We start from the raw sequence: 910632 nt of genomic DNA on the forward strand, positions 1-910632 counted from the left end.
GCTGTCGAAGTCTCTGACCATCACTCCCAACGAGGCGATCAAGCACGGGCTGTCCCTGAACCGGGACGGCCAGCGCCGGTCCGCCTTCGAGCTGATGGCTTACCCAGATATCGGCTGGAGCCAAGTCCGAGCGATCTGGCCGGAGCTCTCCGCTATCGATCCCGGCATCGCCGCCCATCTTGAGATCGACGCGAAGTATGACGTCTATCTGGAGCGCCAGAGCGCCGATGTCGAAGCCTTCCGGCGCGACGAGGGCATGGTGCTGTCGGAGATCGACTACAGCCTCGTCCCCGGTCTTTCCAACGAGGTGCGGGCCAAACTCGAGAAGGCACGGCCATTCACCGTCGGTCAGGCCGGCCGGATCGACGGTATGACGCCGGCGGCGCTCGGCATCCTCGCGGCCTATCTTCGCCGCGAGGCGCGCAAGACCTCCAAGGCCATCGCATAGGGTTTCACGTGAAACAGCGCGGACGGGGCGGGGACAGACCGCTATCGCGACGATCAGGAGCCGGCGAGGCCGCCGGTCGCCGGTCCGAACCGACCCCCGGGAAACCGAAGATCGACAAGGCCAGCGCCAACGATCAGGCGCTCGACTCCATCATCGCCGCCGACAAGCGCGTGGCGCTTAAACTCGCACCCGTTTCACATGAAACGGAGGAGCGGCTCAATCGCTACATTGCGCTGCTCCGGGAGTGGCAGGCCAAGACCAATCTGGTCGCGCCCTCGACCCTGCCTCACCTCTGGACCCGTCACATCGCCGATTCGCTTCAGCTTGTGAATCTCGCGCCGTCAGCGAAACGCTGGGCCGACCTCGGCAGCGGCGGCGGCTTTCCCGGCGTCGTCCTCGCCTGCGCCATGGCCGGTACGCCGGGCGCGAGCGTTCATCTCATCGAGCGAATCGCCAAGAAGGCCGCGTTTTTGCGCGAAGCTGTTCGCATCACCACATCTCCGGGAGTCGTACATCTCGCTGAGATCGGGGATAATGTGGATAGAATCACCGGCCCCGTCGATTGCGTCACCGCGCGCGCGTTGGCTCCGCTAAATCAACTCATCGGCTTTGCGGAGCCGCTGATGCGCCAAGGCGCAACGGCGTTATTTCCGAAGGGTCAAGATGTAGAGGCTGAATTGACCGAAGCCGCTAAATATTGGAATATTCAGCCGCAGCTCCACCGAAGCCGGACCGGCGACGGATGGATCGTCGAACTGGCTTCGGTTGAACGGCGCGGGTGAGGCGCTCAGGGGTTGAGGAATTTCGATGACCGTGATTGACGAGCCGCAGCAAGACCAGACCGTCCAGGAGACGGACCAAGTCCCGCACGCTCACCCGCGCATTCTGGCGTTGGCGAATCAGAAGGGTGGCGTGGGAAAAACGACCACAGCGATCAACCTCGGCACGGCGCTCGCCGCGATCGGCGAGCGCGTCCTGATCGTCGATCTCGATCCGCAGGGCAATGCGTCGACCGGCCTCGGCATCGATCGCCGCAATCGCTCTTGCTCGACCTATGACGTGCTGATCGGTGAAGCGCCCTTGCGGGAAGCGGTGGTCTCCACCGCGGTGCCGCGGCTGCACATCGCGCCCTCGACCATGGATCTCTCCGGCCTCGAGCTCGAGCTCGGGACCACGGCCGGCCGCGCCTTCAAGCTGCGCGATGCGATCGGCGCGCTCAACAACAACGTCTCGCCCGAGTCGGACTACACGTACGTGTTGATCGACTGCCCGCCCTCACTGAACCTGCTGACGGTGAATGCGATGGCGGCATCGGACGCGATCCTGGTGCCGCTGCAGTGCGAGTTCTTCGCGCTCGAAGGTTTGTCGCAATTGCTGCAGACCGTGGAGCAGGTGCGCTCGACGCTCAATCCGAACCTGTCGATCCACGGCATCGTGCTGACGATGTTCGACTCGCGCAACAACCTCTCGAACCAGGTGGTTGCCGACGTCCGCCAGTTCATGGGCGAGAAAGTCTACAAGACCATGATCCCGCGTAACGTGCGCATTTCGGAAGCGCCGTCCTATGGCAAGCCGGTGCTGGTCTACGATCTCAAATGCGTCGGCAGCGAAGCGTACTTGCGTCTCGCCACCGAAGTGATCCAGCGCGAGCGCGAGCTGCGCGTCACGCATTAGCGCTACGGTAGGGTGGGCAAAGGCGTTTTCGTCGTGCCCACCGTCTTCCGCTTATGAACAATTGGTGGGCACGCTTCGCTTTGCCCAACCTACGACAATTCAGTTCTGGAGTGCTGCAGCGTGAATCCAAGGGAGCTGGCGATGGCCGATGAAGCGCGTTCGCGACTGGGCCGGGGTCTTGCAAGTCTGATCGGTGATGTCGGCGGCGAGGCCCAGCACGTCGACCGTCCGCGCGCGCAACGCAAGGTGCCGATCGAATTCATCAAGGCCAATCCGCGCAATCCGCGCCGGACTTTTTCGGATACCGAGCTCAAGGAGCTCTCCGAGTCCATCAAGCAGCACGGCGTGATCCAGCCGATCGTGGTGCGTCCCGTGAAGGGCGCACAGGATCGCTACGAGATCATCGCCGGCGAACGGCGCTGGCGCGCCTCGCAGATGGCCGGCCTGCACGAGGTGCCTATCGTGCCGGTCGACATCAGCGACAGCGATGCGCTGGAATTCGCGATCGTCGAGAACGTGCAGCGCGAAGACCTCAACCCGATGGAGGAGGCGCAGGGCTATCACGCGCTCGCCAACGAGTTCAAACGCAGCCAGGACGACATCGCAAAGGTCGTCGGCAAGAGCCGCAGCCATGTCGCCAACATGATGCGGCTGACCAAGCTGCCGGCCGAAGTGCAGGCCTTGATCGCGACCGGGGATCTGACCGCCGGTCACGCCCGCGCGCTGATCGGCGTGCCCGATCCGCTGGCCGCCGCCAAGCGCATCGTCGAGGAAGGTCTCAACGTCCGCCAGGCCGAGGCGCTCGCGCATGAAGAGGGCGTGCCGGAGCGCAAGCCGCAGAAGGCGCGCAGCAGCGGCGGCAAGGAGAAAGACCCTGATACGATCGACCTGGAGAAGCGTGTCAGCGACGCACTCGGCCTCAAGGTCACCGTCAACCACCGCGACCCCGGCGGCTCGGTCCAGATCAACTACCGCAACCTCGATCAGCTCGACGAGGTGATGAAGCGGCTGGCGAAGGGCGCGCTGTAGAGCTCAGTGCCGTCCGGGCGAAAGCCAGCTCTCTACACTCGTCAATTGTGAGCGCAGCGAAGCAATCCAGAGTCCCTCCGCGGAAAGATTCTGGATTGTTTCGCTGCGCTCGCAATGACGTGGAGAGAGCGTGGGGTTTATCCCCTTCGCCTCGCGTTCGCCGCGATCGCCATCAGCGTGCGCTGGGCGATGGCGGCGGCGAGCGTAGATTGCTTGCGGGTGTCGAGCGCGGCGGTCGCAAGCTGCTCGATGACCGCGGCGAGCTTTGCCGCGCTGAAATTGCGCAGCGCGGTTTCGACCATCGGTTTCCGCGAAAAATGCAGCCGCGGAAATCCGCCGTCGAGCACGGCGGACGCCGGCGTGCCGTCGGCAATCGCGAGCGCGGATTTGTGCAGCCACGCGGCGTGGCGCTGCGCGGCCGAGATGATCACGCCGGGATAGGTGCCGGCGATCATCGCCTTGGCGAATTCGGTCTCGACGATCTCGGGCCGGCCGGCGAAGGCGCCGTCGACGATCGGATCGAGCTTCAGCTCGGATGCGTCCGCGACCACGGACATCACGTCGTCCAGCGTGATCTCGCCTTTGCCATGGGCGTAGAGTGTCAGCTTACGCAGCTCGTTGCGGGACGCCTGGCGGTCGCCGCCGAGGAACGACATCAACGCGGCGCGGGCGTCCTGCGCGATGCGCAGATTCGCGGTGCGAAGCTCGTCCTCCATCAGTTTCGCCAGATCGCGCTCGGTGTCGGGATAGCAGCCGATCGCCACCGCGGTCTTGGCCTTTTCGCAGGCCTTGCGCAGCGGTGATTCCGGGCGCAGCTCGCCGGCCTCGATCACGATGCGGCAATCCTTCACGCCCATCTCAGCCAGCGTGTCGACACCGGCAGCAAAGCTCCGTGATCCCGCGCGGATGCGAATGGCGCGGCGACCGCCGAACAGCGGCACGGTCATGGCTTCGTCGACCAGGCGTGACGGCTCGGCGGAGAGCTCGTCGCCGTCGAGCTTGACCAGCGAGAAGGGATCGTTGGGATCGTCGACGGCGGACGCAACCAATGCGTCGGCGCGCTCGCGTACCAAGCCGGCATCAGGACCATAGAGCAGGATGATCGGCCGGCCCGCGTCGGGGCGGGCGAGGAAGGCGTCGATCTCTTTTCCGCGCAGCGCGACCATGTTGCCTGATACGCGTCATTCCGGGTTTATGCTTCGCATGCCCCGGAATGACGGGGATGAACTAGGTGCCCGCAGTGAAGAACGCGGCGAGCCGGGTGTTGATGTTCTCGGCGATCTCGTTTGCGGCACGATCCTCCGCGTCGCGCACCGCGCGGTTGCGGGCAAAGCGCTGGTAGGAGCCGGGCAGGTCATAGGACACGCGCGAGAAGGTAGTCCCGGTCATAACCGACTTGCCGGTCGCGACCTCGATCAGATTGTACTGGCAGTCGATGCCGTAGTTCTCGGTGTTCGGCAGGCCGGTACTGGGATCGACGATCAGCGACGTCTTGCTGGTGTTGAAGCGGATATCCAGCCGGTGGGTCGGCGGCATGCCCGTTGCCGAGCCGTAGAGCTTGAAGGCGAGGGCATTGCGGACCTCGACCCCGACCCGGGCCTCGCGCGAGGCGTTGGGCTTGGCGATCGGCGGCAGCTCGACCCCCATCAGCTTTTCACGCAAACCCGGGGTGCCGTCGGTATGCTCGGCATACATCGGCTGGAAGCAGCCAGCCGTCGTCGCCGCCAAGGCGGCGACCGCGAGCAGGCGGGCTGCGATGCGGATCCTAGCCGACAACATTCACAATCCTCTTGGGGACGATGATCACCTTGCGGACGGGCTTGCCGTCCAGGGCCAGTTTTACAGCATCGAGGGCCAAAGCGGCAGCCTCGATTTCCGGATTTTGGGCCGCTGTTGCAACCGTGACCTCACCCCGCTTCTTGCCATTGACCTGGACCACCAGCGTCACGCTGTCTTCAACCAGCAAATCGCGTTCGATTTGCGGCCAATCGGCCTCAGAAACCAGCCCGGGCTGCCCCAGAACCTGCCAGCACTCTTCGGCCAGATGCGGCATCATCGGGGAGAACAGCTGGACCAGGATCTGGCTGGCCTCCCGGATCGCCCAGGCGAGATCGGCCGTCGGCTGACCGGGGCGCTGGAGCACCTCCGAAAACGTGTTCGTGAACTCGCGGATATGGGCCAGGCAGACATTGAAGTGCAGCCGTTCGACCCCTGATGTGACCTTGTCGAGCGCGCCGTGGGCAGCCTTGCGCAAACCAGTCGCATCCGGCCCGAACGAGGCCGGCCGGGCCGCGGGGGCAGCCTTGCCAAGGTCCGCAGCATCGTTCACCAGCCGCCACAGACGCTGCACGAAGCGCGAGGCGCCCTGGACGCGCTCGTCACTCCAGATCACGTCGCGGTCGGGCGGGGAATCCGACAGCATGAACCAGCGGGCGACGTCGGCGCCATAGGTCGCGATGATGTCGTCGGGGTCGACCGTGTTCTTCTTCGACTTCGACATCTTCTCGATCGGGCCGATCTGGACGTCCTCGCCGGTCGCAAGCAGCGTCGCGCGGCGGCCGTTGCCACCGACCTCGATCTTCACCTCGGCCGGTTGCACCCAGGTGCCGTCGGCCTTCTGATAAGTCTCGTGCACCACCATGCCCTGCGTGAACATGCCGGCGAACGGCTCGTCGAGCGCGATGTGACCGGTCGCCTTCATCGCGCGGGTGAAGAAGCGGCTGTAGAGCAGATGCAGGATCGCGTGCTCGACGCCGCCGATATACTGGTCGACCGGCAGCATCCGGTTGGCGATCGCAGGCGTCGTCGGTGCGGCCTCGTTCCAGGGATCGGTGAAGCGCGCGAAATACCAGGACGAATCCACGAACGTGTCCATGGTGTCGGTTTCGCGGGTCGCCTTGCCGCCGCATTTCGGGCAGGTGACGTGCTTCCAGGTGGGGTGATGATCGAGCGCGTTGCCCGGCTTGTCGAAGCTCACATCCTCGGGCAGCACGACCGGCAACTGGTCGTCCGGCACCGGCACCACGTCGCACTTGGGACAGTGGATCACCGGAATCGGGCAGCCCCAATAGCGCTGGCGCGAAATGCCCCAGTCGCGCAGGCGGAAATTGACCTGACGCTCGCCGACCGGCGCATTGCCGCGCAGCTCGCCTTCCAGTCGCTTTGCGACCTCTTCCTTGGCCTGGTCGATGGTCATGCCGTCGAGGAAGCGGGAATTGATCATGCGGCCGTCGCCGTCATAGGCGGTGTCGGTGATGACGAATGATTTTGAATCCTGGCCTTCGGGACAGACGACCGGCGTGTTGCCAAGGCCGTATTTATTGACGAAGTCGAGGTCGCGCTGGTCGTGCGCGGGGCAGCCGAAGATCGCGCCGGTGCCGTATTCCATCAGCACGAAGTTGGCGACATAGACCGGCAGCTTCCAGGAGGGATCGAACGGATGCACGGCGCGGATGCCGGTGTCAAAGCCCTGCTTCTCCGCTGTGTCGATGATCTCCTGCGCCGTGCCGATTTTCTTGATGTCGGCAATGAATTGGGCAAGCTTCGGGTTCTTTGCAGCCGCTGCCTGCGCCAGCGGATGATCGGCCGAGATCGCCATGAACTTCGCACCGAACAGCGTGTCGGGGCGCGTCGTGAAGATCTTCAGCTCGCTCTCGCCGGCGGGTGTGGTCGCCTTGTCCAGCGCGAAACGGATCAAGAGGCCCTCGGAGCGGCCGATCCAGTTGCGCTGCATCAGCCGGACCTTGTCGGGCCAGCGGTCGAGACTATCCAGCGCGGACAACAATTCCTGCGAGTACTTCGTGATCTTGAAGACCCACTGGCTCATCTCTCGTTGTTCGACAACGGCACCGGAGCGCCAGCCGCGGCCGTCGATCACCTGCTCGTTGGCGAGCACGGTCATGTCGACCGGGTCCCAGTTCAGCTTGCGCTTTTCACGCTCGGCGAGGCCCGCGGCGAGCATGTCCAAGAACATCTTCTGCTGATGCTTGTAATAGCTGGGGTCGCAGGTCGCGAATTCGCGGCTCCAGTCCAGCGACAGCCCGATCGAACGGAGCTGCTTCTTCATCGCGGCGATGTTGTCGTAGGTCCAGGCCTTCGGCGCGACCTTGCGCTCGATGGCGGCGTTTTCGGCCGGCAGGCCGAAGGCGTCCCAGCCCATCGGATGCAGCACGTTGAATCCCTTGGCGCGCATGAAGCGGGCCAGCACGTCGCCGAGCGTGTAATTGCGGACATGGCCGATATGAATGCGCCCGGATGGGTAGGGGAACATCTCCAGCACATAATATTTCGGCCGCGAATCGTCGTTCTTCGAGACGAAGATCGCCTGTTCGTCCCAGATGCGTTGCCAGCGCGGTTCGGCTTCGCGGGCGTTGTAGCGTTCGGAGGTCATGGAATCGTTGGGTTTTCGTGGTTTCGGCGGCCTGAAGAGGCCGGACTAGGCCATAGAAGTCGACGGGGGGTCAATGGGTTGCCGCCGGAAGTGGTGGCCCGCAATGCTGCTCCGCAAAAGTACGGATGAGGGCGTTGGGACCGGGTTAAGGGGTCGGTGCGAGTTTGGCCGTCAATAGTGTACCCCGCGTCAGGCAATGGCCCTAGATTTCGACAATCCCGACTATGACTATGCCGCCTCCATCGCCGGGCGGGCGATGCGCAGCATGGCCGACCAGCGGATTCCGCCGACGCCGGCCAATTTCGCCATCTGGTTCCAGTATTACGCCGGGGGCCATGACGATCTGCGCAACGCCATCGATCTGCTGATCGACCACAACCGCCCCTTCGACAGGCGCACTAATCAGGACTTGTTCGAGACTTATATTGCGCCCCATGTGAGCGCTGCCGTCGTCGATACGTCCGAGCGGCTGCATGCCCTGATGGGCGCGGCGAAGGAGTTTCTGGCGACCGCAATCGCCGACAACCGCTCCCAGATGCAGGCGATTAGCCAGGTTGCCGACCAGGGCCAGGCGGGCGTCGACCCGAAGGCGCTGGTGGCCCAGCTCATGAACGAGCTGGCGCGGGCCGCTACCAGGACGACGCGGCTCGAAGCGGGCTTTGCCGAGAAGACCCGCGAGCTCGACGTCATCAGAGATTCGCTCTCCAAATCCGAGGAGCGCGCGCGGACCGACACGCTGACGGGACTCGCAAATCGCAGGGCGCTGGACGAATTTCTCCGCAAAGCACAGACGACCGCCGATTGGGGCGAGCCGCTGAGCGTGCTCCTGCTCGATATCGACCACTTCAAGACCTTCAACGATAATTTCGGTCACGGCGTCGGCGACCAGGTCTTGCGTCTGATGGCCAAGGTGCTGCGCGAAAAGGTTCGTACGCAGGATCTGCCGGCTCGCTACGGCGGCGAGGAGCTGATCGCGGTGCTGCCCGATGCCGATCTTGCAGCGTGCACTGACATCGCCGAGCGGATCCGGCGCGCGATCGCGGAGTGCACCATCACCCGCCGCTCGACCGGCGAGGTGCTGCCGAACATCACAGTTTCAATCGGCGTGGCGCAGTATCGGGCTGGCGAGGCGATCGCCGATTTGATCGAGCGCTGTGATCGCGCGCTCTATCTTGCCAAGGGCGGCGGCCGCAATCGCGTCGTGACGGAGAACGAACTCGACCGCGCCGAGGCTGCGGGTTAGCGGAGCACAGCGAGATCAGGGCAAGCAGTCCGACTCTAGCCTGCCATCGCAATCTTGGCCGTGCCGTTCTCGATCGCCTCTACGCCATGCTCGACGACATTGTTGCGGCCGCGATGCTTGGCGGCGTAGAGCGCCGCGTCGGCGGCCTCGATCAGATCGCCCGGGCGCAGGGATTCGTTCGGTCGCGCCGCCGCAACGCCGATCGACACCGTGACGACCATGTGTGCCGAAGTGATGTGCGGCAGGCAGAGCTTCAGCACGGCCGCCCGCACCTGCTCGCCGATCTCGACGGCGCGGTTGACGTCGGTATTCGGGACCAGCAGGCAGAATTCCTCGCCGCCGTAGCGGGCCGCAAAGCCCATGGTGTCCGCAGCGATGCCGGATAGCGACTCGCCGAGCCGGGTCAGGCACGAATCGCCTTCGAGATGGCCGTAGGTGTCGTTGAACAGCTTGAAATGGTCCACGTCGATCATCAGAAGCGCGAGCTCGCTGCCGTATTGTTGCGCGCGCATCCATTCGAAGTCGAGGCGGCTCTGGAAACCGCGGCGGTTGGCAAGCCCCGAAAGCATGTCGATCGACGCCATCACCGTCAGCCGGTCGTTGGTCGCGATCAGCTCGCGCTCGCGCTGGCTGAGCTGAGCCGCCATCGCGTTGAAGGCGCGCGCCAGCGGCACGAATTCGGCCGGCAGCCGGCTGCGCGCGGCGCGGGCCGACAGATCGCCCTGGCCGAGACGCTTGGCCATTTCGGCGAGCATTTCGATCGGCTTGATCACGAGCTTCTCGGCGGCGATCAGGGCGCCGAGCAGCACGAACATGACGACGAAAGCGAGCTGGAGATAGGCGGTGCGGATATCGCGGCTCACCGCGGCGGAGACCTTGTCTTCGTCGATGCTGGCGATCAGGCGGGAATTGGTGCCGGCGATGCGGATGAAGCTGACCGCGCGATGTGACCCGTCGGCGGCAAGGAAAGACAGCGAGCCTTCGTCCTGGTCCGAGCGCAGCGCCATGTCGGCAATGGCCGACATCAGCGGCATGTTGTCGAGGGGACGGCCGACCGCGTTGTGCTGGTCGGCCGGCGCGGCCAGCACGGTGCCGGCGCTGTCGACCAGCACCGCGGTGATGCCGGCGCGGCCGCCCAGATTGTTCATCACCTTCGACATCCAGTCGAGATTGACCGTTGCCAGCACGACGGCGTCAGCGACGCCGCTGAACGCCGAAACTGGATAGACCGCCATCACGGTCGGCGATTGCACCGGCCGCGACAGGATGAAGTCGGACAGCACGAAGCGGCCGGTCTCCTGCGCCTGCTGGAAATAAGGCCGATCGGAAAGATCGAGGCCGACATACATGTTGTTGGTGGCGCACTGGATGCGACCGTCCTGGCCGGCGATCAGGAGCGTGCGAATCCAGGGAAGGTTCGTCGGCAGGCTCGCGCGCAGGACGTCACAGCTCTTGCTGACGCCGCCGGCGGAGGCGCGGATGAAAGCTTCCGATTTCAGGATGGTTTCGACCGACGAGATCACCTCGCGCTGCGCATCGGCGCTGTGTCTTGCGACGGTGGTGAATTCGGCCGTGGCCTGCGCGATCTGCTTGGTGCGGGTGTCTTCAAGCGAGCGGATGCGCTCGAGCATCAAGGGCGCGACCAGAATCACCGCGAGCAACGCAAGCCGGGCCCTGATGCCGAGGACCTGCTTGAGTTTTGCGCGTTTGCGGTTGAAACTGACGCTGACCATTTTCGCTACCCACCCCGCGGGCAAGGTAAAGCGAAGGGTTCAAAAACTCTTTCTTGAACTTGGTAAAATTGGAACTACCTCCGGTACTCGCATAGTTCGATCGACATCATGACAGACAATAACGCCGCGCCGGTAACCGGTCATTCACCAAACGCGCTTGCCGCGGTCGAGGCCGAGATTGCACGCGCCTGCAAGGATGCGCGGCGCGATCGCGCCTCGGTGACGCTGATCGCGGTGTCAAAGACTTTCGCTGCGGATGCAATTCTCCCGGTTATCAGCGCCGGACAGCGCGTATTCGGCGAGAATCGGGTGCAGGAGGCCAAAGGCAAGTGGCCGGCGTTAACAGTCGATTACCCTGACATCGCGCTGCATCTGATCGGACCGCTGCAATCCAACAAGGCGAAAGAGGCGGTCGCGCTGTTCGATGCCATCCACTCGGTCGATCGTCCGAGCATTTGCCAGGCGTTAGCCAAGGAAATCGAATCCCAGAACAAGCATCCGCAGCTCTTTGTTCAGATCAACACCGGTGAGGAGCCGCAGAAGGCCGGCGTCGCGCCCGGCGAGGCCGACGCCTTTCTGGCAAGCTGCCGCGACACCTATGGCCTGACGATATCAGGCCTGATGTGTATTCCCCCGGTGGACGAGCCGCCGGCTGCGCATTTCGCACTGACCGCCAAGATCGCGGCGCGCAACGGATTGATCAACCTCTCGATGGGCATGAGCGCGGATTATGCGACCGCGATTCTGTTGGGCGCCACCCATGTGCGCGTCGGAAGCGCGATCTTCGGGCATCGGTGAGTGCCGGCGGCGGACGCTCGCACGGCATCGGCTAGAGTTCGTCATTGCGAGCGAAGCGAAGCAATCCAGAATCTTTCCGTGGAGGCAGCCTGGATTGCTTCGTCGCAAGAGCTCCTCGCAATGACGGCGGAGTGTGAGACCGCCTATTCAAACCTCACCGACACCTTCCCCAGCGCGCCAAAATCTGCCGCAAAATGATCGCCGGCCTGGATCGGCAGCGGCGGATGACAGGTGCCCGTCGTCACCACCTGCCCTGCCCGCAAGGTGATGCCGAGCCCGCGCAGCTCATGGGCAAGCCAGGCCAGCGCCATCAGGGGATCGCCGAGCACGTTCTTGCCGTGACCGACATAGCGCTCGCCGCGCAGCGTGATCTGCGGCCGCTCCTCGACGAGATCCATCGTGCGCCAGCTTGCGGAAGTGGCGGCACCAAGCACGAACAAATGTGCGCAGGCGTTGTCGGCGATCAGCTGCGCCTCGCCTGCGCCGGTGAAATCGGCGAAGCGCGAATCCGGAATCTCGATGGCCGGATGCAAGCTGTCGACCGCCGCAAGTACCTCGTCGACGCCAAAAGGCGTCGGTCGCGGCGCCAGATCGCGCGCCATGCGAAAGCAGAATTCGGGCTCGCCGACCCGCATCGCATTGCCCTTCATCGACGCGACACCGCCGTCGGCGATCACCTTGTCGCTCATGATGCGCCCGGCCAGCGGTCCCGTGACGTTGATGTGCTTCTGGCCGGCCTCGCTGGTCGCCGCGATCTTCCAGCCGAACAGTTTTCCGAACGACTGGTGTTCGAGCACGCCCTGCACGGCGTAACCATCCGCGCGGCTCTGCGGCCGCAGCCGCGTCTCCAGCGCATCGAGCTTGGTGCCGTCGCGCCAATGTCGAACGAGGACCTGCGAAGCGGCGTTGATCTGATCCTTGTCGAGCATCTGTCCTCACCCGATGATGATTCTTGTTCTTGGTCCTATCTGCCGCAGCAATTGCAGCATCGCCGCCTTGGTCATGGAGACGCAGCCCGCGGTCGGGCCGAAATTGTCGCGCGCCAGATGTAGGAAGACGGCGCTGCCGCGGCCGGCGACGCGCGGCCTGGCGTTGTGGTCGATTTCGATGATGAAGTCATAGAGATGATCGGCCCGTTTGAGCCGATCGCCGCCCTCGCCCTTCCCGCGCCGGATCCACTGGTTGTAGTGGCGATCGCCGGGGTCTTCGCACCAGGCATCCGTGTCGCCAATGGTCCGCGCCGGCAGAAAGGTCCGGGGCCGGCTGTGCCGGTCGCCCCGCCACCACAATCGCCTGGGACGAAAACAGCCTCTCGGGGTACCGCCGTCGCCCTCGCGCTTGTTGGCCAGAATGCCGCCGCGGCCGAGCGCCACCGGGATCGTCAAATGGCCGACCGTCAGCCAGCCCCGGCGCGGATTCCCTGCGGCAGGCTTAACGCGGATCGCGGACAGCGGTCCCGGCCCTCGATTCCTGGTATAACTCACTGACACAGCTTTATTTTTCATGTGAACGCGCGATGCCGAATTCATTACAGGACATTCATCAATGCGCCCTGCTATTCTGGGTTAGAGTAATTCCGGCTTGTGAATCGGTAACAGCCCACTACTTCAACACGAACAACAACAAAAAACAGCGACCCCTAAACTTCCCATCACGGCTGGGTGCGGCATGCCCGCGCGCCCGTCCGACCCCAAAAGGATGATCCCCCATGGCCAATGCCCGCAAGATCCTGATCGTGGATGACGATACCGATCTGCGCGATACGTTGGTGGAGCAATTATCGCTACACGAAGAATTTGAAGCCTCCGCCGTCGATACCGGCGCCAAGGGCGCGAGCGCCGCAAAGGCCAACGCCCCCGATCTGGTCCTGATGGACGTCGGCCTTCCCGACACCGACGGCCGCGAGGTGGTCCGCTCCTTGCGCAAGGGCGGCTTCAAGGCGCCGATCATCATGCTGACCGGGCACGACACCGATTCCGACACGATTTTAGGCCTGGAATCCGGGGCCAACGACTATGTGGCAAAGCCGTTCCGCTTTGCCGTGCTGCTGGCCCGCATCCGCGCCCAGCTTCGCCAGCACGAGGCCAGCGAGGACGCGGTGTTCTCGGTCGGCCCCTACTCCTTCCGTCCCGGCTCCAAGATGCTGACCGCGGCCAATGCCCGCAAGGTCCGCCTCACCGAGAAGGAAACGGCGATCCTGCGCTTCCTCTACCGGGCCGGCCAGATGCCGGTGTCGCGCGAGACCCTGCTCCAGGAGGTCTGGGGCTACAATTCCGGCGTCACCACCCACACGCTGGAAACCCACATCTACCGCCTCCGCCAGAAGATCGAGAAGGACGCCGCCAACCCGGAGATCCTGGTAACGGAAGCCGGTGGCTACAAGCTGGTGCCGTGATACGTTCCGGATGCGCGCGATTCGTCGTAAATTAGCGCGTTCCACGAACCTCGGACCGGAATGTCAATCGACGATGACGTAGCGCTGCTCGAGCGTGTCCCGACACTGCGCCTGTTGGGAGACGCCTCGTTGCGCATGCTGGCGATCGGCTCCGAGCAGCGCGACTTCGTCCGCGGCGATATCCTGTTCAATCTCGGCGACGATGCCGACGCCGGCTTCGTGGTCCAGCGCGGCGCCTTCCGTGTCGATGACGGCGCGGGCGCCGAGATGATCGCCGGCCCCGGCACGTTGATCGGCGAGCTTGCGCTGGTCGTGCCGATGAAGCGGCCGTCGAGCGCGGTCGCGCTGGAGCATTCCTCCGTCATCCGCGTCGCGCGCAGCCTGTTTCAGCGCGTGCTCGAAAGCGATCCTGCCGCGGCGGTCCGCCTGCGCGACGAATTCGCCATCCGCTCCAGCCAGATCGCCAGCGATATCCTGATGGCCGGTTCGAAGCTGAGCACGTAACCTCCCACCCGTCATTCCGGGGCGCGACGAAGTCGCGAACCCGGAATCCATTCATGCACCAACTTTGCCGCCTGATGGATTCCGGGCTCGCGCTACGCGCGCCCCGGAACGACGGCGGAGGACTACACGTCCAGCGTCACCGTGACAGGGACGTGATCAGACGGCCGCTCCCAGCTGCGGGCATCGCGCAGAATCCTGAAATCCTGCACCGCCTCCTTCAGCGCGCGCGAGACCCAGATGTGGTCGAGCCTGCGGCCGCGATCGCCGACGGTCCAGTCGGCGGAGCGGTAGCTCCACCAGGTGTAGACCTTTTCCGACATCGGGATGCGGTCGCGCGCGACGTCGACCCATTCGCCGGCTTCAAGCGCCGCCTTCAGCTTCTCGGTTTCGACAGGCGTGTGCGAGACCACTTTCAGCAGCTGCTTGTGCGACCACACGTCGTTCTCGTGCGGCGCGACGTTGAGATCGCCGACCAGGATGTGTCTGTCATCTCCGCGCGGATGCAGCGGCTCGCAGGCCTTCATCTCGTCGAGGAAGCGAAGCTTGTGGTCGAACTTCTCGTTCAGCACGGGATCGGGAATGTCGCCGCCGGCCGGCACGTAGAAATTATGCAGCACCAGCGGCTTTGCGATTGTGGCCTTCTCGCCGAACGACACCGAGATATGGCGCGAATCCACCTTGTCGCAGAAGGTGCGGATGTCAGTCGACTCGAACGGGATCTTCGAGACGATGGCGACGCCGTGATAGCCCTTCTGTCCGTTCAGTGCGACGTGCTCGTAGCCGAGCCGCTTGAAGCGCTTCAGCGGAAAGGCGTCGTCGATGCATTTGGTTTCCTGCAGACACAGCACGTCCGGCCGCGCGCTCTTGAGAAATTTCGCGACCAGGTCGATGCGCAGCCGCACCGAATTGATGTTCCAGGTTGTCAGGGAAAGACGCATGAGAATGGCGTCTTAGCATGGATTGACGTGGGCGGAATGCTTGTCCACAGGGGCGGTGCTGCAGGGTGGGCAAAGCGAAGCGTGCCCACGACGTCTAGATGGTGGGCACGGCGCAAGTGCGCCTTTGCCCACCCTACGGCAGTCGAGCGCTTAGCCCGGCGCCGGTCCGTAATTGGTGAAATCGATCTTGAACATGCTGGGATCGAGCTTCTTGCCCGCATCGAGATTGTAGACCGCGACCGTGGTGTCGTAGCCCTGCGGGTCGGTGACGGTCCATTGCTTCAGCTGGCCGTCCTTGGCGCCGATCATCAGCAGCAGGCGGCTGGTGCCGACCAGCGCCTGCTTCTCTTCGATGGTGACACTGATGAAGAGATCGTCGGAGGTGACGTTGACGACGTTGGTGTCCTTCATCAGGTCGATGCGGTCCGACAGCAGGAAGCGCAGCGGCGTCTGCGACAGCGGGTAGACGTCCTGCGTCGCGAGCTTGCGGTCGCGGACCACGACCGACGATCCGTCGGCGATGATGTCGATCGGGCTCGGCGGATCATATTCGAAGCGGAGCTTGCCCGGCTTCTGGATGTAGAAATCGCCCTGCGTCTTGCTGCCGTCGGGGCCGACCTGGACGAAATTCCCGACCAGCGTCGACAGCGACGACAGATAGGCGCTGACCTTGGCCGCCTGCGCCTTCTGCTTGTCGTCGAAAGTCTGGAAGATGCTGCTCGGCACGTTCCGGCGCGGATCGGGAATCACCGGATTCGGTGGCGCCTGCGTCGCACCCGTGATCGCCGGCCCTCCCGAGGGCTGAGCATTGTCGCGGCCCTTCGGTGCAGGCTTCGGCACGGGGACGTTCTGTGCAAACGACGCTGCGCTCACCATCATGGCGGTGACGAGAAGCACGCCCGCCACGCGCGCGCCGCGCGCAGCGAAAGAGGCCGCGAATCGAATGTCCGGATGTCTGGTCAACGCGTCGTCCTGTGTGGCTGGGCGCCGTTTTAGCGTGATTTCGGGCAAAAGCGGAGATCGATTTTGCGTGAAAATGTCATTCGAGGCGTGCTGCCTCACATATGGCTGTCTTCTTCCTCGACCAGAATCTCGCGTTTGCCGGCGTGATTGGCGGGTCCGACGATGCCTTCCAGTTCCATGCGCTCCATCAGCGATGCCGCGCGGTTATAGCCGATTTGCAGGCGGCGCTGGATGTAGCTGGTCGAGGCCTTGCGGTCGCGCTTGACGATCGCAACGGCCTGCTGGAACAGGTCGCCGCCGCCATCCGCGCCCATGCCGCTGGCGTCGAACACGACGCCGCCATCCTCGTCCTCGCTCGGCTCTTCGGCCGTGACGGCCTCGAGATATTCCGGCTGGCCCTGCGTCTTGAGGTGGCGCACCACCTTCTCGACTTCCTCGTCCGAGGCGAAAGGTCCGTGCACGCGGCTGATGCGGCCGCCGCCGGCCATGTAGAGCATGTCGCCCTGGCCGAGCAACTGCTCGGCACCCATCTCACCCAGAATGGTGCGGCTGTCGATTTTCGAGGTGACCTGGAAGGCGATGCGGGTCGGGAAGTTCGCCTTGATGGTGCCGGTGATGACGTCCACCGACGGGCGCTGTGTCGCGAGAATCACATGCAGGCCGGCGGCGCGCGCCATCTGTGCGAGGCGCTGCACCGCGCCTTCGATGTCCTTGCCGGCCACCATCATCAGGTCGGCCATTTCGTCGACGATGATGACGATGTAGGGCAGCGGATCGAGCGAGAGCTTCTCTTCCTCGTAGATCGCCTTGCCGGTTTCCTTGTCGAAGCCGGTGTGCACCGTGCGCGTCGGCTCTTCGCCCTTGGCTTTCAGCTCGAGCAGGCGCGTGTTGTAGCCGTCGATGTTGCGCACGCCGAGTTTGGCCATGTTCTTGTAGCGCTCTTCCATCTCGCGCACCGCCCATTTCAGCGCGACCACCGCCTTCTTCGGATCGGTCACGACGGGCGTGAGCAGATGGGGAATGCCGTCATAGACGGAGAGTTCGAGCATCTTGGGATCGACCATGATCAGGCGGCACTGATCGGGCCGCAATCGGTAGACCAGGCTGAGGATCATGGTGTTGATCGCGACCGACTTGCCGGAGCCGGTGGTACCGGCAATCAGCATGTGCGGCGTGCGCGCGAGGTCGATGATGACGGGGTCGCCGCCGATGGTCTTGCCGAGGCAGAGCGGCAATTTCGCCACCGTGTCGGTGGCTTCCTTCTCCACCAGCAATTCGCGCAAGTAAACCTTTTCGCGATGTGCGTTGGGCAGCTCGATGCCGATGGCGTTGCGGCCGGGAACGACGGCAACGCGTGCCGACAGGGCGCTCATCGAGCGCGCGATGTCGTCGGCGAGGCCGATCACGCGGGACGATTTGATGCCCGGCGCCGGCTCCAGCTCGTACAGCGTGACGACGGGGCCCGGATTGGCTTTCACGATCTCGCCGCGCACGCCGAAATCCTGCAGCACGCCCTCGAGCGAGCGCGAGTTGGTTTCGAGCTCGGCCTTGCTGAGCGGCTGACGGTCGCCGGCCTTCGGCGCGGCCAGCATGGAGACGGAGGGAAGATCGAACTTGTCGGAGCCCTTCTTGGCCGCCGGCTTCGGCGCAGCCTTCTTGCGCGATGCGCGCGCGGGCGCCTCTTCCTCTTCCTCCTCCTCTTCTTCTTCGACCTCTTCGTGCTCGTCCTCGTAATCTTCGTCCTTGGACTGCGGTGAGATCGAAGGCGCGGCGCGGCCGCCGCCGAGGTTGGGTTCCTGCCGGCTGAACGCGACAGCCTTGGCCTTCGGTCCGCTCGAGACCAGCGAACGATAGGCCGCGCCGAACAGCCAGATCAGCCGCGCCTTCGTGCTCATCAGCGCGTGGAACAGCCAGCCTAACGACACCGATCCGCGATCGCTCTCCTCGTCGTCCTCGAGCGGCTTGTCGTCGTCCTCGATGTCAGCGAGCTCGTCGTCATGCTCGCGCGCGCCGAGACCGCAGGCGATCAGGAAGGTCGCGGCCAGCGCGACGAACAGGATCGCGCCGAGCACCAGGCGATAGATCACGCCTGGCGGTCCGAAGATCACAGCGGGGGCGCGCACCAGCGCATCGCCGACCACGCCGCCGAGCCCGGTCGGCAGCGGCCAGGCGCCGCCATGCGGCCAGCAGCTGACAAAACCCGCCGCGATCACAGTGCAGAGAATCCAGCAGCCGAGCCGCAGCGCCTCGCGATCGAACGGGCGATGGGTCATCATGCGCCAGCCCCACACTGCGACGGTGAGGATCAGCATGATCGCGCCGAGCCCGAGGATCTGCATGGCGAGGTCGGCGCCGATCGCGCCGGCATAACCGAGAATGTTGCGGATCGGGCGCGAGGTGGCGTGGCTGAGGCTTGGGTCCTGCACCGACCAGGTCATCAGCGCGGCGGAGGCGAGGCCGGCCAGCGCGATCAGGCCGAGGCCGGTGAGCTCGCGCATGCGCCGCGCCAGACCCTCCCGGATCGAGGGCGGCAGATGGCCGACCAGGGGAATGACACGCTCGATTGCCGACATGCTCATGGGCCCCGCCTAACCCAGAGTTTCGACCAGCCGGTGCAGCGCCTGCGCCGTGGTCTCGCTATCCTGCACCAGCGCCAGCCTGATATAGCCGGCACCGGGGTTGAAGCCGTCGGGCTGTTGCCGCGCCAAAAAGCTGCCGGGCACCACGCGCACGCCTGCTTCCTTGAAGAGTTTCAGCGTCACCGACACGTCGTCGCCGATCCCGGACGTGTTGAGCCAGACGCAGAAGCCGGCATCGGGCCGGCGATAGCCATAACGATTGCCGATGATCTGGTCGGCGAGATCGAACTTGATCCGGTAGAGCCTGCGATTCTCCTCGACATGCGCTTCGTCGCCATAGGCAACGGTCGCGACATGCTGGAGCGGTACCGGCACCTGCGGGGCCGCGATGTTGCGCAGCTCCAGGAACATGCCGATGAATCTCTTGTCGCCGGCGGCGAAGCCGACGCGCAGGCCCGGCAGGTTGGAGCGCTTCGACAGCGATTGGAACGCAGCCACGCGGGTGAAATCGGCCCCCGCACATTCGAGCGCGCTGCCCGGTGCCTTTCGGGTGTAGATCTCCGAATAGCACTCGTCGCTGAGGATCATGAAATTGTAGCGGTCGGCGAGTTGCTTCAGCCGCTTGAAATAGTCGGGCGAGGCGACCGAGCCCTGCGGATTGGCGGGCGAAGCCAGATAGAACGCCACGGTGCGCGCCAGCGTCGCCTCGTCGATAGCCTCGAGATCGGGCAGGAAGCCGTTTTCGATCGTCGTCGGCAGATAGACCGGCTCGCAGGCGGCCGCGCCGGCGCCGGCGCCATAGACCGGGTAGAACGGGTTCGGCATCAGGATCGCGGGCTTGCCGGGCTTCGGGCCGACATAGCGCGCCGCCGCGATCGCGGCCAGGAACAGCCCTTCCCGGCTGCCATTGAGGACCAGCAGCTCGCTTCGGGGGTCGAGGGCGCGCGGCAGCTTGAAGCGCGACGACAACCAAGCGCTCGCAGCCTCACGAAACGGCTCGGTGCCCTGGTTCATCGGGTAACGGCCGAAATCGGCGATGTGCTTGGCCAGCACCGGGCCGACGAAGTCAGGCACCGGATGCTGCGGCTCGCCGACTGCGAGCGAAATCAAGGGCTTGCCGGGTTGATGCGGCGCCAGCAGCTCGTTCAGCCGGACAAAGGGCGAGCGTTCGTTATTGGAGCTTCCACTGGCCTGCGGCGCACGGGATGAAGCGGTCATGACCATTCTGGGCGCCAGTACTCTCGGAACGGCCGGTCGCGCGCGGGCGCCGGCGGGAAAGCGGTTCAGTTCACCATAGATAGGGCGAGGTTAAGACGCGATTAACCATCGGCCGGCCGGCCCGTCCAGAGCGTGAATAACGAGCCCGGATAACAAGGGATTCGAGCTGCGCCCGACTGCCCGTCATGGCCCGGCTTGTCCCGGCCATGACCAATTCGGCCCATGTCGGACCTTCAGCGCCCCGGCAGTTTCTCGAATGTCTTCATGCCCGCGGGGATCGTGTGGAAGTCCTGCATGTCGCAGGTGTAGATCGCCATCTGCGGCCGGAACTGTTCCGGCTCGTCCAGCGTGCCGACCTTGACCACGGTCGCCGGCAGTCCCGGAACCTTGGTGACCAGATGCGTGCCGCACTCGGCGCAGAATTCGCGCGTCACGGCGCGTTCGAGGTCCTTGCGGGTGAACTGCTTGGGCTGCCCCGTGATGTAGGTGAACCCGGCCGCCGGCATCGCGATGAAGGTGTTGGGCCCGCCGCCCGAGATGTACTGGCACTCGCGGCAGTGACATTGGGCCTGCATCATCGGATCGCCCTCGGCAACGTAGCGAACTTCGCCGCAATAGCATCCGCCTTCCAAACGCATGACGACCTCCCGTTTTATTGTTCGTTGTGGTCGGTATTTCTGCGCCGGCGATCCGGAATGGCAATCCCCTTTCTTTGGAGCGCCGGGCAAAAAGAAAGGGGCTCCAGCTTGCGCTGGAGCCCCTCAACGGTCGGGGCATTGCCGGGTATGTGCCCGAACCGTAGGAGTGGACGCGATCCCCGAGGAGAGATCGCGCCCGGGAGGAGAGGTTACATATTGTAGGCGCGTTCGGTGTGGTCGGTGATGTCGAGGCCTTCACGCTCGCTCTCGACATTGGCGCGCAGGCCAACGATCACGTCGACGACCTTGTAGAGGATCGCCGAACCGACGCCCGACCACACCAGCGTGGTGCAGACGGCTTCGATCTGGGAGATCATCTGCGCGGCGAAGTCGTAATCGGCAACCTTGGGCGGGATCGCGGTGTAGTCGATGATGCCAGCACCACCGAGAGCCGGATTGACCAGGATGCCGGTGCCGAGGGCGCCGACGATGCCGCCGATGCAGTGCACGCCGAACACGTCGAGCGAGTCGTCGTAGCCGAGCGCGTTCTTCACGACGGTGCAGAAGAACAGGCAGACCATGCCGACCACGAGACCGAGGACGATCGCACCCATCACGCCGGAGAAGCCGGCGGCAGGCGTGACGGCCACGAGGCCCGCGACAGCGCCGGAGATGACGCCCAGCACCGACGGATGACCCTTCACGATCCACTCCGCGAACATCCACGACAGCGCAGCGGCGGCGGTGGCGACGAAGGAGTTGGTCATGGCGAGCGCAGCGCCGCCGTTGGCCTCTAAGTTGGAGCCGGCGTTGAAGCCGAACCAGCCGACCCAGAGCAGCGAGGCGCCGATCATCGACATGGTCAGCGAGTGCGGAGCCATCAGCTCCTTGCCGTAGCCGACGCGCTTGCCGATCAACAGAGCGCCGACGAGGCCGGCGATGCCGGCATTGATGTGCACCACGGTGCCGCCGGCGAAGTCGATCGCGCCCTTCTTGAAGATCCAGCCGGCGTCGGCGTTGATCTCGTCGAGCTTGGCCTGAGCCGCGGTCTTCGCCGCCGCGTCAGTCGCAGCAGCCAGAGCCTTGGCCGCGTCCTGGATCGCGTCCGGGCCGGGCCAGTACCAGACCATGTGCGCGATCGGGAAGTAGATCAGCGTGACCCAGAGCGGGATGAACAGTGCGATCGCCGAGAACTTCATGCGCTCGGCGAAGGCGCCGACGATGAGGGCGGGCGTGATCGCCGCGAAGGTCATCTGGAAGCACATATAGACGAGCTCCGAGATGTTGGCGTCGACCGAGAAGGTCGCGGCCTTCGAGTCGGTGGTGACGCCCATCATGAACGCCTTCGAGAAGCCGCCGATGAAGTCGGAACCGCCGGTGAAGGCGAGGCTGTAGCCGTACACGGCCCAGATCACGGTGACGACGCAGACGGTGTAGAACACCTGCATCAGCACCGAGAGCATGTTCTTGGAACGAACGAGGCCGCCGTAGAACAGCGCAAGACCCGGGATCGTCATCAACAGCACGAGCACTGTCGATGTCAGCATCCAGGCGTTATCCCCCTTGTTGACCGTTGGCTCGGCATAGGCTGCGGTCGCAGCGAACAGGCCGACTGCGAGAGCCGCCAATCCCGCGCCATAGGGACGCTTAAACGTCATTTCATTTACTCCTGATTGAATTTTGGTTGAGCGCGAAATCAAAGGGCCGCGGCGTCGGCCTCACCGGTGCGGATGCGGACCGCGTGGTCGAGGTTGATGACGAAGATCTTGCCGTCGCCGATCTGACCGGTTTTCGCGGCGGACGTGATGGCGTCGATGGTCTTGTCGACCTGCTCGGAGGCGATAGCGACTTCGATCTTGATCTTGGGCAGAAAGCTCACGGCATATTCGGCGCCGCGGTAGATTTCCGTATGGCCTTTCTGCCGGCCATAGCCCTTGACTTCCGTCACCGTGAGACCGTGAACGCCAATGGCGGTCAGGGCGTCACGGACTTCTTCCAGCTTGAATGGCTTGATAATCGCCATAACAATTTTCATGGGTCCTATCCCCGCTTGGGCCCGGTCCGGACGTGGCCGGGCGTTTCTCGACTGGTTCGCCACGAGGGAGAAAGATTCACTACGCGGGCACAGCCGGGCCCTTAGAATCAAATGCCGTGCCAGATCGGACGGCTTGCCTAACGGACTATGAAAACGGGGGTTTTCGCGTTTGACGGGTATTGCGCTGCACTGCGCCATTACGTCGCGCTCAATACGTGATCAACCCTGATTAAAATCAGGGCAGCAACAGCCTGCCGACACAATGTTGCTCATGTGCCGGGCAGTAGAAGGCACTGTAATACCGTTCGATCCGAGAGATATCGAACCCGTCGCGCCCGCTGCTCATGGCATGCGCGCAAGGCGGCGACCGGGTTGCGCCGCCGGGCTCTGGCAAAAGCACTCCGGCCGAGGGCCGCTATGGCATCTTCAGGCGGCCTCGCGCTCTGCGAAAACCCGGTCGATCAAGCCCCACTCGACGCCCTGCTGCGCGGTCATGAAATGGTCGCGGTCCAGCGTCCGTTCGACCTCCTCTTCGGTCCGTCCGCAATGCTGCGCATAGAGGCGGATGATGCGCCGCTTGGTTTCCTGCATTTCGTTGGCATGGATCAGGATGTCGGTGGCCTGGCCCTGAAAGCCGCCGAGCGGCTGATGCACGTGGAGGCTCGCATTGGGCAAAGCGGCCCGGTGACCGGGCTCGCCCGCCATCAGCAGGAACGAGCCCATCGAGCGCGCGGTACCCATGCACAGCGTATGCACCGGCGCCTTGATGAACTGCATGGTGTCGTACATCGCGAGGCCGGAGGTGATCACGCCGCCATAGGAATTGATGTAGAGATTGATCGGCCTGTTGGGGTTCTCCGCCTCCAGGAACAGGAGCTGCGCGCAGACGAGGCCCGACATCGCATCATTGACCTCGCCGTTGAGAAAGATGATGCGCTCGCGCAGCAGCCGCGAATAGATGTCGAACGATCGCTCGCCGCGCGCGGATTGTTCGACGACCATAGGGACGAGCTGAAGCATGTCGCGCATCGGCGACCTCCATGTCTTTGAGGTGATGAAGTCGTGTGAGTGTCAGGCCGCCGCGCGCATCAGGCAGCAATTGCTGTTGGCCGGCTGCGGCAGTCTTGCGCCGATCTCGCAGGCTTGCTGAATGATGCGAAAGCGCGTGCCGCCCGACACGTTCGGCTCGATCCGGAAGATGACCTGGCTTTCACGAAACGGCGGCTCGGCATCGCGCATCCGGTAGCGCACCTCTTCGCCGGGGACCGATGTTTCAGGCGCGGCCCCGGCAAGATCGCAGTCCGGAAGCCAGCGCTCGCGCAACTCGGGAATGGTGACGGCACGCCAGACTTTTGCCGGCGGTGCGTCGAATTCGAATTCGAGCACCAGCTTTGCGTCGGGGCGGTCAGGCTTTGCGGCGTCGCTCATTGATCCATATCCTTCAAGAGATCGGCGAGTGCTTCCATGCGCTTCGGCCAATAGGCGCGATAGCGCGCAAGCCATGCCCCGATGGCGGCGATTCCGTCCGGATCGACTTCGTAATTCACAAAGCGGCCATGGCGCTGCTCGCGCACGAGGCCTGCCGCGCGCAGCACAGCTAGATGCTGCGACATCGCCGGCTGGCTGATCTCCAATCCGTCGCGCAAGGCGCTGGCGTTCTGGCTTCCGCCCGCCAGCCTTTCAAAGACCGTGCGGCGCGTCGGATCTGCCAGCGCTTTGAAGATGTCGGCTTCGATCATGGCAACACATAAGCACGTGCTTATGTGTTGCGCAAGCCCTTACTGCAGCGCCTCGCCGTGCTGCGAGATATCGAGCCCCTCGAGCTCCTGCTCGCGCGAGACGCGCAAGGGCACGAATAGGCCGACCAGCTTGAGCAGGACGAAGCTTGTGCCCGCCGACCAGACGAAGGTGACGGCCACGCCGTAAAGCTGGATCAGCAGTTGCTGAGGATGGCCTTCGAGCAGGCCGGCAGTGCCGCCGATCGCGCTGGTGGCGAACACGCCGGCGAGCAGTGTGCCGGTCAGCCCGCCGATGCCGTGGACGCCGAACACGTCGAGCGAGTCGTCGTAGTTGAAACGGTGCTTCAGCCAGGTGCAGGCCCAGTAGCAGATCCCGCCCGCGGCGATGCCGATGACGATGCCGTGCCATGGCGCAACGAAGCCCGAGGCCGGCGTGATGGTGCCAAGCCCGGCCACCGCGCCCGAGATCATGCCGAGCACGGACGGCTTGCGCCGCGCCGACCATTCGATCGCGCCCCAGGTCAGCGCGCCCGAGCACGCTGCAAGATGCGTCGCGATGATCGCCATCACCGCGCGCGAATTGGCAGCGCCGGCCGAGCCGCCGTTGAAACCGAACCAGCCGACCCACAACAGGCCGGTGCCCATCACCGCCAGCGAGAGATCGAACGGAGAAAGATTCTCGGTGCCGTAGCCGTGACGCCGCCCCATCACCTTCGCGGCGACAAGGCCGCCTGTGCCGGCCGACAAGTGCACGACGAGGCCGCCGGCGAAATCCAGCACGCCCATGCTGTTGAGGAAGCCGCCGCCCCACACCCAATGCGCCAGCGGAATATAGACGAAGATGAACCAGGCGACCGAGAACAGGAGATAGGCGGAGAACCGCATCCGGTCGGCCACCGAGCCTGCGACCAGCGCCACCGTGATGATCGCGAACGTCATCTGGTAGAGCATGAACAGCGCTTCCGGGATCGTCTTCGCCGCCGGATTGACGCTGTCCATGGTCATGCCGGCCAGGAACCAGCGGTCGAGCGTGCCGAGCCAGGGGCCGTCACCGACGAAGCACAGCGAATAGCCGAACGCGACCCAGAGGATCGAGATCAGCGTCACTGCGGCGAGGCTCTGCGCCATGGTCGCGAGCACGTTCTTCTTGCGCACCATGCCGGAGTAGAACAGCGCAAGTCCGGGGATCGTCATCATCAGCACCAAGGCGGTGGCGACGATCATCCAGGCGGTATCGGCCGTGTTGATGTCGGAGGCCGCGGCCTGCGCCGGCGCGGCCATCATCAACACGAACCCGACCGGCGCAGCCATCGCGGCTACGCGGCGCAACAAACCTGCCATGTCATTTCCCCCCGGCATCGTGGTGGCTTTGCACGCGATGGCGTCCCGGCCCGGTGCAATCGAAGAAGGAGCGATGCGTTTTCGAGCGCAGTGGATACCGGTTAGCGTGACGAAAACGCGTCAAACAGAGTTTCAGAGTGCGTCGCTGTCGGTTTCGCCGGTGCGAATGCGCAGCGCATGGTCGATCGGCGTCACGAAGATCTTGCCGTCGCCGATCTGGCCGGTGCGGGCGCTTGCGGTGATCACACCCACGGCCTTGTCGGCGACGTCGGAGGCGACCGCGATCTCGATCCGCAGCTTCGGCAGGAAGTTCACGACATATTCCGCCCCGCGATAGATCTCGGTGTGACCCTTCTGGCGGCCATAGCCCTTTACCTCGGTCACGGTCATGCCGTGGACGCCGATCGCCGTCAGGGCCTGGCGGACCTCATCGAGCTTGAAGGGTTTGATGATCGCGACGACGAGTTTCATGGTCAGGCCTATTCCCCGGGATGCGCCGCGCCGCATGTCCCCGGCGCTGCGTCAATCTGGCATCTTTCCGGCAAATGGCACAAAAAACTTGCACATTGAAGCGGAAAAACGTTTGGCCAACGGCGGCCGTGAACGGCCGCCTCTGTACAGGGCAGCCGTTGGTCCATCACAATGCATTTTCGCATGGATGCGGTGAACCCGCGCCGGCCGAGCGGTACATAAGTATTTTGGGGGACGCATCATGGCGAGTTGGTTCTATGCATCCGAGGGCAAGCAGCAGGGGCCCTATCCGGAGGGGCAGTTCCGCGACCTGATCGCGCAGGGGATCGTACGTCCCGAGACGCTGGTGTGGACCGAGGGCATGGCCGGTTGGCAGAAGGCCGCCGAAATTCCGGGTCTGATCTCGGTTGGCGGCGTGCCGCCGGTCATCCAGGCCGGTGGTCCGCCGATGATGGGCGGCGCCGGCTATGCAGCCAGCGGCAGCACCGCCGGCGGATCGCTGTCGGTCGACTTCGGCATCTGGGATTTCACATGGCGCACGCTGGTGATGGCCATCGGTTCCTGCTTCGTCATCCCGGCGCCCTGGCTGTTCGTCTGGTACACGAAATGGCTCGTGCCCTGCGTCAAGGTTCCGGGACGGCCGAACCTGTCCTTCACAGGCAGCGCGATGGCGATCGTGCCCTGGTTCTTCGGCTTCATCGTGCTGGCGATTGTCATCGGCTACATCGGCAGCCAGTTGCTGAGCAATCTCCTGTTCATCGCCCAGATCGTCCTCTATTGGCTCCTGATCAAATGGATGATCGCAAACCTCGCCTCCAATGGGCAGCCGCTGGGCTTGAGCTTCACCGGATCGGTCTGGGCCTATATCGGCTGGAATCTGCTGTTTGCGATCTCGGTCATCACCATCATCGGCTGGGCGTGGGTGGCCGCAGCTCAGACGCGCTGGTTCTGCCGCAGCATCGAGGGCACGCGCCGTGAAATCGTGTTCAAGGGCAGCGGTCTCGAAATCCTCTGGCGCGGCATCGTCGCCGCCATCCTGTGCAGCCTCATCATCCCGATCCCGTGGGTCTATCGCTGGATCATGAACTGGTTCGCCTCGCAGATCGAGCTCGCGCCGCGCGGTTCGCTGTAACCATGATCAGAACAAGCGCGAGGGACTCGCGCTTGAGATCATCAGCTCCGCCGCTCGCGCAACGAGCGTTCCTGCGCAACGGAGCCGGCCAGCATGCCGTCGAGCTTCAAGATCGCGGCGCGTCCCCGCGCGGCGCCGATAAGTCCGCATTATCGACGGAAGGCGCGCCCATTGCGCTTGTACAGCCCCGGCCTGTTGCCCTAGGTTGGTTCCATTGCAAGGTACAACTCTTTTGGGGGATCGCAGTGGGCGATATTTCAAATCCACCTCCGGGTGGCGGGGGACGTTCTGTGGTTCAGCCGCCGCGTAGCGCGCCAAGCTCCGACGTACCGCCACATCCGCTCGACGCCGAATGGCACATTCACATCAACGGGCAGACTTACGGGCCGTATAACGGGCACCGCATTGACGAATTCATCAAGGAGGGACGCGTCGACGGCGCAACCCAGGTGTTGCCGGTTGGAAGCGAGAACTGGATGCCCGCCTCGCAGGACCGCTACCTCTCGTCCCTGTTCAGGCCGAGCAAGCAAGCTGCTCCTCCGCCGATCAATGCCGCGGCGGGTGCAACCGTCGTACACGTGGTCAATCAGATGAATCCCGCGGTTCTTCTCGACGATTCCGGAGCGTTCGGGGCGAAGTCGCCCGGCGTCGCGCTGCTGCTGTCGTTCCTGATCTGCGGTGCAGGGCAGATGTATTGCGGCCGTGTCGGCAAGGGCGTGTTGATGCTGATCGGATGCATCGCCCTTTGGATCGTTTTCCTAGGCTGGACAATCTGGATCTGGTCGATGATCGACGCCTACGCGACGGCGAAAGACATGAACCTCCGCTATCTCCGCCGACTTCAGGCCGGTCAGCCGGTATGACCAACGCGCTGCATCGGCCGCGGGTTCGAACGTGTCCTTCGTGCGGATCGGCGGTCAACAGCGGCGCGCTGACCTGCAATTCATGCGGCGGCGTGATAGCAGTCGAAAACGTCCTCAGCCGCTTGAAGCAGGAATTCCGCTACCAAGCGGAGAGGATCGGCTGGTCGATCCGCGATCCCGAGATCCTGATCTGGGTTCTGGCGGTCTTTCCGATTCTGATTCTGCCGCCGCTGCTGGCACTCTTCATGAGCATGAGGTCGTCGAGACCGTCGCTGTCGGACGGTCCGGCTTCGAAATCCAACCAGAGCCTGTTCGTCGCGATCGTCGCGGTCTGCAACATCGTTCTCAGCATCATGTTCTGGCGCTGGCTCAGCGAGCTCTCGCTGTCGGGACTTTCGATCGGAATGCTGCTGAGATCGCTCGGATTCAACGTGCACTCGCCAGCAAGTCCGGCGGGCCAGATCTGATATCAGCTCCGCCGCTCGCGCACGGAGCCTTCCTGCGCCACGGAAGCGACCAGCGTGCCGTCGGGTTTGAAGATCGAGCCGCGGGTCAGGCCGCGGCCGCCGCGCGCGCTCGGTGAATCCTGCGCGTAGAGCAGCCATTCGTCGGCGCGGAACGGGCGGTGAAACCACATCGCGTGGTCGAGGCTCGCCGGCATCATCCGCTTGTCGAACAGCGTGCGGCCATAGCGCGCCATGATGGCATCGAGCAGCGAGAAGTCCGACGCATAGGCCAGCGCGCACATGTGCAGCGCCGGGTCGTCAGGCAGGGTCGCCGCCGTCTTGATCCAGACATGGATGCGACCGTCCTCGATCTTCTGGCCGAAATAGCGGCCGAGCTCGACCGGACGCAGCTCGATCGGCCGATCGGATTCGTAATAGCGGCGGATGAACTCGGGCATCTCGCGGAACATCGGCTGCTTCGCCACCTCCTCCGCCGTGAGCTTCTCCGGCGGCGGCACGTCGGGCATCTTGTCCTGGTGGTCGAACGCGCTCTCCTCCTCGGCGTGGAACGACACCATGATCGAGAAGATGGCGTTGCCGTGCTGGATCGCGGTGACACGGCGCGTCGAATAGCTCTTGCCGTCGCGCAGGCGCTCGACCTGGTAGATGATCGGGATCTGCGGATCGCCCGGCAGGATGAAATAGCAGTGCAGCGAATGCGGCAGCCGGCCCTCGACCGTGCGGCACGCCGCCACCATCGCCTGTCCGATCACCTGGCCGCCGAACACCCGCTGCCAGCTCGTCTTCGGGCTGTTGCCGCGGAACAAATTCACCTCGAGCTGCTCGAGGTCGAGGATCGAAATCAGGTCGATCAGGCTTTTGGACATCGTGGTGCTTTCTTGCGGTCACGCCGGCGCGAATACTCGCCCCGGAATGGCACATGAGCAGGTCTTTGGGCCGTTCCGCCCTTGTTTCACCGCACTGTTTCGCCCACCTCAAGTCTGCTAGCAAGGCCAAGAATTGATCGGGAAGCTTGGTATGTCGGTACAGGGTCACATTGTCATTGGCGGCGGCGCGTTTGCGGGCCTGGCGCTGGCGCTCGCGTTGCGTCAGGGGCTGGGACCCGAGATTCCCGTCATCGTCGCCGACCCCGCGCTCGCCACGCGGCCGAGCCGCGATCCCCGCGCGACCGCGATCGTCGCGGCCTGCCGCCGCCTGTTCGAGGCGCTCGGCGCCTGGGATGGCGTCAAGGGCGAGGCGCAGCCGATCCTCGACATGGTCGTCACCGATTCCAAGCTGGAGGACGCGACGCGTCCGGTGTTCCTGAACTTCGCCGGCGATGTCGCGCCCGGCGAGCCCTTCGCGCATATGGTCGAGAACCGCCGCCTGATCGATGCGCTGCTCGCTCGCGCCGAGGCTGAAGGCATCGATCTCCGCGCCACGACCGTGTCGTCTTACGACGCGCGTGCCGAGAGCATCGACGTCACGCTCGGCGATGGCAGCGTCATCGCGGCGAGTTTGCTGGTAGCGGCCGACGGCGCCAAGTCGAAGCTGCGCGAGCGCGCCGGCATCGCCACCCATGGCTGGGACTACGATCAATCCGGCATCGTCGTCACGGTCGGCCATGAGCGCGATCATGAGGGCCGCGCCGAAGAGCATTTTCTGCCCGCAGGTCCGTTCGCGATCCTGCCGCTCACGGGAAAGCGCTCTTCGCTGGTATGGACCGAGCGTCGCAGTGAAGCCGCGCGCATCATCGCGCTCAGCGACGAGGAGTTTCACGGCGAGCTCGAGCAGCGTTTTGGTTTGCATCTCGGCGAGATCAAGGCGCTCGACAAGCCGCGCGCGTTCCCGCTGTCCTATTTCGTCGCGCGCTCCTTCATCGCCGAGCGCCTCGCGCTGGTCGGCGATTCCGCGCATGTCATTCACCCGATCGCGGGACAGGGCCTCAACATGGGGCTGAAGGATGTCGCGGCGCTGGCCGAAGTCGTGGTCGATGCGGCGCGGCTCGGCATGGATCTCGGCGGCGCAGATGTGCTGGAGCGCTACCAGCGCTGGCGCCGCTTCGACACCATGGCGATGGGCGTCGCCACCAACTCGCTGAACTTCCTGTTCTCGAACCAGTCGACGCTGCTGCGCACGGTGCGCGATATCGGCCTCGGCCTCGTCGACCGCACGCCGCCGCTGAAGAACCTCTTCATCCGCCAGGCCGCCGGCCTCACGGGCGAAATTCCGCGGCTGCTGAAGGGCGAGGCGCTGTAGGCCAAGCTGACGCTCCAGCCTCCGCGCGTCGTCCCGGCCTATGCCGGGACGACGGCGAGAGTGTTGCGCGTCATCGCGCAACAACCCTCAATCGATCTTCCGCGCCTCTTCCGGCAGCATGATCGGAATGCCGTCTCGGATCGGATAAGCGAGCTTGGCGCTCCGTGAGATCAGCTCCTGCCTGGCGGAGTCGAATTCCAGCGGGCCCTTGGTCAGCGGGCAGACCAGGATCTCCAGCAGTTTCGGGTCGACGCTGTTTTCGGGACGTTCGGTCGGCGCGTTCATGGGGGTCTCCGGCAATCGGCTGGCTGTAGCATAGAAAAATGCCGCCGCCCATGACGGGCTACGCGGAGAGCATGTCGAGAATCTCGTCGAGCAGGCCCTGAAGTCGCGCCGGTGGCACCGGCGTGCCCGACAGCGCGAAGCCGAGAAACGTCCAGTATAGGAGCTGCGCGCGGGCCCGGGCGGTGGTCGCGGAAAAACCGCGGCGCTGCAGCAGCGCCTCGATATAATCCAGCCTGCGGCGATCGATGGCTCGGACCGCCGTCTGCGCCGCCGGATCGAATGCCGCCCAGTTGCGCACCGCGCGCTCCAGGTCGAGCCGGGCCCCAAAGCTCCTGCGCAGCAGCGCCTTCAGCGGCTCGCCGCCAACGGCTTCGACGCCGGCGATGATCTCCTCGGCGGCGATCTCGCGCCAGCGCTTCAGTACGGCCGCGTGGAACGCGCCGAGATCGGCAAAATGCCAGTAGAAGCTGCCGCGGGAGACCCCCAATGCCTTAGCCAATGGATCGGCCTTCAGCGCCGTGAAGCCGCTCCTGGCGAGCGCCTTGAGTCCCTGTTTGATCCAGTCGTCGGCGGAGAGCTGCTCGGTCATGTCAGGTCCCGAAATCTGGCCATACACTAGTGTATTGACAGGCGGCTGGCCAGCATCTATCCCACCATACACAGATGTATGGAGGCGTCGATGCGTGATCTCTTGCTCCAAGGCGCCGGACTCGGGGCCATCATCGTGGCGCTCATCCACGGCATCCTCGGCGAGACCAAGGTCTTTCCCCGCGCCCGCATCGAGCCGGAGCGGCTTCGCACCCTGATCCGTCTGGTCTGGCAGGCCTCGACCGTCGCTTGGATCGGCTGCGGTGTGCTGCTGACAACTGTGCCCTGGATGGACTCAGCTGCGGCGCGCCACTGGATCGTCATTACAATGTTCGGTGTGTTCGGCTTCTCGGCGTGCGCCAACGCATGGGCGACGCGCGGCCGGCATTTCGGCTGGGTGGCACTCAGCGCGGTCGTCGCGATGGCGGTGGCCGGCTACTAGGTGGCCATCGCATTGCGACTGTCACGCGCCATCTCGTCAATCACGGGCGCGCTGTCGTGCCGCGCTGTTGTAAGTCGGCAACGCCGGGCGGGATTCAGGCGGCCGGCACCGGCGTAGCAACTGGACCGCGCATCGACGGCGACCTACTCTGCGGCCGCGAGTGGGGGTTGGGTTGCGGGCTGCGTTCATATGACCGTTGAACCCACGGAGTAGGCTGAACGATCGGTGGATCGTCGGTTTGGGGGTAGGTCGTGCGTAACCGTGGTGCGTTGAGGCCGGCGGTACGGCCGCTGATGGTCGTATGGCTTGCGGCCATCTTGCTGGTGCCGGAGCTGATCCCGGCGACGGCTCAGGCCCAGTGGATCGAGGCCGGGCCTTTCACCTCAACCAGCACCGCTGCGTCTTCCCCCGGAATCCTGACCAGCAACACGCTTGTCTACGGCATGTCGGCGCAGGGCAATCCCATCTATGGCGCCGTCAACACCATCCTGCAAAGTCCGACCGATCCGAACACCTATTGGGCCGCGACCACCTCCGGCGGCATCTGGAAGACCACCAATGGCGGCGTGACCTGGACGCCGACCACCGATCACCAGCCGACGCTCGCGATCGGGGCGATCACCATCGACTCCGTCGACAAAAAGACGATGTATGCCGCGAGCGGCTACTACAGCGCCGGCGCGGTGAACGACGCACCGCAGACGATGCTGCTCAAATCGGTCGACGGGGGTACCACATGGCAGTCCATGACGCCGACGGGTATCCAGAATTACTATCTCAATTCGTCCGGTAACCAGCTCACCGACAGCGCCCCTGCGTCGATCAAGAACATCATCGCGATGGGCAACGTGGTTCTGGTCGCGGCCGCCGGCTCGCAGGGGCACGATTCGACCACGCAGGCGGGCGGCCTCTACCGCAGCGTCGATTATGGCCAGACCTTCACGCTGGTGCCGGGCTTCAACACCGAAGTGACCAGCCTCATCAGTGCCACGACCAGCAACAGCACGGTGTTGTTCGCCGCGCGCGACGGGTTCAATTATCGGCCCGACAACGGCATCTTCTACAGCAATGACGCGGGAGCCAATTGGCATCTCCTGCTCGGACCCGGCACGTCGGTCCAGGGCACCAACTCGGCCAATGCGAACAATCTGGTTTTCTCCGGCGGGTTCGGTGGCAACTCCGCCAACATGAAGATTGCCGCGGGTCCAAACGATTCCCTGTTCGTCGCCGTCGCCAAGCAGAACAGCTACCAGCCGATCGTGGTGTTCTACACGCCGCAATTCGCTCCCGGCCAGACGCCGACCTGGTACAACCTCGGCGAAGCCTATCTGGCCTCCCCGCCCGATTGTGCGACCGGCTGCGGCCTCGAGGGCAACACCCAGGCCAATCTGCATTTTGCCCTTGTGGCCGACCCCAAGCAGAAGGGCATCGCCTATATCGCCGGCAGCGGCGATTTCCTCACCGGCGCCAGCGACGAGACCGCCACCATCGTTCGCGTCGACTACAACGCTTCGACCAATGCCGCGACCTACACGCCGGTGGTCTTCCCGACCCTGAACTCCTCGCCGCATCCGGACACCCGCTCGCTGGTCATCAATTCGCAGGGCGGCTTGCTCGCCACGGGCGACGGCGGCGTCTATGTGCTGAACAATCCGGGGAACGCCAACGCGGCCTGGAGCGCACTGGGAGGATCGGCCGCGAACGGCAGCCCGATCCGCGCCATCGAGGCGTACCAGGCCGTGATGGACCCGAAGAGCGGCCGGCTCGGCGTGGCGATGCAGGACAATGGTGCCGCCTTCTCGGCGCCGACCACGCTGGGGCAGATCAAGACCGGGACACCCTGGCAAAACGTCGTGGGCGGCGACGGTTTCTCGGTCGCCGTCAACTACAAGCGAAGCGGGGCGTCCATCATGTACGCGACGGCGGACGACCCGCGACTGGCGCGCGTCTTCGCCGACCAGAATCTCTCGACAGCGACACCGCCCAACATGCTCGACATCAACGTCGCCGGTACCGGCGGGACGGGGTTTGCGTCTTACGAGGGCGGCGATTCCCGCGTCGTGGCGGCCGTGAACGCGGTCGATCCGACCAAGCTGCTGTTCAGGTCTGCGCGGCTTTACACCTGGACCGATCCGGGCGGGACGTTGTCCGGCAGCATCGACATTAACGATATCACCGCCGGAGCGAATAGCGGCGGCGCATTGCCCAACACCAACCTGTTCAGTTCGGCTTCATGGAGCGAGAAGATAGCCTACGGCACGCAGGATGCTCATGATGCCATCCTGGCAGGCGGCTTTCTGGCCAGCGGCGGCGTGGGCGTCTTCCTGCGCACCCAGGCGCAGGCGAATGCCGGCACTCCGATGGATATCTCGAACAACCTGCTCGCCTCCTACGACAATGCCGTCACCAGCAACGGCGCCGGCAATCCGATCGGAGTGCTGTTCGATCCTTTGACGGAGCACAAATTCTTCATCACCGACATCCATAACGTCTATGCCACCAACAATACCGGCGCCACGCTGCGGACGCTCACGCTGCCTGGCAATTTCAGCAATCCGGCCGGCCTTGCCTATGTCGCGGACAGTTACACGGGCGGAGCCATCAACGGCGTGCGCGCGCTGCTCGTCGGCGGCACCACCACGGATGGCGCGCAGGGATCGATCATCTCGACCTCCGCGCCTTTCGCGAGCAACGTGCAATGGGCGAGCCTTGGGACGAACCTGCCCAACGCTGTCGTCTACGGCCTCAACTACTATTCCGATATCGACACGCTGGTCGCCGCGCTCTATGGCCGCGGCGTCTACGTGCTCTATGACGTCACAAGCCATTATTCGACCGCAACCGCACTCTGGTTCGGCAAGGCCAACAATGACTCCGCGCCCGACGTCTCGCTGCTCACGGGCAACCGTCCGCTCGAGAAATTCGGGACGGGAACGCTGACGCTCAGCGGCGCGGCCACCTATACCGGCGGCACGATCATCGATGCCGGAATCGTCGCGATCACCGCCGACGCCAATCTCGGCGCCGCGCAGGGCAGCGTCACCTTCAATGGCGGCGCGCTGCAGACCAATGCGCAACTGAGTTCGGCGCGCAACGTCACGCTCGCCGCCGCAGGCACCTTCGATGCCGAGGCCGACACCACCTGGTCCGGGACCATCTCGGGGCCAGGTGCGCTCAACAAGATCGGTCCGGCGACGCTGTCGCTGACGGGCAGCAACAGCTATTCCGGCGGCACTTTCATTTATGGCGGCGCGCTGGCCACCGGCTCCGACGCCGCGCTCGGCGATCCCGCCGGCCAGGTCGGAATCAATGGTGGCACCCTCCGCGCCACGGGCTCGTTCTCGACCGGGCGTACCGTCGCGTTTGGCACACTCGGCGGCGCCGTCGATGTTCTCGGCGGAGCGACGGTGACCGCGAACGGGCTGTGGGCCGCGCAGGGACCGGTCACCAAGACCGGTTCGGGCGAGCTCGCGATCGAGAACGTCGGCATCTTCCAGGCGCTCACCGTTGGCGCCGGCGGCCTCAAGATCGACGGCGCCATCGCCGCCAATTCGCTCCAGGTCGCGCAGGGAGCGACGCTCAGCGGCATCGGACAAATCACTGCGCCCACCACGATTTCAGGCACGCTTTCGCCCGGCTCGCTTGCCCCCGGAGCGCTCACCTTCACCTCCACGGTGGCGCTGAGCTCGACCGCGACGCTGCACATCGCCATCGACGGCACTGGGACGAGCGGCGGAGCCGGCGGCTATTCCCAGCTCATCGTCAACGGCGGCGCGCTCACGCTCGGCGGTACGCTGCAGCCCTATTTCCGCGGCATCCTCGGCGGCAACAATAATTTCACCCCGGCTCTCGGTCAGCAATTCCTGATCGCAAGCGCGAGCGGTGGCGTCAGCGGCCAGTTTTCCGGCGTCGATCTCGCCGCCAGCGGCCTGTCTTCAAGTCTGCGCATGGATACGCTGTTCGGCGCGACCTTTATCGACCTGATCACGACACCCGCATCCTACGCGCTGGCGCCTGCGGGCTCGGCCTGGAACGCCAACCAGCAGAGCGCCGGCGCGGCGCTCGATGCGCTGCGCCCGGCGGCCGGCACCATCTCCCCCAACACCGCGCTGCAGAACGCGTTCAACACGCTCTACCAGTTGCCGTCCTCGCAGCTCGGCCCGGTGCTGTCGGGCCTGTCCGCCGCCGACGACGCGCGCGGCGTCGGCCATGCGCTCGACGCCGTCGACGTGTTTCACGAGGCGCTGCAGCAACATCTGCTTGGCGGAACGGTGGCGCCGGGCTTCAACAACCTCTCGTTCTCGGTCAGCGGCGCCGGGCTGAATTTCTATTCGGCCTATAACAGCATGGCCGCTCCGGTATCGTCCGGCAGTGCGCCGCGCGAGACCAATGCGCCGGCGGCGATCGGTGCCGAGCACTGGTGGAGCTCGGTGTTCTCCCAGTCCAGCATGACCAGCACCTCGGCCGGAATCACCGGCGGCTCGGCCAATATCTCCGGCTTCATTGCCGGCCTCGAGGGCGAGATAAAGCCCGGTCAGCTGTTCGGCGCGCTCGCCTCCTATTCCCACACCGATGCCAGCGGCAATGGCTCGGGCAGCGGCGACAACGTCGTGCTCGCCGCCTATGGCAAACGCACCGCCGGCCCGTTGCAGGCCGCGATCTATGGCGGCGTCGCCGTCAGCAGCATCGCCCTGCATCATGATTTCGGCACCGGCGGTCTCGTCAACCAGAGCGGCAGCGCCACCAGCCTGCTCGGCGGAGGCTCGATCGCCTACACCTTCGACTATCGCGGCTTCCAGATCGCGCCGACGGCGACCGCGGCGTTCACCCATATGCTGTTCGACGGCACCAGCGTGACGTCGCCGCTGGGTTTTGCGGTGCGTGTGCCGCAGCAATGGACCGATCGTTTCCGCTTCACCCTCGGCCCCACCATCGCGCGTACGGTGACGACCGAGCGTGGCATCAGGCTGACCGCCACCGTCGGCGGCGGCTTCCTGTATCAGACGGCGCCGGTGACCACCCTCGATGCGCAGATCTTCACGGCGGGCATGGCGGCGCAGACGGCGCCGGCGGGCGGTGCCGGCGGCTATGCCGATGCCGGCATCTATGCCTCGCTCACCAATTGGATCACCGGGTTCGTCCGCTGGCATGGCGAGGCGCGGCAGCACGCGCACAGCAACCAGGTCTCTGGTGGGCTCAGCGTGGCGTTTTGAACCCTCCGGATCGATGAAGAGAGGCCGCCGCTGCAGCGGCGGATCGGCGTTGGCCGGCTACTGAGCCGGCTATCTTTCGACGGCTCACCAAGGCCGCTGACGGGCAGCTGTGCATCCGCCGGAGAGTTCGTCAATTTAGAATCGCTCTAGCTTAGAACGACTCTTTTTGCGGTGTCGCGGCGCAGCGGCTAGCAGGAAGGCAATAGCTGCAATTGATTGGCGGACGCGAGAGGCAATGCGAGTACCTTTTCCCAGGCGAGGCGCGCGGATTTTTGCCGCAAGCGCGCTGGCCGGTCTCTGTTTCAGTGCGCCCGCACGCGCTGAAAATGCAGAGAATTGGCGCGAGCTCGAGACCAAGTACATCTTCGGCTTCACCACCGGTTCGGGCATCGGCATCGAAGGCGAAAAGGAATTTACCGTCGACACGATCGGACGGTTCGGCAAGCGCGATAGCCGCTACAACGCGACCGAGACCAAGTACGAGTACGAATTCACCCCCTCTCAATTCGTGCAGTTCGAGTTCGGCGCGCTCGGCTCGACCCACGACATCCGCAACGTGACCGATCTCGACGATCGCCGGCAGGCTGCGTTTACCGGCGGCTTCGGCGAATTCCGCTACCTCGCGGTGGAGCGTACCTCGAACAACCCGCTGTCCGTCACGCTTGCCGTCGAGCCGACCGTGCGGCTGATCGACGAGACGAGCGGCGAACGGGTGCACAATTACGAATTCGAGACCACCCTGAACGCCGATGTGGAGCTGTTGAGAAACCGGCTCTATGCCGGGTTCAATCTGCTGTATGAACCTGAATATACCCACACGCTAACGAACGAGACGGTGCGGGAGACCACGCTTGGGACTTCCGCTGCGCTCTCGTTGCGCCTTGCGCCCAACGTCGTTGTCGGCGGCGAGGCTTGGTATCTACGTCACTATGACGATTTCGGTCTGTCGGCATTCACCGGCGATGCCGTGATGCTTGGCCCGAATCTCTTTGTCCGTTTCACCCCCAAGATATTCATGACCGCGGCATGGAACGCACAGGTCTGGGGCCGCGAGGTCGGCAATCCTCTGTCGCTCAATCTGGCAGAGTTTCAACGCCACCGCGCCAGACTCAAATTCGCCGTCGAATTCTGATCTCTCTCTCAATTTCAGAAGGTTTTGTGATGTACGCTCTGACCATGACCCGGAAGCTCGCCCTCGCCGCCATCTGCGCGACGCTGCCATTGTCGGCCGCTTTGGCTCAGCAGGCGACGGAGATTCAGATCGGCTATTCCGGCGGCCAATTCCAGCCGGCCGAGGTTCGTGCGCCAAAGGACAAGCCGGTGGTGTTCCGCGTCAAGAATCTCGATGCCAAGGCCATGGAGTTCGAAAGCACTTCGCTGCGGGTCGAAAAGGTCGTTGCGGCCAAGAGCCAGGGCCTGGTGAATGTCCGTGCGCTGAAGCCCGGCCGGTATGAATTTTACGATGATTTCAACGACAAGGCCCGTGGTGTGCTGATCGTCGAATAAGGATCGTCCCGCCGTGCTCGCCGCCCTCATTATCGTCTTCCGCGAGGTTTTCGAGGCCGGGCTGATCATCGGCATCGTACTCGCGGTCACGCGGCAGGTTCAGCACCGGAACCGCTGGATCGTGGGCGGCGTGCTCGCCGGCGTCGCGGGGGCGTGCCTTGTCGCAGCGTTCGCGGGCGCGCTGTCGCAGCTCTTCGAAGGCATGGGACAGGAGCTGTTCAACGCTGCCATTCTCGGCGTCGCCGTAGTGATGCTGACCTGGCACAATGTCTGGATGGCCAAGCACGGCAAGGAAATGGCCGGCGAGTTGCGGGCGGTGGGACAGGCCGTGGCGCAAGGATCCAAATCGCTATTGGCGCTCGCCGTCGTGGTCGGCGTCGCCGTGTTGCGCGAAGGCAGCGAGGTCGCCCTGTTTCTCTATGGCATCGCAGCGTCCGACGGCGGTTCGGCGATGAGCCTGTTCCTGGGCGGCCTGCTCGGCCTCGTGCTGGGCGGTGCCGTTTGCCTGTTCACTTATCTCGGCCTGCTGCGCATCCCGCCGCGGGCCCTTTTCAACACCACGACGGCGCTGATTACCCTGCTCGCCGCCGGAATGGCCGCGCAAGCCGTCGCCTTCCTCGAGCGGGCGAATTGGCTCACCGCCCTCGACGCCGTGGTGTGGGATACCGGCTGGCTTCTGTCGGAAAACAGCATTCTCGGCCGCACGCTGCACACGCTCATCGGATACACCGATCAGCCGACGCAGATGCAGCTTGTGATCTACCTGGTCGTTATTGTTGTTACGGTCGCCCTGATGCGCATGATTGCAGCGGAGCGGCCGCGGCAAGCGGTTGCGACCAATTGATCGGCGATACGAGGTTGCCGCGCGAGCAATGGCGGCAGATCACTGCAGCGGCGGATCACCGCTGGTGCGCTTCTTGGCGAGGTCCATCTCGGTCACCGCGATCAGGATTTCGGCGCGGGTCTTCAGATCGGGCGCTTCCAGCATCGCCTGCTTCTCGGCCGGGCCATAGGGCGACATCATCGCCAGTGCATTGACCAGCGCTTCGTTCGGCGCGCTCTCGACGCCTTCCCAGTCGACCTTGAGATTGTTGGCCTTCAGGAAATCCGCCAGGGCCACCAGCAGCGCCTCGCGGTTGACCGCCTCCTCGCCCAGGCGCGCCGTGAAATCGTCAGCGAAGGCAAAGAAATCGACCTTGCACTGCCGGTACGGGGTCAGCACCTCGAGCTCCTCGACCACCCTGAAGCGCGCAACCCCGGTGAGTTCGAGGATGTAGCGGCCGTCGCCGGATTCGGCGAGCTGGGTGATGCGGCCGACGCAGCCGACCCGGAACAGCACCGGCTTGTCGGAATCCTTCGGCGAGTGCGTCACGTCGGGCTGGATCATGCCGATCAGGCGATGACCGTCCCGGAAGCAATCGTCGACCATCGCCAGATAGCGCGGCTCGAAGATGTTGAGCGGCATCTGGCCGCGCGGCAGCAGCAGCGCGCCGGGCAGCGGAAACACCGGAATGATCTCCGGAAGGTCGGCGGGGCCGCGATATTCGATATTGATCGGCATCTCAGTCCCCGCGGCGATTTCCAACCTGCGCTTTAGGAAAACAGGATCGTCGACAAGCGCTTCCGTCCTTCGACCGTTGCATCATCCGTGCCGCCCCAGGCTTCGAAGAACTGCACCAGCTGCTTGCGGGCAGCGTCGTCGTTCCATTTGCGGTCGCGCTTGACGATCGCGAGCAGCTGCTCCGTGGCAGCGGCGCGGTCGCCCTTTGCGTTCAGCGCGGTGGCAAGGTCGAACCGCGCCTGATGATCGAGCGGGTTTGCGGCGACTTTCTGTTCGAGCTCGGCGATGGGCCCGAGCTGTTGCGCCTGTTCGGCGAGATCGATCGCGGTCTGCACCGCCTTCACGGCCGGGTCGTTGCGCTTGGATTCCGGCACCATGGCCAGCGTCTGCTTGGCCTGCTCCATCGCGCCCGAGGTGGCGTAGCATTTGGCGAGGCCGGCCAGCGCGGCGATGTTGGTCGCATCGTACTGGAGCACTTCGGCGTAGATCTGCGCGGCCGCGGCCGTGTCGCCCTCGGCGAGCACGGCCTCCGCCTCCTGCAGGATCTCGGCGATGTTGGGCTCACCCGGTGCCGTCACGCCCTTGGTCAGCTTCTCGATGAAGGCGTTGAGCTGGCTCTCCGGCACCGCGCCCATGAAGCCGTCGGCCGGCTGGCCGTTGACGAAGGCAATCACGGCCGGGATCGACTGGATGCCCATCTGGCCAGGGATCGCCGGGTGCTGGTCGATGTTCATCTTGACCAGCTTGACCTTGCCCTTGGCCGCCCTGACCGCTTTTTCGAGGATGGGGGTGAGCTGCTTGCAGGGGCCGCACCACTCCGCCCAGAAGTCGATCAGCACCGGCTGGCGCTTCGATTCCTCGATGACGTCCTTCACGAAGGTCTGGGTGGTGGTGTTCTTGATCAGATCGGCCGCAGCCGGGCCTGCCGCGCCGTTACCCTGGTCGATGATCGTCACGGGATCCCCTCGTCTGATGTCTGGAATGGCGGGTCTTTAGCACGCCGCCATTTCTTATGCTTCGTTTCAGGCCCTAAAATTGGGCCGAATGGGCCGAATTTCAATCCATGGGGGCCGATTCGGCAGTTCGGGGCCATTTTTGGTCGATTTGGCCGCTTCAGGGCCCCATATTGGGGCTCCGAAAGCGAGATGATGCTGCCGGTAGCTGTTGCATTCGCCTCCCGCTTTTGGCATACGACAGCCGTTGCCGGCGCGTCACGCGACCGACACAGGATGCGGGTGTAGCTCAGTGGTAGAGCACGACCTTGCCAAGGTCGGGGTCGAGGGTTCGAGCCCCTTCGCCCGCTCCAATTTTTCCCAGAGCATCCAGCCAATCCAGACCGAGACGTGGTTTTCCACGCCGGTGGCGGCTGGCTTGGGTCTGACATGACAATCCTGGTCACCGGCAGCGCCGGCCATCTCGGCGAGGCCATTCTGCGGACGCTCTGGCGCCGCGGATCGCCTGCGCGCGGGCTCGACCGGAAGCCGTCACCCTTCACCGATGCCGTGGGCTCGATCGTCGACCCCGCCTTCGTCCGGGCGCAGCTGGACGGCGTCACGGCCGTGATCCACACCGCGACGCTGCACAAGCCGCATGTGGCGACGCACTCCAAGCAAGAGTTTGTCGACACCAACGTCACCGGCACGCTCAACCTGCTCGAAGCCGCGGATGCGGCCGGCGTGAAGAGTTTTGTCTTCACCAGCACCACCAGCGCGTTCGGCTCGCAGCTCCGGCCCGAGGCGGGGCAGGCCGCGGTGTGGGTCACTGAAGAGCTGCCGTCGGTGCCGAAGAACATCTACGGCACCACAAAGCTGATGGCGGAAAATCTGTGCGAGCTGTTCTTTCGCGAGCGGGGCTTGCCGGTCGTGGTGCTGCGGACCTCGCGGTTCTTCCCTGAGGACGACGACGATCCGGCGATGCGGTCGGCCTATTCGCTCGAGAACGCGCAGGCCAACGAGCTGCTTTATCGGCGGCTCGATATCGCGGACGCGGTCAGCGCGCATCTGCTCGCAATGGCGCGCGCCAGCGAGATCGGCTTCGGCCGTTACATCGTCTCGGCGACCAGTCCGTTCAGGCAGCACCACCTTGCGCAGCTCACACGCGATGCAGCCGGAGTCGTGCGCGAGCTCCATCCCGATTGTGCGCAGCTCTATGCGGCGCGCGGCTGGCGCCTCTTGCCCGCGATCGATCGCGTCTATGTCAACGACCGCGCGCGGCGCGAGCTCGGCTGGCGTCCCGAATTCGACTTTGCCCATGTGTTGCGCAGCCTTCGCGCTGCTAGCGATTTCCGCAGCGCCCTGGCGCGCGAGGTGGGGTCGAAGGGCTATCACGACACGCGGTTTGACGACGGCCCCTACCCGGTCGCCTCGTAGCCGCCGCTTTCGTCAATTCGCATGATGATTCAGACCCGTGGCCGCTGTCACCACGCGCCGTCCGGCCTTTGCCGTTCTACTGTGCATGGGGTTGTTTTCGCGGTTTTGGATTGGTCGTCCGCTTTCACAGCTCGCGAATAAGGCGCTCGCGGGATCGATTCCGCGTTGCAGCGAGAGCGTTGTCCTCGCCATTTGCGAGAATGTGAGACGTTCAGTCTCAATTTTTACGGAGCGCAATCGCGGCGCACGCGGCGCGCTTTCCCCCGCGCGCAGATGTGCTAACCTTTTTGCGTCTGCCACCTCGACAGACTCCGAACTTCGCCTACTCGACAACAGCAAAACAAAGAACGCGCAGCCCTCACGGCTGCCTTAGGGGAGTGACGCGATGAAATCGATGATCCATCGATCGGTGTTGGCGCTTGCAGCCGTGGCCCTTCTGGCCGGGACAACCGCCGGCCATGCACAGGACAAAAGCAAACCGCTGAAGAAATACGAATCCGGCACCAAGGAATTCTGGACCCATCCGCCTGACGACTGGTTCCTCGGCGACGAGACCGAGGCGCAGAAGGGCCTCGCGCCGCCCTCGGGTCCGCCGACCGGCGCCTCCGATGCCGAGCTCGCCAACATCGTCAAGAAGGTGAAGCTGCCGGCGGGCTTCAAGATGGAGGTCTACGCCTCCGGCGTGCTGGCCGCGCGGCAGATGGCCTGGGGTGACAAGGGCACGCTGTTCGTCGGCTCGTTCGGCCTCGGCAACGTCTATGCCATCAAGGACAACAACGGCAAGAAAGAGGTCAAGACCATCCTCAAGGGGCTGAACATGCCCACTGGTCTCGCCGTCAAGGACGGCGCGCTCTACGTCATCGCGGTCGACAAGCTGATCCGCTATGACGACATCGAGAACAAGCTCGACAATCCCGGCGAGGGCAAGGTCGTCTATGACGACATGCCGTCCTATGCCGCGCATGGCTGGAAGTACATCGCCGTCGACAAGGACGGCTGGTTCTACATTCCGTTCGGACCGCCCTTCAACATCGGTATCCCGCCGACCAGCGTCTCGCAGATCCGGCGTGTCGATCCCAAGACCGGCAATGCCGAAATCTGGGCGCTCGGCGTGCGCAACTCGGTCGGCGGCGACGTCGATCCGCGCACCGGCAAGTACTGGTTCACCGAGAATGCCCGCGACTGGGTCAGCGATGATCTGCCCTCGGACAAGCTGAACATGATCAACAAGATCGGCGAACATTTCGGCTATCCCTACTGTCACCAGGGCGACCTGCCCGATCCGAAGTTCGCGATGGGCCACAAATGCTCCGAGTTCACGCCGCCGGTGCTGAATCTCGGCGCGCATGTGGCTCCGCTCGGCATGAAGTTCTATACCGGCGACCAGTTTCCGCCTGAGTACAAGAACAACATCCTGATCGCCGAGCACGGCTCCTGGAATCGTCACAAGTACCAGGGCGCGCGCATCATGCGCGTGATCGTCGGGCCCGACGGCAAGAACCCCAAGCAGGAGGTGTTCGCCTCCGGCTGGATCGAGGGTGACCAGGGCTATCTTGGTCGTCCCGACGACATCATCCTCGCCAAGGACGGCTCGATCCTCGTGGCCGACGACTGGGCCGGCGCGATCTATCGCATCAGCTACAGCAAGAAGTAGCGCGCAAGCGACACGAGGCTGCGGTGGCCCGTGAGGCGCCGCAGCCTCTTTCATTTCAGATTCACACGCCGTCGTTCCGGATTGCGCGTAAGTGCAAACTGGAACCCATAATCCCGACTCGTGGTTATGGATTCTCAGATGCGCAATTGCTCCTCAAAGTCCGCGACTTCGTCGCGGCCGGAATGACGAGACAGACAGATCGGAATTCTCATCATGCGCCGGCAGTTCATCTCGCACGCCATAAGCGCGGCTGCGCTCCTCGCGCTCGGTGCGCTCTCCGCCAGCGCCGCCGACAATGCTGCCGTCCAGGAGAAGGCGGCCGTCTGCTCCGGCTGTCACGGCGAGAACGGCATCTCCCAGACCGAGAACATCCCCTCGCTGGCCGGTCAGCCCGATCAATTCCTGCAATGGCAGCTCGTGTTCTTTCGCGCCGGCTCGCGCAAGAACGAGCAGATGCAGCCGATCGCGGAAGCGATCACCAATGAGGACGTCCGCAGCCTCGGCGCCTATTACGCGGCGATGACGCCGCCGAAGCCGGCCGAGGACAAAGACCCCGACCTCTCGAAGAAAGGCGCGCAAGTCGCCGCCGGCCGCCGCTGCGCCTCATGCCACACGGATAGCTTTGCGGGGACCAAGGCCGTGGCGCGGATCGCAGGTCAGCGCGAGGAATATCTGGTCAAGGCGCTGCAAGACTACAAGGCGGGCAAGCGCGTCGGCGGCGGCGTCGCCGCGATGGCCGATGTCGCCTACCACATGAGCGACGAGGAAATCACCGCCGTCACGCACTATCTGGCGTATTTCAAATAGGGCTTACGTGAGAAGCGCTACCCCACCCGCTGCAGCTCATAGGCCTTCAAATGCGTGTAGGCGATGCGCAGCTTCGGCACCGGTACCTTGGCTGCATCGGCGCGCGCGATGAGATCGCCGATCACATGATCGGCTTCCACCGGCAGGCCCGCCTTGATGTCGCGGAACATCGAGGCCGTCATCGGCGAGCCCTCGGTGGTGAGGTTGCCCTTCACGCGTTCGAAGAACGGGCCGCCCGGCGGGTAGCCGGACGCGGTGGCGATCGCGCTGGTTTCGTCCAGCATGCCGAGCAGGAAGTCGCGGCCGCCGGGCGCGGCGAGGATGTTGCCGACGGAGGTGCGCATCAGGCTGGTGGAAGCTGCGAGCGAGGACAGGAACACCCACTTCTCCCACATGTCCTGCATGATGTTCTGGCTGGCGGTGGCGCCGTTGATGCCGCTCTTGAAGGCCTCGTCGATCGCCTTGACCCGGTCCGACGTCTTGCCGTCGCGCTCGCCGTAATTGATTGACTGCATCGGCTGCAGCTGCACCACCTCGCGCTTCTCGTTCAATGTCGCTGCGATGGCGCAGAGGCCGCCGAGCACGCGCTGCTTGCCGAAGACGGCATCGAGGATATCGAGATGCTTCATGCCGTTGAGCATGGGAATGATCGCCGTATTCGGCCCGACCGCCGCGGCGAACGAGGCGATGGCATCGTCGAGATCGAATGCCTTGCAGCTCAGGAGCACGACGTCGAACTTGTCCTTGAGCGCATCGGCCTGCACTGTGGGCGGATTCTTCAAGGTCACGTCGCCGTTTGGGCTCTTGATGACGAGGCCGTCGCGCGCGAGCTCGCTCGCGCGCCTGGGGCGGACAAGGAAAGTGACGTCGCGGCCGGCCTGCAACAGCCTGCCACCAAAATAGCCGCCGATGGCGCCGGCGCCGACCACGAGGATACGCATGGGAAAGTCCTTGTTGTTGCTCTTGCTCGTCTATCTATAGACGTCATTGCGAGCGAAGCGAAGCAATCCAGAAAGGGGCAACGATCACATTCTGTCGCCAGATGCGGGGACTACATTCCCAGCACCATCTCCTCGACCTCGCGCAGCTGTTCCTTGCCGAAGAACATCTCGTTGCCGACGAAGAACGTCGGCGAGCCGAACGCGCCGCGGGCGACCGCCTCCTCGGTGTTCTTGATCAGTCTGCCCTTCACTTCGCCCTCCTGGGCGCGGGCGAACAGTTTTTGGGCGTCGAGTCCCGAGGACGCCAGCGCCTTCGCGGCGACTTCAGGATCGTCCATCTTCTTCGGTTCGCGCCACATGTGGTGGAAGGCGGCATCGACGTATTTCTCGAACACGCCCTCGAGCTGTGCTGCGATCGCCGCGCGCATCAGGTTGAGGGTGTTGACGGGGAAGTGCGGATTCCAGACATAGGGCTGGACGTGGAAGCGCTTGATGAAGCGCTCGGTCTCGACCTGCTGGAATTCGCGCTTGTTCTTGACGCCTGCGAGCGTCTCGGCCGGCGATCTGTTGTTGGTCGACTTGAAGATGCCGCCGAGCAGGATCGGCACATATTCGAATTTGACGCCGATGCGCTGCTCGATCGCCGCGATCGCCAGGTGGCTGAGATAGGCGTTCGGGCTGCCGAAATCGAACAGGAATTGCGGGGCTATGCGGGGCAAATTCGTTCTCCCTGAGGTCGCTTTTGCCCATTGTGGCGCAGGGCGCGGCGCAGGTCCACCGTTTAATGATGATCATAATATCTTGGCGATCAGATCAAGCGCCGGATCGCCTGCTTGCGCCACAGCAGGAGGTAAAAGCCCATCTGCAGGACGAACATGCTGCAGAACACGATCGGATAGGCGGCCCAGACGCCCTCGAGGCCGACGACGCGGCTGAGGAATATCGCGGACGGCAGCTCGATCGCGACAATCGCGAAGATGGACAGCAGCATCGGCGTCAGCGCCACGCCGGCGGCCCGCATCGCGCCGGAGAACGTAGTGGCCAGGCCGAAGGGCACTGAGCTCCACAGCGCGACGAAGAGCAGGCCCTTCGCCAGATCGAGCACAGCGCCGTCGGTGATGAAGATGCCGAGCACGGTGCGCGGGGCGAGATAGATCAACGCCACCAGTCCGCCGGTCAGCACGAGGTTGAACGCAAGCCCGGTGCGGACGATGCCATCGAGCCGTGCCCGGTCGCCGCCGCCGATCGCGTGCGCCCCGAGAATCGAGACCGCAATCGAGATCGACATCGCCGTGAACTGCGTATAGCCCATCACCAGGTTCACGGCGCCGTAGGCCGCGGTGGCGTCCGATCCAAAGCCGTTGACCAGGCCGAGCAGAACCAGCTCGGCAATGGCCATCACGACCATGCCGACCGCACTGGGCAATCCAATTCCCAGGACTTGTCCGATCACCGCGCGGTTGAGCCTGACATGGCGCAGCAGCGCGATATCAGGCGCGAGAGCGTGCTTCTTGCGCAGCAGATAGGCCGCCAGCACGATCAGCGTCAGCGCATTGGAGATTGCAGCCGCCCAGGCTGGACTGGTGATGCCGACCGCGCCGCGGATCAGCATCGGCGTCAGGACCAGGCCGATCGTCGTGGACATCGCCAGCGCCAGCAGCGGAGTCACGGCATCGCCGACGCCGCGGATCATCGCCGTCATCAGCAGGAAGACAAACCCGAGCGGCATCGTCAGCATCATGGTTCGAGTATAGGCGCTGGCCGCGTCGAGAATGTCGGGAGGCGTTGCGAGCGCCATCATCAGCCGCCGGCTGAAAAGGCCGCCAAGCAGCCCAATCGATATCGAGAGCAGCAGGCCGGCCGCGAGCGTGGTGCCGACGACGATCTTGATTCGGCCGTGCTCGCCCGCGCCGAAGGCTTGGCCGATCAGCACGGTGGCACCCGTACTCAATCCCATGACGAAGGCGAACAGGAAGAAGAACACCGGGAAAAAAGTCGAGACGGCTGCGAGCGCGTCCACGCCGATCATATGGCCGAGATAGACATTGCTGACGGTGCCGAACAGGGATTGCAGCGCATTGCTCAGCATCAACGGCGTGAGAAAGCGCAGGAAGTTTTTCCAGAGCGGTATTGAAGCGGACATGGGAGTGCCTTTCATCGGGCATGCAGGACCGTTGCCGCGCAATGCGCGGCTCGGCCGTTGATGGGTGAGGGTTTGCTGCGCGCGTCTACGCGCGGTCGCTGTAGGCGAGCTTGACGATGTGGTCGCGAATGTCGGTAGGCCATTCGGCGATCAGCGTGGTGAAGCGCCGCCGGTCATCGGCAAACAGCGCGCGCGAAGCTTCCTCGAACTGCGGCAGATTGCCAGCCATGGTCGACATGAAGTGATACGCCGCATCGCGCGCCTGTCGCTCGCGGTCCTTGTCTCCGCTTGCGCGCCGCGCCTCGTCGACGAGCTTGCGCAGCGCGACCGAGGCGCCGCCCGGCTGCGCGCCGAGCCATTCCCAGTGCCGGGGCAGCAGCGTCACCTCGCGCGCGACGACGCCAAGCTTGGGCCGGCCGCGCCCGCGCGGTTCGGTCGGTGCGGCAGTCTCCTCGACCGGCGGCGGGATCAGCTTCGCCAGGCGTGCCAGCACCTCGCGATCCCCGCCGCGCAGATCGAAGTCGATCGACCGGCCCGTGGCATCCTCGAAGATGACGATGGGCTCGTCCGGCCGCGGCGCCACCCGCTTGACGACCAGCGCGACCTCTCCAGCCGGCCCGGAGACCAGGCGACGCGGCCCCTGGAAGGCCGTAAAAATCCTCTGCATTGAAATCATTGCCATATTGACGACGTCAGGTCGCTTAATACCCGGGTAAATAGCCGCCGTCAATATACCCGGGTGAAATACCCGCGGCGATGGCTCGACATTATGTTCCCGGACTGGCAGGTACCCGGCGGACCAACCACGCTCAAATCTTGAGGATCTCGCGATGCTGACCGTCCACCACCTCAACAATTCGCGCTCGCAGCGCGTGCTGTGGCTGCTCGAGGAGCTGGGCGTTCCTTACGAGATCGTGCGCTACCAGCGTCAGCCCGATATGCGCGCCCCGAAGGAGCTGCGTGCGATCCATCCGCTCGGCAAGTCGCCCATCATCACCGACAACGGCAACACCATCGCCGAGTCGGGCGCGATCATCGAATATCTCATCGCCACCTACGGCAAGGGCCGGCTGATCCCGCCGCCCGATACACCGGAGCGGCTCCGCTACACCTATTGGCTGCACTATGCGGAAGGATCGGCGATGTCGCCGCTGCTGCTGAAGCTGCTGTTCACGCTGATGCCGAAGCGCGCGCCGGCGCTGCTTCGTCCGCTGGTACGCAAGGTCTCGAACCAGGCGCTGACCGCGCTGGTCAATCCGCAGCTCAAGCAGCATATGGACTACTGGGAAGGTGAGCTCGCGAAAAGCGAATGGTTCGCCGGCAACGCGTTCACGGCCGCCGATATCCAGATGAGCTTTCCGCTCGAAGCCGCGCAAGCGCGCGGTGGGCTGGAGCAGGGCCATCCGAAGGCGATGGCGTTCCTGGAGCGTATCCATGCGCGACCGGCCTATGCGCGCGCCCTCGAGAAGGGCGGCACATACCAAGTGGGGCGGTAAGTTTCCTCGCCGCCCCGCGATGACCTCTCAATCGGCGTGCAGCACGCGCCCACGCGTTTCCGGCAGCGCGAAGGCGGCGATGAAAAACACCGCGTAGGCGACGACCGCGAAGATCGCGATCGCATTGGCCAGCGACGTCGTCGCCGACAGCGCGCCCACGAGGAATGGAAACAGCGCACCGATGCCGCGGCCGAAATTGTAGCAGAAGCCCTGACCTGAGCCGCGCAGCCGCGTCGGAAAGAGTTCGGTCAGGAATGCGCCGACCCCGGAGAAATAGCCCGAGGCGAAGAAGCCGAGCGGGAAACCGAGCACCCACAGAATCTCGTTGGTCAGCGGCAGCTGCGTATAGAGCAGCACCACGGCCATCGCTCCGATGGAGAAGATCAGGAACAGGTTGCGCCGGCCGATCCGGTCGGCCAGCCAGGCGCCTGTGAGATAGCCGATGAAGGAGCCGATGATCAGCGTCGAGAGATAGCCGGTCGAGCCGACGATCGACAGATGCCGCTCTTTGGTCAGGAACTGCGGCACCCAGAAGGTGACGGCGTAATAGCCGCCTTGGCAGCCGGTGGCCATGAGCGAGGCCAGAACCGTGGTCTTCACGATCGGGAAAGTGAAGATCTCCCACAGCTTTGGATGGCTGCCCGTTTCCGCGTGCCTGGCGCGTGCGGCGGCTGCGACCTCCGGCTCGGTCACGGAGCGGCGGATGTAGAACACCAGCAGCGCCGGCAGCGCGCCGATCACGAACATCCAGCGCCATGCCGTCTCCGCCGGCATGAGCGAGAACAGGATCGCCTGCGACAGCACCGCAAGGCCCCAGCCGACGGCCCAGCCCGACTGCACCGAGCCGACCGCGCGCCCGCGATATTGAGGCCGGATCGCCTCGCCCATCAGCACGGCGCCGGCGGCCCACTCGCCGCCGAAGCCGAGGCCCAGCACGGCGCGTGCGATCAGCACTTGCTCGAAGTTTTGCACGATTGCGCAGACCAGCGAGAAGACCGAGAACCAGATGATGGTGATCTGAAGTGTTCTTACCCGGCCGATATGATCGGAGAGATAACCGCCAAGCCAGCCGCCGATGGCAGAAGCCAGCAGCGTTACCGTGCCGGCAAGACCGGCAGAACCCGCATCGACCTTCCACAACGCGATGATGGTGCCGATCACCAGCGGATAGATCATGAAATCCATGCCGTCGAGCGCCCAGCCCGCCGCGCAGGCCCAGAAGGTTCGGCGCTCGGCGACATTCATGTCGCGATAAAAGGCGAGAAGGCTGGTATCCTCGATCTCGGCGCGCTCGATGCGTCCAGTCGGATCGGCTGTTGTCATGTGCGTTTCCCCGGCAAAAATCTTCTGCCCGGCGGTGGTAGCACGCGCAGGTCGCGACGCAAGCCGCCGTGCCATGCAAGGACAGCGTTACTGTCCCGCCGCTTCCGCACCGCGCGTGCGCGGATCGGGCGCGCCGAGCGGCCCGTTCGGCGTCGCGAGAATTGAATTGGCCGACGTCTGCCCCATCGGCTCGACGATGAGATGGTCCATTGCCTTCAGCTCGAACATCACATCGTCGGGAAAGCCGTGCTCGACGCGCACCTCGTCCGGCAGCCATTGATGATGCAACCGCGGCGCGGCGACCGCGGCTGCAATGTCCATCTTGTAGTCAAGCACGTTGACGATCACCTGCAGCACGGTCGAGATGATACGGCTGCCGCCGGGCGAGCCCGTCACCAGCACCGGCTTTCCGTCTTTCAGCACGATGGTCGGCGACATCGAGGACAGTGGCCGCTTGCCCGGTCCGGGCAGGTTGGCCTCGTAGCCCACGAGGCCGTAAGCATTGGAGGCGCCGACGGCCGCGGTGAAATCGTCGAGCTCGTTGTTGAGCAGCACGCCGGTTCCGTCTGCGACGAGACCGACACCGTAGCTGAAGTTCAGCGTATAGGTGTTGCTGACCGCGTTGCCGCTGCTGTCGACGACGGAATAGTGGGTGGTGTTGCTGCCCTCCCGCGGCGAGGCGGCGGTGGCCACGAGATCCTTTGGCGGCGTCGCGTGCCCGGTGGAAATGCCGGCGCGCAGCTTGGCGGCATAGTCCTTCGCAATCAGCGTTTCGATCGGCGCGTTGACGAAGGCGGGATCGCCGAGATAGCGCGCCCGGTCCGCGTAGGCGCGCTTCATGGCTTCGATCAACAGATGCAGCGACGCAGGCGAGCCCTGCTTGAAGTCCGCGAGCTGAAAACCTTCGAGGATGTTGAGGCTCTCCAGCAGCACCACGCCGCCCGACGACGGCAGCGGCATCGAGACGATGTCGTAGCCTCGATAGGTGCCGCGCACCGGGGTGCGGATCACGGCTCGATAGGCCTTCAGGTCAGCCGGCGTCATGATGCCGCCGGCGTCCGACACGGCCTTGGCGATCTTCTCCGCCGCCGCTCCCTCGTAGAAGCCGCGCGGTCCTTCGGCGGCGACACGCGCCAGCGTGTCGGCGAGATCGCTCTGCACCAGCCTGTCGCCTTCACCGAGGGGCCTGCCGTCGGGCTTCACAAAAATCTTTGCGGAGGATGGCCAGCGCGCGAGCCGCGCGGACCAGCCGGGCAACGTATCGGCGATGTCGTCGGTAACGATAAATCCGTCGCGCGCGAGCGCGATCGCCGGTTCGAGCAGTTGCGCCAGCGTGAACTTGCCCGAGCCGTATTTCTCGAGTGCCAGCGCAAAGCCGGCGACCGTGCCGGGCACGCCGATGCCAAGCCCGGAATCGCGCGACTTGGCGGGATCAGGCCTGCCGTCGGGTCCGAGGAAGATTTGCGCCGTGGTCGCTGCAGGCGCGGTCTCGCGATAGTCGATCGCGATGTCCTCGTTGCGCTCGGCGAAATGGATCAGCATGAAGCCGCCGCCGCCGACATTGCCGGCGCGCGGATAAGTCACCGCCATCGCGAAGCCTGTCGCGACCGCCGCATCGACGGCGTTGCCGCCGCGCCGCAGGATATCGGCACCGACTTGCGCGGATATCTTTTCCTGCGCCACCACCATGCCGTGCTCGGCACGGACAGCGTGCACGGTGTCGAGCGCAGGTGGGACATAAGCCTGCCGCGCATCCTGCGCGGTCGCTGATGCAAGGCCAAACGCCAGGGTGGCGAGAAGCGCAAGAAAACTTCGCCGTGTCGAAATTGACGCCATGATCAAATTTCCGCCGAGCCTTCGGGCTAATTCACGCACCGCGCTGCAATGCTATACGGTTTACGCTAAGAGGGACAAAACTGTTTGTGATGAGGACTGCGCAATGACGACGATCGCCCCGGACGCGCGCATGGCCGGCGCCCCGCGGACCTATCCGCCGCGCGCCGCCGTCGCCAGCTGGATCTTCTTCGACTGGGCCGCGCAGCCTTATTTCACGCTGATCACGACCTTTGTGTTCGCGCCCTATTTTGCCACCAGCGTCGCGCCGGACCCCGCCGCGGGGCAATCGCTGTGGGGATTTGCCATGGCAGCAGCCGGCATGGCGATTGCGCTGTTGTCGCCCGTGCTCGGCGCCATCGCGGACGCTGCGGGCCGCCGCAAGCCCTGGATCGCTGCGTTCGGCGCGGTGCTGGTGCTGGCCTCCTGCGCGCTGTGGGTCGGCAAGCCCGGCGATCACGCCGTCATTCCGCCGCTGCTGACCGCGGTCGCGCTCGCCAGCGTCGGCGCGGAATTCGCCACCGTCTTCAACAATGCGATGATGCCGACGCTGGTGCCGCCGGAGCGCATCGGCCGGCTCTCTGGCACCGGCTGGGCCACAGGCTATATCGGCGGCATCGTCAGCCTGATCATCGTGCTCGGCTTTCTCGCTGCCAATCCCGAGACTGGTCGCACGCTGCTTGGCTTCACACCGCTGTTCGGGCTCGATCCCGCCACCCACGAAGGCGATCGCGCTGCCGGACCGTTGACCGGGCTGTGGTTCATCGTCTTCGTCACGCCGATGTTCCTGTTCACGCCCGATTATCCGGCGAAGCGTCCGGTGCGCGAGGCGCTGCACGAAGGCCTCGCCAATCTGAGGCGGTCGCTGAAGAGCTTGCCGCAGCAGAAGTCGCTCGCCGCGTTCCTGCTCGCCAACATGATCTACACCGATGGCCTGGTGTCGCTGTTCGCATTCGGCGGCATCTACGCCGCAGGCACGTTCGGCTGGCACACGATCCAGATCGGCACGTTCGGAATCATCCTCGCCATCGCCGGCACCTTCGGGGCGTGGCTTGGCGGCAAGCTCGACGACTTCCTCGGTCCCAAGTGCGTCATCGCCGGCAGCATGCTGATCCTGCTGCTTTCCGTGGCGGCGATCCTGCTCGTCGACAAGGACAGCGTGCTGTTCGTCAAGGTCGCACCGCCAGTGCCTGGCGGTCCATTGTTTGGTGCCGCCGCCGAGCGCGCCTATGTCGTTCTGGGTTGCCTGATCGGCGCGGCAGGGGGCCCGCTTCAGGCCGCGTCACGCACGCTGCTGATCCGCCTCGCGCCGAAGGACCGCATCGCCCAGTATTTTGGCCTGTTCGCGTTGACCGGAAAGGTGACGTCCTTCATCGGCCCGCTGCTGATCGGCGTGATCACCGCAGTGACCGCGAGCCAGAAGGCCGGCATGGCCTTGCTGGTGGTGTTCTTCGTCGCAGGACTGGCGCTGCTGATGCGGGTGCGGGAGTAGCGCGCATCGCGCAATCCCATCCCCCGTCATTGCGAGGAGCCCACGACAAAATTGCGTGGCAATTTTGCGCTGGCGACGAAGCAATCCAGACTGCCTCCTCGAACGGATCCTGGATTGCTTCGCTTCGCTCGCAATGACGAGTTGATAAATCAGTGCCTGAAGTGCCGCGTTCCCGTGAACACCATGGCGATGCCGTGCTCGTCGGCGGCCTTGATCACCTCGTCGTCGCGCATCGAGCCGCCGGGCTGCACCACGGCAGTAGCGCCGGCTTCGATGCAGGCGAGCATGCCGTCGGCGAACGGGAAGAATGCGTCCGACGCCACCACCGAACCCTTGGTGAGCGGCTCGGCGAGCTTCAGCTCGTTCGCCGCATCCTGCGCCTTGCGCGCCGCGATCCGCGCTGAATCCACGCGGCTCATCTGGCCCGCGCCGATGCCGACGGTGGCGAGATCCTTGGCGTAGATGATGGTGTTGGACTTGACGTGCTTGGCCACGCGAAAGGCGAACTTGAGGTCGCGCATCTCCGCGTCGGTTGGCGCGCGCTTGGTTACGACCTTGAACGTCATGTCGTCGACCACGGCGTTGTCTCGGCTTTGCACCAGAAGGCCGCCCGCGACGGTCTTGGCGGTCAGGCCAGGCGCGCGCGGATCCGGCAGGCTGCCGGCAAGCAGCAGGCGCAAATTCTTGCGCGCACCGATGATGGCAATTGCCTCTTCGCTCGCATCTGGCGCGATGATCACCTCGGTGAAGATCTTGGTGATCTCGCGCGCGGTGTCGGCATCGAGCGGCCGGTTCATCGCGATAATGCCGCCGAAGGCCGAGGTGGAATCGCAGGCCAGCGCCTTGCGATAGGCCTCGACGAGGTTAGCGCCTTCCGCGACGCCGCAGGGATTGGCGTGCTTGACGATGACGCAGGCCGCGGTGCGTTTGGTGTCAAATTCGCCGATGCACTCATAGGCCGCATCGGTGTCGTTGATGTTGTTGTAGGAGAGCTCCTTGCCCTGGAGCTGTCGTGCGGTCGAGACGCCCGGGCGTTTGTCGGGCGTGGCATAGAACGCCGCGGTCTGGTGCGGGTTCTCGCCGTAGCGCAGCGACTGGATCAGCCTGCCGCCGAAGGCGCGGAAGTCGGGCGCATCGATTTCGAGCTGGCGATTGAACCAGTTCGAGATCGCGGCGTCGTAAGCCGCGGTGCGGGCATAGGCCTTTGCGGCCAGCCGCCGGCGCAGCTTCAGCGTCGTCGCGCCGTTGTTGGCGATCTCCTCTAACACGGCCTTGTAGTCGTCGGCTTCGACCACGACGGCGACGTCGTCATGGTTCTTGGCGGCGGCGCGGATCATCGCGGGTCCGCCGATGTCGATATTCTCGATGCAATCCTCGAAGCCCGCGCCTTTTTCGACGGTGGCTTCGAACGGATAGAGATTGACGACGAGCAGGTCGATCGGCGCGATGCCGTGCGCCTTCATCGCCTCCGCATGCTCCTTGTTGTCGCGGATCGCGAGCAGGCCGCCATGTACCTTCGGGTGCAGCGTCTTGACGCGGCCGTCCATCATCTCGGGGAAGCCCGTGAGGTCGGAGACGTCCTTCACCTTGAGGCCGGCCGCGGCGACCGCCTTCGCGGTGCCGCCGGTCGAGACCAGCTCGACATCATGCGCGGCAAGGGCCTTGGCGAACTCGATCAGGCCTGATTTGTCCGAGACGGAGAGAAGGGCGCGGGTGACGCGGCGGGGGTGGTCAGTCATGAGCAAGATCCTCTGCTAAGGGAGTGTCTATGCCCAGGCGCGCGGCGGATATCTGTCGCGCTTCCCGATGGTGCTCCATCCAAGGTCGCCAGTCGCGCGAACGAGCGCTCGATAGCAGTTTTCGGCGTCGTTCACAACGCTCAGATCGTGCCGAATCGTGCCTCTTTTACAGCGGAAGTTCCGGCTCGCGCCGGGCGTTGCGGCGGGCATTGGTCACCGCGGGCGAGGCGGAGGAGCGGACAAAGCTCCAGCGGATCGAGGGCGCCTGACGGGCGTCCTGGCGGATCACGATCTGGGCGGTACGGCGCGGGCCGTCATTGCCGGCCAGGAACACGCTGTCCTCGAGATCGACCTTGTCGTCCAGGGCTTCGAAGGTCCAGACGTCGCGGTTCGGCAGCACCAGCATGACGCCGCGTGCGTCCGAGAGCCGGCTCGCCTTGACCGCCGGATGCAGGTGGAAGCGCAGCGCAAAATCGGCGCCGGCACCCTTGAGGCGCGCGCCTTGGGGCGGCGACAGCGTGTCCTCGCCGTCGATCCGCGCGCCGTCATTGGCTACCATCAGCACGCGGCGATGGATCACGCCGAACTTGGCAAGATAGCCGTCATGCGAGGTCGTCAGCAGCGTGCCGTCCTGCACGATCTCGCGATAGCTCTCGACATCGTGGGGGCCGCTGATAACAGGTGCGCCGTGCAGCAGCCGCTTCATTGCCGACATCTCGACGAACTGGCAGGACGAGGTGTCGTGATAAGTCAGCGTCGAATGCGCCGCGGTGCCGCGCGCGAAGGGCCGCCAATTGTCGCGGCCTGTGGTCGGCATGCCGCAATTGGTGACGATGCGGCTGGTGCCGGAGGACAATTCGAACGACAGGCAGCCGGCATGTGCATCGTGACTGACGCCGGGCGGCGGCGGCGGGCCCGTGTCGATGATCACAGTGGTCGGGCCGGCATCGAGGCGCTGGAAGCCGGTGTGCGGCATGTTCGCCATCGGCGCGCCATGGGTATCGTCATAGGCGAGCAACGTCGCGAGCAGGTCCGACGGCGTCGCGCTCATGCCGTTGAACAGCGCGAAATTGCCGTCGCCGTGCCGGAAGAAGCGCAGCATCGGCATCATGCGGTCGATCGCATTGAGCAAGGCCGGCGGAGGCGCGATGTTGCGCGCGGCAAAGGTCTGTCGCAGCGGCAGCAGGTCGATCAGGAGCTCGATCAGCGCACCCGGATTGCGGGAGATGTGTCCGCCGTCGGGGAGGATCTGCCGCTGCAATTCGTCCGAGAGCTTCTTCGACGCGCTGCGGATATGACGGGCCTGGTTGGCGAGGCAGAGCGTCGTGTAGCACAGCGCGATCTGCACCTGGAGCTTCGGCACACCGTCCGGGATGTTGACCATGGTGTAGCGCAGCAAGCGGATCTCGCGTGCGAGTCCGCGCAGGTAGCGGCGGTAGAACTTGTTGTCGGTGTCGTTGAGCACCAATGGCGCCTGCGACAGCAGCGAGATCACGCGGCGCGCCAGCACGTCGGCGCGGCGGGCGACCGGCCGGCGCTTGTTGGCGGGGTTGCCGATCCAGTCCTCGACCAATGCGCGCGCATTCGCCCGGGTCAGGGCGGTGTCGGCGGCGCGCAGGTGCCGGAGCCAGCCGAAGCCGAGCAGCGCGACCTCCCAGTCCTCGGAGGGCGGATCGAGATCGAAGATCGAGCGGCCGTGGCAGTTGACGATCTTGCCGGCGAATACGAAGCGTCCGGCATAGATCTCGGCGGCGCGCGTCGCATCCGCGGTGCGCAAGTCATGCGGCGCGATGATCAGCCGATCGGTCCGCCCGGGCCAGACCCGCGACAGCGCCACGGAACCACCGCTCGCGCGCGCGAGCATGTTCCGCGCGAAGCGGTTCATCACCAGCGTCGAGATACGTCTGCGTTGAGCGACCGACACGCCTTGCCTTGAAGGGGGAGAGGATTCCGACGAATCCTTATTAATCCCAAAATCGGGCGTCTGACACCACCTTGAAAGGCCCCGAATCAGGCTGGTGGCAGCAAAATCCGGTGCAAAATCAGGATTTAACGAGCCGGGCCGCGAAAAATCCGTCGAGCCCGCCGAGCTTCGGGTCGGCGTGCGGCAGGTGGCTCGGCAAAGTGCGGAGATCGCCCTCTTTGGTGATGATCTCGCTGAGCCCGCAGACCTCGCTGGCCTCGATCGGCACGCGGCGAAGCGCGGGCTCTGCGGCCAGCAGCGTAGCGATCGCCTGCTCGCCTTCTTCGGGTTCCAGCGAACATGTGCAGTAAACCAGCGTGCCGCCGGGCTTGAGCAGCGACACGGATTTGCGCAGAAGCCGCTGCTGCAGAACCGTCATTGCGGCGACATCGGATTCCTGCCGCAGCCATGCGACGTCGGGATGCCGACGAATCGTCCCGGTCGAGGTGCAGGGCGCATCGATCAGGATTCCATCGAAGCCCTCTGCCGGTCCCGTCCATTCCACTGCGTCAGCGACCACGGTCTCGGCCTGGAGCGACAGCCGAGTCAGATTTTCGCGCAGGCGCGCCACCCGGGCCGGGGAGCGGTCAAGCGCCGTGACATGGGCGCCTGCCAGTGCCAGCTGCGCGGTCTTGCCGCCGGGAGCGGCACAGAGATCGGCGATGGATTTGCCCTTGATGTCGCCGAACAGCCGGACCGGCAGCGCGGCGGCGGCATCCTGCACCCACCATTGTCCTTCGGCGAAGCCGGGCAGCATCGTGACCGAGCCGTGCAGCAGCGTGCGCACCGATCCGGTCGGCAGCACCTCGCCATGCAGTCGGGTCGCCCATTGCGCGGCGTCGGACTTCACGGTCAGATCGAGTGAAGGCTCGTGGCCGAGCGCGAGCGCCATGTCCCGCGCGGTTGCCTCGCCGTAATGCGCGCTCCAGCGCGCCAGCAGCCAAGGCGGCAGGTCCAGCGATTGCGTCGCGACCTCCTCGACCAGCGCCTGGCCCTCGCGCGCACAGCGGCGCAGCACCGCGTTGACGAGGCCGGCATAGCGCGCGGCGCGCCGGTCGGATTGCACCAGACGGACCGAGAGATCGACCGCGGCGTGATCGGGCACGTCCATCCAGAGGATCTGGGCGGCGCCGATCAGCAGTGCACTCTGCGCGCGCGGCGCATCGGATGGGATGCCCTTGTCGAGCAGGCGCGACAGCACATGGCCGAGCGTGCCGAGCCGGCGCAGGATGGTTGCAACCAGCCGCCGCATCAGCGCGCGATCACGGTCGGCGAGCGTCTTCAGCCCGGGATGGGCGCCGGAGCCGTCGAGCTGGTCGTCAAGCGTGCGGTGCTTGTGCAGAACGCCGTCGACGATGTCGGCAGCGATCCGCCGCGCCGCGAGACCGGGCACTTCGGAGGGAGGAGCAAAACGTTGAGATGGCATGCGGACGTAAGGTTCTGAGCGAGCGGCAGTTCCGCCGAAAGGGGCGCATGCCTTAAGAAGTCCTTGTGTGGCATGCGAATATGCCAAATGTAAGAATGGCCTCTGGCGATTTCAGCCCTTGGCTGCCATTTCAGCAATGCGTTATTGGACGTCGCGCCGGTCTCGATCCTGCGCTAGGACCCGAACAATGAACGACCAGCCTCCCGCTCCCGACCGCAAGCCCTTGCCGCCGGCCGCCCAGCGCGCGCTGGCCGAAGCCGAGGCCCGCCGGCAAGCTGCCGCGGCCAAAGCCGGGACGGCACCCAAGGAGTTGCAGGGGCCGAAGGGACCCGAGCCGACGCGCTACGGCGATTGGGAGCGCAAAGGCATCGCCTCGGATTTTTGAGGCCAGCGGCCTCGCCCGGCAGCCTCCACGATTCCGCCGCTACAGATAATGGTGCTCCTGCAAGTAGCGGATGATGCGCTCGCAGGCCGTCTCGCTCGTCAGTTCCGAAGTGTCGATCGTGATTTCAGGCGCCTGCGGCGCCTCGTAGGGATCGTCGATGCCGGTGAACCCGGGCAGCTCTCCCGCCCGCGCCTTGCGATACAGCCCCTTGGGGTCGCGCCGCTCGCATTCGGCGAGCGGGGTTGCGACATGGATCTCGATGAACTCGCCCGCCTCGACCCGGTGCCGCGCCATCTCGCGCTCGCTGCGGAACGGTGAGATCAGCGCGACCAGGGCGATCATGCCGGCGTCGACGAACAGCGCCGCGATCTCGGCGACGCGCCGGACGTTCTCCATCCTTTCCGAGCTGGAAAAGCCGAGGTCACGATTGATGCCGTGGCGGAGATTGTCGCCGTCGAGCAGCGCCGCATGACGTCCGAACTCGGCCAGCCGCCGGTCGACGAGATTGGCGAGCGTCGATTTGCCGGCGCCGCTGAGCCCCGTGAACCACAGCACGCAGGGTCGCTGCTGCTTGAGCCGCGCGCGCACGGATTTGTCGACGGCGAGCCGTTGCCAGTGAACGTTGGTGGCGCGGCGGAGTGACAGCTCGGTCATGCCGGCCGCGGCCGTGCGATGGCTGATCGGGTCGACGAGAATGAAGCTGCCCATCTCGCGACTGTCGCGATAGGCCTCGAACACCAGGGCGCGGTCGAGGCTGAGATGGACATAGCCGATCTGGTTGGCATTGAGCGTGGTGGCGCTTTCCTGCGCCATTGTGTCGATCTCAATGCGGTGCTTGACAGTCGTGATCACTGCGCCGGTCGAAGCGGTGCCGCATTTGAGCATGTAGCGCCGGCCCGGCACCATGGCGTCGTCGTCGAACCAGGCGAGATGCGCCGCCAGCTGATCCGAGACGAGCGGTGCCGCTCCCGCGGTCAGCACGTCGCCGCGGCTGACGTCGATCTCGTCACTCAATGTCAGTGTTACGGATTCGCCGGCCGCGGCGTGATCGCGCTCGCCAACGGGCGTGAGAATCCGCGCGACATGGGTCCGTCGGCCCGACGGCTGCACCGTGACAGTCTCGCCGGACGAGATCGCTCCGCTGGCGATCCGTCCACTGAAGCCGCGAAACTCCGCATGCGGGCGGTTGACCCATTGCACCGGCAGCCGGAACGGCCGCCCCGAGATATCGCCGGCGACGTCGACTGACTCCAGATAAGCCGTGACTGTCGGCCCGGTGTACCAGGGCATGCGCGTGCTCGCGACGGCGATGTTGTCGCCGTCCGGCGCCACGACCGGGATGCATCGGACCTGCGAAATCCCGAGCTGTCCGGCCAGCGTCAGATATTCGGCGGTGACGGCCGCGAAACGGCCGCCGTCGAAGCCGACCAGATCCATCTTGTTCACGGCGAGCACGACGTGGCGAATGCCGAGCAGCGACAGGATGTGGCTGTGGCGCCGGGTCTGCGTGATCACGCCCTTGCGCGCATCGACCAGCACGACGGCAAGATCGGCATTGGAGGCGCCGGTTGCCATGTTGCGGGTGTATTGCGTGTGTCCCGGCGTGTCGGCAACAATGAAGCGGCGCAGCTTGGTGCGAAGAACCGGTAGGCGACATCGATGGTGATGCCCTGCTCGCGCTCGGCCTGCAGGCCGTCGACCAGCAGTGCGAAATCGAGATCGCCGCCCGTGGTGCCCGCGGTCTTGCTTTCCGATGTCAATGCGTCGAGCTGGTCGTCCAAAAGCGTCTTGGAATCGTAGAGCATCCGCCCGACCAGCGTGCTCTTGCCGTCGTCGACGCTGCCGCAGGTGACGAAACGCAAGGTCGGGCGATCGTCCTGGTCGAGCCGCGGCGCATCGGGAGCGGCGATCGTGGGGGCCTCGTGATAGGACATCAGAAGTAGCCTTCCGCTTTCTTGCGCTCCATCGAGGCGGGACTGTCGCGATCGATCATGCGTCCCTGCCGTTCGGACGTGCGTGAGGCCGTCATCTCCCGTACGATCTCCGGCAGCGTTGCCGCCGTCGAGATCGTCGCGCCGCTGAGCGGATAGCAGCCCAGCGTGCGAAACCTGACGGAGCGCCAGCGCGGCGCTTCATCCGCAAGCAGCGGCATGCGCTCATCGTCGACCATGATCAGCGTGCCGTCGCGCTCGACCACGGGGCGCTTTGCCGCCAGATAGAGCGGGACGATCGGGACGCTCTCGAGCAGGATGTAGTCCCAGACGTCGAGCTCGGTCCAGTTCGACAGCGGAAACACCCGCATGCTCTCGCCGGGCGCGAGCATCGTGTTGTACAGGCTCCACAGCTCCGGCCGCTGGTTCTTGGGATCCCAGCGATGCGCCGCGCTCCGGTGCGAGAACACGCGCTCCTTGGCGCGCGACTTCTCCTCGTCGCGCCGTGCGCCTCCAATCGCGGCGTCGAAGCCGTGGAGGTCCAGCGCCTGCCGCAATGCCTGCGTCTTCATCACGTCGGTGTAGCGGGCGGAGCCGTGGCTGAAGGGAGTGATGCCCTGGCTCAATCCGTCCTGGTTGGTGTGGACGATCAGGTCGAGGCCGAGCTCACGCGCGCGGCGGTCGCGAAATGCGATCATCTCGCGGAACTTCCAGGTCGTGTCGACATGCAGCAGCGGAAACGGCGGCCTGCCGGGATGAAAAGCCTTCATCGCCAGATGCAGCAGGACCGAGGAATCCTTGCCGATCGAGTAGAGCATGACCGGTTTGCGGAACTCGGCCACGGTCTCGCGCAGGATATGGATGCTTTCCGCTTCGAGGCGACGAAGATGGCTGGTGGCAATGTGGCGCATGGTGGCGTCATCGGACGCGTGGTGCGTCGGCGCTGCCACCATCGTGGGCGCGAGCTGTCCGCTCATGCGGCGGTACCGAGGCAATCGCCGAACAGACGCGCCGCGGTGTCGGTGTCCAGCGAGAGATCACGGATGCAGGCCGCCACGGAGGCGCGATACATCTCGTCGATGCCGTAGCGTCCGATCACCTGGAGCTGAGCCTCACTCAGCGAGGCGGTCTTGCGGCTCCGGTAGCGATAGGCCGTATCAGACCCATGAAGGCCGACCACGGTGTAGATCTTCGGCTCGCTGAGGAACGTCACGCCCGACCCCTTCGTTTCGATCTGCCCGCGCTCTTTCCAGTCGGTGACGGCGCTTTCGATGAAGCGTTCGCCCAGGCCGAGCCGGTCGAACAGCTTTCGCACCGAGCCGGTCGCGTCCTTGCTGGCTTCATAGACATAGTGCGTCACCGGCACGCCGTGCCGCCTTGCATAGCTCTCGACCCGAAGCGCGTTCAGGGAAGAGATCACATAGTTCTGGATCAGGCGGTCCTCGGGAACGCGGTCCGACCACTTCTCGAGCCACGATGCGAGCGAGCTCGCGGGGTCGCGGTCGAGCATGATCATGTGAAGCTTCTCGGCGGGCCAGCCTGCCTCGATCAGCGGCTGGAGCGGCAGGAACAGGCTTTCAGCCAGGACATAAGGTCCGGCCATTTCCTTGCTGAAGATGTGCGGCTGCTCTGCGGCCGTCGGCGCGGCCCAGGGCTCGCCCGCGTTTCCAAGCAAGCGATGGCGCAGCACGACCTTCACCGGCTGGAAGTAAGAAGGTATGCCGGCAACGCCGAACAGATTTGTGAGCGCGGTCGAACCCACGCGGCAACGCCCCCATGCGCAGTAGAGCGTCGGGAAGTCTTCGGGAGCCCAGTTCCGGAGCGTCTCGGCGAGGCAGTCCCTCACTTCCCACATCAATTCGTCCAGCGCCGCCGGTCTGTTCTGGTACTTGCCGTCAGGCGCGAGGACCATGGTGTCGAGTGAGGGATGGTCGCGGCGCACGAGATCGGCCAGGCGGTCGGTTTCTTCGACTGACGTGATGATGGTGCTCATCTCAGGACCTTTCGGGTTCAGGATCGTGTCGACAACGGTCTGGGCGCGGCGCAAATTGATGTCGACCGCGGCGGCGTAGAAGTGCGTGCCCTTGGTCGGAGCGCCGACCGCGTAGACATTCGGATAGGGATTGTCGTGGCGGTCGTGGACGCGGCTGTCGTCATAGCCGCAGCTGATGCCGCCGAGCGGGTCGAATGCGATCAGGCCCTGGCGCAGATGTCCTGGTAGAGCGGGCTGGCGTCCAGCCGGTAGGACGGTCCCGTCGCGTCGATGACGTAATCGACCTCGCGGCAATCGCCATCGTCCAGGATCGCGCGAAACCGGTCGCCGGTGGCGGTCACGCTGCGCAATCCGGCGCACGTCGAGAGCCTTCCTGACCGCATCAGGTCACGCATGCGGACGGCATTCTCCAGCGGCATCGCCGAGCGGTTGCGAAGCCAGCCGGAATTGTAGACGTCCATGAAGCGCATCTTCTCGGCATCGCTCATCCGGCTCCAGGCCTCGCACATCACGTCGATGACGCTGACGAGATAGGAGTGGACGCTGGGCTCGCCGGTTTCGGCGCGTGCGATGTTGTGTTCGAGATCATCAAGCGCATCGCCTCCGACGTTGCGGCAGGACAGATCGCAGCGGATCCCGGTGGTCTCGAGCAGTAGTTCCGAAAGGCGGGCAGCGAAGGCGTCCGCTTCGATCCGCGCGCGGCTGGTCACATAACCATGCAGAGCGTCGCGGAAGTCGTTCGCGATCTTGGGAACCGTCACCGGCTGCACCGTGGGAAACAGGCCGCTTCTCGAGAAGCAGGTCATCCTGACCGCCTGATGGCTCTTGGCGAGCGCTGCCGCGGTGTCGACCGCGCTGAGCCCGCTTCCGAGGATGCCGACCTCCGTGCCGGGCCGATCGGCGAAAGTGAATTGGGCGTAGGGATCTCTGATGTACTTCGGGTGTGCTGCCAGACCATAGGGATCATCGGGCGGGTTGTGACCCGTGCAGAGGATCAGTGCGGACGAGATGTGCGTGATGTTGCGGTCGGTCGTCAGGAGGACGTCGCGATCCGGCGAGAAGCGCATGCGGACCACCTCGGCATGTTCGACATGAACCGGCACGCCGATGCTCCAGCATTGCGCGATCGCAGCCAATCGCACGGCGTCGAGATAGTCCCGATAGACCATCCGTGGCAGATGCTTGTTGCCGGGGCAGGAGAGACCGCGGGCCTGGAGCCAGCGCAGAAACTCGTCCGCGTCGCCGGAGCGGATCGACATCGTCGACGGCTTCATGTTGAGCAGATGGCAATCGCTCTGGGTGCGATAGGCAACCCCGCCGTCGAAACCGGATTTGTCGAACAGCTGAATTCCGCTGACCGCGCCGTTATCTCGCCCCGATGCGGCGAGCTCCGCCAGATGGCGCAGGATCGTGATGCCGGTTGCGCCGCCGCCGACAATGCTGATGATCATCGCTCAATCCCCCAGATTAACTTGTTTGTCCCAGGCGCGAGCGGGGGCTCGGCGTGGGGGCCTCCCAAGAGCCGTTGGTAATTCGACGCGTCAGAAAGGACTTGCGGCCGGCATTGTGTCGGCCGCTGGGTATCCGGGCGTCAGGCCGCCCGCACCGTATCGAGGAATTTCGCAACCTCGTTCTTGAGGCGGCCACTCTCCATCGAGAGCGAGCGCGCGGATGCCAGAACCTGGGTCGACGCCGAACCGGTCGCGCTGGCGCCGTGGCTGACCTGGGCGATCTTGTCGGCAACTTCGACCGTTCCCTTGGCGGCCTCGCTGACGTTGCGTGCGATTTCGGCCGTCGCGGCGCCCTGCTCTTCGATGGTCGCCGCGATCGTCGTCGAGATGTCCGAAATCTTGGAGATGGTCGCGCCGATCGCCTTGATCGCGCCGACCGAGTCTTCCGTGGCCGACTGCATGCCGGCGATCTGCGCGCTGATTTCATCAGTCGCTTTCGCGGTCTGGGCCGCGAGCGCCTTGACCTCGCTGGCCACCACGGCGAAGCCGCGGCCGGACTCGCCGGCGCGTGCCGCTTCGATCGTGGCGTTCAATGCCAGCAGATTGGTCTGCTCCGCGATGGCGGTGATCAATTTCACGACGTCGCCGATCCGGCCTGCGGCCTTCAGCAATTCGTTGATCCGGGCATCGGTGTGCTCGGCCTGCTTCACCGCCTCGCCGGCAATGCGGCTGGAATCATGGACCTGGCGTCCGATCTCGACGACCGATGCGCTCATTTCCTCGGCGGCGGATGCCACGGCCCCGACATTGGTCGAGGCTTCCTCGGATGCCGCGGCCACCATTCCGGAAAGCTGCTCGGTCTCTTCCGCAGTCCCCGACAATGTGCCGGCGGCGGATTCGAGCTGTTGGGAAGCGGACGAAACCGAGTTGATGATGCCGCCGACCGCATCTTCGAACGCGCCGGCCAGCCGGATCATCTCCTGCTTGCGCCGCGTGGCGGCTGCCGCCTCCTGATCCTTCTGCTCGGCTTCCATCTGTTCGATGCGGATCAGATTGTCCCTGAACGTCTGCGCGGCCCGCGCGTTGTCGCCGACTTCGTCGCCGCGTGCGGTATAAGGGATTTCGACAGCCTTGTTGCCGCCGGCCAGTTGCAGCAGCACGTCGCCGATGCGACGGATCGGACGGGCGATGTTGAGCACTGAAAACAGCGCCGAGCCGGCCAGGACAAGGATCACGAGGACGCCGACGGCCAGACTGACCCAGGTCGCCTGCTCCAGCGCAGTCATCAGCTGGCTTTGCCGCAGAGCCGTATATTCGTTGTTGGCGGCGACCAGCTTGTCGACGCGCGTTGAGATTTCCTTAGCGGCCGGACGCAGCCGCTCTTCAAGTATGCGTGTCTTGGTGTCCTCCGCCTTCACGGCTGCGGCGGCCGCGGCCTTGTAGCGTACGGCCAGGGCCCCCAGCGCGTCGATTCCGTCCGCGATCTCCTTGTCGCCGCCAGCCGACTGGCGCACCCGTTTCAGGACACCGATCATCGCGTCGGCAAGGCCGGCGATACGGTCTTTCTGCTCGACGTCACCGGTTGCCGTGAAATGCCAATCGGAGGCGCTGACCGCCTTGAAGGACGCGTCGGCTTCGCGCAACGCAGCCTCGATGTTGAGGTGATTCGACGATGCGGCGACGGCGGGCGATGTCAGCAATTTATCGAGGGACTTGTTCCAGGCATCTTCAATCTGGTTAGTCGCGGCGAATTCCTTGATGGCGATGCCGCGAGCCTCGCCGAGATCGTTGCCGGCCTTGAGGGAGGCTTCGAGCTGGAGCTTCACCTCTCGGCAGAGCTCTTTGGCTTCGGCGCGCTTGGATCGCTGCAATGCCGCGTCTATTTCGGTCGTGGCATTGGCAAGGGAATTGCGCAGCACTTCCATTTGTTTGGCGAGGCTGTCGGCGGTAGCGGCAGATCCGATCTCCGCCACTGCGAGGCGAGCCCGGGTCACTGCGAGCTCGGCGCCCTGGGCATTGGCCTTGTTGGCGGTGTTGATGACGACCAATTCGCTCAGTCCCGCGATCTGCCCGTTCCTGATGAGCTGGTTGCCGAGCATGCCTCCAACGAGAAGGACCCCCGCACTTGCCGTCAGTCCGAGCTTTGTACCGATGCGAAACTTGAACGATGCCATGCCTACCGCTCCCCCACACGCATACCGAGTACTCTGCTCTATTACTAAACAAGAGCTGAAGATCAAACTCCGTACAACTACAGGGAGTACCGGGAGGAGAGCACTCGGAACCGCGCTGCGCGCAGGTGCGATTTTACGGCCAGCGATCATCCGGGCGAACCGCCGCACTGGCGCTATCGGCCGCAGGCCATGGCTCGGCCGTGCCTTGCCGTGTTCCCCGACTCAGTCCTAGCCTGATCTGATGCGTTTTCCGGATCGTCCCAATCTCCATCGGCCACGGTTCGGCGGCTCGCCGTTCCGCCATCGCTTCTCGGGATTGTTGCCATGGATGTTCGTGGTGGCCATCGTGGCGGCGATCGTGCTCACCTTCCGGCATGGGGCGAATTGGCCGCTTCGGCATCCGGCCGATGCGCGCGCGCAGGATGCCGAGATCATTCTTCGGCAGTCAGGCGGCCCCGACGACCGCCTGCCGGTCGATGTCATCCGCACCGTCGACGGCGACACCTTTCTGGCGCGCGTGCACCGGCGCGGTGGGCGCGATCTCGTCGCGCGCGTTCGCCTGCGCGGCATCGATGCGCCCGAGATGAAGGCATCCTGCCAGGACGAACTGGACAAGGCGGAAGCCGCCACCGAGGCGTTGCGCTCTCTGCTCGGTCAGGGCGGCGTCGCAATCTACAATCTCGGCTCGGAAAAATACGGGCGCGTCCTCGCCGACGTCGCGACCCAACGAACCCCCAACGTTTCGGCCGCGATGCTCGCGGGCGGTTACGCCCGCAGCTACAATGGCGGCCATCGCGACGGCTGGTGCGCGAGGCGCTGGCGCTTCTGGTAACGAAAAAGCCGCGTCGAAACGCGGCTGCCTCAATCTCTGTTGCGACCGCGGCGATCAGCGCGTCACGACGACCTTCGTTCCGACCGAGACGCGGCTGTAGAGATCGGTGATGTCGTCGTTGAGCATGCGGATGCAGCCGTAAGAGACGAAGCCACCGACTGAGCCGGGCACGTTGGTGCCGTGGATGGCATATTCCCCGCCGGCCAGCGTCATCGCAGCAACACCCATCGGGTTGCGCGGCGAGCCGCCCGGAATGACGTCGGGAAGCTGCGGCTTGTCGCGCTTAACCTCGGCGGGCGGCGACCAGGCCGGATTGCGATATTTGCCGTCGATCCGGGTCGTGCCGGCCCACTGTTTGCCGGACTTACCGACGCCGACCGGGTAACGCACCGCGTGCCCGTCATCGAGGATGAGATAGAGCCGCCGCTCGTTGGTTTTGACCACGATGGTGCCCGGCGAATAATCGGCCATGTGCGTACCCACCATTTCCGGCCGCGCCTCGGCCGTCGACGATATCAAGAGCCCGGCCCCGATGGTGGTGGCCAACGCCAGCGCAATCTTCATCGACATCGATTTTCCCCTGCCCCGAAACGGATCGTCCAAATTCACGCAAAACCGGCAATTGCCGGCCTGCCTCAGACATTCTTGACCGCGTTTGTTAACCGGGCGGTTTCCACGCGCGTGTGCCAAAGGCCAGCCAGCAGGGCAAAGAAAGGAAATGTTCGAAGTAAAGTAAATGACCTGAAAACAACACCCGGCGGGAAAGATGCAGCCGCGCCGCCCCGCATCGTGACAAGTGCGTGAGGATGTGAACGGGGGGTTCTTCAGGGATGCTGTGTCTAAGCTCGTGTCCCGGACGCGGCGCGGCACGCAGTGCTGCGACGCAGAGCCGAGACCCAGCTCTTTCTTCTGCGTAGATGGATGGGCCCCGGCTCTGCAGCGCATCGTCGAAGAGACGCTGCGCTGCGTCCGGGGCACGAGAGCTTACGCCGGCTTCCTGTTCTGCCGGTTCTTGACGAGATCGTCGACGACGGCGGGATCGGCCAGCGTCGAGGTGTCGCCGAGGCTGCCCGGCTCGTCCTCGGCGATCTTGCGCAGGATGCGGCGCATGATCTTGCCGGAGCGGGTCTTGGGCAGGCCGGGAGCGAACTGGATCTGGTCGGGCGAGGCGATCGGACCGATCTCCTTGCGCACCCAGGTGACGAGCTCCTTGCGCAGGTCCTCGGTCGGCTCGATGCCGGCCATCAGGGTGACATAGGCATAGATGCCCTGGCCCTTGATGTCGTGCGGGAAGCCGACGACGGCGGCCTCCGAAACCTTCTCATGCGCCACCAGCGCGCTTTCGACTTCGGCGGTCCCCATGCGATGGCCGGAGACGTTGATGACGTCGTCGACGCGGCCGGTGATCCAGTAATACCCATCGGCATCACGGCGGCAGCCGTCACCCGTAAAGTACTTACCTTTGTAGGTCGAGAAATAGGTCTGCTCGAAGCGCGCGTGATCGCCGTAGACCGTGCGCATCTGGCCGGGCCATGAGCGCGTCAAACACAGATTGCCTGATGTCTCACCCTCCAGCACCTTGCCATCGGCGTCGACGATCTCGGGCGCAACGCCGAAGAACGGCTGCGTCGCCGAGCCGGGCTTGAGCTTGGTCGCGCCCGGCAGCGGCGTGATCAGGATGCCGCCGGTCTCGGTCTGCCACCAGGTGTCGACGATCGGACAGCGATCGTCGCCGACGACGCGGTGATACCACTCCCAGGCTTCCGGATTGATCGGCTCGCCGACCGAGCCGAGCAGACGCAAGCTCGCGCGCGAGGTCTTCTTCACGGGCTCATCGCCGCCCTGCATCAGCGCGCGGATCGCGGTGGGTGCGGTGTAGAAGATGTTGACCTTGTGCTTGTCGATGACGTTCCAGAACCGGGAATTGTCCGGGTAATTCGGCACGCCTTCGAACATCAGCGTGGTCGCGCCATTGGCGAGCGGCCCGTAGAGAATGTAGCTGTGGCCGGTGACCCAGCCGACGTCGGCGGTGCACCAGTAGATGTCGCCGTCGTGATAATCGAACACGTATTGATGCGTGATCGAGGCGAACACGAGATAGCCGCCTGAGGTGTGCAGCACGCCCTTGGGCTGGCCGGTCGAGCCCGAGGTGTAGAGAATGAACAGCGGATCTTCGGCGTGCATGTGCTCGACCGGGCAGTCCGTCGTCACCATCGCCGCCGCCTCGTGATACCAGAGGTCCCGCGTCGGGTTCATGTCGACCTTGCCGCCGGTGCGCTTGACGACGATGACCCAATCGACGCCGTCGGCCTTGGCAAGCGCCGCATCGACATTGGCCTTCAGCGGCACCTTCTTGCCGCCGCGCAGGCCTTCGTCCGCGGTGATGATCACCTTGGACTGGCAGTCGTTGATGCGCTGGGCGAGCGAATCTGGCGAGAAGCCGGCGAACACCACGGAGTGGATCGCGCCGATCCGCGCGCAGGCCAGCATCGCGTAGGCCGCTTCCGGAATCATCGGCAGATAGATGGTGACGCGGTCACCCTTCCTAACATTGCGGGTGCGCAGGATGTTGGCCATCCGGCAGACCTCGTCGTGCAGCTCCTTGTAGGTGATGTGCTTCGACTGCGAGGGATCGTCGCCTTCCCAGATGATCGCGGTCTGGTTGCCGCGCTTGGCGAGATGGCGGTCGATGCAGTTATGGGCGACGTTGAGGATGCCGTCCTCGAACCATTTGATCGAGATGTTACCCGGCGCGAAGGAGACGTTTTCGATCTTCGTCGGCGCGTGCATCCAGTCGATGCGCTTGGCCTGCTCGGCCCAGAAGGCGTTGGGGTCCGCGAGCGATCGGGCGTACATGTCCTTGTACTTGGCCTGGTCGATCCAGGCCCGCTTGGCCCATTCCGCGGGGACGTCGTAGATCTTCTCGGACATGCTTCCCTCCACATACGGCAAGCCGAGCACAGGGGACTGGCAAGCCGATTTCATCGTTGGACGATTATGCGTCGGGCTAACCGGACCCGACAAGCAGCACAAGCTGGACCTTCGATGAGGGGCCGGCCATGCGGAGGATCAAGGTTCGCGGTCCGGTTGTCGCAAGTCTGAAACAAGCGGACCGTCTGCATTCGCTCTTGACCCCAATTTCCGGAACAGCCCCGCGCAGGTCGCCCATGCATCATAGGAGGTATTTAGAAACCTTCCTTCACTGATTCGGGACTCGCAATGCGGTTCGGAACACCCTAAATGGCCAACCCGGGGTCCGAAGAGACTTCTTGGAACAAAAATCAGAACAGCGGCATTGATCGGTAACAGACAGGGCTAAAGGCTTAAGGCTATGATGGATCAGCAGAATCTCGGCACGGCGCGGCCCGCTTCGGCCGATCCTGCCGCCATTGCGCTGGCCAAGGCCCTCGGACAATGGCCGAAACCGGCCGGTTCCTCGCGTCCCAGCCCGAAAAAGGTCTACGACACGGCCCCGGCGAGCTCGGTTGAGGCGCTTGCCAAGGAGCTGGGCTTGCGGCTCGGCGACCAGAACGAGCTGACCATTCGCCGCATCAGGCGCGGCAAGGGATATTCCTTCGTCCGCCCCAACGGCGCGCATATCCGCGACGCCCGCACCATCCGCCGGCTGCACGCCATGGCGGTTCCGCCGGCCTATCGCGAGGTGCGCTACTCCGCCGATCCGAGCTCGCACCTCCAGGCGGTGGGCCGCGATGCCGCGGGACGGCTGCAATATCGCTACCATGCCGACTGGGAGAAGGTCCGCGAGCAGCGCAAGGCGCATCGTCTGGAAAGGCTGGTCGGTGCGCTGCCCAAGATCCGGCGCAAGGTCTCGGCGTTCCTGTCGGGCGACGAGCCGACGCGGGAGTTTGCACTCTCGGCGGTGATCGAGCTGATCGCGCGCACCGCGATCCGTCCCGGCAATGAATCCTACGCCCGCCTCAACGGCACCCGCGGCGCGACCACGCTGCTGAAGTCGAACGTCACGCTGGAAGACGACTGCTTCGTGCTGACCTTCAAGGCGAAGGGCGGCAAGGCCGTGCGCAAGGAATGCGACGCCGCCAAGCTGGTGCGCGCCATCGGCATTTTGCAGGGCGTCCCCGGCAAGCGGATGTTCCAGTACCGCGATGCCTACGGCATCGTGCGTGCGGTCAGCACCACGCAGGTGAACGCATTCCTGCGCGAGATCGCCGGCATCAAGATTTCGCTGAAGGACTTCCGCACGCTGATGGCGTCTGCCGTCGTCGTGGAATCGCTGTCGCGGATCACGCCGGCCACCAGCCAGCGCGGCCGCAAGAAGCAGGTGCTGGATGCGATCCGCGCCGCCGCCGACAAGCTCTCCAACACGCCGGCAATCTGCCGCAAGAGCTACGTTCACGACACCATCGTCACCGCCTTCGAGGAAGGAATCCTCGAGCGCTTCGCCGCGACCATGAAAGGCCAGCGCTCGCAGGCAAAGCGTGAGCAGCTGCTGGCGCAGGTGGTGGCGACTGCGGCGGTGTAACCCGTCGCTACACTCCACCCATCTTGCAGACGAGCTTCCATTCCTCGGCCGTCACCGGCTGCACCGACAGGCGCGAATATTTCACCAGGGCCATCTCGGCGAGCTTCTTCTCGGCCTTGATCGCGGCCATCGTCACCGGCGTCTTCAACGGCTTGTCGGCCTTGATGTCGACGCAGACGAATCTTTCGGTCTTGTCGGTCGGATCGGGATAGGCCTCCTTGATGACTTCCGCGATGCCGACGATCTCCTTGCCCTCGTTGGAATGGTAGAAGAACGCCTTGTCGCCCTTCTTCATGTTCACGAGGTTCTGGCGCGCGGTGTAGTTGCGCACGCCGGTCCAGGCTTCGCCTTTGGCGCCCTTCGCAACCTGCTGGTCCCAGGACCACACCGATGGTTCGGATTTCACCAGCCAGTACGCCATGCTCATTCCTCTGCTTTGAAGGGGCGGGTCAACAGCGCCGATATCGCGGCGTCGATCGTGCTTCTGCCGCCGAGAATCGCTGCGACGGCCTCTGATACCGGCATCTCGACGTTTTGCGAGACCGCGAGCTCGACCAGCACCGGCGCGGTGAATGCGCCTTCCGCAAGCTTGCCTGCGGGCGCCGCCTCTCCACGACCGAGCGCGATCCCGAGCGCAAAATTGCGCGATTGCGCCGTCGAACAGCTCAATAGGAGGTCGCCGAGGCCGGAGAGACCCGAGAGCGTTTCCGCGCGCGCGCCGCAGGCGCGTCCGAGCCGCGCCAGCTCGCTGAAGCCGCGCGTCGTCAGTGCGGCGAGCGCGGAGGCACCGAGGTTGCGGCCGACCACGATGCCGGCGGCAATTGCCAGCACGTTCTTGGCGGCGCCACCGATTTCGACGCCGCGGACATCAGTGGTGTGATAGGGCCGGAAGGTCGCGGAGCCCAACGCCTGCACCATCCGGCTCGCCAGCGCTTCGTCCTTTGCCGCCAGCGTCACTGCCGTCGGCAGTCCGCGCGCGACGTCGTCGGCGAAGCTCGGGCCTGACAGGATCGCAGGCTGCGCGTGCGGCGCGGCTTCCGCGATCACTTCGGTCATGAATTTGCGGGTGCCGTGCTCGATGCCCTTGGCGCAGGCCACAACGGGCGTTGGAGTTGCAATGTGCGAGGCCAGCAGGTTGACCGCGCCACGCAAATGTTGCGCGGGCGTCGCGATCAGAAGCATGTCGGCACGCGCGGCGAGCGCCAGATCGCTCGTCACGACAATCTCGGGCGCGAGCAGCACGCCCGGCAGCCGCGGATTGTCACGCGTTGATGCGATCCGCGTCGCATGTTCCGCATTGCGCGCCCACAGCGTCACCTTCCGTCCGGCACGTGCGGCTACCGTCGCCAGCGCGGTGCCCCAGGCGCCGGCACCGATCACCGCGACGGAGTCGAACGCAGCCATTGTCAGTATCCCGCCCGCGTCTTGCCGTAACCATCAGGCGCGGTCGCATTCGCGTCGAGCAGCCAGCGCGCGCGCGGCTGCGCCTCCATCGTATCGGTGATGCCGAGCGCGAGGCGTTCGGCGCCGGCCCAAGCGATCATCGCGCCGTTGTCGGTGCAGAGCGCCGGCGGCGGCATGATCAGCTGGGTCCCGGCCTGCTTTGCAACGTCAAACAGCACGCCGCGGATTGCCCTGTTGGCGGCGACACCGCCGGCCGCGACCAGCGCGCGCGGCGCACCGAATTGTTGGCGGAAAAGCTTCAGGCCAACGTTGAGGCGATCGGCCGTCGAGTCCAGCACCGCGGCCTGGAAGCTCGCACAGAGATCGCTGACGTCCTGCGGCGTGATCTCGGCCAGGCGGCTCGCTTCGGTGCGGACGGCTGTCTTCAATCCTGACAGCGAGAAATTGGCATCGGGCCGTCCCTGCATCGGTCTTGGAAACGCAAAGCGCGTGGCATCGCCGTTTGCCGCGGCGCGTTCGACCTGCGGTCCGCCGGGATAGGGCAGGCCCAGCATCTTCGCGACCTTGTCGAAGGCCTCGCCGATGGCGTCGTCGACGGTGGTGCCGAGTCGCACATAATGGCCGACGCCGGTCACCGCGACGATCTGGGTGTGGCCGCCGGAGGCGAGGAACAGGCAGTACGGGAATTCGATGCCGTCGGTCAGGCGCGGCGTCAGCGCATGTGCCTCGAGATGGTTGACTGCGACCAGCGGCGTGTCGTGCACCATCGCGATCGCCTTCGCGGTCGTGAGCCCGACGATGACGCCCCCGATCAGTCCCGGCCCCGCGGCAGCTGCGACGCCATTGAGCTGGGCGAAGCCGATGCCAGCTTCGCTCATGGCGCGGTCGATGATGCCGTCGAGCAGTTCGACATGGGCGCGCGCGGCGATTTCCGGAACGACGCCGCCGAAGCGGGCGTGCTCCTCGATTTGTGACCGCACGATATTGGACAGGATCCTGCCGCTGCCGTCGGACGCGCGCTCGATCACGGCCGCCGCGGTCTCGTCGCAGGTGGTCTCGATACCCAGTACCAGCATTGGCGAATTGTTATCCAATTTGCGCCCTTGCGCTCATCCGTAAAGCAGAGTTCTGCTAACGCGGTAGCATTCCGGGGTCATCTTGCGCAATCGTCACGCGCCGCTCTCCCTCGCGAATGCGTCACCGCCGGGTGGTTCGGGAACATAAGCGATGTCCATTCTTGTCACACGGCCGCATCCCGACAACGAGACGACGGCGGAAAATCTGCGCGCCCGGGGGCATGTGGTGCTGCTTGCGCCCGTACTCAAATGCGAGCCGGTTGCCTTTCACGACGAGAGTGAGACGAATTATGGCGCCATTATCGTCACGTCGGCGAATGCGATCCGTGCCATCGCGGCGCAACTGCGCGATCGCGGCCTTTTGGCGCTGCCGCTCTTTGCGGTCGGCGAGCATACGGCTTCCGTGGCGCGCGAGGTCGGTTTCAAGGATGTGATCGTCGCCGGCGGCGATGCCGCTTCCTTGCGCGACAAGGTCGTGCAAGGCGCGCGGGACAAGGTGCTGAAGAAGAAAAGTACGCTGCTTTATCTTGCCGGGGCGGATCTGTCGCGGGATCTCGGCGGCGAGCTCGGCGCGGAAGGGTTCAGCGTGGTCACGCAGACCACTTACCGCATGGCCCCGGTCAAGGTTCTCCCGCGCGAGGTCTGCGAAGGCTTTGCCGCGCATGGCATCGAGGCGGTGCTGCATTACTCCAGGCGCAGCGCGCGCGCCTTCCTGGATGCCGCACGGGACGAGGGCGTCGAAATCTCGGCACTGGCGATTCCACAATGCTGCCTGTCCGAGACGGTCGCAAGCGTGCTGCGCGATGCCGGCGCATCGCAGGTTCTGGTGGCCGCGAGCCCGGACGAAAATGCCTTATTTGACGCCTTGGAGCGTGCTTTGCGCACCCGTTTGGCGTAAGAGGACGGGCCGAATCCGACGCAATCGGGCTCGCTTCTGGTATGCAAGTGTGAGGAACCGTCACGATGGCCGACGACAAGCCTGAAGACGCAGGGCTGGCTCCCGAATCCGGCCGCGCCAAGCGCACGCCGCCGACCATTGACCTCGAAGCGACCGAAGTCTCCACCCAGCCGCAGGACGTACCGGGCGAGCCTGAGACGCAGCCAGCGGCCGAGCCGGCAAGCTCGGAGCACGCCGCCCCCGAGGACGCCGAGGTCGAGGCGGCCAAGATCGAGACGGAGCCGCAGCGTGAGGAGGCGCAGGCCGCTGCAACGTCTGCCGCCATCTCTCCCTGGGTCATCGCGCCATTTTCCGGCGCCGCCGCAGCGGCAGTCGTGATCGCAGTCGGTTGGGCGCTGGGGTGGCCCGCGGTGCAGGCTCCGCCCGCCGCGCCGCAAGTGACCAGCGCCGCGGTCGATGCGCTGAGCGGACGCCTCGCCGCAGTCGAAGCCAAGGCCGGAAAGCCGGCGACCGATCCGGCGATGACGACGCGGCTCGACGCGCTGGAGAAATCCGTCGGCACTCTGCGCAACGACGTCGCTAATTTGCGCGCGCAGTCCGACAAGATTGCGAGCGCATTGAACGATGCGAAATCCGCGCCGCGTGACGCCTCGCCATCCGTCCTCGCCGCTCTCGACGATCGCATCTCCCAGCTCGAGCGCGCCAGCAAGACCGCGCGCGCCGAGCTCGCGCAGCAGGGCGAGAAGATCGCCGATGCCAAGGCAATGGACGACAAGCCCTTGCGCTATGTGGTTGCCGCCACCCTGCTGGACGTCGCCGTTCGCCACAACGATCCCTATGAGGCGCAGCTCAATGCTGCGCGGTCGTTCGCAGCCAAGCCCGAAATGCTGAAGCCGCTGGATATGTTCGCAGCATCAGGCATCCCGACGCCGTTCGCGCTGACCCGCGAGCTCCTCAACATCGTGCCGAAGCTGTCGCCGCCGCCGGAGGCCCCTCCCCCTGGCGCCGGCATCGTCGAGCGCCTTCAGGCGGGAGCGTCGAAGCTCGTCCGCATCGAGCGCACCGACGGGGTCGGCAACGACCGCGGCGCCATCGTCGCGCGGGTCACGGCCGCGGCGCTGCGCAACGATTTCGCCGAAGCGCGGCGCGAGCTGATGACGCTGCCCGAGAGCGAACGTGGGCCGGCGAAGGCATGGCTGGACAAGGCCGATGCGAGAGACGCCGCGCTCGCGGCCTCCCGCAAATTCGCCGACGATGCTCTGGCGGGTCTCGCCAAGCCGGCTCCATAGATTGCTCGATAAGACTCGCGCAACAATCCGCGCGTATAGGGATCGCCATGCTTCGCATCGTCCTCTTCCTCGTTCTGATCGCGCTTGCAGGCGCCGGCGCCGCTTGGGTCGCCGATCAGCCCGGCAATGTCGTGCTGACCTGGGGCGGCTTCCGGGCCTCACCGAGCATTCCGGTGTTCGTGCTCTGCCTCGGCATCTTCGCAGTCCTGGTCGTGCTGCTCTGGAGCGTCCTGACCGCGATATGGCGGACGCCCGGACGAATCCGCCGCCGCCGGCACGAGAAGCGCCATGCCCGCGGCCGTCACGCCATCACCCACGGCCTGCTCGCGATCGGTCATGGCGACACCGCGCTCGCCCGCCGTCACGCCGAAGCGGCGCGGCGGCATGCGCCCGACGATCCGCTCGCGCTTCTCTTGCATGCGCAATCGGCTCAGCTCGAGGGCAATCGCGACGAGGCGCAGCGCGCCTTCCGTGCCATGGCCGAGCGCGAGGATACGCGGCTGCTCGGCCTGCGCGGCCTGTTCATCGAGGCGCAGCGCGCCGACGATGCGGTCAGCGCGGTGATGATCGCGGAGGAAGCCATCAAGCTGTCGCCGTCCTCGACCTGGGCCTCGCATGCGGTGCTCGGCTTCCGCTGCGCGCGCGGCGACTGGAGCGGCGCGCTCGCGATTCTCGATTCGAATTTGTCCGCCGGTCTGATCGACAAGCCGACTTACCGCCGCCAGCGTGGCGTGCTGCTCACGGCGCGCGCGCTGGAATTGGAGACGATGGACCGCGACGTCGCGCGCGAGAGCGTGATGGAAGCTGTCAAGCTCGCGCCGACCCTGGTGCCGGCCGCCGTGCTTGCCGCGAAATTCGAGAGCGAGGCGCATCAGGTGCGCCGCGCCATGAAGCTGGTCGAGGCCGCCTGGCTCGCCAATCCGCATCCAGATCTTGCCGATGCCTATGCGCACGTCAAACTCGGCGATTCGGCGCGGCAGCGTCTGCAGCGGGTCGAGACGCTCGCGGCGAAAACGCCGGCCGACAAGGCTGGCCATGTCGAGGGCCAGCTCGCGATCGCGCGCGCCGCGATCGACGCTTCCGAATTCGCCCGTGCGCGCGAAGTGCTCGCTCCCTACGTCAACGATCCAACCCAGCGCGTGGCGCTGCTGATGGCCGAGCTGGAGCGCGCCGAGCATGGCGACGGCGGCCGCGCACGGGCCTGGACCTTGCGCGCGGTGCGTGCCCGCCACGACCCGGCCTGGACCGCGGACGGCTATGTCAGCGATCGCTGGCGCCCAGTTTCTCCGGTCACCGGCCGGCTCGATGCCTTCCAGTGGCAGACACCGGTGGCGAGCCTGCCCTCGGACAAGGGCACGACGATCGAGTCCTCGGCCTTCGAGGAAGCCATGCTCGCCGCCCCCGCGCCGAAGCGGGTGGCGGCGGCGAGCGAGGCGCCGGAGGAACCGGTGGTGATCGCGCCGGATCCGACCCCGGTCGCGGCTCCAGCTGCGCAGGACAATGCGCCCCCGGCGGCCAGGGAAGAGCCGGCGGTGACGCCGGCCGAGCCGGTCAAGCCCGCCCCTGACGCCACCGAATCATCGCCTCTGGCGGAAACCCCGGTGTTCCGGACCCGCGCCGACCTCGGCAAGCCCGCGCCGGCGCCGATCCAGACCGTCATCCCGATCGTCCGCGCCCCTGATGATCCCGGGATCGATGACGAGGGTCCGAGCGATGAATTTACGGAACAAATCGGCACGCCAAAGGCTCAGGCCGGTGGTTGGCGCGGATTCTGGTCCCGCTGGGGCGCGTGATCAGTATTTCGCACCTCCCTTGTCCTTGCCAATTCGGGCCATGCCCGATATCAGGAGCGCGCGTATCGGGGCCGGCGTCGCCCAGCCCCGGCAGGGTTCGCCGCAATAGCTCAGTCGGTAGAGCACGTCATTCGTAATGACGGGGTCGGGGGTTCGAATCCCTCTTGCGGCACCACCGCTCAAAACTCTCCCCCGATTCGTCCCATCGCCACGCGAGCTCTTACCCACTGAACTGGCGTGAGTGCGTCGACGCTTTCATGTGCCGCCGAATCCGAGACGGCGGTCCCGCGTGATGTCTCTCACATAACTTCGCACGCCTCCCCCGTAGTGTCCCGGTCACGCAAACGCGGGGAGATTTCACATGCGTAAGATCGTTCTGGTGGCCGCCATGGTTCTGGTCTCTGCATCGGCCCAGGCAGGCGGCTCGCGCAGCCTTTCGCTGGCCGCGGCCAACGAGCAGGCGCCGGCATCTCAGTCGACGACGGCGCCGATGCCCGCCACCACGCAAGTGAGCGAGGCCGCGCCAGTGGCCGCAGTTCCTGTTTATGTCGATCGTCCGCCCGTGGTGTCCACCACTCCGGCCGCTGCGCCAGTCACGACCACGACGCCGCCGTCCGCGCCCGTCGCGACACGTCCCGCACCGAAGACGACGGCAAGAGCGGACAAGCCCAGGCACAAGCGTCGCTCGACCGAAAGCCGCATCATCGCCGAGCTGCACCGCCACGGCATTTATTGGTGAGCAACGCGCCAGCTCCCAAAATGAATATGGCCGGGCTGAGCCCGGCCATATGCTTACCGAGACTTGACGCGCTCAGCGCTGCGAGACCGTCTGCACCACGCTCGAAACCGGGCGTGCATTCGTCGCACTGCCTGACGTCGGCACCTTCAACTCCTTGAGGATGGCCTCGTCATATTCGGGCAGCGAGTCGAACGTCGTCTTGGCCTTGATCTGCACGACCTTGTAGCCGCCGGCCTTGAGACGCGCCAGCAGCGTCGGCAGCGCTTCGCCGGTCCGCTTCTGGAAGTCGTGCATCAGGATGATGCCCTTGCCGAGCTTGTCGAGCTTGGTCATCACGTTGTTGACGATCTTGTCCGGCGTGTTCTCCTTGCGGAAATCGAAGGAGTCGATGTCGGTCGAGAAAATTCCGAGATTGCGAGTGCCGAGATAGCTCACCAGGGCCGGGCTCTGCGACAACTGCGGGAAGCGGAAGAACGGCGACGGATTGGTGCCGAGCGCCCATTTCACCGCGCTGAAGCCCTTCTCGATCTCGTCCTTGGCCTGCTGCTCCGTCATCTTCTTGCCGGCGAGATTGACGTGCGACCAGGTGTGGGTGCCCACCGTGTGGCCCTGAGCCAGAACCTGGCGCAGGATCTCCGGATGCCAGGTGGCGTGCTTGCCGACCGAGAAGAACAGGCCCTTGGTGCACTCATCGGCCAACGCCTTGAGCACGGCTGGCGTGTTGTGCGGCCAGGGGCTGTCGTCGAAGGTCAACACGACCTCCTTGTCGGCAAGGAAATCAAACTGCTTGAACTGCTCGAAGCCGAAGCCCGGACCGCCCGTCGTGTCGATCTCGACCACGCGCGAGACGCCCAGTGCATTCGGATTGGTGCAGGTCGTGGCCTGCTGAACCGGAGCCGGCGCGGGCACCGGTGCCGGAGCGGGCGCTGCCGCGACAGCGATGGGCTTGGCCGCGATCGCCGCTGTGGTCTCGACGTCGTCCTTGGCGGCGAGCTTGGCCGGCAGGGGATCGGCGGCGCGGGCGGCTGTTGTCTTGGGAGCGCCCTGATCGGCGCGGGAGGAATAAAAGTACCAACCTCCGGCGATCAGGACCGCCGCGAGGACACTGGCCAGCATCAGGCCTAACGCATTACGCATCGCTACTCTTTCCAAATACGCAACCAAACCAGCGGAATTTCCCGCGCGACGAGCCATTAATGCGAAGGAACAGTTAACGTGACACCAACACGACGGCGGATGCGGAGGATTTTCAGGTAAGTGCGCCAAAGTGACCGATGTCACAGAGGATAGGTCGCCCCGTGACCATCATCACAGTGGAAAGGATTTTCCGGGAGCATGGTCATTCCCATCAACAACCGGCCCGCGCACCCGCGGTGCCAATGGGAGCTTCACATGACGAAGTCGTTTTCAGCCACCATCCGCGACACCAGCCTGGCCCTCGGTTTTGCCGCCATCGTCTCGATCGTCTCGACGACCTCGAGCTTCGCCTTCTCGGCCGAAGCGCAGCAGATGTGCACCGGCGATGCCTTCCGCCTGTGCTCCTCTGAAATCCCCAACATCCCGAAGATCACCGCCTGCATGATCAAGCATCGCTCGGATCTGAGCGCCGGTTGTCGCGCCGTGATGGACAAGGATCTCGCCAAGGGCGCCTCGCGCAAGCTCGCCGACGCCCAGGACGGCCAGTAAAATCGCGCTCTAAAGCTCCCGCGCGGTGTGCCCCGGCGTCAAGCCGGGGCCATCGGCACGCATCGGTCCGCCTGCCAAGAAAAGCCCAAGAAAAGCCGTTGCGACCCCGAGATCGTCGCACTAGCTTCGCCCGCATATCTCAAAGGGTACGAGGCATTACGCGATGACCAGATTTCTTTTCACAGTCTCTTTTGTTCTATGCGCATCGGCTGCATCCGCGCAGCAGCAGCCCGGCCACGACGCCTGCGCGCGTGACGTCACGCGCTTTTGCCGGGCCGTGATGAACAATGGCGATGGCGCCGTGCTCGCCTGCCTGAAAGAGCACCGCACGCGCCTCAGCAAGGCCTGCGAGAAGGTGCTGACGGAGCACGGACAGTGATCGTCATTCCGGGGCGCGCGAAGCGCGAACCCGGAATCCATTTCTCCACGCATTATGCGGACTGATGGATTCCGGGCTCGCGCCTGACGGTGCGCCTCGACGAAGCAAAACCTATGTGCTGCTCCCCGCCGCCGTCGCGACCACAGGCAGCACCTCGGCGCTGGCACGGTCCGGCGTTTCTTCCTTCCAGCGCACCGAGCCGAACGGCCGCTCCAGCATGCGGCGGATCCGCACCGGCTCGGGACCGATGTGGAAATCGATCGCCTGCTGATGCAGCGCGCGTTCGGACTGGGTCGAACGGTTGCGCTGGCGCAAATAGTCGAACCAGGTCGGGCAGTGATAGCGCTCCGTCCACAATTCCGGATCGGCAATGTCGCGCGCGATCGACCAGCCATAGGCGCCGTTGCGCTGCCGGGAGAGCTGCACGTCCTGCATCACGTTGTGGAAGGCGCGCGCGTTCTCCTGGGCGACGCGATATTCGATCTCGACCACCAGCGGTCCGCTGCGTCCCGTCAGCGACAGCTTCACCTCGGGGTCGGCCAGCACGTCGGCGTCCTCGTTGCGGGCGCCGACCCGCGGCATCGCGAGCCAGAGCCCCAGCAGCGGCGAGACCAGCATCAGGCCCGCGGCGGTCAGCAGTGCGACCTCGACGCCGGCATAGTCGGTGAGATGGCCCCAGCCCCAGGCGCCGATGGCGATGCCGCCTGATATCGAGGCCTGGAATGCGGCGAGCGAGCGTCCGGCGACCCAGCGCGGCGCCGACAGTTGCACGCCGATATTGAACAGCGCCACGGCGGCCATCCAGACCGCACCCGCCAGCACCAGCGCGGCCGCCGTCAGCACCGGTTCGGTCGAGAGCGCAAGCGCCGCCATCGCGAACGCCATCGAGATGGTGCAGGCGCGGATCGCGGCCTCGCCGCTCATCCGCTTGCGCAGCTCGTGAATGTTGAGCGCGCCGACCACGGCGCCCATGCCGAAAGCGCCGAGCATGATGCCGTAAGTCTGCGCGCCGCCATGCAAGAGGTCGCGGGCCACCAGCGGCATCAGCGCCATCACAGCGCCGCCGATCAGGCCCATCACCAAGGTGCGCAGCAGCACGATCTTGATCGGCGGCGAATTGGTGATGTAGCGGAAGCCCGAGACCATGGCGCGGTTGAGCTTCTCCCGCGGCAGGCGCGACGGCTCCGTGGTCCGCCGCCAGAGCAGCAGCACGACCAGCAGCGGCAGGTAGAGGAGCGCGTTGCAGGCGAATGCCGCCACCGCGCCGGCTGCGGCGACAATCACGCCGCCGACCGCGGGGCCGAAGCTGCGTGCGATGTTGTAGCTGATCCCGTTCAGCGCCACCGCCGACGGCAACGCGTCCGGCGGCACCTGCTCGCTGACCGACGACTGCCAGGCCGGTCCGAACAGCGCGTTGCCGCTGCCGACGACGAAGCAGAAGGCCAGCAGGGATTCCGGGGCGATCAGCTTGAGCCCGGCGAGGACCGTGAGCGCGGAAGCGCCGGTCAACGCGATCATCAGCGCGACGAGCGTTACGATACGGCGGTCGTACATGTCGGCGATGGCGCCGGCCGGCATCGAGATCAGCATGATCGGCAGCATCAGGGCGGTCTGCACCAGTGCTACCTTGTCGGCAGAGGCCGCCATCTGCGTCATCGCCCAGGCCGCGCCCACGCCCTGGATCAGGAGGCCGAGGTTGGAGAGCAGGCTGGCGAGCCAGATGCGCCGGAATACGGTGTAGCGGAGGGGGGCGGTGATGCCGTCGGCGGAACGTCTCTGACGGTTCGTCTGCTCGGTCATATCCCCTTCCCAGTCGTCTGGCAGAAATGGCCTCATGATTCCGGCGTCTTCAGTGATGCCTGCGAAAGTCCTTCGCTGTCCAGTGGTTAGGCCGCTATAAGCGGTGCAAAGACATGGTTTTACCGGGGAGGAACAGATGAAGCTGTCACGACGGACGATCCTGCAAGGTGCGGGCGGCCTCGCTTTCGCGGTTGCGAACTTACCGATGGACGCGCTGGCGCAAGCGCCGTCCGCGGCTGCAGGCACGGAGGCGCCGCCGATCCTGTTCGTTCACGGCAATGGCGATTACGACGCGCTCTGGATGACGACGCTGTGGCGGATGGAATCAAATGGCATCGCGCACGGTCGCATGATGGCGGTCAATTTCACCAATCCCACCGCGCGCACCGACGACACGGTCGAGCAGGCCAATCGCTCCTCGACCGAAGATCAGCGACGCGAGCTTGCCGCCGCCATCACTGAATTGAAGCGCCGCACCGGCGCGTCGCGCGTCGCGCTGGTCGGCAATTCGCGCGGCGGCAATTCCATCCGCAACGTCATCAAGAATGGCGGAGCCGGCGATGTCAGCCACGCCGTTCTGTGCGGCACGCCCAATCACGGCGTGTTTGCGCTCGATGATCTCCTGGGCAGCGAGTTCAACGGACGCGGCGCCTTCCTGCGCGGCTTGAACGAGGGTGACAGCGAGGTCACGCCCGGTGTCGCCTTCCTCACCTTGCGCAGCGACGGCATGGACAAATACGCGCAACCCGATGGCCGCTTTATCGGCAGGCCGGGCGTACCGACCAATGTCACGGCTGAAGGGCCGGAGCTGAAAGGCGCGACCAACCTCGTGCTCGGCGCCATCGACCATCGCGAGACGGCGTATTCTCCGCGGGCGTTCCGCGAGATCTACAAATTCATCGCCGGCCGCGAACCCGCGCGTATCGCGATCACGCCGGAGCGGACTGTTCGCCTCGGCGGATTGGTCACCGGCGCTGCAGACGGCGTGCCGACCAACCGTCCGGTTGCCGGGGCGACAGTCGAGGTCCATCACGTCGATCGCGAGAGCGGCGAGCGCAGAGGCGATGTCGTGCACCGCTCGACGACGGGTGCAGACGGTCGCTGGGGACCGGTCGAAGTCGAGTCTGCCTGGCCGCTCGAAATCGTCCTGACCTCGCCGGATGCCCCGATCACGCACTTCTACCGTTCGCCCTTCCCGCGCTCTTCCGACGTCGTGCATCTGCGCGCCGCGCGCCCGTTCACGCCCGAGGACAAGGACGCCGCTGCCGTGGTGATCATGTCGCGTCCGCGCGGCTATTTCGGCCTGCCGCGGGACATCGTCCTGTTCGACGGCAAGGAGCCCGCCGACGTCCATTCGGGCGTGCCCGTAGATGCGACAGCAACCCTGCGCCTTTCTGCCAGTGATGTCGGGCGTAACGTCGTGGCCCAGTTCAACGAAGAACGAATCGTGGCGCGCGCTTGGCCGGCCTCCGAGAACAGGATTGCGGTTGCCGAACTGACTTACTAGCTATTTGCCTGCGCAAGCTTTTACTGGGACGACATCTGCGGGAGAGAGCCATGAACATCGCCAGCGTGCGGCGGCCCATCATCCCCCCGACCCCGCCGCGCGCGCCGGACGATCTGTCGTTCTTCGGGCGGCTCGCGATGATCAGGCGGAACATGATCGCAACCTGGGGGCAGCGCGCCTATGAGGAAGAGATCATCCAGGGCCGCTTCTTCCTGCACAAGAGCTTCATCCTGAACCAGCCGGACGCGATCCGGCACGTGCTGCTGAACAATTACGAGAACTACACGCGGACGCCGGCGGGCATCCGCATGCTGCGTCCGGTGCTTGGCGACGGTCTCCTGCTTGCCGAAGGCCATTCCTGGACATTTCAACGCCGCACGCTGTCGCCGGCGTTCACGCCACGCGCCACCGCCAACCTCGTCCCCCACATGACGGCAGTGCTCGACGAGACCATTGCGAAGCTGGATGCGCGGACAAGCGAGCCGGTCGATCTGCGCGAGGTCATGCAGCGGATGACGCTCGAGATCGCCGGGCGCACGATGTTCTCGTTCGGTATGGACCGGCACGGACCGACCCTGCGCAACTTCGTCATGGAATATGGCGAGCGGCTCGGGCGGGCCTACTTCCTGGACATGCTGCTGCCCGTGTCTTGGCCGACGCCGATGGATCGGGCGCGCGCCCGCTTCCGCGCGCGCTGGACCGAATTCGTCGCGATGCTGATTGCCGAGCGGCGCACGGCGGGCAAGAAGGAAGGCGCGCCGCCGCGCGATCTGTTCGATCTCATGGACGAGGCGCGCGATCCTGAAACGGGCAAGGGGTTTTCCGACGAGCAACTCGTCGACGAGGTCGCGACCATGATCCTCGCGGGTCATGAGACGACCGCGACCGCGCTGTTCTGGGCGCTCTATCTGCTTGCGCTCGATCCGGAGACGCAGGAGGAAGTCGCCTTCGAGACATCAGGCGAGCATCTCGACAGCATCGCCGATATCGATCGGCAAAAATTCACCCGCGCCGTGATCGACGAGACCGTGCGGCTCTATCCTCCGGCCTTTCTGATTGCCCGCGCCGCGCGCGACAAGGACAATGTGGCGGGCGCTGCCGTCAGCAGAGGCGATGTCATCATGATCGCGCCCTGGCTGCTGCACCGGCACGAGAAGCTGTGGGATCAGCCGAACGCGTTCATCCCAAAACGCTTCATGTCGAAAGAGCCGCCCGACCGTTTCACCTATCTGCCGTTCGGCGCGGGGCCACGCGTCTGCATCGGCGCGCCGTTCGCGCAAGCCGAGTCCGTGCTGGCGTTGGCGCGGCTGATCGGCGCATTTCGCGTCGAGCTCGTCGACGCCGATCCCGTCATTCCGTGCGGTGTTGTTACGACGCAGCCGGACCACTCCCCAATGTTCCGCATCACGCGTCGGTGACGGGCGATCGCCCGGCCGATGGCGTGATCCAACAAAGACAGAGTGACGCCATGAGCGACATCCAGGCCCAGTTTTCCGTTCTCAAGCAGACGGCCGATCCCGTCGTCGTCGAGGCCATCGCCGAGCTGATCGCCAGTGGCCACGATCGCGACCTCAACCGCATCAATGTGCTGGATTTTGCTGATCGCGCCGGGCTCGATCAGGAGAAGGTGATATCCGGATTCCTGCACGCCTCGCGGCTCGGTCTGTTCGACATGAGCTGGAACGTGCTGTGTCCCGGCTGTGGCGGGGTCTTGGGCGCGCATACGACGCTGAAATCGCTCAAGCACGAAGACTACAATTGCGCGCTCTGTGCAGCCGGATACGAGGCGTCCGTCGACGAGATGGTCGAGGTGGCTTTCACCGTCAGTCCGCGGGTCCGCCGCATCGGTGCTCACGATCCCGACACGTTGCCGATCTGGGAATATGTGCGGCAGATGTTCTGGAGCTCCGGCGTCGACATCGACGAACAGGCCTTTTCACGCCTGATCAACGATGTGACGCTCGAAGCGCTGGAACTGCCCGCCGGTGAAAAGGCGATTCTCTCGCTGAACCTGCCTAGCCAGTTCATCATCGTGTTCGAGCCGGTGACCCATTCCGCCCATTTCCTGGATGTCCAGGGCGAGCCGACCAGCGAACGCCAGCAGCTTTCGATCATGTTCAACAAGCTGGAGGCGCCGACCGGGACCACGGTGGTGCGCCCCGGGCCGATGCGCCTCACATTGGAAAATCAATCGGGCAATCGCGTCTTGCCCTCGGTCTGGATCGCCGCCGACGCACTGCACGAGATGCTCGGCAAGCGCAAGCCGATCCTCACCGCCAAGCGAATGCTGTCGAACCAGACCTTCCGCGACGTCTTCAAGGCCGACAATCTCAATGTCGACCAGCGATTGAAGATCACGTCCCTGACCTTCCTGTTCACAGACCTGAAAGGATCTACGGCGCTGTACGAGCGGGTCGGCGACCTCAGCGCCTTCGATCTGGTGCGCGCGCACTTCCGAGCGCTGCTCGAGATCATCGCCGCCGAGAAAGGCGCCGTCGTGAAGACGATCGGCGACGCGGTCATGGCGACCTTTGTCAGGCCCGAACACGCGATCACCGCGGGGCTGCGCATGCGTGCTGCGATGGATGACCTGAACAAGGAGCGCGGTGCCAAGGACCTCGTGCTCAAGATCGGCATCCACGAAGGCCCGTGCCTTGCGGTGATGTTGAACGAGCGGCAGGATTATTTCGGTCAGACCGTCAACATCGCCGCGCGCGTGCAGAGCCTGTCGACCGCGCAGGAGATTCACGTCACCGGCCCCGTCCTGGATGCGCCCGCGGTCGCCGAGATTCTCCAGCGGCGCGAGATCAAGCCGATCCAGAAGCAGGCGGCCTTGCGCGGCATCGCCGACAAGATGGTGGTGTACGAGATACCGTGAGGCGGCGGTCGGTGGCCGCCACACTCTCCGTCGTTGCGCTCGCAATGACGCGATGGAGGCGGCGTACGCTATCAGGATCGGATGAACCCGGTCGAGGCGCCGAGATTGCCGAAACGTAATGCGGCGCGCGGAACTGACGCACGTTGCGCCGGTTGAATTTCCTGCTCATATAATGCTGGTAACCGCGTGCTTCCCTCGCGGCGTCATCGATTTCGGTAGGATCTTATGCTCGACGGCCTGCGCCAATTCATCGCCGACATTGTTGCTCCCCAAGCCCAGGACCGTGCCTTCGGCGACAGCGATTATCGGCTGGCGGCGACTGCGCTGCTGATCCACGTGGTCTCGCTCGACGGCCAGCCGACGCCGGCCGAGCAGCGCAAGCTGCATAGTTTGATCGAAAGCCATTTCAAGCTCGATCGCGGCACCGCCGATCGGCTGATCGCCGACGCGACCCAGGTCGAGGGCGAGGCGGTCGATCTCTATCACTTCACCAGCGTCATCATGCGCTCGCTCGACGAAGAGGGCCGCAAGCGCATCGTCCAGATGATGTGGGAGCTGGTCTATGCCGACGGTCAAGTCACCGAGTTCGAGGACAACGTGGTCTGGCGCGCTTCCGACCTGCTCGGCATTTCCCAGCGCGACCGCATCGAACTGAAGCACGCAGTCGCGGACCGCGCCGTCGGTCAGGTCAAGGACAGCGCCGTCGGCGGCTGAGCCACCGGCAGGCGCGGTCATTGCCGGTTGTGCGAACCACATGACGAAACTTTAATGTAGCGTTCGCGCGGCCCGATTCCGGATTCCTCTGAGAATCCGGGGTTTTCCCCGCCTTCCCTGTTGCCCATTCAGGCAGCCATGCTGCCGGTGACGCTTGCCTGTCGCGCGCGGCCTATGCTCCAGTTCCGCCATTAAGTGGCCAAAAGACTTCAATTCAAGAGACTGCAATCGTGACTGAGCGCGTAACGTTGATCACCGGAGCCTCGGCGGGCATCGGCACGGAGCTGGCGCGTGTGTTTGCCGCGAACGGACACCGGCTCGCCCTCACGGCGCGACGTGCCGACCGGCTCGAGGCGCTCGCGAACGAGCTTGCCAGGACGTGCGGCAAGAAGCCGATCGTGATCGCCTGCGATCTCGAGCAAGCGGATGCCGGCGAACGGATCGCGGCCGCGCTCGCTGCCGAAGAGGTCGAGCTGGACAATCTCGTCAACAACGCCGGCTTCGGCGTCTTCGGCGATGCCATCGAACGCGACCGCGACGAGCAGGTCGGCATTGTCGACGTCAACGTCCGTGCACTGACCGATCTGTCGCTGCGCTTTGCCGGCCAGCTCATCAGGAACAAGGGCGGCCTGCTCAATGTCGGCTCCGTTGCCGGCTTCCTGCCCGGTCCCGGCATGGCCGTCTATTACGCTTCCAAGGCCTATGTGATCTCGTTCACCGAGGCGTTGCGCGCGGAGCTCGCGCCGCGCGGCGTTCGCGTCACCGTGCTGTGTCCGGGGCCGGTGCCGACCGAATTCCAGGAGCGCGCCGGCGTCGGCTCCGGCCATGATACCGCCATTCTCAACGTCTCCGCCGCTGAGGTTGCGCGGCAGGCTTATCGCGGCCTGATGGCCAACAAACGGGCAGTGCTGCCGGGATTTGGCATCAAGATTGTGCCGCTCGCGCTGCGTCTTTTCCCGCGCGCCTTCATCCTGTTCGCCACCAGCCGGTTCCAGCGGCGGCGGCATTGAGGAAGACGCAAGCCGTCCGTATTGGCCCGGAGCTTGCTTCAGGATCGCTGCAGTGTGCGCAAACTCACACGATGTTAACCATCGCTTAGCTATGATGGCGGCTTGAACCGATAGCACTCGCAAAAGGCCATGTCGTTTCGAACGGACAGGTTTGGTGGCGCAGAAGTGGTGCCCTTCCCAGGAAGGAGACCGAGCGCGCCCCTCTCCGAACCCAGGCTTCCGGTTCTGATCGTCCTGCACCAGGAATCCTCGACGCCCGGCCGTGTCGGCAACGCGCTGCGCGCGCTCGGCCATCGTCTCGACATCCGCAGGCCGCGCTTCGGCGATCCCCTGCCCGATACGCTCGATGCGCATGCGGGTGCCGTGATCTTCGGCGGCCCGATGAGCGCCAATGATCCGGACGACTATATCCGCCGCGAGATCGACTGGATCGAAGTTCCCCTTCGCGAGCAGCGGCCGTTCCTCGGCATTTGCCTGGGCGCGCAGATGCTGGCGATGCAGCTCGGCGCACGCGTTGCGCCGCATCCGGAGGCGCTGACCCAGATCGGCTATTACCCGATCCGCCCCACTGCGGCTGGGCGCGCGCTCTGTCCGGACTGGCCGGCGCAGGTGTATCACTGGCATCGCGAAGGCTTTCAATTGCCGCGAGGCGCCGAATTGCTGGCAGAAGGCGATGACTTTCCGGACCAGGCGTTCCGAACAGGCAATGCGTTCGGCGTGCAGTTCCATCCTGACGTGACCTACGCGATGATGCATTGCTGGACCACGCGCGGCTATGACGGCCTCAGCGCGCCGGGTGCGCGCGAGCGGCATCATCACTTCGCGGACCGTGCCGTCTATGACGCCGCCGAACGCGCCTGGCTCGATCATTTCATCGACGGCTGGCTGGTACGCCGGCCGGTGCTGGCCCAAGCGGCCGAGTAATCGCGCGCTTGCGCAGATCCTCCGCGCAAGTCCTTCCATCGCTGAATATGCTAGGCTTGCTGCCGTTGAGTGCGCGCGAACGCGTGCCGGGAGCCAAGGGAGAGCGCGATGGCCTACGAGCACATTCTCTACGAGGTGAGCGACAAGATCGCGACCATCACGCTCAATCGTCCCGATCGCATGAATGCGTGGACGCCGACCATGGAGCGTGATGTGCGCCAGGCGATGGAAACCTCGAGTGCCGATGACAATGTGCGCGTCATCGTGCTGACCGGTGCCGGCCGCGCCTTCTGCGCCGGAGCCGACATGGATGCGCTGAAGGGGCTCGATCCCAACGATGTCAGGCGCGCGACGAACCTGCCGCCCTTCGACATGAACCGCCGTCCGGACTGGCAGACGCGCTACGGCTTCTATCCGTCGATCGGAAAGCCCGTCATCGCCATGCTCAACGGCGCGACCGCCGGCATCGGACTGGTCCACGCCCTCTATTGCGATCTGCGCTTTGCTGCCGACAATACCGTATTCACGACGGCTTTCGCGCGCCGCGGCCTGATCGCCGAGCACGGGATTTCATGGATGCTGCCGCGCATCGTCGGCCACGCCAATGCGATGGACCTGCTGCTCTCGGCGCGGCGCGTTTCGAGCGAGGAGGCGTTGCGAATCGGGCTGGTGAACCGGCTCTGCTCGCCCGAGAAGCTGCAGGAGGAGACTTACGCCTATGCCCGCGATCTCGCCGATTTCGTCTCGCCGAGCGCGATGGCCGTGATCAAGCGGCAGCTCTACGAGGTGCCGTTCCAGACCCTGGCCGAAGCCACGATCGAGGCGAACAGGGAGATGATGGTGGCGCTGAACGGCAGCGACTTCAGGGAGGGCGTGGCGAGCTTCATGGAAAAACGGCCGCCGAGGTTTACCGGGAAGTAGGGGGGAATTCCTCAATCAGTCCGTCTTCGCCCTTCGGGCTACGCCGGACACCACGCTTCACCCTGTGGGCTCCTCGTGGCTGCGCCACGCGTAGCCCGAAGGGCGAAGCGTGGTGGAGCCAGGCGGGATCGAACCGCCGACCTCGTCATTGCGAACGACGCGCTCTCCCAGCTGAGCTATGGCCCCTTTGCTGGCCGCTCTGGTAAACGCGGCCGACAACCGGGCGCCATTTAAGTCCCCGCCAAGGTCAAGTCAAGGACGGGTGTAAGCGGGTTTTAGCCAAGAGGGGCACCGACTTCCCTTGTTTGGGCCGGGGGGAACCGATATCTAGCCAAGGTAACCCAAACACCACCCAAAACACTGCCCCAACGACACAGGCCCAGAGAGTGTTTCGCTGATGCGCCCGATAGTCTTCATTCTGATCCAGATCATCAATCTGTACATCTATCTGCTGATCGCATCGGCAATCCTGTCCTGGTTGATCGCGTTCAACGTCGTGAACACCCGCAACCAGTTCGTCGGCGCGGTCGCAGAGTTTCTCTATCGGATCACCGAACCGGTCCTGGGGCCCATCAGGCGCAGGCTGCCCAACATGGGCGGGCTCGACGTCTCTCCGATCGTTGCCTTCTTCGTGCTGTGGTTGATTCAGCTCTATCTCGCTGAGTACGTCTATCCGAACGTGCCCTAACCAGCGGAACCGCGACCGAGCCTTGATGGCCCCTTGACCGAACCTTGGCGCATCTCCACCACGGGCATCAGCATCGCGCTGCGGGTGACGCCGCGTGGGGGGCGTGACGCCATCGACGGTATCGAGCAGTTGTCCGACGGCCGCAGCGTGCTGAAGCTGCGCGTGCGTGCCGTCGCCGACGGCGGAGAGGCAAATCGCGCGGTCCTGGCGCTGCTGGCAAAATCGCTTGGGGTGCCCAAGGCCAGTATCAGTCTGCTATCGGGGGCGACGTCCCGACTGAAGCAGGTCGCGGTCGAGGGCGATCCGGCACGGCTTGCCGAGGCGTTGCGCGAGCTCGCATCGGTCAAATCGAAGGACTAAGGAACTGACATGACGGCCACGATCATCGATGGAAAAGTCATCGCCGCGGACCTTCGCGACCGCGTCTCGGGCGAGGTCGCCCGCGTCAAGCGTGAGCACAATCTGGTGCCCGGACTCGCAGTCGTTCTGGTCGGCAATGATCCCGCCAGCGAGGTCTATGTCCGTTCCAAGCACAAGCAGACCCAGGCCGCCGGCATGGCCTCGTTCGAGCACAAGCTGCCCGCCGATGTCTCGCAGGCGGACCTGCTGGCCGTGGTCGCCAAGCTCAACCGCGATCCCGCCGTTCACGGCATCCTGGTGCAACTGCCGCTGCCCAAGGGCCTCGACACCGAGGCCGTGATCAATGCGATCGATCCCGCCAAGGATGTCGATGGCCTGCATCCGAACAATGCCGGCCGGCTTGCCGGCGGCTTCCAGGCGCTGTCGCCTTGCACGCCGCTCGGCTGCATCATCCTGACCAAGAGCGTGCATGCTTCGCTCGAAGGCATGAACGCCATCGTGATCGGCCGCTCCAATCTGGTCGGCCGCCCGCTGGTACAATTGCTGCTGAACGAGAACGCCACGGTGACGATCGCCCATTCGCGCTCGCGCGATCTGCCCGGGCTCGTGAAGCAGGCCGACCTGGTCTATGCCGCGGTCGGCAGGCCTGAGATGGTGCGCAGCGATTGGCTGAAGCCGGGTGCGACTGTGATCGACGTCGGCATCAACAGGATTCCGCAGGACGACGGCAAGACCCGCCTGGTCGGCGACGTCGCCTATCAGGAAGCGCTTGGCGTCGCCGGTGCGATCACGCCGGTGCCGGGCGGCGTCGGCCAGATGACGGTGGCGTGCCTGCTGGTGAACACGCTCCGCGCCGCCTGCGCGATCGCAGGCCTGCCGAAGCCGGCGGTGTAGCTATTTTCTTACCTCGCCCCGCTTGCGGGGAGAGGTCGAATTCGATCGCAGATCGAATTCGGGTGAGCGGTACAGGTCCGTCAGCAGCGTAGCGTGTGGAGGGAGGCCCCTCACCCCAGCCCTCTCCCCGTAAGAACGGGGCGAGGGAGCGCAGCTGTGCTCGGGTCGAAAGCTCAGCCCTTCTTCTTCTCGCGCTCGATGCCTTCGAGGATCAGCTTCGCCGCTTCCTCCGGACCGCCCCAGCGCAGGATCTTCACCCACTTGCCCTTCTCGAGATCCTTGTAGTGCTCGAAGAAGTGCTGGATCTGCTGCAGCGTGATGTCGGGCAGGTCGGAATACGATTTCACCTTGTCGTAGCGCTGCGTCAGCTTCGACGACGGCACCGCCAGGATCTTCTCGTCGCCGCCGGCCTCGTCCTCCATGAACAGCACGCCGACCGGACGGACGCTCATGACTGCGCCGGGGATGATGGCGCGGGTGTTGACGATCAGGACGTCGCAGGGATCGCCGTCATCGGACAGGGTGTGCGGGATGAAGCCGTAATTACCGGGGTAACGCATCGGCGTGTACAGGAAGCGGTCGACCACCAGCGTGCCGGCCTCCTTGTCCATCTCGTATTTGATCGGCTCGCCGCCCACCGGGACTTCGATGATGACGTTGACGTCGTGGGGGACATTTTTTCCGATCGAGACCGCATCGATACGCATTCAGAAGGCTCCGTTGTTGCCGAGGGTAAATCGCGCCCGGCAGCGATTTTGGCGCTGTCATACGCGGGCTTGGCCCGCTGATCCATGGTGTTTTTGTGAAAAAATGAATCCAGCGATCACCGGCGCAAAAGCGGGCGGTATCGACGGACGGATCAATGCTGCCGATTAAAGCATCAGCAGCTCAATCGGACCAACCTTAGTTCATCCAAGCCTTAGTTAGTCCAGGCGAAGGCAACCTTGTCGAGCGCCTTAGGTCCGAATCGCTCCGAAGAGCGCGCCACCATGCGGCCGCCCAAGGCGCGGTAGAACTCGGTGGCCGGATCGTTGTCCGAGAGCGCCCACACCACCATGCTCTTCAGATTGCTCTGCATGAGGTCGCGGCGGGCCGCAGTGAACAGCCGGCGGCCGAAGCCGAGGCCCTGAAACTCGGGGCGCAGGTAAAGCTCGTAGATCTCGCCGTCAAAGTGCAGGCTGCGGGCGCGGTTGCGGCCGTAATTGGCGTAGCCCGCGATCTTGTCGCCGAACACCAGCACGCTGACGCGGCTGCCCTTGCGGATCGCGCTGTCCCACCACTGCGGACCGCGGCGGTTGATCAGCTTCTCCAGCTCGGCGCCGGGAATGATGCCCTGATAGGCGGAGCGCCAGGCTTCGTCATGGGTGGACGCCACCGCAGTTGCATCTGCAGCTTTGGCCGGACGGACCTCGATCAGGGTTGTGCTCATGGACGCGATCAAACCAAGTCGCCGCGCTGGCGGCAAGACCTATCGTTAATTATCGGTTAACCTGTGGATTTTCTGCATCAGTATTTTAGCCAGGTTGTGCCGAAAAAAGACAAGAGGGCACTTTGGACGACACCGACCATGCCATGGTCGGTGCAAAACTGCGCTGCGACCACGAATGAACTGCAATGGCAGCGCAGAAAGTCCGCCTCGAATGATTCGTTCCTACTAGTGTGGGCGTTGCTGTCCGTGCTCGCCTCCGGTCATTCATGCGGCTCTTCAACACCCTTGCTCTTGTCCTTCTGCTGGTCATGCCGACTGCGCGCGCGCAGCTCACGTTCGGGCCGTCGGGACAGGAGGGCGGACCATTCCGCCGACAGGAATGGCGCGTGCCGTCACCGGATACCGGCATTGCCGCGCGCGCGCTGTTGTTTCGTCCCGCGGGGGCGGGTCCGTTCCGGCTTGCGGTGATCGCACATGCGTCGACGCAGAACGTGCTTCGTCGTGCGCAAATGCCGCAGCCGGAATATCGCGCGCTGGCAGCCTTTCTCGTTGCGCGCGGCTTCGCCGTGCTGGTGCCGGAGCGGCTCGGCCATGGTGCGACGGGTGGCCGCTACGTCGAAGATCAGGGCGGCTGTGACGAAGCGGACTATGCTCATGCGGGGCGCACCACTGCGGAAGAAATCTCGCTCGCATTGGCTTATCTGCAAAAGCAGGACTTTATTCGCGCGGATGCCGCGGTCGTGATCGGCCATTCCGCCGGCGGCTGGGGTGCACTGGCGCTTGCGAATGCCGATCCGAAAGCGATTTCCGCGATTGTCGCGTTCGCCCCAGGGCGAGGCGGTCACGCCAATGACGAACCGGGCAAGATCTGCGCGCCGCATACGCTTCTCGCGGCCGCTGCCGAATTCGGCAAGGCCGCCCGCATTCCCGTCACATCGCTCATCGCAGCCAATGACAGCTACTTCGCGCCGGCATTTTCGCAAAAATTGGCGGACGCCTTTCGCAGCGGCGGCGGCAAGGATGATCTTCGCACGCTCCCGGCCGTGGGCAGCGAGGGCCATTGGATGATCGAAACCGAGGCCGGCGTCGAGGCCGCAAGCGGCGAGCTCGCGCGTGCGCTGAACCTGCCAAAACCTGCGGCGACCAAGAAGCCATGACGCTGTATGTCCTTGTCAAATATCTGCACGTGCTCGGCGCCATTGTCATTCTCGGCATCGGAACGGGCATCGCCTTCTTCATGCTGATGGCGCATCGCACTGGCAATGCGGAGTTCATCGCCCGAACGGCTTCGGTGGTGGTGATCGCAGATGCGATCTTCACGCTGTCGGCCGTCATCCTGCAACCAGTCACGGGCGGCCTGCTGATGATGCTCTCCGCAACTTCGATCACCGAGCGCTGGATCCTCGCCTCGCTCGCGCTTTATGCCATCGCGGGCGTGTTCTGGATTCCGGTCGTCTTCATGCAGATCGAGATGCGCGATCTCGCGCGCAAGGCCGCGGAGCAGCAGGCCGCGCTGCCCCAACGCTACTTCGTGCTGTTTCGCCGCTGGTTCGCGTTCGGCTTCCCCGGCTTCGGCGCCACCATGCTGATCCTCTGGCTGATGATCGCAAAACCATTTTGAAGGACGCGATGGCCCAGCGAACAATTCTGGTGCTTGGCGCCTCCGGCCTGATCGGCCGCTTCGTCACCGACGATCTGCGCGCCCGCGGCTTTCGCGTGGTCGGTCTCGCACGAAAGCTATCGCCGGCGCAGACGATGAGCGCATTCGATATCGAGCTGCCGATCTTGTCGCTCGATACGGCCGCGCTGACACACGTGCTCGACGAGCATGCGGTCGATGTCGTCGTGAACTGCCTCGGCGTGCTCCAGGATGGCCCCGGCAGCGACACCGATGCGGTGCATCGCGATTTCGTCGCGCGCTTGCTCCGGGCGATCGCGGGCAGCGGCCGCGCGATCCGGCTGGTGCATATCTCGATCCCCGGGACCGCTGAGGCCGACCGCACCGCCTTCGCCACGACCAAGCGCGAGGCCGAGCGGCTGATCGCGGCATCGGGCATTCCCCACGCCATCCTGCGGCCCGGCTTCGTGGTGGCGCCGTCGGCCTATGGCGGCAGCGCCATGCTGCGCGCCCTTGCCGCCTTTCCGCTCGATCTGCCTGATGCCGAGATGGCAACGCCGTTCCAGCCCGTTGCTGTCGACGACATCTCCGCGACCATTGCCTGGCTCGCCGCGCGCGAGATCGACGACGCGTCCGCGAAGGCAGTGACCTGGGACTTGATGCAATCCCAGCCCATCACGCTGGCAGGCGTCATCAAGCAATTCCGGCTTGCGTTCGGCACTGCCGGATCGAGCCATGTCGCGATGCCATCCTTCATGCTCGATCTCGGCGCCAAAATCGGCGATCTCGTCAGCACGCTCGGCTGGAGGCCGCCGATGCGCACCACCGCGCTCGCCGAGCTCCGCCGCGGCGTCACCGGCGATCCCTCTGAATGGATTGCCGCGACCGGAATTGTGCTGAAGACGTTGGTGGATGCGATCGGGCGTCATCCTGCGACCATCCAGGACAAGTGGTTCGCGCGGCTGTTCCTGATCAAGGCGCTGATCGTCGCAAGCCTGGTCGTATTCTGGCTGGTCTCAGGCGCAATCGCTCTGTTCGTGTCCTACCGCGCCGCCGCTGCGATCCTCGGCGCGCACAACTTCCCGCCGGCGCTGGTCGACCCCATCACGATCGGCACCAGCTTGATGGACATCAGCATCGGCGTGTTGATTGCCTTCCGGCGTACGGCAGCGGTCGGCCTGGCTGCCGGCATCATCGCCTCGCTTGGCTATATGCTCGGCGCGGCGATCCTGACGCCCGATCTCTGGATCGAGCCGCTCGGCGCGCTGGTGAAAACAGGGCCGGCGATCGTGTTGATGCTGGTGGCGCTCTTGATGCTGGATAATCGCTAATGGCGAAGTGGCCTGACGACGACGTGATCCTCTACGACGGCGTCTGCATCTTCTGCTCGCGCTGGGTACGCTTCGTCGCGCGGCGTGATACAGCGAAACGGTTTCGCTTTACGCCAATCCAGTCGGAGTACGGCGCGAAGCTTGCCCGGACATTCGGAATCGATCCCGATGACCCTGACACCAACGCCGTCGTCCATGGTGGCGAGGTGTTCCTGAAGTCCGATGCGGCGCTGATGGTGCTGTCGCAGCTTCCGGGCTGGGCTTGGGTGCGCGTCCTGTTCGCCGTGCCCAAGCCGCTACGCGACCCCGTCTACAGCCTCATCGCCCGCAACCGCTATCGTATCTTCGGCAAGTACGATTCGTGCTTCGTGCCGGATGCGGATTTGCGGACACGGGTGATGGAATGATTCGTCATTGCGAGGAGCGAAGCGACGAGCAATCCAGAATGCCTCTGCGGAACGATTCTGGATTGCTTCGCTACGCTCGCAATGACGGAGTGTATGGCTACGGCTTGCCTAAAGCCGCAAGCACTTCCTTTGCTGCTCGTTCGCCCGAGTCCCGCGCCCCATGCGCCGTCGTGAAGAACGTCGGCGACGTTGCTTCTCCCGCGAAGAACAGTCGCCCACCCACGGGCGCGGCCAGGACGGCGCGATCTCCCGCATGCCCCGGCAGCGCGTGCGAGTAGGAGCCTCGCGCGAATGGATCGCGCGCCCAGCGCGATTCGTAAAGCGGCTTCAGCTTGCGGCGGATATCGTTGCCGAGGAAGCTGGCGATCTCGTCGATGCTGTGCGCCGCGATGGCTCCTGCGCCGGCCTCTTCCAGCTGGCGGGCAAAGCTGCCGCCGAAAAAGCCTTCGATGCAGGGCTGGCCGAACGGCCTGATATGATAGGTGCCCATCTCGGTGCGCATGGTGGCGCCGCGCAGGTTTGCTTCCTTCGGGAAGGCCTCGGCGCCTTCGAGCGCGAGCATCACCTTGTCGTCGACGCCGAGCGGCAGGCCGGCTGCGGCATCGACCTTGGTTGGAAGCGGCGGTGAGAAGCGGATCGCCTCAAGGGCGATCAGATTGGTCGGCACGGTGACGATCACCTTCTCCGCGGTCAGCGTGCCCCGTGATGTCTCGACGCGGACACGCTTGCCGGAATGATCGATCAGCGTGACGTCGCAATTCAGTGCGACCGGGCAGGGCGCACCATAGGCCGCGATCAGCGCGCCATAGCCGCGGCGGACGCGCCAGTTGAGCTCGCTGTCCTCATAGGCATCCCAGTCGAGCGTCGACATCTCCGCGAGTTCGCAGCCGTTGATGTAGGTCGAGATCGCGTCGATCATCGGGTTCCAGCGATTGCCCGGCTCCAGGCTCAAGCTTGCGGGCTGGTCCTTGCCCTTTTGCGCGGCCTGCCACAGCCGCTCATAGAACGCGTCCATCGCGCGGATGAAATCGTCGCGTTCGTTTTGCGGAAACGCATTGCCATAGGCGCGCTCGCGCCAGGGCGGCAGGTCCTTGTTGAGCTCGAAGCCGAGCTGCTTTGCGATCGGGACGAAGGAGTTCTTGTCGGCCGAGTGCAGCCAGCCGCAGCCGACGTCGAAGGTCACTTCAGGTGAAGCCTGCACGGTCCAGGCGCGCCCGCCGAGCCGGTCGCGGGCTTCAAGCACGATTACGGAGAGACCGGAGCCTTCAAGCGCATGCGCTGCGCCGAGGCCGGCCGCACCGGCGCCGATGATGGCCACGTCGACGGAGGAGGGGAGGGACATGAGTGGGCTCTAGCACGTTCGCTGGGCGTGCTGAAGGCACCACAACACTGGTGTCATCACCCGCGGAAGCGGGTGATCCAGTATTCCAGAGACAGTCGTGAGGTGCGGAGAAGCTGCGGCGTACTGGATTTCCCGCTTTCGCGGGGAATGACAGCGAGTGAGTTCAGCAGCCTTACGCCACCGCTTCCTTGGCCTTTTCCGCGCGCTTGCGCTCGTTCGGGTCGAGGTGCTTCTTGCGCAGGCGGATCGACTTCGGCGTCACCTCGACGAGCTCGTCGTCCTCGATGTAGGCGAGCGCCTTTTCCAGCGTCATGCGGATCGGCGGGGTCAGGCGCACGGCTTCGTCTTTCGAGGTCGTGCGGATGTTGGTGAGCTGCTTGCCCTTGAGCACGTTGATCTCGAGATCGTTGTCGCGGGTGTGCTCGCCGACGATCATGCCCTTGTAGACCTTCCAGCCGGGCTCGATCATCATCGGGCCGCGATCTTCCAGCTTGAACATGGCATAGGCCACCGCTTCGCCCTGGTCGTTGGAGATCAAGACGCCGTTGCGGCGGCCCTGGATCTCGCCCTTGTACGGCGCATAGCCGTGGAACAGGCGGTTCATGATCGCGGTGCCGCGGGTGTCGGTGAGCAGTTCGCCCTGATAGCCGATCAGGCCGCGGGTCGGCGCGTAGAACACCAGGCGCTGGCGATTGCCGCCCGAGGGCTTCATCTCGATCAGCTCGGACTTGCGCTCGCTCATCTTCTGCACGACGACGCCGGAGTGCTCCTCGTCGACGTCGATCACGACTTCCTCGATCGGCTCCAGGGTGGCGCCGGTGGCTTCGTCCTTCTGGTACACGACACGCGGGCGCGACACCGAGAGCTCGAAGCCCTCGCGGCGCATGGTCTCGATCAAAATCGCGAGCTGCAATTCGCCGCGGCCGGAGACTTCCATGGCGTCCTTGTCGGCGGACTCGACCACGCGCAGCGCGACATTGCCTTCCGCTTCGCGCAAGAGACGGTCGCGGATCATGCGGCTCGTCACCTTGTCGCCTTCGGTGCCGGCGAGCGGGGAGTTGTTGACGATGAAGGACATCGACACGGTCGGCGGATCGATCGGCTGCGCCGGCAGCGGCACCTCGACGGTGGGATCGCAGAAGGTGTCGGCGACGGTGCCCTTGGTGAGGCCCGCAATCGCGACGATGTCGCCGGCTTCGGCTTCATCGAGCGGCGTGCGCTCGAGACCGCGGAATGCCAGGATCTTGGTGATACGTCCGGACTCGACCAGCTTGCCGTCGGCGTGCAGCACCTTGACCTGCTGGTTCGGCTTGAGCACGCCGGACGAGATGCGGCCGGTGATGATGCGGCCGAGATAGGGATTGGCCTCCAGGATGGTGCCGATCATGCGGAACGGACCTTCCTCGACTTTCGGCGGCGCGACGTGGCGCAGGATCAGGTCGAACAGCGGCTCCATGCCCTTGTCCTTCGGACCCTCGGGGCTATCGGCCATCCAGCCTTGCTTGGCCGACCCGTAGAGGATCGGGAAGTCGAGCTGCTCCTCGCTGGCGTCGAGCGCAGCGAACAGATCGAACACCTCGTTGATGACTTCGGTCGGGCGCGCGTCGGGGCGGTCGACCTTGTTGATGACGACGATCGGCTTGAGGCCGACCTTGAGCGCCTTGGAAACCACGAACTTGGTCTGCGGCAGCGGGCCTTCGGCGGCGTCCACCAGCACCAGCGCGCCGTCCACCATGTTCAGGATGCGCTCCACCTCACCGCCGAAATCGGCGTGGCCGGGAGTGTCGACGATGTTGATGCGGGTGTCCTTCCACTGCACCGAGGCCGCCTTGGCCAGGATGGTGATGCCGCGCTCGCGCTCCAGATCGTTGGAGTCCATGGCGCGATCGGTCACCTTCTGGTTCTCGCGGAACGTGCCGGATTGCTGGAGGAGCTTGTCGACCAGGGTCGTCTTGCCGTGGTCGACGTGGGCGATGATGGCGACGTTACGAAGATTCATGAGCGAGCTTCTTTGCGGTCGGACAATGGGTTAAGCGCGATCTCGCCGGTCAAGCCGGGACCTGTTCGCGGGAACAACGCTGAAACGTGGAAAACGGGGCCTGCTACGCCCAAAAAGGAAACCCGGCCATATCGACCGGGTAGCCCAATGCGTTTGCGGCGCAATATAGGGAAAAAACGCCAAAAAACAATGCGTTCTTTCGGAGTTGGTTGATTGAATTTTGTCCGGGAATCCCCGGAGCTTAGGCGATCACGGCCAAATCGGCCTGATATTCGCGCAGCCGGCTGTCCCGGTCAGCCCGGCGCGGCGCGGCTCTCGGGCTCCTCGGACGGATAGACCCCGCGCAGCACCTCCTCGAAATGCAGCTTCACGGCGTCATTGCAGAGGCAGGCGCGCAGGCGCAAGCCGTCATGATTGCGGACCAGGATCGCGCCGCGCCTTGTGTCGAGCACGCCTTCGGCCTTGAACGATTGCAGCACGCGGCTGGCATAAGAGCGGCCGACGCCGAGCAGTGTCGCGAGCTGCTCGTGCGTCAGCGGCACGCTGCTCTCGTCGCCGGTCCGCTCCATCGCCGCGACGATCCATTTCGCCGTGCGTTGCTCGATCGAATGAATCGCGTTGCAGGCGGTCGACTGGAAGATCTGCGCCAGCATGCAATCGGCGTAGCGGGCGAAGATGTTGCGCAGCGACGGCGAGCGGGCCTTTGCCGCCTCCAGCTTGCCGACGTGGATGCGCGCGAACGGGCCGCCGAATTTCACGCAGATGCGGGTATAAGCCGGAAGGAATCCTTCGCTGACGATGCCGCCCACCGCGCCTTCGCGGCCGACCAGGATGGTCTCGACGTCGCGGCCGTCTTCATTCGGGACGAGAAACGTCGCAAGCGACGGACCGCAGGGAAAGTGCACGACCTGGACATCGTCGCCGGGATTGTAGAGCAGATGGCTCGCGCCGATATCCTCCACGGTGACGTGCGGTGCGAGCAGCGCGTAATCGACCGCGCTCAAACGCCGCAGCAGATTGTTGGCGGGCCGGGTGTCGACCTCGTTGGCCTTGCTGATCCGCGCATCCATCGTGAACTCCCTGTCCTGCACTCCACATTAGCGAGTTCCGTCCAAGGGCTGTGTGCACATGTGGACAGACGACAAAACTGTTCTGTGGTGAGTTTCGTTCCGGGAACCCTCCGATGCGCTGGGCGCAGGTGTCGGCACGAGGCTGTCCTGACCGGTGACAACGATGCAACCCTCAATAGCCAGGACCATGATACCTGCCTCCCCGGACGGCTCGGCCGATATCCCTGCCGACGTATTGATCGTCGAGGACGATCCGATCATTGCGATTGATTTCGAGGACCGCCTGCTCGGATTCGGCGTGCGGAGCGTGCGCACGGTGGGCTCGGTGGCCCAGGCGCTGGACGCGATCGCGGCACGTGCGCCGGACTTCGCGCTGCTCGATGTGGAGCTGATCCGCGAGAAGAGCTTTGCAATCGCCGAGCGGCTCGCCGCGCTGGACATTCCTTTCGTCTTCGTCACCGGCTATGGCGCGGAGACCGGCATTCCCGCCCAATTTGCCGGCCGTCCGCGTCTGCAGAAGCCGTGCTCCAGCGATGCGCTGGAGGCGGCGTTGCAGATCCGCGGCGGTTGAGCAGCTTCAGGCGAACTTCGGATCCAGCGTGGTCGACCACAGCGCGACGTCGGCACGGTCGCGCAACGTCACGGTCATCTGGCCGGAGGCGCCGTCGATCTTGACGTGACCGAAGAACTGCATGCCCGCGGAGGGCGGCAGGTTCTGCTTGTCGAGGCCGGGCGCCTTGATGAAGCGCACGTCGGGACCGAACGTATTGTCGAGCTCGTTCGGGCCGAACGTGCCGGCATGCAGCGGACCCGAGACGAATTCCCAGAACGGTTCGAAATCCTGGAATTGCGCTTTGTTGGGATCGTAATAATGCGCGGCAGCGTAGTGCACGTCCGCCGTCAGCCACACCGTATTCCTGATCGGCGCCATCTTGATGAAGCGCAGGATGTCGGCGATCTCGAGCTCGCGGCCGCGCGCCGGGCCGTCGCCCTGCGCGAATGCTTCCGAGCCCTTCTTGTTGGTCGCATCGTCATAGACGATCAGGCTGAGAGGCATGTCGGAGGCGATCACCTTCCAGGTCGCGCGCGAATTGAGCAGGCCGCGCTTCAACCAGGCCATCTGCTCTGGGCCGAGGAAGTAGCTGGCCGGGCCGTACTCCGTCTCCAGGTTGGCGCCGTTCGGGCCGCGATAGCTGCGCTCGTCGAGCACGAAGACGTCCAGATGCGGCCCGTAGGAGATCTGGCGATAGACCCGGCCCGGCTCGTTGATGCTCTCGCGCATCGGATACATCTCGTGGAAGGTGCGAGACGCGCGCGCCGCCAGCAGCGAGATGTCGCGCACCTTGTAGGCAGCAGGAAGATCCTTCGACAGCGACCAATTGTTGGTCACCTCGTGATCGTCCCACTGCACGAAGATCGGCACTTCGGCATTGAAGGCGCGGACATTGTCGTCGGTGAAATTGTATTTGTGCGCGGCGCGGTACTCGTCCAGCGTCTCGGCGACCTTGGCCTTCTCGGGGATGGTGACGTTCTTCCAGACCTTGCCGTCGGTCAGCTTGACTTCGGAGGGGATCACGCCGTCGGCGTAGATCGTGTCGCCGGAATGCAGCAGGAAATCCGGCCGGTGCTTGCGCATGGTTTCGAACGTGACCATGCCGCCGTCATCGGGATTGATGCCCCAGCCCTGGCCGGCGACGTCGCCGCCCCAGACGAAGCTGACATCGCGGCGATCGGCCGGCGCGGTGCGGAAGCGGCCCACCACCGGCTTGGCTTCGATCGCGGTGTGCGAGAGATCGCGGAAGCGGACGCGGTAGAAGATGTCCTGGCCCGCGGGCAGATTTTCCACCAGCATCTTGGCGGTGAAGTCGCTCTCGGGCAGCGCGGCGATCGGCGGCAGCGCGCGGGCGTTCTTGAACGAATCCGTCGTCGCCACCTCGACCAGCATCTGTGCGGGCCGGTCGGTCCGCGCCCAGATCACGCCGCCGTCCACCGTGACGTCGCCGGATTGCACGCCATGGGTGACCATGGGCCGGTCCGCCGCGCGCGACAGATGCGGCATCGCGATCGCGCCGAGCGCACCGGCGCCGGTGGTGAGGAATTTGCGGCGGGAAAATCTGATCTTCATGGCGATGCTCTCGATATCGCGCAGGCCCCGCCGAGGCGGCGGTCGCTGGAATGAGGTTAGAGGCTATATCGAGACAGTGTGACGCGGCGATTACGCGTGCGGACCTTTAGGCGTTGCCGGCGGCACGGAATTGGGCGCCGGCGCGCTGCAGGTTCGGCGGCAGGCTGGACAGCACGACTTTGCGGTCGGCAATCGCGGCATGGAATTGATCGAGGACGATGTTGAAGGCGGTCAGCGCGCCTTCTTCGATGGCGCCGTGATCGTAGCAGCGCAGCGTGTCGCGCAAGATCTCGTCGGCTTCGGCCTGCATCTGGTCGAGCTCGTCGGCGGTCTCGCTCTTGCGGGCAGCGACCAGCATGTCGAGCAGGCGCTCGCGCTGATGGTTGTTGGTGTTGCGCTCGTCCTTCTTGAGGTAGCCGGCGAACCAGGCGCCGATCGAGCCCATGGCCGAAAGCGCCATCAGGCTCCACCAGATGTAATCGCTGTACTTGTCAAGGAAGGTCTTCTCTTCGCCGTCGACGAACGCGGCCGCGCCCGGATGCACCGGGATCACCGCATCCTTGTCGGTATCGGGCGTCTCGATCTTCGCGGCCTGCGGGAACTCGGTCAGCAATTGCTGGCGCACGGCGAAGAGCTGCCGGGTGAAGGCCGCGACCGTGGTCTCCGACAGGCCTTTGCGCGCCACGATGTGGTGCGAGAAGCTGATCGTCTTGACCTCGTCGTCGGGGCGATCGGGCGAGCCGCCATAGGTGCCGGCAGGAATCTCCGAGGATTCATAGACCGGATGGTTTTGTGCGATCGCATCCGCCGAATCGATCGCAAGGAAGGTCGGCGTACTGCCATCCCTGGCGGAGGCGGCAATCGCATCGGACGTGATCTTGCTGTTGACGGGACCGGCCGCGAGATAGACGTCGGCCTTCTGTGCCCTGATCGCCTCGGCGGCCTCGCTCGCCGGAAACTGCACGACTTCCACCTTGGCGGGATCGACGCCATATTGCTGGAGGATCACCTTGAGCAAACTGACGTTGGCCGGCGTGCGGCCGACCACGCCGACGCGATGGCCGGCGAGCTGCGCGATCTTGGTGATCTTCGCGCCCTTCTTCTTGCCCTTTCCGGATACCGACCACAGCACCACGACGTTCTTGCGCAGCGTTGCGACGGCTTGCGCATTCTTCGGCACATCGAGATCGCCGCGGATGATGGCGAGATCGGCCTTGCCCTCGGCGAGCTCACTCGCGCTGGCGATGGCGCTGTCGGTCTGGATCGGGCGCAGCCGGACGTATCCCTTGCTCTGCGCGAAGGCCTGCGTCAGCGCCTGCACCACCTTGACGTCGTCGCTATTGGCTGGACCGACCGCGATCTTCAGCACCACGGGCCGCATCGCGAAATAGTAGCCGCCCGCCAGCGCGCCGATGATGGCGAGCACCAGCGCCAGAGACACGAGCGCCGTCTTCCGCGCCGCCGATCGCGGCGAAGGCGGAGGGGGCGCTTCGGCCAGGTCCAATCCCCCGGTCATCGATCTCCCAAACAGGCGCTTCAGGCTCAGTTTCATCTTGGCCGGCGATTTACGCCTGTAATTATAGCAAATTTCTTGTCCGGCGGGGTTACATCTCCGTCATGGTTAGCGGACCGGGCGAAATCCCTTTGGACCCGGGCCGTAAGCACGGTGTTAGGGTAAAGTTTCCCTGAAACGGAGGCCATCATGGCAGAGCGGCTGTCGGCGGACGCACGCAAAGAGGCGCTGGGTGGTATCCCGGGCTGGACCGAGGTTCAGGGCCGCGAGGCCATCGGGAAAACCTTCGTCTTCAGGGACTTCAACGAGGCGTTCGGCTTCATGACCCGGGCCGCGCTGGTCGCCGAGAAAATGGATCACCACCCCGAATGGCGCAACGTCTACAAGACGGTCGAGGTGGTGCTGTCGACTCACGACGCCGGTGGCGTCACCAATCTCGACATCGAACTCGCTACCAAGATGAACGCGATTGCCAAGCTGACGCAGGGCTGACGTCTTGCGGGCAGCATGCGCATCCCCATCTTGTGATCGTCACCGGATGCGGCCTTCGGCCGCGCCGGATCATGCGGGGAGTTTGCAAAGATGGCTGCCGAACACAGCGTCGGCTTCGAGCCGGCCGATCGGCTCGCGGAAGATCGGGAGAGTGTTCGACGTCGCTTCTGGCGCAAGCTGAAGCGCGTCGCCGCGCAGCTGCCGTTCGCAGAAGACCTGCTCGCCGCCTATTATTGCGCGTTCGACCGGCAGACGCCGCGCCACGTCCAGGCCTCGCTGCTCGGTGCGATCGCCTATTTCATCCTGCCGTTCGACTTCATTCCCGACGTGATGCCGGTGCTCGGCTTCACCGATGACGCCGCCGTGCTTGCCACCGCCATCCGCATGGTCGCGAGCCACATCACGACAGAGCACCGCGACGCGGCCCGTGCCGCGCTCAAGCGCGGGGTGGATGAGGCGGAGGAGAAGGCGGAGGCGGCGTAATAGCGCGCGCGACCTCAGCCACTCACACCGCCGTCATGCCCCGGCTTGACCGGGGCATCCAGTACGCCGCGCCTTCTCGGCTCCATCGCTGACGTCTCTGGAAAACTGGGTCGCCCGGTCAAGCCGGGCGACGACAGCGGAGTTTTTGGCGCATCCTCACGGATGCAAGATCACCTTGCCCATGGCTTGGCGTCCCGCCAGCACTTTCAGCGCGTCGGCGGTCTGCGCCAGCGGGAAGGTGCGGTCGACATGCGATGAAATCTTTCCTTCCGCCGTCCACTTCACGAGCTTCTCGAGATTGGCGCGGTTCTTGGCGGGATTGACCCGGGTCCATGCGCCCCAGAACACGCCGCGGATATCGCAGCCCTTCAGCAGCGCGAGGTTCAGCGGCATCTTCGGAATATCGCCGGCGGCAAAGCCGATCACCAGGAAGCGCCCTTCCCAGGCGATCGAGCGCAGCGCCTGTTCGGCGTAAGCGCCGCCCACGGGATCGAAGATGATGTCGACGCCCTTGCCGTCGGTGAGTTTGCGCAAACCTTCCTTTAGATCTTCCTTGGCGTAGTTCAGCGTCAGCTCGGCGCCGTGCGCTTTGGCAAAGGCAAGCTTCTCGTCCGACGAAGCGCAGGCGATCACTTTCAGGCCCATCAGCTTGCCGAGCTCGCAGGCGGCAAGGCCGGTGCCGCCGGCCGCACCCAGCACCGCGAGCGTCTCGCCCGGCTTGGGGCTGGCGCGATCCTCCAGCGCATGCAGCGCGGTGCCGTAGATGATGATGATGCCGGCCGCGCGGTCGTAATCGAGATTCTCGGGGATCTTCACGATGGATGCCGCCGGCAGGGCGATCTTTTCACGCGCGCCGTTGTGGCCGCACGACGCGACCACGCGGTCGCCGACCTTGAGATCAGTGACACCGGGGCCGATGCTCTCGATCACGCCCGCAACCTCCGCGGCCGGCGAGAACGGGAAGGGCGGCTTGATCTGGTACTTGCCCTGAATCATCAGGATGTCGAAAAAATTCAGGGCCGCCGCCTTGATCGCAATCACGGCTTCGCCGGGACCCGCCACCGGATCCGGCACATCGGCGAGCACGAGATCGTCGGGCTGGCAATATTGCGAGCAGAGAATGGCTTTCATGGCGGCACCTGAAGCGTTTCGAGGGAATTATAGTTGGGCCGGTTTTGCCGGATTTGGTGCGGCCCGACAATCCGGATTCTTTGTCGCGGACAGCACGACGTCCTATCCTCGTCGTTGCGAGCGCAAGCGAAGCAATCCAGAGTCCGTCCTGCGGAAAATAGTCTGGGATTGCTTCGCTGGTGCTCGCAATGACGGAGTGTGTGGAAACAGCGAGGATTCAAACGATGTTTGAAACGGGCCTGCTCAAGAACAAGCGCATCCTCGTCACCGGCGGCGGCTCGGGCCTCGGCGCGGCAATGGGCCGACGCTTCCTCACGCTCGGCGCCGAGCTCGTGATCTGCGGCCGCAAGCGCGATCGTCTTGAGGAAACCGCAACCGAGATGCGCGCGCAGACCGGCGGCAAGGTCACGATATCAGCCTGCGATATTCGCGACGGCGCCGCCGTCGACGCGATGATGGATGCGATCTGGCGCGAGGCGCCGCTCGACATCCTCGTCAACAATGCCGCCGCGACCTTCATCGCGCAGAGCGAGCATCTGTCCTTCCGCGCGGCCGATGCCATCCTGGCGCCGACGCTGCATGGGGCGATGTACTGCACGCTCGCCGCGGGCAAACGCTGGATCGACGGTCGGCACAAGGGCGTTGTGCTCTCGATCCTGTCGACCTCGACCATCACCGGCCGCGCCTTCACCGTTCCCTCGGCAATGGCGAAATCGGCGGTGTTGGCGATGACCAAGAGCCTGGCGGTGGAATGGGGGCCGAAGGGCATCCGGACCGTGGCGATCGCGCCGGGGCCGTTCCCGACGCCGGGTGCGTCCGGACAGTTGCGGCTCCAGGGCCGTGACGACAGCCTGATGCGCAATCCGCTGGGCCGCACCGGCGACCATAGCGAGCTGGCCGACCTCGCCAGCTTCTTGATTTCCGATCGCGCCGCTTACATCAACGGCGAGATGGTGGTGATCGACGGCGGCGCGCATCTGCGCAGTTCCGGCGCCGAGGACCTGTTGCAATGGTCGGACGCGCAATGGGCCGAACAACGCGCCGCGCGGTCCAAAAGCTGACCGTCTCGCCCCGCTAACTGCCTTCCCAAATTGAGCTTTCCCGGCTATCCCTGACCGGGGACAAAGCGCGACCGGGCCATCTTCCAGTCACAATATTGAGGGAACCACTCCGGCATGTGGCGGGTGCTCTTTTTGGCTTTGATGACTGGCGTGACGGCGTGGGGAACAGGTGATTCCGCGCGCGCGCAGACGGCGCAACCGGCGCCGAAGACTGCGGCAAAGCCCGCTGCCGCCAAGACGGCTGCGAAGACGGCAGCCAAGTCCGAGGGCAAATCGGCCCCTTCAGCGGCCGTCGCGGGTGGTGCGGAGCCGACCTTGATCGGCCAGTTCGGCACCTGGGGGGCCTATTCGGCGACACCCAATGGCAAGAAGGTCTGCTTTGCCCTGGCCAAGCCGTCCTCGTCCAAGACCAATCCGCCGAACCGGCCGCGCGATCCCGCCTATGCCTTCGTCTCGACCCGGCCGGCCGAGAAGGTGAACAACGAAGTCTCGGTCATGATCGGCTACGCGCTGAAGCCGGGCTCCGAATCCACCATCGAGGTCGGCGGCGCCTCCTTTGCGATGTACACGCAGGGCGACGGCCTCTGGATCAAGAACGCGGCCGAGGAGGAGCGGATGGTGGAGGCCATGCGCAAATCCGCCGATCTGGTCGTCAAAGGCGTCTCGGCCAAGGGCACGGAGACGACGGATACTTTCTCGCTGAAGGGCCTTGCCCAGGCGCTCGACAAGATCGCGCAGGATTGCAGGCATTAAGGCTGCGGGCGAGAAGGTCGCAATCGGCCGTTCCGGTTGCTATATAGGGGCGGTTCCAGAATTTTCGTCGTTATGACCGGGCTTGACCCGGCCATCCACGCGCTGCGACAGGCGGAAAAGAACGTGGATGCCCCGACAGGCCCGGGCATGACGAGACAGCAAACTACTCAGGTAGCCAATGCAACCGACGACCGAGCCGCGCGACGCAATCCTGGTGGAGAAGACTCCGCTCGAAACCTATGTGCCGCTGGCAAAACCCTCGCTGATCGGATTGTCGCGCACTGAGCTTGCCGATCGCCTCGGCGAGATCGGCGTCGCTCCGGCGCAGCGCAAGATGCGCGTGCAGCAGCTCTGGCACTGGCTCTATTTCCGCGGCGCCCAGAGCTTCGACGACATGACCTCGATCTCGAAGGGCATTCGCGCCGAACTCGCGCAGCGCTTCACCGTCGACCGGCCCGAAGTCGTGGCCGAGCAGATATCCAATGACGGCACCCGCAAATGGCTGCTGCGGCTGCCGAGCGGCGACTCCGTCGAGAAGGCGCACGAAGTCGAGTGCGTCTACATTCCCGAGACCGATCGCGGCACGCTTTGCGTTTCTTCGCAGGTCGGTTGCACGCTGAACTGCGCCTTCTGCCACACCGGCACGCAGCGCCTGGTGCGCAACCTCACCGCCGGCGAGATCGTTGGCCAGATCATGGTCGCGCGCGATCGCCTGAACGACTGGGCCGACCGCGAGGACGGCACGCGCCGCGTCACCAATATCGTGATGATGGGCATGGGCGAGCCGCTCTACAATTTCGACGCGGTGCGCGATGCGCTTCTGATCGTCGGTGACAACGAAGGCATCGGCATCTCCCGCCGCCGCATCACGCTGTCGACCTCGGGCGTGGTGCCGAACATCGTGCGCGCCGGCGAGGAGATCGGCGTCATGCTGGCGATCTCGCTGCATGCGGTGCGCGACGAGCTGCGCAACGAGCTGGTGCCGCTCAACCGCAAATATCCGATCAAGGATCTGCTGCAGGCCTGCCGCGACTATCCCGGCGCCTCGAACGCGCGCCGCATCACCTTCGAATATGTGATGCTCAAGGGCGTCAACGATTCGCTCGACGATGCAAAGCTGCTGGTGAAGCTGCTCAAGGGCATTCACGCCAAGATCAACCTGATCCCGTTCAATCCCTGGCCCGGCACCGCCTATGAATGTTCGGATTGGGACCAGATCGAAAAGTTCTCCGAATACATCTTCAACGCCGGCTATTCCTCGCCGGTGCGCACGCCGCGCGGCCGCGACATCCTCGCTGCCTGCGGCCAGCTCAAGTCGGAGACGGAAAAGCTGTCGGCCAGGGAACGCCAGGCGCTGCGCGCCATGGCGATGACGGATTAGCCTGATGTGCGCGCCGTCGCATCCTCGTCATTGCGAGGAGCGTAGCGACGAAGCAATCCAGCCTGCCTCCGCGGAGGCATCTCTGGATTGCTTCGCTACGCTCGCAATGACCGAGAGAGTCCCGTCATGTCCCTGATCGGCCGCCTCATCATCATCTTTATCGGCTTTCTCGCCGCCTGTTTCGTCGGCGGCATGATCGTGGTCGGCGCGCTGCTGTTTCCGGAGTTTTCCGATCTCGGCGCCGGTCCCGTCGATCAGGGCACGATCGACATCCTGCTCGGCTTCGGCTTCATTTTCGTTTCTGGTTTCGCGCTGGTGCCGGCGGCGGTGATCGTCGCGATCACCGAAGCGCTCTATATCCGCAGCGCGCTGGCCTACGCTGTCGGCGGCGGCCTCGTCGGGCTCGCCTGCTATCTCGGGCTCGTTCCGTTCGACTCCGAAACATTGCGATTCGAAGGCATCGTGCGCCGGCATCTGGAGATCATGACCGGCGCGGGCATCGTCGCCGGAATCGTCTACTGGCTGATCGCCGGCCGCAACGCCGGGGCATGGCGCATCCCGCCGGCCCCGCGCCAGCCGCCCCCGCCGCTGCCGTCGAGTTCGCGGCCGGATGCGCGGTAAATCGTGCGGTCATTCCAGGGTTTCCATCTCCGTTCCACTCCGCTAAACCGCGCGCCATGAACCGGACTGGACTCTTCATCGCCCTTTCGCTGTGGCTCGTGATCGGCGTCGTTTTCGGCCTCTATCCCGAGCTCGATCTCAAGCTTGCCGCGCTGTTCTTCGATCCTGCGACCAAGACGTTTCCGCTCAAGCAGAACGGCTGGGCCGAGATCGCGCGGGACGCTGCGATGTGGGTCTCCTGGGCTTGCGTGCTGCCGTCGCTGGTCGCACTGGTGGTGAAAATGATCAGGCCCGACCGTCCCCTGATGGTGTCGGGCCGCACGATCGTGTTCCTGCTGGTCACCATCATCCTGTCGGCCGTCATTCTCTCCAACCTCGCCTTCAAGACCTATTGGGGCCGCCCGCGGCCGGTGGTGGTGACCGAGTTTGCCGGCGACCAGCAATTCGTGCCGTGGTGGGATCCCCGCGGCGGCTGCGCGCGCAATTGCTCGTTCTTCTCGGGCGAAGGTGCAACCGCGTTCTGGACGCTGGCGCCGGCCGCGCTGGCGCCGCCGGCGTGGCGGCCGCTCGCCTATGCCGGCGCAGTCGTGTTCGGGGCCGTGACATCAGGACTCCGCATGGCCTTCGGCGGACACTTCTTCACTGACGTCGCGACCGCCGGCCTCGTCACCTTCGTCGTGATCTGGTTCGGTTTCGCGCTGATCTACCGCTGGCCGCGGACCCGGTTTTCGGACGAGGCGGTCGATGCGGCTCTGACCCGTCTGAACATGCCCGCCTACCGGCTCCGCCAGCGCCTGTTCAGCCGCAAGGCGGGTCCCGAGCCCTCGGTTTGAGCCATTAAATGCGTGCCGAGCCCTGCGAAATTTGATATTCGCGCGGTCAAACACGCCCCTCATCAGCCCTGAGACCCGATTGGAAGCCCCATGACCACGATCCTGAAAAGCCTGCCCAAGGGTGAGAAAGTCGGCATCGCTTTTTCGGGCGGCCTCGACACCTCAGCAGCGCTGCTCTGGATGAAGCAGAAGGGCGCGCGCTGCTACGCCTATACCGCCAACCTCGGTCAGCCCGATGAGGCCGATTACAACGAGATCCCGCGCAAGGCGGAGGCATTCGGTGCCGAGAAGGCCGTGCTGGTCGATTGCCGGACACAGCTCGTCCACGAGGGCATCGCCGCGATTCAATCAGGCGCCTTCCACATCTCGACCGGCGGCATCACCTATTTCAACACGACGCCGCTCGGGCGGGCGGTGACCGGCACGATGCTGGTGGCCGCTATGAAGGAGGACGGCGTCAACATCTGGGGCGACGGCTCGACCTTCAAGGGCAACGACATCGAGCGCTTCTATCGCTACGGCCTTTTGACCAATCCGTCCTTGCGCATCTACAAGCCCTGGCTCGACCAGCAGTTCATCGACGAGCTCGGCGGCCGCGCCGAGATGTCGGCGTTCATGACCGCGCAGGGCTTTGCCTACAAGATGAGCGCCGAGAAGGCGTATTCGACCGACAGCAATCTGCTCGGCGCCACGCACGAGGCCAAGGATCTCGAGAGCCTCGACAGCGGCATCAAGATCGTCAACCCGATCATGGGCGTGCCGTTCTGGCGCGACGACTGCGTCGTGAAGGCCGAGAAGGTGGTGGTGCGTTTCGAGGAAGGTCAGCCGGTCGCGCTGAACGGCAAGACCTTCTCCGATCCCGTCGCGCTGTTCCTCGAAGCCAACGCCATCGGCGGCCGCCATGGCCTCGGCATGAGCGACCAGATCGAGAATCGCATCATCGAGGCCAAGAGCCGCGGCATCTACGAGGCGCCGGGCATGGCGCTCCTGCATATTGCTTACGAGCGCCTCGTCACCGGCATTCACAACGAAGACACCATCGAGCAGTATCGCATCAGCGGCATGCGCCTCGGGCGTCTGCTCTATCAGGGGCGCTGGTTCGACTCGCAGGCGTTGATGCTGCGCGAGACCGCGCAGCGCTGGGTCGCCCGAGCCGTCACCGGCGAAGTCACGCTCGAGCTGCGCCGCGGCAACGACTATTCTATTTTGAACACGGAAAGTCCGAACCTCACCTATGCGCCGGAAAGGCTCAGCATGGAGAAGGTCGAGGACGCCGCCTTCACGCCGGCCGACCGCATCGGCCAGCTCACCATGCGCAATCTGGACATCGCCGACACCCGCACCAAGCTCGGTCTCTATTCGAAGACCGGTTTGCTCTCGGGCAGCGAAGGCTCGCAGATCTTCCGGCTGGAAAGCGACAAGGGCTGACGTTAGGCAAAGCGAAGCGTGCCCGCGCATTTTCCGTGATCGAGAGAGGTGGTGGGCACGGCGCTATGCGCCTTTGCCAACCCTACGACTTCACGCCACGTCGCCGCACGCGCGTCACAACCAAAACAAAAATGGCCGGGATCGCTCCCGGCCATTTTCTTTTTGCGACCGCCTCAGCGCGGCGGCGGGGCCGCGTTGGCCTGGCCGCCGTTCAATAGCGGCGTGATGCGACGGACGGTGACGCGCCGGTTGATCCGGCTCGGGCCGTCGGTCTGCTCCTTCAGGTACTGCTTGCCGTAGCCCTGCGACGTCAGGTTCTCGGCAGGTACGCCGAACTGCTGGGTCAGTAGTTCGGCCGCGGCCTGCGCCCGGCGATCCGACAGCGACAAATTGTCTACGTCGTTGCCGACCGCGTCGGTGTGGCCCTCGATCAGGAACACCTCCTGCGGGTTGGCCCGGATCGCCTGGTTGATGCCGTCGGCGATCACCTGGAGCCGCGCCGCCTGATCAGGCGGAATGGTCCACGATCCCGTCTCGAAGTTGATCGTGTTGACGTCGACGCTCGGCATCGCCATGCGGACGTTCGGCGAGTAGCGGATCTCGTCGAGCGAGTAGCGTCGCTCGATCCGCTGCACCGGCGGCGCCCGCATCGTCTCGTAGATCACGTCCGGCGATGCTTCCTGGGCATCGACGATGTAGCGATCGTAGGGGATGCTCACGACCGGCGGCGGCACGTCGACATAGAAGCCGCCGACCGCGCGCGGGTCGCGATAGGTGTTGTCGATGATGATGATCTCGCGCCCGCCGGGGTCCCTGCGGATTCGGCGGAGCAGCGAACCATCGGGACCGACCACGGTGATCACCTCGCTGCCGTCGGGACGGATCACGACGGTGCGGGTCTCGCCGCCGACGGTCTCGGTGCGGATGTCGCGGGCGCCATAGCGGAAGCGATAGAGATCGTTGCCGCGGACATATTCCTGACCGCTGGGGTCGCGGATGATGATGCGGTCCGGCTCGGTGTAGATGGTGCGGCCGCCTTCGACGACTTCCTGCCGCTGATTGCGGTAGTCGGCGATGGTGGCGCCGATCACGGCACCGGCGACCACGCCCGCACCGAACGCCAGCGGCGTCAGGTCACGCTGCGGCGGACGCGGCGGCGGCGGCAGCGGGGCGGCAACGGCCGGCGCGGCGCGGAAGGCCGGTGCAACCGTCGGCGGGGCGTACTGAGCCTTGTTGGGCGGCGGCGCTGCGGCCGGCGTGGCCGGGACGACCGTCGGTGCAGCGGCGCCGGGCGGCGGTGCCGGGGGACGCTGCACGGCGCCCGCCTGCGGCGTCACAGGCGGTGTTCCAGCCGTGGGCGCGCCCGCAGCCGGCGCTCCACCCTGACGGCCGGGAGGCGCCACAGCGCCGCCGGGAGCCGGGGTTGGCGTCGGAGTCGGGCCTGCAGCTGGCGGGGCGCCCGGACGTGCGGGCACCGGCGTCGGGGTGCCAGTTGGTGCCGGCGTGGCAGCCGGAGCTGGTGCCCCTGCGGCCGGCGGAGCGCCGGGGCGCACTGGGGTCACAGTCGGCGTGGGCGTGGGTGTCGGCGTAGCAGTCGTTGCTTCCGGGCGAAGTGCCGGCGCTGCGGGCGACGGCGTCGGCGTTGCCGTCGGAGCTGGCGCGGGTCTTGCGCCAGGAGCCGCTGAAGGCGGAGGCGGAGGCGGCGCAGCCGGCCGCCCCGGCGCCGTCACAGGCGGCGGAGGGGGCGGTGTCGGAGCGTGCTGCTGCGGAGCCGCAGCCGGAGGCGGCGGTGTGGGGGCGTGCTGCTGCGGCGCTGGGGGCGGAGGCGGCGTCGGCGCATGTTGCTGCGGCGCTGCGCCCGGAGGCGGTGGTGTCGGAGCATGCTGCTGCGGCGCCGGAGGCGGCGTCGGCGGCTTGGGTGCAGCAGGCGGCGGCGGAGGCGGAGGAGGCGCCTGATGAGTTGCGGGCGGCGGAGGCGGCGGCGTCGGGCGTGACGGCGCGGCAGCCGGCGGAGGTGCGGCAGGCGGATGCGGCGGTGCCGCCGCGGGCGGCGGTGCAGTCGGATGGGCGGGAGCCGCAGGCGGCGGAGGCGGCGTCGCCGGACGCGCGCCGGGCGGCGGCCCCTTCGGCGCTTCCTTCGGAGGCTGCTTCGGTTTTCCGTCAGGGCCCGTCTCTGGCTGGGCCTGCGCGACCACGAGTGGCGGCGCGGATTGCGCGTGCGATGCGGAGCTTGCGAATTGCATCGCGGTCAGAGCCGTCGTGGCAAGCAGCACGAAACGAAGGTTGGTCATGTGGTTCAACTTCCCCGGAAGGTTCTTTGACGAAGTCTGGTGATGAACGGCTACGCGTTAGGCCGCATTGTGGCGGGCGAAGCGGTCGCGGCCCGATTTATTTCTGCACGCAAATCACGTCACGATCGCGACGTTCATTGCGCATTCAGACGCTGGTTGCAATCGCCCCATATGTAATCGCTGCAGTCTCACATGCGGTCCTGCGACGAATTGGCATCCGTCGCAGGATTAGGCGTGAGCGGACCGTCCGGTCCACGCGATGGAATCTCTTCGGGGATGCGGCCCGGCAATTCATCGGGGCTCGGTGATTCGCCGGGCTCGCGCACCGGCGGCGTGATCTCGGGCTGCGGATTGCCCGGCGGAATTCCCGGCGGCGGCTCAACGGGCGTGCCGGGCGTCGATGGTGGTATCTCGGGCGGTTCGATCGGCATCACATCGAGACCTTGCGATTGTCGCCGATGTCGGGACGCGTATTCGTCACCGCTGCTGCGGCCATCTTCACGTAGGAGATCACCGTACCCGGCGAATCCCAGAACTCGGCATCATCGGGCGTGACCTTGAGCACGCGAATGTTGGGATCTTCGGCAGAGTCCCACCACGCCTTGGCCGGCGTCGAGAAAAGCTCCTTGATCTTGGCCCGGTCATTGGAGATGGCCGCAGTGCCCGTCAGGGAGACATATTTCTGACTGCCGGCATCGGCGAATGACAGGTTGATCGAGGGATTGCGAGCAATCTCCTCGTCCTTGTGACGCCGTGCGTCCGTCAAGAAATATATCGTGTTCGCGTCGCGATCGAGATAGGCGCTCATCGGCCGCGCGCGCAGCTTTTCGCCGTCGCGTGTCACCAGCATGGCAAAGCCGATCTTCTTCATCAGCTCCCAGGCGCGATCGACGTCGCGCGCATTGTCGTTGGCCATATCGTGCTCCTTCTTGCAAGCGACGATAACAGCGTGCGGGATGCGATGTTCCCGCCGAAGAATGGAACCGGTCTATTCCGGCGCGTGACAGACCGCCTCGATGTTGTGGCCGTCCGGGTCGAGCACGAAGGCGCCGTAATAGTTCGCGTGATAATGCGGGCGAAGGCCGGGCGGTCCGTTGTCGCGGCCGCCCGCGGCCATCGCAGCCTTGTAGAACGCATCCACGGTGGCGCGGTCTTTCGCAGCGATCGCCACATGCACCGGCTTGTTCATCGCGCCTCCGCCGCCGATCCAGAAATCCGGCTTGCCGTCGGCGCCGAAGCCGGCGGCCGCGGCGTGGCCGGTCTGCTCCGCCGCCACCTCCATGATCAGGCTGTAATCGAGCGGCGCCAGCGCCTTGCTGTAGAACGCCTTCGCCGCCTCATAGTCGGAGACGGACAAGCCCATATGATCGATCATAACAACCTCCGTTGTTCGTCGTCAGCGTGACAGGAACGTATTGCTTCTCGTCTTGCGCGCGATCGCATAGCCGCGCGCGACCATGTCACCGATACAATCCTGCTGCCATTCGTTTTGTGACAAATGCTCGATCACGACCGCGCGCGGCCACAGCGATGGCGGCGCGTCGCGGAAGAAGCCGATCAGCACGCGGTCCTCAAAGCCCTCGACGTCGATCTTGAGCGAATCGACCTGTGTGACGCCGGCTTCTTCGAGGATGCGCGTCAGCCGCAACGACGGCACCTTGATCGCATCCGTGCCGGGGGTGCCGGTGATGACATGCGTGGCGCCGAGATTTCCGCCGCCGCTCTCGATCATCAGCTCGCCGTCGGCATCGCCCGCGGCGGCCTGCACCAGGCGGACCTGCGTTGCTTTTGATGCGGCATGGTTGAAGGCGAGCCGTCCGAACGTCAGCGGATGCGGCTCGATCGCAACCACCTTGCCCGAGGTCCCCACCTGCCGCGCCATCACCAGCGCGAAGGTGCCGACATTGGCCCCGACATCGACGAAGGTGCCGCCCGCCGGCGTGTACCGGCGCAGGAAGTCGAGCTCATCGATGTTATAGTCGGGGTTGAACAGCGCGCCGCGTTCGGTGGCGCTGCCCTGGTGATAGAAGCGGAACGAGGCACCCTGATAGTGCACGTCGACCGGGCCGCCGCGCAGCAGGTTGACCAGCCGCGACATCCAGGGCCGGAATGCGCCGCGCTTCAGCCCCGACGCTTGCACGAGGCTGATAATGGCGGCCTGCGCTGCATTGGGCGCAAACGTGCCAAACGGTGCAGTCGAAAGGGCGTTGTCGGGCGTCAAGCAGGCGGTCCTCGTTGCAGGCGGCGCATGCATAGCGGGTTTTGGCGGGGACTCCAAACTCACTGTCATCCCGGGGCGCGAAGCGAGCCCGGGATCGATAACCACAGGGAGGAATGTGACGCGAGATGCTCACTCCGAGTCTTCGCCAAACCTCTCCCTGTGGGTATGGATCCCGGATCTGCGCGCGCTTTGAGGCGCGCTTGTCCGGGATGACGCAGAGAAAGCCTCACGCCGCCTTCTTGCGCTGGCGCAGGAAGCGGCCGAGCAGCTTTCGTTTGCCCTTGCGCGGGATCAGGTCGACGTCGCTGACCAGCCTGGCGCCGCCCTTGCGGCGCTCCAGCACGATCTTGCGGCTGTGGAAGGCCTCCAACTCGACGCGATGCGCGACGCTGACGATGGTGGCCTCTCGCAGCTCGTCGGTGACCATCTTCATCATCTTGTCCTGGCTCTTCTCGTCGAGCGCGGAGGTCGCTTCATCCAGCACGACGATGTCGGGGTTGTGCAAGAGCAGCCGCGCGAAAGCGAGGCGCTGCTTCTCGCCGCCTGACAGCGTCTGGTCCCACGGCCCCTCCTCCTCGATCTTCTCCTTGAGATGGTCGAGGCCGACCTTGTGCAGGGCTTCGCCGATCTCCTCCTCGCTCCAGTTCTCGGCCGTGCCGGGATAGGCGACCGCCCGGCGCAAAGATCCTGAGGGGACGTAGGGCCGCTGCGGCAGCATGAACAGCCGCCTGTCGGGGTGGAAATTGACGCTGCCGCCGCCCCACGGCCAGAGGCCCGCAATGGCGCGCACCAGCGTGCTCTTGCCGGTGCCGGATTCGCCGGCGACCAGAAGCCGCTCGCCCGGTGCGATCACCACCTCGGTCTCGCCGACCACGGCGGTGCCGTCATCAAGCGTGACGGAGAGATCCCTCAGCTCCAGCATGGCCTCGTTGCCGGTCTCGCCGCGCTTGATGCGGCCGAGCCCGTCGCCCTGCTCGGCGCGCTCGAGGCCGTCGAGCGACATCATTAGCGAGGCGATGCGGCGCGCGCAGGCATTCCAGTCGGCCAGCCGCGGATAATTGTCGACCAGCCAGCCGAACGCGCCCTGCACGATGGTGAAGGCGGAGGCGGCCTGCATCACCTGCCCGAGGCTCATGCTGCCGTCGAGGAATTTTGGCGCACATAGCAGGAGGGGGACGACGGGAGCAACCAGGCTCGATCCCTGCGACACCAACGTGGTGCGCATGTGCTGGCCGGCCAGCCGCGCCCATTGCCTGAGCACGTTGGTAAAATTGCGGTCGATGCCGCCGCGCTCCTCCTCCTCGCCGCCGAGCAGCGCGATGCTCTCGCCATTCTCGCGCACACGCGTCAGCGTGTAGCGGAAATCGGCTTCGGCCTGGTTCTTGTCCTCGGAGACCTGCACGAATTGGCGGCCGATCACCAGGATCGAGCCGGAAGCGATGATGGCATAGAGGATCGCGGCAATCACGAGAAAGCCGGGAATGGTGATCGCCGATCCTGCGAAGGTGATCGTGAGGGCGCCGCCGATGGTCCAGAGCACGACGATGAAGGTCGCGGCCGACAGCAGCGCGGAGGTGACGCCGGCGAGAAAGTCGACCGGGGAGTCCGTCGCGACGCGGAGATCCTCGGCGATCCTGTATTCGGGATTGTCGTGGTCGCCGCCGACGAGGTTGAGCTGGTAGTAGCGTCCATTCTCGAGCCAGCGCGTCAGCACGCTGCTCGTGAGCCAGGCGCGCCAGCGCCGCTGGATGCCCATGCGCGCAAACACCTGCGCGACGCCGAGCACGATGCTGCCGATGGCGAGCGGGAAGAACATTGCGGTGAGGTGGAAGACGGTGGTCGCATCGCGTTTCTCGATGGCGTCGAAGATCGCGCGATTCCAGACATTGATGCCGTATTGGAAGCCGACGGTCAGGACGATCAGCGCGACGAGGCCGATGGAGAACGGCCAGGCCAGGCGATCGCCCTTGCGGCTCCAGAAACCGCGCGCGCTGATCCAGAAGCGGGTGAGGAGATAATCCTTGCGCGCCTGCTCGGCCTCTTCGGGCGTCAGCTCGGGATCAGGCTCCAGCAATTCGGGCGGTGGCGGCGCGACCTCATCGCCGTTCTCGCCGGTGACCTTCACAATGGGCGCTGTCTTGCCCTGCTCCTTTGTCCGGACCGGCTTCTGCATAAGGGGACAACGCCGTCCGGTTCCCTCGGGTTCCCCGTCTCACTCGGCGGCGCCGTCGCGCACCTGTTTCAGCCGCGCGGCCTGGTGCAGCACGCGCGACAGCTCCTCAATCGAATAGGGCTTCTGCACCAGCTCGAAGCCGGCGACGCCGTCCTGGGACAAGGTGTGGCTGTAGCCGGTGGTCAGCACGATCGGAACGTTGATGCAGCGATCGCGCATGGCCTGCGCCAGATCGAGCCCGGTCATCCCGGGCATCACGACGTCGGAGAACACGACGTCGAATCGATCGGCGTCGCTGACGAGCTCGGCGAGCGCGTCGGTTGCGTTGTCGACCAGCGTGATGCTGTAGCCGAGCTCGGTGAGCCCGTCGGCGGCGAAATTGCCGAGCTCGATGTTGTCCTCGACGACCAGCACCGACATGCCGCTCCCGGCGACGGCAGGCGCGGTGGTCGGCGCCTGGCTCCAGGGCAACAGCGCCGCCGGCGCGCGCGGCAGATAGAGCGAGAAGGTGCTGCCTTTTCCGACCTCGCTGATCACGGTGACTTCGCCGCCGGATTGCCGGGCGAAGCCGAACACCTGCGACAGGCCGAGGCCAGTGCCCTGGCCGACCTGCTTGGTGGTGAAGAACGGCTCGAATATGCGGCCCAATTGTGCGGCGGGAATGCCGATGCCGGTATCGCTGACCGCAACGCAGATGAAGCCAAGACCTTTTGCGGCCTGGCTGCCCGACGCAGGCGCGAGCGTTTCAGGCACTGATGTCGCCGCGTGCACGGTGAAGACGATCCGGCCCTTGCCTTGCATGGCGTCGCGCGCGTTGGTCGCCATGTTGATCAGGGCCGTCTCGAACTGGCCGGCATCGGCATTGACGAGGCAGGGCTCGGCCGGCAGCTGCATCACGATCTCGATCGCAGGCCCCAGCAGCGTCGAGAGCATGTCGCGCAGCGACTGCATGCGATCGCCGGCGTCGAACACTTCCGGCTTCAAGGTCTGACGCCGCGCAAAGGCGAGAAGTTGCGAGGTCAGCTTGGCCGCGCGCGCCACGGCCTCCGCGATCGCCGTGATGTAGCGCTGCCGCCGCTCCTCGCTCAGTTGCGGCCGGTTCAAGAGATCGACGGAGGCGCGGATCACGGTCAGGAGGTTGTTGAAATCGTGCGCGACGCCGCCGGTGAGCTGGCCCAGTGCCTCCAGCCGCTGGCTGTGCTTGAGCGCCTCCTCCGCTTCGCGCCGCTTTGCCGCTTCGAGCTGGAGATGCTGGGTGCGCCGGAAGGCGAAGGCGAGCAGCACGAACAGCAGCGCGGTCGCGGGAGCGCCGAACACCAGATGCTGGCTGATGGCGGCGAGCCAGCGCGCGCGGATCGCCGAAGTCTCGAAGCCGGCGCTGACATAGATCGGATATTCGGCGACGCGCCGGTAGCCGATCCGCCGCTCGATCCCGTCCGATGGCCAGGCGATGGTCATCAGCCCATGATCGGGATGGACCGCGATGCTCCGGCCGACCGGGCCGTTGGGATCGAGCCGGAAGTCGTGGTCAAGGCGCGGGAAATGCGCCAGCATCGTGCCGTCGGTGCGTCCCATCGCAAAGAAGCTGCCGGGATCGGTGCCGATCCTGGCGTAGAAGCTCTCGAAATATTCCGGCAGCACGGAGGCCTGGATCACGCCGGTGAAGCTGCCGTCCTCGGACCAGCGGCGGCGGCTGACGCCGAAGAAGCGCGCGCCCTGATAGGGCAGGCGCGGCGTCAGCGTGGCGCCGATGTAAGTGCCGATGCTCTGGTCGACATGGGCATAGAAGTAATCGCGATCGGCAAAGCTCTGCTCCGGCGGCGGTGACGCCAGGCTGTTGACCAGCGCCTTGCCGTTGGCATCGAAGATCCAGGCCGATTTGAGCTGCGGCAGCGAATCGGAGAGCTGCTTCAGGCGCAGGTGCAGCGCGCCTTCCCGGGACCGGATGACATCGTCGGGCAGGTCGCGCACGACCTCGTTGAGTTCGGCAAGGCTGCGATCGATGGTCTCGAACACCTTGAGCGCGTGCTCATGCGCGACATCGAGCGCGCGCTCGATCTCCCGGTCGGCGATCTCCAGTGTCGAGTGGTACGAGATGGCGGAGGCAATGGCGAACAGCGCAATCGGCAGCGCCAGGGATGCAACCATCATCCACCGCAGCAGTTTCAGCGAATTGCGTTGCAGGCCCTGCACGGTCGCTCCGGTCCCCCGACCGGAGAGCTTACTTGAATCGTGCGCCGGGAAGGAAGCGGCTTATGGCGGAACCGGAGGTTGCAACCCGCCAATTCGCGCGTGCCGCGGGATGGAGAAGATTCTCCCTAAAATTCTTCCGTTCGGAGAACGCCCCGGCCGTTTCGGCCGGGGTTACCGCGGGACCAGGAGGGTCTCAGATCTGGCGCTCGACCATCTTGAGCTTGAGCTCGGCGATGGCTTCGGCCGGGTTCAGGCCCTTCGGGCAGGCCTTGGCGCAGTTCATGATGGTGTGGCAGCGATACAGCCGGAACGGGTCCTCGAGATTGTCGAGCCGCTCGCCGGTCGCTTCGTCACGCGAGTCAGACACCCAGCGGTTGGCCTGGAGCAGGGCCGCGGGGCCGAGATAGCGGTCGCTGTTCCACCAATAGCTCGGGCAGGAGGTCGAGCAGCAGGCGCACAGGATGCACTCGTAGAGGCCGTCGAGCTTCTCGCGGTCCTCGTGGCTCTGGCGCCATTCCTTCTGCGGCGTCGGCGAGGTCGTCTTCAGCCACGGCTCGACGGAAGCGTACTGCGCGTAGAAATTGGTCAGGTCGGGAACCAGATCCTTCACCACCGGCTGGTGCGGCAGCGGATTGACCTTCACCGCGCCGTCCTTCACGTCGTGCATCGAGCGGGTGCAGGCCAGCGTGTTCTGGCCATCGATATTCATGGCGCAGGAGCCGCAGACGCCTTCGCGGCAGGAGCGGCGGAAGGTCAGCGACGGGTCGATGTGGTTCTTGATCCAGATCAGGCCGTCCAGCACCATCGGACCGCAATCGTTGACGTCGACGTAATAGGTGTCGACGCTCGGATTCTTGCCGTCATCGGGGTTCCAGCGATAGACGCGAAACTCGCGCGTCTCGGTCGCGCCCGCGGGCTTCGGCCAGGTCTTGCCGCCGGTGATCTTCGAGTTCTTCGGAAGTGCGAATTCAACCATTCGATTAAGGCCTTCGCTGTTCGCTCAGTACACGCGCGCTTTCGGCGGGATGTACTGCACGTCGTTGGTCATGGTGTAGTCGTGAACCGGACGGTACTCGATCTTGACCTTGCCGGCATCGTCCAGCCAGGCCAGCGTGTGCTTCATCCAGTTCTTGTCGTCGCGCTCGGAATAGTCCTCGCGCGCATGCGCGCCGCGGCTCTCGGTGCGGTTGGCGGCCGAATTCATCGTCACCACTGCCTGCCCGATCAGGTTGTCGAACTCCAGCGTCTCGACCAGGTCCGAATTCCACACCAGCGAGCGATCGGACACGGCGATGTCGGCGATGCCGCTGTGAACCTTCGCGATCAGGTTCTGGCCCTCGCTCAGGACTTCACCGGTGCGGAACACCGCGCAATTGTTCTGCATCACGTGCTGCATGCCTTCACGCAGCTTTGCGGTCGGCGTGCCGCCGGAGGCGTAGCGGAAATGGTCCAGACGGCTGAGCGCTTGTTCGGCGGAGTTTGCCGGCAGCTCCGGCTGCTCGGCGTTGGGCGTCAGCTTCTCGGCGCAGCGCAACGCCGCGGCACGGCCGAACACGACGAGGTCGATCAGCGAGTTGGAGCCGAGGCGGTTGGCGCCGTGCACGGAGACACAGGCCGCTTCACCCAGCGCCATCAGGCCGGGGACCACGGCATTGTCGTCGCCATCCTTCTTGGTCAGCACTTCGCCGTGATAGTTCGTCGGGATGCCGCCCATGTTGTAGTGCGTGGTCGGCACGATCGGGATCGGCTCCCGCGTCACGTCGACATTGGCGAAGATCTTGGCGGATTCGGAGATACCGGGCAGGCGCTCGGCGAGCACGGCGGGATCGAGATGATCGAGATGAAGGAAGATGTGGTCCTTCTTCTTCCCGACGCCGCGGCCTTCGCGGATCTCGATGGTCATCGCGCGCGAGACGACGTCGCGCGAGGCGAGGTCCTTAGCCGACGGCGCATAGCGCTCCATGAAGCGCTCGCCTTCGGAGTTGACGAGATAGCCGCCTTCGCCGCGGGCGCCCTCCGTGACGAGGCAGCCCGCACCATAAATGCCGGTCGGGTGGAACTGGACGAACTCCATGTCCTGGAGCGGCAGGCCGGCGCGCAGCACCATGCCGCCGCCGTCGCCGGTGCAGGTATGGGCCGAGGTGCAGGAGGCGTAGGCACGGCCGTAGCCTCCCGTCGCCAGGATCGTGGTTTGCGCGCGGAAACGATGCAGCGTGCCGTCGTCGAGCTTGAGCGCGATGACGCCGCGGCAGGCGCCCTGGTCGTCCATGATCAGGTCGATGGCGAAGAATTCGATGAAGAACTCGGCCGCGTGGCGCAGCGACTGGCCGTACATCGTGTGCAGCATGGCGTGGCCGGTGCGGTCGGCGGCGGCGCAGGTGCGTTGTGCCTGGCCCTTGCCGTAGTCCATGGTCATGCCGCCGAACGGGCGCTGGTAGATCTTGCCGTCCTCGGTGCGCGAGAACGGCACGCCCCAATGCTCGAGCTCGTAGACGGCTGCTGGCGCGTTGCGCACCATGTATTCGATCGCGTCCTGGTCCCCTAGCCAGTCCGACCCCTTCACGGTGTCGTACATGTGCCAGCGCCAGTCGTCCTTGTGCATGTTGCCGAGCGAGGCCGAGATGCCGCCCTGCGCCGCAACGGTGTGCGAGCGGGTCGGAAACACCTTGGTGATGCAGGCGGTGCGCAGGCCCGCCTCGCTGCAGCCGACCACGGCGCGCAGGCCGGCGCCGCCGGCGCCGACCACGACGACGTCATAGGTGTGGTCTTCGATCGGATAGGCTTTGCCGTTGGTGGCGGGAGCGCCGTTGCCCGTGCCATTCGTTGTGGTGGCCATGGGTTACACTCCGGATGCGAGTTTCAGGATCGCGTAGGTCGAGGCGAGCGCCACGGCGATCGAGAAGAAGTTGTTGAGCATGATCGAGACGAGCTTCAGCTTCTCGTTATGAACGTAGTCCTCGATCACGACCTGCATGCCGATCTTCATGTGCCAGGCGCTGGCGATGATGAAGAGCAGCATGATCACCGCGATCGGCAGCGAGCCGAGGATCACCTTGGCGCCGGCCTGGTTACTGCCGAGCGTCATCATGACGATGACGATCACCGGGATCATCAGCAACGTCATGGCGACGCCGGTGATGCGCTGGCGCCAGAAATCAGACGTGCCGGAATGCGCGGCCCCGAGATTGCGGACGCGGCCGAGCGGGGTACGCATGCTGCGCTTGGGCGTATCGGCTGCGCTCATCGTACACCTCCGATCGCGTAGGCGACGATCCAGATCAGGATCGTCAGCACGATGCCGCCGATCAGGACGGCCCAGGTCAGCGCTTCGCGCTCATTGGCCTTGAAGCCGAAGCCGAGGTCCCACACGAAATGGCGGATACCGCTCAGCATGTGGTGCATCAGCGCCCAGGTGTAGCCGAACACGATGAGGCGGCCGATGATGCTGCCGGTGAAAGCCTGCACATTGGCGTAGGCCCCGGCGGAGTTTGACGCCGCTGCGATCAGCCACCAGGCCAGCAGCAGGGTCCCGACATAGAGGGCAATACCGGTGGCGCGATGGACGATGGACAGCGCCATCGTCAACGTCCAGCGGTAGACTTGCATGTGTGGTGAAAGCGGTCGTTCGATCCGTGCGGTCATGGGCTTTTGATGTTTGTTGCGGCCCAGCATGGGGCGCGCGGGGATCGCGAAAGGTCGGCTCTATTTACGGAGTCGATTTGCCCTGCGCAATCACCAAATCGCCATAAATCGAACCGCCGTTCAGCTCTAGAACGCTGATGAACCAAGGTCAATCAGGGGCTTGGTATACCAGAGTGATGGTGTGCCGCCGAAGGAGAGAATATCAATTCACCCTTTGACGCCATCGGCGAGGGGCATTGAAATCGCTATTGGAACGGCTCCAAAGCCGCCGCCGGCCGATCGCAACTCGAACCGGTCACCTCCTGACGCCGACCATGCGGCGGATGGCGGGCGAACCCTCTCCGATTTCCGTCCCGCGCATCGATTTTCCGCTCTGCGGAGGATATGCGCAACCTGCATTCCACCCAAGACGGCAGACCCCGGCATATCGACCGGGTCAGCCGGATCACCTACAGCTTGGCTTGCAGCCGAATCTGGGCGGAGGTTCCGGAGACGCTGCGGCCAGTCGGCGGGGGCAGGTCAGGGGTGATTGCAGGTCTCGACATCAAGGAGATCATCGAACTCGCGCTGTTGCTGATCGCAACCGGCGCGCTGTCCGGATTCCTGGCCGGCGTGTTCGGCATCGGCGGCGGCGCGATTCTCGTGCCGGTGTTCTACGAATGCTTCCGCCTCGCCGGTGTGCCGCTCGAAGTGCGCATGCCGCTCTGCATCGGCACCTCGCTCGCGGTGATCATCCCGACGTCGGTCAGCTCGTTCCAGGCGCATTACAGGCGCGGCGCCGTCGACATGACGATCCTGCGCATGTGGTGGCTCCCGATCGTCATCGGCGTCGCCGCCGGGAGCGTCGTCGCGCGCTACGCGCCGGAGAAGCTGTTCAAGATCGTGTTCGTCGCCGTCGCTTATTCCGCGGCGGCGCGTCTGATCTTCGCGCGTCAAGGGTGGAAGTTCGGTGACGAACTGCCCACGGGACCCTTGATGCGCCTCTACGGCTTCTGCGTCGGCATTCTCTCGACGCTGATGGGCATCGGCGGCGGCCTGTTCTCGAATTTGCTGATGACCTTCTACGGACGTCCCATCCACCAGGCGGTCGCAACCTCATCCGCGCTCGCGGTGCTGATCTCGATCCCCGGCGCGCTCGGCTACATCTACGCCGGCTGGCCGGCGGCGGCGACCTATCCCGCCGTCACCGCCCTGCAAGTCCCCTTCGCATTTGGCTACGTCTCGTTGATCGGCGCCGTGCTGGTGATGCCGATGAGCCTCGTCACCGCACCGCTCGGCGTGCGAGCCGCACACGCGATGTCGAAGCGCACGCTGGAAATGGCGTTCGGGTGCTACCTGTTCATCGTCGGCAGTAGGTTTGTGATGAGCTTGTTGGGCGGACAGTAGGCGCCAAGAATTCCGTCATTGCGAGCGGAGCGAAGCAATCCCGAATCTTTCCGCGGAGGCACTCTGGATTGACGGGTAGAGCGCGTGCCCCACAAGAGCACGCGTAGCGCGACCGAGTTAGTCCTTCAATCGCACTTCGCTGTGGAGCCACGATCGGATATCGCCGATGCCTTCGATGCGGTCGGAATCCGAAAGCACTTTCAATCGCGCGGCAATCATCTTGTCGTCGATCGGCAATCCAAGCTCTTTGCAGCGATCCACCGCACGGGTGACTATCGCCGCGGTCTTCCGCCAGGTCGGCTTCATGACCGAAAAAATGATCTCGTCGAGCTGCTGCTCGGTGACTCCCGGCGGGAGCTGCACCTCATCCCATGCGAGCTCACAGACATACTCATATGGTTCCCGGTTGGACTTTGGAGGCTTGAGATCCGGATGCTGATCGTAGATCGGTTGGAGCAACTCGTCCTCTAAAGCGCCGACGACGCCGTCGAGCCAGTCTCCGAGCTTTATCCTCTCGGCTTTGGCAAGCCCTGCGATCGCCATGCGGGCTCGATCCAATGCCGCACAAGCCTCAAGAAGATGATCGTTGATCCGGACCGCCTGCTCTCGGTTCATGTCCCCCATCCCGGAGCATCCGCCCCCTATTTCTTCGCGTAAATATCCTTGTACGTATCGCGCAGGATGTTCTTCTGCACCTTGCCCATGGTGTTGCGCGGCAGTTCGTCGACGACGAAGACGCGCTTGGGCATCTTGAATTTCGCGAGGCGTCCTTCCAGGCCCTTCAGCACGGCCGTTTCATCGATGCTCGCGCCGGGCTGGCGCACCAGCACGGCGGTGACGCCCTCGCCGAAATCGGCATGGGGCACGCCGATCACGGCGGATTCGATCACGCCCGGCATGGCGTCGATCTCGCTCTCGATTTCCTTGGGGTAGACGTTGAAGCCGCCTGAGATGACGAGATCCTTGCCGCGGCCGAGGATGTGGACGTAGCCCTTGGCGTCGATCTTGCCGAGATCGCCCGTGATGAAGAAGCCGTCGGGCCGGAATTCCGACTTGGTCTTGTCAGGCATGCGCCAATAGCCCTTGAAGACGTTCGGGCCCTTTACCTCGATCATGCCGATCTCCTCGCGCGGCAATTCCTTGCCGGTCTCGGGCTCGGTGACGCGCACCGAGACGCCGGGGAGGGGAAAGCCGACCGCGCCGGGCACGCGCTCGCCGTCGTACGGATTCGACGTGTTCATGTTGGTCTCGGTCATGCCGTAGCGCTCGAGCACCGCGTGACCCGTGCGCGCGGACCATTCGCGATGCGTCTCGGCCAGCAGCGGCGCCGAGCCCGAGATGAACAGCCGCATGTGCTTGGTCGTCTCGCGCGACAGCGCGGGGTTCTGAAGCAGGCGGGTATAGAAGGTCGGCACGCCCATCAGCACCGTGGCACGCGCCATCAGCTTGATGATGAGGTCAGGATCGAGCTTCGGCAGGAAGATCATCGAGGCCCGCGCGAACAGCGTCACGTTGGTCGCCACGAACAGGCCGTGGGTGTGGTAGATCGGCAGGGCGTGGATCAGCACGTCGTTGTCGGTGAAGCGCCAGTAGTCGACCAGCGAGAGCGAGTTGGACGCGAGATTGTCGTGGCTGAGCATCGCGCCCTTGGAGCGCCCCGTGGTGCCCGAGGTGTAGAGGATCGCGGCGAGATCGTCGCTTGCCCGCCGCACCGTGGTGAATTCGGAGCTCGCCTTGTCGGCGGCCTCGGTCAGCGAGCCCTTGCCGTCCGCCCCGAGCGTCTCGACCTTGGCCTTCACCTTGGCGGCGATCGGCGCGAGGCCTTCCGCCTTGGAGGGATCGCAGACCACCAGCGACGGCTCGGCATCGCTGATGAAGTAATCGAGCTCGTTCAGCGTATAGGCGGTGTTGAGCGGCAGATAGACCGCGCCGGCCCTGACGGTTGCGAGATACAGCACGATATTGGCGACGGATTTCTCCACCTGAACCGCGACGCGGTCGCCGGGCTTGACGCCGCGCGCGGCCAGCACATTCGCCGTCTGCCCGGCCCGCGCGATCAGATCGCCATAGCTGATACGGACGCCGTCATGGGTCTCGATCGCGAGCCGCTTGGGGTTATCGAGACCGTCGAACAGGCGGGAAAACAGGTTGGCGTTGGCTGCGTGGTTCATGCAAGATTTCCTCGACCGCAAGACTGACAAGGCCGGTCAAAACCGAGGGCTGGATTAGCAAAAACCGCCCCGATGAAGCAACGGAGACAGTTTGCATGACAAAATCAGGGAAACGCGTGGCTTGGGTCACCGGCGGCGGCAGCGGCATCGGGGAGGCCGGGGCCGAGGCACTGGCAGCCGACGGCTGGACGGTGGTGGTGTCCGGCCGCCGCAAGGACGCCCTGGAAGGCGTGGTGGCCAAGATAACCACGGCCGGAGGGACCGCCCAGGCGCTGGCGCTTGATGTGGCTGACGCGGCCGCGGCCCAGAAGGCGGCCGATCAGATCGTGGCGAAGCACGGCCGCATCGACCTGCTCGTCAACAATGCCGGCATCAACGTCCCCAAGCGCAGCTGGAAGGACATGGAACTGGAAGGCTGGGACAAGCTGGTCCAGGTGAATCTCAACGGCGTGCTCTATTGCATGCGCGCGGTGCTGCCGACGATGCGCAAGCAGCAGGACGGCTCGATCATCAACGTCTCGTCCTGGGCCGGCCGTCACGTCTCCAAGATGCCGGGCCCGGCCTACACCACCACCAAGCATGCAGTGCTGGCGCTGACCCACTCCTTCAACATGGACGAATGCGTCAACGGCCTGCGTGCCTGCTGCCTGATGCCGGGTGAAGTCGCGACGCCGATCCTGAAGCTCCGCCCCGTGGTGCCGAGCGCGGAAGAACAGGCCAAGATGCTGCAGCCGGAAGATCTCGGACGCACCATCGCGTTCATCGCGTCAATGCCGCCGCGCGTGTGCATCAACGAGCTCTTGATCAGCCCGACGCACAATCGCGGGTTTATCCAGACACCGAATAATAGGGATTGAGGCGGGGGCGCAGCCACGAACTCGTCATTGCGAGCGAAGCGAAGCAATCCAGGAATGGATCCGCGGAGACAGTCTGGATTGCTTCGTCGCATCAGCGCAAAATTGCTTCGCAATTTTGTCGCGAGCTCCTCGCAATGACAACGGGGCCACCACACGAAATCTCCGTCCCATAGTTTCACCCATCACAAAGAATTTTTTTCCGAAACCGCATCGCAAGCCCTCCCGTAGTTCGGCCAACGACGCGCTGCTGCCTCACGTCAGAATGTCGCAGACGCCGTTGTTGCCCAACGCAAACGCCGGTCATTGCCGGTCACATCCAATTCGGGAGTTCTTCCATGTCGAAGCGCATTGCCTACCTCACCGCTGCTGCCCTCAGCGCCCTGGCCGTCACCGCGACCGTCGTCGCGCCCGTGCGTGCCGAGGAAAAGACCGTCATGGTCGGCGGCGCCGCGATGTTCCCGTCCAAGAACATCGTCCAGAACGCCGTCAACTCGAAGGACCACACCACGCTTGTTGCGGCGGTGAAGGCGGCCGGCCTGGTGCCGACGCTGGAAGGCAAGGGCCCGTTCACCGTGTTCGCGCCGACCAATGCCGCCTTCGGCAAGCTGCCGGCCGGCACCGTCGACAACTTGGTCAAGCCCGAGAACAAGGCGACCCTGACCAAGATCCTTACCTATCACGTGGTGCCCGGCAAGCTCGAAGCCTCCGACCTGAAGGACGGTCAGAAGCTGAAGACCGTCGAGGGCGAAGAACTCACCGTCAAGAAGTCCGGCAGCTCCGTCATGATCGTCGACGCCAAGGGCGGCTCCTCCACCGTGACGATTCCCAACGTCAACCAGTCCAACGGCGTGATCCATGTGGTCGACACCGTGCTGATGCCGGCGACGTAACCCCGCGCAGCCCTGTTTCATCCCTCGAACAGGACGCGACAAGCGGCGAGCCGGGGGCACCCGGCTCGCTTTTTTGTGACTGTGATAGCCTGCCTGCATCGATTCCATGGCCAAGGCGGCGTAACGAAAGCGGAAACATCGGCGTATATTCGGGTGTCAGACGATTTTCAGGACGGAACCATCATGTCGAGCCTCACGATGACCGACGAGCAGATCAGCGCCATCAAGGCCAAGGTGATCCAGCCGGTCTGGGTCCGCGTCATGCACTGGACCAACGCGTTTGCCATGATCCTGATGATCCTGTCGGGCTGGCAGATCTACAATGCCTCGCCGCTGTTCGGCTTCAGCTTCCCGCGCGACTACACGCTGGGCGGCTGGCTCGGCGGCGGCCTGCTCTGGCATTTTGCGGCGATGTGGCTGTTGATGGTCAACGGCCTTGCCTATCTCGTCACCGGTTTCGCCACCGGCCGTTTCCGGAAAAAGCTGCTGCCGATCACGCCCTCGGGCGTGCTGCACGACGTCAGGGCGGCGCTGACTTTCAAGCTCGGTCATGACGATCTCACCGTCTACAATTACGTCCAGCGCCTGCTCTATGCCGGCATCATCGTGGTCGGCGTGCTGATCGTGCTGTCGGGCCTGTCGATGTGGAAGCCGGTGCAGCTGCATTGGCTGGTGACGCTGTTCGGCGATTACCCAACGGCGCGCTACGTCCATTTCTTCTGCATGGCCGCGATCTGCGCTTTCCTCGTCGTTCACGTGCTGCTCGCGCTGCTGGTGCCGAAGAGCCTGCGCGCGATGATCATCGGCCGTTGAGGGAGAGACACATGGCCAAGCGTTCATTCCTGATATCCGGCGTCGACAAGCGGCTGCTGATCAAGGATTCCCTCAAGACAATGCCGGACCTGACCCGTCGCCGCTTCATCGCGGGCGGCGCCAGCTTGGGCGCGCTGACGCTGCTCACGGGCTGCGATGTCGTCGACTCCTCCTCGGCCGAGGAGATGCTGAAGACGGTCTCGAAGTTCAACGACGCCGTGCAGGCTTTCATCTTCAATCCCGATGCGCTGGCGCCGACCTTCCCCGAAAGCGCGATCACGAAGCCGTTCCCGTTCAACGCCTATTACGATCTCGACGACGCGCCTGATGTCGACGGCGACGACTGGAAGCTCGAAGTGCGCGGCCTCGTGGACAACAAGAAGTCGTGGACATTGCCCGAGCTCTACAAGCTCCCGCAATTCACCCAGATCACCCGCCATATCTGCGTCGAAGGCTGGAGCGCGATCGGCAGCTGGACCGGCACGCCCCTGCGCGATTTCCTCAAGCTTGTGGGCGCCGATACGCGCGCGAAATACGTCTGGTTCCAATGCGCCGACAAGGACGGCTACAACTCGCCGCTGGACATGCGCACCGCGCTGCATCCGCAGACGCAGATGACGTTCAAATACGCGGGCGAGGTTTTGCCGCGCGCCTACGGCTTCCCGATGAAGATCCGCGTGCCGACAAAGCTCGGCTTCAAGAACCCGAAATACGTGGTCTCGATGGAGGTCACCAACGACTACAAGGGCGGCTATTGGGAAGACCAGGGCTACAATTCGTTCAGCGGAAGCTGACGGCTTGCTCTACCCTACGGCACCGGTGATTTGGCGGGCCCCAGCTTCCGTTGCAGCAACGCCAGCACCGCACCCAGTGCCAGCAGCGCCGCGGACACGTTCAGTGCGTAACTCAAGCTCCCCAGCGCATCGGTGATCGCGCCGACCACGATCGGGCCGAGCGTCTGGCCGACGCCGAACGAGATCGTCATCGCCGCGATCGCGGTCGGCCACACCTCCGGCGGATAGTTGAAGCGCACGAAGGCAGTGGTCGAGCCGACCACGGCGAAGAAGGCGACGCCGAACACCACCGCCGAGATTCCGAGCCATGCCGGCGAATGGCCGAGGATCGGCAGGGCCGCGCCCAGCGCGTTGGTGCCGAGGATGATCGCGGTGGCGAGGCCGCCGCGGTCCAGCGCCAGCACGCCGCGCCAGGCCCAGGGCGTGACGAAGGCGGATAGGCCGATCAGGCTCCAGAACGCCGCCTGCGCCGCGGCGCCGCCCCCGCCGTCGCGGACATAGGCGATCATGAAGGTCATGTAGGCGATGTAGCCGGCGCCGAACAGGAAATAGGCGGCGAGATAGATCAGCACGGGAACGATGGCGAAGGAGGCGTGGCTGTCTTCGGAGAAGCGCGCGCGGCTCTCGATCCGGACCAGGAACAAGGGCACCGTCATCGCGGCCGCGAGCAGCGTCATCGCCCACCACACGATCCACCAGGATCCCGGACCGAAATGCTGCAGCGTGAACGGGGCGATCAGCCCCGAGGAGAGAATGCCGATGCCGGGCCCGGCGTAAAACAGGCTCAGCAGGAAATTGGCGCGCTCCGGACGCGTCTGCGCGATCGTCGCAGCCAGCGCGCCGCCGGCAACGAAGCCGGCCGCGGCCCCGAGGCCCAGCACCAGGCGCGCCAGGCTCAGCGCGATGAAATTCCCCGTCAGCGCGCAGGTGGCGAGCGCGGCGACGCAGGCCAATGTTCCGCCGCGGATCGCCGCTGACCAGCCGACGCGCCGGATCAGCCGCGACGCGGCCAGTGCGCCCACGAGATAGCCGACCGCGTTGATGGTGTTCATGAACCCGGCCGCCGAATAGGACCAGCCGAGGTCCTCCCGCATGTCGGGCAGCACCAGCGCATAGGCAAAACGGCCGATGCCGAGCCCGACGGTCGCGGCCAGCGACAGGGTCAGGATCAGCCGCGCGGGATGGGCTGGGGGTGGACGGTCAGGGGCGTGCAAAGGGCTACTCCGGCGAGCCGCACTGTGGCAGGCCCCGCCCGCCTTGCACAGCCGCGACGCGACAATGGTGTCTTGCCAAGCGCGCAACGCCGCTCTAGCACTCCGGCCGAATTTCGATCTCAGAGGAAACGGATATGGCGACCCACAAATTGCTGCTGCTCCCCGGCGACGGTATCGGCCCCGAGGTGATGGGCGAGGTGAAGCGGCTGATCGATTGGCTCAATTCATCGGGGATCGCCAAGTTCGAGACCGATACCGGCCTCGTCGGCGGCTCGGCCTATGACGCCCACAAGGTGTCGATCTCGGAAGGCGACATGGCCAAGGCCAAGGACGCCGACGCCGTGATCTTCGGTGCGGTCGGCGGTCCGAAGTGGGATGCGGTGCCCTACGAGGTCCGCCCCGAAGCCGGCCTCTTGCGCCTGCGCAAGGATCTCGCTTTGTTCGCCAACCTGCGTCCCGCCGTCTGCTATCCGGCGCTGGCGGATGCTTCGAGCCTGAAGCGCGAGGCGGTCGAAGGCCTCGACATCATGATCGTGCGCGAGCTCACCGGCGGCGTCTATTTCGGCGAGCCCAAGACCATCACCGACCTCGGCAACGGTCAGAAGCGCGCCATCGATACCCAGGTCTACGACACCTATGAGATCGAGCGCATCGGCCGCGTCGCCTTCGAGCTTGCCCGGAAGCGCAAGAACAAGGTGACGTCGATGGAGAAGCGCAACGTCATGAAGTCGGGCGTGCTCTGGAACGAGGTGATGACCCAGGTGCACAAGCGCGAATATCCCGACGTCACGCTCGAGCATCAGCTCGCCGATTCCGGCGGCATGATGCTGGTGAAATGGCCGAAGCAGTTCGACGTCATCGTCACCGACAATCTGTTCGGCGACATGCTGTCCGACATCGCGGCGATGCTGACGGGATCGCTCGGCATGCTGCCCTCGGCTTCGCTCGGCGAGGTCGACGTCAAGACCAAGAAGCGCAAGGCGCTGTACGAGCCGGTGCACGGCTCTGCCCCTGATATCGCCGGCAAGGGCCTCGCCAATCCCATCGCGATGATCTCGTCCTTCGGCATGGCGCTGCGCTACTCCTTCGACATGGGCGCGCTCGCCGACAAGGTCGACCAAGCCATCGCCGCAGTGCTCGCCAACGGTCTTCGCACCGCCGACATCAAGTCGGAAGGCACCACTTCCGTCTCGACCACGCAGATGGGCGAAGCGATCCTGAAGGAATTGCAGAAGCTGCACGCGTAAGCGGCAAGAATCCGGGCTACGCGACAAACAAGAATGGCCGGGCGCGAGCCCGGCCACAGACCGCTGACAAACCCCGTCGATTTTTCGGCGGGTTTTTTGTTTGGAGAAGGCTTGAGGCCGGTTTAGGCCGGAGCATGCCGAGGGGTGAGAGCGAGGGCGATTTTTTTGATGTTCTGGGCGGCGGCGGCGAGCAAGCATTGGCCGGTGACGGCAAGCAGGCCCCGGAAGCGGGCGTAGCGGTGACCGTGAAGCTGCTTGGCGTCGGCGAAGGAACGCTCGACGGTCTCTTTGCGGCGTTTGTAGATGCGTTTACCCCAGGGGGTGAGCCGATGGGCATCGGTGCGTTCGCGCGCGTCGGCCCAGACATGGCGGATGATCAGACGGGTGGCATTGCTGCTCGATGTGCAGGAGGCCAGCAACGGACAAGCCCGGCAGATCGCCGGCTCGCTCTTGTAGTGGCGGTAGCCTGTGCGGTCGGTTGTGGCATAGGCCAGCAGTTGACCTTTCGGGCAGCGGTAGCCGTCCACAGCCGCGTCGTAGTGGAATTGGCTGCTCGCCATCATGCCTGAGCGCGGCGGGGTTGGGCGGCGATAGCCGGTGACCCCGAGAATGCCGCGTTGCTCCAGGCCCTGAGCGATGCCTGAGGTAGCGTAGCCAGCATCGAGCCCGACGGCGCCGACGTCAAAGTCAAAGCGCTCTCGCTGGCGGTCAAGCCTGCCCAGATAGACGATCGAGTCGTGCACATTGGCAGGCGTGGCATAGGTATCTGTGATGATGCCGAGCCGGCCGTCGACGGTGCGATGGTCGAGATAGAAGAAGCCCTTCGGCTTGCCCTCGCGCACCATGTAGCCGGCATCCGGATCAGTTCGGGAGACCTTGGTCTCTTTCTCGACTGGCTGGCGCGCCTTCTCTTGCAGGGGCTTTTTGCCGTGGGCTAGCCGATCTTCCTCGATCGCCGCGTCGAGCGCATCCCAGTAATCGGCGCGCGATTTGGCAACCACCGCTGTATCGTAGCGGTTCTTGTTGGCGTTGGCCTTGAGGTGGGTCGAGTCGGTATACAGCACTGTGCCATCGACCAGCCCCTTGGTGATCGCCTGCTCCACGACGGCATCAAAGATGTCCTGCGCAACGGCCGTGTCGTTGTAGCGCCGCCGCCGGTTCTGGCTCAGCGTTGAGGCGTCGAACACCGGATCGGTCAGCTTCAGCCCCAAAAACCAGCGGTAGGCGACGTTGACCTCGATCTCTCGTACGAGCTGCCGTTCGGAGCGAATGCCGAACAGGTAACCAATGAACAGCGCCTTGAACATCAAGGTCGGATCCAGCGGTGGGCGGCCATTGTCCGGGCAATAAAGCCCTGCAACCCGATCGTGGATAAAGGAAAAATCGATCACCGCATCGATCTTGCGAAGCAGGTGATCCTTCGGAACCAGACCGTCGAGACTGACCATCTCCAGCTCGGTCTGTTGCGGCGAGGGTTTGCGAAGCATCCCTCAATGAATCAAAAGTCCCCGCCAATGGCGAGGACTTTGTCAGCGGTCTGTGGCCGGGCGCGAGCCCGGCCATTTTGATTCGGTCGTGACGTCCGCTCAGTACAGCGGAAAATTCTGCGGATAGCCGCCGACATCGGCCGGGGTCGGCAGCGGCTGGCGATCGATCGGACGGTTGAGGTTCTCGCGGGCGAAGGACGGATAGCCCACGGCCGGCGGGAAGGCGTAGTCGGTGAACTTGCGGTCGCCCGGATTGACCTCGGTGCCGCCGTCGAGCCAGGAGCGTTTGCTCACATAGATGCGGGTGCGGCCCTGCTGGTAGACGGCGTTGGGTCCGCTCGGGCCGTAATAGTGACGGCCGCGATCGTCAAAGCGCTGCTTGGTCCTGGTGTCGGCCGCGGCCGGCGCCGCAAGGGCCACAGCGACAACGGCGCCCGCCGCAAGCCAAGTCGCCAATTTGACAGAGAAATTCGAGCTCATCACGTCCCCTTCAGGCGGCATGCCGCCAGTCGATTTCACCCCCATACTAGCCCGGCCGGGGGCACCGCAACTAGGTCTATTGGGTCACACCGGCCCGGAAATAATCGACCTGCATCGGCAAAAGTTGCATGGATGCCAGCCACTTGAGCTTGATGCCGATCAAAGCGTCCCGCGCAATTGCGCATTGGCGGCGCCCAGCAGCCAATCTGCCGGTCCCTGCGTATCGCAGGAGCGGCGCTTCAGCTCCGCACGGGCGAACAATTCGGCGAGCTTCGGCTCATTGCCCGAGGTCAGCAGCGTCAGCCGGTTGAGCATGCACGCGATCGCCGCACGGCGGGCCGGCATGGTGTCGCCCTGGCAGGAAAAGCCGGAGATCTGCAAAGCGGGCTCTTCGTTGCGCTTGAGGTAGCCCAGGCAGGACGGCGTGCCCGCTTTGGTCTCCGATGGCCGGAACAGGGCGACGGGGCCGAATTTGGTATCGATCAGGCCGGCTTGCTCGAGCGCACTGGCCGCACCCAGGCCCATCTGCACGGCGAGGCCGGCAACGGCCGGACGCGAGACGTCGAACTCGTTGCCTTCCCGATAGATTTCGAGCTCGGCCACCGGCTTGTCGGCATCGCCAGCCCAGCGCATGACGTCGCGCCGGCCGCCGTCGGGATGTCTGAAGATGGCATAAGATGCTGTTTTATCTAACGAATCCATTCGGCTGAGCGCGAAGGCTGGATGCGAGCGGGAGGCGTCGGCCCAGCCCGCCTTCTCGGTGGGCTCGTCGTCGCGCAAGTCAGGCAGCTGGCGGAGCCCGGCGAGGGCGAAGATGGCAAACAGAGCCAGCGTCCCCACATAGGCGAACAGGTGTGCCAGCGTGCCGACGATTTCGTCGGCAAAGTTGGCGAGCGTCAGGTGGATCTGGGTGGGGCTGACGGCCGGGCCGGCCTCCGGCGACTGCATCCACGGCCCTCAGGCATGGTCCAACGTTGTCTTGAGGCCGGTTCTCGCATAGAAGCGCTGCTCTTCCTGTTTAAGCGTCAGCTTCAGGAACGGGCTTTTTCATCGGAGAGTGAACGATGGGTTACAAAGTCGCAGTCGTCGGCGCGACCGGCAATGTCGGACGGGAAATGCTCAACATCCTGGATGAGCGCAAATTCCCCGCGGACGAGGTCGTGGCCCTGGCGTCACGTCGCAGCGTCGGCGTCGAGGTCTCCTATGGCGACCGCACCCTGAAGGTCAAAGCGCTCGAGCATTACGATTTCTCCGACGTCGACATCTGCCTGATGTCGGCCGGCGGGACGGTGTCGAAGGAATGGTCGCCGAAGATCGGCGCGGCCGGCGCCGTCGTGATCGACAATTCCTCGGCCTGGCGCATGGATCCGGACGTGCCGCTGATCGTGCCCGAGGTGAATGCGGCCGCGACCGAAGGCTTCAAGAAGAAGAACATCATCGCCAACCCGAATTGCTCGACCGCGCAGCTCGTGGTCGCGCTCAAGCCGCTGCACGACAAGGCAACCATCAAGCGCGTCGTGGTCTCGACCTATCAATCGGTGTCGGGCGCCGGCAAGGACGCGATGGACGAATTGTTCTCGCAGACCAAGGCCGTTTACACCAATGACGAGCTGGTCGCGAAGAAATTCCCCAAGCGCATCGCCTTCAACGTCATCCCCCACATCGACGTCTTCATGGAAGACGGCTTCACCAAGGAAGAGTGGAAGATGATGGCGGAGACCAAGAAGATCCTCGATCCCAAGATCAAGCTCACCGCCACCTGTGTGCGCGTGCCTGTGTTCGTCGGTCATTCCGAGGCCGTCAACATCGAGTTCGAGAACCCGATCACGGCGGATGACGCGCGCGAGATCCTGCGCAAGGCGCCCGGCTGCCTCGTCATCGACAAGCAGGAGCCCGGCGGCTACGCGACGCCGTATGAAGCCGCCGGCGAGGACGCCACCTATATCAGCCGCATCCGCGAGGACGCGACGGTCGAGAACGGCCTCGTGCTGTGGTGCGTGTCCGACAATCTGCGGAAGGGCGCGGCGCTCAACGCGATCCAGATCGCGGAAGTGCTGATCAACCGCAAGCTGATAGCTGCGAAGAAGCAGGCGGCGTAACTCCGCTGCCGTAGGGCGGGCAAAGGCGCGTAGCGCCGTGCCCACGATCTTTCCGGTTGAAACAGGTGGTGGGCACGCTTCGCTTTGCCCACTCTACGAGAGCGGTGGTTACACCACGCTCCGCGCGCTCTTGAATTCCTTGCTCGCCTTGTCCAGCACGAACAGCGTTCCCTCGGCGACGCCGAAATAGGCGCCGTGCAGCTGCATCTGGCCGCTTTCGACGGCCTTGCGCACGAAGGGGAACGTCATCAGGTTTTCGAGACTGCGGAACACGGCGGCCTTCTCGATGCGCTCAACGAATTGCGCCATGGTCTCGTGGTCGCGCTGCTCCACCACTTCGCCGGGCTTGATGAACATCTGCATCCATTTGCCGATGAAGTCGCCGGGCGTGAGCGGTTCGATCTTGTCGATGAAGGCGCGGATGCCGCCGCATTGCGCATGGCCGAGCACGACCATGTGCTTCACCTTCAACACGGTCACCGCAAATTCCAGCGCGGCCGAGACGCCGTGCGCGTTCTCGTCGGGTTGATAGGTCGGCACCAGGTTGGCGATGTTGCGAACCACGAACAGTTCGCCCGGCCCCGCGTCGAAGATCACCTCGGGGGAGACGCGGCTGTCGCAGCAGCCGATCACCATCGTCTCGGGCGACTGCCCTTTGACCGAGAGCTCGCGGTAGCGGTTCTGCTCGGCCGGCAGCCGCTGGGTGGCGAAGGCGTTGTAGCCGTCCAGCAAGGACTTCGGGAATGTGATCATGGCCTATGCCTAATCATATACCGCTAGCGCGAACAAGCCTTTCGAACAGGCAGGGCCGGTGCTATCGCCTCTGGTCAAGCCAGCTTGAGGAACCCGGAAGGAACGCCAGCATGACCCGCCCGCGCCGCAGCCATCTGTTCATGCCCGGCTCCAACCCCCGCGCGCTGGAGAAGGCACGGAATCTGGCCGCCGACGGCTTGATCCTGGACCTCGAAGACTCGGTTGCCCCCGACGCCAAGAGGACGGCACGCGACGGTATCGCCGCCGCGATCGCGGCCAAGGGCTTTGGCAAGCGCGAGATCCTGATCCGCACCAACGGCCTCGATTCGCCCTGGTGGGCGGAGGACGTCGCGATGGCCGCCAAGGCCTCGCCTGACGGCATTCTGGTTCCAAAAGTTTCAAGCATCGAGGATCTCCAGACCATCGGCCGCGACCTCGCCGGGCTCGGTGCCGCGCCGACGGTGAAGGTCTGGGCGATGATCGAGACCGCCCGCGCGGTGCTGCATGCCGAGGAGCTGGCCGAGGCCGGTCGCGACCCCAAGACGCGCCTGACAGGCTTCGTGTTCGGCCCGAACGACATCTCGCGCGAGACCCGGATCAAGATGCTGCCCGGCCGCGCCGCGATGATCCCGATGATCACCCATTGCATCCTGGCAACGCGCGCCGCGGGCCTAGAGATCCTCGATGGTCCCTACAGCGACATCGCCAATCCTGACGGCTTCGCCACCGAATGCGCGCAAGGCCGCGACCTCGGCTTCGACGGCAAGACGCTGATCCATCCTTCGCAGATCGAAGCCTGCAACGCGATCTTCACGCCGCCGGAAGAGGAAGTGGCGCGCGCCCGCAAGATCATCGCGGCGTTCGAGCTGCCGGAAAACGTCTCGCGCGGCGCCATCCGTCTCGATGGCGCGATGGTGGAGCGCCTGCACGCCGACATGGCGCGGCGGACGATCGAGATCGCCGATGCGATCGCGGCGATGGGGAAGGCTTGAGGATTCCGTTCCGCGGATCGAAGGCTCGCCGCCGCACCTGCAGCCCGCTCATCCTGGCGGCCATAGAAAACCTACGACCTTCGTCTCGCATTCTTCAACGTCTCGGACGGCAGCTCGCCGACCTCGCGCCGGTACTCGGATGCGAAGCGGCCAAGGTTTCTGAAGCCGCATTTGAAGGCCACCGCGAGTACGCTGGTCTGCCCGTCAGGCCGGCGTAGCATCTCCGCCGCGCGATGGAGGCGAATGCGCCGCGCGAACTGGCCGGGCGAACCGCGTCCGGCATCGGAAAACTCTCTGAAAACGGTCCGCACGCTCACATTGGCAATCCCGGCGATCATTTCCAGGTCGAGCGGTTCGTCCCAATGAGCCTCGATGTAGGATTCGACGATATCGATCACGGTCCGGTTGGCGCCCGGCGGCGAGCGCTGCAGCCGATCCGTGAAGTTGTGCCTGTGCGCCAGAAGCATTCGCACCATCAATGCCCGCTCGAGTTCGGCGATGGCGACGGGTGAGTATTCGTGCCCGAACTTCTCCAGCTCCTCTGCAAATCTGAAAACATCGTGGCGCAGATGCGTCATGACCGCGGGATCGGGCTCGCTCGCAACGAAGCGCAGTCTCGCGCCGGAATCGTCGCCGATCATGCTCTTCAGCAGGCGCTCCGTCGCAAGCGTGTCTATCCTCACCACCAGCTGACGATAGCCCGGTCCGAAGCTGAGATTCAGCCGGGTGTCCCCCATCACGACCGGACTCCAGGCCTCGATCGGCCGGCTGTCCCCATGGGTTCTGAAGCTTGCATGGCCCTGAATCGAGAAGAACTGGCGGAGGATTTGCGATTCGGGAAATGCGAGCGATGCCTCGCCGTCATAGGCGCAGAACGCGATGCCGATCGCATTGAGGAGAGCAAAATTCGCCTGGACGCCAAACGTATCGCCGCGCCTGTCGAATCGGTCGGCGCCGTATTCCGCGAACAGCCGGTCGCGCGCGAACTCGCTGTCGCGCGACCGAAGCAAAGGATAGCGGTCGAGATAGGAAACGGAGCCCAAATCAGAATCCTCAAAAGCTCAAATTAGTGAATCGGACTCGGGGCGCCACCAATTGGAAATTGCAGCGAAGAACTGCGGGACGCAACGGATACGTTCGCGAGAGCCGGGCAGATCACGCCGCCCCCTGCGACAAAATGCCTGAACACGCAGCGCCCCTGCCAGGCGCCACCTTTGCCTGTCGCAGACCAACCAGTCCGGAAGGCACGGAGGTCTATTCAGTCCTTCGCGGTTGGGTTCTGCCGAATACCGATAGTCGCCTTAGGCCAGCCTTCGCAATTTATGCCCGGTAACGGCGCCGATCTCATCGGGTGTCGCTGTCAGGTTAATCGCGCTGGCAAAATCCGGCCATTGTGTCTTCGATCGGGCAAATACTCTGATAATTCGATTCATATACTTGCTCGCTACGTGGGTGGCGTGTGCAGCGGTGGTCGCGAGCGCACGACCTCCGGTGGGATCATCATACTGATGCCGTTCTCGAGCGAATGCGCCACGAACGGAAGCCAATGTCGGAGCAGAAAAATGTTCGGTCGCAAGTCCAGGATTGATGCACAAGCGCGGCTCGATGCTATTGGCCGCTCCCAAGCGATGATCGAATTCAACCTGGACGGCACGATCATCACGGCCAACCAGAACTTTCTCGACGCTCTCGGCTATCGGCTTGACGAGATTCAAGGCAAGCATCATTCCTTGTTCGTGCCGGCCGACCAGCGCGACAGTGCCGAGTACAAGGCATTCTGGGCCGCGTTGAATCGCGGCGAATATCAGGCGCGCGAGTTCAAGCGGATCGCGAAGGACGGGCGCGAAGTCTGGATCGAAGCGTCCTACAATCCGGTGCGCGACGGCGACGGCAAGACGGTCATGGTCGCCAAGATCGCGACCGAGATCACGGCCAAGAAGCTGCGCAGCATGGCGGATGCGTCCAAGCTCGCCGCCATCAGCCGCGCTCAGGCCGTCATCGAGTTCAAGCTCGACGGCACCATCGTCACGGCCAACGAGAATTTCTGCAAGGCGCTCGGCTATTCGTTATCCGAGATCGAGGGCAAGCATCACAGCCTGTTCATGCCCGCAGCAGAGCGCGACAGCGCCGCCTACCGCGAATTCTGGGAGAAGCTCAACCGCGGTGAGTACCAGGCCGGGGAGTTCAAGCGGATCGGCAAGGGCGGCAAGGAGGTGTGGATTCTGGCGAGCTATAATCCCGTGCTGGACGACGCGGGCAAGCCGTTCGGCGTCGTCAAATTTGCGAGCGACGTCACCGCACAGAAGCTGAAGAACGCCGACCTCGCCGGCCAGATCGCGGCGATCGACAAGGCTCAGGCGGTGATCGAGTTCAACATGGACGGCACGATCATTACCGCCAACCCCAATTTCCTCGGTGCGCTCGGTTATTCCCTGGATGAGATCAGGGGGCGCCATCACAGCATGTTCGTCGAGCCCAGCGAGCGCGACGGCGCGGCATATCGCGAGTTCTGGGCGGCGCTCAATCGCGGGGAGTATCAGGCGGCCGAATACAAGCGCATCGGCAAAGGGGGCAAGGAAGTCTACATCCAGGCGTCCTACAATCCGATCCTCGACCTCAACGGCAAGCCGTTCAAGGTCGTGAAATATGCCACCGATACCACCAGGCAGGTGCTGGTCCGCATGGGCAACGAGCGCGTCCGCGGCATGATGGAATCGGTCGCCGCCGGCTCGGAGGAGCTCAACGCATCGGTGCGGGAGATTGCGGAAGCCATGACCAAATCACGCGAGACCGCGATCGGGGCGGTGGAGCAGGTCGCCTCGGCCGACGCACAGGCTCAGCGTCTCACCGACGCCGCGCAGGCGATGAGCGGGATCGTCGAGATGATCAACAACATCACCGGGCAAATCAACCTGCTGGCGCTCAATGCCACGATCGAATCGGCGCGCGCCGGCGAAGCCGGCCGCGGCTTCGCCGTGGTCGCATCCGAGGTGAAGGGCCTGGCCAACCAGGCCAAGCAGGCCACCGACAAGATCGCGCAGGAGATCGGCAGCCTCAATGGAATTTCCGGCGATGTCGTCAGCGCGCTGAGCTCGATCAAGCAGGCGATCAACAACGTCAGCGAATACGTGACCTCGACGGCCGCGGCGATCGAGGAGCAGAGCACGGTGACCAACGAGATGTCGACCAGCATGCAGCGCGCAGCCGCAGAAGCGGCTGCGATGGCGGGCCGTGGCTGATCGGGACCGGGCGACCCGCGCGGCGCTCAGCGCTGCGCGTGGTCGGCGCGGTCGAGCGATTCCAGCGTCGCGGCGTTGGCGCAATAGCCGTGATAGTTCTCGGCGGCGGTGCCCTCGGCGAGATCGCGGTCGCATTGTCCCTTGTGATTGCACAGCGAGCAGACCCGCTCCAGGTCGCGCAGCAACAGCGGCTGGGCGCGGCCGAGGGCTTCTGCGCTGATGCCGAGCTGCTCCAGCATCTTCGGCAGTTCGTCTGCCGAGTGCTTGCCGTGACGGACCAGCTCCTCGAGATCGTCAGGCGCAATCCTGAGGTCGCTCGCAATCCGGTCGAAATCGGCGCGATCGAGCTGCCGCATCTCGTTCACCTCGCGGCGATGCTTCAGCCAGCCGGCAAAGGACTCGATGAGATCCTGGACGATGGGATAAGGCCTGCTTGCGGTGCTCATGGCGAAGCTCCATTCGAACGGCGGAATTGGAGCGAATTAAGCACAATGATGCAGGAGCGCGTTGCGCTGGATCAAACAGGAAAGAGCGTCGCGGCCTCCGCTGCACCTCTCCCGCTTGCGGGAGAGGTCGGCGCGTCCGGCGATGCAAAGCATCGTCCCGTGCGCCGGGTGAGGGCTTTCTCCCCTTGGTGGTTCTCGCTTGCGGAGACACCCCCACCCCAGCCCTCCCCCGCAAGCGGGAGAGGGAGCGCACCTTATGCGCGGCAGCTATGCAAACCGCTCCGCCGCCCACGCATAGAGGCTCCCCGGGATCGGCTTTTCGCCGCCGCGGCCCTTGGGCGAGATGTGCAGGCCGATGATCTCGGGATTGGTGACGAGACCGAGATAGCTGGAGGGGTCGAAGAACAGCTTTGGCTCGGCATGCACGGCGTAGAACGACTGTTTTGGCAGCGCGTTGTGCAATTCGCCGGTGCGGCGCGCGAGTGCGGTGAGCGCCGCCGGCCCGTAGATCGCGATGCGGATATCCGAGAGGCGGTTCGAGCCGCCGCGCAGTCGGCGCATCGCGAAGGTGATGCGGTGGCGCAGCGACAGCCAGTTCGGCGTCAGCTCCTCCTGCTCCATCAGCTCCTCGAACGCGCGCACGATGCCGTGCTCCGGCGGCAGATAGATCACGGAATTGCCGAGCTGGCGCGGCCGCTCCCACGCGAAATAAGGTTTTGCCGGATCGATCTCGACGGGCTTGAGCAGCAGCACGTCGGCATCGAGCCAGAGGCCGAGACCCTTGGCCATCAGCTTCATGCGGAAGAAATCGCTGAACTGCAGAATGGTCCAGTCGCGCCAGCTGCCGTCAGGCTGCGGCGGCCGCAGCCGTTCGGAGAACGCGTGCGGCAGGATCGCTTCCGCCTCCGCATTCTCGATCCCGGCAGGCAGACCGGGAATGGGGTCGAAGCTGTAGACGGTGACCTTGTGGCCGGCCGCGAGCTGCGAGCGCAGACAGGTCTGGCGCAGCGCGTCCATCGGGCCATGCCAGAAGGTGACGATCTCAGGCAGCATAGGCGAGCTATAGGGACAAGTGGGGCAAAGAAAAAGCCCCGGCGCCTTCGACGCCGGGGCTCAAACGGAAATCTGAAGCTAGGCCCAGGCGCGCTCGCGCTTGAGCTTCTCTTCATAGGTGTCGATCGAGGCCTTCTTCTCCATAGTGAGACCGATGTCGTCGAGGCCGTTGATCAGGCAGTGCTTGCGGAACGGGTCGATCTCGAACTTGACCTTGCCGCCGTCGGGACCGCGGATCTCCTGGTTCGGCAGGTCGATCGTCAGCGTCGCGTTGGCGCCGCGCTCGGCGTCGTCGAACAGCTTGTCGAGGTCTTCCTGCGAAACGCGGATCGGCAGAATGCCGTTCTTGAAGCAGTTGTTGTAGAAGATGTCGCCGAACGAGGTCGAGATCACGCAACGGATGCCGAAATCGAGCAACGCCCAGGGCGCGTGCTCGCGGCTCGAGCCGCAGCCGAAATTGTCGCCGGCGACCAGCACCTTCGCGTTGCGATAGGCGGGCTGGTTGAGGACGAAATCCGGGTTCTCGCTGCCGTCGTCCTTGTAGCGCTGCTCGGAGAACAGCCCCTTGCCAAGGCCGGTGCGCTTGATGGTCTTGAGGTACTGCTTCGGAATGATCATGTCGGTGTCGACATTGATGATCTTCAGCGGCGCCGCGACGCCTTCCAGCGTAGTGAACTTGTCCATCTCAGGCTTCCCGGTTTGCAGTCAGGGGAGGGCTGTTTAGCCCGGTTGGAATACGAATCCTAGGCCGGATTCGGCAATCTTGGATCTGTCAGATCTGCTCTGTCAGCTCTGCGGAGCCATGCTGTCAGGGGCAAAGCCGGTCGGCAGGCCGTCGATGCTCTCCACGTTCTTCAGGCCCCAGTATTTTCGCAAATTGTTGACGCCCTGCGCCGTCCAGTAGCGGATGAGGCTGCCACGCTCCTGCTTGTAGTCGAACAGGGGCACGCCCATACCGCACGATGTCTGCACGAGGTCGACCGAGAGACGCACGATCTGGCGTGCCCCGGCCATGTCCTCGAATCGAGGGGCGAGCTCGGCGTACTCAGGCGTGCCGCGCATGATCGATCGCCCCTGGCCGTACAGCCGCAGGATCATCGGCGGGCCATCGAAGGCGCAAAACATGATGGTCAGCCGCTTGTCGTCTGAAGCGATCAGGTGCGCGCGGGTTTCGCTGCCGCTGCCGGTGCAATCGAGATAGGCGACATCGTTCTCTCCGAGCACCCGGAACGAGGACAGGCCCTTCGGGGAGACGTTGATGCGTCCCTTCGGCGGGGCGCTGGCAACGAAGAAGAGCTTCTGCCGCGCGATGAACGCCGCGTGCTCGGGTTCGATCCTGGCGAATTGCTTGCCCATGTCCGTGCCTCCTTTGCGCAGCGACGAAATCGGGATAGAACGCTAGCATTTGGTGGGTACTGGTTTAAGCATCTAACTTATGCTAGTATAATTACCACCATGGTAGGACAGGATCCGGTTGCTCCGGCTCTCTCGCTCAGCACGTTCTTGCGGGCGCTCCGGGAGCGGCAATCTCCGGCAGAATTCGGCCTCGCCGCCGGACCGAGACGGCGCACACCCGGCCTCCGGCGCGAAGAGGTCGCTCAGCTCTGCGGATTGAGCGCCACCTGGTACACCTGGATCGAGCAGGGTCGCGATGTCTCGGTCTCAGCCGCGACCCTTGCGCGCCTCGCACGCGGATTGCGGCTGTCACGGGCCGAGCGCAGCTATCTGTTCGAAGTTGCCGGCAAGCGCGATCCCGAGCGGCCGGGCCAAGGGGATGATCCACCCGAGGCGGTTCTGGCCTGCGTCGACGCGATCGACGGTCCCGCCTACATCCTCGATCGCATCTGGAGCGCGCGTCGCTGGAATGCGAAAGCCTCCGCGCTCTTTGCAGGATGGCTCGATACTGGCGGCGAGACGAACCTGCTGCGCTACATCTTTCTCAGGCCGGAGGCCAAAACGCTCATCCTCGATTGGACGGCCCGCGCGCATCGCGTCGTCGCGGAGTTCCGCGCCGCGGTGACGGCCTACTCCGACGATCCGGATATTCGCCGGCTCGTCGATGAGCTGCGAATTGCAAGCCCCGACTTCGCGCGCTGCTGGGAGACGCAAGGCGTGCTGGCGCGCGAAGGTGGCGAACGCGCCTTCAATCATCCGGCGATGGGATTGCTGAACTATCAGCAGGTGTCGCTGTCTCTCGCGGGCTGGCCCGACTATCGACTGACGATGCTTCTCCCCGCACCGCGCCTCGATTAAGTCCGCGTCCTATTCCGCTTGAGCCTCGATGCCAGCCATGTCGTCGTCGGAGAGGCCGAAATGGTGGCCGATCTCGTGGATCAGGACGTGGCGAACGATATGGCCGAGGCTTTCGTCGTGCTCGGCCCAGTAATCCAGGATGGGCCGTCGGTAGAGCCAGACCATGTTGGGCAGCCGCGCCACGTCGCCAAAACTCTGCTGGGGCAGGCCGACGCCTTGGAACAGGCCGAGCAGGTCGAACTCGCTCTCGCATTCCATCTCGTCCAGGACCTCGTCGGTGGGGAAGTCGTCGACGCGGATGATCAGGCCTTCGCAGAGGCTGCGAAATTCCTTCGGCAGGCGTTCGAAAATATCGTGCGCCGCCACCTCCATCTCGGCCAGCGAGGGCGCTTTCAGGTCCGTCCACATCGGCTTGTCTTAGCGCGGGTTTCGCGGCGACGCATCCGGCTTTATAAGCGCAGCGAGGTTGACGGGCGCCGCCAAAACGGGGAGCGTGGGCCCGAGGTCGAGGGTGGTTCAGGTGGGCGAAAAAATGCGAGCAAAAACAGCGGTGGCGCTACTGTGCATGGGGTTGTTTTCGCAAGCTGGCGTGAGCGCGCGGGCGGAGACGCTTGCTCAAACCGCCGGCCCCGAACTCCGTATCGCCCAGGCGGTCTCGCCCGACGACGTCCCGCCGCCCCGCAGGCGGCCCCAGACCCGCCTCCGGGTCACGCCCTATGAAAGTCCCGATGGCGTCTATCCGCGCTACAATCCGGGCCCCGACGCGGTCCGCGAGTGCAACGTCGCCTATGTGCAGGAACACAGGCCGAGCGGCACGGTGATCACGCCGCATATGAGCTGCTATTGGCGCCGCGGCTGATACGCGGGTCGGAGGTCAGCATGACGAAATGGATTGCACTCGCTGTTGTCGTCGCACTTGCGAGCGGCATGTCCCACGCCTCCGCGGCGCAGCGCGTGACCAAGCTGCCGGATGCCTCGGCCGGGCGCGCGATGTTCGATGGGCGGCGGCACGCGCGATACGACGTCGCGCGGTACACCCCACGTCCCGATCCGCACTATTACGCGCGGCCGGTTTATTACCGTCCCTATCCCTACGGCGTGCCCGCGCCGTTCGTGTTCGGCTACGGGCCGTTCTGGTGACGCGATCAATTCGTTCGTTCATGGCGCGTTCACGTCGCTGTTTCTAGTTTGATCCTCGGGAGCGACTGCAATTGAACAGCGCCGGCGCGCGACGCTGCGCCGCAATGACGCTGTCCACATTCAGGGAGAGATTCCATGCTGAGGATGTTGCGTCCCGGTGCGAGCCCGCTGCGCCTGCTCGGGCTTGCGGCCGTTGCTGCTCTGATAATTTCATCAGGGACTGCGCGCCGCGCTGAAGCGATGACGCCGATCAATCCGGCCGCGTTGCCTGCTGTGAAGACTGCCAGCGACGCCACGATCACGCCGGTCCGCTTTGGCGGCGGTGGACATGGTGGCGGCGGACATTTCGGCGGCTTCCACGGCGGCGGAGGTCATTTCGGCGGCTTCCACGCCGCGCCCGCCTTCCATGGCGGCGGGATGCGCTACGGCGGCATCCATTATGGCGGCTATCACCGTCACTGGGGCGGCGGCTACTATCGTCCGTATTACGGCTATCGCCACTTCCACCGGCGCTATTATTACGGCGGCTACTATCCCTACTATTCCTACTATCATTATCCGCGCCGCTGCCGGATCATCTGGACCTATTACGGCCCGCGCCGCATCTGCCGCTGGCATCATTGGCACCGCTGGCACTATCCGTACCGCTATTGGTAAGTGCAGTCGAAATTGAAAAGGGCGCCTCTTGGCGCCCTTTGTGCGTGGCTCAAAGCCAGCCCTTCACATTCCACGACGACGGCTTCCACCGCATCAGCGTCTCGATCTTCCATTTTTTGAACATCGCCGGCGGCCAGCGGCTGAGCTTCGAGGCTTCCTCGACCTCAGGCTTGGCGACGATGCGAAGTGGCGTCGCCCGCCGCCGGTGCTGACGGGTCGCATCGCTGATCAGGTCGACATATTCAGGCTTGTTGGCCATGACACTGCGTCCTCGCGTGGACGCAGTGTCATGGCCGGGGATTAACGGCGATTTACCGCATCAGTGACAATTGTCGGGAACAGCTTAGCGCCAGTCCCTGACGTCGACGAAGTGACCCGCGATCGCCGCCGCCGCGGCCATCGCCGGCGACACCAGATGCGTGCGGCCCTTGAAGCCCTGGCGGCCTTCGAAATTGCGGTTCGAGGTCGAAGCGCAGCGCTCTTCCGGCTTCAGCTTGTCCGGATTCATGGCAAGGCACATCGAGCAGCCGGGCTCGCGCCATTCGAAGCCCGCCTTGATGAAGATCTTGTCCAGACCCTCGGCTTCCGCCTGCTCCTTCACGATGCCGGAGCCCGGCACCACCATGGCGTTGACGTTCGCCGAAACGGTCTTGCCTTCGGCGATCTTCGCGGCGGCGCGCAGATCTTCGATGCGGCCGTTGGTGCAGGAGCCGATGAAGACGCGGTCGAGCTTGATGTCGGTGATCTTCGTGCCCGCGGTCAGGCCCATGTACTTCAGCGCGCGGTGCTTGGAGATGCGCTTGGCCTCATCCGCGATCTTGTCAGGGTCGGGCACGATGCCGGTCACCGAGATGACGTCCTCGGGGCTGGTGCCCCAGGTCACGATCGGCGGCAGCTTGGCCGCATCGAGGCGCAGTTCGTGGTCGAAATGCGCGCCTTCGTCGGAGCGCAGCTTCTCCCAGTAGCGCATCGCCGCATCCCAATCCGCGCCCTTCGGCGACTTAGGACGGTCACGCAGGAAGTCGTAGGCCTTCTGGTCGGGCGCGACGAGGCCGGCGCGGGCGCCGCCTTCGATCGACATGTTGCAGACCGTCATGCGGCCTTCCATGCTGAGCGCACGGATCGCATCGCCGGCATATTCCAGCACGTAGCCGGTGCCGCCGGCGGTGCCGATCTCGCCGATGATGGCGAGGATGATGTCCTTGCCGGTCACGCCGTCGGGCAATCTGCCGTCGACGGTGACGCGCATGTTCTTCGCCTTCTTCTGGATCAGCGTCTGCGTCGCCAGCACATGCTCGACCTCTGACGTGCCGATGCCGTGCGCGAGCGCGCCGAACGCACCATGCGTCGAGGTGTGGCTGTCACCGCAGACGATGGTGGTGCCGGGCAGCGTGAAGCCCTGCTCGGGACCGATGACGTGGACGATGCCCTGGCGCTTGTCGAACTCGTTGTAATACTCGATGCCGAATTCCCTGGCGTTTTCGGCCAGCGCCTTGATCTGCTCGATGCTTTCAGGATCGGGATTCGGCTTGCTGCGGTCGGTGGTCGGCACGTTGTGGTCGACGACGGCGAGCGTCTTCCCGGGTGCGTGGACCTTGCGTCCCGTGGCGCGGAGGCCTTCGAAAGCTTGCGGCGAGGTCACCTCGTGCACCAGGTGGCGGTCGATATAGAGCAGGCAGGTGCCGTCCTCGGCTTCGTGCACCAGATGGTCGTTCCAGATCTTGTCGTACAGGGTGGTCGGCTTGGACATGAGCGTCAGCTCCAAGAGAATGTGTGAAGCAGATGTGCGCGATGTTCGCGCGGGGCAACAAAATCGTCGGCGCAGCTTCTAGGCTGCGCGAATAAGCTCTGACGTTGCCGAGGTCGCGAAGCGTCCGAAGAAACGGCCAGGCAGCCGCGAGCGATCGTCGATGACGATGCGCCGGGGGCTCACGAAGCTGGTCAGATCTGGAAACATTCCAAGAATATATAGCAGGCCAAGTTGGAAGCGCGAGTGGTTTGACGCGCACGGCTGACGCAACAAAAAAGCGCGGGACCGAGTCCCGCGCTTTTCGAAAATCGCCTCGTGGCGAAGCTTACTCGTTGACGGCCTTGGCGTGCTCGGTCTTCTCGACGATGCGGGCCGACTTGCCGCGCAGGCTGCGGAGATAATAGAGCTTGGCGCGACGCACCTTGCCGCGACGCACCACCTTGATCGAGTCGATCATCGGCGACATCACCGGGAACACGCGCTCGACGCCCTCACCGTAGGAGATCTTGCGGACGGTGAAGCTCTCGTTGAGGCCACCGCCGGAACGGCCGATGCAAACGCCTTCATAGGCCTGCACGCGGGTGCGGTCGCCTTCGACGACCTTCACGTTGACGATCACGGTGTCGCCGGGACCGAATTCCGGAATGTCCTTGCTGGCGGAGAGCTTGTCGAATTGCTCTTTTTCAAGCTGTTGGATCAGGTTCATGGGTAAATCTCCATCGGCGCGCCCAGCCTTGGAAACGGGGGCTGCGCGAAATTCGTATCCAGCCATTGCGGATGTGGGCGCTCCTATAAGGCAAGCCGGAGCGTTTGTCACCCGTCTGTCTTGTTTTTTGGCGTTTTTTGGCGTCCGGGCCGATTCGGGGCCTTGGGCGGGATTTGGGCCCATAAATCCGGCCGCCGGGCCGCCGTCAGGGCCTCGGATTGCGCCCGCCGCCAGCTGGCGACCTTGGCATGGTCGCCGGAGGTCAGAACCTCCGGGATCGGAACCCCCTCGAACAGCTGGGGGCGGGTGTATTGCGGGTATTCGAGCAGGCCATCGGAAAAACTCTCTTCGGTTCCCGAAGCTTCCTTGCCCATCACCCCCGGCAGCAGCCGGACGCAGGCGTCAATCAGAGCCATCGCGGCGATTTCGCCCCCCGACAGTACGTAATCGCCGATCGAGACCTCCTCCAGGCCGCGGCCGTCAATCACCCGCTGGTCGATCCCCTCGAACCGCCCGCAGACGATCAGGGGACCGGGCCCCTGGGCGAGCTCCATGACGCGGGCCTGGGTCAATGGCCGACCGCGCGGGCTCATCAGCAGTTTCGGCCGGTCCGGGCCAATTTCGGCGGCGTCGATCGCCGCCGCCAGAACATCCGCCCGCAGCACCATGCCCGGCCCGCCGCCGGCCGGGGTGTCGTCGACGCTGCGATGACGGTCCGTGGCGGAGGCCCTGATGTCCCGCGCCTCGATCCGCCAGAGGCCGGACGCCAGCGCCCGCCCCGCCAGGCTCACGCCGAGCGGCCCCGGAAACATCTCCGGAAACAGCGTCAGCACTGTCGCGCGCCAGGGGGAGGGATTGGTCATGGCCGCTGGTTAGGGCATTGCGCCCGGCAGGTCGAGACCTCGAATTTGCGAGATCCCGAGTTGGTCAGGCGCGGCCGCCGTCGGCGAGATGCGATCCCAGCAGCAGCGCGAGCGGGCAGATCGCCAGTGCCGTGGCGGCCGTTGCGACTGTCGCCAGCGTCGGGCCAAGGGAGTCGCCGAGCAGGCCATAGAGCACGGGCGCGGTTGCGCCAGATCCGATCGTCCCGGTGTAGAACAGTGCGAAGGCGCGCTCGGTGCGATCAGGCGAGGTGAGCTCGGAGACCGTCCCGTACAGCACCGAGGATGTGCCGTTGAGCATCACGCCCAGCAACGGCAGCACGATGATGGCCGGGATCAGCGGCAATAGCAGCACCGCGACAATCAGCGCAGCCGTCCCGCCTTCGGTCAGCAGCACGGTGCGGATCGTGCCGATGCGCGCACCGAGCCAGCCGCAGGTGAATTTGCCGGCAGCGCCGCCGATGAACAGCATCGCGAGCGCAACCCCGCTCGTTGGCAGTGAAGCGCCCTTGTCGCGCAGCAGGAAGGGCAGGAAGGTGAGAAAACCCATTCGCACCGCGCTGTCGAGAATTCCGATCGCGAGCAGCCAGGAGAATCCGCCGCGGCCGGGATTGGTGCCATGCGTCGTAACCGCTGATGTCTGGGCAAAATCCTTGCCGACGGTCGGCATCAGCAGCGCAAGACAGAGCGCGACAAGCAGGCCCATCAATGCGATCAGAAGCAGCGCGTGCCGCCAGGACACGATCACCAGCAGCATCGCCGTCAGGGCCGGAAGCGTCGCCTTGCCGAGATCGCCACTGAAATTGTAGATGCCGAGCGGCCCGCGTGCCGCCTGGCCATAGGCGCGCGACACCGCGGCCGAGGCGAGCGGATGCTGCGTGCTCGCGCCGGCGCCGGACACCAGCAGCGCAAGGCCCAGTCCGACGACACTGCCGGAGAGCCCCGCGAGCACATAGCCGAGCGCCGCCACCATTGTGCCGAGCGCGAGCAGGATCTTTCCATCGATCCGCTCGGCGAGGTGGCTGATCGGGATCTGCAGCCCGGCCATCGCGACCGAATAGAGCCCGCGCATGATGGCCAGCAGCCCGTAGCTGAGCGCGAACTCGCCCTGCCACACCGGCAGCAGCACATAGATCAGATCCGTGTAGCCGTCGTGGAGGGCGTGGTTCATCCCGGTTGCCGCGAGCGTGCGGCGCGGCTTGCTGAGAGATACCGGATCTGGAGCGAGTGCTTGCGATCGCGATAGAAAATTTGAAGGAAAGATTGCCAAGGCTCAAGTCCAGCGCAGCCGAAAGTAAAGGTTGGTGAGTGCCTTGGCTTTCATTATGCGGTCTTCAAGAAGCTGTCACAAACCAGTAATAATCAGACCTCGCGTTAGAAATTCTATTGTACCGTCCATGTTCGTTCCCCGCCGCAGCCTGCCGCCGCTGAACGCCGTCCTCGCCTTCGAGGCGGCGGCCCGGCTCGGCAGCTTCAAGGAAGCTGCCGTCGAGCTTGGCGTGACGCATGGCGCGGTCAGCCAGCAAATCCGTCTGCTCGAAAGCTGGCTCGGGCCGCCGGCGCTATTCCGACGATCGGTTCGGCGGGTCTTGCTGACGCCGGCCGGCGCTGCACTGCTTGCCGAGTTCGCACCCGCGCTCGATCGCGTCTCCGCCGCCGTGCAGCAACATCGCAAGCGACGCGGCGAGGCGCCGGCCGCGGTGCTGCGCGTCAACGCGCTTGCGACGTTCAGTCTGCGCTGGCTGCTGCCGCGCATGACAAGGTTTCGCGCCGAGCATCCCGATATCGAGGTGCGGCTGTCGACTTCGAATGATCCGGTGGATGCGTTGCCAGAGCTGTTCGACGTCGTGATACGCGGCGGACCGGACACGTTTCACGGCTTTGCGGCGCGCTTTCTGCTGTCGGAGCAGCGGCTGCCGGTATGCAGTCCCGCGCTGCTGGTAAAACTGCCGTTGACGGAGGTCGCGGATCTCAGCCGTCATACGCTCCTGCACGTTACCTCGATGCCGCGGCTATGGCGCGACTGGCTGACCGATGCGGGCGAGCCCGCGCTGGAGGGCGCGGCATCGCTGATCTTCGATCATTTCTATCTGACGCTTCAGGCTGCGCTCGACGGCCTCGGCGTCGCCATGGGGCCGACGGCGCTGATTGCCGACGATCTTGCGGCCGGACGCCTGATAACGCCGTTTCCGGACATCAGCCTGCCGGCCCGCAGCTATTTTGCGTATTTTCCCGTAGGGCGTGACGACGATCCGCATCGCGCGGTATTTTGCGATTGGCTCGAGCAGCAGGGACGTCAGACAGGTGAGCGCGGCTAGCGCTCCTCGCCCTCGATCTCCTGCGGGAGCGCGATCACGACGCGGCCGCCCTTGATGTCGACTTCGGGCACCACCGCATTCGAGAACGGCAGCAGCATCGTCGCGCCCTTGAGGGGGGCGATCTCGATGATATCGCCGGCGCCGAAATTATGGATCGCGAGCACGCGTCCGAGCGCATCGCCGTCAGTTGTGACGGCGGCGAGCCCGATCAGGTCGGCGTGATAATATTCGTCCTCGTCGGTCGCGGGCAGTTTTTCGCGCGCGACATAGAGTTCGATGCCGTTGAGGCGCTCGGCCTCATCGCGGGTCGTGACGCCCTTGAACGTCGCGACCAGATGGTCCTTGGCTTCGCGGACCTGCACCAGCTCGAACTGGCGCTTGCCGTCCTTGGAGACAAGCGGACCGTAGCGCTTCACGGCAAAGGGATCCTCGGTGAAGGTCCACAATTTGACCGCGCCGCGCACACCATGCGCAGCGCCGATCCGCGCGACGCAGATCAGCGCCGACATGGTCTGGCCTTAGCTCTTCGCAGCCGCTTCGGCCTGCGCCTTGCGCTCCTTGCGCGGCACGGCCTTCTCGGGGTTGTTGCGCGCTTCGCGCTTCTTGACGCCGGCGGCGTCGAGGAAGCGGGACACGCGGTCCGACGGCTGCGCGCCCTTGGCGAGCCAGGCCTTCACCTTGTCCATGTCGAGCTTGAGGCGGGTCTCGTTGTCCTTCGGCAGCAGCGGGTTGAAATAGCCGAGACGCTCGATGAAGCGACCATCGCGCGGGAAGCGCGAGTCGGCGACGACGACGTGATAGACGGGACGCTTCTTGGTGCCTGCGCGGGCGAGGCGGATAACGACGGACATTCAGTTCTCCTTCAAAGTACGTTTTGTTCGGTTGATTGGCATTTCGCGTTGCGCGAGACCGAAGCGATCCCTCGCAACGAATTCCTCATTTCTTCTTGCCCGGGAAACCGCCGAGGCCCGGCAGCGTCGGCTTGCCGCTCAGCCCGGTCAGTCCGGGCAGGTTCGGCAGGCCGGTGCGAAGACCGGGCGGCAAATCCTTGGGCAGGCTGGGCAGACCCTGTCCGCCGCCGCTCTGCATCTTCTCCTGCAGCGCTTTCATCTCCTCCGGAGACGGCATCTTCATGCCGCCGCCAAAGCCCATCGCCTGCGCGATGCCGGCGAGCGGGCCGCGCTTGCCCGAGCCCATCGCCTTCATCACGTCGGCCATGTTCCGGTGCATCTTCAGGAGCTTGTTGACGTGCTCGACGCTCTGGCCGGACCCTGCCGCGATGCGCTTCTTGCGGCTGGCCTTGAGCATATCGGGATGACGGCGCTCGTCGCGCGTCATGGAATCGATGATGGCGACCTGGCGCTTCAGGATCTTGTCGTCGATGCCGGCGGCGGCGATTTGATTCTTCATCTTGGAGATGCCGGGCATCATGCCCATCAACCCGCTGATGCCGCCCATGTTGGCCATCTGCAGCAGCTGCTCACGCATGTCGTTGAGGTCGAATTGCCCCTTGCGCATGCGCTCGGCGGTGCGCGCAGCCTTCTCGGCGTCGATATTGGCGGCGGCCTTCTCGACCAGCGACACCACGTCGCCCATGCCGAGGATACGGCCGGCGATACGATCGGGGTGGAAATCTTCCAGCGCGTCGGTCTTTTCGCCGGTACCGATCAGCTTGATCGGCTTGCCGGTGACCGCGCGCATCGACAGCGCGGCGCCGCCCCGGCCATCGCCGTCGACGCGCGTCAGCACGATGCCGGTGAGGCCGACGCGCTGATCGAATGCGCGCGCGAGATTCACGGCGTCCTGGCCGGTGAGCGAGTCCGCGACCAGCAGGACTTCATGCGGGTTCGCAGCAGCTTTGATCGCCGCTGCTTCCGTCATCATCTCTTCGTCGAGCGTGGTGCGGCCGGCAGTGTCGAGCAGCACGATGTCGTAGCCGCCGAGCTTGCCGGCTTCCAGCGCGCGCTTGGCAATCTGCGGCGGCTGCTGTCCTGCCACGATCGGCAGCGTCGGAATGTCGAGGTCGCGGCCGAGCACGGCCAGCTGCTCCATCGCCGCCGGACGATAGACGTCGAGCGAAGCCATCAGCACCTTGCGCTTGTCGCGCTGGACCAGGCGGCGGGCGAGCTTTGCGGTGGTGGTGGTCTTACCGGAGCCCTGCAGGCCGACCATCATGATCGGCACAGGCGGCACGGAGTTGACGTCGATGGTCTGGCCTTCGGCGCCGAGGGTGTTGACCAGCTCGTCATGGACGATCTTGACCACCATCTGGCCTGGGGTGACCGACTTGACGACGGTGGCGCCGATCGCCTGCTCGCGGACGCGTTCGGTGAAGCTGCGCACGACCTCGAGCGCAACGTCGGCTTCGAGCAGCGCGCGGCGCACCTCGCGCATCGCGGCGTCGACGTCCTTCTCAGTCAGCGCACCGCGCCCCGTCAGACGATCGAGAATTCCGCCAAGCCGTTCCGACAGATTGTCGAACAATGAAGTGGTCCTGTTGCTGTCCCCCGGTGAGAGGGCGCGCCTTTATTCACCTCTGTCATGCCCCGGCTTGACCGGGGCATCCAGTACGCCGCGGCACCTCGGTTCCAGCCGAGCCGCCTTTGGGATACTGGATCGCCCGATCAAGTCGGGCGATGACCACTTCCTTGGGCAAACAATCTTCCAAACACCTTTGCGCCCGAGGGCGCATCGCGCTGTCGGGCGTTGACCTCTGGCCTCCGGGGCCAGTCGGCGGGTCGAAAAGAAAGCCTTTCCGAGAAAGTGGCTGGGTTAAACGCCGCTCACGCCCAAAAGTCAAGGAAAGTTAGGCTGCCGGCACGGCTTTGCCAGGACAAGGCCTTGAAAAGAGGAGGTTTCCGGCGACGGGTTCCTTTTTCGGCGGCCCCGCCCATATAGCCGGTGATGTCTTACCTCTCCGACCAGCCTCGATGTCCCGCATGAAAACCTATGACGGTCCCGCCTCCGACCATTTCAACGGCCTGCATTTCTTCGATCCGGACGGCGCGCCGCCAAAATCGCTGCGCGAGGTGCTGCGCTGGCAGTTCAGCGGCGGACGCCAGCGCGCGAAATGGCCGGATTGGGCCCCGAGCCCTCATGCCGACACCCCGCAGGAGCGCGTCGACGGTGGCAAGGTGCGGCTCTCCTTCATCGGCCATGCCAGCTGGCTGATCGAGACCGGCGGCCTCAATATCCTGGTCGATCCGGTCTGGTCGATGCGGGTCTCGCCGGTGGCCTGGGCCGGGCCGAAGCGGCACAACGATCCCGGCATTGCCTTCGAGAAGCTGCCCAAGATCGACGTCGTGCTGGTGTCGCACGGCCATTACGATCACCTCGACATCGCGACGCTGTCGCGGCTCTCCAAGAACTTCGCCCCGCGGGTGGTCACCCCCCTCGGCAATGACGTGACGATGCGCCGGGCTGACTCCACCATCAAGGCGCACGCGTTCGACTGGCATGATCGCGTCGAACTCGGCGGCGGCATTGCCGTGCATCTGGTCCCGACCCGCCACTGGACCGCGCGCAGCCCGTTCGACCGCAACAAGGCGCTGTGGGCGAGCTTCGTGCTGGAGACGCCGGCGGGGAAGATCTACATCGTCTGCGATTCCGGCTATGGCGACGGCAGGCATTTTCGTCGTGTCGCGGAGCGGCACGGAGCTTTGCGTCTGGCAATCCTGCCGATCGGCGCTTACGAGCCGCGCTGGTTCATGCGCGACCAGCACATGAACCCGGAAGATGCGGTGAAGGCGCTCGCTGATTGCGGCGCAGAGCAGGCGCTGGGCCATCATCACGGCACGTTCCAGCTGACGGATGAGGCGATCGACGCACCGGCCAAGGCGCTGGTGGAAGCACTCGACGCGGCGAAGATTCCGCAGGCGCGGTTCGTGGCGATGAAGCCGGGGCAAGTGGTGGAGATTTAGGTCGCCGCTCTGCGCCGGGCGCAGCGCAGCGCGTCCGGGACACGGGATCTATTGCTCTTTCGCCTTGATCGCCCAGCTCACACTCACCGTCACCGACAACGTTTCCTCGCCGGGCGCAACCGCGGCAGGCGCGGCCATCGGGGCTGCGGCCATGCGGCCCTTGAACAGCGGCATCGGAGCGCCGCCCTCGGAGACGCTGAGTGGTGCACCCAACGTCACGCCGGTGGCTTTCGCGTAGATCTCGGCCTTGCGCCGTGCATCTGTCACCGCCTGCTCGCGGGCGTCGTCGAGCAGTTTCGAGGCCTGCGTCACCTCGAAGGAGATGTTGCCGATGTCGTTTGCGCCGGCGCCGACCAGCGTGTCGATGATGCCGGCGACCTTGGTCACGTCGCGAATCTTGATCGTGACGCGGTTGGAAGCGCGGAAGCCGACCACGGGCGAGGCACCGTTCGAGCGGTTCGGGGCATATTGCGGCTGCAGCGACAGCCGCGAGGTCTGGTAATCCTTCTCGGGAATGCCGGCGCCCTTCAGCGCCAGCAGCACCTTGCCCATCGCGGCATTGTTGGCGTCGGAGGCTTCCTTCGCCGACTTGGCGTCATTGGCGACACCGGCATCGATCTGCGCAAGATCGGGGGCGGCCGAGACGGTCGCCTCGCCGCTCACGGAGATGGCGGACGGAAAATCATCGGCGAGCGCGGGCACTGCCGTCACTGTGGCGGCGAAGATGGCGGCGAGGGCGGCAGACTTTTTCATCGGTCTCACTTCAGCGGTACGAACACATTGATCACGAGCTTGTCCTCGGCCGTCTTGAGGGGATCGGTGAGGTACTCCTCGATGAACGTGTCCTTGGCTTCCAGCTTCTTGTCGTCGAGGTGATTGGTGATCGCCTCATAGGTGTTATCCATGTTGTCGTAGGAGCCGCGATGGACGAATTTCAGCGCCTTGCCCTCCGGCGATTTGCCGATGCTCATGTCCTTGGGCAGGTTCTTCGGATCCTGGTCGACCGGGATCTCGGCGAGGAAGGTGAAGCCGGTGTCGTCGGTCGAGGTGTAGACGATCATCGGGTTGCCGGCGCGCTTGATGCCCTGCTTGTCGAGCAGCGCGTTCAGCGCCTTGAAGGCGTCGACCAGGGTATCGAAGGCCGAGTCCCAATTGGCGGTGCCCTTGACCATCACGACCTTCTTGGCCTCGAGCGTGGTCTCCTGGCCAAACGGATCGGCGGTCTGCACCGGGGCGGGGGTGGCGGCTGCGGCAGGCGGTGGCGCCGCCGGGCTCGGCGAGGCGCTGGCCGCGGGGGAGGGAGTTGCCGCGGGCGCAGGCAAGGTGCTCGCGGCGGGCGAGGGAGCGGCCGACGGAGCCGGCGAGGGGCTTGCTGAGGCTGACGGCGCCGGGCTCGGCGTCTGCGCCAGAGCACCTGATAGCCCAAGCGAAAAGGCCGCCGCCGGGATCAGCGCAGCCAGAGCAAGACGACGAAACCCAATCATTCCATTCTCCCCAAGGCCTTAACGAGCAAGGCCTTAACGACCAAGGCCCACATCCGGTCGCGCGTCCCCGGTCGCGCGAACTGCGCCGTTCTAACACGCGAGCGCCAAATTCGTCCCATGACAGATGCGTCATGCCTGACATCAGCGGCAGCCAGCAGCAAATCACTGGCCAAGCCGGCAAGGATCGCCATATAAGGCAGGCGAAATTCGGGAATTTTCATGAGCGCGCTGGCCAACCACGCATTTGCCAAGATGAACGGCATCGGCAACGAGATCGTCGTTGTCGATATGCGCGATTCCGCCGGCCGCATCACGCCTGATGACGCCCGCGCCGTCGCCTCCGCGCATGGCGGCGTGCCCTATGACCAGCTCATGGTGCTGCAGAAGCCGCGGCTCCACGGCACCGAAGCCTTCATCAGCATCTACAACAATGACGGCTCGGAAGCGGGCGCGTGCGGCAACGGCATGCGCTGCGTCGTGCGCCGCATCTTCGAAAAGAGCGGGCAGACCACGGCGACGTTCGAAACCGCCGCCGGCCTGCTCAATGCCTGGCAGGGCCCGACGCCCGATCTCTACACAGTCGACATGGGTGCGCCGAAGTTCGGCTGGCAGGATATTCCGTTGGCGGAGGAGTTTCGCGACACACGCTACATCGAATTGCAGATCGGGCCGATCGACAAGCCGATCCTGCATTCGCCCTCCGTGGTCAGCATGGGCAATCCGCACGCGATCTTCTGGGTCGACGACGTCGATGCCTACGATCTCGAACGTTTTGGTCCGCTTCTGGAAAATCATCCGATCTTCCCGAAGCGCGCCAACATCACGCTAGCCCATATCGTCGATCGTGAGCACATCACCATGCGCACTTGGGAGCGCGGCGCCGGGCTGACCCGGGCTTGCGGTTCTGCGGCCTGCGCGACTGCGGTTGCGGCGGCGCGGCTGAAGCGCACCGAACGCAAGGTCGAGATGACGCTGCCCGGCGGCAACCTCGGCATCGAATGGCGCGAGCGCGACGACCACGTGCTGATGACGGGCACGGCGACCTTCGAATACGAAGGCAAGTTCGATCCTGCGCTGTTCGCGCCTGCAGGCTAATGGCGGTCGATATCGTCACCTTCGGCTGCCGCCTCAACGCCTTCGAGGCCGAGGTGATCCGCAGCAAAGCCGAGGAGGCGGGCCTCACCGACACCATCGTGATCAACAGCTGCGCCGTCACCAATGAGGCGGTGGCGCAGGCGCGGCAGTCGATCCGCAAGTTGAAGCGCGAACGGCCGGGCGTACGCATCGTCGTCACCGGCTGCGCGGCGCAGACGCAAAGCGCGATGTTCGCCGACATGATCGAGGTCGACCGCGTCGTCGGCAATGACGACAAGATGCGCGGGGATGCGTGGCGCGCAACGCGCGACGCCTTCGATCTCGGTGCCAGCGAGAAGATTGCCGTCAGCGACATCATGGCCGTCAGGGAGATGGCGCCACATCTCGTCGACGGCTATGCGAGCGGTCTACCGCGGGTGTTCGTGCAGGTGCAGAACGGCTGCGATCATCGCTGCACCTTCTGCATCATCCCGTTCGGCCGCGGCAATTCGCGCTCGGTTCCGATGGGCGCGGTGGTCGAACAGGTTCGCTCCCTGGTCGAACGCGGTCACGCCGAGATCGTGCTGACCGGCGTCGACCTCACCAGCTACGGCGCCGACCTGCCGGGCGCGCCCAAGCTCGGCATGCTGACGAAGCAGATCCTGCGGCACGTTCCGGAGCTGAAGCGGCTGCGCATCTCCTCGATCGATTCGATCGAGGCCGATCGCGATCTGCTCGATGCCATCGCCGACGATGCGCGCTTGATGCCGCACCTGCACCTCTCGCTGCAATCCGGCGACGATATGATCCTGAAGCGCATGAAGCGGAGGCATTCGCGGAGCGATGCGATCGCGTTCTGCAACCAGGTCCGGCGCCTGCGCCCGGATATCGTTTTCGGCGCCGACATCATCGCGGGTTTCCCGACCGAGACCGAGGGGATGTTCTCGCGCTCGCTCGATCTCGTCGAGGAATGCGCCCTGACCTTCCTGCATGTCTTCCCTTATTCGCCGCGCCCCGGCACGCCGGCTGCGAAGATGCCCCAGGTTCCAGGCGGTGCGATCAAGGACCGCGCGAAGCGGCTGCGTGCGGCTGGCGAGGTGGCGTTGCGGCACCGATTGAACGCAGAGATCGGCGCACAGCGCGCTGTGCTGATCGAGAGCGAAGGGCAGGGGCGCACCGAGCATTATCTGCCGGTGGCAATAGCGGGCGGGCGTATTGGCAGCGTCGTGTCGTTGAGGATCGCCGGCAATGACGGCGAGCGGCTCACCATATGATCCGCTGCCTCTTTCCTTCTCCCCTTGTGGGAGAAGGTGGCGCGAAGCGCCGGATGAGGGGTTGCTTCCGCGTACTCAATTGATGTGTGGACTCGCGGAGAGATACCCCTCACCCGTCTCGCCGCTAGGCGGCGAGCCACCCTCTGCCACAAGGGGAGAGGGAAAGAACTACAACGCCCGCACCTGCCAGAAGCGCAACGTGCGTCGTGCGTTCTCGGCCGTCATGCGCGCAAAATTATTCTCCGCTCGCGCAAGGTCCGCCGGCTTCATCGCGCCTGTCGCAAAGCGGCTCTCGAGCACGGCCGCCGTCGTCTGCCAGCAGAGCTGTGCCGCCTTGCACGGCACCAGCAGGCCGTCTTCGCGCAGGCTCTGCATCAGCGGACGAATCACCTCGATGGTCGAGCCGGACAGCGCGGCCAAGGCGGCCACGGTTTCCTCGTAGCGCCGCTGCCTGGCGAAGCCGAGCAGCGTCGCCTCGTTGAGCTGGTCCGTCGCCTTGAGACTTGCAATCGCGCGCTTGGCGCCCTCGAAGTCGCGCACGCCCGACATCTCGCGCTCGACGCCGACGGTGACGGCGGCGATCGCATTCTGGATTTCTTCGAACAGGTCGGGCGGGGCGCGTGATAGCAGACGGGTGCGAACGGCGTCGGTTGCCGAACGCAGCAATCGGCGGCGCAGGTCCGACGGCAGGTCGACGCGGATGCCGATGCTTACCGCGAGCTCGGGATCGCTCTCGGCTTGTCCAACGATGACGGTGAATCCCTTTCCGGACATGCGCGCACCGGGATTGGCGGCAAGGCGCCGGCTGACGCTGGGATAGCGGCGCGCCAGCAGCGCATCGGTGACGATCTCCTTCAGCCACCAGCGGCCGGCGATCGCGAGCAGATGCGGCTCGCTTTTGCTGGAGGCGATCTTCACCAGCTCGCCGTCGTCGAGGCGCGCGGATTCCTGCAGCACGGGCCCGGCGATGCGAATCTCGTCATTGTTGGCGAGGCGGCGGATCACGGACGGCGGCGCCTGCGCGATCGGCGCGAGCTGGGCGCTGATTTCAGCCAGCGCAACGCGGGCTGCCACATCGGCGATGGCGCGCAGCTCGATGGTGCCGATCAGGCGCTCGAGCACGTCGTCGAACAGGGCAATCTGTTCGTCGTTGAAGCTTCCGGCGGAAGAGAGGAACAGGTCGGTGACGCGCCGCGCGGTCTCCAGGCCCTTTTCCGGCGAGCCGGTCCGGATCGCGGACTCGACCTCGTCGATAATGGATAGCTCGGCCGTGGACATGACGCGGTGCTCGTCCTGAGCGAATGGGAGGCTTGTTCTAAGCAACCGCTATCATTAGAGGCGAGCCCTGAACGTTTCGTAAACCATGGCTTGGACGGACCGCTATTCCCCGTTCCAGCCGCAGGCACGGAGCTTCTCGTGCATGTGTGGCGGGGCCGGCGCGACGACGCGGATCGGCTCCTTGTTCCGGGAGATCGGCACCACGATCTCGCGGGAATGCAGATGCAGCTTCGGCTCGCCGAAGCGCGGGCCGTTACCGTAAATGTTATCGCCGAAAATCGGCCATCCGGTCGCCGAGGAATGCACCCGCAATTGATGGGTCCGGCCGGTCACCGGTTCCATGGCGAGCCAGGTAAAACCCTCGCCCCGGCCCAGCACTTTCCAGTTGGTGATGGCCTTCTGCCCTTCCGGGTCGGGCTTCTGCCACCAGCCGCGCTCGGCATTGAGCCGGCCGAGCGGCATATCGATGGTGCCCTCGTCCTCGGCCGGCCCGCCCTCGACCACGGTCCAGTAGGTCTTGCCAATCTTGCCATGTTTGAAGAGAAGGCCGAGCGAAGCGGTGGCCTTGCGATGGCGGCCAAGCACGAGGCAGCCGGAGGTGTCCTTGTCCAGGCGGTGGGCCAGCACCGGCGGCCGCGGCAGGCCGAACCGGAGCGCGTCGAAGGAGTCTTCCAGATTGGGGCCGCCCTTGGGGCCGCGATGCACCGGTAGACCGGCCGGCTTGTTGATGACCAGCATCAAGCCGTCGCGATGGAGCACGCGGCCCAGGATCTCGTCAGCAGTCAATTCGGGAACATCGAGCAATTGCAAGACTTTCGTTTACTTGCCGGAACGGCTAACACACCCCCGCCATGAACGATACCACTGACACCCCCAAGCTGAGCTGGTGGCGCCGCCTGTCCAACGGGCTGAAGCGCACCTCGTCCTCGCTGGGGACCGCGGTCGCCGACCTCGTCACCAAGCGCAAGCTCGACCGCGCCATGCTCGACGACATCGAGGACGTGTTGCTGCGCGCCGACCTCGGTACCTCCGTCGCGGTGCGGATTGCGGACGCGGTCGGCACGGGACGTTATGACAAGGCGATCTCGGCCGACGAGGTCAAGGACGTCGTCGCGACCGAGGTCGAGAAGGTGCTGGCCCCGGTGGCGAAGCCGCTCGAGATCGATACGGCCAGGAAGCCGTTCGTCATCCTCGTGGTCGGCGTCAACGGCTCCGGCAAGACCACCACGATCGGCAAGCTGTCGCAGAAATTCGCCTCCGAAGGCCGCAAGGTGATGCTCGCCGCCGGTGACACGTTTCGCGCTGCCGCGATCGAGCAGCTCAAGGTCTGGGGCGAGCGCACCAAGACGCCTGTTATCGCAGGCGCGCAAGGCTCGGACTCGGCAAGCCTCGCCTTCAATGCACTGACGGCGGCCAAAGAGCGGAACATCGACGTGCTCCTGATCGACACTGCCGGCCGCTTGCAGAACAAGGCCGAGCTGATGAACGAGCTGGAGAAGGTCGTGCGCGTCATCCGCAAGGTGGACGCGACGGCGCCGCATGCGGTGCTACTCGTGCTGGACGCCACCGTCGGCCAGAACGCGTTGTCGCAGGTCGAAGCCTTCCATCGCACCGCGGGAGTCACGGGCCTCGTGATGACCAAGCTCGACGGCACCGCGCGCGGCGGCATCCTGGTGGCGCTCGCGGAGAAATTCAAACTGCCGGTGCATTTCATCGGCGTCGGCGAAGGCGTCGACGATCTTGCGCCGTTCACCGCACGCGATTTCGCCCGCGCGATCGCCGGTATCGAAAGCTAGAGAATGGACAAGACCCAGCCGCATCCGCTGTTCAAGCTTGCGACCGAGCTCGGTCCGCTGCTCGTGTTCTTCTTCGTCAATGCGAAGTTCAACCTGTTCGCCGCAACCGGCGCCTTCATGGTCGCGATCGTGGCGGCGATGATCGCCTCCTATGTGGTGACGCGCCACATCCCGATCATGGCGATCGTGACAGGCGTGATCGTACTGGTGTTCGGCACGCTGACGCTGGTGCTGCACGACGAGACCTTCATCAAGGTCAAGCCGACCATCATCTACGGCCTGTTCGCCGCGATTCTCGGCGGCGGCTTGTTGTTCGGCCGTTCCTTCATCGCGGTGATGTTCGACCAGATGTTCAACCTGACGCCGCAGGGCTGGCGGATCCTGACGTTGCGCTGGGCCTTGTTCTTCGCCGGCATGGCGGTACTGAACGAGGTGGTCTGGCGCACCCAGAGCACCGACTTCTGGGTGAACTTCAAGGTGTTCGGCGTCACGCCGCTGACCATGATCTTCGCCATCGCCCAGATGCCGCTGACCAAGCGCTACGGGGTCGAGCCGGTGTCGCTGGAAACCAGCGAGGCCGAGGCCGGGGATATCAGGAACGGCTGACGCCCGGCTATCGGTTCCCTCCGGCCAACGCCCGACCAAGCCTATTCACGCTGCCGTGCACTTCGCGCGCCCGCGGGTCGGGTCGGACGGCCGATCCGTTCCCGTCTTCATCGCTCTGTAACCGCATGATGAAATTATTCAGCGCATTATCTTGCCTGAAGGGCCGCAGTCGGTAGCCTTTTCCCGTGAAGAGATGGTGGCACGCCGGAGGACCGGTGGTGAACACAAAACAGGGCCAGACCGCTGAACACCTGATTGAGTACCTCCGGCAGCTCGCCCCGCAGGTCCGCCGCCGCCTGCTCGCCGAACTCGAACGGTTGCATCTGCTCGGCGAGGACATTCCGCATTCCGAGCCCCTGATCGCGGCGCTGCGTGCCGAGTTTCGCAACACCGGCCAGAATCATTATCGCGTCGGAAATCCCTCACGCTACTTCTTCGAGCCGCTCGAGCCGGTGCTGGTGGACAGGGCGCCCGAGCGGGCCAATAGCGGTCAGATCGCCCGTGGATCGCTCGCGCCGATCTGGAGCCTCGTGACCGAGCAATTGCTGCGCAGCATGGCCGCCGACTACATCGCCGATGCGAACGATGTCATCGCCGCGGACAAGCAGGCCGAGGCGCGGCAGATGGCCCAGGCGTTCCAGAAGAAGGTGCTGATCTATCTCAACGGCCTGCTCGGCTCGGCCGAGGGCACCGCCTCCATTCGCGACGGCCTGATGGCCTATACCAGCTCGCATGCGACGTTCGACGACCTGAAGAAGATGCTGCGCTACCTCGACATGCAGCGGGAGCTCGAGGATTTCGGCCGTGCGCTCGCGCCGAGGATTGGCCGGCTCGAGGGCGCCAGTCTGGACAAGGTCCTCGGCCTTTTGAGAACGCTGAAGGCCAATCGCGCCGATGCCGTGCCGTTCGCGCTCATGATCCTCGCAAGGCGTCTGGAGACGCCTTGGGAGCTGCTGTCGGTCGCGACCGTTCCCGCCGCCGATCGGGCTGCGGCGCGGATCGCGGCGTCCCCCTTCGCGATTGCGGTGTCGATGGTGCTCGATCAGATCGAGGAGAAGCACCACCTCCTGCTGTTTGCGCTCAGGAACTACCGTCCGGTGCGGGCGAAGGAGATCGTCAGCGAGATATACGGGATCGAGGACGCGCTGAGAACTCGGATCGAGCTCAAAGGGTCCGGCTGGGGCCAGCAGCTGGATCAGCTGATGACGGCCGTCCAGGCCGCCGTCGACGCCGAGATCAACACGATTCCAAGCGATCACCGGCACCTGATGCACATTCTGGAATCGCCGCGGTTGCGCCCGGACCAATCTTTCGGTCACAAGGTCGGCCATATGTTCGAGAAGGGCTGGGATGTCGTGTCCGGCTTGCTTGCAGGCAACACGGACACGACCCATCGTCGTGACGCTTCGTGAACCTAATCCGCGAAGAAGTTCGTCAGCGCCATGATCAGCTTCCTGCTTTGAGCGCCCTGTCGAGCTCGGGGATGAGCACGGCCTTGAGATTGTCGGGTGTGATCGGGCCGACCAGCTTGTAGACGATGGTGCCTTCGCGGCCGACGACGAAAGTCTCCGGGACGCCATAGACGCCCCATTCGATCGAGGCGCGGCCGTTGGCGTCAGCGCCGACGCGTCCGAACGGGTTGCCGTAGCGGCCGAGAAAGCGCCGCGCGTTCTCGGGCGCATCCTTGTAGTTGATGCCGACGAGCTGGAAGCGCTTGTCCTTGGCGAGCTCCGTCAGCAGCGGCGCTTCGTCGTGGCAAGGCACGCACCAGGAGGCCCAGACATTGACGAGGCTGACCTTGCCCTTGAACGCGGAAGGATCGAGCCCCGGCACTTGTGCGCTGTCGGTCTGCAATCCCTCGAGCGGCGGCAGCGTGATCTGTGGCGCGGGCTTTCCGATCAACGCGGAGGGAATCCGCGAGTGGTCGCCCCCGCCGAGCCCGAACCAGAACAGCACGGCGAGCCCGAGGAACGCGAGCAGCGGCAGTACCATCAGGAAGGTGCGGCGCTGCGGCGGTGCGGAGGTCGATTGATCGGTCATGGCGTGCCCGTCGCGCTGCGGCCCGAGCGGCGGGTGATGCCGCTGCGCTCGAGCTCGCGCAGACGCTGCGTCTGGTTGCGATGATCGAGCACGATCCAGCCGATCAGGAGCACGACCACGATGGCTGCCGCGACGTAGGACGTCACGATGAAGGGCGCGTAGGGACCGAGCGACATGATCATGCAGCTCCTGTCGATGCGTTTTCCTGGCGCGAACCGGTGCTCATTTCGCTGGAAAACGCCACGCGGCTCGCCTGCATCATCTGCAAGGAGCGCACGCGCCGGCGCAAAATCTCGTTGCGCATGGCGGCCAGATGAAGCGTGACGAACAGCAGCGTGAATGCGACCGCCATCACCAGCAGCGGAATCAGGAACGATTTGTCGAGCGTCGAGCCGCCCATGCGCATCACTGAGGCCGGTTGGTGCAGCGTATTCCACCAGTCGACCGAGAATTTGATGATGGGAAGATTGAGCGCGCCGACCAGCGTCAGCACCGCCGCGGCGCGCGCCGCGCGCGAGGGATCTTCGACCGCGCGCCACAGCGCCATCAGGCCGAGATACATCAGGAACAGGATCAGCACCGAGGTCAGCCGCGCGTCCCATTCCCAATAGGTGCCCCACATCGGCCGGCCCCACAGCGAGCCCGTGAGCAGCGCCAGGAAGGTGAAGGCCGCGCCGATCGGAGCGGCGGCTTTGGCGGCGACGTCGGAAAGCGGATGCCGCCACACCAGCGTGCCCAGCGAGGCGACGCTCATCACGCCCCAGACGAACATCGACAGCCAGGCATTGGGCACGTGGATGAACATGATCTTCACGGTCGCGCCCTGCTGATAATCGTCGGGCGCAAGAGCGGACAGATAGAGGCCCGTCGCAAGCAGGATGGCGGTCGCGGCCGCAAGCCACGGCAACACCCGCGCCGAGAGCGCGAGGAACCTGGTGGGGTTGGCGAGGTCGATCAGCGGCATGGTATCCTGATAATCACCGTGGGCTGCTCACGCAATCAGCATGAAAGCGCGCAGCGAAAGTTGATCGGGGTCAAGGCGTCAGACCCATTTCAGTCCAGCCCGTGCTTCAGGCTCGCCGCCGCCGCGAACGGGCCGATCACAAGGCTGACCAGCGACAGCGCGCACAGGATCGAGAACGGCGCGCCGAACGTCATGGGACCGACGATCGCGGCCTGCGAGGCCGCGACGCCGAAGATCAGCACCGGAATCGACAGCGGCAGCACCAGCACGGCCATCAGCAGCCCGCCGCGGTGCAACGTCACCGCCAACGCCGCGCCGATCATGCCGGTGAAGGTCAGGGCCGGGGTGCCCGCCAGCAGCGTCAGCGCGACCGCGCCGGTCGCGACCATGTCGAGGTTGAGCAGCAGGCCGAGCACGGGGGTTGCGACGATCAGCGGCAGGCCCGCCGCCAGCCAGTGCGCCAGCGCCTTGGCGGCACAGGCGAGTTCCAGCGGCGTCCGGCTCATGGTGATGAGGTCGAGCGAGCCGTCCTCGTGGTCGGCCATGAACAGCCGGTCCAGCGTGAGCAGGCTCGCCAGCAGCGCGCCAAGCCACAGGATCGCCGGCCCCAGCCGCGACAGCAGGGCCAGGTCGGGCCCGACCGCGAACGGCATCAGCACGACGACGGTCAGGAAGAACAACACCCCGATCAGCGCGCCGCCGCCGACGCGGAGCGCGATCCTGATGTCCCGGCGGATCAGGGCGGCGAGGGCGGTCATGGGCTCGCTCCGATGCTGCCGCGGATCGGCACCTCGCGCCGCATGCACACTGCACTCCCTCCCCCCTTGTGGGGGAGGGCTGGGGAGAGGGGTAGCCCCGGGCGAGATGATCCTTCGAGGCTAGTGACTGGTAGTAAACTGCCCGCCTCCACGACGGAAAAACCGATAGGCCGCGTCGTGTGGCTCCCCCCTCCCTGACCCTCCCCCACAAGGGGGGAGGGAACAGAGAGAGCGGCGCCCAGCCGCTTGGAAAACTGAGGGTCGCGCCACCTCACGCCACACCCCCGATTCTTAGCTCCCGCGCGTCGAGCCCCAGCGGCCCGTGGGTCGCCGCGACGATCATCCCGCCGCGCGCCAGGTGGTCGCGCATCAGGCCGCCGAACATGTCCTGGCCGGCGACGTCGAGCGCGTTGGTCGGCTCGTCCAGCAGCCAGACCGGCCGTCGGACCGTCAGCAGCCGGGCCAGCGACAGGCGGCGGCGCTGGCCGGCCGACAGGAAGCCCGCGGGCAGATGGGTGGCATGGGCTAGCCCGACTTTGGCGAGGCTCTCGGCCGCGTCAGAGCACTCGCCGCCGAGGAAATCAGCCCAGAACGACAGGTTTTCCGCGACCGTGAGGGCCGGCTTCAGGGCGTCGCGATGGCCGAGATAATGGCACTGCTCCGGGAGTGTCATCTCGGCGTCACCTCCCTTAAGTGCGATCGTGCCGCCGGCCGGAACGAGCAGGCCCGCGATCAGCCGCAGCAGCGAGGTCTTGCCCGATCCGTTGCGGCCGATCACCGCCACGGCCTCGCCCGCGACCGCATCGAAATCGAGCCCGGAAAACACCTCGCGGCCGCCCCGCACGCAGCCCACCCCGCGTCCGGACAGCTGCATCTTGTCTTGCATGATCGCGCTCAAAGCCAGGCCTCAGGAAAACTTGGGGTAGCGCATGGGAATTTTTGGCTGGCGGATTGCTGCGGCACGATTGTGGCTGTGGCGGCGCGGTTAGAAAGCTTCTATAAGCCCGGAACTACTTGATGCAGCAACTCAACCTGCCCCTGCAAGCGGCCCAGCCTGATACGCTGACGGTGTTACAATACCCTCTGCCGGGTATATCTAACAATTGGGATTCCTACATGACCTCGCTCGACAGCTTCAAATGCAAAAAGACCCTCAAGGTCGGCGCCAAGACCTATGTCTATTACAGCCTGCCCACGGCCGAGAAGAATGGTCTGAAGGGAATTTCGAAACTTCCCTATTCGATGAAGGTCCTGCTCGAGAACCTGCTCCGCAACGAGGACGGCCGCTCGGTCAAGAAGGAAGACATCGTCGCGGTTTCGAAGTGGCTGCGCAAGAAGTCGCTGGAGCACGAGATCGCCTTCCGCCCCGCGCGCGTGCTGATGCAGGACTTCACCGGCGTGCCGGCGGTGGTCGATCTCGCCGCGATGCGCAACGCGATGCAGAAGCTCGGCGGCGATGCCGAGAAGATCAACCCGCTGGTCCCCGTCGACCTCGTCATCGACCACTCCGTGATCGTGAACTTCTTCGGCGACAACAAGGCTTTCGCCAAGAACGTCACTGAAGAGTACAAGCAGAACCAGGAGCGCTACGAGTTCCTGAAGTGGGGCCAGAAGGCGTTCTCGAACTTCTCCGTCGTGCCGCCCGGCACCGGCATCTGCCATCAGGTCAATCTCGAATATCTCTCCCAGACCGTCTGGACCAAGAAGGAGAAGATGACGGTCGGCAAGAAGACCGGCACCTTCGAGGTTGCGTACCCTGACTCGCTGGTCGGCACCGACTCTCACACCACGATGGTCAACGGTCTCGCCGTGCTCGGCTGGGGCGTCGGCGGCATCGAGGCGGAAGCCTGCATGCTCGGCCAGCCGCTGTCGATGCTGTTGCCCAACGTCGTCGGCTTCAAGCTGAAGGGCGCGATGAAGGAAGGCGTCACCGCCACCGACCTCGTGCTGACCGTCACGCAGATGCTGCGCAAGCTCGGCGTCGTCGGCAAGTTCGTCGAGTTCTTCGGCCCCGGCCTCGACAATCTCTCCGTCGCCGACAAGGCCACCATCGCCAACATGGCGCCGGAGTACGGCGCGACCTGCGGCTTCTTCCCTGTCGATGCCGCCGCGATCGATTATCTCAAGACCTCCGGCCGCGCGGCGCCGCGCGTCGCGCTGGTGCAGGCCTATGCCAAGGCGCAGGGCCTGTTCCGCACGGCCAAGTCGGCCGATCCGGTGTTCACGGAAACGTTGACCCTCGACCTCGCCGACGTCGTGCCGTCGATGGCCGGTCCGAAGCGTCCCGAAGGCCGCATCGCGCTGCCGTCGGTCGCAGAAGGCTTTTCGCTGGCGCTCGGCAGCGAGTACAAGAAGGCCGAAGAGCCCAACAAGCGCTTCCCGGTCGAAGGCAAGAACTTCGATCTCGGCCACGGCGACGTCGTGATCGCCGCCATCACCTCCTGCACCAACACCTCGAACCCGAGCGTGCTGATTGGTGCCGGCCTTCTGGCGCGCAACGCTGCCGCGAAGGGCCTCAAGGCCAAGCCGTGGGTGAAGACCTCGCTGGCTCCGGGCAGCCAGGTCGTCGCGGGCTATCTTGCCGATTCCGGTCTGCAGAAGGATCTCGACAAGGTCGGCTTCAACCTGGTCGGCTTCGGCTGCACCACCTGCATCGGCAATTCCGGTCCGCTGCCGGAGGAGATCTCGAAGTCGATCAACGACAACGGCATCGTCGCCGCCGCCGTGCTGTCAGGCAACCGCAATTTCGAAGGCCGCGTCTCGCCCGACGTGCAGGCGAACTATCTGGCCTCGCCGCCGCTGGTCGTCGCGCACGCGCTCGCCGGCAGCGTCACCAAGAACCTCGCGGTCGAGCCGCTCGGCGAAGGCAAGGACGGCAAGCCGGTCTACCTGAAGGATATCTGGCCGACGACGAAGGAGATCAACGCCTTCATGAAGAAGTTCGTGACCGCGTCGATCTTCAAGAAGAAGTATGCCGACGTGTTCAAGGGCGACACCAACTGGCGCAAGATCAAGACGGTCGAGAGCGAGACCTATCGCTGGAACATGTCTTCGACCTATGTGCAGAACCCGCCCTATTTCGAAGGCATGAAGAAGGAGCCGGAGCCGGTCACCGACATCGTCGAGGCCCGCATCCTCGCCATGTTCGGCGACAAGATCACCACCGACCACATCTCGCCGGCCGGTTCGATCAAGCTCACCTCGCCCGCGGGCAAATATCTCAGCGAGCACCAGGTGCGCCCGGCCGACTTCAATCAGTACGGCACGCGTCGCGGCAATCATGAGGTGATGATGCGCGGCACCTTCGCCAACATCCGCATCAAAAACTTCATGCTGAAGGGCGCTGACGGCAATATCCCTGAGGGTGGTCTCACCAAGCATTGGCCCGACGGCGAGCAGATGTCGATCTACGACGCCGCGATGAAGTACCAGCAGGAAGAGGTGCCGCTGGTGGTGTTCGCCGGCGCCGAATACGGCAACGGCTCCTCGCGCGACTGGGCCGCCAAGGGCACCCGTCTGCTCGGCGTGCGCGCTGTGATCTGCCAGAGCTTCGAGCGCATCCATCGCTCCAACCTGGTCGGTATGGGCGTGCTGCCGCTGACCTTCGAGGAAGGCACCTCCTGGTCGTCCCTCGGCCTGAAGGGCGACGAGAAGGTCACGCTGCGTGGCCTCGTCGGCGACCTCAAGCCGCGCCAGAAGCTGACCGCTGAGATCGTGTCCGCCGACGGTTCGTTGCAGCGCGTTTCGCTGCTTTGCCGCATCGATACGCTGGACGAACTCGATTACTACCGGAACGGCGGCATTCTGCACTACGTGCTGCGCAAGCTCGCGGCGTAAGCGCGAATTTGTGAACGGTGGCTCACTGCGACGTGAGTAGAAGGTTAAACGAAGGCGGCCTATCAAAAGGCCGCCTTCGCGCGTTTGCGGCATGCTTCAGATGGGCTCGTCCGGCGGAATCCCGCATTGGACGGTTGAACGTGCCGCGCCCCGTAAGACTACGGTGACCATCAGGCGATAAGCTTCCTCCCCAACGAATGACGATGTGTGACGTTCGACATGACTGGTATGGCTTCTAATCTCGTTACGCGCTGGTCCGGTGCATTCTGGTCGGGAGCGCTCGGTATCTGTGCCATCGTCGCCATCATCCGTCCCGCCCAGGCAGACCCCCGCGCCGTTGTCGAATTGTTTACCTCGCAGGGCTGCTCGTCCTGCCCGCCCGCCGACAAGATCATCGGTGACCTCGCCAAGGATCCCTCGATCATCGCGCTGAGCATGCCGATCGACTATTGGGATTATCTGGGCTGGAAGGACACGCTGGCGGATTCGCGTTTCTCGGCGCGGCAGCGCGCTTATTCACGGATGCGCGGCGACCGCGAGGTCTATACGCCGCAAGCGGTGGTCAACGGCGCCACGCACGTCATCGGCAGCGATCGTGCCGGCATCGAAAATGCGATCGGCAAGACCGACAAGGGCCTGGGCGTGATGAGCGTTCCCGTCACGATGTCGCTCGCGGGCAAGCAGATCAACGTGTCGGTCGCCGCGAGCAAGGAACCTGCGGTCTCGCATGGCGAGGTCTGGATCTGCTCGATCGCGAAATCGGTGCCGATCGAAATCAGCCGTGGCGAAAACCGCGGACAGCAGATCACCTACCACAACGTCGTGCGCAACCTGCTCAAGGTCGGCGACTGGAACGGCCATCCGGAAAGCTGGACGGTACCGCTCGAGAATCTGACGTCGCGCGACGGCGTCGACGGTGCGGTGGTCTACGTCCAGGACGGCAGCCGCGAAAGACCCGGTGCGATGCTGGGCGCGGCGTACACGTCGCTGCACTGAAGCGCGGCACGAGACATTCCCTGCTCTTCTTCATCATTCCGGGGCGCGCGAAGCGCGAGCCCGGAACCCATCTATCCGCATCTTCAGACGAGAAATAGATTCTCAGATGCGCGATGGCGCATCGTAGCTCGCGCTTCGCGCGCTCCGGAATGACAGCCGGAAGTAAAACACCCCGCCACAAACAAAAAAGGACCAACTCGCGTTGGCCCTCCTTGTCGCGCGTACAGACCCGATCCTGTTCGACCCCGGGGGGCTGGGGGCTGAGGAATCCGGAACCGAAAGGACCGGGTCAACGCACGTCAGTCTCTTCGCAGTGCAGGGCGGCAGGCGATGGGCGGAAAAGCGGCGATCCTGTGATTCCTGCTAACGATCCCGTGACGGTTTGCCGCTGACAAGTTCCACCGTTGCGTGTGTCGTGATTCGCCAGCTCTCGACGAGGTGAGCCCCGTCCTCCGGGGGCCGTTCAGGAGCCCCCTTGCGGCGGGGAACAGTTGGCGCAATCATACCGATGTCATGGTCCGCGGCTCCGGGGACGGTCTTCGCGGGGGCGGTCATGCGATGCGATGAGGAGGCGCCCCATGAGCTTGACGTCGGAGGATGCCGATCCGAGCGAGCAGCGCGCAGTGGCGCGTCCCGTCGCTGCGAATGCTCAGCCGAGCAGGGTGACGTTCAACCGGCTGGAGCTGCACCGAATTCTCAACCTCTATGGCCGGATGGTCGCCGACGGCGAGTGGCGCGATTACGCCATCGATTTCCTGAAAGACCGCGCGGTGTTCTCGGTCTATCGCCGCGCCTCCGAAGTGCCGATCTACCGCATCGAGAAGGATCCGCGGCTCGCCCGCAAGCAGGGCATGTACAGCGTGATCTCGGCGACCGGGCTGATCCTGCGCCGTGGCCACGAGCTCGAGCGCGTGCTGCTGGTGATCGACCGGAAACTGGCGGTGGTCTAACCCGACCAACAGGGAATCTACTTCGCCGGCACGCTCGTCGCGCCCTCGCCGAGCTCGCGCTGCATCATCACCGTATCCAGCCAGCGGCCGAATTTCAGGCCGACATTCGGATGCGTGCCGATCATCTTGAAGCCGCCTCTGGTATGCACGCCGATCGAGCCGGCATTGGCGGAATCGCCGATCACGGCGATCATCTGGCGGAAGCCGCGCGCCTCGCATTCCCTGATCAGCCGCTCCAGCAGCAACGACCCGATGCCGCGGCGGTGGAAGCCGGGGTCGAGATAGATCGAGTTCTCGACCGTGAAGCGATAGGCCGGCCGCGGCCGGTAGGCGCCGGCATAGGCGTAGCCGGCGACTCGGTCATCCAGGATGGCGACGAAATAGGGGTAGCCCCCATCGACCAACGCGCGATAGCGGCGCGTCATCTCGGCAAGATCGGGCGGTTCCAGCTCGAACGTCGCGGTGCCCTCGCGGACGGCCTGCTGATAGATCGCGGTGATGGCGGGAAGGTCGGCCTCGGTCGTGGGCCTGATTTCGGGTGCGGACATGGCAGGCAGGATAGAGCCTTCGTCTGGTTGCTGGAAGAGGCTGTGCCGCCTTCCACACCCGTCATTGCGATCGAAGCGAAGCAATCCAGAAATGCATCCGCGGAGGGACATTGGGTTGCTTCGTCGCAAGAGCTCCTCGCAATGACGGGGAGGGCACGGGCCAAACAAAAACCCCGGCCTTGCGGCCGGGGTTCGTGTCCGTTCTCTCAGGTCTGGCGCTTAGTCGCGCTGGCCGAGAAGCTGCAGCAGCAGCGTGAACAGGTTGATGAAGTTCAAGTACAGCGACAGTGCGCCGGTGATGGCCGCACGCTCTGCGATGTCACCGCCGGCCGAGGCGTAGCCGTAGATGTAGTCGTTCTTCAGCCGCTGGGTGTCCCAGGCGGTCAGGCCCGCGAACACCAGCACGCCGACCACCGAGACGATGAACTGCAGCGCCGAGCTGGCCAGGAACAGGTTGACCAGGCTCGCGATGATGATGCCGATCAGGCCCATGAACAGGAACGAGCCCATGCCGCTCATGTCACGCTTGGTGGTGTAGCCATAGAGGCTCAGCGCACCGAAGGTCGCCGCGGTGATGAAGAACACCCGGACGATCGAGGTGTGCGTGTACACCAGGAAGATCGAGGACAGCGAGATGCCCATCAGCGCCGAGAACACCCAGAACAGGATCTGGGCGGTCGAGGGTGCCAGACGGTTGATGCCGGCCGAGATCACGAACACCATGGCGAGGGGCGCCAGCATGAACAGATATTTCAGCGGGCTCACGAACATGGCGTAGCCGAACGGCGTCAGGAACAGCTTGCCGACGCGGACAGCTTCCGCGGTCGGAACGTCGGTCACGGCAGCCATGTAGACACCGAGCGCGGCCAGGCCGGTGATGGCAAGGCCAATGCTCATGTAGTTGTAGATGCGCAGCATGTAGGCGCGCAGGCCGGCGTCGACCGTCGCGGCGTCAACACGCCCGGCGGCCCTGCCGAAAGGAGAAGCGTAGTTACGGTTGAGGTCCGACATGGTCGAATTCCCGTTGGTTGGTCCGGTCTGCACGAGGGTCGCCGTGCCGCCGGTTCGTCAAACTCTATCTCGGATACCGATGCCTGCCGACATTAATTTTGGCTAACAATCGGGGCTCCGAACCCACTCGATATGTGGGAAACTAACACATTCGCTGCAACCGTCCACGCGCGGCCGAATGTCGCCCTCGGCGCGCCTTCCTGACGACAGCCTGACAAGCAGATGTGGTTAATCGCGGGAATCGCGCGATTCCGGTCCTCCCGCCGCCATCCGCTACCTTTTGTCACAAATTCCGCAACACCGTGGCGGGCTTTTTGTTCAACGCCAAGAGCGTTCCGGCGAGCCCTAGCCCGACGGTGACGACCAGGGCGGCTGCCACCACGCCGGCCGCGCTTGCAGCCTGCCAGACGAAGGTCAGCGTCATCAGCCGCGTCACGATCATCCAGGCCGCTAAGCTGCCGGCAATCACGCCGAACACCGCGGTGGCGAGCCCGATCAGGAGATATTCGAGCGCATAAGCGCCGAGCAGCCGCAGCCGCGTGGCGCCGAGCGTCTTCAGGATCACCGCATCATAGACCCGGTGGCGATGGCCGGCGGCGAGCGCGCCTCCCAGCACCAGGATCGCCGAGATCAGGGTCACGGCGCTGGCGCCGCGGATGGCGAGCGCGAGGTTGGTCACGACCGAGCCGACCGTCTCCATCACCTCGCGTACCCGCACGCTCGTCACCATCGGATAGGCGTCGGCCACCTGCTTGATGATCTTGCCGTCGCTCGCCGCATCGCCGCCGGCCTCGGTCAGGGTCGCGATGTGGGTGTGCGGCGCGCCCTTGAAGGCGCCCGGCGAGAACACCAGCACGAAATTGATGCCGAGCCCCTGCCAGTCGATGGTCCTGAGATTGCCGATTTTCGCCGGGATGTCGCGGCCGAGCACGTTGACCACGACCTCGTCGCCGAGCTTCAGGCCGAGGCCGTCGGCGATCTTCTTCTCCATCGAGACCAGCGGCGGGCCGGAATAGTCGGCGCTCCACCATTCGCCCTCGACCACCTTGGAGCCTTTCGGCAGCTCGCCGGTGTAGGTCAGGCCGCGGTCGCTCTGCAGCACCCATTCGGAATCGGTGGACGGCTTGAGGTCCTCGGCGCGCACGCCGCGAGCGGCGACGATCCGCCCGCGCAGCATAGGCACGTCCTCGATCTTCGCGCCGGGAGCGACCTGGTGCAGATAATCGTCGAACGCGGCGGCCTGCGTGCTCGGAATGTCGATGAAGTAGAACGAGGGGGCGCGATCGGGCAGCGCGGCGAGGAACTGCCGGCGCAGATTGCCGTCGATCTGGGTGATGGTGACCAGTACGGCGAGACCCAAGCCCAGCGACAGCACGACCGAGGGCGTCAGCGCGCCCGGCCGGTGGATGTTGGCGATCGCCAGCCGCAGCATGGTAAAGCGCGTCCGCGGCAGCCGCCGCGCGATCGCCATCAGCACGGCGGCGACCCCGCGCAGCACGGCGAACACGACGACGGAGGAGACCACGAACACCGCGGCGATGCGCTTGTCGAACGACAACCCGATCACGACAGCCACGAGGAGCACGACAACGACGGCCATGAACACGAGATAGCTCGCGCGGGGGCGGTGCCATTCGGCCGCGACGGTGTCGCGGAACAGCGCGGCGACCGGCACGTCGTGCACGCGTCCGAGCGGCCACAGGCCGAAGGCGAGCGCGGTCAGGAGGCCGTAGACGAAGGACAGCGCGAGCTCGCCCTCATGCACCGCCGGCACCACCGGCAGCGGCAGCAGCTTGCCGAACAGACCGACGATCGCAAACGGCATTGCCGCGCCGAGCGCCAGCCCGATCACCGAGCCAATCGCGGCGAGCAGGATCACCTGCGCGAGATAGATGCCGAACACGTCGCGGCCCGTAGCGCCGACGGCCTTGAACGCCGCGATAACCTCCAGCCGGCGGTCGATATGGCTCTTCACCGCGTTGGCGACACCGACGCCGCCGACCAGGAGCGCAGCGAGGCCGACTAGCGTCAGGAATTGCGTGAAGCGGCCGATGTTGCGCTCGAGCTGCGGCGAGGCGTTGGAGCGGCTGCGCACCTCCCAGCCGGCCTGTGGCGCGACCTTGCGCGCGTCCGCGATGAAAGCCTCGGTGTCGCGGTCGCTGTTGGCGGTCTGAGGCAGCTTCACGCGGTAGACCCAGCGCACCAGGCTGCCCGGCTGGATCAGGCCGGTGGCGCGCAAGGCCGCCTCGCTGATCAAAAAGCGCGGGCCGAAGCCGATGCCGCCGGCGAGCTTGTCGGGCTCGGCCTCGACGCTCGATCGGATCTGGAAGGTCGCAGACCCAATGGTGACGCGGTCGCCGATCTTGAGCGACAGCCGCGCCAGCAGCGCCGGATCAGCGGCCGCGCCGAACGCACCGTCGCGCTCCGCGAGCAGGTCGGTCAGCGGCAGCTGCGGCGCCAGCGTCAGCTGCCCGAGCATCGGATAGGTGTCGTCGACCGCCTTCATCTCGACCAGCGCCAGCTTGCCCTCGGCCGAGCGCGCCATGCCGCGCAGAGTGGCCGCCGTCGAGACGGTCCCCCGCGAGCGCAGGAAGGCGACCTCTTCAGGTTTCGCCTCGCGCTGGAACAGCACGAAGGAGACGTCGCCGCCGAGCAGCGTGCGCCCCTCGCGCGCGAGACCATCGGAGAGGCTCGCCGACACCGAGCCGACGCCGGCGATCGCCATCACGCCGAGCGCGATGCAGGCGATGAAGACGTAGAAGCCGCGCAGGCCGCCGCGCAATTCGCGCAACGCATAGCGGAGCGCCAGCGCGACGCCGTTCGGCTTCGCAAACGGTTCGACGGCGACGCTCATGCGTGGGTCGTCTGCGTGTCGATGCGGCCCGAGCGCAGGCGGATCACGCGATCGCAGCGATGCGCGAGCGAGGAATCGTGCGTGACCAGCACCAGCGTCATGCCGCGCTCGGCGTGCTTGGTGAACAAAAGATCGACGATCTGTTTGCCCGTCGTCTCGTCGAGATTGCCGGTCGGCTCGTCGGCAACGAGGATGGCGGGATCGGGCGCCAGCGCGCGCGCGAGCGCGACGCGCTGCTGCTCGCCGCCGGAGAGCTGCGTCGGATAATGATGCAGCCGGTCGCCGAGGCCGACCGATCGCAGCTCTTCGGCCGCGCGCTTGCTCGCGTCGGGATTGCCGGCGAGCTCGAGCGGCACCGCCACGTTCTCGAGCGCCGTCATGGTCGGGATCAGATGGAAGGACTGGAAGACGATGCCGACCTGGCGGCCGCGGAAGCGCGCCAGCGCATCCTCGTCGAGGGCATTGAAAGGCGTGCCCGACACCACCACCTCTCCGCTATCAGGACGCTCCAGCCCCGCCATCACCATCAGCAGCGTGGATTTGCCCGAACCTGACGGGCCGATCAGGCCGATCGTCTCGCCCGAGCCGACGCGCAGGCTGATATCCTTGAGAATGTGAACGCGTGCCGCCCCCGTACCCAGTGAGAGATTGACGTTGGAGATGGCGATGGTGTCCGGCGTCGTGCCGGCGAGGGAAGAGGGTTCGATGCTGATGTCCATGGTCCGGTCATATGGCAAGTCCGCACGCGCGGTCGAGAGGCGTTACGGATTGTTCATGCACATAGCCGTGTTGATGCTCGCTTTGATGACGCTCGCCCGTCCGGCTTGGGCCGAGACGACAAAACCGGTCAAGCTCGTCGTCCTCGGTGATTCCTTGAGCGCGGGTCTTGGTCTTCCGGCCCAGGAGGCGTTCCCGGCCAAGCTTCAAAAAGCCTTGCAGGCCAAGGGTATAGAGGTCGAGATGACCAACGCGGGCGTGTCCGGCGACACCTCGTCCGGCGGGCGGGACCGGCTCGACTGGTCGGTGCCCGACGGAACCGACGGCGTGATCGTCGAGCTCGGCGCCAACGACGCGATGCGCGGCATCGATCCCGACTTGACGCGGGCGGCGCTGACCGACATCGTTCAGCGCCTCAAGGCGCGCAAGATCGCCGTGATGCTGTGTGGCATGCTGGCGCCGCCGAATTTCGGCGCCGATTATGGCGCGCGCTTCAATTCGATTTATCCTGATCTGGCGAAGCAGTTCGACGTGCCGCTCTATCCGTTCTTCCTCGACGGCGTCGCGGCCGACGCCAGGCTCAACCAGGCCGACGGCATTCACCCGACCGCTGAAGGCGTCGACATCGTCGTTGGCAAGATGCTGCCCACCGTGGAGGCATTCATTGGCACCATCAACGAGCATCCGCGTTGAAAAACGGGCAGCGCTAACCCTAACTCCCAGGGTTTTCCCGGGGTGAAGCGCACGCTGCTTCGCAGAGTCACACAACTGCGATAGGAATCAGGGTACCGGTGATTCGTCGCCGGCTCTAATTTGGATATGGTTCTGCTTCGTGGGGCCGTAGCCAAGCATCGGGAGTGCGAAACGATGCCGCGTTTGTTCACTGGTCTGGAAATTCCGGCCGAGATCGGCCAGTCGCTTTCCAACTTACGGGGCGGCCTTCCCGGCGCCCGGTGGATCGATCCCGAAAATTATCACGTCACGTTACGCTTCATCGGCGATATCGACGGCGCCTCCGCCAACGAGATCGCGTCGATGCTGTTTCGCGTCGACCGCAAGCCGTTCGAGGTCAAGGTGCAGGGGCTGACGAGCTTCGGCGGCCGCAAACCGCGCGCGGTGGTCGCCACCATCGCGCCGAGCAAGCCGCTGATGGAATTGCAGGCCGAGCTCGAACGCATGATGCAGCGGATCGGCCTCGATCCGGAGGGACGCAAATACATCCCGCACGTCACGTTGGCCCGGCTGCACGACGCCTCCGACCGCGACGTCGCCGACTATCTCTCGATCCGCGGCTACTTCCCGAGCAAGGCGTTCACGGCGGAGCGCTTCGTGCTGTTCTCCTCGCGCGCATCGACCGGCGGCGGCCCGTACGTGGTTGAGGACGCCTATGAGCTGTGTGAGTGATCTCTTCTTCACCTCTCCCCGCTCGCAGGGAGATGTCGGATTGCTCTGCAATCCGGGTGAGCGGGTACAGGTCTCACGACGATCTCACGCGTTGAGAGAGGCCCCTCACCCCAACCCTCTGCCCGCAAGAGCGGGGCGAGCGAGAAGAAAGCGCATAGCGCCCCGCACCAATTGACGGCTTGCAATTTCCGCCGGTCTCTGGCGGTAAAGGGCGATGCTCTCCACCCCGAATTCCTCCTTCAGCGATGCATACCAGGCCCAGATCGCGTCCGGCGCGATCGAGCCCGACGCCGCGCAGGCCGAAGTCGCCGAGGCCTATGCCGCGCTCGATCTGCGGCTCGCGAACTATAGCCCCAAGCGCAAGCAGGGCCTGCTCGCCCGCCTCTTCAGCGGCGACAAGGATGAGGCGCCGCACGGGCTCTACATCCACGGCGATGTCGGTCGCGGCAAGACCATGCTGATGGATCTGTTCTTCCATCACTCTGACGTCGAGCACAAGCGCCGCGCGCATTTCCACGAATTCATGGCCGACGTGCACGAGCGCATCTACGATTATCGCCAGAGCATCGCGCGCGGACAGATCCCCGACGGCGACGTCATCGCGCTGACGGCGAACGCGATCTTCGAGGAAAGCTGGCTGCTTTGCTTCGACGAATTCCACGTCACCGACATCGCCGACGCGATGATCCTCGGACGTCTGTTTGCCAAATTGTTCGAGCTCGGCACCGTCGTGGTCGCGACCTCCAACGTCGCGCCTGACGATCTCTACAAGGGCGGTTTGAACCGCGCGCTGTTCCTGCCCTTCATCAAGCAGATCACCGAGCACATGGACGTCTCGCGCCTCGATGCGCGCACCGACTTCCGGCTGGAAAAGCTGCAGGGCGTCCCGATGTGGCTGACACCGGCGGACGGCGATGCCGACGCCGCGCTCGACCGTGCCTGGGCGAAGATGACCGGCAACGCCAAATGCAAGTCGCACGACATCCAGATCAAGGGCCGCACCCTGCACGTGCCGTGCGCGGCCCATGGCGTGGCGCGGTTTGCGTTTGCCGATCTCTGCGAGAAGCCGCTCGGTGCATCCGACTACCTCAGGCTGGCGCACGACTATCACACCATCCTGGTCGACCATATTCCAGTGATGGACTTCTCCCGGCGCAACGCGGCCAAGCGCTTCATCACGCTGATCGACACGCTCTATGACAATGCCGTGAAGCTGATGGCCTCCGCGGACGCCAACCCGATCTCGCTCTATCTCGCCACCGAGGGCGTTGAGGCCATGGAGTTCAAGCGGACCGCCTCGCGCCTGATCGAGATGAGCTCGGAATCGTATTTGGCGCTGCCTCACGGCCGCAAGGATTCCACCGCCAGCGGCTCCACCAAGGGGTTGGTGGAGACTTAAGTCCTATTTGCCAGCGCTGTCATTCCGGGCCGCGTGAAGCGCCAGCCCGACAGCCATCGCGTCTCGAACTCTGCCGGCCGATCGATTCCGGGCCTGCGCCTGTCGGCGCATCCCGGAATGACAGACGGGGTATGCTGGCTGCGATTGCGGCAAGCCCGACAAATGGGCATCCGGCGACTTGAACGGGGGAGGCGAAAGGGATAACCACCCGTCTCAGTTTTCCCCTCCTTACGTGTCTAAAGGACAGGTTCACATGGCGCGCGACAAGATTGCTTTGATTGGCTCCGGTCAAATCGGCGGAACGCTGGCTCACCTCATCGGCCTCAAAGAACTGGGCGACGTCGTGATGTTCGACATCGCCGAAGGCGTGCCGCAGGGCAAGGCGCTCGACATCGCGCAGTCCTCGCCGGTCGACGGTTTCGACGCGAACTACACCGGCGCCAACTCCTACGAGGCGCTCGACAACGCCAAGGTCTGCATCGTCACCGCCGGCGTGCCGCGCAAGCCCGGCATGAGCCGCGACGACCTTCTCTCCATCAACCTCAAGGTCATGGAGCAGGTCGGTGCGGGCATCAAGAAGTACGCTCCCGACGCTTTCGTCATCTGCATCACCAACCCGCTCGACGCGATGGTCTGGGCGCTGCAGAAGGCCTCCGGCCTGCCGCACAAGAAGGTCGTCGGCATGGCCGGCGTGCTCGATTCCGCGCGCTTCCGCTACTTCCTGGCCGACGAATTCAACGTCTCCGTCGAGGACGTCACCGCCTTCGTGCTCGGCGGCCATGGCGACACCATGGTGCCGCTGGTGAAGTACTCCACCGTCGCCGGCATCCCGCTGCCCGACCTCGTCAAGATGGGCTGGACCTCGCAGGCGCGTCTCGACGAGATCGTCGACCGCACCCGCAACGGCGGCGCCGAGATCGTCAATCTGCTCAAGACCGGCTCGGCGTTCTACGCTCCGGCCGCTTCGGCCATCGCGATGGCCGAGAGCTATCTGCGCGACAAGAAGCGCGTCCTGCCCTGCGCCGCGTACCTGAACGGCGAATACAGCGTGAAGGACATGTATGTCGGCGTGCCGGTCGTGATCGGCTCCAAGGGCGTCGAGCGTGTCGTCGAGATCGAGCTCGGCGGCAAGGACCGCGAAGCCTTCGACAAGTCGGTCGGCGCGGTGCAGGGCCTGGTTGACGCCTGCAAGAAGATCGCACCCGATCTTCTCGGCCGCTAAGCGCGACAATTCCCCGCCGAAGATCGAAACCCGGTCTTCGGCGGTTTCATTTCCGGACCCCGGCTGACCGGATGGGGGCCGGATCCGAGATTTCCGATGTGAAAGAATCCGGGTTGCAGTTCCTGTGGTATATGGTATGCCAGCCACAAGACTGAGGTGGGCCTTGAGGGGTCACCGCCCGCGGGTTCAGGGAGCGACCATATGAATATCCATGAATATCAGGCCAAGGCGCTGCTGGGTGAGTTCGGTGTGCCGATCTCCAAGGGCGTTCCGGTCCTTCAAGCGAGCGACGCGGAAGCCGCTGCCAAGGCGCTGCCCGGTCCGGTCTATGTGGTGAAGAGCCAGATCCACGCCGGCGGCCGCGGCAAGGGCACGTTCAAGGAAGCCTCGGCCGGCGACAAGGGCGGCGTCCGCATCGCCAAGTCGACCGCTGAGGTTGCCGAATTCGCCAAGCAAATGCTGGGCGCGACGCTGGTGACCGTCCAGACCGGCCCCGCCGGCAAGCAGGTCAACCGCCTCTACATCGAGGACGGCTCCGACATCGACAAGGAATTCTATCTCTCGATCCTGGTCGACCGCGAGACCTCGCGCGTTTCCTTCGTCGTCTCGACCGAAGGCGGCGTCAACATCGAGGACGTCGCGCACAACACGCCCGAGAAGATCGCGACCTTCTCGGTCGATCCCGCCACCGGAATCATGGGCCATCACGGCCGTACCGTCGCCAAGGCGCTGAAGCTCTCCGGTGATCTCGCCAAGCAGGCCGAGAAGCTCACCGCGCAGCTCTATGCGGCCTTCGTCGCCAAGGACATGTCGATGCTGGAGATCAACCCGCTGGTCGTGACCAAGCAGGGCCAGCTCCGCGTGCTCGACGCCAAGGTGTCGTTCGACGACAACGCGCTGTTCCGTCATCCCGAAGTGGTCGCGCTGCGCGACGAGACCGAGGAAGACGCCAAGGAAATCGAAGCGTCGAAATACGACCTCAACTACGTCACCCTCGACGGCAACATCGGCTGCATGGTCAACGGCGCCGGCCTCGCCATGGCGACGATGGACATCATCAAGCTCTACGGCATGGCGCCGGCGAACTTCCTCGACGTCGGCGGCAGCGCCAGCAAGGAGAAAGTCGCCGCAGCGTTCAAGATCATTACCGCCGATCCCAACGTGAAGGGGATCCTGGTCAACATCTTCGGCGGCATCATGAAGTGCGACGTGATCGCCGAGGGCGTCACGGCCGCCGTGCGCGAGGTCGGCCTCAGCGTGCCGCTGGTGGTTCGCCTCGAAGGCACCAATGTCGAACTCGGCAAGAAGATCATCCGTGAATCCGGCTTGAACGTGGTGCCCGCCGACAATCTCGACGACGCCGCGCAGAAGATCGTGAAGGCCGTCAAGGGAGGCTAAGGCCATGGCCCAGGACCATCTCTCCGCATCATCTCCACTTGCAGAGCATGCGCGTCTCGCCGCGTTCGCCGGCGAATGGAATGGTGAAGAGACGGTCTTTCCGTCGCGCTGGACGGAAGGGGGGCCTGCCACCTCGCATGTGGTCGCGCGCATGGATCTCAATGGATTCTATCTGATCCAGGACACGGTCCAGGTGCGCGAGGGCAAGCAGAGCTTCGCCACCCACGGCATCTTCACCTTCGACCGCGACGACCGGACCTACAAATTGTTCTGGTACGATTCGCTCGGTTACACGCCGCCCTCGCCCGCCTCCGGCGGCTGGGTCGGCAAGACCCTGACGCTGGTGCGCGGCTCGCTCCGCGGCAATGCGCGCCACGTCTACGAGATCATCGACGCCGATTCCTACTCGTTGAAGATCCAGTTCTCGCCGGATGCGGAAGGCTGGGCCGACGTGCTCACCGGCGTCTATCGCCGCATCCACTGACCTCTCACTCCGTTAGTTTCGCGAAAGCAGACCTCATGTCCATCCTGATCGACAAGAACACCAAGGTCATCTGCCAGGGCTTCACCGGCAAGAACGGCACCTTCCATTCCGAGGCTGCGATTGCTTACGGCACCAAGATGGTCGGCGGCACTTCGCCCGGCAAAGGCGGCTCGACCCATCTGAACCTGCCGGTGTTCGACACCGTGCGCGAGGCGCGCGAGAGGACCGGTGCCGATGCCTCGGTGATCTACGTGCCGCCGCCGGGCGCGGCGGATGCGATCTGCGAAGCCATCGACGCCGAGATCCCGCTGATCGTCTGCATCACCGAAGGCATTCCGGTCATCGACATGGTGCGCGTGAAGCGCTCGCTGATCGGCTCCAAGTCGCGTCTGATCGGGCCGAACTGCCCGGGCGTCATGACTGCCGGCGAGTGCAAGATCGGCATCATGCCAGCCAACATCTTCAAGACCGGCTCCGTCGGCATCGTCTCCCGCTCTGGCACGCTGACCTATGAAGCCGTGTTCCAGACCTCGCAGGAGGGCCTCGGCCAGACCACCGCGGTCGGCATCGGCGGCGATCCCGTCAAGGGCACCGAGTTCATCGACGTCCTGGAAATGCTGCTGGCCGACCCCAAGACTGAATCCATCATCATGATCGGCGAGATCGGCGGTTCCGCCGAGGAGGACGCCGCCCAGTTCCTCAAGGACGAGGCCAAGCGCGGCCGCAAGAAGCCGATGGTCGGCTTCATCGCTGGCGTCACCGCACCTCCCGGCCGCCGCATGGGCCATGCCGGCGCGATCATCTCGGGCGGCAAGGGCGATGCCGGTTCCAAGACCGAGGCGATGAAATCGGCAGGGATTACAGTGTCCCCGTCGCCCGCCCGCCTCGGCCATACGCTTGCCGAAAAGTTGAAAGGCTAATTCACTTCTTCGTACTTTTCCGGGCGAAGTTTCGCAGCAAATAGGGTAAAGGGTGCCTGTCGCGTCGAGCCCTTGTCGGGGGAGCTCGGCGCCAGCGCCGTTTGTTATGCGCGAACCGAAATCGCCAGGAACCCAGTATGTCTCGCCAGGACGCGAACGCAGCCTTTGCCCTGTCATCATTCTTGCAGGGCACCAACGCCACCTACATCGACGAAATCTACGCCCGCTACCAGAAGGACCCCTCCTCGGTCGACGCCGAGTGGCAGGAGTTTTTCAAGAGCCTGAACGACGCCCCTGCTGACATCAGCAAGAACGCGGAAGGCCCGTCCTGGGAGCGGGATAACTGGCCGTTGACGCCGCAGGACGACCTGACCTCCGCGCTCGACGGCAACTGGGCCGAAGTCGAGAAGACGGTCGGCGGCAAGATCGCCGCCAAGGCACAAGCCAAGGGTGCTGCGCTCTCCTCCGCCGACTTGCTCCAGGCGACGCGCGATTCCGTCCGCGCGCTGATGCTGATCCGCTCCTACCGCATGCGCGGCCACTTCCACGCCAAGCTCGATCCGCTCGGCATCGAGGCCCAGCGCAACCGCGAAGAGCTTGATCCGCGCACCTACGGCTTCACGGAAGCCGATTTCGATCGCAAGATCTTCCTCGATCACGTGCTCGGGCTCGAATACGGCACGTTGCGCGAGATCACCGCGATCTGCGAGCGCACCTATTGCCAGACGCTCGGCGTCGAGTTCATGCATATCAGCAATGCCGCTCAGAAGGCCTGGATCCAGGAGCGCATCGAGGGGCCGGACAAGGAAATCTCGTTCACCCGCGAAGGCCGGCGCGCCATCCTGATGAAGCTGGTCGAGGCCGAGGGCTTCGAAAAGTTCTGCGACACCAAGTTCACCGGCACCAAGCGCTTCGGCCTCGACGGCGGTGAAGCCCTGATCCCCGCGCTCGAGCAGATCATCAAGCGCGGCGGCAATCTCGGCGTGAAGGAAATCGTGCTGGGCATGCCGCATCGCGGCCGCCTCAACGTGCTGACGCAGGTGATGGGCAAGGCGCACCGCGCGCTGTTCCACGAGTTCAAGGGCGGCTCGGCCAATCCCGACGCGGTCGAAGGCTCGGGCGACGTCAAGTATCACCTCGGCGCCTCCTCGGACCGCGAGTTCGACGGCAACCGCATCCATCTGTCGCTGACCGCCAACCCCTCGCATCTCGAGATCGTCGATCCCGTGGTGCTCGGCAAGGTCCGCGCCAAGCAGGACCAGCACGGCGATCCGCCTGACATGCGCATCTCCGTGATGCCGCTTCTGATGCACGGCGACGCCGCGTTTGCCGGTCAGGGCGTGGTTGCAGAATGCTTCGGCCTGTCGGACCTGAAGGGCTACCGCACCGGCGGCTCCGTGCACTTCATCGTCAACAACCAGATCGGCTTCACCACCTATCCTCGTTACTCGCGCTCTTCGCCCTATCCGTCCGACGTGGCGAAGATGATCGACGCGCCGATCTTCCACGTGAACGGCGACGATCCGGAAGCCGTCGTGTTTGCCGCCAAGGTCGCGACCGAATTCCGGCAGAAGTTCCACAAGCCTGTCGTCATCGACATGTGGTGCTATCGCCGCTACGGCCACAACGAGGGCGACGAACCGGCATTCACCCAGCCGGTGATGTACAAGCGGATCGCCGCCCATCCCTCGACCCTCACGCTCTACGCCAAGCGCCTGGTCGCCGAAGGCGTGGTCACCGAGGGGGAGGTCGACAAGCTGAAGGCCGATTGGCGCGCCCGGCTCGATGCCGAGTTCGAGGCCGGCACCTCCTACAAGCCGAACAAGGCCGACTGGCTCGACGGCAAATGGGCGGGCTTCAAGATCGCCGACCAGGAAGAGGATGCGCGCCGCGGCGTCACCGGCGTCGACCTGCCGCTCCTGAAGGACATCGGCCGCAAGATCACCAAGGTGCCGGATGGTTTCCGCGTTCACCGCACCATTCAGCGTTTCCTCGATAACCGCGCCAAGGCGATCGACAGCGGCAACGGTATCGACTGGGCGACCGGCGAAGCGCTGGCCTTCTGCACGCTGCTCGGGGAAGGCCACCATGTCCGCCTGTCCGGACAGGATTCGGAGCGCGGCACCTTCTCGCAGCGCCACTCGGTGCTGATCGACCAGGAAGACGAGAGCCGCTACACGCCGTTCAACCATCTCGGCAACGAGCAGGGCCATTACGAGGTCATCAACTCGCTGCTGTCGGAAGAAGCGGTGCTCGGCTTCGAATACGGCTACTCGCTCGCCGAGCCGAACACGCTGACCCTCTGGGAGGCCCAGTTCGGCGACTTCGCCAACGGTGCACAGGTCGTGTTCGACCAGTTCATCTCCTCGGGCGAGCGCAAATGGCTGCGCATGTCCGGTCTCGTCTGCCTGTTGCCGCACGGCTATGAAGGCCAGGGACCGGAGCACTCCTCGGCGCGCCTCGAGCGTTACCTGCAGATGTGCGCGGAAGACAACATGCAGGTGGTCTATCCGACCACGCCGGCGAACTACTTCCACGTGCTGCGCCGGCAGCTGCATCGCGAGATCCGCAAACCCCTGATCATGATGACGCCGAAATCGCTGCTGCGTCACAAGCGGGCGGTGTCGCGTCTGGAAGAGCTGGCGAAGGGCACGACCTTCCACCGCATCCTCTATGATGACGCCCAGATGCTGCCGGACGAGGCCATCAAGCTTGTCCCGGACGACAAGATCCGCCGCATCGTGCTCTGCTCCGGCAAGGTCTATTACGACCTCTACGAGGAGCGCGAGAAGCGCGGCATCGACGACATCTATTTGATGCGCGTCGAGCAGCTCTATCCGGTGCCGCTGAAGGCACTGGTGACCGAGCTGTCCCGCTTCAAGAAGGCCGAAGTGATCTGGTGCCAGGAAGAGCCGCGTAACATGGGCGCCTGGCACTTCATCGAGCCCTATCTGGAATGGGTGCTGAACCAGGTGAACGGCGCGAGCCGGCGTCCGCGTTATGTCGGCCGCGCCGCTTCCGCCGCGACAGCCACGGGTCTGATGTCCAAGCATCAGGCGCAGCTGAAGGCGTTCCTGGACGAAGCATTGAGCTGAAGTTTTTTTAGGACCTCGTCATACCCCGCCCTGTGCGCGATTCCGCACCGGGGCGGGCGATGACATCTGAATTCAAGACCGCACAAGCGATCTCCTTGAGGAAAAGACCATGACTGAAATTCGTGTGCCGACGCTCGGCGAATCCGTCACCGAGGCCACCATCGGCCGCTGGTTCAAGAAGGCCGGCGATCCCGTCGCCGTCGACGAGCCCTTGGTGGAGCTCGAGACCGACAAGGTCACCATCGAAGTCCCGGCGCCCTCCGCGGGCACGCTGAGCGAGATCATCGCCGCCGATGGCGCGACCGTTGCGGTCGGTGCGCTGCTTGGCCAGATCACCGACGGTGCCGGCGCCGCGAAGCCTGCGGCCGCGCCCGCCAAGCCCGCTGCTGCTCCGGCTCCCGCCGCGGCTGCTCCGGCTGCCGCGAAGGCGCCGCCGGCCGACGCCCCGCTCGCGCCGTCCGTGCGCAAGCTTTCGGCCGAGACCGGCGTCGACGCGTCGACCGTTCCGGGCTCGGGCAAGGACGGCCGCGTCACCAAGGGCGACATGCTCGCTGCGATCGAGCGTGCGGCCTCCGCGCCGACCCCGGTCAACCAGCCCGCTGCTGCCGTGCAGGTTCGCGCGCTATCGCCGGCCGATGACGCCGCCCGCGAAGAGCGCGTCAAGATGACCCGGCTGCGCCAGACCATCGCGCGCCGCCTCAAGGACGTGCAGAACACCGCGGCGATGCTGACGACCTTCAACGAGGTCGACATGACCAACGTGATGGCGCTGCGTGCCCACTACAAGGATGCGTTCGAGAAGAAGCACGGCGCCAAGCTCGGCTTCATGGGCTTCTTCACCAAGGCCGTCGTGCAGGCGCTGAAGGACATCCCGGCCGTCAACGCCGAGATCGACGGCAGCGATCTGATCTACAAGAACTATTACCACATCGGCGTCGCCGTCGGCACCGACAAGGGCCTCGTCGTGCCCGTGGTGCGCGACTGCGACCACAAGTCGATCTCCGACATCGAGAAGAGCATCGCCGATTTCGGCCGCCGCGCCCGTGACGGCCAGCTCAAGATCGACGAGATGCAGGGCGGCACCTTCACCATCACCAATGGCGGCATCTACGGCTCGCTGATGTCGACCCCGATCCTGAACGCGCCGCAATCGGGCATCCTCGGCATGCACAAGATCCAGGAGCGCCCGATGGTCGTCGGCGGCAAGATCGAGGTCCGCCCGATGATGTATCTGGCGCTGTCCTACGATCACCGCGTGATCGACGGCAAGGAAGCCGTCACCTTCCTGGTTCGCGTCAAGGAGAGCCTGGAAGATCCGGCGCGCCTGGTGCTCGATCTCTGATTCCTGACGCTCTGCGAGCGCCGTCGCGATATCAGCGGCGGCGCGTGTCGAACCATGGAGGCTGACGTGACGGATAACGTCGTTGTCATCACCGGCGGCAGCCGCGGCATCGGACGGGCGACCGCGATTGCGGCGGCCGCGCGCGGCTATCGCGTTGTGGTCGGCTATGCCAGCAACAAGAAGGCCGCCGACGAGGTCGTTGCGCAGATTGCAGCCAGCAACGGCAAGGCGATCGCGGTGAAATGCGATGTCGCCGAGGAAGCCGACATCCTCAATCTGTTCAGGGAAGCCGACAAGTTCGGCACGCTCGGCGCTCTCGTCAACAATGGCGGCATCGTCGGCCAAAGCGGCGTGCGCGTCGACGAGATGTCGGCCGAACGGATCCAGCGCGTGCTGGCGGTCAACGTCACCGGCTCCATCCTGTGCGCGCGCGAAGCGGTGAAGCGGATGTCGACCAAGCACGGCGGCAAGGGTGGCGTCATCGTCAATTTGTCGTCGGTCGCCGCCAAGCTCGGCGCGCCCAACACCTATGTCGACTATGCCGCGTCCAAGGGCGCGGTGGATTCCTTCACCATCGGGCTCGGCTATGAAGTCGCAGCCGAAGGTATCCGCGTCGCCGCGATCCGTCCCGGCCTGATCGACACCGACATCCACGCCGCCGGCGGCGAGCCCGACCGGCATCATCGGCTGGCTCATCTGGTGCCGATGAAGCGCGTCGGCACCGCGGACGAAATCGCCAATGCCATCGTCTGGCTGATGTCGGACGAGGCCTCCTACGTCACCTCAGCCATTCTCGATGTGTCCGGCGGACGCTGACGCGCCGCGTGGACGCTGACACCTCATCACGCTAAACCTTACGGGACTTTCTCTCATGGCTACCTACGATCTCGTCGTCATCGGCACCGGACCTGGCGGTTATGTCTGCGCGGTGCGCGCCAGCCAGCTCGGCATGAAGGTCGCCGTGGTCGAAAAGAACGCAACCCTCGGCGGCACCTGCCTCAACGTCGGCTGCATGCCCTCGAAGGCGCTGCTGCACGCCTCCGAGATGTTCGAGGAAGCCACGCATTCCTTCGCCAAGATGGGCGTGTCGGTGTCCGCGCCGAAGCTCGATCTGCCTGTCATGATGAACTTCAAGCAGCAGGGCATCGACGGCAACGTCAAGGGCGTCGAGTTCCTGATGAAGAAGAACAAGGTCGACGTGCTCAAGGGCACCGGCAAGATCCTTGGCACCGGCAAGGTCGAGGTCTCCGCCGACGGCAAGTCGCAGGTGATCGAGACCAAGAACATCGTGATCGCCACCGGCTCCGATATCGCCCGCCTCAAGGGCATCGAGATCGACGAGAAGCGCATCGTCTCCTCGACCGGTGCGCTGTCGCTGGACAAGGTCCCCGGCAAACTGCTGATCGTCGGCGCCGGCGTGATCGGCCTCGAGCTCGGCTCGGTCTGGCATCGCTTAGGTGCCGAAGTCGTCGTGGTCGAATTCCTCGATCGCATCCTGCCCGGCATGGACGGCGAAATTGCAAAGCAATTCCAGCGCATCCTCGAGAAGCAGGGCTTTGCGTTCAAGCTGGGGGCCAAGGTCACCGCGGTCGACACTTCGGGCAAGACGCTGAAGGCGACGATCGAGCCCGCCGCCGGCGGCGCGGCCGAGACGCTCGAGGCCGACGTCGTGCTCGTCTGCATCGGCCGCGTGCCGTACACGGATGGGCTCGGCCTGAAGGAAGCCGGCGTCGCGCTCGACGCGCGCGGCCGCGTGCAGATCGACCCGCATTTCGCCACCAGCCTGAAGGGCGTCTATGCCATCGGCGACGTCGTCGCCGGCCCGATGCTCGCGCACAAGGCCGAGGACGAGGGCGTTGCGGTTGCGGAGATCATCGCCGGTCAGGCCGGCCACGTGAATTACGACGTGATCCCGGGCGTCGTGTATACCACGCCGGAAGTGTCCTCCGTCGGCAAGACCGAGGAGGAGCTGAAACAGGCGGGCGTGGCTTATACCGTCGGGAAGTTTCCCTTTACCGCCAACGGCCGCTCCAAGGTCAACCAGACGACCGACGGCTTCGTGAAGATTCTCGCAGATGCGAAGACCGATCGCGTGCTCGGTGTTCACATCATCGGCCGCGAAGCCGGCGAAATGATCCACGAGGCCTGCGTTCTCATGGAGTTCGGCGGCAGCGCGGAAGATCTCGCCCGCACTTGCCACGCGCATCCGACCCGCTCGGAGGCCGTCAAGGAAGCCGCGCTTGCAGTCGGCAGGCGGGCCATCCATATGTAGGTTCGTGCCCAGAGCCGAATCGGGCGGGACATCACATGCTGCGCCGCCTTCTTCAACCGGTCTGGGTCCTGCTGGCGATCATCTTCCTGATCGAAGCCTGGCTGTGGGACCATCTCGAGCCGCTCGTTGCCAAGGTCGTCGCACTGATCCCGCTTGCCCGGTTCAAGGCGTGGCTGTCGGACCGCGTCGATGCACTCTCGCCGGCGATGACGCTGATCGTCTTCGCCGTTCCGATCATCCCGCTGTTTCCGCTCAAGCTGGTCGGCCTGTGGCTGCTTACGCACGAATACTGGACCAGCGCCGTCTTCACGATCCTGTTCGCCAAGATGCTCGGCGTCGGCGTCACCGCCTTCGTGTTCGACGTCACGCGCGACAAGCTCCTGGAGATGCACTGGTTCGAGTGGCTCTATGAGCTGGTCTTGAGGCTTCGCGCCAAGGCGACCGCGCTGGTCGAGCCGGTCAAGCGCCGCATCCGCGAGCTGATCAAAGGCAATCGCGAGGGCTGGTCCTCGCGCACGTTCCGCTTGATCCAGCGCTTCCGCAAGAGCGTGCACGAGGCGCGGTGAGCTGCCGGCTGCTTGCGCGCTGTCCTCGCCATATACTCGCTGTCATTGCCCGCGAAAGCGGGCAATCCAGTATTCCAGAGACGATTGTGATTGAACCGGGACGCCGCGGCGTACTGGATGCCCCGGTCAAGCCGGGGCGTGACAGCGGTACGCGTAGCGGCTCGTCGCCTCAATGCAAATGCAGCAGATGCGGCCACCACAGGCCGAGCGCGGTCATGACGATGCCGGCGAGGGTCAGCAGCCCGCCGACATAGGCGAGCGCGATCATGCCGGTGATGATGGTGGCCGACGCCAGCACGATGCCGATCTGGAAGGCGGCCGACGCGAGCTCGAAGTGATGATATTTCGCGGTCGCCTCGTCACGCTCGTGTTCGGCGTGCTTGGCCTTCTCCGCGAGCTGCTCGGTGCCTTCGCCGGTCTCGGGCTCCGAGCGGTAGCGCTGTGCGGTCTTGGTCCAGTCGTCGATCTGCTTCTGCACGGCCGCCTTCATGGCGTCGTCAGAGGCAGCACCCAGTGTCAGCTTGCCCTGCTCGGCGGCGGTCTGCACCACGGTGCGGCGGACGCTCTTGGCCTGGAAGAAGGCCCAGAGATTGGCGGCCTCGACGTTCTTGCTGATCGATTCGGTCTGCGCACCCTTGCCGAGCGTTTCCGAGATCGCCAGAAACAGCGCCAGCACCGCGATCAGAAGGGCGATCTTCTTGTTCTCGCCCGATGCGTGCTCGGCATGCTCGGCGTGCTCCATGCTTTCGTGTGCGCTCATGAATCCCTCCTGTCTCGGTTCCGCAACGATTGACCGAACCGCGCGGCCCGCGCAAGAGGCATGCGCGCGGACAAGCACGCTATGACAGCTTGATGTCAGGAATCAGCGTCCCCTTCAGCGCCTTGGATGCGCGCTGGCATAGACCTCCAGCAATCGCTCGGAATCGATGCCGGTATACACTTGCGTGGTCGAGAGCGAGGAATGGCCGAGCAATTCCTGGATCGCGCGCAGGTCGCCGCCGCGCGACAAGAGATGCGTTGCGAAGGAGTGCCGCAACGCGTGCGGCGTGGCGCTGTCGGGCAGCCCCAGCGCGCCGCGCAGCCGCTCCATCGCCAGCTGGATGATGCGCGGGCTCAAGGGTCCGCCGCGCGCGCCGACGAAGATCGGCCCATCGGCGGGGAGCGCATGCGGGCACATCGCGACATATTCGTCGATCAGCGCCAGCACGTTTTGCAGCACTGGCACCATGCGGGTCTTGTTGCCCTTGCCTGTGACGACGAGCACGTCGCCTTCGCCTGATTTCGGCACCTCGCGGCGCTTCAGGCCGAGCGCCTCGGAGATGCGCAGGCCCGAGCCATAGAGCAGCGCCATCACGGCGGCGTCGCGGACGAGGATCCAGGTCTCGCGTTCCTCGCCGGCGCGCTCGTCGGCGTCCGCGAGACGTTTGGCCGACGCCATCGGCAACGGCTTCGGCAGGCTCTTTGCCACCTTGGGCGCACGGATCGCGGAGAGCGCGCCCACCTTGCCCTTGCCTTCGCGCTCGAGGAAGCGGCCGAACGAGCGCAGGCCGGCGAGCGCGCGCATCAAGGAGCGGCCGGCAATCTCGTCGGCGCGGCGCACCGCCATGAAGGCGCGCACGTCGGTGGCTTCGAGCGCAGCGAAGCGCTCCAACGTGACGCGCTCGCCCCAATGATTGCTGAGGAAGTCCAGGCATTGCCGCAAGTCGCGGCCATAGGCTTCCAGCGTCTTCGGCGACAGCCGCCGCTCGGCGCCGAGATGCGACAGCCAGCGCGCCATCTCCTGCGCGATCGAGGGATCGGCGCTGGCGAGCTCGATTGTGGGGGCGGCGGCTTTGCTCATGCGCTCTGGACGGAATGATTCCGCACAGTATATCGCATCCCACAGGTTTACTGTTCGCTAAGGTGCCGACGGCGCGCTAGCCTTCAGTCCCGCAAGGTTCCGATTCTCCGCTCATGGATCACACGTCGCGCAGCAACGCCGCCTCCACCAATGCGACCGGCATGGTCGACGTGCTGGTGCCGGTCGCGCTCGACCAGACCTATTCCTACAAGGTGCCCCGCGGCATGGAGCTGAAGGCGGGCGATCTCGTCGGCGTGCCGCTGGGCGCGCGCGAGGTGCTCGCCGTGGTCTGGCGGGAAAACGCCAATCCCGATCCGCGCCTGCACAACCGCCTGAAGGAGGTCAGCGAGAAGCTCGATATTTCTCCGCTGAAGGGCGAGCTGCGCCAGGTGGTCGACTGGGTCGCCAATTACACGCTGAGCCCGCGCGGCATGGTGCTGCGCATGTGCCTGCGGATGGGCGAGAACCTCGGCCCCGAGCGTGTCCGCGCGGGCGTTCGCCTGACCGGCGACCCGCCGCGGCGGCTGACACCGGCGCGGCAGCGCGTCATCGAGGTGCTGTCGGACCGGCTGCTGCACGCCAAGTCCGAAGCGGCCAAGGAGGCCGGCGTCTCGGCCGGCGTGATCGACGGCCTCGTCGACGAAGGCACGCTGACGGTCGAGCCGATGCCGCCGCCGCCTCCGCCACCGCGCCCCGATCCGGAGTTCGGCCGCCCGGATTTCTCGCCGCTGCAGCGAGCCGGCGTCGATGCGATGCGCGCGCTCGCGGCCAACGGCACCTTCCACGTCGCGCTGCTCGACGGCGTCACCGGCTCCGGCAAGACCGAGGTCTATTTCGAGGCGGTGGCGGAGACCGTCCGCCGCGGCAAACAGGCGTTGATCCTGATGCCGGAGATCGCGCTGACCGGCCAGTTCCTGGATCGCTTCGCGCAGCGTTTTGGCGTGCGCCCGATCGAGTGGCATTCCGAGCTCACGCCGCGCACCCGCGCGCGCAACTGGGCCGCAATCTCGGAAGGCACCGCGCCGGTCGTGGTCGGCGCGCGCTCGGCGCTGTTTCTGCCCTATGCCGATCTCGGCCTCATCGTCGTCGATGAAGAGCACGACCAGGCCTACAAGCAGGACGAGGGCGTGCATTATCATGCCCGCGACATGGCGGTGGTGCGCGCGCATATCGCAAAAATCCCGATCGTGCTGGCCTCCGCCACGCCATCGGTCGAGTCCGAAGTCAATGCGCGCAAGAACCGCTATCAGCGCGTCGCGCTGCCCTCGCGCTTCGGCGGCCAGCACATGCCGCATATCGAGGCGATCGATCTGCGTCGCGAGCCGCCGGCGCGCGGCCGCTATATCTCGCCGCGGCTGGCCGGCGAGATCAGGGGGGCGATCGAAAAGCGCGAGCAGGCGCTGCTGTTTCTCAACCGCCGCGGCTATGCGCCGCTGACCTTGTGCCGTGCCTGCGGCCATCGCTTCGCCTGCACCATCTGCGACGCCTTGCTGGTCGATCATCGTTTCCGCCAGCGCCTGGTCTGCCATCACTGCGGTTTTTCGATGCCGCGGCCGCCCACCTGTCCGCATTGCGCGGCGGAGGAATCGCTGGTCGCGGTCGGCCCCGGCGTCGAGCGCTTGCAGGAGGAGGCGGCCGCGCTCTTCCCTGAAGCGCGCACCATGGTGCTGTCGAGCGATCTCATCACCTCGATCGAGACGATGCGCAGCGAGCTCGCCGAGATCGCGGAAGGCCGCGTCGACATCATCATCGGCACGCAGCTCGTCGCCAAGGGCCACAATTTCCCGCGGCTGAATCTCGTCGGCGTGGTCGATGCGGATCTCGGCCTTAGCAACGGCGATCCGCGCGCGGCGGAACGCACCTGGCAATTGCTCAACCAGGTGATCGGCCGCGCCGGCCGCGAGCAGGGCCGCGGCGTCGGCTATCTGCAGACGCATCAGCCCGATCACCCCGTGATGAAGGCTCTGATCGCCTGCGACCGCGAGGCCTTCTACGACAGCGAGATCGATCTGCGCGAGAGAACGCTCTATCCGCCGTTCGGCCGGCTCGCGAGCCTGATCATCTCTGCCGGCGATCGTCCGAGCGCCGAGGGCCTCGGCCGCAAGCTCGTTGCATTGGCGCCGCGCGACGAGCGCGTGGTGGTGCTGGGTCCCGCGGAAGCCCCGCTCGCCGTGATCAAGGGCCGTTACCGCTTCCGCATCCTGGTGAAATCGGCGCGAGGTTTTGATCTGTCGGATTATCTGCGCAACTGGCTGGCGGTGTGCCCGAAGCCATCAGGCAACCAGAAGCTGGAAGTGGACGTCGATCCGCAGAGCTTTTTGTAGCTCTCCGTCATTCCGGGGCATGCGAAGCATGAACCCGGAATCCATTCATCCCCCAAACTCTGCCGCCTGATGGATTCCGGGCTCATGCTATGCGCGCCCCGGAATGACGGACATTGAGGGCGCTGGCCAAACAAAAAAGCCCGTGGTCCCCCAAGACCACGGGCTTGTTTCACGCGCGCATCAAACCGATGGAAACTGCGCGTGTGAGATCAGGCGCGCGAAACGCCGTTAGGAGACGACTTCCGCGGTGACGCGGCCGACGCCGGCACCGGTGAGGCCGATGGCGCGGGCAGCGCCGGTGGAGAGGTCGAGCACGCGGCCGCGCACGAACGGGCCACGGTCATTGATGGTGACGATGACGCTCTGGCCGCCATGGGTGACGCGCAGCTTGGTGCCGAACGGCAGGGAGCGGTGCGCGGCGGTGAGGGCGTTCTGGTTGAAGCGCGCACCCGAGGCGGTGCGGCTGCCGGACTCGTTGCCGTAATACGAAGCCATGCCGGAGAAGGTCCGGCCCGTGCCCTGCGACGGCGTCATCGACGCATTGGCGTTGCGCCAACCGAAGGTCGCGTTGGAATCGTCCTGGGCTTGATGGCGGTGATGATGGTGAGAGTACCGGTGATGCCTCGATTTGGCGGAAGCTTCGGTGGCAGTTCCACCGATGACGAGAGTTGCAGCGACGAAAGCGATCGCCGTACGCGGCCGGGTCACGGTGCCCAGCGTCTTCAAAGACAGCATTTAGTGGTCCCTACGATAGTATTGCCACATATGTGGCTAGTGGAGCCCCCATCAGTTTGTGAGCGGGTTGGCGTTTCGATTCCCAATGAGGCATGAATTGGGCAGTAAATCCGGTATGTGTCCCGCTGAAATATCTTGTGACCGGAATCGATAATCGGCGGATGTTCCGTAATATTTCGCTTTAACGAATCTTTAACCACAGTATTACTTACGAATACTGTAGATCGAAGTCATAGCTGCCGGCGTTTAGAATTCGGTAAGTATTCGGCGGGCGGAGCCGGTCACGGCTCAGCGAGGCGTGTTCATAGCCGCCATGCGCTGAGGGCGGGAACGAATGGGCGTCGACCTGCCGGTAACACTCGCGGCGGTTCCGTGACATGGAAGGTCGCTGCGTCGATCGCTGCGAAGCTGTCGCAAAGTGCGACGAACTGGCGACAGAAGGTCGTGCCTTTAATTTGGCGTCATGTTGCACCTGCGCGCCTGCTATGTTAGCAAAGCCGCGATTTTAACGAGCCCGGCACTTCCCGTGCCGGTCGAAAATCGAAGTCCCGCTTGAATTCCAAGGGCTTGGATCGCTAGGCGCCGCGTTGTGGCGACGGTTTTTCCCTTGCGAATTTGACAGCACAAAGAGCGCGTCTGTGGCTGCAGAAGATACGTCCGTTTCAGGTGTGTCGGGCCGTTATGCAACGGCCTTGTTTGAACTGGCCCGCGACCAGAAAGTGGTCGACGAGGTCAAGGCCGACCTCGACAAGTTCGAGGCTCTGCTGAACGAGAGCGTCGATCTGAAGCGCCTCGTCCGCAGCCCGGTCTTTGCGGCCGACGCCCAGTCCAAGGCCCTCGGGGCCGTGCTGGACAAGGCCGGTATCGCGGGCATCTCCGCTAATTTCCTGAAGGTGCTGACCGCCAACCGCCGCCTGTTCGCGGTGGCTGACGTCATCCGCGCCTATCGCGCCCTCGTTGCCAGGTTCAAGGGCGAGGCGACCGCGGATGTGACGGTGGCGGAAGCGCTGTCGGACAAGAATCTCGATGCCCTCAAGGTTGCCCTGAAGTCGGTGACCGGCAAGGACGTCGCGCTCAACGTGAAGATTGATCCCTCGATCATCGGCGGCCTCGTCGTGAAGCTTGGCAGCCGCATGGTGGATAGTTCGCTTCGCACCAAACTCAATTCGATCAAGCACGCGATGAAAGAGGCAGGCTGATGGACATCCGCGCCGCGGAAATTTCCGCGATCCTCAAGGACCAGATCAAGAATTTCGGCCAGGAAGCTGAAGTCTCCGAAGTCGGACAGGTGCTGTCCGTCGGCGACGGTATCGCCCGCGTCTACGGTCTGGACAACGTCCAGGCCGGTGAAATGGTCGAGTTCGAGAACGGCACCCGCGGCATGGCGCTGAACCTCGAAACCGACAACGTCGGTGTCGTTATTTTCGGCGCCGACCGCGAGATCAAGGAAGGCCAGACCGTCAAGCGCACCCGCGCCATCGTGGACGCGCCTGTCGGCAAGGGCCTGCTCGGCCGCGTCGTCGACGCGCTCGGCAATCCGATCGACGGCAAGGGTCCGATCCAGGCCGAGAAGCGCATGCGCGTCGACGTCAAGGCGCCCGGCATCATTCCGCGCAAGTCGGTGAACGAGCCGATGGCGACCGGCCTCAAGGCGATCGACGCCCTGATCCCGATCGGCCGCGGTCAGCGCGAGCTGATCATCGGCGACCGCCAGACCGGCAAGACCGCGATCGCGCTCGACACCATCCTCAACCAGAAGCCGCTGAACGCGCAGCCGGACGAGAACATCAAGCTGTACTGCGTCTACGTCGCGGTCGGCCAGAAGCGTTCCACCGTCGCCCAGTTCGTGAAGGTGCTGGAAGAGCAGGGCGCGCTCGAATACTCGATCGTCGTCGCCGCCACCGCCTCGGATCCGGCGCCGATGCAGTACATCGCGCCCTTCACCGGCTGCACCATGGGCGAGTATTTCCGCGACAACGGCATGCACGCGGTCATCATCTATGACGACCTTTCCAAGCAGGCCGTCGCCTACCGCCAGATGTCGCTGCTGCTGCGCCGCCCGCCGGGCCGCGAAGCCTATCCCGGCGACGTGTTCTACCTGCACTCCCGCTTGCTCGAGCGCGCGGCGAAGCTCAACAAGGACCAGGGCTCGGGCTCGCTGACGGCGCTGCCGGTCATCGAAACCCAGGCCAACGACGTGTCGGCCTACATCCCGACCAACGTCATCTCGATCACCGACGGCCAGATCTTCCTGGAAACCGACCTGTTCTTCCAGGGCATCCGTCCCGCGGTGAACGTCGGTCTGTCGGTGTCGCGCGTGGGTTCGTCGGCGCAGACCAAGGCCACCAAGAAGGTCGCCGGCAAGATCAAGGGCGAGCTCGCGCAGTATCGCGAAATGGCCGCGTTCGCGCAGTTCGGCTCCGACCTCGATGCCTCGACCCAGCGCCTGCTCAACCGCGGTTCGCGCCTGACCGAGCTCCTGAAGCAGCCGCAGTTCTCGCCGCTGAAGATGGAAGAGCAGGTCTGCGTGATCTGGGCCGGCACCAACGGCTATCTCGATCCGCTGCCGCTCAACAAGGTGCGCGCGTTCGAGGACGGCCTGCTCTCGCTCTTGCGCGGCAAGCACGTCGACATCCTCAACGCGATCCGCGACAGCCGCGATCTCTCCGACGACACCGCTGCCAAGCTGAAGTCGGTGGTCGAAGGTTTCGCGAAGAGCTTCGCGTAAGTAAAGAACCGTCATGGCCGGGCTTGTCCCGGCCATCCACGTCTATCGGCGTGTGAGGCGGCACGTGGATGCCCGGGACGAGCCCGGGCATGACGACTGGGATAGGCTAGCGGCTTGATCCAAGAGGTCAGACCGCCGGGGTGAACGAAGAATGGCGTCACTTAAAGACATGCGCGTCCGCATCGCCTCCACCAAGGCGACGCAAAAGATCACCAAGGCCATGCAGATGGTCGCGGCCTCGAAGCTGCGCCGCGCGCAGACCGCCGCGGAAGCTGCGCGTCCCTACGCCGACAAGATGAGCGCGGTGATCTCCAACATCGCCAGCGCCGCCGCCGGTTCGCCCGGCGCGCCGGCGCTGCTGGCCGGCACCGGCCGCGATCAGGTTCACCTGCTGCTGGTCTGCACCGGCGAGCGCGGCCTGTCGGGCGCCTTCAACTCGTCGATCGTGCGCCTCGCCCGCGAGCGCGCTCTGGCCCTGATGAACCAGGGCAAGGAAGTGAAATTCTTCTGCGTCGGCCGCAAGGGCTACGAGCAGCTCCGCCGCCAGTTCGACAAGCAGATCGTCGAGCATCTCGACCTGCGCAGCGTGCGTCAGCTCGGCTTCGTCAACGCCGAGGACATCGCCAAGAAGGTGCTGGCGCGGTTCGACGCCGGTGAGTTCGACGTCTGCACGTTGTTCTATTCGCGCTTCAAGTCCGTGATCGCGCAGATCCCGACCGCCCAGCAGATCATTCCGCTGGTTGTCGAGGAGGGCGCTGCCGTGAGCACGACGTCCTACGAATACGAGCCGGAAGAGGACGAGATCCTCACCCGTCTTCTGCCGCGCAACCTTGCGGTCCAGATTTTCCGCGCGCTGCTCGAGAACAACGCCTCGTTCTACGGCGCGCAGATGAGCGCGATGGACAACGCGACGCGCAATGCCGGTGAAATGATCCGCAAGCAGACGCTGGTCTACAACCGCACGCGTCAGGCGCAGATCACCAAGGAACTGATCGAAATCATCTCGGGTGCCGAGGCCGTCTGACCAAGACGCATCGACACCCATCTTACGCAACATCGCGGTCAAGCTGATCGCGGCTTAGAAGTTCGGATCGAAGGAGACATTCAATGGCAGCCCAGGTCGGTCGCGTCACCCAGGTCATCGGCGCCGTCGTCGACGTGCAGTTCGAAGGCCACCTCCCGGCCATTCTCAACTCGCTCGAGACCAAGAACGGCGGCAACCGCCTGGTGCTCGAAGTCGCCCAGCATCTCGGCGAGTCCACGGTTCGCACCATCGCGATGGACACCACCGAAGGTCTGGTTCGCGGCCAGGAAGTGACCGACACCGGCGCGCCGATCCGCGTTCCCGTCGGCGAGGGCACGCTCGGCCGCATCATCAACGTCATCGGCGAGCCGATCGACGAAGCCGGTCCGGTCAAGACTGAAGGCCTGCGCGCGATCCACCAGGAAGCGCCGACCTACACCGACCAGTCCACCGAGGCTGAAATTCTCGTCACCGGCATCAAGGTCGTCGATCTTCTTGCTCCCTATGCGAAGGGTGGCAAGATCGGCCTGTTCGGCGGCGCCGGCGTCGGCAAGACCGTGCTGATTCAGGAGCTGATCAACAACGTCGCGAAGGCGCACGGTGGTTACTCCGTGTTCGCCGGCGTCGGCGAGCGCACCCGCGAGGGTAACGATCTCTATCACGAGTTCATCGAGTCCAAGGTCAACGCCGATCCGAAGAATCCGGATCCGAGCGTGAAGTCGAAGTGCGCGCTGGTGTTCGGCCAGATGAACGAGCCGCCCGGCGCCCGCGCCCGCGTCGCGCTCACCGGTCTGACCATCGCGGAAGACTTCCGCGACCAGGGCCAGGACGTGCTGTTCTTCGTCGACAACATCTTCCGCTTCACCCAGGCCGGCTCGGAAGTGTCGGCGCTCTTGGGTCGTATTCCTTCGGCGGTGGGTTATCAGCCGACGCTCGCGACCGACATGGGCGCGCTGCAGGAGCGCATCACCACCACCCAGAAGGGCTCGATCACCTCGGTGCAGGCCATCTACGTTCCGGCCGACGACTTGACCGACCCGGCGCCCGCGACCTCGTTCGCCCATCTTGACGCGACCACCACGCTGTCGCGCTCGATCGCCGAAAAGGGCATCTATCCGGCGGTGGACCCGCTCGACTCGACCTCGCGCATGCTCTCCCCGCTGGTCGTCGGCGAGGAGCACTATGCAGTCGCCCGTCAGGTCCAGCAGGTGCTGCAGCGCTACAAGGCGCTGCAGGACATCATCGCCATTCTCGGCATGGACGAGCTTTCGGAAGAGGACAAGCTGACCGTGGCCCGCGCCCGCAAGGTCGAGCGCTTCATGTCGCAGCCGTTCCACGTTGCCGAAATCTTCACGGGCTCGCCCGGCAAGTTCGTCGACCTCGCCGACACCATCAAGGGCTTCAAGGGCCTGGTGGAAGGCAAGTACGACCACCTGCCGGAAGCTGCCTTCTACATGGTCGGCACCATCGAAGAGGCGGTCGAGAAGGGCAAGAAGCTGGCGGCGGAAGCTGCCTAAGGGCGAATGGCGAATAGGGAGCAGCGAATAAACGCGCTGCTCCCGCTCCGTTCGCCACTCACGATTCCCTATTCGCTACGCGCAGGTACACCATGGCCACCTTCCACTTCGATCTCGTCTCTCCGGAAAAGCTCGCCTTCTCGGGCGAAGTCGATCAGGTCGACATTCCCGGTATCGAGGGTGACTTCGGCGTGCTGGCAGGTCATGCGCCGGTCGTGGCGGCGATCCGCCCGGGCATTCTTACCATCACCACCGCCGGCCGCCACGAGAAGATCATCGTGCTCGGCGGCCTCGCCGAAGTCTCCGAAAAGGGCCTGACCGTGCTCGCCGACGTCGCGACCTCGCTGGCCGAGCTCGACCGTGCCCTGTTCGCCGAGACGATCTCGGAGATGGAAGAAAACCTGAAAGAGCACGAGGGTGACGAGCTCGATCATGCGATCGCACGGCTCGACCACTACAAGAGCATCCAGCAGCAGCTCAATACCACGGCTATGCACTAAGCCCCGGCGCATCGCACCGGGGCCAAAACTCCAAATTCCTGAACAAGTTCAGCGCTCGTCACCGGTGTGGCGGGCGCTGAAACTTTGTTGCACCGCGCCCGAGATAGCGGCATTCTGCGCCCGCGGAACTTCCGGGGCGGGTCACAGATGAAACGCAAGATCGCGGCGATCTTCGCAGCCGATATTGCCGGGTACTCGAGGCTGGTCGCGGAGGACGAGGAGGAGACGCTGCGGCGTCTGGCCTCCTATCGCGAGGTTATCGACGATTTCATCGCTCGGGCAAGCGGGCGCATCTTCAACACGGCCGGTGACGCGGTGCTCGCGGAATTCCCAAGCGCGGTCGACGCGGTGCGCTGCGCGATCGACATCCAGGAATCCCTGCGAACGCGCAACATGGCCTATCCGCCGAGCCGGCAGATGTCGTTTCGCATCGGCATCACCATCGGCGACGTGGTCGAGCGCGACGGCGATCTCTTGGGGGACGGCGTCAACATCGCAGCCCGACTCGAGGGGCTGGCGGAAGTCGGCGGCATCTGCGTCTCCCGTGCCGTGCACGAGCAGGTCGCCAACAAGCTGTCGGTGCAGTTCGCCGATATCGGTGCGCAGGAAGTGAAGAACATCCCGACGCCGGTGCACGCCTACATGGTGGCGATGCGGCGCGAGGACGGGACTTATGCGACGCCGCAGGTGAAGAAGGTCGTCAAGGCCGCGCCCGCGCCGCACTGGATGTGGCCGCTGGTGGTCGGCGTCGTCTCCGTGGTCGCGATCGGCGTCGGCGGCTTCCTCTATTTCACCAAGCTCGAGACCGGTCAGGTCAAATCCGTCGAGGCATCGCTGCCTCCGGTTGCCGTGCCGTCACCCAGCCCGACGCCGACAATGGCCGCGAAGGCACCGCTTCCCGTGCCGACGCCGATTTCCGCGCCGACCCAAATGGCTGCGGCGACACCGGCGCCAATCCCGTCGACGCCGGCGGCGTCGAATGGCAAGTTTCCGGTGGACGCGGTGCCGTTCATCGGCGAGCGCCAACGTTCCTTTCTCAGCAACGAATATTCGGCCGCTGGCGACTACAAGGCCTTCGCTCTCAGCATCGGCGGCTTCACCGGCGCCTCCATCAACCAGCCGAACGAGGAGTCCGCGCGCAGTGCCGCGCTCGACCAATGCCAGAAGCGCGCAGAGGGCGCGCAATCGCCGCGGCGCTGCGAGCTCTATGCGGTCGGTAACAAGGTGGTCTACAGCCATGGCAGCCCGCCGATGCCGCCGCAGCCCTGGGTGCGACACGACGGCGTGACGGAGCGGCCGTTCGCCGCGAAAGATTTTCCGATGCTGCGCGATCAGGCCAGGACCCGTGTCGAGAACATCTACGCGCCGGCGTCGAAGTCGCGCGCGGTCGCGCTCGGTCCGGGCGGACAGTACTTCATGGTGCTGGGGGCGAGCTCGGTCGAGGAGGCAATGCGGCGTTCGCTGGAGTCCTGCGGCGCGATCGCGGGCTCGGCCTGCATGATCGTGACGGTCGACGACGTCTTCGTCGTGCCGATCCCGACGCTGCTCAGGGCGACCGGCTTCTTCCATGCCGCGACCCATCCCTCGATCGTCGCCGATGCGCGCGACGACGTCGTCCGCAAGTTCGGCGATGGCACGGGCTGGAATGCCGTCGCCGTCGGCACCGCAGGACGTCCGGGCCTTGGCCTCAAGGCCGACGACGAGCAGACCGCCGTCAACGGCGCGCTCGCCGACTGCGCCAGGCACGACAGCGACTGCCACGTCATCGCGATCGGCCCGTTCACGGTGGGACCGATCAATTAGCGCATTGGCTCGCGCCGAAATTCTCTCATGATTTCAACCCACGCTCTACTGTGCATGGGGTTGTTTTCGATTTTCAGCCGGCAAAGGGCGCAAACTCGCGCGCCACGGCGCGGTAGACGTCGCGGCGGAACGGCACCACGATGTCGGCCACGCGGTCGAGGCGCTCCCAGCGCCACGCGTCGAACTCCGCGGGCTGGCCGTTGCGCGGCGTCAGCGGGTCGATCTCGTCGTCCTTGCCGGTGAAGCGCAGCGCGAACCACTTCTGGCGCTGGCCGCGAAACTTTGCCAGCCGATGCGTCTGCGGTCCGTCATAGGGCGGGAATTCGTAAGTGATCCAGTCGGTCTCGCCAAGGAATTCAGCGTTGACGACGTTGGTCTCCTCCCACAGCTCGCGCATCGCTGCATCGCGCAGATCCTCGCCCTCGTCGACGCCACCCTGCGGCATCTGCCAGTCGAAGCCGGGCAAGATGATCTCGGGGCCGTCGCCCTTGAAGCGGTGGCCGATCAGCACGCGGCCTTCGGCATTGAAGAGGGCGATGCCCACGTTGAGGCGGTAGGGCTTTGCACTGGTCACGCGGGATCTCTCATTGTCGGTCCGGGCGATGCCTTAGCACCAAAGCCGGGCTGACAAGTTGTTCTAGCCCTCCGCCAGCCCGGAAAATTCCTTCACCACGCGCTCGTACACTGGGCGCTTGAAAGGGATGATCAGTGAGGGGAGGTTCTTCATCGGCTCCCATCGCCAGTTGACGAACTCGGCCTTGTGCCCGCCGCCGGGATTGGCGACGTTGATCTCGCTGTCCTTGCCGGTGAAGCGCACCGCGAACCATTTCTGGCGCTGGCCGCGATAGCGGCCCTTCCAGGCGCGTCCCGCCACCGTGCGCGGAATGTCGTAAGTGAGCCAGTCCGGCACCTCGCCGAGCCGCTCGATCGAGCGCACGCTGGTCTCCTCATAGAGTTCGCGCTTGGCCGCCTCCCAGGTGTCCTCGCCGGGATCGACGCCGCCCTGCGGCATCTGCCAGACATGGCTGTCGTCGACATGCTCGATCCCGCCGGCGCGGCGACCGATGAATACCAGGCCTTTCGGGTTGATCAGCATCACGCCGACGCAGGTTCGGTAGGGCAGATCCTCATAACGCGCCATTCCGCCAAACCCTCTCGCGTGCTGCCGGGACGCTATCGGGCCGCTCGAGGCCCGTGGCGTACCAATTCGTTGATTTAGCTGGATTTTGATTTCAGCATCGCTGATGTCAATGGCACCAAAAGGATACCTCGGTCGCTCAATGTCTTGATCCAGGCACTGATGCGCTCGATCGAGACGGGCAGCGCGGAGGCGGTGCCGACGGCAACGCCCCGCTCGCGGGCCAGGGATTCCAGCTTGTTCAGGGCACGGTCGATCTCGGCCGGGGTCGGCACGGCGTCGAGCGCGATGTCGCCCTTGCCGAACGGCACGGACAGGCTTGCCGCAGCCATGGACGCGACGCTGCGGGGCGAAGAGCCGTCGTCGAAGAAGCCGAGCCCGCGCTTGGCCGCCTCGCGGATGATCGGCTGCATTGCCGGCTCCGTCGCAATGAAGCGCGCGCCCATGAAGTTGGTGATGCCGGCATAGCCCTGCATCCGGCTCAGGTGCCAGTACAGGCGGTCGGTATTCTGGTCAGTGGTGAGCGAGGTCAGCAGCGTCTGCGGACCCGGATCGTTGTCCGGAAAATCGTAGGGCTCCATCGGGATCTGCAGGAAGATCTCGTGGCGCTGGGCGCGGGCGCGCTCGGCGAGCTTGCCGGGGTCGGCGCCATAGGGCGTGAAGGCCAGTGTCACCGCGCCCGGCAGCTTCATGATCGCATCGGTGGTCTTGGCAGCGCCGACGCCGAGGCCGCCGATCACGATCGCCACGACGGGCATTTTCGCCGCCTTGGCCCGGTCGGCGTCGGCTGCGTAGACGTTGAACGGCTTGAGATCGCCCGAGATCACGGGGATCATGCCGTAGCGGGATTTTTCCAGCAGCTTGGGATCGATTCCAGCCATGACGGGCGGCGGCGCGGAAGCCGCCTCGCCCTTGTCGGCGGGATCGCCTGCGCCGATCACCACGTCGTGGCGCGCGCCGGTCGAGCCGTCGATCATGGTGACGGTCTTGTGCTCGCCGGCGGCGGCCTCTTTCGGCGCCTCCTTGGCCGCGTGCTTGCTCTCCTGGGCGTGCTCTGCGCCGGCGGCTCCGGCAGCCTTCTCACCTGCGGCCTTCGGATCGGGGATCGCGATCCGCGTGATCGGCTCGCCGCCGAGCGGGTCCTTGTTGAAGATGGCAAAGCCCGCAAAGCCGACCAGGAACAGGCCGAGCAGCACCGCCAGCAGCTGCATGACAGTGAACGGCAGCCGCAGCCGCCGTTTCCGGCGCGGCTTGTCCTGTCCGAGCGGGGCGCTCAGATCATCGGCCGTCTCAGTCATGCGCGATCCCGAATCACTGAAGCCGACGATACCACGCCGGGGTCAAGCGGCGGCAGGCCGGGAGAGGCCGGGGAGACCAGGAGTTCCAAGCAAAAAGGGCGGCCCTTGGAGCCGCCCTTTCCGACAGATCGGATGGTTGCGCTTAGTTCGCCGCTTTGGGCTTGTCGGCGGGCACGGCCTTGCTGTCGTTGCCCGGCGTCGGCGCCGCGGAGGCGCTGTTCTTGATGCCGTGGAGCAGATCGTCGGCGAGCTTGAGCGCCTTGTCATCCTTGGCGTCCGGCGGGACGTAGGACTGCGAGCCGGTCTTCTCGTCGCCGTCGTTCTTGAGATGGCCGCGCAGCGAAGCTTCGCCCTTGGTGTCGGTGCGCGATTTCAGCTCTTCCGGCACGTCCTGCAGCACTTCGATATCGGGCACGATGCCCTTGGCCTGGATCGACTTGCCCGACGGCGTGTAATAGCGCGCGGTGGTCAGACGCAGCGCGCCGTTGCCCGAGCCGAGCGGGATGATGGTCTGCACCGAGCCCTTGCCGAACGAGCGCGTGCCGACGATCGTCGCGCGCTTGTGGTCCTGCAGCGCGCCGGCGACGATTTCCGACGCCGAGGCCGAACCGCCGTTGACCAGCACGATGATCGGCTTGCCCTTGGTGAGGTCGCCCGCATGCGCGGTGCGGCGCTGCGTCTCCTCGGCATTGCGGCCGCGGGTCGAGACGATCTCGCCCTTCTCGAGGAACGCGTCGGACACGGTGACGGCCTCTTCGAGCAGGCCGCCCGGATTGTTGCGAAGGTCGATGATGTAGCCCTTGAGCTTGTCGCCGATCTGGCCCGAGAGGTTCGCGATCTCTTTCTTTAGGCCTTCGGTGGTCTGCTCGTTGAAAGTGGTGATGCGGATGTATGCGATGTCGTCGGCCTCGACGCGCGCGCGCACCGAGCGGACGCGGATGTTGTCGCGCACCAGCGTGACGTCGATCGGATTGTCCTGGCCCTTGCGGACGATCTTCAGCTTGATCTTGGTGTTGACGGGCCCGCGCATCTTCTCGACCGCTTGGTTCAGGGTCAGGCCCTGCACCGCTTCATCGTCGAGATTGGTGATGATGTCGTTGGCCATGATGCCGGCGCGCGAGGCCGGCGTATCGTCGATCGGCGAGACCACCTTGATCAGGCCGTCTTCCATGGTGACCTCGATGCCGAGGCCGCCGAACTCGCCGCGGGTCTGCACCTGCATGTCGCGGAAGCTCTTGGCATCCATGTAGCTTGAATGCGGATCGAGGCCCGTCAGCATGCCGCTGATCGCGGATTCGACCAGCTTGGTGTCGTCGGGCTTCTCGACATAGTCGGAGCGCACGCGCTCGAAGACGTCCCCGAACAAATTGAGCTGGCGATACGTATCGGCGGTCGCGGCTCGCGCGCTGGAGCCCATGAACACTGCGCGCGGCTGGGTTACGAACAGCGTCAGCGCCGCACCGGTGGCCGCGCTGAGGAGGATAACTGAAGTCTTGCGCATCATCCGCGAACCTTCTCGCCTTCATTTGCGGCCCACCATGGGCCTGGATCGATTGGAGTGCCGTCCTTACGGAACTCGACATACAGCACAGGTTGACTCGCGTTCGTGGCGAGAATGGAGGCGACTTGAGAGGTCGACCCCATGGTCGCGACCGGCTCCCCCGTGAGCACAAACTGACCGATGTTGACCGAAATGCGCTCCATCCCGGCGATCAGGACATGATACCCGCCCCCGGCATTGAGGATCAAGAGTTGTCCATAGCTGCGGAACGGGCCGGCATAGACCACCCAGCCGTCGCAGGGCGTCGTGACCTGGGAGCCGGGCTTGGTGGCCAGCGAAATACCCTTCTGGACCCCGCCGAGCCCATCGGAACCGCCAAAGTCCCTGATCTTGTTACCGTTAACTGGCAAGGGCAGGAGCCCCTTGGCCGAGGCGAACAGGATGGCCGGGCTGGTCCGGGAGCGGTCCTTGAACACGGCCGGGCCGGGCTTGGCGCTGGCGGATGCTGCGGCCGCCTTTGCTTCGGCCTGCTTGGCGGCCTCGGCCGCCTTCTCAGCTGCCTTGGCCGCGCTTTGCAGATCCTGCTCCATCTTGGCGATCAGCCCCTGGAGATCGCCGACCTGCTTTGACAGCGTGATGGCGCGTGAATTCTCGGCGTCGAGATCCTTCTCGCGCGAGGCCTGCTGACGCTGGCGCTCGTCGACCAGGGCCGTGAGGCGGGTCTGGTCGTTGCGGATCTTGTCGCGGTCGGAGGCGAGCTGGTCGCGTTCGCTCGCGATACTCTTGCGCAAGGCCACGAGATCGCCGAGCTCGCTTGCGATCTTTTCGGCGCGGCCGCGCAATTCCGGCACCACCGCGCCGAGCAGCATCGCGGTGCGCAGCGATTGCAGCGCATCTTCCGGCCGCACCAGCAACGCCGGTGGTGTGCGCCGGCCGGCGCGTTGCAGCGCCGCCAGCACCTCGACGATGTCGGCACGGCGCGAATCGAGCGAGGCGCGGGCCTCCTGCTCGCGGCCGTTCAGCGTCCTCAGCCGCGCTTCGGCCTCGTCGATCTTGGTCTCGACGGTGCGGACGTTGGCGGCGGTGTCGATCAATTGCTGATTGAGCTGGGTGCGGTCCTGGCCGAGCGCGGTGATCTCGGCCTTGAGCTTGGCCTGCGCCTCCTCCGCGCTCTTCTGCCGGGCACGCGCGGCCTCCAGCTCCTGCTCGCGCTGCTTGATGGCATCTGGCGAAACGGCTGCGGCCTGTGGCGCCGGCGCCGCCGTCGGAGCTTGTGCGAGGCTGTCGTCGGCGAAAAGGCTTGCGCCGGCGCAGCTTGCAATCAGCAGCAAATTGAGAATCGGCGCGCGCATCTTGTCGGCAAGGTGCTCGTTCTGGCGCGAATCACGCGCGATGATAGGGATGGCCTGCCAGGATGGTGGCAGCCCGATACAACTGTTCCAGAAGCATGACGCGGACCATTTGATGCGGCCAGGTCGCAGAGCCGAACGCGATCGCGAGTTTGGCCTTACGGCGTAATTCGGGCGAAAGTCCGTCCGCCCCTCCGATCACGAAGATAGTATGACCCGCGCCCTCGTCCCGCCAGCGCCCGAGATGCCGTGCGAATACGGTGGACTCGAGATTCTGGCCGCGCTCGTCCATCGCCACCAGGATCGATTTGTCCGGAATATGCGCCGAGATCGCCGCGGCCTCTTCGGCCATCCGTGTCGCGGTATCGCGCGCGCGGCTCTCCGGGATTTCCTGGATGGTCAGCTCGCGGAATCCGAGCTTGCGGCCGGCCTCGTCGAACCGCTCGAAATAGCGGTCGGCGAGCTCCCGTTCGGGGCCCTGCTTCAGCCGGCCCACCGCAATGACAGCAACACGCATAGCGTCTCTTGGATCGCGCGCACCATGCGCGCGCACGACGCTAGCATGCGCGTCGGCCGATTCGAAATCGGCCAGGTGGGTCTACCGAGCCGTCCTAGATCGCCTTCGCCGCCCCTGGGCCCTGGGTGTACAATCTTTCCAGATTGTAGAACTCGCGGACCTCGGGTCGGAAAACGTGCACGATCACGTCGCCGGAATCGATCAGCACCCAGTCGCAATTGGGCAAGCCCTCGACGTGGATGTTCTTGATGCCGTTTTCCTTGAGGCTCTTCGTCACGTTCTCCGCGATCGCGCCGACGTGCCGGTTCACCCGGCCCGTGGTGACGATCATGTAGTCGGAGTACGCCGATTTGCCGCGAAGGTCGATTGTGACCGTCTCTTCCGCCTTCATGTCCTCGAGGCGGGAGAGGATCAGGCTCAGCGTCTTGTCGGCGTCGGGTTGCGCCTTCAAGGCCGCAGCTTGGGTCGATGTTTTACGCGTAGGCTTCGCAACCTTGGGTAAAACAGACTTCGATGAAGTCGTCTTGGACAATACAGATGTGGTCAGGGACCATTCCTTTCACTGTATCGCGAACGCCGAATCCGGCGCTCACTGGTTACACTACATCATGTGGGGTTAAGGGTTTCAATATGCCAGAGAGCCCCACATCCGCACTCTCCGCCTCACATCGTACCTTTCCAGCTCCCGTCCGGGTTCCGCAGACCCGTTGAGGACAGGTTGAGCTTCAATCCGGTCAGGAACACCCAGGCTGGCGCCGGCCGGTCCGCAAGCAGGGCCGCCTTGTTCTCCGGCAGGCGGTAGCGCGCCAGCGCTGTGGCGGCCGGCGAGGCGAGGGCACGAAAGCTTTGCGGCGGGCGATCGATGACTGCCATCGGGACCTGCGCGGCGATGCGCCGCCAGTCCTGCCAACGATGGAATTGAGCGAGGTTGTCGGCGCCCATGATCCAGACAAAGCGCAGGCCCGGGAAGCGGCGGCGCAAGGTGTTGATCGTGTCGATAGTATAGCGGGTGCGAATGACGGATTCGAGACAGCTCACCTCGATCCTGGGGTCGTCAGCGACGTCGCGCGCGGCCTGCATGCGCTCGCCGAGCTCGTGAAGGTTGCCGTTCTCCTTGAGGGGATTGCCCGGAGTCACCAGCCACCAGACGCGGTCGAGCTGCAATCGTTTGAGCGCGAACCGGCTGATCGCGCGATGGGCCTGATGCGGCGGGTTGAACGAGCCGCCGAGCAGGCCGATGCGCATGCCCGGTGTGTGGGGCGGGACCGCTTGCGCCACGAAGCGCGGCACGACGAAATTGTTGCTCAATGCCCCGCGCCCTGCAACGTTGCTTACGGTCGCGTCTGGCCGGTGCCGTGAACGCGATATTTGAAGCTCGTCAACTGCTCGGCGCCGACGGGGCCGCGGGCATGGAAGCGGCCGGTGGCGATGCCGATCTCGGCGCCGAAACCGAACTCCCCGCCATCGGCGAACTGCGTCGAGGCGTTGTGCAGCACGATCGCGGAATCGACCTCGCTGAGGAATTTATTCGCAGCCGCTTCATCCGTGCTCACGATCGCGTCGGTGTGATGCGAGCCGTGGTCCTGGATATGCGCGATCGCGCCGTCGACGCCGTCGACCACCTTCGCGGCGATGATCGCGTCGAGATATTCGGTGTCCCAATCGTCTTCGCTGGCAGGTTTGACGCGTGCATCCGTCCCTTGCACGGTGTCGTCGCCGCGCACTTCGCAACCGGCTTCGAGCAGCATCTCGACCAGGGGTTTCAGCGTCTTGCCGACAGCGGCGCGATCGACCAGCAGCGTTTCGGCCGCACCGCAGACGCCGGTGCGGCGCATCTTCGCGTTGAGCACGATCGACTTCGCCATGGCGAGATCGGCACTTGCATCGACATAGACGTGATTGACGCCTTCGAGATGTGCGAACACAGGCACGCGCGCTTCCTGCTCGACGCGCGCGACCAGGCTCTTGCCGCCGCGCGGCACGATCACGTCGATCGAGCCGTTCAACCCTGACAGCATCATGCCGACCGCCGCGCGGTCGCGCGTCGGCACCAGCGTGATGGCGGCTTCAGGCAGGCCGGCTTCGCGCAGGCCCTGCACCAGGCATTCATGGATGGCGCGGCACGAGCGAAAGCTGTCCGAGCCGCCGCGCAGGATCACGGCGTTGCCGGACTTGAGACAGAGCACGCCTGCATCCGCGGCGACATTGGGCCGGCTCTCGAAGATCACGCCGACGACGCCGAGCGGCACGCGCACGCGCTCGATGGTCATGCCGTTCGGCCGCTGCCAGCTCTCGGTGACGATGCCGACGGGATCGGCGATGCCGCGCACGATGGCGATGCCTTCGGCCATGCCTTCGACCCGCGCGGGCGTCAGCGTCAGGCGGTCGAGGAAAGCGGAAGTCGCATTGCCGGAGGCGCGGGCCTCCGCGACGTCCTCGGCATTGGCGGCCAGGATCGCGGCTGCATTGCTGCGGATCGCCCGCTCCATGGCATCCAGCGCCCGGTTCTTTTGCTCCGGGGGCGCCAGCGCCAGCACGCGCGCGGCGGCGCGGGCACGGGTTCCGAGATCGGACATCAGCGCCTGAAGATCGGCATTGCCGTCGACGGCTTTGAGGGGGGCGGCCATGGGGTCAAACCTTCTGCTAAGGCGGTGTCCTAGCACGGAAATCCCGCGTCTGCGAAGGGCGGGAAAGGTATGGCAGGGCTTCGGAAGTCCGGAGATCGGCCACTGGCCCACCTCCGGCGTCAAGGCCGGGCTGGACCCGGCCTCCCTTGGCTTGGACAAGCGCGGGCCTGACGAAAAGCCTTACCCGCCCACCACCAGATCGTCGCGATGAATCATCTCCGACCGGCCGCTGATGCCGAGGATCGTCATCACGTCGGGTGAGGAGCGGCCCTTGATCCGTTCGGCGACCTCGGCGTCATAGGCGATCAGGCCGCGGCCGACTTCGCTGGTGTCGGGGCCGCGCACGATCACGGCGTCGCCGCGGGTGAATTGGCCCTCGACCTTGATGACGCCGGCGGGCAGCAGGCTGGCGCCGGCGCGCAGCGCCCTCACCGCGCCGGCGTCGATGGTCAGCGTGCCCTTCGGCTCCAGCGTGCCCGCGATCCAGCGTTTTCGCGACGTGATGGGATTGGCGGGCGTCAGGAACCAGGTGCAGCGGCCGCCGTCGGCGATCGCCTGAAGCGGATGCTCGATCTTGCCTGACGCAATCAGCATATGCGTGCCGCCTGTCGTGGCGATCTTGGCGGCTTCGACCTTGGTGCGCATGCCGCCGCGTGACAGCTCGGACTCGGCGTCCCCCGCCACAGCCTCGATCTCGGAGGAGATGCTCTCCACCACCGGAATGAGCTTTGCGTTCGGATTGCTCTTCGGCGGCGCGTCGTAGAGCCCGTCGATGTCGGAGAGCAGCACCAGCAGATCGGCGCTCGCCATGGTGGCGACGCGCGCGGCGAGGCGGTCATTGTCGCCGTAGCGGATCTCGGTGGTGGCGACCGTGTCATTCTCGTTGATCACGGGGATCGCGCGCCATTCCAGCAGCTTGCCGATGGTCGAGCGGGCGTTGAGGTAGCGGCGGCGCTCCTCGGTGTCCTGCAGCGTCACGAGGATTTGCCCGGCGCCGATGTCGTGCGCCCCGAGTACCTCCGACCAGATTCGCGCCAGCGCGATCTGGCCGACGGCGGCGGCGGCCTGGCTCTCCTCCAGCTTCAGCGGACCGCGCGGCAGCTTGAGCCGGCTGCGGCCGAGCGCGATCGAGCCCGACGACACCACGAGGATGTCGCGGCCCTCCTTGTGCAGCCTGGCCATGTCGTCGGCGAGTGCGGCCAGCCAGGAGGCGCGCACCTCGCCTTTGTCGGAATCGACCAGCAGCGCGGAGCCGACCTTGACGACGATGCGGCGGAATTGACTGAGTTCGGGGCTGGCCATGTGCGGATGTGTCGGCGCTACGGGACGAATTGCTCTGCGTTGAAACGGCGGAGCGGAGGGCGGCGCCGGTCAGGCTTGCCTTTTGCAGCAGGACGATGGCTGGCGCAAGGCAGCGGGATGGTAAACGCCGAAGGTCGGCCTTGTCTTGCCGGCTGGCCCGGTTCTAATGCCGTCAACCAAGAGCAGGCCGGATGAGGAAACCAATGGATCGCCGCAAATTCATGGCCGGATGTCTCGGTCTGCCACTGCTGGCGCAAGCCGGCGAGGTGCAAGCGCAGGCCGCTTTGAGCAAGATCATCTTCCCGTTCGCGGCCGGCGCCGGTGGCGACACGCTGTGCCGGCTGATCGCGCAGGAGATGGCCCCAGTGCTGCAACGGACCATCGTGGTCGAGAACCGCACCGGCGGTGACGGCCTGATCGGCATCAAATCGGTGAGGGGCGCGAGTCCCGACGGCAGCACGGTGCTGGTGACGACGGGGCCGACCATGTACTTGCTGCCGATGGTGGAGACGACGCCGAGCTTCGATACCGCGAAGGATTTCATGCCGGTCTCGCTGCTGGCGCGGTTCGAGTTCGCGCTCGTGGTTGGTCCGGCCATGGACGTCGCCGACTTCAAGGGATTCGTCGCCTGGCTGAAGGCGCATCCGGACAAGGCGTCGTTCGGCGTGCCCAGCAACGGTACCATTCCGCACTTCGCCGGCTCGAAGCTGGAGAAGGATCTCGGCATACCCCTGACGCGCGTGCCCTATCGCGGCAGCGCGCCGATCCTCAACGACCTCATCGGCGGCCACATCTCATTCGGCATCGTGACATTGGCCGATGCGTTGCCGCAGCATCGCGCCAAGGGCGTGAAGATCATCGGGGTCTCGAGCGCGGAGCGTTCGCCCTTCGCGCCCGACGTTCCGACCCTGAAGGAGGATGGCATCGATCTCGTTGCGGATGCCTGGTACGGCATGTGGCTTCCCGCCGGCAGCCCGCCGGAGTTTGCGAACAAGCTCGGCGCCGCCGCAAGTGCGGCCCTGGCGAAGCCCGAGGTGAAGGAGAAGCTCACGGCGATCGGGCTGATCCCGGTCGGCAGCAGCGCGGAGGGGTTATCGAAGGAGCTCGCCGCGAATACGGCGTTCTGGCAGCCGATCGTGAAGGCGACGGGGTACAGGATCGAGAATTAGTCTCTCCTCCCGTCATTGCGAGCGCAGCGAAGCAATCCAGAATCCCTCCGCAGATACAGTCCTGGATTGCTTCGCTGCGCTCGCAATGACGGCGTGGATGGATGTTCGATTGTGTCCGGCGATGCAGACTCGTGGAGAGCTGCTCACATCTTCGCGCGCTGCGCGATCCCGTCCTTGATCGCAGCAAGTTCTTGCTCATCCCAGATGCCGATCAAGATCCCGCCCTTCACCTGGAGCTGGTTGTCGGCGTAGTTCGCGATCTTCTCGCGCGGCGTGGTGATGTGGTCGTTCGGATGCAGCGCCCAGTCGAACAGCTCGGCCTGCAGCCGGGCGATAATGCCGGCGCATTCCGGGTCATCGCCGCGGTCGACATATTCAAGCGGATCGGTTTCGAGGTCGTACAGCATCGGGCGGAAGCCTGACGCATGAATATATTTCCAGCGGCCGTCGAACACCATGAACAGGCGGCAGCGCTCGATCGGCTGGTTCAGCTTCAGCCTGACATCCTGCATCGCGTAGTCATATTCGGAGAATGCCACCCTGCGCCAATCACCCGGCGTCGGCCCACGCAGCAGCGGCAGCAATGAACGCCCTTCGAGGATATGGCCAGGCACCTTGCCGCCGAAATAGTCGACGAAGGTAGGCGCGAGATCGATGCCTTCCACCAGCGCATCGCTCTGTGTGCCGCGCGTGGCATCGGCTTCTTTCGACGGATCGATGATGATGAGCGGGATTTTTGCGGACTGCTCGTGGAACAGATCCTTCTCGCCCATCCAGTGATCGCCGAGATAATCGCCGTGATCGGAGGTGAACACGATCATGGTGGTTTCCAGCAGACCGCGTTCCTCCAGAAACTTCATCAGCACGCCCATCTGGTCGTCGATCTGGGTGATCAGGCCCATATAGGTCGGGATCACTTTCTCCCGCGCCTCGTCGCGCGCCATGTTGCGAGAGTAGCGCATGTCCATGTAGGCGCCGAACACCGGATGCGGGTTCTTGCGCTCGCGCATCGAGCGGATCGCCGGAATCATGTCTTCGGTCGAGTACATGCTGGCGTAGGGTTCTGGCGCAATATAAGGCCAGTGCGGCTTGATGTAGGATAGATGCAGGCACCACGGCCTGCCGTCGGTCTCGGCCTCGCTGATGAAGTCCATCGCGCGCCGCGTCATGTAAGGCGTCTCGGAATGCTCGTCCGGCACGCGCGCGGCCTTGTCGGCGTGCACCAGCAGCCAGCCGTTCTGCAAGCTGCCGTCGTCCGCCGCGCCTGAATTGGCCCAATGCTCCCAGGGGTTGCTGGCTTCAAAGCCTTGGCTGCGCAGATATTCGTCGTATTTGGGACGTGGCCGGCCCGAGGGATGCAGGCCATCGTCGCGCTCATAGGGTTCGAACCCGCATTCGGCGACGTGCACGCCGATGACGGATTCCGGCGGGATGCCGAGCGCCTTCATGCCTTCGAGATCAGGCGCCATGTGGGTCTTGCCGACCAGCACGTTGCGCACGCCGATCCTGTTGAGGTGATCGCCGAGCGTGGGCTCGCCGACACGCAGCGGCCAGCCGTTCCAGTGCGAGCCGTGCGAGCGCATGTAGCGGCCGGTATAGAACGACATCCGCGACGGTCCGCAGATCGGCGACTGCACATAGGCCTTGGTGAAGAGCACGCCGCGCCTCGCCATGGCGTCGATGTTCGGCGTCTTCAGCGTGGGATGGCCGGTGCAGCCGAGATAATCATAGCGAAGCTGGTCGCACATGATCCAGAGAACGTTCTTCGCCCGCGCCATGCTTATCGCTCCAACACTGCGTTTGCCGGATATTGCGCTATTGATGGCGCGAAGAAAACCTCTCCCAAAGGGAGAGGTCGGCATAGGCCGCCTTTGGCGGCCGTTCTTAGCAAAACGCCGAAGCAAAGCTTCGGCTACGGCGCCGGGTGAGGGGTTACGCTCTCTCGTGGGACCTGAACCCCCTCACCCGATTTGCGCCGGACGATGCTTCGCATCGCCGGGCGCAAATCGACCTCTCCCCGTTGGGGAGAGGTGTGGAGAGAGCGTCTCCCGCCTCAAGCCGACCACGGCTCCGCTTCGGCGGCGCTCTTGGCCTTGGCTGACACCGGAGCCTCGCCGATCACCTCGACCAGCGCACGCAACGCTTCCTTGACGCCCTGACCGGTGGCGGCGGACAGCAGCAGAGGCGTCTTCTTGGCGGCGCGCTTCAGCCGGTCCTTCTGCTTCTTCAGCTCGTCCGGCTCGACCGCGTCGATCTTGTTCAGCGCGACGATCTCGATCTTGTCGGTGAGCTGGCCGCCATAGGCATCAAGCTCCTTGCGGACCGTCTTGTAGGCCTTGCCGGCATGCTCGCTGGTTGCGTCGATCAGATGCAGCAGCACGCGGCAGCGCTCGACATGGCCGAGGAAGCGGTCGCCGAGACCAGTGCCTTCATGCGCACCCTCGATCAGGCCGGGAATGTCGGCGAGCACGAATTCGCGGCCGTCGGCGTTCACGACGCCGAGCTGCGGATGCAGCGTGGTGAAGGGATAGTCGGCGATCTTCGGCCGCGCCGCGCTGACCTTGGAGAGGAAGGTCGACTTGCCGGCATTGGGCATGCCGACGAGGCCGGCGTCCGCAATCAGCTTCAGCCGCAGCCAGATCCAGCGCTCTTCGCCGGGCTGGCCGGGATTGGCGTTGCGCGGCGCGCGGTTGGTCGAGGATTTGAAATGCGCGTTGCCGAAGCCGCCGTTTCCACCCTCGGCCAGCACGAATTTTTCGCCGACCTTGGTGAAGTCGTGGATCAGCGTCTCGCGGTCCTCGTCGAAGATCTGCGTGCCCACGGGGACCTTCAGCACGATGTTCTTGCCGTTGGCGCCGTGGCGGTCGGAGCCCATGCCGTTCTCGCCCTTCTGGGCCTTGAAGTGCTGCTGGTAGCGGTAGTCGATCAGCGTGTTGAGGCCGTCGGCGACCTCGATGATGACATTGCCGCCGCGGCCGCCATTGCCGCCGGAGGGACCGCCGAACTCAATGAACTTCTCGCGGCGGAACGCCACGCAGCCGTTTCCGCCGTCACCGGAGCGGATATAGACCTTTGCTTCGTCGAGGAATTTCATGGGCCATAGGTAGGCCAGCCGGCTCCCTCCGGCAACCCGGAAGACCCCGCAAATCGGCCGAAATTCCGCGAATTCGGCCGCTTGCTTAATCAGTCGCATGGATGCCGCGTCGGCGGGATGTGATATAGCCGAGCCGGAGCAGGGGGGCGCGGATGCGGCGGCGGCAGTTCATCGGGGGCGCGATTTCGGTTGCGATGCTGTCGCGTGCTCGCGCGCAGCCGACCATGCCGGTGATGGGGTTTCTGCACGCCGGCTCTGCCGAGGAGAACGTCAAGCGGCTCGCGGCCTTCCGAAAGGGGCTGGCCTCGGGTGGCATGGTCGAGGGCAAGAACGTGTCCGTCGAATACCGCTGGGCCGCGGGCCGGAACCAGGAGCTCGCCTCCCTCGCAGCCGATCTGGTCCGGCGCAACGTCGCACTCATCGCTACGCCCGGCAGCACGGCCGCTGCCGTGGCGGCGCGGGAGGCCACGTCGACGATCCCGATCGTATTCTCCTCCGGGACCGATCCGGTCGCGCTCGGCCTCGTCGACAGCCTCAACCGTCCCGGCGGCAACGCCACCGGCATCACCTCGCTCAACGCCGAATTGTCAGCCAAACGGCTCGGCATTTTCCGCGAGCTCGTGCCTGGCGTATCGCGCTATTTTACCCTGGTGAAGCCGAGCTCGGCCCTGGCGGCGCCCTTCGTTGCCGACATGCAGCGCGCCGCGTCGCCGCTTGGTATTCGCATCGAGGTGCTCAATGCCGATACGGAGGGTGAGATCGACGCCGCGCTCGCGCAGCTTCCGTCGGCGCCCGGTGCAGGCTTGGTGTTCGGGCCGGAAGGCTTCTTCTACATTCATCGCGCCCGCATTGCAGAGCTGGCGCTGCGCCATCGCCTGCCGACCATCTTCGATGTCCGTGACTATGTCGAGGCCGGAGGCCTCGCAAGCTATGGCTCGGATTATTTCAACGTCATGGAGCTCGCTGGCGAATACGCGGCGCGCGTGCTCAAGGGCGCCCGTCCGGCCGAATTGCCGGTGCAGCAGGCAACCAAGTTCGAGCTTGTCCTCAATCGCAAGACCGCGAAGATTCTTGGCCTGGCGATCGGACCGACGTTGCTCGCGACCGCCGATGACGTGATCGAATAGGTTTATGCCGGCCGCCGCCGGATCAGGAATTTCTGCAGGCCCTCCAGCACCAGCTCCTTGCGCTGATTGAACACCGTGCTGCGAAGCGTCACCGCGCCGGTCGTGCGTCCCGGCACCAACTCGATGACCTCCAGCGCAGGATAGATGGTGTCGTCGGCGTAAACAGGCTTGAGGAACCGGCTCGACTGCTCGAGGAAGCCGACCAGCGACTCCTCGACCATGAACGGAAACAGACCCGCGCCGGGCGCGGTGTGGATCAGGGTCTGAAAGCCGTGCGCGAGCAGATGCGGCATGCCGCGGCTGCGGCAATATTCCACGTCGTAATGCACCGGATGGGTGTCGCCGCTCGCGGTCTGGAAGGCCGCGAACACCGCCGAGGTCTGGGTCCGGCTCGGCAGCACGAAGCGTTCGCCGACCACGAAATCCTCAAACCAGCGTTGCGCCGGGATCATGCGATGCCGGGCCGGATGGAAATCGGTCATGACGATGCTCTCTGCTCGCGGGGCGCCTATCGCTACCGCGCCGCGAAGACTGCGACAATCCGTTCAATTCGGCTTGCGCGGGCTTGTCGTGCTGGCCCACGTCATTAAAACGACCGCAAGCGGCACTATCGGCCGAGTCCCGACGCTCTCTCCGTTCGTCATTGCGAGCGCAGCGAAGCAATCCAGACTGCCGCCGCGGAAAGTCTCTGGATTGCTTCGCTTCGCTCGCAATGACGGCCCTTCGCAGTCCGTGCAATGCCCCTCTTCAAGAATCTCTCCGCCTATGACGACCGCTCCGCGCGCCTCGCCGGCATCGGCCTCATGGTGCTGTCGATCTTCATGTTCTCGTTCGGCGATGCCACGGGCAAGTTCCTGGTCGGGACGTATTCGGTGGGGCAGCTTTTGTTCCTGCGCGCCTGCGCGGCGCTGCTCTTGCTGGCGCCGCTGATCTGGCGGCAGCGTCACCAGTTCCTGCAGCTGGAGCGGCCGCGTTTGCAGCTGGTTCGAGTCGTGCTGTCGACGCTGGAAGTCGCCGCATTCTTCCTGGCGACGGTCTATCTGCCGCTCGCAGATGTCATCACCTATTATCTCGCAGGTCCCATTTTCGTCACCGCGATGTCGGCGATCTTTCTGGGCGAGAAGGTCGGCTGGCGGCGCTGGACCGCGATCCTGATCGGCTTCTGCGGCGTGCTGATCGCGCTGCGGCCCTCGGCGCAGACGGTGAGCCTGCCGGCACTGATCGCGCTCGGCGGCAGCCTGTCCTTCGCGACATTGATGCTGATCACGCGCAGCCTGCGCAAGACGCCCGACATCGTGATGGCGTCCTCGCAATTCATCGGCACGTTCTCGCTCGGCGCAGTGCTGTCCGCCTTCCACTGGGTGCCGCCGACGCCAGGCAGCCTGGTGTTCTTCGCGATGGCGGGGCTGATTTCCGTGACCGCGCTGTTCTGCGTCAACCGCTCGTTGAAGCTCGCGCCGGCGAGCGTGGTGGTGCCCTACCAATATTCGATGATCGTCTGGGCCGTGATCTTCGGCTTCGTCGTGTTCGGCGACGTGCCGCAGATCGCCACGCTCGTCGGCGCCGCGATCATCATCGGCGCCGGGTTCTATATTTACCTGCGAGAGCGGGATCTGGCACGCGCGAGCGAGGAGATGACGCCGCCGGTGTGAGCCACGGCGTCGTCCCCCTACCTCACCCTTCTCGCGCTGCTCCAGCTCTTCAGCGACGACCAGACCCCGCGCGAGAGGCGGAAGCAGTCGACGGGTGTCGAGGAGCCCAGCGCCAGGAAACGGTGCAGCTGCACGCCGCTCCACTGGAAGCCGCACTTCTCCAGCACGTTGCGGGAGGCCGGGTTGGTGACGCGCGCGCCGGCATAGAGATGGTCGTCGTCGAACTCCTCGAAGAAGAAGTCGATCGCGCCGCGCGCCGCCTCGGTGGCGAAGCCCTGGCCCCAATGTTCGACGCCGAGCCAGTAGCCGAGCTCGGCATTGTCAGGCGTGGAGCAGTCGATGCCGACCATGCCGATCGGCTCGCTGTCGTGCTCGATCAGGAACACGGTCTCGGCTCCGAGCGCGGACGTGGCGCGGATGAATTCGACCGCGTCGTCCTGCGAATAGGGATGTGGCAGGCGGCGCGTGTTCTCGGCGACGCGGCGGTCGTTGGCGAGCCGGGCGATGGTCCTGACGTCGGCCAGCGTCGGCCGCCGCAGCGTCAGCCGTTCGGTGGCGACGACGCTGGGTCTCGCCTCGGCTAAGGTCACGCTCGAAAAGTCCTGCAACATGTCCGGCTCCGTCAAAGTCACAAACGAAAGGGGAGGCCGGTTTCCCTGCCTCCCCTGGAGCCTTCGATCTTTTGATCTCAAGGACTCCGCCGGTTCGGTCAAGGACCCGGCGGACTCCAAATTGATCCACCGTCTATTCAGCAGCCTCTGCGAGCGGGAGTACCGCGACAAAGGTGCGGCCATTGGCTTTGGCCTGGAATTCAACACGACCCTCGATCTTGGCGAACAGGGTGTGGTCGGTGCCCATGCCGACATTGAGGCCGGGATGCCAAGTGGTGCCGCGCTGGCGCGCAATGATGTTGCCGGGAATCACGCGCTCCCCGCCGAACACCTTGATGCCCAGACGCTTACCCTTGGAATCGCGACCGTTGCGCGATGAACCGCCTGCTTTTTTGTGAGCCATGGCTCGTCTCCGAAATCCTTCGTAGTTCTAGGTCAATTCCTTGACGGAATCATTTCAAAACGTCGCACGCCTCAATTCGTGAATTGGCGTGATCGGTCTCAGCTTACTCGGCGGCTTCTTTCGCGACCTTTTCCTTCTTCGGACGCGGGCCCTTGGTGGGCTTGGCGCCGTCGGTCAGGATCTCGCTGACGCGCAGCACCGTGATCTCGTCGCGGTAGCCGCGCTTGCGGCGCGAATTCTTGCGGCGGCGCTTCTTGAAAGCGATGACCTTCGGGCCGCGCTTGTGGTCGAGCACCTCGACCGCAACGGAGGCGCCCGCCACCGTCGGAACGCCCAGCACCGGCGTGTCGCCGCCGACCACCAAAACTTCATTCAACTGCACGATCGAGCCGACTTCGCCTTCGATCTTGCCTACTTCGAGAACATCATCCGGCACGACGCGGTATTGCTTGCCGCCGGTTTTGATGACTGCGAACATCGTTTTTTCTCCGTGTTCAATCCCGGCCTCATGACATCGGTCACGGGCCGGCTTTTTGATCAGTCGCTATGGGTTACTGCGAGTTTTGTGCGGGTGGGAGTTATCCCTTTGTAAACCCACGCAAAAACAAGCGGCGCGAGAAACGCCCCGCGCCGGTTGTGCGGACTTATAGCCGCAGGCGGCGAAGAGTCAAGGAAAACCGCCGAAAAGCGTCAGAATTTGAAGGATTTGGGCCATTTCCGCGCCCCGTCACGGAATCTCGCCTGCCCCAGCAACCAATGGGTTCCCCGGCTGTTGTCCTTAGCAATTAAGCATTCGGGGCAAGGGCTTCCATGGCAACGGACGAACTGGTCAAGACAACGGGCATCGCCCAGCACGGGGCAAGCCGCCTGCCCTCGGTCGACGTCGACAGCTTCAACATCGAGATCAAGGACGACGAGGGCTTTCTCGGCGACCGCGCCAGCAAGGGCGCGTTTCGCGAGATCCTCGAGGAATGGCGCAAACCGCTGCGCAAGAGCGGCGACGACCCGTTCGGCGACGAGCCCTCGGACAAGATCAGCAAGAAGGCCCTCGATGCCGTGCTGAGCGGCGACGACGCGGAGGCCGCGGCCGTCGTGCACAGCGCGATCGAGGAATTCGCGCAGGAGCTCGCCTACGTGACGCGGCGATTCCTCAAGACCAAGGCCTGGGCCAAGACTGAATGCATCGTGGTCGGCGGCGGCTTTCGCGCCTCCAGGCTCGGCGAGATCGCCATCGCCCGGGCCGAGATCATCCTGAAGGCGGAAGGCTTCAAGGTCGACCTGGTGCCGATCCGCTTCGACCCCGACGATGCCGGCCTGATCGGCGCCCTGCACCTTGCTCCATCATGGATTTTCGAGGCCTATGACAGCATCCTCGCGGTCGATATCGGCGGCACCAACATCCGCTGCGGCATCGTCGAGACGCGCTGGAAGAAGGCGCCTGATCTCTCCAAGGCGTCCGTCTTCAAATCCGACCTGTGGCGCCACGCCGACGACGAGCCGAGCCGCGAGGCCGCGGTGAAGCGGCTGGTGAAGATGCTTCAAGGCCTGATCGAGGACGCCAAAGCCGAGGGCTTCAAGCTCGCGCCCTTCATCGGCATCGCCTGTCCCGGCGTCATCAACGCCGACGGCTCGATCGAGAAGGGCGCCCAGAACCTGCCGGGCAATTGGGAGAGCAGCAAGTTCAACCTGCCGGCGAGCCTGGTCGAGGCGATTCCTGAGATCGGCGGGCACGACACCGCGATCCTGATGCACAATGACGGCGTGGTTCAGGGCCTCTCCGAGGTGCCGTTCATGCAGGACATCGACCGCTGGGGCGTGCTCACCATCGGCACCGGCCTCGGCAATGCGCGCTTCACCAACCGCCACCGGGAGAACGGCAACGGCAAGGACCGGGATTCTGCGGAGGGGAAGAAAAAGTCCAAGGAAAACAACAAGGACAATGCCAAGGCGGACAAGGAGTAACCTTGCTCGGTTAGGTTAACCACCGCTTTGCGTTGCGACACCCCGGCCGCACGCTACGGTGGAACCGTCGCCTCACGCCGGCCGGCGAAGCCGCCCTTCCTGGCCAGCATTTCAATGAGCGGCACGGGACCGCCAGTGTTTACCGCGTCTGGCGGTCCCACCCCGGTTTCTTCCTTCGCCTCTCCCGCGTGCCGGAGAGCATAGGCCGCCCTGGGCGGCCGTTTTTTTGAGAACGTCGAAGCGAAGCTTCGACTACGGCGCCCCGGGCGATGCGAAGCATCGTCCGCGCGGGGCGGGTGAGGGCTCTTTCGTCTGGGGGATTGTCTCGTCAGCCCCCTCGACGCGGGAAGCTTGTCGCACCCCGACATCGGTGCGTTCCCTCCCCCCTTGTGGGGGAGGGTTAGGGAGAGGGGTAAGCCCAGGAAAGGGTGCCAATCATCGACGACGCGGCAAAACCGGAAAGACACCCCCCGCTTTTTCCCCTTTCGCGCCTTGTCTGGCCCGCCATCCTCGCTTATGAACGCCCCCAACCACAGGGGCCCTGCTCCTACCATGGCGCCTTCAGGAGAGGTGGCAGAGTGGTTGAATGCACCGCACTCGAAATGCGGCATAGGTGCAAGCCTATCGGGGGTTCGAATCCCTCCCTCTCCGCCATCGACTTTCAGCAGCGCACGAGGCCAGAGATCGAGATCGAGGTCGAACGTCGCATCGCGTCCTTCCTCGCGGCATGCCAAATTCACCTGCGGTCGATGGTCAAAAGGCGCTCAGCTTCTCTCTGGTCTGGCCTATCGGCGGGGTTCATTGGCGCTGTCATCGCATTTCACCTTTGCTAACCGATTAGTATGTATTGCCTTTCAACGTAGAGTCGCAGCACATTGCCCTGCCTTCCGGAATCGATTGATGTCTCCGCCTTCCAAGTCTGACGTGCGTGAAGCGAGCTCGCGACCGCCGCGCGGCGTGACATTCCAGACTCGCGCCCGCACGATCGACCACCTTGGGCGCGGTCAGATTGCGGACGCGCCGACAGCGGTGAGCGAGCTCTGGAAGAATGCGTACGACGCCTACGCCAAGGAGGTCGCGCTGCACATCTTTGACGGCAGCCCCGAGGTCGCGCTGGTGGTGGACGACGGCGCCGGCATGTCGCTTTCGACATTCCGAGACCGATGGCTCGTTATCGGAACCGAATCGAAGATCGAAGACATCGACGCGGCACCAATCGATACCTTTGGCCTGGCCGACCGAGTTCGTCAGGGCGAAAAGGGGATAGTCGCCTGTCGGCGGCGTTCCTCGCGCCGGTGACGCTGGTCCTATCTAAGACTGTCCGGGATCGATTCGCCGCGGTTCTCGTCGACTGGAGGCTGTTCGAGAACCCCTTTCTTCTGATCGAGGACATTCGCATCCCGATCGTCGAGTTCGACCGGGCGAGCGACATCGAATCCGCCCTGAAGGGGATGGCCGATATCATCCGCACCAACTTCGGCATCACCGCCGCCGAGGCGAAGCGGGATCCGGATTCGCGCGTAGCCCGCTTGTATGCTGGTTGGCGTAGATTCTCCGAATATGAGCATTCGCAGAATATCGGCGCCTCGACGCATGACGATATCAGAGCATTCTGGTCGCAGCCGGTACCGATCGAATCGCGCCACTTCGCTGAGTGGCCGGTCTATTCAGGCTTGGCCAACCACGGTACCGCGCTCTACCTGCTGGATGCGCATCATGACCTTGCGCAGTGGGTTCGACCCGGGCCTAAGGACGACGACGAACGTAAGGAAAGCGAAGAGCTTTTGCTGCGCACGCTATCGGGCTTCGTCGACCCCTACGCGCGCAAGCAACCGGACTTCTCTTACGAAGTGCTGCTGCATTTCGGCGAACGCTCACGACGTGTGCTCGCGTCAGGAGACGTCTTCGGCTACGACGAACTCATGTCACTTGAGCACGTGATCGACGGAAAGTTCGATGCTCGCGGCCGATTTAAAGGAAAGGTGATTGCATTCGGCAAGGACCTGGGAATCCAGGAATTCGTTCCGCGTCGTCCGCTACCTCAAAACCGTCGGGATGTTGTGGGGCCGTTTGCCTTTTGCATCGGCACATTCGAGCAGTTGCTGACCAACACCACGCACACCGAGCAGCAATTCGATCATCTGAAATTGCAAGCTGAGAAGTTCGGTGGCCTGGCCGTGTATCGCGACGACTTACGCGTGATGCCATACGGTCGCCCGGACAGCGATTTCTTCAAGATCGAGGAGCGTCGGACGCACCATGCCGGTCGTGCGTTCTTTTCTTTCCGCAGAGTATTCGGCCGCGTTTCGATATCGCGAACCGCCAACCCACAGCTTAAGGACAAGGCCGGCCGCGAAGGATTGGTGGTCAATCGGGCTCGAAACGAACTGCAATTCCTAGTCATCGATCTTCTCGTGGATTTCGCGGCAAGGTTCTTCGGAACCGGATCCCCGATCCGCGAGGAGTATCTCGAAGAGGCCCAAGCCCGAGCAAAAGCCGCTCGCGAAACCACACAAAAAGTGAGAACGAGCCAGCTGGCCGAACTGCGGAAGTTCATGAAGACGAACGAGCCGGCGATAGCGGCGGCCCGAACGCGCATCGTGCAGCTCAAATCGAAGCTTTCTGACGTCGTCCGTTCGAAGAAGACCGACGAAGTCGCGGTGATTTCGTCCGAAATTCGAAATCTCAATCGCCAACTGCAGGACTGCAAGCCGCCGGCGACACCCCGAAAGCTCGCGAACCTGGAGACGCCGTTTCGCCAATACCGGGATCTCTTTGGCGCCGCGTCCGATGAGATGGCCGACCTCCGGGATGAAGTGGCGAAGGCGGAGGCCCAGATCGGAAGAGACGACCCGGGCGACGTTGTAAAGGCGCGAGTCAAAGCGAATTCCGATGCGATCGCATCGTTCCTTGACGAGTCTACGAAAGCCTTCGTGGCAAAGTTCGATCAGCTTCGGAACGAGTGGCGCGAGACGGCCGCCGCGGACAAGCAGCGGTTCGCCGAAGCCGCCGAGCCGTACCTGAAGGGGAAAACGAGTCAAACCGCGTTGGCCTCGGTTCTCGGCCTAATCGATCAGCGTCGATCCGAGATCGAATCGGAACTGCGGTCCAAATACGCCGCGCTTGTGAAGGCGCTCGACCGCCTGAAGGAGGGTATTGACCTCGAGGAAGCCTTGTCGGTCATCGACGACGACCGCGCTGAGCTTGAAGATCGCCTGAAGGAGATCTATCAGGTAGCTCAACTCGGCATCGCCGTCGAGATCATCGGTCACGAGCTGGAGTCTCTGGACGTCGAAGTCCGTCGTAATCTGGAGAAGATGCCAGCGGACGTGCGGTCGACGCGTTCGTGGAAACACGCCTTCGAGGCGCATTCGGCGCTCACTGAAAAACTGCGCTTCCTGGCACCGATGAGGATCGCCGGCTATCGCAACCGCGAAACGATCACTGGCGCCGAAATAGCCGGATATCTTGAGGAATTCTTCAAACGACGGTTCGAGTCCGAGGACATCTCATTCGAGGCCACTAAAGCCTTCAGAGCGATCTCTTTCAGCGACCTGAGGTCCCGCATCTATCCGGTATTCATCAATCTCCTCAACAACTCGATGTACTGGCTGCAATTCGTCAAAGACCGGCGGATCGTGCTCGACTTCCGCAACGGTAAGGCTGTCGTTTCGGATTCCGGCCAAGGCGTCGACCCCGACGATGTTGGCCGTCTGTTCCAACTCTTTTTCACGCGCAGGGCGAAGGGTCGCGGACTTGGTCTCTTCCTATCGCGTGTAAACCTGGCCGCCGCACGCCATCACATACGGTACGCGACGGGCGAAGACCCGCGCCCGCTTAAGGGCGCCAACTTCATCATAGAATTTCAGGGCGTGAATGCATGAGTGCGGTCTACGACAAGGCAGTCCATCATACTTTTGTAGACAGCCTCCGGAGCGTCTTCCTCGTCGATGACGCTTTTCCGTGTCTCAGCGACATGTTCAAGAGTGAGCAGTGGCTCCGGCGATTCAAGGAGCCAGACCGGGCTGCGGCCCTGTACCGGGAATTCAGAAAGCGGCATCTCCCTTGCGACATCGAGAATACGTTTCGGCGGGGGGACATCAAGATGGTGGAGCGCATGAGGAAGTGCGACCTCATCGTTCTAGACTTCCATCTCGACCCCGACGACAGCGACAACAGCAAAGCGATCGAGATTCTTCGTCGTTTGGCCGCCAGCCGTCACTTCAATACAGTGGTCGTCTACACGAAAGCCGAAAAACTCAGCGACGTTTGGCTGGATATCGCGGCCAATTTGCGATCTGACTTTGATGTCGAGGAGTTCCTGAAGCAGCACGAGACCGAGCACGAATGGTGGCAAACCACCGCCGAATTGAGCAAGCTGCAGCTCCCGACGGAAACCACGATGGCGGAGTTTCTGACCGGCGGTATCGAGGGCGTATCGAAGCCTGCGAAGAAAGCAATCGGTGATGAGATCGTTGCGATCGGCGGAGCCGGTGATCGCAAAGTACTCGTTGAAGCTTGGCTAAGAAAGAACGTTGCCGAACGTCAGCATCCACCCGTTAAGGGGGTGAATTCCACAGGCGATACTGCGTTACAGGGCCGTTTCACGAATAACGGCCCTCATTGGCTCCAATGCCGCGGTTGCTTCATTGCGATCGTGAGGAAAAATAGCGACGACGAGGTTAAACACCTGATGTCTGGGCTTGATGCAGCCCTGATCGACTGGAAACCCAACTTCCTGCAGATCCTCGTCTCGGAGATACAAAACAATCTGGAACTCGAATCCTTCGCGGCCGATCCAAGACTATTCTCGGACGTCGAACGCCAAGTCGGCCTCAGCCACTACCTTCTATCCCAGCTAGAAGAAGACGGCGACCAGATCGCCGCTGTGGAGGCGGTCGTCGATCGCATATTGGAAACGCTTCGGCACAGGATCTCGGCCGACAAAAATCTCCGAACTTTCGGTGACAAAGTCCTGACCGACATTCGCTCGGAACTCGCCGATGCGATCACCTCAGACAAGCCGATTGCGAACGCCGGTGCGCTTGCTCACGCCCCCGGCAAATTCGACGGCCAGCGTATCCTGTTCCTGCTCAACTCGTTCCTTTCCACTGAACATTTCTCGAAATCGCGGATCACGACCGGCACGGTCTTCACGGACGGGACGGCGCATTGGATGGTCACGTCACCCGCATGCGATCTCACCGCCAGACCGACCGGGGCAAAGGAGACCTGGTCGAACGAACTTCATCCGGTCAAGGCCATATTGGCGGTCAAGCTCAAGTTGGTGGACGTTTCTCAATCGTTGAAGGAGGCAACACAAGGCAAGCACGCTTTCCTCGTCGACAAAGAGAAGTTCGTGCCCCTGGAGATATTCGAAAAGCAGACGTCGCAACCCGCTCCGGAAATCTTCTTCGTTCTCGATGCCGGCCGGACACGTTTTGCCGCCGGCAAGCCGGCAACCTTCAAGGCGATCCAAGTCTCGCGCTCGAACCCGAAAACGTCCCCCAGGCTCGTCGGTCAGCGGTCCTTTTCGGTGTTGGGCCAACTGCGCGCGAACTACGCGAGCCGCGTGCTACAGTTGACCGGCGCGCACTTCGCCCGGATCGGCATCGATTTTTTTAAGGGGGCCTAAGATGGCGGGAGCAAGACCGAAAAAGTTAGGCGCGCGTGCGAAGACTCCGAAGGATGCAGCTCCGTTGTCCAAGGCCAAGATGCCTGAGTTTCTGGCGGTCGATTTCTTCAGCGGCGCGGGCGGAACCACGCGCGGAATGCTCGACGCCGGCGGATACGTGATCGCTGGCGTCGACAAGGACGCAGCGTGCGAACGGACCTATACGGACAACAACGGCAACATGACTCTTGATCGGAGGCCGCCCCACTATCTATGTCGCGACATCTTCCCATCTTCGACGGCGCATCCGGAGGGTCAGCAGGAGAAGCTGATGAAGGAGCTCGACGTTCTGATCGCGAAGTATCGCGCTCTCGCGCCGGGACGGCCGTTGATGTTCGCGATATGCGCGCCTTGCCAGCCGTTTACAACGCTCGCCCGCAAGGAGCCTTCCGAGAGGCGTGTTGAACGCCGTCGCAAGGACAAGAACCTGCTTTCCGAGGCCTTAAAATTCGTGCGCCGCTTCCGTCCGGACGTCGTGCTTTCAGAGAACGTGTCCGGCATTTCCGACCCGCGGTTCGGTGGGATCTGGGAAGCTTTCCGCAAGGGACTGAGGGCCTCGGGCTACGCCGTTGGCTCGAACGTCGTATGCGCATCGAAGTTCGGCGTCCCGCAGTACCGAAAGCGTTCAATTCTCGTCGCGGTCAACCGCAAGAAATCCAAGGGAGAGGCTGCACGAAAGGGAACGTTGAGCATTCCGGTCGCCGGCGGATCGGGAGAGGAGAGAACCGTTGCCTCTACGATCTCTCATTTGCCGAAGATCGAAGCGGGAGAACTGCACGCGACTATTCCGAACCATCGCGCGCGAACTTTGAGCGACACGAACTTGAAGCGGATCGCCTCCGCCAAGCCGGGCGTCAGCAATAGCTATTTATCCAGCACCCCGTACGGAGACCTCTCGCTGCCGTGCCACCGGCGCGTGAAGAAGAAGCTGAAGACGGCTTGTTTCACCGACGTCTATACGCGGATGAGCGGCGATCGGCCGTCCCCGACCATCACCACGAAATGTCACAGCATATCGAACGGACGGTTCGGCCACTACGACACGAAGCAGAACCGGGGAATTTCGCTGCGTGAAGCGGCGGCGCTGCAGTCGTTCCGCGATGACTACGTGTTCTACCCGGAAGACGGCGTCTGCACCGTCGCAAGGATGATCGGGAATGCAGTTCCGCCCCGCCTCGCGCAGTCCTTCGCGGAATTCAGCATGACCTTGCTCGACAAGAGAGTGTTTCCTGCCCTGACAATCGGTTGACGATGTAGACCGAGCCGGCGGAGAATATGGGATGGTTGGGCGCCTTAAGGTCGATAGCGACAGATACTGGGTCGAGTACGTGGACCGCAACGTTCAGGTAGTCTGGGCTCCAGGCGCTCCCGAACCGGCCGCGAAGGCCCGCCGTTGGATCGAAGAAGCCTATCCGCGGCTAGAGCAGGTGCCGGAGACGATGCTCCGGTTCTTGATAGGAAGCGATGCCGACTTCAACCCAACTTCCGTTCGAAAGGAGAAGTCTGTCGAAAGGCACGGCAGGTTGAGCGACGGCGGATCGATAAAGCTCGTATACTTCAAGGAGGAGCCGCTGGGCGACAGCGAGTATCATGAGGGCGTCGAGGTGCTCTCGACGTGGATAAGCTCCTACTTTCGCTGAGGCGGCCGTGGTTGATCACCTGACGCGAGAACAACGATCGCGAAACATGAGCTCGGTCCGGAATCGCAACACGGCGCCGGAGCTTCTGGCCAGAAAGGCTGCGCATCGTCTCGGCCTGAGGTTTCGCCTGCATCGATCGGATCTCCCCGGAAGCCCCGACTTCGTTCTGCCGAAGCACGCCGTCGCAGTTTTCGTCCACGGCTGCTTTTGGCACGGACACGGGTGTTGCCGTTCGAAGCTTCCGCAGTCGAACGTGGAATTCTGGACGAGTAAGGTCGGGAAGAACCGGGTTCGAGATCGAAAGGCGCGTAGAGCGCTCGCGAAACTCGGCTGGCGCGTCGTTACTTTGTGGCAATGCGAGCTTTCCAATGCCGATGCCGCCGAGGTGCTTGTCGCGAAGAAAGTGCTTGGGATCCGACTTGGGAAAGCGAGTGCTATGCGAAGTCGGCGTCGGTCGGCTGCAGGCCTTCGCAGAAAAAGGAAGTAGTCATGGCCGGCTTCCGCGGAACTGTGTTCGATATTCCGATTACGCGAGACGTCGAACTGCATGCGCTGGAGTGGCCGTCGGACGACGACCTTAAGTCGGAGACGCTGGGCGGAAACAGGGACTTCAGTCCTCTTGGGCGCATGGGGTGGGTCGAAGTCGGGATCACCCTCGATGAGGAAGAGGCGATCATTGACGACATCGCGGAGTCGCAGGATCCGGGTACGGCCTACCGGGGCTGGTTCGAAACCAACGAGGAATCCGACGAGCCAGCGCTTTGCGGTTTTGATCTGGGAACGAATGCGCTGGCGGCCGCTCTTTCTGCCGCTCGATGCATACCGTTCTATAGCTGCAACGGAGGCGCTTTCGACGATGGGCACCACGAGAAGTATCCGCTGGTCGCCTTCTTTTGCCCGACTGGAATATTTCCCTTCGTTTTCGCGGCCGCGGAGAAAGCAGGGGCGGGCCTGGAATACAATCACGCGGGCGGGTTGAGCATCTTTGCCAGGAACGTCGACGCCTTGATCGGAGCGGCTGCCGCTTTGTACGAGCGTCGGAAAGAGATCGATGCCGTCGAAGGCGTGCCGGACGTTGAGATCGACTGACGGACCTTCTAAGCTTGAAGCCAGCGGGCGGCGGCATCACCCGCGTCAGATCGTGCATCAGCGCCGTCGCCGCGAGCAGGCCCTCTATGACAGGAGCGGACCTAATCGCGCTGATGCGGCCCCATTGATCTGACACGGCGTTGTCGATGCCGGCCGTCATCGCCCTCCCACAGACCTTGCCATCCCACAAAATCCTCACGATGATCCGCGCGTCGTCACATCGCCCCCGAGGCCTTCATGCGAAAATGCGAAGTCGCCGTGCTGGGTCTCGGGCTCATGGGCGGAGCGGCGCTCTCCGCATTGCTGGAGGCCGGCGTCGATGCGCTCGGCTTCGATCCCATCGCAGCAGGTTCGGATCGCGGCTCGTCGCATGGGTCATGTCGCATTTTCCGTCGCTTCAATTTCGAAAACCCCAATTACACCAGCCTGAGCGACGAGGCGCATGCCGGCTGGATCCGGCTGCAGAGCGAAAGCGGTCAAACGGTTCTGACGGACACCCCCATTCTGGAGGCCGGCCGCCCCGGCTCCGCCATGGGCGTGCTCGCGCGCGGCCGCGATCGCGCAAGGGCGGCTGGATCCGCTAGTAACCGCGGCTGTCGCGAACAAGGCATTTCCGGCTTTCAGCCTGCCCGATGACTGGGACGTCGTCGTGCAGGACGGCGGCGCGATCTTGCACACCGCTACAGTCATGACACTGATGCGCGCACGCGCCGGCGCGCGCGTGATCGGCGAACGCGCGAGCTTCGCGCCGCACCGCGACGGCGTGTCGATCCGCACTGATAGCGAAGAGTTCTTCGCCGAGCGCGCGATCCTGGCGCTGGGCCCATGGCTCGGCCGCGCACTGCCGCCACTCGCCGCGCTGCTTCACGTGACCCGACAGGCGGTCGGCTGGTTCGCACCTCACAGCCCCGACACCGTGGCGCTGGGTCGTTTCCCGATCTTCATTCTGGACCGCGGTCCTGATGACATCGTCTACGGCTTTCCGGATTTCGAGCAGCGCGGCGTCAAGGCTGCGCCTCACAACCACGGTCCCGCGGTCGGCCCCGACGACTGGGGTCCGCCCGCCAGCGATGCCGAGCTCCGCTCCGTGGGCGACGCGCTGGCCGCCCTCGTCCCCGGCGCGGCCGGGCCCATCGTCGATTCTGACGTCTGCCTCTACACCAACACCGCGCCCGCCGACGTCAGGCTGGACGCGGGCGAGGAATTCATCATCGATCGCTGGCCGGAGTCCCGCCTGATCGTCTGCTCCGCATGTTCAGGCCACGGCGCGAAGTTCGCGCCGGCCATCGGGCAAAGGCTGGCCCGCCTTGGCACCGATCCGTCCTACCAGGCCGAACTCTTCTTTCAGCTGTCCCGCTATTCCCAATTCGCCTGAGCAACCCGAGACACTGTGATCAATTCCCATCTCCACCGCCCCTAAACGGATTCATCACCCTCGCCCCGAGCCCCGCGACATCGCGATCATTGCGCGTCACCAGCGTCAGATCATGCGTCAGCGCGGTTGCGGCGAGCAGGCCGTCGATGACAGGGACGGACCTGATGGCGCTGATGCGGCCCCATTGGTCCGATACGGCGTTGTCGATGCCGAGCACGCGCCCGTCGAATGCGGCCTCGACCTCGCGCAGCCAGCGTTCGAGCGCGGCCGCCTTGCTTGCGTCCCTGACGCGGGCGAGCTCGATGCGCTTTCGAATCTCGCCGAGCACGAGCGTGCTCAGGAAGATGTCCGCGTCGGTAATCTTCTCATACCAGGCGGAGACGCGGGCGTCGCAGCGCGCGCCCTTGCGGATCTCGGAAATGATGTTGGTGTCGATCAAATAGCTCACAGGTCGACGTCGCGGCCGGGATCGCGACTGCGATCGAGCTCGATGCCGTCGAGCGGTGCCGAGGCGAGCAGAGCCTTCAGGCTGACATGCGACGGCTCGGCAAAGCGCTGGCGAAGTACTGCCCGCGCCTCGGCCTGACGTACGGGATCGGACAGGGCCGAAGCCACCTGGCGCACCAGGGGCGCATCTTCCCTGCGGACATTGACCTCGACCCGCACAAAACCCTGGCGCTGGCGGCGGGCGCGGTGGCTGGCGACGGGAGATTTTGCTTTGCCGGTCATGTCGCCCTCATTTCCGGAAATATTGCCGGAAAAGTCCGGGAAAGCAAGTGACGAGATTTGACGTGGTGCAGCTTCGACATGCGTCGTGCCCGTCATGGCTGGCTACTGTGCACGGGGTGTTTTCGGGATTTTATTGTCAGCTCCCGCACGGGCATGACAGGTTGAACCCGCCGCTGCGGCGGCCCGACCAACGTTGCCGGACGACGGAAGCCAGCCGCCGTCCGGCAGTCAGGTGACCCACCACCATGTTCGACAAAACCTACCGCCAGCGCCTCGAGGCCGACCTCGCGCAATGGGAGGCCGATGGCGTGATCGCGCCGGCGGCGGCCGCCTCGATCCGCCATGCGCTGCCGCCGCTCTCGCCCGGCATCAACATCGCGGTGGTGGTCGGCATCGTCGGCGGCCTGTTGATCGCGGCGGCGTTCCTCGCCTTCGTCGCGGCGCACTGGACCGAGATCGCGCGGCTGCTGCGCTTTTCGATCCTGCTTGCCGGCATGGTCGTTTCAGGCGGGCTCGGCGCGTGGTTCGCCGCGACCGGCCGCGACGTTCTCGCCGATCTCTGCGCCAGCATCGGTGTCATCATCTTCGGCGCGGGCATCGCGCTGGTCGGCCAGATGTATCATCTCGGCGACGATTTTGCCGGCGGCATGCTGCTGTGGTCGTCAGGCGCGTTCGCCGCGGCAGCGCTGACCGGCTCGCGCGGCGCGCTGGCGGTCGCCCTGGTCGCCGCCTGCATCTGGACCTGCATGCGCGTCTATGACGCGCCCGACAATCTTCATCTTCCCTTCGTGCTGGTCTGGCTGATCGCGGCCGCGCTTGCGTTCGCCTGGAATTCGCGCGTGGCGGCGCATCTCGTCGCGCTCGCGGCGATTCCGTGGTGGGTCGCGACGTCGCTGCGCTTCGACTTCCACGGCGACCAGCCGTCCTTCGTGCTGGCGAACGGCGCGGCGCTGCTGTTCGGCGCCGGGCTTGCCATATCAGCCGCGCCGTCGCCGCGGGCGCAACGGCTTGGATCCGTGCTGTCGATCTACGGCGCGTTTTCCCTGGCCGTCGCCGCCTTCCTGGAGGTGACGACAGTCGACGATCTCGTCCGCCTTCGGACAGACACCACGGCGGCCCAGCCGCCATGGGCTGTCGTGTGCGGCGTCGCGGGCGTGGCGCTCGCGCTCGCATCGGCCGGCCTCACGAGACGATCAGGTGAAATCCTCGCGGCCTGCGCCATCGGCCTCGTACTGCTCGCCGCGCCGCTCTGGCCGGCCTCGGCGGGCGGCGAGCCCTGGTTCGCCTATGCCGCGCTGCTCTGCGCCATGCTCTGCCTCGTCGTCTCAGGCGTGCTCGACGATGTGCGCCCGCGCATCGCCGCCGGCTGGCTCGGCATTGGCGGCGTCATCGCCGGCATCACCTGGGCCGTGAAGGGCTCGCTGCTGCGCCGCTCGGTCTTCCTGGCCGTATCAGGCATCATTGCCGTGGTGTTCGCATCCGTGCTCAATCGCCTGCTGCCGAGGGCCGCGCGATGATCGCCTCCCTCACGCAGCTCTGGCAGCGCATTCCGAAAGCCGTGCGGTTCGGCGTCGCCATCCTGCTTCAGTGCGTGCTGCTGGTCCTGATGGTCGCCGATCGCATGCAGATCCTGCGCGAAGGCCGCGAGGTGACTTTGCAGACGCAGCCGGTCGATCCCCGCGATCTCCTGCGCGGCGATTATGTCGTGCTGCGCTATGACATCTCGGAGCTGCCGGCCGGCGCGCTCGCCGGACAGCCTGCGGCCGAGCGCAATCCGATCGTGTTCGTGAAGCTCGCGCCTGATGCCAGCGGACTCTACCAGGCGGTCTCGGTGCATGCGGCGCCCGTCCCGGTCAACGCCCCCGAGATCCTGATCCGCGGCCGCGTGACCTATTCCTGCGGTTCGGACAGCCGCATTTTCTGCGACAGGCTGACGATCAAATACGGGCTCGAAAGCTATTTCGTGCCGGAAGGCGAGGGCCGCAAGCTGGAGCAGGCGCGCAACGAGCGCAAGCTCCGCATCGTCGCCGCCGTGCTGCCCTCGGGCCGCGCCGCCATCAAGCGCCTGCTGCTCGACGGCGAACCTGTCTACGAGGAGCCGTGGTACTGAGCGCATGACGGCGGGTCGGCAAGTGCCTGCCGGTCACGCGCGCCCCTCGATCATGGCACTATGCCCCTGTGTTGCCCGACGGGTCAAGTCCGATTCGGAAAAACGTCAGCGTCAAGCCGCCCCTCGCCGGCTACTGTGCATGGGGTTGTTTTCGAGTTTTCACTCACACCGGGTCGAGCACCGTCCGCGTCAGCGCGCTGCGCGCAAATTTCTTCAGCGGCAACGGCTTTCCAAACAGGAAGCCCTGCACGAGGTCGAAGCCGAGCTCGTTGGCGACGACAAGGTCGGCGCGGCTCTCGACGCCCTCGGCGGCGGCGCGCGCGCCGTAACCTTGCGCGAGCTCGACGATGTGACGGCACACCGTGCGCTTGAGACGGTCGTTGGCGCTGCCGGTGACGAACTGCCGGTCGGCCTTCAGCTTGATGAAGGGGATCCTGCCGAGGTCCATCAGCGACGGCCAATTGGCGCCGAGATTGTCGATCGACAGTCCGATGTTGTGCAGGCGCACCTCGCGCGCGACCTCGACGAGAACATCGAGATCGCGGATCGCCTCCTCGCTGTCGATCTCGATCGTCAATCCGCCGAAGGCCGGATGGGTGGGGACGCGGCGGCAGAGGTCGCGCACGGCCTGCGGCTCCTTCAGATAGGAGGCCGGCAGGTTGATCGACAGATCGACCGGGCTTTGCCGCTCCAGCAGATAATGCCAGTCCTGCACGGCGCGCTCGATCACGAACTCGGAGAGATCGCGCAGATGCGGATCGTGCTCTTCCGGGATGAAATAGGCCGGCGGCACCACGCCCCAGGTCGGATGCCGCATCCGCACCAGGGCCTCGGCGCCGCAGCGGATCAGCGTGCGCGCGTCGATCTTGGGCTGATACCAGAGCTCGAGCCAGCCGGCATGCAAGGCCTCGCCGACATGCACGGCCGGGCTCGGCACCGGCTCGTCCGGCAGCAGCATCGCGACGCGGTCGCGGAGCGTCTCCGCGGCAAAGGGCGTGGTGAGCGGCGGCAGCATGGCGAGGCCATATTCTTCTCCGACCTGCTGCACGGCCTTCACGATGATGGAGTCGCGCGCGCCGACGGCCAGCACCTTGCCGTCGAACGCCTCGCGCACCAGCGTCTCCAGAAAAGTGCCGGGCTCGATGCCGTCAGCGGCGACGCCGAACAGGATCAGATCCGGCAGCTCGCCGGCGAGCACGGTCTTGAGCTCGTCGGCGCTGGCGCATTCGCTGGTGACGAATCCAAGATCCTCCAGCACCTCGGCGAGGAAGGCGCGCAGATGGCGCTTGCCGTCGGCGACGCATGCGCGCGGCTTCACCTTTCGCCGCCCGAAGGTCCTGAGCCTTCGGCCGGCGCATTCCACAATTTCATCGTTCATCGCAGGCCACTCCCGTTCCGCGACCCGTGTTAGCGATGGGAGCAGTTTCAAATAAGGAGGGCCTCCGTCGATTGTTGAATTATCTGGGTAACGTTAAAGCCCCCATCATTCCTAAAATTGTTCGGATCTCGTTCGAAGAGTTTTTACGTTGGTCTTCGCGTTGCACACGCGCGTGCGACAATCATGCAAGGATTTTCGAAGGCCGCGTCTCGGCGTCGCGCGAAGCCGTGTCCTGTAATTGGACGAAGCTGCACGCGCTCCGCCCAATTAAATAATGGACGCCTCAATTGAGCGTGGCGTTGCCGTGTTCGGCCACGGCGGCCGGCTCGTCGTCATATGTCTGATAGGATTCGGTGCGAGCGGCCTCTCGCGGTTCGCGCGATGCGCGCATGTTCCTGCGTCGCGCGTGACGGTTATGCGACAATTCGCCGAAGCGCAGAGCAGGCGCGTGTGAAGCACCTCACAGCCGTATTGCCGCACGCGCGCTATTGCTGCGCCTGGCCGGTGATGGGCTGTCAGGGATCGCAGCTATGACGATGCGGCGGATGATCCGTTGGTGGTTCAGGTGCGTGATGTCAGGGCGATTTCTCGATCGCTTCCTGTGCCTGCCGCACGCGCCCGAATGACTCGGGCGAATTAGGTCGCCCCGATCAATTTGCGAAGCGCCGCCGCGCCGTCCTGCACGGCGTCGCGGCCCTTCCAGGCGAGATAGTTCAGCTTGCCGCCCAGCGTGTCATGGCTGCGCAGCCGGCGCGATCCCAGGATGTGGCCGACATTGGCCGGGAAGCGGCTGACTTCGGCGGACACCAGCGCGGCGATCGCGTCCATCAATTGCTGCAACCGCACGCCCCATTCGCACTTCTCGATGCCGTCGATGCGAACTTTCAGCGCGTATTCGGTATCGTAGATATCGGTGAGCAGGTCGCGCGCGATCAGCACGCGGTTGTTCCGGAGCGCGATCCTGAGCGCGAGGCGCTTGTCGTCGAGCCGGTCGAGGACCATGTGCACGACGCCGGCGTAAGGCGTCGCGGCGACGTCGGCCGCGCTCTTGCTCGGCGCCGCCTTGGTGGCGAGGCGCACGAGCTGCCAGGAGGTCTTCAGGCGCCGGGCCACCAGCGTCAGCGCAAAGGGCACCGCCTCGGCATGGGCCTTCCTGAAGGCGTCGAGCCGCGCGGTGATCTGCGCGACCTGGGCGTCGTCGAATTTTGCGATCGTCGCCGGCAGCTTCTCGTTGAACTTCGATAGCGCATCGCCGGCGCGCAGGACCTGCTGCATCTTCTTCACGTCGTTGAAGGCGGTGCGCGAAGCCGTGTATTGCGCGAGCTTGCCGCGCGCCAATTCGGTGCTCTCGGCTGAAGCGAAGGTGTTCTCGAGCACCTTGAGGACCTTGACCTGGAAGGTCGTCGCGATCTTCAGCACTTCCTTGGGATTGTTGGCGGTGACCTGGTCGTTGATCGCCTTGATGTAGTCGCGCGCCATGGTCGGCAGCAGGTCGCGGCAGATCCACTCCCAGATCGGGGTGAGGGTGTTGCGCGAGATCCGTCCCGCATTGGCGTGCTCGGGCGCTCCGTCGATCAGCAACAGCTCGAGCGGCGCGAAGAAGTAGCGCGACGGATTGGTGGCGCGCGCCTGGGTCGATCCGTCCTTGCGAAATTCGGCGCGCAGCTTGGCCTGGATCTCCGCCGAGCCCGGCATGTCGATGCCGCACAGTTCGAGCCGCTCGAGTTCGCTGAGCAGGCAGCTGCGCGACAACGGCGTCAGCTTCTGCAGGAACTCCGATAGCTGGTCGATATCGTTCATGGCACGCAATTCTCTCGCAACGATTCCAGCAGGCCTACAGGCCCAATGCATGGAGGCATTTGCGCGCTCTCAATTGCGACATAGAGAAGCAAGCTGCCGTTAATTAATCCGTAAAATCCGGGAGCGCCGGGACGGGGCGGGCAGCGATCGTTAAGAAGGCGTTTGGGCGACTGCCTATGATTTGGGCGGCTTCATCAACCCTTGCGCGGTCCGACGCCGGCTTGCGCAAGCATAAATTGTGCCGCCGCCGGTATTTCAGCACAAAACCAACAAAATAACCGTAGTCTTACGGAGTAAAAAGTTAACCACAGACCGCCCCGGGTTCCGCTAAACGAGTCACATGGGGTCACAGAACGATACGGTCACCGATTCGCGGCCGTCGGAATGGTTCGAAAGCAGCGCTTCTGCGCCTGAAGAGCTCGACTTCGTCCGGCTGAATGCTGCCCGTGCCAAGGCGGCCGACGAGATGGCCGCGGCCATCGCCCGCGAGCTCAATGGCCCCCTGACCGCACTCCTGCTCTACATGGGCGAGATCAAGCATCACAGCGATCAGCTCGCGCCTGTGACCGGCGATCGCGCCTATCTGCAGCAGGTGGTCGAGAACGCACTGGCGCAGACCGAGCGCGTCTGCGGCCTGGTCAAGCAACTCGCCGGCCCGCACAAGGGTGGTCTGCCCGCGCCGTCCAAGACCGAGGACGTCGAATTGAAGACCGGGCGCGCGCTGCCGGCGCCGCGCGAAGCGGGCTCCGAGATCGCGACGCTGTCGAGCAAGCGGCTGACCAAGCGCGAGCGTGAAGTGCTGCGGCTGATCAGCGAGGGTTTTTCGAACAAGCAGGGGGCGCTGCGGATGCAGATCAGCCCGCGCACCTTCGAGAGCCACCGGGCGGAAGCGATGCGCAAGCTCGGCGCGCGGAACACCGCGGACCTCGTCCGCGCGGCATTGCTGCATTCGATCGATTGAGGCCGTCGGCCGGCACCGCCGTCGCGGTGCGCGGCCGAGCCTAGAAATAGTCTTCGGCGAAGGGACGGGTGCGCGAAGTGGGCCGCAGAACCTTCGGCTCTTCCTTCGGCGCATTCGGGATGATCGTGATGGTCCAGCGCGGTGGGATGGTCGATTCCTGCTCCAGCACCGAGCGGACAAAACCGGTCACCGTGGACTCGCCCGCCTTCACCGTTGCCATTCGGCCGTTGAACTGCGCGATGCGGAAGCGGCGGACCTCTTTCTGATCCGCTGTTTCATAGGTGAACATGGAAACCCTCCTGGTTTCCGGCGACTATCGCCACCTATGATTAGTCATCTCTAAAAATCGCAAACCGTATAAGTACGGCGGCAGTTGCGCAGGAGGGTCAATCCTGCGGTTCCTGAGCCTTCGCGCCGGCAAAGGCCGCCTCCATCTGCTGGAGCAGGTCGCCAAGTTCGGCGCCTTCGAGGGTGTCGGCGGTGCTCTCCAACCGCAGCGCCAGCGTTGCGAGCCTGACGTAGCCGAACGTCCTTGCCGTGCTCTTCAGCGAATGCGCCTCGCGCGCAATCCTGGCTCGATGCTGATCGAGCGTGAGCGTGCGAAACAGCAGGAGCCGCGCGGTGGTATCGCTCCAGAACACCGCGCGTACCTCACGGGCACCGTCCTCACCGATCTCGCGCACCAGCGCGTCGAACGCGCCAGGCTCGCGCAGCGATTCAAGTTCGCGCAGCGGAGTGGTGTCGTGCACGCCTGGCGCGGGCGCGAATACGGCATCGAGCATGGTTGTCCCGGTTCTTCTTTGCGGCTCCGGGGACGTGTACGCCTTTCCGATTGCAATTCTGGTCACGGGACGCACGGTGTTTGCGGGCAGCGTTTAGCACTTGCTTTACCATGTTCCGGCCTTGCGCGTGCTGTCAGGGCCCGAGCAGCCGGTCGTACTGGGCCTTGACGGTGGCGTAGCATTCGCACGCCGTCTGGCGCAGCCCGTCCAGATTCAGAATCTGGATGTGTCCGCGGCTGTAGTGGATGAAATTGGCCTGCTGCAGGGTATTGGCGACCAGCGACACGCTGTTGCGCCGCGCCCCGATCATCTGGGCCATCGCCTCCTGCGTCAGCAGCAGCCGGTAGTCGCCCGACCAATCATGGGTGTGCAGCAGGCAGCGCGACAGCCGCGCCTCGACCGGATGAGCCGCGTTGCAGCCGGCGGTCTGCTGCACCTGCGCATACATCGCGAGCCCATGCCGCGTCAGCATGGTCCGCAGGGTGGAGCTCTGTTCGGCCGCGATGCGCAACCGGTCGAGGTCCATCACGGAGGCGGCGCCGGGAACCAGCACGACCGCCGTGTTCAGAGCGCATGCGTCGCCCATGGTAGCGAGCGTCCCGAGCAGGCTGTCGCGGCCGATCATGGCGACCTGCACATGCTCACCCTTGGCGAGTTTCACGATCAGCGAGATCACGCCGCGGTGCGGGAAGTAGGCGCGCTTGAGCGTCTCGCCGGTCTCGACCAGCACCGCATCATGCGGCAGATCGACTGTGCGCAGATGTGCACGGATCAATTCATAATCGTCTGCCGACAGCGCCGACAGGAAACCATTGGATGGGCGCACCATCGTTTCCAAAGCTGCCTCCCGTCACCTCCGCCGGTGAATGCCGCCAGCGACATGACCGTCCTCTGCCTGACTAAGTTCCATCATGTTTCCATCGGGATATATTGGCAATAGGTGCAGTGTTAACAGCGTGGTTCGACCATTGCTCCAGACCGTCCCGTGCATGCCGGCGTACTTTGCGCTGGCATGTCGATGTCATCCCGAGGGTGTCAACAGACGAGCATGATGGGCCTTCACGGCGGCATAGCAGCCGCAGGAGGTCGCCTCCAGCGCACGCAGATCGGTGATCTCGATCTGGCCTCGGCTGTAGCGGATGATTCCGGCAAGTTGCAGCGTATGGGCCACCAGTGAAATGGCGTTGCGTCGGACGCCCATCATCTGAGCCAGAGCCTCCTGTGTCAGCGGTAGAATGTCACTGTCGGACAGATCTCGGGCCCGCAGCAGCCAGCGCGCCAGGCGCGCCTCGACCGGGTGTAGCGTGTTGCAGACCAGGGATTGCTGGGCATGTGCGAACAGCGCCTGCTCATGCCGGATCATCAGGGAACGGAACGGTGCACTGGCGGCAGCTATGGCTCGAAACGCGGGAACTTCAAGCGCGGAAGCGGTTCCGGGGAAGAGGACGACGGCATCTGACGCCGCGATCCCGTCTGCAAGCGCCGCTCCGCCGCCGATGAGGCCGTCGCGGCCGAGCATCGCCACCTCGATCATCTGTCCCTCGGACAGGCTTACCGTGATCGAAACGGCACCATCGTGCGGGAAGTGGACGTATCGCAGCGCCGCGCCAGTTTCACCCAAGACAGTCTCTCTGACCAACTCGATCGCGACGAGATGAGGACGCATCAGATCGAAGTCTGCAGCGTCGAGCATCTGCACCAATCGGTTGGGAGGCCGGCCGCTTGCGGTCATGCGGAACCAATCCAGCGTGCGTCGCGCGTTCGACATCCAGTTGCGCGGCAGCACAAACCTATTGTAATGGTTGTGGCGCTGTCCATATACCCGCTGGAGGGCAGACAGCCCGGCGGATTTGCGGCGGAAATAAGAGCAGCGCTTGATTCGCGCGCAGGCCCGGCGAGACAGGATTGCGTTGCGACCCGGGAAAGTGTGGCAGGGGACCTCATGATCTGGAAGCGGGCACCCAATGGCAGAGCTTGCATCCGCCCTTCCATTGGAGGTTCTCCGGTCCAAGCCGCCGCGCTCGGTAGCCGAGTTCCTTCAGCCGTCAGCTATTGTTTCGCGCAATTGCGAGGCCCGGCTGCAGAAATTGCGCGCATGCCGTTGGCATGTCGTGCCCGATCGACCACGCAGGTGGTCATCACGATTTCGATGCAAGCGAGAGGAGAAAGGTGTGCGCAACGCTTCAATTATTGAATCGCCGAAGCGGGACATTCAAACGACGACAGAAAGTCTGCGCCATATTCTCGTTGTCGACGACGACCCGATGGTGTCCATGGCCATCGAGATCTATCTCCAGCGAAACAATTTCCGGGTGACGATTGCCGACGGCGGTGAGGGAGGACTGCGAGCTCTCGAGCACGGGCAGTTCGACCTGATGATCATCGACATCTTCATGCCGCATATGCGCGGGTTCGAATCGATCCGGCTCTTTCACGACCGCGCGCCCGCCACTCCGCTGATCGCAATGTCGGGCTATGCCTTCGCAGATATGAATTCGCCTGCGCCCGACTTTCTAAGGATGGCGCTGGAGCTCGGCGCTACGCGTTGCCTGCGCAAGCCGTTCACGCCGAATGCGCTGCTGGCCGCCATCAGGGACTGTCTCGCCGAACATCATGCCGCTGCCGTGCGGCTGGGTTAGCGCGTTATCGTTCGCGATGCTCCTGGAGTAAGAGTCCGTTTACCGTGAACGCGGATTTTACCGAGGCCATCGGCACTTCGACGCAAAGGTCGCGCGCGCGATTCCGATCGCGTTTGATTTGGTTCAATTCCAGTCGGCCTCGCATATCCGCCCATGTCGGCAGGATCTTTTTGCGCCGCTGGTGACGCTGTTATCCGCGCGTTTACCCGTCGCGTCTCCGGACTGATCTCGCGAGCCGGACGTGCCGAAAACCGCTGTCCCGCGCCCGCGAACGGCAAACTTCGCTTCAATATCCGTATTAGCACGGAGGATGAAATTAACGCGACCGTGAAATGGGTTGTCTAACGATCTAGGAGCGGACTTCCGCCGATCCAAAGGCGGCGCAGGCACCGAGGTCCAGCTCAGTAAGGCGTAGCTCATGGATGATCTGTTGCGGGAGTTTCTGACGGAGACCAGCGAGAGCCTGGACACCGTTGACAATCAGCTGGTGAAGTTCGAGCAGGAGCCGAACAACGCCAAGATCCTGGATAACATCTTCCGCCTGGTCCACACCATCAAGGGGACGTGCGGCTTCCTCGGGTTGCCGCGGCTCGAAGCGCTGGCGCATGCCGGCGAGACGTTGATGGGCAAATTCCGCGACGGCATGCCGGTGACCGGCCAGGCCGTGACGGTGATCCTGTCCTCGATCGACCGCATCAAGGAGATATTGGCTGGGCTCGAGGCGACCGAAGCCGAGCCGGAGGGCAACGACCGCGATCTCATCGACAAGCTGGAAGCGATGGTCGAGCAGGGCATGGCGGCCATGGCCGCAGGGAGTGCTGCTCCCATTGCCGAAGCGCCGCCGCTGGTGCCGGAAGCGCCTGTTGCCGCACCTGCAGCTCCCGCCAAGGAGATGACCACGGGGACGCTGATCGAGCAGACGCTGGAGCGTCCGTTGCGTCCGGGCGAAGTCTCGCTCGACGAGCTCGAGCGCGCCTTCCGCGAGACCGCGATCGAGGCGCCCGCGCCCGTCGCCCAAGCCGAAGTGAAGGCCGAGCCCGCGCCGGCGGCTGAAGCGCCGAAGGAAGCCAGCAAGGAAGTCGCCAAGGAATCGACAAAGGCGCCCAAGGAGAAGGCCGCGCCGAAGAAGTCGATGGCCGACGAAGGGGCCGGTGAAGGCGCCAGCATCGCCAACCAGTCGATCCGCGTCAACGTGGATACGCTGGAGCACCTGATGACCATGGTCTCCGAGCTGGTGCTGACCCGCAACCAGCTGCTGGAGATCTCGAGGCGCAACGAGGACACCGAGTTCAAGGTGCCGCTGCAGCGCCTCTCCAACGTCACCGCCGAGCTGCAGGAAGGCGTCATGAAGACGCGCATGCAGCCGATCGGCAATGCCTGGCAGAAGCTGCCCCGCATCGTCCGCGATCTGTCGAGCGAACTCGGCAAGCAGATCGAACTGGAGATGCACGGCGCCGACACCGAGCTCGACCGCCAGGTGCTCGACCTGATCAAGGACCCGCTCACCCACATGGTGCGCAACTCCGCCGATCACGGCCTGGAGACCCCCGCCGAGCGCTTAGCTAGCGGCAAGGGCGAGCAGGGCACCATCCGCCTGTCCGCCTATCACGAGGGCGGCCACATCATCATCTGCATCGCCGACAACGGCAGAGGCCTCAACACCGAGAAGATCAAGGCCAAGGCGATCTCGAGCGGTCTCGTCACCGAGGCCGAGCTCGAGAAGATGAGCGAAGCCCAGATCCACAAGTTCATCTTCGCGCCGGGCTTCTCGACCGCGGCTGCCATCACCTCGGTCTCCGGCCGCGGCGTCGGCATGGACGTGGTCCGCACCAATATCGACCAGATCGGCGGCACCATCGACATCAAGTCAGTGGCCGGCGAGGGCTCCTCCGTCACCATCAAGATCCCGCTGACGCTGGCGATCGTCTCGGCGCTGATCGTGGAAGCTGCCGGTGACCGCTTCGCGATTCCCCAGCTCTCGGTGATCGAGCTGGTCCGTGCCCGTGCCAACTCCGAGCACCGCATCGAGCGCATCAAGGATACCGCGGTGCTTCGGTTGCGCAACAAGCTGCTGCCGTTGATCCATCTGAAGAAGCTGCTCAAGATCGACGACGGCGCGGCATCCGATCCCGAGAACGGCTTCATCGTGGTGACGCAGGTCGGCAGCCAGACCTTCGGCATCGTCGTCGACGGCGTGTTCCACACCGAGGAAATCGTGGTCAAGCCGATGTCGACCAAGCTCCGTCACATCGACATGTTCTCCGGCAACACCATCCTGGGCGACGGCGCCGTGATCATGATCATCGACCCCAACGGCATTGCCAAAGCGCTCGGCGCCGCCGGCTCCTCGGCCCATGACATGGCCGACGACAATGCCGCGCACCACATCGGCTCGGGCGAGCAGACCACCTCGCTCTTGGTGTTCCGCGCCGGCTCGGCCCAGCCCAAGGCAGTCCCGCTCGGCCTCGTCACGCGCCTGGAAGAGCTCCCGGCCGACAAGATCGAGTTCTCGAACGGCCGCTACATGGTGCAGTACCGCGAGCAGCTGATGCCGCTGGTCGCCATGGAAGGCGTCACCATCGCCAGCCAGGGCGCCCAGCCGATCCTGGTGTTCGCCGACGACGGCCGCTCCATGGGCCTCGTCGTCGACGAGATCATCGACATCGTCGAGGAGCGCCTCAACATCGAGGTCGGCGGCTCGGCTTCCGGCATCCTCGGCTCGGCCGTGATCAAGGGCCAGGCCACCGAAGTGATCGACGTCGGCCACTTCCTGCCGATGGCGTTCGCCGACTGGTTCACCCGCAAGGAGATGAAGCCGTCGATGCACTCGCAGTCGGTGCTGCTGGTCGACGACTCGGCCTTCTTCCGCAACATGCTGGCCCCGGTGCTGAAAGCGGCCGGCTATCGCGTCCGCACCGCGCCGACCGCGCAGGAGGGCCTCGCCGCCCTGCGCGCGCAGAACTTCGACGTGGTGCTGACCGACATCGAGATGCCCGACATGAACGGGTTCGAGTTCGCCGAAACCATCCGCTCGGACAGCAATCTGGGCTCGATGCCGATCATCGGCCTCTCGGCGCTGGTGTCGCCGGCGGCGATCGAGCGCGGCCGTCAGGCCGGCTTCCACGACTACGTCGCCAAGTTCGACCGTCCCGGTCTGATCGCGGCCCTGAAGGAGCAGACCGCGGGCGCCGCCGGCGCCTCCGAGCTGAGCCGCGCGGCAGCCTGAGGAGAGACCTGAGATGAGCAACAAGAAGACCCAATCCACCGAAGGCGCCATGGTCGAATACGTCACCGCGATGATCGGCGGCCAGCTGTTCGGCCTGCCGATCTCCCGCGTCCAGGACGTGTTCATGCCCGAGCGCGTCACCCGCGTTCCCCTGGCCTCGCGCGAGATCTCGGGCGTCCTGAACCTGCGCGGCCGCATCGTCACCGTGGTCGACATGCGCGCCCGTCTCGGCCTGCCCAGGGACGAGGATGGCAAGACCCCGATGGCGGTCGGCGTCGACCTGCGCGGCGAATCCTACGGCCTCCTGATCGACCAGATCGGCGAGGTGCTGCGCCTGCCCGAGGACAGCAAGGAGGACAACCCCGTCAACCTCGACCCCCGCATGGCAAAGCTCGCCGGCGGCGTCCACCGCCTCGACGGACAGCTCATGGTCGTCCTCGACGTCGATCGCGTCCTCGAGCTCAAGAACGAAGTGCAAATGGCTGCCTGAACGGAAACAAAAGACATTCAATGCCGGAGAGCAAAATGAAGACGTGTTTGGTGGTTGACGATTCCAGCATCGTTCGCAAGGTCGCGCGCCGCATCGTCGAATCGCTGGGCTTTCAAGTCATCGAAGCGGAAGACGGCGTCGAGGCGCTGGTCCATTGCAAGAAGGCCATGCCGGAAGCGATCCTGCTGGACTGGAATATGCCCGTCATGGACGGCTTCCAGTTTCTGGGCACGCTGCGCCGCATGCCCGGTGGCGACGAGCCCAAGGTGGTGTTCTGCACCACAGAGACCGGCATCGACCACATTACCAAGGCGATGGGCGGCGGGGCCAACGAATATATCATGAAGCCGTTCGACAAGGACATCGTGATGGCGAAATTTCAGGAAGTCGGGCTGGTCGAGCGCGAAGAAACAGCTGCCTGAAAATACACCTGTCAGTAGCGTCAAGAGGTATCCTGTGAACGCGCCCGACTACGAGTACCTGCGTAAGTTGCTGAAAGAGCGCTCCGGTCTCGACCTGTCCGCCGACAAGCAATATCTGATCGAAAGCCGCCTGCTGCCGCTGGCACGCAAGGCTGGGCTCGCCGGCATTCCCGAGCTCGTGCAGAAGCTGCAAAGCGGTTCGAGTGCGCTGATCACCAGTGTCGTCGAAGCCATGACCACGAACGAGACCTTCTTCTTCCGTGACAAGGTCCCGTTTGATCATTTCCGCGATACCATCATGCCTGAGATCCTCAAGGCTCGTGCTGCCAAACGCAGCGTGCGGATCTGGTGCGCCGCAGGCTCGACCGGACAGGAGCCCTATTCGCTGGCGATGACCTTGAAGGAGATGGGCGCGGCGCTGACCGGCTGGCGGGTCGAGATCATCGCGACCGACCTTTCGCAGGAAGTGCTGGAGAAGGCCAAGTCCGGCGTCTACAGCCAGTTCGAGGTGCAGCGCGGGCTGCCGATTCAGCACCTGGTGAAATACTTCAAGCCGAACGGCGAAACCTGGCAGATCAATCCCGAACTGCGGGCGATGGTCCAGCACCGGCAGCTCAACCTGCTGCAGGATTTCTCCCATCTCGGAACGTTCGACGTCATCTTCTGCCGCAACGTGCTGATCTATTTCGATCAGGAGACCAAGATCAACATCTTCAACCGCCTGGCTCGCCAGATCGAGCCCGACGGCTTCCTGGTGCTCGGCGCGGCGGAGACCGTGGTCGGACTGACCGACACGTTCAAGCCAATTGCGGATCGCCGCGGCCTCTACAAGCCGAACGATCCGCGTGCAGCATTGGCCAAGCCCGCCGCTGAAACTGCGGCGCCGCGCATGGCGATGGCAGGACGATAGACATGGCCGAGGATGGCAAGGGTGCAGAGCGCGTCACATTCAGCCGGGGCTATGATGTCTGCATCATGGCCATCGACGGAACGTGGCGGCGCGACTGCACGCTCAATGCGATTTCCGACACCGACGCCATCCTCACCGTGGAAGGTTCGATCCAGGGGTTGAACCTGAAGGAGTTCTTCCTGCTGCTGTCGTCCACCGGCCTTGCCTACCGCCGCTGCGAGCTGGTGCGCGTCAATGGCGCCGAGATGGATATCCAGTTCCTGCGCGGCAAGAACCGCAAGAAGCGTGGCGCAGCCAGCGGTCATGATGCGGTGGCGTGATCGCCGCGCTCCCGTGCGGCCCGTTGCCGACGCATTGCTTCACATTTTCTGAAAACATCCGAACGAATTGGCGGACCCGGCTTTACGCGGCCTAAGCGCGGACCATGTACCAATCGCTGGTCGCAATTTCAGGGTCCGGCCATGCCAAGAAGCTCTCTCTCCCCCATCCGTTCGAATCTGCCCGATGCCGCCGAGCGGCGCGCGCTTCAGCTCCTCGTGGTCGATGACGACGCCACCCAGCGCAGCCTGATCACGGTGGCCGCCAAGCAGGCCGGCCACGAAGTCGCCGTTGCGCCCTCCGTTGCGGAGGCGATCGAAAAGCTGCGCGCCGGGCGCTTCGACTGCGTGACGCTCGATCTCGTGCTGGAGGATGGCGATGGCACCGACGTGCTGCGTGAGATGGCCGCGGCGAAATTCTCGGGCTCGGTGATCGTGATCAGCGGCATGGACGGCAAGCGCCGAAGTGCCGCCCGCAGCTACGCCCGCTCCGTCGGCATCGAGCTTCAGAGCCTGCCGAAGCCGCTGGATCTGGCGGCGCTGCGCATCAGCCTCGCCAATCTCGGCAAGACCGCGATGGGACTGCCGACCATCCACACCTGGGGCGGCGTCGCCACCGACGCGATCGTGGCGCGGCACCGGGCCTAAAGGCGCGGCGCTGCCATGTCATCGGCTGCGGTCAATCAGCCGCGCCGATCGCGACCTACGCTGAATTGCCGGATTCCGACAGCTTCTGGAGGGCCCGGGCGAGCTCCGCCCGGCAGGCATTGAGGGCGGCGCTCGCGGTCGCATAACGCGGCGTGACGTCATCGAGCACGACAATCTCGGTGGAACCCAGGTTGGCGCTCACGATAGCGCTGTCGTCCTCGGGCTCCATCGCAGCGTCGATCAGACGCATGCTGATCTCGATGCGCGCGATCAGGGAGCGAAGTTCGGCTGCGATCAACTGACGGCTGTCCGTTTCGGCCATCGCGGCGAGCGGGGGTGTGGCTGCGTAATTTAGCATGGATATTCTCCGTCTCCCGCAATTAGGCACCTCAGCGCTACTTGTGCGTTAAGTTCATGTCCCGTACAAATGCGGGTGGGCCGAATCTGCGCCGAAAGCCGAAACTTCAGGCGCGGACGCGAGTCCTTCAATGCCGACACGGCTTGGCGAATGGACGTGGCACATGGTCGAACAAAGCTCCCGTGGTGAGATCTTCGTGGTCGATGACGACCCTGCTGTTCGCGACACCCTGTCGATGGTGTTGAAGGCGGCGGGCTATGAGGTGATCTGTTTTGCGGACGGTGCGGCGCTGCTCTCCGTGGCCCGAAGCCGCACACCGGCGGCGATCCTGCTCGACGTGCACATTCCGGGAAAGTCGGGCCTCGACATTCTGAAGGAGCTGCACGGCGAGGATTATCCGGCCCCGATCTTCATGATCTCCGGCCAGGGTGACATCGCGATGGCGGTGGGCGCCATCAAGAGCGGCGCGCTCGACTTCATCGAGAAGCCGTTCCGCGGCAGCGAGATCGTCGGCCGGCTGGATGAGGCGATCGGCGCTTATGCACGCAGGCAGGCGGAGAACGCGTCGCCGAAATTCGGCTCGCTGCATTTCCCCGGCCGCGAGCCGCTGACCCGCCGGGAGCGCGAGGTCCTCGAACAGTTCGCTGCCGGTGCCTCCAACAAGGAGGCCGGCCGCACGCTCGGCATCAGCCCGCGCACCATCGAGGACCACCGCGCCAACATCATGAAGAAGCTCGGCGCCCGCAATGCTGCCGACCTGATCCGCATCGTGATGACGGCGGCCCAGCGCGCGTCGTAAATGGTCTCTTGCCTCGGACGCAGCGCGTCACGCAGTGATGCGCTGCAGAGCCGGGGCCCAACTCTCCAATTTCACATCTCGCAATCCCAGGTTCCGGCTCTGCGCAGCAGCGTTGCACGCTGCAGCGTCCGGACACAAGAGGCACTTCAAGTGCTCAGCGCCTTGCGGATGATGCGGGCGAGATCCGATTTGCGATAGGGCTTCGGCAGCAGCAGCACGCCTGAATCCAGCCGGCCGTGGTGGATGATTGCGTTCTCGGTATAGCCGGACGTGTAGACCACCCGGAGATCGGGACGCGTCTTCAGCACCTCGTCGGCGAGCTGACGTCCGTTCATCTTGCCGGGCATGATCACATCGGTGAACAACAGGTCGAACGGTTGTCCGGCGGCGACGATCGCCAGCGCCTCCGCGGCGTTGGCCGCCTGCAGGGTGACGTAGCCGAGTGAATGCAGCTGCGCGAGCACATATTCGCGCACCAGGCGGTCGTCCTCGACCACCAGGATCGTCTCGTGTCCGCCCTCGATCGACGCCGGCAGGGCGCCTTCGCCGGCGACCGCAGGGCTCTTGCCGGGCGGCAGGTACATCTTGATCGTCGTGCCGTGGCCTTCCTCACTGTAAATCTTGATGTGGCCCGCGGACTGCTTGATGAAGCCGTAGACCATCGAGAGTCCCAGCCCGGTGCCTTTGCCCGGCCCTTTCGAGGTGAAGAACGGATCGAACACGCGCGCCAGCATATGGGCCGGAATGCCGGTGCCGGTGTCGCTCACTGCGATCAGCACGTAATGTCCGGGCGCGACATCGTTTGCGCTGGCATAGACCTCGTCGAGATAGGCGGCGCCGGTCTCCAGGATCAGCTTGCCGCCATCGGGCATCGCGTCGCGCGCGTTGAGCGCGAGGTTGAGGATGGCCGTGGTGAGCTGGTTGGGATCGACGACTGCGACGCAGCTCTCGTCCTCGAACACGGATTCGATCTGGATCTGCTCGCCCAGTGTCGGCCGCAACAGCTTTGCGGTGTCGACGATCAGCGAGTTGATGTCGACCTCGCGCGGCTGGAGCGGCTGCTTGCGCGCAAAGGCGAGCAGATGCTGCGTGAGCTCGGCGCCGCGACCGGCTGCCTCGTCGATCATCTTCGTGATCGCCGCGAGCCCCGGATCCTTGGCCACCGCATCGGCCAGAATCTCGATCGTCCCGGTGATGACGGTGAGGATATTGTTGAAATCGTGCGCCACGCCGCCGGTCAGCTGGCCCACCGCCTCCATCTTCTCGGCGTGACGGATGCGCTCCTCCGAAGCGATCTTGTCGGTGAGGTCGCGGTAGAACGAATTCAAAAACACGCCTTCGCGCTGCCGGAGCGCCGTGGCGCTCAACTCGGCCGTGAATTCCTTGCCGTCGCGCCGCCGCACAAGGAGTTCGCGCCGGGGGCTGGGTAGCGTTTGTTCCCCGGATTCAAGAAAGAGCTGGACTCTGGCCAAGGCCCCTTCCCGTTCGCTGGGGGCAATAAAGAGATTCAGTGCATTCCTGCCGATGGCCTCTTCACGCGGCCAGCCGAAGAGCTTCTCGGCCTGCGAGTTCCAGATCAGGATGGTACCGACCTGGTCTGTCTGGACGAAGGCGTCGAGGGCGGTCTCGACGATGTTGCGCGCAAGCTGCTCGCTGTCGCGCAAGGACACGGCGGCCAATCTCGCCTCGGTCATGTCGCGCCCGACGAAGAAGTAGCGCTTGACCTGATCCGACCAGCTGCCGAGCCAGGAGAGCCAGACCTCGCGGCCGTCCTTGTGGAGGCAGCGCGTGTCGGCAAGCTTGGGATGCCCGCCGCGCTTGAGCTCGCGCATTTCCTCGCGGGAGTGTTCGAGATGAGAGGGATGAATGAATTCGACGCCGCTGTGTCCGATCATCTCGTCCGGCCTGTAGCCGAGGATGGTCTCGCTGCTCGGACTGATCTGCACGATCTCCCCGCGCGAGTTCATGATCATAATCAGATCCTGCGAGGTTTCAAAAAGCTGCCGGCGCTCCTCGAGTTGCTGCTGAAGCGCACGCTCCGCGCGGCGCCCTTCGGTCAGGCTGCGCGCGGAGCCGGACACGCCGATGATCTCGCCCGACGGCCCCCTGATCGGCGACAGGCTGAGCGAGATGTCGACCAGCGTGCCGTCCTTGCGGAGCCGGACCGTCTCGAAGCGTTCGATCGGTTCGCCGCGGGAGATCCGCGCCAGATAGTCCTTGCCCTGCTCGCGGCGGTCCGGTGGGACGATGATCGCGGTGGATTTCCCGATCGCTTCATTCGCCTGATATCCATAGAGGCGCTCGGCTGCAGGATTCCAGCCGATAATGACGGCGTCGAGGGACTGCATCACGATCGAATCGTCGGACGATTCGACGGCGGCGCTGAACAACAGCTCGCGCGCGGCATGATGGCTTCGTGCGGCCTCAGTGCGGCGATGCTCCTGGACCTCGCGTTCGAGAGCGGCCGCTTTCGCACGCGTTTCTTCGACCATCCGGGCAAAGGCCCGCGCCAGCGCACCGGTCTCGCCGCTTGCATCGACCGGAATGTCGGCCGGCTGTCCGTCGCCGATCGCCGCCACCGCCATGGTCAGGCGCGTGATCGGGCTCGTCAATGAGCGCGCCAGCAGCACGGCGAGCGAGGCTGCGGCGAGGACGGCAAGCACACCGACGAGCACGGACGTCTTTTGAATGGCCGCGGGCACGAGACCGAACACAGGCGCCGGAATCGTCTCGATGATGGCGACCCAATCCTTGCCCACGAGCAGCGCCGGCGCGATCGCGGCGCCGCTCGGCCGGCCCGATTCATCGGTCATGAGCCGCGTGGATGCATCCAGCGTGCCGGTCAAGGCGGCGAAATATGGAAAGTCCTTGCGCCAGTCATTGGCGCCATCATGTGGCGCACCGAATTCCCGCGCGCGATCGGGATGGACGAGATATTCCCCCCGCGAATTCACGACGTAAAGCTCTCCTCCGGAGGTCCCGGTGGAGCGAATGCTGTCGAGCGCCGGTCGCATGTCGATATTGGCGACGATGATGCCGAAGGGCTTGCCGTCGGCTGCGAACAGCGGCATCGCGACGCGCAGCGTCGGAACGTGCTGGGCCGTGGTCCCTCCCTGGCGGGTGGCAGGCTCGATCGGCGAGACATAAATTTCGCCGGGCCCGAGCCGGATCGTTTCCTGGAAGTAGGCCCGGTCGCTCTTGCTCTCCAGTTCGCTCTCAGGAACGATCCGTGCTGCTCCGTTCGGTCCGGAGCGATCGACCCGGACCAGCTCGCGCTGATCGTCACCAAGCCCTATGATCCGAAACTGCCCATAAATGGGCTTGGCGTCGATCTCGGCCGCGAGCCGCGCCGCGATACGATCGCGCCAGGTCTGCTCCGAGACGCCGTCGGAAGGGTCGATCCCACCGCTGCCGTGGGCTCGGATCAGGCCGTTGATGGCCGCCGCGGCGCGATAGCCGATCAGGTCGCCCCGCACTCCAGCCACGTAAGATTCAAGATTGGCCGCCAGCAGCCGTGACTGGGCGCCGACCCGCTCCAGAACGCGCGGGATGACCGCCTGCGTGGTGTTGCGATAGCCCAGCCAACCGACTGCAGCGACGGTGACCGCCACGAGCAGGGTCATGGCGATGGCAAGTCGGGTCGCGAGCGTTGTTCCGGGCTTCACGGGGGCATTCGCTGGGCTCCCTGCACCATCGCGCCCGTGCCGGCCCCGAGCGGAGGAGCCGCTGCCATCATCGGCGGCTGGCATTGACATCGGAGCCCTCCGACTCGACGGCCTTCAGGCAACCGTCGACCGCCGCCAGCAACGCATCGGCCCGGAATGGCTTCTGCAGGCTCGCGACCGCGCCGAGCTTGGTCGCCATCTTGAGGAAGTCCGGTTCGGCATAGGCGTCGGGTGTGATCGAGCGACCGGAAATGACGACGATCGGGATCCCCGGTTGCAGCGCCCGGACATGGCGCATTGTCTCCAGTCCGTCCATGCCGGGCATGAAGATGTCGAGGAACAGCAGGTCGAACGAGTTGGCTTCGAACTGAGCGAGCCCCTTGCGGCCGTCGCCGGCGACCGTCACGTGGTGGCCGGCCCGCTCCAAAAGCAGCCGGATTGTCAACTGAACGGCCGGGTCGTCATCCACGATCAGGATGTTGGCCACGCTAAAACCTCCGGGCCGGATGGGATGCTCCCAGCGACCCAAATCAAAGCTCTAAATATGAAATTGTTGCGCGGATTACGGGCGCGCTGCAAGCACTTAGGGATTGGCCTGGCCGGAGCCACCCGATATTGCGCTGCACCCCGAGGTATACACGCCTGCATGCATACCGGAAGTCCACCCCGCTACCGATGCCTTGCGAGAAGCGGACTGGCTGTGGGAAGAGCACGGCGGGCTCCCGACGGACAAAGGACAATGACCAAAACCAGGAAGAAAACAGCCGACCAGCTCCGCAGCGCGCGCTGGTTCGCGCCCGACGATCTTCGCTCGTTCGGCCACCGCTCACGCGCCATGCAGATGGGTTACGCCCCGGAAGAGTGGAAGGACCGCCCTGTTGTCGCGATCCTCAATACCTGGTCGGACGCCCAGCCCTGCCACATGCATTTCAAGTCGCGCGTCGACGACGTCAAGCGCGGCGTCCTGATGGCCGGCGGCCTGCCGCTGGAATTGCCGGCACTGTCGCTCTCCGAATCGCTGCTCAAGCCGACCACCATGCTCTATCGCAATCTGCTGGCGATGGACGTGGAGGAATTGCTGCGCAGCCATCCCGTCGACGGGGTCGTGCTGATGGGCGGCTGCGACAAGACCACGCCGGCGCTGCTGTTAGGGGCCACCTCGATGAACATCCCGGCGATCTATCTGCCGGCCGGCCCCATGCTGCGGGGCAATTGGAAGGGCAAGACGCTCGGCTCCGGCTCTGACGGCTGGAAATATTGGGACGAGCGTCGCGCCGGAAAGATCTCCGACAAGGACTGGCTAGACATCGAAGCCGGCATCGCCCGCAGCTACGGCACTTGCATGACCATGGGCACGGCCTCGACCATGACCGCGATCGCGGAATCGATCGGCATGACGCTGCCGGGCGCCTCCTCGATTCCGGCCGCCGACGCCAACCACATCCGCATGGCCTCGGAATGCGGCCGCCGCATCGTCGAGATGGTGTGGGAGGATCTGACGCCGAAGACGATCCAGACCCGCAAGGCGTTCGAGAATGCGATCGCGGTGGCGATGGCGATGGGCTGCTCGACCAATGCGATCATCCATCTCATCGCGCAGGCCCGCCGCGCCGGCCAGGATATCGGGCTCGACGATTTCGAGGTCGCGAGCCGCAAGGTCCCCGTGATCGCCAATGTCCGCCCGAGCGGCGATACCTATCTGATGGAGGACTTCTTCTATGCCGGCGGCCTGCCGGCATTGATGGGAGAGATCAAGGAGCATCTGCATCTCGACTGCATCACGGTCACAGGCAAGACGCTGGGCGAGAACATCGACGGTGCCGAGGTGCACAATGCGGACGTGATCCGCTCGGTCGACAATCCCATCTACAAGGAAGGCGCGCTCGCTGTGCTGAAGGGCAATCTCGCGCCCGACGGCTGTGTCATCAAGCCGAGCGCTTGCGCGCCGCGCTTCCTCAAGCACACTGGCCCGGCGCTGGTGTTCGACGACTATCCCTCCATGAAGAAGGCGGTCGACGATCCCGATCTCGATGTCACCGAGGACCACATCCTCATCCTGCGCAATGCGGGGCCGCAAGGCGGGCCGGGCATGCCGGAATGGGGCATGCTGCCGATCCCCACAAAACTCGTGAAGCAGGGCGTGCGCGACATGGTGCGCATTTCCGATGCACGCATGAGCGGCACCAGCTACGGCGCCTGCATCCTGCATGTTTCGCCGGAGTCCTATATCGGCGGTCCGCTGGCCCTGGTGCAGAACGGCGATCGCATCACGCTTGATGTCGCCGCCCGCACCATCAACCTCGATGTCTCGGAAGCCGAGCTCGCCAGGCGCCGCGCGGCCTGGAAACAGCCCGAGCGCCGCTTCGAGCGCGGCTATGGCTGGATGTTCACCAAGCACATCAAGCAGGCCAATGACGGCTGCGACTTCGACTTCCTCGAGACCGGTTTCGGCGCGCCGATCGGCGAGCCGTCGATTTACTAAGGGACGCACATGTCAAAGCTTTCCGAAGCTACCCGTAACAAGCTCAAATCCGTCTCCACCGCGACCGTCGCCACGGCGCTGTTCAAGCGCGGCCTGCGCATCCAGATGATCCAGGATGTGCATCCGGTCGGCCCGGACAAGCCGACCATGGTTGGCGAGGCCTTCACGCTGCGCTACATGCCGGCGCGCGAGGACCTCAACACCATCGACGTGTTCAGGGACCGCTCCCATCCGCAGCGCAAGGCGGTCGAAGACTGTCCGCCCGGCGCCGTGCTGGTGATGGACAGCCGCAAGGACGCGCGCGCGGCTTCGGCCGGCGCGATCCTGGTGACGCGGTTGATGAAGCGCGGCGTTGCCGGCGTCGTCACCGATGGCGGCTTTCGCGATTCCGCGGAGATCGCCAAGCTCGGCATCCCCGCCTATCACCATCGCCCGTCGGCGCCGACCAATCTGACGCTGCATCAGGCGATCGAGATCAATGTTCCGATCGGCTGCGGCGAGGCGCCGGTGTTTCCCGGCGACGTCATCCTGGGGGATGCCGACGGCGTCATCGTGATCCCCGCGCATCTCACCGACGAGATCGCGAACGAGACGTTCGAAATGACCGCGTTCGAGGACTTCGTCACCGAGGAAGTCGGCAACGGCCGCGGCATCTTCGGTCTCTATCCCGCGACGGATCCGCAGACGCTCACCGACTTCGCGGCGTGGCGGAAGAAGAACGGGCGGTAAGGCGGATCCCGGGCTACACAATCACGCCTTCGCCATCCCCGTCGCCCACAGCGCGAATGCGTAGACGATCGCGATTTCGTCGAGCCGGTCGAAGCGCCCCGAGGCTCCGCCATGGCCGGCACCCATGTTGGTGCGCAGCAGAACAGGACCGCCGCCGGTCATGGTTGCGCGCAGGCGAGCGATCCATTTGGCAGGCTCCCAATAGGTGACGCGCGGATCGGTCAAACCGCCCATCGCCAGGATCGCGGGATAATCCTTTGCCGCGACATTGTCGTAGGGCGAGTAGGACAGGATGGTGCGGAAGTCCTTCTCGCTCTCGATCGGGTTGCCCCATTCCGGCCATTCCGGCGGCGTCAGCGGCAGCGTGTCGTCGAGCATGGTGTTGAGCACGTCGACGAACGGCACTTCGGCGACAATGCCGGCGAACAATTCGCCGGCGCGGTTGGCCACCGCGCCCATCAGCATGCCGCCGGCCGAGCCGCCATCGCCGACGATGCGTTTGGCGCTGGTGTACTTCGCGTCGACAAGCGCGCGGGCGCTGGTGGCGAAATCGTCGAACGAGTTGGTCTTCTTTTCGCGCTTGCCGTCGAGATACCAGCCCCAGCCCTTGTCGGCACCGCCGCGGATATGGGCGATGGCGTAGACGAAGCCGCGATCGACCAGCGACAGGCGGTTGGCGTTGAACGAGGCCGGCATTGCCATGCCGTAGGAGCCGTAGCCGTACAGCAGCAGCGGCGCCGCGCCGTCGAGCTTGAGGCCGCGCCGATAAAGGATCGAGACCGGCACCTCGGCGCCATCATCTGCCTTGGCCATGATGCGGGTGGTGACGTAGTCTGCGGCATCGTGCCCGGACGGGATCTCCTGGCGCTTGCGCAGCGTGCGCGTGCGCTTCACCATGTCGTAGTCATAGACTTCCGATGGCGTCGTCATTGACGAATAGGCAAAGCGCAAATTCGTCGTGTCGAATTCGTAGGAGCCCATCGTATCCAGCGAATAGGCGGCCTCGTCGAACGCGATGGCATGTTCTTCGTTGGTCGCCAGGTCGCGGATCACGATCGCAGGCAGCGCATTGGCGCGCTCCAGCCGCACCAGATGGCCAGCATAGAGATCGAGGTCGATGATGTAGATGCCGGGGCGATAGGGAATCAGGTCGCGCCAGTTCTTGCGCTCGGGGGCGCCGAGCGGCGCGGTGACGATCTTGAAGTCGATGGCGTCGTCGGCGTTGGTGAGGATGAACAGCTCGTCGCCGCGGTCGGCTAGCGAATATTGCACGCCTTCCTCGCGGGCGGCGACGAGCCGCGGCGGCGTCTCGGGGTTGGCGAGATCGATCAGCCGCTGCTCCGACGTCTCGTGGTCGCCGCCGGCGATCACGCAGAAGCGGCCGCTGGTGCTCTCATGCAGATGGGTGAACCAGCCGGAATCCTGCTCTTCATAGACGAGTGCATCGTCGGCCTGCTTGGTGCCGAGCCTGTGCCGCCACACCTGCATCGGGCGATGGTTGTCGTCGAGCTTCACATAGAAGAAGCTTTTGCCGTCCTTGCTCCAGACCACGCCGCCGTCGGTTTCCTCGACGATGTCGTCGAGGTCCTGGCCCGTCGCCCAGTCGCGCACGCGGATGGAGAAATATTCGGAGCCCTTGGTGTCGGCGCTCCAGGCCTGCAGCTCGTGGTCGTCCGAGTGCCGGCTGCCGCCGAACTTGAAATATGTGTGGTCCTTGGCGAGCGCGTCGCCGTCGAGCACGATGTGAGCCTCGCCGCCCTCGCGCGGCATGCGGCCGAACAATTCGTGCTGGCCGCCTTCGCGGAACTTGCGGAAATAGGCGAACCGACCGTCCGGCGACGGCACGCTGGAATCGTCTTCCTTGATGCGTCCGCGCATCTCGCGCACCAGCGTCTTTTGCAAGCTTGCGGTGTGGCCGAGCAGGCTCTCGGTATAGGCGTTCTCCTCGTCCAGGTATTTGCGGATATCAGGGTCCAGCACCGCAGGGTTACGCAGTACCTCCTGCCATTTCGCGTCCTTCAGCCAGGCATAGTCGTCGGTCACGGTGATGCCGTGCCGGGTGAAAGAATGCGGCCGGCGCGGCGCAACGGGGGGCTGGGAAGGTGTCTTGGCCTGGGTCACTCGATCCTCATTCAGCTGCGTATTCCACCTTATATCGTCCCGATTCCGCGAATTGCCAGCGGCCGCTGCGCGTCACCGGGTTGTTGGCCGGGCGTCGGTGTGCTTTAGGGGCCATATCGCCGCCGCTGGTCCAGCCTGATGCTCTTCAATTCCTATCCGTTCATCCTGCTGTTCCTGCCGGCCGTGCTGGCCGGCTATTTCTGGCTGGGGAAGCGCGGCAATCTTGCCCCGGTGATCTGGCTGGCGCTCGCCTCGCTCACCTTCTACGCCGTCGGCAGCTGGCAGTTCGTGGCCCTGTTGCTGCTCTCGATCGCTTTCAACTACGGCATCGGTCATCTTCTGATCGTGGCGAAGCTTGGCCCATCGCAACGGAGGGCCGCGCTCGCGCTTGGCGTCACTGGCGATCTCGTCGTACTCGGCATTTTCAAGTACGCCGGCTTCGTCACCGAAAACATCAATGTACTGGCCGGCACGCATTTCGCGGTCCACATCCTGCTACCGGTTGGGATCTCTTTCTACACGTTCACGCAGATTGCGTTCCTGGTCGATGCGTATCGCGGGCAGGTCGCGGCCTATGCGCTGCCGCACTACGCGCTGTTCGTGACGTATTTCCCGCACCTGATCGCGGGGCCGATCCTTCACCACAAGGACATGATTCCGCAATTCGAGCGGAATGAAACCAAGCTACCCGATGCGCGCCTGATCCTGTGCGGCGTCATCATTTTCGCCATCGGACTGTTCAAGAAGACCTGTCTCGCCGATGGTATCCAGCCGCTGGTGACGCTTGCCTTCGAGGCCCGCTCGCCGAGCTTCGACCAGGCCTGGCTGGGCGCGCTGGCTTACACGTTCCAGCTCTATTTCGATTTCTCGGGTTACTCCGACATGGCGATCGGCATATCGCTGATGTTCGGCATTTTCCTGCCGGTGAATTTCAACTCGCCCTACAAGGCCACCAGCATCGTCGACTTCTGGCGCCGCTGGCACATGACCCTGTCGCAATTCCTGCGCGACTATCTCTACATCCCGCTCGGTGGCAACAGGCGTGGTCGCGTGCTGCGCTATGTCAACCTGATGATCACGATGCTGCTCGGCGGGCTTTGGCACGGCGCGGCTTGGACCTTTGTCGTGTGGGGCGCGCTGCATGGCGCCTATCTCTGCGTCAACCACGCTTTCAATGCGCTCGTGCCGAACATCCCGACGGCTTTTGCAATCCCGGGCCGCATCGCCGGCACCGTGCTGACGTTCCTCGCCGTCGTCGTCGCCTGGGTGTTCTTCCGCGCCGCGAGCGTCGAATCGGCGTTGCGCGTTCTCCATGCCATGTTCGATCCCTCCAACATCGTCTTCGGCCGCGAAGAGACCGCGGCTCTGGTGCTGGTCGCACTCTATGCCGGCTTGGTGTGGCTGGTGCCGAACACGCAAACCATCATGGGTTACGATCATGGTGGCCGCCGGGTCGGCGAGGCTTTCCTCGCAGGACGCATGCGGCCGCTGGTCCTCTATGGCGCATCGCTGGCGCTGGCCTTCGGCATTCTGGGCATCCAGAGCCACAGCGAATTCATCTATTTCCGGTTCTGATGCGCGGGGCGTTCACATATCTCAGGCGCCTTCTCCTCGCGAGCATCGCGTGCGTACTAGGTGCTGCCGCGCTCGTCTATGTCGTGGATCCCCTGCAGCTGTTTCGGTCTTCGCCGAGGGCGTTTTATTCCGACGACACGCGCGTGCAGAACGCCGGACTGATCCGGAGCCAGTCGTTCGACACCGCCTTCATGGGTACATCGCTCGCCATTCACTTCCGCCAGAGCGACATCGATCGCGTGCTCGGCGTGCATTCGCTCAAGCTGGCCATGACGGGCTCCAATTCGCGCCAGCAGAGCTTTGTGCTGGAGCAGGCGATCGACCGCGGCGCACGGCGCGTGATCTGGGAGATGGACGACTTCGTCTTCGTCGACGCCGCCGACATCGAGGCCGATCCTTACTTGCCTGTCGATCTCTATCGCCGGACGGCCAAGGGCATCGCGTCCTATCTGTTCAGCGCGGCGATGGCGAAGGAGTCCGCGTTCACGCTGGTGCGGTCGATCCCGCCGCTGCGGGAGCCGCTGAGCCGGGCGGCGCCTTATCTGCCTGTCAAGTTCGCGCTGGCAGATGTCGACGACATCTACGCGCTGCCGCAGGATTACGACGTCGCGCGCGACTATAACGCGAACAAGGCGCTAGCTTCGTTTGCTTACATCACCGCGCCCTCGCGCAGCCGCTTTCTCGGCGAAGGCTATGGTTATATGGCCATGGTCCGGCATTTCGAGCAGGATGCCTTCGGCCTCGCCGCGCGTCATCCGGACGTGACGTTCGACATCTACTTCCCGCCTTATTCGATCCTGCAATTCGTCGCGATGCGCGATGCCTCGCCGGAGACGCTGAAGATCGTGACTGACCTCACCGCGCATATTGCGCAGCGTCTGACGCAGCTTCCCAACGTGCGCCTGCACGATTTTCGCGCGATCAAGGCGGTGACGCACGACTTGAGCAATTACGGCGACGTCATCCACCATTCACCGGTGGTGGATGCGAAGGTGCTGCAGTGGCTCGCGAGCGGGGAATATCGGGTCGACGCCCGCAATCCGACAGCATCGCTCGACGATCTGAAGGCGCAGGTCGAGGCGTATCGTGTGCCTCAGTAGTCTGGGACGCCGTCGGAGTTTGTAACGGGCGCTTTACGCCGCCACCTCTTCGCCGAGATAAGCCACCGCCGCCTCGAGCCCGCCCTTGCCGTGCGGGATCTTCAGCGCGTTGAGGCCGACCTCGATCACGCCCAGCGTCCCGAGCAGCATCGGGGCATTGACATGACCCATATGGGCGATGCGGAAGGCTTGCCCGGAGAGATCGCCGATGCCGGTGCCGAGCACGACGCCGCATTTCTCCTTGCAATAGCGTTGCAGCACCGCCGGGTCGTGGCCGCTCGCCATCGTCACCGTGGTCACGGTGTTGGAACGCTCGCTCGCTTCCGCAACGTTGAAGCCGAGCACCTGGCCTTCCGTCCATGCGCCGACCGCGCGACGTGTGGCTTCGCCGAGCAGGCTGTGACGACGGAAGGCGTTCTCCAGCCCTTCCTCGTGCAGCATGTCGATCGCCTTGCGCAAGGCGAACAACAGATGCACCGGCGCGGTGCCTGCATATTTGCGGTAGTTCTCGGTGCCCTCGCGCTCGCTCCAGCTCCAATAGGGCGTCGACATGTTCGCCTTCTTGTGCACTTCCAGCGCGCGCGCATTGGCCGCGACGAAACCGAGGCCGGGCGGCGTCATCAGGCCCTTCTGCGAGCCGGACATCGCGACGTCGACGCCCCATTTGTCCATCTCGAACGGCATGCAGCCGAGCGAAGCGACGGTGTCGACCATGTACAGCGCAGGATGGCCGGCCGCCTTGATCGCCTTGCCGATCGCCTCGATGTCGTTCTGCACGCCCGAGGCCGTGTCGACCTGGACGACGACGACGGCCTTGATCTTGTGCTCGGTGTCGCGGCGCAGCCGTTCCTCGACCTCGTGCGGCCGCACCGCGCGGCGCCAGTCGCCCTTGAGCACCTCGACCTCGGCGCCCATCAGCGCGGCGGCATTGCCCCAGCCGATCGCGAACCGTCCGCTCTCCAGCACCAACACCTTGTCGCCGCGCGACAAGACGTTGCTCAAGGCAGCTTCCCAGGCGCCGTGACCGTTCGCGATGTAGATGTACGACTTGCCCTTGGTCGCGAACAGACCAGAGATGTCGCGGAGCAGGCTTTCGGTCAGGTCGAGCATCTCCTTGGAGTAGATGTCGATCGCCGGACGATGCATCGCCTGCAGCACCGCGTCGGGCATCGTGGTGGGCCCGGGGATGGCCAGAAACTCCCGGCCCGCGCGAACGGTCATTGCTGTCGGTCCTTGTTGCTTGAGAACAGGATGGTGGGTCGCTGAAACAACGCTTTTACGCGGCACTGGCGCTTCGGAAAAGCGCTCAAAACGCAGGTCTGGGTTATCGTTTGGTCTCGCGGCAGCCGGCGGCTTCCGCCTCCTCGACCGAGCAGAACCAGCGGGTGCCCTTGCTGATCTTCATCTTGATTTGCGCATACCAGCGGCTGGTCGGCTGATGATAGATGCATTCACCGGCGCTGTTGACGTTGCCCTTGATGGTGCAGTCCGGCGACGGCGCGACCGGGCCCGAGGCCGAGGCCAGCAGCACCGCATGCGCGCCTTCCGGCGGCTTGGCGGCGCCCAGGATCGCGGTCTTCTTGTTGCGCACGCGCCAGTCCCAGGGGGCGATGAAGGCGCCCTGCCACATCCCGACCTTGGCGTCACGTGCGGCCTTCTCGTCCGCATCGTAATCGTGGGACATGCGGGCGTAGGCCAGCGCCCAGCCGTTGCCAACCAACCACTTCTGGATGTCCTCACCGCCGACCTCGCAGCGCGCTACGGTGCGGCCGCGTCGGTCGATCGAGCGGGCATGGCAGGTCCAGCTCTTGCCATCGGTATGTTTGGCGAGCTCGTCGCGTGCCGCCACGCCGCAAGTCCAGCGTTCGCCCTTGGTGTTGAGGCAGAGCTGGTCGACCGACGGCGCGTCGATGCCGCCGAGGCGGATTCGCGTACTGCCGATCAGGACGGAATCGCCGTCACGGACTTTCGCGGTGCCGGTGATGTCGGCCGCCTGCGCCAGCGACGGGACAGTCAGCAAAGACAGCGCAATCAGGATCTTTCGCAACATGCCGGTCCGGGGTGTTCAGGAAAATCTCGATAAGCCGCGCAATTGTGGTCGGCTTTGGGCTATCAGGCCAGCATATGCTGAACAGAACGGGTTTCAACTTCCCGTCATTACGAGATCGTGCCCGGGGCACGACCTCACCCCCGCGCCATCACCCGCCGCGCCACCGCCAGTCCCATCAGCACGAAGGCCGATGTCACCTCGGGGCCGCCGACCAGGATCCGCGTCGGCGTCTTCATCTTGTTCCATTCATAGGCGCGGAACGGGCCGCGACGACCGCCTTCGCCGATGGCATCGACGATCACGTTCAGCGCGGGTGCAAAGGCCCGCGGGTCGGCGCCGAGATGGCCGAGCGCGATCAGCGCCAGCGCGGCGTCGAACACGTTCATCTCGGCGGCGATCAGCTCGCCCTTGACGTAGGAGAGCACGCGGTGGCGGATGAAATCGAAATCGCCGTCGGGATCGATCGCGGCCTGCGCGGCCAGCGGCAGCGCCAGGAAGGCCGCATAACATCGGCCGAAATAGGCGCTGTAGAGTTCCGGCAGATAATAGATGTGCGAGCGCGGATTGGCGAAGGCGCCGCTTGCCGCCAGCCGCTTCTGGAAGCCGACGATCCGGTGCACGGTCGCGAGCCGGGCTGGCGTCTCCAGAATCTTCCAGCGTGCCAGGTTGCGAAAGCTCACCTCGAGAATGTCGAAATTGAGCGTCGGATCGAGATCGTTGCCATAGGGGCGCTCGCCGGCGAGATTGTCGATCCAGGTGGCGACGCCGCCCTCGTAGTCGATGTTGTCGTTGAGGGGCACCGTCACGCGCGGTTCGTTGACGCCGGCATGCACCTGGTAGCCCGCATAGAAATCCAGCAGCGGCTGGTCGATGATCGGATCAAGGCAGCCGGCCTGCGTCGCCGCTGAGATCGAGCACGCCGTGGTGTCGCAGTCCGGGACGTAGATGCCGAAGCCGAGGTCCTGCTTGATCTGCGCGAAATAGCGCGAGAAGCGCGGATGCGGCGCCGGCGCAAGCGCGGTGATGACGTTGAAGCGTTGGCCGCCATCGCCCTCGACCTCTTCGCGGCTGATATTGATGCAGAAATCGACCATGTCGGCGATCGCACGCTCCGCTGCCGTCTTGTCCGCAGGCGATGCCAGCCCCGTCTCGACATAGCTGAGCAATGCCTCGATGAAGAACGCATCGTAATAGGCCGAGCGGTGCCGAATCTGCACCGGCTCCCACATCGGCTCGGCGATCCCGCGCCAGGGCGGATCGACCACGGCGCGCGCGGGCGAGCGCGCGATGAAGACGCGCGCGAGGTTGAACAGCAGCGACGAATTCTTGTAGCCGCGCGCGTTCAGCCCGGTGAGCGCCATGATCAGCTCGCGCCCGCGGAAATCGGGATCGCCGATCAGGTTGAAGGCGGCATAGGTCGGCAGAAAGCCGTTCTTGCGGTACGAGCCCAGCAGATGCTGCGCGCAATCGCGGATCACGCCGTCGATCTGCGCCGGTGCCGGCATCGTGCCGACGAACGCGGCCGGGGGCGGTTTGGGATGATCGAGCGCGATGCTGTCGACCAGCTCGGCCACGGGCCGGCCGACCGCGGCCCAGTCGGGCTCGGCATCGTCGCGGGCGCGGACCAGTGCTTCGCGCAGCCGGGCCAGCTTCGCCTCGTCACGTAGTTCGGGCAGGCCGGCACGGCGCAGCAGCACCCGCAGCGCGGGATTGCCGAGCGCGGTCTTGTAGAATTTGGCCAGATGCGGATCGCCGCTGGCCTGACCCGACAATACGGGATCGCAGACGTCATAAAGGGAGGGGCCGTCTTTCCGGGCCATCAGCGCCCGGCACGCGGCACCTGCGAAATAATGAAAGCTCATGAAATACCTGGTCGCGGGGGACTTTCGCGGAGGCCAAGTCGGCGCCAAGTCGGCGACCCATCCTCCGCAAGTCGTTGAAAAAGCTACCCGGATTCGCAGGAAAAACAAATGTGACCGGCATCACGTAAAAACCCGCAACGAGGCCTGCAAAATCCGCCCCCGGAAGGCTACGGGGACGTGGAAAACGGAGAAATTCGGCTCATAAAATATACTGCACGATCAATGGGTTAAATGAATTCTTGGCAATCTATTGCCCGCGAGCCTATATCCGGTTAAGTCTTTATTTGGTGCGGCGCCGCAAATTGCGCGCAATTCGGGGGCACTCCCCCGGCCAATCCCTCAAACCTAAAGACGCCATCGCGCTACTCAAGCAGTGTGCGCGCGCTTGGCAGGTCTTTGGCACCGACAGGAATGAAGCGAGATGAATTTTAGGCAGCTCGACATTTCCAAGCGCTCGATAGCGCTCGCCGCGGCCCTCATCGGCACGGTGTCGCTGGCGATCGGCGCCCATGCTGCCCTCAACATGCGCGTGCTCGACGCCGCCAAGGCCGTTCCGACCGACCAGGTCGCCGGCCCGGTCGGCCAGACCTCCCGCCTGGCGCTCGTGATCGGCAATGGTCATTATCCCGACGCCAGCGCGCCGCTGACGCAGTCGATCAACGACGCCCGCGCGCTGTCCTCCAGCTTGCGCAAGAACGGTTTTGACGTCGACATGGTGGAAGACGCCAGCAAGGACGACATGGTCCGCGCCGTCAACCGCCTGAAGTCCCGCATCACGCACGACACCACGGTCATGCTGTTCTTCGGCGGCTACGGCGTGCAGGCCGGCCGCGAGAGCTACATGCTGCCGGTCGATGCCGTGATCTGGAAGGAAAGCGACGTCCGCCGCCAGGGCGTCTCGATCGAGGGCGTGCTCGACATGATGAAGCAGCAGGGCGCCAAGGCCAAGCTCGTCGTGGTCGATGCGTCCCGCCGTAACCCTTACGAGCGCCGCTTTCGCTCCTACAGCCATGGTCTCGCGCCGATCGGCACGCCCGACAACGCGCTGATCCTCTCCTCCGCTTCCCCCGGCAAGGTCGTCGACGACGGCAAGGGCGAGCACTCGACGCTGGTCAGCGAGCTCCTCAACAATCTGAATGCGCAGGGCAGCAGCGCCGAAAGCATCTTCAACAAGACCCGCATCGCCATCTCCCGCGCCAGCGAAGGCGATCAGGTCCCGACCGTGTCGTCCTCGCTGCTTGAGGACGTGCAGTTCGACCAGGCCGGCGGCTAGAGGCACGACTGCTTCCTCATCGTCATTGCGAGTGCAGCGAAGCAATCCAGACTCCCTCCGCGGAAAGACGCTGGATTGCTTCGCTGCGCTCGCAATGACGGGTGTAGCGAATCTACTTCGCCGCTTCCGCGCTCGCCATCACCGGGCGCACGGGATCGCCTTCGCGGAGCAGCGCGCCGGCGCGGGCGACGACGATATCGCCTTCGTTGACGCCGTCGCGGACCTCGATATTGCCGCCCGACATCAGCCCGATCTCGACGCGCTTGGTCTCGACGCGGTTGCGGCGGATCACCTGCACCACGGTGCCGGCGGATGAGTATTGCACCGCTGTCAGCGGCACCGCGACATTGCAGCTCTGCCCGGTCTTGATCAGCGCGCGTCCGCTCGCATTCAGCAGCAGCGGCTTCTGCGGCGAGATGCCGATATAGACCATGCCCTGCTGGATGTTCGGCTCGACGGTCGGACCGATGCGGCGCACCTTGCCGTCGATATCGCCGGCGCCGGCGATACGCACGGTGACGGGCTGGTTGACCGCGAGCTTCCTGACATCGTTGGTGGCGACCAGGCCGACCAGATCATATTCGCTGCGCGCAACGATCGTGAACAACGCCTCGCCCTTGGCCGAGGCGAGATTGCCGATCTGCGCGGTCGAGGTGGCGATGACGCCGGCGACGGGAGCGGTGATCTGGAGCGTGCCGCCTTCAGGCAGCGCCAGCCGCGCCAGCACCTGACCGGCCGTCGTGGTATCGCCGGCCTCGGCGAGCACGTCCGTCACCTTCAGTCCGGGCCGCTCGGGTCGCACCGAGGTCTCCTCGCGGGCGATGATCGTGCCGGTGGCTTCGACGATGTCGGAGAAGCAGGACTTTGCCGCCTTCAGCACCGTGACCGCCGGGCCCTTGGGGGCGTCGTCATCGGCGGCCGTGGCGGGGCACTGGCCGAGGACCAGCACTCCGGCGACGGCTACGGGACACAGGCTTCGGACCACGGCACGGGGCAAATGACGCATCGGAAATTCCACGGGGGATATGCCTCCAATCGATAGCAGATGGCAGCCGTGCGGACTATGGCGGCGTCGTCCCAAGACAGGACGCTGCGCCGCCGCCGGCTGTCGTTGCAAGTCCTTGATTAGTCGCGGGAATGGAAATCTGGTTCGCGGCCTGCACGCGGGGCCGGCCGGCCTCGAAGCGGCGACGGTTGCGGCTATCACGGTCTTCTCATCCGCTGGAACCAGTTGTATGGAGCTACCATCAGACGTCACGCGGCGCCGCGGCCGCGCAGCTCATGGTTGAGGCGGGATGCAACGGTTCGTTTGCGAGCAGAACATCGTTCACTTCGAGCGGCTGCTCAGTGAAACGGCTGACCCGACGGTTCAGCAGACCGTCCGCGCCCTGCTGGCATCGGCGAAGCGGCAATTGGCGCTGCTGAACTCGGCTGCCTCAGGTGCCGATACGTCGCCCTTCGAGCAGCGCCGGCGCCAGCAGACCGATGCCGAAGCCATCCGGCAGCAATTCCAGCCGGAATTCGACAACTCGCCGCACCCCTACATGCTGCTGGACCCGGGACCGGGCCTGGCGATCGTCGACATCAATGACGCCTATGCGGCGGCGACCTTCATCAGCCGGTCCGAGGTGGTCGGCCGGTCGCTGTTCGAGATCTTTCCCGACAATCCCGACGATCCGCTCGCCGATGGGGTCAGCAACCTCTACGGCAGCTTGAAAACGGTGGGCGAGACGGGGCGCGCCCATGCCATGAATATTCAGCGCTACGACATCCGGGACCCCAATGGCGCCTTCGTCGAGCGCCATTGGCAGCCGATCAACTCGCCGATCCACGATACCGCGGGCCATTTGGTCTACCTGCTGCATCACGTCGAAGACGTCACCGCGCAGGTCACATCAAAGCCGTAGCCGGCCTCTCAGGCCCGGCGATCGCCCATCAGCTTGCCGCTGGAGCGATCAATCAGGTGCAGGCGCATACAGGCCGGACAGGAGACAGGCACGTGCGTCCGATCGGCGGGCTCGTCGCCAAGCCGATGCTGCACGTTCAGGCCTGTCTGGGGGCACTTGAAGACAATATGACGGTCCATAGCGACGATATGACGCTAGGGAGGACCTCGCGAAATTCCGGATGTTTACTTAGGTCGGCCGCCCCGGCCCTCAGGGCAGGGTCAAGAATTCCACCCAGTTCGGCTTCTTTCCGGTGGCGTAGGCTTTCAGCTTGCTGAGCGCGCCGCTGGTCTGGTCGATGGCATAGACGGTCATGCCGTTGGACAGCTCGCCGACGGCGGCGAGATAGCGGCCGGTCGGGTCGATATTGAAGCCGCGCGGCTGCTTCTCGGTCGGCACGCTGCCGATCGTGGTCAGCTTGCCGCTTGACGCATCGACCTTGTAGGCGGTGAGGGTATTGGTGGTGCGCTCGGAAGCGTAGAGGAAGCGACCGTCCGGGGTGATGTGGATGTCGGCCGCCCAAGGTTTGCCGTTGAAGCCCTCTGGCAGCGCGGTGGTGCGCTGGATTTCGCTCCAGGCCCCGCTCTTGGCCTCATAGCTGAACGCCGCGACGTCGCCGTTCAGCTCGTGGATGAGATAGACGAACTTGCCGTCCGGGTGGAACACGAAGTGCCGCGGCCCGGATTTCTCCGGCACCTTGATGACAGGCGGATCGCTCGGCGTCAGCGAGCCGGCCGCGGCCTCGAATGCAAAGCTCAGGACCTGGTCGGAGCCGAGATTGGTCGCGAACACGAAGCGATTGTCGGGCGAGGGCAGGAAGGCGTGCGCGTTGAGCCCGGTCGGAATCACCTGCTTCGGCTCGCCGACGACGCCGTTCGCTTCCAGTGGATTCGACGCGACCTTGTTGCCGCCATAGGAGGCGCTGAACAGCACTTTCCCGGTGCGGTCGGTTGCGATGTTGGCCATGCTGTCGGCGAGCGGCCCGTTGCCGATGTGGCTGAGGAGGCCTGTCTTGGGATCGATGGCAAAGCTCACCGCGAGGAACGGCTGCGAGCGGACGCCGGCGATCAGCACGCGATGGTCCGGTGTGATCGCGAGCGGCGTCGAGGCGCCCGGCTTTTCGACGCCGGTGAAGGGCGCCGTCTGCACCGCATTCATCTCGCCGTTCTCGGCCATCTTGAACACGCTGATGTCGTTGGAGTCGGCATTGCCGACATAGGCGAAGGTTTCAGCCATGCCGGCATGGACTCCGGAGAGAAGGGCAAGAGACGTGACGAGAGCGGTGGCAATCGCAGCGCGGGGTGCGGGGCGTGTCGGTCTGATCAAGGGCGTCCTCCTGCCGGCGTGGTGTTGTCGTTTTGCAGGGAAGGATAGCGGCCGGTGTTCCGTTGCACCAAGCTCCAGATGGGATTGATCGATACCGAAATTGGATCGGTCGGACCAAGGCGTTTTCGAGCGACGCGGAGGCCGGTTCGCGTCGGGACGAAACCGAAACCTAGTGCACCGAAGCCGTCAGGTCGCGCGAGGGCAGATGCGGACCGGCCGGATGGTCGGGCGGCCCGAGCACGCTCCACACCGCGACCGCGACGAAGGCCGAGGTCAGGATGGTCCAGGCAACGAGGTGCTTCCGCATCAGGCCAGATCCGTTCGTCGAGGGGGCGATGCGCGGGCTGCGCGACCCATCGTGCACCGCCAAAGACGGCGATCCTATGAACTCGTTCACAGCCACAACGCCGAACGCAAATTGCGAACCATTGCCGGGTGAGCGCATTGACACATCATGACCCGTGAAAACGACCTCGAAGGCAAGCCCGACATGGGCGGCAAGCATGGCGGCCAGTCCGGCCAGCCCAAGCCGCCGCCGCGTCCGCGCGAAGGCCCGCGGGACGAAGACGTCGTGGCAAAGCGCCACACCGGTCAAACCGATCGCAAGATCCCACCGACCAACACCAGAAAGCGCTAGACTTGCCTGCGCTTGTTCGAGCCGCAGGCCCCGTCATGGGCTCATTCTGGAACGGCAGCCTCCCGGCGCCGTTACTCCGGGCGCCGCAGGCGGAGGACGCCAAAACGGAGGCTGAAAGTGTTTTGGATCTATTGGGACACCGCCTGGTCGCTCATCATCAGCGGCATCATGTTCGCAACCATCGTTGCCCACCCGGACGCCGAGTTCGTCGAGATCCAGGCCGCCAGGCGGGTGAAGTAAGCCGGGAACTTGGGCGGCGCAGCGTTGCACGCTGCGCCGCACGCGGGACACGAGAATCAGTCGATCACTGCATCATCGCCGCCGCGATCTTCTCCGCCGACATCAACACCGGAAAATTGGTGTTGGCGCACGGCACCACCGGGAAGATCGAGGCATCGACGACGCGCAGGCCTTGAACGCCTTTGACGCGGCCCTGACTGTCCACCACCGACATGGGATCGTCGGCCCGGCCCATGCGGCATGAGCACGAGGCGTGCCACACGCCGATCGTCGCCTTGCGGACGAAGGCTTCCAGTGCCTCGTCGTCGTTGATCACGTCATCGAAGGTGAAGCCTTCGACCACGAAATTGTCGATCAGATAGTGACGCAGCGCCGCCGGTCCGTCCATCAGCGTCGCGGCGATCCCGGTCAGGATCTTGTTCGTGGTGTTGACCACGCCGATCTTGCGCACCCTGTCGGTATAGGCGGCCGGGAACGGCTTGTCCGTCACCTGCTTCACGATGTCGCTCATCTGGATCGCCGCCATCTTGCGGAAGCCGCTCATCAGGCGATCGAGGTCGCGCCGGTCGGACAACAGGTTGAATTCGACGATCGGCTCCGCTGTGGGATCGCGCGAAGCAAGCTTCACCTGCCCGGTCTCGGAATAGGTCTTGTTGACGAAGATCAGCAGCGAGCCGATCTGCGCGCCGACCGCGTGCCAGGCCGATTTGGAGAGCACGACGACGAACATGTCGCCCTTCGGCACGCCGGGAAGTCCGGACGAATAGCGCAGGCCGAGCTGCATGTGCCGCCTGGTGTGCTCGTTCATGCGCGCGCCGCGGCGGACGAAGGATGACAGCGAGATCGAAGGATGATCCATCAGGCGCTGGCCGACGCCCGGCAGTCCCATCAAAACGGGAATGCCGAGATCCCTGAGGTGGCCGACCGGTCCGATGCCGGCGCGCAAGAGATGCGCCGGCGAGTGGATCGCGCCGGAGGAGAGAATGATCTCGCGTCCCCGGAATTCCTGCTCGCGCCCGTCGATCACCGCCTTCACGCCGACGCATTGTGTGCCTTCGAAGATCAGCTCTCTCACCTCAGTGTTGGTGGAGATCGCAAGGTTGGCGCGCTTGCGGGTATCGCGATCGAGATAGCCCATCGCGGCCGAGACGCGCTGCTCGGCCTGGTTGGAATGCGTCACTGCAAAAAAAAAGCCGTCGACGAACTCGCCGTTCTGGTCCGGCAGATATTGATGGCCGGCCTCCTGAAATGCATCGGCGAACGCCTGCGAGTGCCGGGTCCAGTGCTCTCTGGAAATTCTGCGCACCGGAATTCGTCCGTCCTTGCCGTGATACGGCCCGTCGAAATCGAGGTCGCGCTCCACCTTCTTGAAGAACGGCAGCACGTCGTTCCAACGCCAGCCTTCAGCGCCGCGCGCTTGCCATTCATCGTAATCGGTCGGTGCGCCGCGGTTGGCCATCTGACCGTTGATCGACGAGCCGCCGCCGAGCACGCGCGCCTGCTCGTATTTGCGTAACGGCGGGCGCGCTTCGTCAGGATTGTTGTGGCTGACGACCTGGGTCGTGACCTTGAGCTCGGTCCAGTGAAAGCGCGGGTCGAAATAGGCGGTGCCCGGATAGCTGTCCCTGATTTCGGCCGGTTCGTTGCCGGGTGGTGTGTCCTGTCCGGCTTCGCACAGCAGGACCTTGTTGGCGCTCCTGGCGGAGAGCCGGTGGGCCAGCACGGACCCAGCCGAGCCGCCGCCCACGATAATGTAGTCGTACACGATTGGCGTTTCCTCTTGTTCTTGTTCTCTTGTTCTTGTTTTGGGAAGCTAGCGTGGTTTGATCGCGAGGTCACGCCAAAGCCCCCGATGTCGCGTCGCGGTGACATCAGGGGCTCGTTGCTGCTGTCGTCACGCGGACTTTGTCGCGCTCGCCGCGATCTGGGCCGCGAAATCGCGATAGGAGTGCAGCGGACGGCCGAGCATCCCAGTGAGACGTTCGACGTTACCGGCTTCGGGAATCATGCCGTCGGTGACATAGCGCTCGGCCATCAGGCGCATCTCGTAGGCCGTCCACTTCGGCAGGAAGCGCGCCATGCTCTGCTCGAAGCCGCTGGGATCGTCGCCGCCATAGACGATCGGGCGGCCGAGCAGGTCAGACCAGATCTTCGCCACGCCAGGACCGGTCAGCGTGTCGGGACCGACCAGGTTGATGGTCTCCACCGGAAGCTTTTCCGAAGCACGGTCGCGGCGGATCAGTTCGATCGCGGCGACCTCGGCGATGTCGCGCGCGTCGACCATGGCGACACCCTTGCTGCCGATCGGCATCGGATAGACGCCATGATTGAGGATCACGTCCTTGATCATGAGCTCGTTGTCGATGAAGTAGCTCGGACGCAGTATGGTCGCGCTGAAACCCATCCGCGCGAGCATGCGCTCGGCGCCCGACTTCACCGCGAAGTGCGGCACGTTCACGGCCCCGTCGGCGTCGAACACCGACTGATAGACGACGCGTTCGACACCGGCCTCGCGGGCGATGTTGAGCGTGATGATCGCCTGGGTGAATTCATCGCCGGTCACGGCGTTGAGCAGGAACAGCGTCCTGACGCCTGAGAACGCGGCGCGCAGCGCTTCGATGTCGAGCAGGTCGCCCTTGGCGATCTCGACGCCCGCGGGGACATCGGCCTTGGCGGGATCGCGGGTCAGCACGCGCACCTTGGCGTCGCGTTTGACGAGCTGTTCGACAACGTGGCGGCCGACGCGGCCGGTGGCGCCGATTACGAGGATGGTCATGGGGGTCACTCCTTGTTGGGGTTAGAAGACACCCCGCAAATTAGTGATCCACACGCGGACCGATAGCCGCTATATTTGGACAGTCTGTCTCATTGGTGGAACGAATGGATCTGCTGGCCCTCGCCGACTTCAATCTGGTGGCCCGTCACGGCGGCTTTGGGCGGGCCGCCCGGGCTGCCGGCCGCCCGAAAGCGACGCTGTCCCGCCGGGTCTCCGAACTGGAGAGCAGCCTCGATCTGCGCCTGTTCGAGCGCGGAACGCGCAACCTGAAGCTCACGGAGGAGGGTCGGGCGCTCTATGAGCGGACCGGGGCGTTGCTCGCCGAGCTCGACGAGACGGCGGCCGCGATCGCTTCCGGAGGCGACAGGCCGCGCGGGCGATTGCGGATCAGTGCGCCGCTGGTGTTCTCACAGACCGCGATGGGGAAACTGGCGGCCGCGTTCGCGAGGAAATATCCGGAAGTCCGGCTCGAGGTCACGACGGAAGATCGCTCCGTCGACATGATCGAGGAGGGTTATGACCTCGTGATCCGCGTCAATCCGGATCCGGACGAAAGCCTGGTCGGACGAATCTTCCTGCGCGACCGGCTGGTGGTGGTGGCGAGCCCGAGTCTGCGTCGTCCAACGGGCGATCTTGCCGCGCCGGCCGTGGTGCGCAGCGCGGGCGATTTGAGCTCTGCCTGGACTGTGGTGACGCCAGTCGGAAGCGCGGAGATCGCAGTCGAGCCCGTGCTTCGCCTGTCATCGCTCATCATGATCCGCGATGCCGTCCGGGCCGGGGTCGGTGCCGCGCGGCTTCCCGTCTCGCTCGTGAGCCGCGACCTCTCGGCCGGCAGGCTCGTGCACTGGGGCGATGTCGAGGGACCCGAGATCTGTCTCTGGACGCTCTACCCGTCGCGCCGGCTGCTGAGCGCGCGCGTATCGGCGTTTCTCGAATGTCTCAAGGACGCGTTCCCCTCCGGCGAGCCGGAGGAGCTTGCATCGTTCATCGATTGAGCAAGGCGTTGCCGGCTACTTATTGCAGAACCTTCGGCATCACGACGACGAGGTCGACCTGCTTGCCCAGCACACGCGACGCCACGGCGGCGATCAGGGGCGAGTAGCTGTCCTCGATGTCGGACGCGACGTCCTCGTTCCGTGCGAAGGCGTAGAGCATCGAGCCCTCGACCTCATCGAAGCGGATGCCTGCGAAGACCTGATCGAACGTCTCGGCGCCGACGATGCCGGCCATGAGCGCCTGAATGGCGTGGTCCTGAACGCGTGTGAGCTTCATCATGCCGATGAGATATGGCAGTGCCGTACGAATACAAGATGCGCCTGTGCGCGATCGGCTGCTCCGACGACTTCACGTCATGCTGCCCGGCATGAAGCAGCGGATGATGGCGCGGCCGTTGATATAATAGGGCCAGACGATCGTGCGGCCGACGCGATTCGGCTCGGTGATGACAGTGTCGTCAGGCACCTCGATCCATTCGCCCTGGATGCGGACGCGGTAGTGCCCGCCGCGCGTGTCCCAATCGACGTCGTCGAGCGCCGTGCCGTCGGCATCCGCGCAGCACGGACCGCCCCCTTTGCTGTGCAGGCTCTCGAACCAGCCCTTGAGGGGAGAGTTCGCGTAGCGGCCGTCGTCGCGCGCCTGTGCGGCAAAGCCGATCACGGCAGCCGCCGCTATCAGAGGGATCATCCGGAACGTCACGATCGCCATGTCGCCTCGCTCGATTTCGCACACGCGCATCCGTTCGCGGACGGCAAAGCCGCCTGCGATGCGCGTGATGCAATGTTGACGAATTCCCGCCGGCCGGAGTTCCCGGCCGCCTCAGCAGCGCGATAACTGCAAGGTGCGAGGTTTGATCCTATTCTTTCGGATCGGACGTGCTCATTGCCGTGATTGCAGGGGAGGCGATTTCGGCCTCAGGCCGCTGCCGCCTGCTTCGACAGCAATTGCTTCAGCTTCGCCGCCGGCACCGCCGGGCTGAACAGCCAGCCCTGCATCTGGCTGCAGCCGAGCTGGCGCAATACCTCGCGCTGCGCTTCGGTCTCGACGCCTTCGGCCGTCGTCGCCATGTGGCGGGCGGCGGCCATGTGGACCACGGCCTGCACGATAGGGGAGGAATCCTCGGGCTCGCCGATGTCGCTGATGAAGCTACGGTCGATCTTGATCTTGTCGAACGGGAAGCGGTGCAGATAGCTCAGCGAGGAATAGCCGGTGCCGAAATCGTCGAGCGCGATGCGCACGCCGAGCTCGCGCAGCTGCTGCAGGATGGTCAGTGCCTCCTCGTCGTCGCGGATCAGCACGGTCTCGGTGATCTCGAGCTCGAGCCGTTCCGGCGCGAGGCGCGACTCGGCGAGCGCCGCGGCGACCTTCAGCGCCAGCGTCCTCGAGCGGAACTGCACCGGCGAGACGTTGACCGCGATGTGGATGTCGCCGGGCCAGGACGCAGCCTCCGCGCAGGCCTGCCTCAAGACCCATTCGCCGATCTCGCCGATCAGGCCGGTGTCTTCCGCGACCGGAATGAAGTCCGCAGGCGAGACCATGCCGCGCTCCGGATGGCGCCACCTGAGCAGCGCCTCGCAGCCGCTCACGACATTGGCGGACAAATCGACCAGCGGCTGATAGTGGACCTCGAATTCGCCGCGCACCAGCGCCTGGCGCAAATCAAGCTCGAGCTGGCGGCGCTGCCGCGCCTTGTCGTCGTATTCGGGCACGAAGATGCGGAAGGTGCCGCGTCCTTCCGACTTGGCGGCGTACATCGCGAGGTCTGCGCGCTTGAGCAGGTCGTCGATGACGTCGCCGTGGTCGGGCGCGATCGCGATGCCGATGCTGGCATTGGTGGTGATCTCCTGGCCCTTGCAGTCGACCGGCATGCGCAGTGAGGCCAGGATCCGTTCGGCCAGCGCGCTCAGCTCGTCCTGGTCGCAGCTCGCAGCCTTGATGATCGCGAACTCGTCGCCGCCGAGCCGTGCCACCATATCGTTGCCGCTGACGCAGGCGCGCAGGCGGCTCGCCACCTGTCGCAGCAATTCGTCGCCGACCTCGTGTCCCAGCGAATCGTTGACGCCCTTGAATTCGTCGACGTCGATATAGAGGATCGCGAACGGATGGCCCTGGGCGAGCTCCGCGACGCGCCGTTCGAGATGGCCGCGCATCAGCACGCGGTTGGGCAGGTCGGTCAGCGCGTCGTAATGCGCCAGATGCGCGATGCGCTCGTCGGCGCGGATGCGTTCGGTGACGTCGTCATGGGTGGCGAGCCAGCCGCCGGCCGCGCCGGGCTGGTTCTTGATCTCGATCAGGCGGCCGTCCGAGGTCTCGACGATGTTGCTCTGGGTCCGACCGACGTTGTCCAGGATGGCGTCGCAATAGGAATCGACGTCGCCGTCGAACGATCCGGTATCGGCGCGATGCTGGATCACGTCGCGGAAATAGGCGCCGGGCTTCACGACATGGGTCGAGAGACCATACATCTCGATGTAACGGCGGTTGCAGACGATCAGCCGCTGGTCCTGGTCGAACATCAGCAGGCCTTGCGTCATCGTGTTCATCGCGGTGTCGAGCTGCTCCTTCTCCAGGGCGAGCCGGCGCGTCATCTGGCGGAAGATCAGGACCAGCGTGAGCACGAGCAGGCCGATCGACACGACGGCCACGGCGACGAAGAACTTGGTTTGCGTGCGCCAGGTGGCGAGCGTCGCATCCAGCGATTTGGTGGCGACCACGACCAGCGGCTCGCCCGCCAGGAGGCGCGAAGCGACGATGCGGTCCTTGCCGTCGATCGGGCTTGCGAGCTGCGTGGTGACGGAGGTGCGCTCGAACACCGCCATCTGCTCCGGCGTGCCGCCCCGGAAATTCTTCCCGATCATCGCATCGGCATGCGGGATGCGTGCCAACAACTGCCCGTTCTGGTGATGCATGGCGATCGACGAATCCTCGCCGAGGCCGGCCGAGGCGAAGAAGGCTTCGAGCTGGTCGGGCGTGATGGCGCGCGACACCAGCCCGAAGAACTCGCCGTGCGGACCGGATACGCGCCTTGCGAACACGATCGCCGGCCCGGACCCGAACCGGCCCGGCACCACCTCGACCTCCTCCTGCGCCGCCGGATCGCCCTTGAGACGAGCGAAATAGCTGCGATCGGAAACCGAGACGTCGGGGACGGGCCAGCTCCGCGACGAGTTGATCAGCCTGCCGTCGGAGTCGAATACGTTGGCGCCGGCGACGTCCGACCAGCCGCTGGCCTTGGCGCGCAGCACCTCATGCATGGCGAGCGTTGCCATCTCGCTGCGGAACACATCGGCGGACTCGATGCCGTGGCTTTCGAGTTCCGCGATGATGCTTTTCTGCAGCACCGCAAAATCCTCGAACTCGCGGTCGAAATGACGGGCGAGCAGGCGAACCGAGTTTTCCAGGCTGTCGCGGCCGCTCTCGATCGCGTTCTGGCGGAAGCGATCGACGGTGAGGCCGGTGCCGATGGCCATGGCCGCCATCAGTACGAAGCCGCCGGCGATCAGCCACGTCAGCGGCGCGCCCCGCCAGCGGCGAAGCAGCGCGCGCAATCGTGCGGTCCATCGAATCGATGTGCCCATCCAGCCCTCCCGTGGGATGCAGGATGCCGCAAAACCGACAAGAGCCCGTTACCATTAAAGGTTAGGGAACTATGAATCGGAACAATATCAGGGGCTTGGCGCGGCGCCGGTGGACAAGGTCCTGTACGGTGGGCAAAGCGTAGCGTGCCCACGCACTTTTTGCGGTCGAGGCAGATGGTGGGCACGGCGCAAGAGCGCCTTTGTCCACCCTACAAAGCGTCTCCTCTCACTCCCGCTTCACTTCCCATGTCAGCGCCTGCGCATTATCCTTGGCGAAGATCTCGGGCACGTCGAATTTCCCGGTCTGGAGATCATAGCGGCATCGCCAGCCGCCCAGTCCTTTCATCACGGTGTTTTTCGGGTGCTTGTCGTACTCGCCGCCGAGGCCGATCACGAGGTAGCGGTTGTTGGGCCAGTTCATGCCGAGCTCTTGATAGGCGTTTTCCGTGCCTTCCAGCAGATTGGCCGAGATGTGAAAGTCGAGCCTGGCGAAGTGCTTCGTTTCCGGGCGGCCATAGAAATAGGCCCAGGCGAGATCGCTAAGCGACTTCTTCTTGGTGGCACCGACGAAGACGCCGTTCTCGAGATGATAGAGGAACAAATCCTGCTCGCCCGAGCCGGTCTTCTGCATCCGCACCAGCCATTGCGAGTCCGCGGTGAAGCGGAAGCCGGCGCCATAGCCCTGCTCGGGCTTCAGCTCCGTCATCTGGTCGCCGCGTCGCGCCCAGACCTGCCACTTGACGCCGAACAGATCTTCGCTGTCCTTCATGTACTGTTCGAGCCTGGTGGCGCCGTCCGGCGAGGTGAAGGCGAGATCTGGATTGTCCGTCAGGACGAATCCCGGCGGCGGCCCGGAGGCGGACAGCGCGGGAGAGGCGGCGAGCGTCAGGGCAAGCGCCAGAAATGGCGCGGCGCGGCAAAATGCGGGCATGATGAAATTCCAAAAAGAATGGCCGCTACGGCCTCGCTGATTTGACGCCGACAGGGCCCACTCGGTTCATCCCTATGACCGGCTTGCTGCCGGTGCCAAAACGGCGCAATTTGCGCCTGATGATTTGCGACCTGAGTTTTTGATCGAGGTTTGAAGGCTGATGATCACCGCATCCAAGGCCGTCATTGCATTCTGTCTGCTCGCGGTGGCCGGCACCGTGCTGGTGATCGGTCCAACCGAGCTGCGCCGCATGCTGCCGGGCGGGGCAAGCACCGAGGTCGCCGCCGTCACCAAGCCCGAGAGCAAGCCGGAGGCAAAGGCCGAGGCCAAGGATGAAGCCAAGCTTGAGGCCAAGCCTGAGGTGAAGGTCGAGCCCAAGACAGAGTTGAAGGTTGAAGAGCCGAAGCTCGCTGCGGCCGCACCGCCTGCGCCGTCCGTTGCCCCTGTGACTGCCGACGCGCCGAAGCCGGATGCGCTCGCGGAGACGCGGAAGCAGGTCACGGCGCTGGCCGATGTCGCTCCAGTGAAGCCGCAGCCTTCCGTGGCGGACACCGGCCCTCGTTTCGACGTCGCGCGCGTTGACGATCATGGCGAGGCGGCGGTGATCGCAGGCCAGGCCGCGCCGGGCGCGAAGGTCGAGCTGCTGCGCGACGGGCAACCGCTCGACAGCGTCGTGGCCGATGCGTCCGGGCAGTTCGTCATGACTCCGCCAAAGCTTCCCGCCGGCAGCTACGAGCTGGCGCTGCGCGCTCACGCACCCGACGGCACCGTCACGCAGTCCGGCCGCACCATGCCGGTGACGATCGCTGAAGTCGCGCCGCCCGCGCGCGTCACACCGGTCGCAAAGCAAGACGCAAAGCCTGATGCGAAGCCCGACGACAAATCCGACGTCGTCGCTGCCCTGCCGTCGCCGCGCCTTGCGGCGGTCCCGGAGCGATCGGCGGTTCGGCCCCGCCTGATGGGCGCGCCCAAACCCAAGTCGATGGCGCGGGTGCCGGCGGCAGGGCCGACGGTCGCATCGGCCTCGCCCGCGGACGCGCTCACCACCGGAACGGTCGAGGCCGGCGGCAGCCGGGTGATTTCCCGCGGCGACAGTCTCTGGGCATTGAGCCGCCTCGCCTATGGCGACGGCGCCCGCTACGCGGTGATCTTCAACGCCAACCGCGAAAAGATCCACAACCCCAACCTGATCTATCCCGGTCAGACCGTGGTGGTGCCGCAAAAGGCGCAGTAAGGCGTGGCCGAGACGGCGGTCCTTCGTCTCCCTCGCCCCGTTCTTACGGGGAGAGGGCGGGGTGAGGGGCTATCTCCGCGATCATTCTCCGCGATCATTCTCCGCGATCATTCTCCGTCGATAGACCCGTACCCCCTCACCCGGAACGCATCTGACGATGCGTTCCGACCTCTCCCCGCAAGCGGGGCGAGGTAAAGCGCGCCGCGATGATGCCTCACAGCTCTGCGACGCTTTGGCCGTCTCGCCGTGGAACAATTGGTTCCCTCGCGAGTCTTGCTCATGCGTCGTGATGCGCGCTTGGCGCTGGAGGAGGGCCAAGAGGTGGTCAACTCGGTGGTCAGCTCGGTGGTCAGCTCGGCAAGCCTATCGGGATCGCGCTTGAGGCTGGCGTTGGCCGGCGCGGTGCTGGTCCTTCTGACAGTGATGCTGCCTGATACGGCGCAGGCGCAGTTCGGATTCCGCGGCGGACCGCTCGGCGTGGCGCGCTTTGCGGTCGGCCATATGCTCGGCCTGTCGCGCCTTCGCCACGCCCGCATGGCGGTGCGCGGCGGCCGCTATCGCTCCGCGGCGCTGCGGTCGCAGGATCCGCGCGGCAGCGAGCGCGGCCAGCCAGCGAACCCCTATGTCATGCGCGCGGCGCTCACGGCGCAGGCCGCGCTTTCGGGCTGGCACGGGGGGCGTCGTCCGCAGGGCTGGTGGCGCCATCCCGACGGCAGCTATGGCTGGATCGGTCCCGTGTTCTGGCCGTTCGCGCATGACGATCTCACCAATGCGGTGATTGATGGCGATACCACCAGCCTCTCGCTGTACGGCTATGGCGATATCTACGCCGCGATCTTCGCGCCCTACGCGGCCCCGGAGCTCGCCGCCTACACCACACCCCATGGCCGTCGTGCGCGACGTGTGCCGTCGGTCGAGGCGGTTTGCGACAGCAGCGACACCGGCGGCCTGCCCGTCGAGCGCATCGCCGCCGCCGTGCAGCCGAACGAGATGCAGCGCACCGCGCTGGATGAGCTCGCAAGCGCCTGGACGAGCGCGCGCGATACCATTCGCGCCTCCTGCCCGGCGCAGGCGCCCACCAATGCCGCCGAGCGCCTCGGTGTGATGCAGGCCCGCCTCGATGCGATGATCAAGGCCATCGATGCGCTGGCGCAGCCGCTCGCCAAATTCGTCGAGCTGCTCGACGACGGCCAGAAAGCGAAGCTCGACTCGCTGGCGAGGGAGCGCCAGGCCGCGCTTGCTTCGGCTCAGCACAAGGACGCGCAGCCGGCTCAAGCGGCGCAGGCGGCCAAAGCCTGCGATCCCAATTACGATCCCCGCTACGATGTGCAGGCCCAGCGCCAGTACGAGCAGCTCGTGCAGCAGCAATGGCCCACCGACGACATCGCCTCGACCCTGAAGCTCGACGACACCGGCCGCGCCCGCCTCGACGTGCTCCAGGACACGACGCTCCGCACCCTGCAGACGCTGAGCTCTTGCCCGATGAAGGCGGCAGCCACCCCGCAGGCCCGCCTCGCCGCCGTGAAGACGCGCCTGCAGACGATGCAGCAGGCGGTCGCCGGCGTCGCTGACGCGCTCGACGATTTCGAATTCGACCTGAGCGACGAGCAGAAGGCCGCGTTCGAGGCGATCGGGCCGAAGCGGGGGGCGTGATTAGCGAAGACGGGCTTGATTAGAGGAGCAGGTGGCCTGCTCTTCCGTTCACATCCTCCGCCTTGCCGCCGTCGCATCCAGCACGTTGTCCACCGCCTCGCGCCAGCCGAGGATCTCCATCGCCAGCACCGGGTGATTGAAGCCTTTGAGCTGGAGATCGTCGAGGGCGCGGGCTTCGACCCATGGCTCGACCATGCCGTAGACGCGGCGGCTGACCACGATCTGGTTGGGCTTGGCCTCGCTGCACAGGCGGGAGGCGAGGTTGGTGACGCTGCCGATCGCGGCATATTCCAGCCGCTGCTCGAAGCCGACCTGGCCGAGCGTGGCATAGCCGAGCGCGATGCCGATGCCGAAGCCGAGGCTGTGCCCGCGGTTGCGCCAGCGTTCGGTCAGCGGGCCGATCGTGTCGCGCATCTCCACCGCCATCTTCACGGCGCGCGCGGTGTGGTCCTCGAACTGGATCGGCGCGTTGAACAGGATCATCACGCCGTCGCCGGCGTATTTGTCCAGCGTGCCCTCGTATTTGAAGATCAGCTTGCCGAGCGCCGCGTGATACTCGCGCAGCACGTTCATCGCTTCTTCCGGCTCGGTCGCTTCCGTGAACGCGGTGAAGCCGCGCAGGTCGCAGAACACCACCGTCACCTCGCGGCGCTGGCTGGTGAGCAGCCCTTCCGGACTGTCCGATGAGGCGATCAACTGCGCCACCTGCGGCGCGAGGAAGCGCTCGAGCTTGCGAATGCGCTCGATCTCGCCGAGCTGGGTCTTGACGCGTTCTTCCAGCGACTTGTTCCAGTCCTTGAGCTGCTCGGTCTGCTGCTTGAGCTTGTCGGCCTGGGCGCGCACGGTCTCGTTGGCAGTCTCCAGTGCGTGGCTCTTGTGGTCGACCTCGGTGAACAGCCGCGCATTGCGCATCGCCAGCACGGCCTGGTTGGCGAAGGTGCGCATCAAGCCGGTGAGGCTTCCTTCGAACGCGCCGATCGCGCGGCGCAGCACCACCAGCGCGCCGAGCGTGCCCTGCTGGTCGCGCAGCGGCACCACCAGCACCGAATGGAAGCCGGCGGCGACCGCGACGTCGCGCAAGGGCTGCTCGGCGGCGTGGTCGAGATCGGCAATCGCGATCGGCTCGCCGCTCGCGGCGGCATCGCTCAGGATGTTCTCGCCTTCGCCGATGGTGACATGGACGCCGTCAGCCGACTTGTCGATGCCCTTGGCCTCGATCAGGTTGAAGCGATGTCGTTCGGCCTCATAGCCGTAGATCAGCACTGCATCGGCATGGCTGATCTCCAGCGCGCGGGCGGCGATGGTCGGCAGCACGGCGTTGAGGTCGAGCGAGGAGGCGAGGGCGCGGCCGACCTCTTCCAGCACCTTCAGCTCGTTGATCGACTGCGCGAGATCGCGGGTGCGCTCCTCGACCTTTGTCTCGAGGTTCGTGTAGGTCTCCTGCAGCTGGCCGGCCATGCGGTTGAACTGGCCGGCGAGCTCCTCCAGCTCGTCCGAAGTGTGCACGTCGATGCGGTGGCTGAAGTCGCCTTCGCCGAGCCTGTGCGCGCCATCGCGCAGCGCCGTGATCGGAATGATCATGCGGCGCGCCAGCAGCGTGCCGGCGAGGATCGCGACCAACAGGCCCATGCCGATCAGAAGCGCGATGCGCACGAGCTGGTCGCGGATCGGCGTCAGGGCCTGCGTGGTCGGCTGCTCGAACAACACGCTCCAGCCGAGCTTCGGCACCGTGCTCGCGGCCGACAGCACCGAATGGCCGTTGAAATCGGTGCCTGACGTGTCGGGCTCGCGGCCCGGCGCGATGGCAGCCGCAACCTGCGGCAGCTTCGACAGGTCCTTGCCGATCTCGGGTCCTTTCGACGAGGTCGCGAGCACGCGGCCGCGCGCGTCGACCACATAGGCAAAGGCGGCCTTGCCGACCTGGGCGTCGGACAGAAAGTCCGAGAGGAAGCCGAGATCGACCTCGGCCACCGTGACGCCGGCGTTGAAGCCGGAATGCGCCACCGAGATCGACATCACCGGCTTCTGGTCGACGAAGTAGGCCGGCGCATAGCTGACGCCGCGGGCGACCGCTTCGGTGAAGCGTATGTCGCGCGCGAGGTCGGCATTGCCGCCGGTCGTGGTCGACTGGCGCGAGACGCGCAGCACCTCGCGACCCTCGCCATTGAGCTGGAACAGCTGCGAGACCACGGCGACCTGTTGCAGCAGCTGGGCGTAGTCGGCGCGGCGCTTCTCGATCGTGTCACGGCTGGCCGTGGTCACCCAGCTGATCTGGCGCTCGAGCTCGGAGACGGATTGCTCGATGCGCCGGGCGGCGCCTTGCGCCTTGTCCTCGAGCCCGTCAGTCAGCTGTGTCTTGGTGGCGCGATAGGAGATCCAGGTCTCCATCGCGCCGTTGACGGCAAGCACGAACACGACGAGGCCGACGAGGGAGACGACGTATTTGGCGAACAGGCCCTCGCGCAGAAACCAGGTCTTGTCTTTCGCACCCGTCATCCGGTTCCTCTCGCGCCGCGGCCGACGCCGGCGCTATGGGCGGTACAGGCCCATCGCCCTTCTAGCACAATTTGGGCTTTTGGACGGGCAAGAGGCCGGACCAGGCGCAGGTGTGGGACCCGCCGGTGAATGCAGGGCTGACCGGCAGGGCGGCGGATTGCCGCAGCTGACAGGCTCCCTCCTCCGTTCGGAGGAAGAGCTGTGTGATGAGGCGGTGTAAGGGCTTCGCGTGGAGTTCGATGCCTTGATCCCCCAATCACCTGTTAAAGAGCTGTCGCATCAGGTCGTTCATCGGCTGACTGTCCTGCTGCGCCTCGGCCGGGTCCTGGGTTGGGGGCGCGGGCGAAGCCTGCGGCGCCGGGCTGGTCGGCGCGCCGGGCAGGCTGCGGCTGCGGCCGGTGCTGTTTCCGGCGCCGCCTGCGAGCCCCTGCTGGATCAGATTGCCGATGGCCTCGCCCAGCTGGCCGCCGAGCAGATTGTTCTGTCCCTGTCCTTGCCCCTGCTGCGGGGCTTGCGGATTGGCGTTGCCGCTCGGTGCGGCGCCGCCGAGGCCAAAACTGTTCAAGATGTTGCCGAGCCCGGCACCATCGGGTCCGAACAGGCCCTTGCCCATCTCGCGCAGCTTCGCATAGGCCGCGTCCGGATTGTCGAGCACACCGGCCATATCAGGGTAGATCCGTGGCTGCGACCACGCGCCTGTGATCATCACGGGGATGCCGAAGCCGACCGGCTCGGACGCGCGGCCCTGGCCTTGCGTCGTCATCACCAGCTTCGGCTCGACGCGAAAACCCATCATCTTGGTGTCGAGCGCGATCGTGCCGGCGCCGGTGACACGCACCAGCGGTCCGATCAGGTTGAGATCGGTCGTCACCGCCTGGCCCTTGTCGATGCGGAACGACGCCGAGAGTTGCGAGAGGTCGGTGCTCTGCTCCTGGCTGTTGTCCTGGTTTCCCTGCCAGCCCGACAGCGTGCCCGATGTCAGCGAGCGGATCATCTGCGCGACGTTGATGCCGCGGATGGCGCCGTCCTGGAAATTGACGAAGGCGGTGCCCTGCATGTTCGCCATCAGCGCGCGCTGACTGGCGCCGGCGCTGCGCAGCGCGAGCTTGGCCTGCAGCCTGCCGTCGATCCGGTCGAATTCGGCAAGGCCCTGCAGCAGTGGCAGCGCGCGCACGCCGACGAGGTCGGAATGCATCGCAAAGCTCGGCGCGCCGCCGGTCGCGTCGAGAATCACCTCGCCCGAGACCTGGCCGCCATAGGCGCCGAGATTCGCGGTGCCCGCCTTCAAGACGCCGCCGGCGAGCTTCGCATCGAGCGCCAGCGGTGCAAGACGGGCGTCGCCGATGACGGCTTCGTTCGCCGAGATCCTGATCTGCGCGTCGACATAGTTGAGCCCGAACACGTCGATCGGCGCATCGCTCCAAGGCTGGCCGGTCGCGCCCTCGGGCGATTTCGCCAGCGGGATCGCGAGCCGCTGGAAGTCGAGATCGACCTTGACCAGCGGCTTGCTGGCGATGTCGACGGATGCCCAGCCGTTGAAGCCCCCGTCGCCGAGCGTGCCATTCACGCCATTGATCATCACGACCGCACCGTTCAACCGCATGTCGGCATGGCCGGCCAGCTGAGACTTCAGCACGTCCGGCATGTCGATGACGAAATCCACGGGGATGCTCTGTCGCTCGATCGGAGGCGCCGGCGGTGTCGCCTTGATGTCGAACTTGGTCGGATGCTCGCCGACGCGTGCGGTGCCGGCGAGATTGACCTTGCGGTCGCGGCCGATGACGGCGTCGGCGTTGATGGCGCTGATGCGGCTGTCGACACGGTCGCGGACACGCGAGAATGCGACTTCGCCGTTGATGATCTTGACGTGGCCGATGCTCGCGCCATCCGCATCGAGTGCGATCGGTTTCGGCGATGCATCGGCGTTCGGCAGACGCTCACGCAGCAGCGGTTGGTACAACACCGGATGGGTGACGACGATCTCTTTGATGTCAGGATGGCCCGACCATACGCTCGAAAGCGACATGTCGGCTTGCACGCTGTCGATCGTCACCCGCGTAATGCCGCTGCGGTCCTTTGGGTCGGACAGCGTGAGGTCCTTGAGCGTGATGTTCAGCGTCGGCCACAGGCTGATCCTGGTGGTGCCGTCGATCGAGAGGCGATAGCCGCTCGCCTGCTCGACGCGCGAGGCAATCGTCGCGGTCAGGAAGCCCGAGGGGATCCCGATCACCAGCAGGAGGACGATCACGACGATGACGGCGGCCAAAGCTGCGCCGACGAATTTCACGGCTCTCATGTCGACTTTCCAAAAACGGACGAGCGGCGCCGCATCCGGCAGATGCCCCGTCCTTTACGCCCGAGTTTATCCCGGGACGGGAAGCCGCTCCAAGTCGCTAAAAATAGTCGGGAGGTGCTGCAAAGTTATGTGACTTATGACACACTTTCCCGACGCGGTTTTACGCGATTCTGACGTTGATGCTTCCAAGCGATTTGCAAGTGGGTTGCCACAGAACCTGGCCAAGGAATTCACAAGGACGTTGAAATGAGCAAGCAGGCCGAATTTGCGGTCATTCTGAAAATGAATGCCATGTTCGCCGATCTTGGGGCGGACGAACTCCAGCGGCTGTCCAGCCTCTGCCACACCCAGCATCTGGCGAATGGCGAGGTGCTGTTCCAGAAGGGCGACCCGGGCGATGCGCTGTTCGGCGTGCGCCGCGGCCAGGTGCGCATCGAGACCGGCGCCTCCGACGGCAGCCGGCTGACGCTGAACTTCATGGGGCCGGGCGATCTGTTCGGCGAGGTCGCCGTGCTGGACGGCCAGAGCCGCACGGCGGATGCGACTGCCGGCGAAGCCAGCGAATTGTTCGTGCTGCGGCGCGAAGACTTCCTCGCCTTCCTCGAGCGCGAGCCCAAGGTCGCGATCAAGATCATCGCGCTGCTCTGCCAGCGCATCCGCTGGCAGAGCGAGCGCATGGAGGAATCCATGTTGCAGCCGCTGCCGGTGCGCCTGGCGCGCCGGCTCTGCGCGCTCGCCGCCGATTTCGGCTCGGAGGTGCACATCTCGCAGGAGCAGCTCGGCGTCTTCGTCGGCGCCGCCCGCGAGAGCGTCAACCGTCAGCTTCAGGCCTGGCGCAAGGACGCGATCCTGGACCTCCAGCGCGGCCGCATCCTGCTGCGGAACATGACGAAGCTGACCGCGATCGCGCGGAACGAGTAAGGGCAGCCATCGCGGCGAGATGTTCGTTTCGCCGCGAAACGCGCCGGCGGGAACTTACTCCGCCGCAGGGCGCGCGACATTCGTGGGCGCGTGTGCCGCGTCTGTCGCCTCGTGATGACCACCCGTCTCGGCGTCCGCGCTGTGCACGATCAGGCGCTTGCCGAAGCGCCAGATCAGCGCGCCGAAATCGTCCATCACCATGAACATCGCGGGCACGAACACCAGCGACAGGATGGTCGAGAAGATCAAGCCGCCGATCACCGCGAGCGCCATCGGCGAACGGAACTCGCCGCCGGCGCCGACCGCGAGCGCGCTCGGCATCATGCCGGCGGCCATCGCGATCGTGGTCATCACGATGGGGCGGGCGCGTTTCATGCCGGCGTCGATCATCGCTTCGTCGCGCGGCTTGCCGGAATTGATGGATTCGATCGCGAATTCCACCAGCATGATCGCGTTCTTGGTGACGATGCCCATCAGCATCAGAATGCCGATCCACACCGGCGTGGTGAGCTGCTTGCCGGTGATGAGCAGCGCGGCGATCGCGCCGCCGATCGAGAGCGGCAGCGAGAACAGGATGGTGATCGGTTGCAGGAAGGTGCCGAACAGCAGCACCAGCACCGCATAGACCATCATCAGGCCGGCCGTGATCGCGGTGGCGAAGCCGTCGGACAGCTCGTTGAGGCTTTCCGCATCGCCGGAAGGTGAGACCTTCACGCCCTTCGGCAGGCTCTTCATGACGGGGAGATCGTAGATCTTCTTGGTGGCATCGCCGAGCGCCGCGGAGCCGACGAGGTCGGCGGCGACGGTGGCCTGCCGCTCGCGGTCGTAGCGGTTGATGCTGGTCGGACCCTGGTCGAGCTTGACGTCGGCGATGACCGAGAGCGGCACGCCGCCCTTCTCGCCATGCTCGCCGAGCGGCACGCGCAGCTGCTCCAGCGTCTTCAGATTTCCGCGCGCGGCGTCTTCGAACTGTACGCGGATCGGCACCAGGCGGTCGCCGACGTCGAACTTGGCAAGCGCGGGACCGACGTCGCCGATGGTGGCGACACGGATGGTCTGCGACAGGCTTTCGGTCGAGACGCCGAGCCGTGCGGCGAGGTCGGCGCGCGGCTCGATGCGCAGCTCGGGACGTTCCAGCGAGGTTTCCGAGATCACGTTGGAGATGGTCGGAATCCGCTTCATCTGCGTCGCGAGCTCGCTGGCGACGTTGTTGACGATGTTGGCATCGACACCCGTCACCACCAGCGAGATCGCGCGCAGGCCGTTCTCGTCGAGGAACCAGAAGCGGATATCGGGAACGTTCTCCAGCTCCTGGCTGATCGAGAATTCGAGCTCGCGCTGAGTGATCTTGCGGTCGTTCTTGGGCGTGTAATTGATGATCAGGGAGGCGCGGCGGACTTCCTGGGTTCCGGGAGGGACGCGGCCGCCATCGACGAAGATGCTCTTCACCTCGGGCCGCTTGCGCAGGCGCGCGACGATGTCCTCGGTGACCTTCTCGGTGTAGGCGAGCTGCGTGCCCGGCGGCAGTTCGAGGGCGAGCAGCGAGCGGGCGCTGTCCTGCGCCGGCAGGAAGCCCTGCGGCAGCAGCGTGATGCTCCAGATCGAGGCCGCGAAGATGCCGAAGCCGATCAGCACGGTGATGAAATAATGCTTCACCGACCACGAGACGAGGCCGTGATAGGTGCGCAGGATGCGGCCCGGCGGCGGCTCTTCGTGGGAATGATGCTTGAGGAAATAGGCCGCCAGCATCGGCGTCACGAACCGCGCCGCGAGCAGCGAGAAGAACACCTGCACCGAGACCGTAATGCCGAACTGCTTGAAGAACTGTCCGGCGATGCCCGACATGAAGCTTGCCGGCGCGAAGATCGCGATGATGGTCAGCGAGATCGCGATCACGGCGAGGCCGATCTCGTCGGCGGCCTCTAGCGCGGCACGGTAGGGCGATTTGCCCATGTTCATGTGCCGCACGATGTTCTCGATCTCGACGATGGCGTCGTCGACCAAAATGCCTGTCGACAGCGTGATGGCGAGGAAGCTGACGAGGTTGAGCGAGAAGCCGAGGATGTCCATCGCCCAGAACGCCGGGAAGATCGACAGCGGCAGCGAGACCGCGGCGATGATGGTGGCGCGAAGGTCGCGCAGGAACAGCAGCACGATGACGACGGCGAGGATGGCGCCTTCGAACAGGGTCGAGATCGCCGCTTCGTAATTGCCGTTGGTGTAGTCGACGGAGGTGTCGATCAGCTTGAGGTCGACATCGGGATAGGCGGCCTTGAGCGCGTCGATGCGCTTCTGCACGGCTTCGGCGACCTTGACGTCGCTCGCGCCCTTGGAGCGCTTGATGCCGAGCGCGACCACCGGCTCGCCGTTGAAGCGGGCGAAGGTGCGGCGGTCGGCGATGGTGTCGGTGACGGTACCGAGGTCGTCGAGCCGGACCTCGCCGCCGCCGAACAGCGGGACCATGGTGCCGGCGAGATCGCTCAGCGTCTTGGCGCCGGCGAGCGTGCGGATCGCCTGGTCGTTCTTGCCGATCTCGGCGCGGCCGCCGGCGACGTCGACATTGGTACCGCGCAGGCTCTGGCTGACATTGACCGCGGTCAGTCCCATCGCCTGCAGGCGATCAGGATCGAGCGAGACCAGGATCTCGCGCTCGACACCGCCGATGCGCTCCACCTGGGCGACGCCGCGCACGCCCTGCAGCGCGCGCTTGACCACGTCGTCGACGAAATAGGAGAGCTGCTCCGGCGTCTTGCCGGGCGAGATCGCGGCGTAGGTGACGATCGGCAGGCCGATCACGTCGACGCGCTGGATCAAGGGCTCGGTGACGTTCTGCGGCAGGTTCGAGCGCACGCGCGTCACCGCGTCCTTGACGTCGTTGAGCGCGCGGTCGGTGTTGGTCTCGAGCGCGAACTGGATGGTGGTGACCGAGACACCGTCGGTGATCGAGGAGGTGATGTGCCTGACACCCTCGACGCCGGAGACGGCGTCTTCAACCGTCTTGGTGACCTGGGATTCGAGCTCCGCGGGCGCGGCGCCGAACTGCGCCACCGCGACCGAGATCACGGGAATGTCGGCCGACGGCAGCCGCGTGATCGCGAGCTTGCTGAAGGAGGTCCAGCCGAGAATCAGGAGGATGATCGAAAACACCACCGACGGCAGCGGATTGCGGATCGACCATGCCGAGATATTGAGAGCCATCAGCGTACCCGCGTGCGATCGAGTTCATCGGCGAACATGGTCTTGATCTGGTCGCCGTCATGGAGCGAGGAGCCGGCGTCGGCCACGACGATCTCGCCGACGTTGACCCCTTCGAGGATTTCCGTTTGGCTGTCGGATGTCAGCCCGACGCGCACCCGCCGCGTCTCGACGATGTTGCCCTTGACCACCTGCACGGTGAGATGGTCGATCGCGGTCTTGGGGACCGCGACGCCGCAGCTTCGCTTGGCGTCGATCGAGGCGCGGGCGAACACGCCGACCTTCAGCGACGGATTGTTGGTGAGGCTGATGCGGACGCGGCCGAGCTGCGTGGCGCGGTCGATCTGGGGCGCGACCAGCCTGACGCGGCCGATCAGATCGGCGGCGTCGTCCCGGCTGATCCGCACCGTCGCGCCGGGGCTGAGCTTGGGCATATGCACGGCCGGGACCTGAGCATCCAGCTCGATCTCGTTGTTGACGGCAATGCGGAACATCGGTCCGGCCTGCGGCGAGGCCGGTGCGCCGACGATGGTGCGGACTTCCGTGATCAGGCCCGGCGCAGGCGCCTTCAGCGAGATCGGCCCCTGCGGGCCCGGCCGTTGCGGCTGGCCGGGGATCTGCGGCGGCGCCGTCAGCCGCGCCAGCTCCTGGTTCTCGGTGACGACAGTGCCTTCGGTGACGAAGAGGTCGGTGACCCTCGATCCCTCCTGATCGGCCATGACCACGGCCTCGCGCCGCGGCACGAAGAAGCCGGTCGCTCGCACCAGGTCGGAGAAGCAGGCATTGGTCGACTTCGTCACGATGACGAGCGCTTCGCCCGGCGTCTCCTTCGGCTCGGGGTGATGCCGATGCTCGAACCAGTAATAGCCGACGCCGAGCGCAACGATGAACGCCACGGTTCCCGCAGGCTTGAGATATTCGGAGATGTTCATCGCCGGATCATCCTGGCCTGGCGCGTGGTTGGCGGGGGCGTTTGCCTGAAACGAAGCGGCGTCCCGCAGGGCTGCGGGACGCGCGCTCGGCTTAAGACTTTACACCACATCGGAACGTGTCACTGCAAAGGATTACGCGGTGGTCACTTCGATGCGGTGGTCTTGTTTTCCATGTTCACGACCTGCACGCGGCGGTTCACCTCCGCCATCGGCTGGCTCGGATCCTTCAATTTGCTCTTGCCGTAGCCGACGGTCACGAGGTCGCTCGCGGCGATGCCGTACTTCTCGACCAGATAGCGCTTGATCGAATCCGCGCGGCGTTCCGACAGGTCCTGATTGTAGCTTTCGCCGCCGGCGGCATCGGTGTGGCCGGCGACCACGAAGGTGGAGCCCTTCAGGTCGGGGCTGGTCAGCGCGCGGCCCAGCGCCTGCACCGAGGGCATCGACTTGGCGCTGATATTGGCCGAGTTGTAGTCGAAGGTGATTTCGAGATCGATATTCGGCTTGTCCTTGGCGGCGGAGGCGATCTCCTCGCGCTCGGTCGAGGACAGTGATCGCGTGGTGCGGCCGCGGACCGACTGGATCAGCTTGGTTTCCGCCGGGTTCGGCGCCGGATCGGCCTGCGGCGCCATCGAGAGGCCGCGGGTCAGGGGCTTTTTCGGCGGCGCCAGGGCGCGGACGATCTCGTCCTCGGTGACGTTCTTGCTGTTGTTGTCGTCGCCGGCGAACGCCGGTGTCAGCGACAGCGCCGCACCGAGGGTGACGATGGACAAGATCGCGGTCAGTCCCTTTGCAGCCAATCTCATTGTCTGTCCCTCCTGCGCGAAGTCCGCGCGGTTCCAAAATTCCTGCAAATGGCGACGAAGGCCGCCTGCGGCATCCGTTCCGTTAGTCTTGGCCGGACCGCTGGGGGTTCGAGGCGGCGCCCGCCTCAAACCAAAAAAATATCAACGCACTCCGTAGCTTGCGAATTCCTGGACGATGTTCGGGTCCATCGCCTTGGCATTGGCGATGTCCAGCGCCCCCTCCTGGACCGAGCCATTGCGCTGCTTGGCGAGGCCGCGCCCATAGAGCGAGGAGGTCAGGCGCGGGTTGATCCTCAGCGCCGCGTCGAAATCGGCAATGGCGTTCTTCACCGCCCCGGATTTGAGGTTCACCAGCCCCCGGCTATCCAGCGCGTCGACGAAGTTCGGCCGCAGCCGCAGGGCCTCGTTGCAATCCTTCAAAGCGCCCTGGAGATCGCCGACCACGGTCCGGGTCCAGCAGCGGTTGTTCAGCGCCTCGACGTCCTTCGAATTGATCCGCAGCGTGTCGTCGAAATCCTTGATGGCGAGGCTGTAGGCCCCCTTGCTGGCATAGACCTGTCCACGCCGGTACAGCGCATTCTGGTCATCGGGATTGGCGGCGATCTTGGCCGTCAGGCTCTTGATGGTGGGATCCTCCGCCAGCGCGGACGCGCTCGGCCCGCCATCCGCGTTCGGAGCCGGCTCGGCGGGTTTGACCGGCGGGGGCGGCGGAGCCGGAGGCAGCGCGGCCTCGACCTGCGGTTTCGGTGCGGGAGGTGGTGATGGAGGTGCGGGCGGCGCCGGCGGATTGTTCGAAGCCACCGGTGCCGGTGGTGGGGCCGGCGGAGCCGGAGGCGGGTTGTTGGCGACCGGAGGAGGCGCCGGTGCGGGAGGCGCCGGTGGCGGCGTCGTCGCCGTCGGGCGCGAGCCCGCGGCTCCCGGAATGAACGAGAAGTCTTCGGCGAGCGAGGACGAGATCCACGGCACCTGCTCGCCGCGCGAGGCGCGGGTAACGCCCATCTTGGTGCGGTTCAGGGTTTCCTCCGCCATCAGGTCGGGGACGCGGATTTCCTTGAGCAGTTCCTGCACGAACAGGCTGTGGTCGCCGCCGGCATCCGACACCACCGATGCCAGCGCCGCCGAATACATCACCAGCGTGCCGTTCGGCGCGATGACCGGGGTGAGCCCCGCCGAGAAGCTGCGGAACCGCCGTTCGAACGGGTTGCGCCTGGAGGCGTCAATCAGCGCGATCTTGACGCCGGCGCCGCGCGTGTTGAGCTCGCCCAGCACCGCTTCGATGCTGAATCCGTCGCGGCGGACGTCGGACTCGGTCCAGATCTGCGCATCGACCGGGATCATGTAGCTCTGCCGCGCCGACTGGATGCCGAACCCGCTGTAGAACAGCAGCGCCACCGAGCCCGGCTTGATCTTGCCGTAGAGCTTGTCGAATGCGCGGCGCATGCCGTCGCCGGTCAGGTTCTCGCCGACCTCCACCGAGAAGCCGTCGCGCTTGAGCTCGTCGGCGACGTCGCGGGCGTCGTTGATCGGCTCCTTCAGCGGGCTGTCGGCATCGGGATATTTGGCATTGCCGATCACCAGCGCGAAGCGGTCGCCGGCCGCAAGCGACGGCGCGGTCGGGATGAACGAAACAAGCAGCAAAGGCAGAAGACAAAGGAAGCGAATTTTCATAATCAGCGCGGTCCAGCCAAAAAGGCGCCGTTCCAGCTTGCGCCGCGGCGACCTTAACTTACGCAAAGTGCATTATCAAACCGGCGAACGGGGGCGTCAACCGCTTGGAGATTCTGCATTATCGCGCCAATTGACCGCGAGGTGCAGGCCGGCTGCGAGGGGAATAATTCGGTGGTCACGCTTCTCCTCGACGCACGCTTGCTCACGGTTCCGGGCATCATGTTAGGCCGGCGCTCGCGACGATAATGTGATTGGTCTCACATTGTGACCTCGTGTCCGCCCCGGATGTTTGACCTTTGTGGCGGGCGATGGCTTGGTGCGCGCAGGCCCAACCAGAAAAGCAAGAGCCGGGATCAGAGCCAATGGGAAACGTCTACGAGATCTACGCCCTGCGCTATGCGACGATGTCGCCGCGCACCCCCAGCATGAACTTCCTGGCGCCCGACCCGCATGACAATGCGGCGCAGGACCTCGATTATTTCGTCTGGCTGATCCGGGGGCAGGGACGCGATATCCTGGTCGATACCGGATTCAACGCCGAGGAAGCGAGCCTGCGGGCGCGCAAGTTGACGCTCAATCCGGTCGATGCGCTCGAGCGCTTCGGCGTTGCCGCCTCCAGCATCCGCGACATCATCGTGACGCATCTGCATTACGATCACGCCGGCAATCTCGACCGCTTCCCGAACGCGCGCTTCCATCTGCAGGAGCGCGAGATGGCCTATGCCACCGGCCGCTGCATGTGCAATGGCCTGCTGCGACATCCGTTCACGGTCGAGCACGTCACGCAGATGGTGCGCCATGTCTATGGCGAGCGCGTCAGCTTCCATTCCGGCGATGGCGAGGTCGCGCCCGGCGTCACCGTGCATCGCGTCGGCGGCCATTCCGACGGCCTCCAGGTGGTGAAGGTCGAGACCGCGCGCGGCGCGGTCGTGCTGGCGTCCGACGCCGCGCATTACTACGCCAATCTGCAGCGACGCAGCCCGTTTCCGATCGTCTACAATGTCGGCGACATGGCCGTCGGCTGGGAGACGATCGAGCGCCTCGCCGGCCATCCCGACCGCTACATTCCCGGCCACGATCCCATCGTGACGGAGATCTACCCGCGCGCCAGCGACAAGGTGGACGCCTGGGCACTGCATCTGCCGCCGTCGCGGTCGTTTGCGAAATGACGGCGAGTCCAGCGACGCTCGCGCTCCGCGCGTCCTTGACTCAGGCTGAGAGGTCTCTGCGCGCTACTTGAGTCGGTAAGCCGCGTGGCAACCCACGCAAGCAGCCATCACCTCGCCGAGAGCCCCGATAGCCGGCTTCAGGTCACCGGTGACGCCGACGTTCTGCGCCTCGATGGCGAAACGGCTCGCGGCCTTGTGCATCATTGTGCCGGTGTCCTGCATGCCTTGCGGCATGTACTTGGCGACCTCCGCCGCGCCGTGCAATCGGAGCGAACTCATGCCCAGCCGCTCCTCGGCGATTCTTCCCGCCTTCTCCGGCTCGCCGGCGGCCAATGCCTCGTTGATCTGCTGAAGCGCCGAGAGGTGATCCCGCATGTTCGCGATGGTGTGTTCGACCAGTTCAGGCGGAAACTGAACAAACTCGCGCGTGTCGGTTGCGGCGGTGCCGTGGTCCATGTGGCCCTGATGCATGTGATGCTGAGCGGCTGCGTAGCCGGCCGAAAGAACCAGTCCACCCGATACGAGAATGGTGAAGAGGACGCGCATTGATCGCCTTTCCCAATTGAGATCCGAAAAGCATAGCGGCGCCAAGATGATCCGCATATGATTGCGGTCATATGGCCCTGACCGAAAAAATCCCAAAGAGGCTCGACCGGGCCCTCGCTTCAGGCTTGGACTGGAAATCTCTGACGCGCGCCGCGCCACTGCTGGCGTCCCTGCCGGAGCCGGCACGGCGGCTCACGCGCTTGCTGGAAATTTCGCGTCATACCTCAATATTCAGTCAGGGCGACCGTCCCCACGCCATGTACTTCGTGCTCTCGGGAGAGGTGCGGCTTATCCGCCGTTCGAGGTCTGGAGGAGAGATCATCCTGCAGCGGGCACGTCACGGCTTCCTCGCCGAGGCCAGCCTCGATCAACCCGCCTATCATTGCGATGCAGTCGCCGCGCAGCCATCGTCGCTGTTGGCGATCCCCCGAAAAGCATTCAGCAAAGCGCTTGTGGTCCCCGAATTTCGCAATGGGTGGATCGCCCATCTGGCGCGGGAGCTTCGTAAAGTGCGTGCCAATGCGGAAAGGCTCAGCCTGAGAACGGCGCGGGAGCGAGTCCTCCATTTCATCGAGACTGAAGGCGACAGCGGCGTCGTCAATCTGAGCCAATCCAAGAAGGATTGGGCGGCTGAGCTCGGGCTTACGCACGAGGCGCTCTACCGGGCGCTGGCGCAAATGGCGAAGGGCGGAGAACTGATCGTGGAGCGCTCGCGATTGACTTTGCGATGAGCCCGCAACTGCTCGCCCTCATGAAGCCGACGTCTGTCTCCTGCGAGCACGCACCCTAATACGCCTGCTTCGCGTCCGCCTCTTCGCTGGTCTGAATCAGATCGAGGCTCTGCTCGATCTTGCCGAGCAGTGCCGAGAGCTGCCTGCGTTCCTGCGCCGAGAGGCAGGCGAGGATCTCATCTTCCCGCCGCAGCAGTTGCGGGAAGAGCTCTTCGTAGAGCGCGCGGCCCTTCGTCGTCAGTTGCAGGCGGAACTCGCGGCGGTCGGCTTCGTTCTCGACGCGCTCGATCAGTTTCTCATGCAGCAGCGCGGTCACCGCGCGGCTGATGGTGGATTTATGCGTGCGGGTGCATTGCGCGATGAACTGCGCGCTGCAGGCATCGTTGCGGAATCCGAGCGTCGCAATCACCCGCCAGGCCGGAATGTCGAGGCCGTGACGCTCCTGATATTCGACCGCGAGCGCGGAACTCACCTCCGCTGCGAGCCGGTTGAGGCGGAACGGCACGAATCTGAACAGATCGAGCCGCGCCTTTGCCTTCGGCGTTGGCGGATCTGCCTCGCGTGCCTTCAGCGCAGTGTCTGTCGTCCTCGCCAAGGAGAGTGCTCCGAAATATAGTTGACGGCCGTCCGGCTCCGGTCCAAAATAGTTGCACGTGAGACTATCTAGCAGATCAGTCCCTTCCTGACCAGAGCCGAGGTTAGTGTATGGCTCCCGCCAATACGCATCGGGCCAAAATCCAGTTCGGCTATCGCCGTCACGGCGACCAGGATCGCCCCGGCCAAAGTCCGGCCGAGCATCCGGTGGTAATCGTTGGCGCCGGTCCGGTCGGGCTGTCGCTGGCGATCGATCTCGCCCAGCGCGGCCAGCGCGTCGTCCTCTTAGATGATGCCGACCGCATCGGCGAAGGCTCGCGCGCGATCTGCTTCTCCAAGCGTTCGCTGGAATATTGGGACCGGCTCGGCGTCGCCGACCGCATGGTTGCCAAGGGCGTGGTGTGGAGCGTCGGCCGCATCTTTCATGGCGAACAGCAGCTCTATCAGTTCAACCTGCTCCCGGAGGATGGGCACAAGCGGCCGGCGTTCATCAATCTGCAGCAATATTACGCCGAGGCCTATCTGGTCGATCGCATCCAGGATCTGCCTGCGGTCGACCTGCGCTGGCGGAACAAGGTGACGGCGCTGGAGCAACGCAACGATTCGGCCCTCCTGACGATCGAAACGCCCGAGGGCGCCTATCGCCTGCAGGCGCAATATGTCGTCGCCTGCGACGGCGCGCGCTCCTCGCTGCGGCAGATGGTCGGCGCCGACTTCGCGGGGCAGGTGTTCGAGGATCAGTTCCTGATCGCCGACGTCAAGATGACCGCGGAATTCCCGACCGAGCGCTGGTTCTGGTTCGATCCGCCATTCCATGCAGGACGCTCGGCGCTGCTGCACCGGCAGCCCGACGATGTCTGGCGCATCGACCTTCAGCTCAACCGCTATGCCGACCCGCTTCTCGAGAAGAAGCCCGAGAATGTGCGGCCGCGGATTGCGCGCATGCTCGGCCACGACAAGTTCGAGTTCGAGTGGATCTCGCTCTACAAATTCCAATGCCGCCGGATGGATCGCTTCATCCACGGCCGCGTGGTCTTTGCCGGCGACTCCGCGCACCAGGTCTCGCCGTTCGGCGCGCGCGGGGCCAATTCCGGGCTCGAAGACGCTGAAAATCTGTCCTGGAAGCTCGATCGGGTGCTGCGTGGCACCTCGCCCGCAAGCCTGCTCGAAAGCTACCATGTCGAGCGCAGCATGGCGGCCGACGAGAATATCCGCGAATCCACCCGCTCGACCGATTTCATGGCGCCGAACTCGCACCAGGAGGCGCGGCTACGCAAGGCGGTGCTGTCGCTCGCCAACGAGACCGAGTTCGGCAAGCGCATGGTCAATGGCGGGCGGCTTTCGGTGCCGTGCAGCTATGATTCGCCGCTGTCGTCTTCAGACGCGGATGCGTGGCGCGGCGGGCCATCTCCTGGCTGTTCCATGCCGGACGCGCCCGTTGCCACACGCGCGGGCGAGCTGGCCTATCTGACGGATGCGTTCCGCAACGGTGGAACGGACTTTACCCTGCTGTCGTTCAGCAATGGCGCGGCGATTGATGTGCCCGAAGGCGTCAAGGATATCAGCATCGGCGGCGAGCGCGGGCTCGCCGATCCGCAAGGCCTCGTCGCCAAGCGCTACGATGCTGAGCCGGGCTCTGCCTATCTGCTCAGGCCCGATGGCTATGTCGCAGCACGCTTCCGCCACCCGACCGCGGCCGCGATTGCGGCCGCCCTTGCGCGTGCGGAAGGCTTGAACTGAGGTCCCGGATGTCGTTGTCCACCAGCTCCAATTTCGCGCGCCCCGATGACGCCTTTCGTGCCATCGTCGAGGCGCATCGCGGCCTCACTGACGAGCAGAGCGCGGATTTCGACGCGGCGCTGGTCCTGATTCTCGCCAACCATATCGGCGACATCGACGTGTTGCGTCAGGCGATCGCCCTGGCGAAGCGGCGCATGATCGACGGCCAGCAGCAACAACAGCAACAACAGCAACAACAGTAACCGTGCAAGGAAAGAACTGATGGCGAAGAACTTCGCATCCACCGGCGATCTCGCCGAGAAGAAGATCACCTTTTCCGAGATCGGCACCGATCTCTACGCCTTCACCGCGGAGGGTGATCCGAACACGGCCGTGATCGTCGGTGACGACGGCTGCCTGGTGTTCGATGCGCAGGCGACGCCGGCAATGGCGAACAAGGTGATCGAGCGCGTCCGCAAAGTCACGGACAAGCCGATCAAATATGTCGTGCTGTCGCACTATCACGCGGTGCGCGTGCTCGGGGCCTCCGCCTACAAAGCGCAAGGCATCGTCGCCTCGCAGGAAACCTATCGTCTGATCGAGGAGCGCGGCAAGCAGGATTGGGATTCCGAGTATGGCCGTTTTCCGCGCCTGTTCCAGGACGCGCAGAGCATTCCCGGCCTGACCTGGCCGACGCTGACCTTCGAAGGCGAGATGTCGATCTATCTCGGCAAGCGCGAGGTGCGGCTGCTGCAGCTCGGTGCCGGCCACACCTCCGGCGACATCGTCGCCTGGGTGCCGGATTCCGAGGTGATGTTCTCCGGCGACCTGATCGAATATCACTCGGCCTGCTATTGCGGCGATGCGCATTTGCGCGAATGGCCGATGACGCTGAACGAGATCCGCAATTTCAATCCCAAGGCAATTGCGCCGGGCCGCGGCGATGCGCTGAAGGGCACCGCCACCGTGCGCGAAGCCATCGCGATGACGCGCGATTTCGTCGCCTCGCTCTATGGCGCCGCCGAAATCTCGGTCGCAAAGGGACGCACGCTCAAGGAGTCCATGGCGGCGACGCGCGAGGTGATGGATCCGAAATTCTCCAGCTTCGCGATCTACGAGCACTGCCTGCCGTTCAATGTGTCGCGCGCCTATGACGAGGCGTCGGGGATCGACGACCCCGTGATCTGGACCGACAAGCGCGACCAGGAAATGTGGGCGGCCCTGCAAGGAGGAGGATAGTCATGAACATCAATACCTCGCCTGACCAGATCATCCGCAGCTCGGCGCAGGTGACGCCGGGCTACATGTCAGGCTTCGGCAACAGTTTTGAGACCGAGGCGCTGCCGGGCGCGTTGCCGATCGGGCGCAACTCGCCGCAGCGCTGCGCCTACGGGCTCTATGCCGAGCAGCTCTCGGGCTCGCCGTTCACCGCGCCGCGCGGCGCCAATGAGCGCTCCTGGCTCTATCGCATCCGTCCCTCGGTGAAGCATTCCGGACGCTTCGAGAAGGTCGATGCCGGCCTGTGGCGGTCGGCGCCGTGCCACGAATACGATCTGCCGATCGCGCAGCTGCGCTGGGACCCGACGCCGCTGCCGAACGACGAGGTCACCTTCGTCCAGGGCGTGCAGACCATGACGACGGCGGGTGACGTGAATACGCAGGCCGGCATGGCCGCGCATGTCTATCTCATCACCAAATCGATGGTGAACCAGCACTTCTACAATGCCGACGGCGAGCTGATGTTCGTGCTTCAGCAGGGCAACTTACGCTTCGGCACCGAGTTCGGCCGCATCGATGCCGAGCCCGGCGAGATCGTGGTGATCCCGCGCGGCGTCAAGTTCCGCGTCGAGATTCCGAACGGGCCGGCGCGCGGCTATCTCTGCGAAAACTATGGCGGTGCCTTCACGCTGCCGGAGCGCGGGCCGATCGGCGCCAACTGTCTCGCCAACGCGCGCGACTTCCTCACGCCGGTCGCGAACTACGAGGACAAGGACACGCCGACCGAGCTGTTCGTGAAGTGGGGCGGGGCGCTGTTCAAGACGAACCTGCCGCATTCGCCGATCGACGTGGTCGCCTGGCACGGCAATTACGCGCCCTACAAATACGATCTGCGCACCTTCTCGCCGGTCGGCGCGATCGGCTTCGACCATCCCGATCCCTCGATCTTCACTGTGCTGACCTCGCCGTCGGAGACGGCGGGCACCGCGAATATCGACTTCGTCATCTTCCCCGAGCGCTGGATGGTGGCCGACAACACCTTCCGTCCGCCCTGGTATCACATGAACATCATGAGCGAGTTCATGGGGCTGATCTACGGCGTCTACGACGCCAAGCCGCAAGGCTTCGTCCCCGGCGGCATGAGCCTGCACAATTGCATGCTGCCGCACGGCCCCGACCGCGACGCCTTCGAGCACGCCAGCAATGGCGAATTGAAGCCGGTGAAGCTCACCGGCACCATGGCCTTCATGTTCGAGACCCGCTATCCGCAGCGGGTCACCGCCCACGCCGCGAAGTCGTCGACGCTGCAGGACGATTATGCCGATTGCTGGAAGGGCCTCGAGAAGAAGTTCGATCCGAGCAACCCGTAGTCTTCTTCCCCTCTCCCCTTGTGGGAGAGGGTGGCTCGTCGCGCAGCGGCGAGACGGGTGAGGGGTCTCTCTCCGCGAGCGCATCTCTCACATCTGAACACGCGGACAGAACCCCTCATCCGGCGCTTCGCGCCAGCTTCTCCCACAAGGGGAAGGAAGAAAGAACCGAGTCAAACGTGACAATCCATCCCAACGACCCCAGCCTCCGCTCCTTCATCGAGGTCGATCCCGCCTCCGACTTCCCGATCCAGAACCTGCCCTATGGCGTGTTCTCGACCCCAGGCAATCCGACGCCGCGGGTCGGCATCGCGATCGGCGATTACGTGCTCGATCTCTGGGAGCTGGAGCAGGACTCGCGGCTCGACGTCGGACCCCTCGGCGTGTTCTCCGGGCCCTCGCTCAATGCCTTCATGGCGCTCGGGCCAAAGGTCTGGAGCAGGACCCGCGCGCGCATCAGCGAACTGTTGCGGCACGATCATCCCGAGCTGCGCGATAACGAGGAGCTGCGCAGGCAGGCGCTGGTGCCGATGCGCGATGCAAAGCTGCATCTGCCCATCGCGGTTTCCGGCTACACCGATTTCTATTCCTCCAAAGAGCACGCCACCAATGTCGGCGTAATGTTTCGCGGCAAGGACAATGCGCTGCAGCCGAACTGGCTGCACATGCCGATCGCCTATAACGGCCGCGCCTCCACCGTCGTGGTGTCGGGTACCAAGGTGAAGCGGCCGCGCGGGCAGTTGAAGCCGCCGAATGTGGAGGTGCCGAGCTTTGCGCCCTGCAAGCGGCTCGATTTCGAGCTGGAGATGGGCGTCGTGATCGGCCAGCCCTCGCCGATGGGCGGCATGCTCAGCGAGCAACAGGCCGAAGAGATGATCTTCGGGTTCGTGCTGCTCAACGATTGGAGCGCCCGCGACATCCAGCAATGGGAATATGTGCCGCTCGGCCCGTTCCTGGCCAAGGCGTTTGCGACGTCGATCAGCCCATGGGTGGTGACGCGCGAGGCGCTGGAGCCGTTCCGCGTGAAGGGGCCCGAGCAGGAGCCGGTGCCGCTCGATTATCTCAAGCAGACCAGGCCCCAGAACTACGATATCGCGCTCGACGTCGCCTTGCGCGCGGCCGGCGCCAATGCGCCTGCCGGCATCAGCCGCACCAATTTCAAATACATGTACTGGTCCTCGGTGCAGCAGCTGATGCACCACGCCTCCTCCGGCTGCGCCATGAATGTCGGCGATCTCTTAGGAAGCGGCACCATCTCCGGTCCGGAGAAGAACCAGCGCGGCAGCCTGCTCGAGATCAGCTGGAACGGCACCGAACCGGTCGAACTGCCCGGCGGCGTCAAGCGCTCGTTCCTGGAGGACGGCGACAGCCTCGTGATGCGCGGCTGGTGCCAGGGCAACGGCTATCGCGTCGGATTCGGCGAGGTCGAGGGGACGATTTTGCCGGCGGAGTAGCCTATCGCTTCTCCGGCGGCACGTCGCGAATGCGCGCGCAATGCGCCGCGACGTCGTCCAGGCTATACTTCAGATGCACCCGCTTGTCCGAGGGCGCCTGTTTGCTCGTGCACACGCCCGGCCGCCACTCCTGCGTCGGGCGGATCGGGCGCGGGGCGAAGCCGCCGCCGCAGTTTGGGCAGACGTTGAAAAGTTTCGTCTCGACGCACTCCGCACAGAACGTGCATTCATAGGAGCAGATCCGCGCATCAAGCGCATCAGGCGGCAGGTCGCGGTCGCAATACTCGCAGTTGGGTCGAAGCTGGAGCGCCATGGCCTAAGTCTCCCGGATTGGCCGCGATGATTGCAGATCGCGCCCGCGACTCGAATGGCGTAGTTCCCTCGATTTCAGCCAGCCTTCAGATCCTTCAGCGGCAGCTTCGCGCTTTCCTTGAGCCGGTCGAGCACGATCGAGGAGCGCACATGCGCCACGCTCTGGTGCGGCATCAACACGTCATTGACGAGATTGGACAGGCCCTTCAGGTCGCGCAGCACGGCCTTGAGCACGTAATCGGCATCGCCGGTGAGCGAATAGGCCTCCTGGATCTCGTCGATCCGGTTCACCAGCGCGCGGAAGCGCTTGGAATTATCAGGCGAGTGGGTCGAAAGCCCCACCTGGATGAAGGCGATCACGCCGAAGCCGAGCGCCTCGCTGGAAAGATCGGCGTGATAGCCCGCGATCACCTTCTCCTCCTCCAGCCGCATCCGTCGCCGCGAGCATTGCGAGGCCGACAGGCCGGCGAGGTCGGCCAGCTCCTGGTTGGTGAGGCGGCCGTCGTCCTGCAGCGCGCTGAGGATTTTGAGGTCGAAGGCGTCCACTGGAATCATGCGTGAGTCGTCCCGTCCGTGCACGGATCGTGCATAGAATAGCGAAACCGCGTCTCATTTGCACGCTCTTTGCGGGCCTCATGAAGGATAATTCAGCCAGCAGCAATTTGGGAGAACCGCCAATGGGTCCGTTTCCGCACGATGCACCGCCGGCCACTGTGAGCGCCGAGAATCCGATGGGCACCGACGGATTCGAGTTCGTCGAATATGCGCACCCGAACCCGCAAGAGCTGCACGCGCTCTTCAAGCTGATGGGCTTCACGCCGGTCGCGCGCCACAAGACCAAACGAATCACGGTCTATCGCCAGGGCGACATCAACTATCTCGTCAACGAGGAGCCCGGCACACACGGCACCGAGTTCGTCGCCGCGCACGGTCCGTGCGCGCCGTCGATGGCGTTCCGCGTGGTCGATGCGAAGGCGGCCTATGAGCGCGCGATCGCGCTCGGCGCCGAGCCGGCGGATGTGCCATCCGCACAAAAGACGCTCGACGTGCCCGCGATCAAGGGCATCGGCGGCAGCCTGCTCTATCTGGTCGACCGCTACGGCGCCAAGGGTTCGGCCTATGATGCCGAGTTCGAGTGGCTGGGGACGCGTGATCCCAAGCCGGTCGGCGCCGGCCTGTTCTATCTCGACCACCTCACCCACAACGTCCATCGCGGCCGCATGGATGTCTGGGCCGGCTTCTACGAGAAGCTGTTCAACTTCCGCCAGATCCGCTTCTTCGACATCGAGGGCCGCGCCTCCGGCCTGTTCTCGCGCGCGCTGACCAGCCCCGACGGCAAGATCCGGATTCCGATCAACGAGGACGCCGGGGATTCCGGCCAGATCGAGGAATATCTCAAGACTTATCGCGGCGAGGGCATCCAGCACATCGCCTGCGGCTGCCGCGACATCTACCGTACCATCGAGGGCCTGCGCGAAGCCGGCCTGCCCTTCATGCCGTCGCCGCCCGACACCTATTTCGAGAAGGTCGACGCGCGCCTGCCCGGGCACGGCGAGGACCTCGCGCGCTTGCAGAAGAACGGCATCCTGATCGACGGCGAAGGTGTCGTCGACGGCGGCCAGACCAAGGTGCTGCTGCAGATCTTCTCGGCCAACGCGATCGGCCCGATCTTCTTCGAGTTCATCCAGCGCAAGGGCGACGACGGTTTCGGCGAGGGCAATTTCAAGGCCCTGTTCGAGTCGATCGAGGAAGACCAGATCCGCCGCGGGGTGCTGAAGGTGGAGAATGCGGCGTAGCCGTCAGTCACGCTGCGGTAGGGCGGGCAAAGCGCAGCGTGCCCACGTCCTGGCCAATTGATGGAAGACGTGGGCACGGCGCTGTGCGCCTTTGCCCACCCTACGGCTGTATGCACTTGGCTACTTCGCAGCCTTCCACGCCTTCATCACCGCCGCAATCTCCGCCGTCTCCGGCTCGCGCGCCATCGACGGCGTGCGCGAGAACCTTGGTGCCGGCGCGGGTTGCTTCACGCCGTGGCGCTCGATGAAGACGTTGCGCGCGACCATATGCGGATGCTCGGTCGCTTCCGACATGGTCAGAACAGGCGCGAAGCAGATGTCGGTGCCTTCCATGATCTTGCACCAGTCCTCGCGCGTCTTGCTCTTGAACACGGCCTTCAGCTTCTCCTTCAGCGCCGGCCAGGCCTTCGGGTCCATCTGCGCGTCGAAATCCGCATCCGTCAGACCGGCATGCTGGCGCAACAGCGCATAGAACTGCGGCTCGATCGAACCGATCGACACGAAATGCCCGCAGGCGCATTCGTAGACCCCATAGAAATGCGCGCCGCCGTCGAGAAAATTCCGGTTGCGGCCCTCGGTCCAGCGTCCCAGCGTCTTCATGTCGAAGAAGAAAGACATCAACGACGCTGCGCCGTCGCACATGGCGGCGTCGACCACCTGGCCTTTGCCGGACTTTGATGCTTCCAGCAGTGCTGCGAGCACGCCCACGACGAGATAGAGCGCCCCGCCGCCGAAATCGCCGACCAGATTGAGCGGCGGCACCGGCGCTTCAGCAGGGCCGATCGCGGCCAGCGCGCCGGTGATTGAGATGTAGTTGATGTCGTGGCCGGCGGCATTGGCCAGTGGGCCTTCCTGGCCCCAGCCGGTCATGCGGCCGTAGACGAGCTTTGGATTGCGCGCGAGCACGACGTCAGGCCCGAGCCCGAGCCGCTCCATCACCCCGGGACGAAAACCCTCAACCAGCGCATCGGCATTGGCGAGGAGGTCGAGCGCTTGCGCGATCGCCGCCTTGTCCTTCAGGTCGAGCTCGATCACCTTGCGGCCGCGGCCCGCGACCGACTTCATGCTCTTCTTCGCGCCGACGCGGTCGAGCGTGACGACGTCGGCGCCCATGTCGGCCAGCATCATGCAGGCGAACGGGCCGGGTCCGATGCCGGCGAACTCGACGATTCGGAAGCCCGCGAGCGGGCCGGAGGTTCGGACGGACGATGTGGGGGCTGATTTGTCGAGCACGTTGTTGTTTCCTCGGGTCGCGGGCAAATGCCGGGGATCCGGCCAACGCCTCTGACATTGCTCTTGTGGGCTCTTTGGGGGGCGAGTTAATTGGCTGATTAACTCTTCTCGCCTTCCCGCCGAGGAGGCAAGCGGTTTTCATGCCGCATCGGCAAAATAAAACGGCGCGCACCGAAGTGCGCGCCGCGGAAAATTTGTGTCGAGGCGCTGGCGCGCTGTGATCAGCTCGCAGCCGCCACTGCGCGCTGCGCCATCACCTTGACGAGGTTGGCACGGTACTCGGCCGTGCCATGGATGTCGGCGAGCATTCCGCTGGCGGGAATGCTGACGCTGTCGAGCGCCGACGGCGACCAGTTCGCCTTCAGCGCCGCTTCGATGGCGCCGACCCGCATCACCCCGCTCTGCGACGCGCCGGTCGCGGCCACGCGGATCTCGCCCGACTTCGTCTGGGCGACGAAGACGGCGGTCAGCGCAAAGCGCGAGGCCGGATGCCGCATCTTGGCGTAGCCCGCCTTCGCGGGCACGGGGAACGACACGGCCGTGATGATCTCGCCGTCTTCAAGCGCCGTGGTGAACAGGCCCTTGAAGAAATCCTCCGCCGCAATCGACCGCTTGTTGGTCTTCACGGTGGCGCCGAGCGCGAGCAGCGCGGCCGGATAGTCTGCGGCGGGATCGTTGTTGGCGATCGAGCCGCCGATCGTGCCGCGATAGCGCACGGCAGGATCGCCGATCAGCGAGGCCAGATAGGCGAGCGCGGGGATCGCCTTCTTTGCGGCCTCGCTGGTGGCGACGTCGTAATGCGGCGTCGCCGCCTTGACGGTCAGCGTATCGCCTGACGCTTCGACGCCGATCAGCTCCTTGATCTTGCCGAGGTCGATCACATCGGAAGGACTGGCGAGTCGCTGCTTCATCACCGGCAGCAGCGTCTGGCCACCGGAGAGGAATTTCGCCTCGCTGCTCTTGCCGAACAGGCTGGCGGCTTCGTCGACCGAGGAAGCGCGATGATAGGTGGTCTGGTACATCTTCGGTCCTCCCTCTTAAGCCGCGTGGATCGTGCGCCACACCCGGTCGGGGGTTGCGGGCATTTCCAGATTGTTCTTGCCGATCGCATCCGTGATCGCGTTGATCACGGCCGCGGAGGCGCCGATCGCGCCGGCCTCACCGCAACCCTTGATGCCCAGCGGATTGCCCGGGCACAGCGTCGTGGTGTGGGAGAGGTTGAAGGAGGGCACGTCGTCGGCGCGCGGCATGGCGTAGTCCATGAACGAGGCCGTGACCGGCTGGCCGTTGGCATCGTAGACCGCATGCTCGAGCAGTGCCTGGCCGATGCCTTGAACAAGGCCGCCATGGACCTGGCCCTCGACGATCATCGGGTTGATCAGCCGGCCGAAATCGTCGGCCGCGACGAAGTTGACGAAGGAGGTCTTGCCCGTTCCGGGGTCGACCTCGAGTTCGCAAATATAGGCGCCGGCCGGGAAGGTGAAGTTGGTCGGGTCGTAGAAGGCGCTTTCCTTCAGGCCCGGCTCCATCCCATCAGGCAGATTGTGTGCGGTGTAGGCCGCGAGCGCGACCATCGGTAGCGCAATCGCCTTGTCGGTGCCCGTCACCTTGAACTCGCCGTTCTCGATGACGATGTCGGCTTCCGAGGCCTCGAGCGCATGCGCGGCGATCTTCTTGGCCTTGGATTCCATCTTCTCCATCGCCTTCAGGATCGCGGTGAGACCGACGGCCGCCGAGCGCGAGCCGTAGGTGCCCATGCCGAACTGAACCTTGTCGGTGTCGCCATGGACGATCGAGACCTGGCTGATCGGAATCCCGAGGCGATCCGCAACCAGCTGGCAGAACGTCGTCTCGTGACCCTGGCCGTGGCTGTGCGAGCCGGTGAGGATCTCGATGGTGCCGACCGGGTTGACGCGCACCTCGGCCGATTCCCACAGGCCGACGCCGGCGCCCAGGCTCCCGACCGCCTTGGACGGCGCGATGCCGCAGGCTTCGATGTAGCAGGATACGCCGATGCCGCGCAGCTTGCCGTCGGCTTTCGCCTTGGCCTTGCGGGCGGGGAAGCCGGCATAGTCGATCGCCTTCATCGCGGCATCGAGCGAGGCATTAAAGTCGCCGGTGTCATAAGCCATGATCACAGGCGTCTGGTGCGGGAACTGGGTGATGAAGTTGGTCCGGCGCAGCTGGGCCGGATCGACCTTGAGCTGCCGCGCCGCCGTCTCCATCAGACGTTCGATCAGGTAGCTCGCCTCCGGGCGACCTGCGCCGCGATAGGCGTCAACCGGCGTGGTGTTGGTGTAGACGCCGATCACCTCGGCATGGATCGCCGGGATGTTGTACTGGCCCGACAGCAGCGTCGCGTAGAGATAGGTCGGCACCGAGGACGAGAACAGCGACATGTAGGCGCCGAAATTGGCGTAGGTCTTCACCTTCAGGCCGGTGATCTTGTTGTTGGCGTCGAACGCCATCTCGGCGTGGGTGACGTGGTCGCGGCCATGCGCGTCGGTGAGGAAGGCCTCGGTGCGGTCGCCGGTCCACTTCACGGGACGGCCGACCTTCTTCGAGGCCCACAGCGCCACCATCTCTTCGGGATAGATGAAGATCTTCGAGCCGAAGCCGCCGCCGACGTCGGGGGCGATCACGCGCAGCTTGTGCTCGGGGGCGATATTGTAGAACGCCGACAGCACGAGGCGGGCGACGTGCGGGTTCTGCGAGGTGGTGTAGAGCGTGAAGTGCTCCTCCGCCGCATCGTAATCGGCGATCGCCGCGCGCGGCTCCATCGCGTTCGGGGCCAGGCGGTTGTTGGTGACGTCGAGCTTGACGACATTGGCAGCCTTGGCGAAGGCGGCATCGGTCGCGCCCTCGTCGCCGATCACCCAGTCATAGACCTGGTTGCCGGGGGCTTCGGGGTGAAGCTGCGGTGCGCCGGATTTGATCGCGGCGTGAACGTCGGCGACGGCCGGAAGCTCTTCATAGTCCACGACGACGGCTTCGGCCGCGTCGCGCGCCAGATTCTTGCTGTCGGCGATCACGACCGCGACGGCCTGACCGACGAAGCGCACCGTCTCCGGCGCCATGGCCGGCCATGCGCCCATCTTCATCGGGCTGCCGTCCTTGGAGGTGATGGCCCAGCCGCAGATGAGATTGCCGACCTTGTCGTCGACCAGCTGCTGGCCGGTGAGAACCGCGACGACGCCCGGCATTTTCAGCGCAGCGGAGGAATCGATCTTCTTCACCTTGGCGTGCGCGTGCGGGCTGCGGACGAAGTGAGCGTGGCTCATGCCCACCAATTTGATGTCGTCGACGTACCGGCCCTTGCCGGTAATGAAACGCTTGTCTTCCTTGCGCACGACTCGCGCGCCGATGCCTTCAACACCCATGTCTGGTCCTCCCCAGGAGTTTCCTTGACCGCGCTTTCCCTCGAAAGCGGCAGCGGTGATTGTTCTTTCGAGGCGAGCCGCTTTACTCGGCCGCCTGCGAGACCTTCATGCGTCCGGCTGCATCCAGCACGGCCTTGACGATGTTGTGATAGCCGGTGCAGCGGCAGATATTGCCTTCGAGCTCGTGACGGACGGTCGCCTCGTCGAGCTGGCCACCATGGCGCTGCACGATGTCGATCGCCGACATGATCATGCCTGGGGTGCAATAGCCGCACTGCAGGCCGTGATTGTCGCGGAAGGCGGCCTGCATCGGATGCAGCTCGTCTCCCTTGGCGATGCCTTCGATGGTGGTGACGTTGGCGCCGTCAGCCTGGCCTGCCAGCATGGTGCAGGATTTCACCGCCCTGCCGTCCACATGCACGACGCAGGCGCCGCACTGGCTGGTGTCGCAGCCGACATGCGTTCCGGTGAGGTTGAGGTGATCGCGCAAGACGTGGACCAGCAGCGTGCGGTCCTCGACATCGACGGCAACGGCCTTGCCGTTCACCGTCAGTTTGACTGTAGACACAGTGTACTCCTCCCGAATGTTTGTCGTTATTCCAATTAGAGACAGCGCGAACGAAACTTTGCAACTGGGATTTTGGTGACCGTGCGTCATCGAAAGGTCATCGTGGCGGCAGCCGCCGATGCGCGATTCGGTCACACCGGTCCGTGCCGTCGCCGACGTGTGGCGCGACCTCGTGGTGAGCTTTTGAAAGAGGTGCCCGCTGCGTCTTTGACGGCGTGTGCCTGTAGGCCCATCGCGCGAAGCGCTCTTTGGTCGTGCCTCACGCCTCGCGCCGTCGCACGTCGATTTCTCCCTTCGATGCCTTGTTCGTTGCGCCGAATAGGAGCACGCGCCCATGCCGTTGTAATCGCGATCTTGGTAGTAGGCGGCTGCGGATTAAGTCATTGATTTTATTTGCGGCAATGCAACAACATGCCGCCGAGCCGAGGACGCGGAAGGACCGTCGGCGTCGCAGCACTCGGATGTCATTCCGGGGCCCGAGCGGAGCGAGGGAGCCCGGAATCCATCAAGCCGCAGAGTCCACGGCTAAATGGATTCCGGGCTCGCGACGTCGTCGCGCCCCGGAACAACGTTGATCGACTGAGCCGCGGCAAGAGCCGCCCTAGTACTTACTGGCGATTGATCGCAGCCGGGCGCCACCTTAGTCGGAGCTGACAAGCAACAGCAAAAGGGTGGAAACGATGCAGATGAACGACAGCCAGCGCATCCCGGCATCGAAAGCCAAGGTGTGGGCTGCGCTCAACGATCCCGATATCCTCAAGCAGTGCATTCCCGGCTGCCAATCGCTCGAGATGTCGTCGCCGACGGAGATGACTGCGACCGTGGTGCTGAAGGTCGGGCCAGTGAAGGCGACGTTCGGCGGCAAGGTGACGCTGACCGATATCGAAGCACCCACCAGCTATCGCATCATCGGCGAAGGTGCCGGCGGCGTTGCGGGCTTCGCCAAGGGCGGCGCGACGATCAGGCTGGAAGAAGAATCTCCTGACGTCACCATCCTGCACTACGAGGCGGATGCGCAGATCGGCGGCAAGCTCGCGCAGCTCGGTTCGCGGCTGATCGATTCGACGTCGCGAAAGCTGGCCGCGAATTTCTTTGAAAGTTTTGCGGCACTGGTAGCGCCATCATCGTGATTGCTGACGAGCACGCTTGCCACACGATCATCCCGGATGAGTTCGCTCGTCCGGGACGACGATCGAGAGTGGGACGATGCCATCAGCACTCGGTTGGTGCATTTCGCTCTGCAATTCAAGGCAAAGACGCGAGCCGCGGCAACGAGATGAGCGCAAAAATTGCCACTGATTCTCACTACTACCTTCCGCCTATACTAAGCGCGCGGCGGCAATGTTGTAATTCCGAACGATGGTTCGCAGACAAACTGCGTATCACGAGCGCATCGCGCTCGGGCGCTCAACGCGGCGCATGCAACAACATCGGAGGAAATACATGACCTTTTCGAAGGGCTTCCTGGCTGGCATTTCGATGATTGCCATGCTGGCCGCCGCAACATCCATCGCTCGCGCCAACGACTCCGTGATCAAGGCGCAATCCGATCAGAAGCAGTGGGCCGTCCCCGGTCACGACTACGGCAACACGCGCTTCAGCCCGCTCAAGCAGATCAACACCGAGAATGCCGGCAAGCTGACGCTCGCTTATTCGTTCTCGCTGGCCTCGCTGCGTTCGAACGAATCATCACCGATCGTGATCGGCGACACGCTCTACGTCTCGACCTCCTGGGGTCCGAAATACGTCTATGCGCTGGATGCCGCCACGGGTAAGCGCAAATGGACCTTTGAACCGGAAATTCCCGACGACGTGCTGCAATACGCCTGTTGCGACGTCAACAACCGCGGCGTCTCCTATGCCGACGGCAAGATTTTCGTCGGCCGGCTCGACGGCAAACTGACGGCGCTCGATGCCGCGACCGGCAAGGCGCTGTGGACGTCCAAGGTCGTCGATTACAAGCAGGGCTCGGTCATCACCTCGCCGCCGCTCGTCGTGCGCGACAAGGTCATCACCGGCTTCGGCGGCGGCGAGTACGGCGCGCGTGGTTCGCTGCAGGCCTTCGACATCAACACCGGCAAGCAGCTGTGGCAGACCTACACCGTTCCCAGTCCGGACGAGCCCGGCGGCGACAGCTGGAAGGGTGACTCCGCCCAGCATGGCGGCGGCGCGGCCTGGCTGGTCGGCTCCTACGATCCGAAGACCGACACGGTCTATTGGGGCACCAGCAATCCCGGTCCGTGGAACACAGGCGTTCGTTCGACCGGCGACGGCAATTTCGGCAAACTGACCAACCTCTACACCGCCTCGACGCTGGCGCTCGATCCCAACACCGGCAAGATCAAGTGGCACATCCAGACCACGCCGGCCGATGCCTGGGACTATGACGGCGTCAACGAAGCCGTGCTCGCCGACCTCAAGATCGGCGGCAGCACGGTTCCGGCGCTGATGAAGGCGGATCGCAACGGCTACTTCTTCGTCGCCAATCGCGAGACGGGCAAGGTGCTCTCGGCCGAGAAGTACGTCTTCTCGAACTGGGCCAAGAAGTGGGACGTCAACACCATGCGTGCGGAAGAGGATCCGGACAAGCGTCCGGGCCCGAACCATCCGGCAAAGGACATCTGCCCGAACCTGATCGGCGGCAAGAACTGGCAGCCGATGTCGTTCAACCCGCAGACCGGCCTCGTCTACATCCCGTCCAACAATGTCTGCATGGACTGGGCCGTCTCGGACGTCGCCTACAAGCGCGGCGTGTTCTATCTCGGCGCCGAATTCCCGACCAAGGAAGGCCCCGGCGGCTTCCTCGGCGAACTCATGGCGTGGGATCCGGTCGCTCAGAAGAAGGTGTGGTCGATCAAGGAAGACCTGCCGTTCAACGGCGGCACACTGACCACCGGCGGCGGCCTGGTGTTCGCCGGCAACCTTCACGGCGACTTCCGCGCCATCGATGCGAAGAACGGCAAGGTGCTCTGGAGCAAGAATCTCGGCTCCGGAATCGGTGCGGGGCCGGTGACCTATGAGGTTGGCGGCAAGCAGTATGTCGCCATCGTCGTTGGTCGTACCGCCGCGATACCTGCGTTCCTGGGCGATATTGGAAAGAAGATGACGGCCGCAGCCCCCGAGGGCGGTTCTCTCTTCGTGTTCTCCGTCCAGTGACGACTGGCGCGCGTATCCCGAGGTGACAGGATACGCGCGCATTTTTCTCAGGCGACAGTTGCGGCGCCGGCCGATGGCTCGTGCCGCAACGCCTTACCGGCAAAGCTCCGGCACAACAAAGCTACGGGAGAAGAGGATGCGTCCGAATCAGTCTGGCACCGGCACGAGCCGAAATCGCGCCATCTCAGGCCTGTTCGCTTGTATCGCCGCAGCGTCGATCGTTGCGGCCTCGCCACTGCATGCCGAGGAGGCGGAGCCGTTCCGTCTCTGTGCCGATCCGACCAATCTTCCGTTCTCGAGCGATAATCCGTCGCAACCGGGGTTCTATGTCGAGATCGGGCAGGCGCTGGCGCAGGCACTCGGCCGGCCGATCGCCTATGACTGGTACAAATCCTATTTCGGCAAGCGGACCGTGCGCGTCACGCTGCTCGGCAAGCAATGCGACGCCATGATCGGCCTGCCGCGCTCCGAGGATTTCATGGGACCGGCCGTGATCTTCTCCAGCGCTTTCGCCAGCGAAGGCTATGCGCTGGTGGCGGCGAAGGGAGCGGTGATCGGCGGCGTCGACGGCCTCAAGGGCAAGCGCGTCGCGGTGCAGTTCGCCAGCACGCCGCAAAACCTGCTTGCGAGCCGTGACGATATCCAGAAGGTCACGGTGCTGTCGCCCGAGGAAGCCATGCAGGCGCTTGACCAGGGCAAGGCCGATGTCGCCTTCATATGGGGACCTGTCGCCGGCTGGCTCAACAAGACCAGCTACAACGATCGCTATCAGATCCAGCTGACCGAGGGCGAAGGCCTGTCATGGGACGCCGCCATCGGCTTTGCGAAGGCATCCACCGAGCTGCGCGATCGCGTCGATGCCGTCCTGCCGCAGCTTCAGAGGACGATCGCCGAGCTCGCGGTGAAGTATGGCTTGCCGACGGGCCAGCCGGTGCGCTTCGGTGCGGCCCAGCCGGTGCCGGCGGGAACAACGACCGGGATGGGAACCGGCCCCAGTGTGGTGCAGGTCGCCAACGTGGTGGCGAGTGAGGTCAAGGGCGACGCGTCCGCACCCAACGCGGAGGCCGTCGGTGCCGGCAAGGAGATCTTCAACGGCACCTGCGCGCATTGTCATGGTCCCGATGCCGTCCAGAGCGAGCGGAAGATCGACCTCAGGCTCCTGCATCACCGCTACGGCGAGGACATGCGCGACACGTTCTGGAAGACCGTGCATGAAGGCCGGCCGTCCAAGGGCATGCCGGCCTGGAAGGAAGTGTTCACCGACGAGCAGTTCGACAGCATTTATTCCTTCCTGCTGACGGTTCAGGCGGAATCGAACGACTGAACGGCCTTGACCGGACGGGAAAGAGAAGATGTGCTAGCGTCCATCCGCCATCCTCAGGGCGCCGAACCGGCGCAGGATGGTGCCGCTGCCATGCATGCGGTGGATTCACTTGGAAGGCGCCATGGCCAGCTTCCTGATCATCGATGATCATCCGCTGTTTCGCGAGGCGCTCGGCAATGCCGTGCGGCTGGCGTTGCCGGAGGCGCGGATTCTCGAGGCGATGTCGATCGAGGATGCCTTGCACACTCTCTCGGCCGAGCAGGGCGTCGACCTCGCGCTGCTTGATCTCTCGCTGCCGGATGCGACCGGCTTCTCCGGCTTTCTCCGTCTGCGTGAGGCCTATCCGCGCCTGCCCGTCGCGATCGTTTCGAGCGAAGAGGACCAGCGCGTCGTCGGCGAGGCGCTGGCGCTCGGAGCCGCCGGCTATCTGCCGAAGTCGACGTCGAAGCGCGAGCTGGCACGATCGATCGAAGGCGTGCTCAGCGGATCGGTGTCGGTCCCGAAGGATTTTGTGGCGGCGCCGCAGCGGGGCCGGGCCGATGCCAGCAAGGCGCTCGAAGTCAAGCTGCGCGAGCTTACGCCGCAGCAGCTTCGCGTGCTCGACCTGTTGCGTCGCGGCTATCCGAACCGGCAGATTGCCCAGGAGCTTCAGCTCGCGGAATCCACGGTGAAGGCGCACATCACCGAGATCCTGCGCAAGCTCGGTCTGTTCAGCCGCAACAAGGCGATCGTCGAGATCGGCAAGATGGATCTGCCCGGCCCGCGCAGCCGGCTCAATGCGCGCCTCGATCGTGGGAGGGCGTCGTGATGGCAAGTCGCGTCTTTGATCTGGATCAAGCCGGCGACATCAGGCGGAGACATTCTCATCCTGGGCAATTCCACATCGACCCCAGCGGCATTCCCGGCTTTGGCCAGATCCTCAGAGCGGCTCACGCACGATGCGATTTCTGATTGTCGAGGACCATCCGTTGTTTCGCGAGGCGCTCGAAGGTGCGCTTCAGATGGTGGAGCCTGCGGCCGAGATCCTCCAGGCGATTTCGATCGACGACGCGCTCGAGCAGGTCGCCGCGATCCCGGACATCGACCTCATCCTGCTCGATCTGTCGATGCCCGGCACGACGGGCCTTTCAGGCATCATTCGCGTCCGCAAGACGTTTCCCAGGATTCCCGTCGTCATCGTCTCGGGCCATCAGGACCCGCAGATCATCTCCGGTGCATTGTCATTGGGCGTGTCGGGCTACGTCCTCAAATCATCGTCCAAGCAGACGTTGGCGCAGTCGATCGGCGAGGTGCTGCGCGGCTCGGTCTGTGTTCCCGCCGCCTATCACGGGTCGGTCCGCGCGCAGCGTGCGGCCGGTCCGGCGGAGGATCTCCTGAAACGTCTGCACGATTTGACGCCGCAGCAATTGCGCGTGCTCGACATGCTCAAGCGGGGCCTGCAGAACAAGCAGATCGCCTATGAGCTGAAGATTTCGGAGACCACGGTGAAGGTCCACGTCTCCGATATCTTGCGCAAGCTCAACGTGCTGAGCCGCACCAAGGCGATCGTCGAAATGTCCAGGATCGACTTCGCGAATCTGGCCGCCGAGAGCCCCGCGACGCGGCGCGAGCGGGCTCAGCCGGAGCAGCCGTGAGGCGACTTCTGCCGATGGGTCGCACGGATCGAGCTGTGATTGGCCGAAGATTACGTCTTGGGAATTATCGGCTTGAAGAAATGTAGAATACTACCGCTACTGTGCATGGGGTTGTTTTCGGATTTTGTCCGAAGGCCATCCGATCAGCTCAGCAGGAACGACAGCAGCGCGCGCATCTCGGCGGGCCTGATCGGCTTCTTCAGCACTTCGAGGCCGTGACGGCTCGCTTCCTTCGCCGCCTTCTCGGAGTAATCGGCGGTGATGATCATGGCCGGCGTATCGAGCTTCAGATGCTCTCGGACATCGGCGATCGCCGATAGGCCGCTCTCGCCATGGTCGAGGTGGAGATCGGCGATGATTGCGTCGGGCGCGCCGCCGAGCTCATTGAGGCGCAACAACGCGTCCGCGGTCGATCGCGTGGTCGCGACGTCGCAGCCCCATCCCTCCAGCAGGGCGGCCAAGGCTTCCGAGCCGTTCGGATCGTTCTCGATCAGCAGGATCTTGGCGCCCTCGAGGCCACCATAATGCTGCTCGGCCGGCTTGACCTCGTGCACCTCGTCGCGGACTTCAGTGAGGTCCGCCGGCTCCAGTTCCAGGGAGAAGGTCGAGCCCCTGCCGATCTGCGAGGACAGCCGCACCTTGTGTCCGAGCACGGTTGCGAAACGCCGGACGATGGAGAGGCCCAGCCCGAAACCGGCCTGGTCGGCGGCGCTGGCCTCGCCGCGCTGGAATTCGCGGAAGATCGCCTCCTGCTGCGCCTGCGCGATTCCCGGCCCGGTGTCGGAGACCTGAATGCAGATGCGGTCTCCCCTCGGCCGGCACCCCATCACGACGCCACCGCTGCGGGTGTAGCGGATGGCATTGGCCAGCAGGTTTTGCAGGATCCGTCGCAACATCATCGCATCCGACCTCACCACCAGCTGCGAGGCGCGGATACGCAGGGACAGGCCTTGCCGCGCCGCGATCGGCTCGAACTCGTTGCGGAGCTGCTCGAACAGAGGTGCGAGCGCGATGGCGTGGACGTCGGGCTTGAGCGCGCCGGCGTCGAGCTTGGCGATCTCCAGCAGCGAGCGCAGCAGGTCCTCCAGCATCAGCAGCGAGCGGTCGGCCTGATCGATCAGGAGGCCCGCCTCCTGCGATTCCATCATCTCGGTCAGCGCCGACAGGGTGAGGCGGGCCGCATTGAGCGGCTGTAACAGGTCGTGGGTGACGGAGATCAGCACCGAGGATTTCAACGAGCTCGCGGCCTCGGCCTGCTGCTTGGCGCGGTAGAGACCCTCATTGGCGCGCTCGACCGAGTGCAGCGCCTCGCGCAATTGATGCGTCCGGTCGCGAACCTTGTGGTCGAGCGCGATGGCGGTTTCGAACAGGGAGAAGGCGTTGAGCTGCTGGTCCATCGAGCGCTCGACGCGCGACATCAGCGCGGCGTTGATCTTCCGCAGCTTGGCGGCCTCGCGCTGCAGCTGGTCCATCGTATCGGAGCTCTGCGACATGTCCGTCACGCCGGGCGCCTTCCGATCGCGACGCCCGTAAAAGTCTGGTTCACATGCATCGAGCCGAACTGTTCGCCATAGGTGTGGAATCCGACGACGCGGTTCTGCCGGTACAGCTCGGACATGTCGCGGGCGAGCTGGTGCTGCTCGGCATCGAGGCGGCGGAGCAGACATTCAAAGCCGATATAGAGCGAGACGTCTCCGATCTGGTCGCGGATGTCGGCGAAGGTCTGACGCGTCGAGCCGACCAGGCTTTTCGACGAGGCCGCGGTCAGCACCATGCCCTCGTCGATGGCGCAGAAGAAATGCAGCGAGCCGTCCGGCTCGACGCGCTGGATCGACCGGGCATAATATGAGCCGCCGACCCGCACCAGGACGGGGTGGGATGCGAAGGAGAACGGGTCGAGCTTGGCATCCATGATCCCGACCATGCGGGAATATTCCTCGGCCGCCGGCTCGGCATTCAACTCCCTGACCGTTCGATTTTCGATGTCGGCCTCCGTGACCACCATCTTCTGCGCCCGCGGCTCGAAATTGTCGCACTTGAACACCCGGAACGGCAGCGACGTGCTCAGCAGGATCAGCAGCGCGGCATTGCTGTGTGCCTTACCGTCGAAGAACACAAAGGTCTTCTCGAAGCGCATCCCGTCGCCCGCGGAGCCGCCGACGACGGGGATATCGTCGAGCGAGGCATAGATCGCGGACATCACCGCTTCTTCGCGCCGGCACAGGCCGTCGATCAGGACCAGGCCGAAGGGGCTCCCACGGTCGATCTGCGGGCTCGCCCGCAGCAGCTCGTGCCGGAGCTCGCCGCCGATCCTGCGGCCGTCCTCGACCTGGAAGCTCTCGAGATTGAAAATGGGCCGCACCGCCGCCGAGAAATCGGCGCGGCTGAAGGCGAGGGCCACGACACTGTTCTCGTCCCAGCCGTCAGGGGCGAGCTCGCCCGCGGTGGTGCAGCCGCAGACCTGGGTCTCATCGAAGTGTCGGGTGATCTCGGCGATGAAACGATGAGGGTCGTAGCGGGGAGAGAGGAAGACCAGGATCAGTGCCAGCTCGTCGGACGGGAGCTGGGCCGCAAGCTCGGCCACGGCTTCATCGACGGTGGCGGCCTTCGATTTGGCAACGGCAACACCAGACGCACCGCCAAACCGAAACTCGGTTTGCCCCACTCCGCTTCTCCCTTGAGGACCAGCTTGGTCTGACGCCAAGTGCGTGATTATTGCCTGACAAGTACCGTAAGAATAAGGCGTTTTCCGGTTGGCCGCAACACGCGAGCTCGCTCGGGGCCCCCTTCCCGGAGCTGGGACTCTCCGCTCCCGAATACAGATCGGACGAATTTACCGCCCTTTATCGATTCTGCCTTAGTTTTGCGCATCCAGGTCTGGGGGCGGGGCGCCTCCGGATCGCGGCTGAAGACTGAATGGGGGTTGGGAATGTCCGGGCGTACCGCATCGCCGTCTAAGCGCAGCTTGTTTCCGACCCTCCGGTTCCGCGCCAAGATCATCCTCGGTTTTGCAGCCGTGCTGGTCATCTCGGCCGGAAGCATGGCGTTCTCCTATTTCGGCTTCGAGCGCGTCTCATCCGGCGTCGGGTCCTATCGCAACAGCGTCTCGGAGGCCGATCTCGCCCGCAACATCGATCGCGAGCTGCTTGCCTACCGCTCGGCCGTCAAATATTTCGTCGTCACCGGCAAGGAAGACGACGCCAAGACCGCGCTGGACGCCGAGACCAGCCTGAAGAATGCCATCGACCAAGCGGTCAAGAGCGCCAAGACGCCGGCGCGGCAGGACAGCCTCGACAAACTCGCCAAGGAATTTTCGAACTTCTCCGCGACCTTCGCCAAGGTCCTCAAGGCCAAGCGTGACAGCACGTTGCTGGTGCAGAACCAGCTCTCGCGGCAAGCCAATCTCCTGAAATACAAGCTCGACGACATCGGCAACAACGCTTCCGATTCCGAGGCGCAGGCGATCGAGTTCGGCACCAAGCAGGTCAACGCCCAATTCCAGACCGCGAGCTCGGCGGCGACCAATTTCGTGCTGACGTCCGACCAGGCGATCGCGAGCAGTGCGCTGGCGCGGCTGAAATTCGTCGAGAACTCGCTCGGCGCGGTCTATTCCATGGACGACAAGATCGTCGCCGGCCTGAAAGATGCCAAGGCGATCCTCACCGCTTATCGCGAAGCGCTGGAGAAGCTGATCGCCAACGCCAAGCTGGTCGATGAGCTCGTCACCGAGATGAGCGGATCGGCTGGCGCGATCCTTCAGGGCGCCACCGCCATGAAGGCGGATCTGGTTGCCGAACAGCAGCGCCTGGATTCGGAATCGGAAGCCACCATCGGCAAGACCGAGCAACTGGTGCTGATGCTGGCCGTCGGCGGTACGCTGTTGGGTGCGGTCCTCGCCTTCCTGCTCGGCACCGGCATCTCGCGGCCGATGATCGCGATGTGCAAGGCGATGCGCGAGCTGGCTTCGGGGAATTTCGACGTCGTGCTGCCGGGCCTCGGGCGCAAAGATGAGATCGGCGAGATGGCGGGCGCGGTCGAGGAGTTCAAGGTTCAGGCGGTGGCCAAGGCCGAGCGCGATGCCGCCGCCAGCGAAGCGCAGAACAAGGAGCAGGCCGCGTCGCGCCGCGCCGAGCTGATCCGCTTTGCCGATGATTTCGAGAGCGCGGTCGGCGCCATCGTCTCCAACGTCTCGGCCTCCGCCGTGCAGCTGGAATCGGCGGCCTCGACGCTGACCCGCACTGCCGAAACGACGCAGAGCCTGTCGAGCCAGGTCGCCGGCGTGTCCGAGCAGGCCTCCTCCAACATGCAGTCGGTCGCCACCGCGACGGAAGAGCTGTCGGCCTCGGTCGAGGAGATCGGCCGCCAGGTTCGCGATTCCAGCCGCATTGCCGAGGCCGCCGTGGGGCAGGCCAAGGAGACCGACGGCCGGATCGGTAAACTCTCGCACGCCGCCCAGCAGATCGGCGAGGTGGTCAAGCTGATCACGGCGATCGCCGAGCAGACCAACCTTCTCGCGCTCAACGCCACCATCGAGGCCGCGCGGGCCGGCGAGGCCGGACGCGGCTTTGCGGTGGTCGCGAGCGAAGTGAAATCGCTGGCGAGCCAGACCGCCAAGGCGACGGACGAGATTTCCTCGCACATCGCGGGCATGCAGGGCGCGACCGCCGAGTCGGTCGCCGCGATCAAGGAGATCGGTGCGACCATCGGCCAGATCTCGTCGATCTCAACCTCGATTGCGAGCGCCGTCGAGCAGCAGGGCGCGGCGACGCAGGAGATTGCGCGCAGTGTCCAGACCGTCGCGCAGGGCACCCAGACTGCGGCGACCGATATCGGTCAGGTCAATCGCGGCGCCGCCGAGACCGGCTCGGCCTCGGAAGAGGTGCTGAACTCGGCCAAGACACTCTCCAGTGAAAGCGCGCGCCTGCGGGCCGAGCTCGACCGCTTCATGGCAAATATCCGGGCAGCTTAAAGCCTGGATCGTTTGACGTCGGCCGAACGTCACGTAGCCCGGGACCCCATCCCCCCATCCCCTAACCGCAAGTTGCGATGCCGTAAATTTACCGCAGCTTATCCTTTGCCCATTACCGTGAATACGAGTCGGGGAGCGGGCTGCTGCCGGGCTGCGCCTGGTTTTCCGCGAATGGAATGGGGTGGGGGAATGTCCATCAAGTCGAAGCCGAGCTCTCTGAAGCTCTTCACCTTGCGTTTTCGCGCAAAGATCATCCTGGGCTTCGTGGCGGTGCTCGCCATTCTCGCCGTCAGCATGGCGTTCGCCTATTTCGGGTTCGAACGGATCGCGGGCGCCGTCGCCTCCTACCGGGCCAGCGTGGCCGAAGCCGACCTGGCACGGACCATCGATCGCGAGTTGATCAGCTATCAGGGATTGACCCGGGCCTACACGCTGACTGGCGCCGCGGACGACGAAACGGCAGCCAAGGCGGCCGAAGGAAACCTGAAGGCGGCGATTGCGAAATCCATCTCTGCCACGTCAGGCGCGGCGCGCCGCGAGGAGGTCGGCAAGCTCGAGGCCGAATTCCAGCGTTTCACGAAGGTGTTCAGCGAGATCATCACGCTGACACGTGAGAACAACAAGATTGCGACCGACGAGCTGAACAGCGTCGGCAACAAGATCCGCTTCAAGTTCGACGACCTCGCCGATACTGCAGCGTTGGCTGGCCTCGCCTCGGTCCAGAGCACGGCCAAGGACATCACCTCGCAATATCTCGCGGTCTCCACCTCGGTCAGCGCCTTTGTCGCCAAGCCGGAGCCGAAGACCGCGGACGGCGTCGTCGCCCGCATCAAGTTTCTGGAGACGTTGCTGGTCTCGATCTACGCCAACGACCAGAAGATCACCGACCGAGTCACTGAAATCGGCAATTTGCTGAAGCAGTACCGCGCATCCTTTGCCAAGCTGTCGGACAATGTGAAGATCATCGTCAAGTTGAACGGCGAGATGACCAAGACGGCTGCGTCCATCCTCAAGCTCTCGGGTGAGTTGCGGTCGAACCTGTCGGACGATCAGCAGCGCATCGAGGCAAGCGCGAATGCGACGATCGCGGAAACCGAGCGGCTGATGCTGATGCTGGCGCTTGGCGGTCTCACCATCGGTGCCGTGCTGGCGCTGATGCTCGGCAATGGCATCTCGCGGCCGATGATCGCGATGTGCAAGGCGATGCGCGAGCTGGCTTCGGGGAATTTCGATGTCGTGCTGCCGGGTCTTGGCCGCAAGGACGAGATCGGCGAGATGGCGGGTGCGGTCGAGGAGTTCAAGGTTCAAGCGGTGGCCAAGGCCGAGCGCGATGCCGCCGCCAGCGAAGCACAGAACAAGGAGCAGGCCGCGTCGCGTCGCGCCGAGCTGATCCGCTTTGCCGATGATTTCGAGAGCGCGGTCGGCGCCATCGTCTCCAACGTCTCGGCCTCCGCCGTGCAGCTGGAATCGGCGGCCTCGACGCTGACCCGCACTGCCGAAACGACGCAGAGCCTGTCGAGCCAGGTCGCCGGCGTGTCCGAGCAGGCCTCCTCCAACATGCAGTCGGTCGCCACCGCGACGGAAGAGCTGTCGGCCTCGGTCGAGGAGATCGGCCGCCAGGTTCGCGATTCCAGCCGCATTGCCGAAGCCGCCGTGGGGCAGGCCAAGGAGACCGACGGCCGGATCGGTAAACTCTCGCACGCCGCTCAGCAGATCGGCGAGGTGGTCAAGCTGATCACGGCGATCGCCGAGCAGACCAACCTTCTCGCGCTCAACGCCACCATCGAGGCCGCGCGGGCCGGCGAGGCCGGGCGTGGCTTTGCGGTGGTCGCAAGCGAAGTGAAATCGCTGGCGAGCCAGACCGCCAAGGCGACGGACGAGATTTCCTCGCACATCGCGGGCATGCAGGGCGCGACCGCCGAGTCGGTCGCCGCGATCAAGGAGATCGGCGCGACCATCGGCCAGATCTCGTCGATCTCAACCTCGATTGCGAGCGCCGTCGAGCAGCAGGGCGCGGCGACGCAGGAGATTGCGCGCAGTGTCCAGACCGTCGCGCAGGGCACCCAGACTGCGGCGACCGATATCGGTCAGGTCAATCGCGGCGCCGCCGAGACCGGCTCGGCCTCGGAAGAGGTGCTGAACTCGGCCAAGACACTCTCCAGTGAAAGCACGCGCCTGCGGGCCGAGCTCGACCGCTTCATGGCAAACATTCGCGCGGCGTAACAGCTGCTCTGCTTCGCTGTCGTCCGGAAGCGGATCTGCGCTTCGCCTGTCCGGGACGACAGCGGCAGGCCTCACTCCCTCCCAAACGCCCGCTTCAGCTCGCCCTTTGCTCTCTCCAGCCGATCGCGTTGCGTCTTTGGCAACGTCTTGCCGGCGCGGTTGATATAGAACGTCAGCATCGACAGCGCCGAGCGATATGCGCCGGCCTTGCGGCGCGAGCTGTGCTCCGCGGACCGCTTCAGCGAGTCTGCGATCTTCTTCGCGCTCGTGAGCTTGAACACGCCGCGCTTGAGATCGAGCGCGTCGCTCTCCCTTGTCACGCGCTGCGACCATCGCTTTGATGTCGCGCGCCTGGTGCTCTTGCGCGCGGCGGTTTTGCGCGAATGTGTCGTCTTTCTGACGGGAGCCATGCGTCAACTCCTTACGGCTCCAGCGGAAACGGCCGGCAGGCGATGCCGTTCCCGCGGGAACCTGCCGTTGCCGCAGGCGTTGTCGCAGTCGGCAGGCGGATGCCGCCCCCCAGACCCAGCAACGCGATGGAATTGCAGCAGAGCCCGGCGCTGAATTATGGACCTGCAATCTCGGCGGCGGCCGCGCCCGATCGTATCGTCGCGACCAGCATTCCCGCGCGGCTGGACGCCCTGCCCTGGAGCAGCTTCCATACCCGCGTCGTGCTGGCGCTCGGCATTACCTGGATTCTCGATGGTCTCGAGGTGACATTGGCCGGCGCGCTTTCGGGCGCGCTGAAGCAGAGCCCGATGCTGCATTTCTCCAATCTCGATCTCGGCATCGCGAATTCTGCCTATCTCGCGGGCGCGGTCATTGGCGCGCTCGGCTTCGGCTGGCTCACCGACCGCATCGGCCGCAAGAAGCTGTTCTTCATTACGCTGGCGCTCTATCTCTCCGCGACGGCGGCGACCGCGCTCTCGTGGAATATCACGAGCTACGCGCTGTTTCGCTTCCTGACCGGCGCCGGCATCGGTGGCGAGTACACGGCGATCAACTCGACGATCCAGGAACTGGTGCCGGCGCGCTATCGCGGCTGGACCGATCTCGTCATCAACGGCAGCTTCTGGATCGGCGCGGCGATGGGTGCGGTGGCCGCGATCGTGCTGCTCGACCCGGCGGTCATTGGCCCCGATCTCGGCTGGCGTCTGGCGTATCTCATCGGCGCGGTCATCGGCCTCGTCGTGCTCCTGATGCGGATGTGGATTCCGGAAAGTCCGCGCTGGCTGATGATTCACGGCCGGCCGGACCAGGCCCACAAGATCGTCCACGACATCGAGCGAACGGTGATCGGACACGATCAGGATACGAGCGACGGGCGTTTCCCCAAAATGCGGCTGAAGATGCGCGATCACACGCCGATCGGCGAAGTCGTGCATACGCTTTTTGCCGCCTACCGCCAGCGCGCGCTGGTCGGCCTTGTGCTGATGGTAGCGCAGGCCTTCTTCTACAACGCGATCTTCTTCACCTTCGCACTGGTTCTGACCGACTTCTACGGCATCAGCGCCGATCATGTCGGCTGGTATTTGCTGCCGTTCGCCGCCGGCAACTTCCTCGGTCCGCTGCTGCTTGGACGTTTGTTCGACACGCTCGGCCGCCGCGCCATGATCATGTTCACCTATGGCGTCTCGGGCCTGCTGCTGGCGCTGTCGGGCTACCTGTTCTCGATCGGTGCGTTGAGCGCGCAGGGGCAGACCATCGCCTGGATGGTGATCTTCTTCTTTGCATCGCCTGCCGCAAGCGCGGCCTATCTCACGGTGAGCGAGACCTTTCCGCTCGAAGTTCGCGCGCTGGCGATCGCGGTGTTCTATGCGGTCGGCACGGGCATCGGCGGCGTCGTGGGTCCCGCGCTGTTCGGCGCGCTGATCGACACGGGATCGCGCAGCAGCGTGTTCGCCGGCTATTTGCTGGGAGCATTCCTGATGATCGTCGCTGCGATCGTGGCATGGCGCTACGCCGTTTCCGCGGAGCGTAAATCGCTCGAAGAAATCGCACGGCCGCTCGCTTCCATGGAGTAGACTATGAAATCGGAACTCGCTGAACTGGATCAGAAGCGTCCCATGCCGGATGATGAAGCGCCCGATGCTGTGCCCGTGCCGCACGCGCTCGTCCCGCATCTCAACGAGACTGCGATCCTGCTCGACATCGACGGCACGCTGCTCGAGCTGATGCCCACCCCGCGCGAGGTGTGGGTGCCGCCCGGCCTGTCGGAGACGCTCAACCGGCTGACGGAGCGCACCTCGGGCGCGTTGGCCATGGTCAGCGGCCGCTCGCTCAACGACATCGACCTGATCTTTGCGCCCGATGTGTTTCGCGCCGTCGCGGGTCATGGTGCGGAGATGCGACTGACGGTGGGGAATGAGGCCGATGACGTCCATGCGCCGCCGATGGACAAGGAGCTGAAGCGGCGGCTGGCCGCGATCGCAAAGCTCAGCCCCGGCATTCTGCTCGAGGACAAGGGGTATTCACTGGCGCTGCATTATCGCCTCGCGCCGCATGCGGAGAAGGCGATCTATGAAGCGGTCTCGCTGATCCGCGCCGATTTGCCCAATGCGCCGATCGAGGTGCTGCCCGGCAAGTTCGTCTGCGAGATCAAGCATTCCGGTTTTACCAAGGCGACGGGCGTGCGCGAGCTGATGAAGCACGAGCCTTTCAAGGGTCGCCGTCCGATCTTCATCGGTGACGACGTCACCGATGAAACGGTGTTTGCGATCATGCCGGAAATGAACGGTCTTTCCTTCTCGGTCGGTCGCCGTGCCATGGGTGTCAACGGTCACTTCGATACGCCAAACGATGTCCGCGCTTTTCTTGCCCGCCTGCTTGACGACACCCGACTAGAATAAGGCATCGTCATCGCAGGGCCACATTGTGCTCCCGCGGGTTCCGGCACGCGCGCATTCGTGCCGTGCTGAATTGATGCCGCACCTGCATTTCCCGAACGAAATCGTTGGGTTCCTCTGAAGGAAACTGGTTCCAACGCGCGTGCCTGACTTTGGTTTCATTTCGTGGAAATGATGACCGGAACCATATTGATGAACGGCAGTTAAACGGGGTGGAATGAACAGGAGGGGACGACCTGTGAACCTAGTTGTCGTTTCAAATCGAGTTGCGCGCGGTAAACCCAATGAGCCCATGACGGGCGGTCTGGCTGCGGCTTTGCTTCCCGTCGTGGAGCATTCCGGTGCCATCTGGGTGGGTTCCTCCGGCCGCGTTCGAGACGGCCATCAGAAGGAGCCGTTCGCCGAGATCGAGGCGCTGGGATCAGGCGCGATTGCGACGCTGGATCTGCCGGCGGCGCATTACGGCGGCTATTACGAAGGCTTTGCCAATTCGGCGCTGTGGCCGGCGCTGCATTCGCGCAGCGATTTGATCCGCGTCTCCCGCGAGGACTATGTCAGCTACCGAGAAGTCAACGCGTTCATGGCGCGCGCCTTGATGCGCTTCCGAAAGGTCAAGACCGCGTTCTGGGTGCAGGACTATCATTTCCTCGCGCTTGGTGCGGAGCTGCGCGATCTCGGCGTCGATGATCCCATCGGCTTCTTCCTGCATACGCCCTGGCCGGTTGCGGCGGTGATGCAGGGCGTGCCCAATCATCGTGAGCTGATCACGGCGATGCTGGCGTATGACCTGCTCGGTTTCCAGACCGAGGCGGATTGTCAGAGTTTCCTCGGCTATGCCGGCGGTGAGCTCGGCCTCGTCGTCGAGGACGGCGTCGTGCTCTCGCAGCACGGTCGCACGCGCTGCGAAGTGTTTCCGATCGGCATCGACGCAGAAAAGTTTGCAGCCTATGCGGCGAAGTCGGCCTCTCATCCCGATGTGTCACGCCTGCGCCGCAGCCTGAACGGCGAGCGGCTCGCGATCGGCGTGGACCGGCTCGACTATTCCAAGGGCCTCGTCAATCGCATCAGCGCGTTCGATCGGCTCTGGACGGACCAGCCGCAGTTTGCACGCAGCATCTCGCTGCTGCAGATCGCCAACCCGTCGCGCGGCGGAATCGAAGCCTATGGCAATCTCCAGAATGAGGTGGCCCGCCTCGTCACTGACGTCAACGGGCGCCATGGCGAAGTCGATTGGACGCCGATCCGCTATCTCAACAAGGGCTTCAGCCAGGCCGTGCTCGCCGGTCTCTACCGCACCGCGCAGATCGGCGTGGTGACGCCGCTGCACGACGGCATGAACCTTGTCGCCAAGGAGTATGTTGCCGCGCAGAATCCGGCCGATCCGGGCGTGCTGGTGCTGTCGAAGTTCGCCGGCGCCGCCAACGAGCTCGACACTGCGCTCCTGGTCAATCCGCATGACGTCGACGGCATGGCCCGCGCGATTGCCGTCGCTGCCGCCATGCCGCTCACCGAGCGCAAGATGCGATGGGAGGCAATGATGAAGACCCTGCGCGGCCATACCATCCAGCAATGGTCGTCGGATTTCGTCGCCGAGCTGGAGAAGTGCCGCACGGAGAAGGTTGCCGCCGCCCCGCTCGCGCAGCCGCCGCAAGCGTTGCGCTGGCTGAAGTCGGCGATCTCAGGTGTCCGGTTGATCTAGCCTCTCCCAGTTCCTGCGGGGAGAGGCGAGCCTCAATAGCAGTACGACACACCCTCCAGAATCGCGCATTGCCGCTTGTTCGGGGCGTTCGGATCGTCCATTGGCACCATGCCCTTGCCTTGACCGACGAATACGCCGGGCCCGACATGCATGGAGCTCTTGTTGCCGATGATCACGCTCTGGTGCGGCGTTGAGCTGGAGCGGGTCCCGTCCGGCCAGAGGATGGTATCGCCCGATAGCACCCCGCGTCGTCCGTCGTCGCAGGTCACATCGATGCCCTGGCGCGTACAGGCCTGGGCCTGAGCGGGCGCCGCAAAGCCGGAGCCAAGGGCCGAAATCAGGCTCAGCGCGGCGATGGTCTTACGGATGGTCATGGCGTCCCCGGTCATGTCTGGCGTCCTCAGGTGAATCGTCGCGCCAAACCCGCCATCGGTTCAGCCCGCGAGCGTTCCGAGCAGATCCATTACGCGACATTTTCTCTCGTAAATACAATATGTTGCGGAAAATTTACCCGATTTGTCCGCGATCCCTTGCAAAATCACCGGCGCCCCTTCAAGAGAGTGCGCTCCGGAGAGATGGCCGAGTGGCTTAAGGCGCACGCTTGGAAAGCGTGTGTGCGGGAAACCGTACCGTGGGTTCGAATCCCACTCTCTCCGCCACGGCTCATAGGCTCCAACCGCAGTCCAGTGCTGAAGCGATAGTTCCTCTAGGTCGAGACGCCGAATAGCTTGCGCACTGCGGGCAGCCATTCGCCGGTCATGGTGAACTCGAGCCCGATTCGAGCGCCGCAGGCAATCGCCAGCATGGTGATCGGGGCCGAAACGGCGAGCGTCGAGAAAGCGGTCAACCCCTGGCCGATGGTACATCCCATCGACATCACCCCTCCGAAGCCCATCAGAAGCGCGCCGGTCATGTGACGCTTCAATTCGCGCGCGTCGTCGCAGGCTTCCCAGCGAAAGCCGCGCGCGATCATCGCCGCGGCAAGAGAGCCCGCCACGACACCGGCAACGGAGCCGATGCCGAAATTCAGCCGCGCCCCCGAGAAGGTGGCGATGTAGAGGATGGTGTCGCCGAGCGGCGCGACGAAAGTGAGGGAGGAGACGCGGGTGGGATCGAATTCGTCGTCGGCCAGCCACCCCGTCGCGAACCAGCCGAATGCGACCGCGCCGCCGACCGCGAGGCCCGAGGCGAAAAGCCGAGGCGACCGGATCAGCCGGCCGTCTGCAACGGCCCAGACGGCAAGCGCAACGGCGATCGATACGACAAGGAGTGCACGCGTCGCGCTGCCCGCGCCCAGGAGCGAGATCAAGGTCTGGTTGGTGCCTTCCGCCAGCCGCAGCGACAACGGTTCGATCAGCATCACGCGCAACATCCCTGTGATGCCTCGCATGGTCGCGAGCGCAGAGAGGCCGAGCACGAGAAAGACCACGATGGCTCGCAAGTCGCCGCCGCCGACGCGAACCAGCGTGCCGAAACCGCAGGTGCCGACCAGGGCCATACCGACGCCGAACATCAGCCCGCCGATGATCGCGCCGCCGAGTCCGATCGACGACGTCAAATAGATCGACCGCGACAGATCGACGACGCCGAATTCAGCAAGAGCCTGGGTCGCAAGCAGCGCCACGGCCGCGGCCAGCGCAAAGGACTTCAGCCGGCGCAAATCCGACCCGAAAAACGCGTCCTCCAGCATCGCCAATGTGCAAAATCGCCCTGCGCGGCCGGCGACACCGAGCACGGCCCCGGCGGCAAGCCCGCATGCGAATGCTATGGTCGACGGATTCAGCATTCCTCCCGGAGATGTTTGTTCTTCGCTTCGGGCAGTCTGCGCCGGAAGGCCACCGAAAGCCAGCGCGGAGAATTACCGGCGCCGGCGGCGCACCGGCTCGCAGAACACGTCGTAGACAGCAGTCAAAATCTTGCGGACGTCCTCGCTGGCGAGGCTGTAGTAGATCGTCTTGCCGTCGCGGCGCGTGGTGACGAGCCGGTCGAGCCGGAGCCGCGCGAGCTGCTGGGAGACGGTCGACTGCCGCTCGCCGAGGAACTGCTCGAGCTCGGTCACCGACTTCTCGCCCTCGGCGAGGATGCAAAGCAGCAGCAACCGGGATTCATGCGACAGCGCCTTCAGCATGTCGCTCGCCTCGCGCGCCTTCTCGATCATCTGCTCGAGTTCGGCGGATCCCTCGATCTCCTTCAGCTTTGGCAACGGCATCGCGTCAATTTCCCTAACGACATCCTTTGGTCACGACCTGCCGGGCGTCTATCCGGAACTGGTCAGGATCCGGTTCAGCAGGCCGAAGAAGAAGGCATCCCCCGGATAGCCGCGGATGCGGCCGATCTCCCGGCCCTCTTGTAGCACGACGAAGCTCGGCGTGAAGGCACCCGGATCGATTCCGGAGAGATCGGCGGGCAGGGGACGGTTGAGGTCGACACGGCGCAGCGGCGCGGCCTGACCCTCCTCCGTCCTGCCGTAGATCGGCGCGATCTCGGCGTCGAAGCGCGCGCACCACACGCAGCCGGCTCGTTCGAACATGACGAGTTCGGCGGCGCGCGACCGCGCCGCGGGCAGCGCGAGCATGATAGCGACCACGAGCAATCCGACGATGCGGCTCATCCTGCGTAATGGACCTTCTGGACTTTTCTGGTTCTTTATATCATTAAATTCGCATATGTGCTAGGGATGATGCAATGAGCTTGGACGTCACGCTTGGTGCGGCCTTTGTGGCGGGCCTGTTGTCGTTTCTGTCGCCCTGCATCCTGCCGCTCGTTCCGCCGTTCCTCTGCTACATGGCGGGCGTCTCCGTCACGGATCTCTCGGATGGTCGGCCCGAACTGCGGCCGCGCATCCTGGCTTCGGCGCTTGCCTTCGTGGCCGGCTTTTCCCTGGTTTTCGTCGCGCTGGGCTCGACGGCATCGATTGCGGGACGTTTCGTCTCTGCTCATCTTTCGACGCTCGGTATCGTCGCAGGCGTCCTGATCGTCGTGATGGGCCTGCATTTTCTCGGCGTGCTCAGGATTCCACTGCTCTATCGCAGCGCCACGCTGCAGATCGAGAGCCGGCCGGCCGGCGTTGCGGGCGCCTTCGTCATGGGGCTGGCGTTCGCGTTCGGCTGGACGCCCTGCGCCGGGCCCATCCTCGCCGCAGTCCTGCTCATGGCGGGGTCCGAGGACACCACCGCGAGAGGGGCTCTCTTGCTGCTTGCCTATTCGGTCGGCACCGGCATTCCCTTTCTTGTCGCCGCCGCCTTCACCGGCCGCTTCATCGGAGCGCTCGGCCGCGTGCGCCGGCATTTGGGCATCATCGAGAAGACAATGGGCGCCTTTCTGGTCGCGACGGGATTGATGTTCCTGACCGGGCTCATGCCTATGGTCTCGGAATGGCTGCTGGAGCATTTCCCGGCGCTGACCAGCATCGGTTGATCTAGCCGAAACGGAAATCCAGCAGTTGAGCGTAAGATTGCAGCTCGATCAGATAACGATGCACGAGCGGTCCGTCACCCGCCATCGCCGCATGAGCGATCTCGCTGCTGCTGGCGATCGCGCCGTCGATCAGCCGCCGGAACTCGTTTCTCTCAGCGATGTCCGCCCGCGCCCAATCGTTGCAACGCTGCAGACGATCGCGCAGTACACCTGCCGCGGCGACGGTATCCCCGGCGTGTGCAGGTGCGGGCTGCTCGCCGAACCGAGTGGCTGCGATGCGCAACTTTTCCATGGCGGGCGCGATCTCGAAGACGCAGTCGCCGAGATCGTAGAGGCCGGACTGGCGTCGAAGCTGATGGAATGATTGGCGGAGCAGTTGCAGCTCGCGGCCGGCGGCGACATTGTCTCCGCTGTCCAGTGCGTGCGCGACGGCTCCAAGCCGCTCGCCGCCCCGGCTGAGAAATTCCGTCAGGGGTGCCGCCGTGTGAGGCGACGGGAAACTCGATGCATTTGTCTCGAGCCGCTTCCAGGCTGTCACCGCCTCCTCGGTCTCCATCTGCGCCAATGCGGTGTTTCCGGTTCGCGCGTAGCTCGCGGCCGTGCGCAGATTGGCCATGACAGGCTCCATCGCCGACGCGAAATCCTTCGCGCCGTCGCTCTCGGCGCCCAACGCGAGCGTGCTCCAGGCCAGCAACGCCAAAAGCGCGATGATGCAGCGCAAGATCGGAAATCCTTGTCATATTCCTGTATTCGAATATCATAATAAATCTGGCGCAACTCGCAACATCCTCGAAGGCTGAAATTCCCGATGTCTCTCAGCAGGTCGACGCGTCGTGGTTTTCTGGCATTAGCCTCTAGCGCCGCCCTGGCCGCGGGCCGCGGTGTGGCCGTGGCCGAGCCCGCGCTGGGAGATGACGGCCTCTATCACGAGCCTTGGTTCCTGCAGAGCTTCCTCGACCTGCGCGAGGACCTCGAGAGCGCTGCCGTTAACGGCAAGCGCCTCGTCATCATGTGGGAGCTGCGCGGTTGTCCCTATTGCCGCGAAACGCATCTGGTGAATTTCGCCGATGCCGGCATTGCGAACTACATCCGCGACAATTTCGAAGTGCTCCAGCTCAACCTGATCGGGTCCCGTAAGGTTACGGATTTCGATCGTCAGGAGCTGTCCGAGAAGGACCTTGCCCAGAAATACGGGATCAGGTTCACCCCGACGTTTCAATTCTTTCCGCCGTCATCCAGCGGCATCGAGGCGAAGGATTCGATGGCGCGGGAAGTCGCGCGAGCGCCCGGCTACCTGAAGCCGCAGCATTTTCTGGCGATGTTCCGTTTCGTGCGGGAGCGCGCCTATGAGCGCGGCTCGTTCAAGGATTTCCTCGCCTCCAGCGGCTAGTCCCGTGTGGCCTGCAGATTTATCTTGACGACATCAAATATATGAACATATCATAATAAATGAATATTACGGATCGTTGGATCCGTCGTCAACGAGGCGGGCGTCACCTCGCCATCAAGGGTAGGAAACATGCGGCGCTCGCTTGCTGCTGCGTTTGCTTTATGTCTGATGGTCGGAACCGTGTACGCGCAGGAGCCGATCAAGCTCGACGTCGTCAACGATTCCCTGCCGAAATCCCTGACCAGTTCGCCCGGCAATGCCGACGCCGGCAAGAAGGTGTTCCTGACCCGCACGCTCGGCAATTGCCTCGCCTGCCACCAGGTCACCAGCCTGAAATCCGAGGAATTCCACGGCGAGTTTGGTCCGTCGCTCGACGGCGTCGCCGGCCGCTACAGCGAGGCGCAACTGCGCCTCATCGTCGCCGACCCCAAGCGCATCTTCACCGATACGGTCATGCCGGCGTTCTTCAAGAACGACGGCTTGAGCCGGGTGCGCCCGGAGTTCGTCGGCAAATCCATTCTGACGGCCTCGCAGGTCGAGGATGTCATCGCTTTTCTCAAAACGCTGAACTGACGGCGAGGAGGATCAGGAATGAAAGCCATCAATCGACGGCAGGCATTTGCGCTTGGGGGCGGCTTCGTCATGCTGACCCTGATGCCCATGGCGGCCGATGCCGAAGTGACGAACGACGCGGCGAAGTGGATCGAGAAGTTCACCGGCGGCAAGACGCCTGCCAAGGGCAAGATTTCGCTCGATCTGCCCGAGATCGCGGAGAACGGCAACACCGTGCCGCTGTCGATCAACATCGAGAGCCCGATGACCGCGGAGTCCTACGTCAAGGACGTCATGATCATCGCGGACGGCAACCCGAATGCGGGCGTCGCGTCGCTGTCGTTCACGCCGCTGTCGGGCAAGGCGGAAGCATCGATCCGCATCCGGCTCGCGACCACGCAGAACGTGGTGGCGATCGCGAAGATGAGCGACGGATCGCTGTTTACGGAGCAGAAGACCGTGAAGGTCACCATCGGCGGCTGCGGCGGCTAAGGGCTCAGGAGAGAAAAGATGGCAGACAAACCGCGCATCAAGCTTCCGAAGGAAGCGGCCAAGGGCGAGGTCATCCAGATCAAGACCCTGGTTTCGCACGTCATGGAATCCGGCCAGCGCAAGGACGCGCAGGGCAAGACCATTCCGCGCAAGATCATCAACAAGTTCGCCTGCGAGTTCAACGGCAAACCCGTTTTCTCCTGCGTGCTGGAGCCGGCGATCTCGGCCAATCCCTACATCCAGTTCGATGCCAAGGTGGACGAGGCCGGGACGTTCAAGTTCTCCTGGACCGACGACGACGGCACGGTGATCGCAGCCGAAGAGAAGATTGCGCTCAAGGCCTGATGCGCGCGGCGCTTCGAGGGAGGGACGGATGCTGCAACGATATGTTGGGCTCGCTGCCGCGGCCGTCGTGTTCGCGTCGGTCGTGACCTGCGCCTCCGCGCAGGAAGCCGAACGCAAGGGCATCCCGGCGCCGCCCGGGCACGTGTTCAAGACCATCATCTCCGGCTACGAATTCCGCAGTAAGGAGACCCGTGCGCTACAGGACGACGACCTCGAAAATCCGGGCTTTCTGGCCGTCGAGCGAGCCGCCGACGTCTGGAAGAAAGCCGAGGGTAGTGAGGGCAAGTCCTGCATGAGCTGCCATGGCGAGGCCGAGACCAGCATGAAGGGCGTCGGCGCCGCCATGCCGAAATGGGACGACAAGCTGAAGAAGCCGGTCAATCTCGAACAGCGCATCAACATCTGCCGCACCGAGCACATGAAGGCGGAGCCCTGGAAATTCAAATCCCAGGAACTGACCGACATGACGACGTTCGTGCGCTATCAGTCGCACGGCATGCCGGTGACGGTGAAGGCCGACGGCCCGATGTCGCCATGGTTCGAGCGCGGCAAGCAGATCTACTACACGCGGTTCGGCCAGCTCGATCTCGCCTGCGCCTCCTGTCACGAGCGCAACAACGGCAAGTTCATGCGCGCGGATTTTCTAAGCCAGGGCCAGACCAACGGCTTTCCGACCTACCGGCTGCGCGACCAGCGCCTGGTGCCGCTGCACGAGCGATTTGAGGGTTGCATGTTCGACGTGCGCGCCGAGCCGTTCAAGCCCTTGTCGGACGAGTTCCTTGCGCTCGAGCTCTACGTCGCCTGGCGGGGGATCGGATTGCCGGTCGAGACCCCCTCAGTGCGCAACTGAAGCGATGAGCTTGCAGGAGTATTTCGCATGATCTCACGGCGCGAATTCATCCAGGTGGCTGCGGCAACGGCGGCACTCTCGGCCGGTGTCGGCTCCGGCCTGGCCCGGGCGGTTGCCCAGCAGCGCCTGACCGAGAAGGAATTGCTGGCGTTCGAGCCGCTCGGCAACGTCACGCTGGTGCATGTGACCGACATTCACGGTCAGCTCATGCCGCTCTATTTCCGCGAACCGTCGACCAATCTCGGCGTCGGCGAAGCGAAGGGGCTGCCGCCGCACGTCACCGGAAAGGAGTTCCTCGCCCGCTTCGGTATCGCCCCGGGCTCGTCGGCGGCCTACGCTCTGACGTCGGAGGATTTCGAGGCGCTGGCCAAGAGCTACGGCCGGATCGGCGGTCTCGATCGTGCCGCCACCGTGATCAAGGCGATCCGCGCCGAGCGCGGCGACAAGGTCGCGCTGCTCGACGGCGGGGATACCTGGCAGGGTTCGTGGTCATCGCTGAAGACGCGCGGCCAGGACATGATCGACTGCATGGCGCTGCTCAAGCCCGACGCCATGACCGGCCATTGGGAGTTCACTTACGGCACCGAGCGCGTCAAGCAGGCGATCGAGGGACTCGGCTTCCCGTTTCTCGGCCTCAACATCCGCGACGCCGAATGGAACGAGGCGGCGTTCGATGCCTCGACCATGATCGAGCGCGGGGGCGTCAAGATCGCGGTGCTCGGCCAGGCCTTCCCCTATACGCCGGTCGCCAATCCGCGCTGGATGATTCCGAACTGGTCGTTTGGCGTGCGCGAGGAGGATGTCCAGGCGCAGGTCGACAAGGCTCGCAAGAGCGGCGCGCAGCTCGTCGTGCTGCTCTCGCACAATGGCTTCGACGTCGATCGCAAGCTCGCAAACCGGGTCAAGGGCATCGATGTCATCCTGACCGGTCACACCCATGACGCGCTGCCGGAGGCGGTCAAGGTCGGTAAGACCCTGCTGATCGCATCGGGCTCGTCCGGCAAGTTCGTCTCGCGGCTCGATCTCGACGTCCGCGACGGCGAGGTCAAGGCTTTCCGGTACAAGCTCATCCCGCTGTTTTCCGACGTGATCACGGCGGATGCGGAGATGGCGGCCAAGATCGCCGAGGTGCGCAAGCCCTTCGCGTCGGAGCTGTCAAAGGTGCTCGGCAAGACGGAGTCGCTGCTGTACCGGCGCGGCAATTTCAACGGCACGTTCGATGATCTGATCTGCCAGGCGCTGATGCAGGAGCGTGATGCCGAGATCGCGCTGTCGCCGGGCTTCCGCTGGGGCACCAGCGTGCTGCCGGGGCAGGACATCACCTTCGAGGACGTCACCAACGCAACCGCGATCACCTATCCCGCAGTCTACCGCATGGGCATGACGGGTGCGCGATTAAAGGAGATCGTCGAGGACGTCGCCGACAATCTCTTCAACGTCGATCCCTATTATCAGCAGGGCGGCGACATGGTGCGGATCGGCGGCCTGTCCTATGCGATCGATGTCACGAAGCCGCAAGGCAGCCGCATCTCGGACATGCAGATGCTCAAGACCGGCGCGCCGATCGACCCCGCCAGGGAATATCAGGTCGCCGGCTGGGCCAGCGTCAACGAAGGAACGGAAGGGCCGCCAATCTGGGAGGTCGTCGGCAATTATCTGACCCGACAGAAGGTGGTTCGCCTCGAACCCAACAGAGCCGTCAAAGTCACCGGAGCGTAAGAAGCGATGTCGAAGATGGACAGTCCCCGGCAATCCCGTCGCAACTTCCTGGCCGCTGGGGCCGGTGTTGCCGCATCGGTGCTCGCCAAGCCCGCTCTTGCCGGCGCCGGCAATCCGGCCAACCAGCCCCCCAATGTCCCCGAATGGACCAAGGCACTCGGCGAAGGCGTCGCTGTACGCCCCTATGGCAAGCCCTCGAAGTTCGAGAAGGACGTCGTCCGGCGCGACGTCGAATGGCTGACCGCCTCGCGCGAATCCTCGGTGAGCTTCACCCCGCTGCATGAGCTCGAAGGCATCATCACCCCGAACGGGCTCTGCTTCGAGCGGCACCACGGCGGGATCGCCGAGATCGATCCGGCCGATCATCGCCTGATGATCCACGGGATGGTCGAGCGTCCGCTGATTTTGACGCTGGAGGAGCTGAAGCGCTATCCGCGCGTCAACCGCATCCACTTCATGGAGTGCGCGGCGAATTCGGGCATGGAGTGGCGCGGCGCGCAGCTCAATGGCTGCCAGTTCACCCACGGCATGATCCACTGCGTGCAGTACACCGGCGTGTCGCTGCGCACGCTGCTGGAAGAGGCCGGCGTCAAGACCAACGGCAAGTGGCTGCTGGTCGAGGGCGCCGATGCGGCGGCGATGGATCGCAGCCTGCCGATCGAGAAGGCGCTCGACGACTGCATCATCGCCTACAAAATGAATGGCGAGGCGCTCTATCCCGAGCAGGGCTACCCGATGCGGCTCGTGGTGCCGGGCTGGCAGGGCAATCTCTGGGTCAAGTGGCTGCGCCGCATCAAGGTCGGCGACCAACCCTGGCATACCCGCGAGGAGACGTCGAAATATACGGACCTGCTGCCGAACGGCAAGGCACGCCGGTTCACCTGGTCGATGGACGCCAAGTCGGTGATCACGAACCCCAGCCCGCAGGCGCCGATCAAGCACGGCAAGGGCTTCACCATCGTGTCGGGTCTCGCCTGGAGCGGCAACGGCAAGGTGAAGCGCGTCGACGTGTCGCTCGACGGCGGCCGCAACTGGTGGCCGGCGCGGATCGATGGTCCCGTGCTCGACAAGGCGCTGACGCGCTTCTACTACGAGTTCGACTGGAACGGCGAGCCGCTGCTGCTGCAATCGCGTGTGCAGGACGAAACCGGATACGTGCAGCCGAGCAAGGCCGAGCTGCGCAAGATTCGCGGCGTCAACTCCATCTATCACAACAATGGCATCCAGACCTGGCACGTGCAGGCCAATGGTGAGGTCGAGAATGTCGAAGTCGCTTAAGTTCATTGCAGCTGCGCTGCTCGCTTGCGGGCTGAGCGCGCCGGCGCTCGCGCAACAGAAGGCGGACGCCAAGGGCGGGCCGCGCTACAACATCGGGCGCGCACCGACCGCGGACGAGATCCGCGGCTGGGATATCGACGTGCGGCCCGACGGCCAGGGCCTGCCGGAGGGCAAGGGCACAGTTGCGCAGGGCGAAAAACTGTTCATGGACAATTGCTCGACCTGCCATGGCGAGTTCGGCGAGGGCAACGGCCGCTGGCCGGTGCTGGCCGGCGGCAAGGGCTCGCTGACCTCAGACAATCCGGTCAAGACGGTGGGCTCGTACTGGCCCTATGCGTCCACCGTGTTCGACTACGTCCGTCACGCCATGCCCTACGGCAATGCGGAGTCGTTTTCCGTCAACGAATACTACGCGCTGGTCGCCTACGTCTTGTACCTGAACGACGTCGTCGCCGACCAGAATTTCGAGTTGACCAACAAGAACCTTGCCACGATCAAGATGCCGAACGAGCAAGGCTTTGTGATGGACGACCGCGCCACCAGCGAGAAGTCCTTCTGGCAGAAGGACCCTTGCATGAAGGATTGCGTCGCGCCGGTGAAGATCACCGGGCGCGCCGCCGTTATCGACGTGACGCCTGAAGACGGCAAGGATGGGAAGCCGAGAGGCGTGGAGTGAGGACCGAAGCAAGCCGCCGTACGGCACTATGCGCGGCGTTTGCCGCCGGCTTGCTCATCGCAACCTTTCCGGCTTCGTCCCGGGCGGCCGAGCCGCACCGGCTCGCGCTGCAGATCAGCGACGACGACCTGGTCAAGATGCGCGCGGTCCTCGATGTTGCGGCCAACGTCTCGCGGCACTATTCGGGGCAGGGCGAGGACGTCGAGATCGTGGTCGTCGCTTTCAATGGCGGCCTCGACATGCTCCTCGATGACCGCTCGCCGGTGAAGGAGCGCCTGTTGAATTTTCTGAAATCGATGCCCAATGTGAGTTTCGTCGCCTGCGGCAACACGCTGGAGACACTGGCGGCGAAGGAGGGCACGCGACCGCCGCTGATCGAGGGCATCAGCGTCACCCAGGTCGGGGTTGCCGCGCTGATGAATCTGGCGGAAAAGAACTGGACGATCGTCCGTCCCTGAGGAGGGGGCCCGCCGATGCGATGGTTGATGGGAATGGCTGTGTTGCTCGCGCTGGCGGTGCCTGCCGGCGCCACCGAGCAGGAGCTCGAACTGTCGATCGACGGCCGGACGGCACTCGCGACGCTGCGCACGCCAGCGTCGATGGGACCCGACACGCCGCTCATCGTGATGACCCACGGCACGCTCGCCCACAAGGACATGGAAGTCATCCAGGGCGTTGCCAAGGCGCTGGAACAGCGCGGCATCGCCTCGCTCGCCCATACGCTGTCGCTTGGGCTCGACCGGCGCAAGGGAATGTATGACTGCGCCGTGCGGCACGACTACGTCGCTGCCGAGGCGGATGCGGAGATCGCTGCCTGGGTGAACAGGGCCAAGGGGATGTCGCGGCTCGTCTTCACGTTCGGCCATTCTCGCGGCGGCAACCAGGTTGCGCGCTATCTCGCGGCGGGCGAAGCCCCGTCGGTGGTTGGCGCGGTGCTCTTGGCACCGGTCACCGCAAAGGCGGAGGGCGATTTGCGCGCCTCCTATGCGCGGACTTATGGTAAGCCGCTCGAGCCGTTGCTGGAGCAGGCAACGAAGGCCGTCGCAGCGGGCCGCGGCGGAGAATGGATGGACGTGCCCGGCTTCATCTATTGCCGCAACGCCGTGGTGACCGCGCGCGCCTTCACGTCCTTCTATGCCGCCGATCCCAGCCAGGACACCGCAGCGCTGGTGTCGCGCATGAAGCTGCCGGTGCTGGTGCTCGCCGCCACAAAGGATACGGTCGTTCCCGATGTGATTGCGTCCTTCGCTCCGCTTGCCGATTCGAGCGGCGGCCGGGTACAACTCGACAAGATCGACGGTGCCGATCATTTCTTCCGCGACCTCTTCGCGGAAGACGTCGCCGATCGCATCGCTGAATTCATCAAGCAGACACGATAGGAGGGACCATGCAGCGCCGATCCATGCTTCGCGCCAGCCTTGCCGGACTATTTGGCGCTCTTGGCATGCGCGAGGCGTCTGCAGCGACGGAAACGCCCGCGCGGCAGCGCGTCGTCTACCACCTCGCCGACGCCGACCGTGTCGTCTTCGTTCTGGGTAACCTCCAGAATCATGTCGACGGCGTCGGTGGACCGGGCAAGGCCGACATCAGGCTCGTCGTGCATGGGCCGGCGCTGCGCGCCTTTCACGCGCTCGCCGCCGAGGATCACACCGTTGCGATGATGACAAAGCTCGTCGATGCCGGCGTCGGATTTGATGCCTGCGCCAACACGATGAAGGCGCAGGGCGTCAAGCTCGACGACCTCACGCCCGGCTTCGTGGTGGCCGAGAAGGGCGGCGTGGTGCGGCTCGCCGAGCTGCAGCAGCAGGGATATGCCTATCTCCGCCCCTGACGCCGTCCGAGAGTTGATTTGGCTCATAGGGCGCCGCCGTGGTGGGCGGTAGACTGGCAGACCTTTAGGGACTACCGAGGCGGCCGTGCTGACGACACTCATCGATTTCGTGGGGGAAGACCTGTCGTCATGGCTGGGCGGCCTCCTGGTCGGCGGCCTGTTCGGATTCTTCGCCCAGCGCAGCCGCTTCTGCCTGCGCGCCGCTGCCGTCGAATTCTCCCGCGGTGAGGGCGGACCGCGCCTGGCGGTCTGGCTCCTGACTTTTGCCGCGGCGCTCGTGGGCACACAGGCGCTGGTTGCGGTCGGTTGGCTCGACGTGTCCGAGGCGCGCCAGCTCGCGCAGCAGGGCAGCATCTCGGGCGCGCTGGTCGGCGGCGTGATGTTCGGCTGCGGCATGATCCTCGCTCGCGGCTGCGCCAGCCGGCTGCTCGTGCTCTCGGCCAACGGCAATCTCAGGGCGCTCCTGTCGGGTCTGGTGTTCGCGGTCACTGCGCAGGCTTCGTATCGCGGCCTGTTGTCACCGGCGCGCGAGTGGGTGACCAATCTCTGGTTGGTCGATGGCGGCCCGTCGCGCGATATCATGGCGGTGTTCGGCGGTGGCACGCTCGAGAAGCTCGCCTTTGGCGGACTATGGCTGTTCGCGGGGCTCGTCTTCGCTTTTCGCAGTCAGTTGCGGCGCCGGCTGATCCTCGCCGCGCTGGCCACTGGCCTGGCCGTCGTCGCCGGCTGGTTCTTCACCTATCAACTCGCGCAGGCTTCCTTCGCCCCGGTGCCGCTGAAGAGTCTCACCTTCAGCGGCCCGTCGGCCGAATTGCTGATGCTGGTCCTGAACAGCTCGCAACTCCGGCTCGGCTTCGATCTCGGCATCATTCCCGGCGTGTTCCTCGGCTCGTTCGTTGCCGCGACAAGCGCGCATGAGCTGAAACTGGAAGGATTTTCGGACGGGCTGGGCATGCGCCGCTATCTGCTCGGCGCGGTGCTGATGGGATTTGGCGCCATGCTTGCGGGCGGCTGCGCGGTCGGCGCGGGGGTGACCGGTGCCTCGGTGTTCGCGCTGACCGCCTGGATCGTGCTCGGCGGGATGTGGTTGGGGGCGGGCCTCACCGATCTGCTCGTCGACCGCGGCGGCATGCCGCAGCCGCAGCAGGCGAGTCCGACCGCCTCGAGTGCTGACGCCGTACTTTAGAATTTACTAAATTACAATTTTTGAATATGATTTTCGTTGCCGGTCGATCGTGCCGTGAGAGCGCGGCGCGGGCCGCTGTCGGGGAAAACGCACATGACCACCATGACGGAAAGCTATGTTCGCGAAGCTCCGCGTACCGCGCGGATCGACTGGTCGCCCTATCTCGTCGGCGCCGGTATCGGACTTCTGAGCTGGATCGCTTTTGCGGTGTTCGGCGATCCGCTGGGCGTTACCACCGCCTATTCGCGCATCGCTTCACTGTTCGCAGCCCCGGTCATTGGCCCGGAGGCGGTTGCCCAGAACTCCTACTGGAAGAGCATGCCGCTGAAGTGGGACTACGGCGTCTGGTTCCTCGTAGGCCTTCCCGCAGGGGCGTTCATTGCCGCGGTGATGTCGGGCACGTGGCGGCTGGAGCTCGTGCCGGAGGTCTGGAAGGAGCGGTTCGGACCATCGATCGCCAAGCGCTTTGTCGGCGCATTCCTCGGTGGCGCCGTGATCATGTACGGCGCACGCCTCGCCGGCGGCTGCACCAGCGGACACGGCATCTCCGGCGGGTTGCAGCTCGCGGTGTCGAGCTGGCTGTTCCTCGCAGTGATGTTCGCCACCGGGCTCGGTATTTCCGCGCTCATGTTCCGCAAGCGCTGAGAGGAGAAACAGAGATGACCGCTATGATGACGATCCTCGGCCCGCTCGTGATGGGCGCAGCCTTCGGCTTCCTGCTGCAGCGTGGCAAGGTGACGAGCTGCAACGTGATCGAGAATCAGTTTCGTCTGCGCGACTTCACCGTGCTGAAGGTGATGGGCACCGCGATCGTGGTCGGCGGCATCGGCGTGCTGCTGCTCGTCGATACCGGCAACACGAAGTACTACGTCAAGGATGCCAATTTGCTGGCGGTCGCGCTTGGTGCCGCGCTGTTCGGCGTCGGCATGGTGGTCTACGGCTACTGTCCGGGAACGGCGCTTGGTGCCATCGCAACCGGCAGTGTCCATGCCCTGGTCGGTGCGCTCGGTATGATCGCCGGCGCAATCCTCTATGCGCTGAGCTTCGACTGGTTGAAGGCCCACGTGCTCAATGTCTGGGCATTGGGCAAGGTTCGCCTTCCGGACGTGACGAACATCCCCGATATCGCCTGGTTCGCCGCGCTGGCAGTCGGCGCTGCGCTGTTCTTCTGGTGGGTCGAGTCCAGGGAAGCAGCAGACGCGCAGCTAGTTAGCTGAACGACGCCTCCCGCTCAGCGGGCGGAAGGCTATCGTTTGCGAGGTCCGCAGAACAGCCGGTGCAGGGTCGAAACCAGCTCTTCGACCCGACGGTCGGCGATGCGGTACCACACCGTTTGACTGTCGCGCCGGGCGGCGACGATACCCTCCGCCTTCAGTTTGGCGAGGTGTTGCGACAGTGCCGAGGCGGATAGGCCCACCTCCTCGGCGAGCGCCCCGGCATTTGCTTCGCCATATTCGACCAGCTTGCAGACGATGAGCAGGCGATGTTCGTTGGCGAACATGCGCATCAATGCGGCCACATCTCTGGCTTGTCGTTCCAGCGCGCGGGTGTTTGGTCTGCCCATGACGGCGTTCAACAGCACCCGCGTTGCGGTGTCAACGTGCCCACGCCGACCAGAAGGGCGAGGCGCGTGAGCGGCACGCCGGGTTGAATTTGGGTGGTCTGCGAGGTATCCCGGTGGCCGGAAACATATTTTCCTAGCTCAAAATCAGGCCGTAAGATTGCAAACCTTGCCGTATCGCTTTTCCGTGGCTCCGATGATGGATTGGACCGACCGGCATTGCCGGGTGTTCCACCGCCATCTGTCACGGCGGGCGCTGCTCTACACGGAAATGTTGACCACAGGGGCCATCATTCATGGCGACCGGGAGCGTCTGCTTGGGTTCGACGCGATCGAGCATCCGGTCGCGCTTCAGCTTGGCGGGTCGGATCCCGGTGAACTGGCGAAGGCGGCAAGGATCGGCGAAGAGTTCGGCTATGACGAGATCAACCTCAATGTCGGCTGTCCGTCCGATCGCGTGAAGGATGGCCGCTTCGGCGCGTGCCTGATGGCGGAGCCGGAACTCGTGGCGAGGTGCGTCGAGGCGATGAAGCGCGCGGTCGCCGTTCCCGTCACCGTCAAGTGCCGCATCGGCATCGATGCCCAGGACCCGGAAGTCGCGCTCGACACGCTCGCGCGCGCGGTGGTCGCCACCGGCTGCGATGTGCTGATCGTGCATGCCCGGAAAGCCTGGCTCAACGGGTTGTCGCCCAAGGAGAACCGCGACATCCCACCGCTGGACTATGACCGCGTCTATCGGCTCAAGCGCGCGATGCCGGACGTTCCGATCATCATCAACGGCGGCGTTCTGACGCTCGACGAGGCGCAAGCGCATCTTGCCCATGTCGACGGCGTCATGCTCGGTCGTGCCGCCTATCAGGAGCCGTGGCGGCTGCTGTCGGTCGATTCCGAGATTTTCGGTGAGGCGGCGCCGAGCGCCACGATGCAGGACGCGTTCGAGGCCATGATGCCCTATATCGAAGCGCAGCTTGCCCGCGGCACGCGGCTGCATGCCATCACGCGGCATTTCGTGGGTGCATTCCATGCTGTGCCGGGGGCGCGCGCGTTTCGTCGTCATCTTGCCGAGCACGGTACGCGGCCGGGGGCGGGAGTGAATGTCTTGAGAGATGCGATTGCCAAACTCGCACTCAGGCAGGCCGCCTAGCGCATCGCTTTGATCGCGGTGCGGCAGCCACGCTGCGCCAGCGCGCCATGCAGAAACGCACCTGTACAGGGTCGCATGTCCTTCGTAACTTTCGCCGCTCAATTTCAGGAGAGGGGACGTGGCAAAGAAGGCGACGAAGAAGCAAAGCGTTTCGAAGAAGGTTGCGAAGACCTCGAGCAAGAAAGGCCCAGTCCGCAAGCGGGCTGCCGCCAAGGTGACAAAGAAGGTCACGCCGCCGTCTCGTAAATCAGCCGTTGCACGCTGCCCCAGAGGTCCGGCCTGGCAATGGTCGGCAGTAGAAACTGCGGCGGCGATCCGCTCCGGCGCCATCTCTGCGGTGGAAACCGTCGAGGCGCATCTGGAGCGGATGCATGCCGTCAATCCGAGGCTGAATGCGGTCGTCGTCGATCTCGGAGAGGAAGCGCTGAAGGCGGCGCATGCGGCCGACAAGCAGCGCGCCCGAGGCGCCGAACTCGGTCTCCTCCACGGCGTCCCCATCACCATCAAGGAGAACGTCGACTACGAGGGCCGGCCCAATTTCAACGGCGTTCGCGCCAACAAGAATCTCATCGCGCCGTCGGATTCGCCCGTTGTCCGCAATCTGAAGAAGGCGGGTGCGATCGTCATCGGCCTCACTAACACGCCGGAATTCTCGTTCCGCGGCTTCACCGACAATCCGCTGCATGGACTGACGCTCAATCCCTGGGACCCTGACATCACCTGCGGCGGCTCCTCGGGCGGCGCGGGTTCAGCCGTCGCCGCCGGCATCGGCACCATTGCGCATGGCAACGACATCGGAGGTTCGCTGCGCTGGCCGGCGCATTGTAATGGTGTTGCCACCATCAAGCCGACGCAGGGCCGCATTCCCGCTTTCAACGCAAGCGCAACGGCGGAGCGGCCGATGCTGGCGCATCTGATGTCGGCGCAGGGACCGCTCGCCCGTCATGTCGCGGACGTTCGTCTGGCGCTCGAGGTGATGAGCCAGCGCGATCCCCGCGATCCCTGGTGGGTCCCGGCGCCCCTGACCGGACCGAAGCCGAAGGGGCCGATCAAGGTCGCGCTGGCCAAGATACCCGATGACATGGAAGTCGATCCGGCGGTCAGCGCGGCACTCCGCCAGGCCGCCGACCATCTGGAGCGATCCGGCTATCGCGTCAGCGAGGTCGAGGTGCCCGACGTCAACGGCGTCTGGCAGACCTGGTGCGACATCATCACCAACGAGACCATGGTGATGCAGGAGGCGGGCATGCTGAAGGTCACGTCCGAAGACTTCCACAAGGCGTGGGGCGGGATGAAGACCAAGGCCAATGTTCTCGACCTCAAGGCCTGGATGCAGGCGACGGCCGCTCGCAACGGCCATATCCGCGCCTGGCAAATGTTCTTCGAGGACTATCCGGTGGTGCTGGCGCCGACAACGGTGAAGCCGACACCGGGGCCGCGCGAGGACACCGTCAGCGCCGAGCGTGTGCAGGAAATCTTCTGGGGCGAAATCCGCTTCATCTCCGCGATCAACGTGCTGGGCCTGCCCGGCGCGGTGGTGCCGGTGGCCGTGCACGACGGCAAGCCGATCGGCGTGCAGCTCATCGCAGGCCGCTACCGTGAGGATATCGCACTGGACGCTGCCGCCGCGATCGAAAAGCGCGCTGGCGTACTGGCTCACCAGCTCTGGGAAATGATGGCTTGATCTGGCGTTCGAGGTCTCGCGCGTCGGCGCGATGCCTCTTACGATATCGTGGCCGGGAAGCCGGGTCCTCCGGCCTCCCGGTGATGCCAGTGCAATCGTAAATCCAAATTGACTTAGATTTTAGCCAATTCACCAATAACCATTAGGGTTACTTCCTCGATCTCTAAGCGAATTATTGTCCGCTTTACCACCCGGCTCTAACACAGGGGCGGCGGACAACGCACATGCCTCATACAGGCCAATAAGTGCGGCCCGCGTCCCACGCGGAGGTGGTACGATGCGCAACGAAACGATCGCAATTCACGCCGGCTACGAACCCGAAGCTACCACGCACGCCGTGGCCGTGCCGATCTATCAGACCGCCGCCTACGCCTTCGACAGTGCCGACCACGGCGCAGCGCTCTTCAATCTCGAAGCCGAAGGCTTCCGCTACAGCCGCATCGCCAATCCCACCAGCGCCGTGCTGGAGAAGCGTATCGCCCAGCTCGAAGGCGGCGTCGGCGCGCTTGCGGTCGCCACCGGTCAGGCCGCGCTGCATTTCGCCTTCGTCAATGTCGCCGACCACGGTGGCAATATCGTCTCCGTACCGCAGCTCTACGGCACCACGCACACGCTGCTCTCCCACATCCTGCCGCGGCAGGGCATCACCGGCCGATTCGCCGAGAGCGATGCGCCTGACGCGATTGCGAGGCTGATCGACGAGAACACCCGCGCCGTGTTCGCCGAGACCATCGGCAATCCCGCCGGCAACGTCTGCGACATCGAGGCGCTGGCCAAGATCGCGCATGCGCATGGCGTGCCGCTGATCGTCGACAATACGGTCGCAACGCCGATCCTGCTCAAGCCGTTCGACTACGGCGCCGACATCGCCGTGCATTCGCTGACCAAGTTCCTGGGCGGTCACGGCACCACGCTCGGCGGCGCCATCGTCGATTCCGGCAACTTCCCCTGGGCCAATCACGCCGACCGCTTCCCGGCCTACAACAAGCCGGACGCCTCCTATCACGGCCTCGTCTATGCCGAGCGTTTCGGCAGGACGGCTTATATCGAGCGCGCGCGCAGCGTCTATCAGCGCACGATGGGATCGGTGCTGTCACCGTTCAACGCGTTCCTGTTGCTCCAGGGCATCGAGACGGTGGCGCTGCGCATGGAGCGCCACGTCGAGAACGCCCGCAAGGTGGCCGAATTCCTCCGCAAGGACCCGCGCGTGGCCTGGGTCAATTACACCGGCTTTCCGGACAGCCCCTATTATCCGCTGGTCCAAAAGTATCTCAATGGCAACGCCTCCTCGCTGTTCACCTTCGGCATCAAGGGCGGGATGGAGGCCGGCAAAACCTTCTATGACGCGCTGAAGCTGATCACGCGCCTCGTCAACATCGGCGACGCCAAGTCGCTGGCCTGCCATCCAGCCTCGACCACGCACCGGCAGATGTCGCCGGAGCAACAGCGCACGGCCGGTGTGCTTCCCGAGACCATCCGTCTTTCGATCGGGATCGAGCATGCGGCCGATATCATCGAGGATATCGACCAGGCGCTGGAAAAGGCCTGTCCGGCCGCACGCCTTCAGGCGGCGGAGTAGGCAATCGGGCCGATGAACGTCTTGATCGCCAGGGATCAAGGTATCGCAAGCCCGGCGCTGGTGCCCGCCGAGGACGATCTCGCGCGCGATCGCGGCGGCGCCGAGCTCACCATCGGACTGATCAACAACATGCCGGATACGGCGCTGAAGGCGACCGAACGACAGTTCATGAAGCTGCTCCAGGCCGCCGCGGGGCATCGCCGCATCCGCTTCCATTGCTTCTCGCTGCCGTCGGTGACGCGCTCGCCGGAAGCGAAGTGGCATGTCGAGAGTGAATATTCCGATCTCTCCGACCTCAGGCGCCAGACATTTGACGGGCTGATCGTGACCGGCGCCGAGCCGGTCGCGCCCGAGCTCAATCAGGAGCCGTACTGGCGTGACCTCACCGAGTTGATCGACTGGGCCAAGGTCAACACCCGCTCGACGATCTGGTCGTGCCTCGCCGCACACGCCGCGGTGCTGCATCTCGACCGCGTGGAACGACAGCGCCTGCCAACCAAATGCCATGGCATCTTCGATTGTGAGACTGTGACCGGCGATCCGCTGACGCGTGACGCGCCGGCGCCGCTCAAAATTTCGCATTCTCGCCTGAACGAAGTCGCGGAGGACGATCTCTCTCGGGCCGGGTACGAGGTGTTGACCCGGTCGGCCCAGGCCGGGGTCGACATCTTCGTCAGGCAATATGCCAGCCGTTTCATCTTCTTCCAGGGGCACCCCGAATATGACGCGCTGTCGCTTCAGCGCGAATATCTACGCGACATCGGCCGTTACCTCGCGCGCGAACGTGAGGCCTATCCAGCCCTGCCTCTGAGTTATTTCGACGCAGCGACGGAGGAGAAACTGGCGCGGTTCGAGAGGCGGGCGAGACAGCAGCGCCATCCGGCGCTCACCAACGAACTGCCTGCACTGACCTTGCGCGCGGATATCGATGCCGGCAGCGCCGCCGCGGCGCTCTTCCGCAATTGGCTGCAATATCTTGGCGCGAATGCCGATGCTCCGCTGCTCGCGCGTTAAATGGGAGCGTCCGGTTCCACGTTAGGATTACCCAGGCGTTAAGCTTGCCTCGGACCACGTGCAAATGTTTCAGTAGAGAAACGTGGAATCACAGGGAATGCACCCTTGCTGTCGGACCTCAACGGACGCTTGAGCAATCGGCTGGCCCGGCATTTCCGCGCCGCGCCGCACCGTTTGCAGGCGCATGTGCCGATGGTGAGCTTCACCTTCGATGACGCTCCGGATAGCGCCGCAGATGAGGGGGCTGCGCTGCTGGAAGACCATGGCGGCCGCGGCACGTTCTACCTCGCCGGCAGTTTGATCGACCAGCCAGGGGATCACTGGCACGGGCTGTCGAACGATGCGATCGTCCGGCTGCATCGCGGCGGTCACGAGATCGGTTGCCACACCTTCTCGCATCTGCGCGCGGTCGATCTCGACGAGAGTGCAATGGCGCGTGAGATCGAACGCAACCGCAGCTATTTTCACGGCATCGATTCCTCGATCCGGCTGGAGAATTTCGCCTATCCCTATGGCCTCGCCTCGGTCTGGCGCAAACCGCAGCTCGCCAAGACCTTCCGCTCGGCGCGTGGCATCCTTCCCGGCGTCAACAGCGACGTCATCGATCTCCAGTTCCTGCGCGCCTCGCCCCTGGTCAATTGCGAGATCGATGCGGCGGGCGTGGATCGCTACTTGGACGAGGCGGTCGCAAGTGGTGGCTGGCTGATCTTCTACGGCCATGACGTGGTCGATCACCCGAGCCCCTATGGCTGCACGCCGGCTCTGCTGCGTCACGCCCTGAAGGCCGCGGAACAGCGTGGCATGCCGATCGTGACGGTCGCCGAGGCCTTGCGCAGGATCGGCGCGTAGCTTTTCACCTCTCGTCGCGAGCGGAGGGTGAAGATATGCTTGCCACGCCCGCGCGGTCATGCGACTGGCCTTGCGACGAATCTCTTGAAGCCCCAGCTCCGCCATGTCCGCCCCTTCCACCGCTCCGCTGCCAGCGCCGGCCGATGGCCGGGACGCGCTGTCCGTGCTGCATTCGGTGTTTGGCCTGCCGGGTTTCCGCGGCGCCCAGGCCGAGATCATCCGGCATGTCACCAATGGCGGCAATTGCCTGGTGCTGATGCCGACCGGCGGCGGCAAGTCGTTGTGCTATCAATTGCCGTCACTGTTGCGCGAAGGCTGCGGTATCGTGGTTTCTCCCCTGATCGCGCTGATGCGCGACCAGGTCGCCGGATTGATCGAGGCCGGCGTCAATGCCGCGGCGCTGAACTCGTCACTGACATTGCAGGAAGCCTCCGATATCGAACGGCGCCTGATCGCGGGCGATCTCGACCTGCTCTATGTCGCGCCGGAGCGCCTGGTGACGCCACGCTGTCTGTCGATGCTGGCGCAGGCCAGGGTGGCGCTGTTCGCGATCGATGAAGCGCATTGCGTCTCGCAATGGGGGCACGATTTCCGGCCTGAATATGTCGGCCTCTCCGTCATTGCCGAGCGGTTTCCGGACGTGCCACGCATCGCGCTGACCGCGACCGCCGACGAATTGACGCGGAAAGAGATCGTCCAGCGGCTTCAGCTAACAGACAGCCCGCAATTCGTCTCCAGCTTCGACCGCCCCAATATCCGCTACGAGATCGTCGACAAGCGCAATGCGGTGTCGCAGCTGAAGGAGTTCATCCGGGAGCGCCATGCAGGCGATGCCGGTGTGGTCTATTGCCTGTCGCGCAACCGCGTCGAGGAGGTCGCCGCCGCGCTCGACGATGCCGGCATCGCCGCGCTGCCCTATCACGCCGGGCTCGACAGCAGCGTGCGCTCGCGAAATCAGGACCGCTTCCTCAACGAGGACGGTATCGTGATCGTCGCCACCATCGCCTTCGGCATGGGCATTGACAAGCCGGACGTGCGCTTCGTTGCCCATCTCGATCTGCCCAAGAGCATCGAGGCCTATTACCAGGAGACCGGGCGGGCAGGGCGCGACGGTAAGCCGTCCGCAGCCTGGATGGCCTATGGGCTCTCCGACATCGTGCAGCAGCGCCGCATGATCGACGAATCCACCGGCTCCGAGGATTTCAAGCGCGTCTCGATCGGCAAGCTCGATGCTCTGGTCGGGCTCGCAGAGACGGCGCAGTGCCGGCGAAAGCGGCTGCTGGCCTATTTCGGCGAGGTCGTGACCATCGAGAATTGCGGCAATTGCGACAATTGCCTGACCCCGCCCAAGATGCGCGACGGCAAGGTGCTGGCGCAGAAGCTGCTGTCCTGCGTCTATCGCACCGGCCAGCGCTTCGGCGCGATGCACCTGATCGACGTGCTGATCGGACGCCTGACCGAGAAGGTGACGCAGTTCGGCCACGACAAGCTCTCGGTGTTCGGCATCGGGCGCGAGCTCAATGAAAAGCAGTGGCGCACCGTGCTGCGGCAGCTGGTGGCGATGGGACATTTGCAGAGCGACAGCGAGGCCTTCGGCGCGCTGAAGCTGACGGAGTCCGCGCGCGGCGTATTACGAGGCGAGACCGAGGTGTGGCTGCGGGAGGAGGCGCCGGGCACCCGTATCCGCGCGAGCCGCGCCAAATCCCGGCGCGGCGATCTCGCGCCGGCAGGGAATGCGCCGCAGGGCGATGTCGATCCGGAATTGCGTGCGCGGCTGCGGTCCTGGCGCTCGGATGTGGCGCGCGAGCGCGGGGTGCCGGCCTACGTCGTGCTGCACGATGCCACCATTGACGGCATCGTCCGCGCCTGGCCGACCACACTGGACGAGTTGCGCAACGTGCCGGGAATTGGCGACAAGAAGCTCGAGCACTACGGCGAGGAGCTGCTGCAGATCGTCAGGACGCGATAGGGCGCCGCGCAGCGGTGGTCCCGGGGGTCGCGACTTCGTCGCGCCCCGGGACGACAGTCTTCGTGTGTCTAGCTCAACCGTTTCTGAACGCGTACGCATACCCGTTGAGGGCCGGCGCGCCGCCGAGATGGGCGTAGAGGATCTTCGCACCCTTCTCGAAATGGTTCTTCTGCACCAGGTCAATCAGGCCCTGCATCGACTTGCCCTCGTAGACGGGGTCGGTGATCATGCCTTCGAGCCGCGCTGTGAGGCGGATCGCTTCCTTGGTCTCTTCGGACGGGACACCATAGGCGGGATAGGCGTAGTCCTCGACCAGCACGACGTCGTCGGCGACGAGGTCCTTGCCGAGCTCGACCAGCTTGGCGGTGTTCTGCGCGATCTCGAGCACCTGTGCCTTGGTCTGATCAGGCGTGAACGAGGCATCGATACCGATCACCTTGCGCGCCCGCCCGTCCGCGGCGAAGCCGACCAGCATGCCGGCATGGGTCGACCCGGTGACGGTGCAGACGACGATGTAGTCGAACTTGAAGCCGAGCTCCTTCTCTTGGCGGCGCACTTCCTCGGCGAAGCCGACATAGCCGAGGCCGCCGAATTTGTGGACGGAGGCGCCCGCCGGGATCGGGTAGGGCTTGCCGCCCGCAGCCTTCACTTCCTCGATGGCCTGTTCCCAGCTTTTGCGGATGCCGATGTCGAAGCCGTCGTCGACCAGGCGCACATCGGCGCCCATGATGCGCGAGAGCATGATGTTGCCGACGCGGTCGTAGACGGCGTCCTCGTGCGGCACCCAGGCTTCCTGCACCAGGCGGCACTTCATGCCGATCTTGGCGGCGACGGCGGCGATCATGCGGGTGTGGTTCGACTGCACGCCGCCGATCGACACCAGCGTGTCGGCGTTGGAGGCGATCGCGTCGGGGATGATGTATTCGAGCTTGCGCAGCTTGTTGCCGCCATAGGCGAGGCCGGAATTGCAGTCCTCGCGCTTGGCGTAGATCTCGACATTGCCGCCGAGGTGCTTCGACAGCCGCTCCAGCTTCTCGATGGGCGTCGGTCCGAAGGTGAGCGGATAGCGTGCGAATTTATCCAGGTTCATTGCGTCATCCCGATTGGTGTTATGGCTGGGATGTCGCTAGCACCGTGGCGCAAAAAGGTGCTTTCAAATATCGAGCAGATGTTGTGCCATATATTGCAGCAAGTAGCATCCTTGCTATGAATTCTTCCGACAGAAACCATTTTTTAGAAAGATCCTTTCATGGCCTCCCGGCTCGACCGAACCGACCTCAAGATATTGAGATTGCTGCAGAATAACGGTCGGCTCAGCAACGCCGAGCTGGCCGTATCAGTCGCGATCAGCCCGGCGACCTGCCATCGCCGCACCCAGCGCTTGTTCGAGGACGGCTTTATCGCCACCGTCCGCGCCATGGTTGCACCGAAGAAGGTGGCGAAGGGCACGCTGGTGATGGTCGGCGTTGTGCTCGACCGCTCGACCCCGGAGAGCTTTGCGATCTTCGAGCAGGCGATCGCGAAGCTGAAGTTTGTGCTCGACTGCCACCTCGTCGCAGGTGATTTCGATTACTTCCTCAAGATCCGCGTCGGCGACATGGAGGACTTCAACCGCATCCATGGCGAGCAGCTGATCGCGCTGCCTGGCGTCCGCCAGACCCGCACCTTCTTCGTCATGAAAGAGGTCGTCGACAATGCGCCGCTGGAGTTCTGAGTGGAGCGTTTTCCAGCGACGTGGAAGCCGGTTCGCGTAATGAAAACGCGTCAAACAGCAGTCCAGCGCTATTGATGCGCGGTGCGCCTCATGAGAGATTCGTCCGATGCAGCCGCTTCCCTTTCGCCAGCATGATCCCGTTGCCCCCAGCTACCGGCGCGGCTGGGTCGACAACGCCATCGCGGCGATCGAAGCCGACCAGTGCCGCACAGCCGACACCCATCTGATCCGCCTGATCGTGCCGGCGCTGGCGGGCATCGACCTCTATCTGAAAGATGAGTCGACGCATCCGACCGGCAGCCTGAAGCACCGGCTGGCGCGCTCGCTGTTCCTCTATGCGCTCTGCAACGGCCACATCCACGAAGGCACGCCCGTCGTGGAAGCATCGTCCGGCTCGACCGCGGTGTCGGAAGCCTATTTCGCGGAGATGATCGGCGTGCCCTTCTATGCGGTGATGCCGCGCACGACCTCGGCCGAGAAGATCGCCGCGATCGAGCATTATGGCGGCAATTGCCACCTGATCGACGACGGCCGCGCACTTTATGCGGAGGCCGCCGCGCTCGCCACCCGGCTGGGCGGTCACTACATGGACCAGTTCACCTTCGCGGAGCGCGCCACCGACTGGCGCGGCAACAACAACATCGCCGAGTCTATCTTCGCGCAGCTGAAGGGCGAGCCGCGTCCGCTTCCGGACTGGATCGTGATGGGGGCGGGCACGGGCGGCACCTCGGCCACCATCGGCCGCTATTTGCGCTATCGCCAATATCCGACGCGGCTGTGCGTCGCCGATGTCGAGCATTCCGCCTTCTTCGACTGCTTCCGCTCGCAGGACCGCTCGCATGTTTGCGAACGCCCCTCGTTGATCGAAGGCGTCGGCCGGCCGCGCTGCGAGCCGTCCTTCGTGCCTGGCGTGGTCGACCGCATGATGAAGATTCCGGATGCGGCGACGGTCGCGGCCATGAACGTGCTGTCACGGCGGTTGCGGCGCGCGGTCGGAGGCTCCACGGGCACCAACTTCCTGGCGCTGTGCCGGCTTGCCTCAGAGATGAGAGAGGCGGGCCGGACCGGGTCGCTGGTGACGCTGATCTGCGATTCCGGCGAGCGTTACCGGCAGACCTATTACGAGCCCGAATGGCTGGCCGCGCGCGGTCTCGATCCGGCGCCGTTCGAGGCGGCCTTGAAGTCGTTTCTCGAGACCGCACAGCCATTGGCGCTTGCGGTCGAGGACGTCGTCAATCCCCAGAGCCCATGAGCGCGAAGGCTCAGTAGCCGCGCCTTTTCCATTGGCGAAAAGGCGCCGATGTCACAGCAACTTCACTTGCCATGCGCGCGCACGCAAGCGAGCCTGCCGTCTTCTCAACGAGGAGACCCTCCGTGCGCCTTCCCATTCTCGATCCGAAAGAGCTGACCGACGAACAGAAGCCGCTCTATGCCGACATGCAAGCGGGTATCAAGGACCACTTCAAGGGCTTCGTGAACATGCGCGACGACGGCGCGCTGCTCGGCCCCTGGAATCCCTGGCTCCGCGAGCCGCGCTTCGGCAAGCCGGTATGGGAACTGGTCAAGGCGATCGCTTCGAACCCGCTGCTGCCGGCGCCGGTGCGCGAGGTCGCGATCCTTGTCACGGGCTCGCATTTCCGCTCCGGCTACGAGCTCTATGCTCACGTGCTGGTCGCTGAGCAGCGCGGACTCTCGGACGAGAAGCTCGCGACGATCGTCGCCGGGCAGCGGCCGGTCGATCTTACCAAGCAGGAGGCCGTCGCCTATGACATGGCGTCTGCGCTGGTGAACGGCGGCGTGCTGCCCGAGCTGACCTATCGGGCTGCGGTCAACGAATTCGGCGAGCACGGCGCGGCCGAACTGTCCTATCTGGTCGGCGTCTATTGCATGGTCTCGGTTACGCTGAACACGTTCGACGTGCCGGTGCCGGATTAGTTGCGCACGGCGTAAAGCGGCGTGCGCAGCGTCACCTGGTAGGCCGGCTTCGGCATCCACGAGATCTGCGCGGTGATGCCGAACAGGCGGTTGTCGTTGTCGTCCATGCGGTCGAGGTCGAGCCGCAGGATCGGCTGGGTGAAGGAGTCCGCCAGCGTCCGGCCCGCAAGCTGCGCGCCGCCGAACGACTGCATGCCGAGCCGCCCGGTGAACTTCCAGTTGCTGGGCCATTGGTAATAGCCGCCGGCATAAAGGATCGTGTTCGGCCGGATGCTGGTGAACGGGCTTGCGATCGTGGTGTAGGTGTATTGTACGCCGGCAAGCCAGCCGCGCGTCTCGTCCTCGTCGAGCGCGTAGTCGAACTCCAGGATGTTGTTGAACGAGTTCGTCATGCCCTGCTCGTTCGGCACCGACTGCGTCAGGGTGGATTGCAGGGTGATGGTCGGGATCCTGCCGCCGTTCTGCTTGTAGACATCGGCCTGGACGCCGATGTTCCAGCTCGTGATGTCGAAGGTCGACCAGCCGCCGCCGAGGTCCGTAGTCGAGCCTGACACCCCGCCATAGAGCGAGACGCGGTCGGTGACGTCGACGGTGAGCGGCAGGTCGACCGCAATCGATTTCGCGGGCGGCAGCCCGTTCGGCAGCGTCGTGCCCCGTCGCGCCGCGAGGGCTTCGAACGCGGCCGACAGCGAGGTGTTGCCAAAGCCGAGCCCGAGCGTGCCTGCCGGGATGGTCGCATAGATCGTGCGGAGATCGAGATAGATGTTCGGGACATCCGGCTTTGCCGGTGTGTCTGGCGCTTCATCCGAGGCATAGGCAGCGCCCGACGGGACCGTCAGACAAAGCAATCCCACCGCGACAGAGCGCCAAGCCATAACCTGCAATGGCCTGCGATGTGACAAGTGAAGACCCGACGCGTGGCGCTGTGACGACAAGGGATTGCTAGATGGAACGTGTTCGCGGGTGTGGTCAAGCGGCATCCCCAAGGGACCAACGCGATGGGTGCGCGTTGCTGCCATGCCGTGACCAAACCGGCACACTCTCCGGCAGCGGAGGGGCGAGGATAGGTGTTACCTTTCCACCGCCCGCCGCACCTGCTCGCCGATCTGCGACAGCACGAGCTGTGCCTGCGGCAGGATCGCACCCATGGCGTGGAAATTGTGGACCATGCCGTCATGGCAGACGTGCTCGACCGCCACGCCTGCGGCAAGCAGCTTGCGCGCATAGGCATTGCCCTCGTCGCGCATCGGGTCGTACTCGGCGGTGTGGATGATCGCGGTCGGCAGGCCTGCGAGCCGTGTCGCGCGCAAGGGTGAGATGCGGGGATCGGCGGCATCCAGACCCTCGGGCAGGTAGTCGGACAGGTCGGCCTCGATGGTGGTGCGATCGATCAGATGCCCTTCGGCGAAGGCTTCGCGCGAGGGTGAAGTCTCCTCGAAATCCAGCACCGGACAGATCAGGCATTGTGCGACGATCGAGAGCCCGGCGCTCTGCGCGGCCTCCTGGCACACGATCGCGGCCAGCGTGGCACCGGCGGAATCGCCGCCGACCACCAGCCGTTCGGCATCGATGCCGAGGGAGGGCGCTTCACGCGCAACCCATTCGGTCGCCGCGATCGCGTCGTCGACGGCGGCAGGGTACTTGTGCTCGGGCGCCAGGCGATAGTCGACCGAAACGAGACGGCAGCCGGTCGCGTGCGCCAGCGCCGCCGCGATGCGGTCATGCGTCGCAACGCTGCCGGCCACGAGCCCGCCGCCGTGAAAGAACACGAAGCCGGGAGCGCTTTCGCCGGCAGATGCGGGAGAATAGAGGCGAAAGGGCAGCTCGCCGCCGGGGCCGGGCAGCGTGCCGTCGGACACGGTCACGTCAGGCGCCTCGGCGCGGGCAAACTGCATCAGCTTCGCCAGCGACTGCCGGCGCGCCTCGACACTCGGCCGGCTGCGGGACTGCGGCGCAGCGGCTGCCATCATGGTCAACAAGCGCTTTGCGAGCGGATCGAGCGGCATGGGAAACTCCGTGAACTGCCCGACATTATAGCCGGTTTGTTTGCGGCTTTGTCTTGCCTTCCGGAAGGGGGGGATGGGGTGCTTCGCCGCAGCAAATCGTTTAGAAATTGGGACAATAGTGCCCGGATCTATCTGAAGGGAGGCTTGATATGGCCGAGATCAAGAAGCCGATCGAATATTCGCCGAGCTGGACCTTCTTCGAGGGCAAATGGCACGACGGCAACGTGCCGATCATGGGGCCGCGCACCCACGCGGCCTGGCTCGGCTCGGTGGTGTTCGACGGTGCGCGCGCGTTCGAAGGCGTCGCGCCCGATCTCGACCGTCACGTCGCCCGCGCCAATCAGTCCGCGATCAATTTTGGCCTGAAGCCGGTGGTCGATGCCGGCACCTGGCTCTCGCTCGCCGACGAAGGTATTGCACGCTTTGCTGCGAATGCCGAGCTCTATATTCGCCCGATGTACTGGGCTCAGAACGGCTCGGGCGGCGGCGTGCTGTTCGACCCCGAGACCACTAATTGGTGCCTGTGCATCTACGAGGCGCCGATGCCGAAGCCGGTCGGGAACGCGATCACGCTGTCCCCGTTCCGCCGGCCAACGGCCGAATGCGCGCCGGTCGATGCAAAGGCCGCTTGCCTCTATCCGAACAATTCGCGCGCGCTCGCGGAAGCGGCCTCGCGCGGTTTCCAGAATGCGCTGATGCTCGACATGCTCGGCAATGTCGCCGAGTTCGGCAATTCCAACGTGTTCATGGCGAAGGACGGCGTGGTCTTCACGCCGGTACCGAACGGCACCTTCCTCAACGGCATCACGCGCCAGCGCGTCATCAGCCTGCTGCGCGGCGACGGCGTTACCGTGGTCGAGAAGACGCTGCGCTATGCGGACTTCCTCGCCGCCGACGAGATTTTTTCAACCGGCAATTTCGCCAAGGTCGCGCCGGTGATCCGCATCGACGCACGCGAGCTGAAGCCGGGCCCGATCTACGCCAAGGCGCGAAAACTCTATTGGGATTTTGCGCATGCGGTGAAGCTGGCGGCGTAGCGCTCGCAATGACATGGAGCGTGCGGTATGCGCTTACGAGCGCCGCCGGAACCGGCTGAACTGGAATGCCTGCGTCGAATGCCAGGGCGTTTGATGCGTCTCGCTCCGCGTCTCAACCAGCTCGAAGTCCGGCCCGAGCTCACCTGAAAGGCTCGCGCTGTCGTGCCGCTGCACCGGCAGGCCGCTGCATTTCTCCGGTCCGTCGGGAGCGAATGTCGCGATGATGACATGTCCGCCCGGCGCAACCGCCGTTCGCAGACGCTCGACGTAAGCGGCCCGATCGCGTGGATCTGTCAGGAAGTGAAACGCGGCGCGATCGTGCCAGACATCGTAAGTCCTCGCCGGCCGCCATGTCGTCGCATCGGCAACGATCCAGTCGACCGCTGAGGCGGCGGGCCCGATTCGCTGCTTCGCTGCATCGAGTGCATTGGCAGAGAGGTCCAGCACGGCGAGATTGCGATACCCCTCGTGCAGCAGGGCATCCGCCAGTCGCGAGGCGCCGCCGCCGATGTCGATGATAGCGGCGCTGCGGTCAGGGGTCGCAGCGCGAATCATCTCCAGCGAGATCGCAGGGCTGTCCTGAAACCAGCTGACTTCGCTTTCGGCCTTGGTGGCGTAGACGGTCTGCCAATGCGTGGTGCGGTCGGGCATGGAAGCTCCGGCCTTGGCCGGGAGGGCGGCGCACGTAACGAGCCAAAGGCGATCGGTCGTTCGCGCGTCCGCGTTGAGAAGCCTACTCGTCCTTCTTCGACATCCGTTCGAGACGCTCCTGCATATCCTTCATCTGCTGGCGCAGCTCGTCGATATTGGTGTCCTTGGGCGCCTCGGCGTTCGCATCGGGCTCCGGCTCCGGAGTGGCCGAGCGCGCCGTCGGTGCGAAGGGCTTGAACATCGAGAAGGTTTGCTGGAACAGCTCCATGTTGCGTCGAACCTGTTCTTCCAGGGGGGCAAAGGGCGTTCCGGACAGCGTGTTGGCAATCTGCTTGCGGAACTTCTCCTGCTCCTGGGTCAGCGTCGCGATCGACTGCTCCAGATATTTCGGCACCACCATCTGCATGCTGTCGCCGTAGAAGCGGATCAGCTGGCGCAGGAAGGTGGTCGGCAGCAGGTTCTGGCCGGCCTTGTTCTCCTGCTCGAAAATGATCTGGGCGAGCACGGAGCGGGTGATGTCGTCGCCGGTTTTGGCGTCGTAGACCAGGAAATCCTCGCCATCCTTGACCATGGCAGCGAGATCCTCGAGCGTCACGTAGGTGCTCGTTCCGGTGTTATAGAGCCGGCGGTTCGCGTATTTCTTGATGGTGGTGGGTTGGTCTGATTTCGCCATGGGCTCTCACTTGCAAGCGCGGAGAACAGGAACCTGCAGGCCATGCCGCAGGGCGGGAAGAGTACGCAACGCAACAAAATAAGCATTTTCAAAGGGCTCACGCTACCGTTTTGTGCGGCACGGTTAATCGCAGAGCAAAATCTTGCTTGCGAAAGCGCCAAGAACGCTATTTTGAATGCGCTGCGGCATGAATTCGGTGACCTGCCGATTGACATGCCGCAATGACGTTAACAGGATGCCGTTCGAGACTGGCGAGCCGTTTTCCCAGCCCCGTCTGCCCCCATTGAACCCCAGGAGATGCCCATGTCAGACGATGTCGTCATCGTCAGCGCCGCCCGCACCCCGGTCGGAAGCTTCAACGGAGCCTTCGCGACCCTTCCCGCCCATGACCTCGGTGCCGTCGCCATCAAGGCCGCGCTGGAGCGCGGTGGCATCGAACCCGGCCGGGTCTCGGAAGTCATCATGGGTCAGATCCTGACCGCCGCCCAGGGCCAGAACCCCGCCCGCCAGGCGTCGATCGGCGCCGGCATTCCGGTGGAGAGCCCTGCCTGGGGCGTCAACCAACTCTGCGGCTCCGGGTTGCGCACGGTCGCGCTCGGCTACCAGGCGCTGCTCAACGGTGATTCCGAGATCGTGGTCGCCGGCGGCCAGGAATCCATGAGCATGGCTCCGCATGCCCAGTATCTGCGTGGCGGCGTCAAGATGGGCCCGGTCGAGTTCGTCGACACCATGATCAAGGACGGGCTGTGGGATGCCTTCAACGGCTACCACATGGGCAACACCGCCGAGAACGTCGCACGGCAGTGGCAGATCACCCGCGCGCAGCAGGATGAGTTCGCGGTCGCCTCGCAGCAGAAGGCCGAAGCCGCGCAGAAGGCCGGCAAGTTCAACGACGAGATCGTTCCCGTCACCATCAAGACCCGCAAGGGCGACGTCGTCGTCAGCGCTGATGAATATCCGCGTCATGGCGCCACGCTCGAGGCGATGGCCAAGCTCCGTCCCGCGTTCGAGAAGGATGGTACGGTCACCGCAGGCTCGGCCTCGGGCATCAATGACGGCGCTGCCGCCGTGGTGCTGATGACCGCGAAGCAGGCCGCCAAGGAAGGCAAGAAGCCGCTCGCGCGCATCGTGTCCTGGGCGCAGGCCGGCGTCGATCCGAAGATCATGGGCTCGGGCCCGATCCCGGCCTCGCGCGCCGCGCTGAAGAAAGCCGGCTGGAACGTCGGCGATCTCGACCTGATCGAGGCCAACGAGGCCTTCGCCGCGCAGGCCTGCGCCGTCAACAAGGATCTCGGCTGGGACACCTCCAAGGTCAACGTCAACGGCGGCGCGATCGCGATCGGCCACCCCGTCGGTGCGTCCGGCGCGCGCGTGCTGGTGACGCTGCTGCACGAAATGCAGAAGCGTGATTCGAAGAAGGGTCTCGCCACGCTGTGCATCGGCGGCGGCATGGGCATCGCGATGTGCCTGGCGCGCGACTGAGCTTGCACTCGACCGACGGGTGCGCTGCACGCGTGAGGTGAGTGCGTTGCACGCGATTAAAAAGGCAGCGGTTGCAAATCAATTATTCTTCGCAACCGCGCAAGCCTCGACTAAATACAAACGCCCGGCTCAACGCCGGGCGTTTTGTTCTTGATGTCCGTCAAACCAACCGCATAATCCGCCGTTAAAAAAGATCACGCCAGAAACGTCCGAAGAGTCCAAGGGAAGGAATACGACATGGCACGTGTTGCATTGGTCACGGGTGGTACGCGGGGCATCGGTGCTGCCATCAGCAAGGCGCTGAAGGCCGCCGGCTACAAGGTCGCGGCGAGTTACGCCGGCAACGATGCGGCGGCGGAGAAGTTCAAGGCCGAGACCGGCATCGCCGTCTACAAATGGGACGTCAGCAGCTTCGATGCCTGCGCCGAGGGCGTGAAGAAAGTCGAAGCCGACCTCGGGCCAGTCGAGGTGCTCGTCAACAATGCCGGCATCACCCGCGATACCGCCTTCCACAAGATGACGCTCGAGCAGTGGAACGCCGTCATCAACACCAATCTCGGCTCGCTGTTTAACATGACGCGCCAAGTGATCGAGGGCATGCGCGCACGCAAATTCGGCCGCATCATCTCGATCTCGTCGATCAACGGCCAGAAGGGCCAGTTCGGCCAGGTCAACTATTCCGCGGCGAAGGCCGGCGATATCGGTTTCACCAAGGCACTCGCACTCGAGAATGCCAAGGGTGGCATCACCGTCAACGCGATCTGCCCGGGCTACATCAACACGGAAATGGTGCAGGCGGTGCCGAAGGACGTTCTTGAGAAGAATGTCATTCCGCAGATCCCGGCCAACCGGCTCGGCGAGCCTGAAGAGATCGCGCGCGCGGTGGTGTTCCTCGCCGCCGACGAGTCCGGTTTCATCACCGGCTCGACGCTGACGGTCAACGGCGGCCAGTACATGGTGTGATGCGATCGCATCACGTCGGCTGATATTGTCCACTTCGTCATGCCCGGGCTTGTCCCGGGCATCCATGGCCCTACAACAACCGTCGCCACGAAAGAGCGTGGATGGCCGGGACAGCCCGGCCATGACGGAAACATTGGGCCGATGACTCACCGCACCGCCACGCTAATCGGACTGACCGCGATCCTGATGTGGTCGCTGCTCTCGGTCATGACGGTGGCGACCGGAAAGATTCCGGCCTTCCAGCTCGCCGCGATGACGTTCGCGATCGGCGGTCTCGTCGGCCTACTGACCTGGATCGGGCGCGGCGACGCCGCGAAAAGTCTGCGTCAGCCGCCGGTCGTCTGGATCGTCGGCGTCGGCGGTTTGTTCGGCTACCACGCGCTCTATTTTCTCGCGCTGCGCTTCGCTCCACCGGCGGAGGCCGGACTTCTCAATTACATGTGGCCGCTGCTGATCGTGCTGTTCTCATCCTTCCTTCCAGGCGAACGGCTCGCCGTGCATCACATCATCGGTGCCGTGCTCGGCCTGGTCGGCACCGTGCTGCTGTTCGCCGGCAACACGAGCGGCTTCGCGCCGGGGGCGGTGCCGGGATTGATCGCGGCCTTCATCGCCGCCTTCGTCTGGGCAATCTATTCGGTGCTGTCGCGGCGGTTGAAGGCCGTCCCGACCGATGCGGTCGCCGGCTTCTGCCTCGCCACATCGGCGCTCGCCGCGCTGATGCATGGTTTGCTGGAAACCAGTGTGTGGCCCGATACCGCGTTGCAATGGCTTGCGGTCGTCGGGCTCGGCATCGGTCCCGTCGGTGCGGCCTTTTATGCCTGGGACATCGGCATGAAGCGTGGCGACATTCGCGTGCTCGGCGCCGCCTCTTACGCGACGCCGCTCTTGTCGACCGGTTTCCTCATCGCCGCCGGCTTCGCCAAAGCCAGCGCCAACATCGCGCTCGCCGCGATCCTGATCGCCGGCGGCGGCCTGATCGCGGCCAAGGACATGGTGCTGCGAAAGCGCTGAGAGTCCGCTACGGCTCCCAGCCCTGCGGCGCGAGCTCGAATTTTGCGAACTCGAATGCCGGAGCGACCGTGCAGCCGACCAGCGTCCACTCGCCTGATGTCTCTGCCATCTGCCATGCGTCCGCCGGAACGATCGCCTGCGGCCGCTCGCCGCGGGCAAGATCGGTGCCGAGGCGGACCTCGTGCTGGGAGCAGCCATCATGGGCGATCCGCAGCGTCAGCGGGCTTCCGGCATAATAATGCCAGGTCTCGACCGCATCGATGCGATGCCAGTGCGAACGCTCGCCGCGCGCGAGCAGGAAGTAGATGAGAGTCGAGCGCGAGCGGCCGTTGGCGTCGGTGGTCTGGTCGCGAAAGGTCTCGCGGTAATGTCCGCCCTCGGGATGCGGACGGAGTTCGAGGCGTGCAATGATCTCGGCTGCGGTCGGCATCGATCCCCGTCAGGATTCAGAACTTCTTCTTCAGGACTTGTTCTTGCGCTCGCGCAGCTCGCCGAACACTGCTGCGGCGTCCGCGCCTTTCATGTGTAGCCTGGCTGCGACCGAGGGTTCATCTGCGCGCAGGAACACGTTTGCTCGCTTTTCGTCACCAAGCAGTGAGGGGATGGTCGGCTTGTTCTCCGCCCGCAGCCTCGCAACTTCCGACGCGCGCGCCTGCAGCGCCGCATTGTCCGGCTCGACCGTGAGCGCGAATTTGACGTTAGACGCGGTGTACTCGTGACCGCAATAGAGCTTGAAGTCGTCGGGCAGCGCCCGCAGCTTCAACAGCGAGTCCCACATCATCGGATAATTGCCTTCGAACACGCGGCCGCAGCCGATCGAGAACAGCGTGTCGGCGGCGAACAGGGTCTTCTCGGTGTCGAACACATAGGAGATGTGGTCGAGCGTGTGGCCAGGCGTCTCCAGCACGCGCCCGAGCAGCGTGCCCACCTTGACCACGTCGCCATTGGCGACCCGCAAATCGACGTCGGCGATTTTCGTCGTCTTGTCGTGCGGTCCGACGACGCGGCAATTGTACTTCTGTTTGAGCTCGGCGACTCCACCGACATGATCGCCATGATGATGGGTGATCAGGATATCGGTGAGCTCCCAGCCCTCGCTTTCCAGCGCCTTGATGATGGGGCCGGCTTCCGGTGCGTCGATCGACGCGGTTGCCTTGGTTTCCACATCGTGGATCAGATAACCGAAATTGTCGTTTAAACAGGTGAAAGTACGAATTTCGGCGGCCATGACTTCTCCATCGCGCTCAGCCCCGTCAGACAAATATGGCGTTAACGTTGCGCAGGCAATGCAATATTCAGCGCGCGGCCGCAGCCCGACGCATGTTACATTGTCGTCATGACCATCGATGTCGTCGACCTCAGAGAGTTCTATTCCCGGCGCCTCGGCATCGTGGCGCGGCAGATGATCAATCGCGGCATCAGGGAGCGCTGGCCGGGCGCCGGGGGCCAGCGCGTGCTCGGCATCGGCTATCCGACGCCCTATCTCGGGCTGTTCCGCGAGGATGCGGAGCGCTGCATCGCCTTCATGCCGGCCGCCCAAGGCGTCTTGAAATGGCCGACCGGGCGGCCGGCGCTGGCCTCGCTGGTCGACGAGTTCTCGCTGCCGCTTCCCGACGCCGCGGTGGACCGCATCCTGCTGGTGCATGCGCTCGAAATGTCGGATGATCCGGCCGCGCTGCTGCGCGAGGTCTGGCGGGTGCTGTCGCCGTCAGGCCGTGTCATCGCGGTGATCCCGAACCGGCGCGGCGTATGGACGCGCAGCGACAACACGCCGTTCGGCCACGGCCGTCCCTATTCGCGCTCGCAGATCACGGACCTGTTGCGCCAGACCTGGTTCACGCCGACCGCCTGGGGCGAGGCGTTGTTCATGCCGCCTTATGCAGGCCGCTGGGTGTTGAAATCGGCGCAGATGTGGGAGCGCGCCGGCGCGGCGCTGTCGTTGCCTTTTGCCGGCGTCCATATCGTCGAAGCGACCAAGCAGGTCTATCGCGCCATCCCCGCAAAGCGCGAACGGGCGCGGCTGATTCCCTCGTTGAAGCCGGTGCTGGTACCGTCCTCGACGACGGTAACGCGGACCTAGCTTTCACCTCTTCCTCTGGGAGAGGTGATCCGTGCTCGCCGCTGCTGGATCCAGCCAATTTGCACGTTGAAAACAAAATCGTCCCGGCGAAGCCGGGACGATGCAGTCCGTGAAGATCAGATTTGGGTGCGACTTACTCGCCGGGGGCGAGATCGTCGCTGGTCGCGGCGGGAGCCGCTTCCCGCTCGGGCCGCGGGCCGCCATGCGGACGGCGGCGCCGGCGCGGATAACGCTCGCCACCACCACTGTTGCCGCCTTCGAATCCCCCAGGCGCACCATTGGTCTGCGGCTGCGCGCCGGTGATGAAGGACGGCAGCCGATCGACATTACCGGCGTCGGCGACGACAGGCTGCGGCTGGTTCGGCGGTTGCGGCTGCTGATGATATTGCGGCTGCGGACGATGATCGCGTTCGCGATGCTCGCGCGGCTGCTGCTGATCGCGCTGATAGGGCTGCTGATTGTCGCGCGGCTGGTAGTCGCGCTGGTGGTGATCGCGCTGGCCGTCGCGGTCGCGCATGAACGGCTGCTGCGGCGGCTGCGGAACGAAGCCCGGCTCCTGGCCGAACGCCGAGAAGTTCTCGCCGTCGTCCTCGCCATCGTCGCTGCTGGTGCTGATGGGCTCGTCACCGCGCGGCTGCTGGCTCTGGCGGAACTGTTCCTGGGCCGCGGCGATCAGGCGGAAATAGTGCTCGGCATGCTGGTAGTAGTTTTCGGCGGCGACCGGGTCGCCCGAAGAGCGCGCGTCACGCGCAAGCTGAAGATACTTTTCGGCGATGTGCGAGGCGGTGCCGCGGATCTTGATATCGGGGCCGTTCGATTCGTAGACCCGGGTCATCGGGTTCTGGCCGCGCCGGTTATTGTTGTTGTTATTGTTGCGGTTGCGCATCCGCTGCTTGTTCTGACCGTTTCTCATGTCCTGCCTTTGATTCCAGCCCTAAAGGTTGCACGCATCACTGATTGCCAGGAGTAACCTGCAGACAGCGGTTCACAGGCCTCGCGCGCACCGCGCGCAAGAGCGGATTGAACCCTGCCAATGTTCGTCGACCGTCGCGTTCAACAAAGACGCGTTCCCCAACCGCCAGCATCCATTGCCAGCGAACCCATTCATATCGCCTGCCGAAACAAGCCCAGCTTTCTTGCGTAAGTGTTCAAGCGCAATATCAGGCTTTCGTTCACTTTGCGGTCGGTAAGCAGCGCAGCTTAACTGGCCATCGCGCTCAACAGGACCTGCGGCTTGGAACCTATAATCAGTAAAGCTCTCGCCCGAGAGCCCGGCTTTCGCCCGTAGATCTACGGGGCCGGCACCGATGTGTTGACCGGAACGTAGTCGTTCCCACGGGATATTCCAAGAGGTTTTTTAGAGCCCAATCCGGCTTTTATGGGGGCATTTTTCGGGCCGAGACGGCCCTGGGAATGCCCGCCAGGTCGGCCTTGGGTGGTCTGTCGATCGATAACGCGGCAGCCGCCATCAAGGTTTCAATATCTCCGGCCTGGCCCTGCCCGGCCTCGACGACCAGGGCGCCGCCGGGCGCGAGCCGCTCAGCGGCCTGCGGGATCAGGGCGCGATAGGCATCGTAGCCGTCATTACCGCCATCGAGCGCCAGATGCGGATCGTACTCGCGCACCTCGATGCTCAGTTTCGGAATTTCGCCGGCGGGAATATAGGGCGGATTCGATACGATCAGGTCGAACGGGCCGTGAAGCGCGGCCGCATAGGAGCAGGCGACGAAGGCCGCACGGCCGGCAAGGCCGAGGGCGGCCGCATTGCCCCTGGCGGTATGAAGCGCGCTCAGGCTGAGATCGGTGCCGACGCCGAACGCATCGGGAATCTCGTGCAGCAGCGCCAGCAGGATGGCGCCGGATCCCGTGCCGATATCAGCGATGCGCGGCGGCCGTCCCGCGATCGCCCTCTCCCGAAAAATCTCGAGCGCGAGCTCGACCACGGTCTCGGTATCGGGCCGCGGCACCAGCGTCGCCTCGGACAGCCGGAACGGCAGGCCCCAGAATTCCCGCACGCCCAGAATGCGGGCGACCGGCTCACGGGCGAGCCGTCGCTGCGCATATCCTTCGAGCCGCAGAGCTTCATCGGAGGTGAGGTATCGCGCGCCCTGTGTGATCAGACCGGTCAGATCGAGCCCCACCGCGCCGCCGACGAGCAGGCGCGCATCGAGCGACGAATCCTCGATGCCGGCCGCTTGCAGCCGTGCCGCAAGCGCGCGCCGCGCATGCTCGATACTGTGTCCGGAATCGAAGCCTGCCGCCAAGGGAACCATCCTGCCTGGCATCGTGGATAGATCGGCAGCATTGCTTGCGTCAACGGAAAGGAGCGCGTTTGATCGTGCCGCGCAGCGAAGGAGGGATCGCGTGAGTGCTCGATCGAAGCGGGCGACCGAACGGACGGTCTCTGCCACATCCCCAAAGGACGCCGCGATGCGCGAGGCCGACTACACCGCGCTTGCGCAATTCCGCTATCAGCTCCGCACCTTCCTTGCCTTCAGCGAGACGGCGGCCCAAAGCGCCGGCCTGACACCGCAGCAGCATCAGGCGCTGCTCGCGATCAAGGGACTGGCGAGCCCCAACGGCGCCAGCGTCGGCGATATCGCGGGCTTCCTCCTGATCCGGCACCATACCGCCGTAGAGCTGGTGGATCGCATGGCGAAGCTGAAGCTGATCGGGCGGGAAGCCGACCCCGAAGACGCGAGGCGCGTCCGGGTCAAGCTGACGGCCAAGGGCGAGCAAAAGCTGCGCTCGCTCTCGCGCATCCATCTGGACGAGTTGAGCGCCGCCGCGCCGGCTCTGGCGAAGATCCTGCGATCTTTCCGGGCCAGAACGCGCTGAGGCTCAGGCGGCGGCCCCTTGCGCGGCGAGCTGGGCGGCCTGGTGCTCGGTGGTCAGAGCATCGATCAATTCGCCGAGCGCTTCGCCTGCGATGACTTGCGGCAGCTTGTAGAGCGTCAGGTTGATGCGGTGGTCGGTGACGCGCCCTTGCGGAAAATTATAGGTGCGGATCCGCTCCGAGCGGTCGCCGGAGCCGACCTTCTCCTTGCGCTCGGCCGAGCGCGCGGCATCGACGCGCTGCCGCTCGGCATCGTAGATGCGCGAGCGCAGGATGTTCATGGCGGAGGCGCGGTTCTTGTGCTGCGAGCGGCTGTCCTGCATCATCACCACGATGCCGGTCGGGATATGGGTGATGCGGATCGCCGATTCCGTCTTGTTGACGTGCTGGCCGCCCGCGCCCTGCGCGCGCATGGTTTCGATGCGCAGATCCTCGTTCTTGATGTCGACGTCGACGTCCTCGACCTCGGGGAGCACGGCGACCGTCGCCGCCGAGGTGTGGATGCGGCCCTGCGTCTCGGTGTCGGGTACGCGCTGCACGCGGTGCACGCCGGATTCGAATTTCAGCTTGGAGAACGCGCCGCGGCCCTGCACCTCCGCGATGATTTCCTTGTAACCGCCGACGGTGCCTTCGCTCGCCGAGATCACCTCGACTTTCCAGCCCTGCAGGGCGGCGAAGCGCTCGTACATCCGGAACAGATCGCCGGCGAACAGTGAAGCTTCGTCGCCGCCGGTGCCGGCGCGGATTTCCAGCATCACGTTGCGGTCGTCCATGGCGTCCTTGGGCAGCAGCGCGACGCGGATCTTCTGCACGAGATCTTCGATCTTGGGATTGAGCTCGTCGCGCTCGGCTTCGGCCATGCTGCGCATTTCGGCATCGGTTGCCGGATCGGCGATCAGCGCCACGGTGTCGGCGAGCTCCTTGACCGCGGAACGATAGGTCTTCACCGCCTCGATCAAGGGCGTGATCTCGGCGAGCTCGCGTGTGACCTGCACGTAGCGCTCGGAGGAGAGCTGTCCGAGCGATTCGGCTTCGAGCGAAGCGTGATGCGCGAGCAGGACGTCCAGTTTGGCTTCGGGGAGTGACGACATCGGTTGGGTCTCAAAAGCGGCGGGAGGCGGCGGCGACGGGCGGCAGGCCCGCTACAACGCCAGGCCTTCGGCCTCGGCAAATTCCGTCAACTTCTGCCGGATTGAGACGCTGCCTGCAGGCGCATCCAGCAGCGGGCCGAGCATCGCGGCGGCCTTCTTGGCGTCGAGGTCGATCACCATTGCCTTGACCGGGCCGAGCGCGGTCGCCGACAGCGACAGCGAGCGGTAGCCCATTGCGATCAGGGCCAATGCGCCGATCGGCTTCGAGGCCATCTCGCCGCAGAGCGACAGCGATTTCTTCGCGGCCTGCGATTTCCGTGCGATGTCGCGCAGCGCCCGCAGGATCGGCGTCGACATGGTGTCGAAGCGCTCGGAGACCTTGGCATTGCCGCGGTCGACCGCGAACAGGAACTGGAACAGATCGTTGGAGCCAACCGAAATGAAGTCGACCCTCTTCAAGAGCTCGTCGAGCTGATAGAGCAGCGCCGGTACCTCGACCATGGTGCCGATGTCGATTCTCTCAGGAAGCGTGTGGCCGTGTTGGCGCAGATATGTCAGCTCGCGCTCGACCAGCGCCTTTGCCGCATCGAACTCGGCGACCTCCGAGATCATCGGGAACATGATGCGCAGCGCGCGGCCGCCGCCGGCACGCAGCAGCGCGCGGATCTGGCCGCGCAACAGACCGGGCCGATCGAGCCCAAGTCGGATCGCGCGCCAGCCCAGCGCGGGATTCTCCTCGATCACCGTCTCCATATAGGGCAGCGCCTTGTCGCCGCCGATGTCGAGGGTCCGGAAGGTGACGGGCTTGCTGCCGGCCGCATCCAGCACGGCGCGGTAGAGCGCGAGCTGGTCGCTGGTGCGCGGCAGGCTCTGACCGACCATGAATTGCAGCTCGGTGCGGAACAGGCCGATGCCGGCGCTGCCGGTGTCGTCGATATGCGGCAGGTCGATGGCGAGGCCCGCATTGATCAAAAGCTCGACCTTCTCGCCGTCCTTGGTGACGCAGGGCCGGTCGCGCAGCGCCAGATACTGCGCCTGGCGGCGCGCGCGGAATCGCACGCGCTCGGCGTAGGCCGCCTCGATCTCCTGGGACGGGCGCACATAGATCGAGCCCGAGGTGCCATCGACGATGATCGCGTCGCCGGGGTCGGCGATCCCCGGCGCGTTCGGCACTTCGCCGACCGCGGGAATGCCCAGCGCACGCGCCACGATCGAGACGTGGGAATTGGCGGTGCCTTCCTCCAGCACGATGCCGCGCAGGCGCTTGCGGTCGTAGTCGAGCAGCGCCGCCGGTCCCATCGCGCGCGCGATGACGATGGCGTTATCAGGCAGTTGCTCGCGCGACGGCGCGTGGTCCTGGCCGACGAGCTGCCGCATCAGCCTATAGCCGAGATCTTCGAGATCGTGCAGCCGGTCGCGCAAATAGGGATCGGTCGAGCGCAGCATGCGCGCGCGGGTATCGGACTGCACGCGCTCGACCGCCGCTTCCGCGGTGAGGCCGGTGGCGACCGCCTCATGCAGCTTGTGCGACCAGCCCTGGTCGTTGGCGAACATGCGGTAGGCTTCGAGCACGTCGCGATGCTCGCCGCCCTCGGCGACATCGCCGCGCTCCAGCATGCGGTCGAGATCCGAGCGCAGCTTGGCGAGCGCCGCGTCGAGCCGCTTGACTTCCTTCGGCAGGTCTTCGGCGATGTAGTCCTTGATGACGACGCGCGGCTCGTGCAGCACGACGTGGCCGAGCGCGATGCCTTCCGAGAGGATGGCGCCCGCCTTCTGGGCGGAATGGCGTGCGGCCGGCTCCAGGCCGGGCTTGGCCAGTGCGGACAATTCGCCGGAAGCGATCAGCTCCGCCAGCACCATGGCTGTAGTCTGCAACGCCTCGAGCTCTTCCTCGACATAGGTTCGCTTGGCGCGGTTCTGCACCACCAGCACGCCGAGCGTATTGCCGGCGCGCAGAATCGGCACGCCGAGGAACGAGTGATAGATCTCTTCGCCGGTCTCCGGGCGGAAAGAGAAAGCCGGATGGCTCTGGGCGTCGTTCAGATTGAGTGGCGTCGCCTCGCTGGCAACGAGGCCGACCAGGCCCTCATGGGCGCTCAGCACGGTGTGGTGCACGGCCTCGCGGTTGAGGCCTTCGGTGGCGTAAAGCTCGAGCGTGTTGTCGATGCGCAGCACGTAGACCGAGCAGACCTCGGCTACCATGTTGGCGGCGATCAGCACCACGATCTTGTCCAGCCGCTCCTGGGCCGAGACCTGCTCCGCCATGGTTTCGCGGAGCCGTCTCAACAAGACGCGGGGACCTCCCGACGCGCTCCGCATGAACCGTCAATCTCCTCCGTCTGCCCGGCCCGGCGGTATCGGCCGGCGGCTGGCCAAAAATTCCAGAAAAACAATCAATTTGTTTGTCCGGCGCAGGTGCAAACCCAAATCGTCCTGAGACTTAGTGTTTGCACCGAATCAGCGGCCTGAACTGGGATACAGTCTGCGGCAGCCCACCCTGTCCGCCGTATAGCGAATTGAGGCTTGTTTTGCCAAGCAAAACGCCTGCCAAACGCGAAGGTGTGTACACCCTCGCGTTTGCTGCGTCCGCTAAGAGAAAATTAGGCTAAGCTTGATCGAGGCCGTAGAGCGTGTGCAACGTGCGCACCGCCAGCTCGGTATAGGCGGTGTCGATCAAAACCGAGAACTTGATCTCGGAGGTTGTGATGGCCCGGATGTTGATATTTCGTCCGGCAAGGGCCGAAAACGCCTGGGCGGCGACGCCGGCATGGCTGCGCATGCCGCTGCCGATCACCGAGATCTTGGCGACGTCGGTAGCGGTATCAAGCCTGGCATAGCCGATCTTGGCCTTGGCGGCGGTAATCGTGTCCTTGGCCCTGGCGTAGTCGGCAGCCGGAACCGTGAAGGTCAGGTCGGTGGTCTTGCCGTCTTCGGAGACGTTCTGGACGATCATGTCGACGTTGATATTGGCGTCTGCGAGCGGGCCGAAGATCGACGCCGCCACGCCGGGCTTGTCCTCGATCTGGCGCACCGAGATCTGGGCCTCGTCCTTTGAAAAGGCGATGCCGGTGACGACGTGGCTTTCCATGATCTCCTCCTCGCTGCAGATCAGCGTGCCGGGCGGCTGGTTGGCATGCGGGTCGATATCCTCGGGCTTGTCGAAGCTCGAGCGGACGAAGATCGGCATATTGTGGACCATGCCGAGTTCCACCGAGCGGACCTGCAGCACTTTGGCGCCCTGCGAGGCCAGTTCCAGCATGTCTTCGAACGCGATCTTGTCGAGCCTCTTGGCCTTCGGCACGATTCGCGGATCGGTGGTGTAGACGCCGTCGACGTCGGTATAGATGTCGCAGCGGTCGGCCTTGACCGCGGCGGCGATCGCGACGGCCGAGGTGTCCGAGCCGCCGCGGCCGAGCGTTGTGATGCGGTTGGTCTTGGGATCGATGCCCTGGAAGCCGGCGATGACCGCGACCTCCTTCCGCTCCTTGAAGCGGTTGATGATCTCACTGCCGTCGATGTCCTCGATCCGGGCCGAGGCGTGGGCGTCGCTGGTCTTGATCGGGATCTGCCAGCCCTGCCAGGAGCGGGCCTGAATGCCCATGCTCTGGAGCACGATGGCCAGCAGGCCCGAGGTGACCTGTTCGCCGGAGGCGACCACGGCGTCATATTCGCGCGCGTCGTGCATCGGCGAGGCCTCGGTGCACCAGGCCACCAGCTCGTTGGTCTTGCCCGACATCGCCGAGACGACCACGGCCACCTCATGGCCGGCGTCGACCTCACGCTTCACATGGCGTGCGACGTTGCGGATACGTTCGATGTTGGCGACGGATGTGCCGCCGAATTTCATCACGAGGCGGCTCATGACGACGCGTGCATTCCTTCATAAGGATCAGTATGGTGACCCGCGCCGGACGGTTGCCCTGGGGGATACCGACCGCGCGTATACAGAGGGGCGGGGCCGGGGGCAAGCGGGTTCCTCAGCGGGGTCCGGGGGCCCAATCCGGGCAATGGGTTATCAGAGGTTATGGCGCGCTATATTGACGAAATCCTGCAGCCCGGCGAGCGGGTGCTGTATTCGACCAATGCGCACTGGATTTTCTATTTTCCGGCCATTCTGGCCTGGATCGTGGCCATCGTTCTGTTCGCCGTTTCCCGCCAGAGCGACATTTACAGCATCATGATCCTGTGCCTGTTCGGCTCCGGCCTTGTGGCGTTGGCTGCCCTGTACTGGACCCTGAAGGGCTGGTTCCATCGCTTCACCACCGAGACCGACGTCACCAATCTCAGGGTTGTGCATAAGACCGGCTTCATCAAGCGCCGCACCTTTGAAATGGCGCTGGACAAGGTCGAGAGTGTCGACGTCGATCAAACGATTCTTGGACGAATTCTCAACTACGGCGATGTGACCATTCGCGGCGTCGGCGAGGGGATCGAGACGATCAAAACCATCGCCTCGCCACTGGCCTTCCGTAGTTCGATCACCACGCGGTAGGACCGCGCGCAATCATGAGCATGCAGCAAGATACCTCCGAATCAGCCAGCCTCTCGCCGGGCTCGACCGTCGATGCCGCCGAGATCGCGAAATTCTCGAAACTCTCGGCCGAGTGGTGGGACCCCAAGGGCAAGATGGCGCCGCTGCACCGGATCAATCCGCTGCGGCTCGGCTATATCCGTGACGCCGCCTGCCGCAAGTTCGAGCGCAATGTGCGCAGCCTCAACTGCCTGGCCGGCTTGCGCGTGCTCGACATCGGCTGCGGCGCCGGTCTGCTGTGCGAGCCGCTGTCGCGGCTCGGCGCGCAGGTCATCGGCGTCGACCCGTCCGCCAGCAACATCGCGGCGGCGAAGCTGCATGCCGACAAGAGCCATCTTGCGATCGATTATCGCTGCACCACGGTGGAGGAGATCGACCCGCGCGAGCGTTTCGATATCGTGCTGGCGATGGAGGTGGTCGAGCATGTCGTCGATGTCGGCGTCTTCCTGAAGCGCTGTGCCTCGATGCTGAAGCCGAACGGCCTGATGGTGGTCTCGACGCTGAACCGCAACTGGAAGAGCTTCGCACTCGCCATCGTCGGCGCCGAATACGTCCTGCGCTGGCTGCCGCGCGGTACCCATGAATGGAACAAGTTCGTCACTCCGGACGAGCTGACCAAGCATCTCCTCGACAACCGTCTCGTCATCACCGAGCAGACCGGCGTCGTCTATTCGCCCTTCGCCGACAAATGGGCGCTCTCGTCCGACATGGACGTGAACTACATGGTGGTGGCGGAAGCGATGGTGTGAGGCCCGAGTTTTAGCAAGAGCATCGCTCCTATGACGTGAGCGTGATTGACCTGCTGCCGTGGCGTCGGCAGGTTGCATCATCACTTCCGTTACAGCCCCATCCCCATGCTCACCGTCACCAGCCTCTGGATTCCCTTCACTATCATTGCCGCGCTCGGCCAGGTCGCGCGCAATGCGATGCAGCGGTCGCTCACGAAGCCGCTGGGGACCTGGGGTGCGACCAATATCCGCTTCCTGTTCGGCTTCCCGTTCTCACTGCTGTTCCTAGGCGCCGTGCTGGTCGCAACGGGCGACCATATCGGCATGCCGCCCTCGGTGTTCTGGCCGTGGCTGCTGCTGGGCGCGCTCAGCCAGATCGTCGGGACGGGCCTGATGCTGCTCGCGATGAACGACCACTCCTTCGTGGTGACGACGGCCTATCTCAAGACCGAGGCGATCCAGACCGCGATCTTCGGCTTCGTCTTCCTCGGCGATCACCTGACGTGGCTGAAGGTGCTGGCGATCGTGATCGCCACCGTCGGCGTCGTCATCACCGCGCTGCGGCCCGGCGGCGAGAAGAGCTTCGCGGAGCTGAAGCCGACCATCCTGGGGCTTGTTGCGGCCGCGGCGTTCGCGCTGTCCGCGGTCGGATTCCGCGGCGCCATCATCAACGTGCCGAACGTGTCCTTCGTGACGGCAGCCTCGTTCACACTGGTGCTGGGTCTGTTCGTGCAGACGGCGATCCTGTCGATCTATCTGCTCTGGCGGGCCCCGAAAGTGCTCCAGGCGATCCTTGGCCTGTGGAAGCCGTCGCTGTTCGCCGGCTTCATGGGCGCCTTCTCCTCACAGTTCTGGTTTCTGGCGTTTGCGCTGACCGCGGCGGCCAATGTTCGTACGCTCGCGCTGATCGAGGTGCTGTTCGCGCAAGGCGTGGCGTATTACTCGTTCAAGCAGCCGATCGCGCCGCGCGAGATATTTGGCATCGTGCTGATCGTGGTCGGCGTGGCGCTGCTGGTGGGCTTCTGACGCGCTCTACGCGTCAGTTCCTGTCTTCCGGCAACGTCGGAAGCGGCGAAACCTCGATACCCTCTTCGATCAGCGACTTGGCCTCGTCAGGCGAGGCCTCGCCGTAGATCGGGCGGTGCTCCTTGTCGCCGTAATGCATGGCACGGGCTTCGTTCGCGAAGCGTTCGCCGACATTGTCGGCGTTCTTGACGATATGGTCGCGCAGCTCTTTCAGCTTGGCGCGCAGCTCGCGCTCCTGCGCCATCATCAGCGACGTTGCTCCTGACGGTGCAGCCTCCGGCGCGGCGGTTGTCACCGGCTCCGGCGGCGGTGTTGCGCGACCGCGGCCCTTTTTGGCGACGATGCGCGGCGCCATGATCGCCTTCTCGACCTTGGCCGAGCCGCAGATCGGGCAGGTCACGAGCTTGCGCTTGACCTGCGACTCATAGGCCGACGAGCTCTGGAACCAGCTCTCGAACTGATGGTCGCGGTCGCAATGGAGCGCGTAGCGGATCATGCCGATCCCCGCACCAGGTGCAGATGATCCGGCCCCGCCTTGGGATCGGAGACACCGAAGCGGCGGCCGTGCTGGAGCGAAGGGATCGCGCGGCGCGCGATCTCGACCTTGGCCGGGTCGATCTTGGCCATGATGATACCGGGCTCGACATCGCCCTCGGCGAGAATGTCGCCCCAGGGATCGATGATCAGCGAATGGCCATAGGTCTCACGCTTGTTCTCGTGGGTGCCTGCCTGGGCAGCTGCGAAGATGAAGCATCCCGTTTCGATCGCACGCGCGCGCAGCAGGATATGCCAGTGCGCCTCGCCGGTCTTGCGGGTGAAGGCGGACGGCACCGTGATGAAGGATGCGCCGCTCTCGGCCAGCGCGCGGTAGAGCGCAGGGAAGCGCACGTCGTAGCAGATCGTCAGGCCAACGCGACCCCAGGGCAGGTCGGAGATCACTGCGGTCTCGCCCGGCTGGTAATTGGCGGATTCGCGATAGCTCTCGCCGTCCGGCAGCTCGATGTCGAACATGTGGATCTTGTCGTAGCTCGCGAGCACTTGGCCCTCGGGCCCGATCAGGAAGGAGCGGTTGACCGCCTTCTCCGGCGAGAAGCGCAGCGCCAGCGAGCCGACATGGATGTGGATCTTCAGCTCCGCTGCGAGCGCGCGATACGCTTTCAGCGAGGCGTCGTCCTCTTCGCTCTGCAGATGCTCGAACAGCGCCTTGCGGTTCAGCTGCATCATGTTGCTGACCTCGGGGGTCTGCACGTAGTCGGCGCCCTTGGCTGCTGCCTCCCGGATCAGCCGGGTTGCCTGCGCGAGGCTCGGCTCGGGCAATAGGCCGGTGCGCATCTGCACCATGGCGGCGGTAAAGGTCCTGTCTTGAGCTTGATCCTGGCTCATGACACCGCCTTGACGCTTTCGAGCATGCCGTCGAGCTTGCCTTCGCGGTCGAGCGCATAGAGGTCGTCACAGCCGCCGATATGGGTTCCGCCGATCCAGATCTGCGGGAAGGTCGAGCCCTGGCCGGCGCGGTCGTACATCTCCTCGCGCCAGGACGGGTTCTTGGCGACGTCGAATTCCGTGAATGTCGCCTTCTTGCGGGTCAGAAGCGACCTGGCAGCGGAACAATAGCCGCATCCGGGCCTGGTATAGATTTCGACAGCAGCGGTCATGGCGTCCAGCGCTCTCATGTATGAATTCGTTGAATTATATGGGAGTTTACCTGGTCTCGACAACCCGGGCAAAGACCAGCACGTCGACCTGGGCTGCCTTGGCGCGCAGCAGAGCGCGCGCGCAGGCGTCCAGGGTCGCACCTGATGTCAGGACGTCGTCGACCAGGATGATGCGCCGGCCCTGGACCTCGGCCTGACGATCGGGGGATACCTGGAATGCGCCCTGTACGTTGGTGGCGCGCTGCGCCCGCGACAGGCCGATCTGCTGCTCCGTGGCGCGCACCCGGCGCAGCACCTCTGCTTGCACCTTGACCCCGCTCTGCCGCGCGATGATCTGCGCCAGCGCGCCTGATTGGTTGTAACGGCGGCGCCAGGCCCGGCGCCAATGCAGGGGCACCGGTACCAGCATGTCGGCGTCCGCGAGCAGCTCGCCGCCCGCGCGCGCCATCCAGCGGCCCATGGGGGGCGCGAGATCGGTGCGGTCCTGGTATTTCAGCGCATGCACCAGCGTGCGCGCGACGTCGTCATAGCGCACCGCCGCGCGGGCCCGCTGGTAAGCCGGCGGGCTGGCGATCGCCTCCATCGACAGCATGTCGGGGCCGGGATCATAGACGAAGGGGATGCCGAGCCGCGGGCAATAGGGGCGCTCGATGAACGACAATTTTGCCCAGCACGCCGCGCACACGCCTTCGCCATCGACCGGCTCACGGCAGGACACGCACAAGGTGGGCAGGGCGATGTCGAGTGCAAGCCGCGCCGCACGCCCGAGCACGTAACGGCCAGCCATCCAGGCGGCACGCAACGGTGCCGCGATGGAACGGGTGGGAGTTGCTTCGACTTCCATGGGGAGAGGCTAGCGCCGCACACGGCGGATTGCCAGAACCGTCATGATCGGCGTAACCAGCGGCATGGCTCAGACCCCGAAGACCCCGCCCGCCTTGTTCGATCGTGCCTTGCTGCATGCACGGCAGCAGCGCGCGCGGGCACTGGGCGAGGTGACATTCCTGCTCGACCGGGTCGCCGAGGACATGTCCGACCGGTTGGCCGCGGTGATGCGGGAGTTTCACACGCCGGCCGATCTCTGGACGCCAGGCGAGGGGCTCGCAGCTCTGCGCACACGGCTGCCGTCCATTCAGCGGATCCCGCTCGACGCTGCAGGCTCGGAGAAATTGCCGTTCGCGCCTGAGAGCGTCGATCTCGTCGTCTCGGCGCTGGCGCTGCAATTCGTCAACGATCTCCCCGGTGTGCTCGCGCAGGTTCGCCGTGCGCTGAAACCGGACGGACTGCTGCTGGCCGCGATGATCGGCGGCGACAGCCTGACCGAGCTGCGCCAGGCTTTTGCGGCGGCGGAATCCGAATGCGAGGGTGGCGTGTCGCCACGCGTCGCGCCGTTCGCCGATTTGCGCGACATCGGCGCCTTGTTGCAGCGGGCGGGCTTTGCGCTGCCGGTGACCGACGTCGATCGCGTCGTGGTGCGTTACGACGATGCGTTCGCCCTGATGCAGGATCTCCGCCGCATGGGCGCGGCCAATGTGCTGATCGAGCGTCGCCGCAGCCTAAGCCGTCGCGCGACGCTGCTGCGCATGGCCGAAATCTATGCCGAGCGTTTTGCCGATGCCGACGGCCGTATCCGCGCCACCTTCGACATCATCTGGCTGTCCGCCTGGGCGCCGCATGCAAGCCAGCAGCAGCCGCTGAAACCGGGTTCGGCGAAAGCGAGCTTGGCCGAAGCAGTGAAGAAGGCCGGGAAGGAGTGAGCTCTCTCCTTCGTCATGGCCGGGCTTGACCCGGCCATCCACGTTTTTCAGCTCGGCACGAAGATCGTGGATGCCCGGGACAAGCCCGGGCATGACACCGAGAGAGTGGCGACAGCCCCTCTCACATCAGCAAATCGATCAAGTGCGGGATCAGCGGAATGTCCGCAGGCGGCATCGGATAGTCGCGCAGCTTGTTGGCCCGGACCCAGGCGAGGGTCTGGCCTTCGCGGGCCGTGACCAGCCCTTCCCAGCGCCGGCAGATGTAAAGCGGCATTAGCAGATGAAAGGTCTCGTAGCCGTAGCTCGCGAAGGTCAGCGGCGCCAGGCACGGCTCGGCGACGGTGATGCCGAGCTCCTCGTGGAGTTCGCGGATCAGGCTCTGCTCCGGCCGCTCGCCGGGTTCACACTTGCCGCCGGGAAATTCCCAGAGGCCTGCGAGCGTCTTGCCCTCCGGGCGCTGCGCGATCAGGACGCGCTTGTCGGCGTCGACGAGCGCACAGGCCACCACCAGTGTGAGCTTGAGATCCGCCATGATCCCTAGGACCGGTAATCACCGTTGATCGCGACATATTCCTTGGTGAGGTCGCAGGTCAGCACGCGGTCGCGGCCCTTGCCGAGGCCGAGCGAGACCTTAATCGCGATCTCCGGCGCCTTCATCGCTTCCGACACCTGGGCTTCGTCATAGGATGGATCGCGCGCGCCGCTCTTGGCGACGCGGATGCCGTTGAAGGAGATCGACAGCTTGTCGCGATCGGCCGGCTCGCCGGCCTTGCCAACCGCCATCACCACGCGGCCCCAATTGGCGTCCTCGCCGGCGATTGCGGTCTTCACCAGCGGTGAGTTGGCGATCGACATGGCGATTTTGCGGGCGGAGGCCTTGGTCTTGGCGCCCTCGACGGTGATCTCGACCAGCTTGCGTGCGCCTTCGCCGTCGCGGGCGACCTGCTCGGAGAGATTGGCGAGGATCTGGTTGAAAGCTTTCACAAAGGCCTTCAGGCGCGGATCGCTGGCACGGCTGATCTTGGGCGCACCGTGCGCGGCGGCCGCACCCGTCGCGAAGGCCAGCAGCGTGTCCGAGGTCGAGGTGTCGCCGTCGATCGTGACCGCGTTGAAGGTGTCCTCGACGCCGGCCTTGAGCAACGCCTGGAGCGCAGCGGGCGCGATCGGCGCGTCCGTGAAGATGAAGGACAGCATCGTCGCCATGTCGGGCGCGATCATGCCGGCGCCCTTGGCCATACCGTTGATGGTGACCTTGGCCTTGCCGAGCTTCACGGTCGCGGTCGCGACCTTGGGGAATGTGTCGGTGGTCATGATCGCCTTGGCGGCCGCAAGGTAATCGCCTGCTTCCGCTGCTACGGCGAGACGTCCCAGCACGCCGTCGAACTTGGTCGCGTCCAGCGGCTCGCCGATCACGCCGGTCGAAGCCAGGAAAATCTCGCTTTCGCTGCAGCCGACCGCCTTGGCCGCGATCTTCGCGGTCAGCGCGGTCGAGGCACGTCCGGTCTTGCCGGTGAAGGCATTGGCATTGCCGGAGTTGACGACCAGCGCGCGGGCCTTGCCGCCCTTCAACTTGGCGCGACACCATTCGACCGGCGCGGACGGACACTTCGACTTGGTGAAGACGCCGGCGACGGAGGTGCCCTTGTCCATGATCGCCAGCAGCACGTCGGTGCGGTTCTTGTAGCGGATGCCGGCCTCGGCCGTCGCGAGACGGACGCCCGCGATCACGGGCATATCAGGAACGTTCTTCGGAGCGAGCGGGGAGACGGCTGAGGACATCGCGGGGTGCCTTGGTGAGGTCTGGATATGCAGATGGCCGGGCGATGCCCGGCCATTGCGATGCTTAGATACTCTTGGCGTCAGCGAAGTGACAGCAAATTCTTACTTCTTGGCGGGAGGCGCCATCTTGCTGTCGGCCGGCTTGGCATCGGCAGGCTTGGTCGCTTCGGCCGGCTTGGCGTCCTTGGACGCGTCAGCCTGGTCCATCCGCTCGACCTTGGCATCCGCGCGGAGCTTGGCGACGTAGTCGGCCTGGGCCTTGCGGGTGACGTACTGCTCGATCTGGGGCTTGACCTGCTCGAAGTCGGGCGCCTTGCGATTCCGCTTTTCCTCGACCTTGATGACGTGCCAGCCGAACTGCGACTTCACGGGGTCGGAGATCTTGCCCGGCTCCAGCGCGAACGCGACCGCCGAGAATTCCGGCACCATCTGTTCCTTGGTGAAGAAGCCGAGGTCGCCGCCATCGGCGGAGCCCGGATCCTTGGACTTCTTCTTGGCGAGTTCGGCGAAATCGGCGCCCTTGTCGAGCTCGGCCTTCACCGCCTTGGCCTCGTCCTCGGTCTCGACCAGGATGTGGCGGGCGCGCACTTCCTGCTCGCCGGTGATCTGCTTGGACGCCTCCTCATAGACCTTCTTCATCGCATCGGGGGTCGTGGCGGCCTTGCCCTCGTTGGCGAGCAGGCTGTCCATCAGCAGGCGGTTGCGGGCGAACGCCATCCGCTTCTTGAACTCGTCGCTGTCGGCGACCTTCTTGTCCTCGGCGGCCTTGGCCACGATCTTCATGTCGATCAGGAACGACAAGACGTTCTCGTCCTTGGTCGCCGGATCCATCTGGGCGAGGCTCGGTCCGAGCTCCTCCTCGGCCATGGTGACGTCGCTCTTCTTGATTTCAGCGCCATTGACCTTGGCCAGAACGGGATCGTCGGCCGCCCGGAGCGGGCCCGCGAACGCCAGGCACAGCGCCAGGGCCAGGGAGCCAGCCAGGGCGGACGCATGGCGAAAACGCTGGCCGGTGGTTACCGGGAACGAGGTGGTCATGGAAAATCCTTATGTTGAAGCGGGGGCTGCTTGAGCGGGGCGGACACTCGCCCAATTCAGGGGGCCTTGGCAACGCGAAAAGTCTGTCAAAATGATGAATTAGCTGCAATATGCCCGCCGTTGACAAGGCCCTGACCGGGCCATATCTCTGCGCGGTCGCGACCATGGCGATGGCGTTTATTTTGCTGCGTTTTTGGCCGTTGAACCCAGACTAGCCCACTTCCCACCCATATGGCGGATGAGCCCCGAAAGTCCGGGCTCTGGCGCCGGAAGGCGTCACGGTGAGTTGATAGGCCGGAGGGTGACAACTTTCTTAGGCCAACGCGGTTAAATCGCGAACACAGGAACTAGGCATGATCGGCGCGCTCGCCCGCAAGTTTTTCGGCTCCGCCAACGACCGGCGGGTGAAGGGATACCAGTCCCGCATCAACGCGATCAACGCGCTGGAGCCCGAGCTAGCCAAACTCTCCGACGAGGCGCTCAAGGCCCGCACCGCCGAGTTCAAGAAGCAGCTTGCCGAAGGCAAGACGCTGGATGACCTGCTCGTGCCCGCCTTCGCGACCGTGCGGGAGGCGGCCAAGCGCACGCTCGGCCAGCGCCATTTCGACGTCCAGCTGATCGGCGGCATGGTGCTTCATGAGGGCGACATCGCCGAGATGAAGACCGGCGAAGGCAAGACGCTGGTCGCAACGCTCGCGGTCTACCTCAATGCGCTCGCCGGCAAGGGCGTCCACGTCGTCACCGTCAACGACTATCTCGCCCGCCGCGACTCCGGCTGGATGGGCCAGATCTACGGCTTCCTCGGCATGACCACGGGCGTGATCGTCCACGGCCTCGACGACGCCGAGCGCAAGGCGGCCTATGCCTGCGACATCACCTACGGCACCAACAACGAATACGGCTTCGATTATCTGCGCGACAACATGAAGTACCGGCTCGAGGACATGGTCCAGCGGCCGCACTTCTTCGCCATCGTCGACGAGGTCGACTCCATCCTGATCGACGAAGCGCGCACGCCGCTGATCATCTCCGGCCCGCTCGACGATCGCTCGGACTTCTACAACACCATCGACAGCTTCCTGCCGAAGCTCGACAAGACCGATTACGAGGTCGACGAGAAGCAGCGCACCGTGACGCTGACCGAAGGCGGCATGGAGAAGATCGAGACGCTGCTGCGCGACGCCGGCCAGCTCAAGGGCGAGTCGCTCTACGACGTCGAGAACGTCTCCGTCGTGCACCACATCAACCAGGCGCTGCGCGCCCACACGCTGTTCACCCGCGACAAGGACTACATCGTCCGCGACAACGAGGTCGTCATCATCGACGAGTTCACCGGACGCATGATGCCGGGCCGCCGCTATTCGGAAGGTCTGCATCAGGCACTGGAAGCCAAGGAGCACGTCCAGGTCCAGCCCGAGAACCAGACGCTGGCCTCGATCACCTTCCAGAACTATTTCCGCATGTACGAGAAGCTGGCGGGCATGACCGGCACGGCCGCGACCGAAGCGGACGAACTGTTCGACATCTACAAGCTCGAGGTCGTGGAGATCCCGACCAATCTGTCGATCGCGCGCCTCGACGAGGACGACGAGGTCTACCGGACGCAAAAGGAAAAATACCAGGCGATCCTCGCCGAGATCGAGCGCGCGAACGCGCGGCTCCAGCCGGTGCTGGTCGGTACCGCCTCGATCGAGAAGTCGGAAGTGCTGGCCGAATTCCTGAAGCAGAACGGCTACAAGCAGATCGATTTCGGCAAGGAGAACGCGCTCGACAAGCTCTATGCCGCGGCCCGCGCCGGCAAGCCGGCAAAGCTGTTCGCAGTGCTGAATGCGCGCTTCCACGAGCAGGAAGCCTATATCGTGGCGGAGGCCGGCGTGCCCGGCGCGATCACGATCGCGACCAACATGGCCGGCCGTGGTACCGACATCAAGCTCGGCGGCTCGCTGGAAATGCGCCTCCAGCAGGAGACCGCAGGCATCGAGGACGAGGCCGAGAAGGCGAAAAAGATCGAGCAGATCAAGGCCGACATCGCGCACTTCCGCGATCTCGTGCTGAAGGCGGAAGAGACCGTCGAGGTCGAGCCGGCGAAGGGTTCGAAGCCGGCCAAGACCGTGAAGAAGCCCGGCGGCCTCTACATCATCGGCTCCGAGCGGCATGAATCCCGCCGCATCGACAACCAGCTGCGCGGCCGTTCCGGCCGTCAGGGCGACCCCGGCCGCTCGAAATTCTTCCTTTCGCTGGAAGACGATCTGATGCGCATCTTCGGCTCGGATCGCCTCGACAGCATGCTGCAGCGTCTCGGCCTGCAAGAGGGCGAGGCGATCATCCATCCTTGGATCAACAAGGCACTGGAGAAGGCGCAGCAGAAGGTCGAGGCCCGCAACTTCGACATCCGCAAGAACCTCTTGAAGTTCGACAACGTCCAGAACGACCAGCGCAAGGTGATCTTCGACCAGCGCGTCGACCTGATGAAGGACGACAGCGTGGCGGAGACCGTCACCGACATGCGCCACGCCTTCATCGACGATCTCGTCGCCAAGCACGTGCCCGAGCATGCCTATGCCGAGCAGTGGGACACAGCCGGCCTGAAGGACGAATTGAGGCGCGTGCTCGATCTGGACCTGCCGGTCGACGACTGGGCCAAGGAAGAGGGCATCGCCGACGAGGAGCTGCTCAAGCGCATCGAGACCAAGGCCGACGAGCACATGGCGGCCAAGGTCGCGCAATGGGGCCCCGACGTGATGCGCTACGTCGAGAAGACCATCCTGCTCCAGACGCTCGACCATCTCTGGCGCGAGCACCTGATCATGCTCGATCATCTGCGCCAGGTCATCGGCCTGCGCGGCTACGGCCAGCGCGATCCCTTGCAGGAGTACAAGACCGAGGCCTTCAACCTCTTCCAGGAGATGAGCGCGCACTTGCGCGAAGCGGTCACTGCGCAGCTGATGCGGGTCGAGATCGTCCCGCCGGAGCAGGAAGCTCCCGTCCTGCCGCAGATGGAAGCGCACAAGTTCGATCCGAACACCGGCGAAGACGAAATGGCCCTCGCCAGCGTCACGCTGGCTCCGCAGCACACCGACGCCGCGCTGCGCGACCCGAAGAACCCGGCAAGCTGGGGCAAGGTCGGCCGCAACGAGGACTGCCCGTGCGGCTCAGGCAAGAAGTTCAAGCACTGCCACGGGCGGTACGCTTAAGGCGTGAAAGCTGAGGCGTGACGTTGGCGGCCTCACTCTCCACCGTCGTCGCCCGGCCAGTGCGCAATTGCGCACCAGGACCGGGCGACCAAAATACGCCGCGGCTTCTCGGCCTCAATCACCTCAGCCTCTGGAATACTGGATCGCCCGATTAAATCGGGCGATGACAGCTGAGCGTGGGGTGCGCGATTTTCGCAACCGCTGCGCGCCCGCGCCTCAATTCGAGCTGTCGATCAAGCTCTCCAGCAGCCGCTTCAATTCGCTGGTCGACTTGTCGCCGTAGCTCTCCAGGATGTGCTCTTCCTGGTCCACTGCGAGCGAGTTGAGCTTCTTGGACAGCACCTTGCCGCGGTCGGAGATGAACATCAGCACCTTGCGGCGGTCGTTGGGGTCCTGCACGCGATAGACCAGCGCGTCGGAGACCATGCGGTCGATCATCTTGGTCAGCGTCGGATGGTTGAGCAGCACCGCGTCCGCAAGCTCGCCCATCGAATGGCCGTCGCCGTCCGACAACACTTTCAGGATGCGCCATTGTTCGACGGGAACGCCCTCCTTGCTCAGGCGCAGCTCCAACTGCCGGTTGATCTCCCGGTTGGCTTGCGCGAGCAGGTAGGCGAGGTGTTCGGTGATGGGAGCGTTCGATTTTGCCACGGCTAAGACTTCGTCTTGACCCGAATGAGTGAATGTCTTGCAATCAATGCTGCATCTATATGCACTTCAATTGTTGAATATTCAATATTTTCAAAATAGGATCATTGCCCAACAAAAGGGCGGATGCCGGGGCCGCCTGCTCAACGTGCTTTCAGGTCTGGTGCCAGACAGGAGTTGGCGTGCGCACGACGGTAAACTTCCCGGCTCACGGCGGTCCGGCGTTGCCGCCGTCCCTGCTGTTCAGGAATCTGTCGTCATTGGCGGCTGACGGCGCGCTATTGCCGAGCGATCATGCCCTGTTCAAACGGCGAGGCGCCAACAAGCTGCGCGTCGGCGGCTTCATCTGCTGCACCGGATCGCCTGGCGTGTGGGGGCCCTGCGCCACCAACAGCGCACAGCTTGCAGTCGCCGAGATCAACAAGCGCGGCGGCATTCTCTGCCGCGAGCTCGAACTGTCGATCTACGATGCCGGCGGGCCGCTCGACGAGGTGCTGAATCGCGCCGAGCAGGCCATCGCGTTCGACGAGGTCGACCTGATCCTGGGCCTGCACACCAGCGCGGTCCGTGTCGGCCTGCGCGACGTCACCACGCGGCATCGCATCCCCTATATCTACACGCCGGTCTATGAAGGCGGCGAGCGCACGCCGGGCGTGATGGCGATCGGCGAGACGCCGCGCTGGCAGAGCCGGCCGTCGATCCATTGGCTTGCCGACGTCAAGAAGGCGCAGCGCTGGTACCTGATCGGCAGCGACTACGTCTGGCCCTGGCAATCGCATCGCGCCGTGAAGAACTACATCAGGGAGACCGGCGGTTACGTCGTCGGCGAGGAGTTCGTTCCGCTCGGCGAGGACAATCACGAGCCGCATCTGGCGCGCATCCGTGCCGCGCGGCCCGACGTGGTGCTGATCTCGCTGATCGGCACCGACAGCAGCACCTTCAACCGCGCCTTCGGCGAATGCGGCCTCGGCGCCACCACGCTGCGGCTTGCGGGGGCCATGGACGACACCGTGCTGCTCGGCATCGGCGCCGACAACAGCGAGAACCTGTTCTGCGCCTCCGGCTATTTCACCGGCACAGGCGCGCGCGCCAATGACGACTTCCAGAGCCGCTACCGCGCGATGTTCGGCCCGAATGCGCCGCCGATCGGCTCGGTCGGCCAATCCGCATACGAAGGCCTGCGCTTTCTCGAAGCGGTGGCCAACAAGGCTCGCACATTGGCGATGGCGCCGATGCTCGCAGCCGGCCGCAATATCGTCTACAGCGGCGCGCGCGGACCGGTCACCGTCCGCAACGGGCACGCGCGGATGCCGATGCATCTCGCTGAAGCCGACGGTCTCGATTTCAGACTGATCAAGCCGATCTGATCCGCGAAGCCGCCTGCGGACGCGCCTTTGCAAAATAATACTTGAAAAGGAAAATATTTCCGTTTTGAATGTATGTGCGAGGCCGGTGGTGCGCGCGTCGTGCCGGGGCGGCCCCGCCCAAACTTTCCAAGGACTCGCTTCAAGAAACTTCAGGAGAGCGCCGTGACAGTTGCCCTTCCCACGCCAGCCCAGCTTCGCAGCGTCGCCGCGCAGTGCGGCCTTTCGCTGACCGACGACGATGTCGCCTCGTTCCGCGGCCTGATGCAGGGCTCGATCGAGGCCTACAATCTGGTGGCCGCGATGCCGGACGAGGTGCCGGAGGTGAAATATCCGCGCACGCCGGGCCATCGGCCGTCGCCGGAAGAGAATCCGCGCAACGCCTGGTACCGCAAATCCATGGTGAAGGGCGCGGCGAGCGGCAAGCTCAAGGGCAAGACCGTCGCGCTGAAGGACAACATCATGCTGGCCGGCGTGCCCATGACGAACGGTTCGTCGACGCTGGAAGGCTACGTGCCCGATTTTGACGCGACCATCGTCACGCGCATGCTGGATGCCGGCGCCGAGATCGTCGGCAAAACCCATTGCGAGCACTTCTGCCTCTCCGGAGGCAGCCACACCGGCTCCTATGGTCCGGTGCACAATCCTCACAAGATGGGCTACTCGGCCGGCGGCTCGTCTTCGGGCTCCGGGGTCGTCGTCGCGCTCGGCGAGGTCGATATGGCGATCGGCGGCGACCAGGGCGGCTCGATTCGCATGCCGTCCTCGTTCTGCGGCATCTACGGCATGAAGCCGACCTGGGGCCTCGTGCCCTATACCGGGATCATGCCGATCGAGATCTATGTCGATCATACCGGCCCGATGACAGGGACGGTTGCCGACAACGCGCTGCTGCTCGAAGTGCTCGCCGGTGACGATGGCTACGATCCCCGCATCAAGGCACCCAAGGTCGAGGAATACACCAAGGCGCTCGGCCAGGGCGTCAAAGGCATGAAGATCGGCATCCTCAAGGAAGGTTTTGAGCAGCCGGGCGCAGAGGCTGCGGTGAACGAGAGCGTCCGCGAAGCGGCGAAGCGATTCAAGGATCTCGGCGCCAGCGTCGAGACGGTATCGGTCCCGATGCATCTGCTGGGCGGTGCGATCTGGACCCCGATCGGCACCGAAGGTCTGACCCAGACCATGATGTTCGGCGACGGCTACGGCCTTTCCCGCGGCGATCTCTATTCGACGTCGCTGATGGATTTCCATCGTGGCTGGCGCCGCCAGGCCGATTCGCTGTCCGAGACCACGAAATTGTTCATGATGCTCGGCACCTACATCAACAACAACTTTGGTCCGCGCTTCTACGGCAAGGCGTTGAACATCTCGCGGCGGCTCACGGCCGCCTACGACAAGGCGCTCGGCGATTACGACCTCCTCCTGCTGCCGACGACGCCCATGAAGGCGACCAGGCTGCCGGAGCCGACCGCCAGCCGCGAGGAGTATGTCGCACGCGCGCTGGAGATGATCTCCAACACTGCGCCGTTCGACATCACCCATCATCCCGCGATGTCGCTGCCCTGCGGCATGATCGACGGCCTGCCGGCCGGCTTGATGCTGGTCGGTCGCATGTTCGAGGAATCCACCATCTACCGCGCCGCGCATGCCTTCGAGCAGATCGGCGACTGGAAGAAGATGTGAGGGGGAGACGCAATGCAGGCGGACGGGACAGCATCGTATGGCTAACGCGTTCGTCGCGGCCTTCGAAATCCTGAGCTTCGGCGCGATCATCGTCCTGATCGTGCTGGGGCTCGGGATCATCGCCAGCATGATGGGCATCTTCAACTTCGCGCAGGGCGAGTTCGTCCTGCTCGGGGCCTACATCACCTATCTCGCCTACGCCAAGGGCCTGCCGATTTGGGCCGGCATGGTCGCCGCGCCCTTCCTGGTCGGCGGGCTCGGCTTCGTGCTGGAGGCGCTGATCATCCGCCGCTTCTACGCCGCGCCGATCGTGGCCATGCTCGGCACTTACGCGCTCGGCCTGATCATCCGCGAATCCGTGCGCGGGCTGATCGGCGGCTTCTATCTCACCGTGCCCGAGCCGATCGGCGGCTCGATCGACATCGGCACCATGCACATCTCGGCGTGGCGCTTCACCATCATCGTCATCACGCTCCTGGTCATGGCGGGCTGCTATCTGTTGCTGTCGCGCACCAGCTTCGGCTTGCGGATGCGCGCCACGCTGGAAAATCCGTCGCTGGCGCGGGCCTCGGGCATTTCCACGCCTCTGATGTACGGCGCCACTTTCGCGTTCGGCTCGGCGCTCGCCGGCCTTGCCGGCGCGCTGATCGTGCCCGTGTTCAGCCTCTATGCCGATCTCGGCATCCGCTTCCTGATCCAGGGTTTCGTCGCCGTCATGGTCGGTGGCGTCGGCTCCTTCATCGGCCCTGTCGCCGGCGCCGGAGTGATCGGCACGCTCAGCGCCGCGCTGCCCTGGATCATGGCGCCTGTGGTCGCCGATGTCCTCGTCTTCGTCCTTGCCATTGCCTTCATCAAGTTCCGGCCGCAGGGCCTCATCGCTGGAAAAGGGGTTTAGTCATATGTTTGATGGTCAGCTCTCGCGCCGCCGCTTCCTGTCCAATTTCGCCTTCGCGTCCGGCGCGGTCGCAACCGGGGTAGGCAGCTGGGTGATTCCCGCGCCCTGGGCCAACGCTGCCGAAGCTCCGATCAAGGTCGGCATCGCGACCGACCTCACCGGCCCGATCGCCTATGCAGGCAATGCCGACGCCAATGTCGCCAAGATGGTGATCAAGGAGGTCAATGCCTCGGGCGGCCTGCTCGGCCGTCCGCTCGAGCTCTACATCGAGGACACCGCGTCGAACGAATCGGTGGCGGTCGGCAACGTGCGCAAGCTGATCCAGCGCGACAAGGTCGACATGGTGCTGGGCGGCATCACCTCGTCGATGCGCAATGCGATCAAGGACCCGATCGTGGCGCGCGGCAAGACGCTCTACATCTATCCGCAGCTCTACGAAGGCAAGGAGTGCACGCCTTACCTGTTCTGCACCGGGCCGACGCCGGCGCAGCAATGCGACGAGTTCATCCCCTGGCTGATCAAGAACGGCGGCAAGAAGTTCGCGCTGCCGAGCGCGAATTATGTCTGGCCGCACACGCTCAACGTCTATGCCCGCAAGGTGATCGAGGCCAACGGCGGCGAGGTCGTGTTCGAAGAGTACTATCCGCTCGACCAGATCGACTTCTCCGCGACAGTCAACCGCATCATCTCCAACAAGGTCGACGTCGTCTTCAACACCGTCATCCCGCCCGGCGTCGGTCCGTTCTTCAAGCAGCTCTATGAAGCGGGCTTCCTCAAGAATGGCGGGCGGCTGGCCTGCGTCTACTATGACGAGAACACGCTCAACATCAATCAGGCGAACGAGATCGAAGGGCTCGCCAGTTGCCTCGATTATTTCAAGGTGCTGACCAAGGAGAACCCGTTCGACGCGAAGATCCAGGCGGCTTACGAGAAGGATTTTCCGGGCAACTTCCTGTTTGCCGCCGGTAGTGCCGCGACCGGCACTTATCGCGGCCTCAAGTTGTGGGAAGCCGCCGTCAAGGAAGCCGGCAAGATCGATCGTGAATCGGTCGCCGCTGCGCTCGATCATGCCAAGATCGCCGAAGGCCCGGGCGGGCCGGCCGAGATGGTGCCCGGCAAGCGCCACTGCAAGATGAAGATGTACACCGCGGTCGCCAAGGGCGGGAATTACGAGATCGTCGCGCGCAGCGAGGGTCTGGTCGACCCCAAGGAATGCTGAGGCGGAATGCCGAAGTCGATGAGTGTGCTAAGAGAGGCCATCGCTGGCGACGAAGCGGACGACGCGATGGCTGAACGCGTGGCAGCGGGACAGGCCAGACAACACGTCAAGGCAAGACGAAAAGTCCTGCCCATCGTGGAGGGCGTGGTGCTCGTCGCGGCGCTGCTCGCCCCGCTGGTGCTGCAGGACTATCTCACGGTGTTCGCAACGCGCGTGATCATCCTTGCGCTGTTCGCGCTGTCGTTCGACCTGGTCTGGGGCTATGCCGGCATCATGAGCTTTGGCCAGGCGCTGTTTTTCGGCTCGGCCGGTTATGGCGTCGCGCTGCTCGCCCGCGACTTGGACATCACCAACATCTTCCTGGTACTGCCTGCGGGCACGCTGATCGGCCTGACCTTCGCACTGCTGCTCGGCGGCTTCCTGCTGCTGGGCCGGCATCCCTCCAGCGTGATCTTCGTCTCGCTGGGCACGCTCACCGGCTCCTACGCCGCCGACCGCCTGGCGCGCGGCTGGTATTATCTCGGCGGCCAGAACGGCATTCCCTCGATCGCGCCGATGACATCAGGTGGTTATGAATTCTCGGAGGGGCCGGCGTTCTATTATCTCGTGCTCGGCATCCTCGTCGTGGTCTATCTGCTCTGCCGTTTCCTGGTGCGCTCGCAGTTCGGCCTTGCGCTCGCAGGCCTGCGCGAGAACGAGCAGCGCATCGCCTTCTTCGGCTACAAGGCGCAGCATTTGAAGGCGATCATCTTCGCGATCGGCGGCGCCATCGCCGGCCTTGCCGGCAGCCTCTATGCCTTCCACGAAGGCTTTGTCTGGCCCAACATGGTCGGCGTCGTGGTCTCGACGCAGGTCGTGCTCTACGTGCTGTTCGGCGGCTCCGGCACGCTGATCGGCGCCGTCATCGGCACCGTCATCGTCGAGGGCGTCAGCTTCTGGCTGTCGGACAATTACCGCGACATCTGGCCAATTATTTTGGGCGTGTTGCTGCTGCTGGTGATCCTGTTCCGGCCGCTAGGTCTGATCAGCTTCGTGCTCGGCGAGCGCGAGCGGGTCGGCAGCTTCGGTGCCAAGATCAAGGGGAAGCAAAATGCCGCTCCTTGAGGCCGCGGGCGTCTCGAAGATTTTCGGCAAGCTCACCGCGCTCGATGGCGCAGCGCTCACCGTCGGGGAGAACGAGTTTCACGGCCTGATCGGCCCGAACGGCTCGGGCAAGAGCACGCTGATGAAATGCATCGCCGGCGCCGAAGTGCCGACGCGGGGCAAGGTCAGCTTCGTCAATACCGACATCACCGCCTTCACGCCGACCGAGCGGGCGCGAGCCGGCATGAGCCTGAAATTCCAGATCACATCGGTGCTGCCCTCGCTGACGCTCTACGACAACATCCTGCTGGCGCTCCAGGCGCAGTCCTTGCTGCTCGATCTCGTGTTCTCGCGCACGCGCGGCGCGCTGCACGACCAGGTCATGACCATGTTGACGCAATTCCGGCTCGCCGACCGCGCTTTCGAAGCGGCGGCCGCGCTCTCGCACGGCCAGCAGCAATGGCTGGAGATCGCGATGGCGCTCGCGGGCAAGCCGAAGCTTCTGCTGCTCGACGAGCCCACCGGCGGGATGAGCCTGGAGGAGCGCCGTGTCACCGGCGAACTGCTCCAGCCGATCAAGAAACATTGCTCGCTGGTCATCGTCGAGCACGACCTCGATTTCATCCGTGACATCTGCGACCGATTGACCGTGCTCGACCAGGGCAGGGTGCTGGCCTCAGGCACCGTGTCGGAGATCCAGGCCAACCCGTCCGTCCAGGAGATCTATCTGCGCCGTGCCTGAATTTTTGGACATCAAGCATCTCGACGCCGGCTATGGCCGCAGCCAGGTCCTGTTCGACGTCAGCCTCGGCATCCCCTGGCGCGGCGGCGTCGCCGTGCTCGGGCGCAACGGCGCCGGCAAGACCACGCTGATGAAGACCATCGTCGGCGAACTGCCGGCGTGGAAAGGCGAGGTCGGCTTCGACGGCCGCGACATCAGCCGCCGCCGGCCCGAGGAACGGGTGCGTGCCGGGATCGGCTATGTGCCGCAGGAGCATTCGGTGTTCGCGCGCCTGTCGGTGCGCGACAATCTCGCGGTCGGCTCGCTCTTCAACAAGGATGCGACCGAGGTCGACCGCGTGCTGGCGATCTTCCCAAAACTCGGCCAGCGCCTCGACCAGCCCGCCGGCACGCTGTCCGGCGGCGAGCGCAAGATGCTCGCCATCGGCCGCGCCATGCTTGGCGATCCGAAGCTGCTATTGCTCGACGAGCCGACCGAAGGCGTCTGGATCGGCGTGATCGAGGAGATCACCGAGCGCCTGATCGAGCTCGCCAGGAGCATCGCCGTCATCATCGTCGAGCAGCACCTCGACCTCGCACTCCGCGTTGCCGACTATGCCTATGTGCTGGACCGCGGCCGCGTCGCGCTGCAGGGCGAAGCGGGCGAGGTGAGGGGCAATCCGGAATTGATGCGGTACCTGGCGCCGTAGGATTTGGCGAAGCCGCCGCTCTTGCCCAGAACTCAACTGTCATGTCCCGGCTTCGCGGGCGGGGACCGCGGAGCGCCTTTCGAGGGCGAACCCGCGCCTACTTCACAGCGCTAAAGCGGTTGTCGAACGAGTTCGACGACACGACAGGTGCGGCGCCAGCGAGCTGGCCAACGCCGCTACCCGTTACATTACCCGCACTCTCGTTCACCGACGGCTTCAGCGCGGGCCGCGTTGCGGCGACCTTGGTCTCGGCGGGCTTGGCCGGCTCGGCGGATTTGGCGGCAACGGCGGGCTTGTCCTTGGCGGCCTCGTGGTGGCCCGGCACGAACCTCGTCACGGCGGCCTTCAGCCGCGACGCTGCGGTCGTCGGCGTCGTGGCGGGAGCGACGGACGCGGTCGCTTGCGGCGGCGACGTGGTCGCCGTCGCGTCGGCGGTGCCAAAGCCCATCTTGTGGCCGAGATTGGAGAAGAAGCCGCCGGACTTCTCTGCGGGCGCTGCGGTCGCGACGCGGGTGTTGCTCGGGGACGTGCTGACGGCGACGACCGGCTCTTCCTGCGGCGCGGCTGCCACCGCGTCGATATTCGGCTTCGGCGGATTGACGGTGCCGGGGATGGTGCCGGGCGCCTTCGACATCGCCAGCATCTGCAGCGTATTGCCTTCGGCGCCTTCCGACAGGCCGGTCGAGCCTTCCGGAATCTTGGAGGCGAAGATCTTGTTCATGCCGCCGTCGATGCCGGTGTTCAGGCGTGCCACCGGCGTGCCCTTGGCGACGAGCTTGTTGTACTCGGCCTCGTCGCGCTGCTCCTTCTCGCGCACGGCGCTGGCGATCTCCTCGGGGATCACATAGGCCGGGCACTTGGCGGAGGCGTCGAATACCGGATCGCGCTTCGCGTCGGGCGCCTTGGCCGCGTCGAACACGTACTTCTTCTCGCAGAAATCGACCTTCGGCTCCTGCCGCGTCACCTCGAAATGATCATAGCCTTCCTTGATCATCCGCCAGAACGGCATGTTCGGGTTGTTGCGGTGCTTGGCCATGTTCACCGGCGTCATCCGGAACGGATAGGCCTGGAACTGGAACGCCTTCTGGCCGCCGAAGAAGGACTCGCGGCCGAGCGAATAAATCTCCGCGATCTGCTCGTCCGTCATCGCGTAGCAGCCGCGCGAGGAGCAATCGCCGTGCACCATCAGCTGCGAGCCGGTGCGGCCCAGCGCCTTGTCGAAGGCGTTCGGGAAGCCGGTGTTGAACGAGAGGTAATAGGCCGATTGCGGATTCATCTGGCTCGGATTGATCGAGTAGAATCCTTCCGGCGCCTGGCGGTCGCCTTCGCGCACCTTCGGGCCGAGGTCGCCCGACCAGCGGCAGATCGGATAGGTCTTGAGCAGCGCGAACTGGCCGTTGCGGGTCTGCTTCCAGACCTCGAGCTCGGCCTCCTGCTTGAACAGGCGGATCAGGATCGGCGATTGCAGGTCCATGTCCTTCTCGGCCATCGCGGCGACGAGCTTGGGCGAGACCGGCTGGTTGGCCTTGGCGTTGGTCGCCAGCGACACCTGATCGGTGTCGCAGCCGGCCAGCACAACGCTGGCGGCAAGCGCAACCGAAGCCAAGAGCGCGCGAGCAAGCGAACGAGAATTCAAGATGGACCCCACAACGTGCCGGGCGGAAGCGCGAACCCCGATTTCTTGGAGCATGGCCTGACCGGAAAGCCCGGCACTGTCAGTCCACGCCCCAGCGCTTATGCCCTGAAGCCATTGATTAAAATTCTAACCTCCGCACCTTGGGGTCGCAACCCGAGCTGACATCACGAGCCCGTTGGCCCAGAGGCGTGGTCAACAGAGACTTAAAACTGGCCGGAACTTGGACTTTGCAGCGAAACCGGTAATGAGATCGCCGATTTGGGCAAAAAAAGGGTTAACGGGGGGTTACCGGGGCGGTCTGGAGCGAGGTGCCGTAGGGTGCAAAGGCGCGCTTGCGCCGTGCCGACCACTTGTCTCCTTACGCGAATTTGGTGGGCACGCTTCGCTTTGCCCACCCTACACACCGGAATCCGTTCGAATCAGCCCAGTTTCCGGCCGATCTCGAGGAATTTCTGCCGGCGCTGCTTGCGGATGGCATCGCCGTCCATGCCGCGGAGCTCGTCGAACGCCTTGGCGATGGCGTCCCCTGTCGTGGCGATCATGGCAGCGGGGTCGCGGTGGGCGCCGCCGACCGGCTCCTTCAGGATCGCGTCGATCACCCCGAACCGGAGCATGTCCTGGGCGGTGATCTTCATGTTATTGGCGGCTTCCTGCGCCTTGCTGCCGTCGCGCCAGAGGATGGAGGAGGCGGCTTCCGGCGAGATCACGCTGTAGATCGCGTGCTCCAGCATCAAGACCTTGTTGGCGGTGGTGATCGCGATCGCGCCGCCCGACATGCCCTCGCCGGTGATGATGGCGACGTTCGGCACGGTCAACGCCATGCAGGCATCGGTCGAGCGCGCGATGGCTTCGGCTTGTCCCCGCTCCTCGGCGCCGATGCCGGGATAGGCGCCGGCGGAATCGGCGAGCGACAGCACGGGCAGGCCGAACCGCTCAGCCATCTCCATCAGCCGCACGCATTTGCGATAGCCTTCCGGCCGCGCCATGCCGAAATTGTGCTTGATGCGGCTCTCGGTGGAATCGCCCTTTTCCTGGCCCATCACGCAGATCGGCTCGCCGCGGAAACGGCCGAAGCCCGCGACCAGCGCCTCGTCCTCGCCGAACTTGCGGTCGCCGGCGAGCGGAGTGAATTCGGTGATCAGGCCCTTGATGAAGTCGTTGAAATGCGGCCGCTGCGGATGCCGCGCCACCAGCGTCTTCTGCCACGGCGTCAGGTTTTGATAGAGGTCGGCCAGCGCCTGCGCCGCCTTGTCCTCGATCCGGCCGATCTCCTCGGCGATGTCGGTGCCGGAGGCAGCCAACGTCCTGAGCTCGTCGACCTTGGAGTCGAGCTCGGCGACGGGCTTTTCGAAGTCGAGATAGCTGCGCATCTGGTCTGGCATCGTTTCAATATAGGGGGACGGGGCGAGAGAGCGAAGCGAGGTTGGGGCCGCGGAAAGAAGTGTAGCGTCTTCAATGAGTTGGCTTGTATGCTGTGAACAGCCTGCCAAATCAATCGTGAGGCCTCGGCTCTTTCTGCGGAGATGTGGCCGAAGTCAAGGCGGTTGGTTCACCTCTCCCGCTTGCGGGAGAGGCCGGCGCGAAGCGCCGGGTGAGGGTTCTTTCCTCTTGGGGAGTGTCCCCGGTGCGGAAACACCCTCTCCCCAGCTCTCCCCCGCAAGCGGGGGAGGGAGCGCACCCGCGCGCAGGGCACGGACACCTACTTCTCCGCCAGCGGGTGCAGGTCGCGCACCAGGCTCTTCAGCCGCTCCTCGACCACATGGGTGTAGATCTGGGTGGTCGAGATGTCGGTATGGCCGAGCAGGGTCTGCACGATGCGCAAATCGGCGCCGTTGTGGAGCAAGTGGCTGGCAAAGGCGTGCCGCAGCACGTGCGGGGAGACGAGCCGGGCCTGCAGGCCCGAGGCAACCGCGAGCTCCTTCAAGTCGCGGGCGAAATGTTGCCGCGTCAGGTGACCGCTCTCGCCGAAGGAGGGAAACAGCCATTTCGAGGCGGCGAGGCTGCCCTTCTTCTCGCCCTTTGCGGCCTCCGTCGCGGCGAGATAATCCGCCATGGCCTGGCGCGAGGCCTCGTTCAGCGGCACTAGGCGCTCCTTGTCGCCCTTGCCGCGCACCACGATCATGCGCGCGTCGCGCTTCGCCGCCGAGCGCGGCAGCGATACCAGCTCGGAGACGCGCAGGCCCGTGGCGTAGAGCACCTCGAGCAGACAATAGAGCCGCAAGGCCCGCAACCGCTGCGACGGCGAGGCGTCCGCCGCCTCGCTCATTTCCTTGGCGCGCCGGAGCATGCGGTCGACATCTGATATCGACAGCACCTTCGGCAGGCCGCGGCCGCGCTTGGGGCCTGACAGGATTGCGGCGGGATCTTCGGTCCGGATGCGCTCGTTCAGCAGAAAGCGGAACAGATGCCGCATCGCCGACAGCCGCCGCGCGACGCTGGAGGATTTGAAGCCGCGCGCATCGAGATCGCCGAGATAGTCGCGCAGGATTTGCGTCTCCGCGTCCACAAAGCTGTGGCCGACGCGGCCGAGAAACTCGGAGAAATCGGTGAGGTCGCGCCTGTAGGCATCGAGCGTGTTGGGCCCGGCGCCCTGTTCCGCCGCGAGCATGTCGAGGAACAGGCCGGTGAGCTTGGCGTCCGAGGGCTTGCTGGCGGAGGATTTGCGCATGCCCTTCAGGCTAGCTCCTATTTCTTGAGAAATTTATCCGGCGGGATCGTCACCGTCATTTCCCGCGGCTTCGGATTGACGAAGTTGGCCAGCGCGAACACCACGCCATAGACGATGCCGGCGATCACGGCGACGACCGTCAGGAAGCGGAACAGGCTGGGCATCGGGCAAGGTCTCGAGGAGGGTCTTGAACGGGCAAATTAACCAATGAAATCATCCAACATGTTCGCCGGGTCATAGCAAGAGTCCTCTGGCGAGGGCCCCGAGGGGGTCGTATAGGTGGCCCGGATGCCGCCTTTGGCGGCAGATCGAGCGGGATGCAATCGAGCCAAATCATGTCCGACGCCGTGTTGCCAGCACAAGCGAGCCCCGAGGCCGACATCCTGTCGGCGCTCGGAACACGCTCGATCGTGCTGGTCGGCATGATGGGCGTCGGCAAATCGACCATCGGCCGCCGCATGGCGGCACGCCTCAAGCTGCCCTTCGTCGACGCCGACACCGAGATCGAGGCGGCGGCCGGCATGACCATACCGGAGATCTTCGAGCGCCATGGCGAGCCGCATTTCCGCGACGGCGAGGCGCGGGTGATCGCGCGCCTGCTCGACGGCGGACCGGTGGTGCTGGCGACCGGCGGTGGCGCCTTCATGCGCGAGGAGACGCGGGGGCGCATCGCGGCCAAGGCGATCTCGATCTGGCTCAAGGCCGACCACGACGTCATCATGCGCCGCGTGCGCCGCCGTGCCGACCGTCCGCTGCTGCAGACCGCCGACCCGGAGGGAACCGTGACGCGCCTGCTCACCGAGCGCGAGCCGGTCTACAGCCATGCCGACCTCACCATCGCCTCGCGCGATGTGCCGCATGACCGGATCGTCGATGAGACCATCGCAACGCTGCACGCTTATCTCTGCGGCGAGCCGGCCGCCCAACCTCCTGCCGACGTTGCGAGTGCCGTTCGATGACCGCGCCCCTGAAGCATTCCGACCCCATCAACGTCGATGTCGCGCTCGGTGATCGCGCCTATGACATCGTCATCGGCCGCGGCGTGCTGTCCTCGCTCGGCGAACGCGTTGCCGCATTGCGTCCCGGTGTGCGCACCGCCATCGTCACCGACCGCACCGTCGCAAAATACTGGTTGGAGCCGACCGAGGCTTCGCTTGCCGCCGCCGGCATTCCAACGTCACGTGTCGTGGTGGAGGAAGGCGAGATCTCCAAAACCTATGCGGGGCTGGAAAGAGTCAGCGAAGCCCTGATCGCCGCCAGGATCGAGCGCAACGATCTGGTCATCGCGCTCGGCGGCGGCGTCGTCGGCGATCTCGCCGGCTTTGCTGCGGCGATCCTGCGTCGCGGCGTCGATTTCGTGCAGGTGCCGACCTCGCTGCTGGCGCAGGTCGATTCCAGCGTCGGCGGCAAGACCGGCATCAACTCGCCGCAGGGCAAGAACCTGCTAGGGGCCTTCCACCAGCCGGTGCTGGTGATTGCCGATACCGCCGTGCTCGACACGCTGTCGCCGCGGCAATTCCGCGCAGGCTATGCCGAGGTCGCCAAATACGGCGTGCTCGGCGACGAGGCCTTCTTCACCTGGTTGGAGAAGAACCATGCCGACATCTTCAAGGGCGGCTCGGCGCGCGAGCACGCGATCGCGACCTCCTGCCGCGCCAAAGCAGGCGTCGTCTCGCGCGACGAGCGCGAGACCGGGGAGCGCGCGCTGCTCAATCTGGGCCACACGTTCGGCCACGCGTTGGAAGCCGCGACCGGTTTCTCCGATCGCCTGTTCCACGGCGAGGGCGTTGCGATCGGCATGACGCTGGCCGCACAGTTCTCGGCGAGGCTCGGCATGATGGGCGAGGCTGACGCCATCCGTGTCGAGCGTCACCTCATCGAGGCCGGCCTCCCGACGCGCCTGCAGGACATCGCCGGCTTCGCGCAGGAGGGCCTTGCCGATGCCGACGCGCTGATGGCGCTGATGGCGCAGGACAAGAAGGTCAAGCGCGGCAAGCTCACTTTCATCCTGCTGGAGGCGGTGGGGCGCGCCGTCATCGCCAGCGACGTCGAGCCGGCGCCGGTGCGCGACTTCCTGAAGGACAAGCTCGCTCTCAAGGCGTGATTGCGTGGCTGCATGGCTGTTGAGTGATTCATGGACTGGCTTGGCTTCACTATCGTCATCATCTGCCTGCTGGTGTCCGGTTTCTTCGCCGCGAGCGAGACCGCGCTGACCGGCGCTTCGCGCGCCAGCATGCTGCGGCTGTCCAAGCAGGGCAATCGCGACGCCGACGTCGTCTCGCAGCTGCTCGACATGCGCGAGCGCCTGATCGGCGCGCTGCTGCTGGGCAACAACATCGCCAATATCACGGCCTCCGCGCTCGCGACCTCGATCTTCACCGCCTGGTTCGGCGATGTCGGCGTGCTCTATGCCACCGGCGTGATGACGGCGCTGGTCGTGATCTTCGCGGAAGTGCTGCCCAAGACCATCGCCATCAACGCGCCTGACCGCATGGCGCTCGCCGTCGCGCGTCCGATGCGGCTGACGATGTACGTGCTGGGGCCGCTGCTGCGGGTGGTGGAAGTCATCGTGCGCCTGTTGATGCGCGGTTTCGGCCTCGCCGGCGAGCACCAGGCGATCCTGTCGCCGACCGAACGCCTGCGCGGCGCCGTCGACCTCTTGCATCACGAGGGCAAGGTCGAGAAGCAGGACCGCGACATGCTCGGCGGCCTGCTCGACCTGCGGGAGCTCCAGGTTTCCGACGTCATGATCCATCGCACCGAGATGATGATGATCAACGCCGATCTGCCGCCGGAGGAGCTGGTGCGCGAAGTGCTGGCGACCGAATACACCCGCATTCCGCTCTGGCGCGAGAAGCCGGAAAACATCATCGGCGTGCTCCACGCCAAGGACCTCCTGCGCGCGATCCGCGCCTCCGACGGCGACACCTCGCGCATCGACGTCTCCACCATCGCGCTGCCGCCGTGGTTCGTGCCGGAGATGCGCCCGGTGTCGGAGCAGCTCAAGGCATTCCGCCGGCGAAAAACCCATTTCGCACTGGTCGTCGACGAGTACGGCGAGGTCGAAGGTCTGGTGACGCTGGAAGACATTCTGGAAGAGATCGTCGGCGACATCTCCGATGAGCACGACGTCGTCGTCGCTGGCGTGCGCGCCCAGCCTGATGGTTCCGTCGTGGTCGACGGCTCGGTGCCGATCCGCGACCTCAACCGCGCCATGGACTGGCGCCTGCCCGATGAGGAAGCAACCACGGTTGCCGGTCTCGTGATTCACGAGGCGCGCTCGATTCCCGACCGCGGCCAGAGCTTCACCTTCCACGGCTTCCGCTTCCGCGTCCTCCGCCGCGAACGCAACCGCATCACCGCGCTCCGTATTTCACCGGTCCCGCGCGAAGCCGAGATGGAAGAGGCGAAGCCAAGACGGGCGGGGACGTCGTTCTGACGCAGCAGCTTTGGGCCGCTCAATATCGACGTCGTCGTGGCCGGGCTTGACCCGGCCATCCACATCTTACTTGCCGCATGAAGAACGTGGATGCCCGGGACAAGCCCGGGCATGACGGCTGTTTTTGACGAGCCGCGAAGCTCCTCAGGCGAGCGCGAAGGCCTCAGCCTTCCCCCGGCGCCTGCGCCTGGATCGCCAGCGCATGCACGCTGCCGGAGAGTTCCGCAGCCAGCGCCGAATTAATCATGCGATGGCGATCGACGCGGCTCTTCCCTTTGAAGGCTTCAGATACAATATAGACGCGGAAGTGCGTCTCGCCGCCCGGCCGATGACCGGCATGGCCCTCATGCAAATGTGACTCGTCGACGACTTGCAGGCTTTCCGGCGTGAAAGCTTCCTGCAACTTGTTGCTGATAGTGTCTCGCATAGCCATGTTGTGCCATTCGGGTGCAGAATTCGTTCTCCCGTTATTTGCCGGGTTTGCCGCTAATTGCAATGTCAAGACTTGAAGGTTTTTGCATTGCGTAGTCAAAGTCAGCCATGCCGATCGATTCATCAAAGTTCTTCGACTCCATCCGCGTGAAGCCGCGGGGCAAGCAGCCCGAAGCGAAGCCGCGCGAGACCGTGGTCGCCTGCGAGTGGGCCGGGTGTCAGAACAAGGGCGCGCACCGTGCGCCGAAGGGACGCGAGAACCAGCGCGAGTACTGGCACTTCTGCCTGGATCACGTGCGCGAATACAACCAGAACTACAATTTCTTCTCCGGCATGAATGCCGACGCCGTCGCGCGCTACCAGAAGGATGCGCTGACCGGCCATCGTCCGACCTGGAAGATGGGCGCCAATGGCGGCAAGAAGGGTGCGGAAGCCGAGATCGACATGGCGTCCGATCCGTTCAGCATGTTCAGCGAGATCAACGGGCGCGCGAGCTGGCGCAAGGGCCCCGAAGCGGAGCCCAAGCCGGAAACGCGCAAGGTGATGAATGCCGAGCGCAAGGCGCTTCAGGTCATGGGCCTGGGCCCCAGTGCCACGCTCGCCGACGTCAAGACCAAGTACAAGGCGCTGGTCAAGCAGCACCATCCCGACGCCAATGGCGGCGACCGCTCCACTGAGGATCGCCTGATCGAGATCATCAAGGCGTATAATTATCTGAAGACGGTGGTGCGGGAGGCCTAGGGCATGATCCGGAAAAGCATGAAACGGCTTTCCGGAAAGATCATGCTCACACAATGAGCGAAAGCTCGACCGCGGTTCGCCTCGGTCTCATCCCGGCTTGGTCTACGTTTGCGGCAAGGACAGTTCGCATAGCAGTCCTTCCGGGCGCCACTGCCGCGTCACCTTTCCCCGTAATGTCCGGACGATGCCGTCGACGGCGCCGATTCCAAAGCCCTTGCGCTTCGGCGGCTCGTTGACCCGGGGACCGCGGCTTTCCGACCAGCGCAGCACGAGAGGCTCCGCGCCATCGGTCTCCCAGCGAATCTCCAGCCGGCCCGAAGGCATCGACAGCGCACCATATTTGGCGGCGTTGGTCGCCAGTTCGTGCAGCGCGACCGCGATCGACTGCGCCAGAGTAGGCGGCAGATGCACGTCCTCTCCCGCGATTTTGATCCGCTCGCCGTCCGGGCTCGCGTACGGCCGCAGTTCTTCTTCCACGATGGTCTTCAGGTTCGCACCTGTCCAGCGCGAGGCAGAGAACAGTCGCTGCACGTTGGCAAGTGCGCTGAGCCGGCCCGCAAATGCGGCCTGAAACTCTTCAGCGGTATCCGCCTTCGTCAACCGCAGCATGGCCTGAGACACTGCAAGCAGATTGTTCGCGCGGTGGTCGACCTCGGATGTGAGCAGCATCATCCGCTGCTCGGCCTGCTTGCGAGAGGTGATGTCGACCAGCATGTTCACTGCGCCAACCAGTCGGCCACGCTCGTCCCGCAGCGGTGTCGGATATGGCAGGAACCAGATCCGGGAGCCGTCCGGCCGTTCCGCCACAGCCTCGACGTCGCGCACCGGCCGGTTCTCCTTGAGCGCGACGGCCATCGGGCATTCGTCGTGGGGAAGTGGCGTGCCGTCAGGAAGATAGAGCTTCCATGTCACGCACCACATCGCGCCGATTTCCGGCGTACGTCCGGCAAAGTGGATGCAGGCTTGATTGAAGAACGTGATGCGGCCGGTTGCATCGGTCGTGTAGATCGCGGCGGGCAGCGCCTGGAGCAGGTCCCGGAACCGCTTCTCGGACTCGGATCCAACCTCGATCCGGCTCGACGTATAGCCGGCGGCGATCTCGCCGATTCTGGCCTCCTCCGCATGTCCAAACAAGTCCAGCATTGCGTTCCTCTGCGGGGCCAGATCAGGCAATGCGCCGGATGCGCGTATGTTCCAGGGTGCTCGTTGACGATGTACCGGCTCCTTCAGCGATTTGATCAGGACGTCGCGTCCGACGGCGGAGCGCAGCTCCGCCGTCGCCCTTACTCTTGTTCGCCAAATCGTCTCACGCCTCCGGCATCGCCCCGACATAGGACGAGCTCGGCCGGATCAGCCGCCCGGTGCGCTGCTGCTCGCGCGCATGCGCGGTCCAGCCTGCGGCGCGCGCCACCGCGAAGATCGGCGTGAAGGCCTGGCGCGGGATCGCCAGCGCATCGAGCAGGATCGCGGTGAAGAACTCGACATTGGTCTCCAGCGGCCGCTCCGGATTCTTCTTGCGCAAGGCTGCGCGGATATAGGCCTCGACCTCGCCGGCAAACGGCAAATCGGTGCCGTTCGACGCAAGCGCCTCGACCGCGGTCTTGAGCACGTCGGCGCGTGGATCGCGGACGCGATAGACCCGGTGACCAAAGCCCATCATCCGCTCGCCGCGCGCCAGTGCTGCATCGACCCAGGGCTGGATGCGTTCGCGCGTGCCGATGGCGTCCAGCATTTCCAGCACCGGCTCCGGTGCGCCGCCATGCAGCGGGCCGGTCAGCGCGCAATAGCCGGCGGTGACGGCGGCGAACAGATCGGCCTGCGTCGAGGCCACCACGCGCGCGGTAAAGGTCGAAGCGTTCATGCCATGGTCGCTCGCGGTGACGAGATAGGCATCGAGCGCGGTGACTTCGCGCGCGGCCGGTGCGCGCCCGTGCAGCATGCGCAGCGTATCGGCGGCATGGCTGACGGTCGGATCGGGGGCGACCGGGTCGAGCCCTTTCGCGCGCCGGACCAGCGCGCCCGCAATGACCGGGAACGCGCCGACGATGGTCGCCTCGTGCTCGAGCCCGGGCTCGGCGCGAAGTCCCGCGACGGCGGCACGAAAGCCGTCGATGATGCCCATGCCTTGCGTCGCTGCCAGCAACTGCGGCAGGCGGGCAAAGGCGCGTTCGCGCGCCGCGCCCAGGCTTGCCCGGACACTGGCTTCGGTGAGGGCGATCTTGCTGGCGCCGTTCCAGAGCCGGGCGGTGACGCCCTCGAAACTGGAGACGGCGGCAAGGCGGCCGACATGCTCGCCGGCGATGATCAGTTCGCCGCGTTCGCCGTCGACATGGCTCAGCACCGTCTCGGCCGCGGGAACGCCGTCCAGCCCGATCTGGCTTTTGGTGAGGTGGATGTTCATGGCCCAATCTCCCTTTTTGCACTGCACGAAGAGAAGTTCGGGTCTCTCGACAGATTGATCAATCTTGATTACATCAATCAATATGAAAAATTCGGAAGGCCTCTACCTCTCCGCCCGTGAAGCGGCAGCCGAGCTCGCGATCTCGCCGGCCACGCTCTACGCCTATGTCAGCCGCGGCCTGATCCGCTCCGAGCCAACCCCGGACTCGCGCAAGAACCGCTACCGCGCCGAGGACGTGCGCGCGCTGAAGGAGCGGCGCGTGCCGTCGCCGGAGCCGCGCGGCCTGCGCAGCTTCGACGCCGATTTGCCCGTCATGGATACGGAGATCTCGACCATCACCGAGGAGGGCGCGATCTATCGCGGCGTCAACTGCGTCGATCTTTCGGAGCGTGACACGCTGGAGCACACCGCGACGCTGCTCTGGGACGTCGCCGACGTCGATCCCTTCGCGCCCGACAACCAGCCGAAGTTCTCCGACGAGATGCGCGCGATTGCGGACGCCGCGCGCCGCGCTGCGCCGATCGATCGCGCCATCGCCGTGCTGGCGCTGGCGACCAGCGCCGATTCCCGCGCGTTCACCCGCGCACCCGATGGCCGCGCCATGGTCGGCGCACGCATCGTCCGGCTGCTTGTTGCCACGATGCTGAATGCCGAACCGTCATCCGAGCCGCTACATCAGCAGATCGCGCGCGCCTGGGCTCCTGACAACAAGCACGCGCCCGACCTGATCCGCCGCGCGCTGGTACTGCTGGCCGATCACGAGCTGAACGCCTCGACATTCACGGCGCGCTGCGCGGCCTCGACCGGGCTCAGTCTCTACGATGCCGTCATCGCCGGTCTTGCCGCGCTGAAAGGTCCGAAGCACGGCGGCGCCGGCGTGCTGGCCTCGCAGCTCGTCAAGACGCTGATCGATCGCGACGTCGAGCCGATGGTGCGTGAGCGCGTGGCGCTCGGCGAGCGCTTTCCCGGCTTTGGCCATGGGGTCTACAAGCGCGGCGATCCCCGCGCGCAATCGCTGTTGAATGCCCTGGCGCGCGCCGGCGCGCCGCGCAAATTCACCAAGGAAGTGCCGGAGCGGATCGCGGAAGCGACCGGCGAGTTCGTCAATATCGATTATGTGCTCGCCGTGCTCGTGCACGCGCTGCGCCTGCCCGTCGGCAGCGAGCTCGCGCTGTTCGCGATGGCCCGCAGCGTCGGCTGGATCGCGCATGCGAGCGAGCAATTACAGTTCGGCAAGCTGATCCGGCCAAGGGCAAGGTATGTGGGACCGGCGCCGGGACGGCGGACGGGGGCTGCGGGTTAGAAAAACCGGGAACGCGCCATGCCTGCCGCTGTCGTCAACTAAGCCCGCGGCTTGGCCGTCGCGGCGATGCCATTTTGTCGGCGGTGGTACAGCCAAACGCCGAAGCCGCCGACCACCGCCGTCGCCACCACGGTCAAGATCCAGATATGCTTGCCGACGTGATCATGGTGGTGGAGCCCGGCATATTCGTGCAGCGCAGAGACCGCGAGCACGCCCGGCAGCACATGGGCCGGCGCCCAGACCAGGATCGCCGGAATGTTGACCGCGTAGAATTTTGCCGGCGCCATGTCGAGCGCACCGGCGGTCACGGGCACGAAGGCGCGGATCGGCGGCACGAAGCGGGCGAAGAACACGGCCCAGGTGCCGAAGCGGTGGAAGAAGCTCTCGCTCTCCTGCACCACGCGCGGATAGTTGCTCAGCGGCCAGGTGTTGAGAATCTCGCGCTGCTGCCGGTGTCCCAGCCAGTAGGCCGAGCCATCGCCGAGCACGGCGCCGATGGCGGCCGCCAGCAGCACCCATTGCAGCTTCAGCTCGCCGCCGGGAACCAGGGCGCTCAGCGCCAGGATGATGGTCGAGCCGGGGATCACTGATCCCACCACCGGCACCGCCTCGAGCAGCGCCGCCAGGAACAGGGTCAGGTAGGCCAGCCACGCGTGGACTGAAACGAAGGAGATCAGGGGATCAAGAAAGGACGTCACGAGGTCTCTGTAGCGGGCTGGGGCATTCGGGTTCAGACCCTACATAAGTAAGGTTGAGCGATGAAAGTGCCACCCGCTTGGGCAGGGCGTCGCCCCGGGGCGAAATTTGGGCGAGATTTGCAGGGCAGCCTTCCCAAAATCGCGTTCCTTGCCTATCTAAATGAAAAGACAACGGAACTTTGATTGGGGCGCAGGCTTCTGCCGGCACGTTGTCTCTGATAGGTTCGCAGCCGCACCCAGCCGCAGCCAACGTGCAAATAACTGGTCTCGGGATCGCCCGGGACCTCGGAGGATTGATGACGACCGCCGCCATGTCCAAAGTTGAGGAAGTTTCCGGTTTGCCCGACATGAAGGTGTCGGTGCGCCAGGTGTTCGGGATCGACAGCGATCTCGAAGTGCCGGCCTATTCCGAAGTCGATCCTCACGTGCCTGAAGTCGATTCCGACTACCGCTTCGACCGCGCCACCACGCTTGCCATTCTCGCCGGCTTTGCCCGCAACCGCCGCGTGATGGTCACCGGCTATCACGGCACCGGCAAATCCACCCATATCGAGCAGGTCGCCGCCCGCCTGAACTGGCCCTGCGTGCGCGTCAACCTCGACAGCCACATCAGCCGTATCGACCTCGTCGGCAAGGATTCCATCGTGGTCCGCGACGGCAAGCAGGTCACCGAATTCCGTGACGGCATCCTGCCCTGGGCGCTGCAGCACAACGTCGCGCTGGTGTTCGACGAATACGACGCCGGCCGCCCGGACGTGATGTTCGTGATCCAGCGCGTGCTGGAAGTCTCGGGCCGCCTGACGCTGCTCGACCAGAACAAGGTGATCAAGCCGCACCCGGCGTTCCGCCTGTTCGCGACCGCCAACACGGTCGGCCTCGGCGATACCTCGGGCCTCTATCACGGCACCCAGCAGATCAACCAGGGCCAGATGGACCGCTGGTCGATCGTCACCACGCTGAACTATCTCAGCCACGACGAGGAAGTGGAGATCGTCCTGGCCAAGGCCAAGCACTATCGCACCCAGGAAGGCCGCGACATCGTCAACAAGATGGTGCGCCTTGCCGATCTCACCCGCAACGCCTTCGCCAATGGCGATCTGTCGACGGTGATGAGCCCGCGCACGGTGATCACCTGGGCGGAGAACTCCGACATCTTCGGCGATATCGGCTTCGCCTTCCGCGTCACCTTCCTCAACAAGTGCGACGAGCTCGAGCGTCCCCTGGTCGCCGAGTTCTACCAGCGCTGCTTCAACGCGGAGCTGCCGGAATCGGCAGTCAACGTGGCGCTCAGCTAAAGTTCGAGATCGTTCCGGCCCCGTGCGCAATCGCGCACCGGCTGGGACGACGGTGAGATCAGATGAGCACCACCTCCAACTCCAAATTCCGCAACACCAAGGAAGCGCCGACCGAACCGTTCAAGCGCTCGGTCGCCTCCTGCCTGAAGGCGATCGCCAAGACGCCCGAGCTCGACGTGTCGTTCGCGGCGGAGCGCCCGGGCCTCGCACCGGGCAAGGCTCGCCTGCCGGAGCCCGCGCGCAAGATGACCAAGCGTGATGCCGCGATCGTGCGCGGCCATGCCGATTCCATCGCGCTCAAGATCGCCTGTCACGATCCCAAGGTGCATCGCAAGCTGATGCCGGGTAATCCGCAGGCGCGCGGCGTGTTCGAGGCGGTGGAGCAGGCGAGGGTCGAGGCGATCGGCGCGCGCCGCATGGCGGGCGTTGCGAAGAACCTCACCGCGATGCTCGACGACCATTTCCATCGCGGCAAGTTCGACGAGATCACCGACCGCGCCGATGCGCCGCTGGCCGATGCGCTGGCCATGCTGGTGCGCGAGCGCCTGACGGGTCTGGCGCCGCCGGCGGCTGCAAGGAAGATGGTCGATCTCTGGCGCCCGATCCTTGAAGACAAGATCGGCAAACGGCTCGACCGGCTCGACGGCGTGGTCGAGGACCAGACCAAGTTCGGCGATGCCGTGCACGACCTCCTCACCGCGCTGGAGCTCGGGGACGAGCGCAATGCCGACAGCGAGGACAACGACGACAACGACGAGAACCAGGACGGCGACAACGATCAGTCCGGCGCGGAGGGCTCGCCCGATTCCGATGCCGCGCAGGAGATGAGCGCCGATCAGGCGCAGGCCTCTTCGGAAGAGATGAGCGAGAGCGCGATGGAAAGCGCGCAGGCCTCGACCTCGGACACCTTCGACGACGGCGAGCTCGGCGACGACGAGACGCCTGGCGAGGCGACGCGTCCGAACCAGCACGGCAAGAACGAGCCGCGCGGGCCGGAATATCACGCCTTCGCGCCCAAGTTCGACGAGATCATCGCCGCCGAGGATCTCTGCGACCATGACGAGCTGGAGCGCCTGCGCGCCTATCTCGACAAGCAGCTGGCGCACCTGCAGGGCATCGTCGCCCGCCTCGCCAACCGCCTGCAGCGCAAGCTGATGGCGCAGCAGAACCGCGCCTGGGAGTTCGACCTCGAAGAGGGCATCCTCGACCCCGCGCGCCTGTCGCGCGTCGTCACCGATCCCTATCATCCGCTGTCCTTCATGCACGAGAAGGAGGCGACCTTCCGCGATACCGTGGTGACGCTGCTGCTCGACAATTCCGGCTCGATGCGCGGACGGCCCATTACGGTCGCCGCCACCTGCGCCGACATCCTCGCCCGCACGCTGGAGCGTTGCGGCGTCAAGGTCGAGATCCTGGGCTTCACCACGCGCGCCTGGAAGGGCGGGCAATCGCGCGAGGCGTGGCTGGCCGCCGGCAAGCCGGCGAATCCCGGCCGCCTCAACGATCTCCGCCACATCATCTACAAGTCAGCGGATGCTCCGTGGCGCCGTGCGCGGAAAAATCTCGGCCTGATGATGCGCGAGGGCCTGCTGAAGGAGAACATCGACGGCGAGGCGCTCGACTGGGCGCACAAGCGCCTGCTCGGCCGGCCCGAGCAGCGCAAGATCCTGATGATGATCTCGGACGGCGCGCCGGTCGACGATTCCACCCTGTCGGTCAATCCCGGCAATTATCTCGAGCGGCACCTGCGCCACATCATCGAGGAGATCGAGACCCGCTCGCCGGTCGAGCTGATCGCGATCGGCATCGGCCATGACGTGACGCGCTACTACCGCCGCGCGGTGACGATCGTGGACGCCGAAGAGCTCGGCGGCGCCATCACCGAAAAGCTCGCCGAACTGTTCAGCGAGACCAACACGGCGCCCACGCCAGCCCCCAGTCGCCCGCGACGCAAATTGCATTCGTGAGCACACATCAATCCCGCCGCTTCTTTCTTCGTCACGCGGCGGCGGGATTTTCCACCCTCGCTCTGTCTCGTTCCGCGCTGGCGCAGGCCGCGCCGAAACCGGCGCAGGCCGAGCACACCGTCACCGCGCCTGTCGGCATCGAGGTCAACGCGCGGCCGATTCCCAATTTCGAGCCGCGCGATCGCGCGCGCGTGCGCTTCGGCGCCCTGCAATATCGCAGCGGCCTCGTCCTGACCTCGCCGCATCGCGGCTTCGGCGGCCTCTCGGGTTTCCGCTTTCTCGATGATAAGGGCGAGCGCTTCCTTGCGCTGTCCGACCAGGGCACCTGGTTCACCGGCACCATCCGCTACGCCAACGGCAAGATGGTCGGGCTCGACGACGTCGAGGCCGCGCCGATGCTGAACAGCGAGGGACGGCCGATCACCGAGAAGCGGCTCTGGTACGACACCGAGTCGCTCGCGCGCGACGGCTCGCTCGTCTATGTCGGGCTCGAGCGCGTCAACCAGATCATGCGCTTCGATTTCGCGCGCGGCGGCACCGGCGCCCGCGGCGAGGTGGTGCCGACGCCGTCCGCCATCCGCAAGCTGCCCTACAACAAGGGGCTGGAGGCACTGGTGTTCGTGCCCCGGGACATGAAAAGCCAGCCGCTCGCGGGCACGCTGATCGCGCTATCGGAAGGCGGCTTCGACGCCGACGGCAATCTGATCGGCTTCCTCGTCGGCGGCGCCTCGCCGGGCCAGTTCAGCGTCAGGCGCACAGACAAGCAGTTCATCAGCGACGCCGTGCTGCTGCCCTCGGGCGAGCTCCTGATCCTCGAACGCAAATTCTCCTGGTTCACCGGCATCAACATCCGCATCCGCTCGATCCCCCTGAAATCGATCGCGCCGGGCGCGGTGGTCGACGGCCCCGTCTTGTTCGAGGCCGATCTCGGCCACGAGGTCGACAACATGGAAGGCATCGACGCCCACGTCACCGCCGAGGGCGAGACCGTGCTGACCATGGTTTCGGACGATAATTTCTCGATGCTCCAGCGCACGCTGCTGCTGCAATTCACGCTGGTGGATTAGGGCGGCCTCTCTCTCCCGTCATTGCGACGAGCGCAGCGACGAAGCAATCCAGAATCTTTCCGCGGAGGCAGCCTGGATTGCTTCGCTGCGCTCGCAATGACGAGTGGAGACGGCCAAAACCCCACCCGCAATGCATCCCCGGCGCGCGGCCATGCTCCGCGCGCATCTCGCAATTCGCGGCTCGCCCACTAAACTTCATGCAATCGCTTCCATCCCTCCCAGCCGGATTTCCCCGCATGAGTGCCCTGTTTTCCCCGATCAAGCTGCGCGGCCTCACCCTGAAGAACCGAATCGTGGTGTCGCCGATGTGCCAATATTCGGCCGAAGACGGCGTGCCCACCGACTGGCATTTCACCCACATCAACAATCTGGCGCTGTCGGGCGCTTCGATGTTCTGCATCGAGGCGACCCATGTCGAGGCGATCGGCCGCATCACGCCGGGCTGCCTCGGGCTCTACAGCGATGCCTCGGAAGCCGCGCTGAAGCAGATCCTCACTTCGGTGCGCAAGCATTCCTCCACCGCGATCGCGATGCAGCTCGCCCATGCCGGCCGCAAGGCTTCCAGCGCGCGGCCCTGGGACGGCGGCCAGCTCATCCCGGTGAGCGAAGGCGGCTGGCAGACCGTGGCGCCGTCGGCGATCCCGCACAAGGACGGCGAGGCCGCGCCCACAGCGCTCGATGCGAGCGGCCTGAAGCGCATCCGCGAGGCCTTCGTCGACGCGGCGCAGCGCGCGGAGCGCATCGGCATCGATGCGATCGAGCTGCACGGCGCGCACGGCTATCTCCTGCATCAATTCCTCTCGCCGCTCTCCAACAAGCGCACCGACGAGTATGGCGGCTCGCTTGAAAATCGCATGCGCTTCCCGCTCGAGATCTACGACGCCGTCCGCGCGGTCTTCCCGCACGACAAGCCCGTGGGCATGCGCGTGTCGTCGACCGATTGGGTCGAGGGCGGCTGGGACCTCGCGCAGACCATCGAATTCGCGCGCGCGCTGAAGGCGCGCGGCGTCGACTGGATCGATGCCTCCTCGGGCGGCGTCTCGCCCTTGCAGAAGATCGCGCTCGGCCCCGGCTACCAGGTGCAGTTTGCGGAGGCCATCAAGCGCGAGACCGGCCTGCCTGTCATGGCGGTCGGCCTGATCACGGAGCCCAGGCAGGCGGAGGAGATCGTCGCCTCAGGCAAGGCCGACATGGTCGCACTCGCCCGCGGCATGCTCTACGACCCCCGCTGGGCCTGGCACGCCGCCGCCGAGCTCGGCGGCGAAGTCGAGGCGCCGCCGCAATACTGGCGCTCGCAGCCGTCCACGCAGAAGGCGCTGTTCGGCAAGACCACGTTCGGCGCGCGGTGATCTTTCGTTCACCTCTCCCCGCCTGCGCGGAGAGGTCGGAATTCGCGCTGTAAGCGCGGATTCCGGGTGAGGGGGTACAGGTGCGGCGGCAATCTCATGCGTGGAGAGAGCCCCTCACCCCAACCCTCTCAGCGCGAGCGAAGCTCGTCGCGACCCCGTAAGAGCGGGGAGAGGGAGCAATAGACCTCACCCATCCGTAAAATCCCTCAGCTTCCGCTCCGGCCAAAACGGGCCTAACCTCATGGCAAGCTCAACGCCAGCCGAGGTGCGTCATGCGTTATCCTGTCCGCAAAGCTGCTCACATCTTCGAGCGTGTCGGCCTCGCGGTGGCGGGCGCGGCGTGCGGATTGTTCGTCGGCGCCGACGTCGGATCGGCGATTCCCCAGCTCACCACGCAGGGCTTCCTGCTGCTGATGATGCTGCTCGGCGGCATCGGCTTCTATCTCGGCATCGACACGCCGCAGATGCCGTTCGACGACGCGCACAGCCATATCGACGCCGCGGAATTCCTCAGCGCCGCCGGCACCCTGTTCGCCACCGTCACCGCGTTCGTCTCCGTCGCCGTCATCGTGCTGCGGCTCGAGCCGCATATGAGCTTGAGCTGGTTGACCCTGTTCGCATGGATCGCCGGCGTCGCCATGCAGATCATCGCCGGCGCCAAGGCCAGGATGCGGAAGGTGTAGGGACTGTTCGCTGTTCGAGAGATAACGCCACACGCACACTGCGTTCCCTCCCCCCTTGTGGGGGAGGGCTAGGGAGAGGGGTACCCCACGACGTGCTCTATCGAGTTAAGCCTCGTCCCGTTATCGCCTCTCGCTCGCAACCAGCACCATTTGCTGAGCCACCCCTCTCCCCAACCCTCCCCCACAAGGGGGGAGGGAGCCGAGCGGAGTGCTGGGCTACGTCCCCCGGTTCACGATGGTGAAAGTCAGTCCCGCCGCTGCCCGTCCTAAAACACCACGCCCACCCGCGTGCCGCGCTTCCAGGCGATGCGGCAGCGTTTCTTGGTGTTGACGTGCAGCAGCTCGAATCGATCGGGGATCTTCACCTGCCCGCCGAGATCGACGCAGGCCCCGCCGGGCGAATAGTCGATCAGCGTGCAGGGGATCACCGGCGCGCGCGGGTCGGTGATGATCTTGGCCTGGCGGGACACCAGGCCTGCGGGTTTCACGCGGGCGAATCTGCGGGGAAATTGCGGCACGTCTCCTCCACTCCGCTGCTCTTTCTCGCGGTCGGATTCCCAGCATGCACGAAAGGTGATGCGATCACGCTAAAGCGGGCCAGAGAATTTTAATGAAAAGTAGCGGCGGCTGGAGAAAGCGGCGGTAGCGGGGTGGGGGAAGCGCGCAATTGCATACCGGCCAGGACGACGCTGGTCGTGTGGCGCGAGCCTGCAGCCTCACTCCGCACATCCCCCCGTCACGCCCCCGCCATCACCCCGTCCCGCTCCCCGCCCGCCGCCAGGTCCACGCCCGGTGGCACCGGCATCGGCACCGTCACGTAGCTCTTCGGCATGTTCACCGGCCGATAGGCCGCATCCACCGCCATCCGCTTCAGCACGCTCTCATGCACATGCGCGCCTTCGGGAATGACGCGCGGCTCGCAATCGGGGATGTAGAAACCCGCGACCACCTTCCGCTCCGGCCATTCCTTGTAGGTCGCGCTCTTCGGCAGAAATTCCAGCACGCGCCAGGCCGCGCTCATGGAATCGTGCAGGCGCGCCGCCTCGCCAGTGTAGGCGGGCCCGACATATTTGAATGGCGAGTTCTTGCGCGGGATGCCCCAGGCGAGCTGGTTCACGGTCGCCGGGTTGAAGTTCAGCCCCGCCTTCGTCGCCTCCTCGATCATCCAGATCAGCGGCCATTTCGATTCCGCGCTCTCGACCTCCGGATAGCCGCCGCCGACGTCGCAATGCACGCCGGCGAACCACACCTGCAGGATGTCCTGCGGTACCTTCTTCTCGTCAGGCACGTAACGGTGGCTCCAGTACTCCTGCGGCTCCTCGTATTGTTTCAGGCGGAACATGCAGCGCCGCTCGTCGATCGCGATCGCCTGGCGGAAGATGGCGACGCTCGGGTTGCGCAGCGTGAAAGCGAGCTCCTCCAGGCTGAAGACCAGGAAAAAAACGTCGCGCCGCGGCACGATCACGCTCGCCACGGTGTCCCAGACGCCGATGAAGTGGATGGTCGGCCAGCGCGTCGAGGTGATGCGCGCGAACTGCGCGGCGAGGTCGAAGGCGTCCTTCGGCAGCGGCCCCTGCTCGTCGACCGCGATGTCCTTGAGGTCCTCGACGTCGTTGCCGTGCCCGGTCCCGGAATATTGCTTGTAGGCGACGAGCCCCGAGCCTGCGAGGTTCGCCTGCTCCGGCGAGATCAGCCCGACCTTGTGGATCAGCCCCGCCAGCACGCGCACCGTGTAGGCGCCGCGCGAAAAGCCGAACAGATAGATCCTGTCGCCCGGTGCGTAATGCTCGACCAGGAAGCAATAGGCCGACAGCGTGTTGTCATCGAGCCCGTAGCCGGTGGCGAGCCCCAGCACCAGCTTGATGTTGGCCTTCCACCTGTTCCAGGTCGACGGCTCCGTCACCGTGCCGACCCCGGGATCGTAAAACACCATCTGCCGCGGCGACGTCTTCTCGGTCTTGCGCAGGCAGCGATAGAGCTTCAGGACGTTGGAGATGTTCTCCGAAATCTCGTTGCCGGTGCCGTCACAGCAGATGACGAGATTCTTGGACGTGGGGTTGGCCGAGTGCTCCATGGGATGCGCCTCCGGGTGATGCTACCGGGGCGAGTATAGCGGAATTGGAGCAGTAATTTCCATGTGCAGCCGACAAAATGCCGAGTAGTTATTACAACAGCTTTTTACGTCCCAACAGCGACCTTTGGCTTAATGCCGACACGGACACTTATTTCAGCATAAACCTCTTCAATTCCTGGCATCTCCACAGTTGCCACTACTGCATAAGGAATTGTTTCGTCTAGCTCATCAGGTTCTCGTTGAACGACGAGTGACAGAACACCATTCTCGTTTACCACGCCGGCCTTCACACCCGTCCAGCGCCTGTGAATGACTGTCCCACGATGAGATTGGTTCACGTCCGGTTGGTCTTTTGCCGCCGCAACTCCCAGAATTTGCAGGTCGACCGGATCAAGAAGCTTCAATCTTGCCCCTCGATATTTAGCCGCACCGATTCTAGGTGGAGCAAACCAACTAACTGTCGCCGCGATCTCGTGAGGCTGCGCCTTGCCTGAGATCGCTTGAGGCAATGGGATCGAAAATACGTGTCCTTGGTCTCGCGCTAAGCTTCCAACAGCCCACAACGTAGCACGGTCAGCCGCACAATTTAGAGCCATGCCAGCTCTTATAGCGCCAAACCCAAGGTACCTTCGTACATTATCTTTTTGCCTGACATGCTTCTTTGGGTCCGCCGGACCAAGAATTTCAACTATTAGGTCTCGCGCACCAGTCCATTTCGCGCAATGAACGAGAAGGGCCTTAAGGAGTAGAGCGCGATGCGAGCCGGAGATCGCGAGGAAGTCTTCATAGGTCGCTTCGAGAGCCTCATGCGCGCGAGCGGCAAGTCCCGTCGTCAACGCAGCGGCTACGCTCGTCCCAATTGTTCGGCTAGTAGCTCCCATATTCGGAGGAGCTGGCGGAACCGCAACGCGAATGCCTCCAAAAGAGATCGCGCCGATACCAAGAGGGGTGAGACGATGGCCGCCGCCGGCTGGGGAGAGGCGGACGTGATGACGTCCGCCCTGCATCACAATATCCGGTTTGGTCGCGCCACCGTAACCAGGTCCGAGTGCGCTAGAGACATTGGGCAAGCCTGTGCTCGCCCAGACGTCAAAGATTGATGCAGGAAGCTGCGGAGGGACAGGGTGAGCATCCCCATGTAGGCCGCCGACCGTAAGTGCATTCATCGATTCGGCTGGCGAAAGTAATCGGCGGGCCATTATTGAAAGCCCGCTTGCGCGAAGAGCAGTCTTAGCCTTGTCGACGGCACCCAGAGCTTCAAAGGCTACCGTACCAATATTAGCGGTTTCTAGATCGCCGAATTGATTGCCAGCACTCACTATGAAAAGAACGCCATAGCGGAATGCCAAGTAGTCCAGGACCCGCGCCCATCCTGACATCCGGCTAGAAAATGGCTTATTTCTATCTCCCAACGATATATTCACAATGATGATGTCTGGCGCGGAAGGATTTTGACCGTTCTTCATCCGAACGATTGCTTCATGGACTAGATCCGCAGGCAGTCGATTGGGAAATCTTTCATCGCTGCCCGGGGTCCCGGGCGCATACATCACGTTAACGAAGTGGATCTGGCGATCGAGAGGTGGCCAATCATTTGTGTTCAGATCTCCGTGCAAAGCCGCAGAGGCCATTGCAGTGCCGTGCATGCGTGGACCGACCGCGAGGCCTTCCAAATTGAAGATGTCCTCGATAGTCAGGCGCCCTATGAGCAAGGGATGTGCCGCAAGCGGTACTGCGTCGAACACAGAAGCGATTGGAGAGCCTTGTGGGACGGCGCCAGTCTGTACTTGGACGCCCTCTTGCACATCAAACACGGTGCTTTGTGGGATACTCTGAGGGCGAATGTGAAGAATCGTCTCTTCCGCAACTAAGCCTGCGTCACCTAAGGCAATGATGCGGAGAAGCTCTTCTTGTGGCACCTGAACTAATAGCGCGTGATATCCAGCTCCTACTATACGGGTGGAGGATATTATTTCTCCGTCAACTGCTTCAACCGCTCGACGGGCAGAGGCTTCAGCAGCTTCTCCGGCATTTCTAAACACCAATTCTATTTCAAGACGTACTCTTCCTTGAGCATCGGCATGCTCAAGTGCAATCACCGAGAGGTCCTCGGGAGTTACTCGATCCCGCGGTCCCCACGGTCGAATCGCGCGGAGTTGAACGAACAGCTGACGCCAGGGAGCGAAGCCCGAAGGTAATTTTTTATCGTCGAGCCAAATGCGCCATAATGAAAGCATTTCGCGCAAGGCTCGAGCGTCTGGAATGAGTAGATACAGAACCGGATTCTTGTCTTCTTCGTCCTCGAGCAAATCTTCCGCGCCAATGAATTCGAGGCCTGGGATGCGCGCGGCGGCGCGTGCAAAATTGTTTACATCGCCAGTTAATTCGAAGACGAGCAGACGTTCTGGGGCCATACCTTGAGGGTCGGCGCGCAGCTGCAGCGGATCGCGGTTCTGATCAAACGCATCCTGTAGCCGTTGGAATTGACGTGCCGTGTCGCTGTCCCGCTGTTGCTTCAGCGTGAATTGCCGTGGTGACATGAATCTCGACTTGCCACCTTGCCGTTTATCAGGCTCGGGTTCGTCTAACCTTAGAAGCGGGCGTTCTGGAATTTGTGCCATCAGTATCCGGCTTTAATCGTGAGCTCCACAATTCCAACTCACTGGCAATGACTTGCTTAAATGATTCGCTGCCTTGCGCGAGTATATGGCGCCTGCGCACGTTTTGATAGAAGTCTAAAATCTCGGAATAGCTCGTAGGCTTCAATTTTTCAGCAATCAGCTTTGGAGAGAGGTCACGTCCCTCAGGTGCCGAAGCAAGGCATCGCTGTAGGAGCCGAGTCGACCGCGACAGGTCTGGTGCAGGCATATCAATGCGAAGCTGGAAGCGTCGCCATACGGCTCGATCTAGCAGTTCGGCATGATTGGTTGCCGCTACCGTAATGACGTAGCTTGGAAGTTGGTCAATCTGCATCAGAAGAAAGGAGACAACTCGCTTAATCTCTCCAGTCTCGTGGACGTCTCCGCGCTCTTTACCGATGGCGTCAAACTCATCGAAAAGCAAAACACATGGCGTCGTTCTTACATAGTCGAAGAGCCGAGAAAGTCTGGCGTTAGTCTCGCCGAGGTAAGCTCCTACGAGCGCGTCATATCTAACTGTCAGGAGCGGAAGTGCGACGGCTTCGGCAATTGCTTCGGCCAATGATGACTTACCGTTTCCGGGGGGGCCGGCTAGCAAGATGCGGTGACGCGGTTGCCACCCTTGAGCGCGCAAGAGGTCTGCCCGATTTTGCTCCTCGATCAATTGCTGGGTGAGCCGCTCTGCGGGGAGCGAAAGGATTAGATCGCCTAAGCTTAGTCGAGGAGTCCGCTCGACTATGAAATCGCGGCCGCTCGATTGTGGTCGGGCCATCTGGTTGGATGTTGCAACGGGAACTGACTGCAACGCACGCTGCAACCTATCCGCAAGGATGTGATGGCTTCTCGCGCGCTCCTCCGCGACGATCGCTTCGACCGTCGAGGTTACGGAGGAACGATCACCTGCTGCACCGGCACGTACAAGGGAGACGAGAAGGTCGCTGCGAGCCATTCTGTGTGCACCTAAGTGTCGAGGTGAGCATTATCGACTGTAACACGCCATCCGAATAGTCGGGAGCGCCTTCGTTTTCGGCTCGAACTCTTGAGAACCCCCACAAACAAAAACGGCCGGATCTTCCGATCCGGCCGCTCACGCAAAACTCTACTCGGCTAAGCCTACGCCACGCGACGCAACCTAGCCCCCGCCCAACTCTAAAATCTCAGCTGGCCTTCTTGATCGGCGCGTCGCCGACCTTCTTCTCGATGGCGCGCTTCAGCTCGACGGCGCGAGGCGACAGGGTGTCGGTCTTGGCCTTCAGCAGATAGGCATCGAGGCCGCCATTGTGGTCGACGCTCTTCACCGCGTTGGTGGAGACGCGCAGGCGCACGTTGCGGCCCAGCGCTTCCGAGATGAAGGTCACGTTGACCAGGTTCGGCAGGAAGCGGCGCTTGGTCTTGATGTTGGAGTGGCTGACCTTGTGGCCGACGAGGGGGCCCTTGGCCGTCAGTTCGCAGCGGCGAGACATGGTAGAAATCCTTATCCTGTCCCCCAACGATTGCGGCCGCCATTCGGGGCGCCACGGGGGCTAATTCTTTCGTCCTTGCAGGGAGCGGGCGGACGTATAGGGGGTGAGGGGCGGGTAGTCAAGGATTTGGGGTGGGGATCGTGTCCTGCAACATGCCCCACGAGCGGTGTCATCGCCCGGCTTGACCGGGCGATCCAGTACTCCGAGCCAGCGCGGCTAGAGTCGTGAAGCTGCGGCGTACTGGATGCCCCGGTCAAGCCGGGGCATGACAGTGGAGTTGGTGGGGTATGACAGCGGAGTGGGTGGGGAGAGGTAAGGGACCCCGGACACCGCCCAATCACCAAAACGGCAATGTTTGAAACGCCTTACCATCACATAAAGGGCGCAATCGCCGCCGAAGAGTCCGGTGGAGTTCCCGCATCTTGCGCCCCTTTTGCATTGCCTGGCGCCGGAACAGGCTTAAGTAACAACCACTCCTTTTCCTGATGGATCGTCTCGTGCCCACCTCCCTCCTTCATCCGCCCCGGCTGCGATCGGCCGGCCGGCTGGCGCTGGCCGCCTTTGGCGGGCTGGTGCTGGTGTGGGGGGCGCATCCGGCCGCGGCGCAGGGCAAGCTCGAGGCGCAATATGAGGCGACGCTATCAGGGATTCCGGTCGGCCGCGGCGCCTGGAACATCGACATCCAGGACGAGGTGTTCTCGGCGGCGGCCTCCGGCGGCACCACCGGCATTTTAAAGTCCTTCGCGGGCGGGTCCGGCACCGGCGCCAGCCAGGGGCGCATCGTCAACGGCGCGCTGGTCGCGACCGCCTACCAGGCTTCCACCACCACCTCGAAGAAGACCGAAGAGATCCACATCACCCTCGACAAGGGCAATGTGAAGGAGTTCGGCATCATTCCGGAGCCGCCGGTCGACCCTGACCGCATCGTCGTCACCGACGCGCATCGCCGCGGCGTGTTCGATCCGATGACGGCCTCGCTGGTGCGCGTGCCCGGCAACGGCGATCCGCTCTCGCCGGAGGCCTGCCACGGCGGCGCGCCGATCTTCGACGGCCGCATGCGCTACGAGCTCAAGCTCGATTTCAAGCGCATGGAGACGGTGAAGGCCGAGAAGGGCTATCACGGCCCGGTCGTGGTCTGCGCGCTCTATTTCGTCCCCGTCGCCGGCTACATCCCCGACCGCCCCGTGATCAAATACCTCGCGGCCCAGCGCAACATCGAGATCGCGCTCGCGCCCGTCGCCGGCACGCGCATCCTGGTTCCCTTCTGGCTGAAAGTGCCGACGCCCCTGGGGCCGGCGATGCTGGAAGCCACCAGCTTCATCACCACAGCCCAGCCACCAAGGGTGGCGAAGACGCAGTAGGCTTAAGGCCGCGCGCCCGACCATCGGCCCTCATTCCGGGCTCGTCGCTTGCGCTCCGCCCCGGAATGACGAGGGGAGATACGTCGTAAGCGATATCAACCACTTAGCTACTGTGCATGGGGTTGTTTCGGGAAATCGACGCCGGCTGCCCGCTTTCCGCGAATCCATTTGACTCCTCCTCGATTCTGATTCGACTCCACGCCATCCCCAACTTAACGAAATCCGCCCAGGAAACGCCGCTTGTGCGACGGCCCAAAACTCCATCTAGTGCACACGCAAAACGAGTCCCGCGACATGTTGCGTGAACGGAACGGGACTCCGAGGGGAGTCAGCGATTCGGCCGCGATTCGTTCTAGAGTCGTTCCGAAGCTTAAGGGGATGAGGAAAAGCGTCGCAAAGTGAGACAGTTGCGCGGGTGTCGAGCGGCTCGGCACCCCATCGCCCCAGATAGCACTGACATTCGCCCCATTAGCCATTACCTAATCACCAGACATGGCCTTTCCTCCCTCCCCCTTCGCTTCCGAGCGGGTGCCCGGCGCCGGCGTCACCGCGGTGCTCGGGCCGACCAACACCGGCAAGACCCATCTCGCCATCGAACGGATGCTCGCGCATTCCTCGGGCATGATCGGCCTGCCGCTGCGCCTGCTCGCGCGCGAGGTCTACAACAAGATCGTCGCCCGCGTCGGACCGGAGGCCGTCGCGCTGGTGACCGGCGAGGAGAAGATCAAGCCGAAGCACCCGCGCTACTGGGTCTCGACCGTCGAGGCGATGCCGCGCGACCTCGATGTCTCGTTCCTCGCGGTCGACGAGATCCAGATCGCTTCCGATCTCGAACGCGGCCACGTCTTCACCGACCGCATCCTCAACCGCCGCGGCCGCGACGAGACGCTGCTCTTGGGCGCCGCCACCATGCGCCCGATCATCGAGCGGCTGCTGCCGGGCGTGTCGATGATCACGCGTCCCCGGCTGTCGCAGCTCGAATTCGCCGGCGACCGCAAGATCACCCGCCAGCCGCGTCGGACCGCGATCGTCGCGTTCTCGGCCGACGAGGTCTACGCCATCGCCGAGCTGATCAAGCGCCAGCATGGCGGCGCTGCCGTGGTGCTGGGCTCGCTTTCGCCGCGCACGCGCAATGCGCAGGTCGAGATGTTCCAGAGCGGCGATGTCGATTATCTCGTCGCCACCGACGCCGTCGGCATGGGCCTCAATCTCGACGTCGACCACGTTGCGTTTGCCTCCGATCGCAAGTTCGACGGCTATCAGTTCCGCAGGCTCACGCCGGCCGAGTTCGCGCAAGTCGCCGGCCGCGCCGGCCGCGCCACGCGCAACGGCACCTTCGGCACCACGGGCCGCTGTGCCCCGTTTGAGCCCGAGCTGGTGAATGCGCTCCAGAACCACATCTTCGATCCCGTGAAGATGCTGCAATGGCGCAACTCGAAGCTGGATTTCTCCTCGCTCGGTGCGCTGCAGGTCTCGCTGAACCTCGCTCCCGGCCACGAGACGCTGACGCGGGCGCCGATCGCCGAAGACATGCGCGTGCTCGACCACGCCGCCCGCGACGCCGAGGTGCGCGATATCGCGCACGGCAAGGCCGCCGTGGAGCGGCTCTGGGAGGCCTGCCAGGTCCCCGATTACCGGAAGCTGTCGCCGGCCGCCCATGCCGAGCTGGTGACGACGCTCTACGGCTTTCTGATGCAGAAGGGCTGCGTCCCCGATTCCTGGTTCGCCGCCCAGGTCGACCAGGCCGACCGCATCGACGGCGATATCGACACGCTGTCGGCCCGGATCGCGCAGATCCGCACCTGGACCTTCGTCGCCAACCGCCCGGACTGGCTGAGAGACCCCGATCGCTGGCAGGGGATCACGCGGGAGGTCGAAAATAAATTATCGGATGCGCTCCATGAACGCTTGACTGAGCGTTTCGTTGATCGCCGGACCAGTGTATTGATGCGCCGCCTGCGGGAGAACACGAGCTTGAATACGGAAATCGGCAAGACCGGCGAAGTGATCGTCGAAGGCCATGTCATCGGCCGCCTCGATGGCTTCACCTTTGCACCGGATGCGGCGGAAGCCGGCTCGGATGCGAAAGCCTTGCAGGCTGCCGCGCAAGCGGTGCTCGCCGGCGAGATCAACGCGCGCGCCGAAAAACTGGGCAACGCGCCGGACGATCAGTTCGTGCTCACCTCGGAAGGCATCATCCGCTGGACCGGCGATGCCGTGGCGCGGCTGTCGGCGGCGGAGGACGCGCTGCATCCGCGCATCCGCATCATCTCGGACGAGCGCTTGACGGGCGCGCCGCGCGAAAAAGTGCAGGCGCGGCTCGAGCTCTGGCTCAAGACCCATATCGAGAAGCTGCTCGGGCCGATGTTCGAGCTCAGCAAGGCCGAGGACGTCACCGGCATTGCCCGCGGCATCGCCTATCAGCTGGTCGAGGCGCTCGGCGTGCTCGAGCGGCCCAGAATCGCGAACGAGCTGAAGGATCTCGATCAGCCCTCGCGCGCGACGCTGCGTAAGTACGGCGTGCGCTTTGGTGCCTATCACATCTATTTCCCCGGCATCCTGAAGCCCGCCGCGCGTGCGCTCGCCGCGCTGTTGTGGGCGCTGAAGCAGGACAATGTCGATCTGTCGGCGCTGTCAGGCGCGCAGCATCTGGCTTCATCCGGCCGCACGTCCTTCCCGGTCGACAAGAGCCTGCCGCGCGATGCCTATCGCGTGCTCGGCTATAAGCAGGCCGGCGAGCGCGCCGTTCGCGTCGACATCCTGGAGCGCCTTGCCGATCTGATCCGTCCCGCTTTGGCCTGGCGCGAAAATTCGCCCGGCGAAAAGCCCGCCGGCGCGTTCGATGGCCGCAGCTTTGTCGTGACCCAGGCGATGACCTCGCTCACCGGCTCCGCCGGCGAGGATTTTGCCTCGGTGCTGCGCGCGCTCGGCTATCGCATGGAGAAGCGCCCGCCGCTGCCGCCCAAGCCCGCCGCGCCTGCTGCTGCGGAGGCGCCGGCCACAGAGGTTTCCGCCGAGACGCCTGCGACCGACGAAGTCGCAGCGCCCGTCGATGCCGCGATCGAAGCCGCCGTCACCGTCGAAGACGCGCCCGGTATGGAGCCGCACGACGAGCCCACTCACGAAGAGCCGGCGCTCGAAGCTGCGCCAGACGCGCCCGTCACGCCCGAAGATGCCCCCGGCATCGCGCCGCCGTCGGAAGAATCTGCTGCACCCGCCGAGGCTGCTGCCGAGGCTGCCGCTGAAGCCGCTCCGGCCGAGATCGCTGCAACGGAAGCTGCTGCCTCTGCCGATGCCTCCGCTCCGGTCGAAGCCGCTGCGACGCCCGCAGAGCCCGAGCTCGTCGAGGTCTGGCGCCCCGGGGGCCGTCACGACGACCGCAAGCCGCGCCACGATCGCAACCGCCATCAGCGTCACCATCAACCGCGCCGGCAGGGCGGAGCCGAAGCTGGCGCCGCTCCGGCCGAGGCGAGCGCTGCGTCCGGCGAAGCGGCTGAAGGTGCCAGGCCGGGCCATCGTCCCGGCGGTCATCGCCGCGACGGCGGCCGAGACTTCCGCAAGGGCCGTGAAGGCGGCGAGGGCGGAGAGCGCCGCGACGACCGCAATCGCAGCTTCCAGGGCAAGGACCGCGACAAGGATCGCGATCGCAACCGCGACAACAAGAAGTTCGGCGGCGATCGTGACAAGGGTCGCGACAACATGGGCCGCGATCGCGACAAGGGGCGCGACCGCCAGGGTGGTCCGTCGCTGCGTCCCTACGCCTCGAGCGCCAATCCGCGTGAGCGCGATCGTCCGGCAGATCCGAACTCGCCGTTCGCGAAGCTCGCCGCGCTGAAAGAACAGCTCGCCGGTCGGAAGGAGTAATCCCACGACCACCGAGCGGCAGCGCCTCGACAAATGGCTGTGGCACGCGCGGGTGGTGAAGGCGCGCACCTCCGCCGCTGAGCTCGTCGAGTCCGGTCACGTCCGCATCAACGGCACGCGCGAGACATCGCCGGGCCACGCGATCAAGATCGGCGATGTCATCACTATCGCCCTCGACCGCACCGTGCGCGTGCTGAAGGTGATTGATTTCAACGAGCGGCGTGGCGATGCCGCCTCGGCGCGCGTGCTCTATGAGGAGCTCGGCGACGTAAAGCGCAATTAATTGCGTTTGATATTCATTTCTTGGTCGATCAAACACATAAAGCCGTCATGATCGGAGCTTCCCGACCTTGCAGCGCGTGGCCATCCGCGCTAGGCAAGCCGCGACATTTAAAAGAGCTTTTCGGAGCGTTGGATGACTTACGTCGTCACTGAAAACTGCATCAAGTGCAAGTACACCGACTGCGTCGAGGTCTGCCCGGTCGATTGTTTCTACGAGGGTGACAACATGCTTGTCATCCACCCGGACGAGTGCATCGACTGCGGCGTGTGCGAGCCGGAATGTCCCGCAGATGCCATCAAGCCAGACACCGAACCGGGGCTCGAAAAGTGGCTCGAGGTCAATGCGGAATACGCCAAGAGCTGGCCGAACATCACCCAGAAGAAAGAATCACCTGAAGACGCGAAGGAATTCGACGGGATGGAAGGGAAGTTCGAGAAATATTTTTCTCCGAAACCCGGCTCCGGAGACTAATTAGGGCCCAAACTTAACCCTAATAGCGGCGCTGCCGCCGAAAACCAGCCCTTGAGACCCCTAAATCATTGATTTTTGCGGGAAATGTGCTATATTGGGCACATTAAGCCGAACCCCGTCAGCCCGTTGGCCCCTCTGGGTTCCCGTGAAACCAAATGTCGAACAGGGGCGTGGCAGTTTCCGCGCGCAGGCTGTGTCACAGAAAACGCGTAAAAAGAGTACTTCAGCGAGGGCTTCCCATAAGGAGGCCAAAAAAGTCGCCGCGGCCAGCCGTAGCGCATCCAAGGGTCGGGCCGCTGCCAAGGCGCCGCCGGCTGCAAAGTCCTCGAAGAACAAAAGAAGCGCAATGCCTAACAAGACTGCCAAACCGGCCGCGAAAGCGACCGTTGCCAAGCCTGCTGCTGCCAAGCCCGCTGCTGTTAAGGCTCACCCTGCCAAGCCCGTTGCTCCGAAGGCTCCCGTTGCCGCCGCCCCCGCCAAGGCTCCCGTTGCTGCTGCCAAGCCGGCCGTGAAGCCCGCCGCCAGCGCGCCGAAGGTCGAGGAAAAGAAGGTCGTGACCCAGCGTCAGGGCTTCAAGGCCAATGAATTCGTCGTCTATCCCGCTCACGGCGTCGGCCAGATCCTGGCCATTGAGGAGCAGGAGATCGCCGGTGCGAAGCTCGAGCTGTTCGTCATCAACTTCATCAAGGACAAGATGACGCTGCGCGTTCCGACCGCCAAGGTTGCCAATGTCGGCATGCGCAAGCTGTCCGAGCCCGCCCTGGTGAAGAAGGCGCTCGAGACGCTGAAGGGCCGCGCCCGCGTCAAGCGCACCATGTGGTCGCGCCGCGCCCAGGAATACGAAGCGAAGATCAATTCGGGCGACATCGTCGCGATCGCGGAAGTCGTGCGCGACCTCTATCGCTCGGAGTCGCAGCCGGAGCAGTCGTACTCCGAACGCCAGCTCTATGAAGCGGCGCTGGATCGTCTCTCCCGCGAGATCGCGGTGGTGCAGCACTCGACCGAGACCGAAGCGGTCAAGGAGATCGAGGCCCAGCTCGCCAAGAGCCCGCGCCGCGCCAACGCCAAGGCGGAAGCCGCCGACGGCGAGGGCGAGACGGACGCCGAGGGCGATACCGACGATACCGATGGCGACGACACCACCGTCGCCGACGAGGCCGCGTAAGTTCTGCTTCGCGCGTCGATTGCAACAGATCCAAAGCCCGGCCGCTGAGCCGGGCTTTTTGTTTCGGCGGTCTGCAGGGGGGAGTGGCCGGGTGCCACAGCTGTCATTCCGGGGCTCGCGAGGCGAGAACCCGGAATCCATTCGTCCACCGTCTCTGTCGCCCGATGGATTCCGGGCTCGTGCCTCGCACGCCCCAGAATGACGATGGCGAGAGTTGCGGCGGCCTATTTGAGCGGCCGCTTCTCGAGCTTCCGCGCCAGCGTGCGCCGGTGCATCCCGAGGCGCCTCGCCGCTTCCGAGATGTTGAAATCCGTCTCGATCAGGGTCTGGTGGATGCGCTCCCATTCCAGCGTCTTGATCGAGGTCGGCCGCACGTCGAGCGCGACCTCGGCATTGCCCTCGGCCTTGGTGAAGGCGGCCTCGATGTCGTCGGTATTGGAGGGCTTGGCGAGGTAATGGCAGGCGCCTAACTTGATGGCCTCGACGGCGGTCGAGATGCTGGCAAAGCCCGTCAGCACCACGATCAGCATGTCTTCGTCGTGGGTATGCAGCAGCTCGACGCAGGCGAGCCCCGAGGCGCCGCCGAGCTTGAGGTCGACGACAGCGTAGCCGAAGGATCTCCCCTCCAGGACTTTCCGGACCTCCTCGATCGAGGCGGCCAGCACGACCTCGTAGCCGCGGCGCTCGAACGAGCGCTTCAGCGTGCGCGCAAAGCCTTCGTCGTCCTCGACGACGATGAGCGAACGATCAGGCGTCAAAGCTGCCTCCGATCGCGAGCGTCGCGAGTGGCAGCGTCAGGCGGACGGTCGCGCCGCGTTTCCTGTGGTTCTCGGCGGTCACGCTGCCGCCCAGCTTGCGTACCACGTTCACCACCAGGAACAGGCCGAGCCCCCCGCCGGCGCGGCCCTTGCTGGACTGATAAGGCTTTCCGAGCTGTGCCAGCATTTCCTGCGCAAAGCCCGGGCCGCGATCGCTGATCGAGAGCACGAGGTTGTCGCCTTCGCGCTCGGCCATCAGCTCGACCCATTCGCGTGAGACCTCGTAGGCATTGTCGAGCACGTTGAAGATCACCTGCTTCAGTGCGATGTCGGAGACGATCGCGACGTCCTCGCCAAACGTGTTGACGAAATACAGCGTGCGGGCGGAGCGGGCGTCGCGCCATTCCTCGACCAGTGCGGTGACGAAGGCCGTCACCGTCGTCGGCGACGATCCTTCGCCGCGCGCTTCCCCCGCCGAAACCAGGATCCCGGTCACGATGGACTTGCAGCGCTGCAGCGAGGTTTCCATCTCCGTCAGGTCCTCGGCAAGCTCCTGATCGGCGACCAGATCGGGCATGCGTCGCCAGTCGCTGAGGATGACGGAGAGCGAGGCGAGCGGCGTGCCGAGCTCATGGGCGGCGCCAGAGGCGAGCAGGCCCATGCGGACGATGTGATCCTGCTCGGCGGCATGCTGGCGCAGTGCTGCCAGATGCGCGTCGCGCTCGCGCAAATTTCTATTGATGCGGGTGACGAACACGACGAGCAAAACGGCATTGAGGACGAAGCCCAGCAGCATGCCGGTGACGGTCAGCGTGTAGATCTCACTCAGCGGATTCGGTGGCAGGTCGAGCGGCCGATAGGCTATGGTCAGCCACACGAAGCTCGCGCAGCTCAGCGCCACCAGCGACCAGGTGGAACGGGCATCGAGCAGCACCGCGCCGAGCGTGACCTGGAGCAGGAACAGCGAGGTGAAGGGATTGGTGGCGCCGCCGCTCAGGTAAAGCTGCGCGGTCAGCGCGGCGACATCGAGCATCAGCGCGACCAGCAGCTCGTTGCTGGTGATCGTGGCGCGATGCCGCACCCAGATCAGGCTCGAGACATTCAGCAGCACCAGCGCGCCAATCACCGCGCCCATGCGGGTCAGGGGCAAGGGAATACCGAGCCAGAAATGCGCGCCGCCGATGGTCACGATCTGGCCGACCACCGCCGTCCAGCGCAGCTGGATCAGCAGCGCCATGTTCTTGCGGTTGGTCTCGTCGTCGGTCGGCGCAGCGCCGATCAGCTCGCTGCGAGCGTCCGCCTGCGATTGCAGCGTGACGGCCGGGCCGCCGTAATTTTTCCCGTCGTCAGGTCGATTCGACGATCGTTCCAGCATCTGATCCCGTCCTGCGGGCGGGGCCATCGAGGCCGCCGGCCGGTTCGTGGACGAAGCCGTTCAAGGCTATCTTGCGGCGGAACAGCCCGCCGCGGAAGGTGACGAAGAGTCTACCGGCCAGCAATAAAGCCAAGGCAAACCACGTCAAAGCGTAGATCAGGTGGTTATTGGGAAAGCGGATCACGGTCAATCCGCCGATCGGACCGCCAGCGGATTGTGATCCGGCGTCCGCATCGACGAAGAAGGGCGCGACGTTCCGAAGGTCGCGCGCGGCCGCGATCGCGGTGACATCCCGCGAGTACCAGCGGTTGTGCTGAGGCACGTTGTCCCTGAGGAATCCGCCTTTTGGCTCGGTGATGCGCAGCAGACCCGTGATCTCGACGGTGCCATCCGGATTGCCGGCCTGCCGCGTCGACGGCTCGCGCCGCTCCGAAGGTACGAAGCCACGGTTGATCAGGATGGTTATGCCATCGCTGCGCTTCAGCGGTGTCAGCACCCAATAGCCGGGGCCTTCCTCGGTGACGGCCTGCACCAGGGTCTCGCGGTCGTGCAGGAAACGGCCGGAGACGCTGACATGGCGGTATTCGTCGTTTGCGGCGGAGACGGCGGGCCACGTCGCCGGCGAGGGGATCGGTTGGGCCGGTGCATGGACGCGCTGCTCGACCCGGTCGATCAGCGCCAGCCTCCAGGCGCGGCGCTCGACCTGCCAGACGCCGAGGCCTATCAGAACAACAAAAGCGGTGAGGGAGAGAGCCGTGAGCCACAGGGACGGGCGCGCAGCCTTTGCCGGGCTGCGCGTATCGTTATCCTCTGGTCCGACCGGATCGCTCACTTCATGCCTGTCATCTCGTGGATCGGCATCATGTTGCTGTTGAGGTGGTTCATCACCCACAGCGACCCGGACAGCGCGATCACCACCATTACGATGGTGAAGATCAGCGCCATCATGCTCCAGCCGTTCTCGGACTTGGTGTTCATGTGCAGGAAATAGATCATGTGCACGACGATCTGCACGACCGCGAACGCCATGATGACCAGCGCGGTGATCTGCTTGCTCGGCAGCGTGCCGCTCATCACCAGCCAGAACGGGATCGCGGTGAGCACCACCGAGAGCACGAAGCCGAGCATGTAGCCCGAGAACGTGCTGTGGGCGTGGCCGTCGTCGTGATGATGGTCGTGCGCGCCGGCTGCGTGGGTATCGGTGCTCATCGCAGAACTCCCAAGAGGTAGACGAAGGTGAAGACGCCGATCCAGACCACGTCGAGGAAGTGCCAGAACATCGACAGGCACATCAGGCGACGGCGGTTGGCCTCGATCAGACCGAAACGCCAAACCTGCACCATCAGCGTCACCAGCCAGATCAGGCCGCAGGAGACGTGCAGGCCGTGGGTGCCGACCAGGGTGAAGAAGGCGGACAGGAAGGCGCTGCGCTGAGGCGTGGCCCCCTCATGGATCATGTGGGCGAACTCGGTGAGCTCGATGCCGATGAAGGCGGCGCCGAACAGGCCGGTGATCAGGAGCCACATCTGGGTCTGGGCGATCTTGTTCTGCTGCATCGTCAGCATGGCAAAGCCATAGGTGATCGATGACAGCAGCAGCATCGAGGTGTTGACCGCGACGAGATCGAGGTCGAACAGATCCTTCGGCGCGGGCCCGGCGGCGTAGTTGGCGCCAAGCACCCCGAAGGCGGCGAACAGCATCGCGAAGATGAGGCAGTCGCTCATCAGGTAGATCCAGAAGCCAAGCGAGGTGCTGTAGCCTTCCGGATGCGGGTGCTCGTCGGCGAGGTAGAAGACCGGCTCGCCGGTCTGCGAGGGATTGACAGCGACAGTCATTTACTTGGCTCCGGCGAGCAGTTTGGTGCGCGCGTCCTCGGTCCGGATGACGTCGTCAGCCGGAATGTCGAAGTCGCGGTGATAGTTGAAGGTGTGACCGATGCCGACGGCGAGCATCGCAATGAAGCTCGCAGCCGCCAGCCACCACATGTACCAGATCAGACCGAAGCCCATCGCGGTGGCGAAGCCGGCGAGAATGATGCCGGTACCCGTGCTGCGCGGCATGTGGATCGGCTTGAACCCGGTGAGCGGACGCTGGTAGCCACGCTTCTTCATGTCCCACCAGGCGTCGTTGTCATGAACGACAGGGGTGAAGGCGAAGTTGTAGTCCGGCGGCGGCGAGGAGGTCGCCCATTCCAGCGTGCGGGCGTCCCAGGGATCGCCGGTGACGTCCTTGAGCTGCTCGCGCTTGAGGAAGCTGACCGCGAACTGCATCAGCATCGAGAGGATGCCGAGGAAGATGAGGCTGGCGCCGATCGCGGCGATGACGAACCAGATCTGAAGGGACGGATCATCGAACACCCGCAGACGGCGGGTCACGCCCATCAGGCCGAGCACGTAGAGCGGCATGAAGGCCATGTAGAAGCCGGTGACCCAGAACCAAAACGAGCACTTGCCCCAGAACGGATCGAGTCTGAAGCCGAACGCTTTCGGGAACCAGTAGTTGATGCCGGCGAACGCGCCGAACACCACGCCGCCGATGATCACGTTGTGGAAGTGCGCGATCAGGAACAGGCTGTTGTGCAGGACGAAGTCGGCCGGCGGCACCGCGAGCAGCACGCCGGTCATGCCGCCGATCACGAAGGTCAGCATGAAGGCAATCGTCCACATCATCGGCAGCTCGTAACGGATGCGGCCGCGATACATCGTGAACAGCCAGTTGAACATCTTCGCGCCCGTCGGGATCGAGATGATCATCGTGGTGATGCCGAAGAACGAGTTGACGCTGGCGCCCGAGCCCATCGTGAAGAAGTGGTGCAGCCACACCAGGTACGACAGGATGGTGATGACGACCGTGGCGTAGACCATCGAGGTGTAGCCGAACAGGCGTTTGCCGGAGAAGGTCGAGGTGACTTCCGAGAAGATGCCGAAGGCGGGAAGAACCAGGATGTAGACCTCGGGATGGCCCCAGATCCAGATCAGGTTCACGTACATCATCGGGCTGCCGCCGAAATCGTTCGTGAAGAAGTTGGTGCCGACATAGCGGTCGAGCGAGAGCAGCGCGAGCACGACGGTCAGGACCGGGAAGGAGGCGACGATCAGGATGTTGGTGCAGAGCGAAGTCCAGGTGAACACCGGCATCCGCATCATGGTCATGCCGGGGCAGCGCAGCTTGACGATGGTGCAGATCAGGTTGATGCCGGACAGCGTCGTTCCGACGCCCGCGACCTGCAATCCCCATATGTAATAGTCGACGCCGACATCAGGACTGTAGCCGATGTTGGACAGCGGTGGATAAGCCAGCCAGCCGGTGCGGGCGAATTCGCCGATGAACAGCGAGAGCATCACGAGCACCGCGCCGCCGACCGTCATCCAGAAGCTGAAATTGTTCAGGAACGGGAATGACACGTCGCGCGCGCCGATCTGCAATGGAACGACGAAGTTCATCAGGCCGGTCACCAGCGGCATCGCCACGAAGAAGATCATGATCACGCCGTGGGCGGTGAAGACCTGGTCGTAGTGATGGGCCGGGAGGAAGCCCTCGGAGCCGCCGAACGCCATCGCCTGCTGCGCTCGCATCATGAGCGCGTCGGCGAAGCCGCGCAGCAGCATCACGATGCCGAGGACCATGTACATGACGCCGATCCGCTTGTGATCCACGCTGGTGAACCATTCGCGCCAGAGATAACCCCAGAGGCGGAAGTAGGTCAGGCCGGCGAGCAGCGTGATGCCGCCGAGCGCGACCACAGCGAAGGTGCCGACCAGAATCGGCTCGTGCAGCGGCAGCCAATCGATGCCGAGACGACCGAAGATGAGCTTGAGAAGATCAGGAGACATGCTGGATCTCTTTAGGAATCTGACTTCGGACGCTGTCCGAGGAAGAAGAACGAGGACTTCAGCGGCGCGAAGGTCGGCCGCTTCAGGCCGGCGCCCAGGAGCGGCGCGGTGTCGAGCCGCGCGCTGATCGCGGCCGTCGTGTGGCCTTGCGGCGCATCCGGCGTGCAGGTGCCGGCAACGAAGCTCGGCTCGGGTCCGAAGGCGGTGCCGCGGCGGGCGTATTTGTCGTAGGAGAGCGGAAGGGTGTTGTTCAGGCCCTCATGGCCGTTGCCGCCCTTGGCGTCGATCGCCATCATCTCGCTCTGGCACATCTTGCCGGTCTCGACGCACATGTTGAGGATCAGGCGGTAGAGATCGGAATCGACCGTGCCCCAGCGGCGCACGGGCTCGTTCTCGCTGGGCTTTTCGAGCTGGAGATACTCGGTGCGGCCAAGCGAGCCGCCGGCCGATTTGGCCTGCGCGACCCAGGCATCAAAGCCCTTGTCGTCGAGGCCCTGGAAGTTGAAGTGCATGCCGGAGAAGCCGGCGCCGCTGTAGTTCGCCGAGAAGCCCCTGTAGGTACCGGCGTGGTTCACCACGGCATGGAGCTTGGTCTCCATGCCCGGCATCGCATAGATCTGACCCGCGAGCGCGGGGATGTAGAACGAGTTCATCACCGAAGAAGCGGTGATGCGGAAGTTGATCGGGCGATCGACGGGCGCGGCCAGATCGTTGACGGTGGCGATGCCGTAATCCGGATAGATGAAGAGCCACTTCCAGTCGAGCGCGACGACGTCGACTTCGAGCGGCGCCTTGGACTGGTCGATGGCGCGGTCGGCATGGATGCGGCCGAGCGTCCGGTAGGGGTCGAGCAGATGCGTGCCCATCCAGGTCAGCGCGCCCAGGCAGACGATGATCAACAGCGGTGCCGACCAGATCACCAGCTCGAGCTTGGTCGAGTGATCCCAATCCGGCTCGTAGCGGGCCGAGCTGTTGGACTGGCGGTAGCGCCAGGCAAACAGCACCGTCAGCGCCATCACGGGGACGACGATGAGGAGCATCAGGACGGTGGAGATGATGACGAGGTCGCGCTGTTGCGCCGCGATATCGCCGGCTGGCGCCAGCACGACGTAGTTGCAGCCGCTGAGCGCGACTGCCAAGGGTAGCAGCGCCAGGATCTTGAGACGGGACACGGGCCGAGCCTTATGAGAATGAGTTTCCTTTGCGGGGCCAAGGGGTAGCTGCGGCGCAACAATCCGGACATTGGACAATTTGTCCAATGTTGCATTGCGGGATGTTCGGTCAGACAGGGTCAGATTGCCTGGCGCCCGCCGGGCGGTCGGCTTTGGTTTTCAGGACGTTAAGGGCGCACGAATGGCGACGGCACAGACCCCCGCAATGGCAAACCTCCACTCGGGCGAGCACGGCCACGACCAGGCCAGTCCCGGCGAAATCGCCATCGGCGTCATCATCGGCCGCACCTCGGAATTCTTTGATTTCTTCGTATTCGCGATCGCCTCGGTGATCGTGTTCCCGCGCCTCGTCTTTCCGTTCACCAGCGAACTGACCGGCACCCTCTATTCCTTCATGATCTTCGCGCTGGCCTTCATGGCACGGCCGATCGGCACCGTGATTTTCATGACGGTCGACCGCAGCTACGGCAAGACGGCCAAGTTGATCTCGGCGCTGTTCCTGCTTGGCACCGCCACCGTGGCGCTCGCATTCCTGCCCGGTTATCACGAGATCGGCGTCGCTGCGATCTGGCTGCTGGCGCTGGCGCGCATCGCGCAGGGTCTGGCCTGGGGCGGCGCCTGGGACGGCATGGCTTCGCTGCTGGCGCTGAACGCGCCCGCCTCCAAGCGCGGCTGGTACGCGATGGTGCCGCAGCTCGGCGCGCCGCTCGGACTGATCGTCGCGAGCGCGCTGTTCGCCTATTTCGCCGGCAATCTCTCGGCCGACGATTTCTTCGATTGGGGTTGGCGCTATCCGTTCTTCGTCGCTTTCGCCATCAACGTCGTGGCGCTGTTCGCGCGCCTGCGCATGGTGACGACAGAGGAATATGCCTCGCTGTTCGAGACCCGCGAGCTCCAGCCCGCGCGCATCTCCGACACCGTCGCGCGTGAAGGCCACAACATCATGCTCGGCGCATTCGCACCGCTGGCGAGCTTCGCGCTGTTCCACATGGTCACGGTGTTCCCGCTGTCCTGGGTGTTCCTGTTCACCCGCGAGAGCCCGGTGCGCTTTTTGATCATCGAGATCGTCGCCGCCGTGTTCGGCGTCGCCGCGATCGTGGTGTCCGGCATCATCGCCGACCGTGTCGGCCGCAAGTCGCTGCTGATGGGTTCGGCGATCGCGATCGCGATCTACAGCGGTTTCGCCCCGCAGCTTCTCGATGCCGGTGCGTTCGGCGAGACCATCTACATGGTGATCGGCTTCATCCTGCTCGGCCTGTCCTTCGGACAGTCCTCGGGCGCGATCGCCTCGAACTTCAAGCAGATGTACCGCTACACGGCTTCCGCGCTGACCTCGGACATGGCCTGGCTGTTCGGCGCCGGGTTCGCTCCGCTCGTCGCGCTGCTGCTGGCCATCAATCTCGGCGTCATCGCCTCGGGCGCGTACCTACTGTCGGGCGCGTTCTGGACCCTGCTCGCGCTCTGGCTCAGCGGCCAGCGCGAGGCCGGCGACATGGACGCGGGCCAATCCTCCAACTGACGGGAATAATATTCGGCCCGGACGATCCTGTTTGCGGATCGCAAACAGGAGATCACATGAACGTCTGGCCGTATTCCGTCCTCCGGCGAAGCACCGCAAGCCTGGCTCCCGCCGCGGTCGCGATTGCGCTGCTGTGTGCAGCCGGTCCCGCGGGGGCCACCGGCGATGCCGCGCGCGGCCAGACGCTCTACAAGGGCTGCGCAGACTGTCACTCCATCAACGAGAATGGCGTCGGCCCGATGCACAAGGGCGTGGTCGGGCGCGAGGCGGGCAGCGTTCCCGGTTACGACTATTCGCCCGATCTGAAGAATTCGGGAATCGTCTGGACCGAGGAGAACCTCGACAAATGGCTGACCGGACCGCAAGCGATGGTGCCCGAGACCAAGATGTTCTTCGATGTGCCGGATGCGCAGGATCGCGCCGACATCATCGCGTATTTGAAGGAAAAGGCGCGGTAGGCGGTGCAGGTCTCGTAGCGTGAGCAAAGGCGCTTAAGCGCCGTGCCCACGATCGTTCTCGATCAATCAGATTGGGTGGGCACGCTTCGCTTTGCCCACCCTACGGCAGCTGCGGCAGCTGCCCCAGCTTCAATCGGTCACGATCTTCACGCGGTCGCGCACCTTCACCTGCGCGTTGCGATCGAGGCCGTTGAGTACACGAAAACGTTCGGCGGGGTGATCGACGCCGGCCATGCGGTGCGACAGCGATTCCGCGGTGTCGCCGGGCTGCACGGTGATCACCTTGATGCGCAGCGGTCGCGCGGCTTGGATCTCTTCGAGCGTCAGGCGGCGGAATGAGTTGACGGTCTCGCGCGCATTGCGCTCGCTCTCGGTCGATTTCTGCCGCGTGGCGAAGATAAAGCGATAGACGTCGCTGCCGAAGCGCAGCGCATAGACCTTGAACTGCCACTGGTCGCCCTTAGCGGTGGCAGATGCGGCCGGGAAGCCGTTAATGGTCAGGTCCTCGGTGGATGCCTTCTCGACGCCCTCCATCCAGCCGGAATTGAGATAGTCGCCGAGCGACTGTTCGGCCGGCACGCGCACGACGTCGAAGCGCATCGCCTGCGAGCCGCCCTCGCGCACGCCGATCACCGCCTGCGCAGTGTTATCGAGCGTGAAATTATCAGGCGCCTGGAAGGTAAAGCCGAGCTTCGGATGCAGGAAGCGCCGGCCGCGGACAAAACCTTCGCTGGGGTCCTCGCCATAGACGAGATTGTCGATCGCGGAGAGATAGCTCTCCCGGTCGCGTTCGGCGCCCTCGGGCGCCGCATATTGCCGCGCGATGGTCTGCGCATTTTGCACCCGTTCGGGCGTTGCCGGATGCGACGAGGTGAAATCCTGCGCGCGCGGGTCGAGCGAAGTCTTGCCGGCCTTCAGCTCGGCATTGCGCTCCATCGCCGAGAGGAAGCGGGCGGCACCATAGGGATCGAAATGCGCCTTGGCGGAGATGCCGACGCCAATGCCGTCAGCCTCGAACTCCTGGTTGCGCGAAAAGCTCGCCATGGTGAGCTTGGTTTTGGCGAGCGCGAGCGCGGTGAGATCGGGGTCCGTGCTCATGTCGGTGACGACACGCGTGACGATCGCAGCCTGGCGCGCCTGGTCCTCGCGCATTGCGGCGTGCCTGGACAGCACATGCGCCATCTCGTGGCTGAGCACGGAGGACAATTCCGAGGTATCGCTGGCAAGCGCCAGAAGCCCGCGCGTGACGTAGAGCTGGCCGTTCGGCAGCGCGAAGGCGTTCACCGCGCCGGAGTTGAGAATGGTGACCTTGTAGCCCTGATCGGGACGGTCTGACGCGGCGACGAGCCGGTCGACGGTCTTGCTGACGAGGGATTCGAGCTTGGGGTCGTCATAGGTGCCGCCATAGCTCGCCAAGATGCGTTCGTGTTCTTTCTCCGTCGCCGGGGTCTGGGCGACCGCCGGCTTCGGCTTGGGCATCGCGACGGTCGGCGGGGCTGCCGCGGTCTGGAACCGGCCCATATCGCCGCAACCGGCGAGTGCCGTGCCCACCGCAAGGCAAAGCGCGGCCGGCGCAGCCCGTAGGCGGCGGCCATCACCTCGTCCGTGCCGTTCTAGCACCCCATTCACGTCGCTTAACCCGTGCCCGGCCCGATTTAAGGCCTTACCCCTGTCGGTTCGTTTGCGCCCAGCAACTCGAGCTGTCCCACGAGACGCACCTCGATACGCGGCCCCGTATTCCCCTCAACCCAGCCCCGAACGCGAACACGCTTATTTTCCAGGGACTTAAGGGTAATTCCGGCGGTTTCGAACGCCGGTAGATTGCGCTTTGAGATAGTCGCCGTAAAGCCGCGTGTCCAGCTTCGTCCGAAGTTGAGGTAGGTCATTGCCCCAGCTTGCCGGACGGACAGGACTTTGCCCTCGACGACCATAAAGCGCCCGATCCCGGCCAAAATATCGTCCGGACTTTCCGCGTTTTTTATGGCCGACGGGTCAGCCCAACTGCCCTTTTTTTGGCGCCGCGCCTCCGCTTCCGACGCCATCAGGGCCGCCGCGCAGTCCTTGTCCGCGATCTCGGCGGAGACGAGCGCGTCGCCCTGGGCGAGGAGGGCGGCCTGGATAGAGCTATCGCTTTCGCCGATGAAGACCAGCGCGCCCTGGCGACCGTAACGGTCGGGCGTGTCGTTAGTGCTGCGCAGGATGACGTCGCGGCCGACGAGCAGGGAAGTCAATGCTTGCTTCGTCGCCGCCGTCGCTTCGATTCCCGTGAGGCGGACCTCGCGGCCGTCGTCGAGGCGGACGCTGCGTGCATCGACGACCGCCGCGACGCGTCCTTCGCCCTGTGCCTCGAATTGGCACGGTGTCGCGCACGCAGGGTGACCTGCGATGAAGAGAAGCGCGACGGTGAGGTGAAGAAGGGGTTGCGTCACATGACCCGGAGAGGTTGCGTTAGGCGCGAATGCTAACTCAGAAGCGGTGAGGCGCGAAGAGGCTTCCACGCACTCCGTCATTGCGAGCGCGGCGAAGCAATCCAGACTGCCTCTGCGGAAAGACTCTGGATTGCTCTGCTCCGCTCGCAATGACGCGGAGACATTCGTTCGCGTCTCACCATTCCGTTTTGCGGAAAACATGCGCGGCAATCAGGCCCTCGCAACGCACCGGCGCTTGCTGCGCTCTTGCGCATGCGGCATGATTGCGACAACAACGATAATCAAGCCGCCATCAGAGCCAGGCGATCAAGGGAGGTTGTTTTTCCATGAAGCATATTTTGTCGGGCATTTTTGCCGCCGCGTTTGCCCTCAGCGCGAGTGCCGCCGCGCAGGCTCAGGACAAGCCGCCCCTGAAGATCGGCGGCATCCTCGACATGTCGAGCCTCTACGCCGACATCACCGGCCCCGGCAGCGAGACCGCAGCCAAGATGGCTGTCGAGGATTTCGGCGGCGAGGTACTGGGACGCAAGATCGAGGTACTGGCGGCCGATCATCAGAACAAGGCCGATCTCGCCGCCAACATCGCGCGCGACATGCTCGACAATCATGGCGTCGAGATGATCTACGACGTCGCGGCGTCCGCCACAGCGTTGGCCGCGGGCGAGATCGCGAAGGCGCGGGGCAAGATTATCATCTTCAACGGGCCCGGCTCGATCCGCCTCTCCAACGAGGCCTGCGGTCCCACTACCGTGCACTATGTGTTCGACACTTACGGCCAGGCCAATGTCACCGGCCTCGCCGCCGTGAAATCGGGCCTCGACACCTGGTTCTTCCTCACCGCCGACTATGCCTTCGGCCAGGATCTGGAGAAGGACACCAGCGCCGTCGTCACCAAGACCGGCGGCAAGGTGCTGGGCAGTGTGCGTCATCCGCTCAACACCTCGGACTTCTCGTCGTTCCTGCTGCAGGCGCAGGCGTCGAAAGCCAAGGTGATCGGACTCGCGAATGCCGGCGGCGACACCGTCAACGCGATCAAGCAGGCGGCCGAGTTCGGCATCATGAAAGGCGGCCAGAAGGTCTCGCCATTGCTGGCCTTCGTCACCGATATCGACTCGATCGGGCTCGAGACCGCGCAGGGCCTGCTGCTGGCCGAAGCCTTCTACTGGGACATGAACGACGAGACCCGCGCATTTTCGAAGCGCTTCATGGAGCGCGTCAAGCGGCCGCCGACCTCGGCGCAGGCCGGCGTCTATTCCTCGGTCACGCACTATCTGAAGGCGGTGAAGGCGGCTGGCACCACCGACGCTGCTGCGGTCATGAAGGTGATGAAGGAGACGCCGATCAACGACTTCTTCGCTCATGACGGCAAGATCCGCGAGGACGGCCGCATGGTCCACGACATGTACCTGTTCGAAGTGAAGAAGCCGTCGGAGTCCAAGGGCCGTTGGGACGATTACAAGCTGCTCGCCACCGTGCCGGCCAATGAGGCGTTCCAGTCGCTGGAGCAGTCGCGCTGCCCGCTGGTGAAGAAGTGACGGCGTGACGTAAGTCACGACGTCATTGCGAGGAGCCCGCGACAAAATTGCGAGCAATTGTGCTGGTGCGACGAAGCAATCCAGGTTGCATCTGCGGAGACATCTCTGGATTGTTTCGCTTCGCTCGCAATGACGACGTGGTGAGAGCTCGGTCAACAAACAGAGGAAACCTCGCATGAACGACATGGTCCTGCAAAAGCTCGAAGGCGGGCTGCTCACCATCACCATGAATCGCCCCGAGCGGAAGAATGCGCTCAATCCCGAGATGGTCGCAGGCCTCGTCGAAGCGGCGCGGCGGGCGGCTGACGATCCCGAGGTGCGGGCGGTGCTGTTCAAGGGAGCCGGCGGCTCGTTCTGTGTCGGCGGCGACGTCAAGTCGATGGCCGCAGGCCGCGCGCCGCTGCCGTTCGAGCAAAAGCTTGCGAACCTCCGCCGCGGCATGGAGGTCTCGCGCATCCTGCATCAGATGCCAAAGCCCGTGGTGGCGCAGCTCGATGGTGCCGCGGCCGGCGCCGGCTTGTCGATGGCGCTGTCCTGCGATCTGCGCATCGCCTCCGAATCCTGCAAGATCACCACCGCCTTTGCCAAGGTCGGCTTCTCCGGCGATTACGGCGGCACCTATTTCCTGACCCAGCTGCTCGGCAGTGCGCGGGCGCGCGAGCTGTACCTGATGTCGCCGGTGCTCACGGCCAGGGAAGCGCATGCGATCGGCATGGTGACGAAGGTCGTGCCCGACGCCGGGATCGATGCGGCCGCGCATGAGCTCGCATTGTCGTTGGCGCAGGGGCCCTCGATCGCGCTCGGCTACATCAAGCGCAACATCAACAATGCCGAGCATCTGCCGCTGGAGGATTGCTTCGACGGCGAGGCAATCCATCACACCCGCTGCGGCGATACCGAGGATCACAAGGAGGCCGCGAAGGCCTTCGTCGAGAAGCGCAAGCCGTCCTTCAAGGGCGCATGACGATGGCGCCCTATATGCGGCTGCGGCAGATCTGTCTGGTCGCGCCGCATCTCGAGCCTGTCATCTCCGAGATCGCGGAGATCATGGGCCTTTCCGTCTGCTACCGCGACGGCAATGTCGCCAAATACGGCCTGGAGAACGCGCTGCTCCCCGTCGATACGATTCTGCTGGAGGTGGTGGCGCCATTCAAGGACGGCACCACCGCCGGCCGCTTCATCGAGAAGACCGGCGGCCGCGGCGGCTACATGGCGATCTTCTGCTGCAATGATCCCGACGAGCGCGGCCGTCATGCGAACGCGATGGGCGTGCGCACCGCCAACGTGATCGACCACGCGCCCTATCATGGCGTACAGCTCCACCCCCGCGATTGCCGCGCCGCCTTCATCGAGTTCAACCACACCGAAGGCAGCGACGACATCCTGGGCCCATATCCGCCGGCCGGACCGGAGTGGCAAAAGTTCATCCGCAAGGACGTGACGCAGGCGCTGACGGCGGTGGAGATGCAAGGCCCGGATCCCCAAGGGCTGGCGGCGCATTGGGGCCGGATCATCGGCGTTGCGCCTGGCGATGCCGAGTTGAAGCTGCCCAATGCCACGTTCCGCTTCGTCAAGGGCGCGAGCGAAATCATGAGCGCGCTGGAGTTTCGGGTGACCGACCCCGCGAGCGTGCTGCACGCCGCCAAGGCGAAGGGGCTTGCGGTGGCGGGGAATGAGTTCCTGCTGGGCGGGGTGACGTTCCGCGTCAGTTGATTCCCTTGATGCGTGTGTGCGGCGGATGCACGAAGAACAAGAAGAGGATCATGTCATGACCCATCCGCTCGACACCTTCTTCGCGCCCGCAAGCATCGCGCTGATCGGCGCCTCGCGCGATCACGAGAAGATCCCGGGCCGGCTGCTCGCGATGCTGCGCAAGAACGATTATCCCGGCAAGATCTATCCGGTGAACCCGAACTACGCGGATATCGATGGGCTCACCTGCTACAAATCGATCGCGGAGATCGGCGTCCCAATCGATCTAGCCGTCATCATGATCCCGGCGCGCGCGGTGCTCCCCGCGCTCGAGCAATGCGCCGCCGCAGGCGTCAGGAACGCCGTCATCATCTCCTCCGGCTTTGCCGAGGAAGGCGGCGACAGCGCAGCGATGCAGAGCGCGATCGCCGCGCTGGCAAGGCGCACCGGCATGCGGATTTCCGGCCCGAATGCCGAGGGCTTCTTCAGTCAGATGCAACGCGTCGCGGCAACGTTCAGTCCGGCCGTCGACGTCAAGCCCGGAGTGGTGCCGCTGGTCGCCACCACGAAGCGGATCGGCATCGTCGCGCAGAGCGGCGGCATCGGCTTCGCCTATTACCACCGCGCCAAGGCGCTCGGCATCGCCGTGAGCTACGTGGTCAGCTCCGGCAATGAATCCGACCTCGGCGCCGGCGAATTCCTGGACTACATCGTGCGGGATGGCTCGACCGACATGATCCTGCTGTTCATCGAAGGCATCCGCGACGTCGACAAGTTCCTGGTCGCGGCGCGGCGGGCCGCTGAGATCAGGAAGCCGGTCATCGTGACGAAGGTCGGCCGCTCCGGCGCCGGCCAGCGTGCCGCTGCCTCGCACACGGCGAGCATGGCCGGCTGGTCGGCAGCTTATGATGCCGTGTTTGCCACATATGGTTTCATCGTTTCCAACGACCTCGACGAGGCGCTGACGATCGCCGCCGTGCTCACGAGCAACCCTCTGCCGAAAGGTGATCGCGTTGCCGTTGTCACCGTGTCCGGGGGCGCCGGCATCTGGGGCACCGATGCCGTGGCGCTGCAAGGCCTGCAGGTGCCGGAACTCTCGGAGCCGATCCAGGCGGAGATCAAGGCGCTGATGCCGTCCTACGGCACGGCGCGCAATCCCATCGACGTCACAGCGCAGGGAGTCACATCAGGCGGTCTTCAGAAGAGCGTCGATCTGCTGACGGTCTCGGACGAGATCGACGCGATCCTGGTCGTGCTGTCGCTGTCGAGCGAGGTGCGCAAGCCGTTCAAGGAGCCGGAGTTGACGCCGGTGCTGGCGGCGCAGCACAAGCCGGTGGTGTTCTATTCCTACACGGTGCCGTCGGAGTTCGCGCGGCGCGAGCTTGCCAAGTCCGGCGTCGTGGTGCTCTCGGGCCTCACCCATGTCGGTGTCGCGATGCGACGGCTCGTGGACTACGCGAAATTCACCCTGCCAAGCCCAGCGGGTGACACGCGGCTGCCGGCGCGCGATCTCTCCGCGCACCTGCTCTCGCCGGTTTTGTCCGAGGCCGACAGCAAAGCCTTGCTCCGTGCCGCCGGCATAGCGCTGCCGGACGAAGTGCTGGTGCAGGACAAGAGCGAGCTGGACGCTGCCATCGCGCGTGTCGGCTTCCCCCTGGTGATGAAGATCCAGTCACCCGACATCGCGCACAAGAGCGAGATCGGCGGCGTTCGCGTCAACATCACCACCAAGGGCGAAGTATTCCTGGCGTTCGAGGCGCTGCTGAACAATGCGCGCAAGCACCGGCCGGAGGCGAAGATCCAGGGCGTGCTGGTCGGACCGATGGCCGGGAAGGGCATCGAGATCATCGTCGGCACCATGACGGATCAGACGTTCGGGCCGATGGTGATGGTGGGCCTTGGCGGCATCACCACGGAGCTGTTCCGCGATGTCGTCTACCGTCCCGCCCCAGTCAGCGCGGAAGAGGCCGGCGCGATGCTGGCGGGATTGAGGGCTGCGCCGCTGCTGAACGGCTTTCGAGGGGCGGCGAAGGCGGATGTCTTGGCCCTTGCGCAGTTGATCGCCGACATTTCCGTACTCGCCGCGCGGCATGCAGGCGAGATCGCGGAGATCGAGCTTAACCCCGTACTGGTGCATCCGGAGGGGCAGGGTGTGACGATCGTGGATGCGTTAGTGGTGAAGCTCATCTCCCCCTGAAATTCGCCGCGCGCCGTTCTTCCGTGGCCTTCACGCCTTCCTTGAAATCTTCCGTTGCGCGCAGGCGCGTCTGTTCGGCGAGCTCGTGGTTGGTTGCAGCCATCACGCGGTCGGCGAGGCCGGCACGCATCGTGGCCCGGGTGGAGAGGAGGCCGAGCGGCGAGCATTCGGCGATTTCGCCGGCGAGCTTCATTGCGGCCGATTTCACCTGATCCTGCGGCACCAGCTCGTTGGCGAGGCCCCATTTATAGGCCTCTTCGCCGGTGACGCGGCGGCTGGTGTAGAACATCAGCTCGGCGTTGTTCTTGCCGATCAGCTCGGGCAGCGTCGTCGTCAGGCCGAAGCCGGGATGAAAGCCGAGTTTGGTGAAATTCGCGGAGAAGCGCGCCTCGGGACAGGTGACGCGGAAATCGGCCGACACGGCAAGGCCGAGACCGCCGCCGATGGCAGCGCCCTGCACGGCAGCGACGATCGGCTTCTTGGCACGGAAGATGCGCACGGCCTGGATGTAGAGATGATTGATCGGGCCGAGGCTGTCGGCCGGATCGCCCTTGGCTTTGTTCTCGGCCTCCTTGGCTTCCTGCGCCTGCCGCGCCGGATCCTGGAAATTGGCGCCGGCGCAGAACGCCTTGCCCTGCGCCGAGAGAACGGAGGCGCGGATCTCGATGTCGCGGTCGAACTCGTCGAGCGCATCCGCGATCTGGTTGATCAGCGAGATGTCGAAGAAGTTGAGCGGCGGCCTGCGAATCTCGATGGTGCCGACGTGTCCGACCTTCTCGACGCCGATATCCTTGTAAGTGGTCATTGCTAGTCTCCAATATCTCAGTAGCGAAGAACCACCTCTCCCAAGGGAGAGGTGATCGGAGCGAGCCGCGACAGCGGCGTCCATCCGCGTCAGCGCAAGCCCAGCCCGCGCGCGATGATGCCGCGCAGGACTTCGGTGGTGCCGCCCTGAATGGTGAGTTTCGGCGCGGTCTTGATGGCGAAATCGAGTTGCCGCTGCAGCGTCTCGCGGTTGGTCGCGGTCTCATCGACGAAGGCGGCGAGATCGCGCACGCGATGCGGAAGCTGCTGCTCCCAGACCGTGCCGATATCCTTGACGATGGAGGCCTCCACGACGGGCTCCTTGCCCGCCTGCAGCATGCCGGCGACCGACACCGACATGCGCCGCATGGTGTGAAGCTGTGCGACCAGGCGACCAATGCCTTCGGCGCTGCGCGTGTCCGGGTTGGGGCCGACGGCACGGACCAGCTCAGTCAGCACGTAATAGGTTTCGAGGAAGCGCTCGGGGCCCGAGCGTTCATAGGCAAGCTCTGAAGTCGCCTGCTTCCATGCGCCATCGACTTCGCCGAGCACGTGATCGTCGGGGATGAAGTGATCGGTGAACACGACCTCGTTGAACTCATACTGGCCGGTGATCTGGCCGATCGGGTTCACCTTGATGCCCGGCTCCTTCATTTTCACGAGGAACTGGGTGAGCCCGTGGCGGCGGTTCTCCTTGGTCGGCGGCGATGTCCGGAAGATCGCGATCATGTAGTCGGCGATATGCGCCGACGAGGTCCAGATCTTGGTGCCGTTGATGAGATAGCCGCCGTCGGTCTTGGTCGCGCGTGTCTTCGCCGCGAACAGGTCCGAGCCGGAGTTCGGCTCGCTCATGCCGATGGCAAAGCACACTTCGCCTTTGCAGATGCGCGGCAGGATGTCCATTTTGATGTGCTCGGGTGCATATTTCAGCAGCACCGGGCCGCTCTGACGGTCGGCGACGAAGAAGCGCCGCGTCGGGGCGTTGGCGACGCGCATCTCCTCGGTCACAACATAGCGCTCAAGGAACGAACGCTCCTGGCCACCATACTTCTTCGGCCAGGTCATGCCGATCCAGCCGCGTTCGCCGACGCGGCGGCAGAATTCCGGCACGTCGGTGTCCTCGCGGTTGGGTTTGCTCGCATCGAAGGTACCGCGGGCGGCTTCCTCGGCGAGGAAGGCGCGCACTTCCTTGCGGAGTTGCTCGCACTTCTCGGGCAGGCGGATCGGATCGAAACGGAGGGCAGCGGTCATGTGTTTCTCTCCCCGATCAGCGCGATGCCACGAGCGGCCACAATTCGTCGGCGCCTCTGGAGGCGACCAGCTTGCCGAGTTCGACGGCCCAGTAGCTCTCCGAGCCGAAATCATCGCGCCAGGCCAGCGCGCGCAGCGAATAGCGGTGCAGGATGTGCTCCATCGTGAAGCCGATCGCACCATGGACCTGATGCGCGATGCCGCCGCCTTTCTCCGCGGCTTCCGCGCAGCGGATCTTGGCCGAGGCGGCTTCGAGATAGATCTCGTCGTCGAAGGACTTTGCGTTTGCGATGGCATCGGCGGCAGATGTCGCGGCCGCAAGCGCTGCGGCGGATTCGCCGGCGAGGCGGGCGAGATTGTGCTGCACCGCCTGGAATTTCGAGATTTTCTTCTCGAAGGCGACGCGCTCGTTGGAATAGCGCACGGAGATGTCGAGCATCGATTCCAGCGCGCCGGCGATCTGAAGGCTGCGGGCGACGCCACCCATCAGCATCAAGGTGGCCTGGGAAACGCCATCAGGCGCGGGCTTGATGGTGACGGGCTGCACCTTGTCGAGCGTCACGCTGTCGCTGTGGTCGTAGCCTACATTGAGCCCGGCTTCGATCCGGGCCTTGCCCGCATCGACCAGCGCGATCGAGACGCCGTCATTGCCATGCGCCAGAACCGCAAAATGCTTCGCCGCCTTGGCAAAGGGCACGCCGCGGCAACTGCCGGAGAGCGCGCCGTCGGCATCGCGCGTGATGCGATCCCGCGGGTTCGCCGGCAGCACCGTCATCTCGCCTTGGGGCGAGGCGATCTTCCCCTGCGCCAGCAGCCAGCCGGCGAGCATAGTTTCGGCGAGGGGAACGGCGACGGCGAAACGGCCGGCGGCGTTCAGCAGAGCAAAGCCGTCGGCAAGGCTCGCACCCGAGCCGCCAAGATCGTCGGCCACCCAGGACAAGGGGAGGCCGGCTTCGCTCAACGCCTGCCATAGCGGCGCCTGCCACGCACCCTTCTTGTCGTTGTTGATGGTCTGCGGATCGGCGAGATCGGCGAAGATTTTTTCCGCGGTCTCGACGACGATGTTGTCACTCTCCGCCACAGCGCTCCCCGTATTTTGCCATTGGCGCGTCCTGCTGTCGGGCCGGCGCGCGGGTTTCTTCTTGCGCCCGATGATCCGAAAAAGCCATGGCTCTGACAAGCGTTGATCGCAGGCCCATCTGCACCTTCGGCATGGGGCAAGAACCGGCCTGGACTAATTCCGCTTAGCGGAGTTTGCTTGATTTGCAGGGCGCGTCAAACTCGCTAAACAAGGTGCCGATATTCAATCAAGGGGAAGGAAATCCGGATGGCCAAGGACAGTTTGTGCGCAATCGTGACGGGGTCCGCATCCGGACTTGGCGCCGCAACCGCGGAAATTCTCGCAGCAAGCGGGGCGCGGCTCGTCATCAACTACTCCTCGAGCCAGAAGGAAGCCGAGGCCACGGCAGAGCTCTGCCGCAGGGCGGGCGCGGCGGAAGTGCTGGTCGCGCAGGGCGATGTCTCGAAGGACGAGGATTGCCGCAAGATCGTCGCGGCCGCGAGCGGCTGGGGCAAGCTCGACATCCTCGTCAACAATGCCGGCACCACCAAGCACGTCGCCCACGCCGATCTCGACGGATTGTCGGCGGAGGACTTCCAGCGTCTCTATGGCGTCAACACCATCGGCCCGTTCCAGATGGTGCGCGCGGCGCGGAGCCTGCTCGAGGCTGGCTCCAAGGCGTCGGGACGCCCGTCCGCCGTGGTCAACGTCTCCTCCGTCGCCGGCCTCAGCGGCGTCGGCTCCTCGATCGCCTATGCCGCGAGCAAGGGCGCGCTCAATACGATGACGCTGTCGCTGTCGCGCGCGCTGGCGCCGCTGATCCGCGTCAACACGGTCTGCCCCGGCTATATCGACACGCCCTGGTTCACCAAGGGCCGCGGCGAAGCCGGCGCCAAGCAGGTGCGCGACAGCGTGATTGCCAAGGTGCCGCTGAAGGTCGCTTCATCCGCCGAGGACATCGCGCAGCTCGTCTGCTTCCTGGCGATGCCGGCCTCCAGCAACATGACCGGCGAAGTCGTGCGCATGGATGCAGGGATGCATTTGATCACGTGAGGTCGTCATTGCGATCGTAGCGAAGCAATCCAGACTGCCTCCAAGGCAACATTCTGGATTGCTTCGCCGTAAGAACTCCTCGCAATGACGACGAGGAGGCAGATGGCGTCCTCGCGCGACGGCTAGCGCCTACCCCTTGATCACCCCGCTCGCGACCAGCCGGTGCCAGATGAACAGCACCACCACGGCGCCGATCGTGGCCATGATGAATCCTGCGCCCTGATCCGGACCGTAGTGGCCGATCGCCTGGCCGATGAAGGTCGCCAGGAATGCACCGGCGATGCCGAGGATGGTGGTGAGGATGAAGCCGCTCGGATTGTTCGGTCCCGGCGCCAGGAAGCGTGCGATCAGTCCTGCGACGAAGCCGACCACGATGATCCACAACAGGCCGCCCATGCTCATGTCAGTGCTCCCCTTGTCGAATGCGCAGACCTCGATTGATCAAATCCGTCCCGCGATCTCGTTCTCGGTCGGCAGCCGGCCGTCCGGCGTCAAATGATCGACCACCCGCGGCAGGTACTGGCTGAGGCCGGAGAGCAGCTCGTCGCGCGACAGCCCGCTCTGGGCTGACAGGCTGTCGATCTGGTCGGCGCCGAGCGCGTTGGCGAGATCGCCGGGTGCGATCGGCTTGTTCTCGCCCTTGCTGACCCAGGAGTTCGCAGTGTCCCCGTGGCCGCTCTGCTGCAACTGGTTGAGCAGATCGCCGAGTCCGCCGCTCAGCACGCTGCCGGCAGCGCCGCCCGCGAGCAGGCCGCCGAGGCCGCCCTTGAGCACGTCACTCAGACCGCCGCCCGTGCCAGCATTCACGGGCGGAGGTGCCGGCGCCGGCGATGGCTGCGGCGCGGAGCCGGATTGGGGCGCGGTGAAATGCTTGAACGCCTTCCAGGCGAGCAGGCCGAGGATCGCCATGGTCATCGGCGACATGCCGCCGGAGGATTGTTGTGAGCTCGGGGTGCTCGGGCCGCGGGGACCGTTCTGCATGCCGTTAAGGACGTCGAGTAGACCCATGGTGCTCTCCTTTGGCGTTCTCGTCGGCGAGCTCTCGCCGGTGACAAGCCCCCGGGCAAAAACATATGGGGCTCTCATGACGGTTACAAGGCAGATGCGCCTTGGCCGCGGCGAGCAGACGGCCTCGCCTCTGCGTCCCGGCTCTGCTATCGGAAGCCGGGCATTCAGGGAGCAAGTCAGGTGGTGACGGATCGACCGATCGTGGTGGCCGGCGCAGGCGCCATCGGCTGTTTTGTCGGAGGCCAGCTGGCGGCCGCCGGTCGTCGCGTCGCCCTTCTGGTGCGGCCGCGGGTGAAGACCGAGATCGAGCGCTTCGGCCTGCGGCTCACGGATTTCGACGGTTCCGAGCAGAAACTGGATGCGGGCCGGCTAGCACTGTCCGAGGATCCTGCGATCTTTCACAGCGCCGGCATCGTGCTGGTCACGGTGAAGAGCGCCGACACGGCCGACATCGCGGATCAGATCGTCCGGCATGCGCCGCAGGATGCGGTCATCGTGTTGCTGCAGAACGGCGTCGGCAATGTTGCTGTGCTGAATGAGCGGCTTGGCGGCCGGCGCGTGCTCGCCGGCATGGTGCCGTTCAACGTGGTGGCGATGGGGGAAGGGCGTTTTCACCGCTCGAGCTCCGGCGACATCCAGATCGGTGAGGATGCGAGCAACACTGCTGCTGCGTTGTCGGTGCCCGGTCTCACCATGCGCGCGAGCCGCGACATCACCAGCGTGCAATGGGGCAAGCTGATCATCAACCTCAATAATGCGCTCAGCGCGCTCTCCGACATGCCGCTCGTCGCGCAATTGGCGGACCGCGACTGGCGGCGGTTGTTCGCGGACCAGATGGCGGAGGGGCTTGCCGCGCTCAAGGCTGCCGGCATCACGCCGGTGTCGGCAACGCCGATTCCGATGAGCTGGACGCCGAGCTTGCTGAGATTGCCCGACGTGATCTTCAACGCGATCCTCGGACGTACAATGAAGATCGACCCCGAGGCACGCTCTTCGATGTGGCAGGACCTGAAGCAGGGCCGCACGACCGAGATCGACTATCTGCAAGGAGCCGTCATTGCGCTCGCCGAGCAGAACAGGGTCGCAGTGCCGCTGATGCGCCGCATTGTTGCGCTGGTGAAGGAGGCGGAGACATCAGGCAAGGGGTCGCCGGCGCTTTCGCCACAGCAGATCCGCGGCGGAGCTTGAGAACAAAGGAGAGGCGCAATGAAGCGTTGTTTGATGATCGGGCTCGCGCTGGCCGCACTCTGCGGCGCATCGAGGCTCGCCTACGCCCGGCCGCCGACGGTCATGAACTCTCCCGGCTATGATGCGCGCCTACAGGAGAGCAGGAAGGCGCTAGGCAACCCGCCGCCGGCGCCTGAACTCGCAACTCCGCCGGTGTCCGGACATAAGCACTCGAAGAAGAAGCGAACGCACTGACGGACGTGAAGACAGCTCAGCTCTTCTTCGCCGGCTTGCTCGGCGTCGGGCTGAACAGTTTCTTGATCTCGTTCAGGCCTTCCGACAGCCGCGGCCATTCGCAGGAGAACGAGCCCTTGGTGCAGGCGCCTTTTGGTCGCGCACCGACGGTCTGCTGCACCTTGGGCCGCTCGACCGGAACGGGGACGCGCTCCACCTCGCTTCGCAGCACGACCTGCTGAAGCTGCTGTGCTTGCTGCTCCTGCTGCTCGCGTTGCTGGCGTGCCATCGCCTGCGCCGCCTCATTGCTGCGGCGCTGATCGGCGAGATAGGCGGTGTAGGATTCGTCGATCTTCTTCTGCTCCTCCGGCGTCGGATTGGGACCTGCGATGTCGAAGGTGCGATCCTGGAGGAAGTCATAATAGGTGTAGCCGCCGCCCGGCTTGCGGCGGCCGGCGAATTTTGCGTTGCAGTCCGCGAGTGCGGCGGTCTTCTCGGCCTTGGTTGTGGATTTCTCGGCAGCGTCGGCGCATTCCTCGAAATCAACGGGCGCGCGCTTCCACCATTGCGCGTGGGCATGCGAAGAGATCAGCAGAATGAATCCTGCTGCCGCGATGAGAAGCGGCGCTGCACGGCGCGATGCAACCAAGTCGGACATTCTACGGGAGCATTCCTTGCAAAACTCAACCCGAACTGAGTCGAGGCCGATTTTTGCCCCTTTATCGCCAACTTGTCACCCATGGAACCCATGATTTTCATGACTGCGCTGCTGACATTTTTTGCTTGACGTGGCGCGGACGTCACAGCCTCGCGCTGCACTCTATCGGTTTGATGCCATGAGGAAATATTCGTCGTAAGAACGCTGAGCTCCCCGGCCGCAATTCGATTGAAGGACCAGTTCCGCCTGTTACACTTCCTCTCGCGAGGCGCCTCATCCTGAGGCGGCGCCAAGAAGACGAAGTGGAAACCCCTGATGCTGCTGCCCCTGTCCGATGTGCCGCGCTGGTACGCTGAGCGCAAACCCGAAGGCACGATCGCCGTCCAGCATGGGCAGGACAGACTGACTTGGGACCAGCTCGAGCGCGGCGCCAACCGGCGCGCGCGGGCATTCGCGGCAAAGGACGTCAAGCCCGGTGATTTCGTCGCGATCGGATTACCGAACGGCAATGTCTTCTTCGAGACTACGTTTGCGGTGTGGAAATGCGGCGCAACGCCGACTTCGTTGTCGTGGCGGCTGCCGCGCGGCGAAGCGGCCGCCGTGCTCGAGATTCTCAAGCCCGCGCTGGTGGTCGGCGGCGAGGCTGACTGGAATGCGCCGAACCGCCTGCCGGCAGATTTCACCCCGGAAGGGTTCTCCGACGAGCCGCTCGACCCACCGGTGGCGCGCTACTGGAAGGCGATGACCTCGGGCGGCTCGACCGGCCGGCCGAAGGTGATCCTCGATCACCATCCGGCCGTGATCGACACGGCTGCCGCTCTGCCGCTCAACATCCCCTTCGGGGCTTCGCTGCTCAATCCCGGTCCGCTGTATCACAATGCGCCGTTCATCGTGTCGCACTACGCGCTGTTCGGCGGCGGCAAGCTCACGGGTCTCGTCAAGTTCGATGCCGAGGAGACGCTGCGGCAGATCGAGCGCGAGCGCGTGCAATGGATCAATTTCGTGCCGACCATGATGCACCGGATCTGGGCGCTGCCGGACAATGTCCGCAATGCCTACGACGTGTCGAGCCTGGAGACCGTGTTCCACATGGCCGCTCCCATGCCGCCCTGGCTGAAGGAGAACTGGATCGCCTGGCTCGGGCCCGAGCGGGTGTGGGAGCTCTATGGCGGCACCGAGCGGCAGGGCGCCTGCATCATCTCCGGCACGGAATGGCTGACGCACAAAGGCTCGGTCGGCAAGATCGGAGAGATGGCGCGCTTGCGCATCATCGGCGAGGACGGCAAGGACGTCGCGCCCGGCGAGACCGGCGAAATCTATTTCCTCAACAACGACGGCAAGGACGCCACCTATCATTATCTCGGCGCCGAGCCGAAGCGGCGCGCCGACGGCTGGGAATCGCTCGGCGATATCGGCAGGCTGGACGCCGAAGGCTATCTCTATCTCGGCGATCGACTCGCCGACATGGTGCTGCGCGGCGGCGCCAATATCTATCCTGCCGAGGTCGAAGCTGCCGTCTCCGAATGTCCCGGCGTGCGCTCCTGCGTGGTGGTGGGCTTGCCGGATCCGGAACTCGGCCAGCGCGTCCATGCGATCATCGAGCCGGAGGCGAACGCGAACGGCCAAGCCATCGCGGACAGCATGGCGGACTTCCTGAAAGACAGGCTCAGCCGCTACAAGCATCCGGAGAGCTTCGAGTTCGTCAGCGCGCCCCCGCGCGACGATTCCGGAAAGGTTCGTCGTACCCTGTTGCGTGACGAGCGCGCGGCGTGGATGAAGGAAGGACGCGCGTTTCGCATCATGCCCGCGAAGGCGCGGGTGCACGCCGAATAGCAGAAGGACTGAAATTGATGACCATCACCATCGCAGCGAACAGCGTGCCGAAGCCGTCCGCCGAACTCATCGAAGGCTTCAGGAATGCGCCGACCTCGGTCATTTCAGACAATCTCAGCCGCCTGCCGGGCGCGGTCGGGCTGAAACCCTATCACCGCAGCGGCAAGCTGGTGGGCGCGGCCTTCACGGTGCGCACCCGGCCCGGCGACAATCTCGCCATCCATCGCGCGCTCGAGATGGTCGGTCCCGGCGACGTCATCGTGGTCGACGGCGGCGGCGACGAGACCCGGGCGCTGGTCGGCGAGATCATGAAGAACATCGCGCAATGGCGCAAAGCGGAAGGCTATGTGATCGACGGCGCGATCCGCGATGTCGCGGCGTTCGCCGCCGACGATTTTCCCTGCTTCGCCCGCGCCGTGATCCATCGCGGTCCCTACAAGAACGGTCCCGGCGAGATCAACGTGCCCGTGACGATCGGCGGCACCGTGATCTCGCCCGGCGACATCGTGGTCGGCGACGAAGACGGCGTGGTGTCGTTCCCCGCCGCCGGCGCCGCAGCGCTGCTGGAGGCCGTCCGTGTCCAGGTCAGGCGGGAAGAGGAGACCCTGAAAGCAATCCGCGAGGGCCGCTACCAGGGGGCTTACGGCAAGTCGTGATCCGCCCTGTTTGTTGCTGAGCGAAGGGCTTCCGATTTGGCCCTCGCTTTGATATGTACAGCTCCAGGCAATCCGCCTCATCGGCGGGTTCCGCGGTCCCGTAGCTCAGCCGGATAGAGCGGCGGTTTCCTAAACCGTAGGTCGGAAGTTCGAGTCTTCCCGGGATCGCCAGTCTCCGACCACGAGAAAACCCTATAATTGAAGGGGATTCTGCGCCGTACGCGCTCCGTTCTAAGTAAAATATGGGCGCCAAAACGATATTACCGCCCATTACGCTCAGTACCACTGATTACAATGGGTTAGGCCCCAGTACCGTCCACTCCGTGCAACACGGATGCAACACGGACGAGGCCTCGTGTTCGTAATTCGTTTCCCTTCCGATAGACTATTCGAAGCTCGTTTTCTGGACATTCCAGTCCGACAAATGGCCCTGTGTTGGAATGAGATCGAACGCGGCTTCGAGACTCCCGCATGAGTTACAGATGACCCGCCCAGGGCGCGCGCCGCGAAGAGTGCGCGGTGGCGGATTCAGCTACTCGAAACACGCACGGCTTCGCAGACCGAAGTTGCTGTTTTTGGGGAAATGTCTGCTAAGTTGTGCCGGCAGCAATCTCATCGAACTATTGGCTCGAGATATGGAATTGGACGCAAAGCCGCCCGTCGAAGGCAGAAATTTTCGATTCACGATCTTGGGCGGTATCGGCACCACCCGCATTACAATGCGACTGAACGGCAAGGTGGTTCACGACAGCGATTGCCCCGACCCGCCGTGTCATGAGGAGATGCGCATACCAGCCGGAGAAGGCGGAGCCGAACTGGTGGTGATCGCCAAGGACTCTGCGGGCATGGTGCTGGAGCGGAAGTTCATCGTCGGGCGGACCGAGGGGCAAGCCGGCGGTTTCATGTCGGCATGAGATCCCAAGCATGAGCGCGATACAGGATTTCTTCGCAGAACTATCCAAGCTCGATTCGACCAAGTTGGCGGGTGTCACCGCGCTGGCCGGAGCGACCGCCACGATCGTCGGCGCGATAATAACCGGGATAGCCGCTAAGTTCTTCGTGGGCGCCCGCGACAAGCAAGATAGGGAAGTCGAATGGCGAAAACACGCCATCGAACTCACCAAGCTGGATCTAGATCGCAAGTTGAAGACGAGGTCGCCGACGGAATCGCAGCCCATACGGCCGAGCATTCTGGACTTTCTCGCCAACTATCGAGACCTACAGGATCTCGATAAAGCGTCTCCCCGGGATCTCTATGTGACGATCCAAGCCATGCGCATCAAGAAGAAGAGCCCGGCGGCGGCCTCTCCCGGTAACGCTCCCAAGGCCGGTAGTGAGGCGACAAGCAGTTCCGAATTCGACGACTGATACCAGGATTCGCAATCGCTGCCCCGTGGGACGTGATGGAGCAGGCCGCAAAAGAGTTTCTCAAGCGAAGGAAGGGGCGCTCCGCAGACGGTGGGCGGGCCTAAATCCCGCTGCTAAGTCAACACGATACTATGGTCGCGCTTATGGAAAGGCGTGGAAACGCGAGGAACCTGCCGCGATTGCACTTGCGACCGCCAGCAACTCCATGGGACTTTCTGCACGGAGCCGCGTTCAGCGGGACCGATAGCATCACGAATTGAGCGATGGGGCGACGCAACAGCAATTCCCTTGGAATGGGTATACTCGTCGTGCTGGGCCTCATTTTCTGGGCTCTGAGCGAGGCGTATCACTTCGTCCAGCAGCATGGCGCGGCCATCGCAGCGTTTGCGATCGTTGCCGGGGCGATCCTCCTGATTTGGTCGATCGGCTCACGGGCGCTATTTTCAGGTAAGGCTCCCCCGCCAATACCTGCGCAAACCGAGCGGGGTTCAACTGCCGCACCGATGAACCGAGCGACGTCGAAGCGGACTCCTGCGCGGTGGGTGGGTCCTTCGGAGTCTGTCGTCGTGCAGGGCTCACAGATCGCAGGCGGATTGTTCTATCTGGGCGATTTCGTCCAGTTGGACGATCGGCGCACAACGGATCAGTACGCGATCAATCCTAAGCTTTCCGCAAGTGCAGCTCGGCCGGACATCGAGGGAAGCTCGATGCCATATTGGCCCTCCTATGCTGACATCACACCTGCGGCTCGCAAGGCGTTCATTAACTGGATGGCCGAAGGGCGCAGCAGCCGAGCTTATGGTGTAGGGCACGTCTTCCTTTTCTTCTACGGCTTGGAGCACCGCGCCTTCATCGATGCGGATTCCTCGTCCTTGCCTGTTCTAATTGAGGAGGTGCAGCGGCTGCTGATCGTCTACGCGGACAACAACTCTTTCCGCGGCTACGCCACCCGCTTTTTGAGCTATGCGAGAATAGCCGCCGATATCCCGATCACGTCGCCAACCCCTTCCTCCGAACGGGCCGTATCTTCCGAAATGGACGTAGCCACCCGGTTACACTTGGGGCGGGCGCTTCAGCAGAAGGGAGCCCTCGGACCGGATGATGCGTTGCTGTGGGTCCTCGCAATTCCGGACGTCTATCTCCGGACGCCAGCAGTCCGGTGCTTCGACGAGTTTGGACGGCTCTTTCGTCATCGATTCAACGAGCGCTATCCCAACGGCCTGGCGCTTCGAGCTGCCGGCAACATCCGCCTCAGCTACAAGGCCGCCAGCAACGCGTTCGAGGTTCCCATAGCGGGCAGCCATGAGCGGTATCCGGACATTTGCCAGGTCTTAGGGAAGGCTCAGGACGATCTGAAGAGGATGGTCCAGGAGTGCACTGACGAACTCGACAGCTTCAGCAGGTTCGTGGGACGGCGCCCGGATTCCCGCGAATCCATGCAAGCCGCACTTTTGCTGCCGGAGCCTCTGCAGCGCGACCCGGCAAATGGACGCATTCATCTCTTCGGCCAAAAGATGCATCGCTCGATGGGCGAGCATAAGCGCGCCAGCACAAAGATGCGCAATATGCTTGAGGCGGCTGGTTTCGATATGCCGGCCAATGGCAAAGTAACGCCCGGGCTTGCAGACCAGCTCGGTTCGGCTTTGGACCGCATCGACATCGCGATCGAGCCTGATCGCCGCTATGGTAGTGGCGTTCCCCAACTCGACGACCAGGTAATCATTTTCAAGGCGGATGGCGGCGGAAAGGTCGATGCCGAACGGCCTGGCTACAGAGCCGTGAAGGCCCAAGTGGAGGTGGCCGTGCTTGCCGCGGCGGCTGACGGAGATGCCTCGGCCGACGAGTTGAAGCGCGTGGTTGCGGGCGTTCGAGATGCGCCGGGCCTGTCCCCGATCGAGCAGGCGAGGCTGATCGCCTACGCCGCGACCGTGTTCAACAGTCCGCCCAAACAGGACCGGGTGATGCGCAAGCTCGGCGAGCGCAGCCCAGATGAGCGCACGGCCATCGCCGACGCCGCACTCGCGATCATCGCTGGAAACGACAGCGTCGATGCCGACGAAGTGCGGTTCCTGGAGCGACTCCATAAGGCGCTCGGGCTTCCGAAGGAGCGGGTGTATTCCGCCCTGCACCGGTCAAGTCCGCAACAGGGAGCCGACGAGCCCGTTGCCATTTCACAAGAGGTCCGCGCCGAGGGGGTTCCGATACCCGTCTCGGAGAAGCCGCCAGCTGCCTTGCCCGAGTCGACCAGGCCGGAGGCGGAGGCAACGCCGGCATTGACCATCCGCATAGATGCCGCTCGGCTCGCGCGAACGCAACGCGAGACTCAAACCGTGTCCGCGCTCTTGGCGAACATCTTCGAGGAAGATGTGCCTTCCCCGCCCGAGCCGGCCGCGGTCGCGCCTGTTGCAACGGGCTCGCTCGACGGTCTCGACGCCGCCCATACCGAACTGGTCGAGCTTCTGGAGATCAGGGGATCTCTGCCGCGGAGCGAGTTCGAGCAGCGTGCGAAAGATCTCAAGCTGCTCCCGGATGGTGCAATCGAGCGGATCAACGATTGGGCCTTCGACCAGTTCGAAGAGGCGATCATCGAGGACGGCCATGACGTCGTGATGATAGAGCACATCCGCAAGAGGCTGGCTGAACTGAGAGAAGCGGCATGAATCCACCAACTGCACGCCCCATCAAGGCGAAGGATCGAGACACCATCATCCAGGCGCTCGCCGCCGGCGTGGTGCCGCGCATAGGACTCCCGCACATCCAGGTCGGTCGTGCTGCGGAGATTTCTGCGCTGGTGCGCGACATTCAACGCATCTCGGACGGCGGGGCCGGCGTGCGCTTCGTGATCGGCGAATACGGGGCCGGCAAGACCTTCTTTGCCAACCTCATCCGTCTCATCGCGTTGGAGCGGAAGTGCGTCACTGTCCATGCCGATCTTGCGCCCGATAGACGTATTCACGCGAGCGGCGGACAGGCGCGGGCACTGTACTCCGAGGCCATTCGTAACATGGCCACTCGCACGAAGCCGGACGGCGGCGCGCTGGGGCCGGTGGTCGAGAGGCTGGTCACGGATTCCGTCAAGGAGGCCGCCGATCGGCAGCTGCCCGTCGAAACCGTGATCGATCAGAAGCTCGCTCCAATTCAGGATTTCGTGGGGGGATACGATTTCGCCGTAGTGCTGAAGGCGTACTGGCGCGGCAGCGAACATTCCGACGAGTCCTTGAAAACTGCGGCCTTGAGGTGGCTCCGGGGGGAGTTCTCGACCAAGACGGAAGCCCGTCAGGCCCTCGGGGTGAGGACCATCATCGACGACGACAACGTCTACGACTCGCTGAAAGCTCTCGCTTGTCTGACGCGGTTGGCTGGATATGCCGGCCTGGTCGTGATGTTCGACGAGATGGTCAACATCTACAAGCTGCAGAATTCCCAGGCTCGCAATCAAAACTTCGAGGAGATCCTTCGCATCGTGAACGACGCTCTGCAGGGCAATACTGCCGGCATCGGCTTCATGATGTGCGGGACGCCGGAATTTCTCCTCGATACTCGGCGCGGCCTCTACAGCTACGAAGCGCTTCAATCGCGCTTGTCCGAAAACCGCTTCGCCGCGAACGGGCTGGTCGACTATAGCGGACCGGTCATCCGGCTGCAGAGCCTCACACCGGAGGATCTTCTCGTGCTGCTATCCAACATCCGGAACGTCTTCGCTGGCGGGGACCCGGCGAAGTTCCTGGTACCGGACGAGGCATTGACCACTTTCATGGACCACTGCAATCGCCGCATCGGGGAGGCGTATTTCAAAACGCCGCGCACGACCGTCCGAGCATTCGTGCAAATGCTCGCCGTTCTCGAACAGAATCCTGGCGCACGCTGGCAGGACCTGATCGGCGGGATCCAGATCGCGCCCGATGCGCCGGATATCGCCGCCACCGAGGAGGAGGCGCAGCCAGTCGGAGGGGAGGGCGATGAACTCACCAATCTCCGGATCGGCAGCTGAAGGGGCCTACGATCGGCTCCACCCGAAGATCCGCCGCTGGATTCGCGACCAAGGTTGGGACGAGCTTCGCGAGATTCAAGCGCGAGCCATCGGGACCATTCTGGATGGGACCGGGGATGTCGTAATAGCTGCTGCGACCGCAGCTGGAAAAACCGAGGCGGCATTCCTTCCGATCTTGACCTTGATCGCGGAAAGGAAGGGCGGCGGGTTCTCCGCCGTCTACGTCAGCCCTCTGAAGGCGTTGATCAACGACCAGTTTCGGCGGCTGGACGAGCTATGCGAAGCGATGGAGATCCCTGTCGTCAAATGGCACGGGGACGCATCCCAGGCGGAGAAGAAGAAGGCCATCGCGAAGCCTTCCGGCATCGTGCTGATAACACCTGAGTCCATCGAGGCGATGCTGACCCGGCGTCCGGGCGATGCGGCTCGCCTTTTCGGAGCGGCCGACTTCATCGTCGTGGACGAGCTCCACGCTTTCCTGCAGGGGCCTCGGGGGCTGCACGTCGCCAGCCTGCTGAAACGCCTCGACGCGATGGCTCAGAAGCCGGCTCGCAGAGTCGGACTATCGGCTACTATCGGCGATCTCAATCAAGCTATGGCCTGGCTTCGTCCGACGGCTCCGCAGACCGTTGATCTCCTCTTGGCAAAGGCTGACGCGCCCGAGTTGAGGCTCCAGATACGTGGCTACGTCGAGCCGCCGGATCTCGACGACCCCGATCATGCCGAAGGATCCGGTCAAGACGTCCAGGCGCCCAGGCGAATCGCGTTGGACGCGATTTGTGACCATTTGTTTCCGACCCTGCGTGGGACAAACAATCTGGTCTTTGGCGGTTCTCGTCGCACGGTCGAGTCGGCGGCGGATCGACTCAGGCGCCGATGCGAAAAGGCGGGGGTCCCGAATGAGTTCTATCCTCACCACGGCAGTCTCTCGAAGACCTTCCGGGAAGATCTCGAAATCCGCCTGAAGGATGGAAGTCTACCGACAACCGCGGTCTGCACGTCGACCCTGGAGCTTGGCGTCGATATCGGTTCCGTCAAATCGGTCGCGCAGATCGGCGCCCCTCGCTCTCTGTCATCGCTGCGGCAGCGTCTCGGGCGAACGGGCCGGCGGCGCGGCACCCCCTCGATCCTCCGGGTGTACGTTCGCGAGCCCTATGTCGACGTCAAGTCCAGTATTCTCGACCAATTGCGTTCGAACACCATCCGATCGGTGGCCGTGGTCCGCTTGCTGCTGGCCGGGTTCGTCGAGCCCGCCGCGCCCAGTCCGGAGACGGTCTCCACTCTGATCCATCAGGTTCTGTCCGTTATAGCCGAGCGGGGCGGCATCCGTGCGAAGCCGTTGTTCGATCTGCTGTGCGGACCGGGGCCATTCGATTCGATCGAACCGGCCGATTTCGCACAGCTGCTGCGTCATCTTGGATCACCTGAGGTCCGGATGCTCGAGCAGGCTCCGGACGGCGTTCTGATGCTGGGTTCTGAGGGCGAGAAGATCGTGCAGTCGCGGGACTTTTTCGCCGTGTTCGAGAGCTCGGAGGAATGGCGCCTCACGGCGGCGGGGCGCACGCTCGGCGCTCTCCCGATTTCCTTTCCGGTTCACAAGGACAGCCTGGTGGTATTCGCCGGGCAGCGGTGGATCGTTCTCGACGTCGACGAAGGCGGAAAGGTCCTGTCCGTGGCCCCGCACCCGGGAGGCATGGTGCCACGGTTCGAGCCGTCCAGTGGCGAGCCCGCGCATGACCGACTGTTGGCCGAGATGAGAGCGGTCTACCTCGACAACGATGTTCCGGAATACCTGGATAAGGCAGCCCAAGAACTCTTGGCGGAAGGGCGCGATACCTTCCGGGCGCTCGATCTCGATCGGCGCTCCGTCATCCAGGAAGAGCGCGACCTCCACCTCTTCGTCTGGAGGAGCTCGCAGACGACCGCCGTTTTCGGCGCCGCGCTCGGAATGGCCGGCTTGGAGTGCGGCATCCACGATTTGGGGGTGACCGTCCCAAAGACTACGTCGGCAGAGATGCTGCCCATTCTCGAGAAGCTCGGCAGCATGTCCGCACTCGACCCCATGGACGTCGCAGCTTTTGTGAAGAACGTACGAGCAGGCAAGTTTCAGGACTTCGTACCGGAGACGCTCGCCCAGAAGCAGTGGGCTCTTCAGAACGGACAGTTCGTCGGCACGGCCACGGCGATCGCCAAGACTCTGCGCTGACGGAACGCGGAGATCGGAGGTCCGGCGAGAGGAGCGGCATTTTCTTACCGCGACATGGATTCCTTGAAAATGGTGGAAACCAGCACCTTCGCGCTTGAGCGAAGTTGCTGAAAGACTCAACCCGTGAGAGCATCGCGCGTTTTTTCAAGGATTCAGGCTGCGCCCAATAATTCTCCGGGCGCACCTAGCGCGAGGCTTTTCGTCGGCAGATGCAAGTGCGCAGAACGGTGGTCGTCCATACGACTCTCGCCGGTCACATGGTGCGGGTCGATGCTGCGCGTCGGAACGAAGCCGGCGTGCAGGTCATGACCATGGGGCAGCTCGCCGCGAGGCTTGCCGGGGGCCTCCTCCAACCGGTCGATCTGAACGTCCTCACGGAAGTCATCGGCGCCGCGCTCCCGGACATCGTGATGGGCGAACTCGAGCCCATCAAGGGTCTGCCGGGAATGGCGGCCGCCGTCTGCTCCACCTTCGACAAGGCCTGGCGTGCCGGGATTGTTCTGTCGAAGGTCGGCCATCCTCGAACCGACGCGTTGGCCGCGCTGGAGCAGGCAGTCATCGACCGCTTGCCCGCATCGATGAAGCGCCCGTGTGATCTGGTCGAGATGGCGCTGCGACGCATGGGTCATGCCCCGGTCGTAGTCGGCGCTCTGGAAGTCCAAGGGCATAGCGAAATGTCGCCGTGCTGGCGGCCCCTCCTGATCGCGCTTGCGGAGATCATTCCGGTGTCATGGACCGCCGGTCCGAGACATGTGCCGGATTGGCTGAAGAGCACGAAAGTCGACGTGTTGGCCGCGCCGGGGACCGATCCACAACCGCGGGTCTTCTCCTGTGCGAATCCGATTCATGAGGTCGGCGAGGCTTTCCGCTGGATGAGGGCGCTGCTGGCTAAAGGAATATCGGCCTCGGACATCGCCATCGTGGCGGCCAGTCCGGGGGACTACGACGACCACGTATTCTCGACGTCCCGGGACGCCAATATCCCGATCCATTTCGTGCACGGAATAAAGGCGCTGACCGGCGCCGACGGTCAGGCGACCGCGGCTTTGGCGGAGGTGCTGACGAAGGGGCTGTCTCAGGAACGGGTACGGCGCCTGTTCTCGCTTATGCGAGGGGGGTCGCTCAGCGACTTGCCTGCCGGCTGGATGCGAGTTCTTCCGGTCGACGCCCCGCTGACCTCGGCGGAGCGCTGGGAAAGGGTGCTGAAGCAAGCGGAGGACTCGGATTGGCCGGACGGCAAGAACCGGACTGCCGACGTCTTGGAGGTGATCAGGCTGCTGGGTCAGGGCACCGATGCGGCCGAGTTGGCTGGCGAAACCTTGCTGACTGGCGTTCAGAGATCGCTGTGGCGTCGGGCGTTGCGCGAGGGACCAGCGCAGGCTCTGTCTGTTACATTGGCCGGATTGCGCATCGAGGACGGTATCGAGCCCGCCGCTAACGCCATCTGGACGTCGGCAATCGCATCGGCCTCTGCACCGCGACCGCACGTGTGGTTGCTGGGGTTGAACGCTGGACGCTGGCCGCGGCGGATTTCGGAGGATAGGCTCATCCCGGATCACGTGTTGCCGATCGACCAGCTTGATCCTTTGCCGGTTGCTGATGGCGACAAGCGCGATATCAAGACGATCGTAGGCACGGCGCACAGCGTTGCCATCTCCTTCAGCCGACGCGACGCGGAGGGTCGCATGCTCGGCCGCTCGCCGATCATCTCCGACCTTCCGGATCCGGAGACATATCTCGATCGCGCCGGCGCCCCCGAGCACGCCTTCAGCGAAGCTGATCGCCTTCTGGCTCGTCCCTCCGAGTTCTCGACCTTGCCGATCGCCATTTCGGGATTGTCGTGCTGGCGAGACTGGCATCGTAGCGAGATCACGGCGCACGACGGCTTAATCGCGGCGGGGCACGCGCGATTGAAGAAATTGCTAGAGCGGCCGTTGTCGGCGACCTCGCTGAAATTGCTGTTGCGGGATCCGATCCGCTTCGTCTGGCGCTACGCTCTCGGTTGGAAGGCCCCGGAGGATGCAGACGAGCCACTGACTCTGGAAGCGAACGCCTTCGGAAATTTCGTCCATGCGGTGCTTCGCGACGCAGTTGAACAACTGGAAGGAAATGGCGGGATTGCCGCGGCTGAACAGGCACAGATTGAAGCTGCGCTTGTCGGCGCCAGCGAGCGCGCCGTCGCCCTGTGGGAGAGCGCCCAACCAGTCCCGCCCGACGTAATCTGGCGCAATGCCGCAGCACGCGGGCATGCGCTCGCGGCTGCAGCGCTCGCGTACGGACTGGAGCCCCTACCGAACCAGAAGACTTGGTGCGAAATCCCATTCGGAAAGGTCGACCCGAAGAGCGAGGGCCGCGAGCTGCCCTGGTCGCTGGGCGCCCCTGTCGAGATCCCGGGGACCGGTTTGCTGGTCGAAGGACAGATCGACCGCCTCGACCTGTCGGGCGACGGCGCGCGCGCACGCGTCACGGACTACAAGACAGGCAAGCTCTCCAAGAAGATGGACGAGGTGGTCATCAAGGGAGGTGCCGAACTCCAGCGGTGTCTCTACGCCTTCGCGGTCAAGACGCTGCTCGGCAACGGCGTGACGATAGAGGCCTCGCTGCTCTATCCGAACGCCCCCGAAGGCGATCAGGCGCTGTTCCCGTTGGCGGACCTCGATGGAGCCTTGGCGAAGGTGTCGACCGCAGCCGTTGCCTCCCGCACCGCAATGCTGGGGGGCGTGGCTCCTCCAGGGGAGGACGCCGCAAGCGACTACAACGACCATGCCTTCGTGCTGCCGGCCAACGCGGGGTACCTGCCACGCAAGTTGCCACTGGCGGTAACCGCCTTAGGGCCCGCCGCAGCGGTATGGGGGGAGCCATGAAGATCATCCCGGATCTCGCGGCGCGCCTCACCGCGCTGACGGCCGTCGACCGAACCCTGCTGGTGGAAGCAGGCGCCGGTTCGGGCAAGACGTCGATCATGGCCGGCCGGGTCGCGGTGTTGTTCGCGCGCGGCGTCGCTCCGAAGAGCATTGCCGCCATCACGTTCACCGAGTTTGCCGCTAGTGAGCTCCGTCTCCGGATCGAGAAGTTCACGATGGCGCTTGCCAACGGCGAGGTGCCTCGCGACTTGGCCCAAGCGTTTCCGGGAGGCGTTCCCGAAGCAGAGAAGGCGAACATCTATCGCGCCTGCCAGTCCTTCGATCAACTCACATGCAGTACCATCCACGGCTTCGCGCAGGCGCTGATTAAGCCTTATCCGGCCGAGGCTGGCATCGACCCCGGTGCCGACATTGTCGATCCCACCGAAGCAGATCTGGCCTTCAGCGAGCGCTACGATGCCTGGTTGAAGGGAAGACTGTCCGGCGATGCCGGCGATGGACTGGTCGCCCAGATCATCCTTGCAAACGAGACCGCCGGGCTGAAGCTCATCGAGGAGGTGGTGCAGTTCCTGCGCAAGAATAGGGACGCCAGCTGCGCGCGGACGGCATGGTCTTCCCGGATCATGGGGAATTTCGCAAAGGCGGCAGAGCAGTTCGAAACGGACCTTCGCGGCTACGCATACGCCGAGGAGAAGACGGCGGCAGCATGTCGGGCGTTGCGTGTTCTCGCCCATCTACTGAGCGGCTCCGGACTGGCCGAGCGCGCGCCGAGCAACGCCGCCCTGATCGCTACGCTCGATTTTGAGCGCGACGAAAGCTGCTTCACCCAAGCGGGCGGGCGAAGGGTCTTGCAGACGAAGACGAAGTGGCAGGATGCCGCCGCAAAGGCGGGCCTGTCAAAGGCCAACGGAACCGCTGCGTTCGATGCGATCCTCCCTCGATACACTGCCTGTCACGACGCCCTGGAGGCATTGCTTGGAGCCGTCGCCGGCGAACTGCTGGGGAGGCTGTGCGAGGAGGCGCAGGGGCTCCTAGAGGATTGGCGCGAATACAAGCAGGGGGCCGCGCTGCTGGACTTCGACGACCTGCTCTACACCGCGCGCGACCTGCTGCGCGACCACGAACCGGTGAGACAGGCCCTGTCACAGCGTTTTCGGCACGTCATGGTCGATGAATTCCAGGACACCGATCCGCTGCAGACGGAGATCCTGTGGCTGATCTGCGGGAATGATTGCGTCGGCGGCGGCGCCTTGGCTCGTCCGCTGCGCCCCGGCAGCCTGTTCATGGTCGGCGATCCCAAACAGGCGATCTACCGTTTCCGCGGCGCCGACGTGAACGCCTACATCGCCGCTCGTTCGGCGGTGGACGCCGGTTCGCAGATCAAGATCACCGCCAACTTCCGCTCACTCGAGCCGATCCTCGATTTCGTCAACGCACGGTTCGAGCCGGCTCTTTCCGCAGCCGGGCAGCCGGGATTCTCCGAGCTTTCCCCGATCCATCCTGCGATCGGAGGCCGGCCCGGCGTGTGCGCACTGGACGTCGTAGTCGATGGCGAAAAGCCCAAGGCCGCTGCGATCCGCGACGCCGAGGCGGTCGCGGTCGCGGGCCTGTGCGACAGGATGGTCGGAAATCTGGAAGTCCGCGATCATCGCACAGGCGAGATGAGGCCCTGCCGGTTCGGCGACATCGCTTTGCTGGCACCCGTTGGCACCGAACTCTGGCGCTTCGAGGAGGCGCTTGAGGATCTGGCGATCCCGGTCTCGACCCAGGCAGGCAAAGGATTCTTTCGGCGGCAGGAGATCCAGGATTTGATCGCGCTGACCCGCGCGCTTGCCGATCCGCGCGACACCCTCGCATTCGGCTCGCTGGTGCGCGGACCTCTGGTTGGTCTTTCCGAAACCGAACTACTCGATATCTCTGAGGCGCTTCCGTCCGATCCGGAGCGTCAAGGCCTGCCGATGCTCACGATCCGGACCGATCCGGGGGGCGTGACTCATGCGCTTGCCAGGGACGTCCTGGCCAAGCTGTCGTCGCTGCGGAAGCGGGTGCGTACCACGACGCCGTACGTACTCCTGGCCGACGCCATCGCGGCGCTCCATGTCCGCGCGCAAATCCGGCAGCGGTTCAAGGCGGGCGCCGAACGGGCGATCGCCAACGTCGATCTCTTCCTCGACATGGCGCGGGCCTACGATGTTCGCGGCCTGCGGGCGTTCGCGAGCGACATGCGTGCGAACTGGGAGGAGGCGGTCCGCCAGGTCGAGGGCCGGCCCGACGCCGAGCAGGAAGCAGTCTCGCTGATCACCGTCCACGCGGCCAAGGGCCTCGAATGGCCCATCGTCATCCCGATCAACATGACCGGCACGCCCAAGGCCGAATCGGGCTTGGTCCAGGACCGCTCCAAGAACCTGTTCTCGATCCCGATCCTCGGCGTCTGCCCGGCGGACCATGCAGACATCGAGGCGCGCGCTGACGAGGAGCAGCGGCGCGAGCGCGTGCGTCTCTGGTACGTGGCCGCGACCCGGGCGCGCGACCTGTTGGTCCTGCCCCGGCACTCCGCCGGCCTGTCGGACAAGTGCTGGGCGAAGCTCGTCCATCTGGACGTCGCCGCGCTACCGGCGATCAAGCCGGATGACGTCGGGACCGTGAAGGAACGAAACATCGCGCTCCGGGAGAACGGCCAGTCTCGCGAGACCTTCGCCGCGGAGGCGACCGCAATATTCGACGCGCGCCGGACCCTGGTCTGGCATCGCCCGAGCCGGAGCGAAGTCGGCCAGGCGGGCGAGGGCGAAGTGAAGATCGAAAGCAGGGACCTTCCGGAAAGCGCCCTCTTTGAACCCGCTGCCGTCCTCGGCAGTTCGACGCGCGGCACCATCCTTCACAAGCTGGTCGAAGAGGTGTTGACCGGGGAAACCTCCGACGCCAGGACGGACCTCGAAACGCGGGCGGCCGAGCTGGTCCGCCAATTGGGGCAAGAGCCCGCGGCGGATCCGAAGGACGGCATAAGCGCCATCGAGCTGGCCTCTACGGTGCTGCGGACGCTCGCTCTTCCGGAGGTCGCGACGCTACGGCCGCGCCTCGTCCCCGAACTCCCGCTGTTCGGAGCCCAGACCCACGAAGGCAGGGAAATCCTGCTCTCCGGCCAGGTTGACGCGATCGCGTTCGATGAAACCGGTGCCATCGACGCCGTAGTCGATTGGAAGAGCGACGTGGCTCCGCATGCGTCCAGCATCGGCCATTACAGGCAGCAGATAGCCGACTATCGTAAGCAAACTAAGGCAAAGCGGGGGCTCCTGGTCTTCATGACCACCGGGCAGGTCGTCGAGGTCGCTTGAACGACGCCTGCTGCTCCGCAAAAGCTAAGTCCCGCCCTGCTTGACGAAGCCAGCCGCCTCGAGCCGGTGCAGCCGCCAAGCGAAAATGTCTGTGAGCTTGGACGCCACCCATGAAGGGCTTGCGTCCAGATTCAACCCGTGAGATCAGTAGGTTGAAGGCTCACGTAAACGGCGCGTCACCCCATCCATGGCCGAATCCACTCCCCGATGGCGAAGGCAGACTACTATCGCAACGCACTCCGGCTCCTCTTCATCTTGGTCAGAGGGTCCGACCCATTTTCGGATGAGAGCTTCCCGAACGACGTCGGCGTCTTCGACGGTGAAGTGAAGCTCCAGGCTCTTGATTTCTGGATCCGCTATCCAGACTACCTAGCCGACGAGCTCCTCACGAAATACGAAGCGACGGGTACAAGGCGATACCTGGACACAGCTCGCCGAATCTTCGACGATGAAGAGCCGGATCTCCGCCGCGTCCCGATGTTGCGGAACTATTTCGGGGCCTATGAACCGATCGATACAGCGATCGCGCATCTAAAGGCGCGCGGATTGGTGACCCCCCGGACGAAGCCGCTTGGCAAGGCCACTAATCATCGCGATTTCGTTGTGAGCCAAGCGGCCTTCCGGCTGGTCGAGCAGATCGTTGCCGAGCTACCGGAATTCCACTGGTACGAATCCAGGGTACGGCTGGTGCTCGAAATGGCCGATGGCAGGGGCGGCGCGGCCCTGAAGCAGCGGCAGCATGAGCAGAAGGAATATCATGAGACCAGGCGCGGAGATCTGATCCCCACGATCGCGGAACGCGTCCGCAAGCGTCTTGCCGATGCACTGGAGGCTGCGAATGGCTGAGCGGCGGAAGCCCAAGGAGACGAGCGGAGACTGGATCGAGAGCATCGCGTCGAAGTCGAAGCGGACCGCAGACGACGTCAGGCGAGTCCTGGAGCGCTACAACATCAAGCCCAGGGCAGAAATCGCGATCCCGCGAAGGCTGACCATTCGGTCGGTCGTGTTTAAGGGGCAGAAATCCGTGGGCGCGCAGACGCCCATCGATTTCGAGTGGATGGATCTCGGCCCTGGGCTGCACGCCATCCTGTCGGGTCGGAATCTGCGGGGCAAGACGACGCTTCTGTCCATCATGAGATGGTGTCTAACCGGACGGCGGTCTCTCCCTTCCGAGATGAAGGAATGGTTCGCCACCGTGAACCTCAGGTTCACCCTCGACGAGCGGACATATGAAGTGCGTCTCTCGGATGCCATGAAGTCCGAGGGGAAGTTGATCCGGTTCGACGAGGAGCGGGAAATCCCGGTCCGCGTTTTCGCGTCGGAGGACGAATTCGAAGAGGTGATGTCCGCGTTCTTCATGAGTGAACTCGGACTTGAAAGGCTCACAAATCACACGGTGCGCGACGGGAAGTCGGTCGATCAGGATCACGATTGGCCGTGGCTCTCGACCGCCATGACGATCGAGCCAGATCCCGGCGCGCTATTCGGATCCACGCCACTAGCCGCGATGCCGCTGCGCATGATGCAGATGTTTGTCGGCATGCCATTGGTGGGAACGCGGAACGATCTGACCGCGGTGGTCGGTCGGCTAAGCCATGAGACGAGGCAGGCCGACGAGATGCGGAAGCGTGTCCGAACCCAGGCCGAGGCGAGGATCGCAGAGCTGGAAAAAAGCCTTGAGGAATCGAGGAAGAGCATCGAGTCGAAGCCGAGCGCGCGCGAATTGCGCCAGGCGGTTCAGGCCGCAAACGTCAAATATGCTGCTTGCGAGGAGCAGTTGCGCCGCCTGAAGGTCCTGCGAACGGCAGTCGATGCGGATGCGGCGGCGGCCAAGGAAAGCTACGACCGTGCCCGGCGTGAACTCCGCGAGTTCAAGGAGTCGAGAGACGCAGGTTTCATCTTTCGTGCGCTGAAGCCGGAATGCTGTCCGAGTTGCGACGAAGTGATCACGGAGCAGCATCGGAAGAAGACCGAGGAGCAGCATGTATGCGCGGTCTGCGGCACGCCGGACCGGCCGCAGGCTGAAGGCGCTATCGCCGCTGAGGAGGAGCGGCTCGTCGAGGCGGTTGGAGAGGCGAAGTCCCAGTGGGAAGCGCAAGACGATCGAGCCCGGGCCGCCGGTCAGGACGTAGTCGATCAAGAAGGGCGTTTGCTTGCGGCGGAGCGGGAATGCCGAGAGGCAGAGCGGGCGCTTGAAGATCCGCAGCCGCATTTGGAAGCTGAACGCGACTGCATCAGGCTGGAGGCTCAGATTGAAGAGCTTCGCCGTCCGGTGGCCGTGGCTGGCGAAGCCGAAGTCGACGATCGTGACATCCTCTCGGCGGCAGAGATTGTTGCCAAGGATCTGATGAAGCCAGATCAGGAGGCCATACTGGCGCGCGTTTCCGAGCTGACTACCGATTATGCCAGGCGGTTTGGCATTGAAAACCTCGAAAAGCTTTCGATCGACGGCGCCACCCGCATGAAGCTCACCAAAGGTGGGCAGCAATCCTACTTCTCGGCCCAAACGGCCGGTGAGAAGGTGCGTCTCAAGGTGGCGGCCACGCTTGCGATCCTCAAGATCGCCGAGACCGAGGGCGTAGGTCGTCATCCCGGCTTGCTCCTCGTCGACTCTCCTGGCGCCAACGAGATGGTGGCACCGGACTATGAGAAGCTGATCGCGGGCCTGGCGGAACTCGCGACCGAGCTGCCCCATCTCCAGATTTTCATCACCGGCATCGATAAGCCGGCCATCCGAGAGCGTGTCCCTTGCAGCAACTTGCGCTACGCTGAGGGCGACGAGTATCTCTGGTGACGCTATGGAACCCCTAGAGCAGACTATGACGACCCTGCTCGAGCGGGGGCATTCGCCGACGCTGGCTGACTTCGGCGGGCTTTCCGTCGTTGCTGCGGCGGTCGACGAGATTTCAGTCAGCCGATTTTCCGCGGAATTTGTCGAGATCGCCTTAGAGGAAGCCGGTGACGAACCGTCCGCGCAGCAGTTCGCGGCGCGTGTGATAGCGCGCGTTGAAGACGACCTCAGGCTCAACTCACTTGTCGAAGTGCTTCAGACGAACCGGCTGTCGGACGATCTGGAGGAAAGGATCTTCGACCACTGGCTGAAGCTCTCGCAAGATGGCAGCGCTACCGTCACCGTGCGCACGGCTTCGCTCATGGGCGCCCTCATACTGAAGCGAAACAAGGCGCGCCGGGCACTCAGGCTTGCGTCGGCAATCGCGAGCGCGCGTCTGGACGACAATCCATTCTATTTGGCACACGCGGCCAGGGTCGGTGGGTTTCTTCATTCTGAAGAGCCTCACCAAGGAATTCTAGAATTTCTGAGGGACGTCGTCAGGGTCGAAGAAGCGGCGGACGATGCGAACTTCGAATTGGGTCTTTACAGTGTTGGTGAGGCGCTGAAGGAGGAAGACCCAGGGAGAGCCAAGGAGATGATGGGTGTCGCGCGCGCCTCGTTCGAGGCGGCTGCTGCGGCTAGAGAGGCCAGATCCGATGCGAAGGCCTTCTCGATTGCCATCAGTCTGCTCGAGGGTTTCTACCAGCGCCGTCCAGCCTCTGAGATGGGCGAATGGGTAACCGCGCTGAAGCGAGAGGCGTTCGCTCATTCCGCGTACGTGTACGGATCCGACGACAACCCGCTGCTGGGATCGCGCGGTGCTCAGATCGCCGCATGGGCCTCGCTCGGCATGCGCTTGGCCCGCCTCGCGGACGAGATCGACCAAGCCGTCTGGCTCGACGGCATCAAGATCATCGAAGAAGAGTTGCTCACCGTGTACACGGCGAGCAGGACGATTTTGGGAGGACAGCGGGCCGGCGGGGTCGAGGCAATCGTTGCCCCTCGAATTCAGTCCAGTCTCTTGCACAACCAGGCGCAGGCGTTGGCTCTGCGCCGGTGGCTGTCCGAGAACGCGACGTCCGACAAGGCGGCGGCTGCGGCCGAGCTGATAGGCCTCGTCGACGACTACATCACGGGGCAGCAGCCGCCAAACCCTCTTGATGCGACGAGCGGAAGCCCGCTGCTCGCCGCACTACAAGCGAGGGCGAAGGAGTTCGGCGCATTCGACGCGGCCTCGATCGCGGTCGCTCGAATTCATGAGATCGAGAGCAGCAAATTCTCCCACGCGATCATGGAATGCCTCGAATCCGTGAGGATCGACTTCGCGAAAGTGGAGACGTTCGCGCAGTATGATGAAGTCAGGGCGGACTTCCTGGCGCTCGCCCTGAAGACGCTGCTCTTTCTCGAATTCCGCCTCGACGCAACGGCGGCCCAGGATCCCACGGGCGCTTACTTGTTCGAGAATCTTGACGGTAGCACGCCACTCGAGAAGGAGTTGCAGCAGGACTATTTACGATTCCTTCGTAACTCCAAGCTGGGCACGCACGACGAAGTGAGAGGGGTCGCTGCGGGGCGCGCGGATGTCTTTCATGATCTGGGGCGCGTCCGGATCATCACCGAGATCAAGCGGGAGTCGGACGATTGCTCCTTCGATGCTCTGCTTGAGAATTACGGAGAGCAGACCGCGGCGTACCAGAACACGAATGTTCCCTTGGGAATGCTGATGGCGTTGGATCTGACGAGGAGCCAAAGCGTCGGACAGCACATCAGCGCTTTATGCAGGGCGGCCGTGGGCGACTTCCTTGATGACGGCGTTCGTCGTGGCGTGCTGGTGGTGAAGATCCCCGGCAACCGGATCTCTCCGGCAGTCGCGACGCAGCGGGGGCGGAAACGCCAGATGGGCGCTCCAAAAACAGCAAAGCCGACGCCGCCTAGAACATCAGCGAGGAAATCTACATAGGCTAGGCCGGGCCGCTGGTCAGGCCTATCTCAGATGGCCAATCGTTTCGGCCGCGCCATCTCCAAAGAGACTACGGCCTCGGCCAGAGCGCTGCGTCGGCCTTCCGGAAGAGCGCCGTACAAGGGGCGGCTCGTGTAGCCGCCCCTTCGACGACGCGGCCGACTCGGATAGCTTGGTCCGGATCAGCAAGCCCGGGTCAAGCGGATGGCCGCCGAACCGAAGTCTTCGAGGCGCGTGAAGCGGAAGCAGCGACGCAAGCCGCGCGAGGAGATCGTCGACTACGTCGTCGCGATCGACGGCTGGGACTGGGGCTACTCGTTCTCGCTAAACATGGAACGGCAGCCGATCGATCCCTACCACGAATTCCGCCACCTGCAGGTCAAGGGCCGGCTGATGACGCCGACGGGGCTGAAGACCGACAGGGTCGAGATCTCGCTGTTGCCGTCGCACGAACTGGTGGAAGAGAAGCGCAAGGAGCTCACGCCGATCGCGCTCGGCTCGCTCAGCCTCGGCCCCGACGGCGTGCTGGGGAACATCGGCATTCCTTGGGGCGCCTTGACGCCGATCCTGCTGATGCTGATCGCCGGCCGCTTCAGGTTCGTCCTGATGCGTGGCACGCAGTTTAGGCACCGGAGCGCGAAGCTGAACAGCCTGCGGCTTGAGACCAAGCTGACCGAGGACGATCCGTTGCCCGAAGAGGGAGTGGTCAGCGACCCTGCTGCGGGCTTTCAGGCTTCGCCTGGTCCGGAGAAGATCGATGCCGGCGGTGTTGTGCGCGGTGTAGGCAAGGGACGCTCGGCCGCAGCGGGGCGGGAGGTCTGACCGCCCTTCGCATCGTATCGTTTGGCGAGGTCGAGCAGGCGCCGCCTGGTGAACGGGTCGGCCTTCTCAGCGATGTTCCGGACCCGATGGGCGAGACCTTGATAGAATTCCTGCTCCATGACGCCACCCCACATAACGCTGAACGGTGCAGATGAGTATTGCGCGCCCCGCAAGTCAAGGTGACGGCGGTCGCCCAACCGGCTCCTCGGCGGACGCCGCCCTCCGGAGAGCGTCCCGTTCGCGGCTAAGGTCATCGACCTTCGCCCGCATTCGTGTCAGCAGAAGCTCGGCCGAGGCGGTCGCGACCCCGGCCCGCTGCAGCCGACTCCGGATCTAGAATGCCCATCCGACGGCAGACCGGGCTGAATTCGACGATGGCACGCCGTCGTGCGAGGTCGTCGCGTTGGTCGATTTCGTCGGCGCGCGATGGCGACTGCGGTGGTCTGGGGGCGCTCATGAAAAATTTTAGAACAAATAAAGAACATACGCAAGACGACCCCCTCAAGCGTGTGTAAAGAAGGGTAAAAACAACAATGACTGACATTTCGAAGGAAGCCGAATTCCTCCTGCAGGGGGCCGCGCCTGAGCGGTTCGACGAGATCAAGGCCGAGTGGGGCAACGAGGCGGATCGAGTTCGGCTCGTTCCTGTCGAGCGTTTCGAACTCTAGCATGTTTTCGGCTCTATCCAGATCACGCAGAAGACGCTCGACGCGCTTTGGCTGGCTGGGTTTGCTATCTGGAAGGCGCTCGATGCCTATGCCGGGGTGATCTGGTTGTTGCGCCGTGACGGGAGGGATTTCGATCCGGCGTTTGTCTCGACGCTACATGGGCAAGCGGCGGCCGATGCGGCCTTTGACCGGGCTCTCGGCCACGTCCACGACATGCTCGCCGCCGCGTCCGCAGCCGACTTCGACTGGCCGGCTGATGTGCCGGCACCCGGCCAGACCATCACTGATAGGAATCAGGCAGCTGCGCGGGATTTCGCCTATATCGCCGGCGCCTATGTTCTGCTCCACGAACTCGGACATCGGCGGCTCGCAGATTGCAGGATCGAGTATGCCCTTCGCGAGGAGCGCCTGTGCGATGCCTATGCCCGAGGAATTCTGCTGGATGGCACTGAGACCTATGCCGCTTCGCAAGGTTATCCAGAGGAGATGGTCCGAGCAAAGCGGCTTCTCGGCATTCTGCTGGCCAAGCTCCTGATCATCACGCTGACGCCGCGCGACCGCTGGACGGTCTCGCCGGACCATGAGCCTGTTCGTCGGCGGTTGTTCCGGGTCCTTCGTTACGCGAAGGAGCCTCTGCCGATCTGGTTCTGGGACACGGCAGCGGCGATGCTCGCCGCTTTTGCTCGGCATCATGGTGTGCTGAATGTCGCCATTCCGTTTCGGTCGAGCCGAGAGCTCGCGTTCGCGATCTGCCGGGCGTTCTCCTAAGGCCCTGCTCGTCGGTGAAAACGCTCCTTTGGGACGTGGAAGACCAAAATTGGAGACTGGGGAAGGCGAGGGGCGCGCCGCGCGCCCCCTGTCGATCCGGACTAGCCGGCCCTAATCGCTTCCTCGCTCTGAAAGGCGTCCCCGGTTTGTGCGAGTCTTGAATTTCTCATCTTTAGCCACAACGTGTTCCGCCGTGCAGCACGGGCAAGGGAGACCTTTGCCGGGTACTTAGGCTGTTCCCATGGCGCAATCGACGAGAGGACATGACGAAGGGCTCTGCAATCACGCCAAGCAATTTGCGGGCGGCACGCGCGCTGTCGGCCCAGTCCATCAAGGAGGTCGCCCTAGCTGCGAAGATCAGTCCATGGCTGATCGCAGACTTCGAACGGGGGCAACGGAGCTCACTCGGGGAGCATGCTGCGGCCGTCGTCGACGCGATGGAGCAATTCGGGGTTCGCTTCGAAGCGGACGGCACCATCTCCGCCGCGGCTCCGTCCCCGCCGGCTCTGGCGATCGGCGCGCCTTTCCGATGGATCGAGGCTCAGGACTTGGCCGCCTGGGCTGGAACGCGCGACGGGCAGGAGGGGCTCCCCGAACTCATCAGTCGGCTGATCCTTGCGACGGTAGGGCCGAGCGCGCAGTTTCGATTCCCTGCCGGCGACAGCATCGTTTTCCCCGGTTGGGACGGTATCTGCAACGTGGCGACAGGGAAAGGAAACGTTCCAGACGGAGTCTCGGTGTGGGAAATCGGGGCGCAGCGGACCGACATCAGAGGCAAGGCTGACGAGGACTTCGAGAAGCGGTCGACTGGACCCACAACCATCGCGCGCGGGGACAGCGCTTTCGTTTTCGTGACGCCCCATCGCTGGCCCGCGAAATTCGCGTGGGTGCACGAAAAGGAAGCCGTTCTTCCGCCCATTTGGCGGAAGGTCGGCGCGATCGACGGCGACGACCTGGTGCACTGGCTTGACCTCTGCCCTGGAGTTTCGCAATGGCTCGCGAACCGGATCGGGAAGCGTCGGCCGGGTACCCGAGATCTGAGGCAGGCTTTCGAAGAGTGGTCACTTGCCACGAACCCGCCCATGAGTGCGGGCCTTCTGCTCGCCGACCGGGATGAAGAGGCCACCAAGCTGCGCCGCTGGCTGGTAGGCCTGCCTTCCGTGGAGAGCGTTCAGGCCGAGTCGATCGACGAGGCGGTTGCGTTTTTGGGCGCTGTCGTCGAGCCGCTTCCGACGGCGTATCGACTGTTCTGGGAGAGCCGATTTCTGGTCGCAGGATCCTGCGAGGCGGCTCGGGCGCTCATCGATCTCAGCGCCAAGGTCGTTGTTGTCCTCGAAGAAGGCGACGCCGGGTTGGCTGCCTCGCTTGTCAAAAGCGGACATCACGTGTTCGTCGCGCTAGGCTCGGAAGCGGCGCAGTCCAGCAAGGTCATGCAACTGCCCCGGCCGTGGCGCCTCGCGATCGAGCGGGAGCTGGTTTTGATGGGCATCGAGCACCACAGGGCCCAAGGCTTGGCGAAGGAGTGCGGACGCAGCCTGGCCGTTTTGCGACGGCTGATGCCCGTCGGCGTCGGCAGAACGCCGCCATGGGCTGCGCCTCCGATCTCATCGGCGCTGCTGGCCGCCATGCTCGGTGGCGCCTGGGATGCGGCCCATCCCGTCGACCGACAGGTCATGGAACGACTGAGCGGCCGCCCTTATTCGGAAATCGAGACGGAACTGGCTCCTTGGTCGAGCGCTCTGGATAGCCCATTACGTCGGGCCGGCTCTGCGTGGAAGCTCGCGTCGTTGCGGGATGGCTGGTTTCTCATGGCCGGACATCTGACCGCACGTTACCTCGACCTCTTGGCGGACGCGTTCTTGAGTGTCCTGTCGGCGGATGATCCCGGGTTCGATGCTGACCCCGCCGACAAGTGGAACTTCCAGCCGGGTCCGCCAAAGCTCGCTTCCAGGCTACTCAGGAAGGGTTTGACCGAAGCCATGATAGCTCTTGCAGTCTTTCCCGAACGTGCAGCCGCTGTTCACGACGCGAAGCGTCGAACCGAGGCAGCGGTTCGGGCGCTGATGCGAGGAGCGGACGAGCGGAAGTGGTGGTCCCTTTCGAATGATTTCCGGGGACTCGCCGAGGCCTCACCCGAAGCATTTCTGGATTGTCTGGAACAGGCGCTGGATGCGAACCCTGTGCCCGTGATGTCGGTGTTCAGGAGCGATGAGGGCTTCCTGCATAAGACCGAGTATCTGGCCGATCTGATGTGGGCGCTTGAGCTCTTGGCATGGAGTCCCGATTATCTTGGCCGGGTGGCATTTGCGCTTGCGCGGTTGGCCGAGTTGGACCCCGGCGGCAACTGGGGAAACCGTCCGGATGCGACGCTCAAGCGCATCTTCTTGCCATGGCTTCCGCAGACGTTCGCCGCTGCGGCCGAACGGCGCGAGGTGTTGGACGCCGTCGTTGCGCGACAGCCCGAGGTGGGATGGGACTTGCTGATCGCTCTCGCACCAGCCGACTTTGCCTCGGAGCAGCCGTCGGCATTTCCTCGATGGCGCGATTTCTCGGCAGGCGATCCGCCGCCGACGTTGACGCGCGATGAGGTCGCCGAAAATTACGCGGCCGTCGGCCAGCGCCTTCTCCTCGATGCTGGGAACGATCCGAAGCGCTGGGCTGCACTGCTGGATCGCTGGCACGGCTTTACTGAGGAGTGGAGGACAAACGCCCAGGCTGCGCTAGGAGGCGCAATCGCCACCTTCAGTCCGGAGCAGAGGACCGAGTTCCATGAAACGCTTCGGCGGGTCATCGGCAAGCACGAGCAGGTGCCGCAAGCGCATTGGTCGCTCAAGTCCGACGCGCTTCGTCCGCTAAAGGAGCTGCTCAGGCAGCTGGAGCCGACCGATCCAACCGTCAAATACGCTTATCTCTTCGGCGGTCCCACGTTCACCTACCGGGGCGACAGGAGCTGGCGTGAACTGGAAGAGGAGGCCAATTCAAGGCGGCGCGTTGCTGCCGAAGAGATACTGGCGACATGTTCGACTGATGATGTGAACGCCATGGTCGGTCGTGTTGGGCAGCCGCGGCGTCTCGGCGAGGCGCTTGCCTTGGCGTCCGCGCCTGATGCGGTCAAGGACAGTCTGATGGAGAGGGCGCTGTCAGGGCCGGAGCTGAAGGAGTTTGCGCGCGGCATGCTCTTTGGACTTCTTCAGTCGAGGGGAGAGCAGTGGTTGCTCGACCGCTTCAGGGATGGGATCGGCAGAGCAGAGGGGCCGGACGTCCTGGCGCGACTAGCGCTTGCGTTGCCGGACGGCCAGCAAACCTGGGACGCAGTCGATGCCGCTGGAACTGAGGTCACAAGGGCCTATTGGCAACAAATCGAAGATCACGCGATTCCTGAAAGCGCTGATCCGGCGTTCGTCGTCGACAAGCTTCTGGCCGTCCATCGCGGCCACACCGCGTTGGCATGGATTGGGGGGCATCCCAAACTGGCCGTACCCGCCTCTCTCATAGTTTCTGTCCTGCGCCATTCGTCGACCATGAGCGGCGGGCATCAGGATGGCGACGGGATGCTCCAATATTATGCCGTCCAGCTATTCGAACGGCTGGATGCTGACCCGACGGCAGACCCTCTGGAGATCGTTGGACTGGAGTGGATCTACTACTCCTTACTGGAGCATTCCGAGCGTCCACCAAAGAACTTGAACGACGCGCTCGCCATGCAGCCGCATCTGTTTATGGATTTGATCGGCCGCGTGTACCTTCCGGATGGCGAGGTCGCGCCCGCGGAAATCTCCGAGCAAGACAAGAACATCGCGGAACAGGCGTGGAGGGTCCTGTCGGGTTGGACGACTGTGCCCGGCACAAGGGTCAACGGCGAAATCGACCCGCGCGCTCTGCAGGCGTGGGTCGACGAGGTACGCAGGATCGCGCAGCAAAAGCGCCTCTCGCCGGTCACGGAAAGTAAGATCGGGGCCATCCTGTCGGCGGCTCCAAGGACGGACGGCATGCCTTGGCCGCCCGAGGCGGTGCGGCAGGTACTCGAAAGCTCGAGAAGCGTCGATCTGGAAGAAGGATTCTATGTGGCTGTGCGCAATCGCCGCGGCGTCACCATGCGAAGATCCAACGATGGTGGAGATCAGGAGCGTGATTTGGTTGCGATGTACCGTTCCGATGCCAAGTCGGCGGGAGCTGCTAACGTCAGGACGCGCGCGCTCCTGAATAAGATTGCCGAAAGTTACCAGTACCAGGCGAATGAGGAGGATCAGGGCGCCGAGCGGCGAGACTGGTAGCTGAAGTCGCTGCTGTAGGTCCAAGGAAGTTGCGGCGGCCCCGCATTATTGCGATACCCCGATATCTGAATTGGCCTCGGAGGTGCTGGCGCTGACCGAGATGAATTGGAATTCGACGCAGTTCGATCAGGCATCTCCCATCCCCATCCGCGCTGCACGACAGGTCGGGAGAGTCTTGAAATACGTTCCGTTCGGCCAGATCGAGCAGCCGGACTATCGCTTCTACAGAATCGTCTGCTGAGGCGCAGCGAGGCCAACGTGCGCTAACCTCTGAAAAACGATCCAACTCTCAAAGCCGCAGTTTGAGCTCTGTAGATGAAGAAGTGCCAGCTCCTCAAGAGCCCGTTCTGGTCAGGTGGTCGCCGATATGGCTGAGCCAATGTGCCATCTTGGGCGGCGCGATCGACAGCGGCATCAATGCGGTAATGCCAATCTCTCGCTACTTTGAACAGTCGACCGTGATGATACTCCAGCACCGCGAGATTGATGCTCGGCCAATCTTTGAGATGTTGATCGTACTTGATGGATTCTGGGTATCGAAAGGTCTGGCCGCTCCTGTCCACCTCGTCGATGTGCTTGATCGCTTCTTCAAAGATAGCGACGTCATCAGCGCTGTGATCAATTGCGCTCAGTAGCTTTTTTGCTTTCTTCCAGTTCCGAAGAAGTGTGTGGCCAGGCTGGTATTGCTGTCCTGTTCCGTTTACTCGACCCAAGTCCGCGATGATGTATTTGATGTAGAGTTCGATCGCGTGTCGAAAATTGAAGCATATGGGATAGATCACGACGTCGATGATGATGCCTGGTTCTTGTGCTTCGCGCAGGAGCAGGCGAGTGCCTTCGAAGTACCCCCAAGAGTAATCGAACAGGTCGTAGGGGCCGCCATTGTTGCCGACGCACGCATTCAAGTGGGCAAGATCATTCTGCAGGCCTCTGAAAAGCCCGTTCTGCTTGAAAGCTTCAGTCATAATGGACCTCTTGTAGAGGCACCACCATAGCAACTTCTGAGGGATGCTAGTGGATGCGTCGGGCGGTCCGGAAATGCGGTGCCCTTCGGTTACACGACGGCATCTAGGCGCCGCCGACAGCGCGATGAGTGGTTTTGACCCCCCTCGGTTTTCTCGCACCGAAAAAACGGAGAAAAAATCGAGGCGGAATTCGTCAGTCAGGTCAGTGGGATCTGAGATCGAGTCGTTTTCAAAACGAAATCGAGTCGTTCTTAAACCGGAAATCGAGTCGTTTTCAAAGTGTCCGCATAGGATGTCGGGCCCAATCAGAAGCGAGTCGCTTAACCCATTGATTCACCGAGGGCCGCCAAAAATTGGCGAGTCGAAAAACCAAAGAATCATGAGTCGATTTTCAACAAAAGCCAAAATTCGCGAGTCGATAGGGGAGGCGCACACTATATTGAGCTCTGCGTGTCGCGCTGCCCGCTAAATGTCGTAGGTCGAATCCCGAGGTGGGAAAAGTAGCTTTAGGATCGCAACGGCGCGCGGGATGCCTTGCGTTGAAGGGGCTACCGGCGCATCTGATGGCATTTGCACCCGGCGCTTAACGACTAGGCGTTGGCGCTTAGAGATTGGTTAGTTCGGGCATCTTCAGAAAATCCTCAAATTGCCTTCGGCTTACAGAAGATCATTCCCGATGTGGACCGGGCAGGGGAAGGTGTGTGGGTTACAGAACCGCTCCGATGAAGGTTTAGTTCGAGACGTCGTCCGCCGGGGACGTCGTCATCAAGCCAGAGTCAACAAAGGCGGCGCTTTCCAGCGTCCCGAACTCGCCCAGCGCAACCCGGCTTCGTTCAGGTCATTCAATGGTGGCACGTACCTGTACGTCCCGCCGATCACGCTCGCGCTCCTTCGGTCCTCACCTCCGAGACGATTGCGGCAAGTGACCTTGCCCTCGGATGCGAGTTTGTGTGGCGGCAGCAGTCGGACGAGCTGGGTGAGCTCTCCGCGAAAAGTGCGGACCTGCGAGCCCGGTCCGAGCTCGCTCCCGTCGTTCGCGTAAAGGCGCCAGTGCGCTGCCGGAACGTCTTCGAAATAGACCGGAAGCAGCACTGGATAGAGATAGAGTCTGTGATCTCCTTCCCATTTTCCCCGCAGGTGAAAGCACAGGTTGGCATCGACCTGATGAATGTCCATCCGGCAGCGCCAATCGTCCTGACGGTCCTTGTTTGCGATGAAGTTTTCCCGTGCGCGTTCAGCCGCTACCCGGCTCTCGAACTCGCGGGGGCGACCGTGCTCATCGCTATCCCAGTACTCGCCTCTGTGGTTGTCCCAGATGGTGAAGGTCACGCTCTATGTCCCGCCGATCATTGTCGTGGAATATCCGTGACGCCGATCCTGGGTGCAAGAAGAACCAATTATTGTCAAATTGACTAAATGTGGAAAGCCGAATTCTGTTTCGGGTTCGAGCACTTACCTGGCACTCGTTGCCTTCATTCGAATTCCTGAAGCTAGTGAACGACACCAGTCAATTGTGCTCCACCCGAACAGGGGGCTCAGGAAGCTCCTGATTTTGTAAGACACGGAAGATCAGCGGCGGAGAGAGTGGGACTCTCTTCCCCAGAGCGCCGGAGGCGCGAGAACCGCCGAAAAACAAGGATTCCTAAAAGGGCCGGTTGGTTTTTGTGGCCACCGCTGTGTACCACCTGTTTAGCGCTTCGGACGTTCAATCCAAGCCATTTTCGAGGCGGTCGAGGATCGTAGGATCGGATCACAGGAGATTCTCGCGAGGGGCGGAGACACTTCGCGAAGTCGGATTAGCGGCCGCCCTAAGCCCGCCTTCGCGGCGGGAGACGGTTTATGCTAGTTATCACGGGACCAAGACAGCGACGGCCCGCCTTGACAGCCACGACCATTGCCGACCCGCAATCCTTCATCCGCGCCAACACCCGGCTGCGGTCGGTGCCGCTGGTGCCGGAAATCGCGGTCTTCCTCGCCGATGAATCGGTGCCGATCTGGCAGCAGACCGAGGACGAGCTGAACGAGGCCGGTCTCCCCCCGCCCTTCTGGGCCTTTGCCTGGGCGGGCGGTCAAGCGCTGGCTCGCTACGTGCTCGATCACCCCGTTACCGTGCGGGACCGGCACGTGCTCGACATCGCTTCTGGCTCTGGACTCGTCGGCATCGCGGCGATGAAGGCCGGCGCGGTCGGGGTGACAGTGTCTGATATCGACCCCTTCGCGATCGCGGCGGCCGAACTCAATGCGGAGGTCAACCTGGTCCACCTCACGTCGTGCGGCGAGGACGTGCTCGACACTCAACCAAACGGCCGATGGCAGACCATCCTCGCGGGCGACATTTTCTATGAGGGGGACACCGCGACGCGTGCCTTTGCATTTCTGGCCGACCATGCGCGCGCCGGTGCGACTATCTTGATCGGCGATCCCGGGCGCACTTTCCTTCCGAAGGCAAAGCTTGTCCGACTCGCCGACTATCGCGTACCGGTGACCCGCGATCTAGAAGACGCCGAGATCAAGCATACGGCGGTTTGGACCATCTCGCCGGATTGTCTGTAAGTTGCATTAGCCGGCGTTAGTCGTGCTCTCGATGAACAGGCGCGCAACAGCTCAAGCACCATCAGAAGCTCGGCGAAGCGCCGACGTTGGCCTCAGCGCCTTTTCGCCTGCGAGTACGACTGTATTTCTTCTTGCCCTCGACGTTCGGAGCGCGAGACGCGAAGGGTCAGAGTCCACAGTAAACACTTGTCATAGCGAGCAAATCTCGCCCCGCCTTCGCATCATGGAACAAAATGCCGGAACTTGGGTTAAGTTCATTCCGTTCCCTATGCGCAAATCCGCATCCCAGAAAAGTCTACTGACCACCGGCATTTGCTTGCCATAAGCTCTGAGTCAAGAAGGCATCACCCAGTGACCGAGTTGGATGACGGCTATCTTGAAGAGTGTGCCGCAGAGCCCATTAAGATCCCGGGAGCAATTCAGCCTCACGGCGCGCTTTTGGTGGTCGAACCTGAAACCCTGAAGATATTGCAACAGAGCGCGAACGCTCGCCGACTGCTTGGGTTCGATGTCCGCAATGACGCGTTGCTCTCTGCTTATGAGGAAGCGACCACGCTTTGCGAGGAAATCCGTGGGTGGTTGTCGGGAGGCGAAAACACGCTTTTCTACCTGGTTGCAGTCGGATCGCAGCAGCTTCAGCTCACCGCCCACCGCAGCCCCCAAGGACTCTTGTTGGAATTCGAACCACCGCCGCGGCCAGGCGAGTCGACGCTGGATGGTCTTTACCCGCGGTTGCGGGACTTTCTGGACCGCATATCCGGCGCCCACGATATTATTAGCATCGCTGAGGAGGTGGCCCGCGAGGTGCGGGCAATCACCCATTTTGATCGAGTTCTCCTTTACAGCTTCGACGGTAACGGCGACGGCACGGTTTTGGCCGAAGACACGAATAAAATTCTTCCTTCCTACCTCGGCCTTCGATTTCCCGCATCCGATATTCCCGCTCAAGCGCGGGAGCTCTATCGCCTGAACAGGATCCGGCTCATTCCTGACGCCAGCTACGATCCGGTCGAGATCGAACCCTCGATCAGTCCCCTCAACGGACTGCCGCTTGACCTGTCGCAGGTGGCGCTGCGCAGCGTTTCGCCCGTTCATCTCGAATACATGCGCAACATGGAGACGGCGTCGTCGATGTCGATGTCAATCATCGTCGACGGTGCGTTGTGGGGGCTCATCTCCGGGCATAGCCGCGCCTCTCGGATGGTCAACGCGCAGATCCGCACCGCATGCGACATCCTCGCTCAAGTCGTGTCGCTGCAGATTGGCTCGCGCCTGAAGGCAAGCAGTGCCGCGGAACGCCTTGAGCTGAAGAGCGTGGAGACGTCGCTGCTCAGCAAGCTTTCGGTCGCGACTTCGTTTCAGCGCGGGCTGGTAAACAATCCGCACGAATGGCTGCGGCTTGTGGATGCGGAAGGCGCTGCAGTTGTCGTGCAGGGCGGCATACTGACGACCGGTCAGACGCCGAGCGAGCGCCAGATACGTGATCTGGCGACGTGGCTCTTCGAGGCCGGGCACGACGTATTGGAAACGAATTCGCTGGCTTCGATATGGTCGGGCGGCGAGTTCTTGAGCGAAAAAGCCAGTGGTGTGCTGGCGGTCTCCATCTCGCAGATCCGGGGCGATTACATCATCTGGTTCAGGCCCGAAGTCGTCAAGACGGTTGCTTGGGGAGGCGATCCCAACAAGCCTATGGAGAGCGGGGCCGGCCGGCTTCATCCGCGCAAGTCTTTCGACCTTTGGAAACAGCTTGTCCGTCAGCAGTCGAAGCCGTGGACTTCGGCAGAAGTGGAGAGCGCGCTCGGCTTCCGCGCGTCGATTCAGACTCTTGTGCTGAAGGCTGCGGAGGAGCGTGCTGAACTCACGGACCGGCTGGAAGCCGCCAACAAGGAGCTGGAGTCGTTTTCCTATTCGATTTCGCACGATCTGCGTGCCCCTTTCCGGCACATCGTCGGTTTCGCAGAACTTCTGTCGGACAAGGAGAAAGGGCTCGATCAAAAGTCGCGTCACTACATCGAAACAATTAGGGGCGCCGCCATCTCGGCAGGAAGGCTCGTCGACGACCTTTTGCATTTTTCCCAACTCGGGCGCTCTCAGCTTCTCAAGTCGAACGTCGATGTCGCCAAGATTGTCAACGAATTGAGGCATTCGTTGCGGACGGAGACCGAGGGGCGAAACATCGAATGGCAGGTAGGGGCGCTTCCAATAGGCTATGGCGACCCCGCCATGCTTCGTCAGGTGCTTCAGAACCTGCTTCACAACGCCATCAAGTATACGGCGCCGCGGGACCCGGCCATCATCACCATCTCAGGCCACGAAGACGCGAACAGCACGACTTATATCGTCGCTGACAACGGCGTCGGCTTCGAGATGAAGTACGTCGACAAGCTTTTTGGCGTCTTTCAGCGCCTTCATAGGGCCGAGGAATTCGAGGGGACTGGCATCGGATTGGCCTTGGCCAAGCGCATCGTCGACCGCCACGGCGGCTCAATTAGCGCCGAAGGCAAGGTAGGGGCCGGCGCCTCCCTCACTTTCACCTTGCCGCGCCCCAAAGATTTGAAGAAGAGGAGCTCTTAATTGCCGGACCTCAGACCGATTCTGCTTGTTGAAGACAACCCGCGAGACCTCGAGCTGACGCTGGCGGCGCTTGCGAAGTGCCAGTTGGCTAACGAGATCGTCATTGCTCGCGACGGAGCCGAAGCGCTCGATTACCTGGCCGCGAGAGGCAGCTTCGAAGGCAGGCCGCCCGGCGATCCGGCCGTTGTGCTGCTCGATCTAAAGCTTCCCAAAATCGACGGGCTGCAGGTTCTCGAAAAGGTCAAGAATGACCGCCACCAGCGCCAGATCCCCGTCGTGATGCTGACCTCCTCGAGAGAGGAGCGCGATCTGGTGAAGAGCTACGAACTGGGCGTCAACGCCTTTGTCGTGAAGCCCGTGGACTTCAACGCCTTCTTCGAAGCCATCCAGGATCTCGGAATGTTTTGGGCCGTGCTGAACGAGCCGCCTCCCCGCCCCTTCACCAACGAGGCCCAATGATGAAGCAAGAGCCTATCCGCATTCTGCTGCTTGAAGACAGTGAGATCGATGCCGAACTGCTGGCGGCGCATCTATCGAAGGCCCAATTGGGCTTCACACTCGACCGCGTCTACAACAGACGGGATTTCGTCGCGGCTTTGGAAGGCGGCGGCCATGACATCGTGCTGGCGGACTATTCATTGCCCGATTTCGACGGCCTCTCGGCACTGAACATCTCCACGGTTCTGCAGCCCGATCTTCCCTTCATCTTCGTATCGGGAGTCGTTGGCGAGGAATTTGCCACAAACGCGCTCAAGCGGGGCGCCACTGATTACGTGGTGAAGCGGAATCTCACACGGCTGTCGACAGCGGTAGAGCGTGCGCTCGAACAAGCCCGCCAGCGCGCATCGGCCAAGAAGATCCAAGATGCTTTGGCCCGCAGCGAAGTCAGCGCGCGTCTGGCGATGGAAGCGGCCAAGCTCGGCCTGTGGGACTATGATCCGGCGACGAGAGAGCTCAAGTGGGACGCCAGCGCGAAGGCGATGCTCGGCTGGCCGGTCCAGAAATCGCCGGGTTATCGAGACTATCTTGCCGCCTGTCATCCGGACGACCGCGACCGACTTCATCAGGCTGTCCGCCAGGCGACGAAGTGGTCTCGCGAACACGATGGCACGTTCGGTGCGGAATATCGTATCTTCTCGGACGCCGGCAGCGAGCGTTGGGTAGCCGCCCGCGGTCAGGCATTGTTCGAAGAGAAGGAATTCAAACGCTTTGTCGGGGTCGTGCGCGACATCACCGAGGAACGCAGAGCGAAGAAGGATCTGGAAGACCTCACGACCGACCTGGAACGTCGCGTCGCGGAACGAACCGCGGAGCGAGACAGCCTTTGGCGGCTCAGTCCAGACCTGTTCGCCGTGATCGGACGGGAGGGACGATTGCGGCGCCTCAACCCGGCTTGGAGCACAATGCTCGGGTACGCCGAAGGCACCCTTACGGAGAGCATGTTCGATCTGTTGCTGCCCCCCGAAGAGCGCACCGAGGTGAAGCGACAGCTTGCCGATACGATCCGCGATCGCACCGTCGGTCGCTTCGAAAGCCGTATCCGCCATGCGAACGGCGAATGGCGGTGGGTCACCTGGAATGCGGCGCCGGATGAGGAAGCCATCTATCTCGTTGGACGCGACTGCACCGCCGAAAGAGCGGCAGCGACCGCGCTGGCTGAACGCAACGCCGAACTCGCCCGGCAGATCGAAGAGCGGGAGCGCGTCGAACAGACCCTCCGGCAGATGCAGCGGCTCGAGGCCGTCGGACAGCTCACCGCCGGGGTCGCTCACGATTTCAACAACCTTCTTACGGTCATCCTGGGCAACATTGCTTTCGTGGAGAAGCGGTTCGACAAGCCGGAGCGCGAGCAGGACGTCCGATCGCGCCTCCAATACATGCGGACCGCGGCTGAGCGAGGAGCCACACTTACCGCCCAGTTGCTGGCGTTCTCGCGGCGCCAGAAGCTCGAGCCAAAGCCCGTCGACCTGAATGAAACCGTGACCGGGATGAGCGAGCTTCTGCAGAGCACGATGAAAGGCTCAATCCGGATCGAAACCGTGTTGAAGAGCGACCTAGCCCCAGCACTCGTTGACCCGACCCAGATCGAATTGATCATTCTCAATCTGGCCATCAACGCGCGGGACGCAATGGAGATCGGCGGCGCGCTGACCGTCGAAACCAGTCAGGCGGTCGTCAAAGAACCGCCGGCCAGGCCGGCCGACCCGCCTCCGGGTGATTACGTGGTCCTGACGGTGAGCGACACCGGTACCGGCATTCCTCCACATGTTCTCGACCATGTGTTCGAGCCGTTTTTCACCACAAAGGAGGTCGGAAAAGGTTCAGGCCTTGGATTGCCGCAAGTATTCGGGTTCGCCAAGCAGTCCGGCGGTGGCGTGAAGATCAGGACGGCTACAGGGGAAGGTACCAGCGTTAGCGTCTATCTTCCTCGCGCCGCCAATGTCTCCCAGGCCCCTGGGCAGACGCCGAAAAGCGAGACCGCGTCAGGCCGGGCCTCCGCCAAGACAATCCTTCTGGTCGATGACGACAGCGCCGTTCGCGAGGTGGTCGGCGTGATGCTCGAAGAGCTGGGGTACTCCGTTGTCAGCGTGGGTAGCGGCGCCGCCGCCTTGGATATCCTTGCCGGGCCGGAGCATTTTGACGCTCTGATAGTGGACTACGCCATGCCGGCGATGAGCGGCGTGGAGGTTGCCAAGAAGGCACATGGACTCCGACCGCATCTTCCGACTCTTTTTGCGACCGGCTATGCCGACCTCAAGGCTCTTGAAGAGATCCATCACGCGAGGCTGATAAGGAAGCCGTTTCAGGAGGAAGAGTTGGCGCGCCGGCTCCACGAAGCATTTGCCGAGTTCGACGATCCCAAAATCGTTCGTCTGCGGGGCGCCGGCTAGGTCATGGTCGGCAAAACCTTTCTATCTTGCCTGAGATGCACCTTTGGAGATCGACATGCCGCTGCGGCTGCTGGTGGTGGAAGACGAAAGCTTAATTGCCATGATGATAGAAGACATGGCCGAAGAACTGGGCCACGAAGTCGTTGCCAAGGCGACTAATGTCCCACAAGCAACGAGCTTGATCGACGCTGGCGGATTCGATGTAGCCCTCTTGGACGTCAACCTCGCCGGCGAATTCAGCTATGGTCTGGCCGAGATGCTGCAGACCAGGGACGTCCCATTCTTGTTCACGACAGGCTACGGAGCAGGGATCGAGGAAGAATGGCGAAATTGCAAAATCCTGCAAAAGCCGTTTGCAGAGGATCAGCTCAACGCTGAACTTGTCGCGTTCGAGAAAGGGTGAAGCGGCGCCTTGTCGTGGTATTTGACACGCGCGCCCGGTATGTTTTCGCAGAAATCGTAGTCTGGCGCGGAAAATCTCGGCGTCAGTGGGACTCTCTTCCCCCTTCGCCGCGATTGTGTGAAAATCCGCGGAAAACAAGGATTCATGACCACCCCTGTGTACCACCCGTTCCGCGATTCAGGGTGTCATTCTCAGTCGATTTCGAGGCGCTTCAGGACGCCAATCGATCGTCGCTTGTCGTCCTGGAGAGGGTGAAGTCCAGGCTTTCCCCTTCACGTCGCGAGCGACCCGCAGGGCCCGTCCGACAACAGCCTTGCTTCTGCATCGCACGGCCCGGCGTTCTAAGTCTCTCCTAAGTTAGAGAGCGCAAAGGCGACGAGGAGGCCGACGACAACGAGCAAGCCGGCCAGCTTCTGTTCGCCTTCGACCGCTTCGGGCACCATGGTGTTCACCACCATCGTCAGGAGAGCGCCCGCAGCGACGGCACTCACGGCAGCAACGACCTGAGGGGAAGCTCCGCCAAGGAAAGCCGCTCCCGCGGAAGCAGCAAGCCCGGAGAGGACGGCGATCGTTGCCCAAAGGCCAAAGATGTAGAGCCGGGAGCGACCCGCGGTTCGCATGCCGAGCGCACTGGACAGTCCTTCCGGGAAATTGGACAGGAAGATAGCTGCCAGCATAGCGAGGCTGATGCCTTTCCCGCTCAACAGCCCGAGCCCCAGAACCACGCTTTCCGGAACCCCGTCGAGGAGCGACCCGATAGCGATCGCCAACCCTCCGCCTTGGCCGGCGTTCGCCTGCTGGTCCCCGGACCGTTTACGTGAATGCGCGCCTGCTCGAGAGACCGCCCAATCGGCAAGGGCATACATTGCGGAGCCCGCAACGGCACCGGCGACGATCGGCCAGATCCCGCCTTCCTGATACCCGTCCTCCAACAGGTCGTAGGCCACGGCCGAGATCAGCACGCCGCAACCGAACGACATGATCCCCGCGGTAACGTACCGAGGCATTCTGAGGACGAATGCGACGGCTGCTCCCAGGAGCAGCGATGAGGCACCAAGCAGCCCCCAAAGGCCGGCGGTCAACCAGATCGGCATCGGAGCACCAGCTATGTTTCGCGACCTGGGGGCGGCGAGACCTGGCTTGCGCTCTTCTCCCGCGTCTTACTTGCCTTCTTCACCGCCGAGCGGCGCTTCAGAACCGATGTCAGAGCGCTCGCCATCTTGCGCGCGATCTTACCTGCAGCCATTGCCCGTGCGCCATTTACCAAAGTTCGATCCTCCAATTGCTGCGTAAGCGATGCGACCAGCGGTTCTCGTTGGGATCATGACCCTGAGGCTTTGCCTAGCCTCCGCTTGCGAAGCCGGGGAATAGGGTCATGCCGCCGTCGATGAACAGGGTGGCGCCGGTGACGTAGTCGGCGGCGTCGGAGACGAGCCAGGCGACCGCCTGCGCGATGTCGTCCGGCTCTCCGATGCGCTTGTAGGGCACCAGCGTCATCAGGCTTTCGTACGCTTCCCTCGTCTCCCAGGCGCGCTGATTGATGGGCGTCCGGATGGCGCCGGGTGCGATGCCGTTGACGCGGATGCCGATGGGGGCGACTTCCTGCGCGATGCTTCGCATCATCTGCATCACGCCGCCTTTCGATGCCGCGTAGTTCGCGTGGCCCGCCCACGGAATCTCCTGATGGACCGAACTCATGCAGACGAGCTTGCCGGCCGCGGCCGAGATGTCACCGACGATGCCCCGTCTTTTGAATTCGCGGACTGCCTCCCGGGCACATAGGAACTGGCCGGTGAGATTGACGCCGATCACCTTATTCCACTGATCGATCGTCATCTCATGGAGGGGCGCGTCGCGCTGCAGTCCGGCGTTGTTCACCACGATGTGCAACGTGCCGAAATGATCGATGGCACGGGCGAACATCGACCGGACGTCATCCTCGTTGCTGACGTCCGCCTTGATTGCGATCGCTTTTCTGCCCCGGGCCTCGATTTCATGAACGACTTCTTCGGCTGAGACGGGATCCACGACATAGTTGACGACGACGTCGGCGCCGGCCGCGGCCAGCCCCAGCGCGACCGCGCGGCCGATACCTGAGTTGGCGCCGGTCACCAGCGCAGGCTGCCCTTCCAGGGTCACGGGAAAGCGGGCCTGCGGTCGCAAGCGCTCGCCCGGGCTTGCCGGAGCGGCCGGGTCGGTTGAATTCACTGTCATGGCGGACCTCCTAGTCGGAGCGCGCGGCTTCATCTCCCTCGCTGGGGAGGGCTCTCTTGCTACCGCGGTGCTCCGAGGGTTTTTCGCGGTGGGTGAGGTTGTGGGCGGTATTGACGAGGGCTATGTGAGAAAAGGCCTGCGGAAAGTTTCCGACCAAGCGCCGCCGCGAAATGTCGTATTCTTCCGATAGCAGGCCGACGTCGTTGCGAAGCGCGAGAAGCCGCTCGAACAATTCCTTGGCCTCGGCGTCGCGGCCGATCAGATGGTAGGCGTCCGCCAGCCAGAAGCTGCAGGCCAGGAACATGCCTTCCCCCGGCGGCAGACCATCCTTCGTCGCACCCGTATCGTAACGCCGGACGAAACCGTCCTGGAGCAATTCCCGTTCGATCGCCTGGATCGTCGAGATCACGCGAGGATCCTCGGGTGGCAGAAAGCCCACGGCCGGGATCAGCAGCAAGCTCGCGTCGAGTTGCGGCTCGCCGTAGACCTGGACGAAGGTTTTGCGCTCAAGGTCGTAGCCGCGCCGGCACACCTCGTCGTGGATCGCGGCTCGTTGCGCTTCCCACTCCTCGACGCGGCCCTTCATGCCGAACTCGGCAGCCGACTTGATGGCCCGATCGTAGGCGACCCACGCCATGATCTTGGAATACGTGAAGTGTTTCGCGCCGCCCCGGACCTCCCATATGCCCTCGTCCGGCTGGCTCCAGATGCTCTTGAGATGGTCGAGCAGCGCGCATTGTACTGCCCAGGCGCGCTTGTTCTCGCGGAGACCGCCGCGGCGCGCCTGATATAGGGCGTCCATCAGCTCGCCGTAGACGTCGAGCTGAAGCTGGGTGTGCGCCGCGTTTCCGATCCGGACGGGCTTGGAGTTCTCATATCCGGAGAGCCACGGGACTTCCCACTCGGTCAGCCTGCGTTCGCCGGTGACCGCGTACATGATCTGGAGCTGCCGCGGACTTCCCGCGACGGCGCGGACGAGCCAGTCGCGCCAAGCGCGCGCTTCGTCGAAGAAGCCCGCGCCCACGAGGGCCAGTAGCGTCAAGGTGGCGTCACGTACCCAGCAGAAGCGGTAGTCCCAATTTCTCGAGCCTCCGATCTGCTCCGGCAGCGACGTCGTAGCGGCGGCGACGATGCCGCCGCTCGGCCCGAACGTCAGCGCTTTGAGAGTTATCAGGGATCGCTGGACCGCCTCCGAATATGGCCCTGCCGTCTTGCAGCGGCTGGACCAATTGCGCCAGAAATCCTCTGCCTGTTTCAGAAGAGACGCAGGGTCCTCGGGAGCGGCGGGATCCTGGTAGGATATCTGATGGGAAAGCACGAAAGCCACGGTCTCGCCGCGCGCGACCGAGAACGAGCCCACAGTTTTCATGGCTTCGCCGCGCATCGGCACCGCGGTCCTGAGCAGTAGCATCGACGCGCCCGCGACCATGCTGACCGCTCCGTCCTCAAGGCGGCTGACCCAAGGTACGCTGGTCCCGTAGTCGAAGCGCGCGACAAGTTCGCTGCGCATCTCGACCTCGCCCTCCAGTCCTTCGACGATTCTGACGACCTTCGAGAGATCCGTCTTAGGCGGCATGAGATCGATGAGGCGGACCCGGCCGCAGTCGGTCGTAAAGGTCGTCTCGAGGATCAAGGTGCCCGGTCGGTAGCGTCGTTCGCTGCTCGAGCGAGCCTCGGGGCAAATCTTCCAGTATCCGTTGTGCTCATCGCCGAGTAGCTTCGCGAAGCAGCTGTCCGAATCGAAGCGGGGGACGCAGAGCCAGTCGATTGACCCGTCGCGCCCGACCAGACCCGCAGTCTCACAATCGCCGATCAAGGCGTAGTCTTCGATCCGAGCCATGCTGGGCATCCAACCGGAACGTTTGCCCTCCAGTTCCGCAGATCCCATTGCGGACGTTCATACTTTCGACTGAGGCTAGTGGTCGATGCGCCTTACGGGGAACCCGCGAACCTCTTCGCCCGTTCTCTCAAAATCGGAGGATCTCATGCGTGATAGGCGGAAGAAAACGGAAGGCGGCACCGCCCGCTTCTTCGGCGAGTTTGCTACCCGCACCTCGCAGGCTGCGGGGCGCGCGTCGACCTTCGTGCTCGCGGCCCTGGTGGTCATCATCTGGGCAGTCACCGGTCCGTTGTTCGGCTATTCGGACACGTGGCAGTTGGTCATCAACACCGGCACCACCATCGTCACCTTCCTGATGGTCTTCCTCATTCAGAATTCCCAGAACCGCGACAGCGCAGCCATGCAGGTCAAGCTTGACGAATTGATCCGCGTCGGGACGGCGCGAAACTCCCTTGTCGGTATCGAGCATCTCACGGACGAAGAGATCGAAGACCTGCGGGAGAAATGCGAATCGCGCGCCAAAGCGGAAAAAACGGCGAACGAGCGTGTGAAGACGACCGGACGACGGGCCCGCCGCGCCGCCGAGCAGGCGGCAAGTTAATCGCTGCGGCACCTATACCGCGAAGGGTGTCAGGGCCGCCCGCAACAGGGTACAGGTCGGTCGTCACGATAGAAGGAAGGTGCTCTCCAGACGTAAGTGGGTCCTTGGCCGATCACCTGCGCGAAGCGACGAGAGCTACGCTCCGAAGGGAGTTAGGTACTCGCCGGGCATTCGCGTAGCGAGCCGACGCTGAGTTGAACCGCTGCCTACCGATTTCTCGAATGGTCAGATCGGAGAGTGCGGCAGCATCGGTCACACCGCGCTGATGAAGTTCGAGCATCTTCCTTGCGACGACAGCGCACAAGGGCCCTCGCGATCGACGAGTTCGAGTTTTCGGAGAGCGGCCTTGAAGGCCAACTCGAGAGCGTTCCGCTATTCTGGCGCAATGGTGATGTCCGCGAGCAAGCGCGCAATAGGCATGGTTGTGCTCCACTTGGTGCGGGCGGGAGCGCAATCGGTCTCTCAGCCACCGACGCCTACGGGCAGAGCCTCGGCCAATGATGCTGGAAGTATGTACCTCTGGGACTATACGCGGGCCGTGGAACCCACGGGCCATGGTGATCGTTGCTTGGCCGCGGCAGCAGTAGCGAGGAGTACACGTGAACCGACGCCAGCTTGTTCAAGGGTCGGCGTTACTGCCGGCGATGCTACTCGCCTCGCGCAGCGGCTTCGCCGCTGCGTCGGACGAGACCTTTGGCCCGTCGACGGTGAGGGATCTTGCCCGTGCGATCGCAAGCAAGCCGTTCGAGGCGCCCGACGAGAAGCTGCCGGCCGGGTTGAAAGACCTGGACTACGACCAGTACCGTTCGATCCGCTTTTTGCCTGAGCGGGCCCTTTGGCGTGGCAAGAATCTTCCGTTCGAAGCGCAGTTCTTCCATCGTGGCTTCTTTTACAAGAACAGGGTGAATATCTTCGAGGTCGCGGATGGAAAGGTCGCCGAGATCAAGTACCGCAAGGCGGACTTTTCTTTCGGAGAGAAGGTCCCGGCGTTCGAGGAGACGGATCTCGGGTTCGCAGGCTTCCGCATCCATGCGCCCATAAACCGTCCCGACTATTACGACGAGGTCTGCGTATTCCTGGGCGCGAGTTATTTCCGCGCTGTGGCCAAGGGGCAGACGTACGGGCTCTCCGCCCGCGGACTCTCGATCGATACCGGCGAAGCCAAGGGCGAGGAGTTTCCGCTCTTCAAGGCCTTCTGGCTCGAGCGGCCGGCGTCGGGTGCAACCTCGATGGTCATCCAAGCTCTCCTCGACAGCAAAAGCTGCGCGGCAAGCTACCGCTTCACCGTCCGGCCGGGCGAAACCACGGTGTTCGACGTTGAAATGTCGGTCTATCCGCGCGTCGAAATGCAGCGCGCCGGTCTCGCGCCCATGACCAGCATGTTCTTCTACGGCCCGAACGACCGCAACGACATCGACGACTTCCGTCCGTCGGTCCACGATTCCGACGGCCTGGCGATCTTCAACGGCAAGGGCGAAAGCCTTTGGCGCCCGCTCAGCAATCCGCGCGATCTGCAGATCAGCACCTTTCAGGATCTCAATCCCCGCGGCTTCGGCTTGATGCAACGGGAGCGAAACTTCTTCGCCTACCAGGACATCGAGTCCAGCTTCGAAAAACGCCCAAGTCTCTGGATGGAGCCCATCGGCGATTGGGGCGAGGGCGGGGTCACGCTATTCGAGATCCCGACCAAGGAGGAGGTTCACGACAACATTGCCGCGTTCTGGCGGCCGAAGAACCCCCTGCAGGCCAAGGGCGAACACAACTACACCTATCGGCTGCACTGGGGCCCGGATAGCCCGAAGCCGCATTCGCTGGCGCGCTTCACGCGAAGCGGAATAGGGGCGCGGGGCGAGGATGCCCGCCTCTTCGTCCTCGATCTGGTCGGTGAGAACCTGAAGGGCATCGATCCCGCGGGCGTGAAAGGCGTGGTGACGGCGGAGAAGTCCGAAGTGAAGAACATCGTCACGCAGCCCAATCCCTACACCGGTGGCTGGCGGCTCAGCTTCCAGTGCGAGGTGAAAGGCGAGCCGATCGAGCTGCGCGCATTTCTGACCGAGGGCGACAAGCCCTTGTCGGAAGTCTGGGTCTACCGATGGGCCCCCTGACCACGGCGACGCGGCCGGTCGCCGGCGATATCGTGACGGAGCGCTTGCTGCCTCGCGAGACGCCGCTTCCGATGGCTCCTGGCGACCTCGGGAAGGGCCGGGTCCCCGACCGTGTTCCTGCAGCGGTGGGCTCCGCGATGGCTTGGCGACGCGGCCTCATCCTTTTCGCGACCACGGCGCTCACGAGCGCAGGCGGCTACGAGATGTATCGCGTGCTGGAGGTCGGCGGCGTCACAGTCCTCGAAGCCATGGTGCTGGCGCTGTTCCTCGTTCTGCTCGCCTGGGTGGCTTTCTCGTTCGCGTCCGCGCTCGCCGGCTTCTTCGTGCTGCTGACCCATCGTCCGGCCGCGGTAGATGCGGAGCTACCTTCGATCGCAAGTCGCACCGCCATGCTGCTTCCCACCTACAACGAGGACCCGCACCGATTGACGGCGCGGCTTCGCGCGATCATCGAATCCTTGGAGGCGACCTCGCACGGCGAGCTGTTCGACTGGTACGTTCTGAGCGACAGCACCGATCCGGACATCTGGGTCGCCGAGGAGAAAGCGTTGCTCGCGCTACGGCAGGCGGTGGGGACGCCGCGACTGTACTATCGCCACCGCGCCGACAACACGGCGCGGAAAGCCGGCAACATCTCCGAGTGGATCACGCGGTTCGGCGCCGTCTACGACTTCATGATCGTGCTCGACGCCGATAGTCTCATGAGCGGACAGACCATCGTCCGGTTGGTCCATGCCATCGAGGCCAATCCGACCGCGGGGCTCTTCCAAACGCTCCCGACGGTCGTCAACGCGCGAAGTTTGTTCAGCCGCGTCCAGCAATTCGCAGGCCGGCTGTACGGGCCGATGATCGCCGCCGGCGTGGCCTGGTGGCACGGCTCGGAAAGCAACTACTGGGGCCACAACGCGATCATCCGCGTGAAGGCATTCGCGGAAGCGGCGGCGCTGCCACAACTTCGTGGGCCCAAGCCGTTCGGCGGGCACATCCTCAGCCACGATTTTGTCGAGGCCGCGCTGATGCGGCGGGCCGGCTGGGGCATCTACATGCTGCCTACGCTCGGAGGAAGCTACGAAGAGGTCCCGCCATCGCTGCTCGATTTCGCGGCGCGCGACCGGCGCTGGTGTCAGGGCAATCTTCAGCATCTCGCCGTGGTGCCCGCTCGCGGTCTCCACTGGGTATCGCGCCTGCATTTTATGGTGGGGATCGGGGCCTATCTAACGGCGCCGCTGTGGCTGCTATTCCTGCTGCTGGGGATGCTGATCTCGCTGCAGGCCCGCTTCGTGCGCCCGGAGTATTTTCCCAAGGGCTTCTCCCTCTTTCCGACCTGGCCGGCCCAGGATCCCGTGCTCGCCATTTGGGTGTTCGTCGCCACGATGGGACTGCTGCTGTTGCCGAAGCTACTCAGCCTCGTCCTCGTTTGGACGCGGGGCCAGGTGAGGCGCCAATTCGGCGGCGCGTTGCGCACCTCGGCCGGAGTTCTCGCGGAGATCGTCGTCTCCGCGTTGATGGCGCCCGTGATGATGATCTTTCAGTCTATCGCGGTGATCGAGATCCTGGCCGGCCGCGATGCCGGCTGGCAGACGCAAAGGCGGGACGACGGGACGGTTGAGCGCCGGGAGCTGTATCGGAAATACGGCGTCCCGACCTTGTGCGGTGTTGCCATGGCCGCGAGCGCCTACGCCGTTTCGCTCCCGCTTTCGCTGTGGATGTCGCCGGTCATCGTCGGGCTGCTGTTCGCGGTGCCCATCGGTGCGCTGACGGCCAGGCCCGCACCCGGAAAACTGTTCGCCACCCCTGAAGACCGGGAACCGCCGTCAATCCTGCGGCGAGCCAACGAATTGAGTGCGGCGGCGGAGGTCGGCATCAAACCCGCTCTCGTGGAGCTTCGCGAAGCCCCCGAGCTGCTGGCCTTTCACATCGCTCAGCTGCCGCCTCCTCGCGCCGCCCGGCCCGATACGGTCGACGTCAACCTGGCGATCGGCCGTGCCAAGGCGGATGTGAGCGAGACGTTCGAGGAGGCCATCGCGCATCTGTCCTCGCGGGAGGTCTTCTCGATCCTGAACGACCGCTCGTCGCTTTCGACGGTGTTGCAGAAGCCCTAACACACACCGAATGCTTGGCGAGCGTCGCTCGGGCTCGGGCCAATCCTTGATCGGGCAACTTCCCGCGCGCTGCGCGACTCGGCGCCCCGCTCCGATTCTCAGGAAAATCTGGCAATTATGCTGCCGTCGCCCGGAACCTTGCCATCATTCGCGGGTTCTCGCATGCCGCATATGGCGGCGAGGAGAACAAGATGCACAAGCTGCTACTGACGACCGCGCTGGCGGCGCTGATTTCGACGGGCGCGATGGCGCAGTCGACGGTCGTCACAACCACCGGCACCGGTCACTCGGCCGCCGTGCAGATCGAGCCGGAATACCGCACCAAGATCCGCACCTACGTCACCGAGCACAAGGTTCGTCCGGTGCAGCAGAAGATCGTGGTCGGCCAGCCCGTCCCGCGCGAGGTCGAGCTCGAGGCGGTGCCCGCCGATTGGGGTCCTTCGCTCAGGAAGTACCGCTATGTCTACTCGGGCGAGCGCGTGATGCTGGTCGATCCGTCGACCCGGACGGTCGTCCAGGAGATCGACTGAGCATTCTAGCGGGTCGCTGATCGCAGCGGCCCGCCTCCCATCCGCCGATACCTTGATTTCCCATTTCCGAGCGGCCATCCATGCCGATCATTCGTTATTTCGTCTTCGTCGGCGGGTTCCTGCTGGCGTTGCTCTTCGCTGCGGATCGGTACCTGCCCGCTCCGGTAGAAGCCGCCGCCGTGGCCGACCCCGACAGGACCATCATCCGGATAAAATCGGCGAGGAGCCTTCCGGAGAAAATCGTCTTCGACACCAGCCAGCGCGCCGAGGTACCGATGATCGCGCAGGCCGATCCGATCCCGGAAGAGCTGCCGCGGGAAGTGCGAGAAGCCATGGCCGCCATGCCTGCCGCACCATCCGGCGAGGCCCAGAAGGAAGAGCCGGCCCACGTTGCGGCGGTCCTCACGCATCCGAAGCGGTCGGCAATGCTGCGGAAGCGGACACCCGACCGCCGTCTCGCCTTCGAGCGCGCCGATGCGACTGCCGGCGGATCGTGGTGAGCGGAAAGCCTGGGAGAGGGTCAAAGAAGGGGACCGAAGGAGCAGCTTTGCAGCCGGGTGGGCTGCTCGCACGTGGGGGCCGTTCATGCTTGGGGCGGGGCGGTTAACTTTGTTGAATTCGTCGCAAAGCTATTCCGCGGTAAGCTAACTCTTCCTGCGTTGGGGGTTTCCATGTTCGATCCGGCCACGACCGCGCTCTTGCGCGCCGTATCCGACGAGGTCTGCGAAGACGTCTCGCGCCACGAAACCGCGGCGCGCACCCATGTTGCTTCGAGGATTCTGGAAGCGGCGACGAACGGCGACAGCTCGCCGGAGAAGCTGAAGCAGGTCGGACGCGCGGCCCTCCACGACGCTCCGACCATGTGGCGATAGGTCGAGGAAGGCTGGGGTGAACTTCCAGGTCACCGTGCTCAAGATCCTGGTGAGCTATCCCGACGGGTTCGCCGTCATGGTCGATCTCAAGCGCGACATGGCGATCCTGGCGACGAGCGGGCGCGACTGGGCCGAGCGGACCAAGCGCCTTGCCGCTCGCGTGCCGGAGCTCGACATCTTCTCGCAAGGATTGGTCGAGCGTCTGAATGGCGGATGGCGGATCACGGAGAAGGGCCGTGCCGTGCTGGGGTTCATGGAAGCCAAGCCTGCCGAGACAACGACGGAGAGCGCTGCGCCCGCCGTGGAGCCGCCGGCTTCAAGTCCAGCGGCGTCCACACCTCTCGCCGCCAGGCGCTCCGGCCGAAGCCAGCGCCTGCAGCGCCGTCGTGCGGCACGCGAGCGGGCCCGCGCAAAAGCTTGCTGAACGCCCGCTTGTGCGTTGAGGCACGCGCTCGGGAAAAACTGGAAACTTTGCCGACTGTGTCGAGTTGCCAGCGATCGGATCGGTCGCCGGGAGCGCAGAAATGGTTGACGATGTCGTCTTGAAGAACGCCTCGGAGACCCCCTGGAACGTGTACCGCGCTCGGCGCCCCGACGTCGGCGCTCGCGACAGCCGACGCTGTTTGCTGGAGCGCCATCTGCACAGGAGATGGGAAGAGCGCCAGGGTGATACCGGAGAGCTCGCCAGCTTCGGGATCGCTTACCTGCACCGGCTTCCCAGAGACGAATGTTGACGTGCATGAAAATGCTATTGGCACGCGCAGCCATCGGAAGCACAAGGCCCGGTTGGACGCTGCTCGCGATTTCGTTTCTGATCTCCGCGATCATCGTGATCGGCTTGCGCATCGTGTTCGGAGCCTAGCTCGATGCGGATCGCCCAGCTTGCCCCGTTGGCCGAGAGCGTCCCTCCGAAGCTGTACGGAGGCACCGAGCGGGTGATCGCCTGGCTGGTAGACGAGCTCGTCGATCGCGGGCACGACGTGACGCTGTTTGCGAGCGGCGACTCGAGCACGAAAGCCAAGCTCCATGCCGTGTGGCCGCGCGCGCTACGCCTGGGGCGGAAAGGCGTCGATCCGAACGCCGCCTGCGCGCTCTTGATCGAGGCCATCGGCGAGCGCGCGCGCGATTTCGACGTGATTCATTCTCATGTGGATTGGTTGCCTCTGCCGGTCCTGGGCCGCACTGGAGTGCCGTTTCTGACGACCATGCACGGGCGGCTCGACCTTCCGGGGCTGCCCGATGTGATCGGCACTTTCCCGAAGGCTCCTTTTGTCTCGATCTCGGACAACCAGCGGCGTCCGCTCCCGGACGCGAATTGGATCGCGACGATTCCGCACGGGCTGCCCAAGGATCTGTTTCGTCCCTCCTACGAAGCCGGATCGTACCTGGCCTTCCTCGGGCGGCTGACGGCGGAGAAGGGGCCTGAAGCAGCGATACGCATCGCGCGGGCGGTTCAGATGCCGCTCCGGATCGCCGCCAAGATACCCCGGGCCGAAACGGCCTACTTCAAGAAGAAGCTCGAACCCGAGATCGATGGAGAGACGGTCCAGCTCATCGGCGAGGTGGACGAACTGCGGAAGCAGCCGTTCCTCGCCGGCGCCTCCGCCTTGCTGTTTCCGATCGATTGGCCCGAGCCCTTCGGCCTGGTGATGATCGAGGCGATGGCATGCGGGACGCCGGTGATCGCCTATCGCTCCGGATCGGTGCCGGAGGTCGTGGAGGACGGCGTCACCGGATTCATCGTGGACGGCGAGCAGGAGGCGATCGAAGCAGTCGAGAAGGTCATCCGCTTGGACCGACGAAGGGTCCGCGCCCGCTTCGAGGAGCGCTTCGTCGCGAGCCGAATGGCGAAGGAATACGAAGAACGATATCGCGAGCTGGTCGCTGGCAGGTAGCGCCTCCGAAGGTGGCCTGTTGCCCACAATTCGCAGGACTCCCTGTCGCAGTCCGTCGAGGTCCGGTTGGGTCTACATCCGAAAATTGTAACGGACCCCGTGCCGTTGAAGCCGCGCTTCACGTCGTCAGTGACTGGCCAGAAGCAAAAGAGTCTGCCGGCCTTGAAGACGTTCGCCACCCTATAAGAAATGCTAAGCCTTGTGGAACTTAAGTGTCTAATTGATATGAGCTATTTGGAATTATCGCGGCAGAGTGTTGCAAGCCGGCTACAGCAACGAGCGAGGGAAAGGTTAAGGTGTGCTCGGCAGTGGGGGTACGCGTGTCGTGCTTTCAACTCTTTTTCGGGGAGACACTTTAGTGAGAAGACTTCTGATGACAACGGCCGGGGCATTGGCGCTCGGTCTATCGCCTCCGGCCAGCGCGGCAGATCTGGCTGCGCGTCCCTACACGAAGGCACCTCCAATGGTCGCCGCGATCTACGACTGGAGCGGCTTCTACATCGGCGCCAACGGCGGTTGGGGCTCAAGTCGCAACAGCTGGGATTCGGTTGCCCCGTTCCTGGTGGGCCCCGAAGGTTCGCACGACGCAACGGGCGGCGTTGCGGGTGGTCAGATCGGCTATCGCTGGCAGACTGGAACATGGGTGTTCGGCCTCGAAGCGCAGGGCGACTGGGCTGACCTGCGAGGCAGCAACTTGAGCACGCTCTTCGGACCGGGCTTCCGTAACGAATCGCGGATCAATGCGTTCGGTCTGTTCACGGGTCAGCTCGGCTGGGCCACCAACAACGTCCTGTTCTACGTCAAGGGCGGTGCTGCTGTGACCGACAATCGAAACCGGATCTACTCGACTGCGACTGGCGCCTTGCTTGCCAGCACCGGCGATGACACCCGTTGGGGCGGTACCGTCGGCGTAGGCTTTGAATACGGCTTTGCCCCCGGCTGGTCGGCTGGTGTCGAATACGATCATCTGTTCATGCAGGATCGCACCCTTACCTTCACAACCCCCGCGGGCGTTGCATTCGGTGCGGATCGCATTCGTCAGGATGTCGACCTCGTCACGGTTCGCGTGAATTACAAGTTCGGCGGGCCCTCTGCCGGACGGTACTGACCGCAGCTTTCTCATATCCAGTAAACTGGCCTGGCCGCATTTGCGGTCGGGCCTTTTTCTTCATCATTTTGTTTTCGCTTCTTGATTGTCTTGAACACCAATGAGCGCCCGCCTGAAAGGCGATGAGGTGGAGTCCGCTGTGGGTCAAAAGTGGCCTCCAGTCGGCATGGCCGTGAAGGTCAGCTAGGGGCCAACAGCGGAAATCCAACTTGGGTTGAAATGAAGAGGGCCGCCAACCCGGGGGCGTCTTTAGTCAATGCGCGTCCGGGTGAAGACGCCTATGATCACACCGGTATGGTCCCGAACCGTCACAGTCTCTCGGCTTCGCTCTGCCAACTTCTTGCCCACTTGCAGAGCTTCCCGGGGGCGGTCTAGATCGAGAGAGATCAGCAAATATTTTGGACGGGACAGAGCCGGCCCATCAGTTCGCTCTGTAAGGACATGCCAGGGGGTATCCGTCCGCCGAAATGCTGGATAAGTTGCTCCCGGAGGGCTGAGACGGGCATTCGATGCGTGACGAGATGCTGACATTCCTGAACGGGGGAGGACGGATGGGAGAGCGCATCCGCCTGTTCGACTGGAGGTCAAATTCACTCGGGCCTCCGGATTCGTGGCCGCAATCGCTTCGTTCGGCACTGTCCATTTGCCTGTATTCGAGCTTTCCAACGGCGATCTATTGGGGGCCGGACTTCAGGCTCCTTTATAATGACGCGTGGTCTGTCATCCCGGGCGAGCGCCATCCCTGGGCTCTCGGCCGCCCCGCCAAGGAAGTCTGGTCCGACATCTGGCACGTCGTCGGCCCGCAGTTCGAGAACGTGATGGCCACGGGTGAGGGCTTTTCTACCTATGACGAAATGCTGCCAATGGTGCGTGGCGGCGTCCAGCAGGAGACCTACTGGAACTACAGCATCAGCCCGATCCGCGGCGAAGACGGCGAGGTTGCGGGCATCTTCAATCAAGGCAACGAGACAACTCAAATTGTCCTGGCGCGGCGTAGCTCCCAGCAGGAGATTGCGCGTCTCTCCCTGATGTTTGAACAGGCGCCAGGCGCGACGGCCGTTCTGCGGGGGCCACGCCATGTCTTTGAAATCGCAAACCCCGCTTACTTGCAGTTGGTGGGCCGTAACGACATCCTCGGCAAGTCGGTCGACCAGGCCCTGCCCGAGGTGGCGTCGCAAGGTTTCATCGAGCTACTCGACACCGTCTACAAGAGCGGAGAGCCTTACGCCGGGCGCGCCATTCCGGTCGTCCTGGATCGAAGTGGAATTCGCGAGCAGCGGCATCTCGACTTCGTCTATCAGCCGATAAGCGACGGCGCGGGCGACCGGTACGGCATTTTCGTGCAAGCGACCGATGTGACGGACACGATCCGGGCGGTGGCTGCTCTTCGCGAAAGCGAGGAACGTTACCAGGCCATCGTTAACTCCATCGACCAGATGATCTGGTCGACGCTGCCTGACGGCTATCATGATTATTACAACGACCGCTGGTACGAATATACGGGGATGCCCAAAGGTTCAACCGATGGTGAGGCCTGGAACGGAATGTTTCACCCCGACGACCAGGAGCGAGCCTGGAAATTGTGGCGCCACAGCTTGGCTACGGGCACCCCCTATCATATCGAGTATCGGCTGCGGCACCGCTCGGGTGAATATCGCTGGGTGATCGGACGTGCACAGTGCGTCCGCAACGAGGCGGGCGAAATCATCCGCTGGTACGGCACGTGCACTGACCTGCATGATTTGAAAATGGCCGAGGAGGCCCGGCAGCTGCTGATGCAAGAGCTGAATCATCGGGTGAAGAACCTCTTCCAGCTCTTCGAGGCCATGGTGTACATGACGGGCCGATCGAGCAATACGACGGCTGAAATGAGCTCCGCGCTTAAAGCACGTTTGCAAGCGCTATCGCGGGCACATGACCTCGTCCGGATCGGCGCAGCAGATTCGATGCCGGCGCATTCGGTGTTGCTCATCCATCTTGCTGAACAGATATTGGCACCGCATTTGAGTGACGCGCAACATGGCAAAGTGAGCTTGGCCGGACCGGAAATCCTGCTGGGCGAGAAATCAGCCTCCGCTATGGCGCTCATCCTGCATGAGCTTGCCACGAACGCTACCAAGTATGGCGCACTGGGTCGTGCAGACGGGAAGGTGATGATCGGCTGGGAACTTGCTGGAAAAGATCTGGTTCTGACGTGGAGCGAGCGCAATTCCTCTGCTGCGATTGCCAAGCCGACATCGACCGGTTTCGGCAGCAGGCTCATTAAGTCTGCGGTCGAAGGGCAGCTCGGCGGAAAAGTCGATATTGTTTGGAAGCCTTCTGGCGTACAACTCCGCCTGGAGTTAAGCCAGGCACGGCTGCGCGACTGATCGGAGCACTTCGCTCAACGCAGCATTGATCACAGCGGTACGCGATTTAGGACGCGGACTCATTAAGGCGCAGCCATAGCCTTATTGATGCGAGTTGAACGAATGCGAGGTAGTTGGCGGCGAGCCTATCGTAGCGCGTCGCCACCCGACGACATTGTTTGATCCTGTTGAAGAACCGCTCGACCTGGTTGCGAGCACGATAGAGGTGGGGGCTGAAGCAGATCGGATCGCTACGATTGCTCTTCGGCGGGATGTTGGCCCACGCGCCCTTCTTCATAGCCATCTCCCTGATCCAGTCCGCATCATAGCCACGGTCGGCAAGCAGCATCGAGCCTGCTTTCAGACGAGACAGCAGTTTTCCGGCGAGTCGAACGTCATGGGCCTCACCCGGGCTCAGCGCCAGCCGTACCGGCAAGCCATTGCCATCGACCACCGCATGGATTTTGCTCGTCAAGCCGCCGCGTGACCTTCCCATCGACTGGCGCTGGTTTCTTGTGATGCAGGCTCCATGCTGATGCACGCGGACAATGGAGGTGTCGATCATCTGGACAGCGGCATCATGGGCAGTGGCGAGCGCTTCTATGATGCGGCCCCAAACACCGGCCCGCCGCCACCTAACGAACCGGTTGTAGCAAGTGGTGTATGGGCCAAACGCCGTCGGCAGATCACGCCAAGGTGCTCCTGATCGGAGGACCCAGAAGATGCCATTCAGGACCCGTCTGTCGTTCACCCGACGAACGCCACGCGGCTTGTTCGGTAGCATCGGCTTGATGGCGGTCCATTCATGGTCCGTGAGTTCGTAGCGCATGATTCGACCTCCAGTTCAGGAGTTTGAATCACGGTAGTCGGGCCAAACGCAACGATCCTGGCTTGCTCCTGGTATGGCGCTTACGGACAGAGCGGACATCAACAGCCCTCAATCTCTGCCAGATGCGTCGAAAATGGGCCGATTCCGTTGAAAAAGGGCGGCAGTATTTCATTGTAATAGCTTCGTTGCGACGAGGCCGAACTGCCCTATCGACCCTATGCGAGCCTCGGGGTGGGCATCGGGATCAGCTTGGCCATCTTTCGAAGGTTCTGGGCGGTTGCCGCGAGGATGAACTCGTCGCGCGCGCCGTTGGGGCCTCGTAAACGCAATCGGTCGAGCTTGAGAATGCGCTTCAGGTGGGCGAACAACATTTCGATTTTCTTGCGGAGCCGGCGCGAGGTGCCTCCCTCCCACGATCTCGCGATCTGGCGCGCCATGTCGCGAGCGCCTTCGTAGATCGAGCGCGGCACCCTCCGTGATGCCTGCTTGGGGCAACACTGACCCTTCAATGCGCATCGATCACAATCGCGCTTGCTGGCGAGGTAGAGCATGGTGGCACCGTCATTCACCAACGTTCCGGTCGTGGTAAGAACTTTGCCACCAGGGCAACGATAGATGTCGCCAGCATGGTCATAGGTGAAGTCGTCGCGCGAGAAGATACCGTCTGTGCGTGCCGACTTGTCGAAGACTGTAACGTGCGGCTCGATGCCGTGCTCATAGACCAGCCAAGCCAGCATCTCAGCCGAGCCATAGCCGCTGTCACCGAGGAGCCGGCTCGGATAGAGATCAAACCGCTCCAGCGAGCGCTCAATCATGCGCTTAGCGGCCAATACCTCGGCCTGCCGGATTGCCGTCGTTGCCTCAACATCGACGATGATCGCGTTCTCAATGTCGACCAGGTAGTTCGTCGAATAGGCGAAAAAGGCTTGGCCGCCGTGCGCCCCCGTCCAGCGCGCCGCCGGATCAGAGGGCGATACGAACTTCGGGGTAACCTCGGTCGCGGCTCCGAACGCGGCATCATCCAGGACAGCCAGATACTCATCGATTGCTCGGCCAGCAGCATCCGGCGGAAGTCCCTTATCGCCTTCGATTCCCTTCTGCCGGTTGGCATCGGCCTTGATGAGGCTCGCATCGACTGCAAATCCTTCACCACCGACCAGTCGCTCCTCGATGCAGCGGCGCAACACGCTCTCGAACACGCGACGGAAGAGATTGCTCTGCCGGAAGCGGCCATGCCTGTTCTTGGAGAATGTCGAATGATCCGGCACCGCCCCTTCCAGACCAAGCCGGCAGAACCACCGGTAGGCCAAATTGAGGTGAACTGTCGCGCGGCAATCAGGATGGAAGGCAGCGTCAATCAAGGTGAGAGAGTTTCGCTGGGCCCGTGACGTAGGGAGGGCGTAGCCCGACCGGAGTTACGGGCCCAGCGTCGGCGCGATCCCGAGGAGGACCGCGCCGACTGGTGATCGCGGCCGGCGGGGTTATGCAAGTGGTTCTTCCGCCAAGAGGAATCACTCGCTTGCCCGGCCGACACATCACAGATCACCAGATGAGGCTCTACATGAAGTACCGTCAGACCGATAGCCCGCCAGTGGCGGCGGCCAAGGCGTCATTCAGTGCGTCGACCGCCTATCGGATCGAGAGAGACCCCCGATTTCCATCGCAAAGGAAGGCTCCCCGCGGCCGGCGACGACCGGACCCGTTGAGCAACGTGTTCGAGACCGAGATCGTCCCGATCCTGAAGGCGGCACCTGGCTTACGCCCGGTGGCGGTGTTCGAGGAGATGCTACGGCGTCATCCGGATCTCGGCAGCGGTATCCGTCGTACCCTGGAACGTCGGATCCGTGCATGGCGGGCGGTCCACGGCGAGGAGCAGGAGGTGATCTTCCGCCAAACCCACGAGCCTGGCCAACTCGGCCTCTCCGACTTCACAGACATGGACGAACTGGGTGTTACGATCGCGGGTGCTCCGTTGGATCATCGTCTCTATCACTTCCGTTTGGCCTATTGCGGGTTCGAGCACGCCCACGTCGTGCTTGGCGGCGAGAGCTTCGTTGCCCTGGCGGAAGGCCTGCAGAATGCCCTCTGGTCGCTCGGTGGGGCGCCGCGGGAGCATCGGACCGACAGTCTGTCGGCCGCATTCTGCAATCTCGATCGCGATGCACGGGACGATCTGACGCAGCGATACGAGGCCCTTTGTGACCACTACGGCATGCGGCCTTCCCGGAACAATCGAGGCGTTGCTCACGAGAATGGTTCGATCGAAGGGCCCCACGGTCATCTCAAGCGAGCAATCGCGGATGCCTTGCTGCTGCGCGGAACTGTCGACTTCGACGATCTTGCCACCTATCGCGGCTTCATCGACGAGATCGTCAGCCGCCGCAATGCCCGCAACGCCAAGCGGATCGATAGCGAGCGCGTGGTGTTGCAGGAGCTGCCCGATCGGCGCACCTCCGACTACGAAGAGGTGATCGTCCGCGTGACATCGTCCGGCGGCTTCACCCTGCGCAAGGTGTTCTACACAGTGCCATCGCGCCTGATCGGTCACCGGCTGCGGGTGCGCCTTTACGACGATCGTCTCGACGTGTTCGTCGGCGGCACCCATCTCGTCACCCTGCCGCGTGGGCGGCCGCATCCCAATGGCAAGTACGACCAGGTCGTCGATTATCGGCACGTGATCCATTCCCTGCGGCGCAAGCCGATGGCGCTTCTCAATCTGGTCTATCGAGATCGGCTGTTCCCGCGCGATGCCTATCGGAAGACCTTCGATCGCCTGCGCGAACGCTTGCCGGACAAAAAAGCCTGCCGGATCATGGTCGACCTCCTCGCGCTCGCTCATGACCGCGGCTGCGAGGCCGAACTCGCCGATCAGCTCACCGCCGACCTCGACGCCGGCCGACTGCCCGACCTCAACCGGCTACGTGCTCACTTCGCCCCCGATCCCGCCAACCTGCCGAACGTCGTGGTGCAGCTCGTGCCGCTTGCGACCTACGAATGCCTCATCGGTACCGCCGAGACCGGAGGTGCCGCATGAGCGTAACGAACACGGTTGATGCCGCGCGCCTCAATCTGTTGCTCAATGAACTCCGGCTGCCTGCCATCAAGGTGCTGTGGGCTCAATTTGCCGAACAGTCCGACAAGGAAGGCTGGCCGGCCGGCCGCTTCCTCGCGACCATCGCCGAGCACGAGATCGCCGAACGCGGCCGCCGTCGGATCGAACGACACCTTGTCGAAGCACGTTTGCCCGCCGGAAAGACCTTCGACAGCTTCGACTTCGAAGCCGTGCCGATGATCTCAAAGGCGCAGGTGATGGCGCTCGCCGCCGGTGACAGCTGGCTGGGCAAGGGCGCCAATTTGCTGTTGTTCGGCCCGCCCGGCGGCGGAAAGAGCCACTTGGCGGCAGCGATCGGCCTGGCCCTCATCGAGAACGGATGGCGCGTCCTCTTCACCCGGACCACCGATCTCGTGCAGAAGCTCCAGCTGGCGCGACGCGAGCTCAACCTCGAGGCGGCCATCAATCGTCTCGATCGCTTCGATCTCCTGATCCTAGATGATCTCGCTTACGTCACCAAGGATCAGGCCGAGACCAGCGTGCTGTTCGAACTCATCAGCGCTCGCTACGAGCGCCGCTCGATGCTGATCACCGCCAATCAGCCATTCGGCGAATGGAACAGGGTCTTCCCGGATCCCGCCATGACCCTCGCCGCTATCGATCGCCTCGTTCACCACGCCACCATCGTCGAGATGAACGTCGAGAGCTATCGCAGACGGACCGCCCTCGAACGAAAACGCGGTCCAGGACGGCCACCATCGCACGCGACACCCAAAACCGTCGCTGATTGACGCTGCGCGACAATCAGAGTTCAACAAAACTCTTGCGCGCGACAATCATCGCGGCAATCATCATCAGGCCGCGACACTGCCTCGCCATCCTGTTTGCCGCGCACTTCCCACCCAGATTGCCGCGCTACAGTGAACCTCATCGCACAGGCGCCGCTCTGACCGGATGCCGAAGCAGTAGCCGATCAGGAGCATCCGGATCATCAGTTCGGGATCGATCGAAGGCCGGCCGATGCGGCTGTAGAAAGGCGCCAAGTCTTGCCTGATCTCTTGCAGATCGACAAACCTGTCGACCGATCTCAAGAGATGGTCGGAGGGAATATGCTTCTCCAGCGAGAACTCATAGAACAACGCAGCCTGTTCGACTTGCTGATGCCCCATCATGATCTTCAGTCCTGCCAATTAGACAGACTGAATCACTGCTATCCTTGAGTCGCAACACCGCCTTTTTCAACAAAATCGACCCATAGCAGACACCGACGCGCCAACTGACTTCGGCATTGTTCGGCCCGCGTTCTCTGTGCGTCAGGTGCAAATTGCTCCAACTGAGCAATCAGCGCCTCTTGAGTAACTTGAGAATTTTTCCGGGTTTCATGTGCAATATTGTTTTGCACGTATCAAAAGATACTGAACCAGTGCCCGCTTCGGGTCATTATCTTCGATCGTAGGACTTCTGTTATGAGAACGCCGGTTGCTTTCTCGCTAATAAGCGTTGGATTTTGCCTATGCCGAAGCGTCGCCGCGTTAAACAGATCTTCTCTCTCGAAGAACGCCTATCTGTCGAGGCCAAGCGCCTGCGGGAAGAAGCCAAGCTGCTCCCCCCAGGTGCTCTCAGGGACACCTTGCTGAGAAGAGCGCGTCAAGCAGAGACGGGCTCGCACTTGAGCGAATGGCTCCGGTCGCCCGGACTGAGGCCCCCGGAGTAGGAACAACGGCAAAGCTGTGCTAGTTAACAACCATCATCGGCACGCGACCCGCAGGCGTCGATGGCTGAGAGATGTTTGCGCTCCCGCCTCGAAATCGGAGCGCGCCGAATGCCGCTATATTTTTTCGATCTGCTTAGCGCCGAAGGGTTAGCTCCCGACGAAGAGGGAACGGAGCTTTCCTCTCTAGATGAGATTCAAAACGAGGCGGCTTACGCTCTTGCCGATATGCTGAGAGACGAGGTGCGGGCGACCAACGGCAACCCGCGTGCTCGCGATCTGATGATCGTCGTTCGCGACAAAAATGGTCCGGTCTTGGAGGCGAAGTACTCTTTTCAGATCGCGCGCGTCCAGTAGGCATGCGTACCTCTTTCTCCGTCAGTGACAGAGCTGCCGATGGCAGCTTCTGGCCGCAGCAGACCTTCACGGCAATCTTGCTCAGAACCCCATTTTATCGCCCGTCTTGCCAATGCAAATCCTTAAGAGAGTAGACCTGTCCAAGTCCCAAACCAGGAGCTTTGCAACCAACCATTGACGCAGCTATTGTGTCCCCATCACCGGCTTCGGCTCTGCCCGTAGGCGTCGGTGGCTGAGAGATCATTGTGCTCCCGCCTGCGAGCCAGGGAGCGCCATGATGACCGAGCAGTATGGCCGGGAACTTCAAGATCTGTTTGATGCCGCCGATCGAGCGATTGCTCATAGTAGGGAAATCATCCGGCAGCGCCGAGAGATGTTGGCAGCTTGCGAAAACGACCGCCGCCAACAAGAGGATCGCTTCGCTTTTCGCCGGGAATTGTGGAAACCTCGTTGAATATTTGCGTTAGTTGGTGACCTGATGGCTTTGGTCCTATGCCTCAAGCGCCCCGACCAACCGCCCAAATGCAGATTTATCGACCCAGCGAGTTCGATCGCGAACTCATCGAGCGCGCGCGAGAGGTCGTACAGTTTGCAAAAAAGGTTCTGGCGGAGTCCGATCCGACTGTCCTGCTCAAAGGGTACCGTCCACTACTCCCTCAGAAGGTCAGCGAGACTGCCACATTTACGGAGGAGTAGCGGTCTTCAAAACCGAGAAAGGTTTAGGCATGGGAAAACTCCGGGTCTCTCGGCGGCTCGCTTACCACCTTGGCCAAGAGGCCCGACGCGGCGGTATACGTATCGACGAAAATCCTTTCCCACCTTACTCTGGAGGCCACAACCTCTGGCGGCTGGGTTGGGAAGAGGAGGATCATAAGCTCTCGTGAGAGGCGGTGGAACGTTAAGCCTCCTGGCCCATTGGAAGCCGGCTTCACGTTTCAGACTGAATGGTGCAGCAGTAAAGCCGCCTATTTGGCGAGATTTACATACATGCGGGAGCGCAAATGCCATCCATTGAACAATGCAGAGCGTATGCCGCTGATTTTAAAATCCGAGGAGCCGATTCGAAAAATTCAGCAAGGCGCTCTGCGGTTCTTTTGAGCATTTCACGAAGCTGGACAGCATTGGGGCACCAGCTCGAAAGCCTTGCAGAAATTGTGAAATCGGAAGGAAAGTGAAGTTCGCGCCCCGTTGGTTGGGCTGCTTGTCCCGCCATGAGAGCTTAGCAACCAGCCAAGATCGGCCCGGTTAGATCATCTGCATCATGGCCGAGGTTGCCGAGGCGTCGGTGACTGAGAGAGACGAGCGCTTCCTTTACGCTCCCCAACATGGCCAAAGGCACCGTGACTTACGCAAGCTGATATGGGACGAGTGATGCCCCCTCAGTTGGCGGTCTCCCAACGGCGACTTCCGCTTGGGGCTTATCGCGACATATTGCGCTGCCGCCCGAAGTCGGTCGCTGTAGGGGCAAAGGAGACATTGTTTTAGTTACATCATGGCGCCGGGTTTATGGGTACACGGCCTAGCTCGAAGTTCTATGTACTCCAGTCGCGTCCATAGAGCCCACTTTGTCTGATGTCTGAAAGGGTCAAGGGCCGTCCATGGCAGCCGGATGTCCCTGATGCGGTCATTCTTTGGAAGCGGAAATCGCAGCTCTGTGGGCGGAAGTCAGCCACGGGTCAGAAGCGCCGGTTTGAGCAGCGCCGCGTCACTTCCGGTATGCCCCCGATGCGCTAACAATACCTGAACTAAAACGCACTTCGCCATCGGGCCACAAGCGAAAGTCAACGTCGGCTGAATGATTGAGGCCGCCAACTGAAGCAGCCTTAGTTCAGCTTGCGCTTTAGTTCTTGGACGAACTTCCGCTGCTACTCGATGTCCTCTTCGACCATCTGGCGCAGTTCGTCGATGGGAGTGATCTTCCCCCGATAAAGTGGACGGGTTAAGCGGCTTTTAGCTCCATCTCGATCGGGGGGATATATCCGAGTGCGGAATGGAGCCTTGTCCGGTTATAGAATCCTTCGATGAAGCTGAAGATATCGCGCTGGGCCTCAGTGCGGGTCTTGTAGTTGCGATGATGGACGAGCTCGGTCTTCAGGGTATGGAAGAAGCTTTCCATCGGGGCGTTGTCGTAGCAATCGGCCCTGCGGCTCATTGATGCCGTCATGCCGGCCTCCATAAGGGTGCTGCGATAAGCGTGCGAAGCGTATTGCACACCCCGGTCGGTGTGACAGATCAATCCGGCCTGCGGCCGCCGCTCCCGGATTGCCATCGTCAGGGCTGCGGAGGCGAGCTCGACCTGCATGTGATCGCGCATGGCCCAGCCGACGATCTTCCGACTGAACAGATCCATGACGGCGGCCAGATAAAGCCACCCCTCGGCGGTCGGGATGTAGGTGATGTCGCCGAGCCAGACCCGGTTCGGGGCTTCCGCCGTGAAGTCGCGCGCGACCAGGTTCGGTGCGATCGGCAGGTCGTGACGGCTGTCGGTGGTGCGCACACGGCGTGGCTTTGCGGTGATGGCGCGGATGCCATGCCGGCGCATCGTCCGCTCGATCCGGCCGCGGCTGGCGCTGCGTCCCTGCCTGCGCAGAGCGGCATGGACGCGGGGACTGCCGTAGCGGCCGCTGCTGTCCTGATGGACCTGCCGTATCTCGGCCAGCAGCGCGGCATGGGATTTTGCCCGCTCGCTCACGGGGTGGTCGCGCCAAGCGTAGTAGCCGGCCGGCGAGACCTCGAGCACGGCGCACATCAGCCGCACCGGATAGGTGTTGCGATGGTCCTCGATGAAGCGAAAGCTCATGTTCGGGTTCCGGCAAAGATCGCGATCGACTTTTTTAAAATGTCGCGTTCCATCCGCAGCCGCTCGTTCTCCTGGCGCAACACGGCGAGTTCCGAAGCCTGGTCCGCCGACATCGGCGTCGCCTGCGTGGTGGGGCGCCACGCCGCCGATGCCGGCTCGCGCCGGAGCTTATCGACCCAGCGCCGCAGCACTGAGTCGCGCAGACCGAGCTCCTTGGCTACCGACCCGATCGAGCGGCCGCTCGACACCACCAACCCCGCCGCCTCGCGCTTGTACTCTTCAGTAAACGACCGACGTGCACGTTCCATTCAACACCTCCAGGCTCAACGAGCCTACTACAGGTGTCCACTCATTCGGAGGAAGTTCAGAGACGGCTTTTGACTTGCGCGGGGCTTCTTGGGTGGTTTCTTGTCGGTCATCAATCCTCCCAGATTAGCTCCCCGCATTGGCATTTGTACACGTACACGTAGTTTCCCGTCTTTGTGCTCCAAAGCCGTTCGAGAAGCCGCGTCCTCTTCCGGCACTTAGGGCAAAAGAGCGGGGTTTCGATGTGATGCTCTGGCATGGCGGCGGTCCTCTCGAATAGAGCCAGACGCTAAACCTCCTTTGACGTTCCTAAAAATAACCAAGGATACTCAAATGGGAACAAACGGCGACTTCTATACGGAATGAGAACGGTCCAAAAGTCTGCTCAGGGTCAAAGGCTGCCCTCAGCAGCCAGCATGCCCTCGGTCGGGTCATCTCTCGGAAGCCGACATTGCCGCGCGGTGGGCTGAGGTCACCCACGGGCCAATAGCTGGCATTGTAGTCGGCGCAATGCCTAGGCTTGCGATTCCGGAAGAAGCCTTCATCTCGGTAAAGCTCTGAGCGAGAGACCTGAGGCGCGCGGCGCTACAGCTCTCCGGGCGCAACTTCCGCTCCGGTTCATAGGCCGGCACCCGCGGCTCCGCTTCGGAACGGCCCTTGGGCCATTCCGAATCGATGCGAAGAAGCGGATCAGGCCTTGGCCTTGACCGGGAGCCGAAAGGGCGCCCCCAACCGGTTGAACGCGTTCATGGCCGCAATCGTGATCGTGAGGTCCACGAGATCCTTTGGAGCGAAAGCCGCGCTTGCGGCCGCATAGGCCTCGTCGGAGGCGTGCGTCTCGCTGACGAGCGTAACTTCCTCCGCCCACGCGAGGGCAGCCCGGTACTTGTCGGGAAACAGGTGGGGCACCTCGGCCCAGACCGGAACGAGGGCGACTTTTTCAAATGACATCGTGGCCAAGAGGTCCCGGGTGTGCAGGTCAATGCAGTGCGCACAGCCGTTGATCTGCGAAACCCGCAGGAAGACGAGGTGGATCAGTTCGTGGGGCAGGTCGGTACCCGTGGTGATGTAGTGGTGGATGCTGAAGAGCGCCTTTGCACCGTGGGGTGCCACTTCGTTCCAGACCAGCCGCTTGTTCTCGCTCATGACGTGCCTCGTTGTTCGGAACGCCGGAGATTCGACGCTCGGAGCGATGACGGGCCAAGCGGTCAGGGTGTGACATGACACTCGGCGGTTCCATTCAAAGCGGCCGATGTCACATCCACGCAGGTCCGATCGTCTTATTCTCGGGTTCGGGATGCGCGAGCGACGGTGACAGCGGATATGATCTGCGAGGAAACTGGGCGGATGGAGGCGATGGACGATCAGCGGACCACCGAGTTCGAAGCGGAGCGCAGGCGCCTGACACGCTTGGCCTATCGGATGATGGGCTCGCTCACCGAGGCGGAGGACGTCGTTCAGGACGCATGGCTACGGTGGGTCGGGGTGGAGGGTGGCGTCGATTCGCCTCCCGGCTATCTGACCCGCATTGTCACACGCCTGTGCCTCGACCGACGCCGCTCCGCGCGGGCGCGCCGGGAAACCTACGTCGGACCCTGGCTGCCAGATCCTCTCGTCGGTTCCGTGGAGCCGAACGAGACGGTCGCCGACGACGTCACGGTCACGTTGATGCTGGCCCTTGAGCGCCTGTCGCCTCTTGAGCGGGCCGCTTTCCTTCTCCACGACGTCTTTGACGTGCCGCTGACCGAAGTGGCCATCACGCTCGGCCGCCAGCCGGCAGCTGTTCGTCAGCTCGCGGCGCGCGCCCGCAAGCACGTGCAGACCGCACGTCCCCGCTTTGATGTCGAACCCGCGGATGCGGATCGGATCACCCGTGCTTTCTTCGCCGCAGCACGCGACGGGGACGTGGCGGCGCTTTCGGCGCTGCTGGCAAGGAATGTCGAGATCCATACCGATGGCGGCGGCAAAGTCCTTGCTTTCCGCAATGTCATTCGGGGGGTCGAGCGGGCCCTGCGCCTATTTGCTAGGCAGCGACGCAAATACGTCGTACCGCCGAAGCTGCTTCGTGTCGTCACCATCGACGGCCTGCCAGGCTACGTTAGCCTCGATGGACGCGGCGTTCTGCAGACGACTGCGCTCGACATCCGCGAGGACGGGATCACCGCGATCTACATCGTCAAAAACCCGGACAAGCTGTCGCACTTAGCGACAGAAATGGAATTTCCAGCTCGCATCTCGCCGATACCGCCAGCTTCATGAACTGCCCGAGTGACTGCGGCAACGTGGAGAGTCGTTCGATGGGCTGCATATGAGGCTCGCCCACGGTCGACGTCCGCTCCGGGTCATTCGCGTCGATCTGACCGCGTTCTCCGCACGTCCGGTGTCGCCTCAATTGCTGCCATGCTGAGCTCGACTTTCCTCCTTCGCCTGAGGACAAAAGCCCTCACTACAACCTTCTTACATCGCGCCATCGGTTTTGCATTTTAGCGGCATTGCATGCGACCGCTTCCCCTCCGGATATTCCGCTTGCAGAAGGATGAATTCTGACAGGCGTTCTTCCCTAACCACATCATTCCCTCCTATTGACACCTGCCGCAAATGGGCAAATCCTTTCCAAAGCGAATTTTCAGCACGATAAATTTCGGCGCTAAGGCCTTTCTTTGGCGCCTTCTGAATCCATTTGCTTCTAACCGAAAACGGAGGGGCCCATGCGCGCGCTCGCTTTAAAAAGCGTCTCTCTTCTCCTCGCCACTCTTGCTTCGATCTGCGCCACGGCCTGCGCCCGCGCACAGGATGCGACCGACGAGCAGTTTGGCAAGGTGCACTTCCAGACCACTTGCAACGAGGTCGCGCAACGCCGCTTTGATCGCGGCATGCGCTACCAGCACTCGTTCTGGTACCGGCCTGCGAAGGAGATTTTCAAGGAGACGTTGCAAGCCGATCCGGAATGCGCGATCGCCTTTTGGGGCATTGCACTGAGCCTGCTCTACAATCCTCATTTTCCCGCACCGAAGGAAAATCTCGCCGAGGGCCTCGCCGCGCTGCAAAAAGCCAAGGCACTCGGCGCCAAGAGCGACCGCGAACGAGACTATGTCGACGCACTGCTGGCCTTCTACTCGGGGGACGAGAAGACGACGTTTGGCCAGCGGGCACAGGCCTATCTCAAGGCAACCGAGGCCGTCGCGGAGCGCTATCCCAATGATGACGAGGCGCAGATCGCCTACGCCATCACCCTGAATGTCACGGCCTCACCAAACGATAAGACGTATGCTAACCAGCTCAAGGGCGCGGCCATCCTGGAGCCGATCTTCAAGCGGCAGCCGCGGCACCCCGGCGTCGCGCATTACCTGATCCACCTCTATGACTATCCGGCGATAGCGGAGCAAGGCCTCGACGCTGCCAAGCGCTATTCCGAGATCGCGCCAGCGGCGCCGCACGCCTTGCACATGCCGTCACACATCTTCACGCGCGTCGGCTACTGGAACGAATCCATCGATGCCAATAGCCGTTCCGCCAAGGCTGCCAAGGAGGGCAAGGACCCTAGCGAGCAGCTCCACGCCGACGACTACATGGTCTACGCCCTGCTCCAGCTTGCACAGGACAGCCGAGCCCGCGACGTCATCGCGGACATGCTTGCGACCACGGGCTATGCGCCGGCCGTTCGCGCCGGCCCCTACGCGATAGCGGCGAGCCAAGCGCGCTACATGGTCGAGCGAGGTGATTGGCCGAGGGCTGCCGCACTGAAGGTCGAGCCGAGCCGGTTTGCCTATGTCGATGCGATCACCTACTTCGCCCGCGCCCTCGGCGCCGCGCGCTCCGGCAATGCCGACGCAGCGACGGCGGACATCGCCAAGCTGGCGGAGTTGCGGGACAAGCTGCAGCAGGACAAGGACGCCTATTGGGCCGAAATCGTCGAGATCCAGCGGCAGGTCGCCACAGCCTGGCAGCTCAACGCCTGGGGGAAACCGGCGGACGCGTTGGAAGCGATGCGCCTTGCGGCCGATGCCGAAGACAAGACCGAGAAATCCATCGTCACGCCTGGACCGCTTGCTCCGGCACGCGAGCTTTATGGGACCATGCTGCTCGAACGCGGCATGGCGACGGAGGCATTGGTCGCGTTCGAAAGCACGATGCGCAAGGAGCCCAACCGGTTCGGCGCGATGATCGGCGCGGCTCACGCCGCCGAGAAAGCAGGGGATGCCGTGAAGGCACGCCAGTACTATGCGAAGGTGGTCGACATGGCACGGGATGGCGACTCCTCGCGGGAAGATCTGGCGGCCGCACGAAAGTTCATGGCTCAGAATTAGAGAGAGTTCGGCGGCAGGTGCTATGCGTCTGACCAGCAAATTCACCGCGATCGGCGCAGCCGCGGCACTGTTCTGTGCGGTCGCTGCGGTCTGGATGCTGCGATCCGGCGACCTGACACGTGCAACAGCGGCAACCGGGCAGATCCGCCCGGTGTGGACGGAAACCGAGTGGCCCTTCGGGGTAGATCCTTGGGGGAAAGGCAAGGCGTTTCGCTGCAATGCCAACGATTGCGGCGGTGAGGTCCAGCTTTACGTTCGCGCCAAGCTCGGCTTTTGCAATTGCACCACCGGCGTCGCCGACGATACTGACCTCGAGCAAATGGGCGACTTGGCGCTGATTGGTAAGACAACGCCGATCGGTGCCGGTCGGGAGATTGTCGTTGGGCCCATGCAAGGCCGCAGCCGCGCGTATCGGGTCGAGGGAAATGGTAACGCAGCGCTTTCGTTCGCTTTCAATCAGCGCTGCGACATGGTGGCTGCAACGGCCTTGGTTGGACGGGGCGTACCCGGCTCACTGGAGCCAGCGGTGCTGGCATTCCTCAACAGCGATCGCATGTTGAAGTGGGCCGAGATCGCGTTAGGTTTATAACTCGGCGCTACCTCGAAGCTCGCATTTCGGCACGTCAGCGTCGCTCCCTTATCCCCGAGCACAAATCCGCAAACTTAGCATGCCTCAATCGTAAGATCGGGAAAACTCGGCTAAGATGCTACTTTCCCTTGTTGGGGGCATTTCATGTTCGACATGGCAACCACGGCGCTTTTGCGCGCGGTTTTCGACGAAGTGTGCGAGGGTCTTCCGCAGCGCGAGATCGGCGCGCGGACGCATGTGGCTTCGAAGATCCTGGAGGCCGCCAATGGCGGCGAGCTCTGTCCCGAGGACCTCAGACAGGTCGGCCGCAAGGCCCTTTCGCACGCGCCCACCATGTGGCGCTAACTGAAAACCGGGACGCGGGCGTGAACTTCCAGGTCACCGTTTTGAAGATTTTGGCGGCATATCCGGACGGGTTTGCCGTCATGGAGGACCTCAAGCGGGACATGGCAATTCTGGCGACCAGTGGCCGCGATTGGGCGGACCGGACCAGGCGGCTCGCGGCACGGGTTCCGGATCTCGACATCTGGTCACAAGGGCTGGTCGAACGCATCAGCGGCGGCTGGAAGATCACTGTAAAGGGACGGGCTGTGCTCGAGTTCATGGAAGCTCGCCCTGCTGCGCCGGAGCCCATTCCGGTGCCTTCGGTTGAGCAGACGGTCGTCGCTTCGCCGACACTGGTTCCTCCGCTGCGGCAGCCGGCCGACCGGGCCAAGCGCCGCCGCGAACGTCGGGAACGGCGCCGCGAGGCGCGCGAAAGGGCTAGGGCCAACGCGTCCTAAGTAGGATCAGGCCAAGAAAAAGCCGCCGGTACGCGCGGCGGCTTGGATAGTGCCGGACTGCCGGTTACTTCCCCAGCCCCAAGCGTACCGCCGTTACCTTGTTTGCGGCCATGCCAGTCCGACCTACCGGACGAGCTTCGATTCGGCGATCGGCGAGCCGAGTTGTGCACCGGCTCCTACAAAGCTGGCAGAGGTCCAACGAGGAGGACGGAAGGCGAACCCGCGCGGCATCACCAGCTGCGAACGCCCCCGGCCCGTACCATGTCCAGCACACCGGATTCGAACGGAGGGCCCGTTTCCGCCGACGAGAGCACCTGCCGTTTCAGCCGGTCCGGCAGCGATCAGGACACAAGGAGGGCGCACGGGCGCTCAATGGCCGCCGTGGCATGGGATCAATGAACATCCCTAGGGGCACAGATGTCCAGTGGTGGTGATGATGTCGCCCAAGTCTTCCGCTGCGACTGCGAACTCGGCTCTGTAGGGGTCTAAAAGAGCCCGGACGCGATGAGGTGAACCTGCTGCAGGTTGGGAAGCTGGCCCGCGGACGGTGATATAGCGATGGTGACGAGGGGCCGGCTGGGCGTCGCCTTCGACACCCCGGCCGATCCGACCCCGTGGCGGCCTGCGACACACCGCGGAAGACGCCGCCGATGGGGCGGCCGATTAAATCGCTCCGGTGGTGCGCTCGCGGACAACTCCCTTCACGACAGGAAAGTCGCGCCCGACGATTTTATCGAGCCGGATCCACGTCGGCACCTCCTTGATCAGGCGACGATCTGTCCCTTCCACGATGATCTCTTTGCCTTCGACCTGCCGCCACGGCAGATATCCCAAGTACACCGCAACGAAATCGGCGATTTTGCCGCGGAAAATAACGTCGACTGCGAAGCCGGGATCCTTGGCGCAGACGTCTACGCCCTGCGGATCGAGGACCAGCCACAGAATGCTGTACTTCGTTCGGTTGGCCGGCACGCCGGCGAATTCGAAGCGAGCGACGACTTTCTTATCAATGGCGTCCCGAACCGCCCTCTTTCGGAAACCCCATACAAGGAAGAAGGGATCAAGGTCCGTCGGCTTGATCGCATCCCGCGCGTGTACCAGACCCCAATGTCCCATCTCGCTGACGATCGGCCGGAGTGCCTCGCCAGCGGGGGTAAGCCAATATTCGTGTCCAGTCCCGTTGGACCGCGCGCGCCTTTCGATGATTCCTTGATCTTCCAATTCGCGAAGTCGTGTCACAAGGACCGCTCTCGAGATAAGCGGCACGCCACGATGAACATCGTTGAATGTTCGGTTGTCAGCCATCAATTCGCGCAGGATCAGCGGCGTCCAACGCGTCGCCAGTACCTCAGCCGTTTTAGCGATGGGGCAAAATTGGTCATAGCCGTCTTGCATGATCGCGATTGAACCACCGAAGGCTTTGCTTCGCTAGTTCGAAAAACAGACTTGAGCGGAACCGGTAGCGATGTTTGCCTCGGCGCGCCCGGCTCTCACGCCTGGTCGGTCGCAGCAAACGGAGGCCTACATGAACCGAGCACCCCTGCGCCGCAGCATTCTCGCCGGACTGATGTTGTCGCTCCCTGTCACTTCTGCCTTTGCGGATGTCATTTCAGACTGGAATGAGCGAGCCGTCACTTTGCTGCTGGCCCAAAAGTTGGGACCGCCGGCGGCAGAGCGCGTGCTGGCGATGATGCACCTCGCCATGTTCGATGCAACCAACTCAGTGGAGCCGAGATACGCACCGTTCCTCACCAAGCTTCACATCAGCCGCGAAGTCTCCAAAGAAGTAGCGGCAGGCGTTGCTGCCGCAACCGTACTACTCGCGAGCAGCCCGGAGGCAAACGCGCCCGAGCTCAAACAAGCGCTCAGCAACGACCTTCAGCGCGTCCCCGACGGCCCAGCGAAGGAAGAAGGCATTAGAGTGGGCGAAACGGTGGCCGCGAAAATCCTGACGAACAGAAAGGACGACGGGTCCGCCGCGCCCGACGGCCATCGGCCCATCACCACTCCGGGCGTCTACGTTCCGACGCCCAGACTGGTCGTCGCACAGTGGCCGGGCGTTCGACCCTTCGCGATGAATAAGGCTGACCAATTCCGACCGGAGCCGCCCGTTGCGCTCTCCAGCTCGGAATGGGCGCACGACTTCAACGAGATTTCCAAAGTCGGCCGCTTCGACAGCAAGTCCCGCACCGCGGATCAGACCGAAGCGGCCAAGTTCTGGATCTCGATCGGCGGCGACGTGTTCTATCCGCTCGCACGCGCTCTGATAGCCGCCAAGAAGCTAGACCAAACCGATAATTCCCGCATCTTTGCCTTGATCGCCGTCGCTCGGGCAGACAGCCTGATTGCGGTGTTCGACGCCAAGTACCACTACAATTTCTGGCGGCCGATTACGGCGATCCGCAATGGCGACAGGGATGACAACGCCGAAACAGAGAGGGACCCATTGTGGCGTCCGATCGCGGATACTCCGATGCACCCAGAATACCCATGCGCTCACTGTGTGCAGGCGTCTGCTATGTGTGCGGTTCTCGAAGCCGCATTGGGTACGACCACGTTCTCTGAGATCAGCATGACGAGCACCACTGCGCCGGGGGCTGAGCGCCGCTGGACAGACCTTAAATCATTCATCAACGAGGTGTCCGAAGCCCGGGTTTGGGCAGGCTTTCACTATCGGTTCTCGACAAGGGTCGGTCGTGAGATGGGGTATGAGATCGGCAAGTACGTCGTCAAGAATCTTCTCAGGCCGGTGGAAAGCGCGTCTAAGTGACTAACAACAGTTATTTGACCGAGGCCGGCCGGTGCGCTTGGCGAGTCCAGGCATGAAGATAGGGTAGGCCGTCCTTCGCGGCGCCGCCAGCGTGGTAAGCGTCGCAGGAGGCACTAGTCGGGGGCCTTCAAAGAATCGAGGCGTTTGCGGAGAAACGCCAACACCATGACTTCATCCGACGTGAGCTTGGCATACTGTCGCTTGAACTTCCGAGCGATCTTGGCTTCGATCATCTTGACAAGATCACCGGACATGTAGGCGTTCAGGACTTCCGGGTGCACGTAGCACTTGCGGCAAATGGCCGGCGTATTCCCGAGCTGCTTGGAGACGCTTTCGATCGCGGCGACGACGTTGCGCTTCGCCTCGGCCTGGCTGTCGTACTTCTTGAACTCGGTCAGCGCCAACGCCGCCAGAACCGTCCCCGCCCAAGTGCGGAAATACTTGGCGCTGAAGTCCTCGCCTGTGATGTCCTTGATGTAGGCATTGACGTCGCCGGAATCGACGGTACGCGGCTGCCCGTCGTCGTCCAGGTACTTGAAGAGCTCATGTCCCGGGATCTCCGCGCAGCGCTTCACGATGGCGGCAATCCGCTTGTCCTCGACCCGAAGTTTCCACTGTTTGCCCGATTTGCCCGTGAAGTCGAACCGAAGCACGCCGCGGCCCACCGCAACGTGCTTTCGTCGCATCGTGGTGAGCCCGTAGGATTTGTTTTTCTCGGCATACTCGGCGTTTCCGACCCGGATCAAAGTCTTCTCCAGAAGACTGACGATCGTGGCCAGAACCTTCTCGCGAGGTAGCCCTTCCAGCTTCATGTCGGCCGCGACACGGTCGCGCAGCGCGGGCAGCGCGGCAGCGAACTGGACGATGTGTTCGTACTTGTTCTGGTCGCGCAGCTCGCGCCATTTTGCGTGGTAACGGTACTGCTTGCGACCCCGCGCATCGAGGCCGGTCGCCTGGATGTGGCCATTCGCTGAGGGGCAGATCCAGACAGATTCATAGGCCGGCGGGATACCGATGGACTTGATGCGCCGGATGACGGCGGCATCGGTGATGCGCTTGCCGTCCTTGTCGTAGTAGCTGAAGGTAGTCCCCGTCCGCTTGCGAGTGTAACCGGGCGCGGAGTCGCTGACATAGCGAAGGCCTTCTTCCGCAATGGTGGCTGCGACCTCTGCGGTGCGGTCCAGAACCTGTTCTTCGTTGCGAGTCTCTCGGAGCATGGGCCTGTCCCTCGGAAGCACCCAGGGATCGAGGCTCCTCTCCTTTCTAAAGGAATGAAGACCGCGGTTGGTTCCGTTCGTGAGATCGGCGGGTCGTAGATGCAGATCAGTAGCCGCGCAGCGTACCGGCCCCACCTAGAGCCGGTGGTTCCTCTCGACGGGGCGCTGCGCAGGGTGACGATGGCGGCACGGCCTGACTTCAGACAATCGCCACAAAGTTTACGGACACGCTTTCCCGATTAAGTCAGTGCGAAGGTCCTTATGTCCCAATATTCCCTGGACGTGTTGCGTCAGCGCTATGTCGTCGAGAAACGACCACTCGAGGCCAGCGTCGAGCAGATCCTGCGGGCTGACGGGCGCGCGGGAGCACGTGCCATCCTGGCCTCGATCGATAAGCGGCGCTTCGAAAACAGGTCCGAAGGGCAGCGCCTCCGCAAGATGCTGCGCTTCGAGACCTCTCTCTGGGAAGGAGGCCATCAGGCCGTGGCAGGCGTTGATGAGGCGGGCATGAGCCCTCTCGCCGGGCCGGTCTCCGCAGGCGCCGTGATCCTGAAGCCGGGCACGCGCATAGTTGGGATCGACGATTCGAAAAAACTCGACGCCGCAGCGCGCGAGGAACTTGCGAAGGAGATCAAGGCAAAGGCAGAGAGTTGGTGTGTGGCATTCGTCGAGGTCGAGGAGATCGACGCGATCAACATCTATTGGGCGGGCATCCAGGCAATGCAGCGTGCGGTCCGGGGGCTGGGATCGACGCCGCAGCATCTGCTGATCGACGCGAAGCGATTGAAGAAAATCGACATCCCTCAGCAGGCGATCATCAAGGGTGATGCCAAGTCCGCCAGCATCGCCGGCGCCTCGATCCTCGCGAAAGTCGAGCGCGACGCCGTGATGCGGGCGCTCGACGTGCGACACCCCGGCTACGGCTTCGCGGATCATAAGGGCTACCCGGTGCCGGCTCACTACGAAGCTCTTGCCAGGCTTGGTGCATGCGCAGCTCACCGGAAGTCGTTCGGACCTGTACGCAAGGCTCTCGGGCTACCGCCCCTGCCGCCGTGGCCTCCCGCAACAGAGCGCGCGGCCGGTTGACCGGGCCGGACGTCTCTTCCCGGCTGCGCTATTTTCGCGACCAGCTCTTTTCGCGAACGACGTCCTTGGCCTTCTTGTCGGACCGCAGGCCGAGATAGACCGGCTGGCGCAGCTCTCCCTTGCTGGTCCACTCCGCGAACTTCACCTCTGCAACCAACGAAGGACGCACCCAGGTCGTGAACTGCTCATCCTTCACCTTGGCGGGAAAGGGCGACTTGGCCGTCTTGAGCCTCACCAGCTTCCTATGAAGCTCTTCCAGAACCTGGCGGCTGAAGCCGGTGCCGACGTGGCCGATGTACCGCCACCCGCCATTTTCCCGCACTGCCAGCGCGAGAGCGCCGAAGAAGGGCCGGGTTCGCCTCGGTGCCGTGAAGCCGGCGATCACTACCTCCTGCCGTTGCGCGGTCTTCACCTTCAGCCAATCGGCTGTCCGGCGTCCGGACGCATACGGGCTGTCGGCGCGCTTTGCCATGATGCCTTCGAGATGCCTTCGCTCGGCTTCTGCGAAGAACGTCGTTCCATTGCCTTTGCGGTGGTTGCTGAACGCGATCAGCTTGTGGCGCGGCAGGATGGCCTTGAGTCGCTTCTTGCGCTCCAGGAGCGGCAGCGCGCGTAGGTCCTCGCCGCCCGCGAACATGAGATCGAACGCGCAGTACAGAAGCTTGGCCTCACGGCGCAGGGCGTTCTGAAGCAACTGGAAATGGGAGGCCCCATCCTTGCCGATCGCGACGAGTTCGCCATCGATCACGGCATCCGCCTTCACGCCCTCTAGCGCTTTCGCGACCTCGACATAGGAGTGGCTGATGATCTTCCCGTTACGGCTGTAGAGCGCGACCCGACCACGCCGGATTTCGGCCACCATACGAAAACCATCGAATTTGTCCTCGAAGACCCAGTCGGAATCGTCGAACGGCGCATCGGTCAGCGTGGCCAGCATGGGCTGCAGGCGAGGAGGGAGTGTCGATTGTCGGGCCATGGTAGGGTCTTTCTACACGGCCGGCAGCGGCCGAAACGAGGAGGACGGAAGGCGAACCCGCGCGGCATCACCAGCCTCGACCGTCCCCCCGGCCCGTACCACGCCCAGCACCCCGGATTTGAATGGAGGGCCCGTTTCCGCCGACGAGAGCACCTGACGCTTGAGGCCTGCTCGGAAGCGGTCAATCAGGACGCAGGGCGTCCGGAGGCCGGTCAGCTCGACGACCGCAGAGGGCCCCAGCTCGATCAGGGTCCCCAGCGGCATCCGTTCGAGGTCCAATCCGGCGGTGGTGACGTTCTCGCCGAGGTCGCCGGCGCCAACTTCGAAGCCAGCTTCGAGAAGAGACGGGAAGAGTTCGGATGGGATCAGGTGGACCTGCCGGAGATTGGGCAGGCGGGGCCGGCGGCGTGCCAAATAGCGGTGCCGGACGAACGGGCCGGCGTGGGCGTCGCCTTCGACGCCGTGCCCCTCCACCAGAACGATGCGATCCAGGACCGGTTTGCTGAAGTGATGGCCGCGATCGGCAGCGACCGCCACGACCCTGCCCTCGAGCGCCAGATCGTGCCTCTGCTGCATCAGGCGGCGCGGGCGAGCGAGCGCCGCTTCTGGCGAAGGTAGCGCGCGATCTCCGCAAGCGTCATCGCGTTCAGGACCCGGTCGGCAGGGACACCGCCCTTGCGGGCCATCAGGACACCCCAGTGCATGTGATCGAGCTCGGGGATCGAGTGCGCGTCCGGATTGATGCTCAGCATGCAGCCGAACTCCAGCGCCGCCTGGTGCCAGCGCCAGTCCAGATCGAGCCGCCATGGGTGGGCGTTAATCTCGACGACAACGTCGTGCTTGGCGCAGGCCCGCAGCACCTTTTCGACGTCGATTTCGTAGCCCGGCCGCCGCTGGAGTTGCCGCCCGGTCATGTGGCCGATGATGGTCGTGTGAGGATCGGAAATGGCGCGCAGCAGCCGCTGCGTCTGCGCCTTGCGATCCAGCTTGAAGCGCCCATGGATGCTGGTGACCACGAAATCGAAGCGTTCCAGAACATCGTCGTCATAGTCGAGCGACCCGTCCGCCAGGATGTCGGACTCAATCCCTTTGAGGATCCGGAAGTCCTTGCCGAACCGCTTGTTCAGTCGATCGGCTTCCCGGTGCTGCTGCGCGATCTCCTCGACGGAGAGACCGCCGGCATAGTGGGCGGACTTGGAATGGTCCGCCACGCCGAAATACTCGAAGCCCCGCTGGCGCGTGGCCTTCGCCATGGTCTCCAGCGTCTCGGTGCCATCGGAGGCATCGGTGTGGCAGTGAAGGATGCCGCGCAAATCGCCGTCGGTGACGAGCTTCGGGAGCTTGCCTTTCAGGGCCGCCTCGATCTCGCCGCGCCCCTCCCGGAGTTCCGGATCGATGAAGGGCAAGCCGAGAGCCTGGTAGACGTCGGCCTCCTCCCCTGCGATCAGCCTGCGGCCCTTATGGAGGCCGTCCGCATCAAACCGCATGCCCTTCTCGGCGGCCAAGGCCTGAAGCTGCTCGATGTGGCCGGCGGAGCCGGTGGCAAAGAGAAGAGCGGCGCCGAAGTGCTTGCGGTCGGATACTAGGATTTGCAGCCCGTCGGCAGGTGGCGTCGATGTCGCGACCTGCTTGGCAGCCTCCGCAACGATCGCGAGATTGCCGACGAGTTCGCAGCCGCGACGAAAATCGCCGGCGATCGTCACACGCTTGAGTTCGGGGCGAGATTTGCGGATCGAGTCCTTCGCATGCGCGAGCAGCGCGGCGGCGCGGTGCAGGTGGAGGCGGCCTTCTCCGCTTTTGGCGATCGCGAGGTTCTGCAGGATCTTGGTCTGCAGCGCGGCGCCGAGTCCTTTCGCCTTCTTGATGCGCTCATCCTTGGCGGCGGCCTCCAACTCCGACAGCGAGCCGATGCCGAGATCCTTGTACAGGCGCAGCACCTTCTCCGGACGAAGGCCGGGCACAGCGAGCATCTCGAGCACGCCCGCGGGAATCTCCTTCCGCAGCTTTTCGAGGCTGGGATGACTGCCCGTCTTGTAAAGCTTGGTGATGATGTCGGCTATCGCGTCGCCGACCCCCGGGATCTCCGTAAGCCGGTCTTCGTCGATGAGCACGTCCACAGGAACGGCTAGGGCCGCCAAGCTGTCGGCGGCCCGAAAGTAGGCTTTCGCCCGGTAGGGATTGCCGCCCCGCAAGGCGGTGCGCTGCGCGTACTCTCGCAGGAGGCTTGCCACACCGCGCGCGTCGAGCGAAGGCATTCAGCCAGCCTCCCGGCCCGGGCGTCGCGGCGTCGCCGGAGCAGGCCAACCGCGGGAGCCGTCACTTGGCCCGCGATCGAGAGAGGCCTCGAGCTTCTGGGCTGCGCGAAAGTCCTCAAGATGCTGGACATTGGAGCCGTAAGCAGCCTCCTTCTTGAGGAGATTGTAGATCCGGCCTGCCACCAGTTGCAGATGCTTCATCTTGCCCCGCGGCATGGCTCTCGCTTTGCAGAGAGCCCGGACGGCGTAGGCGCGGAAATAGTCGAATGCGTCTGACATGATGTCAGTAAACGCCGGCTCTCGCCGGGAGTTCGATGGGCTCTGCCAAAACTGGATCGCCCGGCGCGGTCTGGCGCAAATGCGCGAAGAGTTGGTCCCTGGAACTCCTCGCCGCCTTCGAAGTTGCGAGACTCGTTGATTGAGGTAGGTAGACTGCCCGCCGTCGGCCCCAACCCGGCGGCGGGTTTTTTGTGAGTTGAGTAGCGTGGCAAAGCGTACGAAGGCGCCTCGGCCAACCGAGGTCCCTACAATGCCGGGGTTCATCGAACCCCAGTTGGCGACCCTGAAGATGAAAGCTCCTTCGGGATCTCCATGGATTCACGAAGTCAAGTACGATGGCTACCGCATCCAGCTCCGGATCGACGGTGACGACCGGCGGGCCTACACCCGCAACGGCTACAATTGGATCAGCAAGTTTTCGAGGATTGCGGCCGCTTTCGATATCGAAGGACAGGCCATCGTCGACGGCGAGGTTGTCGTCATCCATGATGGGCGCACGAACTTCTCCGAGCTGCAGGCAGACCTTGGCAGAGGCGATCAGGATCGACTGGTCTACTTCGCTTTCGATCTGCTCTGGCGGGACGGCCGAGATCTGCGGAAAGAGCCGCAGATCGAGCGGAAGAGGCTGCTCAAGGAGCTGATCGAGGAGCACGACCTCAAGGAGCCCGTCCTCTATAGCGAGCACCACGAAGGGGACGGCCAGGCACTGTTCGCGGCAGCCAGCAAGCTGAATTACGAAGGCATCGTCTCCAAGCGGGTGGATGCACCATACCGATCGGATCGGGTGGAGGCCTGGCAGAAGATCAAGGTCGTTCAGAAGGGCAAGTTTCCTGTGGTCGGCTTCATCAAGGACCCGTCTGGCGTGGCCGCTCTCTATCTGGGCAAGAAGGAAGGCAAGGATCTGGTCTACATGGGAAAGGTCGGGACCGGATGGAGCCGAACCACCTCGGCGCAGATCCGCAAGGCGCTCGACACCGTGGTAAGCCCGAAGCAAAAGCTGACCAAGACAATCAGGAAGCCCAGGGCCACGTGGGTCGAACCCAAGTTCTATGCCGACATCGAGTACCGTGACATCACCTCCGAAGGTCTGCTGCGGGCCAGCTCGTTCAAGGGGCTGAGGAAGGGAACGCGCCGATCATAGCCGCGTTTTCCTGCAGAGTATGTGGAGTACCGGTCATGAATCCGGAAAGGCGAGTTGCGAAGGCCTTGGAAGACGCACAAGGCATCTTGGCCCGGCATGTCGAGCCCGGCCCCAGAGATTGCGAGCAAACCATAAACAGACTGCTGGATGTGCTCGACGACGAAGCTGTCGTGCAGGCCCTCAAGGATTCGAAGATGGAAAAGCCCACAACAGAACAACTTGACGAGCTCAAGAGGCTCAGTGCAATCGCGCGCGTGCCGGACGAATCCGAGATCGTGACTTCGAAGGAAGAAGCCGAAATCCGGATCCGCGATCTGAAAGACAAGGCTCGGATGGAATGAGACTATCCGAGGACGACATCCAGAGCGAAGATCTCGGTCGGTGAAGGGACGTCGATCCCGGACATCCGGCATGAACTCGATGGACACGTTCGATCCCGATATGCCGTGCGGCGTTCGCGACGGGTGGGCGCCCATCGTTCCGAGCCATCCTTGCGGTCACTGAAGCGTCGCAGCGAAGCCGGCCGGGAACTCGCGATTCTTTGCGGCGTTGCACCTCATCAAACATTCGCAAGAGGAGGAGCCGATGGCGGCAGCGAAGAAGAATACCGCACGTGGACGCAAGCAGGACCGGGCCCGCGTCGCGAAGGGACAGGACTACGAAGTTCGCTACGAAGCTAAGAAGACCGGCCGCTCGGCATCGGCCGTCAAGAAGGCCGTCAAGAAGGTCGGGAATTCCCGCAAGCGCGTCGAGAAGCGTCTCGGCCGCTAGGCCGCCTCAGATCCCGCCGGAAAACCATGTTAAGGCGGCCAGCCTCTGCATGGCTGGCTCGACGTCCTGCATGTAGATCTGGGTCCGCAGGAACGCGATCTCGTCTTCGAGAGCGGTCTAGGCAACGCGAGGAAGGCGGTAGCTCTTCGACGGACGGACTTCTTGGAACGTACTCAGTCGTTCAGCTTTTCCCACGGCAAGACATTCAGCAAAGCGCTGGGAAATGTCGGGAGGAGATTTCGATGAGAGCGACGGCATGGGCGATGGCGTTTGCATGCGCTGCCTTAGCATCGGCCGTCTCGGCGCAACCGGTCAGGTGGACGACCTACAGCATCCCTCAGACAGGCACCTCGGTCGACTTCCCGTCCTCGATATTCACGGAGGAGGCGGGGCAACCGGATGGCTACGGTCAGCGCTTCCGGACCGCCGACGGCCGCGCCGACATCACGATACAGTCGGCCCCCAACATTGCGAACGATTCGCCGGCTGCGTTCCTCGCCAAAAAGCATCAGCCGCCGCGCATTCAGTACAAGCGAGTGACGCCTCGCTTCTTCGCGGTTTCCAGCTACAAGGGGGACAAGGTCTGGTACAACCGCTGCAACTTCGCCGGCCGGCTGGTTCATTGCGTGCTGATCAACTACCCCGCCAACGAGGAGCACGACTGGGACGATGTCGTCACGCGCATCAGCCTTTCACTTCGCAGCAAGTAGTGGTCCGAAGCGGGATCCGGTCTGATCGTATCCCCGGATTCCTACGGTCCGATCGCTCCGTGATCGTTTACCATCGGCGTCTATATATTAGCCGATGGACATCGAGTACGACCCCGAGCGCGAGGCGGTCGCGGCGATGAAGCTCGCCGCGGAAGCCGATGGAGCCGAACGGCAACGCTGGATCATGCTGGCGCTCGCCTGGCAGCAAATTGCCCGAATTCCGGGGCCGTCGCTCGGAGTCAACTCCGAACAGGCGGCCTAGCCCCGACTTGGCGGGCACTCGGCGCATCGAAAGGAACCGGACTGGCCTCTCCCGATTGGCTTCTCGCACCAGAACTTCGAAGGAGGTGCTGCGATGGCCGAATCCGTCCAACTTCGCAATCGCATGGTCGAGGTGCAACTTGCCGGCCGCGGCATTCGCGATCGACGCGTTCTGGATGCCATGGCAGAGGTCCCACGCGAGCGGTTCGTCGAATCCGGCTTCGAGGAATTCGCGTATGAGGATTGTGCGTTGCCGATCGCGAACGCGCAGACCATCTCGCAGCCTTATATCGTCGCGTTGATGAGCGAGGCGGACGAGCTGAAGCCGGCAGACAAGGTGCTCGAGGTCGGCACCGGTTCGGGTTATGCCGCGGCGGTCGCCTCGCGGCTCGCTGGAACGGTTCACACCGTCGAGCGACATGGGCATCTGGCGAGGATCGCCGCAAAGCGTCTCGCGGCGCTAGGATACGATAACTGCATCGTTCACACCGGTGACGGCACCCGCGGCCTGCCGCAAGAAGCCCCGTTCGACGCCATTCTGGTCGCCGCCGGCGGCCCGACCGTACCGGATGTGCTCAAGGCGCAACTAGCCGTCGGCGGGCGCCTCGTCATGCCGGTCGGCGATCTCGAAGGCGAACAGTCGCTGCTGCGGGTCACGCGCCTGAGCGAGACGCAATATGCCGAGGAAACCTTCGGCGCCGTCCGCTTCGTGCCCCTGATCGGACAGCACGGCTGGGCCGAGGACGGCACGCGCTCCGCCAGCAATCACGTCCCCGGGCGCACGCGCTTCCGCTCGCTGCCGGAAATGATCGGCGCCGCCATCGAACCCTTGCCGGACTTCGAAGATCCCACCTTCGGGCGCTTTCTGGACCGCTTCGCGCAGTCCCGCGTCGTTCTGCTGGGCGAAGCCACTCACGGCACGTCGGAGTTCTACCAGGCTCGCGCCGCGATCACCCGCCACCTGATCGAAAAGCATGGCTTCAAGATCGTCGCGGTCGAAGCGGATTGGCCCGACGCCGCCGCCGTCGACCGGTATGTTCGTCAGCGAACGTCCCGCGGCACGCGCGAGAGGCCCTTCGAACGCTTCCCGACCTGGATGTGGCGCAATAAAGATGTCGCCGCCTTCGTCGAATGGATGCGCAAACACAACGACGCGAAGACGGCAAGCGAGCGAGCCGGATTTTACGGCCTCGACATCTACAACCTGCGGAGTTCGATCGCAGCCGTTCTCGCCTACCTCAATGAGGTGGATCCCGACGCCGCGGCGGTAGCCCGCGAACGCTACGGATGCCTCACTCCTTGGCAGCGAGAGCCTTCGACCTATGGCCGCGCGGTCCTGACCGAAGGCTATCGGAAATGCGAGGCGGAGATCCTTCGACAGTGCCAAGATATCCTGAAGAAGGAACTGGACTACGCCGCGAACGATCCGGACAGCTTCCTGGACGCCGCCCAGAACGCCCGGCTGATCACCGCGGCCGAGCGCTACTATCGCATAATGTACTATGGCGGCGCCGAATCCTGGAATCTGCGCGACACGCACATGTTCGAGACCTTGGGCCATATTCTTGACGCGCAAGGCCCCCGGTCGAAGGCCGTGGTTTGGGCCCACAACTCCCATATCGGTGTCAATCGGCTTGCAAATTTGACCCCTCATCGGCGTCCAATTTTGACCCCTTTGTGCGGCGGGGTTTGCTGGTAGCGCTCGTCTCGTCGGAGCTGGCCGGGATAGCGGAGGCGAGACGAGCGCGGGTGGCGTGATCGTCGTCTCTGCTTTTGAACCGCCAGCTATCGTTGCCGGTCTCGACGATGTCGCAGTGATGGGTCAACCGATCGAGCAGCGCGGTGGTCATCTTGGCGTCGCCGAAGACGCTCGGCCATTCGCCGAAGGCGAGATTGGTGGTTACGATGACGGAGGCGCGTTCGTAGAGGCGGCTGACGAGGTGGAAGAGAAGCTGGCCGCCAGACTGGGCGAAGGGCAAATAGCCGAGTTCATCCAGCACGATGAAGTCCATCCGGGTCAGATGCTCGGCGAGCCGTCCTTGCCGTCCGTTGCGGGTCTCGGTCTCGAGGCGATTGACGAGGTCGACTACGTTGAAGAAGCGGCCGCGGGCGCCGGATCGGATGCAGCTTCTGGCGATGGCAATAGCCAGGTGGGTTTTGCCTGTGCCGGTGCCGCCGACCAGCACGACGTTGCGTTGTTGGGCGATGAAGCCGCCGCCAGCGAGATCATTGACGAGAGTTTGATTGATCGGCGTGCCATCGAACTGGAAGTCGGCGATGTCCTTTGCAAGCGGCAGCTTGGCAATGGTGAGCTGGTATTTGATCGAGCGGGCCTGCTTCTCGTTGATCTCGGCGTTGAGCAGGTCGCCGACAATGCGCTGGGGTTCGTGCTGTCGCTTGACGGCAGTTGCCATGATCTCGTCGAAGGCAGCCTTCATGCCGTAGAGCTTGAGTTCGCCCATGAGGTCGAAGATTTGGGTTCGTTCCATCAGATGGTCCTCCGGAGGTTATCGTAGCGGGCACAATCGGCGATCGGTGCATGACGGAGCGTCAGTGCGGCCGGCGTCATGATGTTGGCCGGTGGGGCGGGTTCACGTTGACGGGCCAGGATATTGAGCACGACATCGGCGGAATGGACGCCATGACCGAGCGCTTCGGCACAGGCCGCTTCCACCGCGGGCAGACCGTCAGTCAGCACCGCGTTGAGGATGTCGACCATCTGCCGATTGCCATCGTCGGTGCTGGCAAGCTTGCGCCGGATCCGCTCGATCGCGGCCGGCAGCACCCAGTCTTTGAAGGGAGCACCGTTGCGCAAGGCGCCGGGTTTGCGGGCGAGTACCGGCACATAATGCCAGGGATCGTAGACGGTATCGCCGCGGCCAAAGGATCGCGGGTGCTCGGCAACGATGCGTCCATCCTGACGGATCACGATGCGATCGGCATAGGCTTGAACTTCGACCGGTCGTCCGACTGCGCTGGCTGCGACCGAGTACTTGTTGTTGTCGAAGCGCACCAGGCAAGTCTTCGAGACCGATGCCGTCACCGCGTGGAAGCCGTCGAAGCGGCCGGCATAGGGAACAAGCTTGGGGCGTTCGGCTTCGAACACGTCCCAGATTGTCTGATCGACCAGCTCTGGATGGCGATGAGCCTTGGCGTAGGCGATGCATTTGTCCAGCAGCCAGGCGTTTAACTCGTCGAGGTTTTTGAACCGCAGCCGCGGCGTGAAGAAGCGTTCCCTGACCAGCCCGACCTGGTTCTCGACCTGCCCCTTCTCCCAGCCCGACGCTGGCGTGCAGGCGACCGGATCGACCAGATAGTGGCTGCACATCTGCAGGAAGCGGCGATTGTAGAGACGCCCTTTACCGACGAAGATCGTCTCTACAGCGGTCTTCATGTTGTCGTAGATGCCGCGGGTGCAGGTGCCTTTGAACAGGGCGAACGCCCGGTCGTGGGCGTCAAACACCATCTCCTGCGTCTCCCGCGGATAGGCCCGCACGAACAGCATGCGACTGTGACAGAGCCGAACATGGGCGGCCTTCACCATCACCGTGGTGCCGCTCAGCAGGACGACCTCGTGGCTCCAGTCGAACTGATAGGCTTCGCCTGGGGCAAAACTCAGCGGGACATAAGCGGCTGCGGTCGATTGCCCGCGTTCCTTGCTCCAGCGCCTGGCGTAACGCCGCACCGCATCGTAACCGCCGTCGTAGCCGCGGCCGCGCAGCTCCTCGAAGATCCGGATCAACGTCAGCTGTTCACGAGCCGATTTAGCCGCGTTCGCCGCCAGCAAACCTTCAAGCTCTACTGCCCATCGTCCCAGCTTTGGTCGCGGCTGCACCTGCCGCTCGTACTCGAAGGAGGTCTCTCCCGACCTCAGCACCTTCCGAACCGTGTTCCGCGAGACCTTCAGATCGCGGGCGATCTCCTTGATCGTCTTGCCCTTGATGAAGTGCTCGCGCCGAATCCGCGCAATCGTCTCCACGATCAGCATCCCCGACCACCTGCTTCATTCCAAAGCAGGCAGCGCAACAGACCAACCTGTAGGGGGTCAATTTTGGACGCCGATCCCCCGGCTTAGGGGGGCAATATTGCAGGCCGAATGACACTTACGGGCTCTCGCCTTGCCTTGCCGGGCCTCTGCCGCTGCCTCGCCGGGCCACGCCCCGCCACGACCATCCCCGCTAGGGGATGGGGACCTCCTTGACCACGTCGACCGTGAACTTCCCGAACTTCGGTCGCCAGTCGCCGACGCCGACCACTGCGCCGGCGATCCTGAAGAAGGACACGACCTCGTCGCGATCCAGAAGGGACGGCAGGTACGACGCCGTGAACGTGGCCGACCACACGGGGAAACGCGGCCTCGTCCTCATCGTCTTGGACTCGCGGATCCGCACCGCGGCGCGCTTGCGGAATTCCGGATCCTTCCAAAGCGTCGGCAGATCCCGGGGCCCCTCGTAGTCGAGCATCGCGGGAGCGGAGACCTCCATGCCTGCGGTCGCGGCCCGCCCCTTCCGTTTGGTCCGGGCACCGTCCACGAACACGCTTTCGAGCACGTGCTCCGGAAGGCATGGCAGCGACCGGTGCAGCCACAGGCCGCCGTACCACTCCAATTCGGCGATGATCTCGTGATCGGCCTTGGTCTTGATCCTCTTGCCGGTGAACTCCGCCAGATCGATCGACCGCTGCTCGAGCGGGTCGGCCAGCGCGCCGTTGTGCATCAGCAGCGGGCGGACGCCGGTCAGGCGCAGGGAAATATGCTCCACGTCAGCCATGGCGACGGAATCCCATCGTGGGGTCGAAGAGGGGCGTCCTGCGCTCGAACAGAGGAACGGTATCAACGGCGACCGGCCGGATCGACGCGGCGTAGCGCCTACGGCGGTGGGCGTCAGTAATGACGCGATGGCAGTAGCTGCACAGGGCGGTGAGGTCGCCGACGAGCTCGTGGCCGAGGCGCTCGTAGGTCCTGTGGTGCACTTCGAGCCACACTCCCTCCTCGCCGGAGCTGGCGTAGCAGGTGCGGCAGCGGTGGCCGGAAGCGTCGAGCTCCGCCAGACGCGCGGCGCTGGTCCGCCACTTGTAGCTGCCGATGTATTCCAGATAGGTCACGAATTCCGTCCTCGTCTGCCTTCATAAAGTACGTTAGAACGCATGCGTTATAACGTAATTTTTGAGAATGTCAATGGCGTTATAGATCACTAGGTTTCGGGACGATGGCAGATGCGGGAAAGAGCGGAAGCAAGAGGCTTCCGGAAGGCAAAAGACAGATGCTGTGCATCCTCGACGAGGACGTCATCAAGCGCGTGAAGATCGCCGCGGTCAAGAGCAACGCCCGGGTATCTCATGTCGTCGAACAAGCACTGAAACAGTGGCTCGACCGTCTAGAGACCGGGAGACTGGGCAAATTCTAGAACGCTACGACTTCCTCTTCTTCGGCGTCGTCTTCGTCTTCGTCGTCCTCTTCACCTCGGTGAGCAGATCGACCACGCCGGTGCCCAGGCCGTCCGCCAGCCTGCATAGCAACTCTAGGGTAGGATTCACGGCGTCGCTGTTTTTTTCGATCTCGGACAGGAGCGCCGGGCGCATCAGGTCGGCCCTCATCATGAGCTCGACCTGCGTGAAGCCGCGTTCTTTTCTGAGGCTGCGGACGTTGTCGCCCAAGACCTTACGGATTTCGATGAAGCTATCCGGCGGTACCCTGTCTCTGTATTGCTTCATGCGCGCCAATTCGATCTCGTCTCCGCGATGGCGAATCCTCTCAGATTCTTTCTCGCCAGTCCAACGTACGAGGCCAGGTCGCGCCGCCAAATCGCCGGTATACCCCGTCCACGGCTGGTCCAGGGCGTGTGACAGCGCAGAATCGGACTCCGCAGCCGCGTTACCAGGGGCCGCGAGCAGTCGAAAATTCTCCAGCCTCGGCATACCAACCGGAGCCGGCCGCGATTATGATCGAGCTCGGTCCCTTCCTCCTCCGAAATGCCGGCAAAGCCCGTTTCCGCCTCGCTATTGCGGTTCCTCTCGCCGAGGAGCTCGATTAGGTGACCGAAATCGCCCTGGCCTCTGCGGTGCTCGAAGGTCATCCGCGACTGTTCAACCCCCGTCACAAAGCCGGAGATCGACTGCTCGGCCGGCCTGACGGCGCCGTGGTGGCGCAAACCTCGGCTGAAAATTCGCGAGATTGCACGCGTGATGGGTGCCGCGGCTAAGCGTAGGCCGATTGACGAGCGCGGTCGGTGAACACGTCTCGGCTCTGCAACCCGTTTGCAAACAACGAACTTGAAATTCTAAAGCCGAAAATGGCTTCGTAGACGGTAGGTCGCCGCTGACGAAATCCGCTGAGCCTCGGAAGGGGACGCGAATCCCTCCCTCTCCGCCATAATAAAACGGCTTCAAGAAAGCCCCGTAAAATCAGGCCTTACTGCACGCCAGAGGTCTCTGGTGTAGCCCCAGGGTGTAGCCCCGAGGGTAGCTCTAACCTGCCATGGCAGGCCGAGAGTTTCAATGCCCGTGCCCGCGATGACCTTCTTGAGGTCGGGCTTGCGGCGGAGCAGCGGCTCCTGACTCGCGGTCGCTGCTTTCGTCCCAAGGGGCGGGATCCAGACGTCGTATTCCTCCGTGGTGGTCAGGATCACCGGCATGGCCGTGGGGTGGACCGGCTTCACCTCGGAGCCTGAGCTTCAGCCGCCGTCTTTGCAGTCCTTCTTCTCCACGACGGCCGCGCTGTCCACCACCTTGCCGTCGCGGCTGAGCGGCACGTACGCCGCCCTGCGCCCTTCGGCGTCTGTCACCTCGATCACTTGAGGCATAGTGTCAGGATGTTCGCCGGCGTGCTCGCGGGTCACGATACGATAGCCCTCGAAGCACATGTCGCTTCCGTCCATCCCGGGATCCTGCGGCCGCTTGTCAGGTGGCATCGGCGGCAGGTCCGGTTCGACCGAATTCCGGGGCGGAGAGCTCCACGAAGGCGCACCGCTCTTGAGCAGGCGCTGCAGTTCGTCGACAGCCTCTCGGCGCCTCTCGAGCTCCTCGACAGCGGCGACGACCTGGTCGCGATCGAGCACGTCCAGAAGATCGTTGATGGTCCGCTCGCAGTCCCGCTCGCCCGGTTCCACGTAGCTCGCCAGGATGGCCTGGGCGCGCTCGACGGCTTCCAGCACCTGCTTTTCCGCGGTCATCGGTCCAACTCCACGCAACTCGCACTCCCGATTCAATGGGGCGCACGGACGCCTTCTTCCTGTGCCGGCTCAGCGGGGAACAAGTGGAAAAGCGCAGCCCCGTTGATTTCGAATCCCTGGGCTGTGGTAGCAGCGCGGAACGTACGGCGGCCGACAAGGATTCGTCGAAGGCCAGAGCGATTTCGATGCTGATGTTCAAGGAAAGGCGGCCCGCGACCCGGACGCTGCGGGGCTGGGCGAAATCGATTCTGCAGGAAGCCGGCGCCATCCGCGAGTGCGGGGAGCACGGTTGGATGCAGGACCGTGCGGACCCGCACGCCCGCGACCGGGCCTTCGATCTCGCCCGCCAGGATTCACCCTCTGGCATCTCTCCGGACGATGGCGTCGCAGAAGTAAGGGACGTACTGGATTCGATCGGCGATACTTGCCCGGAGTGCTCCTCCGACGACTAGGCCGTCTCTTCTCGCGGCTCGCGGCCGAACGGGGCCCCGCAGACGAGTGAGTTCGATCCACGCCAGTGCGGCGTTGATCCATCTCTGCCGTTCGGCTCCATCGGCTTCCGCGGCGAGCTTCATCGCCGCGACCGCCTCGCGCTCGGGGTCGTACTCGACATTCATGGGCCGAAATATAATCGCGGATCGTAAACGATCCCGGAGCGCTCGAACCGTAGGAATCCGGGGTCATGAAGGCGGATGTCTCCCTAAGTCTCCAGGAGCGTCAGGCCATCCTGAGGGGCATCGGCCCTGGGTCGGCATAGTCGCTCCGATCAGAGCGGCGCGTCGATTCGGACTATTACTTGCTGCGAAGTGACAGGCTGATGCGCGTGACGATGTCGTCCCAGTGGTGCTCCTCCCTGGCGGGGTAATTGATCAGCACGCAATGAACCATCTGGCCGACGAAGTTGCAGCGGTCGTACCAGACCTTGTCGCCCTTGTAGCTGGAAACCGCGAAGAAGCGAGGCGTCACCCGCTTGTACTGAATGCGCGACGGTGGACCCTTTTTCGCGAGGAAGGCAGCTGGCGAATCGTTGGCGACGTTGGGGGCGGCCTGTATCGTGATGTCGGCGCGGCCGTCGGTCCGGAAGCGCTGCCCAAATCCATCCGGTCGACCCGCCTCCTCGGTGAAGATCGAGGACGGGAAGTCGACCGAGGTGCCGGTCTGAGGAATGCTGTAGGTGGTCCACCTGACCGGTTGCGCCGAAACGGCCGATGCTGAGGCAGCGAATGCAAGCGCGATCGCCGATGCCGTCGCTCTCATCGAAATCTCCTCCCGACCTTCCCAGCCCTTTGCTGAATGTCGTGCCGTGGGAAAAGCTGAACGACTGAGTACGTTCCAAGAAGTCCGTCTGTCGAAGAACTACAGTCGTCCGCCTTCCTCGACCGGTTCGTTGGACACCAGCACGTCAGGGCGGTCTCGATCTTGGCGAGCAATCTCTCGATATCATCGCGCTCGTTCGGGCTCGGATCGTTCTCCAGTCGCTCGAGCAGCTGTTGCTTCTGCGCGAGCAGGTTCGCCACCGTCGACATCGCAGTTCCTCCCAGCAGGCTCCTTGGTGCGCAGGCCTGCCTCGCTCCAGTGGCGGCCCTCCCTCAGAAGATTCCGAGGAGGGCAAAGATCGCGACTTCGCCGGCGAAGGCGATGGTCATTACGGCGACGGTGAGAACCATGTCGCCCACCGGCATGCTGGACATTGGCTGCGCCTCGCATTGCAGCCCCTGTCCTGAATTCATGAGGGCATGAAAAGGTTTCGGTTCCGGAAGTCCGGTTCCGGGTATAGCGTCCGCGCGGGCAGGAAGTTCGAGGGGGGACGCGGTATGCGATTCCTTGAACTATCATGCTGGTGCGTCACCGCGGCCGGTCTGCTCTCCATGGTAGCCATCGTAGCTCTGCTCTGAAGCACGAAGCTGCTCCCTCAGAGGGGCTGGTCCCACGTTGAGAAGCTGCGAGACGGCGGTGACGCGCATCTCCGAGCAGGCCTCGCAATTAGCGAGGATGTGCGCGCACTCGGACGCATAGTCCGGGATCTCCTGCCGCTCGTAGGTGAGCTCGCCTTCGAGCTGCTGCGTGAGAAGCTGGACGATCCGCGATCCCAAGCCGCCCGGTGCGGTGCCATCCGCCAGACCGACGCCGTTATCCGAAACCGACAGCTCGATCTTGTCCGCGTTCGAAAGCGTGACCGTGACATGACCTGCCCTTTCGTCCGGAAAGGCGTACTTCAAAGAGTTGGTGACGAGCTCGTTCGCGATCATGCCGATCGCGAGCGCATGGTTATGTTGCAGGAAGAAGTCGCCGCAGACCACCTGGAAGGCGACGGGCCCCGACGGCGCCAAGGACTGGAAGACCTTCTCGACGACGTCGTTCAGGAAGTAGCGCATGTTGACCGAGCGGGAGTCCTGCTTGACCGACAGGTGGTCGTAGACCTCGGCCATCACCTGCAGCCTGCGGGCGGTGGCCTCCAGTGCGGACGCAAGTTCGGGGCTGCCGTGCCGCGCCTCCAGCCGGATCATGCCCCCGAGGATCGCAAGGTTGTTCTTGGTCCGGTGCGCCATCTCCTGCAGCAGCACGGCCTTGGTCTTGTCGGCCAGCATCACCCGCCGTAGCTCCGCCCGCTGGAATTCAGCGACCATTGCGGTCCCGGCGGCGGTGATGGCGAAAAGCGAATTCGTGGCAAGGAAATCGAGGCCGACGCTGCCCGCGTAGCTGACGTAGGCGCCGACCGCCACGGCAATCGCGGCCGCGAAGATTCCCGAGCCTCGATCGAAGATCAGGCCTGACAGGAACACGCCGGGGAGCAACAGGAAGTACCCGGGCGCGCCCGTCTGCATCTGAAGGGCCATCTGCAGGACGGCGCAGACGAGCATGATGCAAGCCGAGATGCCGTAGCGGACCACGACCGGAAGCGAGTGCTCCAGAACCAGCGGATAGAGCCTGTTCATGGATTTCAAACCGCCTGCGGAAAGGTGCCGTTCCCTCGCTCGTGCAGCAATTCGGGACGTTGGTCGCGCGTGACCTGTGTACCCCCTCCGCGAGGCCTTTTCGCGTGCGTCATGCTGGTCCTCGGGCTTCTTGCCCCTCGATCGGCATTAGCATCTTCTTTTGGCCGGCTGACGCCTTCTTCGGCTTCTTGGCTGATGCCGCTCGCGGCACGGGAACCCGGAGCCAAGATCGTAAGTTGGTGATCCTGGATCACGCCTCGACAACGTGATGCCGACACACGAAGGCCTCAGCTGCACCAGCCCCGAGCTGAGGCCTTTTTGCTGCTTATGTACATTTTTGCACCCAAGGCGGAACGGAATGGTCGCTCCGGAATCATGCACCGGGGGTCATGTGTCGGACGGTCGAGATCGTGTCGCGCTTTAACTATTTCGCCCGTGAGGCAGCAGCCACGCTGCTGCGTATGGCGAGGACAACAAAGGACCCATCGGTTGCGGCTGGCTTGGTTCAGCGGGCGGCCGACCTTAAGGACCGGACCGGGGAGCTTCCTCCCGATGACATTGCGTCCATGGCGGAAGAACCGCAGAAGCCTCTAACGAGGAACTGAGTCCGCTTCAGTTCAGTTTGCGGTTTTCAGCCGGCCCGGCCGATGTGCACGCGACCACGGAGTTCGCAACGAAGTCGCCGAGAAGGCCCAAAAGTATGCCCGCTACGAGGCCTCTTCCAACTCTGGCTCAGGCGCGCTCGTCGGACTCGCTTGCGCAGCGAGACTTCGGGGCCGGCCGATCAGATAGCCCTGCATCTCATCGCAGCCCTCTTGCAGCAGAAGCGACATCTGCGCCTCGGTCTCGATCCCTTCCGCGAGCACCGGCACGCCAAGTCCGTGGGCGAGGCCGATCACGGCCCGGACGATGGCGAGCGACCGCTCGCTATGGCCGAGCGCGGCGACGAACGAGCGGTCGATCTTGATGCGGTCGAGGGGGAAGGCCTCCAGGTACGACAGCGAAGAATATCCAGTTCCGAAGTCGTCCAAGGCCATCTGGATCCCGAGCGCCTTGAGGGACTGTATCGTTCTCTTGGCGCGCGCGATGTCCTCGATCAGGACACCTTCGGTGATTTCCAGCTCGAGTAGTGATGCCGGCAAGCCGCTCTCGCGCAGCGCCTTGCGAACGTGCGCGTCCAGATTGTCTCGGCGAAACTGCGCGGCCGAGACGTTGACCGCGACCCTAAGGGGCTGGAGCCATGATGCCGCTTCCCGGCACGCTTCCATCAACACCCAGTCGTCGATCTGCGCGATCGAGCCGCTCTGCTCGGCGACAGGAATAAACTCTCCGGGCGGAATGACGCCGCGAACCGGATGGCGCCAGCGCCACGAGCGCCTCGTAGCCCTTCAGCGTGCCGTCCCTATGCTGCTGCGGCTGATACTCCGGAAAGAGCTCGCCCCGCTCGACAGCCACCCGCAGATCGTGCTCCAGCGCCCGGCGCTCGCGCAATTGCTGATCCATGGCAGTCGTGAAGAGCCGGATCGCCCCTCTGCCCTCATGCTTCGCGCGATAGAGGGCGGCATCGGCCAGCAGCGAGACGGCGTTGTCGGCGTCTCGCGGATACAGCGCGACGCCGACGCAGAGGTCGATCTCGAGGGCGTGGCCGTCGACCTCGATCGGCCGCTCGAACTGCGCGCGCATCCGCGTGGCCAGCAGTTCCGCGCCTGCAGGCAAGGGGATCTCGTCGGTGATGCCGATGAACTCGTCGCCCCCGACCCGGGCCACGTAGGCGCCCTGCGCTTGGTGTCCATCAAACCGGCAGCAGCTCATGGCCATGCCCTAAATTAGTTAGCAACCAACCGAGAACGGGAACCTTAATCTGGCGGCATCACCGAACTTGGCCCTGCGCGTGAGGTGCCGGTGACTGAGAGAGACGCGCGCTCCCGCCTTCGAGGGGTGCGCCATGAGTACGCCGAGGCAGCCTCTGCCACCGCGAGAGCCGCCTAGCCATTGTCCGATCTGCGATGGCGTCCCTCGGTTTTATCTCACGCTTCCGGACACAACCAAAGGCACCCTAGTGAACGTCTATCGTTGCCGAGAATGCCACAAGTTGATCTGGGAAGCGTAAGGGCCGTCTTAGTTGGGTCCGTCTCCATTGATCTAACTCAACGGTCTGGCCCGGCCCGGGACGACCATTTCGCTATGTCTGAGCACGACAAACAGAGCGAGGTGAAAGAGCCCAAGCCATCCCGGCTGGAGGAGGCGCGGCGCGTCATCGAGGAATATGCCGCCGATCTCCGAGAGCTTATCCAGAAGCTACGTCGTAAGATGAACTAAGAACGCACGCTCCGAGATTGCGGCCAAATTTGACGCGATTGGCCCTGAGCAGAGCTTGGAAGATCAGAGCTTGGGTTGGTTCCATAAGTGGCTTCTCATTGAATCTAACTGTCATGGGTGCTAAGCGATTGAGCCGCTGATGACAATTTTTGGCAGTCAGCGCTTGAGAGAAGCGGTTTTGACCGCACTGCTCCCGCCGCCCAAGGCATGGGAGTCTCGCGTGGAAAATTCTGTTGTGGTGCTTGTGGTCGAGGACGATGCGCTCGTTCATGACCTTCTCGGCGAAGCACTCGTGGATGGCGGCTTCAGAGTCGCCCAGGCGTCCACAAGTACCGATGCACTCGCCATGCTTGAGGCGCCGGAGGCCGCCTATCGAGCCTTGGTGACCGACATAAATCTAGAATCGGGACCTAGCACGGGCTGGGACATCGCGAAGCGTGCCCGCGAGCTCAACTCGGGGCTCGCAGTCGTCTACATGACCGGCGACAGCGGGCATCAGTACGCTTCGAACGGGGTGCCAAACAGCATCATCCTGGCCAAGCCATTTGCCCCAGCACAGTTGATCACTGCGGTTTCCCGGCTCCTCAATGAAGCTGAAAACGTTGGAGCAAGTGACAGCAGATGACCGGCTTAGTCTGGGACGTCAACAAGCTCCGGATCGCGACAGACGCGGCGGGCATCGCTCTCTGGTCGTGGAACGTCGATACGGATCAGCTAGAGCTAGACGAGCGGGGATATACCCTTTGGGGGATTCCGAACACCGGAACGATTACTTTCGAAGCGCTTTCTGCGTGTATCCATCCCGAGGATCTTGATAGAGTACGAGCCGCCTTTGCCGCGACGCGGGATATGCTCGGAGCCTATGAAACAGATTTTCGTATTCTATGTGACAATGAAGTCCGTTGGATATCGGCCCGAGGCAGGGGTGACGATGAAGGCATTGTCGAAAGGGTCATGTATGGCGTATTCATCGACGTAACCGAAAGAAAGAAAGCAGAAGAGGCTCGCGAAATGCTTGCGGGCGAAATGAATCATCGGGTGAAGAATATTTTTGCAATCACTTCTGCGCTGGCAATGATATCGGCCCGCTCGGCGACCACAAAAGAAGAGATGGTGCAGGACCTGCACCAGCGCATATTTGCCCTGTCAAATGCCCACGACATGATTCGCCCTGATGCCAGCCAACAGAATCGGGCAGCTCCGCTTGGACACCTTTTGGATACGCTGCTGAATCCATATGCAAGCAAGCATTCGGAAACAGAGCGGGTTCGCATCAGCACTCCCCGATTGCTGGTAGGGGAAAAAGCTGCCACAGCCCTTGCGCTGGTCGTGCACGAACTGGCCACCAATTCGATCAAGTACGGAGCGCTCTCGACCGCGAATGGTGCGCTTGACATAAAATGCTGCGCGAGCGCGGGAGCGGTAGAGCTCATTTGGAGCGAAAGTGGTGGACCGTTAACTCATAAGCCGTCCGGTCCGTCAGGATTTGGAACCAAACTACTTATGAGTAGTCTCCGCGATCAACTCGGCGGGGCTATATCGGCGAGTTGGCCGCCCACTGGAGCGGTAATCACACTCACCATGAGCGAAGCTCGGCTCGGCGGTTAGAAGGTCCGTCGTGGGCCGGGCCTAAGCGGACCTGCAACGCAACCGTACCGGATGCTTGCTTATGGCCCGAAGGGAAGCTCGCGAAGGGGATCCCCAAGGTCAGCTGTAGGCGTTAGGCGAATCATGGCCGAGACGAGCTAAATCGACGGGATTGCGCGTTAAACGACCTGCGGTCAAAACCTGCTGAGATTGTTGAAACCCGATCGATTTGCTAAGCCGATGCGGATAGGAACGACTTAACAAAGGTTGCATTGCCCTTCTAAGCGAAGGACCAAACCATGACCCGGTACTACTTCGACATCCGGGACGACGCTGGCCTTTGGCCGGACGAGGAAGGCTTGGACTTCGATACTCAGCAAGAGGCGGAGGTGGAGGCCGCCCAGTCGCTGGCTGGCTTAGCGAAGGAATTTGCCTCGATACGACAGGACGTTGCGGTCGAAGTACGGACGGACATCGAGCGTGTGTTTCAAGCCGCGTTCATCTTCGACAGAAGCACAACGAAGCAGTAAAGCTTGGCAGCTTCTCATCGCGTTGCATGGCAGGACTTTCAGGCTGTGCCGCGTCCAGGTCGCGCCTAGTTCTTGCGGGGCGCTTGGACCGTCTTAAAAATCTCGCCGTTGGCATCCCGGACGATTACGGTACGCCCGGTGTGCTCGTCGACCCGCGTGGCGATCGGGCGTAATGACTGCATCGTTTTGCCGTGCGCAGTGTCGGATACCTTCTCCAATCTCGCGACTATCGGGATTGGGCGCCGATGCAAACGATCAAAAGCTGGCCGCGGCTTGCGCGGCGCCATTCATCCCTTGAAACAGCAGGAAGTTTGAATGAGTGAACGACTTGATACGTTGAGGAAAGCCCGTGAGCGCATGATTGAGGAAAGGGACGCGCATGCGAAGGTGCTGGCGGCTCCCTTCGATTGGGACAAGGCCGAGCGGGCACGCAACAAGTTTGTCGAGATTCAGGTGCTGGTCGATGCCTTGGATCGCGCCATCAATGGAGAGGAGATCGCTTCGCAAAGAGGCTGATTCGCGGTGGCAGCGAGGCGCAGAATCGACTGAGAAGCCCGCGCTCGTTTGTATTGCTCGAAGCGACGGCGCTCCGATTTCACTCGTCGAGCGAATTGCGCGGCAGCTTGTAATTCACGGTTAGCAACGTATCGTTCGCGTAGTCGAAAATCAGATTGTCGAGTTCTGCCATTTCGGCCCGCATGGCATTACAGCAGAAGATCATCCATCTATTGGAGACCGGCCCCTTACAGATTGCGTGATAGAGTTCTTTGGCATCGATTATGAGACTGCAGCCTCCCCCAGCTGCGGCTGCGTCCAATCGAGACCGAATCTCCTGCCTGAACCGATCGGTTGAGATCATCACCTAGTCTTCGACCTGTTCAAAGGCATCTGCACCCGCGGCATCTACGACGACATGAAGACGGCGGTTGAGACGATTTTCGTCGGTAAGCGCGTCTCTACAATCGCCGATTCACAAGCTGCATACGAGGGTCGATTCCCTTCGGCCCGCTCCATCTCGTCTGTCGCGCGTTATCAACCTGTTGTAGCCTGGATGCTGCTCTTCTGGCGGCTTTCCCTGTCTATATTCTACAACACTTCTACAACAAGCGCTCTCCATTTTGGTAGTTTTGGAATGACTTGGTTCAATACGGGGCCGATTACACGATGCCCCCGAACGTGAATGAGCGATCCAACGCAGCACAGCTGCCACGTGGCGTGCAGATTAGTGAGTCGCCCTAACGAGCGTTATGGCCGCCAGTCGGGGGGAAGAAGTTTCAAGTCGCCGCCTGTGCGACAAACGTCTATTATGGGCCCCAGAAATGATTTGGGCAGCCAATGTCTGGATAGCCCGGGACCAACCGTGGGTGCGAGGATCTGGCAATGACCAAACTGAAGCGCTCCGCCGAGCAACAGGTGGCGGATGAAGCAGACCGAAAGGCGCAAAACCCCGTTGGGGCGCGGCAAACGATAGCGGACAGCCACGCCGATCCGGCTTTCCAGCAAAACCATAAACGTCTCAGGGCCGAGCGCCTGGCGCGAGAGGCCCGGCTCAAAAGCAAGAATTGACCCAACCCATACAAGCGAAGCATCAGATCGAAAAAGATGACAAAAATATTTGGTGAATACGAACCGCCCAAACCAATCAGTAAAGCGGAGCGTGAAGCACGCAAGGCCTTCCGCCAAGTCGACGCGGAGAAGGCCATGTCCGAGCACGCGCTCGCCGAGAAGGCCTTTGCCCAGAATCGAGAGCGATTGAACGCCGAGCGGCTGGCACGGGAAGCCGTAGCGAGCCCGGTGCCAAAGAAGCAACCCAAGGCGAAGAAGAAATGAACCGGCACGGACGGCTGCAGAAGTTGTCCTTGCTGGGCTCACGATGAAGCAGGCGACTTGGTGCCGATGGCAACGAAATACCTCCAGGGAATAGTGAAACGTTGACCGATAGATGCAGGAAAGGCCCGGGACATTGCTGCCGGGCCTTTGTGCGAGTGCCTGAGCGGCGAACTTAGAAGTCCATGCCTCCCATGCCGCCACCGCCAGGCGGCATGCCGCCAGCCGCGTTCTTCTTCGGGACTTCGGCGACCATCGCTTCGGTGGTGATCAGGAGCGCCGCAACGGACGCGGCGTTCTGGATCGCCACACGCACCACCTTGGTCGGATCGATAATGCCCTTCGAGATAAGGTTCACGTACTCGCCTGTCTGAGAGTCAAACCCGTAGGCGTAGGTTTTGCTCTCGAGGATCTTGCCGACGATCACCGAGCCGTCTTCGCCGGCATTGATCGCGATCTGGCGAGCGGGGTAGGACAACGCCTTGCGCACAATCTCGACGCCGGTCTTCTGGTCGTCGTTCTTCGCACGCAAGCCCTTGAGCTGCTCGGAAGCACGGAGCAAGGCGACGCCGCCGCCCGGGACGATGCCTTCCTCGACCGCAGCGCGGGTCGCATGCATCGCGTCATCAACGCGATCTTTGCGCTCCTTGACCTCAACCTCGGTCGCGCCGCCGACGCGGATCACCGCGACGCCGCCCGCGAGCTTGGCCAGACGCTCCTGCAGCTTCTCGCGGTCGTAGTCCGAGGTGGTTTCGTCAATCTGCGCCTTAATTTGATTGACGCGCGCCTCGATGTCAGCCTTCTTGCCGGCGCCACTGACGATCGTGGTGTTCTCCTTGTCGATCATCACCTTCTTGGCCCGACCGAGCATCGCAAGCGTCACATTCTCCATCTTGATGCCGAGATCTTCCGAGATGGCCTGGCCGCCGGTCAGGATCGCAATGTCCTGCAGCATGGCCTTGCGGCGATCGCCGAAGCCCGGAGCCTTGACCGCCGCGACCTTCAGGCCGCCACGGAGACGGTTGACGACGAGAGTAGCGAGCGCCTCGCCTTCCACATCCTCAGCGATGATCACCAATGGCTTGCCGCTCTGAACAACCGCTTCGAGCAGCGGGAGCAGCTCGTTGAGCTGAGACAGCTTCTTTTCGTTAATGAGGACGTAGGCATCATCTAATTCCACGCGCATCTTGTCGGCATTGGTGACGAAGTACGGCGAGATGTAGCCGCGGTCGAACTGCATGCCCTCGACCACCTCAAGCTCGGTCTCTAGCGACTTGGCTTCCTCAACGGTGATAACGCCCTCGTTGCCGACCTTCTTCATGGCATCGGCCAGGAACTTGCCGATCTCGGTGTCCCCATTCGAGGAGATGGTGCCGACTTGAGCGATTTCCTCGTTCGAGGTCACCTTCTTGGAGTTCTTGACGAGGTCGGCGACCACGGCCTCGACCGCGAGGTCGATGCCGCGCTTGAGGTCCATCGGGTTCATGCCCGCAGCCACCGACTTGGCGCCTTCGCGGACGATCGCAGCGGCCAGGACGGTGGCGGTGGTGGTGCCGTCGCCGGCCGCGTCAGCGGACTTGGAGGCGACTTCGCGTACCATCTGCGCGCCCATGTTCTCGAACTTGTCCTCGAGCTCGATCTCCTTGGCGACGGTGACGCCATCCTTGGTGATGCGGGGAGCGCCGAACGACTTGTCGAGCACGACGTTGCGGCCCTTGGGCCCAAGCGTCACCCTGACGGCGTTTGCGAGAATATCCACACCGCGAAGCATGCGATCGCGGGCGTCGACGCCGAATTTCACTTCTTTGGCGGACATTATGATCCCCTTGGGAACGGATGCTCATGCGCAGGCCCGAAGGACTTCTGGGCAATGAGATCATCTGGTAGGCTTGACCTCGTCCTGCGAGTGACCGACTGCGCCGGCTGCTCAGGACGGATCGGACAACGGCAGATTACGCCGCCTTCTTCTTGGACTCGCTGACCTCGAGCACGCCCATGATGTCGCTCTCCTTCATGATCAGAAGGTCTTGGCCGTCAATCCTCACTTCGGTGCCGGACCATTTGCCGAACAGCACGCGGTCTCCGACCTTTAGGTCGATCTCGGTCAGCCTGCCGGCTTCGTCGCGGCCGCCGGGGCCAACGGCGACGATTTCGCCTTGCGAGGGCTTCTCCTTTGCATTGTCGGGAATGATGATGCCGCCCTTGCTCGTTGCTTCGGCGTCGACGCGTTTGACCACCACTCGGTCGTGGAGCGGACGGAATTTCATGAGTGCCCTCTGTTCTATTTTCGGCCCCAGCAGTCTAATCTCGAGACTGCCAACCTTCTGCAACTATGTCCGCGCGAGCGACATACAAGACATTGCCGGAGCGATATTCGGCGGCGAGTGGTCTGCGTGAGAAATCGATAGCTATTTGCTGGGAAAGCGCGCACGGTGCCTTAGAGGCCAACGGCTTACTTTGTGCGTCCGCGCTGTGGCTCGCGGATGCGCAACGCGATGATGCGAGCGGGTCTCATCAGTGATTTTCTGGTCGATCTCGCGGTTGTTATCATGAAAGCCCGGGCTCGTGGCAAAGGCGCACTACGTGCCCGAGCTTTGCGCGAATCCTAGCGCTGACCGGTATGTACGATCGGAATCTGGTCGCCTCGGCACTTCTGAACCTCACGCCGCTCGCCGGCGAGAACTGAGCTGGCGCGAGCTGGTGGCCAACGAACAGGAGTCCATTTCGGGCTCTCAACAGAAAGAGTTTATATGCAGAATCTCTCACCGCGGCACGTCAAGTCGGAAGAATCCATTCGGCTCGGCGTGGTTTCCGGATGGTATTCGACCAAAGTCAGTGGAACGTTTGTGTCCGGTCCTCACGAGTCGGAGGCTGATTGCCTGCGCAGGATCGCCGAAATTAATCCTCCGCCCGCGAAGCGTAAATAATTCGATCTCTGGAGCTGCCAGTAAGAGCACACAGTTAACAAATAGCCGACACTGCAGAGCAACAGTTCATCGCGCAACAAGCCCGTCAGGAGGGTGATCGCAAGGGCTAACAAAGCAACGATCAGGAACGCATATGGAGTGCCGGCCATGTTCGCCGCACCAAGAACAGGCAGTGATGACGCGGCTGTCGTCTTTGTCAGGTGCCGCTGGTACACATTCGACGCACGACAACAACACTCCGCGAAGTGGCCGCGTCCTGATCGCTAAGGCCGCGATGCGGCAGATGTTCCGATCGTCAAAACTTTCGGACCTAACACGCTCGTCAGCTTCAAGGTCTGGACTGACGAGCTTGTGTAAGCACTGATTGAGTACCAAACGGGCTGAGATTGATCTCGCTAATTGGTTAGAAGGCTGCTACACGGTTCGCATCACCGCACGCTACTTGGCTGTTATCGGTGACTGAGAGCGTTGCGCTCCCGCCTCAACCCAAGAGAAGGCGGTCAGATGTTAAATTCCGACAAATTCGACATTCGAGAGTGGCTCGTACCACCTTTATTGGTACCGGCCTTCCTTGTACTGCTGATTGCGGTGACGGCCGTTTTATAGCGGTATCCGTTCAATCACCCTACGTCAGAACTGCAAACCGGGGCGTTGAGTCAGTTCAAGCCAAACGGGAGCCCGAAATGGCAAACACGGCAATCATCAGGGACGCTTATGGGGTTCCGGCAATCTTCGTTGGTTCGAAGACCGGCCGGGACGATGCGCCCTTTGTTTTCGTGAGGGTCGGAGGTGAGGAGCGCCGAATGCGTTGGTCCGAATGGGATGCTCTTCCGGCCTGGACGGGCGAGAGCCCCACCTGGGCGAGCAAAACCAAATAGCCATGGAGTGTCCAGCGTGAGGATGGTTCGAACCGGCACATGCACCGCGGCGTTCTTGCTTGCATCAGTACTGGGCATATTCACACCAGCGGCTTTTGCCGCAGAACCGAACTGCCGCGCGATCGAAAGCATCAGCGCACGCCTCTCCTGCTACGATGCGGCATTTCCTCCAAAAGCCAGGAAGCCCGCCGAAGCTGGCATCGACTCATCGTCAGGCTACAAGGATCCATTTCTTGCGGAGGAAGCCCGAACCGCCGCGAAGCTCAAGAATATTTGCCGCGGTTGCTGAGTTTCGCTTCCGAACATGCGCGTCAACTGAGAGAGCCTGAAGATGACGGACGATGATGCTAAAGTTCGCAGAGTTGGCCGCGAACGAAAGCGCGCTCTTCATCTGGCGGGCACGGTTTTGGATGGGAAGGCAGACCGCTCCGCGAGTTTTAAGGACCAGTCGGCTAGAAAGCAGGCCTGCTTGACGGGCCAGCGGAATTCACAGCGGTCCGCGTCGATCGTTCGAAGAAGACTCCAAACGATGCTGAGTGACCGAGGTTGGTCGACGCGCGCGGTTGCTCAGCACGCAGAGTCATGATGGTGCATGGAACATCAGGGCGTCAAATACACTGTGGTCCAGACGATCAATCCGCCCGGTTGGAAGTGGTCGTTTGAGCGGGAAGGTCGCTCACCCCGAACCGGAATTGCCTTCAATCGGGCGGAAGCTGTCAGCGCAGCGGAACGAGCAATCAGCCAAACGATCAGAGATCAGCAACGGCAATAGTGGCGACCGGTTTGCAGCTCTTGCTTCAATATCAATGGAGGAGGCGCCGTTCTCGGCATGTTGCCTTCCGGTGCCGGCCTCGCCATGGCGCAAGTGCGGGTCGCAAAAGCTCGCAAGCAGGCGGCGGAGAATTGCGAGAGAGTTGCTCCCGGCTTGTACCGTTACAGACCATCGATTAGCTCCAGCAATCGCAAATGTTCCCGCCTAGGATACGAACAAAGCGCTCGCTATTCGGCACATAGCGGCGCACTATCTCATTACCATCGAGCGGCCCATAGCATCTATCGCTGGTGTGGACGCAAGCTGCGCTCCCGCTCACCCCCGCAGCGGAGCGTTAGACATGCCGGCGAGACGGTCTCCAGTACAATCCCTGACATTCGAATACCGCCTCGCGCAAGAGGCGATCAATCTCCGCCTACAGGCCAACGGGATGCCTGCTGGCGTCCGCCGCACGGAGCTTCTGCGAAAAGCCCGGCAGATCGATGTTGCCGGGGAGATTAACAACTGGTTGTCCTCACCGGGACTACAGCCGCCCACCTGAATTTTAGTCTTGTTCTTGACGGACGTATTGAACTTCAGCATGCCAAGTGGAGACAAACCTTTATCGGGATTTTACTCTCACCCTCCCGGGGCTGGTAAGCCGCCGCCTGCGCTTGATTTAAGCGGGCGGCGTTTTTGCTTTGAGGTCGTAAGCCATTGGATGCGTCATCTAGCGGCCGATGGTGACATATGGCTTTTTAGGAACGCCGCTCGAAGATCGGATTTAAGCTTAATCACCTTTCCAAATCCCTGGGCACTATCGGTGACCGAGAGCTTGTTACTCCCGCTCGAAGTGGTGGGATGCACATGTGCAATAAGTGCGACCAGATAGACAACGAGATTGAACATCTTCGCGTGTTGATATCACCTGGGATGGACACCCTTAGCCTGGCGATGATCCGATGCGCCATCGAATTGCTGGAAGCCGACAAAGCTACCCTTAGGCATCAAGGCAGCCCGCATACATAAGTGTGCCTTCTTGCAGCCCTGCCTAAGGCCTGAAATCGATGCCTCGCAGCACGATGCCGGGCGGGGTGCCTTCGAACTCCGTAGCGCGATATTTGATTGCCGTGCTCGCTTCGATGCGGTCCCGAAGGCGGATGAACTGGGCTTCCCGCTGCTCGGGCCGGACTTGCGGGCCACACTCAAGATAGTCCATCGCAGAGGTCGTTATCGCGCAAGGAATCTCCTTGGCACCGTCGTGCATCGAGAACCGTACGATCATTCGGTCGTACTCGTGACCGATAAAGCGGCCGCTGGTCAATGTCATAGCCTGCTCCAGTACGCTTTAGCCGCCTCAGCACTCCCCGCCGAGCCGGAGGAAATCGTCGAACAGCGCCGATACCAGAGCGCGGTGGCGCGTGTCCTCGGCGGGGAGGCTCGCAACGTAAAGGTTGAGCAGATAGCGCGCCTTCACCGCCGCCTCAGGCCAGGAGGTGGCGGGCACCGTCATAAGGCGGTTTTCGAGATCGGACTCGCGTTCACGCAGTTCCCTGACATTGTTCTCGACCTCGGCCAGCGCGCGGCGCAGGTCGGTGGCCTTCTGCGCGGCCATGCCGCGGTGCTTGTCGAGCTCGACCGGGATGTCGGTCATCGGCGCTCCACATCGGCGCGTTGAGCGTCCGCGAGGTCGACCGAACCAATCGAGCGCACCTCTGTCGCGCCCCGCACCGCTTCGGACGGCACCGTAATCATGGTGGCGACACGGCGCCAGACCGCAAACGACAACCCATCGATCATCTCTTCGTCGGTGACGACCTCATAGGGGCCCGCCGGCAATTCCCGCGCGATGCCGCGGATGTGGAACGGATGCCTGAATGTGACGGTTTCCCGCCGCGAACGGATGGTCATGCGCGCCTGCCTTCCTGCGATAGCCGCCCCAACCGACACCGGCGATCACGACCATGCGCTCTGAACAGGGCAATAGCCAGCACTATCGAGGCCATCGTGCGCGCGGCGTTTTAGTCCTCGCTATCTCCTTGATGCAGGCGTAGGCTCATCCGCATCACCGCATGTTCTGCTACGGCATCGACCGGTGACTGAGGGTCACGTGCGCTCCCGCCGAGAAGCCAGTCACTGAAGCACGACTTCGTCGTGCTCGTGCAGGAGCATGCGATGCCGCGCTTTCGTGCCTCGGAATGGATCGTTCCGCCCGTCATCGTTCCCTTGTTCCTTCTGCTGCTCGTCGCGGCGGCTGCCCTGTTCCATGGCTAGGCCGATCCGCGTGCCCTACCTCGTCACCGGAACGAACGAATATGGCTGCGCCAGTCACGGCCGGGGCAGCCCGACCCTCGCGCTGAGGCTGGCGCGAAAACTGCTGCGCGACGGTTACATGGACGTGCGCGTCTGCACGCCGCGCGGTCGCGTGCTGCAATCTGACGAACTGGACGAACTCAAACCTCAAGAGGAGACCTGCATGGCAAAGGGAGAGCAACGCGGCAATCGCGAAGCCAAGAAACCGAAGAAGGAGAAGGCCAAGGTGATCGCTGCGGCGCCAAGCCGCAAGGAGGCCGCCTGGCAGCCGGATTTCGGGCCGGCAAAGAAGAAATAACGGAAGGTCTCCTCGTACGGACTGGTGCGAACCGACGATCTCAGCCGGCATCACCATCTTCTGGCCCGAAGTGGTCTGCGAGGGCAGAGCGAAGCGCGTCCGCTCTGCCTTCCAGTCGGACGTCTACCTGTTCTGCCATCGCCAGGGCATCGTCGACCTCGATGCTGAGATGGCGGACGGTACACTCGATTTTCGTGTACCCCAGAAGAAGCTGTACGCTCGCAGGTTGCCGGTTCGGCGATAGATCGAGGTCGCCTTGGTCCGGCGACGGGAATTCGTCCCGAACAGGTGCGGGTCGGGTCCGATGTCAGCGATCCAGTGAGATAGGAGTCGGGCATCCTGGCGGGTCGTCATATCGCCAGATCAACTGGGCCTGGGCATCGCGGTCCAGACAAATTGCATGGCGGTTGCCGACCGAATCCCGGGCGATCGATGACGATATCCCTGTAGCTCTCGGCTGACATTGAACGCCTGAACGAATAGCAGGTCTCCAAACTATGGGATTCTCCCTCGAACGGACAAATCGCACCGGGCGACGCCAGATTTAAGACATGGCCTGCAACAGCGCGGAGACCTTCATCGTAGCGAAGTGCGAATAAGTGTCGGAGACAGCATACGGCAGAATAATCCGGTCGTTATGCGCTATCGCTCCGCAGGTGTAGACGACATTGGGAACATATCCTTCGCGCTCGGACGGCTCGGGCCGCAGCAGCGGTTCGCTCGAACGCGCCAGCACCTTGGAGGGGTCGCACTTGTCGAGCAGCGCCGCGCCGATCGAGTATTTTCGGACCGGCCCGACACCGTGCGTGAGCAGCAGCCATCCCTCTTCCAGCTCGATGGGCGATCCGCAATTGCCGATCTGCACGAACTCCCATGGGAATTGTGGTTTCAGGAGGACTTGGCCACCTTCCCATCTGTACAAATCATCCGAATAGACCAGATACAGGTTTTCATTGTCCTGTCGCGCGATCATGGCGAACTTGCCGTCGATCCTGCGTGGAAACAGCGCCATGCCCTTATTGCGGGCGGCAGTGCCATGCAGCGGCGACATCCGGAACGAGATAAAGTCGCCGGTCTCGATCAATTCCGATCGGATTGCCGTACCTTGGTAGGCGGTGTAGGTCGCGTAATAGGTCTTCCGGCCGCCGTCGGTGAATTCGACGAAGCGGGCGTCTTCGATGCCATGCGACTGCGAGGCTGTGACGGGAAAGATGACGCGCTCGCTGATGTCATGATCCGGCCTGAAGGCGAGCTCTACCTCGTCGCCGATCGGCCCTGGAACGAGATGCCGAATCTGCGGACTTGAAGCGAGCCGAACCGTCGGTTCGACATCAATGCTGCCGTCAGAGGCGATGGTACCGGTGCGAAAGGTCAGCGACGACACATGTCCTTCGCCGACGGCACGCAGGCTGAGAATGAAGCGCAGGCTGCCTGCCGGCGTCCCCGACTGGTCGGGGTGTGATACAATGCTCGGATTGAACAGCGCCGAGGCTTCGAACGAATACTCATTCATGAAGTAGGCGCCGATTAGCTGGCGTTGCACGCTGGTAAATCTGCAATGCGCTGCCAGCGCCTGCTCCATCTCGTCGGCACGAAGCTCGAACGTCTCGAGCAGGTTACGATGCCTGCCTGCGAAGTTTTCAAGCACGTCGGCCAACTGGCGCGCCGCCTCCTCCGCATCGAGGTTGAGAACGCGCTCGACGATATGATTGGCCCGGGTCTTGTCGGTCGGGTTGAGATCGCGCGGTTCGGTCGCTGGCTTGAACGGGCGCACGATGACGCGCGCGGGGTCGGGGCGCAGATGGAGCGCCTGCCGGTTCAGAAATGTAGTGTGCAAAGGCGTGCCCTCGATTGGCCGGAGCGGATGTCGCATCAAGCTCCGACGGCGCATAGCGCCACGGGATCTGTCAGGTTAACACTCACACGGGCAAGCTGGCGAATCTCGGCAAGCCCCAGAAGATAGCACACCACCGATTCTCCCCCGCGATTTTCATTGGCCCGGTCGGGATGAAGTCCATCGCGACAACTGCCGGTCTCGGTATCGACGAGCGCAACCGAAAGGTCATTGCTGCCCAGGAACCAGGCGAAAACGTTGATTGCTTCAGCCTTCCATTGGGCGTTGTCCTCCGCGCGCAGCGCGGTTAGGCAGGCCGCGATGGTCGCGGTTGCTTCCACCGGCTGCTGATCGAAGGCGTGAGGCGGTCTCCGTTGTTCGCCGAAACCGGCGGTGCCGACCGGCCGGAAATGCCCCATCGGAGACGTTTGCTGCGTCATCAGCCACCGCAGGGATTTCAACCCGGCGTCGATATAGCCGCGGTTTCGCGTGGCCAAACCAGTAACGATCAGAGCCTCGGGCAGTCGGGCATTGTCATATGCGAGGCCTTCTTCGAACCAGATCCACTCCGGCGTCTCGACCGACTCCAGACAGAGCATTAGCCTGTCGGCCAGAACCCGCCGCAGGTCGCGGGCGCGGCGATCGTCGGGAATTGCGGCGCAATAGGCGTCGAGGCCCAGCAGCGTGAAGGCCGAGGCACGTGGCGAATCGAAGGATTTCGCGATCGGCAACGCCTCGGTAAATAATGCCGCCGCCCATCGGCGCCGGGCGCCGCTGGCGTCCCTGCGCGCACATTGGCCCAATGCCCACAAGGTCCGCCCATGGCTGTCCTCGGAGCCCTTCTCTTCCAGCCAGGTGCGGTCGTACCCCATGAAGTTGCGAAAGCGGCCGGTATCCGGATTCCACGCATGCTGGACAAAGGCGGCAAACCGGCCCGTTAAAACATCAGTCAGCGGCTGCTCGCCCGGCTCGTTGAGGGCGCAGGCCAGCAGCAGCGCGCGCGCGTTGTCGTCGACGCAATAGCCATGCAGCCGATCCGGCACCGAATGCACGGCATGCTGCAGCAGGCCGGTGTCATCACACATCGACAGAAAATGGTCCGTTTGCATAGCGGGCGCCACCGGAATTTGCGATGCGTCCGCGGCCATCGGGTCGCGCGCAACCGCATTCAACCAGTGGCTCTGCCGCCCGTTCGCGAATGTCGCCATGTACCGCTCGGCGGTCCGTTCCCATGTCATCGGACGACTGGCCGCATAGGCCTGCTCGCGCATGGCCTGCCGGCGCGGCTTGTCAGTCAGCAACTCCGCGATGGTGCGCCCGGTCTCAGGAGCGTCGTTAAACGCAACGAGCGCGCCGCGTCCGTCTTCCAGCAGCTCCCGTGCGTGCCAGTACGGCGTCGAGACAACCGCCTTACCGAGGCCAAAGCTGTAAGCCAGCGTCCCTGACGTCATCTGCGCCTCGTTGAGATAGGGCGTGACGTAGATGTCGCACATCGAAATGAACTCAAGCAGCGTCGCCTGGTCGACGAACTGGTCGAGAAATACGACGTGATCCTCGACGCCGAGCTGGCGCACCCGCTTCATCAGGCTTTCGCGATAGGCTTCACCCTGATCGCGAACCAGATTGGGGTGGGTCGCACCGAGTACCACGTAGACCGCCTCGGGACATTGCTTCAGAATCGACGGCATGGCGTCAATCATGATCTCAATGCCCTTACTGGGGGATAACAGGCCGAACGTCAGAATCACGGAGCGGCCGCTGAAACCGAGCCTGGCCTTTGCCGCATCGGGCTCGACAAACGGAAAATCGGGGATGCCATGCGCGATGATCTCGATCTTTTCGCCCGGCACGCGGTAGACGCTGCAAAGCAGTTCGCGTCCCTTGCTGGCCATCACAACGATCTTTGAGGACATGTCGACGATACGATCCATGATCGCGCGTTGAGCCGGCGTCGGCTCCGACAGAACGGTATGCAGCGTCGTCACCACAGGCATGGAAAGACGCGACAGAAGTTCGAGAATGTGGGAACCGGCTTCGCCGCCGAAGATGCCGAATTCGTGCTGCAGACAAGCAACATCGAACCGGCCCGCGTTCAGCAATGCTGCGGCGCGTCTATAGGATTCGATCGAGTCATCCCTGATCTGCAGGGCGACCGAATCGGGATAGACGTAGGCTTGGCCGTGATCGGTCATCGCCACGATGGAGGCCACGAGATTTGGCCGCGAATTCGCGATCGCGCGCTGCAGGTCGGTAGTGAATGTGGCGATGCCACAGCGGCGCGGCAACGAATTGCCGATCAACGCGATCCTGCCGAGCGGCGTCATGTGCGCACCTTGGAAACGCCGGTGGATTCGGGAACGGGGGTCGAGCCAAGGAGATCGATCGACGGCTCGCCCAGCATCTGCAGCAGGCCAGCAACCGGAGCAGCCGCCGGATAGGCGACCAACGTGGTCAATCCATTGGCGCCGACCTCGATACTAGCGCGGCCGCCGTTGGCGAAGACCGCCTGTCCAACGGATACCGCCTTCAATCCGATCGCCGCGTGACCGTCGAGGACAAGCATCCACGTCTCCCGCTCAGCGAGTAGGGCCCAGCTCGAGCCCGCTGGCAGCTGAAGTCTTTCGAAGACGAAATACCGGCTCGCGACAAGAATCGTCCGTTCGTTGGTCAGGCGTGCGACACGACCGCCGGATCGAAGCGGCCCGGCGTTGGCGACAGCGACAGCGTTGTCCTCATGCAATTCGCGCCCTCTGCCGTAGTCGAACAGCCGGTACGTCGCGTCACTATGCTGCTGAATTTCGACCAGTACTATGCCGGGGCCAAGCGCGTGGATCGTGCCGGCGGGGATGAATACGACATCCCCTGTCGCAACACAGCGCCACTGCACCAGCTCGACGATCGAGCCGTCCCTGATCGCTGCGCGCAAGTCCTGCGGCGTCACCCGATGTTTAAGGCCAATGCCGATCTTTGCGTCCGGCTTTGCGGACAGGATGTACCAGGCCTCGCTCTTGCCATTCAGCATTCCCATCGCGCGTGCGAACGTGTCATCCGGATGGACCTGGATCGACAGTGGTTCGTTCGTGAACAGCAGCTTGAGCAGCAAGGCAGGCTTCGACGCTCCCTCGTCGGCTCGCTCGAACCACAACTCTCCCACGGCATCTTGGGTGCCGTCGATGCCGCTCCAGGGCCGCAGATCGCTAACACCCCAAGGCTTGTGGACGACCCGAACGGAGGCGTACTCGATGGGCATATGTTGTCCTGACCCCTTACGCGCGCGTCAAGTCGACGCGCCGTCGGCCGATTTCGCTGATGTGAAGCTAAGGCGTCAGAACTGGGACTCGCTCCGGGGCGAGAGCCGGTCTGCTCCAAGAGCATATGGCTACGCTGACAACGGATAACAACCGTTGCGGTGAGGAATGCGTTCAGTTTGCGCGCCGGGCCGACGTGTTATCAAAACGGAGAAGACCACATTCGAGCGGGCGTCGGCGATAATGTCGCATTCCCTATCATTTGTTGCGCTTTCGCTCGACATTGCTACGGAAAGGGAGTCTGGTGTACCAATCACCGTTCATGCTTGGCGTCTGCCCGTCACTGAGAGCGTGTGCTCCCGCCACAACAAGGCGGTCGACAGTCCGGCATCCAGAAGACGATCTGCGGGAGTGGCTCGTGCCACCCATACTGCTCCCGGTGTTCTTCGGCTTAGTTGTCGCTGTTGCGGTCATCGTTCAATGGTGAACGAGAGGTCGTCATGAGCAGGCGCGAATATGTCGCGGAAAATTCCGTACGTCCATCCGATCGACCCGTTACTGAAGAGCAGAAGGCCTTCCGCAAGAACCTAGAACGATTGCGAGCTGAACGGCTCGCGCGCGAGTAGGCGAAATCAAGCGATGCTTGAAATCAGCAAGCTATGGCAGAGCACCAGCGGCAAAGCGCAGATGCTATGCTCACTATGAAAGCTCATGGCATAGCGCAGAGCGATAGCAGACTTAGACATGCCATTAGGAACCTTGGTCCGCATGACTGGTTCTCGGTCTATCACCGTTCCCGTACTCGGCAATTTGCCGGTGACAGAGAGACGCTGCGGCGCTCCCGCCAAATGGAGCATTGGTGACGGCGCACCTTAGCCATCGCAGTCTCGACGCAAGCGGCAACTTGGACAGCGCGGCTTAGAATACAGCGCCCTTTACACGACCAGGTTGGCGGTATAGCGTTTCGGCTACAGGTTAGCAGATGCTCACCTTGAAGCTGCCCATTAAGCAGCGACCTCCGAAGTCGCCGCCAGACCTCGTAGCAGCAGCTCCCGTGCCATCGGAAGGCGCAATCATAAGAATTATTCCCCTACGGTGCGCAAGCGGCGCAAGCGCGCATCTGTGTGCGCTCAAGAAAGGCGACCTTCATGAAACTTCCTGCAATCTTGCTAGGCGAGGCACGGACGCGCGTGCTTCAAGGCATCGCCTTCGGCGCGGTGGCGACCATGGCCATTGGATTTATCTGGGGTGGTTGGGTCACTGGGGAAACCGCCAGGATTATGCGCGCCACGGCGGAGAGCGATGGCAGAATGTCCGTTCTGGTACCGCTTTGTGTCGCGCAGTTCACAGCCGCGGACGGCGCTCTGGCCAAGTTCAAGGCGGCCAGCCCCTATTCAAGGGGAAACATCGTCAGCGAATTCGTGAAAGATGTGGCGTCCACCAGCATGGATTACTCGTTCGCCAAGGCATGTGCCACAGGGATCGAAACAGAGATCACCAAGACAGCGACAAAGACTTGACGGGCGCACCCGCAGGCCTGGTCGTGGATCGCCTGACTCGGGATCAGAGTGCGCGCTTGACGAATAGGAGTGGCACTGGCTCGATTCATTTCGTCATCGTGTAGCAGACCAATAGGCTCTAGCTGGGCCGCGCGGCTCGCGCGGAGAGCCGGCCCGCGCACAATCTGGCAAACGGATAGGGAAGCCGGACCGGATGCAACTCGAAGACGCCAGCAAATGGCCAGTCGTGCTTGTCGTTGAGGATGACGAGCTGTTGCGCTGGAGCGCGATGATAGTACTCGAAGATTCTGGCTACAGTGTTCTTGAGGCCTCGGACGCTGGGGAGGCGCTCACGACTTTGGAACAGCGGGCAGATGTCCGCATCATATTCACTGACGTACAGATGCCGGGAGCAATCGACGGAGTTCGGCTTGCCCACTTGGTGAGCCAGCGCTGGCCTCTGCTAAAGATCATCGTGACGTCCGGCAGAATGAGGCTCCACCAGGACGACCTCCCGAAGGGAGGGGTTTATTTGATGAAGCCATATTCGGCCACGGAGCTGACGACCGCGGTATACGAAGTGAGAGCGGGAGGTTGATCCTCCCTGGACCAATTCCATTGAAGGGTTGCTTCGAGTACTGCTCTGTCTCACCTGCGCAGCAGGGCATGCTTGCCGGGACCCAACAGTCTCGCGGAGCAACGCTTCACCGTCTCGTAGCATTCGCACGCGCCGTCTTGCAGCCATTCCATATCGAGGATGTGGCATGCGCCCTACTTCGGCGGATGCAAATCGCCTTGAAGGCACCGGCCCGCCTTGGAATGCATAGAGTCTTCACACGCGGCAAGGATCGTTAGTACGTGATTACACACGGCGCACTGAAAGCGATGTAAGTCGACGCCGGGACGTTCTGACTCAATGCTGACAAGCATCATCGGAGATTTGCAGATCGAACAGCCGGGGCGCTGCAATGCGATGGGCCCAACGTCGGGCAAACTGTCTTGAGAGTTGGGCATAGGGGCTCCCCCTCCGAAACAGGCGGGAGCACGACGCTCTCGGTCACCAGTAATGCCTGGGCGCGGACCGGCGATGATGAAAGTGTGCGCCTGATTGGTCTCAATCGCGAGTCAATTCGCCGCCGTGCGACCGCGGCTTTCGGTCCGTCCGATCGGCCTGTAGTGCAGATGGCGAAAGTTCCGACAAGCCATTCCATGCGGGCGGGCGGTGCCGATCAGGGCGTCTATGACCACCAGTACTTTACTCGCCGAACCCAGTCCCCTCGTGATCTTGAAACGTCCCACCCAAATTACGGTCCGTCTCATACTTCAATGTCATCGCCAACGTACTCTTCGTAGGAAGAGCGCTCCTGGCCAAGCGTCTGCATAAGACGATCTACCTTGGTCGCCCTAGCATCCACGCTTTTCGGCGAACTTGCAGAGATCAGAGACAACTCGCGGATACCAAGCTTGGGCCCGACTAATGAGAATGGTTCAGGACACCATACGTAAGGTGCAGACCATCTCGTAGATTCGTTATGCCGATGTGAGCGAGTTCACACGCGCTCCCCGCGTTCGGGCGTCAGCTTAGGCGTCACAGAATAGATGACACTACCACATCGCCCAGACGGTCGGAGGTAACATGCTTCACTATTCATCCCAGACGGCAGCGTTTCTCAGAGCAAAACCGGAGAACACCGAGGTTACTCCGTCACCGGTTTTGGACGAACATGCCTACGCCAAGGCGTTGGCTGAAGGCTTGCGCGTTTCCACGAAGTTTGGACGCGTGGATGTGCTTGGACCGCGAGCGCTCCGGGAGCCAATCGACGGGGTCTATTCGTTGGCGCAATGGCAATCGGGATTCAAGCTACAGAACGACCGCGGTACCTGCTGGGCGTTTGCGGGTGCCGCGGCGCTGGAGGCAGCATATCGACGCAAGTATGGTCTGCTCATCGACGTATCCGAAGAATACATCTTTCATATGGGCAAAGCCTTTGCTTTGAACCGAGACAGCGCGGGGGCGGCAGCGCGGCCGGTAGAGAACAACTCCTCTCTGACCGGATTCCAAGGCAGTGGCGATATCGCGGAGAAGATCTCAGAGAATGCTTCGCCTCCAGAGGAGGCGGCGCCATACTTGCAAAATCAACGGACGCTGTTGGACATCTTGCCCGTACTGGGATTTTCCGGCGTGGAAGCACTGGTGAGCCAAGAGGACTATGATGCCGTTGAGTTTTGCGAGCAACACATTCCGCTCCTCGCGCGGGTGAACGCTCGGTATAGGGCGGCGGGTTGGGGTTCTCTCGGCAACAACCCGAGCATCACTGCGCTAGAGAATACCATTCTCGCGGACCGCGAAGTAATCTGCGACGTCTTTCACAAGACCCCGAACATTGGAGGTCACGTGCTTTTGCTGATCGGCTTTGATCGCAATCGGCAGGTGTTCTTCGCCAAGAACCACTGGGGCGAAGGCAAATTCATCGAGATCGCCTACAACAACGATCCGAACTGGCAGATTAATTCGGGCTGGTACATCACGGATGTCGTCGATCCAACGTTTGTGCAGAGCGAGGCTTGTTGGCTCGGCAACTGGCGTGCAAGCGTGGGGGACGCATCGTTTCGGCTCCTCCTGCGCAGGTCAGAGGATTTCCCCAACCCAGGGGCGCCGACCAAGCTTGGGACGGCATACTTGAGCGATGGGCCCCATGACGTGAACGGATTATTCCTAAACGCGGGCGCACATCTGCGTATGTTCATTGCGCCGACAACCGCCCCAGTTCCCATTGGAACACTGAGCGGGTGGCAGATCGACGCCGACCTTAACTTTTCCGACATCTACAACGCGTTTGGGCAGGCCGGACAGGAGCCTGCTGCGCTCTCTCGCTTCAATACACGGTTCGCGGCTCTGTTCGACAAGGGCGACGGCTTGGCATGGCAAGCACGGCACGGGATCACCCCAGAGGCCTATCAGTCGATTTTTGATTTGCTGGTCGGTCAGGGCTACCGGCTGACCAACGTATGCGGATACAGCGAGGGGACAGCCTCCCGCCTTAACGCTGTCTGGCAACAGCGCGATGGCCCCGCTTGGCAGGCCCGCCACGGCCTGACTAACGACCAGTACCAATCGACATTCGATGATCTCGTCGCGAAAGGGTACCAACTCGTTTGCGTCAGCGGCTACGCTGAGAACGGTCAGCCTCGCTATGCCGCTATCTGGGAACAGCGGGCGTCTTCTGATTGGCAAGCGCGGCACGGGATGTCGCGGAGCCAGTACCAGCAGACCTTTGACCAGATGGCTGCCGACGGCTTCGCGCCCGTGCAGGTTTGCGGTTTCCGGGTCAACGTTGACGTGCGTTTCGCAGCGATCTGGGAACGGCGCCCTAGCCTCGAATGGGTGGGTCGGCACGGGTTAACGGCCAGCGAGTATCAAAAGGCCTTTGATGAGCAGAACGCTGCAGGTTTTCGTCTTGTTTCTGTGAGCGGGTACAGCGACACAGGGATCGCTCGCTATGCGGCAATTTGGCACAAGGACCAGGCAGGTGAATGGCAAGCACGGCACGGTCTAGATAGCGCGGGATATCAGCAAGCCTTCGACGATCTGTCGCGGCGAGGATTCCGTCCTGTGCAGGTGTCTGGATACGGTGATGGATTCTATCCGGCCTAGTTGGCCGGCTCTCGCCGCTTCGGAGCAAGCAAGCTCACGAACTGCGCGGCTCGTTTTACCGATCAGCCGGGCGAGGCATGAAGCCTCGCCCGGTTCTGATGATCACGCTACCTGCGCGTCTCCTGTCCGTTGTCCGCTTTACCCCGGCCTAAACTGGCGAATAGGTAGCAGCCAACGACTTGGATTCTATCTTCACGCGACAGCCTCTCGAACACGAGGGCACTAACGTGTTCGGCTCTTGCTCAAGCCATTAACCAAGTAATTAAGTCGCCTTAATCCCGGCGGAATATGCTCTAGGGTCGATGCCTCGGTGTGGGGACATCGCTGTGATCAAGGTCATTGTACTTGGGTTGGTTTGCGTTGCGGGCGTCAGAGCTATTGCTGCCGCTACGTACAAGCCTGCTTCGGTGCCGATACCTTCGGTCGTCTATCCTGCTGTAGCCGGCAATAAAAGTGATCGACTGCCGCTTGTTAGCATCCAGGACATCCAGCCAACGGTCGACCAGGTTGCCCTTGTCAATACACGTCCTTCTGGGCCACCGGCACCGGTTCAGCGGCCGCAGAAAGAAGTAGCCACGGCGAAGGCTCCAGACTTCATACCTCGCCACTGGCACGACCCCGCGGATACCCGAGCCAGTGTGAAGAAGTTGAAGCCGGAGCCGCCGAGCGACACCTCCCGCAAAGCTACCTCTACCAAGGTAGCAGCGTCACAAGACTGTCGAACAGATGGCCTTGGCCCTTTGATGCGCAAACTTAGCTTACAGACAGCGTGCAGTCGTTGACGTCTCCAATTGGATTTCAGCGCCGACGCGGTCTACCTAGAACAACCTTTTCTTCGACTGGCGTCAGATGCGCGGGTACTTAGATTGCCGTCTTGGCCGTGACCGCCTGTTCGCCAACATGTCAAAGCGCGATATAACCGTCTTGGATCGCTTGCTGAAACAGATCGTTGCTGAAGGCGCCCGGATCGTGGCGGCCGACCTGGGTGGCGATTCGTAGGGCTGCGTGAACGCGCGGGTCGTCAGGTCGAGCGCGGACTGGATCGCGGTCGGCCAGGCTTCTGAATTCGGGGAGTTGTGGGGACCTATTTCTCTAGGGTGCTCCCGAGTCGATCTCCGCAAGTTCGAAGTCGGCACGCAGGTCATGCCCGCTAGGTGAAAGTCGGCGATATGGCTGCCGTAGCGGAAAGCCGACCGAACGATTTTCCGCTGCGTTCGGCATCGGCGCTGGCACCACGACCTTTTACGGCTGCAACAGATGTGCAACGTTAGGCGGTTAAGTGATTGATTTCATATGCCCCAAAACGGTTTCCTAAACCGTAGGTCGCATGTTCGAGTCATGCCGGGATCGCCATTACGGCTTCAGCACGCTTGAGAGAAAGTGTGAGGTCGCCTCGCGCACGTCCGGCCGGTTGAGGATGGTGTGTACGTCCGCTTCCACGACCAGGACGACCGCCTGGGGATTCCCCTTCAGCGCGTCAGCGCAATTGCCGGTTACGGCGTAGTCGCTGTTCCAGGGATTGCTCGGCGAGAAATATGGGTCGCGTGCCGAGATGGCGTTGAAGACCGGCTCCTCGGGGCCGAAGCCCAGGCGCGGGCGTTCGACGAAGTAATTCGCTTCGCAAGACCACGAGTAGATGAGGCGCGCTGCGCTCTCCGGACCCGCATAGCGGCTTGCCGCAACCGATCTTTCGCTGGTGCCGGCGATCACGATGCGGCTGCGGTCAACCCAGGCCCATGCCTTCGAAGCTTCCAGCGCATGCGTGAGTTCGGCGAGGCGCAGCGCGTGGACGCGTTCGTAGATCTCGACCGAGACCGGCGAAGGTCAAGCGGTCCTGGATCGCGAGGCTGTCGGGAGCAACTGAAGCGAGCCCCATCGTGTCGGCCAGCCAAACCTGAAAGTCCTTCACGGCCGGCGCGACGCCGCTCGATCCATGCAGCAGCACGACAAGCGGCGCCTTGCCGGTCACCTCGGGCGCAGCAGATGGAATCCCTTGCCAGCGCTCGCGGCCGGTCAGCGAAGCCGGCAGCACGAGATTGGCCTTGCGCCAAGTCGCAGCGAGGTTGTCCGCCGTGGGATCGAGCGTGGTGCCCCTGATGTCGCCGGGCTTGTCTTCGGCCACGACGGTGGTTGTGATCGCCGCAAGCACGCAGGCCAGGCCCGCGAAGCATGCGAACCGCACAGATCGCTGCCAAATCGTGGTCATGATGAAGCCCCCCAATCCGCGGCAGCGTCGCCGCTTTGCTGCGCTGTCGACGGCAATTTGCCTGCTCCGCGTGAAAATTGCTACACGCGGTGAGCAGCCATTCTGGCAGACCTTTGCAAGCCCTATCCGCGAATCCGGAGACGATGATGCCTTTCGATTTGATCCTGCGCGGCGGGCGGGTGATCGACCCCTCGCAAAAGCTCGATGCGGTGACCGATGTCGCATTTTCGGATGGCAAGGTTGCCGCAGTGGGCAGTGGGCTCAAGGCGGATCCGGCGACCGAGGTTCGCGACGTCTCGCAGTTCATCGTGACGCCGGGGCTGATCGATCTCCACACCCATGGCTATTGGGGCGGTACCTCGCTCGGCATCGATGCCGAGGAATTCTGCCGCGCCTCCGGCGTCACCACCTCGATCGACACCGGCAGCGCCGGCCCCGGCAATTTCGCGGGCTTTCGCAAGCATGTCATCGAGCCGAGCCAGGTCCGCATTCTGGCCTATCTGCACGTTTCCCATGCCGGCATCTTCGGCTTCTCGCACCGGATCATGGTCGGCGAGAGCGAGGAACTGCGGCTGATGAACCCGATCGAGGCGGCCAAGGTTGCCGATGCCAACCGCGATGTGATTGTCGGCATCAAGGTGCGCGTCGGGCTGCATTCTTCGGGCACGTCGGGCGTCGTGCCGCTCGATATCGCGCTTCAGGTTGCTGACGAGGTCGGCATGCCCTTGATGGCGCATATCGACCATCCGCCGCCGACCTATGAAGAGGTGCTGGCCCGCCTTCGGCCCGGCGACGTGCTCACCCATGCCTTCCGCCCGTTCCCGAATTCACCGGCGACGGCGCAGGGCACGGTGAAGAAGGCGGTGCTGGATGCGCGCGAGCGCGGCGTGCTGTTCGATATCGGCCACGGCAAGGGCTCGTTCGCGTTCAAGACAGCGCGTGCCATGCTCGCCAACGGCTTCTATCCGGATACGATCTCATCGGATATCCATCAGCTCTGCATCAACGGCCCGGCCTTCGACCAGGTGACGACGATGTCGAAATTCCTCTGCATGGGCATGTCGCTGCCGGACGTGATCGCCGCCTCGACCGAGAATGCCGCGATGGCGCTGCGGCGGCCCGAGCTCGGCAGCCTCAAGCCGGGCAGCATCGGCGATGCCACCCTGATTTCGGTCAGGCAAGGCCAGTTCGACTATGAGGACGTCGTCGGCGAGCACCTGATCGGCGATCGCAAGATCGTCTCGGAAGGCGTCGTCATCGGTGGCCGCTGGTGGCATCCGAACTAGGTTTGCTCGCGATAGAATTGCAGCAGCCGCGCGCCTTCCGGTGAGAGCCAGTCGGGTGCGCCCGCGATGTAGCCTTCGACGCGACCGCTCGTCCCAATAAGGTAAGTGATGGGCATGCCGATGATAGGGAACATCTCGGTCGATGCTTGCGCCGCCGCACCATAGGTGTCGACGTAGCAGGCGAGGTCTTTTACGGCGAGGTTGCCTAAGAACGCGCGGACCTTGCGCAGATCCTTCGTGTCCGTGCAGATCGCGACGATGTCGAGCCGGTCGGGCCGTGATCCCGCGAGGCGCGCCAGCGTCGGCAGGTCGAGCCGGCAGGCCGCGCACCATGTGGCCCAGAAGTTCACCAGGGTGATGCGGCCCGCCCTCGGCGATACGATGGTATCCCGGCCGTTCGGCTCCTGAAGCCGCATCGGCGGCATCGCGGCGCGAGGCCTCACGACCGTGAACTGGCTGCGCCCGGCTTCGAACACCGGCGGCCAGCTATCCTGGGCGCGGCTTGCGCGCAGAGAGGTGAGAAGCATCGGCGCAGCCATCAGGAGCGATCGCCGGGACAATGCCGGAGACGTCTCACGCATGGATGTAGGCCCAGCCCTTGAGTTGCAGGTCGACCACGCGTCCGATGCCGAACGGGACCAGGTTCGCGCCCGGGATCAATGGGATCGACACCTGCTCCTTGGCTTCCGCGATCGCTCTCGACGACGCGCACATGCTGTAGGCGAGATCAGGAAGCGATTGCCGCAACGTCGCGAGTGGCCCGGCCAGCGGAGTCTTGTCCGCGCGGAAGACGTCGATACCCTTGCCGTTGGCGACGACCTCGATCAGCAACCGCGCGCCCTTGTCGGCGAAGTGTTTTGCCAGATTGGCTGAATAGCTGATGGCGTGTCCCATCACATAAGGCTCGTTGCTGTCGATCAGGATCACGACGCCGTCGGTGAGACGATCCTCCTTGGCCGCGGCCGGGGCGCCGGCCGCGAGGATCGCGGTGCTTGCGAGCAGACCCCTGCGGGACCATCCGATGAAAGAGACCATAGCCGCCGCACCTCACCGATCAAAGCTGACGCGGCCTGATCGGCGCCCTGCTGTTGCGACCCCACAGCACGAACAGGCTGAGCGCCAGCAGGACCAGGTTGAGCGGCGTCACCTCGGCCTCGCCGCGCGAGAGATGGAAAACGAGCGCGAACACCTGCAGCACCGAGCAGCCGAGCGCGGCGAGCACGGTCAGCCGCGGCAGGATTCGCGTCAGGGCCGGCAGCAGGATGCCAATTCCGCCGGCGAGATCGACCAGTGCGATGGAGCGGACGAAGGTTTCGGAATGCTGGCCGGTCCAGGGCATCGCCGCGGCGAGCTGGGGAATGGGGGTCAACAGCTTGTACAACCCCGCCGAAATGAAGACGAAGGCGAGAAGGATCTGCGCGGCCCAGAGGCCAATGCGAATGGCGCGGCCGAGAGTGGCGGTCTCAAGGATGGTGGTCGACATGGCGTTATCCGAAGTGTGAGGGTTCTCACCATTTGATAGTTTCACCATTTTTGATCATTATGCATTTCAGGATTAGTTCATTTCCTCTGCGTTGATGATCTCATGGATTCCCTGGTCAGCATGAGGGTGTTTTGCCTGGTAGCCGAGCTGAGGAGCTTCGCGACCGCGGCGCAGCGCCTGCGCATGTCCCCCGCAATGGCGAGCAAGCACGTGGCGCAGCTCGAGAAGCGGCTCGGCACGCGGCTGCTCAACCGGACCAGCCGGCGCGTCAGCCTGAGCGAGAGCGGTGCGCTCTATTTCGAGCAGGCGCGGCAAATGCTGGACTCGCTCGACGAGGTCGAGGCCGCCGTCAGCAACGCCACGGTCGTTCCGCATGGCACGCTGCGACTCACCGCGCCGGTATGGATGGCGAATTCGATCTTCGCGGGCGTGCTGGCGGACTACCAGGCCCGTTATCCGGAGGTGCGGCTCGACATCGATCTCAGCGGACGGCTGGTCAATCTCGTCGAGGAGGGATTCGATCTCGCCTTGCGCGCGACCGGTACGCCGGACGAGGCGCTGATCGCGCGCCCGATCACCAGCGTTCCATTCTACATGGTGGCCGCCCCCGCCTTTCTGAAACGCGCCGGACGTCCGGAGACCCTCGCCGATCTCTCCGGCATTCCCCTGTTGCATTATGCGCTATATCCCGGCGAGAGCTTCTCCTTCGCCGGCGAGCACGGCCCGCAGACTGTCAAGCTCAACCCGGTGCTGCGCAGCGGCAACGAAACGCTGCTGCATCTGGCCGCGCTCGAAGGCATGGGCCTCGCTTTCCTGCCGAAATGGCTGGTCGCGGATGACATCGCCAGCGGCCGCCTCGAGCATCTCATGCCCGAGCACATCGTCTTCGCGGGCAAGCTGTTTGCGGTCTATCCCAGCCGCAAATATCTCTCGGCGAAGGTGAGGACCTTCATCGACTTCATCGCCGCCGACAAGCGGATGAAATAGGCTGACTACAGCGACCTCGCGATCAATAGCTTCATGATCTCGTTGGTGCCGCCATAGATCTTCTGGATCCGGGAATCGATGAAGATGCGCGAGATCGGGTACTCCTGCATGTAGCCGTAGCCGCCGAACAGCTGCAGGCATTCATCGGCGGTCTGGACCTGCTTGTCCGAGCACCAGTATTTCGCCATCGACGCCGTGACAGTGTCGAGGTCTTTGGCCACAAGGCGTTCGATGCACCAGTCGACGAAGACGCGCGCGATCATCGCCTCGGTTTTGCGCTCGGCGAGCGTGAAGGCGGTGTTCTGGAAGTCCAGCAGCGGCTTGCCGAACGCCTTCCGCTCCTTGGTGTACTCCGTGGTCAGTTTGACAGCGCGCTCCATGGCGGCGACGGCACCGACCGCGAGCGCAAGGCGCTCCTGCGGCAACTGCTGCATCAGCTGCACGAACCCGTGGCCCTCCTCCTTCCCGAGCAGGTTTTCCGGCGGGACCGTGACATTGTCGAAGAACAGCTCCGACGTGTCGGAGGCGTGCAGGCCGATCTTGTCGAGATTGCGCCCGCGCTTGTAACCGTCCGCGCCCGCGGTCTCGACCACGATCAGTGAGATGCCTTTCGCACCTTGCTCGCCGGTCCGTGCGACCACGATGACGAGATCGGCGGCCTGGCCATTGGTGATGAACGTCTTCTGGCCGTTGATGACGTAGGAATTGCCCTGCTTCTTCGCCGTCGTCTTCACAGCCTGCAAGTCAGAGCCGGTGCCGGGCTCGGTCATCGCGATGGCACCGACCATCTCGCCCGAGGCCATCTTCGGCAGCCAGCGCTTCTTCTGCTCCTCCGAGCCGTAATTGAGGATGTAATGGGCGACGATGGCGCTGTGCACGGAGACGCCGGTCGTCAGCTCCGGCACCGTGCTTTCGAGGTCGTCCAGCACTGCGGCGTCATAGGCGAAGGTGGCACCCAAGCCGCCATATTCTTCCGGCACGCTCGCCAAGAGCGCCCCCATCTCGCCGAGCCCGCGCCAGGCGAAGCGGTCGACCATCTTCTGCTCGCGCCATTTTTCGGCATGCGGCGCCAGATCCTTGGCGAGATATTTCCGGAACTGGTCGCGGAAGACGTCGAGCTCTTCGGTCATCCAGGAGGAGCGGTAGGACATGATTACCTCGATTGATGCGGCTTGCGGGCTTGGTAAGCCAGTGACCCCAGGCAATTATTGTGTTTTCAGGCTGCGTGGGTGAGGCTACCAAGGCCCCGGGAAACGCATCTGTTGGATGTTTGATTGTGGCCGTCAAAACCAGAGAGCTCAAGCTCGACATCGCGCGCATCGGCACGGTCTCGGCACTCCTGACGCAGCCGGATCATGCGCGGGCCTGTTACGTGCTCGCGCATGGCGCGGGCGCCGACATGCGGCATTCCTTCATGGCCAAGGTTGCGGAAGGTCTCGCCGGGCGCGGCATCGCCACGCTTCGCTTCAATTTTCCTTACATGGAAAACAAGCAAGGACGTCCCGACCAGCCGGCGGTCGCGCATGCGGCCATCCGCGCGGCGGTCGAGGAGGCGGCGCGATTGTGCCTCGGCATGACGCTCGTCGCCGGCGGAAAATCCTTTGGCGGGCGTATGACGTCGCAGGCGCAGTCGAAGGCCCCCCTACCCGGCGTCAAAGGACTCGCCTTTCTCGGCTTTCCGCTGCATGCCGCCAAGAAGCCGTCGAGCGAGCGCGCTGAACACCTTTCCGGCATCGCGATCCCCATGCTGTTCCTGCAGGGCACGCGCGATGCGCTTGCCGATCTCGGTCACCTCAAGCCCATCATCAAGGCGCTTGGGGCGAAGGCGACGCTGCATGAGGTCGAAGGCGGCGATCACTCCTTCGCGGTGTTGAAGAAATCAGGCCGCACGAATGACGACGCGTTGGCCGAGGTGGTCGACACGCTTGCAGCCTGGATCGACGGGATCTGAAAGTTCAGGCCGAATAGAGCCCCTTGTCTCGCGCCTTCTGGATCGCGAGCGCCGCAATGAGGTCGAGCGTCGGCGTTGACAGGTCGGCGGTGCGCGCGAAGGCCTGGGGCGCCCTCACCAGCACGTCGATCTCCATGGCGCGGCCGAGCTCGTAATCCTGCAGCAGCGACGGCTTGTGGTTGGGGGCAGGGCCGCTCCGCGTGACGCGCTTGACCTCCGGGATGAAGTGCTGCGCGATCTCGTTGGCCTCGTTCAGCATGCGCGGGATGACGTCCGAGAACGCCGGATCGTCGCGCACGCCGCGCGCGGTCTGGCCGGTGAGCAGGCACAGCACTGAGAGCGACATGTTGGTCAGCAGCTTCGACCAGATCGCCTCGCGGATATCGGCCACCGCCGGCGATTCCAGCCGCGCATCGTTGAAGGCGCCGCGGAGTTTCGTGATGCGCTCGCTATTGCGGTCGTCGCATTCGCCGATCAGGAGACGATTGCGGTCCGGCGTCAGGTTCTGCACCACGCCGGGCGCGATCACCTCATTGGAGGAGAAGACGACACCGCCGATGATCCGCTCCTTCGGGATGCAGGCGCGCAGGCGCCCGCCGGGATCGAGGAAGGAAATGTCCGGCGGCGTCGGGTGTCGCGGCGGCAGGCCGATACCGTACCACCAGGGAATGCCGTTCTGGGCGAACACGATCGCGGTATCGTCCTGCAGCAGCGGCTTGATGCTGGAAACCAGCCCCGTCAGCGCAGTGGCCTTCAGCGTCGAGATCACGACGTCCTGCGGGCCGAGCTGGGCCGGATCTCCCGAGGCATTCACCTTGGCGGAAACCTCGGAATCGCCGACGCGCAGCTTGAGGCCATTGGCACGCGCCGCCTCCAGATGTGCGCCGCGCATCACGCACGAAACTTCATGACCGGCGCGTGCCAGCCGTACCGCAAGATGGCTGCCGACGGCGCCCGCGCCGAAAATGCAGATGCGCATAATGATTCCGTCCCTGACCTCGAAGTGCCGCCCGGCGCCACCATGACACAAGCCGCCATGCGATGGACGCGGCCGCCCCACGCCGGAAAGATATGGATCAAGGCGTGCGGGCTCGGCCATAGTGCACGGCCAACAAACGACCGGAGGGATCGCCGATGACTGCCAACCCTGTGCTGTGGAGCCTCGATGAGCGTGGGGTTGCGACCGTCACGTTGAACCGGCCGGAGGTCAACAATGCCTACGACGGTGCCCTGATCGCGGGCGTGCTCGCGGCCATGGACGAGCTTGGGAAGAAGCCGAATCTTCGCGTCGTCGTGCTCAGGGGCAACGGCAGGCATTTTCAGGCCGGCGCCGATCTCAAATGGATCAACGGTGTGCGGCCGCAATCGCCCGAGGCCAACGAGGCGGCCTCGCGCGCGACGTTCGAGGCCGTGCAGCGGCTCAACACGCTGCCGATCCCGACCGTGGCCCTGGTGCAGGGCGGCTGCTTCGGCGGCGGCACCGGCGTGATCGCCGCCTGCGATGTCGTGATCGCCGCCGACAACGCGCTGTTCTCCATTACCGAGGTGCGTTGGGGCCTGACCGCGGCGATCATCATTCCGCAGCTCTGCGATGCCATTAGTGTTCGGCAAGTCCGCCGTTATGCGCTGACAGGCGAGCGTTTCGGCGCCGAGGACGCCCGCCGCATCGGCCTCGTCCACGACGTCGTGCCGCTGGCTGATCTCGATGCCGCGGGCGCCAAGCTGGTCGAGCAACTGCTCTCCAACGGCCCGGAGGCGATGGCCGAGACCAAGCGTCTGGCGCTGGAGAGCTCGTTCGGCGGAATGGCGGTGGATGATGCCGCCTACGCGCGGCTCATTCAGCTGCATTCGCTCAAGCGCCAGAGCGCCGAGGCGGCGGAGGGATTGGCGTCGTTTGCCGAGAAGCGCGCGGCCAAGTGGGGCGGCGGAAAGGACTGAGCGCTCGCCGCTCAGTAGGCGCGCAGCCCGGATGGAGCGAAAGCGCAATCTGGAGGCTCCCCGCATTCCGCTGCGCTTCATGCGGGCTACGGCATCCCAATTCACAGCGACGGCGCGAGCGACGTCTTCAGCAAAGTCAGCAGCGCCTGCACCGCGGCGGCATTGCGCCGCCGCTCGGGGATGGCGGCCTTGACCCACAACTCCGGAATTGGAAAGTCGCGCAGCACCTGTTTCAGCGTGCCGTCGCGCAGCGCGGCCGCAACGAGATAATGCGAGATCAGCGTGATGCCGTTGCCGGCGATCGCGCTGCGCGCCAGCACATGTCCTTCGTTCGACGACAGCAGCGGACTGACCTGGATGCTGATGCGGCCGCGCGGTCCGTCAAACACCCATTCGGGGCCAGTCGGCATGAAGCTGAGACAGCGATGCTCGACGAGGTCGCGCGGATGTTTGGGCGTGCCGTGCTTCTTCAAATAGGCCGGCGAGGCGCAAAGCAGCCGTTTCAACGGGACCAGCGGCTCGTCGACCACGCCGCCGAAGGCATGGGGGAAGGCGCCGATTGCGATGTCGAATCCCTCAGTGACGGGGTCGACCGGGCGGTCGATCAGCACGATCTCGAGCTTCAGCCGCGGGTTCTGCGTCTGGAACGCACTGAAGGCATCCGCGAGCCGCGCCACCGTCAAGGAGGTTGGCGCCTTGATGCGGAGATGATCGACAAGATCGTGGCCCTTCTCGCCCATGCGCGACAAGAGATCGGTCGCGTCAGCGACGACGCCGCGCGCGCGATGGACGTAACGCTGCCCGGCCTCGGTCAGCCGCAATTGCCGGGTTGAGCGGTGGAACAGCGGCGTGCCGATCCGCGCCTCCAGCTGCGTGACGCGTTTCGCCACCACCGAGGTCGAGACATTGAGTTTTCGTGCGGCCGCGGAGAAGCCAGCCGCGTCCGCTGTGGCGAGGAAGGCCTGAAGGTTCACCAGGACGTCCATGTCGACCCTTCTCGATTCGTGAAAGCTGATCGCATATTTTGATGGATTGTAGGCCGTCTCGCGTTAATTCATAGTCGTTCTCAAGCAAAGGATTTTGGGAAGGACGCGCGATGCGGGTCACGGTGATCGAAGAACCGGCACGTCAGGTGCCGCTCTATGGCGAATACGAAGTCGTGGTCCTCGGCGGCGGCCCGGCAGGCATTGTCGCCGCAGCTTCAGCCGCGCGCGCCGGTCGCAAGACGCTGCTGATCGAGCGCTACGGTTTTCTCGGTGGCATGGGCACCGCGGCCGGCGTCACCAATTTCTGTGGCCTGCATGGCAATGTCTACGGCGAGGCCGTCAGGCTGGTGCAGGGCATGGCCTCCGACCTGCTGGCGCGGATCGATCATCTGAACGGCCTCAACGCGCCGCATCTGATCCTCGGCAAGGTCTTTGCCCAGGCCTACGACACCGCCGCCTACAAGATCGCGGCCGACGAATTGCTCGCCAGCCACAAGGTCAACATCCTCTTCCACACCCTCGGCGCCGGCGTCGTGATGGGCGCAGACCGCCGCATCGACGCGCTGCTGGTCGAGACCAAGGCGGGCCGGCAGGCGGTGCGCTCGGAGATCTTCATCGACTGCTCCGGTGACGGCGATCTCGCGGTCTGGGCCGGCGCGCCGTTCGAGATCGGTGACGCGCACGGTCATCCGCTGTATCCGTCGATGATGCTGCGCCTCAATGGCATCGATCCTGAGAAGGCGGGCGAGGCTTGGCGGACCATCCCGCAGCTGATGGAAAAGGCGACTGCGGCCGGCACGCACAATTTCCCGCGCAAGAGCGCGATCGTGCGGCCGCAAAAATCCGGCATCGAATGGCGGGTGAACTTCACGCAGGTGGCGCGAGAGGATGGCCACGCCATCAATGGCGTCGAGCCTGACGATCTCACCCGCGGTGAGATCGAGGGCCGCAAGCAGGCGCTCGCCGCGTTCGAATTCCTGCGCACCGTGCCGGGCTTCGAAAAGTCCTACATCGTCGACCTGCCGCCGCAGCTCGGCATCCGCGAGACCCGCCGCATCAAGGGCGGCTACCAGCTCAGCGGCGAGGACGTGCTCGGCTGCGCTTCGTTCGAGGATTCGATCGGCGTCAATGGCTGGCCGATCGAAGCCCATGTGCCCGGCGACGTCGTCTTCACCTTTCCGCCGATCCCGGAATCGCGCGGCTATAACGAGCTGCCGTACCGGATGCTGGTGCCCGAAGGCGTCGACAATCTCCTCGTCGCCGGCCGCTGCGCCTCGATGACCCATGAGGGCCAGTCCGCGGCGCGGGTGTCCGGTGCCTGTTTCGTGATGGGCGAGGCCGCCGGTTCCGCCGCCGCGCTGGCGCTCGCCGGAAACCGGATTCCACGCGAAATCCCCATTGAAAAATTGCAGGAAACGTTGAAACAACAGGGCGCCTTCATCGGGCGGGATCAGCCCGTGCCAAAGGGCTTGTAAGCGGACTGCAAGAAGAACCATTGGAGGGAGCGGGATGATCGGGATTGCGCGGCTCGCGGTTGCCGGCCTTTTGGCAATGATGGCGATGGGCACGGCGAGGGCCGAAGACGCACTGAAGGCCAAGGTCGGCGTGCTCCGCCTGTCGTCGTCCGCGCCTGTCTTCATCGCGCAGGACAAGGGCTATTTTCGCGAGGCCGGTCTCGACATCGAGCTGAAATTCTTCGACGCGGCGCAGCCGATCGCAGTCGCCACCACGTCGGGCGATGTCGATTTCGGCGTCACGGCCTTCACTGCCGGCCTCTACAATCTCGCCGGCAAGGGCGTGCTGAAGGTGATCGGCGGCATGAGCCGCGAGAAGCCTGGCTATCCCCTGATCGGCTATTTCGCCAGCAACAACGCCTACGCCACCGGCCTGAAGACGCCGAAGGATCTCGCCGGCAAGCGCATTGCGATGACCCAGGTCGGCTCGTCCTTCCATTATTCGCTCGGCCTGCTCGCCGACAAATACGGCTTCAAGCTTTCGGACGTGAAGATCGTTCCGCTGCAATCATTGTCGAACGCAGCCGCTGCGCTGAAGGGCGAGACCGTCGATGCGGCGCTACTGCCGATCTCGACGGCGCGAAAGCTGATGGATGATGGCGGCGCGAAATTCCTGGGCTGGGTCGGCGACGAGACGCCCTGGCAGCTGGGCGCGGTGTTCGCCTCGCCGAAGACGCTGACCAACAAGGCGCTGGTGACGAAATTCCTCGGCGTCCTCGCGAAAGCCGACCGCGAATATCACGACGTGATCCTGGCGTCGATGAAGGATGGCATCGCCCCGATCAACGACAAGACAAAACCGCTGCTCGAGATCATCGCGAAGTACACTAATCTGCCGGTGGAGCAGGTGGTCGGCAATTGCGCCTATATCGATCCGGACGGCAAGCTCGACGTCAAGAACGTCGACAATCAGATCAAATGGCTCCAGGAGCAGGGTTTTGCCGACAAGGGCTTTGACGCTGATACGATCATCGCCAAGGACTATGTGAAGGCGGATTGATGCACCAGGCCGGGACGACACTGAGGCCGCATTCATGGACCTGATCGCCAACCACATCTCGCACCATTTCGGCGATCTTGCCGTGCTCGACGACGTCTCCTTCACGGTGAACGCCGGCGAGGTGGTGGCGATCGTCGGGCCCTCCGGCTGCGGCAAGAGCACGCTGCTGTCGATCCTCGGCGGGTTGTTGCAACCGACGTCGGGCGCGCCCGAGCTGCGCGGCGCGCCGCCGGCGGACAGTCTCAATCCTTTGACTTTCGTGTTCCAGGATTTTGCGCTGCTGCCCTGGGCCACCGTCGAGGAGAACGTCGAATTCCCGCTACTGCACACCCGGCTTTCGACCGCGCAGCGCCGCGCGCTGGTCGAGGATGCCCTGCGCCGCACGGGACTGACCGATTTTCGCGCGACCTATCCAAAACAGCTCTCCGGCGGCATGCGCCAGCGCGTCGGGATCTCGCGCGCGCTTGCGGTCAAGCCTGCGATCCTGCTGATGGACGAGCCGCTGTCGGCGCTGGATTCGCAGACCCGCGAGTTGTTGATGGAGGATTTCGTCGGCCTGCTCGCTGACGGCGGCATGGGCGCGGTCTATGTCACCCACAATCTCGAAGAGGCGGCGCGCCTCGCCGATCGCATCGTGGTGCTGTCGCGCCGGCCCGGGCGCATCCGCGAGGTCGTCAGCGTGCCGATGACGCGTGCCGAGCGCGGCGAGGCGGCGGCGCGCGAAAAGCTGCTGGCGCTGCAAAATCAGATCTGGTCCCTGATCCGCAACGAGGCGATCGATGCCGAACGCGAGGTTCAGCATGCTTGATCGCGCGGGTCTGTCGGCCAAGGACGAGACGACGCGGCGCGTCCGCTTCCGCGGCGCCGGCTTCGTGCCCGCATCGAGCCGGTTCGGCGGCTGGATCGCGCTCGCGCTGGTGATCGCGATCTGGCAGGCGGCGGGCAGCGCCAGGCTGGTCAATCCGTTGTTCCTGCCACCGCCCTCGGCGATCGTCCGGGCGATCTACGAGCTCGCGATGTCGGGCGCGCTCTGGCAGCATCTGTCGGCCTCGCTGCTGCGCATCGGCGTCGGCTGGGTGCTGGGAACGGCCGCTGGCGTCGTGGTCGGCTTTGCCATCGGTCTGTCGCGGCTGGCGCGCAGCGTCGGCATCACCTTCATCTCGGCGTTGTTCCCGATCCCGAAGATCGCGCTGCTGCCGCTTTTGATCCTCTGGCTCGGCATCGGTGAAGAGCCGAAGATCGCGACCATTGCGCTGGGCGTATTCTTCTCGACCGCGATCTCGGTCTATAGCGGCGTCGATGCGGTGCCGCGCAACCTGATCCGCATGGCGCAGAGCTTCAACGTTCCGTTCGCCACCATCGTGCGCAAGGTGATCTGGCCGGGCGCGCTGCCTGCGATCCTCGCCGGCTTCCGCATCACGGCGTCGGTCGCGCTGCTCCTCGTCGTCAGCGCCGAGATGATCGGCGCGCAATACGGCATCGGTGCCTTCGTGCTGCAGGCCGGCAATCTGATGCAGACCGATCAGCTGCTCGCCGGCGTGGTGATCCTGTCGGTGTTTGGCCTCGCGGTGGGAAAGGTGATCGGCTGGCTCGAGGTGCGGTTGTTGCACTGGCGGTAGCCACAATCCGCGCTGCCGTAGGGTGGGCAAAGCGCAAACGTGCCCACCATTCGTTGATGACTCGCGACGACGTGGGCACGGCGCAAGTGCGCCTTTGCCCACCCTGCGAGACCTGCGCCTCTCACGCGTTGCCGCGGTCCTCGCGGAACAGATCCAGTTTCTGCTGCACCGGCCGGTCCGAGAAACTGAACAGCACGGCATCGTCGTCCGCCTCGTGCGTCACCCGATGCCAGCTCGGCACGACGAACAGGTCGCGCGGGCCCCATTCGAAAACCGCGTCGCCGATGCGGCTGCGGCCGCGGCCCTCGATCGGGCAGAACACGGTCGCATCGGTCGAACGATAGCGCGCGGTCTTGAACCCCTTCGGCAGCAGCTGGATGAAGGTGCCGATGGTCGGCATCGCGAAATCGCCGGTCTCGGGGTTGCTGAACTTCAGCTTCAGCCCGTGGCAGGCGTCCCACTCCTGGCTCATCCTTGCTTTCTCCAGCGCCTCGCGGGTGTAGCTGTAGGGGTAGCTGAAGATCGGCGAGGTCTTGGACGTCCGCTTCACGTCGACCGGCAGCAAATTGTGGCCGTAGCGCGCAAAGCTGTCGCCGGCGGGCTTCGTGATCTTCTGCTGGTCTTCCTTGGAGCCTTCCGCGAAGGAACAGTCGAAGAACTGCACCAGCGGAATGTCGAGCCCGTCGAGCCAGAACATCGGCTCGTCGGTTTCGTTGGAATGATCGTGCCAGGTCATCGACGGCGTGATGATGAAGTCGCCCGGCTCCATCGCGGTGCGTTCGCCGTCAACCGCGGTGTACGCGCCCTTGCCTTCGAGTACGAAGCGGAGCGCCGACTGGCTGTGCCGGTGCGCGGGCGCGACGTCGCCGGGCACCACCATCTGCACACCGGCATAGAGCGAGGTCGTGATCTTGGATTGTCCGCGCAGGCCGGGGTTCTCCAGCACCAGCACGCGGCGCTCGGCTTCCTTGGCAGTGATCAGCTTGCCGGCTTCCGTCATGTAGTCGCGGATGATTTCGAACTTCCAGAGGTGCGGCCGGCAGCCGCTCTTCGGCTCCGGGGTGATCAGATCGCTCATCACCGTCCACAGCGCGGTGAGATTCTCGCCGTCGATCTTCCGGTAGAACGCCTCGCGTTCCGGCGTCTTGGTCACCGCTTCCATGGCGCGTCTCCTGCTCGTTTCTAATTTGACAGTATACTTACGATCTGACTAGCGTCAACGTGACGAACGACGTACAAGCAACGGGAAAACGGGAGGGTTCCGATGAAGCTGCATGGCTATTTCCGCTCCAGCGCCGCCTATCGCGTGCGGATCGCGTTGAACCTGAAGGGCCTCGGTGCCGAGCACCTGCCGCACCACCTTCGCAAGGGCGAGCAATGCGCGCCAGCTTATCTCGCCATCAACCCGCAGGGCCTGGTGCCGACACTGGAAAACGATGCGGGTGCGGTGCTGACCCAATCGGTCGCGATCATCGAATGGCTCGACGAAACCCACCCCAGCCCGCCGCTGCTGCCGAAGGATCCGCTGCGGCGCGCCAAGGTGCGGGCGTTTGCGCTGGCGATCGCCTGCGACACCCACCCGGTACAGAATCTGAAGGTGCTGGCACGGCTCCGCGAGCTCGGTCTGCCCGAGGAGAAGGTTCAGGACTGGGCGGCGTGGGTCAACCGCGAGGGGCTGTCGGCCTGCGAGACACTCATCAAGGACGAGCCCGGGCCGTTCTGCTTCGGCGATGCACCGACGCTGGCCGATCTTTGCCTGGTGCCGCAGCTCGCCAACGCCCGGCGATTCGGGGTCGATGTCTCGGCCTATCCGCGCCTGCTCAAGGCAGAAGCGGCAGCCAAGGCGCTGCCGGCCTTCGCCAACGCCGCACCGGAGAAGCAGCCCGATGCCGAGTAAGCTTTCTCCCCCGATCACGATGGACGCGGTCTATGCCGCGCCGGGCTATCTGTTCCGGCGCATGCAGCAGATCGCGGTCTCGATCTTCATGGAGGAGTGCAAGGCGTTCGACCTCACGCCGGTGCAATATGCGGCGCTGATCGCGATCCACACCCATCCCGGCATCGATGCGACGCGGCTCTCGGCCGTGATCGCCTTCGATCGCTCCACGCTCGGCAGTGTGATCGAGCGTCTCCAGGCCAAAAACTATATCGAACGCAAGCCGGCGGCCGAGGACAAGCGGATCAAGCTGCTCTATTTGACCAAATCGGGGGCTGCGATCCTGCGCGAGATCATTCCAGCGGTCGAACGCGCCCAGGCGCGCATGCTGGAGCCGCTCAGGCCTGCGGATCGCAAGGCGCTGATGGGGCTGATGGCGCAGCTCGTCGACCTCAACAACGAGGCCTCGCGCGTGCCGCTGCGGGCCGAGGATGCGCTGGAGCATCTGGGCAAGGCGGGGTGAAGGGGGAAGTGGGGCGGTGCTGTCGCCTTTATCTCCGCTGTCGTTCCCCGCGAAAGGGGGGAATCCAGTACGCGGCGGCTTCTCGGCTCAATCACACCCGCCTCTGGAATACTGGATCGCCCGGTTGAAGCCGGGCAATGACAGCGGTGGTCACATCCGCAGCAGCGCCTGCCGGTCGATCTTCCCTGTGCCGGTCTTCGGCAACTCGTCGATGAAGATCACTTCGCGCGGATATTTGTAGGGCAGCAGCTTGCCCTTCACGTAGTCCTGTAACCGTCGCGTCGCCTCGCTCTGATCCGTGGCACGGTTGTTCATCACCACCACCGCCTTTAGCGTCATGCGACGATCCGGCAGCTCGGCGGCAAATACCGCGCATTCGCGGATGTCGGGGTGATCGGCGAGGCACAGTTCGACCTCGAGCGGGTAGACCCACTGGCCCGAGATCTTGATGAGATCATCGGCCCGGCCGCGGAAGAAGTGGAAGCCGTCGCTGTCGCGGACGAAACGGTCGCCGGTGTAGATCCAGCCCGCCTCGCGGATTGTCTCGGCGGATTTGTCGGGCCGGTTCCAGTACAGGGGCGTGTTGGAATCGCCGCGCACCCACAAGATTCCCTCTTCGTTGTCGCCGACCTCGTTTCCTTCCTTGTCGCGCAGCGCGACCTCGTAGCCGGGCACGCGCAGGCCGGCGGCGCCGAGTTTCTTCTGCCCGGGGCTATTGCTGAGATAGATGTGCAGCACTTCGGTCGAGCCGAGTCCTTCGACGATCTCGAGCCCGGTCAGCGCCTTCCAGCCGTTGAAGACTTCCGCCGACAGTACTTCGGCGGCTGAGAGCGCCATGCGCAGCGACGAGAAGTCAGTCCTGGCTGCGCCATCGGCCTTGGTCAACGAGGTGTAGAGCGTCGGCAGGCCGAAGAAGACCGTCGGCCTGTACTGCTCGATCGCCGCAAAGATCACTGCCGGCTTCGGCTGACCCGGCAGCAGCAACGTCGCGGCACCTGCCGAGAACGGGAAGGTGACGGAATTGCCGAAGCCATAGGCGAAGAAGATCTTCGGCACCGAGAAGCAGATATCATCCGGCGTCAGCTTCAGCACATTCTGCGCAAAGGCGGCCTCGCTATAGGCCATGTCGTGCTGGAGATGCACGATGCCCTTGGGCCGGCCGGTCGAGCCGGACGAGTACATCCAGAACGCCATCTCGTTGCGATGCGTCGCCGCTTCCGCCAGCTCGGCGGGGAATTGCGAAAGCCACTCCGCGGCAGCGATCGCGTTCGGTACGGCGTGATCGGCGACCGTGCCATTCGCGACGATCAGCGTGCGCAGCTCCGTGTCCTTGCAGGCCTCGGCATTGAACCGCATGCAGAACTCGGCATCCGCGACCGCTACCGCCGCACCGGAATCGGCAAGATAAAACTGCAGGAGATCCGGCGGCGTCAGCGTATTGATCAGCAGCGGCACGAAGCCGGCGCGCACCGCGCCGAAGAAGGCGGCGGGATAGGCCGGCGTGTCGTCCAGGAACAGCAGCACACGGTCGCCGCGCTTCAGGCCGAGCGATGCAAAGCCGTTGCCCCAGCGGCAAGCCTCCGCGCAGAGCTCGGCATAGGTCCGCGTGCCCACCGGGCCAATCAACGCGAGCTTGTCGCCGCGCCCCTTGGCGAGGTTGTCGAACAGCACGCGGCTGGCGTTATAAGTTTCCGCAACGGCAAAGCCGATCTCGCGGGCGCCCGCGCTGTTGGCGGGCACCATGTCGCGTATTTGGTTGCTCATGCCGCGTCTCCGGCGTTCTTCGCGGCCTCGTAGCGGGCCATGAAGGCCGGCGACATCGCGCGCAGCCGCGAATCGTCGATCCGACCGGAGCGCGTGATGTAGCTGTAGGCAAAATCCATCAGGCCGAGCTGCATGTGCTGGGCAAAGTGCTCGTACCAGAACGCGCTGGTGCGGGCCGCATTGACGAGCTTCTGTACCACCGGCTTGCGCGCGGCTTGATAGCGGTGCAGCGCAGTCGCCAGATGCGCATCGGATTCGAGCGCCTTGACCAGCGCGATCGCGTCCTCGATCGCGAGCCGCGTGCCCGAGCCGATCGAGAAATGCGCCGAGTGCAGCGCATCGCCGATCAACACCATGTTCTTGAACGACCAGTGCTCATTCCACACCCAGGGGAAATTGCGCCAGACCGATTTGTTCGAGACCAGGCAATGGCCACCGAGCGTGTCGGCGAACACCTCCTCGCACACGCCTTTGGACTGCTCGACGTCCTTGTAGGCGAAACCATAGGCCTGCCAGGTCGCATGGTCGCATTCGACCAGGAAGGTGCTCATGGTCGGCGAGTAGCGATAGTGATGGGCGTTGAAGGCGCCCCGGTCAGTCTTCACAAAAGTCTGCGACAGCGTGTCGAAGCGTTTCGAGGTGCCGTACCAGACGAACTTGTTGGAGGAGTAGGACAGCGAGGTGCCGAAGTCGCCTTCGAAGGTACGACGGACCAGCGAGTTGAGCCCATCGGCGGCGACGATCAAATCGTGACCATTGAGCTGGTCGATGGCCTGGATCTGGGTGTCGAACCGCGGGATGACGCCGACCGCGAGCGCGCGCTGCTGCAGGAACTGCAACAACTCGAGCCGGCCGATCGAGGAGAAACCCACGCCGTCGATGGCGACGCTGTCGCCGCCGAGGTTCAACGTGATGTTCTGCCAGCTCTCCATATGCGGCGCGATCGCGTCGACCGTCTCGGGGTCGTCGGCGCGCAGGAATTCCAGGGCCTGGTCGGAGAATACGACGCCAAAGCCCCAGGTCGCGTCGGCCGGGTTCTGTTCGAACAGGTCGACCTGATCCTCGGGGTGACGCTTCTTCCAGAGATAGGCGAAGTAGAGCCCGCCGGGCCCCCCACCAATCACGGCGATCCGCAACGTCTGCCTCCCTAATTGACAGTATACTTACTATCTCAGGGTAGACTAATGGGCTCCGGCTTCCCACGCCAGCGGAATTATCGCTAAGGCGAGGTGCACCGCAGCACAGCCGCGGACACCGGCTTTCCACGTGTCCGAAACCGTCAGGTGGGAATCATAGCCAAACCACGCCGGCTTGACCACTCGCGCGTCAAACGCAGCGCTTCACGTAGACGCCGTTCACCAGCACCCGCGTGCAGCGGACGACCGGCACGGGGTGGCGGACCACGACGGCGCCGTTCGGCCCGGCGCAACCGGCGCGATAGACGCCGCGGGTACACACCACCGCATGGGCATCGGAGGACTCGAACGTCAGGGATACCCCGAACGCGATAAGCGCAGAAGCAACCAGCAGCAATGAACGCATAGTGTCCTCCCGGTCTTGACGTGATTGAAATCGGACGTCGCAAAAGGTTGGTCGCGGCAGGCGCGCGAAAATTCATTTGCGCGCGCCGTTCACACTTGCGTTGGACGCGTCATCGCGCAGCAAACGGCGCCAGCACATCCTTGCAAGCGGGCGACAGCGCCGCTGCGTTGCTGGCGATGCACTGCACGATGCGGCCACCGCCTGGAGCGACTCCGGCGCAGAGCGAGCGGATATCGGCGCTGCAGGCGGAGCGCACGATGAACAGCTCTTCGCGCGGCCGCAGCGGGCGGAGAACGATCACGGCAGGCGCGGCCGCCGGAGCCGCTCCTGCGGCCGGTGCAGCCGCCGCTGCTGGTGCTGCGGCCGCCGCCCCGCCACCCGCCGCAGCCGTCAGGGCCTTCTCGCAAGCCGGCGAGACCTTGGCTTTGTTCTTCTCCAGGCACTCGAGCGCGGGCGCGCCGCCCGGCGGCACGCTGGCGCACACCTTGGGATAATCTGCGCGGCAGGCGCTCTTGACCGCGGCAACCTCTGCGCTGCTCGGCTTGGCTGCGGCGGCTTTCGGAGCGGCGCTGGCGGCCGGCTTCGCCGCGGGAGCGGCCGCGGGCGCCGCTTCAGTTTTTGCGGGTTCTGATTTGGGAGGTTCAGGCTTCGGCGGTTCAGACTTGACCGGTTCAGATTTGGCAGGTTCGGGTTTGGCCGGCGCCGCTTCGGTCTTCGGTGCTGCGGCCGGCTCGACGGCGCGGACCGCACTCTGGCACCCCGCTGACAGGCTCGACATGTGGCTCTGCAAGCACTGATACGCTTCGACCCCGCCGGGCGTCACGCTGGCGCAATGCGCCATGAAGTCCGAGCGGCATGCGGAGCGGATGGCGCTCTTCTGAGCCTCGGTCGGCGCTTGCGCGACTGCGCTTGTTGCAGTTGCGAAGAGTGCTGCGGCGAGCAACGCGTGACGCCTTGATGCATGTTTCAACATGTTGAACATTTGAATGAATCCTGCCCTGTCGGGAACGCCGACGCATTATTAAAAGGGATGCAAGCAATCTCGCGGGCGATGCCGCACACGACATCCTTGGTCGCTTTCGCCACCACCGCAAATAGATCATACGCGCAGAATTACGACGTAACCAGATCGTCAGAGCCTGACCATGCGCTTGCCGCGGTTCTCGCCGGCGAGCAATCCGATCAGTGCCTTCGGCGTGTTCTGAAGGCCATCGATAATGTCTTCCTGCACCTTCAGCTTGCCGGACTTCACCCAGGCCTGGAGATCGGCGAGTGCGCGCTGACTGTCCTTCATGTAGTCCATCACGATGAAGCCCTGCATCACGAGCCGCTTCACCACGATCAGGCCGGGCACGCCGCGCGGACCGTGCGCCGACGGCGTGCCGTCATATTGCGAGATCGCGCCGCAACAGGCGATGCGGCCGTAATTATTCATCTGCGGAAGACAGGCTTCGAGGATGTCGCCGCCGACATTGTCGAAATAGACGTCGATGCCTTTCGGAGCCGCGGCGCGCAACGCCTTGAACACCGCGCCGTCCTTGTAGTCGACGGCCGCATCGAAGCCGAGTTCGGAGGTCAGCCAGTTGCATTTGTCCGCGCCGCCGGCGATGCCGATGACGCGACATCCCTTGATCTTGGCGATCTGCCCAACGATCGAGCCGACCGAGCCCGCGGCCGCCGAGACCACGACCGTCTCGCCCTCCTTCGGCTTGCCAATCTCGAGCAGGCCGAAATAGGCCGTGAGGCCGGCGATGCCGAACACGCTGAGCAGATGCGTCATCGGCTCGAGCTTCGGCATCTTCGTCAAATGTTTTGCCGGCACCGCGGCATATTCCTGCCAGCCGGTGTCACCGAACACGAGGTCGCCGGGCACAAGCCCCTCGGCCTTGGAGCTGATCACCTCGGCGATGGCACCGCCAGCCATCACGCTGTTGGCCTCGACGGCCGAGCGATAGGTTGCCCCGTGCATCCAGGCGCGGTTGGCGGCATCGAGCGAGATGTAGCATACGCGCAGCAGGGCTTCGCCGTCCTTCGGCTCCGGCACTGCGCTCTCCACCATCTTGAAATGCTCGGGCCCGAGCTTGCCGCTGGGTTTTTCCACCAGAAGAATTTGACGATTGACGTCGGTGGTCATGGCGTTTCCCCTCATTGCCTGGCGATTATTGATGCAGGTGACGCAAAGAAAGCGTGCAGACTGCATCGTTGTGCGTTGCACGAAGGCTAGATCGCCGCGTTCCCCGGCACAACGGGAACATCCGGCCAACGCCGCCACACGCAAAGCGTGTTGCGTCGCTCTGACATCTGCGACATCATGAAGCGCCGGTGTACGTGGGGGTAAGCGATGTCGAACAGGTTCACGCAATACATTCTAGGCGCGATGGTGCTCGGCATCATCATGGGCTCGGCGATCTACAATTTCCTGCCCGATACCCGCGCCGAGTGGGCCTCCGCCATCAACCTGATCGCCATGATGTTCCTCCGCCTGATCAAGATGATCATCGCGCCGCTGGTGTTCGCCACCCTGGTCGGCGGCATCGCGCATATGGGCTCGGGTGCCAAGCTTGGCCGCATCTTCGCCAAGACCATGGGCTGGTTCATCAGCGCCTCCTTCGTGTCGCTGATGCTGGGCCTGATCATGGTCAATCTGCTGCAGCCCGGCGCGAACTTCCCGGGCACGCTGCCTGCGGCGGGGCAATCGACCGGGCTGCCGGTCTCCGCCTTCTCGATCGAGAAATTCCTGACCCATCTTATCCCGACCTCGATTGCGGACGCGATGGCGCAGAACGAGATCCTGCAGATCGTGATCTTCGCCGTGTTCTTCTCGGTGGCGATGGGTGCATTGCCCGAGCGCTCCAAGCCGATCCTGGCCCTGATCGACGATATCAGCCACATCATGCTGAAGGTGACCAGCTATGTGATGCTGTTCGCGCCTCTCGCGGTGTGGGCCGCCATCACCGCGACCGTGGCCAAGAACGGCCTGCTGGTGCTCTGGAAGCTCGTCGTGTTCATGGGCGGCTTCTATCTCTCGCTGTTCCTCCTCTGGGGCATCCTGGTGATCGTCGGCTTCATCGTGATCGGGCCGCGTTACAGCCATCTGCTGCGGTTGATCCGTGAGCCGCTGATGATCGCATTCTCCACCGCGAGCTCGGAAGCGGCTTACCCGAAGACGCTGGAAGGGCTCAACCGCTTCGGAGCCTCATCGCGGATCTCGAGCTTCGTGCTGCCGCTCGGCTATTCCTTCAATCTCGACGGCACGATGATGTACTGCACGTTCGCCAGTATCTTCATCGCGCAGAGCTACCACATCGACATGCCGCTCGGCACGCAGCTGGCGCTGCTCGCGACCTTGATGATCACCTCGAAGGGCGTCGCCGGCGTGCCGCGCGCCTCCCTCGTCGTGATCGCCTCGACGCTGGCGCAGTTCAACATCCCCGAGGCGGGCCTGCTCATGATCATGGGCATCGATACGTTCCTCGACATGGGCCGCAGCGCCACCAATGTGATCGGCAACACGCTGGCGACCTCGGTGGTAGCGAAGTGGGAGGGCGAGCTCGGGCCCGAGCATGCGATGGGAGCGAGTGATGTCGTGCCCGGCGACATGGTGCCGGGCGAAGTGCCCGCGATGGCCGGCCATTGACGGGAGTGCGTCATGCGCCCTTTGACGGCGATTTCGAGCGGCCTGTTGCTGGCAGCGTGCCTGCTGGCGACGGACGCTTTGGCCCAGACCGGCGGCAACGAGGCGCTTAGCCCGACGCTGTCAGCCATCAAGAACGCGCACACCGTGCGGCTCGGCTACCGCGAAAGCTCGCCGCCGTTCTCCTTCCTCGATCAGGCGAACAGGCCGATCGGTTACAGCCTCGAACTCTGCGAGGCGATCGTCGAGGAGATTGGCGCCGAGGTCGACGATCCCAATCTCAGAATCGATTATGTCAAGGTCACCTCGGACGACCGTATCGACGCGCTGCTCCAGAACAAGATCGATCTGGAGTGCGGCTCGACCACGGCCAACTCCGAGCGTGGCAAGCGCGTCGCCTTCTCGCCGCTGATGTTCGTCGCCGGCACCAAGCTGATGGTGCCGAAGGCCTCCAGCGTCCAGCAGCTGAGCGATCTGAAGGGCAAGACCATCGTGGTGACGAAGGGCACCACCAACGAGCAGGCGATCCGGGCCGCCGACCAGAAGTTCTCGCTCGGACTGACCATCGTCGTCGGCGCGGATCACGAGCAGTCGTACCAGATGCTGGTCGACGGCAAGGCCGATGCGTTCGCGACCGATGACATCCTGCTCTCGGGCCTGATCGTCCGCCACAAGGCGCAGGACAAGTTTCGCGTCACCGGCGATTATCTGTCCTACGACCCCTACGGCATCATGTTCCGCAAGGGCGAGCCGCAACTCTCCGCCGTGGTCGAACGCGCCTTCCGCAAGCTCGGCTCCAACCACGATTTCGTGCCGCTCTACAACAAATGGTTCATGGCGCGGATGCCGACCGGCGAGCGGATGAACGTGCCGATCTCGCTGCAACTGGAAGAAGCCTTCAAGGCGATGGACGATTCCGCGAGCGCGAACAACTAGCTCTTACTTCCTTCTCCCCTTGTGGGAGAAGGTGGCGCGAAGCGCCGGATGAGGGGTTCTATCTCCGAGCAAATCTCTTGCGGTTGAGTTCGCTGAGAGAATCCCTCACCCGAGTGAGCCTGTGTCGACCAACTGAGCTGCCCTCTCCCCCGAGCGGCGGGGGCACAGCAATGCAGACCGCTCTTCGCTAGGCCGGTTTGCCGAACACCCGGTCCAGCGCGGCATCATACGTCGCCTGCACCAGCTCCGGATGCAGCTTGCCCAGCGTCTCCATCATCACGCCGGAATTGATTTCCAGCACTTTCCAAACACCCTCGACGCGGACCACGTCGATCGACGCGAAGGTGATGCCGATGGCGCTCGCGGCGTCGACCGCGAGCTTCACGCAGGCTGCGCGATCCTCGCCATCCTCCAGCAGCAGCGGCTTTGCGCCGGTCTCGAGATTGTGCCGCCAATCCGAGCCGCGCTGCTTGCTGTAGACGATGCGAGGGACGTCATCGAGCAGGATCACCCGGATCTCGTCCTGGATCGCGACATAAGGCGAGATCACGAGCCCGGTACTCATCGAGAAGGCCTCCCCGGTCGCGTGATCGAGCTCCGACCCGGTCGTCACCTTGAACACGGAGCGGCCCGACGTTCCCTCATTGGGTTTCACCACCACGCCTTGCGGATTGTCACCAAGCAGGGCGTGCATCGCCTCTCGCCCAGCGGGCCCGGCGACGTGCGCCCCAAGTTTCGGGTTGAGGAAGAGATGGTGGGGAATGCAGGGCACGCCCGCCATCTCCAGCACCTCCGCGGTTGCCGACTTGTCGTTGGCGAGCCGGTGCGCGATCGCACTGTTCAGCCCGATGTCGTAGCCGAAGGCGAAGCGGCTGATCTCCCTCCTGCGCATCCTTATCAGCCAGCTGCCGGCGCGCACGTCCACCGAGATGTCATGACGTGCACAATAGTGCCGTATCGCCGTTACGAAGATCCGTTCACGCGGGGGCATTGTCGAACCATTTTGCCGGATCGCCGACGAACGTGTCGCGGCCTTGCGACATCCTTAATGACTTTTTCGCGAGGGCCGACGGAAATTAAGTGCTGTTCCATCAGCGATTTGAGCAAAGAAATTGCCGCAATGCGGCATGGAAGAGAAAAACGTTAATTCTTTAGTGATTTCAAGCCGAAATGCGCCTTTGATCGGCGTCAATTGCATGCCGTTTCAGGTTGATTATTGGTCTCAATGGCGTAGATCACACACGCGAAATCCTCCGCCACGGCAATGGTGTCCGCCCCCGTTTTCTGGGCCGGGCAAGTTTTTGCCCTAAAACCGCAGACATTCGGAATATCGAAAATCATGAGCGCGTTTTACCGAGAGAAGGTCCTTTCCGTCCAGCATTGGACGGACACGTTGTTCAGCTTCCGCGCCACGCGCGATACCGGCTTCCGCTTCCAGAACGGCCAGTTCGCCATGATTGGCCTCGAGGTCGACGGCCGTCCGTTGCTGCGTGCCTACAGCATGGCGAGCGCCAACCACGAGGAAGAGCTCGAGTTCTTCTCGATCAAGGTTCAGGACGGCCCGCTCACCTCGCGTTTGCAGAAGATCAAGGAAGGCGACACCATTCTGGTCGGCCGCAAGGCGACCGGTACGCTGATCACCGACAATCTGCTTCCCGGCAAGCGGCTGATGCTACTGTCCACCGGCACCGGCCTTGCGCCCTTTGCGAGCCTGATCAAGGACCCCGAGGTTTACGACCAGTTCGAGAGCATCGTTCTGGTGCACGGCTGCCGCCAGGTCTCCGAGCTCGCCTATGGCGAGAAGCTGGTCGCGAATCTGCGCGAGGACGAGCTGTTCGGCGAGCTGCTTGCTGACAAGCTGGTGTACTATCCGACCGTGACCCGCGAGCCGTTCAAGAACCGCGGCCGCATCACCGACCTCATCAACTCCGAGCAGATCTTCAACGACATCGGCCAAGGCCCGCTCGACATCGCAACCGACCGCATCATGATGTGCGGCAGCCCGGCGATGCTCGAAGAGCTCAAGGTGATGTTCGAGAGCCGTGACTTCGTCGAGGGCTCGGGCAACAAGCCCGGCCATTTCGTGATCGAGAAGGCCTTCGTCGAGCGGTAAGCGCCACGCGCTCGTGCCCCGGACGCAGCGCTGCGCCTTTTCGGCGGTGCGCTGCAGAGCCGGGGCCCATCTAACTTTCCGTACGGTGTTGCATTCTGGGTCCCCGGGTCTGCGCCGACGCTTGCCCGGGACACGGCTGCTCAGCTTGCCGCCGCTTGCAAGCTAACCTCCTACCGCCCCTGCTGCACTGCAGCAGCCCTATCCTCTCGGCGGATTGATCTGCGGCCGCCGAATTCGCTAGCCTGAAACAAGGACCGCGTCATATCCGTATGACAGGCGCAGGCGTATCGTACCGCCTGTGCTGGCGAGAGGATGGCAATCGTGGCCGACGACAACAAGACGCAGGAATCTCCAAAACGGCTGCCGCTCGCGGAAGAGGGGATTGCCGAAATCCTGCTGCTTCCCTTCTCGCCGCGCTTCATCGTCCTGACGATCTGCGCGGTCGTCACTGCGCTGCTGGTCGGCATCGGCATCGCCGACCGCAAGATCTTCGACATCCTGCTGGTCCCGATCCTGATCTTCGGCGCCCTGACGCTGCTCGGCGTCCGCGATCTCATGCAGAAGAGCCATGCGGTGCTGCGCAACTACCCGATATTGGCGCATATCCGCTTCCTGCTCGAAGAGATCCGTCCGGAGATGCGGCAGTATTTCTTCGAGAGCGAGAAGGACGGCATGCCGTTCTCGCGCGACACCCGCGCGGTGGTCTATCAGCGCGCCAAGATGCAGCTCGACAAGCGTCCGTTCGGCACCCAGGAGGACGTCTATCGCGAGGGCTACGAGTGGATGCATCACTCGGTGTCGCCCAAGGCGCATGCCGAGGAGAAGTTTCGCGTCACCATCGGCGGGCCGGACTGCGAAAAACCCTATTCGGCCTCGGTGTTCAATATCTCGGCGATGAGTTTTGGCGCGCTCAGCCCGAACGCGGTGCGCGCGCTCAATGCCGGTGCGAAAAAGGGCGGCTTCGCCCATGACACGGGCGAGGGCGGCTTCAGCCCCTATCACGCCGAGATGGGCGGCGACATCATCTGGGAGATCGGCTCCGGCTATTTCGGCTGCCGCCATCTCGATGGCACGTTCGATCCTGAGGCATTCGCGCGCGTTGCGAGCCAGGACCAGATCAAGATGGTCGAGCTCAAGATCAGCCAGGGCGCGAAGCCCGGCCATGGCGGCGTGCTGCCGGCGGCGAAAGTTTCCGAGGAGATCTCCAAGATCCGGGGCGTCTCGATGGGCGAGGATTGCATCTCGCCGGCCTCGCACCGCGCCTTCTCCACGCCTGTTGGCATGATGCAGTTCATCGCGGAAATGCGAAAGCTCTCCGGCGGCAAGCCGGCCGGCTTCAAGCTCTGCATCGGCCATCCATGGGAGTTTCTGGCGATCTGCAAGGCGATGCTTCAGACCGGCATCTATCCCGACTTCATCGTCGTCGACGGCAACGAGGGGGGTACCGGTGCCGCACCGCTGGAGTTCATGGATCATCTGGGCATGCCGATGCGCGAGGGCGTCAATTTCGTCCACAACGCGCTGGTCGGCATCAACGCGCGTGGCCGCATCAAGATCGGTGCCTCCGGCAAGATCGCGACCGCCTTCGACATGGCCCGTGCAATGGCGATCGGCGCCGACTACTGCAATTCAGCGCGCGGATTCATGTTCTCGCTCGGCTGCATCCAGTCGCTGAGTTGCCATACCGACCGCTGTCCGACCGGGGTCGCGACGCAGGACCCGACCCGGGCACGCGCGCTCTACGTGCCGCTCAAGATCGACAGGGTGCACAACTATCACCACGCCACGCTGCACTCGCTGACCGAGTTGATCGCCGCGGCGGGCCTGGAGCATCCTCAGGAGCTGCGCCCGATCCACTTCACCCAGCGCACCTCGACGACCGACGTAAAATCCTTTGCCCAGCTCTATCCGGCGCTACGCCCGGGCGAGCTGCTTGAAGGCACCGAGGACCCGCGGTTTCGCGACGCCTGGCGGATGGCGCGGGCGGAGACGTTCCAGCCGGCGCTATGAATGCCCGTGTTGCATAAATTCATCGCGAGCGGGGTTGGCGCTTAAGGTTTAGTTCAACTTTGGGTGTAGATTACGCCCATGGACGAGCGGCGCAACAAACCCAGGCATCGCGTACTGAAAGCCGGAACCATCGAGTTCGGCGGCGGCGCGATCGATTGCACGGTCCGCAATTTCTCCGACACCGGCGCGGCGCTCGACGTTACCAGTCCGGTCGGGATTCCCGAGCAATTCACCCTCGCCATCAAAGCCGACGGGGCGCATCTTGCCTGCACGGTGGTGTGGCGCAAAGAGAAGCGGATCGGGGTCCGGTTCGGCTAAACGGGGCTGGGCTCGCTCATCCCGTCTCGACCTCCCCCAGCCGGGTCGCCAAAATCTTGTCGATCCTGCGGCCGTCGAGATCGATCACCTCGATATGCCAGCCGCCGAAGTCGAAGGCGTCGCCGACATCGGGCAGCGCGTTGAACTGCTGCAGCACGAGGCCCGCCACCGTGTTGTAGCGGTGATGCGGCGGCAGCTCGATGCCGAGCAATTCGCCGAACTCGTCGACCGGCATCCAGCCGGAGACGAGCAGAGAGTCGTCCGCGCGCTTCACATAGGCCGGCTCCGGCGGGCCTTCCTCGGAATGGAAGGCGCCGACGATCGACTCCAGGATATCGGCGGCCGTCACCACGCCCTCGAAGCCGCCATATTCGTCATGGACGAGGCCGATATGCACCGGCGCTGCCTTCAGGATCGCGAGCACGTCGCGCGCATCCGCGGAGGCGGGGATGATCGGCGCCTCGCGCACCAGCGCGCGCAAATCGGGCGTGCGCTCGCGCATATAGGCGACGAGTAGATCCTTGGCCTGCAGTACGCCGATCGGCTTGTCGCGATCGCCGTCGCAAACCGGAAAGCGCGAATGCGGGCTCTTCGCGATCAGCGCCTGGATCGCTTCCCGGTCGTCGTTCAAATCGACCTCGTCGACATCGGTGCGCGGCGTCATCACGGCGCCGACCGGGCGGTCACCGAGCCGCATCACGCCGGCGATCATCTCCTTCTCACCGGGCTCGAGGACGCCGGCGCTCTCGGCCTCGTTGACCAGATGATGGATCTCGTCCTCCGACACTTTGTCCTCGGCTCTGCCGCCACGACCGAGCAACGTGAGGATCAGCTTGCCGGAGACGTCGAGCAGAAACACCAGCGGCAACGAAACCCGCGCCAGCACATGCATCGCGGGCGCGACCTTGACCGCAATGCTCTCAGGGTCGCGCAGCGCCACCTGTTTCGGCACCAGCTCGCCGACGATCAGGGTCGCATAGGTGATGATGGTGACGACGATGCCGACGCCGACGATGTCGGCAATGCCGGCGGACAGGCCGAGCTCGGCCAGCCATTGCGTCAGCCGCTGCCCCAGTGTGGCGCCGGAGAATGCGCCCGAGAGCACGCCGACCAGCGTGATGCCGATCTGCACCGTCGAGAGGAATTTGCCGGGATCCGCGGCCAATGTCAGCGCGCGCTCGGCGCCGCGCACGCCCTTGGCGGCAAGCAGCGACAGCCGCGCCGGACGCGACGAGACCACGGCCAGCTCGGACATGGACAACAGGCCGTTGATGACGATCAGGACGACGACGATGATCAGTTCGACGGAGAGCATGGATTTCCAAGGTAAGCGAGTGTGGCTGCGGATCGCAGCACACGCATTGATATAGGTATTCTGCGAGGAAATGCCGGGAATCCTGTCGCATTCGCCACCGCGACGGAACCTCAACGATGCCAGCGTCCGGCCGGCCCCGCGACGACCTGACACTCCGCGGAACTACGGATTGTTGCTTAACGGGCTCTTAGTGGCCGCCAGTTAGGTTTTCCCACAATTTGTACAAGTCTATTCGGGGACCTGAGGATGCGGATCGGGAAGCTCTTTGCACTGTCGATGCTGACGGTGACGGTTTTTGCAGTCGTCCTCGGCGCCGAGGCGCTGATACCGCAGGCGCGTATCTTCACCGGCCGCTCCGACGCGATCAAGCGGGTCGATGCGTTCGGCGCCATCCTGATGGTCAGCCAGCAGGTCGCCGGCCTTCGCGCGCCCTACATCTCTCCGATCTTTCAGGAGGGAGTTGCGACGCAGGCTCAGACCGATGCTGCGACGAAGGCCGCGAAAGCGGCCGAAGCCTCGTTCGAGAGCGCAAGGCGCGTCCTCATGGTGCTGGATGACGGCGGAGCGATGGCCGAAAATCTCGACCGTGCCGCGCGGCGGCTGAAGGACATCACCACGGCTGCGGATCGCGCGATGAGCGTTCCTCTCGCGACGCGCGATACCGCTGTGATCAAGGGCTTCCTGCCCGGCGTGGCCGAGGTCATCGCCGACATCGAGCCGATCATGAACCGGCTGGAGGGGAGGGTCGTCAATGCCGATTCCTCGCTGGCGGCGCTGTTGAGCCTGGCGCGAACGGTGCAGGATCTCCGCGTCTCTGCCGGCAGCCGCGCGGCGACGTTGTCACCGGCGCTGAGCGCACGTCGTCCGCTCATGCCGGCCGAATTCTCGCTGATGGACCGCATGCAAGGCCGTGTGGAGGCTGATCGCGAACGCATCGAGGCCGGCATCGATCAGCTCGGCAATCCGTCCCGCATTGCCACGGCGTTCAAGGCGGCGACGGAGTCCTACTTCGGAAAAGCCGCGCCCGTGGTCGACAAGGAGATGCCCGCTGCGCGCGCCGATGGCAAGTACGACGTCACCGCCGATGAGCTGGCGATCGTGATCGTGCCCGCCATCCAGATGTTCTACGGCGTGCGCGACGCGGCGCTGGCGGAAGCGGCCGAGCGCGCCTCGGCCGCGCGCGATGGCGCGCTGGCGATGCTCGCCCTCGCGGGTGTTGCCGTGCTGGCCCTGCTCGGCACGCTCGGCGGCGTGACCATGATGCTGCGCCGCCGGGTGGTGACGCCGCTGGCAAGGCTTGCGGATGTGATCGGTGCGCTTGCCGCCGGACAGCATGACGTCGAGATTCCGGCGACGGGCCGCGACGACGAGATCGGCCAGGTCGCGGGTTCGTTGCAGCATTTCAAGGACTCGCTCCTCGCCCAGAAGTCCGCCGATGCGGCGGCTGCGATCGAAGCCGAGGCGAAGCTCAAGCGCAGCAAGCGCATGGACCAGATCGCCCGCGATTTCGAGGCCATGATCGGCGACGTCATCAACACCGTCTCGTCGGCCTCGTCGGAGCTGGAGGCCTCGGCGGGAACGCTGACGAGCGCCGCCGATCAATCGGAGAAGGTCACCGCGACCGTCGCGGCCGCCTCCGAACAGGCGTCCACCAACGTGCAGACTGTTGCCGCGGCGGCGGAGGAGATGGCGTCCTCGGTCGACGAGATCAGCCGGCAGGTGCAGGATTCCGCGCGCATTGCCGGCGAAGCGGTGCAGCAGGCCGGACGGACCAACGATCATGTCGGCGAGCTCGCCAAGGCCGCGGGGCGGATCGGGGACGTCGTCGAGCTCATCAGCCAGATCGCGGGCCAGACCAATCTTCTGGCCCTCAACGCCACGATCGAAGCTGCGCGCGCCGGCGAGGCCGGCCGCGGCTTTGCCGTCGTCGCCTCCGAGGTCAAGGCGCTGGCCGAGCAGACCGCCAAGGCGACCGGCGAGATCAGCCAGCAGATCACGGGTATCCAGAGCGCGACGGAGGATTCCGTCGGCGCCATCAAGGCGATCGGCGATACCATCACGCGCATGTCGGAGATCGCCGCCGCAATCGCCTCGGCGGTCGAGGAGCAGGGCGCGGCCACGCGGGAGATTTCCCGCAACGTGCAGCAGGCCGCGCGCGGCACGCAGCAGGTTTCCGCCAGCATCGTCGACGTGCAGCGCGGCGCGAGCCAGACCGGATCGGCTTCCGCCAACGTGCTGGCCTCGGCCAAATCGCTGTCGGGCGAGAGCACCCGTCTCAAGGCCGAAGTCGGCAAATTCCTGGACGCGATCCGCGCGGCGTAAGTCGCACAGTAAGCTGGCTCGATGCGAGCCAAGGAGAAGAACACCTCTCCCGGAGGGAGAGGTCGGATCGCATCGTGAGATGCGATCCGGGTGAGGGGTTACGGTCTCAGTCAATGCTGCGGCCGCTCACCCGGATTGCACTGGACGATGCTCCGCATCGCCAGACGCAATCCGACCTCTCCCCGATGGGGAGAGGTGAAGCAAGCCGACCACGATTCAGATTCGCCGCGCCCGAACGTCGCTCAGAACTCGCCGTGCAGGCGCCCTGAGAACACCGACACCGGCCCGCGGTCGGCGTTGTAGGCGGGATTGACGATGAACTGATAGTCGGCGGTGAAGGTCAGCGCCTTGTTCAGCGCGTAAGCGTAATAAGTCTCCAGCACGCGTTCCCGCCGGTAGTTGAGCGCACCGTCGCCGATCAGCGGGCCGAGCCCGCCGGCCGCGATGAAGTCGCGATGATCTTGCGACAAGGCGTTGATGGCGCCCGCAACACCGACGACGTCGTCGGGACGGCCCCATTTGGTGCCCTTGACCGAGACGCCGCCGGACAGGCTGCGATCGATGTCGGTGAACGCCATGATCTCGTTGTGGCCGTCGTTCCAGCTCCAGCGGCCGAACAGGCCGATGTCGTCGGTGACGGCCTGCTCGAGATTGAAGGCATAGCCGTATTTGAGCCGGCCGCGGCGGGTCTGGGTGATGTCGATGCCGAAGGCAGGGTTGTCCAGGGTCTCGCGATAGCTGCCGGCATAGGCGCTGTTGACGAAGCCGAGCGTGCGCAGCTTGCCGGGCTGTCCGAACAGCGAGTAACGCATCTCGAGCTCTGCGACATACTCGCCACGGCGACCGATATTCATGTCAAAATTGTTCGAGTTGGACGTGGCATCCATCAGGAAATAGCCGGCGCGCAGCGCCCATTGCTTCTGGTTCAGTTCGGCGGTCGCGCCATAGCCGAGGCCGAGCTTGTCGGCGGCATAGTCGAAGGCGCCGGAGGCCCAGACCGACCAGTTCATGAAATCCTTGCGCGGGTCGTGCGCGTAGGAATTGCCGTCGAAGACGTCGACCACGGAGAACTTGCCGACCTGCAAGGTCAGGCGCGACACGTCAACCTTGCTCGCGAGCTGCATCTGGCCGCTGGCAAGCTCCTCCTGCTCGCCGCCGAAGCCGAACGTCTGGCGCACAAACAGCCGCGAGGCATTGAAGTGCGGATAGGGGAAGCCGGATTTCTGCGCTTCGCCGTTGGGGAAGCCTGCAGCACCCGTCGTGTTGTTGAAGCCAAAGCCCTGCAGCAGTTCGGGATTGAAATAGACCTCGCCGCCGTCCCACAGCCGCGCATTGAGATAGAGCGAGTTGCTCCAGGTCTCCTGCAAATCCGGCGACGTGGTCAGGCTGTTCGGTCCGGTATAGGGCGCGTTGAACGACGGATGGCCCTGCGGCAGGAACGTCGACTGGCCGTGGATCTCCCAGCGGCTCGACTCAGTGTCCGTCACATCCGACTTCGGATTGGTGGTCGGCACATCAGGCCAATCGATCTTGCGGTTGAGGCCGACCCTAAGGCTCTGGAAATCCATCGACGACGAATATTGCGCGCCCGAGGGGAAGCTGACGGCCGCGTTCTCGAACTTGCTGTAGAGATATTCGAGCCGCGCGCTCCAATGCGGCGCGAAGGCGTATTCGACGCCGCCGCCGGCGGTCCAGCCGAAGCGCGTGTTCAACACCTTCTGTTCGTTGCCGCCTGTCGGCGTCGCGAGAAAGCGTTCGCCGGTAAAGGCTGCGCCACCGGTCGCATAGAGCAGCCAGTTGCCGGTGGCGTAACCGAGCCGCGCGCGCAGGCTCGCGACATAGTCCCACCGCTCCTCGGCGCTCGACAGCGCGGTCGCCGCCGACGACACGACGTGGTTGGACGGCAGGTAGTTCGGGAAGGAGATATCCCCTTCGACGCCGAGCAGGAGGCCCGAGTTAAGGCGCCAATTGTAGCCAACCTGGACACCGCCGGTCGCGCCGGTGAAGACGTTGCGGTCGGTCGCGACGGTGGGGTCGGTCAGCGTTGCGGACGAGGAGCCACGGGTTACGCCGGTATGCGCGCCGATATAGAGGCCTGTCCAATCATAGACGGCTTTCAGCGCCGGCGCCTTCAGTGGCAAATCGGCGGCGCGGGCGGAAGCGGGCAGCATGAGCACGCCCGAGGTGATCACCCCGGCGGTCCGCAAATACCTGTAACGGCGAACTCTCAACGTCAAAACCACGCCCCCAGAAGCGACCGCCCCCAATCGCTCCAACATCCCTGCCAATTCGCGGCGATCCTGTCATCAGGTCTTGGCTATTCAGGCGACCGGGCGAAATGATCTCGCTTTGAGTCGATTGCACCCGAGGTCTTGCCAAGTCCCTGTCCTCGTTGGGAAGCTTATTGCTAATCATTCGCAATAGCAATTACTGCATTGTGTCGCAGACGATGGTTCGCATCCTTCTGTGACGGGACTGCAACAAACTCCCAATGCGCCAAAATGGATGACCCGCCCGGGGGGACAGCCGGGCGGGTCGGGGCACGACACGGGGTGGATGAGGCGCCCGTGTCGGACGCGGGATCCACGTAAGATCGGCCTCAGAACTCAAATCAGTAGCAGGTGCGAACGCGGCCGATGTACTGGCCGAAGGCGTTGTACTGGGCGACCCAGCCACAGCGGTGATAGCCGTAGTAATAGGGGTCGTTGCTGGCGGCGACCGCAGCGCCGACCACGGCTGCAGTGGCGATGCCGGCACCGACACCCCAGCCCCAGCCGAGCGGCTTCGCCTCGGCCTGCGAGGTAGTGGCGGCGATGCTGCCCGTGACGGCGAGGGTCGCGAGAGCGAATGCGGCAAGTTTGGCCTTGATCGACATGTGAAACTCCATCCGGGTTGAGGCGGTACGTTGGGATCCGCGTGCCCAGTTGGACGGAGGCTCGCCGCACCAGGTTCGAAAGCGCCTATGGGAGACTGAGGGGTTGGATATTCCCTGAACAATTCCCGGAAGATAAAGCCTAGCCGAGGGGGCCCTTGGCGAGCCTGTTCACGTCGAAGTTATCGACCTCGCCCAGCAACTCGCAGAAGGCGCGCGCACCCTGGTCGAGGAGTTGCTCGCCTTTTTCCGCGACCGCGAGCGTCGCGTTGCCGACGGCGCCGCTGGGGTTGAGATCCTGCGCCTGCCAGGCGAAGGGCGCGGGCCGCTGCGTCGACAGCCAGCGATATCGTCGCTCCATCGCGATGCTGTTTGCGGGAAAATCCGCGATCGCATCCGTGCGCACCTGGTCGGGATAGCGCGCCAGCATGATCGAGGTCTCGACGGCACCGCCGTGAATGCCGTGGCGTACTTCGTCTGATGGGAACAATTTGTCCGCAGCCGATAGCCGCGACCACGACGTCGTCACGACGAACAGGTTTTGGTGCGCGCGCAGATCCTGCGCCACCAGCATCATCGCCGCGCTGTTGCCGCCATGGCTGGTGATGATGACGAGCTTCCTCACGCCGCGCTGCGCGATCTCATCGCCGATGCCCGTCCAGCGCTTCAGCGCGACGCCGGTCGGCAGAGTCTGCGTGCCCGGATAGTCGATATGCTCGGTGGAGATGCCCACGGGTTCGACGGGCAGGAACGTCGCCGGGACGGATACGGGCAGCATCTCCCGCACGCGCGCAAGATAGGCCTCGGCGATCAGCACGTCGGTCTCATTAGGCAGATGCGGGCCGTGCTGCTCGGTCGCCGCCAGCGGCAGCACCGCGATCCAGCGTGCGGCGTCCGCTGGTGCGGCGTCGGCCCAGCGGATCTCGGTCCAGTCGCGGGAAGGCGTCATCAAGGTTTCTTTGCCCGAATTTGTCACGTAATTTGGGGTTATCAGGGGACGCGGGCCCGGCTGGGCCGGCGTCCCCTGATATCTTGAGGTTTTATCGCGTTGTTTTCACATCGGCTAGAAGCGATCGACGGAGTGCATTCATGAGCCCCTCTCATCGGCGGCGAGCGTTAACGGCGGGCTTGATCGCTACGGTCCTGTCGATCCTGCCGGCACACAGCGAGACGCTGGACAAGGTCACATTCGGTACCAATTGGGTCGCCGAGGCCGAGCACGGCGGCTTCTTCCAGGCGGTTGCCGACGGCACCTACAAGAAGTACGGGCTCGACGTCACCATCGTTCCGGGCGGTCCCAACGAGAACAACCGGATGCTGCTGATCGCCGGCAAGATCGACTTCTTCATGGCCGCCAACACGCTGATGTCATTCGACGCGGTCGCCAACAACGTCCCCGTCGTGACCATCGCCGCGGTCTTCCAGAAAGATCCGCAGGTGCTGCTGACGCAGCCGGATGCGAAGGTGACCAAACTCGAGGATCTCAAGCCGCTGACGCTGTTCGTCTCGAAGGAGGGCATGACCAGCTATTTCCAGTGGCTGAAATCCGAATACGGCTTCAGCGAGAAGAACGTCCGTCCCTATAATTTCAATCCGCAGCCCTTCATCGCTAATCCCAAGAGCGCGATGCAGGGCTACGTCACGTCAGAGCCCTTCGCAGTCGAGAAGGCCGCAGGCTTCAAGCCCAACGTCATCCTGCTCGCCGATGCCGGCTTCAACACCTATTCGACCCTGATCGAGACCCGTCGCGAGCTGGTCGAGAAGAAGGCGGACCTGGTGCAGCGCTTCGTCGATGCCTCCATGATCGGCTGGTACCATTACATCTACGGCGACAATTCAGCCGGCAATGCCATGATCAAGCAGCTCAATCCGGAGATGACCGACGAACTGCTCGCCTACTCCGTCGCCAAGATGAAGGAATACGGCATCGTCGATTCCGGCGACTCCGTGAAGAACGGCATCGGCGCCATGAGCGACGATCGCTATACTTCCTTCTTCAACAAGATGGTGAAGGCCGGCGTGGTGAAGGGCGATCTCGATTTTCGCAAGTCCTACACGCTGCGTTTCGTCAACAAGGGCGTCGGGGTCGAGCTCCGCCCCGCCAAGCCGTAACGCATGCCGGGATCAAGCCGAGCTGAGGCCGCGCCCTTCACCTCTCCCGAAGGGAGAGGTCGCATCGCATCGCAAGATGCGATGCGGGTGAGGGGTTACGCCCCCTCGTGGGACCTCTTCCCCCTCACCCGCGCCTTCGGCGCGACCTCTCCCCGATGGGGAGAGGTGGACCGCGCCGCGCCAGTTGGCGATCGATGGTAGAGAGCAGAACCTCGCCCATGGTCGAAGCCAGCCTGATGGCGCTCGCCGTCAGCCTGCGCGGGGTGACGAAGGTCTATGACAACGGCGTTATGGCGCTCGGTCCGCTCGACCTCGCGGTGCGCAAGGGCGAGTTCATCTCGCTGCTCGGCCCCTCCGGCTGCGGCAAGTCGACGGCGCTGAGGCTGATTGCGGGGCTCAGCGCAGCATCATCGGGCACGGTGCGGGTGGCGCGCCATGAAGGTGAGATGCAAATCGGCCACGGCATCGGCTTCGTGTTCCAGGAGCCGACCCTGATGCCGTGGACCAGCGTGCGCGAAAACGTTCGGCTGCCGCTGAAGCTCGGCGGCATCCCGAAGGCCGAGGGACGCGCGCGGGCCGATGCGGCGCTCGCCAGCGTCGGGCTTGCCGATTTCGCCGATGCCTTTCCGCGCGAATTGTCCGGCGGCATGAAGATGCGCGTGTCGCTGGCGCGTGCGCTCGTCACGGATCCGGACATCCTCCTGATGGACGAGCCCTTCGCTGCGCTCGACGAGATCACCCGCTTCCGCCTCAACAACGATCTGCTCGCGCTGTGGCGCAGCCTCGGCAAGACCGTCATCTTCGTCACCCATTCGGTGTTCGAATCCGTCTATTTGTCACAGCGCGTCGTGGTCATGACGGCGCGGCCCGGCCGCATCCAGGCCGATATCCGCGTCGAGACCGTCGAGCCGCGCGGTGAGGAGTTTCGCACCTCGGCCGCCTATTCCGATTATTGCCGGCGCGTCTCCGCGGCATTGGCGCCGTCTTATTCAGGGCAGTCGACGCTATGAACGCGCAAGCCCCCGTCACCGCAAAGTCGTCAGGCCCGCAAAGCGCAGTGCGCTTCGTGCTGCCCGTCATCGTGTTCGCAGCCGGCCTCGCCGCTTGGGAGTTGGTGGTTACGGTCCGGGAGATCCCGCCTTACGTGCTGCCGGCGCCGTCGGTGATTTTCCTGACGCTGATCAAGGACTGGTCGGTGCTGTCGCAATCGCTCGTGACCACGCTGCTGACGACGCTGGAGGGGTTTGCCGCCGCCAGCATCGGCGGTATCGCGCTGGCGCTGCTGTTCAACCAGTCCAAATGGGTGGAATATTCGCTGTTCCCCTATGCCGTCGTGCTCCAGGTGACGCCTGTCATCGCGATCGCGCCGCTGCTGCTGATCTATCTGGAGCAGCAGACCGCGGTCGTCGTCTGCGCCTTCATCGTCGCCTTTTTCCCGGTGCTGTCGAACACCACGCTCGGGCTCAATTCGGTCGATCGCAACCTCGCCGGCCTGTTCCAGCTCTATGGCGCATCACCGCCGCAGACCCTGCGCTTCCTGAAGTTGCCCGCCGCATTGCCGTATATCCTTGGTGGCCTGCGCATCGCAGGAGGCCTCTCGCTGATCGGCGCCGTCGTGGCCGAGATCGCCGCGGGAACGGCGGGCGCCGGCTCGGGGCTTGCCTACAGGATCGCCGAGTCAGGCTATCGATTGAACATACCCCGCATGTTCGCAGCGCTGCTTTTGTTGTCGCTGGCCGGGATTGTCATCTATGGGGTGCTGGCGGTAGTTTCCCACCTCGTTTTACGGCGCTGGCACGAAAGCGCGCTTGGAAAGGAAAACTGATGACCGCCGGTTCGATTTCGTCCGACAAGATCGACCTCCTGATCTATGGGCCGGTGCGGCCGATCCTCGAGAACGGGTTTTCCGATCATTTCGTCGTGCACAAGGCCGAGACGCGCGGTGACCTCGAGCGGCTGACGCCGGCGATCCGCGACAAGATCCGCGGCGTCGCCGTGACCTATCACACCGTCCGCGCCGACAAGGATTCGCTGTCGCAGCTGCCCAAGATCGAGATGGTGGCAAGCTTCGGCGTCGGCTACGATCATATCGATGCCAAATACGCCGCCGAGCACAACATCATCGTCACCAACACGCCTGACGTGCTGACCGAAGAAGTCGCCGACGTCGCGATGGGCCTTTTGATCTCCACCTTGCGCGAATTCATCAAGGCCGATCGTTACGTCCGCTCCGGGTTGTGGCAGACGCAGAACTATCCGCTCAGCGTCGGCTCGCTGCGCGACCGCAAGGTCGGCATCGTCGGCATGGGCCGGATCGGCCAGGCGATTGCGCGCCGGCTCGATGCCTCGCTGGTGCCGGTGGTCTATCACTCGCGCAACCCGTCGAAGGACGTTGCCTACAAGCACTATCCTGATCTGATCGAGATGGCGAAGGCGGTGGATACCTTGATGGTGATCGTGCCCGGCGGCGCCTCGACCAACAAGATGATCAATGCCGAGGTGCTCAAGGCACTCGGCCCGCGCGGCGTGCTGATCAACGTCGCCCGCGGCTCCGTCGTCGACGAGCCCGCGCTGGTCCAGGCGCTGAAGTCAGGCACCATCCTCGCCGCCGGGCTCGACGTGTTCGCGGCCGAGCCCAACGTGCCGGATGAGCTCAAGACCATGCAGAACGTGGTGCTGCTGCCGCATATCGGCTCGGCCTCGGTCGTCACGCGCAACGCGATGGACCAGCTCGTGGTCGATAACCTCAAGTCATGGTTCTCAGGCAAGGCGCCGCTGACGCCGGTCGCGGAAACGCCGTTCAAGGGGCGCTGATGCGAATTCTTCGGATCGTTGCATTCGCCGTCGCGGCCCACCTGGCCGCGATCGGCATCGCGCACGCGCAGGATGCGACGACCCTGAAGAAGGAGATGGTCGGGCAGTGGGAGCTCTCGACCACCGAACGCAGCAAGACCTGCGTCGTCACGATGAAGGGGGATGCGACCGCGCAGGGTTTCAAGCTCGAGCTCGAGCCGGCCTGCAAGACCGCGTTGCCGTTCACCAAGGACATCGTCGCCTGGAGCGTCAAGGGCCTCGGAGACATCGTTCGTTTGCAGGATGCGGCAGGCGAATCCGTGATCGATTTCACCGAGGTCGAGGCCGGCATCTTCGAAGGCCTGCGGCAGGGCGAAGGGGTCTACATCCTGCAGGACCTCGCCGCCGCCCGCTCGATGGCCAAGTCGATGGACCAGATGATCGGCGACTGGGCCATGGTCCGCAGCAACGGCCAGCCGATCTGCGGCCTGACGCTGACCAACACGGAAGCCGACCAAGACAATTTCCAGGTCTTCCTCAAGCCGAAATGCGATGCGGCGATCGCCCAGTTCAATCCGACGCAATGGCGACTGGAGCGCGGCCAGATCATCCTGATGTCGAAATCAGGCGAGGTCTGGCAGTTCGAAGCCGACGACAACGCGCAATGGCGGCGGGTTCCCGATACGGCCGATCCCCTGATCATGCTGCGCCAATAAGCGGTTTTTCGGTCAGCAATTTTTCTGGTGTCGATTTTTCTTGGGGCTCATGTCGATCAGGTCCCAGCTCGATCGTCATCCCCTTAGCGAGCTGATCGCGCGGCCAACCGGCTGCGTCTCGCCTTATCAGGAGATTTGCATGCGCTTCATGTACATCGTCACCTCCAGCCAGCCGATGAAAGGCCCGACCCCAGCGCTGATGGAGGCCATGCAGAAGATATCCGAGCGGGAGATCAAGGCCGGCCGGATGATCGACAATGGCGGCCTGATGCCGCTTGCTTCAGGCGCACGGGTGCGGATCCTCGACGGCGAGCTCAGCGTCATCGACGGTCCCTTCATCGAGGCCAAGGAAGTGGTCGGCGGCTACGCCATTTTCGAGCTGCGCGACAAGGCGGAGGCTCTCGTCATGGCGAAGGAATTCATGCAGCTGCACCTCGATCACCTGCCGGGCTGGGACGGCACCTGCGAGCTCCGGGCGTTCGCCACGCCTGGTATCGACGGCGGCTGTGACGTCAACGCGCGGTCGAGCGTAGCCGCCCACGCGTGATGGACAGCACTGCATGCAACGGTCGGCGGCGATGACGGCCGCCGACATCGATCAGACGGTCCGTGCCACAATTCATGCAACCTGGCGCGTCGTGCAGCCGCGGCTGATCGCGACGCTGTCGCGGATGCTGCGCGACGTGCCGCTTGCGGAAGAGCTGACTCAGGATGCGCTGGTTACGGCGCTGGAAGCCTGGCCGGCCATCGGCGTGCCCGACAATCCCGGCGCCTGGTTGATGACAACGGCAAAGCGCCGGGCGCTCGATCATCTGCGCCGCGGCAGGATGCTCGCGGACAAGCACGACATGCTGGCGCGGGACATGTTGCAGGAGCAGGAGACCGTGCCGGATTTTGACACCGCGCTCGACGACGACATCGGCGATGAATTGCTGCGTCTGATCTTCACCGCCTGTCATCCGGTGCTGTCGCGCGAGGGGCGAACGGCGCTGGCGCTGCGCATGATCTGCGGCTTGACGACGTCCGAGATCGCACGCGCCTATCTCGTGCCTGAGGCCACCATCTCCCAGCGCATCGTGCGCGCCAAGCGGACACTGTCGAATTCCGGCCTCGCCTATGAGACGCCGGGCGGCGAGGCGCTGTCGGAGCGGCTCGCTTCGGTGCTGGAGGTCGTCTATCTCATCTTCAACGAGGGCTATCTCGCCGCGCGCGGCGACGAATGGCTGCGGCCGCAGCTTTGCGAGGAGGCGCTGCGCATGGGCCGCGTGCTCGCAGGCCTCGCGCCTGATGAGCCGGAGGTTCATGGTCTCGTCGCCCTGATGGATCTGAATGCCTCGCGCACACGTGCCCGCACCGACGCGAACGGCGATCCCATCCTGCTGATGGACCAGGATCGCACGCTTTGGGATTGGCTGCAGATCCGTCGTGGCCTGCGCTCGCTCGAACGAGCCGGCGAGCTCGGCGGCGGTGGGGGATTTTACGCGCTTCAGGCCGCGATCGCAGCGTGCCACGCCAGAGCGGAGTCCCCCGGAGCCACCAACTGGCAGCGCATCGCGCAGCTCTACGCTGAGCTTTCACGGCTGGTGCGTTCTCCGATCATCGAGCTCAATCGCGCGGTCGCGGTCGGCATGGCCTCGGGACCGCAAGCCGGTCTCGATGTGCTGGACGCAGTCGCAGGTACGCCGGCGCTCGCCGCCTATCACCATCTGCCGGCCGTACGCGGTGACTTCCTGCAGAAACTCGGACGGCTCGTGGAGGCACGCCAGGCATTCGAAGCCGCCGCGCAGCTTGCGACCAACGGCCGCGAGCGTGCGCTGATGCAGCGACGTGCTGCGGCGATCGAGGCCCGGAATATCTAGGTCGTCGGCTTGGGTGGCGGCGCGGTGCCCTGCGCCCATTTCTCCAGCTTGCCGAGCACGCCCCAGGCCGTGAGCGCCAGCGAGATCGGCAGCGCGAACTGGCTCAGGCCCGGCACCGCCGACGCGATCGTTCCGAACAGTCCGGCAAGACCTCCCGCATTGGGGCTTGCCGTCACCGCGGAGAGCAGCGAGGTGATGAGGGCGCCGCCGATGCCGAGCGCGGTCTTCTTGCCGTCAAGCATCTTGCCGATGGTTTCGCCAAGCGCGCCATTGACCTGACCGAGCACGGGCTTGCTGTCCTTGCTGACCAGGACGCCGAGCAGATCGAGCACCGGCTTCAACTGGTCGACGGCAGTAGCATTGGTCGGTGTGGCTGTGCCGGGCATGGGCGCGGTCTTGTTGACGAGAGAGAGTAGCCGTTCGAGCAGGCTAATCGGATCGCTGGGGGACACCGTCGGGCCTCCGGACGTCGTGCCACCTGATGGCGCGCCTCCTTGTGACATGCCGGCGCCTTGCAGCAATTGCGCGAGACCTTCCAGCCGCTTCAGAATCTGGGACAGATCGACATTTGGCGCCGGGACGGGTTGTACTCCCGCACGCGTAATGGGGGCGATCGTGGTCCCGTCGAGCAGGCCGGTGTCTTCGAGGCCGTGCTGTTGCTGAAATTGCGAGACCGCCGCCTTGGTCTTCGGCCCGCTGATGCCGTCTTCGTCGAGCGGTGGATTGGCGCCGAGCTTGTTGAGCGTCTGCTGCATCAGCAGCACCGATGCGGCCATGTCCTCGTCGGGCTCGGAACGGGGCGCGATGGATGGGCTGTCGCCGATCGTGATGGACGAATCGAGCGACATCATCGCGTGCAGGATCACTGCGGTGCCGAGCTGGGTATCGGCGTGGTTCGGATCGAAGACGTGGTCGGCGACGAATTTGCCGCCCCTTGCCTCGGGTGGTCCGTAGAGGGTCGAGCCGCCGTAGAGATAGGGCGAGTTCACGCCCTTGGCGTGATAGCCGAGGCCGTTGAAGCATTCGAGCCGGTACAGGGTGCGCGCGATACTCCAGTCCTGCGCCCCCACCAGGTTTTCGATCCTGAGCGCATCCACGGCGCCTTCGACGAACGAGGCGAACGGGCCGCGCCCTTTGGGAACGAGGCATGTCACGCGGTGCAGCGTCTCGCCGTTGCCGAGATAGGTGTCGAAATCGAAGTTCGACTCGCGATAGTGGCACAGCGCGACGAAGTACCAGGGCACGCCGGTCAGCCGCTCGACCTGCTGGTAGGTCGCCTTGCCGTTGAGGGCCTTGCGTGCCGTCGCATTGGCCTCGCCCAGGCGGGCGGGCCGGATCTGGAGATTGGCCCAGTTCCTCTCATAATCGCTCTTCAGGCTCTCGTATGACGCCATCTCCCGCTCCCGCGAATAGATAAAATATCGGTCATCGAACAAATCAGGCATGAGCCGCGCCGCTGTCAGCGGCCACGCGCTCTGGGCGTGGTTCGGCAAATGTGACAGGCCGCGGCCTGAAAGCATGTGAAATGGCTTACAACTGCAGCGCGAAAAGATGGCGTTCGAACGACGCGACCTCGGCGAAGGCAGGTGATCGCTGCATTGCAGTCCCGGAACCCGCCGGGCGGCCATCCGTTAGCAACGGAGACGGTCTGCTGAGGGATTCCCGCGATGGCCAAGCGCGTGCTTGCGATCGGCATCGAACCCGGCAATGCGGACTACAGCGCGTTTCCGCAGCTCACGCCGGCGCTCGTGCGCAATTATATCGAAGCGCAGCTGCTGCGCCTGCGTGGTCTCGGCTATGAAGTCACGAGCTGCCTGATCGATCTCGACACAGCGGCCGAGGCTGCCGTGACATCAGCGCTGCGCGACGAGCGCTTCGATTGCATCGTGATCGGCGCCGGCCTGCGCGAGCCGAAGGAGCGGCTGCTGGTGTTCGAGAAGGTGCTCAATCTCGTCCACAGCCTGGCGCCACAGGCCGCCATCTGCTTCAACACGACGCCCGCCGATACCGTTGAAGCCGTGCAGCGCTGGGTCGAGCCGTAGCTGCGGCTTTCACCCCGTAGATTGTTCTGGCCCGGAACTGCGCCAAACGCTATGACTGCCCGGTCAAACGGGAGGATTCGGGATGCTTCGACGTCTTGGAATTGCAGCATGTTTCGCAGTCGCCATGGCCGTCCCGGTCCATGATGCGATGGCGCAGGATGCTGTCGGCGGCGCCATTCTCGGCGGTGTCGGCGGAGCGATCGTGGGCGGCGCGCTTGGCGGTGGCCGTGGTGCGGCCATCGGCGCAGTCGTCGGGGCCGGCACGGGGGCAGCGATTGCCGCCGAAGGCGAACGCCGCCGCTCCGGCTATTACGCCTATCAGCGCGGCTGCTATATGCAGCGCCCGGACGGCCGCTACGTCCCGGTCGATCCGCGATACTGCTACTGAACTCATGTTGCGCCGGCGCTGCCCTGCGCGCGCCGGCGTTGCCATGTCCAATCGCTGTGCTTAGGCAGCGCTGGCCCGGCTCGCTGCCTCGCCGAGCTCGGCATTGGTGTAGGCCTTGCCGCCGATGCCCCAAAGTCCGTCCACCGCATAGACCATGTTGACGAAGATCCGCTCGCGCGGATGACGGCCTTCCGCCGCCTTGAACGCGATCTCGGTGGCCTCCTTGATGAAGCCGGCCTTTTGCCCGGCGCTCGCCAGCGCGAAGGACGGGACTTTCAGCTCGATCACGACGATGTCGCTGGACGTTCCGCCGGCGAAGGACCGGCCTTTCGGGATGGTGCTGATCTCGCCGATCACGTTCGGCGTGAGGAACGCATTGCCCGCGAGATCATGATGCCTGAGAAACGAGGCGGTCAGCTCGGCGAACATGATCTTCTCGGCGGCGGCGCTGAAGATGCCATCCGTGGCGACGACGGTGATCGGCATGATTGGAGCTCCCTTGGTGATGTGAGCGCCGCGAGCGCCGGCTGCGGTCGCGGCTTGCGATAACATTGCGATCGTTATATAACGATCGTGATCGCATTCGCACGAAAGGGCGATGCCGTCAACATTAAAATAACGATCGTTATTCAAAGGTGCGGTGATGCGATATAAATCCGGACACAAGGAAGAGGCCCGCGCGCGCATGGTCGCTGCCGCCGGCCGCGGTTTTCGCCGCCAGGGCTATGGCGGCATCGGCGTCGATGGTCTCGCCAAGGAGGCGGAGGTCACATCAGGCGCGTTCTACGGACACTTCTCGTCCAAAGGGGAAGCCTTCAAGGCAGCACTGATCGCAGGCTTGCAAGAGCTGCGTCAGGGCGTCGAAGCGATGCGTGCCGAGCACGGCGCCAAGTGGGTCACGGCGTTCGTCGATTTCTATCTCGGCCAGAAGCGGGTCTGCGAGTTGGGCTCGAGCTGCGCCTTGCAGAGTCTGGCCTCCGAAGTGCAGCGCGCGGAAATTGGAATCAAGAGCGTGTTCGAGGCCGAAATCGAGGGCGTAGTGAACGCGGTTGCGGAGGGCTTGCCCGGCCGCTCCGCCAAGGACCGGCGCGCGCGCGCCTGGGCGCTGCTCTCGATCCTGTCCGGCGGTGTCACCATGGCGCGGGCCGTCGCCGACAAGGACGTCAGCGCTGCGATCGCGTCCGCCTGCCGTGTTGCCGCGCTCAAGGCCTGCGCAGAAACCTGATCGATTCAAGCGAGGAGCGCGAGATATGCGCCTGTCGAACTACCTCTTTTTCACGACTCAGTGCGAACAGGCACTCGCCTTCTACACGGCCTGTGGCCTCGGCCAAGTCACCGACATCCTGCGTCACGGCGATCCCGGCATGCCGCTCCGGAATCCTGCGATGCGCGGCAAGATCATGCATGCGAAGTTCGAAGGCCCAGGCATTTGCTTCTACGCATCGGACAACGACGATGCCGAGCCGATGCGCGGCTCCGCCCATATCCTCATGATGGACGATCAGGAGACAACGACGGATCTGTTCGCGAGTCTCGCCGAAGGCGGCACGATCACCACGCCGCTCGGCATTCAGCCCTGGGGCGACTATTACGGCAAGCTCACCGATCGCTTCGGTGTGCAATGGATGCTGAACTGCGCGCTGCCGCGCGCGCCGGCCTGAAAGCTGTTCAGATCAGCCGCATCCCCCTCAGGCTCGCATGCCCGCTCCTGCCGACGATGATGTGGTCATGCACGGCAATCCCAAGCGGTTTGGCGATGTCGATGATCGCCTTGGTCATCTGGATATCGGCTTGTGACGGCGAGGGATCGCCTGAGGGATGATTGTGCACCAGGATGAGGGCGGTGGCCGAAAGCTCCAGCGCGCGTTTGATCACCTCCCGCGGATAGACCGGCGTGTGATCGACGGTGCCGGTCTGCTGCACCTCGTCGGCGATGAGCTGGTTGCGTTTGTCGAGGAAGAGCAGGCGGAACTGCTCCTTGTCGGCGAAGGCCATGCTGGTGCGGCAATAGGCGATCACCTCATTCCAGGACGACAGTGCGTTGCGGCTGTTGACCTCGCCCTTGGCCACGCGATGCACTGCCGCCGCAATCAGCTTGAGCTGGTTGATCGCGGCCTCACCGACGCCGTCGACCTCGCGCAACCGCGCCACCGGCGCGTGGACGACCTCGGCGAACGAGCCGAACGTCTTGATCAGCGTCTTCGCCAGCGGCTTGGTGTCGCGCCGCGGCAGCGCCGGAAACAGCGCCATCTCCAATAGCTCGTAGTCGCTGAGCGCGTCCGCGCCGGCGCTGTAGAAGCGTTCGCGCAGTCGCTCGCGGTGGCCGAGATAATGCGGCGTGTCGTCGGGCTTGCTTTTGTCGTGGTCGGCTTTGGCGGGCATCGGCCGCAGCATTGCCGCGGTTGTTCGCTTTTGCAACCGTCAATTGCGACGGGCTAGGGGCGCGGTTTCGGCGAGGGCAGGGCGACAGCAACCACCCCGGTGAGAACCAGCGTCATTCCGGCCAGAATGGACCAGGTGAGCCGCTCGCCGAGCAGCGTTGTGCCGAGCATCACCGCAAAGCCCGCCCGCAAATAACTGCCGCTGGTAGTGGCGAGCGGGCCGAGCGTGCGGATCAGCCGGAAATAGATCACCATGGCGAGTGCCGTGCAGATGACCGCGAGAGCGATCACCGCCGCGATCGCCTGCGCCGTCGGCGCCAGTGTCCAGGGTCGCTCGACGATTGCGGCCATGGGCAGCATCAGGATTGCGGCGCAACTCATGGCGCCGGCTGCCGTGACGATGGCAGGAAGGCTGGAGAACCGCTGGCCCCAGATCGGCGCAAGCGCGTAGCAGAGGCTCGCGCCGAGCACGGCGAGCTGCGCCAGTGGCGCGGCCCCTGCGCCGGCACGCGCATCGATGCCGATCGTCAGGATCACGCCGGCGAGACCTGCCGCGACGCCGATGATCTTCTGGCCGTTGATCGTGCGTCGCCCGCGCCCGGTCATCAGTGCGATCAAGAGCACGAACAGCGGCGGAGTCGCGTTGAGCACACCGGCAAGTCCGCTTGGGATTTGCGTTTCGCCCCAGCTGATCAGCGTGAAGGGCAATGTGCTCTGCAATAGACCCTGCACGAGGAGAGCCGCCCACACCGATCTCTGGCGGGGAAGGGAATGTCCCTGGCCGATCGCGATGCAGATCAGGAGCATTGCCGCGATCGTGACCCGCCCGGCGACCATGGTGAAGGGCGGTACCGTCGCGAGCGCCACCTTGATCAGCGTGAAGGAGCTGCCCCAGATCAGCGAGAGCAACACCAACAGCCCGAACTCCAGCGATAGGGTGGTCCGCTCCGAAATTGCCCGTGGTGCCTGCATGCTCATGCGATTTGCTCCGGGATCGTTCGACATCATGCTCCGGACGCGGTGGCGCGGGCTGGCTGAATTCGGACCTCATCGTCCGATCGAGTCCGATTTCGGCTACTCGGAGCATCGCGACCCAACTATGATTTCGCGATGATGAAGGGCTTTCCGCAGCCGCAAGCGTTACCACCGCATCTCGACCGCGAGACGTGCGACCGGGCACGGCTGGCGCGTGCGCGCGCATTCGATGGTCTGTTCTTTTCCGGTGTCCGCTCGACGCGGATTTACTGCCGGCCGGTCTGCCCGGTTCGCCCCGCGCGCTCGGAGAACGTCACCTTCTATCCGACTGCAGCGGCCGCCGAACGCGCCGGCTTTCGCCCATGCCTGCGTTGCCGGCCGGAAGCCGCGCCGGGCTCGCCTGCCTGGATGGGAACAGCCACGACCGTGGCGCGCGGAATGCGCCTGATTAATGATGGTTTTTTGGACCGAGACTCGATGGCGGAGCTTGCGGAAGCGCTCGGCGTGGGGCCGCGCCATCTGCTGCGTCTGTTCCTGCGCCACACCGGCGCCAGCCCCAGTGAGATCGCCGCGACCCGGCGCGTGCAGGAAGCCAAGCGCCTGATCGATCAGACTGATATGACCCTGGCCGAGATTGCCTTCGCCGCCGGTTTCGGCAGCGTGCGCCGCTTTAACGATGCGTTTGCCGCGACCTACAAACGGCCGCCATCATCGTTTCGCCGGCCGCGATAGCCTGGGCGACAAGATCACCCGATCTGCTTCTCGCCGTGCCGCTCCGATAGCGTGAAGATCTCAACGCCCGTTGCGGTGACGCCGACCGAGTGCTCGAACTGTGCCGACAGCGAGCGGTCGCGGGTGACCGCGGTCCAGCCGTCGGACAGGATCTTCACATGCGGCTTGCCGAGATTGATCATCGGCTCGATGGTGAAGAACATGCCGGGCTTGAGCTGCACGCCTTCGCCGGGCCGGCCGATATGGATGATGTTCGGCTCGTCGTGGAACATGCGCCCCAAACCATGGCCGCAGAAATCGCGCACCACGCTCATGCCCTGCGGCTCGACGAAGCTCTGGATGGCGTGGCCGATATCGCCGGTGGTGGCGCCGGGCTTTACGGCGGCAATGCCGCGCATCATCGCTTCATAGGTCACTTCGATCAGCCGCTCGGCCTTGCGGGCAATCGGGCCGACGGCATACATCCGGCTGGAATCGCCGTACCAGCCGTCGACGATGAAGGTGACGTCGATGTTGACGATGTCGCCTTCCTTCAGCGGGCGGTCGCCGGGCATGCCGTGGCAGACTACATGATTGAGCGAGGTGCAGGTCGAGTAGCGGTAGCCGCGATACATCAGCGTCGCCGGATAGGCGCCGTGGCTGAAGGCGAAGTCGCGGACAAATTCGTCGATGCGCTCGGTCGGCACACCGGGGCCGACGATGTCGGTGAGTTCGTCGAGGCACTTCGCCACCAGCGCGCCTGCCTTGCGCATGCCGGCAAAGGCGGCCGGTCCGTGCAGCTTGATCTGGCCGGTCTTGCGCAGGGAGGTATCGGTGGCTTCGACGTAGCTCATGCGGATATTGTCTTCTGGGCTTGAAAGCCCGGTTTCAGTACGGGCGGAAAGGCTTGATTTCAGGCCCTAATTTAATGATTGCCGGCCCTAGTGCAAGGCAAGCTTGCCGCCCTTGCGTCCGAAACCGGCTTAATTCGGGACTTCTACGGTGGTTTCGACCGGCAGCGCCCCGCCGCGGACGCGGATTTCGCGGACAGGGTAGGGAACCCGGATGCCCTCGCGCTTGAAGGCCTCCCACAGCGCCAGCATCACGTCGCTCTTGACGGCATCCATGCCGTCGGGATCCGCGAGCCAGAGCGTCAGCGAGAATTTCATGCCGGCTTCGGCAAATTCGGTCAGCAGGCAGTTCGGCGGCTTGCCCTTCTGCGCGCGCGGATGGGCTGAGGCGGTCTCGATTGCGAGCTTGCAGACCAGCTTCGGGTCGGCGTCGTAATTGGTGCCGAAGGTGATCTTCACCAGCGTGTTCTTGTCGGTGTAGGTCCAGTTGACGACCTTCTGCGTCACCAGATCCTCGTTGGGCACCAGGAATTCGCGGCCGTCGCCGGCGGCCACGGAAATATAGCGCGTCTTCATCGCGCTGATGCGCCCGGTATTGTCGCCGATCGTGACGAGGTCGCCCGGCTTCACTGATTTGTCGGCGAGCAGGATGATGCCGGAGATGAAGTTGGCGACGATCTTCTGCAGGCCGATACCGATACCGACGCCGACCGCGCCGGAGAACACGGCAAGCGCGGAGAGATCGATGCCGACGGTGCCGAGCGCAATGACGATTGCGACGGCAAGCAGCCCGATGCGGATGATCTTGATCAGCAGCACCTGGACCGACGGCGTCAGATCGGTCGTCGAGTTGATCTTGCTCTCGGCGAAATTGCTGGCGATGTTGGTGAGCCAGAGCGCGAAGATCAGCAATGCGCCGGCCTTCAGCACCAGGAGCGGCGTCAGCCTGAGACCGCCGAGCACGATCGCATAGGAATCGAGCAGGTCAACCGTGGCATCGAGCTGGCCGAGGATGGACAGCGCGGCGACGAACCAGGCCGCGACCGACACCAGCCTGACGAAGAACGCGTTGCGCAGTACCGAGGTCACCAGCCGGACCGCGAGCCAGGCGAGCCCCAGCTTGGCGGCGACCATCAGCAGATAGCTGCGGCTCGGCCAGGTCGCGTGATACATCACCACGCGCGAGACGATGACGAGCAGGGTGAACACCGCCGTCGAGGCGCTCGCGACCATCACGCGGGCGAAATGCCGGAGCGGCAGCGGCCAGCGCATCGCCAGCGAGCTCATGTCGACGCGGTTACGCATGGCGGCTTCGGCCGCATAGGCGATCCCGGCCGCTGCCAGAATGAGCCCGAATTGCAGGTAGAACCAGGGCGAGGCGATCTCCGCCCCGACGCTGCGCGCGGTGGTCTGCACGAACTCCATGAGGTCTTTGAGATCCATGTCCATCGGGGCGGTCTCGTCGGGAAGAGTAGGCGGGAGGATGTGATTCGAAGGCGCCGCAGAATCCCACAAAGGCAGCGGCCGGGCCATCGATACACCGCGAAGTGAAGCGCGTTAAGGCCGCAAAATACGGTCAGATTGCCGCGAGCGGGAGAAATGGGTTGGCGCGCCGGTGCTGCGACGATAAGGATGCAATTTCAGCGAATTGTACCCGGAAGGTGGATGGCCTCCCTCGACTCCTTCAGCATCGCCATTCTGCTCGGCGCCGTCCTCGTCATGGCCGGTATCCTGTCGAGCCTGCTCGCGCTGCGCTTCGGCGCGCCATTGCTGCTGGTCTTCCTCGCGATCGGCATGCTGGCAGGCGATGCGGGCCCCGGCCAGCTCCAGTTCAACGATGTCGGCACCACCTATCTGGTCGGCTCGGTGGCGCTGGCCTTGATCCTGTTCGACGGCGGCTTGAAGACGCGCTTTGCCAGCATCCGCACCGTGCTCGCGCCCTCCGTGATGCTCGCGACCGCCGGCGTGCTGCTGACCGCGCTGATCACGGCGCCATTCGCGAAATACGCGCTCGACCTCAACTGGACGGAATCGCTGCTGGTCGGCGCGGTGGTGGCTTCGACCGATGCCGCCGCCGTGTTCCTGCTGGTGCACACCCAGGGCCTGCGTCTGCGCCCGCGTGTCGGGGCGACCCTGGAAGCGGAATCCGGCACCAACGACCCCTTCGCGATCTTCCTCACTTTGATGCTGGTCGAATACATCTCGCTGGGCGCGAGCTCGCCCGGCCATGTGGCGATGGAGTTCGTGCAGGAGGCGCTGCTGGGCGCGGTCGTCGGCGTGATCGGCGGACGTCTCGTCGTGATCGGACTGAACAAGGTCGCGCTGCCGCAGGGCCTGCACGCGCCGTTCGTCACCACGGCCGCGCTCGTCATCTTCGGCGGCTCGCAGATCATGCACGCCTCGGGCTTCCTCGCCGTCTATCTCGCCGGCATCATCATCGGCAACCGGCCGACGCGGGCGCATAACTCGGTGGTGGCGTTCCTGGATGCGGCGACCTGGCTGGCACAGATCGTGATGTTCGTGCTGCTCGGCCTTCTGGTGTCGCCGAGCCGGCTCGGCTCCAGCGTGCTGCCGGCAATCGCCGTCTCACTGGTGCTGATGCTGGTGGCGCGGCCGATCGCGGTGTTCGTGTGCCTGGCCCCCTTCCGCTTCAACTGGCGCGAAAAGATCTTCATCGCCTGGACCGGCCTGCGCGGTGCGGTCGCGATCTTCTTGGCCTCGATCCCGATGCTGGTCGGCCTGTCGAAGGCCTATCTCTATTTCGACGTCGCCTTCGTCGTCGTGATCATTTCGCTGCTGCTGCAAGGCTGGACCTTGGCACCGGCCGCGCGAAAACTGCATGTAGCGCTGCCGCGCGCCGAGCGCGGCCCGCGCCGGGTCGAGCTGGATCTGCCCGGCCAGCTCGAGCAGCAACTGGTCGGCTATCCGGTGCGGCCGAAGAGCCTCTATTTCCGTCGCGGGCTGATTCCGTCCTGGTCGAAGCCGACGCTGGTGATCCGCAACGAGCATATTTTGACACCGACGGAAGCCGAGCCGGTCGCGCCCGGCGACTACATCTATCTGTTGGCGCCGCCGGAAAAGGCCGAGGCGCTCGACCGCTTCTTCGTCGACATGCAGCCGAGCACGGCGCCCGACCCGCATCTGCTCGGCGACTTCATGGTGTCCGGCGAGCATACGCTCGCCGAGCTCGCCGAGATCTACGGCGTGAAGATCGGCGAGGACGAGGCCAAGCTGACGCTGGCCGATTATTTCGACGTCCATCTCGACCGCGCGCCGAAGGAGGGCGCCGAGCTCGCGCTCGATACCATCGTGCTGGTGGCGCGCTCGATCTCCGGCGGCCGCGTCAACGTCGTCGGCCTGCGCCTGCCGGAAGAGGACGAGACTTCGGCGCCGCTGACGCGCGGGCAAGCGCTGCGGCAGAAGCTGGCGGAGATATGGACCTCGGTGGCGGGCGTTTAGCTCCCTCATCGTCATTCCGGGGCGCGCGTAGCGCGAGCCCGGAATGACGGAAACCGCCACCAAATCGCCGCAACCGCCGACAATTTGCGCGGCTTCGTGACTCCTGGTTCCGGAACGCTCCGCGGCGTTGTCCGTTCTTAGCCGCGTAACGGTCAACGCAACTGACAGGAGCAATCCATGCGAAAACTCATCCTGCCCGCCATGATCGCGCTTGGCTTGGGATCAGCGGCGCCGGCCATGGCCTATGACACCGGCGACCAGGTCTCGATGCAGGTCGCGCTGGACGTCGCGACCGATCTTGGTGTGGTCACGGTCTCGGACACGAATTTCCTTGGCGACGAATGGCAGATCGAAGGTCGCGACATCAGGGGTCGCTGGATGGAGGTCGACGTCGACGCCCGGACCGGCGACGTCCGCAACGTCGATCGCGGCTGGTAGCCACAATCACGCTGTCATTGCCCGCGAAAGCGGGCAATCCAGTATTCCAGAGACGGCGCGTGGATACGGAGAGGCCGCGGCGTACTGGATGCCCCGGTCGAGCCGGGGCATGACTGCGGTGGTTGAGGCTAGAGCGGGGCAACTCTAGCCAGCGCACTCATGTCGGCCCTCACGTCAGCACCTTCACCCCGCCGAACGACGTGACGCGGCCCTGCTTCAGCATCACGATCTGCGTCGCGAGCTGGCGCAGCTCGGCGACATCGTGGCTGACATAGACCATGGGGACATTGGCCTCGTCGCGTAAGCGCACCAGGTAGGGCAGGATTTCGAGCTTGCGGGCCTCGTCGAGCGCGCCGAGCGGCTCGTCGAGCAGCAACAGGCGCGGCTTCGACAGCAGCGCGCGGCCGAGCGCGACACGCTGGCGTTCGCCCCCCGAAAGTTTTCCGGGGCGGCGGTCAAGCAGTGCGCCGATATCGAGCAGCTCGACCACCCGCGTGTGCTGGGCCGGATCGGACGCGAGGCGGTTCATCCGCCGGCCATAGTCGAGATTTTGCGCGACGTTGAGATGCGGAAACAACCGCGCGTCCTGGAACACATAACCGATGCGGCGGCGCCAGGTCGGCACATGAATGCCGGCAGCGGTATCGTCGACGGTCTCGCCGTCGATGACGATGGTGCCGCGGTCGGGCCGGAGCAGGCCAGCGATCATGTTGATCAGCGAGGTCTTGCCGGCGCCGGAGGCGCCGAACAGGCCGGTGACGCGGCCTTGGCTCGAGAACGAGGCTTCGAGCCGGAATTCGCCGAGCTGTTTTTCGACATCGACACGCAGCATGGTCAATTCCCGTGCAGGCGCTGCGTGGCGCGGCGGGCGAACCATTCGGCGGCGATGAGCGCGCCGAGGGCGAGCACGATCGAGACGATCACCAGCCGTCCCGCGGCGGCGTCGCCGTCCGGTGTCTGGATCAGGGAATAGATCGCCGACGAAATCGTCTGGGTCTCACCGGGGATGTTGGAGACGAAGGTGATGGTAGCGCCGAACTCGCCGATCGCCTTCGCAAAGCCGAGCACCATGCCGGCGAGCACCCCGGGCAGCGCGAGCGGCAGCGTCACCGTGAAGAACACCTTGAAAGGCGCGGCGCCAAGCGTTTCGGCCGCCTGCTCGAGCTTTCGGTCGATCGCTTCGATCGACAGCCGCATCGGCCGCACCAGCAGCGGAAACGACATCACGCCGCAGGCGAGCGCAGCTCCGGTCCATCGGAATGCGAAGACGATGCCGAGATGATCGGCGAGAAAGCCGCCGACGAGGCCGCGGCGGCCGAAGGTGAGAAGCAGCAGATAACCAGTGACGACAGGCGGCAGCACCAGAGGCAGATGCACGACGGCATCCAGCACCGACTTGCCCCAGAATTCCTTGCGGGCGAGCAGCCACGCCAGGGCAATGCCGAACGGCGTTGCCACGAGCGTCGCGATGATGGCGACCCTGAGCGAGAGCAGGATCGCCGTCCATTCGGCGGGAGAGATGTCGAACACGAAAATCAGATGGCAAGAATCATGTTGTCGGGCTGATCAGGAATTTGAAGCCGTATTTTTCCAGAATGGTCTTGGCGGCGGAGGTGCGCAGGAAGGCGAGATAATCACCGGTCTCGGCCTTCGCGGTCGTGGTCGCCGCCACGGGATAGATGATCGCCGGATGCGAGTCCGTCGGGAAAGTGCCGACGATCTTCACACCGGGCTCGACCTTGGCGTCGGTGGAATAGACGATGCCGAGCGCAGCCTCGCCGCGCGCCACCAGCGTCAGCGCGGCGCGCACGCTCTCGGCCATGGCGAATTTCGGCTCGGCCGCCTGCCAGGCGCCGAGCTTTTCCAGTGCCGCCTTGGCGTACTTTCCGACCGGCACGGACTTCACGTCGCCGGTGGCGATCCTGCCGTCGCCGGCGAGCTTGGCGAGGTCGAAGCCTTGCGAAATGGTGACGTTGTCGATCTTGGAATCCTTCGGCGCGATCAGCACGATGCTGTTGCCGAGCAGGTTGACTCTGGATGCCTCGTTGATGGTCTTCTTGGACACCGCATAGTCCATCCAGTCGGTGTCGGCGGAGACGAACACGTCGGCCGGCGCGCCCTGCTCGATCTGCTTGGCGAGCACCGAGCTTGCGGCATAGCTGACGCTGAACTTGACGCCGGTTTTGGCGGTGTAGGCGGCATCGACCTCGTCGAGGGCGTTCTTCATCGACGCCGCAGCGAAGATCGTGATGGTCTTGTCCTCGGCGGCGGCCGGCGAGACGCTCGTGCCTGCGAGCAGGATGAAGGCGGTGAATAGTCCGGCAAGTCGAGACATGGATGGCGCTCCGTGCGAGCCCGCGCGCGCAGGACGCACGCGCAAATCTGGCGTTGGGTCGGTCGATCGCGACGGGCGGAAGCGCTGCTCCACGTGGCCCCGCAACGGCTTACGGCCGGCGGGGAGATCGCAAGTGCGAAGATAGCAGGCTGGGGCCGGAGGTCAAAGGCGGTCGTTGATCCAGCCAATCCGCCTATTGCGCGGGCAGGATCGAAATCGAGAGCGAATTGTCCTTGGCGCCGCTGATCTGAAGCACGAACGGCTTGTCCGAGAGCTGGTATTTCATGGTCTTGCGGATGCCGTCGCAATCGGTCGCGCCGCTGAAAGCCACGGGCTTGAGGAAATGCCCCTCCTGGACGAGATCGACCCAGGCGCCCGAGGACAGGCTGATCGTGTAGAGCCCGGCCTTCGCGGCCTTGATGCTGGTGAAGCCGGCAAAGGTGCCGTCCTTCGGTGCCCGCTCTGGCGGCGAGGGCAGGTTCGCCTCCTGCGGCGCGACCAGCGCCAGCGTGATCGCCGATGACGGGATCGCGGCCTGTTCGCTTCCCGAGGCCAGCTTGGCACGATCAGGTGCCATCAGCGCGGCGCGCTCACGCTCGATCGGCCATTTGAACTTGTCGCAGCCGCTCGGCTCCTCCGCGGCAAGGGCAGAGGTCGCGCTGATCGAGAGCACGGCAAGGAGAGCGAGGATGCGCATGTCAAATTCTCGTCGTTGGCCACGCGGGATGCGGGCGTGCAGTCTGTTTTTTGTCGGTGAACGGGATGCGCATCCCGGAAAAGCCGCGGGCTGACGGCCGAGCGGCGCGATCATCCTAGCGCATTGGGAGTGCGCGAACCAACCAACTCCTCGTCGGTCCAAGCTCGCTTCGCGCCCCGGGACGACGGCGGGGGCTGAGGCGACAGCACTCGCTAGCGCTTCGCATCCGGCGCGTGCAGCACGGCTTTGCAGGCCGCCGGCATCTGGGCCAGCGTGATCGGCGGCTTCGGTTTCGGCGGCTCGGCGGGCGGCTTGGGATGCAGCACGCCCTCGCTGAACCAATAGGCGAAATCGGACGGCTTGCAGCCTTCGTCCTCGGATTGCGACGGTTGGCCCTCGCATTCGCCCGATCCCGCCGGGCAGCGCATGCGGATGTGGAAATGATAGTCGTGGCCCCACCAGGGGCGGATCTTCGACAGCCAGGAGCGATCGCCTTTGGCCTCGCGGCACAGCGCCTTCTTGATCGCGGGATTGACGAAGATGCGCTGCACTGCCGGCTCCTGCGCGGCATCGCGCAGCACCAGCACATGGCCTGGGGTGAACACGCGCGGATCGATGTCGAGGCGGTCTTCGCGCACCATCATCACCGCGGACATCTCTTCGCGCTCCTCGCGCGAGAGCCGATGGTCCGGCATCGGCGTCAGCCAGATGTCGGCGTCCAGACCGATCTGATGACTGGCGTGGCCTGACAGCGCCGGTCCGCCGCGCGGCTGCCCGATGTCGCCGACCAGAATGCCCGGCCATCCTGCGTCCTTGTGCGCCTTGGCAGCGAGGCGCTTGATCAGCGCGATCATGTCGGGATGGCCGTAATTGCGGTTCCGCGACAGCCGCATCACTTGCCAGACATCGCCGTTGAGCGGCATCTGCTGCGCGCCGCCGATGCAACCTTTTACATAAGAGCCGATGACGTGCGCCGGCCCGGCAGAAGGCAGCAGCTTGCGTGCGAACAGCTCCTTGGCAGGGGTCTTGGGGTCGTTCGGATGGGCGAGCGGCGGCAACGGCTTCGGGTTGACGCTGCCCTTGTCCTGGGCCAGCGCGCCGCCGGCAGCCAGGAGCGCCATGACAAGCAGGAGAGGGGCGATTCGGCGGGGACTCATGCTGACATCCTTATAGCCCAAGGCCGCGGCAGGGTCACCGAACGATCCGGCGCCGTGGTCCGGCGGCGATTCTTAACGGCGCGATAACTCTATCCCGCATTGACCAAAATTCGTGCGCGGAACGTGAGTCGCTCGCGACCTGCATGCAAGCGACCTCTGTTCCGGAATTGATTCATGGAGACTGCGCGTTTTTGCATCTCCTCGCGCGCCGATTGCGACGCGGAGCAAGTTCGGCGCGCTTTCTCGCGCCTTGCAAACGGGCAATCAATCCGGCGCGCAGCGGCCGCTCCATACCGGCGCCGGCCCGGATTACTTTTCTTTCAGACACTTGGAGCAAGACTTGCGGCGCTGGGTGCGGCTAGGACGTGTGAAGTTGAGTTTGGGGTCCAAAGAAACAAAAAAACGAAAGCGCACCGTGCTTGCTGGAGGCGGCCGACAGCCCCGCAAGCCGCGCTTTGCACGCACGCCCCGTCCGCTCATCGAACGCGACCAGCTCGTGCAGAGCCGTGCGGAGGCTGACGCTGCCATCGCGGAGGCGCGCAAATCGCACGAGCGGCTGCGCCAGGCCGTCGACCTCTTGCCGCAAGGCATCGTCATTCTGGATCCCGAAGGTCGCTACGTCCTCTGGAACAAGCAATATTCCGAGATCTACAGCAAGACCGCCGACCTGTTTCAGGAAGGCGCGCGCCTCGAGGACACGCTGCGCGTCGGCGTCGCCCGCGGTGACTATCCGGAGGCCGCTGGCCACGAGGACGAATGGATCGCCGCCCGGTTGAAGAAGCTCTACGAGCCCGGCAAGCGCCACGAGCAGACGCTGTCCGACGGCCGCGTCATCCTGATCGAGGAACGCCGCACCGATGACGGCGGCGTGGTCGGCCTGCGGGTCGACATCACCGAATTGAAGCAGCGCGAGGCTTCGTTCCGCCTGCTGTTCGACGGCAATCCCGTTCCCATGATCATCTGTGCGCTGGACGACGAGCGCATCCTCGGCGTCAACGATGCCGCGATCGCACATTACGGCTATGGCCGTGCCGAGTTCCAGCGGCTGAAGATCCGCTCTCTGCAGGCCTTCGACAGCGAGTCGCCCTGGACCGTCGATCGCTCCGGCGAGGAGCAGGCTGGCCGCACCTGGAAGCACGTCAAGGCCGACGGCGCGCTGATCGATCTTGCGATCTATTCCCGCGAACTGACCTACGACGAACAGCCCGCGGTGCTGCTGGCGCTGATGGACATCACCGAACGCAAGCGCGCCGAGGCGCGGCTCGCCTTCATGGCTCAGCACGACGCGCTGACCGGGCTGCCGAACCGCAACAAGTTGCGCCAGGCCATGGACGAGATGCTGCTGCACACGCGCCGCAGCCCCGAAAAGGCTGCGGTGCTGATGCTCGGGCTCGACAAGTTCAAGTCGGTCAACGACACGCTGGGTCATGCGGTCGGCGACAAGCTGCTGCGCGGCGTCGCCAAGCGCCTGCGCTCGACCTTGCGTGAGGAGGACATGCTGGCGCGGCTGAACTCCGACGAGTTCGCGGTCGTGCAAAGCGGCCTGACGCGGCCCGAAGACGCCGTGGGCCTCGCCAAGCGCCTGCTCGAAGCCATCGCCGATCCCTATCTGCTCGACGGCCATTCCGTGGTGATCGGCGCCTCCATCGGCATCGCGATGTCCCCCGGCGACGGCGAGGAGTCCGAAAAGCTGCTCAAGAGCGCCGGCATGGCGCTGTCACGCGCCAAATCCGATGCGCGCGGCAGCTTCGCCTTCTTCGAGGCCGCGCTGGATGCAAAAGCGCAGAGCCGCCGCAAGATCGAGGTCGAGCTGCGCGATGCGATCCAGAACGACGTGCTGCGGCCGTATTACCAGCCGCTGATCGACCTCTCCAGCGGCCGCATCACCGGCTTCGAGGCGCTGGTCCGCTGGCCGCATGCCGAGCGCGGCATGGTCTCGCCGGCCGAATTCATCCCGGTCGCGGAAGAAACCGGCCTGATCAATCCGCTCGGCGGCCTGATGCTGCGCCGCGCCTGCCTCGACGCGGCGACCTGGCCCGATGACGTCCGCGTTGCCGTCAACCTGTCGCCGCTCCAGTTCCGCAGCGGCAATCTGCTCTCGATGGTGACGGACGCGCTGAAACATTCCGGCCTGCCGCCGCGCCGGCTCGAGCTCGAGATCACCGAGACGCTGCTGCTCGAGAAGAGCTCGCAGGTGCTGGCGACGCTGCATGCGCTGCGCGCCCTCGGCGTGCGCATCTCGATGGACGATTTCGGCACCGGCTATTCCAGCCTGAGCTATTTGCGCAGCTTCCCCTTCGACAAGATCAAGATCGACCAGTCCTTCGTGCGCGACCTGGGGGCCAACCGCGAAGCCCAGGCGATCATCCGCTCCATCGTCAGCCTCGGCAAGGGCCTCGGGGTCATCATCACCGCCGAGGGCGTCGAGACCGAAGCCGAGCTGAGCTGCCTCCGCACCGAAGGCTGCGACGAGGGCCAGGGTTTTCTGTTCAGCAAGGCGCGGCCGAACGCCGAGATCGTCAGCCTGCTGGCGGCGCAGCGCGGCATCGATGCCGCGGACGAGGACGCCGCACTGGTGGCGTGACGTCAGGGACGCGCCGCTCTCTCGATGAACCTCTCCCGCTTGCGGGAGAGGTCGGCGCAAAGCGCCGGGTGAGGGTTCTCTCCTCTGGGCGAGTCTTTTGTTGTCGAGACACCCTCTCCCCAACCTTTCCCTGCAAGCGGGGGAGGGAGCGCAGCGTCATCGCGCCTCCCGTTCAACGTTCCCCGCTAAAATTATCCTCCCCACATCCTCAAAATGCGTATCGCGTGCCTGGATCTGCTGGGTGATCGCATGCATGTCGCGAAACCGCCGCTCGAACGGATTGCTCCGGAAGACGGCGGTCGCGCCGGCCATATGGTAGGCCGTGTCGACGACCTTGGCCGATTGCTGGATGGTCCAGGTCGCGGCGAGCCTGACAGCGCTGCGATGCGCCGGGCTGAACATGCCTGTGGCCGAGAGGTCGCGCCACATCGCATGCGCGGTCGCATAGAGGTAGGCGCGCGCGGCGCGCAGGTCGCCCTCGGTCCGGCCGATCAGGCCCTGCACCGCCCCGTTGTCGCGCATCGCACTGGCCGCCAATGACTGGTGCTTGGCGCGCGCCAATGCGATCGCCGCATCCAGCGTCGCGCGCGCGATGCCCAGCGAGACCGCGGCAAAGCCGAGGCTGAAGGTCGAGCCGGTGGGCAGGCGATAGAGCGGGCCGCTCTCGCGCAAGGCCTCGGGCACGTCGCGGAACACGGCAAAGCGCTCGGGGATGAAGAGGTCTCTCACCTCGTAGGAATCGGTGCCGGTGCCGGCAAGGCCGATCGCCTGCCAGACGTCGTGCAGCACGGCGCTTGCGAGCGGGAACATGATCGTGCGCAGCTCCGGAGACCCATCCGCATTCTTCCTCGGCCCACCATCAGCGTCGACGATGCGGACATGTGCGCCGAGCCAGCTCGCCTGCCGCGCGCCCGAGGCGAAGTCCCAGCGCCCCGTGACGCGGTAGCCACCCTCGACCGCGCGCGCCTCATGCGCGACCGCGCCCCAGGCGAGGATGCCGGGCGCGGTGTTGAAGATCTCGCGTGCGGTATCGTGGTCGAGCGCGGCCGCGATCATCGCGCAGACGCTGCATTGGCCGAGACACCAGGCCGTCGACGCATCGACCTTTGCGATCTCCTCCAGCATCTGCATGAAGATTTCCGGCGGCGCTTCCGATCCGTCAAGGCTGCGCGGCAGCAGCGCGCGGTAGAGCCCGTTTTCGATCAGTGCGCCCACGACAACAGGCGTCAGCCGCCGCGTCCGCTCGATCTCGTCGGCCTCGCGTGCAACCAGCGGCGCGACGGCCTGCGCCCGCGCGACGAGATCAATTCCGGCGATTCCGTCCATGTTTCCTCGCCCATTCTGCCGTGAGCGGTAGAGTGAGGCGATGGTGGTCTATTTCACAAACCCAATCAAGCGTCCGCGAACGGTCCTGCGCGGGCGCATCGAGCGCGCGTTCCATGATGATGGTGCGCCATAGTCCATGTCGGCAGCGTCGTCGGCAAGCGCGGCCCGGATCGTGCAGTCCATCCGTCGCTCCTGATCAGCTTGTCGCGCCATCGGGATCAATGCTACCTTTGATAGCATATCTCCGTCCGAGGGGCGCGTCGTGAAGAAGTCAGCCCGCAATGCGACGGGGCCAGCCGAGCTGCAGCTCGCGGATGCGTCGATGAGCGATATCATCGAGGCCCTCGCCAGCGGGCGCGTCACCGCGACCGCGCTGACATCGGGCTATCTGGCGCGCATCGCGGCCTATGACCGCGGCGGGCCGATGCTGAACTCCGTCCGCGCGCTCAATCCGGATGCGCTCGCGATCGCTGGCAAGCTCGACGGCACGAAGCCATCGGCCGGTCGCCCGCTGGCGGGCGTGCCCATTCTGGTGAAGGACAACATCGCGACGTCGGACAAGCAGCCGACCACGGCCGGCTCGCTGGCGCTGGAAGGCGCGCGTGCGAGGCGCGAGGCCACCGTCATCAAGCTGCTGCGCAAGGCTGGCGCGGTGATCCTCGGCAAGGCGAACTTGACCGAGTTCGCCAACATCCTCGCGATCGAGATGCCCTCGGGGTACTCGTCGCTGGGCGGTCAGGTGAAGAATCCTTTCGTGCCTGATCTGGTCGACGATCGCGGCATCCCGATCGTGGACCCAGGCGGATCGAGTTCGGGTTCGGCCGTGGCCGTAGCAGCCGGCCTGTGTGCGGCCTCGATCGGCACGGAGACCTCGGGCTCACTGCTGCATCCGGCCAGCCGGAATGGCCTCGTCACCGTAAAGCCGACGGTCGGGCTGATCAGCCGTGCCGGCATCGTGCCGATCGCGCACAGTCAGGACACCGCGGGGCCGATGACGCGGAGCGTCCGCGACGCCGCGCTGCTGCTCAACGTGCTGGCTGCGAAGGATCCGCGCGACCCCGCGACGGAGCGGCAGCACCGGCCGGCCGATTACACGGCCGATCTTGCACGCGATGCAATGAAAGGGGTGCGCATCGGCGTGCCGAGCGATCCCGCCGATCGGCTGAACGACTGCTACTACGGGAAGCTGTCACCCGACGGGGCCAGGCTGATGGCCCGCGTCATCGAGGTGCTGGAGCATCTGGGCGCCGTCATCGTGCGCGCCAACATGCCGACGCGTGGTTGGCTTGCCGGGCCGGGCACCGGCATGGCGGTACTCAACCGCAATCCGCTGAGCAAGAACAAGGGCAACCCGACCGGCGCGCCGATCGTGTTTCTCTACGAGCTGAAATACGGTCTCAATCTTTATCTCAAGGATTGGGCTACCCACACCGATGTCAAGACGATGACCGACATCATCGCCTTCAATGCGGCGAATGCGAAAGATGCATTACGTTTCGGCCAGGATCTGTTTCTCGCCGCCGACCTCACCAAAGGGAACCTAAGTGAGCGCGAATACAAATCCGCACGCGCTATGGATTTGCTCGCGGCCAGAACGCGCGGCATGGACGCCTACATGAATCGGCACAAGCTGGATGCCGTCCTGTTCCCCGGCGCGATGGGCGCAGCGATTGCAGCCAAAGCAGGCTATCCCAGTGTCATGGTGCCGTGTGGCCTCGTCTCCGGGGTCGATGGCAAGGACACGCCGGACTATCCGCTCGGCGTCACCTTCGCAGGGAGAGCCTGGAGCGAGCACAAGCTGCTGCGTCTGGCTTACGCCTATGAGCAGGCCTCGAACATGCGCAAGGCTCCGCCCGGCCTGCCGGCGCTGGAGGCTCTTTAAGGCGTTGAATCAAGCTGCGGGCTGCTCTGCCCCAGCCGGGGCTCCGTGCCCGCCAGCAGACGGCCGATATTGGCGCGGTGGCGCATGATCACGTAGAGGCCGCCTGCGATCACCAGCAGCCGATACGGCAGCGGGTGCGCCAAGCCGAAGACGAGAACGATGGCCGTCACCGCCGCGAGCATCGAGCTGAGCGAGACGATGCGGGTGATCGCCAGCACGAGGCCGAAGACAGCGGCCGTCCCCAGCCCCACCGGCCATGACATCGCCAGCACCACGCCGAGCCCGGTCGCCGCCGATTTGCCGCCCGCAAAATTCAGCCAGATCGAGCGTCCATGGCCGAGCAGCGCGGCAATGCCGGCGAGGCACACCATCCATGGCACCGAGACTTGCAATTCGGCCGCTGTCGGCGGCGTCGGCGATAGCTGGCTCGCGAGCCAGGGACAAAACCAGCGGGCGACGAGGACGGCAGCCGCGCCCTTCAGCACATCGATGACCAGCACCGCCAACGCAGGCCATTTGCCGAGCGTCCGTAACACATTCGTCGCCCCGGTCGACATGGAGCCGTGCTCGCGGATGTCGATTCCTTGAAGCAGTTTTCCTGCCAGATAGCCCGTCGGGATCGAGCCAAGGAGATAGGCGATCATCAATCCGACTGCGCCCGCGGTCCAGAAGGCCATGGTTTCGATTCCAGTATCCGGTCAGCCGTATTCTTATCGCCAACCTTGCCTGACCGCCATGGGCAGGATCTTGGAGCCATCTTCGCGCCTGGCAGCACGCGACGCCATCGGGTGTTCGCCTGCCTATAATCAAGGCGTTGATCGAGGCGGCGGGGGATTCGTCAGGCCCTCGCAGACGCTTATGCAAATCATGCATAATCATATTTTGACCCGACATTGGATTTTCGTCACCCGGGCCGGCACCTTCGGAGCAATCAATCCGCTTTGGGAGGGCGAACATGTCCGTTCGTGAGCAAGCAGAACGTCCGTCCGATCCGAGGCTGTCGCGGCGGCGCCTGATGGCGATGGCGGTGACCACCACGGGCGCGATCGGTTCGGTCATGCTGGATTTGCCTGCGCTCGCCGAGGAGAAGATGGCCATGCCTACCGACCGGATCGAAAAACTTTTGCCGGGCTTTCGTCACAGCCGCATCGAGACATCAGGCGCGGAGATCAACACCTTCGTGAAAGGCGAGGGCGCGCCGCTCCTGCTGCTGCACGGCCATCCGCAAACACTGGTATGCTGGCACAAAGTTGCGCCGAAGCTTGCCGAGCGGTTCACGGTCGTACTGACCGACCTCAGGGGCTACGGCGATTCCTCCAAGCCCGACGGCGGCAAGGACAGCATCGCCTATTCCAAGCGCGAGATGGCGCGCGACCAGGTCGAGGTGATGCGTTCGCTCGGCTTCGAGCGTTTTTATGCAGCCGGTCACGACCGCGGCGGGCGCGTCCTGCACCGCTTGCTGCTGGATCATCCCAACGCCGTGACCAGGGCCGCACTGCTGGATATCGCGCCGACCGCGACGATGTATGCAAAGGCGAACAAGGATTTCGCGATGCGCTACATGTGGTGGTTCTTCCTGAGCCAGCCGGCGCCACTGCCGGAAACGCTGATCGGCAACAATCTCGACTTCTATCTCCAGGCGCACATCAACAAGCAGAACAAGACGCCGGGCGCGATTGATCCGCTTGCGTTCGAGGAATACCGCCGTTGCTATACGCGCGAGACGCTGCACGCCGTCTGCGAGGATTACCGGGCTGCCGCCGGCATCGACCTGGTCCACGACGCGGCCGATTCGGACAAGCGGATCGGTTGCCCCTTGCTCCTGCTCTGGGGTGAGAAGGGCGTCGTCGGATCAAGCTACGACGTGCGTGCGACGTGGCGTGAAAAGGCAGTGGATGTGCGCGGCGAGAGCCTGCCTTGCGGACATTATCTGCCCGAAGAGGCGCCGGAGCTCGTGATCGACAGGCTCAGCGGCTTCTTCACGTGATCGCGGAGCGCGAGCGGGTCGGTCTGATCACGTCAAGCGGCTCCTCGCGCGGCCATGACCTCACTGGGGCTCCGCCTAAGACACGTTGACGGCACCTTCGAAAAAAATGCGCATTGACGGCCCGACCATGTCGGCGCCGACCGGTCTCGATCGTCCTTGGGTGGACACGTCGCAGATGTGCCGGATGGGAACCCGGCACGCGCGGCGTGATGTCGTCACCACGAGCCGTTAGTATCGAACTGGAGCAATACCCATGAGGATCACCGTCGAAACCAGCGTCGCAGCCCCGATCGACCAGGTCTGGCGCGCCTATACGACGCCTGCCGACATCGTGAAGTGGAACGCGGCGTCGGACGACTGGCACACGACCAAAGCGACGGTCGATCTGCGCGAAGGCGGCGTCTTCTCCTCGCGCATGGAGGCCAAGGACGGCAGCATGGGGTTCGACTTCGCCGGCACCTACACCACGATCGTCGAGCACAAGCTGATCGAATATGCGTTCGGAGATCGCAAGGCCGAAGTCGAGTTCATGCCCGCGGCTAAAGGCATCACCGTCCGCGTCGTCTTCGATGCTGAATCGACTTACTCGGTCGAGCAGCAGCAAGGCGGCTGGCAGGCGATCCTCGACAATTTTGCGCGATACGTGGAAGCGAAGCAGAAGGCGTCGTAAGTCGGCCCGACGACAGGGCGCCTGAGTTACTGGGCTTCGGCGACCTTCGCTCCGGATGACAGCATCTGCGCGTTCGCCGCCGAGGGCCGGTTCGGCGGCGATGCCGGGTCCGGCGATCGCGAAGCGGTGTCGGACGGCCGGCGGGCAGCGGTCGTGGGAAGCACGATCACCTTCGCTCCGACCTTCACCCGCTCGTAAAGGTCCGTCACGTCCTCATTGGTGAGCCGGATACAGCCGGAGGACACCCGCTTTCCGATCGTATCGGGCTTGTTGGTGCCGTGAATTCTGTATTCGGTCTCGCCCAGATACATCGCGCGGGCACCGAGCGGATTGGTCGGACCGCCTGCCATGAACCGGGGCAGATAGGGCTGACGCACCAGCATCTCCGCAGGCGGACGCCAATCGGGCCATTCCGTCTTGCGGGCCACGGTCTGCTCACCGGACCATGTGAAACCTTCGCGACCGACACCGATGCCGTAGCGCATCGCCTGTGTGTCGTTCAGGACGAGATAGAGAAACGTGTTCTTGGTGTCGATGATCACCGTGCCCGGCGCCTGGTGACTGGTATAGTCCACCACCTGCCGAACAAATGCGCCGGGACCCTCAACGGCCTTTGGCGGTTCGACCATGGGCGCCGGCGCCGGACTTGGAGCCGGAACTGGCACTGATGCATGAACGGGAAGTGCCACGTAAACCGGAGACGAGGACGCCATCGCCTGGTGCGCGGCAGGTTTCTGCATCGGCTGAACGGTGGCGGGGCGGGACAGCAAACCATATCCCAACGCGGCGACGGCCACGGCGCCAATGCCAACTCTCGCGGCCATCGGCAGCGCGAACGTCTCCGTCTTCCCGCGTTTGGCCCGCTTACCCATGTGTTTCCCCGGATCGCTTCGACAGGCAAGAGCTACCCAGCAAAATTTAAGAAACTTCGAAGCGATGTTCGCGCGAGCTGGAACCGTTAAACGTCGTTAACGCCGATTCCTGTCGGACCCACGGCAGTTTGGGTGACGGTCAGCACCCTCGGCAGATGCCGCTGATCTTGCGGTCCACATTGGCATCCTCCTGATCGAGGAGATCGCGCGGTCCCATTGTCGTTGAGGGGATGTCGGCCGCGTGAGGCTGGCGGTGGCCAACCGGGGCCGTCCAGGGTTTTGTGGTCGTTTCCTTTCCGGCGACCGCCGGGCGGAAGGATTGCGCCGCCGCGGCGCCGATCGTCGATGCGAGCGTGAGCGCAACCAGGAGCTTCGAAATGATCATCGCGGCCTCCAAATGCCGTTCCGCGCATGATGCGCGGTTCCGACATTCAGATTGGCGCGGAAGACCTGTTATTCCGCTCATGGCGGAGGCGTGATGCCGCCGTGATCAGGCCGTCCGCAGCGTCGCCTTGTCAGGCCGGTGCCTTGCGGCCGATCAGACCGAACACGATCATGACGAGGCTGATGCCGCCGACGCCGCCGGACACCTCTCCGACCGCGCGCATCAAGGCGACAGGGTCATTGGACCACGCCGTCATGTCGCGCATCGAGAGGAAGAACAGCACGGCCAGCACCAGCAGCACCGTGCCCACCGCAATCAATCGCCAGTTTCGTTGCCGCATGCGAGATGCTCCCCGTGTCGCCCCCGGGACGGGCGAGGGCGTTCACTGTGCAGAGATAGTGTCGTCGAGATCGCTTCGGGTTCGATGGAGGTCATGCCTAACGCCTCACTCTGGTTCTCCGAACCATCGCCGAGCGGCCCGGGACGCGTCCTCAATGTCCGGCGTCCCCTCGCCGACCCAGCTCACGATGCCGTCGGGCCGCACGAGCAGGGCGGTCAAGCCCAGCCGATCCCCGGCATCGCGCGCGACATGGTTGATCCGCCCGCGCCAGCGGCGCGCAAGGATATCGAGCGACGGGCGGGCTTCGAAGTTGAGCAACAGCCCTTGTCCTGTCCTGAGCAGAGCGGCGGGTCGCGTTCCATCATCGAGGGCGAAGTCGGGCACGCTGCGGCCGACCAATGGATGGGAATCGCCGAGATCGTAGCGCAGCAAGACGCCCCAGACGCGCTCGGCGAAATAGGTGGCGCCGTCGCGCGTATCGATGAGATCGCGGATGATCGCTTCGAGAGCACGCGAACTCCTGCTCGGACGCATGAGTGCGACCTGGGCGCGCGACCAGTCGAGGATCCGTGCTCCCACCGGCTGCCGCTCGTCCGCATAACTGTCGAGCAGCCCGGCCGGTGCGTCGCCGCGAATGGTTGCGGCGAGCTTCCAGCCGAGGTTCATCGCATCGCCAAGGCCGAGGTTGAGGCCCTGGCCTCCCAGCGGCGAATGGATGTGCGCGGCATCGCCCGCCAGCAGCACGCGGCCCTTGCGATAGCTGCTCGCCTGACAGGCGCGGTCGGTCCAGGTGGTGGCGAGCGCAAGCCTCGTTACCTTCACATCGATGCCCGAGATTTTGCGCAGGACCGCCTCGATCCGCTCGCGGTTCGGCTCGGTGCGGTGGGCGGCACCGCCGTCGAAATCGACCATCGCGATCGTGCCGGGCGCTGCATAGGTGTACATGCCCGACGCGGTGTAGTGCCGGCCCGGCGTGAGCGCGGCCGGATCGGCCAGCTCGACCTCTGCGGAATAGCCGGTGAATTCCGGATCGGTGCCGGCAAAACCGATGCCGGCAGCCTTTCGCACCAGGCTGCGTCCGCCGTCGCAGCCGACCAGCCAGCGGCCCCGTGCCGTTGCACCGGTCGTTTCCACGGTGACGCCGTCGTCCGATTGCGTGAAGGACTCGACGCCGCAGCTGCGCCGGATCGCAACGCCCAGCTCTGCGGCGCGGATGGCGAAGACCGCCTCGATGCTGGCCATGTCGGCCGCCAGGCTGCCGATCGGGCCGGGCAGGCGATAGCGCCAATGCGAGCTGTCGATCCGATCGTGGAAGAACTGGATGCCGGCGAAATGGCCGCCCGGGCGGCGCTGCCGCTGCATCCAATGCGCGGCCGCCGGCGTGTCACCGCCGGCTGCGCGGTGCGTGAGATCGTCGAGCAGGTCGCGGCGATCCAGGCTCTCGATGCTCGGCACGGAAAGTCCACGCAGCCCGAACGGCAGGCTTTTGAGCGGCGAATGCGGGTCTTGCGCCTTTTCCAGCACCAGCACCGAACAGCCTGCCCGTCTGAGCTCGCAGGCCAGGAACAGGCCGACGGGGCCCGCGCCGGCAATGATGACGTCATAAAGGAATGTGTCGGGATGCTGCATGATTTGCTCCGTTGTCGACTGTCGATGTTCGACCGGAGCGTTTCCCGAACCTGAGAACCTCACGGACGAACCATGGATCGCCTCTGCGGCGACCGTTGTTCGTCGTGGGGATCTCCGGCGCGAGGCCAAAGACCAGAGCTTTCGTTACCGAAAGGACTTGGGCTTACCAGACCAAGTCTGCCTTTTCCGACAGGGCCATTTAACGTTGGAGCGTGGCTGCGTCAACCGGCGCGCATGGCGAGCCTCGACGGCTTCCGCTACGATCCCGTCGCACCATTTGCCGGAGACGCTGGGATGCAAACGATCGGCCTGATCGGCGGTATGAGCTGGGAGAGCACCGCGCTCTACTACAAGCTCATCAACGAACGCGTTCGGGATCGCATGGGCAAGCTGCATTCGGCCCCGCTGCTGATGTATTCCTACGATTTCCAGGAGATCAAGGAGATGCAATATGCCGGCCGCTGGGCCGAGGCGGGGGCGAGTCTTGCCGAGGTGGCGCAGCGGCTCGAGCGCGCCGGCGCGCGCGCGATCGTGCTGTGCACCAACACGATGCACAAGCTTGCCCCTGACATCCAGGCTAAGCTGACCATTCCCTTCATCGACATCGGCGACGCAACGGCCGAGCGTATCAGGGCGAGGGGCTACCGGCGGGTCGGGCTGCTCGGCACCATCTTCACGATGGAGCAGAATTTCTACACGGACCGCCTGCGCGCGCACGATCTCGATGTCCTCGTTCCCACGGCCGAGGAGCGGGCCGACGTGAACCGCATCATCTACGACGAGCTGTGCCTCGGCGTCGTCGCCGCGCCCTCGCGCCGCCGCTATCAGGAGGTGATGGCCGCGCTGGTCGGGCGCGGCGCAGACTGCATCATCCTCGGCTGCACCGAGATCACCATGCTGGTGGGGGCTGCGGACACGACGGTCGAGACGTTCGACACCACTGCCATTCACGCGGAGACAGCGGCCGATTTTGCGATGAGGTAACCGCCGGGTCACCGGGTGCGCTTGGCGCCGTGGGCGGATCCGGAATCCGCGATCGTCCGCACGACGAATGCGATGCGCTCGTCACGCGCCGCGGGCCTGATGCGGCCGGAACGTTCGAGCTCGGTGAGCCCGTGAAGCGCGGCCCAGAAGCTTTCGGTCACCACGGCGACGTCGCTGCAAAACGGGGTTACGACCGCCGCAAGCGCCTCGAAGGCCGCCTGCAGCTCCGGCCGGCTTCCGGCTTCGGCGAAGCGCAACTCGGTCGGCAGCACGAACATGGCCTGGTAGAGCGCAGGGCGGCTGAGCCCGAAGGCGAGATAGGCGGTGGCGACGTGCTTGAGGGCATTCCGCCCCGTCGATCCGCTTGCTGCCCGCCGAAGCGCGGCCGCGATCTCCCTGAAGCCCTCGAGGGCGACCGCTGCAACGATCGCATCCCTGCTCTTGAAATGCGAATACAGCACCGGCTGGCTGTATTCGATTTCGTCGGCGAGACGCCGGATCGTCACCGCGTCCCATCCCTCGCGCTCCGCGATCAGGCGTGCCGTCGTCACGATGCGCTGCTCGCGCTCGGCCCGCTCCCTGCCCTTCCGTTCCGCGATGCCCAAACCTTCGGCCCTCCCGGCGCCCATACTGGACGACGCTTGACGATCTAGCAATGCTAGATTATATGTCTAGCGAGGCTAGATAATACATCGGCGATAGGATGGGAAATCATCATGCATGTGTTCGCGCTCGGAATTGGCTCGGTCTTGGCCCTCGCGATCATCGCGATCGGTACTCTCTATGTTGCGCGCCCGTTGACGGCGACGCAGAGCTTCGGCTTGCCGCTTCCCGGGGAAGCGGACAACATCGCGGGGTGGCTGCGTCTCAAGGGGGTGCGCGACATCGCCTCCGGCTTGACCGTGCTGGCGCTGATGATGTGGGGTACGCCCTCGGCGGTCGGCATCGTGCTCTTGGTCGAAGCGGTCATCCCCCTCGGCGACATGCTGGTCATTCTTGCCGCGAAAGGCTCGATCAAGAGCGCGTTGGGCATGCACGGTCTCACGGCGGTGATCATGATCTTGACGGCGGCGGCACTGATCGTCGGCGTAGCCTGAGCGGCATCGACACTAACCCATGACATAGCGGCGGAGCCGAATCACCGGCATGCTCCTGTCCATGCTGATGTCGACCCCGCCGAGCACAAGAGTCAGGCCGCCTCCCTCCTGCGACGATTGCAGGATGCCGGCGATCTTCAGAGCCGAGATTGCTGATCCGCGATCCGCGCGGGCCGTGCGCGTCCACCAATGCGGCAACTGCGCCAAGGTCATCTGGGAGGAGTGAGGGGAAGGCTTGCTCGCCGCGTGAACTCAGCACTCGAACGAGATCCATGGTCTCAAATTCCACGCTGTTTCAACCGGCTCACGTAGGGAACGCCTTTGATCCAAAGCCGCAGCGCCTCCCAATGGATCGCGGCGATCACCTTGATGGTAAGAAAGGGCAGACCGAAGAATGCCGCCAGGAGACGGGGGCCGGTCAGCCGGCGCCGCCGTCCGAAAAAGGCGGCCGCAAACATGACACCCTGTTCGTTGCTCTGCAGGATCCTGACCCGCACATGGCGCGCCGGCGGGGAGATGCTGAAGCGGTAATGCATCTCCATCTCCATGAAAGGCGAGACGTAGAACTGCTTCGCCTGGTTCTGACGTATCGCCCGTTCACCCGGTGCCTCTTGCACCGGCAGGACGTAGGAATGCATCTCTCCGAAGGTGTTGCGCACCTCGTAGATCAACAACGCGAGCTCGCCGGGCGCGCGATAGCAAAAGTAGATCGAGAGCGGGTTGAACACGTAGCCCAGCACCCGCGGATAGCACAGAAGCAGAACCCGGCCTCCGGACAGGTCGATGCCGCGCTCGGCTGCCAGCTGCCGCACGTAGTGGCTCAGCTTCGCGCCTTTGCGGTCGCCGTGATCGCGCTCGTGGAAGCTGAAGATCGCGACGCGATTGACGGCGAACAAGCGCGACTGCCGATCCGCCTCGTCCAGTCGGTCCAAATCGATGAGAAGGTTCATCACCTCGTAGCTGAACCTATGCTGCACCGGCCGCCAGCGCGCGTGCATCACCTTTCCCCTGTAGAGCACGACCGGAGCGGGTGGATCTCTGTCTCTGGGCGGTCTCGACCCGAACATCGACGTTACTCGGCTGCTTGCGCCAGCACTGACATGGACTGGCGCCAGGGCGGCTCGCAGCCCATGGCCTCTGCTATCCGGATCCCGGACCGCAGACCGTCTTCGTGGAAGCCGTAGCCCGTCCACGCTCCACAGAACCACGTTCGACGACGGCCTTGAATCGCAGGCAGCCGTCGTTGGGCTACGAATGCAGCCATATCGTAGAGCGGGTGAGCGAAGCTGAATTTTGCAAAAGTCAGGTCGGCGGCCGGCTCGCGCGGCGGGTTGAGGCTGACGAACAGCGGCTTGCGATCGTCGATGCCCTGCAGCCGGTTCATCCAATAGGTCACGGCGACGTCGTTCTCGACTGGTGTTTGCCGCGGCCATTGCAGGAAGTTCCAGGATGCCCATGCCTGGCGGCGCTTTGGCATCAGACTTGGATCGCGATGCAGATAGACGGCGTTGGGGCTGTAGCGGATTGCGCCGAGAATGGACTTCTCCGCCGCGTTCGCGTCGGTGAGCGCCGCCAGGGCCTGGTCGCTGTGGCAGGCCATCACGACCGCATCGTAGCTTTCCACGCCGCCATGACTGTCGCGGATCGTCACGCCATGCTCCGTTCGGGTGACTGAAGTGACGGCACAGCCTAGCCGGATCACGTCCTTGAACATAGCGGTAAGCTTGTCGACATAGCGCCGGCTGCCACCCTCGACGGTGAGCCAGCGCGGGCGGCCCAGGTGCAGGAGCCTGTGATTGTCGAAGAAGGTGACGAAGTTCTCCGCGGGAAACGACAGAATATCCGCCGGCGTGGACGACCAGATGGCGGCCCCCATCGGTCCGAGATATCTGGAGAACAGGTGCGCGCCAAACGATTCCTTTTGCAGATATTCGCCGAGCGTCATCTTCTCGAGCCGGCCGGCGCGCAAGTCGGCGACGCTCTGCCTGTTGAATCGCACGACTTCGGCCAGCATGCGAAAGTGTGACGGCGAGGTGAGGTTGCTCGGTTGGGCGAACAGACCGCGTGCGGTTTGCAAGATGCCTTCGCCGCCCCCGCGCCATTCGAAGCGGCCGTGATCGGCGGACATCGCAAAGCTCATGCACGTCTCGACGGTCTTCACCCCCAGATGCGTGAAAAGGGATGTCAGCTCGGGGTAATTCAACTCGTTAAACACGATGAAGCCGACGTCGACGTCGATGGCTTCGCCATCATGGTCGATCCGAACGGTATGACTATGCCCGCCGGGTCGCAGCTCGCGTTCGTACACCGTCACAGCGTAGCGCTTCGACAGGAGCCAGGCAGCCGCATTGCCCGCAATCCCCGTCCCGATCACTGCCAAGCGCATCTTTCAACTGCCCCCATTGCAATATTGTCGGCCCAAAGCCGTAAGGAAACGTCCCGGCGTCAAAGCCGTCTGGCGCGGCCCGGGCGTCATCGATCGGCATTCCGTCTGCAGGCCGTGAATGGAACGCTGGCGGAGGCGGCTTGGATCACCGTGCCCCTCGGGCTGGCTTGGAGCCGACGATGAAACCGGTGCATAGGTTAGACGTATCAACGGAAAACAGCGCCGGTGAAGGATGCTTGTCCCGTACTTTCAGACCGTGGCCGGCATTGCTCTGGCTCTTTCCGCGTTGATGGCGCTGGCCTGGATCGTCCAACAGCGCACGGGCAATTCCGGCTGGGTGGACGCCATCTGGTCCTATTCGGTCGGCTTGGTCGGCGCCGTTGTCGCCCTATGGCCTCTCGACGATGGGTCGTCGGCTCGCCGGGTTCTCGTGGCAGGGCTGGTACTGTGCTGGTCGGCAAGACTGGGGACGCACATTGCGCGTCGTTCCGCCGCAGGTCTCGATGATCCGCGTTATGCCAACTACGCGCGCGAATGGGGCTCCGCAGCGCCACGCCGGATGTTCTTTTTCCTGCAATCCCAGGCGCTGGCTTCGGTCCCGCTGCCGTTTTCCATTTTTCTCGCCGCGCACGCTCCGGGCCCCGGCCTGGGACTGCAGGACTATGCCGGAGCGCTCATCATGCTGGCAGCGGTCATCGGCGAAGCCATCGCCGACGAGCAATTGCGTCGCTTCAAGCGCTCGCATCCCGAAGGCGGTCTGATTTGCGATACCGGGGTCTGGCGCTGGTCACGCCATCCGAACTATTTCTTCGAGTGGCTGGGATGGCTGGCCTACCCTGTCATTGCGCTGTCGCCTCAATACCCCTGGGGGTGGGCCAGCATCGCCGCGCCAGCCATCATGTACTGGATCCTCGTGAAGGTGACCGGCATCCCGCCGCTCGAGAAACAGATGCTGCGATCGCGAGGCGAGCGCTATCGCGCGTACCAGGCCAGAACCAACGCGTTCTTCCCGTGGCCGCCCAGACAGCCGCTGCAGTGATCGGCGCTCCGAGGCCAGGCGATATGCTGGCGAGCGGCAAGAGCGAATGCGCCGGGTAGGGTGATCCGTTTCGACCTGCGGGCCGTTAAACCCTCGTCAGGCTGGCGACTGAGAGCGCGGAAGGGAACGCCGTATGAATTTGGTCTTCACGTATCTCACGATCGCGATCACCTTCGTCGGTCTCGACATGATCTGGCTCAGGACCATGGTCGAAAGGCTCTATCGGCCGGTGCTCGGCGACATGTTGCGGTCCGAACCCAATCTGGCCGCTGCCGCGGTGTTCTATATGGCCTATCCCGCCGGGCTGATCTGGTTCGCGGTGCTGCCCGCGCAGCAGGACGGTGGCGCGCTGCGCGCGTTCGCTTCCGGTGCGCTGCTGGGCTGCTTCACCTACGCGACCTACGATCTGACCAATCAAGCAACGCTGCGAAGCTGGTCGACCGGCTTGTCGGTGGCGGACATCTGCTGGGGATCGGTTCTCGCCGGCGTCAGCGCCTGGACTGGCTTTCTCGTCGTTCAAAGGATGACGTCCTGATCATGAGCGCCACAGCCAAGCCGCCGATGGAGCAAGGCCGCAAAAGCGGGAATTGGTATCACCGCGCCGCGTTTCTCTGTCTCGTTCCCGCCGCGGGGCTTCTGATCGGTGTGCTCAACCGGCCCGGGGCCTGGTATGCCGCACTGACCAAACCGCCCTTCAATCCGCCGGATGCCGTCTTCGCCCCGGTTTGGACCATCCTGTTCCTGCTCATTGCCGTCGCGGGATATCGCACTTTCGAGGCAGGGCCGCGCGGCGCCGCCATGAAGATATGGATCGTTCAGATGATCCTGAACTTCGCCTGGTCGCCGATCTTCTTTTCGCTTCATCGCATGGACATCGCACTCGGCGTGATCATTGCGATGTTCGTCGCCATCGTCGCATTCGTCCGGCGGCAGTGGAGCGCAGACCGGCTGGCGGCGTTGCTTTTCCTGCCCTATGCCGGCTGGGTCGCGTTCGCGATGCTGCTGAATCTCTCGCTTCTTCTGCTCAACTAGATGAATCGCGCCATTTGCGAGAAAGCTGGCGTTGGAGGTGCCTCTCTCTCTCGTGGCTTCAACCGGAGGCGAGCCGTCCACCCAGGTTCGCGATGGCAGGCAGAGACATGAACGCTGGCCTCGCGAAGTAGTAGCCCTGGAAGAGCGTGATCCCCGCAGCCCTTAACACGGTCAGTTCAGCCTCGCTTTCAACGCCCTCCGCAAGTATTGTGATCCCAAGCTGCCGAGCGATCGACGCGATACCAGACACGATCACCTGCTTGGACGAACTGAGGTGGATGTCTCTGAGAAGCTCCATGTCAATCTTGATCAGATCGGGTTGTAAGCGCGCAAGAAGGTTCAGCCCCGCGTAGCCTGCCCCAAAGTCGTCCAGCGCCGTCAAAAATCCGAGCTTCTTGTAACTGGCAACGATGTTTTCCACGTGTGCGGGATCCTTCATCCGCTCGTTCTCGGTGAATTCGAACATCAAGTTGTGAGGAGGGAAGTTGGCTCTTTTGGCTGCCTCAAGCGATTTCTGGATGCACGCCCGCGGCTCATAGACGGCGTTCGGCATGAAGTTGATGGAAAGCCGTGCCGCCGGGTCGTGAAACAGCTTTCCCGCCGTCTCGATCGCCATCACGCGAGCAGCCTGATCGAACCGATAAAGTTGATCATCGGTCAGCTGACTCAGAACGCTGTGCGCACTCTCCCCATTCGGACCGCGCACGAGTGCTTCGTAACCCCAAATTCGATCCTGCGCGACCTCGACGATCGGCTGGAAAGCCATTTTGAAGGCGAACCGTAATTCGGTTCCATTTGCACATCCCAAGCACCTTGCAGCCATGCCTTCCCCCAATGCTCAATCGAAAGACAATAGGAAGTAGCGGTTAAGGAACGACTTGCGTGGTGACCCGACCCGGCCGTGACGTATGGCGACCGCGTAGCTCGGACAGCTGGGCCTTCGCGAGTGTTCCAAAGTGAACAGTTGGGGATGCTGAAGGCGTGCGCCGGGGGGTTTCTCAACTGAGAGCTCGTGCCGATGACTCAAGGACTCCTTCGCCAAACGGTGGCTGAGATCGACGCGTTCCGGTTGAGAGCACCGTGGAACTTGGAACGATATTTGGGCCATCTGATTGGCACGTTGGTCCACCTCAAGCTGAGGACCGGCAGTTCCTGGAAAGCGCATTGATCAGGGAGGACACAATGAACGACGAGCGAAAATCATCAAAAGCGGGAGAGCGGGCCGCAGAAGGCTTGCGCCAAGCAGCTTCCAAGGAAGAAGCAAAAAACGAGAGCAAGATGGGGCACGATCTGGCTAAGGGCGCTGATCGTTTCGAGGAGCGCTCCAAAAGCTCGGATGGAAAAAGCGCAGGCGAGAAGCAGAAAGACTAAATCCACAGCGGACCCGTCGCGGCCTCCCGGCACGAGGTTTCCAAAACGACCGCGTGCCTTCACGTACGAGGCGAAGGCGCGTCTCGTTGCTCGTACCTAAGAGGGGCGGCGAGACACCTCCAGGGACTCCGACCGAGGCCCTGCACCTTTCCTCATTTGATGTCTGCTTCTGGCCTGCAAGGTAAGCCGCAGTCATCCAGAGGTTTTTTGATGCGCGTCTGCGATAGTTTGCCCGATGCGCCACAATACTCCCGTCGGATCAATAACCACGAAATCCTGCATTGCCGAATTCTCCTCGTTTCGGGGTCGCCACCGCGTCTGGAGGCTGGCAGCTTCATTGGGTGATTTTTGGTTGGGATGTGCGTTGCAGCTTGTGCGCGGAAATTGTTAGGCGTCGAGATGCAAGACCGGCTGTGTGTTATTGGCTTTAGGCTACGAGCGAATGACAGCTATCGGGAAGAACTGGCAAAAACCAGAGGAACGACGAAACGCGGATCGGGTTGATCCATCACCGAGGATCGTTCGATGGACAGAGCTTCGATCTATGACGAACTGAGCCGAGTTGAGCGAGAGGTGGTTGCAGGAGAGCGCCAACTGGCAGAACAGGAGCGGCTGGTTCTCGACTTGAAACGGGAAGGTCAGAATACTTCCGGCCCTGAAAGGGAACTGGAAAGGCTGCGTGAACGCCAGCGCCTGCGCGATCAAGACCGCCAAAGACTGCTCTCCCTCCTGCAGCCCTGACTCACAGCGAAAGCATTGCCTCGGGTGAAGGCCGGTGAAGAGGACCGGATCCGGCTTGAGCGGCCTTCGTCAATCGACCGCGCACGCCGTCGAGTGCGGCCTTTGGGTTCGGAAGGCAATCAGAATATTCGGCAAATAATCGCCGATCACAGGGTGATGCGGCATTCCGCGTCTCTGCGCACTAGCAACCAATTCGAATCCTGCTTGTTGTCGCCGGCACAATCACTTGCAGGAGACAAAGAAATGTCACGTATAACTTTGCTGGCCGCAACCCTGTTGCTGCTCGCGTCGGCGCCCGCGGGCGCCCAGTCGCAGCCGGCGCAAAGCGGGCCTGGCAACAATGCCATCAACAGCTCCGATAAGAACAATGCGAACGCTCCCGTCGCGGGCCGCAACAGCTTCACCGAGGGCCAGGCGAAATCGCGGATCGAGGAGGCGGGATATTCCAACGTCTCCGGCCTGCAGAAGGACAACGAAGGCGTCTGGCGCGGCAAGGCCGACAAGGCCGGCACCAAGACAGACGTCAGCATTGACTTCCAGGGCAAGGTCAATTCCACGAAATAAGGAGCGGATAGCATGACGACCACCATTTCTCGTCTTTACGACAATTATTCCGACGCCGAGCGGGCCGTCACCCGGCTCGAGAGCGCCGGCGTGCCGCACTCCGACATCAGCATCGTCGCCAACAATTCCGACAATTGGTACGGATCACGGAGCGGTAAAGTCGACCGTGACCGCGACGGCGTCGACGATCGTGCTGAAGGCGCCGGTGCGGGTGCCGGCATCGGCGCCGGCATCGGCGGCGCGGCGGGCCTTCTCGCTGGCTTGGGTCTCCTGGCCATTCCGGGTCTCGGTCCGGTCGTGGCTGCGGGATGGCTCGCCTCCACGGCTGCCGGTGCGGCCGCTGGCGCTGCCACAGGCGGTATCGTCGGCGCACTCACCCAAGCCGGCGTCTCGAAGGAAGACGCTTCGCGCTACGCGGAAGGCGTTCGCCGCGGTGGCACGCTCGTCACCGCGAAGGTGCCCGACAACGATCGCACGCGTCTCGATGCCCTTCTCCATGAGCGGTCCGTTGACCTCCAGCAGCGCAGTTCGGCTTGGCAGAAGTCCGGCTGGACCGACTTCGATGCCGCGAGCCCGCCGTTGTCTCCGGAGGATATCGGGCGCGAGCGCGAGCTTTACGGCGCCGGAGCGCGGCGCTAGCTCTCCGTCGGTCTCGACAAGACAAAGGCCCCGTGCAGCGGGGCCTTTTTTCGGGACACTCCCGCTTTCCCACTGCCGTCGGCGGGGGCTGCCGCCGGCGTCGTCATGGATGCAGAGGTTTCCCAAGCTCACCCAATGCCTCCCTGGTTTCCGCGATCTTCTCGCATAGCAACGTGAAGGCCGTCTGCATTCGGCCGTTGGCATCGTGGTCCAGCAATAGCGATGACGTCTCGACCAGCCTGTCGCCCAAATGCTCCATCACGGTGAGCAGGTGATGCAAGCCATCCGCAGGCTGCTCGATCGCAATGCGTTCGATCTCTCGCACGATCTCCTCGAGCCTGATGACCGCGGACACAAGACTGTCGTCGTGCCTGCGCAGTGGAAATTCGATGATCTCGGCGGTCAAGGCCGGGGTTTCCCTCAGCATCAGGCGGTGCCGGATGCGGCGAGGCAGTCCTTGCGGACTGTCAGGAGAGCCCGGTGCAGCCAGGTCTTTATCGTCCCCACCGGCACGCCGAAGCGCCGTGACAGATTGGCTCGGCTCTCGCCTTCGAGATAGGCGAGCGCCACCAGCGCGCGGCGATCTTCCGGCAAACGAGCCAGTGCGCCAAAGGCGATGGGTTCGGCGCGGGCGTAGTCGAGCTCGTCGCTCGCTGATGGATTCTCGGCGGCCGCAATCGACAGCGCCTCATCGAACGCGTCAGTCGGCAATCTTCTGACGCGCAGATGATCGATCGCGGTATTGCGCACGATCGCGGAAATCCATGCCATCGCCGGAGCGCGCTCGGCATTGAACCGGGAGGCGTTGCGCCAGATCTTCAGATAGCTCTCTTGCAGGACGTCTTCGATATCGTGCGGCGGTACGCCGACGGCGAGCGCGGTCCTGCGCAGTCTGCCGCGCGTTATCATGTGCAGCGCCGAGAAAGCGCGTGCGTCCCCGCGTGACACACGCGCGAGCAGTTCGGGCAATCCGTCGCTCTGTGGCTGTGTTGCCCGACGTGAGCAGGCCATGTCCCGTCTCCCTTGCGTTCGGCTTTGAAACGCTGGGGGATCGCGGTTGGATCACCCCGGGGAAGAAGGACTGAAGAGGGATCTAAAGCCTCACGAACGGCCCGATCAGCCGGCCAAGCAGACCGTTCATGCGCAGATCACCTGTCATCGCAACCAGGCAGAGGCACGGGCCTTCGTCGCCGACGATCGGGCGATGATCGACCTCGTCGTCGCCATAGTCGAAATCGCCAGGACCAAAACGGCCGCCCTCGTGGCTGAAGCTGCCTTCCAGCACGAGCGTCAACTCGGTGCCGGTGTGCGTGTGTTCGAGCATGCGCGTGCCCGGCGCGGACCTCAGCAGGAAGGCCCGCGCCTTGCCCGCGCCGGACAGCTCGACCGGCCGCATGCTCAGACCTGGCGCAACGCGCCTTGGCTTACCGACCCTGTAGTTTCGAAGCGCCGGTGGAACGTCTCGCACCATTCCGAACGTCTCGGTCGAGGGCGGCGCAGCTCTCGGTTTGGGCGCGTCGTCGATCCGGGCCAGCACGCGCTCGAATGCATCCGATGCCACCGGCACCGGAGCGACCTCCTCGAGTGCCAAGCCCGCAAGCTGCTCCATCGCGCGCACGAACCGGGCGCACCCTGCGCATTCTGCGACATGCACCCCCACGACCAGATGGTGGGCCTCTTCCAGCCTGCCGGCGGCAAAGTCGGCCAGAAGATCTTCCGGCGGATGATGGCTGATGGTCATGCTTCTTCGTCCAATAGCTCTCTCAGGCGGTTCATCGCCAGCCTGATGCGCGACTTCACCGTTCCCAGCGGAATTCCGAGCAGGGCAGCGATTTCCGGATGCGGCCTTTCCTCGATGAAGGACAGCCTCACCACCCTGGACTGCTCCGCCGACAATAGCTCGATGGCGGACGTGATCCGGGCAGCATCCTGAACGCGCGAAAGGACCGCATCGACCGGTTCGGCGGGATCGGGCGTATCCGGCAGCTCGGCAACGCCCCGCACGCGGTCTGCCCGCGCCTTGCTGCGGAACATGTCGATCCGCAAGTTCCGCGCGATCGTGAAGATCCAGGCCGCGGCTCCCGATGTCGACGGATCGAACTGGCTCGCCTTCCGCCACACGGCGATCAACGTGCTCTGGGCGATCTCCTCGGCCTCGTCGGCGCTGCATCCGGCCTTCAGCATCAATGCCTTGATGCGAGGCGCGAAATGCTCGAATAGGCCTTTGAATGCCTCCCTGTCGCCGGAAGAGGCGACGCGTCCGATCAAATCAGCCCAGTCCACCTTCGCCTTCGGCCCTTTGCTCGCACTGGTCGACAGCCGCGCGACAATTCCGCGAGGCACGCCGGCCCTGGCGCGGATTGGCACAGTTAAAGCTCGGATAGCAGCGACCATGGTGGCTCGACAAGCAGCTTCTCGCGTTTGGAACGTATGGCAGGGGGCGATGGATCACTTGCCCCCGAAAGTTCCCGGGCTTGCCGGAAGGCAGCAAGGCGATTGCCTCTCAATAGACCGGCCCCAGGTTCGAGCCCCCCTGCGGCCACCATTTCAAGGTCCTGCTGATGCTTGTCGGTTTTTGTTTTGACTGATAGCCGCGCGGCGTTAATGCATAAAATGCACGTCCGGCGAGCGCGGCGGCGTGGAGCAAGAGGACCTGAGGGGTCAGGAGAGTTGGATTGGTTCTCTCCGGACCCCGACCGCAAACCAGACGGCGCTCAGCTCTTCGAACCGGAGCCCTTCAGTGCATTCCAGGCTGCCTGATTGGCTTGATCGAACGCCTTGCGGGATTCCGCGAGCGCTGCGCTCAGCACGGACCAGGACTCGCTGCCGGCCTGCTTGAGCTTCTGCAGTTGCGCTTCGGCCTGGGACGCATCGGATTTCATCTGCTTGAGGGCGGCTTCCAGGTCGCCCGCATGCGCTGCGGCGACCCTGCCGGCCGCCTCGCGGAACTTGTCGGCGGCCTCGCGCCAGGCCTTTCCCTGCGCGGCGGCAATGTCCTTGAAGGTCGCTTGCTGCTGTTCGAACTGCTTGCCGGCGCTTTCGAAGTAGGTCTTCATCTGCGCTTCAAAGCCGTCCCATTGCTTCTCGAGTTCGGTCCTGCCGCGCGCCCAGGCCGCTTCGCCGGCCTCGGCTTGCGCCTTGAGCTGAACCTGGAATTCGTCCCGGCGCTTCTTCAAGTCGGCGATGATCTGCTCGGCCTTGACTTTGGATTCGGCCTTGGCCTCGCCCGCCTTGACTTCAAACGAGGCGAGTGCGGCATCCATCTCGTCGATGCGTTCCTTGGCCCAATTCAGGTAGAAATGCACGCTGCTTTGCTCCGACATGACGGTCTCCTTTGACTATTCGAACTGGATGATCCCCGAGCGCGGCCTCGCTCGCGTTGACTTGGCTCAACCTTTCCTTGTCGTCCGATGTCGCATCCTTCAGGCCGGCAGATGGGGAAAGGTCCTTGCCCTATCATCACCGCTCGTTTGCCTCGACATTTCGGCACCCGCCATGCGGTTGAGAGCACTGATCGAGGCTGAAAGTTCACGGTGAGATCGCGCACTGGTCTTGATCCTCGTGCTAGGGACGAGCCGAGTTTTGCTTGCCGACTTTCGGCGGTTCGAGCATCACTTCCTTCAGATGATCCCCGGCGGCGACGACGATGACGAAATTGAGCTTGCCGTCCTGTCGCATCAAACCGCCGGCCAGCGCGCTGCCCGCCGCCGCCCTCTCGGCGACCTGCACGGCATCCGCCAATTCCTGCTTGATCCATTTCAGGGCAAGGATGTTGGCGAGGTCCTCCCGATCGAGCTCCTTCAGCGACGAGGTTATCTCCTTGCCCGTGATGCTTCCGGTATTTGCGTCGATGGTGTTCTCCCACACGCGCTCATTCCGGATCGTGCGAACGCGGTAAATGGGCGGGCCGTCGATCTCGAAGCTGATGTCGGCGGTCTTCGAGCCGTCGTGCAGGCGTTCGGCGATCGCCATGGCCCGGCTGAGCGGGATGCGTGTGGTGCGGAATTCCGCGAGAACGCGGCGGATAGCGGCCTCTTCTGCTTCACTTTGCGTAGTGGCGGTTCGGGTGCCCACATCCGCGGGAGCTTGGACATCGGCAACGGCTGCGGTCGCGGCGAGCGTCGCGGACCACATGATCAGGGCAAACAGATGGTGCTTCGACATCGGATCTCTCGGTCTGGTTGGTCAATCGCTTGCGATGGGCGCGTGAGCGACGACGATCTCCTTGTCGGAGAGCGCAGGCGGCGACTGATGGGTATCGATCACGACGCGCTCCGGCAGCCTCACGTCGGAGTGGATGCGGATCTGAGGCCGCGCGGGATCTGGCTCGGAAGACTGACCCGGCAGTTGCGCCGGCAGGACCCAGTTCGCCACCCAAAGCAAACAGACCAGCACGCCACCCACCCAAAGGAAGTAGCCGCGCAAGGGGAGGGCGCTATCGAGCGGCTGCCTCGCCCGCATGAACATCGCGGATCGCCGACTCATAGCGCCTCGCTCCCGGCAACGATGGGACTCCGCCTCATCGTCAGATACTCCAGGGGCGCGGGTGCCGGCGCGCGAGCTTGGCGTCGAGATAGCCGCCCTTGTCGAGCCACTCCGCCGGACAATAGGCGCCGGCTTTCGGATGGATCATGAAGCCGTCGCGCTCCAGCGCCGCCCTTGTTCCGGTGACGCCGGTCCACACGGTCTCTCCGCTGGATGGATTCACCTCCATTACGTCAAAGACTTCGACGAAGTTCAGCATGTCAGGATGCTCGCCGTCTCACGCCGCCTGCGACAGGCGGTCGAAATCCTCAGGCGCAACGCCTCTGCGGGCGAGCTCGGTCTCGATCGCGTCGAACACGCATTCGACCGGCGCGATCCAGACGTTGATCCAGTAGATGATGCAGCCGCGGGCAATCAGCAGAACCGGCGTCATGCGACCGTCCTCCGCTGCAGTCGAACCGGGGCGGGCTCGCGCGTGGCGAGGGAATGTGCCCACGCGATCATCGCGATCGTGATGCCAAGCAGCAGGCTCAGTGCCACGAGGCACAACGCGACAATCACGTTCAGCGATGCAGCGGCGAGGCCGGGCAACGGATTTTCGCGCATCAATGCAAACAGCAGTGTTGACATTCCGCGTCTCCTTAATAAAATACACCGTATAGTTCATATAAATCACGCGCCCTGGCCGGAGTCAAGACCAGTGCGTCACAAGCGCGTGTGCGGGATCAAGACTGCGAGGCTCCGCCTCGGCCAACCGAAAGAGAAAGGATCTGACATGAGGAAGTGGACGCAGGTGCTGTTCGCAGCGGTCGTGGTCGCGCTCGGGAGCGCGGCAGCATCAGCCCAGGAGAACCGGGGCACAGCGGAGCAGCGGGCGGCCTGTACGCCCGACGCTTTTCGTCTTTGCAGTGCCTACATTCCCGACCCCGCGGGAGTGGAGGTCTGTTTGCGGCAGAGGAAATCGGATCTGAGCGAGGCGTGCAAAGCGGTGTTCGATCATGCCGCCACCGGCTCGGCCAGGGGCAGATAAGGAGCGATGTTGCGGCGTGATGTGACGAGGCGCTGCCTTGAGCCACAATCGCACTGCGACAGGAGACAGGAGCGATCTTATGACCACGGTGTATATACCGGCCCTGGCTGCGTTCGGCGGCTCTGCGTTCGGCGCGCTCTCGACCATCGTCAGTGGATGGTTCAGCGGACGCCGAAGGCGTCGCGAGCTTCATCATGCCCGCTCGTTCTCAAGGCGCGAACAATTGTACCATAGCTTCATCGAGGAGGCATCACGGCTCTATGCCGAGGCCCTGGTCAACGATCAGGCCGAAATCCCGCAACTGGTCAGCCTCTATACGCTGGTCGGACGCATGCGGATCTTGTCGAGCACCGAGGTCGTCCAGGCCGCCGAGCGAGCCGGGCACCTGATCATCGAAACATATCTGTCGCCAAATCGCACCTTCGTAGATCTCCCCAAATTCATCGAGGAGATGGATCCGTTGCGCGATTTCGGCGAGGCCTGCCGCCGCGAGCTGATGAACATTCCGGCGCAGTGAAAGGTCAGCCAACGACTCTCAGCCGTAGCGCTAGTGCGGCCAGTCGGTCTCGCAGGCTGCCAGGAAAAAGCCGACGCGTTCGCGTACGAAGCCCGGAAGCTCCTTCTTCAGGTCTTTCGGGGTTTCACCGACGAGCGAGCGAAACAGCATCGGCAGCAGGATCAGGTCCAGGAAGATCTGAGCTGTCGCCCGGCTTCGCTTCGCGCTGAAGGGCCCCCTCGGGGTGCGAGTGAGCTTCTGCGTGGCATCGTCCAAAAGCTGGGACACCGCGGCCAGGGAGCGATCGCGCGCGGCGTCGTGAACGTTGCGGCTAAGTTGAGGGAATCGCTGCGACTCGGCGATGGTGGCGCGCACCATGCCCAAGGATTCCTCGACCACTCTCTCGACGATGGCGGTGCCGAGGCTCATCAACTTATCCTCGATGGTGCGGCCCTCGGGCGAGAAGCCCTCGAAGTCCGTCAATCCATCGATGGTGCGGGCCACCACCGCCGCGAACAGCGCTTCCTTGCCGGGGAAATGCGCGTAGATCGTCGGCTTGCTCGCAGGGGCGAGCTCGGAAATGTCGTCGATGCTGGCGCTGCGGTAGCCCTTCTCCAGAAACAGCTGTTGGGCCGCATCGAGAATGCGCGCCTGTGCGTCGCCAGCGAGATCCTTGGGCGGTCTGCCTCGCTTCGTCTTCTTCATTTTTGATCTCCGAAATCACGAGTCTGTGCGCTTCGCTTTCCCACTTGACATGCTCAGAGAAGAAAGGCAAGAAAAAGAAAATATACGGTATAGTTTATTAATTTGCGGATTTTGCTTTTCGCGAGCTTCGCGGGCGCTCCGGTCCGGGAGCGCACACGTTTTGGGTCGATCCCGATCGGAATGAGGAGAATGTCAATGACTGCCTTAAGTCCAACCCCGACCGCCTTGCAGGAAGGCGTGCTGCTCCGAGAGCTGAACCGCAGGGTTACCAACGGTGTTGCCTTCGCCATCGATCTTGTCTCCGCCGCGGCCATCCGGGTCGAGGGGACGGAAGCCAAGTGTGCGCTCCGCGATGTCGTCGAGCTGCTGCATGGCTATGCCGATGTGCATCGTGCGTTGGCCATGCCGGCGGGTGAAACGCTGATCCAAGCCGCGAGCTACATTCGCAAACTGGGCTGTGGCATGCGCCGCGCGGTTCTGGACCGGATGAACATTCCTCTGGCCCTCGCGACCCAATCCCTCGCGCTTCAGCCGGAGCGCTGCTGGCACCTGGGGTTGATCGTTCATGAGCTCGTGATGCACGCGGCAAGACACGCCTGCTTCGACGCCCGCGCCGGGCAGATCAGGATCAAGCTGACGCGCAACGGCGCGCTGGTGAACTGCGTGATCCTGGACAACGGCTGGCGTCCCGCGCGGGAGACTTCGGACCGCGAATTGCGAATCGTGAGGGATATCGCGCGGGCGCTCGGCGGCCGGATCGAGCAGGGTTTCGGCGCCGAATTCACCTCGATTGTCCTCTCGTTCCCGCTGACGGAACGCGAACGGGGGGCGAACTGGTCAATCGCAACGCGCCAGATGAGGGCTCCGCGCCGCACGAGAGCCGCCGGTTCAAATGCCGCGGCCCTCCGTTCCCTGCGCTCCCCAGATGCGCTTGGCGCCCTGTTGTCGCTTTCTCATCCAATGGACGCGTCATGACAAATCAGTGGTCCAATCCGATCCGTCAAAGGCGATGTGCGAAGGCGCTGGTCCTGGCTACCGCACTCGTCGGCCTTGCCCTGAACGGCTGCAACGATCACGCGGCGCCGACCGCCATGCGCGCCGCGCTGGTCCGGACCATGATCGTGCAGCCGCGCGACCGGCAAGCCGCCATCACCTTGACGGGCGAGGTTCAGGCGCGCTTCCACGCCGATCTTTCGTTCCGCGTCAGCGGACGCGTGATTGCCCGCGCCGTGGACGTTGGTGCTCACGTCAACAGGGGCGACGTCCTGGCCCGGCTCGATCCAGCCGAGCAACAGGCCGATGTCGATGCTGCGACCGCGGCGGTGGCTTCAGCCCAAGCCCAGCTGCGCGTGGCGAGAGCTACGTTCGAGCGGCAGAAAGGGCTGATCGCAAGCGGCTTCACCACCCGGACCGTTTACGACCAGGCCGAGGAGGGACTACGAACGACGGAGGGCGTGCTGGAAGCGGCCAAGGCGCAGCTCGGCACCGCGCGCGATGCGTTGGGCTATACCGTCCTGCGCGCCGAGGCCGATGGCGTCATCACAGCGCGAAGTCTCGAGGTCGGTCAGGTCGTTCCTGCCGCCCAACCCGTGTTTTCGCTTGCACAGGATGGGGAGCGGGATGCCGTCTTCGAGGTCTACGAGTCTGTCTTCCTCGGCCAGGCCGACGGCCGGCGCGTCACGCTGGCGCTGCTCTCGGATCCCGACGTGGCAGCGACGGGCGAGGTGAGAGAGATTTCACCCGTCATCGACCCGAAGAGCTCCACGATCCGCGTCAAGGTGTCGATCGAGAACCCGCCGGCTCAGATGACGCTGGGCAGCGCCGTCGCGGGGACGGTCAAGGCGAAAGCGCAGAACGAGATTGCCTTGCCATGGAGCGCGCTGATGGCGGCAGGCAGGAAGCCTGCGGTCTGGACCGTCGATCCGAAAACGCAGACCGCGTCGCTGAAGCCCGTCACGGTCGGCGCTTATGAAGCCGGCCAGGTGCTGATCAAGGCCGGCCTCGACCCCGGCGAGCGCGTCGTCGTCGACGGCGGCAAGCTTTTGAGCCTCGGCCAGTCCGTCACTGAAGAGGGAGGCCGGTCATGAAGCGCCAAGTCATCGCGATCGCCGGCACCCTCGCGACGGCCACGTTGCTCACCGGCTGTCAGCAGGACACGAACGCGCCGGAGCCCGTGCGCCCCGTGCTCTCGATGGTGGCGGAGCCGAACAATGCTCCCAGTTCGGTTGCCGTCGGCGTGATCGAGCCGCGCTACAAGACCAACCTTGGTTTTCGTGTGCTCGGACGGTTGACGTCGCGTCCTGTCTACGTTGGCGACATCGTCAGCGAAGGACAAATCATCGGGTCGATCGATCCTACCGCGCTCGATCTCGCCGTTCGTGCGGCGAGGGCACAGCTGGCGAAGGCCGAGGCGAAGCTTGCGACGGCCAAGGCCACCGAGGAGCGGCAACGCACGCTGATCACCAGCGATGCGACCACCAAGCAGACGCTCGACAATGCCGAGCAGGCGCGCGCGGGCGCGGAAGCCAACGTCGCGCAGGAACAGGCGAGCCTGACCAAGGCGATCGAGCAGCTCGGCTATGCCCGGATCAAGGCCGACTTCGGCGGCGTCGTCACCGCCGTTGGTGCGGAAGTCGGTCAGGTGGTCTCGCCCGGTCAAACCGTGTTGACGGTTGCGCGCCCGGACGTCAGGGAGGCGGTCGTCGATATCGGGGAAGACCTCACCGCGCCGCTCGAGGTTGGTCTTCCGTTCACCGTCAGCCTGCAGCTTCTTCCTGCTGTTCAGGTCGAGGGCAGGATCCGCGAGATTGCGCCGCAAGCCGATGCCGTGACGCGGCTGCGACGGGTCCGGATCGCGCTCGATGATCCGCCCGAAAGCTTCCGTCTTGGCGCGACTGTCACGGCAAAGCCCGGCAAGGACCAGAGCAAGGTCTTGCGACTGCCCGCATCGGCCGTGCTCACCAGGGACGGCGGCGATTTCGTCTGGGTGGTCGATCCGCCCGCCGGCACCGTGTCGCTGCAGAAGATCGACGGTGTCGCCGAACCGGCGGGCATCCGCGTCACAGGCGGGCTTGCCGCGGGCACCCGCGTCGTCACCGCCGGAGTTCACAGCCTCAAGCCCGGACAGCACGTCCGCATTCAACAGGACCAGGAGCCATGAAGTCGTTCAACCTCTCCGACTGGGCGCTCGGCCATCGCTCGCTCATCTGGTATTTCATGATCGCCTTCATGGCGGCCGGCCTGTTTGCCTATCTCCAGCTGGGACGGCAGGAAGATCCTGACTTCACCATCAAGACCATGGTGATCCAGGCGCAATGGCCGGGCGCCTCGCCGGAGGAGATGACCCGCCAGGTCACCGACCGGATCGAGAAGAAGCTGGAGGAGCTCGAATCGCTCGACTACACCAAGAGCGTGACGGTCGCGGGCCAGACCACCGTCTTCGTCTACTTGCGCGATTCGACCAAGGCGGCGGACGTGAAGCCGACCTGGGTCCGCGTCCGCAACATGATCGCGGACATCAAGGGCGATTTCCCGCAAGGCGTGATCGGACCCGGCTTCAACGACCGCTTCGGCGACGTCTTCGGCAATGTCTATGCTTTCACCAGCGACGGCCTCAGTCAGCGGCAGCTTCGCGATCAGGTCGAGGATATCAGGGCCAAGGTGCTGACCGTGCCCGATGTCGGCAAGGTCGATATTCTCGGTGCGCAGGATGAGGTCATCTACCTCGAATTCTCCACCCGCAAGATCGCCGCCCTCGGCCTCGACGTCCACGCCATCATGAATTCGCTGCAGGGCCAGAACGCGGTGGCGCCCTCCGGCGTGTTCCAGGAAGGGCCGGAGCGGATCAGCGTCCGTGTGAATGGCCAGTTCACGTCGGAGGCGAGCCTGAAGGCGGTCAATTTGCGCATCAACGACCGCTTCTTCCCGCTGACCGATGTTGCGACCGTCACGCGCGGCTACGCAGATCCGTCGTCTACGCTGTTTCGATACAACGGTGAGCCCGCCATCGCGCTCGCGATCGGTATGAAGTCCGGAGCCAACCTGCTCCAGTTCGGCGAAGCGCTGAAGCAGGAGATGACGAAGATCATCGCCGACCTGCCGATCGGCGTCGGCGTCCACCTCGTGGCCGATCAGCCCGTCGTGGTCGAGCATGCGGTTTCTGGCTTCACGGAAGCACTGTTCGAGGCCGTGATCATCGTGCTCGGCATAAGCTTCCTGAGCCTCGGCTTGCGGGCCGGCCTCGTCGTGGCGATTGCCATCCCGCTCGTGCTCGCGATCACTTTCGTCGTGATGGCCTATTGCGGCATCTCGCTGCAACGCATTTCGCTGGGAGCCCTGATCATCGCGCTCGGCCTCCTGGTCGACGACGCGATGATCGCGGTCGAAATGATGGTGGCGCGGCTCGAGATCGGGGATCCCCTCGAAAAGGCGGCAACCCACGTCTATACGTCCACCGCGTTCCCGATGCTGACGGGGACGCTGGTCACCGTCGCCGGATTCATCCCGATCGGGCTCAACAGCAGCAACGCCGGCGAGTTCACCTTCACCCTGTTCGTGGTGATCGCGGTCTCGCTGATCGTCTCGTGGCTCGTGGCCGTGTTGTTTACCCCGCTGCTCGGCGTCACCATCCTTCCTGCGAAGCTGAAGGGACATCACGAGCAGAAGGGCCGCGTGGGGCAGCTATTCGCGCGCCTGCTGCTGTTCTGCATGCATCATCGCTGGAGCACCATCGCGATGACGGCCGGCGCCTTCGGGCTCGCCTTGTTCGGCTTGCAGTTCGTGCAGCAGCAGTTCTTCCCGTCCTCGGACCGCGCCGAGCTCGTGATTGATTGGAACCTGCCGCAGAACGCTTCGATTAGTGAGACCAACACGCAGATGGCGCGCTTCGAACGCGAGCAGCTGCAGGACAACGATTCGGTCGAGCATTGGTCGACCTATGTCGGCACCGGTGCGCCGCGATTCGTGCTGTCGTTCGATCTGCAGACCGCCAACGCCTGGTTCGGCCAGCAGGTGATCGTGACCAAGGGCGGAATCGCTGCACGCGACCGTCTTAAGGCGCAGTTCGAGGATTACTTGAGGAAGACCTTCCCGGGCACCGACACCTACGTCAAGCTGCTCGAGGTCGGCCCGCCCGTGGGACGTCCGGTGCAATACCGCCTGAGCGGCCCCGACATCGCCGAGGTCCGCAATCTCTCGCAGAAGCTCGCCGGCGTCATCAGCAGCAGTCCTGACCTCGGCAATGTGGTGTTCGACTGGATGGAGCCGGCGCGCGTCGTCAAGGTCGATGTGCTCCAGGACAAGGCGCGCCAGCTCGGCGTCACCTCGCAAGACATCGCCACCACGCTGAACTCCGTGCTCCAAGGCTCGCCGGTCACGCAGGTGCGCGACAGCATCTATCTCGTCAACGTCACGGGACGCGCGACCGCGCCGGAGCGCGCCTCGATCGACACGTTGCGCGACCTGCAGATGACCGGGCTCGGCGGCCAATCCGTGCCGCTCGGGGCCGTCGCCAATCTGCGCTACGAGCTGGAGCAGCCCACCATCTGGCGTCGCGCGCGAATCCCGACGATCACGCTGAAGGCCGCCGTGGTCAGCAACGTTCAGCCGAAGACGGTCGTCGACCAGCTCGCGCCGAAGGTGGCGGAATTTGCCAAGCAGCTGCCCGCGGGCTACCCGATCAAGATTGGCGGCTCAGTCGAGGAAAGCGCCAAGAGCCAGGGGCCGATCATCGCGGTCGTGCCCCTGATGCTGTTCGTCATGGCCACGGTGCTGATGGTGCAGCTGCAAAGCTTCTCACGCCTGTTCCTGGTGTTCGCGGTCGCGCCGCTTGCATTGATCGGCGTCGTCATGGCCATGCTGCCGAGCGGCGCGCCGCTTGGCTTCGTCGCCATCCTCGGCGTGCTCGCCCTCATCGGCATCCTGGTCCGAAACTCCGTGATCCTGATCGTGCAGATCGAGGATCTGAAGAAAGAGGGCAGGCCCGCCTGGGATGCGGTGGTGGAAGCAACCGAGCATCGCATGCGGCCGATCCTGCTCACTGCCGCCGCGGCAAGTCTCGCGCTCATTCCGATCGCGCGCGAGATTTTCTGGGGCCCGATGGCCTATGCCATGATGGGCGGCATCATCGTCGGCACGCTGCTGACGCTACTGTTCCTGCCGGCGCTGTATGTCGCGTGGTTCAGGATTCATCCAGAGTTCAGCGATGAAGCATCGACTCCGGAAATCATGGAAGGAGCGTGCGGTGCTGCTTCGCCGAAGCCTTTTGCCGGGCATGGCGCGCCAGCCCCTGTTCCGGAACCGGCTGACGGTTGACCATCAGCGGCTCCGATTCTCCTATTATGCGCCTGTTTTGCCCGACGGAGCAAGTCTATTTCTTAAAAACAGAAAAATACCAGCTGCCGACCAGGGGTCGCTACTGTGCATGGGGTTGTTTTCGACATTTGTCGTCGGGCGGCGAGTCGGGTCCTCGACCGGCCTCAGCTATCCACCTTCAGCGCGGCGATGAAGGCTTCCTGCGGGATGTCGACCTTGCCGAACTGCCGCATCTTCTTCTTGCCTTCCTTCTGCTTCTCCAGAAGCTTGCGCTTGCGCGTGATGTCGCCGCCGTAGCATTTCGCGGTGACGTCCTTGCGCAGCGCGCGCACCGTCTCGCGCGCGATCACCTTGCCGCCGATCGCCGCCTGGATCGGAATCTGGAACATGTGCGGCGGGATCAGCTCCTTCATCTTCTCGACCATGGCGCGGCCGCGCCCTTCGGCGCGGGTGCGGTGGACCAGCATCGAGAGCGCATCGACCGGCTCGGCGTTGACCAGGATCTGCATCTTGACGAGATCGGCCGGCTTGTAGTCGGTGAGATGATAGTCGAACGAGGCGTAGCCCTTGGAGACCGACTTGAGGCGATCGTAGAAGTCGAACACGACTTCGTTGAGCGGCAGGTCGTATTTCACCATGGCGCGGGCGCCGACGTAGGTCAGCTCCTTCTGCGAGCCGCGGCGGTCCTGGCACAGCTTCAGCACGCTGCCGAGATATTCGTCGGGCGTGAGGATCGTCGCCTCGATCCAGGGCTCCTGGATCTCCTCGATCTTCACCACGTCGGGCATGTCGACCGGGTTGTGGATCTCGAGCTCGGTGCCGTCGGTGAGCTTCATCTTGTAGATGACGCTCGGCGCCGTCGCGATCAGGTTGAGATCGAATTCGCGCGACAGCCGCTCCTGGATGATCTCGAGGTGGAGCAGGCCGAGGAAGCCGCAGCGGAAGCCGAAGCCGAGCGCGGCGGAGGTTTCCATCTCGAAGGAGAAGCTGGCGTCGTTCAGCCGCAGCTTGCCCATCGCGGCGCGCAGCGTTTCGAAATCGTCGGCATCGACCGGGAACAGGCCGCAGAACACCACGGGGATCGCCGGCTTGAAGCCGGGCAGCATTTCCGTCACCGGCTTCCTGTCGTCGGTGATGGTGTCACCGACACGGGTGTCGGCGACTTCCTTGATCGCGGCGGTGATGAAGCCGATCTCGCCGGGGCCGAGCTCGTCGACCTGCTGCATCTTTGGTGTGAAGAAGCCGACGCGCTCGACGTCATAGGCTGCGCCCGTGCCCATCATGCGCACGCGCTGGCCCTTCTTCATGGTGCCGTCGACGATGCGCACCAGCACGACGACGCCGAGATAGACGTCGTACCAGCTGTCGACCAGCAGCGCCTTCAAGGTCGCGTCGCGATCGCCCTTCGGCGGCGGCAGGCGGGTGACGACGGCTTCCAGCACGTCGGGAATGCCGAGGCCGGTCTTGGCCGAGATCATCACCGCGTCGGAGGCGTCGATGCCGATGACGTCCTCGATCTGTTGCTTGACCTTCTCCGGCTCGGCAGCCGGCAGGTCGACCTTGTTCAGGACGGGGACGATCTCGTGGTTGTTGTCGAGCGCCTGGTAGACGTTGGCGAGCGTCTGCGCCTCGACGCCCTGGCTGGCGTCGACCACGAGCAGGGAACCTTCACACGCCGCGAGCGACCGCGAGACTTCGTAGGCGAAGTCGACATGGCCCGGCGTGTCCATCAGGTTGAACACGTAATCCTTGCCGTCCTTGGCGCGGTACTGCAGGCGCACCGTCTGCGCCTTGATGGTGATGCCGCGCTCGCGCTCGATGTCCATGGAATCGAGCACCTGCTCCTTGCCCGCCATTTCGCGGTCGGAGAGGCCGCCGGTCATCTGGATCAGGCGGTCGGCCAGCGTCGATTTGCCATGGTCGATATGGGCGACGATGGAGAAATTGCGGATGTTGGAAATGGGGACGGTCGTCATGGGCGCGGGATACCACTCACATCCCCGTGCGGCAACCATATTGCTGTAATTTCAGGGCCTTTCTTCACGCCAAGCTGATTCCACCGGGCCCTAAAACGCGCTACGCAACGCCGATGTCAACGACCTCGATCTCTTCCGCCCGAACGCGGGTAAAACCCCGGGTGAGCTTCGACCGCTTCCGGGCCTGGCTGGTCGCCTACGCGACCGCCCCCTCGGCACGGCTCTGGCTGGTGATCCAGCTCGCCATCCTGCATGCGGTGATCTGGACCTTCATCCTGATCAATCTGAAGGCAGCCCAGGACGTTCACATGGACGTCGCAGAGGCCTATGGCTGGGGCCAGAAATTCCTGTGGGGCTACGGCAAGCATCCGCCACTGTCGGGCTGGATCGCGGGGCTGTGGTTCAGGGTCTTCCCGGCGGCGGACTGGGCGACCTATGCGCTCGCGATGGCGACGGTCAGCACCGGCATGGTGATCTGCTGGCTGGTGGCGATGCGCGTGGTGGATGCGCGGCGCGCGTTCCTGGTCGTGGTGATGGTCGCGCTCTACCCGATCTTCAATTTCAAGGGCTTCAAGTACAACCCCGATCTGCTTCAGCTGGTCACGCTGCCGCTCGTCGTACTCGCTTATCTCAACGCCTTCGAGAAGCGGAGCTGGCAGTCGGGCATCTGGCTCGGGCTTGCCGGCGCGCTGGCGCTGATGACGAAGTATTGGGTGCTGACGATGATCGGCGCCGTCGGCCTTGCTGCGCTGATCCATCCTGAGCGGACGAAATTCCTGTTGTCGCCGGCGCCCTGGGTCGCGATCGCGACGATGGTGCTGGCGATGATTCCGCACATCGTCTGGCTTGCGGACGCGCATTTCGTGCCGCTGACCTATGCCGGCGATACCTACAGCCTCGAGGATGCCAGTGAGGTGCGGCAGTTGGTGTTCGGCTATGTGCTGCACAATGCCGCTTTGCTCGCGCTGCCGGTGGCGCTCGCCGCGCTCGCGATGGCGTGGGTGCCGCCGTGGCTGACGCTGCTCATGCGCGCCCCCTCGCGCATCGTTACGCGAGCCTGGGCGCGCGGTGTCAATCCGGGCGTCGATGTTTCGCAGGCGCGCAACATCTGGATCATCCAGCTCATCGTTGCAGTCGGACCGCCGCTCGGCGCGCTCGCCTTCAGCATCTACATGAAAACCGATTGGGGCATCTCGCTGTTCTTCCTGGTGCCGCTCGCGCTGGTCGCGATCCCGGCGTTGCGGGTGCAGAGCGCGGTGTTGTTCAACATCACCGCGATCTGGTTCGTGCTCAGCGTCGCGACGCTTGCGGCTTCACCCTGGATCGCCGCGCGCGAGATGGCAGCGAACACCGGCAATACCGCGACCTATGGCGCGCGCTCGGAGCTGGCGCGCGAGCTGACCCAGGCCTGGCACACGCGCTTCGCCTCGCGCTGGGCGATCGTCGCCGGCACCATGGAATCGATCCAGCCGATGGTGTTCTACAGCCCCGACCATCCGGCCGCGTTCACGCCGAACGAAGCTTGGTCCTCCGGGCTGACGTCACTCGATGACGTCAAGACGTACGGCTTCATCGGCGTGTTCGATCCGACCGACGGCCGATTGCCGGCGTTCGAAAAATGGGTGTCTGAGATCGCGCCGAACGCCGAGCGCATGGTGATGACGACGCGCCGCTTCACCCACGGCAAGGCCGGCCCGTCAATGACATGGAACATCTACATCGCCCCGCCGGCGAAGTGATCGAGGGACCTAAACGCCTTCCTCGTTGAATTTGCTTTCAACGAGCTCGGTGATCGCCGCGAGCGCGGCTTCCGCATCTGCGCCGGCGGCGGCGACGGTGATCGTCGTGCCGGGTCCTGCAGCCAACATCATCAGGCCCATGATCGAGGTGCCGCCGACGGTTTCGCCGCCGCGCGTCACCCACACCTGCGCCTCGAAGCGCTCGACCGCCTGGACGAATTTCGCCGAGGCGCGCGCATGCAGGCCGCGCTTGTTGATGATCAGGAGCTCCTTGGAGATCGCGCCCGCGGGCACGCCAGTCCCCGCTTGTGGCGCGTCGTCGCTCATTTGCCAGCGAGCACGCGGCTGGCGATGGTGACGTATTTGCGGCCGGCCTCCTGCGCCATCGCGATCGCGTCGGGCAGCGGACGCTCCTCGCGCACCTTGGCGAGCTTCACCAGCATGGGCAGGTTGATCCCCGCGAGCACCTCGACCTTGGGTCGGCTCATGCAGGAAATTGCGAGGTTGGACGGCGTGCCGCCGAACATGTCGGTGAGGATCGCAACGCCGTCGCCGGAATCGACGCGGTTAACCGCCTCGATGATGTCGCTTCGGCAGAGATCGGAATCGTCTTCGGCACCGATCGTTATCGCTTCGATTTGCTTTTGTGGGCCCATGACATGTTCAAGCGCTGCCTTGAATTCGTCGGCAAGGCGCCCGTGGGTCACAAGTACTAGACCAATCATCGGAAAACTCCCGCGGGCGCTTTTGGTGCACCGCACGAACGCGCCACTTTGACCATCCAGAGCCCCCGCGCAAGAGGGGATGTTGCGTATCTCCCTGAATCTAGACGGATGGATGAGGGGAGCTGCGCCGGTCTACTCGGTCGCGAGTGTGGGGTTCATATGGTTACCATTTCCCTTCAAACAATCGGCGGAAGGGTTAGTGGGAGGTTAACTCTTGGTAGTGGTCAAGGCGGCGACAACCAACGGGAGCGGTAAATAGTCGCGGCTGACAGGGATTCGCGGTATTTCGACACCAAAAATGGCTGTTTTCAGCGATTCCGGCGGCGGCAGGCGTTCGGCGTCGCCGGCAACCAGATCAACCACCAGGCCGACCGTCGCATGCTCCACAAAGTCGCAGCGGCGGATTCCGAGCCCCCGAATCTCGATCAGCCCGGCCAGGCGCGGGATGGGACGAACCACAATTTCATCGCCGACTGTCGCCAGATGGACACGGTCGTCGCCGACCAGGATGGCGCTTCCGATCACGCCGGATCGGCCCGCCATGATCAAATCGAAGGCAAGACGCGACTTGCCGGAGCCCGAAGGCCCGCGGATCAGCACCGCCAGGGGCCCGACCTTGACTGCGGAGGCGTGAACGCTCGGGCCGCCGTCCTTCGAATTGCCGTCGCTCATAGCGCCGGCAGCCTCACCACGAAACGCGCGCCAGCGACCGTCGGCGCGCCGTCTTCGTCTGCGGGGCCAGCGCGATTCTCGGCCCAGATGCGTCCGCCATGAGCGTCGACGATCTGCTTCGAAATCGAGAGCCCGAGGCCGGAATTCTGGCCAAAGCCCTGATGCGGCCGGTCGGTGTAGAAGCGCTCGAAGATGCGCTCCAGCGCGTCGTCGCGAATGCCGGGGCCGTCATCGTCGACCACGATCTCGATCTCGCCGCGGACTCGGCGGCAGGTGAGGCGCACCTTGCTGCCGGCTTCCGAAAACGACTGCGCGTTGGAGAGCAGGTTGGAGACCACCTGCCCAAGCCGCGAATCATGGCCGCTGACGGCGAACGTGTCGGTCGGGCTCCGGCCCTCGAAGCGCGCCTCGACGGCGACGTCGTGGCCGAGCTTCGTTTCGTTGGCGACCGCAACCAGCGTGCCGAGGAGCCGCCTGAGATCGACCGGGATCGCATCCTGCCGCTGCAATTCGGCGTCGAGCCGGCTCGCATCCGAAATGTCCGAGATCAGCCGGTCGAGCCGCTTGACGTCATGCTCGATCACTTCGAGCAGGCGCGCGCGGCTGTTCTCGTTGCGCGCCAGCGGCATCGTCTCGACCGCGGAGCGCAGCGAGGTCAACGGGTTCTTCAGTTCGTGGGCGACGTCGGCGGCGAACATCTCGATCGCTTCGATTCGCTTGTAGAGCGCGCTGGTCATGTCACGCAGCGCGCCCGAGAGATGGCCGATCTCGTCGCGGCGACGCGTGAAGTCCGGAATTTCGACACGGCTCTTGATGCGCCGGCGAACACGTTCGGCGCTGTCTGCAAGCCGGCGCACGGGCCCTGCGATCGTGCTCGCAAGCAGCAGCGACAGCATGATCATGACGGCGGCAGCGACGCCGCCGACTTTCAGAATCGCGAGGCGCTCGGCCGTGACCATCTGATCGATCTCGTCGCCTTGGGTCGACAGCATCAGCGCACCGTGGATGGCGCGCGCCCGCTGCACCGGAACCGCGACGGAGACGATCACCTCGCCGCGCGAATTGACGCGCACCATCGAGCGCTTCTGGCCCTGGAGCGCATCGGCTACTTCGACATAGCCCTTGCCGTTCTCGCGGCCGAGTTCGCGATAGAGCGGCAGATCGCCGCGATTGAGCCAGGTCCGCACCGGGACCATGATGCGTTCGGCCAGCCCCGGCTTTTCCGACAGCGGCGGCAGCGGAAAGCCCCGAACACTGTCGAGATCACGGCTGTCGAGCAGCACGCTGCCGTTGGGATCGAAAATCCGCGCGCGGGTCTTGGTCGGCGAGATCAGCGTGCTCAACACCGGCGCAACGCGCTCGGGATTGATCGGGAAATCCAGCGAATCATCCATTCCGCCGTAGCTCTCGCCCAGCTTCAGGTCGAGCAGCTTCTCGGGGTCGACGGTGATCGCATTGGTCTGGACCGTCGCCGAGGCGCCGATCGCGCCGGCGATGATCTCGGCCTGCACCAAAAGGCTCTGCGCGCGCGCGTCGATCAGGCCGGCGCGGAACTGCGACAGATACAGGATGCTCGCAACGAGGGCGACAAGGCCGGCGAGGTTGAGCGAGACGATGCGGCGGGTTAGGCTGGAGAAGGACAGCGCGAAGAAGAACTGCCCGGCGCGCTTGAGCCAGTTCAGCGGTCCCCAGCCCTTCGCAACAGGCTTCTCCCCATGATCCAGGGCGCCGTGGGATGCGGTCTCCTCGGCGTTCGAACTCGGATCAGGCTGCGTTCGGTCAAGCAATGCTTACGCCCGCGTTAGGACGGCTCGTGCGACGGTCACTGTATCCTAGAGCATGATCCGGAAAAGTGTGCAGCGGTTTTCCGAAAGATCATGCTCAACAATAAACTGAAGCACGCCTGCGCTTCAGAGCATGTCCGGTTCTGATGGAATCAGAACCGGCGCAAACCCTCATCTGCTGTGAAGGCGCGTTGCGCCTCAGGCTTCCTTGAAGCGGTAGCCGACACCGTAGAGCGTCTCGATCATTTCGAACTCGTTGTCGACCACCTTGAACTTCTTGCGCAGCCGCTTGATGTGGCTGTCGATGGTGCGGTCGTCGACATAGACCTGGTCGTCATAGGCGGCGTCCATCAGCGCGTTGCGGCTCTTGACCACGCCGGGCCGGGTCGCCAACGCCTGAAGGATCAGGAATTCGGTGACCGTCAGCGTCACCGGCTCGTTCTTCCAGGTGCAGGTATGCCGTTCCGGATCCATGCGCAGCAGGCCGCGGTCGAGCGCCTTGGCGTCGTTCTCCTTCGGAGCGACAGTCGGATCCTTCGGCGCCGAGCGGCGCAGCACCGCCTTGACGCGTTCGACGAGGAGGCGCTGCGAGAACGGTTTGCGGATGAAATCATCCGCGCCCATCTTGAGACCGAACAGCTCGTCGATCTCTTCGTCCTTGGAGGTCAGGAAGATGACCGGCAGGTCGGACTTTTGGCGCAGCCGGCGCAGCGTCTCCATGCCGTCCATGCGCGGCATCTTGATGTCGAGGATGGCAAGATCGGGCTGGGTAGTACGAAAACCGTCAAGCGCGGAGGCGCCGTCGGTGTAGGTCATGATGCGGTAGCCTTCGGCTTCCAGCGCGATCGAGACGGATGTGAGAATGTTGCGGTCGTCGTCGACCAAAGCGATTGTGGGCATGAGCCTCTGCTTTCTGCTTTCCGTTTGGGTCGTGGCTTAAACGGCGAGCAATCCAGTGATGCGCCGCATACATGGGTGCCGAATTTGGCGTTCGAACCTTGTCACCGAGCAATGCAAGCTGGGCTGAAGTGTGACCAAGTTCCACGAAACACGGCGGATTCGCCGCATATCGACCCATAACCGGGCTCGGGTTTACCCGAAAAAAGGCCCGCTTTGCAACCACCTGAGCCGAGAAAGCCGATGCAACCGACCCCCGATTTCAACCCCGCAAAGCTCGCCAAGTCGCTGCTGAGGCGGTCACGGCAGGGGGCACTCGCAACCCTCATGCCCGGCAGCGGTGACCCCTATTGTTCCCTGGTCAATCTGGCGAGCCACCCTGACGGCTCGCCGATCCTGCTGATCTCGCGGTTGGCCGTCCATACCAGGAACATCCTCAGCGATAACAGGGTTTCCCTGATGCTGGACGAGCGCGCCGCCGGCGATCCGCTGGAGGGCGCCCGGATCATGCTGTCGGGCCGGGCCGAGCAGGACGATAAAGAGAAGGAGCTGCTGCAGCGGCGGTATCTTAATGCCCATCCCTCGGCCGAAGCCTTTGTCTCATTTGGGGATTTCTCGTTTTTTCGGATCCGCCCCACGGGAACCCATCTGGTCGCCGGTTTCGGCCGAATCGTCGACCTCAAACCGGAGCAGTTCCTCACTGACCTCACCGGGGCCGGGGACCTGCTGGCGGCGGAGGAGGGCGCGGTCGAGCACATGAATGCCGATCATCGCGATGCCATGGGCCTTTACGCAACCGGACTGCTCGGCGCGGCCGCGGGCGACTGGCGCTGCACCGGCTGCGACCCGGAAGGTCTCGACATGCAGGATGGCCAGACCGCACTGCGGCTGGATTTTCCGGAGCGGGTGACTGATGGCGCGGCGTTGCGCAAGATGCTGGTCCGCCTGGCCGGCGAAGCGCGCGCCACGATCGACCCGACGCCCTGACTGACTGCGACAAATTGAACGTCGCCTTCCATCGCTGCGACCCAAGATCGTGATCGGTCCGAGGTAGCAGCGAGGGTTCATGACACATCGTTTGGCATTGGCTGCAAGCCTGGCGCTCGCGATCGCCGCGTCGCCTGCCACGCCAAGTCTCGCCCAGAAGGGCGATCTCTCCGGGCAGAGCGCGCGGATCAATGCGCTTAGAACGGCCGGGAAATATGCCGAAGCGCTCCCATTGGCGCAGGCCATGGTGGCCTCGCTCGAGAAGACCAGCAACAACCGTGATCTTGCCGCGGCGCTCAACAACCTCGCCCAGATCCAAGCCGACCAGGGACACGACGATCAGGCCGAGCCGATTTACAAGCGCGCGATCGCACTGATGGAGAAGGGCATCGGCCTCGACAGCGTCGAGATCGCGCCGGTACTGAACAATCTCGCTGCGCTCGATCAGCGGCAGGGCCGCTTCAGCGATGCCGAGCCGCTGTTCAAGCGCGCGCTTGCGATTCGCGAAAAGGCGCTGCCGCGCGAGCATCCCGATGTCGGTCAGTCCCTGAATAATCTGGCCACACTCTATGTGAAGCAGGAGCACTTTTCGGAGGCCGAGCCGCTGTTTCAGCGCGCGCTAGCGATCTTTCAGAAGGTCGGCGGTCCCGAACATCCCGCGGTCGCGACACTCCTGAACAATCTCGGTCAGCTTGATCGCGATCTCGGCCGCGATGCTGATGCCGAAGCGCCGATCAAGCGCTCGCTCGCGATTCGCGAGAAGGTGTTAGGACCGGACCATCCCGACGTCGCGCGATCCCTCAACAATCTCGCCGGTCTCTACGAGCACCAGCAGCGCTATGCCGATGCCGAGCCGCTGTATCGCCGCGCGCTTGCCATCCGCGAGCGTGCGCTGGGTCCGGATCATCCCGATGTCACGACATCGACCAGTAATCTTGCTCATTTCCTCCACGTGTCCGGGCGAACCGCGGACGCGTTGCCGCTCGCGGAAAAGACGCTGGCGAATGATCGCGCGCAATTGCGTGTCGTGCTGCCGGTCCTGTTCGCCGCCCGCCAGCAATCCCTGTTGCCTGGGGACAAGGCTCTGGACGAGGCGCTCGCGGCGATCCAGCGCGGCACGCAATCCTCCGCCGCAACGGCCGTGAACAAGCTCGCAGTGCGGCTTGCGGCCGGCAGCGACCGGCTCGCCGAGTTGGTGCGCAAGGATCAGGACATTGCGGCTGAATCCGAGGCGCTCGACAAGGCGATCATCACGGCTGTGTCGAAACCGCCGGCGCAACGCGATGCCATCTCCGAGCAGCGCAGCCGCTCGCGGATCGCGGCGATTGCAAGCGAGCGCACCGGCTTGCAGAAGACGCTCGCGGTCGAGTTCCCCGACTACGCCTCGCTCTCCAACCCGCTGCCGCTGGCGGTGAAGGATGTGCAGTCGCTGCTGTCGGCTGACGAAGCCATGGTGCTCTATTCCGTCGTCGACAAGCGCAGCTATGTGATCGCCATCACGCGCGACGGCGCCGACTGGAAGGAGATCCCGCTTGGCGCGGACGCGATGGCGCAGAAGGTCAGTTCGTTTCGCCGAGGTCTCGATGTCGGCAAGGCGCGCGAGGGCTCCGGCAGATCAGGTCTGTTTGATCTCGCGCTCGCCAACGAGCTCTACGTAGCGCTGCTCGGCCCGGTCGAGGCGCTGGTCAAGGACAAGCGCAGCCTGCTCGCGGTGCCGTCGGGCGCGCTGACGGCGTTGCCGTTTCATCTGCTCGTCACGGAGCCCCCGCAAGCTGCAATCCCCGATACGCTCGAGGGCTATCGCAGCGCCGCCTGGCTGCTGCGGCGTCAAGCAGTCTCCGTGCTGCCGTCGGTGGTCAGCCTGAAATCGCTGCGCGCCTTTGCGCGGAAGGACGAGGGCGTCAAGCCGATGACCGGCTTTGGCGATCCCGTGTTCAACCCCGCTCAGGAGGGCCCGGCTGATCGTCGCGCTACGAGCGGCAAGGTCGCCGCGCGAAACATTGCGACATCGGCCTATACGGATTTCTGGCGCGGCGCGGGCGTCGATCGCGCACGGCTTGCGCAGGCGCTGCCGCAACTCCCGGATACCGCGGACGAGCTGAATGCCGTGGCGAAGGACGTCGGTGCTGGAGATGCCGACATCCATCTCGGCCGCGATGCCAGCGAAGCGACGCTCAAGCGTGCAGCCCTTGCTCAATACAGCATCATCTACTTTGCAACGCACGGCCTCGTCGCCGGCGATATCAAGGGGGTGGGCGAGCCGTCGCTCGCGCTCTCCATTCCCGAACAGCCTTCCGAACTGGATGATGGTTTGCTCACCGCGAGCGAAGTTGCGCAGCTCAAGCTCAATGCAGATTGGGTCGTGCTGTCGGCTTGCAACACGATCGCCGGCGACAAGCCCGGCGCCGAGGCCTTGTCGGGACTTGCCCGCGCCTTCTTCTATGCCGGCGCGCGTGCGCTCCTGGTCTCGCATTGGGCCGTGGATTCGGAAGCTGCTACGCGCTTGACCACGTCGACTTTCGATCTGCTCAAAAGCGAACCAGAAATCGGCAGAGCCGAAGCCCTGCGGCGCGCGATGTTAACGTATGTTGATGACGCATCGTCGCCCCGCAATGCCTACCCCGCGATGTGGGGAGCGTTCGCGCTCGTTGGCGAAGGTGCGATACGATGAAGCGGCGCAGCATTGTGCGTCGCAAAACATGTGATAACGCCGAAACCGCCGTTTGGTTGCGCGATCATGGGTGATTTTTGCATAAGCCTGATCGACGCTGATATGCGCGACGTTTGGCGCGGTCCTTGAATAAACCAATTCCTGCGGGATCAGCTTGGCAACGCCAGCGTTCACCATTATTAGGTCGTCCAGCCGAGGCCGGACGGCCTATAATTCACGGTGACCGCGAAGGCGCCAGAGCTTGATTGCGCTTGATGTCGCGGGTTCTAGGAGGATATTTCGTGCAAGAGACGGGCGTGCGCAACGGTGCCTTCGGCGCCGACAAATTCGGCTTAAAGAATCTCAAACGGGTTCACTGGAATCTCGGCGCGCCGCAGCTCTACCAATATTCGCTCGCTGCGGGCGAGGCGGTGCTATCCGCTGATGGCGCACTCTGTGCCGACACCGGCGAATTCACGGGCCGCAGCCCGAAGGACAAGTTCACGGTGCGCGATGCCACCACCGACAAGAAGATGTGGTGGGCCGGCAACCAATCGATCACCGCAGAGCAGTTCGAGACGCTCTATCAGGACTTCCTCAAGCACGCCGAGGGCAAGAGCCTGTTCGCGCAGGATCTCTACGGCGGCGCCGATCCGGCCTACCGGATTAAGACGCGTGTCTTCACCGAGCTCGCCTGGCACTCGCTGTTCATTCGCACGCTGCTCATTCGTCCCGAGGCGATCGAGCTGTCGACCTTCGTGCCGGAGCTCACGATCATCGACATGCCGAGCTTCCGTGCCGATCCCAAACGTCACGGCTGCCGTTCGGAGAACGTCGTTGCGATCGATTTCGCCCGCAAGATCGTCCTGATCGGCGGGTCTTATTATGCCGGCGAGATGAAGAAGTCGGTCTTCACCACGTTGAACTACTATCTGCCCGAGCGCGGCGTGATGCCGATGCACTGCTCGGCCAATGTCGGCGCCAAGGGCGACACCGCGATCTTCTTCGGGCTCTCCGGCACCGGCAAGACCACGCTGTCGGCCGATCCGAACCGCACCCTGATCGGTGATGACGAGCACGGCTGGGGCCCGAACGGCGTGTTCAATTTCGAAGGCGGCTGCTACGCCAAGTGCATCAAGCTCTCGCAGGAAGCCGAGCCGCAGATCTATGCGGCGTCGACGCGGTTCGGTGCGGTGCTCGAGAACTGCGTGCTCGACGAAGACACCCGCGTGGTCGATTTCGACGACGGCTCAAAGACCGAGAACACCCGGTCGGCCTATCCGCTCGACTTTATTCCGAATGCTTCGCGCACCGGCCGGGCGCCGCAGCCGAAGAACGTGGTGATGCTCGCCGCCGATGCCTTCGGCGTGCTGCCGCCGATCGCCAAGCTGTCGCCGGCGCAGGCGATGTATCACTTCCTCTCCGGCTACACCGCGAAGGTCGCCGGCACCGAGCGCGGCCTCGGCAACGAGCCGCAGCCGGAGTTCTCGACCTGCTTCGGCTCGCCCTTCCTGCCGCTCGACCCATCCGTCTACGGCAACATGCTGCGCGACCTCATCGCCCAGCACAATGTCGATTGCTGGCTTGTCAATACCGGTTGGACCGGCGGCAAGTACGGCGTCGGCAGCCGCATGCCGATCAAGGTGACCCGCGCGCTGCTCACCGCCGCCCTCGACGGCTCGCTTCGCAACGTCGAATTCCGCACCGACAAGTATTTCGGCTTCGCAGTTCCGACCGCGCTGCCGGGCGTGCCGAGCGAAATCCTCAACCCGGTCAACACCTGGAAGGACAAGGACGAGTTCGACAAGACCGCCCGCGCGCTGGTCGGCATGTTCCAGAAGAACTTTGCCAAGTTCGAAGCCCAGGTCGATGCCGAAGTTCGCGCCGCCGCGCCCGACGTGAAGCTGGCGGCGGAGTGAGGGCGCGGATCGGTTCGAATGCAAAAGGGCGGCCGCGAGGCCGCCCTTTCCTGTTTGTGGCTGCCTCCTTCTCCCCTTGTGGGAGAAGGTGGCGCGAAGCGCCGGATGAGGGGTTCTCTCTGCGAACTCGACGAAGTTTATCGCGCGGAGAACCCCTCATCCGTCTCGTCGCTTCGCGACGAGCCACCCTCTTCCGCAAGGGAAGACTGGAAGAAAGCTACGCCTTGTAATACGCGATCTGCGTGCTCGTCGCGAGCAGCCTGCCGTTCGGCGACCACAGCTCGGCGTTCTGGTCGGCGTAGCTCTTGTGCATGATCTTCGAGTCCGCCGTCGCCAGTACGCGCGTGATGTTTTCGCTGGCGAGCTCTTCACTGTCGGTGTGGAAATACGTCGTCAGTGACACCGTGCCGAACGGCACCAGTTCGCGCCGTGCGTGAAAGATGCGGCCGAAGAAAGCGTCCGACATCGACATCAGCGACAGCATGTCCAGCTTGCGCGGCTCACGATCGCTGATCCAGATCTTCGAATAGGTGCTGGCGGGTTCGGCATGCGGCGGGCCGATCCGCATCTCGCCCTCGACGAAGCGGAATTCATACTGGTTGGCCCAGGAGGCCGCGATCTTCGGGAACGGCAGCGTCGCTTCGAACGGCTTTGCGCCGGGATATTGCGCGACCCTGTGTTCCCAGGACGGCCGCCGCTCGGCGAATACGGCGGTGGCGAGCGTCGCGACTTCGCCGCCGCCCTGCGACAGTTCGACGCTCCAGTGCTGGCTGGAGCGGTTGCCCTTCACCAGCCGGACGTCGAGATCGAATGCGCCCTTGGCGATCGGCGCACAGTAATTGACGGTCAGCGCCAGCGGATCGCCGGCGCGTTCCGGATGGTCGATCAGCGCGCGCAAAATGGTCGCGGCGGTGGCGCCGCCGAACGGGCCGACAAAGGCCCAGTAATCGTCGCTGGTGTGCCCCTGCCAACTGCTGTCACCCGCGGTGATGCGCGTGGCGTCGTCGAAGGGGTGCGGGAGCTTGGCGTGCATTGTCGTCCTCGGCGTCACCGACGCCGCTTTGGGGATGATGAAGATCATATCATCATTCCTGGCGCCTGACGCAATAACGTCGCAGGTAACGCCGCTTCCACTCCGCGGAAAATCAGCCCGCGGCGTCGCGCAAATTCGGCAGCAGCGGCGTGCTCGGATTCACCGGTACGTTCCAGATCTCCTCGGCGTATTCGCGGATGGTGCGGTCGGACGAGAACCACGCCATGCGCGCGACGTTGAGAATGGAGGCGCGTGTCCAGGCCGGGGCCACCTGCCAACGCGCGTCAACCGCACGCTGCGCCTCGTAATAGGAATCGAAATCGGCGCTGACCATGTAATGGTCGAGATAGCGCAGCGCATGCGCGATGGATTCGAAGCGGCCGGGATCGCCTGGCGAGAACTCGCCGGCACCGATCGCGTTGATGGCGCGCTGCAGCTTCGGCGAATTGCGGATCACGTCGGAGGCATCCAGCCCCTGCTTGCGCCGGATCATCACGTCGCCGGCCTCCATGCCGAAGATCGCGATGTTCTCGACGCCGACCTGGTCGCGGATCTCGATATTGGCGCCGTCGAGCGTGCCGATGGTGATGGCGCCGTTGAGCGCCAGCTTCATGTTGCCGGTGCCGGAGGCTTCCATGCCGGCGGTCGAGATCTGTTCGGACAGGTCGGCCGCCGGAATGATCACTTCCGCGAGACTGACATTGTAGTCGGGAAGGAACACGACCTTGAGCTTGCCGCCGATCGAGGGATCGTTGTTGACGATTTCGGCGACGTCGTTGATCAGCTTGATGATCAGTTTTGCGTACTTGTAGCTCGCCGCCGCCTTGCCGGCGAAGATCTTCACCCGCGGCACCCAGTTGCCGTTGGGATCGTCCTTGATCGACTGATACAGTGCGACCGTCTCGATGATGTTGAGGAGCTGGCGCTTGTATTCGTGGATGCGCTTGATCTGCACGTCGAACAAAGCGGTCGGATCGACCTTGATCCCGAGCCGTTCGCCGATCAGGCGCGCCAGCGCCGTCTTGTTGTGAAGCTTGACGCTACGGAATTTCTTCTGGAACTCGACGTCGCTGGCGCGGGACTCGATCTGCGAGAGCTGCGTCGGATCGTCGAGCACGGCATCGCCGCAGACCTCGCGTAACAGGTCTGTGAGCCTCGGATTCGCCAGCATCAGCCAGCGGCGGAAGGTGATGCCGTTGGTCTTGTTGGTGATACGCCCGGGATAGAGATGATTGAGATCGTGGAACACGGTCTCGCGCATCAGGTCCGAATGCATCGCCGAGACGCCGTTGATGCGGTGCGAGCCGACGAAGGCGAGCTGGCCCATGCGGACGCGGCGTCCGCTCTTCTCGTCAATCAGCGAAACCGAGGCGCGGAAATCGATGTCGCCGGGCGCGCGCGCTTCGGCGAGCGCAAGGTGCTGGACGTTGATGCGGTAGATGATCTCGAGATGACGCGGCAACAGCCGCTCGAACAGCTCGACTGGCCAGGTCTCCAGCGCCTCGGGAAGCAGGGTGTGGTTGGTATAAGAGAGGGTGGCGACCGTGATCTTCCAGGCCTCGTCCCAGCGGAAATTGTGGAGATCGACGAGGATGCGCATCAGCTCGGTGACGGCGAGGCTCGGATGGGTGTCGTTGAGCTGCACCGCGACCTTGGACGACAGGCTGCGCAGCTGGCCGTCGGAGGCGAGGTGCCGCTTGACCAGATCCTGGAGCGAGGCCGAGACGAAGAAATATTCCTGGCGCAAGCGCAGCTCGCGTCCCGCCGGGCTCTCGTCGTTCGGATAGAGGAATTTGCAGATGGCTTCGGCGCGCGACTGCTCGGCGCTGGCGCTGACATAGTCGCCCATGTTGAAGGCGTCGAGCTTCAAGGGATCGGGCGAGCGCGCCGACCATAGCCGCAGCGCGTTGACGTGCTGGCCACGCCAGCCGACGATCGGCGTGTCATAGGCGATCGCCTGCACGGTCTCGGCCGGATGCCAGATCGCGCGGTCGCGGCCCTTGTCGTCGATATGCTCGACGCCGCCGCCGAAATTGACGTCGTAGATGACTTCCGGCCGCTGCAATTCCCAGGGGTTGCCGAAGCCGAGCCATTCGTCGGGATATTCCTGCTGCCAGCCCTGATTGATGATCTGCCGGAACAGGCCATAATCGTAGCGGATGCCGTAGCCGATCGCGGGGATCGACAGCGTCGCCATGCTCTCCATGAAGCAGGCGGCGAGACGGCCGAGGCCGCCATTGCCGAGCGCGGCATCCGGCTCGCATTTGCGCAACTCGGGCAGCGACACGCCGAGATCGCCGAGCGCGACCTCGAAGATCTTGAGCAGCCCCATATTGTTCAGCGCGTCGGTGAAGAGGCGGCCGATCAGGAATTCGAGCGAGAGATAATAGACGCGCTTGCGGCCGGCGTCGTAGCTGTGCTTCTCGACCGTGAGCCAGCGGTGCACGATCCGGTCGCGCAGCGCGAGCGCTGCGGCCTGGTACCAATCGTGCTTGGTCGCCATGCCCGCATCCTTGCCGATAGCAAGGCGCAGCTTCGCCAGGATCGTGCCCTTGATCTCAGCCAGCGCGAGTTCGTCGATGGGCTGGCCGGCCGCGGGCGAATTTGGCTGGAACGATTGATCTTGCAAGGCCGTCACTTCCTGGTCGACAGAAACACCACTGAACCTACGCGTCTTGCCCCTGCACCGGAACCATCGCTGGCGCGGCCATGCACAACTGCGCTGGCGCAAAATTATGCAAGGAACGGGCCGCTTTGGAAACCCGGAGCAGCACGGAGGAACGCCGATTTGGTGCTAGAATGAGCACAGATTCAGCCATCACTGTGGAGGAAACGCCCCATGAAACCGCTGCTGCGACTGCTGATCGAAATCACCACGGCTGCGCTGCTGGTCGTCTGTATCACCGCCTCCAGCGCCGCCTTTGCCGCCGGCAAGATGGGGCGCAGTGCCGACGGCCTCAGCTGCGCCGTCTCTCTCCCGCAAAATGCAACACCCGCGCAGCGCTGCGCCGCCATCAAGCGACAATGCGGCGGCAAGTTCTATGCGAGCGCGTGCGGGGACAAGCTGATGTCGGCAGTGAACTGAGGGAGTTGGCGCACCATGACTAATGTCATCCCGGCCGTGGCGGGACGACATTGTGGACTCTCCAGAACAAATTAAGAACACTTTAGCAAGTCTTTGATATATCATTGTGATTCGGCGCATTGCCGACACAACATCTAGGGTCTGACGTCAGTCGCGAGGACTACATGTCCACCATTGCCTTCGATCAATTTGCCCTCACCCGGATCGCCGATTTCGCGCGGTCGCTGTCGCGGCTGCATCAGGCGGCGCGACGCCATGCTGTCGATGACGACCAATTCGACCGCGAGTTCAACGCGGTGTGCCAGTCGATCTGGGGCTACACCATCGACGACATCAGCGACGATCTGTTCGCGCCCGAGGATCATCACTTTCTTGACACGCTGGACGAGGCGCATGCGCGAATCTTCGCGGCCGAGCAGGGTTATGACCTCGTTGGCGATCAGGGCATGCTGACCGACTGGTGGGGGTTCTGCTGGATGATCCTCGCCGAGAAGCGCGGTCTGCTGACGCCGGAGAACCGCGCCGCCGCGCGCGCGGCCATCGAGGAGAAATATCTGGCGGCGCCGAACGTGATTGGGGTGATTATCGGGCCGTGAGGCTCTCTTCTCCGGCATTGCGAGCGTAGCGAAGCAATCCAGAATCTTTCCGTGAAGGGATCCTGGATTGCTTCGTCGTAAGGGCTCCTCGCAATGACAGCTTGGCCCAGGGCCAGGGCCTTAATCCAGTTCCGCCCGCTTCGCCGGTTTCGCCTGTGGCTTCGGCGGCGTCACATCGGGCAGCCTCTCCCGCACGATCTCGGCGGGCGGCGCATCGGCCGCGACCGTTTCCGCCCGCACCGGCGCGACCTTCATTTCGCCGAGCCGGGTGCGGACCTGTGCGGTGAGGCCGGGATAGGAGGCCACAGGAGTGAATTCAGCGGTCTGCTCCTGGCCGAGGCGGACGCCGGTATAGGCGACGAGGCCGTCGGTGGTGGCGATGACGTCGCCGGCCTTCAGCGAGGAGTCGAGCGCCAGGTCGACAGGAGCGAGCCCGGCCGGCTCGCGGCCGTTGCAGGTGCAGTCGGCGCGCAGCGCCTTGCGATAGGCGAACGCGTTCTCGCTGTCGGCGTAGCGCTCGCCGGTCTGGCTATAAGCGCCGTCGATCGAAGAGCCGAAAAACACCTTGGTGGCGCTTGCAGGACAGAAGGCCTGACACATCTGTGCCGGCGAGGCGAGGCCGCGCATCAACGGAAAATATTTGCCGTCGCAGCTGCGCACGCAGAAGGCGGGTCCGGAGCCGCCGGCCGCTGCCGAGCGGGTCGGCGGCACATATTGCGGCTGAACGGCCGGGTTCTGCTGGCCGCTGAAGGGATCGGCGTAGGAATTCGCCTGCTGCGGCACGTCACGCTGCGGCCGCTGCTGCATTCCGCCGAAAAAGAAGTCGAACAGGCCTTCGGCCGAAACGGGGGCCGGAGCTGCGAGCAGCGTGCTTGCGAAAGTGGCGGCCACAAGCATCGCGCGACGCCGCCGGCGGGCATGGGACATGATCGTACGCAACGCTTACTCCACCCAACGCTACCGAACCGGCTGGGGCCCTCACGGGTCTCAGCACATGATTCACCATAAAGCCGGATGGTAAATGAGGCGTTGAGGATGGCTCGAATGCTGCGCAGCGCACCCGCAGCGAAAGGCTTTAATCCTTCAAAAATTCCGACGCCTTGTACAGCGAGCGGAACGGCAGACCCGCCGCGCCGAAGGTGTCGGTGGCGCCTTCCTCGCGGTCGACCATGGTCAGCACCAGCACGACTTCAGCGCCGGTCTCGCGCACGGATTCCACCGCCTTCATCGCCGAGCCGCCTGTCGTGGTGACGTCCTCGACGATCACGACGCGCTTGCCGGCCAGCGTCTCGCCCTTCGGCAGTCCCTCGATCGCGAGCCTGGCGCCATGCTCTTTCGGCTTCTTGCGCACGAAGAAGGCCGCGATCGGATGACCCTTGATCCAGGAGATCTGCGCCAGCGCGCCGGCCAGCGGCACCGCGCCCATTTCCAGCCCGCCGATGAAATCGAGATTGTCGTCCTTCAGCGCCTCGTAGGTCAGCTCGGCAAGCAGCGTCGCGCCCTCGGGGTCCAGCATGGTCGGCTTCAGGTTGAAGTAGAAATCACTCTTGCGGCCCGACGCCAGCGTCACCTCGCCTCGCCCGAAGGAGCGGCGGCGGATGATTTCGAACAGGCGGGCGCGGGAGGCAGATTTCGACACGGTGGTCCCTCAGGGGCGTTCTTGGGAGGTGGCGGAATTTATCCGCGACGGCCGCGACATTCCAGAGGGGGCGTCCCCCGTCAACAGGGATCGGCCATCCCGGTCGGGCGGTTGTGGGGCCGCAACTTTCCGGAGTAGGTGGATGCCCGCTACCTCGGGGAAGGAAACAGGAAATGACCATCGAGCTGTACACCTGGAACACACCGAACGGCCGCAAAATCTCGGTCGCGTTGGAGGAAATGGGCCTGCCCTACAAGGTGGTCCCGGTGAACATCACCAAGGGCGAGCAGATGGACCCTCGGTTCCTCGAGCTCTCCCCCAACAACAAGATTCCCGCGATCCTCGATCCCGAGGGCCCGGACGGCAAGCCCGTCAGCATCTTCGAATCCGGGGCCATCCTGCTTTATCTCGGCGAAAAGACAGGCAAATTCCTGCCGAAATCGCTTGGCGCGCGCATCCCCGTCTACGAATGGCTGATGTGGCAGATGGGCGGTTTCGGCCCGATCCCCGGCCAGGTGCATCATTTCATTGCGCTCGAAAACGAGCAGGACCGCGCCTACGGCCTGAAGCGCTTCATGGCCGAGACCCGCCGGCTCTACGGCGTGCTGGACCGCCGCCTCGAGGGCCGCGACTTCGTCGCCGGCGATCTCTCGGTCGCCGATTTCGCCATCCTGGGCTGGGCCTGGCGCCATCCCCGCCACAAGGTCGATCTGGCCGACTTCCCCAACGTCAAGCGCTGGTACGACGCCCTGATGGCCCGCCCGGCGGTGAGAAGGGGCATGGAGGCGAAGCTGGATTGAGGTGACGGTGTCGTCGCCCGGCTTGACCGGGCGACCCAGTACGCCGCGGCGGCTCGATTCAGCCGCGCTGTCTCGGAGTACTGGATGCCCCGCTTTCGCGGAGCATGACAGTGTGCCCCTTCACACCTTCCGCGCTTCCACGGCCATCCGCACGGCAAGACCGGCCAGCACTGTGCCCATCAGCCAGCGTTGCACCAGCATCCAGCTTGGCCGGTTCGCGAGAAACAGGGCGATCGAGCCGGCGGCGAGCGCGATCATCGCGTTGACGCTGACGCTGATCGCGATCTGGATGGCGCCCAGCGCGACCGACTGGGTCAGCACGCTGCCGGCGGTGGGGTCGATGAACTGGGGCAGCAGCGCCAGATACAGCATCGCAATCTTCGGATTGAGCAGGTTGGTGACGAACCCCATCGTGAACAATTTCCGCGGGCTGTCGATCGCGAGCTGCTTCACCTGAAACGGCGAGCGCCCACCCGGCTTCATCGCCTGCCAGGCCAGCCACAGCATGTAGCCGGCGCCGGCAAAGCGCAGCGCGTCATATGCAAAGGGAATGGCGAGCAGCAGCGCGGTGATGCCGAATGCCGCGCATAGCATGTAGAACACGAAGCCGAGCGCGACGCCGCCGAGCGAGACGATCCCCGCCGCCGGCCCCTGCGTGATCGAGCGCGAGATCAGATAGATCATGTTGGGCCCGGGCGTGAGCACGAGGCCGAGACAGACGAGGGCGAAGCCGAGTAGGGCGGAGGTGTGGGGCATGGATGAACCGGTGCGGGAGACGCGTCGATTCTAATATGCGCGGCGCTGAGGGGCCATCACGCAATTGCACGGAGGACAATTGAGTAGACGTTATCTCACCTCAGTGTCGTCCCGGCGTTCGCCGCCGCCTGATCGAGTGCAGGCGGAGGCAAGAGCAGCCTCAATGCGCCTCGTCCCAGTTCGTGGCCGCGCGGACGTCGACGTGCAGCGGCACCGACAGCAGTACGGCCGGGAACGGCGCGTCCTGCATGACGTGCTGCACGACGGGAAGCGTCTTTTCGACCTCCGCGTCCGGGACCTCGAAGATCAATTCGTCATGCACCTGGAGCAGCATCTGTGCCGAAAGCTTCTTCTCGGCCAGCGCGTCCTCGACCCGCGTCATGGCGCGGCGGATAATGTCGGCTGCGGTACCTTGAAGTCGCGCGTTGATCGCCGCGCGCTCGTTGAAGGCGCGCACCGAGGCGTTGGAGGCCTTGATGTCGGGATAGTGGCACTTGCGGCCGAACAGCGTGGTGACGTAGCCGTGCTGTCGGCAGAAATCGCGCGTCTCGTCCATATAGGCGCGGATGCCGGGGAAGCGCTCGAAATACTTCTTGATGTAGGCCGACGCCTCTTCACGGGCGATGCCGAGCTGGTTGGCGAGGCCGAACGCTGAGATGCCGTAGATGATGCCGAAATTGATCGCCTTGGCGCGGCGGCGGATCTCGCTCGGCATGCCCTTGATCGCCACGCCGAACATTTCCGATGCCGTCATCGCGTGAATATCGAGACCGTCGCGGAACGCCTGCTTCAGCACCGGAATGTCGGCGATCTCGGCCAGCAGCCGCAGCTCGATCTGCGAATAGTCGGCCGAGACGAGCTTGTGCCCCGGCGTTGCGATGAAGGCGCGTCGGATTTTTCGGCCGTCATCGGTACGGACAGGAATGTTCTGCAGGTTCGGCTCGTTCGAGGACAGGCGGCCCGTCGTGGTTGCGGCCAGCGCGTAAGTGGTGTGCACGCGGTGGGTCTGCGGATTGACATAGGTCGGCAGCGCGTCCGTGTAGGTCGATTTCAGTTTCGAGACCTGGCGCCATTCCAGGATTTTCCGCGGAAAATCGTGGCCCTGCTCGGCGAGCTCGTCGAGCACCTGCGCGGTGGTTGACCACGCGCCTGTCTTGGTCTTGGTGCCGCCAGGCAACCCCATCTTGCCGAAGAGGATGTCGCCGATCTGCTTCGGGCTGCCGACGTTGACCGGCTCGCCGGCGATCTCCTGGATCTCGGCCTCGACGCGCGCCGCCGTCTGGGCGAAGTCGCCTGATAGCCGCGACAGCACCTGGCGGTCGATCGAGATGCCACGACGCTCCATGCGCGCGAGCACCGCGACCAACGGCCGCTCCAGCGTCTCGTAGACGGTGTTCATGTGCTCGGCGACGAGGCGCGGCTTCAGCACGCGCCAGACCCGCAAGGCGATGTCGGCGCCTTCGGCGGACAGCGGCGCGGCCTTGTCGATCGGCACCTGGTCGAAGGTGATCTTGCCCTTGCCGCTGCCGAGCAGCTCGCTCTCCTTCAGCATGGCATGGCCGAACCAGCGCTCGGACAATGATTCCAGCGCATGCGAGCCGCGGCCGGCATCGAGCACGTAGGAGATCAGCTGCGCATCGTCTGTGTTGCGCAACGTGATGCCGTGCTGCGCCAGCATCACGGCGGTGAACTTGACGTCGAAGCCGATCTTGAGAATGCCCGATGATTCCAGCACCGGCCGCAGCGCATGAAGCGCGTCTTCGTGCCTGACCTGATCGGGCGCGAGGCCCGCGTCGAACAAGCCGCCGTCGCCGCCGGATTGCTTGTGCGCCAGCGGCACATAACAGGCCTCGTTCGGGCCCAGCGCCAGCGCGATGCCGCAGAGATCGGCCTGCATCGGATCAATCGAGTTTCCGCGCAGTTCGACCGCGACATGGCCGGTGTCATGGATCCGTGCGATGAAGGCGTTGAGCTCTTTCAGCGTCTTGATGGCTTGATACTTGCCTCGGTCGACCGGCAGCTTGCGCAGCGCCTCCTCGCGCGCCGCGGCAAGTGAGACCGGCGCACCCTTCGGGCTCGCGGCCTTGTCCTCCTTGCCCGCCGATTTGTTGGGCTCGCCCGGCCGGGCTTGCGTCGGGCTACCGGATCCCGGTGCTGGCACGACGTCCGAAGGCGGCAGCGGCGTGAATACGCTCGCGCCTTTCGCGTAGCCGGGATCGGCATCCACATTGGCCGGATCGATCTGCGAATATTCGGCGACGCGCCGTGTCAGCGTTGTGAACTCCATCGCCTTCAGGAAGGCAATCAGCTTGCGCGGATCGGGCTCGTGGACGGCCAGATCGTCCAGCGGCACCTCCAGTTCGACCTTGTCGTCGAGCAGTACCAGCTGCCGCGAGATCCGCGCCTTCTCGGCGTTCTCGATCAGCGCCTCGCGGCGCTTGGGCTGCTTGATCTCGGTCGCGCGGAAGAGGAGCTGCTCGAGATCGCCATATTCGACGATCAGTTGGGCAGCGGTCTTGATGCCGATGCCGGGGACGCCCGGCACGTTGTCGGTGGAATCGCCGGCGAGTGCCTGCACCTCGACCACTTTCTCCGGCGGCACGCCGAATTTCTCGATCACCTCCGGGATGCCGATACGACGATCCTTCATGGTGTCGTACATGGTGACGCAATCGGTGACGAGCTGCATCAGGTCCTTGTCGGAGGACACGATGGTCGCGCTGGCGCCGCGCTCGCAGGCCTGCCGCACATAGGTCGCGATGAGATCGTCGGCCTCGAAGCCGACTTGCTCCAGGCAGGGCAGATCGAAGGCGCGCACTGCCTCACGGATCAAAGCGAATTGCGGGATCAGATCGTCAGGCGCCGGCGGCCGGTGCGCCTTGTAGTCTGGATAGATCTTGTTGCGGAAGGTGATTTCCGACTTGTCGAAGATGATGGCCAGATGCGTCGGCCGGTTGTCCTCGGGCATATCGCGCAGCAGCTTCCACAACATGTTGCAGAAGCCGAGCACGGCATTGACCTGCAAGCCGTCGGACTTGCGGTTCAGCGGCGGCAGCGCGTGATAGGCGCGGAAAATGTAGGAGGAACCGTCGACCAGGAAGACGTGGTCGCCCTTGCCGGCCGCTTTGGCGGCAACCGGTCTGGCAGCAGCTTTGGCAGCAGTGGCCTTGGTCTCGGCGGGCTTTGGCGCAGCAGCCTTGGTGTCAGCTTTGGCGGTGGTCTTCGGGGATGTTTTGGGCATGGCCGCAATGTATGAACTTTTGCGACCTTTGACAGCCTTGGGAGGCGGATTTTTGGGCTGGTAGCGCGGCTATCCCCCGCTGTCATTCCCCGCGAAAGCGGAGGAATCCAGTACGCCGCGGCTTCTCGGTTCAATCGCTGGCGCCTCGGCGTACTGGGTCGCCCGGTCTAGCCGGGCGACGACACCGAGAACTCTGCTACTCCGCCGCCTGCAAGGCCGGCCCGGTCTTCCTCGGCGCGATCCAGAATGCATCTGGCCGCTCGAACAGGAAGTGTGCATTGAGCCGCAGCGCGGCGTGCCAGATGGCGAGCGATCCGAGTACGCCAACGATGGTGACGATCAGGGAAACCATGCCGATGTCGGGAATGATGCCCGTCTGCAGCAGCACTGTCCGGGTCGTCGCCATCGGCAGGAAGAAGGCCAGATAGATCACGATCGAATTCTCGCCGCAGAAGCGCAGGCCATTGAGCCAATGCGCGCGCGCGAGCAACGTGCCGGTCGTGATGATCGCGCAGGCGCCGGCGAAGCCGAGCAGCAGTGACACGATCTTCCACTCGCTTGCGCCTGATGCAACGAGGCCGGCATCGACCAGCGCCCAGGTCGCTAGCGCGGCGAGTGCAAGCGCGGGATGGTTTCGCGCGCGATCCGACAGTGCGAATACGTAGGGCGCGAACAAATAGCCCGAGTAGAAATAGACGAAGCGTGCGCAGAACTCGTCGATCACGGTCCAGCCGGTCGCGATGCGCGCGGTATCCAGCGCGGCGGCGGCGAACCAGATCGCGAGCGGCGGGAATCGGCGTGTCAGTTTTGTGACGACAAAGAAGATCGGCAGCAGGTAGATGAACCAGAGCGTGCCGAACGGCTCGATGAAGGATTCGAGATACAGCAGGCCCACGTCACGCCAGCCGATTTCAGCGGCAAAGGCGGGGGCCTTGAAGCCGAACTGGATTGTCACCCAGACGACATAAAAATAGGCGAAATGCACCACCTTGCGGTCGAGATAGGTTCGCCAGTCGCGATCGATCACCAAAGGCAGGAACAGGCCCGAAATCAGGAAGAAGTCAGGCATCCGGAACGGTTTTGCGAAGGCCACCACGACATGCATAAAACCGGTTTTTCCGGCCGCGAGCTCGACCCCCAGCACCGAATGCATCATCACGACCATGATGATGCAGATGCCCTTGGCATAATCGACCCAGTCGACACGCGCGGCCGCGGAGGCTTTGGGAAGCCCGCTGTCCGCTGCTGATGTGCCTGATCGTGCCATGTGTCCCTTTTCGAGGCGGGTTCCGCCCGATCCTGTACGGGCGTGGCGCAGTGTGGCGCCCAGTGGTTTCCGACTTCTTTACCGGTACAAATCGCGTGCCGGTTTCCGGGCGCGGGCTCTTCCTTCCCGACGGGAAAATGCTAAACCGCCCCGAGTTGGGGCTTCGTTAACCAAGCCAAACAGGGATTTTCATGCGAATCGCGATGATCGGAACGGGCTATGTCGGACTGGTGTCCGGAGCCTGCTTTGCGGATTTCGGTCACGACGTCACCTGCGTCGACAAGGACGAGAAGAAGATCGCTGCGCTCCATCGCGGCGAGATTCCGATCTACGAGCCGGGCCTCGACGAGCTGGTCGCCACCAACGTCAAGGCGAAGCGGCTCGACTTCACCACCGATGTCTCCAAGCCGGTCGCTGACGCCGACGCGGTGTTCATCGCCGTCGGCACGCCCTCGCGCCGCGGCGACGGCCATGCCGATCTCTCCTATGTCTACGCCGCCGCGAAGGAGATCGCGCAGTCGCTGACCGGCTTCACCGTCGTGGTGACGAAGTCGACCGTGCCTGTCGGCACCGGCGACGAGGTCGAGCGCATCATCCGCGAGACCAACCCCAAGGCGGACGTCGTCGTCGCCTCGAATCCCGAGTTCCTGCGCGAGGGCGCCGCGATCCGCGATTTCAAGTTCCCCGACCGCGTCGTGGTCGGCACCTCCGACGAGCGCGGCCGCAAGGTGATGGGCGACATCTACCGCCCGCTGTCGCTGAACCAGGCGCCGCTGATGTTCACCGCGCGCCGCACCGCCGAGATGATCAAATACGCCGCCAACGCCTTCCTCGCGACCAAGATCACCTTCATCAACGAGATCGCCGACCTGTCGGAAAAGGTCGGTGCCAACGTTCAGGAGGTCGCGCGCGGCATTGGCCTGGACAACCGCATCGGCACCAAGTTCCTGCACGCCGGTCCGGGCTTCGGCGGCTCCTGCTTCCCGAAGGACACCAAGGCGCTGATCAAGATCGCGCAGGACTACGACGTGAATCTGCGCATCGTCGAATCCGTGCTGGCGGTCAACGAGAACCGCAAGCGCGCGATGGCGCGGAAAGTGAGCCAGGCGCTCGGCGGCTCCTTGCGCGGCAAGACCATCGCCGTGCTCGGCCTCACCTTCAAGCCCGACACCGACGACATGCGCGATGCGCCCTCGATTCCGCTGGTGACGGGCTTGCTCGACATGGGCGCCAAGGTGAAGGCGTTCGATCCCGTCGGCATGGAGCAGGCCAAGGGCGAGTTGCCCAACATCACCTATTGCGAAGATGCCTATTCCTGCGCGCAAGGCGCCGATGCGCTGGTCATCGTGACCGAATGGGTCCAGTTCCGCGCGCTCGATCTCGACCGGCTGAAGACCACCATGGCGCAGCCCATCATCGTCGACCTGCGCAACATCTACCGCCCCGAAGACATGGCTGCCGCCGGCTTCACCTATGAGAGCGTGGGGCGGTCGCCCCAAGCCTGATCCACCACCGCACGTAATTCCGTCATGGCCGGGCTTGCCGTCTTCGCTTAGGCTTCGCCGGCCCGATTCTGTAGCCCGGCGATGCGTTCGCGGAGCCGGCTCCCCGCCATCCACGTCTGTTTTCTAGTCGAAGACGTGGATGCCCGGCACAAGGCTGGGCATGACGAGTGGATAGACCTTGCCCCGTAGCTTCGACACGCCCCTCCCGATCGATGCCGTGCTCGACGACCTCTCGCGCACGCTGGAGGCGCACAATGCGGCCGTGCTGGTCGCCCCTCCGGGCGCCGGCAAGACCACACGCGTGCCGCTGGCGCTGCTCGATGCGCCCTGGGCCAAGGGCAAGAAGATCATCGTGCTCGAGCCGCGCCGTATCGCCGCGCGCGCCAGCGCCGATCGCATGGCCAAGTCGCTTGGCGAGCGCACGGGGGAGACCGTCGGTTATCGTGTCCGGTTCGGTTCGAAGATCTCGCGCGCCACGCGCATCGAGGTGGTGACCGAGGGGATCTTCACCCGCCAGATCCTCGACGATCCCGAGCTCTCCGGCGTTGCGGCAATCTTGTTCGACGAATTCCACGAGCGCTCGCTCGATGCCGACATGGGCCTCGCGCTGGCGCGGGATGCGCAAACCGGTCTGCGCGAGGGCCTACGAATCCTGGTGATGTCGGCCACGCTCGACGGTGCGCGCGTGGCCAAGCTGCTGGGCGATGCTCCCGTCGTCGAAAGCGCGGGCCGCGCCTTTCCGGTCGAGACGCGCTATCTGGGCCGCAAGGCGGATGCGCCGATCGAGCGGCAGATGGCGGATGCGATTGCCTCGGCCCTGCGCGCCGACAGCGGCTCGGTGCTCGCCTTCCTGCCGGGGGCGGCCGAAATCCGCCGCACTCAGAATTTCCTCAGCGAGCGCGTGCAGGACGCCAGCACCGAAATTGTGCCGCTGTTCGGCGCGCTCGATGCCGCCGTGCAGGACCGCGCCATCTCGCCTGCGCCAAAGGGCATGCGCAAGGTGGTGCTGGCGACCTCGATCGCCGAGACCTCGCTGACGATCGAAGGCGTGCGTATCGTCGTCGATTCGGGGCTCGCCCGCGTGCCGCGCTATGAGCCCGACATCGGCCTGACGCGGCTCGAAACCGTGCGTGCGTCGCGTGCTGCAGTCGATCAGCGCCGCGGCCGCGCCGGCCGCACCGAGCCAGGCGTCTGCTACCGGCTCTGGGACGAGCCGCAGACCGCCTCGCTGGCGCTCTATACGCAACCCGAAATCCTGAGTGCCGACCTGTCCTCGCTGGTGCTCGACCTCGCGCAATGGGGCATTGCCGATCCCTCCGCGTTGTCCTTCCTCGATCCACCGCCGCAGCCGGCCTGGAAGGAGGCCAAGAGCTTGCTCTCCGAGCTTAATGCGCTCGATGGCGATGGCCGCATTACGGCGGAAGGCAAGAGCCTGCGCGCGCTGGCGCTGCCGCCGCGGCTGGCCCGCATGATCGTGGATTCGCATCGTGCAGGCTGCGGCGAAGAGGCGGCCGAGATCGCCGCCATCATCACCGAGCGCGGGCTCGGCGGCGACAGCGTCGATCTCGAGCACCGGCGTGACCAGTTCCGCCGCGACCGCTCGCCGCGGGCGGCGAGTGCGCGCGATCTCGCGCGACGCTGGGCCTCGCAGGTCGCAGCGTCCGAGAAGCCGGGACCGCAGGAGGATCTCTCCACCGGCCTGATGCTGGCCTATGCCTTCCCGGACCGCGTCGCCCGCAACCGCGGCAACGGTAGTTTCGTGCTCGCCAACGGCCGGGGCGCCGCGGTGGAGCAGAGCTCTTCGCTCGCGCGAGCGCCTTACATCGCGATCGGCGAGATGACCGGCACGGCTGCGAGCGGCCGCATCCTGCTCGCGGCGCAAATCGCCGAGGACGATATCGAGCGGCATTTCGCCGAGCATATCGAGAGCGCCGACGAGATCTCGTTCGACCGCGGCGCGATGGCACTGCGCGCCCGCCGCAAGCGCATGCTGCACGCGATCACGCTGTCCGACGCGACGCTTCCTGTATCGCCATCGGAGGATACTGCGCGCATCTTCGCAGATGGTCTCATCGCCGCCGGCCTCGACCGGCTGCCATGGTCGAAGGCCGCAAAACAATGGCGCGATCGCGTGATGTTCTTGCGCAAGGCCGAGGGCGAGAGCTGGCCCGATCTCTCCGATAGCGAGCTGATCGCGCGGCGTGACGATTGGCTGGTGCCTGTTCTCTACGACAAGATCGCGCTGAAGGACATTTCCGCGGGCGACCTCTCCGATGCGTTGATGGCGCTGTTGCCGTGGGAGATGCGCGCGCGGCTCGACCGCGAGGCGCCGACCCATTTCGAGGCGCCCACGGGAAGCGTGCTCGCGATCGACTACGAGGCCGAGCAGGGACCGACTATCGCGGTGCGGCTGCAGGAACTGTTCGGCCTCAACACCCATCCCTCGATCGCCGCCGGCAAGGTGCCGCTAGTGCTCGAATTGCTGTCGCCGGCGCAACGCCCCGTGCAGGTGACGCGCGATCTCCCCGGCTTCTGGCGCGGCAGCTATGCGGCGGTCCGTTCCGACCTGCGCGGCCGCTATCCGCGCCATCCCTGGCCGGATGATCCGGCCGGCGCGATGCCGACCCGGCGCGCAAAGCCGCGCGGCACCTGAAGCCATTAACCGTCCGCTCATCCTTTTCGTCAAAATAGCGCCGGCTCCGCCGGGCGTTCGCTCGCGGGCGGGCGTGCCGCGTGGTGAAATCGAGCTCTCCGGCTCGGAAGTGGTGTGATGCGTAACATTATGATCTTCGCGGCCATCATGATCGGCCTCGGCACCTTCATGGCGCAGATGGCGGACAGGGTGAGCTCCGCGTCCGCCACCTCAGTGCCACGCACGACCGTTGCGGTCGCGGCGACCGCGCCAGCTGGCGGCCGCAGCCTCAACATCCCCCGCGACATTCGCGGCCACTTCCAGGCCGAAGGCCGCATCGACGGTCAGCGCATCGGCTTCATGGTCGACACCGGCGCCTCCGCTGTGGCGCTGAACGAGACCTCGGCCGCGCGCTTCGGCCTACGTCCCTCGCGCAGCGAATACAACGCCACGGTCACCACCGCGAACGGCACCATCAAGGCCGCGCGCACCCGCATCGCGATGCTTGATGTCGGCGGCCTCATCGTGCGCGACGTCGATGCCATGGTGCTCCCCGACGCGGCGCTGTCGGAGAACCTGCTGGGCCTCTCCTTCCTGTCGCGTCTCAGGCGTTTTGAATACGCCAACGGCCAGATGGTGCTGGAGCAGTAGGGTCGGGCAGTAGCGCCCGGATAGTTTGGTCTTGCGCTGACCATCCGCGGGCCCCGCTTTTCGTTGCCAAACTGCCGCAATTGTCAGCCATAAGCCTTTATTCCTGCCTTCCGCTGCGGCCCGGCATTCGCTAAGGCTGCACCAATTCAAGCCCCTTTCACGAGACCGTCTCCATGTTTCCCAAGCCGAAATCCGTGCTTTTGCCCAACACCTACGCCTTCGAATCCGAACCGATGGTGAAGCCGACCGGTTTTCGCGAATACGACGCGCGCTGGCTGTTCCAGAAGGAAATCAACCTGATGGGGATCCAGGCGCTCGGCATGGGGTTGGGCGCGCTGATCGCCGAGCTCGGCGTCAAGCCGGAGATCGTCACAGGCCATGATTTCCGCGGCTATTCGGCCTCAATCAAATATGCGCTGATCTCCGGCCTGATGGCCGCGGGCTGCAAGGTGCACGACATCGGGCTTGCGGTGACGCCAATGGCGTATTTCGCGCAGTTCGACCTCGACGTGCCCGCGGTCGCCATGGTGACCGCCTCGCATAACGACAATGGCTGGACCGGCGTGAAGATGGGCGCCAACCGTCCGTTGACCTTCGGCCCCGACGAAATGACGCGGTTGAAGGAAATCGTGCTCAACGCCGCGTTCAAGAACAAGGCGGGCGGCTCCTACCAGTTCCACGAGAATTATCCGGCGCGCTACATCGCCGATCTCACCAATCGTCCGAAGCTCAAACGCAAGCTCAAGGTCGTTGCGGCTTGCGGCAACGGCACTGCCGGCGCGTTCGCGCCGCAGGTGCTGGAGGCGATCGGCTGCGAGGTGATCCCGCTCGACACCGAGCTCGACCACACCTTCCCGAAATACAATCCGAACCCCGAAGACATGGAGATGCTGCACGCGATCCGCGATGCGGTGCTGCATCACAAGGCCGATGTCGGCCTCGGCTTCGATGGTGACGGCGATCGCTGCGGCGTCGTCGACAACACCGGCGAGGAGATCTTTGCCGACAAGGTCGGCGTGATGCTGGCGCGCGACATGTCGGCGATCCACAAGGACGCGCAGTTCATCGTCGATGTGAAGTCGACCGGCCTGTTCATCACCGATCCGGTGCTGCAGAAGCAGGGCGCCAAAACCGCCTATTGGAAGACCGGCCATTCCTACATGAAGCGCCGCACCAACGAGACGGGCGCGCTCGCGGGATTCGAGAAGTCCGGCCACTTCTTCTTCAACAAGCCCTACGGCCGTGGCTATGACGACGGCCTGGTTTCGGCGATCGCGATCTGCGACATGCTCGACCGCGCGCCCGGCAAGTCGATGGCGGACCTGAAGAACGCGCTGCCAAAGACCTGGTCATCGCCCACGATGTCACCGCACTGCGCCGACGAGGTGAAGTACAGCGTCATCGACAAGGTCGTGAAGCACTTCGAAAGCCTGCAGGCCAAGGGCGCCAAGATCGGCGGGCAATCGATCCGCGATCTCGTCACGGTGAACGGCGTGCGCGTCACTGTCGAGGACGGCAGCTGGGGGCTGGTGCGTGCCTCCTCCAACAAGCCCGAACTGGTGGTCGTGGTCGAGAGCCCCGTCTCCGAGCAGCGCATGCACGACATGTTCGAGATGGTGAACAGCGTGCTGCGCACCCATCCCGAAGTCGGCGAGTACAATCAGAAGATTTGAGGTGAGGGAGGCGTGATGCAGGCCTCTCACACCGCTGTCATGCTCCGGCTTCACCGGGGCATCCAGTACGCTGCGGCTTCTCCGTATCCCCGCACTGTCTCTGGAAGACCGGATCGTCCGGTCTTCGCCGGGCGATGACAGCATCTGTATGGTGCGCCTTACGCCGCCACCACGGCAGGGATCGGCAGCGTCGTCACCGACTTGATCTTCTCCATCGCGAAGCGCGAGGTGACGTTCTTCAGCGGCACGGCGGCGATCAGCTTCTTGTAGAAGACGTCGTAGGCCTGCATGTCCGCGACCACGACGCGCAGCATGTAATCGACGTCGCCGGCCATGCGATAGAACTCCATCACCTCGGGCATCGCGCTGACCGCCTCGGCGAATCTCTTGAGCCAGGCGTCGGAATGATCGGAGCTCTCCACCGACACGAACACGGAGATACCCAGCCCGATCTTGTTCTGATCGACCAGCGCGACCCGTTTCAGGATCACGCCGTCCGCCTCCAGGCGCTGGATGCGCTTCCAGCATGGGGTCGAGGACAGGCCAACACGGTCGCCGATTTCGGCTACCGACAGGGAGGCATCCTCCTGGAGTACCATCAGGATCTTGCGGTCGATGGCATCGAGGCGGCGGCTGGTCTCAGGGATCTGGACGGCGGCATCGGTCATTTGAAGAACTTTGTTCCAATATGATGGCTGATTTCCGTCATATAGAGGAAAATCTTCTATCGCAAGCCCATAATCTCAGCGCGCCCCTGCAAAGGCTCTAACGGCGATCACATAAAAACTGTTCAACTTCAATGCGTTGGGGCGCGGCGGTGCCGCCGCCATGCCGGGTGCATTTCAGAGCTGCGGCGGCCGCGGCGAATCGCAGCGCGTCCGGCACCCCGGCGCCCTCGGCGAGCCGAAGCGTGAAAGCGCCGTGGAAGACGTCGCCGGCCCCGAGCGTATCGACCGCCTCGACCGGAAAGGCCGGCGTCTCCTCCAGCGTGCCCGTCTCGTTCAGCCAGATCGTGCCGCGTGGGCCGCGGGTGGCGGCGAGGAAGGCTGGCGTCAGCTTGGCCAAGCGCTTCAAGGCTTCGGCGTCGCCGGCGACGCCGGCGGTTTCCTGCGCCTGCTCGCTGGCGAACAGCAGATGCGAGGCGGCCTTCAGCAGGACGTCGGTCAGCGCCATCGCCCGGTCGACACCGACGATCACGGGAATGCCGCGCCGGTGCGCCTCGGTGCAAATATCGTTGCAAAAGGCGCCGCAGCGGCTCTCGACCAGGACGGCCTGGCAATCCGCGAGGAGTTCGGCTGCATCTGCTAGCTTCACGGTCCACAGCGCGGGATCGCGATAGATCGTCAGCGTTCGTTCGCCTGATGCGTCGATGATGATCGCGGAGACGGGTGTCGCCGCGCGCGGTATGCGCACGATATGTGCGGTGTCGATGCCCTCAGTCGCCATCTGGTCGAGAATGAAGTCGCTCGACGTTTCCCGCGCGTCGCCCATCGGTCCGGCAAACGCGACGCGCCCGCCGAGCCGCGCGATGGCGATCGCAGCATTGAGCGCGTTGCCACCGCAGATCTCGGTCATATGCGTCGCATTTGCCTTGCTGCCGCGCGCCGGCACGACCTCCACACGAAAGGTGAGGTCGCGCACGGGCATGCCCACGCAGAGGATGCGCGGCGCGATCTCGGATGGCGCCATCGCCGGTCAGCTCTTGTCGTGCACCCAGCGGCCGAGCAGGTGATGGGCGATGGCAAACGGATGCGGGCCGGCGAGCCCGTCCGGGTGCGTCCGCTTCAGCATCAGGGCCGCTTCCTCGCGCGAGAACCAGCGCGCATCTTCCAGCTCCATGCGATCAACGACGATGTCCTCGCTCACCGCCCGCGCGCTGCAGCCGATCATCAGGGATGACGGATACGGCCAGGGCTGCGTCATGTAGTACTGCACGTCGGTGCAGCGAATGCCCGACTCTTCGAAGATCTCGCGGCGAACCGCGTCTTCGATGGTTTCGGCGGCCTCGACGAAGCCGGCGAGGCAGGAATACATGCCCGGCGGAAACTGCTTCTGTCGGCCGAGCAGGCATTTTTCGCCTGATGCCACGAGCATGATCACGACCGGATCGGTGCGCGGAAAATGCTCGGCCTTGCAGGCGGGGCAGTCGCGTTTCCAGCCACCTTCCTTCATCGCGGTACGCGTGCCGCAATTGGCGCAATAGCCGTGGCGCTGATGCCAGCTGACCATCGACTTCGCCATTGCGATCGCCGAGAGCTCGTCAGGCGGGATCGCACCCTGCATCGCCATGCCGCGCAGTTCAGTGACGGTGTAGTCCTCGCGGCCGAGCAGCTTCTCGGCGGCGGCCTGGGCGAGACCCATGCCGAATATCGCCGCGCCATCGCGCAGGCCGAGGAAGATCGTGCCGGGATTGGCGCCGCATTTCAGCGCTTCGTCGATCGAGAGCAGCGCGCGCACCTTGTCGCTCTCGCGCTTCACCACGAGCGAGTCGCGGTAGACGACGTAGGCACGCGACGAGGATTTCTGCTCCATCGCGAAGAGTTTTTCGTCGTCGCGGCGCAGATGCGCGGCGCGATCGAGGATGTTGGTAACGAAGGCTGGTTGCCCCAGCGGAAACGCGTCGAATGCTGACATTTCTTGTTCTTTCAACCCAACCAGATTTTTCGGCGAAGCGCGCTGATGAAATTCTGAACCTCTGCGGCATCATGGGCCAGCGGCGGCATCACGCCCCAGACCGGCCGCGGCCAGGCGGCATCGCTGGTGCGGCGCGCGATGATGTGGACGTGAAGCTGCGGCACGAGGTTGCCGAGCGCTGCGACATTGAGCTTGTCGCATTTGGTGATCTCCTTCAGCGCGCGCGAGACGCGGGAGATCTCCGTCATCAATTGCGCCTGCTGCACTTCGTCGAGATCGATGATCTCGACTGCATCCACCCGCGGCACCAGCAGCAGCCAGGGATAGTGCGCGTCCTTGATGACCAGCACCTTCGACAGCGGCAGATCGCCGATGTCGATGGTGTCCTCTTTCAGGCGGGAGTGCAGCGACCAGGTGGGTTCGGACATGGATGCTTCCGGATGGCCCGATGGGAGCGGGCGTGTTCGGCTCCGACCATACGATACCGATTCCCTGAGGGGAAGGATCGTGCCCCGCTGTCACCGCATACACGGTCGTCGTACCGGACAAGCGCGCCTCGAGCGCGCGCGGAATTGTTTCCGAATCGCTTCGAGATGTCGAGCAATGCCATGTCGGCCGATCGCGCCGCCGCTCGACGTCAGCTCCAGCAACACGCGCTAGACGATTGCTTCGGTCATGTCAGGCCTCCGTTGACGTGCCAGACCTGCCCGGTGACGTAGGATGCTTTTGCAGATGCCAGGAAGGCGACGACCGCGGCGACCTCCTCCGGCCGTCCTCGGCGGCGCATCGGGATCAGCGCCTCTGTCGCCGCGATCTGATCCGGCGATAGCCGGCTCTCGCTGGGCTTGTCCTTGACGATGAGGCCAGGCGAAACCGCGTTGACGGTTATGCCGTCCTTCGCGAGCTCCATGGCGGTGAGTCTCACCAGTGCTTCCAGCGCGGAGCGGCTTGCCGCGGTTGCCGCGAACGGCGCGAATTCGGGCCGGATCGCATGCGCCACGAAGGACGACACCGCCACGATGCGCCGGTCTTGTCCGGCACGCAGCAACGGAAGTGCAGCCTCGACCATGCGCGTGAAGGCCAGCGCGGATTCGTCCATCGCCTGGCGGAACTGATTCGCCGGCATGCCGATGGCGCTGCCGCGGCGGGCGTGGCCGCCGACCAGGATCAATCCGTCGAGGCGGCTGAACGCGACTTGCGCGGCGGCGATGGCATTGATGACGGCTGCTTCCTCTGCGAGATCGCCGAGGCACTTTGCAACGACCGCACCCTTCGCTTCGGCCTCAGCCGCGGTGGCATCGAGACCTTCCGCGTTCGCGCGCGTGTGCAACAGAAGCGCGATGCCGGGTGCGGCAAGTAGCTTTGCGGTGGCGCGGCCGATTCCGCTGGCGGCGCCGGTGACGAGATAGACGCGGGTGATGTCTGACATCAGGATGCTGTGATAGCCGGCGGCAGGGCGCCGGTGCGGTGGAAATGGCTGAGGAAGGTGCGCCTCGCCGACTCCTGCGGATTACGCTCGGATGGAGTTCCGGCGGCCGTTCTTAGCAAGGTGGTCCGACCAGCGAAAGCGTAAGCCTATCGGCTGGGCAGGTCAGGAAATGCCCGGATGCTGGGCAAACTCAACCTGTTCAAGCCGATACCCGCTTGCTTTCCGCGTCCTTTGGCCCCAAATAGGGACCGGGAGATTGGCGGTGGACGAGCCACTCGCCAACCGGGTCAGGTCCGGAAGGAAGCAGCCCTAACGAGGTCCGGATCGGGTCGCTCGTCAGTCTCCTACCTGTTTTTTCGAGCGAACCAGCGCCGGCGGGCCTCCCGCCAGCGCGCTCCTTTCCGCAAAAGCCGGCCGAGAGAGATTTCATTGCGGATCGACCGATGACCGACGCTGGCGCCCCTCAAAATCCCGACAGCGCCGGCCCCGCCGGCAACGCACCCTACCGGGTGCTGGCGCGCAAATACCGCCCCTCAAGCTTCGACGATCTGATCGGCCAGGAGGCCGTGGTCCGCACCGTCTCCAATGCGTTCGAGACCGGGCGGATTCCGCAGGCCTGGATCCTCACCGGCGTCCGCGGCGTGGGCAAGACCACCACCGCGCGCATTCTGGCCCGCGCGCTCAACTACGAGATGCCGGACGGCTCGGTGAAGGGCCCGACTATCCACATGCCGACGCTGGGCGTGCACTGCCAGGCGATCATGGAAAGCCGGCACATGGACGTGCTGGAGATGGACGCGGCCTCGCATACCGGCGTCGACGACGTCCGCCAGATCAATGACAGCGTGCGCTATGCGCCGGCCAGCGCCCGCTACAAGGTCTACATCATCGACGAAGTCCACATGCTGTCGACGGCGGCGTTCAACGCCTTCCTGAAGACGCTGGAGGAGCCGCCGGAGCACGCCAAATTCGTGTTCGCGACGACCGAGATCCGCAAGGTTCCGGTCACCGTGCTGTCGCGCTGCCAGCGTTTCGATCTGCGCCGCGTCGAGGCCGATGTGCTGATGAAGCACCTTGCCAACATCGCGGCCAAGGAAAACGTCGAGATCGAGCCGGAAGCGCTCGGCATCATCGCGCGCGCCGCGGAAGGCTCGGTGCGCGATTCGCTGTCGCTACTCGATCAGGCGATCGCGCATGCGGCGGGGCAGGTGAAGGCCGATGCAGTCAGGCAGATGCTGGGCCTCGCCGACCGCACCCGCGTCATCGACCTGTTCGAGTCGCTGGCGCGCGGCGATATCGCCGCGGCCTTCAAGGAATTCCGCGATCAATACGACGTCGGCGCCGATCCCATCGTTGTGCTCTCGGACCTTGCCGAGTTCGTCAATTTCGTCACCCGCGTGAAGATCGTGCCTGCTACGGCCGACAACGTCGCCTATGGCGAGACCGAGCGTGTGCGCGCCAAGGAATTTGCCGCGAAGATCTCGATGCGGGTGCTCTCGCGGATGTGGCAGATGCTGCTCAAGGGCATCACCGAGGTCCAGGGTGCGACGCGCCCCGCCGCGGCCGCCGAGATGGTGCTGGTGCGCATCGCCTATGTCGCCGACCTGCCGGCGCCTGACGAAGCGATCCGGATGCTGGAACAGAACGGCGGTGGCTCGCCGGTCGTGAGCGGAGGCGGTGCGGCACGCAGTAACGCGCCGTCTGCGCCGATGGCCTCAGCTGCATCCGTTACGTCAGCTGCGCCAGTTCGCATGCCGACGTCATCGCCCTCAGCGTTCGGCGGTGCCGCGCGGCCGCAAATGGCGGCGCCCGCGCCGGATCCGCAAGGTGCGGCTCCCCAGCTGCGCATCACGAGCTTCACCCAGCTCGTCGCGCTTGCCAGTCAGAAGCGCGACGTCATGACCAAGGCCGCGCTGGAAGGCGACATGCGCCTCGTCCGTTTTGAGGAGGGCCGGCTCGAAATCGCGCTCGAGCCGAACGCCTCGAAGGCCATGGTCACCGAGCTTGCGCGGAAATTCGAGACGTGGACCGGCCGGCGCTGGACCATCATCGTATCCAACGAGCAGGGCCAGCCGACGCTGCGCTCGGTAAACCAGGCGGCGAAGCAGGAACATGCGCGCACGGCAGAGGCCGACCCGCGCGTGCAGGAGGTGCTGTCGCGCTTCCCCGGTGCAAAGGTCGTCGAGGTCCGCAAGCTTGCCCCCGAGACGCCGGAATCCAATATTAACGCGGACTATGGCAGCGACGATCCGATCGACGGTTCCGACGACGATCTCTGAGCCACTCTTTCCAAGGACGAATACCCATGGCTGATTTTCTCGGCATGATGAAGCAGGCGGCGCAGCTGCAATCCAAGATGCAGGAGATGCAGGAATCTCTCGCCAATGTGGAGGTCGAAGGCATCTCGGGCGGCGGCCTGGTCTCCGTGCGCATGACCGCGAAGATGGACGTCAAGGGCATCAAGATCGATCCCTCGCTGATGAAGGCCGAAGAGCGCGAGGTTCTGGAAGATCTGCTCGTCACGGCGCTCGGTGATGCCCGCCGCAAGGCCGAGACCGCGATGCAGGAGAAGATGCAGTCGCTCACCGGCGGGCTCGGCCTGCCGCCGGGGCTGTTCGGCCAGTAACATGGGCGCGGTTGCAGGTCCTGAGATCGAGCGGCTGGTTCAGCTTCTCGCACGGCTGCCGGGCCTGGGTCCGCGCTCCGCGCGGCGCGCGGCGCTGCATCTGATCAAGAAGCGCGAAGCGCTGATGATGCCGCTGTCCTCCGCCTTGCAGGTCGCGCTCGACAAGGTCCAGGTCTGCAAGACCTGCGGCAACATCGACACGCAAAATCCCTGCACGGTCTGCACGGATCCGAAGCGCGACCCGGCGATCATCGTCGTCGTCGCCGACGTTGCCGATCTCTGGGCGCTGGAGCGAGCCAATGCGACGCAAGGGCGCTACCACGTGCTGGGAGCGACGCTGTCGCCGCTCGACGGCGTCGGTCCGCAGGACCTGACCATCGACGCGCTGGTCGCGCGTGCGCATGCAGCCGAGGTGCACGAGATCATCCTGGCGCTGAATGCGACCGTCGACGGCCAAACCACCGCGCATTACATCACCGACCTTCTTCAGGACGCCAACGTCAAAATAACCCGGCTCGCGCACGGTGTACCTGTCGGTGGCGAGCTTGATTATCTCGATGAGGGCACCCTATCGGCAGCGATGCGGCAGCGGACCCTGTTCTAGAGCGTTTTCGAGCGAAGTGGATCCCGGTTCGCGTGAAGAAAACGCGTCAAAACGAGAATCTCCATCCAGACTTACGGAACGGACGACATGACGAAACTTTTCGCCACACGCTTTGCTTTGGTCGCGACGATGCTGCTGCTGGTGACCCCGGCGATCGCCGCGCAGCAGGAGGACGAGGCGCCGCCGCCCCCGAAGCCCGGCAAGCCGATCAGCGCCGGCGAGGTGCTCTCGGGCGAGCTGAACGCCATGAAGATTCGCGACGTCAAGAACGCCGGCAAGCGGATAGCGATGTACCAGATCACCTCCGAGCCGCGCCGCCTGCCGGCGCCGAACGGGCTGTGCGATCTCGAGACCGGGCCCGAGACGTTCCAGCTCGTCACCTCCAGCGACGCGCAGGCCTCGCAGCTGAAATCGTTCGTGGGCAAGGAGATCTCGGTCAAGGTGGACGAGATCACCTGCGCCAGCGATCCCGGCCAGATGAGCGAGGCCGTGGTGACGAAGTGGAGCTTGGTGAAGAAGTAGTAGGGAGCGAACCGCTCTCTCCCTGTCATTGCGAGGAGCCCTTGCGACGAAGCAATCCAGAGTCTTTCCGCGGATGCATTTCTGGATTGCTTCGCTTCGCTCGCAATGACAAGGGAGAGCGCCGCGTCACACCCTCACTGGCCCCAGCGCCTCGAAGTGCCCGCGCTTCTGCAGCCAGGCCAGCAGCACCAGGCTCGGGATCGCCACCAGCACGCAGATCACGAAGAACAATGGCCAGCCGGTTGCGCTGGCGACGAAGCCGGCGCCCGACGAGAGATAGGTCCGTCCCACCGCCGCAAGTGCGGTGAGCAGCGCATATTGCGTCGCGGTGTGCAGCGGGTTCTGACACAGGGCGGAGAGATAGGCGACGAAGATCACGGTGCCGACTGCGCTGGTGAAGTTCTCGGCGCAGATCGCGAGCGCCAGCGCCCATTGATTGGTGCCGACCACCGCGAGCCAGGAGAAGGTGAGGTTGGCCAGCGCCTGCACCACGCCGCCCAGCCAGAGCGAGGTCGCCAGCGAATAGCGCCGCGCGACGAAGCCGCCGGCAAAACCACCGATCAGGGTGGCGGCGAGACCGACGCCCTTCACGATCGCCGCGTAATCGTTGCGGGTGAAGCCGAGGTCGATCACGAATGGCGCCGTCATGGTGCCGGAGAACGCGTCGGTGAACTTGAACAGCACCACGAAAGCGAGCGCGGCGAGCGCATCCTTGCGCGACAGGAATTCCGAGAAGGCGCCGATTGCCGCGTGCAGCACGCGCGTGAACGCGGTCTCGTCGTGCGTCGCCGCTTCCGCCTGCACGGATTGCTCAGGCTCGGTCGCGACCAGCGCCGTGACCGTTCCGATCAGCACCATCGCCGCCATCACCACATAGCCCCACATCCAGGCTGACGGACGTGGAATGCCGCTGCTCTCGAAGCCCGAGACGATGAACAGCGCACCCGCAGTCGAGACCAGCATGCCGATGCGATACGCCGCGACGTAAGACGCCATGCCGGCCGCCTGCTCGCTCTCCGGCAGGCTCTCGACGCGGAAGGCATCGACCACGATGTCCTGGGTCGACGACGTCGTCGCCACCAGCAGCGCGCCGAGTGCAACGTAGAATGGCGAACTGGCGGGATTGGTCATCGCCAGCAGCAGGATCGCGACGATCAGCAGTATCTGCGAGAACAGCAGCCAGCCGCGCCGCCGCCCGAAGGCGCGGGTGAACAGCGGCACATGCAGCGCATCCACCAGCGGCGCCCACAGGAATTTCAGCGTGTAGGGCGTGCCGACCAGCGCGAACAGCCCGATGGTCTTGAGATCGACACCGGCCTCGCGCATCCACACCAAGAGCGTCGATCCCGACAGCGCCAGCGGCAGCCCCGAGGAGAATCCGAGGAACAGCACGATCAGCACTCGCGGTTGCAGATAAACGGCCAGGCTGTCGCGCCAGGACGTTGCGGGGGCATCGGTGCCGGCGGGCGAAGTCGCGTCGGGTGCAGTCATAGGAAGGTGTTAGCAGATTCTGGGGGCGCTGCCTCATCTCCCTCTCCCCGTTCTTACGGGGAGAGGGTTGGGGTGAGGGGCATCTCTCCACACGGGAGGCGACGACGGACCTGTACCCCTCACCCGGATCGCAAGAGCGATCCGACCTCTCCCCGCAAGCGGGGAGAGGTGAGCGGCTCACTCCCCCGCCTGGAGCTTCCTTGGAAACAGCTCGCCCGCTCCCGCCACCAGCCGCGGGCCCTCCGCCGGTGTGTCGGTCTTGCTGAAATCCAGCTCCTCGATCCGCCCCGCGCGCTTCTCGATCTTGTCGGCCGAGATCAGGATCTGTCGGACATCCTCGTTCGCGTCGGCGAAATGCTTCTGCAATTTCAGCACGCGGTCGCGCAGGCGGCCCAGATCATCGCCGAGCTTGATCACCTCGGTCTGGATCAGGTCGGCGGCGTCGCGCATGCGTGCATCCTTCATGATCTGCTGCATCACCTGGATCGCGAGCATCAGCAGCGAAGGCGAAACCAGCACCACGCGGGCGCGATAGGCTTTCTGGATTACGTCGTCGAAACCGTCATGGATCTCGGCGTAGACCGATTCCGACGGCACGAACATGAGCGCCATCTCCTGGGTTTCACCGGTGACGAGGTATTTTTCGGCGATGTCGCTGACATGCTTCATCACGTCGCCGCGCAGCCGTTGCGTGGCAAGGCGCTTCTCCTCGTCGGTGCGGGCGTCGTGCAGCGCGGTCATCGCTTCCAGCGGGAATTTCGCGTCGATGCAGAGCGGGCGCTGGTCGGGCAGGAATACGACGCAGTCCGGCCGCTTTCCGGTCGAAAGCGTGAACTGGAATTCGTAGGACCCTTTGGGAAGACCGTCCTGGACGATCGCCTCCATCCGGGCCTGGCCGAAGGCGCCGCGCGACTGCTTGTTGGCGAGCACGTCGCGCAAGGTCGTCACCTGCGTAGTGAGGTCGGTGAGGTTCTTGTGTGCGCTGTCGATAATTCCGAGCCGCTCATGCAGCGCGCGCAGGCTCTCCATGGTGTTGCGGGTCGAATGTTCCATGGACTGGCCGACCCGATGGGTCACCGAATCCAGCCGCTCGTTGACCGCCCGCGCCATCTCCGCCTGCCGGCCGGCCAGGGCCTGGGTCATGGCATCGACCCTGCCCGAGGCTTCGCTCTGGGCGTGCAGGACCTGGGCGAGCCGCTCCTCCAGCTCGTCGGCCCGGATCGCACTCGCCATCGCGAGTTCCGCGCCGCGGCGCCCGGATCGCGCGATCACGACGGCAATCACCACCAACAGGATGAGGACGAGCGCGCCGAAGCCGATCAGCGCATCGATCGTGCGCACCGGCCAGTCGCCCAGCATGAAAATGATATCGTTCATGGCTGCCCTTCTAGCCGATTCGGCGGCCAAGGGCGAACGAAGAGGGAACGGGCTCGGTTAACGGTCCCCTCGTTTTTATGGTTAACGAAAGCTGAAGTTTTATGGTTAGCGGAGCGTTAACGTGTTCCCGGCCGCATTGACCGCTTGTCGCGCGCGGCTTAAATCGCCCGCCATGGCCCTCAGAGAAATCATCATCCTGCCCGACAAGCAGCTGCGTCTGGTCTCCAAGCCGATCGAGAAGGTCACCTCGGAGATCCGCAAGCTTGCCGACGACATGTTCGAGACCATGTACGACGCGCCCGGCATTGGCCTGGCGGCGATCCAGATCGCGCAGCCGCTGCGGCTGATCACCATGGACCTCGCCAAGCCCAACCAGGACGGTGAGACCAAGCCGGAGCCGCGCGTCTTCATCAATCCGGAGATCCTCGCCTCGTCCGAGGAGCTCTCCACCTACGAGGAAGGCTGCCTGTCGATCCCTGAATATTACGAGGAGGTCGAGCGGCCGGCGAAGGTGCGCGTGCGCTTCACCGACCTCGACGGCAAGGTGCACGAGGAGGACGCCGAAGGCCTTTACGCCACCTGCATCCAGCACGAGATCGACCATCTCAACGGCGTGTTGTTCGTCGACTATCTGTCAAAGCTCAAGCGCGACCGCGTGATCAAGAAGTTCGAGAAAGCCGCCAAGCGCGCTGAGTGAGTCAATTGTAACCGACTGGTGTTGTCCCACGCTCCCCTGCGCTCCCTCCCCCTTGTGGGGGAGGGTGGGGGAGAGGGGTAGACCAGCAAATGGTGCTCTCGATTCTCGGAGTGCCAACAACAAAGCGCCCGCGCTCACGGCGAGAGAGCGCGTCGTGTGGCACCCCTCTCCCCCACCCTCCCCCACAAGGGGGAGGGAACGCAGCGAGTTCTGTTGATGCCCCTCCGCCTGATCTTCATGGGCACGCCCGATTTCTCGGTGCCGACGCTGCTCGAACTGGTCGCGCACGGCCACGAGATCGTGGCCGTGTACACCCGTGCACCGAAGCCGGGCGGCCGGCGCGGGCTGCAGATGCAGCCGACCCCGGTCGAGGAGGCCGCGCGAAAGCTCGGCGTGCCTGTGCTGACGCCGAAGACGCTGAAGACGGAGGAAGCGCTGGAAGAGTTTCGTGGGTTCGACGCCGATGCGGCCGTCGTCGTCGCCTACGGCATGATCCTGCCGCAGGCGATCCTCGATGCGCCCAAACTCGGCTGCTACAATCTGCATGCCTCGCTCTTGCCGCGCTGGCGCGGCGCCGCGCCGATCAACCGCGCCATCATGGCGGGCGATGCCGAGAGCGGCGTCATGGTGATGAAGATGGATATCGGCCTCGATACCGGCGACGTCGCCATGGCCGAGCGCCTTGCCATCTCGGACAACATGACCGCGCTCGATCTGCATGATCGCCTCTCCCGCCTCGGCGCCGATCTGATGGTGCGCGCGATGGCCGCGCTCGACCGCGGCGGGCTCCAGCTGAAGAAGCAGAGCGAGGACGGCGTCACCTATGCGGCCAAGATCGACAAGGCCGAAGCGCGGATCGACTGGAGCAAGCCCGCGCACGCGGTGCTGCGCCACATCCACGGCTTGTCGCCGTTCCCCGGCGCCTGGGCCGAGCTTGAGAACGCTCGGGTAAAAATCCTGCGCTGCGAGTTGGCCAAAGGCTCGGGCGATCCGGGCACGGTGCTGGACGATCAGCTCACGATCGCCTGCGGGGAGGGCGCCATCCGCGTTCTCGAGCTGCAGCGCGAAGGCAAGGCGCGGATGCAGGCCACCGACTTCCTGCGTGGCGTCCCTGTGAAGCCGCCGATGCGGCTTTCCTGATGCCGCGCTACAAGCTCACCATCGAATATGACGGCGCGCCGTTCTTCGGCTGGCAGGTGCAGGACACGCTGCCCTCGGTGCAGGGTGCACTGGAAGCGGCCGTGAAGGCGATGACCGGCGCCGATCTGCGGGTGCACGGCGCCGGTCGCACCGATGCCGGCGTGCATGCGCGCGGCCAGGTCGCGCACGTCGATGTCGAGAAGCAGTTTCCGCCGGGGCGCTTTCGTGATGGCTTGAACGCGCATCTGCGCCCGCATCCGATCGCGGTGCTCGAGGCGGAGATCGTGCCCGACAGCTTCGAAGCGCGTTTCTCGGCGGTGAAGCGGCACTATCGCTATCGCGTCGTCAACACCCGCGCCAATCTCGCGCTCGACGTCGGCCACGCCTGGCGCGTGCCGCGCAAGCTCGATGCCGATGCGATGCATGCAGCAGCGCAGCGCCTGCTCGGCAAGCACGACTTCACCACCTTCCGCGACACCGAGTGCCAGGCCAAATCTCCGGAGAAGACGCTCGACCAGCTCGACGTGATGCGCGACGGCCGCGAGATCATCATCGTCACGTCGGCGCGCTCGTTCCTGCACAGCCAGGTGCGCTCGATGGTGGGCTCGCTGGTCTGGGTCGGCGAAGGCCGCTGGACCGCAGACGACCTCTCCGCAGCACTCGCCGCGCGTAACCGCTCAGCCTGCGGCATCGTCGCTCCGCCAGAGGGGCTGTATTTGATGAAGGTGGATTACTAGAGAGGCGCAAGCTGGCGCAGCCTTCTCGGTGTCATGCCCCGCGAAGGCGGGGCATCCAGTACCCCGCGCCCTCTCGGTTCTATCACTGCCGTCTCGGAGTACTGGATCGCCTGGTCAAGCCGGGCGATGACGGTGGTGGTCGATGCGGCAGCAGCGCCTCACCCAAAATACCGCGTCAGAATCCCGCGATAGACCTTGGTCAGCTTCTCCAGATCCGTCACCGGCACGCGCTCATCGACCTGGTGCATGGTCTGGCCGACCAGGCCGAACTCGATCACCGGGCAGTAGCTCGAGATGAAGCGGGCGTCCGAGGTGCCGCCGGAGGTCGACAGCTCCGGCTTGCGGCCTGTCACCTCCTCGATCGCCGACACCGCGAGATCGGTGAACGGGCCGGGCTTGGTGACGAACACGTTGGAGTTCGACGGCTCCCAGACGATGCGGGCCTTGATGCGGTTGCCGCAGGCTTTGGCGAGGCGGGTCTCGACCAGCTCGCGCAAGGACGCTTGTGTGTGGTTGTCGTTGTAACGGATGTTGAACCTGGCGCGGGCCTCGCCGGGGATGACGTTGAAGGCCTTGTTGCCGACGTCGACCGAGACGAATTCGAGATTGGAAGCCTGAAACTGCGCGCTGCCATGGTCGAGGGGCTCGTCCGAGATCGCCACGATGAGCCGCGAAATATCTGGCACCGGATTGGCCGCGCGGTGCGGATAGGCGACATGGCCCTGCACACCGTCGACGTAAAGCGTGCCCGATTGCGAGCCGCGCCGGCCGACCTTGATGGTGTCGCCGAGCGACTCGACATTGGAGGGCTCGCCCAGCACGCAATGATCGAATTTTTCGCCGCGCTCGGCGGCCCATTTCAAGAGCTTGATGGTGCCGTTGATGGAGACGTCTTCCTCGTCGCCGGTGATCAGGAACGAGATCGAGCCTTTACCATCCGCGCGCGGTTTGCCGCCGTTCGCCGCAAGATGCTCCAACACCGCGGCGACGGAGCAGGCAATGCCGCCCTTCATGTCCACAGCGCCGCGGCCGTGCAGGAAGCCGTCCTTCACCTCGCCGGAGAACGCGCCGACGCTCCAGGCGCTCTCGTCGCCCGGCGGCACCACGTCGGTATGGCCGGCGAAGGTGATGTGCGGTCCATCGGTGCCGATCCGCGCATAGAGATTGTCGACGTCGGCGGTGCCTTCCTCGCTGAAGGTCACGCGGTGACAGGTGAAGCCGGCTGCGATCAAGGCTTTTTCAAGCACGCCGAGCGCGCCGGCGTCTTGAGGGGTTACCGAGGGGCAGCGGATGAGGTCGCGGGCAATGGAGAGAGCATCGGTCATGCTTCCGGCTTAACACGCCATTGCGGCGGCGGGCCAGCCTTCTGCGTGGACATTTCGAGCTCGCGTTGCTGATCCCAACCCGGCTTGCCCGCGGGCGAGACGTAGAGCGGATCGGCGCCGAAGCGGTTGGTCTTCCTCGAGCCGCGGAAGAACAGCAGTTCGATCCCGCCCCAGGTCGCGAGCACGAATGAGATCAGGGCCAGCGCGAAACCGATATAGCCGTTGCCGATCCGGTCCACGAACTGGTTGATCAGTCCGGGAAGGACGAAAAAGGGCAGCACCCACCAGGCGCTCTTGTCGCGGTCATGCAGCCGCTTGATGGACGTTGCGGCGAACACCCACGCAAACAGCGGCGTGCCGATCACCTTGGCCACGACCAACGGGAGGTCGGTGCGCGACAGCGTGCGATAGTTGTCGGGATCGACGGCCTTGAAGATGTCGTCGACCGCGAAACCGAACGAGCGGGCACCGAGCGCCGCCACGATGGCCGCCAGGAAGATCATCCAGCAGACGATGATGAGCCCGGCCAGCCAATATTTGGCCCGGTTGATGCGGCCCTCGAAGCGGAAGAGATACCAGGTCCAGTCCATGCGAAAGGCTCCGGGCGAGAGAAAGCACCCAGGAATTGGTCGCGATGGAGGCAGAGAGGGTTCGATGAAGAAGGCCGCGCGGGCTTGCTTTACCTCGCCCCGCTTGCGGGGAGAGGTCGGATTGCTTTGGCGCGCGACTGCGCGCCTGAGCAATCCGGGTGAGGGGGTACAGGTCTCGTGGCCATCTCATTCGTTGAGAGAGGCCCCTCACCCCAACCCTCTCCCCGTAAGAACGGGGAGAGGGGGTGGAGGGAGGCTCAGTCCCGCAGCAGCTCGTTGATGCTGGTCTTCGAGCGCGTGCGCTCGTCGACGCGCTTGACGATCACGGCGCAGGCGGTGCTCGGGCCGATCTGGCCGTTCTTCATCGGCTTGCCGGGCAGCGCGCCGGGCACGACAACCGAATATTCAGGCACTTCACCCATGAAGACTTCGCCGGTCTCGCGGTCGACGATCTTGGTCGAGGCGCCCAGGAACACACCCATCGCCAGCACCGCGCCCTTGCGTACGATCACGCCTTCGGCGACCTCCGAGCGCGCGCCGATGAAGCAATCGTCTTCGATGATCACGGGCTCGGCCTGCAGCGGCTCGAGCACGCCGCCGATGCCGGCGCCGCCGGAGATGTGCACGCGCTTGCCGATCTGCGCGCAGGAGCCGACGGTGGCCCAGGTGTCCACCATGGTGCTCTCATCGACGTAAGCACCGAGATTGACGAAGGACGGCATCAGCACGACGTTCTTGGCGATGAAGGCCGAGCGGCGCACCACCGCGCCCGGCACCGCGCGGAAACCGGCGTCGCGAAAACGGTTGGGCCCCCAGCCTTCGAACTTCGAGGGCACCTTGTCCCACCAGTTCGCCTGGCCCGGGCCGCCGGGAATGACGTCCATGTCATTGAGGCGGAAGGACAGCAGCACGGCCTTCTTCAGCCACTGATTGACCTTCCACTTGCCGTCGGTGCCGCGCTCGGCGACGCGCGCCTCGCCCCGGTCCAGAATCTCCAGCGACTGGTTCACGGCGTCGCACACCTCGCCCTTGGTCGAGGTCGAGATGGTCTCGCGCGCGTCGAAGGCGCTGTTGATGGTGGATTCCAGGGCGGACAGGGACATCGGAGGGCTTCCTCGAAACCGGAGTTGTCTTAGGGGAAATCGAGGGGGCTTTTTCGGGATTTGGGCCGAGAGAGTCAAGAACGCGACCCGCTATGTTCCGGGGACCTGTCGATGCACCCGGAACATGGCCGCTTCAGCGGGTCTTCAGAAGCCCAGGCCGCCGACAATGGCCTCGAAATTGCCGGCCAATTCCTCGCCGAGCGCCGTCAGCGCGGGCGAGCCGTATCGCGCGAAGGCCCGGGCGGGATCGAGCCAGCGCAGCTCGGTTCGTCCCTCAGGGAAGCCGATAACCGCGAACTTCAGAGGCGCCTCAAGCAGCGCTGCCGAATCGGCTGCCAGCAGGCGAGACATCAGGCGCGGGTGGAAGAAGAGGATTTGCCGTACCGGGCCGATATCATAGCCGCCGCGATGCAGCAGCATCTGCGGATCGATCTCGTGCAGCACCCAGAGGTCGGCTGCAATGATCTTTTCCTTGAGGCGTGCCACGACCTCCTCGACCGGCAGCGTGCCGACGCGCACGTGCTGGAACGAAGCGGCCATGCCGCCCGGCTCGGAAAAGCCGACAGCCTGAAGTCGAGGCTCCGTCATTGGACAGCCCCTTCGTTCTGCTTCGCTGTCCTGTTGGCCTCGAATGCGTCGAGCGTCCGGGCCGAATAAACCAGCGCAGCTCCGGCCCCGATCGCAATCGCGACGCCCAATGCTTCCGCCAGCTCCTCGCGGCTGGCGCCGTACTTCGCTGCGGCGTCGGCATGCACGGCGATACAGCCGTCGCAGCGCGCGGTTACGGCGGCTGCGAGTGCGATCAGCTCGCGAGTCTTGTTGTCGAGCTGACCGGTCTGTGCGCCGGCAGCGCTGAGGGCACGATAGCCCTTGACTGTGTCGGGGCTCAACTTGCCGATGTCACCGATACGCGCAAGCAGCTCGCCTTGATAGTGTTTCCAGTCCAACATCTCGGATCTCCTCGATCATAGTGGCGTCGGAGAACAGATAGTCGGCGATCGTGGTGACGCCCATCGGCTGCGGCCGTATGGCCACCATACGTCGGCAGGAGGTCATCAGCTGAGGTGAGGCATCCGTTCGGCCAGGAAGTCCACGACGCTGCGTACCCGCGGGATTGCGCGCGTATCGCGGTGAAATCCAAGCCACACGTCACGGCTGGGAATTGGTGTAGCTGTCGCGATGGCGCGCAGGGCCGGATACGCCCGGGCGAGACATTGCGGCAGGCATGCAAGGCCGGCGCCGTTCGCTGCGGCCGCCGCCTGGCCGTCGCGGCTGTTGCTGCGGAAGGCAATGTGGGCATTCGGAAAATGCTGGCGCAGCCATTTTGTCTCGGCGACCGTTTCGGCGAGTGCCGCATTCATGGCGATGAGGGCCACGTCGGCACCGCCTTGCTTGAAATCCGGGAAGCCGCGCGCCTCGAGATAGCCAGGGGAGGCATAGAGTCCGAACGGAAGACTGCCGATCTTCCGTTGCACCAATCCTTCCTGCTGAAAGCGAACGAAGCGCACCGCGATGTCGACCTCGCGCCGGGTCAGGCTCAGCGCTTCGGCATCCGTGACGAACTCGACACTCATTCCGGGATGCATGGTGCAGAATTCCGCGAGCAGCGGCGAGAGAACTCGCGCGCCGATCCACTCGGCCGATGTGAGGCGGACGGTGCCCGTGATTCCGGCGCTGCTGCCGGTCGCGATTCGCTGCGCGGCAAGCGCAGCCTCTTCCATCCTTGCTGCATGGTCGAGTATTTGCCGTCCGGTGTCGGTAAGCTCAAGGCCGGATGGCTTGCGTTGAAACAGCACCGCGCCGAGTTTCTTTTCGAACAGCTCAAGCCGGCGACTCATGGTTGGCTGCGTCGTGCCGAGTTTTCGTGCGGTGCCGGATAGGCTCTTCTCGCGGGCAAGGTTCAGGAAATAGCGCAGATCGTCCCACTCGATGTCGGACAGGCCCGTGGCAGGTAACTCTGGCGGCTTGCGGGACACCTTTGCTCCTCGCGTGGTTGCACTCAGTCGGTGAGCGATCGCAGGAATCCTGCCAGATTGTCCGTGACGTGATCGACATGGGCCGCATCGCGGCCCTCCAGTTCCCAGTCCTCACGCACCACGTCCTTGGTGCCGTCAGGCACCACCAGCACGGTGGTCATGCCGAGCTCGTGCGGAACGGTCAGGTTGCGGGCGAGGTCCTCGAACATCGCCGCGCGCGTCGGGTCGACCGCATGATCGGCGAGGAATTTCCGGTAGGTCTGCGCCGCCGGCTTGGGCTCGAATTCGGCGGCGATGATGTCGAACACGCCGTCGAAATGGCTGGCGAGACCAAGCCGCGCCAGCACCGCATCGACATGGTCGACCGAGCCGTTGGTCAGGATCAGCTTGCGTCCGGGCAGCTTTGCGATGGCTTCGCCGAGGGCCGGGTTCGGCTCCAGCGGCGAATGGTCGATCTTGTGGACGTAAGCGAGATAATCGTCGGCGCGAACGCCATGCAGGGTCATCATGCCGCGCATGGTGGTGCCGAAGCGCCGGTAATAATCCTTCTGGATGTTGCGCGCTTCTGCAGGGCCAACGTTCAGCCAATTGCACACGAACTCGCCGATTCTGGCGTCGACCTGCTGCCACAGATTGACGTGATGCGGATACAGCGTGTTGTCGAGATCGAACACCCAGGTGTCGACGTGAGCGAACGTGCGGGGGGATTTCATCGGAACGCTCTCAATCAGGGCAACGCAAAGCGCAGCGTCTTGCCGCCGCTGCTCATATCCACGGGCCCAAAACCGGTCGCGGCAAATCCGCGCGCGCCGCAATCGGCCTGCTCGGTGGTCTCGAACTTGGTGTCGCGGGTGCAGAGCTGCTTGTCGCCGCCCCAGTTCAGCGGTCTGTCCTTCAGCTTGATGGCGCGGTTGTCGGCATCGACGGCTTCCGCGAAGCTGAAGATCTGCTTGGGCTGGCCGGCAATGTCAGGGTGCAGGCATGTCTTGGGATCGATGCGGTACCAGCCCCGGCTGGTCACGGACTTGCCGTCGTCGGTCGCGATGGCCGCCATCACCTTGTGAGGCGTGTCGTTGCACCAGGTGAGACCGCTGGTGGACGGCGTCTGCGCCGCATCGACCATGGTCTTGAAGAAGTTCGGCGAGCCGACCACGTCCGAGGACAGCCCGCGGCTCTTCAGGAATGCGGCGAGTGCTCCTTGCGTCTTCGGTCCGTCGACGCCGTCGATCGCGCCGACGTCATAGCCGGCGATCACCAGCAGCCGCTGGATACCGGCAAGCCGCGCCTGCTCGTCGTCATATTCGGAGTCCTCGGCGAGATAGGCGACGAGATTGCCGTCGTCGGCCTGCGTCGGCGTCACTTGTGTGAACGGTGCCTGCGTCTGACCGCTACGGCACTGCCGCGCGGCCGCGATGACGAAATTGTCCTGGGCCACGCACAGCATGTCGCGGCCGTTCTGCGGAATCGGTGAGGCGCCATAGACGCCGAGCGCGCGGGCATTGAGCAGGATGCGGTCGGCGGTGAGCGTGCCCTGCACCACCACGCGACAGGTCGCAGGATCGATCCTGAACCAGCCCCGCGTCGCCGTCGCCGCCTTGTCGTCGATGCCGATCGCGGCCTCGACGACATAGGACATGCGGTTGCAGATCTTCAGATCGGCCAAGGCCGGCGCGGAGGAAAAGACGAACGAGACGGCGGCGGCCGGCAGCGTCATCAGCAGACGCGTGAGGGGCGAGCGGCTGGGGTACCGCGCCTTCGGCCCGGCGATCCCCGTCGCTCCTGTCGTCTTGTCGGTCACTTGTGGATCAGCGTTCCCGTGCCCTGGTTGGTGAAGAGCTCGAGCAGCACTGCGTGTTGCATCTTGCCGTCGATGATGACGACGCCCTCGACGCCCTGCTCAAGCGCGTAGATGCAGGTCTCGACCTTCGGGATCATGCCCCCGGAAATGGTGCCGTCGGCAATCAGCTTGCGTGCGTCCTTGACCGACATTTCGGGGATCAGCTTCTTCGACTTGTCGAGCACACCGGGCACGTCGGTGAGCAGCAGCAGGCGCTTGGCCTTCAGCGCGCCCGCGATCGCGCCGGCAAAGGTGTCGCCGTTGACGTTCAGCGTCTGGCCGTCATGCGACGTGGCAAGCGGCGCCAGCACCGGGATCAGCTCGTAGCCGATCAGCTGGTTGAGCAGGGTGAGGTCGACCTTTTCGGGGTCGCCGACGAAGCCGAGATCGACCACCTTCTCGATGTGCGAATCCGGATCGACCATGGTGCGGGTCGTCTTCGACGCCTTCACCATGTTGCCGTCCTTGCCGCAGAGGCCGACGGCCTTGCCGCCGGCATCGTTGATGTAGCCGACGATCTGCTTGTTGACCGAGCCGGCCAGCACCATCTCGACGACCTCGATGGTCGCGGCATCGGTGATGCGCAAGCCCGCTGCGAACTCCGATTGAATGCCGAGGCGCTTGAGCATGGTCGCGATCTGCGGCCCGCCGCCATGCACCACGACCGGATTGATCGCAGTCTGCTCGAGCAGCACGATGTCGCGGGCAAAATTCTTCGCGGTCTCCTCGTCGCCCATGGCATGGCCGCCATATTTGATGACGATGGTTTCTTCGTCGTACTGCTGCATGTGCGGCAGCGCTTCGGACAGGATGCGGGCCTGGTCGAGCGGGGAGATGTCGGTCATGTCACGGTCTCGCTGGCGGGACTAACGCGGGTTCGCCTTCTATCCGATTGGCGGGCGAGGCGCAAAGCGTGGCTGGCATGCTGCTCTCATGTCCCGGACGCGGTGCGGCGCGTAGTGCCGCGCCGCTGAGCCGGGACCCAGAAGCGGCATGGGCCCCGGCTCAGCGGCGCACCGCTGAAGCGCTGCGCCGCGTCCGGGACATGAGACCTACTTCGCCGCCACCACCGCCGCCAGCGTCACCGCCAGCCAGCTCGCAATCATCGCCGTCCCCCCTGTCGGCGCCGCGAACGGAAACAGCGAATGCCCGGCATATTGCCGCAAGGTGAGATCGCCCGCGAACAGCGCCGCGCCGATCACGAAGCCGAACGCGGCGATCAGGCCAATTCCGCCGTGCAGAAGGCCGCGCGCGAGCAAGGCCGCCACCGCCAATATGGCAGTTGCATGAAACAGCAGCATGGCGCTTGCGGAGGCAAGCCGGCTGGCGTCGGTGCCGTGAGCGGAGGCGGCGGCCAGCGCGACGCCGGCGGCGCCCATCAGGCCGGCGAGCGCAATCAGCAGGCGCGCCATCACGAGCTTCGCTCTTCCAGCAGCTTGGCCATGGCGGCGCGCAGCTCGGCCATCCCGCTCGACGAGCGCGACGAGGTCGCGATGACGTTCGGGAACGCAGCCGGATGCGTGGCGAGCGCGGCTTCGGTCTCGGCGATGCGTGATTGCAACTCGGAGGCCTTCACCTGGTCGGCCTTGGTCAGCACGATCTGATAGCTGACGGCGGAGCGGTCGAGCGTCTTCAGCACCTCGAGGTCGACATCCTTGAGGCCATGGCGCGCATCGATCAACACGTAGACGCGCGCGAGCGAGGCGCGGCCCAGCAGGAATGTATGGATCAGCTCGGTCCAGGACGCGACCTGGCTCTTGGGCGCCTTGGCATAGCCATAGCCGGGCATGTCGACGAGGCGAAGGTCGGTCTTGCCGGGGACCTCGAAGAAGATCAGCTCCTGGGTGCGCCCCGGGGTATGCGAGGTGCGCGCCAGCGCATTACGCCCGGTCAGCGCGTTGATCAGGCTCGACTTCCCGACATTGGAGCGGCCGGCAAACGCAATCTCCGGCCCCGCCATCGGCGGCAGCGTCTCGATCGAGGGCGAAGCCCAGATGAACTGCCAGTCGCGCGCGAACAGCTTTCGCCCGGCCTCGATCAGCTTCGCATCTTTGTCGTCGGTCATGCGAAGGCTCGCTGTTTCCTTGCGTCATTGCGAGCAAAGCGAAGCAATCCAGGAATGTATCCGCAGAGGGGACTCTGGATTGCTTCGGAGCTTCAGTGCAAAATTGCTTTGCAATTTTGTCACGAGCTCCTCGCAATGACGGCTACGTCGCTTTCCTCGCGAACGTCGCTTTGAGATTATCGAACAGCTCCACCTTCACACCGTTGCGGCGCATGATGAAGCTCTGCTGGAGCACCGAGAGCGTGTTGTTCCAGGCCCAGTAGATCACGAGGCCCGCGGGGAAGCCCGCCAGCATGAAGGTGAAGATCAGAGGCATCCAGTTGAAGATGATCTGCTGCGTCGGATCCGGCGGCGTCGGGTTCAGCTTCATCTGGAACCACATCGTGATGCCCATGATGATCGGCCAGATACCGAGCGCGAGATAATGGCCGAACACCGGCAGCGTGGTCGGATCGAACGGGATCAGCCCGAACAGCGTGAACAGATTGGTCGGATCAGGCGCGGAGAGGTCCTTGATCCAGCCGAAGAATGGCGCGTGCCGCATCTCGATGGTGACGAACAGCACCTTGTAGAGCGAGAAGAACACCGGGATCTGGATCACCACGGGAAGACAGCCGGCGACCGGATTGATCTTCTCCTTGCGGTAGATCTCCATCATCTCCTGCTGTTGCTTCACCTTGTCGTCGGGATAACGCTCTTTCAGCGCCTGAAGCTGCGGCTGGATCGACTTCATCTTCGCCATCGAGGCGTAGGACTTGTTCGCCAGCGGGAAGAACAACAGCTTCACGATGACGGTGACGAGCAGGATCGAGATGCCGAAATTGCCAAAGAAACGGTAGAAGAAGTCGAGGCCGAGGAACATCGGCTTGGTGATGAAGTAGAACCAGCCCCAGTCGATCAACAGGTCGAAATGGTTGAGGCCGAGCTCCTTGTTGTAGCCGCCGAGGCCTGCGAACGGGAACACGCCGACGACGCCGGCTTCCTTGGCGCCGGCGAACAGCCGCGCATTTGCGGTCGCGGTGCCGCCGATCGCGACGGTGACGGGATCGAGCAGATAATCGGTCTGATAGCCCCGGATGTTGTTGGCGAGGGTCGACGAAAAGCTCGCCTGGAGCTGGGCATTGGTGTCGGGCAGCAGCGCCGAGGCCCAGTACTTGTCGGTGATGCCGAGCCAGCCATTGGTGGCCTTGAAGTCGACCTTCTTGGCTTCGTCGATCTTCTTGTAGGCGTATTCCTGCAAGCCGTGGTCGCCGAGATAGCCGATCAGGCCTTCATGCAGGATGTAATAGCCCGAGACGTGCGGCGTGCCGTGGCGCGAGATCAGCGCGAACGGATAGAGCGTGACCGGTGCGTTGCCGACATTGCTCACCTCGTCCTTGATGCTGAAGAGGTAATGGTCGTCGACCGAGATGGTGCGGCGGAAGGTGAGGCCTTCGCCATTGTCCCATTTCAGCTTCACCGGCGTGGTCGGCGTCAGGCTGCCGCTGCCGTCCTGCTGCCAGAGGGTTTGGGCATCAGGCAGCTTGGCCGTCACGCCCGTTGCCGGCACCCAGCCGAACTCGGCGTAATAGGGCTCAGCCGTACCAGACGGAGAATAAAGAATGATCGGCGGCGACTTCGGATCGACGGTTTCGCGGAATTGCACCAGCGCGATGTCGTCGATGCGCCCGCCCTTCAGCGAGATGCTGCCGGCAATGCGCGGTGTGTCGATCTTGACGCGCGGGGTCGCTGCGATCGCGGTCTCGCGGCTCACGGTCGGCTGGGCTGGCTGGTTTGCGCCCGGAGCCGCTGATGGCTGGGTCGCGCCGCCCGCTTGCTGCGATGTGGTGCCAGGCGTCGCGGAGGCCGTCGGCTGCGGATTGGCCTTTTGGAGCTCCGCCTGCGCCTGCTGCTGGGCGCGCTGCTTCTCCATCGCCGGCACGTTGTAGAAGTACTGCCAGGCGATCAGCACCAGGCCGGACAGAATGACGGCGAGGATGGTATTGCGATTGTCGGTCATCTCGATGGTCTCGTCATCAATCCGGTTTGCGGCTGGTCGCCGGGGTACGGCTCTGGCCGCGTCCCTTGTGCGTATGCCGCGCGGGCTTCGTGAACGCTATGCGCAGATCGTCGATCATGGTGGCGAAGTCGCGCGACAGCGCGTCCCTGCGACCAACCAGCACGTAATCATGATGGGGTTGCATCGACACCGGATCGAGCCGCTTCACCAATTCGCGAAGTCGGCGCCGGATGCGATTGCGCTCGGGGGCGTTGCCGTTCTTTTTGGTAACGGTGAAGCCGATCCTGACAGGACCAACATCGTCGCGACGACGGCTTTGCAGGACGAACGCAGGACTATTCGCCCGCGCGCCATTGGCAACGGCGAGGAAATCCGCTCGCTGCCTCAGCCGTTCCATGATGAAATCCCGGAAAAGGGGGTCCGGCTCAGGCGCTCAGACGCTTGCGGCCGCGGGCGCGGCGGGCGGCGAGGACCTTGCGACCGCCGGCAGTGGCGAGACGGGCACGGAAACCGTGACGGCGCTTGCGCACCAGTTTGCTGGGTTGATAAGTCCGCTTCACGGGTTTTTCTCCGCTGACCGGGCAATTTGCCTGTAGAATTGAAGGTAAAGTCCGGAAGATGCGACCCAAAACGGGCCGTTTCCGGCCCCAGAAGAGCCGCTCCCGGTATCGCACCGGGTCATCGCGGACAATTTGCGCGGCTTATAAGGGAGCGTCTTGTTTTCGTCAACGCCGCAGGTCCGCGCAGTTCCGGTGAATATCGCTGTTTCCTTGCCTGTTTCCTGGGGGTTTTTACCCCTGAGGTGGCGGATAGCGATATCAGCACCTACATCCCACCTCGGCAGATTAGCGATCCGTAATTTGACCACCCCTAGGGTCGGGTCGCATCCTCCGTCAGCCGAACTCTATCAGAAGGCCAGCAGGGGCGAATTTCGTGGCAACGACAGACCTCCAGCAGCTGACCCAACAGCTGGATCCGGATCGGCCAACGGATCAGCCGATGGTGCGGTCGCGCGGTTCGGGTGGGCTTGGCCTATCCGGAAAATTGCTGCTGCTGACCGTGCCCCTGGTGATGATTGCGGCCGTCCTGCTCTATGTGCCCGCGATCGCGAACTTCTGGGTCAACCGGCTCAACGACCGCGTCGCCGCGGCCAACACCGCGGCGCTGGTGCTCGATGCCGCACCGCTCGGCATGGTCCCCGATTCGCTGTCGCGCGAGATCCTGAAGAGCATCAATGCGCGCGCGGTCGCGATCAAAATGGGCCAGCAGCGCCGCCTGCTCGCCAGCGACAATCTGCCTGCGACGATCGAGCACGACATCGACCTGCGCGACATGACGGTATGGGAGGCGATCACCGGATCGTTCCAGATGATGCTGGAGACCGGCAACCAGCCGATCCGCATCGTCGGCCCCGGCGTCGGCAATGCCCAGTTCATCGAGATCGTGACCGACGATCTGCCGCTGCGGCAGTCGATGTATCGCTTCTCCCGCAACCTCGTGGTGGTTGCGCTCATCATCGGCATTTTGACCGCCGGTCTGGTCTATCTCGCGCTCCATTACCTGTTCGTGCGGCCGATGCGGCGGCTGACAGCGAGCCTGGTCGGCTTCCATGAAAACCCCGAGAGTTCCGCTCGGATCATCGTGCCGAGCCAGCGCAGCGACGAGATCGGCGTTGCCGAGCGCGAATTGTCGGACATGCAGCGCGACCTGATGTCGATGCTGCATCAGAAGAGCCGACTGGCCGCGCTTGGCCTCGCGGTCTCCAAGATCAATCACGATCTGCGCAATCTGCTCGCCTCGGCGCAGCTCTTGTCCGACCAGCTCGCCAGCGTGCCGGATCCGCGGGTGCAGCGCTTTGCGCCAAAGCTGGTGCGCTCGCTCGAGCGCGCCATCGCGTTCTGCCAATCGACGCTCTCCTACGGCCGCGCGCAGGAGGCCGCGCCCGACCGCCGCATGATGCTGATCGAGCCGGTCGTGCAGGAAGTGCGCGAGACCGCCGGCCTTGCCAGCGACGCCTCGATCGCCTGGGTCGCAGCGATCGAGCGTGGGCTCGCCGTCGATGCCGATCCGGACCAGCTGTTTCGCGTGCTGCTCAACCTCGTCCGCAACGCCGCCCAGGCGCTGGAGAGTCACGCCTCCGGGGACGGGGGGCCGCAGCAGATCCGCATCACCGGCAAGCGCGAGGGTGCGGTCGCCATCCTGGAGGTCTCCGATACCGGTCCCGGCGTGCCGCAGAAGACCCGGGAGCATCTGTTCGAGGCGTTTCAGACCTCCGGCCGCCCCGGCGGCAGCGGGCTTGGCCTCGCCATCGCCGCCGAACTGGTCCGTGCCCATGGCGGCGACATTCACCTGGTCGAAGGCACCATCGGCGCCACCTTCCGGATCGTCATCCCCGACCGCCCCGTGGAACTGCTTTCGATCCGCAACGAGCGGGCCCGGGCGTAATAGGCGGGGCCGACAGTCTCTCGTCGTTTCGGGACGGTCCGCAGGGCCGGAATCCATAACCCCAGCTGGTGGTTATGGATTCCGGGCTCGCGACTTCGTCGCGCCCGGAATGACGGTCGGGTGTGTGAGAATACGCCAAAATCTCCTCATTCCGGACCTTGCCAACGCCGGCAAGAGCGGTTAGTCAGAGCGCTCTTTCGCACCCCTCCGGCGCTGTCCGGAGGCTGCCTGCGGGCTTAGGTCCGCACTCCATGCGAAAAACGCGCCCGTAGCTCAGCTGGATAGAGCATCAGACTACGAATCTGAGGGTCGGACGTTCGAATCGTTCCGGGCGCGCCATTTCCAGGGTTACGGGATTGTTCCGTCCTTGCTTTGCCTGCCAGCGACGGCCGCTTCAAGAAGGTCTTCGCTCCTCACATTCGGATGCAGCGTCAGACGATCCCAAGCTTCCCTCCTCAGGGAGTTCGCGCTTCGAGGGGGGCGGACGTCTGCGTGACCCGGCAATCGGTCACGAACGGTTCGGAAGCTTCGAGGAGCGTGATCCGACTCTGGAGCCGCGCGGCCTCGCCGGAGAGCCAGTGAAGCTCGGCGCACATGTCCATCAACTCGGCTTGGTCTGATTTATCGATGGCGCGCTTGGCGCGGCGTTCGCATTCGTCGGCCTTCTTCCGCAATAGCTCGATCGCCCCGATCATCGCTCGCTCCTGCCCGTTGGATTCACAAGCTTCATTCCTGAGTAGCCGGGTGCAATTCGGTGAACGTCCCAGAAGAAATACGGGATGATTAACGAATGGGTAAGGCTCACCGCTTGTCTCGTATCGCCAACAATACCAGCGCAGGCGGCGGAATCTTTGTCGGAGATCAAGCTCGGGGGCGAATGGCGCCGTAGTTTGTGTCCAGACAAAGAGCTGTCGCCCGTCACGGCCTACGGTGTGTCCAGGCCCAGCTGCCATGGCGCCGATGCAGATGCATCGTGCCGGCTGCAGCGGCTGCGGCTCTCGTTCCGCCGAGACGGAGATCGTCATGTTCGAGAAATTCGGAAGCTTCGCGCTGGTCCTTGCGGCCGTTCTGGCGTTCGTCGGGTCCGCGCCTGGTCTCGCCGATCATGCCGACATCGTCGTCAGCCAGGCCTGGAGCCGTGCCACGCCGAAGGGTGCGAAGGTCGCGAGCGGCTATCTCACCATCGAGAACCACGGCACCGCGCCGGACCGCCTTCTGTCCGCTTCCAGCCCGGCTGCAGCGACGGTCGAGATCCATCAGATGACGCTGCAGGACGGCATCATGACGATGCGTCAGCTCGAGCAGGGCTTGATGATTCCCCCGGGCGAGGTTGTCACGCTTGCGCCGGGCGGCAGCCACATCATGTTCATCTCTCTGGCTGCGCCGTTCGAGGAGGGGCAGCGCATCCCTGTTACGTTGAACTTCCAGCGTTCAGGGGCGATCGAGACGACATTCGACGTCGGCAGCGTCGGCGCCAAGGGGCCCAGGCTTCAGATCGCCTCGACGGAAACCTCAGCCCCGACGCTGCCTCCGACGCCGCAGAAGACGAGCGCTTCTCCTGAGGCGGACGAACCGTTCTTCACCCACATCTGCGGCACGCGCGTGATGGCCGATGTCACCGTCACGCCCGGCCGCACCGGACCCGTCGAAGTTCTGGTTCAGCTCTACGACGGCGACGAGCGGCCGCTGAGCGTCGATGCGCTGTCGGTGACGCTGGCCAACCCTGACAAGGCCATTGCGCCGGTGACCGCATCCGCGACGCGGATCGCGGCCGACAAATGGCGCGTCAGCATGACGACCGCGGCAAGCGGGAAATGGTCGCTGGCGCTCGGCATCGACATGAAGAAGGACGACCGCATCGACATCGCCGCACCGATCCTGATCGAATGATCCCGTCTAGCCGTTGAGATCGGGAACAGGCGAGATCGGAGAACCGCCGGCTGCGAGCGCCTGACGCACACGTCCTTTCTTCCGCCGCCTCAGCCTGTCCAGGATCAGATACATCGCCGGCGTCGAATACAGCGTGAACAGCTGGGCGACGACGAGGCCGCCCATGATGGTGATGCCGAGCGGCTGGCGGATCTCGAAGCCCGGGCCGGTGCCGAAGGCGATCGGGACGGCGCTCAGGAAGGCAGCCAGCATGGTCATGGTGATGGGTCGGGCCCGCAAGCGCGCCGCCAGCAGGATGGCCTCGCGCGCGCTGAGGCCGCGATTCCGCTCCGCATCGAGCGCATAGTCCACCATCATGATGGCGTTCTTCATCACCATTCCGACCAGGAGGATGCAGGCGATCGTGGTCACCAGCGTGAACTGGGTGCGCGTCGCCCACAGCGCGACCAGCGCGCCGAACGCGGTCGGCGGCAAGGTCGAGAGAATGGTCAAGGGGTGGACGTAGCTCTCGTAGAGCATGCCGAGCGCGATGTAGATCGCGATCAGCGCTGCTGCGAACAGCGCCGCCTGTTTGGCGATCGACTTGTCGGCTTCCTTGGCCTCGCCGCGGAATTCCGCCTTGATATCGTCGGGCAGCTTGGCGGCAAGTTCCTCCTTGCGGATCGAGGCGATGGCATCGGCGATCGACGTGCCCGGCTTGATGTCGAAAAAGATCGTCGCGGCCGGAAACTGCGCGCTGTGACGGACCCACATCGCGGCGTGCGCGCGCTGTGGCCGGGTCAGGGCCGTCAGCGGCACCGCCTTGCCGCTGGCGCTCGGCACGTAGATCTGGCCCATGGACTCGGGACCGGTCGCGGCCTGCGGCTCGACCTCGAAGATCACGCGTGAATAGTTGGTCGGAAAATACAGGAGATTGACCTGGCGCTGGCCGAAGGCGTCGTTGAGCGTGTTGTCGACCGCCACAGGCGTCACGCCGAGCATCGCGGCGCGCAGGCGGTCGATGGTGAGGCCGGCCTGCAGACCGCCGGTCTCCCAGCTCGGGATGATGTCGATGATCTGGGGAATGCCGCGGACGCGGCGGATCATGTTCTCCGCGGCGCGCAGCACCTGCTCCTCGTCGATGCCCCAGAGCGTATATTGAAAGCGCGAGCCGCTGGATTGGACGCCGAGATTGAGATCCTGCAGCGGCACGAAGAACACTCGGACGCCGTCGATCCGGTTCATGCGTTCGCGCAACCGCGCGATAACCTTCTCGATCGGCAGTTTGCGAACCTCGGGCGGCTTGAGCGCCACCAGCATCTGCCCGACGCTGAGTGCGTTGCCGTTGCCCTCCCCGATGTAGGACGTCAAGCCCGAGATCGCGGGGTCTTCGAGGATCGCCTCGCCGACCGCGCGCTGCCGGTCCTCCATGGACAGGAACGAGATGTTCGAGGGCGCAACGGTTCGCACGAACATCACGCCGGTGTCCTGGGTCGGCATGAAACCCTTGGGCAGCTGCAGATAGACCCAGACGCTGGCGCCCGTCAGCGCGGCGATCGCGAGGGCGGTGAGGAAACGATGGCGCAGCGTCCAGTCGAGACTGCTTGCGTAGAACGTGCGGCGTGCGGGATCCGCATCCGGATTGTGCAGCCGTTGCCGGCCGCGATCGAGCAGATGTCCGCACATCATCGGCGTCAGCGTCAGCGAGATCGCCGCCGAGGACACGATGGCGACCACCAGCGTCACGCCGAATTCCCGGAAATAGCGCCCCACGATATCGGGCATGAACAGGATCGGGATCAGCGCCGCAATCAGGGCGACCGTGATCGCGATGACCGTGAAGGCCATCTGCCTGCTACCGTTGATGGCGGCCTGGAGTGCCGGCTCGCCCTCGGACATGCGGCGGATGATGTTCTCGATCATGACGATGGCGTCGTCCACGACGAAGCCGGCGGCGATGGTCAGCGCCATCAGCGAGAGATTGTCGAGGCTGAATCCGCACAGGCTCATCACGAACAGGGTCGCGGCCAGCGAGACCGGAATCGTGACGCTCGGGATTACGGTCGCCCAGAACCGCCCGAGGAACAGCGCGATGACGAGCACGACCAGCACCGATGCGACCACGAGCGTGAGCTTGACGTCGTTCACGGCGGCCCGGATCAGCGTGGTGCGGTCGTAGATCGTATGCAGCTTGATGCCCGGCGGCAGCCAGCGCTGGATCTCCGGCAGCTGCGCCTTGATGGCATCGACGGTCTCGACGATGTTGGCGTCCGACTGCTTGTAGACGAACAGCACGACGCCGCGCTCGGTGCCGTACCAGCCGGCAAGGCGGTTGTTGATGACGCTGTCGGTCACCGATGCGACGTCGCCGAGCCTGACAGGGGCGCCGTTGCGCCAGGCCAGCACGATGTCGCGGTATTCGGAGGCCTGGAGCAGCTGGTCGTTGGCTTCGATGGTGAGACGCTGGCCGTCGACCGAAACCGCGCCCTTCGGCAGGTTCTGCGATGCGCTGATCACGGCGACGCGTGCCGCCTCCAGCGACAGGTTCATCGCGGCAAGCCGGGCCGGCGACACCTGGATGCGCACCGCGCTTCGCTCCGCACCCGTCACGTTGATCCGCGCGACGCCCGGCAGCTGCGACAGTTTCGGCGAGATCACCCCGTCGGCAAGACTATACACCTCGCCCGAAGTGAACACGTCGCTGGTGAGCGCGAGCGCCACGACGGCGGCGCCGGCCGGATTCGCCTTCCAATAGACCGGCGGCCACGGACCCTTGGGCAGGTTCGGTCCCGCCGAGTTGATGGCGGCCTGCACCGCGCCGGCGGCGGCATCGAGATCGACCGAGAGCTCGAACTGCACCGTGATGCTGGTGCCGCCCATCGCGCTGAACGAGGCGATCTCGGTCACGCCAGGGATCAGCGCGAGCGTGGTCTCGAGCGGCTGCGCCAGCGCGTTCGCGACCGTGGCCGGGCTCGCACCGGGGAAGGGCGCGTAGATCCCGATGGTGGGCCGCTCCACCGCCGGGACCGAGGCGATCGGCAGGCGGAAATAGGCGACGCAGCCGAGCAGGAACACGCCGATCATCAGCAGCGTCGTCGCCACCGGCCGCAGCACGAATTGCGCGGTGATGCTCACGGCGCCGGCCGCTCGGCCTGCGGCAAGGCTGTCGCTTCGGATGCGGATCGCCGTCCGAACCGGCTGCGCAGCGAAGCGAAGGCCAGATAGACCACCGGCGTGGTGTAGAGCGTCAGCACCTGCGAGACGATCAATCCGCCGACGATGGCGATGCCGAGCGGCTGGCGCAGCTCGGAGCCGGTGCCCGAGCCGATCGCGAGCGGCAGGGCGCCGAACAGCGCCGCCATCGTCGTCATCATGATCGGGCGGAAGCGGAGGATGCAGGCCTGCCTGATCGCGTCGAACGAGGAGGCGCCGTCCTCGCGTTCGGCGGCGAGCGCGAAATCGACCATCATGATGGCGTTCTTCTTGACGATGCCGATCAGGAGGATGATGCCGATCAGCGAGATCAGGTTGAGGTCCTGCCGGTGCAGCATCAGCGCCAGCAGCGCGCCGATCCCGGCCGACGGCAATGTCGACAGGATCGTGATCGGGTGGATGTAGCTCTCGTAGAGCATGCCGAGGATCAGGTAGACCGTCACGATCGCGGCGAGCAGCAGCCACTTCTCGTCGCTGAGCGAATTGGCGAACTCGGCGGCGGTGCCGATCAGCTTGGTGGTGACCGCATCCGGCAGCCCGATCTCGCGCTCGGTCTGGCGCAAGGCGTCGGTCGCTTGGCTCAGCGACACACCGTCGGCGAGGTTGAACGAGATCGTCGTCGCCGGAAACAGGCCCTGATGCGAGATCAGCAGCGGCGCCTGCTGCCGCTCGATCCGCGCGAAAGCCGACAATGGCACCGGCGCGGAGGCCTTGCTGAACGCGCCGCTGAAGCCGCCGGTCTGCTGATCGATGGTGCTGGCCTGGGCCGCGGCGGCAGTGAGGTAGATCTTGCCGAGGATATCAGGGTCGTTGCGCAGCGCCGGATCGACTTCGATGATGACGTGATACTGACTGAGCGGACCGAACACGGTCGCGATCTGGCGCTGTCCGAATGCGTCGTACAGCGTCTGGTCGATCGTGTTCAGGCTGACGCCGTAGCTCGATGCGAGCTGGCGGTCGATGGTGACGGACATCTGCAGGCCTTCGTCCTGGCGGTCGTCGGCGACGTCGGCGAGCTCGCGCCGCTTGCGCAGGCCCTCGACCAGGCGGCGGCTCCAGAGGCGAAGCTCGTCCTCGTCCAGATCCTGCAGCGCATATTGGTATTGCGTGCGCGCGGCGCGCGATTCGATCTGCAGATCCTGCGCCGGCTGCAGATGCAGCGTGATGCCGCGAACGCCCTCGACGGCATGCTGCAGCCGCGCCATGACTGTAGCGGCCGACGACTTCCGCGCGTCGGGACTGCCGATTTCTATATAGAGCCGGCCGCTGTTCAGCGTCGTGTTGACCGAGCCGATGCCGACGAAGCTGCCGACGGTGACGACATCAGGGTCCTCGGCGATAACAGCCGCGAGCTGCTGCTGCCGTTCGGCCATCGCCGCGAAGGAGGTGTCCTGGGCCGCGTCCGTGGTGCCGATCAAGAGGCCCGTGTCCTGCAAGGGCAGGAATCCCTTGGGGATCGCGACGTAGAGCATCCCGGTCGCAACCAGCGTCAGCACGGTGAAGACCAGCGTGAGGTTGCGGTGCTTCAGCACCCAGTCGAGCCCCCACAGATAGAAGCCGGCGCAGGCACCGAAGCCGCGCTCGCTGAGGCGGAACAGAAAGCCGTGCTGCGCGTCCGCGTCCTCGCGTTGCAGCAGCTGGGCGCACATCATCGGCGTCAGCGTCAGCGAGACGAGGCCCGAGATCACGACGGCAAAGGACAGCGTGATCGCGAATTCCCGGAACAGCCGGCCGACCACGCCACCCATCAGCAGCAGCGGTATGAACACGGCGATCAGCGACACCGTCAGCGAAACGATGGTGAAACCGATCTGCCGCGCGCCCTTCAAGGCCGCTTGAAGCGGATCCTCGCCGTCCTCGACATAGCGCGCGATGTTCTCGATCATCACGATGGCGTCGTCGACGACGAAGCCCGAGGCGATCGTCAGCGCCATCAGGGAGAGATTGTCGAGGCTGAAGCCGCACAGCGCCATGACGCCGAAAGTTGCGATCAGCGAGACCGGGAGCGTGACGCTCGGAATCACGGTCGCCCACAGCTTGCGCAGGAAGATGAAGATGACGAGCACGACCAGCGCGACCGTCAGCACCAGCGTGAACTGCACGTCGTGGATCGCGGCCCGGATCGTCGTGGTGCGGTCGCTGACGACCGAGATCTTCAGCGCCGCGGGCAAGGAATCCTGCAGCTTCGGCAAGATGCCCTTGATGGCGTCCACGACCTCGATCGTGTTGGCGCCGGGCTGGCGCTGGATGTCCAGCAGCACGGCGCGCTCGCCCTGGAACCATGCCGCCTGCTCGGCGTCCTCGACGCCGTCGATGGCGCTGCCGACGTCGCGCAGCAAGACGGGCGCACCGTTGCGATAGGCGATCACCGCATCCTGGTACGCCTCCGCGGTGAACAGCTGGTCGTTGGTGTCGACGTGAAACGCCTGCCTCGGACCGTCGAGCGAGCCCTTGGGATTGTCCGCCGTGGTGGCGGCGATGCCGCGCCGGACGTCGTCGAGCGACAGGCCGAGCCCGGCCAGCCGGGTCGGGTTCATCTGCAGGCGCACGGCGCGCGTTTGTCCGCCCTCGATGCTGACGGCGCCGACACCAGAGATCTGCGACAGCTTCGGCACCAGAATGGTCGCGGCGTGATCATTGGCCTCGTGCAGCGCCATCGTCCTTGACGTCAGCGCCAGGATCAGCACCGGCGTATCGGCCGGATTGACCATGCGATAGGTCGGCGGGTTCGGCAGCTGCTCGACCGGGATCCAGCCGGCCGCCGCATTGATCCGCGCCTGTACGTCCTGCGCAGCCGCGTCGATCTTGCGCGACAGGTCGAATTGCAGCGTGATCTGGCTGTAGCCGTAGGAGCTGGTCGAGCTCATGTCGGTCAGTCCGGAGATCGTGCCGAAATAATGCTCCAGCGGCGCGGTGATCGAGGTCGCGACGACATTGGCCGAGGCGCCGGGATAGCGCGTCACCACCTGGATGGTGGGAAAGTCGACATTCGGCAGCGGCGCAATCGGGAGCTCACGATAGCCGAGCATGCCCAGCAGCACGACCGCGACGATCATCAGCGTCGTCGCGATCGGCCGAAGAATGAAAGGCGCGGACATAGCGGGCCTCAGTCAACCCGCGGCTCGGAACGCGGCTGAGTGGCGGGCTGCGCCTTCGCCGTCGGCATCGCACCCTCGATCGTAATGTGAACCCCGTTCTCGAGCCGGTAGGTACCGTCGGTCACGACGCGCTCTTCCTTGGCGAGGCCGCGCTCAATCATCGCGCGTCCGTCGAAGATCTGTCCGACGGTGACGGGACGGAAGGCCGCGGTGTCGTCCGCCTTCGCGACCCAGACGAAATCGCCGCGCGGTCCGTGCCGCACGGCAACCGCCGGCGCGGTCACCGCGTTCTTGCGCGTCTCCACGGTGATCCGCCCGTTGGCGAAATTGCCGGGCCAGAGTTTCAGGGCCTTGTTGGGAAAGCTCGCCTTCAGCTTGATGGTGCCGCTGGCCTGGTCGACCTGGTTATCGACCAGCGTGATCGTGCCCCTGTCGAGCTCGGTGGTGTTGTCGGCGGTGAGCGCAACCACCGGCGCTTCGGTCTGGCCGAGGCTGAGCCGGGTCTGGCCGACGGCGGCGGCGGCAAGGGTGAAGATCACCGAGATCGGCTGCAGTTGCGTGACGGTGACGATGGTCGTCGGCGACACTGCGCGCACGTAATTGCCCTGGTCGACCTGGCGGATGCCGAGCCGTCCGCTGATCGGCGCACGGATATTGGTGAAGCCGAGCTGCGTGCGCGCATATTCGATCTGGGCCTCGTCGTTGCGGACCTGCGCCTTGTACTGCTCGACCAGCGCGTGCTGCTGGTCCACGGTCTGGCGCGAGATCGCGGCGGTCTTGATCAGCGCGTCGTAACGCTCCCTGTCGATCTGGGCGCCGTCCAGCAGCGCCTGGTCCTTCTGCCTGACAGCGATCTGCTGATCGAGCTGGGCTTGGAACGGGCGCGGATCGATCACCGCGATGATGTCGCCTTGTTTGACGTCCTGCCCCTCCTGGAAAAGGATCTGGACGATCTCGCCGTCGACCCGGCTCTGCACGTTGACGGTGTTGGAAGCCTGGATCGTGCCGATTCCGGTCAAATAGATCGGGACGTCCTCCGCCTTCGCGGCGGCGACCTTGACCGCGACCGGGGGCCGTGGCGGAGGTGCGGCAGGGCTTTGCTCGGCCTCCGCCGTCCGCATGAAGGGCAGCGCGAACGGCAGCTTGAGGTCCCGACCATGATAGGCCCCATAGCCTGCCGGCACCACGACCAGCGCGCCGATGAGGAGTTTTGCTGCGCGTTTCACGTTCAAACCCATCACCTCGGCCGGGCACCATTTCAGAGACAGTCGTCCCGGGATTGAAAACCACGCGGCATAAAGAGGCAACCGGACGTTGATCCCGGCAGGCGCATACCCGCTATCAGTCGTAACACTAGCACGCGTAGCATATCGAGATCAACGGCGCTCGCGCGCGTGAAGGGCGGCTTGGCTGATGGTTTGCCGGAGGCCGGCGGGAATAACCCCTAGACGACTTCGACGGTGGCCGCGTCGAACTGGGTGCCGGCGCCGCGATGGCGTGCGAGCACCTCGGCCGGCAGCTCCGAAACCTCGTTTTGGGGGGTGCCATCCAGCATCGCTTGAACGCGCTTAGCTGAGGCCTTCAGCACCGCCGGATCGAGCTTGCCTGAATCGACGCCGTCGAGGATCGATTGCGCCAGGAAGCGGGCGCGTTCGGTGTCGGTCAGATGCGAGCAGATCATCAGCATGTCGTTGCCCGCCGCCATGAAGCGCGCACCGGCGTCAGGCGCATCCAGCCGGCCGGCCATCGCACGCATGCCGACGTCGTCGGACACGATCACGCCGCGGAAATTCATGGCCTCGCGCAACAGTCCTTGCGTGATCGCGCGCGACAGCGTGACCGGGTCGTTGGGATCGAGCTTGCGGTACAAGATGTGCGACGTCATCATCATCTCGATGCCGCCCTCGATGGCCGCTGCGAAAGGCTTCAGCTCGCGTGCCTTGATCTGGTCGAGATCGAGATCGAGCACCGGGAGTTCATGGTGCGAATCCACCTGCGTGTCGCCGTGCCCCGGGAAATGCTTGCCGCAGGCGCGCACGCCGCGGCGTTCCATCGCCTTCGTGAACGGCAGCATCGACTTGATGACCTCGTCGGCCGTGCGGCCGAAGGCGCGCTCGCCGATCACGGGGTTGGCGGGATTGGAGTGAATGTCGAGATCAGGTGCGAAGTTCAGGTTGCAGCCGAGCGAAGCGAGCTCGACGCCCATGGCGTCGCCGACCTGCTCGGCGGTCGAAGCCCAGCGCGCCGCATAGGAAAAGCGCGTGATCGGCGGCGGCGTGCGACACACGCGGCCGCCCTCGTGGTCGATGGCGATGAACTGCTTGTCGCGCTGGGAAGCATCGCGGATCGCGGCGATCAGGTCGCGGTGAACAGACAGCCAGTCCCGATAGGGCAGGTCGTGGCGGAAATTGCTCTTGTAGAGGATGACGCCAGCCGGCTTGAGATCCCGCAGCATCGCGCGGTCGCGATCGTCAAGAACGCTGGTCGGCCGCAGGCCAAGGAAAAAATGGTCGCCGACCGTTGCAAGAAGGGAATCGCTCATCCGCCGGGGCCGTCATGGATCGTTTGAGTTGATTGGGATGGAGCTGGACGCAACGCGAACTCTTAAGCTCCCGTGCGGGCCTTCCAACGGCCTCGCATCGTTACGACGATATTCCAAATTTCTTAACGGAATCAACCTTCGAATAACGGCACAGGCAGCCGCGCCGGCAAGGTCGGAGGTGAGTGCCTTGCCGGCGAGTCGTTATCTACGCCGCAGCCAGCGCAGGCTGCACCGGACGACGGCCGATCATCAGCGACAGCACTGCCGCGACGATGCCGGTCGCGCCGGCGATCATGAAGGCCTGCAGATAATCGCCCTGCGACGAACGCATGAAGCCGGCGAAGAACGCCGCGCAGGCCGCGCCCAGCTGATGGCCGGCGACCACCCAGCCGAAGATCAGCGGCGCGTTCTTGTCGCCGAACGCTTCGTTGGCGATGCGCACGGTCGGCGGCACGGTCGCGATCCAGTCGAGGCCGTAGAACACGGCGAACACCGACAGGCTGACGAAGGAGAAATCCGAATAGGGCAGGTAGATCAGCGACAGTCCGCGCAGGCCGTAATAGAAGAACAAGAGCTTGCGCGGATCGAAGCGGTCGGTGAGCCAGCCCGAGAGTGTGGTGCCGAACAGGTCGAAGAATCCCATCAGCGCGAGCAGGCTCGCGGCCTGCACCTCGAAGATGCCGTGGTCGCCGCAGAACGCGATCAGATGGGTGCCGACGAGGCCGTTGGTGGTGAAGCCGCAGATGAAGAAGGTCGCGAACAGGAACCAGAAGGTCGGCGTCCTGGTCGCGCGCAACAAGTTGCTGATCGCCGCGACGAACGGATTTCCTAACGCGGGCGCGGCCGGGTGATCGTCATGCGGGCTGCCATAGGAGCGCAGGCCGATCGCTGAGGGGCGCTCCGGCACCAGGACATACACCAGCGGAATCAGCGCCGCGCAGCATGCGGCGACCGTCAGCACCACGGGCTTCCAGCCGCCCCATTCGACCAGCGATGCAAGGCCCGGCATGAAGATCAGCGTGCCGGTGGCGGTGCTGGCCGTCAAAAGCCCCATGACGAGGCCGCGATTGGTGGTGAACCAGCGATTGACGATGGTGGCGCCGAGCACGTTGGCGACCGCGCCCGAGCCGATGCCGGAGAGCAGTCCCCAGGTCAGGAACAATTGCCACGGCGCCGTCATGAAATAGCTCGCAGCCGTCGAGATCGACATCAGCGTCAAGGCGCCGAGCACGGTGCGGCGGATGCCGAAGCGCTGCATCACCGCCGCGGCGAACGGACCGGCGAGGCCGTAGAGAAAGATGCCGATGGCGGCCGACGACGAGATCACGCTGACATCCCAGCCAAAGGCCTTCTGCAGCGGCAGCATCAGCACGCCCGGCGTGGCGCGCAGGCCCGCGGAGGCGAGCAGCGCCAGGAAAATCACGGCAACGACCACGAAGGCGTAGTTTGGGCCGAACGGCCGGCGGGCGACGGCGGAGGATTGAGCGGAGGCGTGTTGAAAGGAGGGTTCGGGCATGTTACTTACCGGTACGTATTGGGGTGCGGTACTAATACGTACCGGTCAGTAACATTGTCAAGCCCGAAGCCAAGCCATGCCTGAGACCAGACGAAGCCGAATGCCGAAAACAGCCGAGAAAGCCGAAAGCGCCCCGCTCCGGGCCGCCGACCGGATCAGAGCCTCCGCCAGCGAGCTGTTCTATCGCGAGGGCATCCGCGCCGTCGGCGTCGACGAGGTGGTGGATCGGGCCGGGGTGACGAAACCCAGCCTGTATCGCGCCTTCGCCTCCAAGGACGATCTCGCCGCCGCCTATTTGCGCGACTACGACCTGAACTTCTGGGAGAATTTCGAGCGGCCCGGCGGCAAGTCCTACAGCAACGCACGCGACCATGTGCTCGCCTATATCGGCCAGCTCGCCCCACGCGCTGTCGCCAAGGGTTATCGCGGCTGCGGCCTCAGCAACGCCGCCGTGGAATATCCGGCGCGGGACAATCCCGCCCGCCAGGTCGCCGAAGCCCACAAGAAAGTCTTCCGCAAGCGCCTGCGCGAGCTTGCCGCGCAGATGGGCGCGCGTCAGCCTGATGTGCTTGGCGATGCGCTGCTGCTGCTGATCGAAGGCATCTACGTCACCGGCCAGCAGTCCGAAGGCGGCCCCGCACAGTCGGCCCTCGCAGCCGCGAAGCTATTGATCGATGCGAGCGTGAAGGCGGGGTGAGGGCGCACCATCGCCGTCGGCAGGTCACGCGCTGCCGTCGTCGGTCGGGATGTGGCGCTGAAGATCCATTCTGTCATGGAGGATGCGCACGACCTCGATCATGCTCTCGGGCCCGACACGGTACATGAGGAAGTGGCTTCCGCGTCGACCGCGCCGTGCAATGTGGAGCGTGCGAAGGCCCGGCGCGATCTCGTCACGGGATTTGGACCCTGCGACCTCCGGGCCCTCGGCGAGTGCGCCAATCGCTTGAACGAGCGTATCTCGATAGATGCGGCGCTTGCCGCGGCCCGAAATTCTCGGTGGTCCATTTCAGAATGTTGGCAAAATCGACTTCGGCGGCGGCGCCAAGGCGCATGCGCCATGGGTGCGGAGCCACGATTTTATTCGACTGTTCCGGAGATGACCTTCTCCGAGAGATCAGTCAGATAGGATTGCAGGTCCTCGATCGTCCTGAATTCCTTGAATTCGCCTCGCTCCAATGACCCGATGCCGAGTCGAGCCGCGGCACGCAACGCCTTGAGCTTGCCGGCATCCTCGGCCTCGCGTTGCTCCACCAGTCGCAGTCCTTCCCGCAGCACCTCGCTGGCGTTCTGGTAGCGGCCGGACTCGACGAGCGCTTCAATGAGTTCCTGTTGACGTTTCGTCAGCACAACGTTTCTCGTCGGCATCGTGGCCTCGCTGTCCCAACCCCTATGGCATAGTATGCCGCAAGCGTTGTCACTTCAACCGCGTTACGGGCCATAGGGCGAATGGCTGGGGCCCGCGCATCATCGAATTGTCACTGCCCCGTCATTCGCGCTCTATTGATTGCGGCTCCTTTCGCTGCGCATGCATAGAGGCTGACATGACTCTCACTGACACGATTTCGTCCAACCGCCGGTCGATCCTGAAAGGCCTCGCGGCCGCGGCGATGGCCCCGCTGGCGTCGCCCGCGATGGCGGCCGAAGCCCTGTCGCCGGCGCCGGCCGGATCGGCGGCCGACATCGCCATGGACAAGGCCTATTGGGCTGACGTCAAGCGGCTCTATGCCGTGACGCCTGATATCGTCAATTTCGAGAACGGCTATTGGGGCATCATGGCCGAACCGGTGAGGCGCGAGTTCATCCGCCAGTCCGACATGATCAACTTTCAAAACGCCTATTACGCGCGGCAGCGCGTCGGCGCGGATTTCGAGGCGGTGCGCGCCAAGGTCGCGGAGGCGGTCGGTGCCGCGCCTGAGGAGATCGCGCTGACGCGAGGGGCGACCGAAGCGCTGCAGCTCCTGATCGGCGGCTACAACAGGCTCAAGCCCGGCGATGCCGTGCTCTACGCCGACCTCGACTATGATTCGATGCAATATGCGATGAATTCGCTGAAGGCGCGCCGTGGCGTCGACGTCGTCAAATTCGACATTCCGGAGCCGGCCACGCGTCAAGCGGTCCTCGACGCTTATGCCCGCGCCATCGAGGCGAACCCGAAAGCGCGGCTGCTCCTGCTGACCCATGTCAGCCATCGCACCGGCTTCGTCATGCCCGTCGCCGAGATCGCCCGTATGGCAAAGGCGAGAGGTATCGATACCATCGTCGATGCCGCGCATTCCTGGGGCCAGATCGATTTCCACGTCAACGATCTCGAATCCGATTTCGTCGGGTTCAATCTGCACAAATGGATCGGCGCGCCGCTCGGTGTGGGCTTCCTCTACATCCGGAAGGACCGCCTCGCCGCCATCGACCGCGCCATGGGCGACGAGGACTTTGCAGAGACCGACATCCGCTCGCGCGTTCACACCGGCACCGTCAATTTCGCCACGGTGCTGTCGGTGCCGGCGGCTGTCGCGCTGCATCAGCAGATCGGCGCCGCGGCCAAGCAGGCCCGCCTGCGCTATTTGCGCGACTATTGGGTGAGCCGCGCCCGCGGCTTCAGGGATATCGAAATCCTGACCCCGGATGAGGTGGGCTCCTACGGTGCGATCACGTCGTTTCGTCTCGCCGGCAGGACCGGCAAGGCCGACAACGAGGCGATCGTGGCGAAGCTGCGGGACAACCACAAGATCATGACGGTGCGCCGCGCCGGCGTCGCCAAGGGCCAGTGCATCCGCGTGACGCCGGCGCTGTTCACCGACGAAGCCGATCTCGACCGCCTCGTCGAGGCGCTGGCCGTCGTGACCGGGACGAAGACCGGATAGGCCGCGTGCGGCCGGTCCAGATCGCCCGCTGCGTCATCGGCTCCCATCGTGCGCCACCGGTGCCGCGAGGGGCGATGCCTCGCCGCGGGGCGGACCGATCAGGCAGGCGAGCCGGTCACGCCAGGACTGCGAACGCCAGAGATCGCGCAGCAGCGCCGCCCATTCGTGAGACGCAATGACAATCGGATTGTTGGAGCGCAGCGGCGTGACGAGCCCGTAGCGGCACGGCAGATCGTCGCGCTCCGCAACGAAGGTGCCGAACATGCGGTCGAACAGGATGAAGATGCCGCCGTAATTGCGGTCGAGATATTCTGCGTTGCAGGCGTGGTGCACGCGATGATGCGAGGGCGTGTTGAGCACATATTCCAGCCAGCCCAGCTTCGGAATCCACTCCGCGTGCAGCCAGAACTGGTAGAGCAAATTGACGGAGGCGGCGGTGAACACCGGGCCCGGGGCGAAGCCCAGCCAGATCATCGGCACGAAGAAGATCGCAGCGCCGGTCAGCCGCCCGGTCCAGCCGAAGCGGTAGGCGGCGGCGAGATTGAAGTCGTTCGAGGAATGGTGAATCGCATGTGTCGCCCAGAACCAGCGCACGCGGTGGCTGCAGCGATGGAACCAGTAATAGCTGAAATCCTGGGCAATCACGAGCACGGCCACGGCCAAGGGACCATTCAGCGGCAGGGTGAACAGCCGATGCTTCCAGGCCAGTTCGACCAGCGGCTGCGCCAGGCTGAGCGGCACAATCGCGTAGACGACATACTCCCGGCCGAGCGCGTCGGCCAGCGAAGCCAGATAGGCGCGCCAGTCGTAGGCGCGTCGCATCACCAGCGCCAGAACCAGCCCTTCCAGCGTCGCGATCACGATCAGGGTGGGAAGGGCGAACTTGAGCACCTGGAACAGCAGCGTCATGGCAATCTCCGCATTGCAGGCGCGTGGCCTGCCCGGAGCAAAGCTGGCATGGCGAAGATGTCGCGGCGCGCCGATTCCTGCAGGCGGATTGGCCGATTCCCGCAAACGGCCGCCCGGATTCAGAAATCGGTCAGGTCTCGGCCAAACTCGGCCCGGCGGCTCCTGCCGCGCCGGCAAGCCGCGCCCGCCGATACTCGGATGGCGTCAGTCCGGTCTGGGCCTTGAAGGCGCGATTGAACGGGCCGATCGAGCCGAAGCCCGCATCGAGGGCGATGGTCAGGATCGGGACGCCGGCCTGCGCGGGATCGCTCAGCGCGGCCTCGGCGTCGGCCAGCCGGTAGCCGTTGACGAAGGCGCTGAAATTGCGATGCCCGAGCTGACGGTTGATCAGGTGTCGCAGCCGGTACTCGGGAATGTCGAGCTTTTGCGACAGGGACGCGATGCTCAAGTCCGGCTCGCGAAAGACCTTGTCGTGCTCGAGCAGGTGCTGAAGCGCCAACAGTTGCGCCGAATCGGGTCCGGCAGCCGGCGCGGCCTGGGAATCGAATGCAGGCGCCGACGGCCTGGATTGTACGGCGGCGGGCGCCAGCTGCGTCTCCGCCGTCATGATCGAGCCCTGTACGGCGAACAGAAAGATCAGCGCCGTCAGGGCGGCTGCATTGGCGAGGCTGACCGAACTCGCCGAAAGGCCGCCGGGCCAGAGCCAGTCCGCCGCGATCGAGACCAGCGCATAAAGCACCGTGACGGCAGCGTACCAGACGCGAAGCCTCCGCCGCCCTTCAACCAGGTCGATTCCGCGCCCCGACCATGCATGCCAGGCGCCGAACAGCAGGAAGATCACCGACAGGCCGGTGCGTGCCACGTCGACGGACATCGGGTGCTTGAACTGGTCCATCACGGCGAGCGCCACCAGCGCCAGCCAGCCGAGCGCATGGGACCAGCGCGGCCGAAACCCGTCGGTGAACATCGCGCCCATGGCGATCCAGAACGCGGCCGGCAATCCCGCGCTGACCATTGCAACCGGAATGCGCAGGCGCAGATCAAGCGCACCGAAGCCCGGTGCGGACTCGACGATAAAGGCTGCGATACTCGCGTTCAGCAGCGCGGCATAACGGCTCACGGGGTCGCGCCGCGCATTGCGAGCGGCGACGGCCGCGCGGAGAAGAAGGATGACGACAGCTCCTCCACGCAGTGCAGCTTCCAGGGTCGACATGCAATTCAGGGGTCCGGCAGTGATCGGCTTCGACGGAGAATTGCATCAGGAGCAGTCCTGTCAACAGGATGCATGACGCCGTACAGGAACTTCCATTTTTTCCCGGCGTTGGACCTGCGGCGCGCAGCAGCGGCCGGCCATGAGATGAAGAACTTTTCCAACGCCGCATTTTCCCCCGAGGTGATCGAGCTGATGACCAGCGCCCTTGACGCTGCGGTCGCGACCTTGCCGGAGCCGGTGCATTCCTCGCATGTCACCGCGCTCGCCGAATCCATCCTGCGCACCGCGAGTGCCGGCGAGCGCGATGTAGCGAATTTGCAGAGGATCGCCTTGCTGGAGCTGCAACTGGCGCCGCGCAATTGATGAGGTCGACATGAAGACGATAGCCGCCGTCACACTTGCACTCCTGGTCGCCTCGCCGGTTCTTGCCCGGGCCGAGTCCTGGACCGCCTACCGCATTCCTCAATCCGGGACATCGGTCGACATTCCGATTTCGATCTTCACGGAACAGGCCGGCGAGCCGGACGGCTACGGCCGGAAATTCCGCACGCCCGACGGCGCTGCCGATCTCACGGTGCAGGCCGTTGCTCGCGAGCAGGGGATTTCGCCGGCCGCGTTCCTGGCCGCCAAGCAGCCGCCTGCGGGCATCGTCTACAAGCGGATTGCGCAAAACTTCTTCGTCGTGTCCAGCATCAGGCACGATAAGATCTGGTACGACCGCTGCAACTTCACCAGCCGCTACGTCCACTGCGTGCTGATCAATTATCCCGCGGCCGAGAAGCGGCGATGGGACGCGATCGTCACGCGCATCAGCCAGAGCCTGAGCGGCGGCTGAACCGGCGCGCCAGCAAAAGAGCTGCCCGATCGGATCGGGCAGCAGGTCGTGAGGATCGAAGCGTTCTCGGCGCTCAGCGTGCCGTCGTCGAGGTGGTCGACATGGTCGGCTTCGAGCCCGGCACGTGCGACATCGTCTTGGTGGTCGAGCCCACTTCTTCGCCGGCCTTCACCTTTGTGCGCGTGTGCGAACGGCTGAACGTGCCGCCCTCATGCGCTTGCGCGCGGGCGTTGGAATTCAGCACCGGTCCGTTGCCCTTGTTCATGCTGACGCCGGTCTGGGTCTTGCCATTGACGGCGGCGGCGCTTCCACCAGCCGCGATCGAGGAGCCCGTGCGGCCGCTTGCCGAGGTGGACGTGCCGCCGGTGCCGACGGTGGAGGCGGAGGTGCCGCCTACGGCGGCCGAGCCGCCTGATCCCCCGGTGATGCTGGTCTGCGCCAGCACAGGTGAGGTGGCGGCAAGCAGAAGTGCGACCGCCGAGGTCGTGATGAGTGTTCTCATGTTGCAATCCTTTGTTCAGGGTGACGAGGTCGAGATCGTGCAGCCGTTGACGGTGATGGTGCTGGCGCTGGTCGAGCCGGGGCCACCTGCCGTCGATGACGAGCTTGAAACGTTGCCGCCACCGGCCTGCACATGCACCGACGATCCGCCGGCCGAGCTCGAGCTCGACAGCGAACCGCTTGATGCCGTCGATCCGGTCGTGCCTGAGCTGGACGAGCCGAGCGCAGTGATGCTGCCGTCGGGATGTTTTTCGACCGTGACCTTGCAGGTGTCGCCGGAGGCCGTCTTGCCGGTCTTTTCGGTGGTTTCGGCCAGAGCGGTACTCCCCATCAAAGCCAATGCTGCAATCGCAATGATCGATTTGTTCATGGCAGTTCTCCTCCAACACGGACGAAGGAGCGGCATCGCTGCCGCTCCGTGGATCAAGGCGTCAATCCTTGTCTTTCTTCATCTCGTCCTTGTGGTGGCCCTTGCCCTTTTCCATGCCCATCTCGCTGGCATGGCTGCCGGACTTGCCGGCGTCGTCCATGTCGCGGGATTTCGACGAGCCGGACTGACCGACGGTCGAGCCGCCCGCTGCCGAGCCGCCGGTGCCGACGCTGGACGAGCTCTTGCCGCTGCCCGCCGACGAACCGCCGGTGCCGAGCGTGGAAGCCGAGCCGCTGCCCGAGCCGCTGCCCGCTGCCGAGCCACCGGTGCCGACGCTGGACGAGCTCTTGCCGCCGCCCGCCGACGAACCGCCGGTGCCGAGCGTGGAAGCCGAGCCGCTGCCCGAACCGCTGCCGGCCGCGGAGCCGCCGGTCCCGACAGTCGAGCTGCTGGTGCCGCCGCCCGCCGACGAGCCGCCGGTGCCGAGCGTCGACGCCGAACCCGAGCCGCTGCCACCGGCCGACGAGCCGCCGGTGCCGATGGTCGAATTGCTGGTGCCGCCGCCGGCGGACGAGCCGCCGGTGCCGACCGTCGAGCTCGATTGCGCAACGGCAAACGCCGTGCTGGCCAGCAGAGCGGCCGCAACTGCGGAAAGCTTCACTATCCTCATTGTCGTCTCCTCCAGTTTCCAAAAATCGCCAAATCAGGCTCGGGATAAATTGGCAATCGCGCAAACGTTCCTTTGCATGCGCGCTGTTCGCAGCTGATCCGCTGCGTCTGCAGTTTCGCGGTGTGTGGGCAAACATCGAGAGCGTCTATTCATCTGCGGTTCATGCGTGCGCGGCTCTTCGCGCAGCGCAGAGTCACGATCTTGGGCAGGGCGTGTGTGCGGAGCGAACGCGAATGATGGTTCGCTCGATCTCGTCGGCTGTCGAAGGTGCGGCGGTCGGCGGCAGATTCCTGGACTACAAAAGCAGCGCGACGATCAGTGCGCGTGCGAGCAGAATTATTGAGTGACGGGCATCGGCGCCCTGCAATGAACCAAGCGCATCCGCGGCGGGCCGCCCCACGGCCCGCCGCGAGCGGGGTTAGTCGACTTCCTGGACGACCATGCGCGATTCCGGATCGACCAGCATCACGTGGCTGCCGGAATAGACGTAGCGATACTTGGTGAGCGAGGGACCCCAATCGCTCGGGACGGTCGCGAGCTCGACGTCGCGCGGGACCGGCGAGCCGACCACGATCTTTTCGTGCGTCTCGACCGGGCGGATCTTGTGCTCGGTGACGTAGGAATGGATCCTGGTGCGATACTCCGGCTCGATCTGCACGGTAGCGCCGTGCGCCGCGCCGGTCGTGGTCGTCGTCACAGTGGTCTGCGCCATCGCGCCCGTCGACACGAGCAGCGCGGCGGCTGAAATCAGCATGAACTTCTTCATCGCGTTCTCCCTCGCCGCTGGATGCGGCGCTGCGATGAACTCGGTGATCCAGCCGGGTGTTCCCCTGGGAACAGGAACAATTGCCTGTTTTTCCTCTTTTCGGTTCCGCAAGCGCATTCGCGTCTGCAACGATGTTGGAACGCAGCCTTCGGCTACCTGTTGAACCGGCATGAAGTGGCTCGCCGCCGCGCTCGCCGTCGTGGCGCTGTGTCTGCTCGTCTATGCAGGTACGGCATTCGTGTCTCTTGCCGGGCTGGTCGCGGCTGCGCGCAGCGGCGATGCCGATCAGGTGCTCGCCCGGACCGACCTTCCGCGCGTGCGTCACGCCTTGGTCGATCAGCTCATCGATGCCTATCTGCGTCGCCTCGGACGCGAGCGCCCCGTCAAGCCGTTCGAGCGCCTCGCCATCAACACGTTCGGCGCCAGCGTCGCGGATGACCTCGCAAGCAAGCTGTTGACCCGGGACAACATCGCCGTTCTGCTTCAGACCGGGACGGTGCGAGGCAACGTCGAGTTCGGCAGCATTCCGCCGCTCGCTGAGATCGACGTCTCGAACATACCTGGGATCATCCGGCGCTTCACTCTCATCAAGCCCGTCGAGTTCTCGTTGCGGCTGGGTGCCAGTCGCGAGGCCGGCAGCATCAGCATGCATTTTGCCGGCGATGGCTGGCGGCTGTCGGCGGTTAACCTTCCGGCCGCCGTGTTGGCAAAGCTCGTGGAGCGACTGCCGACGCGCTAGAGAATGATCAGCAGGCTCACCGCCACCCCAGCGCCGGCGCGACATGCGTCAGGATCGCCTCGATCGCGTGCGCGCAATAATCGACGCCGAGCTGGTTCGGGATCGTCAGCAGCAGCGTATCGGCCTCGGCGATCGCCTCGTCCTGCCTGAGCTGCTCGATCAGCACGTCAGGCTCCGCTGCATAGGAGCGGCCGAAGATCGCGCGGGTGTGCGGGTCGATGAAGCCGATCTGGTCTTCGCCGCCGCGCTCGCCGCCGAAATAGGCGCGGTCGCGATCGTCCATCAGCGCGAAGATGCTGCGGCTGACGGAGACGCGGGGCTCGCGGCTGTGGCCGGCCTCCTTCCACGCCGCGCGAAACTTTCGGATTTGCGCGGCCTGCTGCACGTGAAAGGCTTCGCCGGTCTCGTCGTTCTTCAGCGTCGAGCTCTGCAAATTCATGCCGAGTTGTGCGGCCCACACCGCCGTCGCGTTCGAGCCGGCGCCCCACCAGATCCGTTCGCGCAGGCCTTGCGCATGCGGCTCGAGCCGCGACAGGCCCGGCGGATTGGGAAACATCGGCTGCGGATTGGGCTCGGCAAAACCCTCGCCGCGGAGCAGATCGAGAAACACTTCCGCGTGGCGCCGCCCCATGTCGGCATCGCTCTGGCCTTCGGCCGGGCGATAGCCGAAATAGCGCCAGCCGTCGATCACCTGCTCCGGCGAGCCGCGGCTGATGCCGAGCTGCAGCCGCCCGCCGGCGATGAGATCGGCGCTGCCGGCATCCTCCACCATGTAGAGCGGGTTCTCGTAGCGCATGTCGATCACGGCCGTGCCGATCTCGAGCTTGCTGGTCCTGGCACCGACCGCCGCGAGCAGCGGGAAGGGCGAGGCCAGCTGCCGCGCGAAATGATGCACGCGGAAATAGGCGCCGTCCGCGCCAAGCTGCTCGGCCGCGACCGCAAGCTCGATCGACTGCAGCAGCGTATCCGCCGCCGAGCGGGTCTGCGATTGCGGCGAGGGTGTCCAGTGTCCGAACGACAGGAATCCGATCTTTTTCATGGGCGCAAGGTAAGCGTGACCACGGCAATTTGCGATAGCCGGCCTGAAAAGAATGGCCCCTTGATCGGACCGGGCGATCTCACATAGACTGTCTAAGCGGGATCAAGCAGACTCCCGGCGAGACTTCGGTCCAAGCTCTGCGCAGCACGCAACACGTGGAGCTTGCGCATGAACACCGAACGACGATCCTCATCCCGACCAAGCGTTGCCATCCTCTCGCGAGGCGATGCCGTCGCCCGTCGAGAGGCCACCTCGAAAACTGGTCGCTTCGCCGACGTGTTCGCGGCGCTTGATGCCATCGGCGTCGAAGCTCAGCCAGCGATTTACGACGAGAGCTTCGCGGACGCCGTCCGCGAGCAACTGCTCGGAGTGGATGGCGTGCTGGTCTGGGTCAACCCGATCCAGGACGGTCGAAACCGTGCCGGCCTCGACGCCCTGCTGCGCGACGTCGCCGCGCAGGGCGTCTGGGTGAGCGCGCATCCCGATGTCATCCTCAAGATGGGCACGAAGGAAGTCCTCTATCGGACCCGCGCGATGGGCTGGGGATCGGACACGGCGCTGTATCGGACGGTCGAGGCGATGCGTGCCGGGCTGCCGGCGCGGCTTGCTGCCGGCCCGCGCGTCATCAAGCGCAGCCGCGGCAACGGCGGTCAAGGCGTATGGAAGGTCGAACAGCTCAAGACCTCGCCCATGGTGAAAGTGCTGGACGCGACGAAGGAGGCCTCCGAGGAGCTGACGCTGGACGATTTCATGCGGCGCTGCGCGGAGTATTTCGAGAGCGGCAGCGTGATCGATCAGGCATTCCAGCCGCGCCTCCACGAGGGCGTGGTGCGCTGCTACATGGCAGGCGATCGCTGCGCCGGTTTCGGCCATCACAAGGTCAAGGCCCTGGTCGAATCGCCGGCCGCGCGTTCCGAAGCCGGACCGCGGCTCTACACGTCGAACGCGGACCCACGCTTCCAGCGGCTGCGCCTGATGATGGAGGACGAGTGGACGCCGCAGCTGACCTCGCTGCTCGACATCGCGCGCGGTGACCTGCCCGCGATCTGGGACGCGGACTTCATGCTCGGCCCCGTTCAGCCCGACGGCAGCGACAGCTACGTGCTCGGCGAGATCAATGTCAGCTCGGTGCATCCCTATCCGAAGGAGGCGCCGGCGGAGATCGCAAGGCGCGTCGCCGATCGGTTGCGGCTCAAGACTTGACGCATGTTGACGGTCCGCGCACTCAAGCGCCTGCACCTCTGCGTGTCGTTCGAGTTGCAGGGCGGCGAATGCGTCGCCCTGCAAGGACCGTCCGGCGTCGGCAAGACCCTGCTGCTCCGCTCCATCGCGGATCTCGATCCCAACGAAGGCGCGGTCATGCTGCACGGGAGGCTGAGGGAAACCATGCCGGCTCCCGTCTGGCGCAAGCAGGTGACGTATGTTGCCGCCGAGCCCGGCTGGTGGTCCGACACGGTGCAGGAGCACTTCACGGCCTGGGAGGATGCGCTGCCGCTGGTCGAACGCTTGCGGCTGCCGCACGACTGCGCCTCCTGGCCGATTCAAAGATTGTCGACGGGCGAGAAACAACGATTGGCGCTCGTGCGCGCGCTCGTGCTGCAATCGCGCGTGCTCCTGCTCGACGAGCCGACCTCGGCACTCGATGCGGCATCGGCTGGGGCGGTGGAAGCCTTGATCGCCGAGCGGGTCGTTGCGGGAACGAGCGTGATCTGGAGTACGCATGACGATGCCCAGGCGCGGAGGGTCGGGTCGCGGGTCTTCCTGATGAACACCGGCGGCAGGATCGAGGAGAAGCTGATGTGACCTACATCCCCCTTGCTTACGGCGATCTGATCCTGCCCGCGCTCCTCGTCGTCATGGACGGGGTTCTCTCGCTTGCTCTCCACCTCAAGCTCGAGAGGCAGCTGGCCGTCGCCACGCTCAGGATGGTAATCCAGCTCGTGCTGGTCGGATACGTGCTGACCTTCCTGTTTGCCGCCGTCTCGCCGCTCTGGACCGCGCTTGCGGCCTTCATCATGGTCCTGTTCGCCTCGCGCGAGATCGTCGCGCGGCAGAAGCGGCGTCTTCCCGGCATCTGGAGCTACGGCCTCGGCGCGTCATGCACGCTGCTCGCCGCCGGCACCGTGACGATGTTCGCGCTGCTCACGCAGCTGCGCCCGGATCCCTGGTATCACCCCCGCTACGCGCTGCCGCTGCTCGGCATGATCCTGGGCAACACCATGACGGGGATCAGCCTCGGGCTGGACGTCCTGATCACCGGCCTCGTGCGTGAACGCAGTGCCATCGAAGCTTGCCTCGCGCTCGGCGGCACGCGGTATCAAGCCGTGTTGCCGGTCGTCAGGGATGCGCTCCGAAGCGGATTCACGCCGATCATGAACAGCATGGCGGCGATCGGCCTTGTCTCCTTGCCGGGCATGATGACCGGTCAGATTCTCGCCGGTGTCGCGCCGGTCGATGCGGCAAAATATCAGCTCTTGATCATGTTCCTGATCGCGGGCGGAACGGGCTTGGGTACGCTGGCCGCCGTGCTCGGTGGCGCAAGGCTGCTGACGGACCAGCGCCACCGTCTGCGCCTCGATCGCATTTCGACCGGAGAGCCGGCCTGATCGTTGCGCCTCGCGCGAGACGGAACCCGGACGGGGATTTGCCCGTTCCGGTCAGGCAACAAATGTGGAGCAACCATGAAATGGATGCTGGTGGTCCTTGTCGGCGGAATGACGCCGGTCAACACCGATCTGGTGTTCGATAAATTCGCCGATTGCCTTTCGGCCGAAGAACAGATGCGCAAGCACTACGCCGACGCGTTCGAGGCCTGGGACAAATGGGCGGCGATGAATATCGAGCGGCGTCACGACTATTCGAAAGCGCGTGATGCGCAAGCCAAGCGTCTCCTCAGCAACGTGGGAACGTGCGTGCCTCATGGTGACGGCTCCGTGGTGACACCGCAGGCCAGCCCGTCGCCGACGCCTTCCCCCAAACCCAGCCCAAACGGATTGAACGGAGCGTCCCAGGAGCATGTTTCGGGGCTGGCAGGTTCGAGACGGGAGGATTGCTTAGGCATTGTTAGCTTTTCTGGGCGAAAATCACCGCGTAGTTTTCAAATGATTCCCTTCCGCAATTTCCCGGATGATCCGACGTGCGCGCGAGATCTGCATGCCTGCCGGCCAACGGGGCGCCGATGCCTCGCGACGAGGCGAACAACATTCGGCCGATCCTGATTTGTGAGACATGCAGGAAGCCGATGGATTTCCTGGCATCTCTTCCTGCCATCGCAAGCCTTCCCGCCGTTCATGCCTATCGCTGCCTGCCCTGTTTGCGGGTGGCCACGGCCGCGCTTCGATAGCGGGGGCGATTTGCCAAGCAACGTCTTGGGAACGGATCAGCGAAGATTACGACAACGCCGAATCGATCGCGGCCTTGAGCTCAACCAGCAGACACGGCTTTATCACCACGGGGGTTCCTTTGAAGGCATCAGGGACTCCCGACGATCCATAGCCGCTCACGAAGAAGAACGGCTTGCCGCGACCGGCAACGGTTGAGGCGATCGGCGTGATCACGTCACCGCCAAGATTTATGTCGAGTATTGCGAGATCGAACTCAGCGCTGCTTGCAAGCGCGGCACCCCGGCTGACGTCGCCAGCCTCCGCAACGACCGAGTGCCCCGCCTCTTCGATCATGTCGACCAGCATCATTCTGATGAGGGCTTCATCTTCGACGAGGAGGACCGAAGCAGGCACGATTTGCGACCCTTAGGCGGGCCCCGTCTGCTGCGAACCCACGTTCAAGAGCTGAGAAACAGCCGCAACGACTTGCGCGGGCGCAAATGGTTTCTGGAGCAGAATGCTGTTTGGTACACCGAGTACGGGCCACTTATCGGCGGCCGCGCCGGTCATGTAAACCACGGGAAAATGCGGGTCGATCTCACGGGCAGCTCGTGCGATCTCCCAGCCGTCAAGACGTCCCAGCAAGTTGACGTCGGTCACGACAGCCCGATAGGGCCTGAGGCCGCTCTTCAGCAGCGTAATCGCTTCCTCACCCGTCTTCACGATTTCGATCTCGAAACCGCCCTCGGCGAGGGCTTCCTCGACGATGATCTGGATCGCTTCCTCGTCTTCGACGACCAGGATGATCGGAAGTTCCGTAGCCGCGTCTTGTCCTGCCATGTGTTACAAAGTGCACACACGGATTTTGTTCCGGCTGCGGAACGGGAGACCGCAAAATTAGGCCTGGAACATTCGCGCATTTGCCAAGTTTTCCCGGTGCCCTTCCCCAAGGGTGACCCCAATGGCCCCAGCTCAATGCCCCCCATTTCCCCGCGAGCTGGGGCCAAGCCGGACATCGGAAGCCAAGACGCGGTTCAAGGCAGCGCGGCTCGCGTCGAAGCCCGGCTCTGCGCCGAGGCGCGGCCCAATGTCTCGGAATGAGCGCGATCTTTCGGGACCACCGTGCGAGGTCAAAACCAAGCGGCCCAATCCACTCTTGCCAGAACGGATGAGGCCCCTTGCTTTGAACCGATGTTGCGAGCCTCCGGCCGGGCGCAAGCTCGTCCGGAGTCAATCGACACCCATGCAGCCTGCCCGTTCAGGCAGGCTTCGATATCGGCTTGTCCTTCTCGACGATGTAATTGATCAGGAGTCTCGTCTTGGTGTCCGCTGCCTTGCCACCAGCATGCGGCGTCTCCGGCGGGATCTGGAATGCTTCGCCCGCCTTGATGATGCGCATCGGCTGTCCCTCGACCGGGAGTTCGCCGCCTCCGCCCTCCATGCAGTAGCTCGACTCGATTCCGGGATGCGTGTGACGCGGGATCGAAACGCCCGGCTCGATCGTGACGTCCATGATGATCGTTGTGTACCCCGGCGCGGGGCCGTCAATCTGCGACAGGATTTTCCGGGTCACCCCGCCGGCGGCAGGTGGCTGTGCGCCCTGCGCGAAAGCCTCCGTTGCGATGAAATCGGTAATTCCACAAATTGCACACGACGCCAAACCGGCGAAACCTCGACGTGTTAACATGATTTTCCTCCCTTTATAATTTAGCGCCCGCGCTACGCGGGTGCTCAATCCTAGCGGGATTTCCAGGCTGCGGGGAGGCAAAGCAGGCGCAACTCTTTGCGGTAAAATCTGCGGCCGGCCCGGCGCGCAGGTGCGGTCGAAGTCCGGGGATGACCAGACCCAAGGCGGACCCCGATGAGAGGCGAGGCAGAAATCTGCCCCCGTTCACCACATTTAAACCATAAGGTTCTACGAAGGGGGACTTATCTGGGCTGCGGCGACATGCGCATAGCCTTCGTACAGAAGCCATCCATGGACTTCGGGCAATGAAGGTTTGGCAGACCGGCTGCATCGTGGCTCTCATCGCGTCCATTGGGGTCTTTCTGGCCGCCGGTAACAGACCGGCCGCGACGATGCCGGATGTCCTGCCGGCAGCGGCAGCGAACGTGGCTCCTGCGCTCGTGGTGACGCCTGCCTTGTACGCCGAGGCATCCGCCAGGCTTGCGGCGGCGCTTCGGGCCGACAGAGCAGAGCCTGGTCCGGCGACGTCGGCAGCTTCCGGGCCGTCGAGCAGCGGAGCCGAGATCGTCGCTGAACCCGTCGCGCCGAAACTGGCGTCGTTGGAGCCTGACACTGTCCAGCCGCTCTCCGCAGCGCGCGATGCGGTCAACGATGCTCCCAAAGCGGCGTCGGCGCCGGATTTCCGTTATCTGGTCTACTACGTCTGGTCCGAACTGCCGCCCGCCGAGAAACCGGCGGAGATCGTCTTGCGTGCGTTCAAGGACATTCCGGTGGGAACGCCGGCCGAAGAGATCAAGCGTGTGTCCGACGCCTTTGGTCTCGATGTCAATTTCATGATGGCGGTTGCCAAGATCGAATCCGGTTTCAACCCCAATCAACGCACCGGGTCCTATATCGGCCTGTTTCAGCTGAGCCAATATGAGTTCGGCAAGTTCGGCTTCGGGCAGATCCGCAATCCCAGGGACAACGCCGTTGCGGCCGCCTACAAGATCCTGACCGAGGGCGTCCAGTTCGGGTGGATCACGCACCGGACGCCTGACATGAGCGATCTTTACCTGATCCATCAGCAGGGCTGGGAAGGCGCCGCCGAGCACGTCAGCCACCCCGCCCGCACCGCCTGGAAATCGATGTGCGCCACCAGCGAAGGCAAGGAGAAGGGCGAGAGGTGGTGCAAGCGCGCGATCTGGGGCAATGCGCTTCCGGCGTTCAAGCGCGCCTGGAAATCGGTGGACAATGTGACGTCGGAGGCGTTCGTCGGCATGTGGCGCGGCCGGGTCGCCGAATTCTACACGAAATATGTGGCGACCGCCGCTGCGGCGGCGACAAGCCAGTAAGCGGGCACCGAGGCCGCTAAGCCGCATCCTGAGGAGACTGCGGAGCAGTCGTCTCGGAGGAGGCCCGCGCCGAGACGCCGCCAAAGGCCAAATGCGATTGCCTTGCCATCGGCCGGCGGCTTGCTATTCCATCCAACGTGGAATGGGCAGATTCTTCTTGCGCAGGAATTCCGGGTTGAACAGCTTGGACTGATAGCGCTGTCCGCCATCCGCGAGGATGGTCACGATGGTCTTGCCCGGACCGAGGTCCCGTGCAAGTCGCATGGCTCCGACGATGTTGATGCCGCTCGAGCCACCGAGCACCAGCCCTTCGTGCTCGATCAGGTCGAAGAGAACCGGCAACGCTTCCTCGTCCGTGATCTGGTACGCCGCATCGATTGGCGTGCCTTCGAGATTCCTGGTGACACGCACTTGGCCGATCCCTTCGGTGATCGAGTCCCCTTCGCTCGTCAGCTCACCCTTGGTGAACCAGTTGTAGAGCGCGGCCCCCATGGGGTCGCTGAGCGCAATCCTGATGGCTGGATTTCGCTCCTTGAGGGCTCGTGCGACCCCACCCAAAGTCCCGCCACTGCCGACGGCGCAGGTAAAGCCGTCGATCTTTCCGCCCGTCTGCTCCCAAATCTCCGGCCCGGTCGTGCGATGATGGCCCTCGCGATTGGCAACGTTATCGAACTGATTGGCCCAGAACGCGCCGAGCTGTTCGGCTAGCTGACCGGAATAGCGCGCGTAGTGACCGGGATTCGAATAGGGAACGGCAGGGACCAACCGCAGGTCCGCGCCGCACAGCCGCAGCATGTCCTTTTTCTCCTGACTTTGCGTGTCAGGCATCACGATCACGCTTCGATACCCCAGTGCATTCGCCACGAGCGCAAGGCCGATGCCGAGATTTCCGGCCGTGCCTTCGACGATGACACCGCCGGGTCCGAGCTTGCCGGTTCGCTCGGCATCTTCCACCATGGCAAGGGCCGCACGATCTTTGATCGACCCGCCAGGATTGAGAAATTCGGCCTTGCCGTAGATCTCGCAGCCTGTGGCCTCCGACGCCCTTCGCAGCCTGATCAACGGCGTGTTGCCGATGGCGTCCAAAAATCCCGTTCGGATATTGTTCATCGCCTGCCCACCTTCGCGCCTCAGGCGACTCTAGGCTGCGCAGCGGATAATTCCGTTCTTTAGTTCAGGCGATATGAGGAACGGCTTTGGCGTCTAACCCGCCCAATCGAAAATTCCATTCCGGCGCTGTGGCGGCATTAGGCGTACGCGACCCAGCCGCGGAAGGCGAAGCCGGTGTAGAACAGCGTTGGCTCAGAGAACCCGGCCTCGCGCAGGACGAGTTCGTCCTGAGCAGGCGCCAGAATCTGCAGATGGTTGCTGACCGCATTCTGTGCGGCCGCGGCCTGCTCCGGCTCGACGCCGGATGCGGCCAGGAACGCTGAGTAGCGCGCCAGCCACAGCGGACGTTCCTTCTCTCCATCGGGCGCGCTCAGATGCGCGACCACGAACGGTGCGCGCGGTTTGAGCCGGCGGCGGACCTCCGAGGCGATGCGACGTCGTTCGGGAACATCCACGAAATGGAGGGTCAGGAGGCAGGTGGCGCCGTCGAATGGTCCCTCCGGGGCATCATCGATATAGCCTTGGTGAAAGCGCGCACGTGGTGCGAGCTCTCCCAGAGTCTGCCCGGCCAGCGCCAGCATCGGCCCAGAGGGGTCGACGCCGTCGAAGCGCCAACCGGGATGTGCCTGTGCAAAGGCTTTGAGCTCCAGGCCGCCACCGGCACCGAGGACGAGCACTTGCCCATCGCCGGGGACGCTTTCGGCCAGCAAAATTGACGCCATGGATTGCATGGCGTCGTAGCCCGGCACGAAGCGCCGTGGTCCTTCGGTGTATCGAGCCACGAATTGCGGATCCGAAAATGCGGCTTGAATGTCGGTCATGATGCAGTCCCGTGAATGGAGCCGTTCACGCGCCATGCGCGCTGATGTGATGGATCTTTCGAGACCCCAGCCGCTTGCGCAAATCCTCGCCCAGCATCGCCAGCGTCACTTCACCGAGGCGCGCCAGCAGCAGCGCCTCGGCATCGTCAAAGGCCTTTTCGAGCGCCGCATTGACGGCCTGCTCGACCAGGCAACCCGGTGCTTCCGTCCGGTTGCCCATGGCCAGAAGCGCAGGGCTGCCGAGCGCGACGTAAACGTCGCGCAGCGTCACCTTGGAAAGATCGCAGGCCAGCGTCCAGCCGCCCCCGTGGCCTTTTTCCGAGCGCACGTAACCGAGGTCCCGCAGCCCCGCCATGATGCGGCGGATCACCACCGGATTGGTGTCCATGGCTTTCGCCAGGGTCTCGGATGTGAACGGCCCCGGCTGCTGCGCCATGTGCAGCAGCACGTGGAGGACGCCAGAGAGGCGGCTGTCACGTTTCATGTAACTTTATATGTTACATGATCGAGGAAAGGTCAACCGGTTTCGGCATGCCCGACGCGAACGAATTCTCGTCACGTGTCGACAGACCACGAAACATTCCGCGCGCGGGATGCGGAGTGAAGCTTGAGGATATCGATGCGGAGGAGCGGGATGGCCCGGCCGAACAGGGCGCGATGATGACATCTTGCGCCTGTTTTGCCCGACGGGTCAAGCGCGTCTACGGTTTTTCGGAAATGTCGTGCTTCACGGACGAGTTGATGCGCGGACGACGCGCCATCCCTATCGCGTCGCGCTTCAAGGCTTGATTTCGCTACCCCCGGCTACTGTGCATGGGGTTGTTTTCAACTTTGTTCGAGGACGCGAACGCGGGAGGCGCAATTCGGCGCTCGGCCGCTACTTCATCAGCCGCACGCCCTTGGTCGTGAACTTCTGCGCCTTGCCGCCCGGTCGCACCGGGCGCCTGGTGCCGGCGGCCTTGCCGGTGCCGGGGGGCTGGTGCGCCGGCACGAGCTGGTGGGGCTGCGAGCCGATCAGGTCGCGGCGGCCCATCTCGATCAGCGCTTCGCGCAGCACCGGCCAGTTGTCGGGATCGTGGTAGCGCAGGAACGCCTTGTGCAGGCGGCGCTGGCGCAGGCCCTTGATCGCCTCGACCTTGTCGCTGCCGCCGTGGCGCACGCCGCGCAGGGGATTGACGCCGGTGTGGTACATCGCGGTCGCGGTCGCCATCGGCGAGGGCAGGAAGGTCTGCACCTGATCGGCGCGATAGCGGTTCTTCTTCAGCCACAGCGCGAGGTTCATCATGTCCTCGTCGGTCGTGCCCGGATGCGCCGCGATGAAATAGGGGATCAGGTAATATTTCTTGCCGGCTCGCTCGGCCGCCTCGTCGAACATCCGCTTGAACTTGTTGTAGGCGCCGATGCCCGGCTTCATCATTTTGTCGAGCGGACCGCGCTCGGTGTGTTCAGGGGCGATCTTGAGATAGCCGCCGACGTGATGGGTGACGAGCTCCTTGATGTATTCGGGGCTCTCGACCGCGAGGTCGTAGCGCACGCCCGATGCGACCATCACCTTCTTGATGCCTTTGGTCTCGCGCACCTTGCGATAGAGGCGAATGAGGTCGTCATGCGAGGTGTTGAGGTTCGGGCAGATCTCGGGGAAGACGCAGGACGGCCGCCGACACGCCGCCTCGACCTTCGGGTCCTTGCACGCCATCCGGTACATGTTGGCGGTGGGGCCGCCGATGTCGGAGATCACGCCGGTGAAGCCCGGCGTCTTGTCGCGGATCTTCTCGATCTCGCGCAGGATCGAGCCTTCGGAGCGGTTCTGGATGATGCGGCCCTCGTGCTCGGTGATCGAGCAGAAGGTGCAGCCGCCGAAGCAGCCGCGCATGATCGTCACCGAGAACTTGATCATGTCCCAGGCGGGAATCTTGGCCTCGCCGTAGGACGGATGCGGCGCGCGCGCATAAGGCAGGTCGTAGACCGCGTCCATCTCCTCTGATGTGAGCGGGATCGGCGGCGGGTTGAGCCAGAGATCGCGGTCGCCGTGACGCTGCACCAGCGGACGCGCATTGCCGGGATTGCTCTCCCGGTGCAGCACACGCGAGGCACGGGCGTAGGCTTCCTTGTCCTGCTCGACCTGCTCCAGCGCAGGCAGGCGGATGACGGTCAGGCCCTTCTGGCGCGTGGCGCCCTCGTCGGCGGAATCGAGATCGTCGGCGTGCAGCTCGGTGTAATCCGCTGGGACCTTGCGGAACAGCGCGACGCCCCTGATGTCGTCGAGCTCGCGCGGCGCTTCGCCGGCGGCGAGACGGTGCGCGACTTCGACGACGGCGCGCTCGGCATTGCCGTAGAGCAGGAGGTCGGCCTTGGCGTCGGCCAGCACCGAGCGCCGCACCTTGTCCGACCAGTAATCGTAATGCGCGATCCGGCGCAGCGAAGCCTCGATGCCGCCGAGCACGATCGGCACATCCTTGAATGCCTCGCGGCAGCGCTGGGCGTAGACGACGGTCGAGCGGTCCGGCCGCTTGCCGCCTTCGCCGCCTGCCGTGTACGCGTCGTCATGGCGCAGGCGCCGGTCGGCGGTGTAGCGGTTCACCATGGAATCCATGTTGCCGCCGGTGACGCCGAAGAACACTTTTGGCTTGCCGAGTGCCTTGAACGGCTCGGCCGACTGCCAGTCCGGCTGGGAGATGATGCCGACCCGGAATCCCTGCGCCTCGAGCAGGCGGCCGATGATGGCCATGCCGAAGCTCGGATGGTCGACATAGGCATCGCCGGTCACCAGCACGATGTCGCATTCATCCCAGCCGAGCGCGTCCATCTCGGCGCGGCTCATGGGAAGGAACGGCGCCGGCTTACGCGGGCGGGCCTGCGCCATCAGGGGTTTTGCGGCGGTAATGATCTGGGTGTCCATGAGGCCTACGCATAGGACTCCGGGCCGCCGAATTCAACCGATCGGTGGGCCCGCTCTGCCGATTGTGACGCCAGGCGGGACTGTGACACGGTCCACATATCGCTGCTGCATGCCGTGCCAAGCTCCCCATCCGTTGCGAGGGAGAAATCCATGCTGCTGGTCGATACGCTGCTGATCCTGTCGATGCTGTTTTTCCTGTTCCTGCCCATCACCGATCGCAGGACCGTTCGAATGAAGCTCTGCATGGTGTGTACGCTGCTGGCGGTGTTCTCGGTCTCCGCGAGCCGCACCCATGTCGCGCAGGTGCGGCTCGCCGGAATCGTCGCGCCGCGCTGAACGCAGGTTCCCGTCGGCGCACCTGAGCTGCGCAATTGGAACCAATCGCGGCCGCGAACATTCTGCGTGAGGGTTCGACGCGGGCCCGGGTCGCGTGCGCCTTCACGATGGTGTGCGCGATGTCGCCTCTGGCGATGGGGAAGCTGTGAGTACAGTCATTGAGAACTTGCTGCTGCGGAAGCAGAAGCTCGTCGAACAGCTCGATACGGCGCAGTCGGTGGAGGACCGCGACAAAATCGAGCATCAGCTCGAACAGATCAACACCGCCCTGGATTTCCTCGATCGACCGGGCTCGAAGCAGGAGAGATAGGCGATCAATCGACTTTCAACGCCTTGGCGTAGACCACACCCGAATTGGTGATGTGCGTGGTCATCAGCGCTTCGAAAGCTGCAAACTCGCCGCGCGCGAACAGGTCGAGCAGCTCGCGGTGCTCGTCGAACGAGACGCGGGTGCGCACGTCGATCGGCGATGTCAGACTGGTGCGGAGCGCGGCAACGCGGCCGGAGACGAGCTGATAGGATTCGGCGAGATAACGGTTGCCGCAATGCGTGAACAGCGCCTCGTGAAAGGCGGCGTCGGCGCGGCCATAGGCGATGTTGTCCCTCGCCTCGACGGCCGGCTCCATTGCCGCAATCGCCTCGCTCATCGCGGCGATCGCGCCGTCCCGGTCATGACGAAAGGCGAGCTCGGCGGCCTTGGGCTCGAGCGCGATGCGAAAGCTGCAAAGCGCGGTGATATCTTCTGCGCTCGGCGTGAACACGAAGCTGCCGACCTGCGGCCGGATCACCACGAGCCCTTGCGTCTGCAACTGGCCCATCGCCTCGCGCACCGGCGTGCGGCTGACGCCGAACGAATTCGCCACCATCTCTTCCGAAATCGCCGCGCCCAACGCGAACTCGCCGTCGATGATCGCCTGTCGCAGCCGCAGCATCACGCGCTGCGACAGCGATTTCGGCGCATCCAGCTTGAGCGAGCGCATCGGGGTTCTCAGATCACCTTGCCGGGGTTGAGCAGATGATCGGGATCGAGCGCGGCTTTCAGCGTCCGCATCAAGGCGATCTCCGGTTCGCTGCGGGCATGACCGAGCCATCTCTTCTTCAGCGTGCCGATGCCGTGCTCGGCGGAGACGCTGCCGCCCATGTCGCGGACGAGGCCGTAGATGATCTCGTCCATCTCCTCCTTCGGCTGCTGCGCGACGGGAAGGCCCGCGACCCAGGAGACGAGGTGCAGATTGCCGTCGCCGATATGACCGTAATAAACGCTCTCGCAGCCCTTGATGCCGTCAGCCAGCGCCGCCTTGCAGCGTGTCGCGAACTCGTCCATCCGCGCCACGGCAAGGCCGATGTCGTAAGAGATGTGCGGCCCGAGCACCTGTCCGAACTCGGCGCAGATGTCGCGCACGCGCCAGAACGCTTGCGTCTGCGCCAGCGATTGCGCTACGGCAGCATCCGTGAGCAGCCCGCGTTCCATCAGCTCCTCGAGCCAGGCCTGGAAGCGAGGGGCATCGGCGCTCTCGTCGGTGCCCTGCGCCTCGACCAGCACGTAGAGGCCATGGCCTGCGGCCACCGGCGGCTTGACGCCGGCGCGCGTCGTGATCACGTCCCAATAGTCCGGCCACATCACTTCGAATGCCGACAGCAGCGGACCGAGGCCGCTGCGAGCGGCACCGAGCAAGTCGATCACCGCGGCATAATCCTTCAGTGCGCAGAGCGCGGCCATGGTCGACCGCGGCTTCGGAAACAGTTTCAGCACCACGCGGGTGATGATGCCGAGCGTGCCTTCCGAGCCGATGAAGAGATGTTTCAGGTCGTAACCCGCATTGTTCTTCATCAGCTTGTTGAGGCCAGTGATGATGGTGCCGTCAGGCAGCACCACTTCGAGGCCGAGCACCAACTCGCGCGTCATGCCGTAGCGGATGACGCGGTTGCCGCCGGCATTGGTCGAGAGATTGCCGCCGATCGCGCAGGAGCCGCGCGAGCCGAGATCGAGCGGAAAAAAGCAGCCGGCTTCGTCCGCAGCCTTCTGAATCGTCTCCAGCGGTGTGCCGGCTTTCACCGTCATCGTCATCGAAGCGGGATCGATTTCCTCGATGCCGGTCATCCGCTCCAGCGAGATCGCGACCCAGCCTGCTTCAGGCGCGGCGCCGCGGCAGAGCCCGGTCAGTCCGCCCTGCGGCACGAACGGCAGGCGCGCCTGCCGGCAGGTCGCAATCGCATCAGCAACGCCCGGCGCATCAAGCGGGCGGATCACCGCGAGCGGGGTCTGCGGCAGGCTCGCGCTCCAATCGTTGCAATTGCGTGCGGGCACGTCGCTGCCGGTCAGCACGGCCGCGGCGCCGAGCCTGGCGCGCAACGTTTCGAGCAATGAGGCGGGATGTCCGACGGGCGTCAGCATGTCCATGTGAGACCTCTTGCAGATCTGGCCGCGCCGCCCTCGGGCGGAGGCACAGCAGGGAATTGCATAAGACTTGTATGTAAGGTACAAGATGGAAAGTAAAGCAAAAACAGCCTCATGGCCGCGAAGATCGTTATGGATCAGGGCCTTATTCGGGGCGCAGCAATCGGTGGTGCTATGACGGAGGCAATTCGCGGATTTTGGGTGGCGTCGGCGACGCCGCTGGCGGCGGACGGCAATGTGGACTCTGCGAAGCTCGCTGCCCATGCCAAGCAGCTGTTTAGCAAGGGGGTCGATGGTGTCGTGCTGTTCGGCACCACCGGCGAGGGGACCTCGTTCAATGTTGCTGAGCGCGTCGCGACCATCGATGCAGTGCTCAGGGCCGGCGTGCCAGCGGAGCGCATCGGCGTCGGCGGCGGCTTTCCGGCCATCAGCGACAGCATCGCGCTGACGCGCGCCGTACTCAGCCTGGGCCTGCGCCACGTGCTGGTTCTGCCGCCTTACTTCGATCGCAGCGTCACGGCTGACGGCATCGAGGATGCGTTTGCGGCGATCATCGACGGCGTCGCGGACGATCGTCTGCGCGCCTATCTCTATCATATCCCGCAGATCTCGGGCGTCGCGATCCCGACGACGGTCGCTGCGAATTTACGCAAGCGCTACGGCAATGTGGTCGCGGGCCTAAAGGACTCCAGCGGCGACTTCAAGCAGTTCCAGGCCTTCCGTGCCGCGGCGCCCGAGCTCGCCATCACGGTCGGCAATGAAACCGACATCGCGCGCGCGATCGCCGGCGGCGGCGCCGGCACGATCTGCGGCATGGCCAATATCGCGCCGGAGCTGGTCAAGGCGATGATCGACGGGAAGGATGTCGAAGCGCGGATGCAGGCGGCTGTCGATATCGTGGTGAAGTCGCCGTCCTTCCTTGCCACGCTGAAGGCCATTCTCGCCGCCCAGACCGGTGATGCCGGCTGGTTGCGCGTGCGTCCGCCGCTGCGTGCCTTGCCTGATGGCACCGCGCTCAAGGCGAAGCTGGACGAACTGACCAGCCGCGCGATCGCCTAAGCGCGCGCTTCATCGCTGTGATCGTTCGCGGTCCGCGCCGACATGGCGCGGACCGCGACGAGCGCAGCCGCAAAGCCAGCCGTTGCGCCCACGCCGAGCGCCCAACGGGGGCCCAGATGATCCGCTACCCATCCAACGATGGGTGCGCCGATTGGCGTGCCGCCCAACGCGACGCCGAGGCGCAATGCCATGACGCGCCCCCGCATCCGCGGTTCGGCGGAGAGCTGCATCATGGCGTTCGAGGTATTGGTGACCGTCAGCGCCGCGACGCCGATCAGGACAAGGCTGCCCGCAAACAGCCAATAGCTCGGCGCAAGAGCAGCCAGCGTGCATCCCGCGCCGAACGTTGCGGCGCCGAGTAGCAGCGAGACGAAGCGTGGCTGGGCGCGCCCTGCGGCCAGCAGCGCGCCCGAGATCGTGCCGACCGCCATCGTCGACGACAACAAGCCGAAGCCGCGCGCATCGGTGTGGAAAACGCTGACCGCCATGGTCGAGATGAAGATCGGAAAATTCAGTCCGAACGTCCCGATCAGGAACAGCATGATCATGATCGCCCTGAGATCCCTGCGCGACCAGACGTAGCGAAAGCCCTCGGTCATGACACCCTGTGCCCGGTGCGCCCGTGCATTCGGGCGAAGCTCCGATGTCCGCAGCAAAGCGAGCGAGCAAAGCACCGCCATGAAGGAGGCGGCGTTGAGCAGGAAAGCCCAACCGGTGCCGATCGAGGCGATGACGATTCCTGCCATCGCGGGTCCGACCATCCGCGCGGCGTTGAAGGACGTCGAATTCAGCGCGATCGCATTGGGGAGTTCACCGTCGCCGACGAGCTCGGCCACGAACGTCTGGCGCACGGGGGCATCGAAAGCCGCGGCGCAACCGAACAGGAAGGCGAACACATAGACGTGCCAGATTCACCAGACCGGTGACTGTAAGAAGACCGAGCACCAATGCGAGTCCGCCCATCGTCGCCTGGGTCGCGACCAGAAGCCGTCGCTGGTTGAAATGATCGGCCGCAAAACCGGTCCAAGGCATCAGCAGAAGCTGCGGCCCGAACTGGAGCGCCATCACGATGCCGACGGCCGAGGCGTTGTGCCGCGTAAGCTCGGTGAGAACGAGCCAGTCCTGCGCGGCGCGCTGCATCCAGGTCCCGGTGTTGGACACCAGCGCGCCCGCAGCCCAGACACGGTAATTGTAGTTCCGCAGCGAACGGAATGTGCCTGCAGCGGCCACGCTTACGAACCCGATGGCGTGTTGCCGCCGTGGAACCGGCCGAAGCGTCGCGCGAGAAAGAGGCTCAAGAGCAACGCGCCAAGCCCGAGGGCGACGACATCGTTCGTGTCCAGCAGAGCAAATTCTCCGACGCGACAAATGAGGAGGTATGCAACGACCACGTTGAAGGAGCCCCAGAGCACGTTGACCGTCGATGAAGACAGACCTTCGCCCGGCGGTTTTGCGAACGGACTCTGGAACGGTTCGCCGCGCTGCCCGCTGACTAGATGTGGGATGGCGTTCGCGAGAAATGCGCCGCCCCAAAAATAGGAAACGAGATGAAGCCAGTTCATGCCTGTGCGCTCCGTGCTGCCAGCAAATCGATGATCGCTTGCGTCGAGCCGCTCTCGCCGAGTCTCGGAAAAACGTTGGCGATGCTGTAGTCGTGCGCTTCGGCACGCGGGTCGGTCATGGCGTCGATCGCAAGGGTGACATTGAAGCCCGCCTCGTAAGCTTGCCGTGCCGTAGATTCGACGCCGGTGCCGGTCGCGACACCTGCGATGACGACCTGCGTGACGTCACGCTGCCGTAGATTGCTCTCGATGTCCGTGCTCGCGAATGCGCCCCATGTCTGCTTGGTCACGGTGAGGTCGTCGGCCTGCCGATCGAGCTCGGGAATAAGATCGGCCCACCCGTGGGGGAAGGGACCTTCGGGACGAGGCCGCTCGGTCCGACCGGGCGCACTGCCGGCGACATTGACCAGCACGACTGGCAGACGATGCCGCCGGAACGCGCGCGTAAGCGCGCCAGCGCGTGCCACGACGTCTCCCATGGGATGCACGGACGGCAGATCGACGATGCCGCGTTGCAGGTCGACGACAATGAGGGCAGTGATCGGGTCGAGCGTGGTGAGAGCCATGATGTGTCTTTCTAGCAGCCGACAGTTCTGCGCGCGTCAATCGTCGACGAGCCGCTTGAGCAGAGAGACGGCGGCGGCGAGTTCGTCCTGCTCTCGCGACGACAGCCGTGCCGAAATAGTGCGCGAGAGCCAGTCCTGCCGGGCCGCGCGGCCGACCCGGATCCACTCGCGGCACGCTTTAGTCAGCGACAGGATGGTTTGACGGCCGTCGTCCGGATCAGGCGCGCCACTGACAAGGCCTGCGGCCAGCAGAGCGGCGACCGCGGTGCTCATCGATTGCGGGCGCATCTTTTCCGATCGCGCCAGGCTCGACACTGTGGCGGGGCCGTCCTTTTCCAGGCGCAGCAGGATCGATACCTGGGATGGCGTCAAATCCTCAGGGCCTGCCTGCTCGCGGAGTCGCCGCTTGAGCTTGCCAACCAGTGAACGGAGGTCTTCCGCAAGCGCGCCCGCGCGCGCGGACGGGCGTTGGTCTGATGAATTTATCATGGCAAGGTAGCATGGCATTTTTACAGCTAATCTGTAAAGATTGCCTGTGCAGTTAGACTGAGCAAAAAAACGTGAGCCAGACGCGCCGGCTGCCGCGATGGCGACACCAGCCAGCGCGTGTCACGCGATCGCGCCTGCGCTTAGAACGATTCAAGACTAGAGCTATTCAAGTCGTCTTCATTCGCGGCGGCTGCTAGACGCGCCAGCGTCAATGCAGTGACTTGGAAGTGAATTGAAAGTGCGTGCCTCTGCGGATGGCCCTCGCGTCAGCGGCCATCGAAATCGCGCCGCCAAGAGCGGTGCAAGTCTTCTCCTCGGCGCGGCCGTGCTGGTGGCCGAATATCCCACCGGCAGCACGATCGCGCAGGCGCAAACGGCGCTGCCGCCGGTGAACGTGGATGCGCCGACGCAGCGACCGAAGGCGTCGCGCGCTTCGGGGCAATCGCAACGACGCACACAGGCAGCCGCGCGTCGCAATCAAGCCATCGTTCCGCCCTCAGCGCAGACTTTGTCCGAGCGTGCAGCGGCAGAGGCCGCCGCGCAGCAGTCCGCAAAGCTCGGCTATCGTGCCATGCCGAGCGCAACCACCCTGCGTTCGGGCGCTTCGCCGCTCGACACATCACAGTCTGTCAACGTCGTGCCTGCACAGGTCCTCAAGGACCAGCTGCCGCGCAACATCGACGATGCCTTGGTCAACATCAGCGGCATCACTCAGACCAACACACTCGCGGGCACCCAGGACGCGGTGATCCGACGCGGCTTTGGTGACAATCGCGACGGCTCGATCATGCGCAACGGCATGCCGCTGGTGCAGGGGCGCAGCCTCAATGCTGCAGTCGACAGCGTCGAGGTGCTGAAGGGGCCGGCCTCGCTCCTGTACGGAATTATGGATCCCGGCGGCATCGTCAACACCATCAGCAAGCGCCCGGAGCTCTATCAGCACGGCTCGATTTCGCTGCTCGGCTCGGCCTACGCCAACGATCGCAACGGCGCCGACGGCACCGTCGATGTCACCGGCCCGATCGGGAATGGCGGCCTTGCCTATCGGTTCATTGGTTACGGCGTCAGCGAGGATTACTGGCGCAATTTCGGTCGCCATCGGGAAATGCTCGTAAACCCGTCACTCGCCTGGTACGGCGAGACGACGACGGTCCAGCTCACCTATGAGCATCGCGAATTCATCTATCCCTTCGACCGCGGCACGGCCCTCGCCAACGGCGCGCCGCTGGCAATCCCGAAGACGCGCCGGCTCGATGAACCCTTCAACAACATGTGGGGCACGTCGGATCTGGTGCAGGGCTCGGTCGAGCAGAAGCTGAGCGAAGATTGGAAAGTCACTGCGGCGTACAGCTACAACACCGAGACTTACAGCGCCAACCAGCTTCGCATCACCGGCGTCAATGCGAAGACGGGCATTGAGACCCGCAGCAACGACGGTACCCAGAACTCGCTCAGCAACGCAAGCTACGGCACCTCCTACATGCAAGGCGACGTCTGGGTCGGCGGCTTCCGCAACGAGATCTTGTTCGGCGGCGAGGCGTTGTATCGCACGATCGATCGCCGCGACTTGATCCGCCAGGCGACTCCGAGCTTCAATGTCTACAATCCGGTCTATGGGCTGATCGCGCCGGGCACGACCGTTTCGCCTGTCGACAGCGAGCAGACCGACAAGCTCGGCACCCGCGGCTTCTTCGCCCAGGACACGTTCCATGTGACCAACTGGCTGTCCGTGATCGGCGGCGTGCGCTGGATGCAATATGAGCAGCTCGCCGGAAAGGGCCGACCTGTCTTCGTCACCAACACCAACCTGTCGGGCGACAAGGTGCTGCCGCTCGGTGGGATCATCGTCAAGCTGAGCGAAGAGCTCTCCTATTACGTGAGCTATACGCAATCGCTGAAGCCGACTTCGACGATCGCGGCATTCACCAGCGGCTTCGTCGTCGATTCTACCATCGCGCCTGAAGAGGGCACGCAGTGGGAGACCGGGCTGAAGTTCGATGTCAACAAGCGGTTGTCGGGTACGTTTGCGGTCTACGACATCAGAAAGAAGAACGTGCTGGTGCTGGATGACATTGGCGGTGGCAGGTCGACCGGGCGGGCCTCGGGCGCAGCCCGATCGCGCGGTGTCGAACTGGACGTCACCGGCAGGCTCACGGATCAATGGAGCATGATCGGCAGCTACGGCTATACCGACGCGCGCCTGATCGACGATCCCCAAGTCGGCAACGCAAAGTTATTGAACGCCGCGATGAACACCGCGTCGCTTTATCTCGTCTACGACTTCGGCGACCGGTTGCCCGGACGCCTGCGGCTCGGTGGCGGCGCCCACTATGTCGGCGACCGGCCGGGCGACACCGCCAACACGTTCTTCCTCCCAGCGTACACGGTTGCCGACATCTTTGCGACCTACGACACCAAGCTCGACCAGGTACCCGTGACATATCAGTTCAACGTCAAAAACCTGTTCGACAAGGTCTACTACACCTCCACCACCGGCAGCGCCCTGAACGTCGCGATGGGCGACGGCCGGCGCATTTCGCTGTCGGCAACGGTGAAGTTCTAGCCATGGCGATAACACGACAAGGCAAGAAGGCCAGCGCCGATGCGTAAGCTCGGGCTCGCAATCAAGGCTGCACTGCTCCAGGTCCATTCCATCGCCGGCCTCGTGCTTGCTCTGTTGCTCTCTTTGATCGCATTGACCGGCGCGATCATGAGCTTCGAGGACGAGATCGTCGATCACTTGAATGCCGGCATCATGCAGGTCGTGCCACGGACGCCGCCGCCACTGCTGCCGGACGAGCTGGTATCGCGCCTGAAGGCCGTGCCCGATGCCGGCGAGGTCGCGGCCATCACGCTGTCGAGCGATCCGGCTGCGGCCGTTCACATCCGCTTTGCCCGTGACGAGCAGGGTACGCGGCCGTCCTCGCTCTATGTCGATCCCTATGACGGGACCGTGCTTGGCGTGCCGCGCGGCGAGGACTTCTTCGCGACTGTGCGCAGGCTGCATCGCTGGCTGCTCGTTCCCGGCGATGGCAGGGGGTGGGGACGCCAGATCACCGGCGTTGCCGCGCTGGGCCTGATCGCGATGCTGATCTCAGGGCTCGTGCTGCGCTGGCCGCGTCGCCCAAGCAGCGTGAAGATGTGGCTGAAGCCAAATCTCGGGCTCAGCGGGCGCGGCTTGCATCGCTCGCTACACGCGGTCATCGGCACCTGGGTCCTGCCGGTCTATCTCGTGATGAGCCTCACCGGGCTCTGGTACTCCTTCGATTGGTATAAGGATGGTGTCGTCTGGCTACTGTCGCGTCCGCATGTGGCGGCGGCGAAGAGGCCGCCGCATCCATCCGGTCGTGCCGAGCCGACCCAACGGGTCGGGTTCGATCGTGCGTGGTCGACCCTCCGGCGCGAACAGAGTGCTGGCTTCGCCAGAGCCCAGCTGATGCTCCCGGCTGGACCGGGGACGGTCATGCGAATCCGGTCGTGGCCGAAAGACTCCACCCTCGAAAGCGCACGCGATGAATTCCGCATCGATGCCGCCACAGGCCAGCTGATCTCCGCCGAGCGCTATGCCGACAAGACGCTCGGTGAGAAGACGATTGCAGGCGTGTTCGATATCCACCGCGGCGCCATTCTCGGCTGGCCCGGCAGGCTTGGGTTCATGATCTCAGCGGCGCTGATGCCGCTGTTCGCGATCACCGGCGTGCTCCTGTACCTGTCGCGCCGCAAGCTGCGGCTCTCACGCCAGCGCGCAGCGTTCGGCGATAATGCCGCCGATGGCGCGGGCGAACGGCAGGTTGCATCCCTCGGCAATACCAAGAGCTAGCTCGACCGCGTTGAGCTGCGGCAGGCCCGCTAGATCGTTCGCGCGCCGCAGCGATTTGCGCTCGCCAAGTCTGGTCGGCAGCGCCGCGTAGCCGAGGCCGGCCTTGACGGCGCCGACCAGGCCCGAAAGGCTGCGCGCTTCGCAGGCGATGCCCCACGCTCGTCCGGCCAGATCCAGGCTGCGCAACGCCTCGCCGCGATAGGCACAGCCGTCCGCGAAGGCCACCAGCGGAACGGCATCGACGGATCGGCCGGATGCCGTCGTCTTGCCGAACCATGCCATCGGTTCGAACGCGATCGCGGCGCGGACCTCGTTTGTGGGGGCCCGCTTGTAGAAGGCAAGGTCGAGCCGGCCATGGCTGACGTCCTCGGCGAGCCGTGCCGACACGTCTGTGCGCACCGACAGCCGTGCCTTGGGGAAGCGCGAGCGGACTTCGTCGAAGGCCGAGGCGAAATCGCGCTCGAGAAAGTCGGCCGGCATGCCGAGCCGAACCCGCTCTTCTGGCGGCCAGCGCATCGCTGCGATGGTGCGGTCGTTGAGCGCGATCATCTCTCGCGCATGGGTAACGAGCTCCGCGCCCTTGGCGGTCGGTCCGAGCACTCGGCCTCGAATCCGCTCCAGCAGGGGATGGCCGACCACGGCTTCGAGCCGGGCGATCTGAAGGCTGATCGCGGATTGCGATCGTCCCAGCTGCTCGGCCGCGCGCGAAAAGCTCTTCAGCGCGACAATGGCGAGCAGCGCGCGAAGCGTATCGATATCGAGGGTTGTCGGCATGGGAAGGCTCCGGACGGCGCCGCCGGATGAGGCTCCGGCTGGACGGGCAGTCAGAATGAGATTTATCGATCAAGCGATTGCAGAAATCAATTTCTCCCTAGCAGGGTCCGCGCGCTATCAGGGCAGACAGCGCCAGCCGGAAATCGAAGGCGCGGAGGAAACACATGCAACGCCGCACCGTTCTGAAGGGCTTTGGATTGACCGCCACTGCCGCCATCGTCACCACGCCGGCCTTCGCGCAGGGCGCGGGCGGCGCCGCGACCGCACCGCCATCGTCGTCTCCCTGGCCATCACCGCAGCCGGCAACAGGCAGCCAGCTTGGCCATTGCCGCATCGGCAACGGCCCCGCGGTCTGTGTGGTGTTGCACGAATGGCTGGGCGATCACGTCAACTGGGAGCCGGTGCTGCCTTATCTCGACCCTGCGCGCTATACCTTCGTGTTCATGGATCTCAGAGGGTACGGTTGGTCACGCGCCATGGGCGGAAGCTACACGCTCGATGAAGCCGTCTCGGACGTGCTGCACACCGTCGATCAGCTTGCCATTACCCGCTTCCATCTGGTTGGCCACTCGATGTCCGGCCTTGTGGCCCAGAAAATCGCGCTTGAGGCCGGAAGCCGGCTTCAGAGCGTGACGCTGTTCTCGCCGGTGCCGCCCAGCGGCTTCCGGGCCGACGAGGCCGCGATGAAGGCGCTCAACGCCGTCATCGACGAGGACGAGGCGGCCGGACGTGCGATCACGGCCCGCACATCCAGTCGCTACGGCGCCGGTTGGCTGCGCCGCAAGCTCGCGATTGCGCGCGAGGCCTCGACGGTCGAGGCCAAGCGCGGTTATCTCACCATGTTCACGTCCTCCGTCATATCAGGCGAGACGCATGCGCTGGCTGCGCCGATGCATGTGGTGACCGGCGCCCTGGACATTCCGTTCTATCGCGGCGAGCCGCTGCGGAATTCCTTCGCGCTCGCCTATCCCGGCGTGACATTCGAGATCATCGACGATGCCGGCCATTATTCCATGTTGGAAACCCCGGTCCGGGTCGCCAGTATCATCGAGAAGCGGTTGGCGGGTGCGGGCTGAGACACACCTATCGCTTCGAACCTCATCCTGGAGATCCGGTACAAAATCTCGGATGGCCCAGGGGGATGATGATGTCGCCAATCCGAGGCTTGCTCGCATTCACGATCTGTTTTGCGGCGCTTCTCGGCCTGTTCGATACGCCGAGCCGCGCCGATGCAGTCTGTAAGGAGCCGGAAACGGGGTCGAAGGAGGCTCCGATGGTCTCGCCACCGACCTTGAATGTGGTGACAGGAGCCGGGCGGTTGCAATTCTACTCGGCGCCGAAACCGGGCTGTTCGATGAAAGGGATCTTCGTCATCCCCAGGGACGAACTGATCGTCTATGCTCGAACCGGCGATGGCTGGTCGTCGGTCATGTACATGAATCCGAGAACGACAGATAGCGTATCCGGCTGGGTCAGGTCGGAGCGGTTGAAGCAGACCGGGACCGTCGCGCCGAAGCAATGAGGGCCTGCGTACGGAGTGGCTAGCCAACGCGGTAGCAATGGTCCAAAAGCGTCGGATCCTTTCGACTTTCAGGCGCGTTTTCCCATGGCTATTCCCAGCGTAACTCCGGCCGATATCCGCCGCGCGTTGCTCCTGCGCGAGGAAATCGCGCTGCTCGATCTCAGGCATGAGGCGGCCTTCGCCACCGGCCATCCGCTGTTTGCGGCCAATATGGCCGTGGACCGGATCGCGATCGAAGCCGAGGTCCGGCTGCCGCGCAAGGATGTGCCGGTCGTGCTCTATGATGACGGCGAGGGACTGGTCGGAGCAGGCGCCGAACGCCTCGCAAGCCTTTCCTACACGAATGTCCGCGCGCTCGATGGCGGGCTGAGCGCCTGGCGCGGGGCGGGCTATGAGGTGTTCGAGGACGTCAACTCCTACTCGAAGGCGTTCGGCGAACTGGTCGAGGCGCGCCGGCATACACCCTCGCTCAGTGCCGACGAGGTGGCCAAACTGATCGCGGACAAGGCCAACATCGCCATCCTCGACGTTCGCCGCTTCGATGAATATGCGACCATGAACATTCCGGGCTCGGTCAGCGTGCCCGGAGCTGAACTGGTGCTGCGGGCCGGCCAGGCCGCGCCCGATCCCGACACCACGATCATCGTCAATTGTGCCGGCCGCACCCGCTCGATCATCGGCACCCAGTCGCTCATCAACGCAGGCGTGCCCAACAAGGTGCGGGCCTTGCGCAACGGCACGATCGGCTGGACGCTGGCGCGGCACACGCTGAGCCATGGTGCCGACCGGCGCGGCGCGATCGGGTCGTTCGAAGGCGGTCCGGCCAATGCCCGCGATGTCGCCTATCGCGCCGGCGTCCGCCATGTCGGCGCAAACGAGATGTCGGCGCTGGTCGCTGCGACCGATCGCACGCTCTATCGCTTCGACGTGCGCGATGCCGAGGAATATGCCGCCGGACATCTCCCCGGCTTCCGCCACTATCCCGGCGGTCAGCTCGTGCAGGAGACCGATATGGCTGCGCCGGTCCGCGGGGCGCGCATCCTCCTGACCGACGACAAGGGCGTGCGCGCCGACATGACGGCCTCCTGGCTCGCGCAGATGGGCTGGGAAGTCTATGTGCTCGAAGGTGGCTATGACCGCACGCTCGAGGTCGGCCCGCCGCTGGTGTTGCCGAAGCCCGACCCCGCGCATCGCTACCACCGTCCCTACGAGGGAACCGGCATCGCAGAGGGCGCGATGCAAGCCTATCTCGACTGGGAATACGGCCTGGTCGACCAGCTCCGCCGGGACGGCACGCATGGGTTCTACGTGATCTGAGCGCGGCGGCGTCGTTTCTTGCCTATTGTGCTGTGCGGCGTCCGCGGTCTAAGAGCTGCGGCAAAGCCGCCAGTCATGGAGATTCTATGTCAGCCCCAGGCCAAAACCCTGAGCGGAGCGCGAAGGCGCTGCTGCTTGAAGGTGTCAACGACAGCGCCGTGGATCTGTTCAAGGGCGCAGGCTTCACCAATGTCGAGCGCCTGACCAAGGCGCTGGACGGCGAGGCGCTGCGCCAGGCGCTCAAGGGCGTCTCGCTGCTCGGCATCCGTTCGCGCACCCAGATCACCGACGAGGTGCTCGGGGCCGCCGACGGGCTGCTCGCGGTCGGTTGCTTCAGCGTCGGCACCAACCAGGTCGATCTCCTGGCGGCGCGCAAGCGCGGCATTCCCGTGTTCAACGCGCCGTTCTCCAACACCCGCAGCGTTGCCGAGCTCGTGATCGGCGAGATCGTGATGCTGCTGCGGCAGATCTTCCCGCGGTCGGTGTCGGCCCATGAGGGCGGCTGGGACAAGTCCGCGGCCGGCAGCCGCGAGGTGCGCGGCCGCACCCTCGGCATCATCGGCTATGGCAATATCGGTTCGCAGCTCTCGACGCTGGCCGAAGCCATGGGCATGCGGGTGATCTATTACGACCGCACCGACAAGCTCCGCCACGGCAACACCGAGCCGGTCGAGAAGCTGGAAGAGCTGCTGGCGCAGAGCGACGTCGTCAGTCTGCACGTGCCCGAGACGCCGGAGACATCAGGCATGATCGGCGAGAAGGAGCTGCGCGCGATGAAGCCGGGCGCGTTCCTGATCAACAACAGCCGGGGTACCGTCGTCGACCTCGACGCGCTTGCGGGCGCCTTGCGCGACGGTCATCTCGCCGGCGCCGCCGTCGATGTGTTTCCGGTCGAGCCGTCGTCGAATTCGGAACGCTTCAAGAGCCCGATGCAGGGTCTCCGCAATGTCATCCTCACCCCGCATATCGGCGGCTCGACGGAAGAGGCGCAGGAGCGGATCGGGGGCGAGGTGGCGCGCAAGCTGGTCGACTATTTCATCACGGGCTCGACCATGGGCGCGGTGAATTTCCCCGAGGTGCAGCTGCATTTGCGCCCCTCCGGCGCGCGCTTCAGCCATGTCCATCGCAACGTGCCCGGCATGCTGCGCCGGCTCAACGAGGTCTTCCTCCAGCGCGACATCAACATCGCCGCCCAATATCTAGAGACCGCGGGCGACCTCGGTTACGTCGTGCTCGACGCCGATCTCGGCGGCCAGGATTCAGGCGCGCTGCTGGCGCAGATCCGCGCCCTGGAAGGAACGATCGGCGCCCGGCTGGTGTTCGAGCACTAGCGCTGCGTTGACGGCCGGCAGCAGGCCGTATTGAATGCGCGCGATGGCGACGGATTCACCCCGCCGCCATGGCCTGTGCGCCGCCGAGCAATTGCGCATTCAGCCTCCCGCCGGAGAACAGCATGTCGTCGAGCGCCTCGTCGATATCGGCTGAAATCACCGAATGGCCGCCGTCGCGCGCGAGGCTCGCCTGCGCCAGTCGTCGCATCAATTGCTTGATGAACGCGCAGCTCGTGCCCTCGCTGCGGCAGGCCGCCTCGGCGATGACCGCATCCTCAAGCGGCAGTCCCTTGCCGTAGAGCCGGACCAGCTTGGCACGGCCGGCCTCGTCCGGGAGCGGCACTTCGATCGCCTGATCGATACGGCCCGGGCGGCCGGCGAGGGCGCCTTCGAGGTCCTCCGGCCGGTTGGTGGTGAGGACGAACAGGATGTCGGCGTCCTCCTTCAGCCCGTCCATCTCGTTGAGCAGCTTGTTCAGCATGGATTCCTCGCAGGGTCCCATGTCGTCGCGATCGCGGGCGATGAGGTCGACATCCTCGATCACGACCATCGACGGCTGGAGCAATCGCGCCAGGCTCATATAGGCGCCGAGCAGGGCGATCTGCTCGGCCGTGATGATCAGCGTGGTATGTCCGGGCAAATGTGTCGCGAGATAGCGGATGGTGTGGGTCTTGCCGGTCCCCGGCGGGCCGTACAGCAGGATGCCCTTGCGGGTCGACTGGCCAAGCCGACGTAATTGATCGCGGCTGCCGACGAAGGTCAGCACGTTGCGATCGAGCAGCCGCAAGGTCCGCTCCGGCAGGATCACCTCGTCACGTGCGACCGGCGCTAATCGATGCACGGTGATGCCGCGCGAGTTGCCGCGATAGTCGGAATCGGCGTCGAGCGAGAGGATCTTGCCGCGATAGCTGCGCGCGGCTTGCACGGCCTGTTCCAGCTCGCCAAAACATTGCTGGACGAGAACCGCGCCTGCGGTGCCCACGGGCACCATGATCTCAAGACGAATACCCGGCTCGCGGCTGAATTCGCGATGTGCGCTGAGCAGAACCGCAAAGTGCAGGTCGTCCTGCTTGCATAGCCACAGGCCGTTATCGAGGCATTTGACCGGGCTCTTCTCGCCGACATCGATGTCGGAATATTGCAGCGGCGCAATTGCGAGCGCATTGCGGCCTTCCCGGAGAAGCCGCGACATCGACAGCGTTTCGTAGCGCTGTTCCTCGTTCAGCCCGAACAGCCTGATGGCCTTGCCGAACAGCCTGTCGATGGCCGTCTGGAGGTCGACCCGCATATGTCCGGGAAACTGGCGGATCGTGGTCACCAGCTTGCTGCGCGCGATCCCGGTAAAGTGCCAGTCCAGCACATCGCAAGCGTGTTCGAATTCCTCTTCCGGCTCTGCCGGCATGCTCAAGGTGTCTGCTGCCTGAATGCAGTCGCTGCACAGCCAGACCGTGCGGTTGCCGACGCGAATGTCCGTCTGTCCCTGCGGCTTGCCGCAGAGCTCGCAGGGAGTCTTGATCTCTTCAAGCGTGATCTTCAGCGGATGTTGCCCGAGCCAGACATATTGCTTGGCCGATTTGAACAATGCCTCCGCGACCGATTGTGGGTAGGGACCGCAGGCGACTTTCTCTTCGCGCTCGATCAATGTCACCAGCGCGGCGGCCTCGCGCTCCGTCTTGCCGAACACCTGGCGGAGCAGAGCGATGACGAAGTCATCCGGCGTATCGTCATCATTGTAAATTACGAGCTGAGCCGGCTCACGCTCGCCGCGCGCATCATCCATCATAACAACTCCGCTACAACTTTCACTAGAATGGAACGAATAGGGAACACAAAAGGGAGCAGCCGTCAAGCACGACGTTGCCGGGAGGTCGCAGACGTGCTGTGCAGCATGACTGCTGTCTTTTTGACAATCCGATTCGCTTCGGGTATCTATTTCGCATGCGAAATAAACTGCCCGAGGCGAGGCATCACCGGCTGATTTATCTGCTGAACGTCGCGCAACGCCGTTTGCAGCGCTGGATGGCGGCGCAGCCTTCGAGCGAAGTGACGCCGGCGCAGGCGGGGCTGCTGTTCATCCTCGGCAAGCAGGATGGTGTCCTCATGGGCGAGGCGGGCGCAGCGCTTGATATGGGGCCGGCCGGCATCTCGGGTCTGGTCGATCGCAGCGCTGCGGCAAAACTGGTCGAGCGGCGAGCCGATCGCGATGACGGCCGCGCCTGGCGGGTGTGGTTGACGCCGAAGGGCCGCAATGTGCTTTCGCAGGCGAAGAGCGATGCGGCCGCGGTCAATGCCGCGCTGACGGAGGGGTTTACCAGCGCGGAGGTCGACATCGTCGCGCGCTGGCTGACGAGTATTCAAGAGAAGTTTCCAAGAGATACCGCAAGAGATACAGAGGAATAGCAGGAGAGACCCATGACCGAGCATGTGCGAGTTGAGAAGAACAACAACGGAGTTCTCACGATCACTCTGGCGCGCCCAGACAAGAAGAACGCGCTGACGGACGCGATGTACGGCAAGCTCGCCGACACCATCGAATCCGCCGAGTCTGATCCGTCCGCGCGCGTGCTGCTGATCCGCGGCGAGGGCGACATGTTCACCGCCGGCAATGACGTCGGCGAGTTTGCAGCCGTCGCGTCAGGCAAGTCCGAAGGCAGCCGCAATGTCGGCCGTTTCATTCAGTCGCTGGCGCGCTGCAGCCGTCCGCTGGTCGCGGCCGTGCAGGGCCGCGCCGTCGGCGTCGGCACCACGATGCTCTTGCACTGCGATCTCGTCGTGCTCGCCGACAATACCCTGTTGTCGACGCCCTTCGTCAGTCTTGCGCTGGTGCCGGAGGCCGCCTCGAGCCTGCTGATGCCGGCGCGCATCGGCTATGCCCGCGCATACGAGATGTTCGCGCTGGGTGAGACTGTCCCCGCCAAGGCCGCGCTCGAATGGGGCCTGGCCAACCGCGTGGTGCCGCTCGACAAGCTCGACGCCGAGGCGCTTGCGCTGGCCCAGCGCCTCGCGCGCCAGCCGGCCGGTGCACTCATCGCAACCAAGAAGCTGATGCGCAATGGCGAGGCGCTGGTCGCGCAGATGCTGGCCGAGGGCGAGCAGTTTGCGCAGCGTCTGCGCACCGCCGAGGCGCGCGAGGCATTCACTGCGTTCGCCGAGCGGCGTCCGCCCGACTTCACAAAGATTTCGTGAAGTCCGGGGCCTGCTTAACGGTTTGGTAAGGCCAGAATTCCGGCGCCTGACAACAACCTTAACGGAACATTGGCAGGTCGCGGTGCAAGGTGGCCAATCTTTGAACGTAGGCCCCTTGTGTCTCATGGCATTCTTTAAGAAATCGGTAAGCTCGCTTCTCCTGACCTTGATGGCCTTGCTGGCGGCCGGTGCGCTGGCCTCTACGGCGATCCAGATGGTCGGGGCGTTCGGTCGCTACAGCGACAGTCTCGAGACCGCGCGGCTCGCCGCTGCCGACAAGGCAATTTTCCACGGCGTCCTGTCCTTGCGCAACAATCGCGGCGACGCCCAGAGTGCGCTGCTCGGCGACGATGACGCTCGGCCAAAGCTGGCCGAGGCCGAGAAAGCTGAGCAGGGCGGCTTTGATGGCGTCAGCGCCGCGATGGCCAGCGTCAACTTCGCGCGGCGCGACGAGCTTGCCGGCACGCTGAAGCAGCGCTGGGGTGAGGCCGCGCCGCAATTCCAGTTGTTCTACGACGAAGCCAAGCGTCCGCGTGCCGAGCGTAAGATCGAGCGGACCAATTCCTGGTACGACGCCGTCACCAAGGTCATCGAAACGGCGAACCTCGCCTCCACCGCGGTGTCGAACCGCGCCTGGATGGACGATCCCTTCATTGCCCGCATGATCCAGGTCCGCCGTCTGGCCTGGCAGGTGCGCGACCGCTATGGAATCCATTGTTCGGCATTGCGCTCGAACGTCAACAGCAGCAAGCCGCTCGACGACAATCAGAAGCGCACGCTGGCGCAATGGGACGGCACCATCAATTCCGGCTGGTCGGGCATGGACGAGCTTTTGGCCTCGCCAGACGTAGCCGCGGAGCTGATCACCGCTGCCAAGGAGGCGCGCGCCAAGACCGACGGCGCTCTCAAGCAGATCGGGGAGATCACCAGGAACTTTGACGGCAGCGGCAAGCCAGCCATGGCCGCTTCGGAATGGAATACGCTGTGCCAGTCGCCGTTCGCGTCTATCGTGGCCGTCGCGAACAAGGCGCTGGACCAGTCGATCGCGCGGGCCGAAACGGTGCAGGCGAAGGCGCTGACCAATCTCGTGGTCCAGTCGCTCGCCTTCCTGCTGGCGCTCGCCGTGACCTTGGCCGGTGTCTACGTCGTGCGCAATCGTCTCATGCGCCCGGTGCGTGCCATCCTCGACGCAATCGCCCGTATCAGCGCTCGCGATTATGCGACGGCGGTTCCGCAACCCCGATATCCCGACGAGTTCGGCACCATGGCTGCCGCGCTCGAAAGCCTGCGCGAGAGCGCGGCCACCGCGGAACGCCTCGGCCAGGAGCGCGAATCGCAGCAGGCGTTGCAACTCGCTCGTTCGGGTACGGTTGATGCCGCCTGTCGCAGCTTTGATGATACGGTGCAGGCCGTGATCGAGAGCGTCGCCGCATCGGCCAAGGAGCTCGATGCCACGGCGACCGATGTGCGCTCGCTGGTGTCGGAATCGAGCAGCCAGACCTCTGCAGTCTCGTCCGCCGCCGAGCAGGCCACCAATAATCTCGAGACCATCGCGGCCGCGACCGAGGAGCTCTCGGCCTCGGTCGGCGAGATCTCCGCGCAAGTGCAGTCGAGCGCGCGCGAGGCCCGCGAGGCCGTGGCTCAGGCCGAGCAGACCAATGCGACGGTCGAGATCCTCGACCAGACCGCAAGTCGCATCAGCGAGGTCGTGAAGATGATCCACGCCATCGCCGGCCAGACCAATCTGCTCGCGCTGAACGCCACCATCGAGGCTGCCCGCGCCGGCGAGGCCGGCCGCGGTTTCGCCGTGGTCGCCGGCGAGGTCAAGAGCCTCGCGTCTCAGACGGCGACGGCGACCGAAGAGATCTCGCGCCAGGTCGAGGAGATCCAGGGCGCGACCGGTCAGGCGGTTGCCGCCATCCGTTCGATCGGCAGTGCCATCAACGGCATCGATGAGAAGATGACCGCGATCGCGGCCGCCGTCGAACAACAGCGCGCAGCCACCACGGAAATCTCCCGCAATTTCCAGCAGGCCGCCCAAGGCACCCGTGAGGTCACCGACACCATCGGCAGTGTCGCCAGGCTCAACCAGGAAACCGGCAATGCCGGGACGGTGCTGTTCCAGTCCGTGACCAAGATGTCGGCCGACGCCGATCGCCTCCGGGTCGCGGTCGAGGGTTTCCTTGGCGCGGTGAAGACCGCTTAGGTTCCAGCCCCTGTTCGATGGCGCGCGGATCGGCATTGCCGCGCGCGCGTTCGCCCTGTAGATGGTAGCGGTACCATGATCTGACGCGCCTTACCGGCGCATCAGAACAAGCGACAGGACTCCAGGGAGATATTTTCGATGCCGGTCACCCCTCACAAGGCCCAGCGCCCCTATCGCGGCGTGTTCCCCGTCGCCCCCACCATCTTCGACGAGCGGGGTGAACTCGACCTCGAGGGCCAGCGCCGCTGCATCGATTTCATGATCGATGCCGGCTCGCACGGCATCTGCATCCTCGCCAATTTCTCCGAGCAGTTTGTGCTGACCGATGACGAGCGCGAGACCGTGATGCATGCAGTGCTGGAGCACGTCGCCGGCCGCGTGCCCGTGATCGTGACCACCACCCATTTCAGCTCGGCCGTGTGCGCCGCGCGCAGCAAGCAGGCCGAGGCGGCGGGCGCCGCGATGGTTATGGTCATGCCGCCCTATCACGGCGCGACGTTCCGGGTGCCTGAAAAAGGCATCGTCGAATTCTTCAAAGTGCTCTCGGGCGCGATCAACATTCCCATCATGATCCAGGACGCGCCGGTCGCGGGGACGCCGCTCTCCGTCGAGCTGCTGGCGCGGCTCGCGCGCGACTTCGCCAACATCCGCTATTTCAAGGTCGAGGTGCCCTTTGCCGCGGCGAAGCTGCGCAGCTTGATCGAGACCGGCGGCAGCGCGATCGAAGGTCCCTGGGACGGCGAGGAAGCGATCACGCTGATGGCCGATCTCGACGCCGGCGCCACTGGCGCAATGACCGGCGGCGGCTATCCCGACGGTATCAGGCAGATCATCGATCCCTATTTCGCCGGCGATCGCGAAAAGGCGAAGGCCGCCTATGAGCGCTGGCTGCCGCTGATCAATTACGAGAACCGCCAATGCGGCCTGATCGCATGCAAGGCGATGATGCAGGCCGGCGGCGTGATCAAGTCCGACACGGTTCGCCATCCGCTGCAACCGCTGCATCCGGCGACGCGCGCGGGCTTGCTGGAGCTGGCCAAGGAGCGCGACGCGCTGGCGCTGCGCTGGGGTAAGTAGAGTCTCTCCACTGTCATTGCGAGGAGCTCTTGCGACGAAGCAAGCCAGAGTATTTCCGCGGATACAGTCTGGATTGCTTCCCTGCGCTCGCAACGACCGAGTTTGTTGAGGCTATCGCGCCAGCTTCCACTCACCAATGATGCGAAAGCGTGCTTTCGCCTCATCCTGTTTGAACAGCGTGATGCGATCGATCTCAAGCGTATCGAGCTTCAGCGCCGCGAACCGTCTGCGCAGCATCTCCAGGATCGGCCCGTGCCGCTCGGCATCGAGCCTTCCCGTCAGCGTCATGTGGAAGCGGAATTCTTCCATCACGTAAGGGTAGCCCCAGCGATCGAGACATTCGCGCTGGCGCTGGCTCAGCTTTTCGGGCCTGCGCCGCGCGCGATCTTCCGCCGTGAGCGCTGGGCGAAAGCAATCGAAATCGCGGACGCAATCGGCGGCCAATTGCTGGAGAGCGTCGACAGGTTCGGCGGGGATGACGGCGATGAAGCCGCTGATGGCATCGACGATCGGCCGGATCAGCGGAATCGGCCGCACCTTGCCGGCGAATGTCGCGCACGCAGTCACGAGCTCCGCCTCGGTCCCGCCTGATGCCAGGGCCATCGGTGCCTTCAACGTGCCGTGAAATCCGTATTTGCGGGGATCGGCGGTGACGTCGCGCCAGTCCGGCGCGATGCGCAACGCCTCATCCGGAAACGAGACCTCGTCTCCGGTGTAAGCCTCATAGCCCAGCAGCTCGGCGCCGAAGCGGGTGAGCGCGTTGTCAGCGCCGGCGGCAAAGTAGATCGCGTAGCGGGGAAAACCTGTCATGGTCGCAGCATAACCAAATTATGCCGCAACGACAGTCTCGCGCGGCATTGTTGCCGCGCCGAGCAGCCGCGTTGCATCAGTCAGATGCACGAGCTTTCCGGCCGATATCACCGCAACCAATCGCGGTCGCAGCGGTACGCTGTCGTCGACGAGCAGGATATCGGCGCGATGCCCTGCGGCGAGCGTGCCGCGATCGGTCAAGCCGGTGGCTTGCGCGGGCGCCGATGAGATCAGCTTCCAGGCCTCGCCCAGCGGCAGCACGCCGTCCGCGGCGAGGCGGAACGCGGCGAGCAGCGGAGCGGGGTAATAGTAGTCCGAGGCCAGCACGGAGCAGAGCCCCTTGGCGATCATGTCCGATGCCTTGGTCCAGCCGGTGTGGCTGCCGCCCCGCACGACGTTCGGCGCGCCGTAGACGATGTCGTCGCCGGCGGCCGCGGCTTCGCGCGCGGTCTCCTCGTTGATTGGAAACTCGGCGAGCGTCACGCCCATGGTACGAAACTCCCGGCGCATCACCAGCGTCGCGTCGTCATGCGAGAGCATCCGCACCTCGGCGGCGCGCGCCGCCGCGGCCAGTCGGGCGATCGAGGCCGGAACATCGGCCGCACGCGACACGATACGCGCAACCAGCTTGTCGAACGCCGCGCTCGACAGTCCGGTGCGCTCCACCATGCGGTTGCGTTTGCGCGGCTTGGCCATGTCGCCGACGGTGCCGTCCATGTGATCGTTGAAGGCGAACAGGTCGACGCGGCCCTCGGCGAGCCACTGGCCGATCTCTGCCTCGGCATCGAGATTGTAGGTCTCATGCCGCAAATGGAAGCGGGTGTCGGCGGCGAAATGCGGACGCTGCCGCTCGATCGCCTCGAGCAGACGTCGCGCGTTGTCGCCGCTGCGCAAGCCGGGCTCCCACGACCAGGTCGTGGCGTGGAAAACCGTCGTGATGCCGTTGCTGATGACCTGGCGGTCCGTCTCCGCCAGTGCCACGTCGATCGGGAAATCGACGCCGGCGCGCGGCATCATCTGCCGCTCGAACGCGTCACCGTGCAGATCCACGATGCCGGGGAGCACCAGCAGATTGCGCGCATCGATCGCGAGCCGCGCCCGGCCGCGCGGGGCATCGATCTGAGCAATGTCGGTACTGGACACCGCGAGGGATGTCTCGACGAGCTCGGAGCCGATCAGGGTCCGGCCGCCTTCAAGGAAAATGTCTGTCACGCGACCGCGCTTCGTTTGGTGGAAGATGAACCTGCTTCGTATGCTGCCAGGAATTCTTCAATCGAGAGCTTGCGAAAATCGGGCAGTGCTGCACGCAATTTGTCGTGATCCCAGTCCCACCAGGCCAGCTCCGCGAGCCGTCCGGCAATCTCCTCGGAGAACCGGCGCCGAACGATGCGCGCCGGATTCCCCGCGACGATGGTGTAGGCCGGTACGTCCTTGGTGACGATGGCGCCGGCCGCAATCACGGCGCCGGTGCCGATGTTGCGGCCGGGCAGCACGATCGCGCCATGTCCGATCCAGACGTCATGGCCGATACGGACATGATGCTGCCGCCGCCAATCAAAGAATTCGGCGTCATCGCTCTCGCTCGGGAAGTAAGCACTGGAGCGGTAGGTGAAGTGGGCCTGCGTGGCGCGGTGCATCGGGTGATTGCCGGGATTGATACGGGTCATCGCCGCGATCGAGCAGAACTTTCCGATCGTCGTGTAAGTGATCTGCGCGTCGTTGACGACATAGGAGTAATCGTCCATCGCCACTTCATGCAGGATCGTGCGAGCGCCCACCTCCGTGTATGCGCCGAGCCGCGTATCGTGCAGCTTCGCGGAAGGATCGATGGTCGGCTCGACCGATAGCACCTTGGCCATGTTGCATCCGGGCGTTCGAGGGCGGGCGTCCCTCTTCGAGTCGCTTGATGACGATGTCGTGACGCGACGATGACAGGGGATGAGATGTGCTGGATCGCCGCACTGCGGTCTCGGTGTCACACAAGTGTTAAGCACGCGCGTTAGCGGTTGGCTCCAGCTGCTACTCGGGAGCTCTGCATGCTGGTGTTGGAAGGTCTGACGTGCCGCTTCGGCGCAAAAGCCGCGGTGGACGACGCTTCGTTTCAAGTCGCTCCCGGCAGCTTCGTCGGTGTGATCGGGCGCTCCGGTGCCGGCAAGTCGACCCTGCTGCGAACCATCAACCGTCTGGTGACGCCGACCCAGGGCCGCATCCTGTTCGACGGCCTCGACGTCACCTCCTTGCGCGGCGGGGAGCTGCGGCAGTGGCGGGCGCGCTCGGCGATGATCTTCCAGCAGTTCAACCTGGTCGGCCGGCTGGACGTGCTGACCAACGTGCTGATGGGGCGTCTCGCCACCATGCCGGCCTGGCGGGCGCTGTCGCAGCTCTGGTCCGAGCAGGACAAGGCGCTGGCGATGTCGGCGCTCGAACAGTTCGACATCGCCGCGCTCGCCGCGCAGCGTGCCGACCAGCTCTCCGGCGGCCAGCAGCAGCGCGTCGCGATCGCCCGCGCCCTGGTGCAGCAGCCCGACATCATCCTCGCCGACGAGCCGATCGCCTCGCTCGATCCGCGCAATACCAAGATCGTCATGGATGCGCTGCTGCGCATCAACAAGCATTTTGGCATCACCGTGCTCTGCAATCTGCATTCTCTCGACCTGGCGCGCGGCTATTGCGACCGCCTGATCGGCATGGCGGCGGGCCGCGTGGTGTTCGACGGCGCGCCGTCGGCGCTGACCGATCTCGTCGCGCGCGAGCTTTACGATCTCGAAGCCGCCGACGTCATGGGCGCCACGCCTGCGCCGATGCCCCAGGGCGTTCCAGCGCTCGGAACGGCCGCGGCGGCCTGAGCGACGTCGCGCTACTTGCTTTCGTACGAACCGACCTTAACCAAAGAAGGGGCTAACGATGATCACTCGCAGACTGGTTCTTGCCGGCGCAGCCGCGCTGACCTTTGCCGGATCCGCTTCCGCCGAAGACTGGCGGGCGAAATATCCGGAAATCACCTTCGCCGCGATTCCGGCCGAGAACGGCTCGGGCGTGACCGAGCGCTACGCTCCCTTCATCAGCTATCTGTCGAAGGAGCTCGGCGTCAAGGTGACGCTGCGCGTCGCCAACGACTACGCTGCCCTCATCGAAGGCCAGCGCGCCGGCAACATCCAGATCGGCTATTACGGTCCGGCCTCCTTCGCGCGCGCCCGTCTCACCGGCGTCAAGACCGACGCCTTCGTCATCGACGTCAACTCCGACGGTTCGAAGGGCTACTATTCCGTCTTCTACGTTCTGGCGAAGTCGCCCTACCAGAAGATCGAGGACCTCAAGGGCAAGAATCTCGGGCTTGTCGATCCGAATTCCACGTCCGGCAACAACATGCCCCGCTTCAAGCTGAACGCGATGGGCATCGATCCCGACGCCTATTTCTCCAAGGTCGTCTTCACCGGCAGCCACGAGAACGCCGTTCTCGCGCTGGCCCAGGGCACCGTCGACGTCGCCGCCAATTGGTGGAACGCGGACGACGATTCCAACCTGACCCGCATGCTCAACAAGGGCATGGTGAAGTCGGCCGACGGCACCGTGATGAAGAAGGAGGACTTCCGCATCATCGTGAAGTCAGACCTCATCATCAACTCGCCCTACGCCTATCTCAGCGACCTGCCTGAAGACATGAAGGCCGCGATCAAGAAGGCCTTCCTCGACGCGGCGCAGAAGGACCCGGAGGCGTTCAAGAAGCTCTCCGACGGCAAGAACAAGCCGTGGGAGCCGGTCGCCACCGAGGACTACAACAAGACCATCGAGCTGATTAAGTTCGTCGACAATCTGCGTAAGAAGGCGTCCTGAGCTCGTCGGGACGATGCACCTTGAGCCGGGTCGATGGACCCGGCTCTTTTTCTTGATGGACCTATCCGCCGAACAGATGACGATCGCGGTCTCGATTCTCCCGGAGCAGCAGCTCGCAGCACTGAACAGCGCCTATCGCAAGGCGGTTGCGCGCAAGCGCCTGCGTCTCCTGGCGGCCCTCGCCGTTTTCCTTGCCGCGCTGATCATGTCGTCGATCGGCGCCGAGGTGAACCTTCGCACCTTCTTCACATATTTCGGCAACTTCGTCAGCTATTTCGACCGCATCCTCACCCTCGACAGCGGCCAGCGCGTCTGGACCAATGTCGGCGAGTGGTTCTGGGGCCTGCACAAATGGCTGAAGCTGCTCGGCGAGACGCTGCTGATCAGCTATGTCGGCACGCTGCTCGGTGCCGTCCTCGCTTTCGCGTTGAACTTCTTCGCTGCTGAGAATACCTCTCCCGCGCGCTGGCTGCTCTTCACGGTGCGGCGCCTGCTCGAATTCGCGCGCACGGTGCCCGGCATCGTCTTCGCGCTGATCTTCGTCATCGCGTTCGGCCTCGGCCCGATGGCCGGTGTGCTCGCGATCGCGATCCACTCCACCGGCGCGCTCGGAAAGCTGTTCTCGGAGATCGTCGAGAATGCCGACATGAAGCCGGTCGAGGGCATTCGTTCCACCGGCGCGAGCTGGCTCTCCTGCATGCGCTTTGCGATCCTGCCGCAGGTCTCGGCGGGCTACGCCAGCTATGCGCTGCTGCGCTTCGAGATCAACGTGCGCGAGGCCTCTGTGATGGGCTTCGTCGGCGCCGGCGGCATCGGGCAGGAGCTGATCGTCGCGATCCGGAAATTCTACTACTCCGACGTCAGCGCGATCCTCGTGACCGTCATCGTCACGGTCTTCCTGATCGACATCACGACCGGCTGGGTGCGCGGCCGCCTGTTCGGCAAGGAGGCGCGGACGTGAGCAGGAAGCCGGAGGTGAATGCGGCCGAGCTCCGCGGCCGCTATCCCCAAATCTTCGATCGGCCCGCATCGTCGCGCATGGCGACGCCCGTCGTGCTTGCCGCTGCACTGGCGATCTTCGCGTTCGGCCTGGTCGATCTCGATTTCTCGCCCTCTCGCTTCATCTCGGGGCTGAGCCAGCTCGGCTGGATCAGCATGATGATGATCCCGCCAGATCCCGGCTCCTCGCTGCCGCTCTATCTGAAGGCGCTGGGCGAGACGCTGTCGATCGCGCTGCTCGGCACCACGCTCGCGGCGGTGCTCGCGCTGCCGGTCAGCCTGCTCGCGGCGCGCAACGTCGTGCCGTCGATCATCCTGCGCTTTCCGGTGCGTCGCTTGCTCGATTCGATCCGCGGCGTCGATACCCTGATCTGGGCACTGGTGTGGATCAACGTGGTCGGGCTCGGTCCGTTCGCGGGCGTGCTCGCCATTGCCGTGTCGGATTTCGGCGCTTTCGGCAAGCTGTTCTCCGAGGCGATCGAAGGCGCCGACCAGAGGCAGGTCGAGGGCATCCGCGCCTCCGGCGGCAGCGCGCTGCACGAGATCCGCTTCGGCCTGATGCCGCAGGTGCTTCCCGTCATCGCCGGTCAGGTGCTGTATTTCATCGAGTCGAACACGCGCTCGGCCACCATCATCGGCATCGTCGGCGCCGGCGGAATCGGCCTGCAGCTCGCCGAGCAGATCCGCGTGCTGGAATGGCAGAAAGTGTCGTTCCTGATCCTGATGATCCTGGTCGCCGTCGCAGGAATCGATTTCATCTCCGGCAAGCTGCGCTTTGCGATTATCGGGCGAAGGGCTGTGGCCTGAGTCCTTCGCCTCTCCCCGCTTGCGGGGAGAGGCCGGAATTTGCGAAGCAAATTCCGGGTGAGGGGAACTCTCCGCGAGTCTCACCGTCATTGCGGAGGCAGCCCCTCCCCCCAACCCTCTCCCCGTAAGAATGGGGCGAGGGAGAAGAGGCCGTGCCTTAAGGCTCCACCAGAAACTCCACCCGCTCCGCCGCGAAGCGCGAATGCTTCGTCACCAGCGGCTTGCCGTCGAGATGGTGGTCGGTCGCGTCGACCACCAGGATCGGCCGCCCCAGCGGCAGGTCGAGGCGCGCGGCGTCGGTCGCGTCGACAATGCCGGCGGTGATCCTCGTGGCGCCGCGGCGGTAGTCGCGGATTCCGTAATGCTCCAGCATCTTCGTCATGGAACGCGTGGCGGCAAACACCGTGCCCGCGCCCGGAAACAGCTCGGCCGACAGCCATGTGGTCGAGACGCAGATCGGGGTGCGGTCGGCGAGGCGAATCGCTTCGATCCGCACCAGGGGCGCGCCGGTCTTCAATCCCAATTCCCGTGCGAGCTCGCGCGTTGCGACATCGTCTGACGCCTCGATCATCTTTCCATGCGGCTCGCGGCCGTCCGCACCGACGATCTCGGAGAAGCGCGTGCGCGAGCGCAAGGGATAGGCGAGCTTCTGTGCTTCGACATAGGTGCCGCTGCCGCGCTCGGCGCGCACGAGGCCGCGCTCGGCAAGGGCCGCGAGCGCGCGCCGCACGGTGTGCCTGTTGACCCGGTAAGTTTCGGCGATCTCCATCTCGCCCGGCAATTTGTCGCCCGCGGCGAAGCGGCCGTTGGCGATGCCGCGTTCGATGCCATCGGCAACGAGGCGCCACAGCGCGACGCCCGAGGAGGCGGTGTCCTGCATGCTCATATCGCCGATCAGCCTAGCCCGAAAATCACACCCTTGTCACGAAACAGTCATGGCGCTCCCGTATCAAGTTGTCTAGTATCATAGACAACTTGGTTTCGGCAAGTTCTGCCTTAAGTTCGGTGGTTTCGGTGAGCCAACACAATACCCAGCAAGCCCAGCGCCAGGCCGCCATGGCCGTGCTGGCGCACGCGGAGGCGGGCGAGATCGCCGCCCGTCTCCGCACGATTCCCCTGCCAGGCCATCAGGACCTGCGTACGCCGGAAAACGGCCTCGTCATGCTGCGCGGCCGGGTCGGCGGGGACGGCGCGCCGTTCAATCTCGGAGAAGCCACCGTGTCGCGCGCGGCGGTGCGGCTTGCGAGCGGCGAGGTGGGGTTCGGCTACACGCTTGGGCGCGACGGCGAGAAGGCGCGGTTGATCGCCCTGTGCGATGCGCTGGTGCAGTCGCGCGACTTTGCTGCGACCGTCGAGCGCGATGTAATCGCGCCGTTGCGCGAGCAGCTTATGGTCCGGCGCAAGCAGCAGGCCGAACAGGCTGCGGCGACAAAGGTTGATTTCTACACCATGGTGCGCGGTGAGGGGTGAAGCCATGACCACGATTGCGGAGCTGCCGCCGGGATTCGCCGACAAGGTGTTGTCGGCGCAATCGACCTTTCGCTCGGTGATGGATGCGATGGCTCGGCCGGGTTCGGTGCAGCGCATCGTGCCGATGGCGGGAACGGCTGGCCCCATGATGCGCGGCACCGCCGCGATCGCGCTGACGCTGTTCGACCACGACACGCCGCTCTGGCTCGATGCACGGATGTCGGAAAGCTCCGACGTCCTGAAGTGGTTGAAGTTTCACACCGGCGCGCCCGTGGTGCAGGACACGTCGGTTGCCTCGTTCGCGCTGATCAGCGACGGCGGCGCGCTGCCCGCGCTCGAACGGTTCGCGCTCGGCACCAATGAATACCCTGACCGTTCGACCACTCTGATCATTCAGGTCGATAATCTGGACTCCGGCCGCAGCTTCGAGCTGCGTGGCTCCGGCATCGATGGCGTCGCGACGCTCCATGCCTCGATCAAGCCGTTCGACCTGTTCGAGCGGCTGCGCATCAACGAGGCGCTGTTTCCGCGCGGCATCGACCTGGTTCTGGTTGCCGGCGATGCCGTGGTAGCGATCCCGCGCACGACGCGCATCGTGAGCAAGGGAGGCTGACGCATGTATGTCGCAGTCAAAGGCGGCGAACGCGCCATCGAGAACGCCCATCGCCTGCTCGCCAATGCGCGGCGAGGCGACCAAAGCGTGCCTGAGCTCTCTCTCGACCAGATCTCGGAGCAGCTTGGGCTGGCCGTCGACCGCGTCATGAGCGAGGGCTCGCTCTATGATCGGGAGCTCGCGGCGCTCGCGATCAAGCAGGCGCGCGGCGATCTGATCGAGGCGATCTTCCTGGTCCGCGCCTTCCGCGCCACCTTGCCGCGCTTCGGCGCCAGCCAGCCTGTTGACACCGGCGCGATGCGGGTGCAGCGGCGCGTGTCCTCGACCTTCAAGGACATTCCCGGCGGGCAGATCCTCGGACCGACTTTCGACTATACACACCGTCTGCTCGATCCCTCGCTTGCGGAAGGATTCGTGCCGGAGGCGCCGGCCGTGGCCGAAGCCTCGACGGCGCCGACGCCGCGCGCAACCGATATTCTGGGCCGGGACGGGCTAATCGAGACCTCTCCGCGAGCCGAGGAGGGCGCCAGTGTCGGCGACCTCACCCGCGAGCCGCTCAACTTCCCTGCCGAGCGGGATCTGCGTCTGCAGAATCTGGCGCGCGGCGACGAAGGATTCCTGCTGGCGATGGGTTACTCCACCCAGCGCGGCTACGGCCGCAATCATCCCTTCGCCGGCGAGATCCGCTTTGGCGAGGTCGAGGTCGAATTTGCCGCCGAAGACGTCGGCTTCGCCGTGCCGCTCGGATCGATCGAGCTGACGGAGTGCCAGATGGTCAACCAGTTCAAGGGCTCGGCCACGGAAGCACCATGCTTCACGCGGGGCTACGGTCTCGCCTTCGGGCAGAGCGAGCGCAAGACCATGTCGATGGCGTTGGTCGATCGCGCCCTGCGTGCCCGGGAGCTGGGTGAAGAGGCCCTCGCTCCGGCACAGGATGAAGAATTCGTGTTGTCGCATTCGGACAACGTCCAGGCCACCGGCTTCGTCGAGCACCTCAAGCTGCCGCACTATGTCGACTTCCAGTCCGAGCTCGGCCTCCTGCGCAAGCTGCGCAAGGAATTTGCCGAATCCTCCTCCGAGACCAATACGCCCGATGCCATGAAGGAGGCCGCGGAATGAACGCGCCCGCCTACAATTTCGCCTATCTCGACGAGCAGACAAAGCGGATGATCCGCCGCGCGATCCTGAAGGCGATCGCGATCCCCGGCTATCAGGTGCCGTTCGCCAGCCGCGAAATGCCGATGCCCTATGGCTGGGGCACTGGTGGCGTGCAGGTGACGGCCGCAATCCTGGGGCCCGAGGATGTGTTGAAGGTGATCGACCAGGGTTCTGACGACACCACCAATGCGATCTCGATCCGTAAATTCTTCGCCAAGACCGCGGGCGTCGCGACGACGACCTCGACCGATGAGGCGACGGTGATCCAGACGCGCCACCGCATCCCCGAGACCTCGCTTCATGCGAACCAGGTGCTGGTCTATCAGGTGCCGATTCCGGAACCGCTGCGCTTCCTCGAGCCGCGCGAAACCGAGACGCGGCGCATGCATGCGCTCGCCGAATACGGCCTGATGCATGTGAAACTTTACGAGGACATCGCCCGCTTCGGTCACATCGCGACCGCATACGCCTATCCCGTGAAGGTGAACGCGCGCTACGTGATGGACCCGTCGCCGACGCCGAAATTCGACAATCCCAAGATGGACAATTGCCCGGCGTTGCAATTGTTCGGCGCCGGCCGCGAGAAGCGCATCTATGCGATCCCGCCGTATACCCAGGTGATGTCGCTCGATTTCGAGGATCACCCGTTCGAGCCCTACCGCTTCAATGCGCCCTGCGCGCTGTGCGGGGCCGAAAACTCCTATCTCGATGAGATCGTCACTGATGACAGCGGCAGCCGCATGTTCGTCTGCTCGGATACCGACTATTGCGAGGGCCGCCAGGCCGCCGGCCATCGTGGTGCCTTGAGTGCTGCGCCATACAAGGACCAGCCGCAGGGAGAAGCACAAGGGAAAGAAAATGGCTGATCTTCTGGAAACCGATCAGCCGCTGCTCATCGCTGATGGCTTGAGCAAGTCCTACGGCCGTATCGCCGCATGCCGCGATGTGTCCTTCTCGCTTTATCCCGGCGAGGTGCTGGCGATCGTCGGCGAATCCGGCTCCGGCAAGTCGACGTTGCTGCAATTGCTGTCGGGCCAGCTCGCGGCCAGCGGCGGACAGGTATCTTATCGCATGCGCGATGGTATCACCCGCGATCTCGCCTCGCTCGGCGAGGCCGAGCGGCGCCTGCTGTTTCGCACCGATTGGGGATTCGTGCACCAGGATCCGGCGCAGGGCCTGCGCATGGCCGTTTCCGCCGGCGCCAATGTCGGCGAGCGGCTGATGGCGGTGGGCTGGAATCATTACGGCCGCATCCGCGAATCCGCCTCCGACTGGCTCACGCGGGTCGAGATCGACGTCGCGCGCATCGACGATGCGCCGCGCACCTATTCGGGCGGCATGCGCCAGCGCCTGCAGATCGCGCGCAACCTCGTCACCGGCCCGCGGCTGGTGTTCATGGACGAGCCGACCGGCGGCCTCGACGTCTCGGTGCAGGCCCGTCTGCTCGATCTCCTGCGCAATCTCGTCGCCGAATTGCATCTCGCCGTCGTCATCGTCACCCATGATCTCGCGGTCGCGCGGCTGCTGTCCCATCGCGTGATGGTGATGAAGGGCGGCCGCGTCATCGAAACGGGCCTCACCGACCAGGTGCTGGACGATCCGCGCGAGCCCTACACCCAGCTCCTCGTCTCCTCGATACTGCCGCCATGAGTTCTCCGATGACTGCCATGATCGACATCGCCGGCGCCAACAAGACCTTCACGATGCACCTCCAGGGCGGCATCGAACTGCCCGTCGTGCGCGGCGTCACCTTTCAGGTCCAGCCCGGCGAGTGCGTCGTATTGTCGGGGCCATCAGGCGCCGGGAAATCGTCGATCCTGAAGATGATCTTTGGCAACTACCGCTGCGACTCCGGCCGCATCGGCATCCGTCATCGCGGGGCGCTGATCGACCTCGCCACCGCCGAGCCACGGCAGGTGCTCAACGTCCGCCGCTCCACCATCGGCTATGTGAGCCAGTTCCTGCGCGCGGTGCCGCGCGTGGCCACCATCGACGTCGTCGCCGAACCTCTGATCGCCGGCGGCACGGCTCGCGCCGACGCGCAGGCGCGCGCCGGGGAGCTCTTGCATCGCCTCAATATTCCGGAGCGGCTCTGGCAGCTTCCGCCCGCGACCTTCTCCGGCGGTGAGCAGCAGCGCGTCAACATTGCGCGCGGCTTCATCTCGGAGCTGCCGATCCTGCTGCTGGACGAGCCGACCGCCTCGCTCGATGCCGCCAACCGCGCCATCGTGGTCGAGCTCGTTGCCGAGAAGAAGCGCCAGGGCGTTGCCATGGTCGCCATTGTCCATGATGACGAAATCCGTCATTTGATTGCCGATCGCATAGTCGACGTCACCGGCTTTGCCGCCGCGGCCTGAAGGAACTGGGGAAAATGAAGCCGAAGGAAACAGTGATCGCCAACGCCAGGATCGTGCTGGCCGACCGGGTGATCGAACAGGGCTGGCTTGCTCTCACCGACGGACGCATCGCTGAGATCGGTGAGGGTAGGGCGCCCGCGGGTGCCGAGGATGCCGGCGGCGATCTCGTCATGCCGGGGTTGATCGAGCTTCACACCGACCATCTCGAAGCTCATTACGTACCGCGCCCGAAAGTGTTCTGGAATCCGGTCGCCGCGGTCATCTCCTATGACGGCCAGCTCGCCACGTCCGGTATCACCACCGTGTTCGACTCGCTCCGGGTCTGGCGCGAGGACGGTGCCGAGGAGGTCGACGGCCGCGCCGGCGTGCTCGCCGCCGCGATCACCAGCGCGCGCGAGGCGAGCCTGCTGCGCGCCGACCATTTCCTGCATCTGCGCTGCGAAATCCCGATGCCGAGCGTGGTCGAGGAGGCCAAGGAGCTGATCGACCGCCCCGACGTCAAGCTGATGTCGCTGATGGATCACACGCCCGGCCAGCGCCAGTTCCGCGACGAGGTCAAGCTGCGCGACTATTACCGCGGCAAAGGCGGTGGCAAGACCGATGCCGAGCTCGACGAGCTGTTTGCAAAGCGATTCGAGTACCAGAAGAAATATGCCGCAACCAATATGCGCGAGATCGTGGCCTTGGCGCACGAATACCGGATTCCGCTGGCGAGCCATGACGATACCACCGACGAGAATGTCGCGGATGCCGTGCGTGACGGCGTGGCGGTGGCGGAGTTCCCGACCACGATCGAGGCCGCGCGCGGCCTGCACCAGGCCGGCATCGACATCCTGATGGGCGCGCCCAACGTCGTGCGCGGCGGCTCGCATTCCGGCAACATCGCCGCCGTCGATCTCGCGCGCGAAGGCCTGCTCGATATCCTGTCGTCGGATTACATCCCGTCCAGCCTCTTGATGGGCGCGCTGCAATTGCCCGAGCATGCACCCTCGATCAGCCTGCCGGCGGCTGTTCGCACCGTGACCAAGGCGCCGGCCGATGCGGTCGGCCTCACCGACCGCGGTGAGATCGCGATCGGCAAGCGCGCCGATCTGATCCGCGTCCACATTGCGGGCAGCGTTCCCGTGGTCCGCAGCGTCTGGCGCGAAGGCGGCCGCGTCGCATGAGCGACACCGAGACCATGGCACAGGACAAGGCGGGCGCGATCGGCCCCGGCCGGCTCGTGCTCGTGGTCGGCGCGAGCGGCGCCGGCAAGGACACGCTGTTGCGGCTGGCGCAGGCCGCCTGCGCCGACGATCGGAATATCGTCTTTCCGCGCCGCATCGTGACGCGTGCCTCCTCGGCCGACGAGGACAATATTGCGGTGAGCCCGGACGAATTTGCCCGCGCGCGCGAGCATGGCGATTTCGCCGTGCATTGGGACGCGCATGGGCATGCCTATGCACTGCCGCTGGAGATCAATGACGACATCCGCGCCGGCCGCACCGTAGTCGTCAACGTCTCGCGCACCGTGATCAGCGCGCTGCGCCGGGCCTATGCCAACGTGGTCGTCGTCGTGATCACGGCGCCGCCGGACGTGCTGGCGCAGCGGCTTGCCGCGCGGGCACGACACAGCGACGGCAATATCGCGGAACGGCTGTCGCGCAGCGTCGATGATTCGTCGGCCAATGCCGATGTCACCATCCTCAACGCCGGCAGTGCGGACTATCACGGCCGACAGCTCGTACGCGTGATCAGGAATGAAGGCTGGCAGGACTAGTTGCCGGCACAGCAAGGAGAGCGGAATGACGGTGATCGAAACGGTCGAACAGCTGGAAGCCATCTATGGCGCCACCAACGACGCCTCGACCGTGAAAGTCGCCGACCATGTCACCCCGCTCTACCGCATCTTCATCGAGAAGGCGCCGTTCGCGGCGCTCGCCACCATCGGGCCCGAGCGCGTCGACTGCTCGCCGCGCGGCGATCTCCCCGGCTTCGTCCGCATCCATGATCCCAAAACGCTGATGCTGCCCGACCGGCGCGGCAACAACCGGATCGATTCCCTTCGCAACATCGTGCGTGATCCCAGGGTGTCGCTGATGTTCCTGATCCCCGGCTCCGGCAATGCGGTCCGCGCCAACGGCCGCGCGCACCTCTCGGTCGAGCCCGAACTGCTGGCCTCGTTCGAGGTCCAGGGCAAGGCGCCGCGTAGCGTCATGGTGATGAGTGTGGACGAGATCTACTTCCAATGCGCCCGCGCCATCGTCCGCGCCGACCTCTGGAATCCCGACAAGCGCGTCGATCCCAAAGCGCTGCCGACGCCGGGCCAGATCCTCGCCGAGATGAGCGAGAACAAGGTCGGCGGCGCGGCGTATGATCGCGACTGGCCGGAGCGGGCGGCCGCGACGATGTGGTAAGCCTCTTACACGTCGCGAGCCGGGATTCGTAGCAACCATTAAGTCGCCCCCGATGGCCTTGATGGTGACGCCGCGCTTGCGCCCATCAAGGCGTGGCCTGGCAGCAGCTGATGTAAGGCGGGAGCAGAGCGACGGCCAGCCTTGACGGCCGCCGCGCGCGGCGTCTTTGTTGCGGCAGGTCGGGACGAAGAAACGGTCGCCTAGTCGAACAAAGAAACGGGTCAGGCGGCGGGCCGCTTGGCGAGTTGAGGCAGCTCTGCCACCCAGGGAGTTCCGCGGGCGACGACGGCGTTGATCGTGACGAGCAGCTTTCTGGCGCAGGCGATGAGCGCGCATTTGTGGCCTTTGCCGGCGGCGATCAGGCGGGCGTACAGAGCCTTGAGCTGCGGATTCCAGCGGAAGGATGCCGCAAGGGCCGCGGTGTAGAGCGCCCGGCGCAGGCGTTCGCGGCCACCCTCGATGTGACGGGCGCCGGCGCGATTGCCGCTGTCGTCGTCGTAAGGCGCCAGCCCGCCGAGAGCTGCAGCGGGCCCACGCGTGATGTTGCCGACCTCGGGCATCCTGACCAGGACGGCAACCGCGGTCGGCAGGCCGCAGCCGGCGACGCTATAGATCAGATCGAGCCGTGCGGCCAGATCAGGGTGCTTGCGGATCGTCGCCAGCAGCGCTTTGAGTTCAGCTCGTTTGGACTTGGTCAGGAGCGCGATCTGCGCCTTCCAAACCCCTTGAATCCGCGTGTCGCGGCAACTCTCAAGCCGGTTCTTCAGTCTTGCGATGTCCTCCGTGATCTGGTCGATCATCGTCAGATGCTCGGCAAAGGGCTGCAGACGCGGATCCGGAGCGGGATGGATCGTTTTGACCGCAGCAGTGCACATCGCGATCAGCGCCGCGTCGATCGTATCGTTCTTGGCCAGCAGCTGATGGAACGTGGCATAGGCACGGACCTGCTTGGGCTGAAACAGGACGACGACGAACCGCTTGCGTCGCAGCTCAGCGACGACAGCCCGCTCATAGCCTCCGCTTGCCTCGATCCCTATCCGCTTGACCTTGTGGCCCTTCAGCCACTCCACCAGCTCCTGGCGGCCTTCTACCGTATTGTCGACCTGCAATCGCTCCGAGCTGCCGTCGACCGCCACGTCGAGCTTGTCTTTGCCGGTATCGATCCCGGCACAGATCATGATATGCTTGGCCATCTTCCTCGACCCTCCCTTGTGAATGCGAACCTGAAGTTCGTTCAACCATGCGGGTCCCGCTGAAGTGCCGACCGCGATCTTGCTACGAAACGCAGCCCTTCAGGGCTTCGGTGGGCATCGATCCGATCGATCGGCGGCCCAGCTCGGGCGGCCACCCGGGCTGGGCCATTCCTCACGGAACGTGGCCATCCTAACCCGGCGCGCTAATACAAGGGTGGGCAAAGGCGCACTTGCGCCGTGCCCACGAATTCTCACCAATCACACGCAAAGGGTGGGCACGCATTCCCCGCGTTCGGAAGAGGGAGGCCCCCCTAATTGAACGCCATCCCGCCGCTCAGCGCGATGGTCTGCCCCGTCATGTAGGCGTTGTCGACCAGCAGCATCACCGCTTTCGCCACCTCGTCCGCGGTGCCGAACCGGCCGAGCGGGATGCGGCTGACGAGCTGCGGCTGGCCGCTCATCATGTCGGTCTCTATCAGCGACGGCGCCACTGCGTTGACAGTGATGCCCTCCTTCACCAGCCGTGCCGCGTAGCCGCGGGTGAGCCCTTCCATCCCGGCCTTTGACGCATTGTAATGCGGGCCGATCGAGCCGGCGCCCCGCGCAGCACCCGAGGAGATGTTGACGATGCGGCCCCAGTTTCGCGCGCGCATCGACGGCAGCACCGCTTGCGTGCACAGGAAGGCGGATTTCAGGTTGACCAGGATGGTGCGATCGAAATCCTCCTCGGTGAGGTCATCGACGCCGCGGGTGATCGCGATGCCGGCATTGTTGACGAGAATGTCGATGGGCCCAAGCCCGGCCGTGACGCGCTCGACCATTCCGGCCACGGCTGCGCGCTGCGACACATCGGCCGCGACTACGATGGCGCGGCCGCCCTGCCGGACAATCTCGCCTGCGAGTTGTTCAGCCGGGCCAATTCTCTCGCGGCAATTGATTGCCACCGCCACGCCTGCTTCGGCCAGCGCACGGCAGACCGCTGCGCCAATCCCGCGCGAGCCGCCGGTGACGAGCGCGACGCGCCCCTTGAGTGTCTCTGACATGAAAGCTCCGCTCGATCCAATGACCACCGGATCGTCAGTCGAGAGCAGCTCGCGTTCAACTCACAAGGCCGCTACACGCCATCAGCTTCGGCGGCGTGCCCTGGTGCGCGCCGCCTTCTTCGCGGCGGCGGAGCGGGCCATGGCGCCCTTGGTGCGGCTCGCCTTCCGTGCGGCGGCCGAACGCGACGCCGCGCTGCGGCGGCTTGCGGCGCTCTTGGCTTGTTTCGAGAGCGCGTTGCGCGATGCCGTCGAGCGCGGCTCCTTCTTCAGGACGTTCTCGACGGCGCGTGACACCTTCGGCCGCCGCTTCGGCGTGCGTTTACCCTGGCCGGCCTCATAGGCGTATTTGGCGCTGCGGCGCGTCGATTTCTTGGTGCGTCCTTTGCGCGGCGGCGGCAGATCGACGCCGGCGCGGCGCGCCTCGGACAGGCCGATGGCAATCGCCTGCTTGGTCGAGCGCGCGCCGTGCTTGCCTTTCCGGATCTTGTCGATCTGGTCCTTGACGAATTCGCCGGCCTGCGTGCTGGCCGATTTGCCGGCGCGCTTGTCCTGCTTGGCTTTGCGAATGACTTCTTGTCTTGGCATGGGTCAAGTTCCCTCTGGAGTTCACAGGGATGTCCGACCGCAACGCATGACGCGGACGATTGATCCGCTCAGTTCCTCAAGGCCGCCAGCAGTTCGTCCGGACGCTCGGCCATGATCATGTGGCCGGCGCCCGGCACCACGATCGTCTTTGCATGCGGAATCGCCGCCGCAAGCGCTTTGCCGGCCTTCGGCGGCGTCATCATGTCTCTTTCGCCGAGGATGAGGGTAACAGGCACTTTCACGCTCGCTGCTGCCTGAAGCGCGTTCGCATAGGCATTGCAGGCCGACAAATCACGGAACAGCACGCCGGGTTCGCAGTGTTTCAACACCGCCTGCGCGCCGCCATGCATCCACAGGCCCGGCGCAAGGCTGCCGCCGAGCTCGGCCCTGAAGCCGAGGCCCCAGATCGAGACCATGTCGTTCGCATCCTGCGAGTTGGCTTCCGCCGCTTTGAGCAGATCCGGGCCCACCGTCATGGTCGCGGCCGTGCCGATCAGGCTGAGCGCGGACACCTTGTGGGGATGCCGCGCGGCGGTCTCCAGCGAGATCAGCGATCCCATGGAATGGCCGATCAGGTGCGCCTTGGCAGCTCCTGTCGCATCGAGCAGCGCCGAGGTCCAATCGGCCATGTCGGCGATGCTTCCCAGAGACGGCCCGGCGGAGCGGCCGTGCCCGGGGAGATCAGGCGCCAGCACGCCGAAGCCGTGATGGGCGAACCAGCGCGTATGCAGCGCCCAGGTGGAATGGTCGAAGCCCGCGCCGTGGAGGAAGACGACTGTGGGCAGCGTCTTATCGAAGTCGCGGCCGCCGGTTGCGACGAACACCTCGGTGCCGTTGACGGTGAGCTGCATCCTGTCAAACCTTCTGCGAGATGCGCAGCGCCTGCGCGAGATCGTCGATGATGTCGGACGCGGTCTCGATGCCGACCGACAGCCGCACCAGCTCCTCGCCGATGCCGGCGGCCTTGAGCTGCTCGGCGTCCATCTGCTGATGCGTGGTCGAAGCCGGGTGTATCACCAATGTCTTGGCGTCGCCGACATTGGCGAGATGGCTGATCATGCGCAAGCTCTCGATGAACTTTCGGCCCGCGGGCCGGCCGCCCTTGATGCCGAACGAGACGATCGACCCCGCGCCGCGCGGCAGCAGCGTTTTTGCCAGCTGATAATCGGGATGGTTCTCCAGCGAGGGATGCAGCACCCAGTCGACCGCCTTGTTGGACTTCAGGGCTTCCAGCACCAGATGCGTGTTCTGCATGTGCCTGTCCATGCGCACGGCGAGCGTCTCGACGCCCTGCAGCAGCTGGAACGCGTTGGTCGGCGACAGGCAGGCGCCGAAATCGCGCAAACCTTCCGTGCGCGCACGCATGATGAAGGCGGCCGTGCCGAACTGCTCGTCGAAGACGATGCCGTGATAGCCGCCATAGGGCTCGGTCAGCACGCCGAACTTGCCCGAGCCGCGCCAGTCGAAGCGGCCGCCGTCGACGATGGCGCCGCCGATCGCGATGCCATGCCCGCCGATCCATTTGGTTGCCGAATGCATCACGATGTCGGCCCCGAGCTCGACCGGCCGGCTGAGATAGGGCGTGGCGAAGGTGTTGTCGATCAGCAGCGGGATCTTCGCCTCATGCGCAATCGCGGCGACCGCGGGGATGTCAAGCACCTCAAGGCCCGGATTGCCGATGGTCTCGCCGATCACGAGCTTCGTATGCGGCCTGATCGCGGCGCGGAACGCATCGAGATCGCGCGGCTTCGCGAAGGTCGTGGTGATGCCGAAGCGCGGCAGCGTATGCGCGAGCAGGTTGATGGTGCCGCCATAGAGCGAGCTCGACGCCACGATATGGTCGCCGGCATTGAGCAGCGTCGCGATGGCGAGGTGCAGCGCCGCCATGCCGCTCGCGGTGCAGATCGCGCCGACGCCGCCTTCGAGCGCCGCAAGCCGCTCTTCCAGCACGCCGGTGGTGGGGTTGGAGATGCGCGTGTAGATGTGGCCGGCGCGCTCCAGGTTGAACAGCGCCGCCGCGTGATCGGAATCCTGGAACACGTAGGACGTGGTCTGGTAGATCGGCACCGCGCGGGCGCCGGTCGCGGGATCCGGATGCTGGCCCGCATGCAGGCTCAGGGTTTCGAAGGCAGGCGGTTTTGGCGCGGGCATGCGTGGCCTCAAAGCTCGGTCGGCGATGGCGGCCCTTGTGCCACAAAACGAGGGAGCAAGTCAGCCATTGACAGCGCCGCGTGAGCTCCGGGAGCGCTAACCGCGGATCGCCTGCTCGATGACACGCGCCTCGCGCAACAGGATCTCCGCGACCTCCTGCTCGCGGCGCGGGCCGAGCCTCGTTCGAACGGCGGAGACGGTCATGGCCGCCGCGGGCCGGCCGTCCGGGGTCTTGATCCAGGTCGAGATCGATTTGGTGCCCTGAACGAGGCCAAGCTCCCGCATGCCGTAGCCGCGCCGCCGTGCCGCGACGACCTGGCCGAGCACGGTCGCAGCGTCGGTGCGGTAGCTCTCGAATCTCTTTTCATTGGCCGCGACAAGCTTTCGCGCATCCTGCGGCGGCAGCGCGGCGAGGATGGCCACCCCCGCGCTGGAAACGCCGAGCGGGCGGCGCGCGCCGACATCGATCGACAGCACCTGGATCGGATAGGCGCCGATCCGGCGATCGACGCACAGCGTGTCGTTGCCGGTCCGTACCGTCAGGAACAGCGTGTCGCCGATCGCGGCGGAAGCCCGGCGCAGCGAAGGTCCCGCCGCGACCAGCAGCGGCGAGGGCTGGGGACGCGCCAGCGCCAGCTCAGGCACCTGGTTGCCGATCGCATAGCAGCCGGTTCGATCGTGCCGTTCGACGATGCCTTCCTCGATCAGCACGTGCACGATGCGATGCACGGTCGGGCGGGTGAGGCCGGTCGCCTGCACGACCTCGGCCAATGGCACACCGTCCTCGCGGCCTGCGGCAAGAATGCGCAGCACCGCGAGCGCGCGCCGGATGGCTTGCGCGCCTTGCCGCGGTTCTGTGGGGCTGTTGGCCGGCTTGCGTCTCTTGTCCATATTGTGGACAAGAACGCCATAATTCACTCGACAGGTAAAGCGCCCATCGGGAGATTGCGCCGCAGTCGAGTGCCGTGCGCGTCATCGGGGCATGCGACCTGGAATTGGAAGCGCCGCCGGGAGGTTAACATGAGATTAATCGCAATTGCCATCGCTGCCGTCGCTGCGATGCTGGCAGGGCCGGTGTCGGCCCAGCAATGGCCGGCACGCAGCGTCAAGCTGATCGTGCCCTATCCCGCCGGCGGCAACGTCGACAGCGCCGCGCGCATCATCGCCGACAAGCTTCAGGAAAAGCTCGGCCAGCCCTTCATCATCGAGAACAAGGCCGGCGCCGGCGGCATGATCGCGGGCGAAGCCTTCGCGAAATCGGCACCCGACGGCTACACGCTGTTCGTCGGCGCCAACGGCCCGGTGCTGTTCGCGACCGAGATCAACAAGCGCGATGCCTACAACTGGAAGAAGGATTTCCTGCCGATCTCGACGATCTCGATGACGCCGCTGGTGCTCGAGGTCCATCCGTCGGTGCAGGCCAACACGTTCAAGGAGTTCGTCGACCTCGCCAAGCGCGAGCCCGGCAAGCTGACCATGGCCTCGCCCGGCCCCGGCACCACCAACCACCTGCTCAGCGAGTTGATGCAGTCGAGCCTCGACCTGCAATGGGTTACGGCGCATTACCGCGGCAACGCGCCTGCGATCAACGATCTCCTCGGCGGCCAGGTGCAGTTCGCGTTCGACCAGCTCACGGTCAGTCTCCAGCACATCAAGGCCGGCCTGTTCCGCGCGCTCGCGGTCACCAGCCCGCACCGTCTGAAGTCGCTGCCCGACGTGCCGACCTTTGCCGAGCTCGGCTACAAGGACTTCGACGGCCAGACCTTCACCGGCCTGTTCGCGCCCGCGGGCACGCCGGCGCCCATCGTCGACAAGCTGCACGAGACGCTGGTTGCGATCCTGAAAGACCCGAGCGTGGTCGACAAGTTCGACAAGCTGGGTGCCGAAGCCACGCCGATGACGCCGGACGAGTTCAGGGCTTATCTCGAGCGCGAGGACGCCAAGTGGATTCCGGTCGTGCGCAAGGCCAACATCAAGGCCGATTGAGCGATGCGGATCGATCCCACCGAGCTCGGCGCGGAGCGCATCTACCGGCTGATGACCGGCATCGTGGTGCCGCGCCCGATCGCCTGGGTGACCAGTCTGTCGCGCGCAGGCGTGCTCAATCTCGCGCCGTTCAGCGCCTTCACCTTCGTCTCGCAGAAGCCGCCGATGCTCGCCATCAGCGTCGGCCGCAAGGGCGCCGACTACAAGGACACCGCGCACAACATCCTCGACACCGAGGAATACGTCATCCACATCGCCGACACCCCGCTGATGTCTGCGGTGCACGACAGTTCGGTCGAGCATCCGCCCGAGATCAGCGAGGTCGAGCATCTCGGGCTCGAGACGCTGCCGTGCGAGCGCATCAAGGTGCCCAGGCTTTCGGCGGCGCCCGTGGCGATGGAATGCGTGTTCCGGCAATGTCTGGAGTTCGGCGACGCCCGCAGCCGGCTGATCGTCGGCGAGGTCGTGATGTTCCACGTCCGCGACGGCCTCGTGAACGACGGCAAGGTCGAGACCAGGGCGCTCGACCCGATCGCGCGCATCGGCGGTCCTCGTTATGCCCGCCTCGGCGAGATCGTGACGCTGAACACGGTGTTCCAGACTCCCAAATCAAAAGACTGAGCGCTTGGGCCCCCGAACGCGCCTCTCGACACCTGGAGAATGACAATGCGACTGGTGAGCTATCTGGTGGACGGAGAGCCGCGCTATGGCGCTGCCGTTGAAGCCGGCGTCATCGATCTGACCAAGCGGATCGGCCGCGACTTCTCCGACGTGAAAGCGTTGATCGCGGCGAACGCGCTCGGCGATGCGCAGGAGGCGGTGGCCGGTCAAAAGCCCGACTACGCGCTGGAAGAGCTCACGCTGTTGCCGCCGGTGCTGGCGCCGGAGAAGCTCTGGTGCATCGGCGTCAACTACGCCGAGCGCAATGCCGAATACAAGGACAATTCGGACCTGCCCAAATATCCGAGCCTGTTCGTGCGCAGCATGTCGTCGATGACAGGTTCCGGCCAGCCGCTCGAGAAGCCCAAAGTCTCCGACCAGCTCGATTATGAAGGCGAGCTCGTCATCGTGATCGGCCAGGGCGGCCGTCATATCAGCCGCGAGAAAGCCTGGTCGCACATCTTCGGCATGACGCTGTGCAACGAGGGCACGATCCGCGACTGGCTGCGCCACGGCAAGTTCAACGTCACGCAGGGCAAGAACTTCGACCGTTCCGGCAGCATCGGCCCCTGGATCGTCACCGCGGACGAGCTTGATCCGCGGGGGCCGCACGACATCATCACCCGCGTCAATGGCGAGGTCCGGCAGCAGGATACGACCGAGCGACTGATGTTCCCGTTCGACTTCCTGATCTCCTATCTCTCGACGTTCGCCACGCTCAAGCCCGGCGACATGATCGTGACGGGCACGCCGACCGGGGCGGGCGCGCGCTTCGACCCGCCGCGCTGGCTCAAGGTCGGCGACGTCGTCGAGGTCGAGTCGAGCCGTATCGGCGTTCTTCGCAACACCGTGGCCGCGGAGCAGTAATCATGCTGGACGCCGCCACGATCGAACGCCTGGCCGCTCGCCTCGATGAGCCGAGCGCAGCAAGGTGCTGATCCCGATGTTCTCGAAGGAGTTTCCAGAGTTCAGCATCGAGGATGCCTACGCGGTCCAGCGCGCCTGGACCAAACTGCAGCTGGGCCGCGGGCGCGTCATCAGGGGGCACAAGATCGGCCTGACTTCGAAGGCGATGCAGAACGCGGTCGGCATCTCCGAGCCCGATTACGGCGTGCTGTTCGCCGACATGTTCTATGCCGACGCCACGCCGATTCCTTTCGACCGTTTCCACGCGCCGCGGATCGAGGTCGAGCTCGCCTTCGTGCTGAAGGCGCCCCTGCGCGGGCCCGACTGCACCATCTTCGACGTGCTCAATTCCACCGATTACGTCACGCCCGCGCTGGAGATCCTGGAGACGCGCATGCATCGCGTCGATCCCGAGACCGGCAAGACGCGCAAGGTGATGGATACGATCTCGGACAACGCGGCTAACGCGGCGCTGGTGCTCGGCGGCCGGCCGATCCGCCCGATGGATGCGGATCTGCGCTGGATCGGCGCGCTGCTGTTCCGCAACGGCGAGGTCGAGGAGACCGGGCTTGCCGCGGGCGTGCTCAACCACCCGGCCAACGGCATCGCCTGGCTCGCCAACCGCCTTGCTCCGCATGATGAGCATCTCGCAGCCGGCGAGGTGGTGCTGGCGGGATCGTTCACGCGTCCGGTCGACATCCGCCGCGGCGACACGTTCCACGCCGACTACGGCGCGTTCGGCTCGGTGTCCTGCCAGTTCGTCTGAATCAACAACAAACAGGGAGCGCATCATGACGAGTCAATCGCGGCGCAAGAGCATTCACATCGGCGGCTTCAAGCACGCCAATCCGATTCCGAACGCCTGCCGCATCGGCAACCTCGTGATGTCGGGCGTCATCCTCGGCCGCGATCCCGCGACCAATACGATGCCCGAGAGTCTCGACGCGCAATGCGCCAACATGTTCGCCCATATGAAGGCGACGGTCGAGGCCGCCGGCGGCACCACCGATGACATCATCAAGATGACGGTGTGGCTGAAGGACCGCGGCAATCGTGGCCCCGTCAATGTCGCATGGCTGAAGATGTTTCCGGACGAGCATTCGCGCCCGGCACGTCATGCGCTGCCGATGGACAACATGGATGGCGGCGCACTGGTGCAGTGCGACTTCACCGCCGTGATCGACTGAAGGAGCCTGCCGCATGCCGACCTATCTGCCGTTCGATCCGAACCCGCGCCGCCCGATCAAGCCACCGCCGCCGAAGACCGTGGACAGCCAGTTTCACGTGCTCGGGCCCATCGAAAAGTATCCGGAGCGCCCCGGTGCGGCCTACCGGATGCCGTCAGCGACCTGGGAGGCCGCGCTGCGCATGCACAAGACGCTCGGCATCGAGCGCGGCATCATCGTGCAGACCACGACCTACGGCGCAGACCACGCCGTCGTGCTCGACGGGCTCAAAGCCATGGGTCCGAACTATCGCGGCTGCGCCAACGCGCTGGTGTTCGCGGAGGCGAACGACGCCTATCTGGCAAAACTGCATGACGCCGGCGTGCGCGGCGCGCGTTTCAGCTTCCGCCAGGAGCTCGGCGCGGTGCTGTCGGATGCCGATTTCGGCCGCGCCATCGCCCGCATCCGCGAGCTCGGCTGGTACGTGAAGATCCAGCCCGAGAAAGACGGCATCATGTCGAGCGTCGCCAAATACGAGAATCTCGACGTTCCCGTGCTGATCGACCACATGGCCCGCCCCGAGCCCTCGCGCGGCAAGGACGACCCGAACCTGCGCAAGATGCTGGAGCTGCTCGAGAAGGGCAATTTCTGGGTCATGCTCTCGCTCGGCGAGAAGACCTCGCAGGCCGGGCCGCCTTACGACGACGTCATCCCGATCGCGCGCGCCTATATCGAAGCGGCCGTCGACCGCTGCGTCTGGGCTTCCGACTGGCCGCATCCGGTCTCCGTGAAGCAGCCGCCGAACGATGCCGACCTGCTCGAACTGATGTACCGCTACGCGGCGGACCAGACCGAGCTGGAGAAGATCCTGGTGCACAATCCGGCCAAGCTGTTCGGGTTTGTGGATTAGGACGAACTCCCTCCGTCGTCATTGCGAGGAGCTCTTGCGACGAAGCAATCCAGGGTCTTGCAGCAGTGGCAGTCTGGATTGCTTCGCTGCGCTCGCAATGACGGCGTGGCCCCACGCTCACCCCGCCTGCTGCTTCGCCAGCCTGTCCCTTACCTCGGCGGCGATCTCGAACGAGCGCAGCCGCGCGGCGTGATCGTAGATCAGGGCCGTGGTCATCAGCTCGTCCGCCGCGGTGTCGGCGATCAACGCCTTCAGCTTCTCCTCCACTGATGCCGGCGAGCCGACGGCGGAGCAGGCCAGCGACTGCGCCACGCCTGCCTTCTCTGCCGGCGACCACAGCGCCTCCATGTCGTCAATCGGTGGCGGCAAAGGTCCGGGCGTGCCGCGGCGCAGATTGATGAACTGCTGTTGCAGCGAGGTGAACAGGCGCTGCGCCTCCGCATCGCTGTCGGCGGCGAATACATTGACGGCGACGATCGCGTAGGGCTTGTCGAGCTGCGCCGACGGCTCGAACCGCGCGCGATATTCACGCAGCGCCGGCATCATCATCTGCGGCGCGAAATGCGAGGCGAAGGCGAACGGCAGACCCAGCATCGCGGCAAGCTGGGCACCGAACATGCTGGAGCCGAGGATCCACAGCGGCACCTTCGTGCCCATGCCCGGCACGGCGCGGATGGTTTGGTTCGGTTTGACATCGCCGAGCAGGGCCTGCAGCTCCAGCACGTCATGTGGAAAGTTCTCGGCGGCGGTCGCAAGGTCGCGCCGCATTGCCCGCGCGGTGAGTTGGTCGGTGCCCGGTGCGCGGCCGAGCCCGAGATCGATCCGGCCGGGATACAGCGATTCCAGCGTGCCGAACTGCTCGGCGATGACCAGCGGCGAATGGTTCGGCAGCATCACGCCGCCCGAACCGACGCGGATCGTCTTCGTGCCGCCTGCGATGTGTCCGATCACCACCGAGGTCGCCGCGCTGGCAATGCCCGTCATGTTGTGATGCTCGGCCAGCCAGAACCGTTTGAAGCCCCACCTTTCCGCATGCTGGGCGAGATCGAGCGAATTGCGAAACGCCTGTGCGGCGTCGGAGCCCTGCCGGATAGGCGCGAGGTCGAGCACGGAGAAGGGAATCATGGGAGGGTACCGGTGAGGGGCTGCGCGTCTTGAGAGATCACATGTAGTGTTGGCGCCTCGGATGGGTAGGGCCCCGCGAGGCCCGCCCCATCCTGGTCCTGCTTGTCGCAAATGGTGGCGGAGCGTATCCTGCGCCGATGACCGCCAGTTCCCCCGATCTGAAAGCGTTCCTCCTCGCGACGCCGTTCTTCGGCGGTCTGTCGGATGCCAGCCTCGACCTCCTGATCTCGATGCTGGTCGAGCGCCACTTCGAGGTAGGCGCGACGATTGTCGCCGAAGGCGAGCCAGGACGCTCGATGTTCATCGTCAAGTCCGGCCGGCTGGCGGTGAGCAAGCGAGCGAGCGCGGGCGGCGTCATCCCGCTGTCCGCACTGGAGCCCGGCGATTTCTTCGGCGAGATGACGCTGATCGAAATGCAGAACCGCTCCGCCACGGTCGTCGCCGAAAGCGAGACGGTGCTGTACGAGCTGACGGCCCAGAAGCTCTACGCCTGCTACAAGGCCGACATCCACGCTTATGTGATGGTGCTGCAGAACATCAACCGCGAGCTGTGTCGGCGGCTAAGGCGCGCCGATGAGCGGTTCACGGGGCAGCGGGTCGGCAGTGAGGAAACCTCTTTGAAATGAACGCGTCTGCAACTCCCGAACTCATCATCTTTGATTCCGACGGCGTTCTGGTCGATAGCGAGGTCATCGAGCTGACCGTCTTTGCGCGCATCGCAGCCGAGGAGGGCGTGGCGATCAGCGTGGAGGACGCGGTGCGATCTTTCCGCGGAGTCAAGATGGCCGATTGCGTAAGCGAGGTCGAGCGCCGGCTCGGTCGCGGCGTTCGGGATAGTTCGTCGCCGACGTGCGACAGGCAACAGCGCTGGCTTTTGATGCCGAACTGGAGCCTGTCGATGGAATTCACGCCGCGCTGGCAGAGATCACAAGTCCCGTTTGCGTGGCGTCGAACGGGCCGATGTCGAAGCTCACGCATGCGCTCGCATTGACGAAGCTGCTCGGCCATTTCGAAGGCCGCATTTTCAGCGCCTACGAGGTCGGCTCGTGGAAGCCGGATCCCGGACTGTTCCTGCACGCGGCGCAAACGATGGGCGCGCAGCCCTCGGCTTGCGTCGTTGTCGAGGATTCGTTGTCCGGAGCCCGCGCAGCCAGGGCCGCTGGAATGAAGGTCCTCGGCTTTGCCGGCGGTCGTCCGGACGCCGAGCAGGAGTTGGCGGCGTTCTGTGACGGCGTCTTTCATCGCATGAGCGATCTGCCGTCGTTGCTGGCTTGTCCTGCGGTGAGGGCGTAGGCCGCTCTTCGAGTTCGTCGCCCGGATGGAGCGAAGCGCAATCCGGGGCATGTGTCCGCAGTTGACGCCCCCGCATTACGCTTGCGCTCGATCCGGGCTACGAAAGTTCGTTGCCGATGCGGCTACAGCAGCGCCAATGAGTGCAGCGAATTTCGATGAAGGCCGAAGGCAACCAGGCCGGAGAGAAGCAACGCAGTCCCAGTCACGATCAGGCAAAACGCAAACACTATTGAAGCCCCTGGTACGTCTTGAATGACCAGGACGATAATAGATAAAATTTTACCGACAATCGAAAGGAAGAATTAACCTTACCTGTGCGGTCGCACGACCCGTCGGGCAAAACACCCGCCTCCTCCCAAATCCCGTCAACCCCTCCACAAAAACATTCCGCTTTACCGAAATTCGGTTTTGCGACATTATTCGCGCCATCCCGGCCCGTTGGAGAGGGGCGATCGTACGTCGTCACGAACGTGGGCTGGGGATGCGGTGGACGCGGCAGCGCCGGCGCGGATGTGAGGGCAGGGCGGGCGGAGGATTGAGCCGAACCCCGTGAGCCCATCGCAAGCCGTGTCGTACGAACGGCGCCTGAACCCGGCGTAGCCCTTGGGCGAAGTCGGACTGCGTACGGCAAAACCGTGTGGTCCTGGCCGTCGTTGCTACGGTCAAGCACTTGCGGAGGCGGCACTGGCGTCAACCGGCGCGGTGCCGGTGAATTCCGTGAGGTGAGGGAGGCCAGAAGGAATTCGGCTCCCGGGAGAGCACGGCATAAGCCGTCCGACCACCGCGCAGGGAAGGCCGAGTGTTCGGCGCCACCTGTATGCTGCTGTGCGGTTTCCTTGCGCTACACACCTCGCGCAGCGGACCGCGGGTGCCCGTCGGCACCCGGTCTTCCCTGCGCCCTCTTCACAAGAGGAGGGCAACGGACAAGAGCAATACTCGGGCGTTTCGTGCCGCGAGAATGCCGATCCGTGATCGTTCTGGGAAGAATGGATGGTGCTGCCAGACAGGATTGAACTGTCGACCTCTCCATTACCAATGGAGTGCTCTACCACTGAGCTACGGCAGCATGTGCTGGGATAAGAATCGGCCGCCCGAGGGGCCTACCAAGCGGGCCGATATCTGCCACAGGCCTCCCCGCTGTGCAAGCTTGCAAGACCAGCCAAAACGAGAAAATCGGGGCGATATCGGGGGTATTACGGCTGTTTTTGCCCGGAATGACCGACTTTCCATCGATTTTGGTTCCGCTTCCCCCGCCCACCTGGCCAGTTGGCCCCTCCAGTGGATTCGACCCATTTTGGATTTCGCATGATCGGGACCATCAGGGCCTCTTGAGCTGCCGCATTCTCTGGGCATGGTATCGGCATCTGCTGGATGGACCCGTGATGGCTGACGAGACCGACAAGACCGCGAAACAGACAAGAGCATCGCGGGACGACCGCCTGAAATCGGCGCTGCGGGAGAATTTGAAGCGGCGCAAGGCGCAGGCGCGTGAACGCGCCGCAAGCGGTGATCCCTCGCAAAACGAAGATGGGCCCCTAAATCAGGGGACCGCCGGCGAGGCCGGCAATTAGAAATCTGGAGTGCAAGAACGTGGCGATGGGGCAGAACGAACAGGACCGAATCGATCGCGACGCGATGATGTCGCGTTTCACCCGCCCCGAGCAGACGTTTCCGGTGCTGACCTCAGCCGAGATCGAGCGCATCAGGAGTTTCGGCGAGCTCCGTACGTACAAGGACGGCGAGCTGCTATTCGAGACCGGCAAGCCCGGGCCGGGCATGTTCGTCGTGCTGAAAGGTCATGTCGCCATCACCCAGCGCGACGGTCTCGGCAACGTCACCCCGCTGATCGAGCAGGGGCCGGGACAATTTCTGGCCGAGCTCAGCCAGCTCTCCGGCGGTCGGGCGCTGGTCGATGGCCGTGCCGAGGGCGATGTCGAGACGCTGCTGCTGCCGCCGGAGCGCCTGCGTGCGCTGCTGGTCGCCGAGGCCGAGCTCGGCGAGCGCATCATGCGGGCGCTGATCCTGCGCCGGGTCAATCTGATTCAAGCCGGCGTCGGCGGCATCGTGCTGATTGGTCCCTCGCATTCGGCCGGCGTGGTGCGCCTGCAGGGCTTTCTCACCCGCAACGGCCAGCCGCATCATCTGCTCGATCCCGACCGCGACCGCGATGCCGCCGAACTGATCGCGCGCTATTCGCCGAAGCCCGAAGATTGGCCGCTGGTCGTCACCTCGGACGGCGCCGTGCTGCGCAACCCCGGCGAGACCGAGCTTGCGCGGGCCATCGGCATGATCGGCGGACCGCGCAATGACCGGATCTACGACGTCGCGATCGTCGGCTGCGGCCCGGCCGGGCTCGCCACCGCCGTGTATGCGGCATCCGAAGGGCTGTCGGTCGCCGTGCTCGATACCAGAGCCTTCGGCGGCCAGGCCGGCGCCAGTGCGCGCATCGAAAACTATTTGGGCTTTCCGACCGGCATTTCCGGCCAGGCGCTCACCGCCCGCGCCTTCAACCAGGCGCAAAAGTTCGGTGCCGATATAATGATTCCCGTCACCGTGAAGTCGCTCGACTGCACGCGCACGGGCGGCGCCTTTTCCATCGCGCTCGACGGCAGCGATCCCTTGCGCTCGCGCGCGGTCGTGGTCGCGAGCGGGGCGCGCTATCGCCGGCCCGAGATCGAGAACCTCGACACATTCGAGGGCCGCGGCGTCTGGTACTGGGCCTCCCCAATCGAGGCGAAGCTGTGCGCCGGCGAAGAGGTCGCGCTGGTCGGCGCCGGCAATTCGGCGGGGCAGGCGGCCGTGTTCCTGTCGGGACATGCCAAGAAGGTCTTGATGATCATCCGCGGCGGCGGCCTTGGCGCCAGCATGTCGCGCTATCTCATCGAGCGCATCGAAGCGACGCCGAACATCGAGTTGCTGTTCAACACCGAAATCACGGCGCTCGAGGGCGACGAGGCCGCGCTGCTGCGGCGGATCCGCTGGAAGAGCCGGCTGTCAGATGACGAGGATTCTGCCGACATCAAGAACCTGTTTCTGTTCGTCGGCGCCGATCCCGCCACGTCCTGGCTCGACGGCTGCGGCGTCACGCTCGACCGCGGCGGCTTCGTCGTCACGGGCGCGCAATCCGAGCAGAACCAGGGTCGGCTGGTCGCGCCGCTCGAGACCTCCGTCCCCGGCGTCTACGCCGTCGGTGACGTCCGCTCCGGTTCGGTCAAGCGCGTCGGCGGCGCCATCGGCGAAGGTGCGCAAGTCGTAGCCTCGCTGCACGGCTATCTCGGCGACGCCGCAAAACCGGCGCTTTAGTCAAGGATATGACAAGCAGACGGCAAGTCGAATGTGACTTGCCATCTCGCCGTGTCCCACGGACACTCGCCACGTCGCGAGATCAATCGCGCGAAGACAAAGATCAACTGGGAGGACTCAATGGCCGAACTCGTCGTGCTCTACAAAACGCCAAAAGACGCTGCCGCCTTCGACAAGCACTACGCCGAAACCCACATTCCGCTCGCCAAGAAGCTTCCTGGCCTCAAGAAATACGCCGTCAGCACCGGTGCGGTCGGCTCGCCCGCTGGACCATCAGGCATTCACCTCGTCGCCATTCTCACCTTCGACAGCGTGGGCGATATCCAGAAGGCCTTCGGCAGCGAAGCGGGCAAGGCAGCCGCAGGCGACGTGCCAAAATTCGCTAGCGGCGGTGCCGATCTGCTGATCTTCGACACCAAGGAAGTGTGAACCTGTGATTTCGTGGCCCGGATGGAGCGAAGCGTAGTCCGGGCTACAATTGCCGTCGTTTGTGACAGCGGTGCAAAAAATTCAGCCATGCGTTCTTCGACTCGCGCGAACACGCATGGCTGCACGCGCATGTGTGATGCGAGTGCAGGTGGTAATCCAGTGGGGGACGTACTATCAATCTCCAGATCTCAATGCAGAGAGTAGGAGAGATGCCATGGTCCTCGGCTTGAGCCTTCCCGCCTTCACCTTGGTCCACGTCGTCATCAGCCTGATAGGTATCGTCGCCGGCCTGATCGTGATGTTCGGGCTGCTCGGCTCGAAGCCGATGCCGGGCCTGACCGCGATCTTCCTGCTGTTCACGATCCTCACCAACGCCACCGGCTTTCTGTTTCCGTTCAAGGAGCTGCTGCCCTCGTACATCATTGCCGCCATCTCGCTGGTGCTGCTCGCGATCGCGTGCGTGGCGCTGTACGGCATGAAGCTTTCGGGCGCGTGGCGGCCGGTCTACATCGTGACCGCGATGATCGCGCTCTACTTCAACGTCTTCGTGCTGATCATCCAGTCGTTCCTGAAAGTGCCGGCGCTGGCCGCGCTCGCCCCGGCCGTGCCGCCCGCGCCGCCGTCCGGGCCGGTGTTCGCCGTCGTGCAGGGCATCGTGTTGGTGTTCTTCGTCCTGCTGACCATCGGCGCCTGGCGCCGCTACAAGCCGCTGGCGTTCGCCTGATCGTCAACACCTCGTCATTGCGAGGCGATGCGAAGCATCGAACTGTGGTGCGCAATTGCGCACCTGAGAATCTCGCGAGCAATCTCTGAATGCCGGGTTCGCGCTGTGCGCGCCCCGGAATGACATTTTCAATGAAGGAGTCCCCCAATGCCTACCATCACCACCAAAGACGGCGTCGAGATCTTCTACAAGGATTGGGGCTCGGGCCAGCCGATCGTGTTCAGCCATGGCTGGCCGCTGTCATCCGACGACTGGGACGCGCAGATGATGTTCTTCGTCACCCGCGGCTATCGCGTCATTGCGCATGACCGCCGCGGCCATGGCCGCTCGGCGCAGGTCGCCGACGGTCATGACATGGATCACTATGCCGACGATCTCGCTGCGCTGACGGCGCATCTCGATCTCAAGAACGCCCTGCATGTCGGTCATTCCACCGGCGGCGGCGAGGTGGTGCATTACATCGCGCGCCACGGCGAGTCTCGCGTGGCGAAGGCGGCGATTCTCTCGGCAGTGCCGCCGCTGATGGTGAAAACGGATGCCAATCCCGGCGGTCTGCCGAAGAGCGTGTTCGACGGCTTCCAGACCGCGCTCGCCGCCGGCCGCTCGGCGTTCTATCGCGACATCGCCGCCGGTCCGTTCTACGGTTACAACCGCCCGGGCGCGAAACCGTCGGAAGCCGTGATCCAGAACTGGTGGCGCCAGGGCATGATGGGCGGCGCGAAGGCGCATTACGACGGCATCGTCGCATTCTCGCAGACCGATTTCACCGAGGATCTGAAGAAGATCAACGTGCCGGTGCTGGTGATGCACGGCGACGACGATCAGGTCGTGCCTTACGCGGATTCCGCGCCGCTGTCGGCCAAGCTGCTCAAGAACGGCACGCTGAAGACCTACAAGGGTTTTCCGCACGGCATGCCGACCACCGAAGCCGAGACGATCAACGCCGATCTGCTGGCGTTCTTCAAGGCGTGAGGCGCGGCCTCACGCCAGGATCGCCCTGATCGCATCGAAGGTTCGCTTGACGAAGGCCTCCGGCTTGTCGCGTGAGCCTTCGCTGAGCCAGCTCTCGCCGCCGACGCGCATCGCGCCGGTGGCGATCATGGCGACAAGCCGGGCCTTCAACCGGTCCGACTTGCGGCCCGAGCGTTGCGCGAGACCGTCCGCCAGCGCGCGTTCCAGCTTTTCGTATTTGAGCTGGTCGCGGGCCTGAAGTGCGGGATTGTCACGCTTCAGCCGCGACATCGCCGCCGCCTCGGTCGGATCGATCCGTTTGAGCGCGGCTGCGATCGCGTTCTCCGCCGCCGTCAGCATGGATTCCTCCGCGGGCCGTGCCAGGATCTCGGTCACGAGGGCCGTCGCAGCATCCTCCTGCCAGGCAGCCACGACGTCCTCTTTCGAGGCGAAATAATGAAAGAAGCTCCGTCGCGACATGTCGGCTGCATCGGCGATGTCGTCGATGGTGGTGGTTTCGAAGCCGCGCTCCAGGAACAGCGCCATCGCGGCTCGCTTCAGCCGCTCGCGGGTCGCCTGCTGCTTGCGCTGGCGCAGACCGGCGGAAGCCGGAAGTTTCTCTCCAGGGATCAAGGGCTTGGGACGTTTCCCGCTCGGCTTCGACGCCTTCAATTATTTCACCTCTTGCAAAGTTGCACTGAGTGCACATTTAGACCCCTCGCGGGCGGCATTCCAGCCCCGAACGGAGATTGGCATGACCGACTGGACCACGGCAGACATCCCTTCGCTCAGCGGCAAGACCGCCGTCGTCACCGGGGGCACCGGCGGCCTCGGGTATGAGTCGGCATTGGCGCTGGCAGGCGCCGGAGCCATCGTCATACTCACCGGACGCAACGACGCAAAGGGCCTGCGGGCGATCGAAGGCATTTGCGCGCAGTTTCCCAACGCTCTGATCGCCTATGAGCATCTCGACCTCGCCAGTCTGTCCTCGGTCGCCGATTTCGCCCGGCGCTTCGCGGCCAGCAACGACCAGCTCGATCTCCTCGTCAACAATGCCGGCGTGATGGCGCTGCCCAAGCGGCAGCAGACCGAGGATGGTTTCGAAATGCAATTCGGCACCAACTATCTCGGCCATTACGCGCTCACGGCGCGTCTGTTGCCGCGTCTTCGCCGCGCCAAGGCGCCTCGGGTCGTCAATCTGTCGAGCCTTGCGCATCGCTCAGGCGCCATCAATTTCGACGATCTGCAGAGCAAGCGGTCCTATCGTCCGTTGCGCGCTTACTCCCAGTCCAAGCTCGCCGTCCTGATGTTTTCGCTCGAATTGCAGCGGCGGAGCGATGCGGCCGGTTGGGGCTTGCGGAGCATCGCCGCGCATCCCGGCTTTGCGCGAACCGATCTGATTTCGAACGGGCCCGGCGTCAGCACCTTGCAATGGCGCGTGGGGCGGTTGCTCCAGCCCTGGATCAGCCAGTCCGCGGCCGAGGGCGCTCGGCCCACGCTGTTTGCGGCGACCTCGCCGGCGGCCGAGCCCGCCGGCTATTACGGTCCGAACGGGTTTTACGAATTGAAGGGACCGCCGGGGATTGCGAGGATCATGCCACAGGCGAAGGATTTTGCCGCGGCAGCCATGCTCTGGGATGCTTCGGCGACGCTGACGGGTGTATCTTTCGACGAGATCGCAGCCGCCGCATGAGCCGCGACATCGATGGGAATGTCCCGATGCAGGTCATCATCTTCGGCGCGACCGGAATGGTCGGGCAGGGCGTGCTGCGCGAGTGTCTGCTCGACGACGGCGTTGATCGCGTGCTGGTCCTTGGGCGTAGCCCGACCGGCGTGCACAACGCCAAGCTGACCGAGGTCATCCATGACGATTTCACCGACTATACGGCGATTGAGGCGAAGCTGACCGGCTATGACGCCTGCTTTTTCTGTCTCGGTGTCTCGTCGATCGGCATGAGCGAAGAACGCTACCGCCGTCTCACCTATGACATCACGCTTGCGGCTGCGACGACGCTGGCGCGGCTCAATCCGCAGATGACCTTCACCTACGTCACCGGTGCCGGCACCGATTCCACCGAGCAGGGCTCGCGAATGTGGGCCCGCATCAAAGGCAAAACCGAGAACGATCTGCTCAAGCTGCCGTTCAAGGCCGCCTACATGTTTCGGCCCGGTGCGATACAGCCTTTGCACGGGATCAGATCAAAGACGGCCTGGGTGCAGGCGGTCTATGATGTCTCATGGCCGCTGTGGTCGGTGCTGCGCCGGATTTCGCCCAGGCTCGTCACCTCGACCGAGCAGATGGGCCGCGCCATGATCCATGTCGCTCGGGTCGGCTATCCCAGGCACGTGCTGGAGATGGAGGATATCAATAGCCTCTAGTCCGTTCGTCGCGGGATCGCTAGTTTGCGCGGAAATTTCGGCAGTTCCAGGCGTTGAGCCGTATCAGCCCTAGAGGAGAAATGTCGGGAATGTCTCCCCAGCTCAAACTGATCGCGCTCGATGCCGACGATCTCGCCGTGATCTCGACCCATGTACAGGATGCTCGCGTCCAGCCTTCCGACATCATCTGGCGGCAGGGCGAGAAGCGCTTAGTGGTCGGCATGAGCCGGCTGGACTGGGAGCAGACGCTGGACGGGGAGGCCGAACCGCGCCGGCTGGTCGCAGCGCTCCGCTTCGACCGCGTGCTCGCCTGCAAGTCGCGCAACATCGACTTGGGAGCTCCGGACAAGATCCTGGACCTCGTCGGCATCGAATTTCATCCGCAGGGCGGCCGCGACGACGAGCCCGGCGGCAGCGCGCTGTTGCTGTTTGCCCATGGCGGCGCCATCCGCCTCGACGTCGAATGCCTGGAATGTCAGTTGACCGATCTGGGGGCGGACGAACTGGGGACGGGCGTCGGGATCGAGGGGGAGGGTTGAGGTGGCCGGTATACCAGCTCCGTCGGGGCAGGCCCTCGCTGGATCGGTAGCTTCCAGGAGGTGGCAGCCAAGGGTTGACGCAGCTTCCCCGCCGCGCCATTGAGCAGGGGGGGCTGAGCCAGACTGCGCCCCCTCAACCAGCAGAAGCCTAGCCCCAAATGCCCGTTCGTCTCGACCGCAGCAGCGCCGATTTTGACCAGCGATTCCAGGCGTTCCTCGCCGCCAAGCGCGAGGTCTCGGCCGATGTCGAAGCCGCCGCGCGCGCCATCGTCGATGACGTGGCCAGGCGCGGCGATGCCGCCTTGCTCGAGGCCACCGCCAAGTTCGACCGCTTGAGGCTGGATGCAGCCGACCTTCGCGTCTCGGCCGCCGAGATCGAAGCGGCAACAAAGGCCTGCGAGCCTGAGACGCTGGACGCGCTGAAACTCGCGCGCGACCGTATCGAGATTTACCATCGCCGCCAGCTGCCGAAGGACGAGCGCTTCACCGACCCGCTCGGCGTCGAGCTCGGCTGGCGCTACACCGCGATCGAATCCGCCGGCCTCTACGTGCCCGGCGGCACCGCGGCCTATCCGTCCTCGGTGCTGATGAACGCTGTGCCGGCCAAGGTCGCGGGCGTGTCGCGCCTCGTGATGGTGGTGCCCTCGCCCGACGGCAAGCTCAATCCGCTGGTGCTGGCCGCGGCTTCGCTCGGCGGTGTCACCGAGATCTACCGCGTCGGCGGCGCGCAGGCGGTGGCCGCGCTCGCTCACGGCACCGCGACAATCGCGCCGGTCGCAAAGATCGTCGGTCCCGGCAATGCCTATGTCGCTGCCGCCAAGCGTTTGGTGTTCGGCAAGGTCGGCATCGACATGATCGCCGGCCCCTCCGAGGTGTTGGTGATTGCCGATGACACCGGCAATGCCGACTGGATCGCCGCTGATCTGTTGGCGCAGGCCGAGCACGATGCCAGCGCCCAATCGATCCTGATCACCGACTCGGCGCGGCTTGCGGCTGATGTCGAGAAGGCCGTCGAAGCGCAGCTGAAGACGCTGCCGCGCGCCGACATTGCGGGGCGCTCCTGGGTCGATTTTGGGGCCATCATCATGGTGAAGAATCTCGCTGAGGCCATTCCGCTCGCGGATGCCATCGCCGCCGAGCACCTCGAAATCATGACCAGCGATCCCGATGCGCTCGCCGCCAAGATCCGCAACGCCGGCGCGGTGTTCCTCGGAGCCCATACGCCAGAGGCGATCGGCGACTACGTCGGCGGCTCCAACCACGTGCTGCCGACGGCGCGCTCGGCGCGGTTCTCCTCAGGCCTGTCGGTGCACGACTTCATGAAGCGCACCTCGATCCTGAAATGCGGCCCGGACCAGCTGCGTGCGCTTGGCCCGGCCGCGATGACACTCGGACAAGCGGAGGGGCTGGATGCTCATTCGCGCTCGATTGGATTGCGCCTCAATCTGTCATGACAAAGCCGCCCGAACAGGACGACTCGACCAATCGCATCGTCGCGGTCACCCTCGACGAGGACTCGATCGGCCGTTCCGGGCCCGACATCGAGCATGAGCGCGCGATTGCGATCTATGATCTGATCGAGCAGAATCTGTTCGCGCCCGAAGGCGCCGACGGGAAGGGGCCGTTCACGCTGCATATCGGCATCAGCGGCAACCGGCTGATGTTCGACATTCGTCGCGAGGACGGCACGCCCGTGGTCGCGCATCTGTTGTCGCTGACGCCGTTCCGGCGGATCGTGAAGGACTATTTCATGATCTGCGACAGCTATTACCAGGCGATCCGCACTGCGACCCCCGACAAGATCGAGGCGATCGACATGGGCCGCCGCGGCATCCATGACGAGGGATCGCGCACGCTGCAGGAGCGGCTGAAGGGTAAGGTGCGGGTCGATTTCGAGACGTCGCGCCGCCTGTTCACGCTCATTACTGTCCTGCACTGGAAGGGTTAAACGCGGATGGCTGCGCCCCCACGCGCACGCGATCCGCAATCGGTGCTGTTCGCCTGCGCGATGAACAGCGTGCGCTCGCCGATGGCCGAGAGCCTGTTGCAGCACATGTTCCCGCAGGGCCTCTATGTGAAGTCCGCCGGCGCAAGGAAGGGCGAGCTCGATCCGTTCGCGATCGCCGTGATGGCCGAGCTCGGCCAGGACATCTCCGCTCACAAGCCGCAGACCTTCGAGGAACTGGAAGACTGGGAGGGGCTGAATTTCGACCTCATCATCACGCTCTCGCCCGAGGCGCATCACAAGGCGCTGGAGCTGACCCGCACGCTCGCTGCCGAGGTCGAATACTGGCCGACCCAGGATCCCACCACCATCGAAGGCAGCCGCGACCAGAAGCTCGCCGCCTATCGCGAAGTCTGCGACCAGCTTCTGATGCGCATCCGCCGCCGGTTCGCCAAGGTCGGCGCCGCGAACGGGTAGGTCGCAATGATCGTAACACCGGCGTCACAGACCGAGGGCACTCCATGTGGCGACTCCCGAATCAGCAAAGTCCGGGTTCCCGGGTTGTGAAATCAGCCCCCTTCCGATAGGTTCCGCGCGCAATTCACCTCCTGCCTCATCTCCTCAAATCACCTGATGCTCGGCCGCCCCAAATTCGTTCTTGCCTCCGGTTCGCCGCGGCGCTTGTCGCTGCTCAACCAGGCCGGCATCGAGCCGGACGCGCTCCGGCCGGCCGACGTCGACGAGACGCCGCGACGGGGCGAGCTGCCGCGCGCCTGTGCCAACCGCCTGGCGCGGGCCAAGGCCGATGCGGCGCTGAAATCGGTACAGCTCGACGACGAGCTGCGCGGCGCCTTCATCCTGTCTGCCGATACCGTGGTGGCGGTCGGCCGCCGCATCCTGCCCAAGGCCAATCTGGTCGACGAAGCCGCGCAGTGCCTGCGGCTCTTGTCGGGCCGCAACCACCGCGTCTACACCGCGATCTGCCTGGTGACGCCGCGTGAGGCCTTCCGCCAGCGCCTGGTCGAGACCCGCGTCCGCTTCAAGCGCCTCTCGGAAGACGACATCCAGGCCTATATCGGTTCCGGCGAATGGCGCGGCAAAGCCGGCGGCTATGCGGTGCAGGGCATCGCCGGCTCGTTCGTGGTGAAGATGGTGGGCTCCTACACCAACGTGGTCGGCCTGCCGCTGTACGAGACCACGACGCTGCTCGGCGGCGAAGGCTTTCCGATCCGCTTCGGCTGGCTCAACGCCACCGCGGTCTGACCAAAATCTCGAAAACAACCCCATGCACAGTAGAACCGGCCGGCGGCACGCGGGCGCCTGTTCAAGAGGAACCCGTTTGCCGAGAGACGCTTGAACCGTCTCTGCTGGTGTAGACTGCCCGCCATCATGGACGACCAGATCAAGAAGCCCACCGGCCCCCTCAAAACCTGCCCGATCTGCGGCAAGCCGCAGGTGCAGGCCACCCGCCCGTTCTGCTCCGCGCGCTGCCGCGACGTGGACCTGAACCGCTGGCTGAAAGGCACCTACGTCATCCCCGGCCGGGATGACGAGGTGGATGATATCGAATAGCTGAATAATATCAGCCTATTAGCCGCGCTTCCGACGCGCTGCCCGTCCGCCGCGGCGGGCCCGCCCGAGCTTGTGCACAGCCGGGCCGCACCGCGCGGGGCCAATGGCGAAGCGTGGGTGGACAGGCCGCTCTCGGCCCACTATAAACCGCCCGCTCGATGGGCTTTGGCCCCTCTCTTGGAGCACGCCCAGGTAGCTCAGTTGGTAGAGCATGCGACTGAAAATCGCAGTGTCGGTGGTTCGATTCCGCCCCTGGGCACCACGGCTCTTTTAAGAGCCTGATATCCAAAGCAAATCAGCAATTCCAACGGCTTACCCCTCCACTAGTGGTACAGAGAGGTGGTACAAATGCCGTTGCTCATGTCGCGTCCTTGGAAGCATCCAAAAACCGGTATCTATCAGCTCCGGCGAGCGGTCCCAGAAGACTTGCGCGCGCTCGTTGGCAAGCGTGAGGAGAAGGTAAGTCTCCAAACCCGCGATCCCGCAGAAGCCAAACAGCGGTTCGCAAAAGCCCTGGCGGAGCTGGAGGTCCGCTGGGCGAACCTTCGCGCCGGTCCAAAGCCCCTGACCGAGCGCGAGGCGCACCATTTGGCTCTTGCCGAACATGATAGCTGGCTGCAGGCGTACAGTGACAACCGGAGCCAACAGACGAAATGGGACGTGAGACTCGGGGACTGGGTCTTTGGAGCTCGAGGAAGCTCCCCATTGGTCGAGCCAGGTTCTTTCCGATCGGACTCAAGCCAAGAGTGGCTCAAGATCCGCCTCATGGAGCACGACTGTCTTGAGACAGCGAACCGATATCTGGTTGCGCACGGTTTAAGTGCCGATTGGCAAAGCCGGCAGACGATGGCCAGAGCCATTGGCGCAGCAATACAGCGTGCATGCCTAGCTCTCGCAAAGCTTGCCAGAGGTGAAGGTCTTACGCAGTTTGCCTTCTCGCCTGCTGTCATGTTGGGCGGTGGACCGGCCGCTTCACTCGCGTCCCAGCGAACCACCTCGTTTCAGGAGCTTTTGGATGGCTGGGAGGCTGAACGCAGACCAGTAGCGAAAACCATTTATGAGTGGTCGCGTGTAGCGCGGCAATCTGGGTGGGAAGTGCGCGGCAAACAGGATGGCGAGGCAGTGTCGCGGCCTGATGATGATTGCCGCGATGATTGTCGCGCGCAAGAGTTTTGTTGAACTCTGATTGTCGCGCAGCGTCAATCAGCGACGGTTTTGGGTGTCGCGTGCGATGGTGGCCGTCCTGGACCGCGTTTTCGTTCGAGGGCGGTCCGTCTGCGATAGCTCTCGACGTTCATCTCGACGATGGTGGCGTGGTGAACGAGGCGATCGATAGCGGCGAGGGTCATGGCGGGATCCGGGAAGACCCTGTTCCATTCGCCGAATGGCTGATTGGCGGTGATCAGCATCGAGCGGCGCTCGTAGCGAGCGCTGATGAGTTCGAACAGCACGCTGGTCTCGGCCTGATCCTTGGTGACGTAAGCGAGATCATCTAGGATCAGGAGATCGAAGCGATCGAGACGATTGATGGCCGCCTCGAGGTTGAGCTCGCGTCGCGCCAGCTGGAGCTTCTGCACGAGATCGGTGGTCCGGGTGAAGAGGACGCGCCATCCGTTCTCGATGAGGGCCAGGCCGATCGCTGCCGCCAAGTGGCTCTTTCCGCCGCCGGGCGGGCCGAACAACAGCAAATTGGCGCCCTTGCCCAGCCAGCTGTCACCGGCGGCGAGCGCCATCACCTGCGCCTTTGAGATCATCGGCACGGCTTCGAAGTCGAAGCTGTCGAAGGTCTTTCCGGCGGGCAAACGTGCTTCGACAAGGTGTCGTTCGATCCGACGGCGGCCGCGTTCGGCGATCTCGTGCTCGGCGATGGTCGCGAGGAAGCGGCCGGCCGGCCAGCCTTCCTTGTCGGACTGTTCGGCAAATTGAGCCCACAGCACCTTGATGGCAGGCAGCCGGAGTTCATTGAGCAACAGATTGAGGCGCGCGGCATCAACCGTGTTCGTTACGCTCATGCGGCACCTCCGGTCTCGGCGGTACCGATGAGGCATTCGTAGGTCGCAAGCGGCACGAGCTGCACCACGACGTTCGGCAGGTTGGCGGGATCGGGGGCGAAGTGAGCACGTAGCCGGTTGAGGTCGGGCAGTCGGCCGGCGTCGAGGTCGGCGGTGAGCTGATCGGCGAGTTCGGCCTCGCAGCCGCGGTCATGAGCGAGCGCGAGGAGGTCGACCATGATCCGGCAGGCTTTTTTGTCCGGCAAGCGTTCGCGCAGGCGATCGAAGGTCTTCCGATAGGCATCGCGCGGGAACAGCCGATCTCGATAGACCAGATTGAGAAGCGCCATCGGCTTGCGCCGCAGGGAATGGATCACGTGCCGATAATCGACGACCTGGTCGTACTTGCCATTGGGATGCGGCCGCCCACGCGGCAGGGTGACGAGATGGGTGCCGCCGACGAACACGTCGAGACGATCGTCGTAAAGGCGCACCCGCAGCCGGTGACCGATCAGGCGCGATGGCACTGTGTAGAACACCTTGCGCAGGGTGAAGCCGCCGGACGATGTCACGCGGACGATCACCTCTTCGTAGTCGGAGGTGCGCCGATCGGGCAGCTCCTGCAACACCACGCGCTCGCTATCGATCCGCTTGGCGTTGCGGGCATTGCGGCGGCTGACGATCTCGTCGATGAAGCCGCGATAGGTGGCAAGATCGTCGAAGTCGACAGTTCCGCGCAGCAGCAAGGCATCCGCGATTGCTCGCTTGAGATGACCGTGGGGCCCTTCGATCGAACCATTCTCGTGAGCAACGCCTCGATTGTTCCGGGAAGGCCGCATGCCGTAGTGGTCACAAAGGGCCTCGTATCGCTGCGTCAGATCGTCCCGTGCATCGCGATCGAGATTGCAGAATGCGGCCGACAGACTGTCGGTCCGATGCTCCCGCGGCGCCCCACCGAGCGACCAGAGGGCATTCTGCAGGCCTTCCGCCAGGGCAACGAAGCTCTCGCCGCCAAGCACGACGTGGGCGTGCTCGAACCCGCAATAGGCCAAACGGAAGTGATAGAGACGATGATCCAACGGAGCACCCGCGATCGTAACACCCAGTTCGTCCATGTCTGTGAAGTCGGAGAGGCCGAGTTGGCCAGGCTCGTGGGTTTGGCGGAAGATCACCTCCTGCTCCTCGCCGTGGACCGCCCGCCATGCACGGATCCGACGTTCCAGGGTACGACGGATACCGCTGCCGAGATCCGGATGACGCCGTAGCATCTCCTCGAACACCGCCACCGGGCGTAAGCCAGGTGCCGCCTTCAGGATCGGGACGATCTCGGTCTCGAACACGTTGCTCAACGGGTCCGGTCGTCGCCGGCCGCGGGGAGCCTTCCTTTGCGATGGAAATCGGGGGTCTCTCTCGATCCGATAGGCGGTCGACGCACTGAATGACGCCTTGGCCGCCGCCACTGGCGGGCTATCGGTCTGACGGTACTTCATGTAGAGCCTTCTGTGGTTGCCGCCCGCAATGCAAGAAGTTTCTGACCCTTTGGCGTGTGATCGAGTGCGGTCTTCTGTCAGGCCTTCCTTTACGGCATTTTCAGAAGCCGCTGGCCGGTATGGTGATCCGCGGACCAGGTCCAATTCTCATCTCCGAGCACGTCGGCTCTTTGGCTCTAGCTGGTTTCCTGATCCAGATCTGTTCGATCGTTGCGCCCATTCGGGTCGTCGCCTTCTCACACCCCCTTCGCCAACGTCAGGCTATTTCGTGCTGCATGCAGTCATGCCGTCACTGCCTGCGCTGGGTTCCGATAATCCTCCTTCCGGGTGAGCATGGCCCAAATCGTCCGAGCCATCTTGTTCGCCAAGGCGATCGCCACAAGCATGCGCGGCTTCCTCGCCAGCATCTGCGCCAGCCAGGATCCGCTAGGGATCGACTTGCGCCCGAGCCAGTTCAGCCGCGACATCGCCCCAACGATGAGCAACTGGCGAATGTCCGCCTGTCCTTCCTTCGAAACGCGTCCGAGCCTTTCCTTTCCCCCTGAGGAATGTTGCCGTGGGACCAAGCCGAGCCAAGCCGCGAAGTCTCGGCCACGTCGAAAGGCCGCCATGTCGGGCGCGAAAGCCTCGATCGCGAGTGCGGTCAGCGGGCCGACCCCCGGCATTGTCTGCAGCCGCTGCGCCGTGACCGTCCGCGTCGCCAACTTCTTGAGCTGCTCTGCCTTGGCATCGATCCGCTCCGTCTTGTAGGCGATCTGATCAATGAGACTCCGACATTCCTCGCGGACCAGTTCTGGTAGATCGCTGTTCGGATCTTCGAGGATTGCGTCAATGCGTTTAAGTTGTTCGATTCCTTGCGGGATGATATGGCCGAATTCGTAGAGAACAGAACGCAGCGCATTCACCAGATCGGTGCGCTGATGAACAAGGCGCTTCCGAGCCCGAAAGAGCACTGCCCTGGCCTGCTGTTCTTCCGATTTCGGCTCGACGAAGCGCATCTCGGGGCGCTGTGCCGCGATCACGATTGCTTCGGCATCAGCCGCGTCGTTCTTTTGGCGTTTCACAAAAGGCTTCACATATTGCGGAGCGATCAGTTTCACTTCATGGCCGAGCTTGACCATCTCCCGTGCCCAATAGTGGGCGCTGCCACAGGCTTCCATCACCACCACTGCCGATGGGTGGCCCGCCATGAACTTCCGAAACTGAAGCCGCGACAGTTTCTTTCGAAATTTCAAGTGTCCCGCCATTGACGCCCCGTGGAGCTGAAACACATTCTTGGCTAGATCCACTCCGATCACCGTATCCATCAATTTGCCGTCCTCTTCGCTTCGGGGTTCAAACACTGCGTTCTTGGCACATTACGATGCCGTCTGGGGAGGGCGGCAACCATCCCATCTCATCTGGTGATCTGTGATGTGTCGGCCGGGCAAGCGAGTGATTCCTCTTGGCGGAAGAACCACTTGCATAACCCCGCCGGCCGCGATCACCAGTCGGCGCGGTCCTCCTCGGGATCGCGCCGACGCTGGGCCCGTAACTCCGGTCGGGCTACGCCCTCCCTACGTCACGGGCCCAGCGAAACTCTCTCACCTTGATTGACGCTGCCTTCCATCCTGATTGCCGCGCGACAGGTCGCGCGTGATCCGCGAGCTGGAGAGGTATCTCGGCCATACTGACGCCAACCGCTTGACGTCGGAGAACTTGGTCGATTGGAAGCGTGCGCTGGTTGCGGGCGGATTGCGACCCAAAACCATTCAAGGAGCCAAACTTTCGCCGGTGCGGGCGATCTTGCAATGGGGCGTTCAGAACAAGCTCCTTGGCTCCAATGCTGCCGAAGGCATTTCCCTCGAACTCAGAGCCAAACAAGGAGAGCGCAAGCGAAGCTTCACGGATGAAGAAGCGAAGACGATCTTGCGAGCTGCGCTCTTGGAGAAAGAACCAGTCAAGAGGTGGGTGCCATGGATCGGCGCCTACACCGGAGCGCGACTTTCCGAAATCTGCCAATTGCGCCGGGAGGACGTCCTAAAGATTGAAGATATCTGGTGCATAAAGTTCGTCCCGGAAGCTGGCTCGCTCAAGACGGCTGGATCGGAGCGCATCGTCCCTGCTCACCCGGCGCTGGTTGAGTGTGGCTTTCTCAAATTCGTCGCCGAAGTGAGATCCGGGCCTCTCTTCGCCGAACTCTCTCCAGACAAGTTTGGCAAGCGCGGTGGTAATGGGACCAAGATGATCGGGCGGTTCGTGCGTCAGCTTGGATTGAAAGACCCACGACTGTCTCCAAGCCATTCATGGCGCCACCGGATCAAGACACTCGGACGAAAACATGGACTTGCCCAAGATATATTGAATGCGATCACTGGCCACGGCTCGAAGTCGGTCGCCGACTCGTATGGCGAGTTTCCTGTGGAGGCGCTTTATCGAGAGCTTCGCAAGATTCCGGCTCTCAATTTGGGCGGCTTCGCGCAGGGAAAGGGGACTTAGAAGGCTGCTGGTCGCAAGCACAGCACCTACGAGAGCTACCGCAACACCGTGGCAAAGCTTGTGGGGTTCCTAACTGTTTATTGGGGCACCGATGGCGGTGGCAGGAGCTCCAAGATCCTTTGCATCAGCCATCACAACCATTGACAGATTCGTGTCGGTGAAGCCAACTAGCAGTGGGCCGCCATGCGGATGCTTCAGGTTCAGAGCTAGAGTGCGGATGGGACTTGGTAGCTGCTGCGCGAACGAAATGGCACGAGGCGAGAGAAGTTCAAGATATGGGAAGATCATGTTTGACCGCCTGTCATGCCCGCCAATATTGAAGCGCTAGGGCACCGGCGGCGCGTGAACAAGGACTTTGCCAAGCCGTGACCAATCTTCAGTTCAGCGTGAAGCCGCGTCTCCTAACTCTGCTGGGTGACCAGTTAATACGCGACGCCTCTATCGCCGTCTTTGAACTTGTCAAAAATGCCTATGATGCTGACGCGACTGAATGTCACGTAACGCTAGAACATCTTAATGCTCCAAGTGATGGCTGCGTTGTTGTTCAGGACAACGGCGTAGGAATGGATGCAAAGACCATACGTGAAGCCTGGATGGTCATCGCAACAGACTTTCGCAAGGTCCAGAGAGACGAAAACAGACGAACGCGGAAGTTTCATCGTCTTCCGTTAGGCGAAAAAGGACTCGGTCGACTGTCGGTGCACAAGCTCGGGCACCGCGTCCGGCTCGTGACAAAAGTAAAAGGCGGCCCCGAGATCGTCATCGAGATAGATTGGGACGAACTTGAGGAGGCGAGTAGTTTTGACCGCGCAGCCGCAGTCATGACAGAAAGAGAGCCGCGTATCTTTACCGGCAGCAAAACCGGTACGCGCCTCGAAGTGAGCCGACTTAGAGAGGAGTGGTCACGCGGCGAGCTGCGACGGCTTCATCGCTCAGTGAACAGCCTATGCTCGCCTTTCGAAGGGCCCACAGATTTCAAGGTAAGTCTGTCTGCTCCAACCAACGAGCGTTGGCTCGATGGAATGTTTGCCGCGAGCGACGCGAGAAAATGTGCGCTGTACCACGTCCGCGGCACTTTCGAAGGCTCCAAAATGCAGTTTGATTACCGGTTCAGACCCCCGCCGGGGTTTGAAAAGCAGCTCACTGCGCAGCATCGCAAGGCAACGCACCCCCTTGAGCGCAGGGCCGGAAGGAAGACGGAGCTACTTGATCTTTCGAAGTACGAGATCGGTAAAGTACGGTTCGAGTTTCTTCTTTATGATAGAGCGCCAGGAATTCTCCGATCTGTGACTGACGATGTGACCGGACTCAAAGACTTCCTTGATGAAAATGGCGGAATAAGAATCTATCGAGATGGCATACGCGTCTTTGATTTTGGAGAGCCTGGAAATGATTGGCTCAATCTTGATATTCGTCGGGTGAATACTCCGACCGCGAGAACGAGCAACAATCAGATTCTTGGAACTTTGCAGCTGAGTGCCGAGTCGAGTGCAGACCTGCGCGAAAAGACAAACCGTGAGGGGTTTATTGAGAACCCTGCATTTTCAGATTTTCGGGAAGCGGTAATAGGCGTTCTTACCCAGGTCGAAGCCGAGAAGACCAAAGAACAAAGAAAGCTTCGTGAAGCTCTGGGGCGCGGCACCGGCAAAAGGGTATTTCAGAAACTGGGCGACCTTCGAGATATTCTGGAACGCAAGGGTGTTCTCAAGGAGGTTGAGCCACGATTGAAGGCGGTTGAGAAGGAGATGGAAACCTACCGTGACCAGTTATTGCACGCCGCGGTACCCGGGCTAAGCGTTGGGATCATGCTCCACGGCGCCGAGAAGATTCTGGAAGAACTAAGAGCGGCGGCGGCAAAAGGGACAGACGTTGCAAAAATAAAGGGCCTGGTCGAGAGCCTTTATCGTGCAATGCGCCCCGTAACAAACCTTCTGAAGAACCCGGGCCTCGGGAAAACCGGCGCCAAATCCCTCATCAAGGAAGCGATATTCAGCACCGAGTTGCGGCTGAAGAGGCATGGCATCAAATTGATCGACGGCCTCGATGAGGGTGACGAAGATTTCCCGGTCAAAGGCTCCAAACAGATGCTGGTTGCATCAATAACGAACCTAGTTGACAACAGCATCCACTGGTTGGAACACAAGAACCCAAAAACGAAGCTCCTGTATATTGGAACGACGCGTGACCCCGAAGGAGGTCCTGCAATAGTTGTGGGCGATAACGGCCCGGGATTTGGCAAGGATGATCCGGAGGACCTTCTGCAGCCGTTCTTCACGCGCCGCAGCGGTGGAATGGGCCTGGGCCTCTACATTACAGATGAGGTCATGCGGGTGAACAAGGGGCAGGTCGTATTCCCCGGGAAAGGTGACGTTGACTTGCCAAATGGTATTGACGGCGCCGTCGTTGCTCTGCAATTTCTAGATGCATGATTTCACGGCTCTCCAATCCTTCGATCTGCGTCATTGATGACGAAGAGGACGACTACAGGCCTATCCTTGATGCGCTGAACGGGCTTTACGTGAGTTGCGTGCATCTGAAGGGAGACGCAGCCGGCCTCCCTTCCAAGCCGTTTCAGAGTTTGCGCCTGGTTTTTCTGGATCTGCATCTGACTGGCTCTGTTGGCCGAACTGGAGCGTCTCATACCGCAAATGTTTTCAGAAAGGTCGTCTCGTCGGAAACTGCACCGATCGTGGTGGTTATCTGGAGCAAGTTCGCGAGAGATACGCTGGGACAGGAAGACGTCCCACCTGAGGATCAGGAGACAGAAGCTGACCTGTTCAAGCGGTTTCTTATCGAGGCTGAACCTGCGTACAAGGAACGCTTGATCTTCATAGAAATGAAGAAGCCGAAGCAGAATGCGCGGCCAGGGCGGCGCGATTGGACGCAGCGTCTAAAGACACAGATCAAGAAGACGTTAAAGGGTCAGTCGGCTGTAGATGCGCTTTGGGCATGGGAGCTTCTGTGTCGTTCGGCCTGCAATATTGACCCCCTAAGCCGGGGGATCGGCGTCCAAAATTGACCCCCTACAGATTGGTCTGTTGCGTTGCCTGCTTTGGAACGAAGCAGGTGGTGGGGGATGCTGATCGTGGAGACGATTGCCCGGATCCGGCGCGAGCACTTCATCAAGGGCAAGACGATCAAGGAGATCGCCCGTGACCTGAAGGTATCGCGGAACACGGTTCGGAAGGTGCTGAGGTCGGGAGAGACCTCCTTCGAGTACGAGCGGCAGGTGCAGCCGCGGCCAAAGCTGGGACGATGGGCAGCAGAGCTTGATGGATTGCTGGCGGCGAACGCGGCTAAATCGGCTCGCGAACAGCTGACGTTGATCCGGATCTTCGAAGAGCTGCGCGGCCGCGGCTATGACGGCGGTTACGATGCGGTGCGGCGTTACGCCAGGCGGTGGAGCAAAGAACGCGGGCAATCGACCGCGGCCGCTTATGTCCCGCTGAGCTTTGCCCCAGGCGAAGCCTACCAGTTCGACTGGAGCCACGAGGTGGTCTTGCTGAGCGGCACCACGGTGATGGTGAAGGCCGCCCATGTCCGGCTCTGTCACAGCCGCATGCTGTTCGTGCGGGCCTATCCGCGGGAGACGCAGGAGATGGTGTTCGACGCCCACGACCGGGCGTTCGCCCTGTTCAAAGGCACCTGCACCCGCGGCATCTATGACAACATGAAGACCGCCGTGGAGACGATCTTCGTCGGTAAAGGGCGTCTCTACAATCGCCGCTTCCTGCAGATGTGCAGTCACTATCTGGTCGATCCGGTCGCCTGCACGCCAGCGTCGGGCTGGGAGAAGGGGCAGGTCGAGAACCAGGTCGGGCTGGTGCGAGAACGCTTCTTCACGCCGCGGCTGCGGTTCAAAAACCTCGACGAGTTAAACGCCTGGCTGCTCGACAAATGCATCGCCTACGCCAAGGCTCATCGCCATCCGGAGCTGGTCGATCAGACGATCTGGGACGTGTTCGAAGCCGAACGCCCCAATCTCGTTCCCTATGCCGGCCGCTTCGACGGCTTCCATGCGGTGACGGCATCGGTCTCGAAGACCTGCCTGGTGCGCTTCGACAACAACAAGTACTCGGTCGCAGCCAGCGCAGTCGGACGCCCCGTCGAGGTTCAAGCCTATGCCGATCGCATCGTGATCCGTCAGGATGGACGCATCGTTGCCGAGCACCCGCGATCCTTTGGCCGCGGCGATACCGTCTACGACCCCTGGCATTATGTGCCGGTGCTCGCCCGCAAACCCGGCGCCTTGCGTAATGGTGCTCCCTTCAAAGACTGGGTGCTGCCGGCCGCGATCGAGCGGATCCGGCGCAAGCTTGCCAGCACCGACGATGGCAATCGGCAGATGGTCGACATCCTCAACGCGGTGCTGACTGACGGTCTGCCCGCGGTGGAAGCGGCCTGTGCCGAAGCGCTCAGTCACAGCGTCCATTCCGCCGATGTCGTGCTCAATATCCTGGCCCGTCAACGCGAACCCGCCCCACCGGCCAACATCATGACGCCGGCCGCACTGACGCTCCGTCATGCACCGATCGCCGATTGTGCTCGCTACGACAACCTCCGGAGGACCATCTGATGGAACGAACCCAAATCTTCGACCTCATGGGCGAACTCAAGCTCTACGGCATGAAGGCTGCCTTCGACGAGATCATGGCGACTGCCGTCAAGCGCCAGCACGAACCTCAGCGCATTGTCGGCGACCTGCTCAACGCCGAGATCAACGAGAAGCAAGCCAGGTCGATCAAATACCAGCTCACCATTGCCAAGCTGCCGCTCGCCAAGGACATCGCCGACTTCCAGTTCGACGGCACGCCGATCAATCAGACTCTCGTCAATGATGTCGCTGGCGGCGGCTTCATCGCCCAACAACGCAACGTCGTGCTGGTTGGCGGCACTGGCACAGGCAAAACCCACCTGGCCATCGCCATCGCCAGAAGCTGCATCCGATCCGGTGCCCGCGGCCGCTTCTTCAACGTAGTCGACCTCGTCAATCGCCTCGAGACCGAGACCCGCAACGGACGGCAAGGACGGCTCGCCGAGCATCTGACCCGGATGGACTTCATCGTGCTGGATGAACTCGGCTATTTGCCCTTCGCGCAGTCCGGTGGCCAGCTTCTCTTCCACCTCGTCAGCCGGCTCTATGAGCGCGCCTCCGTCATCGTGACCACCAATCTCGCCTTCGGCGAATGGCCGAGCGTGTTCGGCGACGCCAAAATGACCACCGCGCTGCTCGACCGATTGACCCATCACTGCGACATCGTCGAGACCGGCAACGATAGCTGGCGGTTCAAGAGTCGAGACGACGATCACGCCACCCGCGCTCGTCTCGCCTCCGCTATCCCGGCCAGCTCCGACGAGACGAGCGCTACCAGCAAAACCCGCCGCACGAAGGGGTCAAAATTGGACGCCGATGAGGGGTCAAATTTGCAGGCCGATTGACAGATCGTCGGTGCGACCGCCCTGCTGAGGCATATTCGAAAGGGCCGTCATAAGCCCACACCATGGCTCGCTTCGCTGCTGCAGCGAAAGCCGCCAAAGTTGGTCGCAGTGGCCTTGGCCAACAAGTTTGCCCGCATCGCTTGGCGCTTGATGATATCGGGCGGCGTGTACAAGCAGCCGGTAGCCGTCATGCCGACTTGATCTGAAATCGGCCCGCGAGCAGATTGCTCGGCGGATTTCCCACGAACTTGCAGGACGCAGTAGATGGAAGGACCGATCGGTCGATACGCGCGAGCTTCCGAAGATTACACTGGCAACAAGAATGTCGCCCATGTGCTTGGAGCGCGCGTAGCGAACACCATCTCGGCCAGCGGGCTTTGTCCGCGCAAACAGGCCGGACATCTGATAGCAAGCGATCTGGCCAAAAGTCTGCTACAATCCTGACAAGTGGGGGCCGTCCACATCTGCAATCTCTACTCCATGACAAAAAATGTCGAGGCGATCCGCCGCCTGTTCGGCGCCCTGAACAGCGACGTCGGCAACCTGCCGTCCATGCCCGGCATCTTTCCCGATTATCCGGCGCCGATTGTCCGAAACGCAGCCGAGGGGCGGGAGGTCGTCATGGCGCGGTGGGGCATGCCGTCATCAGCCAAGGCGCTCATGGATGCGACGAAGAAGCGAGCAGAGAAACTCGCGGCGAAGGGCAAGGCCATCGACTTCAAGGAGCTACTCCGAATGGAGCCGGATGGCGGCACGACCAACATCCGCAACGTGAACAGCGCGCATTGGAAGCGGTGGCTTGGTCCGGAGAACCGCTGCTTAGTGCCGTTCACCTCTTTCAGCGAGTACGACGCGATCGACGGCAAGAAGGTGCCGGTCTGGTTCGCCGCGGACGAGAGCCGGCCGCTGCTGGCGTTCGGTGGCTTATGGACGAACTGGACATCGGTTCGAAAGGCCAAGGAGGGCGAGGTCAGGATCGACGTGTTTGGATTCCTCACTACGGAGCCCAACGCAGAAGTTGGCCGCGTCCACCCCAAAGCGATGCCGGTCATCCTGACGACGCCCGAGGAGTACGACGTCTGGATGCGCGCCTCTTGGGGCGAGGCCAAGGCGCTACAGCGGCCGCTGCCCGATGGCGCCCTGACGATCGTCGCCACGGGCGAGAAGGAAGATCCAGCGCCCGCCGCCTGAGCGCGGGTCAGCGAGCTGCTGGCACATTGGAATTCGTGGCTGTGCACATGCCGGCGGAATAAGTGGACAAGCGGCTGCTCTAGCGATTTCGAATCACTGCCCTGTGCTAACCGCCGGGAACGAAGCGGACGGCACATGGATTCGTCCGGGCGGGAGCGATCTCGATGCTGATGACGAAACAGAGAAGAACGGTGTTTCGGACACTGCACGGCTGGGCGACCTCGGTGCTGCAGGAAGTCGGCGCCATCCGCGAATGCGAGGAGCACGGCTGGATGCAGGATCGAGCCGACCCGCACGCCCGCGATCGCGCCTATGATATCGCTCGTCGGGATCCGCCGGCGGGCGTTTCTCCCGACGAAGCCACAGATGCGATCACAGAACTCTTGGATGCCGTCGGCGACGCTTGCCCCGAGTGTCCGCCCGAGGACTTGGTCTAAGCTGCGACGGCTGGACAGCAATGTCTATAATCCAGGATGGTCCGGTCCGATTCTGAGCAAGGTGATTCGAACACGCCCTACCGCAAGATCATCCATATCGACATGGATGCGTTCTATACGTCCGTGGAACAGCGCGACAATCCGGACCTGCGCAGAAAGCCGCTCGCGGTAGGCGGCTCGGCGGAGCGAGGAGTCGTGGCGGCCGCGAGCTACGAGGCCCGCAAATTCGGAGTTGACCTGATCTTCGTCAAGCCGCGGCTCGAGATCTACACAGCCGAAAGCTGGCGCACCGCGGGATGAGCACTTGGCCCCTGGGTAGCTATAGATGGCGCTACAGCTTCTCGACACCCTGGCTGATCTCAGTCAGCATGCGGTACGGAAACCTACGGCTTACCGACAAGGTGGTACACAATCCACACAAAAGTGATCAAAAGCGTATTCGCGAGGTAGATCAAGAAGGACACTACCGAGCTGCCTCTGAATGGAAGGTTGATCTCCCAATAGGCGAAGCGAAATGGAAGCGGGCCATCTTCGATCTCATACAGAGTATGGCCGCCAAGGTAGCGAAGGAGAAACAACGCCAACGCCATAAAAACGAGCACGTAGCAGATGATCAATGATGGATTGGAATACTCATAGAGAACACCGAAGCCGCTCGTCACGGCTGCAACCAAGGTTGGAGCGAGACCACTGACTTCGACGGCGCCCGTCGTTAGAGCCGCGGCGCGCCTGATGAGAAGATCATGCGCATCTTCCGAGGCCGTCTCGTAGGCCTTGAGATCTTGCTCAACATTTCGTTCGACGAGCTTCGAGGAAATGGGATTGAAAAGTTCAACGAGGATCGCAAAACCTGGTGGGATGGTTGCTAGAATAGCTGTTGCCTTCTCCAGCATCGCTACACCGCGTCGATAGTGTCCGCGAACGGGATGTGCGAGGATCGTACTGTATACAGCGGCTTGGGCGGGCCATCGCCAGCCTTTAGTCGAACGAGCTGGATCGGCTCATTCAGCGAGTTCGGACCCGACGTCCGCTCCAAATAGCACGACAATTTGCCTTCAGTGCCTCCAGCGATGGTGCCATGAGTCTGATCGGTCCATTGCGAAGCGCTGTAGCCTCCGACCAAGAATTCCAAACTGGTCGTCCCGTTCAACAGCGAGACCTCGACGCTGACCTGTTTCGGACTTGTGCTGAAATTCTTGACTGTAACGACGTGCCGACAGCCTATCGTTAAAGCATCTATCGAAGTAATTGAAGTGCCTGAATTGTCCAAAACATCGAGTGTGACTTGGAATACACCGGTTACCCGAACCGCCTTCACCCCTGCCTCCCCACCGCACCGTCTCTTAAACCAGATGCTGATGCCTGCTAACTAGGCCTTAGTCTTCGCGTCTGGATTGCGTTTGTTATCTCGTTGATAAGAACTTTTGCGACATTCGGTTTGAGTTTCATCGTCGCCGAAATTGCATGTTCAATTACAGGACGTATCCCCTCGCGGAAGAGAGACTGTGGGACACTTACACCAATGTTTTCTCCGCCTTCTTCAAGAGCGGCAGTCTTGTCGCCCGTGACATTTGCCCAAATGATAACTTTGCCAGCTGCCACTGTAAGTTCAGCGCGACATGCACCGAAAGATGGAAGATTGCTCTTTGGAGAAAGAGTTTCCGCAAGCGTTTCACTCATCGGGCCTAGGTGGATCTCGGTCTTGTCCGGATCCTTCGCTTCAACTCCGTAGGCTTCGAGCGTCGCGCTGACCTTCTGTCCTGCCTTAAGGAGAACAGTTTCGGTCTCTTCGATGAGGGAGCGGATCTCCTCGCGTCCAACCTGACCACGCCAATAGAGTGAGAGGTCGCCGTTGTAATCAGGGAGGTATACCCCGAGCTGAGCGGGCGCGCCTTGTTGGGTTGGTGCAAAGTACCGATAACCCGGAGACACGAGATCTCCTCCGCTGGTATCAACCATCGTGCCCCCTCGAGGAACTCCGGGCAACCGCATCTGTTCCCCCGAACAAGGCGGCATCCGGCCCCAAAACGTCGCAAGCCTACCGATTATCCGACTTTTATGCAACCACACGGAAAAGTGTGATTCGAATAGCATGCCATATGTTCGTGCTTTGAAAAGACCAAGATCGAGCGAACGCTGGGCAATTTGCTGCCTTTCTTAGCAGGTGGTTGATGCAATCACCCACCTGTGTCCGCAGCCAGGGCAGAGCAGCTTATGCCTACGTCGCACTGCGAAATGCTGGCAAAGGTAAGATGTTGGGTCGCCAATGTGGTCGTGCGTGTGCAACTTCGCCCACACCGATGAGGCCGAACGACTTGGACGCCTGACCAACGGCGCCGCAACACGGTGACATGCATGAGTACTCAGGCGGACAGCGCCTTGGCCGCGTCGAAGGATACCTTCGCGTGGTGCAGCTCGCGCGCGAGGTCGCGCTTCCAATCACCACAGAGGGAGATGTAGGCGATCCCATCAAAATCCGAGGGCTTCTCGACATTTCCCTTCAAGAGGGCGGCGACCTTGCTCGGTCCCAATTTGCCAATGAAGAAGCCAAGCTCGAAGACGACATTCTGACGTGCACGAGGTCGATGCGCACCGCTACCGGCGATCCCGCCCTCATCGTCGGGCGTCATCAAGACAACGGCGAATTCTGCGCCCTCTGACTCTTCCTGAAACTTCGTCAACAAGTGCCGGCCACCGTTCGGCCGCATGTGAAGAATGACCGGTTGAAGTCCAATCATTCCAAGGAAGAGCGCAACTTCGTTCTTCGTGGCATCGTCTCGCCCGTGCACAAGAAAGATCTTTGCGTTGGCTGTCGGCAATGTTGGCTTAGGTGTGACCGGCTGAGAGCTCGAGGGGACCATTTTGGCTATGTCCTGCGATGCGAATTTTACCCCGAAGGCGCGATAGCGCTTGTCTTGGATATAGGTCTCGAAATCGCCCATGGTCCAATTTTGCGTCAGAGCTTCATTCCCCTCGGCCCACCAAAACTCCTTGGGGACGTTCCGCGGGCCTGAAGGTTTGTCGTCAATGATAAATTGCTCAGCGCGCGCGCGGATCATGTTCGCGTGGGCGCGCTGGCAGATGACCATTTGCGCGGTAATTTTGCTTTCAAATGCCGTCGCCAACAAATGCAAGGCTTGCGCCGCGCTAATCCATTCTTCCTGCGCTTCCATTTTCTCAGCCTGGGTAAATCGCGATCCCCTTACAAGTCCAATCTCGACATTCCTCAACATGATATCGAGCCGCTGTTGAAAGACAGCCCGATATTGGTGCGTCAGCCGCTGGTGATCTTGCGGGAAACCGTTCGGTTGTACAACCCCGAGCACAGAATTATTGAGATTTTCGAGGTGTGGGCGCGCCCAACCGATAATCTCGGCCGGAGACGTCTGCATGCGCTCAATAAAGTCGAGCAGCGTGCCGTTGGCCTGCTCCATCGCAGACTCATGAAGGTCATCCGCCGCCTTGATTGCAGCAACCAAAATCCCGTTGCTATGAATTGCAAACGCCTTTATGGCCTCGGCCTTGATGCGGTTCACTTCATCTGCAAGCTTGTGCCGGGTTTCGTGCATGAGCATCGAAAGAGCCGTATCGAGATCGTTCTTCTTAGGACGCTCAAACAAATGATTATTCCGTTAGGAAGATGCGTTAGTTCGGCGAACGACTTGAACAGTGGGTCGCTTATGCCGTTACAGTATCTCAGCCCACTCGATTTATCTCGTCGAGGATCTGCTCAGAGTCGGGCGGGTCTCAAAATTCAATACGCGGTTGCGGTGATAGGCATCGGTATGTAGCGCCCGAGCCTTCGTGTCGTTCAGGAGAAAGGCTTCGGTCTGCGTGAAATTCGGATTAGCGTTAGAGCTAGGCCTTCCAATCATAGCAAATAACCTGAACGGGAAACGCGCGCAGGATCCTGATCGTTGTCCTCCGATCATCAGAGACGAATGTGCGGTCCATATTCCGTTCAAAATGAAATCAATCAAGTTGGCATTGGACAACTGGCCTTCCGAATTCAGAAGAATGGACGCTGCAGCAAGAGCAAAAGGTGCGCGGCGCTACAGCGACGAGCAATACAAGAACCTAGGTCTTTAGTCACAAGTGGGGCGGGCGGTACGCGATAACTACGGGCTGCTTTCGCCGTGCTAGTTGGCGTGGCACTCACTTGGGGCCATCGACTTCCGGCGGAGCAATCGGCAATTGCAGCTTCAGCGCAGCCTCGGCATATTTGGCGGCGCTTATCTGGTAATATTTCTGATTCATTTTTGCCATTTCATAGAGTGCTTTCGCTATTCCTATTAAGTCCATCGGATCTTTCTTCGAAAACTCAAATATCTTGGCGCTGAGTTCGTCCCAGCTCACCTCATCCTTTAGCAGGCCGGACAGCGAAAATTCTGCATCGGTGGGTACGGCCATCGAAACGTCCATTGGTTTGGAGATTTTTCGAATACTCGCCTGTATTTCGATGCTGCGAAGCTCGTTCTTTATGCTCGTAACGATATCGACGATAGCGACAAGGTCCTGCTCCGACGCATAAACGTGCTTCAGCAGATCGACGTACAGCTGATCAATCAATTTTCGCCGCGCATACCAGCAGGCATTGACCAAGTTATAGAGCATTAGCTCCTCGGGGTTCGCGGTATCGTGAATCCCGAAGATGGGGAGGTCGATAGGAGCTGCCGTGAAGTAGAATACCAAGCGCGAGGCATCGTTCACTTCCTCATAACGACGAAGGGTCAGGCGATAGAGCTCGTCGGACTGATGAGGTCGCATGAAGCAGCCTTGAGGCGCATCCTTTTGAATATGTGCTGTCCTTATCATTCTGGCGAGTTCCGGCTCGTAAAGGGACCGCCCGACCCAGTCCTTGGACAAGCCATGCCACCTCCAGCCGCCGGTCACCGCGTCCTTTCCAAAGAGTGTCTGCCAATTCTGGCTTCCCAGAAGCAAAGCCGGATCCGGGATCAGCTCGCTCTTCAACGCGCCCCAATTCTTGTCGGAATTTTCGAACTCGATTGAGAAGTTCGGAACGAGATCAAAATTTAGCGCCAAAACATCCGTTTGATGAAAGGCAGAGGAGATTCGCTGCGCAGCTTCGCGCAGGAATTTCAGATCTATCCCTGGATATATACGCCTGTCTACGTAGAGCTGCCTCAGAAATTCGAACAGGTTATCCTCAGATACCGGTACCGATATGTATTCCGTAAGCGGTTTAGGAACGTCAACGCCGGGATCGTGAAGAACGACAATCGACCGTCTGTTGGCGTCTGTAATGGTTGCCTGAAATTGACCAGCTTCCAGAAGGCAATAGCCCCAATCTTCGTCCTCTCCCGTGTAGAGAAGAATGAAGACGTCAGCGCTCTGGATTGCTGTGGTTATTTCAGGAGTCAGCCGCCCGCCTTTTGGGAAGGTTTCTGCCAATATGATCTCGATCTTGCTGCCAGAATTGGCTGCGATGAATTGTCCAATCAGGGAGGCGGCACCGCCATCCTTTGGCATCTTGTGACTAATGAAAATCTTCAAATCGCTCATTTTGGTCGCTCCCTCCGTCCCAGTATCATCAGCCTAGCTGAGACATTAACGAGTCCAGTGACATCGAGTGATCGGCGAATTAGTCCGCAGTTGCAGCGAAATTGCTACAATGCTGGCCTCTCTCTAAAGTTGCCGTTCGGGACCGGACCGACCGCAACTCTGTCGCAGAAGCAAACGCGCCTGTCGCGGCTACAAGCGTTGCCAGCAACACATGGAAGCTCACCTTTAGATAGATGGCAACAGAAATTAAACTATTGCGCTACCTTGCCTGCCGCAAATGGCGCTGGCGTTGGCTGGGCTGGGTGTGCTTGGCATAGTACGCTCCTGATCTCTTGGTGATTGGAAGGGGTAATTAAGGCCGCGATCCGCACTCGGTATTCAGCCCTGCAGGATACAAGATCTTTTCGCTCAACAGCTCCGGCGGGGCGGCTGAGCCGTGAGGTTTTTCCGCCAGGAGGCCGATGTGCCCGAAATCTAAAGATGCAGGGAGCTGAGTGCGTTTGGATTGGAGCCGAAGATCTCCTGGTCTTGGCATGACGACTCGCTTGGCAAAACAAGCCGTCACTTTATCAAAGCGGTCATGGTGGTTGCCGCTGTTGGTCTGGGCGGCGAGTACCAGTACCTCGCTGAAGGCGGTTTAGGTGCATGTGCCTGCGCGGCGAAATACGGGCTCAAGCCAGTCCTTGCGTGTTGTTTTGGATGGCTCTGGCCAGCCAGCTGTCGCGGGCCTCACATGAGTCGCTGGGTCTCCGTACAGGGGTAGGGATACCCCCCCGGGGGCCGATCTTTTTTTGGATAGAGACACAATTTGCCCCCCGGTCTGACGATTGACCGCCCAAGAAGCACCGCTTTACAGTCCAACTTGCGGGAATGGGGCGTTGCAGTTTCCCATTGTCCGCTAGAAAGCCCGCGCAAGTGTTGCCGCTCGGACATCGGCCGGGCGTACCGCCGAAGATCCGGGAGCGGAAACCCGAATGCGAATTTTCGTCAGTCACTGTGCAAAGCACGACCCTCGGTCAGCGGTTGTCGTGCAGCGCCTTGTGGATGACTTGAGCGATGGCGAAGTGCAGCTGGTCTGGGATCGCGATCTACTGGGGGTGGGGGACGACTGGAACGACAAGCTGTTAACCGAAATAGAGTCCTGCGACGGCGCGATCCTCCTCCTGAGTCTTGCAGCACTCAAGCGTCCGTACGTAGTGATGGAGTGCACAATTCTCGCTCAGCGCAAGCGCCACAGCGAGAAGTGGGGCGGAAATACGTTTGAGCTGCTATCGGTGCTTGTCGGCGGGCTCAAGCCCGAGGATCTGGCAGACCAGACAAAAAGCCACATGAAGGATCTGGGCCTCGGCAAGTATCAGGCTGGGGATGACGAGGATCTCGACGCGCTCATCGAGGCGCTGAGAGCGACGCTGGAGCGACTTAAGCTTGTCTATCGCCGAAGCGCGCCGCGCGATTTATTGCTGAGCGATATCGCTAGGCAGCTGACAAGCAGCAAGCTCGGCTCCGACGCCAAGTTGGCGAACCTCCTGAGGATCGAGCTGCCTGCATGGGTGCAAGCCGCATCCGCCGAGGTTCGCGCATTGGCCGTCGCCGCCGCAATGCCCGATAAGAAATTGCGGACTGTCGGTCGCGCCCTCGCAGAGGCAAGAGATGACATTAGGCAAAAGGATGCTGTCGCCATCGTCGAACGGCTCGCACCGTTCGCCGTACCTAGCGACGCCGCCGCCCGCATTCCATGCGTGGCTCATGACCTGACGAGGCCGAAGGCATTCGAAATCAATGCCGAGCATCTTGACATAGGTCGATGGTATGCGCGGCTTGCTTATGGGAGCATGCTCGTCACAACCATGACTGAAGTCGCGAACGCCGACTCCGGCCTCGGCTTCATGCATCTCGTCGAGGAGATCGTCGACGCCGTGATGGAGAAGGTCGACGCCGAAACGCTTGAAGAGGCCCTGGAAGAACTGAAAGACATCGGCACGCCCTTTTTCGTCCTGATTCCTTGCACGCGGCCGTTGTCGGATGTCGTTTCGAAGGTACATGAGAGGTTTCCGACGATCACGCTACTTTTCCTCTCCGGCTCCATGCCGTCGCGACCCCATCCGGTCGCAAACGTCAGCCTGCTCGAACCACTGCTGGAAATCGGTCATGAGCAGACGGTTCGCAGCAACTACGAAAAGACCATAGAAGCAGTGAGGAAAGCCCATGAAGCCCGCCTCCGCAAGTGAACGAACGAGCGCGTTGACGTACCGACCGATCTTTGATCCGGAGAAACCAGTTGAGGCCGAGTACGGATGCCTCGGCGCGATTTCTCCCTACGGACGGCCCAAGAGCGCAATCCCGTACGTATATCACTTGCCGGAAATCGCGCTTGCAGTGAACGTTGCGCTCGCGACGCAAAGACCGCTGTTGCTCAGTGGCCGTCCAGGCGCAGGTAAGAGCACGCTTGCTCGCCATGTCGCCTCGTGCCTGGCCTGGGAATACCAGGAGGAGACGATCACGTCGAGAACTCAGGCGAACGATCTGTTGTGGAAGTTCGATGCGCTTGAGAGGTTGAGCGATGCCAGTACGTCCGGGATCGCAGTCCGCGAGGAAGCCTACTATGTGGAACCGGGCGTTCTCTGGTGGACATTCGACCCGGTGTCCGCCTGCAATGCGAGCCGTCGCAACGCCGGAAAGCAGCGAACTTCGGAACTGGAGAGTATTCGAGGCGTTGTGGTGCTCCTCGACGAAATCGACAAGGCGGAGCCCGATGTCCCGAACGACCTCCTTGTCCCCATCGGCGGCGGCGAATTCCATCCGAAAGGACATGACCATCCGGTCCGTGCGCAGAAGAAGCGTCTTCTGTGCATCACGACGAATGGTGAGAGAGAGTTGCCGCAGGCGTTCGTTCGCCGCTGCGTAACGCTTTCGCTCAAGCGGCCTTCCGATTCGCAGCTGCGCGACATAGCTGCGAAGCATCACCCCGACCTGAAGCCGGAATCACAGCTGCTCGACCAGATTCTCTCGGCGTTCAACACGCTCGAAGTCGAAATGGCTCGCACAAACCGTCGTCCGCCGAGTACGGCCGAATTCCTCGATGCGGTGGACGCTTGCCGGGCGCTCGATCCGTCGGACGTCGTCGAGCTCGCGCAATTCACGATGCGAAAAATCGTCGAGGTTCAGGATCGGGACGAATGAGCATCGATCGAACATCGCTGGGAGATATTGCGCGGATCAAGAAGACCTTGTCTCCGCAAGGCGCAGCCACCTGGAATGCGATTCTCGACCTGCTCGGGCTGCCGTTGGAAATGCCGGCCTCTGAAGCCGGTCCGCAACCCGGGAAAGTCGAAGTCCCGAGCAAAGGGGAGGTCGTTCGCCCGCTCCCCGACACCGACAAGCCGCCGCTCGAGACGAAGCCGCAGACTGCTGCACCGCAGCCTGTCTTTGCTCCCACCGGGGCGATCTCCATCAAGCACCTCGGGTCATTTGTAAGGCGGCCGGAATGGAGCTCCGACGGAAGGAGGCTCGCTGAATACGACGAGGTCCGCCCTGCTCCGAGCGTGCCTACGCTGTTTTCGCCCAGACAGGAGCGGTCCCTGATCACCGCCATCGCCCTGGCCCTCGCCGAGACAGGCGAGCTCGATGAGGAGCGGGTAGCCGAGCAGGTCGCTCGGGGTGAGCCGCTCACAAGGATTCCGCGGCGCTTGCGGCCCACGTCGCATTTCGGTGTGCAGCTTCTCGTCGACCGGGGACCGCGACTTGAACCACTGCGTGATGACCAGCGAACCCTGCGCAATGCATTGTTGCGTACAGTCGGTGTCCATCGAATTCAGATGTTGCGCTTTGCCAACTTCCCCGATCGTGTCGGTCCGGGCACGCCCCGTACATGGCGCCGATACGTGCCGCCCGCGTCCGGGACTGTCGTGCTCGTCATCACAGATCTCGGCCTTGGCCGGCTTGGTGCGATGGAGCGCACGCACTCTTTCGATGATTGGACCGACTGGGCAGGCCGAGTGCGCTCCGCCGGGGCCCACCCTGTCGCTCTCGTTCCACACGGCCCGCGCCATTGGCCGAGGAGCCTGCGACGGCACCTCCGTCTGGTGCATTGGGATCGGACGACGTCTGTCGGCTCGGTTCGCGCAGCCACCGCATTCAAGGGCGCGCCCACTTGAACGAGATCGCAAAAGAGCTGGGCGTCCTCGGTATGTTGAACGTCGAAGCACCGGAGGTCGTTCGTCTCGCCGCGGCAGTTTCGATTGCGTCGCGCATCGAGCCGTTTCTCCTGCGTCGGGCGCGCCTTGAGCTGTGCAGGGGCATGGATGCAGGTGTCGAACTGGAGCTATGGCACAGCGAGCTTGTGCAGGCTCACAGTCCCCGGGCAATGACCCTGCATCCCAGGTTCGCCCATGAGCTCCAGATCGAGCTGCGCGGGACTGGAAAGATCGACGAGGCCTACGAACTACTCAAGGAGTGCCATAAAGGTCTTCCCGAGGCGATCCTCCTCGAGGAGGAGATAACGTGGCGAATTCTCCGTGGCGAGATCGCCTCCGAGCGCGTGAAGCAGCTGCTGCGCAGGGCAACCGCGTCGCTCGTCGAGGGCGGTCAACCGGAGCTCGCGCATTGGGCTTCGCGATTCCTGACGCGGGCGCCCAAAGAAATCCAGAATCTACCAGAGGCGTGGGTCTTAAGCTTCGCGGCGAGCTCCCGCCTGGGAGGCGCCCGTGTCCTGCAGTCCGGCGAACCTCCCGCGGGGATCCAAAAGGACGAGCTGCACTGGGCAATCGCCAACGCCGGTCAAGACGGCACCTTGCACGTTGGCCTCCGGGATGACCGATTGGTATTGTCGCTCGTCGCCCCCAGCGACACCGCGAAGCCCGCGCATCCCGTTCCGATCCCGTTGACCGATCCGATCATCATCGAAGTCGACGATGGGCAGGCGCAGGGCCCCCAGCTTCACCAGCTTGATCACACCGGGAAACAGATTCTCGAGCTTCCCCTTACCGGGCCGACACTGAAGCTGACGACGGTGTCGGGCAACGTGTACGAAGTCGCCGTTCCAGTCGTCGCGGCCGCCAGTGCTTCGGCGTCTCCGGACTCCCCATCTCCCGGTTCGGAGACCTTCGAAATCGATGAGCCGGCCAGCGTCGATAATCGAGATTTCGAGCTGGAGATCAGCGGCTCCAACTCCAACACAGTTGGCGACGGCGGGCGCGAATATTATGCAAGAGTCATCAGATCTCCGGCGGGCGGAACGCCGAGATGTCCGGTGAGATTTGCGTTTTCTGGACCGCAGGCATTGGAGAAGTTACGCAGCGAGCTCGAATATGCTGTTCTTGAGATCGGCGACAAAAATCGCTCTGGTCGGTTGCAACGCGGAGAAAGCGCGCTGAGAGATTTTGGTCGTGATATTTTCCGAAGTATTTTTATCGATCCGGCACCCATTCGGAACATCTACGCGAGAAGCAAAGGTCTTGCTGCCCTAAGAATAAGACTTCGAATTGAGTGTCGGGAGTTGGAATGGCTGCCTTGGGAGTACCTTTACGACGAGGAGGAGATGCCGGCTTTCGTGAGCCTTTCGCGACCAGTCGTTCGCTCTTTCGAGACTCAGGGCACCGTCGCACGAATGGGGGTCAAAGGTCCCTTACGCATTTTGGGCATGATAGCCGACCCAGCAACCAGCGAGTGGCCGAAGCTTGATGTTTCTAGGGAAAGAGATCGAGTTAACCAGGGCCTTGACAGATTGCAGCGCGAAGGACGCGTTGATTTCCAATGGCTTCCCGGAGGCACCGGGAAAGACCTTATGAAGAAACTGCTTGAGGGGGACTGGCACGTCTTTCATTTCATCGGACACGCAGGAGTCGAGGCACCTGTTTCCAGTGAAGACGGCACCCCCGCCAACTTCGACGAACAAAGCTTCATCGTTATGTCTGACGACGATGGTAAGCCCGTCAAGAAATTTGCATCTGATCTCGCGCTCATGCTGCAGGGGGCTCGCAGAAGCCTCCGGCTTGTGGTTCTTAACCATCGCGAGAGTACCTGGACCAATGGTGGCTTAAGATTTGGCAACCCTGCGATCGGGTTAATACGGTCGGGCTGGTTGCCCGCTGTCGTAGCCACGCCATCTTGGATGAGCGACAACGCAGCCATTACAATGTCAGAGGGATTCTACGCGGCTCTTGCAAGCGGCCGACCTGTTGAAGAGGCCGTTACGCTTGCTCGTAAGTTCATACAAGAGAAATCGAGAGTAGAGTGGGGAATTCCGGTATTGTATATGGGCTCCGGTGACGGCAAGATTTTCGACATTGCCAGCTCGGTCCTCACGAAGCCGGCTGCAGGCGTAGCTCGCGATGACACGCTCTCGGGCGAAGAGCTAAGTCAACGCCGTCAAGAGTTTCTGCTCGATGCATCAAAGGCACAGCAGTCCACGGACGAATTGGAAAGGCTGACCGCGCGCGGTCGAGAACTTCTGCTACATGTCGGGGATGATCAGGAGCTGGCCGCGCGCGTCGCCAGATTGTACTTCGATCTTGGCACTCTTCAACATCGGCAGAAGGACATAGCAAAAGCCGCGGCCAGCTTTGCCTATATGCTGCAATTCGACCCCACAAAGCCTGAGTATCGAGTCCGGCGCGCCAATTTCAACGTAACGGTCGGGCTTTACGAAAACGCACTCACTGACATCGCGGAGGCGATCAGACTCGAGCCCGATAATGCAGAGTTCTATTGGATAAAGGGGATTATTTGCATGACAGCTACGGGAGCGGATGACAGCCGCAGCTACATCGAGGAAGCGATCAAGTCGTTTGACACGGCTATCTTGATTAAGCCTCTAGAACCAAAATATCTGGCATCGCGGGCTAATGCATATGCTCAGTTAAAGCGCTATTCCGAAGCCCTTAGCGATATCAACGCAGCGATCGCACTAGCTCCAGAAAATCCCGATCTCGTGACGCTGAAGCTGAAAATAACGAGTGAGATGAGTTGAGGTCGCAGTGCGGAGAAATTTCGATCACTCATCAACTATGTCAAATCAACTTTGCAGGAATGAATTATCAAGGATGCGAGAGTCCGATGGGACGGGGGCATGGGTTTCAAAGCCCGCCTCCACCTTCGGCCTGTTGGACGGTCTGCTTTGAGCAAGACCAGGCGGTGAGAATGCCGATCGTGAATCGAGTGCGGGCAGCTGGACTGCTATCAATCAAGCCGGCGCGCTCACTATGACGTTCAAAGTAGCTTAAGGGCGATGTTCCTCTCAATTCCCAGCGGTTTTTCGCCGGAACCGGGGTGATCACAGGAGTCGTTCCGCTCGTGATTCATCGGCTATGGGGGATGCTTCACCATGGGCAATAGGCAACCCCGCACCTGCATCTATTTGAAGATGCCTTCTGCCCGCAGACGCTCGAAGTCGGCTCGTCTCGCGATCTCGTAATCCAATTTCGATGCTTGAAAGAGGGATTCTGGCAACCGGGCATAAGCTTCGTTGAATGTCCTCCCTTGCTTCAAGTCTGACAGCAAGCGCCGAAAAGCTGCGACGGTATTTTCACCCCTTTTGCCATACGCCGAAATCAAGTCACACCCGCTCTCAAATAGTCTTGCTGCATGCTCGGGACACTGCCCGTCAGCATAGCACATGGCTAATGGCGTCATCAGTTGATCAAATGCGGCATCTATGGTGCAGAGTGGATACCCCTCTTTCTCCCGGGACCGCTCTATGATTACGTCAATTACGTCAAGCGCTTGAGAAATCAGCTCGGGATGAGCCGCCCTTGGGTGGGGCTCGCTCTTGTAAAACTCAAACGCCGCCTTACTCACCCGTTCGGCTTCTCTCGCGATCCACACACTGTTCGCTCCAGTCGGAGTTTGCTTGAGCAGCGCCTTGATGCACCGAGAGGCGAGAGCAAGGCGCTCTCTCGGCGATAAAGAGTCCGAGTTCAAATCGCGACCGGTGCGCACGCGACACTGGATGGCTTCTGGTAGGGAGGACAAGCAGACCTCATCGAGCCGCCCATGGGCGAAAGTTGACGCGGTCGCGATTGCAAGCAACACCACAGATCGCGCGTGTCCTTCAAGCCTACCATAGTGCCCGCTGATCCAGCGAAATGCCATGGAGATTACACCAGCATCTCGCTCCGTTGATAGAAAAAATATCAAACGGTCCCTGGCTTGCGGATCTCCTAATTCGGCTAGTCGCGCCATAGTGCCGATCGCATTTGCTCTGTTGTCGTTGTTTTTACTCATCGCTGGTTCGAAGCACGCCCTCAATAGCATTGAGCTTAGTCCAGGCACTGCTTCCAATTCAGACCGGTCCATGCGATCAACTGAGCATCTCATGCTCATCAAGGATTGACAGGGCTCATCGGAATCACGCGTACTAATACGCCAGGGCAACCCGAGGAGCAGATCTACGTTGCTGAGTTTCTTATTTCCACTCTTCATCACTTCAGCAATGTCGAAGTCAAAGAACTTGCGTGAGACCGCGGCTTTAACTTCGTCGGGTTCGAAGTCAAACCGGTTGCCTGTTTTGACAAACTCGGCCAACTCTGCAGGATTCTGAAGATCAAAAGCAACGCAGCTTGCCAAGTTGGCTGGGACGGTTACCTCCGGCTCCATTTTCACTACCAATACCCGTTTGTAACTCCACTCCGTTTCAGCGGCCAATCCGGTAGCAAACTCTGCCGTCATCCATTCCGACAGAGCAGCCTTAGTGCTCAGACATACAACGATGTAGCGCGCATGAAAAAGGGCATGGCCGATTCTCTCAAGAAGCTGTCCATCGCTTAGATCCTCATCGCCATTCTCATCCCACCAAAGTGAGAGCCCTAAACCATGCAGGAGTTCAGCTAGTCGATGAACTGCATCCGCGTCCGCGCGCCTGTAGCTCAAGATGGCATCATATTTGAACACTCTGGCGCCATACCCCGGCTTCCAGGGCGCCGCTCCGATAGATTCATCATCGTATGCCATCGGACCTCCAATTTAGTAGGGCACCGCATCGAACTTTCAGTTCAGCTGCAGTGGATAAAATGCGCAAAAATGTCGCTCAATCGAAGACCGTTGCACGAGAAACCTACATCTAACGGCATGATTTTAGCAACGCGAATGCATCGATCATGAATTTGTTCAACATTGCCGGGCATCTCAAGCTATCGGCCCGGCGTGGTGCAAGGAGCAGCCGGCGTGCCGCCGAGATAGTATTCGACCTCGTCTTGCGTCAACGTCCGTCCTGCGGCCGCGCAAGCCACCTGGACTAGGTCATCCAGGCGCAGCCGCCAAAGGCGCACCGTGCCGTCGTACGCCCCGGAAACGAGCCAGCGTCCCTCCGGGCTGAATGCGATGTGGGGCACCGAACCTTCATGTCCGCGCAGGGTAACCGGCGCAACGCCCGGCTCGTCGGGACGCCATAATCGGATCGTCCGATCCTCCCCGGCGGTGGCGAGCCATCGGCTATCCTGGCTGAAGCCGACAGCCAAGATTCTTCCGGCATACCCCTTGAGATGCACTACCGGGGAAGTCGCTGGCGCGCGCAGGTCAAGCAAGGCCGCGCTGCCGTCCCAAGACGCGAAGGCCGCCCATCGATCGTCCGGGCTGAACACGGCGCGGAACACGCGGTCCTTGAAGTCGATCTCGCGGACCAGTTTCGGCGACGCCTCGGGCGCCAACTCCCACAACCGTCCCTTCGTATCTATGCTGGCGGTGACGGCCCAGCGCCCATCGCTGCTAAGCGACATCTGGTAGACGACGTCGTCATGCGGCAGCCGCACCGGGGTCGCGCAGGGGTTCTCGCTCGCCAGACTCCAGAGGTAGGCAGCCGTGTCATGAGCAGCGGTCGCCAAGAATTTGCCATCACCGCTGAACGCGAGCTCTCGAACCGAACTTCTCGGTCGGCAGTGGTGCCGTGGCGTCAGCGAGGGCGTGTCGGCGGAGACGTCCCACAGATCCAGACTCGACCGCTGACCGGCAAAGGTACCGCTGACGAGCCAGTGGCTGTCGGGGCTGAAACGCAAGGTGCGATCGTCGCTTGATCCCTCTTGAACCATCACCAGCGGGGGCCTCGCGAGGTCGCGCAAGCTCCAAACGCTGATGCGCCCCTGGTCCTGGCTTTTGGCGGCCATCCAGCGACCGTCGGGGCTGAACGCGATCGAGCGCGCGAACCCCGGCATTGCCAGCATGTGTGGTGGCGCACGCAGGTTTTGCGTCGACCACAGCACGAGCCGATCGTCACTATCGCTGGACGATGCGATCCATTGGCCGTCCGCACTCACGGCCATGCCCCTAACCGGGCCGACCGGCGCCCGCAGCACGAGTGGTTCCGGCCCCGGGTCAGGCAGGCTCCACAGGCGTGCCGATTCGCCTTCTCCCCAACTCAGCAAGTAGCCGGTGTCGACTCCAGGTGAGAAGCGGAGCGCTGCAATCGACAAGTCGTGCCCGCGCAGCGGCATTGCGCGCAGCCCGGGATGCACCAAGTCCCAGAGGTACAAGCTACCGTCGGCTGCCGCGCTGGCCAGCCAGTGTCCATGGCCGCCGAATCCGACGACCGTTACCGGCCCGCCATGGCCAGAGAGAATAATGGGATTACGTAGCTCGTCCGGGTCGCCCGCCAAACGCCACAGGCGCACGTCGGTCGAACCAAGGCTGCCAAGCGCGAGCCACCGGCCGTCGGCGCTAATGTCGAGCGTCGTGATCCAGCCGCCGCCGCTTGCGTAGGTCCCGACCACGCTCGCTGGAGGGGCGGGCTGGGTCAGATCCCACAACTCAGCGACATATCCGTACGCCGCCGCCAACCTGGTGTCGTCCGCTGAGAAGGCGATGGCCAGGAGCGATGGTTCAGCCAGCTTAGTCTCGGGGACGAGCAGTTTCGGTCCGCGCGCCGCGCCTTGCGCTGACAGGTCCCATAGCCGCACCGGTGCGACAGAGTTGTCCTTGCAAGCGCCAGTGCAGGTGGTGGCCAACCAGCGGCCCTTAGGGCTGAACATGACCGTGGTGACAGGCACTTCGTCCCGCCAAGCCGGATCACATGGCGTTTCCTCCGGCCCGTCGGCCAGCCAGCGCCAGAGGCACAGGTGACCCGATTCGGTGCCGAAGGCGACCCATTGCCCATCGGGGCTCGCGGCCAGCGCACGGATCGCGCCCATTGCCTTCACCGAGATAACGGGGCCGGCGACGGGCGAGGCGGCGTCGATCTGCCACAATCGCAACGTGCCGTCGCTCCCGGCGCTGACCAGACGACGGCCGTCCCCGGCGAACACAAGGCCAGCAACGGGGCCGTGGTGGCCAGCAAGATCGTGGGCCGCGGAGTGCGGACCCGACGCTGTCAGGTCGTGCAGGCGGACCGATCCATCGGCAGTGCCGATGGCCAGCCAACGCCGGTCTGGCGAGTAGGCCGCGACCGCCACATCCGTCGTGTGACCATCCAGGGGCATGCCTGTGGCACGTAGTTGCTGGCGTACCCCGTCGATCGCGCCGATCAGGCCGCGTCCGTCGCTCGGCTGCAACGTCGCCGCATGCACGGCGAGCAGCAGGCTGCGCTGGGGGGCAGACGAGGGGTCGCTGGTATGACGGGCGATAGACTGGACCTGCACGACCCGAGACTCGTTGTCTTTGGCGGTCTTTTGCGCAGTCCTCGCCTCTTGCTCCGAATGAAGCGCAGCGGTCGCACTGGTTTGCGCGTGCTGTTCCGATTCCCGTGCTTGCAAGAATAGCATTACTGCCCCGGCTGCGATGATGGCCAATACCAAGGCAGCTGCGATCGAACCCCAGGTGATGATTCGCCGCGTCCTTTCTTTGCGGAGGGTCTCGGCTTCGGCGCGCGCTGTGCTGGCCTGAATGAACGCGCGCTCCTGCGCACTCAGCTGGTTCGGATACTCGATCAACCACCTGCGCGCGCGACTGAGCTTCAGTCCAGTCAGGAGAGCCGTGGCCTTGTCCGGCTTCGCCGCCTGGTCCCAGTCGCGCAAATCCTGCTCAAGCTGCTGCTTGCCGATCAGGAACGCGCGAGCGGAATCCAACCAGGATTTCAGTAGCGGCCATTTGCGCAATAGCGCCTCGTGCGCAACTTCGACCGCGCGCGCCTCGCCGTCCTGACGTACGATCAGGAGGCGCGCATTCGCGAGCCGCTCCAGCAACGGTTGAGCTTTGGTCGGCAACTCGTCCAGCCGTGCCGGACGGCGGGCATATTCACCCTGGTCATTGACGCGCACCATCGCCGGTACGAACGCCTCGCGCAGCGCCACCAGCTCGTCGTCCGCCGGCTCCGCTTCGGCCAGCACCGCGTCGGCAGCCTTTCGCACCGCGTTTTCCAGCGGCGTGAGCCCCGCCCTTTCGTCGCCGAGCGCATTGTAGCTGTCAAGACTGAGCACCTTGTTCGACGACCGGTCCCAGAGTTCGCGCAGCGCAAAGGCCAGAAGCGGAAGCGCGTCCTCCGTCGCTGCGTCTCGAGCGGCCTGCTGAACGAAGGTCTCTTCGACGTTGACGCCCGCCACCTTCGCCGGCCCCTGGATGATCTGCGGGATGCGTGTCAACGGCATCGGTCCAAGCGAGAATTCCTCAAACCGTGCCGTCAGCTGCGCCGCCGACTGAAGGCGCCCCAGGTAGTCCGACCTGACGGCCGCGATCGCCATGAACGGCAGGCTCTCGGAGAGCGCCTGGCTGAGAATTTCGAGAAAACGCCGTGCCTCGTCCGGATCGGCGACACCGAACAATTCCTCCGCCTGGTCGATGGGGATCAGGATCTGCGCTTCGCTTGCGCCCCCTTTAACGCGCAGGTCGTTAGCGAAGTCAGCGAGCGAGCGCGCGGCGTCGGGACCCAAGAGATCGTCCTTCAGCTTGCGCCAGTCGGCGCCGGACGCCCCGGCCAACGCCACTGCCAGTTCGTCGACCGGATGCAATCGCGGTCGCATCGGCGGTGTGACAATCCAATTGCGGCCGGCGCGTTTCAGCCGGGGAACAACGCCGGCCCGCAGCAGGGAGGATTTGCCGGATCCGGACGACCCGAGGAGCGCGATCAACTTGGCGCCGCCCTGAGCCCGGCGTGCGTCGAGCCGCTCGATCAGGCGGCGGATGTCGTCATCGCGGCCGAAATAGATCGCAGCATCTTCTTCTTGGAAAGCGAGCAGACCGGGAAACGGCGGGCGATTGGCGTCCCATTTGAAGCCGCCTTGGGCGTCAAGCGCGATCCGCACGAGCTCGCGCGAGAGCCGTTCGAGCCCGCCCTCGCGATCGCTGAGCAGATTGAGCGCTTGGATGTCGGGCGATATCTGAGCGTCACCAGTCGGTGTCTCAATGACAAGGAAGATCGCCTTGCCGAGCGCGCGCGCCTGCGTGAACTCGGCGAAACACCATTTTGAGGCCAGCCAGTTCGGCGTCTGAATGATGATGACGGCCTGGGACTGCTCGACCTCCCGGTAGAGCGTCTTCTCCCAGTCGGCTCCGGGCGCAATGCCGGCCGTCTTGTCGAAGTCGAGAAACGTTGCCTCGAACCCTTGGCTCGCGAGCCAGGCTTTCATCCGCGCGGCCGACTCATCGTCGCGGCTCGAATGAGAGATAAATATGCGAGCCATGGGGCGTTTCCCAGTTCTGGACTCGTTTCACGACCCGATCGTGCGGCGAGCGCCCCAAGACGTCGCCGCTCGACTGACCGAAGTTCTCACACTCGGACCAGGTGGTTTTTGTTCTTAAGTCAGGCCCGGAAGTTAGATGCCTGAACCTGCTGTGCCACGTCTTTCAAGTGCGCCGCGAGGGCATCGGCAATCTTAGTCGGATCACTCCCTGCTCCCGCGATATCGTCACCCATCTTGAGAAGTCCCGTTAGCACCGGCAGTACTGGGATCAACACTTTCAACTGCGGCACGAATATCGAGATGACAGGCAAAATGTTCGTAGCGAGTTGCACGAATACTTCCAGCTGCTTGTTGACGTCAGCAAGCTGGCTGAGATCCACGTTTTTCGGGAGAGTGAGTTGACCGTTCCCGCCCTGCTTAATGATTTGGTCGATCTGCAGGGCAGCCCCATTTTTGTGAATTAGACCATCGAGCTGGTTTTTGATCGCCTGCAATTCATTGAGAACATTCAACTGTGGAATATGGGTAGTGGATGCATCAGACATTGGTTCTGCTCCTGTTGTATCGAAGAACCAGACGACTTGGCCTTTGCCGTCGAGACCGATCGCCGCCGCTGCCGCCGGCGTGAGATCAATACCGGCGCCGTTCGTCCGGCGTCCCGACATGTCGGTGCCGGCCTCGGCCTGCGGGCGCGCAGCGGTCATCCAGTAAGGGTCGTTAATGTTCCAGGGACCAACATCCACGATGGGACACACGACAGATTTGCCGTTTGCCGATACTGTGACTTTAGGTCGCGGCCCGCGAAATTTGAAGGGCAGTGCAACGCCCGGATGTTTGGCCCAGTCGGGACCGACGTCGGGGTACGCGACCGGCTGGTCGTCTTGCGGGCCACCAAACACTGTTCCGGTCACAGTGAATTTTGTGTTCGCGGTTAAGTGTGCGCTGGAATTCGATATCGAAGCTGGCTGTTGTTGTCCAAGCGGCGCATCGGCGTGTCGGTTGAATGTCGCCTGAAAGTGCATGGGGTCGGGCGTTCCCGAGAAATCCCCTCCCCAAGACCAACCCTCCGCAAGAAATGCATCAATTGCCCAGCGTGGCAGCATTCGACCGTTATCATGCCAGGGCGCGCCATTTGGGTTCTCCGCGGCGGCGAGGTCGATTGCCGCGCCATAAGCGTGCAATGACAATCGCGACGGGGAATTGACGTTCACGCGGAAATTATAAGAACCGTCGAACTCGTCTAGGTGTGCTGCCTTGATCTTCGCTGGATCCCGCCCGGCGGATTCCCAGATTGCATTGAGAATACGGGTCAGAGAGTCCTTGCATTTCTTGTGTACCGTGATCTGGGAGACAGCGCCGCCGTCCGATCGCATCGCCCAGGGCGGTACGATCTTGGTCAAGTTTTCTTGGGCCCATGCCGAGTTGGCTCGGCCACCAGCTCCGCGCGGGTCGCCGTAGAAATTGTCCAGCTCTCCCGAGATCCATTCGCGCGGCCATTCCTGTTTGGACAACGAGGGAAAGGTTGGCATGTTGGCACCTGCTTGTTCTAGTCCGGACGGGGCAGATCGCTGCCGCGTACTATCGCCTTTCGGGGAGGCTCGGCGCCGTTTCCCCTTGTTTGGAATCGAGGTGGACGTCATCCTGAGCAGAAGAGCGAATAGCTTCCGCAGCCAGTGCGACAAATTGAAATCGAGATACTTCGCCATGACCGTCGGGGGCTGCCAAAATGATTACCGGCGATCGCCGGTGTACCCGCACGCAAGCCGATGCGTGGTTGATAGCGGTCCGACAATGTTACAGTCGTATTTGCATCATATTGCATTGCGCCCCTCCTATGCGCGGGAGACACCCAGCCTTCGCGCACTTTCAATCGGTACAGCGGCGATCATCTTGAAATAATTCTGTCGTCCCTCAACCCATCCCTTCAAAGGTAACGAGAACTGCCGTAAAGCATGTGGTGGTCCAGCCACCTTCTCAAATAGCCTACAAGCTAGTTCAGAGGGCTGTTTGTGAAGTATCTCTCACTTTCTTGCTTTTTTGCCGGAGGCGAACGAGACCCGAAAGGAATGCAAATAGCTGATCCTACAGCTGCAACGGGGCGAGCAGGACGAGCCAGGGGTCGGTTGGTCGCCAGCGGCGTTGCTCCCGGTTGCGGAGGGTTTTAACCAAAACGTCCAGCACTTGAGCAAACGGGCGATGGGTCGCTTCGACGCTGCGGACACCCTTCCGAATCGCGGCCACGTCAATGCTGTCCGGCTTCGCCTCGCAAGACGCGCACCTTCGCCTGCAGCTCTGGACGCCACTCCGGGTCCGCCATATTCATTGCCAGAATCGCTTCGATGTTGTCCGCGGCTTCCGCTGGCGCCCCAAGACGTTCGAGCACGCGCGCGCGTCCCTCTAGGGCGCGGAAGCGCTGCGAGCTCGATACATCAGCCCAGGCAAGCACGGCCGTGAAATCGTTGCGAGCATCCTCGAGCTTGCCGAGCTTTTCATACTGCACACCGCGATTGAATCGGGCTTGTGCCGCCGCGCGCGGATGATCCGCTTGCCGCTCGATAACCTGCGTCCAGTCTGCGATCGCCGCCGCCACTTCTCCAACGCTCGTAAAATGGAGCGCGCGATAGTTAAGCGCGCTCAGTCGCAGGTTGACATCCGGCTGGGAGTCGAGGATGTGCGTGTAGTCGTCGATTGCGCCCCGAAGGGCCTCCGATGTGCCCCGCTTGGCCTGAAGCACCGCCCGTGTGAATCGATGCACGACCTCATACGCCTTGTCTGGCGCCAATCTGACCGCTTCATCCATATCGGCCACTGCCGAATCGAGGTCACCTCCCGCGTCGTGCGCTAACGCGCGCGCCGCGTGGAGGCGATCCATGAGATCACCGCCTTGCGCGATCGCCTTGGTCAACAGCGCCACCGCCTCATCGGTCTCGTTGAAGCGCGCGAGCATGGTGCCGCGACGCAACAACGCGTCGGTGCTCAAGGACTCGATCGCGGGGGATAGTCGTCGTGAGCGCTCGACGATAAGTTGCATGGCCTCGAGCAGGGCGCGGCACGGGCGGCGGACCGGGCCGTGTCCGTCGTCCTGCAGGCTCCGCAGCGCAGGCTCGGCTTCGGCCCACCAGTCCTCGATCAACACACGCAGCTGTTCGCGTGTCGCGCTGGCGGTCACCTTGTCCGCAAGCGCATCGAGATTGGGCTCGCGCATGTAGTCATCCTCGTTGACGAGCCCGTCGCGCAGCTTGAAGGAGGTTAGCGGTTCGTGGCCGAAAGCCGGCAAGGCATCGAGCACCATGCTTCCGATCGGGTCATGCCGGTTCCGCAACTCGGCGATGTTGCACGCAAGCCAGAGCAGCTCGGCGATCGACTCTCCCGCGCTGGTGATCCAGCTATCATTGGGGTCTGTGCCGTGGATTTGGTAGCGACAGATCACGTTCAGACCGCCAGGCTCGTCTTCCTCGTACGTCAGAGCCCAACGCAGCAGCACCACCGGAAGCTGAAGGCTCGCAAGCATCTGGAGCTCGATGGCGGCTCCCTCGCTCGGCCGGCCATCACGCGGCGGGATCACCAAAACGGCCGAGCACGCGTTCAGCATCACGCGAAGCACGGCCTGATCGACCTCGGGAGCGCGCCCGTCCGGGGCAATTGCCCGCTCCACCCAGCTCCAGTCTTCATACTCATGCGCGAAGCGCCCCAGCTCCTCAAGACCGTGCTTCACGGCTAACGCGAACTTCGCTTCGATGGGTTGGCTTTTCGAGAACACGATGAAAACGTCGCGCTTTCTCGGCTGCTGGGAAGTGCTCATAGGAATCACCCTTCTCTCGAGAATCCCTGGAGTTTCCTCGTGACTACGGCGCCGTGCTGGCAAAAAGAAAGTCCGAAGCCGAACGACGCTGCTGGACGGAAGAGGGCAACGAAAACGGGCACAATATCTCTGGCTCCGTGGCAATGGATGACCGCGGAATTACCTGGGACCATTAGTACCTAGCTTTGGGCGGTTTTGAAATCCGACCGGTGGCCACAGTCGGCCGACGGCTTGGTGCACTGCATGCTGGCCGCTGGAAGGATATCTGGGCCTGAAGAACCTCGAAGTCGGCCAAGGCAGCGACCGACTGCTAACGCGAATTGCAACCCGATCGTCAACGACGAACTGCAAAACTTCCGGCTTCTATCTTGCAAACGCACCCGTTCTGGTTTAGACATGTGATTATTTCAGAAGCAACGATTTATTGCCAACGTCTCCACGCTGCGGCTCGTCAGCCGGCCGGAGGATACTATGGGTGGTAGCTGTTTTGTGATTATGGGCTTTGGCGAGAAGACCGATTTCCAGTCGAATCCTCAACGTGTTTTGAACCTAGATAAAACTTACGAAAATATCATCAAGCCAGCAGTGGAAGATGCCGGCCTCACCTGCATTCGCGCCGACGAGATCATTCATTCCACCGTCATCGACAAGCCGATGTACGATAATCTGCTCGCGGCGGATCTGGTCGTTGCAGACCTCTCCACGGCGAACGTCAACGCGGCCTACGAGCTCGGTGTTCGTCACGCGCTTCGGCCGTACCGGACCATCGTGCTCGCGGAGAAGAATTTCAGCTTCCCATTCGATCTCAGTCATCTCAGCATTATGAGATACGAACACCTCGGGAAGGATATCGGCGCCAGTGAAGCGAAGAAGGTCACGCGGGAGCTGAAGGAGAAGATCGTTGCGCTAATGGACGATTCCGAGCCCGATAGCCCGGTCTTTGTTTTCATCCCCTCACTGCAGCCTGCAAGCCTTACCAAGGCGGCAGTGGCCGCCGCCGCACCTACGCCCGAGCGGATCGACCAGAACAGCTTCGCCGAATTGCTCGCGAGCTTCCGCGCCGAGAAGGACAGCATCAAGTCGACCGAGGACTGGGCCGCGCCACTGGCCCTTCTGAAACGTTTGAGGAAGATGCAGCCAGACGATCCCTACATCGTCCAGCAACTCGCACTCGCAACGTACAAGTTCCAACAGCCGGACAAGAAGACATCGCTTGTAAATGCCAAGAATATTCTGGCCGCACTCGCGCCGCAGACGTCGAGTGATGCCGAAACTGTAGGACTGTGGGGCGCCATCCACAAAAGGCTGTGGGAAGAGATCGCGAATCCCCAAGACCTCGATGAAGCGGTTCGGGCTTATGCCAGAGGCTACTACATCAAAAACGACTATTACAACGGCATCAACTACGCATTCATGCTCAATGTTCGCGCGTTTCACAGGGCCGGCGATGAAGCTCTGGCGGACCGGGTTCTCGCCCGGCGCATTCGGGCGGATGTTCTGGTTATTTGCGACCAGCTGTTGCAGATAGAATCGGTCACAGACAAGGAGAAGCCTTTGTACGCTAATCCTGGACTGGGGAGCGACGATCCATTTTGGATTCAAGCAACAAAGGTTGAAGCCCTGTTCGGGTTGGGTCGGAAGGACGAAGCGGACCTTCTCAAAGCCCAGATCTTTGCCAAAGAACGCGAGAGGCTTGATAAGGCGGGTTGGATGGAAGACAGCCTAAACGAGCAGTTGAAGAAACTGGGCGCCCTGTTGGTTGCCTGACGAGATCGAAACGCGACAGCAATCGAGGTGACACATGCCCCATCTCAACAACTGGCAGGAAAAATTCGCCACCGAACGCCCGCGCCGGCTGCTGGCGCTCGACGGCGGCGGCATCCGTGGCGTGATGTCGCTCGAAATCTTGCGCAAGATCGAGGAGGACCTGGCGGCGGCCACCGGCAAAGGTGCTTCATTCCGCCTTGGGGATTTCTTCGACTATATCGGAGGCACCAGCACCGGGGCCATCATCGCGGCCGGCCTCGCGATCGGAAAATCAGTCCAGGAACTGGTCGATTTCTACGTCGAGACCGGGCCTATGATGTTCGAAAAGACATGGTTGATCGGCCGGCTGCGCAGTTTCTATCAGGCCGACCCGCTGCGGAAAAAACTGAACGAAGTGTTCGGGGATCGCAAGCTCGGCGCCGAAGACCTGCGTTCGCTGCTGCTGGTCGTCACGCGGAATGCAACGACGGATTCTCCGTGGCCGATCTCCAATAATCCCTTTGCCAAGTACAACGACCGCGGGCGCCCAGATTGCAACCTGCAAATTCCCCTATGGCAGCTGGTGCGGGCGAGTACGGCTGCACCGGTCTATTTCCCGCCGGAAATACTGGCCTGGGATGATAGCGACCCGGCAAAAACCTTTTTCTTCGTTGACGGCGGTGTCACGCCATATAATGACCCGGCATTCCAGCTGTTCCGGATGGCGACATTGCCGCAGTACCGGCTGAACTGGCCCACGGGCGAGACGAAGATGATGCTGATTTCGGTCGGCACGGGTGCGGCTGCGGCGGTCAGCCGCAACCTCAACGCAAGCGGACAATTGGCGCCGGTCAACGCCGCGCATCTCCCCGGCGTATTGATGGGAGGTGCTGCGATCGACCAGGACATCAATTGCCGTACCGTCGGCCGCTGCGTGTTCGGCGATGTCCTCGACCGGGAGATCGGCGATATGATTCCCCGGCGACCCGATCCGCTGACCGGAGATGTCATTCCGCTCACCGAGGATTGCGGCCGCCAGTTCCTTTATGCCCGCTACAATCCCGATGTGAGCCGGGAGGGCCTCGACGCGCTAGGGCTGAACCAAGTCAATCCTGATCACGTCCAGGCGCTGGACCAAATTGAGTACATCAAGGAGATGCAGTCGGTCGGGAAGGAATATGCCGCGAAGTTCGTCGACATGGCGCCGTTCCAACGTTTCGTGCAGTAGGGCTCACGAAAGCAAAGCTGACGGGTTAACTATTCCGCCTCAGGCCATAACTGCCGCGTGTCCAGCCAATGGATGCGGCCACTCTTGTTTTGCACCTCCTGCATCAGGTGCTGGGTCCCGCCGGGGCCGTCACCACCGACGCCATTCCACAAGCAGATGAAATCGACCTTCCCGGCGCCGTGACCCTCGGCTACCTGCAGCATCCACTGATTGTTGCGTTCGAACGGACTTTCGTCGTCCTTGAGCGGACCAAGCTCCTCGGTCGCGATGTGCATCGAGGCCCGCGACTTGGCGGCGAAATAACGCTTGCGCCACTCTGCACCGGCAAAGTTGACGGATTCCGCCAGAAACCTCTCTTCGTCGAACGGGAGATAGATCGCAAGATTCAATTTCCGGGCCAGCGCGGCCTCAGCGAACAGCAAATCCCCGCCACACGCGCCGCCGCATATCGCGAGATCGCCGGGCCCCGCTGCGATCCGATCGAGCACATCCCCGATCGCCTTGGCGGCAATCGGCTCCTTGTCTGCCGGAAAACGGGGCTTCTTGCGGCTCGGGCTGTCGATCATGTGGCCGCTGAAAAGTAGCACCTTGCGCGGTTGAGACGCCATCACTGAGTCCTCATCTTGTGCTCAGGAGTTTATCAGCGAAGCCCCGACATCAGCAGCGCACTATGAGCCAGCGGATATCCTGGCCGGAAATATTATTACTAGCAACGTGGAACATATGCGCTGGACCGATCGTGATGGCCCGCCGTTGGACCTGTCGGCGAACCGCGAGTATAGTCTACGGGTTCTTCGCCCTGATTTTTGGAGGGGGGAACCTGCTGCGCACCTCTTCAAGGTACTGCGCCAACTCGAGATCCATCACCGACGGCTTATGGCCGATATCCCATGTAGACAAATGCACATCGACAGAGCGCCAGATGTTTTCCCAGCGTGGGTGATGATCCATTTCACTAATTCGTTTTCTCGCGGAGTGACTGATGGTTTCGTTCCGATCGTTAAAGGAAGGGTACGAGCACAATTGGGCAAATTTGATTGTTCGGATGGAGCGAAGGGAACAGGCAACTGCAGCAGCCAATCGGCTTTTGAACGGAAAAGTTATCTATCAACAGATCGAATCCAAGAGCGGCGTGCCTTGGTGGTTCGTCGGGCTCTTCCATTACAGAGAATCTTACTGCAACTTCAAAACGTAGCTCGGAAATGGCCAAGCTTTGGATAAGACTACAACAATAGCTCCAAAAGGGCGGGGCCCATTCACCGGCGAAGATGCATTCGTGAATGGCGCCGTCGATGCCCTTACGCTGCAAGGTTTCCCTGCCGCGACTGATTGGAGTATTGCTCGGACTTTGTATTGTCTCGAGGGCCTCAACGGCTTTGGCTATCAATCAAGGGGAATAAACTCGCCCTATCTCTATGGGGGATCCAACCTCTACGGCCCGCCCGAGGCCAGAGGCGGCAAGTTCGTCCGCGATCATGTATTTGATCCGACCTTTGTCGACGCCCAACTCGGTGTTGCCACGATCCTCAAAACTCTCATGGAACTCGACCCGTCGGTCGAGTTGGGAGCGTTGCGCAGTTTGTCTCAAGCCGAAGAAACACTTACACAGCGCGCCCCATCCGTCGAGCAATCGCTCAACAATCTCAGAGCCGATCCCACTCTCGTCGCGCACGGAAGGAATGGGTCGAGACCGAGAGACGCGATTTCTGAATTCCACCAGCAAAGCCGATCGGCGGATAATCGTTTGATTTTCGTCAGCTATGCATCACCCGACAAAGATCGAGTCGTCAAATATTATGATTACCTGGTCTCGATAGGATACGACGTTTGGATAGATTGCCGTCGTTTGAAGGCGGGCCAAAACTGGGACTTCGAAATCAAACGTGCCCTAAATAGGGCAGCTATCATCATTGTCTTCATTTCAAATCAATCCGTAGATCGTCGCGGCTATGCCCAGCGAGAAATCAAGATCGCGCTGGATAAGGCTGAGGAAAAGCTAATCGACGATATCTACGTCATTCCCGTCCTGTTGAATGACGATGCGCCTTTACCGGATCAGATTAGGGGCATTCACATCGTCAAGGCCAGCGACCCTAGTTGCGAGGAGCAAATCAAAGATGCGATCTGCCATCAACTCGAACGTTTGGGAGAAAACATCTTACAAGCCCAACAAAGCGCTAATATCCGTTGGTCGCGGTCTACCCATCGAGAAGTTTGGGATGGTCTCCCCGGGTACGAAATCGAATATCAAGTATTGAGCTTTTCTTCAGATCAGTATTCGCACATCTCCGAGATCACAGACGTGATTAACCGAACTTTTCGGAGATGACCATGCCAACAGCGGGCTAGTCGTAAGCTACAATTGTTCCGCTTGTCGCATTTCACCGTCGGAAGAGCGGTCATCCAGCGGCTTCGCCTACTGGGCACGGTCTTGCCGATACAGATAGCGGTCGAGAAGCGACGGGTCACGAAGTCCCGATTGGGTCAAAGGCTGGCGCGATAGCCAGCATGACGTTGATAGGCGAACGCTGCCGCGATCCGTGTAATTCGGCATGCAAAATTTGCAAAACGATGACGTAGTTGCGGTCGATGCTCGGGAGGAAGGTACTCTCGCTGTAGTCGAGCTCTCGCAATCAATACGATTCGGAGCAGCTATGATGAAGCAATAGCTTGGGCTGGACGTCTCGCAGAGAGAAAGGACCATGTGCCAGCTTGCAATCGCCGAAACGTCGTTCTGAACCGGCGCACAGCCCTGCTTACTGCACCCGATCCACCGTCCGAAGCCGTAGTGACCTGCCACTGAGTTTTCATCCGGTGGCGGTTAGAGTCTCGGGGTTTTGTACGCCAAGTGGCGCGGGTGGAGCAACGGACGATCGGCGGAGCTGGTCGGGGTTGCGCAGCCGATCGTCCGTTGCGGTGAGGTGGGCGGCATAGGCCGCGGGGGTCAGGTATTTCAGCGACGAGTGAGGCCGCTGGAGATTGCAGTCGGCAACCCAGTTCGCGATCTTGGCGCGAGCATCGTCAAGTTCGAAGAACAGGGTCTCGTTGAGCAGTTCGTCGCGCATCCGGCCATTGAAGCTCTCGACAAAGCCGTTCTGCATCGGCTTTCCTGGTGCGATGAAGTGCCAGTCGATGGCTGCGTCCTTGCACCAGGCGAGCATGGCGTTGCAGGTGAACTCGGTGCCATGGTCGGACACGATCATTCCTGGCTTGCCCCGCCGCTCGACGATCGCCGTCAGTTCGCGGGCCACGCGCCGCCCCGAGATCGATGTGTCCGGAATGGCGCCCAGACATTCCTTGGTGACGTCGTCGACGATGTTGAGAATGCGGAAGCGCCGACCGTTGGCGAACTGGTCGTGGACGAAATCCAGCGACCAGCGCGCATTGGGCCTCGCCTCGACCAGGATCGGGGCACGGGTCCCCACGGCCTTGCGGCGAGCCCGCCGCTTGCGGACGGTGAGCCCTTCTTCCCGATAAAGCCGGTAGATCCGGTTGATCCCCGAGGCCTCTCCCTCCCGCCGCAGCAGGACGAACAGCCGGCGGTAGCCAAAACGTCGCCGCTCGTTGGCGAGGTCACGCAGCCGGCCGCGGAGAGCAACGTCCGGCGGACGGCTGGAGCGGTAACGAACCATCTTCCGATCCGCGCCCACGATCGAGCAGGCCCGCCGTTCCGACAGGCTCATGACGGCCTGCAGATGCGCGACAGCAGCGCGCTTGGCGGCGGGCCCTACCATTTTTTTGAAAGGAGCTCGCGAAGGGCGGCTGCATCGAGCATCTGCTCGGCAAGAAGCTTCTTCAGCTTCGCGTTCTCCTCCTCCAGGGCCCTCAGCCGCTTGGCCTCGGAGACATCCATGCCGCCGAATTTGCCCTTCCAGTTGTAGATCGTCGCTTCGGAGATCCCGTGCCTGCGAGCCAGATCGGCCGTCTTCGCCCCGGCCTCATGCTCCTTCAACACCGCGATAATCTGCTCTTCCGTAAACCTTGCTCGCTTCATCTGTCCGTCCTTCTTCAGGCCGGACTCTAACTCCTTCTGGAGGAAATACTCAGTGGCAGGTCAGTAGCGTCGAATGCCGCAATGAGGCCGTCGAAAATCGGATCAGAAAACTGATCAAGGACTGCAGGTGGTGACCTCCCCTGATCGACAGCAGTACATTTTAGTGGTACAAAGAGGGAATTGGGGAGCGTATTAAGTCTCTGATTTTGCTGGTCTCTTGAAGAAGCATGTCCAGTCCGCCCCTGGGCACCATTGCTCACCAAAAGCAGAAGATTCCCGTTCAGTGGTGATTTACGGTCGCAATAGCGGCCCACTTTAAGTTGCGTCTTGTTGTCTCCCGGCAACAGCCAGCTCCCGCGAATCCGGCTATCTTCGTCGATGTCGGAGGGGATCGAGATGAAGAAGCTGCTGCTGGGGGCCTTTGTTGTCGCTGCGTTGAATTTTGCCGGGCCGGCGTCCGCCGCCGACCTCGCAGCGCGCCCCTACACCAAGGCGCCGCCGATGCCGGTGGCCGCCGTGTATGACTGGACCGGATTTTACATCGGCGCTAACGGCGGCTGGGGATCAAGCCACAAGTGCTGGGACTTCACCACGCCCGCCGGCGTATTCGTCGCCAACGAGGGGTGCCATGATGCAACCGGCGCCGTTGCCGGCGGTCAGATCGGGTATCGCTGGCAGGCCAGCAACTGGGTGTTCGGCGTGGAAGCCCAGGGTGACTGGGCGGACCTCAAGGGCTCCAACACCAGCTTGGCGTTTGCGCCCTTCGTCAACGCTTCGCACGTCCGCGCATTTGGCCTCTTCACCGGGCAGCTCGGCTACGCCTGGAACAACGTGCTGTTCTACGTGAAGGGCGGCGCCGCCGTGACGGCCGACCGGTTTCATGTCGACACCGCAATCGGCGGGGTGCTGGCGGCGACTGCCGGCAACGACAACCGCTGGGGCGGCGCTGTTGGTGCGGGCTTGGAATTCGGCTTCGCGCCCGGCTGGTCCGCCGCGATCGAGTATGATCACCTCTTCATGCAGGATCGCCTGATCACGTTCACGGACACGACCGGCGCCTTCTTCGGCACCGACCGGATTCACCAGGACGTTGATCTCGTGACGGCACGCATCAATTATCGCTTCGGCGGTCCGGTGGTCGCCAAATACTAGGTGGACGCCACGCTGACGAAAGAAGGGCCGGCTCCTCGCCGGCCTTTTTCATGGGCAGGACGAAACAAGGAAGAGCGAAGATGGCGCCACCGGTGGATCTTGCGGCTCTCGCGATCGACGATTTCATCCCGCATCTCAACGCGACCTTCAATCTGCGCAGCGGCGAGGCCCTGGTGGCGCTCCGGCTGGCTCGCGTCGACCGCGCCGGCGCGAGCGGACGCGCCGGCGGCGCATTCTCGCTGTTGTTCGCAACGGCGCAGGGAGCCTGGTTGCCGCAGGCGATCTATCCTGTCGAGCACGCAGCATTCGGCACGATCGAGATTTTTCTGGTGCCGATCGGTCCGCTCGACGGCGGCAACGGCTATCAGGCGATCTTCACCTGAACCAAAGCGTCCGGGTTAGTCGCGGGGGAACATCGCACTTTTTCGTATCACGCTCTAATCGGCAGCAGCTGCCGGCGCGCGCCAGCGCATCAGGTCGTATACCCCCTTGTCTTCCTCGATCACGAAGCCGAGCCGGCGGTAGAGACGCATGGCCGGATTGAACTTTTCGACATGGATCGACACGTCTTTGCGGGCGCGCGCGGCGTCATCCAGCAAGTCGCGCAACAACGCCTGGCCAAGTCCCTTGCCGCGATGCTCCGGCAGCAGAGCGATGTCGATGATACGATACTGGCTCGGCCAGCGTTCGACGTAGAGACGGCCGATGTCGGTGCCGCCGTGCTCGATGATCAACCAGTCGGCATCAGGATAATGCTGCTGATAATGGACGTGCTGGGCCTGGAATTGCTGGCTGAGAAACGCATCTTTCACAGCCTGGCTCCAGGGCACGGGCGCAAGCTCTTCGGTGCGGGTCGAGGCGTAGACCCGGGCGAGGAAGGGTAAATCGGTCTCGGCAATGCGGCGGAAGCGGCATCCGGCCGAGGCCGCGCGCGCCCAGCCAAACATGGGCGCCGCGACTTCGATCGCCGGTGCGTCGCTCATGCGGCGTGCCCTAGCCCCGTGGTGGGAAGACGCCTTGCAGCGCGATGCAGAAATTCAGGGTCAGATAGGGCTGCATGTTGTTGTGCGGCAGGCCGCCGCCGGCGATGCCGATGGTCTGCGGTGACATCGTCACCAGGCTCGCCGCTGGTATATAGGCGTTGCCCTGTGCGGACTTTGCGAAAGAATTGCCGGTGGGCACGTTCGAATTGCCCGGGAAATTGGCTGGGGCGCTTTCGACGGCGTGCGAGTGTATGGGCATCTCTGTTTCAAGAAGCGTAACTGTTTCGGTCCCTCCCATCTCACCGAGGTCATGCAGTGAAAGGCCCGGCCCCTGGCCCGGGTGCATCGGCGCACTTCCCTGCATGTTGGGCAGCTGGAAATTGCTGATGCCGTTGCCGCCATAGGTGGTGCCGAGCAGGGAAAACAGCGCGGTATTCTGCGAGATCGGAAGCAACTGTCCATCGCAGAAAGCCCAGCCCTTGGGTGGGAAGTTGAAACCGAACATGCGGATTTCCGCGACAAACGGATCCATCAACGTGCTCCTAGGTCTGGCTCGGGAATATGCCGAACAACGAAATGATGAAGTCGACACACAGATAAGGCTGGAAATTGGTGTGCGGCTGGTCGCCCCCGGCGCTGCCGAGGAACTGCGCCGACATCGCAACAGTGGGTGTGGCGCTCAGGAACTGCTTGACCGCGCCAGATCTGCTCACGAGATTGTTCGCCGGGTTCGGCGAGTTGCTGACATCGGTCGAGCCGGCGAAGCTATGGCTGTGCTGGGGGATCTGGTTGGTCGTCAGGGTGACGCTCTCCACCCCGCCATTCTCGCCGATCTGGAAGCCGCCGCCGACGTGGATAGGAACGCGCCCGCGCAAATCCGGAAGCGCGAATGTGGATTGGCCGTCACCGCCATAAGTGGTGCCGATCAGCTGGAATAGCGCATCGTTTTCGGAGATCGCCTGGAGCGAGCCGTCGCAAAACGCCCAACCGACCGGCGCGAAGTTGCCGGCGAACATGCGAATCTCGCCTATGAAAGGTTGTGACAAGGGCAGCCCTCCTAGGTTTGCGACGGGAAGATGCCCTGCAGGGCGATGCTGAAATTGATGGTGAGGAAAGGCTGCATGTTCTGATGCGCCTGACTGCCGCCGACACTGCCGACGGTGGCCGTATTGAGTGGGGTCAGGTTCTGTGCAGCTCCGTACAGAAAGTTCGGCGCGGAATTGGCCAGCACGTTGCCCGCCGGCAAATCAACGGCCCCAGTGCTGCTGCTGGAGGCGTTCGCCTGATGCGTATGCGAGGGCGTTTCCGAAATCGTCAGCGTGTGGTTCTGCTCGCCGGCCTTCTCGCCGAGAGTATGACCATTGCCCACATGAACGGGAACTCGGCCCTGCAGATCAGGTAAGGCGAAATTGGTCTGGCCATTGCCCCCGAAGGTTGTGCCCAATAACGAGAACAGCGCCTGGTTCTGGTTGATGGGAATCAACTGTCCGTTGCAGAACGCCCATCCCTTCGGCGGGAAGTTGAAGGACATCATGCGGATTTCCGCAAGAAAAGGCTCAGACATCTCTTCCCCCCTGCACTACCTGACGTTTTACAATATGTCGTATCAAACGATGAAGTCGACATGATTTTGCAGGAGGAGCGGCAAATGACCGTCAATGCCGCCCGATGTCGCCAATGATCCGATCTCCGGTGTCGGTAGAGTCCCGAATCCCGCGGGTCCAAGGGCTACCGGGTGCGGCATGACGTGAGAGACGACATCCGTCACGTGTGTCGATTCTGAATTCGCCGTGAACTGAGAGAAGTCGAAACCGTCGGCCTTGATCAATGCTTGTTGCCCCGGCAGCCACTGGAAGCCGCCGGACGCTTGCTGGGCCGGTGCGGGCGAGGTGATGCCCACAGACTGGACTGAGGACGCCGCCGCATTGGCCTGCGCCACTTCGGCGGCGTTCGGCAGCACGCGCTCGCCCGGCGATAGGAAGGCGAACATCAGGTGGCCCTGATCAGCCGGCACAAACTGGTCCGAGAGACCGAGTTGCTCGCCCATTTCGTGCATGACTGTCGTGAGCAGGTCCATGTGACCGGCGGCAGCCGTGGTCGGATCGGTGACGAGATGGGTGCTGCTCACCGCGTGCGCGAACTCGAAATTGTCGAGCGGCGTCGGATCGACGAACCAGCCATGTCCGTCTGCATTGACGTCGATCGTGACGTGCTTCGCGGTCGACTGACCGAGCCAGCCCGACGTGATGTCAGCGACGTCGTAAGTGACGCTCTGGAGCAGCGCGACCTTGTCCGACGACAGTCCCGCCGCGGCCCAATCGGCGATCGTTGCCGCAACCACCTTGTTGAGCTCAGCCTGGGTGAGATGCATCTCGCCGGTGCTGCCGGTCGCGCTCGCCACGCCGCCGTCGGCTGCGAACAAGGCGTTGGGGTTCGACGGCGTGATGGTATGTCCGCCATTGTGGCTGCCAGGAATCGCCGACGATCCCGGCGCATTGAGCTCCAGCGTGGAGTTCAGCGGCGTGTTGCCGTTGTTGTTCCAGGTCGTGTTGGTGTCGGTATTGAAATTCTCGAGATAGAGATGCGAACCGGCTCCGCCGGTGTTCTCGATCACAAAGGCAACGTTGCCGTTCCCGGCCGTGATGCCCGTCACCGTATTGTTGTGGATGTTGGCGGTCATCGTCGTGGCGTCGTTGGCGTTGACGCCCGGGTTGAGCAGGATCGCGTTGTTGAAATTGTTGGCGTTGAGGTTGGCCCCCGTCATGTTGATGGTGTTGCTCGCCAAAGTAAGGTCGAGGCTGGCCTTGTTGTTGACGGTGCCGCCGTCGCCTGCTGCGAAGGCCACAATGGCTGCGTCCTGCCCGGCGTTGTTGATGGTGTTGCCGGTGGCCGAGATCGCAGCGGTGGCATTGTCCTCGATGTCGAAGTCGAGCGGGCTGCCGGCGCGATTGGTGGTGCCGGTGTTCGCGATATTGGCGTTGTTGTCGACATGACCGTTGATCACGGCGCTGTTGATGCCGAAGATCTCCAGGATTGGCCCGCCATAGCCGCTGATGGTGGTGTTGCGGTTGACGTTGAAATTGAGGTGCGCGGTGTCCTGCGCATTCAATCCAATGCCGCGCGAGGCCACGGTGCCTGCGGTGAAGCTGTTGCCGTTGCCGTTGACGCCGCCGTCGGTGATGTTGACGTTCATCGTCGAGGTCTGGCGGGCGAAGGTGTCGATGCCGCCGGTCTTCAGATTGGTGAAGGTGCTGCCGGAGACGTTGAGGTTGACCGTCGCAGAGCCCGTGCTGGTCATCTGCAGGCCGTCGGATCCGTTGGTGGAATCGGCGGTGTTGTGGAAGGTGGTGCCGGTGACGTTGAGGGTCAGAGTGCCGGTGTTGTTGCGGATGTCGACGAGGTTCTCGCCGGCCGTGGCATCGCCGGGCACGAAGCCGAAGGTCGAGTTGGTGATGTTCGAGGTGCCGGACAGGTTGAACAGTCGGACGTCGCCCTCGGCCGCATTGTCGCCGAAGCCGACGACCGTGCTGTTGCTGAGGGTGAGATCGGAGACGTTCTGGCCGGTGATACCGGTCTGGACGCCGCCTGCGCCCCCGTTGCCGTTCATGCTGAGGTGGTCGAGCGTCACGCCCGCGACGCTGCTCAGGTTGATACCGCCCTTGGCCGCGCTGTTGAACGTCGAATCGTCGGCATTGTTGACCGTTCCCGCGCCGGTATTGGGGTTGGTGAAGTTCATGTAGGACAGCGACAGCGCCTTGGTGCTGCTGAGGATTGCGCCTTGGTCGGTGTTCTGGATGGTGCCGCCGGACCCTGCGGAGCCGGTACCCGTTACCGTCAGGCCGCCATTGCCGGCAGCCGTGCCGGTGTTGTTGAGCACGATACCGTTGGTGCCGCCGTTGGCGCTGATGTCCTGGAACGTCAGGCCCGAGCTGCCGATATTGGTGTTGACGACGTTGAGCGCGGTACCGGTCGTGGTCGTCAGGTGGTTGGTGCCGGTGACGTTGACCGTGCCGCCGCCGGTTGCGCTGAACGCGTTGGACGCACCGGTCGACAGGTTGATGCCGCCGCTGAAGTCGAGCGTGGCACCGGTGTTGCTGCTGAGGGCGATGCCGGTGCCGCCGCTGCTGCTGATGGCACCGGTGAAGGCCTGCGTGCCGCCCGTCATGCTGGAGATCGAGATCGTCGATCCGGTGTTGTCGGAAATCGTGCCGTCATAGGTGAAGTTCAGCGAGCCGCTGCTGAGCGAGACGTCCGAACCTGTCGCGTTCGAGATCGCGCCGCCATGGGCATGGACGGTGCCGCTGGCGCCGTTGATGACGATGCCGTTGGTGCCGCCGCTGGCGGTAATGGAGCCGAAGTCGTAGGTCAGCGCGTTACCGGAGCCGGTGATGCTGATGCCGCCGCCGCTGGTGTTGGTGATCACGCCTTGCTTGACGTTGTCGATCGTCGACGTTCCGACATTGGTGCCCTGGAGGGCAAAGCCGCTGGTGTTGCCGAAATCGACGCCCTGGATGTTGTTGCCGCTGCCAAGCGTGACTGTGCCGTCGATCACGGCATTGGCGCCGCTGGCGGAGACAAGCGTGACCGTGCCGGCGCCGCCGCTGCCATCGGGCACGACCAGGCCCGCGCTCTGGCTGATCAGCTGCTCGTTGTTCTCGAGCGTCAGATTGCCGGTGTAGTGGGCCGAGGAGGTCTCAAGGAAGATGGTGTCGCCCGCGCCGTCGACGTTGTTGCCGACGCCGCTGTTGGCAAAATGCGTGAGCGTATTGAACGGGTGTTCGGACGAGCCGTCGCCGTCGGTCGCCGCATCGGCGTTGACGTACCAGACCTTCGGCGTGGTGACATTGATGGTGATCGTGCCGGTTCCGATGCCGGCGCCCGAGGCGCCCGCGTTCTGGTCCGAAACCTGGTAGTTGAACGAATCCAGGCCGGTGTAGCCGACCGGCGCCTTGTAGATGAAGTCGCCGTCGGACTGCATGGTGACGGTGCCGCCATGCGCGGTCGCGATGGTGCCGGCGACCACGACCAGCGGTCCGGGACCGTCGACGTCGCTGGCGCCGCTGAGGATGCTCGCGCTGATGGTCTTGTTGGGACCCGTCGTGCTCGGCGCCCCGTCGGTCGGGTCGTTGACCACAAGGTCGGTGTTGCCGGTGGCGCTGTTGGAGCCGTTGAAGGTGAAGTTGGCTGCGGTCGGCGCGTCGTTGATGCCGGTAACGGTGACGTGCAGCGTGGCCGTGGAGGTGTCGCCGGCCTGATCCCCATGCAGCGTGTAGGGAACGTCGAATGTGGCGCTCTCGCCGTCCTGCATGTGCTGGAAGTCGGAGCCGAGATTGACCACGACCTGGTTCGAGCCGTTGACGCTTACGGAAATGTCGGAAAGGACGATGCCTTCGCCGGCCGGTGCGGCCAGATTCGTGACGGTGCCAACCGTGACATTGTTCGGCGCGCCATGATCGGCATCGAGCGTATCGTTGGTGAGAACCGTAAAGGCGTGACCCGACTGGTCTTCGGTCATCGAGCCGCTGTCATCCACTGCAACCGGCACGTCGTTGACGCCGTTGACGGTGACGACGAGGTTGGCCGATGAGGTCTCGCCGGTGTCGCCGGTCAACGTATAGGGCACGGTGACGGTGGCGTGCTCGCCGGCCGCCAGCTGCTGGAAGTGGGCGTTGTTGAGGGTGACTTGCACCTGGTTTGCGACGATGGACGCGGTCGCGTCGGTATTGGCGAAGGTCTCGCCGGCCGGGCCGGTGACGGTGATGCCGCCCGCGAGCGTGATCACGTTGGACGCGGTGGAATCCGGGTCCTGGCTGTCATTCGCGATGACGTTGAACGAGGTCGGCGCATCGTCCTCGGTCATCGTACCAGTATCGGCGACGGCCAACGGCAGATCGTCGGCGCCATGAATCGTGAAGGTGATCGTCGCAGTGTCCTGCAGGCCGCCGGTGTCCTGGATCGTGTAGTTGAACTTGTCCTGGATCGTATCGGCCGACGTATGCAGCGCCTGCACCTGCACGTCAGTCTGGTTGACGCTATAGGTGTACGAACCGTTGCTGTTGAGGTGCAGCGTGCCATGGAGGCCGACCAGGTCCTGTCCGACCGTGCCGGTGCCGGTCGAGGCACCCTCCGCTCCGGTGTGGACCGCGACGACGGTCAGCGCGCTGCTCGCATCCTCTGCGTCGGTATCCTGGACGGCGCCGGCCGAGCCGGTGCCGAGGATGACGTTGCCGGACGGGTTGGAGCCGGGCACCGAATTGTTGGCACCGCCGGCTTCGGTCGCGGAGAGCGCATCGTCATTGGCGACGGGCGGTGTGTTCGGAATGACGGTGATGGTGAAGGTCTGCTGGCTGGTCAGCGTTCCGTCGCTGGCCTGGACCGTGACGTCGAAGGTCGGGCTGCCGGCGTTGTAGGGGATCTTGGTGGGATCGGCGACTTTCATCTGGCCGGTGGTCGCATCGATGGTGAAGCCGCCGCCGGAGGTGTCGCCGACCAGCGAATAGGTCACCGCCGGTCCGTTGACGTCGATCGACGAGGCCGTCACGCCGACATAGGTGCCGATCGGGGCATTCATCGACACCTGGTTGGCGGTGCCATCGCTATCGACCGGCACCGAGGGTGCAACGTCTGATACATTGATGGTGAAGCTTTGCGAGCTCGCCAGCGTGCCGTCGCTGGCCTGCGCGGTTACGGTGTAGCTGTGGGTCGGACCCGACGACTCGAAGTCGATCTTGGTGGAATCGGCGACGGTGACGACGCCGGTGGTCGCGTTGATGGTGAAACCGCCGCCGGAGGTGTCGCCGGTCAGGCTGTAGGTCACGGCCGGGCCGTTGGCGTCGGTCGACGAGGCGGTGATGCCCACGGTCGAGCCGTTGGCCGCACCTTCGACGATAGCGTTCGCAGTGGCGTCGGCATCGACCGGGGTCGACGGCGCGACGTCAGCCACGGCGATGGTGAAGGTCTGCGAGCCGGTGAGTGTCCCATCGCTGGCCTGCGCGGTGACGGTGTAGCTGTGGCCTGCGCCCGAAGATTCGTAATCGATCTTGGTGGGATCGGCGACGGTGACGACGCCGGTGGTCGCATTGATGGTGAAGCCGCCGCCGGAGGTGTCGCCGATCAGGCTGTAGGTCACGGCCGGGCCGTTGACGTCGGTCGACGACGCCGTGACGCCGACGGTCGAACCGGCAGCCGCGCCCTCGGCGACCGAATTGGCCGCGGCATTGCTGTCGACCGGGACTGACGGCGCAACGTCCGTGACGGCGACGGTGAAGCTCTGCGAGCTGGTGAGTGTACCATCGCTGGCTTCGGCGGTGACGGTGTAGCTGTGGCCTGCGCCCGACGTCTCGAAGTCGATCTTGGTGGAATCGGCGACGGTGACGACACCGGTCGCCGCATTGATGGTGAAGCCGCCGCCAGAGGTGTCGCCGATCAGGCTGTAGGTCACGGCGGGGCCGTTGATGTCGGTCGAGGACGCCGTGATGCCGACCGTGGAGCCGTTGGCGGCGCCTTCTGCCACCGTGTTGGCGGCGGCGTTGCTGTCGACCGGCACGGTTGGCGCGACGTCTGACACGGCGATGGTGAAGGTCTGCGAGCTCGCCAGCACGCCGTCGCTCGCCTGCGCGGTGACGGTGTAGGCGTGGCCGACCGCGGTCTCGTAGTCGATCTTGGTTGGATCTGCGACCGTAATCACGCCTGTCGTCGCATTGATGGTGAAGCCGCCGCCGGAGGTGTCGCCGACCAAGCTGTAGGTCACGGCCGGGCCGTTGACGTCGGTCGAGGACGCGGTGATGCCGACGGTCGTACCGGCCGCCGCGCCCTCGGCAATTGAGTTGGCGGCGGCGTTGCTGTCGACCGGCGTCGAGGGGGCGACGTCGGTCACGGCGATGGTGAAGGTTTGCGAACTGGTGAGCGTGCCGTCGCTGGCCTGCGCGGTCACGGTGTAGGCATGGCCGGCGGCGCTCTCGTAGTCGATCTTGGTCGGATCTGCGACGGTGACGACGCCCGTGGCGGCGTTGATGGTGAAGCCGCCACCTGAGGTGTCGCCGATCAGGCTATAGGTCACGGCCGGGCCGTTGACGTCGGTCGACGACGCCGTGACGCCGACGGTCGAGCCGGCGGCCGCGCCCTCCGCAACCGAGTTGGCGGCGGCGTTGCTGTCCACCGGCGTCGACGGCGCGACATTGGTCACGGCGATGGTGAAGGTCTGCGAGCTCGCCTGCGTGCCGTCGCTGGCCTGCGCGGTGACGGTGTAGGCATGGCCGGCGGCGCTCTCGTAGTCGATCTTGGTCGGATCTGCGACGGTAACGACGCCAGTGACCGCATTGATGGTGAAGCCGCCACCGGAGGTGTCGCCGATCAGGCTATAGGTCACGGCCGGGCCGTTGACATCGGTCGAGGATGCCGTGACGCCAACGGCCGTGCCGGCCGCAGCACCTTCCGTCACCTGATTTGCAGCGGCGTTGCTGTCGACCGGCGCCGACGGCGCGACATCGTTCACCACGATGGTGAAAGTCTGCTGTGTGGTCGTGGCGCCGCTCACCGCCTGCACGGTGATGTTGTAGCTGTGGGACGGCCCGCTGGTCTCGAAGTCGATCTTGGTCGGATCGGCGACGGTGACGACGCCGGTCGCGGCGTTGATGGTGAAGCCGCCGCCGGAGGTGTCGCCGACCAGCGAATAGGTCGTAGCCGGGCCGTTCGGATCCAGCGCCGATGCGGTGATGCCCACCGTGCTGCCGCCCGCGGCGCCTTCGGCCACCTGATTGGCAGCTGCATTGGTGTCGGTCGGCGCGCCGATCGTCACGTCGTCGACGGCGATGGTGAAGGTCTGCGAGTTCGACAGCGTGCCGTCGCTGGCCGCAATCGTGACCGAATAGGCGTGGCCTGGCGCGCTCTCATAATCGATCTTGGTTCCGTCAGCGACGCTGACGATACCGGTGTGCGGGTCGACCTTGAAGCCGCCGCCGGATGTATCGCCGGTGATTGCAAAGGTAACGGCGCCACCATTGACGTCCGTGGATGCCGCGGTGATGCCGACCGTGGTGCCCGCCGCGGCGCCTTCGGCAACGTGGTTGGCGCCCGCATTGCTGTCGACCGGCGTCGCCGGCGCCACGTCCGTCACGTTGATGGTGAACGATTGGGTGGAGGTGAGGATTCCATCGGAGGCCTTCACGCTGATGGTGTAGGCATGGCCCGGCGCGCTTTCGAAATCGATCTTGCTTGGATCGTTCACGGTGACGACGCCGGTCGCGGCGTTGATCTTGAATCCACCGCCTGAATTGTCACCCACCAGCGAATAGGTGACGGGACCGATCGCGCTCGTCGCCGACGCGGTGATGCCGACGAGGGTGTTCGCGGCCGCGCCTTCGGCAACGCTGTTCGCTCCTGCGTTGGCGTCAACTGGGGTCGATATCGAATCGTGCACCGGGGGCCAGGGCGTGCCGGGCGGGCAGCCGAGATACAGGGCTTTCAGGCCGTAGGTCGCCACGAATGTCGAGGCAGCATCGTCGAGGACGATGTTGCCGTACGAGTCCAGGTTGAGAGCGGGGCGGGTAATGCCGCCAGAGGTGTAGGCCGGAATGATCGACATCGGAAAGCTCCTACAACCGGCGTTGCGCCGGTCATTGGCTACGTCGGCTAGGCGAGGACGTGTATGAAGCCGTTCACACGCTTGAATTGTTGATCGCGTGATTGAACGTGGAGCGGGCCGGGCCGGCGTCGATCGGGCCGACGCGGGCGGCGGGATGAAAGTGCTGGCTCAAAAAGCAGATGGTCGGCGGAATCGAGATCGGCCAACATTGCGCAAACGCCTCGTACACAGACTCGACGCCGCGACCGGGATCAAAAACAAGGTTCAATAAAAAAGGGCGGCGACCAGGAAATTAACGCTTTGGTAACCAACACGTTTAATGGGACTACAACCAGGAGTCAATGTGGAGAAAATGTTCCCGAAGGGCCTCCTGGCAGCAACGTTAACGTGCTCCCTGAGGGCCTGGCCGTCCGCCAGTTTGCACGAGCTCAGCGGCCAACAAGCGCTCCCTTAGCGCTGCAATGCGCGCGGCCTACGTTTTTTTGGCCGGCCGGAACGATGCAGGCCCCGCACGTCCTGCTGTTGAAAGAGCTCTCCGCACAGGTCACGCAACCATTGGTTCGCCGGGTCGTGATGGAAGCGGGCGTGCCAATATTGCTTCACGGTAAAGCCGGCGATCGCCAGCGGGCAATCGAGCACGCGCAGTCCGTAATAGTGAGCCAGCGTTTCGCCGATGTGCCTCGGCAGGGTGGCGATCAGGTCGGTCGTCCCGACGATTGCGGGGAGCCCCAGGAAGCCGGGGAGCTCGAGTGCAACGTCCAGGACCATCTGCTGCTCATGCAGCGCGTCTGCGATCAATTGATGCCCGGTGCCGGAGCGAATGAGGACGTGCGCCTCTCGCCTGAAATCCTTTGTGGTGATGCGGTTGCGGATCCGGGCATGTTTTGCGTTCGCGAGGCACACCCAGTCCTGCGGAAAGAGCGACTGCTGGAAGTGTCCAGCGTCGAGGTCCGAAATGTAGCCGAGCGCCAGATCGGCCTCGCCGGACTGCAGCATGCGTGGCGTATCGCCGCCGATCTGCGCCGCCTCGATGCGGATGCCGGGCGCAACGCGCCGAACGTGGGCGAGGATGGCTGGAAGCAGCGTGATGTGGCTCGCATCCGTCATGCAGATGACGAACCGCCGCTTTGCCGTTGCCGGATCGAACTCGGGGCGAAGTTCGGCCAGACGTCGCAGCATCTCCAACGCCTGTCGGGCCGTGCCGATGAGCGCCTCGGCGCGCGGGGTCGGCAGCATCCCCTCTGCTGACCTGATGAAGAGCGGATCGTCCAATTCCTTCCGCAGGCGCGACAGCCAGATCGAAAGGGTCGGTTGGCTTTGACCGAGCTTCTCGGCTGCCTTGGTGACGCTGCCCGTGGTGAACAATGCGTCGAACAGCCGGAGCAGGCGCGGGTCCAGCAGGTTCGTTTCGGAGGAGGCTTGGAGCTTCATTGCGATCTGCAATAATGGTTATAAAGATCATAGCATATCCAAATACCTGATGGCCTGCTAGCACGCTTCCAACGCCAATACAGGGCGAGGGAGAGGCGTTCGGATGAGGATCTGCTTTATCGGAGCGGGAGCCTTGGGCTCGACTATCGGTGGGACGCTGGCGCGTGGCGGAGCCGAGGTCTGGCTGATCGATCCGTTCCAGGCCCATGTCGACGCGATCAATGCCGGCGGCCTCCGGATGCTGGAGGGCGACGCCGAGACCGTCGTGAAGGTTTCCGCCTGCACCTCCCCGACCGAGGTCGGCATTCTGGCGGACCTCGTCATCGTCCTCGTCAAATCCTATCACACGCGCGATGCGATCCGGGCGGCGGCACCGATCATCGGACCGCAGACGGTCGTGATGTCGCTTCAGAACGGTCTTGGTCACGAGGACATCCTGTCGGAAGAAGTCGGTCGTGACCGGGTCATGGCAGGCAAGACCTATGTCGGCGGCGTGCTGCTCGGCCCCGGCCATGTTCGCTCCGGGGTCGTCGGCAAAGAAACCATCATCGGCGAGCTCGATGGGCGCCTGACCGAACGCGCGCAGCGAATTTCCGAGACGTTCAATCGGGCCGGCATTCTCACGCAGCTCAGCGACAACATCCTCGGCACGATGTGGGACAAATTGTTCATCAACGTTGCCGGAGGCGGGATTACCGCCGTGACCGGGCTGACTTACGGCGGGCTCTATTCGCTGCCGATCCTGGAAGATTGCGCGCTCGCCGCAATCTCGGAGAGCATCGCGGTCGCGCAGGCAGCCGGCGTGAAGATCTCGATTGCCGATCCGCACCGGGCCTGGACGATGGCGTCTGCCGGCCTGCCGCTCGAGTTCAAGACATCGATGCTGCAGAGCCTGCAGTCCGGCAATCCGACCGAGGTCGATTACATCCACGGCTCGGTCGTGCGCTGGGGCGCCAAGCTCAACGTGCCGACCCCGGTCAATTCGACCCTCGTCGCGTTGGTCAAGGGGCTGGAATACGCCCGCAGCAATTATCCGGGAAAGGCGTGAGACAATGTCGTTGCCCCGCGCATACGTCGAACACGTCGCGATCCGCGTGCCTGACGTCAACTATCACATCGACTTCTTTCGTGAGGTGCTTGGTCTTGCCATTCGCGACGAGCAACCCGCCGACGGCGCGCGCCCGCGTCAGGTCTGGGTGCTCGGAAGCGTGCAACTGATCGAGGATCCGCTTTTTGTCGGACCGGAAGGCCGTCTCGCCCATCTCGGCATCATGGTCGACGACTACGACGGCGTGCTCGCCCGTGCCGCGGCCTGGGGTGCCAAGGCGTTGCCTGCCGGGCCGAACTGGCTCGAACTGCCGGGCGGACTGAACGTCGAGATCCTGCAAGCCAGCGCCGGGGCCGTGGAAGCGGCCCTGGCGATCAATCCCCGTGCCTAGAGTTTGAGGAAGACGCGACATGACCGATGAGCGCTACTGGGACGATGCCGAGGTCGGTGACGAATGCGTCACCCCTTCGGTGACGGTCACCGAAGCGATGGTGAATGCCTATGCCGAATTGACGGGCGATTTCACGCCTGTTCATGTCGACGAGGAATACGCCAAGACCACACCCTTCCGCACGCGCGTGGCGCACGGGTTGTTTGGCCTGTCGCTGGCCGACGGTTTGAAGACCCGTGCCGACTACCGCTTCCTTCCGGGAATGTCGCTGGGCTGGACGTGGGATTTCAAGCTGCCGATCAAGCTCGGCGACACCGTCCACGTGAAATTCCGCGTCGGCTCGATGCGCACCACCAAGCGTGATGGCTGGGGCATCGTGGTGCTGCCTTCGGAGCTGATCAATCAGCGCGGCGAGGTGGTGCAGCTCGGTGAGCATCGGTTGATGATCCCGATGCGCCCGAGGACCAGTGCCGCAGGAGAGCAGGCATGACCACGCAAGATCTGCCGCTCCAGAATCTTCCGCTCCAAAATCTGCCGCTCAAAGGCATCCGCGTCATCGACTACAGCCATTTTCTGGCTGGCCCGTTCATGGGCCGTTGCTTAGCTGCGATGGGCGCCGAGGTCATCAAGGTGGAGCGTCCGAAGCAAGGCGATGCGGGCCGCGCCCACGGCTATTTCAAAGACGGCCAATCCGGCTACTTCCTGCAGCAGAACATGGGCAAGCAGGGGCTCTGCATCGACCTGCGCGACAAGCGCGGCCTCGACATGATGATGAAACTGGTCGACACCGCCGATGTCTTCATCGAGAACTACCGCCCCGGCGCGCTCGAGCGCCTCGGGCTCGGTTACAAGGCGCTGTCGGCGCGCAATCCCGGACTGATCTACTGTTCGGTTTCCGCCTATGGCCACACCGGTCCCTATGCCGACCGGCCGGGCTTCGGCCTGATTGCGGAGGCGATGTCGGGCGCCCTGGCGCAGCTGGGCTCTCCGGGCGAAGCGCCGCCGCTGCTGCGCATGCCACTCGCCGACATGTATACCGGCATTCACGGCGTGGCCGCGATCAACGCAGCGCTGGTCGGCCGCGCTTCGTCCGGGCAGGGCCAGCATATCGACCTGGCGCTGTACGACTGCATGGTCTCGATGCACGACTATGCGGTTCAGCGCTACTTCCTCTCCGGCGGGTCCGATCTGCCGAAGCAGACCGGCAGCGGTCAGCCTGACTCGACCGTCTACGGAGTCTTTCCGGCCAGGGACGGCAATCTTGTCATCGCTGCGCAAGTCGACGACGCGTGGCGGCGTTTGGCGAGTCTGATCGGTGGAGACAATTTGGCATCCGACGAGCGCTTCACCACGCCGGCCACGCGCAACGCCCATTATGCCGAAGCGATGGACATCGTGCGCAACTGGACGCTGTCGCAATCGTCTCGAGATGCCTGTCTCGCGGCCCTCGACGAAGCAGGTGTGCCGTCCGCTCCCGTGCAGACCATCGAAGAGGTCGTGAAGGATCCGCAGATCCACGCGCGCGGCATGCTGGTCGAGCAGGAACATCCTGTGCTGGGCAAGGTGACGTTGCCGAACCTGCCGTTCCGCTTCTCCGGGTGTGACACCACGGTGCGGACCCCGGCGCCACTGCTCGGCCAGGACAATCGCCGCATTGCCGCCTCGCTCGGACTAACGGCCGACGCCGTCGATGCGATGGTGCGCGATGGCGTGTTGTACAACGAAGCTGCAGTGCAGGAGTGAGCCATGAGCGATCGTTATGCGGTGATCGGCAATCCGATCGGCTTCAGCAAATCACCGCTCATTCATGGCATGTTCGCCAAGATGACCGGACAGGACCTCGTCTATGAGGCGATCGAGACACCCCTTGATGGTTTCAGCGATCGGGTTGATCAATTCCGGACCGAGGGGGCCAAGGGGCTGAACATCACTGCCCCGTTCAAGCTCGATGCCTTCGAATACGCAAACGAGCTTTCCGAGAGCGCCGATCGCGCAGGCGCCGCAAACTGTCTGAAATTCGTCGGCGATCGGATCATCGCCGAGAATTTCGACGGGATCGGCCTCGTGCGCGACATCACGGTCAATCTCGGCGTCAAATTGGCCGGCCGCCGCGTCCTGATGCTCGGCGCCGGGGGAGCGGCGCGTGGCGCGCTGCTGCCGTTCCTGCGGCAGGAGCCGGCCGAGCTGGTTCTCGTCAATCGAACGCTGCCGAAGGCCGTCGCATTGGCCGAAGAGTTTGCCGGCTGTGGCCCCCTGATCGTCAGCGGCTATGCCGAACTGGCCGATCTCACCGAGGGCTATGACGTCGTGGTCAACGCGACATCGGCCAGCCTGCGAGGTGAAATGCCGCCGCTTCCACGCAATGTCTTCCGCGGCGCGGAGCTGGCGTACGAGCTCGCCTACGGCAAGGGACTGACTCCCTTTCTGCAAGCGGGCCGCGCCGAAGGCGTCGCCAAGCTCGCCGACGGCGTCGGCATGCTGGTCGAGCAAGCAGCGGAAGCTTTTGCCTGGTGGCGCGGCGTTCGACCGAGCACGGCGGAGGTCATCGCCGAACTGACCGTTCCTTTGAGCTGACGCGCGATGTCGAACATGCATCCTAAGTCCAGCTTTCTCGTCGGGTTGATCGGCAGCGGCATCGCGGCGTCCCGCACCCCGCCTATGCACGAAGCGGCCGCTGACGCCGCCGGCATCCGCTATCTCTACAAGAAGATCGATCTGACCGAGCTGAAGCTCGGCGCCGAAGCGCTGCCGGAATTGCTCACGGCCGCAAAGCGGATGGGCTTCGACGGGTTGAACGTGACCCATCCCTGCAAGCAGTCGATCCTTCCGCTGCTGGACGAGCTTTCGCCCGACGCGGAGGCGCTTGGTGCGGTGAATACGGTGGTCATCAGGAACGGCCGAATGACCGGCCACAATACCGACTGGTTCGGCTTCGCCGAGAACTTTCGCCGGAACATGCAAGGTGCGCCGCTCGGTCGCGTCGTCCAGTTCGGCGCGGGCGGAGCCGGAGCGGCGGTCGCTTTCGCGCTGATGAAGCTCGGCGCGCAGGAACTGACGGTCATCGACGTCGACGTGGCCAAGGCGCAGAGCATGGTCGATGGCTTGTCCCCTCGATTTGCAGAAGGGCGCTTGAAGGTCGGCCAGGATGTTGCGACGGCCGTTACTGGCGCCGACGGAATCGTCAACGCGACACCGATCGGCATGGACAAATATCCGGGCACGCCGCTGCCGATGGCTTTGCTGCGCCCCGATCTGTGGGTCGCCGAGATCGTCTACTTCCCGCTGGAAACCGCACTGCTGCGCGCGGCGCGCGCCCTCGGCTGCCGCACCGTCGACGGTGGCGGCATGGCGATCTTCCAGGGCACCGAAGCATTCCGCCTGTTCACCGGCATCTCACCCGATCCGGACGTCTTCTTCGCCACCTTTGCCTCCCTGGGAGGGTGACGTCGGGCCGACGGGCGAGCGGCACGTACAACGCCCGAGAGGAAACGCAAGATGGGCTATACGCTCGATTTCTCCGTGGTTTGGCACGCGATGCCCGCGCTGCTGTGGGGGTGCGTCGGTACGTTGGGCCTGGCGCTTGCCGGAATGACGCTCGCAATGCTGATCGGCATCGCCGGCGTCGCGGCGCGCGATGCGGGGGCGGCCTGGTTGCGGGCCATCGTGATCGGCTTCGTCGAGATCGTGCGCAATACGCCTTTCCTGGTGCAGATCTTCTTTCTGTTCTTTGCGCTGCCGCTCGTCGGATTGAAGCTCAATCCGACCGCCACCGCCATCATCGCGCTCGGCGTCAATGGCGGCGCCTACGCCATCGAGATCATCCGCGGCGGGGTGCAATCCATTCACAAGGGACAGGTCGAGGCGGGCTACGCGCTCGGCCTGCACAAAGGACAGGTCTTCCGCTTCATCGTGCTCAAGCCCGCGCTTCGCGCGATCTACCCCTCGCTCACCGGGCAGTTCATCATGCTGACGCTGACTTCGTCGATCTGTTCGGCGGTGTCGGCTTACGAATTGACGTCGGTTGCGCAGCGCATCGAAAGCGACACGTTCCGCAGCTTCGAGGTCTATTTCTCCGTCACCTTCCTCTACCTCGCGATTTCCTGGCTGCTGATGCTGGGTTTTGCGGTCGTCTCCCACCGCTTCTTCTCATATCCGACACGCTGAGGGGGAGATCATGGCGCCGCATTTTGGTTTGCCGGAGTTCGGCTTCCTGCTGCGTGGGATGCAATGGACGGTGCTGCTGACGCTGGTCGCATTCGTAGGCGGCTGCACGGCGGGGCTGGCTGTCGCCTTGCTGCGCACCAGTGGTCACAAGGGCGTGGAATGGATCACCCGCATCTACATCGGGATATTCCAGGGCACTCCGCTGCTGCTGCAGCTTTTCGTCGTGTATTACGGATTGGCGCTCACCGGGCTGAAGCTCGACGCCTTCGTCGCGGTGGCGATCGGTTTCACCGTGAATGCCTCCGCCTTCCTTGGTGAGATCTGGCGCGGCGCGATACAGGCCGTGCCGCGCGGCCAGACCGAGGCCGCGATGGCGCTCGGGCTGCACTACTCGTCCCGCATGCGCGACATCGTGCTGCCGCAGGCAATCCGCATCTCGCTGCCGGCGACCATCGGCTATCTCGTGCAGCTGATCAAGGGAACGTCGCTCGCCGCCATCGTCGGTTTCATCGAACTCGCCCGCGCCGGTCAGATCGTTTCGAATCAGACCTTCCAGCCGTTGCTCGTCTTCGGCGTGGTCGGCGCCATGTACTTCATCCTCTGCTGGCCACTCTCATGGTGGGGCAGCCGGATGGAGGCCAGGCTCGCCCTGGCCAATCAAAGGTAGGCGCACCTGCCCAATCAAGCACAGCCATCACCAGGAGGAGATACTCATGTTGTTTTCATTCAATCGTCGCCAGCTCGGGAGCGCGCTGCTGGCATTGGCGGCAATCGCCGCCGCAGGCAAATCGCAGGCGGGCACTCTGGAAGACGTCAAGAAGAAGGGCGTCGTCGTCATCGGCATTCAGGGCGACAATCCTCCCTGGGGCTATGTCGACAGCTCGGGAAAGCAGGACGGCATCGACGCCGACATGGGACGCACCTTCGCTGAATACCTCGGTGTGAAGGCCGAGTTCGTCCCGCTGGCGGTCGCCAACCGTATCCCAGCGCTGACGACGGGCCGCGTGGACATTCTGTTCGCGACCATGGCCATGCTGCCCGAACGCGCAAAGGCGGTGCAGTATTCCAAGCCGTATGTCGCCAACGAGATCACGCTTGTTGCTGCCCAGGCGACCCCGATCAACAGCAATGCGGACATGAGCAAATACGTCATCGGGGTTCCGAGGTCCTCCACGCAGGACACCCAGGTCACCAATAGTGCTCCGGCGGGCACCGAAATCCGCAGGTTCGATGATGATGCGGCCACGATCCAGGCGCTGCTTTCCGGTCAGGTGCAGGCCGTCGGAGCTAACAGCTTCTACCCGCAGCGACTGAACGCCGCAAAACCGGAGCTCGGGTTTGAGCCCAAGCTTCACTTTATGGCTCTGTACAACGGCGCCTGCACGCGTCTCGGAGAGAAGGAGTGGAACGAGACCGCCAACAAGTTCATCGATCAGATCAAGACGAACGGCAAGTTGGCCGGCTTTTACGCCAAATGGATGAAAGCGCCCATGCCGGTCTTCCCGGACTCGGTCCCCGGCGTTCCCTTCACCGTCCAATAGCCACCGCAAGCGGCCGACGCGCGATCCGCGTTGGCCGCTTCCCGACTGCGGAGACCAGCATGCAGGACCAGATCCTGATCGAAATGAAAGGCGTTCAGAAATGGTACGGCGGCTACCAAGCTCTGCGCAACGTCGATCTCAGCGTGCGCAAGGGCGAAAAGATCGTGGTGTGCGGGCCGTCCGGCTCAGGCAAGTCGACGCTGATCCGCTGCATCAACCGCCTGGAGGCGATCCAGCAGGGCAGCATCGTGGTGAACGGTCATCGGCTGGACGACAGCATCAAGGCCATCGACGTCGTGCGCCAGGACGTCGGTATGGTGTTTCAGAGCTTCAATCTCTTTCCGCATATGACGGTGTTGCAGAACTGCACCCTCGCGCCTATGCGCGCGCGCCGCATCGGTAAGACCGAGGCGGAAACGACCGCGCGAAAATACCTCGAGCGCGTGCGCATCGGCGATCAGGCCGAGAAATATCCGGCTCAGCTTTCGGGCGGCCAGCAACAGCGTGTCGCGATCGCGCGCGCGCTCTGCATGCAGCCCAAGGTGATGCTGTTCGACGAGCCGACGTCCGCCCTCGACCCCGAGATGGTCAAGGAGGTGCTCGATACGATGATCGGCCTCGCCAACGACGGCATGACCATGATCTGCGTCACCCACGAGATGGGCTTTGCCCGCCAGGTTGCCGATCGTGTGATCTTCATGGCCGAAGGCCAGATCATCGAAGAAGGCGCGCCCGATGCTTTCTTTCGCAATCCACAGCACGCCCGCACCAGGCAGTTCCTTGGCGAGATCCTCGCCCACCACTGAACGGAGTTCTTCCATGAGTCGTCTCGTCTACGTCCTGAACGGGCCCAATCTCAATCTGCTCGGCAAGCGCCAGCCCCACATCTACGGTCACGAGACGCTTGCGGACGTTGAGCGGGATTGCCGGGCGCTGGCCGGGGAGCTCGGTCTGGAGATTCGCTTCCATCAATCCAACAAGGAGTACGAGCTGATCGACTGGATCCACGAGGCGCGCGAGACGGCGACCGGGATCGTGATGAACCCCGCGGCTTTCACCCACACGTCGGTCGCCATCCTGGACGCTTTAAACACGTTCGAGGGGACGGTGATCGAGGTGCACATTTCCAACGTGCACAAGCGCGAGGAATTCCGCCACCATTCGTTCGTCTCGAAACGAGCCGATGGGGTCATCGCAGGCTTCGGCACCCAGGGTTATCTGCTCGGCCTGCGGCGCGTGGCCAAGCTGCTAGAGGAGAAGAAGGGGTAGCATCGCGTGAGAATCGCATGCGTGCCCCTTTCTAACCCACCCGCTTCCTCTGCCCCAGATACCGCAGCGCGAGCTTGATGAAATTGTGCACCACCATCGAGGTCTCGTCCTCCCTGAACACCAGGAAGACGTCGGCCGCAGGCGGTGAGGGCCTGATCGGGCGAAATGCGATATCGGCCGTCGTGAAACGCGCGATCGATTGCGGCACCAGCGCGACGCCGAAGCCCGCCGCGATCAGGCTCGGGATCGACTGCGCGTCGACGACTTGCTGGGATACTTTCGGCAGGAAGCCGGCATCGACGCAGCACGTCTGCACATAGCGCGCGAAATCGGAGCTGTCGGGGTCCAGGATGACATGCTCCTCCGACGCCAATTCACCGAGCGCCACGCGCTTGCGTTTGGCCAGGCGGTGGCTGCGGGGTACGGCCAGAACGACCTCTTCGCGCCAGGCCAGCTTGCTGGTGAGGTCGCGTTCGCCGGGAATGCCGCGAATGAGCGAGATGTTGGTGGTGCGGTTGAGGAGGGCCGCGATCTGCAGCGCCGGCGCCTGCTCGTGCACCGTCATCCTCACCAGGGGCGCGACCTCCCGGTAGGCCGCCAGCAGTTCCGCAAGACGGCCGCGCAGGATGGAGCCGGTCGCGCCGAGATCCAGCGTTCCGATCAGCCCGGCGCCGATCGAGCGCACCTCGTCTTCCGCTGACTTGACCTGCTGCAGGATGGCGCGCCCGCGCAGCAACATCGCTTCACCGGCCTGGGTCAGCTCGACCTTGCGGCTCGTCCTGTAGAGCAGCTGGGTGCCGAGTTCCGCCTCGAGGGCCTGGATATGCTGGCTGAGCGGCGGCTGCGACAGGTTCAGCCGCCGGGCGGCGGCGGTGAAGCTGCGCTCCTCGGCCACCGCAATGAAATACCTGACCTGGCGAAGGTCCATAGGGAAACCCTATCAATCGTGTCGTTCTATATATTGGACTTGATGTCGCAGCTGGTCAACGAATGACCGATGGAGCTTTGGTCTGCCCGGCAAGCGGCGGCTGGCTCCCTCCGCGGCGGCCTCATGCCGCTGCCAAAGACAACAATGGCGAAAGGCCAGAGCCGACCACGCCAGACCGACACCAGCCCTTTGAGCGAGGAAAGCCATGCCCAGAATTTTCAAGTCACTCTTCTTTCAGGTCGTCGTCGCACTCGCGCTCGGCATCGTGCTCGGGATGGCTTATCCCAGCACTGCAGTGCAGCTGAAGCCGCTCGGCGACGGCTTCATCAAGCTGATCAAGATGCTGGTGCCCGTCATCGTGTTCTGCGTCGTGGTGCAGGGAATTTCAGCGGCCGGGGACCTTTCGAAAGTCGGCAGGGTCGGCATCCGCTCGCTGCTCTATTTCGAGATCGTCACCACCGTCGCCCTGATGTTCGGCATCGCGCTGGCCTATTATTTCCAGCCCGGCGCCGGCATGAACATCGATCCCGCGACGCTGGATGCCAAGGCGCTCAGTGGGTTCAGCCAGACCGCGGCCCAGGTCGCCGGCGGCGGCGTCTCCGAGTTCCTGATGAAGCTGATCCCCGGCACGATCGTCGGCGCGTTCAGCTCCGGCGATGTCCTGCAGGTCCTGATCGTCTCGATCATGTTCGGCTGTGCGGTCTCGCTGTGCGGCGAGCGCGCCAGGCCGGTCGTCGATTTCATCGAACGTGTGAACGAGATCATCTTCAAGATGATGAACTTCGTCGTCCGGCTCGCCCCGATCGGCGTGTTCGGCGCGATCGCCTTCACCGTCGGCAAGTACGGCATCGGTTCGCTCAAGCAGCTCGGCGGTCTCGTCGGCCTGTTCTATCTGGCGGTGGTCCTGTTCGTGGTGGTCGTTCTCGGCGCCGTCATGCGGCTGTCCGGCTTCAGCCTGTTCAAGCTGCTCGCGTATTTGCGCGAGGAACTGATGATCGTGCTCGGTACGGCCGCGGGCGACAGCGTGCTGCCGCAGACCATGCGCAAGCTGGAACTGCTCGGGATCAAGCGATCGACCGTCGGCCTCGTCATCCCGACCGGCTACTCGTTCAACCTGGATGCGTTCTCGATCTATCTGACCCTGGCGGCGGTGTTCATCGCGCAGGCGACCAATACCCCGCTTGCCATGGGCGACCTGCTGGCGATTCTCGGCGTCGCCTTGCTGACCTCCAAGGGCGCGCACGGCGTCCCCGGCTCGGCCATCGTCGTCCTCGCCGCGACGCTGTCGGCGATACCTGCCATCCCGGCGATTGGCCTCGTGCTGATCTTGTCGGTGGACTGGTTCATTGGTATCGCTCGCGCGCTCGGCAATTATGTCGGCAACTGCGTTGCGACGGTCGTCGTTGCCTCCTGGGAAGGCGACCTCGATCGCGCCAAGGCCCATCGTATCCTGAACGGTGAGATGGTTGCTTCGGGCGAGACCCTGCAGGCCGAGCCTGATGTTGCGGCCGCGCCTGTTGCGGGGTTGTGAGCGTGGAGACAATTGAGGTTGACGATGGCGACAGTTTCGATCGAACCCCTGACCAAGCAGGCGTTCGCTCCGTTTGGCGAAGTCATCGAAACTGATGGGGTGACACCCCTGTCGATCAACCAGGGCTATGCCAGCCGTTTCAACGACCTCGCCAGCATCGACGTCGCCGCGGAGGGTGGACAGACCAACATCAGCTGGTTTGTCGCCTCGCTGCGTCCGGTGCCGATTGCAATTCGCCTGATGGAGCGCCATCCGCTGGGAAGCCAGCTGTTCATGCCGCTTGGCGGTGCGGACTGGCTGGTTGTTGTTTGCTCCGACCCGCGCAATGCCGCGACCTATCGCGCGTTCAGGGCGACGGGGCAGCAGGGGGTGAACTATGCTCGCAATTGCTGGCACCACCCGCTGCTGGTGCTCAAGGACGCTAGCCCCTTCCTTGTGGTCGACCGAAAGGGCAAGGGTGATAATCTGGAAGAATATTGGCTGGACGAGCCCATGCAGCTCGACCTGAAGCCGGATCGCCACGAGGCCTAAACGATGTCATCGCGAACTTATCACATCCCGCAGGGCGGTCTGCCGCCGCAGACCGATCTTCTCAGCGGCCGCGCGGTCTTCACGACCGCATACGCCGTGATTCCGGGCAGCGTGCAACGCGATATCGTCATCAGTTACCTGCCGCACTGGGACAACACGCGGGTCTGGGTTCTCGCGCGACCGCTGTCCGGCTTCGCCGAGACGTTCTCCCATTATCTGATGGAGATCGCGCCGGCCGGCGGCAGCGACATCCCCGAGCCCGAAAAGGACGCCGAGGGCGCGCTGTTTGTCGTGGGCGGACAAGTCGTCCTCAAGCTGGCAGGCAAGGAAAGCGAGCTGACGGCCGGCGGTTTCGCCTATATCCCGCCGGGTTGCGCGTGGAGCCTGCGTAATCGCGGCCGGGCCCCGGCCCAGCTGCACTGGATCCGCAAGCTGTACCAGCGCGTGCCGGGTTTGGCTGATCCCGAGCCGATCGTGACCAACGAGCAGTCGATCGGGCCGACGCCGATGCCTGATACGGAGGGGCGTTGGGCCACCACGCGCTTCGTCGATCCCGCCGACCTCAGGCACGATATGCACGTCACGATCGTGACGTTCGAGCCGGGGGCAACGATTCCCTTCGCCGAGACGCACGTCATGGAGCACGGGCTGTACGTGCTCGAGGGCAAGGCGGTCTACCGTCTCAATCGCGATTGGGTCGAGGTCGAGGCCGGAGATTACATGTGGCTGCGCGCGTTCTGCCCGCAGGCCTGCTACGCGGGCGGCCCCGGCCGGTTCCGCTATCTTCTCTACAAGGACGTCAACAGGCACATGAACCTGCGGCAGGGCGTGCCGCTGATATAGGGCGGGTGCGTCGGCTGCGCCCGTGGTCGCCGCCGCGTGTTGCAGCCCGCCCTCACCCCGCCTTGGCCAGATTGGCCAGGCTCGCCGCCAGCTCATCGCTTCGGAATGGTTTTGTCAGCCGCGACAAGTCCGGCGTGATGCCTTCGTTGTTGGCGTAGCCTGACACGACGAGGATCTGGATCTCGGGATATTGGCTGCGCAGCGCGAGGCCGAGGTCCGTTCCGCTCATGCCGGGCATCAGATGGTCGGTGATAAGCAGGTCCGGGCGCAGGCCGTCTTTGACGCGCTGAAGCGCATCCTCGGCTGAGCCTGCCTCGACGACCCGGTAGCCGAGCTCGCTCAGCATTTCGGCGGTGCTCATGCGCACCAGCGGCTCGTCGTCCACCAGCAGTGCCGTGCCGGTGTGCAGCGGACGCAGCTTTGCTTGCGGGGCGGCATCGATCGCGCCCGCGGCCGCGTGACTGACCGGCAGCCACAATTCGACCGTGGTGCCTGCCCCCACTGCGCTCCTGATCGTCAGGGCGCCGCCCAGTTGAGAGGCAAGGCCATGGACCATCGAGAGGCCAAGGCCGGTCCCTTGCCCGATGCCCTTGGTCGAGAAGAACGGCTCGACCGCGTGAGCCAGCGTGTCCTCGTCCATGCCGTTGCCGGTATCCGCAACCGAAATGCAGACATAGGCGCCCGGCACGAGGTCAGAGCCGTGCGCGCGTTCAACCGTGCGGGCCTTGGCCGAGATGCGCAATTTGCCGCCGTCGGGCATGGCGTCACGCGCGTTCACGCTGAGATTGAGGATCGCCATCTCGATCTGGTTGGGATCGGCCATGGCTTCGGGCAGCCCGTCCGGCGTGTCCACCGTCACCTGGATCTGCGGTCCGGTCGTGCTGGAGATCAGCTCGCCCATGTCGGCGACGAGCCGGCCGATATTGACCGGAACGGGCTGGAGCGGTTGCCTGCGCGCGAAAGCAAGCAGGCGCTGCACCAGCGTCTTGGCGCGCTCGGCCGCCTGCGCGGCCCCGGCGATCAGGCGATGCTCTCGCTCGCCGCCGATGCCCTTGCGCTGAAACAGGTCGAGCAGGCCGACGATCGGCGTCAGCAGATTGTTGAAGTCGTGCGCGACGCCGCCGGTGAGCTGGCCCATCGCCTCCATTTTCTGAGCCTGACGCAGCGCTTCCTCGGCTTTCGCCAGGCGTGCCTGCTCCTCGAGGCGATCGGTCACGTCCATCCCGGTCAGGAATGCGCCGATCCGCGTGCCATTGGGCGTGCGCAATGCCTCGAACTTCATCTCGTAGACACGGCGATCAAACCTGATGTCGCCGAGTTCCTCGATGGTCGTGAAGCTTTCGCCGGCCAGCGCCCGGCTCCAGATCGCGGTAGCTGCCGCGAGATGCTCGGGCCGGTCGGCGAGGAATTCCTGCAGGGAATCTCCGACCCTAGGTCGCTTGCCGTAGATGCGCTGATACGCGTCGGAGCAGGACGCGTTGATCGCAAGCCAGCGATAATCGAGATCGAGTGCCTGAATCTGCCCATCCGTGGTTTCCACGATGGTGGCGAGCAGATGACGCTCCGCCGCGCGCTCGGCCACGCGCTGCTCGAGCGTCGCGTTCAGCTCCCTGTAGCGTGCTTCACTGGCCCGCAATTGCGTCTCGCCGAGAACACGCTCGGTCGTCTCCGAGACGATGCAAAGGACGCCGCCGACCGAACCATCATCGTCAGGCACGGCCGAGTAGGAGACATCCCAGTAGCTCGTCTCTCCATAGCCATGGCGCTCGACGTAGAAGGGACGGTCCTTGGCGGCGAATGTCTTTCTCGTCTTGCGCACGCCCGACAGCAGCGGCTCCAGGTCATCCCACAGCTCGCCCCAGTTCTCGATGGCGGGCCGGCCAAGGGCGCGGGGGTGATTGGCGCCGATGCCGGGCGCATAGGCGTCATTGTAGAGCGCGATGTAGTCGGAGCCCCAGAACAGCACAATCTGGGCCTGTGCGGCCAGCAGCATGCCGACCGTCGTTTTCAGGGCCTGGGACCATTGGTGGGGAGAACCGAGCGGCGAGCCCGACCAATCGAGGGTACGCATCATCGCACCCAGCTCGCCTCCGTCGGAGAGGAAGCCCACATCGATTGACTGCCGAGCAGTTTTCTCCGACAGCACCGGACCCCCTTGCGACGCGTGACATGGGCGTCCTTGCCCATTCGAGCCCGGATTTCGAGGACCAGGCACTCGAGCCCCCACAACGTGCGGGGCAGCCCTTCGGTTCCATCGTGCTGGTTTCGTGCTGCCCTATGCTAATGCTGCCGCGCAACAATGCGAGGTCTGCATGCTCCCCCTTCCGGCCGACATCTTCACTGAGCCCGAGGACGTTTCTCCCGACAGTCTTGCCAATCTCGGGCCGCTGCGCCGGCTCGCCGGCACCTGGCAGGCGGACAAGGGCATCGACATCAATCCAAAGGCGGACGGGCCGGAGCGGCGGACCTTCATCGAGCGCATCCGGATGGACCCGATCGATCCGCAGGCCAACGGGCCGCAACTGCTCTACGGCCTGCGCTATCACGTTCACATCAACACGCCGGAAGAAGACATCACGTTCCACGACCAGGTCGGTTATTGGCTGTGGGAGCCCGCGACCGGGCTGGTCATGCAGACGCTGGCGATTCCGCGTGGACAGGTGCTGCTGGCCTCGGGCAAGGCGGCGCCGGAGGACAGGAAAATCTCCGTCACGGCGAAGCGCGGCGATACTGCTTACGGCATCTGCTCGACCGATTTCCTGGAACAGGCATTTCGCACCGACAGCTATCGTTGCGACATCACCCTTAATGACGACAGCAGCTGGAGCTATCTGATCCAGACCGAGTTGTTCGTCCGCGGCGCCCCGTTCAATCATCACGACAGCAACACGCTTCTGCTGGTCGCGCCGCCCAAGCTTAATCCGCTCGCGGCGATTGTGAACGAGCGTGCCAAGGGTAACAGGCCGGCCTGAGAAGGCGGCGCGGAGAATTGTCATGAAGCCCTACGTCATCTGCCTGATGCACGCGAGCCTCGACGGCCGCACCCATCCGAGCCGCTGGCGTCCAAAGGGCGCCGGCACCGACTGGTTCGAGAAGATCCATGACGAGCTCGGTGGCGATGCCTGGGTGATTGGCCGCGTGACCGGTTCCGAATTCGCCAAGGGCCAGCCCTATTCCGAGACGCCGAACCAAAAATTTCCCCGCGAAAACTGGTTCGCGCGACGCGATGCCAAAACCTATGGCGTCGTGCTCGATGCGTACGGCAAAATCGGCTGGGGCCGCGCTGAGATCGGCGGCGATCCCATCGTCGTGGTGCTGACCGAGAACGTGCCGGATTCGCATCTGGCCGGTCTGCGCGGCGAGGGCGTGTCCTATATTTTCGCAGGCAGGTCCGAGATCGACCTGGTGCTGACGCTGGATATTCTCAACCGCGAGCTCGGCGTGAAACGTCTGCTGGTGGAGGGCGGGGGTGTCGCCAATGGTGCGTTCCTGCGCGCCGGCCTGATCGACGAATTCAACCTGATCCTCAGCCCCGCGATCGACGGGGCCAGGGGCGCGCCCTTCGTGTTCGATTCGACCGAGGCCGACAGTGACAAGCGTGCGCCACTCGCCGCCATGACGCTGGAGAGCACGCGGGATCTCGGCGGGGGCGTACTGTTGCTGCGCTATCTCATCCAGAACGACGTCACGCGGCGATAGCGAGTTTCATGTCGGACACGCCAGAGCATATCGTCATCGTCGGCGCAGGCGCCGCCGGACTGATGGCCGCCCGCGAGCTTGCGCGCGCCGGCAAGCGCGTGACCATGCTGGAGGCGCGCGACCGCTGTGGCGGGCGCATCCATCCGCTTTCCGCAGCGGAGTTCGGCTACCCCGCCGATGCCGGCGCCGAGTTCGTCCATGGCGAGGCGCCGGTCACGCGCGCCCTCGCTCGCGAAGCCGGGCTGATGGTGCGGACGATCGGCGGCGCGCAGTGGAGCTTCGACGGTACGACATTCTCGCGGGAGAATCCGCGCGATCCCCACGACGGCGCGCTTCATGCCGCCGTGAAGGACCTGACGGACGATCTCACCGTCGCCGACTTCCTGCGCCGGCATTTCGCCGGTCCGGACCATGCGCGCCTGCGGCATGCCGTCGAGCGCATGGTCGAGGGCTATGATGCGGCCGATCCCGAGCGCGCCTCGATGCTGGCGCTGCGTGATGAGTGGATGAACGAGGGACATCAGGCGCAGGCGCGCATCGACGGCGGTTATGGCGCCCTGATCGATTTTCTGGCCGGCGCGTGCCGCAAGTCCGGTGCTGCAATTCACCTCGGTGCCGTGGTCACGGCGATCGAGGAGAATGGAAGCAAGGCCGTCGTCCGATGTGCCGGCGGAGCGGTGCAGATTTGCGATCGCGTCATCCTCACCGTGCCGCTGCCCTTGCTGCGCGAGATTGCGTTGTCCGCAGCCGTGCGGGTGAAGGCGGCGGCTGCTGACGACATCGGCTTCGGCAGTGTCATCAAGATCCTGCTGCGGTTTACGCGGCCATGGTGGCGCGAGCGGCGCGAAGATTTTTCGGACATGCTGTTCCTGCTGTCGGACGAAACGATTCCGGTGTGGTGGACGCGATACCCGGATCAGCATCCCGTGCTGACGGGATGGTTCGGCGGTCCGCGAACGGCGGAGCTGTCGCATCTCGAGCCGCAAGGATTGATCGACGCCGGGATCTCTTCGCTCGCCGCGATCTTCAGCATTCCGCGCGAGGAGATTGCGCGCGGTGTTGTGGCGGCTGCAGCGACCAACTGGGCGCACGAACCCTTCGCCCGCGGTGCCTATTCCTGGGCAACGCCGCGGACGCGCGCGGCGCAGGAACGACTGGCACGCGCCGACGGCCTGGTGCTGTTGTCAGGTGAAGCGCTCTATCGTGGTCGCGACATGGGAACGGTCGAGGCCGCGCTCGCGAGCGGAGCGGAAACGGCGGGATTGATCTTGCGCGGATAGGAAAGAAGGCCCGCATCTTTGCGGGCCTTTTCGTCTCACCAGCGACTGCCGCCGAAGCTGAAGGTCACGCCGGGACCGCCGCCGCCATAATAGCCGTAGGGGCCGCCGCCGTAATAACCCTGGTGCCGCGGGTAATAGCCGTAGCCGCGATAGTGCGGCCGATAATAGCCGTGGTGCGGGCGCCAATGATGATGGCGGTGGCCGTAATGGTTGTGGTGTCGGTGCTGCGCGCTGATGTCGGTCGATTGGCTGGATCGCGCGTTCGGCGCGGCCTTTCCGCCCGCCGCGTTGGCTGCGGATCCGCCGGCCAGCGCTGCAGCGCCGACAGCCATCGCGACAAAGAGATATTTCATGTCATCACTCCAGTTGAGATATCGAGTGACAACAGATGGGCATCGCTCGCGTTCCGGCGAGAGCGGGCGTCGAAACGACGCAGACGATCGAGGTGGCTTTGCGCTGAGGTCTATTGTCGCATCGCTATCAGCGAGGCGATCACTTCAGTCGTGGTCACGATGCGGGCAAATTCGCCGTTCAGATTCGACAGCGTCATCGCGTGAATGTCCTCGGCCGAATGCATGTCGCCGTCGGGACCCGTGCGGTCGAACGTCCAGGTCGCGTCGCGCACCAGGCGCGTGTCGAAGCCGAGATTTCCGGCCATCCGCGTCGTCGTCTCCACGCAATGATTGGTGGTGGCGCCGCAGATCACGAGCGCGGCGATGTCGCTCGCGCGCAGACGCGCCTCGAGGTCGGTGCCGATGAAGGCGCTATTCACGCGCTTGACGATCACGGGCTCGCCAGCCTGCTCGCGTGCCTCGTCCTTCACGGCGTAACCGGAGCATTCGGCGCGGAACGTCGAGTTCGGCTTGGTGCCTTCGTGACGGATGTGGAAGATCGGCGCGCCGCTCGCCCTGAACGCTGCGAGCAGATCGACAATGCGCGCCACCGCATCCGGATTGTTGCGCCGCTTGCCCGCGGCCTCCCATTCGTCGAATGCACGCTGGACGTCGACGACGATGAGAGCGGGGAGAGGATGGGACATGGCCGGCATTCCGCAGTTTTGGCCGAGTATGCGTGGCGATCGCGAGGCCGGGCAATGCCGATTTTCCCTCGTTTCGGGACGGCTCACGGATGCGGACCGGGAAATCCGTGGCGCTCGGACAGCGCGGCGAGGATGGCATCCTTGTCGGCGATGAAGGCGCGCCCCTGGTAGCTGCCGGTCTGGTGTCGCGATGTCGCGCCGTCGGCCAACACCAGCAGCGGCAGCCATTGGTTCTCTTCGCCGACGAATGCGATCACGGCCTGCCGCGGCTTCGGCCAGGCGATGCGTTCGACGTCGAGCTTTTCGGCCAGCGCCGGAAACGAGGCGAGCACGCCCTCGATCAGCGCGCAATGCCAGCAATAGAAGCGTTGGCCGGGGTAGGCCGGGTCTTCGAAACCGGGGTGCAGCAGAAAGAGGCGGTCGCGTGTCATGAGTTTGCTTCGAAGCAGGGCCGGCTCTGGCACTATAATGCATGGACGGTCGGATGCTACCCCCTGGCTCGTGAGTCGATGCGCATCTGCATCTCAATATGAGATGATCTCCGTAATGCTACGGGAGGGTCGATGCAATTCTGGCGGGACGATGGAACAAAAGCTTAAGGCGGCCAGCCTAGGCTTCCGACGAAACGCTGGGAGCTTCCCAATCGTTCGTTGCAGAAAAGGACTGTCCGGGCGCTCCGGGCAGTGAGTTCATGCCGGGTTTCGAGCCGCTGCCAGCGGCTGGCGATGTAGTTTCGTCCGGTCGCGATTCAGATCGCCGGCATCCCATGATGCGGGCGGCAAATGCCGTGCGCCGCATAGGAGCGAGTGTGTGGCGCAGTGTGCCGCTGCAACTCGCGGTGTTCTTTCTGCCGCTGGTGTGGATCAGCTATTTCGCGATCACCGTCTCGGAGAGAACGGAAGCGTTGCAGCAGGCGCGGTCGCACGGGGATAGCGTTGCAAAACTATTCCAGGAGAATACCGAGCGGATCTTCGAGCGGGTCGATCAATCGCTGTCGATCGTGCAGACGCTTTACGCCCAGGATCCGGCCGGCTTTGATCTGAAGTCCTGGAGCGACCGGGCGCATCTTGCGAGCGGCGATGTCGTTCAGTTCTCGCTGATCGGCCTCGACGGTTACATGTTCGCCACCACCTCGGGCTATTCCGGTCCGCCGCTCTATCTCGGCGATCGCGAGCACTTCATCAACACGCTCCGGCAGGCCGACGACAGGCTCTATGTCGCCAGGCCGGTCTTCGGCCGGGCGTCGAACAAGTGGACGATCCAGCTCGCGCGCAAGCTGCTCGATCAGCAGCAGGCTGCCTTGGGCGTGATCGTCGGCTCGATCAGCGTCGACATGGTCGGCAATTTCTACGAGACCGCGAAGCTCGGTGCCGGAGGCACTCTCGTTCTCCGCAACGCGAACTACGTGGTGCTTGCCGCGCGCGGCGTGGATCAGAACGGATTCGTCGGGCAAGTAGCTGCCGGGCACATCCAAAGCCGGCTGCCGAACGGCGGTGGACAGTACTGGAGCGAAGGGCGCACGGACCGTAGCAACAGATTGATCACCGTGCGCAGATCCGCGCTCTTCCCGCTGATTTTTACCGTCGGTATCGCCGAGCAGGAGATCTACGCGCATTATGAGTCCAGACGGGATGCTTATCTGGGCAGCGCGCTGATCTTGACCCTGGTGATCGTGGTCGCGACGACGCTGCACTGGCGAAGGCAACAGGCTCTCGACCGCGCCCAATACGAATTGCGCGATTCACTGGGCAAGTTCGAGGATGCCTTGCGCAACCTGCCGCAGGGGTTGAGCATGTTCGACGGCAATGATCGCCTGGTCGCATTCAATCGTCAGTGGCTCGATATGTACGGCCTTCCAGCTGACGATATTCACCTCGGGATGAACTTCCACGAGGTGTTTGCGCATCAGGATGCCGTGTCGGACCTCGGTGAATATCTGAGCGATCTGAAGCGCCGTCTTGCCGCGTCGGAACACGCGTCGAATACGCTGACATTCCCCAACGGCCGGATCGTCCACATTTCCTACGGTCGGCGCCAGGACGGCGGCTGGGTTGCGATGCATCAGGACATCACGGAGCGCAAGGCATCCGAGGACCGGATCGAGAAGCTCGCCCACTATGACAGCCTGACGGGACTCGCAAACCGCAACCTGTTCAAGGATCGGATCGAAGAGGCGCTGGCGAGGCACAGGCGGATGCACACGCCCTTCGCCGTGCTTCTGTGCGACCTCGACAAGTTCAAGTCGGTCAACGACGCTCTTGGTCATCAGTCCGGCGATGCGCTGCTCAGCCAGGTCGCCGGCCGGATCAAGGCCGAAAATACGCGAGGTCGATACCGCTGCACGAATGGGAGGCGACGAATTCGCGCTGATCGTGATGCCGGGCCGGGGCTCGCTCAGGGACGGCGCCGCCATCCTGGCGGACCGGCTCGTGAAGGCGCTTGCCGCCCCTTACGACATCGACGGCCATGCGATCGTGATCGGCTGCAGCATCGGCGTCGCAGTGGTGCCCGATCATGGGACGCGAATCGACGAAATTCTCCGCAATGCCGACCTGGCGCTGTACAAGTCGAAAAATGCAGGTCGCAATTGCTTCAATGTCTATTCGCCGGACTTGAAGGTCGAAGCCGACCAGCGCAGTCTCCTCGAGATCGAATTACGCGAGGCGATCTGGCGAGAGGAGATCGAGGTCTTCTATCAGCCGGTGGTCGAACTCGGCACTGGCCGAATGGTTTCTGTCGAAGCGCTCGCCCGCTGGCACCACCCGACCCGGGGCTTCGTCCCGCCGGCGGAATTCATTCCGATCGCCGAGGAGGCCGGGCTGATCGTCGAGCTCGGAAATCTGGTCCTGGCGAAGGCGTGCCGTGACGCCATGAAAATGCCTGACGAAGTCAAGGTGGCCGTCAATCTGTCGGCCGTCCAGTTCACCAAGAGCAACCTCGTCGACGTCGTGAAGTTCGCGCTCGCCGAGAGCGGGCTTCCCGAATGTCGGCTGGAGCTGGAAATCACGGAGAGCGTGTTCCTGGCCGACAGCGCCGAAAATCTCAAGACGCTCCGGAGTCTGAAGGCTCTCGGCGTGTCAATCGCACTTGACGATTTCGGCGTCGGCTATTCGGCGCTGTCATACCTGACCGCCTTTCCGTTCGACAAGGTCAAGGTCGACAAGGCGTTCATGGATCGGATCGACCGGCCGGAGACGCGCGCGGTGTTGGGATCGATTGTTCAGCTCGTGCGGACGCTCAATCTCGCGATCGTCGCCGAAGGAGTAGAGACCCAGCAGCAGGTCGATGAAATGGGCGCGCTCGGCATTCCCCTCGGCCAGGGCTATTTCTTTCACAGGCCTGTGCCCCTCGCCGATATCGCCTCGCCATCGTCGACCGCACCCAAGTGGCAGGCAGTCGCCTAGCGAGCCTGCGTGTTGCTCGATCACGGCCTGGCGTTTTGCTCAGGATCAATCTTGCCGGGGACCGGTTGGCATAGCTTGCGACCCGGTGGATTCCGCGGGAGTCCAGCATATCCTGAGTCAACGTCATGGCAGATCAGATTCCGCAACCCAGGCCCGGCACGCTCGCCCAAGTGACGACACTGCCGGAGCTCCTGCGCTGGCGCGTCGGCGCAACGCCCGCGGCGGAAGCCTATCGGCATTTCGACGCCTCGGTCGGACGCTGGATCAGTCAGTCCTGGCAGGAGATCAACGCGGAATTCGAGATCTGGCGATGGGCGCTCGCTGCCGAAGGCTTCGCGCCCGGCGAGCGCGTCGCGATCCTGATGCCGAACGGCACGGCGCATATCGCGATGGACCAGGCGGCGCTGTCGCGCGGTCTCGTGCCGGTGCCAATGCATGCGGTCGACAACCCCGACAGCATCGCCTACATCCTTGCCGATTCCGGCGCCCAGTTCTTATTCGTCGATACCTTGCAGCGATGGCAAGCAATTGTAGCGGCCGGCCAGCCGCTCGACCATCTCAGACGCGTCATCTGCGCGGATACGAGCGGACGAGCAACACCGGACGCGCGCGTCATCGCGCTCGATCGCTGGCTCGCCGCCGCGCCCGGCGCGACCGCGCCGATGGCGGATGTCACGGTGAAGCCGGACGATCTCGCCGCCATCGTCTACACCTCAGGCACGACCGGCCGGCCGAAGGGCGTGATGCTGTCGCATCGCAACGTTGTCGCCAATGTGAAGGCGATCGCGCAGCGCATCGCGGCAGCACCGGATGACGTCTTTCTGTCTTTTCTGCCGCTCTCGCACACGTTCGAGCGCACCGGCGGCTACTACTATCCGATCGCGGCGGGCGCCTGCGTGGCCTATGCGCGCTCGGTGCCGCTGTTGTCGGAAGACTTGAGACATGTTCGGCCGACGGTGCTGGTTTCGGTGCCGCGGATTTACGAGCGCATCTCGGCGCTGATCATGCAGCATCGCGCCGCAGCCGGAGCTGTCGAGCGCGCGCTGCTCGATCTCACGCTCACCGTAGGTAACAGGCGTTTCGACGCGCGGCAGGGCCGCGGTAGGCTGTCGCCGCTCGATCGGCTGATCTGGCCGCTGCTGAAGCGGCTCGTCGCCGACAAGGTGCTGGCACAGCTCGGCGGCCGGCTGCGGGTCGCGGTCTCCGGGGGCGCCCCGATCGCAGAGCCGGTCATCCGCCTGTTTCTCGCACTTGGGCTCGACATCCTCCAGGGTTACGGCATGACCGAGACTTCGCCGGTGGTCTCCGTCAACACCATCGAGGACAACGATCCGCGTTCGGTCGGTCACGTCCTTGACGGCGTCGAGGTCAGGCTGGGCGAGAACGATGAGCTGCTCGTCCGCGGGCCGAGCGTGATGCTGGGGTACTGGAACAAGCCGGACGAGACACGGCGCGTGAAGGAGGCCGACGGCTGGCTGCACACCGGCGATCAGGCGCGGATCGAGAACGGCCGTATCACCATCACCGGTCGCCTCAAGGACATTCTGGTCACCTCGACGGGCGAGAAAACCGCGCCGGTGGATCTGGAGACCGCGATCCTGGCGGATCCCCTGTTCGAGCAGGCGCTGGTGATCGGCGAGCAGCGCCCCTTCCTCGCTGCGCTTGTCGTGCTCAACGCCAAAGCCTGGGTACAGGAGAAAGAGCGGCTCGCAGCCGCCGGCGAGCAAGGCGGTGCGGCGGAGCGCGCCGCTCTGCTCGCAAGAATCGCAGCGGCCGTGAAGGCCTATCCGTCCTACGCGACGCCACGCGCGGTCTGGTGGACGCTGGACCCCTGGACCATCGGCGCCGGGCTGCTGACGCCGACGCTGAAGAACAAACGCCCGGCGCTCGAACGCCGCTTCGCCGCCGAGATCGAGCAGATCTACGCGAAGAAGCCTCCAAGCGTGCACGAAGCGCGCGGTGGATGAGGGGCACGTGGCAAGGCCGGCTCAACTCAATGTGATGCTCAGCGTTCCTACGCTTGATCCAACGCAACTTCGACCGATGCGCGCAGATGCAATGTCGTGCCGAAAATTGGACTGCAATCGAGGCAAGGCATGAAGGCATATTTCATTGGTGGCGGCATCGGGTCGCTCGCGGGCGCGGCGTTCCTGATTCGTGATGCGAAGCTTTCGGGACGCGACATCCTGATCTACGAGGCGCTGCCGCTTGTCGGCGGCAGCCTCGACGGCGCGCAGCTTGCGAACGGCGCCTATTCGCTGCGCGGTGGACGCATGCTCACCACCGACCATTACGAGTGCACCTGGGATCTGTTGTCGGACATTCCCTCGCTCGAACGCCCGGGCCACAGCGTGCGGGACGAAACCGTCGCGTTCAACACGGAGAACCCCGCGCATTCGCGCGCGCGTCTGGTGGATCGCAACCGCTTCAAGATCGACGTCTCGCATATGGGCTTCTCGGCGCGCGACCGGCTCGAGCTGTTGCGGCTCACCGAGGCCTCCGAGGAAACGCTCGGAAACAGTCGCATCACCGACTGGTTGTCGCCAAAATTCTTCGAATCCAATTTCTGGTACATGTGGCAGACCACCTTTGCCTTCCAGCCCTGGCACAGTGCGGTCGAGCTGAAGCGCTATCTGCACCGCTTCATGAACGAGTTTCCGCGCATCGAGACGCTCGGCGGCGTCAAGCGCACGGTCTACAATCAGTATGACGCGATCGTGCGGCCGCTCGAGGACTGGCTGAAGCGGCAGGGCGTGCAGTTCGTGCGCGGAACGCGCGTCACCGACATGGCATTCGAGCCGGAGGGAGAGAAGCTGCGGGTGCGCCAGCTCGTGCTCGACCGCGACGGCCGCACTGCCAACGTCCGCCTCGAGGACGGCGACCTCGTGTTCTTCCAGAACGGTTCGATGACGGATGCCTCGAGCCTCGGCACCATGACCGAGCCCGCGCCGCACCTGACGAAGGACGACAGCCAGGGCTGGGCACTGTGGGAGACGATCGCAAAGGGGCGTCCCGAATTCGGCAATCCGTCGGTCTTCAACAACTCGATCCCCGAATCCTACTGGCTGTCCTTCACGGTGACCTGCCGCGATCCGCGCTTCTTCGACCGGATGGAGGCATTCTCCGGCAACAAGGCCGGGACCGGCGGGCTCGTGACATTCAAGGATTCCAACTGGCTGATGTCGGTCGTGCTGTACCACCAGCCGCATTTCACCGGCCAGCCGAAGAACGTCCAGGTGTTCTGGGGCTACGCGCTGCATCCCGACCGCGTCGGCAATTTCGTCGCCAAGCCGATGTCGGATTGCGGCGGTGCCGACATTTTGACCGAGCTGTGCGGCCATCTGAATTTCGATCGCGCCGTATTCGACGATGCGATCTGCATCCCCTGCCGCATGCCCTACATCACCAGCATGTTCATGCCGCGCAGCATCACAGACCGGCCGTTGCCGGTGCCGGCGAATTCGGTGAACCTCGCTTTCGTCAGCCAGTTCGTCGAGATCCCCGATGACGTCGTCTTCACCGTCGAGTATTCGGTACGCGCGGCGCAGATGGCAGTCTATCAGCTGATGAAGATCGATCGCCCGGTGCCGGCCGTGACCCGCCACGACAAGTCGCTCGGCGTGATCTTCGCGACGCTGGAGAAGGCGTTCGCGTGAGGCCCGCTACTTGAACGGATCCTGGATCGACGGCGACGACTGCCGGATGCGGCGCACGCTCACCGGCGTACCGTCGGAGACGAACAGCAGTTCGTACGTCCGGCCTTCGTTGTCGGTCGCCGAGCAGGTGACGTCCTTCACCTTCTTGGCGGCGAAATTGCCGGTCTGGCGGCAGACGCCCGTGGAGGTCTGCTCGGCGGGGACGGGAAGGCCGTCGACCTTGGGGCGGTCCTTGGAGTTGAGCAGCATGCGGTCGATCGGCAACTCGTAGGAATTGTCATCGGCCCGCCTGCCGTTCTCGCCGGAGAACGACACCACGTGGTGCTCGTCGCTGGGATCGTCGACCGCGACCGCGAAGTTGACGCGGCCCTTATCGCCATGGGCATAGGCCACGGTCTTGCAGGCAAAGGTGCGCCCGGCCACCTTCAGTGTCTTGCAATGGCCTGACATCAGCGCCAGCAGATCGATGAAGGAATGCTGCTGGGCCGGCGGATTGTTCACCGGAATCGCAGTGGAAGACTCGGCAAAACAAGGGCTTGCGAGAGCGACGAGGATGGCAGCCAGGACCGGTCGGCGGAGGCGCATCGCCAGGCTCATGTGCCAGGGGGCGACGGACGGGCGGAAGTTCCGCCCAATAACCATCGAATCGCAAGATGGTTGCGATCCCGTTTGCCTTGCCAAACCAGACTGGAATACCACCGTGCCACCCATCGGCGATTCGCTTGGACCGCCCCCGACCATCCGGCCGCACTTGCCGCCAGGCCAATGTTTTTTTCGTGGCGGAGAGCGGTGCGATCACGCCGCCTGCTTCATGATCCGCGCAAAGGCCGGATAAGTCTCCGCGAGCTCGTCGAAAACCCGCCCGCGCAGCAGCGCCAGCGTTGCGGCATCGGGCCGCGGCGTTGCGCGGACAACGTCCGGCTCGGCATAGTCGAAGCCGGTGTTCTCCCTGATGTCGGCCGGCGTGAACGGCGGATGCACCGAGCGCAGGGCAAAGCCACCTGCCTCGCGGTCGAAGTCGAACAGCGCCATGTTGGTCAGCAGCGCATAGGGGCCGCCCCGGCGTGGGACTTCCGGCGTGATCGCCCGGGCGCTGACGAAATCGACCTTCGGCACGAACACGCGCCGCGAATGCTCCTCGCGAAACAGGATGACGCGCGGCACGAGATGATAGAGGTAGGCCGAACCGAACGAGCCGGGCCAGCGCACGTCGGTCTTTGGATAGTCGCCGGTGCCGACCAGGTTGATGTTGCCCTGACCGTCGATCTGGCCGCCGCCGAGGAAGAAGGCATCGACGCGGCCCTGCGCAGCGCAGTCGAACAGCTCGATGCCGCCATTGGTGAAGAAGTTGTGCGCCTGCGATCCCAGGATGGAGATGCGCACCGGCGGCTTGCCGTCATGCTCGTTGCGGGCGCGCAGCAGCATCGCGCCGGCCGCGGGGATCGGTGACGAGGCGCCGACAGCGACATGACGGATGCCGTCGAGCAGATCGGCGATGGCGGCGATCAGGATCTCGCGACGTTCGTGATCGGACGACATCAGGCCACCTGCTTGCGATGCGTCAGGAAGGTCGAGAGATAGGCGCGAAAGCCATCCTCGCTGCGCGCCATTGCCGCGTAACGCGCGATCTCGGCCTCGTCGGCCGGATATTCGTCCCACAGCGCCAGCGGCCAGGCGCCGTGCTCGGCGACCGCGATGGCATCGACATAGAGCGACGGCAGCACGCCGGCGGCGGAGTCCTCCGTCTCCAGCAGATTGCGCTCGACGATGCGTTCGACCGTGACCAACGTCTTCCTGGCCGCATAGGCCATGGTGGCAAGCTCGCGGAAGCGGCCGATCCGCACGTTCCCCGCGCGATCGGCCTCCGGCGCGTGGAACAGTGCAATGTCGGGCGTGATGGCCGGCACCACGACGACTTTGCGCGCCTCGCCGACCGGGCTGTCGATCACCTTCCAGTCGGGACGCACCTCGAGGAGGTCGCTGCCGATGATGCCGGCGATCGGCATGAAGGGCACGCCGTGCTGCGCCGCCATCAGACCGGCGTGAATGGCGGGGCAGGTGGCATCGCGCAAGGTCACGGAGCCAGCCCGCACCGCAGCGCCGAACCGCGGCGCGCCGCCGGCTTCGCCGAGCGAGATGGCGCTGGTCTCGAGCGTCTTGACCGCGCCGGCGCCGATCAGGAGATCGGCCTGCAGGCCGCTGATCGGAACACAGATCAGGCGAAGATTGTCGATGCCGGCCTCGATGATGGCGGCGGTCGCGGCCATTGCGACGCCGGAGCGATCGACCGGAACGGCCAGCGATTGGCCAGGGGCAACGCGCGCGGCCAGCGCCTCCAGCGCAACGATCTCGGTCATGGCGTCCTCCGTTGTGTTTTCGCTATCCTGCCTTAAGCCATCGCCGCCTGCCAGCGCGTATCGCGCAAGGAGGGGCGGCGATGCAGGCGGGCCGGAACGGCTTCGCGACGCCTCGCCGATCGGTTCTGATGTCAGGCTGTCAATGCCTCTGTCTCCGATGGAACCGGTGAGGCATATGGCTTCTGATCGAGACGCCCTGCGGCGATGGCGGTGATCATATCGTCCGACATGGCGCCACTGCCCACCGTATTCTGGTGACCAGCGTGGTACCAGTTCAGTCCGATGATATTGCCCCAATCGCTGTAACCGCCGATGAATTGCTTGACCTGCGCTTCCGCGCTGGCTTGCGGGAAACTGCTATCTGCGTCCCAGTAGGATTGCACGGTCGCAATGATCGGGTTTCCGATTCCGCTTTGGCGGAACGAGTCGACGCAGAGCTTGGCGTAGGCCACCGGCGTCTTCTTGTACCAATAGATCTGAGGCGCGAAGAACGAGACGTCATCAATGGCAAGCCGGTAGATCGCGGTGGCGTCGGGATGGCCGTTCAGGTTGCCGAAAGTCGACATGCCGAGATTGTCCTTGCCGAACGTCGACTTCAGGCTTGCCATCAGGTTCTTGAATGGCTGTGTTTGCCATTGATCGGGCTGACCATGCACGGGGTTGCCAGGCTCCACGTCTGCAATGAAGGCGTCGATCCCGTACTTGTTGCAGAGCTGCTTGGCGAGGTCGCCATCGGTCGCGGCATTCTGGCTGTAGCAATAGCCCCAGCCAGCACAGGCGATATTGGCCTGCTTGAGCGCCGCGACCAGTTCCCTGGTGCCGCCATTGCCATTGTCGAGGGTGCCGCTGGCCGTAAACAGCTGGATCCACACTGAGGCGATGTGCATGTCCTGCATCGCCTTGACAAATCGCGCGGCCTTCTCCTCGAGCGTTGTCGCGGTGCCGCCGCCATAAGTCGCATAGCGGTCAAGCGTCCTGAGCGGCCCGTATTCGAGAAACATGCCATGCCCGAGGAAGGCCCGGTTGATCCTTTCGGGAATGGTCAGCACATCGGCATGGAAGGCCGTTAGCTTGAGCAGGTTCGACGGCGTCCCGCTTGCCTCCGCGCCGCCCGGTGAGCCTCCTCCTCCCCCTCCACCGTCATCGCCTCCGTTTCCGCCCATTTTGCCGTTGTTGGCCTCGGCTCGGGCTCCCGCCAAGGCTTTCTGAGCGCTGACGACATTCGAGGCGCCGAAATAAAAGCTCGCGACGGCGGTGACGAGCGTGCCCAGCATGACGATCAATTGCTTGGCAAGATCGCCGGCCGGGCCGTTCGCTTCCTGGAAGGTCACTGTATAAACGGCGGCGGCTCCCGCCGCGCTGGCCGGCGCGGGCTCTGGTTGTTTCCGGATGATCATGACGCGCGCGCTCATGTCGTCGAGCCCGCTCTGAGTCACGTGCTCCAGAGTACGCAGGGGCGGCACGGACAGGCTGTTGTAGAGAAAGATCGACATGATCGAGAAGACGACCAGCAGCATCAGCGCGATGATGGCGCGTACCGAGCCGCTGGGCAGGCCGAGGGCTTCCTTTGGGTTGGCGAGCTTGATCGCCTTGAAGGAGAACGCGACGAGCCCGATCACGATCAGCAGTACCGTGACGCCCAGGACGACGATGAGCGGCAGACCGACGATGGTGCGAACCGTATCCGTCGTCCGCACGCTTGTGACCAGGTAGAGGATCCAGATCAACGCGATGGCGACGACGACGCCACCACCGAGCGCAATGGCCAGCGCGGCGAACCTGTCGTAGTCGCGAAACGCAAACGCGGGCGCGCCCTGTGCTGTGGGGACCTTGCGGAGCACGTAGGTTGTCAGCCCGGCGCCGATCAACAAGGCCACGGCGGCAGCGTGAGCTGGCGGGGTTTGGGTGAGGAGGGCGACCGCCCAGACGGCCGCAAGAATAACGATGATGGCGGCAAGGGCCGATCGGACAAAATCATTCATGAAAAGCCTCTACACTACTTAAAATTGATAGTTTTGACAGCGCATTCTGAAAAGTCAACATTGCTGGGCGATAACGCAACTGCGGTGTGGATGTTCGCAGACGCACATCGCCCGTCGGTGGGCGCCCGGACTGGGGAGAAGCTGTGCCGCTTTAACTTATCGCCGCCTGCCAGCGCGTATCGCGCAAGGAGGGGCGGCGATGCAGGCGGGCGTCGAGGAGCTTTCGGGCACGCGGCAGCTCGCCGCTGCGGATCAGGGCGAGGAGGAACGCGTCTTCGATCAGTTCGCGCTGGGCATGGCTGCCGCCGATGCGCGCGATTTCGGCAAGGACAGGGTCGAGCTCGCGCACGCACGCCGCGTAATTCTCATCCGCGAAGGCTGCCAGCCCGCGGCAGATCGCCGGCAGCACGGGGCCGGCCGGCAGCTTGCCGTCAGCAAGCCGCTGCTCGATCGCGGCAAGGCGGGCGGCCAGCGCTTCGCAATTTTGCGTCGCGGCAGCGAACAGCGCCATGTGGACGTCGGCGAAGGGCAGGCCCGATTTCGGAAACAGCTTTTGCGCGGCGGCGTCGGCCTCGACCCAGAGTGCCTTCGGCACGCTATGGCCATAGGCCGACAGTCGCCAGAGCAGCGAGGCGCCGTCGGTGATGGCGTTGAGCGGCGGCGCTTGTGTCGCGGAGGGTTGCAGCACGTCGGCATAGATTTGCAGTGCCCGTGTCGCATCGCCGCGTTCGAGTGCGCCGAGCGCCTGGTGCCAGAGGATATGGCCGTGCAGGATGCCGGCGCGGTCGTAGGTGGGGATCCAATCATCGACGAGATGGTCGGCGTCCTCGATCGAGCCGTCCTCGAACATCGCATGCAGCACGGCATGTGCGGCGTGGGCGTTGGCGCGGCGCAGATCGAAGCCGCGCTCGGTGACAGCGCGGCCGCGGACAACGTCGCCATTCTCGGTCATCGCCCAGCCGGACATGGTGAGAAACCACCAGTCTTCGCCGTAACGATGTGCGACGCTCTGGCAGAGCTCGTGCCGGGCACGGTCATGATCGGCCATGCCGGAGAAGGCGAACAGGCCGAACGCGCCGAGTGGCAATGACAGCACCACGGCATCGCGTGGCCAGCTTTCGACGTGCTTGAACATCGCCGCGATTGCGTCGGGCCCGCGGCCCTCGATCGCAAGCGCCAGCGTCTCGACATGGGAGCGCTCCCGCTCCGTGCCGCTGATGGCGACGAGCTCGCGCGCCAGGGCCGCCTTGCTGCGTGCGAGGTCGCCTTGCTGATAGAACGCATGCACGCGGGCGCGGGCGATATGGGCCAGCGCGAAATCCGGATCGGCCGCAATCGCGCGCTCCAGCGCCTCCGCCGTCCCGGTCCACCCCGAGAGCATGAGGTCGACGCCTTCGCGATAGGCGGACGCGGCCTGATCGGACGCGGTGGAAAGCGGCAGCCCGTAGCGGTCTTCAAGCGCCATCGTCGTCCCCTCACGCCGTCCGCGCGCGGCGTCCTTCGATCGGATAGGCTGGGTCGTTGTAGCCGGGCGTCGACGGATGGCCCGGCACGACCAGCCGGTCGATCAGCGCCTCGTCTTCCGCTGTGACGCGGTAGTCGAGCGCGCTGATATAGCCGTCCCACTGCTCCTCGGTGCGCGGGCCTGCGACGATCGAGGAGACGAACGCGGAGTTCAGAACCCAGGCCACCGCGAACTGGCCCGCGGTGATGCCCTTCTTCTCAGCGTGGGTCTTGATCTCCTGCGCCAGCTGGAGTGATTCCGGGCGCCACTCTGTCTGCATCATGCGGGCGTCGTTGCGGCCCGCGCGCGTGTCCTTGTCCGGCGCTGCATCGGGCTTGTACTTGCCGGTGAGCACGCCGCGCGCCAGCGGGCTATAGGGCACGATGCCGAGACCATAATAGGAGCAAGCCGGAAAATGCTCGACCTCGGGCATGCGGTTCATCGCATTGTAATAAGGCTGGCTCACCACCGGGCGATCGATGCCGAGCCGGTCGCAGATGTTGCAGATCTCGGCGACGCGCCAGGCGCGGTAGTTGGAGACGCCGAAATAGCGGATCCTGCCTGATCGGACCAGATCGCCCATCGCGCGCACCGTCTCCTCCAGCGGTGTCGCGTGGTCCTCCTTGTGCAGATAGTAGATGTCGATGTGATCGGTGCCGAGCCGCGTCAAGCTCTCGTCGGCGGCTTGCAGCACCCAGCGCCGCGACAGCCCGACGCGGTTGGGATCATTGCCCATCGGGTTGGCGAGCTTTGTCGCGAGCACCCAGGCGTGGCGATTGCTCGCGATGGCGCGGCCGACGACCTCTTCGGAGCCGCCTTTCGAATAGGCGTCGGCAGTGTCGATGAAGTTGATGCCCGCGTCATGTGCCTTCGCAATGATCCGCTTTGATGCCGCCTCATCCGTCGGTCCGCCGAACATCATGGTGCCCAGACAAATCGGCGACACTTTCAGGCCGCTGCGGCCAAGCTGGCGGTATTGCATGGGCTTTTCCTCGGAGCTTCTGTTGTGGAGCACCATAGCCGCCCTGTCCCGTCATTGCGAGCGCAGCGAAGCAGTCCAGAGATGCGTCCGTGGAAACACCTGAATTGCTTGATCGCTACGCTTCTCGCAATGAAGGCGTTTGCTGGCCACACCCTCAGCTGTCATCGCCCGACTTGATCGGGCGATCCAGTATTCCAGAGGCAGTCGTGATAGAGCCGCGAAGCTGCGGCGTACTGGGTCGCCCGGTCAAGCCGGGCGACGACAGCGGAGTGTGTGGTGTGCCGCGGTGGCAGCCTCGCTGAGTGATCCTACCCCGGCCCCTTCAGGATCTTGAACACACCGTTCGCCATCACGATGCAGCGATCATCCACGGTTACTTCGGTGCTCATGAAGATCAGGCTGCGGGTCGAGCGCACCACGCGGGGGCGGGAGATCAGGATGTCGCCGATCTGGCCGGCCTCGACGAAATGGGTGTCGAGCTGCACCGTCGCCATGTATTCCTTGCCGGAGACGTAGCGGGCGGTCATGCCGCAGGTGCGGTCCGCAAAGGTCATCATCACGCCGCCCTGGACCATGCCGCGGCGGTTGTGGTGCTTGTCCTCGGTCGCAAGTGCGAATTCGTAGTGGTCGTCGAGCTTGCGCTCCCACAAGGGACCGACCAGATGCATGAAGCCCGTGGTCTCCAGGATGCTCCAGCCGTCCGCTTTGAGCTTTGCTGCGGCCTTGCTCGTCATCGCTCTGTCCATCCTTGCAACGCTTGGTTCGTCCCTCGTTTCATCGAGCGCGATCCTGGTGTAGTCAAGCATCATGAGAGCTTTCGGCGATGCCACCAGACGGAATATCGCAGAGGCCTGCGCAGCGTTTGCGCGACTGCCTGATGCGGCCGAGCCGTCGGCACTGAAGCGCGCCGCAGTGGTGCTTGCGCTGACCGCGTCGGACGACGGCGACGACACTGCGTTTCTGCTCACCAGGCGCGCATCGAGCTTGCGTTCCCATCGCGGGCAATGGGCGCTGCCAGGTGGACGATGTGACGCCGGCGAGACGCCGGTCGAGGCGGCGCTGCGCGAACTCGACGAGGAGCTTGCGCTCCGGCTTCCAGCCGATTCCGTGCTCGGCCTGCTTGACGACTATCCGACGCGCTCCGGCTATCTGATCACGCCGGTCGTGGTCTGGGCGGAGGAGAGCGCCGCGATGATGCCGAACCCGGACGAGGTCGCCTCCGTTCACCGCATCGCGCTCGACACCATCGAACGCGACGGCGCCTTCGACTTTACTGACATCCCCGAGAGCGCCCGCCGCGTGATCCGCTTTCATCACCAGATGAGCCTGATCCACGCGCCGACGGCGGCCCTGATCTACCAGTTCCGCGAGGTGCTGGCCGGGCGGCAGACCCGCGTCACCGACTTGGAACAGCCCGTATTCGCCTGGAAATGAGATGGTAAACGGCGTGTTAACGTGACGGTTACCGGATGCCTGCTAAGAGGGCAGCATGCATCATTCGATTCGAAATCACCTGGCGCTGGTTCCACTCGCGCTCGTCCTGCTCGTCCCCGCCGCCCATGGCGGCGAGTCCGACGCGCTGCCATCAGCCGTCCGCAATGCGCATGCTCAGCTGTTGTCGCAGTTCTTCGCGCAAGGCGGGGGGGCATCGCCGGCCGTGCTCGAATATCGGCGCAAGCTGGCCGAATATCAGGCGGCGCGCGCCGCGTTCGATGAGGAGGCCGGCGCTTATTGGAGTCAGATCTCCGAGAAGCGGAAAGGCCGCAATGCCAAGCGACGCAACGGGCAGCAGATCACGCTGGACGATTACGTGCTCGAGCATCCGCCTGTTTATACCGGACCGAAGCGGCCGGTGAATCCCGAGCCGGAGGAGACGCCCGAGCGTCCCACCCGAAAGCCGATCCCGGTTGTCGCCGATCTCTTGCGCGCGGCGCAGGATCTCTATCAGTTCACGCCGCAGCGCCCCTCGAGCGAGGTCGAGTTCAAGCGCGCCTATGCGCGTTACGCGCTCGCGTCGGGCCTGACGCGCGAACAGGCGGTGCGGGTCTATTCCTTCGAGACCGGCGGCACCGGCACGTTCGACGTGCAGGCGGGCATCGAGCACGGCGGCAGGCGCGCGATCTCGACTGCGATGGGCTACAACCAGTTGCTGACCACCAACAGCGTCGAGCTGCTCGCCGAGCAGGGCCATGAACTCATTCGCGCGCTCTCCGACAAGGTGGCGCGCACCTCGGGCCCGGCGCGCCAAGCGCTCGAACATAAGCTCACCGTGCTGAAGAAGATGGTGGCGCATGCGAAGTCGGTGCCTGACACCTGGTCCGAGCACGAGAAGATCGGCAACACCGCGCAGGGCTGGGCCATGCATGCGATGGTGCTCGACGTCGACATCGGGCCGATGCTGCAGACCCACAAGCTCCTGACCTCGGTGCTGTTCGCGCGCGCCAAGGGCTACAATCGTCCGCTCACCGCCGCAGAGCTCGAGATGATGAACCTCACCGGCGACGGCACCGGCTTCGACATGGTGACGATGCCGCAGGCGATGCGGGAGCAGGTGCCGACTTCGAACTTCTTCCAGCGCAGTGGCTACGAGCGTAACCCGGTGGCGATCCGCCACAACACGGTGGCGAAGCTGCTCGCGGTCACGGACGCGCGGATGGACAGCAACAGCAACAACGCCGGCGCACGGGAGCTGGCGGCGGTGTTTTAGGACGGTGTTGTAGGGTGGGTCAGCGAGCTGCGGTAGGGTGGGCAAAGCGGAGCGTGCCTACCATTTTTCGTGGGCAGGGCGCTTCGCGCCATTGCCCACCCTAGGGCAGCTGCGTTTGTGGCGAGTGCCAGCGTCTCTTACTGATCTGGGCCGAACTTGAACCGGCCGTCGCCTTCCAGATATTGTCCGCTGCGCATGTAGAGCTGGCCGTTCTGGCCAATGAAGAACAGCGTGCCTTTGGGGACCTTCTTGGCGCCCTTCAGGAGCTCACCGGCATTGCTGGTGCCCATCTTGTAGGAAAAGGTCTTGCCTTCCTTGTCATAGGCATAGCCGGTATCCGGCTTGAGCTCCCACGGCGTTGCCGCGTTTTGCGCGCATGCGGGAACGGCGAACGCGCCAAGCGCGGCCGCGATTGCAAATGTCTTGATTGAAAATGCCATCATCTATCCTCCCCGCTATTGGGGTGTCCGCTTGAACAAATCACGAACAGCATTTGCGGGTCAATCCTCGATGTCGCGGCAGCGCATCACGTCTTGCCCAGCAGTTTGTGATTTTCCCTTCGCTCCCTCGCGACTATGTTCCGCTTTCCGTCTAGAACGCAATCCGACAAAGATATTGGTGGGGATGATTCGAATGCGCCATGTCGTTAAACTTTGCTGGGCTGCCTTGATGTCGCTGACGGCGCTGGCGCCGGCCGCCCGGGCCGATGATTACCAACTCAGCCACAACCAGCGGATTTCGTGCAGCCGCGGCCTCGCCCCGGGCAAGCTCAACACCGCGACCTGCAAGTCCTACACCTATCTCTTCAACACCAAGACCTCGGAATATTTCCGCTGCCAGGTCTCGTTGGCCCTGACCCGCGACAACAAGGAGGTCATAAACGTCCAGACCGACGGTGGCTGCACCAAGAAGCCCCGCATTTTCGAGACCGACGGGCACTATGATTTCGACGCGACCGAGACCGAGCCGCCGAACACCAACTCGTTCTTCGGCCCTGGCGGTTACTCGATCTGGGCGGCCGACATGACCGCGCAGAAGGTCCGCGGCTGCATCACCATCTCTTCGGGTCTCGGCTCCGACATTTCCAAATGCCTGGACATGACGTTCCAGTGAGGGGGCGCCAGGAAGGGCTTGCCAGTGACGGCGGGCGCGTGACTGCGCCACGTCGCCGCACCTGTCGAGTTCCCCGAAAAGCAAGGCAAAACGGCCATTTACCGCAGCCCTGTTTTGTCTTTTGGATGGGTTGACCCATGCCTCTCATCCGGCCAATTTCGCCGCCGGTTTGGGGAGTGTAACAACCATGAAACGGACGATTTTCGGTGCGGCCGCGGCTCTTGCTCTGGCGGCGTCGCCGCCTTGTGCGCAGGCGCAATCCTTCATCAACGTGCTGACCGGCGGCACCTCCGGCGTCTATTATCCGCTTGGCGTCGCGATCGGGAAGATCTACGGCGACAAGATTCCGAACGTGAAGACGCAGGTGCAGGCCACCAAGGCGTCGGTCGAAAATCTCATCCTGCTGCAGCAGGGGCGCGGCGAACTGGCGTTCACGCTGGGCGATTCCCTGAAAGCCGCCTGGGACGGCGACGAGGAGGCCGGCTTCAAGACCAAGCTCGACAAGCTCAGGACCATCGGCGCGATCTATCCGAACTACATCCAGATCGTCGCCACTGCCGACAGCGGCATCAAGACGCTGGCCGATCTCAGGGGCAAAAGCCTGTCGGTCGGTGCGCCGAAGTCAGGCACGGAGCTGAACTCGCGCGCGATCCTTGCCGCTGCCGGCATGAGCTACAAGGATCTCGGCAAGGTCGAATACCTTCCGTTCGCCGAATCGGTCGATCTCATGAAGAATCGCCAGTTGGCCGCGACCCTGCAGTCGGCCGGCCTTGGTGTCGCCTCGCTGAAGGATCTGTCGACCTCGAGCCCGATCACGGTTGTGTCGGTGCCGAAGGAGACCGTGGACAAGATCGGACCGCCCTTCATCTCGGCGGTCATTCCGGCGAACACCTATACCGGCCAGGACAAGGACGTGCCGACCGCGGCCGTGGTCAATTATCTCGTGACCAGCTCCGCCGTCTCTGACGACCTCGCCTATCAAATGACGAAACTGGTCTACGAGTCGCTGCCCGAGCTCGCCAACGCGCATGCGGCCGGCAAGGAGATCAAACTCGAGACCGCAGCCACCGGCAGCCCGGTTCCGCTGCATCCCGGCGCGATCCGCTATTACAAGGAAAAAGGGCTGATCAAGTAAGGTCGGCTCTCCAAGTAGGGCGTCATGGCCGGGCTTGTCCCGGCCTCCACGTTCTGAGGCTAGCCAAGAGAGTTCGTGGATGCCCGGGCCTTCGCCGCGCCGAAGCGGCTTCGGCCCCGCAGGCGGGACAAGCCCGGGCATGACTGCGCGGATAGACCGTGCCACTCTCACTGAACATGATGTTGGACTTGGGGCGATTTGAGAATGCTGGAAAAGGCAGAGGGCACGGGAGCCCCCATCAAAGTCGAGTTCGACAATTTCGAGCATGGCTTCCCGGAAGGCTTCGGGCCGGGCTGGTGGGGCGCGCTCGCCTACTGGATCGGCATCGCCTTTGCGACCTTCCAGCTCTATGTCGCCGCCTTCAACTATCTGCCGAGCCAGGTGGTGCGCGGCGTCCATGTCGGCTTCCTGACTCTGCTCACCTTCGGCCTGATCGCCAACTTCACCGCGAAGAGCAATTTTGGCCGTGCGGTGGGCTGGGCGATCGGCGCCGCGGGCTTCTTCTGCGGCCTCTATCAGTGGATCTTCTATGCCGATCTGATCGCGCGCGACGGCGATCCGACCAGGCTCGATCTCGCGGTTGGCACGCTGCTCGCGGTGTTGATCTTCGAGGGCACGCGGCGCCTGATGGGCGCGGCACTGCCGCTGATGTGCGGCGCGTGTCTCGTGTACTGGTTCTTCGGCCAATACCTCCCATCGCCGCTGAATCATCGCGGCTATGATTTCGACCAGATCGTCACGCATTTGTCCTACGGCACCGAGGGTTTTTAC

Annotated in this window: 852 protein-coding genes, 9 tRNA genes, 1 other RNA gene, 13 pseudogenes and 1 riboswitch (2 of these 876 only partly in view); of the genes and pseudogenes, 462 read left to right on the forward strand and 413 right to left on the reverse strand. The window is 63.9% G+C overall.

The features are described from left to right. The 4 genes from mnmG to X265_RS01085 all read left to right on the forward strand — a co-directional run. Positions 1-448 carry the final stretch of a tRNA uridine-5-carboxymethylaminomethyl(34) synthesis enzyme MnmG gene (gene mnmG, locus X265_RS01070; RefSeq protein WP_128963237.1) on the forward strand. The gene continues 1433 nt to the left of window position 1, outside the view, so only the last 448 of its 1881 coding nucleotides appear in the window; its start codon lies off the left edge, out of view; the stop codon is at positions 446-448. 8 nt (positions 449-456) lie between these two features. Continuing rightward, positions 457-1230, forward strand: a complete 774-nt coding sequence (gene rsmG / locus X265_RS01075) for a 16S rRNA (guanine(527)-N(7))-methyltransferase RsmG (protein ID WP_128963238.1) — start codon at positions 457-459, stop codon at positions 1228-1230. Positions 1231-1255: 25 nt separating this feature from the next. After that, complete coding sequence (locus X265_RS01080) at positions 1256-2122, forward strand: ParA family protein (protein ID WP_128963239.1); 867 nt, start codon at positions 1256-1258, stop codon at positions 2120-2122. Between the two features lie 141 nt (positions 2123-2263). After that, positions 2264-3151 carry a ParB/RepB/Spo0J family partition protein gene (locus X265_RS01085; RefSeq protein ID WP_164938361.1) on the forward strand — a complete coding sequence of 296 codons (888 nt, stop codon included), beginning with the start codon at positions 2264-2266 and terminating at the stop codon, positions 3149-3151. Between the two features lie 137 nt (positions 3152-3288). Here the strand turns inward: X265_RS01085 and holA are convergent, their stop codons facing one another. From holA to leuS, 3 genes are all read right to left on the reverse strand, one after another. Then, a complete protein-coding gene (holA, locus tag X265_RS01090) occupies positions 3289-4317 on the reverse strand; it encodes a DNA polymerase III subunit delta (RefSeq protein WP_128963241.1) in 1029 nt (342 codons plus the stop codon). A 61-nt stretch (positions 4318-4378) separates the two neighbouring features. Then, positions 4379-4930, reverse strand: a complete 552-nt coding sequence (lptE, locus tag X265_RS01095) for an LPS assembly lipoprotein LptE (RefSeq protein ID WP_128963242.1) — start codon at positions 4928-4930, stop codon at positions 4379-4381. Beyond that, positions 4917-7541, reverse strand: coding sequence for a leucine--tRNA ligase (gene leuS / locus X265_RS01100; RefSeq protein ID WP_128963243.1), 2625 nt, complete (start codon positions 7539-7541; stop codon positions 4917-4919). Before leuS ends, lptE begins: the two co-directional genes overlap by 14 nt. 265 nt (positions 7542-7806) lie before the next feature. On the opposite strand from leuS, the gene X265_RS01105 reads away from it, so the two are divergent. After that, entirely contained in the window at positions 7807-8784 is a 978-nt protein-coding gene (locus X265_RS01105) for a GGDEF domain-containing protein (protein WP_128969093.1), read from the forward strand. 35 nt (positions 8785-8819) lie between these two features. On the opposite strand, the gene X265_RS01110 is transcribed toward X265_RS01105, so the two are convergent. After that, on the reverse strand, positions 8820-10517 hold the full coding sequence (locus X265_RS01110) for a diguanylate cyclase domain-containing protein (protein WP_128963244.1): 1698 nt from the start codon (positions 10515-10517) through the stop codon (positions 8820-8822). A 108-nt stretch (positions 10518-10625) separates the two neighbouring features. Between X265_RS01110 and X265_RS01115 the strand changes: the two genes are divergently transcribed. Then, positions 10626-11315, forward strand: coding sequence for a YggS family pyridoxal phosphate-dependent enzyme (locus X265_RS01115; RefSeq protein ID WP_128963245.1), 690 nt, complete (start codon positions 10626-10628; stop codon positions 11313-11315). Positions 11316-11458: 143 nt separating this feature from the next. Here the strand turns inward: X265_RS01115 and X265_RS01120 are convergent, their stop codons facing one another. After that, a complete protein-coding gene (locus X265_RS01120) occupies positions 11459-12244 on the reverse strand; it encodes a 2-keto-4-pentenoate hydratase (protein ID WP_128963246.1) in 786 nt (261 codons plus the stop codon). Between the two features lie 6 nt (positions 12245-12250). Next, positions 12251-12820: a L,D-transpeptidase family protein gene (locus X265_RS01125; RefSeq protein ID WP_164938362.1), complete on the reverse strand. Its 570-nt coding sequence runs from the start codon at positions 12818-12820 to the stop codon at positions 12251-12253. A gap of 203 nt (positions 12821-13023) precedes the next feature. Between X265_RS01125 and X265_RS01130 the strand changes: the two genes are divergently transcribed. Both X265_RS01130 and X265_RS01135 read left to right on the forward strand, forming a co-directional pair. Continuing rightward, the gene (locus X265_RS01130; protein ID WP_007598630.1) at positions 13024-13710 is read left to right on the forward strand and encodes a response regulator transcription factor; all 687 of its coding nucleotides are present in this window, start codon (positions 13024-13026) and stop codon (positions 13708-13710) included. 60 nt (positions 13711-13770) lie between these two features. Further along, on the forward strand, positions 13771-14214 hold the full coding sequence (locus X265_RS01135; protein WP_128963248.1) for a cyclic nucleotide-binding domain-containing protein: 444 nt from the start codon (positions 13771-13773) through the stop codon (positions 14212-14214). Positions 14215-14336: 122 nt separating this feature from the next. Here the strand turns inward: X265_RS01135 and xth are convergent, their stop codons facing one another. The 12 genes from xth to X265_RS01195 form a co-directional block, all read right to left on the reverse strand. Beyond that, positions 14337-15152 carry an exodeoxyribonuclease III gene (gene xth / locus X265_RS01140; RefSeq protein ID WP_128963249.1) on the reverse strand — a complete coding sequence of 272 codons (816 nt, stop codon included), beginning with the start codon at positions 15150-15152 and terminating at the stop codon, positions 14337-14339. Between the two features lie 150 nt (positions 15153-15302). After that, complete coding sequence (locus X265_RS01145) at positions 15303-16058, reverse strand: outer membrane lipoprotein carrier protein LolA (RefSeq protein WP_128969094.1); 756 nt, start codon at positions 16056-16058, stop codon at positions 15303-15305. 152 nt (positions 16059-16210) lie between these two features. Next, positions 16211-18694, reverse strand: coding sequence for a DNA translocase FtsK (locus X265_RS01150; RefSeq protein WP_128963250.1), 2484 nt, complete (start codon positions 18692-18694; stop codon positions 16211-16213). A 9-nt stretch (positions 18695-18703) separates the two neighbouring features. Further along, positions 18704-19918 (reverse strand): aminotransferase class I/II-fold pyridoxal phosphate-dependent enzyme, encoded by a 1215-nt coding sequence (locus X265_RS01155; protein ID WP_128963251.1) that lies wholly within the window; start codon positions 19916-19918, stop codon positions 18704-18706. 227 nt (positions 19919-20145) lie between these two features. After that, on the reverse strand, positions 20146-20550 hold the full coding sequence (locus X265_RS01160; RefSeq protein ID WP_128963252.1) for a GFA family protein: 405 nt from the start codon (positions 20548-20550) through the stop codon (positions 20146-20148). 209 nt (positions 20551-20759) lie between these two features. Beyond that, a complete protein-coding gene (locus X265_RS01165; protein ID WP_128963253.1) occupies positions 20760-22208 on the reverse strand; it encodes an ammonium transporter in 1449 nt (482 codons plus the stop codon). A gap of 38 nt (positions 22209-22246) precedes the next feature. Then, a complete protein-coding gene (locus X265_RS01170; protein WP_164938363.1) occupies positions 22247-22585 on the reverse strand; it encodes a P-II family nitrogen regulator in 339 nt (112 codons plus the stop codon). Positions 22586-23011: 426 nt separating this feature from the next. Beyond that, a complete protein-coding gene (locus tag X265_RS01175) occupies positions 23012-23614 on the reverse strand; it encodes an ATP-dependent Clp protease proteolytic subunit (protein WP_128963254.1) in 603 nt (200 codons plus the stop codon). A 42-nt stretch (positions 23615-23656) separates the two neighbouring features. Next, positions 23657-24013, reverse strand: a complete 357-nt coding sequence (locus X265_RS01180; protein WP_128963255.1) for an SRPBCC family protein — start codon at positions 24011-24013, stop codon at positions 23657-23659. Beyond that, positions 24010-24324 (reverse strand): ArsR/SmtB family transcription factor, encoded by a 315-nt coding sequence (locus tag X265_RS01185; RefSeq protein WP_128963256.1) that lies wholly within the window; start codon positions 24322-24324, stop codon positions 24010-24012. Before X265_RS01185 ends, X265_RS01180 begins: the two co-directional genes overlap by 4 nt. A 39-nt stretch (positions 24325-24363) precedes the next feature. Then, on the reverse strand, positions 24364-25665 hold the full coding sequence (locus X265_RS01190; RefSeq protein ID WP_128963257.1) for an ammonium transporter: 1302 nt from the start codon (positions 25663-25665) through the stop codon (positions 24364-24366). 132 nt (positions 25666-25797) lie between these two features. Further along, positions 25798-26136, reverse strand: a complete 339-nt coding sequence (locus tag X265_RS01195) for a P-II family nitrogen regulator (RefSeq protein ID WP_128963258.1) — start codon at positions 26134-26136, stop codon at positions 25798-25800. Positions 26137-26377: 241 nt separating this feature from the next. Between X265_RS01195 and X265_RS01200 the strand changes: the two genes are divergently transcribed. The 3 genes from X265_RS01200 to X265_RS01210 all read left to right on the forward strand — a co-directional run bounded on the left by X265_RS01200 (position 26378) and on the right by X265_RS01210 (position 28598). Then, positions 26378-27268 carry a DUF4339 domain-containing protein gene (locus X265_RS01200; RefSeq protein WP_128963259.1) on the forward strand — a complete coding sequence of 297 codons (891 nt, stop codon included), beginning with the start codon at positions 26378-26380 and terminating at the stop codon, positions 27266-27268. A gap of 32 nt (positions 27269-27300) precedes the next feature. After that, the gene (locus X265_RS40265) at positions 27301-28131 is read left to right on the forward strand and encodes a DUF4339 domain-containing protein (protein WP_188637425.1); all 831 of its coding nucleotides are present in this window, start codon (positions 27301-27303) and stop codon (positions 28129-28131) included. 92 nt (positions 28132-28223) lie between these two features. Further along, entirely contained in the window at positions 28224-28598 is a 375-nt protein-coding gene (locus X265_RS01210) for a hypothetical protein (RefSeq protein WP_128963261.1), read from the forward strand. Positions 28599-28600: 2 nt separating this feature from the next. Here the strand turns inward: X265_RS01210 and tesB are convergent, their stop codons facing one another. Further along, entirely contained in the window at positions 28601-29464 is an 864-nt protein-coding gene (gene tesB, locus X265_RS01215; RefSeq protein WP_092289703.1) for an acyl-CoA thioesterase II, read from the reverse strand. 151 nt (positions 29465-29615) lie between these two features. On the opposite strand from tesB, the gene X265_RS01220 reads away from it, so the two are divergent. Next, positions 29616-30836: a ubiquinone biosynthesis hydroxylase gene (locus tag X265_RS01220; protein WP_128963262.1), complete on the forward strand. Its 1221-nt coding sequence runs from the start codon at positions 29616-29618 to the stop codon at positions 30834-30836. Positions 30837-30923: 87 nt separating this feature from the next. Here the strand turns inward: X265_RS01220 and X265_RS01225 are convergent, their stop codons facing one another. Together X265_RS01225 and X265_RS01230 are read right to left on the reverse strand one after the other, a co-directional pair. After that, positions 30924-31121: a Trm112 family protein gene (locus X265_RS01225; RefSeq protein WP_074117933.1), complete on the reverse strand. Its 198-nt coding sequence runs from the start codon at positions 31119-31121 to the stop codon at positions 30924-30926. 58 nt (positions 31122-31179) lie between these two features. Continuing rightward, positions 31180-31710: a TetR/AcrR family transcriptional regulator gene (locus tag X265_RS01230; RefSeq protein ID WP_128963263.1), complete on the reverse strand. Its 531-nt coding sequence runs from the start codon at positions 31708-31710 to the stop codon at positions 31180-31182. A gap of 90 nt (positions 31711-31800) precedes the next feature. Between X265_RS01230 and X265_RS01235 the strand changes: the two genes are divergently transcribed. The 5 genes from X265_RS01235 to X265_RS01255 all read left to right on the forward strand — a co-directional run bounded on the left by X265_RS01235 (position 31801) and on the right by X265_RS01255 (position 39714). Beyond that, positions 31801-32151: a hypothetical protein gene (locus X265_RS01235; protein ID WP_128963264.1), complete on the forward strand. Its 351-nt coding sequence runs from the start codon at positions 31801-31803 to the stop codon at positions 32149-32151. Between the two features lie 251 nt (positions 32152-32402). After that, positions 32403-37364, forward strand: coding sequence for an autotransporter-associated beta strand repeat-containing protein (locus tag X265_RS01240; RefSeq protein WP_128963265.1), 4962 nt, complete (start codon positions 32403-32405; stop codon positions 37362-37364). Positions 37365-37599: 235 nt separating this feature from the next. Beyond that, complete coding sequence (locus X265_RS01245; RefSeq protein ID WP_244659432.1) at positions 37600-38496, forward strand: DUF6662 family protein; 897 nt, start codon at positions 37600-37602, stop codon at positions 38494-38496. Between the two features lie 29 nt (positions 38497-38525). Continuing rightward, positions 38526-38870 carry a cupredoxin domain-containing protein gene (locus X265_RS01250; RefSeq protein WP_128963266.1) on the forward strand — a complete coding sequence of 115 codons (345 nt, stop codon included), beginning with the start codon at positions 38526-38528 and terminating at the stop codon, positions 38868-38870. 13 nt (positions 38871-38883) lie between these two features. After that, positions 38884-39714 (forward strand): FTR1 family iron permease, encoded by an 831-nt coding sequence (locus X265_RS01255; protein ID WP_128963267.1) that lies wholly within the window; start codon positions 38884-38886, stop codon positions 39712-39714. Positions 39715-39753: 39 nt separating this feature from the next. On the opposite strand, the gene X265_RS01260 is transcribed toward X265_RS01255, so the two are convergent. Both X265_RS01260 and trxA read right to left on the reverse strand, forming a co-directional pair. Beyond that, positions 39754-40431 carry an LON peptidase substrate-binding domain-containing protein gene (locus X265_RS01260; RefSeq protein WP_128963268.1) on the reverse strand — a complete coding sequence of 226 codons (678 nt, stop codon included), beginning with the start codon at positions 40429-40431 and terminating at the stop codon, positions 39754-39756. 32 nt (positions 40432-40463) lie between these two features. Then, complete coding sequence (trxA, locus tag X265_RS01265) at positions 40464-41387, reverse strand: thioredoxin (RefSeq protein WP_164938365.1); 924 nt, start codon at positions 41385-41387, stop codon at positions 40464-40466. A gap of 275 nt (positions 41388-41662) precedes the next feature. Here trxA and X265_RS01270 point away from each other — a divergent pair. From X265_RS01270 to X265_RS01290, 4 genes are all read left to right on the forward strand, one after another. Next, a tRNA-Gly gene (locus X265_RS01270) sits at positions 41663-41737 on the forward strand. Positions 41738-41813: 76 nt separating this feature from the next. Beyond that, a complete protein-coding gene (locus tag X265_RS01275) occupies positions 41814-42800 on the forward strand; it encodes an NAD-dependent epimerase/dehydratase family protein (protein ID WP_164938366.1) in 987 nt (328 codons plus the stop codon). Positions 42801-43185: 385 nt separating this feature from the next. Further along, the gene (locus X265_RS01285) at positions 43186-44454 is read left to right on the forward strand and encodes a PQQ-dependent sugar dehydrogenase (protein ID WP_128963271.1); all 1269 of its coding nucleotides are present in this window, start codon (positions 43186-43188) and stop codon (positions 44452-44454) included. Positions 44455-44667: 213 nt separating this feature from the next. Then, positions 44668-45261 carry a c-type cytochrome gene (locus tag X265_RS01290; RefSeq protein WP_128963272.1) on the forward strand — a complete coding sequence of 198 codons (594 nt, stop codon included), beginning with the start codon at positions 44668-44670 and terminating at the stop codon, positions 45259-45261. A gap of 17 nt (positions 45262-45278) precedes the next feature. On the opposite strand, the gene panE is transcribed toward X265_RS01290, so the two are convergent. The 4 genes from panE to X265_RS01310 all read right to left on the reverse strand — a co-directional run bounded on the left by panE (position 45279) and on the right by X265_RS01310 (position 49027). Further along, positions 45279-46202 (reverse strand): 2-dehydropantoate 2-reductase, encoded by a 924-nt coding sequence (gene panE / locus X265_RS01295; protein WP_128963273.1) that lies wholly within the window; start codon positions 46200-46202, stop codon positions 45279-45281. A 110-nt stretch (positions 46203-46312) separates the two neighbouring features. Next, positions 46313-46921 (reverse strand): 2-hydroxychromene-2-carboxylate isomerase, encoded by a 609-nt coding sequence (locus tag X265_RS01300; protein WP_128963274.1) that lies wholly within the window; start codon positions 46919-46921, stop codon positions 46313-46315. Positions 46922-47010: 89 nt separating this feature from the next. Next, positions 47011-48345 carry an MATE family efflux transporter gene (locus X265_RS01305; RefSeq protein ID WP_188637426.1) on the reverse strand — a complete coding sequence of 445 codons (1335 nt, stop codon included), beginning with the start codon at positions 48343-48345 and terminating at the stop codon, positions 47011-47013. Between the two features lie 85 nt (positions 48346-48430). After that, positions 48431-49027: a DUF2239 family protein gene (locus X265_RS01310; RefSeq protein ID WP_128963276.1), complete on the reverse strand. Its 597-nt coding sequence runs from the start codon at positions 49025-49027 to the stop codon at positions 48431-48433. 148 nt (positions 49028-49175) lie between these two features. Here X265_RS01310 and X265_RS01315 point away from each other — a divergent pair, with 148 nt between their 5' ends. After that, a complete protein-coding gene (locus tag X265_RS01315; RefSeq protein WP_128963277.1) occupies positions 49176-49841 on the forward strand; it encodes a glutathione S-transferase family protein in 666 nt (221 codons plus the stop codon). Positions 49842-49868: 27 nt separating this feature from the next. Here the strand turns inward: X265_RS01315 and X265_RS01320 are convergent, their stop codons facing one another. Next, entirely contained in the window at positions 49869-51164 is a 1296-nt protein-coding gene (locus tag X265_RS01320) for an MFS transporter (RefSeq protein ID WP_128963278.1), read from the reverse strand. An 87-nt stretch (positions 51165-51251) separates the two neighbouring features. After that, complete coding sequence (ggt, locus tag X265_RS01325) at positions 51252-53000, reverse strand: gamma-glutamyltransferase (protein ID WP_164938368.1); 1749 nt, start codon at positions 52998-53000, stop codon at positions 51252-51254. A 103-nt stretch (positions 53001-53103) separates the two neighbouring features. Here ggt and X265_RS01330 point away from each other — a divergent pair, with 103 nt between their 5' ends. Next, a complete protein-coding gene (locus X265_RS01330) occupies positions 53104-54489 on the forward strand; it encodes an MFS transporter (RefSeq protein ID WP_128963279.1) in 1386 nt (461 codons plus the stop codon). Between the two features lie 149 nt (positions 54490-54638). On the opposite strand, the gene purH is transcribed toward X265_RS01330, so the two are convergent. The 3 genes from purH to X265_RS01345 form a co-directional block, all read right to left on the reverse strand. Further along, complete coding sequence (gene purH / locus X265_RS01335) at positions 54639-56228, reverse strand: bifunctional phosphoribosylaminoimidazolecarboxamide formyltransferase/IMP cyclohydrolase (RefSeq protein ID WP_128963280.1); 1590 nt, start codon at positions 56226-56228, stop codon at positions 54639-54641. A gap of 24 nt (positions 56229-56252) precedes the next feature. Then, positions 56253-56334, reverse strand: a riboswitch (ZMP/ZTP riboswitch). Positions 56335-56394: 60 nt separating this feature from the next. Further along, positions 56395-58113: a heparinase II/III family protein gene (locus X265_RS01340; protein ID WP_164938958.1), complete on the reverse strand. Its 1719-nt coding sequence runs from the start codon at positions 58111-58113 to the stop codon at positions 56395-56397. 157 nt (positions 58114-58270) lie between these two features. Next, positions 58271-59617, reverse strand: coding sequence for an RsmB/NOP family class I SAM-dependent RNA methyltransferase (locus X265_RS01345; protein ID WP_128963282.1), 1347 nt, complete (start codon positions 59615-59617; stop codon positions 58271-58273). Between the two features lie 187 nt (positions 59618-59804). Between X265_RS01345 and X265_RS01350 the strand changes: the two genes are divergently transcribed. Further along, a complete protein-coding gene (locus X265_RS01350; protein WP_128963283.1) occupies positions 59805-60002 on the forward strand; it encodes a DUF1674 domain-containing protein in 198 nt (65 codons plus the stop codon). 39 nt (positions 60003-60041) lie between these two features. Here the strand turns inward: X265_RS01350 and cysC are convergent. The 5 genes and pseudogenes from cysC to X265_RS01375 all read right to left on the reverse strand — a co-directional run bounded on the left by cysC (position 60042) and on the right by X265_RS01375 (position 67551). Beyond that, positions 60042-61936: pseudogene (cysC, locus tag X265_RS01355) on the reverse strand (adenylyl-sulfate kinase). Then, positions 61936-62886: a sulfate adenylyltransferase subunit CysD gene (gene cysD / locus X265_RS01360; protein ID WP_244659434.1), complete on the reverse strand. Its 951-nt coding sequence runs from the start codon at positions 62884-62886 to the stop codon at positions 61936-61938. The pseudogene cysC and the gene cysD overlap by 1 nt, the downstream one beginning before the upstream one ends. Before the next feature lie 20 nt (positions 62887-62906). Beyond that, positions 62907-64220 (reverse strand): sulfotransferase family protein, encoded by a 1314-nt coding sequence (locus X265_RS01365; RefSeq protein WP_308421714.1) that lies wholly within the window; start codon positions 64218-64220, stop codon positions 62907-62909. Then, the gene (locus X265_RS01370; protein WP_164938369.1) at positions 64127-65377 is read right to left on the reverse strand and encodes an FAD/NAD(P)-binding protein; all 1251 of its coding nucleotides are present in this window, start codon (positions 65375-65377) and stop codon (positions 64127-64129) included. Before X265_RS01370 ends, X265_RS01365 begins: the two co-directional genes overlap by 94 nt. Positions 65378-65517: 140 nt before the next feature. Continuing rightward, a complete protein-coding gene (locus X265_RS01375; protein WP_128963284.1) occupies positions 65518-67551 on the reverse strand; it encodes a methyl-accepting chemotaxis protein in 2034 nt (677 codons plus the stop codon). 241 nt (positions 67552-67792) lie between these two features. Between X265_RS01375 and X265_RS01380 the strand changes: the two genes are divergently transcribed. After that, positions 67793-68383, forward strand: coding sequence for a thermonuclease family protein (locus X265_RS01380; protein ID WP_128963285.1), 591 nt, complete (start codon positions 67793-67795; stop codon positions 68381-68383). 54 nt (positions 68384-68437) lie between these two features. Here X265_RS01380 and X265_RS01385 read toward each other — a convergent pair whose 3' ends face one another. Together X265_RS01385 and acs are read right to left on the reverse strand one after the other, a co-directional pair. Next, entirely contained in the window at positions 68438-68953 is a 516-nt protein-coding gene (locus X265_RS01385) for a L,D-transpeptidase (RefSeq protein ID WP_128963286.1), read from the reverse strand. 414 nt (positions 68954-69367) lie between these two features. Further along, a complete protein-coding gene (acs, locus tag X265_RS01390; protein WP_164938370.1) occupies positions 69368-71314 on the reverse strand; it encodes an acetate--CoA ligase in 1947 nt (648 codons plus the stop codon). Between the two features lie 400 nt (positions 71315-71714). Between acs and X265_RS01395 the strand changes: the two genes are divergently transcribed. Continuing rightward, complete coding sequence (locus tag X265_RS01395) at positions 71715-72884, forward strand: DNA topoisomerase IB (protein ID WP_128963287.1); 1170 nt, start codon at positions 71715-71717, stop codon at positions 72882-72884. A 7-nt stretch (positions 72885-72891) separates the two neighbouring features. On the opposite strand, the gene X265_RS01400 is transcribed toward X265_RS01395, so the two are convergent. The 3 genes from X265_RS01400 to tsaD are packed head-to-tail and all read right to left on the reverse strand — an operon-like array spanning position 72892 to position 75364. Next, positions 72892-73305, reverse strand: coding sequence for an EVE domain-containing protein (locus tag X265_RS01400; protein WP_128963288.1), 414 nt, complete (start codon positions 73303-73305; stop codon positions 72892-72894). Positions 73306-73307: 2 nt separating this feature from the next. Further along, on the reverse strand, positions 73308-74288 hold the full coding sequence (locus X265_RS01405) for an NAD(P)H-dependent glycerol-3-phosphate dehydrogenase (protein ID WP_128963289.1): 981 nt from the start codon (positions 74286-74288) through the stop codon (positions 73308-73310). A gap of 2 nt (positions 74289-74290) precedes the next feature. Then, positions 74291-75364, reverse strand: a complete 1074-nt coding sequence (gene tsaD / locus X265_RS01410; RefSeq protein WP_128963290.1) for a tRNA (adenosine(37)-N6)-threonylcarbamoyltransferase complex transferase subunit TsaD — start codon at positions 75362-75364, stop codon at positions 74291-74293. A gap of 151 nt (positions 75365-75515) precedes the next feature. Here tsaD and X265_RS01415 point away from each other — a divergent pair, with 151 nt between their 5' ends. From X265_RS01415 to X265_RS01435, 5 genes are all read left to right on the forward strand, one after another. Further along, a complete protein-coding gene (locus tag X265_RS01415) occupies positions 75516-76262 on the forward strand; it encodes a uroporphyrinogen-III synthase (protein ID WP_128963291.1) in 747 nt (248 codons plus the stop codon). A 65-nt stretch (positions 76263-76327) separates the two neighbouring features. After that, complete coding sequence (locus tag X265_RS01420; protein ID WP_128963292.1) at positions 76328-77551, forward strand: COG4223 family protein; 1224 nt, start codon at positions 76328-76330, stop codon at positions 77549-77551. Positions 77552-77598: 47 nt separating this feature from the next. After that, a complete protein-coding gene (locus X265_RS01425) occupies positions 77599-79344 on the forward strand; it encodes a heme biosynthesis HemY N-terminal domain-containing protein (RefSeq protein WP_128963293.1) in 1746 nt (581 codons plus the stop codon). A gap of 99 nt (positions 79345-79443) precedes the next feature. Continuing rightward, positions 79444-79519 (forward strand) — tRNA-Thr (locus tag X265_RS01430). 186 nt (positions 79520-79705) lie between these two features. Further along, positions 79706-80083, forward strand: coding sequence for a hypothetical protein (locus X265_RS01435; RefSeq protein WP_128963294.1), 378 nt, complete (start codon positions 79706-79708; stop codon positions 80081-80083). A gap of 72 nt (positions 80084-80155) precedes the next feature. Here X265_RS01435 and X265_RS01440 read toward each other — a convergent pair whose 3' ends face one another. After that, complete coding sequence (locus tag X265_RS01440; protein WP_128963295.1) at positions 80156-81220, reverse strand: polysaccharide deacetylase family protein; 1065 nt, start codon at positions 81218-81220, stop codon at positions 80156-80158. Between the two features lie 255 nt (positions 81221-81475). Here X265_RS01440 and X265_RS01445 point away from each other — a divergent pair, with 255 nt between their 5' ends. Next, the gene (locus X265_RS01445) at positions 81476-81769 is read left to right on the forward strand and encodes a hypothetical protein (RefSeq protein ID WP_128963296.1); all 294 of its coding nucleotides are present in this window, start codon (positions 81476-81478) and stop codon (positions 81767-81769) included. A 163-nt stretch (positions 81770-81932) separates the two neighbouring features. Next, positions 81933-82148: a cysteine rich repeat-containing protein gene (locus X265_RS01450; RefSeq protein ID WP_128963297.1), complete on the forward strand. Its 216-nt coding sequence runs from the start codon at positions 81933-81935 to the stop codon at positions 82146-82148. Between the two features lie 111 nt (positions 82149-82259). On the opposite strand, the gene X265_RS01455 is transcribed toward X265_RS01450, so the two are convergent. After that, positions 82260-83948 carry an MFS transporter gene (locus tag X265_RS01455; protein ID WP_128963298.1) on the reverse strand — a complete coding sequence of 563 codons (1689 nt, stop codon included), beginning with the start codon at positions 83946-83948 and terminating at the stop codon, positions 82260-82262. 136 nt (positions 83949-84084) lie between these two features. On the opposite strand from X265_RS01455, the gene X265_RS01460 reads away from it, so the two are divergent. From X265_RS01460 to X265_RS01490, 7 genes are all read left to right on the forward strand, one after another. Then, positions 84085-85455: a hydrolase gene (locus X265_RS01460; RefSeq protein ID WP_164938371.1), complete on the forward strand. Its 1371-nt coding sequence runs from the start codon at positions 84085-84087 to the stop codon at positions 85453-85455. A 50-nt stretch (positions 85456-85505) separates the two neighbouring features. Next, positions 85506-86873 carry a cytochrome P450 gene (locus X265_RS01465; RefSeq protein WP_128969099.1) on the forward strand — a complete coding sequence of 456 codons (1368 nt, stop codon included), beginning with the start codon at positions 85506-85508 and terminating at the stop codon, positions 86871-86873. 50 nt (positions 86874-86923) lie between these two features. Continuing rightward, complete coding sequence (locus X265_RS01470) at positions 86924-88333, forward strand: adenylate/guanylate cyclase domain-containing protein (RefSeq protein WP_128963300.1); 1410 nt, start codon at positions 86924-86926, stop codon at positions 88331-88333. Positions 88334-88558: 225 nt separating this feature from the next. After that, on the forward strand, positions 88559-89047 hold the full coding sequence (locus tag X265_RS01475) for a tellurite resistance TerB family protein (RefSeq protein ID WP_128963301.1): 489 nt from the start codon (positions 88559-88561) through the stop codon (positions 89045-89047). Between the two features lie 230 nt (positions 89048-89277). Next, positions 89278-90057, forward strand: coding sequence for an SDR family NAD(P)-dependent oxidoreductase (locus X265_RS01480; protein WP_128963302.1), 780 nt, complete (start codon positions 89278-89280; stop codon positions 90055-90057). 129 nt (positions 90058-90186) lie between these two features. Further along, the gene (locus X265_RS01485; RefSeq protein ID WP_128963303.1) at positions 90187-90981 is read left to right on the forward strand and encodes a glutamine amidotransferase; all 795 of its coding nucleotides are present in this window, start codon (positions 90187-90189) and stop codon (positions 90979-90981) included. Between the two features lie 108 nt (positions 90982-91089). Then, entirely contained in the window at positions 91090-91902 is an 813-nt protein-coding gene (locus X265_RS01490; RefSeq protein WP_128963304.1) for an enoyl-CoA hydratase, read from the forward strand. Between the two features lie 110 nt (positions 91903-92012). Here the strand turns inward: X265_RS01490 and X265_RS01495 are convergent. Beyond that, a tRNA-Ala gene (locus X265_RS01495) sits at positions 92013-92088 on the reverse strand. Positions 92089-92299: 211 nt separating this feature from the next. Here X265_RS01495 and X265_RS01500 point away from each other — a divergent pair. From X265_RS01500 to folD, 3 genes are read left to right on the forward strand one after another with little or no spacing between them, the layout of a single operon-like run. Beyond that, complete coding sequence (locus X265_RS01500) at positions 92300-92590, forward strand: YggT family protein (RefSeq protein WP_092289808.1); 291 nt, start codon at positions 92300-92302, stop codon at positions 92588-92590. A 33-nt stretch (positions 92591-92623) separates the two neighbouring features. Next, positions 92624-92950 (forward strand): DUF167 domain-containing protein, encoded by a 327-nt coding sequence (locus tag X265_RS01505; RefSeq protein WP_128963305.1) that lies wholly within the window; start codon positions 92624-92626, stop codon positions 92948-92950. 9 nt (positions 92951-92959) lie between these two features. Beyond that, positions 92960-93844 (forward strand): bifunctional methylenetetrahydrofolate dehydrogenase/methenyltetrahydrofolate cyclohydrolase FolD, encoded by an 885-nt coding sequence (folD, locus tag X265_RS01510; protein ID WP_128963306.1) that lies wholly within the window; start codon positions 92960-92962, stop codon positions 93842-93844. A gap of 173 nt (positions 93845-94017) precedes the next feature. Here the strand turns inward: folD and ppa are convergent, their stop codons facing one another. Together ppa and X265_RS01520 are read right to left on the reverse strand one after the other, a co-directional pair. Next, entirely contained in the window at positions 94018-94551 is a 534-nt protein-coding gene (gene ppa, locus X265_RS01515) for an inorganic diphosphatase (RefSeq protein WP_128963307.1), read from the reverse strand. 212 nt (positions 94552-94763) lie between these two features. Continuing rightward, a complete protein-coding gene (locus X265_RS01520) occupies positions 94764-95273 on the reverse strand; it encodes a GNAT family N-acetyltransferase (RefSeq protein WP_128963308.1) in 510 nt (169 codons plus the stop codon). Between the two features lie 266 nt (positions 95274-95539). Here X265_RS01520 and X265_RS01525 point away from each other — a divergent pair, with 266 nt between their 5' ends. Genes X265_RS01525 through X265_RS01540 form a run of 4 tightly spaced genes read left to right on the forward strand, consistent with a single transcriptional unit; the run spans position 95540 to position 98629 of the window. Further along, positions 95540-96430, forward strand: a complete 891-nt coding sequence (locus X265_RS01525; protein ID WP_128963309.1) for a dienelactone hydrolase family protein — start codon at positions 95540-95542, stop codon at positions 96428-96430. Further along, on the forward strand, positions 96427-96894 hold the full coding sequence (locus X265_RS01530) for a DUF2269 family protein (protein WP_128963310.1): 468 nt from the start codon (positions 96427-96429) through the stop codon (positions 96892-96894). Before X265_RS01525 ends, X265_RS01530 begins: the two co-directional genes overlap by 4 nt. 8 nt (positions 96895-96902) lie before the next feature. Further along, on the forward strand, positions 96903-98222 hold the full coding sequence (locus tag X265_RS01535) for an SDR family oxidoreductase (protein ID WP_128963311.1): 1320 nt from the start codon (positions 96903-96905) through the stop codon (positions 98220-98222). Further along, positions 98222-98629 carry a thiol-disulfide oxidoreductase DCC family protein gene (locus X265_RS01540; protein ID WP_128963312.1) on the forward strand — a complete coding sequence of 136 codons (408 nt, stop codon included), beginning with the start codon at positions 98222-98224 and terminating at the stop codon, positions 98627-98629. Before X265_RS01535 ends, X265_RS01540 begins: the two co-directional genes overlap by 1 nt. Positions 98630-98726: 97 nt before the next feature. Here the strand turns inward: X265_RS01540 and X265_RS01545 are convergent, their stop codons facing one another. The 3 genes from X265_RS01545 to X265_RS01555 form a co-directional block, all read right to left on the reverse strand. Beyond that, positions 98727-99971, reverse strand: coding sequence for a flavin monoamine oxidase family protein (locus X265_RS01545; protein WP_128963313.1), 1245 nt, complete (start codon positions 99969-99971; stop codon positions 98727-98729). A 172-nt stretch (positions 99972-100143) separates the two neighbouring features. Next, positions 100144-101970, reverse strand: a complete 1827-nt coding sequence (gene typA, locus X265_RS01550) for a translational GTPase TypA (RefSeq protein WP_128963315.1) — start codon at positions 101968-101970, stop codon at positions 100144-100146. A 293-nt stretch (positions 101971-102263) separates the two neighbouring features. Continuing rightward, positions 102264-103040 carry a Crp/Fnr family transcriptional regulator gene (locus X265_RS01555; protein WP_128963316.1) on the reverse strand — a complete coding sequence of 259 codons (777 nt, stop codon included), beginning with the start codon at positions 103038-103040 and terminating at the stop codon, positions 102264-102266. A 187-nt stretch (positions 103041-103227) separates the two neighbouring features. On the opposite strand from X265_RS01555, the gene X265_RS01560 reads away from it, so the two are divergent. Next, positions 103228-103611: a response regulator gene (locus X265_RS01560; protein ID WP_164938372.1), complete on the forward strand. Its 384-nt coding sequence runs from the start codon at positions 103228-103230 to the stop codon at positions 103609-103611. Positions 103612-103617: 6 nt separating this feature from the next. Here the strand turns inward: X265_RS01560 and X265_RS01565 are convergent, their stop codons facing one another. Together X265_RS01565 and X265_RS01570 are read right to left on the reverse strand one after the other, a co-directional pair. After that, a complete protein-coding gene (locus X265_RS01565) occupies positions 103618-105165 on the reverse strand; it encodes an alkaline phosphatase D family protein (RefSeq protein ID WP_128963318.1) in 1548 nt (515 codons plus the stop codon). A gap of 106 nt (positions 105166-105271) precedes the next feature. Further along, the gene (locus tag X265_RS01570) at positions 105272-106717 is read right to left on the reverse strand and encodes a TAXI family TRAP transporter solute-binding subunit (RefSeq protein WP_128963319.1); all 1446 of its coding nucleotides are present in this window, start codon (positions 106715-106717) and stop codon (positions 105272-105274) included. A gap of 150 nt (positions 106718-106867) precedes the next feature. Here X265_RS01570 and X265_RS01575 point away from each other — a divergent pair, with 150 nt between their 5' ends. Further along, positions 106868-107170 carry a 4a-hydroxytetrahydrobiopterin dehydratase gene (locus X265_RS01575; protein WP_128963320.1) on the forward strand — a complete coding sequence of 101 codons (303 nt, stop codon included), beginning with the start codon at positions 106868-106870 and terminating at the stop codon, positions 107168-107170. Positions 107171-107260: 90 nt separating this feature from the next. Next, complete coding sequence (locus X265_RS01580; RefSeq protein WP_128963321.1) at positions 107261-107653, forward strand: YkvA family protein; 393 nt, start codon at positions 107261-107263, stop codon at positions 107651-107653. 156 nt (positions 107654-107809) lie between these two features. On the opposite strand, the gene X265_RS01585 is transcribed toward X265_RS01580, so the two are convergent. Next, complete coding sequence (locus tag X265_RS01585; RefSeq protein ID WP_128963323.1) at positions 107810-108784, reverse strand: NADPH:quinone oxidoreductase family protein; 975 nt, start codon at positions 108782-108784, stop codon at positions 107810-107812. Between the two features lie 224 nt (positions 108785-109008). Between X265_RS01585 and X265_RS01590 the strand changes: the two genes are divergently transcribed. From X265_RS01590 to argG, 6 genes are all read left to right on the forward strand, one after another. Next, a complete protein-coding gene (locus X265_RS01590) occupies positions 109009-109845 on the forward strand; it encodes an SDR family oxidoreductase (protein WP_128963324.1) in 837 nt (278 codons plus the stop codon). Positions 109846-109959: 114 nt separating this feature from the next. Then, a complete protein-coding gene (locus X265_RS01595; protein ID WP_128963325.1) occupies positions 109960-110598 on the forward strand; it encodes an invasion associated locus B family protein in 639 nt (212 codons plus the stop codon). A gap of 178 nt (positions 110599-110776) precedes the next feature. After that, complete coding sequence (rlmN, locus tag X265_RS01600; protein WP_128963326.1) at positions 110777-111979, forward strand: dual-specificity RNA methyltransferase RlmN; 1203 nt, start codon at positions 110777-110779, stop codon at positions 111977-111979. 126 nt (positions 111980-112105) lie between these two features. Continuing rightward, entirely contained in the window at positions 112106-112600 is a 495-nt protein-coding gene (locus X265_RS01605; RefSeq protein ID WP_128963327.1) for a hypothetical protein, read from the forward strand. Positions 112601-112656: 56 nt separating this feature from the next. Then, a complete protein-coding gene (locus X265_RS01610) occupies positions 112657-113433 on the forward strand; it encodes a phosphatase PAP2 family protein (protein WP_128963328.1) in 777 nt (258 codons plus the stop codon). 90 nt (positions 113434-113523) lie between these two features. Beyond that, the gene (gene argG / locus X265_RS01615) at positions 113524-114861 is read left to right on the forward strand and encodes an argininosuccinate synthase (RefSeq protein WP_128963329.1); all 1338 of its coding nucleotides are present in this window, start codon (positions 113524-113526) and stop codon (positions 114859-114861) included. 173 nt (positions 114862-115034) lie between these two features. Here argG and X265_RS01620 read toward each other — a convergent pair whose 3' ends face one another. From X265_RS01620 to sdhC, 11 genes are all read right to left on the reverse strand, one after another. Next, positions 115035-117152 carry an OmpA family protein gene (locus X265_RS01620; protein ID WP_128963330.1) on the reverse strand — a complete coding sequence of 706 codons (2118 nt, stop codon included), beginning with the start codon at positions 117150-117152 and terminating at the stop codon, positions 115035-115037. A 188-nt stretch (positions 117153-117340) separates the two neighbouring features. Continuing rightward, the gene (locus X265_RS01625) at positions 117341-117583 is read right to left on the reverse strand and encodes a hypothetical protein (protein ID WP_128963331.1); all 243 of its coding nucleotides are present in this window, start codon (positions 117581-117583) and stop codon (positions 117341-117343) included. Continuing rightward, positions 117583-118068 (reverse strand): pyridoxamine 5'-phosphate oxidase family protein, encoded by a 486-nt coding sequence (locus tag X265_RS01630; protein WP_128963332.1) that lies wholly within the window; start codon positions 118066-118068, stop codon positions 117583-117585. The genes X265_RS01625 and X265_RS01630 overlap by 1 nt, the downstream gene beginning before the upstream one ends. Before the next feature lie 72 nt (positions 118069-118140). After that, positions 118141-118527 carry a VOC family protein gene (locus tag X265_RS01635; protein ID WP_128963333.1) on the reverse strand — a complete coding sequence of 129 codons (387 nt, stop codon included), beginning with the start codon at positions 118525-118527 and terminating at the stop codon, positions 118141-118143. A gap of 21 nt (positions 118528-118548) precedes the next feature. After that, on the reverse strand, positions 118549-119373 hold the full coding sequence (locus tag X265_RS01640) for an FkbM family methyltransferase (RefSeq protein ID WP_164938373.1): 825 nt from the start codon (positions 119371-119373) through the stop codon (positions 118549-118551). A 226-nt stretch (positions 119374-119599) separates the two neighbouring features. After that, complete coding sequence (locus X265_RS01645; RefSeq protein ID WP_128963334.1) at positions 119600-121546, reverse strand: ABC transporter ATP-binding protein/permease; 1947 nt, start codon at positions 121544-121546, stop codon at positions 119600-119602. Positions 121547-121585: 39 nt separating this feature from the next. Beyond that, the gene (locus tag X265_RS01650) at positions 121586-123739 is read right to left on the reverse strand and encodes a hybrid sensor histidine kinase/response regulator (protein ID WP_128963335.1); all 2154 of its coding nucleotides are present in this window, start codon (positions 123737-123739) and stop codon (positions 121586-121588) included. Between the two features lie 193 nt (positions 123740-123932). Further along, positions 123933-124715: a succinate dehydrogenase iron-sulfur subunit gene (locus X265_RS01655; RefSeq protein WP_128963336.1), complete on the reverse strand. Its 783-nt coding sequence runs from the start codon at positions 124713-124715 to the stop codon at positions 123933-123935. Between the two features lie 24 nt (positions 124716-124739). Next, entirely contained in the window at positions 124740-126575 is a 1836-nt protein-coding gene (sdhA, locus tag X265_RS01660; protein ID WP_128963337.1) for a succinate dehydrogenase flavoprotein subunit, read from the reverse strand. A gap of 3 nt (positions 126576-126578) precedes the next feature. Continuing rightward, positions 126579-126983, reverse strand: a complete 405-nt coding sequence (gene sdhD, locus X265_RS01665; protein WP_128963338.1) for a succinate dehydrogenase, hydrophobic membrane anchor protein — start codon at positions 126981-126983, stop codon at positions 126579-126581. Continuing rightward, positions 126980-127381 (reverse strand): succinate dehydrogenase, cytochrome b556 subunit, encoded by a 402-nt coding sequence (sdhC, locus tag X265_RS01670; protein WP_128969101.1) that lies wholly within the window; start codon positions 127379-127381, stop codon positions 126980-126982. The genes sdhD and sdhC overlap by 4 nt, the downstream gene beginning before the upstream one ends. A gap of 525 nt (positions 127382-127906) precedes the next feature. Between sdhC and X265_RS01675 the strand changes: the two genes are divergently transcribed. Then, positions 127907-128767: a sulfite exporter TauE/SafE family protein gene (locus tag X265_RS01675; RefSeq protein WP_128963339.1), complete on the forward strand. Its 861-nt coding sequence runs from the start codon at positions 127907-127909 to the stop codon at positions 128765-128767. Positions 128768-128884: 117 nt separating this feature from the next. Here X265_RS01675 and X265_RS01680 read toward each other — a convergent pair whose 3' ends face one another. Continuing rightward, on the reverse strand, positions 128885-129382 hold the full coding sequence (locus X265_RS01680) for a DUF3658 domain-containing protein (protein ID WP_164938374.1): 498 nt from the start codon (positions 129380-129382) through the stop codon (positions 128885-128887). A gap of 26 nt (positions 129383-129408) precedes the next feature. Continuing rightward, a complete protein-coding gene (locus tag X265_RS01685; protein WP_128963341.1) occupies positions 129409-130938 on the reverse strand; it encodes a malonate--CoA ligase in 1530 nt (509 codons plus the stop codon). Positions 130939-131033: 95 nt separating this feature from the next. Between X265_RS01685 and X265_RS01690 the strand changes: the two genes are divergently transcribed. From X265_RS01690 to X265_RS01705, 4 genes are all read left to right on the forward strand, one after another. Then, positions 131034-131795: an SDR family oxidoreductase gene (locus tag X265_RS01690; protein ID WP_128963342.1), complete on the forward strand. Its 762-nt coding sequence runs from the start codon at positions 131034-131036 to the stop codon at positions 131793-131795. Between the two features lie 335 nt (positions 131796-132130). Continuing rightward, a complete protein-coding gene (locus tag X265_RS01695; protein ID WP_128963343.1) occupies positions 132131-132685 on the forward strand; it encodes a fasciclin domain-containing protein in 555 nt (184 codons plus the stop codon). A gap of 183 nt (positions 132686-132868) precedes the next feature. After that, the gene (locus tag X265_RS01700; RefSeq protein WP_128963344.1) at positions 132869-133498 is read left to right on the forward strand and encodes a cytochrome b/b6 domain-containing protein; all 630 of its coding nucleotides are present in this window, start codon (positions 132869-132871) and stop codon (positions 133496-133498) included. A gap of 11 nt (positions 133499-133509) precedes the next feature. Continuing rightward, positions 133510-134292, forward strand: coding sequence for a molybdopterin-binding protein (locus tag X265_RS01705; RefSeq protein ID WP_128963345.1), 783 nt, complete (start codon positions 133510-133512; stop codon positions 134290-134292). Between the two features lie 14 nt (positions 134293-134306). Here X265_RS01705 and X265_RS01710 read toward each other — a convergent pair whose 3' ends face one another. Further along, positions 134307-135506, reverse strand: a complete 1200-nt coding sequence (locus tag X265_RS01710; RefSeq protein WP_164938375.1) for a YbfB/YjiJ family MFS transporter — start codon at positions 135504-135506, stop codon at positions 134307-134309. 134 nt (positions 135507-135640) lie between these two features. Between X265_RS01710 and leuB the strand changes: the two genes are divergently transcribed. Then, a complete protein-coding gene (gene leuB, locus X265_RS01715; protein WP_128963347.1) occupies positions 135641-136753 on the forward strand; it encodes a 3-isopropylmalate dehydrogenase in 1113 nt (370 codons plus the stop codon). A gap of 122 nt (positions 136754-136875) precedes the next feature. Here leuB and X265_RS01720 read toward each other — a convergent pair whose 3' ends face one another. From X265_RS01720 to X265_RS01730, 3 genes are all read right to left on the reverse strand, one after another. Next, positions 136876-138240, reverse strand: coding sequence for an IS1182 family transposase (locus tag X265_RS01720; RefSeq protein ID WP_128963348.1), 1365 nt, complete (start codon positions 138238-138240; stop codon positions 136876-136878). Positions 138241-138339: 99 nt separating this feature from the next. Beyond that, positions 138340-138720, reverse strand: a complete 381-nt coding sequence (locus X265_RS01725) for a hypothetical protein (RefSeq protein ID WP_244659471.1) — start codon at positions 138718-138720, stop codon at positions 138340-138342. A gap of 159 nt (positions 138721-138879) precedes the next feature. Then, positions 138880-139668 carry a hypothetical protein gene (locus X265_RS01730; protein ID WP_128963350.1) on the reverse strand — a complete coding sequence of 263 codons (789 nt, stop codon included), beginning with the start codon at positions 139666-139668 and terminating at the stop codon, positions 138880-138882. Positions 139669-139784: 116 nt separating this feature from the next. On the opposite strand from X265_RS01730, the gene X265_RS01735 reads away from it, so the two are divergent. Further along, complete coding sequence (locus X265_RS01735) at positions 139785-140819, forward strand: aspartate-semialdehyde dehydrogenase (RefSeq protein ID WP_128963351.1); 1035 nt, start codon at positions 139785-139787, stop codon at positions 140817-140819. Positions 140820-140927: 108 nt separating this feature from the next. Here the strand turns inward: X265_RS01735 and X265_RS01740 are convergent, their stop codons facing one another. Then, on the reverse strand, positions 140928-141572 hold the full coding sequence (locus X265_RS01740) for a carbonic anhydrase (protein ID WP_128963352.1): 645 nt from the start codon (positions 141570-141572) through the stop codon (positions 140928-140930). A 110-nt stretch (positions 141573-141682) separates the two neighbouring features. Between X265_RS01740 and X265_RS01745 the strand changes: the two genes are divergently transcribed. Beyond that, positions 141683-142564 (forward strand): HpcH/HpaI aldolase/citrate lyase family protein, encoded by an 882-nt coding sequence (locus tag X265_RS01745; protein ID WP_128963353.1) that lies wholly within the window; start codon positions 141683-141685, stop codon positions 142562-142564. 71 nt (positions 142565-142635) lie between these two features. Here the strand turns inward: X265_RS01745 and X265_RS01750 are convergent, their stop codons facing one another. Beyond that, positions 142636-143607, reverse strand: a complete 972-nt coding sequence (locus X265_RS01750; protein ID WP_128963354.1) for a helix-turn-helix transcriptional regulator — start codon at positions 143605-143607, stop codon at positions 142636-142638. 519 nt (positions 143608-144126) lie between these two features. Between X265_RS01750 and X265_RS01755 the strand changes: the two genes are divergently transcribed. Next, positions 144127-145803, forward strand: coding sequence for a methyl-accepting chemotaxis protein (locus X265_RS01755; RefSeq protein ID WP_128963355.1), 1677 nt, complete (start codon positions 144127-144129; stop codon positions 145801-145803). Positions 145804-145829: 26 nt separating this feature from the next. Here the strand turns inward: X265_RS01755 and X265_RS01760 are convergent, their stop codons facing one another. The 4 genes from X265_RS01760 to X265_RS01775 form a co-directional block, all read right to left on the reverse strand. Continuing rightward, positions 145830-146249 (reverse strand): DUF6455 family protein, encoded by a 420-nt coding sequence (locus X265_RS01760; RefSeq protein WP_128963356.1) that lies wholly within the window; start codon positions 146247-146249, stop codon positions 145830-145832. Between the two features lie 267 nt (positions 146250-146516). Continuing rightward, on the reverse strand, positions 146517-147302 hold the full coding sequence (locus tag X265_RS01765) for a glycosyltransferase family 32 protein (protein ID WP_128963357.1): 786 nt from the start codon (positions 147300-147302) through the stop codon (positions 146517-146519). Positions 147303-147380: 78 nt separating this feature from the next. After that, complete coding sequence (gene leuD / locus X265_RS01770) at positions 147381-147986, reverse strand: 3-isopropylmalate dehydratase small subunit (protein WP_128963358.1); 606 nt, start codon at positions 147984-147986, stop codon at positions 147381-147383. Positions 147987-148088: 102 nt separating this feature from the next. Beyond that, a complete protein-coding gene (locus tag X265_RS01775) occupies positions 148089-148658 on the reverse strand; it encodes a pyridoxamine 5'-phosphate oxidase family protein (RefSeq protein ID WP_128963359.1) in 570 nt (189 codons plus the stop codon). 99 nt (positions 148659-148757) lie between these two features. On the opposite strand from X265_RS01775, the gene X265_RS01780 reads away from it, so the two are divergent. Continuing rightward, on the forward strand, positions 148758-149555 hold the full coding sequence (locus tag X265_RS01780; RefSeq protein ID WP_128963360.1) for a helix-turn-helix transcriptional regulator: 798 nt from the start codon (positions 148758-148760) through the stop codon (positions 149553-149555). Between the two features lie 9 nt (positions 149556-149564). On the opposite strand, the gene X265_RS01785 is transcribed toward X265_RS01780, so the two are convergent. Next, a complete protein-coding gene (locus tag X265_RS01785) occupies positions 149565-149963 on the reverse strand; it encodes a metallopeptidase family protein (RefSeq protein ID WP_128963361.1) in 399 nt (132 codons plus the stop codon). A gap of 157 nt (positions 149964-150120) precedes the next feature. Between X265_RS01785 and X265_RS01790 the strand changes: the two genes are divergently transcribed. The 3 genes from X265_RS01790 to X265_RS01800 all read left to right on the forward strand — a co-directional run bounded on the left by X265_RS01790 (position 150121) and on the right by X265_RS01800 (position 151352). Beyond that, on the forward strand, positions 150121-150414 hold the full coding sequence (locus tag X265_RS01790; protein WP_164938959.1) for a hypothetical protein: 294 nt from the start codon (positions 150121-150123) through the stop codon (positions 150412-150414). A 20-nt stretch (positions 150415-150434) separates the two neighbouring features. Continuing rightward, a complete protein-coding gene (locus X265_RS01795; protein ID WP_128963363.1) occupies positions 150435-150695 on the forward strand; it encodes a hypothetical protein in 261 nt (86 codons plus the stop codon). 135 nt (positions 150696-150830) lie between these two features. Further along, positions 150831-151352, forward strand: a complete 522-nt coding sequence (locus X265_RS01800) for a hypothetical protein (protein WP_128963364.1) — start codon at positions 150831-150833, stop codon at positions 151350-151352. Between the two features lie 49 nt (positions 151353-151401). Here the strand turns inward: X265_RS01800 and X265_RS01805 are convergent, their stop codons facing one another. The 5 genes from X265_RS01805 to X265_RS01825 form a co-directional block, all read right to left on the reverse strand. Next, positions 151402-151611, reverse strand: coding sequence for a hypothetical protein (locus tag X265_RS01805; protein ID WP_128963365.1), 210 nt, complete (start codon positions 151609-151611; stop codon positions 151402-151404). A gap of 84 nt (positions 151612-151695) precedes the next feature. Then, positions 151696-153102, reverse strand: a complete 1407-nt coding sequence (gene leuC, locus X265_RS01810; protein ID WP_128963366.1) for a 3-isopropylmalate dehydratase large subunit — start codon at positions 153100-153102, stop codon at positions 151696-151698. Between the two features lie 325 nt (positions 153103-153427). Continuing rightward, positions 153428-153808: a 50S ribosomal protein L19 gene (rplS, locus tag X265_RS01815; RefSeq protein WP_128963367.1), complete on the reverse strand. Its 381-nt coding sequence runs from the start codon at positions 153806-153808 to the stop codon at positions 153428-153430. Positions 153809-153915: 107 nt separating this feature from the next. After that, a complete protein-coding gene (trmD, locus tag X265_RS01820; protein ID WP_128963368.1) occupies positions 153916-154671 on the reverse strand; it encodes a tRNA (guanosine(37)-N1)-methyltransferase TrmD in 756 nt (251 codons plus the stop codon). 64 nt (positions 154672-154735) lie between these two features. Continuing rightward, a complete protein-coding gene (locus X265_RS01825; RefSeq protein ID WP_164938376.1) occupies positions 154736-155860 on the reverse strand; it encodes an MFS transporter in 1125 nt (374 codons plus the stop codon). Between the two features lie 226 nt (positions 155861-156086). Here X265_RS01825 and X265_RS01830 point away from each other — a divergent pair, with 226 nt between their 5' ends. Beyond that, positions 156087-157007: a LysR substrate-binding domain-containing protein gene (locus tag X265_RS01830; RefSeq protein WP_128963370.1), complete on the forward strand. Its 921-nt coding sequence runs from the start codon at positions 156087-156089 to the stop codon at positions 157005-157007. On the opposite strand, the gene rimM is transcribed toward X265_RS01830, so the two are convergent. The 3 genes from rimM to ffh form a co-directional block, all read right to left on the reverse strand. Beyond that, positions 157004-157516, reverse strand: a complete 513-nt coding sequence (gene rimM / locus X265_RS01835; protein WP_128963371.1) for a ribosome maturation factor RimM — start codon at positions 157514-157516, stop codon at positions 157004-157006. The genes X265_RS01830 and rimM overlap by 4 nt on opposite strands. A gap of 9 nt (positions 157517-157525) precedes the next feature. Then, positions 157526-157858 (reverse strand): 30S ribosomal protein S16, encoded by a 333-nt coding sequence (gene rpsP / locus X265_RS01840; RefSeq protein ID WP_061850367.1) that lies wholly within the window; start codon positions 157856-157858, stop codon positions 157526-157528. A gap of 85 nt (positions 157859-157943) precedes the next feature. Then, positions 157944-159491: a signal recognition particle protein gene (ffh, locus tag X265_RS01845; protein ID WP_128963372.1), complete on the reverse strand. Its 1548-nt coding sequence runs from the start codon at positions 159489-159491 to the stop codon at positions 157944-157946. A 446-nt stretch (positions 159492-159937) separates the two neighbouring features. Between ffh and X265_RS01850 the strand changes: the two genes are divergently transcribed. Continuing rightward, on the forward strand, positions 159938-160927 hold the full coding sequence (locus tag X265_RS01850; RefSeq protein ID WP_128963373.1) for an MBL fold metallo-hydrolase: 990 nt from the start codon (positions 159938-159940) through the stop codon (positions 160925-160927). Positions 160928-160975: 48 nt separating this feature from the next. Here X265_RS01850 and X265_RS01855 read toward each other — a convergent pair whose 3' ends face one another. Genes X265_RS01855 through X265_RS01865 form a run of 3 tightly spaced genes read right to left on the reverse strand, consistent with a single transcriptional unit; the run spans position 160976 to position 162632 of the window. Beyond that, positions 160976-161680, reverse strand: coding sequence for an SIMPL domain-containing protein (locus tag X265_RS01855; RefSeq protein ID WP_164938378.1), 705 nt, complete (start codon positions 161678-161680; stop codon positions 160976-160978). A 5-nt stretch (positions 161681-161685) separates the two neighbouring features. After that, entirely contained in the window at positions 161686-162411 is a 726-nt protein-coding gene (locus X265_RS01860) for a GyrI-like domain-containing protein (protein ID WP_128963375.1), read from the reverse strand. Then, the gene (locus X265_RS01865; protein WP_128963376.1) at positions 162408-162632 is read right to left on the reverse strand and encodes a hypothetical protein; all 225 of its coding nucleotides are present in this window, start codon (positions 162630-162632) and stop codon (positions 162408-162410) included. Before X265_RS01865 ends, X265_RS01860 begins: the two co-directional genes overlap by 4 nt. Here X265_RS01865 and dapF point away from each other — a divergent pair. After that, positions 162631-163506 carry a diaminopimelate epimerase gene (dapF, locus tag X265_RS01870; RefSeq protein ID WP_128963377.1) on the forward strand — a complete coding sequence of 292 codons (876 nt, stop codon included), beginning with the start codon at positions 162631-162633 and terminating at the stop codon, positions 163504-163506. The genes X265_RS01865 and dapF overlap by 2 nt on opposite strands. Further along, a complete protein-coding gene (gene mtaB, locus X265_RS01875; RefSeq protein WP_128963378.1) occupies positions 163506-164759 on the forward strand; it encodes a tRNA (N(6)-L-threonylcarbamoyladenosine(37)-C(2))-methylthiotransferase MtaB in 1254 nt (417 codons plus the stop codon). The genes dapF and mtaB overlap by 1 nt, the downstream gene beginning before the upstream one ends. Positions 164760-164927: 168 nt before the next feature. Here mtaB and X265_RS01880 read toward each other — a convergent pair whose 3' ends face one another. Further along, positions 164928-166037, reverse strand: coding sequence for a DUF2336 domain-containing protein (locus X265_RS01880; protein WP_128963379.1), 1110 nt, complete (start codon positions 166035-166037; stop codon positions 164928-164930). A 102-nt stretch (positions 166038-166139) separates the two neighbouring features. Beyond that, entirely contained in the window at positions 166140-166841 is a 702-nt protein-coding gene (locus X265_RS01885) for an RluA family pseudouridine synthase (protein WP_164938379.1), read from the reverse strand. Positions 166842-166888: 47 nt separating this feature from the next. Here X265_RS01885 and ftsY point away from each other — a divergent pair, with 47 nt between their 5' ends. The 3 genes from ftsY (at position 166889) to X265_RS01900 (ending at position 169851) form a co-directional block, all read left to right on the forward strand. Then, entirely contained in the window at positions 166889-167833 is a 945-nt protein-coding gene (gene ftsY, locus X265_RS01890) for a signal recognition particle-docking protein FtsY (RefSeq protein WP_128963380.1), read from the forward strand. Positions 167834-167836: 3 nt separating this feature from the next. Beyond that, positions 167837-168439, forward strand: a complete 603-nt coding sequence (locus X265_RS01895) for a septation protein A (RefSeq protein ID WP_128963381.1) — start codon at positions 167837-167839, stop codon at positions 168437-168439. 218 nt (positions 168440-168657) lie between these two features. Further along, positions 168658-169851, forward strand: coding sequence for a hypothetical protein (locus X265_RS01900; protein WP_128963382.1), 1194 nt, complete (start codon positions 168658-168660; stop codon positions 169849-169851). A 34-nt stretch (positions 169852-169885) separates the two neighbouring features. On the opposite strand, the gene X265_RS01905 is transcribed toward X265_RS01900, so the two are convergent. The 5 genes from X265_RS01905 to ccmA all read right to left on the reverse strand — a co-directional run bounded on the left by X265_RS01905 (position 169886) and on the right by ccmA (position 173075). Next, positions 169886-170479, reverse strand: coding sequence for a DsbE family thiol:disulfide interchange protein (locus X265_RS01905; protein ID WP_128963383.1), 594 nt, complete (start codon positions 170477-170479; stop codon positions 169886-169888). Next, positions 170476-170661 carry a heme exporter protein CcmD gene (ccmD, locus tag X265_RS01910; RefSeq protein ID WP_128963384.1) on the reverse strand — a complete coding sequence of 62 codons (186 nt, stop codon included), beginning with the start codon at positions 170659-170661 and terminating at the stop codon, positions 170476-170478. The genes X265_RS01905 and ccmD overlap by 4 nt, the downstream gene beginning before the upstream one ends. Further along, complete coding sequence (locus X265_RS01915) at positions 170658-171443, reverse strand: heme ABC transporter permease (RefSeq protein WP_128963385.1); 786 nt, start codon at positions 171441-171443, stop codon at positions 170658-170660. Before X265_RS01915 ends, ccmD begins: the two co-directional genes overlap by 4 nt. Positions 171444-171532: 89 nt before the next feature. After that, the gene (gene ccmB / locus X265_RS01920; RefSeq protein WP_128963386.1) at positions 171533-172201 is read right to left on the reverse strand and encodes a heme exporter protein CcmB; all 669 of its coding nucleotides are present in this window, start codon (positions 172199-172201) and stop codon (positions 171533-171535) included. 271 nt (positions 172202-172472) lie between these two features. After that, complete coding sequence (ccmA, locus tag X265_RS01925; protein ID WP_128969103.1) at positions 172473-173075, reverse strand: heme ABC exporter ATP-binding protein CcmA; 603 nt, start codon at positions 173073-173075, stop codon at positions 172473-172475. Between the two features lie 242 nt (positions 173076-173317). Here ccmA and acnA point away from each other — a divergent pair, with 242 nt between their 5' ends. The 3 genes from acnA (at position 173318) to X265_RS01940 (ending at position 177984) form a co-directional block, all read left to right on the forward strand. Beyond that, positions 173318-176038, forward strand: a complete 2721-nt coding sequence (gene acnA, locus X265_RS01930; protein ID WP_128969104.1) for an aconitate hydratase AcnA — start codon at positions 173318-173320, stop codon at positions 176036-176038. A 219-nt stretch (positions 176039-176257) separates the two neighbouring features. Beyond that, positions 176258-177034 (forward strand): DUF1223 domain-containing protein, encoded by a 777-nt coding sequence (locus X265_RS01935; RefSeq protein ID WP_128963387.1) that lies wholly within the window; start codon positions 176258-176260, stop codon positions 177032-177034. Between the two features lie 578 nt (positions 177035-177612). Further along, a complete protein-coding gene (locus X265_RS01940; RefSeq protein WP_128963388.1) occupies positions 177613-177984 on the forward strand; it encodes a DUF2794 domain-containing protein in 372 nt (123 codons plus the stop codon). A gap of 17 nt (positions 177985-178001) precedes the next feature. Here the strand turns inward: X265_RS01940 and X265_RS01945 are convergent, their stop codons facing one another. The 4 genes from X265_RS01945 to X265_RS01960 form a co-directional block, all read right to left on the reverse strand. Continuing rightward, positions 178002-178532, reverse strand: a complete 531-nt coding sequence (locus X265_RS01945) for a GNAT family N-acetyltransferase (protein WP_128963389.1) — start codon at positions 178530-178532, stop codon at positions 178002-178004. Between the two features lie 219 nt (positions 178533-178751). After that, positions 178752-179543 (reverse strand): Bax inhibitor-1/YccA family protein, encoded by a 792-nt coding sequence (locus X265_RS01950; protein ID WP_128963390.1) that lies wholly within the window; start codon positions 179541-179543, stop codon positions 178752-178754. Between the two features lie 283 nt (positions 179544-179826). Further along, the gene (locus tag X265_RS01955; RefSeq protein ID WP_128963391.1) at positions 179827-182397 is read right to left on the reverse strand and encodes an ABC transporter permease; all 2571 of its coding nucleotides are present in this window, start codon (positions 182395-182397) and stop codon (positions 179827-179829) included. After that, positions 182394-183116 (reverse strand): ABC transporter ATP-binding protein, encoded by a 723-nt coding sequence (locus X265_RS01960; protein WP_128963392.1) that lies wholly within the window; start codon positions 183114-183116, stop codon positions 182394-182396. The genes X265_RS01955 and X265_RS01960 overlap by 4 nt, the downstream gene beginning before the upstream one ends. Before the next feature lie 55 nt (positions 183117-183171). On the opposite strand from X265_RS01960, the gene X265_RS01965 reads away from it, so the two are divergent. From X265_RS01965 to X265_RS02020, 12 genes are all read left to right on the forward strand, one after another. Then, complete coding sequence (locus X265_RS01965) at positions 183172-183807, forward strand: arylesterase (protein WP_164938960.1); 636 nt, start codon at positions 183172-183174, stop codon at positions 183805-183807. A gap of 174 nt (positions 183808-183981) precedes the next feature. Then, positions 183982-184518, forward strand: a complete 537-nt coding sequence (thpR, locus tag X265_RS01970; protein WP_128963394.1) for an RNA 2',3'-cyclic phosphodiesterase — start codon at positions 183982-183984, stop codon at positions 184516-184518. Between the two features lie 214 nt (positions 184519-184732). Next, a complete protein-coding gene (zapE, locus tag X265_RS01975; protein WP_128963395.1) occupies positions 184733-185917 on the forward strand; it encodes a cell division protein ZapE in 1185 nt (394 codons plus the stop codon). A gap of 253 nt (positions 185918-186170) precedes the next feature. Beyond that, on the forward strand, positions 186171-187139 hold the full coding sequence (gene mdh, locus X265_RS01980) for a malate dehydrogenase (RefSeq protein ID WP_128963396.1): 969 nt from the start codon (positions 186171-186173) through the stop codon (positions 187137-187139). A gap of 201 nt (positions 187140-187340) precedes the next feature. Further along, positions 187341-188537, forward strand: a complete 1197-nt coding sequence (gene sucC / locus X265_RS01985; protein WP_128963397.1) for an ADP-forming succinate--CoA ligase subunit beta — start codon at positions 187341-187343, stop codon at positions 188535-188537. A 4-nt stretch (positions 188538-188541) separates the two neighbouring features. Next, positions 188542-189021: a DUF1579 family protein gene (locus tag X265_RS01990; protein ID WP_128963398.1), complete on the forward strand. Its 480-nt coding sequence runs from the start codon at positions 188542-188544 to the stop codon at positions 189019-189021. 35 nt (positions 189022-189056) lie between these two features. Beyond that, positions 189057-189941 (forward strand): succinate--CoA ligase subunit alpha, encoded by an 885-nt coding sequence (sucD, locus tag X265_RS01995; protein ID WP_128963399.1) that lies wholly within the window; start codon positions 189057-189059, stop codon positions 189939-189941. Positions 189942-190078: 137 nt separating this feature from the next. Continuing rightward, on the forward strand, positions 190079-193036 hold the full coding sequence (locus tag X265_RS02000; RefSeq protein ID WP_128963400.1) for a 2-oxoglutarate dehydrogenase E1 component: 2958 nt from the start codon (positions 190079-190081) through the stop codon (positions 193034-193036). Between the two features lie 109 nt (positions 193037-193145). Further along, a complete protein-coding gene (gene odhB, locus X265_RS02005; RefSeq protein ID WP_128963401.1) occupies positions 193146-194378 on the forward strand; it encodes a 2-oxoglutarate dehydrogenase complex dihydrolipoyllysine-residue succinyltransferase in 1233 nt (410 codons plus the stop codon). A 54-nt stretch (positions 194379-194432) separates the two neighbouring features. Next, positions 194433-195194 (forward strand): SDR family oxidoreductase, encoded by a 762-nt coding sequence (locus X265_RS02010; RefSeq protein WP_128963402.1) that lies wholly within the window; start codon positions 194433-194435, stop codon positions 195192-195194. Positions 195195-195249: 55 nt separating this feature from the next. Then, the gene (gene lpdA, locus X265_RS02015; RefSeq protein WP_128963403.1) at positions 195250-196650 is read left to right on the forward strand and encodes a dihydrolipoyl dehydrogenase; all 1401 of its coding nucleotides are present in this window, start codon (positions 195250-195252) and stop codon (positions 196648-196650) included. Positions 196651-196685: 35 nt separating this feature from the next. Further along, the gene (locus X265_RS02020) at positions 196686-197216 is read left to right on the forward strand and encodes a hypothetical protein (RefSeq protein ID WP_128963404.1); all 531 of its coding nucleotides are present in this window, start codon (positions 196686-196688) and stop codon (positions 197214-197216) included. A gap of 169 nt (positions 197217-197385) precedes the next feature. Here X265_RS02020 and X265_RS02025 read toward each other — a convergent pair whose 3' ends face one another. Then, positions 197386-197976 carry a DUF4337 domain-containing protein gene (locus X265_RS02025; RefSeq protein ID WP_128963405.1) on the reverse strand — a complete coding sequence of 197 codons (591 nt, stop codon included), beginning with the start codon at positions 197974-197976 and terminating at the stop codon, positions 197386-197388. A gap of 114 nt (positions 197977-198090) precedes the next feature. Continuing rightward, positions 198091-199056 (reverse strand): tyrosine recombinase XerC, encoded by a 966-nt coding sequence (locus X265_RS02030; protein ID WP_128963406.1) that lies wholly within the window; start codon positions 199054-199056, stop codon positions 198091-198093. 113 nt (positions 199057-199169) lie between these two features. Here X265_RS02030 and X265_RS02035 point away from each other — a divergent pair, with 113 nt between their 5' ends. Further along, positions 199170-201380 carry a primosomal protein N' gene (locus tag X265_RS02035; protein WP_128963407.1) on the forward strand — a complete coding sequence of 737 codons (2211 nt, stop codon included), beginning with the start codon at positions 199170-199172 and terminating at the stop codon, positions 201378-201380. Between the two features lie 228 nt (positions 201381-201608). Here the strand turns inward: X265_RS02035 and X265_RS02040 are convergent, their stop codons facing one another. Further along, positions 201609-202115: a septal ring lytic transglycosylase RlpA family protein gene (locus tag X265_RS02040; RefSeq protein ID WP_128963408.1), complete on the reverse strand. Its 507-nt coding sequence runs from the start codon at positions 202113-202115 to the stop codon at positions 201609-201611. 638 nt (positions 202116-202753) lie between these two features. On the opposite strand from X265_RS02040, the gene X265_RS02045 reads away from it, so the two are divergent. The 6 genes from X265_RS02045 to X265_RS02070 all read left to right on the forward strand — a co-directional run bounded on the left by X265_RS02045 (position 202754) and on the right by X265_RS02070 (position 209687). Continuing rightward, positions 202754-203314, forward strand: a complete 561-nt coding sequence (locus tag X265_RS02045) for a F0F1 ATP synthase subunit delta (RefSeq protein ID WP_128963409.1) — start codon at positions 202754-202756, stop codon at positions 203312-203314. Beyond that, positions 203314-204843 (forward strand): F0F1 ATP synthase subunit alpha, encoded by a 1530-nt coding sequence (gene atpA / locus X265_RS02050; protein WP_128963410.1) that lies wholly within the window; start codon positions 203314-203316, stop codon positions 204841-204843. The genes X265_RS02045 and atpA overlap by 1 nt, the downstream gene beginning before the upstream one ends. 151 nt (positions 204844-204994) lie before the next feature. Further along, positions 204995-205867: a F0F1 ATP synthase subunit gamma gene (locus X265_RS02055; RefSeq protein WP_128963411.1), complete on the forward strand. Its 873-nt coding sequence runs from the start codon at positions 204995-204997 to the stop codon at positions 205865-205867. A gap of 83 nt (positions 205868-205950) precedes the next feature. Next, positions 205951-207384: a F0F1 ATP synthase subunit beta gene (atpD, locus tag X265_RS02060; RefSeq protein WP_027561880.1), complete on the forward strand. Its 1434-nt coding sequence runs from the start codon at positions 205951-205953 to the stop codon at positions 207382-207384. 92 nt (positions 207385-207476) lie between these two features. Continuing rightward, positions 207477-207884: a F0F1 ATP synthase subunit epsilon gene (locus tag X265_RS02065; RefSeq protein ID WP_128963412.1), complete on the forward strand. Its 408-nt coding sequence runs from the start codon at positions 207477-207479 to the stop codon at positions 207882-207884. Between the two features lie 147 nt (positions 207885-208031). After that, positions 208032-209687, forward strand: coding sequence for an adenylate/guanylate cyclase domain-containing protein (locus tag X265_RS02070; RefSeq protein WP_128963413.1), 1656 nt, complete (start codon positions 208032-208034; stop codon positions 209685-209687). Positions 209688-209760: 73 nt separating this feature from the next. On the opposite strand, the gene X265_RS02075 is transcribed toward X265_RS02070, so the two are convergent. The 10 genes from X265_RS02075 to proB all read right to left on the reverse strand — a co-directional run bounded on the left by X265_RS02075 (position 209761) and on the right by proB (position 219419). Next, a complete protein-coding gene (locus tag X265_RS02075) occupies positions 209761-210261 on the reverse strand; it encodes an RNA pyrophosphohydrolase (protein ID WP_128963414.1) in 501 nt (166 codons plus the stop codon). A 63-nt stretch (positions 210262-210324) separates the two neighbouring features. After that, positions 210325-210828 (reverse strand): RNA pyrophosphohydrolase, encoded by a 504-nt coding sequence (locus X265_RS02080; RefSeq protein WP_128963415.1) that lies wholly within the window; start codon positions 210826-210828, stop codon positions 210325-210327. A 74-nt stretch (positions 210829-210902) separates the two neighbouring features. Then, on the reverse strand, positions 210903-212123 hold the full coding sequence (locus X265_RS02085) for a divergent polysaccharide deacetylase family protein (protein ID WP_128963416.1): 1221 nt from the start codon (positions 212121-212123) through the stop codon (positions 210903-210905). A 142-nt stretch (positions 212124-212265) separates the two neighbouring features. Next, positions 212266-213627, reverse strand: coding sequence for a S41 family peptidase (locus X265_RS02090; protein WP_128963417.1), 1362 nt, complete (start codon positions 213625-213627; stop codon positions 212266-212268). Beyond that, positions 213624-214976, reverse strand: a complete 1353-nt coding sequence (locus tag X265_RS02095; RefSeq protein WP_128963418.1) for a murein hydrolase activator EnvC family protein — start codon at positions 214974-214976, stop codon at positions 213624-213626. Before X265_RS02095 ends, X265_RS02090 begins: the two co-directional genes overlap by 4 nt. A 31-nt stretch (positions 214977-215007) precedes the next feature. After that, entirely contained in the window at positions 215008-215490 is a 483-nt protein-coding gene (rlmH, locus tag X265_RS02100; RefSeq protein ID WP_128963419.1) for a 23S rRNA (pseudouridine(1915)-N(3))-methyltransferase RlmH, read from the reverse strand. 94 nt (positions 215491-215584) lie between these two features. Next, positions 215585-215941 (reverse strand): ribosome silencing factor, encoded by a 357-nt coding sequence (rsfS, locus tag X265_RS02105; RefSeq protein ID WP_024338888.1) that lies wholly within the window; start codon positions 215939-215941, stop codon positions 215585-215587. Positions 215942-216153: 212 nt separating this feature from the next. Further along, complete coding sequence (locus tag X265_RS02110) at positions 216154-216798, reverse strand: nicotinate-nucleotide adenylyltransferase (protein WP_164938381.1); 645 nt, start codon at positions 216796-216798, stop codon at positions 216154-216156. Positions 216799-216821: 23 nt separating this feature from the next. After that, positions 216822-218117, reverse strand: coding sequence for a glutamate-5-semialdehyde dehydrogenase (locus X265_RS02115; protein WP_128963420.1), 1296 nt, complete (start codon positions 218115-218117; stop codon positions 216822-216824). Between the two features lie 180 nt (positions 218118-218297). Beyond that, entirely contained in the window at positions 218298-219419 is a 1122-nt protein-coding gene (gene proB, locus X265_RS02120; RefSeq protein ID WP_128963421.1) for a glutamate 5-kinase, read from the reverse strand. Between the two features lie 203 nt (positions 219420-219622). On the opposite strand from proB, the gene X265_RS02125 reads away from it, so the two are divergent. Continuing rightward, positions 219623-220588, forward strand: a complete 966-nt coding sequence (locus tag X265_RS02125; RefSeq protein ID WP_128963422.1) for a Bug family tripartite tricarboxylate transporter substrate binding protein — start codon at positions 219623-219625, stop codon at positions 220586-220588. Between the two features lie 143 nt (positions 220589-220731). Here X265_RS02125 and X265_RS02130 read toward each other — a convergent pair whose 3' ends face one another. Both X265_RS02130 and obgE read right to left on the reverse strand, forming a co-directional pair. After that, the gene (locus tag X265_RS02130; protein ID WP_128963423.1) at positions 220732-222366 is read right to left on the reverse strand and encodes an alkaline phosphatase family protein; all 1635 of its coding nucleotides are present in this window, start codon (positions 222364-222366) and stop codon (positions 220732-220734) included. 275 nt (positions 222367-222641) lie between these two features. After that, complete coding sequence (gene obgE, locus X265_RS02135; RefSeq protein WP_128963424.1) at positions 222642-223682, reverse strand: GTPase ObgE; 1041 nt, start codon at positions 223680-223682, stop codon at positions 222642-222644. Positions 223683-223834: 152 nt separating this feature from the next. On the opposite strand from obgE, the gene X265_RS02140 reads away from it, so the two are divergent. Next, positions 223835-224809: an ABC transporter substrate-binding protein gene (locus X265_RS02140; RefSeq protein ID WP_128963425.1), complete on the forward strand. Its 975-nt coding sequence runs from the start codon at positions 223835-223837 to the stop codon at positions 224807-224809. A 2-nt stretch (positions 224810-224811) separates the two neighbouring features. Here the strand turns inward: X265_RS02140 and X265_RS02145 are convergent, their stop codons facing one another. Continuing rightward, entirely contained in the window at positions 224812-225291 is a 480-nt protein-coding gene (locus tag X265_RS02145; protein WP_128963426.1) for a MaoC family dehydratase, read from the reverse strand. A gap of 255 nt (positions 225292-225546) precedes the next feature. Here X265_RS02145 and X265_RS02150 point away from each other — a divergent pair, with 255 nt between their 5' ends. Next, on the forward strand, positions 225547-226461 hold the full coding sequence (locus X265_RS02150; protein ID WP_128963427.1) for a DMT family transporter: 915 nt from the start codon (positions 225547-225549) through the stop codon (positions 226459-226461). A 17-nt stretch (positions 226462-226478) separates the two neighbouring features. On the opposite strand, the gene X265_RS02155 is transcribed toward X265_RS02150, so the two are convergent. The 3 genes from X265_RS02155 to rplU all read right to left on the reverse strand — a co-directional run bounded on the left by X265_RS02155 (position 226479) and on the right by rplU (position 227953). Further along, positions 226479-227072, reverse strand: a complete 594-nt coding sequence (locus tag X265_RS02155; RefSeq protein WP_164938382.1) for a GNAT family N-acetyltransferase — start codon at positions 227070-227072, stop codon at positions 226479-226481. A gap of 133 nt (positions 227073-227205) precedes the next feature. After that, positions 227206-227475, reverse strand: coding sequence for a 50S ribosomal protein L27 (gene rpmA / locus X265_RS02160; RefSeq protein ID WP_092234086.1), 270 nt, complete (start codon positions 227473-227475; stop codon positions 227206-227208). 103 nt (positions 227476-227578) lie between these two features. Further along, positions 227579-227953 carry a 50S ribosomal protein L21 gene (gene rplU, locus X265_RS02165; protein WP_092290017.1) on the reverse strand — a complete coding sequence of 125 codons (375 nt, stop codon included), beginning with the start codon at positions 227951-227953 and terminating at the stop codon, positions 227579-227581. Between the two features lie 332 nt (positions 227954-228285). On the opposite strand from rplU, the gene X265_RS02170 reads away from it, so the two are divergent. From X265_RS02170 to X265_RS02220, 11 genes are all read left to right on the forward strand, one after another. Next, positions 228286-229437: an ROK family protein gene (locus X265_RS02170; RefSeq protein ID WP_128963429.1), complete on the forward strand. Its 1152-nt coding sequence runs from the start codon at positions 228286-228288 to the stop codon at positions 229435-229437. Positions 229438-230001: 564 nt separating this feature from the next. Further along, a tRNA-Ser gene (locus X265_RS02175) sits at positions 230002-230091 on the forward strand. A 246-nt stretch (positions 230092-230337) separates the two neighbouring features. Then, on the forward strand, positions 230338-230736 hold the full coding sequence (locus tag X265_RS02180; RefSeq protein WP_128963430.1) for an ATP-binding protein: 399 nt from the start codon (positions 230338-230340) through the stop codon (positions 230734-230736). Further along, on the forward strand, positions 230733-233321 hold the full coding sequence (locus X265_RS02185) for an ATP-binding protein (protein ID WP_164938383.1): 2589 nt from the start codon (positions 230733-230735) through the stop codon (positions 233319-233321). The genes X265_RS02180 and X265_RS02185 overlap by 4 nt, the downstream gene beginning before the upstream one ends. Beyond that, positions 233318-235072: a response regulator receiver domain gene (locus X265_RS02190; RefSeq protein WP_128963432.1), complete on the forward strand. Its 1755-nt coding sequence runs from the start codon at positions 233318-233320 to the stop codon at positions 235070-235072. The genes X265_RS02185 and X265_RS02190 overlap by 4 nt, the downstream gene beginning before the upstream one ends. A gap of 64 nt (positions 235073-235136) precedes the next feature. Next, positions 235137-236360: a DNA cytosine methyltransferase gene (locus X265_RS02195; protein ID WP_164938384.1), complete on the forward strand. Its 1224-nt coding sequence runs from the start codon at positions 235137-235139 to the stop codon at positions 236358-236360. A gap of 31 nt (positions 236361-236391) precedes the next feature. Continuing rightward, positions 236392-236751, forward strand: a complete 360-nt coding sequence (locus X265_RS02200) for a hypothetical protein (protein WP_128963434.1) — start codon at positions 236392-236394, stop codon at positions 236749-236751. Positions 236752-236797: 46 nt separating this feature from the next. Then, entirely contained in the window at positions 236798-237238 is a 441-nt protein-coding gene (locus X265_RS02205) for a very short patch repair endonuclease (RefSeq protein WP_244659470.1), read from the forward strand. Positions 237239-237240: 2 nt separating this feature from the next. Next, positions 237241-237840 (forward strand): hypothetical protein, encoded by a 600-nt coding sequence (locus tag X265_RS40270; RefSeq protein ID WP_164938385.1) that lies wholly within the window; start codon positions 237241-237243, stop codon positions 237838-237840. Positions 237841-238077: 237 nt separating this feature from the next. Further along, positions 238078-238476, forward strand: coding sequence for an N-methyl-L-tryptophan oxidase family protein (locus tag X265_RS02215; RefSeq protein ID WP_128963435.1), 399 nt, complete (start codon positions 238078-238080; stop codon positions 238474-238476). Next, the gene (locus X265_RS02220) at positions 238466-239215 is read left to right on the forward strand and encodes an FAD-dependent oxidoreductase (RefSeq protein WP_244659472.1); all 750 of its coding nucleotides are present in this window, start codon (positions 238466-238468) and stop codon (positions 239213-239215) included. Before X265_RS02215 ends, X265_RS02220 begins: the two co-directional genes overlap by 11 nt. Before the next feature lie 19 nt (positions 239216-239234). Here X265_RS02220 and X265_RS02225 read toward each other — a convergent pair whose 3' ends face one another. Both X265_RS02225 and X265_RS02230 read right to left on the reverse strand, forming a co-directional pair. Continuing rightward, positions 239235-239663, reverse strand: coding sequence for a type II toxin-antitoxin system VapC family toxin (locus X265_RS02225; protein WP_128963437.1), 429 nt, complete (start codon positions 239661-239663; stop codon positions 239235-239237). Continuing rightward, the gene (locus tag X265_RS02230; protein ID WP_128963438.1) at positions 239660-239944 is read right to left on the reverse strand and encodes a hypothetical protein; all 285 of its coding nucleotides are present in this window, start codon (positions 239942-239944) and stop codon (positions 239660-239662) included. Before X265_RS02230 ends, X265_RS02225 begins: the two co-directional genes overlap by 4 nt. A gap of 245 nt (positions 239945-240189) precedes the next feature. Here X265_RS02230 and X265_RS02235 point away from each other — a divergent pair, with 245 nt between their 5' ends. Both X265_RS02235 and X265_RS02240 read left to right on the forward strand, forming a co-directional pair. Next, positions 240190-241461 (forward strand): DUF2157 domain-containing protein, encoded by a 1272-nt coding sequence (locus X265_RS02235; protein WP_128963439.1) that lies wholly within the window; start codon positions 240190-240192, stop codon positions 241459-241461. Then, positions 241458-242054 (forward strand): GDYXXLXY domain-containing protein, encoded by a 597-nt coding sequence (locus X265_RS02240; protein ID WP_128963440.1) that lies wholly within the window; start codon positions 241458-241460, stop codon positions 242052-242054. Before X265_RS02235 ends, X265_RS02240 begins: the two co-directional genes overlap by 4 nt. A 163-nt stretch (positions 242055-242217) precedes the next feature. Here X265_RS02240 and X265_RS02245 read toward each other — a convergent pair whose 3' ends face one another. Together X265_RS02245 and X265_RS02250 are read right to left on the reverse strand one after the other, a co-directional pair. Beyond that, positions 242218-243432, reverse strand: coding sequence for an EAL domain-containing response regulator (locus X265_RS02245; RefSeq protein WP_128963441.1), 1215 nt, complete (start codon positions 243430-243432; stop codon positions 242218-242220). 636 nt (positions 243433-244068) lie between these two features. After that, on the reverse strand, positions 244069-245232 hold the full coding sequence (locus X265_RS02250; RefSeq protein ID WP_128963442.1) for a hypothetical protein: 1164 nt from the start codon (positions 245230-245232) through the stop codon (positions 244069-244071). A 340-nt stretch (positions 245233-245572) separates the two neighbouring features. Here X265_RS02250 and X265_RS02255 point away from each other — a divergent pair, with 340 nt between their 5' ends. After that, entirely contained in the window at positions 245573-246193 is a 621-nt protein-coding gene (locus X265_RS02255; RefSeq protein WP_128963443.1) for a LuxR C-terminal-related transcriptional regulator, read from the forward strand. Between the two features lie 40 nt (positions 246194-246233). Here the strand turns inward: X265_RS02255 and X265_RS02260 are convergent, their stop codons facing one another. The 4 genes from X265_RS02260 to X265_RS02275 form a co-directional block, all read right to left on the reverse strand. Beyond that, positions 246234-246482 carry a hypothetical protein gene (locus X265_RS02260; RefSeq protein ID WP_128963444.1) on the reverse strand — a complete coding sequence of 83 codons (249 nt, stop codon included), beginning with the start codon at positions 246480-246482 and terminating at the stop codon, positions 246234-246236. A gap of 97 nt (positions 246483-246579) precedes the next feature. Further along, a complete protein-coding gene (locus tag X265_RS02265) occupies positions 246580-246975 on the reverse strand; it encodes an Hpt domain-containing protein (protein ID WP_128963445.1) in 396 nt (131 codons plus the stop codon). A gap of 133 nt (positions 246976-247108) precedes the next feature. After that, a complete protein-coding gene (locus tag X265_RS02270; RefSeq protein ID WP_188637442.1) occupies positions 247109-247804 on the reverse strand; it encodes a Crp/Fnr family transcriptional regulator in 696 nt (231 codons plus the stop codon). A 192-nt stretch (positions 247805-247996) separates the two neighbouring features. Then, a complete protein-coding gene (locus X265_RS02275; RefSeq protein ID WP_128969107.1) occupies positions 247997-248707 on the reverse strand; it encodes a Crp/Fnr family transcriptional regulator in 711 nt (236 codons plus the stop codon). A gap of 499 nt (positions 248708-249206) precedes the next feature. Here X265_RS02275 and X265_RS02280 point away from each other — a divergent pair, with 499 nt between their 5' ends. The 7 genes from X265_RS02280 to X265_RS02310 all read left to right on the forward strand — a co-directional run bounded on the left by X265_RS02280 (position 249207) and on the right by X265_RS02310 (position 255627). Further along, positions 249207-249614, forward strand: a complete 408-nt coding sequence (locus tag X265_RS02280; protein ID WP_164938961.1) for a response regulator — start codon at positions 249207-249209, stop codon at positions 249612-249614. 418 nt (positions 249615-250032) lie between these two features. After that, a complete protein-coding gene (locus X265_RS02285; RefSeq protein ID WP_128963447.1) occupies positions 250033-252840 on the forward strand; it encodes a hybrid sensor histidine kinase/response regulator in 2808 nt (935 codons plus the stop codon). Positions 252841-252853: 13 nt separating this feature from the next. Next, positions 252854-253330, forward strand: coding sequence for a chemotaxis protein CheW (locus X265_RS02290; protein WP_128963448.1), 477 nt, complete (start codon positions 252854-252856; stop codon positions 253328-253330). Positions 253331-253365: 35 nt separating this feature from the next. Beyond that, the gene (locus tag X265_RS02295; protein ID WP_128963449.1) at positions 253366-253752 is read left to right on the forward strand and encodes a response regulator; all 387 of its coding nucleotides are present in this window, start codon (positions 253366-253368) and stop codon (positions 253750-253752) included. A gap of 34 nt (positions 253753-253786) precedes the next feature. Then, on the forward strand, positions 253787-254662 hold the full coding sequence (locus tag X265_RS02300) for a CheR family methyltransferase (RefSeq protein ID WP_128963450.1): 876 nt from the start codon (positions 253787-253789) through the stop codon (positions 254660-254662). Between the two features lie 2 nt (positions 254663-254664). Then, positions 254665-254982 carry a PilZ domain-containing protein gene (locus X265_RS02305; RefSeq protein WP_128963451.1) on the forward strand — a complete coding sequence of 106 codons (318 nt, stop codon included), beginning with the start codon at positions 254665-254667 and terminating at the stop codon, positions 254980-254982. A 141-nt stretch (positions 254983-255123) separates the two neighbouring features. Then, positions 255124-255627, forward strand: coding sequence for a response regulator (locus tag X265_RS02310; RefSeq protein WP_128963452.1), 504 nt, complete (start codon positions 255124-255126; stop codon positions 255625-255627). A gap of 55 nt (positions 255628-255682) precedes the next feature. Here the strand turns inward: X265_RS02310 and X265_RS02315 are convergent, their stop codons facing one another. Next, positions 255683-255985, reverse strand: coding sequence for a hypothetical protein (locus tag X265_RS02315; protein ID WP_128963453.1), 303 nt, complete (start codon positions 255983-255985; stop codon positions 255683-255685). 163 nt (positions 255986-256148) lie between these two features. Between X265_RS02315 and X265_RS02320 the strand changes: the two genes are divergently transcribed. Continuing rightward, entirely contained in the window at positions 256149-256784 is a 636-nt protein-coding gene (locus X265_RS02320) for a response regulator transcription factor (protein WP_128969109.1), read from the forward strand. A gap of 146 nt (positions 256785-256930) precedes the next feature. Here the strand turns inward: X265_RS02320 and X265_RS02325 are convergent, their stop codons facing one another. Both X265_RS02325 and X265_RS02330 read right to left on the reverse strand, forming a co-directional pair. Beyond that, entirely contained in the window at positions 256931-260539 is a 3609-nt protein-coding gene (locus X265_RS02325) for a PAS domain S-box protein (RefSeq protein ID WP_128963454.1), read from the reverse strand. Further along, the gene (locus X265_RS02330) at positions 260517-260936 is read right to left on the reverse strand and encodes a response regulator (protein ID WP_128963455.1); all 420 of its coding nucleotides are present in this window, start codon (positions 260934-260936) and stop codon (positions 260517-260519) included. The genes X265_RS02325 and X265_RS02330 overlap by 23 nt, the downstream gene beginning before the upstream one ends. A 252-nt stretch (positions 260937-261188) precedes the next feature. Here X265_RS02330 and araD point away from each other — a divergent pair, with 252 nt between their 5' ends. Both araD and X265_RS02340 read left to right on the forward strand, forming a co-directional pair. Further along, positions 261189-262931, forward strand: coding sequence for an L-arabinonate dehydratase (gene araD, locus X265_RS02335; RefSeq protein ID WP_128963456.1), 1743 nt, complete (start codon positions 261189-261191; stop codon positions 262929-262931). A gap of 9 nt (positions 262932-262940) precedes the next feature. Continuing rightward, positions 262941-263660 (forward strand): ribonuclease activity regulator RraA, encoded by a 720-nt coding sequence (locus tag X265_RS02340; RefSeq protein ID WP_128963457.1) that lies wholly within the window; start codon positions 262941-262943, stop codon positions 263658-263660. 21 nt (positions 263661-263681) lie between these two features. Here the strand turns inward: X265_RS02340 and X265_RS02345 are convergent, their stop codons facing one another. After that, positions 263682-265781, reverse strand: a complete 2100-nt coding sequence (locus X265_RS02345; RefSeq protein WP_128963458.1) for a S9 family peptidase — start codon at positions 265779-265781, stop codon at positions 263682-263684. Positions 265782-265919: 138 nt separating this feature from the next. Here X265_RS02345 and X265_RS02350 point away from each other — a divergent pair, with 138 nt between their 5' ends. Then, positions 265920-267356: an MBOAT family O-acyltransferase gene (locus tag X265_RS02350; RefSeq protein ID WP_128963459.1), complete on the forward strand. Its 1437-nt coding sequence runs from the start codon at positions 265920-265922 to the stop codon at positions 267354-267356. Beyond that, positions 267356-268456 carry a hypothetical protein gene (locus tag X265_RS02355; RefSeq protein WP_128963460.1) on the forward strand — a complete coding sequence of 367 codons (1101 nt, stop codon included), beginning with the start codon at positions 267356-267358 and terminating at the stop codon, positions 268454-268456. Before X265_RS02350 ends, X265_RS02355 begins: the two co-directional genes overlap by 1 nt. 33 nt (positions 268457-268489) lie before the next feature. Here X265_RS02355 and X265_RS02360 read toward each other — a convergent pair whose 3' ends face one another. The 3 genes from X265_RS02360 to X265_RS02370 all read right to left on the reverse strand — a co-directional run bounded on the left by X265_RS02360 (position 268490) and on the right by X265_RS02370 (position 272368). After that, a complete protein-coding gene (locus X265_RS02360) occupies positions 268490-269677 on the reverse strand; it encodes a pyridoxal-phosphate-dependent aminotransferase family protein (RefSeq protein WP_128963461.1) in 1188 nt (395 codons plus the stop codon). Between the two features lie 103 nt (positions 269678-269780). Beyond that, positions 269781-270506 (reverse strand): thermonuclease family protein, encoded by a 726-nt coding sequence (locus tag X265_RS02365; protein WP_128963462.1) that lies wholly within the window; start codon positions 270504-270506, stop codon positions 269781-269783. Positions 270507-270640: 134 nt separating this feature from the next. Continuing rightward, entirely contained in the window at positions 270641-272368 is a 1728-nt protein-coding gene (locus tag X265_RS02370; RefSeq protein ID WP_128963463.1) for a hypothetical protein, read from the reverse strand. Between the two features lie 421 nt (positions 272369-272789). Between X265_RS02370 and X265_RS02375 the strand changes: the two genes are divergently transcribed. After that, a complete protein-coding gene (locus X265_RS02375) occupies positions 272790-273641 on the forward strand; it encodes a caspase family protein (RefSeq protein WP_128963464.1) in 852 nt (283 codons plus the stop codon). 112 nt (positions 273642-273753) lie between these two features. Here X265_RS02375 and X265_RS02380 read toward each other — a convergent pair whose 3' ends face one another. Then, complete coding sequence (locus X265_RS02380) at positions 273754-274647, reverse strand: efflux RND transporter periplasmic adaptor subunit (protein ID WP_164938386.1); 894 nt, start codon at positions 274645-274647, stop codon at positions 273754-273756. Between the two features lie 289 nt (positions 274648-274936). Here X265_RS02380 and X265_RS02385 point away from each other — a divergent pair, with 289 nt between their 5' ends. After that, complete coding sequence (locus X265_RS02385) at positions 274937-275548, forward strand: PAS domain-containing protein (RefSeq protein ID WP_128963466.1); 612 nt, start codon at positions 274937-274939, stop codon at positions 275546-275548. Between the two features lie 249 nt (positions 275549-275797). Here X265_RS02385 and X265_RS02390 read toward each other — a convergent pair whose 3' ends face one another. Continuing rightward, positions 275798-276877, reverse strand: a complete 1080-nt coding sequence (locus X265_RS02390) for a lactonase family protein (protein WP_244659391.1) — start codon at positions 276875-276877, stop codon at positions 275798-275800. Positions 276878-277082: 205 nt separating this feature from the next. After that, positions 277083-277220: a hypothetical protein gene (locus tag X265_RS40275; protein WP_164938387.1), complete on the reverse strand. Its 138-nt coding sequence runs from the start codon at positions 277218-277220 to the stop codon at positions 277083-277085. A 147-nt stretch (positions 277221-277367) separates the two neighbouring features. On the opposite strand from X265_RS40275, the gene X265_RS02395 reads away from it, so the two are divergent. Beyond that, positions 277368-277550: a hypothetical protein gene (locus tag X265_RS02395; protein WP_128963468.1), complete on the forward strand. Its 183-nt coding sequence runs from the start codon at positions 277368-277370 to the stop codon at positions 277548-277550. A 117-nt stretch (positions 277551-277667) separates the two neighbouring features. Next, positions 277668-277790 (forward strand): hypothetical protein, encoded by a 123-nt coding sequence (locus X265_RS41890; RefSeq protein WP_283815000.1) that lies wholly within the window; start codon positions 277668-277670, stop codon positions 277788-277790. 64 nt (positions 277791-277854) lie between these two features. Here the strand turns inward: X265_RS41890 and X265_RS02400 are convergent, their stop codons facing one another. Then, entirely contained in the window at positions 277855-279555 is a 1701-nt protein-coding gene (locus X265_RS02400) for a GMC family oxidoreductase (protein WP_128963469.1), read from the reverse strand. Positions 279556-279684: 129 nt separating this feature from the next. After that, positions 279685-280566, reverse strand: a complete 882-nt coding sequence (locus X265_RS02405; protein ID WP_128963470.1) for an SDR family oxidoreductase — start codon at positions 280564-280566, stop codon at positions 279685-279687. 104 nt (positions 280567-280670) lie between these two features. On the opposite strand from X265_RS02405, the gene X265_RS02410 reads away from it, so the two are divergent. Then, complete coding sequence (locus tag X265_RS02410; protein WP_128963471.1) at positions 280671-281561, forward strand: LysR family transcriptional regulator; 891 nt, start codon at positions 280671-280673, stop codon at positions 281559-281561. A gap of 19 nt (positions 281562-281580) precedes the next feature. Here the strand turns inward: X265_RS02410 and X265_RS02415 are convergent, their stop codons facing one another. The 4 genes from X265_RS02415 to X265_RS02430 all read right to left on the reverse strand — a co-directional run bounded on the left by X265_RS02415 (position 281581) and on the right by X265_RS02430 (position 286071). After that, the gene (locus X265_RS02415; protein ID WP_164938388.1) at positions 281581-281841 is read right to left on the reverse strand and encodes a hypothetical protein; all 261 of its coding nucleotides are present in this window, start codon (positions 281839-281841) and stop codon (positions 281581-281583) included. Positions 281842-281910: 69 nt separating this feature from the next. Then, positions 281911-282270, reverse strand: a complete 360-nt coding sequence (locus tag X265_RS02420; protein WP_128963473.1) for a hypothetical protein — start codon at positions 282268-282270, stop codon at positions 281911-281913. A gap of 206 nt (positions 282271-282476) precedes the next feature. After that, a complete protein-coding gene (locus tag X265_RS02425) occupies positions 282477-285140 on the reverse strand; it encodes a bifunctional diguanylate cyclase/phosphodiesterase (RefSeq protein WP_128963474.1) in 2664 nt (887 codons plus the stop codon). A gap of 226 nt (positions 285141-285366) precedes the next feature. Then, the gene (locus X265_RS02430) at positions 285367-286071 is read right to left on the reverse strand and encodes a hypothetical protein (RefSeq protein WP_128963475.1); all 705 of its coding nucleotides are present in this window, start codon (positions 286069-286071) and stop codon (positions 285367-285369) included. 160 nt (positions 286072-286231) lie between these two features. Here X265_RS02430 and X265_RS02435 point away from each other — a divergent pair, with 160 nt between their 5' ends. After that, positions 286232-287305, forward strand: a complete 1074-nt coding sequence (locus X265_RS02435; protein WP_128963476.1) for a LysM peptidoglycan-binding domain-containing protein — start codon at positions 286232-286234, stop codon at positions 287303-287305. Between the two features lie 333 nt (positions 287306-287638). Next, positions 287639-288958: a Spy/CpxP family protein refolding chaperone gene (locus tag X265_RS02440; protein WP_244659390.1), complete on the forward strand. Its 1320-nt coding sequence runs from the start codon at positions 287639-287641 to the stop codon at positions 288956-288958. A gap of 48 nt (positions 288959-289006) precedes the next feature. Here the strand turns inward: X265_RS02440 and X265_RS02445 are convergent, their stop codons facing one another. Then, positions 289007-291454 (reverse strand): adenylate/guanylate cyclase domain-containing protein, encoded by a 2448-nt coding sequence (locus X265_RS02445; RefSeq protein ID WP_128963478.1) that lies wholly within the window; start codon positions 291452-291454, stop codon positions 289007-289009. Positions 291455-291710: 256 nt separating this feature from the next. Then, positions 291711-293750, reverse strand: a complete 2040-nt coding sequence (locus X265_RS02450; RefSeq protein WP_128963479.1) for an AsmA family protein — start codon at positions 293748-293750, stop codon at positions 291711-291713. A 246-nt stretch (positions 293751-293996) separates the two neighbouring features. On the opposite strand from X265_RS02450, the gene X265_RS02455 reads away from it, so the two are divergent. After that, positions 293997-294671, forward strand: a complete 675-nt coding sequence (locus X265_RS02455) for a Crp/Fnr family transcriptional regulator (protein ID WP_128963480.1) — start codon at positions 293997-293999, stop codon at positions 294669-294671. 54 nt (positions 294672-294725) lie between these two features. On the opposite strand, the gene X265_RS02460 is transcribed toward X265_RS02455, so the two are convergent. The 4 genes from X265_RS02460 to X265_RS02475 form a co-directional block, all read right to left on the reverse strand. After that, positions 294726-297869, reverse strand: coding sequence for an efflux RND transporter permease subunit (locus X265_RS02460; protein ID WP_128963481.1), 3144 nt, complete (start codon positions 297867-297869; stop codon positions 294726-294728). Beyond that, entirely contained in the window at positions 297869-298798 is a 930-nt protein-coding gene (locus tag X265_RS02465) for an efflux RND transporter periplasmic adaptor subunit (protein WP_128963482.1), read from the reverse strand. Before X265_RS02465 ends, X265_RS02460 begins: the two co-directional genes overlap by 1 nt. A 143-nt stretch (positions 298799-298941) precedes the next feature. Then, positions 298942-299604, reverse strand: coding sequence for an OmpA family protein (locus tag X265_RS02470; RefSeq protein WP_128963483.1), 663 nt, complete (start codon positions 299602-299604; stop codon positions 298942-298944). Between the two features lie 141 nt (positions 299605-299745). After that, positions 299746-301272 (reverse strand): caspase family protein, encoded by a 1527-nt coding sequence (locus X265_RS02475; RefSeq protein ID WP_128963484.1) that lies wholly within the window; start codon positions 301270-301272, stop codon positions 299746-299748. 362 nt (positions 301273-301634) lie between these two features. Between X265_RS02475 and X265_RS02480 the strand changes: the two genes are divergently transcribed. Beyond that, entirely contained in the window at positions 301635-302441 is an 807-nt protein-coding gene (locus tag X265_RS02480) for an N-acyl homoserine lactonase family protein (RefSeq protein ID WP_164938389.1), read from the forward strand. Positions 302442-302504: 63 nt separating this feature from the next. Here the strand turns inward: X265_RS02480 and X265_RS02485 are convergent, their stop codons facing one another. Next, entirely contained in the window at positions 302505-302987 is a 483-nt protein-coding gene (locus tag X265_RS02485) for a hypothetical protein (protein ID WP_128963486.1), read from the reverse strand. Positions 302988-303058: 71 nt separating this feature from the next. Between X265_RS02485 and X265_RS02490 the strand changes: the two genes are divergently transcribed. Next, positions 303059-303718, forward strand: a complete 660-nt coding sequence (locus tag X265_RS02490; protein ID WP_128963487.1) for a Crp/Fnr family transcriptional regulator — start codon at positions 303059-303061, stop codon at positions 303716-303718. A gap of 55 nt (positions 303719-303773) precedes the next feature. Here the strand turns inward: X265_RS02490 and X265_RS02495 are convergent, their stop codons facing one another. Beyond that, positions 303774-304313, reverse strand: coding sequence for a MarR family winged helix-turn-helix transcriptional regulator (locus X265_RS02495; RefSeq protein WP_128963488.1), 540 nt, complete (start codon positions 304311-304313; stop codon positions 303774-303776). 110 nt (positions 304314-304423) lie between these two features. Here X265_RS02495 and X265_RS02500 point away from each other — a divergent pair, with 110 nt between their 5' ends. The 5 genes from X265_RS02500 (at position 304424) to fahA (ending at position 310070) form a co-directional block, all read left to right on the forward strand. Continuing rightward, complete coding sequence (locus tag X265_RS02500; RefSeq protein ID WP_128963489.1) at positions 304424-306052, forward strand: FAD-dependent oxidoreductase; 1629 nt, start codon at positions 304424-304426, stop codon at positions 306050-306052. Between the two features lie 8 nt (positions 306053-306060). Then, a complete protein-coding gene (locus X265_RS02505; RefSeq protein WP_128963490.1) occupies positions 306061-306294 on the forward strand; it encodes a DUF2783 domain-containing protein in 234 nt (77 codons plus the stop codon). 19 nt (positions 306295-306313) lie between these two features. Then, positions 306314-307270 (forward strand): MBL fold metallo-hydrolase, encoded by a 957-nt coding sequence (locus tag X265_RS02510; protein ID WP_128963491.1) that lies wholly within the window; start codon positions 306314-306316, stop codon positions 307268-307270. Positions 307271-307272: 2 nt separating this feature from the next. Then, positions 307273-308619: a homogentisate 1,2-dioxygenase gene (gene hmgA / locus X265_RS02515; RefSeq protein ID WP_164938390.1), complete on the forward strand. Its 1347-nt coding sequence runs from the start codon at positions 307273-307275 to the stop codon at positions 308617-308619. Between the two features lie 176 nt (positions 308620-308795). After that, a complete protein-coding gene (gene fahA / locus X265_RS02520; protein WP_164938391.1) occupies positions 308796-310070 on the forward strand; it encodes a fumarylacetoacetase in 1275 nt (424 codons plus the stop codon). Position 310071: 1 nt separating this feature from the next. Here the strand turns inward: fahA and X265_RS02525 are convergent, their stop codons facing one another. After that, positions 310072-310383 carry a DUF1272 domain-containing protein gene (locus tag X265_RS02525; RefSeq protein WP_128963493.1) on the reverse strand — a complete coding sequence of 104 codons (312 nt, stop codon included), beginning with the start codon at positions 310381-310383 and terminating at the stop codon, positions 310072-310074. Between the two features lie 74 nt (positions 310384-310457). Further along, a complete protein-coding gene (locus tag X265_RS02530; RefSeq protein WP_164938392.1) occupies positions 310458-310937 on the reverse strand; it encodes an Lrp/AsnC family transcriptional regulator in 480 nt (159 codons plus the stop codon). A 122-nt stretch (positions 310938-311059) separates the two neighbouring features. Between X265_RS02530 and hppD the strand changes: the two genes are divergently transcribed. Then, entirely contained in the window at positions 311060-312178 is a 1119-nt protein-coding gene (gene hppD, locus X265_RS02535; protein ID WP_128963495.1) for a 4-hydroxyphenylpyruvate dioxygenase, read from the forward strand. Between the two features lie 120 nt (positions 312179-312298). Here hppD and X265_RS02540 read toward each other — a convergent pair whose 3' ends face one another. From X265_RS02540 to X265_RS02555, 4 genes are all read right to left on the reverse strand, one after another. Then, positions 312299-313411 carry a CaiB/BaiF CoA transferase family protein gene (locus X265_RS02540; protein ID WP_128963496.1) on the reverse strand — a complete coding sequence of 371 codons (1113 nt, stop codon included), beginning with the start codon at positions 313409-313411 and terminating at the stop codon, positions 312299-312301. 221 nt (positions 313412-313632) lie between these two features. Further along, a complete protein-coding gene (locus X265_RS02545) occupies positions 313633-314433 on the reverse strand; it encodes an FAD binding domain-containing protein (RefSeq protein WP_128963497.1) in 801 nt (266 codons plus the stop codon). 15 nt (positions 314434-314448) lie between these two features. After that, positions 314449-316791 carry a xanthine dehydrogenase family protein molybdopterin-binding subunit gene (locus tag X265_RS02550; protein WP_128963498.1) on the reverse strand — a complete coding sequence of 781 codons (2343 nt, stop codon included), beginning with the start codon at positions 316789-316791 and terminating at the stop codon, positions 314449-314451. A gap of 82 nt (positions 316792-316873) precedes the next feature. Then, a complete protein-coding gene (locus tag X265_RS02555) occupies positions 316874-317359 on the reverse strand; it encodes a (2Fe-2S)-binding protein (protein WP_128963499.1) in 486 nt (161 codons plus the stop codon). A gap of 680 nt (positions 317360-318039) precedes the next feature. Between X265_RS02555 and X265_RS02560 the strand changes: the two genes are divergently transcribed. The 5 genes from X265_RS02560 to X265_RS02580 all read left to right on the forward strand — a co-directional run bounded on the left by X265_RS02560 (position 318040) and on the right by X265_RS02580 (position 323473). Continuing rightward, positions 318040-318489: an SRPBCC family protein gene (locus tag X265_RS02560; protein ID WP_128963500.1), complete on the forward strand. Its 450-nt coding sequence runs from the start codon at positions 318040-318042 to the stop codon at positions 318487-318489. Positions 318490-318802: 313 nt separating this feature from the next. Further along, entirely contained in the window at positions 318803-320515 is a 1713-nt protein-coding gene (locus X265_RS02565; RefSeq protein WP_244659388.1) for a PQQ-dependent methanol/ethanol family dehydrogenase, read from the forward strand. A 136-nt stretch (positions 320516-320651) separates the two neighbouring features. Continuing rightward, complete coding sequence (locus X265_RS02570; RefSeq protein WP_164938393.1) at positions 320652-321839, forward strand: c-type cytochrome; 1188 nt, start codon at positions 320652-320654, stop codon at positions 321837-321839. Positions 321840-321960: 121 nt separating this feature from the next. After that, a complete protein-coding gene (locus X265_RS02575; protein ID WP_128963502.1) occupies positions 321961-322647 on the forward strand; it encodes a response regulator in 687 nt (228 codons plus the stop codon). Positions 322648-322777: 130 nt separating this feature from the next. Beyond that, positions 322778-323473: a response regulator gene (locus X265_RS02580; RefSeq protein WP_128963503.1), complete on the forward strand. Its 696-nt coding sequence runs from the start codon at positions 322778-322780 to the stop codon at positions 323471-323473. Between the two features lie 143 nt (positions 323474-323616). On the opposite strand, the gene X265_RS02585 is transcribed toward X265_RS02580, so the two are convergent. Together X265_RS02585 and X265_RS02590 are read right to left on the reverse strand one after the other, a co-directional pair. Next, complete coding sequence (locus X265_RS02585) at positions 323617-324966, reverse strand: hybrid sensor histidine kinase/response regulator (protein ID WP_164938394.1); 1350 nt, start codon at positions 324964-324966, stop codon at positions 323617-323619. A gap of 5 nt (positions 324967-324971) precedes the next feature. After that, entirely contained in the window at positions 324972-326138 is a 1167-nt protein-coding gene (locus X265_RS02590) for an FIST N-terminal domain-containing protein (protein ID WP_128963505.1), read from the reverse strand. A 264-nt stretch (positions 326139-326402) separates the two neighbouring features. Here X265_RS02590 and X265_RS02595 point away from each other — a divergent pair, with 264 nt between their 5' ends. Both X265_RS02595 and X265_RS02600 read left to right on the forward strand, forming a co-directional pair. Continuing rightward, positions 326403-328442 (forward strand): methyl-accepting chemotaxis protein, encoded by a 2040-nt coding sequence (locus X265_RS02595; protein WP_164938395.1) that lies wholly within the window; start codon positions 326403-326405, stop codon positions 328440-328442. Between the two features lie 189 nt (positions 328443-328631). After that, the gene (locus X265_RS02600) at positions 328632-330665 is read left to right on the forward strand and encodes a methyl-accepting chemotaxis protein (RefSeq protein WP_164938396.1); all 2034 of its coding nucleotides are present in this window, start codon (positions 328632-328634) and stop codon (positions 330663-330665) included. A gap of 71 nt (positions 330666-330736) precedes the next feature. Here X265_RS02600 and X265_RS02605 read toward each other — a convergent pair whose 3' ends face one another. Beyond that, positions 330737-331075: a DUF3175 domain-containing protein gene (locus X265_RS02605; protein ID WP_128963508.1), complete on the reverse strand. Its 339-nt coding sequence runs from the start codon at positions 331073-331075 to the stop codon at positions 330737-330739. Positions 331076-331201: 126 nt separating this feature from the next. On the opposite strand from X265_RS02605, the gene X265_RS02610 reads away from it, so the two are divergent. The 3 genes from X265_RS02610 (at position 331202) to X265_RS02620 (ending at position 335210) form a co-directional block, all read left to right on the forward strand. Continuing rightward, complete coding sequence (locus X265_RS02610) at positions 331202-332689, forward strand: MFS transporter (RefSeq protein WP_164938963.1); 1488 nt, start codon at positions 331202-331204, stop codon at positions 332687-332689. Between the two features lie 3 nt (positions 332690-332692). Then, positions 332693-333514: a trehalose-phosphatase gene (gene otsB / locus X265_RS02615; RefSeq protein WP_128963510.1), complete on the forward strand. Its 822-nt coding sequence runs from the start codon at positions 332693-332695 to the stop codon at positions 333512-333514. A gap of 235 nt (positions 333515-333749) precedes the next feature. After that, positions 333750-335210, forward strand: a complete 1461-nt coding sequence (locus X265_RS02620; protein WP_164938397.1) for a trehalose-6-phosphate synthase — start codon at positions 333750-333752, stop codon at positions 335208-335210. Between the two features lie 32 nt (positions 335211-335242). On the opposite strand, the gene X265_RS02625 is transcribed toward X265_RS02620, so the two are convergent. Next, complete coding sequence (locus X265_RS02625; RefSeq protein WP_128969111.1) at positions 335243-335584, reverse strand: hypothetical protein; 342 nt, start codon at positions 335582-335584, stop codon at positions 335243-335245. 195 nt (positions 335585-335779) lie between these two features. Between X265_RS02625 and X265_RS02630 the strand changes: the two genes are divergently transcribed. Continuing rightward, positions 335780-335869, forward strand: a tRNA-Ser gene (locus X265_RS02630). A gap of 47 nt (positions 335870-335916) precedes the next feature. On the opposite strand, the gene X265_RS02635 is transcribed toward X265_RS02630, so the two are convergent. The 3 genes from X265_RS02635 to X265_RS02645 form a co-directional block, all read right to left on the reverse strand. After that, positions 335917-336996 carry a YeeE/YedE family protein gene (locus tag X265_RS02635; protein ID WP_128963512.1) on the reverse strand — a complete coding sequence of 360 codons (1080 nt, stop codon included), beginning with the start codon at positions 336994-336996 and terminating at the stop codon, positions 335917-335919. Between the two features lie 72 nt (positions 336997-337068). Continuing rightward, positions 337069-337419 carry an ArsR/SmtB family transcription factor gene (locus X265_RS02640; RefSeq protein WP_028137430.1) on the reverse strand — a complete coding sequence of 117 codons (351 nt, stop codon included), beginning with the start codon at positions 337417-337419 and terminating at the stop codon, positions 337069-337071. A 48-nt stretch (positions 337420-337467) separates the two neighbouring features. Next, a complete protein-coding gene (locus X265_RS02645) occupies positions 337468-337821 on the reverse strand; it encodes a thioredoxin domain-containing protein (RefSeq protein WP_128963513.1) in 354 nt (117 codons plus the stop codon). 74 nt (positions 337822-337895) lie between these two features. On the opposite strand from X265_RS02645, the gene X265_RS02650 reads away from it, so the two are divergent. Further along, entirely contained in the window at positions 337896-338627 is a 732-nt protein-coding gene (locus X265_RS02650; protein ID WP_128963514.1) for a cytochrome c biogenesis CcdA family protein, read from the forward strand. Between the two features lies 1 nt (position 338628). Here X265_RS02650 and X265_RS02655 read toward each other — a convergent pair whose 3' ends face one another. Continuing rightward, positions 338629-339243, reverse strand: coding sequence for a hypothetical protein (locus tag X265_RS02655; RefSeq protein ID WP_244659385.1), 615 nt, complete (start codon positions 339241-339243; stop codon positions 338629-338631). Between X265_RS02655 and X265_RS41145 the strand changes: the two genes are divergently transcribed. From X265_RS41145 to X265_RS02725, 15 genes are all read left to right on the forward strand, one after another. Beyond that, positions 339242-339427 carry a hypothetical protein gene (locus X265_RS41145; protein ID WP_244659384.1) on the forward strand — a complete coding sequence of 62 codons (186 nt, stop codon included), beginning with the start codon at positions 339242-339244 and terminating at the stop codon, positions 339425-339427. The two genes, X265_RS02655 and X265_RS41145, sit on opposite strands and share 2 nt — an antisense overlap. A gap of 8 nt (positions 339428-339435) precedes the next feature. Beyond that, positions 339436-340017, forward strand: a complete 582-nt coding sequence (locus X265_RS02660; protein ID WP_128963515.1) for a SoxW family protein — start codon at positions 339436-339438, stop codon at positions 340015-340017. A 129-nt stretch (positions 340018-340146) separates the two neighbouring features. Continuing rightward, positions 340147-340590, forward strand: a complete 444-nt coding sequence (soxX, locus tag X265_RS02665; RefSeq protein ID WP_128963516.1) for a sulfur oxidation c-type cytochrome SoxX — start codon at positions 340147-340149, stop codon at positions 340588-340590. Positions 340591-340608: 18 nt separating this feature from the next. Beyond that, the gene (soxY, locus tag X265_RS02670) at positions 340609-341061 is read left to right on the forward strand and encodes a thiosulfate oxidation carrier protein SoxY (RefSeq protein ID WP_128963517.1); all 453 of its coding nucleotides are present in this window, start codon (positions 340609-340611) and stop codon (positions 341059-341061) included. A gap of 18 nt (positions 341062-341079) precedes the next feature. Then, complete coding sequence (gene soxZ, locus X265_RS02675) at positions 341080-341406, forward strand: thiosulfate oxidation carrier complex protein SoxZ (protein WP_128963518.1); 327 nt, start codon at positions 341080-341082, stop codon at positions 341404-341406. Between the two features lie 28 nt (positions 341407-341434). Further along, positions 341435-342256 carry a sulfur oxidation c-type cytochrome SoxA gene (gene soxA, locus X265_RS02680; RefSeq protein ID WP_128963519.1) on the forward strand — a complete coding sequence of 274 codons (822 nt, stop codon included), beginning with the start codon at positions 341435-341437 and terminating at the stop codon, positions 342254-342256. 27 nt (positions 342257-342283) lie between these two features. Beyond that, positions 342284-343975, forward strand: coding sequence for a thiosulfohydrolase SoxB (gene soxB / locus X265_RS02685; RefSeq protein WP_128963520.1), 1692 nt, complete (start codon positions 342284-342286; stop codon positions 343973-343975). Between the two features lie 6 nt (positions 343976-343981). Then, positions 343982-345253, forward strand: coding sequence for a sulfite dehydrogenase (gene soxC / locus X265_RS02690; protein ID WP_128963521.1), 1272 nt, complete (start codon positions 343982-343984; stop codon positions 345251-345253). Then, positions 345237-345929, forward strand: coding sequence for a c-type cytochrome (locus X265_RS02695; protein WP_164938399.1), 693 nt, complete (start codon positions 345237-345239; stop codon positions 345927-345929). The genes soxC and X265_RS02695 overlap by 17 nt, the downstream gene beginning before the upstream one ends. A gap of 50 nt (positions 345930-345979) precedes the next feature. Continuing rightward, positions 345980-346387 (forward strand): DsrE family protein, encoded by a 408-nt coding sequence (locus tag X265_RS02700; RefSeq protein WP_164938964.1) that lies wholly within the window; start codon positions 345980-345982, stop codon positions 346385-346387. Between the two features lie 15 nt (positions 346388-346402). Then, positions 346403-347308: an alpha/beta hydrolase gene (locus tag X265_RS02705; protein ID WP_128963524.1), complete on the forward strand. Its 906-nt coding sequence runs from the start codon at positions 346403-346405 to the stop codon at positions 347306-347308. An 8-nt stretch (positions 347309-347316) separates the two neighbouring features. Further along, entirely contained in the window at positions 347317-347760 is a 444-nt protein-coding gene (locus X265_RS02710) for a DsrE family protein (RefSeq protein ID WP_128963525.1), read from the forward strand. An 85-nt stretch (positions 347761-347845) separates the two neighbouring features. Then, the gene (locus X265_RS02715; protein ID WP_128963526.1) at positions 347846-348946 is read left to right on the forward strand and encodes a YeeE/YedE family protein; all 1101 of its coding nucleotides are present in this window, start codon (positions 347846-347848) and stop codon (positions 348944-348946) included. A gap of 93 nt (positions 348947-349039) precedes the next feature. Next, on the forward strand, positions 349040-349591 hold the full coding sequence (locus tag X265_RS02720; RefSeq protein WP_128963527.1) for a YeeE/YedE thiosulfate transporter family protein: 552 nt from the start codon (positions 349040-349042) through the stop codon (positions 349589-349591). Between the two features lie 14 nt (positions 349592-349605). Further along, positions 349606-350163: a YeeE/YedE thiosulfate transporter family protein gene (locus tag X265_RS02725; RefSeq protein WP_128963528.1), complete on the forward strand. Its 558-nt coding sequence runs from the start codon at positions 349606-349608 to the stop codon at positions 350161-350163. A 29-nt stretch (positions 350164-350192) separates the two neighbouring features. Here X265_RS02725 and X265_RS02730 read toward each other — a convergent pair whose 3' ends face one another. Then, positions 350193-350510 (reverse strand): ArsR/SmtB family transcription factor, encoded by a 318-nt coding sequence (locus X265_RS02730; protein ID WP_128969113.1) that lies wholly within the window; start codon positions 350508-350510, stop codon positions 350193-350195. Positions 350511-350703: 193 nt separating this feature from the next. Between X265_RS02730 and dusA the strand changes: the two genes are divergently transcribed. From dusA to recQ, 6 genes are all read left to right on the forward strand, one after another. Then, positions 350704-351651 (forward strand): tRNA dihydrouridine(20/20a) synthase DusA, encoded by a 948-nt coding sequence (dusA, locus tag X265_RS02735; protein WP_244659382.1) that lies wholly within the window; start codon positions 350704-350706, stop codon positions 351649-351651. A 118-nt stretch (positions 351652-351769) separates the two neighbouring features. Beyond that, positions 351770-353335: an amidase family protein gene (locus X265_RS02740; protein WP_128963530.1), complete on the forward strand. Its 1566-nt coding sequence runs from the start codon at positions 351770-351772 to the stop codon at positions 353333-353335. Positions 353336-353612: 277 nt separating this feature from the next. After that, a complete protein-coding gene (locus X265_RS02745) occupies positions 353613-354914 on the forward strand; it encodes an O-acetylhomoserine aminocarboxypropyltransferase/cysteine synthase family protein (RefSeq protein ID WP_128963531.1) in 1302 nt (433 codons plus the stop codon). A gap of 12 nt (positions 354915-354926) precedes the next feature. Further along, positions 354927-355928, forward strand: coding sequence for a homoserine O-succinyltransferase MetA (gene metA, locus X265_RS02750; RefSeq protein ID WP_128963532.1), 1002 nt, complete (start codon positions 354927-354929; stop codon positions 355926-355928). Positions 355929-356033: 105 nt separating this feature from the next. Continuing rightward, positions 356034-356777, forward strand: a complete 744-nt coding sequence (locus tag X265_RS02755; RefSeq protein WP_128963533.1) for a polysaccharide deacetylase family protein — start codon at positions 356034-356036, stop codon at positions 356775-356777. A 103-nt stretch (positions 356778-356880) separates the two neighbouring features. After that, entirely contained in the window at positions 356881-358746 is a 1866-nt protein-coding gene (gene recQ / locus X265_RS02760; RefSeq protein WP_128963534.1) for a DNA helicase RecQ, read from the forward strand. 73 nt (positions 358747-358819) lie between these two features. Here the strand turns inward: recQ and X265_RS02765 are convergent, their stop codons facing one another. Further along, positions 358820-359836, reverse strand: a complete 1017-nt coding sequence (locus X265_RS02765; RefSeq protein ID WP_128963535.1) for a 1-aminocyclopropane-1-carboxylate deaminase — start codon at positions 359834-359836, stop codon at positions 358820-358822. Positions 359837-359995: 159 nt separating this feature from the next. Between X265_RS02765 and X265_RS02770 the strand changes: the two genes are divergently transcribed. The 3 genes from X265_RS02770 to X265_RS02780 all read left to right on the forward strand — a co-directional run bounded on the left by X265_RS02770 (position 359996) and on the right by X265_RS02780 (position 362395). Continuing rightward, positions 359996-360460, forward strand: a complete 465-nt coding sequence (locus X265_RS02770; RefSeq protein ID WP_128963536.1) for an Lrp/AsnC family transcriptional regulator — start codon at positions 359996-359998, stop codon at positions 360458-360460. A gap of 106 nt (positions 360461-360566) precedes the next feature. Then, positions 360567-361712 (forward strand): PLP-dependent cysteine synthase family protein, encoded by a 1146-nt coding sequence (locus tag X265_RS02775; protein WP_128963537.1) that lies wholly within the window; start codon positions 360567-360569, stop codon positions 361710-361712. A 122-nt stretch (positions 361713-361834) separates the two neighbouring features. Beyond that, a complete protein-coding gene (locus X265_RS02780) occupies positions 361835-362395 on the forward strand; it encodes a carboxymuconolactone decarboxylase family protein (RefSeq protein ID WP_128963538.1) in 561 nt (186 codons plus the stop codon). On the opposite strand, the gene X265_RS02785 is transcribed toward X265_RS02780, so the two are convergent. Together X265_RS02785 and X265_RS02790 are read right to left on the reverse strand one after the other, a co-directional pair. Then, positions 362392-363270: a hypothetical protein gene (locus tag X265_RS02785; protein WP_128963539.1), complete on the reverse strand. Its 879-nt coding sequence runs from the start codon at positions 363268-363270 to the stop codon at positions 362392-362394. The two genes, X265_RS02780 and X265_RS02785, sit on opposite strands and share 4 nt — an antisense overlap. Before the next feature lie 195 nt (positions 363271-363465). Then, complete coding sequence (locus tag X265_RS02790; RefSeq protein WP_128963540.1) at positions 363466-364401, reverse strand: alpha/beta hydrolase; 936 nt, start codon at positions 364399-364401, stop codon at positions 363466-363468. A gap of 149 nt (positions 364402-364550) precedes the next feature. Here X265_RS02790 and X265_RS02795 point away from each other — a divergent pair, with 149 nt between their 5' ends. Further along, positions 364551-365438: a branched-chain amino acid aminotransferase gene (locus X265_RS02795; RefSeq protein WP_128963541.1), complete on the forward strand. Its 888-nt coding sequence runs from the start codon at positions 364551-364553 to the stop codon at positions 365436-365438. Positions 365439-365471: 33 nt separating this feature from the next. Here X265_RS02795 and X265_RS02800 read toward each other — a convergent pair whose 3' ends face one another. Further along, the gene (locus X265_RS02800) at positions 365472-366089 is read right to left on the reverse strand and encodes a class I SAM-dependent methyltransferase (protein WP_128963542.1); all 618 of its coding nucleotides are present in this window, start codon (positions 366087-366089) and stop codon (positions 365472-365474) included. Positions 366090-366171: 82 nt separating this feature from the next. Next, the gene (gene phaR / locus X265_RS02805; protein WP_128963543.1) at positions 366172-366762 is read right to left on the reverse strand and encodes a polyhydroxyalkanoate synthesis repressor PhaR; all 591 of its coding nucleotides are present in this window, start codon (positions 366760-366762) and stop codon (positions 366172-366174) included. Positions 366763-366804: 42 nt separating this feature from the next. Here phaR and X265_RS02810 point away from each other — a divergent pair, with 42 nt between their 5' ends. The 4 genes from X265_RS02810 (at position 366805) to yddG (ending at position 370218) form a co-directional block, all read left to right on the forward strand. Beyond that, a complete protein-coding gene (locus tag X265_RS02810; protein ID WP_128963544.1) occupies positions 366805-366987 on the forward strand; it encodes a hypothetical protein in 183 nt (60 codons plus the stop codon). A 78-nt stretch (positions 366988-367065) separates the two neighbouring features. Continuing rightward, a complete protein-coding gene (locus X265_RS02815) occupies positions 367066-368244 on the forward strand; it encodes an acetyl-CoA C-acetyltransferase (RefSeq protein ID WP_128963545.1) in 1179 nt (392 codons plus the stop codon). A 237-nt stretch (positions 368245-368481) separates the two neighbouring features. Beyond that, on the forward strand, positions 368482-369207 hold the full coding sequence (phbB, locus tag X265_RS02820; protein ID WP_128963546.1) for an acetoacetyl-CoA reductase: 726 nt from the start codon (positions 368482-368484) through the stop codon (positions 369205-369207). 141 nt (positions 369208-369348) lie between these two features. After that, a complete protein-coding gene (gene yddG / locus X265_RS02825) occupies positions 369349-370218 on the forward strand; it encodes an aromatic amino acid exporter YddG (RefSeq protein ID WP_128963547.1) in 870 nt (289 codons plus the stop codon). Positions 370219-370225: 7 nt separating this feature from the next. Here the strand turns inward: yddG and X265_RS02830 are convergent, their stop codons facing one another. Next, positions 370226-370648: a cupin domain-containing protein gene (locus X265_RS02830; protein ID WP_128963548.1), complete on the reverse strand. Its 423-nt coding sequence runs from the start codon at positions 370646-370648 to the stop codon at positions 370226-370228. 30 nt (positions 370649-370678) lie between these two features. Next, on the reverse strand, positions 370679-371446 hold the full coding sequence (gloB, locus tag X265_RS02835; RefSeq protein WP_128963549.1) for a hydroxyacylglutathione hydrolase: 768 nt from the start codon (positions 371444-371446) through the stop codon (positions 370679-370681). 108 nt (positions 371447-371554) lie between these two features. Between gloB and X265_RS02840 the strand changes: the two genes are divergently transcribed. Beyond that, the gene (locus X265_RS02840; RefSeq protein ID WP_128963550.1) at positions 371555-372298 is read left to right on the forward strand and encodes a methyltransferase domain-containing protein; all 744 of its coding nucleotides are present in this window, start codon (positions 371555-371557) and stop codon (positions 372296-372298) included. Positions 372299-372431: 133 nt separating this feature from the next. Here the strand turns inward: X265_RS02840 and X265_RS02845 are convergent, their stop codons facing one another. Beyond that, the gene (locus X265_RS02845; protein ID WP_128963551.1) at positions 372432-373211 is read right to left on the reverse strand and encodes a DUF4167 domain-containing protein; all 780 of its coding nucleotides are present in this window, start codon (positions 373209-373211) and stop codon (positions 372432-372434) included. A gap of 463 nt (positions 373212-373674) precedes the next feature. Next, positions 373675-374571, reverse strand: a complete 897-nt coding sequence (gene prmC, locus X265_RS02850) for a peptide chain release factor N(5)-glutamine methyltransferase (protein WP_128969114.1) — start codon at positions 374569-374571, stop codon at positions 373675-373677. Between the two features lie 157 nt (positions 374572-374728). Here prmC and X265_RS02855 point away from each other — a divergent pair, with 157 nt between their 5' ends. Next, complete coding sequence (locus X265_RS02855) at positions 374729-375136, forward strand: MarR family winged helix-turn-helix transcriptional regulator (protein WP_128963552.1); 408 nt, start codon at positions 374729-374731, stop codon at positions 375134-375136. 3 nt (positions 375137-375139) lie between these two features. On the opposite strand, the gene prfA is transcribed toward X265_RS02855, so the two are convergent. The 3 genes from prfA to X265_RS02870 all read right to left on the reverse strand — a co-directional run bounded on the left by prfA (position 375140) and on the right by X265_RS02870 (position 380087). Beyond that, the gene (gene prfA, locus X265_RS02860) at positions 375140-376225 is read right to left on the reverse strand and encodes a peptide chain release factor 1 (RefSeq protein ID WP_128963553.1); all 1086 of its coding nucleotides are present in this window, start codon (positions 376223-376225) and stop codon (positions 375140-375142) included. A 51-nt stretch (positions 376226-376276) separates the two neighbouring features. Continuing rightward, positions 376277-378544 (reverse strand): phosphoenolpyruvate--protein phosphotransferase, encoded by a 2268-nt coding sequence (ptsP, locus tag X265_RS02865; RefSeq protein WP_128963554.1) that lies wholly within the window; start codon positions 378542-378544, stop codon positions 376277-376279. Between the two features lie 286 nt (positions 378545-378830). Then, a complete protein-coding gene (locus tag X265_RS02870; protein ID WP_128963555.1) occupies positions 378831-380087 on the reverse strand; it encodes an aspartate kinase in 1257 nt (418 codons plus the stop codon). 162 nt (positions 380088-380249) lie between these two features. On the opposite strand from X265_RS02870, the gene X265_RS02875 reads away from it, so the two are divergent. The 3 genes from X265_RS02875 (at position 380250) to X265_RS02885 (ending at position 382510) form a co-directional block, all read left to right on the forward strand. Beyond that, positions 380250-380717, forward strand: a complete 468-nt coding sequence (locus tag X265_RS02875; RefSeq protein WP_128963556.1) for a PH domain-containing protein — start codon at positions 380250-380252, stop codon at positions 380715-380717. Between the two features lie 14 nt (positions 380718-380731). Then, positions 380732-381505 (forward strand): bifunctional 2-polyprenyl-6-hydroxyphenol methylase/3-demethylubiquinol 3-O-methyltransferase UbiG, encoded by a 774-nt coding sequence (gene ubiG / locus X265_RS02880; RefSeq protein WP_164938401.1) that lies wholly within the window; start codon positions 380732-380734, stop codon positions 381503-381505. Between the two features lie 105 nt (positions 381506-381610). Further along, entirely contained in the window at positions 381611-382510 is a 900-nt protein-coding gene (locus X265_RS02885; protein ID WP_128963557.1) for an EamA family transporter, read from the forward strand. A 13-nt stretch (positions 382511-382523) separates the two neighbouring features. Here X265_RS02885 and X265_RS02890 read toward each other — a convergent pair whose 3' ends face one another. From X265_RS02890 to X265_RS02905, 4 genes are read right to left on the reverse strand one after another with little or no spacing between them, the layout of a single operon-like run. After that, the gene (locus X265_RS02890) at positions 382524-383006 is read right to left on the reverse strand and encodes a DUF1178 family protein (RefSeq protein ID WP_128963558.1); all 483 of its coding nucleotides are present in this window, start codon (positions 383004-383006) and stop codon (positions 382524-382526) included. Further along, complete coding sequence (locus X265_RS02895) at positions 383003-383893, reverse strand: carbon-nitrogen hydrolase family protein (protein ID WP_128963559.1); 891 nt, start codon at positions 383891-383893, stop codon at positions 383003-383005. The genes X265_RS02890 and X265_RS02895 overlap by 4 nt, the downstream gene beginning before the upstream one ends. Next, positions 383890-384165: a glutaredoxin 3 gene (gene grxC / locus X265_RS02900; RefSeq protein WP_092293492.1), complete on the reverse strand. Its 276-nt coding sequence runs from the start codon at positions 384163-384165 to the stop codon at positions 383890-383892. The genes X265_RS02895 and grxC overlap by 4 nt, the downstream gene beginning before the upstream one ends. A gap of 46 nt (positions 384166-384211) precedes the next feature. Beyond that, entirely contained in the window at positions 384212-385009 is a 798-nt protein-coding gene (locus X265_RS02905; RefSeq protein WP_128963560.1) for a ComF family protein, read from the reverse strand. Positions 385010-385052: 43 nt separating this feature from the next. On the opposite strand from X265_RS02905, the gene X265_RS02910 reads away from it, so the two are divergent. Then, the gene (locus X265_RS02910) at positions 385053-385922 is read left to right on the forward strand and encodes a methyltransferase domain-containing protein (RefSeq protein ID WP_128963561.1); all 870 of its coding nucleotides are present in this window, start codon (positions 385053-385055) and stop codon (positions 385920-385922) included. A 121-nt stretch (positions 385923-386043) separates the two neighbouring features. On the opposite strand, the gene X265_RS02915 is transcribed toward X265_RS02910, so the two are convergent. From X265_RS02915 to X265_RS02925, 3 genes are all read right to left on the reverse strand, one after another. Further along, on the reverse strand, positions 386044-386454 hold the full coding sequence (locus tag X265_RS02915; protein WP_128963562.1) for a (deoxy)nucleoside triphosphate pyrophosphohydrolase: 411 nt from the start codon (positions 386452-386454) through the stop codon (positions 386044-386046). A gap of 5 nt (positions 386455-386459) precedes the next feature. Next, positions 386460-387701, reverse strand: a complete 1242-nt coding sequence (argJ, locus tag X265_RS02920) for a bifunctional glutamate N-acetyltransferase/amino-acid acetyltransferase ArgJ (RefSeq protein ID WP_128963563.1) — start codon at positions 387699-387701, stop codon at positions 386460-386462. A gap of 102 nt (positions 387702-387803) precedes the next feature. After that, entirely contained in the window at positions 387804-388739 is a 936-nt protein-coding gene (locus tag X265_RS02925) for a peptidylprolyl isomerase (protein WP_128963564.1), read from the reverse strand. A gap of 353 nt (positions 388740-389092) precedes the next feature. On the opposite strand from X265_RS02925, the gene secA reads away from it, so the two are divergent. Next, a complete protein-coding gene (gene secA, locus X265_RS02930; RefSeq protein WP_128963565.1) occupies positions 389093-391933 on the forward strand; it encodes a preprotein translocase subunit SecA in 2841 nt (946 codons plus the stop codon). A 216-nt stretch (positions 391934-392149) separates the two neighbouring features. On the opposite strand, the gene X265_RS02935 is transcribed toward secA, so the two are convergent. Further along, the gene (locus tag X265_RS02935; protein WP_092293089.1) at positions 392150-392584 is read right to left on the reverse strand and encodes a MarR family winged helix-turn-helix transcriptional regulator; all 435 of its coding nucleotides are present in this window, start codon (positions 392582-392584) and stop codon (positions 392150-392152) included. 179 nt (positions 392585-392763) lie between these two features. Here X265_RS02935 and X265_RS02940 point away from each other — a divergent pair, with 179 nt between their 5' ends. The 7 genes from X265_RS02940 to X265_RS02970 all read left to right on the forward strand — a co-directional run bounded on the left by X265_RS02940 (position 392764) and on the right by X265_RS02970 (position 400252). After that, on the forward strand, positions 392764-393948 hold the full coding sequence (locus X265_RS02940; protein ID WP_128963566.1) for a substrate-binding domain-containing protein: 1185 nt from the start codon (positions 392764-392766) through the stop codon (positions 393946-393948). Between the two features lie 162 nt (positions 393949-394110). After that, complete coding sequence (locus tag X265_RS02945) at positions 394111-395625, forward strand: amidase (protein WP_128963567.1); 1515 nt, start codon at positions 394111-394113, stop codon at positions 395623-395625. Positions 395626-395662: 37 nt separating this feature from the next. Beyond that, entirely contained in the window at positions 395663-396520 is an 858-nt protein-coding gene (locus X265_RS02950; RefSeq protein WP_128963568.1) for a branched-chain amino acid ABC transporter permease, read from the forward strand. Between the two features lie 4 nt (positions 396521-396524). Continuing rightward, complete coding sequence (locus tag X265_RS02955) at positions 396525-397739, forward strand: substrate-binding protein (RefSeq protein ID WP_128963569.1); 1215 nt, start codon at positions 396525-396527, stop codon at positions 397737-397739. A gap of 6 nt (positions 397740-397745) precedes the next feature. Beyond that, complete coding sequence (locus X265_RS02960; protein ID WP_128963570.1) at positions 397746-398843, forward strand: branched-chain amino acid ABC transporter permease; 1098 nt, start codon at positions 397746-397748, stop codon at positions 398841-398843. Further along, positions 398830-399564, forward strand: coding sequence for an ABC transporter ATP-binding protein (locus tag X265_RS02965; protein WP_128963571.1), 735 nt, complete (start codon positions 398830-398832; stop codon positions 399562-399564). Before X265_RS02960 ends, X265_RS02965 begins: the two co-directional genes overlap by 14 nt. Beyond that, positions 399557-400252 carry an ABC transporter ATP-binding protein gene (locus tag X265_RS02970; RefSeq protein WP_128963572.1) on the forward strand — a complete coding sequence of 232 codons (696 nt, stop codon included), beginning with the start codon at positions 399557-399559 and terminating at the stop codon, positions 400250-400252. The genes X265_RS02965 and X265_RS02970 overlap by 8 nt, the downstream gene beginning before the upstream one ends. Positions 400253-400349: 97 nt before the next feature. On the opposite strand, the gene X265_RS02975 is transcribed toward X265_RS02970, so the two are convergent. The 4 genes from X265_RS02975 to X265_RS02990 form a co-directional block, all read right to left on the reverse strand. Beyond that, positions 400350-401888, reverse strand: a complete 1539-nt coding sequence (locus X265_RS02975; RefSeq protein WP_164938402.1) for a L,D-transpeptidase family protein — start codon at positions 401886-401888, stop codon at positions 400350-400352. Between the two features lie 419 nt (positions 401889-402307). After that, positions 402308-403270 carry an acetyl-CoA carboxylase carboxyltransferase subunit alpha gene (locus X265_RS02980; protein ID WP_128963574.1) on the reverse strand — a complete coding sequence of 321 codons (963 nt, stop codon included), beginning with the start codon at positions 403268-403270 and terminating at the stop codon, positions 402308-402310. A gap of 317 nt (positions 403271-403587) precedes the next feature. Further along, a complete protein-coding gene (xerD, locus tag X265_RS02985; RefSeq protein ID WP_128963575.1) occupies positions 403588-404556 on the reverse strand; it encodes a site-specific tyrosine recombinase XerD in 969 nt (322 codons plus the stop codon). Between the two features lie 17 nt (positions 404557-404573). Beyond that, positions 404574-404720 carry a hypothetical protein gene (locus tag X265_RS02990; RefSeq protein WP_035669499.1) on the reverse strand — a complete coding sequence of 49 codons (147 nt, stop codon included), beginning with the start codon at positions 404718-404720 and terminating at the stop codon, positions 404574-404576. 171 nt (positions 404721-404891) lie between these two features. On the opposite strand from X265_RS02990, the gene X265_RS02995 reads away from it, so the two are divergent. The 3 genes from X265_RS02995 to X265_RS03005 are packed head-to-tail and all read left to right on the forward strand — an operon-like array spanning position 404892 to position 407995. After that, a complete protein-coding gene (locus X265_RS02995) occupies positions 404892-405515 on the forward strand; it encodes a shikimate kinase (protein WP_164938403.1) in 624 nt (207 codons plus the stop codon). Continuing rightward, positions 405512-406660: a 3-dehydroquinate synthase gene (gene aroB / locus X265_RS03000; RefSeq protein WP_128963577.1), complete on the forward strand. Its 1149-nt coding sequence runs from the start codon at positions 405512-405514 to the stop codon at positions 406658-406660. Before X265_RS02995 ends, aroB begins: the two co-directional genes overlap by 4 nt. 30 nt (positions 406661-406690) lie before the next feature. After that, on the forward strand, positions 406691-407995 hold the full coding sequence (locus X265_RS03005) for an HlyC/CorC family transporter (protein WP_128963578.1): 1305 nt from the start codon (positions 406691-406693) through the stop codon (positions 407993-407995). Between the two features lie 163 nt (positions 407996-408158). On the opposite strand, the gene X265_RS03010 is transcribed toward X265_RS03005, so the two are convergent. Further along, positions 408159-408428, reverse strand: a complete 270-nt coding sequence (locus X265_RS03010) for a BolA family protein (RefSeq protein ID WP_128969116.1) — start codon at positions 408426-408428, stop codon at positions 408159-408161. Between the two features lie 107 nt (positions 408429-408535). Here X265_RS03010 and X265_RS03015 point away from each other — a divergent pair, with 107 nt between their 5' ends. Continuing rightward, a complete protein-coding gene (locus X265_RS03015; RefSeq protein WP_128963579.1) occupies positions 408536-409168 on the forward strand; it encodes a J domain-containing protein in 633 nt (210 codons plus the stop codon). Between the two features lie 102 nt (positions 409169-409270). Here the strand turns inward: X265_RS03015 and X265_RS03020 are convergent, their stop codons facing one another. Together X265_RS03020 and X265_RS03025 are read right to left on the reverse strand one after the other, a co-directional pair. Continuing rightward, positions 409271-410311 carry a sensor histidine kinase gene (locus X265_RS03020; RefSeq protein WP_164938404.1) on the reverse strand — a complete coding sequence of 347 codons (1041 nt, stop codon included), beginning with the start codon at positions 410309-410311 and terminating at the stop codon, positions 409271-409273. 163 nt (positions 410312-410474) lie between these two features. Next, positions 410475-411569, reverse strand: a complete 1095-nt coding sequence (locus X265_RS03025) for a citrate synthase/methylcitrate synthase (RefSeq protein WP_128963581.1) — start codon at positions 411567-411569, stop codon at positions 410475-410477. Between the two features lie 82 nt (positions 411570-411651). Here X265_RS03025 and X265_RS03030 point away from each other — a divergent pair, with 82 nt between their 5' ends. After that, on the forward strand, positions 411652-412872 hold the full coding sequence (locus X265_RS03030; RefSeq protein ID WP_128963582.1) for a citrate/2-methylcitrate synthase: 1221 nt from the start codon (positions 411652-411654) through the stop codon (positions 412870-412872). A gap of 38 nt (positions 412873-412910) precedes the next feature. Here X265_RS03030 and X265_RS03035 read toward each other — a convergent pair whose 3' ends face one another. Beyond that, positions 412911-413570 carry a DedA family protein gene (locus tag X265_RS03035; RefSeq protein WP_128963583.1) on the reverse strand — a complete coding sequence of 220 codons (660 nt, stop codon included), beginning with the start codon at positions 413568-413570 and terminating at the stop codon, positions 412911-412913. Positions 413571-413866: 296 nt separating this feature from the next. Between X265_RS03035 and cobS the strand changes: the two genes are divergently transcribed. The 5 genes from cobS to X265_RS03060 all read left to right on the forward strand — a co-directional run bounded on the left by cobS (position 413867) and on the right by X265_RS03060 (position 419931). Beyond that, positions 413867-414865 carry a cobaltochelatase subunit CobS gene (cobS, locus tag X265_RS03040; RefSeq protein ID WP_092293052.1) on the forward strand — a complete coding sequence of 333 codons (999 nt, stop codon included), beginning with the start codon at positions 413867-413869 and terminating at the stop codon, positions 414863-414865. Positions 414866-414927: 62 nt separating this feature from the next. After that, on the forward strand, positions 414928-416832 hold the full coding sequence (cobT, locus tag X265_RS03045; RefSeq protein ID WP_128963584.1) for a cobaltochelatase subunit CobT: 1905 nt from the start codon (positions 414928-414930) through the stop codon (positions 416830-416832). After that, the gene (locus X265_RS03050) at positions 416829-417899 is read left to right on the forward strand and encodes an esterase-like activity of phytase family protein (RefSeq protein WP_128963585.1); all 1071 of its coding nucleotides are present in this window, start codon (positions 416829-416831) and stop codon (positions 417897-417899) included. The genes cobT and X265_RS03050 overlap by 4 nt, the downstream gene beginning before the upstream one ends. 236 nt (positions 417900-418135) lie before the next feature. Continuing rightward, complete coding sequence (locus X265_RS03055; protein ID WP_128963586.1) at positions 418136-419248, forward strand: NADH:flavin oxidoreductase/NADH oxidase; 1113 nt, start codon at positions 418136-418138, stop codon at positions 419246-419248. 272 nt (positions 419249-419520) lie between these two features. Next, on the forward strand, positions 419521-419931 hold the full coding sequence (locus tag X265_RS03060; protein ID WP_128963587.1) for a hypothetical protein: 411 nt from the start codon (positions 419521-419523) through the stop codon (positions 419929-419931). A 266-nt stretch (positions 419932-420197) separates the two neighbouring features. On the opposite strand, the gene X265_RS03065 is transcribed toward X265_RS03060, so the two are convergent. From X265_RS03065 to rpmB, 5 genes are all read right to left on the reverse strand, one after another. Further along, positions 420198-420449: a PilZ domain-containing protein gene (locus X265_RS03065; protein WP_128963588.1), complete on the reverse strand. Its 252-nt coding sequence runs from the start codon at positions 420447-420449 to the stop codon at positions 420198-420200. A gap of 218 nt (positions 420450-420667) precedes the next feature. After that, the gene (locus tag X265_RS03070; RefSeq protein ID WP_128963589.1) at positions 420668-422005 is read right to left on the reverse strand and encodes a T6SS phospholipase effector Tle1-like catalytic domain-containing protein; all 1338 of its coding nucleotides are present in this window, start codon (positions 422003-422005) and stop codon (positions 420668-420670) included. A 104-nt stretch (positions 422006-422109) separates the two neighbouring features. Continuing rightward, entirely contained in the window at positions 422110-424626 is a 2517-nt protein-coding gene (locus X265_RS03075; protein WP_244659381.1) for a S8 family peptidase, read from the reverse strand. Beyond that, complete coding sequence (locus tag X265_RS03080) at positions 424574-425593, reverse strand: AAA family ATPase (RefSeq protein ID WP_128963591.1); 1020 nt, start codon at positions 425591-425593, stop codon at positions 424574-424576. Before X265_RS03080 ends, X265_RS03075 begins: the two co-directional genes overlap by 53 nt. A gap of 208 nt (positions 425594-425801) precedes the next feature. Further along, positions 425802-426107 (reverse strand): 50S ribosomal protein L28, encoded by a 306-nt coding sequence (gene rpmB / locus X265_RS03085; protein ID WP_128963592.1) that lies wholly within the window; start codon positions 426105-426107, stop codon positions 425802-425804. 551 nt (positions 426108-426658) lie between these two features. Here rpmB and X265_RS03090 point away from each other — a divergent pair. The 5 genes from X265_RS03090 to X265_RS03115 all read left to right on the forward strand — a co-directional run bounded on the left by X265_RS03090 (position 426659) and on the right by X265_RS03115 (position 433251). Continuing rightward, a complete protein-coding gene (locus tag X265_RS03090; RefSeq protein WP_164938967.1) occupies positions 426659-427468 on the forward strand; it encodes a DUF3108 domain-containing protein in 810 nt (269 codons plus the stop codon). Between the two features lie 492 nt (positions 427469-427960). Beyond that, positions 427961-431332 (forward strand): helicase-related protein, encoded by a 3372-nt coding sequence (locus X265_RS03100; RefSeq protein ID WP_128963595.1) that lies wholly within the window; start codon positions 427961-427963, stop codon positions 431330-431332. 52 nt (positions 431333-431384) lie between these two features. Further along, positions 431385-431615, forward strand: a complete 231-nt coding sequence (locus tag X265_RS03105; protein ID WP_244659380.1) for a S4 domain-containing protein — start codon at positions 431385-431387, stop codon at positions 431613-431615. 132 nt (positions 431616-431747) lie between these two features. Next, entirely contained in the window at positions 431748-432086 is a 339-nt protein-coding gene (fdxA, locus tag X265_RS03110; RefSeq protein WP_128963597.1) for a ferredoxin FdxA, read from the forward strand. 346 nt (positions 432087-432432) lie between these two features. Beyond that, complete coding sequence (locus tag X265_RS03115) at positions 432433-433251, forward strand: CarD family transcriptional regulator (protein ID WP_164938405.1); 819 nt, start codon at positions 432433-432435, stop codon at positions 433249-433251. 224 nt (positions 433252-433475) lie between these two features. Here X265_RS03115 and X265_RS03120 read toward each other — a convergent pair whose 3' ends face one another. Genes X265_RS03120 through cyoA form a run of 7 tightly spaced genes read right to left on the reverse strand, consistent with a single transcriptional unit; the run spans position 433476 to position 440389 of the window. Then, positions 433476-434009 (reverse strand): response regulator transcription factor, encoded by a 534-nt coding sequence (locus tag X265_RS03120; protein WP_128963599.1) that lies wholly within the window; start codon positions 434007-434009, stop codon positions 433476-433478. Next, positions 433999-435384: an ATP-binding protein gene (locus X265_RS03125; RefSeq protein WP_164938406.1), complete on the reverse strand. Its 1386-nt coding sequence runs from the start codon at positions 435382-435384 to the stop codon at positions 433999-434001. The genes X265_RS03120 and X265_RS03125 overlap by 11 nt, the downstream gene beginning before the upstream one ends. Further along, positions 435356-436216 (reverse strand): SURF1 family protein, encoded by an 861-nt coding sequence (locus X265_RS03130; protein ID WP_128963601.1) that lies wholly within the window; start codon positions 436214-436216, stop codon positions 435356-435358. The genes X265_RS03125 and X265_RS03130 overlap by 29 nt, the downstream gene beginning before the upstream one ends. Next, entirely contained in the window at positions 436213-436593 is a 381-nt protein-coding gene (gene cyoD, locus X265_RS03135; RefSeq protein WP_128963602.1) for a cytochrome o ubiquinol oxidase subunit IV, read from the reverse strand. Before cyoD ends, X265_RS03130 begins: the two co-directional genes overlap by 4 nt. Then, entirely contained in the window at positions 436590-437219 is a 630-nt protein-coding gene (gene cyoC / locus X265_RS03140) for a cytochrome o ubiquinol oxidase subunit III (protein WP_128963603.1), read from the reverse strand. Before cyoC ends, cyoD begins: the two co-directional genes overlap by 4 nt. Continuing rightward, positions 437220-439217 carry a cytochrome o ubiquinol oxidase subunit I gene (gene cyoB, locus X265_RS03145; protein ID WP_128963604.1) on the reverse strand — a complete coding sequence of 666 codons (1998 nt, stop codon included), beginning with the start codon at positions 439215-439217 and terminating at the stop codon, positions 437220-437222. A gap of 11 nt (positions 439218-439228) precedes the next feature. Then, entirely contained in the window at positions 439229-440389 is a 1161-nt protein-coding gene (gene cyoA / locus X265_RS03150; RefSeq protein WP_128963605.1) for a ubiquinol oxidase subunit II, read from the reverse strand. 181 nt (positions 440390-440570) lie between these two features. On the opposite strand from cyoA, the gene X265_RS03155 reads away from it, so the two are divergent. Beyond that, entirely contained in the window at positions 440571-441908 is a 1338-nt protein-coding gene (locus X265_RS03155) for an MFS transporter (RefSeq protein ID WP_128963606.1), read from the forward strand. Positions 441909-441964: 56 nt separating this feature from the next. Continuing rightward, positions 441965-442366 carry a c-type cytochrome gene (locus X265_RS03160; RefSeq protein WP_128963607.1) on the forward strand — a complete coding sequence of 134 codons (402 nt, stop codon included), beginning with the start codon at positions 441965-441967 and terminating at the stop codon, positions 442364-442366. A gap of 129 nt (positions 442367-442495) precedes the next feature. On the opposite strand, the gene X265_RS03165 is transcribed toward X265_RS03160, so the two are convergent. Together X265_RS03165 and X265_RS03170 are read right to left on the reverse strand one after the other, a co-directional pair. Then, positions 442496-443887 carry a M48 family metalloprotease gene (locus X265_RS03165; RefSeq protein WP_244659379.1) on the reverse strand — a complete coding sequence of 464 codons (1392 nt, stop codon included), beginning with the start codon at positions 443885-443887 and terminating at the stop codon, positions 442496-442498. A gap of 134 nt (positions 443888-444021) precedes the next feature. Beyond that, positions 444022-444876 carry a thermonuclease family protein gene (locus tag X265_RS03170; protein ID WP_128963608.1) on the reverse strand — a complete coding sequence of 285 codons (855 nt, stop codon included), beginning with the start codon at positions 444874-444876 and terminating at the stop codon, positions 444022-444024. 245 nt (positions 444877-445121) lie between these two features. Here X265_RS03170 and X265_RS03180 point away from each other — a divergent pair, with 245 nt between their 5' ends. The 4 genes from X265_RS03180 (at position 445122) to X265_RS03195 (ending at position 450219) form a co-directional block, all read left to right on the forward strand. After that, complete coding sequence (locus tag X265_RS03180) at positions 445122-446330, forward strand: ABC transporter substrate-binding protein (protein ID WP_128963610.1); 1209 nt, start codon at positions 445122-445124, stop codon at positions 446328-446330. A 175-nt stretch (positions 446331-446505) separates the two neighbouring features. Continuing rightward, entirely contained in the window at positions 446506-447294 is a 789-nt protein-coding gene (locus X265_RS03185) for an enoyl-CoA hydratase (RefSeq protein ID WP_128963611.1), read from the forward strand. Between the two features lie 2 nt (positions 447295-447296). Then, positions 447297-448043 (forward strand): VOC family protein, encoded by a 747-nt coding sequence (locus X265_RS03190; protein ID WP_164938407.1) that lies wholly within the window; start codon positions 447297-447299, stop codon positions 448041-448043. A gap of 55 nt (positions 448044-448098) precedes the next feature. Continuing rightward, a complete protein-coding gene (locus X265_RS03195) occupies positions 448099-450219 on the forward strand; it encodes an acetate--CoA ligase family protein (RefSeq protein ID WP_128963613.1) in 2121 nt (706 codons plus the stop codon). On the opposite strand, the gene X265_RS03200 is transcribed toward X265_RS03195, so the two are convergent. From X265_RS03200 to X265_RS03210, 3 genes are all read right to left on the reverse strand, one after another. Beyond that, positions 450206-451024, reverse strand: a complete 819-nt coding sequence (locus tag X265_RS03200; protein ID WP_128963614.1) for an enoyl-CoA hydratase/isomerase family protein — start codon at positions 451022-451024, stop codon at positions 450206-450208. The two genes, X265_RS03195 and X265_RS03200, sit on opposite strands and share 14 nt — an antisense overlap. A gap of 89 nt (positions 451025-451113) precedes the next feature. Then, positions 451114-452274 carry an acyl-CoA dehydrogenase family protein gene (locus X265_RS03205; protein WP_128963615.1) on the reverse strand — a complete coding sequence of 387 codons (1161 nt, stop codon included), beginning with the start codon at positions 452272-452274 and terminating at the stop codon, positions 451114-451116. Between the two features lie 16 nt (positions 452275-452290). After that, on the reverse strand, positions 452291-453355 hold the full coding sequence (locus X265_RS03210) for an acyl-CoA dehydrogenase family protein (protein ID WP_128963616.1): 1065 nt from the start codon (positions 453353-453355) through the stop codon (positions 452291-452293). 246 nt (positions 453356-453601) lie between these two features. Here X265_RS03210 and X265_RS03215 point away from each other — a divergent pair, with 246 nt between their 5' ends. Beyond that, positions 453602-454387 (forward strand): SDR family NAD(P)-dependent oxidoreductase, encoded by a 786-nt coding sequence (locus tag X265_RS03215; protein WP_128963617.1) that lies wholly within the window; start codon positions 453602-453604, stop codon positions 454385-454387. 129 nt (positions 454388-454516) lie between these two features. Here the strand turns inward: X265_RS03215 and X265_RS03220 are convergent, their stop codons facing one another. Next, on the reverse strand, positions 454517-454789 hold the full coding sequence (locus tag X265_RS03220; RefSeq protein WP_188637410.1) for a GlsB/YeaQ/YmgE family stress response membrane protein: 273 nt from the start codon (positions 454787-454789) through the stop codon (positions 454517-454519). A gap of 39 nt (positions 454790-454828) precedes the next feature. After that, on the reverse strand, positions 454829-455395 hold the full coding sequence (locus tag X265_RS03225; RefSeq protein ID WP_128963618.1) for a YidB family protein: 567 nt from the start codon (positions 455393-455395) through the stop codon (positions 454829-454831). A gap of 180 nt (positions 455396-455575) precedes the next feature. Here X265_RS03225 and X265_RS03230 point away from each other — a divergent pair, with 180 nt between their 5' ends. Together X265_RS03230 and X265_RS03235 are read left to right on the forward strand one after the other, a co-directional pair. Beyond that, complete coding sequence (locus tag X265_RS03230) at positions 455576-456583, forward strand: 2-dehydropantoate 2-reductase (RefSeq protein WP_128963619.1); 1008 nt, start codon at positions 455576-455578, stop codon at positions 456581-456583. 18 nt (positions 456584-456601) lie between these two features. Then, the gene (locus X265_RS03235) at positions 456602-456817 is read left to right on the forward strand and encodes a hypothetical protein (protein WP_128963620.1); all 216 of its coding nucleotides are present in this window, start codon (positions 456602-456604) and stop codon (positions 456815-456817) included. 16 nt (positions 456818-456833) lie between these two features. Here X265_RS03235 and X265_RS03240 read toward each other — a convergent pair whose 3' ends face one another. Further along, positions 456834-457454 carry a hypothetical protein gene (locus X265_RS03240; protein WP_128963621.1) on the reverse strand — a complete coding sequence of 207 codons (621 nt, stop codon included), beginning with the start codon at positions 457452-457454 and terminating at the stop codon, positions 456834-456836. Positions 457455-457769: 315 nt separating this feature from the next. On the opposite strand from X265_RS03240, the gene X265_RS03245 reads away from it, so the two are divergent. From X265_RS03245 to X265_RS03310, 14 genes are all read left to right on the forward strand, one after another. Continuing rightward, a complete protein-coding gene (locus tag X265_RS03245) occupies positions 457770-459287 on the forward strand; it encodes an AMP-binding protein (RefSeq protein ID WP_128963622.1) in 1518 nt (505 codons plus the stop codon). A gap of 17 nt (positions 459288-459304) precedes the next feature. Further along, entirely contained in the window at positions 459305-459943 is a 639-nt protein-coding gene (locus X265_RS03250; RefSeq protein WP_164938408.1) for an RraA family protein, read from the forward strand. 94 nt (positions 459944-460037) lie between these two features. Further along, a tRNA-Arg gene (locus X265_RS03255) sits at positions 460038-460114 on the forward strand. Positions 460115-460425: 311 nt separating this feature from the next. Continuing rightward, positions 460426-460857, forward strand: coding sequence for a hypothetical protein (locus X265_RS03260; RefSeq protein ID WP_128963624.1), 432 nt, complete (start codon positions 460426-460428; stop codon positions 460855-460857). Positions 460858-460867: 10 nt separating this feature from the next. Beyond that, complete coding sequence (locus X265_RS03265; protein ID WP_128963625.1) at positions 460868-461311, forward strand: hypothetical protein; 444 nt, start codon at positions 460868-460870, stop codon at positions 461309-461311. Positions 461312-461574: 263 nt separating this feature from the next. Further along, positions 461575-463971 (forward strand): TerB N-terminal domain-containing protein, encoded by a 2397-nt coding sequence (locus X265_RS03270; protein ID WP_128963626.1) that lies wholly within the window; start codon positions 461575-461577, stop codon positions 463969-463971. Then, positions 463968-465302 (forward strand): ATP-binding protein, encoded by a 1335-nt coding sequence (locus X265_RS03275; protein ID WP_128963627.1) that lies wholly within the window; start codon positions 463968-463970, stop codon positions 465300-465302. The genes X265_RS03270 and X265_RS03275 overlap by 4 nt, the downstream gene beginning before the upstream one ends. Then, positions 465271-467508 (forward strand): DEAD/DEAH box helicase, encoded by a 2238-nt coding sequence (locus X265_RS03280; RefSeq protein WP_128963628.1) that lies wholly within the window; start codon positions 465271-465273, stop codon positions 467506-467508. Before X265_RS03275 ends, X265_RS03280 begins: the two co-directional genes overlap by 32 nt. A 209-nt stretch (positions 467509-467717) precedes the next feature. Further along, positions 467718-470372 carry a PD-(D/E)XK nuclease family protein gene (locus tag X265_RS03285; RefSeq protein WP_128963629.1) on the forward strand — a complete coding sequence of 885 codons (2655 nt, stop codon included), beginning with the start codon at positions 467718-467720 and terminating at the stop codon, positions 470370-470372. Further along, positions 470369-473704, forward strand: a complete 3336-nt coding sequence (locus X265_RS03290; protein ID WP_128963630.1) for a UvrD-helicase domain-containing protein — start codon at positions 470369-470371, stop codon at positions 473702-473704. The genes X265_RS03285 and X265_RS03290 overlap by 4 nt, the downstream gene beginning before the upstream one ends. A 207-nt stretch (positions 473705-473911) precedes the next feature. Then, complete coding sequence (locus tag X265_RS03295) at positions 473912-474550, forward strand: hypothetical protein (protein ID WP_128963631.1); 639 nt, start codon at positions 473912-473914, stop codon at positions 474548-474550. Further along, on the forward strand, positions 474543-476498 hold the full coding sequence (locus tag X265_RS03300; protein ID WP_128963632.1) for an AAA family ATPase: 1956 nt from the start codon (positions 474543-474545) through the stop codon (positions 476496-476498). Before X265_RS03295 ends, X265_RS03300 begins: the two co-directional genes overlap by 8 nt. Before the next feature lie 25 nt (positions 476499-476523). Further along, positions 476524-478497: a hypothetical protein gene (locus X265_RS03305; protein WP_128963633.1), complete on the forward strand. Its 1974-nt coding sequence runs from the start codon at positions 476524-476526 to the stop codon at positions 478495-478497. A gap of 234 nt (positions 478498-478731) precedes the next feature. Next, the gene (locus X265_RS03310) at positions 478732-479319 is read left to right on the forward strand and encodes a hypothetical protein (protein ID WP_188637409.1); all 588 of its coding nucleotides are present in this window, start codon (positions 478732-478734) and stop codon (positions 479317-479319) included. Here X265_RS03310 and X265_RS41150 read toward each other — a convergent pair. After that, positions 479226-479438 carry a hypothetical protein gene (locus X265_RS41150; RefSeq protein WP_128969119.1) on the reverse strand — a complete coding sequence of 71 codons (213 nt, stop codon included), beginning with the start codon at positions 479436-479438 and terminating at the stop codon, positions 479226-479228. The two genes, X265_RS03310 and X265_RS41150, sit on opposite strands and share 94 nt — an antisense overlap. A 414-nt stretch (positions 479439-479852) precedes the next feature. Between X265_RS41150 and X265_RS41895 the strand changes: the two genes are divergently transcribed. From X265_RS41895 to X265_RS40280, 4 genes are all read left to right on the forward strand, one after another. Continuing rightward, the gene (locus tag X265_RS41895; protein WP_283814999.1) at positions 479853-479987 is read left to right on the forward strand and encodes a hypothetical protein; all 135 of its coding nucleotides are present in this window, start codon (positions 479853-479855) and stop codon (positions 479985-479987) included. Positions 479988-480053: 66 nt separating this feature from the next. After that, entirely contained in the window at positions 480054-480755 is a 702-nt protein-coding gene (locus X265_RS03320; protein ID WP_244659389.1) for a phage exclusion protein Lit family protein, read from the forward strand. Between the two features lie 263 nt (positions 480756-481018). Then, the gene (locus X265_RS03325; protein WP_128963635.1) at positions 481019-485029 is read left to right on the forward strand and encodes an XRE family transcriptional regulator; all 4011 of its coding nucleotides are present in this window, start codon (positions 481019-481021) and stop codon (positions 485027-485029) included. Positions 485030-485111: 82 nt separating this feature from the next. Next, the gene (locus X265_RS40280) at positions 485112-485270 is read left to right on the forward strand and encodes a hypothetical protein (protein WP_164938409.1); all 159 of its coding nucleotides are present in this window, start codon (positions 485112-485114) and stop codon (positions 485268-485270) included. Positions 485271-485292: 22 nt separating this feature from the next. Here the strand turns inward: X265_RS40280 and X265_RS03330 are convergent, their stop codons facing one another. Further along, entirely contained in the window at positions 485293-485994 is a 702-nt protein-coding gene (locus tag X265_RS03330; RefSeq protein ID WP_128963636.1) for a HEPN domain-containing protein, read from the reverse strand. Positions 485995-486759: 765 nt separating this feature from the next. Further along, positions 486760-487323: a hypothetical protein gene (locus X265_RS03335; RefSeq protein ID WP_128963637.1), complete on the reverse strand. Its 564-nt coding sequence runs from the start codon at positions 487321-487323 to the stop codon at positions 486760-486762. A 549-nt stretch (positions 487324-487872) separates the two neighbouring features. Here X265_RS03335 and X265_RS03340 point away from each other — a divergent pair. From X265_RS03340 to X265_RS03360, 5 genes are all read left to right on the forward strand, one after another. Next, positions 487873-488547, forward strand: coding sequence for a class I SAM-dependent methyltransferase (locus X265_RS03340; protein WP_035703259.1), 675 nt, complete (start codon positions 487873-487875; stop codon positions 488545-488547). Between the two features lie 351 nt (positions 488548-488898). Then, positions 488899-491121 carry an ATP-binding protein gene (locus tag X265_RS03345; RefSeq protein ID WP_050990944.1) on the forward strand — a complete coding sequence of 741 codons (2223 nt, stop codon included), beginning with the start codon at positions 488899-488901 and terminating at the stop codon, positions 491119-491121. Further along, complete coding sequence (locus X265_RS03350) at positions 491122-491580, forward strand: response regulator (RefSeq protein WP_028141937.1); 459 nt, start codon at positions 491122-491124, stop codon at positions 491578-491580. It abuts the gene before it with no gap. Further along, a complete protein-coding gene (locus X265_RS41155) occupies positions 491577-494012 on the forward strand; it encodes a response regulator (RefSeq protein WP_035703257.1) in 2436 nt (811 codons plus the stop codon). The genes X265_RS03350 and X265_RS41155 overlap by 4 nt, the downstream gene beginning before the upstream one ends. A gap of 55 nt (positions 494013-494067) precedes the next feature. Next, the gene (locus X265_RS03360; protein ID WP_028141938.1) at positions 494068-494415 is read left to right on the forward strand and encodes a response regulator; all 348 of its coding nucleotides are present in this window, start codon (positions 494068-494070) and stop codon (positions 494413-494415) included. Between the two features lie 341 nt (positions 494416-494756). On the opposite strand, the gene X265_RS03365 is transcribed toward X265_RS03360, so the two are convergent. From X265_RS03365 to X265_RS03375, 3 genes are all read right to left on the reverse strand, one after another. Further along, positions 494757-495509, reverse strand: a complete 753-nt coding sequence (locus tag X265_RS03365) for a ZIP family metal transporter (protein WP_028141939.1) — start codon at positions 495507-495509, stop codon at positions 494757-494759. 247 nt (positions 495510-495756) lie between these two features. Further along, on the reverse strand, positions 495757-496629 hold the full coding sequence (locus X265_RS03370; RefSeq protein WP_049801896.1) for a glucose 1-dehydrogenase: 873 nt from the start codon (positions 496627-496629) through the stop codon (positions 495757-495759). 10 nt (positions 496630-496639) lie between these two features. Continuing rightward, positions 496640-498469 carry a glycoside hydrolase family 15 protein gene (locus X265_RS03375; RefSeq protein ID WP_308421700.1) on the reverse strand — a complete coding sequence of 610 codons (1830 nt, stop codon included), beginning with the start codon at positions 498467-498469 and terminating at the stop codon, positions 496640-496642. Positions 498470-498614: 145 nt separating this feature from the next. Here X265_RS03375 and X265_RS03380 point away from each other — a divergent pair, with 145 nt between their 5' ends. The 11 genes from X265_RS03380 to X265_RS03430 all read left to right on the forward strand — a co-directional run bounded on the left by X265_RS03380 (position 498615) and on the right by X265_RS03430 (position 510051). Beyond that, the gene (locus X265_RS03380; protein ID WP_028141941.1) at positions 498615-499070 is read left to right on the forward strand and encodes a low affinity iron permease family protein; all 456 of its coding nucleotides are present in this window, start codon (positions 498615-498617) and stop codon (positions 499068-499070) included. 644 nt (positions 499071-499714) lie between these two features. Then, positions 499715-501175, forward strand: coding sequence for a glucan biosynthesis protein G (locus tag X265_RS03385; RefSeq protein ID WP_128969120.1), 1461 nt, complete (start codon positions 499715-499717; stop codon positions 501173-501175). After that, complete coding sequence (gene mdoH / locus X265_RS03390; protein ID WP_128963638.1) at positions 501163-503277, forward strand: glucans biosynthesis glucosyltransferase MdoH; 2115 nt, start codon at positions 501163-501165, stop codon at positions 503275-503277. Before X265_RS03385 ends, mdoH begins: the two co-directional genes overlap by 13 nt. Positions 503278-503468: 191 nt before the next feature. Beyond that, positions 503469-503807 carry a DUF1236 domain-containing protein gene (locus X265_RS03395; protein ID WP_128963639.1) on the forward strand — a complete coding sequence of 113 codons (339 nt, stop codon included), beginning with the start codon at positions 503469-503471 and terminating at the stop codon, positions 503805-503807. An 80-nt stretch (positions 503808-503887) separates the two neighbouring features. Then, positions 503888-504307, forward strand: coding sequence for a hypothetical protein (locus tag X265_RS03400; protein ID WP_050990942.1), 420 nt, complete (start codon positions 503888-503890; stop codon positions 504305-504307). A gap of 171 nt (positions 504308-504478) precedes the next feature. After that, positions 504479-504679, forward strand: a complete 201-nt coding sequence (locus X265_RS03405) for a hypothetical protein (protein ID WP_028141945.1) — start codon at positions 504479-504481, stop codon at positions 504677-504679. A gap of 16 nt (positions 504680-504695) precedes the next feature. Continuing rightward, entirely contained in the window at positions 504696-505103 is a 408-nt protein-coding gene (locus X265_RS03410; RefSeq protein WP_028141946.1) for a hypothetical protein, read from the forward strand. A gap of 100 nt (positions 505104-505203) precedes the next feature. After that, on the forward strand, positions 505204-505413 hold the full coding sequence (locus X265_RS03415; RefSeq protein ID WP_028141947.1) for a hypothetical protein: 210 nt from the start codon (positions 505204-505206) through the stop codon (positions 505411-505413). A 132-nt stretch (positions 505414-505545) separates the two neighbouring features. Continuing rightward, positions 505546-506574, forward strand: a complete 1029-nt coding sequence (locus X265_RS03420) for a glycosyltransferase family 4 protein (protein ID WP_028141948.1) — start codon at positions 505546-505548, stop codon at positions 506572-506574. Positions 506575-506947: 373 nt separating this feature from the next. Beyond that, complete coding sequence (locus X265_RS03425) at positions 506948-507682, forward strand: outer membrane protein (protein WP_035703233.1); 735 nt, start codon at positions 506948-506950, stop codon at positions 507680-507682. Between the two features lie 509 nt (positions 507683-508191). Further along, positions 508192-510051 carry a PAS domain-containing sensor histidine kinase gene (locus X265_RS03430; RefSeq protein ID WP_035709162.1) on the forward strand — a complete coding sequence of 620 codons (1860 nt, stop codon included), beginning with the start codon at positions 508192-508194 and terminating at the stop codon, positions 510049-510051. 46 nt (positions 510052-510097) lie between these two features. On the opposite strand, the gene X265_RS03435 is transcribed toward X265_RS03430, so the two are convergent. Together X265_RS03435 and X265_RS03440 are read right to left on the reverse strand one after the other, a co-directional pair. Further along, positions 510098-510859 carry an IS5 family transposase gene (locus tag X265_RS03435; protein WP_128963640.1) on the reverse strand — a complete coding sequence of 254 codons (762 nt, stop codon included), beginning with the start codon at positions 510857-510859 and terminating at the stop codon, positions 510098-510100. Between the two features lie 215 nt (positions 510860-511074). Continuing rightward, positions 511075-512181: pseudogene (locus tag X265_RS03440) on the reverse strand (transposase); the annotation flags it as partial. 197 nt (positions 512182-512378) lie between these two features. Between X265_RS03440 and istA (X265_RS03445) the strand changes: the two are divergent. Further along, positions 512379-513893 (forward strand): IS21 family transposase, encoded by a 1515-nt coding sequence (istA, locus tag X265_RS03445; RefSeq protein WP_430648578.1) that lies wholly within the window; start codon positions 512379-512381, stop codon positions 513891-513893. After that, positions 513890-514702 (forward strand): IS21-like element helper ATPase IstB, encoded by an 813-nt coding sequence (gene istB, locus X265_RS03450; protein ID WP_208764263.1) that lies wholly within the window; start codon positions 513890-513892, stop codon positions 514700-514702. The genes istA (X265_RS03445) and istB (X265_RS03450) overlap by 4 nt, the downstream gene beginning before the upstream one ends. A 117-nt stretch (positions 514703-514819) precedes the next feature. Here the strand turns inward: istB (X265_RS03450) and X265_RS03455 are convergent. After that, positions 514820-515083: pseudogene (locus tag X265_RS03455) on the reverse strand (transposase); the annotation flags it as partial. 650 nt (positions 515084-515733) lie between these two features. On the opposite strand from X265_RS03455, the gene X265_RS03465 reads away from it, so the two are divergent. Beyond that, positions 515734-515979, forward strand: a complete 246-nt coding sequence (locus X265_RS03465; RefSeq protein WP_128963644.1) for a DUF6894 family protein — start codon at positions 515734-515736, stop codon at positions 515977-515979. 274 nt (positions 515980-516253) lie between these two features. Further along, entirely contained in the window at positions 516254-516433 is a 180-nt protein-coding gene (locus tag X265_RS03470) for a hypothetical protein (protein WP_128963645.1), read from the forward strand. Between the two features lie 1485 nt (positions 516434-517918). Here X265_RS03470 and X265_RS03475 read toward each other — a convergent pair. Both X265_RS03475 and X265_RS03480 read right to left on the reverse strand, forming a co-directional pair. Then, positions 517919-519087 (reverse strand): IS3 family transposase gene (locus X265_RS03475; protein ID WP_128963646.1). Its coding sequence is split into 2 segments (ribosomal slippage): positions 517919-518799 and positions 518799-519087, totalling 1170 coding nucleotides; the frame shifts between segments, so codons are not numbered across the junction. Between the two features lie 688 nt (positions 519088-519775). After that, positions 519776-520231, reverse strand: coding sequence for a carboxymuconolactone decarboxylase family protein (locus X265_RS03480; RefSeq protein ID WP_028141951.1), 456 nt, complete (start codon positions 520229-520231; stop codon positions 519776-519778). A gap of 210 nt (positions 520232-520441) precedes the next feature. Between X265_RS03480 and sigJ the strand changes: the two genes are divergently transcribed. From sigJ to X265_RS03505, 5 genes are all read left to right on the forward strand, one after another. After that, on the forward strand, positions 520442-521344 hold the full coding sequence (sigJ, locus tag X265_RS03485; RefSeq protein ID WP_244659518.1) for an RNA polymerase sigma factor SigJ: 903 nt from the start codon (positions 520442-520444) through the stop codon (positions 521342-521344). A gap of 449 nt (positions 521345-521793) precedes the next feature. Then, positions 521794-523392 (forward strand): tetratricopeptide repeat protein, encoded by a 1599-nt coding sequence (locus X265_RS03490; RefSeq protein WP_028141952.1) that lies wholly within the window; start codon positions 521794-521796, stop codon positions 523390-523392. A 22-nt stretch (positions 523393-523414) separates the two neighbouring features. After that, complete coding sequence (locus X265_RS03495) at positions 523415-523981, forward strand: hypothetical protein (protein WP_028141953.1); 567 nt, start codon at positions 523415-523417, stop codon at positions 523979-523981. Positions 523982-524125: 144 nt separating this feature from the next. Continuing rightward, positions 524126-524326, forward strand: a complete 201-nt coding sequence (locus X265_RS03500) for a hypothetical protein (RefSeq protein WP_028141954.1) — start codon at positions 524126-524128, stop codon at positions 524324-524326. A 20-nt stretch (positions 524327-524346) separates the two neighbouring features. Beyond that, the gene (locus X265_RS03505; RefSeq protein ID WP_028141955.1) at positions 524347-524763 is read left to right on the forward strand and encodes a hypothetical protein; all 417 of its coding nucleotides are present in this window, start codon (positions 524347-524349) and stop codon (positions 524761-524763) included. A 663-nt stretch (positions 524764-525426) separates the two neighbouring features. Here the strand turns inward: X265_RS03505 and X265_RS03510 are convergent. Further along, entirely contained in the window at positions 525427-526158 is a 732-nt protein-coding gene (locus X265_RS03510) for a winged helix-turn-helix transcriptional regulator (protein ID WP_097661455.1), read from the reverse strand. Between the two features lie 130 nt (positions 526159-526288). On the opposite strand from X265_RS03510, the gene X265_RS03515 reads away from it, so the two are divergent. Beyond that, the gene (locus X265_RS03515; RefSeq protein WP_128963647.1) at positions 526289-527533 is read left to right on the forward strand and encodes a vanadium-dependent haloperoxidase; all 1245 of its coding nucleotides are present in this window, start codon (positions 526289-526291) and stop codon (positions 527531-527533) included. A 113-nt stretch (positions 527534-527646) separates the two neighbouring features. Here X265_RS03515 and X265_RS03520 read toward each other — a convergent pair whose 3' ends face one another. Next, positions 527647-528885: a DNA topoisomerase IB gene (locus tag X265_RS03520; RefSeq protein WP_244659516.1), complete on the reverse strand. Its 1239-nt coding sequence runs from the start codon at positions 528883-528885 to the stop codon at positions 527647-527649. Between the two features lie 126 nt (positions 528886-529011). On the opposite strand from X265_RS03520, the gene rnhB reads away from it, so the two are divergent. After that, positions 529012-529836, forward strand: coding sequence for a ribonuclease HII (gene rnhB / locus X265_RS03525; RefSeq protein WP_035709148.1), 825 nt, complete (start codon positions 529012-529014; stop codon positions 529834-529836). Positions 529837-529864: 28 nt separating this feature from the next. On the opposite strand, the gene ligD (X265_RS03530) is transcribed toward rnhB, so the two are convergent. The 4 genes from ligD (X265_RS03530) to X265_RS03545 are packed head-to-tail and all read right to left on the reverse strand — an operon-like array spanning position 529865 to position 533346. After that, the gene (gene ligD, locus X265_RS03530; RefSeq protein ID WP_128963648.1) at positions 529865-530812 is read right to left on the reverse strand and encodes a non-homologous end-joining DNA ligase; all 948 of its coding nucleotides are present in this window, start codon (positions 530810-530812) and stop codon (positions 529865-529867) included. 12 nt (positions 530813-530824) lie between these two features. After that, complete coding sequence (locus X265_RS03535; RefSeq protein WP_128963649.1) at positions 530825-531388, reverse strand: MOSC domain-containing protein; 564 nt, start codon at positions 531386-531388, stop codon at positions 530825-530827. Further along, positions 531388-533067 (reverse strand): DNA polymerase/3'-5' exonuclease PolX, encoded by a 1680-nt coding sequence (locus X265_RS03540; protein WP_128963650.1) that lies wholly within the window; start codon positions 533065-533067, stop codon positions 531388-531390. The genes X265_RS03535 and X265_RS03540 overlap by 1 nt, the downstream gene beginning before the upstream one ends. Further along, positions 533068-533346: a hypothetical protein gene (locus tag X265_RS03545; protein WP_128963651.1), complete on the reverse strand. Its 279-nt coding sequence runs from the start codon at positions 533344-533346 to the stop codon at positions 533068-533070. It abuts the gene before it with no gap. A gap of 289 nt (positions 533347-533635) precedes the next feature. On the opposite strand from X265_RS03545, the gene ligD (X265_RS03550) reads away from it, so the two are divergent. The 6 genes from ligD (X265_RS03550) to X265_RS03570 all read left to right on the forward strand — a co-directional run bounded on the left by ligD (X265_RS03550) (position 533636) and on the right by X265_RS03570 (position 537928). After that, positions 533636-534487, forward strand: a complete 852-nt coding sequence (ligD, locus tag X265_RS03550; protein ID WP_244659517.1) for a non-homologous end-joining DNA ligase — start codon at positions 533636-533638, stop codon at positions 534485-534487. A gap of 35 nt (positions 534488-534522) precedes the next feature. Further along, entirely contained in the window at positions 534523-534828 is a 306-nt protein-coding gene (locus X265_RS03555; protein WP_128963653.1) for a hypothetical protein, read from the forward strand. A gap of 244 nt (positions 534829-535072) precedes the next feature. Then, the gene (locus X265_RS03560) at positions 535073-535258 is read left to right on the forward strand and encodes a DUF3606 domain-containing protein (protein ID WP_128963654.1); all 186 of its coding nucleotides are present in this window, start codon (positions 535073-535075) and stop codon (positions 535256-535258) included. 242 nt (positions 535259-535500) lie between these two features. Next, positions 535501-535968 (forward strand): hypothetical protein, encoded by a 468-nt coding sequence (locus tag X265_RS03565; RefSeq protein WP_128963655.1) that lies wholly within the window; start codon positions 535501-535503, stop codon positions 535966-535968. A gap of 94 nt (positions 535969-536062) precedes the next feature. Beyond that, positions 536063-536230 carry a hypothetical protein gene (locus X265_RS40285; protein ID WP_164938410.1) on the forward strand — a complete coding sequence of 56 codons (168 nt, stop codon included), beginning with the start codon at positions 536063-536065 and terminating at the stop codon, positions 536228-536230. Positions 536231-536353: 123 nt separating this feature from the next. Further along, positions 536354-537928, forward strand: a complete 1575-nt coding sequence (locus tag X265_RS03570) for a protein-L-isoaspartate(D-aspartate) O-methyltransferase (protein WP_430648590.1) — start codon at positions 536354-536356, stop codon at positions 537926-537928. Here X265_RS03570 and istB (X265_RS03575) read toward each other — a convergent pair. From istB (X265_RS03575) to X265_RS03590, 4 genes and pseudogenes are all read right to left on the reverse strand, one after another. Beyond that, positions 537855-538718, reverse strand: a complete 864-nt coding sequence (gene istB, locus X265_RS03575; protein ID WP_128963656.1) for an IS21-like element helper ATPase IstB — start codon at positions 538716-538718, stop codon at positions 537855-537857. The two genes, X265_RS03570 and istB (X265_RS03575), sit on opposite strands and share 74 nt — an antisense overlap. 8 nt (positions 538719-538726) lie before the next feature. Further along, positions 538727-540217, reverse strand: a pseudogene (gene istA / locus X265_RS03580) (IS21 family transposase); the annotation flags it as partial. Between the two features lie 190 nt (positions 540218-540407). Beyond that, complete coding sequence (locus X265_RS03585) at positions 540408-540998, reverse strand: hypothetical protein (RefSeq protein WP_128963658.1); 591 nt, start codon at positions 540996-540998, stop codon at positions 540408-540410. Further along, positions 540991-541332 (reverse strand): hypothetical protein, encoded by a 342-nt coding sequence (locus tag X265_RS03590; protein WP_128963659.1) that lies wholly within the window; start codon positions 541330-541332, stop codon positions 540991-540993. Before X265_RS03590 ends, X265_RS03585 begins: the two co-directional genes overlap by 8 nt. A gap of 104 nt (positions 541333-541436) precedes the next feature. Between X265_RS03590 and X265_RS03595 the strand changes: the two genes are divergently transcribed. Then, on the forward strand, positions 541437-541634 hold the full coding sequence (locus X265_RS03595; RefSeq protein ID WP_128963660.1) for a hypothetical protein: 198 nt from the start codon (positions 541437-541439) through the stop codon (positions 541632-541634). Positions 541635-541638: 4 nt separating this feature from the next. Here the strand turns inward: X265_RS03595 and X265_RS03600 are convergent, their stop codons facing one another. Both X265_RS03600 and X265_RS03605 read right to left on the reverse strand, forming a co-directional pair. Next, a complete protein-coding gene (locus X265_RS03600; RefSeq protein ID WP_128969122.1) occupies positions 541639-541941 on the reverse strand; it encodes a helix-turn-helix domain-containing protein in 303 nt (100 codons plus the stop codon). 959 nt (positions 541942-542900) lie between these two features. Next, positions 542901-543398: a hypothetical protein gene (locus X265_RS03605; RefSeq protein ID WP_128963661.1), complete on the reverse strand. Its 498-nt coding sequence runs from the start codon at positions 543396-543398 to the stop codon at positions 542901-542903. 185 nt (positions 543399-543583) lie between these two features. Here X265_RS03605 and X265_RS03610 point away from each other — a divergent pair, with 185 nt between their 5' ends. Next, on the forward strand, positions 543584-543850 hold the full coding sequence (locus X265_RS03610) for a hypothetical protein (protein WP_128969123.1): 267 nt from the start codon (positions 543584-543586) through the stop codon (positions 543848-543850). 340 nt (positions 543851-544190) lie between these two features. Here X265_RS03610 and X265_RS03620 read toward each other — a convergent pair whose 3' ends face one another. From X265_RS03620 to X265_RS41175, 4 genes are all read right to left on the reverse strand, one after another. Next, positions 544191-544655: a hypothetical protein gene (locus X265_RS03620; RefSeq protein WP_128963663.1), complete on the reverse strand. Its 465-nt coding sequence runs from the start codon at positions 544653-544655 to the stop codon at positions 544191-544193. 575 nt (positions 544656-545230) lie between these two features. Beyond that, the gene (locus X265_RS41165; RefSeq protein ID WP_128963665.1) at positions 545231-546334 is read right to left on the reverse strand and encodes a sensor histidine kinase; all 1104 of its coding nucleotides are present in this window, start codon (positions 546332-546334) and stop codon (positions 545231-545233) included. Between the two features lie 707 nt (positions 546335-547041). Further along, positions 547042-547674, reverse strand: coding sequence for an EAL domain-containing protein (locus tag X265_RS41170; RefSeq protein ID WP_308421718.1), 633 nt, complete (start codon positions 547672-547674; stop codon positions 547042-547044). Next, entirely contained in the window at positions 547559-548152 is a 594-nt protein-coding gene (locus tag X265_RS41175) for a GGDEF domain-containing protein (RefSeq protein WP_244659436.1), read from the reverse strand. The genes X265_RS41170 and X265_RS41175 overlap by 116 nt, the downstream gene beginning before the upstream one ends. Before the next feature lie 640 nt (positions 548153-548792). Here X265_RS41175 and X265_RS03645 point away from each other — a divergent pair. From X265_RS03645 to X265_RS03670, 6 genes are all read left to right on the forward strand, one after another. After that, entirely contained in the window at positions 548793-549278 is a 486-nt protein-coding gene (locus tag X265_RS03645; RefSeq protein WP_128963666.1) for a response regulator, read from the forward strand. Further along, on the forward strand, positions 549275-550261 hold the full coding sequence (locus X265_RS03650; RefSeq protein WP_128963667.1) for a sensor histidine kinase: 987 nt from the start codon (positions 549275-549277) through the stop codon (positions 550259-550261). Before X265_RS03645 ends, X265_RS03650 begins: the two co-directional genes overlap by 4 nt. 278 nt (positions 550262-550539) lie before the next feature. After that, positions 550540-550770, forward strand: coding sequence for a DUF6894 family protein (locus X265_RS03655; RefSeq protein WP_128963668.1), 231 nt, complete (start codon positions 550540-550542; stop codon positions 550768-550770). Between the two features lie 315 nt (positions 550771-551085). Next, the gene (locus tag X265_RS03660) at positions 551086-551286 is read left to right on the forward strand and encodes a hypothetical protein (RefSeq protein WP_128963669.1); all 201 of its coding nucleotides are present in this window, start codon (positions 551086-551088) and stop codon (positions 551284-551286) included. Between the two features lie 864 nt (positions 551287-552150). Further along, positions 552151-552336: a hypothetical protein gene (locus tag X265_RS03665; protein ID WP_128963670.1), complete on the forward strand. Its 186-nt coding sequence runs from the start codon at positions 552151-552153 to the stop codon at positions 552334-552336. 36 nt (positions 552337-552372) lie between these two features. After that, positions 552373-552600 (forward strand): hypothetical protein, encoded by a 228-nt coding sequence (locus tag X265_RS03670; RefSeq protein ID WP_128963671.1) that lies wholly within the window; start codon positions 552373-552375, stop codon positions 552598-552600. 172 nt (positions 552601-552772) lie between these two features. Here X265_RS03670 and groL read toward each other — a convergent pair whose 3' ends face one another. The 3 genes from groL to X265_RS40295 form a co-directional block, all read right to left on the reverse strand. After that, the gene (gene groL, locus X265_RS03675; protein WP_128963672.1) at positions 552773-554413 is read right to left on the reverse strand and encodes a chaperonin GroEL; all 1641 of its coding nucleotides are present in this window, start codon (positions 554411-554413) and stop codon (positions 552773-552775) included. A gap of 136 nt (positions 554414-554549) precedes the next feature. Then, positions 554550-554864, reverse strand: coding sequence for a co-chaperone GroES (locus X265_RS03680; RefSeq protein WP_128963673.1), 315 nt, complete (start codon positions 554862-554864; stop codon positions 554550-554552). Positions 554865-555454: 590 nt separating this feature from the next. Beyond that, positions 555455-555673, reverse strand: coding sequence for a hypothetical protein (locus X265_RS40295; RefSeq protein ID WP_164938411.1), 219 nt, complete (start codon positions 555671-555673; stop codon positions 555455-555457). A 43-nt stretch (positions 555674-555716) separates the two neighbouring features. Here X265_RS40295 and X265_RS41180 point away from each other — a divergent pair. Then, positions 555717-555881: pseudogene (locus X265_RS41180) on the forward strand (transglutaminase family protein); the annotation flags it as partial. Positions 555882-558204: 2323 nt separating this feature from the next. Here the strand turns inward: X265_RS41180 and X265_RS03705 are convergent. Genes X265_RS03705 through X265_RS03715 form a run of 3 tightly spaced genes read right to left on the reverse strand, consistent with a single transcriptional unit; the run spans position 558205 to position 559064 of the window. Next, a complete protein-coding gene (locus X265_RS03705; RefSeq protein WP_128963676.1) occupies positions 558205-558483 on the reverse strand; it encodes a DUF1488 family protein in 279 nt (92 codons plus the stop codon). 27 nt (positions 558484-558510) lie between these two features. Beyond that, entirely contained in the window at positions 558511-558807 is a 297-nt protein-coding gene (locus X265_RS03710) for a hypothetical protein (protein ID WP_128963677.1), read from the reverse strand. Further along, positions 558804-559064 carry a hypothetical protein gene (locus tag X265_RS03715; protein ID WP_128963678.1) on the reverse strand — a complete coding sequence of 87 codons (261 nt, stop codon included), beginning with the start codon at positions 559062-559064 and terminating at the stop codon, positions 558804-558806. Before X265_RS03715 ends, X265_RS03710 begins: the two co-directional genes overlap by 4 nt. 355 nt (positions 559065-559419) lie before the next feature. Between X265_RS03715 and X265_RS03720 the strand changes: the two genes are divergently transcribed. After that, on the forward strand, positions 559420-559764 hold the full coding sequence (locus tag X265_RS03720) for a hypothetical protein (protein WP_164938336.1): 345 nt from the start codon (positions 559420-559422) through the stop codon (positions 559762-559764). A 118-nt stretch (positions 559765-559882) separates the two neighbouring features. On the opposite strand, the pseudogene X265_RS42200 reads toward X265_RS03720, so the two are convergent. From X265_RS42200 to X265_RS03740, 4 genes and pseudogenes are all read right to left on the reverse strand, one after another. Beyond that, positions 559883-560118, reverse strand: a pseudogene (locus X265_RS42200) (site-specific integrase); the annotation flags it as partial. A gap of 190 nt (positions 560119-560308) precedes the next feature. Further along, the gene (locus X265_RS03730; protein WP_128963680.1) at positions 560309-561637 is read right to left on the reverse strand and encodes a glycoside hydrolase family 130 protein; all 1329 of its coding nucleotides are present in this window, start codon (positions 561635-561637) and stop codon (positions 560309-560311) included. Next, a complete protein-coding gene (locus X265_RS03735; RefSeq protein ID WP_128963681.1) occupies positions 561637-563922 on the reverse strand; it encodes a glycosyltransferase family 4 protein in 2286 nt (761 codons plus the stop codon). The genes X265_RS03730 and X265_RS03735 overlap by 1 nt, the downstream gene beginning before the upstream one ends. Next, the gene (locus X265_RS03740; protein ID WP_244659437.1) at positions 563919-564701 is read right to left on the reverse strand and encodes a class I mannose-6-phosphate isomerase; all 783 of its coding nucleotides are present in this window, start codon (positions 564699-564701) and stop codon (positions 563919-563921) included. Before X265_RS03740 ends, X265_RS03735 begins: the two co-directional genes overlap by 4 nt. A 1293-nt stretch (positions 564702-565994) precedes the next feature. Between X265_RS03740 and X265_RS03750 the strand changes: the two genes are divergently transcribed. The 3 genes from X265_RS03750 (at position 565995) to X265_RS03760 (ending at position 570000) form a co-directional block, all read left to right on the forward strand. Continuing rightward, positions 565995-566366, forward strand: a complete 372-nt coding sequence (locus tag X265_RS03750; protein WP_128963684.1) for a hypothetical protein — start codon at positions 565995-565997, stop codon at positions 566364-566366. A gap of 193 nt (positions 566367-566559) precedes the next feature. Next, a complete protein-coding gene (locus X265_RS03755; protein WP_128963685.1) occupies positions 566560-566943 on the forward strand; it encodes a response regulator in 384 nt (127 codons plus the stop codon). 1038 nt (positions 566944-567981) lie between these two features. Next, entirely contained in the window at positions 567982-570000 is a 2019-nt protein-coding gene (locus X265_RS03760) for a hypothetical protein (RefSeq protein WP_128963686.1), read from the forward strand. A gap of 1353 nt (positions 570001-571353) precedes the next feature. Here the strand turns inward: X265_RS03760 and X265_RS42035 are convergent. Then, positions 571354-571710 carry a hypothetical protein gene (locus X265_RS42035; protein WP_308421715.1) on the reverse strand — a complete coding sequence of 119 codons (357 nt, stop codon included), beginning with the start codon at positions 571708-571710 and terminating at the stop codon, positions 571354-571356. A 13-nt stretch (positions 571711-571723) separates the two neighbouring features. Next, positions 571724-572206, reverse strand: a complete 483-nt coding sequence (locus X265_RS42040) for a dienelactone hydrolase family protein (RefSeq protein WP_308421716.1) — start codon at positions 572204-572206, stop codon at positions 571724-571726. 146 nt (positions 572207-572352) lie between these two features. Between X265_RS42040 and X265_RS03770 the strand changes: the two genes are divergently transcribed. Further along, positions 572353-573492: an amidohydrolase/deacetylase family metallohydrolase gene (locus X265_RS03770; protein WP_128969125.1), complete on the forward strand. Its 1140-nt coding sequence runs from the start codon at positions 572353-572355 to the stop codon at positions 573490-573492. Here X265_RS03770 and X265_RS03775 read toward each other — a convergent pair. From X265_RS03775 to X265_RS03785, 3 genes are read right to left on the reverse strand one after another with little or no spacing between them, the layout of a single operon-like run. Beyond that, a complete protein-coding gene (locus X265_RS03775) occupies positions 573489-574019 on the reverse strand; it encodes a TlpA family protein disulfide reductase (RefSeq protein ID WP_244659438.1) in 531 nt (176 codons plus the stop codon). The two genes, X265_RS03770 and X265_RS03775, sit on opposite strands and share 4 nt — an antisense overlap. 46 nt (positions 574020-574065) lie before the next feature. Further along, entirely contained in the window at positions 574066-574527 is a 462-nt protein-coding gene (locus X265_RS03780; protein WP_128963688.1) for a DsrE family protein, read from the reverse strand. Between the two features lie 19 nt (positions 574528-574546). Further along, positions 574547-574975: a DoxX family protein gene (locus X265_RS03785; RefSeq protein ID WP_128963689.1), complete on the reverse strand. Its 429-nt coding sequence runs from the start codon at positions 574973-574975 to the stop codon at positions 574547-574549. Positions 574976-575077: 102 nt separating this feature from the next. On the opposite strand from X265_RS03785, the gene X265_RS03790 reads away from it, so the two are divergent. After that, positions 575078-575962 carry a LysR family transcriptional regulator gene (locus tag X265_RS03790; protein ID WP_128963690.1) on the forward strand — a complete coding sequence of 295 codons (885 nt, stop codon included), beginning with the start codon at positions 575078-575080 and terminating at the stop codon, positions 575960-575962. 5 nt (positions 575963-575967) lie between these two features. Here the strand turns inward: X265_RS03790 and X265_RS03795 are convergent, their stop codons facing one another. After that, on the reverse strand, positions 575968-577113 hold the full coding sequence (locus tag X265_RS03795; protein ID WP_128963691.1) for an acyl-CoA dehydrogenase family protein: 1146 nt from the start codon (positions 577111-577113) through the stop codon (positions 575968-575970). Positions 577114-577238: 125 nt separating this feature from the next. Between X265_RS03795 and X265_RS03800 the strand changes: the two genes are divergently transcribed. Further along, on the forward strand, positions 577239-577913 hold the full coding sequence (locus X265_RS03800) for an alpha/beta hydrolase family protein (protein ID WP_128963692.1): 675 nt from the start codon (positions 577239-577241) through the stop codon (positions 577911-577913). Positions 577914-577917: 4 nt separating this feature from the next. Here X265_RS03800 and X265_RS03805 read toward each other — a convergent pair whose 3' ends face one another. Further along, complete coding sequence (locus X265_RS03805) at positions 577918-578892, reverse strand: ketopantoate reductase family protein (RefSeq protein WP_128963693.1); 975 nt, start codon at positions 578890-578892, stop codon at positions 577918-577920. 155 nt (positions 578893-579047) lie between these two features. On the opposite strand from X265_RS03805, the gene X265_RS03810 reads away from it, so the two are divergent. After that, on the forward strand, positions 579048-579851 hold the full coding sequence (locus tag X265_RS03810) for an enoyl-CoA hydratase-related protein (RefSeq protein WP_128963694.1): 804 nt from the start codon (positions 579048-579050) through the stop codon (positions 579849-579851). Between the two features lie 101 nt (positions 579852-579952). Here the strand turns inward: X265_RS03810 and X265_RS03815 are convergent, their stop codons facing one another. Beyond that, the gene (locus tag X265_RS03815; RefSeq protein WP_128963695.1) at positions 579953-580837 is read right to left on the reverse strand and encodes a LysR family transcriptional regulator; all 885 of its coding nucleotides are present in this window, start codon (positions 580835-580837) and stop codon (positions 579953-579955) included. A gap of 110 nt (positions 580838-580947) precedes the next feature. Here X265_RS03815 and X265_RS03820 point away from each other — a divergent pair, with 110 nt between their 5' ends. Genes X265_RS03820 through X265_RS03835 form a run of 4 tightly spaced genes read left to right on the forward strand, consistent with a single transcriptional unit; the run spans position 580948 to position 584970 of the window. Continuing rightward, positions 580948-582312, forward strand: a complete 1365-nt coding sequence (locus X265_RS03820; protein ID WP_128963696.1) for an FAD-dependent oxidoreductase — start codon at positions 580948-580950, stop codon at positions 582310-582312. A 34-nt stretch (positions 582313-582346) separates the two neighbouring features. Further along, a complete protein-coding gene (locus X265_RS03825; RefSeq protein WP_128963697.1) occupies positions 582347-583351 on the forward strand; it encodes an ABC transporter substrate-binding protein in 1005 nt (334 codons plus the stop codon). A 34-nt stretch (positions 583352-583385) separates the two neighbouring features. After that, positions 583386-584159: an ABC transporter ATP-binding protein gene (locus X265_RS03830; RefSeq protein ID WP_128963698.1), complete on the forward strand. Its 774-nt coding sequence runs from the start codon at positions 583386-583388 to the stop codon at positions 584157-584159. After that, positions 584152-584970, forward strand: a complete 819-nt coding sequence (locus X265_RS03835; protein ID WP_164938412.1) for an ABC transporter permease — start codon at positions 584152-584154, stop codon at positions 584968-584970. The genes X265_RS03830 and X265_RS03835 overlap by 8 nt, the downstream gene beginning before the upstream one ends. 121 nt (positions 584971-585091) lie before the next feature. On the opposite strand, the gene gtdA is transcribed toward X265_RS03835, so the two are convergent. After that, entirely contained in the window at positions 585092-586132 is a 1041-nt protein-coding gene (gtdA, locus tag X265_RS03840; RefSeq protein WP_128963700.1) for a gentisate 1,2-dioxygenase, read from the reverse strand. Between the two features lie 102 nt (positions 586133-586234). On the opposite strand from gtdA, the gene maiA reads away from it, so the two are divergent. Further along, positions 586235-586867 (forward strand): maleylacetoacetate isomerase, encoded by a 633-nt coding sequence (maiA, locus tag X265_RS03845; protein WP_128963701.1) that lies wholly within the window; start codon positions 586235-586237, stop codon positions 586865-586867. Continuing rightward, positions 586857-587369, forward strand: a complete 513-nt coding sequence (locus tag X265_RS03850) for a MarR family winged helix-turn-helix transcriptional regulator (RefSeq protein ID WP_128963702.1) — start codon at positions 586857-586859, stop codon at positions 587367-587369. The genes maiA and X265_RS03850 overlap by 11 nt, the downstream gene beginning before the upstream one ends. A 150-nt stretch (positions 587370-587519) precedes the next feature. Here X265_RS03850 and X265_RS03855 read toward each other — a convergent pair whose 3' ends face one another. The 5 genes from X265_RS03855 to X265_RS03875 all read right to left on the reverse strand — a co-directional run bounded on the left by X265_RS03855 (position 587520) and on the right by X265_RS03875 (position 592809). After that, a complete protein-coding gene (locus X265_RS03855; RefSeq protein WP_128963703.1) occupies positions 587520-589133 on the reverse strand; it encodes a benzoate-CoA ligase family protein in 1614 nt (537 codons plus the stop codon). Continuing rightward, complete coding sequence (locus X265_RS03860; protein ID WP_164938413.1) at positions 589130-590269, reverse strand: FAD-dependent monooxygenase; 1140 nt, start codon at positions 590267-590269, stop codon at positions 589130-589132. The genes X265_RS03855 and X265_RS03860 overlap by 4 nt, the downstream gene beginning before the upstream one ends. Positions 590270-590459: 190 nt before the next feature. Then, positions 590460-590675 carry a hypothetical protein gene (locus X265_RS03865; protein WP_128963704.1) on the reverse strand — a complete coding sequence of 72 codons (216 nt, stop codon included), beginning with the start codon at positions 590673-590675 and terminating at the stop codon, positions 590460-590462. Between the two features lie 109 nt (positions 590676-590784). After that, complete coding sequence (locus tag X265_RS41015) at positions 590785-591657, reverse strand: cysteine rich repeat-containing protein (protein ID WP_128963705.1); 873 nt, start codon at positions 591655-591657, stop codon at positions 590785-590787. A gap of 150 nt (positions 591658-591807) precedes the next feature. Next, positions 591808-592809 (reverse strand): NADP-dependent oxidoreductase, encoded by a 1002-nt coding sequence (locus X265_RS03875; protein WP_128963706.1) that lies wholly within the window; start codon positions 592807-592809, stop codon positions 591808-591810. A 207-nt stretch (positions 592810-593016) separates the two neighbouring features. On the opposite strand from X265_RS03875, the gene X265_RS03880 reads away from it, so the two are divergent. Next, complete coding sequence (locus X265_RS03880; protein WP_128963707.1) at positions 593017-594312, forward strand: dicarboxylate/amino acid:cation symporter; 1296 nt, start codon at positions 593017-593019, stop codon at positions 594310-594312. 12 nt (positions 594313-594324) lie between these two features. Beyond that, positions 594325-595245, forward strand: coding sequence for an amino acid ABC transporter substrate-binding protein (locus X265_RS03885; RefSeq protein ID WP_128963708.1), 921 nt, complete (start codon positions 594325-594327; stop codon positions 595243-595245). A gap of 187 nt (positions 595246-595432) precedes the next feature. Here X265_RS03885 and X265_RS03890 read toward each other — a convergent pair whose 3' ends face one another. Both X265_RS03890 and X265_RS40305 read right to left on the reverse strand, forming a co-directional pair. After that, a complete protein-coding gene (locus X265_RS03890) occupies positions 595433-596236 on the reverse strand; it encodes an ATP-grasp domain-containing protein (protein ID WP_128963709.1) in 804 nt (267 codons plus the stop codon). Positions 596237-596433: 197 nt separating this feature from the next. Beyond that, a complete protein-coding gene (locus X265_RS40305; protein ID WP_164938414.1) occupies positions 596434-596586 on the reverse strand; it encodes a hypothetical protein in 153 nt (50 codons plus the stop codon). Here X265_RS40305 and X265_RS03895 point away from each other — a divergent pair. The 3 genes from X265_RS03895 to X265_RS03905 all read left to right on the forward strand — a co-directional run bounded on the left by X265_RS03895 (position 596585) and on the right by X265_RS03905 (position 599686). After that, entirely contained in the window at positions 596585-597358 is a 774-nt protein-coding gene (locus X265_RS03895) for a ferredoxin--NADP reductase (protein WP_128963710.1), read from the forward strand. The genes X265_RS40305 and X265_RS03895 overlap by 2 nt on opposite strands. Before the next feature lie 312 nt (positions 597359-597670). Then, positions 597671-599368: an FMN-binding glutamate synthase family protein gene (locus tag X265_RS03900; protein WP_188637431.1), complete on the forward strand. Its 1698-nt coding sequence runs from the start codon at positions 597671-597673 to the stop codon at positions 599366-599368. A gap of 78 nt (positions 599369-599446) precedes the next feature. Beyond that, on the forward strand, positions 599447-599686 hold the full coding sequence (locus X265_RS03905) for a PilZ domain-containing protein (protein WP_128963711.1): 240 nt from the start codon (positions 599447-599449) through the stop codon (positions 599684-599686). A gap of 16 nt (positions 599687-599702) precedes the next feature. Here the strand turns inward: X265_RS03905 and X265_RS03910 are convergent, their stop codons facing one another. Beyond that, positions 599703-601001 carry a hemolysin family protein gene (locus X265_RS03910; RefSeq protein ID WP_128963712.1) on the reverse strand — a complete coding sequence of 433 codons (1299 nt, stop codon included), beginning with the start codon at positions 600999-601001 and terminating at the stop codon, positions 599703-599705. Between the two features lie 246 nt (positions 601002-601247). Between X265_RS03910 and X265_RS03915 the strand changes: the two genes are divergently transcribed. After that, positions 601248-603323, forward strand: coding sequence for a methyl-accepting chemotaxis protein (locus X265_RS03915; protein ID WP_128963713.1), 2076 nt, complete (start codon positions 601248-601250; stop codon positions 603321-603323). 242 nt (positions 603324-603565) lie between these two features. Here X265_RS03915 and X265_RS03920 read toward each other — a convergent pair whose 3' ends face one another. From X265_RS03920 to X265_RS03930, 3 genes are all read right to left on the reverse strand, one after another. Next, positions 603566-605494, reverse strand: a complete 1929-nt coding sequence (locus tag X265_RS03920; protein WP_244659448.1) for a carbohydrate porin — start codon at positions 605492-605494, stop codon at positions 603566-603568. A 440-nt stretch (positions 605495-605934) separates the two neighbouring features. Then, positions 605935-606198 (reverse strand): hypothetical protein, encoded by a 264-nt coding sequence (locus X265_RS03925; RefSeq protein WP_164938415.1) that lies wholly within the window; start codon positions 606196-606198, stop codon positions 605935-605937. Between the two features lie 139 nt (positions 606199-606337). Next, positions 606338-607144 carry a creatininase family protein gene (locus X265_RS03930; protein ID WP_128963716.1) on the reverse strand — a complete coding sequence of 269 codons (807 nt, stop codon included), beginning with the start codon at positions 607142-607144 and terminating at the stop codon, positions 606338-606340. Between the two features lie 140 nt (positions 607145-607284). Between X265_RS03930 and X265_RS03935 the strand changes: the two genes are divergently transcribed. From X265_RS03935 to X265_RS03965, 7 genes are all read left to right on the forward strand, one after another. After that, entirely contained in the window at positions 607285-608307 is a 1023-nt protein-coding gene (locus X265_RS03935) for an ABC transporter substrate-binding protein (protein ID WP_128963717.1), read from the forward strand. Positions 608308-608501: 194 nt separating this feature from the next. Further along, on the forward strand, positions 608502-609317 hold the full coding sequence (locus tag X265_RS03940) for an ABC transporter ATP-binding protein (protein ID WP_128963718.1): 816 nt from the start codon (positions 608502-608504) through the stop codon (positions 609315-609317). After that, the gene (locus X265_RS03945; RefSeq protein ID WP_128963719.1) at positions 609314-610132 is read left to right on the forward strand and encodes an ABC transporter permease; all 819 of its coding nucleotides are present in this window, start codon (positions 609314-609316) and stop codon (positions 610130-610132) included. Before X265_RS03940 ends, X265_RS03945 begins: the two co-directional genes overlap by 4 nt. Beyond that, positions 610132-611121 carry a 2-hydroxyacid dehydrogenase gene (locus X265_RS03950; RefSeq protein WP_128963720.1) on the forward strand — a complete coding sequence of 330 codons (990 nt, stop codon included), beginning with the start codon at positions 610132-610134 and terminating at the stop codon, positions 611119-611121. The genes X265_RS03945 and X265_RS03950 overlap by 1 nt, the downstream gene beginning before the upstream one ends. After that, on the forward strand, positions 611121-611816 hold the full coding sequence (locus tag X265_RS03955) for an AprI/Inh family metalloprotease inhibitor (RefSeq protein WP_128963721.1): 696 nt from the start codon (positions 611121-611123) through the stop codon (positions 611814-611816). The genes X265_RS03950 and X265_RS03955 overlap by 1 nt, the downstream gene beginning before the upstream one ends. Before the next feature lie 139 nt (positions 611817-611955). After that, a complete protein-coding gene (locus tag X265_RS03960; RefSeq protein ID WP_128969128.1) occupies positions 611956-612363 on the forward strand; it encodes a YciI family protein in 408 nt (135 codons plus the stop codon). A 31-nt stretch (positions 612364-612394) separates the two neighbouring features. Then, positions 612395-613675 carry an RNA polymerase sigma factor gene (locus tag X265_RS03965; RefSeq protein WP_164938969.1) on the forward strand — a complete coding sequence of 427 codons (1281 nt, stop codon included), beginning with the start codon at positions 612395-612397 and terminating at the stop codon, positions 613673-613675. On the opposite strand, the gene X265_RS03970 is transcribed toward X265_RS03965, so the two are convergent. Continuing rightward, positions 613672-615069 carry a peptidoglycan-binding protein gene (locus tag X265_RS03970; protein WP_128963723.1) on the reverse strand — a complete coding sequence of 466 codons (1398 nt, stop codon included), beginning with the start codon at positions 615067-615069 and terminating at the stop codon, positions 613672-613674. The two genes, X265_RS03965 and X265_RS03970, sit on opposite strands and share 4 nt — an antisense overlap. Positions 615070-615342: 273 nt before the next feature. On the opposite strand from X265_RS03970, the gene X265_RS03975 reads away from it, so the two are divergent. Together X265_RS03975 and X265_RS03980 are read left to right on the forward strand one after the other, a co-directional pair. Further along, on the forward strand, positions 615343-615717 hold the full coding sequence (locus X265_RS03975) for a hypothetical protein (RefSeq protein ID WP_128963724.1): 375 nt from the start codon (positions 615343-615345) through the stop codon (positions 615715-615717). A gap of 82 nt (positions 615718-615799) precedes the next feature. Beyond that, positions 615800-616105: a YMGG-like glycine zipper-containing protein gene (locus X265_RS03980; protein WP_128963725.1), complete on the forward strand. Its 306-nt coding sequence runs from the start codon at positions 615800-615802 to the stop codon at positions 616103-616105. Positions 616106-616165: 60 nt separating this feature from the next. Here X265_RS03980 and X265_RS03985 read toward each other — a convergent pair whose 3' ends face one another. After that, positions 616166-616591, reverse strand: a complete 426-nt coding sequence (locus X265_RS03985; protein WP_128963726.1) for a 4-oxalocrotonate tautomerase — start codon at positions 616589-616591, stop codon at positions 616166-616168. Between the two features lie 157 nt (positions 616592-616748). On the opposite strand from X265_RS03985, the gene X265_RS03990 reads away from it, so the two are divergent. Together X265_RS03990 and X265_RS03995 are read left to right on the forward strand one after the other, a co-directional pair. Then, the gene (locus X265_RS03990; protein ID WP_128963727.1) at positions 616749-617330 is read left to right on the forward strand and encodes a TetR/AcrR family transcriptional regulator; all 582 of its coding nucleotides are present in this window, start codon (positions 616749-616751) and stop codon (positions 617328-617330) included. A gap of 25 nt (positions 617331-617355) precedes the next feature. Continuing rightward, positions 617356-617766 (forward strand): VOC family protein, encoded by a 411-nt coding sequence (locus tag X265_RS03995; RefSeq protein WP_128963728.1) that lies wholly within the window; start codon positions 617356-617358, stop codon positions 617764-617766. Positions 617767-617773: 7 nt separating this feature from the next. Here the strand turns inward: X265_RS03995 and radC are convergent, their stop codons facing one another. Continuing rightward, positions 617774-618487: a RadC family protein gene (gene radC, locus X265_RS04000; RefSeq protein ID WP_128963729.1), complete on the reverse strand. Its 714-nt coding sequence runs from the start codon at positions 618485-618487 to the stop codon at positions 617774-617776. A gap of 53 nt (positions 618488-618540) precedes the next feature. After that, positions 618541-619464, reverse strand: a complete 924-nt coding sequence (locus X265_RS04005; RefSeq protein ID WP_128963730.1) for a DMT family transporter — start codon at positions 619462-619464, stop codon at positions 618541-618543. 132 nt (positions 619465-619596) lie between these two features. Here X265_RS04005 and X265_RS04010 point away from each other — a divergent pair, with 132 nt between their 5' ends. Next, complete coding sequence (locus X265_RS04010; RefSeq protein ID WP_128963731.1) at positions 619597-620193, forward strand: bifunctional transcriptional activator/DNA repair enzyme AdaA; 597 nt, start codon at positions 619597-619599, stop codon at positions 620191-620193. Between the two features lie 14 nt (positions 620194-620207). Here X265_RS04010 and map read toward each other — a convergent pair whose 3' ends face one another. Beyond that, positions 620208-621026 (reverse strand): type I methionyl aminopeptidase, encoded by an 819-nt coding sequence (map, locus tag X265_RS04015; protein ID WP_092292883.1) that lies wholly within the window; start codon positions 621024-621026, stop codon positions 620208-620210. 129 nt (positions 621027-621155) lie between these two features. Beyond that, complete coding sequence (locus X265_RS04020) at positions 621156-622472, reverse strand: mechanosensitive ion channel family protein (RefSeq protein ID WP_164938416.1); 1317 nt, start codon at positions 622470-622472, stop codon at positions 621156-621158. A 216-nt stretch (positions 622473-622688) separates the two neighbouring features. On the opposite strand from X265_RS04020, the gene X265_RS04025 reads away from it, so the two are divergent. Together X265_RS04025 and X265_RS04030 are read left to right on the forward strand one after the other, a co-directional pair. Next, positions 622689-624482, forward strand: coding sequence for a potassium/proton antiporter (locus tag X265_RS04025; RefSeq protein ID WP_128963732.1), 1794 nt, complete (start codon positions 622689-622691; stop codon positions 624480-624482). 177 nt (positions 624483-624659) lie between these two features. Further along, complete coding sequence (locus X265_RS04030) at positions 624660-624920, forward strand: PepSY domain-containing protein (protein ID WP_128963733.1); 261 nt, start codon at positions 624660-624662, stop codon at positions 624918-624920. 169 nt (positions 624921-625089) lie between these two features. On the opposite strand, the gene modC is transcribed toward X265_RS04030, so the two are convergent. The 5 genes from modC to mepA all read right to left on the reverse strand — a co-directional run bounded on the left by modC (position 625090) and on the right by mepA (position 629109). Beyond that, positions 625090-625752, reverse strand: coding sequence for a molybdenum ABC transporter ATP-binding protein (gene modC / locus X265_RS04035; RefSeq protein WP_128963734.1), 663 nt, complete (start codon positions 625750-625752; stop codon positions 625090-625092). 2 nt (positions 625753-625754) lie between these two features. Further along, positions 625755-626450 carry a molybdate ABC transporter permease subunit gene (gene modB / locus X265_RS04040; RefSeq protein WP_128963735.1) on the reverse strand — a complete coding sequence of 232 codons (696 nt, stop codon included), beginning with the start codon at positions 626448-626450 and terminating at the stop codon, positions 625755-625757. 19 nt (positions 626451-626469) lie between these two features. Further along, positions 626470-627255 (reverse strand): molybdate ABC transporter substrate-binding protein, encoded by a 786-nt coding sequence (gene modA / locus X265_RS04045; RefSeq protein ID WP_128963736.1) that lies wholly within the window; start codon positions 627253-627255, stop codon positions 626470-626472. Positions 627256-627448: 193 nt separating this feature from the next. Beyond that, positions 627449-627952 carry a hypothetical protein gene (locus X265_RS04050; protein ID WP_128963737.1) on the reverse strand — a complete coding sequence of 168 codons (504 nt, stop codon included), beginning with the start codon at positions 627950-627952 and terminating at the stop codon, positions 627449-627451. Between the two features lie 212 nt (positions 627953-628164). Continuing rightward, positions 628165-629109 carry a penicillin-insensitive murein endopeptidase gene (mepA, locus tag X265_RS04055; RefSeq protein WP_128963738.1) on the reverse strand — a complete coding sequence of 315 codons (945 nt, stop codon included), beginning with the start codon at positions 629107-629109 and terminating at the stop codon, positions 628165-628167. 415 nt (positions 629110-629524) lie between these two features. Between mepA and X265_RS04060 the strand changes: the two genes are divergently transcribed. Further along, positions 629525-631693 carry a putative bifunctional diguanylate cyclase/phosphodiesterase gene (locus tag X265_RS04060; protein WP_128963739.1) on the forward strand — a complete coding sequence of 723 codons (2169 nt, stop codon included), beginning with the start codon at positions 629525-629527 and terminating at the stop codon, positions 631691-631693. 156 nt (positions 631694-631849) lie between these two features. On the opposite strand, the gene X265_RS04065 is transcribed toward X265_RS04060, so the two are convergent. Continuing rightward, the gene (locus tag X265_RS04065; RefSeq protein WP_128963740.1) at positions 631850-633019 is read right to left on the reverse strand and encodes an acyl-CoA dehydrogenase family protein; all 1170 of its coding nucleotides are present in this window, start codon (positions 633017-633019) and stop codon (positions 631850-631852) included. Between the two features lie 322 nt (positions 633020-633341). On the opposite strand from X265_RS04065, the gene X265_RS04070 reads away from it, so the two are divergent. Continuing rightward, on the forward strand, positions 633342-634901 hold the full coding sequence (locus X265_RS04070; RefSeq protein WP_128969130.1) for an amidase family protein: 1560 nt from the start codon (positions 633342-633344) through the stop codon (positions 634899-634901). Here X265_RS04070 and plsY read toward each other — a convergent pair. Further along, positions 634898-635578: a glycerol-3-phosphate 1-O-acyltransferase PlsY gene (gene plsY / locus X265_RS04075; RefSeq protein ID WP_128963741.1), complete on the reverse strand. Its 681-nt coding sequence runs from the start codon at positions 635576-635578 to the stop codon at positions 634898-634900. The two genes, X265_RS04070 and plsY, sit on opposite strands and share 4 nt — an antisense overlap. A 278-nt stretch (positions 635579-635856) precedes the next feature. Here plsY and X265_RS04080 point away from each other — a divergent pair, with 278 nt between their 5' ends. After that, on the forward strand, positions 635857-636888 hold the full coding sequence (locus X265_RS04080) for an alpha/beta fold hydrolase (RefSeq protein WP_308421717.1): 1032 nt from the start codon (positions 635857-635859) through the stop codon (positions 636886-636888). Positions 636889-637141: 253 nt separating this feature from the next. Then, the gene (locus tag X265_RS04085) at positions 637142-637558 is read left to right on the forward strand and encodes an SRPBCC family protein (RefSeq protein WP_128963742.1); all 417 of its coding nucleotides are present in this window, start codon (positions 637142-637144) and stop codon (positions 637556-637558) included. Between the two features lie 26 nt (positions 637559-637584). On the opposite strand, the gene X265_RS04090 is transcribed toward X265_RS04085, so the two are convergent. The 4 genes from X265_RS04090 to X265_RS04105 form a co-directional block, all read right to left on the reverse strand. After that, the gene (locus X265_RS04090; protein ID WP_128963743.1) at positions 637585-638430 is read right to left on the reverse strand and encodes a L,D-transpeptidase; all 846 of its coding nucleotides are present in this window, start codon (positions 638428-638430) and stop codon (positions 637585-637587) included. 139 nt (positions 638431-638569) lie between these two features. Beyond that, positions 638570-638827 (reverse strand): hypothetical protein, encoded by a 258-nt coding sequence (locus tag X265_RS04095; protein ID WP_244659440.1) that lies wholly within the window; start codon positions 638825-638827, stop codon positions 638570-638572. A gap of 118 nt (positions 638828-638945) precedes the next feature. Next, complete coding sequence (locus X265_RS04100) at positions 638946-639155, reverse strand: hypothetical protein (protein WP_128963744.1); 210 nt, start codon at positions 639153-639155, stop codon at positions 638946-638948. 105 nt (positions 639156-639260) lie between these two features. Then, entirely contained in the window at positions 639261-640784 is a 1524-nt protein-coding gene (locus X265_RS04105) for an FAD-dependent monooxygenase (protein WP_128963745.1), read from the reverse strand. Positions 640785-641078: 294 nt separating this feature from the next. On the opposite strand from X265_RS04105, the gene X265_RS04110 reads away from it, so the two are divergent. Further along, positions 641079-641768, forward strand: coding sequence for an aspartate/glutamate racemase family protein (locus X265_RS04110; protein ID WP_128963746.1), 690 nt, complete (start codon positions 641079-641081; stop codon positions 641766-641768). Positions 641769-641776: 8 nt separating this feature from the next. On the opposite strand, the gene X265_RS04115 is transcribed toward X265_RS04110, so the two are convergent. Continuing rightward, positions 641777-642373 (reverse strand): TetR/AcrR family transcriptional regulator, encoded by a 597-nt coding sequence (locus tag X265_RS04115; RefSeq protein WP_128963747.1) that lies wholly within the window; start codon positions 642371-642373, stop codon positions 641777-641779. A 111-nt stretch (positions 642374-642484) separates the two neighbouring features. Between X265_RS04115 and X265_RS04120 the strand changes: the two genes are divergently transcribed. Further along, positions 642485-642865 (forward strand): DUF4267 domain-containing protein, encoded by a 381-nt coding sequence (locus X265_RS04120; protein WP_128963748.1) that lies wholly within the window; start codon positions 642485-642487, stop codon positions 642863-642865. 278 nt (positions 642866-643143) lie between these two features. Here X265_RS04120 and X265_RS04125 read toward each other — a convergent pair whose 3' ends face one another. Both X265_RS04125 and X265_RS04130 read right to left on the reverse strand, forming a co-directional pair. After that, complete coding sequence (locus X265_RS04125) at positions 643144-643863, reverse strand: DUF1365 domain-containing protein (RefSeq protein WP_244659441.1); 720 nt, start codon at positions 643861-643863, stop codon at positions 643144-643146. A 74-nt stretch (positions 643864-643937) separates the two neighbouring features. Next, positions 643938-645251, reverse strand: a complete 1314-nt coding sequence (locus X265_RS04130; RefSeq protein WP_128963750.1) for an NAD(P)/FAD-dependent oxidoreductase — start codon at positions 645249-645251, stop codon at positions 643938-643940. A 232-nt stretch (positions 645252-645483) separates the two neighbouring features. Here X265_RS04130 and X265_RS04135 point away from each other — a divergent pair, with 232 nt between their 5' ends. The 3 genes from X265_RS04135 to X265_RS04145 all read left to right on the forward strand — a co-directional run bounded on the left by X265_RS04135 (position 645484) and on the right by X265_RS04145 (position 647322). After that, a complete protein-coding gene (locus X265_RS04135; protein ID WP_128963751.1) occupies positions 645484-646290 on the forward strand; it encodes a DUF1295 domain-containing protein in 807 nt (268 codons plus the stop codon). A 133-nt stretch (positions 646291-646423) separates the two neighbouring features. Continuing rightward, positions 646424-646825, forward strand: coding sequence for a DUF2177 family protein (locus X265_RS04140; RefSeq protein ID WP_128963752.1), 402 nt, complete (start codon positions 646424-646426; stop codon positions 646823-646825). Positions 646826-646827: 2 nt separating this feature from the next. Next, a complete protein-coding gene (locus X265_RS04145; protein WP_128963753.1) occupies positions 646828-647322 on the forward strand; it encodes a TspO/MBR family protein in 495 nt (164 codons plus the stop codon). 58 nt (positions 647323-647380) lie between these two features. Here the strand turns inward: X265_RS04145 and X265_RS04150 are convergent, their stop codons facing one another. Then, complete coding sequence (locus tag X265_RS04150) at positions 647381-648145, reverse strand: EAL domain-containing protein (RefSeq protein ID WP_128963754.1); 765 nt, start codon at positions 648143-648145, stop codon at positions 647381-647383. A 359-nt stretch (positions 648146-648504) separates the two neighbouring features. Between X265_RS04150 and X265_RS04155 the strand changes: the two genes are divergently transcribed. The 4 genes from X265_RS04155 to X265_RS04170 all read left to right on the forward strand — a co-directional run bounded on the left by X265_RS04155 (position 648505) and on the right by X265_RS04170 (position 650637). Next, positions 648505-648693: a hypothetical protein gene (locus tag X265_RS04155; protein ID WP_128963755.1), complete on the forward strand. Its 189-nt coding sequence runs from the start codon at positions 648505-648507 to the stop codon at positions 648691-648693. 525 nt (positions 648694-649218) lie between these two features. Next, positions 649219-649434: a hypothetical protein gene (locus tag X265_RS04160; protein ID WP_128963756.1), complete on the forward strand. Its 216-nt coding sequence runs from the start codon at positions 649219-649221 to the stop codon at positions 649432-649434. A gap of 243 nt (positions 649435-649677) precedes the next feature. Continuing rightward, positions 649678-649998, forward strand: a complete 321-nt coding sequence (locus X265_RS04165) for a hypothetical protein (protein ID WP_128963757.1) — start codon at positions 649678-649680, stop codon at positions 649996-649998. Between the two features lie 12 nt (positions 649999-650010). Continuing rightward, positions 650011-650637, forward strand: a complete 627-nt coding sequence (locus X265_RS04170) for a hypothetical protein (protein ID WP_128963758.1) — start codon at positions 650011-650013, stop codon at positions 650635-650637. Between the two features lie 103 nt (positions 650638-650740). On the opposite strand, the gene X265_RS04175 is transcribed toward X265_RS04170, so the two are convergent. The 10 genes from X265_RS04175 to X265_RS04215 form a co-directional block, all read right to left on the reverse strand. After that, positions 650741-651043 (reverse strand): hypothetical protein, encoded by a 303-nt coding sequence (locus X265_RS04175; protein WP_128963759.1) that lies wholly within the window; start codon positions 651041-651043, stop codon positions 650741-650743. A 20-nt stretch (positions 651044-651063) separates the two neighbouring features. Beyond that, positions 651064-651648 carry an RNA polymerase sigma factor gene (locus X265_RS04180; RefSeq protein WP_128963760.1) on the reverse strand — a complete coding sequence of 195 codons (585 nt, stop codon included), beginning with the start codon at positions 651646-651648 and terminating at the stop codon, positions 651064-651066. Positions 651649-651730: 82 nt separating this feature from the next. Then, positions 651731-652378, reverse strand: a complete 648-nt coding sequence (locus tag X265_RS04185) for a ChrR family anti-sigma-E factor (protein WP_128963761.1) — start codon at positions 652376-652378, stop codon at positions 651731-651733. Then, positions 652375-652920: a sigma-70 family RNA polymerase sigma factor gene (locus tag X265_RS04190; RefSeq protein WP_128969133.1), complete on the reverse strand. Its 546-nt coding sequence runs from the start codon at positions 652918-652920 to the stop codon at positions 652375-652377. Before X265_RS04190 ends, X265_RS04185 begins: the two co-directional genes overlap by 4 nt. Before the next feature lie 431 nt (positions 652921-653351). Further along, a complete protein-coding gene (locus X265_RS04195; protein ID WP_128963762.1) occupies positions 653352-653960 on the reverse strand; it encodes a sll1863 family stress response protein in 609 nt (202 codons plus the stop codon). A 241-nt stretch (positions 653961-654201) separates the two neighbouring features. Further along, positions 654202-654771 (reverse strand): PepSY domain-containing protein, encoded by a 570-nt coding sequence (locus tag X265_RS04200; RefSeq protein WP_244659442.1) that lies wholly within the window; start codon positions 654769-654771, stop codon positions 654202-654204. A 51-nt stretch (positions 654772-654822) separates the two neighbouring features. Next, a complete protein-coding gene (locus X265_RS04205) occupies positions 654823-655122 on the reverse strand; it encodes a hypothetical protein (RefSeq protein ID WP_128963764.1) in 300 nt (99 codons plus the stop codon). A gap of 40 nt (positions 655123-655162) precedes the next feature. Continuing rightward, the gene (locus tag X265_RS04210; RefSeq protein WP_244659443.1) at positions 655163-655381 is read right to left on the reverse strand and encodes a hypothetical protein; all 219 of its coding nucleotides are present in this window, start codon (positions 655379-655381) and stop codon (positions 655163-655165) included. Between the two features lie 18 nt (positions 655382-655399). Further along, the gene (locus X265_RS40310) at positions 655400-655555 is read right to left on the reverse strand and encodes a hypothetical protein (protein WP_164938417.1); all 156 of its coding nucleotides are present in this window, start codon (positions 655553-655555) and stop codon (positions 655400-655402) included. Continuing rightward, complete coding sequence (locus tag X265_RS04215) at positions 655552-655752, reverse strand: hypothetical protein (RefSeq protein WP_128963765.1); 201 nt, start codon at positions 655750-655752, stop codon at positions 655552-655554. Before X265_RS04215 ends, X265_RS40310 begins: the two co-directional genes overlap by 4 nt. Positions 655753-656231: 479 nt before the next feature. On the opposite strand from X265_RS04215, the gene X265_RS04225 reads away from it, so the two are divergent. Continuing rightward, the gene (locus tag X265_RS04225) at positions 656232-656669 is read left to right on the forward strand and encodes a hypothetical protein (RefSeq protein WP_244659444.1); all 438 of its coding nucleotides are present in this window, start codon (positions 656232-656234) and stop codon (positions 656667-656669) included. Between the two features lie 30 nt (positions 656670-656699). Here the strand turns inward: X265_RS04225 and X265_RS04230 are convergent, their stop codons facing one another. Continuing rightward, on the reverse strand, positions 656700-657353 hold the full coding sequence (locus tag X265_RS04230) for a TetR/AcrR family transcriptional regulator (RefSeq protein ID WP_128963768.1): 654 nt from the start codon (positions 657351-657353) through the stop codon (positions 656700-656702). 195 nt (positions 657354-657548) lie between these two features. Between X265_RS04230 and X265_RS04235 the strand changes: the two genes are divergently transcribed. The 4 genes from X265_RS04235 to X265_RS04250 are packed head-to-tail and all read left to right on the forward strand — an operon-like array spanning position 657549 to position 663665. Beyond that, positions 657549-658328 (forward strand): sensor histidine kinase family protein, encoded by a 780-nt coding sequence (locus tag X265_RS04235; protein ID WP_244659445.1) that lies wholly within the window; start codon positions 657549-657551, stop codon positions 658326-658328. Continuing rightward, the gene (locus X265_RS04240) at positions 658325-659440 is read left to right on the forward strand and encodes an efflux RND transporter periplasmic adaptor subunit (protein WP_128963769.1); all 1116 of its coding nucleotides are present in this window, start codon (positions 658325-658327) and stop codon (positions 659438-659440) included. Before X265_RS04235 ends, X265_RS04240 begins: the two co-directional genes overlap by 4 nt. Further along, a complete protein-coding gene (locus X265_RS04245; protein WP_128963770.1) occupies positions 659437-660513 on the forward strand; it encodes an efflux RND transporter periplasmic adaptor subunit in 1077 nt (358 codons plus the stop codon). Before X265_RS04240 ends, X265_RS04245 begins: the two co-directional genes overlap by 4 nt. After that, positions 660510-663665, forward strand: coding sequence for an efflux RND transporter permease subunit (locus tag X265_RS04250; RefSeq protein WP_244659446.1), 3156 nt, complete (start codon positions 660510-660512; stop codon positions 663663-663665). The genes X265_RS04245 and X265_RS04250 overlap by 4 nt, the downstream gene beginning before the upstream one ends. Before the next feature lie 164 nt (positions 663666-663829). Here X265_RS04250 and lepA read toward each other — a convergent pair whose 3' ends face one another. Then, complete coding sequence (gene lepA, locus X265_RS04255; RefSeq protein ID WP_128963771.1) at positions 663830-665641, reverse strand: translation elongation factor 4; 1812 nt, start codon at positions 665639-665641, stop codon at positions 663830-663832. A gap of 113 nt (positions 665642-665754) precedes the next feature. Between lepA and X265_RS04260 the strand changes: the two genes are divergently transcribed. Next, positions 665755-667380 carry a glycosyltransferase family 39 protein gene (locus X265_RS04260; RefSeq protein WP_128963772.1) on the forward strand — a complete coding sequence of 542 codons (1626 nt, stop codon included), beginning with the start codon at positions 665755-665757 and terminating at the stop codon, positions 667378-667380. A gap of 9 nt (positions 667381-667389) precedes the next feature. Here X265_RS04260 and X265_RS04265 read toward each other — a convergent pair whose 3' ends face one another. The 5 genes and pseudogenes from X265_RS04265 to X265_RS04285 form a co-directional block, all read right to left on the reverse strand. Further along, positions 667390-667707 (reverse strand): HPr family phosphocarrier protein, encoded by a 318-nt coding sequence (locus tag X265_RS04265; RefSeq protein ID WP_128963773.1) that lies wholly within the window; start codon positions 667705-667707, stop codon positions 667390-667392. Continuing rightward, on the reverse strand, positions 667704-668105 hold the full coding sequence (locus X265_RS04270; protein ID WP_007597752.1) for a PTS sugar transporter subunit IIA: 402 nt from the start codon (positions 668103-668105) through the stop codon (positions 667704-667706). Before X265_RS04270 ends, X265_RS04265 begins: the two co-directional genes overlap by 4 nt. A 210-nt stretch (positions 668106-668315) precedes the next feature. Continuing rightward, positions 668316-668777 (reverse strand): annotated as a pseudogene (locus X265_RS04275) (HPr kinase/phosphorylase); the annotation flags it as partial. After that, positions 668774-670564 (reverse strand): sensor histidine kinase, encoded by a 1791-nt coding sequence (locus X265_RS04280; protein WP_164938418.1) that lies wholly within the window; start codon positions 670562-670564, stop codon positions 668774-668776. The pseudogene X265_RS04275 and the gene X265_RS04280, both read right to left, overlap by 4 nt. Positions 670565-670759: 195 nt before the next feature. After that, positions 670760-671461 (reverse strand): response regulator transcription factor, encoded by a 702-nt coding sequence (locus X265_RS04285; protein ID WP_008542552.1) that lies wholly within the window; start codon positions 671459-671461, stop codon positions 670760-670762. A 240-nt stretch (positions 671462-671701) separates the two neighbouring features. On the opposite strand from X265_RS04285, the gene X265_RS04290 reads away from it, so the two are divergent. The 3 genes from X265_RS04290 to X265_RS04300 all read left to right on the forward strand — a co-directional run bounded on the left by X265_RS04290 (position 671702) and on the right by X265_RS04300 (position 677014). Next, the gene (locus X265_RS04290) at positions 671702-672445 is read left to right on the forward strand and encodes a HugZ family pyridoxamine 5'-phosphate oxidase (RefSeq protein WP_128963775.1); all 744 of its coding nucleotides are present in this window, start codon (positions 671702-671704) and stop codon (positions 672443-672445) included. A gap of 79 nt (positions 672446-672524) precedes the next feature. Beyond that, a complete protein-coding gene (locus X265_RS04295; RefSeq protein ID WP_128963776.1) occupies positions 672525-675116 on the forward strand; it encodes a CHAT domain-containing tetratricopeptide repeat protein in 2592 nt (863 codons plus the stop codon). Positions 675117-675397: 281 nt separating this feature from the next. Beyond that, entirely contained in the window at positions 675398-677014 is a 1617-nt protein-coding gene (locus X265_RS04300; RefSeq protein ID WP_128963777.1) for a phosphoenolpyruvate carboxykinase, read from the forward strand. Between the two features lie 217 nt (positions 677015-677231). Here the strand turns inward: X265_RS04300 and X265_RS04305 are convergent, their stop codons facing one another. Next, entirely contained in the window at positions 677232-678047 is an 816-nt protein-coding gene (locus tag X265_RS04305) for an acyl-CoA thioesterase (RefSeq protein WP_128969137.1), read from the reverse strand. Between the two features lie 112 nt (positions 678048-678159). Further along, positions 678160-680676 (reverse strand): glycogen/starch/alpha-glucan phosphorylase, encoded by a 2517-nt coding sequence (locus X265_RS04310; protein WP_164938419.1) that lies wholly within the window; start codon positions 680674-680676, stop codon positions 678160-678162. A 210-nt stretch (positions 680677-680886) separates the two neighbouring features. On the opposite strand from X265_RS04310, the gene X265_RS04315 reads away from it, so the two are divergent. Both X265_RS04315 and X265_RS04320 read left to right on the forward strand, forming a co-directional pair. Next, complete coding sequence (locus tag X265_RS04315) at positions 680887-681132, forward strand: hypothetical protein (RefSeq protein WP_128963779.1); 246 nt, start codon at positions 680887-680889, stop codon at positions 681130-681132. Between the two features lie 164 nt (positions 681133-681296). Further along, a complete protein-coding gene (locus tag X265_RS04320; RefSeq protein ID WP_128963780.1) occupies positions 681297-681728 on the forward strand; it encodes a hypothetical protein in 432 nt (143 codons plus the stop codon). A 120-nt stretch (positions 681729-681848) separates the two neighbouring features. Here the strand turns inward: X265_RS04320 and X265_RS04325 are convergent, their stop codons facing one another. Both X265_RS04325 and pyrE read right to left on the reverse strand, forming a co-directional pair. Next, positions 681849-682625, reverse strand: a complete 777-nt coding sequence (locus X265_RS04325) for a DUF2865 domain-containing protein (protein WP_188637433.1) — start codon at positions 682623-682625, stop codon at positions 681849-681851. A 178-nt stretch (positions 682626-682803) separates the two neighbouring features. After that, a complete protein-coding gene (gene pyrE, locus X265_RS04330) occupies positions 682804-683367 on the reverse strand; it encodes an orotate phosphoribosyltransferase (RefSeq protein WP_128963781.1) in 564 nt (187 codons plus the stop codon). Positions 683368-683540: 173 nt separating this feature from the next. On the opposite strand from pyrE, the gene X265_RS04335 reads away from it, so the two are divergent. Continuing rightward, entirely contained in the window at positions 683541-684167 is a 627-nt protein-coding gene (locus X265_RS04335; RefSeq protein WP_128963782.1) for a glutathione S-transferase family protein, read from the forward strand. 120 nt (positions 684168-684287) lie between these two features. Here X265_RS04335 and X265_RS04340 read toward each other — a convergent pair whose 3' ends face one another. From X265_RS04340 to X265_RS04350, 3 genes are all read right to left on the reverse strand, one after another. Then, complete coding sequence (locus X265_RS04340) at positions 684288-684923, reverse strand: LysE family translocator (RefSeq protein ID WP_128963783.1); 636 nt, start codon at positions 684921-684923, stop codon at positions 684288-684290. A gap of 160 nt (positions 684924-685083) precedes the next feature. Further along, positions 685084-688164 carry a DNA polymerase I gene (polA, locus tag X265_RS04345; RefSeq protein WP_128963784.1) on the reverse strand — a complete coding sequence of 1027 codons (3081 nt, stop codon included), beginning with the start codon at positions 688162-688164 and terminating at the stop codon, positions 685084-685086. A 196-nt stretch (positions 688165-688360) separates the two neighbouring features. Next, complete coding sequence (locus X265_RS04350; protein ID WP_128963785.1) at positions 688361-689431, reverse strand: acyltransferase family protein; 1071 nt, start codon at positions 689429-689431, stop codon at positions 688361-688363. 191 nt (positions 689432-689622) lie between these two features. Here X265_RS04350 and X265_RS04355 point away from each other — a divergent pair, with 191 nt between their 5' ends. From X265_RS04355 to X265_RS04370, 4 genes are all read left to right on the forward strand, one after another. Next, positions 689623-690936 carry a UDP-glucose dehydrogenase family protein gene (locus X265_RS04355; RefSeq protein ID WP_128963786.1) on the forward strand — a complete coding sequence of 438 codons (1314 nt, stop codon included), beginning with the start codon at positions 689623-689625 and terminating at the stop codon, positions 690934-690936. A 178-nt stretch (positions 690937-691114) separates the two neighbouring features. Continuing rightward, positions 691115-693589 (forward strand): ATP-dependent helicase HrpB, encoded by a 2475-nt coding sequence (hrpB, locus tag X265_RS04360; protein WP_164938420.1) that lies wholly within the window; start codon positions 691115-691117, stop codon positions 693587-693589. A 117-nt stretch (positions 693590-693706) separates the two neighbouring features. Further along, a complete protein-coding gene (locus X265_RS04365; RefSeq protein WP_188637448.1) occupies positions 693707-694219 on the forward strand; it encodes a TIGR02281 family clan AA aspartic protease in 513 nt (170 codons plus the stop codon). A 173-nt stretch (positions 694220-694392) separates the two neighbouring features. Then, entirely contained in the window at positions 694393-695892 is a 1500-nt protein-coding gene (locus X265_RS04370) for a phosphomannomutase/phosphoglucomutase (RefSeq protein ID WP_128963788.1), read from the forward strand. Between the two features lie 158 nt (positions 695893-696050). Here X265_RS04370 and X265_RS04375 read toward each other — a convergent pair whose 3' ends face one another. The 6 genes and pseudogenes from X265_RS04375 to X265_RS41200 form a co-directional block, all read right to left on the reverse strand. Beyond that, entirely contained in the window at positions 696051-696560 is a 510-nt protein-coding gene (locus X265_RS04375) for an Lrp/AsnC family transcriptional regulator (protein ID WP_128963789.1), read from the reverse strand. 97 nt (positions 696561-696657) lie between these two features. After that, on the reverse strand, positions 696658-697581 hold the full coding sequence (locus tag X265_RS04380; protein ID WP_128963790.1) for a sugar kinase: 924 nt from the start codon (positions 697579-697581) through the stop codon (positions 696658-696660). 6 nt (positions 697582-697587) lie between these two features. Further along, the gene (nudC, locus tag X265_RS04385; protein ID WP_128963791.1) at positions 697588-698526 is read right to left on the reverse strand and encodes an NAD(+) diphosphatase; all 939 of its coding nucleotides are present in this window, start codon (positions 698524-698526) and stop codon (positions 697588-697590) included. Between the two features lie 11 nt (positions 698527-698537). Beyond that, positions 698538-698954, reverse strand: coding sequence for an HIT family protein (locus X265_RS04390; protein ID WP_128963792.1), 417 nt, complete (start codon positions 698952-698954; stop codon positions 698538-698540). Between the two features lie 245 nt (positions 698955-699199). Next, complete coding sequence (locus X265_RS04395) at positions 699200-699955, reverse strand: SDR family NAD(P)-dependent oxidoreductase (RefSeq protein ID WP_128963793.1); 756 nt, start codon at positions 699953-699955, stop codon at positions 699200-699202. Next, positions 699955-700038: pseudogene (locus X265_RS41200) on the reverse strand (amino acid ABC transporter ATP-binding protein); the annotation flags it as partial. The gene X265_RS04395 and the pseudogene X265_RS41200, both read right to left, overlap by 1 nt. A gap of 168 nt (positions 700039-700206) precedes the next feature. Here X265_RS41200 and ffs point away from each other — a divergent pair. The 5 genes from ffs to X265_RS04425 all read left to right on the forward strand — a co-directional run bounded on the left by ffs (position 700207) and on the right by X265_RS04425 (position 703707). Then, an RNA gene (gene ffs, locus X265_RS04405) (signal recognition particle sRNA small type) lies at positions 700207-700303 on the forward strand. Positions 700304-700398: 95 nt separating this feature from the next. After that, a complete protein-coding gene (locus X265_RS04410) occupies positions 700399-702234 on the forward strand; it encodes a DNA polymerase III subunit gamma/tau (protein WP_128963794.1) in 1836 nt (611 codons plus the stop codon). Positions 702235-702260: 26 nt separating this feature from the next. Beyond that, a complete protein-coding gene (locus tag X265_RS04415; protein ID WP_128963795.1) occupies positions 702261-702581 on the forward strand; it encodes a YbaB/EbfC family nucleoid-associated protein in 321 nt (106 codons plus the stop codon). Position 702582: 1 nt separating this feature from the next. Next, a complete protein-coding gene (gene recR, locus X265_RS04420; protein WP_128963796.1) occupies positions 702583-703185 on the forward strand; it encodes a recombination mediator RecR in 603 nt (200 codons plus the stop codon). A gap of 87 nt (positions 703186-703272) precedes the next feature. Then, on the forward strand, positions 703273-703707 hold the full coding sequence (locus X265_RS04425) for a hypothetical protein (protein WP_128963797.1): 435 nt from the start codon (positions 703273-703275) through the stop codon (positions 703705-703707). 126 nt (positions 703708-703833) lie between these two features. Here the strand turns inward: X265_RS04425 and X265_RS04430 are convergent, their stop codons facing one another. Then, entirely contained in the window at positions 703834-705198 is a 1365-nt protein-coding gene (locus X265_RS04430) for an AmpG family muropeptide MFS transporter (protein ID WP_128963798.1), read from the reverse strand. Between the two features lie 177 nt (positions 705199-705375). Then, on the reverse strand, positions 705376-706575 hold the full coding sequence (locus tag X265_RS04435) for a DNA recombination protein RmuC (RefSeq protein ID WP_128963799.1): 1200 nt from the start codon (positions 706573-706575) through the stop codon (positions 705376-705378). A 172-nt stretch (positions 706576-706747) separates the two neighbouring features. Here X265_RS04435 and def point away from each other — a divergent pair, with 172 nt between their 5' ends. From def to truA, 3 genes are all read left to right on the forward strand, one after another. Next, a complete protein-coding gene (gene def, locus X265_RS04440; RefSeq protein WP_092292773.1) occupies positions 706748-707272 on the forward strand; it encodes a peptide deformylase in 525 nt (174 codons plus the stop codon). A 216-nt stretch (positions 707273-707488) separates the two neighbouring features. Further along, a complete protein-coding gene (gene fmt / locus X265_RS04445) occupies positions 707489-708412 on the forward strand; it encodes a methionyl-tRNA formyltransferase (RefSeq protein ID WP_128963800.1) in 924 nt (307 codons plus the stop codon). Continuing rightward, positions 708412-709149 (forward strand): tRNA pseudouridine(38-40) synthase TruA, encoded by a 738-nt coding sequence (gene truA / locus X265_RS04450; RefSeq protein ID WP_128963801.1) that lies wholly within the window; start codon positions 708412-708414, stop codon positions 709147-709149. Before fmt ends, truA begins: the two co-directional genes overlap by 1 nt. A 158-nt stretch (positions 709150-709307) precedes the next feature. On the opposite strand, the gene dapE is transcribed toward truA, so the two are convergent. From dapE to rpmH, 14 genes are all read right to left on the reverse strand, one after another. Then, positions 709308-710474: a succinyl-diaminopimelate desuccinylase gene (dapE, locus tag X265_RS04455; RefSeq protein ID WP_128963802.1), complete on the reverse strand. Its 1167-nt coding sequence runs from the start codon at positions 710472-710474 to the stop codon at positions 709308-709310. Further along, entirely contained in the window at positions 710471-711064 is a 594-nt protein-coding gene (locus X265_RS04460) for a DUF805 domain-containing protein (RefSeq protein WP_128963803.1), read from the reverse strand. Before X265_RS04460 ends, dapE begins: the two co-directional genes overlap by 4 nt. A 257-nt stretch (positions 711065-711321) precedes the next feature. Further along, entirely contained in the window at positions 711322-712167 is an 846-nt protein-coding gene (dapD, locus tag X265_RS04465; protein ID WP_128963804.1) for a 2,3,4,5-tetrahydropyridine-2,6-dicarboxylate N-succinyltransferase, read from the reverse strand. A gap of 144 nt (positions 712168-712311) precedes the next feature. After that, positions 712312-712755, reverse strand: coding sequence for a DUF302 domain-containing protein (locus X265_RS04470; RefSeq protein ID WP_128963805.1), 444 nt, complete (start codon positions 712753-712755; stop codon positions 712312-712314). Continuing rightward, positions 712752-713117, reverse strand: coding sequence for a carboxymuconolactone decarboxylase family protein (locus X265_RS04475; RefSeq protein ID WP_128963806.1), 366 nt, complete (start codon positions 713115-713117; stop codon positions 712752-712754). The genes X265_RS04470 and X265_RS04475 overlap by 4 nt, the downstream gene beginning before the upstream one ends. A gap of 105 nt (positions 713118-713222) precedes the next feature. Next, the gene (locus X265_RS04480) at positions 713223-714143 is read right to left on the reverse strand and encodes a LysR family transcriptional regulator (RefSeq protein WP_128963807.1); all 921 of its coding nucleotides are present in this window, start codon (positions 714141-714143) and stop codon (positions 713223-713225) included. Positions 714144-714166: 23 nt separating this feature from the next. Then, a complete protein-coding gene (locus X265_RS04485) occupies positions 714167-714856 on the reverse strand; it encodes a pyrimidine 5'-nucleotidase (protein WP_128963808.1) in 690 nt (229 codons plus the stop codon). 14 nt (positions 714857-714870) lie between these two features. Next, positions 714871-715857: a DUF1036 domain-containing protein gene (locus X265_RS04490; protein WP_128969140.1), complete on the reverse strand. Its 987-nt coding sequence runs from the start codon at positions 715855-715857 to the stop codon at positions 714871-714873. An 80-nt stretch (positions 715858-715937) separates the two neighbouring features. After that, positions 715938-716825: an acetylglutamate kinase gene (argB, locus tag X265_RS04495; RefSeq protein ID WP_128963809.1), complete on the reverse strand. Its 888-nt coding sequence runs from the start codon at positions 716823-716825 to the stop codon at positions 715938-715940. A gap of 207 nt (positions 716826-717032) precedes the next feature. Continuing rightward, positions 717033-717392 carry a DUF423 domain-containing protein gene (locus X265_RS04500; RefSeq protein ID WP_128963810.1) on the reverse strand — a complete coding sequence of 120 codons (360 nt, stop codon included), beginning with the start codon at positions 717390-717392 and terminating at the stop codon, positions 717033-717035. Next, positions 717392-718045, reverse strand: coding sequence for a ribosome biogenesis GTP-binding protein YihA/YsxC (yihA, locus tag X265_RS04505; protein ID WP_128963811.1), 654 nt, complete (start codon positions 718043-718045; stop codon positions 717392-717394). The genes X265_RS04500 and yihA overlap by 1 nt, the downstream gene beginning before the upstream one ends. A 142-nt stretch (positions 718046-718187) precedes the next feature. Continuing rightward, positions 718188-720044: a membrane protein insertase YidC gene (gene yidC / locus X265_RS04510; RefSeq protein WP_128963812.1), complete on the reverse strand. Its 1857-nt coding sequence runs from the start codon at positions 720042-720044 to the stop codon at positions 718188-718190. A 16-nt stretch (positions 720045-720060) separates the two neighbouring features. Beyond that, positions 720061-720441: a ribonuclease P protein component gene (gene rnpA, locus X265_RS04515; RefSeq protein ID WP_128963813.1), complete on the reverse strand. Its 381-nt coding sequence runs from the start codon at positions 720439-720441 to the stop codon at positions 720061-720063. Between the two features lie 28 nt (positions 720442-720469). Further along, positions 720470-720604 carry a 50S ribosomal protein L34 gene (gene rpmH, locus X265_RS04520; RefSeq protein ID WP_008542748.1) on the reverse strand — a complete coding sequence of 45 codons (135 nt, stop codon included), beginning with the start codon at positions 720602-720604 and terminating at the stop codon, positions 720470-720472. Positions 720605-720977: 373 nt separating this feature from the next. Here rpmH and X265_RS04525 point away from each other — a divergent pair, with 373 nt between their 5' ends. Beyond that, positions 720978-722489: an ATP-binding protein gene (locus X265_RS04525; RefSeq protein WP_128963814.1), complete on the forward strand. Its 1512-nt coding sequence runs from the start codon at positions 720978-720980 to the stop codon at positions 722487-722489. 262 nt (positions 722490-722751) lie between these two features. Beyond that, positions 722752-722828 (forward strand) — tRNA-Arg (locus X265_RS04530). A 116-nt stretch (positions 722829-722944) separates the two neighbouring features. On the opposite strand, the gene X265_RS04535 is transcribed toward X265_RS04530, so the two are convergent. After that, complete coding sequence (locus X265_RS04535) at positions 722945-723184, reverse strand: hypothetical protein (RefSeq protein ID WP_128963815.1); 240 nt, start codon at positions 723182-723184, stop codon at positions 722945-722947. 328 nt (positions 723185-723512) lie between these two features. Between X265_RS04535 and X265_RS04540 the strand changes: the two genes are divergently transcribed. Continuing rightward, positions 723513-724379: a copper chaperone PCu(A)C gene (locus X265_RS04540; RefSeq protein ID WP_128963816.1), complete on the forward strand. Its 867-nt coding sequence runs from the start codon at positions 723513-723515 to the stop codon at positions 724377-724379. Between the two features lie 6 nt (positions 724380-724385). Here the strand turns inward: X265_RS04540 and X265_RS04545 are convergent, their stop codons facing one another. The 5 genes from X265_RS04545 to X265_RS04565 form a co-directional block, all read right to left on the reverse strand. Next, positions 724386-727493 (reverse strand): efflux RND transporter permease subunit, encoded by a 3108-nt coding sequence (locus X265_RS04545; protein WP_128963817.1) that lies wholly within the window; start codon positions 727491-727493, stop codon positions 724386-724388. Continuing rightward, entirely contained in the window at positions 727490-730669 is a 3180-nt protein-coding gene (locus X265_RS04550; RefSeq protein ID WP_128963818.1) for an efflux RND transporter permease subunit, read from the reverse strand. Before X265_RS04550 ends, X265_RS04545 begins: the two co-directional genes overlap by 4 nt. Before the next feature lie 8 nt (positions 730670-730677). Next, positions 730678-731895, reverse strand: coding sequence for an efflux RND transporter periplasmic adaptor subunit (locus X265_RS04555; protein WP_194417917.1), 1218 nt, complete (start codon positions 731893-731895; stop codon positions 730678-730680). Between the two features lie 218 nt (positions 731896-732113). Beyond that, positions 732114-733211 (reverse strand): glycoside hydrolase family 3 N-terminal domain-containing protein, encoded by a 1098-nt coding sequence (locus X265_RS04560; protein WP_128963820.1) that lies wholly within the window; start codon positions 733209-733211, stop codon positions 732114-732116. 205 nt (positions 733212-733416) lie between these two features. Further along, positions 733417-734727 carry an MFS transporter gene (locus tag X265_RS04565; protein ID WP_128963821.1) on the reverse strand — a complete coding sequence of 437 codons (1311 nt, stop codon included), beginning with the start codon at positions 734725-734727 and terminating at the stop codon, positions 733417-733419. Between the two features lie 100 nt (positions 734728-734827). Between X265_RS04565 and X265_RS04570 the strand changes: the two genes are divergently transcribed. After that, positions 734828-735424, forward strand: a complete 597-nt coding sequence (locus X265_RS04570; protein ID WP_128963822.1) for a TetR/AcrR family transcriptional regulator — start codon at positions 734828-734830, stop codon at positions 735422-735424. A 24-nt stretch (positions 735425-735448) separates the two neighbouring features. Here X265_RS04570 and X265_RS41205 read toward each other — a convergent pair whose 3' ends face one another. Then, positions 735449-735718, reverse strand: coding sequence for a type II toxin-antitoxin system RelE/ParE family toxin (locus X265_RS41205; protein WP_347339913.1), 270 nt, complete (start codon positions 735716-735718; stop codon positions 735449-735451). Between the two features lie 86 nt (positions 735719-735804). After that, entirely contained in the window at positions 735805-736092 is a 288-nt protein-coding gene (locus X265_RS04580) for a type II toxin-antitoxin system ParD family antitoxin (protein WP_128963823.1), read from the reverse strand. A gap of 176 nt (positions 736093-736268) precedes the next feature. On the opposite strand from X265_RS04580, the gene X265_RS04585 reads away from it, so the two are divergent. After that, positions 736269-737588, forward strand: a complete 1320-nt coding sequence (locus tag X265_RS04585) for an aminotransferase class V-fold PLP-dependent enzyme (RefSeq protein WP_164938422.1) — start codon at positions 736269-736271, stop codon at positions 737586-737588. 33 nt (positions 737589-737621) lie between these two features. Here X265_RS04585 and X265_RS04590 read toward each other — a convergent pair whose 3' ends face one another. Both X265_RS04590 and X265_RS04595 read right to left on the reverse strand, forming a co-directional pair. Further along, positions 737622-738497, reverse strand: coding sequence for a sterol desaturase family protein (locus X265_RS04590; RefSeq protein WP_128963825.1), 876 nt, complete (start codon positions 738495-738497; stop codon positions 737622-737624). Positions 738498-738627: 130 nt separating this feature from the next. Beyond that, entirely contained in the window at positions 738628-739710 is a 1083-nt protein-coding gene (locus X265_RS04595) for an AraC family transcriptional regulator (RefSeq protein ID WP_128963826.1), read from the reverse strand. Positions 739711-739854: 144 nt separating this feature from the next. Here X265_RS04595 and X265_RS04600 point away from each other — a divergent pair, with 144 nt between their 5' ends. Continuing rightward, complete coding sequence (locus X265_RS04600; RefSeq protein WP_128963827.1) at positions 739855-740073, forward strand: hypothetical protein; 219 nt, start codon at positions 739855-739857, stop codon at positions 740071-740073. Between the two features lie 10 nt (positions 740074-740083). Further along, on the forward strand, positions 740084-740545 hold the full coding sequence (locus X265_RS04605; RefSeq protein ID WP_128963828.1) for a hypothetical protein: 462 nt from the start codon (positions 740084-740086) through the stop codon (positions 740543-740545). A gap of 73 nt (positions 740546-740618) precedes the next feature. Here the strand turns inward: X265_RS04605 and X265_RS04610 are convergent, their stop codons facing one another. The 4 genes from X265_RS04610 to X265_RS04625 all read right to left on the reverse strand — a co-directional run bounded on the left by X265_RS04610 (position 740619) and on the right by X265_RS04625 (position 742852). Further along, positions 740619-741047 (reverse strand): hypothetical protein, encoded by a 429-nt coding sequence (locus X265_RS04610; protein ID WP_128963829.1) that lies wholly within the window; start codon positions 741045-741047, stop codon positions 740619-740621. Between the two features lie 15 nt (positions 741048-741062). After that, complete coding sequence (locus X265_RS04615) at positions 741063-741416, reverse strand: hypothetical protein (protein ID WP_128963830.1); 354 nt, start codon at positions 741414-741416, stop codon at positions 741063-741065. 61 nt (positions 741417-741477) lie between these two features. Further along, positions 741478-742086: a hypothetical protein gene (locus X265_RS04620; RefSeq protein WP_128963831.1), complete on the reverse strand. Its 609-nt coding sequence runs from the start codon at positions 742084-742086 to the stop codon at positions 741478-741480. A gap of 418 nt (positions 742087-742504) precedes the next feature. After that, positions 742505-742852 (reverse strand): DUF1236 domain-containing protein, encoded by a 348-nt coding sequence (locus X265_RS04625; RefSeq protein WP_128963832.1) that lies wholly within the window; start codon positions 742850-742852, stop codon positions 742505-742507. Here X265_RS04625 and X265_RS40315 point away from each other — a divergent pair. After that, complete coding sequence (locus X265_RS40315) at positions 742839-743015, forward strand: hypothetical protein (RefSeq protein WP_164938423.1); 177 nt, start codon at positions 742839-742841, stop codon at positions 743013-743015. The two genes, X265_RS04625 and X265_RS40315, sit on opposite strands and share 14 nt — an antisense overlap. Positions 743016-743021: 6 nt before the next feature. Further along, complete coding sequence (locus tag X265_RS04630) at positions 743022-743591, forward strand: DUF2939 domain-containing protein (protein WP_128963833.1); 570 nt, start codon at positions 743022-743024, stop codon at positions 743589-743591. A gap of 16 nt (positions 743592-743607) precedes the next feature. Here X265_RS04630 and X265_RS04635 read toward each other — a convergent pair whose 3' ends face one another. Beyond that, entirely contained in the window at positions 743608-744630 is a 1023-nt protein-coding gene (locus X265_RS04635; RefSeq protein ID WP_128963834.1) for an LLM class flavin-dependent oxidoreductase, read from the reverse strand. Positions 744631-744798: 168 nt separating this feature from the next. Here X265_RS04635 and X265_RS04640 point away from each other — a divergent pair, with 168 nt between their 5' ends. From X265_RS04640 to X265_RS41210, 4 genes are all read left to right on the forward strand, one after another. Beyond that, the gene (locus tag X265_RS04640; RefSeq protein WP_128963835.1) at positions 744799-745833 is read left to right on the forward strand and encodes a Cj0069 family protein; all 1035 of its coding nucleotides are present in this window, start codon (positions 744799-744801) and stop codon (positions 745831-745833) included. A 3-nt stretch (positions 745834-745836) separates the two neighbouring features. Continuing rightward, positions 745837-746433, forward strand: coding sequence for an ABC transporter ATP-binding protein (locus X265_RS04645; protein WP_128963836.1), 597 nt, complete (start codon positions 745837-745839; stop codon positions 746431-746433). Beyond that, positions 746430-747236, forward strand: a complete 807-nt coding sequence (locus tag X265_RS04650) for an ABC transporter permease (protein ID WP_128963837.1) — start codon at positions 746430-746432, stop codon at positions 747234-747236. The genes X265_RS04645 and X265_RS04650 overlap by 4 nt, the downstream gene beginning before the upstream one ends. A 75-nt stretch (positions 747237-747311) precedes the next feature. Next, on the forward strand, positions 747312-747848 hold the full coding sequence (locus X265_RS41210) for a hypothetical protein (protein ID WP_244659478.1): 537 nt from the start codon (positions 747312-747314) through the stop codon (positions 747846-747848). Between the two features lie 171 nt (positions 747849-748019). Here the strand turns inward: X265_RS41210 and X265_RS04660 are convergent, their stop codons facing one another. From X265_RS04660 to X265_RS04670, 3 genes are all read right to left on the reverse strand, one after another. After that, a complete protein-coding gene (locus X265_RS04660; protein WP_244659477.1) occupies positions 748020-748322 on the reverse strand; it encodes a response regulator in 303 nt (100 codons plus the stop codon). A 57-nt stretch (positions 748323-748379) separates the two neighbouring features. Next, a complete protein-coding gene (locus tag X265_RS04665; RefSeq protein ID WP_128963839.1) occupies positions 748380-748793 on the reverse strand; it encodes a response regulator in 414 nt (137 codons plus the stop codon). 418 nt (positions 748794-749211) lie between these two features. Next, positions 749212-749688 carry a cupin domain-containing protein gene (locus X265_RS04670; RefSeq protein WP_245478050.1) on the reverse strand — a complete coding sequence of 159 codons (477 nt, stop codon included), beginning with the start codon at positions 749686-749688 and terminating at the stop codon, positions 749212-749214. A 257-nt stretch (positions 749689-749945) separates the two neighbouring features. On the opposite strand from X265_RS04670, the gene X265_RS04675 reads away from it, so the two are divergent. After that, positions 749946-750974, forward strand: a complete 1029-nt coding sequence (locus X265_RS04675; protein WP_128963840.1) for a transglycosylase SLT domain-containing protein — start codon at positions 749946-749948, stop codon at positions 750972-750974. 123 nt (positions 750975-751097) lie between these two features. Here the strand turns inward: X265_RS04675 and X265_RS04680 are convergent, their stop codons facing one another. From X265_RS04680 to X265_RS04690, 3 genes are all read right to left on the reverse strand, one after another. After that, the gene (locus tag X265_RS04680) at positions 751098-752084 is read right to left on the reverse strand and encodes a cysteine synthase A (protein ID WP_128963841.1); all 987 of its coding nucleotides are present in this window, start codon (positions 752082-752084) and stop codon (positions 751098-751100) included. Between the two features lie 137 nt (positions 752085-752221). Continuing rightward, the gene (locus tag X265_RS04685) at positions 752222-752905 is read right to left on the reverse strand and encodes a class I SAM-dependent methyltransferase (protein ID WP_188637447.1); all 684 of its coding nucleotides are present in this window, start codon (positions 752903-752905) and stop codon (positions 752222-752224) included. 25 nt (positions 752906-752930) lie between these two features. Beyond that, a complete protein-coding gene (locus X265_RS04690) occupies positions 752931-753389 on the reverse strand; it encodes an Rrf2 family transcriptional regulator (RefSeq protein ID WP_128963843.1) in 459 nt (152 codons plus the stop codon). A gap of 116 nt (positions 753390-753505) precedes the next feature. Between X265_RS04690 and X265_RS04695 the strand changes: the two genes are divergently transcribed. Then, positions 753506-753694, forward strand: coding sequence for a hypothetical protein (locus X265_RS04695; protein WP_188637446.1), 189 nt, complete (start codon positions 753506-753508; stop codon positions 753692-753694). Between the two features lie 88 nt (positions 753695-753782). Here the strand turns inward: X265_RS04695 and X265_RS04700 are convergent, their stop codons facing one another. Beyond that, a complete protein-coding gene (locus X265_RS04700; protein WP_128963845.1) occupies positions 753783-755804 on the reverse strand; it encodes a YgiQ family radical SAM protein in 2022 nt (673 codons plus the stop codon). A gap of 150 nt (positions 755805-755954) precedes the next feature. On the opposite strand from X265_RS04700, the gene X265_RS04705 reads away from it, so the two are divergent. Then, entirely contained in the window at positions 755955-756140 is a 186-nt protein-coding gene (locus X265_RS04705; RefSeq protein WP_128963846.1) for a hypothetical protein, read from the forward strand. Positions 756141-756285: 145 nt separating this feature from the next. Beyond that, complete coding sequence (locus X265_RS40320; RefSeq protein ID WP_164938424.1) at positions 756286-756450, forward strand: hypothetical protein; 165 nt, start codon at positions 756286-756288, stop codon at positions 756448-756450. A 4-nt stretch (positions 756451-756454) separates the two neighbouring features. Here the strand turns inward: X265_RS40320 and X265_RS04710 are convergent, their stop codons facing one another. Both X265_RS04710 and X265_RS04715 read right to left on the reverse strand, forming a co-directional pair. Continuing rightward, positions 756455-757120, reverse strand: coding sequence for a GntR family transcriptional regulator (locus X265_RS04710; RefSeq protein ID WP_128963847.1), 666 nt, complete (start codon positions 757118-757120; stop codon positions 756455-756457). 8 nt (positions 757121-757128) lie between these two features. After that, positions 757129-758541 (reverse strand): FAD-binding oxidoreductase, encoded by a 1413-nt coding sequence (locus X265_RS04715; RefSeq protein WP_128963848.1) that lies wholly within the window; start codon positions 758539-758541, stop codon positions 757129-757131. Positions 758542-758712: 171 nt separating this feature from the next. Between X265_RS04715 and X265_RS04720 the strand changes: the two genes are divergently transcribed. Continuing rightward, complete coding sequence (locus X265_RS04720) at positions 758713-759597, forward strand: dihydrodipicolinate synthase family protein (RefSeq protein WP_128963849.1); 885 nt, start codon at positions 758713-758715, stop codon at positions 759595-759597. On the opposite strand, the pseudogene X265_RS04725 reads toward X265_RS04720, so the two are convergent. The 4 genes and pseudogenes from X265_RS04725 to X265_RS04740 form a co-directional block, all read right to left on the reverse strand. Beyond that, positions 759594-760827, reverse strand: a pseudogene (locus X265_RS04725) (MFS transporter). The gene X265_RS04720 and the pseudogene X265_RS04725 sit on opposite strands and share 4 nt — an antisense overlap. 2 nt (positions 760828-760829) lie before the next feature. Beyond that, on the reverse strand, positions 760830-761159 hold the full coding sequence (locus X265_RS04730; protein ID WP_128963850.1) for a hypothetical protein: 330 nt from the start codon (positions 761157-761159) through the stop codon (positions 760830-760832). After that, positions 761156-761725, reverse strand: coding sequence for an isochorismatase family protein (locus tag X265_RS04735; RefSeq protein ID WP_128963851.1), 570 nt, complete (start codon positions 761723-761725; stop codon positions 761156-761158). Before X265_RS04735 ends, X265_RS04730 begins: the two co-directional genes overlap by 4 nt. A 36-nt stretch (positions 761726-761761) precedes the next feature. Next, positions 761762-762214: a MarR family winged helix-turn-helix transcriptional regulator gene (locus X265_RS04740; RefSeq protein ID WP_128963852.1), complete on the reverse strand. Its 453-nt coding sequence runs from the start codon at positions 762212-762214 to the stop codon at positions 761762-761764. A 238-nt stretch (positions 762215-762452) separates the two neighbouring features. On the opposite strand from X265_RS04740, the gene X265_RS04745 reads away from it, so the two are divergent. Next, the gene (locus tag X265_RS04745; protein WP_128963853.1) at positions 762453-764777 is read left to right on the forward strand and encodes a TonB-dependent siderophore receptor; all 2325 of its coding nucleotides are present in this window, start codon (positions 762453-762455) and stop codon (positions 764775-764777) included. A 39-nt stretch (positions 764778-764816) separates the two neighbouring features. After that, the gene (locus tag X265_RS04750) at positions 764817-766034 is read left to right on the forward strand and encodes a PepSY-associated TM helix domain-containing protein (RefSeq protein WP_128963854.1); all 1218 of its coding nucleotides are present in this window, start codon (positions 764817-764819) and stop codon (positions 766032-766034) included. On the opposite strand, the gene X265_RS04755 is transcribed toward X265_RS04750, so the two are convergent. Continuing rightward, positions 765948-766808, reverse strand: a complete 861-nt coding sequence (locus X265_RS04755) for a LysR family transcriptional regulator (protein ID WP_128963855.1) — start codon at positions 766806-766808, stop codon at positions 765948-765950. The two genes, X265_RS04750 and X265_RS04755, sit on opposite strands and share 87 nt — an antisense overlap. A 164-nt stretch (positions 766809-766972) precedes the next feature. Here X265_RS04755 and X265_RS04760 point away from each other — a divergent pair, with 164 nt between their 5' ends. From X265_RS04760 to serA, 4 genes are all read left to right on the forward strand, one after another. Then, positions 766973-767884 carry an alpha/beta fold hydrolase gene (locus X265_RS04760; RefSeq protein WP_128963856.1) on the forward strand — a complete coding sequence of 304 codons (912 nt, stop codon included), beginning with the start codon at positions 766973-766975 and terminating at the stop codon, positions 767882-767884. A gap of 197 nt (positions 767885-768081) precedes the next feature. Next, on the forward strand, positions 768082-768330 hold the full coding sequence (locus X265_RS04765) for a hypothetical protein (RefSeq protein ID WP_244659476.1): 249 nt from the start codon (positions 768082-768084) through the stop codon (positions 768328-768330). Between the two features lie 84 nt (positions 768331-768414). Next, positions 768415-769647 carry a rhodanese-like domain-containing protein gene (locus tag X265_RS04770; RefSeq protein WP_128963857.1) on the forward strand — a complete coding sequence of 411 codons (1233 nt, stop codon included), beginning with the start codon at positions 768415-768417 and terminating at the stop codon, positions 769645-769647. A gap of 86 nt (positions 769648-769733) precedes the next feature. Next, positions 769734-770978: a phosphoglycerate dehydrogenase gene (serA, locus tag X265_RS04775; protein WP_164938426.1), complete on the forward strand. Its 1245-nt coding sequence runs from the start codon at positions 769734-769736 to the stop codon at positions 770976-770978. A 55-nt stretch (positions 770979-771033) separates the two neighbouring features. Here the strand turns inward: serA and X265_RS04780 are convergent, their stop codons facing one another. Then, on the reverse strand, positions 771034-772761 hold the full coding sequence (locus X265_RS04780) for an ATP-dependent Clp protease adaptor ClpS (RefSeq protein ID WP_128963859.1): 1728 nt from the start codon (positions 772759-772761) through the stop codon (positions 771034-771036). 155 nt (positions 772762-772916) lie between these two features. On the opposite strand from X265_RS04780, the gene X265_RS04785 reads away from it, so the two are divergent. The 4 genes from X265_RS04785 (at position 772917) to X265_RS04800 (ending at position 777447) form a co-directional block, all read left to right on the forward strand. Further along, entirely contained in the window at positions 772917-773378 is a 462-nt protein-coding gene (locus X265_RS04785) for a MarR family winged helix-turn-helix transcriptional regulator (RefSeq protein ID WP_128963860.1), read from the forward strand. Positions 773379-773390: 12 nt separating this feature from the next. Then, a complete protein-coding gene (locus X265_RS04790) occupies positions 773391-774164 on the forward strand; it encodes an enoyl-CoA hydratase (RefSeq protein WP_128963861.1) in 774 nt (257 codons plus the stop codon). 124 nt (positions 774165-774288) lie between these two features. Further along, positions 774289-776370 carry a methyl-accepting chemotaxis protein gene (locus tag X265_RS04795; protein WP_164938427.1) on the forward strand — a complete coding sequence of 694 codons (2082 nt, stop codon included), beginning with the start codon at positions 774289-774291 and terminating at the stop codon, positions 776368-776370. A 138-nt stretch (positions 776371-776508) separates the two neighbouring features. Then, positions 776509-777447 carry a dihydrodipicolinate synthase family protein gene (locus X265_RS04800; protein WP_128963863.1) on the forward strand — a complete coding sequence of 313 codons (939 nt, stop codon included), beginning with the start codon at positions 776509-776511 and terminating at the stop codon, positions 777445-777447. A gap of 111 nt (positions 777448-777558) precedes the next feature. On the opposite strand, the gene X265_RS04805 is transcribed toward X265_RS04800, so the two are convergent. From X265_RS04805 to X265_RS04815, 3 genes are read right to left on the reverse strand one after another with little or no spacing between them, the layout of a single operon-like run. After that, positions 777559-778257 carry a DUF1045 domain-containing protein gene (locus tag X265_RS04805; protein ID WP_128963864.1) on the reverse strand — a complete coding sequence of 233 codons (699 nt, stop codon included), beginning with the start codon at positions 778255-778257 and terminating at the stop codon, positions 777559-777561. 18 nt (positions 778258-778275) lie between these two features. Beyond that, positions 778276-779469, reverse strand: coding sequence for an alpha-D-ribose 1-methylphosphonate 5-triphosphate diphosphatase (locus X265_RS04810; protein WP_128963865.1), 1194 nt, complete (start codon positions 779467-779469; stop codon positions 778276-778278). Further along, positions 779466-780116, reverse strand: coding sequence for an LbetaH domain-containing protein (locus X265_RS04815; RefSeq protein ID WP_128963866.1), 651 nt, complete (start codon positions 780114-780116; stop codon positions 779466-779468). The genes X265_RS04810 and X265_RS04815 overlap by 4 nt, the downstream gene beginning before the upstream one ends. Positions 780117-780293: 177 nt before the next feature. On the opposite strand from X265_RS04815, the gene phnC reads away from it, so the two are divergent. From phnC to phnE (X265_RS04835), 4 genes are all read left to right on the forward strand, one after another. After that, the gene (phnC, locus tag X265_RS04820) at positions 780294-781103 is read left to right on the forward strand and encodes a phosphonate ABC transporter ATP-binding protein (protein ID WP_128963867.1); all 810 of its coding nucleotides are present in this window, start codon (positions 780294-780296) and stop codon (positions 781101-781103) included. A 58-nt stretch (positions 781104-781161) separates the two neighbouring features. Continuing rightward, positions 781162-782091, forward strand: coding sequence for a phosphonate ABC transporter substrate-binding protein (gene phnD / locus X265_RS04825; protein ID WP_128963868.1), 930 nt, complete (start codon positions 781162-781164; stop codon positions 782089-782091). Positions 782092-782167: 76 nt separating this feature from the next. Further along, complete coding sequence (gene phnE / locus X265_RS04830) at positions 782168-783052, forward strand: phosphonate ABC transporter, permease protein PhnE (protein WP_128969143.1); 885 nt, start codon at positions 782168-782170, stop codon at positions 783050-783052. 77 nt (positions 783053-783129) lie between these two features. Next, on the forward strand, positions 783130-783897 hold the full coding sequence (gene phnE / locus X265_RS04835) for a phosphonate ABC transporter, permease protein PhnE (protein WP_373291748.1): 768 nt from the start codon (positions 783130-783132) through the stop codon (positions 783895-783897). 157 nt (positions 783898-784054) lie between these two features. Here the strand turns inward: phnE (X265_RS04835) and phnF are convergent, their stop codons facing one another. Continuing rightward, positions 784055-784783 carry a phosphonate metabolism transcriptional regulator PhnF gene (phnF, locus tag X265_RS04840; protein WP_128963870.1) on the reverse strand — a complete coding sequence of 243 codons (729 nt, stop codon included), beginning with the start codon at positions 784781-784783 and terminating at the stop codon, positions 784055-784057. A 170-nt stretch (positions 784784-784953) separates the two neighbouring features. On the opposite strand from phnF, the gene phnG reads away from it, so the two are divergent. From phnG to X265_RS04885, 9 genes are read left to right on the forward strand one after another with little or no spacing between them, the layout of a single operon-like run. Next, on the forward strand, positions 784954-785367 hold the full coding sequence (phnG, locus tag X265_RS04845) for a phosphonate C-P lyase system protein PhnG (RefSeq protein ID WP_373291747.1): 414 nt from the start codon (positions 784954-784956) through the stop codon (positions 785365-785367). A gap of 4 nt (positions 785368-785371) precedes the next feature. Next, positions 785372-785980 carry a phosphonate C-P lyase system protein PhnH gene (gene phnH / locus X265_RS04850; protein WP_164938428.1) on the forward strand — a complete coding sequence of 203 codons (609 nt, stop codon included), beginning with the start codon at positions 785372-785374 and terminating at the stop codon, positions 785978-785980. A gap of 3 nt (positions 785981-785983) precedes the next feature. Next, positions 785984-787099: a carbon-phosphorus lyase complex subunit gene (locus tag X265_RS04855; RefSeq protein WP_128963873.1), complete on the forward strand. Its 1116-nt coding sequence runs from the start codon at positions 785984-785986 to the stop codon at positions 787097-787099. Continuing rightward, complete coding sequence (locus X265_RS04860) at positions 787096-788004, forward strand: alpha-D-ribose 1-methylphosphonate 5-phosphate C-P-lyase PhnJ (RefSeq protein ID WP_128963874.1); 909 nt, start codon at positions 787096-787098, stop codon at positions 788002-788004. The genes X265_RS04855 and X265_RS04860 overlap by 4 nt, the downstream gene beginning before the upstream one ends. Beyond that, positions 787997-788788: a phosphonate C-P lyase system protein PhnK gene (gene phnK / locus X265_RS04865; protein ID WP_128963875.1), complete on the forward strand. Its 792-nt coding sequence runs from the start codon at positions 787997-787999 to the stop codon at positions 788786-788788. Before X265_RS04860 ends, phnK begins: the two co-directional genes overlap by 8 nt. 8 nt (positions 788789-788796) lie before the next feature. Next, on the forward strand, positions 788797-789495 hold the full coding sequence (phnL, locus tag X265_RS04870; protein WP_164938429.1) for a phosphonate C-P lyase system protein PhnL: 699 nt from the start codon (positions 788797-788799) through the stop codon (positions 789493-789495). 14 nt (positions 789496-789509) lie between these two features. Continuing rightward, positions 789510-790661, forward strand: coding sequence for an alpha-D-ribose 1-methylphosphonate 5-triphosphate diphosphatase (locus tag X265_RS04875; RefSeq protein ID WP_128963877.1), 1152 nt, complete (start codon positions 789510-789512; stop codon positions 790659-790661). Next, positions 790658-791254, forward strand: coding sequence for a phosphonate metabolism protein/1,5-bisphosphokinase (PRPP-forming) PhnN (gene phnN, locus X265_RS04880; protein WP_128963878.1), 597 nt, complete (start codon positions 790658-790660; stop codon positions 791252-791254). The genes X265_RS04875 and phnN overlap by 4 nt, the downstream gene beginning before the upstream one ends. Before the next feature lie 25 nt (positions 791255-791279). Beyond that, positions 791280-791891 (forward strand): pyridoxamine 5'-phosphate oxidase family protein, encoded by a 612-nt coding sequence (locus X265_RS04885; protein ID WP_128963879.1) that lies wholly within the window; start codon positions 791280-791282, stop codon positions 791889-791891. Between the two features lie 221 nt (positions 791892-792112). Here the strand turns inward: X265_RS04885 and X265_RS04890 are convergent, their stop codons facing one another. The 6 genes from X265_RS04890 to X265_RS04915 form a co-directional block, all read right to left on the reverse strand. Continuing rightward, a complete protein-coding gene (locus tag X265_RS04890; RefSeq protein ID WP_128963081.1) occupies positions 792113-793084 on the reverse strand; it encodes an IS110 family RNA-guided transposase in 972 nt (323 codons plus the stop codon). A gap of 311 nt (positions 793085-793395) precedes the next feature. Continuing rightward, the gene (locus tag X265_RS04895; protein WP_128963880.1) at positions 793396-794127 is read right to left on the reverse strand and encodes an SDR family NAD(P)-dependent oxidoreductase; all 732 of its coding nucleotides are present in this window, start codon (positions 794125-794127) and stop codon (positions 793396-793398) included. An 81-nt stretch (positions 794128-794208) separates the two neighbouring features. Next, a complete protein-coding gene (locus X265_RS04900) occupies positions 794209-794712 on the reverse strand; it encodes a DUF6496 domain-containing protein (protein WP_128963881.1) in 504 nt (167 codons plus the stop codon). Positions 794713-794780: 68 nt separating this feature from the next. Next, positions 794781-795563, reverse strand: a complete 783-nt coding sequence (locus X265_RS04905; protein WP_128963882.1) for an alpha/beta fold hydrolase — start codon at positions 795561-795563, stop codon at positions 794781-794783. A gap of 4 nt (positions 795564-795567) precedes the next feature. Further along, on the reverse strand, positions 795568-796863 hold the full coding sequence (locus X265_RS04910; RefSeq protein ID WP_128963883.1) for an O-acetylhomoserine aminocarboxypropyltransferase: 1296 nt from the start codon (positions 796861-796863) through the stop codon (positions 795568-795570). 96 nt (positions 796864-796959) lie between these two features. Next, positions 796960-797754: an IclR family transcriptional regulator gene (locus tag X265_RS04915; protein WP_164938430.1), complete on the reverse strand. Its 795-nt coding sequence runs from the start codon at positions 797752-797754 to the stop codon at positions 796960-796962. A 129-nt stretch (positions 797755-797883) separates the two neighbouring features. Here X265_RS04915 and X265_RS04920 point away from each other — a divergent pair, with 129 nt between their 5' ends. The 6 genes from X265_RS04920 (at position 797884) to X265_RS04945 (ending at position 802491) form a co-directional block, all read left to right on the forward strand. Next, a complete protein-coding gene (locus X265_RS04920; protein WP_128963885.1) occupies positions 797884-798849 on the forward strand; it encodes a Bug family tripartite tricarboxylate transporter substrate binding protein in 966 nt (321 codons plus the stop codon). Positions 798850-798852: 3 nt separating this feature from the next. Further along, on the forward strand, positions 798853-799470 hold the full coding sequence (locus tag X265_RS04925) for a flavin reductase family protein (protein ID WP_128963886.1): 618 nt from the start codon (positions 798853-798855) through the stop codon (positions 799468-799470). A 45-nt stretch (positions 799471-799515) separates the two neighbouring features. Then, positions 799516-800376 carry a fumarylacetoacetate hydrolase family protein gene (locus X265_RS04930; protein ID WP_128963887.1) on the forward strand — a complete coding sequence of 287 codons (861 nt, stop codon included), beginning with the start codon at positions 799516-799518 and terminating at the stop codon, positions 800374-800376. A gap of 76 nt (positions 800377-800452) precedes the next feature. Continuing rightward, the gene (gene hpaH, locus X265_RS04935) at positions 800453-801181 is read left to right on the forward strand and encodes a 2-oxo-hept-4-ene-1,7-dioate hydratase (protein ID WP_128969144.1); all 729 of its coding nucleotides are present in this window, start codon (positions 800453-800455) and stop codon (positions 801179-801181) included. Between the two features lie 25 nt (positions 801182-801206). Then, positions 801207-801602, forward strand: coding sequence for a RidA family protein (locus X265_RS04940; RefSeq protein ID WP_128963888.1), 396 nt, complete (start codon positions 801207-801209; stop codon positions 801600-801602). Positions 801603-801615: 13 nt separating this feature from the next. Beyond that, positions 801616-802491: an amidohydrolase family protein gene (locus X265_RS04945; RefSeq protein ID WP_128963889.1), complete on the forward strand. Its 876-nt coding sequence runs from the start codon at positions 801616-801618 to the stop codon at positions 802489-802491. A 117-nt stretch (positions 802492-802608) separates the two neighbouring features. On the opposite strand, the gene X265_RS04955 is transcribed toward X265_RS04945, so the two are convergent. Then, a complete protein-coding gene (locus X265_RS04955; RefSeq protein ID WP_128963891.1) occupies positions 802609-803616 on the reverse strand; it encodes an LLM class flavin-dependent oxidoreductase in 1008 nt (335 codons plus the stop codon). Positions 803617-803753: 137 nt separating this feature from the next. Between X265_RS04955 and X265_RS04960 the strand changes: the two genes are divergently transcribed. The 3 genes from X265_RS04960 to X265_RS41905 are packed head-to-tail and all read left to right on the forward strand — an operon-like array spanning position 803754 to position 804909. Then, on the forward strand, positions 803754-804242 hold the full coding sequence (locus X265_RS04960) for a Crp/Fnr family transcriptional regulator (RefSeq protein WP_128963892.1): 489 nt from the start codon (positions 803754-803756) through the stop codon (positions 804240-804242). Next, positions 804239-804607, forward strand: coding sequence for an HAD hydrolase-like protein (locus X265_RS41900; RefSeq protein ID WP_283815018.1), 369 nt, complete (start codon positions 804239-804241; stop codon positions 804605-804607). The genes X265_RS04960 and X265_RS41900 overlap by 4 nt, the downstream gene beginning before the upstream one ends. Further along, a complete protein-coding gene (locus X265_RS41905; RefSeq protein WP_283815019.1) occupies positions 804532-804909 on the forward strand; it encodes an HAD-IA family hydrolase in 378 nt (125 codons plus the stop codon). The genes X265_RS41900 and X265_RS41905 overlap by 76 nt, the downstream gene beginning before the upstream one ends. Before the next feature lie 991 nt (positions 804910-805900). Here the strand turns inward: X265_RS41905 and X265_RS04980 are convergent. Continuing rightward, positions 805901-805975: transfer RNA gene (locus tag X265_RS04980), tRNA-Thr, on the reverse strand. Positions 805976-806291: 316 nt separating this feature from the next. On the opposite strand from X265_RS04980, the gene X265_RS04985 reads away from it, so the two are divergent. From X265_RS04985 to X265_RS05005, 5 genes are all read left to right on the forward strand, one after another. Then, a complete protein-coding gene (locus X265_RS04985; protein ID WP_128963893.1) occupies positions 806292-806480 on the forward strand; it encodes a hypothetical protein in 189 nt (62 codons plus the stop codon). Between the two features lie 25 nt (positions 806481-806505). Then, complete coding sequence (locus X265_RS04990) at positions 806506-808212, forward strand: FAD-dependent oxidoreductase (protein WP_164938431.1); 1707 nt, start codon at positions 806506-806508, stop codon at positions 808210-808212. 120 nt (positions 808213-808332) lie between these two features. Continuing rightward, positions 808333-808641, forward strand: coding sequence for an EthD family reductase (locus X265_RS04995; RefSeq protein ID WP_100175035.1), 309 nt, complete (start codon positions 808333-808335; stop codon positions 808639-808641). 214 nt (positions 808642-808855) lie between these two features. Beyond that, entirely contained in the window at positions 808856-809365 is a 510-nt protein-coding gene (locus X265_RS05000) for a hypothetical protein (RefSeq protein ID WP_164938432.1), read from the forward strand. A gap of 147 nt (positions 809366-809512) precedes the next feature. Continuing rightward, positions 809513-810337: an alpha/beta fold hydrolase gene (locus X265_RS05005; RefSeq protein ID WP_128963895.1), complete on the forward strand. Its 825-nt coding sequence runs from the start codon at positions 809513-809515 to the stop codon at positions 810335-810337. 9 nt (positions 810338-810346) lie between these two features. Here the strand turns inward: X265_RS05005 and X265_RS05010 are convergent, their stop codons facing one another. After that, entirely contained in the window at positions 810347-810988 is a 642-nt protein-coding gene (locus tag X265_RS05010; RefSeq protein ID WP_128963896.1) for a TetR/AcrR family transcriptional regulator, read from the reverse strand. A gap of 82 nt (positions 810989-811070) precedes the next feature. Between X265_RS05010 and X265_RS05015 the strand changes: the two genes are divergently transcribed. From X265_RS05015 to X265_RS41020, 10 genes are all read left to right on the forward strand, one after another. Beyond that, positions 811071-812009 carry an SDR family oxidoreductase gene (locus X265_RS05015; RefSeq protein WP_128963897.1) on the forward strand — a complete coding sequence of 313 codons (939 nt, stop codon included), beginning with the start codon at positions 811071-811073 and terminating at the stop codon, positions 812007-812009. A gap of 26 nt (positions 812010-812035) precedes the next feature. Beyond that, a complete protein-coding gene (locus X265_RS05020; RefSeq protein ID WP_164938974.1) occupies positions 812036-812695 on the forward strand; it encodes an NAD(P)H-binding protein in 660 nt (219 codons plus the stop codon). An 89-nt stretch (positions 812696-812784) separates the two neighbouring features. Next, a complete protein-coding gene (locus X265_RS05025) occupies positions 812785-813234 on the forward strand; it encodes a DUF2948 family protein (protein ID WP_164938433.1) in 450 nt (149 codons plus the stop codon). 158 nt (positions 813235-813392) lie between these two features. Then, a complete protein-coding gene (hisD, locus tag X265_RS05030; RefSeq protein ID WP_128963899.1) occupies positions 813393-814688 on the forward strand; it encodes a histidinol dehydrogenase in 1296 nt (431 codons plus the stop codon). Next, entirely contained in the window at positions 814685-815182 is a 498-nt protein-coding gene (locus X265_RS05035; RefSeq protein WP_128963900.1) for a UPF0262 family protein, read from the forward strand. Before hisD ends, X265_RS05035 begins: the two co-directional genes overlap by 4 nt. Positions 815183-815188: 6 nt before the next feature. Continuing rightward, entirely contained in the window at positions 815189-815656 is a 468-nt protein-coding gene (locus tag X265_RS05040) for an arsenate-mycothiol transferase ArsC (protein WP_128963901.1), read from the forward strand. A 156-nt stretch (positions 815657-815812) separates the two neighbouring features. Continuing rightward, positions 815813-816442 (forward strand): Maf-like protein, encoded by a 630-nt coding sequence (locus X265_RS05045; RefSeq protein ID WP_128963902.1) that lies wholly within the window; start codon positions 815813-815815, stop codon positions 816440-816442. Positions 816443-816568: 126 nt separating this feature from the next. Beyond that, positions 816569-816751, forward strand: coding sequence for a DNA gyrase inhibitor YacG (yacG, locus tag X265_RS05050; protein ID WP_128963903.1), 183 nt, complete (start codon positions 816569-816571; stop codon positions 816749-816751). Between the two features lie 186 nt (positions 816752-816937). Then, positions 816938-817013: transfer RNA gene (locus X265_RS05055), tRNA-Phe, on the forward strand. An 86-nt stretch (positions 817014-817099) separates the two neighbouring features. Next, positions 817100-817930: a DUF6538 domain-containing protein gene (locus tag X265_RS41020; RefSeq protein WP_194417918.1), complete on the forward strand. Its 831-nt coding sequence runs from the start codon at positions 817100-817102 to the stop codon at positions 817928-817930. A gap of 20 nt (positions 817931-817950) precedes the next feature. On the opposite strand, the gene istB (X265_RS05065) is transcribed toward X265_RS41020, so the two are convergent. The 3 genes from istB (X265_RS05065) to X265_RS05075 form a co-directional block, all read right to left on the reverse strand. Next, the gene (gene istB / locus X265_RS05065) at positions 817951-818763 is read right to left on the reverse strand and encodes an IS21-like element helper ATPase IstB (protein WP_208764263.1); all 813 of its coding nucleotides are present in this window, start codon (positions 818761-818763) and stop codon (positions 817951-817953) included. Beyond that, positions 818760-820232, reverse strand: coding sequence for an IS21 family transposase (gene istA / locus X265_RS05070; protein ID WP_128963904.1), 1473 nt, complete (start codon positions 820230-820232; stop codon positions 818760-818762). Before istA (X265_RS05070) ends, istB (X265_RS05065) begins: the two co-directional genes overlap by 4 nt. 281 nt (positions 820233-820513) lie before the next feature. Then, positions 820514-821539, reverse strand: a complete 1026-nt coding sequence (locus X265_RS05075) for an IS110 family RNA-guided transposase (protein WP_164934317.1) — start codon at positions 821537-821539, stop codon at positions 820514-820516. Positions 821540-821867: 328 nt separating this feature from the next. On the opposite strand from X265_RS05075, the gene X265_RS05080 reads away from it, so the two are divergent. From X265_RS05080 to X265_RS05120, 9 genes and pseudogenes are all read left to right on the forward strand, one after another. After that, complete coding sequence (locus X265_RS05080; protein ID WP_128963905.1) at positions 821868-822710, forward strand: site-specific integrase; 843 nt, start codon at positions 821868-821870, stop codon at positions 822708-822710. Positions 822711-823075: 365 nt separating this feature from the next. Further along, positions 823076-825139: an ATP-binding protein gene (locus tag X265_RS05085; protein ID WP_128963906.1), complete on the forward strand. Its 2064-nt coding sequence runs from the start codon at positions 823076-823078 to the stop codon at positions 825137-825139. Then, positions 825136-825729, forward strand: coding sequence for a hypothetical protein (locus X265_RS05090; RefSeq protein ID WP_128963907.1), 594 nt, complete (start codon positions 825136-825138; stop codon positions 825727-825729). Before X265_RS05085 ends, X265_RS05090 begins: the two co-directional genes overlap by 4 nt. Before the next feature lie 57 nt (positions 825730-825786). Continuing rightward, a pseudogene (istA, locus tag X265_RS05095) lies at positions 825787-827277 on the forward strand (IS21 family transposase); the annotation flags it as partial. Positions 827278-827285: 8 nt separating this feature from the next. Continuing rightward, complete coding sequence (gene istB, locus X265_RS05100) at positions 827286-828149, forward strand: IS21-like element helper ATPase IstB (protein ID WP_128963210.1); 864 nt, start codon at positions 827286-827288, stop codon at positions 828147-828149. A 3-nt stretch (positions 828150-828152) separates the two neighbouring features. After that, positions 828153-828350, forward strand: a pseudogene (locus tag X265_RS41215) (IS110 family transposase); the annotation flags it as partial. A gap of 261 nt (positions 828351-828611) precedes the next feature. Next, positions 828612-829340 carry an SOS response-associated peptidase gene (locus tag X265_RS05110; RefSeq protein WP_128969147.1) on the forward strand — a complete coding sequence of 243 codons (729 nt, stop codon included), beginning with the start codon at positions 828612-828614 and terminating at the stop codon, positions 829338-829340. Positions 829341-829504: 164 nt separating this feature from the next. After that, entirely contained in the window at positions 829505-829777 is a 273-nt protein-coding gene (locus tag X265_RS05115; protein WP_128963908.1) for a hypothetical protein, read from the forward strand. A 36-nt stretch (positions 829778-829813) separates the two neighbouring features. Then, positions 829814-830059, forward strand: a pseudogene (locus X265_RS05120) (Y-family DNA polymerase); the annotation flags it as partial. A 101-nt stretch (positions 830060-830160) separates the two neighbouring features. Here the strand turns inward: X265_RS05120 and X265_RS05125 are convergent. The 4 genes from X265_RS05125 to X265_RS05140 all read right to left on the reverse strand — a co-directional run bounded on the left by X265_RS05125 (position 830161) and on the right by X265_RS05140 (position 835300). Then, positions 830161-830670, reverse strand: a complete 510-nt coding sequence (locus tag X265_RS05125; RefSeq protein ID WP_128963910.1) for a hypothetical protein — start codon at positions 830668-830670, stop codon at positions 830161-830163. A 472-nt stretch (positions 830671-831142) separates the two neighbouring features. Then, entirely contained in the window at positions 831143-831736 is a 594-nt protein-coding gene (locus X265_RS05130) for a hypothetical protein (protein ID WP_128963911.1), read from the reverse strand. A gap of 404 nt (positions 831737-832140) precedes the next feature. Next, positions 832141-833397, reverse strand: coding sequence for a TIR domain-containing protein (locus X265_RS05135; RefSeq protein WP_208764266.1), 1257 nt, complete (start codon positions 833395-833397; stop codon positions 832141-832143). Positions 833398-833932: 535 nt separating this feature from the next. Continuing rightward, on the reverse strand, positions 833933-835300 hold the full coding sequence (locus X265_RS05140) for a hypothetical protein (RefSeq protein ID WP_128963912.1): 1368 nt from the start codon (positions 835298-835300) through the stop codon (positions 833933-833935). A 974-nt stretch (positions 835301-836274) separates the two neighbouring features. Here X265_RS05140 and X265_RS05145 point away from each other — a divergent pair. The 4 genes from X265_RS05145 to X265_RS05160 are packed head-to-tail and all read left to right on the forward strand — an operon-like array spanning position 836275 to position 842267. Then, positions 836275-837528, forward strand: a complete 1254-nt coding sequence (locus X265_RS05145) for a TIR domain-containing protein (RefSeq protein WP_128963913.1) — start codon at positions 836275-836277, stop codon at positions 837526-837528. Then, a complete protein-coding gene (locus X265_RS05150) occupies positions 837506-838480 on the forward strand; it encodes an AAA family ATPase (protein ID WP_128963914.1) in 975 nt (324 codons plus the stop codon). The genes X265_RS05145 and X265_RS05150 overlap by 23 nt, the downstream gene beginning before the upstream one ends. Then, positions 838477-839454: a hypothetical protein gene (locus X265_RS05155; RefSeq protein ID WP_128963915.1), complete on the forward strand. Its 978-nt coding sequence runs from the start codon at positions 838477-838479 to the stop codon at positions 839452-839454. Before X265_RS05150 ends, X265_RS05155 begins: the two co-directional genes overlap by 4 nt. Beyond that, positions 839451-842267, forward strand: coding sequence for a CHAT domain-containing tetratricopeptide repeat protein (locus tag X265_RS05160; protein ID WP_128963916.1), 2817 nt, complete (start codon positions 839451-839453; stop codon positions 842265-842267). Before X265_RS05155 ends, X265_RS05160 begins: the two co-directional genes overlap by 4 nt. 383 nt (positions 842268-842650) lie before the next feature. On the opposite strand, the gene X265_RS05165 is transcribed toward X265_RS05160, so the two are convergent. From X265_RS05165 to X265_RS05180, 4 genes are all read right to left on the reverse strand, one after another. Next, positions 842651-844246, reverse strand: coding sequence for a toll/interleukin-1 receptor domain-containing protein (locus X265_RS05165; protein ID WP_128963917.1), 1596 nt, complete (start codon positions 844244-844246; stop codon positions 842651-842653). A 179-nt stretch (positions 844247-844425) separates the two neighbouring features. Next, the gene (locus X265_RS05170) at positions 844426-848838 is read right to left on the reverse strand and encodes an nSTAND1 domain-containing NTPase (protein ID WP_128963918.1); all 4413 of its coding nucleotides are present in this window, start codon (positions 848836-848838) and stop codon (positions 844426-844428) included. Between the two features lie 119 nt (positions 848839-848957). After that, positions 848958-850367 carry a M15 family metallopeptidase gene (locus X265_RS05175; RefSeq protein ID WP_164938434.1) on the reverse strand — a complete coding sequence of 470 codons (1410 nt, stop codon included), beginning with the start codon at positions 850365-850367 and terminating at the stop codon, positions 848958-848960. Positions 850368-851080: 713 nt separating this feature from the next. Next, the gene (locus X265_RS05180) at positions 851081-852640 is read right to left on the reverse strand and encodes a tetratricopeptide repeat protein (RefSeq protein ID WP_128963920.1); all 1560 of its coding nucleotides are present in this window, start codon (positions 852638-852640) and stop codon (positions 851081-851083) included. Between the two features lie 471 nt (positions 852641-853111). Between X265_RS05180 and X265_RS05185 the strand changes: the two genes are divergently transcribed. Further along, positions 853112-854407, forward strand: a complete 1296-nt coding sequence (locus X265_RS05185; protein ID WP_128963921.1) for a TRAFs-binding domain-containing protein — start codon at positions 853112-853114, stop codon at positions 854405-854407. A 34-nt stretch (positions 854408-854441) separates the two neighbouring features. After that, positions 854442-855614, forward strand: a complete 1173-nt coding sequence (locus tag X265_RS05190) for a patatin-like phospholipase family protein (protein WP_128963922.1) — start codon at positions 854442-854444, stop codon at positions 855612-855614. A 29-nt stretch (positions 855615-855643) separates the two neighbouring features. On the opposite strand, the gene X265_RS05195 is transcribed toward X265_RS05190, so the two are convergent. Beyond that, entirely contained in the window at positions 855644-856180 is a 537-nt protein-coding gene (locus tag X265_RS05195) for a hypothetical protein (protein WP_244659264.1), read from the reverse strand. Between the two features lie 217 nt (positions 856181-856397). Next, complete coding sequence (locus X265_RS42205; RefSeq protein WP_128963924.1) at positions 856398-856565, reverse strand: 4a-hydroxytetrahydrobiopterin dehydratase; 168 nt, start codon at positions 856563-856565, stop codon at positions 856398-856400. Between the two features lie 325 nt (positions 856566-856890). Here X265_RS42205 and X265_RS05205 point away from each other — a divergent pair, with 325 nt between their 5' ends. After that, a complete protein-coding gene (locus tag X265_RS05205) occupies positions 856891-857943 on the forward strand; it encodes a TIR domain-containing protein (protein WP_128963925.1) in 1053 nt (350 codons plus the stop codon). Between the two features lie 478 nt (positions 857944-858421). Here the strand turns inward: X265_RS05205 and X265_RS05210 are convergent. After that, a protein-coding gene (locus X265_RS05210; RefSeq protein WP_128963926.1) for an IS3 family transposase occupies positions 858422-859608 on the reverse strand; the annotation gives its coding sequence in 2 pieces (ribosomal slippage) (positions 858422-859356 and positions 859356-859608; 1188 coding nt in all). 396 nt (positions 859609-860004) lie between these two features. Here X265_RS05210 and X265_RS05215 point away from each other — a divergent pair. Together X265_RS05215 and X265_RS05220 are read left to right on the forward strand one after the other, a co-directional pair. Then, positions 860005-860760 carry an outer membrane protein gene (locus X265_RS05215; protein ID WP_128963927.1) on the forward strand — a complete coding sequence of 252 codons (756 nt, stop codon included), beginning with the start codon at positions 860005-860007 and terminating at the stop codon, positions 860758-860760. Positions 860761-860840: 80 nt separating this feature from the next. Beyond that, positions 860841-861143 carry a DUF6916 family protein gene (locus X265_RS05220; RefSeq protein ID WP_128963928.1) on the forward strand — a complete coding sequence of 101 codons (303 nt, stop codon included), beginning with the start codon at positions 860841-860843 and terminating at the stop codon, positions 861141-861143. Between the two features lie 54 nt (positions 861144-861197). Here X265_RS05220 and X265_RS05225 read toward each other — a convergent pair whose 3' ends face one another. The 6 genes from X265_RS05225 to X265_RS05250 all read right to left on the reverse strand — a co-directional run bounded on the left by X265_RS05225 (position 861198) and on the right by X265_RS05250 (position 872757). Continuing rightward, a complete protein-coding gene (locus tag X265_RS05225) occupies positions 861198-861743 on the reverse strand; it encodes a GNAT family N-acetyltransferase (RefSeq protein ID WP_128963929.1) in 546 nt (181 codons plus the stop codon). Positions 861744-861753: 10 nt separating this feature from the next. Beyond that, positions 861754-862278 carry a phage tail protein gene (locus X265_RS05230; RefSeq protein ID WP_128963930.1) on the reverse strand — a complete coding sequence of 175 codons (525 nt, stop codon included), beginning with the start codon at positions 862276-862278 and terminating at the stop codon, positions 861754-861756. A 7-nt stretch (positions 862279-862285) separates the two neighbouring features. Further along, on the reverse strand, positions 862286-862759 hold the full coding sequence (locus X265_RS05235) for a phage tail protein (protein ID WP_167506280.1): 474 nt from the start codon (positions 862757-862759) through the stop codon (positions 862286-862288). Between the two features lie 41 nt (positions 862760-862800). Beyond that, a complete protein-coding gene (locus X265_RS05240) occupies positions 862801-863307 on the reverse strand; it encodes a phage tail protein (RefSeq protein ID WP_128963932.1) in 507 nt (168 codons plus the stop codon). Between the two features lie 42 nt (positions 863308-863349). Next, positions 863350-871326, reverse strand: coding sequence for a beta strand repeat-containing protein (locus tag X265_RS05245; protein ID WP_128963933.1), 7977 nt, complete (start codon positions 871324-871326; stop codon positions 863350-863352). A gap of 450 nt (positions 871327-871776) precedes the next feature. Further along, complete coding sequence (locus X265_RS05250; RefSeq protein WP_128963934.1) at positions 871777-872757, reverse strand: LysR family transcriptional regulator; 981 nt, start codon at positions 872755-872757, stop codon at positions 871777-871779. Positions 872758-872860: 103 nt separating this feature from the next. Here X265_RS05250 and X265_RS05255 point away from each other — a divergent pair, with 103 nt between their 5' ends. Genes X265_RS05255 through aroQ form a run of 11 tightly spaced genes read left to right on the forward strand, consistent with a single transcriptional unit; the run spans position 872861 to position 881170 of the window. Then, positions 872861-873805, forward strand: a complete 945-nt coding sequence (locus tag X265_RS05255) for a ketopantoate reductase family protein (RefSeq protein ID WP_128963935.1) — start codon at positions 872861-872863, stop codon at positions 873803-873805. Positions 873806-873809: 4 nt separating this feature from the next. Next, complete coding sequence (locus X265_RS05260) at positions 873810-874196, forward strand: VOC family protein (protein ID WP_128963936.1); 387 nt, start codon at positions 873810-873812, stop codon at positions 874194-874196. A 19-nt stretch (positions 874197-874215) separates the two neighbouring features. After that, positions 874216-874686, forward strand: coding sequence for a MaoC family dehydratase (locus tag X265_RS05265; protein ID WP_128963937.1), 471 nt, complete (start codon positions 874216-874218; stop codon positions 874684-874686). Further along, complete coding sequence (locus tag X265_RS05270) at positions 874683-875939, forward strand: CaiB/BaiF CoA transferase family protein (protein ID WP_128963938.1); 1257 nt, start codon at positions 874683-874685, stop codon at positions 875937-875939. Before X265_RS05265 ends, X265_RS05270 begins: the two co-directional genes overlap by 4 nt. Before the next feature lie 3 nt (positions 875940-875942). Further along, on the forward strand, positions 875943-876770 hold the full coding sequence (gene aroE / locus X265_RS05275; RefSeq protein WP_128963939.1) for a shikimate dehydrogenase: 828 nt from the start codon (positions 875943-875945) through the stop codon (positions 876768-876770). 15 nt (positions 876771-876785) lie between these two features. After that, entirely contained in the window at positions 876786-877640 is an 855-nt protein-coding gene (locus X265_RS05280; RefSeq protein ID WP_128963940.1) for a shikimate dehydrogenase, read from the forward strand. Between the two features lie 51 nt (positions 877641-877691). Continuing rightward, entirely contained in the window at positions 877692-878360 is a 669-nt protein-coding gene (locus X265_RS05285) for an amino acid ABC transporter permease (protein ID WP_128963941.1), read from the forward strand. A gap of 10 nt (positions 878361-878370) precedes the next feature. Next, positions 878371-879027: an amino acid ABC transporter permease gene (locus tag X265_RS05290; RefSeq protein WP_128963942.1), complete on the forward strand. Its 657-nt coding sequence runs from the start codon at positions 878371-878373 to the stop codon at positions 879025-879027. 46 nt (positions 879028-879073) lie between these two features. Next, positions 879074-879901 carry a transporter substrate-binding domain-containing protein gene (locus tag X265_RS05295; protein ID WP_128963943.1) on the forward strand — a complete coding sequence of 276 codons (828 nt, stop codon included), beginning with the start codon at positions 879074-879076 and terminating at the stop codon, positions 879899-879901. Positions 879902-879960: 59 nt separating this feature from the next. Continuing rightward, positions 879961-880707, forward strand: coding sequence for an amino acid ABC transporter ATP-binding protein (locus X265_RS05300; RefSeq protein WP_128963944.1), 747 nt, complete (start codon positions 879961-879963; stop codon positions 880705-880707). Positions 880708-880720: 13 nt separating this feature from the next. Then, positions 880721-881170: a type II 3-dehydroquinate dehydratase gene (gene aroQ / locus X265_RS05305; protein ID WP_128963945.1), complete on the forward strand. Its 450-nt coding sequence runs from the start codon at positions 880721-880723 to the stop codon at positions 881168-881170. 31 nt (positions 881171-881201) lie between these two features. Here aroQ and X265_RS05310 read toward each other — a convergent pair whose 3' ends face one another. After that, on the reverse strand, positions 881202-882065 hold the full coding sequence (locus X265_RS05310; RefSeq protein ID WP_244659262.1) for a LysR family transcriptional regulator: 864 nt from the start codon (positions 882063-882065) through the stop codon (positions 881202-881204). A gap of 238 nt (positions 882066-882303) precedes the next feature. Between X265_RS05310 and dctA the strand changes: the two genes are divergently transcribed. From dctA to X265_RS05325, 3 genes are read left to right on the forward strand one after another with little or no spacing between them, the layout of a single operon-like run. Continuing rightward, positions 882304-883629, forward strand: a complete 1326-nt coding sequence (gene dctA / locus X265_RS05315) for a C4-dicarboxylate transporter DctA (RefSeq protein WP_128963947.1) — start codon at positions 882304-882306, stop codon at positions 883627-883629. 24 nt (positions 883630-883653) lie between these two features. Beyond that, positions 883654-884160, forward strand: a complete 507-nt coding sequence (locus tag X265_RS05320; RefSeq protein ID WP_128963948.1) for an ureidoglycolate lyase — start codon at positions 883654-883656, stop codon at positions 884158-884160. Between the two features lie 3 nt (positions 884161-884163). Further along, on the forward strand, positions 884164-885003 hold the full coding sequence (locus X265_RS05325; RefSeq protein WP_128963949.1) for a bifunctional allantoicase/(S)-ureidoglycine aminohydrolase: 840 nt from the start codon (positions 884164-884166) through the stop codon (positions 885001-885003). Between the two features lie 52 nt (positions 885004-885055). Here the strand turns inward: X265_RS05325 and X265_RS05330 are convergent, their stop codons facing one another. Then, a complete protein-coding gene (locus X265_RS05330) occupies positions 885056-887077 on the reverse strand; it encodes a hybrid sensor histidine kinase/response regulator (RefSeq protein WP_244659261.1) in 2022 nt (673 codons plus the stop codon). A gap of 238 nt (positions 887078-887315) precedes the next feature. On the opposite strand from X265_RS05330, the gene X265_RS05335 reads away from it, so the two are divergent. From X265_RS05335 to X265_RS05345, 3 genes are read left to right on the forward strand one after another with little or no spacing between them, the layout of a single operon-like run. Continuing rightward, entirely contained in the window at positions 887316-887975 is a 660-nt protein-coding gene (locus tag X265_RS05335; protein ID WP_128963950.1) for an FABP family protein, read from the forward strand. Positions 887976-887997: 22 nt separating this feature from the next. Then, positions 887998-888702, forward strand: coding sequence for a RibD family protein (locus X265_RS05340; RefSeq protein WP_128963951.1), 705 nt, complete (start codon positions 887998-888000; stop codon positions 888700-888702). An 8-nt stretch (positions 888703-888710) separates the two neighbouring features. Further along, positions 888711-889982 (forward strand): flavin monoamine oxidase family protein, encoded by a 1272-nt coding sequence (locus X265_RS05345; protein ID WP_128963952.1) that lies wholly within the window; start codon positions 888711-888713, stop codon positions 889980-889982. Positions 889983-890017: 35 nt separating this feature from the next. On the opposite strand, the gene X265_RS05350 is transcribed toward X265_RS05345, so the two are convergent. The 3 genes from X265_RS05350 to X265_RS05360 all read right to left on the reverse strand — a co-directional run bounded on the left by X265_RS05350 (position 890018) and on the right by X265_RS05360 (position 891452). Next, positions 890018-890335, reverse strand: a complete 318-nt coding sequence (locus tag X265_RS05350) for a hypothetical protein (protein WP_128963953.1) — start codon at positions 890333-890335, stop codon at positions 890018-890020. Between the two features lie 110 nt (positions 890336-890445). Then, entirely contained in the window at positions 890446-891021 is a 576-nt protein-coding gene (locus tag X265_RS05355) for a cysteine hydrolase family protein (protein WP_128963954.1), read from the reverse strand. Between the two features lie 83 nt (positions 891022-891104). Further along, positions 891105-891452 (reverse strand): DUF3088 domain-containing protein, encoded by a 348-nt coding sequence (locus tag X265_RS05360; protein ID WP_128963955.1) that lies wholly within the window; start codon positions 891450-891452, stop codon positions 891105-891107. 1361 nt (positions 891453-892813) lie between these two features. Here X265_RS05360 and X265_RS42210 point away from each other — a divergent pair. The 4 genes and pseudogenes from X265_RS42210 to X265_RS05385 form a co-directional block, all read left to right on the forward strand. Beyond that, positions 892814-893275, forward strand: a pseudogene (locus X265_RS42210) (PAS-domain containing protein); the annotation flags it as partial. 121 nt (positions 893276-893396) lie between these two features. Then, complete coding sequence (locus tag X265_RS05375) at positions 893397-894425, forward strand: putative bifunctional diguanylate cyclase/phosphodiesterase (RefSeq protein WP_244659260.1); 1029 nt, start codon at positions 893397-893399, stop codon at positions 894423-894425. 125 nt (positions 894426-894550) lie between these two features. After that, complete coding sequence (locus tag X265_RS05380; RefSeq protein WP_128963958.1) at positions 894551-896392, forward strand: AMP-dependent synthetase/ligase; 1842 nt, start codon at positions 894551-894553, stop codon at positions 896390-896392. Positions 896393-896521: 129 nt separating this feature from the next. Next, on the forward strand, positions 896522-898081 hold the full coding sequence (locus X265_RS05385) for an oleate hydratase (RefSeq protein ID WP_128963959.1): 1560 nt from the start codon (positions 896522-896524) through the stop codon (positions 898079-898081). Between the two features lie 6 nt (positions 898082-898087). On the opposite strand, the gene X265_RS05390 is transcribed toward X265_RS05385, so the two are convergent. The 7 genes from X265_RS05390 to X265_RS05420 form a co-directional block, all read right to left on the reverse strand. Further along, entirely contained in the window at positions 898088-898666 is a 579-nt protein-coding gene (locus X265_RS05390) for a hypothetical protein (protein WP_128963960.1), read from the reverse strand. Between the two features lie 210 nt (positions 898667-898876). Continuing rightward, a complete protein-coding gene (locus X265_RS05395) occupies positions 898877-899620 on the reverse strand; it encodes a CoA transferase (protein ID WP_128963961.1) in 744 nt (247 codons plus the stop codon). Then, positions 899620-900438: a CoA transferase subunit A gene (locus tag X265_RS05400; RefSeq protein ID WP_128963962.1), complete on the reverse strand. Its 819-nt coding sequence runs from the start codon at positions 900436-900438 to the stop codon at positions 899620-899622. Before X265_RS05400 ends, X265_RS05395 begins: the two co-directional genes overlap by 1 nt. Positions 900439-900569: 131 nt before the next feature. Beyond that, on the reverse strand, positions 900570-902420 hold the full coding sequence (locus tag X265_RS05405; RefSeq protein ID WP_128963963.1) for a hypothetical protein: 1851 nt from the start codon (positions 902418-902420) through the stop codon (positions 900570-900572). 151 nt (positions 902421-902571) lie between these two features. Continuing rightward, complete coding sequence (locus X265_RS05410; RefSeq protein ID WP_128963964.1) at positions 902572-903885, reverse strand: tetratricopeptide repeat protein; 1314 nt, start codon at positions 903883-903885, stop codon at positions 902572-902574. 10 nt (positions 903886-903895) lie between these two features. Then, a complete protein-coding gene (locus X265_RS05415; RefSeq protein ID WP_128963965.1) occupies positions 903896-904906 on the reverse strand; it encodes an aldo/keto reductase in 1011 nt (336 codons plus the stop codon). Positions 904907-905214: 308 nt separating this feature from the next. Continuing rightward, positions 905215-905640 (reverse strand): PaaI family thioesterase, encoded by a 426-nt coding sequence (locus X265_RS05420; protein WP_164938437.1) that lies wholly within the window; start codon positions 905638-905640, stop codon positions 905215-905217. Between the two features lie 73 nt (positions 905641-905713). On the opposite strand from X265_RS05420, the gene X265_RS05425 reads away from it, so the two are divergent. Both X265_RS05425 and X265_RS05430 read left to right on the forward strand, forming a co-directional pair. Continuing rightward, entirely contained in the window at positions 905714-906340 is a 627-nt protein-coding gene (locus tag X265_RS05425) for an NUDIX hydrolase (RefSeq protein ID WP_164938438.1), read from the forward strand. Positions 906341-906395: 55 nt separating this feature from the next. Next, positions 906396-907613 carry a hypothetical protein gene (locus tag X265_RS05430; protein WP_128963967.1) on the forward strand — a complete coding sequence of 406 codons (1218 nt, stop codon included), beginning with the start codon at positions 906396-906398 and terminating at the stop codon, positions 907611-907613. Positions 907614-907750: 137 nt separating this feature from the next. Here X265_RS05430 and X265_RS05435 read toward each other — a convergent pair whose 3' ends face one another. Then, positions 907751-908053, reverse strand: coding sequence for a hypothetical protein (locus tag X265_RS05435; RefSeq protein ID WP_128969151.1), 303 nt, complete (start codon positions 908051-908053; stop codon positions 907751-907753). Between the two features lie 193 nt (positions 908054-908246). On the opposite strand from X265_RS05435, the gene X265_RS05440 reads away from it, so the two are divergent. The 3 genes from X265_RS05440 to X265_RS05450 form a co-directional block, all read left to right on the forward strand. Continuing rightward, positions 908247-908726 carry a hypothetical protein gene (locus X265_RS05440; RefSeq protein ID WP_164938439.1) on the forward strand — a complete coding sequence of 160 codons (480 nt, stop codon included), beginning with the start codon at positions 908247-908249 and terminating at the stop codon, positions 908724-908726. A gap of 187 nt (positions 908727-908913) precedes the next feature. Beyond that, complete coding sequence (locus X265_RS05445; RefSeq protein WP_128963969.1) at positions 908914-909861, forward strand: TAXI family TRAP transporter solute-binding subunit; 948 nt, start codon at positions 908914-908916, stop codon at positions 909859-909861. Positions 909862-910065: 204 nt separating this feature from the next. Beyond that, positions 910066-910632, forward strand: partial view of a TRAP transporter permease gene (locus X265_RS05450; protein WP_164938440.1) — the 5' end (the start) only. It continues 1545 nt past the right edge of the window; only the first 567 of its 2112 coding nucleotides appear in the window; the start codon lies at positions 910066-910068; its stop codon lies beyond the right edge, outside the window.

Source organism: Bradyrhizobium guangdongense (genome assembly GCF_004114975.1).
Classification (GTDB): Bacteria; Pseudomonadota; Alphaproteobacteria; order Rhizobiales; family Xanthobacteraceae; genus Bradyrhizobium; species Bradyrhizobium guangdongense.

Coding starts and splice junctions, on each gene's coding strand:
- X265_RS04610 (WP_128963829.1), bottom strand. CDS start 741,047: ATGAGAACACTCATCACGACCTCGGCGGTCGCACTTCTGCTTGCCGCC.
- X265_RS01150 (WP_128963250.1), bottom strand. CDS start 18,694: ATGAGCATGTCGGCAATCGAGCGTGTCATTCCCCTGGTCGGCCATCTG.
- X265_RS01230 (WP_128963263.1), bottom strand. CDS start 31,710: ATGACCGAGCAGCTCTCCGCCGACGACTGGATCAAACAGGGACTCAAG.
- phnL (WP_164938429.1), top strand. CDS start 788,797: ATGACTGCCATGATCGACATCGCCGGCGCCAACAAGACCTTCACGATG.
- X265_RS02270 (WP_188637442.1), bottom strand. CDS start 247,804: ATGGTGCGCCCATCCAATGGTTTCCTGTCGGCGCTGTCGGCAGACGAT.
- X265_RS02080 (WP_128963415.1), bottom strand. CDS start 210,828: ATGGCGCGTTATGAGGATCTGCCCTACCGAACCTGCGTCGGCGTGATG.
- X265_RS02315 (WP_128963453.1), bottom strand. CDS start 255,985: ATGCTAAATTACGCAGCCACACCCCCGCTCGCCGCGATGGCCGAAACG.
- X265_RS04350 (WP_128963785.1), bottom strand. CDS start 689,431: ATGGCACGATCAGGCACATCAGCAGCGGACAGCGGGCTTCCCAAAGCC.
- X265_RS40310 (WP_164938417.1), bottom strand. CDS start 655,555: ATGACGCCGGTTCTGCTGATTGCCCGCGGCTGCATCATCTACTGGATC.
- X265_RS04195 (WP_128963762.1), bottom strand. CDS start 653,960: ATGTCGGAGCAAAGCAGCGTGCATTTCTACCTGAATTGGGCCAAGGAA.
- dapE (WP_128963802.1), bottom strand. CDS start 710,474: ATGACCGATGCTCTCTCCATTGCCCGCGACCTCATCCGCTGCCCCTCG.
- X265_RS01800 (WP_128963364.1), top strand. CDS start 150,831: ATGCTGAGGATGTTGCGTCCCGGTGCGAGCCCGCTGCGCCTGCTCGGG.
- X265_RS03290 (WP_128963630.1), top strand. CDS start 470,369: ATGAAGATCATCCCGGATCTCGCGGCGCGCCTCACCGCGCTGACGGCC.
- X265_RS05445 (WP_128963969.1), top strand. CDS start 908,914: ATGAAACGGACGATTTTCGGTGCGGCCGCGGCTCTTGCTCTGGCGGCG.
- X265_RS01705 (WP_128963345.1), top strand. CDS start 133,510: ATGGCCAAGCGTTCATTCCTGATATCCGGCGTCGACAAGCGGCTGCTG.
- X265_RS03810 (WP_128963694.1), top strand. CDS start 579,048: ATGACTGCCAACCCTGTGCTGTGGAGCCTCGATGAGCGTGGGGTTGCG.
- X265_RS01535 (WP_128963311.1), top strand. CDS start 96,903: ATGGCCCAGCGAACAATTCTGGTGCTTGGCGCCTCCGGCCTGATCGGC.
- X265_RS02140 (WP_128963425.1), top strand. CDS start 223,835: ATGCGGCGGCGGCAGTTCATCGGGGGCGCGATTTCGGTTGCGATGCTG.
- X265_RS03395 (WP_128963639.1), top strand. CDS start 503,469: ATGCACAAGCTGCTACTGACGACCGCGCTGGCGGCGCTGATTTCGACG.
- X265_RS02155 (WP_164938382.1), bottom strand. CDS start 227,072: ATGTTGCAGGACTTTTCGAGCGTGACCTTAGCCGAGGCGAGACCCAGC.
- X265_RS01795 (WP_128963363.1), top strand. CDS start 150,435: ATGACGAAATGGATTGCACTCGCTGTTGTCGTCGCACTTGCGAGCGGC.
- X265_RS04295 (WP_128963776.1), top strand. CDS start 672,525: ATGACACATCGTTTGGCATTGGCTGCAAGCCTGGCGCTCGCGATCGCC.
- X265_RS04315 (WP_128963779.1), top strand. CDS start 680,887: ATGAAACCGCTGCTGCGACTGCTGATCGAAATCACCACGGCTGCGCTG.
- X265_RS04815 (WP_128963866.1), bottom strand. CDS start 780,116: ATGGCCAAGGTGCTATCGGTCGAGCCGACCATCGATCCTTCCGCGAAG.
- X265_RS41150 (WP_128969119.1), bottom strand. CDS start 479,438: ATGGAGCAGGAATTCTATCAAGGTCTCGCCCATCGGGTCCGGAACATC.
- X265_RS04425 (WP_128963797.1), top strand. CDS start 703,273: ATGACGAAACTTTTCGCCACACGCTTTGCTTTGGTCGCGACGATGCTG.
- recQ (WP_128963534.1), top strand. CDS start 356,881: ATGTCCGCCCCTTCCACCGCTCCGCTGCCAGCGCCGGCCGATGGCCGG.
- X265_RS02405 (WP_128963470.1), bottom strand. CDS start 280,566: ATGACCATCCTCGTAATCGGCGCCACCGGCCGCGTCGGCCGCCACGTT.
- X265_RS05440 (WP_164938439.1), top strand. CDS start 908,247: ATGCGCCATGTCGTTAAACTTTGCTGGGCTGCCTTGATGTCGCTGACG.
- X265_RS02770 (WP_128963536.1), top strand. CDS start 359,996: ATGGCCTCCCGGCTCGACCGAACCGACCTCAAGATATTGAGATTGCTG.
- X265_RS02180 (WP_128963430.1), top strand. CDS start 230,338: ATGTCTCCGCCTTCCAAGTCTGACGTGCGTGAAGCGAGCTCGCGACCG.
- X265_RS05360 (WP_128963955.1), bottom strand. CDS start 891,452: ATGACACGCGACCGCCTCTTTCTGCTGCACCCCGGTTTCGAAGACCCG.
- obgE (WP_128963424.1), bottom strand. CDS start 223,682: ATGAAATTCCTCGACGAAGCAAAGGTCTATATCCGCTCCGGTGACGGC.
- X265_RS04940 (WP_128963888.1), top strand. CDS start 801,207: ATGACGAGTCAATCGCGGCGCAAGAGCATTCACATCGGCGGCTTCAAG.
- X265_RS03330 (WP_128963636.1), bottom strand. CDS start 485,994: ATGACTGAAGCTTTCAAGCAGAACGGGCTTTTCAGAGGCCTGCAGAAT.
- X265_RS04535 (WP_128963815.1), bottom strand. CDS start 723,184: ATGATCGGGGCGATCGAGCTATTGCGGAAGAAGGCCGACGAATGCGAA.
- X265_RS02235 (WP_128963439.1), top strand. CDS start 240,190: ATGTTCGACAAAACCTACCGCCAGCGCCTCGAGGCCGACCTCGCGCAA.
- X265_RS04730 (WP_128963850.1), bottom strand. CDS start 761,159: ATGAACTGGCTTCATCTCGTTTCCTATTTTTGGGGCGGCGCATTTCTC.
- X265_RS04585 (WP_164938422.1), top strand. CDS start 736,269: ATGACTCTCACTGACACGATTTCGTCCAACCGCCGGTCGATCCTGAAA.
- X265_RS03030 (WP_128963582.1), top strand. CDS start 411,652: ATGAAAAATTCGGAAGGCCTCTACCTCTCCGCCCGTGAAGCGGCAGCC.
- prfA (WP_128963553.1), bottom strand. CDS start 376,225: ATGTCGTCACTCCCCGAAGCCAAACTGGACGTCCTGCTCGCGCATCAC.
- X265_RS03155 (WP_128963606.1), top strand. CDS start 440,571: ATGGCGACGGCACAGACCCCCGCAATGGCAAACCTCCACTCGGGCGAG.
- X265_RS03880 (WP_128963707.1), top strand. CDS start 593,017: ATGTCGAACAGGTTCACGCAATACATTCTAGGCGCGATGGTGCTCGGC.
- X265_RS03205 (WP_128963615.1), bottom strand. CDS start 452,274: ATGACCGCTGCCCTCCGTTTCGATCCGATCCGCCTGCCCGAGAAGTGC.
- X265_RS03220 (WP_188637410.1), bottom strand. CDS start 454,789: ATGAGCATGGGCGGCCTGTTGTGGATCATCGTGGTCGGCTTCGTCGCA.
- X265_RS02460 (WP_128963481.1), bottom strand. CDS start 297,869: ATGGCTCTCAATATCTCGGCATGGTCGATCCGCAATCCGCTGCCGTCG.
- modC (WP_128963734.1), bottom strand. CDS start 625,752: ATGCTGCGTGTCGATGTCGAAAAACAGCTCGGCGAATTCCGGCTCGAA.
- X265_RS40305 (WP_164938414.1), bottom strand. CDS start 596,586: ATGATTTTCGATATTCCGAATGTCTGCGGTTTTAGGGCAAAAACTTGC.
- X265_RS01415 (WP_128963291.1), top strand. CDS start 75,516: ATGTCCATTCTTGTCACACGGCCGCATCCCGACAACGAGACGACGGCG.
- X265_RS02490 (WP_128963487.1), top strand. CDS start 303,059: ATGGCCCTGACCGAAAAAATCCCAAAGAGGCTCGACCGGGCCCTCGCT.
- X265_RS03010 (WP_128969116.1), bottom strand. CDS start 408,428: ATGGCTATGCGAGACACTATCAGCAACAAGTTGCAGGAAGCTTTCACG.
- X265_RS02320 (WP_128969109.1), top strand. CDS start 256,149: ATGGTCGAACAAAGCTCCCGTGGTGAGATCTTCGTGGTCGATGACGAC.
- istB (WP_208764263.1), bottom strand. CDS start 818,763: ATGAGCGTAACGAACACGGTTGATGCCGCGCGCCTCAATCTGTTGCTC.
- X265_RS03915 (WP_128963713.1), top strand. CDS start 601,248: ATGCGGATCGGGAAGCTCTTTGCACTGTCGATGCTGACGGTGACGGTT.
- X265_RS03185 (WP_128963611.1), top strand. CDS start 446,506: ATGAACGACATGGTCCTGCAAAAGCTCGAAGGCGGGCTGCTCACCATC.
- phbB (WP_128963546.1), top strand. CDS start 368,482: ATGGCACGTGTTGCATTGGTCACGGGTGGTACGCGGGGCATCGGTGCT.
- X265_RS04720 (WP_128963849.1), top strand. CDS start 758,713: ATGACGGAGGCAATTCGCGGATTTTGGGTGGCGTCGGCGACGCCGCTG.
- X265_RS03540 (WP_128963650.1), bottom strand. CDS start 533,067: ATGCCTTCGCTCGACGCGCGCGGTGTGGCAAGCCTCCTGCGAGAGTAC.
- X265_RS03780 (WP_128963688.1), bottom strand. CDS start 574,527: ATGGTCTCTTTCATCGGATGGTCCCGCAGGGGTCTGCTCGCAAGCACC.
- X265_RS01260 (WP_128963268.1), bottom strand. CDS start 40,431: ATGCCGATCAATATCGAATATCGCGGCCCCGCCGACCTTCCGGAGATC.
- X265_RS03645 (WP_128963666.1), top strand. CDS start 548,793: ATGACAATTTTTGGCAGTCAGCGCTTGAGAGAAGCGGTTTTGACCGCA.
- X265_RS04855 (WP_128963873.1), top strand. CDS start 785,984: ATGTATGTCGCAGTCAAAGGCGGCGAACGCGCCATCGAGAACGCCCAT.
- X265_RS41015 (WP_128963705.1), bottom strand. CDS start 591,657: ATGTTCAACATGTTGAAACATGCATCAAGGCGTCACGCGTTGCTCGCC.
- X265_RS01735 (WP_128963351.1), top strand. CDS start 139,785: ATGGGTTACAAAGTCGCAGTCGTCGGCGCGACCGGCAATGTCGGACGG.
- X265_RS04895 (WP_128963880.1), bottom strand. CDS start 794,127: ATGTCAGAGACACTCAAGGGGCGCGTCGCGCTCGTCACCGGCGGCTCG.
- X265_RS01245 (WP_244659432.1), top strand. CDS start 37,600: ATGCGAGTACCTTTTCCCAGGCGAGGCGCGCGGATTTTTGCCGCAAGC.
- X265_RS02355 (WP_128963460.1), top strand. CDS start 267,356: ATGCGCGGGGCGTTCACATATCTCAGGCGCCTTCTCCTCGCGAGCATC.
- X265_RS02775 (WP_128963537.1), top strand. CDS start 360,567: ATGCAGCCGCTTCCCTTTCGCCAGCATGATCCCGTTGCCCCCAGCTAC.
- X265_RS05090 (WP_128963907.1), top strand. CDS start 825,136: ATGATTTCACGGCTCTCCAATCCTTCGATCTGCGTCATTGATGACGAA.
- X265_RS41020 (WP_194417918.1), top strand. CDS start 817,100: ATGCCGTTGCTCATGTCGCGTCCTTGGAAGCATCCAAAAACCGGTATC.
- X265_RS04050 (WP_128963737.1), bottom strand. CDS start 627,952: ATGCGCATCCTCGCTCTCCTTGCCGTGCTCTCGATCAGCGCGACCTCT.
- X265_RS02305 (WP_128963451.1), top strand. CDS start 254,665: ATGGCCGAGGATGGCAAGGGTGCAGAGCGCGTCACATTCAGCCGGGGC.
- X265_RS03605 (WP_128963661.1), bottom strand. CDS start 543,398: ATGACCGCGGAAAAGCAGGTGCTGGAAGCCGTCGAGCGCGCCCAGGCC.
- X265_RS05165 (WP_128963917.1), bottom strand. CDS start 844,246: ATGGCATACGATGATGAATCTATCGGAGCGGCGCCCTGGAAGCCGGGG.
- X265_RS04625 (WP_128963832.1), bottom strand. CDS start 742,852: ATGAAGAAGTTCATGCTGATTTCAGCCGCCGCGCTGCTCGTGTCGACG.
- metA (WP_128963532.1), top strand. CDS start 354,927: ATGAACGTCTTGATCGCCAGGGATCAAGGTATCGCAAGCCCGGCGCTG.
- X265_RS02560 (WP_128963500.1), top strand. CDS start 318,040: ATGCAGATGAACGACAGCCAGCGCATCCCGGCATCGAAAGCCAAGGTG.
- X265_RS41900 (WP_283815018.1), top strand. CDS start 804,239: ATGAACGCGTCTGCAACTCCCGAACTCATCATCTTTGATTCCGACGGC.
- rimM (WP_128963371.1), bottom strand. CDS start 157,516: ATGTCGGCGCTGATCTGCGTCGCGCGGATCGGCGCTGCGCATGGTGTG.
- X265_RS02510 (WP_128963491.1), top strand. CDS start 306,314: ATGGCGAAGAACTTCGCATCCACCGGCGATCTCGCCGAGAAGAAGATC.
- ccmA (WP_128969103.1), bottom strand. CDS start 173,075: ATGCAGCTGTCCGGACGCGGGGTGGGCTGCGTGCGGGGCGGCCGCGAG.
- X265_RS04025 (WP_128963732.1), top strand. CDS start 622,689: ATGGCCTCCCTCGACTCCTTCAGCATCGCCATTCTGCTCGGCGCCGTC.
- dusA (WP_244659382.1), top strand. CDS start 350,704: ATGATGGATTGGACCGACCGGCATTGCCGGGTGTTCCACCGCCATCTG.
- X265_RS05035 (WP_128963900.1), top strand. CDS start 814,685: ATGACAAAGCCGCCCGAACAGGACGACTCGACCAATCGCATCGTCGCG.
- X265_RS03920 (WP_244659448.1), bottom strand. CDS start 605,494: ATGCTGCCCGCTTCCGCCCGCGCCGCCGATTTGCCACTGAAGGCGCCG.
- X265_RS02150 (WP_128963427.1), top strand. CDS start 225,547: ATGCCCCTCTTCAAGAATCTCTCCGCCTATGACGACCGCTCCGCGCGC.
- X265_RS02915 (WP_128963562.1), bottom strand. CDS start 386,454: ATGGCGGATCTCAAGCTCACACTGGTGGTGGCCTGTGCGCTCGTCGAC.
- X265_RS02350 (WP_128963459.1), top strand. CDS start 265,920: ATGCTCTTCAATTCCTATCCGTTCATCCTGCTGTTCCTGCCGGCCGTG.
- X265_RS03400 (WP_050990942.1), top strand. CDS start 503,888: ATGCCGATCATTCGTTATTTCGTCTTCGTCGGCGGGTTCCTGCTGGCG.
- X265_RS05400 (WP_128963962.1), bottom strand. CDS start 900,438: ATGACCGAGATCGTTGCGCTGGAGGCGCTGGCCGCGCGCGTTGCCCCT.
- X265_RS03655 (WP_128963668.1), top strand. CDS start 550,540: ATGACCCGGTACTACTTCGACATCCGGGACGACGCTGGCCTTTGGCCG.
- X265_RS03975 (WP_128963724.1), top strand. CDS start 615,343: ATGGCCAAGCGCGTGCTTGCGATCGGCATCGAACCCGGCAATGCGGAC.
- X265_RS04875 (WP_128963877.1), top strand. CDS start 789,510: ATGAAGCCGAAGGAAACAGTGATCGCCAACGCCAGGATCGTGCTGGCC.
- X265_RS01850 (WP_128963373.1), top strand. CDS start 159,938: ATGTCCCGCATGAAAACCTATGACGGTCCCGCCTCCGACCATTTCAAC.
- ligD (WP_128963648.1), bottom strand. CDS start 530,812: ATGGCCCGACAATCGACACTCCCTCCTCGCCTGCAGCCCATGCTGGCC.
- X265_RS02785 (WP_128963539.1), bottom strand. CDS start 363,270: ATGGCTTGGCGCTCTGTCGCGGTGGGATTGCTTTGTCTGACGGTCCCG.
- X265_RS03965 (WP_164938969.1), top strand. CDS start 612,395: ATGACGGCCGCCGACATCGATCAGACGGTCCGTGCCACAATTCATGCA.
- X265_RS01690 (WP_128963342.1), top strand. CDS start 131,034: ATGACAAAATCAGGGAAACGCGTGGCTTGGGTCACCGGCGGCGGCAGC.
- X265_RS03305 (WP_128963633.1), top strand. CDS start 476,524: ATGACGACCCTGCTCGAGCGGGGGCATTCGCCGACGCTGGCTGACTTC.
- X265_RS04500 (WP_128963810.1), bottom strand. CDS start 717,392: ATGGCGCGCCTGCTGATTGCGCTCGCCGGCCTGATGGGCGCCGCCGGC.
- X265_RS03990 (WP_128963727.1), top strand. CDS start 616,749: ATGCGATATAAATCCGGACACAAGGAAGAGGCCCGCGCGCGCATGGTC.
- X265_RS02800 (WP_128963542.1), bottom strand. CDS start 366,089: ATGCCCGACCGCACCACGCATTGGCAGACCGTCTACGCCACCAAGGCC.
- X265_RS05405 (WP_128963963.1), bottom strand. CDS start 902,420: ATGAATGATTTTGTCCGATCGGCCCTTGCCGCCATCATCGTTATTCTT.
- X265_RS02530 (WP_164938392.1), bottom strand. CDS start 310,937: ATGATTCCAGTGGACGCCTTCGACCTCAAAATCCTCAGCGCGCTGCAG.
- X265_RS03160 (WP_128963607.1), top strand. CDS start 441,965: ATGAACGTCTGGCCGTATTCCGTCCTCCGGCGAAGCACCGCAAGCCTG.
- X265_RS02085 (WP_128963416.1), bottom strand. CDS start 212,123: ATGACTGAGACGGCCGATGATCTGAGCGCCCCGCTCGGACAGGACAAG.
- prmC (WP_128969114.1), bottom strand. CDS start 374,571: ATGGTTCCCTTGGCGGCAGGCTTCGATTCCGGACACAGTATCGAGCAT.
- X265_RS01950 (WP_128963390.1), bottom strand. CDS start 179,543: ATGTCGGACCTCAACCGTAACTACGCTTCTCCTTTCGGCAGGGCCGCC.
- X265_RS02170 (WP_128963429.1), top strand. CDS start 228,286: ATGGCAACGGACGAACTGGTCAAGACAACGGGCATCGCCCAGCACGGG.
- X265_RS03465 (WP_128963644.1), top strand. CDS start 515,734: ATGCCGCTATATTTTTTCGATCTGCTTAGCGCCGAAGGGTTAGCTCCC.
- X265_RS03380 (WP_028141941.1), top strand. CDS start 498,615: ATGCGTGATAGGCGGAAGAAAACGGAAGGCGGCACCGCCCGCTTCTTC.
- trmD (WP_128963368.1), bottom strand. CDS start 154,671: ATGACCAATCCCTCCCCCTGGCGCGCGACAGTGCTGACGCTGTTTCCG.
- X265_RS04120 (WP_128963748.1), top strand. CDS start 642,485: ATGCATGTGTTCGCGCTCGGAATTGGCTCGGTCTTGGCCCTCGCGATC.
- X265_RS02875 (WP_128963556.1), top strand. CDS start 380,250: ATGGCGCGCTATATTGACGAAATCCTGCAGCCCGGCGAGCGGGTGCTG.
- X265_RS04550 (WP_128963818.1), bottom strand. CDS start 730,669: ATGTCCGCGCCTTTCATTCTTCGGCCGATCGCGACGACGCTGATGATC.
- X265_RS03385 (WP_128969120.1), top strand. CDS start 499,715: ATGCTACTCGCCTCGCGCAGCGGCTTCGCCGCTGCGTCGGACGAGACC.
- X265_RS04215 (WP_128963765.1), bottom strand. CDS start 655,752: ATGTCAACACTGCTGTTTGCATTGATGCGCGAAAATCCGTTGCCCGGC.
- X265_RS01250 (WP_128963266.1), top strand. CDS start 38,526: ATGTACGCTCTGACCATGACCCGGAAGCTCGCCCTCGCCGCCATCTGC.
- X265_RS03710 (WP_128963677.1), bottom strand. CDS start 558,807: ATGACCGACATCCCGGTCGAGCTCGACAAGCACCGCGGCATGGCCGCG.
- X265_RS04680 (WP_128963841.1), bottom strand. CDS start 752,084: ATGAACAATATCCGAACGGGATTTTTGGACGCCATCGGCAACACGCCG.
- X265_RS02190 (WP_128963432.1), top strand. CDS start 233,318: ATGAGTGCGGTCTACGACAAGGCAGTCCATCATACTTTTGTAGACAGC.
- X265_RS05215 (WP_128963927.1), top strand. CDS start 860,005: ATGAAGAAGCTGCTGCTGGGGGCCTTTGTTGTCGCTGCGTTGAATTTT.
- X265_RS02545 (WP_128963497.1), bottom strand. CDS start 314,433: ATGTACCAGACCACCTATCATCGCGCTTCCTCGGTCGACGAAGCCGCC.
- X265_RS02965 (WP_128963571.1), top strand. CDS start 398,830: ATGCCGCTCCTTGAGGCCGCGGGCGTCTCGAAGATTTTCGGCAAGCTC.
- X265_RS04460 (WP_128963803.1), bottom strand. CDS start 711,064: ATGGACTGGACCTGGTATCTCTTCCGCTTCGAGGGCCGCATCAACCGG.
- X265_RS02765 (WP_128963535.1), bottom strand. CDS start 359,836: ATGAACCTGGATAAATTCGCACGCTATCCGCTCACCTTCGGACCGACG.
- X265_RS03620 (WP_128963663.1), bottom strand. CDS start 544,655: ATGAGAGCGACGGCATCGGCGATCGCGCTTGCATTCGCTGCCTCAGCA.
- X265_RS05395 (WP_128963961.1), bottom strand. CDS start 899,620: ATGTCGTCCGATCACGAACGTCGCGAGATCCTGATCGCCGCCATCGCC.
- X265_RS03070 (WP_128963589.1), bottom strand. CDS start 422,005: ATGGAGCACTCGGCCAACCCCACGTCCAAGAATCTCGTCATCTGCTGT.
- X265_RS03925 (WP_164938415.1), bottom strand. CDS start 606,198: ATGTCGATCAAGGCCAAACTTGCCGCATTCGCTCTCGCGACCCTCGCC.
- X265_RS02895 (WP_128963559.1), bottom strand. CDS start 383,893: ATGAGCCAGGATCAAGCTCAAGACAGGACCTTTACCGCCGCCATGGTG.
- X265_RS01290 (WP_128963272.1), top strand. CDS start 44,668: ATGCGCCGGCAGTTCATCTCGCACGCCATAAGCGCGGCTGCGCTCCTC.
- X265_RS04600 (WP_128963827.1), top strand. CDS start 739,855: ATGAAGAACTTTTCCAACGCCGCATTTTCCCCCGAGGTGATCGAGCTG.
- X265_RS05020 (WP_164938974.1), top strand. CDS start 812,036: ATGCAGGTCATCATCTTCGGCGCGACCGGAATGGTCGGGCAGGGCGTG.
- X265_RS05125 (WP_128963910.1), bottom strand. CDS start 830,670: ATGCTGGAGAAGGCAACAGCTATTCTAGCAACCATCCCACCAGGTTTT.
- X265_RS41155 (WP_035703257.1), top strand. CDS start 491,577: ATGATGAAGCAAGAGCCTATCCGCATTCTGCTGCTTGAAGACAGTGAG.
- X265_RS03435 (WP_128963640.1), bottom strand. CDS start 510,859: ATGCGCTACGAACTCACGGACCATGAATGGACCGCCATCAAGCCGATG.
- X265_RS05015 (WP_128963897.1), top strand. CDS start 811,071: ATGACCGACTGGACCACGGCAGACATCCCTTCGCTCAGCGGCAAGACC.
- X265_RS03430 (WP_035709162.1), top strand. CDS start 508,192: ATGCGTGACGAGATGCTGACATTCCTGAACGGGGGAGGACGGATGGGA.
- ccmD (WP_128963384.1), bottom strand. CDS start 170,661: ATGATCATGTCGCTCGGTCCCTACGCGCCCTTCATCGTGACGTCCTAC.
- aroB (WP_128963577.1), top strand. CDS start 405,512: ATGACCGCGCCCCTGAAGCATTCCGACCCCATCAACGTCGATGTCGCG.
- X265_RS01315 (WP_128963277.1), top strand. CDS start 49,176: ATGCTGACCGTCCACCACCTCAACAATTCGCGCTCGCAGCGCGTGCTG.
- X265_RS02500 (WP_128963489.1), top strand. CDS start 304,424: ATGGCTCCCGCCAATACGCATCGGGCCAAAATCCAGTTCGGCTATCGC.
- X265_RS05025 (WP_164938433.1), top strand. CDS start 812,785: ATGTCTCCCCAGCTCAAACTGATCGCGCTCGATGCCGACGATCTCGCC.
- X265_RS02115 (WP_128963420.1), bottom strand. CDS start 218,117: ATGGCCGCCCCCCTCAAAGCCGTCGACGGCAATGCCGATCTTCAGGCG.
- X265_RS01630 (WP_128963332.1), bottom strand. CDS start 118,068: ATGGCCAACGACAATGCGCGCGACGTCGATCGCGCCTGGGAGCTGATG.
- X265_RS01170 (WP_164938363.1), bottom strand. CDS start 22,585: ATGAAAATTGTTATGGCGATTATCAAGCCATTCAAGCTGGAAGAAGTC.
- cyoD (WP_128963602.1), bottom strand. CDS start 436,593: ATGAGCACCGATACCCACGCAGCCGGCGCGCACGACCATCATCACGAC.
- X265_RS04210 (WP_244659443.1), bottom strand. CDS start 655,381: ATGCTGAACTTCGTCGAAGTCTTTGACGTAATGGAGGTGAATCCATCC.
- X265_RS02065 (WP_128963412.1), top strand. CDS start 207,477: ATGGCCACCTTCCACTTCGATCTCGTCTCTCCGGAAAAGCTCGCCTTC.
- X265_RS04290 (WP_128963775.1), top strand. CDS start 671,702: ATGCAACCGACCCCCGATTTCAACCCCGCAAAGCTCGCCAAGTCGCTG.
- X265_RS04790 (WP_128963861.1), top strand. CDS start 773,391: ATGACCGAGCATGTGCGAGTTGAGAAGAACAACAACGGAGTTCTCACG.
- X265_RS03125 (WP_164938406.1), bottom strand. CDS start 435,384: ATGCTGGAACGATCGTCGAATCGACCTGACGACGGGAAAAATTACGGC.
- X265_RS03670 (WP_128963671.1), top strand. CDS start 552,373: ATGACAAAAATATTTGGTGAATACGAACCGCCCAAACCAATCAGTAAA.
- plsY (WP_128963741.1), bottom strand. CDS start 635,578: ATGGCCTTCTGGACCGCGGGCGCAGTCGGATTGATGATCGCCTATCTC.
- X265_RS03225 (WP_128963618.1), bottom strand. CDS start 455,395: ATGGGTCTACTCGACGTCCTTAACGGCATGCAGAACGGTCCCCGCGGC.
- X265_RS01370 (WP_164938369.1), bottom strand. CDS start 65,377: ATGATCATCAGCATTGTCGGCGGCGGCGCAACCGGCATCACGATCCTG.
- X265_RS04710 (WP_128963847.1), bottom strand. CDS start 757,120: ATGCGCTCGCTCAAGCTGGATGCGCCGAAATCGCTGTCGCAGCGCGTG.
- X265_RS05155 (WP_128963915.1), top strand. CDS start 838,477: ATGAGCATCGATCGAACATCGCTGGGAGATATTGCGCGGATCAAGAAG.
- X265_RS04905 (WP_128963882.1), bottom strand. CDS start 795,563: ATGCAGCTCACCGTCAACGGCACCGAGGTGTTCGTCGCAACCGGCGGC.
- X265_RS02360 (WP_128963461.1), bottom strand. CDS start 269,677: ATGACCGTTCGCGCGGGCCGGGAGTTTCTGGCCATCCCCGGGCCCACC.
- X265_RS02905 (WP_128963560.1), bottom strand. CDS start 385,009: ATGGAAGTCGAAGCAACTCCCACCCGTTCCATCGCGGCACCGTTGCGT.
- X265_RS02000 (WP_128963400.1), top strand. CDS start 190,079: ATGTCTCGCCAGGACGCGAACGCAGCCTTTGCCCTGTCATCATTCTTG.
- X265_RS04760 (WP_128963856.1), top strand. CDS start 766,973: ATGCAACGCCGCACCGTTCTGAAGGGCTTTGGATTGACCGCCACTGCC.
- X265_RS04325 (WP_188637433.1), bottom strand. CDS start 682,625: ATGCTTGTGGCCGCCACTTTCGCAAGCACGCTGCTCGCAGCTCCGGCC.
- soxB (WP_128963520.1), top strand. CDS start 342,284: ATGATCTCACGGCGCGAATTCATCCAGGTGGCTGCGGCAACGGCGGCA.
- X265_RS04590 (WP_128963825.1), bottom strand. CDS start 738,497: ATGACGCTGCTGTTCCAGGTGCTCAAGTTCGCCCTTCCCACCCTGATC.
- X265_RS02035 (WP_128963407.1), top strand. CDS start 199,170: ATGGATCACACGTCGCGCAGCAACGCCGCCTCCACCAATGCGACCGGC.
- X265_RS01080 (WP_128963239.1), top strand. CDS start 1,256: ATGACCGTGATTGACGAGCCGCAGCAAGACCAGACCGTCCAGGAGACG.
- X265_RS03795 (WP_128963691.1), bottom strand. CDS start 577,113: ATGTCCTACCGCTCCTCCTGGATGACCGAAGAGCTCGACGTCTTCCGC.
- X265_RS01540 (WP_128963312.1), top strand. CDS start 98,222: ATGGCGAAGTGGCCTGACGACGACGTGATCCTCTACGACGGCGTCTGC.
- X265_RS02200 (WP_128963434.1), top strand. CDS start 236,392: ATGGTTGGGCGCCTTAAGGTCGATAGCGACAGATACTGGGTCGAGTAC.
- X265_RS03930 (WP_128963716.1), bottom strand. CDS start 607,144: ATGACGCCTTCCCGCGACTGGACCGAGATCCGCTGGGCCGACGCCGCA.
- X265_RS02890 (WP_128963558.1), bottom strand. CDS start 383,006: ATGATCCGCTACGCGCTCCATTGCGACCGCGACCATCAGTTCGAGAGC.
- X265_RS03015 (WP_128963579.1), top strand. CDS start 408,536: ATGCCGATCGATTCATCAAAGTTCTTCGACTCCATCCGCGTGAAGCCG.
- X265_RS40285 (WP_164938410.1), top strand. CDS start 536,063: ATGGACATCGAGTACGACCCCGAGCGCGAGGCGGTCGCGGCGATGAAG.
- X265_RS03300 (WP_128963632.1), top strand. CDS start 474,543: ATGGCTGAGCGGCGGAAGCCCAAGGAGACGAGCGGAGACTGGATCGAG.
- X265_RS04620 (WP_128963831.1), bottom strand. CDS start 742,086: ATGAGGATAGTGAAGCTTTCCGCAGTTGCGGCCGCTCTGCTGGCCAGC.
- X265_RS02575 (WP_128963502.1), top strand. CDS start 321,961: ATGGCCAGCTTCCTGATCATCGATGATCATCCGCTGTTTCGCGAGGCG.
- X265_RS02040 (WP_128963408.1), bottom strand. CDS start 202,115: ATGCTGTCTTTGAAGACGCTGGGCACCGTGACCCGGCCGCGTACGGCG.
- X265_RS03285 (WP_128963629.1), top strand. CDS start 467,718: ATGCAAGTGCGCAGAACGGTGGTCGTCCATACGACTCTCGCCGGTCAC.
- X265_RS05340 (WP_128963951.1), top strand. CDS start 887,998: ATGAAGCCCTACGTCATCTGCCTGATGCACGCGAGCCTCGACGGCCGC.
- X265_RS02660 (WP_128963515.1), top strand. CDS start 339,436: ATGTCTCTCAGCAGGTCGACGCGTCGTGGTTTTCTGGCATTAGCCTCT.
- X265_RS02635 (WP_128963512.1), bottom strand. CDS start 336,996: ATGCTGAATCCGTCGACCATAGCATTCGCATGCGGGCTTGCCGCCGGG.
- hmgA (WP_164938390.1), top strand. CDS start 307,273: ATGAACATCAATACCTCGCCTGACCAGATCATCCGCAGCTCGGCGCAG.
- X265_RS05190 (WP_128963922.1), top strand. CDS start 854,442: ATGCCCCATCTCAACAACTGGCAGGAAAAATTCGCCACCGAACGCCCG.
- X265_RS03885 (WP_128963708.1), top strand. CDS start 594,325: ATGCGCCCTTTGACGGCGATTTCGAGCGGCCTGTTGCTGGCAGCGTGC.
- X265_RS01740 (WP_128963352.1), bottom strand. CDS start 141,572: ATGATCACATTCCCGAAGTCCTTGCTGGACGGCTACAACGCCTTCGCC.
- X265_RS03495 (WP_028141953.1), top strand. CDS start 523,415: ATGCGTCTGACCAGCAAATTCACCGCGATCGGCGCAGCCGCGGCACTG.
- X265_RS01525 (WP_128963309.1), top strand. CDS start 95,540: ATGCGGCTCTTCAACACCCTTGCTCTTGTCCTTCTGCTGGTCATGCCG.
- X265_RS02375 (WP_128963464.1), top strand. CDS start 272,790: ATGAATTTTAGGCAGCTCGACATTTCCAAGCGCTCGATAGCGCTCGCC.
- X265_RS01395 (WP_128963287.1), top strand. CDS start 71,715: ATGATGGATCAGCAGAATCTCGGCACGGCGCGGCCCGCTTCGGCCGAT.
- hpaH (WP_128969144.1), top strand. CDS start 800,453: ATGTTCTCGAAGGAGTTTCCAGAGTTCAGCATCGAGGATGCCTACGCG.
- X265_RS04145 (WP_128963753.1), top strand. CDS start 646,828: ATGAGCGCCACAGCCAAGCCGCCGATGGAGCAAGGCCGCAAAAGCGGG.
- X265_RS02340 (WP_128963457.1), top strand. CDS start 262,941: ATGTCAAAGCTTTCCGAAGCTACCCGTAACAAGCTCAAATCCGTCTCC.
- X265_RS01685 (WP_128963341.1), bottom strand. CDS start 130,938: ATGAACCACGCAGCCAACGCCAACCTGTTTTCCCGCCTGTTCGACGGT.
- X265_RS03900 (WP_188637431.1), top strand. CDS start 597,671: ATGGCAATCGTGGCCGACGACAACAAGACGCAGGAATCTCCAAAACGG.
- X265_RS04245 (WP_128963770.1), top strand. CDS start 659,437: ATGAAGCGCCAAGTCATCGCGATCGCCGGCACCCTCGCGACGGCCACG.
- rpsP (WP_061850367.1), bottom strand. CDS start 157,858: ATGTCCGTCGTTATCCGCCTCGCCCGCGCAGGCACCAAGAAGCGTCCC.
- X265_RS03775 (WP_244659438.1), bottom strand. CDS start 574,019: ATGCTTCTCACCTCTCTGCGCGCAAGCCGCGCCCAGGATAGCTGGCCG.
- X265_RS03985 (WP_128963726.1), bottom strand. CDS start 616,591: ATGCCGATCACCGTCGTCGCCACGGATGGCATCTTCAGCGCCGCCGCC.
- X265_RS02365 (WP_128963462.1), bottom strand. CDS start 270,506: ATGTTGCGAAAGATCCTGATTGCGCTGTCTTTGCTGACTGTCCCGTCG.
- gloB (WP_128963549.1), bottom strand. CDS start 371,446: ATGGCCGCCGAAATTCGTACTTTCACCTGTTTAAACGACAATTTCGGT.
- X265_RS04700 (WP_128963845.1), bottom strand. CDS start 755,804: ATGGACACCCAGATCATTACCGCCGCAAAACCCCTGATGGCGCAGGCC.
- X265_RS03415 (WP_028141947.1), top strand. CDS start 505,204: ATGGTTGACGATGTCGTCTTGAAGAACGCCTCGGAGACCCCCTGGAAC.
- X265_RS01160 (WP_128963252.1), bottom strand. CDS start 20,550: ATGCGTTTGGAAGGCGGATGCTATTGCGGCGAAGTTCGCTACGTTGCC.
- X265_RS04675 (WP_128963840.1), top strand. CDS start 749,946: ATGAAGGTTTGGCAGACCGGCTGCATCGTGGCTCTCATCGCGTCCATT.
- X265_RS04185 (WP_128963761.1), bottom strand. CDS start 652,378: ATGACCATCAGCCATCATCCGCCGGAAGATCTTCTGGCCGACTTTGCC.
- X265_RS05245 (WP_128963933.1), bottom strand. CDS start 871,326: ATGTCGATCATTCCGGCCTACACCTCTGGCGGCATTACCCGCCCCGCT.
- X265_RS02125 (WP_128963422.1), top strand. CDS start 219,623: ATGGATCGCCGCAAATTCATGGCCGGATGTCTCGGTCTGCCACTGCTG.
- X265_RS01725 (WP_244659471.1), bottom strand. CDS start 138,720: ATGAGCTCGAATTTCTCTGTCAAATTGGCGACTTGGCTTGCGGCGGGC.
- X265_RS04805 (WP_128963864.1), bottom strand. CDS start 778,257: ATGACAGGTTTTCCCCGCTACGCGATCTACTTTGCCGCCGGCGCTGAC.
- X265_RS03270 (WP_128963626.1), top strand. CDS start 461,575: ATGGGGCGACGCAACAGCAATTCCCTTGGAATGGGTATACTCGTCGTG.
- X265_RS02910 (WP_128963561.1), top strand. CDS start 385,053: ATGATCGGCGTAACCAGCGGCATGGCTCAGACCCCGAAGACCCCGCCC.
- X265_RS03060 (WP_128963587.1), top strand. CDS start 419,521: ATGCGTTATCCTGTCCGCAAAGCTGCTCACATCTTCGAGCGTGTCGGC.
- X265_RS01680 (WP_164938374.1), bottom strand. CDS start 129,382: ATGAACCGAGAGCAGGCGGTCCGGATCAACGATCATCTTCTTGAGGCT.
- ubiG (WP_164938401.1), top strand. CDS start 380,732: ATGAGCATGCAGCAAGATACCTCCGAATCAGCCAGCCTCTCGCCGGGC.
- X265_RS03680 (WP_128963673.1), bottom strand. CDS start 554,864: ATGAAATTCCGTCCGCTCCACGACCGAGTGGTGGTCAAACGCGTCGAC.
- X265_RS04085 (WP_128963742.1), top strand. CDS start 637,142: ATGAGGATCACCGTCGAAACCAGCGTCGCAGCCCCGATCGACCAGGTC.
- X265_RS03100 (WP_128963595.1), top strand. CDS start 427,961: ATGGCCTTTCCTCCCTCCCCCTTCGCTTCCGAGCGGGTGCCCGGCGCC.
- X265_RS02695 (WP_164938399.1), top strand. CDS start 345,237: ATGTCGAAGTCGCTTAAGTTCATTGCAGCTGCGCTGCTCGCTTGCGGG.
- X265_RS05350 (WP_128963953.1), bottom strand. CDS start 890,335: ATGAAATATCTCTTTGTCGCGATGGCTGTCGGCGCTGCAGCGCTGGCC.
- X265_RS03895 (WP_128963710.1), top strand. CDS start 596,585: ATGAGCGCGTTTTACCGAGAGAAGGTCCTTTCCGTCCAGCATTGGACG.
- X265_RS05390 (WP_128963960.1), bottom strand. CDS start 898,666: ATGCGCCTCCGCCGACCGGTCCTGGCTGCCATCCTCGTCGCTCTCGCA.
- X265_RS04285 (WP_008542552.1), bottom strand. CDS start 671,461: ATGCCCACAATCGCTTTGGTCGACGACGACCGCAACATTCTCACATCC.
- X265_RS01175 (WP_128963254.1), bottom strand. CDS start 23,614: ATGCGCGACATGCTTCAGCTCGTCCCTATGGTCGTCGAACAATCCGCG.
- X265_RS01485 (WP_128963303.1), top strand. CDS start 90,187: ATGTCGTTTCGAACGGACAGGTTTGGTGGCGCAGAAGTGGTGCCCTTC.
- X265_RS01865 (WP_128963376.1), bottom strand. CDS start 162,632: ATGAAAATTCCCGAATTTCGCCTGCCTTATATGGCGATCCTTGCCGGC.
- X265_RS04485 (WP_128963808.1), bottom strand. CDS start 714,856: ATGAAATCCCCCCGCACGTTCGCTCACGTCGACACCTGGGTGTTCGAT.
- X265_RS02840 (WP_128963550.1), top strand. CDS start 371,555: ATGACCATCGATGTCGTCGACCTCAGAGAGTTCTATTCCCGGCGCCTC.
- X265_RS01960 (WP_128963392.1), bottom strand. CDS start 183,116: ATGGACATCAGCATCGAACCCTCTTCCCTCGCCGGCACGACGCCGGAC.
- X265_RS01780 (WP_128963360.1), top strand. CDS start 148,758: ATGGTAGGACAGGATCCGGTTGCTCCGGCTCTCTCGCTCAGCACGTTC.
- soxY (WP_128963517.1), top strand. CDS start 340,609: ATGAAAGCCATCAATCGACGGCAGGCATTTGCGCTTGGGGGCGGCTTC.
- X265_RS02855 (WP_128963552.1), top strand. CDS start 374,729: ATGCGCGAGGCCGACTACACCGCGCTTGCGCAATTCCGCTATCAGCTC.
- X265_RS05220 (WP_128963928.1), top strand. CDS start 860,841: ATGGCGCCACCGGTGGATCTTGCGGCTCTCGCGATCGACGATTTCATC.
- X265_RS02525 (WP_128963493.1), bottom strand. CDS start 310,383: ATGGCGCTCCAGCTTCGACCCAACTGCGAGTATTGCGACCGCGACCTG.
- X265_RS02445 (WP_128963478.1), bottom strand. CDS start 291,454: ATGACGGGTGCGAAAGACAAGACCTGGTTTCTGCGCGAGGGCCTGTTC.
- X265_RS02885 (WP_128963557.1), top strand. CDS start 381,611: ATGCTCACCGTCACCAGCCTCTGGATTCCCTTCACTATCATTGCCGCG.
- sucC (WP_128963397.1), top strand. CDS start 187,341: ATGAATATCCATGAATATCAGGCCAAGGCGCTGCTGGGTGAGTTCGGT.
- X265_RS01805 (WP_128963365.1), bottom strand. CDS start 151,611: ATGGCCAACAAGCCTGAATATGTCGACCTGATCAGCGATGCGACCCGT.
- X265_RS02205 (WP_244659470.1), top strand. CDS start 236,798: ATGAGCTCGGTCCGGAATCGCAACACGGCGCCGGAGCTTCTGGCCAGA.
- maiA (WP_128963701.1), top strand. CDS start 586,235: ATGAAGCTGCATGGCTATTTCCGCTCCAGCGCCGCCTATCGCGTGCGG.
- X265_RS01645 (WP_128963334.1), bottom strand. CDS start 121,546: ATGCAGAAGCCGGTCCGGACAAAGGAGCAGGGCAAGACAGCGCCCATT.
- dapF (WP_128963377.1), top strand. CDS start 162,631: ATGAGCGCGCTGGCCAACCACGCATTTGCCAAGATGAACGGCATCGGC.
- cyoB (WP_128963604.1), bottom strand. CDS start 439,217: ATGTCTCCTGATCTTCTCAAGCTCATCTTCGGTCGTCTCGGCATCGAT.
- X265_RS02795 (WP_128963541.1), top strand. CDS start 364,551: ATGGCCGAGATCAAGAAGCCGATCGAATATTCGCCGAGCTGGACCTTC.
- X265_RS03815 (WP_128963695.1), bottom strand. CDS start 580,837: ATGGACGTCCTGGTGAACCTTCAGGCCTTCCTCGCCACAGCGGACGCG.
- X265_RS01700 (WP_128963344.1), top strand. CDS start 132,869: ATGTCGAGCCTCACGATGACCGACGAGCAGATCAGCGCCATCAAGGCC.
- rnpA (WP_128963813.1), bottom strand. CDS start 720,441: ATGGAACGGCTGAGGCAGCGAGCGGATTTCCTCGCCGTTGCCAATGGC.
- rlmH (WP_128963419.1), bottom strand. CDS start 215,490: ATGCGTGTTGCTGTCATTGCGGTGGGCCGGCTGAAGCAGGGCCCCGAA.
- X265_RS04565 (WP_128963821.1), bottom strand. CDS start 734,727: ATGCCCGAACCCTCCTTTCAACACGCCTCCGCTCAATCCTCCGCCGTC.
- polA (WP_128963784.1), bottom strand. CDS start 688,164: ATGCCCAAAACATCCCCGAAGACCACCGCCAAAGCTGACACCAAGGCT.
- X265_RS01115 (WP_128963245.1), top strand. CDS start 10,626: ATGACAGACAATAACGCCGCGCCGGTAACCGGTCATTCACCAAACGCG.
- X265_RS03260 (WP_128963624.1), top strand. CDS start 460,426: ATGACCCGCCCAGGGCGCGCGCCGCGAAGAGTGCGCGGTGGCGGATTC.
- X265_RS03855 (WP_128963703.1), bottom strand. CDS start 589,133: ATGAGCAACCAAATACGCGACATGGTGCCCGCCAACAGCGCGGGCGCC.
- cobS (WP_092293052.1), top strand. CDS start 413,867: ATGACGACCGCCGCCATGTCCAAAGTTGAGGAAGTTTCCGGTTTGCCC.
- X265_RS04250 (WP_244659446.1), top strand. CDS start 660,510: ATGAAGTCGTTCAACCTCTCCGACTGGGCGCTCGGCCATCGCTCGCTC.
- X265_RS02450 (WP_128963479.1), bottom strand. CDS start 293,750: ATGAGAGCCGTGAAATTCGTCGGCGCAGCTTTGGCCGCCGTCATCGTC.
- X265_RS04070 (WP_128969130.1), top strand. CDS start 633,342: ATGAGCGATATCATCGAGGCCCTCGCCAGCGGGCGCGTCACCGCGACC.
- atpA (WP_128963410.1), top strand. CDS start 203,314: ATGGACATCCGCGCCGCGGAAATTTCCGCGATCCTCAAGGACCAGATC.
- X265_RS02230 (WP_128963438.1), bottom strand. CDS start 239,944: ATGACCGGCAAAGCAAAATCTCCCGTCGCCAGCCACCGCGCCCGCCGC.
- X265_RS04260 (WP_128963772.1), top strand. CDS start 665,755: ATGTCAACGACCTCGATCTCTTCCGCCCGAACGCGGGTAAAACCCCGG.
- X265_RS05040 (WP_128963901.1), top strand. CDS start 815,189: ATGGCTGCGCCCCCACGCGCACGCGATCCGCAATCGGTGCTGTTCGCC.
- X265_RS03705 (WP_128963676.1), bottom strand. CDS start 558,483: ATGACATTGACCAGCGGCCGCTTTATCGGTCACGAGTACGACCGAATG.
- X265_RS02415 (WP_164938388.1), bottom strand. CDS start 281,841: ATGATGAAGCTCACACGCGTTCAGGACCACGCCATTCAGGCGCTCATG.
- X265_RS05435 (WP_128969151.1), bottom strand. CDS start 908,053: ATGGCATTTTCAATCAAGACATTTGCAATCGCGGCCGCGCTTGGCGCG.
- ptsP (WP_128963554.1), bottom strand. CDS start 378,544: ATGCGGAGCGCGTCGGGAGGTCCCCGCGTCTTGTTGAGACGGCTCCGC.
- X265_RS41145 (WP_244659384.1), top strand. CDS start 339,242: ATGACAGGCTCCATCGCCGACGCGAAATCCTTCGCGCCGTCGCTCTCG.
- X265_RS04660 (WP_244659477.1), bottom strand. CDS start 748,322: ATGATGCTGGTCGACATGATCGAAGAGGCGGGGCACTCGGTCGTTGCG.
- X265_RS02455 (WP_128963480.1), top strand. CDS start 293,997: ATGAGCAAGCAGGCCGAATTTGCGGTCATTCTGAAAATGAATGCCATG.
- X265_RS02645 (WP_128963513.1), bottom strand. CDS start 337,821: ATGAGCCGCATCGTCGGATTGCTCGTGGTCGCTATCATGCTCGCGCTG.
- X265_RS01940 (WP_128963388.1), top strand. CDS start 177,613: ATGAGCTTGACGTCGGAGGATGCCGATCCGAGCGAGCAGCGCGCAGTG.
- phnE (WP_128969143.1), top strand. CDS start 782,168: ATGACGATCGCGGTCTCGATTCTCCCGGAGCAGCAGCTCGCAGCACTG.
- X265_RS04305 (WP_128969137.1), bottom strand. CDS start 678,047: ATGCACGCCAAGCTCCCGCACCCCTTCGACGACGCCACGCGCATCACC.
- X265_RS03325 (WP_128963635.1), top strand. CDS start 481,019: ATGACGAAGGGCTCTGCAATCACGCCAAGCAATTTGCGGGCGGCACGC.
- cyoC (WP_128963603.1), bottom strand. CDS start 437,219: ATGACTGTCGCTGTCAATCCCTCGCAGACCGGCGAGCCGGTCTTCTAC.
- phnN (WP_128963878.1), top strand. CDS start 790,658: ATGAGCGACACCGAGACCATGGCACAGGACAAGGCGGGCGCGATCGGC.
- X265_RS02870 (WP_128963555.1), bottom strand. CDS start 380,087: ATGAGCCGCCTCGTGATGAAATTCGGCGGCACATCCGTCGCCAACATC.
- soxC (WP_128963521.1), top strand. CDS start 343,982: ATGTCGAAGATGGACAGTCCCCGGCAATCCCGTCGCAACTTCCTGGCC.
- yddG (WP_128963547.1), top strand. CDS start 369,349: ATGACTCACCGCACCGCCACGCTAATCGGACTGACCGCGATCCTGATG.
- X265_RS02215 (WP_128963435.1), top strand. CDS start 238,078: ATGCGAAAATGCGAAGTCGCCGTGCTGGGTCTCGGGCTCATGGGCGGA.
- X265_RS05195 (WP_244659264.1), bottom strand. CDS start 856,180: ATGATCGACAGCCCGAGCCGCAAGAAGCCCCGTTTTCCGGCAGACAAG.
- X265_RS05250 (WP_128963934.1), bottom strand. CDS start 872,757: ATGAAGCTCCAAGCCTCCTCCGAAACGAACCTGCTGGACCCGCGCCTG.
- X265_RS04475 (WP_128963806.1), bottom strand. CDS start 713,117: ATGTTGGACTGGAAACACTATCAAGGCGAGCTGCTTGCGCGTATCGGT.
- X265_RS03995 (WP_128963728.1), top strand. CDS start 617,356: ATGCGCCTGTCGAACTACCTCTTTTTCACGACTCAGTGCGAACAGGCA.
- X265_RS04415 (WP_128963795.1), top strand. CDS start 702,261: ATGGCTGATTTTCTCGGCATGATGAAGCAGGCGGCGCAGCTGCAATCC.
- X265_RS03805 (WP_128963693.1), bottom strand. CDS start 578,892: ATGCGCATCTGCATTTTCGGCGCGGGCGCCGTCGGCAGCCATCTTGCG.
- X265_RS02960 (WP_128963570.1), top strand. CDS start 397,746: ATGCCGAAGTCGATGAGTGTGCTAAGAGAGGCCATCGCTGGCGACGAA.
- X265_RS01185 (WP_128963256.1), bottom strand. CDS start 24,324: ATGATCGAAGCCGACATCTTCAAAGCGCTGGCAGATCCGACGCGCCGC.
- rlmN (WP_128963326.1), top strand. CDS start 110,777: ATGCAACCGACGACCGAGCCGCGCGACGCAATCCTGGTGGAGAAGACT.
- X265_RS02265 (WP_128963445.1), bottom strand. CDS start 246,975: ATGCTCGATGCCGTATTCGCGCCCGCGCCAGGCGTGCACGACACCACT.
- X265_RS03555 (WP_128963653.1), top strand. CDS start 534,523: ATGAATCCGGAAAGGCGAGTTGCGAAGGCCTTGGAAGACGCACAAGGC.
- istB (WP_128963656.1), bottom strand. CDS start 538,718: ATGGAACGAACCCAAATCTTCGACCTCATGGGCGAACTCAAGCTCTAC.
- X265_RS04715 (WP_128963848.1), bottom strand. CDS start 758,541: ATGGACATGCTGACGCCCGTCGGACATCCCGCCTCATTGCTCGAAACG.
- X265_RS04755 (WP_128963855.1), bottom strand. CDS start 766,808: ATGCCGACAACCCTCGATATCGATACGCTTCGCGCGCTGCTCGCCATT.
- X265_RS03730 (WP_128963680.1), bottom strand. CDS start 561,637: ATGCGACATCCGCTCCGGCCAATCGAGGGCACGCCTTTGCACACTACA.
- X265_RS02990 (WP_035669499.1), bottom strand. CDS start 404,720: ATGCCCAGCCTGTTCCGCTTCCTGACGGTCGTCGCCGTGATCGCCGGC.
- X265_RS04225 (WP_244659444.1), top strand. CDS start 656,232: ATGACCACGGTGTATATACCGGCCCTGGCTGCGTTCGGCGGCTCTGCG.
- X265_RS03180 (WP_128963610.1), top strand. CDS start 445,122: ATGAAGCATATTTTGTCGGGCATTTTTGCCGCCGCGTTTGCCCTCAGC.
- sdhA (WP_128963337.1), bottom strand. CDS start 126,575: ATGGCCACCACAACGAATGGCACGGGCAACGGCGCTCCCGCCACCAAC.
- aroE (WP_128963939.1), top strand. CDS start 875,943: ATGAGCGATCGTTATGCGGTGATCGGCAATCCGATCGGCTTCAGCAAA.
- X265_RS01560 (WP_164938372.1), top strand. CDS start 103,228: ATGATACCTGCCTCCCCGGACGGCTCGGCCGATATCCCTGCCGACGTA.
- X265_RS01945 (WP_128963389.1), bottom strand. CDS start 178,532: ATGTCCGCACCCGAAATCAGGCCCACGACCGAGGCCGACCTTCCCGCC.
- X265_RS02830 (WP_128963548.1), bottom strand. CDS start 370,648: ATGCCGACCGCAGCCGAGATCATTGCACGCCTCGAACTCCGTCCGCAT.
- X265_RS41175 (WP_244659436.1), bottom strand. CDS start 548,152: ATGGCCATGAGCTGCTGCCGGTTTGATGGACACCAAGCGCAGGGCGCC.
- X265_RS03595 (WP_128963660.1), top strand. CDS start 541,437: ATGGCAGATGCGGGAAAGAGCGGAAGCAAGAGGCTTCCGGAAGGCAAA.
- X265_RS02745 (WP_128963531.1), top strand. CDS start 353,613: ATGCGCAACGAAACGATCGCAATTCACGCCGGCTACGAACCCGAAGCT.
- X265_RS04635 (WP_128963834.1), bottom strand. CDS start 744,630: ATGAAAAAGATCGGATTCCTGTCGTTCGGACACTGGACACCCTCGCCG.
- X265_RS04125 (WP_244659441.1), bottom strand. CDS start 643,863: ATGCACGCGCGCTGGCGGCCGGTGCAGCATAGGTTCAGCTACGAGGTG.
- X265_RS02550 (WP_128963498.1), bottom strand. CDS start 316,791: ATGGGTGTTGAAGGCATCGGCGCGCGAGTCGTGCGCAAGGAAGACAAG.
- X265_RS02410 (WP_128963471.1), top strand. CDS start 280,671: ATGGATCTGCTGGCCCTCGCCGACTTCAATCTGGTGGCCCGTCACGGC.
- X265_RS04230 (WP_128963768.1), bottom strand. CDS start 657,353: ATGAAGAAGACGAAGCGAGGCAGACCGCCCAAGGATCTCGCTGGCGAC.
- X265_RS03405 (WP_028141945.1), top strand. CDS start 504,479: ATGTTCGATCCGGCCACGACCGCGCTCTTGCGCGCCGTATCCGACGAG.
- X265_RS02995 (WP_164938403.1), top strand. CDS start 404,892: ATGTCCGACGCCGTGTTGCCAGCACAAGCGAGCCCCGAGGCCGACATC.
- X265_RS02370 (WP_128963463.1), bottom strand. CDS start 272,368: ATGAGCTTTCATTATTTCGCAGGTGCCGCGTGCCGGGCGCTGATGGCC.
- X265_RS01555 (WP_128963316.1), bottom strand. CDS start 103,040: ATGGATGCGCGGATCAGCAAGGCCAACGAGGTCGACACCCGGCCCGCC.
- X265_RS05005 (WP_128963895.1), top strand. CDS start 809,513: ATGCCTACCATCACCACCAAAGACGGCGTCGAGATCTTCTACAAGGAT.
- X265_RS05280 (WP_128963940.1), top strand. CDS start 876,786: ATGCATCCTAAGTCCAGCTTTCTCGTCGGGTTGATCGGCAGCGGCATC.
- X265_RS42205 (WP_128963924.1), bottom strand. CDS start 856,565: ATGGATCATCACCCACGCTGGGAAAACATCTGGCGCTCTGTCGATGTG.
- X265_RS02640 (WP_028137430.1), bottom strand. CDS start 337,419: ATGCCGTTGCCAAAGCTGAAGGAGATCGAGGGATCCGCCGAACTCGAG.
- X265_RS01380 (WP_128963285.1), top strand. CDS start 67,793: ATGCGTTTTCCGGATCGTCCCAATCTCCATCGGCCACGGTTCGGCGGC.
- X265_RS03020 (WP_164938404.1), bottom strand. CDS start 410,311: ATGCTGGACTTGTTTGGACATGCGGAGGAGGCCAGAATCGGCGAGATC.
- X265_RS04690 (WP_128963843.1), bottom strand. CDS start 753,389: ATGAAACGTGACAGCCGCCTCTCTGGCGTCCTCCACGTGCTGCTGCAC.
- X265_RS01620 (WP_128963330.1), bottom strand. CDS start 117,152: ATGACCAACCTTCGTTTCGTGCTGCTTGCCACGACGGCTCTGACCGCG.
- X265_RS04205 (WP_128963764.1), bottom strand. CDS start 655,122: ATGAGTCGGCGATCCGCGATGTTCATGCGGGCGAGGCAGCCGCTCGAT.
- aroQ (WP_128963945.1), top strand. CDS start 880,721: ATGAGTCGTCTCGTCTACGTCCTGAACGGGCCCAATCTCAATCTGCTC.
- secA (WP_128963565.1), top strand. CDS start 389,093: ATGATCGGCGCGCTCGCCCGCAAGTTTTTCGGCTCCGCCAACGACCGG.
- X265_RS02130 (WP_128963423.1), bottom strand. CDS start 222,366: ATGGCGCGGGCGAAGAACGTTCTCTGGATCATGTGCGACCAGCTTCGC.
- X265_RS01305 (WP_188637426.1), bottom strand. CDS start 48,345: ATGTCCGCTTCAATACCGCTCTGGAAAAACTTCCTGCGCTTTCTCACG.
- X265_RS01130 (WP_007598630.1), top strand. CDS start 13,024: ATGGCCAATGCCCGCAAGATCCTGATCGTGGATGACGATACCGATCTG.
- X265_RS40315 (WP_164938423.1), top strand. CDS start 742,839: ATGAACTTCTTCATCGCGTTCTCCCTCGCCGCTGGATGCGGCGCTGCG.
- X265_RS04430 (WP_128963798.1), bottom strand. CDS start 705,198: ATGACTGCACCCGACGCGACTTCGCCCGCCGGCACCGATGCCCCCGCA.
- X265_RS03200 (WP_128963614.1), bottom strand. CDS start 451,024: ATGACCACTTACAAGGATATCGGCGTCGAGAAGGTCGGACACGTCGGC.
- X265_RS02095 (WP_128963418.1), bottom strand. CDS start 214,976: ATGCGCGCGCCGATTCTCAATTTGCTGCTGATTGCAAGCTGCGCCGGC.
- X265_RS01830 (WP_128963370.1), top strand. CDS start 156,087: ATGTTCGTTCCCCGCCGCAGCCTGCCGCCGCTGAACGCCGTCCTCGCC.
- X265_RS01180 (WP_128963255.1), bottom strand. CDS start 24,013: ATGAGCGACGCCGCAAAGCCTGACCGCCCCGACGCAAAGCTGGTGCTC.
- X265_RS03970 (WP_128963723.1), bottom strand. CDS start 615,069: ATGGCGTCATACGAGAGCCTGAAGAGCGATTATGAGAGGAACTGGGCC.
- X265_RS03650 (WP_128963667.1), top strand. CDS start 549,275: ATGACCGGCTTAGTCTGGGACGTCAACAAGCTCCGGATCGCGACAGAC.
- X265_RS03215 (WP_128963617.1), top strand. CDS start 453,602: ATGGCCAAGGACAGTTTGTGCGCAATCGTGACGGGGTCCGCATCCGGA.
- X265_RS03750 (WP_128963684.1), top strand. CDS start 565,995: ATGAAACTTCCTGCAATCTTGCTAGGCGAGGCACGGACGCGCGTGCTT.
- X265_RS02610 (WP_164938963.1), top strand. CDS start 331,202: ATGGAATTGCAGCAGAGCCCGGCGCTGAATTATGGACCTGCAATCTCG.
- X265_RS02090 (WP_128963417.1), bottom strand. CDS start 213,627: ATGATGCGCAAGACTTCAGTTATCCTCCTCAGCGCGGCCACCGGTGCG.
- X265_RS01905 (WP_128963383.1), bottom strand. CDS start 170,479: ATGACCGATCAATCGACCTCCGCACCGCCGCAGCGCCGCACCTTCCTG.
- X265_RS03955 (WP_128963721.1), top strand. CDS start 611,121: ATGCGAATTCTTCGGATCGTTGCATTCGCCGTCGCGGCCCACCTGGCC.
- cysD (WP_244659434.1), bottom strand. CDS start 62,886: ATGGTGGCAGCGCCGACGCACCACGCGTCCGATGACGCCACCATGCGC.
- X265_RS02565 (WP_244659388.1), top strand. CDS start 318,803: ATGACCTTTTCGAAGGGCTTCCTGGCTGGCATTTCGATGATTGCCATG.
- X265_RS03785 (WP_128963689.1), bottom strand. CDS start 574,975: ATGTCGACCACCATCCTTGAGACCGCCACTCTCGGCCGCGCCATTCGC.
- X265_RS05175 (WP_164938434.1), bottom strand. CDS start 850,367: ATGCCAACCTTTCCCTCGTTGTCCAAACAGGAATGGCCGCGCGAATGG.
- X265_RS02845 (WP_128963551.1), bottom strand. CDS start 373,211: ATGAGAAACGGTCAGAACAAGCAGCGGATGCGCAACCGCAACAATAAC.
- X265_RS02310 (WP_128963452.1), top strand. CDS start 255,124: ATGCCAAGAAGCTCTCTCTCCCCCATCCGTTCGAATCTGCCCGATGCC.
- X265_RS02595 (WP_164938395.1), top strand. CDS start 326,403: ATGTCCGGGCGTACCGCATCGCCGTCTAAGCGCAGCTTGTTTCCGACC.
- X265_RS05295 (WP_128963943.1), top strand. CDS start 879,074: ATGTTGTTTTCATTCAATCGTCGCCAGCTCGGGAGCGCGCTGCTGGCA.
- ligD (WP_244659517.1), top strand. CDS start 533,636: ATGAAAGCTCCTTCGGGATCTCCATGGATTCACGAAGTCAAGTACGAT.
- X265_RS01990 (WP_128963398.1), top strand. CDS start 188,542: ATGGCCCAGGACCATCTCTCCGCATCATCTCCACTTGCAGAGCATGCG.
- X265_RS01935 (WP_128963387.1), top strand. CDS start 176,258: ATGACTGGTATGGCTTCTAATCTCGTTACGCGCTGGTCCGGTGCATTC.
- X265_RS02810 (WP_128963544.1), top strand. CDS start 366,805: ATGCCGCAGGGCGGGAAGAGTACGCAACGCAACAAAATAAGCATTTTC.
- X265_RS02585 (WP_164938394.1), bottom strand. CDS start 324,966: ATGTCGCAGAGCTCCGATACGATGGACCAGCTGCAGCGCGAGGCCGCC.
- X265_RS01320 (WP_128963278.1), bottom strand. CDS start 51,164: ATGACAACAGCCGATCCGACTGGACGCATCGAGCGCGCCGAGATCGAG.
- X265_RS02980 (WP_128963574.1), bottom strand. CDS start 403,270: ATGCCAGACCAGATGCGCAGCTATCTCGACTTCGAAAAGCCCGTCGCC.
- thpR (WP_128963394.1), top strand. CDS start 183,982: ATGCCGCGTTTGTTCACTGGTCTGGAAATTCCGGCCGAGATCGGCCAG.
- X265_RS04955 (WP_128963891.1), bottom strand. CDS start 803,616: ATGATTCCCTTCTCCGTGCTCGACCTCGCGCCTATCCGGCAGGGCTCC.
- X265_RS04130 (WP_128963750.1), bottom strand. CDS start 645,251: ATGCGCTTGGCAGTGATCGGGACGGGGATTGCGGGCAATGCGGCTGCC.
- X265_RS01565 (WP_128963318.1), bottom strand. CDS start 105,165: ATGAAGATCAGATTTTCCCGCCGCAAATTCCTCACCACCGGCGCCGGT.
- X265_RS41895 (WP_283814999.1), top strand. CDS start 479,853: ATGACTGACATTTCGAAGGAAGCCGAATTCCTCCTGCAGGGGGCCGCG.
- X265_RS03560 (WP_128963654.1), top strand. CDS start 535,073: ATGGCGGCAGCGAAGAAGAATACCGCACGTGGACGCAAGCAGGACCGG.
- X265_RS05150 (WP_128963914.1), top strand. CDS start 837,506: ATGAAGCCCGCCTCCGCAAGTGAACGAACGAGCGCGTTGACGTACCGA.
- xth (WP_128963249.1), bottom strand. CDS start 15,152: ATGCGTCTTTCCCTGACAACCTGGAACATCAATTCGGTGCGGCTGCGC.
- X265_RS01880 (WP_128963379.1), bottom strand. CDS start 166,037: ATGTCCACGGCCGAGCTATCCATTATCGACGAGGTCGAGTCCGCGATC.
- X265_RS03850 (WP_128963702.1), top strand. CDS start 586,857: ATGCCGAGTAAGCTTTCTCCCCCGATCACGATGGACGCGGTCTATGCC.
- X265_RS04105 (WP_128963745.1), bottom strand. CDS start 640,784: ATGCAGCATCCCGACACATTCCTTTATGACGTCATCATTGCCGGCGCG.
- X265_RS04540 (WP_128963816.1), top strand. CDS start 723,513: ATGTTCGAGAAATTCGGAAGCTTCGCGCTGGTCCTTGCGGCCGTTCTG.
- truA (WP_128963801.1), top strand. CDS start 708,412: ATGCCGCGCTACAAGCTCACCATCGAATATGACGGCGCGCCGTTCTTC.
- X265_RS03905 (WP_128963711.1), top strand. CDS start 599,447: ATGGACGAGCGGCGCAACAAACCCAGGCATCGCGTACTGAAAGCCGGA.
- X265_RS01155 (WP_128963251.1), bottom strand. CDS start 19,918: ATGGTCATGACCGCTTCATCCCGTGCGCCGCAGGCCAGTGGAAGCTCC.
- X265_RS05420 (WP_164938437.1), bottom strand. CDS start 905,640: ATGACGAGCAAGGCCGCAGCAAAGCTCAAAGCGGACGGCTGGAGCATC.
- X265_RS01195 (WP_128963258.1), bottom strand. CDS start 26,136: ATGAAACTCGTCGTCGCGATCATCAAACCCTTCAAGCTCGATGAGGTC.
- X265_RS04435 (WP_128963799.1), bottom strand. CDS start 706,575: ATGAACGATATCATTTTCATGCTGGGCGACTGGCCGGTGCGCACGATC.
- X265_RS04160 (WP_128963756.1), top strand. CDS start 649,219: ATGGACAGAGCTTCGATCTATGACGAACTGAGCCGAGTTGAGCGAGAG.
- X265_RS01435 (WP_128963294.1), top strand. CDS start 79,706: ATGCGTAAGATCGTTCTGGTGGCCGCCATGGTTCTGGTCTCTGCATCG.
- X265_RS01350 (WP_128963283.1), top strand. CDS start 59,805: ATGAACGACCAGCCTCCCGCTCCCGACCGCAAGCCCTTGCCGCCGGCC.
- X265_RS02710 (WP_128963525.1), top strand. CDS start 347,317: ATGCAGCGCCGATCCATGCTTCGCGCCAGCCTTGCCGGACTATTTGGC.
- groL (WP_128963672.1), bottom strand. CDS start 554,413: ATGTCCGCCAAAGAAGTGAAATTCGGCGTCGACGCCCGCGATCGCATG.
- X265_RS01200 (WP_128963259.1), top strand. CDS start 26,378: ATGGCGAGTTGGTTCTATGCATCCGAGGGCAAGCAGCAGGGGCCCTAT.
- ftsY (WP_128963380.1), top strand. CDS start 166,889: ATGAACGATACCACTGACACCCCCAAGCTGAGCTGGTGGCGCCGCCTG.
- X265_RS04375 (WP_128963789.1), bottom strand. CDS start 696,560: ATGACCGATGCCGCCGTCCAGATCCCTGAGACCAGCCGCCGCCTCGAT.
- X265_RS02730 (WP_128969113.1), bottom strand. CDS start 350,510: ATGGGCAGACCAAACACCCGCGCGCTGGAACGACAAGCCAGAGATGTG.
- X265_RS01610 (WP_128963328.1), top strand. CDS start 112,657: ATGAACCGGACTGGACTCTTCATCGCCCTTTCGCTGTGGCTCGTGATC.
- X265_RS42040 (WP_308421716.1), bottom strand. CDS start 572,206: ATGACCACGATTTGGCAGCGATCTGTGCGGTTCGCATGCTTCGCGGGC.
- lepA (WP_128963771.1), bottom strand. CDS start 665,641: ATGACGACCGTCCCCATTTCCAACATCCGCAATTTCTCCATCGTCGCC.
- rnhB (WP_035709148.1), top strand. CDS start 529,012: ATGTCCCAATATTCCCTGGACGTGTTGCGTCAGCGCTATGTCGTCGAG.
- X265_RS03080 (WP_128963591.1), bottom strand. CDS start 425,593: ATGGCTCGCAGCGACCTTCTCGTCTCCCTTGTACGTGCCGGTGCAGCA.
- X265_RS02480 (WP_164938389.1), top strand. CDS start 301,635: ATGGGAAACGTCTACGAGATCTACGCCCTGCGCTATGCGACGATGTCG.
- X265_RS04630 (WP_128963833.1), top strand. CDS start 743,022: ATGAAGTGGCTCGCCGCCGCGCTCGCCGTCGTGGCGCTGTGTCTGCTC.
- X265_RS03500 (WP_028141954.1), top strand. CDS start 524,126: ATGTTCGACATGGCAACCACGGCGCTTTTGCGCGCGGTTTTCGACGAA.
- X265_RS03820 (WP_128963696.1), top strand. CDS start 580,948: ATGCGGGTCACGGTGATCGAAGAACCGGCACGTCAGGTGCCGCTCTAT.
- X265_RS01720 (WP_128963348.1), bottom strand. CDS start 138,240: ATGCTTCGCAAACCCTCGCCGCAACAGACCGAGCTGGAGATGGTCAGT.
- X265_RS02465 (WP_128963482.1), bottom strand. CDS start 298,798: ATGAACATCTCCGAATATCTCAAGCCTGCGGGAACCGTGGCGTTCATC.
- atpD (WP_027561880.1), top strand. CDS start 205,951: ATGGCAGCCCAGGTCGGTCGCGTCACCCAGGTCATCGGCGCCGTCGTC.
- X265_RS03830 (WP_128963698.1), top strand. CDS start 583,386: ATGGACCTGATCGCCAACCACATCTCGCACCATTTCGGCGATCTTGCC.
- X265_RS03170 (WP_128963608.1), bottom strand. CDS start 444,876: ATGACGGAGTGCGTGGAAGCCTCTTCGCGCCTCACCGCTTCTGAGTTA.
- X265_RS02925 (WP_128963564.1), bottom strand. CDS start 388,739: ATGACCACCTCGTTCCCGGTAACCACCGGCCAGCGTTTTCGCCATGCG.
- dctA (WP_128963947.1), top strand. CDS start 882,304: ATGCCCAGAATTTTCAAGTCACTCTTCTTTCAGGTCGTCGTCGCACTC.
- X265_RS03535 (WP_128963649.1), bottom strand. CDS start 531,388: ATGCAGCAGAGGCACGATCTGGCGCTCGAGGGCAGGGTCGTGGCGGTC.
- fdxA (WP_128963597.1), top strand. CDS start 431,748: ATGACTTACGTCGTCACTGAAAACTGCATCAAGTGCAAGTACACCGAC.
- X265_RS04615 (WP_128963830.1), bottom strand. CDS start 741,416: ATGAACAAATCGATCATTGCGATTGCAGCATTGGCTTTGATGGGGAGT.
- X265_RS05425 (WP_164938438.1), top strand. CDS start 905,714: ATGAGAGCTTTCGGCGATGCCACCAGACGGAATATCGCAGAGGCCTGC.
- X265_RS03235 (WP_128963620.1), top strand. CDS start 456,602: ATGAAGCGTTGTTTGATGATCGGGCTCGCGCTGGCCGCACTCTGCGGC.
- X265_RS05290 (WP_128963942.1), top strand. CDS start 878,371: ATGGCGCCGCATTTTGGTTTGCCGGAGTTCGGCTTCCTGCTGCGTGGG.
- X265_RS01760 (WP_128963356.1), bottom strand. CDS start 146,249: ATGAGCACCGCAAGCAGGCCTTATCCCATCGTCCAGGATCTCATCGAG.
- proB (WP_128963421.1), bottom strand. CDS start 219,419: ATGGCCAGCCCCGAACTCAGTCAATTCCGCCGCATCGTCGTCAAGGTC.
- X265_RS04020 (WP_164938416.1), bottom strand. CDS start 622,472: ATGGACATGGATCTCAAAGACCTCATGGAGTTCGTGCAGACCACCGCG.
- X265_RS02600 (WP_164938396.1), top strand. CDS start 328,632: ATGTCCATCAAGTCGAAGCCGAGCTCTCTGAAGCTCTTCACCTTGCGT.
- X265_RS04740 (WP_128963852.1), bottom strand. CDS start 762,214: ATGATAAATTCATCAGACCAACGCCCGTCCGCGCGCGCGGGCGCGCTT.
- X265_RS04010 (WP_128963731.1), top strand. CDS start 619,597: ATGATGAAGGGCTTTCCGCAGCCGCAAGCGTTACCACCGCATCTCGAC.
- X265_RS01915 (WP_128963385.1), bottom strand. CDS start 171,443: ATGCCGCTGATCGACCTCGCCAACCCCACCAGGTTCCTCGCGCTCTCG.
- X265_RS01955 (WP_128963391.1), bottom strand. CDS start 182,397: ATGAGCGTCGCCGTCGAACCGTTTGCGAAGCCGAACGGCGTCGCGCTG.
- soxX (WP_128963516.1), top strand. CDS start 340,147: ATGCGGCGCTCGCTTGCTGCTGCGTTTGCTTTATGTCTGATGGTCGGA.
- X265_RS04380 (WP_128963790.1), bottom strand. CDS start 697,581: ATGGCGCCATCCGAGATCGCGCCGCGCATCCTCTGCGTGGGCATGCCC.
- X265_RS02325 (WP_128963454.1), bottom strand. CDS start 260,539: ATGTCAATGCCAGCCGCCGATGATGGCAGCGGCTCCTCCGCTCGGGGC.
- X265_RS01755 (WP_128963355.1), top strand. CDS start 144,127: ATGTTCGGTCGCAAGTCCAGGATTGATGCACAAGCGCGGCTCGATGCT.
- X265_RS01895 (WP_128963381.1), top strand. CDS start 167,837: ATGGACAAGACCCAGCCGCATCCGCTGTTCAAGCTTGCGACCGAGCTC.
- X265_RS02425 (WP_128963474.1), bottom strand. CDS start 285,140: ATGGGCACATCGATTCGATGGACCGCACGATTGCGCGCGCTGCTTCGC.
- X265_RS01400 (WP_128963288.1), bottom strand. CDS start 73,305: ATGGCGTACTGGCTGGTGAAATCCGAACCATCGGTGTGGTCCTGGGAC.
- X265_RS04410 (WP_128963794.1), top strand. CDS start 700,399: ATGACCGACGCTGGCGCCCCTCAAAATCCCGACAGCGCCGGCCCCGCC.
- leuS (WP_128963243.1), bottom strand. CDS start 7,541: ATGACCTCCGAACGCTACAACGCCCGCGAAGCCGAACCGCGCTGGCAA.
- X265_RS01570 (WP_128963319.1), bottom strand. CDS start 106,717: ATGAAACTGAGCCTGAAGCGCCTGTTTGGGAGATCGATGACCGGGGGA.
- X265_RS05375 (WP_244659260.1), top strand. CDS start 893,397: ATGCCGGGCCGGGGCTCGCTCAGGGACGGCGCCGCCATCCTGGCGGAC.
- X265_RS03890 (WP_128963709.1), bottom strand. CDS start 596,236: ATGCCCCCGCGTGAACGGATCTTCGTAACGGCGATACGGCACTATTGT.
- X265_RS04925 (WP_128963886.1), top strand. CDS start 798,853: ATGCGGATCGATCCCACCGAGCTCGGCGCGGAGCGCATCTACCGGCTG.
- X265_RS03940 (WP_128963718.1), top strand. CDS start 608,502: ATGGTAGAGAGCAGAACCTCGCCCATGGTCGAAGCCAGCCTGATGGCG.
- X265_RS03835 (WP_164938412.1), top strand. CDS start 584,152: ATGCTTGATCGCGCGGGTCTGTCGGCCAAGGACGAGACGACGCGGCGC.
- lpdA (WP_128963403.1), top strand. CDS start 195,250: ATGGCTACCTACGATCTCGTCGTCATCGGCACCGGACCTGGCGGTTAT.
- X265_RS05355 (WP_128963954.1), bottom strand. CDS start 891,021: ATGTCCCATCCTCTCCCCGCTCTCATCGTCGTCGACGTCCAGCGTGCA.
- X265_RS03510 (WP_097661455.1), bottom strand. CDS start 526,158: ATGCAAGACGGCTATGACCAATTTTGCCCCATCGCTAAAACGGCTGAG.
- X265_RS02955 (WP_128963569.1), top strand. CDS start 396,525: ATGTTTGATGGTCAGCTCTCGCGCCGCCGCTTCCTGTCCAATTTCGCC.
- holA (WP_128963241.1), bottom strand. CDS start 4,317: ATGGTCGCGCTGCGCGGAAAAGAGATCGACGCCTTCCTCGCCCGCCCC.
- X265_RS04770 (WP_128963857.1), top strand. CDS start 768,415: ATGGCTATTCCCAGCGTAACTCCGGCCGATATCCGCCGCGCGTTGCTC.
- cobT (WP_128963584.1), top strand. CDS start 414,928: ATGAGCACCACCTCCAACTCCAAATTCCGCAACACCAAGGAAGCGCCG.
- X265_RS02295 (WP_128963449.1), top strand. CDS start 253,366: ATGAAGACGTGTTTGGTGGTTGACGATTCCAGCATCGTTCGCAAGGTC.
- X265_RS02950 (WP_128963568.1), top strand. CDS start 395,663: ATGGCTAACGCGTTCGTCGCGGCCTTCGAAATCCTGAGCTTCGGCGCG.
- X265_RS03755 (WP_128963685.1), top strand. CDS start 566,560: ATGCAACTCGAAGACGCCAGCAAATGGCCAGTCGTGCTTGTCGTTGAG.
- acs (WP_164938370.1), bottom strand. CDS start 71,314: ATGTCCGAGAAGATCTACGACGTCCCCGCGGAATGGGCCAAGCGGGCC.
- argJ (WP_128963563.1), bottom strand. CDS start 387,701: ATGTCCTCAGCCGTCTCCCCGCTCGCTCCGAAGAACGTTCCTGATATG.
- X265_RS01585 (WP_128963323.1), bottom strand. CDS start 108,784: ATGAAAGCCATTCTCTGCTCGCAATATTGCCAGCCCGACGATCTCGTG.
- X265_RS40275 (WP_164938387.1), bottom strand. CDS start 277,220: ATGCGGAAGCACCTCGTTGCCTGGACCATCCTGACCTCGGCCTTCGTC.
- X265_RS03875 (WP_128963706.1), bottom strand. CDS start 592,809: ATGACCACCGACGTCAATCGTCAAATTCTTCTGGTGGAAAAACCCAGC.
- X265_RS05255 (WP_128963935.1), top strand. CDS start 872,861: ATGAGGATCTGCTTTATCGGAGCGGGAGCCTTGGGCTCGACTATCGGT.
- X265_RS03005 (WP_128963578.1), top strand. CDS start 406,691: ATGGACTGGCTTGGCTTCACTATCGTCATCATCTGCCTGCTGGTGTCC.
- X265_RS01730 (WP_128963350.1), bottom strand. CDS start 139,668: ATGCAGTCGCCGGAGGCCGGCCCGGCCGTCAGCCCCACCCAGATCCAC.
- X265_RS04265 (WP_128963773.1), bottom strand. CDS start 667,707: ATGAGCGACGACGCGCCACAAGCGGGGACTGGCGTGCCCGCGGGCGCG.
- phnE (WP_373291748.1), top strand. CDS start 783,130: ATGGCGACGCCCGTCGTGCTTGCCGCTGCACTGGCGATCTTCGCGTTC.
- X265_RS03490 (WP_028141952.1), top strand. CDS start 521,794: ATGCGCGCGCTCGCTTTAAAAAGCGTCTCTCTTCTCCTCGCCACTCTT.
- panE (WP_128963273.1), bottom strand. CDS start 46,202: ATGCGTATCCTCGTGGTCGGCGCCGGCGCCATCGGCGGCTATTTTGGT.
- mdh (WP_128963396.1), top strand. CDS start 186,171: ATGGCGCGCGACAAGATTGCTTTGATTGGCTCCGGTCAAATCGGCGGA.
- X265_RS03240 (WP_128963621.1), bottom strand. CDS start 457,454: ATGTCCGACTTGGTTGCATCGCGCCGTGCAGCGCCGCTTCTCATCGCG.
- X265_RS03115 (WP_164938405.1), top strand. CDS start 432,433: ATGCCTAACAAGACTGCCAAACCGGCCGCGAAAGCGACCGTTGCCAAG.
- X265_RS03245 (WP_128963622.1), top strand. CDS start 457,770: ATGCTGCTGCCCCTGTCCGATGTGCCGCGCTGGTACGCTGAGCGCAAA.
- X265_RS04365 (WP_188637448.1), top strand. CDS start 693,707: ATGCGTAACATTATGATCTTCGCGGCCATCATGATCGGCCTCGGCACC.
- X265_RS04605 (WP_128963828.1), top strand. CDS start 740,084: ATGAAGACGATAGCCGCCGTCACACTTGCACTCCTGGTCGCCTCGCCG.
- X265_RS01310 (WP_128963276.1), bottom strand. CDS start 49,027: ATGGCAATGATTTCAATGCAGAGGATTTTTACGGCCTTCCAGGGGCCG.
- X265_RS04395 (WP_128963793.1), bottom strand. CDS start 699,955: ATGTCAGACATCACCCGCGTCTATCTCGTCACCGGCGCCGCCAGCGGA.
- X265_RS05225 (WP_128963929.1), bottom strand. CDS start 861,743: ATGAGCGACGCACCGGCGATCGAAGTCGCGGCGCCCATGTTTGGCTGG.
- def (WP_092292773.1), top strand. CDS start 706,748: ATGGCCCTCAGAGAAATCATCATCCTGCCCGACAAGCAGCTGCGTCTG.
- X265_RS02625 (WP_128969111.1), bottom strand. CDS start 335,584: ATGACCATCCGTAAGACCATCGCCGCGCTGAGCCTGATTTCGGCCCTT.
- X265_RS02605 (WP_128963508.1), bottom strand. CDS start 331,075: ATGGCTCCCGTCAGAAAGACGACACATTCGCGCAAAACCGCCGCGCGC.
- X265_RS02475 (WP_128963484.1), bottom strand. CDS start 301,272: ATGAAAATTCGCTTCCTTTGTCTTCTGCCTTTGCTGCTTGTTTCGTTC.
- phnD (WP_128963868.1), top strand. CDS start 781,162: ATGATCACTCGCAGACTGGTTCTTGCCGGCGCAGCCGCGCTGACCTTT.
- X265_RS01765 (WP_128963357.1), bottom strand. CDS start 147,302: ATGCTGCCTGAGATCGTCACCTTCTGGCATGGCCCGATGGACGCGCTG.
- X265_RS02260 (WP_128963444.1), bottom strand. CDS start 246,482: ATGTTCACCTATGAAACAGCGGATCAGAAAGAGGTCCGCCGCTTCCGC.
- X265_RS03275 (WP_128963627.1), top strand. CDS start 463,968: ATGAATCCACCAACTGCACGCCCCATCAAGGCGAAGGATCGAGACACC.
- X265_RS02505 (WP_128963490.1), top strand. CDS start 306,061: ATGTCGTTGTCCACCAGCTCCAATTTCGCGCGCCCCGATGACGCCTTT.
- mtaB (WP_128963378.1), top strand. CDS start 163,506: ATGGCGGTCGATATCGTCACCTTCGGCTGCCGCCTCAACGCCTTCGAG.
- phaR (WP_128963543.1), bottom strand. CDS start 366,762: ATGGCGAAATCAGACCAACCCACCACCATCAAGAAATACGCGAACCGC.
- X265_RS04140 (WP_128963752.1), top strand. CDS start 646,424: ATGAATTTGGTCTTCACGTATCTCACGATCGCGATCACCTTCGTCGGT.
- X265_RS01345 (WP_128963282.1), bottom strand. CDS start 59,617: ATGCCATCTCAACGTTTTGCTCCTCCCTCCGAAGTGCCCGGTCTCGCG.
- X265_RS03190 (WP_164938407.1), top strand. CDS start 447,297: ATGGCGCCCTATATGCGGCTGCGGCAGATCTGTCTGGTCGCGCCGCAT.
- hppD (WP_128963495.1), top strand. CDS start 311,060: ATGGGTCCGTTTCCGCACGATGCACCGCCGGCCACTGTGAGCGCCGAG.
- X265_RS05130 (WP_128963911.1), bottom strand. CDS start 831,736: ATGGTTGATACCAGCGGAGGAGATCTCGTGTCTCCGGGTTATCGGTAC.
- X265_RS03660 (WP_128963669.1), top strand. CDS start 551,086: ATGAGTGAACGACTTGATACGTTGAGGAAAGCCCGTGAGCGCATGATT.
- X265_RS01110 (WP_128963244.1), bottom strand. CDS start 10,517: ATGGTCAGCGTCAGTTTCAACCGCAAACGCGCAAAACTCAAGCAGGTC.
- X265_RS04785 (WP_128963860.1), top strand. CDS start 772,917: ATGCGAAATAAACTGCCCGAGGCGAGGCATCACCGGCTGATTTATCTG.
- X265_RS02070 (WP_128963413.1), top strand. CDS start 208,032: ATGAAACGCAAGATCGCGGCGATCTTCGCAGCCGATATTGCCGGGTAC.
- X265_RS03950 (WP_128963720.1), top strand. CDS start 610,132: ATGACCGCCGGTTCGATTTCGTCCGACAAGATCGACCTCCTGATCTAT.
- X265_RS01220 (WP_128963262.1), top strand. CDS start 29,616: ATGTCGGTACAGGGTCACATTGTCATTGGCGGCGGCGCGTTTGCGGGC.
- X265_RS03545 (WP_128963651.1), bottom strand. CDS start 533,346: ATGTCAGACGCATTCGACTATTTCCGCGCCTACGCCGTCCGGGCTCTC.
- X265_RS02380 (WP_164938386.1), bottom strand. CDS start 274,647: ATGCGTCATTTGCCCCGTGCCGTGGTCCGAAGCCTGTGTCCCGTAGCC.
- X265_RS01450 (WP_128963297.1), top strand. CDS start 81,933: ATGACCAGATTTCTTTTCACAGTCTCTTTTGTTCTATGCGCATCGGCT.
- X265_RS04170 (WP_128963758.1), top strand. CDS start 650,011: ATGACGACCACCATTTCTCGTCTTTACGACAATTATTCCGACGCCGAG.
- phnK (WP_128963875.1), top strand. CDS start 787,997: ATGGCTGATCTTCTGGAAACCGATCAGCCGCTGCTCATCGCTGATGGC.
- X265_RS04915 (WP_164938430.1), bottom strand. CDS start 797,754: ATGGACAAGAGACGCAAGCCGGCCAACAGCCCCACAGAACCGCGGCAA.
- X265_RS01530 (WP_128963310.1), top strand. CDS start 96,427: ATGACGCTGTATGTCCTTGTCAAATATCTGCACGTGCTCGGCGCCATT.
- X265_RS01375 (WP_128963284.1), bottom strand. CDS start 67,551: ATGGCATCGTTCAAGTTTCGCATCGGTACAAAGCTCGGACTGACGGCA.
- X265_RS01605 (WP_128963327.1), top strand. CDS start 112,106: ATGTCCCTGATCGGCCGCCTCATCATCATCTTTATCGGCTTTCTCGCC.
- X265_RS04080 (WP_308421717.1), top strand. CDS start 635,857: ATGTCCGTTCGTGAGCAAGCAGAACGTCCGTCCGATCCGAGGCTGTCG.
- X265_RS01625 (WP_128963331.1), bottom strand. CDS start 117,583: ATGCCGATCGAACCGCCCGAGATACCACCATCGACGCCCGGCACGCCC.
- X265_RS04155 (WP_128963755.1), top strand. CDS start 648,505: ATGAACGACGAGCGAAAATCATCAAAAGCGGGAGAGCGGGCCGCAGAA.
- istB (WP_128963210.1), top strand. CDS start 827,286: ATGGAACGAACCCAAATCTTCGACCTCATGGGCGAACTCAAGCTCTAC.
- X265_RS02485 (WP_128963486.1), bottom strand. CDS start 302,987: ATGCGCGTCCTCTTCACCATTCTCGTATCGGGTGGACTGGTTCTTTCG.
- X265_RS05345 (WP_128963952.1), top strand. CDS start 888,711: ATGTCGGACACGCCAGAGCATATCGTCATCGTCGGCGCAGGCGCCGCC.
- leuD (WP_128963358.1), bottom strand. CDS start 147,986: ATGGACAAGTTCACTACGCTGGAAGGCGTCGCGGCGCCGCTGAAGATC.
- X265_RS01500 (WP_092289808.1), top strand. CDS start 92,300: ATGCGCCCGATAGTCTTCATTCTGATCCAGATCATCAATCTGTACATC.
- X265_RS05320 (WP_128963948.1), top strand. CDS start 883,654: ATGGCGACAGTTTCGATCGAACCCCTGACCAAGCAGGCGTTCGCTCCG.
- X265_RS03515 (WP_128963647.1), top strand. CDS start 526,289: ATGAACCGAGCACCCCTGCGCCGCAGCATTCTCGCCGGACTGATGTTG.
- X265_RS04030 (WP_128963733.1), top strand. CDS start 624,660: ATGCGAAAACTCATCCTGCCCGCCATGATCGCGCTTGGCTTGGGATCA.
- X265_RS03945 (WP_128963719.1), top strand. CDS start 609,314: ATGAACGCGCAAGCCCCCGTCACCGCAAAGTCGTCAGGCCCGCAAAGC.
- X265_RS04320 (WP_128963780.1), top strand. CDS start 681,297: ATGTCCACCATTGCCTTCGATCAATTTGCCCTCACCCGGATCGCCGAT.
- X265_RS01225 (WP_074117933.1), bottom strand. CDS start 31,121: ATGAACGCGCCGACCGAACGTCCCGAAAACAGCGTCGACCCGAAACTG.
- X265_RS02030 (WP_128963406.1), bottom strand. CDS start 199,056: ATGAGCAAAGCCGCCGCCCCCACAATCGAGCTCGCCAGCGCCGATCCC.
- X265_RS04240 (WP_128963769.1), top strand. CDS start 658,325: ATGACAAATCAGTGGTCCAATCCGATCCGTCAAAGGCGATGTGCGAAG.
- X265_RS04930 (WP_128963887.1), top strand. CDS start 799,516: ATGCGACTGGTGAGCTATCTGGTGGACGGAGAGCCGCGCTATGGCGCT.
- X265_RS01135 (WP_128963248.1), top strand. CDS start 13,771: ATGTCAATCGACGATGACGTAGCGCTGCTCGAGCGTGTCCCGACACTG.
- X265_RS04860 (WP_128963874.1), top strand. CDS start 787,096: ATGAACGCGCCCGCCTACAATTTCGCCTATCTCGACGAGCAGACAAAG.
- X265_RS03570 (WP_430648590.1), top strand. CDS start 536,354: ATGGTCGAGGTGCAACTTGCCGGCCGCGGCATTCGCGATCGACGCGTT.
- yidC (WP_128963812.1), bottom strand. CDS start 720,044: ATGACCGACAATCGCAATACCATCCTCGCCGTCATTCTGTCCGGCCTG.
- X265_RS05380 (WP_128963958.1), top strand. CDS start 894,551: ATGGCAGATCAGATTCCGCAACCCAGGCCCGGCACGCTCGCCCAAGTG.
- X265_RS03865 (WP_128963704.1), bottom strand. CDS start 590,675: ATGCGTTCATTGCTGCTGGTTGCTTCTGCGCTTATCGCGTTCGGGGTA.
- X265_RS02655 (WP_244659385.1), bottom strand. CDS start 339,243: ATGGCCAATCTGCGCACGGCCGCGAGCTACGCGCGAACCGGAAACACC.
- X265_RS03195 (WP_128963613.1), top strand. CDS start 448,099: ATGACCCATCCGCTCGACACCTTCTTCGCGCCCGCAAGCATCGCGCTG.
- X265_RS04135 (WP_128963751.1), top strand. CDS start 645,484: ATGCTTGTCCCGTACTTTCAGACCGTGGCCGGCATTGCTCTGGCTCTT.
- X265_RS01575 (WP_128963320.1), top strand. CDS start 106,868: ATGGCAGAGCGGCTGTCGGCGGACGCACGCAAAGAGGCGCTGGGTGGT.
- X265_RS03470 (WP_128963645.1), top strand. CDS start 516,254: ATGATGACCGAGCAGTATGGCCGGGAACTTCAAGATCTGTTTGATGCC.
- X265_RS02650 (WP_128963514.1), top strand. CDS start 337,896: ATGAGCTTGGACGTCACGCTTGGTGCGGCCTTTGTGGCGGGCCTGTTG.
- X265_RS03980 (WP_128963725.1), top strand. CDS start 615,800: ATGCTTCGACGTCTTGGAATTGCAGCATGTTTCGCAGTCGCCATGGCC.
- X265_RS05075 (WP_164934317.1), bottom strand. CDS start 821,539: ATGGATACGGTGATCGGAGTGGATCTAGCCAAGAATGTGTTTCAGCTC.
- X265_RS05300 (WP_128963944.1), top strand. CDS start 879,961: ATGCAGGACCAGATCCTGATCGAAATGAAAGGCGTTCAGAAATGGTAC.
- X265_RS03935 (WP_128963717.1), top strand. CDS start 607,285: ATGAGCCCCTCTCATCGGCGGCGAGCGTTAACGGCGGGCTTGATCGCT.
- typA (WP_128963315.1), bottom strand. CDS start 101,970: ATGAATCTTCGTAACGTCGCCATCATCGCCCACGTCGACCACGGCAAG.
- phnF (WP_128963870.1), bottom strand. CDS start 784,783: ATGAGCATGCAGGACACCGCCTCCTCGGGCGTCGCGCTGTGGCGCCTC.
- X265_RS05330 (WP_244659261.1), bottom strand. CDS start 887,077: ATGATGCGTACCCTCGATTGGTCGGGCTCGCCGCTCGGTTCTCCCCAC.
- istA (WP_128963904.1), bottom strand. CDS start 820,232: ATGAAGTACCGTCAGACCGATAGCCCGCCAGTGGCGGCGGCCAAGGCG.
- X265_RS03565 (WP_128963655.1), top strand. CDS start 535,501: ATGAGAGCGACGGCATGGGCGATGGCGTTTGCATGCGCTGCCTTAGCA.
- tsaD (WP_128963290.1), bottom strand. CDS start 75,364: ATGCTGGTACTGGGTATCGAGACCACCTGCGACGAGACCGCGGCGGCC.
- X265_RS04890 (WP_128963081.1), bottom strand. CDS start 793,084: ATGGCCAAGCATATCATGATCTGTGCCGGGATCGATACCGGCAAAGAC.
- X265_RS02435 (WP_128963476.1), top strand. CDS start 286,232: ATGATCACCGCATCCAAGGCCGTCATTGCATTCTGTCTGCTCGCGGTG.
- X265_RS04340 (WP_128963783.1), bottom strand. CDS start 684,923: ATGCCCCACACCTCCGCCCTACTCGGCTTCGCCCTCGTCTGTCTCGGC.
- sigJ (WP_244659518.1), top strand. CDS start 520,442: ATGGACGATCAGCGGACCACCGAGTTCGAAGCGGAGCGCAGGCGCCTG.
- X265_RS02145 (WP_128963426.1), bottom strand. CDS start 225,291: ATGACCGATTTCCATCCGGCCCGGCATCGCATGATCCCGGCGCAACGC.
- X265_RS01475 (WP_128963301.1), top strand. CDS start 88,559: ATGCTCGACGGCCTGCGCCAATTCATCGCCGACATTGTTGCTCCCCAA.
- X265_RS03760 (WP_128963686.1), top strand. CDS start 567,982: ATGCTTCACTATTCATCCCAGACGGCAGCGTTTCTCAGAGCAAAACCG.
- X265_RS01695 (WP_128963343.1), top strand. CDS start 132,131: ATGTCGAAGCGCATTGCCTACCTCACCGCTGCTGCCCTCAGCGCCCTG.
- X265_RS01440 (WP_128963295.1), bottom strand. CDS start 81,220: ATGCGTAATGCGTTAGGCCTGATGCTGGCCAGTGTCCTCGCGGCGGTC.
- X265_RS01420 (WP_128963292.1), top strand. CDS start 76,328: ATGGCCGACGACAAGCCTGAAGACGCAGGGCTGGCTCCCGAATCCGGC.
- X265_RS03665 (WP_128963670.1), top strand. CDS start 552,151: ATGACCAAACTGAAGCGCTCCGCCGAGCAACAGGTGGCGGATGAAGCA.
- X265_RS05145 (WP_128963913.1), top strand. CDS start 836,275: ATGCGAATTTTCGTCAGTCACTGTGCAAAGCACGACCCTCGGTCAGCG.
- X265_RS02725 (WP_128963528.1), top strand. CDS start 349,606: ATGACCGCTATGATGACGATCCTCGGCCCGCTCGTGATGGGCGCAGCC.
- rplS (WP_128963367.1), bottom strand. CDS start 153,808: ATGAACCTGATCCAACAGCTTGAAAAAGAGCAATTCGACAAGCTCTCC.
- X265_RS01655 (WP_128963336.1), bottom strand. CDS start 124,715: ATGGTTGAATTCGCACTTCCGAAGAACTCGAAGATCACCGGCGGCAAG.
- X265_RS01455 (WP_128963298.1), bottom strand. CDS start 83,948: ATGACCGAGCAGACGAACCGTCAGAGACGTTCCGCCGACGGCATCACC.
- modA (WP_128963736.1), bottom strand. CDS start 627,255: ATGTCTCGACTTGCCGGACTATTCACCGCCTTCATCCTGCTCGCAGGC.
- X265_RS05170 (WP_128963918.1), bottom strand. CDS start 848,838: ATGGCTCGCATATTTATCTCTCATTCGAGCCGCGACGATGAGTCGGCC.
- X265_RS03585 (WP_128963658.1), bottom strand. CDS start 540,998: ATGGCTGACGTGGAGCATATTTCCCTGCGCCTGACCGGCGTCCGCCCG.
- gtdA (WP_128963700.1), bottom strand. CDS start 586,132: ATGGAAGCGGTGACCAAGACGCCGGAACGCGAGGCGTTCTACCGGAAG.
- X265_RS05115 (WP_128963908.1), top strand. CDS start 829,505: ATGCTGATGACGAAACAGAGAAGAACGGTGTTTCGGACACTGCACGGC.
- rplU (WP_092290017.1), bottom strand. CDS start 227,953: ATGTTCGCAGTCATCAAAACCGGCGGCAAGCAATACCGCGTCGTGCCG.
- ccmB (WP_128963386.1), bottom strand. CDS start 172,201: ATGACCGCCCTCGCCGCCCTGATCCGCCGGGACATCAGGATCGCGCTC.
- phnG (WP_373291747.1), top strand. CDS start 784,954: ATGGCCGTGCTGGCGCACGCGGAGGCGGGCGAGATCGCCGCCCGTCTC.
- X265_RS05260 (WP_128963936.1), top strand. CDS start 873,810: ATGTCGTTGCCCCGCGCATACGTCGAACACGTCGCGATCCGCGTGCCT.
- X265_RS04750 (WP_128963854.1), top strand. CDS start 764,817: ATGCGTAAGCTCGGGCTCGCAATCAAGGCTGCACTGCTCCAGGTCCAT.
- X265_RS41210 (WP_244659478.1), top strand. CDS start 747,312: ATGAAATGGATGCTGGTGGTCCTTGTCGGCGGAATGACGCCGGTCAAC.
- X265_RS03735 (WP_128963681.1), bottom strand. CDS start 563,922: ATGACGCCGCTCGGCAGGATCGCGTTGATCGGCAATTCGTTGCCGCGC.
- folD (WP_128963306.1), top strand. CDS start 92,960: ATGACGGCCACGATCATCGATGGAAAAGTCATCGCCGCGGACCTTCGC.
- phnC (WP_128963867.1), top strand. CDS start 780,294: ATGCTGGTGTTGGAAGGTCTGACGTGCCGCTTCGGCGCAAAAGCCGCG.
- leuB (WP_128963347.1), top strand. CDS start 135,641: ATGGCGACCCACAAATTGCTGCTGCTCCCCGGCGACGGTATCGGCCCC.
- X265_RS04335 (WP_128963782.1), top strand. CDS start 683,541: ATGACCATCGAGCTGTACACCTGGAACACACCGAACGGCCGCAAAATC.
- X265_RS05410 (WP_128963964.1), bottom strand. CDS start 903,885: ATGGCGCTTGAAGACCGCTACGGGCTGCCGCTTTCCACCGCGTCCGAT.
- X265_RS01470 (WP_128963300.1), top strand. CDS start 86,924: ATGAGCGACATCCAGGCCCAGTTTTCCGTTCTCAAGCAGACGGCCGAT.
- X265_RS04270 (WP_007597752.1), bottom strand. CDS start 668,105: ATGATTGGTCTAGTACTTGTGACCCACGGGCGCCTTGCCGACGAATTC.
- X265_RS03165 (WP_244659379.1), bottom strand. CDS start 443,887: ATGGGCCGGTTCCAGACCGCGGCAGCCCCGCCGACCGTCGCGATGCCC.
- X265_RS04180 (WP_128963760.1), bottom strand. CDS start 651,648: ATGGCCTGCTCACGTCGGGCAACACAGCCACAGAGCGACGGATTGCCC.
- grxC (WP_092293492.1), bottom strand. CDS start 384,165: ATGACCGCTGCTGTCGAAATCTATACCAGGCCCGGATGCGGCTATTGT.
- X265_RS05285 (WP_128963941.1), top strand. CDS start 877,692: ATGGGCTATACGCTCGATTTCTCCGTGGTTTGGCACGCGATGCCCGCG.
- X265_RS40270 (WP_164938385.1), top strand. CDS start 237,241: ATGGCCGGCTTCCGCGGAACTGTGTTCGATATTCCGATTACGCGAGAC.
- X265_RS04165 (WP_128963757.1), top strand. CDS start 649,678: ATGTCACGTATAACTTTGCTGGCCGCAACCCTGTTGCTGCTCGCGTCG.
- X265_RS01285 (WP_128963271.1), top strand. CDS start 43,186: ATGAAATCGATGATCCATCGATCGGTGTTGGCGCTTGCAGCCGTGGCC.
- ppa (WP_128963307.1), bottom strand. CDS start 94,551: ATGCGTATCGATGCGGTCTCGATCGGAAAAAATGTCCCCCACGACGTC.
- X265_RS04200 (WP_244659442.1), bottom strand. CDS start 654,771: ATGTGGTCCGCGACGCTCGCCGCGACCGCAGCCGTTGCCGATGTCCAA.
- X265_RS05235 (WP_167506280.1), bottom strand. CDS start 862,759: ATGTTCGCCGGCAACTTCGCGCCGGTCGGTTGGGCGTTTTGCGACGGC.
- X265_RS03250 (WP_164938408.1), top strand. CDS start 459,305: ATGACCATCACCATCGCAGCGAACAGCGTGCCGAAGCCGTCCGCCGAA.
- X265_RS02255 (WP_128963443.1), top strand. CDS start 245,573: ATGGGGTCACAGAACGATACGGTCACCGATTCGCGGCCGTCGGAATGG.
- X265_RS04490 (WP_128969140.1), bottom strand. CDS start 715,857: ATGACGCTGCCGGCCGCCGCCGTCTCGTTCGTCTTTTCCTCCGCGCCG.
- mdoH (WP_128963638.1), top strand. CDS start 501,163: ATGGGCCCCCTGACCACGGCGACGCGGCCGGTCGCCGGCGATATCGTG.
- X265_RS02385 (WP_128963466.1), top strand. CDS start 274,937: ATGCAACGGTTCGTTTGCGAGCAGAACATCGTTCACTTCGAGCGGCTG.
- X265_RS02055 (WP_128963411.1), top strand. CDS start 204,995: ATGGCGTCACTTAAAGACATGCGCGTCCGCATCGCCTCCACCAAGGCG.
- X265_RS04910 (WP_128963883.1), bottom strand. CDS start 796,863: ATGCCCGCGCCAAAACCGCCTGCCTTCGAAACCCTGAGCCTGCATGCG.
- X265_RS02010 (WP_128963402.1), top strand. CDS start 194,433: ATGGAGGCTGACGTGACGGATAACGTCGTTGTCATCACCGGCGGCAGC.
- X265_RS02025 (WP_128963405.1), bottom strand. CDS start 197,976: ATGAGCGCACACGAAAGCATGGAGCACGCCGAGCATGCCGAGCACGCA.
- X265_RS01385 (WP_128963286.1), bottom strand. CDS start 68,953: ATGTCGATGAAGATTGCGCTGGCGTTGGCCACCACCATCGGGGCCGGG.
- X265_RS04470 (WP_128963805.1), bottom strand. CDS start 712,755: ATGACGGAGCCTCGACTTCAGGCTGTCGGCTTTTCCGAGCCGGGCGGC.
- X265_RS02290 (WP_128963448.1), top strand. CDS start 252,854: ATGAGCAACAAGAAGACCCAATCCACCGAAGGCGCCATGGTCGAATAC.
- X265_RS05430 (WP_128963967.1), top strand. CDS start 906,396: ATGCATCATTCGATTCGAAATCACCTGGCGCTGGTTCCACTCGCGCTC.
- mepA (WP_128963738.1), bottom strand. CDS start 629,109: ATGAGTCCCCGCCGAATCGCCCCTCTCCTGCTTGTCATGGCGCTCCTG.
- X265_RS04570 (WP_128963822.1), top strand. CDS start 734,828: ATGCCGAAAACAGCCGAGAAAGCCGAAAGCGCCCCGCTCCGGGCCGCC.
- X265_RS04800 (WP_128963863.1), top strand. CDS start 776,509: ATGCCGGTCACCCCTCACAAGGCCCAGCGCCCCTATCGCGGCGTGTTC.
- X265_RS02395 (WP_128963468.1), top strand. CDS start 277,368: ATGACCCGTGAAAACGACCTCGAAGGCAAGCCCGACATGGGCGGCAAG.
- X265_RS04580 (WP_128963823.1), bottom strand. CDS start 736,092: ATGCCGACGAGAAACGTTGTGCTGACGAAACGTCAACAGGAACTCATT.
- argB (WP_128963809.1), bottom strand. CDS start 716,825: ATGACCGACATCTCCCCGCTCGACCAGGCCCGCATCCTGTCCGAAGCG.
- X265_RS04920 (WP_128963885.1), top strand. CDS start 797,884: ATGAGATTAATCGCAATTGCCATCGCTGCCGTCGCTGCGATGCTGGCA.
- X265_RS04995 (WP_100175035.1), top strand. CDS start 808,333: ATGGCCGAACTCGTCGTGCTCTACAAAACGCCAAAAGACGCTGCCGCC.
- X265_RS01105 (WP_128969093.1), top strand. CDS start 7,807: ATGGCCGACCAGCGGATTCCGCCGACGCCGGCCAATTTCGCCATCTGG.
- X265_RS03370 (WP_049801896.1), bottom strand. CDS start 496,629: ATGACAGTGAATTCAACCGACCCGGCCGCTCCGGCAAGCCCGGGCGAG.
- X265_RS03910 (WP_128963712.1), bottom strand. CDS start 601,001: ATGCTCTCCGTCGAACTGATCATCGTCGTCGTCCTGATCGTCATCAAC.
- X265_RS01860 (WP_128963375.1), bottom strand. CDS start 162,411: ATGATTGGGTTTCGTCGTCTTGCTCTGGCTGCGCTGATCCCGGCGGCG.
- X265_RS02020 (WP_128963404.1), top strand. CDS start 196,686: ATGCTGCGCCGCCTTCTTCAACCGGTCTGGGTCCTGCTGGCGATCATC.
- recR (WP_128963796.1), top strand. CDS start 702,583: ATGGGCGCGGTTGCAGGTCCTGAGATCGAGCGGCTGGTTCAGCTTCTC.
- istB (WP_208764263.1), top strand. CDS start 513,890: ATGAGCGTAACGAACACGGTTGATGCCGCGCGCCTCAATCTGTTGCTC.
- X265_RS05415 (WP_128963965.1), bottom strand. CDS start 904,906: ATGCAATACCGCCAGCTTGGCCGCAGCGGCCTGAAAGTGTCGCCGATT.
- X265_RS04110 (WP_128963746.1), top strand. CDS start 641,079: ATGCAAACGATCGGCCTGATCGGCGGTATGAGCTGGGAGAGCACCGCG.
- X265_RS01120 (WP_128963246.1), bottom strand. CDS start 12,244: ATGCTCGACAAGGATCAGATCAACGCCGCTTCGCAGGTCCTCGTTCGA.
- X265_RS03055 (WP_128963586.1), top strand. CDS start 418,136: ATGAGTGCCCTGTTTTCCCCGATCAAGCTGCGCGGCCTCACCCTGAAG.
- X265_RS01085 (WP_164938361.1), top strand. CDS start 2,264: ATGGCCGATGAAGCGCGTTCGCGACTGGGCCGGGGTCTTGCAAGTCTG.
- X265_RS04705 (WP_128963846.1), top strand. CDS start 755,955: ATGCTGCTGGTCGATACGCTGCTGATCCTGTCGATGCTGTTTTTCCTG.
- yihA (WP_128963811.1), bottom strand. CDS start 718,045: ATGACCGACGACAAAGATGCGAAGCTGATCGAGGCCGGGCGAAAGCTG.
- X265_RS04990 (WP_164938431.1), top strand. CDS start 806,506: ATGGGGCAGAACGAACAGGACCGAATCGATCGCGACGCGATGATGTCG.
- X265_RS02275 (WP_128969107.1), bottom strand. CDS start 248,707: ATGACCGCAAGCGGCCGGCCTCCCAACCGATTGGTGCAGATGCTCGAC.
- X265_RS05140 (WP_128963912.1), bottom strand. CDS start 835,300: ATGAGCGATTTGAAGATTTTCATTAGTCACAAGATGCCAAAGGATGGC.
- X265_RS02240 (WP_128963440.1), top strand. CDS start 241,458: ATGATCGCCTCCCTCACGCAGCTCTGGCAGCGCATTCCGAAAGCCGTG.
- X265_RS02420 (WP_128963473.1), bottom strand. CDS start 282,270: ATGGCGATCGTGACGTTCCGGATGATCCCTCTGATAGCGGCGGCTGCC.
- sdhC (WP_128969101.1), bottom strand. CDS start 127,381: ATGACCGCACGGATCGAACGACCGCTTTCACCACACATGCAAGTCTAC.
- tesB (WP_092289703.1), bottom strand. CDS start 29,464: ATGTCCAAAAGCCTGATCGACCTGATTTCGATCCTCGACCTCGAGCAG.
- X265_RS05335 (WP_128963950.1), top strand. CDS start 887,316: ATGCTCCCCCTTCCGGCCGACATCTTCACTGAGCCCGAGGACGTTTCT.
- X265_RS05180 (WP_128963920.1), bottom strand. CDS start 852,640: ATGAGCACTTCCCAGCAGCCGAGAAAGCGCGACGTTTTCATCGTGTTC.
- X265_RS04945 (WP_128963889.1), top strand. CDS start 801,616: ATGCCGACCTATCTGCCGTTCGATCCGAACCCGCGCCGCCCGATCAAG.
- X265_RS04645 (WP_128963836.1), top strand. CDS start 745,837: ATGTTGACGGTCCGCGCACTCAAGCGCCTGCACCTCTGCGTGTCGTTC.
- soxA (WP_128963519.1), top strand. CDS start 341,435: ATGCTGCAACGATATGTTGGGCTCGCTGCCGCGGCCGTCGTGTTCGCG.
- X265_RS04795 (WP_164938427.1), top strand. CDS start 774,289: ATGGCATTCTTTAAGAAATCGGTAAGCTCGCTTCTCCTGACCTTGATG.
- X265_RS04885 (WP_128963879.1), top strand. CDS start 791,280: ATGACGGTGATCGAAACGGTCGAACAGCTGGAAGCCATCTATGGCGCC.
- X265_RS01340 (WP_164938958.1), bottom strand. CDS start 58,113: ATGAACCGCTTCGCGCGGAACATGCTCGCGCGCGCGAGCGGTGGTTCC.
- X265_RS01330 (WP_128963279.1), top strand. CDS start 53,104: ATGACGACGATCGCCCCGGACGCGCGCATGGCCGGCGCCCCGCGGACC.
- fmt (WP_128963800.1), top strand. CDS start 707,489: ATGCCCCTCCGCCTGATCTTCATGGGCACGCCCGATTTCTCGGTGCCG.
- X265_RS01745 (WP_128963353.1), top strand. CDS start 141,683: ATGACCCGCCCGCGCCGCAGCCATCTGTTCATGCCCGGCTCCAACCCC.
- X265_RS03610 (WP_128969123.1), top strand. CDS start 543,584: ATGCTGATGTTCAAGGAAAGGCGGCCCGCGACCCGGACGCTGCGGGGC.
- argG (WP_128963329.1), top strand. CDS start 113,524: ATGACCACGATCCTGAAAAGCCTGCCCAAGGGTGAGAAAGTCGGCATC.
- araD (WP_128963456.1), top strand. CDS start 261,189: ATGACCAAAACCAGGAAGAAAACAGCCGACCAGCTCCGCAGCGCGCGC.
- X265_RS03770 (WP_128969125.1), top strand. CDS start 572,353: ATGCCTTTCGATTTGATCCTGCGCGGCGGGCGGGTGATCGACCCCTCG.
- X265_RS03295 (WP_128963631.1), top strand. CDS start 473,912: ATGGCGAAGGCAGACTACTATCGCAACGCACTCCGGCTCCTCTTCATC.
- X265_RS05265 (WP_128963937.1), top strand. CDS start 874,216: ATGACCGATGAGCGCTACTGGGACGATGCCGAGGTCGGTGACGAATGC.
- X265_RS03825 (WP_128963697.1), top strand. CDS start 582,347: ATGATCGGGATTGCGCGGCTCGCGGTTGCCGGCCTTTTGGCAATGATG.
- X265_RS04560 (WP_128963820.1), bottom strand. CDS start 733,211: ATGAGCGATTCCCTTCTTGCAACGGTCGGCGACCATTTTTTCCTTGGC.
- phnH (WP_164938428.1), top strand. CDS start 785,372: ATGACCACGATTGCGGAGCTGCCGCCGGGATTCGCCGACAAGGTGTTG.
- X265_RS04900 (WP_128963881.1), bottom strand. CDS start 794,712: ATGCCAAGACAAGAAGTCATTCGCAAAGCCAAGCAGGACAAGCGCGCC.
- X265_RS02720 (WP_128963527.1), top strand. CDS start 349,040: ATGACCACCATGACGGAAAGCTATGTTCGCGAAGCTCCGCGTACCGCG.
- X265_RS03420 (WP_028141948.1), top strand. CDS start 505,546: ATGCGGATCGCCCAGCTTGCCCCGTTGGCCGAGAGCGTCCCTCCGAAG.
- X265_RS02470 (WP_128963483.1), bottom strand. CDS start 299,604: ATGAGATTGGCTGCAAAGGGACTGACCGCGATCTTGTCCATCGTCACC.
- X265_RS04685 (WP_188637447.1), bottom strand. CDS start 752,905: ATGACCGACATTCAAGCCGCATTTTCGGATCCGCAATTCGTGGCTCGA.
- sucD (WP_128963399.1), top strand. CDS start 189,057: ATGTCCATCCTGATCGACAAGAACACCAAGGTCATCTGCCAGGGCTTC.
- X265_RS01545 (WP_128963313.1), bottom strand. CDS start 99,971: ATGTCCCTCCCCTCCTCCGTCGACGTGGCCATCATCGGCGCCGGTGCG.
- X265_RS03375 (WP_308421700.1), bottom strand. CDS start 498,469: ATGGCTCGGATCGAAGACTACGCCTTGATCGGCGATTGTGAGACTGCG.
- X265_RS03425 (WP_035703233.1), top strand. CDS start 506,948: ATGACAACGGCCGGGGCATTGGCGCTCGGTCTATCGCCTCCGGCCAGC.
- X265_RS01165 (WP_128963253.1), bottom strand. CDS start 22,208: ATGACGTTTAAGCGTCCCTATGGCGCGGGATTGGCGGCTCTCGCAGTC.
- soxZ (WP_128963518.1), top strand. CDS start 341,080: ATGGCAGACAAACCGCGCATCAAGCTTCCGAAGGAAGCGGCCAAGGGC.
- X265_RS03715 (WP_128963678.1), bottom strand. CDS start 559,064: ATGACCATCCGTTCGCGGCGGGAAACCGTCACATTCAGGCATCCGTTC.
- X265_RS41165 (WP_128963665.1), bottom strand. CDS start 546,334: ATGAACAGGCTCTATCCGCTGGTTCTGGAGCACTCGCTTCCGGTCGTG.
- X265_RS01595 (WP_128963325.1), top strand. CDS start 109,960: ATGTGGCGGGTGCTCTTTTTGGCTTTGATGACTGGCGTGACGGCGTGG.
- X265_RS05240 (WP_128963932.1), bottom strand. CDS start 863,307: ATGTCTGAGCCTTTTCTTGCGGAAATCCGCATGATGTCCTTCAACTTC.
- X265_RS01445 (WP_128963296.1), top strand. CDS start 81,476: ATGACGAAGTCGTTTTCAGCCACCATCCGCGACACCAGCCTGGCCCTC.
- X265_RS02790 (WP_128963540.1), bottom strand. CDS start 364,401: ATGCCGCTCGATCCGCTCGCAAAGCGCTTGTTGACCATGATGGCAGCC.
- X265_RS01825 (WP_164938376.1), bottom strand. CDS start 155,860: ATGAACCACGCCCTCCACGACGGCTACACGGATCTGATCTATGTGCTG.
- X265_RS04370 (WP_128963788.1), top strand. CDS start 694,393: ATGTTTCCCAAGCCGAAATCCGTGCTTTTGCCCAACACCTACGCCTTC.
- X265_RS02285 (WP_128963447.1), top strand. CDS start 250,033: ATGGATGATCTGTTGCGGGAGTTTCTGACGGAGACCAGCGAGAGCCTG.
- X265_RS03960 (WP_128969128.1), top strand. CDS start 611,956: ATGCGCTTCATGTACATCGTCACCTCCAGCCAGCCGATGAAAGGCCCG.
- odhB (WP_128963401.1), top strand. CDS start 193,146: ATGACTGAAATTCGTGTGCCGACGCTCGGCGAATCCGTCACCGAGGCC.
- X265_RS01590 (WP_128963324.1), top strand. CDS start 109,009: ATGTTTGAAACGGGCCTGCTCAAGAACAAGCGCATCCTCGTCACCGGC.
- X265_RS03360 (WP_028141938.1), top strand. CDS start 494,068: ATGCCGCTGCGGCTGCTGGTGGTGGAAGACGAAAGCTTAATTGCCATG.
- X265_RS05385 (WP_128963959.1), top strand. CDS start 896,522: ATGAAGGCATATTTCATTGGTGGCGGCATCGGGTCGCTCGCGGGCGCG.
- map (WP_092292883.1), bottom strand. CDS start 621,026: ATGAGCTACGTCGAAGCCACCGATACCTCCCTGCGCAAGACCGGCCAG.
- otsB (WP_128963510.1), top strand. CDS start 332,693: ATGAAATCGGAACTCGCTGAACTGGATCAGAAGCGTCCCATGCCGGAT.
- X265_RS01405 (WP_128963289.1), bottom strand. CDS start 74,288: ATGGCTGCGTTCGACTCCGTCGCGGTGATCGGTGCCGGCGCCTGGGGC.
- xerD (WP_128963575.1), bottom strand. CDS start 404,556: ATGCGCAAATCCTCCGCCAGCAAGCCCTCGGACGCCAAGCTCACCGGC.
- X265_RS04960 (WP_128963892.1), top strand. CDS start 803,754: ATGACCGCCAGTTCCCCCGATCTGAAAGCGTTCCTCCTCGCGACGCCG.
- X265_RS01635 (WP_128963333.1), bottom strand. CDS start 118,527: ATGATCGATCATATGGGCTTGTCCGTCTCCGACTATGAGGCGGCGAAG.
- X265_RS04390 (WP_128963792.1), bottom strand. CDS start 698,954: ATGTCCGAACCCACCTGGTCGCTGCACTCCCGCCTGAAAGAGGACACC.
- X265_RS01125 (WP_164938362.1), bottom strand. CDS start 12,820: ATGAAAAATAAAGCTGTGTCAGTGAGTTATACCAGGAATCGAGGGCCG.
- X265_RS05000 (WP_164938432.1), top strand. CDS start 808,856: ATGGTCCTCGGCTTGAGCCTTCCCGCCTTCACCTTGGTCCACGTCGTC.
- X265_RS04355 (WP_128963786.1), top strand. CDS start 689,623: ATGCGAATCGCGATGATCGGAACGGGCTATGTCGGACTGGTGTCCGGA.
- X265_RS04780 (WP_128963859.1), bottom strand. CDS start 772,761: ATGATGGATGATGCGCGCGGCGAGCGTGAGCCGGCTCAGCTCGTAATT.
- X265_RS01785 (WP_128963361.1), bottom strand. CDS start 149,963: ATGTGGACGGACCTGAAAGCGCCCTCGCTGGCCGAGATGGAGGTGGCG.
- X265_RS01775 (WP_128963359.1), bottom strand. CDS start 148,658: ATGGGCAAGCAATTCGCCAGGATCGAACCCGAGCACGCGGCGTTCATC.
- lptE (WP_128963242.1), bottom strand. CDS start 4,930: ATGTTGTCGGCTAGGATCCGCATCGCAGCCCGCCTGCTCGCGGTCGCC.
- X265_RS01580 (WP_128963321.1), top strand. CDS start 107,261: ATGGCTGCCGAACACAGCGTCGGCTTCGAGCCGGCCGATCGGCTCGCG.
- X265_RS03480 (WP_028141951.1), bottom strand. CDS start 520,231: ATGAGCGAGAACAAGCGGCTGGTCTGGAACGAAGTGGCACCCCACGGT.
- X265_RS04065 (WP_128963740.1), bottom strand. CDS start 633,019: ATGGACGGAATCGCCGGAATTGATCTCGTCGCGCGGGCGCAGGCCGTC.
- X265_RS02430 (WP_128963475.1), bottom strand. CDS start 286,071: ATGCCCGCATTTTGCCGCGCCGCGCCATTTCTGGCGCTTGCCCTGACG.
- X265_RS03600 (WP_128969122.1), bottom strand. CDS start 541,941: ATGAAGCAATACAGAGACAGGGTACCGCCGGATAGCTTCATCGAAATC.
- zapE (WP_128963395.1), top strand. CDS start 184,733: ATGCTCTCCACCCCGAATTCCTCCTTCAGCGATGCATACCAGGCCCAG.
- nudC (WP_128963791.1), bottom strand. CDS start 698,526: ATGTCAGCATTCGACGCGTTTCCGCTGGGGCAACCAGCCTTCGTTACC.
- X265_RS04595 (WP_128963826.1), bottom strand. CDS start 739,710: ATGTCGACCCTGGAAGCTGCACTGCGTGGAGGAGCTGTCGTCATCCTT.
- X265_RS01965 (WP_164938960.1), top strand. CDS start 183,172: ATGCACATAGCCGTGTTGATGCTCGCTTTGATGACGCTCGCCCGTCCG.
- X265_RS04985 (WP_128963893.1), top strand. CDS start 806,292: ATGGCTGACGAGACCGACAAGACCGCGAAACAGACAAGAGCATCGCGG.
- X265_RS03280 (WP_128963628.1), top strand. CDS start 465,271: ATGAACTCACCAATCTCCGGATCGGCAGCTGAAGGGGCCTACGATCGG.
- X265_RS05325 (WP_128963949.1), top strand. CDS start 884,164: ATGTCATCGCGAACTTATCACATCCCGCAGGGCGGTCTGCCGCCGCAG.
- radC (WP_128963729.1), bottom strand. CDS start 618,487: ATGCCCGCCAAAGCCGACCACGACAAAAGCAAGCCCGACGACACGCCG.
- X265_RS03025 (WP_128963581.1), bottom strand. CDS start 411,569: ATGAACATCCACCTCACCAAAAGCCAGATCGGGCTGGACGGCGTTCCC.
- X265_RS03720 (WP_164938336.1), top strand. CDS start 559,420: ATGGCTAGGCCGATCCGCGTGCCCTACCTCGTCACCGGAACGAACGAA.
- X265_RS01425 (WP_128963293.1), top strand. CDS start 77,599: ATGCTTCGCATCGTCCTCTTCCTCGTTCTGATCGCGCTTGCAGGCGCC.
- X265_RS02705 (WP_128963524.1), top strand. CDS start 346,403: ATGCGATGGTTGATGGGAATGGCTGTGTTGCTCGCGCTGGCGGTGCCT.
- X265_RS01855 (WP_164938378.1), bottom strand. CDS start 161,680: ATGAAAAAGTCTGCCGCCCTCGCCGCCATCTTCGCCGCCACAGTGACG.
- sdhD (WP_128963338.1), bottom strand. CDS start 126,983: ATGAGCGCAGCCGATACGCCCAAGCGCAGCATGCGTACCCCGCTCGGC.
- hisD (WP_128963899.1), top strand. CDS start 813,393: ATGCCCGTTCGTCTCGACCGCAGCAGCGCCGATTTTGACCAGCGATTC.
- X265_RS04005 (WP_128963730.1), bottom strand. CDS start 619,464: ATGAGCATGCAGGCACCACGGGCAATTTCGGAGCGGACCACCCTATCG.
- X265_RS01235 (WP_128963264.1), top strand. CDS start 31,801: ATGCGTGATCTCTTGCTCCAAGGCGCCGGACTCGGGGCCATCATCGTG.
- X265_RS04665 (WP_128963839.1), bottom strand. CDS start 748,793: ATGGCAGGACAAGACGCGGCTACGGAACTTCCGATCATCCTGGTCGTC.
- X265_RS03265 (WP_128963625.1), top strand. CDS start 460,868: ATGAGCGCGATACAGGATTTCTTCGCAGAACTATCCAAGCTCGATTCG.
- yacG (WP_128963903.1), top strand. CDS start 816,569: ATGGACGACCAGATCAAGAAGCCCACCGGCCCCCTCAAAACCTGCCCG.
- X265_RS05045 (WP_128963902.1), top strand. CDS start 815,813: ATGCTCGGCCGCCCCAAATTCGTTCTTGCCTCCGGTTCGCCGCGGCGC.
- X265_RS40295 (WP_164938411.1), bottom strand. CDS start 555,673: ATGGCCGGCACTCCATATGCGTTCCTGATCGTTGCTTTGTTAGCCCTT.
- X265_RS01520 (WP_128963308.1), bottom strand. CDS start 95,273: ATGAGCACAACCCTGATCGAGGTCCGTCCGGCCAAAGCTGCAGATGCA.
- X265_RS02250 (WP_128963442.1), bottom strand. CDS start 245,232: ATGAACGATATCGACCAGCTATCGGAGTTCCTGCAGAAGCTGACGCCG.
- acnA (WP_128969104.1), top strand. CDS start 173,318: ATGACCTCGCTCGACAGCTTCAAATGCAAAAAGACCCTCAAGGTCGGC.
- serA (WP_164938426.1), top strand. CDS start 769,734: ATGTCAGCCCCAGGCCAAAACCCTGAGCGGAGCGCGAAGGCGCTGCTG.
- X265_RS01790 (WP_164938959.1), top strand. CDS start 150,121: ATGGGGTTGTTTTCGCAAGCTGGCGTGAGCGCGCGGGCGGAGACGCTT.
- X265_RS01460 (WP_164938371.1), top strand. CDS start 84,085: ATGAAGCTGTCACGACGGACGATCCTGCAAGGTGCGGGCGGCCTCGCT.
- X265_RS02245 (WP_128963441.1), bottom strand. CDS start 243,432: ATGAACGATGAAATTGTGGAATGCGCCGGCCGAAGGCTCAGGACCTTC.
- X265_RS01275 (WP_164938366.1), top strand. CDS start 41,814: ATGACAATCCTGGTCACCGGCAGCGCCGGCCATCTCGGCGAGGCCATT.
- X265_RS04235 (WP_244659445.1), top strand. CDS start 657,549: ATGACTGCCTTAAGTCCAACCCCGACCGCCTTGCAGGAAGGCGTGCTG.
- X265_RS04735 (WP_128963851.1), bottom strand. CDS start 761,725: ATGGCTCTCACCACGCTCGACCCGATCACTGCCCTCATTGTCGTCGAC.
- X265_RS04150 (WP_128963754.1), bottom strand. CDS start 648,145: ATGGCTGCAAGGTGCTTGGGATGTGCAAATGGAACCGAATTACGGTTC.
- X265_RS04090 (WP_128963743.1), bottom strand. CDS start 638,430: ATGGGTAAGCGGGCCAAACGCGGGAAGACGGAGACGTTCGCGCTGCCG.
- X265_RS03365 (WP_028141939.1), bottom strand. CDS start 495,509: ATGCCGATCTGGTTGACCGCCGGCCTTTGGGGGCTGCTTGGTGCCTCA.
- dapD (WP_128963804.1), bottom strand. CDS start 712,167: ATGTCCCTGTCCGCCCTGGAATCCACCATCAACAGCGCCTTCGACGCG.
- X265_RS02815 (WP_128963545.1), top strand. CDS start 367,066: ATGTCAGACGATGTCGTCATCGTCAGCGCCGCCCGCACCCCGGTCGGA.
- rpmA (WP_092234086.1), bottom strand. CDS start 227,475: ATGGCTCACAAAAAAGCAGGCGGTTCATCGCGCAACGGTCGCGATTCC.
- X265_RS02570 (WP_164938393.1), top strand. CDS start 320,652: ATGCGTCCGAATCAGTCTGGCACCGGCACGAGCCGAAATCGCGCCATC.
- X265_RS01490 (WP_128963304.1), top strand. CDS start 91,090: ATGGCCTACGAGCACATTCTCTACGAGGTGAGCGACAAGATCGCGACC.
- purH (WP_128963280.1), bottom strand. CDS start 56,228: ATGACTGACCACCCCCGCCGCGTCACCCGCGCCCTTCTCTCCGTCTCG.
- X265_RS04640 (WP_128963835.1), top strand. CDS start 744,799: ATGAACACCGAACGACGATCCTCATCCCGACCAAGCGTTGCCATCCTC.
- leuC (WP_128963366.1), bottom strand. CDS start 153,102: ATGTCCAAGCCGACCACCCTGTACGACAAGATCTGGAACGACCATCTG.
- X265_RS04765 (WP_244659476.1), top strand. CDS start 768,082: ATGGTCTCGCCACCGACCTTGAATGTGGTGACAGGAGCCGGGCGGTTG.
- X265_RS05185 (WP_128963921.1), top strand. CDS start 853,112: ATGGGTGGTAGCTGTTTTGTGATTATGGGCTTTGGCGAGAAGACCGAT.
- rpmB (WP_128963592.1), bottom strand. CDS start 426,107: ATGTCTCGCCGCTGCGAACTGACGGCCAAGGGCCCCCTCGTCGGCCAC.
- X265_RS01465 (WP_128969099.1), top strand. CDS start 85,506: ATGAACATCGCCAGCGTGCGGCGGCCCATCATCCCCCCGACCCCGCCG.
- X265_RS02580 (WP_128963503.1), top strand. CDS start 322,778: ATGCGATTTCTGATTGTCGAGGACCATCCGTTGTTTCGCGAGGCGCTC.
- X265_RS03075 (WP_244659381.1), bottom strand. CDS start 424,626: ATGGCACAAATTCCAGAACGCCCGCTTCTAAGGTTAGACGAACCCGAG.
- X265_RS04100 (WP_128963744.1), bottom strand. CDS start 639,155: ATGCGGCAACGAAACTGGCGATTGATTGCGGTGGGCACGGTGCTGCTG.
- X265_RS03790 (WP_128963690.1), top strand. CDS start 575,078: ATGGATTCCCTGGTCAGCATGAGGGTGTTTTGCCTGGTAGCCGAGCTG.
- X265_RS01190 (WP_128963257.1), bottom strand. CDS start 25,665: ATGGCAGGTTTGTTGCGCCGCGTAGCCGCGATGGCTGCGCCGGTCGGG.
- ggt (WP_164938368.1), bottom strand. CDS start 53,000: ATGGCGTCAATTTCGACACGGCGAAGTTTTCTTGCGCTTCTCGCCACC.
- X265_RS05270 (WP_128963938.1), top strand. CDS start 874,683: ATGACCACGCAAGATCTGCCGCTCCAGAATCTTCCGCTCCAAAATCTG.